The organism is Pseudomonas sp. LBUM1657 (assembly GCF_059716075.1).
This window is the reverse complement of the sequence record NZ_CP166799.1, coordinates 3,104,547-4,027,292: the sequence shown is the minus strand read 5'-3', so window position 1 is coordinate 4,027,292 and position 922,746 is coordinate 3,104,547. Positions and strand designations below refer to the sequence as shown.

Genomic DNA, 922,746 nt, shown 5'->3' with positions numbered 1-922,746 from the left:
AGCTCACCCAAGCCGTGGGAGTCGCGAACCACCCCGTCAACCAGGGCGGTAATCTGCATCAGGAACTGATCGAAACGATCCGCGAGCGACACATGCACCGTGGCCTTATCGCCCTTGCCAGCATCGACGCAGAGCTGGGACGTGGCCGCGAGCATCTTGTCCAGCATGTCCTGGCTCTCCACTGCGTCGGCCTGACTGTGCACGGCCAGATAGAGCAGGGCGACCGTCTCCATGACCACATAAAAGGCATGCACGAACACCATCGTCCAGCCACCGTGATGCGCCATGACATAGACCGGAAAACCTTGATGTTGCAGAACATGGAAGACCACGTGATGCACCGCAATCGTCGCAGCAGCGACCAGAATCGGCAGCCAGTCACGATAAAAAGTCAGCACCGCCAGCAACGCGAAAATGCCGAAGTGCGATTCAATGACCCCCTGTGCCTGATTGATATGCAACGCGGCCATGACCATCAAACCAATGGCAAGGCAACACCGCATCAACCGCGTTCCGCCTATTACGCGATACAGCACCGTCAGCACCAAACTCGTGCCCCCACCCACCAAAAGCGCCTGCATAAAGGTGTCGTACCAGAACGCCAGACCCAACGCGAAGAGGAACATCAGCCAGATCAAACCCAGCATGATTCGGTCGGCTTTGCGGTAGTGGTCGAGGAAACGAGGGGGAAAGGGCATGCACGCTTACTCCATGTAATTGAGCCAGGGTGAAGCAGGTCTAGGGCCAAGGCGTCCTTGAGAAACCGTGAGGAGAGTAGCCGTTTGCCATCACTCTTGGCGCGTTCGATGGGGTACACGCAAAACAATGTCAGAAATAGAGGCAAGTAGTGCTGAAATGACGCGGAGTTCGACAGGCTCCGTTGCAAAGCCTGTCTTACTCCTTAGGTCATCAGGATTTCTTCGGCGGGTAGTTGCCGCGCAAGCCACCGGACTTGTTGCCTGTTTTACTGGGCAGGTTAGGCACGACCGGGCGTGATCTGGGCTGAGGGTTGGAACGGCTGCGGGGTTGAGGTTGTTTGCTCATTGTTCGCCTCCGATAAAAGGGGACCCCCATTGTTGTTATGCAGTCATGCGAAATTCTCAATCAAACTCGTCATTCAAACCAATTAGTGCTGGTAGTAAAGTTGTCGAGCCTCCTCTCTCAGACGCATCGATTTTTCGTAGTTGGTTTCACTACCTTTATTCTTGATGACCGTCACGCCCGGGATTTTCGGTTTCAGGCTGTCGAGGTATTCCTCCTGAGCCCTTAAGCGTCGCTTGATACGACCATCCCTTGTATCTTCATCGGCGGAATCCTGGACTACGGTGGGCGAGTTATGAGATGAATCCGGATCCACGCTTTGGGTTTTCCATTGCCTAAGTGATGATGGTTTTATGGGCTCTCCCATGTTGTTGATTTTCAGCTCTTGTAGTTCTGCGCTCCCGCTTGCGGTTCCACACCCGGTGTTCGAGAAAACCACACGACCATCAGCGGTGGTGCATTTGTACACATCCGCAGCTTGGACGATGGTGGTACAAAGGGCCGCGAGTGCCAGGTGCGAAGTCCATTTCATGATGCAACCCTCAAGAAGGCTGACAACACCGCAAAACTGCTGCGACGCTCCGATTTCAGATCTTAATAGTAAAAAAGTACAGTGGCATTGATGATAGCCGCCGTGGGCAAGAGCTGCCGGGCGCACGCTCTATTATCGGACAACAGGTTTCGAAGACTGACCGCCCGTTCGCTTACCAAAACAAGACAAATAATCAGGAGTCATTGATGCAACCGATCCGTCTCGGCTTGGTGGGTTACGGCAAGATTGCCCAGGATCAACACGTTCCAGCTATCAACGCCAACCCTGCGTTTCAGTTAGTGTCTGTCGCAACGCAAGGGCAGCCCTGCGCGGGCGTAGAGAACTTTCAGTCCCTGAGCGAGTTGCTCGAAAACGGTCCGCACGTCGATGCGATTGCGTTTTGCACACCGCCGCAAGGACGGTTCGTTCTGGTGCAACAAGCGCTGGCTGCTGGCAAACACGTGCTGGTAGAAAAGCCGCCGTGTGCCACGTTAGGTGAAGCGATGGCGGTGGTAAATCAAGTAGCGGAGCAAGGCGTCAGTGGTTTGTTCGCTTGGCATTCACGCTACGCGCCCGGCATCGAAGCCGCGCGTGACTGGCTGGCCACTCGCACCCTGCGAAGCGTACAGATCGACTGGAAGGAAGACGTGCGCAAGTGGCACCCTGGCCAGGCATGGATCTGGCAACCCGGCGGCCTGGGCGTCTTCGATCCCGGCATCAATGCCTTGTCCATTGCAACTCATCTGCTGGCGCTGCCGCTGTTTGTTGAGTCCGCCGAACTGCGAGTTCCCAGCAACTGCCAGTCGCCTATTGCCGCGTCCATTAAAATGTCTGACGCGCGCCACCTCGATGTCCGCGCGGAGTTCGATTTCGACCACGGTCATGAGGAACTCTGGAGCATCGAGATTCGCTGTGCCGAAGGCATTCTGCGACTGGACAACGGAGGCGCACTGTTGAGTATTGACGGCGTGCGCCAAGCTGTATCGGAGGAGGGCGAGTACGCGGCGGTGTATCGACATTTTCAACAGCTGATTGGCGACAAAGCCAGTGACCTGGATCTCCAGCCGTTGCGACTGGTTGCCGACAGCTTTTTTGTAGGCAGTCGGGCGTCGGTTGAGCCGTTCTACGATTAGTCGAGACTGGGTTCAGCAGCCAGTTTCAATCGGTCAGCTTTACTAATGTATTTAGCCTTGCTTGGCGGTGCCAATTTGGCACTGGCCTTTTTTGCGTGGGCCTTTAATAACTGCTTTATTTTTTTACGACGATTCATATTTTCTACTCGGCTTGTATGTTCTTGAATGATGGGCGAGGTTTTGCGCACGAAGCTTAGGTAGTGAGGTAGGGCTTCACTGCCTCTTCAAGCATGTCCACCGGCTCAGGATCCATGTAGCGAAAGTCGTCGGGAACATCCCGAGAGTGAATCAGCTTGTGTTCAAGCAGACGGGCGTACTCGGCCTGCAGGCGATTCAGGTGTTCGCGCTCCATGAAATGCCGCGTTTACGGGCCTGTGTGCGTCTACAGGCGCGGGCTGTTTCCATGGTCATTTCCTCGTGAGTACCGGTTCAGCAGCCGCGGTAATACGAGTTGGGAGTATGGTAAGCGTGAATCGGGGCAGTGGCTAGGTTGTTGAGTTCCCGATACCAGCAGCGTCCGCTTTTGAGTCGGGCTGACTCTAAACAACGGCGGATGATTCTCGTATTGACATATCGATAAATCTCGATATGATCAGGTTATGGAATTGATCGAAATATTCAAAGCCCTCTCAAACCCTACACGCCTTGAAATCTTGAAAGGTTTGAAGGATCCCGCAAAGAACTTCCCTCCGCAGGATGAAGGTGACGTTCTCACGGTAGGAGTCTGCGTCAGTAGTATCCAAGAAGGTATCGGACTGTCGCAGTCAACGGTGTCTGGTTATCTTGCAACGCTGCAACGAGTGGGCTTGGTCGAAGTCAGGCGCATCGGTCAGTGGACCTACTACAAGCGGAATGAAGCAACCATCAGTGCTCTTGCCAAGATCATAGGGAAAGAGCTGTAATTTTTTTACCGCATGATATCGAGATATCTCGATATCCCTTTTTATCGATACGAGGATTCATAATGAAAGCGATGATACTTAAATCATTTGGCGGCCCGGAATCGTTCGAACTCTGCGACGTGCCCAAGCCAGTGCCGCGTGCGGGACAAGTCCTGGTGCGGGTACACGCAACCTCCATCAACCCCTTGGATTATCAGGTTCGACGTGGCGATTATCCCGACCTGGTGCAACTGCCGGCCATTACCGGACACGACGTATCAGGCGTTGTCGAAGAAGTTGGGCCGGGTGTGACGACCTTCGCTCCAGGAGATGAAGTCTGGTACACCCCGCAAATATTTGACGGGCCAGGAAGTTATGCCGAGTACCACGTTGCGGCCGAAAGCATTATTGGGAAGAAACCGCCATCACTGAGCCATCTTGAGGCGGCAAGCCTGACCTTGGTTGGCGGGACGGCGTGGGAAGCACTGGTCGTGCGTGCGGCGCTCAGGGTCGGGGAAAGCATTCTTGTACACGGCGGCGCGGGAGGCGTCGGACATGTGGCAATCCAGCTGGCAAAAGCCATGGGCGCAAGAGTGTTCACGACCGTGCGCGAAGCAAACGTTGAGTTCGCACGAAGTTTGGGTGCCGATGTGGTCATCGACTACGAAAAGGAGGATTACGTCGACGCCATCATCCGGGAAACGGGTGGCCGCGGAGTCGATGTCGTGTTCGACACCATCGGCGGCAACACACTGTCGCGTAGCCCTGACGTGCTCGCACAACTTGGCCGCGTGGTCACGATTGTGGACATTGCACAGCCACAAAACGTCGTTCAGGCCTGGGGCAAGAACGCGAGTTATCACTTCGTTTTCACAAGACAGAACCGCGGCAAGCTTGATGAACTGAGCGCATTGGTAGCGCGCGGTCAGCTGCGGCCACACGTTGGCGCCGTCTATTCGCTTGCCGACATTGCACTCGCCCATGCCCGGTTGGAGAGTCCCAACAACGGCATTCGAGGAAAAATCGCGATTGCAGTCGAGCCATCGCTCATCTCGTAAGTGCGTACTTTTAACCGTTTAAGTTATATCAGAGGAACGCCATGATTTATGAAATCGCTCTGCTCCCCGTTCACAAAGAACACATTGAAAAGTTCAGACGTGCATTTGCCGAGGTCGCTCCTTTGCTCACCCGCGCAAAGGGTTACGGCGGCCACTTGCTAGCGCAAGGGATTGAAACCCCCCAGCTATTCAACCTGATCGTGCGATGGCAATCACTCGAAGATCACACGCCGGGCTTCGAAGCGAGTGAAGACCATCGGGTGTTCATGATGGGCTTACAGGAATATTTTTCGGAAGAACCGAGGGTCTATCATATTGAGGGGGCAGCTTTTGCTACAGGCGAACATGATGAACCGAACAGCGCCGTTGGCATGGGCAATGCTAGTACCTTAAAAAGTGTGTGGCTTTAAAGCAATTGGGCCGTTGTCGGAAATTTGCAATCTTGTTGTCGCCTAATGTGATCGAGATTTGATCTGAAAATTAGTCCAACAAGCTCACAGGTTTCTCGTCCTGCATTGCTTCGACATGTCCACTGTATCGTCCTATGGATCCTTTCGGCGCAGCCGGTCGGGTATTTCAGTGACCGGCTGCGCCGAAGGGATTCAGCGGAAAATCATTGGTCAGAAGTTTTATCTTTTAAACAAATTAGGACCTGGACAGCAGTCCGTCCTGGCGTCCGCTTACCTGGAGTAGCGAACTCCTGTCGCAACCGGAGCACTTACCGAGGCCAGCATGCCCTTAACCACTCTTCTGCGTTGTAACGATCTGGTCAGCACCGCAAACTTCTATCGCGATATTCTAGGTATCACCGTCGCTGATTCTCTCGAGTCGACAATCACTGTCCAGCTACAGGATTGCAGCCTCACCTTTACCCAAGCCGATATTTGGGGCAGTCCTGTAGCCTTTTCGGGCACGTTGTACTTTGCGATTTCGCATGTAGATCAATATTACGAATCAGTGAAAGACAAGGTCGCCATCGCTTGGCCGCTTCAAGATATGCCTTATGGATCTAGGGAGTTTGGGCTCCGCGATTGCAATGGCTACTACCTTGCGTTCACGCAAATTTCGGAAGGTAGCAAAAACGTTGGCTAAGTATTCTGCTACTTCGCCATTGACCTGCCACGATCTGAGTTTCTGCCGCATACCAGCAATGTGAGTGGTTGCTTCTGGCCGACTCCTGCCTGTCGATTGATCTGCATACCTCCCAGTACTAAAGGAGGTGCCAATGAACGCTAAAGGACCATTCCAGTCTGGCGCCATAGGTTTAGGGTCAATCACATGATCAAAAGATACCGGCTGCGATGGCCCATCCACCTCTGCATCTTAAAACACGGTTCGCCTGAACACTTGATGCAGCCCCGTCTCCCGCTGAACTTCGTCAATGATGACAATCAGACGAGCCTCACAGCCTGCGATATGAATAGAAGACCTCACCTGATTTCCGGGCTTCCAGAATAAAAGAGGATTTGTCATGAGCAGCACCTTCTTCATTCCATCCGTGAACATGATGGGCATTGGCAGTCTCGACGAAGCAATGCTCGCCATCCGCAAATATGGTTTCCGTAAAGCCTTGATCGTCACTGATGCAGGCCTGGCCAAAGCCGGCGTGGCCGCCAAGGTAGCAAGCCTCCTGGCCCAGCAGGACATCAACTCCACCCTGTTTGATGGCGCCAAACCGAATCCGACGGTCAGCAATGTCGAGAAAGGCCTCGAGCTGCTTGGCCGTAGCGATTGTGATTTCATTATTTCCCTGGGCGGCGGTTCACCCCATGACTGCGCCAAGGGCATTGCCCTGTGCGCCGCCAACGGCGGGCATATCAGTGATTACGAAGGCGTGGATCAATCCGCCAAGCCACAGATGCCGTTGATCGCGATCAATACCACCGCTGGCACGGCGAGTGAAATGACCCGTTTCTGCATCATTACCGACGAAGTCCGGCACGTGAAAATGGCCATCGTCGACCGTAACGTCACCCCACTGTTGTCGGTCAACGATCCTTCGCTGATGGCAGGCATGCCCAAAGGCCTGACGGCCGCCACCGGCATGGACGCGCTGACCCACGCTATCGAAGCCTACGTGTCGACTGCGGCAACGCCGATCACCGATGCCTGTGCACTCAAGGCCGTGGAATTGATCTCGGCTAACCTGCGCACTGCGGTTGCCCAGGGTGACGACATGACCGCCCGGGAAAATATGGCCTACGCGCAATTTCTTGCCGGCATGGCCTTCAACAATGCTTCGCTGGGTTATGTCCACGCCATGGCGCACCAACTGGGTGGGTTCTACGACCTTCCTCACGGCGTCTGTAATGCGATCCTGCTGCCCCATGTCGCCAGCTTCAACGCCAGCGTATGCCCGGCCCGGTTTAAAGACATCGCCAACGCGATGGGTGTCGATACCCAGCATCTGGATGCGGAAAAAGGCGCCGCCGCGGCCATCACCGCCATCCGTAAACTGTCTTCGGATGTCGGTATTCCGAGCGGCCTCGCCGAACTGGGCGCCAAGGCTGACGATATCCCGATCCTGGCAACCAATGCCATGAAGGATGCCTGCGGCTTTACCAATCCGCGTCCTGCCAATCAGGACGAGATCGAGCAGATTTTCCATACCGCGATGTAACCGATGTAGTGACGCCAGCCAGATCAAAAGCCCCGCCTTCGGTTGAAGTGCGGGGCTTTTTTTGGGTTCTTCACGGGTACTCGACTTTGAACCCCGGCAAGTCCTGAGAAACTCGCCATTCCTTGAGTGTGCGGGTGATGCCTTCGGATGAATTGCGCGCGCGAGCGAGTTGCCTGGGCTTAGCCGAGTTGCTCGCGGTTGGAGCGATGTTGAACGTACTTCGTACGTGTACGCCCGTTCCGCTATGGGTCACTGTTCTTTCCAATACCCAACTAAAGCGTTATGAGCTAATAACCAAGAGCTTATAGCTGATCGTGAAGTTTTATAGTGGCTTAGTTATATGGTCAACCTTCTATCTTTAGAATAAATGGTGATTAGTCACAGATGCTTTTATGTCTTTATGATTGGTCCTACAACAACTCGTGAGACAGGAGGTAGCTCGATGACAATTCAAATCAAACCCGTAGCTGGCCGAATTGGTGCGCAACTGGAGGGTGTGAAACTTGGAGGGAATATTAGTGCCGAGCATTTCGAAGTTATTAATCAAGCGCTGCTGAAATATAAAGTTCTGTTCTTTCGCAACCAACATCTGGATGACGCACAGCACGAAGCTTTTTCCCGGCGCTTCGGTGATCAGGTACCGCATCCGACCGTACGTTCCGCCGAGCAAAGTGCCGCCATCCTGCACCTGGACGCCAAGGAAACCCGAGCCAATTCCTGGCACACCGATGTGACCTTTGTCGCTAATTATCCGAAGATATCCATCTTGCGCGGTGTGGTTATTCCACCTTATGGCGGTGACACGGTGTGGGCCAATACAGCGGCGGCTTACACCGACTTGCCCGAGCCATTAAAACAACTGGCAGACAGTCTGCGCGCGCTGCACACCAACTTATATGACTATGCGGCGCCACGAAATACTGACGAGTCGGGTATCAAGCGTTATCGCGAACAGTTTACCGCCGAAGTCTATGAGACCGAACACCCTTTGGTGCGGGTGCATCCTGAGTCGGGCGAAAGAAGTTTGTTGTTGGGGCACTTTGTTAAACAGATTCAGGGCGTCAGCAATAGCGATTCAAAACAACTTATTCGTCTGTTCCACGATCGTATTACCCATGTCGACAACACCGTGCGCTGGCGCTGGCAGGAGGGCGACGTGGTGATCTGGGACAACCGCGCCACGCAGCACATCGCGATTAACGACTATGGCGATGCCCAGCGAATCGTGCGCCGAACCACCATCGACGGTGATGTGCCGGTTGGCGTTGACGGTCGTTTGAGCCAAGCGCTCAAGCCAAGCCCGGATACCCGCTCGCCGAAAACCGAAGCCGATAAAAAACACCTCGCTGCGTAACAAACGAGTCTCATCGACACAAGGAAGGTTTCTACATGGAACTCAAAGGTATTCCCCTGTTTCACAAAGGCCGCATCGCTGCAGTACTGGCTGCGCTTCTTGCAATACCCTTGGCGCAGGCCGATGTATTGCGCATCGGTGTAGCGACGGCCGGCGGCGGTGACCCGGTAACATTCAGTGGCTCGACCTTGGGCATTGTGCGCAATCAGCAACTGCTGGAAAAGGCCTTCGCTGGAACCGGTACAGAGGTGCAATGGTTCTTTTTCAAGGGGGCTGGCCCCGCGGTAAACGAAGCCTTGTCGAACCAGCAGCTTGATTTCGCCTACCAGGGCGATCTGCCCGCAGTAGTCGGGCGTTCCAATGGACTGGACACCAAACTGCTGGCCGCACTGGGTGTACGTGCCAACCTTTACCTGGCAGTTCCCAAGGGATCTCAGCTCAGAAGCATCGGAGATCTGAAAGGTAAAAAGGTGGCGGTCTTTCGTGGAACCAACGGCCATCTGGTGACGATCAATCTTTTGGCGGAGCATGGCCTGACCGAGCGCGATATCAAGGTAATCAACCTCGATACCGGAAGCACTCAGGCAGCATTGGTATCCAATGGAGTAGATGCCGCATTCGGCGGCCGCGAATTGTTCAAGCTTCGCGATCAAGGCCTGATCGACATCGTTTATGACAATCCCACTCAGGATGTGCGCTACACCCGGCAGACTGCACTGGTGGTTCGGGGCCGCTATGAGAAAGCACATCCGGACAATGTGCAAAAGGTTGTCGATACGCTGGTGGACGCGGCGAAATGGACATCGGATGACAGCCATCGTGAGGCTGTCTTCACTGAATGGGCCAAGAGTAATGAACCCGCAGAATCACTACGCGCCGACTTTACCGGCGTAAGCCTCAGGGACAGAGCCTCGCCTCTGGTCGACAACTTTCTGCTTGGCCGCTATCAGGCCGTGGCGGACCAGGCCAAGGAAGAAAAACTCATCCGTCGCCCCGTCAGCATCGACGGCTGGTTCGAGACCAGTTACTTGCAAAAATCCCTGAAAACCAAGGGGCTTGAAAACTACTGGACGCCCTACGGCCCGGATGGCAAACAGCCGGCTGGCAATGCAGTAGCGACCGCGACCAGCAAGCAAGGGAGCTAGGCAAATGGCCAGGGCGCAGACCGTCAGATTAGAGCAGTACGCGACGCCGGCATTGCCGACCGACAACGTCAAACGCTTGCCACCGTCACCGGCCCGTTCAGTACGCAAGGTAGAGGTGCTGCGCACGTCAGCCTGGTCCTTCAATCTGGGTGATAAAGCCATGCCCTGGCTGTTGCCGCTGGTGTTGCTCGGCTTATGGTACTTGGGGGTGGAACGCGGTTGGCTTTCAGAGCAGGTGCTACCACCGCCAGGCTACGTTTATCAAACTTTGTCGGACCTGGTCACCTCCGGTGACCTGTGGCTGAACGCGTTCGCCAGCTTGCAACGGGTGGTCGTCGGATTTGCGTTGGGCGCATTCGTCGGTATAGCTCTGGGCTTGGCCATGGGACTTTCCAAAACTGTAGAGGATTATCTTTTACCCACCTTCAACGCGCTGGTGCAAATACCGGTACTGGGCTGGTTGCCGTTTGCCTTGCTGCTGTTCGGCATCGGCGAGACGCTCAAGTATGTGCTGATTGCCAAGGCGGCCATGGTGCCGATCACTCTGTGTACTTTGCAGGCTTTCCATCAGGCACCCAAAGGGCTGTTGGAAGTCGGCCGGGCCTACGGCTTCAGCCGTCGGCAAAGCGTCACTTCCATCGTCTTGCCGGCGGCCATCCCGACGCTGTTCACTGGTTTGCGTCTGGGCTTCACCAAAGCCTGGTTATCGCTAGTAGTGGTCGAGTTGGTGGCATCGAGTGAGGGGCTGGGTTACCTGATTGTCTATGGGCGCCAGCTGTTTCAACTGGACTTGGTCATGGCGGCCGTTGTGGTGGTCGGTGCTCTCGGCCTGTTGATAGACCGCGGTTTCGATTACCTGGAACAACACTTGAATCGTGGTCGGCCAACTGCCGGAGGGCGACTGTCATGAGTGCGATCATGTCAGTAGGTAGTCGTAACCGCCGATATCGCGGATGGGTCTTGCCAATTGCCGCTCTTGTCGTGTGGTGGCTGGCTTCGAGCCAGGGCTGGAGCCAATCGGGCTTGCTCGTTTCACCGGAAAAAGTCGCCACCACGGCCTGGGATCAAATTGCCTCGGGCAAATTCTGGCGGGCAATTTCTGCCAGCCTGGCGCGTAACCTCAGTGGCTTTTTTATCGGTACCACGCTCGGCCTGATACTGGGTTGCCTGCTGGGCCTGTCACGGTATTTCCAACGTCTTGTAGGTCCGAGTTTCAATACCTTCAAACAAATTTCTCTGTTCGCCTGGATCCCGTTGATCTCCGTGTGGTTCGGCCTGGGCGATGTGGCCAAGGTAGTGTTCCTGTCACTGGCAGCGCTGGTACCGGTGGTGGTGAATACCTGCGACGGTTTACGCAATGTCCCACCCAACCTGTTGGAAGTGGCGCGGGTGTACGGCTTCACCCGTTGGCAAACCATCATCGGGGTAATGCTTCCCGCCGCCTTGCCGTCGATTTTCACGGGGATTTACCTGGCGCTGGTCTATTCCTGGCTGGCGACCATCGGCGCCGAATATTTGTTGGTATCGGGGGAGGGGATCGGCAACACGCTTATTGATGGCAGCGAACATTTCATGATGGACCTGGTGTTATTTGGAATGGTGGTTATCGGCCTGGTGGGCTGGGGCCTCAACGCATTGGCCCGGACACTTGAGCGGCGCATGCAGCGCCTGTACGGCATCGCCCCTCGTTGATTGGCACTTTCAAAAGGATTGCAACATGCTCAACAACAGCCTGACCCTCGAAAACATCAGCAAGCGTTTCGCTTCCCGACCGGGCAGCTCGACTCAATTGCAAGTACTCGACAACATCCACCTCGACATCGCTCCTGGGGAGTTCATCAGCATCGTCGGCGCCAGCGGCTGCGGAAAATCCACGCTGCTGCGACTGATTCTTGGACTGGACGAAGAATACGACGGGCGCATCCTGCTGGATGGCAAACCCATCGAAGGCACGGGCCTGGACCGTGGCATCGTATTTCAGGACCACCGCTTGTTCCCCTGGCTCAATGTGGAGCAGAACGTCGCTGTTGGCCTCAAGAATTCACCCCTGAGCGCTGGGCAGAAACGCGACACCGTGCGCGAGCACATTGAACTGGTCGGCCTGCAAGACTTTATCGATGCCTATCCTCATCAGATATCCGGCGGCATGGCGCAACGCGTGGCCATTGCCCGCGGCTTGGTCAATCGCCCGAGCGTGCTGCTACTGGATGAACCGCTGGGTGCCCTCGATGCCTTGACCCGTGCGCGCCTGCAGGGCGAGCTGCAAAACATCTGGGTCAAGGAAAAGATCACCATGATCCTGGTCACGCACGATGTTGATGAGGCGGTATTCCTGGGTGATCGCGTGGTGGTGATGCAGCCCAACCCCGGCCGAATCCGGCGCATCCTCGATATCGATCTGCCGCGTTCACGCAACCGCAGTGACAGCCGCTTCATTGCCCTGCGCGACGATGTGCTGAGCGATTTTGCCGAGCTGCACTGAGTCTCTGCGCCTGACGACGTGCGCAGGCTTGTTTTTCAAACTCACTTTTTTCAGGGAACGGGAAATGTCCGAACGCCAGCTCAGCCTCAACCTATTTATCTATCCCAACGGCCATCACGAAGCTGCCTGGCGTCACCCGCAGTCGGTGCCGGAATTTTCCATGGATATCGGCTATTACCAGCAACTGGCACTGCGCGCTGAACGCGAGAAACTTGATGCGATTTTCTTTGCGGATTCGCCGTCACTCGCTGAAAGCGGGCATGAGGGTTTGCGCATTCGTTTCGAACCCATCACCTGGCTGGCAGCGATTGCCGCAGTGACCCAACGCATAGGTCTAATCGCCACGGCCAGCACGACCTACAGCGAGCCCTACAATCTGGCCCGCTCGTTCAGTGCGCTGGACCACCTCAGCAAGGGCCGCGCCGGCTGGAACATCGTTACCACTTCCATGGCCGCTGCAGCCGCCAATTTTGGCCTGGATAAACATCCCTCGGCGTTTGACCGCTATGCCCAAGCCGAAGAATTCGTGCAGGTGGTCGGTGACCTGTGGGACAGCTGGGAGGACGATGCGCTGGTGCTGGACAAGACTTCCGGGGTGTTTGCCGACGGTGACAAGGTGCATGCGATCAACCACGTGGGAACCCACTACAAAGTAAAGGGCCCATTCAACTCTCCGCGCTCGCCACAGGGGCGGCCGGTGCAGGTGCAGGCTGGGTCTTCTGAAGATGGCCGTGATTTCGCCTCCAGGCATGCCGAAGCGATTTTCACCGCGCACCAGACCCTGCAAAGCGCGACCGAATTTGCCAACGATATCCGTGCTCGGGCGAAGGCGGCGGGGCGCGATCCTCGCCAGCTGAAAATTCTCCCGGGCATCAGCCCCTACATCGGTAGCACCGAAGCCGAAGCCCAGCGCAAGTTCGACGAGCTCAACGAACTGGTGTTGCCGCACATCTCGTTAGGTCAGCTACGCCGCATGTTGGGGGTCGACCTGACCGGGCACGATCTGGATGCGCCGTTCCCGCGCCACCTGATCAACTTCGACAGCAGCGAAAGCCAGTCAAGCCGTTTCAAATTGATCATCGACATTGTCGACCGCGAGAAACCGACGCTGCGCCAACTGATCAATCGCCTGGCTGGTGCTCGTGGGCATTGGGTGCCGGTAGGTACGCCGGTGCAGATTGCAGACTTGATCGAGCAGTGGTTCCGCAGTGGTGCCGCCGATGGTTTCAACGTGATGCCGCCAGCGTTCCCCGAAGGCTTTGAAGTGTTCCTCGATGAAGTGCTGCCAATACTGCGCAAGCGTGGCCTGTTCCGCAGTGAATATGCGGGTAGTACGCTGCGCGAGCATTACGGCTTGAATCGCCCGGATTCACGTTTTTCCTTGAAGTCCGCCTGAGCGATCTTACAAGACGCCCGAGGCTGCTCGTGGGGCGTTTAGTTCCTGCAGGTGTGCGCCTTTGGTCAGCTAATGACGAAGCCAGTCCCGACCTGAAACCTTCAGGCTTGAATGCTTGCAGGTTTTAGTGTGATGCTTTTTGTGGCGACCTTAACAGTCGAAGGGATGTAGATTTATCTGCAAAAAGCACAACACCGGCGCTAGGCCGGTGTTGTGCTTTTTGCAACGTTTTGACTGGGGTGGCAGCGCGCAGCGCCATCCAGCCTCGTGCCTTAGAAGCGGTACTTCGCCGAAGCAGTAATGCTACGTGGTGCGCCGTACGTCAGGGCACCATAGGCGTCGAAGATGTCGAAGTACTTCTCGTCGGTGATGTTGTCAGCATTCACCTGAGCCGATAGGTTTTCGGTGATCTCATAGCGCGCCATCAGGTTGACCAGAGCATAGGCATCCTGCTGGATCTTCTCGGAATTGCCTGCCGGGTTGGTGGCATAGGTGTAGATCGAGTCCTGCCAGTTAACCCCGCCGCCAATGGTCAGCTTTTTGAAAGCACCTGGCAGACGGTAGGTGGTAAAGGTCCGCAGCAACTTGGTCGGGTAGAGTGTGTTGACGTCGTCGCCGTGGGCGTCTTCAGCCTTGAACTGGGTGTAACCCACCGATGCATTCCAGTCGGTCGCCAGCTCGCCGGAAACTTCCAGCTCGAAACCTTTGCTGGTTGCGCCTTCACTTGCCTCGTAGGCGAAGCCGCCGACGGGGTTCGAAGGATCGATCAGCTCGCCGGTGTTCTGGCCCAGATTATCCTGTTTGATCTGGAAGATTGCAGCGGAGGCGTTCAAGCGGCCACCGAAGTATTCACCCTTCAGACCCAATTCAGTGCTCTCGCCAACGATCGGTTCCAATTCCTGGCCATTGCGGTCGCGTACCGATTGCGGCAGGAAAATTTCCGTGTAGCTGGCATAGGCCGAGAGGTTGTCGGTGAGGTCGTAGACGACGCCTGCATAGGGAGTCAACTCATGATCGACATCGGTCTTGCTCACTTCCGAGAAGATGTCATCACTGGTCTTCTCGTACCAGCTCTCACGCGCGCCAAGAATCACTTTCAAATCGTCAGTCACGTTCAGGCGGGTTGCTGCGTACAGCCCTTTTTGGCGGGTCTCGCTGTAACCGTAGTCGGTCCGCGGGCCCCATACCGGCTCTGCGAAATTGCCGTTGTAGGTATCGAAATCGGCGATACCGTCAAAGCCTGTTTGCGCGTCGAGTGAATCGGCGTCGAACTTCTGCTTGCTGTCCACGTAACCAAAGGCCAGTTCGTGCTGACGGCCCAGGAACGAGAACGGGCCATTGAAGCGGATGCCATAGTCATCCTGGGTGGTCTCGGTCTTGTAGGTCGCCGGGAACGAGAACATGCCAGAGCTACCGTTCCTGCCTGGGTTGCCGGAGAGGTAGAGCAGGGAGGAGTCGCCGGTGCGCTCGCCACGGTTGTAGCTGAGGTTAACTTGCCAGTCGTTGGCAAAGGTGTGATCGAGATTGACGAAGTAGGTCTCGTAGGTGGTGTCCCACTTGCTCCATTTGGCGGAGGTCGACTTCGAGCGGCTCCAGTTGGTGCGGCCGCCGTCTGCGTACCAGACTGGCAGGCCACCCCACATTGGAGAGTCGGCGTTGCTTTCTTGTCGGCTCAAACCGAACCAGAGCGTGGTGTCGGGCGTCAGGTCGATATCCATTGTGCCGTACAGGGTCTGGCGCTTGTTCGAGTTCATGTCGATCCAGGTGTCGCCTTCGTTAGTCTCCCCGACCAGCCGCGCTCGAATAGTGCCTTCCTCGTTCAGCGCCGTGGATACATCGGCCTCGACGCCATAGGTATCCCAAGTGCCGGCGCTCAGTTCTACTGAACCTTTCAGATCCGTACTGTTGGCGCGCTTGCGCACCATATTGATGGACGCGGAAGGATCTCCCGCACCGGTCATCAGACCGTTGGCACCGCGCACTACTTCAACGCGGTCATACATGGCCAGGCTGCTGAAAATTTCCCCCGAACTCCATGGCTGCTCGTAGATGGTGGGCACGCCATCGATCATCAGCGAGTTGAGTTCAAAACCACGGGCGTTGAACTGCGCCCGGCTTGTCTCGTAGCGGTTGACGGAAACACCGGTGGCATTGTTGACCACGTCGAGGATCGTATGCAGATCCTGGTCCTGGATGCGCTGCTGGGTGATGACGCTGACCGACTGCGGTGTCTCCCGCAGCGACATGCTGAGCGGCGTGGCCGTGCGTGCGGCCTCGGTGGTGTATGAGTGAGTGTCTTCGGTGACCGCACTGCGTTCGCGATTGGCCTCCTCCGTGACAGAGATCGGTGTCAAGGTCAGAGAACTCCCTGTCTCCGTTTGCTCAGTCTGTTCCGCCGCCTGCACGGAAGGCGCAGCGAAGGCGAGACCGGCTGCAAGCATGTGCACTGCGAGAGCCAAGGGGCGCAGCGCCAAAGGCGCGCGCGGCATCATAACGGCGTTTTGTGAACACAGGGAGATTGGGGAGGACATGCGAACTCACATTTGGCGTTGGTATTATTTGAGAATCGATATCATACGCAAATGACATTGGAAGAGGAATAAGGTTAATACGCATTTGAGAATATTTATCATGTGTGGTAGCGTCCAGTGCATCCCCTGACCTGACTGTTTCTCGCTAATGGCCTCCTGTGAACCCCATTCTCTGACCCAACTGGTTGAGATCCATTACGAGGAACTCAAGGGCTATATTCAGCGCAGAGCCGGCTCATCGGTCACTGCGTCGGACATTGTTCAGGAAACGTGGCTGCGCGCGGCCAGGCATTCGAACAAGCAACCTGACAAGCCACTGGCCTATCTCTATCGCACGGCCACTAATCTGTTGCTGGACAAACAGCGCCAGGATACGACCCATGGCCGTTTCCTTGGCGAAATCGAGTTGGCGGAGGAGATCGAATGTCCGTTGTCGCCACCGGACAGGGCTGCCGGTATCCGTCAGGAGTTGGAAATACTGTCCGATGCGCTGGACGATCTGCCGGAGAAGTACCGCGCAGTGTTTCTGCTATCCCGGTGCGAAGGATTCACCATGCGGGAGATCGCCGCGCAACTGAATATCAACGAAAGCACCGTCGAAAAGCAGATCGCCAAAGGTATGCAGCACTGCCGTGCACGCTTGGAACGGGCTACAGCAAGACCCCGTACAGGCCTCTTCTGACCGCAGATGGATATTGCCGGATGGTAGGTTCACCGTTCCAAAGCACGGGGCATTTAGGCGTCAGGTGCAGCAAACGCTCAACTGGAGATAGAAATAGAATTGCCGTCAGGGTCTTTAGCATTGGCAAAGGAATAGCCGTCCTCCCTGTGCGTAGCTCCTAATTTCAGGCCTTGTGTCATGCACTGTTCTTTGAAACTCTCAACGTCCTTGATATCAAAGACAAACTTGACTGAATGAGCTGCGTAACTCCTCGATGACCTGATTGATCGTAGGTCCTTGGGTTGCCGGTGGCTCCGGGTTTTCGCCAAATTCACGCCAGATGAACAGCGTCAATTCCGCTCCATCAGTCAGCGACTGCGCGTTCTCGTTTGTTGCGAAGGTTTCCAGAATTCTGTACTTCCCATTCTTCCAGAACAGATCTTCGACCCAGTGGTACACCGGAATGAAGTGAAAATGGATAGGGAAGCCAGGGGCATGGCCGAATCGACTGATGTAGAGCCACTTAGGCTTTAAGTGCGACTCAATGGTCTTTTGAATGGTGGCGAGCAGGCCACCCAGTTCTGCCAGTGCACCGTCGGATAGCTCAGCCAGCGAGTTGACGTGAATCCTCGACCCCAGCATCAGGTAGCCGGGGAGGGCTGACGACAGGTGATGATTGAGTATCCAATGATCGGTTTCATGAATGATGAATCGTGGTGCAATTTCCATGTGCGTTGGTGTCCTTCGTCGATCGGTCATACAGACTATCAAGGCATCACAATGTCGTCTTTTTTTGGCCGATTCCTGCCTGTCACGACCGACCGAAATCGACCCGGATCGAACGTTTTCGCGCAATGACAGACCGCAACATCCGGGGACGTGAATTGTTCTCCACCGCACCGCCGTATAGCACTTGATCAGGACGCAATTCGCGAACTCACCCCCACCTCTATAATTTCACCACACCCAATAGCGCAACTCGTGAAAATCCATTTCCTTGCGCTCGGGTGTGGCTGCTGCGGCTCGCATTGTTCATCACGTCGTAGAGGCGCAGGCCGATCTGTCTAGTCCTGAACTAGGTTTACACCTTCTGATCTTTTTCAGGAGGGCGCTATAGGCTGCATCGTTCGGCACTTGGGGAATGTGCTGCATCCCCAAAACTGTTGGCCGGTGTTGGCGCCGCTTTTGAAAGTACGCACCACCAGCGCATTGCCACAGCGCGGGCATAGGCGTGAAGCTGATGGATCGTTGCGCTGCTTCAGATGTTGCACATGCTCACGCCGGGTAGCGAGCGTCGGCGCCAGACGACCTGCTTGCAAGGTATCCAGCATGACCGTCACCTGTGCCTCGCTGAACACCGGTTGCCGGAAGGACTTGATGTAGCGGATCGAGCCCATGCTTTGGGTGACATTGGCCGGCATATGGGTCTTGAAGGTGCTCCCGCCGACAAAGGCGATGACCGAGTGCACAGACTCTGGGTCGATCCCCAGCACGGCTTGCAGTGCTTTCACGTGCTTGTAGTTCTGGTGAATCGGGTTCTGGAATTTGAAACGCTTTCTGTAAATCTGTTGCGTCCACTGAGCCTGTCTTTCACTGCCGAAGATCCCCCCCCTTCATGTTCTTCGTCTCCAGCACGAAAATGCCGAAGGGCGAAACAAACACATGGTCGATCTGCGTGGTGCCATCCGGTGTGGTCAGCGTTACGTCATGCAGACGGCGGTAGATCTGACGATCCAATAGAAAGTGTGCAAAGCCCCGTACGAGCTGTTCACCGAACCAGCCTTTGAAAATGCGCGTTTTCAGCAGCCAAAACACCAGCATCAGCGGGAGTAGCCAATTCAGGGTGTCGAATAAGGGTTGCAGGATAACGGAGATGTTCACATGGCAATCCTTTGCAGTGAGAGGGACGTCTCGTTGTGCTACCTGATACTAGCTGCCAGTTAAGTTTTGGGGGCAGACTGTCTTGCTTGGGTACGCGGTCAAGCTACCCCGCAGCACGCAAAACAAAACGGGCGCCTCGTAAGGCGCCCGCCCAACAGTAATTACCCTGCATAAGCACGGAGTTGACACGCTACCGGGACGGTCGGCTTTAGCGTTTGATCAGGGAAATCTTCGTTCCTTCGATGCTGACCCCGGCCATTAATCCTTGCTGGTCGAAAATGAACGCGTAGGCATCGTCCTTCAGCGTTGAGCTGGACAGATTCTTCGAGATCCCTTCATCCACCACCACAACAGTGGGGCCTACGCCGATTTCCCAGCCCTTGGTTTCGCGGATGTAGTTCACGGCTTTATCGGTCATCAGGAACACCACATAGCCATACGACTGAGCGCCTGCCTGCAGCCCCCATGACCCGGTGACGGAGTTGTAATAACCCTCCACTTTCTTGCCTTTCAACAATTCGCCTTCGCCATAGCTGCCACCAAACACAAGGCCCGCCTTGATGATTTTCGGGAAGACAAGAATCGCTTTGGCGTTCTGCGAAATGGTTTGGGCAAAGGGCGTGGCCTTGTAGAGCGTTTGCAACGCTTGCTGAGAGTCGGTATCCAGATCCTCGGCGGTTGCCGCACCTGCGTTGTTCAAGAAACTCGCCGATGCCAGGGAGGCTGTCGCGAGGACGATCGATAGGAAGAACCGCAATGGCTGAGTCATTTTCGTACTCCGATACGGGAGCATTGGATGTGAGCAGCAGTCAGCGCCTGCACACGGCAGAATCCGAGCCTGCTGAAAATTATCCGGCGCACCCTAAAGTGTTTGAACACTACTGGCTTTGCCGTTGAATGAAGCAGGCCAGGGGCCTTTGATCATTGGCGATGCCATCACTTGCTTTGACCTCTGGGTGTGAGCCGGGTTCGTCGTCAGAGAGTGCCATTGGCCGATAGATGTTAGTTGCGAAGGGCTGCAACCAACCCAAAGCAGCCGCTTGCAGATCATCCCCGGGCCGTTCACGCTCATACCTGATCCATAACCTCGGTCACCCCCCGATCCTCACCCAGGAACCCGCCACTCTGATGGTGCCACAGCCGCGCATAGAGGCCGTTCTTAGCGAGCAATTCGGTGTGGGTGCCCTGTTCGATGATGCGTCCATCATCCATGACAATAAGTCGATCCATCGCCGCAATCGTGGACAGCCGATGGGCGATGGCGATTACGGTTTTGCCCTTCATCATTTCATCGAGGCTTTCTTGAATGGCCACTTCGACTTCCGAGTCCAGCGCGCTGGTAGCCTCGTCAAGTAGCAGGATCGGGGCGTTCTTGAGCATCACTCGGGCAATCGCGACGCGCTGGCGCTGGCCGCCCGACAGCTTGATACCGCGCTCGCCCACCAAGGTGTCGTAGCCGGTGTGACCTTGCCGGTCGCTCAGTTGGCTGATGAACTCATCGGCCTGGGCATTGGCCGCGGCACTGCGGATTTGTGCGTCGCTTGCATCGGGTCGGCCGTAGGCGATGTTGTCGCGAATGGAACGGTGCAGCAGGGAAGTATCCTGGGTGACCATGCCGATGGCGCTGCGCAGACTGTCTTGTGTCACGTGCGCAATGTCTTGCCCGTCAATGCGAATCTGCCCGCTGTCGACATCATAGAAGCGCAGCAGCAAGTTGATGAGCGTGGATTTGCCCGCGCCGGAGCGGCCTACCAGGCCGATTTTTTCGCCCGGGCGAATGTTCAGGCTCAGGCCATCGAGCACTTGGCGTTCGCCATTGTAGTTGAAGCTCACATTGTCGAAGGTTACCGCCCCGCCGGAGGTCACCAGCACGCCCGCGTTCGGCGCATCCTGCACCTTGGGGCCGCGGGTAAGGGTTGCCATGCCATCTTGCACGGTGCCGATGCTCTCGAACAGCGAGGTCATTTGCCACATGATCCAGTGCGACATGCCGTTGATACGCAACGCCATGGCAGTAATCGCCGCCACGGCACCGGTGCCGACTTCGCCCAGGTGCCACAGCCAAAGTGCATAACCGCCTGCTGCCATGATCAACGCCACCACCAACGCTTGGTTGACGATCTCGAATTGGCTGACCAGGCGCATCTGGCGAAAGCCGGTCTGCTTGAAATCCTCCATGGCCGCGCGCGCGAAGTGCGCTTCACGATTGGAATGGGAGAACAGTTTCACTGTCGTGATGTTGGTGTAGGCGTCTGAGATACGTCCGGTCATCGAGGAGCGCGCATGGGCTTGTTCCTGTCCGACTTTCCCCAAGCGGGGCACGAAGTAAAGCATGGCCAGCCCGAACAACACGATCCAGGCAAGGAAAGGCAGCATCAGTTTCAGTGCGAAGCCGCCGGCCAGTGCGATGATCGCGATGAAATACACCCCGATTCCGGGTGCGATCTCGATAAGGGTGAACAGCACGTCGCGCACGGCCAGCGCAGTCTGCATCACCTTGGTGGTGACCCGGCCGGAGAACTCATCGGAAAAGAACGAAAGGCTTTGCCGCAGCATCAGGCGGTGGAAGTCCCAACGCAGCCGCAACGGCAGATTGATCGCCAATATCTGGTGCTGCACCATGGTACGCAACGCCACCAGCCCGATGCTGGTCAGCATTACGATGCCCATCCCCCACAACACGCGACTTTCCTGCGCCGCCGCATCACCACCGGCTTGCCAGGTCGAGAGCAGATCCACGACCTGGCCGAGGAAAGAAAACAGCCAGGCTTCGTAGATCGACACACCGGCACTGAGCAGCGCAAATACGAGAATATAGCCGCGTGCGCCCCGTGTGCACGCCCAAAGGAACCGAGCCAGGCCTTCGGGTGGCGGTGGTACCTCGTCGGGTGGGAAGGGGTCGAGTCTTTGTTCAAATGCGCGAAGCATGGTGGTCTCCGAAACGATCAAGTTAAGGAGATTCTGCCATTTAAAGGTTGCTTTGAGGGTTATGTGGAGTGGCGGGTATGGCGCTATTGGCAGGTTGCCCTGGAAGTTGGGTTGCCGAGTGGGGGGAACTCAGACATTGTTTAAGTCCAGGTCGGCGGAGCCAAGGCGGGCTGTCTAGGAGCACCGCTCTCGACCCCTGGCGGCCAGTCGCATCGCGAGAGTGGCTCGGACGCCTCCAAGCCCTATAAGGCTCCCGACGGAAGGCCCTTCAACCGTAGTTTGGCCCTCAAGCTCGAGGCCCAACTCGATAAAGAACGCCTTCACCGCTTCGAGATCGTCGACAACTATCAGGACGTTGTCCATTCGCTTGGCTGTCATGTCCTTCGGTCCCTCTTACAACGATGTCGCGTATTTGGGGGAATTGGTGTCTGGATCGAGCCGGACGGATGAGTGTTCCGTGGCTTTGCACTAGCGACGATAGTAACGGTGATCGTTTTCGTAACGGTGCCGCATGGCTCGATCCTGGTGGCGCTCCCAATAACGATGGCGTTCGGCTTCTCGGCGGGCTTGCTCTCTACGCCACTTATCTCTACGCCTGTCGTCTCGGCGCCAATCGTCTCTACGATCATGCCAACGGCCGTCATGCCAGTATCGGTCGTCATGGGCAAGCAACGGCCCTGGCTGCTTGCCGGCCATACTGGCCAAGGTCGGCCAAGGGTTGCCGGCAGCCTGGACCGGAGCCTGAACGGCTGCGACTTCAGTTGCGAAAGCAGGGGTGGAGGTTTTCATCTGTGTTGCTGACGCCGAGCCCACTGCCGCGAACGCGAACAGGCCGAAGAGCACCATCCGTTGGACATGGAATTTCATGAGCGAAGACAACCTCGGATTGAAAATTGGGGGTGTGGCCATCTGGCTGTGGTAAGCCTGCGGGGGGGCGTGTTTACCGAGCGGATGAGCCTATCCACATAGACCGATAAACAAGGAAAAGTTCTAGGGAACCGTTGCTTAAATAACCACGGTCTCAATGTTCGACACATTTTGACGTTTGCTTTCTCGATGCCCGCTTCTGGTCGATTGTTACCAGTCACGAGGGGCCGCTATCGCCGAGGTTGTGTGAAAACGCACTGAATACGTCGAAAGCTGAGTCCGTTAGACCACAACGCTTACTTATTTCAGTTCCGTTCTTATGTCGGTTCCGGGCACGAAATATTTACCGGGATCATCGGCCTTCTTCAGGTCAATCAAGGCTCGGCAAATGCAATGTGAGAATTGCTTCTGCAACGTTTCGGGGTCTTTCCATGCCATTTGCGATGATTGCAATTGTTGTCCTTCGGACGATTTATAGCAGACACAATTGTCAAGTCGGGTGATGCCGTCATCATTTGTGCTCTGACAAGCAGTGGTCAGCAAAGAGATCGTGATGAGCATTACTACATGTTTCATTGGCTCCCCTCCGAGGCTAAAGCCCGACATTAGAAGGAGCTTAGCTCTCATTTTCCATAGCTCCATCCACGGGCTGTTTTTGGCCGACTTGTGAACGTCACGAAGGGTCGCAACCGACCGATTCTGTTGAAAAATGTAGATTCAGTTCCCTGATAGCGAATAGAACCCTGATTTGCGAATGCATTCATCCAGAGCTTGATCTGGGGATTCTCCTTGGTAGGAAGCCACCAGAAACTCCAAAGACTTGGCAACCACGTCCAGGCTTACATCTTTGAAAGTTACAACCCAAAGAATGGCGAGCCTTCAAGAACGAGTGTTCGCACGTCACCAAAGTCAACACCATCATCTTCCGATCCAGACAGACCGACTGCGCGACGTGTCCGATGAAAGCCAAGTGCTGCCCGAACACGGAGTTTCGAAAAATTGCCCGCAGCGTCCATGAAGCCGCTCGGGATGTGGCTCGACGCATCGCAGCGACACCTGCATACGTGCGCTCTCGCCACGAACGTAAAAAGGTCGAAATGTTGTTTGCCCACCTCAAGCGCATCCTGAAATTGGATCGCTTGCGACTACGTGGTCTGAGTGGCGCGACCGATGAATTCACACTGGCCGCTGCGGTGCAGAACCTGCGACGGCTGGTTAAATTTTCATCTCAAGGGCCACCAGTCACGGGATAGGTGCGCCTGCACCAAGCAAAAACCTCAAACTAACCCACTACCAGAGCAGCAAAGGTCAACGAAGGGCCGAGAAACCACTCAATGTGGTGAGTAGGTTCTCCGATGGTGGTCTTGCCTGAGTTCTGGCCAGCTGAAATTCCGACTTTTTCAACAGAATCGGACGATTACAGCCCGTCAACATCGGCTGTAATCGACTGTGGATTCAACCGGTCGATGCAACACAACTAAATTCTGTGTATGCAGAAGGAGTGTTGCAGATGAAGCAGAGACCGCGGATCTATTACACCGAAAGCCAGAAAAAACTGATGTGGGATCACTGGCAGAAAGGCGACTCTCTCCAGCACATAGCCCAACTATTTGATCGAAACCATTCATCGATACAGCGCATCTTGGCGGAAACAGGCGGTATCAGACCCGCTGTACGCCGCAGGTCCAGATTGGCGCTGACGTTGGCTGAGCGCGAAGAGATTTCGCGTGCAGTGGTGGCAGGTAACTCGATCCGTTCCATGGCTGCGTTGCTAGGGCGAGCTTGCTGACGGATGTTTACCAAAGAGGTAGTGAATAGCTCACCGTCATCCGGTTTTGATCGACGTCGCCTCCTACGTCGCTGCGTAACATGGAGTTGCGCCAGGCTACACCAACGCCTTTGAACCCCCCACTTTGCACGACATAACCGACAACAAAGTCTCGCTCCCATTCTTCAGCGCCGCGTATTTGTTTGATTTGACCACCCTTGAGATACGCGAGGTTGGCGGTCAGGCCTGGCATGCCGAGTGGCGCGAAGTCATAGCCGTACTGGCCAAGGATCGTGCGTTCACCAGCATAATTGAAGCTTGCCGTCATACGGTCGGTAATCAAGTACAGCGAAGTGCCCCCCGCGTCCTTATCAACCAGACTGCCTTGGTTGAGTTGGACAAAGTTGCTGTTGTCCGACACTTCCTGATAGCCGAGGCTAAAAGCATGGCCGCCCACGCCATAGGTAAACATCGAACTCCAGGTATTGTTATCAATCTTCCCGTCGCCGTTCTTTGTGTAGCCCGAAGTTCCGTAGCCGGGAGTACCCCTGGCGTTTGCCCCATCACCTCGCGTTCTGAACCAGCGCAAATCGGTTTTCAGCGATTGCCCACTGTCAAACTTCAGGGTATGCACGGCGCCAAGGAAGTTCTGGTTGTAATAGTCTTCCAGATTGGCGAAGTAGTACTGCAACAACAGGTTCTCAAAGGGGCTGTAGTTTCCCCCGGCAAAGCGGAATTGATTGCTCTGGCGTGTGCCTCCCGCGACGGCGAGTCCGGTGCTGTCACTGGACATTCGGCCAGTGGCATGTTCGATTTGTCCCGCGGTGAACGTAAGGTTGGCGATATCTTTCGAAGTGATCATGGCGCCTTCATAGAGCTGCGGCATAAGCCGTCCGTCGTTGGCGGTGATCACAGGCAAAGACGGCAGCAACGTCCCGACTAGAGCTTCGGATTTGGCAAATCGCAGTTTGCCGGTTAACCCGCCACGGCTGAAATCGTCGACGGCTTCGCCATCTTTTTCTCGGGGAAAAAGAACACCAGGACCGGAAGCGTCAAGCTTGACTGCATAAGTGCCAATGGCGTCTACCCCCAGGCCAAGGTTGCCTTCGGTGAAGCCAGACTTTACGTTGAGTACGAACGCCTGCCCCCATTCATCTACGGTAGGCTTATGCGTATCACGGGTGTCGCTGTTGTAATAAAGGTTTCTCAGGTCGAGAGTTGCCTTGCTGTCCTCGACGAAACCGGCTCCATTTGCAGTGCTCCACAAAGAACCGAGCACAGCCGTACCCGAAGCAAAAAACCGTAGTTGCTTTTGCATTAACTTATTTCCTGAATGCGCTGAGTTCTGTAGCAGCTGACAATGTCTGCGTTATTGTTGGCATTCGCTGCATGGGGGAGACCCCGGGGTCTGCAGCTATTATGTAAGTGTGTTTTTCTTGATACTGCCGCCCTGGATAATCATCACCAGATTTTCGCCCTGGCCGATTAGGCAATCGATATCCGTAAGCGGATTACCGTTGACTACCAGCAAGTCGGCCAGTGCTCCTGGGGCGATACAGCCCAGTTCCCCTTCGCGTTGTAATATCTGTGCCGCCACGGTGGTGGCGCTTCGCAAGGCGGCAAGGTTGCCCAGGATTTCAGCGCGAATTTTCAGTTCATACGTTTGGTGTTCATGCATCTCACCCAGTAAGTCAGAGCCAAAACCCATCGGAACATTCGCTTCGGCGAAAAGCCGCAAAGCATTGCGTCCGGCCAGGCGCACTTCTTCGATCTTGGCTACAGACTCTTGCGCCAATCCGAAGCGTGCACCGTGCTCCGCCAGCATTTCGTAAGTGACTTGAGTAGGCACTGCGAAGGCGTTTCGCTCTGCCATCAGGCGGGCGGTATCATCGTCGATCAGATTGCCGTGTTCGATGGTCCGTACGCCGCATTCAATGGCGCGTCGAATTGCACGGGGAGTGTAGGCATGAGCCATTACGTAAGTGTTGGCGGCTTGCGCTTCATCGACGATAGCGCGAATTTCTGCTTCGCTGTATTGAGTATTGGCGATAGGGTCTGTGGGAGAAGCGACGCCGCCAGAAGCCATGATTTTGATCTGGCTGGCACCTTGTTGAAGCTCTTCGCGAACAGCCAGGCGGACGTTGTCGACACCGTCCACTACCCGTGCGATGGCTCCGGCCCGGAAGCAACACGAGCAAGGTTCGTTAAGCAGCAACGAGCCGCGAGCACGCATGTCGCCGTGACCACCGGTCTGCGATAGCGCCTTGCCCGAAGCGAAGATCCGCGGCCCGGGAATCAGTCCAAGCTCAATTGAACGGGCAAGTGCCCAATCGGCGCCTCCGGCATCACGCACGGTAGTGAAACCTCGACCAAGCATCGCCTCAAGAATCGGCAGCGCACGGTACATGATGATGGCATTAGGTTGCAGTGCATTCAGGCCCAGATTTGCTTTGGACGCCAGCACATGTACGTGGCAATCGATCATGCCAGGCATGATGGTTTTGCCGTTCAGGTCATAGGTTTGCACGCCGACTTCGGGCACGATGCTTTGAGGGCGTACAGCGATAATCCGCTCGCCCTCGATCAGCACTTCCTGTTCGGCAATCAATCGGCCTTGCTGCAAGTCGAGTACTTGACCGTTGCGCAGAATCAAGCGGTTAGGGGTATGAGTGTTCATTGATAAGCTCCCGTCAGGGTAGAGCGCAATTCAGGCTCACGGTCGCGGTACAACATGGCGCCGATACTGCTGATGAACGCAGCAAACATGATGTAGAAGGCCGGAGCCACATTTGAGCCTGTCTGGGCGATCAGCCAGGTAATGGTGAAGGTCGCAAAGCCGCCAAAGATCGTCACTGCGACGTTGTAGGCCACCGAAAGTCCGGTTGAAAGTACGTGGGTCGGAAGCAATTCGCCGAAGGCTGCGAGTATCGAGCCGATGTAACCGGCAATTAACACGCCGAGCACTAACTCGAACACCAGTAGCGAAATCAACCCAGGCACTTGGTTGATGTAAATGAACATCGGATACACCGTGACGAAGATGGCCAAAGCCGACCACAGCAGCCACGGACGACGGCCATATCGGTCTGCCAACGCGCCAACTATCGGCGTGACGATAATCAATACTGCACCGCCCATCATCCCGGCACAAAACCCCATCCAGGAAGGCAGGTGCAGTACTCGTGTGGAGTACGACGGGATATAAAACAAAATGGCGTAGGTGCAGACAGTCCAAAGCACCACGAGCGAAAAGCTGATCATGGTCTGCCGCGGGTACGTGCGGATTACTTCACGCAGAGGAGACTCGACAGGCTTGGATTCGCTGTAGGCGGGAGTTTCGTCAATCCGACTGCGGATGTAGAACCCGATTGGACCGATCAAGGTGCCAATGATAAACGGTACGCGCCAGCCCCAACTTTCCAGTTGTGCCTGCGTCAGATAGCTCGACAGCGTTGCGCCCAGCGCAGATCCGAGCAGCACGGCGACCCCGATGCTCGCCTGAATCCAGCTGGAGTAGTATGCCTTGCGGCCGGCGGGTGCATGCTCAATCAAGAAGGCTGTGGCACTCCCCATCTCGCCACCGGCGGAAAAGCCCTGTAATAGTCGCGCGAAGACGATAAGGATGGGGGCCATAAGGCCAATCTGCGCATAGCTGGGGGTTATCGCGATGATCAGCGTACCGAGAGCCATAAGTAGGATCGTCAGAGACAAGGCGGCTTTGCGGCCGTGTTTGTCGCCATACACGCCGATGACAATGCCGCCAACGGGGCGCATGAAAAAACCGACGCCGAATGTGGCAAGGGCAATCAGGTAAGAGGTGAGTTCGTTGTCGGTGGGGAAGAATACCTTAGCAATAATGACCGAAAAAAAACTGTAGACGGTGAAGTCGAACCATTCCAGGCCATTGCCGATCACGGTGGCAACGATGGCGCGCCGAGCCTGTTTGTTGTGCGTAGTCGATGTGTTTGTTTTTATAGTGTTCACGAATGGCTCCTGCATGCGTCAAGCGCAGGGATTTGACCCTGCGATATTGGAGGGGCGAGTCGATATAGGTGAAGATCATTCGAGTCTCGTGCCCTTTGAATGAGAATAAAGGGAGCTTCGTAAGTCGGAAAACGCTTATTACGCAGATTTGCATGCACTAAACGCATGCAAAATTAACGGCTAAGTTGCAATTGTGCTCATCAACCACTTCTCGAATGCCCGTGCGGCTCGGCTGGGAATCTGTCCCGCCGGATTGAGCAGGTAATAGCCGCCACCGGCCGCGCCCGCATGAGCATTGCATGCAGGAACAAGCGCGCCGGAGCGCAGGTGCCGATCAATCATCGGGCGCCAGCCCAATACGATCCCGTGTCCGGCAATCGCCAAATCCACCAACACTGGATAGTGGTTGACGCTCATGCGCTGGTGGATCAGCGACGCATCAACACCGTAGCGGCTAAACCAGTCGACCCAAGACAGCCATTGGCGTTGGCCGTCTTCCAGCATCAGCAAACGGTACTCAATTAGCTGCTCCGGTTCGAGTACCTTGCCTTTGAGAAAATCCGGTGAGCAATAGGCACCCACGGATTCGACGAACAGTAGCCTGCTGTCGAACCCTGGCGGTGACGGCTTGCGCAGGAAATACAGAGCCAAGTCGAATTCGGCACGTACCAGTGAATCCAGACCATCCACCACACGTAACCGAATCTCCACTGAGGGGAATTCATCGGAGTAACGACCCAGTAAAGGCCCGAGCCACAAAGCCGCCACACCACTTGAGCTGGCCAAGGTCAACTCCTGCTCCCCGGTGTGTGTGATGACTTGTGCTGTTGCTTCTGCGCAATGCGTCAGGACTCGGAGCACCTCCTCAGCATAAATCTGACCTGCCACGGTCAACTGAATACGCTTGTGCTCGCGGCGAAACAGCGCACGACCAAGAAACTCCTCCAGTTGCGCAACTTGCCGACTTATCGCGCTTTGTGTCAGGTGAAGCTCGGCCGCAGCGCGAGTGAAGCTGCCGTGCCGTACGGTAGCTTCGAATGCGATCAGGTTTTGCAGCGGGGGAAGAGGTTCTATGCGCATAGTACGTCCGAGATGTATCGCAGGATGGAGGCTTCGATGGGGCTACAGAGGTCGAAGCGTAAGCCAATGCTACAAGCTTACGGGCGTACTGGCGTACTGGCGCTGTAACCTTTACTAGCTCTAAATCCAATGCATCGATGAATTGAACTACCGCGCGCATATATCTATTAAATCGGGGGGATTCGCGGGAAGGTGGTCTGTCGCTGCCTGCGATATCGTGGTGGCGCTGAGTTCGGGACTACGCTAAAGCTACGCGGGTCATCGATCAATCGTGACCCACTGTTCGCGCTGTATCCGTCCCTGGAGCGCTTGTTCACCCGAGTCTTATGCGAGGTTAGCGGGAGCAACATCCGCTCGCTGACAGGTATAAGGGGCAGCCGGTATTGCCGCCGGCAATCCATTCGAAAGCATCACTCGTCCTGACGACGGGTGTAATGCAACAGCCGATCGGTTTCGGTCTTGACCACCAGGTAGCACTCGCAGCTGAGCCGTTCAAGGCGCGCTCTGTCCAGAACCGTGATTTGGCCCCGGCTGTACTCGATGACGCCTTGACGCTGCAGTTTTCCCGCCGCTTCCGTGACGCCTTCGCGGCGCACGCCCAGCATGTTGGCGATTAGCTCCTGGGTCATGTTTAGGCGATTGCCGTGCAGGCGATCCAGCGACAACAGCAGCCATCGACACAATTGCTGATCGATCGAATGATGGCGATTGCACAGGGCGGTCTGTGACATCTGCGTGATCAGCGCCTGGGTGTAACGCAGCATCAGTAGGAGCAGATCGCCATGACGGTTGAACTCTTTCTTGAGCTTTTGCCCAGGCAGGCGAAATGCACCACCGGCACTTTGCACCACCGCCCGACTGGAGGTGCTTTCGCCGCCCATGAACAGCGCAATGCCGATCAAACCCTCGTTGCCGACCACGGCGATTTCTGCTGACGAGCCGTTTTCCGTGACATGCAGCAGGGAAACGATGGCGTCGGTCGGGAAGTAAACGTGCCGCAGGGTGTCCCCCGGTTCATACAGCACATCGCCCAGCGCCAGACTGACCTGCTCCAGGTGCGGGACAAGGCGCTGGAGGTCGACGGCCGGGAGCGCCGCCAGCAAATGATTGTGGCTTGGCTTGGGGGAGGCATGCATGACAGAGCATCCGTGGCGGAACAGGGGGGGCCCGCTCAGGGTACTCCCATGCACGCCTGGCGGGTGATCAATGTCTATTCATCGGCGACATGCTCGAATTCCAGCGCCTGGGGCCTGGGTGACCGGGCGCGACAATCTACCCGGACCCAATGCTCCAGACCGCCATCATCCAGCGTCAGCGCAGCGTCTTTCAATGGCTGGCCGTCGAGGGTCATCGAGGTCAAGGTCGAACTGCCCTGACGCACATCAAAGTGGTAGAGGGTTTTGCCGAAGCGGTAGTGCAAAAGGAAGCCCGGCCAATCGACGGGTATCAGCGGTTCGATTTTGAGCGTACGGCCGCTGCGTTGTACGCCCAGCAACGACTCGACAATCAGCCGGTACATCCAGCCCGCAGAGCCGGTGTACCAGGTCCAGCCACCGCGACCGGCATGGGGCGCGGTGCCGTAGACATCCGCGGCCATGACATAGGGCTCGACCTTATAGGTCTCGATTTGAGCGTTGTTGGCAGGCGCGGCGGGGTTGATCAGATTCAGCAGTTCCCATGCTTTGCCGGCTTCACCCAACTGCGCAAACGCCATGCCCGCCCAAACGGCAGCATGGGTGTACTGACCTCCGTTCTCGCGCACGCCAGGCACGTAACCCTTGATGTAGCCGGGGTCCAGGGCGCCCTTGTCAAACGGGGGATCGAGCAGCAACACGGCGCGGATGTCGCGTTTGATCAGATGCTCATCCAATGCCTGCATGGCCTTGATCTGGCGGACGGCAGAGCCGGCCCCCGACAGCACTGACCAGCTTTGAGCAATGGAATCGATACGACATTCTTCATTGCTCGCCGAGCCGAGCATTTGTCCGTCGTCAAACCAGGCGCGGCGGTACCAGGCGCCGTCCCAGGCCGTTTTATCGAGGTTGCGTTGCAGTGTCACCGCGCTGTCGCTGCAGCGTTTGGCAAATGCGTGATCACCATGCAGGCGAGCGGTCACCGCAAATTGCTCCAGCACCTGATAGCTGAAGAAACCCAGCCAGACACTTTCACCTGCACCCAGGTGGCCGACGCGATTCATGCCGTCGTTCCAGTCCCCGGAGCCCATCAGCGGCAACCCGTGATGACCGCGGCGCAGGCTGTGTTCAATGGCACGCACGCAGTGTTGATACAGGGACTCTCGCAGGGGCGATACACCGGGGAGGTCATAGTAGGACTCTTCGCCGGCCACCAGTTGGCGTCCTTCCAGGTATCCGGTGACCTCTTCCAGCACACCCACGTCAGCGGTTATTTCGACATAGCGGTTGGTGGCGGCCACCAACCACAAAAAGTCATCGGAGCAGGCGGTGCGAACCCCTCGATTCATCGGCGGGTGCCACCAGTGTTGCACGTCGCCTTCCACATACTGATGGCCGGCGCACAGCATCAGGTGCGCGCGCACGGCTACCGGATCGGCATGGATCATCGCCATGCTGTCCTGCAACTGATCGCGGAACCCGATGGCGCCACCTGACTGGTAGTAGCCGCTTCGGGCCTGGAAACGGCACGCGATGACCTGATACATCAACCAGCCGTTGACCATGACGTCGACCGCAGGGGTGCCCGTTTCAATACGAATCGCCCCGAGCAATGAGCGCCAGTGTTCCCGTACTTTATGCAATTCCTCGGCGGCCACCAGGCTGCCCCGATAACGCTGCACCAGCTGGGTGGCGGCGTTACTGGAAGACGCCGCCCCCAGTCGCAGAATGACTTCCCGGGTATCGCCCTCGCCGAGTTCGATCGACACTTGCAGGGCGGCACAAGGGTCCAGACCGCCGCCCATGCGCCCGGACAGACCGGCGTGCTGCATCGCTGCCGGTGAGGCGAGGGTGCCATTGCGGCCAATGAATTCAGTACGGTCACCGCTGACACCGTGATCGATCGTGTCGGTGTCGAAGAACGCCACCCGCTCGGAAAACTCCACCGAGTAGGCGTTGCGGGCGAAGAAGGCCCCGCTGGCGGGATCCGATTGGGTGACCACATGCATCGCCGATTTGCTGCGCAGATCGCCCAGCACCCATTCCACATACCCTGTGACCGACAATGACCGGCGGCGTCCCGAGCGGTTGCTCAACACTAGCCGCGAGAATTTGATCGGCGCATCCAGCGCCACGTAGATCCATAGCTCGCTGTAAATGCCGTCTTCTTCATGTTCGAACACGCTGTAACCGAAACCGTGACGGGTCTGGTACGGGCCTTGTCCGGGGCAGGGTTGAGGCGCTGCAGACCAGAAGTGTCCGGTCTCTTCATCACGCAGGTAAATGGCTTCGCCGCTGCGATCGGTGACCGGATCGTTGTGCCAGGGCGTCAGGCGAAATTCATGGGCATTTTCCGCCCATGTATAGGCACTGCCGGCTTCCGAGACCACCGTGCCGAGATGTGCATTGGCGATCACGTTGACCCAGGGCGCGGGTGTCGGATCGGGCGCGAGCCCGGTGATGATGTACTCACCGCCATCGGCGCTGAAGCCGCCATATTCGTTGCTCAACAGCAGGAAGGGACGGTTCGGTCGTACCGATGCCGGCCGAGCCTGAAAATGCCGGGTCGCCACAAACGGCGCGTGCACCGGTGATACTTTGCGCCGATGAATCTGTTCGGCCAGGCCGCCCAGATCTTCGTTCAGCACCAGCCTGGCAACCGAGAGGAACAGCACGCGATCCTCATTCGACATCTGCTGCGCGGGGCGCACAAAAATTCCGCCCGGGCGATCCAGCAGAGTGGCTTCACTGCCTGAGGTGATAAGGCCCAGGATTGCGTCCTGCAGTTGCTGGCGATAGCCCGCCTGATCCTCGTTCCAGATCAGCAAATCGACCACCAACCCTTTTTGTCGCCAGTAGGCGTGGGCCTGAATCAATTGCTGCACTAGGGCAATGTTGTCCAGGCTCTGGATTTGCAGCAACACGATGGGCAGGTCGCCGGAGATGGCCTGACCCCAAAGCCCCGGCTGATTGCGGCGATTGGCAATCAGCACCGCATGGTTGGCGCGCATCGAGGCGTTCGCATAAAGCAACGACGAGGCCATCTGCTCGAACAGACGGGCGTCGGACAACGAGGCGTTGAGCTGGCGCAAAAGCACCTGGCTATGGGTCCAGGACAGGTCGAACACGCGGTCGGCGAGGTGGCGGTCGCGGTATTTGTTGATGAGGTAAAGGCAGTCATCACGGCTGTCGGCGACACCGGTGACCAGGTCGATGGTGGCCTGTTGACCGGGTTGCAGGGTAATCCTGCAGCGAATCGCGATCACCGGATCGAGCACCGGGCCTGCACTGCCTGACAAGCGCTGGCAATCGGCATTAAGGGCGGCGGGTGACACGAGGCTGCGTCCTCGGCCGATGAACCGGGCGCGATCGGTTTCGTACGAGATCGCATCGATGTCCACCCCGTGTGCCGCCAGCAAATGGCACATCCACGGCGTCGGTTCATCGCTGGCCCGGGGGCGGCGGCTACAGATAATGGCCTGAAGCGAAGGCAGTAATTCGGTCTGCACGAACAGCTTGCTGAACGCCGGGTGCATCGCGTCGTTGACCGGGGTTGTCAGCACGACTTCGGCGTAGGTGGTGATCTCCAGTGTCTTGGCCGATGACGCTCGGTTGGTGACATGCAGGCGGCGCAGTTCGATGTCGTCTTCAGGCGAGACAACAATCTCCAGGTGCGTGTCGAAATCCAGGTTGCGCGCACGGAACTCTGCACGGGAATCACAGAAGATCGCCTCGTGGCTCTCGGGTTGATGCATCGTCGGTTGATGCGCAGCCGACCAGACCGTGTTGCTCTGGACATCGCGCAGGTAGCAGAACATCCCCCAATTGTCCTGTGAGGTGTCCTCCTGCCAACGGGTGATCGCCATTTCATTACGGCGGCTGTAACCACCGCCGCCGCTGGTCAGCATGACGTGGTAGCGACCGTTGGAGAGCAACTGCACGGCCGGACGCTTGCGTCCTGGATCGGAGAACACCCGAAGCCCCGTATCCTGGCCTTGGCCAACATCGCCGAGTACTGGCGACTGTGCGGTTTGCAGGTACGGCGCGGCGGATTTCGGCACCCGCTCCTGTAGCAGCAGCAGGGCTGATCGCAGCGCCGGGTCGGCCTCGAATCGCTGTTGCATGGGTTGATCGTGCAGTCGGCTGGTCAAGGCGAGCAAGCTCATGCCCTGGTGGTGAGCCATGAACGACCGGACCACGACGAAGTGTTGGCCGCGGGGTAAGCGGGCCTCGGTGTAATCCACGGCTTCATACAGTCCGAAACGTCCAGCGGAGCCTTGCAGGGCGAGGCGTTGCAAGTTCTTGCAGGCCGCATCGGCATCGACCATCAACGCCAGGGCGCTGGCGTAGGGCGCTATCACAATGTCATTGTTCAGCCCGCGTTGGAGCCCCAGAGCCTGAACGCCGAAGGCGCGGTATTGATAATTGAAGTGCGCGTCGACGGTGGAGTAACCCGACTCCGAAACGCCCCACGGAATGCCCAGCCTGTTGCCCTGTTCGATCTGCACCGACACGGCGGCGCGGCAAGTCTGGTCCAGCAGGCTGCCCTCGAAGTTAGGCATCACCAGCATGGGCATCAGGTATTCGAACATCGAGCCCGACCAGGACAGCAACGTCGGTACGCCCGCGTTTTCACTCAGCAGCCTTCCTAGGGTGAACCAGGCGCGTTGGGGGATTTGTCCCTGAGCGATGGCCACGTAATTGGTCAGCCGCACCTCGGACGCCAGCAGGTCGTAGTAACCGGTGTCGAGCCTGCACTCCTCGGCGTTGTAACCGATGACAAACAAGTCACGCTGGTGGTCGTAAAGCAACGAGAAATCCATCTGCGCCAGCGACGTGGCCAATAACGCCAGATGCTTCAGGGTTTCCAGACGCTGCGCGGCGTCACTGCGGACTCGCACGACTTCAGGGTGATGCTCGGGGGCCCAGTCTGCGGGGTTCAGGCTGGCGAGTTGACGCAAAGTACGAGGCGATTCAATCGTGACCGAGGGGGCAGGGAGGCGATAACGCTGCAGTTCTTCTGTCCAGTCGATGCATTGACGGGTAAACGCTTCTCGCCAGTAGAGGCTTTCCTCGTCGGTGTCCGCTGGCTGGCTGGTGACCATGATGCGAGCCGTGTGCAGCAGGTCTGCCAGCGCCTCAGGGGGCGCAATTTGCGAGATCGGTTCAAGGCCTTTTCTCAGTGGCAAGGCGTATTCATCCGCCCCCGAGGCGCGTTGGGAATCTGCAAGGATATCGAGGGTATCGCGCAGGCCCTTGATCACGGCAGGGCCGAACATCGGGGCGTCTGCCAGCTGCGCAATGCCGGTGCTCAAGGTCAACAGCAGGCCCGCCAGGTTGCCGCTGTCGACGGTGGATACGTAATGCGGACGCAGCGGCTCGAGGGTCTGCGTGTCGTACCAGTTATAGAAATGTTGCCGATAACGCTCCAGACCGCCCATGCTGTCCAGCGACGCCGCAAGCCGGGACAGCAGCCGTTCAGTACTCAAGTAAGCGAAATCGTGAGCGGCCAGGTGGGCGAGCAGCGACATGCCCATATTGGTCGGCGAGGTGCGATGGGCAATGGCAGGCCTGGGGTCTTCCTGCACGTTGTCCGGTGGTAGCCAGTGATCCTCGGGCCCGACGTATTGATCGAAGAACGCCCAGGTCTTGCGCGCCAGCAACCGCAGGAAGCGCAAATCATCCGTCGTCGGTGCGAACACCGACTGCTTGGGTGCCGAACTGAGCCACCAAGCGAGCCAGGGGCCGACTAACCATGACAAAAGCAGCGGACTGGCGATTGCCAGCGTCTGCGGATCCTTCACCAACAGGGCTAGTGAAATCAGGGCCGATACGGGCTCGATCCACATTTGGCGATAGAGGCCGGACAGCCGATTTTCGGTGGTGCGCTCCACCTCTCGCGAGGGCTGCCATTGCAACAGTCGGCGTCTGCTGAAGCCGATTCGCCAGAGCGAGCGCAGGATGGCGTCAGCGCTGTAGAACATCTCGAAGGGCAGCCAGGCGAGCGTCAGACCAACGCGGGCGAGGTCTTGTGCCAGATCACCCAGCAGCGCCCGGAGGTATTGCCCATAGGGCACATTAGCGGGGGGCTGCATCAGATCGGTCACCGCTCGCAGCAACGGTTGAATCACCATCAATCCGATGACTGTCAGCGTCCAGTTCATTGGCTGACTGCTGGCAAACCAGCCCCATGCGAACATCAGCAACAGCGCCAGCGGTTCCAGGCTGCGTCGCAGATTGTCCAGAATCTTCCAGCGTGCCATGACGCTCAGCCTGTTGCGCACCCACTTGCCGTCGGCGTTGCGCGCCCAGCGCAATGTCCACGGCAGCAGTTGCCAGTCGCCGCGAACCCAGCGATGCCGTCGTTTGACATCGGCACCGAAGCGCGAGGGGTATTGCTCGTAGACTTGCACGTCGCTGAGCAGGCCGGATCGTGCATAACACCCTTCGATCAGGTCGTGGCTGAGAATCTGGTTATCCGGCAAGCAACCGTCCAGGGCGCAGGTGAACGCGTCTACGTCGTAGATGCCCTTGCCGATGAAGGATCCTTGCTGGAACAGGTCCTGGTAAACGTCCGATACCGTCCGGGTGTACGGATCGACGCCGGCATCACTGCCAAACAGCCGGGCATAGATCGAGCGCGTGGCGCTGGTCAGGCTGATGCCCACTCGCGGTTGCAGTACCGCGTAGCCGGAAATGATCTGCTCGCCGTCACTGTCGAACAACGGACGGTTCAGCGGGTGCATCATGGCCGCCACGCATTGGCGAGCGACATCGCGCGGCAGCAGGGTGTCGGTGTCCAGCGTGATCACGTAACGCACCCCGCGCAATGGCGTGATGTCGCCGACGATGGCGTTGAAGCGCTCCTCTCCATGGCCACGCAACAGGGCATTGAGTTCAATCAGCTTGCCGCGTTTGCGCTCGTGGCCCATCCACACGCGTTCGCTCGCGTTCCAGCGACGCGGCCGATGCAGCAGAAAGAACCGGTCGCTGAGCCCGTCCGCGTATTTTCGGTTGAGCAGGGTGATTGCATGGGAGGCCTGTGTGAGCAGCTCGGCGTCTTGCGGCTGAGCCTCTTCAGGCGCATCCAGAAAATCGCTGAGCAACGCGAAATACAGATTGCTGTCGCGGTTGGCGAGAAACCGTACTTCAAGACCTTCCACCAGTTCGTCCACATCGGCCAGGCTGGCGATCAGCGTCGGGATCACCACCAGGCTTCGCGCGCCATCGGGAATACCGTTGGAAAAATCCATTTTCGGCAACGTCGTCGGCAACAGACTGAACGTCACCAACCAATTTATAAGGCTGATCGCCAGTCGGCTGGTCATGATCAGGCAGGGAATCGCCATCATCAGAAGCGCTGCATCGGGCATGCCGTCGCGCTGCGCAGAGGCCAGCAAAGGCCAGGCGAAGATGAGCGTCAGAACAGCCACCGGCACCAGATAAAACATCAGCGGCGACTGCTGCAACAATCGTTTCCAGCGCTCATGAAGCGGCACCTTGGCATCGAGTCGTCGCTCCAGCGTCGGCAGCCCTGCGCTGATCAGGTAATACCCGACATGGCGCGCCAGCAGTTCGCACGGGACTGAGGCAGTTCCGGCTGCGGCGAGATTGATCGCGGCGCGGGCGACCTGGATTTCCGAGTGCTGGGGGCTTCTGCGGGCAAGGCGTTCTATGACATGTCGGTAGCTGTCGCGAGTGCTGAAATCCATCGCCCGGTAAACCTGCGCCGGGTCTTCGTGGAGAATCTGCTCGACATGACTCATCGACTCGACGAACTCGCGCCAGTCCGTGGCAGACAGAAGGCGCAAGCTGCCGATGCTGTTGCCAATCGACACCTGATCTGCTGCCTGTTGTTGCGCATCGAGCTGCACCTGGCGTTCGATGCTGGAGCCTGTCTCACTCAGCGTCTGCTCCATCCAGTTAAGCGCCAAGGCCAGCGCTGCACTCTGGCCCTGCAGGCGGCGGGTGAATTCGGCGACAAAGGCGGCGGTCATCGGCGGTGCGGAGCGGGCCATGTCGGCTACGGTCAGCACCACGCTTTTGATGTCTCGTTCTGAGGTTTCGATCAGGTGTTCGGCCCAGTCATCGGCCAGATTGCGCTCGTCGGCGTTGGCCATGACCCTGGAGGCCACTCGCCGCAGGTTTTCGATCAGCGCCAGACGCAGCATGATCGGTATCGCCCACAGTTCGCCCAGCGCAAGCGGCATCACGGTCTGATAGGAAAAAATGAAGCGGCTCAGGCTTTCCTCATCGACTCGACCGTCGCCATGGGAGATGGTCTCCAGCGCGATGTCATAGACGCGAGGCAGCCCCGCCGACGGGCCGTTGATCAGGCGTGGCAACTCACGGCTATAGCCTTTGGGCAGGTGCGTTCTGGCGGTGCGAATGTTTTCTTCGATCAGATAGTAATTGTCCAGCAGCCATTCCGCTGCCGGCGTCACTCGCCGGCTGAAAACTTGCGCGTTGGCCAGCGCTGTGCTGCTGCGTTTGAGCAACTCCTCGTTGTCATCGAGCCTGTGCAGCATCGAGTCTCGTGCGGACAGCGTGGTCAGGCGATGCTGCCCGGCCAGGGCGATGCCGTGACTGGCCATCTGGTCGGCGCTGAAAAGCTCCGAGCGCAATATGGGCTCGTATTTGAATCGAGGTGGAGGAAACAGACGGGTTCGCCAAAAACCGGACGAGCGAGAAAATACCTTCTGTAGGCGTGTCCATATGCTGTTCATAAGGTCCTGAGCCTGAAACGCATCATACAATTGCGTGCATTTTTACAGGTGCGCCAACGCATTGCGCCAGCACCGAGCAGCGCTTGGTGGACGTAGCTTTTCAACCTGAGTGTGGAGACTTGGAGGACTGTTCGTCTGTTCGCTGGCGAACATAGCCCGCGTTCTTCGGATGTTCGTAGCAATGTCAGGAGTGACTGCTTTTGGCCGATTGCTGCCCATGGGGAAGGACAGCAATCGACCTAACGGGGACACTCTGTCTCGTGTGTAATCGCCAGTCGTCCGCCGCTCGTGTTCAGCGAAACATCATCGACTGATGTGCCGCGCAGCCCGTGCGTGCGCCGTCCCCCACGGCGATCGCGACATTGCCTGCGCCTATCGCTGCATCCCCGCAGGCAAACACTCCGGACACGTTGGTTTCGCGCATCGCATCGACCTTGATGAATTCGCCCGTCGGCCCGGCTTCAAACTCACAACCCAGTTGCGCTGCCAATGGGCTGCCCATGCGGGTCCGAGGCTGGGTGAACAATCCGGCAAGTTTGATCACTCGACCGCTGGCGAGGGTCACATCGGCTTGTTCTCCGCCGACCGACAAGACTGGCTCGACCACTACCGTAACCCCGCGCCTGGTCAGATTGGCCAACTGATCGGCATCCGGCTCGAATACCTCGTTGAGGAACAATGTGGTTGGCCCCCAGTCCGGTAGCATCAGCGCATGGTGGATGGCCAGTGGTGATGCCGCCAATACACCAATCTGTCCGCCGTGCAGTTCATATCCATGGCAATACGGACAATGAAACACTCGCTGCCCCCATCGTTCTGACAGCCCGGTAACCCCGGGCAGCTCATCCACCACCCCTGTGGCAAGGATCAAACGTCGCGTCGCGAATTGTTCCCCGTTCTCGACGGTTACCACAAAGCCACCGTCGCCCGTTTTCGCCTGGACGGCGGGTTGAGAAAGCCACTCCACCGTTGGGTAGGCCAGCAACTGGGCTCGTGCCTCGCTGGCTATCGTGCCGGGATCGCGGCCGTCCTGACCAAGAAATCCATGTGAGTGGTTAGCAAACCGATTGCGGCGCTGACCTGCGTCGATCACCAGTAATTTTCGGCGCGCCCGTGCCAGTTGCAAGCCTGCGGAAATTCCGGAATAGCTACCGCCGACGATGATCACGTCATAAACCATGGATCAGTCCCTCTGGATGTTTGACCGGTCGAATAAACTCTAGATACAACGTAAGTTACATGATGTTGGGGTGTCAACAGTCTCGTAACTTTTGCTGTATCGAGCGATACTCGCCGACAGTAATTCAGGAAACCGTCCTACATGAGAAATGACACGCGCCTGTCCCGCATGCTGCACGTATTGATCCACATAGCTCGCCATGACCAGCCCGCCACGTCCGATACCATCGCGCAGATGCTTGGTACCAACCCGGTGGTGGTCCGGCGGACCATGGCGCTACTCAAGGACAAGGGTTATGTGCGCTCAGAAAAGGGTCACCGGGGAGGGTGGACGCTGGCGAAACCGCTGGCGGATATGACCCTGTTGGACATCCATCAGGCCTTGGGCTCGTCTTCGCTCTTCGCCATCGGTTTGTCGACCGACCATCCACAATGCCTGGTCGAACAAGCGGTGAACGCAGCGCTGACAGACGCGTTTGACGCGGCACAGGCGTTGCTTATAAACCGCTTGGGAAGCGTCACGCTTGAACAGTTGGCCAGTGATTTCGAGCGGCGCTATCAGGGTCTTTGAACCTGTGTGATCTGCAACCCGGCGTTTCGATGTGACTGGCCGAAAGGCATGCGAATGTCTGCTTTTGGCCCAGGCTGTGTGAAAACACACTGCACACATCGAAAACTGATAGCTACGGGCGTTGCCTGCGAAACCAGCAGACGGAAGCGCGAATTGCTCTAGTCAGCTACATAGGCGTTCGTAAATGCTGTTTGGGCCGCGTCAGCGGCCCAAACAGCCACTCACGGACGATCAAGCAGCTTGGATTCACGCCCTGATCGCTTCAAGCAATCCCGAGATACCGAAGATGCTCATCATTCGTTTGAGGTTGTAGGCGCGAACTGATAGCGAAGCTTTGCATGATCTCAGGATAGCCGTGAGGCGTATTAGGAGCTTACTCCGACCGATGCGCTCTATGAACGAGGTGGTAGCTCTGAGTAATGCTGCGGCTGAAGTGGGAAGGCTAACTACACCTGCACGCGATCTAGAGGTGATGATTCAGGAGTTGGAGGACAAAGGCTTTCCTGTCCAAGCGCAGCTCAGGAAAACTCGGCTAGCGTCAAACTACTCCAAGATTCTAAAAAGTCCGGCGATCAACAACCTATTGGTGCAGTTGGATGAGTGGCCTTCTGCGTTTCGCACAGTTGAAGTCAACGGTGGTTTAAAGCACGTCCTGCCTCAAATTGAAAAAGCGCTGAAAAAGCAGATCGACCGGTTACATGCTGCCGTGGATGACGCTGAATTTGATCGGCACGAATTGAGAATTTTGGTCAAGCGGACGCGCTACCTCACTGAAGCCTTTCCCATACTTTCACCTCTCTCGCGTAAAGCTGCGAGTTCTCTCAAGGCACTGCAATCGGCATTAGGTTCTTGGCACGACCATTATCAATGGTGCCAAAAGGCCCTGGTCGAAGCCGACCTGCGTCCGCTGGAGAAGGCTTGGTTGAGTTCCGCAGCAAGCGCTCTCGAAATAGCTGAGGCTCAATTGGTCGCCTTGGCAAAACTGTTGCCAAAATCGTCAGGCAAAAAACCGCCTGATATGGCCGCGAAAGAACGAGCACGTGTTGAATAGCCTGAGTACTGCTGTCAGGTGGCTAAAAAACGATGACTGTAGTGCTCAGCGCCATAGAAGCAACGTGATAACGGCCCTGCTCAAGTCCAATGCCACCGGTCGCTTGGACGAACCCCGAGCGGTTTGTCATTCCTGCTCGGAATGCAATGTATAAAATTAATGAATTTTTATTATCGCTGTTTATGACCTAAGTTGATTCAAGGACATGGAGAACCGCCTTGAAATCATTGCCACTCAACTTAGCGGAAAAGTTTGATAACGCACGGGCCAATGAGTACGGGCGACAGAGCCGTATCGCACTGGCAGGTTATGACGCCTGTCAGGACTTGGCGGCGTGCATGCTCGCGGCAAGCCTTGGCAATACGGGCTCGGCAAAAATATTGGTAGTCGGCGCTGGCGGTACGGCGCAGGAGATCATCGCGATGGCCATGCTTGAGCCGGGCTGGCGCTTCACCGCCGTTGATCCATCTGAGCCGATGCTTGAAACCGCGAAACAGCAGTTAGCCGTAAACAACCTGCTTGAAAGGACGGACCTGCATCTTGGGCACGTTGAAGACCTGGCGGCAGGTAAGTCCTACGACGCAGCCACTTTGATCGGTGTACTCCATCATCTCGCTGGGGATGATGCCAAAGGACAAATTTTACGATCCATTCGGACTCGTCTGAAACCGGGGGCTCCGCTGATTGTCGCCGGCAATCAGTATGCCTATGCCAGCCAGCCGTTACTCCTCGCTGCCTGGGGGCAACGTTGGCGGCAGCACGGAGCCAGCCCGGATGAAGTGAAAGTCAAGCTTGGGAAAATTCTTCAAGGCGCTGACCCTCCACATTCTGAGGCGGCGCTTCAGAAGCTTTTGCATGACGCGGGTTTCGGGGATGCTACACGTTTTTTCAGCAGCCTGTTCTGGGGGGCTTGGTTGACGTGTAAAGCAGTCTGAGCAGCGATGTGAGAGGCAGTTTCTGACCGATTTCTGCCTCTTGCCAGGGGCAGCAGTCGACCCAGAGCGACCGGGTCTTCGAGATAAGTGCCCGCCGTTCAGTTACGGTCGATCTGCTGCATGTGCATCTCAGACATGCGCTCGCCATGCACCGTCAATTTTGAGAACTGCTGCTCCATGGCCAACAGGTCGTCGCCTGTCAGTTGAATATTCAGTGCTCCAAGGTTTTCGGTGAGGTGTTCGACTCTGCGAGTGCCGGGGATTGGCACGATCCAAGATTTCTGTGCGAGTAACCAGGCAATCGCGACTTGTGCAGGTGTCCCGCCTTTTGCCGTGGCCACATTTCTCAGGATCTCCACGACCGGCATGTTCGCTGTCATGTTTTCAGGGAACATGCGTGGGAAGGTTCCTCGGAAATCAGTCTCAGGATCGAACCTGGTGTTCGCGTCCATTTTTCCGGTCAGATAGCCTTCACCCAGCGGCGCCCATGGGACGAAACCGATCCCCAACTCTTCACATGCCGCGAGTACCCCGTTGTGCTCCGGGTCCCGATGGAAGAATGAGTATTCCGTCTGGATTGCAGACACAGGCTGCACCGCATGAGCGCGACGAATGGTTCTGGCGCTGGCTTCAGACAAACCAAAGTGCAGGATCTTGCCTTCTGCGATCAGTTCCTTGATAGCGCCGGCTACATCTTCAATAGGCACGTTGGGATCGACACGATGTTGGTAATAGAGATCGATACGATCCGTCTGCAATCGCTTGAGCGATTCCTCGACCACCTTTTTGATGTGCTCCGGGCGGCTGTTCAGGCCGATGGTGCCGTCGATGGCGAAACCGAACTTGCTGGCGATCTTCACTTGGTCACGAAAGGGCTTGAGGGCCTTGCCCACCAACTCTTCGTTGGTATAGGGGCCGTACACTTCCGCGGTGTCGAAGAAGGTGACACCTTTGTCGAATGCCGTTCGAAGCGTGCGGATGCCTTGATCAATATCAGCCGGTGGGCCGTAGTTGGCGCTGATGCTCATACAACCTGCGCCGATGGCTGAAACCTCTAAATTACCCAGATGACGTTTACTCATTTTGCCAGTCCCTCCAGAAGGGTTTTGCGAGTTCTGAACAGCGGTGGGCGCGGCCGATGACCCTGCCCATACCGAAGCCCCGAATACCAGGGCAGCTCCTGTCAGCGCGGCTTTGGTCACGAACTCGCGACGGCCAAGAGAGGTGAAGAAATCAGAACCTGTTACCGGCTTGTCGCTGTCCATAAAAACTCCCGAATGAGCATGCACTTCTGGTCAGTCCGATCATGCCTTACCAGGGCAACTAGTCCATTGAAGTCATGAATGGGTTCATGAGGTGGAGCCGCACTGAATGAGGAACCAATCTAGCAGCGCACCCTACAAATGATTAGATGGTATGGTAGGAATGGACCTATATCAGTTGGATATCAATCATGCGAGACAGCGTTAATGATCTGGTTGCTTTCCTGACGGTGGCTCGTGAGCGGAGCTTTACCAAGGCAGCGGCTCAATTGGGGACGTCACAACCAGCACTGAGCCGAACGCTCAGGCGTCTTGAAGAACAATTGGGTGTGCAGTTGCTGACTCGCAGTACCCGGAGCGTTTCACCGACAGAAGCTGGAGAACGCTTGATTGGTTCCATCGGTCCACATTTTGAAGGCATCGAAGCGGGGCTGGCGGACCTGTCCGAGCTAAGCGGAAAACCAGCAGGTACCCTAAGGATCACCTCGGTAGAACACGCATCTGCAACGATCCTGACGCCAGCGGTCAGTAGGCTCATGCTGGATTACCCGGAGGTCCGGGTCGAAATCACCAATGACTATGCGTTGGTCGATATCGTCGAGCAGCGGTACGACGCCGGGATTCGTCTAGGCGAGCAGGTGGCCAAGGACATGATCGGGGTTCGTATAGGTCCTGACTTTCGGCAGGCTGTGGTGGGATCGCCCTCATACTTCGAACGCAGGACCAAACCCGTTACGCCCCATGATCTGACAGCCCATGTCGGAATCAACTTGCGTCTGCCCACATCAGGTGGGCTCTGGTCCTGGCCGTTTGCAAAGAAGGGGCGGGAGATAAGGGTTCGAGCGGAGGGTCACATGGTTTGCAACACGGTCCCACTGATGCTGGACTTTGCGGTTGCTGGCGTCGGACTTGCTCATCTCCCCGAAGACATCGTTGAACAGCACATCCTGGAAGGCCGTCTGGTACGTGTATTAGACGATTGGTGTCCTGCGGTGACCGGCTATCACCTCTACTATCCAAGCCGCAGGCAGCCAAAGCCTGCGTTCAGACTTTTGCTGGACTTGCTGCGTTTAGGTGCCTAGTGCCGTCAACGCCACTACAGATCCCGAGCCCAGGTCTGGCTGACGAGGTCTTTTCCGAAACTGTGTACCTGTTCCTCGTCAACCAATTGAAAACCCGCCTTTTGATAGAGCTTTCGGGCATCGGAAAGCACGCTGGTTGTCCAGAGCATCATGCTCCTGTAACCAGCGCCCCGTGCAAATCGCAGACTTTCTTCAAGCAACCGATTGCCGATTCCCATGCCTCTGGCACTCGCATCCACGTAGAGCATTCGCAGTTTTGCGGTCGTCTCGTCATGTCTGACGACAAAGAGCGTGACCGGCTGAAAACGACCCCATAAAGACGATCATCAAAGAAGCCTCTAGCGCATAAAGTTGGAGACCTCCAGTGGGTTGCCGACGGAACCTATGTTCTCAACGCTTCCCTTGGGGGTAAAAAATTGTACACGTTCTGTACTGATGGCATAAAAACTATACATTGAGCTAGTCTTGTATAGAATTTTATAAAAAAGGCCGAGACGTTGATGAACGTGGCTAACTCCAGACGCTTTCTCGAACATCGTCTGTCGATATGCTGGCTGTTCGCGATGTTACTCGCCGTACCTGCCTGGGCGGACTGGCATCCCGCGCTGCCCGATAGGCGTCTGGTGGGCAGCGGCGACTTTACGTGGTTCGGCGTGAGTCTATACACCGCGCGGTTGTGGAGCTCTGGGTTGCCGCTGACCTGGGATCAGCCCTTTGCACTCGAACTGACTTATCACCGTGTCTTTTCCCGGGACACGCTGGTGGAGGTCAGCCTCAATGAAATGGAGCGCATGGCAGAGGCTCGTCTAGAGGAGTCCACCCTCCAACGCTGGTCCAATGAAATGCGTGAAGCCTTCGTCGATGTTCGGCCCGGAATGCGCATCACCGGGGTCTACCATCCCGGCAAAGGCTGCACGTTCTTCGTCGACGGCCAGTTGCGCCGGCGGGTCGACGACCCTGCATTCGCCCGCGCTTTCTTCGATATCTGGCTTGATCCGCGCACTCGGGACAAGCAACTGCGTCAACGACTGCTGGGGATGGCCGGGCCGGCGGAGTGAGGAGGTTGAGATGCGTCAGATACTGGTACTGCTCGTTAGCCTGTTGCTGGTCAGCTGTAACAACGTTGGCGTGGAGCACTACGCAAAGGAGCGACCGACGCTGGATCTCGTGGCGTTCTTCTCTCGGCCGGTACAGGCTTGGGGCCTGTTCCAGAATCGCTCGGGCGAGGTGGTCAAGCGCTTCCATGTCCAGATCGAAAGCCGCGTCGAGGGCCAGCAGTTGATCCTCGACGAGCGATTTCTCTACAGCGATGGCACGCGTCAACGGCGCGTCTGGACGCTGGAACCGGCCGGCGCCGGGCGTTGGCGTGGTCGTGCGGACGACGTAGTCGGAGAGGCTAGCGGCGAGGTCGCTGGCAACGCGCTGCGCTGGCGCTATCGCCTTGACCTGCCGGTTGACGGCAGGCATTGGGAAGTGGATCTGGACGACTGGATGTACCTTATGGACGAAGACACGATGATCAATCGCTCGACTATGAGCAAGCTTGGAGTCGAGTTGGGACAAGTGATCCTGTTCTTCCGCCGTCAGCCGGAGTCGCTGCCGTAAACCCACAATAACCGGCAAAGCAGGCGATATTCACGCATTCAAAAGGCTGTTGTTTATCAGCGGGACGCAGCCAGTCGCAGGATGATTGGCATCCATACAGCCCACAGCATCGCAAGCAGCAGGGCCGTGCCAAGGGTGCCCCAAGGCAAACCTACACCGGCCAGCGGTGCGCCGGCGATGTAAGCCAGAGGTCCACCGCACAGACCCAGTAGCGCCCCGTACCAGATGGGACGTCGGGCCCACGCCAGGCTGTGGCGAAGCCCACTGGCCAGTACCAGCCACAGCAAGGCAAGCCACAGGGGAAGGGGTTGCTGGGCAAAATCGAAGACTCCCAGCGCACCCAGGCTGGCATCCAGTAAACAGCCTGCCATCCCCACACAGGCCAGAGCGGTTGCTTCGTCGCCTGGTCGTGGGCAAGCAGCCACATGCACCAACAGGCCTGCCACCACGGGGAGTAGCAGCCAAGGATGCCGCTCGCTCAGTACGCAAGCCCACCAGGCGGCCTGCATCCATAGCGCGTTGCCGATCAACCAGGCCCGGCTCAAATCAGGCGCCCGGCAGCGCTGCGCGGCGTGCAGCCGGAGCTGCCCAGAGCAGTTGCGCGACGCCGATAGTACGCTCCTCGAAACCACCCTGGCAGTAACACAGGTAGAACTCCCAGAGGCGCTGAAAGGTGTCGTCATAGCCCAGCTCGGTCAAGGCGGTGCGCGACTGACGCAAGTTGTCGCGCCAGTGCTGAAGAGTCCGCGCATAGTCCAGGCCGAAGTCCTCCATGTGCACCAGGTTCAACGCGGTATGGCAACTGGCGGTCTGCAGCATGACGCTCAGGGAGGGCAGGGCACCACCGGGAAAAATATAGCGCTGAATGAAATCTACCGACCGCCGCGCCTGTTCATAACGCTGGTCACGGATGGTGATGGCCTGCAGCAGCATTAAGCCGTCATCCTTGAGCAGCGACGCGCAGCGCTGAAAGTAAACAGGCAGATAGCGGTGCCCGACCGCCTCGATCATCTCGATAGAGACCAGCTTGTCGAAGCGTCCGCCAAGGTCGCGGTAGTCCTCGCGCAGGACGGTAATGCGGTGTTGCAGACCAAGATCCTGGACGCGCTGCAGGGTATGGGCGTACTGCGCCTCGGACAACGTGGTGGTGGTCACCCGGCACCCGTGGCGGGTAGCGGCGTGGATCGCCAGGCTGCCCCATCCGCTACCGATCTCGAGCAGATGGTCATCGGGGCGCAGCGCAAGTTTGGCGCAGATACGCTCGAGCTTGTTCAGTTGGGCCTGCTCCAGGCTCTGCTCCAGACTGTCGAACATGGCTGCCGAGTACATCATGGTCGGGTCCAGCAGCCGCTCAAACAAGGCATTGCCCAGATCGTAATGGGCGAGAATGTTGCGTCGCGCGCCGCGCCGGCTGTTGCGGTTTAGCCAGTGCAGCAGGCGTAGGATCGGACGGCCCAGGCGTGCCAACCCGCCTTCAAGGGCGTCGAGCACCTCCAGGTTGGCGACGAAGAGGCGAGTGACCGCGGCCAGGTCCGGACTGCGCCAGTAGCCATGGATGTAAGCTTCGCCGGCACCGATAGAGCCGTTGGCAGCCACCATACCCCAAGCTGCCTCGTCGAAGATCTCGACCTCAGCGTGCAGCGCGCTGCCGACGTCGCCGAACAGCCACTGCCGGTCTTGGTAGACCAGGCGCAGCCGGCCTTGGCGCAAGTTGCGAAGCTGAGTGAGCACGGCGCTCCTGGCCAGGCCGCCGAATAATGGCGCCAGGCCCAAGGATTTGCTAACGCTCAGAGTTGGATCGGACATGCTTGGGCTCCTCGTGGACGTGATGGCCAAGGTTTTGGCTGCTCTGACTGGTCTTGTGGGCATAGAGCGGGGTGCGTTTGAGTAACAGGCGCATGGCTTGCCAATAAATCGCACCGAGGGTGCGCAGGCTCATCCAGGGGAAGGCCAGTACGTGCCGTTGTAGTGCGGCGGCATCCAGCGGCTGTCGGCGCAGGGACAGGCCAGCCTCGAATACTTTTTGTCCTTCGCGGCGGTTTTCCATGTGGATGCGCATGTGCGCGTCATCAATGTAAAAACGCATGTGGTACTGCATATCCATTGGCAGGAATGGCGAGACATGGAATGCCTTCGTGACCGAGAACTGCCGGGGCTGACCGGGCAGCACCGGCAACACGTAGTGAAAACGTTCACGCCAAGGGGTGTTACGTACCTCCAGCACAATCGCCGCCAGGAGACCGTCACTGTCATGGCAAAAGTAGAAACTGACCGGATTGAATGAAATCCCCCAACTGCGCGGCTGGGTCAGCAAATGAATGGTGCCGCAGGGCGCCTGGCCCAAGGCCTTGGCCACCACTTCGCGCACCGCTTCCTTCAAGGGGATACCGCGACGAGTCCAGGCTGGCAGGTAATCGGTTTCTCGCCAGCACAACGGCGCCAGGCGAGAAGCACCGAGTAACGGGGACAGGCCCAGCAGCAGATCCTGCTCGTCCAGATCCAGATAAAGCATGCCAATGCGATAACGGAATCCATGGAACCGTGGCACCAGACGCCGGTGGCTGACCCAACCGTAGCAAAGGCTGCTATTCACAGGCGCTCCCCGAATCTTTGGGCGACGTCCAGTGCGCTGACCACGCCATCCTCATGGAAGCCGTTTGCCCAATAAGCGCCGCAGAAGTAGCTGTGCTGGTTTCCCTGTAGCTCACCCTGGCGCGCCTGGGCCGCCATGGCGGCAAGGCTGTATTGAGGATGTGCATATTTGAAGCGAGCGAGCACCTGCGACGGGTCCACGTAATCGCCCTGATTGAGGCTTATGCAGAAGGTTACCGGGGCATCGAGGCCTTGCAGAATGTTCATGTTATAGGTCACGGCCGCCGGGGCGTGCGCGGGTCCACCGAGGCGATAGTTCCAGCTGGCCCAAGCCTTGCGCCGGCTGGGCAGCATGCGGGTGTCGGTGTGAAGCAATACTTCGTTGGCGGCATAGTCGAGGGCTCCTAGCACCTCGTGCTCGGTGGCCGTCGGTTTCTCTAGCAGCGCCAAAGCCTGGTCGCTATGGCAGGCGAACACGACCTTGTCGAAAGTCTCATGGCCTGCCGCACTAGTGATCACCACGCCGTTGTCGTCCCGGCGGACGCTCATCACCGGGCAGTTGAGCCGAATGCGTTCGCTGAAGGTCTTGCACAACGGCTCCACATAGCTGCGCGAGCCACCCTCGATCACTCGCCATTGTGGCCGCTGGCTGATCGAGAGCAGACCATGGTTACGAAAAAAACGGACGAAGAAGTGCAACGGGAAGCGCAGCATATCGGCCCGTGATACCGACCAGATGGCCGAGCCCATGGGTACGATGTAGTGATGGATGAAACGCTGCCCGTAGCCTCGCGTGTGCAGGTAATCGCCAAGACTCATGCCCGGCTCAATGCGGTGGCCGTAAAGGTCGGCCACCGCCTGGCGGTTGAAGCGCACGATATCGCGCAACATACCCCAGAAGCCCGGCGACAGCAGATTGCCGCGCTGGGCGAAGAGGGTGTCCAGGTTATTGCCGTTGTATTCCAGGCCGCTCTGCGGATCGTTCACGGAAAAGCTCATCTCGGTGGGGCGCGAGACGACTCCAAGGCGATCCATCAAGCGGATGAAGTTGGGATATGTCCAGTCGTTGAATACGATGAAACCGGTGTCTACTGCATAACGCTGGCCCTGCCATTCTATGTCGACAGTATGGGTATGACCGCCGATCCAGTCCGCCGCTTCGAACACGGTCACCTCACTGCGACGTGACAGCAGATAGGCACAGGTCAGCCCAGAGATCCCGCTACCGATAATGGCGATACGCATATGACGCTATTCCTGTTCGGTTCGCGCCATCCGAACGCCCAGGGCCAGGCGCCAACGCGCTGGCAGGGCGCCAAGCAGGCGCAGGACGAGAATGAAGAGGCGTGGAAAGTTGATCTCCAACGGTCGTCGCGTCAGGCGCGCGAGGACATGCCGCGCGGCGCGGTCGGCCGTCCAGAGTTGTGGCATGGCAAAGGTGTTGCGCTGAGTCAGGGGGGTGTCGATGAAGCCTGGGCTGACCAGCGTTACATCGATGCCTTCGGCATGTAGATCCAGGCGCAGGGACTCGACCAGATAACGCAGGGCCGCCTTGGACGCGCCATAGGCTCCAGCCCGGGGCAGCGCCAGCCAGGTCACCGAGCTGCCGATCACTACCAGGTGTGGTCTCTGCCCGCGGCGCAGCAGTGGAAGGGCCGCCTGTAGGCAGTAACTGACTGCCAACAGATTGGTGCGCATCACGCGCTCGACTGTCTCGGCCTCGAACCTGCCCGGCACAAGGTATTCGCAGGTGCCGGCGTTCAGGATCACCAGGTCCAGTGCGCCCCAGGCATGCTCGATGTTCTCGCAGATAGCCGAGACCTGGCATGGGTCAGTCACGTCGCCGGTAGCGAGCAGGGCCCCAGGGTAGCGCAGCACTAGCGGCATCAGAGCCTCCGCCCGGCGGCCACCCAAGGCCACCTCATGGCCTTGCTCCAGCAGCCGTTTAGCCAGGGCAGCACCGAGGCCGCTGCTGGCGCCTGTCAGCCAGCAGCGGCTCATGCGAGCCTGCCCTTGATCCAGCCGATCACCCCGCCAAGAACCGGGACGTGCTCGTAGAGCAGGGCGCCGGCATCAAAGTAGTCGTGGTGCAGGTAGACCTGTTGCGCCCAGCGCAGGTGGCTGCAGCCTTGCAGACTGATCGGCTGGCCGTGGGACAGGCGTGGATGACGAAAATGCAGGTTCCAGCGCAGATAACCGTGGCCGGGGGTGGTTTCATCCACGTCAAGGAGGTCGTAGCGGATATCCTCGACGTTGGTGTACAGCTTTTCAAAGTAACTGCGCAGTGCCGGCAGGCCATCCAGCTGATGCAAGGGATCACGAAACTGAACATCGTTGCTGTATAGCTCGCCCAGTCGGTCCAGACAATCAGCGTTCAGCGTTGCGAACGTATCAGCGAAATGGTGGAGATATGCAGACATGGCAGGCTCCAGGCAAAGTTGTACAATTCGAAAAAACTGTACAGATTTACTTGAAGCCTACGGGGAAAATTGTACAAGTCAATATTCTTGTACACTTTTTGTGTCGGTCGTAGCGCTACTCGTCGTTAGCCACCGAGCTTTGCCAATTTTTTGCGAAGCTCGGCCACTTCGGTCTCAAGTGACTGAATCCTTTCCAGAGCGGCAATCTTGTCGCTGACGTCGTGCTGTATGCCAATGTAGTAGGTCAACTGGTCGGCATCATTGTGCACGGGAGTGATAGACAGCTCGTTCCAGAACGGGCTGCCATCCTTGCGATAGTTGCGCAGCACCTGACGGCAGGGCTGACCGAGGCGGATGGCGTCGCGGATTGCCTCCCGGGCGGCCTGGGCATGATCGTCTGCCTGCAGGAACCGGCAATCCTGGTAGAGAATTTCGTCGGCACTGTAGCCGGTCAGGCGTTCGAAGGCAGGGTTGGCATAGATGAGGATGCTGTCATTGCCTTCCTGCTCGGCCACGACGATGCCATCATTTGAGGCTTCGACCATAAGTTGCAGGAGTTTGGCGTCAATCATGGTCTGGGCTCATTGTGATTCGTGGGATTGCCCATAGCGTAGTCGTCAGCGACTGCCATGCCTAGATGGCAGGGCGCAGGGCCGTCGGACATCGATTGGTGCTGGTTAAAAAGTGTCATGCCTGGTTTAGAATGCCGACACACTCAGGATGCAACGACTTTCAATGACCGAGCCCATCGAATCCACCTCCGACGACGCCTTGCTCCCCATGCGGGAAGTCGCCAGCCTGACTGGCGTCAACCCGATCACCTTGCGGGCATGGGAGCGCCGCCACGGGCTGATCCGACCAGTACGCACTGTGGGAGGGCATCGCCTGTATTCGCAACAGGACATCGAACATATTCGTAACATCATGCTCTGGACCAGCCGGGGCCTGCCCATCAGCAAGATAGGCGCTTTGCTCGTCCGGCAGCAGGACACGCCCGGTATCACTGCATCTGGCTCGGCCGAAGCCCCCCTGGTCCAGTGGCAAGAGGCAGTTCATCGTGCCACGCAGGCTTTTGATGGCGCTGAGCTAGAGCGCCTGCACGGGCAACTATTTACGATCTATCCGAAAGCTACTGCACTGGAGGCTATTCTGCTGCCGGTCTGGCGCAGCCTGGCATCCGGTAATAATTTCGGTCGACGCAGTCAGTGGTTGTTCCTTGACGCCTTCTTGCGAGCGCGGATGTTATTGCGACTGCAGATGAACCAGAGCAACGGTGCTTGTGTGCTGCTAGCAGACGGCTCGGGCCATGCGCGCGAATTGGAGCTGTTGTGTGCTGGTTTGTTGATGAGTAGTGACCAGCTGCGCATCGAGGTGTTGGGCACGGGCCAGCCTCTGGAAGAACTGCCGTTGCTGTGTGAAGCAATTCAGCCCGCCGCACTGGTGCTATTGGTTCAGGCGCCACTGCAGGCAGATGCACACAAGCGACTGCGTGCGCTTCAAATGGGCGTTACGTGCCCAGTGGCCTTGGCCGGCGACGCAGCTGCCGCTTCGTCGGTAGAGTTGCGTGGTTCTTCGATTGCCATTTTGGGCAATGACGAAGCGAGTATTTTGCCCAGACTGGAAGCCTTGGTAAGGGGAACACTGCAAATTTGAATCCAGTCGCTCCAGTTAAGGAGGGTTATCTCAAACTTCATCCAGCTCCTGCCAAGGGTTGGATACAGAGCCTGATCTGGAACACTGGGAGATGTGAGGGAATTTGAGTTCTTTATCTGACTCGGACTGCGCTGCCCTGCAGTTTCTGTAGATGATCTTTGTTTGCGAAAGGAACCAGTTTCCGTGCCATGCAACGAGTTTCTCGGAAGGTGTCATGGCCCATCAAAGCCTCTGCAAACTCTGTACAGGGCTTACTTTATTGTAGAGATTTTATTTATTTTCAATCGACTTTGTCCGCTGTTCGACGGGCCAGCCTTGAGACCCATGGATTGGCACTCAAGCCAAGTACCAGCACGCTGAGTAAAACGGTACAGACCGCGGCAGCTGCCTGGATGCGTTCACTTGGAGTAACGGCGAATGGCTTCAAGAAGCTCTTCGACCCCCTTGTCACGCTCTTCTTCACTGAGCGCAGGGTTCGCGACATGCTCCCGCGCGTGGTCCTCGATGATTTTCTCCATCAAGCCGTTGATGGCTCCGCGAGTGGCAGCAACAACGTGCAGTGTTTTGGCGCAATCGAGATCCGATTCCAATGCCCGATCAACGGCTTGAATTTGTCCAGCGATGCGTTTTACGCGCTTGAGAAGATCGTCTTTATTTGCTGCGATATGACCCATGAGATACCCCCCTATACCTATGCAAAGGGGCGGCGGGCGAAGGGATTATCTACGGGCCCTTGCGGGAAAGAGAGACTTCAATTTTCGAAGGGAGAGCGAGAGGATTTGGAGGACCGCTTTTGGGCCGAAAGCTGACATCGTCCATACTCTCTAAATCTTCGAAATGGGAGCGCGTGAGCGTCGGCCCCCTAGCGTAGAATTTGCAAACCGCGAGCCTTCGACCCGAGACGGACCCTCAATGCAAACCCCCGCCACCCAACACCCCCTCTGGAAAACCTACCTCCTTTTCCTGGCCCCCATGGTCCTCTCCAATTTCCTCCAATCCATGTCGGGCACCATCAACAGCATCTACATCGGCCAAATGCTCGGCACCCAAGCCCTGGCTGCCGTGTCCGGCATGTTCCCCATCGTCTTCTTCTTCATCGCCCTGGTCATCGGCCTCGGCGCGGGTGCGGGCGTGCTCATCGGCCAAGCCTGGGGCGCGCGTGAGCCGCATCTGGTGAAAACCATCGCCGGCACAACCTTGCTGTTAGGCGCAATGATCGGCCTGACAGCAGCGGTACTCGGCAGCGTATTCGCAAGGCCAGCCCTGGAAGGATTGGGCACGCCGGCCGACGTTATCGACGACGCCGTGTCTTACGCCCACGTCATGATGTGGATCATGCCGTCGCTCCTGGTCTACGTACTCTTCACTCAACTGCTGCGCGGGGTGAGCGATACGGTGTCGCCGTTGATTGCGTTGGTGGTGTCGACGTGTATCGGGTTGGCGCTGACGCCGGCGTTGATTCGGGGTTGGTTCGGGTTGCCGATGATGGGAATTCAGAGTGCGGCGTATGCGGGGTTGGCGGGTAATTTGTCGGCGATGGGGTGGCTGGCGTGGCGGTTGATTCGCAAGGGGCATCCGTTGGCTCCGGATCGGGAGATGTTTGCGGCGATGCGGCTGGATCTGGTGATTCTCGGCAAGGTGTTGCGCATCGGGTTGCCGACTGGGTTGCAGATGGTGGTGTTGTCGGTGTCGGAGTTGGTGATTCTGGCGCTGGTGAATCAGCACGGTTCGCAGGCGACGGCGGCATATGGCGCGGTGACGCAGATCGTCAATTACGTGCAGTTTCCGGCGCTGTCGATTGCGATCACGGCGTCGATTCTTGGCGCTCAGGCGATTGGGGCAGGGCGGTTGGAGCGGATCACGCCGATTCTGCGCACAGGGCTGTTGATCAATGTGTGCCTGACCGGTGGCTTGGTGGTGCTGGGTTATCTGTTGTCGCACTGGTTGCTGGGGTTGTTTCTCACGGATGATTCCACCCGGGCGATGGCGGAGCATCTGTTGCACATCATGCTCTGGAGCCTGTTGGTGTTCGGCTTCCAGGCAATCATTGGCGGCATCATGCGCGCCAGCGGTTCGGTGTTGGTGCCGATGGCGATTTCGATTATTTGCGTGGTCGGGGTGCAGTTGCCGGTAGCGTATGTGCTGGATGCGCGGTTCGGGTTGCAGGGTGTGTGGATGGCGTTTCCGGTGGCGTATCTGGGGATGCTGGTGTTGCAGACGGCGTATTACAAGATGGTCTGGCAGCATCAGAAGATTGAGCGGTTGGTGTAGATGAAACGGGGCAATGCGCAGGCGCTGCCCCGGTTTTCATTACGGATGCTTCGAAACGTCTACTGCAGCAGAGTCGGTTAAGGCCTGCTCACGATTGCCTTCCTGCAACGCTCGTCGTAGATAAACTTCGAACTTGATGCTTCATTGCCTTGCGCCTTGAAGGATCCCCAATCTTCAAACGGTGGGTGAAGCACCGTTCGTAGTTGCGCAATCACTTTGTCAGGATCAGCGCCTTGTTTCACATCACCCCTGCATTTGCTAAGAAACTCGCGCATCACCTCGGGATTGTCCAGATCGAGCGGCACATGCCAAGGTAAACAACTGGTCGTGCCATCAAACATGCAGAACAACGTCGGACTGTTTTTTAGATGTCTTGTAAATCCTTCTCGGATGCGCATTGCGAAAAACTCAAAATAGATTTCGAGTATTGCGGTCAACGTTGTATCTGCGCCCCAAGCGAAATTACTGACGCTGGCCTCAAGCGTAAAGGTGAAGAATCGAGCCTGACCGTCCAATCCAACAACACCGATTCCGTACTGCCCCGTTTTGTGAACTTCAGTAGGGCGAGTTTCATGGGGGCTGTAGTTGCTTGTTGTCGGGGCAATGTACGAATCGGCGTCGTCGTCGCCACCACCACCGGGGGTGTTACCACTCCTGGAACTTTCATAGGCGGCATTATTTGGGTTTAACTGATTGGATCGGTTGTCATTGTCGCTTTTGCTAGACATGTCCTTTATTCCCTTTCCATGATATCGGCCGATGTCACCGATTTGGTTGAAACGAGTCCTACCCTTGGTAATACCTCTTGAGGCAGTGGATTGCACCTTCTTTCCAGTGAACCGCGGGTCATCCGTTCGTACTCGGGGGGCGATGCGGTTGGCGTGCACAGGACGAGGCAGGTGGCGCACATTTGCGCATGGCGTCAGGGTTGCCCGACGTGCTTCACTCAAGATTACCGATTCAAGGATTTTTCCATTGCGATACGACCTCACGAGCCTGGACCTATTCATCACCGTGGCGCAGGAGCGCAACCTGACCCGCGCGGCCCGGATCAAGCACCTGGCGGTGTCGGCGATCAGCAAGCGGATCTCCGAGCTGGAAGCCCAGGTTGGCGCACCGCTGTTGATTCGTAATGCCCGGGGCGTGGAGCTGACGCCGGCGGGGCAGTCGATGCTGTTTTATGCGCGGCAGTTGAAACAGACGCTGGAGCAGCTCGACAACGAGTTGGGGGACTACGCCACCGGGGTGAAGGGGCATGTGCGGATTCATGCGATTACCTCGGCGCTGTCGCAGTTTTTGCCGGATGACGTGGCGAGTTTTGTCGCGCTGTATCCGCAAATCAAATTCGACATTGAAGAGCGGGTCGGTTCAGGGGTGATACGTGCGGTGGCGGATGGGCGTGCTGATCTGGGCATTATTGCCGAGCAGACGGCGGCGCAAGGGTTGGAAACGGTGCCCTATCGGAATGACGAATTGACGCTGGTGGTGCCTGCCAGTCATGAGTTAGCGTCGCGGAAATCGATCCGGTTCGAGGAAGTGCTGGAGCATGAGTTTGTCGGGCCGCATTTGGAAAGTTCGATGCACACGTTGCTGACCAGTGAAGCGGAAAAACTGGGCATGGCGCTCAAACTCAGGATTCGCATCAGCAGTTTCGATTGCATGTGCCGGATGGTGTCGTCCGGGTTGGGTGTGGCGGTGCTGCCGCGCAGTGTGATCAATCAGTACCTGCGCAGCCATAAGTTGAAAGCGGTGACCCTTGATGAACCTTGGGCGCAGCGGTCGTTGTTGCTGACGTTCAAGAAGTACGAGGCGGCGTCGCCTACTCTCAAGACACTGATTGATCACCTGAGATTGCCTTCGACGTAAAACACATCTCCTGTGGGAGCGGGCTTGCTCGCGAAAGCGGTGGTTCAGTTGGCGTTGATGTTGGCTGTGCTGGCGTCTTCGCGGGCAAGCCAGCTCCCACAGGGATTTGTGGTGGGCGCAGTTCTTGTGAGCACCCAGAGTAAAAATGTGGGAGCGAGCCTGCTCGCGAAGGCGATTTACTGGTTGCCAGCCCAGATCGGCGGTTTGCGCTGATGCCACGGCAACGCCTGTTCCAACTGCCCCGCCAATCGCAACAACACATCCTCTGCGCCAAACCGCGCGGCGAATTGCAATCCGATTGGCAAACCCCGTGTGCGCGACATGCCTAACGGTAGCGAGATCGCCGGCGTCCCCGCCACGTTGAACACTGGCGTGAACGGCGAGTGCTCGAACACTCGCGCTGTCCATTGCAAACCGTCCATGCTCTCGGCGCCGAGGCTGTAGGTGCCGAGGGCTTGGGGCAGGTGCGGCAGCGTTGGGGTCAGCAGTACGTCGAAGTCGTCGAACCAACTGGCCACGCTGCGGGCGATGAGGTTGCGCACTTCCAGCGCTGCCGCGAAATCTACCGCGCGGGACTGTTGGCCATAGGCGTAGCAGGCGAGGGTGGCGGGTTCCAGGGTGCTCAGGTCGATGGGCTTTGAAGTGGCCGCCGCGAGTCCGTCGATCCAGCGCACGAGGGTGGCACACCAGATGCGGGCGTTGGCTTCGACGAACGATTCCCACGATATGCCGAGCGGAGCAGTGACTCGTTCGACGCGATGCCCGAGGGTTTCCAGCTCCCGAGCCACTGCGTGTGTGGCGTCGGCAATCTCGGAGTCGAGCGCGGCGCCATTCCACGGGGTGTCGAGCAACCCGATACGCAACCGCCCCGGATCACGTCCCACCTGTGCCAGAAAACCCTCGGCCGGCGCGGCAGTGTAGTAGGGATCGCCAGGCGTATGGCTCTGCACGATGTCCATCAACGCCGCGCTGTCACGCACGGTTCTCGACAACCCGAGTTGCACGCCAAACCCGGCAAACACTTCGTCGAGCGCCGGGCCGTTCGAGGTACGGCCACGGGTCGGCTTGAGTCCGACCAGACCGTTGAAGGCCGCCGGCACACGGATCGAACCCGCCGCGTCGGTGGCATGGGCAATCGGCACAATGCCGGCCGCGACCGCTGCGCCGGACCCACCGCTCGACCCGCCCGCAGACAGTTGCGTGTCCCACGGATTGCGGGTCGGGCCTTGCAGAGTGGATTCGGTCTCGGTGCTGAACGCCATTTCCGGCGTGGTGGTGCGTCCGAGGGTGGCGAGGCCGGCCGCATTGATGCGCTGCATGAGGTACGAGTCCGACTCCGCCACCAGACCTTGAGCCAATCGACTGCCCAACTCAACGCGTCGGCCAGCGGAGGTGATCGCCAGGTCCTTGATCAGGAATGGCACCCCGGCCAGCGGCCCCGTGCCCTCGGTCACCGTGGGCGACCAATGCTCGATGACGGCGTTGATCTGCGGGTTGAGCCGTTGCACGGCATCGATGGCCAGTTCGGCCAATTCCGTGGAAGTGACTTCGCCCGTCGTCACCAGACGGGCCAGGCCGATGCCATCGTGAGCTGCATATTCGTTGAGGTTCATCGGAAAACTCCAGTTGGGAGAGCCGATGATAGGTTGCACACGCACGGCCGATTAGCCCATAAAAGCGGTATGAAATGTGCCACGCGTGGCACAATTGACCCATCACAAGCACGTCACAGGCTGCTCGATGATCAGGGACTTGAATGACACGCTGGTGTTTGTGCACGTGGTGCGCCTGGGCAGTTTCACCGCTGCCGCCCATGCCTTGCAGATACCAAAGACCACCGTCAGCCGCCGGGTGCGCGAGTTGGAGCAGGCCATCGGTGTCCAGTTGCTGCGCCGCACCACTCGCCAGTTGAGCCTCACCGAGGCCGGGGCGGTTTACTTTGAGCAATGCAAGGACATCGCCACCACACTTGAGCACGCCGAATTGGCGGTGCATCAACTGCGCGATCAACCGCGAGGCTGGTTGCGAGTTACGGTGCCATATTCCTTCGGGGTCAGTTGGTTTTCACCGTTGGTGGCCGGGTTTCGTCAGGCGTATCCGGACATCAGGCTGGAGATCCTCGCGTCCCATGTGCCGCTGGATCTGGTGGGGGAGGAGATCGACGTGGCCCTGCGCCTGGGGGCATTGCCGGATTCGAGTCTGGTGGCGCGACGCCTGGCCAGCTACGCCACGGGCATCTACGCGGCGCCGAATTACCTCGAACACCATGGTCATCCCGCCACACTTGACGAACTGATCCAGCACCGTGCCTTGGTGCTGCACCAGGCCCGGCGCGATGTGGGTTACGTCTGGCCGTTGCGCAAGGCTGGCAGCAAGCTGCGCAATTACCTGGTGGAGCCGACGATCATCGCCAATGATCCGGCGTTGATAAAAGAAGCGCTGTGCGCGGGTGAAGGGCTGAGTCTGGGTATGGATCACAGCCTGCGGGCGGACGTCGAGGCGGGGCGGTTGCGCAGGGTTTTGCCGGAGTGGATCGGCCCGCCGCAGGACCTCAACGCGGTCACGGCGCGCGAGCATTTACCATCGCCCAAGGTCACGGCATTTATCGGCTATTTGAAGGCGCGGATACCGGCGTTGGGGGCGTGAGCTAAGCTTTCTGGCAGCTTGGTCCGCAGGTGTCCAGCCCACACTGCCCCAAGGTGATGTTCTGGTCGGGCAAGCCATGGGCCCGGACAAGCATGGCGTCCCTCGAACTTCGGACTGGATCCTCGCCAGGCAGGTAGAGGATATCGAGATCGGCAAGCAGTGGTTGGCCACGCATGCGACGTATTACCGTGGTAACGCTTGATGGCCAAGACACCGATTCAGACAGTGCCTGCGATTCAAGATCCGTACTGGCGCATTTTCTACTTAAGCCCAAACCTGTTTTGACGCGAACGCTGCTTGCCTGTCCCTTAGATATCAGTGAAGCTCCCCGGAGCCCTATTCCGGGCGAGTTGGCTGCATGATCGAATGATTCAGGGAAGCGTTGAATGGCACTCAGGGTGATGGTGGTCGGTGGCTACGGAAACTTCGGCAGTATTGTTTGCAGACATTTAGTCGAGATGCCGGGCACAGAACTGGTGATCACAGGTCGCGACTCACACAAGTTGTCACGCAAAGTCGATGAGTTGCACGCCCAGTCAGGTCGGCTCTGTGAAAGCTGGTGCGGTGATGCCATGGGCTCGGCGTTCAAGTCCACCCTGAGTTCGATGGGCATTCAGTGGGTGGTTCATACCGGCGGCCCCTTTCAAGGGCAATCCTATGCCGTTGCTGAAAGTTGCATCGACGCCGGCGTGAACTATTGCGACCTGTCTGACTGCCGCACTTTCGTCAACGGTATTGGCGCACTTGACGCACGGGCAAAGCAGTCAGGCGTCGCGATTCTCAGTGGATGCAGTTCGGTGCCGACGCTGTCATCGGCGATCATCGATCAGTACCGGTATCGCTTTGAACGGATCGACTCGATTGAGCATGGCATTTCTTCGTCGGCCAAGATGCCAGGCCTCTCGACCGTCGAAGGCGTGCTCGCCTACGCGGGCAAACCCATCAAGCAACTCAAGGATGGCCGGGTGCACGAAGTGCTGGGTTGGCAGGACCTCACCCTGCGCAAAATGCCCTTGCTGGGGCGGCGCGTCCTTGCCAATGTCGACGTGCCGGACATGGACATCTTCGCGGGACGCTATGGCGCCACGACCTTGAGTTTCAAGGCTGGCGCGGGCCTCAAGCTGGGTGGCGTGGCCAACTTCGTGCTCGCCGAGGCGCTGAGAATGGGGCTGGTTCGTGACCATAAGGCCTGGGCGGCAAGATTGCATCGCTGGGGGACCTGGTTCGAACGATTCGGCGATGGCAACAGTGCGATGTTCATCGACGTCAAAGGGCAGGGCGCTGATGGAAAACCGCTGTCCATGACGGCGCAACTGACGGCAAAAAATGACAAAGGCCCGGAGATTCCGAGCTGCGCGGCTGTCGCCCTGGTGGCAAAGCTTGTTGAAGGCTATGTACCCGAACCTGGCGCCCGACCCTGCGTGGGGGAAATCAGCGTTGAGGAGTACTTGGCCGCCATCAACGATCCGGAAAACCTGCACCTGGCCGTGCACTTCTCTGACGATCGAAGCTGACCATGCTCTATCTATCCGTTAAGTACATCCATGTCATTGCCGCGATCTTCCTGTTCGGGTTCGGCATGGGGTCTTACCTTTATTTGATCGCTGCCAGCCGCACGGCCAACCCTCAAGTGATCGCGCACGTGGCCAGGATGGTCGTGCGGTTCGACACTTGGATTACCACACCGGCAGGTTTCATTCAGATCGCGACGGGCTACCTGCTGATGAAGCTTTCCGGACTGCCACTGACCACAGAATGGATTCTGACCTCGTTGATCATCTTCCTTTGCGTGGGCTCGCTTTGGCTTCCGGTCCTGGTGCTTCAGAAACGGCTGCAGGTGATGGCGCTGAGCGCAGTTGAAACGGGGACGGGGCTCGATGAGGCGTATCGGTCGGTTTACCGAAAATGGTTCTGGATGGGGGTGGTTGGTTTTTCGGGGATGTTTGTGATCGTGATGATGATGGTGACGAAGATGACGCCCGCGCAATGGGTTGAGGTGGTGGGCGCCCCTCCGGTCCACGCAGTCATCGCGATAGCGTGAACACCGGAAGGTCGCGAGCGATTACCGAGGCGACTCAGGTAGGAGCCTGGGCACTTTTGAGCCAGTCTTCAAACCGTGTCCATCCAACAATCGGGTTGTCGCCCGGCGTGAGCGATTGGTCGTTGATCGGCGCGCCGAAGTACGGAACCTTATTGTCCGAGACAGCCTGGCGCGGGTCCTTTTCGTGTTGCAGGTACTGGGCGACAAACTCGACGAGAGGCTTGCGTTCCGGCCCCGCCACTTCCACGGTCTGATTGTCCGGCGTTTTCAAGGCAATGTCGGCCAGGGCAGCCGCCACATCGGTCGAGGCAATCGGTTGCAGGGCGGCGGGGGTCAGGTGGATGGTGTCGCCTTCTTCGCGACCCGAGAACGCAATGGCACTGATGAATTCGAAGAACTGCGTGGCTCGCAGGATGGTGTAGGGAACGCCCGACTTCTTGATGAGTTCTTCCTGTGCCATTTTGGCCCGGAAGTAACCGCTTTCGAGCATCCGCTCGGTGCCAACGACGGACAGTGCGACATGGTGTTTGACGCCGGCAACTTTCTCCGCCGCGAACAGGTTTTTCCCGGCCGTTTCGAAAAAGTGCAATGCCGCGGCGTCTTCGAATGAAGGGGAGTTCGCCACGTCGACCACGACGTCCGTATCTTTCAATGCGTCCGCCAGTCCTTCGCCCGTGATGACGTTGATGCCGACACTCGGTGCCGCCGCTAGTGTCTCATGCCCCTTTTCTTGCAGGTTTTTGCAGACTTGGCTGCCGATGAGCCCCGTTCCTCCTATAACGACGATTTTCATGACCAGTCTCCTGATGCTTTGCATGGAGCACCCATTAAACACCCGCATGGCGGGACGCATCAGGCGCGCCATTGTGCGGACCGACAGGTGGTCGGAAGTCCGCGAGCCCAGTGGAATAAACGGTGGTTCTTTGCTTTAGTCCACCTGTGGCTGGCCTCTGTGCGCGGCACCGAAATTCACCAGGGGAGGCCTGACATGAACCCTCGATTCCCGCGTTCCGCCGCATTGGCTGTGGTGCTCGCATTCGGCGTCTTGCCGCATGTCTTCGCTGTCGAATACACCCAGGTGAATACCACTGCCAGCACGATCAGCTTCACGTTTAACCAGATGGGATCGCGCACGTACGGCACGTTTGGCAAGTTTGAGGCGAGCCTGGATTTCGACACTCAAAACCCGACCGCCGCCCATGCGGCGCTGACCATCGACCTGGACAGCATCGATGCTGGCAGCAGCGATGCCAACGAAGAGCTGCAAAAAACCGCCTGGTTCGACACGGCAACGTATCCGGTGGCGACCTTTGAATCGACCGGCGTAAAAACCCTCGGCAACAACCGTTACCGGATCACCGGCAATCTCACCCTCAAGGGGCTCACACGCGAGGTGCAGGTTCCTGTCTTGCTGAAGGCGGAGAACGCCGTCGGAATATTCGACGGCGAGTTAACGGTCAAACGTGGTGACTTTAAAATCGGCGAGGGCGAATGGGCCAGCAGCATGGTGTCTGACGACATCAACATCCGTTTTCGCATGGTCGCGCCGCAACGGTAGCGATCATCGGGGATCTGCACACGTTGGACAGATCAAACGTGGGGCCATGCCAATGGCGGCATAACAGCTCCCTGGGCATTCACACGAATGAATCGGCGCATGGGCGGACAACTTTAGACCCGCCGGAGTGTTTGTCGGCGGATCGGAAAGCGAAAATGTTGTTCCACGCTATGCTGAGCGAAGGAGAATAATCGGTCGTTTATAAAGGAGATATTCAGGTTGAGAGGCCGCACGACCTGCAGCCGCTGCCGCCCGGCGATCATAGACATTCAGCCTGATACCACAGCCAGGGGTTCTCACTATCCAGGAGAGCTAACCATGTCAGTGATTATTAATGGCGAAACGAAACACATCGGTCTGGCCATGTCGGGTGGCGGCTTCCGGGCCGCCGCGTTTCATCTGGGTGTCATGCGCGAACTGGAAACCAACGGACTTCTCGACAAGATCGATTTGTTGACTTGCGTCAGCGGCGGCAGCATCGCGGGGGCCGCCGTGGCGTTGAACTGGGGTTCTGCAAACAAGCTCGATCTGCTCGACACCTACCTGCGTACTCGCTCGATTGCGGTGTCATCGTTTATCGCGGGTTCTATCGATCCATTTGAGTCCCGGCTTGAGAAACTGGCCGGCTCGTACGACAAGGATCTATTCCTGAAGAAGAAGCTGGCAGCGCTTGGCAATGGGCCGCGCATTTATCTGAACGCCACCAATCTCTCGACCGGAAATCTGTTCTTTTTCGTGGCCGGGGGCGGTAAGGCCTGCGAAATGGGAGAGCATGAACTCGGGGTTATCTCGGCGGTTGATTTCCCTATCTGCCAGGCCGTCGCAGCTTCATCGGCATTTCCACCGGTGTTCCCCCCTTTAAGACTCGATTCCAGTACCTACGGTCCCGCCGCTGACGTTGAATACGTCACGCTGACGGATGGTGGCGTGTACGACAACATGGCCGTCAACCCATTGCTTCGCGACAGGAATGAACTCGACTACGTCATTGTCAGTGACGGTGGGAAACCTTTTGCGAACAACAGTCGACCGACCGAATCCGGCGCCATCGTGCTCAAGGCCGGGCTCGACATCATGATGGAGCAAATCCGTGGCCTGGAATTTGACCGTCTGCAGTACCGGTTTCTGTCAGGGAAGGGGCCCAAGCCCATGTGGTTCTCGATCGACAGTCGCACGGGTGAAGCGCGCACGGGTGACGCGGCGTTTGCCTCATCCATCGATACGAACCTGAGCCGACTGTCTTCGGAAGAAATGGAGGTGCTGACCCGCCACGGTGCTTCACTGGTCAAGGCCCGGCTATCAGCCTATGCCCCGGAACTTCTGACATAACGTGTGCTGAGCCCTGGCGCCAGGAAGGACATCACCGATGACCGCCAACCCGTCGATGCAAAAGGAATGCAGATGAGCAACTACCCACCGCCCCCCATGCGCAAGCTGCGGGTTTATGCCTTTGACCCGCAAGCCTCCACGCAACTGGACACGGCCCGCATCAGCCACGCGACCCTGCAGATTCCCTGGGAGGAGCGATGGGAAGCAGAGATGCAGCCCGGCCCCGTCAACGAGTACTTTGAAGTCATCGATATCGATCCGAGCAGCGGCCAGTTTTACGAGCCGGTGGATCTGAACGACCCTCATTTGTTGGCGCAAGACGGGCTGACGCCGTCCGAAGGTGATCCGCGCTTCCATCAGCAGATGGTGTTTGCCGTGGCGATGAAAACCGTGAAACTGTTCGAGCGGGCACTGGGGCGCAAAGTGTATTGGTGCCCGCAATGGGATGAGCAGTCTTCCTCGTATAAGGAGGTGCGCAAACTGCGGATTTATCCGCATGCGCTACGCGAGGCGAATGCCTACTACAGCAAAGAAAAGAAGGCCTTGCTGTTCGGTTACTTCAAGGCCTCCATGACCGATCCCGGCGCCAATCTTCCGGGCAGTTGGGTGTTCACGGCGCTGTCCCACGACATCATCGCCCATGAAACCACCCACGCCATTCTTGATGGGCTGCACCGTCGCTACAGTGAAGCGACCAGTGCGGACAGCCTGGCGTTTCATGAGGCATTTGCCGACATCGTTGCGTTGATGATGCATTTCACGTTGCCGGAGGCGGTGTCCAAGTATGTGGCTGCCAATGGCGGCAACCTCAACCAGCGTTCCTGGCTGAGTGGCCTGGCCCGGCAGTTCGGGGAAACGACCGGGCGTTACGCCGCGTTACGCGAGGCCATCGACGACAAGGACAGCCAACAGTTGCCCGACCCCACCTTGCTGTCGAAGGTGCGCGAGCCACATCAGCGAGGTGCGATCCTCGTCGCCGCTGTGTTCGATGCGTTCATCAGTATCTACGAGCAACGCTCGGCGGATCTCTTGCGCCTGGCTGATGGAGTCGGCCGCACGGCCAATCGACTGCCACCGGAACTGGTTCAGCGCCTGACCCGTGAAGCGATCAAGTCGGCGGACCATGTCTTGCGCATGTGTATCCGTGCGCTGGATTACTTGCCGCCGGTGGATGTGCGCTTCGGTGAGTTCTTGCGTGGCATCATCACCGCCGACACCGATTTGATCCCGGACGACCCGATGCAGTATCGCCTGGCGATGATTCAGGCGTTTCGTCGTCGCGGCATATTGCCCGACAACTGCCTGTCATTGGCGCCGGACAGCCTGCTGTGGGAGACGGCGAATGTTGGCCCGGAGGCCAGCTATCTATTGAACGGGCCGGATGGGACCCACGTGCTCGATATCACACCGCAATATCAGCGCAGCAAGGGCTTTATTCAGGCCGAGGGCAATCGCAAGATTGTCTGGGACTGGATGATGAAGGTCTGCGAATCGAATCCCAAATGGGCTGAGGCACTGGGCGTCGTTTTCGACACCGCCCGTACCCGTGATTACATCGCCGGCAGCCTGTTCCCCCGATACAACGGCATCCAGCCTGCGGTTGAGGTGCACTCGGTGCGAACCTGCCGCCGCGCAGGCCCCGATGGTCAGGATCTGCGCCAATTGGTGATCGAAGTGACGCAAAAGCGCCAGGGCTTTTTGGATAAAGAAAGACAGACCGCCCAGGATCAACAGGATCTGGCGAGCAACACGCAACCTCTGACCAGTGATTTTCTGTTTCGAGGCGGTGCGACGCTGATCATCGATCTGCGCGATGGAAAGGTGCGCTATGTCATTCGCAAACGCATCGATGACGCGCTCCGGCTTGAGGGCCAGCGACAATTTTTCGAGATGGGCACAGACAGTCTCGCGCTGACCTACCGAGGCGCAGACGCCAAGGATAATCCGTTCGCCATGTCGCATCGGGGAGTCTGACACCATGACGACTACTGAATCACCAGGCACGGTATCGGTGCGCATGTACCGCGGCATCCTTGGCGACTGTTTTCTTCTGCGCCATCAGTTGGAGAACGCCGAGGTCAAACACATCCTGATCGACTGCGGTGTGCTGCAGGGGGTCAAGGGTGCCAGGGACCGGATGAAGGGCATTGTCAGCGACCTCCTTGAAACCACCGGTGGCAAGCTTGACCTGCTGGTGGTGACGCATGAGCATCACGATCACCTGTCAGGGTTTCTCTATGAGCAGGAGTTGTTCAAGAATCAATTCGAGATCCGTGAGTTCTGGCTCGCCTGGACAGAGAGCCCCACCGATCCCCAGGCCATTGCCCTGCACCAGCATTTTGACAAGGCCAAGAAGGCACTGTCGGCAATGGCCGCTCAACCGAAAATGATAGCGCTGAAGGCAACGGACAGACACGTCAATACCGTGTTAAGCCTCAGCGCATTTATGGGCGTCGCCGGCGGCAGTCGCCCGACCGGTGCCAGCACCATGCTGATGCTCAAGGAAAAGGCCACGCCAGCGCGAACCCGTTATCTGGAACCGGGCGATGTGGTCAGGCCGGCAGAGATTGCCGGTCTCAAGGCCTACGTGATGGGGCCACCCAGAGATGAAAAACAATTGCGCAAGGATCTTCCCTCCAAGGGCCCCGCCAAGGAGGTGTACCTGACCGATCAGGAGGACGCCCACGCCATCGAACTTCAAATCGATCAACTCAACGGCAAGGCCGTTCTACCGGTGGATGTGCCCTTTGCGCAGCCCCATCAACGGCTGTTGGCCGAGGTGAAGCAGAAACAATCGAACGTCACCGAAAAGCTGTACTTCGACCCCGCGCAGGAGCAGCGGCAAATCGATGAGGAGTGGTACTCATCGGCCGAGACGCTGGCACTGAAGATGGACTCCGACACCAACAACACCAGCCTGGTCCTGGCGTTCGAACTTCCGGACGAGCAGGTGCTGTTGTTTCCGGGTGACGCACAGGTGGGCAACTGGCTGTCGTGGGCTAACCAGACTTACCCGCGTTCACCTGATCCGGCTGACGGTCATGCTCTCTCCGTCGATGACATTCTGGCGCGCGTCACGCTGTACAAGGTCGGCCATCATTGCAGCCACAACGCGACACTGCGGCAGTTGGGGCTGGAAAAAATGACCGACAAGCGCTTGGTGGCGATGATCCCCGTTGTCGCCGAGGTGGCTGCAGGTAACGACTGGAACATGCCTTATCCGGAGCTTTACAACGCCCTGAAGGAAAAAACCAGGGACCGTGTGTTGGTCGGCGACAGCGAGGTCGGCGAAGAAACCGCAACGTTTATGAAAACGCCAACCGCGGCGCAAAACCGGGCTGTTCTGGACTATCACCCGGACGGCTTATGGGTGGAGCTAAAAATCTCCTTTTGGTCCTGACATCACGCCAGGATCGATCGTTCCCACGGAGTGGGAACGATCACTATGCAGCGCACAACTTTCCAAGACGTTTCCTACGACGTACCCTGTTGCCGCGTTTCAGCATCAACCCCTATAGTTCGGGCTCGCGGAAAACACCGCGAACGACCTTGGCCGGTCGGTCATCTGGAATGCAACAGTGTCATTGTTCAGACCTTTCCATGGCTGGACATTGTGTTATGGCAGCTGTGCGCGGGACACTTTCGAGTGTGCCGGATTCCTAGGTGCCGGTCGGCCAACCCGCACACGGCTGCCACCTTATTTTCGCTTGGCCGCGAATGATGGTAGCTCAACCTAGGAGTTACATCATGTTCGACCAAGTAATGCCCCGTTACCTCCCCATTGACACCTACGACGCCGTCACCCCGGTGCTCTTCATCAATACCCACAAAGAACTCAGTGACCTTGCTGCCTGTGCCATGCATCGATTCACGGTGGTTCGCGACCTGACGGACACCTTGTCCAGCCTTAACCTGAAAGACATTTCCGACTGCGACCTGACCCGCATCACCCGCGCGGTGCACCTGCTCACCCGTGAAGGCTGTGCGGTGCTGGATGTGATTCAGGCGCGGGCGGTGCAGCGGGAGGAGGGGTTCAAGACTGCTGTTTAGTGGCGTCGCCTCTGACACCATCGCGGGCAAGCCCGCTCCCACAGGGTTTTGTGCTGTTCACTCTATTTGTGCGACAGCCTGGATCACTGTGGGAGCGAGCTTGCTCGCGATGAGGCCATGAAAACCAGCACAGCTATCGGGTGACACCCCTCATGCTTCAGCCCCGATACCGCAACGCATCCAGCAATAAAGCAAAGGCCGGCGACGCCTGACGGCGGCTCGGGTAATAAAGATGGAAACCGGCAAACGGCGCGCACCAATCCTCAAGCACCTGCACCAACCGTCCGGCCGCAAGGTGTGGTGCAACCAGGTCTTCGGGGATGTAACTCAAACCGAAGCCATCCAGCGCGGCATTGAGCAACTGATACACACCATTGAACGTCACCTGCCCGGACACCCGGGCCTTCAGGCTTTCTTCTCCCTTTTTGAATTCCCAGGCATACAAGCCGCCGTTGGTGGGCAGGCGCAGGTTGTTGCATTGGTGATCGGTCAGGTCTCGCGGCGTTTTTGGCAATGTACGGTCGCTGAAGTAGGCCGGCGAACCCACCACCAGCATGCGCATGTCCGGCCCGATACGCGTGGCGATCATGCCTTGGGCCACGTCCCCGCCAAGGCGCACACCCGCATCAAAACCCTGGGCGGCGATGTCGACGAAGCTGTAGTCGCAACAGACCTCGACCGAGATATCCGGGTACTTCGCCAGGAACGGTTTCAACGCCGGCCACAGAATGTATTCCAGTGCGTGATCCATCGCGTTGATGCGGATGTTGCCGGCGGGCGTGTCGCGCAGGTTGCTCAGCGCCGCCAGTTCGATCTCGATTTCTTCGAAGTGCGGGCCAACGGTTTCAATCAGGTGTTGCCCGGCTTCCGTCGGCGACACACTGCGGGTCGTACGCGTCAGCAGGCGTAACCCCAAACGCGCTTCCAGCGCCCGGATCGTATGGCTCAGGGCCGACTGGGAAACGCCCAGTTTGGCAGCCGCCTTGGTGAAACTTCTTGCCCGCGCCACCGCCAGGAAGGCGAGCAAATCATTGGCGTTTTCCCGAAGCATTAATGAGCCCCTCTCATAGGTCTTATCCGATTCTAGCGGCTTATTTTAGTAATGCGTAAAGGGTAGATTGAATGGGGAATTGCTTGTCGAAAATACTGGGATGAGTACAGCCATGAAGATAACAACCTGTGGGAGCGCGGCTTGCCCGCGCTCCCACAGGATCGTGGGTCGATCAGATCATTGGCGGCAGCTTGTCCAGCATCTTGTCCAGGGTGATCGGGTACTCACGAACGCGCACGCCGGTGGCGTTGTAGACCGCATTTGCAATCGCCGCACTGACCCCGCACAACCCCAGTTCGCCTACGCCTTTGGCTTTCATCGGCGATGACACCGCGTCGGTTTCATCGAGGAAAATCACTTCCTGATGCGGGATGTCCGCGTGCACCGGCACCTCGTAACCGGCCAGGTCGTGATTGACGAAAAAGCCCCGGCGCTTGTCCACCGCCAGTTCTTCCATCAACGCCGCACCGACGCCCATGGTCATCGCGCCGATCACCTGACTGCGCGCCGAGGTCGGGTTGAGGATTCGCCCGGCCGCGCAGACGGCAAGCATCCGTCGAACGCGGGTTTCGCCTGTGGCGCTGTCGACCGCGACTTCGACAAAGTGCGCACCGAACGTCGACTGCTGAAACTGCTTGCTCAGCTCGGCGAACTCGATCGAATCCTCGGCGACGATTTCGCCGGCCTGCGCCGCGTTGCGCAATGGGATGCTCTTGTCACCGGAGCGCACTTCACCGTCGGCGAACACCGCATCCTGCGCGCTCACGCCGAGGCGTTGCGCGACCGCCTCACGAAGTTTGACGCACGCCGCATACACGCCCGCCGTCGAACAGTTGGCGCCGAATTGTCCGCCAGAGCCTGCGGATACCGGGAAACTCGAATCTCCCAGGCGCACGACCACCTTATCGAGCGAGACGCCCATCATTTCCGCCGCTGTCTGGGCGATGATCGTGTAGCTCCCGGTGCCGATATCGGTCATGTCGGTTTCCACGGTCACGATGCCCTGATCATTGAGCCGCACCCGTGCGCCCGACTTCACCAAGGCGTTGTTGCGAAAGGCGACCCCCACGCCCATGCCGATCAGCCAGCGGCCATCCCGTTGCGTGCCGGGTTGGGCATGACGCTGACTCCAGCCGAAACGCTCCGCACCGGTGCGCAGGCATTCAACCAACTGCCGCTTGGAAAAAGGCCTTTTCGGATTGGTCGGATCGACCTGGGTGTCATTGAGAATTCGGAACTCGATCGGGTCGAGTTTCAATTTCTCCGCCATCTCGTCCATGGCAATTTCCAAGGCCATCAAGCCGGGCGTTTCGCCGGGTGCGCGCATGGCGTTGCCTTCCGGCAGATCGAGTGTCGTCAGCCGCATCGTCACCAATCGATTTTCACCGGCATACAGCAGTTTGCTGGGTTGCGCGGCGCGTTCGACTTTGCCGCCGGGCAAGTCGCCTGACCAGCCTTCGTGGGCCATGGCGGTGATCTTGCCATCGCTCGTGGCGCCGATACGGATGCGTTGAATAGTTGCCGGGCGGTGGGTGGAATTGTTGATCATCAACGGCCGGGCGAGGGCGACTTTCACCGGTCTGCCGGCCAGGCGTGCGCCGAGGGCAGCGAGCACCGCGTCCGAGCGAATGAACAGCTTGCCGCCGAATCCGCCGCCGATGTAGGGAGAGATCAGCCGCACGTTCTGCTTCGGTATCCCGAGGGTGGTTGCCAGGTCAGTGACGGACCAGTCGATCATTTGATTCGACGTCCATAGCGTCAGCTGGTCGCCTTGCCAGCAGGCCATCGACGCGAAAGGCTCCATCATCACGTGGGCCTGATCGGGAGTGGTGTAGGTCGCATCCAGTTGCACCGGCGCAGACGCGAACGCACCTGCAAAATCGCCATGCACGGTGTCCGCCATCTGATCCTTGGCTTCCACGCCCGAGCCGCGCGAACTGGCGAGATCGAACGCACCTTCCGTGCTGACATAGGACACGTTCACCAATTCTGCTGCGGCCCGTGCCTGCTCGAAGGTTTCCGCTACCACCAACGCGACGGCCTGGTGATAGTGCTGAATGTCGGGCCCGGCGAGTAAGGTCGCGGTGTTGTATTTGCCTTTGCCGAGCTTGCCGGCATTCGCGGCGGTGACGATGGCGATGACACCGGGTGCAGACTCGGCCACCTCCAGATCCATCGACGCGATGCGGCCCTTGGCGATGGCTGAGCCGACCACCACGCCATAGGCCTGGTTGGGCACGGCGTCATGATGTTCGTAGGCATAAGGTGCAAGCCCGGTGGTTTTCAACGGCCCTTCGATACGGGTCGTGGCCTTGCCGACGACCTTCATCTGGTCGATCGGGTTGGTGGTGGCGGGCGTATCGAATTTCATGCTTGAGCCCTCGCTTGTGCCATCACCGAAGCGAGCGTGCGCTCGACCAGGGTCAGCTTGAATGCGTTTTCATCGGTGGGTGTGGCGCCGGCGAGCAGTTGTTCGGTCACCGCTTTGGCGCCTTGGGACATTGCCGATTCGGCTGCCTCCACGCGCCAGGGTTTGTGCGCGACACCGCCCAGCGCGACACGGCCGGAGCCGTCCTTCTGAATTACCGCAGCGACAGAAATGAGGGCGAATGCATAAGAGGCGCGGTCACGGACTTTTTGATAAATGTGCAGGCCACCGAGCGGTGTCGGCAGCGTGACGGCGGTGATCAGCTCATGGGCGGCCAGGGTGGTTTCAATGTTGGGCGTGTTGCCGGGCAGTCGGTGCAAATCGGCGAGCGGAATACTGCGAGTCGTGCCGTCGGGGCGCACGGTTTCGACCTGAGCGTCGAGGGCACGCATCGCCACGGCCATGTCGCTGGGATGGGTGGCAATGCAGGCGTCACTGACACCGATGATGCCCAGGGGCCGACTGAAGCCCTCGATGGCCGCGCAGCCGCTACCGGGCTGGCGTTTGTTGCACGGCTGATGGGTGTCATAGAAGTAAGGGCAGCGGGTGCGTTGCAGCAAATTTCCCGCCGTGGTCGCCCGGTTGCGCAACTGGCCGGAAGCACCGGCGAGCAGGGCGCGGGAGAGCAGGCCGTAGTCCTTGCGAATGCGTGCGTCGGCGGCCAGGTCGGTGTTTCTGACCAGCGCACCGATTCTCACACCGCCTTCCGGCGTGGCTTCGATCCGGTCCAGGGCGAGGTCGTTGACGTCGATCAGGTGCGTCGGCGTCTCGATGTCCAGCTTCATCAGGTCCAGCAAGTTGGTGCCGCCGGCGATGAACCGCGAACCATCGACCTGTGCTGCCAGGGCTGCGGCTTCGGCCGGCGACTTGGCGCGTAAATACGTAAAGGGCCTCATGCGCTGGCCTCCGCGACTTCGGTGATCGCTTCGATGATGTTGGAGTACGCACCGCACCGGCAGATGTTGCCGCTCATGCGCTCCTGGATTTCACTGGCGATCAGTTGTGGCTGATCGGTGAGATTGGGACTGGCATGGCTGGGAATACCGTCACGAATCTCACCCAGCACCGCGACCGCGGAACAGATCTGTCCTGGCGTGCAATAGCCGCACTGATAACCATCGTGCTTGATGAACGCAGCCTGCATCGGGTGCAGTTTTTCCGGTGTGCCGAGTCCCTCGATGGTGATGACTTTCGAGCCTTCGTGCATCACCGCCAATGTCAGGCAGGAATTGAGGCGACGGCCGTCGACAATCACCGTGCACGCGCCGCACTGGCCATGATCGCAACCCTTTTTGGTGCCGGTGAGCTGCAGGTTTTCCCGCAGTGCATCGAGCAGCGTAGTGCGGGTGTCGAGGTCCAGCGCTCGCGGTTGACCATTCACCTGGAAGGACACCTTGGCCTTGATCGGACGTGCCGCGTTGGCAGCGCTGGCTCGCGCGGAAATGAACGGTGGCAGCGCCACGGCCGCCGCCGTCACCGCACCTACAATCAGAAATTTGCGTCGGGAAATCGACATCAGGTCACGGTCGTCCATTTGGTTCGATTCCTATAGGTGGTTGGCGTTGCCAGTCCTCATCAAATGAGTGACCCGCGCGCGGGCGGAATGTTTTTGCGTTTTTCAGCTATAGAGTTATGCGTGCAGTTCATGAATCGGTAGTCGATCGTTTTTCAATCCTTCACATACTAGAAAGGTTCGATAAATCGATTAAGACCAATAAGCCGCATGAAGTCATGAGTCGGGCTCATCAATGAGGGGCGTGCATTTGCGGGTAAAGCGTCGGTAGCGCGTTATGATAGGCAGGCCCGCGATTAGCCCTTACACCGCGCGGGCAACTCTTAGAACCCGGAGTCAGCCACTGCAATGCCCCAGATCACCCATTTCCAGACCCCGTGCCCCGAGCACATCAACAGCCAGATCCTGCAGATGGTGGTCGATTACCTGACCGACATCAGCATGGTCGCCATCGCGCCGAGCAACCTGTTGTACAACGTGTACCAGTACGCGATCGGCTATGAGGTTCACCTCTATCTGGAGGCGTTGAACGGGGCGAAAGGGATTGCCGTGGAGTTGCTCGTCGCGACCGACGATGACGACCCGGAGCAGGTCATCGGTTTTTTGTTGTACCAGCCGGTCAAGGGCGATCCCGAGGCGTGCGGCGTGGCGTATATGGCGGTGCATGCCAACCATCGACGCCAGGGTATTGCGCGAAGGATGGTGCGGGAGATGGTCGGCCGTTATCCCCATGCCGAACTGACGTGTGCCGTGGCCAAGGTGCCGTATTTTGAGTCGATGGGCTTTCAGGTGGTGGGCGCGCGCAGTACCCAGGTGCTGATGAACACCCGCGATCACGGCAGTGATGGCTTGATGGGGCTGTTGGATGTGGCACCGATCTACAGCTCGCTGGAAGTGCGGCAGATTCATACGTACCTGCTGCAAAAACACGGCAAACGGGCGATGCTCGATGCAGAAAAACAGCGTGACCGGCATCTGGACCAGATGACGCGCAAGGTGAATGAATTTGTGCGCGAGCGTTTGGGATAACTCGATCAACGGTGGGGGGGGCTTGCTCGCGAAGGCGGCGTGTCAGCCAACATCAATGTTGAATGTCACCCCGCTTTCGCGAGCAAGCCCGCTCCCACAGGGGATTTCAATGGTGTTGAGAAAGCACAAAGCCCGGTCAATGCCGGGCTTTTTATTGTCTGGAAATCGCGCAGTTAAAAAAGAGCCTCAACGCTCTTTGATGGGGAGGAAGTAGAGCCCTTGAGGCTCAAGATGCGCGTGAAACAAGTGGCGAGCTTGATTAGGGGTTCAGTTCACTCACCACTTACGCAACGGCTTGAACAAACAAGCGGCTGCGTAGAAATATCGTAGAAAGATGGGGTTTTGCACTCAAGTACCGCTAGTCGAATGCTGAGTCACGCATCGCCCCCAGCGACCTTTCCGGCACTTCTTGCAACCATCCCGACGATCGTTTCAAACAGTTCGTCCTGTGCCTGCGCGGCAGTGATTTCTCCATTCGCCGCCGCGTTGGACAAGGCTTCCGCCGCACCGAGCATCGCCCGCAGTCCTGCAGCCCGGATTTCACCCGTGCCCACGAAGGGGGAGAGCGCGGTTCGGCACTTATTCAAGAAAATCGCTTCGTATTCGCGCTTGATCTTCTCCAGTTCCGGCGAACTGGCCAGTGCCGCGATGACGCCGGAAATTTCGCTGCCCTGAAGCAGCACGCAGTCGACGTAGGACGAAGCGATCACCTTGGCGGTGCCGGGTAACGTCGCTTCGCTGCTCTGAAGCGCTGCATCCATCAGCGCTGTCTGGCGGGCGTCGAAGTCTTGATAGAGCGCCGCCAGCAACCCGGGTCGCGTGCTGAAGTGATCGTAAACCACCGGTTTGGTGATCCCGGCCTGTTCGGCGAGACGGCCCAAGGTCAAGGCGTCCGTCCCTTCCTCCCGGACGAGTTGCCAGGCGACATCCAGCAACTGGCGTTGACGATCCTCCCGCGACATCCGTCGGCGCGGCTGAGGGCTGGAATCTGGTTCGGTTATTTCTGTGGTTGACATGGCTATGTACCAAAAGTAACTTACTGTTCGTAACTTACCAAGAGTATATAAGGTCCGTCCTGTGCTCTCAATCAGGAGTTTCAAGCATGCACGCGCTTATCGTTGTGGCTCATCACGATCCCCGTTCGCTCACCCATAGCCTCGCTGCACAGATTGCTGCAGGCCTGTCGCTGGGGGATTCCGACAACACGTTTGAAATCGCCGATCTGTGGGCCGAAGGATTCGAGCCGAGATTCGGTCCCGCTGATCTGGCGGTCCATCACCGGGAGGCGCAGCCCCCGGCGGATGTGCTGGCCGAGCAGGCGCGGATCGAGCGCGCCGATGCCATTGTGCTGGTCTATCCGGTCTACTGGTGGTCGATGCCGGCGTTGCTCAAGGGCTGGATCGATCGGGTGTTCTCCAACGGCTGGGCGTTCGATTTCACTGCCGACACGCTGGAGAAGAAGCTTGGCCATCTGCGGGTTCACCTGGTCGGAGTAGGTGGTGCGGACGCGGGAACCTTTGCCCGCCACGGTTATGCCGAGGCCATGAAGACGCAGATTGATCATGGGATTTTTGAGTATTGCGGCGCACGTGTGATCACGTCCCAACTGCTGCTCGAATCGGAAACCCAGGATCCAGCGATTCATCTGGATACCGCGCGAGCCTTGGGTCGTGCGCTCTTTGCGGCATCCAGTCACCTTGATTCGGCTATACCTGTTCGCCCGGCCAGCCAGCCTGACGCAATGCGTTGAGCAGCGTCCCGGCATCCAGCCCCGGCACTGCATGGCCATTGCCTTCAGCCGTATCGGAGGCCAGCAAGGCGTTGATGATCGCTTCTTCCACGGCTTCGGTGGCGGCGAGGAACAACTCGCTGATGTGGTCGTTGTTGACCATGCTCAGGTTGTCGCACGTCGGCGCGCGCTTGGCTTCATAAGCGGCTGGCGGCACGTGGTTGCCGGTGGCGAAAGCGATGAAGATGTCGCCGCTGTGGTCTTCGTTACCGCCGCCGGTGCGGGCGAGGCCGAGGCTGGCACGTTGCGCGAGGCGAGTGCACTGGTGCGGCAACAGCGGTGCATCGGTGGCCAGGCAGACGACGATCGAACCCATCCCCGGATGGGGCAGGGACGCTTTGAGGAACGGCGAGTCAGCCTTTTCCATGTAGCGTCCGACCGGGTAACCATCGACGCGCAATTCGTTACGAATGCCGTGGTTGGCCTGAACGATGGCGCCGACCGTCCAGCCGCCCTGAGCCGGGTCCAGACGTCGCGAAGCGGTGCCAATGCCGCCCTTGAATTCGTGGCAGATCATGCCACTGCCGCCACCTACCGACCCTTCGGTGACCGGGCCGCTCACCGCCGAGCGCAAGGCTTCGGTCACGTGTTCGGGCTTCACGTGAAAGCCGTTGATGTCGTTGAGCAGGCCGTCGAAGGTTTCCAGCACCACCGGCATGTTCCAATACAGTCGTCCGTCATCGGGTTGCTGCTCGCGGTCCAGCACCACCAGCGCATCGCGCACCACGCCCAGGCTGTGGGTGTTGGTGAAGGCGATCGGACTGGTCAGCAGACCGGCCTCGCGAATCCACTCAAGACCCGTGGCGTCACCATTGCCGTTGAGCACATGAACGCCCGCGAAGCACGGTTGCAGGCTGGTAGAACCGGCGCGCGGCTCGATCAGGGTGACGCCGGTCAGGATGTCGCGGCCGTTGGCGGTGCGTCCTCGCACATTGCTGTGGCCGACCCGGACGCCGGGTACGTCGGTGATGGCGTTGAGCGGGCCGGGTTGCAGTTGGCCGAACTGGATGTTCAGGTCGCGGGCACGTGGTTTCATGTGTTTTCTCATCGTTGATTTGTGGCAGAAAAATGCGGGGCTCAGGCCAAGATGCGCAACCTGTGGGAGCGGGCTTGCTCGCGACGAGGGAGTGTCAGTCGACATTAATGTTGTCGGGTGCACCGCTTTCGCGAGCAAGCTCGCTCCCACAGGGATTGCGTTTAACTCACTGGCCGTTTTTCACTTTGCTCCAGACCCGCGTGCGCACACGCTCGGTCGCCTTCGGCAGCGGTTCGAGGGTGAACAGCTTGGCCATGGCCTCGGCCGGCGGGTAAACGGCAGGGTTGGAGCGGGTCGCCTCGGCCACCAGCGACGTCGCGTTGCGGTTGCCATTGGGGTAGGACAAGTGATCGGTCACCGGGGCGATGACGTCGGGGCGCATCAGGTAGTCGATGAAGGCCAGGCCCTGTTCCGGATGTGGCGCGTCCTTGAGCAGCACCAACGTGTCGAACCACACCGGCGCGCCTTCCTTCGGCAAGCTGTAGGCGATCTTCACGCCATTGCCCGCCTGCTCGGCGGTGGTCTTGGCTTCCAGCATCGCGCCGGACCAACCCACCGCAACGCAGATGTTGCCGTTGGCCAGATCGCTGATGAACTTCGACGAGTTGAAGTAGGCGATGTGCGGGCGCAGTTTGAGCAACAGCGCTTCGACTTTTTTGTAGTCCTCGGGATTGGTGCTGTTGGGCGGCAGGCCCAGGTAGTGCAGGGCGACGGGTAGCATCTCGGCGGGCGAGTCGAGCATGGCCACGCCGCACTCGCCGAGCTTGGCCAGGTTGTCTTCGTTGAACACCAGGTCCCAGGAATCCACCGGCGCCTTGTCGCCCAGCACGGCGCGTACCTTGTCGATGTTGTAGCCGATGCCGTTGGTGCCCCACAGGTAGGGCACGGCGTACTGATTGCCCGGATCGTTGTTGGCCAGTTTCGCCAACAGGTCGGCGTCCATGTTTTTGAAGTCCGGCAACCGATCACGGGGCAGTGGCGCAATTGCACCGGCCTTGATCAGGGTCGGCAGGCTGAAGTTACTGGCCACCACCACGTCATATCCGCTGCGGCTGGTGAGCAATTTTCCTTCCAGCACTTCAGCGCTGTCGAAGGTGTCGTAGACCGGCTGAATACCGGTGTCACGCTTGAAGTCCTGCAGGGTCGTCGGGCCGATGTAGTCGTACCAGTTGTAGACGTGAACCGTGGGGCCGTCGGCGGCAACGGCCGACAGCGAGGCGCACAAACAGGCGCTCAGTCCAAGATTGATCTGTTGACGGGGACGACTCATGATGCGGCACTCCTGGCCTGCTGCAGGCCGGTGATGAACAGGTGCTTGCAGCGTATCGGCAGGCAGGTTGCTCACCCATTCCCATCATGGGTTACTCGAAAGGGGTAGTGCGTGGACGCGTTGTTGAAAGAGTTACCGGTGCACCAGGGACTGGCGCGGGTCTTTGCTGCGTTGGGTCAGGACGGCTTCTGGCGCGCGCTGGTGGATACCCTGCGTTTGCTGGTGCCGCTGGACAACGCGCTGGTCGCGGTGATGCGGGCGGGGCGAGTGCCACGCCTGCTGATCGATTTCGATTCCAAGGGTAGCGGCGACGAGCATGAGGAACTGGCGGACTACCGCGCCGGCATGTACCTGCTCGATCCGTTTTATCACGCCGTTTGCGCCGGCATTGCCGACGGTTTGCACAGCCTGGAATCGGTGGCTCCCGACCAGTTCCAACAGAGCGAGTACTACCTGAGTTATTTCCGCAGCGTGGTGGGCGCGGACGAGTTGCAGTTTATGGTCAACGTCGACGGCGCGGTGCTTGGTTTGTCCCTGGGTCGCTCGACGCGCTTCAGCCTTGAAGAGCAGGGCCGTCTGATTTGCGTGCGTGACTGGGTGCTGGCGGCGATGCGCCGTCACCTGCAATTCATGCCTCCGGAAGGTCCGGCCGCCGAAGCACTGGCCGGTGACCTGGCGAGCCTGCTCGATCGCTTCGACGCACGTTTGACGGTGCGCGAAGTCGAGACCGCTCGCCTGATTCTTCAGGGGTTCTCAAGCAAAGCCATTGCCCAGCAACTGAGCATCTCCCCGGAAACGGTGAAAGTGCACCGGCGCAATCTCTACCACAAGCTCAATGTGAACGGGCATGGCGAGCTGTTTGCCTTGGTGTTGCAGCCGCGTTGATGGAGTTGGCGCACAGCAAATCCCTTGTGGGGGCGGGCTTGCTCGCGAAGGTAACGACTCGGTCTTACTGCCGGAACACCAGCGCCTTCAACCCGCACTCCACATCGGCATCCGGAAACTCCGGCGGGTTTTGCAGGCGCTGTTCAAAGTGCAGGCTCGGTGCTTCGCGGGTAACGCCGTCGATGAGGAAATCCGCACCGAAGGCCGGGTCGTTCATGCAGGCCAGCACGGTGCCCTGAGGGCTGAGCAGTTCCGGCAGACGGCGCAACACGCGCTGGTAGTCTTTGGTCAGCAAAAAGCTGCCTTTCTGAAACGACGGCGGGTCGATGATCACCAGGTCATAAGGCCCCTTGCCAATCACCTTGCCCCAGGACTTGAACAGGTCGTGGCCGAGAAAACTGACCTTGCCCAGGTCGTGCCCGTTGAGTCGGTGATTCTCGCGGCCACGGCTCAGGGCCGGGCTGGACATGTCCAAGTTGACCACGTGCGTTGCACCGCCCTCGATGGCCGCCACCGAGAAGCCGCAGGTGTAGGCGAACAGGTTCAACACTCGCTTTCCTTCAGCGTTGGCCCGCACCCAATCGCGGCCGTAGCGCATGTCGAGGAACAGGCCGGTGTTCTGTTTGCGGCCCAGGTCCACCCGATAGTTCAGGCCGCCTTCAGTGATGGTCATTTCCTCGATGACGTCCCCGAGCAGCCATTCGGTGGTGCTCTGCAGCAGGTAGCGATGTTGCAACGCCAAGGTGTGCGCGCCGGATGTCACCCACTCGGATGACTGAGTGACTTCCATCAACCGCTGTTTCAACGCGTCCAGTTGCGAGGCTTCAGGCTCCTTGAACAGCGAGGCCAGCACCACACCCTGCAACCAATCGACGGTCAATTGCTCCAGCCCCGGCCAGCAGCGACCGCGCCCGTGGAACAGCCGGCGGGTTTCTTCCGGGGCTGTTGCCAGGGCCTTCAGCAAATGGTCGTGGAGGACGGAGAGGGCGTCTGAGTTCATCGGGCAGAGTCGGCAATTTGAAGGGGGCGGCATTGTATCCCACAGCGTGCAATTCGGCTGATTCGTGTTCTCCCCGCATCAAAAATGAATTTCCACGAAGTCCGCTGCTCATACCTGTAAGCAGCGGATTTGAGCCCGCGAAATCATTTACGCAGATCAGGGAGTGGCACAGTCATGAGTCCAGTAACGACGACAGGCGAGTCGCTTCCTGGCGGGTTGATTCTTGTGGTGGAAGACGATCCGCTGATCCTGGAGTTTCTCTGCGAAATTCTTCAGGATGAAGGCTTTGTGGTTCAGCCGCAAACCAGTGCAGACGCCGCATCTGAGTACCTGGAGCAACACTCCGACAGCGTCCGTCTCTTACTCACGGATATCACCATGCCCGGCAAACTCAATGGCGCGGATCTGGCCAACCTGTTCGGTGATCGCTGGCCGGACAAACCGATCATGATCATGTCCGGCTTCGAAACCCCCGAGACTTCCGGTGTCAGGCACCCGGTATCGTTCATCAAGAAACCCTGGGCGCTTGGGCAACTGCTGGATTGTGTGGAAGGCGCCTTGAAGTCGAAGACGGTCGGCTGAACACGTCGCGTGCAGGTTTGAACTCAGTCACCTCGCAAATGCTACATTGCTCGAAAACCCGACTGGCCCTTGCGAGAAGGATGCTCACCTTTGTCTGCCCACAAATCCGTCTTCAACACCTCATACCGCGCCTTTCTGTTCGACATGGATGGCACCGTCCTCAATTCCATCGCCGCCGCCGAGCGGATCTGGGCTGCCTGGGCCGAGCGCCACGGCGTGGATGTCGAGTCGTTCCTGCCGACCATCCATGGTGTGCGGGCCATCGACACCATCAATCGTCTGGCATTGCCCGGAGTGGATGCCGAAGCTGAAGCGGCGTTTATCACCGAGGCGGAAATTGAAGATGTCGAGGGGATTATCGAGGTGATCGGCGCGGCGAACTTCCTGAAGTCGCTACCCGCCAACCAATGGGCCATCGTGACCTCTGCGCCCAAGGCGTTGGCGTTGCGGCGGATGGCGGCGGCGGGGATTCCAGAGCCTGAGGTGATGGTCACGGCTGAAGATGTCAGCGCTGGCAAACCCGACCCTGCAGGTTATCGACTGGCGGCCAAGCGGCTGGGTGTCGAGCCTGGCGACTGCCTGATCTTCGAAGACGCCCCGGTGGGCATTCTCGCGGCCGAAGCGGCGGGCGCCGATTTGATTGTGATGACGTCGACTCACGTTCATCCGATCGAGACGCGGCATGCAACACTCGCCAGCTATGACTCGGTAATCATCCGCGTAGACACCGATGGGCTGATGACCCTACACAAAATCTAAAGGTGGGAGCGGGCTTGCTCGCGAAAGCGGCGGATCAGTCAACATCAATGTTGGATGTGATGGCCCCTTCGCGAGCAAGCCCGCTCCCACATTTAAAGGGGCAGTTCTACGCTGACCGCGCATTACGCCGAATCACCTGCGGCGGCTGACCGAATGCTCTAAGGAAGGCTTCGCGCATGCGCCGGCAGTCGCTGAAACCGGACTCTTCGGCAATTTGATCGAGGGTCAGGCGCCCGCGTTCCAGCATCTGCCGCGCGGCTTCCAGCCGCAGGTTCTCGATAGCCTTGGCCGGCGATTGGCCGGTTTCCGCACGAAAGGCCCGGCTGAATTGCCGAGGACTGAGGCGTGCAACTTCCGCCAGTTTGTCCACCGACAACGTCTCGGTCAGGTGTTCCCGTGCATAGCCAAGGACGGTTTGAATGCGGTCGGATTTCGGTTCCAGCTCCAGCAGCGCCGAGTGTTGCGACTGGCCGCCCGCGCGACGTTGGTACATCACCAGTTTCTGCGCCACGGAGCGGGCCAGTTGGGCGCCGTGATCCTTTTCGACCATGGCCAGTGCCAGGTCGATTCCAGCAGTCATCCCGGCGGAGGTCCAAATCGAACCGTCGATGACGTAGATGCGATCTTCTTCGACCTTGATCGACGGAAACCGCGCCTGCAGTTCCCGCGCGTAAGCCCAATGCGTGGTCGCCCGGCGTCCGTCGAGCAAACCGGCCTGAGCCAGCACAAAGGCCCCGGAGCAAATCGATGCGGTGCGCCGCGCGGTTTTAACGCTGTTGCGCAGGTAGCTCAGCACGCCGGCCGGTGCCTGTTCGAGGATGGCATCGCCGCCGACCACGATCACCGTGTCGAACACCCGCTCGTCGAACGCTTCGGTTCCCACGCTCAGGCCACCGGAAGCGCGCAAAGTGCGGCCGTCCTCGGACAGCACACAGACCTCATAAAGTGCTTCGCCGGCGCTGAAGTTGGCGTACTCGAACACCGGCATGGCCGCCAGCGCCATGGACTGGAAACCTTCAAAAACCACAAACGCTACGGAAGTCATCGATAGGTCCTCGAAAGGTTGTGTCCGAAAAACGTACTTTAAACGTCATTTGAGACAAGCGTGAGTCCATTTATAACGGTTCACACCCGGCGAGCGTATCGCCTCACTGTGAAGGAAACTGAACATGGCTCTCTCATCCAAAGGTACCGCACTGATCACTGGCGCTTCTTCCGGCATTGGCGCGGTGTATGCCGACCGTCTCGCCCGACAGGGTTACGACCTGATTCTGGTAGCCCGCAGTCGCTCTAAACTGGAGTCCTTGGCCAATCACCTGAGCAACGAAACCGGCCGCGCCGTGGAAGTGGTCGCCGCCGATCTGAAAGACAAGGCCGACTTGCGGCGGGTCGAAGACATTCTGCGCCGCGACGCGAGCATCACCTTGCTGGTCAACAACGCCGGGGTCGGCGCCGTGATGCCTTTGCTCGGCAGCCCCGTGGATGACATGGAAGACATGATCACCCTAAACGTGACGGCTTTGATGCGGTTGGCTTACGCGGTGGTGCCAGGCTTCGTCGCGCGTGGGACCGGGACCGTGATCAACATCTCCTCGATCGTCGCCATCGCGCCGGAAATCCTCAACGGCGTCTACGGCGGGACCAAGGCGTTCGTCCTCGGCCTGAGCCAATCGATGCACCATGAATTGGCCGACAAGGGCATCCGCGTCCAGGCCGTATTGCCCGGCGCCACGGCCACTGACTTCTGGAGCGAGGCCGGCAACCCGGTGGAAAACCTGCCGCAAGACATCGTGATGTCCGCCCAGGATATGGTCGATGCCGCGCTGGCAGGGTTGGCGCAAGGCGAAGTGGTGACCATTCCCGGCCTGCACGACGGCGAGCAGTGGGATCGTTATGAAAGCCAGCGCAAGACGCTCTCCGGGTTGTTCGGCAACTCCACGGCGGCACCGCGTTATCGCTGAGACGACAGGCCAGGGGGCAGGGTGAACTAAGCTTGAAGAAGGACCGCTCGGCATTGGTTGGTTGAAACCTCGACCAACCGGTGCTGCCAAAGGGAGCCCAGCATGCTGCACATCAGAACACCCCTGATTCTGCATCCAGGTTTATCGACCCCGACCCGACGCATCTGGCTCAAACTGGAAAACCTCCAGCCCAGCGGTTCGTTCAAACTGCGCGGCATGGGCCTGTTGTGCAGTCAGGCCGCGGCGCAGGGCAAACGCAAGGTGGTCTGTCCTTCCGGCGGCAATGCCGGGTTCGCCACTGCCGTGGCCGCCGCCAGTCTTGGCCTCAAAGCCTGCATCGTAGTGCCCAGCACCACCCCTGAAACCACCCGCGCCAGGATCAGCAAAACCGGTGCTCAGGTGATCGTCCATGGCAAGGTCTGGGACGACGCGAATCAACGGGCGAAAGAACTGGCACAGGGCGCGGACACCGAATACATACCCGCTTTCGATCACCCGGTGTTGTGGGAAGGGCACAGCACGATGATCGATGAAATTCTCGAGGATTGTCCTCAGGTCGATGCGCTCGTGACGTCGGTGGGCGGCGGGGGCTTGTTGGCGGGCATCCTCACGGGATTGATCCGGCACGACCGCATGGAATGCCGGATCATTACGTGCGAAACCCAAGGCGCGGCGTCCTTCGCCGCCGCTGTCGCTGCCGGACATCCCGTCAGACTGCCCCGGATCGACACCGTCGCCACGTCGCTCGGCGCCGCTCAAGTGGCCGCATGGCCGGTGCAGCATATCCTCGACTTTACCCACGAGTGCGTGGTGCTCAGTGATGAGGAGGCAATCATGGGCGTGGTTCGCTATGCCAGCGACCTGCGTCAATTGGTCGAGCCGGCTTGCGGCGTTTCGTTGGCGGTGGCCTACCTGGACCACCCGGCGATTGCCGAGGCCCATGACGTGGTGATTGTGGTGTGCGGCGGGGTCAGCATCAGTGCGCAGCTGGTGGCCGGGTGGGCGCGCTTGTCCCCTACCATTGAGCGGTAGTGCGCAAGCAAGGCAGGGCTGGAAACGCTATCTCGGTTTCACGAGCCCCACCGCCTCTCTTCAGCGCTTATTGACCCGCAGCAACGCCTTCCTGGACGAGGATGGCTCTGGCCAGCTCTTCGTCACTGGCCTGGAGGCCGGGGTGATCTTGTCGAACCTGATTTAAAAACGATTCCAGGTAAACGCCGCGAATCGTACCGCCACTGGCGACGAAGGTGGTGGCGTCATCCCGGGCGGGAATCACCATTTTGTCATCCTTGAAGGTCGAATACAGGGACGCGGAAAGCCCCGCCGAGGTGGCGACATCGCCTGCATCCACATCGGCCATGGCCGAACCAAAGGGCAAGCAAAGCACTAGCGAAGAGATGAGAAACAGACGGCGCATGACGGTGTCCTCCGAAAGCGTGAAGCGTAAAGGAAGTACCACATTATTTAGGATGCGCTGTGGTGGTCAGGAGTTCCCTGTCGATGCGTCATCAGTCCTGGGCACGGTGTTCAGCCCTTCGCGGCGCACGTCGCCATTCCGGGGATGGCCAACTTCGCGATCGGCTTGCTCAAGGACACCTCCCTGGCCTCGGCAGCGGCAGTCCCGGAGTTGACCTTCAAGGCGCGGATGCTGATCAGCGAGACCTACCAGACCAACCTGATCTACTTCCTGCTGGCGATTATTTACCTGGCGTTGAGCCTGGTGCTTTCCCACTGGGCGGCGCGGATCAATGTTGATAGAGGCGCCGATGGAGGTAGGCACAGGTTGACGGAGAGGCTCAGGGCGTGAGGGGGCGGGTACCGCACAAGCAAAAGCGAGGCGGCCTACCGGCCGGCCTGGTTGAAAACTGTGTGCGTTTGCCAAGGAGTCATCGCAGTCAATCCAGCTCCCACCGTTGATCTGGGTACATCCGGGAGAAATTGGTCGGCTGTCGGGCCGTCTTCGCGAGCAAGCCCGCTCCCACAGTGGATCGGGGGGCATCCTGTCGGGCCGCCTTCGAGCGGCCCATTCACCGCGAAAAGCGGTTGCGATAGTCCCTCGGCGAGACACCGAGGTTGCGCTGAAAAGTCAGGCGCATCCGTTCTTCATCTCCAAACCCGCACAGCCGGGAGATTTGATCGATGTTGCGCCCGGAGTCTTCCAACAGCCGCCGGGCGGCCTCAACGCGCAGTACTTCCACGGCTTTGGCCGGGGTGCGGCCGGTCTTGAGTTTGTAGACCCGGGCAAAGTTTCGCGGGCTCATTTGCACCTGTTGCGCGAGTGTCTCGACCGTGAGGTTTTCGCCCGCCAGGTTCTGCGAGATCCACAAGTGCAAGTCGTCGAAAGCGGCGCCTTCGCTGGTTTGCGCTTGCAGCAATTGACTGTACTGGGCCTGGCCACCGGGCCGCTTGAGAAACACCACCATTTCCCGCGCCACCAGCAACGCCACTTCCCGTCCGCCATCTTCTTCGACCAACGCCAGTGCCAGGTCGATACCGGCGCTGACGCCCGCCGAAGTCCAGACCGAACCTTGCTGAACGAAGATCGCATCGTTGTCGACTTCGATCGACGGGAAGCGCTCCTTGAGCAGGTCGCACATCGCCCAGTGGGTGGCGGCACGTCGGCTATCGAGCAAGCCAGCCTGGGCCAGCAGGAACGTGCCGCTGCACACCGAGGCGGTACGCCTGGCCTTGGTCGACGCCTCTTTGAGCCAGTCGACCAGGTTCAGGGAGTTGTTCATCGCCAGAACGATGGCTGGCGCACCGGGGACGATTAGCGTGTCGATCGATTGGTCGGCGAAATCGCTCACCGGTACGGTATCGACGGCCAGGCCCTCGGCGGTGTAAATCAGGCCGCCGGTCAGGCTGGCGGTTTGCAACCGGTAGCCGGGCAGATTGCTGCTGTTCAAATAGCGGGAGGCGGCCCAGAACACGGTTTGTGCGCCGGTCAAGTCCAGCAGGCCCATTTCGGGGTAGGCGAGGAACACGATCAAACGCGGTTGGTCGGGCGCAGGTGCGGGGCAATCGGAAATGCTGGCGATATCGTTCATAGGCTTCTGAATCAGCGAGTTGGAATAATCATAATTCGCAAACGGTATAAGCGTTATCGCAATTGGTCGGCTGTCAGGATTTCAGGGTTTTATGTCATTTGGCCCGGCAAAGTTCAACCCTACCATCGGCAGTTGGTTGTACCCCAGACAGTCGCTCTCTGTCTGCCTCCATAACTAGAATCGAAGGTAGCAATCATGTCCCGGAAAATATTGATCGTCGGCGCCGGTTTCGCCGGTGTCTGGAGCGCCTTGGGCGCGGCTCGTGTGCTGGATATCAACGGCAAATCCGAAGACGTCGAAATCACCCTGATTTCCCCGAAACCGGAAATCGTCATTCGCCCGCGCCTGCATGAACACGCCCCACACGAAATGAGCGCGCCGTTGCTGCCATTGCTGGAAGCGGCGGGGGTCAACTTCATCGAGGCCGAAGTCGAGCGCATCGACACCTCCAGCGCGCGTTTCGTGCATGCACGCACCGCCGATGGTCGTCACATCGCCGTGCCCTATGATCGCCTGGTGCTGACCAGCGGCAGCAAGCTCAATCGGCCTCCGGTGCCGGGCCTGCTGGAAAATGCCTTCGCCGTGGATCAGTTGTCCGACGCGGTCAAACTCGACCGGCACCTGGCGGAACTGGCCGATCTGCCCGCGTCGCCTGCGCGCGATACGATCGTGGTGGTCGGGGGTGGTTTCACCGGGCTGGAAGTGGCCACCGAATTGCCGGAACGCCTGCGCACCCTCCATGGTCCGGATGCCCAATTCAAGATCATCGTGGTCGAGCGAGCCGACGAGATCGGTCCGGATCTGGGCCCGAGCCCGCGGCCGATTATCATCGAAGCGCTGGCGTCGATGGGCATCGAGTTTCAGGTCGGTTCCGGGGTGGTCGCCATTGACGAAAGTGGTGTGTTGACCGCTGCCGGCAAGCGAATCAACGCCAAAACCGTGATCTGGACCGGCGGCATGCTCGCCAGTGGCCTGACGTCGCAGGTATCGTCCCGACTGGACCGCCAGGGGCGTGTCGAAGTCACCGGCGACCTGCGTGTGGTCGGCACCGAGCACGTCTTCGCGGCTGGCGATGTGGCCATGGCGCTGACCGACGATGAAGGTCATTACGCGCTGATGTCCTGCCAACACGCGATTTTCATGGGTCGCTATGCCGGGCATAACGTGGCCGCCGATCTGGTGGGCGCGCCGACCCTCGAATACCGTCAGCCGTTCTATGCCACCTGCCTGGACCTGGGCGAATGGGGCGCCGTGTACACCGAAGGCTGGGACCGCCAGGTGCTGCTGACCCACGACGAAGGCAAGGCCCGCAAGCGCATGATCAACACCCAATGGATCTATCCACCGGCAGCCAACCGCGCCGATGCACTGGCAGCCGGTAACCCTGAACAGTCCTACGGCTGACAGCGATCAAGCCAAGTTCCCGGCGAGATATGCGCGACTGACCTCAGGGGCTGCGGTAGTCATTTGACTACTGCCTGAAAACAGAGCGGCTGGGTGACTCAGCTAATTGGGCAGAAACGGGCGCTCGTCATGAGCGCCCTTTTTTTGTCCATGCCCTGGCGCGAACCACACTCGTGAATATCCAGAACAATTGTATTGCCCGTACCTGTCTGTTTCCCCACAGACGGGCTGCGTACCTTGGGTCCACTGCAATCAGACAAGGACCCCCTCATGCTGAATCGATTGATACTGCCGTTTGCCCTGTTGTTTTCCTTCAATGCTGCACACGCAGCAGAAGCCGAAAAATGGTACCCGTCCAAGTACGGCGCCAACGATGAAATCGGTGCGCTGAACCTGCTCAATGCCGAGTCGGTGATCAACGCCGCGAAGCTGATCAAAACCGGTAAAACCTACCCCTTGGCCGTGCCCATCGACAAGACCCTGCCGGCCTTTCGTCATCGCAGTTTTCATCTGACCAACATCCAGCCGGGCGAAGCGGGCGGCACCACCATGGGGCCGAACAAATTCACCTTCAACGATGAACTGGTGGTGGGCTGGACCGGCGTCGGCACCCAGCTCAACGGCATCGGCCACATCGGCATCGATAACGTCTATTACAACGGCAACCGCGCGGCGGACTTTGTGACCGTGGAAGGGGTGAAAAAACTCGGCATCGAAAAAGTGCCGCCGATCGTCACCCGTGGCGTGGTGCTGGACATGACGGCGGTGTACGGCAGCGCGATCGTGCCGGAGAAAACCGAGTTCAGCGTCGCCGACATTCAGAAGGCGCTGGACCTGCAAGGCATCACCATTCAGAAGGGTGACGTGGTGTTGTTCAATACCGGCTGGCTGGAACTGCTGGGCAAGGACAACGAAAAATTCCTCGCCGTGGAACCGGGCATCGGCATGGCTGCGGCCAAGTGGCTGGCGGATAAACAGATCGTCGCGTTCGGCGGCGATACCTGGGCGTCTGAAATCTACCCGGCCAAAGACGGCCAGGAATTCCCGGTCAACCAGTTCATGCTGGCCAAGAACGGCATCTACAACCTGGAGCTGATCGACAGCCGCGCGCTGGTGCGGGACAAGGCGTGGGAGTTCATGTTTGTCCTCGGACAGCCGCTGTACAAGGGCTCGACCCAGGTCAACATCAACCCGGTCGCTATTCACTGACAGCGACTGTTCGCCCACAACGGGCCCGGTGATGACGAACACTCATCGCCTGGCCCGTTGTTGTCATTTGTATGTCCCTTGAATCGAGTACACCACACATGGATAGGGTTCCGTCACTTGCCAGCATTGCTTCGCGCCTGCGCCTCAAACAACTGCGGTTGCTGATCGCCCTGGAAGATCGCGGCTCGCTGCACAAGGCTGCCGAGCACATTTCGATTTCACAATCCGGCGCCACCAAGGCGCTGCATGAGGTCGAGTCGTTGCTCGGCATGCCGCTGTTCGAGCGTCTGCCCACCGGCCTGGTGGCCAACGAAATGGGCCGTTGCATGATTCGATACGCCCGGCTGATCTACAGCGACGTGGAACACCTGCGCGAGGAAATGCTCAGCATCCTGCAAGGTCAAGGCGGGCGATTGTCGGTGGGGGTGATCATGGGCGCCGTGCCGCTGCTGACCCGGGCCCTGACTGAGTTGCGCCTCAAGCAACCGGAGCTGTCCATCGAACTGGTGGAGAACACCAGCGCCACCTTGCTCGGATTACTGGATCAGGGGCGGCTGGATTTGGCGATTTGTCGCACCAGCGTTGGCTTGCGCTCGGACGCCTACGACTGCATCGAGCTGAGCGATGAGCCTTTGGCGGTGGTCGCCAGCAAGGACCATCCGCTGGCCGGCGCGCATGATTTGCAGCTGTCGCAGTTGAGCGATTATCGCTGGGTGGTCTATCCCAAGGACATGCCGATGCGCCAGGCCCTGGAGCGGGAACTGCATGAAGCGGGGCTGGAGATTCCGCGTTATCCGCTGGAAACCTCGTCGACCTTCGCCACCATTCTGTTGGTGCAACAGGACCCGACCTTGTTGGCGGTGATTCCGGTGGAAGTCGCAACGTTCTGCGAACAGTTCGACTTGCTGGTGAAGCTGCCCGTGTCGATGCGTGCCTTGATCGAGCCCTATGGCGTGATCAGCCGGGCCGGCGCCGACTTGCCGCCGGCGGCGACCCTGCTGATCAACGAACTGCAGCAGACGCCGGTTACTTGATCACAATGGGATTTACCGGTGCGCCCGTACCGCCGACGATCTTCAGCGGCGCGGCGGTGTAGAGGAACTGCCACTGGCCGTCCGCGGCGCAATCGCTGGCCAGCTCGTCGAGCAATGCCACCTCGGTGAATGTCACGCCGAGGTTGCGCATCAAGGCATTGTGCAGCGGGATCAGCACGCCGGAACTCGGGTCGACCGCCACTTCGTTGGCCATGGTGTCAGTCACCAGATTGGGGATTTCCATCTGGTGAAACCATTCCACCAGCTCGCGGCTGAAGGTCAGTCCCGGCTCGGCAAAGTCCTTGTAGAATTCTTCCGGCTCGCGCTCATAGAACGAGCCGATCCAGCCGGTGCGGATGATCAGGATGTCGCGTTTCTGGATCTCGATGCCCTGGGCTTTCGCTGCTGCCAGCAAGTCCAGGTGATTGAACGTCTCGCCCTTGTCCAGCACTGACTTGCCGCGATGGCGGGCCATGTCGATCAGCACCGCGCGCCCGACAATCCCGCGCTCGGCAATCGGCAGGATGCTGGCCTTGTCCATGCTGCCAATGGTGCTCATGGCGTCGTAGCCGTTCCACAGTTTGTTGTCGTGCCAGACGTGGCCCAATGCGTCGTATTGGGTCGAGCCTTGCAGGTGCATGAAGATCACATCGTCGGCGTATTCCACGTGGCCGTCGAAGTGGGTTTTTCCGGCCAGGAAGTGCCCCTTGTCCAGCACATTGACGCGCATCGACGGACGTCGGCCGGGCCACAAAGGTTCGCCCTTGGGATGGCCGATCTGCACTTGCAGGGTGAAAGTCTTGCCTTGGCGCACGGCGGCGATACCCCGCAGGATTTCCGCGCTCTGCAGGTAATTCAGGGCGCCGACTTCATCGTCCGGCCCCCATTTTCCCCAGTTGGTGGGCAGGCCTTCGAGCAAGGCCTTGATATCAGGAGAACGGTCGGTGGCGGTGTTATTGGGATTGTGGTCGCACATGAGGGTTGTCCTTGGAATTGGCAGACCTGCACAGTTCCCCTGTGGGAGCGAGCCTGCTCGCGAAAGCGGTGTGTCAGACACATAAATGTTGACTGACAGTCCCTATTCGCGAGCAGGCTCGCTCCCACAGGTTCTGTGCATGGCTTCAGGTCAGGGGTTACTTGATCGGTGAGAAATCCGCCGCGATCAGCAGTTTCGATTCCATTTTTTCCAGCATCGGGAAAGCGATCGGCACGAAGCCTTCGAGCCAGTCCGGGTCTTGATACAACGCGGCGCGTTTTTTGATTCGGTCATCCAGGCTCTCGTAGGCCCAGATATGGATCACCTGATTCAGCTCGCCGATTTCGGTGTACCACCAGCCCACCAGCGTGGCGTAGCGGGAGATCACCGGCAGGCCGTTTTCCTCGAAGTGCTTAAGGTAGGTTTGCATCTTGCCGATCTGCAGGGTGTAGGTGCGCATTTCATAAAACATGGGGGACGTCTCTTAAGAATGAATGCCGTGGAAGGCGTGGCTGATGATCCGTTCGATATCGGCGGCCGTGGTCAGGCGCGGGTTGACCAGGACGTTGCCGCTGCGCATGGAATCGCTGACCATTTGCGGCATGTAGTCCAGGTCCACGCCCAGGTCCTTGATGTTGTCGGGAATGCCGATGGCCTTGTTCAGCGCCACCACGTGTTCCACCACTTTGTGGCCGGCGCGGGCAGGGCTCAGGCCGTCGACGTTCTCGCCCATGGCGATGGCGATCTCGCGGAACAGCTCCGGGCAGGCCGGCAGGTTGTATTCAATGACGTAGGGCAGCAGCGTGGCGTTGGCGATGCCATGGGGAATGTTGAACACGCCGCCGAACGTGTGGGAGATCGCATGCACGTTGCCCAGTTTCGATTGGGCGAAGGCGACGCCCGCGAGGAACGAGCCGAGCAGCAGTTGTTCCCGGGCATGCAGGTCGGAACCGGCGAAAAACGCCTTGGGCAAGTACGTGCAGATCATCTTGATCGCTTGCAGCGCCAGGGCCTGGCTGACCGGGTTGGCCTGCTTCGACACATAGGATTCGATGGCGTGGGTCAAGGCATCCATGCCGGTGGCGGCGGTGATCGACGGCGGTAATTTCAGCGTCAGTTCGGCGTCGAGAATCGCCAGTTTGGGAAACAGCGCCGGGCTGATGATCACGGTCTTGAACAGGGTCTTGGTGTTGGTGAATACCGTGGACGCGGTGCATTCGCTGCCGGTGCCCGAGGTGGTCGGAATGGCAAAGACCGGCAGCGGCGGGTGCAGCAGTTTGTCGTACCCTTCGTAGTCGAGAATGTTGCCGGGGTTGGTGGCCATCGCCGCCACACCCTTGGCGGTGTCGATACTGCTGCCACCACCGACGCCGATCACTGAATCGCAATCGTGGCTTTTCAGAAACGCCACGGCGCGCTCCAGCACATCGGTGGTGGGGTTGGGCTCGACGCCGGAAAACACTTCATAACCGATGTCACTTTCGGCCAGCGAGGCAAAAAAACCTTCCATCACGCCTGATGCCATCAGCCCTTCATCAGTGACCACCAGCAGTTTTTTTCGAACATGGGGCTTGAGCAATGCACCGGCCTGGCGCACCAGGCCGTTACCGCTCTTCAAGGTCGTGGGGAAATAAAACTGAAACGGGTTCATGTGCTACTCCGGTTCTTATTGGTCTGGAAACCGAGCCTTGGCGGTCCGCGTCGGGACCTGATCGCAGGCGGGTTTGGGCAACAGTAATAAGCGCCGCAGGCGGCCGGTAATGAAAAGGTCTGATACAGCGATCACCCTTTGTCATCCCCCGGCGAACCGGTGTGCAGTGGTAACGTAAGGCTTTCGAACTGTCGGGAGCATCGTCATGGAATTGGGTATATCGGGGCGCTGGGCGATTGTCTGCGCCGCCAGCAAGGGCCTGGGTCTGGCCTGTGCGCGGGCCTTGGCGAAGGAGGGCGTCAACCTGGTGATCAACGCCCGTGGCAATGAAACGTTGCAGGCTGCCGCCGACGAATTGCGCAAACTGGCACCCACTATTGAAGTGCGCACGGTGGCCGGGGACATCAGCGAGTCGGTGGTGCGCGAGCAGGTTTTGGCGGCCTGCGCGCAGGTGGACATCCTGATCAACAACGCGGGCGGGCCGCCGCCGGGGGACTTTCGCGACTGGGAACGTGAAGACTGGTTGAAGGCGCTGGACGCCAACATGCTCACGCCCATCGAGCTGATCAAGGCCTGCGTCGACGGCATGGCCGAGCGTGGGTTCGGGCGCATCGTCAACATCACCTCCGGTGCGGTTAAAGCGCCGATTGATGTGCTGGGGCTGTCCAACGGTGCCCGCAGCGGGCTGACCGGTTTCATCGCCGGGCTCGCGCGCCAGTCGCGGCTGGCCGGGCACAACGTGACCATCAACAATTTGCTGCCCGGCCCGTTCGAGACCGAGCGCCTGCACAAAACCCTGAATGCCGCCGCCGAAGCCAATGGTGCGACGCTGGAAAGCATCAGCGAACAGCGGCGCAAGCACGTTCCGGCCCAGCGTTTCGGCCAGCCCGACGAGTTTGGCGCCTATTGCGCGTTCATTTGCAGCGCCCACGCCGGTTTCCTCACTGGGCAAAACCTGCTGCTGGACGGCGGCAGCTACCCCGGTACGTTCTAATCCGGCGGGGGATGACGAGTGGCGATCCCCCAATCAGATCCCCTCATTATTCAGCTGTCGGGCGCGTGATTAGAGTGGAGCCCGCTTGCCCAGTGCCAGTCAGTCAAGACGCTCCCACAGGGAATGCGGTGTTTGACCGACAGGCATTGGGCCGCTTGTATCCACAACAATAAGAGCGCCCCTCATGAACAACCCGAGTGCCGAAACACTGCGGCTGGCAGCCGTGTCCGCCACCGAGCGTCCCACCACCGTGCGCTGGCGGATCTTCCTCATCATGTTGTTGCTGACCGCCATCAACTACATCGACCGCGCCTCGCTGTCGGTGGCCTTGCCGCTGATATCCGCCGAGTTCCAGATTCCGCCGGCGCTGGAAGGCTTGATGCTCAGCGCGTTTTTCTGGTCCTACGCCTTGATGCAGATTCCCGGCGGCATGCTGCTCGATCGCTACCAGACCCGCCGGGTCATCGTCATCGCGACCGTTGCCTGGGGCGCCTTCCAGGCCCTGGCAGCCGGTGCGCACAACTGGATCACATTGCTGATCACCCGCATGGGCCTGGGCATCGCCGAATCCCCGATCATGCCCGCCGGCGCCAAACTCAACGGCGCCTGGCTGACGCCCAATGAACGCGGACGCGGCGCGGTGCTGGTGGACGGCGGCGCCCCCTTGGGCAGCGCGTTTGGCGCGATCATTATTGCCGGGCTGATCGGCTGGTTCGATTCCTGGCGCATCGCGTTCGTGATTGCCGGTGTCGGCACCATGCTCGCGGGTGTGCTGGCCTGGAAATACATTCGCAACCACCCCAGCGAACACCCCGGCGTCAACGCTGCGGAACTGGCCCACATCACAGAAGGCAACACCAAAGTCAGCCAACCCGGTGCGGTGACCAGCATTCCCCTCAAAGAACTGCTCAAGGACCGCTCGGTACTGGCGATGTTCGCCGGTTACTGCTGCATCCTCAGCGTGTTCTATGGCTTGCTGACCTGGATGCCAAGCTACCTGCATCAGACCCACGGCCTGAACATTTCGAGCATGGGCGGCGCGACGTTCCTGATCTTCATGTGCGGGTTCGTCGGTGAACTGGTCGGTGGTTATCTGGGGGATAAATGGAAATCCAGCGGCGCCTCGCCCAACCTGGTCATGCGCAGCATGTTCAGCGGCTCGGCGTTGATTGCGGCCGTGTGCATGCTGGCGGTGGCGTATGCGACTGAGGCCAGCAAAGCGATCGGCCTGCTCTGCGTGGCGATGTTCTTTATTCGCTGGTGCGGCATGTACTGGTGCATTCCCTCGATCCTCGGTGGCACCTCGAAAACCGGCGTACTGGCCGGCACCATGAACTTCTGCGGGAACATGGCCGGGGTGATCGTGCCGATCCTGATCGGGCTGATCGTGCAGTTCACCGGCTCGTACTTCCTGGTGCTGATCTTCTTCGTGGTCATGGCCGGGCTGCTGGCGATATTCTCCAGCCTGATCGATTATCGGGAACGAGGGCTGGCGTGACAGAAAGCGGAGGGCAGGTGAGCGTCGATATCGAATGCGTGGTGGTCGGGGCCGGCGTGGTCGGGCTGGCAGTCGCCAGGGCCCTGGCGATGAGCGGGCGCGAAGTGATCCTGGTCGAGGCGGGCGAGGGCAGTGGTGTGGGCGTCAGTTCGCGCAATTCCGAAGTGATCCACGCCGGTATCTATTACCCGAATGGCAGCCTCAAGGCGCAATTGTGCGTGGAGGGCAAGCAACGCCTGTACGCCTTCTGCGAGGAGCGCGGCGTCGGTTATCAACGGCTGGGCAAGCTGATCGTCGCCACCGATGACCACCAGCGCACGGCTTTGCAGACCTTGCTTGAGGCCGGTCGGCGCAACGGTGTCGATGACCTGCAATGGCTGGACGCCGATCAGGCGCGGGAGCTTGAGCCGGCGTTGTCCTGCGTTGCCGCGCTCTGGTCGCCGTCCACCGGCATTGTCGATTCCCATGCATTGATGTTGGCGCTCCAGGCCGATGCCGAAGCTTGTGGCGCGTCGTTGGCGTTTCACACGCCGCTGGTGTCGGCTCGATGCATTGAACAAGGGTTCGCGCTGCAAATGGGCGGCGCCGAGCCCATGACCTTGAGCTGTCGCGAGTTGATCAATTGCGCTGGATTGTCCGCGCCGCAGGTGGCGAGCCGGATTGAAGGCTTGCCGGCGCAGCATGTGCCAACGGCCCGATTGTGCAAGGGCAGCTATTTCAGTTACAGCGGCCGGGCGCCGTTCCGGCATCTGGTCTATCCCGCCCCGGAAAGCGCCGGGCTGGGCGTGCACATGACCCTCGATCTGGGCGGCCAGGCGCGCTTCGGGCCGGATGTCGAATGGGTCGACCATATCGACTATCGCGTCGATCCACGCCGCGCCGACGGTTTTTATCAAGCGATCCGCCGCTACTGGCCGGCACTGCCCGATGACAGCCTGCAACCGGCCTACAGCGGCATCCGGCCGAAAATCACCGGCCCGACAGAACCGGCCGCCGACTTCGTCATCAGCGGCCCGGCCGAGCATGGCGTGCCGGGGTTGGTGAATTTGTTCGGTATCGAATCACCGGGGCTGACCAGTTGTCTGGCGTTGGCCGATCGGGTCGTGGCAACGCTGACCGGATAACCTGTGTACCGATGATCAGCGGCTGCGCTGCCGCTTGTCCATGCGGGTTATGCTTGGAATTACGCCCATTAATGGGAGAACTCTGATGATCAACGTACGCACTGCCCGCATGCTTGCCGATTACAAACGCTGGGCCAATCAGCGCCTCTTTGACAGCCTGGCCGCGCTGCCGCCGGGTGAGGTCAGCAAAGAGCGGGTCTCGGTGTTCAAAAACATGATCGGCACCTTGAACCACATCTACGTGGTGGACTGCATCTGGCAGGCCCACCTCGAAGGCCGAGGGCACGGCTTCAAGACGTCACACGATCTGTTGCATGCCGAACTGCCTGATTTGCGCATGGCACAAAAGGACATCGATCACTGGTACTGCGACTGGAGCGCCCGGCAGACCGAGGCCTCGCTGGATAAACCGGTCGAGTTCACCTTTGTCTCGGGCGAAAGCGGCACCATGAGTGCCGGCGCGATGTTGCTGCACGTGGTCAATCACGCCAGCTACCACCGCGGCTGGGTGATCCAGATGTACTTCGACATTCCGGCCATGCCGCCGATGACGGACATGCCGATCTACCTGCGCGAGACCGATCCGAATTTCAACTCGCTCAGTGCCCCGGCAGTCGCGCCGACATGTGGTGTGCAATTTTCGAGCGCAACCAGCGTTCTGCCGGATCGTTATCGTTGACCCCGTTCCAGACCATGGACAGTTCGGACAGGTTGATATCAAACGGCGCGTCGTCGGCACGCAGCTGGCTGCTGCCTTCGATCAGCGCGCACGCCGCGTAATCCGGCACCGTGGCGAGCATCTCGGTGCCCGCCAGCAGGGCCCGCAGCCCTGAGAACTGAGGCACCGCCAGCACCACTCGCCGCGAGCGACCGATGCTCGCGAGGTCGTTGTCGATGGCTCCGGTCAAATCCCCGGAAAACGACACCAGCGCGTGCGGCCGTTCGCAGTATTCATCCAGGGTCAGGGTGCCGGGCCGATCATCCCCGCGCAGAATCTTGACGCTCAAGTCCCGCAGCTTCTTGCGCTTGGCGTTGGCCGGCAACTCGGTGGTGAAACTGACCCCGACGGAAATCTCCCCGGTGGCGAGCATCGACGACATCAGGAGGAAATTCACCCGCCGCACCACCACAACCACGTTCTGCGCCTCTTCGCGGATTTGCTTGAGCAGCGGCGGAAACAGCCCGAACTCGGCATCGTCGGACAGGCCGATGCGAAACACGTCGCGACTGGTGGACGGGTCGAAATCCTTGGCCCGGCTCACCGCACCGGAAATGGTGTCCATCGCCGGTTGCAACTCCTTGAGAATCGCCAGGGCCCGCTGGGTCGGCTCCAGCACCCGGCCGTTACGCACCAGCAACGGGTCGTCGAACAGATCGCGCAATTTGGCCAGTGAGGCACTGACGGCGGGCTGGCCGAGGAACAGCTTCTCCCCGGCCCGGGTCAGGTTCTTTTCGAACATCAGGGTTTCGAAAATCACCAGCAGGTTCATGTCCACGCGGCGCAGGTCATTGCGGTTCATGGCGGGATGCTCGGAGGTTTCGGAATCTCTTCAGTAAAGCACCAAACCCCGAGTGTGCGATGTGCACGGGTGTTCGCCCCTGACCACGCTCCCTCATTGGATCTTCAGCGAGCACAAATGCTGTGTACGACATCAATCAACTGTGGGAGCGGGCTTGCTCGCGAAGAGGGAGTGTCAGTAGACATAGAGGCTGCCTGACACACTGCTTTCGCGAGCAAGCCCGCTCCCACAGGGATAATTGTCAGCTCACCGCCACCTCCGGGCAACGCACGGCATCGGACGCCAGCAACGCCTCGATCTCTTCCTCGGAAAAAGCAAACTCCCGCAACACCGACCGCGAGTGCTCACCATTCGTCGGCGCCGGCGCATACGGCGTTTGCGCCGCCTCCAGGCTGTTGATCGGAAACCCCGGGACTCGCACCACGCCGTGTTGTGGGTGGTGCAGATCCACCAGCATGCCGTTGCTGGCGATCTGCGGATGGGCTAGCACATCGTTGTAATCGCTGACCTTGGAACAGAGGATGTCGGCTTCGCGCAGCACCTGCAGCCAATGCGCCGTGGGCCGGGTGCGGAACACGTCGGTCAGCGCCGCGCACATGGCTTGGCGATGCACGACCCGCTGCGCCGAGCTGGCGAAATGCGGGTCGTCGATCCACTCCGGATGCCCGAGCACTCCACACAAGGCTGGCCAGCGATTGCCGTTATAGGCGGCGACCATCAGCCAGCCATCCGCCGCCTCAAAGGCTTCGTTGGGCGCGGAGTAGGGCGCGGCGCTGCCGATCCGGGTCGGCAACTTGCCGTCGCACAGGAAGCTCGCCAACGACGCCTGTTGCAGCGCCAGTGCCGAGTTCATCAGGCTGACGTCGAGGTGGCCGCCCAAACCGTCCTTTTCCCTCGCGTGCAACTTGGCCAAAACGGCCATGCAGGCCATGTAGCCCGTCACCACATCGACCACCGGCGCCTGCACCTTGGACGGTGCGGAACCCGGTGTGCCGATCAGGCTCATCAGCCCGGAATCGGCTTGCAGAATACCGTCGACCCCGGCTCGATCCGCGTAGGGACCTTGTTGGCCGTAGGCGGAAGTCGAGCAGTAAATCAGGTCCGGTTTCAGTGCCGCCATGGCCTCGTAACCCAGCCCGAGCCGGGCCATGACGCCGGGACGCATGCTCTCGATCAGTACATCGGCTTGCAACACCAGGCGTTTGATCACCGCCGCGCTGTCCGGGTGTTTCAGGTCCAGGCTCAAGCCCAGTTTGCCGCGGTTGAAACCGTGAAAGAGCGCGCTGTCGTCGCCGACCCACGCCGGGCCGAGGGTGCGGCCGAGCTCGCCTTCATGGGGTTCGACCTTGATCACCCGCGCGCCCATGTCGGCCATCAGCATCGTGGCCGTCGGGCCAGCGGCGATCTGGGTGAAATCGAGGACGGTCAGGCCGTCCAATGCTTTGCGTAACATGTTCGCCTCCTCGGGCCGTTAACGGCCCGTGTAGTGCGGCGTGCGTTTCTCGGCAAATGCCTGGCGGCCTTCGATGCGGTCTTCGGTGTCGCGCAGCACGCCCCAGTACAGTTCAGTCAGGCGCTGGGCATCGCGGTCGCTCAGGTGCGCGGTGCTGCGGGCCAGGGTTTGCAGGGCCTGGATCGCCAGTGGCGCTTGCCGGGCAATCTGCTCGGCCAGGGCCAGTGCCCGTTGCAGCAGGGCATCGCGAGTGTCCAGGCGTTCCGAAATCAGGCCGATGGCCTGGGCCTGCGCGGCGTCGATGCGCGCTCCGGTCAGCGCCATTTGCATCGCGTGCGCCGGGGGCACGGCGCGCATCAGCCGATGCAGGCCGCTGACCGCCGGAATCGAGCCGACCACGGCTTCCGGCAGACCGAAAGTCGCACTGTCACTGGCGATGCGCAGATCACATTGCAACGCCAGTTCCAGCCCACCGCCCAGGCAATGGCCATTGATGGCAGCGATCAACGGCTTGTGCAGGTCCAGGTCGGTGAGGTCCATCTGGCGGATGTAGAGGCCGGCGTCTGCCGCAGCTTCATTGGCGAGAAACAGCGCCTCGGCGTAGGAGGCCGATGAATCCCGCGTACTTTTCAGATCGGCACCGACGCAGAACGCCCGTTCGCCGCTGCCGGTGATCACCGCCGCGCGCAAGTCGCGACGGTCGCGCACTTCCAGCAGATGGCCACGCAAGGCCTGCAGCGAGTCCAGGTCCAGGGCGTTGAGCGCTGGCGGCCGATCAAGCGTGATCAGCGCCACGGCGCCGTGTGTTTCGAAGGTGACTGACATGGCGTTCACCTCACACACTGGCCGAGGACAGACTGCGTCCGCCACACACATACAAGGTTTGCCCGGTGACGTAGCTGCTGGCCGGGGCGAGAAAAAACTCCACGGCGTTGGCGATGTCGTCCGGGGTGCCGATGCGTTTCACCGGTACGGTGTCCTTGAGTTTGGCCTGTACTTCGGGCGCGAAACTCTGGAACAGCGGCGTGTCGACGATGCCCGGCGCAATGGCGTTGACGGTGATGCCCTTGGCGGCGAATTCGATGGCCAGGCTGCGGGTCAGGCTGACTACGCCACCCTTGGCCGCTGAATAATTGGCTTGACCAAAACCGCCGAGCCACGCCCGGGACGACATGTTGACAATCCGCCCGAAGCCTCTCTCCAGCATCAACGGCAGCGCAGCTTTGCAGCAGAGAAATTGCGCCCGCAGATTAGTGTCCACCACCAGGTCCCAGTCCTGCTCGGTCATGTTGAGGAAGCGTTTGTCGCGCACGACGCCGGCATTGTTCACCAGATAATCCAGTCGACTGTGCGTCTCGCGTATCTGTGCGAACGCGGCGTTGACGGACTCGCCTTCGGTCAGGTCCAGGGCAATACCGGCGACTTGCACGTCTTCCGATTGCAGAGCGCTGACGCTGCTGTTCAGCGCCTGTTCGTCGCGGTCCAGCAGGTAAACGAAAACGCCTTGCTGCGCCAGACGTTCGGCGATAGCGAGACCGATGCCACGGGCGGCGCCGGTGACGACGGCGACCTGGCCGGCTGAGAAGTTCTTATTGTTCATGGCTTCAGACTCCGAGAATGTGCACGGCGGACGCCGCGTGGTCGACCCCGGCGATACCGCCGCCGGTGCATTGCGCCAGGCCCAGGCGCGGTGTGCCGGCCTGTCGGTCGCCCGCGCGGCCTTGCAACTGCCAGAACAACTCGACCATTTGCGCGACGCCCGTTGCGCCCAATGGATGCCCTTTGGCGAGCAGGCCGCCACTCGGATTGACCGGCACGCGACCCCCGAGGGAGGTGGCGCCCGAATGCAACAGCGACACGGCTTCACCCGGCGCGGCCAGACCCAAGGCTTCGTAATACAACAGCTCGGCGATGGTGAAAGCGTCGTGCAGCTCGACCACGCCGATATCGGCGGGTGCGACACCGGCCTGTTCATAAGCCAGGCGCGCGGCGCGGGCGGTGATCTCGGCGTCGAGAATGTCCTCGTCACCGCTTTCACGCAGGCCCGAAACGATGATCGAACCCAGCACTTTCACGTCTTTGGCGTGAGGGCCGGGTTTGTTGCCCAACACCAGCGCGGCGGCGCCGTCCACTTGCGACGGGCAGCACTGCAACAGGGTCAGCGGGTCGGCAATCATCCGCGAGGCGAGCACCTCTTCGAGGCTGACTTCCGTGCGTTGCTGGGCGTATGGGTTGAGCGAACCGTTGTGGCGATTCTTCACCGCCACCGCTGCCAGGTCGGCAGGCTTGGCGTCACGCTCGTGGAGGAAACGAGTGGCACGCATGGCGTAGACCGCTGGCAATACCATGCCGGCCGTGGCGTACAGATCGGTCATGCGGTCGTTGCGCTGCATCGGAATCGTGCCGCCGCCCAACGCAGTCAGCTGCTCGATGCCGAACACCAGCACGCGTTCGTACTGACCGGCCAGCAAGGCGTGGCGCGCCAGATGCACAGCGGTGGCGCCGCTGGCGCAGGCGTTTTCGATGTTGTAGACCGGAATACCTTTGAGGCCCAGATCCCGCAGAATCACCTGGCCAAGAATCATGCCGCCCAGCACGTTGGCGCAGTACACGGCCTGAATGTCGGCCAGTTGCAGACCGGCATCGGCCACCGCATCGAGAATCGCCCGTTGCGCCAACTCGGGCGCCATGACGCCGGGGTGACGGCCGAAAACGGTCATTGCGCCGCCCATTACATGCATCTGGCTCATGGACGTGCCTCCAGGGATTGGAAAACGTAGCCGAAAGTGTCGTCGGCGATCACTCGGCATTTTTCGCCGATGTCGGGGCGGGCGGGGCTGTCGATCAGACGCCCGAACAAACGCACCGGACCTGGCAGGTCGACGTAGGCGAGGACGAAGGGTGGAAGTCCGCTTTTCGGGCTCGGGTGCATGATGGTGAAGCTGTAGACCTGGCCCTCGGTGTCGAGAACGGCATCGTCGAATTGGCTGCTGAGCGGGGACTCGGCAGGCACGGCCGGGAAAAACATTTCACCGCTGCGACGATGGCGCGAGGCGCGCAGGCTCGGCGGCGTGGTGGCGGCCCAGACGGGCGAGGAAAAACTCATGATGACCTCCTGTTGTTATGGGCTCGCAGGCGAGCGCTGGAGGTCATGGTCGGATAGGGCAGAAGGTGCGACAAACGATATAAAAACCGGGGTTGATTGAGAAAAAATCAAACCATGATGGGGAGGATGAGGTGCCGATGTCCTTCAATTACACGCAGGACCTGTGGGAGCGGGTTTGCCCGCGAAAGCGGTGTGTCAGCCGATGTAGATGTTAGATGTACCGGCCTCTTCGCGGGCAAGCCCGCTCCCACAGGTTTTGGCTCTACTCAGGCGGGTCGAGTTGATCCAATGCCCGGTTCACCGCCAACTCACCCAACATGATGACTTGGGCAATGCCCAGCAGGGAGTTGCGACTCGGTCCCTCCATATGGTCCGCCAGATCCATGGTCATGACATTGGCCGAGGCCAGCGACTCGCACGCATGGGCCAGCAGGGTTTCGGTGTCGAGCTCCGGATTGACGATGAACATGGTGCCGGGTTTGCGCGGGGTGGCTTGGATGTCGGCGGGCGACTTTAGGTGAAAGTCGAGAGCGCGCTCGGCGGCTTCGTGGAGTTTTTTTGAATCGAGGCTTTCGTAGGGGGATGCTGGATCGGTGTCCGGCGGGTTGGGTGTCGGTTTGAACATGATTTCTTTTCCTGTGGTGATGCAGCCACTCCATCGCTACTAAACGAGGGGTGGCGGCTGTACGCAGGTTAGTAGACCGGGGAAAAGAAGAAAGCCGGCGCGCCCGAGGGCGCCCTACGCACAGCCACCATCAAATGCAGGCATGGACATACCTGTCTGACGGACACTCGTGCAGACTTCTAATACCACGGGCTACTAAACCCGATCACTGATGGGCAGTGACGGGGTTCAAGTTACCGAGCAGCCCCAAGGCGCACAAGCCGGCGGATTCTGGCGTAACCGTAGGCAATGACGCAAGGCGCTGTAGCTTTCGTGAAGTAACCTACAGAGCTTTTAAACAAGCGTTACAGGCGATGTTGAATGTGTGGATGACGCGACAACACATATCTGTAGGACCACCACGGACCTGTGGGAGCGGGCTTGCTCGCGAAAGCGATGTTTCTGAGTATAAAGAGGCCCGGTTTATTCAAACAATCGAATCAATATCGAGGGTATGCGGCGCCCCAATGGTGTGCCCGTAGATCGAGGACAATAGCGCGTCACTATTCGCGCTCTCCGGTGCCATGGCCAACTGTTCGGCGGCTTGGTTTTCCGGATGTGCCTGCCAGCGCGGCAGGTTGTCTGCCAGTTGTTCCGGTTGCGCTGAAAGCGTTCCGTAAACATCTTTTTCGCTGACCTTCAGGTACCGAAGCGTCGCCAGCCGAGCCCGTGTTGTTTGTACGTTGTCGATCTCATGATTGAGGGCATCGACAACCTTTTCATGGGCGCGTCTATAGGCATCAGGCCTGGCCAGCAAATCACGCCGTTTATTACGCAACTGCTGAGTGACGCTTGCCAGTGCAGCTTCTACCCGTTCGAATTCCCGCTCGGTGACCAGTGAGCGTTTCGACGCATGCGCTTCTTGCCAACGTCTCAGCGCTGCCCAGCACGCTGGAATGTACCCGCCCACCATCGAGTGGTTGCCGGCGTTGAAAATCTGAGACAGCAGCGACGGCCGATCCGGTAGTCCGTTTTTTTGCTGGATTGCCACGGTACAAGCGGCATGTTGGGTAATGGTGTCGCAACCCGGCTCCCACAGGATCGAGGACTTTTCCTTGCGACCAAACTCCACCGGCATGGCATGCCGCAAAGTGCCGTGGTGTTCGTAGGGCTCGCCCGTCCAGTTGGTGATGCCCGCGACAAACACAGACAATCCGGCAGGTACGTTGACGAAAATCAGCGCCGCTCCAGCGCTATACACTTCGGCCTTGGTGTTCATCCAGCTGCCGGGCACGCTCGGCACCGGGTCGTTGTGGTTGACCATGCGGTAATGCACCAGCGGCGCTGCGCCTTTGGCGAAGTTGGCGTCACCGGCGCGGGGGGCGCCGTAGGTGTAGAGCTGAATGTCGTAGCTTTCCGTTCGGCGACGCAGCATTTCCGAGAGCAACAACGCCACTGCGCCACCGAGGCTGTGGCCGCAGATCAGAAGTTTCTGTCCGGCATAAAATCTATCCAGATAATCCGCCGCGAAGACTGCAGCTTTCTTGGCTGCCTCATAAAACCCTCGGTGTACCTGACCAACCGCTTCCTTGAAGGGCACTTGAAGTGCATCCGCATCACGCAAGCCATCCGCAACGAGTTCATAAGTGCCACGCACAGCAATCAGGATCAGTTCGTCGTTGTGGGTGATGAAGGCTTGGGTATCGGTAGTTTTTTTCTGATCGGTATCGTCGAGAAAGTGAATTTTGGCGGGGTGTTCCTGATCGTCTTTTAGCTCAGGGTCGTTTACTTCATAAAGGCTCGGATCAAACGGCACGATTTCCAGACGTTTGGAGTACGGCACATCCTCATACAGCGGGTAGAAAGCTTTTGGTTGTTCCGCATCGACACGCCACAGCTCATCAAACTTGGCCAACGCATCGCCGAACCAGTTTCCAACGCTGGGTTGTATCGGGAAGGTCACGGTCGGCGTTTCGACAGGGTGACCGTCTGGCTGCTGCCCGAACGGGCAATAACTAAGGGTAGCCATCAGCGCGAGCTGGTAGAGATTCAGCGCACAAAACTCCGGGGCAGTCGATAGCATTGGTCGCAACGCTCGCAGAGGGCGCACTTCCAGAACCGTGTGTTTAAGCGGCATCAGTGCAACACCCTGCTTGCCATGTTCACCCATGATTTTCGCTCTGCCCTGCCTATGCGGGTAATGTCGATAGACCTCAGGCGGCAGGTGAGAAGTATGTTTAACCAAATGGTGCACTTCTACCTGAAAGAATTCGTCGGCGCAGGCTCTTGCGGGATTTTCTCTGGTGCGGGTTGAATTTTTGTTCAGGTAGCGGGTTTGTTCTGCGCGTACTTGTAATTCCGTAATTTCGAGCGGGTAGTGCGGCCTTGTTATTAGATCTTTGTAAGGAGGATCAGCTCCTTGGTATTTCTGGTCAACGATTAGGGCAATGGGTCCAGCAAAGTGGTTACTTACCTTACCTGTTCCCATGAGATCCAAGTACCCATTATATTTCTGGCCTTCCGAGTCAATCGCTGTATAGGCCAGTCCCGCGTAAGGTTCGCCAGAACCTAGTTCGTCGACCAGTTGGAAGCTGGTCCATTTGCCTTGTATGGGGCACGTCAGCACGGTGCTGCTCAACGGTGATGCCAATTCTTGTTCCAATGACGTCATGTCCAAATCTCCTTATTCAGTGCATCCGGGGTAAATGGTGCAGATGCGCCCATCCACCATTTGGAAGGTGCTGAAATCTGTGTAATTGCCGTTGCAATAAGCGCGTTGATCATCAAAGCCTTTGCCCATACACCGCTTCCAGCCACCGGGCACCTTGACCCATGTGTCTCCCCAACCGGGCTTTTCCTCCGCCGCCAATTTGATCTTCATCTTCACGGTTTTACCCGGCAGTTGGTCGAGGGTGTACGCCGAAAACGGACGGCCTCGTTTAGGCTCACCCTGTTCATCAGTTGCTTTGCAGTCGAGGATTTTTCTGAGGATGCGTGGCTTGCCTGCAGTACGAAACAGCCACTGGCACTGACCGTAAAAGATGCTTTCACCTGTTTCACTGAAAGTGCCTTTGTTCTGCTCCTTCAGTTCATTGCGAATGACAACCAGGGCGCTGTCCCGACTGATGTCCCCCCAGTCCTTGCCATACGCGGACTTGATTTCCAGCTCGATGCGCCTGACCACCAATGGGCAGCCTTTACGCGTTCTGCGAATGGTGATTTCAGAATCAGGCTTGTATTCTTTTCGCCATTCGTAATTGAAAACAGGCGCCAAGTTGTCCTTTGTTTTAACGGTGCAGGTTTCACCTTCGGCGGGGACGTAGTAAACCGCTGCGACGTATGCAAAATCGGGCGGCAAATCAGCGGTGAAGGTGAATGTGTTTGGCTGGTTCTCAGCACATCCTGTGATTAATGCGATGCAGCAACTCAAGGCTGAAAATTTCAGTAGTAACTTCTGGTGCGAAGAAAAAATTGGCATTGATTAATGTCCTTATTCCGTACAGCCGGGGTAAACAGTGCAGACGCGTCCATCCACCATTTTGAAAGTGCTGAAATCTGTGTAATTGCCGTTGCAATAAGCACGTTGATCATCAAAGCCTTTCCCCATACAACGCTTCCAACCACCGGGTACCTTGACCCATGTGTCTCCCCAACCGGGCTTTTCCTCCGCCGCCAATTTGATCTTCATCTTCACGGTTTTACCCGGCAGTTGGTCGAGGGTGTACGCCGAAAATGGACGGCCGCGTTTAGGCTCACCCTGTTCATCAGTTGCTTTGCAGTCGAGGATTTTTCTGAGGATGCGTGGCTTGCCTGCAGTGCGAAACAGCCACTGGCACTGACCGTAAAAGATGCTTTCACCTGTTTCACTGAAAGTGCCTTTGTTTTGCTCCTTCAATTCATTGCGAATGACGACCATCGCGCTATCCCTACTAAAATCTCTTCGGGTTTTGCCATATGACGAGTTAATTTCCAGCTCGATGCGCCTGACCACCAATGGGCAGCCTTTACGCGTTCTGCGAATAGTGATTTCAGAATCCGGTTTGTATTCTTTTCGCCATTCGTAATTGAAAACGGGTGCCAAGTTGTCCTTTGTTTTAACGGTGCAGGTTTCACCTTCGGCGGGGACGTAGTAAACCGCTGCGACGTATGCAAAATCGGGCGGTAAATCAGCGGTGAAGGTGAACGTATTCGGCTGGCCGTTAGAGCAGCCTGCGGCAAACACCAGGCAACATCCCAAACTTGCAGTGCGTAATCCCTGTTTCATAACGGCTCATCCCCCTGCCCAAAATCCACCAACTGCCGCACCCGCTCAAAGTGCTCCATCGGGCTCTCATCAGCCCGCACCTTCCAATGCGGCGACAACGTATAAGCAGGCGCCCGCAAACTCTGAATCAACAGAAACTCCAATTGCTCCGGCTCCAACCAGCCCCACGCATCCGCCAGGGCCAACCGGTCACGCAACCACGCGTCAGGGTCTTGCAGTTCGGCGAGGTTGGCGTAGGCCTCCACGTGCTCGGCCATCAAGTAACGATGGGCGTTTAGCCGGCGAATTTCCGATGCCTGCGGATGAGGAAAGGGAGTGCGCAACCAGAGGGGTTTGTCCGGCACGGGATACGTGCCGGGGGCAGGGTTATGAGCCGTTTTCCAGGCTGTACCGTTCCAGTAGCACACGCTGATCGCCGGCCCGAGGCAGGCCGGATACTCTTCGACCGGCAAATTTTCCAGCGCGCGACTCAACACTCGATTGTCGTGAAATCGATACAGCGCCTGATAGGGACGCGTCCCGACAATCAACCGGTCTTGCCAGTGATAGACCAGTTGGCGCAAGGCGCCTTTTTCCACGCTCGCGAGCCACCCCCAGTTGCGTTCGGGATGATCCAACAGGTCGTCGAGACGCCTGTCGCCGGCCTGATCCAGCGTGAAGATGAACGGACCGGCATCGGCCATATTCGCGAGGGTGGTGCCGTTGTAGACGCCGAGGTACTGGTCATATCCGCAGGACTTCATCAACAGCTGACGGGTTTCTCGCTCGTTCTGCGAGTCCAGTACCAGGCACAGTTCATGGCCTAAGTGTCGTTGTTCGGTCATCCATTGGCGGGGGAGTGCATTGATCATGCGGCAGCTCCTTGCGTCAGACAGACGCCATCACGGCAGGCTTCGCAGATCGGGCAAAAATCCGCCCCCAACGCGTTGCTCGACGCCATCAATACGCTCTGGGAGGGCGCGATTATTGGGGGCAGTTCCGGTTGCGCAGATAAGGGGTCAATCGATCCAGGCATCCATCGCGATGCGGCTAAGCCCGGCACGGGAGTGCCGTCAATCCGGATGTCTCTACTGCTGAAAGGTCCGCCGTGGCTAATGGCGATGTGTTCGCCGTCGACGTTCAAAAAAATGTTCCGCCCTGCATTCAGAAACAGATCACAAATTGCGTTGATGTGAATGTTCTGAGCTTCGAACGTCAGCGTTTGATCGATTTGGGTCTGGCTGTTGCCGGCGACATGCAAATAGTCACTGGCTTTGAGCTGTGTGTGCCTGTCTCCAATTGTGGTTCGATGTTCATTGGCTTCCAGCACGCTAAAGCTGTCGCCCTTGACCGTTGTGCGCTGCTCGTTGCCAATCTCCAGACGGCTGTCGTTTTCGATCCTCTGTTCCATATCCCGCTGGGCGCGCAGGTAAATCAGCTCTTGGCCGGTACGGTCTTCCAAATGCAGTTCGTTGAACCCCGTGCTGTCCGGCGAACTGCGGGAGCGGAATACGCTGCGGGTTTTATGGGCGGGTAATTCGTAGGGCACCGGGTTGGCGCTGTTGGGAAAACATCCGATGATCTCGGGTTGATCCGGGTCGCCTTCCTGAAAACTGACTTGTACCTCCATGCCGACCCTCGGCAGGGCGAAACCGCCAAAAGCATTGCCGGCCAACGTGGAAGATACCCGCAGCCAACAGCTGCTTTTATCGTCGTGGCGGCCTTCGCGATCCCAGAAAAACTGCACCTTGACCCGACCGTACTGGTCACAGTGGATCTCTTCACCCTTGGGGCCGGTGACCACGGCAGACTGACTGCCGAAAATTCGCGGTTTTTTGTGGGTCAGTGGCGATCGGTAGATCACCTCCCAGGGCGTGGCGATGAACTCGTTGCGATAGCCTTGCCACAAGTCTTCTTTAGGGCTGGCGGCAGTGTCGACCAAGGCCTCTTCCAGGACTTGCGGCTGCGCGCCTGTGTGACCAACCTCGGTCAGCAACCAGAGATCATTGCATTCATCCTCCGGGTGTTCGGACACTTGCAGAAAGTGCCCTGAGACCAGCGCCGGCTGATCGCTTTTACCGATAGCCAGTTGGCAATTCGCGCGATGACGTTCCAGAGCATGTCGACTCAGGAGCTTGCCGCGGTCACGATGGGTAAAGCGCCCCGGGTAGGTGTAATCCTCCAGGTCCGGCTGAGTCGGATGGGTAGCAGGGCGATAGTCAGACTCCAGCAGCATGCGTGCCTTTTTAAAGTCGTAATCGCGGCGTGTGGTGCGGCTGGGGCCTGCTTTAACTTCCAGGTCAAACCGGTTGATCACCGGCTCTTCGGCAACCATGCCACTGTCTGTTTTATAGGGTGTGGAGTCGTCGAGCCTGGGAAACACGGTCTGGTCATCGCCAAACACCAGCACATGTTTTTCGCGACTGTGCCGGAAGTGGTAATGCAGGCCTTCCTCTTCGCACAGGCGTTGAATGAAGAACAAATCAGATTCGTCGTACTGCACGCAGTACTCGCGATTCGGATAAGTGCAGCCCAACTGAAACAGATAAAGATCACGATGGATGCCGTGTTCTTCCAGGATCTGCGCGATGATCTGCGGCACGCTCAAATGCTGAAAAATACGGTGGTTGGTGCGGTGGCCCAGATAAAACAACTGAGGAACCAGCGTCAGGCTGTAGCGGATGAGGCGATTACCGATACTGCCTCTGTTCATGCGATGTATTTGCCCGTGAATGCCTTTGCCATCGTCGTTAAACGCGAGGAAGGCTTGTCTGGACAGTAGGTTGTTCAGGTCTAGCGCCGGTCGTTCGCCGACCAGTTCGACATCGAAGGTGAAAGGCTGGCTGATGAAATCCTTGCCGGTAAACGAGAGCACCTGAAGCTCGTGTTTAAAATCGGCGATCGTGAAGCTGAAACGGGTTTGCGGGTTCGTGGTGAACATCCCTGGTTCCTTGTCCGGTGACGTGGCACAGGCTTCGGGACGTTGAGGCAATGTGTGTGAAAGACCTTCCATGGCCAGGTCACAACTAAACGTCCAGAAGCCGGGTTCTGTGCAACGCTAACAAGGGAAAAAAGGAATTGATGTCAGACGCTTCCTAAAATGCAGTTACAAATCACAGAAGTTAAGTCGTCTGTCACGCCGTCATCGCGGGCAAGCCCGCTCCCACAGGGGATTTTCTGTGGCCATAGAACGTGTGTACGGCCGGGACCAAATGTGGGATTGGGCTTGCTCGCGAAGGCGGTGTGTCAGCCAATTGAGATGCTGAATGTACCGGCCTCTTCGTGAGCAAGCCCGCTCCCACAGGAACAGAGTTCGAACTCAGCCTTCCAGCGTCACACCCGCCAACCGCTCCAGCACCTGCACCACATGCGTCATGTCCCGCGTTGGGTCGCCCTCGCTCAACGCCTGATCAAAAAACTGCTTCACCACCGAACTGGTGAACACCGGCGCGCCGGCGTTTTCCGCTTCGGCGAGGAACAGGCGCACGTCCTTGCGCATCAGGTCCAGGCGAAAACCGAAATCGAACTCACGACGCATCACGGTCCCGGCGAGGATCTGTTCGCTGGTGAAACTGCGCGCGGTGCTGGCGTTGAGCATCTCGACCATCTGCCGTGGTTCGAGCCCGGCCTTGACGCCGAACAACATGGCTTCGCTGGTGGCGACCAGGGTGGCGGCGACGATCATGTTGTTGACCAGCTTCAGGGTCTGGCCCAACCCCGGCTCGGTGCCGATGTGTTCGACCTTCTTGCCGAACGCCGCGAACACCGGCACGCAGCGCTCATAAGCAGCTCGATTCCCACCGACCATCACCGACAACGTGCCGTTCTGCGCGCCGACGACACCCCCGGCCAGCGGCGCGTCCAAGGCTTCGATACCTCGTTGGGCCAACGCCGCTTGCAGACGCCGGGCCAGGCTTGGCCCGGTGGTGGAGTGGTCGACCAGAATGTTCACCTGTTGCCCGTGAATCACGCCATCTGGACCCAGCACCACGGCTTCCACGATGTCGGGCGTGGGCACGCAAACCAGCACGATCTGCGCATGGTCAGCCACTTCCCGTGGCGTGGCATGGCTGCGCGCACCGCGTTCCAGTAGCGGCGCAATCGCCTGTGGATTGGGGTCGAACATGCTCAGGGCAAAGCCCTTGTCGAGCAGATGACGGGCCATTTTCTGGCCCATGGCGCCGAGGCCGATAAAGCCGATGGAAGGGGTATCGAGCGGGGTCATGGCAGGTCTCTTTCTTGTGGTTAGAGACCCCATGCTAGACACGACGACAATTGACCGACAAAGCAGTTTTACGCCGCGCTGCCTTGAATAAATCTCAAGCAATGTCCCGCGTGATGCGCGCCTGTTCGAGCAGCCATTCTCGGAAAATCCGCAGGTCTTCGCTTTCTTCGCGATGCTTGGCGATCAGCAGGTAATAGGTGTACACGCCCATGTCCACCACCTGCTCGAACGGCCGGATCAGGCTGCCGTCCTGCAACTCCTTGCTGACCAGAAACAGTTGCGCCATGGCGATGCCCTGGCCGCCAACGGCAGCGGCGTAGACCATCGACGAACTCTGATAGGACATGCCGGCCTGAGCATCGACCTCACGACTGACACCCGCGGCTTCCAGCCAATAGCGCCAGTCTTCCGGGCGGGCGATCGAATGCAACATCGTGTAGTTGGCGATGTCGGCCGGGTTCTGCAACCCCGGACCGTGTTGCAGCAGCGACGGGCTGCACACCGGTGCCAATTGGTTGTCGCTGAGCACGTAGCAATTGCAGTTCGGCCACTCGCCGGAGCCAAGACGGATGGCGGCGTCGATGTCTTCCTTGTAGAAATCCACCGGGTCGAGGGAGGCGGTCAACAGCACTTCGATTTTCGGGTTTTGCGCGTGGAAACTCGCCAGTCGCGGGATCAGCCACTGCATGGCAAACGTGGTGTAGGCGCGGACCTTCAGTTGGCGACGCAGGGGCGGGGACATGAGTTTCTTCGTTGCCCCGCGCAGGTCTTCGACCACCCGGGCCACGGCGCGAAAGTATTGCTCGCCAGCGGCAATCAGGATGATCTGCCGATGCCCGCGCACGAACAGATCGAGTTTGAGGAATTCTTCCAGGGTACGGATCTGCCGACTGACCGCACCGGGAGTGACGTTCAGTTCATCGGCCGCATGGGTGATGCTCAAATGCCGGGCGACGGATTCGAATGCGCGGATGGCATTGAGGGGAGGCAGGCGATCCATAGTGGGCAAACTCTTGTTCTTATGGGAGGAGCGGCGCGCAGTGTACGTAATGCAGAGCCTAAACCCACTTGATTAAAACTCAAGGAAACGGGGTGTTTTTCTCGATTGTCGGCCCATGGCGGGGCTTTCAGGATCGACCTTCGCACGTCTGTCTTGGGCGTGTTCGAACCTGACAACAATAAGAGAAACACGTCCATGAAGAACCACTCGTTCAAAGCCCGAAAGGCTTTCCCAGCGGTATCGTGCCTGGCCATCTGCGTTGCGCCGAGCGCCGTATTCAACCCGGCATGCGCCGATGTTTTTCAGGACAGCAAAGCCAACCTGGAGCTGCGCAACTACTACTTCAATCGTGATTTCCGCCAATCCGGTGTGGCCCAGAGCAAGGCTGAGGAATGGGCGCAGGGCTTCATTCTGCGCGTTGAATCGGGTTACACCGAAGGGCTGATCGGCGCCGGTTTCGACGCCATCGGGTTGGTTGGGATCAAGCTTGATTCGTCGCCGGACCGAACCGGCAGCGGCCTGCTCAACACCGCGCGCGGGGCGGGTGGTCGAGCCGAGGACAACTATGGCGAACTCGGCGTGACCGGCAAACTGCGCCTGGCGCGCAGCACCCTGAAGGTCGGAACCTTGCTGCCGAAAATCCCGGTGGTCATGTACAACGATTCGCGCCTGCTGCCGCAAACCTTTCGCGGCGCGTGGCTCAACAGTGCCGATATCGACAACCTGTCCCTGGACCTCGGCCGACTCGACCAGACCAACCTGCGCAACTCCTCCGACAACGAGGACATGAGCGTCTACAACGGCGTGTCGCGCAACATCCGCCTCGGCCGCCACGCCGCCAGCGACCGTTTCGACTTTGCCGGGGCGACGTATCGCTGGGCACCGTCGCTGAGCACGGCCTATCACTACGGTGAACTGGAGGGTGTCTACCGCCAGCACTACCTGACCCTCAATCACAAATGGACCCTCAGTGAAGGGCAGACTGTCAGCTCCGACCTGCGTTGGGCCCGCAGCCTCGACGACGGCGGCAGCAACGTCGACAACTCGGCCATCGGCGCGATGTTCACCTACAGCGTCAGTGGCCATTCATTGGGCTTGGGCTATCAGCGTATGAGCGGCGATACCGGTTTTGCCAATATCAATGGCACTGACGGTTATCTGGTGAATCTGGTGCAGATCAATGATTTTGGTAATCAGGATGAGCGTTCGTGGCAGGCTCGGTATGACTATAACTTCGCTGCGTTGGGCATTCCCGGTTTGACCTTCATGACTCGTTACCTGTCGGGCGACGACGTCACCGTGCGCAATCGCGCTGATGCAGGCAAGGAGTGGGAGCGTGATTCAGAGTTGGGCTACGTGATCCAGAGCGGGCCATTGAAGAATCTCGGTTTGAAGTGGAAAAACGCCAGTGCACGGAGCAATTTTTCCAGTGATATTGATGAGAATCGGTTGATTGTCACGTATGCGTTGGCACTGTGGTAATTCCCAAATTCGAGCCCTGATGCCCGTTAATCAAGCGCCAAAACCTGTGGGAGCGGGCTTGCTCGCGAAGGCTGTGTGTCAGTCGACGATGATGTCGACTGACACGCCCACTTCGCGAGCAAGCCCGCTCCCACATGGACTGCAGATGACTGGCTGGCATTGAGGAGAGTCTTTTCCCGCGAATAAAAAAGGCGCAGCAATCGCTGCGCCCTCGGGTGATCGGCGAATCACTTCAAAGCCGAATAATCACCGACTTCAGTTGCGTGTAATGCGACAACGCATCCACCCCTTGCTCCCGCCCATAACCACTCTGCTTGAACCCGCCACACGGCGTCTGCACGAAGCCGCCGCTGTATTCGTTGACCACGATGCGCCCGGCTTCCAATTGCGCGGCAACGCGGTGCACACGTCCAATGTCGCGACTCCAGATCCCGGCGCCGAGGCCAAACTCGCTGTCATTGGCGATGCGCAATGCATCGGCCTCATCCTTGAACGGAATCACGCAAACAATCGGCCCGAAGATTTCTTCCCGGGCCAGCGTCATGTCGTTGGTCACGCCGGTGTAAACCGTCGGCTCGATGTACCAGCCGTTTTCGAATCCGGTATGGCTGGCGACTTTGCCGCCGATGGCCGGGGTCAGGCCTTCGCGTTCGGCGATGGCGAAGTAGCTCTGGATTTTCTCGAACTGCGCGTGGGTGGTGATGGGGCCTGAAGTGGAATCGTCCTGAGGACCGACCCGCAACTTGCCGACTTCGGCGACCAATTTGTCGACGAAGCGATCGTGAATCGATTCCTGCACCAGCAACCGCGTACCCGCCGCGCACCATTGGCCGCTGTTCCAGGTGAAGGCGGTGGTCGAGCCTTTGGCGGCGGCATCCAGGTCGGCGTCGTCGAACACGATGTTGGCCGACTTGCCGCCCAGTTCCAAGGTCAGCGGCAGAATCCGGTCCGCCGCGATATGCCCCAGTTCCTGGCCGGCACGAATGCCGCCGGTGAAAGAGATTTTGCGGATATGCGGGTTATGCGCCATGGCCGGGCCGATGATGCTGCCCTTGCCGACGATCACGTTGAACACGCCGGGTGGAACGCCGGCCTCGACCGCCATGCGTGCCAGTTCCACCAGTGATGCCGAAGTGTGCTCGGACGGTTTCGCCACCACGGTGTTGCCGGTGGCCAGCGCCGGGGCGATGGCGCGGGCGGCCTGATGCAACGGAGCGTTCCACGGCAAGATCACACCGATCACGCCGAACGGATCGCGGCGGGTGTAGACGTGGTAGTTCGGGCCCTGGTTGATGACTTCGCCATCCATGACATTGACGATGCCGCCGTAGAATTCGAAGTACTGCGCGGTCAGGTCCATCAGTGCTGCCATCTCGCGACCGGGCTTGCCGGTCTCGGCCCGTTCCAGCGCACCGAGGGTGCTTTCACTGGCGCGAATCAAACGGCCGAAATCGTTGAGGATGCGCCCGCGCTCGGCGGGGCGCATGTCGCGCCAGGCGGGTAGCGCCGCCGCTGCGCTATCGATGGCGATGGCCACGTCGGCCGGGCCGCTGTTGGCCACTTCGTTGAGTTTTTCGCCGGTGCGCGGGTCGATCTTGTCTTCGTATTGGCCATCCTGCGGCGGCACGGAGCGCCCATCGATGAAGCTGTTGGTCTTGTCGAACATTGCCGGTTCTCCTCGTGAAGCTCTTCTTGTTGATGCATTGCATGGGGAGGGCAGTGGGCAGCCCCATGATTGCCTGCCATTACGGCTGCTCGCCGATAACGCTTCAACCGAGTTTTAAAGGGGCGTGCGTTGAGAAAATCTCAACGCAATGGGTTGATATTTAGTCAACCGAACCGTCCTGAAAACTCGCTTCACGAGAAGCAGGCAACGCCGGATATTTCTCCCGTAGCAACGCTGAGGCCGCGTCCAAAGGTCAACAATAATAGCGCCCACGGGAGCCAACAATATGAGCAACTACAACACGGTCGAGGGCGAACTGCCGTCCTCATCCACTGCCACTTCGACCCCGCAAACCCAGGGTCGACAACTGAACAGTGCCGAGAAAAAAGCAATTGTCGCCGCGACCCTGGGCACCATTGTCGAGTACACCGACTGGGTGATCTACGCGACATTTTCGTCCATTCTCGCCAAGCAGTTTTTCCCCGCCGGAGACGGCGTAACGGCATTACTGTCGGTGCTGGCGGTGTTCGCCGTCGGCTTTATCATGCGCCCCATTGGCGGCGCTGTGCTGGGCCAACTGGCCGACCGCTACGGCCGCAAAAAAGGCCTGACGTTGTCGATTCTGCTGATGTCCGTCGCCTCGCTGGTGATCGGCATCTGTCCCAACTATGAAAGCATCGGCATCGCGGCGCCGATCATTCTGGTGCTTGCCCGTCTGGTTCAGGGTTTCTCTGCGGGCGGCGAGTTTGGCTCGGCGTCGGCCTTCCTGATCGAGTCGGCACCGCCGCATCGCCGGGCGTTCGCCGGGTCGTGGCAATGGTTCGCCATTAACGCAGGCACGTTGGTGTCATTCCTGCTTGGTTTCGCGCTCGCTTCGATGGGCAGCGACACCGCGCTCTATGACTGGGGCTGGCGCGTGGCGTTCGTGATTGCCGCGCTGATGGGTCTGATTACGCTGTGGATTCGCCTGTCGGTGCGCGAGACTGAGATCTTCAAGTCGAAGATCGCCAGCCACGCCAAAAAACGCCCGATTCGTGAACTGCTGTTCAGCCATCGTCGTGATGCGATGCGGGTGATCGGCATCGCCATGGCTGGCAATCTGCTCAACTACGTGTGGATGGTCAGCTATCCCAATCAGGTGCATCTGATCACGGGCATGTCGATCCGCGACACCTTGCTGGCCGGGGTGATTTCCGTCGGCGTATCGCTGGTGCTGATGCCGTTCGCTGGCAAGCTGGCGGATCGGGTCGGGCGGCGTCCGGTATTGATCGCCTTTGCCATCGCCTCGATCCTTTGGGCCTGGCCGAGCTTCGGGCTGCTGTACGTCGGGATCAGCCTGATGGAAGTGACGCTGATTCAGACCGTGTCGATGGTGATCATGACCGGCTTCGGCGCGGCGTCGGCGGTGACCATGGCCGAACAGTTCCCGGCTGAGGTTCGCGTTACCGGTATCGCCTTGCCGTATGCCTTGTCGGTGACCCTGTTCGGCGGCACCGCACCGTACCTGATGGCCGCAATGGCGGGCTGGGGTTTTGGCGGGCTGTTCTGGATCTACCTGGTGGTGATCAGCGCGATCAGCGCCGTGGTGTATTTCCGGATGCCGGAGACGCGGGGACAGCCGTTGCGTTGATCGGCTGTCAATGAAAAGCAAAAGATAACTGCAGAACCTGTGGGAGCGGGCTTGCTCGCGAAGAGGGCGTTTTAGTCGATATCGATGTGTCTGACACTCCGCTTTCGCGAGCAAGCCCGCTCCTACAGGGGTTGCGTTTAGCTGACGACTTTCACTCAGCCGAACCCGGCTCTGTCAGCACTTTCCTGAACGTTTCCACCAACGGTCGCAGATTGATCCGGTGCCACGCCGCCCACAGCGGCGTGGTGAAGGAAATCCACGGCACTTCCCGCAGCACCACGCCCGGTGGTGCATTGCGGCTCAGTCCCTTCTGAATCATCGCGATGCCCAACCCCGAGGCCACTAGCCCTAGCGCGGTAAAGGGTTCGGTGGCTTCCATGCGGATGTCCGGGGTGAAACCGGCGCGGATGCAGGCGCTGACGAAGTCTTCGCGGCTGGCGCAATTCTGGCGGTGTTGCACGCCGATCCATTCCTGATCGGCTAGGTCTGCCGGGGTCAGTGTCGACTGTTGCGCCAGTGGATGGTGCTCGGGCAGGGCCAACAACATCGGGTCGTCCAGCACCTGAAAACCCAGCAAGTCCGGATCGTCGGCGACGGGTGGTTCACTGACCAAGGCGATATCCAGACTACGCTGACGCAGGCCTTCAAGTTGTTCGGTGGAGCTCAGGTTATACAGCGCGACATGCACGTTCGGCCGATCACCACGCAGCACCCGCAAGGCATTCGGCAAGACGCCGGCGTGCATGGCGTTTTCGATGTAGCCGATGCACAAACCGCCTTCCTCACCGCGGCCCAGGCGCTTGCCGAGGGATTCCAGACGATTGGCGTGGGTCAGCAAAGCACGGGTTTCGGCCAGGAACGTCTGGCCGTCGCGAGTCAGGCGAATGCGCTGCTGGCTGCGTTCGAACAGGGTCAGGCCCAGGCGTTCTTCGAGCTGGGCGATCTGCCGGCTCAGGGGCGACTGGGAAATGTGCAGGCGTTCGGCGGCGCGACCGACGTGTTCTTCTTCGGCGACGGCGACGAAGTAGCGCAATTGGCGGATGTCGATCATGTCAGACCTCTAGGGACTCAAGTGCTGCGCATTATGTCTTGGACGGTCCGATCATCGCAATCTAGGATCTGCTCAACGGTCACCCGCACTGCTCAAAACGCACTGCTCAAAAAGGGCGACCTCTGAAACTGACGAGGATTGAATCATGAGCTTGAAAGACAAACTGCCCGGCGCGCTGGGCTTCGGTACTGCACCACTCGGCAACATGTTCCGCGCCATTCCGGAAGAAGAGGCGATGGCCACCGTGCATGCAGCCTGGGATGCCGGCGTACGCTATTTCGATACTGCGCCGTTTTACGGTTCGGGCCTTTCGGAAATTCGCCTCGGCGCCGCGCTGGCCAAGTACAACCGCGACGACTACGTGCTCAGCAGCAAAGTCGGCCGGGTGATTCTCGACGAAGTCGAAGACACTGCGGCCCGCGACCTCGGTGAGAAAAGCGGCGTGTTCGAACACGGCCGCCCGAACAAGATCATCAACGATTACAGCGCCGATGCGACCATGCGTTCCATCGAAGACAGCCTCAAGCGCCTGCAAACCGATCGTCTGGACATTGTTTGGGTGCATGACATCGCCCAGGACTTCTACGGCGATCAATGGCTGGAATACTTCAACCAGGCCCGCACCGGCGCCTTCAAAGTACTGACTCGCCTGCGTGAAGAAGGCGTAATCAAGGGCTGGGGCCTGGGCGTGAACAAGGTCGAGCCTTGTGAGCTGACCCTGGATCTGACCGAAGCGCAGCCCGACGGTTTTCTGTTGGCCGGTCGCTACACGCTCCTCGATCATGACCGTGCCTTGCAGCGTTTGATGGATTCGGCCCTGGCGCAGAACGTCGAGATCGTGGTCGGCGGTCCTTACAGCTCGGGCATTCTGGCCGGGGGTACGCACTTCGAATACCAGAAGGCCAGCCCGGCAATCGTCAACAAAGTCGAGCAAATCAAGCGCATTGCGGCTGCCCATGGTGTCGACATCAAGGCGGCGGCGCTACAGTTCTCCCTGGCAAACCCGGCCGTGGCGGCGGTGATTCCAGGTTCCAGCCGTCCGGACCGCATTGCTGAAGATGTCGCTGCATTGTCGGCAGTGATTCCCGCGGCTTTCTGGCAGGCGATGCGCGACGCGAAACTGGTGTCCGAGCGCGCACCGTTGCCAATCACAGGAGCTTGAGCATGAAGATCGATCTGACTGGAAAACTCGCCATTGTCAGCGGCAGCACCGCCGGCATTGGCCTGGGCATCAGCAAGGCACTGGCGGAGTCCGGCGCCACGGTGGTGGTGATCGGCCGCGACACGGCCAAGGTCGAGCAGGCACTGGCGAGCATTCGCCAGAGCGTGCCAGGCGCGCAACTGCGTGGCCTGACCGCGGACCTGGGTACCGCCGAAGGCGCCGAGCAGTTGTTCGCCGCCGAGCCGCGAGCGGACATCCTGGTGAACAACCTCGGCATCTTCAACGAAGTGGATTTCTTCGACACACCGGACAGCGAGTGGACGCGGTTCTATGAGGTCAACGTGATCTCGGGTGTGCGCCTGTCACGGCATTACGTACCGGACATGGTCAAGCAGGGTTGGGGGCGGGTGATCTTCCTGTCCTCGGAATCCGGGATCGCAATCCCGGCCGACATGCTCAACTATGGCGTCACCAAAAGCGCCAACCTCGCGGTGTCCCATGGTCTGGCCAAGCGCCTGGCGGGCACTGGCGTGACGGTCAATGCAATCCTGCCCGGCCCGACGTTGACCGACGGCCTGGAGCAGATGCTCAAGGACGCCACGGCCGAATCGGGGCGCAGTGTTCGCGAAGAAGCCGATGCATTCGTGCGCAAGGCTCGGCCGAGTTCGATCATCCAGCGTGTGGCGGATGTCGAAGAGGTCGCGAATCTGGTGGCTTACATTGCCTCGCCGTTGTCCTCGGCCACCACTGGCGCGGCCCTGCGGGTCGACGGCGGTGTCGTCGACAGCATGGCGATCTGAACTTTATTGCTTAAGAGAGAACTTCACATGGCAAGTGCATCAGCGTTTATCGATATTCCGGCTTCGGCCGATCAGGTCTGGCAATTGATCGGCGGCTTCAACTCGCTGCCGGACTGGCTGCCGTTTATCCCGAAAAGCGAACTCAGCGAAGGCGGGCGGGTGCGCAGCCTGCAAACGGCGGACGGCGCGGTGGTGATCGAGCGTCTGGAAGCGTTCGACAATATCGGCAAGACCTACAGCTACTCGATCCTGCAGGCGCCGTTCCCGGCCACTGATTACCTGGCGAAAATCAGTGTTGAAGCGCAAGGGCAGGGGGCGCGGGTGACCTGGTCCGGGCAGTTCGCGCCGGTCGGTGTGAGTGACGAGGAAGTGGTGAAGTTGTTTACCGGGATCTATCAGGGTGGTCTTGAGGCCCTGCGGGCCAACTACCCGGCCTGAATACACCACAAATCCCCTGTGGGAGCGGGCTTGCTCGCGAAAGCGGAGTGTCAGGCGACATCAACGTTGACTGATAGACCGCCTTCGCGAGCAAGCCCGCTCCCACATTGGATCTTCTTTGTTTTGAAGTTTGGGTCACGTCTGCGGAATCTGGCTCTGCCGACAATCGAGCACCAACCGCGCTCCGCCGCTTTCGCTACTGCCCACCTCAAGCGCAAAACCATGCAAGCTGACAATCGCCGCGACAATCGACAGCCCCAATCCGAACCCGCTTTTCTGGTTACCACCCTCGGCCCGATAGAACCGCTGGAACACCGCCTCGCGTTCGGCCAGGGGAATCCCGGGCCCAGAATCGAGCACTTCGATTCGTGTATGCCCATCCTCATTGACCCCGCGCAAAATCACCTCGCCACCGGGCGGTGTGAATTTGATCGAGTTGCTCAACAGGTTCGCCACCGCTTCGAACAACAGCGCGCGATCACCATTGAGTGGCGGCAAGGATTTCGGCATTTGCAGCTGGAAAACCAGCTCGCCTTCTTCCGCCAAGGGCAGGTAGAAGTCGTGCAGTTCCTGCAACAGCGGCACCGGATCGAGCAGCACAAAACCTGAACGCCGCTGGCGATCCTCCAGCTCGGAAATCCGCAGCAATCCGCGAAAACGCGCCATCAGGGTGTCCGCTTCACCGAGCACGGAATCCAGTTGCACAGCCAGCGTCGAACCGTCTTCGGCCTGCTGCTGAATCCGGTACAACTGCGCCCGCAAGCGCGTCAGCGGGGTGCGCAGGTCATGGGCGATGTTGTCGCACACGCCCTTGACCTCGTTCATCAAGCGCTCGATGCGTTCGAGCATGGCGTTGACGATGGCGGCGAGCATGTCCAGTTCGTCGCGGCGATTGGACAGTGGCAGGCGCCGGGTCAGGTCGCCGGCGACGATGGCTTCGGCGCTGGCCTGAATCGCACGAATTCGCCGCAATGGCCGTCGCCGCAACAGATGCCACCCGGCGATGCCCGGCACAATGGTCAGGGTCACGCCCCACAGCAGCGCGCGAAGAATGATCCGGGTCACGGCAAACAACGAACCGTTGTCCCGCACCAGAATCAGCCAGCGGCCATCCGGGGTCTGGGTTGCCACTGCATCGCAGCTGTCGGTGGGCAGGGTCGGGTCATCGGAGTCGGCGCAGTCGCTGAGCATGTGAATCTTGCCGTCCAGCGGGAGGCCTTCGGGAATGTGACGCAGCGCGCCGCTGAGGTAGCGATGCTGCTGATCGAACAGGCCATAGGCGTCGATGCCGCGAATGTCGAAGGTCATGCTGACGGCGAGGGCGTCTACCAGTTGTTCGCCGGAAAAACGCGAAAACAGATGCTGACGTTGCATCAGCGAGTGTTTGGCCAGGTTGTCCAGGTAGGAGGAAACCTCGTAGTACATGACCCCCATGAGAATCGCGCTCCAGGCCACGAACAGCGAGCTGTAGAGCGCCAGCAAACGGCTGCTGGAAGAGCGCCAGCCTTTAGACGGGTTCAGCAATGACATAACCCGAGCCTCGCACAGTCCGAATCAGTGGGACATTGCCGGGCGGGTCAATCTTCTTACGCAGACGGCCGATGTGCACGTCGATCAAATTGGTGCCGGGGTCGAAGTGGTAACCCCAGACCTCTTCGAAAATCATCATCCGCGACAGAATCTGCCCGGTGTTGCGCATCAAGAATTCCAGCAACTTGTACTCGGTGGGCAGCAGCGTCAGCAACTGGCCGTCGCGGCTGGCTTCGTGACTGATCAGGTTCAGTTCCAGATCGGCCACCCGCAATGTAGTGGCTTGCGCGGTCACGGTGTTTTGCCGGCGCAACAGAACTTCGACCCGTGCGGCCATTTCATCGGTGGCGAACGGTTTGGTCAGGTAATCGTCGCCGCCGGCGCGCAAGCCACGCACGCGCTCATCGACGTCCGACAGGGCGCTGATCATCAGGATCGGCGTGGCCACGCCCATGGTCCGCAACGTCGTGACAATCGCCAGGCCATCGAGCTCGGGCAACATGCGGTCGAGAGTGATCAAGTCATAGTCGCCGCTGACCGCACGCTCCAAACCTTCGCGGCCGTTGTCGACCCAATCCACGTCCAGGCCATGGCTACTCAATTCGGCCACGATTTCCCGGGCGGTCACGGCGTCGTCTTCGATGGTCAAGATGCGGGTCATAGGCTTGCCTGATTAAGTGTTCACAACGTTGAGCGGCATTTTGCCAAGAAATGATCGCTGGCTTTCTAAATAAAACTTCATGAAGGGAGCGGTTCTGATTAATGCATAAAACCCGCTGATATTGCCTGTTCCTTGCAAAATGCATGGCGTGGCGAAGTTCATTATTTGTAACGCTTTGAAATTTATTGGTTTATTCAAACTTGGCGACTGGCACGGTGACTGCAATTCCTCATTCGAAGAGTTGTAACACCATCTTTCCTGCCTGGAGCGATACAACAATGAATAGATCCTCTGATGGTTTCTATCCTGCGGAAGAATCAAGCACGCTCTCTGGCGTGTCCTGGGGCGCGATTTTCGCCGGGGCCGCTGCGGCCGCCGCGTTGTCGCTGATCCTGGTGCTGCTCGGTTTTGGCCTGGGGTTTTCGGCGGTATCGCCGTGGGCCCATGAAGGTGTGAGCGCCAAGGGCTTGGGCATTTCCACGATCGTCTGGTTGGCTTTCACCCAAATTGTCGCGTCCGGGCTCGGTGGCTACATTGCCGGGCGCCTGCGGGTGAAGTGGGCGAACATGCACGGCGATGAGGTCTACTTCCGTGACACGGCCCATGGCTTTCTGGCCTGGTGCGTAGCAACGCTGGTCACCGCGACCCTGGTGGTCGGTTCGGTCAGCAGCATTGTCAGCGGTGGTGTGCAGGCCGGGGCGAATGTGGTCGGTGGCGCCGCGAGTGCGGCAACCCAGGCCGCTGGCACTGCCGCCGGTAATACCGATAGCGATCAATACGGTTACTTCGTCGACAGCTTGTTTCGCGATGATCGTCCGGCCGCCATCAGTGATGACGCCGCTCGCGGCACGGTGACCCGCATCTTCGTGCGCAGCCTTGCCAACGACGGTCAACTGGCCGCCGAGGACCGCACCTACCTGGCGCAACTGGTCGCCCAACGGACCAACCTCACTCAAGCGGACGCGGAACGTCGTGTCGATGAAGTCTATGCCCGCACCCAGAAAGCCGTGGCCGACGCCAAACTGGCCGCTCAACAAGCTGCTGACACCGCTGCCAAAGTCGCTGCCGCGACCTCGTTGTGGATGTTCGTTGCATTGCTGATCGGCGCGTTCTTCGCCAGCCTCGCCGCGACCTTCGGTGGTCGTCGTCGGGATGCGGTGGTGTATCTGGAATCCGACGCTTACGTGACCACGACTTCCATACCTGTTCGCTAACCCAGGAGAACTTCCATGCGCTCATTACTGCTGTTCTTTCTCGGCGTACCCATCCCGATCATCATCCTGATCGCCCTGTTCACGTAACACCTTGGGGCACATGCCTCTGCCGCTTCTGCCTTTGGTGGAAGCGGCGTTTTTGTGTGGGTGGACTGGCAGACACGTTGATGTTGAATGTTATGGCCCTTTCGCGAGCAAGCCCGCTCCCACATTAGAGCTGCTGTGAACACGCACTGTGTGCACGCCGCAGATCAACTGTGGGAGCGGGCTTGCTCGCGAAGGGGCCAGATCAGGCGCAGCAAATCGTCTACTCGATCGGCGTACTCACAAACACCTCAAGCCCCTCGGCATACTCGGTAAACGCACTGATCAGCGGAAACCGCGCAGCCTCCACCTGATCCGGCACTACCAAATTGGTAAAACTCCAGGCCACCGCCAACGTAATCCCGTCCTGAGCAATCGAGCCGTCAGTCTTCAGCGGTTGCTTTTCCAGCTCCCGCTCCAGCGCCGAATAAGCGGCCGCCAGTTGCCCTTCGACTCGTTCCACCCAAGGTGCGTATTGAATGTCTGCAGGACGCAGGTTGCGTTCGTAGTAAAGCTGAACCGACTTCTCACTGGCCGCCAACCCCAGGCCAATCAGGCGCAACGCGCGCAGGCGTTGATCGAGATCGTCAGGCATCAGACTTTTTCCGGGGCCGGCCAAGGCTTCCAGGTAATCGAGGATCAGCGTCGAGTCCATCAACACCTCACCGTCATCCAGCACCAGGCTCGGGGCCTTGACCACCGGGTTGATCTGCTGGAATTGCTCGAAGTGCCGAAACACCGAAACCGACTGGTGCTCCAGCGGGATGCCAAGGCATTTGGCAGAAATGGCGACGCGCCGCACGTAGGGCGAATCCAGCATGCCGATCAGCTTCATTGAACCTCTCCTTTCGCTCGCCATTGGGGATGGACAACCTTAGCTGAGGTTCAGCGCGCTGCAACCGGCGTGGCGCTAATCCTCGAAACCGACCTGCTCGTGAATTTCATCGACCTTCAATTCCAGTCGATAGGCCACGGCAATAAACAGCGCCTGGCACAAACACAGCGTTGCGCTCAGCGAACGGAAGGCAAACGAACTGCCTTCGTTGACCAGCAGCACGGTGTTGGCGCGCTTGGCCAGGGGCGAAAGGTTGCTGTCGGTGATGATCAGGGTTTTCGCCTGATGGTGCTGGGCGATGCGCAGGCAGTGCTGGGTTTCCTTGCCATAGGGCGTGAAGCTGATGGCGATCACCAGGTCGTTGGCCCGCACGCTGCGCATTTGCTCGCGGTAGCTGCCGCCGAGCCCCGAGACCAGGTGAATGCGCTTGTTGGTGTGTTGCAGGTTGTAGACCAGATAGTCCGCCACCGCGAAGGAGCGGCGCACCCCGACCACGTAGATGTTGTCGGCGTTCACCACCAGATCCACGGCCTTGTCGAAGGCCGCGTCGTCGAGTTCCAGCCCCAACCGTTCGATGCCCGACAGGGTCGCGTCGATGCACTCACGCGCCAGGTCGCCGCCGCTGGCCTTCTGCGACTTGTTGGCGATCATGCTGCGAATGCGCTGCTGGTAGTTCTGCACCGGCGTGGTTTTGTGGGTGTACGCCTCGCGGAACAGCGCCTGCATTTCGCTGAAACCGCTGAAGCCGAAGCGCTGGGAGAACCGCACGATGGCCGACGGATGCACTTCGCATTCGCGGGCAATGTCGCTGATGCGGTCGACCATGATCCGGTCGCTCTGCTGGCTCATGTAGCTGGCGATGCGTTTGAGCTGACGCGGCAGGCTCTCGTATTCCTCGGTGATCAGCTGCAGCAGACGCTCGGCATTGATCGGGGGGCTGACAAGAACGCTGTCGGGCGTGCTCTCGGTCGTGGCCGGCTGATCGGTGCGGGACATAGGGAATCCTTCTGGCTTGTTCTTATAGGGCGACGTCTGGCGTCATCCCCTGACAATAGGTTGGCTGTGCGCAGTCTACAGGGTAGGCCCGAATAAAATCTTGAGCTTGCAGCCGGTGTACGCTTTGCTGAATCGATGCACCGTGTCTGGAACGCTCGTAGAAAAGATTATTGGAAAAAATATTCCACGTAAAAAATATTTAGAATAATTATTGATTGTTCGGTCCCGGACGTTTTAGTCTGCATCCACCAAGAGTGTTCGGCGCGGTCATCGCCCCGAACGCAGGCTGATAAAAATAACAGGAGCCAGCGTGGGCCAGACTCGTTTTGCCAGTGGGCGTCAATTGGATCTGATTTGCCTGGGTCGCCTTGGCGTCGACCTCTATGCGCAGCAAGTCGGTGCGCGGTTGGAGGACGTTTCCAGTTTCGCCAAGTACCTGGGCGGTTCTTCCGCCAACATCGCCTTCGGCACCGCCCGGTTGGGGCTGAAGTCGGCGATGCTGAGCCGGGTAGGGGACGACCACATGGGTCGCTTCCTGGTCGAATCCCTGACTCGCGAAGGCTGCGACGTCAGCGGCATCAAGGTCGATCCGGAGCGCCTGACCGCGATGGTCCTGCTGGGCCTCAAGGATCGCGAAACCTTTCCCCTGGTCTTCTACCGCGAAAACTGCGCCGACATGGCGTTGCGGGCCGAAGACATCAGCGAAGCCTTCATCGCTTCCAGTAAAGCCCTGCTGATTACCGGCACCCATTTCTCCACCGAGAGCGTCTACAAGGCGAGCATCCAGGCGCTGGACTACGCCGAGAAGCACCACGTCAAACGGGTGCTGGACATCGATTACCGCCCGGTACTCTGGGGCCTGGCCGGCAAGGCGGACGGTGAAACCCGCTTCGTCGCCGACCAGAACGTCAGCCAGCATGTGCAGAAAATTCTCCCGCGTTTCGACCTGATCGTCGGCACTGAAGAAGAGTTTCTGATCGCCGGCGGCTCCGAGGATCTGCTCACTGCACTGCGCAATGTCCGGCGTCTGAGTGACGCGACGTTGGTGGTCAAGCTCGGTCCGCAAGGTTGCACGGTGATTCACGGCGCGATCCCGGCACGTCTCGAAGACGGCGCCATTTATCCCGGCGTGCGGGTAGAAGTGCTCAACGTGCTGGGCGCTGGCGATGCCTTCATGTCGGGCTTCCTCAGCGGGTGGCTGATCGAGGCCAGCGACGAGCGTTGCTGCCAATTGGCCAATGCTTGCGGCGGTCTGGTGGTGTCTCGCCATGCCTGCGCCCCCGCCATGCCGACCCGCGCTGAACTCGATTACCTGTTCAACAGCCCGGTGCCGATTACCCGGCCGGATCAGGATGCGCAGTTGCAGCGTCTGCATCAGGTCAGCGTGCCGCGCAAACAGTGGAAGCAATTGTTCATCTTCGCGTTCGACCATCGCGGGCAACTGGTGGAACTGGCCCACAAGGGCGGTCGCGACCTGAACGCTATCTGCGAACTCAAACAACTCTTTATCCAGGCCGTGGAACGGGTCGAAGCCGATTTGCGCGAGCAGGGCGTCGACGCCGATGTCGGGCTGCTGGCCGATCAACGCTTCGGCCAGGACTCGCTGAACGCCGCCACCGGTCGTGGCTGGTGGGTGGCGCGGCCCGTGGAAGTGCAGGGTTCACGGCCATTGGCGTTCGAACATGGACGCTCCATCGGCAGCAACCTGATTGCCTGGCCGCAAGAGCAAATCATCAAGTGCCTGGTGCAATTTCACCCCGATGACGAGCCGCTGCTGCGCCTGGAGCAGGAGGCGCAGATCAAGGGTTTGTATCAGGCGTCCCAGGTCAGTGGTCATGAACTGCTGCTGGAGATTATTCCGCCCAAGGATCACCCCTCGACCCATCCGGACGTGCTGTATCGCGCGCTGAAACGCCTCTACAACCTCGGCATCTACCCGGCGTGGTGGAAGATCGAAGCGCAAAGCGCCGAAGAGTGGAAACAGCTCGATGAGCTGATTCAGGAGCGTGATCCGTACTGCCGTGGCGTTGTATTGCTGGGGCTGAATGCGCCGGCGGCGGCGTTAGCCGAAGGGTTTCAGCAAGCCAGTCAGAGCCAGACCTGCCGCGGGTTTGCGGTGGGTCGGACGATTTTCCAGGAACCGAGCCGCGCCTGGCTGGCCGGTGAAATCGACGACGAAGCGCTGATCCGTCAGGTGCAGGACACGTTCGTTGAATTGATCGATGCCTGGCGCAGTGCCCGGGCCTGACGAAACACCGCAAAACCAATGTGGGAGCGGGCTTGCTCGCGAAGACGGCGGCACATTCAACATCAATGTCGCCTGACACACCGCCTTCGCGAGCAAGCCCGCTCCCACAGGGGTTCAGCGTCGGTCTTACAGATATGTAAAAACAATAAAAGGTGCAGCCATGCCCGCTATCCGAATTGGCATCAACCCGATCTCCTGGAGCAACGACGATCTGCCGTCCCTCGGCGGTGAGACGCCGCTGAGCACCGCCTTGAGCGAAGGCAAGGAAATCGGCTATGAAGGTTTTGAACTCAACGGCAAATTCCCCAAGGATGCCAAAGGCGTCGGTGACGTGCTGCGGCCTTACGATCTGGCGTTGGTCTCCGGCTGGTATTCCAGCTGTCTGGCCCGCCGTTCGGTGGCCGAAGAAATCGATGCCATCGGCAGTCACGTCGAGTTGCTCGCGAAGAACGGCGCCAAGGTGCTGGTCTACGGCGAAGTCGCCGACTCCATTCAAGGCCAGCGCATTCCTCTGGTCGAACGCCCGCGTTTCCACACCGAACAGGCCTGGCAGGAATACGCCGACAAGCTCACCGAACTGGCGCATTTCACCTTGTCTCAGGGCGTGCGCCTGGCCTATCACCACCACATGGGCGCCTACGTCGAATCCCCGGCGGACATCGACAAGCTGATGGCGCTGACCGGCAGCGAAGTCGGTCTGCTGTTCGATTCGGGCCATTGCTACATGGGCGGCGGCGAACCGTTGCACGTGCTGCGCAAACACATCGAACGTATCTGTCACGTGCATTTCAAGGACGTGCGCAAACCGGTGGTGCAATTGGCGCGCAACAATCTGTGGAGCTTTCCGGACTGCATCATCAACGGCACCTTCACCGTGCCCGGCGATGGCGACATCGATTTTGCCGCGTTGCTGGACGTGCTGCTGGCTGCCGATTATCACGGCTGGCTGGTGGTGGAAGCCGAACAGGACCCGGCCGTTGCGCCGAGTTATGTCTACGCGAAAAAAGGCTACGACACCTTGCGTGCGCTGCTCGATGAGAGGATTAAGTGATGAGCCTGCTGGTCAAAAGCAACGCCCGTGGCCGGACCATGGTCGAGTTGGGCAAAGGCGAACTGGAATACGTCGGTTTCGCCGCCTACCGCTTGAGCCTTGGCGAAACCTTGCCGGTATCGGCCGGTGATAAAGAACTGTGCCTGGTGCTGCTCAGCGGTCGCGTCAGCATCAGCGGCGAGGCACCGGGGCAGGGCGCATTTGACTGGGAAAACCTCGGTGATCGCCAGTCGGTTTTCGAAGACAAATCTCCGTTCGCCGCTTACTTGCCACCCGGCAGTCAGGCTCAGGTTGTCGCCCTGAGTGATGTGCAAATCGCTGTCTGCGCCGCGCCCGGTTCGACGACTGGCAACCTCGGCCCGCGCCTGATCAAACCCGAGACCATGAAGCGCAGCGTGCGCGGCAAGGGCGCCAACACCCGTTACGTCTGCGACATTCTCCCGGACACCGAGCCCGCCCATTCGCTGCTGGTGGTGGAAGTGCGCACGCCGTCCGGGCACTCGTCGAGCTACCCGCCGCACAAGCACGACACCGACGATTTGCCGCACCAGAGCTTTCTTGAAGAAACCTATTACCACCAGATCAACCCGCCCCAGGGCTTCGTGTTCCAGCGGGTCTACACCGACGATCGCAGCATCGATCAAGCCATGGCCGTGGAAAACAGCGACTTGGTGGTCGTGCCCAAGGGGTATCACCCGGTCAGCGTGCCGTACGGCTACGAGTCGTATTACCTGAACGTGATGGCCGGCCCCAAACGCGTCTGGCAGTTCCATAACGATCCGCAGCACAGCTGGCTACTGGATCTCTGATTTTCAACGTCTGAATTCCACTATCTGAACGGAGACAAGAACAATGAGCGACGCCCCGGTAATCGGCCATTACATCCACGGTCAGGTGCAAGACAGCGGCAGCGAGCGGTTCAGCAATGTCTTCAATCCGGCCACCGGCAGCGTCCAGGCACGTGTCGGGCTGGCCAGCCAGAAGACCGTCGATGAAGCCGTCGCCTCGGCCCTGAAAGCCTTCCCGGCGTGGTCCGAGCAATCGTCCCTGCGTCGCTCGCGGGTGATGTTCAAGTTCAAGGAACTTCTCGACCAGCATCACAACGAGCTGGCAGAAATCATCAGCCGCGAACACGGCAAGGTTTTCTCCGATGCAAAAGGTGAAGTCACCCGCGGCATCGAAATCGTCGAATACGCCTGCGGTGCGCCGAACCTGCTGAAAACCGAGTTCAGCGACAACATCGGTGGTGGCATCGACAACTGGAACCTGCGTCAACCACTGGGCGTTTGTGCCGGGGTTACGCCGTTCAACTTTCCGGTGATGGTGCCGCTGTGGATGATCCCGATTGCGCTGGTCACCGGTAACTGCTTCATCCTCAAGCCGTCCGAGCGTGATCCGTCCGCCAGTTTGCTGATGGCCCGTCTGCTCACCGAAGCCGGTTTGCCGGACGGTGTGTTCAACGTGGTCCAGGGTGACAAGACGGCGGTCGATGCGCTGCTGCAACACCCGGACATCGAGGCGATTTCCTTTGTCGGCTCGACGCCGATTGCCGAGTACATTCATCAGCAAGCCACCTCTCGTGGCAAGCGTGTGCAGGCGCTGGGCGGGGCGAAGAACCACATGATCGTCATGCCCGATGCGGATCTGGATCAAGCGGCGGATGCGTTGATCGGCGCTGCTTATGGTTCGGCCGGCGAGCGTTGCATGGCGATCTCGATTGCTGTCGCGGTCGGCGATGTCGGCGACCAACTGATTGCCAAACTGCTGCCGCGCATCGACCAGCTGAAAGTCGGTAACGGCCTGCAGGGCGATAGCGACATGGGGCCGTTGGTGACTGGCGAACACAAAGCCAAGGTCGAAGGTTTCATCGACCAAGGTGTGGCCCAAGGCGCGCAGCTGATTGTCGATGGCCGTGGGTTCAAGGTGCCGGGCGCAGAGAACGGCTTCTTCGTCGGCGCGACGCTGTTCGATAACGTCACGACTGAGATGAGCATTTACCAGCAGGAAATTTTCGGCCCGGTGCTGGGCATCGTGCGGGTGCCGGATTTTGCCAGCGCCGTGGCCCTGATCAACGCCCATGAATTCGGCAACGGCGTGTCGTGTTTCACCAGCGACGGCGGCATAGCTCGCGCGTTTGCCCGCACCATCAAGGTCGGCATGGTCGGCATCAACGTGCCGATTCCGGTTCCGATGGCCTGGCACTCGTTCGGTGGCTGGAAGCGCTCGCTGTTCGGCGATCACCACGCCTACGGCGAAGAAGGCATCCGCTTCTACAGCCGCTACAAAAGCGTGATGCAGCGCTGGCCCGACAGCATCGCCAAGGGCCCTGAATTCAGCATGCCAACCGCCAAATAATTCACCTCTGCGGAGAACAACAATAATGAGCAAACCCCTGCGTTTCGCCCTGAACCGTATGGTCGCCCCACGTTTGTCCCTGCCCGCGTTCATCGAGTTGGCGGTGACCCTCAAGGCCGACGCCATCGAAATTCGCAATGACCTCAAAGGCGTTGAGATCGAAGACGGCACCGCGCCGGAGCGGGTGCGTGAATTGTGCGCGGCCAAAGGCATCACCGTGCTGTCGATCAACGCGCTGTATCCGTTTGACGTATGGAACGACGAGCGTCGCGCGCACGCCTTGAAGCTCGCCGCTTATGCCCGTGATTGTGGCGCGCAGGGGCTGGTCATGTGTCCGCTGAACGAGCGTGCCGACCCGCGAAATGAAGCCGAACGCGCGTCCGGCCTGCGCACCGCCCTGAGCGAACTGGCGCCGATTCTGCGCGATCACGGCATTCTCGGTTTCATCGAGCCGCTGGGTTTCGAAGAGTGCTCGCTGCGGCACAAACGCACGGCCGTGGAGGCGATCAAGGCCATCGGCGGGCTGGATGTGTTCCGTCTGGTTCACGACACCTTTCACCATCACTTGGCCAGCGAACATGAATTCTTCCCCGAGCTGACCGGGCTGGTGCACATCTCCGGTGTCGAGGATGCCGAAGCGCCGCTGGCGACCATTCGCGACGGCCACCGGGTGTTGGTGGGCGAGGGCGACATCCTTGGCAACGCGGCGCAGATCGAGACCTTGCTGAGCAGCGGCTACAACGGCTACCTGTCGTTCGAACCGTTTGCCGACAGCGTTCATGGCCTGACGGACATTCAACAGGCCATCGGCGAAAGCATGGATCACCTGCAAAGATCCCAAGGTTAATGGAGATCCCCTGTGGGAGCGGGCTTGCTCGCGAAGGCGGCGGCACATTCAAAATCGATGTTGCCTGACACACCGCTTTCGCGAACAAGCCCGCTCCCACAGTGATCGGATATGCATTCACAAAAAGGTGCAAGCATGACCACAACAAGACTGACCATGGCCCAGGCCCTGGTGAAATTCCTCGATAACCAGTACATCGAGGTGGATGGGGTTCAGAGCAAATTCGTCGCCGGGATCTTCACCATTTTCGGCCATGGCAACGTGCTGGGTCTGGGGCAAGCCCTGGAACAGGACAGTGGCGACCTGATCGTTCATCAGGGCCGCAACGAGCAAGGCATGGCCCACGCCGCCATCGGTTTCGCTAAGCAACACCTGCGGCGCAAGATCTACGCCTGCTCCTCATCGGTAGGGCCGGGCGCGGCGAACATGCTGACCGCTGCCGCCACGGCCACCGCCAACCGCATCCCGTTGCTGCTGTTGCCCGGCGATGTCTACGCCTGCCGCCAGCCCGACCCGGTGCTGCAACAGATCGAGCAGTTCCACGACCTGAGCATCAGCACCAACGATGCCTTCAAGGCCGTGAGCAAATACTGGGACCGCATCAACCGTCCCGAGCAGTTGATGACCGCCGCGATCCACGCGATGCGGGTGCTCACCGACCCCGCCGAAACCGGCGCCGTGACCCTGGCCCTGCCGCAAGACGTCCAGGCCGAGGCTTACGATTATCCCGACTACTTCCTGCAAAAACGCGTGCACCGTATCGAGCGCCGCCCGGCCACCGAAGCGATGCTCGGTGATGCGCTGGCGTTGTTCAAAGGCAAGCGCAAACCGCTGATCATTTGCGGGGGCGGGGTCAAATATTCCGGCGCCAATGCCGCATTGCAGGCGTTTGCCGAGCGCTTCGATATTCCCTTCGCCGAAACCCAGGCCGGCAAGAGTGCGGTGGTGTCCAACCATCCGCTGAACGTCGGCGGGATCGGCGAAACCGGTTGTCTGGCGGCGAACCTGCTGGCCAGGGATGCCGATCTGATCATCGGCATCGGCACCCGCTACAGCGATTTCACCACAGCGTCGAAGTCGCTGTTCCAGCACCCCGACGTGCAGTTCCTCAACCTCAATATCAGCCCGTGCGATGCCTTGAAACTCGATGGCGTGCAATTGCTGGCGGACGTCAGAACCGGTTTGCTGGCGCTCGCCGAAGCACTGGGCGACTACCGCTCCGCTTGGGGCGATCAACCGCGTCAGGCCAAGGCGCAACTGGACGAGGAAGTCGACCGCATCTATCAGGTCGAATACCAGACCCAGGACTTCGTCCCGGAAATCAACGATCACCTGGACCCGGCGGTGCTGCGCGAATTCATCGAGCTGACCGGCTCCTGCCTGACCCAGAGCCGCGTGCTCGGCGTGCTCAATGAAACCCTGGCAGATGACGCCGTGATCGTCGCCGCTGCCGGCAGCCTGCCCGGCGACTTGCAGCGCAGCTGGCGCAGCAAGGGCGTAAACACCTACCACGTCGAGTACGGCTATTCCTGCATGGGCTACGAGGTCAATGCCGCATTGGGTGTGAAGCTCGCCGAGCCTGGGCGCGAGGTCTATGCGTTGGTCGGCGATGGCTCCTACATGATGCTGCACTCGGAGCTGGCGACCTCGATCCAGGAGCGCCGCAAGATCAACGTCGTGCTGCTGGACAACATGACCTTCGGCTGCATCAACAACCTGCAAATGGAACACGGCATGGACAGCTTCGGCACCGAGTTCCGCTTTCGCAACCCGGAAACCGGCAAGCTCGACGGCGGTTTCGTACCGGTGGACTTCGCCATGAGCGCGGCGGCCTACGGCTGCAAAACCTACAAAGTGAACACCGTTGAGGAGCTGAAAGCTGCGTTGGCCGATGCTCGATTGCAGACAGTCTCGACGCTTATCGACATCAAGGTCCTGCCCAAGACCATGATTCACAAATACCTGTCGTGGTGGCGGGTCGGCGTGGCGCAAGTCTCTACCAGCGCGCGTACCGATGCGGTGGCCAAGACCCTGAATGAACGACTGGCCAAGGCCCGTCAGTACTGATTGCCCCTGAAACTAACAACACATTTTCACAGGAGAATCTTCATGTCTTTGCTCTCTAATCCACTGCGGCTGGGCGTCATCGGCACCGGGGCCATCGGCCAGGATCACATTCGTCGTTGCAGCCAGACCTTGCTCAATAGCCAGGTGGTTGCAGTCACCGATATTAATTTGCAGCAAGCGGCCAACGTCGTTTCAGATTTGAAACTGACCGCCGAGGTCTATCCCGATGGCCACGCGCTGATCAAGGCACCGGAAGTCGAAGCGATCCTGGTCACCTCCTGGGGCCCGAGCCACGAAGAATTCGTGCTGGCCGCCATCGCCGCCGGCAAACCGGTGTTTTGCGAGAAGCCACTGGCCGTCACCGCTGAAGGCTGTCGCAAGATCGTCGAGGCCGAAGTGGCTCACGGCAAGCGCCTGGTGCAGGTCGGTTTCATGCGCCCGTACGATGAAGGGTATCGGGCACTCAAAGCGGTGATCGACAGCGGTCAGATTGGTGAGCCCTTGATGTTGCACTGCGCGCACCGCAACCCGACCGTGGGTGAGAACTACAAGACCGACATGGCAATCACCGACACGCTGATCCACGAACTGGATGTGTTGCGCTGGTTGCTCGATGACGATTACGTGTCGGTGCAAGTGGTGTTCCCGCGCAAGAGCAGCAAGGCCCTTGCGCATCTGAAAGACCCGCAGATCGTGCTGCTGGAAACCGCCAAAGGCACGCGCATCGACGTGGAGGTTTTCGTTAACTGCCAATACGGCTACGACATCCAGTGCGAAGTGGTGGGGGAGACCGGCATCGCCAAATTGCCGGAGCCTTCGCAGGTGCAATTGCGCAGCGGGGCCAAGCTGTCGAATGCGATTCTGATGGACTGGAAGGATCGGTTCATCGCGGCGTATGACGTCGAGTTGCAGGCGTTCATCGATGGCGTACGCGCCGGACAGGTGGGCGGGCCTTCGGCGTGGGACGGTTTCGCTGCGGCCGTCGCCGCGGATGCCTGCATCGAAGCGCAGAACAGCGGGGCGATCGTCAAAGTCGTCCTGCCCGACCGCCCACACTTCTACGGCTGACGATGATCCCCTGTGGGAGCGAGTTTGCTCGCGATGACGGCAGCACATCCAACATCTATATGGCTGTAAGACCGCTATCGCGAGCAGGCTCGCTCCCACAAGGGGAGTGCCAAGGCTGAGCCTTGCTGAAGGAGAACAACAATATGCGCATCGCATTAGACCCCTACATGTACCGCTCTCTGTCCCTGGGCAAGATGATCGATAAGGTCGCCGAGCTTGGTTATGAGCATATCGAACTGTCGCCCCGGGAAGATTTCCTGCCGTTCTACAAAGCCCCGCGGGTCGACAAGGCGCGGATCAAGGAGTTTCGCAAAGCCTTGAGCGACACTGGCGTCAAACTCTCTTCCCTGTTACCGATGTACCACTGGGCCGCGGCCGACGAAGGTTTGCGCGTGGCGGCCGTGCGCAACTGGAAACGGGCGATCCAGATTGCCGTGGAGATGGATTGCGAACTGGTCAACACCGAATTCACCGGCCAGTCGGACAACCCGCTGGTCTGCGAAAACCAGTTCATGCGCTCCATGGACGAACTGATCCCGGAGTTCGAACGCGAAGGCATCAAGCTCGACATCCAGGCCCACCCTTACGACTTCTGTGAGCGCAACAATGAGTCGGTGGACATCATTCGCGGTCTGGATCGCGACTGGATCAACTACCTCTACGCGGCGCCGCACACCTTCTTCTATGACGATGGCAAAGGCGATATCGCCTCGATGCTCAAGTACGCCGGGTCCAAGCTGAGCCACTTGATCATCGCCGACACCTACAACCACAAGGCTTCTTCGGGGTTGCGCTACATCGTCAACCCGCCGGGTGTGACCGCCACCGTGCACCAGCATCTGGACATCGGTCAGGGCGAAGTCGATTGGGACGCGTTTTTCGGCACCTTGCGCGAAATCAAGTTTGACGGTATCGCCACGGTGTCGGTGTTCGCCTGGGAGGACCGGCCGGACGAGTCCAACCGGATGATGCTTGAGCGAGTGACCCGAGAACTGCGCAGTTGACCGGCCTACACAAAACCTGTGGGAGCGGGCTTGCTCGCGAAGACGGTGGCACAGTCAATATCAATGTCGCCTGACACACCGCTTTCGCGAGCAAGCCCCCTCCCACAAGGTCCGGGTACATCCGGCAACTGTCTATAAGGAGAATGTTTTCATGCGTATCGGACTTGTCGGTTACGGCCATGGCGGCCGGTTTTTCCATGCACCGCTGATCAGCAGTTTGCCGGCGGCGAAGTTCGTTGGCGTGGTCACCCGCTCAACGGAGCGCCGACAGTTGCTGGCAGCAGAACACCCCGGCGTGCCGGCCTTCGACAGCATCGGCCAGTTGGTTGAGGCGGGGATCGATGTGCTGGTGGTGTCGACGCCACTCAAGGGCCGCCCGGCGTTGGTGCTCGATGGCATCGAACACGGTGTCGCAGTGGTCAGCGACAAGCCGTTCGCCGCTGACGCGCAGCAGGCGCAAACCCTGATCACCATGGCCGAGCGCCAGGGTGTGCGGCTCAGCGTCTATCAGAACCGTCGCTGGGACTCGGATTTTCTCACCGTGCGCAAACTCATCGAGTCCGGCGCGCTGGGCGAGATTACCCGGTTCGAATCGCGGATCGAACGTTACTCGCCGCAGTCGGTTAACAACGGCAGTGGCGGCGGTTTTCTTCGCGACCTGGGCAGCCATCTGGTGGACCAGGCGTTGTTGTTATTCGGCCCGGTCACACGGGTCTACGCCGAACTGGATTACCTGGAAAAAGGCCAGGTCTTCGACAACGGCTTCTTTATGTCCCTGACCCACGCCAGTGGCGTGACCTCCCACCTGGGCGGCAGTTGCCTGCAAAACACCCCCGGCCCGCGTTTTCGGGTAACGGGTACCCAAGGCTGCTACACCGTCGATGGTCTGGACGGGCAGGAAGCGTCGACGCTTGCCGGGCTCACGCCCAAATCCGAAGGCGAACGCTGGGGCGTGGAAGAGCATCGTCGCTGGGGCTGGTTCGAACAGGGCGAAGTGCGTGAACGGGTGCCCACCGAGCGCGGTTGTTGGAATCAGTTCTATTTACAGCTGCAAACCGCGTTGCAGAGCGGTGGCCCATTGCCCGTGGACGCCCGTGATGCACTGGCGACCACCCGCGTTCTAGACGCCGCGCGACTCAGTGCAGAGCGCCAGCAAGTGGTGGAATTGAGCCCGTTTGAAAGCCATGGAACAAAATTAGAATAAAATTCTAAAATGAGTTGATATAGAAATTATATTCCAATAGAGTCATTTCCAGCGACCTGCCTCGCGACTCGTTTTCACTCTTTTGCCGCTTACTGAAATCGTCACGCCTCATCCATAAAACCAACAAGAATGTGGAGAAAGACTTTTCATGAAGACCAAGATCCGTTTCGCATCCCTTGCCCTGTCCCTGATGTTCGCCAGCGGTGTTGCGCTCGCCGACATGAAGATCGGCGTCAGCATGTCGCAGTTCGATGACACCTGGCTGACTTACCTGCGCGAATCCATGGACAAGAAAGCCAAGTCCTATCCTGACGGCGTCCAGTTGCAATTCGAAGACGCCCGCAGCGACGTGGTCAAGCAACTGAGCCAGGTGGAAAGCTTCATCAGCCAGAAGGTCGATGCCATCGTGGTCAACCCGGTGGATACCGCCGCCACCCGGAAAATCACCGAAGCCGCGGTCAAGGCCGGCATTCCGCTGGTGTACGTCAACCGTCGTCCCGATGACCTGAAACTGCCTAAAGGCGTAGTCACTGTCGCCTCCAACGATCTGGAGGCCGGTGAAATGCAGATGCAGTACCTGGCCGACAAAATGGGCGGCAAGGGTGACATTGTGATTCTGCTGGGCGACCTGGCCAACAACTCCACCACCAACCGCACCAAGGGCGTCAAAGACGTCCTGGCCAAATACCCGAACATCAAGATCGAGCAAGAACAGACCGGCACCTGGCTGCGGGATAAGGGCATGACCCTGGTCAACGACTGGCTGACCCAAGGCCGCAAGTTTGACGCGGTGGTGGCCAACAACGACGAAATGGCCATTGGTGCCGCGATGGCGCTGCAACAGGCCGGTGTCGACAAGGGCAGTGTGTTGATCGCGGGTGTCGACGGTACGCCGGACGGCTTGAACGCGATCAAGAAAGGCTCCCTGGCCGTCTCGGTGTTCCAGGACGCAAAGGGTCAGGCGGATGGTTCCATCGACACGGCGGTGAAAATGGCCAAAAACGAACCGGTTGAACAAGCCGTGTGGGTGCCATACCGCTTGATCACCCCGCAAAACGTCGACACGTTCAACTAGCCCGTCCGTTCAATAACAACAATAAGCACGCAAGGTTGCGACCGCGACCTTGCTGATGGAGTACCTGATCATGTTCGCTTCAGCGACTGCTTCGAGCACCCCGTTGGTGGGTATCCAGCCAGCTGCAACACCTGTCGATGAGCCGTACCTGCTGGAGATCATCAACGTCAGCAAGGGTTTTCCCGGTGTGGTGGCCCTGTCCGATGTACAGCTTCGGGTGCGCCCCGGTTCCGTGCTGGCCCTGATGGGCGAGAACGGTGCAGGCAAATCCACACTGATGAAAATCATCGCCGGCATCTACCAGCCGGACGCCGGCGAACTGCGCCTACGGGGTAAACCGGTGGTGTTTGAAACGCCACTGGCAGCGTTGCAGGCCGGGATCGCGATGATCCACCAGGAACTCAATCTGATGCCGCACATGAGCATCGCCGAGAACATCTGGATCGGTCGCGAGCAGCTCAATGGCCTGCACATGATCGACCACCGCGAGATGCACCGCTGCACCGCGCAACTGCTGGAACGCCTGCGGATCAACCTCGACCCGGAAGAACAGGTCGGCAACCTGAGCATCGCCGAGCGGCAGATGGTCGAGATCGCCAAGGCGGTGTCTTACGACTCCGACATTCTGATCATGGACGAACCGACCTCGGCCATCACCGACAAAGAAGTCGCCCATCTGTTCTCGATCATTGCCGACCTGAAAAGCCAGGGCAAAGGCATCATCTACATCACCCACAAAATGAACGAAGTGTTCAGCATCGCCGATGAAGTGGCGGTGTTCCGTGACGGCGCCTACATCGGCCTGCAACGGGCCGACAGCATGGACGGCGACAGCCTGATTTCGATGATGGTCGGGCGCGAGCTCAGCCAGTTGTTCCCGGTGCGCGAGACGCCGATTGGCGATCTGCTGCTGTCGGTGCGCGACCTCAAACTGGACGGGATTTTCAAAGGTGTGTCCTTCGACCTGCATGCCGGCGAGATCCTCGGGATCGCCGGATTGATGGGGTCGGGACGGACCAACATCGCCGAAGCGATTTTCGGCATCACCCCGAGCGACGGTGGCGAGATCCAACTCGACGGCGAAGTGGTGCGCATTACCGATCCGCACATGGCCATCGAAAAGGGTTTCGCGTTGCTCACCGAAGATCGCAAGCTCAGCGGCCTGTTCCCGTGCCTGTCGGTGCTGGAAAACATGGAAATGGCGGTGCTGCCGCACTACGCCGGCCACGGTTTCATCCAACAAAAAGCCCTGCGCGCCTTGTGCGAAGACATGTGCAAGAAACTGCGGGTGAAAACGCCGTCGCTGGAGCAATGCATCGACACGCTGTCTGGCGGTAATCAGCAGAAAGCCCTGCTGGCACGCTGGCTGATGACTAACCCACGAATCTTGATTCTCGACGAGCCGACCCGCGGTATCGATGTGGGCGCGAAGGCCGAGATCTACCGGCTCATTTCCTACCTCGCCAGCGAAGGCATGGTGGTGATCATGATTTCCTCGGAACTGCCGGAAGTGCTCGGCATGAGCGACCGGGTGATGGTCATGCACGAGGGCGACCTGATGGGCACCCTTGACCGCAGCGAAGCAACCCAGGAACGAGTGATGCAACTGGCCTCGGGCATGTCCGCGGTTCACTAATGGATGCCGGCGCTGGCTGCGGCCAGCGTCGACGATGCGATAGAAGGGTGAGTGGTTATGAACGCGATACTGGAAAACAAACCAGCAACGGCACCGGTCAAGAGTCGCCGGCGCTTTCCGACTGAACTGAGTATCTTCCTGGTGCTGATTGGCATCGGCCTGGTGTTCGAAGTGTTCGGCTGGATCGTGCGGGACCAGAGCTTCCTGATGAACTCCCAGCGCCTGGTGTTGATGATCCTGCAAGTGTCGATCATCGGCCTGCTGGCGATCGGCGTGACCCAGGTGATCATTACCACCGGGATCGACCTGTCCTCCGGCTCGGTACTGGCGCTGTCGGCGATGATCGCCGCCAGCCTGGCCCAGACCTCGGACTTCACCCGTGCGGTGTTTCCATCGCTGACTGACTTGCCGGTGTGGATTCCGGTGATCGTCGGGCTCGGAGTGGGGCTGCTGGCGGGGGCAATCAACGGCAGCATCATTGCCATCACCGGTATTCCGCCGTTCATTGCCACCCTCGGCATGATGGTCTCGGCCCGCGGCCTGGCGCGTTACTACACCGAAGGCCAGCCGGTGAGCATGCTCTCGGATTCCTACACGGCCATCGGACACGGCGCGATGCCGGTGATCATTTTCCTGGTGGTCGCGGTGATCTTTCACATCGCCCTGCGTTACACCAAGTACGGCAAGTACACCTACGCCATCGGCGGCAATATGCAGGCGGCGCGTACGTCGGGGATCAACGTCAAGCGGCATCTGGTGATCGTCTACAGCATCGCCGGATTGCTGGCGGGGTTGGCCGGCGTGGTGGCTTCGGCCCGCGCGGCGACGGGGCAGGCCGGGATGGGCATGTCGTATGAGCTGGACGCGATTGCCGCGGCAGTGATCGGCGGCACCAGCCTGGCTGGCGGCGTCGGGCGCATCACCGGCACGGTGATCGGCGCGTTGATCCTCGGGGTCATGGCCAGCGGGTTCACCTTCGTCGGGGTCGATGCCTACATTCAGGACATCATCAAAGGCCTGATCATCGTGGTGGCAGTGGTGATCGACCAGTACCGCAACAAGCGTAAACTCAAGCGCTGAGCCGCAGACAACACCGCCAATGCGCCACGCCTGACCCGCGTGGCGCAGCCGTTTGTCTTCTATATACCTCCGCTCGGTTGAATTTCTTGCTATAAACGCACTCCGATAACCACCACAAAGGCTACCGCAGAGTGCTTTCGGGGCTTTGTCGGACAAATTCGTTGTCTTTTCAGTTGCTGAGGCCTCAAGTCGGCCTTAGACTGCCGCCCCTCGTAAATTGAGTGCCGGGTGGCGCTTGGAATACACGGCGCCTTTCCGATGGCCAGACCTGGTCCGCCGGAACGCTCCCTAATTCGCCTTAATGCACGTTTTTTTATAGAGATATCAATGACAAAGGACAAGTTGCTGGCCATGCCGGCGGATGACTACATGAATGCCGAGCAACATGCTTTTTTCTCCGAGCTGTTGCAGAACATGAAAGTCGAAACCCATGAGCGCATCGAACAGAACCGCATCGCCATCGAGAGCCTGGACACCCCGGCCGATCCGGCCGACGCGGCGTCTGTCGAAGAAGAGCGCACCTGGCTGGTGAACGCGATCGATCGCGACCAGCGGATGCTGCCTCAGTTGGAACAAGCCCTGGAACGCATCAAGGAAGACAGCTTCGGCTGGTGCGACGACAGCGGCGAGGCCATTGGCCTCAAGCGTCTGCTGATCAGCCCGACGACCAAGTACTGCATCGAAGCTCAAGAGCGTCACGAGCAGATCGACAAGCACCAGCGTCAGGCCTGATTTCGTAGCGCCCGGCATCGCGGGCAAGCCTCGCTCCTGTAGGAGCAAGGCTTGCCCGCGATGCTTTTTGTCGTCTGGAAAATCTCGCGTACTTCTATTGATCTGCTGCGACACCCACTACTAACGGACCATAGATAATGGCCTTGTAGTGGCGTTTAATGCGAAGACAACAATTAGAAGATACTTGGGGTGACGAAGATGACGAGGGATGGATCTCTGGTTGGGCCAGTGCCTGCTCCAGTGCTTTTGCCGAAAAACCGCTGGCTGACGCCGACATTGCAAAGCATCGCCCTGATGCTCTTGTTGTGTGGCATGACGCTGGGCGGCTGGTCGCTTTACCTTGGCCTGCCATTGGCCGTACTGATTATCTGGCTGCCTCGCCTGCGCTCGCGGACCATTGAGGCAATCCCTGAAAACGGCGCCAGCGCTATCGCCGAGCTGACTCGCGATCTTTCCTATACCACCAGTCATAACGCATTGTCGGCCGCCGGCGTGGCGTTTTCGGTCAAGCAACTGGCCGACAAACTTCAATCGCAGCTCGGTGCCGCGGCGCAGATTGTCAGCAACGCCGAAGTGATGATTGCGACCGAACAAGCCACCTCAAAACTCAGTCGCGAAGCTCTCGGCGCCGCCAGCGAGGCGCATCAAAGCAGCGCGGCAGGGCGCACCGAGTTGATCGAGTCTATCACCCGCATGCATCAACTCAGTCAGCGCGCCAGCAACAGCCGCGAACTGATCGAAGCCCTGAGCCTGCGCAGCGACGATATCCAGCGGGTCACCCTGGTGATCCAGTCCATCGCCAGCCAGACCAACTTGCTGGCGTTGAACGCGGCGATCGAAGCGGCACGCGCCGGGGAACACGGGCGCGGGTTTGCAGTGGTGGCCGATGAGGTTCGCGGTCTGGCCGCGCGGACGGCGACGGCGACCGGCGAAGTCGGGGAAATGGTCGCCGACATCCAGCAACGCACCGCGCAAGTGGTGGAGCAGATCCGCCAACTGTCCAGCGATCTCGACACGGGTGTCGAACAGGTCGAGCACACCGGTCAGCATCTGGAAAACATCGCACGCCTGGCGGCCGGTGTCGAAAACCAGGTCGCGCAAATCGCCCAAGGCGCGGACACCAACCGCGAACAACTCGACAGCCTGTTCCATGCCATCGAACAGATGCGCAGCGATCTGGCGATCAGCGACCAACAGACCCAACGCCTCGCTCAGGCCGCTGTGCAAATGGAAGGTCAGGCCGAAACCATCAGCGAGCGCCTCGCCGAAGTCGGGCTGGATGACTATCACCAGCGGATTTATGACCTGGCCCGTGAAGGTGCGAGTCAGATTTCGGCGCGCTTCGAAGCGGATATCGACGAAGGCCGTGTCAGCCTGGATGACCTGTTCGATCGCAATTACCAGACAATACCCAATACCAGCCCGGCCAAATACCAGACCCGTTTTGATCGCTACACCGATCAGGTCCTGCCGGCGATCCAGGAACCGTTGCTGCCGCGCCATGAAGGCCTGGTGTTTGCCATCGCCTGCACGCAGCAAGGCTATGTGCCGACTCACAACAAGGTGTTCAGTCAGCCACTGACTGGCGATGCGCAGGTCGATACCCTGCAAAACCGGACCAAACGCAAATTTGCCGATCGCACCGGGATTCGCTGTGGTAGCCATCAGCAGGCTGTGTTGCTGCAAACCTACACCCGTGATACTGGTGAGCTGATGCACGATTTATCGGTGCCGATCATGCTCAAGGGGCGGCATTGGGGTGGGTTGCGGTTGGGGTACAAGCCGGAAAAGTCTCGCTGAGCTGTTTTGGCGTTGTTGTTAGTGGCGGTTGGGGTTGGGGTTGGAACTAGGGCTAGGGTTGGGGTTGGGGGCATATCCGTTTCTTCGGTGACGGCGGCTGGCGGTTTCGCTTTTACAGCGAGTCACTTGGAAGAGCCCCAAGTAACCAAGGGCTTTTGCCCCTTTCATTCGGTGCCTCGCTCCGGTCCTGCTCCGTGGGCCCGCCGCGATCGGCCATCCATGGCCGTGCGCGGCTAACCCGGCATCCATGCCGGGTTGCCCACTGCGCAGAACCTCCACTCGGCCTCTCGAGGGGGCATGCACCGCAAAAGCGAGGCGGCCGGCCTGATCTTTCAAGCGCACGCGCTCCCCCCTGTGGGAGCGGGCTTGCTCGCGAAGCTGTTGATCTTGCCGTTGCCGTTGCCGTTGCCGTTGCTTTGCTTTGCTTTGGCTTCAGATCTGCCGCCCCTTTCCCAGAGGCCGAACGCAGGCGTTGCGCAGGGGGCAGCTCGGCATGGATGCCGAGCTAGCCGCGCCCGGCCATGGATGGCCGATCGCGGCGGGCCCCCGGAGCAATGCCGGAGTGAGGGCATGCCGAGCCTAGGCGAGGCACCGAATGGCGGGGCACAAGCGCTTTGGTTACTTTCGCGCTTTTCGAAAGTGACTCGCTGTAAAAGCGAAACCGCCAGCCGCCGCTACCGCAGGAACGGATATGTACCCCAGCGCCAGCCGCCGTTACCGCAGAAACGGATATGCCCCCCAGCCCCAGCCCGCCGCAGCCGCGCATTGTTGCGATTCTGGCAACAAATCTGTGCAGCGCAGTTACTGTTTCCGCGCCAATGAACTCATTACCATGCCGACATAGTTAGGTTGCTAATGAAATTCGAGAGGTCAGCATGCAAAGCAGAGTCGATGTCGCGGTCATGATAGGCAGCGGTGTGCCCGCATGTTTGCGAGCGATGGGGCAAAGTGTCTGTTGGGTGGTGCTGCTCAACGGCGAACGTCGGGGGACGGCATTCGCCAGTCGCGAAGAGGCACAGGAATGCAGGGCTGCCTGGCTGGCGCAACTGAACGCCGAAACACCCGACAGCCTGCATTGAATCAGAGGCTAGTGAATCTGGTGCATGCGCAGGTTCAGGTCATCGACCACCCGAGCCCAATCGGCGTCTTCACGTAACTGTTCTTTCAGGAAGCCTGCTTGTTGCGGTGTCCAGAACTCGGCATCGATGAGTTTCTTGTTATCGGCCAGCGGGGAATGACTGGCGATGAAATCGTCGATGGCTTTCTCGCTGGAGTCCAGGCCGAGCTGGTCGAACAAGCCTTTCAAGTCGTGTGTAGGTGAATCCATCTTCATCTCCTTGCAGGTAATCAGTCGCGTCGAGTGCGAGATCTGAGGTGCGGCTTCATTGCATCTGAGGAGGCCGCGCTTCAGGAGTTCGATAGCGATGTTCAACAGCAGGAGTGAGCATAGACTGCAAACCCGATGATCAGGCTTTCAATGCGCCTTCATCGACGGCAAGCTTCAGCGCCTTGGCGGCTTCCTGGGCGGCGATGGCTGCAACATCGGATGTCTTGAACCAGCGATCCTTCTCGACCTGGTGATAGGTCACGGTGGTCAGAGGTGGTTTGGCACGCATGACAATGACAGCCTGGAATTCGCCTTCGACCTCTCTGGCTTCGCCCCGGATAAAAAATTCGCCGATATCAAATTCCGTCACGTAGCAGCCTTCCCATGGAAATATTTTGTTGTGTAGAACGCTGCCCGCACTTGGGAAGGCGTTTCATGGGGCCCAGTATGGCAGTAGTTGCCTGCCGACGGCTGAGTTAAGTCGTCGGCATGACGAAACGTCTATAAGGATGGACGGGGCGGTCGCATCACAGGCGTGACTCGAGTGAACGGGCGAGGGCGCAGGCTTCGTTATGGTTGCCGCGGAAACCTCTTACGTGGCCCGTCGAAATTTCCTTGATATGGAAGAAGGCATTACCGGCCAAAACCACCTGGAATCGAGGCGGGGCAGGCTCATCCGGGTAAAATTCATGGTGTTGAAACACCACGGGGTGCAAGGTAGGCGAGTGGTTTGCGTAAGGTGCGTCAGGATGAGCGAAGTGTGTCAGGGTGCACATGTGAAGTCCTTTTCGTTGTTTTACCGACGTGTGTACGTTGTTTTGGGTAGTCTCGGTGAGCATCGCTGCTCTAGAATCACCGTCACTGGTTGGCGATTGATGGTTATCTAAAGCAATTTTTTGCTTGCGATATGTCGGAAAAGTGCTTTTTTTAAAGAGTTTTTTCCCTAAGGTTGGTAATCCGGTTTTTCTGGCCGTCAGAAGGGCGTTTTCCTTCAACCTCTGACGAATGCCAGGCAAGACGACGCGAGTGACTTTCCAGTAGTCTTCTCAAACCTCGCGATGGATGAGCGCTCTGCTCGTTTCAGGATCTGCTCGTTTCAGGATTTCAACCCGGGTTGTTTGGCGACACCTTCGGCATTGCCGCTTATTTCTGCCGTGTGCTTTTTTTTTGCGTGCGGCATCATTTTCAGATGTGGGGATGTTTCCTTGGCAGTAAGTAATCTCGATATGCATGCTTTGTTCGTGCTGGGTGATTTGCGCGCAAAGCTGGTTAAACAGTTTCAGTCACGTTTCGTTTACATCACCGAACAGAACGCTGAAGGCATCTACATTGCCGAACTCGACACCGAATCAGCGCTGGTGGTGGACGACAAGCCGGGACTTAAACTCAAGGTCGGCGATCATTTCAGCGCTTCGGTATTGCCCAGTCGCGAAGGCGGCAAACTGGACATCAAGTTCCGCGAAATCAAACTGACGGTCTACGGGCTGGGTGATTACGCGTTTGTGACCACCGCCGATGGTCACGGGATTGTGTTCAAGGAAGGTCACAGCGTGGTGATGGTGTTCGCCGCTCACCAACAGTTGCAGGAAGGCCTGACCAAAACCCTCAAAGCCGTTACCGCCAAGGCTGCCAAGTGGCGCAAGGGCGAGCTGATCAGCTTCAAGGCCAGCGAGTAATGACCCTGACCCGCGCCGATTTCCACGAACAGAATCAGGCCAGCGCTCGCGTCGAGGCCCAGCGGCTGTTCGACCAGAAGGCTGTTCTGCAAGGCGCTTGGCTGGGATGGGTGGCATCGCAGATCTACCTGCTGCAACCGGCGGAATACGCCAGCATGGTAAGAAGAGAGCTGGCGCGCTTGCAGGAACCTTCCGAAAAATAATCGACCTCCCTCGAAAGCAGGAACCTCTACTACAGTCAGTTGACTGAGTATTCAGAGGCTTTGCGGTCTTCTGCCAGGCCATTCTGCTATTGCTGTGAACAGCACGAGGTGCAAAAGCATGAAAGGATTTCGACGGTTGCTGGCCGCTACGCTGGCCACGTTCGGTTTGTTGGCTTCACCCGTTCCAGTATTCGCTGCCCAGACGCCCATCCACTTCGCCGACCTGAACTGGGAAAGCGGCAGTCTGATCACCGATATCCTGCGGATCATTGTCGAGAAGGGTTACGGGCTGCCGACCGATACCCTGCCGGGGACGACCATTACCCTGGAGACCGCACTGGCCAACAATGACATTCAGGTCATTGGCGAAGAATGGGCCGGTCGCAGTCCGGTCTGGGTCAAGGCTGAGGCCGAAGGCAAAGTCGTGAGCCTCGGCGATACGGTCAAGGGCGCCACCGAAGGTTGGTGGGTGCCGGAGTATGTAATCAAGGGCGACCCGGCCAAAGGTATCAAACCGCTGGCGCCGGACCTACGCAGTGTCAGCGATCTGCCGAAATACAAAGGTGTGTTCAGCGATCCGGAAACCCCGGGCAAGGGGCGCTTCCTCAACAGCCCGATCGGCTGGACCTCGGAAGTGGTCAACAAACAGAAACTCAAGGCATATGGGCTGGACGACAGTTATGTGAACTTCCGCAGTGGTTCCGGCGCGGCGCTGGATGCGGAGATCAGTTCATCGATCCGTCGCGGCAAGCCGGTGCTGTTCTATTACTGGTCGCCCACGCCGTTGCTGGGTCGCTTCAAACTGATTCAGCTGGAAGAGCCACCGTTCGACGCCGAAGCCTGGAAAACCCTGACTGACGCTGACAATCCGAATCCGAAACCCACTCGCTCATTGGCCTCGAAGCTGTCCATCGGTGTGTCCACGCCCTTCCAGAAGCAATACCCGCAGATTGCCGAGTTCTTCAGCAAGGTCGATTTTCCCATTGATCCGCTGAACAAGGCGCTGGCTGAAATGAGCGAAAAACACACCCCGCCACGGCAGGCGGCGGAGGCGTTCATGAAGGCGCACCCGGATGTGTGGAAGGCGTGGGTGCCCAAGGATGTGGCGGATAAGGTGTCTGCCGAACTGAAGTGAGCAGATGGCTTGGATACATGTGGTGTGGCTTCTGCCGCATTCGCGAGCAAGCCCGCTCCCACATTAGCTCGCTTGTGTACGCAAATCCTGCGAACGACCGAGATCCAATGTGGGAGCGGGCTTGCTCGCGAAGCTCTTGCTTCTAAAACCGCGTCTGCACCGCCAGCTCAAAGGTACGCGGCGTACCCAGGTAATACGCCGGTGAAACATGCGCAAACTCGGCATACACCTCGTTGGTCAGGTTGCGCACCCGGCCGGTCACGGTGGTGTGCCGGTCGACCTTGTAACTGAGGAACGTACCGTAGAGCGTGTACGACGGCACGGTCATGGTATTGGCGCTGTCGGCAAACACCGAAGCCACATACCGCGCATCGACACCCCCTTGCCATTGCGGCGCAAAGTCATAGGTCAGCCACAGATTGCCGACCCGGTCCGGCACGTTGGTCGGTGTATTGCCTTTGCGTGAAACCACCACGCCTGCGGCATTCTTCTCGGTGAATTCGTCGTATTGGGCATCGACCCAGGCGAAGTTGCCCTCGGCCAACAACTTGTCGGTGATCTTGAAGGAACTGGCCAGTTCGATCCCCTTTGAGGTTTGCTGACCTACCGGAATGCTGACGGTCGGGTCCAGCGGATCGGTTACCGCGAAATCCTTGCGCTCAATCGTGTACGCCGCCACCGTCGCCGAACCGCGCCCGTCCAGATAATCGAACTTGCTGCCAACTTCCCATTGCTTGCCGGTGGAGACATCGAAGTCCTGAGTGCCATTGGGTTGTTCGGCGGCGGTGCTGTATTGCGCGTAAACATTGGCGGAAGGAATGAACTGGTAGGTCAGGCCGACCCGACCGGTGACCGGTTCCCAACTGCGTTTCAGATGCCGGGGATTGCTGGCGGTCACTTCCCGGTGATTGGTCACGTCCAGGTCGATGTCGTCGTAACGCAGACCGGTCAGCAATGCCAGTTTGTCGGTCAGTGCCAGGCGGTTTTCGGCGAACAGCGCTTTAGTCGTGACTTCATTGGTCTTGTCGCTGACAAACCCTCGCCGGGTGCCCGGGATGTCATAGAAGTGCCCCGGTTGGTAATGCTCTGGATCGACCGTGCTGGCGCCGCGCACGTTCAGCGGCGAGTTGGTGGTCTGGTTGACCTTGTACTCGAAACCGCCGGACCAGGTGGTGTCCAGACCGAACAAGGTGTTGTCGTGGCGCAGTTCGAACTGGTTGCCGTTCTGCTCACCCTGATGCCGGACCTGGTACGCCGTGGAGCGGTTTACCACGCTGTTGTCGGCGGAGTACTGGTAGGTTTCCAGGTTGCGGTAATCGCGCTGGCTGTCGAGGTGGTAGAGCGTATTGCGCAGGGTGGTGCTGTCGTTGATCCGGTAGTCGATGATCGAACGCACCCAGATCGTGCGCTGCTCGTAGCGGCCGTCCTCGACGTTGTAGTTGTTGAAGCGGTTGTGCTTGTCGATCTTCAGTTCGCCGGCCTTGGGGTTGAGTACCGGGGTGCCCCAGTAAGGGCTGTCTTCGTGTTCGTCCTGATACTCCACGGCCAGGGTGTGGGACAGGTTCGGCGTCAGGTCACTGAGCAAGGAGAACGCCACGCTCCACGCATCGCGCTCCTGACGGTCGATGTAGCCGTTGCCGGTGTTGTGGCTGACGTCCAGGCGCGCGTAATGCTGCACGTCCGAACTGGCCTCGCTCAGGGCGTGGTTTAAGCCAAACGCGGTCTCGGTGGTGTCGTAAGTGCCATAGCTGACCCGACCTTCGACGGCTTGCTCTTCACGGTTCGCCAGTTTGGTCACGTAATTCAGCGAACCGCCCACGGAGCCGGCGCCATTGATCAGCGACGACGGGCCGCCCACCAGTTCCACCCGATCATAAATCCACGCATCCACAGGCCGGGCGAGGCCGCCGGAAACGTTGATGCCGTTGAACATCTGGGTGATCTGACTGCTGGTGAAACCACGGTAGGAGACAAAGCCGCCAAAGCCCGGCGGTGCGCTGGCATTCACCCCCGGCAGGGTGTTGGCGGCGTCCTGGAAGTTCTGCGCGCCGTGGCGTTCGATGTCGTTGCGATCAGCGATGGCGACGGACGCCGGGGTGTCCCGCACGCTCAGGCCCAGGCGCGAGGCCATGCCGCTGGACTGATCGAGGCTCAGCCCCGGTTCGTCGGTCGCCTCACCGTCGATGGTGATCGGTGCGAGATCAACCGTGGATTGCGCCCAGGCGTTAACGGACAGGCTGCCGAACAGGGTCGCCAGTAAAGGAATGTATTTCATCGATGAATCCTGAATGCTTGGCTAGGAACCAGCACACACGCAAACGCCACGCATTGGCGGGGTGGGCTGATCGGAAATAGCGAAGAAACTCAGGCGAGCGGCGGGGCGCGAGGATTGGCCGAGGGCCAGATGAAGCGAGCGGGGAGGTCAGGGTTGGCGATGACAGCCAGCGGCGGGCTGTGCTGCTCGGGGAGCGTCGCCAGGGTCAGGCTGGAGTTGAACGCCGGCCCCATGCCGCCAGTGGAGCACAATGGGCAACCCAAGGATTTCGACAGGATCGGCAGCTTGTCTTCGGAGCTGTTCGACGAGGCCGGTACCTGGGTAGTCGGGTCCACCGTACAGAACTGGCCGCCGATGCTATTGAGCTGCATCCCGACCATTTGCCCGTGACCGATACTGCTGGCGAACACGTTGAACAGGACGCAGCAGTAAAGCGTCCAGGCCATCAATGTGCGATCAGATCGGGCGATTTTCATGGAGCGGCACTTTACCACCGTCGATCACGATTGCCCTTACAAAAACGTTCAAGGAAGTTCATTCTGCTCCGACATTTCACGCTGGAAGTCTGAACATGAGCCTAATGATCGCGCAATGGATGGCTGCAATCTTCCTGTTGATCAGCCTGTTCCACCTGTACTGGGCGGCGGGTGGCAAGCTCGGTAGCGAGGCGGCGGTGCCGCGAGTGCCCGGGGAGGGCGGTGGGGAATCGAGACCGGCGTTCAAGCCTTCGGGCTTTGCCACGTTGCTGGTGGCGGTCGGTTTGCTGCTGATTGCGATGCTGGTGTGCTTGCGGGTCGGCCTATACCTGCCCACGGTGCATCACTGGTCGCTGCAATGGGTGATCAGCGCCATTGCGATGCTGATGTTCGCCCGGGCGATCGGCGATTCGAACCTGATGGGCTTCTTCAAACAGGTCAAGGATTCGAAGTTTGCCCGACTCGACACCTGGGCCTATTCGCCGTTGTGTGTGGTGTTGGGGGCGGGGTTGTTGGCGGTCGCCTGGATCTGAGGTGACTGGTCTATCGCCTTCACGAGCAAGCCCGCTCCCACATTGGATCTTCAGTGTTCACACTGTCCTTGTGGGAGCGGGCTTGCTCGCGAAGAGGCCCTGTAAATCAACACACATCTCTGGCTTCAACTGCTGCTTTCTGTACGCCGACTACTCACCTCAGCCGGCACATCATCCCCCGCCATGCGCTTGCGGAACAACGCCGCCCGAGCCAGCAGCAAGGTGGTCACCGGCACCGTGATCGCCAACAGAATCGGAATCAGCCAGGCATGCAGCACCGGCCCGGACTTGAGCGCCGAAAAATAAATGATCGAAGCCAGTGCCACGCACCACGCGCCTAATGTAGACGCCAGTGCGGGCGGGTGCATGCGCTGGAAAAAATCCTTCATCCGCACCAGCCCGATCGCGCCGATCAACGCAAACAAACTGCTGAGCAGCAGCAGGATCGCCACCGGAATTTCCACCCACAGAGACAGTTCCGCGTTCATTCGATTACCTCGCCACGCAGCAGGAATTTGGCCAGGGCAAACGAGCCGACGAAACCGAACAGCGCGATCAGTAGCGCCGCTTCGAAGTACGTGTCACTGGCATAGCGAATGCCCAATGTCAGCATCATCAGCATGGCGATGATGTACAGGTAATCCAGGGCCAGTACCCGGTCCTGGGCTGACGGCCCTTTGAACAGGCGGGTCAGGGTCAGGATCATCGCCAGCGAAAAGATGAACAGGCTCAGCAAGATTGCGTTCGACAGCAGCGGGCTCATTCGAAGATCTCCATCAAGGGGCGCTCATAGGTCGCCTTGAAGTGCTGGATGAACAGCGCTTCGTCCTCCAGATCGAAGACGTGCAGCAACAGAATGCTGCGATCCAGCGCCAGTTCCGACCAGACCGTGCCGGGAACCACCGTGCAGATCATCGACAGCGCGGCCAGGCCATTAGCGTCACGCAGGTCCAGCGGCACCTTGACGAAGTGCGGGCGCGGCGGGCGGCGGCCGGCATTGAGCACGCCCCAGGCCACGGCGAGGTTGGACGCCAGCACGTCGCGACCGACGAGGAAGAACAGGCGCAGAATCACCCCCGGTCGTCGAATGCGGATCGGCAACGGCCGCAACTTGCGCATCATCAACGGTGCACAGAAGCCAAGCGCCGCGCCCAACAACAGATTGCCGGGGCTCATCGACAGGTTCAGCACCAACCACAACAACCACAGTGCCAGCGACAACCACGGCGCAGGAAACAGACGCTTCATGGTTGCACCTCCGCTATTGCGGCCTTGGCTTCCGGGCTCGGGATCGCCCGGGTGCCGAGCACCGCCATCACGTATTGCTGCGGGTTGTTCAAGACATCAGCGGTCGCTTGGGTGTAACGCAATAGCGGCTCGGCCTTGAAGGTCAGCGCAATGCTGAGGCCCAGCAGCGCGATGATCGGCACGCATTCGAAACGTCGCAGCAGCGGCGACGGCCGTTCTTCTGGGGTCCAGAAACGCTGGATGCCCAGGCGCGAGAAGGCGATCAACGACGCCAGTCCGGAGATGATCAGCAGCGCCAGCAAACCCCACGCGGCGTTCGACACCGGTTCATCGCTGCCATGGCCCAGGCCCAACGGGTTGAGCAGGGCGCTGAGCAGGCCGACCTTGCCGATAAACCCGGACAGCGGCGGCATGCCGATAATCAGCAGGGAGCAGGCGATGAAGCTCAGACCGAGGAACGCCATGGTCCAGGGGATCACCTGGCCGACCACGGCTTTCTGTTCGTCGTCGAGGTTGATGCCTTTGGGTGGTTGCAAGGATTCCATCGGTCGTGGCAGCAGGTCGCCGTCATCGAACAGCGGCATTTCATTGGCCGAACGCGAACGCTCGATCAACTCGGCCAGCAGGAACAGCGCGCTCAACGCCAGGGTCGAGCTCACCAGATAGAACAGCGCCGCGCCGATCAGGTTCGGCTGGGCGAAACCGATGGCCGACAGCAAAATCCCCGCCGACACCAGAATACTCAGGCTGGCCAGTCGCTCCAGCCGTTGCGCGGCAAGGATTGCCACGGCCGCGCAGGCGATGGTCACCATGCCGCCGTAGATCAGCCAGTCGCCGCCAAAATACGCCGACGCCCCGGCCTGACCGGAGAACAGCAGCGTCCACAGGCGCAGCAAGGTGTAGACGCCGACCTTGGTCATGATCGCGAACATCGCCGCCACCGGCGCACTGGCCGCGGAATAGGCCGGCACCAGCCAGAAGTTCAGCGGCCACATCCCGGCCTTGGCCAGGAACGCCACTGCCAGAATCGCCGCGCCGGCATGCAGCAAGCCGCGATCGGCTTCCGGCACCAGCGGGATTTTCAGCGCCAGGTCGGCCATGTTCAGGGTGCCGGTGACGCCGTAGATCAGCGCCGCGCCAATCAGAAACAGCGACGAGGCCAGCAGGTTGATCGAGATGTAATGCAACCCCGACGACACCCGCGCCCGGCCCGAACCGTGGAGCATCAAGCCATAGGACGCCGCGAGCAGCACTTCGAAAAACACGAACAGGTTGAACAGGTCCGCCGTCAGGAAGGCGCCATACAGCCCCATCATCTGGATCTGGAACAGCGCGTGGAAGCTCGAGCCGGCGCCGTCCCAGCGGGCCATGGCGAACAGCAAGGCGCTGACGCCGATGATCCCGGTCAGTACCAGCATCAGCGCCGACAGACGATCGACCACCAACACGATCCCGAACGGCACCTGCCAGTTGCCGGGCAGGTACACACCGATGGAGCCGGGAACGCCTGTCTCTTGGGTCCATTGCAGCAACAGCAACGCGATGCCCAGCCCGAGCAAACTGGAGAGTAGGTTGATCCGGGCTTTCAGCGGACGGTGTTTCTCGCCCAGCATCATCATCACGGCGGCGGTCAGCAGCGGCAGCAGAATCGGTGCAGCGATCAGGTGCGGCATCAGATTCATTCTTTAGGCTCCCGGCCATCCACATGGTCGGTACCGGTCAGGCCCCGGGATGCCAGCAGCACCACCAGAAACAGCGCGGTCATGGCGAAGCTGATGACGATTGCGGTCAACACCAGGGCTTGTGGCAGCGGGTCAGTGTAGTGCAACAGGTCCTGGGGCACGCCGTCCTTGATGATCGGTTCCTTGCCGATAAACAGGCTGCCCATGCTGAAGATGAACAGGTTGACCCCGTAGGACAGCAGGCACAGGCCCATGACCACCTGGAATGTCCGTGGTCGTAGCACCAGCCAGACGCCGGACGCGGCCAGCACGCCGATGGCGATTGCGATGACTTCTTCCATCAGACGGCTCCTTTCATGGCGACGGATTTAGGCAGGGCGGCGGTCGCGGTTTTGTGGCCCCGTACCGATTGGTGGGCGAGGGCGGTGAGGATCAATAGGGTCGAACCGACCACCACGGCGTACACGCCGACGTCGAAGAACAGCGCACTGGCGATGTGAATATCCCCCAGCACCGGCAGTTCGAAATGCCAGGTGTGGGTGGTCAGGAATGGATACCCGACCGCCATCGCCCCGAGCCCGGTGACCGTGGCGAACAGCAGGCCGGTGCCCATCCAGCGCAGCGGTCGCAGGCTCATTTGCGCTTCCACCCATTGGGTGCCGGCGACCATGTATTGCAGGATGAACGCCACCGACATCACCAGCCCCGCGACGAAGCCGCCGCCCGGCTGATTGTGGCCGCGCATGAACAGGTAGACCGACACCACAAATGCAATCGGCAGCAGCAGGCGCACCAGCACTGCCGGCACCATCATGAAACCCAGCGCGGTGTCGTTGGCGTGACGCGGGTTGACTAGATCGGTGACCACGTCGGGCGCCAGCAGGCGCTGTTGAGCGGGCAATTGCAGGCTTTCTTTCGGCGGGCGGAAGCGTCGCAGCAGGGCGAACACGGTGAGGGCCACCGCTACCAATACGGTGATTTCACCGAGGGTGTCGAAGCCACGGAAGTCCACCAGCATCACGTTGACCACGTTGCTGCCGCCGCCTTCGGGCAGGGCGCGGCTGAGGTAGAACGAAGAAATGTCGTTGGGTGTCTGGCGCGTCAGCATGGCGTAGGACAGCAACGCCATGCCGCCGCCAACCGCGATGGACAGCAGCAAGTCGCGCAGACGACGGATGCGTGCCTTGCGCAGCGTGCTAGGCAGCGGCGAGACCTCTTCGATCCGTCGCGGCAGCCAGCGCAGGCCCAGCAGGATCAATACGGTGGTCACCACTTCGACCGCCAGTTGCGTCAGCGCCAGGTCCGGCGCGGAGAACCAGACGAACGTCACGCAGGTCATCAGGCCGCACACGCTGACCATGGTCAGGGCCGCGAGCCGGTGATACTTGGCTTGCCACGCCGCGCCGAGGGCGCAGGCAATCGCCAGCAACCAGAGGGTCACGAACACGACTGAACCCGGAATCTTCGGCCGGTCACCCCAGCTCAGGCTGCTGTGGAGCATCGGAATCAACCCGGCCAACACTGCGGCAAGTACCACGAGGAACAATTGGGTTTGCAGGCGCTTGGTGCTGATCCGCCGTTCCAGCCGACGGGCCAGGCGCATCATGATCACCAGGCTGCGCTCGAACGAACGCTTGCCGTTGAACCGGCCAATGAGCGGCGGGTACTTGAAGCGTCCGCGCTTGAGCTGATTACGCAGCAGCAGATAGAGCACGATGCCGCCGGACATGGCGACCAGGCTCATGATCATCGGCGCGTTCCACCCGTGCCAGATCGCCAGGCTGTATTCAGGCAGGATGCCGCCAACCACCGGCAGTGCCGCAGCGGCCAGCAACGGGCCGACCACTTGCGCCGGGAAAATCCCCACCACCAGACAGGCGAACACCAGCAACTCTACCGGTGCGCGCATCCAGCGCGGCGGTTCGTGCGGGGTGTGTGGCAGGTCGGTGGCAGTCGGGCCGAAGAACACGTCGACCGTGAAGCGCAGGGAGTAGGCGACGCTGAACATGCCGGCGATGGTCGCGACGATCGGCAGGGTCAGCTCAACCCACGCGGTCGCATTGATGAACACGGTTTCGGCGAAGAACATCTCTTTAGAGAGGAAGCCGTTGAGCAGCGGCACGCCGGCCATGGAGGCACTGGCGACCATGGCCAGGGTGGCGGTAAACGGAATCAGTTTGATCAGGCCGCTGAGCTTGCGAATGTCCCGGGTGCCGCTTTCGTGGTCGATGATCCCGGCGGCCATGAACAGCGAGGCCTTGAACGTGGCGTGATTGAGAATGTGGAACACCGCGGCCACGGCAGCCAGCGGGCTGTTCAGGCCGAGCAGCAGGGTGATCAGGCCGAGGTGGCTGATGGTCGAGTAGGCCAGCAGGCCCTTGAGGTCGTTCTGGAACATCGCGCAATACGCGCCGAGTAACAGGGTGCAGGCCCCGGCGCCGCTGACGATGTAGAACCATTCTTCGCTGCCGGACAGCGACGGCCAAAGCCGCGCGAGGAGGAACACCCCGGCCTTGACCATGGTCGCCGAGTGCAGATAGGCCGAGACCGGTGTCGGCGCCGCCATCGCGTGGGGCAGCCAGAAGTGGAAAGGGAACTGCGCACTTTTGCTCAGAGCACCGATCAGGATCAGGGGCAGCAGAATAGGGTAGAGGGCATGTGCGCGAATCAGATTGCCGGCGGCCAGGACCTTGTCCAGGTCGTAGCTGCCGACCACATGGCCCAGCAGCATGACCCCTGCCAGCAGGCACAAACCGCCTGCGCCGGTGACCATCAATGCCATATAGGCACCGCGTCGCGCATCGGCGCGGTGATGCCAATAGCCGATCAACAGGAACGAGAAGAGGCTGGTGAGCTCCCAGAAAAACACGATCTGGATCAGGTTGCCGGAAATCACCAGCCCGAGCATGGCGCCCATGAACGCCAGGAAAAACGCGAAGAATCGCGGCACCGGATCGTCGGGTGACATGTAATAGCGGGCATACAAGGAAACGAGCGTGCCGATCCCCAGCACCAGCATCGAGAACAGCCAGGCGAACCCGTCCATGCGCAGAACGAAGTTCAGGCCCAGGCTCGGTAGCCAGAAGAACTCTTCGCGAATCACGCCGCCATGGGCGATTTGCGGGTACAGGAGGGCGACCTGGATCGTGCCAATCAAGGCAACCAGGCCAGCCAACAAAGATTCGGTATTACGCGCGTTGTGTGGCAGCAAGGCTGCGACACAGCTGCCGACAAAGGGCAGAAGCAGTAGAACTATCAGGGACATAGGCTTCTAATCTGCGGAAGTTTGTGAAGCATCATACGTGCCAGTCCCCGGATCACCAAACGCCAAGCTGTCGCAGAATCCTACAAGGTAGACGGAATAAACCTGTTTTTCATTGTTTCAGGAAGAGGGATTTCGCCTGTGCCTGCCCCTTCGCGAGCAAGCCCGCTCCCACAGTAAATCTTCAGTGAACACAAAATGTGTGTACGACAAAGATTTACTGTGGGAGCGGGCTTGCTCGCGAAGGCGATCTACCAGTCGTTCCAGATATCGAGGCCTAACCCTGTGTTTCCCGCTCCAGATCCTCTTCAACCTGAGGCACAGCCTTACCCTTGGTCTTCAACTCACTGACAATCACCGCCGCCACAATCAACCCCGCGCCCACCAGCGCAATCGCCGGCAACCGCTCCCCGGCAATCCGCCCGACAATCCCGGCCCACACCGGTTCACCGGCGTAAATCAACGTCGCCCGGGTCGGCGAGACGCTTTTTTGCGCCCAGTTCATTGCCACCTGAATCGCCGCACTCGCCGCGCCGAGGCCCAGCGCACTGCACAGCAGCAACCATGAAAAGTCCGGAATCACTTCCTGGGTCGGCACCACCAACAGGAACGACAGTACGGAAGTCACCGCCAGTTGCACCACCGTCACCCGGCGTACATCGACCTGGCCCGCATAGGTGCTGATCAAAATGATCTCCGCCGCAATCGCCACCGCGCTGATCAACGTGGCGATTTCACCGGGGCTGAAGTTGAAAGACGCGCCGGAAGGCCCCGACAGCAACATCAACCCGGTAAAGGCCAGCATGATCCCGATGCTCGGCATCAACCCCGGACGCCGTCCCAGCACCAGCCATTGCAGCAGCGGTACGAAGGGCACGTACAACGCGGTGATAAAGGCCGACTGACTGCTGGGAATGCTTTGCAAACCTACGGTCTGCAAGCCATAACCGAGCATGATCGCCACGCCGATAAAGGACCCGGCCTTGAGTTCGAACAGCGTCAGATCCCGCAGATGACGCCAGGAGAACAACGCGACAATGATCGCCGCCGCGGCAAAGCGCAGCCCGACGAAGAACATTGGCCCACTGACCGTCATCGCATGCTGGACTAACAGGAAAGTGCCGCCCCAGACCATGGTGATCAGCACCAGCACGCACTCGGCTTTGCTGAACCGCGAGAAACGGGAGGAGGTGGGGGAGGAGTTCACCGACGTCATGACCTTGCGCGCTACCTGAGGGGGACGCACAATGCGCCGAATGTTGCGCAGTATACTGCCCAACCCCACCAAGTGAGCAATATAGTGCACAAAGATTCCACGCAACGGGCTTCGGTCCTCCAGCACGTCAGCCAGAATGTTCGACGTTTGCGCCATGCTGCCGACTTGAGCCAGACCGCGCTGGCCGAAAAGTCCGGGGTCAGCCGGCGGATGCTGGTGGCCATCGAGGCGGGCGAAAAGAATGTCAGCCTGACCACCCTCGACCGCGTGGCTGAAGCACTGGACGTGGCGTTCAGTGACCTGATCCAGGCCCCGGATGCACGCGACCCGAGCCGTATCAACGAACTGGCCTGGGCCGGGACGATTCCCGGCAGCAAGGCCGTGTTGCTGGCCAAGGCCACTGCCACCCGTGAAGTCGAACTGTGGGAATGGCGCCTGGAACCGGGCGAGCATTACCCCTCGGAACCGGATGCCGAAGGCTGGAGCGAACAGCTCTACGTTTTCGAAGGTTGCCTGACGCTGATGCTCGGTGACCAGCCGCAAAAAATCAGCGCCGGTGAGTTCTTCATGTTTGCCAGTAACCAGCCCCATTCCTATCGCAATGATGGGGACGTGGCGGCGCGGTTTGTACGTAATGTGGTGATTTGACGCCACCCCAGACATGTATACCTGTTACTTCTTACAGTAGACGCCTGGCTTCGGATCCAGACAATGATGAGTGCGCCGGCGAATGGCGGCCCACTTATCAACCTCGGATTCAGCTATGTCTACTCATCACAAGAAGCCATCAACGCTTTTACCTGCACCCGTACTGTCGGTGGCTTGCGGTGACATTGTCTTTCTCGAAGATGTCCTTTCCGGCGCCCGGGTGGATATCGTTTTAAATCGGGGCGTCTATCCGGGCATCCAGGTGACCCTCGAATACAACGATGGCAACACCCCCCAGACATTCACGACGCCACTCAAGGGCGGGCTTGCCTCATTCCTGATTCCTGCCGGCGCGTTCATACGCAGTCTGTGGGTGGGGATGCGGATTCGGTACTGGGTCGACGATCCATCCCACAAAAGTGAACTGCTCGATTTGGGCGTGGCGATGCGCTTTTGAGACAGGCTCGGCTGTTGTCAGGGCAACAGCGATTGAACAAATTGCGTTTTTTTAGTTAATGTCAGTTCTTCAAAAAACATTTAACTAGTTGATTAATAACAATATTAATAAGTGGCACGACTTCTGTAACAGGTCATGGGTATTCACCCGGAACCACGGAGTCGGCCCATGACAACCTCACCCATTACCGCCCATATAATCCGCTCGGACGCCGAAGCCATCGCGGTCGCCCACAAGCTCGCCGCACGCTTTGCCGTCGAGGCCAGCGTGCGGGACCGCGAGCGTCGTTTGCCGGTCGCCGAGCTCGACGAGTTCTCCGCCAGCGGCCTGTGGGGCATCACCATTCCCAAGGCCTACGGGGGCGCCGGCGTTTCCTACGTGACCGTGGCCGAAGTGATCAAGATCATTTCCGCCGCCGACTCGTCCCTCGGCCAGATCCCGCAAAACCACCTCGGCGTGCTCGACATCCTGCTGCAAACCGCCACCGAAGAGCAGAAGCGCTATTACTTCGGCAAAGTCCTGCAGGGTTATCGCTTCGGTAACGCGTTCTCCGAAGCCAAAAGCAAAAACGCCGGGGCCTTTGAAACCCGCATCCGTTTCGACAAAGACACCGCGCAAATCGACGGCGAGAAGTTCTACTGCACCGGCGCGTTGTTCGCGCACATCGTGCCGGCGGTGGCGGTCAACGAACAGAACCAGGCCTTCATCGCGTTCATCGAGCGTGGCAATCCGGGTTTGACCGTGATCGACAGCTGGGACGGTTTTGGCCAGCGCACCACGGCCAGCGGCGCAGTGACGCTGAATGCAGTGAAGGTGCCGCTCAGCGCGGTGATCCCGGCGCACAAGGCTTTCGACGAACCCACCGCCGACGGCCCGATCTCGCAAATCATCCAGGCCGCGGTGGACACCGGCATCGCCGTCGGTGCCCTGGAAGAAACCAAACGCTATGCCCGCGAAGCCCGGCCATGGATCGACAGCCAGCAGGATCATGGCTGGCAGGACCCGTTCAGCATCGCCGCCATTGGCGACCTTGAATGGCGAGTCCACGGCACCGAAGCAATCCTCAAGAAAGCCGGCCAGGCCATCGACGCCGCGTTGCTCAACGCCAATGAAGACACCGTCGCCCACGCCTCAGTGGTTGTGGCGCAAGCCAAAGTGCTGTCCGCCGAGATCGCCTTGCTCGCCAGCAGCAAACTCTTCGAACTGGCCGGCACCCGCTCGGTGCTCGGCAAGTACAACCTCGACCGCCACTGGCGCAACGCCCGGACCCACACCCTGCACGACCCGGCGCGTTGGAAATACCACCTGATCGGCAACTACCTGCTCAACGGCATGAAGCCTGCGCGCCACGCCTGGAACTGAGGAGCCCACCATGAACGCCTTGACCCAACCGATTGCCGCCGGGCAGCCCCTGGCCAAAAGTCAGCATGACCTGCACAACGCTCGCAGCCTGCTTGATGCGACCCTTCGTTTCGTCCGCCAGCAGGCCGATGCCACGAATGATCCTTACGTCATCAGCCGTTTCGGCGATTTGCAGATTCGTATCGAAGTCGCTGCCGCGCTGCTCGAACGCGCTGATGACTTTCTGAATGGTGATGAAGACGATACCGAAATCAGCGTCGCCATCGCCGAGTCGCATCTCGCCAGCGCAGACGCGCTCAATGCCGTCAGCAACGCCGAATTTGAACTCACAGGCCAACGCACCGCATTGCGAGGATCACTGGATGATCCGCTGCGCTGGAAGCTGCACCTGATCGGCAACTTTCGCCTCAACGGCATCCATCCCCCAAGCTTCAGGAGTGCTGTTTGATGGCCCGTGAAATTCGTCTCAACGCCTTTGACATGAACTGCGTCGGCCACCAGTCGCCGGGTTTGTGGGCGCATCCACGGGATCGCTCGTGGCAGTACAAGGACCTGGCGTACTGGACCGATCTGGCGAAAATCCTCGAACGCGGCAAGTTCGACGGTTTGTTCATTGCCGACGTGCTGGGCATTTATGACGTCTACAACGGCAACGGTGACGCGGCGATTCGTCAGGCGGCGCAAGTACCGGTCAACGACCCGCTGCAACTGATCCCGCCGATGGCGCTGGTCACCGAACATTTGGGTTTCGGCCTGACCGCGTCATTGTCCTTCGAGCATCCGTATCCGTTCGCCCGACGCCTGTCGACCCTCGATCACCTGACCAAGGGCCGCGCTGGCTGGAACATCGTCACCTCCTATCTGGAGAGCGGCGCGAAGAACCTCGGCCAGAAAGCCCAGACCGAACACGACGCCCGTTATGACTTTGCCGAAGAGTACCTGGAGGTTTGCTACAAGCTGTGGGAGGGCAGTTGGGAAGAGGGCGCCATCCTGCGGGATCGCGAGCGGCGGATATTCAGCGACCCGAGCAAAATCCACGAAATCCGGCACGTCGGTAAACACTTCCAGGTGCCGGGCATTCACCTCTGCGAACCTTCGCCGCAACGCACGCCCGTTCTGTATCAGGCCGGTGCATCGAGTCGCGGCAAGCAGTTCGCTGCCGAACATGCCGAGTGCGTGTTCGTCGCTGCGCCGTCGAAGGTGCTGCTGAAGAAGACCGTCGCCGATATCCGTCGTCGTGCCGCCGAGGCCGGGCGCGATCCGTCGAAGATTCTTATCTTTAATCTGCAAACGGTGATCCTCGGCGAGACCGACGCCAAGGCCAAAGCCAAGTTCGAGGAATACAAAACCTGGGTCAGCTACGAAGGCGCCATGGCGTTGATCTCCGGTTGGACCGGCATCGATTTCAGTCAATTCAAGCCGGATGAACCGCTCAAGCACGTGCACACCAATGCGATTCAGTCGGCGGTGGAAGCGTTCTCCACGGCCGACCCGAACAAGGTCTGGACGCCCAATGAACTGGCCGATTGGGTCGGCATCGGCGGGTTTGGACCGTTGTTTGTCGGCAGCCCCGAGACCGTCGCCGATCTGCTGCAGGAGTGGGTCGAAGAGACCGACGTGGATGGCTTCAACCTGGCTTATGCGCTGACCCACGAAACTTTTATCGATGCAGTGGAACTGCTGGTGCCGGAGCTCCAGAAGCGCGGGGTGTACAAGACCGAATACGCACCGGGAACCTTGCGCGAGAAGTTGTTTGGCGAAGGGGCGCGACTGCCGGATATCCATCCGGGCGCCGGTTATCGTGACCTCGCGGCGTTGCGGCAGCAGGAGAAGAAGGTGGTGTCTGCGTAGACGCCTTCGCGAGCAAGCCCGCTCCCACACTGGTTCGGCGGTGATTTACAGATTTCAGCCCAGCGGACCACCGCACGCTTTTGCCCATGACATAGAGGTCAACCCATGAGCGTGCATGAACTCAAACGTCCGCCAGTCGCGGACACCACGGAGTGGCGGGTCAAGCGGCCCAAGGCCCTGGAGCAATTGCGCCACTGGGCGCAGGTCAGTCCGTTGCAGCCGGCGTTGCGGCACAAGCGTCACGGTCAGTGGTTTGTCTGGCGCTGGATCGATGCCTTGCGCGATGTCGAGCGTTTGGCCGATGGCCTTCGTCAGCAGGGATTTACCGAAGACTCGCGGCTGGCGCTGAGCGGCGGCTTCGAACCGAATCTGTTGCTGCTGGCCCTGGCGGCCGAGCACATCGGCGGTGAAGTGCTGACGATCCCGGACAACCTCGACCCTGAAACGCTGCACAAAACCCTATGGCACAGCCGCCCCACCCACGCCTTCGTCCACGGACGGCAGACGCAACAACGCTGGATCAACCAGGGCCAATCACTGCTCGATTTTGCCGAACTGCTCGGCTCGGCAGAACCCCCGCAGCGCCTGCGTTTGGGCGCATCCGCCGCGCAGTTGTGGAGCGAAGAGGGCACGCAATGGCAGAACGGCCTGGCCGTGTTATTCGAGCTATGGCTCGGCAGCGGCCAATCCCTGGCCTTCCCGGAAAGCCCCGGCAGCGCCAGCCGCGACCGTCGTGAAGTGGCGCCCTCGGGATTGCTGCTGTCGACCGAGCGCCTGCAACTGCTGGCGACTGAAATCGACACCCGCCTCGCGCCGGTCGGAACCTGGCGTCGGCGCCTCTGCGACTGGGCCATCGCCCACCCGCAAAGACCGCTGCAACGCCTGATCAAAAACCGTGTCCGCCGTTTGCTGGGCTTTCACAACCTGCATTTCATCTGGCAAGCCACTCGCACCCCCAACGTTCAATCCGCGCCGACCTGGCTCGCTGAATTCAAACGGGACATCGCATGAGCTCGACCGATTCCATCCTGCAAGTCAGCGGTATTTCCCTGTCCTTTAAAGGCGTGAAGGCGATCAACGAGCTGTCCTTCGACGTACGTCGGGGCGAGATCTGCGCGCTGATCGGCCCCAATGGTGCCGGAAAGAGTTCGCTGCTCAACGTGCTGAACGGCGTGTACCGCTTCGACGCAGGTTCAATCGTGTTCGAACAACAACCGTTCAAACGCATCGATCCGCTCACGGCCGCGCGCCGGGGTATTGGTCGCACGTTCCAGAACAACGCGCTGTTCAAGAAGATGAGCGTGATCGACAACATCCTCACCGGCCTGTCCCGGCATCTGCGCAGCAGCTTCATCGAACAGGCCTTGGGTTTGCCGCGGGCACGGCGCGAAGCCGAAGCCTTTCGTCAGCAGGCCCAGGGCATTCTCGAGTTTCTTGAACTGCAAGCCCACCGCGATGTGCCGGTGGGCACTCTGTCTTACGGCCTGCAAAAGCGAGTGGAACTAGGCCGCGCCTTGATCGCCGGTCCCAGCCTGTTGTTGCTCGACGAACCCATGGCCGGGATGAACGCCGAAGAGAAACAGGAAATGGCCCGGTTCATCGCCGACATCAACCGCGACCTCGGCACCACCGTGGTGTTGATCGAGCACGACATGAGCGTGGTCATGGGCCTGTCCGACCACGTGGTGGTGCTCGATTACGGGCGCAAGGTCGGCGACGGCACGCCCGCCGAAGTCCAGGCCAATCCGCAAGTGATCGCCGCGTATCTGGGAGTGGTGCACTGATGACATTCTTCTTGGAAACCCTGCTCGGCGGCCTGCTCGCCGGGACCATGTATTCCCTGGTCGCCATCGGCTTCGTGCTGATCTACAAGGCCAGCGGCGTGTTCAATTTCGCCCAGGGCGCGATGCTGCTGTTCGCCGCACTGACCTTCGTCAGCCTGCACGACCAAGGCGTGCCGTTTGCCTTGGCTCTGTTGCTGACCGTCGTGGTGATGGTCATCGGCGCGCTGCTGATCGAGCGGCTGGTGCTGCGGCCACTGGTCAATCGTTCGCAGATCACCTTGTTCATGGCCACCCTGGGTCTGTCGTTCATCATCGAAGGCCTGGCGCAAGGCTTGATGGGGTCGCAAGTGCGGGCGCTGGATCTGGGCATCGACGACGTGCCGCTGTTTATCGGCGAGATGATGGTCAGCCAGTTCGACCTGATCGCCGCCGCTGTCGCCATCGTGTTGGTGACGGTGCTGGCGCTGCTGTTCAACAAGACCCGCATCGGCGTGTCTTTGCGCGCAGTGGCGGATGACACCACCGCCGCGCTGTCGATTGGCATCAACCTCAACCGCATCTGGCAGATCGTCTGGGCCGTGGCCGGCATTGTCGGCCTGGTCGCCGGGCTGCTCTGGGGCGCGCGGCAAGGGGTGCAGTTCTCGCTGTCGTTGGTGGTGCTCAAAGCGTTGCCGGTGTTGATCATCGGTGGCTTCACTTCGATTGGCGGCGCGATTGTCGGCGGGTTGATCGTCGGCGCGGCGGAGAACCTCGCCGAGGTCTACATCGGCCCGTTGATCGGCGGCGGCATCACCCCGTGGTTCGCTTACGTCCTGGCCCTGGCCTTCCTCTACATCCGTCCCGCCGGCCTGTTCGGCGAGCGCGCCATCGAGCGAGTCTGAACCCATGTCGATTTCCCTTACCCGCGAAACCGCGCCGGCGGTGTTGGTCCAGCGTCGCATTCCCTTCGGATTGCCGGGCCTGTTGTTGATTGCTTTTGTCGTCGTTCCACTGATCGGCAACGACTATTGGCTGAACGCGATTCTGATTCCGTTTCTGGTGTTGTCCCTGGCCGGTCTTGGCCTAAACCTGCTCACCGGTTACACCGGCCAGACTTCGGTCGGCGCGGCCGGGTTCATGGCGGTCGGCGCCTTCGCCACGTACGGTTTTTTGTTGCGTCTGCCAGACCTGGGCCTGCCGGTGGCACTGCTGGGCGGCGGATTGATCAGCGCCGTGGTGGGTTTCGTGTTCGGCCTGCCGAGTTCGCGGATCAAGGGTTTTTACCTGATGGTGACGACCCTGGCAGCGCAGTTTTTCCTCGAATGGCTGTTCGTCAAACTCCCCTGGTTCTACAACTACGGATCGTCCGGGACCATCTCCGCGCCGAAACTGGCGCTGTTCGGCCATGACCTGAACACGCCGCTGGGTCGTTATCTGCTGACCCTGACCACCGTGCTGCTGTTGACCTGGGTTGCGGTGAACCTGGTGAAAAGCCAGATCGGCCGCAACTGGATGGCGATCCGTGACATGGACACCGCCGCAGCGGTCATCGGCATTCCGGTGGTGCGCTACAAACACCTGGCGTTCGCCGTGAGTTCGTTCTACCTCGGCATCGCCGGGGCGCTATGGGCCTTCGCTTATCTGGGCACCGCCAGCGCCAGCAGCTTCGATATCAATCGTTCGTTCCAGATCCTGTTCATCATCATTATCGGCGGCATGGGCAGCATCGCCGGCAACTTCGTCGGCGCGGCATTTATCAGCCTGTTGCCGATCCTGCTCAGTCACGCCGGGCAAGCCGTGTTCGGCGGTTCAGTGGACGCCGGGCAACTGCAGAACCTGCAAAAAATCATCTTCGGCGTGCTGATCATTGTGTTCCTGATCAAGGAACCGGAAGGCCTGATCCGCCTGCTGAGCAACCTTCGTGAACGGCTGAGTCACTGGCCGTTGCGCTTCTGAATTCCTCCCACTTATTAGAGAGACAACATGCGTGCATCCTTGAAACGTTCCCTGGCCAGCGCCGCGTTGACGCTGGCGGTTTTCGGCAGTGCGGTACCGGTGGTTCAGGCATCGCCGGACCAGCAGTTCTTCCCGTTGGCCACTTACCGGGTCGGTGCCTACGCCTCCAGCGGTGTGCAGGTTTGGGCCGGCATGCTCGATTACCTGAACTACATCAACGATGTGGAAGGCGGGATCAATGGCGTGAAACTGGTCTGGCAGGAATGCGAAACCGAGTGGACGGCGGAGAAGGGCATCGAGTGCTACGAGCGCTTCAAGAAGGGCCTGGATGGCGCCCCGGTGGCGATCTATTCGCCTAACGGCGCACCGGCGGCTTATGCCCTGAGCGAGCGTGCCGAGGTGGACAAGATCCCGCTGATCACCCTCGGTTACGGGCGCACCGAAGCCACCGACGGCACGGTGTTCCCCTACAACTTCCCGGTGATGCTGACCTTCTACAGCGAGGCGTCGAGCCTGATCAATTACATCGCCCAGCGCGAGGGCGGTTTCGACAAACTCAAGGGCAAGAAGATCGCCACGGTGTACCACGACTCGGCGTACGGACGGGAAACCCTTGGCCCGCTGAAACTGCTGGCCGAGAAGTACGGCTTCGAGAACATCCAGATCCCGGTGGCCGATCCGGGCAACGAGCAATCGGCGCAATGGCGACAGATTCGTCAGGTCAACCCGGACTGGGTGTTCCTGCGCACCTGGGGCGTGTCGACACCAGTAGCAGTCAAGACCGCCGCGCGGTTCGGCTTCCCGGTGGACCACATCGTCGGTGACATCTGGGCCAGTTCCAGCGAAGACGTGTTGCCCGCCGGCGCCGCCGCCAAGGGTTATCTGGCGCTGACGCCATACCCGGCCGGCGCTGATTTCGAGATCCACAAACGCCTCAAGCAACACATCCTCGACAAGGGCAAGAGCGACCTCAAGGACCTGAAGAATTTCGGCAGCGTCTACTACAACTCCGGGCTGGTGAACGCCGCCGTGATGGTGGAAGCGATCCGCACCGCCCAGGGCAAATTCGGCAAGCGTCCGCTCAACGGCGAGGAAGGTCGCTGGGGCCTGGAACACTTGAACATCGACGACGCGCGGCTCAAGGACATTGGCTACTTCGGCCTGATGCAGAACCTCAAGCTGTCTTGCAAGGATCATGAGGGCGGCGGTTCGGCGCGGGTGCAGCAGTGGGACGGCGCCAACTGGACGCTGATCAGCGACTGGATTGCCGCCGACCGCGCCTTGCTGCGGCCCCTGATCGATGAAAAATCCGCCGCGTTCGCCAAGGAAAAAGGCCTGACGCCACGCACCTGCAACGGGGATGAATGACCGATGAGCCAAGCCGCCAGCGACATTGCTGTCCATGACCTGCTGCAAGTCAATGACATCGAGGTGATCTATGACGGGGCGATCCTGGCCGTGGCCGGGGTGTCGCTGACGGTGCCCAAGGGCGGCATTGTCGCGTTGCTGGGTGCCAACGGTGCCGGCAAAAGCACCACCCTCAAGGCGATTTCCGGGCTGGTGCGGGCCGAGCGGGCGCAGGTCAGTCGCGGCACGATCGAGTTTCTCGGGCGCGACACGGCAGGCGTCGATCCGAGCCTGCGGGTGCGCCAGGGGATGGTGCATGTGCTGGAGGGGCGACATGTGTTCCCGCAACTGACAGTCGAGGACAACCTGCGCAGCGGCGGCTTCGTGCGACGCTTGAGTCGACAGGACATGGCGCGGGATCTGGAGCGGATCTACGCCTGGTTTCCACGCCTGAAAACCAAGCGCAAGACCCAGGCCGGGCTGACCTCCGGGGGCGAGCAGCAGATGGTTGCCATTGGCCGGGCGTTGATGACGCGTCCTACTTTGGTACTGCTTGATGAACCTTCCATGGGTTTGGCGCCTATTATCGTCCAGGAGATTTTCGAGATCGTTGCCCAGCTCAATCGCGAGGCGCAGGTGAGCTTCCTGATTGCCGAGCAAAACATTAATGTGGCGCTCAAGTACGCATCCAAGGCCTACGTGCTCGACACCGGCCGCGTGGTGCTGTCCGGCAACAGCGAGGACCTGCTGGCCCGGGGCGATCTGCATGACTTTTATTTAGGCAAACACTGATCAGTGAGAACGGCATGACTGAAACCCAAAACGGACAGGCGACCGACGCCATCCGTCACGCGGACATCCTGATCGTTGGCGGCGGCCTCAGCGGCGCGATGCTGGCGGCGCAACTGTTGCGCCTGCCCGGCAAGCGTCAAGTGCTGGTGATCGAGCCCCGCGCCGAACTTGGCCGGGGCGAGGCCTACAGCGCCGTGGAGTTGGGCCATACGCTCAACGGCAATGCGGCGCGCATGAGCGTCGATCCGGACAATGCAGATGATTTGACCCAATGGCTGACCGAATACATCGCGGCCGGCGGCTGGCCGGAGTCGGACCAGCAACATGTGCCGATCAGCGAATTGTTCCCGCCTCGGGGGCTGTTTGGTGTGTACGTGCAGCAGCGCCTGGCCGAAGCACAAGCGGTGGGGGCGTTGAACGGTTCAACGGTTGAGCATGTGCGCGCCGAGGTGGTGGATCTGCAGACTGAAGACGATTCGGTACGATTGACCTTGAGTGACGGCCAGCGCTTGCAGGGCGCTTTTGCGGTGTTGGCGACGGGGATGTTTCCCGCCGCGCGCACACCGCAAACCGAGTCCAGCGGCTTGAATGCTGCGGCGCTCGATCCGTGGGATGTGGCCGCCATGCAGCAGCTCGATCCGCAGTCGACGGTGCTGATCATCGGCTCGGGCCTGACCATGGTCGATGCCGTGGTGTCGCTGGAACAGGCCGGGCATCGCGGGCCGATCGAAGTGTTTTCCCGTCACGGGTTGCTGCCGCATGTGCGGCGACAACCGCCGGCCTGGGCGGATTTTCTCGCCGAGGATCAGAGCATTCGCACGCCGCGTCAGTTGGTGCACGAGCTGCGTCGGCATTGTCGGGACGCCATCGCCCAGGGCATTGACTGGCAGGCGCCGCTCGATACGGTGCGGGCGCATATCGGTCGGTTGTGGAATCAGGCGACGGACGTGCAGCGTCGGCAATTCGTGCGGCATGTGCGGCCGTGGTGGGAGAGTCATCACCATCGCTCGCCACCGCTCAGTGCCGCACTGGTGGAACGGCTGCACAAGGAAGGGCGGTTGCGGATTCAGGCGGCATCGTTCAAAGGGCTGGAGCCCTCAGTGAATGGCGAAGTGAACATCCGTATTCGGCGGCGTGGCGAGGCGCACACCACGGTCGTCAGTGGCGCGGCATTGATCAACTCCAGTGGCATCGAATACGACTGGCGAAGGGTTGCCCGGCCGTTGCCGCAACAACTGCTGGCACGCGGGTTGGTGAGACCGGGGCCTTTGGCGCTGGGCATTGCTGCTGAGGTTGATGGTGCAGTGCTGGGCGCAGGCGGGCAGGTCGCTCATCGTTTGTTCGCCATGGGCCCACCGTTGCGCGGCATGTGGTGGGAAAGCACTGCGGTGACCGATGTGGCGAGCCAGGCCAAGGCATTGGCGGCACGATTGGCAGGCTGAACCTTCAAACACAAGAAACCCCGGGTAGATTGGATCTATCCGGGGTTTCCTGTTTCAGGCGGCGCAAAGCCGTTGATCAATAACGCTGATATTTCGAACCGAACTCGGGACGGTTTTCAGCGACGTACAGTTTGGATTGTTCAGCGTTTTGTTGCAGGTTCACGCTGCCTTTGCGTTCAGTGTCGATACCGACGGTGTTCACATTCAGCGTTGCCGGTTGGCTGACGTCAGCCGCTGCAACGATTTGCGAAGTGGCGTGCGGTGCAGCGATGGCGGATGTAGCGCCAAGAACCGACAGGGCGAAACCAAGACCGATGATGCTTTTCATGATGCAGCTCCAGGAGAGTGGGGAGAAGATGGGTCCACTGTAGGGCTGGAGCGCCGTGATGAGAAAACACCCTTGCGCATAGTTGTTATCGAGAGCGTTGATCCATCATCAGCGCGGTGTGTGGTCGCTTAGCCAACGCTGTTTGAGTTGATCCAGGCGTCCGTCGCGGTTCATCTCGTCCAGTGCCTGCTGCCAGCGCGCCACCCGGCGAGCATCGGTCTGCGGGGAAAACGCAATGTAAGTGCCTTGCTTCATGAGCGGCATTTGATAGTGCAGCTGGCTGGGTGGCAGTCCCTCTTCCCGGGCCATGGCGGCGATGGAAAGGGTGTCGGCCACTACAAATTCGGCGCGGCCCAGGCGCGCCAGCCGCATCATTTGTTCGGGCGTTTCCACGCCGTACAGATTGTTCAGACCCTGCTTCTGCAAGTAGCTGTAGGCCAGCCATTTTCGCGGGACGGCAATCCGGCCCAGGCTGCCGGCTTCCAGCAAACTGTGGACCGGTGGTTGGTTGCTGCCGGTGGAATACAGCGCCGTTTCCACTTCCATCAGCGGACCGACCCACTGGTACTGGCCATCGCGCTCGGCGGTGCGAAACACGGTAAACACCCCGGTGGCAGGCTCGTTCGTGGCGACATGCAAGGCGCGCAGCAAAGGGACTTGTTGAAAGTGCACCTGATCGCCGGCGCGTTCGGCCAGCGCCTGCACCACCTCCACGCCAAACCCCACCAGCTCGCCACCTTGCTGAAAGTGCAGGGGCGGATGGTTGTCGGTGAGCAGGTTCAGATCGGCCGCGGCCGCGGTCAATGTCAGTAAAGACAACAGACAACCGGCAATGCGCTTCATGAATCGTCCTTGATGAAATGAAGCGCAAAGCTTAGTACGAGCGTACGGCAACTGTCCCGAGGAATTGTCGGGGCTTTTGCGTCAGACCTCAGGATTTATGGGCTCGACAATCAACTGTGGGAGCGGGTGCCGTGCTCCAATCCTCAATAACTCAAGGCAGTTTTACCGGCATTGCTCTGGAACGCACCGATAGCCTTGACCACTCCCAGGACAATCAGGGTGATGCCCAACGCTTCTGGAACCGTGGGCCACCGATAGTAGAAAAACAGACCCAGGCACGTCGCGAACACCATCTCCAGTGACAACAACTGGCTGGCCAGTGTCATGGGAAGGCGTTGCGAAGCGATGGTCCAGGCCCACGCACCCCCGATCGACGCCACTGCCGCGAGTACAAACGCGGGAAGGTAAAGGTGGCTGATAGCGGCTTGCCCGAAGCCGAGCGAGGGGGCGTTGAACAACTCCAGGGCAGTACCCACCGGCATGAACATGAGCGTCTGGACGCTACCGCCAATCATCATCATCGCCGTCCAGACCCAGGCATTCGTGCCGGGCCTTTTGGCGAGGGCTTTTTGATTGGCCAGTCCAAACCAGGTCCACAGTGCGACGGCCCCGATGGATGCGCCGATCCCGATGGCCAGCGTGGAGTGTGATTGACCCTCGAACTGGGCGATGTTCTGGCCGTTGACCAGCAACAAGCCGAGCGAAGCCAGCGCAAAGGGCACTTGCAGCACGCGCCAGGAAATCCCGCCGTGCACATTTGCGCCGATGGCCAGCACGATGGGCACGAGCCCTAAAAACGCGGGCGCGACGACGGGACCGGCGTAGGTGGCGGCGATGACGACGGCCACGAAATATCCCACATACCCGATGAATCCCAGGCCGGCAGTGACGAGCCAATCATTGAAGGTCATGCGCCTACAGGCTTCGATATTCATCATCAGGATCACGACGCCGATCAGCCCGGAAATGATGAATCGGCACGCGGCCAGGTCAAATATCGAATACTCACCAATGAGCAACGGGGCGACAAAGTTCATCGACCAGGTCAGCGCCGCCAATACCGCTGCGCTCACACCTGTGATGGATAACTGCTGGATGTGTGAATTGCTCATCGCCGCCCTCTGTCGCCGTATTTAAGTTTGGGAGTGGTATTTCCTTTCCCATTGCGCCGAGCGGATGCGCTTCCCTTTACAAGAATTCTCAAGCATGTCAAAACAAATTGGAATTCATCGTTTTTTACAAAAATCTGTTCCATTTCGGAACATATAGGGGCACGTATGGACCGTTATAGCGACATGGCGATCCTGGTCGCTGTGGTTGATGCGTGCGGCTTTTCGCCCGCTGCGCGCAAGCTCAAGATGACCCACTCGGCAATCAGTAAAAGGGTTCAGCGCCTGGAAGAGCGGCTCGGCACGCAATTGCTATTGCGCACGACCCGAACAATGACGCTGACGCAGGCGGGAGAAAGGTATGTGCAGGCCGCCCGGCCAATCCTGGAGGACATACTGGCTTTGGAAGTGGCCGTTGTGCATGAATCAGATGCGCCGCGAGGGACGATAAAGGTGTCTGCGCCCAATGCGCTCGGTCAGTACCACGTTGTGCCGGCCCTGATTGATTTTATGCGGCTGTATCCTGAGATAAAGATTGATTTGAACCTGACAGACGCCCTTATCGACATCCGGTATGAGCGCATTGACGTGGCGATACGAAGCGGTGAGTTATCCGATCCAAGCCTCGTCGCTCATAAACTGAGTTCAAACCCGCGCATTGTTTGCGCCGCTCCGGCTTATCTCGAAGCCCATGGGGTTCCTGTCGAACCGGGCGAGCTCGCTGAGCATCTCTGCTTGAAACTCAATTTTGAAAGCCGGTTCAACGATTGGGAGTTACGCGCGCCTTCCACCAGGTCGATCCGGATCGAGGGTGGATTTACCTGCAACAGTCTTGAAGCTATTCGCTCGGTTTGCCTGGCGGGTGCGGGCATCGCTCGTCTGCCCGAGTACATGGTGAAGGAGGATGTGAAAGCCGGGCGCCTGATACCGCTGCTGGAGGCGTTTTCACTTCCAACCACCTCCGCCATTTATGCGCTCCGGCCGGCTGGCGATTATGTTCCGGCCAGAACGCGAGTGCTGATCGCATTTCTCGCGGAGCGCCTCACGGCAGCGAGCTTGAGTGAACGCGGACGCTCATAAACGCGAGTGGAGTCCAGTGCGCACACAGCAAAAAGCCCGGGAGATCCGGGCTTTGGGGTGTTACGGAATGCCTGGCAATCAGTAGCGCTGATATTTCGAACCGAATTCGGCACGGTTTTCTGCAACGATCACACCACCGCGCACGGCGTTGCTCGGGCTGATTGCGGCAACACGTTCGCGCAGTTCCTGCAGGCGATCGGCACCGCCCTCGGCTACGCGATTTTCGATCAGGCGGTCGGAACCACCTTCCGCCACACGTTCACGCAGTTCTTGCAGACGATCAGCACCACCCTCGGCAACGCGATTCTCGATCAGACGATCAGAACCCCCTTCCACCAGCAGCGGCTGGCTCTGGCTGTAGGACACAGCACTCGGGGTGTTGGCCGAAGCCAGGTTCGACAGGCCGAGGCCGCCAACCAGTGCCAGACCGAGTGCCAGGGACGAGACTTTCGAGAAATTGAACATGGGTGATTCTCCGTGCGCTTGAGTTTGAGTGGGTCAGTAGCGGCGAGTGGGTTCGTGCTATCTGGTGTTCACAGTTAAACGCTCGGGTGTATCGCGGATGTGTGCTTGAACGCGACGAAATCGGCATCTGCGTATCTGTCGTGGCTTCTTATACAAACGGATACAAAACCCTTTGAAAAATCCGCACTACTATTTCCGGATCGATCCCGGTGTCGCGGAGTTCCCATGGCAGAGCCTATTGATGTGAATCGCAGGATGTTCCTCGGCAGGGCCGCCCTGAGCATCGCCATCGCGGGTGTTGCTGCCGCGCAGTGGAACTCCATGGGCATCGCCCACGCTGCCGACGCCAAAGTCCCGACCCTCGGGCCGATCAAGCAGATCGACGCAGGAGAACTGAATGTCGGTTACTACGAGGCGGGGCCGAAGGACGGCCCGGCGGTGCTGCTTTTGCACGGCTACCCCTATGACATTCACAGCTACATAGACGTGGCACCGCTGCTGGCGGCCAAAGGTTGTCGGGTTATCGTGCCGCACTTGCGCGGGCATGGTTCGACGCGTTTTCTCGAGGCGGCCACACCGCGGTCGGGTCAGCAATCGGCGGTGGCCAGCGACATGCTCGCGCTGTTGGATGCGCTGAAGATCGAGCAAGCGACGGTGGCCGGCTATGACTGGGGCGCCCGCACTGGCTGCATCATGGCGGCGCTTTGGCCGGAACGGTTGACGGGTTTGCTGACGGTCAACGGCTACCTGATCCAGGACCTGGTGCGTAACGCGACAGTGCCGCTGCCGGCCAAGACCGAGCAGAGCTGGTGGTATCAATATTACTTCGCCACCGAACGCGGTCGCGCCGGGCTGACCGCCAACCGCGCGGACATCGCGCGCATTCTCTGGACCACCAATTCACCACGCTGGCCCTACGACGAGGCGACCTTCGCGCGCACGGCGGCGTCGTTCGAGAATCCCGACTACGTCGATATCGTGATCCACAACTACCGCTGGCGCCTGAGCCTGGCGCCGGGTTATCCAAAATTCGAAGCGCTCGAGAAACGCCTCGCACCGCTGCCGATGATTGGCGTGCGGACGTTGAATCTGGAGGGCGGCGCCGACGGTGTCGTACCGGCCACCGATGGCACGATGGCCGCGACCAAGTTCAGCGGCGCGTATTCGCATCGGGTGATCGACGGCGCCGGGCACAACTTGCCTCAGGAAGCACCGCAGGCCTTTGCCGATGCCGTCATGGAGCTGGTGGCCGCCCGTCAGTGATTCACCTTCGGCTGCACGCGCAGGTCATCAAATCATCGCTTACAGCGCAGCCACATCAATCACCGCATCGGCAAACGCCTGCGGTGCTTCCTGGGGCAGGTTGTGCCCGGCGTTCGGCACCTGACGGTGAATCCGCTTGCCGGTGAAACGCTTGGCCGTGGCTGAACCATCGCTCGCCGGGTAGTTGCCATCGGTCACGCCGTCGAGGGTGATCGCCGGCATGGTGATGGGCGGCAGGGCGGCCAGGCGCTTTTCGATGTCGACGTAAGCCGGGTAACCCTCGGCCAGACCGAGGCGATGGCGGTAGGAGTGAATCACCACATCGACATAATCCGGGTTGTCGAAAGCGACTGCGGTGCGCGCCAGGGTCGCGTCGTCGAAATTCCAGCCCGGCGAGTTGCGGGTCCAAATGACTTTGGCGATGCCGGTGCGGTCAGCCGTCAAGCCGAGGCGGCCGCGTTCGGTCTGAAAGTAATACTGATACCACAGGCCCGATTCGAGCTTCGCCGGGATCGGCGCCGTCGCGTGGGCGATGTCCTGCACCAGGTAGCTGTTGACGCTCACCAGCCCGGTGCAGCGTTCCGGCCACAGTGCGGCGGCAACGCAAGCAGCACGTCCGCCCCAGTCGAAACCGGCGAACACGGCGGTCTTGATCTTTAGAGCATCCATCAGCGCGATGACGTCGGCGCCGATCGCCCCTTGTTGCCCGGAGCGCGGGGTTGCCGCGTCGATAAACCGCGTGGTGCCATGACCCCGAAGGTGCGGCACGATCACCCGGAAACCGCGCGCCACCAGAATCGGTGTGACTTCTTCAAAGCTCTGAATGCTGTAGGGATAGCCGTGCAACAACACCACCACCGGAGCGGTTTTCGGACCCGCCTCGTTGTAGCCGATGTCGAGGACGCCGGCGCGAATCTGTTTCATCGGCATCAGCGCGTTAGCAGGTTTGGCCGGTGCTGTTGCCGCCTGGGCCGTACCGACGTTCAGCCATTGGCTCGCGGCAAGGCTCGCCGCGCCGATCCCGGCGATTTGCAGGAAGTGTCGGCGTTTGCTGTTGATGGTGTCTGACATGGGGAACCCTCAATCTGTGGCGATGACGCTGGAGAGACAATCCCTCCAAACCATGCTCCACAGTTGAACCCGGCGACGTATCTGGCCGGTTTCAAAATGGCGGTCGGGTTCAAGCTCATGTATCGCAGGGGCCGGGAGACACACTGCGATACATGGCGATGTAGCAGCTACTACAAGGGGTTCAGGGCCAGTTCGGCACACAAGCCACCGCCATCGCGGTTACTCAGGGCCAGCGAGCCGCCGATGGCCAGCGCCAGTTGCTGGGCGATGGCCAGCCCCAGGCCGGTGCCGCCGGTGTTGCGGTTGCGCGAGTTTTCCACGCGATAGAAGGGCATCAGGACCTGCGCCAGCTCGTCTTCGGCAATCCCAGGTCCGCGATCCAGGACTTTGATCGACTGACTGCCGTCGGCCTTCGATTCCACCCGCAATTCGGCGGCGCCGGCGAACTTCAGCGCGTTGTCCGTCAGGTTCACCAGTACCCGCCGCAGGGCGTGGGGGCGAATGTCGATAACCCCGGCGCTTTTTCCGCTCAGCTCCACGGCCTTGCCCATGTCCTGATAGTCGAACACCAGGCTGTCGAGGAAGGAGTCGAGATCGATCCGGCAACTCGCCTCTGTCGAGCCGTGAACGCTGCGGGCATAAGCCACGCCTTCGCGCACGAGGTGCTCGATCTCGCTGAGGTCGTTGGAGAGTTTGTCTTTCTCGCTGGAATCGTCCATGAACTCGGCGCGCAGTTTCATGCGAGTGATCGGGGTTTGCAGGTCATGGGAAATCGCTGCCAGCAGCTGCATGCGTTCTTTGAGGTACGCGGCGATGCGATCCTGCATGGAGTTAAAGGCCGCAGCAGCGTAAGCGACTTCGGTGGGGCCGCTCTCGTCCAGGTGCACGGTGTGGGCATTCGGGTCGAGGGTATCGACGGCTTTTGCCAGCCGGGTCAACGGGCGAATAGCCACCCTGACCGCCAACCAGGTGCAGATCAACAACAGGGTCAACTGCACCAGCAGCACCATCGGCAGCCACGAGGACAGCGGCATCACCGACGGCCGGACATCGATGGTCAGCGGGCTGCCGTCGGCCAGTTTCAGGTGCGCCTGGAAATGTTGTTGCGCCCCGGCAATGCGCGTGAACGTCAGGGAGTATTGCTGACCGACGGCGTCCTGGATCGACTGCACCGCGTCATGGGCATCTTTAAGGTCAATCGGTGTGCCGGGCAGGCCTTCGCCCAGCGAATAGCGGTAGGTCCGGCGCTCGAAGCGGGGCACCCAGTCGGCGCGCTCGGCGGCCGGCAAGCGGTCGAGGATCGACACTGCGATCGACACATCGTTTTCCAGATTGCCAAGCAACATGGCCTCGGCACTGCGATAACGCTCGTAGAACTGCACGCCGAAGGACAAGCCGTGGGCGACGATCAGGCCTACCAGAAAAATCAGTGACAGCTGTGAAGCCAGGGTCCGCGGCCAGCGCAGGGTAAAACTCATGGCTGCGCACCGAGCAATTCCACAGGGTAAGAGAACACGTAGCCCTCGCTGCGCACGGTCTTGATGTAAGTCGAGTCCCGGGAGTCATCCATCAAGCGTTGGCGCAGTCGGCTCACCAGCAAATCGATGGAGCGGTCGAACAGGTCGGCGTCGCGGCCCTGGGTCAGGTTGAGCAATTGGTCGCGGCTCAGCACCCGCTGCGGATGATCGAGGAAAACCCGCAACAAGCGGTACTCGGCGCCACTGAGGGCCACCAGGGTGTCATCTTCGTCGAGCAAGTGACGGGCGGTGGTGTCCAGGCGCCAGCGCCCGAACTGCAGCAGTCGGCCACTTTCGGTGATCAGCAGGTTGGGCGGCAGCATCCGGGTGCGGCGCAGCACGGCGTTGATCCGCGCCAGCAGTTCGCGGGCGGCGAAGGGTTTGGTCAGGTAATCGTCGGCGCCCATTTCCAGACCGAGGATGCGGTCGGTTTCATCATTGCGCGCGGTGAGCATCAGGATCGGCGTCGCTTTGTGCTTGCCCGAACGCAATTCGCGGCACAGCAGCAGGCCGTCATCGCCGGGCATCATGATGTCCAGCACGATCAGGTCCACCGGCGTGGTTTCCAGAAAGCTGCGCATCTGCCGGCCATCGGCAACCACCGTGGTGCGCAGGCCGTTCTTCTTCAGGTAATTGCCGACCAGTTCGCGGATCTCGCGATCGTCATCGACGATCAGGATGTGGTTCACGTGTTCCATTGCTCAACCCTCTTGTTATTCGCACGTTGCGCATTCTAGGGAGCCGCGCCGCACCTGCCTGCCAGCCTTTGTATCCCACTGTATCTGGCGATGTATTTGATACATGGACATACAAGACGGTTTTTTTCGGGGGCGGATGTATCGAACTGTATCGAGTGCCCTGTGTGACACCTTACGCCTTAATAGCCCCGGTTTTACGACACATGGCGGATACCTGCGGCGGATTAAATGAGTTCCATCGAGACAAGACGACTTGCCTCGCACCACTACTCATTAAAACCGAAGGTAATCGCCATGAACCTGAACAAACTCCTCGCCGCCGGCTTCTTTGCAGTCCTGAACGTTGCAGCCTTCTCAGCCCATGCCGACATCCAGACCAAATCGCAGACGTATACCTACGGCACCCACCTGGATATCAAGAAGGTGATTTCTACTGTAGAAGACGGCGGCGCCAATTGCGGGATTGTGAATGCGCGGATGACTTACCTGGATTCCAGCGGCACGCAGAAAGTGCTGGATTACAGCAAGTTTGCAGAATGTGGCAATCAGGGTGGTTGATTGCCTGAGGATCAAATCGTGTCCAACACGAAACTGGTGTACGACACAGAACTACTGTGGGAGCGGGCTTGCCCGCGAATGCGGAGTGTCAGTCAGCGTTGATGCTGGATCTGATGGCCCCTTCGCGAGCAGGCTCGCTCCCACAGTGATTACTTGAACAAGGTTACGCAACCACCTGATAACACGGCACATAAGCCGCGCCACCCGGCAATTTCATCCGGTGCTGGGCGACGAAGGCCTTGAGCAGTTGATCCAGCGGCTGCATCACTGCGGCATCACCACGGATCTGGTACGGCCCGTGCTCTTCGATCAGGCGGATGCCTTTGTCCTTGACGTTGCCGGCGACGATGCCGGAGAACGCGCGACGCAAGTTGGCCGCCAGTTCGTGGGCCGGCAGGTCGCGGCTCAGTTTCAGGTTGGCCATGTTTTCGTGGGTCGGGTCGAACGGGCGCTGGAAGCCTTCGTCGATCTTCAGCAGCCAGTTGAAATGGAAGGCGTCGTTGCGCTCGCGGCGGAACTGTTTGACCGCTTTCAGACCCTGGGTCATCTGCCGCGCCACTTCCGCCGGATCATCGATGATGATTTCGTAGTGTTGCTTCGCGCTTTCCCCCAACGTGGCGCCGACGAACGCATCCAGTTGTTCCAGATACGGCGCGGCATGTTTCGGCCCGGTGAGGACCACGGGGAAGGGCAGGCCTGCGTTGTCCGGGTGCATCAGGATGCCGAGCAGGTACAGGAACTCTTCGGCCGTGCCGGCACCGCCCGGGAAAATGATGATGCCGTGGCCGACGCGGACGAAGGCTTCCAGGCGTTTCTCGATGTCCGGCAGGATCACCAGCTCGTTGACGATCGGGTTCGGCGCCTCGGCGGCGATGATGCCGGGCTCGGTCAGACCGAGGTAGCGACCGCCGTGGATACGCTGTTTGGCGTGGGCGATGGTCGCGCCTTTCATCGGGCCTTTCATCACGCCGGGGCCGCAACCGGTGCAGATGTCCAGGCTGCGCAGGCCCAGTTCGTGGCCGACTTCCTTGGTGTATTTGTATTCTTCGGTGTTGATCGAATGGCCGCCCCAGCACACCACGATCTTCGGTTCGATGCCGGGGCGCAGGGTGCGGGCGTTGCGCAGCAGGTGGAAGACGTAGTCGCTGATGCCCTGGGAAGTGCTCAGGTCGATGCGCTGGGCGTCGAGTTCGTTTTCGGTGTAGACGATGTCACGCAGGGCGCTGAAGAGCATTTCCCGGGTACTGGCGATCATTTCGCCATCGACGAAGGCGTTTGCGGGGGCGTTCAGCAGTTCCAGGCGTACGCCGCGGTCCTGCTGGTGAATGCGGATTTCGAAGTCTTTGTAGGCTTCGAGAATGGTTTTGGCGTTATCAACATGGGCGCCGGTATTGAGGATGGCCAGGGCGCACTGGCGGAATAAGGTATAGGTGCTGCCGGAACCGGCTTCGCTCAATTGTTGCACTTCACGTTGGGAGAGCGTTTCCAGGCTGCCTTTAGGGCTGACCGAGGCGTTGATTACATGTCGTTGGGTCATTCAATGATCCTTAAAACGATGTCATTCACCCAGGGAGGGCAAGGGCATCCGAATAATATGCATCCATAAGAGAAGATGGCACGAACTGCGCTGGATCGCCATGTTCCCCCGTTTGACGATGAAAAGATGAAAAGGAGCCCCAGCATAGCTAAATCCCCCGCAGAGGCGATAATGGCCCGCACACTTTTTGCCCCTGCCCCAAGGAAAACCGACGCAATGTTCGAAATCCAGCCGAAGAATGCCCAAACCTATCGACAGCAGACGCGACGCAGCACGGTGATCATCGCTCTGATTTTCCTGGCGCTGGCGATGGTGCTGTCCACTGCGGCGGTGGCGTTGTTCGGTGAGCCCGGCGGGGACAATCTGCGTTTCAACGTCGGTGGCGTATTTGTCGCCGTGCTGCTGATGGTGGCACTGATGCGCGGCACGTTCTGGAGCCAGGACTGGATGGCGCCGGCAGTCTACGGCTGGCAGCTCAAGCGCAGCCTGATGAGCATCACCAACGTCATGCATCAGGTCACGGCGGCGGTGGAGGCGGGTGATCCGACCGCCATGAAGCTGCTGCGCTTCTATCATCTGGGCTTGACCCAGATGCATGAGTTGGACGGTAACTCCAGCGACCACGCCCAACTGAGCCGTGAAGTCGAGCAACACAAGGCGAAAATGGAAGCGCTGGGCATCGAGACCGAACAGACGCAACTGAACCCCGCCTGGCTTGAAGCGATGAAGCAGACGCCTCGCTGAAACCCATGGTGTGGGTAGAAACCGCAGCTAGCCATTGGCGCCGCGTTCATCGGCGGCAGCGTGAGCCCGACACACCGGGTGCTACTCTGGGCTTCAGCAGCGACCTGGCTGACGGCCCACGCGCTGTTTCACTTCTGGGAAGTGGCAGCGGGTATCTGTGGGCCGGAGGTGTTGCTGGTGGACTTTCCGGCGGTCACGTTGCCGGCGATTTTCGGGATTGGCCTGACGTTTTGGGCATGGAAAATGCCCATCACCTATCCGGGCGTGGATCAGGCATAGTGAAGTGACTAGCGTTAAGAAATGGCGGCCAGGAAGCATCGCCATGACATAAGAATCAGGGAGCGCCATGGGAAATCCGTCGATTAAAGATCGTATTGAAAAATCCCGATCCGCTGTGCCGTTCCTGATCGAGTCGCCAGGGGCAACGCTCAAGGTTCGCTCAGCGGTGTCTCTGCTGATTGCGGTGTGCCTGTCGATGATGGCTATCGTGGTGTGGGAAGCCTGGAATTCGCGTCAGTACCATTTGCGTGACAAGGAAGTGGCGATGTCCAACCTTGCGCAAACCCTGGCCTGGCAAGCGCAGGCGTCGATCAAGCAAGCCGATACGCTGCTGTTGACCCTGGTGGACCGCCTTGAAAGCGACGGCATCGACCAGTCCCGGTTGCCCCGGCTGGAGCGTTTGCTCAGCGCCCAGCGCAGTGAACTGAGTCAGCTGCATGGCTTGTTCATTTATAACGAACGGGGGGAATGGATCGCCAATTCCAACGGCGTCAGCGTGCCCAATGCCAACAACTCCGACCGTGAATACTTTATCTTTCATCGCGATCATCCCGACCGTGGACCTCACATCGGTCCGACGATAAAAAGTCGTTCGAGCGGTGAATGGATCATGACCGTGTCGCGCCGCGTCAACTATCCGGACGGCCGTTTTGCCGGCGTGGCCCTGGCAACGATCCATATCAGCCACTTCCTTGAGCTTTACGACAGCATCGACATGGGTAGCAACGGTGTGATCAACCTGATCGCCAACGACTCCACCATCGTGGTTCGCCGGCCGTTCAACGAAGCGGACATGGGCACCAGCGTCGGCAAGGGACCGCTGTTCACGCAACTGTTGCCCATGGGTAATTCCGGCACGGCAACGGTGACGTCTTTTGTGGATGGCGTCGAGCGGGTGGTGGGGTTCCGCCGGGTCGACGGCTATCCTCTGATCGTTTTCACCGCACTCAACAAGAAGGAAGTCCTGGCCGGCTGGCGGCAGCAGTCGATGCTGAGCGCGGGCATCGTCGCCTTGCTGCTGGGGTTTCTGGGTGTCCTCGGGTTTCGCCTGATCCGCCTGATGAAGCAGCAGAATGATGTTCAGAGCAAATTGCTGGACGCTCAGGAAAAACTCATCGAGGTCAACCGCAGCCTTGAGTTGCTGGCCCTGGAGGACGCGCTGACCGGGCTGTCCAACCGGCGTCAGTTTGACTTGTTCATTCTCGCGGAAATGGGTCGTGCCCGGCGTACCCAGACCGGCCTCGCGTTGCTGATGATCGATGTCGATCATTTCAAACTGTTCAACGATCAGTACGGTCATGTGGCCGGCGATGACTGTTTGCGCAAGATCAGCGCGATCATCACGGACAACATCAAGCGCCCTGGCGATCTGGCCGCCCGCTATGGTGGCGAAGAATTTGTCGTGGTGCTGCCTGGGACCGACTATGTGGGCGCGTTTCTGGTGGCGGAAAAAATCCGTCGCGCGGTCCAGCAAGCGGGCATCCAGCACAGTGAGTGTCCGGAAGGCATGGTGACGGTCAGCCTGGGCGTCTGTGCGTACGATCCAGCCTCACAGGACCAACCGGACGACTTGATCAGTGCCGCTGACAAGGCGCTGTATGTGGCGAAGGCCAGCGGCCGGAACATGAGCGTCATTGCCAACTGACCGTGGCGATTCATACAAACCCCAAGGTTATCCGGCCCTGCGCAACCTCCACTGCCTGATCACCCGAAGATAGACCAGCACGTTGATCGCCAGCACCACGCCGCCCAACACCAGTTGAATGGCAGGTGTCAGGCCGGCGGGGTAAATGATCGGCCACACATAGTGTTCGATGAAGCTGGTGCCATAGCCAGTTTGCCCGGCAGCGTGGCGCATCAGGTTTTCCCAGTCAGTCAGCGGGCAAAACAGGTGAAAGACTTCCACCGACACGCCCCAGACCGCGGCGGGCAGATGCAACCAGACCAGCGGGCGCCATTTGAGCACCAGCAGCCCGCCGAACAGCACGAACAGAATGAACAGCAGATGAAATAGCACCAGCCCGTCGGCGGCGATTCGGTAAAACATATCGACTCCGGGACGCATCAGGCGAATCGCTTCATGGTACTCGGGCGGGCGGCTCAATCGCGAAAAACAGCGAACTCGGCGCGCATCTGGCCATTGCGCTGGCCTTGTAGAGCAATTTACCGATCTGTTCGATGAACTCCGGCGCCGTGGCGAATCAAGCGTGCAGCCGATGAATGGCAAAGTGCGCAAGATTGTTCAAGCCATCGGTGGCGACTGCTGGCACAGTCTGACGTCTTTCACTGGTTGTAGAGCGTTATGTCCAACTCACTCATGCCGCGCAGTGCGTTTCTTCGCGGCGCCGCAGCGATCATGCCGTTGTCCCTGGCGACCGCGCCCTGGGGGTTGCTGGCCGGTTCCATGGCCATCGAGGCCAATCTCACGCCGCTGCAAGGCCAGGGCTTGTCGAGCATCGTGTTTGCCGGTGCCGCGCAACTGGTGGCGATCGGCATGCTCAAGGGCGGCGCCGGGGTCTTCTCGATTCTGCTGACCACCTTGTTGCTGACCTCCCAGCATTTGCTTTACGGGATGAGCATGCGTTCGGTGATTTCGCCGTTGCCAGGTCGCTGGCGTGTTGGGCTTGGCTTTTTGCTCACCGATGAGTTGTTCGCCCTGACCAGTCAGCATGACAAGCAGCAGTTCAATCGCTGGTACGCCCTGGGTGTGGGCCTGACGTTTTACATCGCCTGGAACCTCTTTACCCTGGCCGGCATCGTGCTGGGCAGCAGCATTCCGGGGCTCGAACATCTGGGGTTGGACTTCTCCATCGCGGCCACCTTTATCGCCCTGATCACACCAGTGGTGCGTAACGTGCCGACCGTGGTCTGCGTGGCGGTTTCGCTGTTCTGTTCGGTGTTGTTCAGTTACTGGCAATGGGGCTCGGCGCTGGTGCTGTCGGGATTGGCGGGCATGACCGCAGGCTTTGTCTGCAACAAATTCTACGGTGGACGCACATGATGGTCTGGGCAGTGATTATCGGGATGGGTGTGCTGGTTTTCCTGAACCGTTACGTGTTTCTGGAGCCTCGGCTACCGCTGCGCCTGAGCAGCAACGCCCGGCAGTTCCTGGGTTTCGCGGTGCCGGGCATGCTCACCGCGATCTGCGGGCCAATCGTGTTCATGCCCGACAAGCAATTGAACCTGCAGTGGGACAACCCGTACCTGATCAGTTCACTGGTGGCGGTGGGGCTGGTGCTGTACACCCGCAACACGTTGCTCAGCATGCTGTTGAGCATGGGGTTTTTCTTTCTGCTGCGCTGGTGGCTCTGAGCCGGGCTGCCGAAATTGTTCTACGCTAAAAGTTGATGACTGATCCCTTAGGAAGAGAGGTGAGCATGGCAAATGAACAAAAGCGTCCGGACCTGGATGAAGACATGGATGAACCCACGGAAGAAGAGCTTGAACAACAGAGGCATGCGGAGCAGACATGGAAACGTGACGACAGCCGAGATCTGGGAGAGCGCGACGAAGAGCGTCCGCTGAAGCCCTGACCGAGCAGCGCATACAACAAAGCCCCGCCATTGAGCGGGGCTTTTTAATGATTTGCTGCCTGAAATGTAATCTCCTGTGGGAGCGGGCAAGCCCGCTCCCACATTTGAGATCAGATCGAAACATTCCAGCGAATCTGCGTAATTCCCAGTTGTTGAGCCTGGACTCGCGCGTTATCAAGGCTGGCATGTGCGGCAATTTTACGGCCGGCCTCAGGGTAAGCATGCGCAGAAGCCGAATGTATTGCCTCGACATCCGAGAATTGCACGGCCAGTTTGAAAAAGTGCTGTCGCACACCGTGGAACAAGTAATGCACGGCATAGGGAACGAGTTCACTCATGTATTCCTCCTGATACCAACGATCGCTTTGGTTCAATAGTCCGATAGGGGAATTCTGAGAGATCTGCAGTACCAACGTTGCGCAGAAATAAGGCGGCAAAAAAATGAGAGACTCAATGAGCCTCTGCTATTGAGATTGTTATAGCTTCAGGTTCGTTCAGTTTTTACTGAACAGATTCCACGTATCGTTTCAAACATCTTCCAGCTGAGCAAAATCCGGGTGCGAGGCCCGAAAACCAAGGGTTTTGTCGATCCAGGCATTCAGTTCGTTGACCATGACCGGAGGTTTGCCCGGATAGTGTTCGAGGGTAGAGCACAGAAGGTCATTGATATCAGGAATTGACCGCAGGTTTCGAGTCGTTATGTATTGCCCGATAAAACAGTCAAGTGGGCAGTGTTCTGTCTTTGAAAGATAAACACACGGCAGGCCACCGACTTGATTAATTGCAAAATCGTCGCGCAATTGGTTTCTCTGCAAGGCTTGATGTTGTAGGGATTTCCTTAGGTGTTGACTCTTTGGTCAAGCGGATGGTGCCGAGGGAAATGCGGCGCGAATGCTAGCGGGAGTTTTTCTAAATGTATGTATGGCGACAGAACTCTCAGACAGGCGGTTGATGGGTAAAACGCCGAGCTTATACAAGTGTTTCTTGAATGAAACACTGTGTGTAACGTTGAAGTGCGAACTGTATTTAAGCTGCTGTTACTGATGTATGCATTGCTGTCGATATTGATAACTTCACGTCAGTAATCAATATGCTGAAAATCAGGGCCATGTCCGGCTGGCGGCTCTGGGGACTTCGTCGGCCCGCGACGTCTATATTTAGAAATCCATCCACTGGAGCATCACTCCCATCAAGCACAAAGGACTGTTCAATCAGGAGATCATCATGACCCAGCTCGAAAAAGTGCTTTATACCGCCAAGGTCCATACCACGGGCGGGCGGGACGGTAAATCAAGCAGCTCTGACGGGCGTCTCGACGTCAAGCTGTCGTCCCCGGGCGGGCCGGGCGACGGCACCAATCCCGAGCAGCTGTTCGCGACAGGTTGGTCCGCCTGCTTCATCGGTGCGATGCAGGTGGCTGCCGGCCAAATGAAGATCAAGCTTCCAGCTGATCTGAGCATTGACGCCGAAGTCGACCTGGGCACCAATGCGGGCGGCTACCTCTTGCAGGCTCGCCTCAACGTCAGCCTGCCGGGGTTGGATCGTGAAACGGCCCGCAAGCTTGTGGATGAAGGGCATAAGCTGTGTCCGTATTCCAAAGCCACACGGGGCAACATCAACGTCGAGATCAATCTGGTCTGAGCGGCTCCACAGTCCTCGCAAGGGGGACGCGCAAATGCGTGCACCCCTTGCTACTCAGCGCAGCGATCGGAACGCCGTGCGAAGTTCTTCGGAGAAGAGTTGCGGCTGTTCCCACGCCGCGAAGTGGCCGCCCTTGTCGGCCTGGCGAAAGTAGATCAGGTTGCGATAAGCGCGCTTGGCCCAGCTCTCGGGGGGAAAGTAGACATCATCCGGAAACACCGTGATCGCCACCGGCAACGTGATTTCGGTGGTCTTTTGTGCGGTGGAAGAAAGCGGGCTGCGTCCCATGTTCTCCCAGTAGAGCCGTCCTGATGAAGCGCCGGTGTTCGTCAGCCAGTACAGCGTGATGTCGTCCAGCACTTGATCCTTCGTCGGCGCCTGTTGCGGGTCGGCGCCGTAGGTCCATTTGGCAAAGCCGGGGTGCACGAGCATCAGCGCTGCGAGGAAGGCCGGTGAATCCGCCACGCCATAGCCCATCATCTGCGGCCGCGCGGCCATCATCGTGCTGTAAGCCAGGTTGCCCTGTTTGACGAGCGTGGAGACGGCGTCGTAGGTCACGCGCTCCTCCGCCGAAAATCCCGCTGGCGCCGGCCCGCCAACCGCGAGTGCGGCACCCGCTTCTGGCGGTATCGTTGCCGGCAGGTTGAGGTGAATGCCGAGCAATCCGGCCGGTGCCTGGCGTGCCATTGCGCTGGTGATGGGTCCGCCCCAGTCGCCACCCTGGGCGATATAACGGGTGTATTCGAGGCGCTGCATCAGCTGCGCCCAGACCCGGGCGATGTGATCCGGGTCCCAGCCGGTGCCACTGGGTTTGCCGGAAAAACCATAGCCAGGGATCGACGGAATCACGAGATCGAATGCATCAGCGGCGCTGCCCCCGTGGGCGGTCGGATCGGTGAGCGGACCGACAACCTTGATGAACTCGAACACCGAGCCCGGCCAACCGTGGGTCATGATCATGGGCAGCGCGTTCGGATGGGGAGAGCGCACCCAGATGAAGTGGATATCGACCCCATCGAGGGTGGTCATGTATTGCGGCAATGCGTTGAGCTGCGCCTCGGCCTTGCGCCAGTCGTAGTCCGTGCCCCAGTAGCGAACCAGCGCCTGCAACTTCGCCAGCTGCGCGCCTTGGGACTGATCGGCAACCGTTTCCTTGTCCGGCCAACGGGTCGCGGCGATGCGGTTGCGCAGATCAGTCAGATCCTTGTCCGGAACTTGAACGTGGAAGGGTTGAATGGCCTTGGGGTCGTCAGCCGTCGCTGGATTGGCGAGGGCCGAGACGCAAAGCGCGAAGGCAACCATAACGACCGCGAATAGGTGCTTCATCTTCATTGTCTCGGTTGAGGACGTTCACCTGAAGGATAGATCCGGGAATCATCGGGCTGTTCTTGTGGTTCGTTTTTCTTGCTTCTTTTTCGACGGGCGTTTGTCCTTGGTCAAGAACAGGCTCAGCAGCACCGAGGTCAGGATGATGCCGCCGACGAGGGCCAGCGACCATTGGATCGGCACGTGAAACCACGGCATGAGCAACATCTTGCTGCCAATGAACACCAGCACGATGGCCAGACCGTACTTGAGCAGATGGAAACGCTCGGCCATATCAGCGAGCAGGAAGTACAGGGCACGCAGGCCCATGATCGCGAAGATGTTGGAGGTGAACACGATGAAGGGATCGGTGGTGACGGCGAAGATAGCGGGGATGCTGTCGACGGCGAATATCAGGTCGCTGACCTCGATCAGTACCATCACCAGGAACATCGGCGTCGCCCACAGCAGGCCGTTCTGGAACACGAAGAACCGCTCGCCGTGAAACGTGTCGGTGATGCGCAGATGCCCTCGCGCCCAGCGCAACACCGGGTTCTTTTCGAGATCAGGCTGATGTTCAGCGAAGATCAACATCTTGATGCCGGTGATCAAGAGAAAGGCGCCGAAGACGTAGAGCACCCAGGCAAACTGCGACACCAGCCAGACGCCAGCGAAAATCATCACGGTGCGCATCACGATGGCCCCGAGCACGCCATACAGGAGGACGCGGCGCTGCAGTTGTGGGGGCACGGCGAAGTAGCCGAAGATCATGACGAAGACGAACATGTTGTCGATCGACAGTGACTGCTCGATCAGGTAACCCGTGAGGAATTCAAGGGTTTTACGCTGGGCGATCTCCGGGCCGAACGTGCCGTTCAGATACCACCAGAGCAGTGCGGCGAAGGCCATTGCCAGACAGCTCCAGGTGATGACCCAGGACAGCGCCTCCCGGGCTGACACGCGATGCGCCTTGCGCCCGCCAAAGACAAAAAGATCCAGCGCCAGCATGGTAATGACGAAGGCGATGAAAGCGGTCCACATCCAGGGTTCGCCGATATTCATGGGGTATGCCATTTTTCGGGACTGACAGGCGGGTTTTTTTACCGATGGGCGTCATGCTATCGGCCAGATTGGATCAAGAAAAATCGTTTATTTTTGGCGAATGGTTCGTTTTTTACGAAGTGTTGGCATGCAGGCCTGCCGGAAGAACACGTGTGGGAGCGGGCTTGCTCGCAAAGGCAGAGTGTCAGTCGAAATCAATGCAACTGACACTCCGCCTTCGCGAGCAAGCCCGCTCCCACATTGATTGAGTTAAGCCTGAACCCAGCGCTGGCGGCTCCAACTGCTTAGCGCATCGACGGCCAATACCAGCAACAACATTGCCAGCATAACCGTGCTGGCTTGCGCTTCCTGGAACAGGCTGAGGCTGACATAGAGCATCTGCCCCAGACCACCGGCGCCGACGAAACCGAGCACGCTGGCCATGCGGATGTTGTTTTCCCAGCGGTACAGGATGTAGGCCAATAGCTGTGGAAACAGGTTGGGCAGTGTGCCGTAGCAGAAGGCCCACACGGCATTGCCCCCTTGCAGGCGGATGGCCTCGGCCGGTTCTGGCGGGGTGTTTTCCAGCGCTTCGGCAAACAGTCGGCCGAGCACCCCGGTGGTGTGCAGGGCCAGTGCCAGGGTGCCGGCATTCGGCCCGAGGCCGGCGGCCAGGACCATCAGCACGGCCCACACCAGTTCCGGAATCGCGCGCAGGGCGTTGAGCACAAGACGCGACGCGCTCCGCAGCGGCCAGCCAAAGCGCCCGGCCGCGGGCAGTGCCAACAGCAAGCCGAGCACGGCCGCGAGCAGCGTGCCCAAGGCAGACATGGCCATGGTTTCCACGGCGCCACGGCCGATGGCCTGCAAATGGCCGATGCTCAGGTCCGGGCTGAGAAAACGCTGCACGTAGGCACCCATCTGGTGCAGGTTGCGGCTGCCGGCCAGCTCGCCGAGGTCGATGCCCAGATAGCTGAAAGAGGCGACCACCGCTGCGCCGATGCAGAAGATCAGTACCAGATTGACCAGGCGATTCATGCCAGCCTCCAGCGCAGCAGGCGGCTGAGTTGATCGGCGAGCAGCACCAGCACGAGGAAGGTCAGCAACATGCTGGCCACTTCACCGCCGGCGAACATGCGCATCGACAGATCAATTTGCTGGCCCAGGCCGCCGGCGCCGACGAACCCCATGACCACCGAGGCGCGGATCGCGCATTCCCAGCGGTACACCGTGTACGACAGCAACTCCGCCGCGACATTGGGCAGGATGCCGTAGCAGAAGGCTGCCAGCCGACCACTGCCGGCCTGCAACAGCGCGTGGGCCGGGCGTTGGTCGACCGACTCGAAGATTTCCGCGTAGACCTTGCCCAGCATGCCGCTGTAAGTGATGGCAATGGCCAGGACCCCGGCCGTCGGACCGAGGCCGACGGCGCGCACGAACAGCAGGGCCCAGACAATTTCCGGCACGCTACGCAGAAAGATCAGCAGGCCGCGAACCGGCCAGCGCAGCAGTTGGGCCCAGAAACTCGGGTGCCCACCACGGGAGGCAGCGGACAGCGACAGCGCACGACTGGCCAGCAGGCTGGCGGGTATCGCCAGTAGCAACGCCAGGGCCATGCCGGCCGTGGCGATGGCCAGTGTCTGCAGGGTGGCTTGCCACAGCAGCTCGATGAATTCCTCGCCATGGGCGGGTGGCCAGAACGCCGAGACAAAACGGCCCATCTCGCTCTGGCTATCGGTCTGTAGCAGAACGCCCAGGTCCAACTCGCTGAATCGGATACCCGGCCACAGCAGGGCAATGGCCAGCAGGCTGAGCAGCAGGCGCGGCCGAGTGGCCGGATCGCGGGTATCGCGCGTCAGCATCGGGGAATCTGCACGCTCAAGGGCGCCACGGGAATCGGCGGGGACTCCAGTTGCTCATTGGCGTAGAGCGTATCGAGCAGCTCGCGGTCGACTTCGCTGGCGGGACGGTCGAACAGGATCTGTCCATCGCGCAAGCCGATGATGCGAGAGAAGTGCGCCAAGGCCAGCTCCACCGCATGCAGGCTGGCGACCAGAGTGACGTTGTGCTCCCGCGCATGGCGGCAGAGGACCGCCAGGGTGTGCTCGGCCAACACCGGGTCCATCGCCGACACCGGCTCATCGGCCAATAGCACCTCGGGCGCCTGGTACAACACCCGGGCAATGCCTACGCGCTGAAGTTGGCCGCCGGACAGTTGCTGGCACAGGGCGAACAACTTGTCGCCAAGATCGAGCCTGGCCAATGCCGCACGTGCCCCCGGAATATCCACCGGATGCAGCAGATTCAACAGACTCTTGCCCAAGCCCCACTGGCCAAGCTTCCCGGCCAGCACCGCCGTCACCACGCGCTGGCGGGGCGGCAGGGGTGGCGCCTGATGCACCAGGCCAATGCGAGCTCGCAGTCGCTGACGCTGACGGGCAGACAGATGCCAGGGCCGCTCGTCGAGCACTCGCAACTCGCCACTGCTGGGCCGCAGGGCGGTGGCCAACAGGTTAAGCAGGCTCGACTTACCCGCGCCGGACGGGCCGATGATAGCGACCTGTTCACTGGCACCGATGTGCAGGTCCACGTCATGCAGCGCACGGACGCCATTGGCGTGGGTGAGGCTGACCCGGTCCAGATGCAACGTCATTTGAGCAGGTCGGCAGCGCGGGCGGCGTCCTCGATGCCCTTGTAGTTCTCAGGCTTGGTTTCGATGAAGCGGCTGGCGGCCTGCAGATCCAGAATCGCCTTGTGCTCAGGATTCGCCGGATCGAGGGCGAGGAAAGCGGCTTTGAGCTTGGCAGTGAGTGCCGGGTCGAGGGTGCCGCGTACGGTCCAGTTGTAGTCGTAGTAGGCCGGGGTGGTGGCAAACACTTTGACCTTGTTGGTATCGACCTTGCCGGCAGCCACCAGTTTTTCCCACACGCTGGCATTGAGAACACCGGCATCGACTTTGCCGGCCTGAACCCAGGCAACGGTGGCGTCATGGGCGCCTGAGTAGCCGACGCGGCTGAAGTAGGTTTCCGGCTTGATTCCGTCCTGGAGCATGAAATAGCGCGGCATCAAGCTGCCCGAAGTCGAGGACACCGAACCGAAGGCGAAGGTCTTGCCCTTGAGATCGGCAAGGGACTTCACCGCAGGGTCCGCAGTGATGAACTTGCTGGTGAACTGCGCATCCTGTTCGCGCTGCACCAGCGGAATCGCGTTACCGGTTTTCAGGCGTGCCTGAACGAAGGTGAAGCCGCCCAGCCACGCCAGGTCGATCCGGTCGGTGGCCAGTGCTTCGACCACGGCCGGGTAATCGGAAACCGGCACGAACTCGACTTTCATGCCCAACTGCTGTTCCAGATAGGTCCCCAACGGCTTGAACTTGCGCAGCAGTTCGGTGGGGGCTTCGTCCGGAATGGCGCTGACTTTCAAGGTGTCGGCGGCCTGCGCCACCAGGGTGGAAAAGGACAGGGCCAGGCCTGCGGCCAGTGCCAGGGTACGTTTGAGCATGGAAGTTCTCCGGTTCAATAGCGGAAAAATATCGATGCGCCTGGCACAAGCTGTTTGCTGCACGACGCTTCGTGAGGGTAGACGAAACGGCGCGATTATATGGGCTCCTGCGTGATTGGCCAGCGTTGTCCGAATCTGCCGCGTTTGAAAAGCCGCGCTTGCTCAGAAAACCAGGCAAGCATGCGTTCCGTTGTCGGCAGGTATGGGGCAATCAGTGGGCCGATTCGCCTTCACGAACGATCAGTTCCTTTCCGTGCGCCATATTGACCCACCACCCGAATCCCGCAGCGGTGAAGAACATGATGAAACTGTAAATGGCGGCCGGAATGGCCATGGTCGAGTTGTTCAACAAACTCGGGCTGAGCGCCAGAGCGATGGCCAGGGTGCCGTTGTGAATGCCGATTTCCATGCCGATGGCCACGGCTTGGCGCTGAGGTAACCGGAGCAGGCGCGGGACCCAGTAGCCAATCCCGAGGCTGAGCAGGTTGAACAGCAGTGCCGCCAGCCCGACCACCGGCGCATAGTCCAGCACGGTCTGCCAATCCTTTGCGAAGGCCAGTACCACAGTGCCGACCAGAAACAGTGCCGAGACGATCTTCATCGGACGCTCCATGCGCGCGGCAAAGCGCGGTGCGAGCTTGCGCACGAACATGCCGAGGATCACCGGCACCAGGACAATCGCAAACACCTGCAATACCTTGGCAAATTGCAGCGGGATGGCCTGATCGGCCTCCATGAAATAGAGAAGCGACAGATTGACCAGCAACGGCATGGTGAGAATGGCGATCACCGAGTTGACCGCGGTCAGGGTGACGTTCAAGGCCACGTCGCCGTGTGCAAGGTGGCTGTAGAGGTTGGACGTGGTTCCGCCGGGCGAAGCCGCCAGCAGCATCAAGCCTACGGCAAGAGCTGGCGCCAGGTTGAAGCCCTTGGCGATGAGGAAGCAGAAAAACGGCAGCACCAGTAGCTGACAGATCAGGCCGATCAGTACCGGCTTGGGGTACTTCACGACCCGAGCGAAATCCGCCGGGGTCAGCGACAGGCCCAGGCCCAGCATGATGATGCCCAGGGCCATGGGAAGAAACGCAGTCAGCAGGGGAGTGGCGGACATAAGTGATACTCGCAGGAAGGACGCTCACAAAGTTGTAGCACACAGGGCAAGCGCCCGCGGTTACACCCCCCGCTCTCAGACCACATTATGTGAACCCCCACCCCACGTTTTGCACCTTGAAGGCCCGGCCCGTCGGCCTAGGATGGTCACCAGCGGTTGCACCGGACTGTCGGCCAGCGCACTTCAGGCTACCTCCATCGGCGCTCCCCATAACAATAAAAGACACGCCTTGATTGGACAGGAGAAAAACTGATGAAACCCCTGATTGGACTTATGCTGGGCGATGTGACCGGCATTGGCCCTGAGTTGGTCGTCAAGCTGTTGTCGACGCCTGCGGCACGTGAGCGGGCGGATGTGGTGATCATTGGTGACGAGCGTGTGCTCGAACTGGGCATGCGCGACGCTGATCTGCGCATTCCAAGGTCGCCTCGAACGAGAAACGCTGCCTATCCTTACTGGCTACCTGGCCAAACAGCAAGGAGCCTACGTTCATGATTCAGTGCAAAGGTGCCTCTACTCCGGCTACCCCCGAAGATGGGCGCCGCATCCTGGTTGACCGCCTGTGGCCGCGAAACTGTCCCAAGGACCAGCTGCCGTTGGATGCGTGGCTACCCGACGTCGCACCTTCTGCTGATTTAAGTAAGGCTTTCAAAACCGGGCAGCTGGATTTTGCCCAGTTCACAACGGCGTATCGCCACGAGCTGGCCGCCCGTCCACAGCATTGGTGGGCGCTGTTGCAGTTGGCTGAAACGGGAACGCTGACCCTTGTCTTCGCAGCCAAGGCTCCGCAGCAAAACCATGCCGTCGTGCTGGCCCACTGGCTGGAAGAGGAGCTGGATCGTCGCGGTGACTCCAGTTCGCCAGTGTGTTACCTGGACGATTTTCCGGATTATTGAAGGGGTGTTTCGCTGTGCGGGACCGGGGCTTGCAATGCCCCGATCCCGCCCGGACTATTTTTTGCCAACCGACAACGGTGGGGTGCGAGGAGGGATCAATCGCTTTGTCCCGGTCGACTCAAACGCCGACGCCAGGCGAAGCAGCGTGGAATCGTCATAGGCGCGCCCGGCAAACGTCAGCCCGACGGGCATGCCGATGTCCGGCATGACGCCCATCGGCACAGTGACCGTGGGCACGCCCAGGTGGCGGATGGCGAGATTGCCGTTGGCGACCCAAACGCCATTGCTCCACGCAATATCCGCGGACTGCGGATCGACATCGGCATTCGCCGGCCCGACGTCGGCCACCGTCGGGAAGATCACCGCATCGAGCGCCAGCCGATCCATCCAGTCCTCAAGATCGATTCGACGCGTCTGTTCCAGTCCCCGCAGTCCGTCAGGCACCGTGGTGATCTCGTCCCACGCTGTAATGCCGCGCTCGGCCATCCTCACATACTCGTCCATGCCGGCGACAAGGTCGCCCTCACGGTTGGGCAGCGTCCCTGGGTCATGCGGGAAAATCAGCGGTCCGTCCACATCGACCAGACGGTTCAATTTCGGATCGCCGTTGGCCTGGAGAAAATCATCGAACGCCCAGGCCGTCAGATCCCACAACTCATGATGAAGGAACTCTTTAGACACCAGGCCTCGAGTGAACACCGTCGGCGCACCAGGCCGATCACCCTCGCAATTGGACACCAGCGGGAAATCGACCTCGACCACTTCGGCTCCCGCCGCTTCGAGTGCCTTGCGAGCCGCTTTCCAGAGCCCGATCACGGAGGGGCGGGTGTTGATTCGCTGCCCCGTCGGCCCGCCGATGCCAGGCGCATCGCTGGTGCCCGCCTCGGGGTCCGCGTTGATGTACATGCGTGGTACGCCAAGGCGCTTGCCGGCGAGGGCATCGGACTTCGCGGCAAGCGACCCATAGGAGGCGGGACGAACCGAAGCGACACTCGGAATGGGCACCCAGGGTTGCATGCGCCACAGATCGCCGCGTGTGTCGGGATCATCCGCCACCACCACATCGAGTACTTCGAGCAGGTCCGCCATGGTTCTGGCAAACGGCACCACAACGTCCATCGTCGGCGTCAACGGCCAGTTACCGCGCACCGAGATCACCCCGCGCGAAGGGGTGTAGGCACACAAACCATTGTTCGAAGCAGGGCCCCGGCCGCTCGACCAGGTTTCTTCCGCCAGGCCGAATGCCGCGAAACTGGCGGCGGTGGCCGTGCCTGCACCGTTCGATGAGCCCGATGCGAAGGGCGCGGTGAGATAGTCAGCGTTGTAGGGGCTCTCCGCGCGGCCGTAGACCCCGCGCTGCATGCCGCCGTTCGCCATGGGCGGCATGTTGGTCTTGCCCAGGCAGATCGCTCCGGCGCCGCGAAGTCGTTCGATGGTGAACGCATCGCGATAAGCAATCAGGTTCGCGAAGGCCGGGCTTCCAGACGCTGCGGTGAGCCCCTTCACCAAGTAACTGTCCTTGGCCGTGTAGGGAATGCCGTCGAGCGGACCCAACGTCTCGCCCTTGGCCCGACGGGCATCGGACGCCTGCGCCTCTTTGAGCGCATCGGGGTTGCGAACCACCACCGCATTGAGCGCGGTGGACGTGTCGAGTCCGTCGTAGGCATCGATCCTGGCGAGATAGGCCTGGACAAGCTCAACCGCCGTGGTCTGGCCAGATTCAAGCGCAGCCCGCAGTTCGGCAATGGAAACTTCGGTGACCTCGATCATGCTGTTACCGCCGACGGCTGATGGATGACGCAGTGAATGTTTCCATCACGCTGGAGCGGGAGCTCAGGGACATCATGTCTCTCAAAATGGTTTTTCATATCGGTTCTCATTGCACGGCGCTACTCGACAGGGGCTGGGCTTACAACCTGAGCGTTGTATTTTGGCATCAACCCGGGAGCAGAGGAAACGGTGTAGCGGTTTGAGCGCCGTGGTCGGGAATCGGAATGTCATGCATCAATCTGTAATTCCAGATCACCGTTGTCCAGTTTGCGGGAGTGAGCCACCGTACCGGTCAAGCGTTTTTCCGAAGAAAAGGTAATGGTTACGGTATGGGCCTTGTGCAGGTCATCGGGCACCGGAGCCAGCACCTGCACTTGAAATGCGCCTGGCGTGATTGGCGTGAAAATGATGTCGCACACAACGCTTTTTGCGATAGGACCGAGCAAGGTGTCATGCATGTAATTCAAACGTACCGGGGAAACAGTCATGGCGATGTCCTCCAACCGGGCAGAGGCGTGAGGGCTTTCGCCTGGGCCCTGCCTATGGGATTGACGACTGGATCAAACTTGAGTTCAACGCCCGGGACCACCGGGCAATACGAGACAGGAGCAAGGCTTGCGTCGGCTACCTTTGGGCAGAATGACTCGCCGAGTAACGAGGAATAACACTGACGCGTTCGAGATCGTTTCGCAGGTCCGCGATCAGCGTCGCGATGGCATGACTGGTGTTCAGCTGGGCAATGGAGATACCGGTGACAGTGAGAATCTCTTGATTCGAGGCGTCTTGATAAAAACGAACGGTCAGTGCTGCCGGTGAGTCGACAGTACATTCGCAGCGGGTGGGGAGGAAGCTTTGCTCTACAAGGTGACGTAGTTCCAGATTCGATAGCATGGAGACTTACCTTGACGGGAGCCTGCCAAATGACTTCTGTCAGAACGTGATGCGAAAACCTCTAAAAGATAGACGCTGAACAGGCTCCCTACACTTGATTGGCCAGGAGCCCCGTATTTCAGTGTACGCCTGTGACCCCGGACGGATTAGACCGTTTTCTCTCAGGCCGCTTTGAAAGGCAATGCATTCGTCGCGGTCCATCGCGTTCGGACCAGGCGTTGGAAATCTGATGAAGGGCGCATGACACGCTGAGCGGGTGAGCTAAGGTTTCCATGTTCACCCCGCCAGTTGCAGTCCAATCAGCTCGTCCCTGTAGCGGCTGGCGGGGTGAACTCTTTCGAGGAGGTCACTCGGGCAACCCGGCCAGCCGCAGTCCATCGGCGAAACGCGCGAAATCCTCGGGCCGTTGGATGGGCAGCCAGTCCTTCAGGTTGGAGATGCGCAAAGATGGGTCCAGTTCGTGCAGGCGCTGCATCGCTTGCTGCGCCTTGTCCATTCGTCCGGTGAACGCATGACTGGCGGCCACCAGGGCCGCCGGGACCAGAAGGCTCGAGCCTTCTGAGCCGGGTCGGGACAAACCAGTCCACGGTGATTGCCTTCGACACAGCGTTCATCGCCGTGGCCCTGCTGTTTGTCATCGCGGCCCCCATGCTGGTCGGCATCAAGATCGGACTCTCGCGATACGCGAAAGTACGCGCTGCGCGAGCCGTAGCGTAAGCCCTCGACACCCTGTGATTCGGGGGGTTGACCGGCTAAGGCACCATTCGTCCATTGCGCCGCACTCCGACGCGTCTGGCCGCTCCAAAGTAGTTCATCACTGCATTGGAGGCCGCCATGAAAACCCATCCATCCAGCACCAAAGAAGGGCCGGCCGAGGATTTGAGCCATCCCAATGACGACGGTTGTGTATTGGGCACCGCTGGCCGTGACGAAGACCCCAATTCCACCACCGACTGGGACAGGAAGAGCGACTCTGCAGGCGATCGTCAAACACCCGACGATGCCCACGGGATGCCGGGTTACCCGCGCGACCCCGCCGATGATCAATCGCGCCCGGCCACCAAGCCTCGGCCTGACAGCAGTGAATCAGAACCGGGCATTGAAACGCCGGAGCAAGGCAACGACAAAGCCGGTTGATCGGTGGTTGTGCGGGCAGGCTCGATACGGGCAGGTCACCTGTCCGCGCTTTGTGCGACGTAATGGATTTTTCGCGCCGAGAGGCTCTTGATCATGAGTTCCGCACCCCGGTTCGGTATTGAAGAAGAGTATTTCCTGACCCGCCTCGACACGCGACAGATGGTGGCCGAGCCGGCTAGCGAACTGTTGCGCGAGTGCCAGGTGTCCGCAGGTGCAGGGTTTGCCTTCGAGATGTTCCAGGGACAGATCGAGGTGGCGTCTCCGGTATTTTCGACGCAGCAGGAGGCGGCTGACTTTTTCTTCGATGTGCGTTCGCGATTGACCCGAACCCTGGCCGGACACGGGATGGGACTGCTCTGTGCCGGCAGCCATCCCCTGGCGCGCTGGCGTGATCAGCGAGCGACACCTCAGCCACATTTCCAACAGTTGTTTCGAGAATTCCAATCGGTAGCACAACGCAGCGTGCTCTGCGGACTGCATGTGCATGTCGAGATTCCAGCGCGCATCGATCGGATTGCCGTGATGAATGAGGTGTCGCCATGGCTGCCATTGTTGCTGGCGCTCAGCTGCTCGTCGCCGTTCTGGGAAGGCGAGGACAGCGGTTTCATGAGCTACCGCCAGGTTGTCTGCGACGGCTGGCCACGGATGGGCGTGCCTGAATATTTTGTGGATGAGGAGGACTACCAGCGTTATCTATCGCTGCTTCGACATATCGGCGTGCTTGAAGAAGGCGGCAATGGTTGGTGGGGCATTCGCCCCGCGTCGCGCTACCCGACCCTGGAACTGCGGATGACCGATGCCTGCCCTCGCTTGAGCGATACGCTGCTGCTGGCCGCCTTGTTCCGGGTCATGGTGGCGTTTGCCATTGCCTGTCCACGCCCTGGCGCGGGATACGGTGCTATTGCACGCCGGCTGCTGGAAGAAAACCGCTGGCAGGCTAAACGGTATGGCGCGCAGGGCCGTTTTGTCATCGATTCCGGGGAGTCAGTGGTCAGCGCCGGGCAGTGGCTGGCACAGGCGCGGTCAGTCCTTCAGCCAACGGCGGATCGGATTGGCGAGTCGTCGGTCTTCGATCGGGCCGAGGCGGTGTTGCTCACCGGCAACAGCGCGTCCCGGCAGTTGGCCTGTCATGCGCAGGCCGTTGCTGAGGGCGATGATCGGCAACATTGTCTGTGGCGGGTGGTTGATCAACTGCTGGATGAAAGCCGCGTTGCTGGCAACCATTGATCGGTTGTCCGCATTGAAAAAAGGAACCGCTGTGATCTTGCGTGTCACGGCCACTGCCATCTGCGGTTCGGATCTGTACCTGTATCGCGGCAAAATCCCGACGGTGGAACACGGTGATATCTTCGGCCATGAATTCATGGGGATTGTCGAGGAAACCGGGCGGGCAGTGACCAAGGTGCAGCGCGGTGATCGGGTGGTCATTCCTTTCGTGATCGCCTGTGGTGAGTGTTTCTTCTGCCAGCAGCAGCTTTATGCGGCCTGCGAAACCACCAATGATGGACGCGGTGCTTTCGCCGATCGCGGAGTCACCACTTTATAGCGGCGAGCGGCACTGAACGTCCTGGCGAAGCGGCTGACTTTACATGTTCGGTTGACGATGGATTCGCCGCCAGTCCGCACGCGCTTCGGACCGCGTGGCTGCGCGCGAAGACACGGCGTTAAGCAACTTTTGGCCACCTCCCGGGTGGCCTCAAGTTTTGCCTAGTTACCATCCGCTACTTTGCGTTCTATCTCGGCTATTTTTCGGCTGAGTTCCTCCGCGTCCTCCTCCTCGGTGCGGGTGGAAGAGGGCGTGATGGTTTGATCGACGCCTTCGGCATCACTGTCCCTGTCCCTTAGGTCTTCTTCGACCACATTGACCGGTTTGCCGGACGTATCGGTGGGCGGGGCGTTTGATGCGCCTTCGGGTTTGACGTCATTGACGCTGTCATCGCTGTTCATTTCGCTTACCTCCAGTGACCTACACATTCGATCTCGCGGTATCGCACGAGTTCGAGAATTGTTGCCGGCGAATCGGTTCTTGCGTCGGAACCGTATCACTCATCATTCCATTGGAACTCCCGATCACGCTGCTCCGTCATTTCGAATGAGGGGGGCTGCGATTAGCTCGTGGCGAACCCTGAAACGCTTTTTCATCCAGAAGGCGAGGGACGTCATGAATACTTCAGACACCAGGGCTGGCAATCAGACAGGAAGTCAGGACAGCGCACGACCAGAACAGGATTTTCAACATTTAAAGGAGGACGTATCAGAGGCACTCGGCGGCGCCAGGCAGCAGGCGGATGCGCAGTTCGGGCAATATCGAGACACCGCCGCCGACCAGATCGAGGCATTGGCCAAGGGGGCGAAATCCTTCGTTTCCGAACTGGAAAGCAAGGATACGCTCGGCATGTCCGACTACCTGGCTGACATGGCCGAGTCCATGAGCAGCCTGGCCGGGAATCTACGCGGGAAGAGTGCCGAACAGCTCCTGCATGACGGGGCCGACCTGGCCCGTAGCAATCCGACACTCTTCATTGCCGGGAGCATCGCGCTGGGCTTTGGCTTGTCGCGCTTCTTGAAAGCCGGCAGCGCCCCTGCGGCGACATTCACCGATACCGGAGATCCGGCCGCTGGCCACTCGGTGCCTCCATCGGGCGGTTTTGGTGCTCAGCGACCTTATGAAACCTCCGTACCGCCACGCACCGATCCAGGCCCCGGCCTGGCCACCGGCATCACGCCGGCCTCGCCGAATGAACAAGACCACCCTTCGGACTTTGCGACGACGTCGACACCGGGTTCAACCCCCTTCAAAGGAGAACTGTGATGAACAGAAATGATGCGGATTTGCCGGGCTCAAGACCGCTGGCCACGCCTGATCAGGACGCTTCGGTTGTCGGGCTGTTGCGGCAGTTGTCCCACGAAGTACCAGCACTTTTTACCAAGGAACTGGCGTTGGCCAAGGCTGAACTTCAGGCCAGCCTCACGACACTCAAGGCAGGCATTGCCGGTGTGGCGGGTGGTGCGATTGTGCTGCTGGCGGGGTTCATCATCTTGCTGATGTCCGCCGTCTACGGCCTGAGCATCGTCATGGCTCCGTGGCTGGCCGCCCTGATTGTGGGGGTGGTGGTGATGATCGTAGGGTTCGCCATGTTGCAGTCAGGGAAAAAACAATTCGAGCCGTCGCACTTCAGGCCTGATCGCACGATGGACGCTTTGAATAAAGACCAGGAAGCGCTGCGGAGGAAAGTGTCATGAACCGTGAATTCGAAGTGGAGTCGCAGAAAAGTCCTGAAGCCATCGAGCGTGAAATCGATGCGCAGCGGCAAACCATCGGCAACCTCGTTGACGCTTTGGAAAGTAAGTTTACGCCGGGACAAATGTTCGACCAGGCGTTGGGCATGATGCAGAGCAACGGCACGACGTTCCTGACCAACCTGGGCACCAGCGTGCGCAACAATCCCGTTCCTGCTGTACTGACGTCGGTGGGATTGTTGTGGTTGATGATGAGCCAGAATCGTCCGCCGACGCCACGCCCAGGCTATCGGGTTGGCCCCGATCAGGACACGGTCGGGGAGTGGGCCGATGGTTTGGCAGACGGGATTGACAGTGCGCGTGACCATTTGCACCACACCTCCGACACCTTGAAGGAGGGTTACCAGACCGTCAAAGGCAAGGCCGCGCACCTGGGGGGCAATCTGAGTGCGGCCACCGAAAACATCAGCCACGCCGCTCACGACGTCAGCGACCGTTTAGTGCGCAGCACACAAGTGATGAGCAATCAGTTCAGTCAGTTATTGAAGGAACAACCCTTGGTAGTCGCTGCTGCAGGAATCGCATTAGGCGCCTTGTTGGGGGCGGCAATACCTTCGACAGCGACTGAGCAACGCTACATGGGCAAGACCAGCGCAAGGCTGACCGAAAAGGTCAAACAACAGGCACGGGAGGGCTTTGAGGCCGTGCGCGACACCGTGACGAAAACGACGGATCACTCGGATGTGAACGAGAGATCGGATGGAGAGCTGCGTACAACACCCGATACGCCAGCCGACCTGTCCCGGGGATTGGGCACCTCATAAAGAGTTGTGTGTGACGGGAGGCCGGCAACTGGCCTCCCGTTTACACCGCGTGTAGTGTGTGTTCGAACGGAATGCGCAATGCATTTCAAGGCAGTTGCTACGGGGTCGTCCACGGGCAACCAACAATCGGGTGAATCGGTAGGAGGTGACATGTCCGATCCAGCGTCCTCGGGTGCAAGTCCTTCGCGTTCTTGGTTTGCACTGGCTCGCACTAGCCGCTGGCCGAGCATCTGTTTCTGGTTGACCCTGGCCGTCGTGACGGTGTTGTTGCTGTTCAGCGGATATACCGGGCTGACAAGCGCCAATCCGGACGTTCTGCGTTATGCGATATTGGGCGGCATTGCCGGTTTCGCGGCCACGGCGCTGGGCGCTTCGCTCGCCTTGGTTTTGCGTGAGGTGGCGGTCCGCACCCAGGACATGATGCTCGGCTTTGCTGCCGGGATGATGCTGGCGGCCAGTTCCTTTTCGCTGATTCTCCCGGGCATTGAGGCGGCACAGGTTATCAGTGGCAATCAAATGCTGGCGGCGAGTATCGTCGTGTTCGGGATGGGGTTGGGCGTGGCGTTGATGGTTGGGTTGGATCGCTTTGTGCCCCATGAACATAAAGAGATTGGCAGGAGAGGGCCCGAAGTTCAGCGTCTCAACCGAGTCTGGTTATTTGTCCTGGCCATCACGCTTCACAACCTGCCCGAGGGCATGGCCATCGGCGTCAGCTTCGCGGACGGCGACATGACGGTAGGGCTGCCATTGACGACGGCCATCGCCCTGCAGGACATACCGGAAGGCCTTGCCATCGCACTGGCGCTGCGGGTGACCGGCATATCGGCGTTGCGGGCTGCGCTGGTGGCTATCGGTTCCGGACTGATGGAACCATTGGGCGCCGTGATTGGCCTTGGCATTTCCTCTGGATTTGCGCTGGGCTATCCCATTGCCCTGGGGCTGGCGGCCGGTGCGATGATCTTTGTCGTCTCCCATGAAGTGATTCCCGAAACGCACCGCAACGGTCATGAAACACCCGCCACCCTGGGATTAATGCTGGGTTTCGGGGTCATGATGTTTCTGGATACGGCGTTGGGATAGCCGTTCTTCACCGCTCAGTTTTTTAGCCCGACTATCAAACGGAATGAACCCCTGGCAGACCTCCACGCCTAAGCCTGAATGAATCAGGAGGAACCATCTTGCCGAGAATTTTGACATCTCATACAGGCGATACCGAACTCAGCGAGCACAACGCGAAGATGTTCGGGTCGCCCAAGGAGCGACTGGATTTTTACCGAAGGGAGATTCAGTACGAGACCAGCATTCTGGCCAATCGGACTGACGCCTATCTGGCGGCACAATCTTTTCTGGTCATCGCTTTTGCTTCCTGCATGGCCAATCTCAACCCCGAATGGGGCAAGCTTTTCACCCTTGTGGTACCACCGTTTCTGGCGCTGCTTGGCGTGCTCAGTTCCTTGAATGCCTGGCCGGGTATTCGTGCGGCATACGACATCATCGACCACTGGCATTTCAAGCAAAGCGAGCTATTGCGCAGCGAGCCGCTGATGGGCTTGGCGTATGACGAATCGCCCTTGTTTTGTGAGCGCGAGTCTACTCATAAGGGATACCGCAAAGCGTTGCTGTTTTCGGTTCGTACCCCTTGGATCTTTGCGATGTTCTGGATATTGCTTGGCATCTGGGCAGTCTTCATCCAGGTCACCAATCCAAGTGCCTGACTAGGTGGAAACCTCTGTCCAATCCAGCGTCGCGGATTCGCGCCATCTGACGTCAGTGACCCCGTACTTTTCGGCTTGAGGTCTGGAGATGACTTTAAGCGGCGGTTTGCCCGGTTTCGGTATGGGAGCGATTCCGGCATCACAGCTTGCCCAATGCCATGCATCGGCATTGCGCATCATTTTTGCGCGGATGATGAATGACTTCGGCTCGCCATGGAGCTTGTACTCAATGATGTAAAAACAGGTATTCATGAGGCCCCCTCCCTATGCTCATAGACAAAGGAGTGGCCGCGTCAAAAAAAATTCAAAACAATTCCAGTGCGGTTATTAATCGTTGATTCAAATAAAAATATGCTTGGGTTTCGGCTATTTCTTTATTTGTTGTTTGATTCGCATCCAGTCCTGATAAGCCTCGTTTCGCTTGGCATCTGCGCGCGCCTTGGCCTCGGAGAACTTCGCCAAGGCCAAGGACCTATCGGAAATATCATCAAGTATTTTGTAGGCGATGGCATCGAGTCGATCTGCCTCGAAAAAAAGCTCGGTGTTGCGCGCTATCTCTTCATTCCAGTCCAGATCCATGGCATCGGTCAGGATTTCTGTAGTCATGTCCGCAAACCCCCGTCAATCCAGGGATGCCGACCCTCGGCATCTGATGTCCGTCATTTCCATATATGCGATTTCCTGGTCTGCATGGCAACGTCGCTCACAACGCGCTCTTCATGCTTCATAAAAAAAGAGTTAGCGCACTTGGGAAAATTCAAAGATTTTTGTCGCTGGTTATAAGTCTTTGATAAATATCATTTATTTTTCTGTTTCTTCTACGGAAGATAAGTTTTTGTATAACCAGGAAAGCAGCGCTAACTGCAAGTAAGGCGGACCGCTTTGGCGGCGCGTTGGAGTTCCTGTTTAACATCCACAGGTATCCGCTGTTCCATACGGCGCTGTTCGAGGAATATCTGATCGCCTTGAGTTTCTACCTCGGCGTCTATGGCGGCAGCCTGTGTCTCTATGGCGGCAGCGTGAGCGTCTATTACCGCCTGCACCTCGGCTTCATCCGTTGCCGCATTGAGCGCAGTGATCAGAGCAGCCACTTTGGCTTCTTCATCCTTGGCGTACGCATCGACAGACAAGCCGGCAGCCAAGGCCCGCGCCCGGATTTCCACACCTTTAAGCGACTCCTTGGCTTCTGCACACCCAGCGTCGCGGTTCTGATTGTCGACGGCTTCCCACTGCATTAATGCATACGTCATCGCGCCCACGATCGCCACGATGACGCCGCCACCCATCAGGACTCGCTTCATGGCAGCACCCTGCAACATCCGGGGAGTGTGCTTTCGGTCTGCATCGGTTCAACTCTGGTTGGGGATATGAAAGCGTAGCAAAGGAATCGGTTGCCCCATTTTAATGTCGTTACAAGGTATTGGCGAAGACCCGCGAGGTGTCTGTGTGTTTACAACCTCAGAGGCTTCTAGTGCTCCTCCTGTCGGCCTCCATGAACCAGCATCGAATCCTTCTGATCCATTCAAAAACGGACTCGGAACTGCACAGCGATGAACTCCTTTAAAAACCTGCTGACACCGGTTCAAGAACGCAGACTTCTTGCATTGGATTGTTGGCACAGGGCACTCGAAAACATCGCGCTGCGCATGGAGTGTCCTGATGCCTATCACGAGGAGCTGATACGACAATCCGATGAGATGGATCGCCGGGGGCTTGTCAGCTGGGAAGAGTGGCGAGACCTGCGAATCGAGGCGGATCAGGCGTATCTGCGCGCGGTCGCGGGAGGGGACTATCACTGAGCATCAGTGCACATTCGTGACCTTGCGGTCGCCCTGGCGAAGTGAGGAGGTGATCGGGCATTGCTGATCGAGACTTCATGCAGGTTGGCGAAGTTGGGCGGGCCATGGCCTCTATCGAGCGGGCGGGGATTACCAAGTTGTCGGTGATGACGGCGAAGTGAGGTGTGAACGTACTTGTTTAAGCGGTCTCGAGTTTACTTCCCGAAAGCTACAAGATCTTGCGTCGTTGCCTACGGCTACGCCAGAATCCGCCGGCTTGTGCGCCTTGGGGTCGCTCGGTAACTTAAATCCTGGCACTGCCCATCAGTGATCGGGTTTAGCAGCCCGTGTATAACCTAAGTCGTACGACGCTTCTATCAGTCAGGTTTGCGCCTGCATTTTGATGGTGGCTGTACGCAGGGCGCCCTTGGGCGCGCCGGCTTCTTAGGTTTCCCGGTCTGCTAACCTGCGTGCAGCTGCCACCCTCTTCGTTTAGCAGCAGGAGGGTTGGCACACCATTAGGAACCTGAGATATGTTCAAAGTCACACCCAACCCGCCAGACACCGATCCGGCATCCCCGTACGAAAGCCCCGATTCAAAAAAACTCAACGAAGCCGCCGAACGCGCCCTCGACTTTCATTTTCCCTCCGTTGCCTACATCAAAGCCACCCCACGCACCCCCAGCACCCTGTTTACCGTCGACCCGGAAGCCACGACCGAAACCCTGGTGGTTTATCTGGTCGAAACACTGGCCTCGGTCGACGTGATGGTCCATCAGTTGGTGGATCACCTAGAAGGGGGGACGCGCAATGCCCTGCTGGGCATTTCCAACAGTGTGATGCTGGCGGAGATCACCGCGAACCGGGTGCTGGATCAGATTGATCCGCCTGAGTAGGCGCTGTCCTGTGGCGAGGGAGCAAACTCCCTCGCCACGGTTTACTCAACGTTTGCTGACCACCGCTGTGCTGTCGCGCACCGTCAACTCAAACGGCAAGACCACATGACGCTGTTCAATCGGTTTCTTCTCAATCAGCGCAATCACCATCTCGACGGCTTTCTGGCCGAAGACTTCGGCGGGTTGCGTGATGGTCGTCAGGGGAGGGTCGCAGTACGCCGCGAAAGGGATGTCGTCGAACCCCACCAAGGAAATATCCTCGGGCACCCGCAAGCCCTGTTGCTTGATGCGTTTCAACGCGCCGATGGCCATTTCATCGTTTTCGCAGAACAGCGCGGTGGGGCGCTCGGGCAGCGAAAGCATCGCTGCCGCGCCGTCATCCCCGGCCTGCAAACTGAAATCACCGTGGCAGATCAACGCGGGGTCGGAGGCGATTCCGGCGTGGTGCAATGCATCCTGATAACCGGCCACGCGGTCGCGGGTCAGCGGGCTGCTTTTCGGGCCTTTGATCAGGCCGATCCGGCGGTGGCCCAGTCCGATCAGATGCTCGGTCATGGCCCTGGCTGCGGCGCGATTGTCGAGGCTGATCGTGGGATGACGCCCGCCTTGAATCACCTCACAGGCGTTGACGATGGGCGGTAACTCGGCGTTGGGGAAGGGCGCTTCAAAAGGGTCGTAGGCGCGCAATTGGATCACGCCGTCGGCCTGATGCGCGTACACCAGCGCGGCGAATTCCCGTTCGATTTCCTCGCGGCCCTGGGTGTCGCACAGCAGCAGCCGATACCCGGCAGCCTGCGCCGCCTGTTGCGCGCCGCTGATCACTCGGGCGAAAAACACGTTGGCGATGGCCGGCACCAGAATCACCAGGTTGCCGGTTCTGCGCGAGCGAAACTGCACCGCCATCAGGTTCGGCCGATAACCGGCCTGTTCCACGGCAGCGTTGACCTTGTCCCGGGTGTCGGGGAGCACGCGCTCAGGCGACTTCAGTGTTCTGGACACTGTGGCCACCGAGACGCCGGCAAGCCGGGCTACTTCACGGATATTGGACAAGACCACCTCGTTATCGAACAGCGTGGCCGGCGAGCTTACCGCAGGTCGGCCGTGCCCTGAAATGCTTGTGGATTTTAATCCGGGGTTTGACACCACCTCGAACTGGGCCTAAATTTCCGCCACGATGTAACCGGTTACATCATAGCCGGATTTCAGCCTCACAACGCCTCAAAACAGAGAAGAGTCGCGATGAACGTTCCAGTGGCAAAAATAAGAATGGGGTTTGTCGGCGGCGGCGAGGGCGCCTTCATCGCCAAGGCCCACCGCCAGGCCGCCGGGCTCGACGGCCGTTTTGAGCTGGTGTGCGGCGCCTTCAGCCGCGACCCACAAAACAATCAGAACACCGGTTCGGTGCTGGGCTTGCCTGCTTCGCGCTGCTACAGCGATTGGCAGCAGATGATCGAGGCCGAACGCGCGCTACCCGCCGAGCAGCGCATGGAGTTGGTGGTGATCGTCACTCCCAATCACTTGCATGCCCCGGTGGCCAGCCAGGCACTGGACGCGGGGTTTCATGTGTTCAGCGAAAAGCCTGCGGCGCTGAATCTGGCCGAGTTGCTGGCACTGAAAGAAGTGGTCAGTCGCAGCAATCGCCTTTATGGCCTGGCCCACACGTACTTGGGTTACCCAATGGTCTGGCAGGCGCGCGAGATGGTGCGCAATGGCGTGATCGGCGCGGTGCGCAAGGTGATTGTCGAGTATCCCCAAGGCTGGCTCAGCCAGGATGTGGCCGGGCAGGGCAACAAGCAGGCCGAATGGCGCGACCGGCCCGAGCAGTCAGGGTTGGGCGGCTGCATTGGTGATATCGGCACCCATGCCTTTTCCCTGGCGGAGTTCGTGGCGGATCAACCCATCCAGCACCTGTGCGCGATGTTGGGCGTGCACATCGCTGGCCGGCAACTGGACGATGACGCCTCGATGCTGTTCAAGATGGCCGACGGCGCGAGCGGTGTGCTGATCGCCAGTCAGGTCTGCGCGGGTGAAGAGAACCCGCTGAAGATCCGCGTCTACGGCGACAAGGGTGGGCTGGAGTGGCGTCAGGAAGAGCCCGCCAGCCTGATCCATCGCGCCCTCGATCAACCCTTGCGCGTCTTGCGTTCCGGTGTCGGCCAGCCGTGGTTGTGCGAGGCCGCCAGCCAGCGCATGCGTTTGCCCGCCGGCCACCCTGAAGGCTATCTCGAAGCAATGGCCAACCTCTACGGCGATTTTGCCCGCGCCATCCGTGGCGAGGCCGTCGGCCACGATGCCCCCGGCGTGCCGGGGATCGACGTCGGACTGCGCGGCATGGCCTTCATCGAGACCGTGATCGCCAACCATCGCGGTGACACCAAATGGACCGAACTGGTCTGCACCCCATGACGCTGGAGAGCCCTGCCGTGAACGACCCGAAAACCTCAACCGGCCTGCGTGGTCCGGGGATTTTCCTTGCGCAATTCATGTCCGCCAAAGCACCTTTCGATACCCTGGCCAACATTGCCCATTGGGCGGCGTCGCAAGGCTACAAAGCCATTCAATTGCCGACCCTTGGCACTCAGTTCATCGACCTGGCGCGCGCCGCCGACAGTCAGGAGTACTGCGACGAATTGAACGCCGTCTGCGCGCAAGCAGGCGTCGAGATCAGTGAGCTGTCGACGCATCTGCAAGGCCAACTGGTGGCAGTGCACCCGGCGTTCGACACGCTGTTCGATGACTTCGCACCGGCCCATCTGCGCGGCCAGCCCCAGGCGCGCACCGAGTGGGCGATCGATCAGTTGAAGCTGGCCGCTCGCGCCAGTCAGCGCTTGGGATTGAAAGCGCACGCGACCTTTTCCGGCGCACTGCTCTGGCCGTACATCTACCCTTGGCCGCAGCGGCCGAGCGGTTTGGTCGAGCAAGGCTTTGCCGAACTGGCGAAACGCTGGTTGCCGATCCTCGATTGTTTTGAAGAGGCCGGCGTCGACCTGTGCTACGAAATCCACCCCGGCGAAGACCTGCACGACGGCGCCTCGTTCGAGCGTTTTCTCGAGGCTGTCGATCATCACCCACGCGCGGCCATCCTGTACGACCCGAGTCATCTGCTGCTCCAGCAAATGGACTACTTGGGCTTCATCGATCGCTATCACGAGCGCATCCGCATGTTCCACGTCAAGGACGCTGAGTTTCGGCCCGACGCCCGTTCGGGTGTCTACGGCGGTTATCAGGGATGGGTCGAACGGCCGGGCCGCTTCCGCTCTCTGGGCGATGGCCAGATCGATTTCAAATCGATTTTCAGCAAACTGACCCAATACGACTTCACCGGTTGGGCCGTGCTGGAATGGGAGTGTTGCCTGAAGGATTCCGCGCAGGGCGCAGCAGAGGGGGCGGCGTTCATTGAGCAGCACATGATCACCAAGACCCAAAAGGCCTTCGACGATTTCGCCAGCGTGTCGTCCGACGAAGGTTTCAATCGTCGACTGCTGGGGTTGCCCGACGCCTGAATAAAACGTTGTTCGCTCCTTTCTCCAACAAAAAAAACAATAAGACGGTGACTGTTATGACCACGATGACCGCGCGATTAAGCGCAATGATGTTCCTGCAGTTTTTTATCTGGGGTGGATGGTTTGTCACCCTCGGCACCTTCCTCGCCAGTAACCTGGGCGCCAGCGGCGGGCAGATCGGCATGGCGTTCTCGACCCAATCCTGGGGCGCGATCATCGCGCCTTTTGTGATCGGTTTGATCGCCGACCGTTTCTTCAACGCCGAGCGCATCCTCGCGGTGTTGCACCTGGTCGGCGCGGTGTTGCTGTACCAGCTGTATCGAGCGCCGGACTTCAGCACGTTTTATCCGTTTGTGCTGGCCTACATGATGATCTACATGCCGACCCTGGCCCTGGTCAATTCAGTCGCGTTCCGGCAAATGACTGACCCGGCCCTGGAGTTTTCCCGCATCCGCGTGTGGGGCACCATCGGCTGGATTGTGGCCGGCGTGGTGATCAGCTTTGTGTTTGCCTGGGACTCCCAAACCGCGATTTCATCAGGCGGGTTGCGCAATACCTTTTTGATGTCGGCGATTGCGTCTCTGGTTCTGGGGCTCTACAGCTTCACCTTGCCGCGCACCGCGCCATTGAAGCCTGAGTCGGGCAGCGGCGGCCTCAAGCAAATGCTCGGGCTGGATGCCTTGGGTTTGCTGAAGGATCGCAGCTATCTGGTGTTCTTCATCGCCTCCATTCTGATCTGCATTCCGTTGGCGTTTTATTACCAGAATGCCAACCCGTTCCTGGCGGAAATCGGCGTAACCAACCCCACGGCGAAAATGGCCATCGGGCAGGTTTCCGAAGTGCTGTTCATGCTGCTCCTGCCGCTGTTCATCCATCGCTTCGGGATCAAAATCGCGCTGCTGGTGGGAATGCTGGCGTGGGCCTTGCGCTACTTGTTGTTCGCTTACGGTAACAATGGCGACCTGGCGTTCATGCTGTTCACCGGCATCGCCTTGCACGGCATCTGCTACGACTTCTTCTTCGTCTCCGGCCAGATCTACACCGACGCCAAAGCCTCGGAGCGCTTCAGAAGCTCGGCCCAGGGCCTGATTACGTTGGCGACCTACGGCCTGGGCATGTTGATTGGTTTCTGGGTGGCAGGGCAGGTGACCGACCACTACGCCTCGGTGGACAGCCATGACTGGAAAAGCATCTGGTTGTTCCCGGCAGGGTTTGCGCTGGCGATTTTCTTCTGTTTTGCGCTGGCGTTCAAAGGCCGGCAAACGGCGGTTGTGCAAACGACTGTCTGATGACTTGGCGCTGTCGGAGGTGAGCAATTGCCTCCGACTGATTGAGTCCAGCAAAATCAGCGGGGTTCATCATTTCATCTGCTGGGACGACCCTCTACGTCACGGCTTTCAGCTCGCCTGATCGCGCCGCAGAGAAGGCTGGTTTTACTTGCGGCGTTTTGCGTTACGCTTACTCAACAATGACAGTTGGTTAACGTGACAGAGTAGGTTGAACATTGATCGAACGACGCCAATTCAGCGGAGGCATGAAGGGGAAAAACCTCCGCTATCTGAACGAGCACCCTGACCAGCCTGCCCAAATGGCACGGGCGGGCTTTTTACTGCTCGAACATTTCTCGTTGCCTGCATTCACGCAAGCATTGGATACGATTGTCACCGCGAATCTACTACGTCCAAAGTTGTTCGCTTCCCGAACGTTCGGCTTGAACGACGGGGAGGTCATCAGCGACCTGGGCCTGGTCATTCGCCCGGACGCACGGATCGATGCTTCAGCCATTCATAACCTGGATCTGCTGGTCATTTGCGGCGGCTACAGGACTGAACTGAAAGCGACGGATGAGCTCATCAGTTTGCTGAGAATGGCGTCAGACCTTGGCGTCAGCCTGGCCGGTTTGTGGAATGGCGCATGGTTCCTGGGACGCGCCGGTTTGCTCGATGGCTATCGTTGCGCGATTCACCCCGAACACCGTCCCGCACTCACTGAAATCGCCAAGGCGACCCATGTCAGCAGCGAGCCCTATGTCATTGATCGCGACCGGCTCACAGCGTCCAGTCCGTCCGGGGCATTCCATATGGCGCTGGACTGGATCAAAGGACTGCACGACAAAGCTCTCGTCGAGGGGATCGAAGACATCCTGGCGTTCGAGGAGTCTCGCTACCGGCGCATCAAGCCGACTGAAAATATCTGTGTGAGCGCGCCGTTACGCGAGGTGGTCAAGCTGATGGATGCCAACCTCGAAGAGCCGCTTGAACTGGAGCAGCTCGCCGTTTATGCCGGTCGTTCTCGTCGCCAACTTGAGCGCTTGTTCAAGGAGCAACTGGGCACCACGCCGCAACGCTATTACATGGAATTGCGCATCACTGAGGCGCGACGACTGCTGCAGCACACCGAACTCTCCCAGGTGGACGTGTTGGTGGCGTGTGGCTTTGTGTCGCCGAGCCATTTCAGCAAGTGCTACAGCTCGTATTTCGGCTACCGGCCGTCTAAGGAAACGCGACTCGTCAAGTAAGCGTGCTCATCGAGTGGCCTTGCTGGTAACCATGCCCTGAACCGCGGGTTGATGGATTGATCAGTAGCCCGTGCTGCGCTCGATGCTGCCAATCATCGCTTCGCCCTGCTGATGGCGCCGGATGTTGGCCAGCAAGACTTCGAAGGCGGTTTCCGGCTGGGTCATGGCGCCGATGTGGGGCGTCAGCCAAATATTCGGGTGTAGCCAGAAGGGGTGGTCGGCGGCGGGCGGTTCGTCATTCAGTACGTCGAGCACGGCATGCTCCAGGTGGCCGCTGTCCAGCGCCTGGAGCAGGTCGGCTTCGACCAGATGAGCCCCTCGGCCAAGATTGATCAGCTTCGCGCCACGGGGCAGGGCGGCGAAGGTCGAGGCGTCGAGAATGCCTCGGGTGTCCTGGGTCAGCGGCAACAGGCAAATCAGGATGTCGCATTGACTGAGGAACTGCGGCAACTGTTCAGTCCCGGCGAAACACTCGACCGTATCGATCTGCTTTGCCGAGCGGGCCCAGCCCTTGAGGCTGAAACCGAAGGTGCGCAAACGATCCAGGACCGCCATCCCCAGATTGCCCAGGCCCATGACGCCAAGCGATGTCGGGCGCCGAACCGCGAACCGGCTCGAACAGACTCGGGAAGTCGCGCTCCGGGTTGATGTTGGCCGAGGGTGCGATCCCGATGGTGCCGGTGCAGGCGGGGCCGAGGTCGGAAAGAATGTCACCGAACAGGTTGCTCGCCACCACCACATCGAACCAGTCCGGGTGCAGGACGAAGTTGGCGGTGAGGATGTCGATGTGGAACTTGTCGACCTTGACGTCAGGGTAACGCTTGCCCATTTCGACGACGCGTTCGTCCCGCGCCTGAGCCTGGAGCTGGGCGGCAACGCACCTTTCATTGAGGGAAAAGTGAATAATTTCGTATTAGAGAGGTGGGGCGGCATGTCCTGCTATGTTTGAACGGGCAGCTTTTTGAGGGGGGGCCAGGAGAAGACATCAGGGATTTATGGGGGCTGCGTCTTGTGCGACTCGTTCGCCAAATCAAGCCCGCTGCCTGCGCTGCTAGAATGCACGTGTCATTCCCGATTCTGGAGATCCAAGATGGTCAGCAAGAATACGATTTGTCTCTGGTATGAAGGCGCCGCGCTGGAGGCTGCGACGTTCTACGCGCAGACGTTCCCGGACAGCACGGTGGGCGCTGTCAATCGCGCGCCGGGTGACTATCCGGCGGGGAAGCAGGGCGATGTCTTGACGGTTGAGTTCACGGTGATGGGCATCCCGTGTCTCGGGCTGAACGGGGGGCCGGTGTTCAAGCACAACGAGGCTTTTTCGTTCCAAGTCGCCACTGACGACCAAGCCGAAACGGATCGTTTGTGGAACGCGATTGTCGGAAACGGCGGCCAGGAAAGTGCATGCGGCTGGTGCAAGGACAAGTGGGGACTGTCGTGGCAGATCACCCCACGCATCCTGACGGCCGCAATAGCCGATCCCGATCGAGCTGCGGCCAAGCGCGCGTTCGAAGCGATGATGACGATGGGAAAGATCGACATCGCTGGGATCGAAGCGGCGCTTGGGCGTTAACCAGCAAACATTCCGACCGCTTGATGTTAGAGGGGACTCAGCATGGACCGATTCACCGGCGGTTGCCTGTGCGGTAACGTCCGAATTGAGGCGTCGGGTCTTCCATACCGGGTCGGCGTTTGTCACTGTCTCGACTGCCGCAAGCATCATGGGGCGCTCTTTCACGCTTCTGCGATATTCCCTCAGGATGCGGTGACGATCGAAGGCGAAACACGCGACTACGCCGGGCGGTTTTTCTGTCCCCGCTGCGGTTCGTCCGTTTTCGCCCGCACCGCCGACGAAATCGAAGTGAACCTGGGCTCCCTGGATGCCCCTGACCAACTGATGCCAACCTACGAAAGCTGGATCGTCCGTCGCGAGTCCTGGTTGCCGCCGTTTCCGCTCGCGAGACGCTACGAGCGCGATCGTGACGCCACCGGTCGCTTCGAGGAGTAGGTCGCACACTTTCGGAATCATTGCCACTGAGCAGAGTCAACCGACAACTATTGCATCGGACCGATGTCATGCCTATTCCCGCCCACACCTTTGGCGATCTGCGTCACCATCGCTGGCTGCTGCCAACAGCTGATCCCTGCTTGCGTTGGCTAATAGCGGCAAGTGGACGGCATGGACGCGGTTGATTCGGCGCTGATGGCGGCGCGTGTCCAGTTTGCGATCACCATCAGCTTTCATATCGTGCTGGCGGCACTCACCATTGGTCTGGCGAACTTTTTGATGGTGCTCGAAGCGCTTTGGTTGTGGCGTGGGCGAAAGATCTACCTGGACGTCTACCGTTACTGGCTAAAAGTGTTTGCCCTCAACGTGGCGGTGGGCACTGCCTCGGGCCTGATCCTGGAGTACCAGTTCGGGCTCAATTGGTCGCGGCTTTCGACTCAGGCGGGAGATATCCTCGGCCCATTGATGTTCTACGAAGTGCTTGCCGCCTTTTTTCTGGAGGCTGGCTTTCTTGGCATCATGTTATTCGGATTAAAGAAGGTAGGCCCGCGCCTGCATTTCTTCGCCACCTGCGCGGTAGCCGCTGGATCGCTGATCAGCGCTTTCTGGATCCTGTCGGCCAATTCCTGGATGCATACGCCCGCCGGTTACGCCATTGGCACGGATGGCCGCTTCATCGCCGAGGATTGGTGGGCGATCATCTTCAATCCATCGTTCCCGTATCGTTTTGTGCATATGACATTGGCGGTGTTGCTCGGCACCGCCACACTGGTGGCCGGTGCCAGTGCATGGCAACTGTTAAAGGCGCCTGAGAACCCGCGAGCTCGCCTTCAATACTCGATGGCGCTGTGGACGATTGTCGTGCTCGCGCCCCTGCAAATTGTGGCTGGAGAGCTTCATGGTCAGCACAGCCTCAAGGTTCAGCCGCAAAAGGTTGCTGCCATCGAAGGCTCCTGGACGCGCCCGCCTGAAGGTGCAGGCGAGCCATTACGCTTGTTCGCACTGCCAGACATGGTCGAGCGACGCAACCATTGGGAAGTGGCGATTCCGCGCATAGGTTCGCTGTACCTGCGGCATGACCTGAGCGGCACCATCGCCGCGCTGGATGAATTCCCGCCTCAGGACATCCCGCCGGTGCCCGTGGTGTTCTTCGCTTTTCGCTTCATGGTTGGCCTGGGCCTGTTGATGCTGGGGCAGGGCCTGACCAGTTTGGTATTGCGATGGCGAAAACGGTTGTACGCAGCGCGTTGGATGCTCCGAGGGTGTGTGCTGATGGCCCCGGCTGGATTACTGGCGATGCTCAGTGGCTGGGTCGTGACCGAGGTTGGCCGTCAACCCTTCACGGTCTATGGCTTGCTGCGCACGGCTGACAGTCTGTCATCGGTTTCCCGGCAGCAGGTGATCGGGTCAACCTGGGTCATCCTGTCGTTTTACCTGCTGATATTCGGGGTGGGCCTCTGGGTCCTGCTGCGACTTCTACGTGAACCACCGCACAAGGACGAGCCCGGGCCGCAGCCAACCCTGGCTGACGAGACAGGTGAGTCCTGAGGGCATGAATCCATGTTGGACAATGACTGGATAACACTACTTTCCGCTGCGGCCCTGGCGTTCTCGGTACTGAACTATGTGCTGTTGGACGGCACTGATCTTGGCGTTGGCGTGCTGATGGGCTTCACCCGTAGCAGACGGCAGCGTCGTACCATGGCAGTGACCATCCTGCCGATCTGGGATGCCAATGAAACCTGGCTCGTGCTTGGGGGTGGCGGGCTGCTGGCGTTGTTTCCACTGGCCTACGCCATCCTGCTGCCGGCGCTTTATCTGCCGTTTATCCTGATGTTTTTGGCGTTGATTCTTCGAGTGGTAGCGTTGGAGTTTCGTGACTATTCGCCCAGCGACGGAATCAAGCGCGCCGTCGACGGTTTGCTGTCGGGTGGTTCACTGCTCGCCGGCGCCTCTCAAGGGGTGGTGTTGGGTACGCTGGTTCAAGGCATACCCAATCAGGGCGGGCAGTACAGTGGTAACAGTCTGGAGTGGCTGGGCCTGTTTCCGCTGTATTGTGGTGCAGTGCTTGTGGTCGGCTACACGTGGCTGGGCGCCTGCTGGTTGTATTGGCGAACGGACGACGAACTCCAGCAGCGATCAGGTCGTCAGGCGAGGGTGCTGGCCCTCGTAACCTTGGCGCTATTGACCGTGTTGGTTGCCTGGACAGCGACACTGGACACCCGATATGCGCAGCGGCTTTCGGATCACCTTGTCTGGATGCCGGCCGCAACCCTGGTCTTTTCACTGCTGATCGGCTTCATCCTGGGCTTTCGAAGTCGCCGGGAGTACCTGCCGCTGTTCGCGGCATTGGGCATCTTTGTGTTGGCTTTCGCATTGATGCTCGTGGCGCTCTATCCGCTGATTGTCCCGCCTCATCTGACCTTGCAAGCCGCCGCGTCCAGTCCGACCAGCCAGAGGTTCATGTTGGTCGGTTTCGCCGTGCTGATACCGGTGACGCTGATTTACAACACCTACGGCTTTAAGGTCTTTAGCGGGAAGGTGCGTGCCGTTCGTGATTGATTGAAACCTTGGGTTTATCGTTGGCGCTGGCGCGCCCCCTGGTCTGGAGCTTTGCATGAAAGTTGGTGTGATTTCCGATACCCATGGCTTGCTCCGCGCCGAAGCCATTGTTGCCCTGAAGGGTTGTGAACAGATCATTCACGCGGGTGACATCGGCAACCCCGACATTCTCGCTCAACTGGCGTCTATCGCCCCACTGTATGTAGTCCGCGGGAACAACGACCTGGACGCCCCTTGGGCAGAAAATCTCCCCGACGTTCTCCGTTTCGACCTCAACGGATGGCCGACGCTGCTCGTGCATGACATCGCCGACGTTCCAGCTGAACTCGATGGCGATATAAAACTGGTGATCACCGGCCATTCGCACAAGCCGCGCATCGAATGGCATGGCGAAAAACTCTATCTCAACCCCGGGAGCGCCGGCCGGCGACGCTTCAAACTGCCGGTGACGCTGGCGCTGCTTGAAGTGCTTTCGACCTCGATTGAGCCTCGTCTGGTCTCGCTACTGGAATGACCATTCACTTACATCAAACGCCCACCCCTGTGGTTAGCGTCTACTGTAAGAGGATGGTCGATGGGTGGGTTGGAGGCGTCCCGTGACGAATGAACTTGATGCAAACGTGCGAAACATCGTCGTCATTGGCACCTCCGCGGGTGGCGTTCAGGCGCTGATCGCCTTGTTTGAAAATCTACCCGCCGACTTGCCCGCTGCGTTTCTGGTGGTGCTGCATATTCCCGCCCATCAACCGAGCGTCCTTCATCGTGTGCTCTCAAATGTGACGAGCATGCGGGTCGTAGCGGCTCAGGACGGTCAGCGTATCGAAGCTCGTACGGTCTATGTCGCCATCGCGGATCGGCACCTGATGCTGACGGAGGACGGGATACGACTGACGCGTGGACCCAAGGAGTGCCGCGTACGTCCTGCGGTGGACGTGCTGTTCCGTTCGGCGGCGGTCAACTACGGCGCTCGTGTGATTGGCGTCATTCTGTCGGGCGCATTGGACGACGGGACCGCCGGATTATGGGCGGTAAAAGACCGGGGTGGTTTGACTTACGTCCAGGAACCTTCCGAAGCCCTGCTGAGTTCGATGCCCGACAGTGCAATCGAGCATGTGAAGATCGATCTTGTCGGCACCGCGGCAGTGCTCGCCAGTGAACTCTCCAAGAGGGTCGGCAGCCGGATTGATGGCCCACCTGAACAGGATGTAAGGCCCCGCCATGTCATCGAGAACATCATCTCCTTGAAAGGCAACGGTCTCGAGGCTGGTGTCATGGGGTTAGGCAAGGTTTCCCAGTTCACCTGCCCGGATTGTCATGGCGTGCTCGTGCAGATTGAGGAAGGCTCAATCGTCAGATTTCGTTGCCATACAGGCCATGCCTTTTCGATCAAGTCACTCATTTGTGAAGTCAATGCTGCCATCGACTCGGGGCTTTGGGACACCTTGAGGGCGGTGGAGGAAAGGATCCTGCTGCTGCGCCAAATGGCTGGACAGGCGGCGGCGGTGGGCGCCACCGAGGACGCCACCGAATGCGCCCGGCAAGCCGACTTGGCCGAAAAGCGCTTGAAGCCACTGCGCGCGTTGGTGCTCGATCCCAAATTCTTCGGTCACGATGACGATAAATAGCGGGTCCCCCCCGCACCGATACGCTGCCCTGTCATCCACGTCATGTCATGGGCGATTCGCGTGTTGCGCTGCTCAAGCCCTTGGCCGTTACACCGATGCGCGAGAACACCTGCCACACAAAAAGCAGCACGCTGCAGCCAATGAGGATAGATGCGGCGCCAATCAATGGTTCGACTGACGGGAAGCCCTTGAGGCGCAGCGTCAGTGCGCCGAGCATCACCGGGACGCCAACGTTGTACGTCCAGAACTGTGCTGCCGCAGCGCGCCCTTCGGTGATTGAAGGGTGCGCTGTGCCGATGAGTCCGAACAGTGCCATCGACACCCATCCCAACAGATTGACGTGAGCATGTACCGCGAAGAGCGAGTGGTCGCCGGAAGCGCCCATCGCCACACCCAGCAGCACGCCAATGACAAAGTAGAGGGCAGCGAGCCGAAACCAGGTCCGCGAACGGGAATTGTGATTCATGGCATTCACCTCATGCGCCCTTGGGCGCGCTCAGTTGCTGATAACACTATGTGAAGTTGTTTTGCCCGGCGCGGCGGTTGTGCCCACTCATAATGAGCGACCTCTTGTTGGTTGGTTGCCAGGCGTCTATTATGAGACTCAAGTCTCATGATAAGACGGAGTATCATTTATTCCATGTCGATTCCGAAGTCAAGCCCGTCGGTCCGTGACGGCGATCCGCAAGGCCGCGCCAACCAGAAGTTGCGAACACGCCAGGCGCTTATCGATGCCGCCGTCGCATTGCGCGACGAGGGCCATAACCCGACGGTTGCGCAAGTGGCCGAGCGCGCGATGGTGTCGCGCGCCACGGCATATCGCTACTTTCCCTCGACCGAGGCATTGATAAGCGAGACGGCAGCCGATCGTGACATGACGCCGCTGGAGCACATCTGGCGACCGGGCGACGATCCGGTAAAGGGCATTGGCCTGGCGGCGAACGCGTTGAACAAACTCTTGATCGATGACGAGATCGGCCTGCACGTGATGGAACGTTCGTTCATGACGGTGTGGCTCGAAAGCGAGTCCCACGAGCCGCTGCGACCTGGCCGACGCATGAGCTACATCGAACCGATTGTCGACTCGTTGAAGGACGTGCTCACACCCCGGGCGCGCAAACGACTGAAGCAGGCGCTGTCGATTGTCATGGGCACCGAAGCGTTGATCGCCGTGCGCGATATCAGTGGCGCGACCATCGACGAATCACTCGACACCGCCGCCTGGGCGGCTCGGGCGCTCGTTCGCCAGGCACTGGCGGAGGATGAACAGTCGCGACAAAAGCGAAGCGCCAGGCCTGCGAAATCGCGGTCTTCTGCTCCACCAGACTGAATCGCCAGAGACTGCTCGCTACGGGCCCATCTTTTGCTTGAGTTCGGCTTCGCTCCAAACGCCACTGAGCGGTCCACCCGGCAAACCTTCATTAGCTCGCGCCAGCGGTAGAAGTACCGGTACAAACCCGGCGTCGCGCACCAACCGGGCACCCAGGTCCCGGGCCTGGGCATCATCGGCGAAGGTGGGAATCGCCTTGTTTTTGCCGGCCTCGCTTTTCATTGATGCGTAGCCTATGGCGTTGAACGCGCGCACCAGGTGAACGCCGGGCAGATAGTGCTGGTCCGCTAAGGCGACTCCCTGATCCAGCGCCTTGCGCCCAACGTCTCCGTCACGGCCGCTGAATGGGTTGCTGGTACTGAACACCACTTTGCCGCCCAGCTTGCCCTTCAGCTGTTCGGACAGCACCGGCATTGCCCCGTAGGGAACACTCAGCACGATCACATCGCCCCATGCGGCTGCATCGCTGACCGAGCCCGCCCGAGCATTGGGGCCGGCGGTCTTGACCAGGTCCGTCAGCTCCTCGGGGTGGCGTGACGAAAACATCACCGAGTGGCCAGCCTTTACCCATAGCGTGCCAAGTGTACCGCCGACTTTACCGGCGCCGATCACGCTGATTTTCAGGGTGTCCGCCATAGCCTGGCTGGTGAACAGGACCAGACCGGCGAACGTAAGAAAGAGGGTTCTGGACATGCGCTGCGCTCCGGGTTGGAAAACGGTCATGTAACCACCGTAGTAGAGCTTGCGCATAAACGAAAGGCGCGTACGGGTGCAGCGGACCTCGGCTGACCCCCTTCAGCGTTTCTTGTGTCCTCGCCTATGTTTAAGATTGGACGACCACACGGAGGGAGGTAGTGAAGATGGATTGTCAGGTTCGCCTCGCAACGAGCGAGGATGCACGAGCGATAAGCCACGTTGTGATCAGCGCCCTGCGTGAGTCCAATGCGCAGGATTATCCGCCCGATGTGATTGCTCAGGTGGAGCAGAGCTTTTCCCCGCAGGCGATCCATCAGTTGATGACGCAGCGCCGGGTTTATGTGGCCTCTGTCGATCATCGTGTCGTCGCAACCGCCAGCCTGGACGGGGACGTTGTAAGAAGCGTATTTGTCGAACCGCAGCATCAAGGGCGCGGAATCGGCAGGCAGCTCATGGCTGTGATTCATACCGCCGCCCTCAGCGCAGGCCTTGATGTATTGCGCGTGCCATCCTCCATCACCGCAGAAGGCTTTTACGCCTCACTGGGTTTTCGAAAGGTACGGGATGAGTTCCACGGTGCCGAGCGCACAATCATCATGCGGAGACCGTTAACGCAGTAGTGCACCTCTGTGACCCGGCTGGCGGTCAGGGCAGACATCGAACAAAGGCGTTGCAATCGTCCGTCAGCGTGATGCTCTTGAGGCTTGATCGCCTCTATAGATGAACGGCGGCATCAAACTTCGTCTCGACTGCACGTGGGGTAGCCACCGGGTCGTGCAGCAACGAGTAGCCTCGGTCCAGTAACGTACGGCCGATAAAACGCGAACCCACTTCATTCAAGTGAGAATCATCCAGGTACAGCAGTTGGCCCTTGATAATCGGGCTGCACACGCCTGCCGGGCATATCACTTGATTGGGATCGATAAAGTGCACCTGCGGGAACTTCGCGCGTACGTCAGCCCAATAGGGCGCCACGGCACTTTGGGTGACCGAGCAATTGTGGTCGGTACCGAACATCAATTGGCGAATCGGGCAGCTTGCGGCCTTTGCGATGCTCTGATTCCTCAAGATGACGATGACCTCGTCGCTGTGCTCCACCACCCGCTTGATACTCGCTTCGACGATGTCTTTGGCAATCGCGTCCCTGGGCCAAATCGCCGCCAGTACCACGTAGTGGAATTTGTTCTGTTCGATCAGGTTGAACGCTCGTTCGTTACGTTTTGCACAATGCTCGGCATAGACCGCGGACATGTCGACCGTGTAGCCGATGATCGGCGGGCACGAGTCCATGGTGTAGTCCATGATCGAGAGGTTGTCTGGTTTGGCCAGAAGATCGACCATGCCGGTGAAGTGATTGGCAAACGAATCACCGATCATGATGCCGTCCAGCTGTTCTTTTTTGACCCCCAGACGACACGCGTCATTAGGTCCGGTGCCGTACAGCGCGTTGGTGACGTGGCATCCGCTACGAATCTCGCTCGGCTTCTGCTGGGTCATCGCTTCAAGTAGCAAAACATCAGGGCTGAAACGTTGCGGAAAGCCGTTGAATTGCAGGCTCAGTGCCGCCAACGTGGCCAGGCCCAGTGCCGGAAAGGCGAATCGGCGGGCGAAGACCCGGGAAAAGTGCCACGTTGCCCCATTACGCCGAAAGGGCACCTCGACATAACGCCAGGTTAGCCACGCGAGGATGATGGATACCGCGATCAGCATCGCCCCGACAGGCAAATCGATGGGGATCTCCAGGTAACTCAGGTAGGCAATCAACGGCCAGTGCCACAAATACAACGAATAGGAAATCAGGCCGATAAACACCATGGGACGGTTGGTGAGCAAGCGCGAGCGCGTGTCGCCGTTGCCGGCCAGGATCAACAACGCGGCCCCCAGGCACGGGATCAGGGCGTTGATCCCGGGGAAGGTCGAGTTGGCGTTCAAGGCAACCAGCGAAAAACCGATCAACAGGTAGCCTGCCAGCGCAAAACCATGGGCTGTCAGCTTTCCGATGATGCGCGGTTGATGAAGGTAGATCCCCAGCAGCCCACCCAGCATCAATTCGAAAAAGCGCGTAGGCAGCAGATAGTAGGCGGCGGTCGCAAAGACGCCTGTCGCGTATTCTGAAACGCCAACCGCGACTAGCACGCCAATGGCCAAGACCGGCAGCACGTAACGCGGCGCCAAGCGATAGAGCAACACGATGAACAGTGGCCAGAGCAGGTAGAACTGCTCTTCAATACCCAGTGACCAAGTGTGCAGCAGGGGGGCTTCACTGGCGTCGGCGGCGAAATAGTTGCCGTACTTGACCCAGATATAGATGTTCGAGACGCCCAGCAAAGAGAGGAGTGTGCTGACGTTGAGCCGGATCAGGTCGATCGGAGAAAGGATAAAAGCCCCGACGATCGCGGTCGCCAGCAGTACCGTTACCAATGCAGGAACAATGCGATTGATGCGTCGCTGATAAAAAACCTTCAGCGAGAAAGCGTTGCGCTTGACCTCGGAAAACACCTGGGAGGTGATCAAAAAGCCGGAGATGACAAAGAAGATGTCAACGCCCACGAACCCCCCTGGCAGCAGGCTGGTGTTGAGGTGATGCAGGACTACCGCAATCACCGCCACAGCCCGCAGCCCATCTATGTCGGAGCGGTACTTGCCCTGAGCCATGTGCCTGACCATCCCTAACGCTGTTGCCATCAGTCGGACGTCCGACCATGACAGCCACTGTCAAGATTTGGACGCACTCCACCCCAGATATCAGTTGTAGTTGGAAAATTGACGGTAAGCAAAATTGAATGCGAAATAACGGCCTGATGCCTGCTCGCTTCGAACGTGATATGACGCAAAGATGAGCTGCTTTCGACCCAATATTTAGCTAAACGGCGTCCAGCGAATCCCGGTAATACGCCTTCAATGTATCGACGAATTCCTCCGCCAATCGCGTCCTCGCCTGGGCGGTCGGCCAGATCACATAGGTTGGAAACAGGATGTCCGGCCTGAACGGTCTGACCACGATGTCGCGGTGAAGATAATCCTTGGCCACCAGCGGGTGGGCGAGGGTGATGCCCATGCCGAGGGCCACCATTTCGCAGTTGATCGCGCTGTACTGCGCTTCGACAGCCATCACGCGTTCCACGCCCGCCTGCTCGAACAAGCCATCCACCATTGAGCGTGTGCCATCTCCGTGACAGAGCGACACGAACGCTTGCCCTTCGAGGTCTTCGAAAGTGATCTGTGAGCGTTCCGAGAGTGGATGTGCACGTGGCAACACGCACACGGCCGCTACCTCGGCGAGCAGCTCGACCTGTTGGCTTTGGACATCGCCGGGGTGAACCACGATGCCGATGTCGCAGAACTGCGATTTTACCCATTGCTCCACCGTCGGCGAGGAGTTCACGTGTAACGACACCGTGAGCTCCGGGCGCGAATCGGTGAAGGTCTTGAGCACCCTGGGCAGCACGCTCATACCGGTCGATGGCACGGCCGCCACCCGCAGACGACCAGTGCCCAGATTGCGAATGTTCTTCGCCGAATGCTTGAGGCTGTCGAGGCCGACATAAGCACGCTCGACCTCATGAAAGAACGCCTGACCTTCCTGAGTCGGGATCAATCGCACACCCGCACGCTTGAACAAGGTCAAGCCGGTGCTCAGTTCCAGCTGCGCAATCAGCCGGCTGACGTTGGGCTGCGAGGTGTACAGCACTTCTGCCGCCGCCGTCATCGAGCCCAATCGCATCACGCTACGGAATGCTTCTATTTGCCTGAGGTTCATGCCCGACCTTCCATATCAAATATGAATAGCTAACCCGGATATTGTGATTTGACCACATGGATAGTGCATCGCAATACTCCAGACCAGCAACCCATAGCGCACATGAAGATGCGCCATCCCGTGAGGTATTCGCCGGGAACATGCACCGCGCTGCATGGCTTCGATTGACGCCGAAGCAACTGACGCATTGTTCGATCTGCCCCACGCACTTCGGAGATAGTCTGTGAATAGCCATAACTCGACCTCAGCAACACCGTCGTTTCGTCCTCTGACCCGCATTGTCACTGCTGTCGCTGTCGCCCTTGTCGGGTTAGGCAGTGGCTCCGCATTCGCCGAACCCACGCTCTATGTGGCCGGTGTCGGAGGGTCCACCGAGCAGATGTACAAGACCAAAGTCATCCCCGCGTTCGAGAAACAACACAACGTCAAAGTGGTGTACGTCGCCGGCAATTCCACCGAAACCCTGGCCAAATTGCAGGCGCAGAAAGGGCGTCAGCAGATCAACGTGGCGATGATGGACGACGGGCCGATGTATCAGGCGCTGCAAATGGGCCTGTGCGAAAAACTCACCGATGCACCGGTCTACAAAGACCTCTATCCGCTGGCGCGAATCAGCCCCGAAGCGACGGGCGTCGGAGTGGTCGCCACGGGTATCGGCTACAACGAAGAGGCCTTCAAGAAACGTGGTTGGGCAGCGCCGGATTCCTGGGAAGACCTCACCGATCCACGCTATAAGCAACTGCTGGGCATGCCGCCCGTGACCAACACCTACGGCTTGCACACCCTGGTCGAAATGGCCCGTTTGCGCGGCGGTGGCGAAAAGAATATCGACCCTGGCTTCAAGGCGCTGAAAGACGAAATCGGCCCGAACGTATTGGCCTGGGTGTCAGCCCCGGGTGAGATGGACGGCATGATGCAGAACGGCGACGTGGTGATGGCGGTATACGGCAGCGGTCGTGCGGTGGCGTTGCAGGGCACCGGTTTTCCACTCAAGTTCATCTACCCGAAAGAAGGCGGCATCGCCTTGCAGATCGCGGCCTGTGGCGTCACGCCCAATGCGCAGCCCGAGTTGTCGCAGCAGTTCATCCAGTACGTGCTGTCACCCGAAGTGCAGACCATCCAGGCCCGGGAAAACGGCTTTGCGCCGGTTAACCAGACCGTCACCCTTGAACCGGACATCGCCGCACGCATGCCGTATGGCCCGGAGAAGGTGAACGCGTTGATCAAAGTCGATTGGGACACGATCAACCAGAAGCGCAGTGAGTGGACAACGCGCTGGAATCGCACGGTCGAGCGCTAGCCGCTCGACGACTCCGATCCTTCCCGAAACCCTCCTGGAGACGCAGGCCTGTGCCTGCGTGGCAAGCCAATGGCATTTCTCACACTCGAAGGCATCGTCAAGACCTATGGCAGTTTCAGGGCCATCGACGGTTTGAACCTGGAAGTCCGGCACGGCGAATTCATTGCTTTACTCGGCCCCTCCGGATGCGGCAAGACCACCACCCTGCAATCCATTGCCGGCTTCGTGCAGCCCACGGAAGGGCGCATTGTCCTTGATGGCCGTGACATCACCCATGTACGCCCCGAGCAACGGGGCCTGGGCATTGTCTTTCAAAGCTACGCGCTGTTCCCGCACATGACCGTGGCACAGAACATCAGTTTCGGTCTGGAAATGCGCGGCGTGCCCAAGGCTGAACGGAGCAAGCGCGTTGACGAGGCGCTGGACCTGGTGCGCCTCGGCGGCCTGGGCGAGCGTTATCCCAAAGCGCTGTCCGGTGGCCAGCGTCAACGAGTCGCGATTGCCCGGGCTTTGGCGATCCGGCCCAACCTGTTGCTGCTCGACGAGCCCATGTCCAACCTCGACGCCAAGCTGCGCGAAGAGATGCACATCGAGTTGCGGGCCATTCAGCGCAACCTGGGCATCACCACGATTCTGGTGACTCACGACCAGGTCGAGGCGATGACCATGAGCGACCGCATCGCCGTCATGCACAAAGGCCGCATCGTGCAGATCGATACGCCGTTCGAAGCCTATGAACGCCCGCATTCACCCTTCGCTTCGGCGTTCCTGGGCAAGACCAACGCCTTCGCCGGCGCCGTGCAAACCCGCAATGATCGTTGCTGCAATGTTCAGGTCCGGGACACGCTCCTGCACGTGCCCCACGAAGATCGCTCGCTGGGTAATGACGTCAACGTCTACATCCGCCCGGAAAAAATCCGTCTGACGGAGGCGGGCAGGGGGCGTTTGAACGGGCGCATCCGCTTGCGGGTGTTTCTCGGCAATCTGTGGTTGATCGCGGTGGAAAGTCACCTCGGGCTGGTGCATATGACCCAGCCCAACCTCGGCACGCCACCGCCCAATGAAGGCAGCGAAATCGGCCTGGACTGGTCCGACGATGACCTGCGTCTGCTGGATCGAGAGGTCGCCCATGGCCAGGTATGACGCAGAACACGTCGGCGTTGCGCCGTGGTTGCTCAGTGGGCCGGCGCTGCTGGTCTTCATTGCGCTGTTGTTGGCGCCGTTGCTGTTGACCGCGGTGTTGTCGCTCAACCTGTACAGCGACACCGACGGCGTGTTGCCGGTGTACAGCCTCGGCAATTATGTGGAAGTGTTCAAGGACGGTTACTTCCATGAAATCTTTCTGCGCACCGGCGCCATGGCGTTGGCGGTCACGGTCCTTTGCGTCCTGCTCGGTGTTCCGGAAACCATCATCATTGCGCGCATGGCGCCGCGCTGGCGTTCGCTGTTCCTGCTGGTGGTACTCGGACCGCTGCTGATTTCGGTGGTGGTGCGCACCCTCGGCTGGGCGATCCTGCTGGGCAACAACGGGCTGATAAACGATGCGTTGCAAGCGCTGGGCATCACAGATCAGCCGGTGAAAATGTTGTTCACCCAGCTCGGGGTGATCATCGCCCTGACCCACGTGCTGGTGCCGTTCATGGTGATTGCGGTATGGGCGACGTTGCAGCGGCTGGACCTGCAGGTGGAATGGGCCGGCCTGTCCCTGGGCGCTTCGCGCCTCACCGTGTTCCGCCGAATCATCCTGCCGCAGATCATGCCCGGCATTCTCTCCGGCTCGATCATCGTCTTCGCCCTGGCGGCATCCGCCTTCGCCACCCCGGCGATCATTGGTGGGCGTCGTCTGAAAGTTGTGGCGACGGCGGCCTACGACGAGTTCCTCGGCACCCTCAACTGGCCCCTCGGCGCCGCCATCGCGATGCTCCTGCTTGTCGCCAACCTGATCATCATTTTGGGTTGCAGCAAGCTGGCCGAGCGTCGCTTCAAGCAAGTCTTCGAGTAACCGGCCATGCACAAGAACGGATTTTTCTCGCTGCTGTTTCACCTGTCATTCGTCACTTTCATTGTCGCGCCGTTGGTGGTGGTGATGGTGATGTCATTCACCGACAAGGGTTATCTGTCGCTGCCCACTGACGGCCTGTCGTTACGCTGGTTCCGGGCGCTGCTGGACAATCAGGAAATGCTCGACGCGTTTTACCTGTCGCTCAAGCTGGGGCTGGTCTCGGCCACCCTCGCGACGCTGCTGGCGATTCCGGCGGCGCTGGCGATCAGTCGCTACGAGTTTCCGGGACGCAGCGCGCTCACCGGCTTTCTGTTGTCGCCGCTGATGATTCCGTCCGTGGTGCTGGGGATCGCGTTTCTGCGGTTTTTCTCCGTGGCGCAGATCGGCGGATCGTTCTGGGCGCTGAGCATTACTCACGTGATCGTGGTGTTGCCTTATGCGTTGCGACTGACGCTGGCCTCGACCATTGGCCTGGAGCGCGACATCGAACAGGCAGCCTTGTCGCTCGGTGCGCGGCGCTGGACCGCTTTTTATCGGGTGGTGCTGCCGCGTATCCGCACGGGTGTGATTGGCGGCTGGATGCTGGCGTTCATCCAGAGCTTCGACGAACTGACCATGACCGTGTTCGTCGCGACCCCAGGCACCACCACCTTGCCGGTGGCCATGTACAACCAGATTTCCCAGACCATCGATCCGTTGATCACGGCCGTCTCGACGGTGCTGATCGTCGGCACCGTGCTGTTGATGCTGGTGCTGGATCGGTTGGTCGGGCTTGACCGGGTACTGATCGGAGAAGGCAAATGAGCCAGGACATCGCGCAATCGGATGTGATCGTGATCGGCGGCGGGTTGGTGGGCATGGCGGTGGCCTATGGGCTGGCGCGTAACGGCGTCGACACCCGGGTCCTCGATCAGGGCGACGATGCGTTTCGTGCTTCGCGGGGCAATTTCGGTCTGGTCTGGGTCCAGGGCAAGGGCCATGACCTGCCGGATTATTCGCGCTGGACCCGTTCCTCCGCCACGCGTTGGCCGGCGTTGGCGCAAGCCCTTATGGCCGACAGCGGAGTCGACGTGCAGCTCAGGCAACCGGGTGGTTTTCATATGTGCTTCAGCGACGAAGAGCTGCTGGAGCGCCAGTCGCGATTGCAGACCTTGCAGGATGCGCTGGGCAACTACCCGTTCCAGATGCTCGACGCCGCCGATCTGAAAGCGCGACTGCCGTTGATCGGACCTGCCGTGGTCGGTGCCAGCTACACGCCACAGGACGGCCACGTCAATCCACTGAAACTGCTCCGGGCGCTGCATGCCGCGGCGCAGACCAAGGGCGTGCGATTGCACAGTGGCTCGCAAGTCGATCGTATTGATTGCGCGCCCGGTGAGTTTCGCGTCACCACCCGGCAGGGTTGCTTTGTTGCACCACGGATCGTGCTGGCCGCCGGGTTGGGTAATCCGGCGCTGGCGCGGCAGGTGGGTCTGTATGCACCGGTGGCGCCCAATCGCGGACAGGTGTTGATCAGCGAGCGGCTGCGGCCCTTTCTGGATTACCCGACCCTCAACGTCCGACAGACCGATGAAGGCACGGTGCAGCTCGGCGATTCCATGGAGGAGGTGGGCTTTGACGACGGTACGTCCACCGAGGTCTTGGCCGCGATCGCCAAACGCGGTGTTTCGACCTTTCCGTTGCTGCGCGACGTGCGACTGGTCAGGGCCTGGGGCGCGTTGCGGGTGATGAGCCCGGACGGATTGCCCATCTACCAACAATCCAGCGCCCACCCCGGTGCATTCGTGATCACCTGCCACAGCGGCGTGACCCTGGCTGCCGCCCACGCACTGCGCATCGCGCCGTGGATCATAGGCGGCGCGAAGCCTGAGGAAGTGCAGGTGTTCAGTGGTGAGCGTTTTCTAACTGACACGGTGTTTTCACATGCGCACTGATCCGCTGTTTCAACCGGTCATGAGTGAAGTCAGGGCGACGCGGACCGTGAGCCTGAGCTTCAACGACCAACCCCTGATCGTGCCGGCGGGCATGAGCGTCGCCGCCGCGTTGCTGATGTCGGGCATCACCCGGTTTCGCGCTACGCCCGTCAGCGAATCGCCACGGGCGCCGTACTGCATGATGGGCGTGTGCTTCGAGTGCCTCGTGGACATCGATGGCGTGCCTAATCGCCAGAGCTGTCTGATCGAAGTGGCTGACGGCATGCGCATTCGTTCGCAAGAGGGGGCCCGTGATCTGATCTATCAACCGATGAATGTCCAGGCCGTGGAGGTGCAGTCATGAACCATGAAACCGTCGATGTGGTGGTGATTGGTGCGGGCGCGGCGGGCATGTCTGCGGCGATCGAGATGGCCGGGCTTGGCTTGCAGGTGGTGTTGCTGGACGAGCAGGGCAGTCCGGGTGGACAGATTTACCGTGGCATCACCCTGGCACCGCTGTCCCGCCGGGATCTGCTGGGACCGGATTATGCCCACGGTAATCAACTGGCTCAGGCCCTGGCATCATCGAGCGTGCGCTATGAGAAAGGTGCATCGGTGTGGCAGGTGACCCGGGATCACCAGGTCAGCTACTTGCGCGATGGTCGTCTGCAGACGCTGGACGCCAAGGCCGTGTTGCTGGCGACCGGCGCCATGGAGAGACCGTTTCCGATTGCCGGTTGGACCTTGCCCGGCGTGATGAGCGCAGGTGCCGCGCAGATTCTGCTGAAAAGCTCAGGCCTGGCGCCAAGTGAACCGGTGGTCCTGGCCGGCTGCGGACCGCTGTTGTATTTGCTGGGCTGGCAGTATCTGCGGGCGGGTGTCGAGATCAAGGCTTTGGTCGACACCACGCGACCCGAGGACTACTGGCGTGCCCGTCGTCACCTGTTTGCCGCACTGCGTGCCTGGCCGTACCTGCGCAAGGGGCTTGAGCTGATGCGCAGTCTGCGCAGTGCCGGGATCGCCCATTACAGCGGTGCCGAGCAACTGGTGGTTGAAGGCCAGGAGGCGGCGCAGGCATTGTCCTTTACCGCGTCCGGCAAAGCCCAGCGCATCGCCACCCGCTGCGTCCTGCTGCATCAAGGTGTGGTGCCGAATATCCAGTTCAGTCAGTCGTTGCGGGCCCGCCATGAATGGGACCTCGATCAGCTGTGTTTCCGTCCAGTCACCGATCCGTGGGGCGAGCTCGATGTGCCGGGCGTCTACGTTGCCGGCGATGGCGCCGGTATCGGTGGTGCGCAGGCCGCGGCAGTGCAGGGGCAACTGGCGGCACTGGGGATCGCCACGCAGCTGAAGAAGATCAACGCGGCTGCCCGTGATCAAAAGGCTGAACCGTTGCGCTCGCTACTTGAAGCCAACCTGCGAATCCGGCCGTTTCTTGACGCGCTTTATCAGCCAAAAGAAGCCAACCGTATTCCCGCCGATGAGGTGATGGTCTGCCGCTGCGAAGAAGTGACGGCGGGCGAGTTGCGAGGCTTCGTCGCCCTGGGCTGTGCGGGCCCGAATCAGGCCAAATCATTCGGTCGTTGTGGCATGGGGCCGTGTCAGGGGCGTATGTGCGGTCTGACCGTGACCGAAGTTATTGCCAAGGCCCGGGGCGTTTCGCCGGCCGAGGTGGGTTATTACCGCATCCGGCCACCCATCAAGCCGATCACGTTGGGAGAGCTGGCCGGTGATTGAGTCGAACGCGCGCCAGGTTGACGTGCTGGTGATCGGTGGTGGTATCCATGGCTTGAGCACTGCGCTGCATCTCGCGCAAGCGGGCGTGAAGGTGACGCTGCTGGAAGCGGATTACTGCGGCCGTCATGCCTCCGGGGTCAATGCCGGTGGTGTGCGCACCCTGGGCCGTCATACGGCGGAAATTCCGTTGGCGCTGTCATCGAGTAATCTATGGCATGAGCTCAAAAACACCTTGGGCGACGATGGCGGTTTTGTACCCAGCGGCCAGCTCAAACTCGCCGAGAACATGGCCGAACTGGAGGAATGCCGACAACGGGTCCGGCAGCTTCAGGCCATGGGTTTCACCCATGAAGAGTTGATCGATCAGCAACAGGTCTTCGAACGTGTGCCAGCCCTGGCACGGCATGTGGTGGGCGGCATCTGGGTCAAGAATGACGGCTATACGCAGCCGTTCAAGACGGTTACCGCGTTTCGCCTGGCCGCTGAAAAGCTCGGGGTTCGCATTCACGAAAACACACCTGCGCAGCGTATCGAGCAGACAGGTAGCCTGTGGCGTGTGACGACCCCGGCAGGCAGCTTCAGTGCCGAACATCTGGTCGTGACCGCGGGTGCCTGGGCCGCAGAACTGGCAGCGCAGATTGGCGAGCCAGTACCAGTGCATCCGGAAGGCCTGATGCTGATGGTCACCCATCGAGTGGCGCCGTTCTGTACTCCGGTGTTGGGCGCTACGGGCAGGGCACTGTCGTTCAAACAATTTGCCAATGGAACGCTCGTGATCGGTGGCAAGCTGATAGGGTCGCTGGATTTTCAATCACGCCACGGCGAGGTGGAAATGGAGCGACTGGCCGCCAGTGCGCGCACGGTCACGGACCTGTTCCCACACTTGAAACACTTGGCCGTGAACCGCGTCTGGGCCGGCGTTGAAGCCTTCACTGCCGATGATCTGCCGGTGATCGGTGCCAGTCGCAAAGCCAGTAACCTGAGCTATTCATTCGGCTTCTGCGGCAGCGGATTTCAGATGGGCCCCGGCACCGGCAAGCGTCTGGCCCAACTCATACTGGGCGAACACTCCGACATTTGCCTGGAGGCGTTCGCCATCGATCGATTCCAGGTGGCGGCCGTTTTGCCGCCTTCATCCCTTCAACCCGCTACATCTACCCCGCAACATTGAGGAGTTCACATGCTGGAAATCAAGCGTTTCGAAACCAATCAACGCATGAGCCGCGTCGTTCAATGCAATGGTTTTACCTTTCTCGGCGGCCAGACCGCTACAGACCGGACGTTGGACATCAAGGGCCAAACCGCTCAAGTGCTGGAGAAGATCGATAACTTCCTGGCCCAAGCCGGTCTGGACAAGACCCGTATCCTCACCGCGCAGGTTTGGCTGTCGGACATCCAGGCCAATTTTGCGGGCATGAACGAAGTTTGGGACGCCTGGGCGCCAGAAGGTCATGCGCCTGCGCGGGCGACCGTTGAATCGCGTCTGGCCGCGCCGGACCTGCTGGTGGAAATCACCGTCGTCGCAGCGGGCTGATAGCGAGCCGTTTATGGAGTAGACCGGGAGCACCGGTCGACTCCCTGTTTGAAAGTGGCGACATTTGCGCAGCGTTCAGCATCAAAAGTGCTACCAGCATTCCGTTCGATCAAACCCTGGTATTCCAGGCCACCGCACACAGGGCGAGTCCGGCCATATTGAGTGAGACCGGATTGAAGGCATCCCTGAGCATTGCTGGATTGACAATCGCGACATCCAGCAGCAGGCCGACCAGCGCCGTCGAAGCGACGATCAGCGGCCAGGAACTGCGCGGCGCGAGCAACAACCATAAGGCCAGGACAATCTCCGCGGCGCCGGCCATATAGGCAAACAACTCCACCTGATGGATACCATGCGCCTGGATCATTGTCCGCTCGCCTGGACTCAGCCATAGCAGCTTGGGGACCAGGCCATGATAGCCAAACATGAACGCCAGGCCGCCTCGGGCGATCCAGTTGATGCGTACCAAGGTACTCACTTTGGCGCTTTCAAAAATCGGCGTTCATGATCGGGATGGGGCAGCAGGCACGTGTCGTATTTTCCGAAGAGCCGATATCGATTGAGCGCAATGCGGTCATATGCCCAATCGCGCAGCCTGCGTGGGAAGGCGCGCAAAAGGTTCAATGGACGCCAAGCACCGGGCAACTGGGCGATGACTTCAAAGAGTGCATCCGAACGCACCCAGTAGTGCTGGTCGCGGATCACGGCCATGGTATCGAATTGATGCAAGGGCAGATTTGCCCACGCCAGCAGTGCCTGCCCCTCGGGCGATTGAACTGTCGCCAGCCGCACGCGCTGGTGGCGGTCGTGGCGGATCAGAAACCGTGCCCAGCCATTGCACAGCTTGCACACGCCGTCGAACAAGACCACGGTCTCGCCTTGCTTGAGTAATGGCGCTGGTGAAGGCCGGATTTGCGACGCTGGCATAGACGTGGGTCCACGGGGGCTTGGTAAGCCCGGATCATACCCGCCTTTGTAAGGCGGGCACTACCGATCACGACGCCTGCTCAACGCCGGGTATAGATCACCATCAGGATCGCCCCTTGCACCGAGCCCGCGCTGTGCGCGGCATCCGGGGCACGGCAACAGTAGTCGCCGACGTTCAGTGTTCGATCCTGATCGAAGAACGAGCCTTGCAGGACAAACAGCTGCTCAAGCTCTCCTGCATGGGTATGGCTGGCGACATGGGCGCCAGGGTCGACTTTCATCAATAGCGTCTTTTCACCGCGCTCGGCGTCCTCGAACAGCGGTTTGATCCAGAAGCCCTCGGCCTTCGTCGGCAGCCAGTCATCAGCCGACGACGAGTGATAGAGAGAGCCTTCGACCGGTCCCTGAATGCCGTTTTTCCCAGCAATTCTCCAGGACGGCGTTTCGTTGTTTGGCATGTGTTCTTCCCTTGGATAACGGGTTCGTTTACAAGTCCTTGACCAGTCTCAAGGCATCGTAGATCGCGGCGTGGGTGTTACGCGCTGCCACTGCATCACCGATGCGAAATAACTGGAACCTGCCGTCAGGGTTGGTCACCACGTGTTGCGGATGACCGACGATCAAGTCCTGGTGCTCGACCACGCCGCCATTGCTGGAGGCGGGTTTCAACTCGAAATACAGTTCGTCCAGCGGACGGGTGCCGTGGTTGACCACCACTTGATCGACCCGTCGAACCTTGCGCGCACTGCCGTAGTCACTGTCGATGGTCGCCAGCAGGTCCTGACCCTCGCGCTCGACGGCAAGCAGCCGGAAGGTCACGGTGAAGGTGGTATCCAGCGCTTGCAGCGAGCGCATGTAAGGCACCAGGTTCATCGCCATGACTTCCGGTGCGAAGGTCCTGTCCGGCGTCATGATTTCGATTTTTGCGCCACTCTTGGCGATGAACTCGGCAGCTTGCAGGCCTGCGTGATCACCCGCGTCGTCGAACAGCAAAACATTGCGCCCGGGTTTCACATCCCCGGAAATAATGTCCCAGGCCGAGACCACCCACTCGTTCCCTGTCGAGAGAATCTCGGTGTGGGGCAGGCCGCCGGTGGCGATGATCACCACGTCGGGGTTTTCGTCGTGGACGGTGCTGGACTCGGCCCAGGTATTGAACCGAAAGGTCACGCCCCGAGCCAGGCACTGGGCCATGCGCCACTCGACGATGCTGATCATTTCCCGTCGACGCTCCGATTGCGCGGTGAGCCGAACCTGACCGCCGGCCTGGTTGGCGGCTTCGAACACCACCACCTCATGGCCGCGCTCGGCAGCCACTCGCGCCGCTTCCAGCCCGGCGACACCGGCACCGACAATCACGATCTTGCGCTTGCTCGCAGCCTTGGGAATGTCATGGGGCATGCTGGTTTCACGCCCGGTGGCCGGGTTGTGAATGCAATAGGCCGCGCCGCCCTGATAGATCCGGTCCAGGCAATAGTTGGCACCGACGCAGGGACGAATATCTTCTTCACGCCCTTCGATGATCTTGCGCACGATATGCGGATCGGTCATGTGCGCACGAGTCATGCCGACCATGTCGATCTTGCCCGAGGCAATGGCATAACGGGCGGTGGCCACATCCGGGATCTTTGCCGCATGAAAGGTGGGGAAGTCGGTGGCGGCGCGAATCTCGCCGGCGAAATCCAGGTGCGGTGAGTTGCGCATGCCCTGGATCGGAATCAGGTCGGTCAGGCCGGCGTCGGTGTCGATATGGCCGCGCACTACGTTGAGGAAGTCCACCATGCCGCTGTCTTTCAAGCGCCTGGAGATGTCCAGGCCATCGGCCGGGGTCAGCCCACCAGGCAGTTGCTCGTCGCCGGTATAGCGCACGCCGACGATGAACTCATGGCCGACGCGCTGGCGAATGGCGCTGAGGATGTCGAAGGTAAAGCGCAGCCGGTTGTCGATGGAGCCGCCATAGGGGGCGTCGAGGTCGTTGGTCAGCGGCGACCAGAACTGATCCATCAGATGCCCGTAAGCTTGCAGTTCGATGCCGTCCAGGCCCGCCGCCTTCATTCGCTCGGCAGCGTCGGCGTAGTCCTTGATGATGCGTTCCACATCCCAGTCTTCCATCTTCTTCGGGAAGGAACGATGGGACGCCTCGCGCTCGAATGACGGTGATACCACGGGCAACCAGTCGCCCTTGTCCCAGCGCGTGCGCCGGCCCAGGTGGGTCAACTGGATCATGACCGCAGCACCGTGTTCGTGGCAGGCGTCGGTCAGGTCTCGCATCCAGCCGACCACCTCATCCTTGTAGGCGAGGATGTTGTTGAACACCGGCGGGCTGTCCCGGGAAACCGCAGCGGACCCTGCAGTCATGGTCAACGCCACGCCGGCCTTCGCCCGTTCCACGTGGTAGGCGCGATAGAGGTCCTTGGGCATGCCGTCTACCGGATAGGCCGGTTCATGCGCGGTGGTCATGATGCGGTTTCGAAGAGTCAAGTGCTTCAACTGATAGGGCTGGAGGAGCGGATCATTCAGCATCGTCAAGACTCTCCGGAAGAGGGCGAGGACCTAAGTTGAAATTACGTTAGGGTGAAATGTACACCTGTGTCAACAAGCTGGACACAGGTGTACATTTTGCTTGCGCGGCATCGGGTGAGCGACTAGGATCGAGCCATGAACGAACAAACCAAAGCAGTAGAAACCGGCTGGAGAGGGTCCCTGGAAGGGTGGCTCGACGCAGCGTATGAAAGCCTGACCGAGTGCGGTGTCGACACGGTGCGGGTGATGCCGCTGGCCAAGAAACTGGGGCTGTCGCGAACCAGTTTCTACTGGTTTTTCAAGGATCGCGAAGAGCTGCTCGCCGCCTTGATCGAGCGTTGGCGGGTGAAGAACACTGGCAATCTGATCGCCCAGACCGAGTGCTATGCCGAGAGCATTGCCGAGGCGATGCTCAACGTTTTCGACTGTTGGCTGAACCCGGATCTGTTCGACTCACAGTTCGAATTTGCCATGCGCAGCTGGGCCTTGCAGTCCGCCGAAGTGGCCGAACATATCCGGGTGGCCGACATTGCCAGGCGCGAAGCCCTTATCCGGATGTTCGTGCGCTTCGACTATGCATTCGACGCCGCCGATGTGCGTGCTCGCACGATTTACCTGACGCAGATCGGCTACATCAGCACCAACACCCGTGAGGACGTCGGGGAGCGGATGCGGCGAATTCCCGAGTACGTGAAGATTTTCACCGGTGAGGAACCTCTGGAGCGCGAATTGAAACGCTTCTACTCCCGCCATGGGTATGTGATGGATGAGGTTTCCTCGTCTACCCCTGACTGACGAAGGCAGGTTCAAATGTTCGAAGCACCCACGATAGGCATTATCGGTGGATCGGGATGGCTTGGCCGCTCGATAGCCCAGGCAATGCTCGAAAAGGCGTTTATCCAGCCCCGCGCGTTGGTGCTTTCGAACCGTAGCGCGAGCAACCCGCTACCCAGTGAAAAGTGGTCGCAGGTGACGGTGACGCGCGACAACCAGGCACTGGTCGAGCGTTGTGAAGTGGTCATCGTGTCAGTGCGCCCCGAGCAGTTTGCCGACGTGGAGATCGTCGCTGAAAACCGGCTGGTGATTTCGTTGATGGCCGGCGTGCCGCTAGAAGAGGTGGCGCGGCGAACCGGCAGTCGGCAGGTCATTCGCGCGATGGCCAATGCCGCCGCAGAAATCGGCAAGTCCTATACACCCTGGTTGGCTTCGCAGCAGGTCACCGACCAGCAGAAAGCCTTCGCTCAGCGGCTGTTCGAAACGTTCGGCAGCGCCGATGAAGTCTTCAGCGAAAGCCAGTTGAATTACCTCACGGCACTGGTGGGAACCGGACCTGCGTACCCAGCGTTACTGGCTCGCAGCATGCTTGAACATGCCTTGAACAATGGCTTGCCTCCCGCCATTGCTCTGCGCGCTGTCAACGCCGTGGTGGTGGAGGCCAGCCAACTGATCGGCAATGGCCACTCCGTCGACGAACTCTTGCAGGCACTCATCAGTTACCGCGGCGTTACGGCTGCGGGCCTCGAAGCGATGATCGCCAGTGGCTTCGATAAAACAATAAAAGCAGGTCTGGATGCAGCGACTTCAGTCGCCTGTTCCGCGAGTCTATTTGCCCATTCTGCTGACACGAAAGAAGGTCCAATGACGCGGTAGTTGACCCTTCTTAACTCTGGCCGCAATCGAGGGTAGCGTTTATGAATGTAAAGTCGTTCTCGAAGACGGGACTTGCACTGGGCATCGTCGCCTTCAGCGGTTGGGCAGCAGCGGCTGAGTGTGGTGATGTGACGATCGCCAACATGAATTGGCAATCGGCTGAAGTGATGGCCAACGTCGACAAGCTGATCCTCAATGCGGGCTACGGTTGCAACGCCGATCTGGTCACCGGGGATACCGTTCCGACCATCACCTCCATGGTCGAAAAGGGCCGTCCCGATATCGCCCCGGAAGGCTGGATCGACCTGGTTCCGGAGGTCGCCAGGACGGGCATTCAAAGCGGCAATCTGATTCAGGCGGCGAGCTCGTTAACCGACGGTGGTTCGCAAGGCTGGTGGATTCCGAAATACATTGCCGACGCCCATCCGGACATCAAGAGTTTCGATGATGTGAAGAAGCACCCTGAACTGTTCCCGGCCCCTGACGATCGGAAAAAAGGCGCGATCTACAACGGTCCGCAAGGGTGGGGCGGCACCGTGGTCACCGCCCAGTTTTACAAGGCCTACGGCTTCGAGAAGGCCGGTTTCGTGCTGGTGGACACCGGTTCGGCGGCTGCGCTGGATGGCTCCATTGCCAAAGCCTACGAGCGCAAGGCTCCGTGGCTGGGGTTTTATTGGGCACCCACTGCCTTGCTGGGCAAGTACCCGATGGTGAAGCTGGACAATGGCCATGCGGTCGATCCGGTGGAGTGGAAGCGTTGCAATACCGTCGCCGACTGTCCTGATCCAAAACCCAATGGCTGGCCGATCGATCGCGTCTTTACGCTGACTACCAAGTCCTTCGCCGCTCGTTCGCCGAACGTCATGGCGTACCTGAACAAGCGCGCCTGGTCCAACGAAACGGTAAACAAATTGATCGCCTGGATGACCGATAACCAGGCCACCGGTGAGGAAGGCGCCAAGTACTTCCTGAAAAACAACGAAGCGCTCTGGAGTCAGTGGGTCACGCCTGAAGCAAGCGGCAAGATCAAGGCAGCGCTGTAATCCCGAGGGTCAATGCAGTTTGTTGCGACAGGCTGCATTGACCCTCGCGCAGACAACAATAAAAACACCCATGTATTGAAATGACCTGCCAGTGTTCTTACGGTCTTCTACGAAAGGGGAATGTCATGGAGTGGTTACTCAGCTTTCCACATATGGAGGACGAAAGACTCCGGGCTTTGAAAAAGGCCATCGACGGCGCCTTTCGCAACTTCACCAGCACCTACGGCGATAGCTTCGAAGCTTTTTTCCAGCCGTTGCAAGTGTTCCTCAACCAGTCCGAAAGGTTCATGACCACGACGCCGTGGCCGATCATCATTGTGCTGGTCGCCTTGATTGCCTGGTTCGCCAGTCGCAGCTGGAAAATCGTCCTGGGTTGCGTGTTCACGCTAATGTCGATCGGCTATCTGGACATGTGGTCCGACACGATGAAAACCCTGTCGATGATCTTCGTCTGCACAGTGATTTCCATCGTCATCGGCTTGCCGACCGGCATTGCCATGGCCCGCTCCAATCGGCTGCAGAACCTGGTCAGCCCGGTACTGGACGTGATGCAGACGCTGCCGAGTTTTGTCTATTTGATCCCGGTGGTGATGTTGCTCGGGATCGGCAAGGTCGCGGGGCTGATTGCGGTCGTTGTGTACGCCTTGCCGCCGATGATCCGCCTGACCAATCTCGGCATCCGCCACGTCGACGCCGAGATGCTCGAGTGCGCCGACGCCTTTGGCTCGTCCAGTTGGCAGAAACTGAAAAATGTCCAGTTGCCCCTGGCGTTGCCCTCGATCATGGCCGGCATCAACCAGACCATCATGATGGCCCTGGCCATGGTGGTGATTGCCTCGATGATCGGGGTTCAAGGGTTGGGGCAACCGGTACTCAAAGCCATCTCCAACCAATACTTCACCTTGGGCATGTTCAACGGCCTGGCCATTGTCGGTATTGCGGTGATCTTCGACCGGGTCAGCCAGGCCTATGGCAGAAGACTGCAAAAGCATTTGGAGAGGGTTCATGGCCACTAATCTGACCAACGATTTCGGCATCGAAATCAAACATCTCTACAAGATCTTCGGTTACAAGGCGCAGGCCAGTATCGAACGGGTCAAACAGGGCATGAGCAAGTCCGAACTGCTGCGAAACCACAGCCATGTACTGGGTTTGAAAGACATCAACATCAGCATGCCGTCCGGGGGCATTCAGGTGATCATGGGGCTTTCCGGTTCGGGAAAATCGACGTTGATTCGCCATATCAACCGCTTGATCGACCCCACGGCTGGCGAAGTCATCGTCGGTGGCGTGGATGTGCTCAAGATGAGCCAGAACGATTTGCGGGAATTCCGCCGGCATAGAATTTCCATGGTGTTTCAGAAGTTCGCGCTGCTGCCGAACCGCACGGTGCTCGACAATGCGGTCTATGGGCTGGAGATCCAGGGCTTGCCCCGTGGCAGGCAAGTAGAAATCGCCGTGGGCTGGCTGGATCGGGTCGGGCTCAAAGGTTACGAAAATCACTATCCCAATCAGCTTTCCGGGGGTATGCAGCAGCGCGTCGGCCTGGCCCGGGCACTGGCCAGCGATGCGCCGATCCTGTTGATGGACGAAGCGTTCTCGGCTCTGGATCCGCTGATCCGCATGGACATGCAATCAGTGCTCCTGGACCTGCAAAAAGAGATCAAGAAGACCATCGTGTTCATTACCCATGATCTGGATGAGGCGCTGCGCATTGGTGATCGCATCGCGATCCTGCGTGACGGTGAGGTGGTGCAACAGGGCACACGGCAGGAGATCGTCATGAGTCCTGCCGACGATTACATTGCCAACTTCGTCAAGGAAGTGAACCGGGGCCGAGTGATCAACGTCGAGGCCATCATGCGGCCGTTCGTTCGGGTGAAGCCTGGCGCAACGCTGGCACTGCCCACGGGGACGTCACTGGAGTCGGCGGTCAAACGACTGGTGGAAGCGGGGCTCGATGAATTGGTGGTCACTGACAGTCACGGTCAGCCTGTGGGGCAGTTGGCGCTCAAATCGATTATTGCCACGATGGTCACCTCGACCGTGAGCGAGGACTCGAATGTGGTTCAGCTGAGAGCCGCGCCGATAGCGACACGGCTCACTGAAGAGTGACTACTCAGATGGATCGATTTGATCCAATGCCCGGTTCACCGCCAGCTCACCCAACATGATGACTTGCGCAATTCCCAGCAGGGAATTGCGACTCGGCCCTTCCATAGGGTCCGCCAGATCCATGGTCATGACATTCGCCGAGGCCAGCGACTCGCATGCATGAGCCAACAGGGTTTCGGTATCGAGCTCTGGATTGACGATGAACATGGTGCCGGGTTTGCGTGGGGTGGCTTGGATGTCGGCGGGTGACTTTAAGTGGAAGTCGAGGGCATGCTCGGCGGCTTCGTGGAGTTTTTTCATTCCGCCAATCTGGCGTTGACCCTGGTGATGATTTCGAATTCGTGTTCCAGATCTCATCCGACCCCAAAATAAACTTGAATGTAGTGGATAGTGGAAGCCTGATGTTCTGGAAGAACAACACTACTGGCACCTGGGCTATTTACTATGACTTTTACTAAATACTCTGGTAACGCGGCCCAGGCTTATAGCGGACCTGGAAGGCTTTGAGCCCGGTGCGGCGACCGGTGATGGTGACGCCGCGGTGACGTCGGCCGGAGTGACTTTGCTGAGGGCTGTATGGGTGTAATCCGTCTTGATTTGGGTTTAAGCGGGAATGTTTGGCCTAAGTGGCAGCCGTCTGAAAGGCGGCTCTGCTGGGCAATACAGGAATCAAAAACAGCTTATCCGCGATAAAAACTATCCACAAAAAGGGTGGGTATATCTGTGGATAATGCCCCAGGAAGCGCGGAACACCGGGCTTGTCATGTGCTGGTCATTAATTGAGCATTTTTTTCAAAGGGTGAGGAAGGCGCAAGTTCAAGGCAGTGGCTACACTCACAAGCCTGCTCCCAGTAGCTTCAGATACTCGGGGTTCCCGGATATCGAGTTGTGCCCCACACCCGGTATGACCTTCAGCGATGCCACCCCGCGGGCGAAATGCGTGTAGAGCCGCTCAGTGCTTGAACGCGGTATCACCTCGTCGTGTTCAGCGGCGATCAACAGCGTCGGCACGGTGATGTGCGCGGCGTATTTCCAGGATTCAAACTTGTCCTTCAGCAGCCACTTCACCGGGAAAACGGGGTACTGCCGTGCGCCGAGTTCTTCGAGGCTGTTGTAAGGGGTGATCAGGATCAGGCGCGCGGCCGGGCGCAGACTCGCGAGACGGACGGCGACGCCCGACCCCAGGCTGCGACCGACCACGGCGATGTGCGGGTGTTTGGCGTAGACCAGGTCAAACAAGGTCATGGCATCCCGGGCAATCGCTTCCTCGGAGGGCGACCCGGAGCTGCCACCGAAGCCTCTGTAGTGAAGCAGGTAGAGGGCGTGATCCGGGAATGCCTGCGAGAACTCGGGCAGGCTTCGGGAAACATCCTCGGCATTGCCGCCAAAATAAATCAACGCATTGGGCCCTTCGCGTGGTCTGACGGACACCAGCACCTGCGCGTCGTCGACTGACAGCGTGAGTAGCGATTCGGATGCGCCGATGGCCCGTGGTTGCGGGAAATAGATGAGCGAGCGTTGAAACACGAACAGCGCAGCACAGAGCGCCAGGTACACGACGACTACGATGACGATGAGTGACATCAGGGTTCGTGACATTCGACTAACTTTAGTGGGCGGCATGGACTGCTCTGGCCTCAAGGCGGCTATCGCTTGATAGCGATCAGAGTGTAGTAGAGCGCAGCGGGACGCACCGGGAGGGCACCCATGACCATCGGTCTGAAGTGGCTCAACGTTCGGCCATCGGAAAGATCGGCCCTGGTGCTGGGTTTCGCCTTCCATTTCTGCGTGCTCGCCAGCTACTACCTGGTACGACCTTTACGCGATGCGTTGGGCCTGGAGGGTGGCGCCGATAAACTCCAGTGGCTGTTCACCGCCACCTTCGTGGTGATGCTGCTGATGGTGCCGTTGTTCGGCGGGCTGGTTTCGCGCCTGCCGGCCACGCGTTTCGTGCCGTTGATCTACCGCGTGATTGCCCTGTCTATGCTGGTGTTTGGCGGGCTGATCGCCAATCACGTTGCGCCGGTGGCGGTGGGGCGGGTGTTTTTCGTCTGGATCAGCATCTACAACCTGTTCATCGTTTCGATTTTCTGGAGCGTGCTGGTGGACCGGTTTTCCAGCGAGCAAGGGCGACGGCTGTTCGGTTTCGTCGCGGCGGGTGGCACGCTGGGGACGTTCATCGGGCCGTTGCTGGCAGCGACCATGGCCACGCGTCTTGGCCCGGTGGCGTTGACCCTCGCGGCCGCGGTGTTGCTGGAACTCGCGGTGCGCTGCTATCGGGGGCTGCTTGCTCGTACGCAGTCGCAGTCCGGCAGCCAGTTGCTGGATGATCGGCGCATGGGCGGCAGCATGCTGGCGGGCATCACCCTGATTCTGCGTTCGCGTTATTTGCTGGGGTTGGTGTTGTTCATGCTGCTGCACACCAGCGCCGCGACCTTGTTGTATTTTGAACAGGGACGGATTGTCGCTGGTAGCTATGCTGATGTTGCCAGCCGGACGCAGTTTTTTGCCGTCGTCGATCTGATCGTGTCGGCACTGACGTTGATTTTTCAACTGTTGCTGACGGCGCCGTTGATCCGCCTGATTGGTGTCGGCGGGGCGCTTGCAGCATTGCCGGTGGCGACGATCGTGGCGTTCACCGCCATGGCTCTGGCGCCCGTGCCTGCAACCGTCGCGCTGGCACAGGGGCTGCGCCGCGCGGTCGAGTTCGCCATCGTGCGTCCGGCGCGGGAAGTGTTGTGGACCGTGGTAAGCCGCGAGGAAAAGTACAAGGCCAAGAATGTGATCGAAACCTTGGTGTATCGCGGCGGAGATGCCGCCAGTGGCTGGCTGTCCGCTGGTCTGACGGCGCTGGGCGCGGGGTTTGGTCTGGTGGCGATGTTGATTGTGCCGTTCGCCGGGCTGTGGGGCTGGTTATCGCTATGGCTGGCCAGGCAGCAGGAACAAAAGGCTGACAGCAAGAATGTGGAAGGGCGAGATCATGAGCCACACTGATGGATACACACGTCGGAAAATACTCACGCTGGCCGCCGGTGTTTCGGCGGTCTTCACCCTCGAACCGGTTTTGGGAGAATCCTCGCCGTCGATGGGAACAGGAGGCAAGAACATGCTGACCCGAGCCATTCCTTCCAGCAACGAGCCGCTGCCCGTCGTCGGGCTGGGCACCTATCGCGGCTTTGATGTGCGGCCCTCCGATCCCGCCTACAAACTGCTGCCGGATGTGCTCAGTGCATTGTTTGCCAAGGGCGGGAAGTTGATCGACAGCTCGCCCATGTACGGTCGCGCGGAACAGACCACCGGCGAATTGTTGTCGATTCACGAGCCGCGCTCACCAGCATTTCTGGCGACCAAGGTGTGGACCAGCGGTCGCGAAGAAGGCATCGCGCAGATGGAGCAGTCCTTCAAGTTATTGCAGACCGACCGTATCGACCTGATGCAGATCCACAACCTGCTGGACTGGAAAACCCATTTGCCCACCCTGCGCAAATGGAAGGAAGAAGGGCGCATTCGCTACATCGGCATCACCCACTACACCTCATCGGCTTACGACGACGTGGAGGCCGTGCTGAAAGCCGAAAAGCTGGATTTTTTGCAGATCAACTACGCCCTGGACGACCGCGCTGTCGAGAAACGAATCCTGCCGCTGTGTCGCGAGCGAGGCGTGGCGGTGATTTGTAATCGACCGTTCGGTGGTGGTGGCTTGATCGGCCGATTGAAAGGCAAACCACTGCCTGGATGGGCCGCGCAAGTGGGGGTCAATAGTTGGCCGCAACTGGCGCTCAAGTTCCTGTTGGCACATCCGGCAGTGACCTGCGTCATCCCCGGCACCGGCAACCCGCGCTACATGACGGACAATGCGGGTGCCGGTTTCGGCCCGATGCTGACGGGTGCGCAGCGCGAGCAGTTGATTGATTTGGTGGGCTAGCGTTGCCTTGTCAGGCCCAGTTAGCCCTGTGCGCAGGGGCGCCCAAGGGTGAACTCGTTGCACCGCCATCGACGACAATTTCTGCACCGACGACGTTGCTGGAGTCGCTGGAGGCGAGAAACAGCGCAACGGTGGCCACTTCTTCGGCGTCGCCAATCCGGCCGAGGGGGATAGTGGTCTTCAGCTTTTGCTCAAGGGCATTCATTTCAGTGGCGTTGGAGACGTATGGGCTCCATACCGGCGTGCGTGCCGCCCCGGGGGTGATCTGATTGACCCGAATGCCACGTGGCGCAAACTCTGCGGCCATCACCCGTGTCATCGAGCGCACAGCCCCTTTGGTTGCAGCATAGGCGCTGTAGCCGGGCCAGCCCATCGTGGCGTGCACCGACCCGTTCAAAATAATCGATGCGCCTGGGTTGAGGTGCGGCTCAGCCGCCTGCACGGTAAAAAACGTGCCGGTGAGGTTGGTCTGAATGATGTTCTGGAAAGTCTCCAGGGTGGTGCCGCCAACTGGCGTCTGCCCGGCGATGCCCGCATTTGCGAACACGATGTCCAGTTTGCCAAACGCCGTAACGGCCTCTGCCACGGCACGTTCGATCTGTTTAACGTCGGTAATGTCTGCCTTGATCGCCAGCAGGTTGGGACCCAGCGCCTCTCTGGCTTCATCCAGCGATTGTTGATTGCGTCCGGTGATGGCGACCTTCGCGCCTTCAGCGATGAACAGTTTCGCGGTGGCCAGGCCCAAGCCGCTGTTGCCGCCGGTGATGAATGCAGTTTTTCCAGCCAGTTTCATTGGGAAACTCCTTTGGTTTTATCATGCAACCAATGAAGCCGTGGCAAAGGTGCGCAGGGCATAAGGTTCAATCGCATGAAGTCGGGTTTGTGGTTCTATTATAAAACCACTGGCTGCGATTTTTACCAGCAAAGGTTGTATCATGCAACCACTTGGTCAATGACGTGTCAGCGTCGATGCCGCAAATCTTTAGACAGAGGTACGTTTCGTGAAGCGCAAAAGCTTGCAGGGCAATCCCTGTCCAGTCGCTCGATCCCTTGATCTCATCGGCGATTGGTGGTCGTTGCTGATCATTCGTGATGCGCTTTCCGGCACCCGGCGCTTCGGTGATTTTCAGAAGAGCCTGGATGTCGCGAAAAACATTCTCAGCACACGGCTTAAACACATGGTCGAGGAGGGCGTCATGCGCATGGAGCCAGCGGCGGATGGGAGCATTTACAAGGAATATGCGTTGACCGAAAAGGGCCGGGCCTTGCAGCCAGTGCTCATTGCGCTCTCGCAGTGGGGCAACGAGTTTATGTACGAGCCCGGCGAACCCGGATCAGTGATGGTCGACGCGAAGGATCGAAAGCCCATCAGAAAACTGGAGTTGGTGTCAGCCGATGGACGGCATCTCAAGCCCGAAGATATCGTTACCAAGTTAGGTGTCCCACATTGAGGTTCTGAGGGACAAGCCAGGTCCGGATCACTGTAAAGGGTGTGCCGAATTCGTCATCGACCCAGCCTAAAGCGATCAAGCCACGGACCTTGGAATGGGCCAGTCTGGACGGTCTGTTCAAGGAGTTGATTATGATCCGACTGTCCCTGGCCGAAGCTCGCGAGCTGGCCGAATCGATCCTGCTGCACAACGGTTTCAACGTTGCCCATGCTCAAGCGGTAACCGCCACGGTGATTGCCGGTGAGCGCGATGGCTGCGCCTCCCATGGGTTGTACCGGATTCTGGGCTGTGTGAATTCGCTCCGGGCCGGCAAGGTAGCCGCCGATGCCGAGCCGCGAGTGATCGACCAGGCGCCTTCGATTGTGCGGGTCGATGCGGCGGGTGGTTTCTCCCAACTGGCTTTTCAGGCGGGGCTACCGCTGCTGGAGGCGAAAACCCGGGCAAACGGCATTGCGGCCCTGGCGATCAATCGCTGCGTGCATTTTTCCGCCTTGTGGGTGGAGATCGAGCAGCTCACCGCTGCCGGCCTCGTGGCCCTGGCCTGTAATCCCAGCCATGCCTGGGTCGCGCCTGCGGGCGGCAGCCAACCGGTGTTCGGGACCAATCCCATCGCGTTCGGCTGGCCGCGTTCGGGCAAGGACCCGTTTGTGTTCGACTTTGCCACCAGCGCGATTGCCCGCGGTGATATCGAGTTGCATCGACGTGCCGGCAAAGCGATTCCCGAAGGCTGGGGTGTCGACGCCGAAGGGCAGCCGAGTACCGACCCGAACGTGGTGCTCGATGCCGGCGCGATGCTGACCTTTGGCGGGCACAAAGGCTCAGCGCTGGCGGCGATGGTGGAATTGATCGCCGGGCCGTTGATCGGTGATTTGACCAGTGCCGAATCCATGGCCTATGACGCTGGCAGCAAATCGTCCCCGTACCATGGCGAGTTGATCATCGCGCTGGATCCGCGGCGCTTCCTCGGCGAGGCCACGGAGCAACACCTGGCACGCGCCGAAGTCCTGTTCGAGAGCATTGAAGGGCAGGGCGCACGCTTGCCGTCGCAACGACGTTATGAGGCGCGAGCGCGCAGCCGGGTGGAAGGGGTACAGATTCCCGAGGCTTTGTACAACGACCTCAAGGCACTGCTGGGCTGATCGTATGCCCCGCGAAGAGATCATCACATCCAACATCAACACTGACTGACCCACCGCCTTCGCGGGCAAGCCCGCTCCCACATTGGTCCGTGGTGGAATACAGATTTGTCAGCGATGCAAATCCCCTGTGGGAGCGGGCTTGCTCGCGAAGAGGCCATCACATCCAACATCAACGCTGACTGACACACCGCATTCGCGAGCAGGCTCGCTCCCACATTGGTCCGTGGTGGAATACAGATTTGTCAGCGATGCAAATCCCCTGTGGGAGCGGGCTTGCCCGCGAAGAGGCCATCACATCCAACATCAACACTGACTGACCCACCGCCTTCGCGGGCAAGCCCGCTCCCACAGGATTCCGCCGTTTTCTAAACCGATTCGCGGTGGCTCTTGCCATCAACCAACCGGGCGATGCCCAGTGGATTGGCGTTTTTCAACGCGTCGGGCAAGAGAGCATCGGGGCAATTCTGGTAGCACACCGGGCGCAGGAAGCGGTCGATGGCCAGGCTGCCAACCGACGTGCCACGGGCATCGGAGGTGGCCGGATACGGCCCGCCATGCACCATCGCATCGCACACTTCCACTCCGGTCGGGTAGCCATTGAACAGCACTCGGCCGACCTTCTGTTCAAGCAGCGCAAGCAAGTCGCCATGGGTTTGCAGGTCACCAGCTTCGGCAATCAGCGTGGCCGTGAGTTGCCCGTGCAAACTCTGCAAGGCCCGATGCAGTTCGGCCTTGTCAGCCACTTCCACCAGCACCGTGGTCGGGCCGAAAACCTCTTCCTGCAGCAGTGGGTCGCCGTCGATCAACAGGCTGACGTCGGCCTTGAACAGTTGCGGCTCGGCCTGCTTGCCCTGTTGCTCGCGGCCGGCCAGATGGGTGATTCGCGGATGTGCGTGTAACGTCTGCACGCCCTTGCCGTAGCTGGCTAACGTGCCGCTATTGAGCATGGTTTGCCCCGGTTGTTCGGCCATCACTGCGCTGAGTTGTTCGATGAATGCACTGAGCTCAGGGGAGCGAATACCGATCACCAGTCCAGGATTCGTGCAGAACTGGCCACAGCCGAGCACCACAGAGGCGGCGAGCTCGGTGGCGATTTTCTCGCCACGTACCTTCAGAGCTTCGGGCAATACCAGCACCGGATTGATGCTGCTCATTTCCGCGAACACCGGTATCGGCTGTGGTCGTGCGGCAGCCATGTCGCAGAGAGCGCGGCCGCCCTTCAGTGAACCGGTGAAGCCAACCGCCTGAATCGCCGGATGCTTGACCAGCGCCTCGCCGACCCCCGCGCCGTAGATCATGTTGAACACACCCTTGGGCATGTCGGTTTGTTCGGCGGCGCGAATGATCGCGTCGGCCATCCATTCGGCGGTCGCCATATGCCCGCTGTGGGCCTTGAACACCACTGGGCAACCGGCGGCCAGTGCCGCAGCGGTATCGCCACCGGCAGTGGAAAACGCCAGAGGGAAATTGCTCGCACCGAACACCGCGACCGGGCCGACGCCGATCCGGTACTGGCGCAGATCGGCCCGTGGCAGCGGCTGACGATCGGGTAATGCCCGGTCAATACGCGCGCCATAAAAATCACCGCGACGCAGGACCTGGGCGAACAAACGCATCTGCCCGCTGGTGCGGCCGCGCTCACCCTGAATGCGTCCGGTCGGCAGCGCCGTCTCACGGGTTACCAGGGCCACGAAGTTGTCGTCGAGGGCATCCAGTTGTGCGGCAATGGCATCGAGAAAATCCGCACGACGGCTCGCCGGCAGGGTGCGAAACAGTGGGTAGGCCGCTGCGGCGGCCTGGGCGGCGGCATTTACTTCTTCTTCAGTGGCTTGCATGAACGAGTAGGGCAGCGCGTCACCGGTGCTGGCGTCATGGCTTTGCACGGTGATGTGGCCGGCGGCGCTGCGCGCACCGCCGATGTAGTTGTGGCCGATGATCTGGGGCATGGAAAACTCCTTTCAAAAGGGGGGGCAAGACCTGATGCCAGTCAGTTGGCGAGCGATTAATTGCCTGTGGGAGCGGGCTTGCTCGCGAATAGGCCATCACATCCAACATCAACGCTGGCTGACCCACCGCTTTCGCGAGCAAGCCCGCTCCCACAGGTCCTGCACTCTGACCGGTATTGCGGCTCAAGCCATCGAATCACCCCGGCGTGCAGTCGCCGGCGCCGTGTTGTCCAGGGCAGCAATACGCGCGGCGGATTCGGCATCCACCAGGTGCAGCGACTTGCCGCGGGTTTCTCGCGTGAGGCCGACGGCGGCGATGGAGATCAGCGAGGCACCGACCAAGTACCAGGCGATTGGTGTCGAGCTGTGGTACTTGTTGAGCAAGGTGATCGCAATCAACGGCGCGAGGGAACCGGCGAAGATCGGTGCCACCTGGTAACACAGGGACAGCGCGGTGTAGCGCACGTGGGTCGGGAACATTTCGGCCATCAGCGCCGAATAGGGCGCGTAGGTCATCGACTCGATGGCCAGGCCCAGGGTGATTGCCCCGATGATCAGCCAGTTGTTGCCGGTGTCCATCATCGGGAAGCCGATGAAACCCCAGAATGCGGTAAGTACCGCCCCGATCAGGTACACCGGTTTGCGTCCAACCAGATCGGACAGATAGCCCATCAGCGGGATCATGAAGAAATGCAGCAGGTGTGCGCCGAACATCAGAAACAGAATCTCTGAAGTGTCCTTGTGCACCACCAGTTTCAGGTAGGTAATCGAGAACGTCACGACGGTGTAATAGAGGATGTTCTCGGCAAACCGCGCGCCGATCCCGACCAGCACGGCGCGCCAGTGGTGACGCAGCACTTCGACCACACCCAACTGCTGTTGCTTGTTCTGCGCCTGACGGGCCTGGGTTTCCTTGAAGATCGGCGCGTCATCGACGCTGGTGCGAATCCAGTAGCCAATCAGCACCACCACCGCCGAGAACCAGAACGCCACGCGCCAGCCCCAGGCGAGGAATTGCTCCTCCGACAGGTTCGACGACAACAGCAGCAGGGCGACGGTGGCCACCAGGTTGCCGGCCGGCACACCGGCTTGCGGCCAACTGGCCCAGAAGCCCCGGCGATTGTCCGGGCAGTGTTCGGAGACCAGCAGAATCGCACCGCCCCATTCACCGCCAAAGGCGAATCCCTGGATCAGCCGCAGCAGCACCAACAACACTGGCGCCGCGTAGCCGATTTGGTCGAAGCCTGGCAGGCAGCCCATCAGGAACGTGGTGATGCCGACCACCACCAGGCTCAGTTGCAGCAGGCGCTTGCGGCCGAATTTGTCGCCGTAATGGCCGAACACCAAACCACCCAGCGGGCGGGCAAGAAAGCCCACGGCATACAGGGCGAAAGCGGCGATGATGCCGTCGATGGGGCTGTCGGTCTGGCGAAAGAACAGTTGGCCGAAAACCAGGGCCGAGGCCGTGCCGTAGAGGAAGAATTCATACCATTCGGCGACGGTGCCGGCCATGGCTGCGGCCACGACACGCTTGAGTCCCGAGGGTGTGGTTGCGCGGGCGGTGCTTTGAGGATTGGACATGCTGGCATTTCCTGTAGAGGCGCAAAGACAGGCAGCCGGGCCGGGGCCGCAAGGGCCGGCCCGGCAATCACTCAGAGACCGACGTCCGGCAATTCAGGACGGTTGGCCAGGGCCTTGGCCATGATCTGCTCGACGAAAACCCGATCGGCTTCCGGCAGGGCCAGGCGCGGTGGACGGGTCAACGCGCTGCCGCGACCGGCGATGGCTTCGCACAGCTTGATGCACTGCACCAGGTCGGCACGGGCATCGAGGTGCAGGATCGGCATCAGCCATTCGTAGATCGGCATGGCTTCGGCGAAGCGTCCGGCCTTGGCCAGGCGGAAGATGGTTTCGCCTTCTTTCGGGAACACGTTGGACATGCCCGAGACCCAGCCTTCGGCACCCACCGCGATGCTTTCCAGCACCACGTCATCGAGGCCGGCGAACAGCACGAAACGATCACCGACTTCATTGCGTACGTCGATGAAGCGGCGGGTGTCACCGGAGGAGTCCTTGAAGCACACCACGTTGTCGCAGTCGGCCAGGGAAATCAGGATGTCGGGGGTGACATCGTTTTTGTAGATCGGCGGGTTGTTGTAGACCATCAGCGGTACGTCGGCGTTCTTGGCCACGTAGCGGTAATGCTCGGCGGTCTCGAACGGCTTGGAGCCGTAGACCAGCGCCGGCATCAGCATGACGCCGTCGACACCGACCCGGCGCACGGCGTTGGCCACTTTGGCCGCTTGCACGCTGGTGAATTCGGCCACGCCGCAGATCACCGGCACGCGGCCACGGGAGGCATCGACTGCGACTTCGGTCACGGCGATTTTTTCTTCGGCGGTCAGCGAGGTGTTTTCCCCCACCGAACCGCACACCACCAGTCCCGAGACGCCGTCACGAATAACGTTGGAAATCACCTGGTGGGTTTTTTCCAGGTTGATGGAGAAGTCATCGTTGAATTGAGTGGTCACCGCGGGGAAGACGCCACTCCAGTTAATACGCTTGCTCATTGTTACCTCCGGTTCGTTAATTGTATTTCGTATACGATATTGCATGTGTCAAAGATCGGCCAGTGCTTTTTCAGGTTTAGAAAGGGTTTTTTTGGCCGTTTGTCAGTGCGAGAAGTGCTTCAGGTTTCAGGCGCCAGGCCAGGTGTCTGACAAGCGATAGCCTTGTGGCCAGGGATCGCTCGGATCGAGCAGCAATTGATGCGTGCCGGTAATCCAGGCCCGGCCGGAAATGCAGGGGTAAATAGCGGGCCGACCAGCCACTTCGGCCAATGAATCAATGCGGCAGTGGAACTCGGAACCGATGATCGAACGGCCGATAAAACGCTCGCCCACTTGCATCAATCCTTTGGCGTGCAACACCGCCATGCGCGCCGAGCAACCAGTGCCGGTGGGCGAACGGTCGATCTTGCCGGGCTGAATTACCACCGCGTTGGCGCCGGTAGCGATGCCATTCTCAACAACGATCGGCGCAGCGATCTGGCAGAAGGAAATATGCGACCACTCTGGGTTCAGCGGATGGACGAAGCCCAGTTGTTCATTGTCTGCACGGGTGATTTTCAGTCCGACTTCTACCAGTTCTGCCGCCTCATCGGGACGGATGGAGAAGCCCAGGCGTTGGGCATCGGCGATCACAAAACTGTCGCCGCCGTAAGCGGTGTCGACCTGCAACGAGCCGACACCTTCGACTTCAATCCAGGCGTCGAGGCGGTCAGCAAAGGAGGGCACGTTCTTGATTTCCACCCGTTCGACCTTGCCGTCACGGCAATCGGCCACGGCCTCGATCAACCCACCGGGCGCTTCGAGCACCAACCGGGTTTGCGGTTCGGTCATCGGCAAGATGCCGCTGTCGAGCAGCACCGTCGCCACGCACAGCGAGTTGGAGCCGGACATTGGCGGTGTGTCGGCCGGCTCCATGATGATCCAGGCCATTTGCGCCCGAGGGTCCTTGGCAGGCACCAGCAGGTTGACGTGACGAAACACCCCGCCGCGCGGCTCGTTGAGGACGAAGTTGCGCAGGGTTTCATCCCTGGCAATCCAGCGTGACTGTTCCCACACGGTGGCCCCGGGCGGTGGTGCGACGCCGCCGACGATCACATCGCCGACTTCGCCTTCGGCGTGGCAGCTGACTACATGAATGACTTTCGATGAGCGCATGACTTAATCCTTCTATTGCCTGTGTGGGACTCTTCGCGAGCAAGCCCGCTCCCACAGTGACCTGTGTCGGCCACCGATTTTGGGTACAGCATAAATCCCTGTGGGAGCGGGCTTGCTCGCGAAGGGGCCGGTCGTTATTTCACCGACTTGAGAAACGCCGCAGTCTCCGCATGCACCGGATTGCCAATCACCTGATCAGGCGAGCCAATCTCATGCACCAGACCATTGCGAAAGAACGCCACGCGGTCCGACACGTCCCGGGCGAAGCGGATTTCGTGGGTCACCAACACCATGGTCATGCCGTCTTCGGCGAGCATGCGCATGGTGTCCAGCACCTCGCCCACCAGTTGCGGGTCGAGGGCCGAGGTGGCTTCGTCGAACAGCATGTAGTCCGGTGACATGGCCAGGGCGCGGGCGATGGCCATGCGCTGTTGCTGACCGCCGGATAACTTGCCGGGAAAGGCCTTGAGCTTGTCACCCAGGCCGACGTGGGTCAGTTGCCGGACCGCCAGTTCTTCAGCTTCTGCCTTGCTCTTGCCCAGTACTTTGCGCGGCGCGAGCATCACGTTTTCCAGCACAGTCAGGTGCGGAAAGGCGTTCCATTGCTGGAACACGATGCCGATCTTCTGCCGTAGGCGATTGAGGTCGGTGGCGCTGTGGTGGACCTCGACGCCGTCGACGCGGATGTTGCCTTTCTGGATCGGTTCCAGGCCGTTGATGCACATCAGCAGGGTCGATTTGCCCGAGCCGGAACCGCCGATGATCGACACGACCTCGCCCTTGTTCACCGTCAGGTTGACGCCCTTGACCACTTCGAGGTTGCCGAAGGATTTGTGTACGTTGTCGATCTCAATCATTTTCTTGCCACCTTCTTTCCAGACGAGCGCCGAGGCGAGCGACCACCAGGCTCATGACGTAGTAAATGAGGCCCGCGATGCACAACACCAGCAGCGGCTCCTGGATGCGGGTCACGATGGTTTGCGAGGCGCGCAGCAGTTCGACGATGCCGATCCACATCACCAGCGCGGTGTCTTTCATCACACTGAGCACCAGGTTCAACCAGCCGGGGAACGCCACTCGCGTGGCCATCGGCAGGACGATCCAGCGCAGGTCTTGCAGGAAGCTCAGGCCCAGCGAACGGCTGGCGCGGCGCACGGTGAACGGCACCGACAGCACGCCGCTGCGCACGATTTCGGTGAAGTACGCGGCGGCGTAAACCCCGAGCACAATGCAACCGACACTGAAGGCACTGATGTTCAGGCCGACGATGCTCTTGAGTGAGTTGAACAGCACGAACTGGATCAGCAGCGGCACGCTGCGGAACACATCCAGCACCCAGGCCAGTGGCAGGCTGGCCCGCGGCAACAGGGCGCGCAGCAGTCCAAACAGCAGCCCGGCGACGGAGCCGAGGATGATCGACCAGAACGTCAGTTGCAGAGTGACCCAGGCACCATCGAGCAGGAACAGCAGGTCATTCCAGGAAAAACCGGTGGAAAACATGGTCACGTCCTCAGTAACGGAACAGCCGCCAGGCCATCAGCCGGGCTGCCGCGACGATCGCCTTGGCAATCAGGTAATACAGCACCGCTGCGATGGCGAAGTACTCGAAGGTGCGGAACGTCTTGACGTTGTAGTCCTGGGTCACGCCGGTCAGGTCATTGTTCAACCCGACGATCACCCCCAGCGACGTCATCAACACCGCCCAGACCATCTGGTTGCTCAACGGGTAAAACACGATCCGCAGCAGTTGCGGGACGATGATCATCCGGTAGGCCTGGAAGGCACTCATGCCCAACGAACGCGCGGCGCGCACCTGCGTGCCGGGCACGGCCTTGAGACCGCCGCGAAAGTTTTCCGCGAGATAACCCGCGTTGTTGAAGGTGATCCCGGCCAGCAGCGCGAACCATGAACTGACATGCAGCCCGAGCGAGCCAAGGCCGAAGTACAGGACGTAGATCTGGAACAGCGACGGGGTGTTGCGGGCAATCGACACCCAGCCGTTGCCGATGCCGCGCAACAACGGATGCTTGGTTTCGCGCATCACCGTCAGGGCCAGGGCGATCAGCACGCCGAAGATCATCGACAGCGCGGCGGTCTCGAAGGTGACCCAGGCGCCTGAGAGCATGTCCGGCAGGGCGCGTAGCGTCGCCCGCCATTGGAAGGTGTAATCAAACATACGCGTGGCTCTCCAGTGAGGCGGCAGATTGCAGCCAGGCCGGCAGACGACCGCTGGCCGTGGCGCTGCAAGCGGCGTCGACGCATTCGGCGAGGCTGGCGAAGTGCACCTTGCGGCCGACCAGCCCCGGTGCGTAATGGGCGTACTTGCCTGAGTTGGTCATCAGGGTTTTGGCGGCCAACGGAATCACCGGCTCACCGAGCATGCACCAGCAGGTATCGGTGACCAGGGTCGCGCCGAAGGCTTCGATTACGGCGATATGCCCGGCCTCGCGAGCCAGCTCCAGCACCGCACGACCGCAGGTGATGGCGAGGACCACCTCAGGGTGTTTGTGCCGACCGCGACACAGCCGCGCCAGGTGAGCGAACTCGCTGAGGGAAAAATGCGGGTTGCCCAGCGAAACGACGTCCACCCGGTTGTCACGAGCACTGTTGAGTTCACGCCAACTGAGCAGCAAGTCCTGCAGACGGATTCGTTCAACCGGCAACGGTTCATCCGCCTCCAGCACGTGAGCCGGATCGAGTGCTTCCGGTGTCACCCCGGCGATATGAAACAACGGCGCGGCAGAGGTGGTGGCGAAAGCCGCGCCAAAGGCTTTCAGGTCGTCCAGGCTCGGCTTGCGCTGTTCCAGTCCCAGTACCAGCGGAATCCGGCTGCCAGCCAGGGCGCCGATGTGGTAGCCGAGCAACGGGTAGAAGGCATCGTCCAGCTCGCCCAGTGCCGGTAACTCGATCTGCAGGCGGGCCTTGCGTTGGGCGTCCAGGTGACAGCCGATCAGGGGCGCGCGGCCCGTCAGTGCGATGCAGATATCCAGGTAGTCCGGGTATTTCAGGGTACGTGCGCCGAGCACGCTGTTGGCGTAGACCACGGCGTTGGATTCCGCCCAGACGATCTGCTCGCCAGCCTTCGGAGCGCTGTCGAGCAGGTAGGGCGCGCAGGTGAAACTGAGCTGCGCGCCCATTGCCATATACGCGTCGCCCAAGGCACTGGCCGGTACGCCGAGCGCCGGGTCGATGCCCAGCTCCCGCCAACGGCGCTGGTCGACGGAAATCGAATTGAGGGTGGTGGGCACCCGTACTTTGGCTCCCCACTGCACCAGTTGCTCGGCAAAGCGCAGGCTCGCCGGTCCCGTATAAATGCAGCCATCGATGTGCGCCTGGGTGACATCCACCAACTGGCGAGCGCCTTGCAATTCAGCCATGCGCAGAACGATCTGCATGGCCACCTGGGCGGCCTTGCCATACTGGCCGTCGAGCAGCGCCTGGTCGTGTTTGGTGAGTTTGATCGCCGCGTTCGTGTCGATTGTTTGCGATGGGCTGTCGAGTGCCTGCCAGGCATCGCCGGGCAGGTCTTGGTACAGCGTCATCGAGGTGTCTTCGATCCGGGCGAAAGCCTTGCCGCGCAACGCGGCGAAGGCCTCCCGGCCGATGCACAGCACCGGCAGGGAACGCTCGAAAATGGTCTGTGCGACCAGCACGCCCAGGGTCAGGATCTCATCGGGTTCAGCCAGCACCAGTGCGGCCGGCGCGTGACCGTTGCTGATCAGTTCCATCAACACGCTACTGCCGGTGCACGAGCCGCGACCACTGGGAATGGCCAGCACACGACCGGCCAGGATCTCGCCGCTGAGCGGGTGATGACGGTCGATGACCTCGCCGCTGGACGGATCGACCCCGCCCCAGAAACTCAGCCCGACATCGGCAAACAGCAAGGCGCCCTGGGCGGCGCCCGCGACCAGGCTGCGACCGGTCAGAGAAGTGGGCCTAGGCATGCCGGACATCTCAGTAATAGACCTTGGGCACAGTCAGGTCGGTGGGTGAAATCTCGGTGCCGACCCATTTGGTGAACAGCTCGTTGTAACGGCCGCTGCGTACCTGCTGGTTGACGAACAGGTTGAGGTAATTGAGCAGGCCATACTCGTTACGCTTGGCGCCCAGGGAAACGTAGTCGATTGTGTATGGGGCGTTACCGGCGACTTTCAGGTTCTTGTATTTCCCTGACTTGATGGTGGCAGCGGCCACGGTGTTGGTGACTACCGTCGCGTCAATGTGGCCTTGGGCGACCGCCAGCAGGGTGTCGTTCTGCGATTGATAAGCGCGGAAGGTGCCGGTGCCCCAGCTCTTCACGTCCTTTTCCAGGGCGATGGCTTCATAGGTGCCGCTGGTATTGCCCAGGGCTTTGCCTTTGATGTCGGCGAAGCTGTTGATGCCGGTGTTGTCGCGGGTCAGCACGACCATCTGGAAGGCGAAGTACGGCACGGTCAGGCCGACGGTCTTGGCCCGTTCAAGGGTGTCGGAAGTGGACGCCACGATCACGTCGGCACGCCCGGAGACCAACGCCGGAATACGGTCGGGGAAGGGTGTTTCCACCACTTCGGCATCGACCCCGAGGATTTTCGCCAGGTCGCGGCAGTAGTCCACGTCGAAACCGGCCGGGTTGTTGCCTTCATCGCGAAACCCCATGGGCGGGAAATCCAGGGTCACGGCGCAGCGCAGCTTGCCCGAACCAATAATGTCGTCGAGCTTGTCGGCCTGGGCGGTGGCGATGAAGGAAGTACTGAGAACAGCGCTGAGGGCTACGGCAAGTGCAGGGTTTTTCATAGAGGCCTCGTGGTCGGAATGTGCTGTTAGATATCGTATTGTGAATTTCGTATACGATATTAGATTAGCAATGAGCGTGCCTGTTTTCCAACCGGGACAGGAATTATTTGCCAACCCTTGAGTTAGGGGTCTTGCAGGGTCAAGGGAGCAGCGGGGGCGAGCGGGGCCTGTTTCGGGCCGGTGTTACAGAAGGGAGCAACGGTGCGCGTGACGCCCCTTAAAGGAACACTCGACCGGTGTCAGCGACGGCTGTCGCGATACTGACTGGGCGCCAGGCTGGTCAAGGCGCGAAACTGCCGGCTGAAGGCGCTGTGGTCGGTGTAACCGCAGCGCAGGGCGATCTCGGTGATGGGCAGGTCAGTGTGCAGCAACAGTCGCGAAGACTCTTCCAAACGTGCCTTGTGAATCATTTGCCGTGGGGTGAGTTGGAACACTCGCTTGCAGTGACGCTCCAGTTGCGCCACGGAAAACCCGGCGATCGCTGTCAATTCGGCGAGGCTGATGGGGCGGGCGAAGTGGCTGCGGATATGCGCATCCACGGCGGCGAGTTTCTGGAACGCGGGATGGTTGGACTGCGGCAATTGGAGGTCGCGGGAAATGCCAGCCAGTCCGACAATGCGACCCTGCAGGTCGCGCAAAGCGAGTTTGTGGGTCAGACACCAGATCGGCTGATTACCGTAATAGAGGTGCAGTTCGAGTTGGTCAGCCAGTTCGCGCCCGCTGGACAGCACCCGTCGATCCTGCTCGGTGTAGAGCGGGCCGAAGCGCTCGGGGAAGACCATGTCGGCGGTGCGCCCAAGCAGCTCGTCACTGTGTTTGAAGCCACAGCGCCGGGCCAGGGTCTGGTTGACGAAGGCGTAGCGGGCCTCGCTGTCCTTGATGAAAAACACCACGTCCGACAGGGTATCGAGCAGCGGCGCGATCGGTTGCAGACTGCTCAGCAGGGCCGGCAGGTCGCAGGGTTTGAAGGTGGTGAGCGAGGCATACATGGCGCTGGGCGTCTGGTGGCAATCCTCGGGATCATAGAGACTCGACGGCGGTCCCGAAAGCCCCAGGCCGGCATTCAGGCCGGCGGGGTGTCGTCCAGGCACAACAAGGTCTCGATCCGCGCCGGGCTGAACGGAGGCCTCGGCGTTGAAGGTTGCCAGCCGAACAAGTGCTGCACTGCGCCGCCGCACACTCGGCCCTGGCAGGCGCCCATGCCGCAGCGGCTGGCCAGCTTGGCCTCGCGCCAGTCAGCGTGCCCGATCAGCGCCGCATAGGGTACGTCTTCGCAGCGGCACACCAGGGTGTCGGCCTGCGCCAGCGACTTGAGTTGCGGGTTGAGGGCGAAGGCTTTATTCAGGGCGTTGGCGAAACCCTGCCAGCGCGCTCGGCGTGTCCACAATCGTCGAGCCGCTTCATTGTCACCGACTGCTGCGTGGCCAGCGATGGCGCCTTCGACCAATGCCAGTTCACTGCCACCAAAACCGGTGCATTCACCCGCCGCATAGTGGTCGACTCGGGTGGTGGCCTGCCAGGCATCGACCGCCAGTGCAGTGCCATCGACGGCACAGTCCAGGGCCTGGCCGAGCTGGGTGTTGGGAATCAGACCGAAGCCACAGGCCAGGCGATCACATTCCAGTTCGACGATTTTGCCCTGTTGTTGCAGGCGCACACCTTGCAGCCGCTCATTGCCCAACGCGGCCAGAACGTAAGTCCCGCTGCGGTAATGACGGTCGAATAACGTGAACGACTGCATCAGTTTGTTCGGCCAGCGGGGCAGTTGCGCGGCGAACCCGGCGATGGCGGCGGTGGAGGCCTGTTCGGCGATGCGCAGCACCCGGGCGCCGTTGTGTTTCGCGGTGGCGGCGCTGGCCAACAATAACGGTCCGCTGCCGGCGACCACAACACGCTCGCCCTGCACCGGCAAGCCGCCCTTGATCAATGCCTGAAGGCCGCCCGCGCCGGTCACGCCGGGTAGCGTCCAGCCGGGGAAGGGCAGCAGCAATTCGCGGGCGCCGGTGCACAGAATCAGTTTGTCGTAGGCGATCAACCAGCCGTGATCGGCGTCTTCCACCAGCAGTTGTTTCGGGCCGGCGCAGGCGATCACCCGGGTGCCGGAGTGGCAGTGGATGTTTCTGCAAGCCTCCAGTCGCTCGCGCATCTGACGCGCCTGATCAGGCAGGCTGGCCTGGGGCCCGTCACGCCAGATTTGCCCACCGGGCAACGGGTTGTCGTCGAGCATCACGATGCGGGCATCGCTGGGTGCTGCGGCGAGTGCGGCGGCCATGCCGGCGGGACCGGCACCGATGATCAATAGATCGGCGTATTCGCTCATGCTTGAGTCTCCACCTTCATGCCGTCACGGCACAGTGTCTGGCAAGCGAGGCGCCGCCGACCGTCGATGGTCACTCGGCACTCCTGACAAATGCCCATGCCGCACAGCGGTGCGCGACGCTGGCCACTGACCGATGTGCGACTGCAACCGTCCCCGCCCAGCGCCAATGCGGCAGCGACGCTGGTGCCTTCGACAACCTTCAGGGCTTGGCCGTCCAGCAGCAATTCAGGCATACACAGGCTCCTTGAGAAATCGTTGCGGCAGATACGGTTGCGCAGTCAGTGGCGGCGTTTCGTCGAACATCTGCGCAACCAGCAAGTCGGCCGTGCCGGGGGCGGTCGTCACGCCCAGCCCCTCATGACCCACCGCCAGCCATAAGCCTTTGCGGTGTGGATGCTGGCCCACCAGCGGCAGGCCGTCGGGGCTCGCTGCGCGAAAACCGGTCCAGGCGCGGATGCCGTTGAGCTGCGCCAGCCCCGGCATGTAGTCGGTCGCGCGCCTGAGCATTTTCGCCAGCATCCAGCCCTCAACTTGCGGGTCGGTGGTGCCAAATTGTCGCGAGGCGCCGATGAACATTTGCCCGGTCGTCCGGGGCTGGATATTGCACGCCGTCGAAGGGCCACTGGCGTTGTGAGCACTGGTGACGTAGCCGAGTTCTACCAGGGTGTGGGTGACTTTTCCGGGGTAACGGTCGGTGATCAGCAAGTGCCCTTTCTTCGGCTCGATCGGCAACTCGGGGCACAGTTCGTTAGCCTGGATGCCGTTGGCCAGGATCACCGCATCGGCGCTCAGCCAGTGGCCGTCGTCGAGGCGCACGCGGTTGCCATCGACTTCGCTGACCCGCGCCTGGCGTTGGCTGATGTTGGGTGCGTCGAGCATCCAGCGTGCGGTCGCCGGGGCGTAGAGAATGCCGTCGCCCTTGATCAGCAGGCCGCCTTCCAGGTCCTGGCGCAATTCCGGTTCGCGCTGGCGTAAGCCTTGTCCGGTGATCAGCTCGCAGGCCACGCCGTGTTCCTGCAGGTTGTGGTATTTGCTTTGGGCGACCGCCATTTCTTCAGTGTTGGCCGCCAGCCAGAGCGTGCCGTTGCTGCGGTAGGCGCAGGCGTCGGGCAGGGACGGCGCCAGTTCGCGCCAGCGTTGCAGGGAGTGTTGACTGAGCGCCAGCTCTGCCGGGTTGTCGTCGAGAACCAACAAGTGGCCCATGCCCGCCGCCGTCGCCCCGGGCAGGCCGGCGTCGAGCACCAGCACGCGCAAGCCACGGCGAGCCAGCGCCTGGGCACACGCGGCGCCAATGATGCCGGCGCCTATCACGATGATATCGGCCACCCGGCCCTCGCTCATGGGCGGATGCCCCAGGCGAACGGATCGTCCTGTTCGATGATCAGGCTGGCTTCGGCGCTGATATAAGCACGACCGCGAATAGTCGGCACGATGCGCTCGCCATGGATTTCGTAGGAGCCCTCGAACTCGCTGCCGATGACACTGGCCTGACGCCAAATCTGTCCCGGTTGCAACTTGTCGTCGGCTGCCAGGCACGCCAGTTTGGCGCTGGTGCCGGTGCCGCAGGGTGAGCGGTCGTAGGCTTTGCCGGGGCAGAGCACAAAGTTACGGCTGTCGGCGTGATTGTCATCGGCGAACAACTCGACGTGGTCGATCAGCCCGCCGTCTTCGCCGCGGATGCCCTGAAGCTCCAGTGCTTGCTGCACGGCGTAGGTGTAGACGGTTAGCGCATCGAGGTTGTCGCCGGCAATCTGCAAGCCGTGCTCGGCGATCAAAAAGAACCAGTTACCACCCCAGGCAATATCACCGACCACCTCGCCGACACCTGGCACCTGCAACGTCAGCGCCTTGCGGTAACGGTAGGCGGGCACGTTGCGCACGCTGACCGAACCGTCGTCGTGCAAGGTCGCCTGCACCGTGCCCACCGGTGTTTCGATGCTGTGCACGCCCGCGCCGATCTTGCCCAAATGCGCCAGCGATGCCACCAGGCCGATGGTGCCGTGACCACACATGCCGAGGTAGCCGCTGTTGTTGAAAAAAATCACCCCGGCACAGGCGCTCGGGTCGACCGGCTCACAGAGCAGCGCGCCAACCAGCACGTCGCTACCCCGTGGTTCCAGCACGCAGGCGGCGCGCCATTGATCATGATGCTCGGCCAGCCGCTGTCGACGTTCGGCCATGCTGCCGGTGCCCAGGTCAGGAAAGCCGGCAGTCACCAGGCGGGTAGGTTCGCCGCCGGTGTGGGAGTCGATCACTGTGATGCGTTTCATGGGAGGGCCACGTCCGTTCAGATGAGTGAACGAAAGAGTGGCCTGTGCGAGGGCTTGCCGGCTTGAGGGTTTTAACCAGTGCCGATGACGAAATCGGCACAGTGCGGCGAACGGTCAGTGGCTGTGGGGCAGGTGCTCGAACAAGGTCTTGCAGACGCCGGCAATGTGCTCGTCGAGCAGCTTAACCGCGAGGTCCACGTCGCCGGCGCGACAGGCTGCAAGGATTTCCCGGTGTTCGTGATCGGCGCGATCCTTGCCAGCCGAGAGGCTCATCTGCATGCGCAAGTAGCGCTCCAGCTTATCGTTGACCGAGCGGATCAGGCTGACCAGAAACGGTCGTTGCGCCGGTTCGTAGAGGCAGGCGTGGAGTTCCCAGTTGAGCTCGGCCCAGCGCCCTACATCATCTTCGCCAATGAACTCCTGGCAGATGCGTTCGGCGCGCGCGAAGGTTTCTTCGGTCATGTTGGGAATGGCCAGGCGCAGCACCTTGTCTTCGAGCAACATGCGCACTTCGAACATTTGCGCCAGTTCCGCATCGGACACCCGCGTGACCATCGCCCCGCGATTACGCTGAAACATCACCAGGCCTTCGGCCTCCAGGCGCTTGAGGGCTTCGCGCACGGGAATCTTGCTGACGTTGAACTGGCGGGCGATGTCGTCCTGGCGAATCGGCTCGTCCTCGGCGAAATGCCCGGCGACGATGGCGTCACGCAGGTGACGGGTAATGATTTCCGAAGTCGAAGGCGCATTGCCAAGGTCTGGAGCATTGAATTTGGGTAGGGTCACGGCGGCGATCGTTCGGATTGAGTTGTAGATATGGTATACGAATTTGCTTCGACCATGGCTACGCAGGCAGGTGAGCGGCAACTACCATGAAGTGGCTGACCGCTATCACGAAGGAGGCGAGAACCAACATGAAGAAGGAAACGACCGGCTCAACGGAAGAAACGGCGCAAGGCTCTGCCTCTGAACTGATCGATGCAAAGATCAAGGCGTTGAGTGATTGGCGTGGCGAGAGGCTTGCCCGTCTGCGAACGCTGATCAAGCAGGCCGACCCCGACGTGGTCGAGGAATTGAAGTGGAGAGGGGTTCCGGTGTGGTCCCACGGCGGCATCATCTGCACCGGCGAGACGTACAAACAGGCGGTGAAGATGACCTTCGCCAAGGGCGCGTCGCTGGAGGACCCTTCAGGTTTGTTCAACGCCAGCCTCGAAGGCAACACCCGACGAGCCATCGATTGGCACGAGGGCGACACGATTGATGAAGACGCGTTGAAGGCGCTCATTCGTGCCGCCGTGGCGCTCAATGTTCGACGTTAAACAAGATAGCGTTTAAACCACTCCAAGGTCCGGTCCCAGGCAAGCCTGGCCGCCGCATCATCGTATCGAGGGGTGGAGTCGTTATGGAAGCCATGGTTCGCGCCGGGGTAGATGTAGGCCTCGTACGTGGTACCTGCCGCCTTCAACGCTTTCTCATAGGCCGGCCATCCCTCGTTGATGCGCGTATCCAGTTCGCCGTAATGAATCATGACCGGCGCCTTGATGCGGGCAACATCTTTTGCCTCGGGTTGGCGTCCGTAAAAGGACACGGCCGCCGCCAATTCCGGATAAGCCACCGCCGCGGCATTGGCGACGCCACCGCCGTAGCAGAACCCGGTGATGCCGACTTTTCCGGTGGTCGCGTCATGTTTCATCAGCCACTCGATGGCGGCGAAAAAGTCATTCATGAGCTTTTCCGGATCGACCTTCGCTTGCAGCTCTCGACCTTTGTCATCGTTGCCGGGATAACCACCTACCGAGGTCAGGCCATCGGGGGCGAGGGCAATAAAGCCCGCTTTGGCCACCCGCCGGGCCACATCCTCGATGTAAGGATTGAGCCCGCGGTTTTCATGCACCACCACCACGGCCGGCACCTTGCCGGTGGCTTTCGCCGGGCGCACTAGATAACCACGCACCTGCCCGTTGCCTTTGGGTGAGGGGTAGGTGATGTATTCGGGAATGATGTCCGGGTCAGTAAACTCAATTTGCTCGGCCAGCGCATAGTTCGGACTCAGGGCGGCGAGCAGGGCACCGGCGGTCAAACCACCCAGCGTGAACAACGCCGCACGGTCGAGAAACTCCCGCCGGTTGATCTTGCCGTGGGCGTAGTAGTCGTACAGTTCGAGCAGTTCCGGGGCAAAGTCTTTCGCAGTGAGGCGGGTCATCGGTGCGCTTCCTCTTGGGCGGGTCGAGTGCTCTGCCGGTGCGATGGCGGGAGCGATACCTAACGAGAGTAGCTGCTTACAAAAAAAAGAGGCTTGAGGCTGCCACTATCATCACCCAATGAAACGCGTTCCCTGTGGGAGCGGGCTTGCTCGCGAAAGCGGTGTAAGCGGTGTAAGCGGTGTATCAGTCGCATCAATAAAAGATGTACCACCGTCTTCGCGAGCAAGCCCGCTCCCACATTGGATCTGCGTCCTTGCGGGCAAGCTTCTATTTACGTCTTATGTCCTCGACTGCTTATACGCCCGCCGAAATTTATGCAGCAACGGCTCGGTATAGCCATTGGGTTGTGCGCAACCCTCGAACACCAGCGCACACGCCGCTTGAAAGGCCACCGACTGCTCAAAGTCAGCGGCCATTGGCGTGTACCCCGGATCGCCAGCGTTTTGCTCATCGACCACCCGCGCCATGCGCTGCAACATTTCGATTGTCTGGTCCTTGGTGATCACCCCGTGCTGCAGCCAGTTAGCCATGTGTTGGCTGGAGATGCGCAAGGTCGCACGATCTTCCATCAGGCCCACGTTATGGATGTCCGGCACTTTCGAGCAGCCGATGCCTTGTTCGACCCAGCGCACCACGTAGCCGAGCAAACCCTGGGCATTGTTTTCGACTTCCTGACGAATTTCTTCCGCCGACCATGGCTTGTCGCTCACGACGGGTACGCGGAGCAAGCCATCCAGTAGCGTCTGGCTGACGTCATTGAAATTGGTGCGCTCAAGGGACTCTTGCACCGAGCGCACGTTGACCTGGTGGTAATGCAGCGCGTGCAGGGTAGCGGCGGTCGGCGAGGGGACCCACGCGGTGTTCGCGCCTGCTTTCGGGTGGGCGATTTTCTGTTGCAGCATATCGGCCATGCGGTCCGGCATGGCCCACATGCCTTTGCCGATCTGCGCCCGTCCGCGCAGGTTGCAGTCCAGGCCGACCAGCACGTTATTGAGTTCATAGGCTTCGATCCAAGGCGTGCCTTTCATGTCGCCCTTGCGCAGCATCGCGCCCGCTGCCATGGCGGTGTGCATCTCGTCGCCGGTGCGATCCAGGAAGCCGGTGTTGATGAACGCAACCCGCGAAGACGCCGCCGCGATGCAGGCCTTGAGGTTGACGCTGGTGCGCCGTTCCTCGTCCATGATGCCCATTTTCAGGGTATGACGTTCGAGCTTGAGCAGGTCTTCAATGCGGCTGAACAGCTGCTCGGCAAACGCCACTTCGGCAGGGCCGTGCATTTTCGGTTTGACGATGTAGACGCTGCCGGTTCGCGAGTTGCCGCGGCGTTGCAGGTCATGCAGGGCAATCAGACTGGTGATCACACCATCAAGAATACCTTCCGGAATTTCCAGTCCGCTGTTGTCGAGAATGGCCGGGCAGGTCATCAGATGGCCGACGTTGCGGATGAACAGCAACGAACGCCCGTGCAGCGTCAGTGACGTGCCATCGGCGGCGGTGTACTCGCGGTCCGGGTTGAGGCGTCGGGTGAGGGTCTTGCCGTTTTTCTCCAGGTCTTCTTTCAGGTCGCCCTTCATCAAACCCAGCCAGTTGCGGTACACCTGCACCTTGTCATCGGCATCCACCGCCGCCACCGAGTCTTCGCAGTCGATGATGGTGGAGAGGGCTGCTTCAATCAGCAGGTCCTTGACGCCGGCGTCGTCGGATTGGCCGATTACGCTTTGGCGGTCAATCTGGATCTCCACGTGCAGATCGTTGTTCTTCAGCAGGATCGCTTTGGGATCTGTGACCGAGCCTTGATAGCCAATGAACTGAGCGGCGTTCGACAAGCCGGTCTGGCTGCCGTCTTTCAAGGTGACTTGCAGGGCTCCGTTTTCAATCTGGTAACGGGACGCTGTCGAGTGTGAACCGCCGCTCAAGGGAAACGCCTGATCCAGAAACGCTCGCGCAAACGCGATGACTTTTGCGCCGCGCAGCGGATTGTAAGCGCGGCCCGGTTCGGCGCCATCGTCATGGGGGATCACGTCGGTGCCGTAGAGCGCGTCGTACAGCGAGCCCCAACGCGCATTGGCAGCGTTGAGCGCGTAACGGGCGTTGACTGCCGGGACGACCAATTGCGGTCCGGCCTGCACACTGATTTCCGAATCGACATTGCCGGTGCTGACCTTGACGTCGGCCGGTTGTGGTTGCAGGTAAGCGATCCCGCTCAGGAACTCGCGATACGCCGGCATGTCGGTCACCGGCCCCGGGTGGGCGCGGTGCCAGGTGTCCAGTTCGGTTTGCAGGCGATCGCGCTCAGCCAGCAGGGCGCGGTTTATCGGCGCCAGTTCATGCACCAGGGCAGCGAAACCACCCCAGAAGGTTTGCGGGTCCAGTCCGGTGCCCGGCAACACGTCCACGTCAACGAAATGTTGCAGGACAGGCGCGACCTGGAGGCCATGGCAGTTAACGAAATCGGTCACTTTGTATCTCCATCACACGGTGTTTATCGAGCGCTGACAGCGTTACGTTCAGTTCATTTCAGGCATTGCGCGCCGGCCTTGGCCACTTGTGCATCCTGCTCGGCTTTGACCCCGGACACGCCGACTGCGCCGATCACCTGGCCATCGACGACGATCGGCACGCCACCTTCAAGGGAGGTCAGCAATGGCGCCGAAAGAAACGCGTGGCGTCCACCGTTGACCATCTCTTCATAGCCCTTGGACTCACGTCGACCTAAGGCCGACGTGCGTGCCTTTTCAGTGGCGATGTAGGCGCCAATCGGGGCGCAACCGTCGAGGCGTTCAAGGGCCAGGGGATGGCCGCCGTCGTCGACAACCACGATGGTCACGGCCCACTGGTTGTTCTGCGCTTCGGTGCGCGCGGCGGCGAGGATCTGGCTGACTTCGGTCTGGCTCAGTACGGCTTTGGTTTTCATGGGGATTCTCCAGGGTTCGATTAAGGCAAGGCGGCTTCGACCAGTTCGATCCAGTGCCTGACAGGGGTTCGGCCCGCACCGTCGAGGTGGGACTGACAGCCGATATTGGCCGTGGCAATGACTTCGGGATGCCCGCTTTCCAGCGCGTTCAACTTGTTGTCGCGCAGTTGCCGGGACAGTTCGGGTTGGGTCAGCGAATAGGTGCCCGCCGAGCCGCAGCACAGGTGGCTGTCGGGAACGGACGTGAGGTTGAAGCCCAGGCTGGTCAACACCGCTTCAACCGCGCCGCCGAGTTTTTGCGCGTGTTGCAAGGTGCAGGGGCAGTGAAACGCCAGACGCTGGCAGCTCTGTACGCCGAGTTTGTCCAGCGGCTCGTCGCGCAGCACTTCAACCAGATCCCGGGCCAGCGCGCTGACCTTTTTCGCCTTGTCGGCATAGGCCGGATCGGTGCTGAGCAAGTGCCCATAGTCTTTGATGAAAGCCCCGCAACCGCTGGCGGTTTGCACGATGGCTTCGGCTCCGTTTTCAATGCTTGGCCACCACGCATCGATGTTGCGGCGGGCGCGATCGAGGCCGGCCGCCTGAGCATCCAGGTGATAATCCACAGCACCGCAGCAACCGGCCTCGCGAGTCGGGGTGACGCTGATCCCCAGTCGATCCAGAACGCGCGCGGCGGCCGCGTTGGTATTGGGCGACAGGCTCGGTTGCACACAGCCTTCGAGCATCAGCACTTGCCGGGTATGGCGGGTGGTCGGTCGTGGCTTCGCCGGATAAACGTTGCGCGGCAATTTGACTTGCAGCGTGTTAGGCAGCAAGGCGCGGAACACTTGACCGCTGCTGACCAGCCCTTTGAACAGCCCGGGATTGGGCACGACCGAGCGCAGCCCTTCACGCAGCATCCGCTGGCCGAGTGGGCGCGGCACCGCGGCATCAACCACCGCTCGGCCGATGTCCAGCAAGTTGTGATAGTCGACGCCGGACGGGCAAGTGGTTTCGCAATTGCGGCAAGACAGGCAGCGATCCAGGTGTTGCTGGGTTTTCTGGGTGACTTCGTTGCCTTCCAGCACTTGCTTGATCAGGTAGATGCGCCCCCTCGGGCCATCCAGTTCATCGCCGAGCAATTGATAGGTCGGGCAGGTGGCATTGCAGAATCCGCAGTGCACGCAAGTGCGCAGAATGCTTTCGGCTTCTTCGGCGCGGGGCAGTTGACGGGCTTGTTCACTCAAGGTGGTCTGCATGGGTCAAAGCTCCGCGTACAGGCGACCGGGGTTGAAGATGCCCCGTGGATCGAGTTGTTGCTTCAGGTTCCGGTGGTAGTGCATCAGAGCAGCGGGCAGCGGTTGGAAGGGGTTGTTGATCAGGCCGTGGCTGTAACAGGTCACATGCCCGCCGACCTCTTCGACGACCTTACGAATGAACGCCGCTTCCGCGTTGGATTTGAGCCAGCGCTGGGCACCGCCCCAGTCGATCAGTTGCCGACCGGGCAAGGACAATCGCGGCGTGTGATTCGGCAAAGACAGGCGCCAAAGCGGTTGATCCTCATCGAAGAAACTCAAGCGGTGTTCGTTCAGGTCTTGCCAGTACGAAGCCTCCAGCAGCTCGCCGCCCAGCCGCTCATGGGCCGCCGCCACCGAACCTTCGCCACCCTCAAGCCGCAGGTGCAGGCGCTCGCCATCGTGGCACGCGGCGCTGATCGGCAGCGGTTGCTGCCCCCATTCCGCCAGGCGCAGCAACGCGCGATCGCTGTCCATCTCCAGGCTGATGCTTAAGGCTTGACGCGGTTTGGGCAGGACTTTGAGCGACACCTCGGTCACCACGCCCAGCGAGCCATAACTGCCCACCATCAAGCGCGACAGATCGTAGCCGGCGACGTTCTTCATCACCTCGCCGCCGAAGCGCAGATGCTTGCCCTGTCCGGTGATGACTCGCGTCCCGAGAACGAAATCGCGCACCGACCCTGACCACGGGCGCCGCGGCCCGGACAATCCGCAAGCAATCATGCCGCCTACCGTGGCGCCGTCACCGAATGAGGGCGGTTCGCAGGGCAGCATCTGCTGCGATGCGTCCAGCACTTCAGCCAATTGCGCCAACGGCGTGCCACAACGGACGGTGATCACCAGTTCGGTCGGGTCATAGCTGACGATGCCCCGGTGCGAGCGCGTGTCGAGTACTTCACCCGCCACGATGCGTCCCAGAAACGACTTGCTGTTGGAGCCCTGGATGCGCAGCGGCGTGGCGTTTTGCAGCGCCTGGTTGACCTGCTCCAGCAGCGTGCCGCTGTCGTCGATATCGTGTTCACTGCGCATCAAAAACGCTCCAGTTCAGGGAAGGGCATCTGACCCATGTGAACGTGCATGGCGCCAAACTCGGCGCAGCGGTGCAGCGTCGGAATGTTCTTGCCGGGGTTGAGCAGACCGCTCGGATCGAACGCGGCTTTGACGGCATGGAACACGGTCAGCTCATCGCTGTTGAACTGCGCGCACATCTGATTGATCTTCTCGCGACCCACGCCGTGTTCACCGGTGATGCTGCCGCCGACTTTTACGCACAATTCGAGAATCTTGCCGCCCAGGGCTTCGGCGCGATCGAGCTCACCGGGTTGATTGGCATCGAACAGAATCAGCGGATGCATGTTGCCGTCCCCAGCGTGGAAAACGTTGGCCACCCGCAGGTCGTATTCGGTCGATAACGCCGCGATCGCCTGCAACACACCGGGCAGTTCCCGGCGCGGGATCGTCCCGTCCATGCAGTAATAGTCCGGCGAGAGGCGGCCCACTGCGGGAAAGGCGTTTTTGCGTCCAGCCCAGAAGCGCACGCGTTCGGCTTCATCCTTGGCCAGGCGCACTTCGGTGGCGCCGGCCTGTTCCAGCACCTGGCGCACGCGGTCGCAATCATCGTGGACGTCGGCTTCAACGCCATCGAGTTCGCACAGCAAAATGGCTTCGGCATCGACCGGATAGCCTGCGTGGATAAAATCTTCGGCGGCACGGATTGCCAGGTTGTCCATCATCTCCAGGCCGCCTGGGATGATGCCGGCGGCAATAATGTCACCAACCGCGCGACCCGCTTTTTCGACGGAATCGAACGCTGCCAGCAGCACTTTGGCGGTTTGCGGTTTGGGCAGCAGTTTGACCGTGACCTCGGTGATCACCCCGAGCATGCCTTCGGACCCGGTGAACAACGCCAGCAGGTCGAAGCCGGGGGAATCGAGTGCCTGGGAACCCAGCGCCAGGTGCTCGCCGTCGACGGTCAGGATGTCGACCTTGAGCAAGTTGTGCACGGTCAGACCGTATTTGAGGCAGTGCACGCCACCGGCGTTTTCAGCGACGTTGCCACCGATCGAGCAGGCAATTTGGGAAGAAGGGTCCGGCGCGTAATACAAGCCAAACGGCGCGGCAGCCTGGGAAATCGCCAGGTTGCGCACCCCCGGCTGAACCCGCGCGGTGCGGGCGGCGGGGTCGATGTGCAGAATGTTGTTGAAGCGCGCCATCACCAGCAGCACGCCTTTCTCCAGCGGCAAGGCGCCGCCGGACAAACCAGTGCCGGCACCACGAGCGACCACCGGCACATGCCGCTCATGGCAGACCCGCAGCACGCCCTGGACCTGCTCGATGTGACGCGGCAGCACCACCAGCATGGGCGTGGTGCGATACGCCGACAGGCCGTCGCATTCGTACGGTCTGAGCTCTTCCGGCTGATACAGGATTTCCAGCTCAGGCATCTGCGTTTGCAGGGCCTGCAACAGGGCGCTTTTGTCGACGTCGGGCAGAACGCCATCGACGCGTTCATCGTAGAGAATGTTCATCGGTGCACGACACTCCGGGTGTTTTTATTAGAGGTGTGTAATCCGGATATTGCTCACTTGCATGATTGGCCCGAGGCGATCTACTGTCTATGCGTTGTTTGACTGGTCGAACCAGTTTTTTAATCGTTTTATTTTTTATAGGTTTAAAAAGATTAGTTAAAACAAATAGTTAAGTTATTAATTGGGCGTGCTTGATTCTGGTGTTGAAACTGGTCGTACCAGTTGGAGGTTCGAATGGACAACGTAGAAACGGGCCGTAATCCGCAAGTTGCCGACGTGGTCTGCGAGCGCATTGAGCGGCTGATCGTGGATGGGGTGCTCAAGACCGGGCAACTGCTGCCATCGGAGCGCCGCCTGACTGAAAAACTCGGTGTATCCCGCACCGCCCTGCGCGAGGGGCTGAAGCTGTTGCGTGCGCGGGGGATTATCAAGACGGAGCAAGGCAAAGGGTCATTCGTTGCCGACCTGTCGGGCCACGGTGCCGCGTCACCGCTGATGCATTTGTTCAGCTCGCAGCCACGCACGCTCTACGATTTGTTCGAAGTCCGCAGCCTGCTCGAAGGCGAGTCCGCGCGCCTGGCAGCCCTGCGTGGCACGGACGCCGATTTTGTCCTGATCACCCGCGCCTATGAGGCGTTGCTCGACGCCCACAGCCGTTCGCTGGACGCGTCCGCCCATGCCCGGCTCGATCATGCGTTTCACTTGGCAATCTGCGAGGCCTCGCATAACCCGGTGCTGGTGCAGACCTTGCGCTCGCTGACGGATTTGCTGTTGAGCACGGTGTTCGCCTCGGTCAACAATCTCTACCACCGCGAAACGCAAAAACGCCAGATCGACCGCCACCACGCACGGCTCTACAACGCCGTGACCGGTCGCATGCCGGAGCAGGCGCGCAAGGCGGCCATCGCGCATATCCAGAGCATTTGCGAAAACCTCAAGGAAATCGAAGGCGAAGAACAGCGATTGGTGCGAGCCACGTTGCGGCTTGAGGGGTGGGCGTAAAGCCTGGCCATGCCCGGGCATTGAACCCGGACATGGCGCACAGCTTTGCCCCGATTATTTCCCGCCCACAACCATCAGGCTGAACGGCGACACATACGCCTGCAACGTCACCAGGCCACCGACCAGAATCGCCAGGATGATGGAGTGGAAGAACACGTAACGCAGGATTTCCCCTTCATGGCCGTACCAGCGCGTGGCGGTGGAGGCCACCACGATGGACTGGGCGTCGACCATCTTGCCCATGACCCCGCCGGAGCTGTTGGCGGCGGCCATCAATACCGGGCTGAGCCCCAGTTGTTCGGCGGTGACCCGTTGCAAGCCGCCGAACAGCACGTTAGACGCCGTGTCCGAGCCGGTCAACGCGACGCCGAGCCAGCCGAGCAGGGTGCCGAACATGGGGTAGAAGATGCCCGTCGCGGCGAAGGCCAGGCCCATGGTGGCGTCCAGTCCTGAATAGCGTGTGAGGAAACCGAGGGCGAGCATGGCCACGATCGTGATCAGCGAGTAGCGCACGACCCAGATCGTTCGCAGGTACTGGTGGATCAGTTGCGGAATCGAATAGCCCATCAGCAAGCCGCCGAGGATTGCCGACAGCAGGATGCCGCTACCGGTGCTGGTGAACCAGTTGAACTTGTAGATCGCTTCCTCGGTTTTAGCGGTAGGCACCACCGGTGGGACTTTCTCGATCTGTTGGTGAATGGTGGTGAAGGTCAGGGTCGGGGCAAAGATCGGGTTCGCTTCGCGCATCGGCTTGCCCGTAGGGTCGAGTTTGGCCGAGTTGGTGACCGGATCCATCGCCGGGCGGGTATCGAACAGGTTTTTGAAGCTCTGGGTGCCCCAGGCGAAGACGAAGACCGTGAGGATGATCCACGGCATCCAGGCGCGCATCACCGCAGGTTTGGCATCGCTGGCAAACGCCGCGCTGGCCACGGGTTTCTCGTCATGCTCTTCGGCGATTTTGGAGTTGTCGACGCGCCCGGACAGGGCCGCGGAGGTATGGATGGTGGCCGGTTTCCAGACCTTGATGAAGCCGGTCAGGCAGGCCATGGAAATCAGTGCAGCGATCACGTCCACCAACATCGGCCCGTGATAGTTGGACACGATGAATTGCGGGATGGCGAAACTGACCCCGGCGACCAGGATGGCTGGCCAGATTTCCAGCATCTTGCGCCAACCGGCAAAGGCCCAGATCAACCAGAACGGCACGATCACCGAGAAAAACGGCAATTGCCGGCCGACCATCATCGACAGCTCCATTTCATCCAGCCCGGTGACTTTGGCCAGGGTAATGATGGGCGTGCCCAGGGCACCGAATGCCACGGGTGCGGTGTTGGCGATCAACGCCAGGCCGGACGCGGCCAGCGGCGAGAAGCCCAGCCCGATCAGAATCGCCCCGGTCACCGCCACCGGCGTACCAAAACCGGCGGCGCCTTCGAAGAAAGCCCCGAAGCAGAAGGCAATCAGCAGCAATTGCAGGCGTCGGTCGTCGGTCACCCGCGCCAGCGAATCCTGCAGAACCTTGAACGAGCCGTTCTCGGTGGTCAGTCGGTGGAGGAAAATGATGTTGAGTACAATCCAGCCAATCGGCAGCAAACCATTGGCGGCGCCGTAGAGCGCGGCGGAGCCGGCCATGTCGGCAGGCATGTCGAAGGCGAAGATCGCAATCACTAGCGCCGAGGCCAGGGCAAGCAGTGCCGCCAGATGCGCCTTGATATGGAAAAACGCCAGGGCCGCCAGCATCACCACGACCGGCACCGCCGCCATGAGGGTTGAAAGCACCGCGTTATTGAACGGATCGTAGATTTGCTGCCAGATCATGTTCCACCTCTGCTTTTTATTGTTGGGAATGCAGACCCCGGGGGAAAGGTGGCTTGTAGTATAGGTGGCATTACGCCGCTGTCTCGGCAGATTCATTTGCAGTGAAATGGGCCCTCGCAGGCCCCCCGGCTCAGCTTTGCTCGACGAATTGCGCGATGACCCGGTTGACCTGCTCCGGATGCGTGACCGGCCCCATATGGCCGAGTTCTTCGAACGTAACAACTTCGACGTTCGGCAGCGTACGGGTCAGCAGCCGCGCCACGCCGAGGGAAGACACTGGTGACTTTGCGCCCACCATGTAGAGCACCGGGACCTCAAGTGAGCGAAACGCATGCAGGGGCGTCGGCTCGGTGAACAATGCGTGGCCCCAGCCCTGAACGTTGACTATGGCGGCACGGATGGAGGGTTTGCGTTGTTCCGGTGTCTGCTCCCAGGCGCCGGCACCCATCCAATAGTCAATGAAGCGTTCGGCCGCGGTGTCCGGGTCGTTGGCATCTAGGGCGAGCCCGGCCTGGGCCACGGCCTGGCGAATACCGTCCGCCTCATTGGGGGGCGGCGTTTCGGCGTCCAGCAGCGCAAACAAGGTCGGTTCATACAGGGCGAGGGCGCGCACTCGCTTGGGGTTCAGGAGCGCAGCCATCAATGCCACCGCGGCGCCATAAGAATGGCCGACCAGCACCAACGATTGGTCCGCCCTGGCGAGAACGGGCTCTGCGAAGGCTGCTTCGTCGCTGAGCGTGATAACCCGATTGGCGGGCCATGCCGAGCTCTTGCCGGCGCCAAAGGAATCGAGCGCCAGCACTCGAAATCTGGCGGCCAGCAGTTCCTGCAAGCCCCTCCACTGTGCCGAGTTACTCGCGTTGGCGTGAAAACAGACGACCCCCGGACCCGCGCCGGCGTCGCGGAAAAAGGGTTCGACAGACTCCATGTTCGCCTCCTGGGATGCGTAACGGGTGACGATGGGCATTTTGCAACACAGGCATCGCCGACACTTACCAGATTCGGACGACCGGATTTTCTGTGGGGATGGGGAATTCTCCGCTGAGCTAGCATGACAATAGATGCAGACACGACTCGGGTATCAACGACGAGAGGAGTACGGCAATGACTGAACGCCATATGGTCCACACGGAAACGCTGTCGAATGGATGCAAGATCGAGGTAAAAGCCGAGATATTGAGGGATGGTTCGCTGGGGATGTTCATCGGTGTTTACCGGCCGGACGGCTCGGTCATCGATGAGGACCACAATCCAAGACCGCATATGCTGGACATGGAAGCTGCGCTGGATTGGGGGATTGATATCGCCAAAGGCATTGGTAACAGCCAGAGAACATTGTAAAGACTTTAGAGTTGGCGGCGCGGCCATTCGCGAGCAAGCCCGCTCCCACAGAGGAATGCGGTCACCTGTGGGAGCGGGCTTGCTCGCGAAGCTTTTAATGCTTGAACATCACATGCCGCACCACGGTGTAGTCCTCCAGCCCGTACATCGACATGTCTTTCCCGTACCCGGACAGTTTCTGACCGCCATGGGGCATTTCGCTGACCAGCATGAAGTGCGTGTTCACCCAGGTGCAGCCGTACTGCAACCGCGCCGACAGGCGATGGGCGCGGCCGACATCCGAGGTCCAAACCGACGACGCCAGGCCATAGTTTGAATCGTTGGCCCAACCCAGCACTTGCGCTTCGTCGGTGAACTTGGTCACTGACACCACCGGCCCGAACACTTCGCGACGGACGATCTCGTCATCCTGTTGCGCGTCCGCCAGCACCGTCGGTTCGAAGAAGAAACCATTGCCGTCCACCGCCTTGCCGCCAGTGATCAAGCGAATGTGCGGCTGTGCCACGGCGCGTTCGACAAACCCGGCCACGCGGTCGCGGTGTTGCGCGGTGATCAGCGGCCCGAGTTCGGTCGCTGGATCATCCTGCAACCCGTACTTGATGCTGCTGACCGCTGCGCCGAGCTTCTCGACAAATTTCTCGTAGATGCCTTCCTGGGCATAGATGCGGCAGGCGGCGGTGCAGTCCTGGCCGGCGTTGTAGAAACCGAAGGTGCGGATGCCTTCCACCGCGGCGTCGATATCCGCGTCGTCGAAGATGATCACCGGCGCCTTGCCGCCCAACTCCATGTGCATGCGTTTGACGCTGTCGGCGGTGCTGGAAATGATGTTTGCGCCAGTGGCGATCGAACCGGTCAACGACACCATGCGCACTTTCGGGTGGGTGACCAGCGGGCTGCCCACGGTAGGACCCCGACCGAACACCAGGTTGAGTACGCCGGCCGGGAAGATTTCCGACGCCAGTTCGGCCAGGCGCAGCGCGGTCAGCGGGGTTTGTTCCGACGGCTTGAGCACCACGGTATTACCCGCGGCCAGGGCCGGGGCGATTTTCCAGGCGACCATCATCAGCGGGTAGTTCCACGGCGCGATGGAGGCGATCACGCCCACCGGGTCGCGGCGGATCATCGAGGTATGGCCGGGCAGGTATTCACCGCCCGCCGAACCGCTCATGCAACGGCTGGCGCCGGCGAAGAAGCGGAACACGTCGGCAATCGCCGGAATCTCGTCGTTCAGCGCGGCGCTGTAGGGTTTGCCGCAGTTGTCCGATTCCAGTTTGGCCAGCTCTTCGCCATGGGCTTCGATGGCGTCGGCGAGTTTGAGCAGCAGCAGCGAGCGTTCTTTCGGCGGGGTTTGCGACCAGCTATCGAACGCGGCATCGGCGGCGCGCACGGCGGCGTCGACCTGGGCTTCACTGGCTTCGTTGATTTCTATCAGCACCCGGCCCAGTGAAGGATTGAATACAGGTTGGCTCAGACCTTCACCGTCCACGAGTTGGCCGTTGATCAAGAGTTTGGTTTGCATGGCATTGTCCTCTTCGAAGCTATTGTTCTTCTATGGAAACCGCTCCCACATTGACTCGGTTTCCACAGTGAAAATGAGTTGTCAGATTGTCGATCTGTTTACCGACGCACCGGCCAGATCAGCAGGCGTGGCAACCGGTTTGGAAAACTTCCACGCATCGCCCGAAGGAGCCGTGCCTTTGTCGTAGGGTTTGCCCAGCAGCATGTAAACAACGCCGGCGCCCATCACCACCAGGGTGGTCAGGATCATCGAATAGTTGATGTACCACGGCGCATCCGGAGAACGCGGCCAGACCATGTTGACGATGGCGCACAGGCCGTAGACCAGCGCGGCCAGGTTCACCCACAGGCCCCAGGCACCGAGGGTGAATTGCCCGTTCGGGCGCCAGCCCTTGGCGCGGGCGATCAATGCCGCGATGACAATCAACTGGAACGCAACGTAGATGCCAATCGCCGCGAAGCCGACGATGGTCGCCACGGCATCGGCCATGAACATCCCGAGGCAGACAATCGCTCCCGGTACCAGCCCGCTGATCAGCAGCGCGAACGACGGCACATGGTTGGCCGACAGGCGCTTGAGCAACGAGCTGCCGACGATCATTTCGTCCCGGGCATAGGCGAACAACAGACGGCTGGCTGCGGCCTGCAGACTCAATACGCAAGAGATGAAGGACACCATCACCACCGCCATCACCAGCCGCGAACCGACCGGGCCGAACGCGTTGGCCAGGATGGTAGCCACCGGGTCAGTGTCTTCACCGGCCAGGACCTTGGCCATGTCCGGCACCGAGAGGATCAGCGCCAGGCAGGCGAACATCGCCGCCGCACCACCAATGTAAATGGTCATGCGCATGGCTTTGGGAATGCGCTTGCCCGGGTTCGGGGTTTCTTCGGCGACATCGCCGCAGGCCTCGAAACCGTAGTACTGGAACAGACCGGCCAGGGACGCGGCGAGGAACGCCGGCAAATACGAGCCGTTGACTTCAAGGTTAAAGGTATCGAACAGCACGCTGAACGGCTGATGACGCTCGAAGATCAGCAGGTAGCCGCCGACGAGAATCGCCCCGACCAGCTCGCAGAGAAAGCCGAACATCGCCACCCGCGCCAGCAGTTTGGTGCCCACCAGATTGAGGCAGGTCGAGAGCAGGATGATCGTCAGGGCGATATAGATATTGGCTTCGGGACCGGGATTGAAGCCCAGCATGATCGCCAGATACGGCCCCGCACCTACTGCAACACCGGCAATGGTGGCGCACAAGGCCCACGCATACACCCAGCCGACCATCCACGCCCAGCGCTTGCCCACCAGACGACGCGCCCACGGATAGACACCACCGGAAATCGGGAACTGCGAAACGATTTCACCGAAGATCAGGCACACCAACAGTTGCCCGGCGCCGATCAGCAAATAGGACCAGAACATCGGCGGGCCGCCAGCGGCCAGGCACAAACCGAACAAGGTGTAGACGCCGACCACCGGCGACAGGTAGGTAAAGCCCAGGGAGAAGTTCTCCCACAGGCTCATGCTTCGATTGAAATCCGAGCTGTAACCGAGGGCGCGGAGTTGTTCCGCGTCCTGATCGGCGCTGGCGCTTGCACGCGTATTGGATGAGCCACTCATTTTATTTCCTCATTATCAATGGCAGTTGGATTGCAGTGCTGGCGGGTTGGCCCGCCGATGCTCGTGTCGAGCTTATTGTTAGTACGTTCACCGCCAACCCTATGTGGGAGTGGGCTTGTTCGCGAAAGCGGTGTGTCAGCCAACACAAATGTTGAATGTGATGGCTTCTTCGCGAGCAAGCCCGCTCCCACAGGGGCGCAGTGCTCACATTTTCTATGCCTGTTTCTTGGTCTCGGCATCACGCCCATCGTCGTACTGCGAAAGCCATTCCACCGCAGCATCGCGATAACGACTGAAGCCTTTGTAGTCGACCAGTTGCTGGTTCAAATCGCGCAATACCCGATGCATGCGTCGCGCCCAGGCCGGGTTGGTGGCGATGTCTTCGAGGCTGAGCAGGTAGGTGCGAATCGGGAAGACAATGGCGTTGCTGCGCGGCAGGCGATGCAGCGGTTGCAACTCGATGCGCAGGTAAATCAGCTTGCCGGCGTTTTGCGCGGTCACGATGGTGCGATCCGGTGCCCATTCCGGCAGGCTTTCGGCCGAGACTTCGAGGCGCGGGTTGACGGTCAGCGACCAGTTCAGGCGCCGCACCGGATGGCCGGTGCGCAAGCGCAACAGGAACTTCAGCGCACGGTCGAGCATGCCGATTTCTTTCACCAGCGGCACCGGGCCGTGGAATTCTTCCCAGCTCATGCCGAGGTTGAAACGCAGCGAGTAATCGGCGCGCTGGGTGGCAATCCCGGCGCCCCAGTACAGCGTGCCGTCGCGCTCTTCCTGCAATACCCAGTCACCCTGGGCCTGACGGGTCACGTACTCCATCGGCTCGTAGGGCAGGGTGGTAGGGTCACCGAAAGTGAAGTGGTCGTCGATGTCCAGCAGACGATTGGTCCAGTGCCATTGCCGACCTTCACGCGCCAGGCTGAAGTACTGCGGATAGTCCCGGGCGTAGGACTCCATGATCAATTCCAGCAAATCCCATTGCGCCTCCATCATGTGCGGCGCCGAGACGTAGTGCATGCCCGGATCTTTCTCCAGGGTGATGGCGCGGTCCCGGCACTCGCTGATGTAGTGCTCGTCGATATCGAACGCGGCGCGAAACGCACCATCGCCCACTGACACATGGGGCTCGAGGTTCATCGAGTACATGTAGTCGTCATCGGGGAACGGGAAGGGCGCGCGGGCGATGGTTTCCGGGCTGTTGGCGAAGGTGTAGTCGTCGCGATAGGTTTCGTCGGGATTGAATTTGATATTCATTGTTATTTTTCTCCGTCGATCAGAGGTCAATGACCAGGCGATTGCACTTGGCGCGGGATACGCAGGGCATGATTTTCTTGCGGCTGGTTTTGTCTTCGTCGGACAGCCAGTCATCGCTGTGCAGCAGTTCGCCGTCGAGTTCCAGTACTTCGGTTTCGCAATGGCCACAGGCGCCGCCGCGACACAGGTAGGGCATGGTGTAGCCGGCGGCTTCCACCGCTTCGAGCATGGTCTGGTCGGGCGAAACCTCGATGGTTGCGCCGCTGCGACCGAGGGTGAAACTGAAGGCTTCGCCGCCGCTGCTTTGCTCAAGGAACCGTTCGAAATGCACATGGCTATCGGTCCAGCCGAGGTCTCGGGCGCAGGCCAGCGTGGCGTCGATCATGCTGTCCGGGCCGCACACATACACGTGGCTGCCGAGCGGGCGGTCGGCGAGGATTTGGCCGATGTCCATGCGCGATTCGACGCCCTTGCGATACACATGGACCTGCTCGCCGTAGGTGGCCTGCAGTTCCTTGCCGAGTCGCGCATGGTCCTCGCCGCGCACCGCGTAATGCAGTTCGAAGGGCACCTTGCTCAGGCGCAACTCTTCCAGCTGGGAAATCACCGGCGTGATCCCGACACCGCCGGCGATGAACAGGTGCAAGCGCGCCTGCTTGATCAGCGGAAACAGGTTGACCGGCGGCGTGACCTCGATCAGATCGCCTTCACCGACGTTGTCGTGCAGCGCTATCGAGCCGCCACGACCGCTGTCCACCCGGCGCACGGCAATCTGATAACTGCTGGTGTCGTAGGGCGAACTCAGCAGCGAGTAAGGGTTGCGCAAGGTGTTGTGTTCGTTGGCGATCAGCACCACGACATGACTTCCGCCGGAGAACGCCGGCAGGTGCGCACCGGTCGGTGACACCAGGGTGAAGCGCTTGATTTCCGGGGTCACCGATTCGATTCGGGCCACTCGCAGATTCAAAGTCCCGTTGTTCTGGCTCATGTGTCGAGCTCCTCGGCTTGCGGTAATTCACCCGGCACTTCGGCATCGGCCTTGACCGCCTGAAAGGCCGCCAGTCGCCGGGAATAGTGATCGCGCACCACCAGCGTCACGCCGCAACCGGGGCAGTCATAAACACGTTGGGTGACGTTTTCGGTGTAGGTGTCGCAGTGCACGCACCAGACGCGGCGCACCAGCGTGCCGGAATGCTCGCGCAGCACTTCGTCGCGGTTGAGGTCGTAATGCGTGGCCACTTGCATGGCGCTGCCCAGGAAACTCTCCGAACCGGCGAGGTACAGCCGGGTGCCCATGCGCGCCTCGCCGAGCAGTTTTTTCAGCTCGTCGATCAATGCCTGGTTGGTCGCATGTACGTGCAGTGGATGCTCAGGGTGCTGCTGTAATTCGGCGAGGAAATCCTGGCCGGAAAAAGACTCCTGGGAGTACAGCAGGGTGATTGGTCGATCCAGCCCGGCCATCTCGCCCAACAAGCGCAACATGGCGCGACCGCCGCTGCCTTGACCGGCAATGATGTGCCGGATACCTCCCGGCAGCGGTTGCAACCGGTCATAGACCGGTCGGCTTTTGATCCCGGTAATCAACATTCTTATTATTCCTCCTGGCTACCGGCTCAGCTGATGAAAGCCGGCCTAGATGCGAAGACCCACGATGAGGGTTGCAAGTAGCAGGAGCACAGGTCGTGCCAGAAACATAACTGCATGAAACTAAAGGGTTTTGTTTGAGTGTGGGCGTGGTGAACAGGCAAAAATAACCAGGGCTGTAGGCATTTTTGCAGCGCTTCTTGCAAATCGAGGGGGCGGGCACAATCCCTGTGGGAGCGGGCTTGCTCGCGAAGGCGGTGTGTCAGTCGACATCAATGTTGAATGAAAAATTGTATTCGCGAGCAAGCCCGCTCCCACAGAGACTGCACTTTGGCTGACCCGGCAGCGTAGGGGATTCAGTCCCGCTGAAGCTTGCGAATCAGCGTCCCAATGTCGATGCCCAGATGCTGGGCAGCCTTGCGTTTGCTGCCACACAGGTGCACGGCGCGGAGGATGACCTGGCGTTCGAAATGCTGGACCTGAAGCTTGAGGTTCTGCTCCGAATCTTGCTGTTCATCATCCGCGATGGAGGAGGGCAGATGCTCCTGAGGGCGCGTCGGCTCAAGCAGTTCGGCCGGCAGATGATGCTCCTGCGCTTCATCGTCGGCGAGGACCGCCAGCCGTTCGAAGATATTCACCAGCTCGCGGATATTGCCCGGGAAGTCATAGCTCATCAGCCGCTTACGGCAACCGGCGGACAGGCTCAGCGACGGTTCGCGATCACCGTTGATGCGGCTCAGCAGGATGTCGATGAGAAACGGCAAGTCGCCCCGGTGCTGGCGCAGCGGCGGAATTTCCACCGGCAGGACCGCCAGGCGATAGTAGAGATCGGCGCGAAACTCCCCGGTGCTCACCAGATGCCGCAGGTCCTTGTTGGTGGCCGCAATGACCTGCACCTGGACCGTCTTGCTCAGCGGCGAGCCCACCGACTGGATGGTGCTGTCCTCAAGGAACTTCAACAGCTTGGCCTGCACATGCAGGGGGATTTCGCCGATCTCGTCGAGGAACAACGTCCCGCCCGAAGCCGCCTCGATATAGCCTTGCTTGCCACCCTGCAACGCGCCGGTAAAAGCCCCGCGCTCGTAGCCGAACATCTCCGACTCGAACAGACTCTCCGGAATGCTCCCGCAGTTGACGTGAATAAACGGGCGATCGCCCCAACCGGCGGCACGGTGAATGTGACGTGCAATGGCGGTCTTGCCCACGCCGGGTTCACCCAGCAGCAACAACCGCGCACGGCGGCGGAACGCGCGCACGCCGGTGTCGGCGATGCTCGACAGTTGCGGTGACAAGTGCAGGGCGTTGTCTTGGGGATCGCGCAGGCCTTGCGGTTCGACCGGCCGGCTGCTCAGCGAAGCCCGACGCTGCGGGGTGCTGGCGTCGAAGTCTTTCTGGGTCAGCATCATGAACGGTTTTTCGTAAGCACCGGTGGGGATGGCGTGGGTGCTGCTGAGCAGAACCCGACCTTCCCGCGAGCGCGTCAAGGCGCTGTTGCCGCCGCGATTCAGCGCGGCCTGCAAGTCGTCGTAATTCAGCGCCGAGCGTTGGAAAAACTCACTGTTCGACAGCCCGATGGCTTGCTGTTTGGACAATCGGTTGACGCGCTCGGCGGCCAGGTTGAGAAATCGCACCCGGCCTTCACCGTCCGTCACGATCAGCGCTTCGCTGAAGCTGTCGAGCAAGGCGTGCAGCGCCGGTGTTTCCAGCAACCCACCGAGCACCTCGCTGCTGACATTGACTGAAGAGCGCATACCCATCTGCAAGGTAGGCGGCAGGTTCTTGTCTTTCATGGGTGCAACTCTTCGGCGCGGCGCACGCCCTGACGGCTTTCACGAAACACCGCGACCCGCCAGGCCACGCCTTCGCGAATCAGGATGCGCGAGCAGTGCACATTGAAATTCAGGTCGCGTCCGCTCAGATCGGGCAGGGGCAGGCTATGCCAGGTGCGTTCGGGCATCGCGTTATCGATCAATAGACGGGCAATCCCGGCGCCATTGGTGATGCCGAAGGTCTCTTCAAACGCTGCGTTGCGCCATTGCGGTTGCAGGTGTTCATCGATCACCAGCACCGCATCCGGCACCGCGTCGAAGACCCGGCGCAAGGCATCGATGCGCTGCTCCGCGTCGTGCTGCATGCGCAGCTCCTGACTGACGTCGCGAATGCTGCCCCACATCCGCAACAAGTGCCCATTGACGATGGTCGCGCGCACATCATTTTCCACATAGGCCGGCGAGCCATCGTGACGACGGTCCACCGAGAGCGCGCAATCGACGTGGAACCCGGCTTCGATCAGGCGTCGCACGAACTCTTCGTTGGCAGGGCTGCGCGGCCAGTAAAGGCGTACCGGCTGCTGGTTGAAATCCACGTCCGAAGGCATCTCATAGACGTCGGCCATGGCACGGTTGCACAGACGCCAGTGGGAGTCGTTTTCGAACACCTGGCGGACGATTTCGTCCGGGGAATTGTTGATGTCCACCGCCTCGGCAAACTCGATGCACCAGTACGCGACCTTGGCGCTCTGCAGCATCTGGCTCATCACCTCATTGGCGTTGTGCATCTCCCGCAGTCGATGTCCCAACGCGCCGAGCGGAATTTTCAGCAGATGCAGACGCGCCGGTTGCACCGAACGCCACTCCAGCACGCCACAGGCGACCACCTGCAAAAGGCCGCCGTTGTGGCGAATCAGGTTCAGCTCCAGGCTGTGGATTTGCTCGTCGGCGGGCGGGTTGGCAAACAACGATTGCAACACCCGCACCGACTCGACGCTGTAGATGCGTTCGATCGGCTGATGCAGCAGCTCTTCAGGCGCATAACCCAATTGATCACTGAGGCTGGCGGACAGGCTGACGAGTTGCCCGTCGGCACTCGCGGTGCTGGAAAGGGGCTGGGCTTTGGTGGCCAGCAAATTCAGGATATCCATCGGTCGATCGGCTCGATTTTGGCTTAGGGGGACCTGGCTCAAACCCAGGCTCTAAGTAAAGGGGCATATCGCATGCCAACTCACACGCCGGAGAACATGGGGGTTCAAGGCGTGCTGAATGTTCGAGTGCTGCGATATTGCAGCGAACTGTGCATTTATGCAGCGCATGAGGGGAGGGTAACGCTATCCCGGGAAGAGGCTGATTTTATCCGATCAGTGACCCGATGAAAGGGCGGAGCTAGACGCTCCTTTCTCGTTTGCAGGCTTGCAGACCGGCAAATCCCTGCTTAACTCTGAACCGCTGGTCAGTCAGTGACTCACTGGTCAGGGGAACCATCCGGACGTCCCTCTTGCTGTGCGATTAAGTCCAATTGGTTCAAGGAAGAAGATGACATGATGCCGAAAGCTGCCATCGTCGAGATTTGCAACACCTACAAAGTTTATACCGAGCACTACCTCAACCCCACGGCTGACAAAACCATCATTCTGGTCAACGGTTCGCTGGCGACCACCGCCTCATTTGCCCAAACGGTGCGTTACCTGCAACCGCAATTCAACGTGGTGCTCTACGACCAGCCCTACGCCGGGCAATCGAAACAACACAACCTCCACGGCCAACCGATCCGAAAGGAAGACGAGGCGCAGATCCTGCTGGAGTTGATCGAGCACTTTTGCGTGCACCATGTGCTGTCCTTTTCCTGGGGAGGAGCGGCGGCCTTGGTGGCTCTGGCTCAGCGGCCGCGACGAATCGAGAAGGCGGTGATTTATTCGTTCGCAGCGCGGATCAGTACGCCGATGCGCGAGTATCTGGAAAGCGGCCTGAACGTCCTCGACGCCTGCGATCGCCTCAAAGTCGGGCGCTTGATCAACAGCACGATCGGCAAGCACCTGCCATCGCTGTTCAAACGCTTTAACGATCGCCATATCAGAAGCCTGGCCGAGCACGAATACCGGCAGATGCATTTTCACGTCAACGAGGTGCTGACTGAGGACACCCATTGCTACGTCACATGTGCCGAAGCCATCGACATTCCGTTGCTGTTCGTCAACGGCGAATGGGACGAGTACACCTCGGTGGAAGACGCCCGGCTGTTTGCCAACCATGCCCCTCAGGCCCGGTTTCAGACCATCAATAACGCGGGGCACTTCCTCGATATGGAAACTCCGGCGGCCTGGCACGACACCCAGCAGGCTTTGCTTGGCTTTCTGCAGGCGGACAGCCGGCAATCCGATCGGCCTATGCAAGGGACTAGCGCCTTCAGGTTTGGCGAAAGCGCTCAGGGATAGCCTCTACGAACGGATAAAGAGAAAAGTAGGGTCTGGCTTCGTCGATGACCCGACGAAATGACGGTCGTTGCGTCAACCTGTCGAACCAGGCGCTCAAGTGGCGGTGGTCGTCGGGAAACGGTTGCAGTGTGCTGGCATAGAACAGTGCCGGCGCGGCGGCGCAATCGGCCATGCTGAAATCCGGACCGGCGACCCAGATGCGGGAGGCCATCCGGTGTTCGAGCATGCCGTACGCCGTCAGCAACGTGGAGCGTTCTCGGGTCAAATCGCCGTTCGCCCCGCGCAGGCGATCACTGACAATCTGTTGTAGCGGCCCCTGGACGTAGTGGTCGAAAAAACGGTCCCACAGACGCACCTCCAGCGCGCTATCCCAATCCTCTGGAATCAGGTGGTTCGGACCTGCGTACAACCGGTCCAGATACTCGATGATGACAGTGGACTCCGGCAAGGTGCGCTGGCGTGCCTGATCGTGGAGGACCGGGAATTTGCACATTGGCCATAGCGCTTGCAGCTCTGCTCGGTCGGCCTCGCTCCCGAGGTCGATGATCCTCCTTTCAAATTCGATTCCGTGTTCGTAAAGCGCGATCAGCACTTTGTGACAGAACGACGCCAGCGGATGGTAGTAAAGCGTCAGCGACATGGTTCAGCTCCTTGGCGCAGGTGTGCAGCGCCGCTTACCCCGATGTTTATCAAGAATAGCGAAGGCTGAGAGATCCCTTTCTGCAGGGTTACGGGCGGTCCACACCACCCAGAATTGAAGCGATGGCGAAAGGTTTTCCAGTTCATGCTGCGTCTTCAGAAACCAAACGGCGCATCGCCATAACCCGACTCCCCAACGCAATGGCCAGCCCTACGACAATCAGCACCAGCGCCACGGCGAAGGTCGTCCGCATGCCGAAGGCCACGGCGGCGGGGTGCGCTGTATTGATGTCCGTCGCCGAGGCGAGGGCGAACACGGCGCCCAATGCGGATGCACCGGTGATGAGCCCCAGGTTGCGCGACAAATTGAGCATGCCGGAGATCACGCCGCGCTGGTCTGGCGCAATGTCGCTCATGACGGCCGTGTTGTTGGCGGTCTGGAAGAGGGCATAGCCGAGGGTGATGACGACCATGGGCGCGATGTAGCCACCGATGCCAAATGTCTGCGGCAACATCGAAAGTGTGAGGCAGCCGCTCGCCATGGCGATGAGGCCCGCAAGGGTCATGCGCCGGGCGCCGAAGCGGTCGGCGATGCGGCCTGCCGGCACACCCGTCAGCGCCGCGACCAGCGGCCCGACCGACAGGACCAGTCCCACGCTGACGGCATCCAGCCCAAGTGCTTGCGAGAGATAGAAGGGGCCGACCACAAGCGTCGCCATCATCACCGTCGCGACGAGCGTGCTCATGGCGAGGCTGCCGCTTAGCACCGGATCGCGGTACATCGCCAGGCGGATCAACGGTGAGGCGACTCTCGCCTCAGCCATCAGGAAAAGACCCAGGCCCAGGAAAGCCGCCATCAGCAGGGCGATATTGAGCGCCCCGAAACTGCCTCGCCCAAGGGTCATGGCGAGGGCATACGCGGCAAGTGTCAGTGCCAGCAGTAACGTACCCAGCGAATCGAACCCGGCGCGATCCGCCTTGGGTTTCTGGCGATCAGCGGGCAAGTAGCGATGCGCGAGCAACAACGTCACAAGGCCCAGTGGCACGGTGATCAGGAAGATCGCCTGCCAGCCGAACCCGGCGATCAGCAGGCCGCCGAGGGACGGTCCCATCGCAGTGCCAATCGCCGACATCGTCCCCAGCAAACCCATGGCACTGCCGGTTTTTGCTTTTGCAACGGTCTCGCCGACAAACGCCATGGTCAGCGCCATCATGATCGCCGCACCGAGCCCTTGCAGCGCCCGGGCGGCTATCAGCCATGAGAGCGAAGGCGAGAAACCGCACAGGGCCGAGGCGGCGGTGAACAGGCCGATACCGATCAGCAGCAACCGTCGACGACCCGTGATGTCGCCGAGTCTGCCGACACTGACGATCAGCGTGGTGATGGCGAGAAGGTAAGCGAGGACGATCCACTGCACCTCCTGAAAGGAGGCGTTGAACACTTCCGCCAGCGTCGGCAAACCCACATTGGCAATGCTGGTGCCCAGCGACGACAGCAGCATCGAAAGCGAAAGACTGGCCAACGCCCACCGGACCGAAGAGTTCGGTTGCGCGCGGGTTGCTGCTGCAATGGTCGGTTTCATCCTGTTCCTCTTTTCTGGCAACTCTCGAAGTGGAGCTGTCAGAAATCTACGCTCACGCCTAACATGGCGGAAGACGCACCAGTTGCACTTTATTCGTGTGTTTAACGCCCTATCCCAATTGCGCGGAGCGCAGCATGTCCACTCCCGATCTGAACCTGCTGATCACCCTTGATGTGCTGCTCGCCGAAGGCAGCGTGGCGCGTGCCGCCAAACGCTTGCGGCTGAGCCCGTCGGCGATGAGCCGGGCGTTGGCGCGATTGCGGGAAACCACGGGCGATCCGCTGCTGGTCCGGGCCGGTCGAGGCCTGGTGCCCACCCCCAGGGCGCTTGAATTGCGCGAGCGGGTCAGTCAATTGGTGCAGGATGCAGAAGCGGTTCTACGTCCTGCCGAGCAACCCGATCTCAGCCAACTGGTGCGAACCTTTACCCTGCGCACCAGTGAAGGCTTTGTGGAGAATTTCGCCGCGGCGCTGATTGCCCGCATCGCCGAGCAAGCCCCCGGGGTGCGGCTGCGCTTCGTGCACAAACCTGACAAGGACAGCACTTCACTGCGTGACGGGGCTGTCGATCTGGAAACCGGCGTAGTGGGAAAGAGTGCCGGCCCGGAAGTTCGTACTCAGGCTTTGTTCCGCGACCGCTTCATTGGCGTCGTGCGGGCGGGCCATCCCCTGAGCCAGGGCGAGATCACGCCTGCCCGTTATGCGGCGGGCGGTCATATCAGCGTCTCGCGGCGCGGACTCGACAAGGGGCCTATCGATGAAGCCCTTGAAGCGCTTGAACTGGAGCGACAGATCGTGACCATCGTCGCCGGCTTCTCGACCGCGCTGTCACTCGCCCGGGCCACCGACCTGATCGCCAGCGTTCCGGAACGGCACACCGCAAGCCTGCGAGAGGGCATGCACAGCTTTGCGCTGCCGTTAGTCTTGCCAGTGTTCACGGTAGCGATGTTGTGGCATCCGCGGCTGAATGCCGATCCTGCTCATACTTGGTTACGTGGTTGTGTTCGTGAGATATGTTCGCAATCGATAACAGTGGACTAGCAAGTTGATATCAATCGTAAGTGTTAAATCATGACGCAAGTCTTAAGTTGGTGTAACGATTAAGTCTGGTTTTGGCATGACACGTAATAAGAATACAAATTTTTGATATAAAGACATTTTGAACTTGTTTGGTTACTTGAAGTATTGCCTCTATTGCTGCGACTGTGAAACTTTCTCTTTTGCAGTCGAGATTTGTTTTGTATGGCGTAAGGCTATGATAGTGGCAATTAACAATTAGGCAATGTGGTTGTTGTTAATCGCGACGTGGTCAGATAACTGATTGAAAAATAAAATAATAATTAGTTGCGAAAGTTTCATCGGCAGAAGTTTTGGATTTGCGTAGTTGTAATTGAATTTCGCGTTCGTCGTATAAACAAAGTAAGCGCCCAATAACGGATGCAATTTTTCGTCGCGATGCTAGTGTTTGACGTCTCCAGTTAACCAAGCGTTATCTATCTGCAGGGCGAGCCGTCATGCCGACTCCAAATCCTCGGATTGCAATACTCGGTAATAGAGTCCCAAGCTTGAACCTTCCGGAGCTTGAACGCTTTACTGATCTGGGCAGCCTGCTCGCTGCACCTGCCTTTGATGTCCTGCTGCTTGACATGCCAGCCGCTTACGCAGGGCGAGTGCTTCGAAAGTTGCGCTCGATTCCCCCTTATCGTTACACCCTCATTTACTGCTGCCGGGATCAGAATGGCTGGTGTGAAGCCTTGGGTGATGGCGCGTGCCCCGTCGACTCCAGTGAAATATTCAGCCTCTGGGGGGTGTGGCAAGAACGTTTCCGGCAGTTCACACAGGGATCCGCACCCGAGCGTTTCGAAACTCGGGTGCTTTCCTGGTTGTGGCTACGCGGCAGTGCTCACGTGTACGCCCTGCGAGATCCGGAGGTGCCTCAGCATTATCGCTATCCATTGCTGGATGTCTTGGCTGATAACGAACAGATCAATCCTTTTGTCTGGCTCAGCTTGATGGTGCAACAGGGCTGGCTGGAAGAGGGGGTTCTGATCGATCGCGTGCGCCTGTGTTCGGACTGTGGTTCGGGCCGGCTCAATTACATTGACGTGTGCGCCGAATGCCAATCCCTGGACATTTCACGGCAACCTTCCTTGCACTGCTTTACGTGTGGACATGTGGGGCCACAGGAATCCTTTCTCAAAGACGGGGTGTTGCTGTGCCCCAACTGCCTGAACCGTTTGCGCCATATCGGCAGTGATTACGACCGCCCCATGGAGAACTATCGCTGCCGCTCTTGCCAGGCGTTTTTTGTCGATGCCGATGTGCAAGCGCGTTGCCTGGACTGCGGCCTGTCACACACGCCCGACAAGTTGCGAGTCCGCGAGATCAGGGATTTTCGCCTGGCTGAGGCTGGGCGTTTCCGCTGCCGCCAGGAGTTCAGTGATCGATCGGCGCAACACTTCGGTCGACTCAATCTGTTGGGCGGCAAGGATTTCTACGACCTGCTGAGCTGGCAAATCCAGATCGTGCGCCGCTACCCGGAGCCTGCCTTCTCGCTGATCGGTCTGCGCTTCGTCAACCTTGCCGATACCTTGTCGCGCCTGGGTGAGCACCGAGGCCATGCCTTCATTGATAGCCTGACCGACCGTTTGAAGGAAACCGTCAGGGATACGGACCGTTGTTCGCGAAGTACCGAAGAGTTCTTCTGGATCATGCTTCCGCATACCGAAGGCAAGGGACTGGAAACCGTAAAGCAACGCCTTGGCCGGGTTGCCGAATTGTTTTCAGCACCGGAGGTCAGTGACATCTCCCTGCGGGTCATCAGCATCACGGCGCCCCACGATCTTCTTGAGCAGGAAGATGGCGAACTCCTGCTGGCCCGTCTGGCCAGTGAACTGGTGTGATGCCATGAGCCCATTAATGGAGCAACTCTACATCGCATTCACTGCGCTCTTGGGGCCCGATGGTTTGAGCCGCTTGTTCTTCATGCTTTTTCCGCTGTTTCTGATCTTTGAATTGCCCCTGATGATCATGGTGTTGCTGGGGGTGTTGCGCTGGTTTACCCGTCGGCGCACCCGTATACCGAAGATCAGCGTCTATCGGCCCAGGGTCTCTTGCATCATTACCTGCTACAGCGAGGGGATGGACGTTCAGACCACGCTGCTCAGCCTGTGCGAGCAGACGTACGCCGGCCACATTGAGATGATACCGGTGGTGGACGGGGCCACGATCAACCAGCCGACGCTCAGCGCCGTTCGCAGTTTCAATGTGGATCCGCAGTTGTACCCCAGGCGTCATTTACGCCCGATCGCCAAATGGCAGCGGGGCGGGCGGGTGTCGTCGTTGAACGCCGGACTGTCGCTTGCCAGCGGTGAAATCGTAATGGCGCTTGATGGCGATACGTCCTTCGACAACAACATGGTCAGCGCCATCGTGCGCAATTTCGAGGACCCCTCGGTGCCTGCGGTCGCCGGCAGCCTGCGGGTGCGCAACGTCTGGGGCTCTTGGGTCACGGCGATGCAAGCGCTGGAATATCTGTTATCGATCCATATGTCGAAAATCGGCTTGGCCGAATGGAACCTGGTCAACAACGTGTCGGGCGCTTTCGGGGCTTTTCGACGCAGTTTCCTGGTGAAAATCGGTGGCTGGAACACTCACACAGCGGAAGATCTGGACCTGACGTTACGGATCAAAAGCTACTTCAAGCGACACAACCTGCGGATTCCTTTTGAACCGGAAGCGATTGGGCATACCGATGCACCGGCAACGCTCAGTCAGTTTCTGATGCAGCGCTTGCGCTGGGATGGCGACCTGTTTTTTCTCTATGTCAGAAAGCACAACCACAACATCAACCCGGGCCTGTTAGGTTGGCCGACCTTCCTGATGATCCTGGTCAGTGGCTTCTTTTTTCAGCTGGTGCTGCCCTTCATCATCTTCAGCTACACCTTGTTGGCGCTGTTTATTCTGCCGGGCAAGACGCTGTTGTTTCTGTTTGTCCTGATCTATCTGCTGTACCTGATGATCACTGCGCTGATGTTCGGCGCCATGTTGTTGATGGTGTCCGACCGCCCTCGACAGGACATGACCCTGGGGTTGCTGGTACCTGTCTTCCCTTTGTTCATGCTGCTCATGCGGTGCTGGAGCGCAGTGGCCATGCTCAACGAAATCTTTCGTCGTGGCCATGAAGAAAGCTCGATGGCGCCGTGGTGGGTGCTTAAACGAGCCACGAGATTCTGATATGCGATCGATACTGCTGCTTCTGGCGCTGGTGTTGCCCTCGACGACGCTGGTCGCACAGTCCCAGCCGCTTCAGGCGGTGGGGGGGCAGTCGGGCAAATGGACCCAGGCCAGTTATGTCTGGGACAGCGAAGCGTTGCTCGATCCCGATCATCGGGAGACCGAGATTGATGCACTGGGTAAGGCCGGGATGGACAAGATCTACCTGGGCCTCAAGGCCGCACAGATCAATGATCTGGATACGACGCGCCGACAATTGGGACAACTGCTGCAGGAGGCGGCGAGCAAGGGATTGCAAGTGAGTCTGCTGCTCGGTGATCCGGCCTGGATCGAGCCGCAGGAACGCCAGCAGCTCACCGACTTGTTGGAGAAACTCAAAGGGCTTTCCTTCACCAGCCTGCACTTGGACCTGGAGGTCGAACAGCTGGGCGTGCCAGTGCCTGATCAGCGCTTGAAGAACTGGCTCGACACCTTGCGCGCGGCCTCCCGGGAGAGCCCATGGCCGGTAGAGATTTCCAGCCATCACCGCTGGTTCACTGAGGCAAAACCCGGACAAACCTGTGTGCCGTGCGCGCTTCCCGACGCAGGCGTGCGCCAAGTCAGCCTGATGATCTACACCCGCAACCCGAAAAACAGTGCACGGATGGCAGAGCAGATCGCCAAACGCTGGCCCGATCTGCAGTTTCGCCTGGCGCAAAGCACGGAGCCGCAACTGGATGCCACTGAGTCCTGGGCCGGCGCATCAACCGAACAGTTGCAACGCCAGACCACTGCCTGGCGCGAACAACTGCAACCACGAGGGATTGCCGGCATCGACTGGCAAGCCTGGCGAGACTTTCCAAAACGGTGAGCCGTCATGAAGATTCGTTTCGACAGTCGCAAAGAACTGAGCCCTACCCAGGAACAAGGTTTGACGGTGCTCTACGCACCGGGCAAGCGCATGGCGTTTCGTGTGCGCTGGTATTTGATCCTGCTGCTGGTCGCGAGCCCGTTGATATGGCTGGGTGGCAAGCTGGTCTACGGCATGCTGATGATCGACGCCCCGGCGCAATTGCGCCTGCCGATTCTCGAGGTGCGCGCGCGGGATGCCGGTCGGGTCGAGCAGCTGTTTGTCATCGCCGGAGAACAGGTCCGGGCCGATCAGCCGTTGGTCAATCTCGACAATCCGGAATGGCGAGCCCGACTGGCGCAATTGGCCGCCATGCCGACGGACACGACACGCATTACCAGCACCAAACTGGACGGCCGGGAGCGGCAGTTGCTCAGGACCCGAATAAGCAGGGCGCAGCAACGGGTGCAGACGCTTGAAGACCTGGTTATACGCGGCGCCGTCTCCCGTGGTGAAGTGCTGGCGGCCGAATCCGAACTCGATGCTTTTCGAGCGGACTTGCTGGCGTACGAGCGCCGCGAGCAACAGGCGCGTCAGTCGCCGTTGAGCGTTGAACGCGAGATTGTTCAACAGAACGCCGAGCGGCAGTGGCTGAAAACCCGCCTCTCAGCGTTGTCGGTGAATGCCGCGCAAAGCGGCCGGGTGGCCGAGGTATTGGTTAATCCTGGGGAAAACGTCGGTGCCGGTACCTTGCTGATGCGCATCGAGCGACTGGAGGACCCGCTGCTGTGGATTTATCTGGAACCGCTGAACATCAGCTACGCCGCGATTGGCCAGCCGCTACGCGTGCGCATGCCCGATGGCGAGTGGCTAACGGCCCATGTGGTCCAGGCCGTCGACAGCGCCGGTCGCACGCCGACGGTACTGCGTGGACCGTTTGCGGCCAGCGAGATGGGTTTGCAGGTCGCCGCCCGGTTTGATCAGCCGCTGTCCCCGCGCTGGAGAATCGATCAATTGCCGTTGAATGTGCGCTTCCCGACCGATTGGCAAGAGATGTTCAGCAACAGTCGTGAACTCATCAAGGGAATAGCCGACTTCATTGCCATGGATCGAACCCCCACTACCGCACCGGGGAATAAATGAATCCTGGCGGTGACCGAACACCCTGTCTTTTCAGAACGTGAACTGACGTGCGGAGTGTGATGGAGACTGGGCCATTTCGATCTCCAGCAGATGCTCGACCAGCACATCGTTCAAAAAGCGGAACTGGTCATTGAGCCCGATCACTTCATTGTTGAAGTGATTGGCGGCGGCCGGTATCAGCAGCGCCTCGAAGTCTTTGTCGAACACCAGCGAGAGCTCTTTGCGCGAGACGACTTGCTGGGAATAGTAGTTGTTGCCGAAGACCGGAAAGCTCACGGCCAGGGTGACGGAGACAATCATGACGTGCGCTCCTCGGACAGCAGGTACCAGGAAAAAATGCTCAGGGTCACGCCCGTCAGGGCCAGGCAGGTCAAGAGATGGATAATCATGATTCGCCCCTCCGATACGGGGTTTTGTGTTGGGTTGAGATTGATCCTACGCTGACGGTTTTTGAGCGGAAGGCATTCGCGGCGATGGTGAATATCGATGCCAGTGATGGTCGGTTTTTCGGGGTGACTTGAGGGCCTCTTCGCGAGCAAGCCCGCTCCCACAGTGGATCAGCGTCGGTCACAAATTTGTGTTCCACCACCGACTACTGTGGGAGCGGGCTTGCCCGCGATGAGGCCCTGAGCCACGCAATCAATATCCAGACGAACGGGTAATTGCCGAGGCCTATACTCAAATCAGAAGGCCTTTAACCACCGAATATCCTGTTCGGCGGAAAACTGTAGGACACCGCGATCTTGAACCTGCGTTCGCTGGTCGTCGCCGCGTTGGTGGTGTTGGCGGGATGCGCCACGCCTGTGCGTGCCCCGGTGGAACCGCCGGTCGTGGTTTCCCAGAGCACCTGGCAGCAGGTGGATCGGGAAATTGTCGCGGCGTCGCAATCGGCCACCGAGCAGACCAAAATCTACGCGCGCGGCGCCATGGATTATTGGCGGACGCGGGTCTATCAACTGACCGAAGAGAACTTCATTCCATGGTTCAGCAGTTACTGGACCCAGGAATGGCTGTCGGTGAAAGTCAGTTGGTACACCCTCAGCGCCAAGGGTGAGCAGGACGCCTCGGCCAAGCGCTTGGCGGCCTATCTGCTGGAGCAATACCAGAAGCGCGTGCTGGCGCCCGTCGCGGTGGAAATCGATCCCGACGCGATTCTCGGCCTGGCAACGGCGTTCTACGTGGACATTCTTCAGGAAGAATTGCAACGAACCTCCCAGCGCCACGGCGTGCCGATGGCTCAGCTCAACGGTCGTATCCAGAAAATCCCCGCGATCGCACTGGGGCCGCCGTCCGCCCGGGACGCTTCGCTGTATCAGGTCATGCACACCCAGCCGCTGAACACGCTGCCGGCTTACGCGGCGCTGATCGACAAGATCCACAAGGCCGGCGGCGACAAGGGGGTGGATTCGACAGACACCGCCATGGCGCCGGTGGCCAAGCGCGCCAGCAAACGGATGGAGGCCGAAATGGCCCCGCGCGGGGCGGCCAGTGCGGTGGCTGCCGCGGCGGGCAGATTGGCGGGAGGGCTGATTACCGTGGGGGTGGCGGGAATTCGCGCCATGATACAGGCCAACGATCGGCCGGACAGCGAGGCGCTGATTCGCAGTAGCCTGGGTAATACGTTCGACAAAGCGTGGACGAAGCTGGTGCAAAATCCGACGACCGGCGTGATGGCCGGCACGCTGTACATGGCGGCGCAAATCGAAGGCAATCTGGCGGGGAGCGCTGAAATACCGTCGGTCAGTTCGAGCAGCGGATCGGTCGATTGGAGCCCGACCGAATCGACTAACCAGCAGATGCCCATAACCCAAGGAGAATGACCATGTCTTACGTAGATGGCTTTGTTATTGCCGTACCCACCGCCAACCGCGAAACATTCAGGAAACACGCCGAGTCCGCCGCCGCCGTGTTCATGGAGTACGGCGCGCTCAGCCTTGCCGAATGCTGGGGTGACGACGTGCCTGAGGGCAAGGTGACGTCCTTTCCCATGGCCGTGAAACTCAAGGACGACGAAACCGTGGTGTTTTCCTGGATCATCTGGCCCGATAAGGCCACCCGTGACACAGGGATGGAAAAGGTCATGTCCGATCCGCGGATACAGCCCGACGTCAATTCGATGCCGTTCGATGGCCAGAGAATGATCTTTGGTGGTTTCGACATGATCGTGAAGGCCTGAGACCAACGGCAGGATCACTCCGGCGACGGGGTGGTCCTGCAACTCTTGCGATTGCGAATCTCGCTGTCCGTCGGCCGTTCCTTGACGAACTCGAAGCGCGGTTCACCTTCGTTGTAATGAACCAGCCAACCCCATTCCAGCTCGGACTCATCTTGACCGGGTTTCGGTGGCACGGCCCACCATGGCTCTTTGCTGATGATCTCTCGCATGGCCCCCTCCAGTTGAATCGTTTGCATGAACTATAACTTGGATGTCAGGAGGTGCCACGTATGAGCGACGAATCCCATGAACCGTTAAAACGCCTGTTTTTTGCCTTGGACTGCGCACCCGCACAGCGCCGGGCGATTGCCCAATGGCGCAGCGCGCTTCAACTCAGGAGCGGACGCCCGGTGCCGGCGGAAAACTTTCATTTGACGCTGAAGTTTTTGGGCGCTGTCGAGGTCAGGCAGATTGCGGACATCTGCGCGGCTGCCGCGAGTGTTCGAACGCCAGGTGAGGCCCTGACGGTTGCGCTTGATCGCCTGGAAGTGTGGCGCAAGTCAGGGGTTTTGTTGCTGGTGCCAGAGCAGGCACCACCGCAGTTGCTGCGTCTGGTTTACGACCTGGAGCAGGCGTTGCTGCCGTTCGGATTGGTGGATGCGCCCAAGGAGTTCCGCCCGCACCTGACCTTGATGCGCGACTATCGAGCGCCGGTCCCGGAGTCCGCGACGCCCCCCGAGTTTTTCCTGCGCGCGGATCGTTTCACCCTGTTCGAATCCACCAAGGGCCGCTATCGAGCGCTGGCCGAATGGCCGCTGGCTACGTCATAAGCCAAAACAAAAAAGGCGCCCGAGGGCGCCAAACTTCACCTTAACCGAGGAAGCCAGGTGAAACCGTTCTTCTGAGAGGAGTGCAGCGGTGGTAAGGCGCTGCGTGAACGGAAAACGGGAGAGCACCACTGTCCAAATGTGGGAGCGGGCTTGCTCGCGAAAGCGGTGGGTCAGCCACCATCGATGTTGAATGTGGTGGCCCCTTCGCAGGCAAGCCCACTCCCACAGGGATCAGCGTCGTCCACAAATCTGAGTTCCACCCCGGACCACTGTGGGAGCGGGCTTGCCCGCGATGGCGGCTTCAAGTGCAGCACAGGCTTCGAGTGAATTACTTGCCCAACTTCACCCGCGTCCACCCCCGGGTCATCACCCGCTGGATACCAATCGGCATATCCGGAATGGCATACAACGTCGCCATCACCTGTTGCGACGGGTAGGAACCCGGGTCGTCACGAATCGCCTCATCCACCAACGGCGTAGCCGCTGCGTTGGCGTTGCTGTAGCCGATGTTGTTGGTGATCTCGGCAATGATGTCCGGGCGCATCAGGAAGTTCATGAACAGGTAGGCGTTCTCCACGTTGGCGGCGTCCCGTGGGATGGCGACCATGTCGTAGAAACTGCCAGCACCTTCTTTCGGGATGCTGTAGTCGATCTTCACCGTGTCGCCGGCTTCCTTGGCGCGGGCCTTGGCCTGCAGCACGTCGCCGGAGTAACCGACGGCCACGCAGATATTGCCGTTGGCCAGATCGGAGATGTACTTCGATGAATGGAAGTAAGCCACCGAAGGCCGAATCTTCATGAACAGCGCTTCAGCTTCAGCGATCTGGTCTTTGTCCTGGGTATTCACCGGATAGCCCAGATAGTGCAGGGCGGCCGGGAGCATTTCCGTGGGCGAATCAAGGAAACTGATGCCGCAGGCTTTCAGCTTGGCGGCGTTTTCCGGTTTGAACAGCAAGTCCCAGGAGTTCGTCGGCGCGTGAGTGCCGAGCACTTCCTTGACCTTCTCGGGGTTAAAACCGATACCGATCGAGCCCCACATGTACGGGAACGCATGACCGTTGTCCGGGTCGCTGGTGGAAGCGTTTTTCAGCAGCACCGGGTTGAGGTTTTTCCAGTTCGGCAGCTTTGACTTGTCCAGCTCCTGATAGACGCCAGCCTTGATTTGCTTGGCCAGGAAACTGTTGGACGGCACGACAATGTCGTAGCCGGATTTGCCGGCCAGTAGCCGTGCCTCAAGGGTTTCATTACTGTCGAACACATCGTAGGTCACGCGGATGCCGGTCTCGTCTTCGAACTTCTTGACGGTGTCCGGCGCGATGTAATCCGACCAGTTGTAGACGCGCAGTACCTTGTCATTGGCGTGGGCGCCGGTAGCCATTGCGCCCAATAAGGACAGTGTCAGCAGAGTCCTGCCAAACATTTTCATCGGTACAACTCCATTCTTTTTTCATCGACACAAAACTGTGAAACGCGACGGCACTAGGCCGTCGCTTCTACCATTTGCTTTTTAGGTTGCTGCCAGGATTCGCTGGCGGTCTGGTCCATGGCTTCCTGGATCGCCCGTTTGCGGGTGGCTTCGGCGCGGCGGCTGAAGTACCAGACCATGAAGGTCACGATCGAGACGGCAAGCAGAATCAGGCTGGCCACGGCGTTGATCTCCGGTTTCACCCCCAGGCGCACCGCCGAGAACACTTCCATCGGCAAGGTCGTGGAGCCCGGGCCAGACACGAAGCTCGCCAACACCAGATCATCCAGCGACAGGGCAAACGACATCATGCCGCCGGCCGCCAGTGACGGTGCGATCATCGGAATGGTGATCAGGAAAAACACCTTGAACGGCTTGGCGCCCAAGTCCATGGCCGCTTCTTCGATGGACAGGTCCAGCTCACGCAAGCGGGCGGAAACCACCACCGCCACATAGGCTGCACAGAACGTTGTGTGCGCGATCCAGATGGTGACGATGCCACGCTCCATCGGCCAACCGATCAACTGTGCCATCGCCACAAACAACAGCAACAGCGACAGACCGGTGATCACTTCCGGCATCACCAGCGGCGCCGTCACCAGGCCGCCGAACAAGGTGCGACCCTTGAAGCGCGTCACGCGGGTCAGCACGAATGCTGCCAACGTGCCGAGCGCTACCGCGGCAATCGCGGTGTAGCAGGCGATTTCCAGCGAGCGCCCCACCGAGCCCATCAGTTGCGTGTTGTCGAGCAAGCCGACGTACCACTTCACCGACCAGCCGCCCCACACCGTCACCAGTTTGGAGGCGTTGAACGAGTAGATCACCAGAATCAGCATCGGCAGGTAGATAAACGACAGGCCGAAAATCAGCATGAACTTTGAAAATCCGAAGCGTTTCATCCCCGTGCCTCCATCTCTTTGGCCTGGCTGCGGTTAAACAGCAGAATCGGAACAATCAGGATCAACAGCATCACCACTGCAAGGGCGGATGCCACCGGCCAGTCGCGGTTGTTGAAGAACTCTTGCCACAGCACGCGGCCGATCATCAGGGTCTCCGGGCCACCGAGCAGTTCCGGAATCACGAACTCACCGACCACCGGAATGAACACCAGCATGCAACCGGCGATGATCCCGTTCTTGGCCAGCGGCACGGTGATTTTCCAGAAGTTGTTAAAGTTGCTCGAACCCAGGTCGGAGGCGGCTTCCAGCAGGCTGCCGTCGTGCTTGACCAGGTTGGCGTACAGCGGCAGCACCATGAACGGCAGGTAGGCGTAAACCACCCCGATGTAGACCGCCGTGTTGGTGTTGAGGATCTCGATCGGGTGCGACGTCAGCCCAGTCCACATCAGGAAGCCGTTGAGCAAACCGTTGTTGCTGAGGATGCCCATCCACGCATAGACGCGGATCAGGATCGCGGTCCAGGTCGGCATCATGATCAGCAACAGCAGAACGTTTTGCGTTTCCTTGTTTGCCTTGGTGATCGCGTAGGCCATCGGGAAGCCGATCACCAGGCACATCAGCGTGCTTAAAAACGCGACCTTCAACGAGCCGAAGTAAGCCGAGATGTACAACTCATCTTCGGTCAGCAACGAGTAGTTGCCGATGTTCAGCAGCAGCTGGAATTTCTGCTCGGCGAAGGTGTAGATCTCTGAGTAAGGAGGAATGGCCAGGGCCGCTTCCGAGAAGCTGATCTTCATCACCAGGAAGAACGGCAACAGGAAAAACAGGCACAGCCACAGGAAAGGAATCCCGATGACGAGCTTTCGACCACTCGGCATCAGCCGCATGAACTGCTGATTGAGTGTTTTCATGAGCGCAGTACCACGCCGCTGTCGTCTTCCCACCACACGTAGACCTTGTCGTCCCAGGTCGGCCGCGCGCCACGGCGTTCGGCGTTGGCCATGAACGACTGCACGATTTTGCCGCCAGGCAGCTCGACGTAAAACACCGAGTGGCCGCCTAGGTAAGCGATGTCATGCACCTTGCCTTGGGACCAGTTGTAGCGGGTCTCGGGTTGGGTCGTGCTGACCAGCAGTTTTTCCGGGCGGATGGCGTAGGTGATCGACTTGTCCTGCACCGAGGTGCTGACGCCGTGACCGACGTAAATCTTCTGCTCCAGGTCCGGGCTGTGAATGATCGCATGACCTTCCAGGTCTTCCACAACGGTGCCGTCGAAGGCATTCACGTTGCCGATAAACTCACACACCATGCGGCTGACCGGTGCTTCATAGATGTCGACCGGGCTGCCGATCTGGGCGATCCAGCCCAGGTGCATGATCGCGATGCGTTGGGCCATGGTCATGGCCTCTTCCTGATCGTGGGTCACCATCACGCAGGTCACGCCGACCCGCTCGATGATTTCCACCAGCTCCAGTTGCATCTGCGAGCGCAGCTTTTTATCCAGCGCGCCCATCGGTTCATCGAGCAGCAACAGCTTCGGACGCTTGGCCAGGGAGCGGGCCAGTGCCACACGCTGACGCTGACCGCCGGACAGTTGATGCGGCTTGCGCTTGGCGTATTGGGTCATGTGTACCAGTCGCAGCATCTCTTCAACGCGGGCGTCGATTTCGCTGGCGGACAGACGATCCTGTTTCAGGCCGAAGGCAATGTTCTGCGCCACGGTCATGTGCGGGAACAGCGCGTACGACTGGAACATCATGTTGATCGGCCGTTCGTACGGCGGCATGTCGGTGATGTCCACGCCGTCGAGGAAAATCCGCCCCTCGGTCGGACGCTCGAAGCCGGCCAGCATGCGCAGCAGCGTCGATTTGCCGGAACCGGAGCCGCCGAGCAGGGCGAAGATTTCCCCTTGATGGATCTCAAGCGAAACATCGTCCACAGCGGTGGTTTCGTCGAATTTCTTGGTAACGCGGTCGACTTTTACCAGCACCTTTTTCGGTGCCTGGTGACCTTCAAGAGCCTTCCTGTAGATGCTGGAGGCGTTTGCCATGTGAAACTCCCAACAGGTTTCAGTCGTCGGGCCAACGCGGCCTGACTTAAGAGTGGATTGCAAGCCCGAGCCGTACGGTGCCAGTCAATTCAACCGCGGACCCTGTGGGAGCCGGGCTTGCCCGCGATGGCGGTGTGTCAGTCGACATCATCGTTACCTGACACACCGCTTTCGCGGGCAAGCCCGCTCCCACAGGAATTTGCGCTTACTTCGCTGGCATCGCCCAGCTCGGGCTTATTCGGCACCGCCATCCTGGCTGCCTGTTCGTACTTGTTGTTATTGCGGTTTATCTATTACGTGAGCGACGGCGCGCAAAGGCGCACCCGACTGACTCACGGGGGGCAGTAAATTGATTAGTCGAGGGTGACGTTAGCGCGAACTACGCAACGCCGCCCGTTGCCGGCACGCGTCGCCAAACGCCTGGAAAATACTCAAGTAGGGAGGATTCGAAAGCACCTGCCATTCCGGGTGCCATTGCACACCGACGGCGAAGGCCTTGCTGTGCTCGACCGAGATCGCCTCGATCAAACCGTCCGGCGCAAGCGCTTCAGCTCGCAGGCCGGGCGCCAGTCGGTCGATGCCTTGGCTGTGAATCGAGTTCACCTGAAATTCCGGTGGCAGCTCCAGCGCTTCAAACACGCCGCCCGGTTGCACAGTCACCGCATGCGCCGGTGCGTACTGCACCGCCAGCTCCGGACTGTCCGCTTCCCGGTGATCGAGCATGCCGGGCAGTTCGTGGACCCGCTGATGCAGGCTGCCGCCGAACGCCACGTTCATTTCCTGAAAACCACGGCAGATGCCCAGCACCGGAACACCAGCGGCAATGGCTGCACGTAATAAGGGAAGGGTGGTGCTGTCCCGCGCCGGATCGTGATCCGTGCCGGGGGCGCTGGCCGGGCCTTGATAGTGGAAGGGTTCCACATTCGACGGCGAGCCGGTCAGCAACAGACCGTCGAGCTGCGCGAGCAGGTCATCGATTTCGGTCAGGTCACCTAGGGAAGGAATGACTACGGGCAACCCCAGCGCCGCGACGCTGACAGCACGCAAGTACTTGTCGCCGCTGATGTGGTAGGGGTGCAGGCCAATCTGTTTGACGCACGCTGTAACGCCGATCAATGGCTTGAATGCCATTTTTATCACCTCGAAGTTTCACACTTGAACGAGCTTTTCCGGAGCTTAGCCTTGTTGATTTTAATTAACAACTCTCATGTAAAAAATTCTAAACGCCGATCGTCCGATCTCCAGGGTTTACGCGCGGCTCGCGGCTTAATTGGCACTCTCGTGCCCATAAAAGGCCCGAAAATAAAGGTTGAAAGGCCAAGTGTTCGCTATTGACTTCACTTTGCCTTTCGGATTGACTGGGCTCGTGAAAGGGTAGTGAACATAATAATTAACAGTTAATAGGTGCATCATGTCGGTCCCTCTGCGTGCCGTTCAACTCAACGAAGCAAACGCATTCCTTAAGAAATATCCTGAGGTTTTGTACGTCGACCTTCTGATTGCGGATATGAACGGTGTGGTGCGCGGCAAGCGCATCGAGCGCACCAGTCTTCATAAGGTTTACGAAAAAGGCATCAATCTCCCGGCGTCACTGTTTGCTCTGGACATCAACGGTTCTACGGTGGAAAGCACCGGCCTGGGTCTGGACATCGGCGACTCAGACCGAATCTGCTTCCCCATCCCTAATACGCTCAGCATCGAGCCATGGCAGAAGCGCCCGACCGCGCAACTGTTAATGACCATGCACGAGCTCGAAGGCCAGCCGTTCTTCGCTGACCCTCGCGAAGTGTTGCGTCAGGTCGTGAGCAAGTTCGATGACATGGGCCTGACCATCTGCGCCGCGTTCGAACTGGAGTTCTACCTGATCGACCAGGACAACGTGAACGGTCGTCCGCAATCGCCACGCTCACCGGTGTCCGGCAAGCGTCCGATGTCGACTCAGGTGTATTTGATCGATGACCTCGACGAATACGTCGATTGCCTGCAAGACATCCTCGAAGGCGCGAAAGAGCAGGGCATTCCTGCGGACGCCATCGTCAAGGAAAGCGCCCCGGCGCAGTTCGAAGTGAACCTGCATCACGTCAATGACCCGATCAAGGCCTGCGACTACGCGGTGTTGCTCAAGCGTCTGGTGAAGAACATCGCCTACGACCACGAGATGGACACCACCTTCATGGCCAAGCCGTATCCGGGCCAGGCGGGCAATGGTTTGCACGTACACATTTCGATTCTCGACAAAGAAGGCAACAACATCTTTGCCAGCGAGGATCCCGAGCAGAACGCCGCACTGCGTCACGCGATCGGCGGTGTGCTCGAGACCCTGCCGGCGCAAATGGCGTTCCTGTGCCCGAACGTCAACTCGTACCGCCGTTTCGGCGCGCAGTTCTATGTGCCGAACTCGCCGAGCTGGGGCATCGACAACCGTACCGTGGCGGTACGTGTGCCAACCGGTTCGGCGGACGCCGTGCGCATCGAACACCGCGTTGCCGGCGCCGATGCCAACCCGTACCTGCTGATGGCGTCGGTGCTGGCCGGTATTCACCACGGCCTGACCAACGAAATCGAACCGGGCGCACCGGTGGAAGGCAACAGCTACGAGCAGAACGAGCAAAGCCTGCCGAACAACCTGCGCGATGCACTGCGCGAGCTGGACGACAGCGAAGTCATGGCCCGCTACATCGACCCGATGTACATCGACGTGTTCGTGGCGTGCAAGGAAAGCGAGCTGGCCGAGTTCGAGAACTCCATCTCCGACCTTGAGTACAACTGGTACTTGCACACCGTTTGATGGCCAACACTCGGCAGTTATGGGTAATGGGGTGCACACAAAACAAGTGTGCACCACCAATCCCTGTGGGAGCGGGCTTGCCCGCGATGACGGCAGCACATTCAACATTGATGTCGCCTGACATACCGCCATCGCGGGCAAGCCCGCTCCCACAGGGAATTGCGGTGTTCTGATCCTTTGCTGGTTGGCTTCAATCCAGCAACTACAAATTCCTCTGCGTCGAGTCACAACCATGACAAACACTCGCAGCGACTGGGAACAACGCTTCCAGTCCCTAACACTCGAAGGCCGCGCATTCATCGACGGCCAATACTGCCCGGCACTCAGCGGCGACACCTTTGAATGCATGAGCCCGGTCGACGGTCGCTTCCTGGCCAACGTCGCCAGCACCGACGAAGCCGACGCCAATGCGGCGGTCGCCGTCGCACGCCGCACCTTCGAGTCCGGCATCTGGGCCAAACAGGCACCCGCAGAACGCAAGCGCATCCTGATCCGCTTCGCCGACTTGATCCTGGCCAACCAGGACGAACTCGCCCTGCTCGAAACTCTCGACATGGGCAAGCCAATCAGCGATTCGATGAACATCGACATTCCAGCAACCGCCAACGCGATCCGCTGGAGCGCCGAAGCCATCGATAAGATCTACGACGAAGTCGCCGCCACGCCGCACGACCAACTGGGCCTTATCACCCGCGAACCCGCAGGCGTCGTAGCCGCCATCGTGCCGTGGAATTTTCCGCTGATCATGGCTAGCTGGAAGTTCGCCCCGGCCCTCGCCGCAGGCAACTCGTTCATCCTCAAGCCTTCGGAAAAGTCGCCACTGACCGCCATCCGCATCGCGCAATTGGCGCTGGATGCCGGTATCCCGAAAGGCGTGTTCAACGTCCTGCCGGGCTTTGGTCACACCGTCGGCAAGGCATTGGCGTTGCACATGGACGTCGACGTGCTGGCCTTCACCGGCTCGACCGCGATTGCCAAGCAACTGCTGATTTACGCCGGGCAAAGCAACATGAAACGCGTCTGGCTCGAAGCAGGGGGGAAGAGCCCAAACGTGGTGTTCGCCGACGCGCCGGATTTGCGCGCGGCAGCACAAGCGGCGGCCAGTGCGATCGCCTTCAACCAGGGCGAAGTCTGCACGGCTGGCTCGCGGTTGCTGGTGGAGCGTTCTATCCGCGAGCAGTTCATTCCGCTGCTGGTGGAAGCGCTGCAAGCCTGGAAACCGGGGCACGCTTTGGACCCGGAAACCACCGTCGGCGCGGTCGTCGATCAGCGTCAACTGGACAACGTGCTGCGCTACATCCAGGTCGGCAAAGACCAGGGCGCGCAACTGATCGCGGGCGGCAGCCGCACCCTCGAAGGCACCGGTGGCCTGTACGTGGAACCGGCGATTTTCGACGGTGTGACCAACGCCATGACCATCGCCCGTGAAGAAATCTTCGGCCCGGTGCTGTCGCTGATCACCTTCGACACCGCTGAAGAAGCGCTGGCCATCGCCAACGACAGCATCTTCGGCCTCGCCGCAGGCGTGTGGACCAGCAACCTGAGCAAGGCCCACACCTTCGCGCGCGGTTTGCGCGCCGGCAGCGTCTGGGTCAACCAGTACGACGGCGGCGACATGACCGCGCCGTTCGGCGGGTTCAAGCAGTCGGGTAACGGTCGAGACAAATCGCTGCACGCGTTCGACAAATACACCGAACTCAAAGCGACCTGGATCAAGCTCTAACACCTCTACAACGGCGGTCGCCGGCACATGCCAGCGGCCATCGGAGAAACGTATGAAACCAACAACACATGTAAACAGCTACTACGCCGCCACCCGCAACTTCACCGGCGACTTCCCGATCCTCGAACAAGCGGTGGACTGCGACGTCTGCGTGATCGGCGCCGGCTACACCGGTTTGTCCTCGGCCCTGTTCCTCGCCGAAGCCGGCTACAGCGTGACCGTGCTCGAAGCCGCCAAAGTCGGTTTCGGCGCCAGCGGTCGCAACGGCGGCCAACTGGTCAACTCCTACAGCCGCGACGTCGACGTCATCGAAGAACGCTACGGCGACAAGACTGCCGAAGTCCTCGGCAGCATGATCTTCGAAGGCGCCGACATCATCCGTCAGCGCATCCAGCACTACGACATTCAGTGCGACTACCGGCCGGGCGGCATCTTCGCCGCGCTGAACAAAAAGCAGCTCAAAGGCCTGGCCGAGCAAAAGAGCAACTGGGAACGCTACGGCAACAAAAATTTGAAAATGCTCGACGCGGCGGACATCAAGCGCGAAGTCGGTTGCGACAACTACGTCGGCGGCCTGCTCGACATGCAGGGCGGCCACATCCACCCGCTGAACCTGGCCCTCGGCGAAGCCTCGGCCATCATCGGCCTGGGCGGCAAAATCTACGAGCAATCGGCGGCAGTGGAAATCACCTACGGCGAACCGATCACCGTGCGCACCGCCAAAGGCGTGGTCCGCGCCAAGTACCTGCTGATCGCCGGCAACGCCTACCTGCCGCAAGACCTCGACAACCGCGTCACACGCAAAAGCATGCCCTGCGGTTCGCAAATCGTCGTCACCGAGCCGCTGTCCGAGAAGGTTGCGCGCAGCCTGATCAAAAACAACTACTGCGTCGAAGACTGCAACTACCTGCTCGACTACTACCGCCTCACCGCCGACAACCGCCTGCTGTACGGCGGCGGCGTGGTCTACGGCGCCCGCGAACCGGACGACATCGAGCAACTGATCAAACCGAAAATCCTCAAGACCTTCCCGCAACTGAAGGACGTGAAAATCGACTACCGCTGGACCGGCAACTTCCTGCTGACCATGTCCCGCATGCCGCAATTCGGCCGCATCGAGAAAAACGCCTACTACATGCAAGGCTACAGCGGCCACGGCGTCACCTGCTCGCACCTGGCCGGCAAACTCATCTCGGAAATGATCCGCGGCGACGCCGAACGCTTCGATGCCTTCGCATCCTTGCCGCACATGCCCATGCTCGGCGGCCGAACCTTCCAGGCCCCGCTCACCGCCATGGGCGCCGCGTACTACGCGCTGCGTGACCGTTTCGGCATCTAGCAGTCAACACAATCCCTGTGGGAGCGGGCTTGCCCGCGAAGGGGCCATATCAACCACCATCGATATCGCCTGACACACCACCTTCGCGAGCAAGCCCGCTCCCACAGGAGATCTACGACGAACACAAAATCTGTGCACGACCACGACCAAACTGTGGGAGCGAGCCTGCTCGCGAAGACGGCAGCCCAGCCCCCATCAACATCACATGACCAACCGCCAAAAGTCCTTTTCACCCACCCATTCATCGAACCTGCTGAGCATCACCACCAAACGTGATTTAATACCCGCCTTTCACATTTCCGGGACAGGGAAGCGGTACTTTCGCGGCCAAAAGTCGCCCGCCATCCACCCCCATAACCCTTAAGTATTCTTCGCATAAGGCTGTCATGGACACGGGCTCACGACTCAAATTAGTACGCGAAAGCTACAAACTGTCCCAGCGCGAGCTGGCCCGGCGTAGCGGCGTCACCAATGCCACCATCTCCCTGATCGAACAAAATCGCGTCAGTCCCTCCGTCAGCTCCCTCAAAAAACTGCTCGAAGGCATCCCCATGTCCCTGGCGGACTTCTTCACCTTCGACCAACCACCCCGCGAGCATCAATACGTCTTCCGCGCCAACGAACAGCCGGACCTCGGCCGTCACGGGCTGCGGCTGCTGCTGATCGGCGCTTCGGTGCCTAGCCGGCAAATGCGCCTGCTGCGCGAGCAATACGCGCCTGGCGCGAGTTCGGGAGAAGAGCCGATTGTGCACTCGGAAGGGGAGGAGTGTGGGCTTGTCACTCGCGGCACCGTTGAGCTGACGGTTGATGGGCAGATTAGTGTGTTGAATGCCGGGGATGGGTATTACTTTCCGACGACGCTGCCGCATCGGTTTCGGAATATTGGCCAGAACGAAGCCGAAATCATTAGCGCCAACACCCCGGCTAACTTCTGATTAGTTAACTTTTTCAGTGCTTCCCTGTATTGGATGCAGGGCTCTAGAGGTTTTGAACGTTGTACTCATGATGGATTATGTGTTTATGGATATTCGAACAATTTGCTATTACCTCTGGGCGTGGATCATGGTCTTCGCCTGTGCAGGTTTTTACTCCGTGATACTTATGTTGGGGTTGTTGCAGGTAATAACCCTGGAAGACACGCACTTCTATGCTATAGGGCTTGCCATTTATATGGTTCTTTGCTTTCTCGGCTTGCGCTACTACGTTCCAAGATTGCGGAAAATGGACCTCGATGAGACGTTGAATGGCAGATACACCAGTGTGCGAGCATCCAGGGTCGGAATCTTCATTGGCGCTTCAATTGGGACCATAATTTTTATCCCCCAGATAGATAAGATCAAGTTCTTGAGTGACTTGCCTCATTGGGGTGCCATTGGAGTTTTATTTTTTGCTTTTGCATGTGCCGTGTTTGTTTTTGCTCACTATGTCTGGAAACCGGGTCGCAGGCGCTAATTAATTACATGATCTGCACAAGCCGCATCAAAAGAAGGTGACAGGTCCATTTAGATAAATAGATCTGTCACCTTTTTAGTTTTGGAAGGCCTCTATTTGGATAGTTTGATGAATCGTTTCTGGGTTTGTGGGGATTATATGTAGGATAAAAAGAAATGGTGTGTAGGGCTTTTCGGATCGTCGCTCGTTTATGTCGTTTGTTAGAGTGAGCAATAGTAATGATATGGTTATAATTTTTGATGTATGCACTGATTGTAGCGAAGCTCAAAAACTATAAAACTTTCTGAGGGGGGGTGTTAATGCGGTTGCGGGTTTTCTTTACCGTTTTAATTTCGGATTTACTAACTGTTATGCTTTCCATACTTTATGCGGCATTACTTGCGTGGTTGATAGAAAGAGTGGTCCCTTTAAGTGGGGGTTATTATTGGTTGGTGCTAGGTGCTTTTTTTGTTTTTTGTTGTTTGTTAACTTTTATTATTGTTCTCCCAGTTATATTGATGTTTCACTTGGGCGCGATTTTAATCCCGAAAGAGATTCTGCTTGGGTTGCGTATTTTGGCGCTTTTATCGGTTCTTTGTTTTGGGCTGTTGTTATCGTTCTACAAATTGATCTAGCATTTTCGCTGCGAGGCAAGCTTTCTTTTGTCGTTAGTGTGGCCGTTTTTATATTGGTTTTTACCTGTCTATACGTTTATATAATGAGGCTGCGCCGAAGAAAGTGATGTGCTTGATGACGTGGTTCATTCTAAAGTTGTTTCTTTTGCAATGTTTTTTATTGTGATTGTATCGACCAAGGCTTCAAAGGTCAGTGCCAGTTTTCCCATTTGTCTGTATGCTCGTTCATAGTTGATGGGGTCTTTCCTGAAAAGCTCAAGCATAAAAAAGGGGGCGGATCTATTTCAATAAATAGATCTGTCCCCTTTATTGTCCTTTATTGGTCCTTTATTGCAGGTTACGCGTGGCAATGTTGAGATGACGGTTGATGGGCAGATCAGTGTGCTGAACGCTGGGGATGGGTATTACTTTCCGACGACGCTGCCGCATCGGTTTCGGAATATTGGGGCGGATGAGGCGGAAATCATTAGTGCTAACACACCGGCTAACTTTTGATTGAGTAGATGTTTCAGTGTTTCCATCGATGCTGATGCATGGCTATAATATATTTCAAATATTGTAGCCATGATGGATCATATTTTTATGAATTTAAGCAGTGCTCGCTATTATATTTGGGTAGGCTCTCTTGTTCTCGGCTCGGCGGGGCTTTATACACTAATAGTTGTCGAAGGGATTAAGCAGATAATGCCCTTGGAGGGCAGCGCTCTGCGAGCGACCTATATTGTGATCTATATAGCTATCAGCTTTTTTTGCTTGCGTTTTTATATTTCCAGACTAAGGAGTGTTTGGCTTGGCGGGATGATGGATGAAAAGTATATGAGTTCGCGTGGCTCTTGGATTGGAATTATCATTGGAGCTGCAACTGGGACCATAATTTTTATTCCCCAAGTGAAAAAAATTGAGTTTTTAGACAATGTGCCTTATTTTTTTGTTTTAGCAGTTATGTTTCTTGTTTTTGCGTTGATCTTGTTTTTCTTGAGCTTTTATACAGGCCAATCACGGCGTAGGTAATGATTGGCTTGTACTCGATCATAGTTACTTTTCTTTTATCGTTTCGTTGCTCTCGTTTATCATTGTTTTGATTGTGATGGCGTCAACTAACGCTTCGAAAGCTAAAGCAAGTCTCCCCATTTGTTTGTAGGCCATTTCATAGTTGATAGGGTCGTGGTTAAACAACTGCATTGAGTCTGGCTTTCGAACAAGGGTCGATAAGCCGTTTATAGATAAGTACAAGTCCATGGAATAGTAGGCCATGTTACCCTCGTAAGTGCTTCCTAGACGCTCTTGATAAAACTCTCTCACAGGTCCAACTATACCTGGCGCATCGGGGCCATTGTAGATGTTCCCCAAGCCTTCATAGATGTTGTTGAAACCATGTGCGATTAATGGTATGCCAGCTACTATACCGGCCCCTCTTGTTTTTCCTATCGTGGAAGCACCTGCCTCAAACTGCATGGCGCCTGCCATCGCCCCAGCACCGTTTTGAGCATAAAAAAGCGCCTTGGACGATAACTCGGCATATCCCTCTCTAATCTTTTGTATCCCTTGCCACGCACTGATGACTCTTTCATCAACGGCCCGGATAATTTCGTTCGCATAGGAGGAAACAATCGAACTAAATTGAAGCTGCATAAAGCTATCATAGAGGTGTGTGGCACCGAGAGTGCATCCGAATGCAACAAGGTCGGACGCGGTTTTAGTTACATCGTGAATGTCACAAGATTCGTCACTCATTCTCGTTCCCCCAAGTGCTATAAGCACACGTACCTGCCTGAATATGTGTCCAACTAATATCTCGATAACGAATGGATACCAGTTCTTGGGGTTGTGCATCATTCATATGAATGGCATGCGGAACTTGAAGGTTGATATGCGCGATCTTCGCCCCGGTGAGTCGGATTGAGTAATATTTATCCTGTCCGCCCGCTGAAGATGTTCGATAAAAGTGGATAGTACATTCCACCTCTTCGCGCTCATGAAGTGCGCTGGCCAGCAGCGGTGAAGATTTATCGATGTGTTTAGTGATCATGATCGGCAGATGCTTACCGCGCCCGGCTGAAACTCCACCGTCGTTACCTGTAATCATGTTGTGTGAATACGCCAGAATCATGATTTCGTCTTCATGATCAATCTTACATTTGTTGCCGATAGAATTCAGGCCTGAGCAACCGGCAGAAATCAAACCTTGTCGTTTGCCGGTGATGCTCATGTAACCGTGATTAGCCATACGTGCCACTCCCTATAGTTAGCTGCTCACTTTATTTCGAGCGTAACATTTGCACTGCGGGGAGGGTGCTGGTGTGGCTATGCACCTGAATAAGTTCAGATTCGTCTTACAGCGGGTAAAGAAACTAGAGGTGGAAGAATCCTACAGACAGGCTCTTCATCTATGTGGCTCACGGCTTACTTAGAAAAGGTAGAGGAACGGTGACTAAGAGAAAAGGTGACAGGTTCATTTGAGAGTAGGTGTGCTCAAGAAATAGATCTGTCACCTTTTTCTTCCTCTATTCTCTTAAGTTCGGTATGTGCGCTTATTGATGCAATCAGCGTAGTGAGCTAGGCCCGAGGAAGTGCTTATCGGATGCGGTGATCTCCATAATGAAGATGCCAAATGCGTAAACTCCTACCCAAAAGCCTGCAAAGAGGTTTAGCCACCAATAGCTAAATATCGGCTGAAAAAATAAAGAGCCCATGTACAGAGCAACAGCAGGCACTACGAATATTGAAAGCAATGAGCCACGAATAAAAAAGAACAGCGTTCCCCAAAATATGGGGGCGTGGCGTTTCAAAAAACTTATTTTCCTTAGGTCGGGATAATGTCCAATAGGGAAAACGTTTATAACGTGAGGGTGAACGTTTGTTATGTAATCACTATCCTTGTGGCTTAGTATTTCTCTAAGCCTAGTATGATACAGGCTTCCCAGCCATAACAATAATATTGGTGCTAGTGCAATCTGTAATGCTTGAATAAACGTTGACATGGCGATTTGTATTTTTGTGCCGGCAATTCCAATGATAGCGACTTCGACAAAAAAGGTGACAGATCTATTTAAATAGATCTGTCACCTTTTTATCGTCACCTTTTTATCCGTCAGTCCAAGTCGACGGCCTCAAAAATTTCCCGTTGCTCTATTATTATGTCAAGTGAGCGGTGAAGCATTTTATGGATTTTCATATGGTCAACGCGCTTTATCTCTCCGCGCGTTACAGAGGCTTGATCAACGTACGACCAAATATATGTGTCCATTGCGCCGGTTTTTACTCCAATCGCACCAATTCTATATAAGCAAGAAAGCATGCTGGACAAAACGTCCGCTTCTTTAACACCTTGCGTGTCGTAATATTTTTTAACAGCAGTGACGCAAGGGTCACTATTTTTCTGCTCGTAAAGCGCTAACATTACCTCTTCTAGGCGAGAGTCTTTAATCAATGAGCGTGTGAATGTTGCTTTGAGCCCGCGAAGAATTTCAATGGTGTCGTCGAATGACGGATAAACCTCTCCCCATTCTTCTTTGAGTGATTTTAATCTTTTTTCAGAGTATTGGGCTTCAGCTGCGAACAATGAGCGCCATGAAACTCGTTCTCTATCTGAAGCAATCACAAAACATTCATTTACAAACTGCAAAATGTCCCTAGGGCGACGAAGAGTTCGTTCGATGATGAATTCGATTGATGTTTGCCCGCCTCCTTTACGCGCTTTAGGAAAAATATCATCAAGTATGATTTTTTGTTTTGTATATTGGCTTTTGAATACTTCATTTATACGAAGCTCTATAAGACGCTCGAGCTCTTCAGGTGACCATCTTAACTCGAGGATATATGACTCATATTTTTCTTCTTGGAATCCAGAGTCTCTAGTCATATCAAAAACCAATACTAATAGGTCTTTTCGAAGGGCGGCTATGATCTTGGTTTGCTTTATCCTTCTAAATGTTTTTATTTCTTCGATTAGTGCTCTGATGAATCTAACTCTAGTTTCTGTACCTGCCCATTCTTCATCCAGTTGATCGATTAGAATGTAGAATTTTTTCTGCGGGTCATCAAAAGAATGCTCTGCAAGCAGGTCCAGCACTTCATTGAGTTTTCTAATTTGAAGGCCGTTTACGACTAAGCTAGCGCGTTGCTTTATCTCGCAGCGTTCCTCATCCGAAAGCTTTTTTGCTCCATCCAAAGATAACGATACTTCGGAATATTTTGCGCCAATACTGCTCTTCGTGTCTGTCTCAAGCTTTTTGGTTATTATTTTAAGCTGCTCGTCTGTATCTAGCCAAAATCTATCGCCCCATTCGTTGAAGTACTCTAGTGCTTTTCGTTTCGTCACATCTCTACTAAATTTGCTGAATATTCCATCTAAAAAACTCTTGCTTTCGTACTCGCTTTTTATGTCATATCTTAGCTTCAGAAACTCAACTGTCAGTACGTGTCGCCATAAAAGTTTATAGAATAGATCTAAGTTTATATTTAGGGCGTCAAAAAATTGAATGATGTCGGAGTATTCTAGGAATCTAACCGAAATGTCGTTGGGATCAAGCTTGACAACTTTCTGTGCACTAGATTTTATTTTATACAGTAGCGCGCTTTTTCCTGAGCCTGTTCTGCCAAGTATAATAGATGCCGGGGATTCAACATCCATGAGGCGCTCTAGGTAGCCATTGTCCACAAAGCAACGATTTAATAGTTCGGAGTCTCCTTCTGCATCTAATGCTCCAATTTTTAAGTTCCTGGTGATTTTTAATTGCTTTTCTTCCATGGCACCCTCGTCAGTATCTGGATTACATGCGATTTTTATTGTTGTGTTGGATGACGATATGTAGTTTTTTAACAAGCGATGACGAATGATACCGCCGTTTTATACCGAGCCATGTTTGGCTGGATATGCTTTCTGTCAATGACAAGGAAGCATAGCTAATATGCGCATATTTTCCATCAAAGCTAAAAATTTTTCTATTTTATGAATCTGCGCACGAACCGTGCCCGTCGCGGAATCATGGACACCGTTGTTGGGGATAATAAAAAGTCTGTATTAGTGCAAAGGATGGAAATAACGCAAGCAACGGGGAAATTATTTATTCAATATATTTCGGAGGCTAACGTGAAAGTCAGCTTCAGATCAGGTAATAGAAAACCCGCAGAGCGCGGGTTTCTTGTACTCGATGACCTGTTACTACTTTTTAGGTGTATCAAACCCACGCTGCTCAATCACCCGAAACACATCACTCACATCCTGGACCATGATCCGGGCGATGTTGGTGACGGTGTTGATGTCGTGTTCGGCGTAGTCGGGGAGGCTGGTGCAGGCCATGAGGTGGAGGTATTTGAGGACGGCGTTGAGGCGTTCGCTGACGCAGTTGTGCAGTTCGCGGAGTGGGACGTCGTTGTCGATGAGCAGGACGGGGTAGCTGGTGGCGAATTGGGACATGGGGGTGAAGCGGCGGGGCGGGTGTTGAGTTGACATGGTGTAAATCCTCACAAGAGAAGAATTGCCACCTTTTCTGCTGCGAAACAAATTGGGTGGCAGCTGTGTGCGGGTTCGCAGACCGGGGGATTTACACCAGTTCCGGCAGACCCGTAAGTCTCCCGCACACAACCGCCATAAAACATGATGCAGTCGAAGTCGGCTGCATCATGCCTGACAGTACTTTGGTGTCAATCTCGAGGGCTGCGAAACCCAATCGCTAACTGCGGTCAGCGACGGGTCGAATATAGGTGGCTATTTTGGTGCTCACAACCGGGCTGTAGGACGCTTTTTCGGCTGTTGTGGCAAGGCGGATTGCCACTGTTTGCGGGCGTTTCGCGGCATTCCGGGTGGTGCGGAGCGTCTTAGGAAAACGGTTGCGGGTTTTGGGGCCGCTTCGCTGCCCAACGGGGGCAGCCCCCCTCGCCACAAAAGGTAAATTCCTACACGATTTTCGGAAGTCCAAATCAAAAGATCGCAGCCTTCGGCAGCTCTTACAGGGATCCGGCGACGGCTTCCCAGTTCGGTGTGTCAGTCAGAAACAACAAAGCCCCAAATCACAGGGGCTTTGTCGTTTCAAATTGTGCAGTTCTCGCAATCGTTATCGCCAATCATCCAACGTCACTGCCTGGCCTGCGGTGAATGAGGGTTGTGATCGGTGTGCTTCGGCCCCGCCAATGCCCACGCGATCAGCCCGAACAGCGGCACAAACACGATCATCACTATCCACAAGAGTTTGTTGCTCGATTTGCCTTCGGCTTTGCGCACTCTGTTGATTGCCCATAACTCGACGAGCAAAAGAATTGCTGTGAGTACGATCCAGATTGTTTCGATTTGCATAAGTCACCCTCCAGATAGTCTTTTCGTTAGGTGGGCGGGTGTGGGCAGGGTTCATTAAATTTCGAGGTGTTGTGGGTGAAAGGCGTAGTGCGTTTGCTCGCGGAGGGGGTGACAGTCGACATGGATGTTGAATGTCATGGCCTCTTCGCGAGCAAGCCCGCTCCCACAGGGAATTGCGTTCCAATTACAGGTTGTTGGCGAGTTTTCCGGTCGTCAGTCGGCGTTTGTAAGCGGTGTCGCGGTTGGCCAGCCAGTAGTAGAGCGGCGAGGTAATCAGCAACCCCACCACCCAGGACAAGTCAGCGCCGTTGATGTGTTGCGAGATTGGCCCGACGTACAGCGGTGTGTTCATGAACGGTATCTGCACGGCGATGCCGATCGCATAGGCCAACAGCGCTTGCGGGTTGTAGCGTCCGTAGATGCCGCCATCGACCTTGAAGATCGAGTTGATGTCGTACTGACCTTTGTGAATCGCATAGAAGTCGATCAGGTTGATCGCGGTCCATGGCACGAGGACGACGAGCAGCACCAGCACCATGTCGACGAAGTGGCCGATGAAGTCGGCGGAGGCGCCGACGGCGGCGAAGCAGCAGGCGGCGAGGACGATGATCGAGAGGATCGCGCGGCTTTTGGCGGTGGGGATCCAGCGGTAGGCGAAGGTTTGTACCAGCGTGATCAGCGACAGCACGGCGCCGTAGAGGTTGAGGGCGTTGTGGCTGATGACGCTGAGCAGGAACAGCACGAGCATCAACGGACCGATGGAGCCGGTGGCGAGTTTGACGGCGTCCATGGTGTCCATGCCGACGGGCGTGGCGAGGACGGCGACGGCGCCGAAGATGAACGAGAGGCTGGAGCCCAGCGCCGAGCCGAGGTAGGTGGTCCAGAACGTGGCGGCGACGGGCACGTCTTCCGGCAGGTAGCGCGAGTAGTCGGAGACGTAGGGGGCAAACGCAATCTGCCACAGCGCGGCGAGCGATACGGTGGCCAACCAGCCGGAGATGTTGAAGCTGCCGCGGGTGAGGAAGTCGTCGGTCTGGATGTGGGTCAGGATGTAGGCGAAGCCCAGCACGATGCCGATGCCCAGCACCCAGGTGCCGATGCGGTTGAGCACGTCGATGAAGCGGTAGCCAATGATGCCGATGATGCCCGAACCGAGGGCGCCGATGACGATGCCCACCGGCACCGGCACGCTGTCGACCACGCCGTGCAGGGACTTGCCGGCGAGGACGATGTTGGAGGCGAAGAAGCCGATGTACATGACGCCGGCGATCAGCACCACCAACAGTGCGCCGAGCGAGCCGAACTGCGCCCGGCTCTGGATCATTTGCGGGATGCCCATCTGCGGGCCTTGCGCCGAGTGCAACGCCATCAGCACGCCGCCGACCAGATGCCCAACGAGGATGGCGACGATGCCCCAGACCAAGTTCAACTGGAACAGTTGCACGCCGAGGGCGCCGGTGACGATGGGCAACGGCGCGATGTTGCCGCCGAACCAGAGGGTGAACAAGTCTCTGACCTTTCCATGGCGATCTTCGGGGGGCACGTATCCAATCGTGTGTTTTTCGATGAGCGGGGCGGAGGTTGTTGCAGAGGTGACCATGACGAACTCCAAGGCAATTTGAGTACGTGGACGTACTTCGGTGAGCGCCGCGCGAACGACGCTTTTCTTGTTGGAGTTGATGATGGGCGGTGGGCGGGGAGAGATAAATTAGTAAGTTTGTTGGTATAGACGTTAAAAAATGTATGTCTGCGGGTAGCCGAAAAACCTGTGGGAGCGGGCTTGCTCGCGAAGGCGGAGTGTCAGGCAACATCATTGTCGACTGACACTCCGCCTTCGCGAGCAAGCCCACTCCCACAGGGATTTTGGGTGTTCAGATTCTTTGTGATTCAGCTGATCGATAGCAGCATCCGTTGCAGCATTTCATCGCAGCCGTTCAATTGATCGAGGCTGACAAACTCATCCGGTTTGTGGCCCTGATCCATGCTGCCGGGGCCGCAGACCACCGTAGGGATACCTGCCGCGTCGAACAGGCCGCCCTCGGTGCCGAACGCTACCGTGCCAAATTCCCGCGAACCAGAAAACGCCGCGATCAACTCAGCGGCTTCGCTGTGCGTATCGGTCGCCAAACCGGGGTATGCGGACAACTCACTGAAGCGGATGTCGCTGTGCTCACTCACGGCCCGCATGCGCGGCAAAACCTGCTGCTCGGCATAGGTCTTCAGTTCTTGCGCAACAAGGCTTGGGTCGTGTGAGGGCAGGGCGCGGATTTCGAAGTCGAAGCGGCAATCGGCGGGGACGATGTTCAAGGCTTTGCCGCCGGAAATCACACCGGTTTGCACCGTGCTGAAGGGCGGATCGAAACGGGCGTCGTGAAGTTCTGGCGCTTTGAGCTTGTTGCCAATTCGCCCCAGTTCACCGATCAGTTCGGCGGCGTATTCAATGGCGTTGACCCCGAGCGGCGCGTACGCGGAATGGCACGCTTCACCGTGAATGTCGCAGCGCATCGCCAGTTTGCCTTTGTGGCCCAGCACCGGTTTGAGTTCGGTCGGTTCGCCAATGATGCAGAGCATCGGTTTGACCGGGCGTTGCTCCAGCGCTTTCAAAAGAGAACGAACACCCAGGCAACCGACTTCCTCATCGTACGAAAGCGCGATGTGCACCGGCAGCCGCAGCGTGGCTTTCACCAGCGACGGGACCAGGGCGAGTACGCAGGCGATGTAGCCTTTCATGTCCGCCGTGCCGCGACCGTACAGCTTGCCGTCGCGCTCGGTGAGTTCGAACGGTGGAACGGTCCATGGCTGGCCGTCGACGGGCACCACGTCGGTGTGCCCCGACAGCACGATGCCCGGTCGATCCGCCGGGCCAATGGTGGCGAACAGATTGGCCTTGCTCCGTGCCTCGTTGTAGATCAGTTCGCACGGCACGTCGAAGCGTTCGAGGTAGTCGCGGACAAACTCGATGAGGTGCAGGTTTGATTCGCGGCTCGTGGTGTCGAACGCCACCAACGTTTTCAGCAAATCGAGACGGGTGTTCATCGGTCGTCTCCGGCGACGCCGTAGCCTGGGGATTTGTCCGGGGCGAGGGCGCGGTCGATGTAGTCCTGAACTTGTGGGCGATAGGCGTCCCACAATTTTTCCAACTCACTGATCGGATCGTGATCCGCCCAATCCACTCGTAAATTGATGATTGGCCAGGTCAGCTCGCCGACCACTACCACCGCCGCCGAATGCACCGGCCCGGCTTCACCGCCCTGTGTCATCGCCGCTTTTAGCGCTGCCAGCAAACGGTCGGCCAGTTGACCTTCGCCATGCTCGAACGCTTCGACCATGGCCTCGATCACTGCACGGTCCGCCAGCATGTTGCCGGCGGCCACGCACTGTTCGCCCGACACGGCGTTGTGGTTGCCCAGGGTTTGCGAACCGCTGAAGTGCGCGGAGCGGCCTAGGTGGTCGATTGCCGTGATCTGTCTGTATTGGCTGTAGCCGTTGCGGGTCAGGACTTTGTCCAGGGCCTCGGCGGGTGCAAGGCCTTGCTCCATGAGGGCGAGGGTTTCCGGGCCGAGGGACGGCAGGGTGATGTTTTGCGTAGAGACGGCGCCGACGCCGGGCAGCAGCCACGGGCAGCGGGCACCGACAGCGATGCTGGAGGAACTGATCGCAATGCCGAACTGACCGGTGTCGGGGCAACGTGCTGCTATGGAGAAGGTCATGGGTTTGCTCCTTGTATTGCCTTGGCTGAGGTGGTGTCTGGGCTGGCCTCATCGCGAGCAGGCTCGCTCCCACATTTGATCGAAGTCGCTCACAGATTTTGTGTTCGCTGAAGATCCCCTGTGGGAGTGAGCCTGCTCGCGATGGCCGCGACTCGGTAAACCTGCTTACTCAGGAATCACCGCAATCACATCAATCTCCATCAACCACTGCGGCTGCCCCAACGCCGAGACCACCAACCCGGTCGAGATCGGAAACACACCTTTAAGCCACTTGCCGACTTCTTGATACACCGGCTCGCGATAACGCGGATCGATCAGGTAGGTGGTGGTTTTCACGATGTGGCTAAGGTCGCTACCAGCCTCTTCCAGCAACTGTTTGACGTTGCGCATGGCTTGCTCGGTTTGCGCCCGCGGGTCGCCGAGGCCTACCAGCTTGCCTTCGAAATCAGTGCCGACCTGGCCACGAACATACACGGTGTTGCCGGCGCGGACGGCCTGGCACAGGTCGTTGTCCAGGCTCTGGTTCGGGTAGGTTTCCTTGGTGTTGAACATGCGAATACGGGTGTGGGTGGGCGTGGACATATGAAGCTCCTGAAAATTCTTAAGCGCTGACGGTGGTTTTATGGGCGACCGGAACGGTCTCAGCCTCGCGTTGCATGGCATCGCGATAGTCGAGGTAAGAACGCTGGATGGCGATGTGATCAGCCACGTACTTGGCGTCGTGCCAAACGCCCCAGATGAACGAGGAACCACGGCGCGACTGCCACGGCAGGCCGAGGAAATACACGCCGGGCTCGCTCGACACACCGCGCTGATGCTGCGGCTTGCCGTTGTCGTCGAAGGCGTTGACCTTCAGCCAGCTGTAATCCGTGGCAAAACCGGTGGCCCAGATGATCGAGGTCACGCCGGCCTTGGCCAGGTCGAGCTCAAGAATCGGGTTGGTCACACACTCCGGGTCGGGGAAGGTATGGCGGGCTTCAGGCTCTTCCGGCAGGTCCAGGCCGTTGCGCTCGATGTAGGCGTCCGCCGCATTGAGCAGCGCCAGATAGTTCTCATCGCCGCGCGCCAGGTTGTCAGCCAGGTTCGGCTGGAAAGTCGCCACGGCGCCGTTGAACGATTGGGTCAGACCGACGAGCGTCATACCGCGATGGGCCAGCCCGCGGAAGTCCACGGTGCGGCCGCCATGGGCGCCGCTCACAGCAATGGTCACGTGCTCCCGGCCGGGTTTCATGGCGGCCTGATCCCATTCGCCGAGCACACCCAACCACCAGCAGAAATCACGGTTGCGATAGGCGCGAGGAGGGCGGTCGTGTGCGCCGACCGAGAGGTAAACCTTCTTGCCCGCACGCTGCAATTCGTCGGCAATCTGCACCCCCGACGACCCGGCGCCAACGACCAGTACCGCGCCTTCTGGTAGTTGTGCGGGGTTGCGGTAGTCGGCGGAGTGGATCTGCAGGAACTGTTGGTCTTTCGGTGCAATCGGCGGAATCACCGGGGTTTGGAACGGCCCGGTCGCGGCCACCACACGGTTGGCCTCGATCACGCCTTCGGAGGTTTCAATGGTGAAGCCCGGACGACCGACATTGCGCTCGACCTTTTTCACGTCTACGCCGGTGCGAACCGGGGCGTTGAATTTCTTGGCGTAGGCTTCGAAGTAATCGGCGACCCGCTCTTTCGGGGCAAAGCCGTCGGGGCTCAGATCGTCGAACTCAAGACCGGGAAAGCGATCGTGCCAGGCCGGACCATTGGCCACCAGCGAATCCCAGCGACCGGTGCGCCAGCGTTCGGCGATACGGTTGCGCTCCAGGACGAGGTGAGGCACACCGAGTTTGCTCAGGTGTTCACTCATGGCCACGCCTGCCTGACCGGCGCCGACAATCAGCGTATCTATTTTTATTGTTTCAGTGGTCATCTCTCTACCCTTCGAAGTTGGATTTAGGTCGGTAACGGCCTGCCATTTCTTGGGGTCAAGACTAGGGATCACCCTGGTGTCGGTAAAATATTATTAAGCTGGCATTTGAGTATAAATAACTGAGGCAGCGCCTTTGGTCCCGCACCGTCACTGGAAAACAACGCGAAACCCGGCGCTCTCGGATACACTCCGGTGATGCCAAATAAACATCATCCGCCCCTGAGCCTCGCCCGAATCGGCAACAGCGTCGTCACTCGATTGCTGCTACTGGCGTTGTGCATTGTCATTTTTGGTGCGGTGCTGCGTTATTACGTCTTGACCAACTTCCTGCGCGAAGACTTGAGCGCCGTCGTGGAAGGCCAGCAATTGGCGTTGGCGACGTATGTCGCACACGATATCGATAACAAAATTGTTCAGCGTCAGCGTTTGCTGGAGCACCTGGCAGCCGCCATTCCTAAGGATGTCCTGACCCAGCCTGAGCGCCTGCAGGCGTGGCTCAAAGAGCATTACGAGTACCAGTCGTTGTTTTCGGCTGACTTATTCATCGTCAACACTCATGGGCGTTTACTGGCGAACTATCCCGATCCGACGACGGCGCTGACGACCGATTACGCGGGGCTTGATTACGTTCAAGCGGGATTGGCCGGTCGGGCATTTATCGGTCAGCCCACGGTGGGCAGCGCCAAGAACACGCCGATCCTTTCAATGTCTGTTCCCGTAAAGAATGCCGTCGGTGAAGTCCAGGCGGTTCTCGTGGGCGTCACTGCGCTCGGTCCTTCCGGGGTGCTTTATTCGTTACTGCAAAGTCGCGGCGGGGATGCCGCGGGTGGGTTCTTGCTGGTTTTCCCGGACAGCAAATTGATGGTCGAATCCTCGACGCAAGATCTGCAACTCAAGCCAACGCCGCCGCCCGGTGCCAACATGTTGCATGACCGGGCCATGGCGGGGTTTCGCGGGGCGGGTTTGACACTGAACTCAAAGGGTATCGAGGAGGTTGCGGCGATGGCCTCGGTGCCCAGCACCGGTTGGTTCATCGTGGCCCGCCTGCCGACCCGCGAGGCGTTTGCAACCGTGGATCGAACTCAGCGTCTGTTGATCAAGGGAGCGTTTTTATCGATTCTGTTTTTCGCCACGTTCGCCTCCATCGGGTTGTACTTTGTCTTTCGTCATCTGTTCCGAGCCGCCGAGCAGGCCGACCGCATGACCCTGGACGAAATGCCCCTCGCGCCTTTGCCGGTTGTTCGTGACGATGAAGTCGGGCATCTGATTTCGGCGTTCAATCGATTGTTGGTCAAGCTGAATGACAAACAGGATGAACTGAAGAAAATCGCTCATCACGATACGCTGACCGGTTTAAGCAACAGGCATCATCTCTCTGGCCAGCTCCGTCAAGTGTTGGCCCTGGCACAACGCAGAGCGTCTCAAGTGGGCTTGTTGTTTATGGACCTTGATGGTTTCAAGCACATCAATGACTCCCTTGGGCACGAGGCCGGTGATGAAGTGTTGCGCCAGGTTGCGCGACGTTTTGCCAAGGTCGTGCGTGAGAGCGATACCCTGGCGCGCATCGGTGGCGATGAGTTTGTCGTGCTGCTGAGTGATCTTGGGGACAATGCCGAAGAGACCTTGAGCGCCGTGGCGACTCAATGCATCGATGCACTGCGGGCGCCGTTCTTTATTTCCGGCACGGTGTGCATGGTGGGCGTTTCGATTGGTATTGCGCTGGGTGACGGGCAGAGTTCTGCCGATACGCTCCTGTTGGCCGCCGATCGCGTCATGTACCAGGCCAAGAAAACCGGGCGTGGGCGGTTTGTGACGTACAAACTTTAGAAAGACCGCACAATCCATGTGGGAGCGGGCTTGCTCGCGGAAGCGGTTTACCGGTCAGCATTTATGTCGACTGACACACCGCCTTCGCGAGCAAGCCCGCTCCCACAGGTCAGCAACCGCGCCAGCCCCTAAAATTCTTCCCCACTCTGTGGCAACTGCTACGCTTGTCGCTGATGGCCTCGAGCCAGTCCATGGTTGGCTGTCGAGTGCGGCCACCGAGTACGACTTCAGTTTCAGCCTGCGCCTCTTTTGAGGGGGTGGGCGGCTGTCGGCAACCTGCACGGAGGCAGGCGATAGTGATCAAGGGCATTGGCAATGCGAGTGCGGACAGTGTTCCTGAACCACTCGATCGGCAAGAAGTGGAGCGGGTGCTGGCGCAACTGCTGGGCAGTCCGTTGTTCGCCAAATCCAGGCGGATGGGCAGCCTGTTGCGCTTCCTGGTCGAGCATGATCTTCAATTTTCCAACATTCCCCTCACTGAGCACGCCATTGGCATCGCGGTGTTTCGCCGTGACCCGGCGGTGTACTGCACGGGCGATGATCCCGTGGTGCGCGTGCAGGTCGGCCGGTTGCGGCGCAAGCTCGCCAGTCATTACGCCACCATTGGCCAGAAAGACCCGGTGCGTCTGAGCGTGCCGCCCGGTTGTTATCGGCTGACGTACGAGCGGCTCAGGCCCAGGTCGACCGGCATACGTCATCCGGTGTTGCAGCTCCAGCCGTTTACTTGCATCACCCGCGATGGCGACGACTTTACCCGGGGCTTGTGCGAAGAGTTGAGCTGCAGGCTGTTCGAGTCGTTCGAGCAGACCCAGACCCATGCCAATCATGTGTTGATGAAGGTGCCACGAAACAGCGTAAAAATGCCGGAACCCGTGCGGGCCGGGCGCGGCAGTTATTCCCTGGAAGGCAGCGTGCGGGTGGAGCCGACCCGTGTCCGGGCTTCGGTGCGCCTGATTGATGTCGCTCAGGGGCGGATTCGCTGGTCCGAACAGTTCGATCGCAATCGACCCGATGGCATCGCCACCCAGGAAGATCTGGCGGAGTCCATTTGTCGGTCGTTGACGGGCTATTTCGCCCGGGGAGGCGGTGACATTTCTTGAGAAGAAGGGGCAACCGCAAGGTTGCCCCGGGTGTGACGGTTATACCGTTTTCCATTTACCGTCTTCGTAGAGACGGGTTGCATCGTTAACGACGGTCAGGTCGATTTCGATGGCCTTGGACCGCGATGTGCTGAACATGGTGCTGGTCTTCACGTTCTGTTCGAACCACACGAGAATGGTCTCGACGGGGGTCAAAACGGTTTCGCCGGTGACCACCTGGTTGATGGCAACGTAGATGGGGGTGCTGACCTGCTTGCCGTCGACGCCGGTGGACAACTGGTTAATACCAGGGTGGATCGGGCCGTATTCGTTATCCAGGGTGATGGAATTGTCAGGGCCACCAGTGACCGCCGGGCCCAGCAGGCCTTCCGGGCTGAGTTCCGATTGTTGCCCCAGACCGATCGTGACGATGTTGGTCGAAACCTTCACCGTCACGTCAGCCTGAAAAGTATTGGACCCGAACAGCTGATACTGCGGCGTCCAGCTGAAGCCGTTGTTGCTCAGGTACTTGTCATAGGACTGCCAGACCACGTTGTAGGCTTCGTTACCGACCTTCTTGGCAAAGCACAGCTTGTAGCCTGACTGCTTGAGCAGGGTCAGATCATCGGGGGCGATTTCGATCGTGACCGACTTTTGAGTGGCCGCCAGGGTCGACGTCAGCACCTTGCTGTAGTCCGACGTTTTCAGGGCCGTGGGGGCGAGGCTCTGGAACGACTTGAAGGCCTCTTGCACCCTGGTGTGAAGTTCCAGGCTTTGATTGCTGACAGCGTTTGATTTGCTCATGGTTTCCCTATTCCTTGGTGGTGTGTTGGGCAATCAATGGGCTGCGGGCAGCGAATTCGACAAGCGATCAGGCAGCACCCGTAAAGAGCTTCCTTGCCTCCGGTGGAGGCGGGCGGCGCCGGTGATGTGTCACGACCCTGTAAGCACATTGACGGCTTCACTCTAGGCGGCGGGTGCGGGGCGGCGAAGTGTCTTGGCGTTACAACTGAGAGGGGCGTGGACTCGGTACGAATCGGGAAGGTAACAGCCGGCGTAACGGGGTTGTATCAAGGGGAATAGCGGGGCGACCGTTCGATCGCCCCGCTGTGGCTTTAGTGAGTCGGACTACTGACTTTCGCGTCGGCCCAGACAAAGCTCCAGCTGGTTCGTTTGCCTTTGGCAATCTCGATCAGCTTGTTCTCATACACGGTTTGATTGACCGTGCCGGAAAAGGTCAGTTTCCGGGCTGCGTTGTTCCCGGTGACCTCACCCGGTGTGCCGCCAGACTCGACCATGGCTTTTTTCAGATCGGCTTCGGACGGCACACTGCTCTGGTTTTTTTCAACGATTACGAAACTCATGATGTCACCTCTTCCGTGATGGGGGATCGGTGGACAACAGAGAGCGACAAGCCCCTGCCACACACCGAAGGCCATACTCTATTGGCCCGCCGGGCGGCGCAGAAGTGACAACACGGCCGGTGAGGTAACAGCCGGGATACGCCTGGAGCGGGCAACGTAACCGAGACGTATCAACCGCACTCATTTGCTCCACTTGTAAGTTTCTCTTCAAGGCTCTTGCAGCAAATGGCGGTAATGCCACACGGCAGACTCATTAATCTAGTGGTTGGACATTCAAGCGCAACTCAAACGATAAAAACGGATTCATCACTGGATGGGTGGGGAGGCTTCATGGCTCTTAGTCTCAAGATAAATGGCGTCGTCCATGACGTTGATGTGGACGACGACACGCCCCTGTTGTGGGTGCTGCGCGATGTCCTTGGCATGACCGGTACCAAGTTCGGTTGTGGGATGGCGCTATGCGGCGCGTGCACGGTGCACATGAACGGCACGCCGATTCGGTCTTGCATGATGCCGGTCAGCGCACTGACCACGGCGGATATCACCACGATCGAGGCGATCGGGGAAACGGCTGTCGGCAAGCGCGTGCAGCAAGCCTGGCTCGCCCACGAAGTGGTGCAGTGCGGCTATTGCCAGTCGGGCCAGATCATGTCCGCCGTCGCGCTGATCACGAGCAACCCGAACCCGGACGATCAAGCCATCGACAGTGTGATGTCGGGCAACATCTGCCGCTGCGGCACCTATGTGCGGATACGCGAGGCGATCAAGACCGCCGCTGGCCAGACCGTCATCGCCGCTGTGGAGTCAGGATCATGAAGACGATCGAACCCGCATCATTACCCGACCCGACAGCGGACGCACTGGGTATCACCCGCCGAGGTTTCATCAAGGCCGGTGCCGCTATTGGCGGTGGGCTGTTGATCAGTTTTTCGTTACCGGCATTGATGCGCGGCGCACAGGCGCAGGAAGGGGCGTTCGCGCCCAACGCCTATATACGCATCGACCGCGAGGGGCGCATTTTTCTGACGATCCAGCCCGTGGAGATGGGGCAGGGCACTTACACGTCGATGCCGGCGCTGATTGCCGAGGAGCTTGAAGTCGGCCTCGATCAGGTCGTCATTCAACACGCTCCCGCCGACGACAAGCGCTACGCCAACCCCATGCTGGGTTTCCAGGTCACGGGCGGATCGACCTCGGTGCCTGGCAACTGGAAACCATTGCGCGAAGCCGGGGCTACCGCGCGAATCCTGTTGGTCACCGCCGCGGCCAATCAATGGGGCGTCCCGGTCGACAGCTGCAAGGCCGAGAAAGGTGTGGTCCTGCACCCGGCCAGCGGTCGACGACTGGGCTATGGCGAACTGGTGGACGCCGCGTCGAAGTTGCCGCCTCCCGCTAACGTGCCACTCAAGGACCCCAGCGAATTCAAACTGATCGGTACAGCGGCCAAACGCACCGACACCCCCGACAAAGTCAACGGCAAGGCGGTGTTCGGCATCGACGTCCACCCGGACGGCATGAAAGTGGCGGCAGTGATGTTATGCCCGGTGGTCGGCGGAACACTTGAGTCCGTAGACCCGGCACCGGCGTTGGCGGTCAAGGGCGTTCGGGAGGTGTTGCGCACTGACAATTCCGTCGCTGTCGTTGCCGATCATATGGGCGCCGCGCGCAAGGGGCTGGCGGCATTACAGATCAAGTGGAATGGTGGGGCGAATGCCAAGGTGTCCAGCGCATCGATGCTGGAGGACATGAAGACCGCTTCGCTTCAGCCGGGTGTCGAGGTGCGCAACGAGGGCGATGTGCAGGCGGCATTGGCAAAGGCTGCGCAAAAAGTCGAAGTGATTTACCAGGTGCCCTTTTTGGCCCATGCCTGCCTGGAACCGGTGAACTGCACGGTGCACGTGCGCAAGGACGCTTGCGACGTGTGGGTGGGTATTCAGGTGCCGGCACGCGCCAAAGCGGTGGCCGCGCAACTCACGGGGCTGCCGGAAGAGTCGGTCACGGTTCACAACCATCTGATCGGTGGCGGTTTCGGCCGCCGTCTTGAAGTCGACTTCGTGTCCGATGCCGTGAAACTCGCCAAGCAAGTCGACTATCCGTTGAAAGTCATCTGGTCGCGGGAAGAGGACACCCGCCACAGCACGCTGCGGCCATTCCACTACAACCACCTCAGCGCCGGGCTGGATGACAAGGGCCGGCCGATCGCCTGGACGCACAAGGTCACGGGTGGATCGATCCTGGCCCGCTGGGCGCCGGCGGCGTTCACCAATGGCGTTGATCGCGATGCGATTCGTGATGCCGCAGGACCCTATGCATTTCCGACGTTGAGTGTGCATTACGTGCGCCACGATCCGCCGTCCGGCATCTTGCCCGCGTTCTGGCGCGGGGTGGGGCATACCCAAAACGCTTTCATGGTCGAAGGCTTGATCGACGAGCTGGTTGTCCTCACTAAATCCGACCCGTTCGAATACCGTTACCCGCTTCTGGAGAAGCACCCGCGGGCGAAAAAAGTACTGGAGACGCTTCGAGAAAAGTCGGGGTGGGACAAGCCGCTCGAACCGGGACGCGGTCGTGGTCTGGCGTTGACGTCGTGCTTCAGCACGTACGCGGCCCAAGTGGCGGAGGTGAGTGTCAGCCCCAGTGGCGAGGTGCGGGTTCACAAGGTCACAACGGTGGTCGACTGTGGGATCGCCATCAACCCGGACAGCGTGGTTGCGCAGGTTCAGGGTGGCATTGTTTTCGGCTTGAGCGCGGTGCTGTTCGGCAACATTACGTTCAAGGATGGCCAGGTCGAACAGGGCAACTTTGATACCTATCGGGTCTTGCGGATTAACGAGACACCGCAGATCGAGACCTACAGGGTCGAGAGCGTCGAGTCACCGGGTGGGCTGGGGGAAGTGTCCACGGTCACCATCGCGCCGGCCGTGGTCAATGCGATCTTCGCGGCTACTGGCAAGCGATTACGCAGTTTGCCGGTCGATCCTCAAGTGCTGCGGCAAGCCTGATCGAGTCACGCACAAGGACCGTCAGAAAATCAGCGCTTCGGTTTGCGGCGCGCAGTAGTGTTCGTTGCGCAGGAAGTCGATCAGCGCGCGCAGCTTGGCCGGTACCCGGCGTCTGTCCGGGTAATACAAATGCAGGGACGGGAACACCGGGCTCCACTCCGGCAGTAGCCGCACCAGCCGGCCTTGCTGAATGAAAGGCTCGATATAGCCGTTGATCATGTAGGCGATGCCGAGGGCATCCAGCGCCGAGCGCACCAGGATCTCCGAGTCGTTGACGATGAGGCGTCCCTTGATTTGCAGATCGATCTTTTCATCGCCATTGTCGAACGCCCAGCGCTCGATTTGTCCGCTGGTGGTGTGGCGAAAGCCGATGCAGTCGTGCCGCAACAGGTCGCGCGGGTGTTCGGGCATGCCGTGTTGGTTCAGATAATCGGGGGCCGCGATGACCTGGATTTGCAGTTCAGGGCCGATCGGCAGTGCGACCATGTCTTTCTCGACCGAGTCCCCAAAGCGGATGCCGGCGTCGAAGCCCTGGCTGACGATGTCCACCAGCAGGTTCTCGACGCGGATCTCCAGATTGATTTCGGGGTAGGTGGCCATGAAACGGCGCAGTGCCGGTTGCAACACCATCAGGTAGGCGGCGCGCGGCACATTGATGCGCAGCAGGCCGGCGGGCCGGTTGGCCTCGCGCCCGAGCTCCCGGGAGGCGGTGGTCAGCTGCTCCAGCGCCGGTTGCACGCGCTCAAGGTAGCGTTCGCCAATCTCGGTCAGGCTGACGCTGCGGGTGGTCCGGTTGAACAGCACCAGCCCCAGACGCTCTTCGAGACCCCGGATGCTTTGGCTGACCGCCGAAGGTGAAATACCGAGCCTCACCGCGGCGTTCGAAAAGCCCTTTTCCTCCGCGACAGCGATGAAGGTAACCAACCCATCCAGGTGATCCTGACGCATGGTTTTCTCCGACATCTGTGGCGTGGAAATCATCTGTAACATCGCCGCTGAGCAGTTGTACAGGGCGCCACCAGCGACATGTTTACTGAATGTTGCTTTGCTCTCGGGCGGCGCGGACAAACTCGATGAGCGCTTTGAGCGCCGCTGGCACATGTCGACGACTGGGGTAATAAAGGTGCAGGCCCGGGTAGAAGGGACACCAGTCGTCCAGCACCTGGATCAGACGCCCATCGGCAAGCGGCGCCTGGACCATGTCTTCGAACACGTAAGCCAGGCCAGTACCGCGCAGCGCCGGGCCGAGCATCAAGTTCACGTCGCCGAGGGTCAGCGGGCCGTCAACTTCGATCTCCTGGCTGATGCCGCCCCGCTCGAACTCCCAACGGTACACCGAGCCACTGGGGAAACGATGGCGGATGCACGGCAAGCCTTGCAGGTCCTGGGGTTTTTGCGGGACGGGATGACGCTCGAAAAACGCCGGTGATCCCACGACCACCGAGCGCATGTAGGAGCCAATGGGCAGCGAGACCATGTCCGCTTCCAGGCGATCACCGAAGCGTACGCCTGCGTGAAATCCGCCGGACACCACATCGACCAGCGCGTCGTCCGTCACGATCTCCAGTTTCACGTCCGGATAAGCCTCCAGAAACTTGCTGGCAATGGGCAGCAGCACCAGTTCGGCGGCCGTGCGCCCGGCGGTGATGCGCAAGTTACCCGAGGGTTTGTCGCGAAAACTGTTCAGGTCTTCCAGCGCGTCGTCGATGTCACGAAACACGGGTTTCAAGCGTGCATAGAAGCGCTCTCCCGCCTCGGTCAGGGCGACGCTGCGCGTGGTGCGATTGAACAGCCTGACGCCGAGCCGATTCTCAAGCGCCCTGACTGAATGACTGAGGGCCGAGGGCGTCACACCAAGTTCGATTGCGGCCCGACTGAAATTGAGGTGGGCGGCGACGCTCAGGAATATCGAAAGGTCAGCGGCGGAAGGGGATTTCATTTGTGAATACCTTTCACAAGCTCATGCAAAATTAGTGGGATTATCACATCAGTAATCGAGTTTTAAAGTAGCGTCAACTCATCAAGAAGGCCCGGCACATTGCAGGGGTCGATGACTGGAGAAGCTGCTATGCGTACTTGGTTCATTACTGGTGCATCCCGTGGTTTTGGCACTCTCATTGCTGAACACGCCCTGCGTGCCGGCGACGCCGTCATCGCCACTGCCCGCAAGCCCGAAGAAATCCTGGCCCGTCTGGGTCACTACCCGAACCTGTTGGCGGTAAAACTGGATGTCACCCGCGAAGAAGAGGCTCACCAAGCCGTCGCTGAAGGCATCAAGCGCTTTGGAAGAATCGACGTGCTGATCAACAATGCCGGATTTGGCGTGTTGGGCGCGGTGGAGGAAACCAGTGCCAGCGAGACGGAGCGCCTGTTCGCCACCAACGTCTTCGGCCTGCTCAACGTGACCCGTGCGGTGCTGCCACACATGCGCCGCCAGCGTTCCGGTCGCGTCATCAACATCTCGTCGATCGGCGGCTACCAGGCCTACATGGGCTGGGGTGTTTATGGTTCCACCAAATTTGCGGTGGAAGGTATTTCCGAAGCGCTGCACCAAGAGCTGGCGCCTCTGGGTATCCACGCCACGGTGGTCGAGCCGGGCTTTTTCCGCACTGACTTCCTCGACGAGCAGTCGCTGGTGAAAACCGCGCTGGAGTTGCCGGACTACGACGAAACCGTTGGCGTGATGCGTCACCATGCCGCGGCTGCCAACCACGCCCAGCCGGGTGATCCGGTGAAGTTCGCCGAGGCCATGCTCGCTCTGGTCAACGCCCCGAACCCGCCACAGCGTCTGGCACTGGGCAGCGATACCGTGGCGCGCATCGAAGCGAAGAACCAGCTGGTGGCGAAGGAACTGGCTGAGTGGCGGGAGCTGGCGTTCTCTACCGATATCGAAGCCTGACAGAAACCGGGCTAGCCCGAAGGTGCATAACCTGTGGGAGCGGGCTTGCTCGCGAAAGCGGAGTATCAGTCGACATCATCGTTGCCTGACACACCGCCTTCGCGAGCAAGCCCGCTCCCACAGGTTTATTGCAATGCCTTGCTAAGCGGCAATCGCGCCATGTGCTGGGCCTTCAGCGAACCGAGGTACAACCACTCCCCATACTCGCGCACGGTCGTGATTGGCGAGTAATTGCCGCTGCTCCCATCTTGCAGATTGGCAATCACCTTTCCCTCTACATCCAGGCCCAGCGCAAACCCGCGTTTCTCCACCGGTTTGGGTAGCACCGTCATAGCCCGCACAATCATCTTGCGTACGAATGGATGAGGCGCCGTCGCATCCAGCAGTGCGTTGCGCGGCGCATAAAGCGCTACCCAGAAACGATCACGGCCATTGAAGGCCAGGTTGTCCGGCAACCCCGGCAGGTTGTCGATGAACAGATCGTGGGTGCCGGCCTTCGGACCGCTGAGCCAGTAACGAGAAATGCGATACGCGCCGGTTTCGTTGACCAGCACGAAGGCATCGTCCGGTCCCAGGGTCACCCCGTTGGCAAACTCCAGCTTATCCAACAGGACAATCGTTTTGCCGGTCTGAAAGTCATAACGCAGCAACCGGCCGTCGCCCCCGTGCTCGATGATCGCCTCACCGTCATTGCCGTAGCCAAAACGGCTGGAGGCATCACTGAAATAGGCGTAGTGCCCGGACTTGTCGATGGCCACGTCATCAGTGAATCCGAAGGGCACGCCATTGGCGGCGGTGGTCAATGGAATCAGCCGACCCTGGGCGTCTAGCGACAGCAAACCCTTGACCCCGTCGGCAATCACCAGCAAACCATTGGGATGCCGGGCCAGGCCCAACGGTCTGCCGCCGGTATCCGCCAAAACCTTGGTGACCTTGCCGTCGAGGCTGGTGCGAATCACCCGACCGTCATGCAGGCCGGTGATGAGGACATTGTCCTCCAGCAACAATGCTTCCGGCCCGTCGATGTCCGCGGCGCCAACACGTTCCACACCTTTGAGGCGCTGATTGTCGGCGTAGATTCCACTGGTGAGCGAGGGCGCCGGCGGTGGTGTCCAGGCCACCGGTTGCACCTTGGTCGGCATCAGCAGCAGGAAGGCGGCGATGACCACGATTGCCAGCAACACCCAATGGCGAAACTTGACGGCTCGACTCACGCGGTGACTCCTGTTGTGGCCAGGTGTTTTTGCGCCATCTCGCGCAAGGCCAGCATCGACGCTGCCGACTCATGATCGATGCGCCGCTTGAGCAGCAGTCGATTGGCAATGCGCATCCCCAGGCCGCTGAACTGATACTCCAGGGTGCGGACAAACCGGGTGTTTTCACCCTCGGCCGCGCACTCATAGGTCACCACCAGCGACAGGCCATGATCGCCCCGGGCTCGAGCGCACCAGCGGCGTCCAGGCAGGTACTCGTCGACCACCCAACTCAAATGTCCGTCACGCCCCCCGGCGCGAATGTCTTCCTCGAATCGCGCCCCGGCATGCAGCGGGCCGTTCTGGCCATCGATCTTGAGCGACGACGGATGCCACTCCGGCCAGCGGGTCACGGTGCTGGCGTAGGCGAGCACGGCAATCGGGTTTCCAGCGATGTCGATGCGGTGCTGCATGCGGGTCATGGGCGTTCTCTTCGGGTGTGGGGAGAGCTGCTCCGGCTCCCAGTAAAGGGTGCCGAACAGGTAGTCCATCAGCGGAAAAACGATGTTGAAATTGCGCTCCTGCATCAGTTCACGGCGGTGATGCAGTTCATGCAGGCGCCGCATCTGGCGAATCCACGGCAGCCGCGTGACCGGGTTTTCGGGGGGCAGGTGCTCGCAGGCATGAAACACTTCATAGGCCAGGTAACCGAGGACCAGGCAGCCGCCAGCCAAACCGGCGACATTGGCGTCCCATTGCGCCAGAAGCCACCAGAGGGGCAGGGTGATGACGACCGTGTGCACCACGATCAGCCAGGCTGGAAACAGAATCACCCGCCAGTCGCGAGCACTGTCGTAGGTCATGTGGCCAGGGGCGAAAAAACTGTGATGGTCACCGGCATGGCGGGCGTAGAACATCCGGGCGAAGCTTTTTTTGTGATGCCCCAGGTGCCGATGGACCATGTACACGCCAAAGTTGAAGAACAGCAGCGTCACTGGCACCGCCAACCACTCCAACGGCTGTACCTGTTGCACGGTGCTCCAGAAGCCGGCGATGGCGAACAACCCGAACAGCAGCACAAAAATGCCATGCAGCCATGGGTTGTAGAGCGGATGAATGTCGGCGCGATAGCGGGTACGGAATGATTCGGTGGTCTGCCTCACTGCAATCACCTGTCGTTATTGTTATCTCCAGCAGATTAGCCGATTCCCACGTTTCGGCTGATCAAACCTTGAGGACACAAACGCCATGATCCGGTCCAAACCGGACTCAGGTCAGGGGGTTCCAGCGTTGCGACCAGTCATCGTCGGACTTGATGACTTCGCGCAGCAGGTCAAAGGCTCGCTGCAGGGTCGCCGAGTCGCGATCACGGGAGTAAACCAGATAGGTCGGGTAGCTGAATTCCGGGGCTTTGGGGACTTGCTCCAGCACGCCGCTTTCCAGATAGCTCTGGACCACCCGGGTGCGGAAGTAGCCGCTGCCGCCGTTTTCCAAGATGTATTGCAACGCCAACGGTCCGAGGTTGAAGCTCAACGCGGCCTTGGCTTTTTCCGGAAGTGCGGCGTCGTGCTGGCGGCGGAAATCCGGGCCCCAGTCAATGTACACGTACGGATCAGGTCGTCCGGCGAGACGCACGAGGATGAGTTTCTCTTCCAGGACTTGCTCTACTTGCAGGCGCGGCCAGTACTCGGGCTGATAGACCAGTGCTGCATCCAACACCCCCAGTTCCAGTTGGCGCAGCAGGTTCTCGCCGTCGCGGATTTCCATGCGCAGGGCATGGCTGGGAATCTTCTCCCGCAGCTCGCCCGCCCAACTGAGCATCAGCGGGTTGCACAGGCTGACCTCTCCACCGATGTGCAGCACGTCGTGGTAACCCTCGGGCAACGGCAAGTCCCGGCGCGCGGCTTCCCAGGTTTCGACCAGTTGATTGGCGTAGACCACAAAGGCCTCGCCGTTCGGCGTCAGTCGGGCACCGGCGCGGTTGCGCACAAACAGCGTGCTGCCCAGTTGACTCTCGAGTTTCTGCACCCGCGCGGTGATTGCGGTCTGGGTGACATGGAGTTTTTCCGCGGCAGCGGCGAGGCTGCCGTGGCGAACGATTTCCAGAAAGGTGCGGGCGAGGTCGATGTCCATGGGGCGGCCGGTGCGGGAAGTGCAGGCATTGTAAGAGCAGGCGTTACCTGGCGGATACGGGTTACGGTGTGGGCGATGAAAGCCGCGAATCGCCTGATCGACGATCGCCGCGTTGTTTGCCGGCAGCCCCCGCGATTTCGAATGACCTTTCAAGGCCACTGCGGATCGGTTAAATTCCCCGCCCTGGCTCATACAAGGATGTAGACGATGGCAAAACCAGCCGCTCGACTCAGTGATCTCAATGCCTGCCCGGTAACCGGACACGGCACCAACCCCAGCAACAGCGCTTCGCCAAACGTGAACATCAACGGCCTGCCGGTGTTGCGCGTCGGCGACTCCACTGCCTGCGGCGATTCAGTGACCGAAGGGATCGGCAATATTCTCGTCAATGGCAAGCCCATTGCGTTCCTGGGTAGCGCTACTGCCCATGGCGGCGTCATCATCACCGGTTCCGGCGACGTTTTCGTCGGCACCGAAACCAGCGCCGCACCTTTCACCCCGGTCATCACCGTCCCCAAACACAGCGAACGCTTCCAACTGGTCGACGAAACCAGCGGCGAAGCCATTCCCGACATGCTCTATTGCATCGAAACCGGCGATGGTCAGCGCCTGGTCGGCCACACCGACAGCCATGGCAACGCGGCGCGGGTGTTCACCAACGAGTCGACCTCGATCGTCGTGCAATGGGGCAAAGACGCCGCCGCTCACTTGGATGCGCTGGGCATCGACTACTAAGGAAGGTGAAGCATGGCAGCCCCGGAAAAGAAGCAGGCCAATACGACCGACCAGCATGGAACGACGCAGGTCAAGGGCACGTTGGCGCAGGATTATGTGACGGTGGTGGGGGCGTCCTACATCAGCTGGACGGCGAACATTCGCGGCCAGCGGGGAAACATGATGAGCTTCATCAATCAGGGTATTCGTCAGCTCAAGAGTTACCCGGCTGGTACTTCGAATTATTCGATTCAACGTGCCTTTCTGATCTTCAAGGATGAGTACGATCCGAACTTGTTGGCTGAAGTAAAAAAAATAGTGACTGGAAAATATGGGGCCGAGTACCGGGAATTCGACTCCATTTCACAATTGGTTGACTTTGTCGCCACCCGACAACGGCGTGGACGAGAGATCAAGCAAATGGATTTTTTCTCCCACGGCGTGGTGGGCAGTATTGAACTGGGATACGAACTTGATAAACGTGACAGTTACAGGCTGCGCGATGCTCAGGTTTGTATGTTCAAGCCAGAGGCGTTCGCCTATGGCGGAAAAATTTATTCCTACGCCTGCCGAACTGGATTGGGTATCAATGCCGACCTGAAGGTAGGAGAGAAGGAAGACCCTCATTACGAGTTGAGTTTGGCGCAAGTGATGGCGGACGCGACAGGTGCCACGGTTTGGGCATTTCCCCGTCGCAGTTTGTATGACCAGACATACGGAACCGATGAAGAGCGCGATGCGGTCAAGGAAGCGCCGGATAAGCTGGAGACCGATAAGGCTGCAGAGTATGCCTACCTTAAAAAACTGGGTAATTATCAGCGGCGCCTTTCCGCCCATCGACTTGCTAAAAAAGATCCATCCGCAAAGCTACCCAATGAAAGTGCACCGTCTGAACCGGTTAAAACCTTGAGTGAGCGTGATAAACACTTGCTTGAGCGATCCGATGTGCGGGCTGGATATTCAAAGACGCTGGGTTATCCGCTGGATCCCGAGGGCGCTGTACACGGTGTGAGGTCGGGTAACACACCGGACGGTGTGCCGAAAAAATTATGTGAATACAAGCCGTCCAAAAAATGAAATTGCCTGATAAACGTTTGTTAATGATTACGCTGGTGGGGTTGTTGATCACTGCGGGCTTGATCGGTCTGTGGTTTGTTGGAAAGGAAGACAAGATGTCAACAAAAGTGATGATGTACTACGGGCCTTGGAGCCTCGAGGACAATCGTTTTGATGCTACTCGCTGGTTTAGCAATGGAATGTATCGTCTTCGAATCATGGGCGCGCCGCCGGAACCCAGCGTAGAGACGATGCTGCGTAACAAGCCGCTGCCGATCCCGGCGCAGATGAACGAAGATCTAGTGGCCATTGCCGGAGTCGCACTTCGTTACCAATACCCTGACGTCAATACAGAATCCTTGATCTTTAATCCGCCTGCCTTGAGTCATCGAGTGCGCTACTGCTTCAGCAGTTTCAAGAAGCCCGACATGCCGGTAGATGAGTACAACATCTTTCTGAATCTGGGAGCTCAACGTTTTGTTATCCGCTTCAGTCGGGACGCCCAAACCGGTGAGTTAATTCACGAAAATAGCGCAAAACTGGTTGATGAGAGTCAGGAGTCTGACGCCGCTGATGTTCAAATGTTCAAGGAGCTGGACGAAGCCGAACAGCGGCAGAGTTGAGTGGTGCTGATCAAGGGAAGCTCCAGAAATTTGTGCTTTTTTCTCATCGATACATTGCTGTTGGGGTCGGATCGCTGGCGCTGATTGCGGGTGGTTATTTCTTACATTCGTCCGCAGTGTTGATGTATTACGGTCCCTGGAGTCCGGAGGAAAACCGCTTTGATGCGACGCAATGGTTCCGTTCAGGTATGTATCGACCACGCTTGATGGGAAATCCCCCTCAAGCAAGTCCCGATAGCATGTTGCGCAGCGAGCCGGAACATTTCAAACCGATACAGAACGATGACATTCTCGCGCGAACGTTGCTGGCAATGGAACAACGCTTTCCGGGTGTGGATACCGAGGATTTGGTGTTGAACACACCAGACCTGAGCCGTCGAATTCGTTATGCCTTCAGCACCTTTGCGGAGCCAGACAGGCCGCAAGATGCCTACTGGTTATTTTTGAGCATTGAAGGCCGGGATTATGTAATTACTATGGAATGGGATGTTAAGGATAAAGTATTGGTCTCGGGGGCTACTGCGGAACTGTTGGGAGAGGGGAGTGATGCAGAGATTGAGTACCGACGACTCGTCAAGGAACTGGGCGATGCTTCCGTCAGCAAGCGTTGAACGCGTCGTTGTCCGGATCACGTAGATTCAGAGTTTATGCACTCGTCATTGTGTTTTGCGGTCTTGGTTCGTATCTCTGTTCCACTACGTTTCTCATGTATTACGGCACGTAGAGTTCTGGGCAAGGCTGGTTTGACGCCGGTCGCTGGTTAAGCAATGGGATGTACGGCCAGCGGCTGATGGGTGAGGACATGCAAGCCAGCCGGCAGACGATGCTGCGAAACAAACCGCTGCCGATCACTCTGCAGATGAACGAAGATCTAGTGGCTATTGCTGGAGTAGCACTAACACTGATTCGCTGATTAGCAATCCACCGGCACTCAGCCAACGAGTGCGTTACCTCTATAGTTCCTTTGCAGAACCTGATGTGCCGGTGGATTATTACGAGCTGTTCTTGACGTTGGGTCATGAACAATTTGTCGTTCAGTTTGCTCGTGATGGGCAGACAGAAATGCTCCCGAAACTGAGCGCGGAGAAAATCGAAGACAAGCGCACGACCCAGGCTGAATATCGAAAAATATTCAGTGAGCTCGACGCTGCCGAAAAGAATCGGCGCTGAATGACGGCCCCGTGGGGCGCCCGTTTTGGCGCCCCGAGCGCTTCATTTCAAAACGCAAAACACGAACAGCCAAACGCCCCCCAGAACCCTTGAAAGTCACTGACAGGCGCGGAAGACAACCGCGCCCGCTCATGACTGTGGGCATGCACCGCGCAAGCGCCCACGCATTGATGAACCTGCGCCGTCAGTTGCGCCAACGGTTTCCAGTGGCCCGGTACCTTGGCCACCGGTGACCACTCAGGCACTACAGGCACTGGAGGCGGCCCGAGTTTTTCGAATTCGACGGCGCCGTAGACGATCTTGCCGTCGACAATGGTCAGGACCGATTCGATCCATTTGACCGCTTCGTCTTCGATGTGGAAATAGTCCGCTGACAGCGCAATCAGATCCGCCAGTTGCCCGACTTTGATCTGTCCTTTCTTGCCTTGCTCCGAGGAGAACCAGGCGCTGCCATGGGTGAAGAGTTCCAGCGCGGTGTCGCGGCTCAAGCCTTGTGGGTACAGCTCCAGACCGCCGACGGTACGACCGCTGACAAGCCAATACATCGACGTCCAGGGGTTGTAGCTGGACACGCGTGTGGCGTCGGTGCCAGCGCCGACCGGAATGCCTTCGGCCAGCATGCGCGCAATGGGTGGGGTGTGTTCGGCGGCTTTGGCGCCGTATCGGTCGACGAAGTACTCGCCCTGGAACGCCATGCGATCCTGAATTGCAATGCCGCCGCCCAGGGCTTTGACCCGTTCAATATTCTGCGGGGTGATGGTTTCAGCGTGATCGAAGAACCACGGCAAACCATCGAAAGGAATGTCGCGGTTGACCTTCTCGAACACGTCGAGCATGCGGCTGATCGATTCGTTGTACGTCGCATGCAGGCGAAATGGCCAGCGTTGTTCCACCAGATGCCGCACCACTGGCTCCAGTTCCTGCTCCATGGTTTGCGGCAGGTCGGGGCGTGGTTCAAGGAAATCTTCGAAGTCTGCTGCCGAGAACACCAGCATTTCCCCGGCGCCATTGTGTCGCAGGAAGTCGTCGCCCTGGCCGTAGTGGGAGGTGCTGGTCCAGTTCTTGAAGTCGGTCAGTTCTTCCTTGGGTTTCTGGGTGAACAGGTTGTAGGCAATGCGTACCGTGAGCTGTTGATCTTTGGCCAGTTGCTGGATGACCTGGTAGTCGTCCGGATAATTCTGATAACCGCCGCCGGCGTCGATGGCGCTGGTGACACCCAGGCGATTGAGTTCACGCATGAATTGGCGGGTCGAGTTGACCTGGTATTCCAGTGGCAGCTTCGGCCCTTTGGCCAAAGTCGAATAGAGAATCATCGCGTTTGGCCGTGCGATCAGCATGCCGGTGGGGTCGCCATTGGCGTCGCGCTGGATCTCGCCGCCCGGCGGGTTCGGCGTATCGCGGGTATAACCCACCACTTTCAACGCAGCGCGGTTGAGCAGGGCGCGGTCGTAGAGATGCAGGACGAACACTGGGGTGTCCGGGGCGGCCTTGTTCAGTTCATCAAGGGTTGGCAGGCGCTTCTCGGCGAACTGGAACTCGTTCCAGCCACCCACCACGCGCACCCATTGCGGCGTGGGCGTGCGGTCCGCCTGATCCTTGAGCATGCGCAAGGCATCGACCAGTGACGGTACGCCTTCCCAGCGCAGCTCGAGGTTGTAGTTGAGGCCACCGCGAATCAGGTGCAAGTGCGAGTCGTTGAGACCGGGGATCACCGTGCGACCGTGCAGGTCGATAATTTGTGTGCCGGGGCCTTGAAGCGCCATGGCCTGGGCATCGCTGCCGACCACCACGAAGCGTCCGTCCTTGATCGCGACGGCGCTGGCCTGGGGTTTCTTGCGATCGACGGTGTGCAGGCGTCCGTTGTACAGAATGAGGTCGGCCGGGGCATCGGGCATGGTTTTACTCCCTGCGAGTAGCGGGCTGATCCAGGCACCGACGGCACCTGCCGAAAGGCCTTGCAATACACGTCGGCGGTTGAAGCCGGCGTGGTCGTCAGGTGGGCTCATGGCAGTGCTCCGCGCAAAAATGATCGGGGGCAAACGGCCGATGTCTGACGCATGCGGCCAGAAGGAATATAGACGGCAAATCCACAGGTGGCTGTTTTACGAGGGCGGAAAACGACGAATCCCGCCTCGAGGGGCGGGATTCGTTTGCAGCCAGGCGTGCTCCCGAAGACCGGGAGCGGCGCGTTTAGGCCGGGAACAGCTCGGACAGTTTCATCGCCAGCATCATGTCGCCTTCAGCGCGCAGTTTGCCGCCCATGAACGCTTGCATGCCGTCGGTCGAACCGTCAACGATGCCTTCCAGGGTTTCGCCGTCCATCACCAGAGTCACTTGGGCGTCCGGGTTTTCGCCTTCTTTGAGTTCGCAGGCGCCGTCTTTGACGACCAGCGAGAAGTTCTTGGTGTCGTCGATGCGGAAACCGAATACCAGGTCCAGACCGGCAGCAGCGGCTGGGTTGAACTTGGCTTTCATTGCTTGTACGGCATCAGCTACGGAGGTCATGGTTCGATCCTTTCTTGGGTAAATAGAGCTGGGTGATTACAGCCAGGGTCACAATAGTCCGGACTCAGCGAAACGTGATGAGTTCCGGGGCCTTCAGCAGTTGCAGGTGCACATGACTGTTGAAGGAAGCCAGAGCCACCTCGCGACCACGAAACTTCAGTTGGTTGAGCGAGGTGTTGACGATTTGCCAGTTCAGTTCAAACGCCTGCTTGGCCGGCATTTGCGTAAGGAGGTGGAGCAGGGCAGTGATGGTGCCGCCGGAAGTAAACACGGCAATTTTCTGGGTGTTGTCGGCTTGTTCCAGGATACGGTGCAGACCGGCCTGCACTCGTTCGACAAACCCCAGCCAGCTTTCCAGGCCCGGTGTGTCGTACGTGCCGGCGAGCCAGCGTTCGATGATCAGGGCGAAGATGCGCTGGAATTCACTTCGATTCTGTGCGGCATTGCGCAGGATGTGCAGCGCTTCAGGTTCGTCGGGCAACATCTCTGGCAGCAGCGCGCGGATCACCGCGTCGGCGTCGAATTCGTTGAAAGCGGAATCGGTTTCCAGGATCGGCACCGGCAGGCCCACGGCGGCGAACTGTTCCAGCGCGCTGTTGGCCGTGTGTTGCTGGCGGCGCAGGTCGCCCGAGAGGCAGCGATCGAAGCTGATACCCAGTCCGGCCAGGTGCTGGCCGAGGACTTCTGCCTGGCGAACACCGGTCGGCGACAGGACGTCATAGTCGTCTGCACCAAAGGAGGCCTGGCCATGTCGAATCAAATAGATGCTGCCCACGTCCGCGTCATCCCGGTACGTTGAAGGTTTGGCGAGGTTATGAGGATGACGGTGAGCTGTCAATGAAAAAACATACGCTTGTTTGAAATGCCCGTTACAGGCTTGTTGCCAGAGGTTTCCCGGCTGGCCGGCGGGCCGGCTCATGGGTATGCTGGAGGTATCCCGCGCGCGTTTTTGCAGCGCATCGTAATAAAGGAGTCCCTGTGGAGTTTTTTGCCGAGTACGCAGTTTTTCTGGCTAAAACCGTGACACTGGTGATCGCCATTCTGGTGGTCCTGGCCAGTTTTGCGGCGTTGCGCAGCAAAGGTCGGCGCAAGTCGACCGGCCAGTTGCAGGTCAGCAAACTCAATGATTTCTACAAAGGGCTGCGCGAACGCCTGGAGCAAACCTTGCTCGACAAGGACCAGCTCAAGGCCCTGCGCAAGGTCGAGGCTAAATCCGAGAAAAAACAGAAGAAAAAACCCGAGGCCAAACCACGGGTGTTCGTGCTGGATTTCGATGGCGACATCCGCGCTTCGGCCACTGAAAGCCTGCGCCACGAAATCACCGCGCTGTTGACCCTCGCCACCCCCAAGGATGAAGTGGTGCTGCGTCTGGAAAGCGGTGGCGGCATGGTGCACAGCTACGGGCTTGCGTCTTCCCAACTGGCGCGCATCCGTGATGCGGGTGTGCCCTTGACCGTGTGCATCGACAAGGTGGCTGCCAGCGGCGGCTACATGATGGCGTGCATCGGCGAGAAGATCATCAGCGCGCCGTTCGCGATTCTCGGCTCGATTGGCGTGGTGGCTCAGTTGCCCAACGTCAATCGCCTGCTGAAAAAGCACGACATCGACTTCGAAGTACTGACGGCCGGCGAATACAAACGCACGCTGACTGTGTTTGGCGAAAACACCGAGAAGGGCCGGGAGAAATTCCAGGAGGACCTGGACATCACTCATCAGCTATTCAAGAACTTTGTGTCTCGCTATCGCCCGCAACTGGCCATCGATGAAGTGGCCACCGGTGAAATCTGGCTCGGGGTTGCCGCGCTCGACAAGCAACTGGTGGACGAACTCAAGACCAGCGACGAGTACCTCGCCGATCGCGCCAGAAAGTCCGAGGTCTATCACTTGCATTATGCCGAACGCAAAAGCCTGCAAGAGCGCATCGGCATGGCGGCCAGCGGTTCGGTAGACCGTGTGCTGCTGAGCTGGTGGAGCCGATTGACCCAGCAACGGTTCTGGTAAGACCTGGAATAACTGGCCCTTCATTGCTCTGCAGTGAAGGGCCATTTTTTATGGCGGTATATATATAGTTTTTACGTTCGGATTGTTGATTCGAATTCACGTGTTTTTATCCGATATTTGCGCTTTTCTTAAAAAACATGCTCGGTAAGCTGATGGCTCTTCGTTAGTTTTCGAGATGTTTAATATGTATTATTTAACCTCCAGTAACGTCATTCCTGTATTAACACCAGAGCAGCAAGGCGTCTTTTTTGAACTTGTTAAAAATAATGTTCCTTCCTGGTTATTGGCTGCGTCGGATGAATTGCGAAACGAACTGTATCAAAGTCTAATCGCCAGTCATCGCTCAAGAAGTGAAGCGGATAATCTCCTGAACCGTCTTCAATCCCCGGAAGGTTTCTGCGCTCCGCTGTTGGCCAGGGCCATGTCCGACAAGCTGGGCACGCCGCTTGACGTGGCGGGCGTGGTGTTCCAGCACGTAAGGTCAACGTCGAGCCTGTTGGGGCTTCGCAAGAAACTGGTGCTGCCGATTGACCGGGATCTTTTGACCGCGGCCTGCGAAAATTTTGAACTCAGCGAAACACTCCCGGAAAACTATAACGATACTTCATTGATTTATATCCCGGAAAAAATTGCCGGACGATCAGCAAACATACTGTCGATAAAACCCGATGAATTTGCTGCCTTGTGCCGGACACTGGATCTGGGCAAGCAATATCAAGCTCATCTCAAGTCTGTGTTTGAACCTGATGCTCCAGTGAGCGAGCTGCGTAACAAATGTATTGCCCACTCGCAGAATAGCTTCGAAGTGGACAGGCATATTGCACTGATGAAAAAACAAATCAGCCCCGAAGTTCACCGGATGTTGAAGTCGGTGAAAAACAATGAAAAACCCCTCACGCTCGGCAATAACACGTTGGGATACCAAGCGTTGAAACTGCTCGGCGTGACGATCAATGGTGCGATGTTCATCGGCCCTGTCAGTGAGCATGACGATGATGACTACCGCTGCGTGGTCTATCTGCCGGGCGATCCGCTGCACCCACTGAAGGAGTATGCGTCGTTCACAAACTTTGAAGTGGAACTGAGTGGCAGATTGAAAGGTGCCGGGTTCTACGAATTTTTCATGCGCCACCTCGCGCTGGGCGATCGCGCAAACTTTCTGACGGCGCTTGACCAGCGTTTGTATCCACGCAGCAGCTCACCGCTCCCGCAACTAGCTGCCTACGTGTCATTGACCGGTGTCGATTTCGATGGCGATCCGTTCACGCAGATGTTTCGCCAGCGCACGGCGCAAACCATGGCGGATGCACGGCTCATGGTTGTTCCCACGGACGATGAAGACGAGAAAACCCGACTCTCCAGGCTGGAAACCTACAAGGCAATCGGTCTCGATCTGGCGGTGGTCGCCGCATCGTTTCTTCCCGTCGTAGGTCAGGTGTTGTTGGCGGTGACCGCTGCGCAACTACTGTCCCAGGTTTATGAAGGCGTCGCGAGCTGGTCCAAAGGCGAGCAAGAGCAGGCCACGGATTATCTGTTTGATGTGATCGAGAATCTGATTCTGATGGCGGCTTTTACGGCGGGTACGGTAGCTGTCGGCCGAACATTTAAAGTCGTCAGGACATCCAGTTTCATCGAACGGCTGAGAACGATCAGCCTGACGGACGCCCGGACCCGCTTGTGGAAACCTGATCTGACGGCGTATCGCCAGAGTCGGCGGGTCCCTCGGGGGATCGCCCCTGATGAACAGGGCCTGCGCTGGGTCGACGGCCAGGCTTATCTTTCCATCGATACAAACCTTTATGCAGTACGCCCCAAACCTGGAACGGACCTTTGGGAAGTGCACGAGCCGGGCGGTGCCAGAGATGCGTATTCACCGTTGCTCGAAACGAACAATCAAGGGGCCTGGCACCATGACTCGGAGCTGGTGCAGGAATGGGATCGATTGACGTTGTTTCGCCGTTTCGGTTATGCCCGTGATGACCTGTCGGACATCACCGCCACAAAGATCATCGCCGTCAGCGGGATCGAAGACAGCGCTCTGCGCCAGGCTCACATTGACCGAAGCAGCCCACCTGCATTGTTGATCGATACGGTCCGACGGTTTCGTGCGGACGCGGCGGTCACTGACTTTATCGAACAGATGCAGGCACCGTCGTCGGCCACCCTGGCGGACGCCGACCTGCAACTGCATCTGCTGACGTCCTTCAGTCACTGGCCGAGCGACACTGCTATCAGTACCCTCAACGCAGTAGGTATGCACGAGAGCGCTTACGGTTCGTCCACGGCTACGAAGACCATTCGGCTCAATCATGACGTGCTTCGCAAAGGCCAACTCCACACTTCGCTGCTGACGGCGCTTGATAACAGTCAACGTGAAAGTCTTTTAAAAGTGGCGACCACCGACTCGGTTGCCCAAGCGAAGCAATTGTCGCAAATCATTGCCGAGCAAGCTGAAAGCAAAAGAGTCGAAATGTTCAGGCGGGTCTATCAACGCACCGAAGTACCGAGCAATGCCCGGGTTGCTGTCTTGCTCGACAATTTCGCCGATTTGCCCGTCAGTGTCGCCGAAGAGCTGGTGCAAAACGCCGTGGCTGGCGAGCGGGACGAACTGGATGCGGCAAAGGTGCCTTTGCGGCTGGCGGAAGAAGCTCGTCGTTATCAGCAGTTGGTGCGTGTCAGCCGGGCTTACGAAGGCTTGTATCTCACCACTGGGGGTGGTTACGACACGAACCGTCTGGTGCTCGATGCCCTTGAGCATCTGCCGGGCTGGTCCGATAACCTGCTGGTTCAGATCCTGGAATGGACAGGCAGTCATGGGACAGTGGCGACTCTCGGATCAGCGCGAGCGCCGGAGCAGTTGCTGATCAACGTGCTGGCTGATGGATACAGCGTCTCTGCCGGGAATGACGGGACCTTGACCACGGTCGCGAAACGTACTCGTGAGCATTACTTCCAGGCGCTCTGGCAGGGATTGTCAGTGCAACGTAAAGCAGCATTGGGCGTGCAGCCCGATGATGCCGGGGCTCTGTTGCGCGAAAAAGTCACGCAGCTGGCCTTGCAGCGGCGTGCGGCTGTTGCACAGGTCATTGGCGCCCAACCCAATCGCCCTGGCTACACCTCACCAATGGGATTGGCCGACAGGTCGATGGCCGCGTTTCACACCATCACCGGAGGCAGCACAGACGTTCTGGTGCGCCGGGCACAGGAGCTCTATCCAATGCATTCTCCGGAACAAATCCAGAGGTTGCTGACTGCCCTCGGTACGGATGAGATTCTGGTTCTGCAGAAGCTAGAAACGCTGAGACTGGAGTATCTTGAGATCAGGGAGGTATTGAGCCGCTGGGTCAGCCGGCAAACCTGGCATCAGGCGCCCGATGGCCGGCGGCTGAAGGTCACCAAGGGCAGCAAGCTGCGTGCTATGCGGGCAATCATTCGCAGTTGGCGCAAGGCGCCCGACATTGTTCAGCCGGGCGAAGGGCTATCAAGGACGTTGAGGTTTGCAACAGAACCATTGGGTGAGTTACCGGTGATCGTCGGTCAGTTCAGCGATGTTGATCGCCTGGTCATGGAAGGCGCAGGGCCCGGCTCCGGTTTGAATACTTTTCTGCATAACTTCAGCAATCTGCGCAGCCTGTCCCTGAGCGGCAATCATCTGACCCGGTTGCCCCAGGCAGTTGGGCGCATGACCAGGCTGGTTCATCTGGATCTGAGCGACAACCGGATTCAACTGACGGCAGAGTCGGTCACTCAACTGGAAGGCATGGCCGGTCTACAGACGCTGATCCTCGATTTCAACCCGGGCCTTTTACGCGTGCCGGACTTCAGCAAACTGCAAAGCCTGGAACAGCTGACGCTGCGCGGTACCGGGATTGATCAGTGGCCCCGGGGCGTCTTGGATTTACCCAGCCTGCGTCTGCTCGATCTGCGTGACAACCGGATAAAACGGCTTCCGGAGGAAGTTTTCAAGGGCTCTGTGACGCTGAACCGGGGCGTCAACCTTCATGGCAACCCGTTTTCATCCGAAACTCTGGAACAGATTGGCTCATATCAGCAAACGAACAGTGTCAGCCTTGGGGTGATTGCCTCGGATTATCGTCAACAAATCGCCCCAGTGGTGACCGATGAAGGTCAACTCGCTCCTTGGCTGACAGGCAAAACCACGACCGAATCGTTGCCCCAGCGGGCTTTGTGGAACTCGTTGCACGCCTCTGCGGGCTCTCGTGATTTTTTCAAAGTGCTCTCGCACCTGCGTGATTCGGCCGATTTCAAACATCTTTACATGCACTTCAGCGAGCGGGTCTGGAACGTTCTGGAGGCGGCCGCCGAAGATGAGCACTTGCGACGTTCCTTGTTTCGTACGGCCCGCGGCGGGCGGGTCAGTGTTGATGGGTATTCAGCACTGTTCAGTGAGATGGAAGTGCAGGTGTTGTGTTTCCGGGCCATGGCGGCGGCCTCTACCGGTGTGGCGCCTCTGGAGCAGCAACTCATGACTCTGTTGAGGGGGCTGTTCCGTTTGCACAGAGTCGAAGTATTGGCATTGGTTGATATCAACACACGCGCCGGCGCACAGTGGAAAATCTACGAGCATGCCCTCGAGATCAGTCTGGTCTATCGCGTAGGCTTGGCCGAACGCTTGAACTTGCCGGCGCAGCCGAGGGAGGTGAGCACCCGATGGAGTGTGGAGGTTTCCCCGGCGAACCTGGATCTGGCGTATCAGGACGTTCTGAAAACGGAGCGTACCAGCGCGTTGCTTGAGTGGATCACCACTCAGGAGTTTTGGGTCGAGTATCTGGAGGCGTCCCACCGTGATCAATTCGCTGCTGTCTCTGATCGGGGTGCACGGGCCTTCGCACAACTGGAGGGGCAAGTCGAACTCTCACGGGAGGTCGCCGCTGAGCGCATGAATGCCGTCGTCCAGAATTTCAAGAACGAACGTCGGGAGTTGCTCAAGCAGCTCACGTCCCAGGCATTAGTGCGCAATCCTGCCCCTGAGCTGACTGGTGCTAACGATGGCGCGGTGATTGCCTCCTGATTACGTTACGACGACGTTAAAAAACCGGGTTCTTCCCGGTTTTTTTTATTTATCGCCGATGCCTTCTCGGCTTTACGAATTCTCCCCGATCATTTGGCGATATTTCCCGCTTACGATTGAACCGAGACTGGTTATGTTGGTGTTCCTCACTGCTTGCAATGGAATGCATCATGATCGACCTCTCCCACAAGGACGCCGCTGTTTCGGGTTCAACACCAGTCTTGCTCGGGCATGACGAACTCAGGCATGTCGTGGAAACCGCGTTGCCCCAAACCCCTGAGCAGTTTGGTGAACGCTTGATCAAGGAAAAATGGGGCACCGATATCGAGCCGCGGACCGACCATCTGGTCACGCTGCACTACAACTACCATGGACACCCCGCACAGAACGGCATCCATCAGGGACAAGTGGCAAGCTCCCAATCCCTTTTGCAAGCGCTGCTGGCCAATTATCAGACCGTGGGTGATGGGCGCTTCGGTGAGAACCTGTTTGGTTTATATACGCCACCTGACATCGGTCCGACCGTGCGCATCGTGGAAAAGGTTGAGGAATTTGCCTACCAAGGCAGCGGCAATCACGACACGTATGAAGGCATCTATCGTCAGGCGGCCCCGCCATCCTATGCACCGTCCACTCAACGCCATCTAAGGCCATCCGACTTCAAGCGATGGGTCTGGGAGCTGGACCTTCAGAGCCTGTACCAGGCTTATCTGGATCGAACCTGGCCGTCGGATGCCGAACTGCTCGTGCGCAAGCCTTACGCATTGAGGACGTCGACCAAGGCCGCTTTTGTCATGGCCGCCATGCTGCAGCACCAGGAAAACTGTCTGTCTCAAAAAGGCCTGGAGCTGGCGATGTTGGCGGCGGGGCTGCCTGCCGATCAGGTTTGGGAAACGTTGACGGGCGAGCAGTTGCAAGCGGCGATACTGATTCCGCCTTCGGTCGAGGCTGGTCGCCTGAAGCTATATCGTTACACAGCGCAGGAGGTCTGGGGCTTTCGTGACCGGCAAAGCGCCCGAGTGCTTCTGTATATCCCTGGCAATTCTTCGCCACTGCATGAATTCACCGATAGTCGCCAGTTGCAGCAATGGATTGTGGGACAGGCGCGGGTTGCCGATACCAAGCAGTCGCTGGCTGCTCATTTTGCGGACGAAGATCGTGAGGACGGAACCTTTCATGCCGGTGTGCTGACGGCACTGGACGGCATGGCGATTTATCCGATGGAACACCGGCTGACCAAAGAGGCCGGGTTTTTCAACAATGACGGCTATTGGGAGCCTGCCGACTACATTGGCTTTGAATACCCGCCATCGAAAACCGACCCCTTCGCACAACTGGTTCTGACCATGAAGCAGGCTGCCTGGGCCAGCGTGAAAACCATCCGCGATGACGCCCAGGTCAATCGTGACAATTTGAGTGCTGTGATAGAGCCGATCGTGCAGTGGGTCAACCGGTTCGGGCCGTTGGCGTTGTTTGTACCCGGAGGGGAGGGGGTTCTGGCTCTCGCCGGTCTCATTGACGCAGGTTACGGGCTGGATCAGGCGGTAAACGGCGAAACCGCGAGTAACCGCTCAGAAGGGGTCACACGCACGGTGTTTGGCTTGCTCAATGCACTGCCGCTGATCGGGGCTGCCGCTACGCTGGAAAGCGAAGGCGCCGATGCGGCTGTACTGACGAAGTCGGAGCCCGGTCCTGACGAATCTAGGATCCTTCTTCCTGTCGACCCGATCACCGCGCCCGTGCAATCGATCCCGGTTGTGCAGACTCGCGTGAGCCTTCTGCGCGGATTAGGAACGCCGGTTGCCTCCTTCAGTGATGAGGTGCTCGCACAGATCGGCAAGGTCTGCGTGGTCGATGACGACACGCTGCGCTTGATGCAGGTCGGGCGCCCGCCGACGCCGCTGCTGGCCGATACCATCAGCCGCTTCAGGATCGATCAAGAGGTGGGTGATGTCATCGACCGGCTGCAAACGGAGCGAGTCCATTTATTCAACAGCCGCTACGAGGCACTTCAGCAATCGGAAAATGAATGGGTCCGGTTGTTTCAACGGCAATACCCTGGCCTGCCTAAAAGCGCAGTGGAGCAAATGCTCGACCGATATGGCGTGGACTTCACAGTGCAGCCGGACGTCGCCGAAGCGCGGCAACTGTTCAAGCAACTGGACAGCAAAGCCCGCCAGTACCAGCAGCATGTGCGACTCAATCGGGCCTATGAGGGCCTTTATCTGCGGTCGATGGTCAATCCCGAGTCGGACACGCTGATCTTGCATTCGCTCAACAATCTTCCGGGGTGGCCCAGAGGCCTGCGAATCGAAGTGCTCGACGGTCCGCATTATGGTCGGGTGCTGGACCGGTGTGGGCCGCTTGACGTGGCGGATTGTCGACGTCTGTTCAAGGTCGGCGACTTTTACCAGCACTTTGATGCGTCAACCCAGGCCATTAAGCGAACAGACTTCTGCGATGCCATTGTCGGCGTCCTGTCCGAGGATGAACGTTCGACATTGCAGTTGCAGTCCATGGATCAGGCCGGCGACTTGAAGTTGAAAGTCGGCAATCACGCATTGCCCCGCGCCGAACTCGTCCTGGGACTCGGCCGAATGGATTCAGGGTTGCCCTTCGAAGCGCAGGGGCTCCGGGGTGGTGGTTTTCCGGGGACATTTCAAGCGGAGGCGTTGACGCAGCAGATGATGAGGCTGCAGCTCAAGGACGTTTACCCGGATTTTTCCAACGTCGAGGCCGATGAGATGCTCCAGCGTTTCGGTGCCGAGGCGCAGGCGCACATCGACAGGTTGAAGCAGCAACTGCTGCAACTTAATGCTGACTTGACCGGCTGGATCGATCTGGTGGCGCTGGACATCGATGAGATGGATGTTCCCTTTCTCGCGCTCGGTGATGTCGAGGCAGCGGGTATGACTCCCGCACAAATTGCGGCGCATAACGTCGACCTGCTGCGCGACACCATGGAGTACGAGCGCACGACCAGAACCGAGCTGGCTGACGAACTGACATCCATCTGGCAGAAGTGGGCTCCGCAAGAAAACCGCGTCTATACAGACGGGCAGTTTTCCGGTTTCAAACTGGATATGGCGTTTGAGGATTACCACCGATTACCTGTGCTCAACATTCGGTTTGACGAGGTTGTCGAACTGTCCATGCGCGGCTTATCCGTCATTGAACGTGAAGGCCTTAATGGATTCCTTGAGGCTTTCCCGAACCTGCGCACTTTGAACCTGGAGCTTGTCGATCTTCGCCTGCCCACGATCAACGATGAACTGGAAAGCGCCTTGCCGTTGGCCATACCGCGAATGCGTCATCTCACCTCCCTGAACCTCAAATCGACTGAGCTCACGTTGCGGGAAGACACCGCGGGGCGACTATGCGATTTAGTCGATCTGGAGGCACTCGACCTGAGCGAAAACCCCTTGGAGACTGCTCCGGTAGTGTTGGGGATGAACAAGTTGCGGACACTGAACCTGAGAAATACCCGAATCACCCGATGCCCGGTCGGGATCATGGATCAGCCTTACCTGACCCTGCTGGATTTGCGCGATAACGGGATTGCCCGGATCCCCCAGCCGGTCCTGAACCAGGCCATTGCCAGGAATCGGGTTCTGCTCTGGGGCAACGAGATTACGGACGAGGATAGCTTGTTGCGTCTTGTGAGCCACCGGCAGAAAACCGGCATCAATCTGTGGTTGAGCGAGCCCGGCCCCGGATATGGCGATGCCGAAATATGGTTGCGCGAGAGCGAGGCGGCGCAGCAAGCGGCAAGGCGTCTGATTTGGCAGAGGTTGGCCGCCAGGCCGCATGCCAGTCGGTTTTTGAGAACCATCGACGGCATGACCTTGACTGCGGATTTTCGGGTCGACTACCTGGCGTTACAGGCAAGGGTGTGGCGACTTCTGGAAGACGCGGATGCGTTCCCGGAGTTGGTGGGGCGTTTGCTGCAAGATGTTGAAATGACAGAAGCTGACGCGCAAAACCCTTTCGCGGTCTTTTCGACGCTGGAAGATCGTGCTCGTCTCTACAGGGACTGGGTAGCCATGGGGCGCCCGTTTCCTGTCGACATCATTTTAACGGTAGGAGGGAGGTGAGCCTTGAACCCCCGCAGGGGTTCAGGCATCACGATCAGCGGCGACGGAACAGCGGCAGCGGTTCGTCAGTGGCGGCCTGATAGGTCACCGAGAAGTCCTTGAGGCCTTCGAGGGCTTCGTACGGGTCTTTATCGGGGCGTATCGCAAAAGCATCGAAACCGCAGCGATGCAGGTAGAACAGCTGGTCGCGCAGCACATCGCCGATCGCCCGCAGTTCGCCTTTGAAACCATAACGGTCACGCAGGAGGCGGGCGTTGGAGTAGTTGCGACCGTCGGTGAAAGCCGGGAAGTTCAAGGCAATCACCTTGAATTCATCCACGTCGTCACCGATTTCTTCGGCTTCTTCATCGGCGTCCAGCCACACGCCCAGACCGCCGTCGCGAGCCTTGAGCATACGGCTGTGTTCGCGCCATAGCTGCAACGGGACGATGTAATCGTCGCAGTTGCTGATCTCGTCGATGTTGAAGTCCTTGGGCAACAGGTGCCAGGTTTCGTCGACGACCTCGTTGTTCTTAATTATTCGCTGCATAGACGCGCTCCTTGAAGAGGTCGATGCCAATACGCTGATAGGTGTCGATGAAACGCTCGTCTTCGGTACGTTGCTCGATGTACACGTCGATCAGCTTTTCGATCACGTCAGGCATGGCGTCCTGGGCAAAGGACGGGCCGAGGATCTTGCCCAGGCTGGCGTCGCGACTGGCGCTACCGCCGAGGGAAACCTGGTAGAACTCTTCGCCTTTCTTGTCCACCCCGAGGATGCCGATATGGCCGACGTGGTGGTGACCACAGGCGTTCATGCAACCGGAGATGTTCAGGTCGAGTTCACCGATGTCGAACAGGTAGTCCAGGTCTTCGAAGCGACGCTGGATCGATTCGGCAATCGGGATCGACTTGGCGTTGGCCAGGGAGCAGAAATCGCCACCCGGGCAGCAGATGATGTCGGTCAGTAAACCGATGTTCGGCGTGGCGAAGCCTTGCTCACGCAATTCGCCCCACATCGCGAACAACTGGCTCTGTTCGACGTCGGCCAGAATGATGTTCTGCTCGTGAGAGGTGCGCAGCTGACCGAAGCTGTAACGATCGGCCAGGTCGGCCACGGCATCGAGTTGCTTGTCGGTGATGTCGCCCGGTGCAACGCCGGTCGGCTTCAGGGACAGGGTCACGGCCACGTAACCCGGCTTCTTGTGGGCCAGGGTATTGCGGGTGCGCCAGCGGGCGAAGCCCGGGTGCTCCTTGTCGAGATCGGCCAGTTCGGCGGACTGGTTATCCAGAACCTTGTAGTCCGGGTCGACGAAGTGTTTGGCGACGCGATGCACTTCTGCTTCGGTCAGCGTGGTCTGGCCACCGCGAAGGTGTTCCATTTCCGCGTCGACTTTCTGCGCGAAGACTTCAGGCGTCAGGGCCTTGACCAGAATCTTGATCCGCGCCTTGTACTTGTTGTCACGACGGCCGTAGCGGTTGTAGACCCGCAGGATGGCGTCGAGGTAGCTCAACAGGTCTTGCCATGGCAGGAACTGATTGATGAATGCGCCTACCACTGGCGTACGGCCGAGGCCGCCACCGACCAGCACCCGGAAACCCAGTTCGCCAGCGGCGTTGTGCACCGGCTCGAGGCCAATGTCATGGACTTCGATGGCGGCACGGTCAGATGTCGAACCGTTGATCGCAATCTTGAATTTACGCGGCAGGTAGGCGAATTCCGGGTGGAACGTCGTCCACTGGCGGACGATCTCGCACCATGGGCGCGGATCGATCAGCTCGTCTGCGGCGACACCGGCGAACTGGTCGGTGGTGACGTTGCGCAGGCAGTTGCCACTGGTCTGGATCGCGTGCATCTGCACGGTGGCCAGCTCAGCCAGGATGTCCGGGATGTCTTCCAGCGCCGGCCAGTTGAACTGCACGTTCTGCCGGGTACTGATGTGGGCATAGCCCTTGTCGTAGTCACGGGCAATCTTGGCCATCATTCGCGTCTGGCGCGAAGTCAGTTGGCCGTAAGGCACCGCCACCCGCAACATCGGCGCGAAGCGCTGGATGTAAAGGCCATTTTGCAGGCGCAGAGGGCGGAATTCTTCTTCGCTCAGCTCGCCTGCCAGATAGCGTCGGGTCTGATCACGGAACTGCTTGACGCGGTCCTCGATGATCCGCTGATCGTACTCGTCGTATACGTACATATAAGTCCTGTTCTCAGGCTTGGGCCGGTCGGATCCAGTTGCGTTTTTCGCTTGCTGAAGTCTCCGATACTGCCTCGGCAATTCTGCGCGCACGGCCGCGCACTCCCTACGGAGCCGGGGCAAGATACCAGTTTGTGGATATGCGCAAAAGTGATGTTTGAGTATATGTAAAGAACCAAAACGACTAACGAGAACCGTTATTACTAAACCCGTATTTGTAGTGCGGGCAATCGTCGTCTTTACTGTGGTCGAGTCTTTATGCAATCACCGATAAAACCGACAAGAGGCGATGCAATGAGCAACCCTACCAAAGCTACAAAGCCTGACAGTACGGTCGATGCGTGGGCCATTCTGTTTCTGATCATTCTGGTCGTAGGCACAGCAGTATTCTGGGTCAGCCATCAGTAACCGACCCCGTCCGGGCCCTGTTCCGACGATTGTCGGACAAAAACCGGAATAAACGCCGTTTTACGGGAGTTCGCTGGCTATAATGCGCGGCGAATTTCCGGGGGCTCGGACGATCAATGTTGAAGTTTTTCTGTGGTGTCTTGCTGACGCTGGGCTCGGTCATGACACCTTGTGCCCAAGCGGCGTCGGTGTTGTTCCTGAATCCGGGCACCACCAGGGAAGCTTTTTGGGTCAGCTACTCGCAATTCATGCAGGCCGCGGCCAACGACCTGGGCATGGATCTGCGCATTCAGTATGCCGACCGAGTGACTGAAACCACCGTCAAGCACGCTCGCGAAGCTTTGCAAGGGCCAGACCGGCCCGACTATCTGGTGTTCGTCAACGAACAGTCCGTCGCGCCGGAAATCCTGCGCCTGGCTCACGGCAGTGGCGTAAAGCTGTTCATGGTCAACAACGCCCTGACCGCGGATCAGATCAGGCTACTCGGCTCGCGCCCCGATAAATACCCCGACTGGCTGGGCAGCCTGGTGCCCAACGATGAGGAGGGCGGCTACTTGATGCTCAAGGAGCTGATCCGTCTGCATCGTCCGGTCGCTGCCGGTCAGGTGATTGAGTTGCTGGCTTTTTCCGGTTTGAAGATCACCCCGGCCGCGCAGTTGCGTGAGAAGGGCATGATGCGGGCATTGGCCGAGCATCCTGAAGTGCGTTTGCGGCAGTTGGTGTATGGCGGCTGGACACGTGAGCGAGCCTACGAACAGGCCAAACTGTTGTTCAAGCGCTACCCCCAGGCCTCGTTGGTCTGGTCGGCCAATGATGAAATGGCGTTCGGCGCCATGCAGGCGTATGACGAGACCGGCGGCAAGTCTGGCAAGGACGCGCTGTTTGGCGCCATCAACACTTCACCTGCTGCGTTACAGGCGTTGCTGGATAAACGCTTGAGCGTGCTGTTGGGCGGGCATTTCAGCCTGGGTGGCTGGGCGGTGGTGCAGTTGCATGACTACGACCAGGGCGTGGACATCAGCCAGTACGGCGGTCGAGACCGGCAGATCCCGTTGTTGCAACTGATTAATCACGCACAGGCCAGGCGCCTGTTGACGATGGGCGTCACGCAGAATTACGGCGTGGATTTTCACAAGCTCTCGGCCAAGGGGCGACCGACGTCGTATCGCTACCCGTTCAGCCTGCAAACCCTGATGCACTGATCCGATTCAGATTCCGGCCAGAAGCAGCACCAGTTTGACGATGCCGAACAGCGTCAGGGCAAACACCGCCGTGAACAGAATCCCCAGAATCACGAAATGACTGGGCTTGCCGTGAGTGAAATCCCGGGCCCGGTTCTTCCCGCTTTGCACCCCGAACGCCGCCGCCATCACGCTGTGCAGCATCTGCCAGAACGTCGGCGGCTTGTTATCGACTGGATCGTCCATACACCCCTCGTCACGCATGTGTGAGTCGTAAGCATAGACAATCCACGGCATGCACAAATCAAATGTGGGAGCGGGCTTGCTCGCGAAAGCGGACTGTCAGTTGACGATGATGGCGACTGATAGGACCCCTTCGCGGCAAGCCCGCTCCCACACTTGTCCGAGTGTCGCCTGGGATTAGTTGTCGTAACCCAGGTTCGGCGCCAGCCAGCGCTCGGTCACGCTCAGTTCCTGACCTTTGCGCGAGGTATAGCTCTGCACTTGGTCCTTGTCGATCTTGCCCACGGCGAAGTACTGCGCCTGCGGGTGAGCGAAGTACCAGCCGCTGACCGCCGCTGCCGGGAACATCGCGTAATGCTCGGTGAGGAACACGCCGCTGCGCCCGGCCTTCATTTCGCTGGCTTCAGGGTCGAGAAGGGCAAACAGCGTGCTTTTCTCGGTGTGATCCGGGCACGCGGGGTAGCCCGGGGCAGGGCGGATGCCGGTGTATTGCTCTTTGATCAGCGCCTCGTTGTCGAGGGTCTCGTCCTTGGCATAGCCCCAGTATTCTTTACGCACCTGCTGGTGCAGCCACTCGGCGCACGCTTCGGCCAGGCGGTCGGCCAGGGCTTTGACCATGATCGAGTTGTAATCGTCGCCAGCATCCTGATACGCCTTGGCCACTTCTTCGGCACCGATCCCGGCGGTGGTGATGAAGCCACCCACGTAGTCGGTGATTTCGCTGTCCTTGGGTGCCACGAAGTCGGCTAGGGAGAAGTTCGGCTTGCCATCGGTCTTGATGATCTGCTGGCGCAGGTGATGCAGCTTGGCCAATGGCTTGCCGTCATCGCCGTAGACCTCGATGTCATCGTCGCGCACCTGATTGGCCGGCCAGAAGCCGAACACGGCACGGGCGCTGATCAGCTTCTCGTCAATCAGTTTGGCGAGCATTTCCCGGGCATCGGCGTACAGCGCGGTGGCGGCTTCACCGACCACTTCGTCCTGGAGGATGCGCGGGAATTTGCCGGCCAGGTCCCAGGAAATAAAGAACGGCGTCCAGTCGATGTACTCGGCCAAAACCTTCAGGTCAATATTGTCCAGCACTCTGGAGCCGGTGAAAGTCGGTTTGACCGGCTCGTAGGCGCTCCAGTCAAACTGTGGCTTCTTGGCGATCGCGACCGGATAGCTCAGGCGCTCGGTGCGGGCGCTGCGGTTGGCAGTCCGTTCGCGCACGTCGATGTATTCCAGGCGGGTCTTCTCGACGAACGCCGGCTTCAATTCCTTGGACAGCAACTGGGTCGCCACGCCGACCGCGCGGGAGGCGTCGGTCACGTAGATCACCGCGTCGTTGCTGTACTTGGGTTCGATCTTCACCGCCGTGTGCGCCTTGGACGTGGTCGCGCCACCGATCATCAGCGGCAGATGGAAATCCTGACGCTGCATTTCGCGAGCGACGTGAACCATTTCATCCAGCGACGGGGTGATCAAACCTGACAAACCGATGATGTCGCACTTCTGCTCCTTGGCCACTTGCAGGATTTTCTCCGCCGGCACCATCACGCCGAGGTCGACGATGTCATAGCCGTTACAGCCCAGCACCACGCCGACGATATTCTTGCCGATGTCGTGTACGTCGCCTTTGACCGTCGCCATCAGGATCTTGCCCTTGGCTTCCGGTTTGTCGCCCTTTTCCAGTTCGATGAACGGGATCAAGTGGGCCACGGCCTGCTTCATCACGCGGGCGGATTTCACCACTTGCGGCAGGAACATTTTGCCGGCGCCGAACAGGTCGCCGACGATGTTCATGCCGGACATCAGTGGGCCTTCGATGACCTCGATCGGGCGGGCGAAGGACTGACGCGACTCTTCGGTGTCTTCAACGATGTGGGTGGTGATGCCCTTGACCAGCGCGTGCTCCAGACGCTTGTTGACGTCCCAGTTGCGCCACTCTTCGGTCTCGGCTTCCTTGACGCTGCCATCGCCCTTGTACTTGTCGGCAATGGCGAGGAGGGCGTCAGTGCCTTCCGGGGTGCGGTTGAGGATCACGTCTTCCACGGCGTCGCGCAGTTCGGCCGGGATCTGGTCGTAGATCTCCAGCTGACCGGCGTTGACGATACCCATCGTCAGGCCGTTGCGGATCGCGTACAGCAGGAACACCGAGTGGATCGCTTCACGCACCGGGTTGTTGCCACGGAACGAGAACGACACGTTCGACACACCGCCGGAGGTCAGGGCATACGGCAGTTCGTCGCGGATGTAGGCACAGGCGTTGATGAAGTCCACGGCGTAGTTGTTGTGTTCTTCGATACCGGTGGCCACGGCGAAAATGTTCGGGTCGAAGATGATGTCTTCCGGCGGGAAGCCGACTTCGTTGACCAGAATGTCGTAGGAGCGTTTGCAGATTTCTTTCTTGCGCGCCTCGGTGTCGGCCTGGCCGGCTTCGTCGAAGGCCATCACGACAACGGCGGCACCGTAGCGCTTGCACAATTTGGCGTGGTGAATGAACTGCTCGACGCCTTCCTTCATGCTGATGGAGTTGACGATGCCCTTGCCCTGGATGCACTTGAGGCCGGCTTCGATCACTTCCCACTTGGAGGAGTCGATCATGATCGGGACGCGGGAGATGTCCGGTTCACCGGCAATCAGATTGAGGAAGGTCACCATGGCCTTCTTCGAATCGAGCATCCCTTCGTCCATGTTGATGTCGATCACCTGGGCGCCGGCTTCGACTTGCTGCAGGGCGACTTCCAGGGCTTCGGTGTAGTTGTCGTCGCGGATCAGGCGGGCGAACTTGGCGGAACCGGTGATGTTGGTGCGCTCACCGACGTTGACGAACAACGAGCTGCGATCGATGGTGAACGGTTCCAGACCGGAGAGGCGGCAAGCCTTGGGAATGTCCGGAATCTCTCGCGGTGCGTAGCCGGCCACGGCCTTGGCGATGGCTTCGATGTGGCCCGGCGTGGTGCCGCAGCAACCGCCGACGATGTTCAGGAAGCCGCTTTGGGCGAACTCTTCGATGACCTTGGCGGTTTCCGACGGCAATTCGTCGTACTCACCGAATTCGTTCGGCAGGCCGGCGTTCGGGTGCGCGGACACATAGGTGCTGGCCTTGTTCGACAGCTCTTCCAGGTAGGGGCGCAATTCGCTGGCGCCGAGGGCGCAGTTCAGGCCGACCGAAATCGGCTTGGCGTGGGCCACGGAGTTCCAGAACGCTTCGGTGGTCTGGCCGGACAGGGTACGGCCGGAGGCGTCGGTGATGGTGCCGGAAATCATGATCGGCAACTCGACGCCCAGTTCTTCGTAAACCCCTTGCACGGCGAAGATCGCGGCTTTGGCGTTCAGGGTGTCGAAGATGGTTTCGATCAGGATCAGGTCGGCGCCGCCTTCGATCAGGCCTTTGGTGGCCTCGGTGTAGTTTTCCACCAGTTCGTCAAAGGTCACGTTGCGGTAGCCGGGGTTGTTCACGTCTGGCGACAGCGAGCAGGTGCGGCTGGTCGGGCCGAGCACGCCAGCGACGAAGCGCGGCTTGTCCGGGGTTTCCAGGGTCTTGGCGTCGGCCACCTTGCGTGCCAGGCGTGCGCCTTCTACGTTGAGTTCATACGCCAGGCCCTGCATGCCGTAGTCGGCCTGGGAGACCTGGGTGGCGTTGAAGGTATTGGTTTCCAGAATGTCGGCGCCGGCATCCAGATAAGCCTTTTCAATTGAGCCAATCACATCCGGGCGCGTCAGCACCAACAGGTCGTTGTTGCCTTTGACATCGCTCGGCCAGTCGGCGAAGCGTTTGCCACGGTAATCCTGCTCCTCGAGCTTGTAGCTCTGGATCATCGTGCCCATGCCGCCATCGAGAATCAGGATGCGCTCTTTGAGGGCGTGCTTGAGAGCTTGAAGGCGAACGCTGCGATCGGACATTTGGACTACTCGGTAAGGCCATGACGAAGGGGCGGGATAATAGCAAACCTGTGCGCTTTTAGAGCATGTCACGGTTTTGCATGAATATCGCTCATGTTGGCGGAAGTGCCGGACCGGTAGAATCGCGGCGTTTTTTCATGATCGGGACCAGGGATATGTCTTATCGCGTCATCAGCATGGTGCTGCTGTTTTTAAGCTGGGGCGCCGCCGCGCAGGATCCGGCTATCTCTGCTGCCATTTCCTACAGTCGCGACATACAGCCGATCTTCACTGAAAAGTGCGTGGCCTGCCATGCCTGCTACGACGCCGCCTGTCAGCTCAATCTGGGCAGTGGCGAAGGCGCGGCGCGGGGGGCGACCAAGGTGCCGGTCTACGACGGCGAACGCGGCCAGGCCACGGCGCCGACCCGATTGTTTTACGACGCCTTCGGCAAACGCGCCTGGCAGCAGAAGAGTTTCTATTCGGTGCTCGACGCCCAAGGCAGTCAGGCCGCACTGATGGCGCGAATGCTGGAGCTGGGCCACAAAACCCCGTTGCAACCCAATGCCAAGCTGTCTGAAGACATCGTGTTGGGCCTGAACCGGGACAATGTGTGCGCGATGCCAGCGGAGTTCGACGGTTACGCCAGTTCCCATCCGAAAGAGGGCATGCCGCTGGCGGTCACCGGCCTGACCGATCAGCAATACCAGACGCTGCAACGCTGGCTGGCGTCAGGAGCGCCGATTGATGAGCAGGGGCTGGTGCCCAGCGCGAAGGAAGCCTTGCAGGTGGTGCAGTGGGAAAACCTGCTCAACGCACCGGGCGCCCGGGAAAGCCTGGTGGGGCGCTGGTTGTTCGAGCACTGGTTTCTTGCGCACCTCTACTTCAAGGACGGCGAGCCGGGGCATTTCTTCCAGTGGGTGCGTTCGCGCACACCGACCGGCCAGCCTATTGACCTGATCAACACCCGTCGCCCGGATGACGATCCAGGCACCCGGATTTATTACCGTTTGTGGCCGGTGCAAGGCGTGATCGTGCACAAAACCCACATCACCTATCCTCTGAGTGCGCCGAAGATGGCGCGAATCAAAAGCCTGTTCTACAACGGCAATTGGCAGGTCACTGCGTTACCGGGTTACGGACCGGACCACCGGGCCAATCCGTTCATCACATTCGAGGCGATCCCGGCCCAAGCGCGTTACCAGTTCATGCTCGATAACGCCGAATACTTCGTGCGCACCTTCATTCGCGGCCCGGTGTGCCGTGGCCAGATCGCCACCGATGTGATCCGCGACAACTTCTGGGCGCTGTTCCAGGCGCCGGAACACGACCTCTATATTACCGACCCGAACTACCGTGGCCAGGCCACGCCGTTGCTGGCGATGCCGGGGCAGAACGACGACGTCGGCAGCGTCCTGAGCCTGTGGCACAACTACCGTGACAAGCGAAACGAGTACGAGGCGCTGCGCCGTGACAGTTACGCCGATGCGCCCGCGCCGAGCTGGTCGACGTTGTGGGCCGGTAACGACAACGCTTTGCTGAGTATTTTCCGGCACTTCGACAGTGCCTCGGTGAACAAGGGCCTGATCGGCGAGGTGCCGCAGACCATGTGGCTGTTCGACTTCCCGCTGCTGGAGCGCACCTACTATCAATTGGCGGTCAACTTCGACGTGTTCGGTAATGTCTCCCATCAGGCGCAGACACGCCTGTACTTCGACCTGATCCGCAACGGTGCCGAGCAGAACTTCCTGCGCCTGATGCCCGCCGACTCCAGGGATAACTACCTCGACGATTGGTACCAGAGTGGCGGCAAATTCAAGATGTGGCTGGATTACGAGTCCATCGACAATGACAAACCGACGGCGCTGAAACTCGACGAAAAGGACCCAAAACACGACTTCGCCCAGCAGTTGCTGGCCCGTTACGGCGACCTCAATGCGAAGCCTGATCCGATCAATCGCTGCGACGGCGCTTACTGCTCGCGGCCGAACATCGATCCGGCGTGGCAGCGTGCCGAACAGGCCCTGAGTCGCCTGACGTCACGCCCGGCCGCCGGGTTGAAGGTCATCGAGCAGTTGCCGGAAGCGACGATGTTGCGCATCGAAACCACGAGCGGCAAACGCGAGGTCTACAGCCTGCTGCGCAACCGCGCCCACAGCAACGTCGCGTTCCTGCTCGGTGAGTCGCTGCGTTTTCAGCCGGGGCTCGACACCCTCACCCTTTTTCCGGGCGTACTCAGCAGCTATCCGAACTTCATGTTCAACATTCCCGCCGAACAAGTGCCGGCGTTCGTGGACGCCATGGAAAACGCCAAGGACGCCCACCGCTTCGAGAAAATCGTCGAGCGCTGGGGCATACGCCGCAGCCATCCGCAGTTCTGGTTTTACTTCCATGACCTGAGCCGGTACATCCACGAGACTGATCCGGTGGAAGAGGGCGTGCTGGACATGAACCGCTACGAGAATCTTTGATGGCGGCGGCTGCCCCAGTCTTGGTAGCGCCGCCAATCCACTGTGGGGGCGGGCTTGCTCGCGAAGGCGATCGATCAGCCAACATCTGTGCTGAATGTAATGGCCTCTTCGCGAGCAAGCCCGCTCCCACAGGGATCTGCGGTGATCGGTAGCTATTGTTGGCTTTATAAGACGGTCGACAAAAGTCTGGATTGGCGGGGAATCGTCCTATCGTGGCAAGCCGGCTCTAACCCGACAAAAATACTAGGACTTTGTGCCGCGCGATGATTGGCGTAAACTGCGCCCAAGCCTGCGAGGAGTTTCCATGACCGCTATTACCATTACCGACGCCGCCCACGATTATCTGGCTGATCTGCTCTCCAAGCAGAACACCCCAGGCATCGGCATCCGCGTCTTTATCACCCAGCCTGGCACCCAGTACGCCGAAACCTGCATTGCCTATTGCAAGCCGGGCGAAGAAAAACCGGAAGACACGGCGCTGGGGCTCAAAAGCTTCACTGCTTATATCGATTCGTTCAGCGAAGCCTTCCTGGACGACGCGGTAGTCGACTATGCCACCGACCGCATGGGCGGCCAGCTGACCATCAAGGCGCCAAACGCCAAAGTACCGATGGTCAATGCCGACAGCCCGATCAACGAGCGCATCAACTACTACCTGCAGACCGAGATCAACCCGGGGCTCGCGAGCCACGGCGGTCAGGTCAGCCTGATCGATGTGGTCGAAGACGGCATTGCCGTTCTGAAGTTCGGCGGCGGTTGCCAGGGCTGCGGCCAGGCAGACGTCACTTTGCGCGAAGGCATCGAACGCACCTTGCTTGAGCGTATTCCCGAGCTCAAGGGTGTTCGCGACGTCACCGACCACACGCAGAAAGAAAACGCCTACTACTAAGTAAGGTGTTCGCTGCAACCATAAAAAAACGGCGCCCCGTGAGCGCCGTTTTTTTATGGGTGAAATTCACTGACGCCTTCGCGAGCAAGCCCGCTCCCACAGTTAATCGCATTCCAATGTGAGAGCGGGCTTGCTCGCGAAGAGGCCCTATGGGCGATACAAATGCGCATGCCCAGCGCGATACAGCGACGACTCGCTGAAATGATCACTGCCCAGCACCCGACCCACCAGAATCAATGCCGTGCGCCGAAATCCCTTGGCCTCAACCTTCTCGGCAATATCCGCCAATGTCCCCACCACCCAATCCTGATCTGGCCAGGTTGCTCGGTGAATCACGGCGATCGGGCAGTCGGCGCCGTAATGCGGCAGCAATTCAACCAGGATCTTCTCCAGGTGATTGACCCCCAAATGAATCGCCATGGTCGCCCCATGCTGCGCCAGACTACCCAGTTCCTCACCGGCCGGCATGGCGGTCTTGTCGGCGTAGCGGGTCAGAATCACGCTCTGTGATATGTCTGGCAAGGTCAGTTCCGCACCCAGAAGCGCCGCGCAGGCCGCCGTCGCCGTGACGCCAGGGATGATCTCAAAGGGAATGTCGAACTCGCGAAGGTAGCGAATCTGCTCGCCAATTGCCCCATACAAACCCGGATCGCCGGAATGCACCCGGGCCACATCCTGGCCGTTGGCATGGGCGGTCTTGATCAGTTCGATGATCTGTTCCAAGTGCAGTTCGGCGCTGTTGACCACTTGTTCGGCTCGATGGCCTTCCAGCACGGCGGCGGGCACCAGGGAGCCGGCATAGATGATCACCGGGCAGCTGCGAATCAGCCGCTGGCCTTTGACGGTGATCAGTTCCGGGTCGCCGGGACCTGCGCCAATGAAGTAGACGGTCATCGTCGGTTCCTGTGAAAAAAGGGGCTGGGCAAGGCTTCAGATGAAGATTGCTCATGATCGAAGACGGGGATTATCGGGGATTTCAGGCGGCGCCGGCCAATGCCAGGGTTGCCTGGGCATATTTTTGTCGCAAAATCAGCAGTTTCGCCGGGGCCTTGGCCAGGTGTTCGGCCATGGCGAGGGCGGCACTTTCCGCTACGCCGTAGCAACCGGTGCGTTCGAACGCGATGTCCGAATGGTGGCTGAGTTGCGGTTTGTAACCTTTCAATTGCTCACTGCTGAAGTACATCATCTCTAGCCCAAGCTGCTCGGCCAGTGCGATCAGGCCGGGTTCATCGCGCTTCAGGTCGATGCTGGCCAGGGCCTTGACCTGATGAAGCTGGATTTGGTGCGCCTGTAACGCCTGATCGAGCAGCGCCCGCAACGTGCTGACGGGGCAGCCGCGCTGGCAGCCCAGACCGACCACCAGGGTCGGCGCTGTGCTGGTGTTAGTCATGCGTGGTACTGGCCATCGCTTTTGCGGCGGAACAACCAGGCGCTGATCAGGCCCAGGGCCAGCCAGAACGCCATGTTGGTCAGCTGCGAAGCGATTTTGAACTCGGACTCCAGTGCTTCCGGGGCGAGCATCGAGTGCACTTCCGGTTGCGGTGCGCCGATCAGATGAGGAACGGCCAGGATCGCTACGCCAAGGATCTTCATCAGCCAATGGCGGCTGAACGCGATCAGCGCGATGCCGACAGCGGTGGAGGCGGCCGCGCCGATCCACCAGAACTGCCGTTGCGCCAGATCGGCGGCGGCAGTGCCCGGCAGCTCAGGCGGCAGGCCGAGGGTCGGTGCGAGGACGAACGTCGCGTAACCGGCCAGGCCCCAGAGCAGACCCTGAGACGTTTTGGTCGGGGCGCGCAAGGTGTAGAGACCGGCGAGCATCAGGGCAAAACCAACGGCGACCACCAGGTTGCCACCCGTGGTCGACAGCACGCGCTGCCAGCCGTCTTCCGGCTCCCAGGCTTCGGCATCGTGGGTGTGAGCGGTGACAGCGCCGGCGGCGTGTTCGTGAATTTCAACAGCAGCGGGTTCGGACTTTTCGTAAGTCTCGGCCTGCAAAATCAATGGGGAGACCCAGAAGCTTTGCAGCAGGGTCAGCAGCAGGGCGGCCAGCAACCCGGTGAACCCGGCGGTTTGCGCAATACGCTTGATCATGTCGGCAGGTCTCAATGGCACGGGAAAGCGGAGCTGTGACGGGTATCGTGCGCAGCGTTGTGCACCGCTTCGATGTGCGAGAAACCGGCGAAATAGACCAGGCACGCGCCAAGGATCGACGCACACACGGCGGTGGTCAGGCGTTGGGTCAGTGTCGCGGTGGTGCTGGCGGTGCTCTTATCGCTGTTGCTGCCGGTGCTGCTGATGATCGACATGGCGCTTCCCTCTGGTCTGTCAGTGGGTGAATAGAGCGCATGGAAGACCCCTGCGAGACGGGCACGCAGAGTTTCAAACAGCGCCCGCCCACCGCGGGTTTGTTATTCAGTGATCGTATCGGTCACTGTGTGTTGCGGGCCGGTCTCCGGGCTCACGAGGGGCGCTGGCTTTCGCCTGAGCCTGCAAGAGTCACCTTCCCATGCCGAACTGCTGGCACAGTGGATTTGACGCTTCGCTCGCTTACCGTTGCGGGGGCAGCACCGGACTGACATGGCTTTGAGTAAAGCACATGATTCACCGGTTTCCCGTTTCACCCTGTGAAGGGCACCCGTAACAAGGCGTGTAGGAGAGCATGGCCGGGGGTTGGGCGTCAATTGGCATGGGTTCTCACTTGGCTACCGAGTCGCTCCCTTCGCGAGCGAGCCCGCCCCACAGGGGAACGCATTTCAAAATGTGGGAGCGGGCTTGCTCGCGAAGGCGTCATCCCAGCCACCACCGAACGCAGCGTGAACATTGACCCGCCCCCACGCGATGCGTAGCCTTGCGCTTTCGAGGTTCTTCGGCATTAGCCGAAGCTAAGAAGGGAACGCGGTCGATGCCGCGGCTGCCCCCGCAACTGTGAACGGTGATGTTCGCTGCCACGCCACTGCAGGCTCTCTCCATGAGGTCGGCGGGAAGGCGCAGCGAATGCCGGTCGAAAGACTGGCGCACCGTCAGCCAGGAGACCTGCCTCGACACAGATTCTCACTTTCAACCGGGCGGGGTGATCCGGTGGCGAAATCTTCCGCGCGCCCATGCAGCCGCGGTCGTCGTCCCGTATGCCCGCCACCTTGCCAAAGGGCATCCGATGAAAACACTGGCCAAACTCCCCGTCACCATCGTTACCGGCTTCCTCGGCTCGGGCAAAACCACCTTGTTGCGGCACATGCTCGACAACGCTCAAGGCCGCCGCATCGCGGTGATCGTCAATGAGTTTGGCGAGCTGGGCATCGACGGCGAAATCCTCAAGCAGTGCTCCATCGGGTGCACCGAGGAAGAAGCCAACGGCCGGGTCTACGAACTGGCCAACGGCTGCCTGTGCTGCACCGTCCAGGAAGAATTCTTTCCGGTAATGCGTGAACTGGTGGCCCGTCGCGGTGACCTCGACCACATCCTCATCGAAACCTCCGGTCTGGCCCTGCCAAAGCCTTTGGTTCAGGCCTTCCAGTGGCCGGAAATCCGCAGCGCCTGCACCGTTGACGCGGTGATCACCGTGGTCGACAGCCCGGCCGTTGCTGCTGGCACTTTCGCCGCATTCCCGGACCAGGTCGACGCCCAGCGCAAACTTGACCCGAACCTGGACCACGAATCGCCACTGCACGAACTGTTCGCCGACCAACTGGCCAGCGCCGACCTGGTGATCCTCAACAAGGCTGACCTGATCAGCCCTGAAGACCTGGCCCGCGTGCGCCTGGAAGTCGCCGAAGAACTGCCGCCGGCAGTGAAAGTCATCGAAGCCAGCAGCGGACGTCTGCCGCTGGACGTGCTGATCGGCCTCGGTGCCGGTTCCGAAGAACACATCGACAGCCGTCACAGCCATCACGATCACCATCATGAAGGCGAGGACGATCATGACCATGATGCGTTCGACTCGATTTCCATCGAACTGCCGCAGGCCGACGAAAGTTTGCTGATGGACGCTCTGACGCAACTGGTGGTCCAGCACGGCATCCTGCGCGTCAAAGGTTTCGCCGCGATCCCGAACAAACCAATGCGCCTGCTGATCCAGGGCGTGGGCACGCGTTTCGACAAGCACTTCGACCGTCAGTGGGGCACCGATGAAGCGCGTACCACGCGTCTGGTGCTGATCGGCCAGGAACTGGACGCCGCTCTGCTCGAAGCGCAATTGCGCGCCGCGCTCAGCGTTTAAGCCATGCACCTGCTCAGGACTCAGCCCGGCGGTTTCGTCTCGGATGACAACATTGCCGACCTTGGACAAACCCCCGCCGAGCTGGTGATCCTGTGCAGCGGCGACTCAAGCCTCGCGCTGCTCGCCGAAGCGGCGCAGCAATTGCCCGACGATTATCCGAGCGTGCGCCTGGCTAACCCGATGCAGGTGCAGAACCACGCCTCGGTCGATCTCTATGTCGACGAAGTGCTGCAGCACGCGAAAGTCATTCTGATCTCGCTGCACGGCGGCATCGGCTATTGGCGTTACGGCGTCGAGCGGCTGGTGCAGCTGTCGGAGCGCGGTGTGCAGTTGATTCTGGTGCCGGGGGATGATCGCCCGGACCCGGAGCTCAGCGACTTGAGCACCGTGGTCGCCGAAGACCGCGACCGCCTCTGGCAATTCCTGCGGCAAGGCGGCATGAGCAATGCCCTGGACTTTTTCCGTTGCCTGGCCAATCGTTGGCTGGACCGCGACTATGCGTGGGCCGAGCCGCAAACCCTGCCACGCACGGCGATTTACCATCCGCACAAAAGCCCCGCTGAACTGAAGGATTGGCAAGCCGACTGGCAGGCCGATCAGCCGGTAGCGGCCGTGCTGTTTTACCGCTCGCACTTGCAGGCGGCGAACACCGGTTTCATCGATATTTTCTGCCAGCGTTTGCAGGCGGCGGGGTTGAATCCTATGCCGATTGCGTTGGCCAGTTTGAAAGAGCCCGGCTGCCTGACGGTGGTCGAGGATCTGTTGGACGACGTCAACGCCTCGGTGATTCTCAATACCACCGGCTTCGCCCAATCCAGCCCCGAAGCGCCGCACTTGAGGCCGTTTCGCCGCAACATCCCGGTGATCCAGGCGATCTGCGCCCAGGACAACGAACCGGGTTGGCGGGCCAGCGAGCAGGGCCTTGGTCCCCGTGATCTGGCGATGCACATTGCGCTGCCGGAACTGGATGGGCGGATCATCAGCCGGCCGATCAGCTTCAAGGACCTGGCCTGGCGAAGCGAGCGCAGCCAGTCGGACGTGGTTTGTTATCGGCCGCAACCTGAGCGCATGGATTTCGTCGCCGAACTGGCGCGGCGCTGGATCGATCTGGCGCGGGTGCCCAACGCTGAAAAACGTATCGCGTTGATCCTCGCCAATTACCCGACGCGCGACGGTCGCATCGGCAACGGCGTGGGGCTCGACACGCCAGCCACCGCGCTGAATATCTTGCGTGCGCTGCATCAAGAAGGTTATCCGCTACCGGCTGAGTTGCCGGGCAGCGGCACCGCGTTGATCCAGCAGTTGCTCGGCGGCGTCAGCAACGACCTCGACACCCTTGATCAACGTCCGTGTCAGCAAAGCCTGGCAATGAACGACTATCTGCTGATGTTCAACGCGCTACCCGAAACCAATCGCCAGGCTGTACTTGAACGCTGGGGCGCCCCTGAAAGTGATCCAATGTTCCGTGGCGGGCGGATGATGATTGCCGGCCTGCGTTTCGGCCTGACCTTCGTCGGCATTCAACCGGCACGGGGTTATCAGGTTGACCCGAGTGCGGTGTATCACGACCCGGATCTGGTACCGCCTCACGGCTATCTGGCTTTCTATTTCTGGTTGCGCAACACCTACGGCGCCCACGGCGTGATTCACGTCGGCAAGCATGGCAACCTCGAATGGCTGCCGGGCAAAGGTGTCGGGCTGTCAGAGAATTGCTGGCCGGACGCGCTGCTCGGGCCGTTGCCGAACATCTATCCGTTTATCGTCAACGATCCGGGCGAGGGCGCCCAGGCCAAGCGCCGCACGCAAGCAGTGATCATCGATCACCTGATGCCGCCGCTGACCCGTGCAGAAACCTACGGTCCGCTGCGCAACCTTGAGTTGCTCGCCGACGAGTATTACGAAGCGCAACTGCTCGATCCGCGCCGCGCCCGGGAGTTGCAGCGCGACATTCTGCAACTGGTACGTGAAACCCACATCGACCGTGAACTGCAGCTGGACGAGAAGCTCGACAGCGATGCCGATGCGGCGATCTGGCTGCCGCGCCTGGACACTTATTTGTGCGACTTGAAAGAGTCGCAGATCCGCGATGGTCTGCATGTGTTTGGTGAGTCGCCGACGGGGCGTTTGCGCATCGACACCTTGCTCGCGCTACTGCGGATTCCCCGTGGTGACGGGCGTGGCGCGCAATCGAGTTTGCTGCGGGCCGTGGCCAAGGCGTTCTCGTTGGGCTTCGATCCATTGGATTGCGTGCTGGCCGAGCCGTGGACCGGACCGCGTCCGATCGAACTGCTGACCGTTACTGATGAAGTCTGGCGCACGGCCGGCGATACCCGCGAACGTCTGGAGTTGTTCGCGGCCCAGCTGATCTCGCAGAGCCTGAACCAGCCTTCAGCCATGCCCGGCCCCTGTGGGAGCGGGCTTGCTCGCGAAAGCGGTGTATCAGGCAAATCAATGTCGACTGACCCTCCGCTTTCGCGAGCAAGCCCGCTCCCACAGGAAGCTAGTTGGTCTGAGGTGAGCGCCATCATCGACAGTCTGCGTGAAGTCGTCGCTCCAAGGCTGGACGCCTGCGGCCCGGCAGAAATGCGCGGCCTGCTCGACGCCCTCAGTGGCCGTTTTGTCCCGGCCGGCCCCAGCGGTGCACCGAGTCGCGGCCGTCTGGACGTGCTGCCCACCGGGCGCAATTTCTATTCGGTGGATGTGCGCAACCTGCCGACCACCACGGCGTGGCGCATCGGCTTCCAGTCGGCCAGCCTGATTCTCGAACGACACCTGCAAGACCACGGCGATCACTTGCGCCAGCTCGGTCTGTCGGTCTGGGGCACCGCGACCATGCGCACCGGCGGCGATGACATCGCCCAGGCCATGGCCCTGATGGGCGTGCGCCCGGTGTGGGCGACGGGCAGTCAACGGGTCGACGATTTCGAAATTCTGCCGCTGAGCTTGCTGGACCGTCCGCGGGTGGACGTGACCTTGCGCGTGTCCGGATTTTTTCGCGATGCCTTCGCCAACCTGATCCGCCTGTTCGACGCCGCCGTGCAAGCGGTCGCCGACCTCGACGAGCCGGACGACCTCAACCCGTTGGCCGCCAAGGTGCGCGCCGAGCGTGAAGCGCTGCGGCAATCGGGCCTCGATGAAGACGCGGCGCGTCGTCAGGCCGGTTGGCGAATCTTCGGTGCCAAACCCGGTGCTTACGGCGCGGGTGTGCAGGGCGCCATCGACGGTCGTCTATGGCAAAGCCGCGAGGATCTGGCCGAGGTTTACCTGAACTGGGGCGGCTACGCTTACGGCGGCTCCGACGAGGGCACGGCCGCCCGCGATCAGTTCGCCCAGCGTCTGAGCCAGGTGCAAGCGGTGCTGCAAAACCAGGACAACCGCGAGCATGACCTGCTCGATTCCAACGACTATTACCAGTTCCAGGGTGGCATGCTGGCCGCCGTGGAAAGCCTCAGTGGCGAAGCGGCGGCCAGTTACCATGGCGATCACAGCCAGCCGGACTTGCCGAAGATCCGCACGCTGAAGGAAGAACTGAACCGGGTGATCCGTTCCCGGGCGGCCAATCCGAAGTGGATCGACGGGGTCAAGCGTCATGGCTACAAAGGTGCGTTCGAGATGGCGGCCACGGTCGATAATCTGTTTGCTTTCGACGCCACCACGCAGTTGATCGACGATCATCAGTATGCGTTGCTGGCCGACGCGTATCTGCTGGACCCGGCGACCCGGGATTTTGTGCGTGAGCACAATCCCCATGCCTTGCGTGACATGACCGAACGGATGCTGGAAGCGCAGCAGCGGGGGATGTGGAAAGAGCCTGGCGAGTACCGCGAGGCACTGGAAAATCTGTTGCTCGATATAGAAGAAGACAGCTAGTGCGCAAAAACCTGTGGGAGCGGGCTTGTTCGCGAATGTGATCTGTCAGTCGACGATGATGTTGAATGTGACGGCCTCTTCGCGAGCAAGCCCGCTCCCACAGAGATGAAGGTGCCTGTGAGATTTGTTGATGCACCACCGACCATGATGAGAAAACCGACATGACCGACACCCCACATTTCCCGCTCTCCGCCGTGGTCGGCGCCGACGACTTGAAACTCGCCCTGTACCTGACCGCCATCGACCCGAAAATCGGTGGAGTGCTGATCGAAGGACCGCGCGGCATGGCCAAGTCGACCCTGGCCCGAGGCCTTGCGGATCTGTTGGCCAGCGGTCAATTCGTCACGTTGCCCCTGGGCGCTACCGAAGAGCGTCTGGTCGGCACCCTCGACCTCGACGCGGCCCTGAGCGAAGGGCGCGCACAGTTTTCTCCCGGTGTACTGGCCAAGGCTGACGGCGGCGTGCTCTACGTTGATGAAGTCAATTTGCTGCCCGATCACCTCGTGGACCTGTTGCTCGACGTCGCCGCCAGCGGCACCAACCTGGTCGAGCGCGACGGCATTTCCCATCGGCATTCGGCGAAGTTCGTGCTGATCGGCACCATGAACCCGGAAGAGGGCGAGTTACGCCCGCAACTGCTTGATCGTTTCGGCCTGAACGTCGCCCTCAGTGGCCACACCGTGCCGACCGAGCGCGGGCAGATCATTCGTCGTCGACTGGATTTCGACAGCAACCCGCAACGCTTTTGCGCTGAATGGGAAAGTCAGCAGCAGTCGCTGCGCGAACGTTGCCAGAAAGCGCGCAGCCTGCTGGCGAGTATTCCTCTGGACGATGAAGCATTGGCGCAGATAACCGAGCGTTGTTTTGCCGCTGGCGTCGATGGTTTGCGGGCGGACTTGGTCTGGTTGCGTGCCGCTCGTGCCCATGCGGCGTGGCGCGGGGCGAGCGCCATCGCCGAGGAAGATATCGACGCGGTGGCCGAGTTTGCCTTGCGTCATCGTCGTCGCGAGCATTCACCCCCGGCTCCGCAACACAGTCAGCCGCCATCCACCCAGAACTCCAACCCGAGCGAAGGCCAGGGCCAATGGGGTGACATGCCCGCTCAACCATTACCGGTCGGCGCACGCCGTGAAGTGCCGAGCTGGCCAAAAAAGCCCTAGGCATTCGCCCTCGAACTGACGCGGGGGCGAATGCCAGACCCCGCGCCGGACGGCTGGATAACGGCAAACAGGGCAAGCGTCATGTCGCGCGCAGCGGCTCGATCAATTGGCCTGGCACCTTGCTTAACGGCCGTCCGCGTCAACGCGATGATGTGCTGTTTCACCTGCGCACCCGTTCGCCCCATGAATTGTGGCTGGTAATCGTCGACGCCTCGGCCTCGACGCGTCGCCATCAGGCGTTGAGCGATGCCAAGGGCTTGCTCGCGCAATTGTTCGACGACGCCTATCGCCAACGCGCACGCCTGGCCTTGCTGACCGCCAGCGGACATCTGCCCAAATGGCAGGTGCAAGGATTGAAAGCTTCAGCGGGCTTGCGCACCTGGCTCGATGGGCTTGGTGCGGGCGGCGGCACGCCGTTGCTGGCGGCGCTGGGTGAGGCGGGGCGTTGGCTGGCGACACGACAGACGCGTTTTCCGGCGGAACAGCAAAGGTTGTTGTTGGTGACGGATGGGCGGTTGAAGGAGTGGTCGATGTTGCCGGCGCTGGAGTGTCCGGGGCTGCTGATCGACATCGAGCGCGGGCCGATTCGCCTTGGGCGGGCGCAGGTTTTGGCTGCGCAGTTGCAGGTCGAATATCGACATATCGATGTGCTGCTTCCGGGCTGAGATGTGTGTTGTCTGAAAGGGCCTCTTGTGGAGCAAAACACAGACCTCATAAACACCGAAGAACCCTGTGGGAGCGGGCTTGCTCACGAAGAGGGAGTGTCAGTCGCCATCGATGTCGCCTGATACACCGCATTCGCGAGCAAGCCCGCTCCCGCAGGGTTAATCCTGGATTACTTGCCCATCGCCTGCCGGTATTGACGAGTACGCTTGGCGATGTTCAACCGGTCGAGAATCAACGCCCATATCGCCGAGACTTCAGGCTGGGTCTTGCGCCCACGACTCAGGCGATTGAGCTGGAACTTGACCACAGCCATGCTCGCCAAAGCAGCCAGGGGTTTGCGTTTCCAGCGGATCGGCGGCAATTGCGGATGGCTGTTTTCGCCCTCGCGCCAGCGTTTGACCAGATGCGGTTCAAGGGCCAGCGCCGTGCCGATACCTGCCATGGCGATGCCACTGTCGAGCACCTGTTCGACGATCGCCAGGCGCCGAATTCCGCCCGTCACCATCACCGGCATGTTTGCCACACCGGCCAGCTCCCCGGCCATCTCCAGAAAATACGCCTCCCGCGCCAGGGTCCGACCATCACGGGCCTCGCCTTGCATGGCGGGTGCTTCGTAGCTGCCACCGGACAGCTCCAGCAGGTCGAGCTGTTGATCGTTGAGCCACTGGATCACTTGCCGGGCATCGTCGGCGTCGAAACCGCCACGCTGGAAGTCCGCGGAGTTGAGCTTCACCGCAACACAAAACTGCGGCGACACGGATTGGCGCACTGCACTGACCACGGCCATCAGCAAGCGCGCACGATTTTCCAGTGTGCCACCCCAGCGGTCGGTGCGGCGATTGGTCAGCGGCGAGAGGAACTGGCTGATCAAGTAACCGTGCGCGGCATGGACCTGCACGCCAGTGAACCCGACCTTCTCTGCCAGGGCCGCGCTGGTGGCGAAGCGTTGAATAACATCTGCGATGTCGTCTTCGCTCATGGGTTTGGGCTCGGCGAACATCTTCGAGAATGAACCCAGATCCAGTGCCACCGCCGAAGGCGCCAAGGCTTGCTGGCCGAGGTTGGCCATGGTCTGACGCCCGGGATGATTGAGTTGCATCCAGAACTGCGCGCCACCGGAGCGGCCGATTCGCGCCCATCGACGGAAGCGTTCGAGGTGGCGCTCATCTTCCAGCACCACGCCACCAGGGCCGGTCATGGCGCGGCGATCGATCATCACATTACCGGTCAGCAACAGTCCGGTTTCGCCCTCGGCCCAGGCTTGGTACAACCGAAACAGCGCGTCGGAAGGTGCCTGCCCGGTATCGGCAAGGTTTTCCTCCATAGCGGCTTTGGCAATGCGATTGCCGAGGGTCTGGCCGTTGGGCAGATTCAACGCTTGGAAGGGCGACATGCTTGACTCCTCATCAGTAATGAGACGAGGCTAAGCTTAAAGTTAACTTTAATGTCAAGCAGGCAAACGAGGCCGTGATGAAGATTGGTGAATTGGCGCAGGTGAGTGGGTTGAGCGCGTCGCGTATTCGTTTTTACGAGGCTCAGGGCCTGATCCGTCAGGTAGCGCGCCAGGCCAACGGTTATCGGCGTTACCCGCCGCAAGTGTTGCAGACCTTGCAGATCATCCAGTGCGCCCAGCAGGCCGGCTTCAGCCTCGAAGAGCTCAAGCAGCTGTTGCCGGACACGCTGACGGGCGCATTCAAACACGACGAATTGCTGGCGAGCCTTAAGCGCAAGATTGAGCAGATCGAAGCGATGCAACTGCACCTGGCTCAGAGCAAGGCGCAGTTACTGGGGTTGATCGAAAACATCCAGGCACGACCCGAGGGCATGGCTTGCGATGCGAATGCCGAGCGGGTGCTAGCGTCGTTCAAGCATGAGTTCTGATGGCAGCCGCCGTCACACTCATCGCGGAGGGAATCGGATTACGCATCAATGTGCCTACCACCAACGCCCCCAACAATGCCAGCAAACCCGCGACCCACAGCAGCAGACTGAAACCGCCGATGAAGGCCTGACGTGCCAGCGGTTCGATCAGTGGGCGGGCGGCTTCCGGCAGCAGGCTCATCGCCGCCGTCATGTCACCGGCTACCACCCGCGAGGCGATGCCTTGGGTCTGATCGAGCCATTGCGCACCTTGCGTCGACAGGCTGGTGCGCAACAACTGTTCGGTATGGCTCGATAGCAAGGCACCGAACACGCCGATGGCCAGCACGATCGCGCTGAAGCGCATGGTGGTGCTCATGCCGGACGCCATGCCGGTGCGCTCCCGTGGTACGCAAGCCATGATGTTCTTCTGTGTGTCGCCATTGAGCAGCCCGGCACCGGCGCCAGTCACGGCAATCGCCAGGGCGAAGGACAGGTACCCGCCACTGCTGACCGCCCAGGCACTGAGCAAATTGCCGCTGCCGACCAGGGTCAGTCCGGCGGCCATTATCGTGGCTGGCGCAAATCGGCTCGCCAGACGCACGCCGATGCGCGGGCAAATCAACATGGTCAGGGCAAACGGCAACATCCCCAGGCCCGAGGCGATGGCCGAGAAACCCAGGCCGTTTTGCAGGTAGAACGGCAACAGGGTCATCATTACCTGGGCGCAACCGGCGTAGGCAAACATCCCCAGCAGCGCGCCGATGAAACGCGGGTGTTTGAACAACTGCAGGTCGACCATTGGCCGTTTTTGCATCCGCTCGATCACCACGAACAGCCCGAGCAACAGCGCGCCACCGATGAGTCGGGCGTAGGTCTGCGGGTTGCTCCAACCGATCCGGTTAGCCTCGATCAGCCCCCAAATCAGGCACAGCAAACTCGCACTGAAGGCCAGGCTGCCCCAAGGGTCTAGCCGTGCGGATTGGGTATCGCGCGACTCCGGCACGGCGCGCCAGACCATCGCCATCAGGAACAATCCCACCGGCAAATTGAGGTAGAAAATCCAGCGCCAGCCAATGTACTCGGTGATCACACCGCCCACCGTCGGCGCGGCCGTCATCGCCACCCCCATGCACGCGCCCCAGAACGCCCAAGCCTTGGCCCGTTCCACTTCGTCGTGAAAGGTATGGCCGATGGAAGCCAGAGCGGAGGTCAGCAGCAGTGCGGCACCGACACCCTTGATCGCCCGGGCGATGTCGAGGAATAACGCCGTGGGCGCCGCACCGCAACCGATGGACGCGAGAATGAAAATACCCAGGCCCCAGAGCAAGGTTTTCTGCCGGCCAAAGCGGTCGGCGATGCTTCCCGCCGGCAACAGCAGCGCGGCGAAGGCCAGCATGTAAGCACTGACCACCCACTCGATGTCGGCAAAGTTGGCTCCCAGATCCCGGGCAATGGTGGGCAGGGTGACCGCGACGATGTTGGTGTCGAGGACGATCAGCGAACAGACGCCGGAGGCCGTCAGCAGTGTCAGGCGCGGGCTGACCCGGCTCATGGTCTGATTGCCTTTTGGGCAAGGTCGTTGGTCGCGGCGTCGATCAGGGGTTTGACGTTCATGGTCTGGGCTCTCTACTGTGAGTGCTAGTGAGCTTATCGCGACCGGTTACGGCCTTCGTTAGCCAGGCAACAGGATTTCATTACCTTTGAGCTAATACACCCATGGACATACGGCATTTCCGCTACTTTCTGGCCGTTGCCCGGCAAGGCAACTTCACCCGCGCCGCCGAACAACTCGGTATCGCACCGCCGACCTTGACTCGACAAATCCAGGACATGGAGAACGAACTCGGCACACGATTGTTCGTGCGCCAGACACGTGAAGTCAGCCTGACAGAGGCCGGCGCCGCGTTGGTGATCGAAGCCGAAGCGACAGTGCGGCAATTCGAATACGCCCAGCACAATGCCCAGCGGGCCGGGCGCGGGGATATTGGTCATATCGAACTGGGTTACGTGGCTTCAGCGGTGTACTCGGGCTTGCTGCAAAAACAGGTGCAGGCCTTCAGTCGCGAGTGTCCGGACGTCAGCCTGAATGTTCGGGAAAGCCCCATGGCATCGCTGCCGGCGATGGTGGACGAAGGTCGATTCGACATTGGATATGTCCGTTCACCCATGACCTTGCCGGAAGGTCTGGAAGCCATTCGCCTGGACGCGGAAGGCTTTGTGCTGGCGGTGCCGACCGAGTCTTGGTTGTGTCGCTTGTCGGAGATCAGCCCGGAGCACCTGCAAAACGAGACGTTCATCCTTCCGGAGCAAATCAGCGGCACTTTGCAAGTCGCTGCCGAGGGTGGTTTCGCGCCGAAGCTTGGCGCACAGCCGGGCGGCCTGGTGGCGGTGATCGCGCTGGTGTCGTTGGGGCAGGGCGTAGCCGTGGTGCCTGAGTCGGTGGTTGGGCATGTCGGTTTGCCGGGTGTGCTGTATCGGGCAATCAAGGGCTGCGAAGCGAGTTCGTGGTTGTCGTTGATTTATCGGCGGTTCGAGAAATCAGCGGCGGTTGTCAGGTACATCGAGCAGATAAAGCATGCTTAAGAGCAGAAGCTTCGCGAGCAAGCCCGCTCCCACACTTGATCTCTGTCGTGCACAAAATCTGTGTCCACTGAAGACCCAATGTGTGCGGGCTTGCTCGCGAAGACTGCCGTAAGAACAACGAGTATCCAAAGCTTCTACAGATTTTGTAATGATTTCCGGCTGTAGGAATTATCGCTACCACCTGTACGATCTAAGGCCTTTTTCCTTTCAGGATCTGCATGAACACCCTTTCGGAGCCTCCCAGTTATCCTTTCTCCTCGCGCCACCGCGCGGTCTTGATGCACGCGAAACACCCGGTCTTTCGCCTTCTGAATACCTTTGACATTGCAGCTCCACGGCCTTTGCGCCGCGCCTTGCCGTGCCCGGCATTCTGAATTCGCTGAAGAGATCGAGACATTTTTATGGAATGGATAGCTGACCCCACCGCGTGGCTGGGTTTGTTGACACTGATTGTGCTGGAGCTGGTGCTAGGCATCGATAACTTGGTGTTCATCGCGATCCTCGCGGACAAGTTGCCGCCCGAGCAGCGCGACCGTGCGCGAATCATCGGTTTGTCCTTGGCGTTGTTGATGCGCCTGGGTCTGCTGGCGAGTATTTCCTGGTTGGTGACCCTGACCCAGCCATTGTTCGAGGTGTTCGACAAGAGCTTCTCCGGTCGTGACCTGATCATGTTGTTCGGTGGTGTGTTCCTGTTGTTCAAGGCCACCATGGAGTTGCATGAGCGACTCGAAGGCCACATCGGCCAGCGCTCGACCAACGCGGCTTACGCAATGTTCTGGCCGATCGTGGCGCAGATTGTGGTGCTCGACGCGGTGTTCTCGCTCGATGCGGTGATTACTGCAGTAGGCATGGTCGATGAACTGGCGGTGATGATGATCGCGGTGATCATTTCCATTGGCCTGATGATCGTCGCCAGTAAGCCGCTGACCCGTTTCGTCAACGCACACCCGACGGTGATCATGTTGTGTCTGGGCTTCCTGATGATGATCGGCTTTGCGCTGACCGCCGAAGGCCTGGGTTTCCACATTCCCAAGGGCTATTTGTATGCGGCCATCGGCTTCTCGATCCTGATCGAGGTCTTCAACCAGATCGCCCGGGCGCGTCGCAAGAGATCCGTGCAAGGGCTGCGGCCAATGCGTGAGCGCACGGCGCACGCGGTCATGCGTTTACTCGGCGGTCGCAAACTGGCGGTGGAAGAGGTCGGCGAGGAGATTGCCGACATGCTGGACAACGGTGAGATGCCGAGCGGCGAACTGTTCGACCGTCGTGAGCGAGTGATGATCAGCGGTGTGTTGCAACTGGCCGAGCGACCGATCCGCAGCTTGATGACCGTGCGCGCGGATGTCGATCACATCGACCTGTCCGACGATGCCGAAGCCATTCGTACGCGGTTGATGCATTCCTCCTATTCGCGTCTGCCGCTGATTCGTGACGGCGCCGTGGATGAGCCGCTGGGCTTTGTGCACAAGAAGGAACTGTTGAAGGAGTACCTGGCCGGCAACGAACCGGGTCTCGAACAACTGGCGCGCAAGACCATCAACTTGCTGGACAGTTACACGATCCTCAATGCCCTGGAACAGATGCGCAAGGCCTCGACCCACATTGCGTTCGTGGTCAATGAGTTCGGCGACTTCGTCGGTGTCTTGACCATGACCGACATTCTTGAGTCGATTGCCGGTGAGTTACCCGATGCCAGCGAAATCGAAGGCCCGGATGTGGTCGAGGAAAAGGGCGGGTTTATGGTCAGCGGCGCGTTGAACCTGGCGCGGGTGCGTCAGCGGACCGGGTTTGCCGCGGAACCGACCGATGACTATCAGACCCTGGCCGGGTTGGTGGTGAGCTTGTTGGATCGTCTGCCGATGATCGGTGACAGCCATGAGTGGGAAGGCTGGCGGATGACGGTGGCGGCGGTTGCAGAGCGGCGGGTGACGCGGGTTTTGCTGGTGCGGATCGACGGGTAAATCTGCGCCGGTTTTCAGGGCCTCTTCGCCAGCAAGCCCGCTCCCACATTTGATCTCCATTGTTTGAGAGAACGCGGACTCATGTGGGAGCGGGCTTGCTCGCGAAAGCGATCTGACAGACAACGCAGACCTTACCGATGGAGGGCTTTGAGTTGGTTGTCGAGAATCACCTTGCCCCATGGCCGATAACGCAGGGAAAACACCGCGGTGGGATGGCAACCGGCTGGCGAAGGTTGCGCGATCGCCGGCTCGGCGCGAAACGGTTGGCCTTCGGCACTGACCTGGCGGAACGCTTCGCGAACGATGCCGACGGAGCAGGGCAGTGCGCTGGCGTAGCTGTCGCGGACGAACGGCGACAAACGCCCGGTGCCGGCACCGTCCTGCCACCATACGTGAACACCCTGACTCGCCAACCCACTCAACCACTGTCCATTCACCTGAGGCGCGAGCTTGCCGGTGCTGAATGCACTGACATGCAGCGGCGCATCCAGTTTGCTGGCGAAGTCCTTGAGCTGACGTTGCAGGGTGTGCCGTCGATCGACCGCCAGGAAGTGCGCATCGTCCAGCTCCAGGGGCAGATACCAGCCGCTGACCGACAGGTTCCAGTCCTGGCGCAGCATCTGCTGCTGGGCCAGCGACCGGCCCAGCTGCGCCTGCCAATAAGTCGCGAGCCCGGCGCTGTCCAGTTCATCGATACGCTGGTAATAGGCCGGGTCCATGCTCAGGCCCAAGACCAGATTCAGACCTTGCTCATGGGCCAGCTTCAGACTGTTGGCGAGCCAGCCATTGGCGCCACCGAAGTTCGAATCACCGTAAGCGGTCCACTGCACGATCAGCGTGTGGGCACCTTGTCTGGCGGTGGCTTGCCAGATCTCGCGCCATTGCGTCTGGCTGAGGCTGGCATCGACGTTGAGCGGTTGATAGAAAATGCGTTCATCAGCGCGGGCGGCAGCGCTGCTCAATAACAGGCAAAACACCAACAGAAGTCGTGTCATCAGAAATTCCACTCCACGCCGAGCAGCACGCCGTTGCCGCCTTCATACAAATTGCCGCCAAGGGATTGCTGATACTCAGTGCGTACCGTCAGGTGCGCGCGGTAGGCGTTGTAAATGTCGTCGTCGAACCACCATTGCCAACGCAGGCCGAGACCGGCGCGCAGGTCCTGGCGCCAGTCGTTGCTCGGGTCCTGGGTGGAGAACTCGACAAAGCCGTAAGGCATGAGGGTTTGCGCGCCGTTGAACGGCAATTTCCAGGTATGACCTTGCTGAAAACGCGACAGCCATTGGTGATCACCGGCCTTGGTCCACCAGGCTGCATCGAGATAGAGAAAGCGTTCTTCCCAGTCGCTTTCATCCACGCGCCAGTCGTTGCGGAACCGACCCTGATCAAGGAACGAAGCGGTCGTACGCAGCAGGTAGTCGGTCGTGACATTCCCGTCCTGGCGATGATCGTCGACCTGATCCGACAGCTTGTCGGGGTTGAGCATCCGGCCCAGGCTCAGACCGTGATTGTCCTCATCATTGAACTGGCTCTGCTTATAAATCTCGCTGTAGAAATTGATGTTCGCCGTGCCCCAAGGTTTGTAGCGCAGACCGACACCGGTGGCGATGGATTCGGCGTAGCTCGATCGCCCCTGGCCGCCGAGCAACACCCGGCCATACACCGACAGCGTGCTGCCGGCGCGACTCGGCTCTTGCCCCAGCGCGTGGTCCCACATGGCGAGTTGCACGTTCTGCGACGTCGAGCGGCGTTGCGACCCCGTGCTCTCGTCGGGTCGCAGAAAATCATTGGTCGAAACCCCGGCCGGTGACCAGGTGCTGGCCAGGGTGCGGGAATCGCGACGGGACAGGGTTTCATGGGCGCGACGCTGGCGATAGCGGCGCGCTTCCATGCTGCCGTTTTCATCGTCGGCAGCCACCGGGTGCTGTTCCAGATCGATGACCCGGCGCAGTTCCTTGCGTGCTGAGGCGCTGTCTTCGGCTTCGTCATAACGCAAGGCCAGGGTTTCGCCGAGGCGATAATCTTCCGGAAAATTGCGGGTGGCGCTCTGCAGGTAGGGGATGGCGCGAGCGCGTTCCTCCCTTGTTTCGGCACCGGCCAGACGCATGCCGTAGTCAGCGCGATAACGCGGATTGTCCGGCTCGCGGCGCACGGCTTCGGCCAGCCACGCCGTGCTTTGTTCCGGTTTGCCAGCCTTTTGCGCAGTGACCGACGCCCCATAGAAATGCCCGGCATCCGGCGACTGCTGCAGGGCTGAACGTTGACGTTGCAGGGCCAGCGCGTGATCGCCTTGCGCGTCGGCAATCGCGGCACCGAGGGCCCATTCATTGGCGCCACGGCTGCGACTTTGCTGCCAGTAACGTTCGGCGGCCTGGTGATCGCCAGCGGTCAGGGCGCTGCGACTGGCGGTGAGTCGGGCGTTATCGCTCAGTTCGGCCTCGGGGATGCTGCGCCAGATGGCCAGGGCGGCGGGCGAATCACCGGCCGCTTCCAGCGCATATGCCAGCGGCAGGCGACTGCCTCGGTCACCGGTTTTTTCTGCGGCCTGGTAATACACGACCGCTTCACCTGGCCTGTCGGGCATCGCGCAACGACCGAGGGCGCGGTACTCGCCAGCGGTTCGCGGTTGAGCGCCGATGGCTTGCCGAACCGCATCGCACCGGCCACTTTCGGCCAGTTGCGCCAGTAGCTGACCGCGAGTGGCGGGATCGACTCGATTGAGCAACGACACCCTCCGTTGTTGCTGCGCCGGGGTCGGCGTCGACGAGGCATAGAGCCCCGCGAGCCGTTGCAGCAGGGCGGGGGGAAGCTTGCCGCCGTGGCGGTCGTAAGCGTTTTCCAGCAGTTGCTGTGTGTGTTCACGCTGGCCGGCATTCAGCGCCAGATAAGTGGCCTGATTGAGTGAACCGAGGTTGCCGGTCTGCTGATAGTGCCGTTCCCACAGCGTCGCCGCTTCGGCAGTGCGCCCCAACGCCTGGAGCAGTTCGGCCCGACGCTTGAGCACGTCGGCGGTCTGCGGCTGGCTGGCGAGCCAGGCCATGACTTTGTCGCTCTGACCCTCTTGCTGCCAGACGTCCAGCAGACGTTGCTGGCGACGGGTATCCCAAGGCTCTGGCAGGCGCGTGCTTTGCAGCAGTTCGGTGGCGTGCAGGCGTTGGGCGAGGATCAGCCAGGTTTGCGGGTCGTCCTCGGGCCGACAATGACGAAGCTGCGAGAGCGCCACATCCGGATCGCGTCGAGACAGCCATTCGACGGTCTCCAGGCACGGCCGCTGCAACTCGCCACTCAAGCGTTGCACCGTGGCGGTGTCGCCGGTTTGCCGCGCCAGCTCCCACAGCCGTTGGCGTTGGACGGGATCGGCGAGGTCGCTGGCCGGCAGCGATTGCATCCAGCGTTGGGCCTGCTCGGTGCGGCCCATGGCAATCGCTCGATCAACCATCGCCAGGCGAATCTTGCGCGCAGCCTCCGAACTTGGCGCCTGTTGCAGCAACTGTTCCAATGGTTGTTCGTCGAGGCGTTGCACGTAAGCATTGGCCAGTCGCTGCCAGCCTTCGGCGTCCAATTGTTGGCTGGCTGCCAGGGGTGCCAGTTGCTCGATGGTGCCGTTCCAGTCGCGCAATTGCTCGGACCAATTGGAAAGGGCCAGGTGCAGAATCTTGTCGTCACCTTTGGGCTCCAATTGCGCCAGCCAGTTGTGCGCTCTGGCCGCTCCGCCGAACTTGGCCAGGCTCAGGCTGTAGGCCTGCCACAGTCGCACACGCTGAGTGAGGTTGCTGGTGGCCATCCACTGTTCCACCTGCCCGCTGCCCGGAGGATCCTGTTCGATCCAGGTCAGACGCAGGATAAGCAGGGCGTCGCTGTTGGCCGGGTTGTCCGGCAATGCTTGCACGGCATCCTTGTATCGTCGCTGCTTGGCCAGCGCTTCCACCAGCAACGCACGGGCTTCATCGTTTTTTGGCACATTGGTCAGCAGGTGGCGCATCAGTCGTTCGACTTCGGCCCAGTTGCCTTTTTTTGCCTCGCGGTAGCTGCGGTCCATGTAGGGGAAACTGCGAAATTGTTCGAACTCGGTCAGCGGTTCAGCCTGTACCCACGCGGCGCCATTCAGGCTCAGCAACAGGCTGCCGACGAGCAGGGCGTGACGATGGCCGGGCTTCATTCGACCTCCCGGGCAATGCGGTAGGCGGCTTGCTGTTCGCTGGCCTGTTCGACCAGGGCCTGTTCGAGTACTTCCTGGGTGATCATGCCGCGGGAAATCAAATGTTGGCCCAGCGACATGTGCTCGGCATCAAAGTCGATCAACGCCTGATTGAACAGGCTCGGCGGAACCATGCCGCGTACTTGCAGCAAATTGCCCAACAGCACCTGGTGATGGCCGACGCGTTCGAGCAAGGCTTCATCGTCCTGATGACGCTCAAGCACCTCAAGCATGTGATGCACGTCTTCATTTTGCCGGCGGCTGGCGTACCAGTAACGAATACCCAGTGTGACCCGACCCTGAGGTGCCAGACGGCAGCGCACCGGGCGCTTCAACTGACGGCTGATGGCGCCCAGTGAAACCTGGCTGACCGGCCCTTCTGAGGCCAGCACCAGCGTGTCGCCTTCTTCGGCCACCGGCAGCACGCCGTAGTGAGAAGCGACCTTGCGCGGCACGAGGTCGATCAGGTGCCTGTCGAGCTTGAACGGGTTGAGCGGCGCCCATTCCATGTCCAGCTGTTCGGCCAGGGTTTCCACCAGTTGCGTGCTGTTGATGTGTTCGCGCAATAGCAGTTCGTGGCCCAGTCGGCGCCGTACCGGGCTGGTGATTGCCGCTTCCAGTTGTTCCTCGGTGAGCAGGCCTTTTTCCACCAGGCGATGACCCAGCGGTGTGCGATGGGCTTTGGTCAGGGCCGGGAATTCATGGGTGGTTTTGTCCCAGGCCACGCGACGCGAATCGCCCATTTCCATGACTTGGCGTAGCGCCCGTACGTTGGCGAAGAAGTTGACGAAATTGCTCCACATCATCCGCGGTGCCGACAACAGGCCTTCGCCCAGCCCGTAATAGCGAGTGACGAACCAGCCGCGCTGGAACAGCCGATTGATCAGCATCAAGCCATTGAGCCACAGCAGGGTTATGAGCAGCGGGCTGTCGGCGAGGATCGATGGATAACGCCAGGCCTGCGGCGCAATCACCGTCATCAGCCACATCGCCAGCAGCACCAGAAACAACAGGTTGACCAGAAAACTCAGCAGGTAAGCGATCAGGCCGCGACGGTCACGCCACAGGAAATAGTTGAGCCGCGCATGGGGGCTCCAGCCGAGGTTTTTGGTGCCCTGAAAGACGATGCCGACGATCCAGCGGGATTTTTGCCGGATGGCGTGCTTCAAGTCCCGGGGGAAATGCTCGCGAACGCAGATCACCTGGGAAAACGCGCGGTCCATGCCGAACACCCAGGGTTGATCCAGGGCCAGTTTCGGGTCGGTCACCGAATAGCGGGCGAAGATGCACTTCATACCTTTTTGCTTGAGGCGAAAACCGATGTCGTAGTCTTCGGTCAGGCTCTGTACGTCGAAGGCAATGCCGTCGCCGTCTTCGAGCAGGGCGCTGATGGCTTTACGGCTGAAGCACGTGCCGACGCCAGCGCTGGGCACCTGGCCGGTCATGGCTTCGCGGACGATCACGTCCTTGCCGTGGTTCTCGGCGAATTCGTCGACGTAGTGCCCGGCGGTGAAACCTCTCCATTCCGGTGCGTAGGGATAAACCGGAATCTGGATCAGGTCTTTGCTCGGCAGCAGGTAATTGAAGAGGCGCAATTCCATGGGCGAAATCACGTCTTCGGCATCGTGCAGGATGAACCCGGCAAAGTAGATTTTCGCTTCGCTTTCAAAACGCAGGATCGCGTCGATGATGTTGTTCAGACAGTCGGCCTTGCTGGTAGGGCCGGGGCGGGCGCAGACCACTTTGTGCACGTTGGGGTAATGCCGGCAGACCGCATCGACGTCAGCCTGGGTCTCGGCATCATTGGGGTAGGTGCCGACGAAAATCTGATAGTTCTCGTAATCGAGGGTCGAGGCGGCCAGGCGCGCCATTTCACCGACCACGCCGACTTCGTTCCAGGCCGGCACCATGATCGCCAGGGGTTTTTCGGCAATGGCGTAGAGCCGTTCTTCATCGGCGCGTTTGAATTTTTCGTAGTAGCGCCAGCGCCGGATCAGCTTGCGGCTCCAGTACACGAGGTCGATGAACAGGTCATCGAGCCCGAGCACGAACATCAACAAGGCCAGGATGATCGCGAGGTATTTGAGACCGAACAGCACATAGGCAAAAAAGTCGACAAGACCCAGGCTCATACGGCTCTGCCCGCCGCCGAGCGCTCACTCAGCCAGGCGCAGAGGCGGGTGGCGATGCGTTCGCTGGCGTGGCCGTCGCCGTAGGGGCTGTGGACCCGGCTCATGTGTTTGAAGTGTGCTTCGTCGTCGAGCAGTTGGCTGGCTTCTTTGACGATGCGATGAGTGTTGGTGCCCACCAGCAACACGGTGCCACCTTCAAGCACGGACGGCCGCTCGGTGACTTCCCGCAGCACCAACAAGGGTTTGCCGAGGGCGGGCGCTTCCTCCTGGACGCCCCCGGAATCGGTGAGGATGAAATGCGCGCGGCCCATCAGCCAGACGAAATGCTGATAGTCCTGCGGCGCCACCAGGTAAATGTTCGGCTTGTCCGACAGCACGCCATACACCGCGTTCTGCACCTGCGGATTGAGGTGCACCGGGTAGACGAATTGCACATCGGGGTAGTGCAGGGCGAGGTCGGCGAGGGCCAGGCAGATATTGCGGAAACCGCCGCCGAAATTCTCCCGACGATGGCCGGTGATCAGCACCATCCGTCGATTGTCGTCGAGCACGGCCAGCGGCGAGTCGGCGGCGGGGTGCCAGTGAATGTGCTCTTGATGCGTGCGCATCCACAGCAGCGCATCGATCACGGTGTTGCCGGTCACTTCAATACTGGCTTTGGGCACGCCTTCGCGCAGCAGGTTGGCTTCGCCCTTGGTGGTTGGCGTGAAATGCAGGTCGGCGAGCACGCAGGTCAGGCGCCGGTTGGCTTCTTCCGGCCAGGGCGCACGCAGGTTACCCGTACGCAAACCGGCCTCGATGTGGCCGATGGGCAACTGGCGATTGAAGGCGGCAAGGGCTGCGATGAAGCTGGTGGTGGTATCGCCGTGGACCAGCACGATGTCCGGCTCTTCGCGCTCGTAGGTCTGGTCGAGGTGCATCAGCAGTTGTTGTGAAAGGCCGTTGAGGGTCTGGCCCCGGGTCATCACTTGCAGGTTCTGGTCGACCGTCAACTCAAAGGAATCCAACACCTGATCGAGCATCTCCCGGTGTTGGCCGGTGGAGCAGATGTTCAATTCGACGTCGGGCCAGTGACGCAGTACCCGAGCCAGTGGCGCCATCTTGATGGCCTCCGGGCGAGTACCGAAAACCATCATGACTTTGAAAGGCATTGGCTCTCCTGTTACAACTCGAGCCTGCTACTCCCTGGCTATTGAGACTGTTTATCACCATCTTTTAATAAAGCAGCCGGATACAGGGTTGTCCAATGCCCTATCGCGCTTTTTGACGTCAATTCAATAGGCAGACGCTTCCTACAGCCCCTCGGACATGCCTCACCAGTTTGCAGGACCTGCCCGACAGGAAACACGGAGTTACGTGGCTACATGCCTGTTTCGTTCCAAGGCATGGCTGCACCAATTGTGAACCTGATACTCGCGCTCCGTAGCCAACGGTAGCGTTTCTTCACCAGTACGTTTCGTAACACCTTCTGCGCAGTACTGCGCATCCCTCTGATTAAAAACACTTTTCAATCTCCCCCACATTCCTCCCACAACCTGTGGCACACTTTCTGCTGTCTATTCCGTTGTTACATACCATGTTCCGGTATAGCGGAATACACATCATCTTGGAGTGCTTGCCATGCATCGCCGACTTTCCTTGTTCAAAGCGTGTGTTTTTCTTTTCGCGGCTTCCGCCGCTGCCGTGGGTGTGGCCCAGGCGGCGGACAGTAAGCTCGATAGCGTGCTGGCCCGCGGGAAATTGATTGTGGGCACCGGCAGCACCAATGCGCCGTGGCACTTCCAGGGCGCGGACGGCAAGTTGCAGGGTTTCGATATCGATATCGCGCGCATGGTGGCCAAGGGGTTATTCAATGATCCGAGCAAGGTCGAGTTCGTGGTGCAGTCGTCCGATGCGCGGATTCCCAACCTGTTGACCGACAAGGTCGACATGAGCTGCCAGTTCATCACCGTGACCGCCAGCCGTGCCCAACAGGTGGCGTTCACCCTGCCGTATTACCGCGAAGGCGTCGGCCTGTTGTTGCCGGCCAACAGCAAGTACAAGGAAATCGAAGACCTCAAGGCCGCTGGCGACGACGTGACCGTGGCGGTGCTGCAGAACGTGTACGCCGAAGAACTGGTGCATCAGGCGCTGCCCCAAGCCAAGGTCGATCAGTACGACAGCGTGGACCTGATGTACCAGGCGGTGAACTCCGGCCGTGCCGACGCTGCCGCCACCGATCAGTCGTCGGTCAAATACCTGATGGTGCAGAACGCCGGTCGCTATCGCAGCCCGGCCTACGCCTGGAGTCCGCAGACCTACGCGTGTGCGGTCAAGCGCGGCGATCAGGACTGGCTGAACTTCGTCAACACCACCCTGCATGAAGCCATGACCGGCGTTGAATTCCCGACGTATGCGGCATCGTTCAAGCAGTGGTTCGGCGTCGATCTGCCGACCCCAGCCATCGGTTTCCCTGTCGAATTCAAATGATCCCGTGAGAGCGGGGCGCCCGTAACGCGCCCCGTTCAAGGTACTGCTGACCATGAACTATCAGTTGAATTTTGCCGCCGTGTGGCGCGATTTCGACACCTTGCTGGCGGGGCTCGGTCTGGGCTTGCAGTTGGCGCTGGTGTCGATCGCCATTGGCTGCGTGATCGGCCTGCTGATGGCGTTTGCTTTGCTCTCAAAGCACCGTGCGTTGCGGGTGTTGGCATCGGTGTATGTGACGGTGATCCGTAATACGCCGATTCTGGTGTTGATTCTGTTGATCTACTTCGCCTTGCCGAGTCTGGGGATTCGTCTGGACAAGATCCCGTCGTTCATCATCACCCTGTCGCTGTATGCCGGGGCGTACTTGACCGAAGTGTTCCGCGGCGGGTTGTTGAGCATTCCCAAGGGGCAGCGCGAAGCCGGGTTGGCAATCGGGCTCGGTGAGTGGCAGGTCAAGGCCTACGTCACTGTGCCGGTGATGCTGCGCAATGTGCTGCCGGCGTTGTCGAACAACTTCATTTCGCTGTTCAAGGACACCTCGCTGGCGGCTGCGATTGCCGTGCCGGAGCTGACCTATTACGCGCGCAAGATCAATGTCGAGAGCTACCGGGTGATTGAAACCTGGCTGGTGACCACAGCGCTCTATGTTGCGGCCTGTTACCTCATTGCCATGATGCTGCGTTACCTCGAGCAGCGTCTGGCGATTCGCCGATAGGAGGCCCCCATGTACGAATCCCCCAGTTGGTTGCATGAGTTATGGGTGGCCCGGGAAGTCCTGTGGCAAGGCTTTCTGACCAGTGTGCAGGTCTCGGCCCTCGCCATTTTGTTGGGCACGATGGTCGGCATCGTCGCGGGTCTGGTACTGACCTACGGCAAGTTCTGGATGCGTGCGCCGTTCCGTTTTTACGTCGACCTGATTCGCGGCACGCCGGTGTTTGTATTGGTGCTGGCTTGCTTCTACATGGCGCCGGCGCTGGGTTGGCAGATCGGCGCGTTCGAGGCCGGCGCGTTGGGACTGACGCTGTTCTGCGGCTCCCACGTCGCCGAGATCGTGCGCGGTGCGTTGCAAGCGCTGCCGAGCGGCCAGATGGAAGCGAGCAAGGCCATCGGCCTGACGTTTTATCAATCCCTCGGTTACGTGCTGTTGCCCCAGGCGCTGCGGCAGATTTTGCCGACCTGGGTCAATTCGTCCACCGAGATCGTCAAGGCCTCGACCCTGTTGTCGGTGATCGGTGTCGCCGAGTTGCTGCTCAGCACCCAGCAGATCATCGCCCGGACCTTCATGACCCTGGAGTTTTACCTGTTCGCCGGTTTTCTCTTTTTTATCATCAATTACGCCATCGAATTGTTCGGCCGGCACATTGAAAAGCGGGTGGCCCTGCCATGACTCAAACTGAAATGACCCACGCGCAGCCCCTGCTGGATATTCGCGGGCTGCACAAACGTTACGGCGAACTCGAAGTGCTCAAGGGCGTCGACCTGACTATGCAGCGCGGCAACGTGGTCACGCTGATCGGCTCCAGCGGCTCAGGCAAGACCACGCTGCTGCGTTGCGTGAACATGCTCGAAGAATTTCAGGGCGGGCAGATCATGCTCGATGGCGAGTCCATCGGTTATGACGAGATCAACGGCAAGCGTGTAAGGCACCCGGAAAAAGTCATCGCCCGGCATCGGGCCATGACCGGCATGGCGTTCCAGCAGTTCAACCTGTTTCCGCACCTCACCGCTTTGCAGAACGTCACCCTGGGTTTGCTCAAGGTAAAAAAGCTGCACAAGGACGAAGCGGTCGCACTGGCGGAAAAATGGCTGGAGCGGGTCGGTTTGCTGGAGCGTCGCGATCATTTCCCCGGTCAGTTGTCCGGTGGTCAGCAGCAGCGCGTGGCGATTGCCCGGGCGATTGCGATGAACCCCAGCCTGATGCTGTTCGATGAAGTCACCTCGGCCCTCGACCCGGAACTGGTGGGCGAAGTGTTGAACGTGATCAAGGGCCTGGCCGATGAAGGCATGACGATGCTGCTGGTGACCCACGAAATGCGTTTCGCTTTCGAGGTTTCGGACAAGATCGTTTTCATGAATCAGGGGCGGATCGAAGAACAGGGGCCACCCAAGGAACTGTTCGAGCGCCCGCAATCGCCGCGTCTGGCGGAATTTCTCAAGAACACGCGTTTTTGACTTTTTACTTTTCAATCAGGAGAAACACTCATGAGCATTACCCGTTACGGCACCGGCAGCACTGCCGGTGGCGGCCAGCCCCGTCCTTTCGCCCGTGCCGTTGAAGCCGATGGCTGGCTGCACGTGTCCGGCCAGGTGCCGGCGCTGGAAGGCGAGATCATTGCGGGCGGCATCGTCGAGCAGACGCACCAGACCATGAAGAACCTGATCGCCATTCTCGAAGAGGCCGGTTATGGCCTGGAAGACGTGGTGCGCACGGGCGTGTGGCTGGATGACCCACGGGATTTCTGGAGTTTCAACAAGGTGTTTTCCGAGTACTTCAAAAGCGAACACGCTCCGGCCAGGGCCTGTGTGCAGGCGAGCATGATGGTCGATTGCAAGGTCGAGATCGACTGCATCGCGTACAAGAAAAAGGCCTGAACCGAGTCGCGCCCTTCGCGAGCAAGCCTCGCTCCCACAAGGAAACGCGATCTATTGTGGGAGCGGGCTTGCTCGCGAAGGCGGCCTAACAGTCGCCACCGCACTCTGGTTAAACTCCCTGCACTTTAATGGGAACCTGATGACATGACCGAAGACACCATCAAACGCCGGGCTCGCGGTCTGGACCGGGCGTTCGATATCCTCGATTTCCTCAAGGAAATCGGCCAGCCCCTGCGTCCGAACGAAATCGCCAGTGGCATCGGCAGCCCGAAATCCACGGTCTATGAACTGGTGGCGTCGCTGCTGGAACGGCGGATTCTGGAACCCGTGGGCAAGGACGGTCACGTCTACCTCGGCCGTCAGCTGTACTTCCTCGGGCAGGCGCACTTGCGTCACTTCGACCTGACCCGCGAGGCCGATCATGCCTTGCAGGAGATCGTCAGCCAGACCCGCGAAACCGCGCAGATGTGCCTGCTTAACGGGCGTAAATACACCGTCGCGTTGATGAAAGAGGGCGAGCGGCATTTCCGCATTTCCTCGGACATCGGCGAGAACGCGCCGATACCCTGGACCGCTTCCGGGCGCCTGCTGCTGGCGCACCTGAGTGACCAGGCAATCGTCGACCTGATCGACCATGACGACTTCATTCTGCCCAACGGCGAGCGTCTGCCCCTGGAACAGTTTCTCCAGGAAATCCGTCAGGCCGGTATCGATGGGTTCTTCTCCTTCGATAGCGTCGCCGACACCTTTACCCATTGCTTCGCCGCGCCGGTCAAAGACCCCAACGGCGTGGCCATTGCGACCCTGTGCATCGTCGCCCCACGGGCTGATGCCAAGAACAATTACAACGACTATCGCCGGGTGCTGATCGACAGCGCCAACAGCCTGGCCCGTCGCATCAACGAATAACAGCGGCTGCCTGCAGCCGCGAATGTGAGGAGTTCGACCATGTCTTCTGCCAAAAATACTGCCGCCGTGGAAAAGGGCTTTGCACACACGGGCGCCAACCTGGTGCGCGACGTCAGCCTGCCCGCGCTGGTGCTGCATCGCGAAGCGCTGGAACACAATATTCGCTGGATGCAGGATTTCGTCAGCAACAGCGGCGCGGAACTGGCGCCCCACGGCAAAACCAGCATGACCCCGGCGCTGTTTCACCGCCAACTCGAAGCCGGTGCCTGGGGCATTACCCTGGCCAGCGCCACCCAGACCCGCGCGGCTTACGCCCATGGCGTGCGTCGGGTGCTGATGGCCAACCAGTTGGTCGGCACGCCGAATATGGCGCTCATCGCCGATCTGCTGGCAGACCCGACGTTCGATTTCCATTGCATGGTCGATCACCCGGACAACGTCGCGGACCTGGGCGCGTATTTCGCCTCTCGCGGCGTGCGGCTGAACGTGATGATCGAGTATGGCGTGGTCGGCGGTCGTTGCGGTTGCCGCACTGAAGAGGAAGTGCTGGCGCTGGCAAAAGCCATCGCCATGCAACCGGCCCTGGCCCTGACCGGCATCGAAGGGTACGAAGGGGTGATTCACGGCGATCACGCGGTGAGCGGCATCCGCGCCTTTGCCGCGTCCCTGGTGCGTCTGGCCGTGCAATTGCAGGACAACGGCGCGTTCGCCATCCCCAAGCCGATCATCACCGCCTCGGGTTCGGCCTGGTACGACCTGATCGCCGAATCCTTCGAAGCGCAGAACGCTGGCGGGCGCTTCCTCAGCGTGTTGCGTCCCGGCAGTTACGTTGCGCACGACCATGGCATCTATAAAGAAGCGCAATGCTGCGTGCTGGACCGGCGCAGCGACTTGGACGAAGGCCTGCGTCCGGCGCTGGAAGTCTGGGCGCATGTGCAATCGTTGCCGGAGCCCGGGTTTGCGGTGATCGCCCTGGGTAAACGCGACGTGGCCTACGACGCCGGCTTGCCGGTGCCGTTGCTGCGTTACAAGGCCGGCGTGGTGCCGGCGACTGGCGACGACGTGAGTGCCTGCAAGGTGACGGCGGTGATGGACCAACATGCGTTCATGACCGTGGCGCCGGGGGTTGAACTGCGCGTGGGGGACATCATTTCGTTCGGTACTTCGCACCCGTGCCTGACGTTCGACAAGTGGCGCACCGGGTGTCTGGTGGATGAGCATCTGAATGTTATCGAAACCATGGAAACCTGTTTCTAAGGGTTGAGACCGCGGCGCGCCTTCGCGAGCAAGCCCGCTCCCACAGCGGAATGCGTTCCCCTGTGGGAGCGGACTTGCTCGCGAAGTCGGCCGATCAGACAACACCGAAACACCAGAGACCCCACGACAATGAACACCATCAACACCCTCGGCCCCAACCCCCCGCGCATCGCCCTGATCGGCGAGTGCATGATTGAGTTGCAACAGCGCGCCGACGGCACTCTGCAACAAAGCTTCGGCGGCGATACCTTGAACACGGCGGTCTACCTGTCCCGGGAATTGGGCGAGGGCGGCACGGTGGATTACGTCACGGCCCTGGGCGACGACAGTTTCAGCGATGCCATGTGCCAGAGCTGGGCCGAGGAAAATATCGGCCTGGGCATGGTTCAGCGTTTGCCCGGACGCTTGCCCGGTTTGTATTGCATCCAGACCGACGCCGCCGGTGAGCGGCGCTTTCTTTACTGGCGCAACGAGGCGGCTGTCCGCGATTGCTTCACCACGCCCGCCGCCGCACCGATCCTGGCAGCGCTACCGGATTACGACGTGCTGTATTTCAGCGGCATCACCCTGGCGGTGCTCGGTGTGCAAGGTCGGGAGAAGTTGCTGGAAACCTTGATCGAGGCCCGGCAGCGGGATGCGCGGATCGTCTTCGACAACAACTATCGACCGCGTTTGTGGGGTTCGATCGAGGACGCGCGGACGGCCTATCGCAGCGTGCTGCCCTACGTCGACCTGGCGTTGCTGACCGTCGATGACGAGCAGGCGCTGTTCCATTTTTCCGATTGCGAGGCGGTGTTTGCCGCTTACGAGCAGATCGGCACGCCCGAGGTGGTGCTCAAGCGCGGCGCCGAGGCGTGTCTGATTCGCTGTGATGGAGAGTCTTTCGAAGTGCCGGCGCAGAAGGTCGAGCGGGTGGTGGATACCACGGCGGCGGGGGATTCGTTCAGTGCGGCGTATTTGGCCAACCGGCTCAAGGGGGGGAGCCCGGTCGAGGCTGCCGAGGCCGGGCATCGGTTGGCGGGTCGGGTGATTCAGGTGCCGGGGGCGTTGATTCCGAGATAAGCAGTGGATGGCCGCCTGCTGCGCAGCCGGTTCGCGAGCAAGCCCGCTCCCACAGGGATTGGGTGAACACTGAAGATCCAATGTGGGAGCGGGCTTGCTCGCGAAGAGGGCCCTCAAGCCAACCGCTCAATCCCTATAAAACACCTGCACAAGGTGATAACCAAATTTGCTCTTGATCGGCCCATGCACCACCCGCAGCGGTTTTTTGAAGATCACCGCATCGATGACCCCGACCATTTGCCCGGGCCGCACTTCACCCAGATCACCACCACGCTTGCCGGACGGGCAGGTGGAATATTTCTTGGCCAGCACATCGAAGGCTTCGCCCTTGGCGATGCGTTGTTTGAGCTGCTCGGCTTCTTCCGAGGTTTTCACCAGAATATGGCGGGCTTGAGCTTTCATTGGGGCAGGTACCTTGCAACAGTGGTGACAGCGGGGCGCGCGATTATGCCTCAACTCACTCGGATCGGCCGATCATCGTACGAATCTTGTTGGCCAACAGATCGATGGAAAAGGGTTTGGCCACCATGTCCATGCCTTCCTCCAGAAAGCCCTGGCGCTCGGCGGCTTTCTGCGCATAACCGGTCATGAACAGCACTTTGAGGTCCGGTCGATGCTGGCGAGCGATTTCCGCCAGTTGTCGCCCGTTCATGCCCGGCAGCCCGACGTCGGTCACCAGCAGATCGACGCGCAAATCCGATTCAAGCAAGGGCAGGGCGGCCTTCGCATCTTCGGCTTCATGGGCGTGATAGCCCAGCTCGTTGAGCAGGTCGAGCACCAGCATGCGCACCGCCGGATCGTCTTCCACCAAAACTACGGTTTCACCGGCAATTGCCGCCGGCGCTGCGCTGGTGACCGGCGTTAACGTATCTATCGGCTCCGAAAGGTACAGGCGCGGCAAGTACAAACGCACGCTGGTGCCCTGGCCCGGCAAACTATGAAGGCTGACGTGGCCGCCGGACTGCTGGGCGAAACCGTAGATCATCGACAACCCCAACCCGGTACCCTGACCGATGGGTTTGGTGGTGAAGAACGGATCGAACGCCTTGGCCAGCACCGACGGCGTCATGCCGGTGCCGTTGTCGCTGACGGCAATCATCAGATAGTCCCCGGCCTTGACCGATTCCAGGGTGGAAATGTCACTGCCGTCGAGGTAAACGTTGGCGGTTTCGATCAGCAGTTCGCCGCCATCAGGCATCGCGTCCCGGGCGTTGATCACCAGGTTGAGCAGGGCGTTTTCCAGTTGACTGACGTCGGTACTGACCGGCCAGACTTCATCGGCCAGTTGCAGTTTGAGCTCGATGTGATCGCCCTTGGTCCGGTGGAGCAGATCTTCCAGGGAATGGATCAGCTCGTTGGCGTTGAGCGGCTTGCGATCCAGTGACTGACGCCTTGAAAACGCCAGCAGACGATGGGTCAGGGCGGCGGCGCGGTTGGCCGAGGACACCGCCGCTTCGGTAAAGCGACCGATCTCGGCAGCGCGACCATCGGCAATGTAGCGTTGCATGAGGTCGAGGCTGCCGATGATCCCGGTGAGCATGTTGTTGAAGTCATGGGCGATGCCGCCGGTGAGCTGCCCGACCGCTTCCATCTTCTGCGCATGCCGCAATGCCTCTTCAGCGCGCTCGCGCTCGAACATCTCGCTCTGCAACTTTTCGTTGGCTTCGGCCAACTGCCGGGTGCGGGCGGCGACCCTTTCCTCCAGGGTTTCGTTGAGATTGCGCAAGGCTTCTTCGGTCTGTTTACGCTCGGTTTCGTCGATCACGAAAATGTAGAAACCGTTCACGGCGCCGTCCGCACCGTGGCGCGGCAGGTAGTTCATCAGTGCCTGGCGGATGCTGCCATCCCGGTGGGGGGTGCTGATACTGAAACAGCAGGGTTTGCCAGACAGCGCATCGGCGATGTATTCGGCGCGTAGCGCGTAGGCTTCTTCGCCGAGGACTTCACGAATGGTCCGGCCGAAGAGCTCCTGGGGTGTCAGGCCATACCAGTCGAGGTACGCGGCGTTGTTCAGGCGAAAGCGTTCCTCGCTGTCCACGTAGCTGATCAGGATCGGCATGGCGTTGATGATCAGTTGCAGTTCGGTCTGGCTCTGGCGCAGGGCCTGCTCGGTGAGTTTGCGTTCGGTCAGGTCCAGGGCAGCACCGAGAAACCGGATCGGCCGTCCATGGTGGTCCTTGTAGCAACGACCGCGGGCAAACACCCAGCGCAGTTGGCCATCAGGTTGCTGCAGGCGATACTCCTCGGCGTATTCGGTGCCATGGGTGATGGCGTATTTGATACTGCGGGCGACCATGGCGCGGTCTTCCGGGTGCACCCCGTGGAGGTAGGCGCTGATGGGCAACTGGCCGGCGAGCAGCGGGTCGACGCCGTGCAGTTGGGCGAAGTGGGTATCGGCGATGAAGCGGTCTTCGCCAATGTCCCAGTCCCAGGTGCCGACCGCGTCCGTCGCGGCGAGGGCCAGTTGCAGGCGCTCCTCGGTTTCGTGCTGGGCCTTGAGGCTGGCTTCCGAACGCTGCTCCAGTTCGAGGGCGATGCGCCGACGCTCGTTGGTTTCGATGGCGGTGACCAGAATCCCGGCGACCTGCGCACTTTCATCGCGGATGGGGCTGTAGGTCAGATCCAGCCAGAAGTCGGAATCTTTGTCGTCACGCTGTAAGGTAAAGCGCTGCTCGCTGTAAGTCCGCACTTGTCCTTGTAGGACAGCGCTGTAAATCGGGTCGGTAAAGTCTTTGAGTTCTGGCCAGATTTGGTGCGTTGGTTGTCCGAATGCATGTGGATGCTTGGTGCCGGCGAGGAAGGCGAAGCCGTCGTTGTAGATCTGCGTGAGCTCTGGCCCCCACAGCAATAGCATCGGCATCGGCGAATGAATCACGATGTCCACGGCGGTTCGCAGGCTCTGCGGCCAGGTACTGGCAGCGCCTAGCGGGCTGCGTGTCCAGTCGAGTCTGGCAATCAAGGCCTGGGCATCGCTGCCGGTCGGTGATGCGTTCATCAAAATGTCCTGCACTAAAGTCGGTGTGGCGACGTCTACTATCCTTGCAGGGCGGTAGACGCTGGATGACCCATTTTGGGTCATGTTTTTTCATTGAATGCTTCGCGGGTGATTTTTGCCATGGAAATCGATGCGCTGTTAAGGCTTTTGGCCAGTCGGGAAGGCTCCGATCTTTATCTTTCAACCGGCGCGCCACCCAACGCGCGGTTCGACGGTGTGCTCAAACCCCTGGCCGATGAGCCGTTCAAACCGGGGGAAATCGCGGCCATTGCCGGGTCCATCATGGATGCCGAACAGCGTCTGGAGTTCGAGCGGGAACTGGAGATGAACCTGGCGATCTCTTTGGCCGGGGTCGGGCGCTTTCGGGTCAATATTTTCAAGCAGCGCAATGATGTGTCGATCGTGGTGCGTAACATCAAACTCGACATTCCCCGTTTCGAAGACCTCAAGTTACCGTCGGTGTTGCTCGAAACGGTGATGCTCAAACAAGGCCTGATGCTGTTCGTCGGCGCCACCGACTCGGGCAAGTCTACCTCGCTGGCGGCCTTGATCGATTACCGCAACCGTCATAGTTGCGGGCACATCATCACCATCGAAGACCCGGTCGAGTACATTCATCGGCACAAGAAGTCGATCATCAACCAGCGCGAGGTCGGCGTCGATACCCGCAGTTTTCACGCTGCCTTGAAAAATACCCTGCGCCAGGCGCCGGATGTTGTGCTGATCGGCGAAATTCGCGACCGCGAGACCATGGAACACGCGCTGGCATTTGCCGATACCGGTCATCTGGTGATTTCTACCTTGCACGCGCACAACGCCAATCAGGCGCTGGACCGGATCATCAACTTCTTCCCCGAAGAGCGCCACACGCAACTGCTCCATGACCTGGGCAACAACCTCAAGGCCTTCGTGTCCCAACGCTTGGTGCGGACCCGAGACGGCCAGCGACGGGCGGCAGTGGAAGTGATGCTGGGAACGCCGACCATTGGCGATCTGATTCGGCGTAATGAGTTTTCCGAACTCAAGGGGATCATGGAAAAGTCGCTGGAACTGGGGATGCAGACGTTCGACTGCGCGCTTTTCGCACTGGTCGTCGAGGGTGCGATTGATGAGGACGAGGCGCTGAAACATGCGGATTCGGTCAATAATTTGCGCTTGCGGCTCAAGCTACATGCCGAAGCGTCGCCCGGTCCCCATGCGCCGCCGGGTGATTGGGGCCTAATGGACTGATGCATACCCATTGTGGGAGCGAGCAAGCCCGCTCCCACATTTGATCTGCGTCAATCACGGAGTTCAGGACGGTCGCGAAACTGCTCCAGCGCCTCGGGATTGGCCAAGGCATCGGTGTTTTTCACTTTCTGCCCATGCACCACATTCCTCACCGCCAGCTCAACCACCTTGCCACTGATCGTCCGCGGAATATCGGTCACCAGGACAATCTTCGCCGGCACATGACGAGGCGTGGTATTGGCACGAATGACCTGGCGAATCTGCTGTTCAAGTCCCGCGTCCAGTTCGACCCCGTCACGCAAACGGACGAACAGCACCACCCGGACATCGTCCTGCCATTGCTGACCGATGGCCACGCTGTCTAACACTTGCGGGACTTTTTCCACCTGACGGTAGATTTCCGCCGTACCGATGCGCACGCCGCCGGGATTGAGTACCGCGTCCGAGCGCCCGTGGATCATCATCGCGCCATGGGGCAGTTGTTCGGCGTAATCGCCCTGGGCCCAGACGCCGGGGAACTGGCTGAAGTAGGACGCTCGCAGTTTTTCTCCGCTGGGGTCGTTCCACAGGCCAATGGGCATCGCCGGGAAGTGCCGGGTGCAGACCAGTTCGCCTTTTTCGCCGATGACCGGCTTACCTTCGTCGTTCCACACTTCGACCGCCATGCCCAGGCTCTTGCCCTGCATTTCGCCGCGACGCACCGGCGAAAACGGATTGCCGTTGACGAAGCAGGAAACGATGTCGGTGCCACCGGACATCGAGGCCAGGCACAGGTCGGTCTTGAAGTCGCGGTAGACGAAATCATAGCTTTGGGGCGACAGCGCAGAACCGGTGCACAGCAGGGTTTTCAGACTGCTCAGGTCGTGGCTTTGCCGTGGCTTGACGCCCTGGCTTTCCAGGGTCGCGAGAAATTTTGGGCTGGTGCCGAACACACTGATGCGTTCGTCATCGATCAGGTCGATCAGGCGCGCCGGGTCAGGATGAAACGGCGAGCCGTCGTACAGCACCACGGCACTGTCCACGGCCAGGGCCGAGACCAGCCAGTTCCACATCATCCAGCCGCAAGTGGTGTAGTAGAACAGACGATCGCCGGGGCCAAGATCGACGTGCAGGCCGTGTTCCTTGACGTGTTGCAAGAGCACGCCGCCGGTGCTGTGGATGATGCATTTGGGCACGCCGGTGGTGCCGCTGGAATAGAGAACGTACAGCGGATGCGCGAAAGGTACGGGGGTGAAATCCGGCTCGCCGCCAGGGCTGTAAAAGTCGTCCCACAGCGCCACGTCGGCCTGGGTGCTGAAGTCTTCGATGCGTGCATCCGGTCGCGCGTAGGGCACGATGATCAACTGCTGCAGCGACGGCAGCTGTTGGAGAATTTCGTTGACCTTGGCGCTCTGGTCGATATCTTTGCCGGCGTAGCGGTAACCGGCGCAGGTCACCAGCACCTTCGGTTCAATCTGACCGAAGCGGTCGACCACGCCATGGGTGCCGAAGTCCGGCGAAGAACAAGACCAGATGGCGCCCAGGCTGGTGGTGCCGAGCATGGCCACCAGGGTTTGCCAGGTGTTCGGCATGCACGCGGCCACCCGGTCGCCAATGCCGACACCGGCGGCTTTCAAACTGTTCTGGAAACCGGCGACGTGTTCCGCCAGTTGCGCCCAGGTCAGTTGTTCGCGCTGACCGTTTTCTCCGACGGCCACTACCGCTACGGCATCGTCGCGCCGGCGCAACAAGTGTTCGGCGAAGTTCAGGGTGGCGCCGGGAAACCACTGGGCGCTGGGCATTTGCGGGCCCTCCACCAGCACCGCATCGGGCTGCTGATGGAAACGAATGTCGAAGAAATCAACGATGGCCTGCCAGAAGGCGACCCGCTGGTCGATGGACCATTGATGCAGGGCGGGGTAGTCGGCGACGTCAAGGTTGTGTCGCTGATTGATGAAGCGCCGGAAGGCCTCCATACGAGTCTTGCCGATGCGCTCGGCGCTGGGTTGCCACAAGATGTCGGACATGGTTTGCCTCTTCTTCTATCTTCAGATCCATTCGCAAGCAAGCCGCGCTCCCCCAGGGTTTTGTGGTTGGCGCCAGATTTTGGATCGACACCAACCCTGTGGGAGCGGGCTTGCTCGCGAAGAACGATAACGCGGTCTAGCCAGCCAGTTACTGCGCCAACCACCCCCCATCTATATTCCACGCCGCGCCCCGCACCTGGCTACCGGCTTCGCTGCACAAAAACAGCACCAGTTCGCCCAATTGTGGTGGCGTCACGAATTCCAGGGACGGCTGCTTCTCCGCCAGCAGATCATGCTGCGCCTGCTGCGGCTCGGTCCCCTTGGCGATGCGATCGTCAATCTGCTTCTGCACGAGCGGCGTCAGCACCCAGCCCGGGCAAATGGCATTGCAGGTAACATTCGTCGTGGCGGTTTCCAGGCCGACCACCTTGGTCAAACCGATCACCCCATGCTTGGCCGCCACGTAAGCCGCCTTGCCCACCGAACCGACCTGACCATGCACCGAGGCAATGTTGATGATCCGCCCCCAACCCTTGGCGCGCATGCCCGGCAGGCTCAAACGGGTGCTGTGGAACACCGATGACAGGTTGATCGCGATGATCGAGTCCCAGCGTTCCACCGGGAAATCTTCCACCGATGCAACATGCTGGATGCCAGCGTTGTTGACGAGGATGTCCACGCCGCCGAACTCACGCTCGGCGTAGGCGATCATCTCGGCGATCTGTTCAGGGTTGCTGACGTCGGCCGGATGATGGCCAACCTTGCCACCGAACTGCTCGACTTCGGCAATCACTTTGGAAGCGTCGCCAAAACCGTTGAGGATCAAATTGGCCCCGGCCTTGGCCAGGCTGAGGGCAATCCCCAGACCGATGCCGCTGGTGGAACCGGTGACCAGTGCGGTCTTGCCCGAAAGAGTCGTCATGAAAACCTCACACAATGCCAGTGGCGTAGAAAATACCGATCACCACAAAGACCGCCAGGGTCTTGATCAGCGTAATACAGAAAATGTCTTTGTAGGCCTCGCGGTGAGTCAGCCCGGTGACCGCCAGCAAGGTAATCACCGCGCCGTTGTGCGGCAGGGTGTCCATGCCACCACTGGCCATCGATGCGACTCGGTGCAAGACCTCCAGCGGAATGTTCGCGGCGTTGGCGGCACTGATGAACTGCTCGGACATCGCCGCCAGGGCGATGCTCATACCTCCCGAGGCGGAACCGGTGATGCCGGCCAGCAGAGTCACGGTGATCGCTTCGTTGACCAGCGGATTAGGAATGTTCTTGAGCCAGTCGGCCAGCACCAGAAAGCCCGGCAAGGAAGCGATCACCGCACCAAAGCCGTATTCCGATGCGGTGTTCATCGCCGCCAGCAATGCACCGCTGACCGCGCTTCTGCTGCCTTCGGCGAGTCTGCCGCGAATCGCCTTGAAGCCTAACGCCAGCACCATGATGATGCCAACCAGCAAGGCGGCCTGAACCGCCCAGATGGCCGTGAGTTTGGCGATTTCGGTGGTCACTGGCGCGGCCATGCCCGGCAGCGCGAGGCTGTGGGTCTTGCCATACCACTGTGGAATCCACTGGGTGAACAGCAAGTTCATGATGCCTACGGCCAGCAACGGCGACAGCGCGATCCATGGATTTGGCAGTTTGATGTCAGCAGCGGTTTCCGGCTCGTTGCGCAGTTCGGTGCCATAGCCTTCACCGGCGCGCTGCGCCTTGTTGCGCTGGCTCTGGAGAAACAGCATGCCGGCGCAGAACACGAAGATCGCACCGATCAAACCCAACCACGGCGCCGCCCAGGCGGTGGTGTTGAAGAACGTGCTGGGGATGATGTTCTGGATCTGCGGGGTGCCCGGCAGGGCGTCCATGGTGAACGAGAACGCGCCGAGGGCGATGGTCGCCGGGATCAGGCGCTTGGGGATGTTGCTCTGGCGGAACATTTCCGCGGCAAACGGATAGACCGCGAACACCACCACAAACAGCGATACGCCGCCGTAAGTGAGCAGGGCGCAGACCAGCACAATCACCAGCATCGCCTGACGGGTGCCAAGCAGACGAATCGCTGCCGCGACAATGGAGCGCGAGAAGCCGGACAACTCGATCAGCTTGCCGAACACCGCACCGAGCAGGAACACCGGGAAATACAGTTTGATGAAGCCGACCATTTTCTCCATGAACACCCCGGTGAAGGCTGGGGCAACGGCGGAAGGGTCGGTAAGCAGAACAGCGCCGAGGGCGGCAATCGGGGCAAAGAGGATAACGCTGTAGCCACGGTAGGCCGCGAGCATCAGCAGCGTGAGGGCTGCCAAGGCAATGATCACACTCATGGTGTGTCTCCTGGATTGTTATTTTTGTAGGGGTGGATCTTTGGTGGGAGAGGGCTATAGCGGGTTTCGTGCCAGATGATTAAGTTGTTGAAATATAAGGATATATTTTGATTCTTTGAGCTGGGTCGGAGCTTGTTGTCTCTATATGGAGACATTTATTGGCTGGAATGGCCTCTTCGCGAGCAAGCCCGCTCCCACAGTTGACCGCGGTCGAATGTGGGAGCGGGCTTGCTCGCGAAGCTTTTAAAGGCTGTCTATTGATGGAGACATGTATCTCTTTACTGAGACTCGACAATCCCCAATGCCACCATCTTCTTGTACAACGTCGACCGCCCCAGCCCTAACCGCGCCGCCGCTTCAATCACCTTCCCCCCGCATTGCGCAAGGGTGGCTTCAATCAACTGCCGATCAAACCGCTCCCGAGCCTCGCTGAACGTCTCATGGCCAACTCGTTCCATGGCCAGCGGAGCCGCACGCTCTACCGGCGTGAACGTGCCAATCGCCGCACGAATGTCTGCGGCATTCAGCATCAGGTCATCACTGAGCAATGCCGCCCGTTCCAGCACGTTACGCAGTTCGCGAATGTTCCCCGGCCAGGCATGTTGGCCCAGCAGGTCCAGTGCCTCGCGGTTCAGCTCATGCTGACTGCGCAGTTCCTCAAGGATCGCTTCGCTGAGGGCTGGCAGATCGTCGAGGCGATCACGCAGCGGCGGCACCTGGATCGGCAGCACGTTGAGGCGGTAATACAAGTCGGCGCGAAACTCGCCGCGTTTGATCGCCGCTTCCAGGTCGGTCGAAGTCGCGGCGATCACTCGCACATCGCTTTGAATTACTTCGTTGGAGCCCACCGGCTCGAATTCTTTTTCCTGCAGCACGCGGAGTAATTTGCTTTGCAAGGGCATTGGCATGTCGCCGATTTCATCAAGGAACAGCGTACCACCTTGCGCGATCTGCAACTTGCCGGCGCGCCCCTTGCGGTCGGCGCCGGTAAACGCGCCGGGGACCGTGCCGAAGAATTCGGCTTCCAGCAGCGACTCGGGAATCGCCGCGCTGTTGATGCTGACAAACGCTTTGTGGGCGCGCGGCGAAGCACCGTGGATCGCCTGGGCCAGCAATTCCTTGCCGGTGCCGGTTTCACCGAGCAGCAACACCGGTGACTCGGCGCTGGCACTGCGCCGCGCCCGGCGTTTGACTTCCAGGCTGGCCGCGCTGGTGCCGATAAAGTGGGCGAAGTTGTACTTGGTCTGCCGCGCTCGCAGCAGGGAGCGGGTAGACGCCAGTTCTTCCTGCATGCTCATGTAGCGCTTGAGCATCGGCGACAGGCTGCGCAATTCGTCGAACAGCGCAAAACCGATGGCACCGATCACCACGCCGGCATCGTCGTGAATCGGCAAACGCATGACCACCAGCGGTTCTTTGGGTGTGTCTTGCATGTCGAGCAAAATCGGCCGACCGGTACGCACCACCTCACGCAACAGACTACCGGGGATCACGCTTTCGCAGGCCTTGCCGATTGCCACTTCGGCCGACTCCAGGCCAAAGCGCCGGGCATACCGCTCGTTCATCCAGACGATATTCGCGTCACGATCGACAATCACCGTGCCTTCACTCGACTGCTCAATGATCTCGAACAACGAACGGATCGCCAGCAAGCGAACGCGCTGGTAGTCCTTGAGGCTTTCGGTGGTGTTCATGGGCTTCATGTCCGGAAAGTGAGGTGTCTGTGCGGGCCTCTTCGCGAGCAAGCCCGCTCCCACACTTGATCTGTGTCGTTCACAAACCCACTGTGGGAGCGGGCATGCTCGCGAAGGCCGCGACGCGGTCTAACTTCGTGACGCGGATTATGCCTACCCCGGATGCGCCGCCGCCAACAGCTCTTTGGTATACGGATGCTGGGGCGAATCGAACACGTCGTGGCTGGCACCGCTTTCCACCACTTTGCCGTCCTTGATCACGATCATGTCGTGGGCCAGGGCACGGACCACCGCCAGGTCGTGACTGATAAACAGATACGTCAGGCCGTGTTTTTCCTGAAGCTGACGGAGCAGGGCGACCACTTGTTTTTGCACCGTGCGATCCAGCGCCGAAGTGGGTTCGTCCAGCAGAATCAGCGCCGGTTTCAGCACCAGCGCCCGGGCGATGGCGATGCGTTGCCGCTGGCCGCCGGAGAATTCATGGGGATAGCGATGGCGGCTTTGCGGGTCGAGGCCGACCTCTTCCAGTGCCCGAATCACTTCGGCCTTGCATTCTTCAGCAGTTAACTGGCTATGCACTTCAAGGCCTTCACTGATGATCTGCGCCACGGACATCCGTGGGCTGAGGCTGCCGTAAGGGTCCTGGAACACCACCTGCATTTTCTTGCGCCATGGCCGCAACTGTTTTTGCGTCAGTCCGTCCAGCGCTTCACCCTGAAAGCGAATACTGCCTTCGGAGTCGAGCAGGCGCAGGATCGCCTGGCCGAGCGTGGATTTGCCGGAACCGGATTCGCCCACGATACCCAGCGTCTTGCCGCGCTGAATGTTCAAGCTGATGCCGTCCACCGCGCGCAGGTAAGTCTTGCGCTGAAACAGCCCGCCACCGAGGGCGAACTGCACCGACAAGTTGTCCACCTCCAGCACATTTTCCCGTTCGTCCCGGGGTAGCGCTTCACCTTCGGGCTCAGCGTTCAGCAGGACACAGCTATAAGGATGCTTCGGTTCGGTAAACAGCGTCTCGCAGGGCGCCTGTTCGACGATTTCCCCGGCCTTCATCACACACACTCGCTGGGCGATGCTGCGCACCAGATTGAGGTCGTGGCTGATCAGCAACAACGACATGCCAAGCCGCTTTTGCAGGGATTTGAGCAGCAACAGGATCTTGCGTTGCACCGTCACGTCCAGCGCGGTGGTGGGCTCGTCGGCGATCAGCAACTCCGGCTCGCAAGCCAGGGCCATGGCGATCATCACCCGTTGTCGCTGGCCACCGGATAGCTGATGGGGATAGGCCTTGAGGCGTTCCTTGGGTTTCTGAATGCCCACCAGGTGCAGCAATTCGAGAATCCGCGCCTGTGCCGCTTTGCCGGCCAGCCCCTTGTGCAGCAGCAGGGTTTCGCCAATCTGCTTTTCAATGCTGTGCAGCGGGTTGAGGGAGGTCATCGGCTCCTGGAAAATCATCGCGATGCGGTTGCCGCGCAACTCTCGCAACACCTTGGAAGAAGCGCCGAGCAGTTCGTTGCCGCGATAGCGAATGCTGCCTGTGGTTTCGGTACCGGTCTCGGGCAGCAGTTGCAGGATCGAATGCGCCGTCACCGATTTTCCGGAACCCGACTCGCCCACCAACGCCAGGCATTCGCCAGGGCGGATATCCAGGCACAGTTTGCGCACCACCGTCTGGCCGCTGAAGGCCACGCTGAGGTCACGGATTTCGATCAGGTTGCTACTCATATCAACGGTCCGCTTCATAATCGTGGATCAAGATCGTGGATCGAAGGCGTCACGCAACGCCTCGCCGATGAACACCAGTAAAGACAGAATCAATGCCAGAGTGAAAAACGCCGTCAGCCCCAGCCACGGCGCTTGCAGGTTCTGCTTGCCCTGGCCGATCAGCTCGCCCAAAGAGGCACTGCCGGCGGGCATGCCGAAACCCAGGAAGTCCAGCGCGGTGAGGGTCGAGATCGCCCCGGTCAGAATGAACGGCAGATAGCTCAGGGTCGCGTTCATGGCGTTGGGCAGGATGTGGCGCACGATGACTTTGCTATCGGTCAGGCCCAGCGCACGGGCGGCTTTGACGTATTCCAGATTGCGCCCGCGCAGGAACTCGGCACGCACCACGTCCACCAGGGCCAGCCACGAAAACAGCGCCATGATCCCCAACAGCCACCAGAAATTCGGTTCGACGAAACCCGACAGGATGATCAGCAGGTACAACACCGGCAACCCGGACCAGACTTCAAGCAGACGTTGACCAATCAGGTCGACCCAGCCGCCGTAATAGCCTTGCAGGGCACCGGCCGCAATCCCGATCAGGGCGCTGACAAGGGTCAGCATCAAGGCAAACAGAATCGACACCCTCGCGCCGAATATCACTCGGGCGAGTACATCCCGGGCCTGATCGTCGGTGCCCAGCCAGTTAACATTCGAGGGTGGGCTTGGCGCCGGTTTATTCAGGTCATAGTTGGGCGTGTCATCACTGAACGGGATCGGCGGGAACAGCATCCAGCCACCGTCCTTGAGGATCAGGTTCTGTACATAATCGCTGCGGTAGTCGGCCTGGAACGGCAGTTGCCCACCGAACTCCTGCTCGGTATGGCGCTTCAATGCCGGGAAGTACAACGAGCCCTGATAACTGACGATCAGCGGTTTGTCGTTGGCGATCAGTTCGCCACCCAGGGTCAGCAGGAACAGGCCGACAAACAACCACAGCGACCACCAGCCGCGACGGTTTTTCTTGAACCGTTCGAAGCGGCGGCGGCCCAACGGCGAGAGTTTGAACATCAGGCGTTCCTCGCGGCAAAGTCGATGCGCGGGTCGACCAGGGTGTAGCAGAGGTCACCGACAAGTTTTATCAGAAGCCCGAACAGTGTGAAGATGAACAGTGAACCGAACACCACCGGATAGTCCCGTGAAACCGCGGCTTCGTAACTCATGCGACCCAGGCCATCGAGGGAGAAAATCACTTCGATCAGCAGCGAACCGGCGAAGAATACGCTGATGAATGCCTGGGGAATCCCCGACACCACCAGCAACATTGCATTGCGGAACACATGGCCGTACAGCACCCGGCGTTCGCTCAAACCCTTGGCCCGGGCGGTGACTACGTATTGGCGGGTGATTTCATTGAGGAAAGAGTTCTTGGTCAGGATGGTCAGCGTGGCGAACCCGCCGATCACCAGCGCAGTGACTGGCAACACCAGGTGCCAGAAGTAATCGGCGATTTTGCCCACCGTCGACAGCGATTCGAAGTTGTCCGAGACCAGCCCGCGAACCGGGAACCAGTTCAAGGAAGTACCGCCGGCGAACACTACGATCAAGAACATCGCAAACAGGAACGCCGGCATGGCATAGCCGATGATGATCGCGGTGCTGCTCCAGATATCGAAATGGCTGCCGTGATGCACGGCCTTGCGGATGCCCAGCGGAATCGAAACCAGGTAGGTAATCAGCGTCGCCCAGAGTCCGAGGGAAATGGTCACCGGCATCTTTTCCAGGATCAGGTCGGTGACGCTGGCGCCGCGGAAGAAACTCTTGCCGAAGTCCAGGCGCGCGTAGCTGGTGAGCATCAGCCACAGGCGTTCCGGTGCCGGTTTGTCAAAGCCGTACTGTTTTTCGATGTCCTTGATCAGCTGCGGATCGAGGCCGCGACTGGCTCGGGATGTGCTGGACATGGTATCGCCCGAACCGCCGCCGACACTGGCCCCGCCAATGCCTTGCAAGTGCGCGATGGCCTGTTCCACCGGCCCGCCAGGCGCGGCCTGGACGATGATGAAGTTGACAAGAAGAATGATCACCAATGTCGGAATGATCAGCAGCAGGCGCCGCGCTATGTAAGCCCACATCAGTGCGGTCCTCCGGGTTTGCCACGGCGTATTCGCTCGGCGGTCATCTGTTGGTTGGTCAGCGGCGTGGTGCTCGTTTCCCACCAGCTCTCGATGGCTTCATCATTGCTCGCCTGCTCGTTGGGCATGCCGAAGCGATTCCACCACACGGTGGAGGTGCCCGGCGGGTAATAGTTGGGAATCCAGTAGTAGTTCCATTGCAGCACCCGGTCCAGTGCGTGGGCATAGCGCAGCATGTCGGCCTGGGTGGTCGCGCGGATCAGCCCGGTGATCAAAGTGTCCACTGCCGGGTTCTTCAGCACCATGTAGTTATTGGCACCGGGATCGTTGGCCGAGACCGAAGCGAAGTAATTGAGCAGTTCGCCCCCGGGCGAGGTCGTGACCGGGTAGCCGGTCACGATCATGTCGTAGTCGCGGCTCATCAGGCGATTGACGTACTGGGACGAATCGATGCGGCGGATGTTCAGGTCGATGCCAATTTGCTTGAGGGTGCGCTTGTACGGCAACAGCAATCGGTCCATGCCGTTCTGGCTGACCAGGAAGGTGAAACTCAGCGACTCGCCTTCGGCGTTGACCAGTTGATCGCCTTTGGGTTTCCACCCGGCCTGCTCGAGCAGGTCAAGGGCTTGCAACTGTTTGTCGCGAATCAAGCCGCTGCCATCGGTTTTTGGCGCTTCGAAGACCTGGGTGAAGACTTCGTCGGGGATCTGCCCACGCAGGGGCTCTAGAATCGCCAGTTCGCCGGCATCCGGCAAATGTCGGGCGGCGAGGTCAGTGTTGGAAAAGAAGCTCTGCTGGCGGATATACATATTGCGCATCATCTGCCGGTTGCTCCATTCGAAATCCCAGAGCATGGCCAGGGCCTGGCGCACCCGGCGGTCCTGGAACATCGGTTTTTGCAGGTTGAACACAAAGCCCTGGGCCGATTGCGGCGCTTGTGTTGCCAGATGAGCCTTCTGCAGACGACCGTCACTTAATGCCGGGCTGTCATAGCCGATGGAATAACCAGTGGCGGAAAACTCGCGGTTGTAGTCATAGGCCCCGCCGCGCAGGACCTGGCGCGCCACGTCGGTATCGCCGAAGTACTCAATGCTGAAGTGATCGAAATTGTAGAGGCCGCGACTGACCGGCAGATCCTTGCCCCACCAGTCGGGGTTGCGTTCGAAGGTAATGCTGCGCCCGGAATCTACCTTGCCCACTCTATAAGGGCCGCTGCCCAGCGGCGGCTCGTAACCGCCGCCACCGGCGAAGTCGCGCGTCTTCCACCAGTGCTCGGGAAATACTGGCAAGGTCGCGATGTCCAGGGGCAGGGTGCGGTTTTCGTTGTTCTTGAAGTCGAACCGAATGGTCCGCGGCGACTCCACTTCGACGCCTTTGACGTCGGCGAACTGGGTGCGATAACGCAGGCTGCCCTGGGTCATCAGCAAGTCGAAGGTGTAGCGCACGTCTTCGGCCATGATCGGCTTGCCATCGGCGAAACGGGCCTTGGGGTTCAGGTAGAACCGCAATGACAATCCGTCATCGGCGCGCTCCATTTTCTGCGCCACCAGGCCATACACGGTGTAAGGCTCGTCCAGCGAGCGCTGGGCCAGGGGCGAGTAGAGCAGGCCGTCGATCTGTGTGACGCCAATGCCCTTGTCGATGTACGGCAGGATATGGTCAAAGTGTCCGATTTCGATCGCCGAGCGACGCATCGTCCCACCCTTGGGCGCCTGTGGGTTGGTGTAGGCGAAATGACTGAAACCCGCTGGGTATTTGGCGGGTTCGCCGTACACGGTCAATGCATGTTGCGGTGCAGCATTCACACCGGCGGCGCCCAACAACAGGGCCACGGCAGTGAACAACAAAGTAGGGAAAGCGAGTCGCATTGTCAGCCTTAGAGCCGGGTGGTCGTTAACGACAATTTGTACGCTAGCGGCGCGTCCCTCGCCAGCCGAATCACGTAACAGAAATACAACGGCCCACCAAAAGGCGGGCCGTTGTGAAGAAACTATCGCGGATCGATCAATCCTGACGGCTGGTCACTTCCAGCAGGTGGTAGCCGAACTGGGTCTTGACCGGACCTTGCACCACGTTGATCGGTGCGCTGAAGACCACGGTGTCGAATTCCTTGACCATCTGGCCCGGACCGAACGAACCCAGATCACCGCCCTGGCGGCTGGAAGGGCACGTGGAATTGGCTTTGGCGACTTCAGCGAAGTCGGCGCCGGCCTCGATTTGGGCCTTCAGTTCGTTGCACTTGTCTTCGCTGGCAACCAGGATGTGACGGGCAGTGGCTTTAGCCATGGAAAATACTCCTTTTCAATGTTCAATAAAGTGCTGAGCCTACCGGATTCAGTGGGCTATTTCTCCTCAAAGTTCCGTCCATGTGGCGCAGCCCACTATGGTATTCCTCACAGGCCGGCCTTTTTCAGGCGTTCGGCGTGCTGCACATAGAGGTCAACCGGGTCGACACCCTTTCGGACCTGACCGGCTGTCTGGCTGATGCTGTCCAGATGATCCAGCGGATAGTCGGAACGGATCACTTTGCCCAGATGAGAGCTGAACCGGCCGACCATGCCGTCGTTTTGTTCGGCCTCGGTGATGAAGTATCGGGAAAAGGCCCGGCAGAAACCGTGCAGTGGATCGAGTGCGTTGAGCCCTTCACCGAGGATGCTGCCCTGCAAGGTGCCGCTCCAGGAATAGTAGCGAACGCCGTTGACCTGTTCGCGGCCCATGCCACCCCATGTGTTCGGTAGCCCTTGGGGATACTTGTCATTGAAGGCCCCAACACCTTCCGTGGTCAGTGCATTCAGCGCAGCAATGGCGTTTTGCGGCAGATGGCGGTTGCCACTGAGCAGCGACAGAAAGTCTGCGAACAACGTGGCGACCGTCTCGGCAACATGTTCCGGCAGGCGTCCGGGCGTCAGTGCCTTGCGTAGAAAGTCGGCCAGTTCCGAGCCGTGGTTCGGTCCGCTCACGGACGTCACCGAAGCGACGACGTCTGGCGCTACCGCCGCCGCATAACGAGCGGCGAGTGCGCCTTGACTGTGACCGATAAGGTTGACTTTTTTCGCATCGGTCCCTTCCAGCACCCGTTCGATCTGCGCCAGCAGTTGGTCACCGCGCGCCTCATTGCTATGGGTCGCCGACAGGTGCGGGACGAATACCCTGGCACCGGCACATCTGAGGGCTTGTTTGATCTCATGGAAGAGCTCGATTTTGCCAATGCGATCGAAGCCGAACAGCCCATGGACCAGCAGGATTGGAGAGTGAGTGCTTGCATTCCGTTGCATGTTTTTACCTTCTTCGCAGGAGTTCGTGGGTGTGGCTTGGGCCTCACTCTAAAACACTCCAACCTGCGCAAGATGTATGAAGAGTCCGCGGTAACCTGATGAAAACGGAATAGAAAAAGTACGAAAGTTCGGATGTGGACGAGGCCTTGGTCGGAATATTCGGACATCTTTTCATCGAGTCCTGCGTGCTATGGCTTGGTGACTTACCTCACGAATGGCATTTGTCCGTGCAACCCGAAGCAATCTCCCGACATCGCGGATCATCCGCATGGGGTTCAATAGGCTTCGTTCGATGCCGAACTTCGAAGCGGCGTTTATTCCAAGGACTGGAGCGTATGAATGACCACCCATGAAGCAGATACCCAAACCGCTGTAGCGCAATCAATACCGGTGCTGGAACAGGCGGAGAACGCCGTACTGGATCCTGCAGCAAGAAAAGCCATCATCAAAGTCGCGCCTTATCCATGCATGACCTGTGGAGACAAACTGCTTTTGTCCTGGGCGGGACTGGACGCCGAAGGCGTTGCTTACAAGCATGAAATACCGCGTTTTGTCAGCGAGGGACAGGTGGACAAGGACATTGTGTTCACTGTGCCTGGCACGCATATCGAGACACTCGACGGTGGCTCGCTGGAGGTTTATTACACGCTCCATAGTGCGCAATTGCCTCACCCCGCGCAGTCCCGACGTTTACAACTTGACGTTGGTGATGTCAGTCCCGACTTGCTGCCTGCGATTGTGAACGACGCGGTGGGCAGTACGCTCGACCCCGCCAGAGCATTGGAAGGTGTACTTGTAACCATCAGGCCTTACGCCCGGATGGCAATTGGAGACAGGGTGTTACTGTCTTGGGCGGGTATTACGCCCGAGGCGAGTTTCAATGACGCGTTAAAGGTCGAGTCCTTTGCGGTGGGCGGCGAACTGTCGCTTTGGGTAAGCCCCGACTGCATTGCCCCTAATCTCGGGTCCACTGTGACCATCAGTTATTGCGTCGAACAGGACGGCCGAACACCCCGTTACTCGGAGCCTGCGCGGCTGTTGATCGGTCCACTGACACGAGGACCGCTTCTGCCTCCCACCGTACTGGAGGTCGATGAGGGCTGGTTGGATCTGCAAGACGCCATTGATGGCGTGACCATCGTGATCGATGACGCCCAGGCTGAGGAGGGCGAGTTGGTTTACCTGAAATGTGACGGGGCCAATTTCAATCACCGCGATGAGCGCGAGATATCGAGAGAAACGGCTGGCGAACCCTTGGTATTTATCGTCCCCTACAGGTTTTGGAGGGAACATCGGGATTTGAAGGTTCGGGTGGCCTATTCGGTGGAGCGTCTTGACGATGTCAGTCAGCAGTCCGAAGTGACGCTGGTGCAAATCCAATCATAGAGGAGGTAGCCACCAACCAGTCCTCGGTTCAGGACTGGTTGGCGGGTGATGGTCATGCCGGCTGTTGAAGGTTGTTCTGCGCTCGCAGGCGGTCTGCCGCCTGGCGCAACAGCTGCTCCGTTCCGGTCCAGCCCAGGCACCCGTCGGTGACCGACACGCCATAACGCAACGACGCGCTCAATGGTTGGCAGCCTTCGAAGAGGTGACTCTCGATCATCATGCCGATCAGCGATCGGTCGCCTTGAAGGCGTTGTTCAAGCACGTCATTGAATACCGCCGGCTGGCGCAGCGGGTCTTTGCCGCTGTTGGCGTGACTGCAATCGACCATGATTCGGGCCGGAATCTTCAGTTTGGTCAAATCGCTGTGCACCCGCGCGACGCTGTCGCGGTCGAAGTTCGGTCCGCTATGACCACCACGCAATACCAGGTGAGTGTCCGCATTGCCCGGGGTTTGAATGATTGCGGGGTGACCTTGGCTATCGACACCGAAATGACGATGGGGATGGGCGGCCGAGCGCATGGCGTCGCAAGCAACGCCGACGCCGCCATCGGTGCCGTTCTTGAAGCCAACGGGCATGCCCAGACCGCTGGCCATTTCCCGGTGGATCTGCGATTCGGTGGTGCGGGCGCCAATGGCCACCCAACTGAGCAGGTCGTCGAAGTAGCCGGCGGCCATCGGTTGCAGCAGTTCGGTCGCAATCGGCAATCCGAGGCGGAGCATTTCGCGCATCAGATCACGGGATAAGGTCAGGCCACCGGCCATGTCATCGCTGCCATCCAGGTGCGGATCGTAGGCCAGGCCTTTCCAGCCGACAGTGGTGCGAGGTTTTTCGACATAGGCACGCATCACCAACAGCATTTCGTCGCTGACATCAGCGGCCAGACGGGCCAGGTTGTCGGCGTATTCGAGGGCAGATTGTGGATCGTGAATCGAACAAGGGCCGACGATGATCAACAGACGGGAGTCTTCACCGTCGAGAATCGCGCGAACCGCCTGGCGGTGGGCAGCGACTTGCTGGCTCAATGCGTTGGTGAGTGGAAGTTGCTGTTTGAGTTGCAATGAGCTGGGCAGACGCAAGGTCAGCGCTTCATTGGCAGGACTCAGGGTGGACAGCGGCAAAGCAGAGACGGACGAGTTCATATTCAGGCTTCCTGGGCTGGCGGCGGGTTCGTTCCCGCGCGCTCGGCCCTACTGGGGTGTTCGACAATTGGCCGGATTGGCTGCGTGTGTGTGCTTGCCACCTGTGGGTGACCGATCGGAGGCGGCAGGCTGTCCCGAGCGGAGGCTGGTAAATCGCCAGGCGGTAAAACTGTCGTAACGGTAGTAAGTGGCGTAGTTCATGTTCGTGAATCCTCGAGTTGTCTGGTGTGTCGCTAAAAATTGATGGGGCTGAAAAACAAAACCCCCGGTCGGGAGGCCGACCGGGGGTTGAGAATTCTCTGGCGGCGACCCGTTTTAAAGTGGGCGCCGTGTGGGTATCAGGCGCGCCAGTGGCTAAACCAATACCCAAAATAAAAGCTGACCGGAGTACAAGCGTCGCTCACCCGTGCAGCCGCAACCGAGCGCAGGGCGCTGGCGGTATGAAGCTGTGAGAGGGCGTTCAACATGGTCTGTCTCCGATAAGTGAGCCGAGCTTACTAGAGGCCGGTAGCCGTATTCAATCAGAAATTGCTATCGATTACCGAGGGTGTTTTCTATTGCTTGAGTGCGTCGAAGGTTGTGACACACTCGGTGTTCCGACAAAAACAACCGTACAAGGACGACACATGACGCCACTGACCATCGCGGCCGCTCAATCAATCTCCATTGCAGGTGACCTTGCCGGCAACATTGCCTGGCATCAACGCTTCATGCAGGTGGCTGCGGAGCAGGGCGTGCAATTGTTGGTGTTTCCGGAGCTATCGCTGACGGGATACGAGCGTGGGTTGGCGGCTGAGCTGGCCATCGCGCCGGATGCCGTGGTTTTGCAGCCGCTGCGGGAGTTCGCGCGGGAGCTTGGCGTGACCACCGTCGTTGGTATGCCGATTCGTCTGTCAGACGATTCGCCAGTATTGATCGGGGCGCTGGTGTTGGGCGCCGACGGTTCACTCGGGGTCTACAGCAAGCAGCATCTGCATCCAGGCGAGGAGGTGGCGTTTGCGCCGGGAACAGGCGGTTCGACCCTGACGATAGGCGTCGACACCGTCGCGCTGGCGGTGTGTGCCGATTTCTGCCACGCCAGTCACGCGTCTGCGGCGGCGCAGCAGGGTGCTGGTCTTTATGCCGCGGGCGTACTGATCACGGAAGCCGGCTACGCTTCGGATACCGCGTTGTTGCAAGGCTACGCCAGCGCTCATTCGATGGTGGTGCTGATGGCCAACCACGGCGGTGCGACGGGTGGCTGGAATTCCGCAGGACGCAGCGCAATCTGGGCGTCGGACGGTTCGCTGATTGCAGCCGCGCCGGGTACTGGCAGCCTGATGGTCGTTGCGCGCCGTAATGCTGGCGGTTGGAAAGGGCAAATAGTAGCTGTCGAGGAGGCTTGATGGCGTTTGAATTGCGTGCGGCGACGTCTCTGGATCTGAAATTCGCTCGCGACCTGACCTGCCGCAATATGTTGCGCTACTACATTCAGTACGATCTGTTGTGGCAGGACGAAGCGTTCGATGTCGCTTGGGCGGGGCGGGAAAACCGGTTGATTGTGCGTGACGATGTGCTGCTGGGTTATTTGAGCGTAAGTCGAGACGCAAGGGCTTTGTACATCCGCGAATTACACATTCTCGAAACGTTCCAGGGACAGGGAGGCGGATCCTGGGCGATCGATCAGGTATTTGCCATGGCGTGCAAGGAACGACGCCCGGCATTGCGATTAACGGTTTTTAAAAACAACCCGGCACAAGCGTTATATAAGAGAAAGGGCCTGGTGGTGGTCGGCGAGGATGAGTGTTTCCTGAAAATGCAGCGGGATGTCGATCGGTCGTATCGCTGAAACACGCATACGGCAAGCCTTTCCAGATGAATTGAAACTTTTTATATAGCGGTTTCCGCTAGGTCTGCCAGATGCTTTTTGCTAAGGTGTCCGCAACCCAATAAGACCATATCGCGAGGTGTCTGCTTGATTAGGGTGCTAGTAGTCGATGACCATGATCTCGTTCGTACAGGCATTACACGAATGCTGGCTGACATCGATGGCCTGCAAGTAGTCGGCCAGGCTGAGTCGGGTGAAGAATCCCTGCTCAAGGCGCGTGAGTTGAAACCTGATGTGGTACTGATGGACGTCAAGATGCCCGGTATCGGCGGTCTTGAAGCCACGCGCAAACTGTTGCGCAGTCATCCGGACATCAAAGTCGTCGCGGTCACCGTGTGCGAGGAAGATCCGTTTCCGACAAGGTTGTTGCAGGCGGGTGCCGCAGGTTATCTGACCAAGGGCGCCGGACTTCCGGAAATGGTCCAGGCCATCCGCCTGGTGTTTGCCGGGCAACGTTACATCAGCCCGCAGATTGCCCAGCAACTGGCGATCAAGTCTTTCCAGCCGACCAACGATTCGCCGTTCGACGCCTTGTCCGAGCGGGAAATCCAGATCGCGCTGATGATTGTCGGCTGTCAGAAGGTCCAGATCATTTCCGACAAGTTGTGCCTGTCGCCAAAAACCGTAAACACCTACCGTTACCGTATTTTCGAGAAGCTTTCGATCAGTAGCGATGTTGAGTTGACACTGCTGGCGGTTCGTCACGGCATGGTCGATGCCAGCCTCTGAAAATGACTGACATTTTTGATCCAAGCGCCTTTCTGTCGACGGTCAGTGGGCGGCCCGGTGTGTATCGCATGTTCGACAGCGAGGCACGTCTGCTTTACGTCGGCAAGGCCAAGAACCTCAAGAGTCGCTTGTCGAGCTATTTCCGAAAGTCCGGTCTTGCGCCCAAGACAGCTGCGCTGGTGGCTCGCATCGCTCAGGTCGAAACGACGATAACGGCCAATGAAACCGAAGCGTTGCTGCTTGAGCAGACGCTGATCAAGGAATGGCGTCCGCCCTACAATATCCTGCTGCGCGACGACAAATCCTACCCCTATGTCTTTCTCTCGGATGGCCAGTTTCCACGCTTGAGCATCCATCGCGGCGCAAAGAAGGCCAAGGGCAAATATTTCGGGCCTTATCCCAGCGCCGGCGCGATTCGCGAAAGCCTGAGCCTGCTGCAAAAGACCTTTTTCGTTCGCCAGTGCGAAGACAGCTATTACAAGAACCGCACACGTCCTTGCCTGCAATACCAGATCAAACGCTGCAAGGCGCCCTGTGTCGGCCTGGTGGAGCCCGAGGTGTATGCCGAAGACGTTCGGCACTCGGTGATGTTCCTTGAAGGCCGCAGCAATGCGTTGACGGACGAGTTGTCCGCCGCAATGGAAGAGGCGGCGATCAACCTCGAGTTCGAACGTGCGGCCGAGTTGCGGGATCAGATCTCGTTGCTGCGCCGGGTCCAGGATCAGCAGAGCATGGAAGGCGGGACGGGCGATGTCGACGTGATCGCGGCTTTCGTCAATCCGGGCGGTGCCTGCGTTCACTTGATCAGCGTGCGCGGCGGACGGGTGCTAGGGAGCAAGAACTTCTTCCCGCAAGTGGGTATCGAGGAAGACGTTTCCGAAGTCATGGCTGCGTTTCTCGGCCAATACTTCATTAGCAGTCCTGAGCGCGACTTGCCGAGCGAATTGATTGTCAACGTGGTTCACGAAGACTTCCCGACCCTGATCGCGGCCATCGAAGAGCTGCGTGGTCGCGAACTGACCATCAGTCACCGGGTTCGCGGTACGCGGGCACGCTGGCAGCAACTGGCAGTTACAAATGCGGAGCAGGCGCTAGGTGCGCGACTGGCCAACCGTCAACATGTTGCGGCACGTTTCGAAGCTCTGGCAGAAGTACTCAAGCTGGACGAGCCGCCGCAACGTCTGGAGTGCTACGACATCAGTCATTCCAGTGGCGAAGCGACCGTCGCCTCCTGCGTAGTGTTTGGGCCTGAAGGCCCGATCAAGTCGGACTACCGTCGCTACAACATCGAAGGTGTTACGGCGGGTGATGACTACGCGGCGATGCACCAGGCCCTGACCCGACGCTTCAGTAAACTGAAGGACGGGGAGGGCAAGCTGCCGGACATTCTGCTGGTGGATGGCGGCAAGGGGCAGCTATCCATGGCCCGCGACGTGCTCAATGAGCTGGCCGTGCCTGACCTGATTCTGCTGGGTGTGGCCAAGGGTGCGACGCGCAAGGCCGGCTTTGAAACTTTGTATCTCAATGATGCCGCTCACGAATTCACCTTGCGTGGTGATTCCCCCGCGCTGCATTTGATCCAGCAGATACGCGACGAAGCCCACCGTTTCGCGATAACCGGACACCGCGCACGTCGTGGCAAAACGCGCCGTACGTCTACGCTTGAGGGCGTGGCTGGGGTCGGACCGACACGTCGACGCGATTTGTTGAAACATTTTGGTGGATTGCAGGAGCTATCTCGTGCCAGCATCGAAGAGATCGCCAAAGCACCCGGGATCAGTAAAAAGCTCGCAGAGTTGATTTATGCAAATCTGCACAGCGAGTAGAATGCCACCTCACCTCGTAGCCAGTTGTGCCGATGAATATCCCTAATCTGATTACCGTTCTACGCGTCCTGCTCATTCCGATCTTCATTTTACTGTTCTACCTGCCTTACCAATGGAGCTACCTGGCGTCCGCCTCGGTCTTCGCATTCGCCGCCGCCACAGACTGGTTGGATGGGTACTTGGCCCGCCGCCTGGAACAAAGCACTCCGTTCGGGGCTTTTCTCGATCCTGTTGCTGACAAGCTGATGGTCGCCGTGGCGCTGGTATTGCTGGTGCAAGAACACGGCAACCTGTGGCTCACGCTGCCAGCCGCTGTCATCATCGGTCGCGAAATTGTCGTCTCGGCGTTGCGCGAGTGGATGGCCGAACTCGGCGCCCGTGCTCACGTCGCCGTGTCGAACCTGGGTAAATGGAAAACCGCCGCGCAAATGCTGGCGCTGGTGATCTTGCTGGCCAATCCGTCGGACTTCACGTTCTGGGTGCTGGTGGGTTACGCCTTGTTGCTGGTGTCCGCCGGCCTGACATTGTGGTCAATGGTCCAGTATCTGCGGGCTGCCTGGCCGCATCTGAAGACGGATACCGAAAAGAAATAAAACTTTTTTGAATCAAAGGGTTGACGGGGCATCTGGATTCGATAGAATGCGCCACACCAAGACGCGGGAATAGCTCAGTTGGTAGAGCACGACCTTGCCAAGGTCGGGGTCGCGAGTTCGAGTCTCGTTTCCCGCTCCAAGATTCACAAAAACGCCACTCTATTTAGAGTGGCGTTTTTGTTTGCGCGTTATTTGGGTTCGGCAATGTCACAATAGTTGTTACCACGCAGGGAGAGGGACCTCGCGGCTGAGGCCGTACAAACAACATGTTCGACGTCCCATTGTGCTACATGCTCCTCGGTTCACTTCAGGATGACTCAGCGAACTGGGCTTTTGCTCTTTCGATATGTAGTCAGTGAAGGCACAATGCGCATCCTTTTTTTGGCTGGCCTTGCCGGAGGCCTCGAAATGATCAAAACGCCGTACTACCTCATCGACAAGCAAAAACTGCTGGCGAACATGCAGAAGATCGCTTATGTGCGTGAACAGTCCGGGGCCAAGGCCCTGCTGGCACTCAAGTGCTTCGCCACCTGGTCGGTGTTCGACCTGATGCAGCAATACATGGACGGCACCACGTCGTCGTCGCTCTACGAGCTCAAGCTCGGTCGACAGAAGTTCGCTGGCGAGACTCATGCCTACAGCGTGGCGTGGGCCGACGACGAAATCGAGGAGATGCTCGAGAACTGCGACAAGATCATCTTCAACTCCATCGGTCAGTTGCAGCGCTACACCGAGGCTTCAGCAGGCAAGGTGCGCGGTCTGCGGGTCAATCCGCAGGTGAGCAGCTCGGATTATCTGCTGGCTGACCCCGCGCGGCCATTCAGCCGTCTGGGCGAATGGGATCCGGTGAAGATCGAGCAGGTCATCGAGCAGGTCTCTGGCTTCATGTTCCACAACAATTGCGAGAACGGCGACTTCGACCTGTTCGACCAGATGCTGTGCACCATCGAGGAGCGATTTGGTCATCTGCTGCACAAGGTCGAGTGGGTCAGCCTCGGCGGCGGCATCCACTTCACCGGTGAAGACTACGCGCTGGACGCATTCTGCGCGCGTCTCAAGTCGTTCTCGCAAAAATACGGCGTGCAGGTCTATCTGGAGCCGGGCGAAGCCGCCATCACACAGAGCGCCTCGCTGGAAGTCACCGTGCTCGACACCCTCTACAACGGCAAGCACCTGGCGGTCGTGGACAGCTCCATCGAAGCACACATGCTTGATCTGCTGATCTATCGCCTGAATGCCAAGCTGGCGCCCAGCGAGGGCGAGCACACTTACATGGTGTGCGGCAAATCCTGCCTGGCCGGAGACATTTTCGGTGAGTATCAATTTGATCGCCCGCTGGCCATCGGGGATCGGCTGTCGTTCATCGACGCCGCGGGTTACACCATGGTCAAGAAGAACTGGTTCAACGGCCTGAAAATGCCGTCCATCGTAGTGAAACAACTCGACGGTAGTGTCGAGGTGGTTCGCGAGTTTGGTTACAACGACTACATGTCCAGCCTTTCGTAAGCTGGCAGAGAAGGAGAGTGAGATAAATTGAAGAAGAATGTACTTATCATTGGTGCAGGAGGTGTCGCCAAGGTGGTGGCCCACAAGTGCGCGCAGCACAACGATGAACTCGGTCGTATTGCTATCGCGTCGCGCAACATCTCCAAATGCCAGGCCATCATCGACAGCGTCAAGGCCAAGGGTAGCCTCAAAGTACCCGCCGACATCAAGGCCTTCTCGCTGAACGCCCTGGATGTCGAGGCGACCAAGGCGCTGATCCGCGAAACCGAATCGCAGATCGTCATCAACGTCGGTTCCGCTTTCCTCAATATGTCGGTGCTGCGTGCCTGCATCGATACCGGCGTGGCCTACCTGGACACCGCCATTCACGAAGAACCGGGCAAAATCTGCGAGACGCCGCCGTGGTATGGCAACTACGAGTGGAACCACCTCGAAGAGTGCAAAGAGAAGAACATCACCGCCATTCTCGGTGTGGGTTTCGACCCTGGTGTGGTCAACGCCTATGCGGCGCTGGCGCAGCAACAGTATTTCGACCGCATTGATTCGATCGATATTCTCGACGTCAATGCCGGCTCCCATGGCAAGTATTTCGCCACCAATTTCGACCCGGAGATCAATTTCCGCGAGTTCACCGGACAAGTGTGGAGCTGGCAGAACAGTCAGTGGACCAGCAACACGATGTTCGAAGTCAAACGCACCGACGACCTGCCGGTTGTAGGGGCGCAGAACCTTTACCTGACCGGTCACGATGAAGTGCACTCGCTGTCGAAGAACCTCGGCGTGCCCAATGTGCGTTTCTGGATGAGCTTCGGCGAGCACTACATCAATGTGTTCACCGTACTCAGGAACCTCGGCTTGCTCTCCGAGCAACCGGTCAAGACCGCCGAAGGCCTGGAAGTCGTGCCGCTGAAGGTGGTCAAGGCCGTGCTGCCTGATCCAAGCTCGCTGGCGCCCGGCTACACCGGCAAGACCTGCATTGGCGACCTGGTAAAGGGCACCAAGGATGGCCAGCCGCGCGAGGTGTTCATCTACAACGTGGCCGATCATGAGGACGCCTACGCTGAAACCGACAGCCAGGGCATTTCCTATACCGCTGGCGTGCCGCCCGTGGCCGCAGCCTTGCTGGTCGCCCGTGGCGAATGGGACGTGCAGCGTATGGTCAATGTCGAGGAGCTGCCGGCTGAGCCGTTCCTCAAGGCGCTGGATGTGATGGGCCTGCCGACCCGCATCAAGGACGAGAATGGAGACCGTCCCTGGAGTTGAGGCGCCCGGGATTCCCTAAATACAGGTGAATCTCGTTTTCCGCTCTAGATGCAAAAACGCCGCTCGTTGAGCGGCGTTTTGGTTTGTGCATCATTTGTGAGTTGGGCGAGTCGACATCGCGCGTGGATCATTAAGGATGATTACGGCGGCGAGTTTCGTTATGACGAGCGTCCCATCGACGCTCCGCGCGAGTTGGTTCATGTTTTCCGGAAAGCCATACGGATCACGGATCGTCACTGAGCGCGCCGTGAGCAAACGTGCTCGTCTCTTGTAGGTGCGTCTGAATGACTGCTTCTGGCCGATGCTTGCCCATCACGACTGGCAAGTAACATCAAGACAGTCTTCTAATCTATGCAAACCCGAGGAACGACAGGATAACCACGACAATTACAACTAGCCCGACGATGTAGATGATGTTGTTCATGAATACCACCTCTCAACCTGAATAGGATTGCGACACGAGGAAGTTACAAATACAAGGTACTGCACCTTCGTTCACAATTCCATTCGGCAGCTCCCTCCGTTCCTCATCCGGTATTTACCCTGCCAACGACATACCTGGCGCCACAGAGATGGGTTGCATGGCCCACGCTTGCCGTAAGTTTTCGACCTTTATGTGTATCAGGTTTCACGATGGCAGCCGCCAAGGCTAGCGTGCAGCGCTGCGGGTACCGGCGAATGCACTGGTGCCAAGCCAGCGCCACAGGTTTTCTGCATCCTGCACTGCGCCGTCTACACGCAGCTCTCGCGACTTAAGAACCTCCTTCGGTGTACGGTCGCCAGCCCACACCTCGGTCAATGCGCGCACGCTGGAGTCCACGACGAGCGTCAGTTCGCGTCCGGGGTCGTCGCGGCACAGGTCTGCCACGCCATGTTCGACCACGAGCCACCACGCTTGCTCGCCGGGCCGCGCGTCGCGGAAGCTGAAGTGGATGACCACCGGTCGGGACGGGAACTCCTCGATGCGCGCGAACCGGCGCACGTCCCACATGAGCAGGCCCGCATCGAGTTCGTCATCGCGAAGGCGACTGCCGATCCAGCGCGCACCCCAATGGCCGAGCGCCATGATGATGGGGCGCAATTCCTCTCCCGCTTCGGTCAGGCTGTACTCCCAGACTTTGCCGACGGCCGTGCGATGCACGACACCGATCTCTTCCAAATGGCGCAGCCGCTGGGCCAACAGTCCGGTGGACATCCGTGGTACGCCGCGGTGCAGTTCATTGAAGCGCTTACTGCCGCACAGCAGCTCGCGCACGACCAAAGGCGTCCAGCGCTCGCACAGCGCTTCGGCACCGCGCGCGACCGTGCAGAACTGACCGTAGCTATCTTCCATCGCCTGTACTCCGCAACTACAACACTTCAGATTCTGAACTAGCCCCGCGACTTCGCCACGCGCAGGCTGAAGCCTTCGAAAGCCAACTGCCAAAGGAGAACGCCATGACCAAGGTAGCCATCATTCAGCGTCCGCCCGTGCTGCTGGATCGCAGCGCGACCATCGCCCGGGCCGTGCAATCGGTCGCTGAGGCAGCGACGGCGGGCGCCTCGCTGATTGTTTTGCCCGAATCGTTCATTCCAGGTTATCCGTCGTGGATCTGGCGACTGGCGGCGGGAAGGGACGGGGCCGTGATGGGCCAGTTACACACGCGGCTGCTGGCCAACGCCGTCGATATCACCAACGGTGACATGAGCCAATTGTGCGAGGCCGCCAGGGTTCACGCCGTGACGATTGTGTGCGGCATCAATGAATGCGACCGGCGCAATGGAGGCGGCACGCTCTATAACAGCGTAGTCGTTATCGGCGCCAACGGCGCAGTGCTCAACCGACACCGCAAGCTGATGCCCACCAATCCCGAGCGAATGGTGCATGGTTTCGGTGATGCAAGCGGGCTGCGTCCGGTCGATACACCGGTCGGCCGCGTGGGCGCGCTGATCTGCTGGGAAAACTACATGCCGCTGGCGCGCTATTCTCTGTATGCCCAAGGAGTGGAAATCTACGTCGCCCCCACGTATGACACTGGCGAGGGCTGGATCAGCACGATGCGTCACATTGCACTCGAAGGCCGCTGTTGGGTTATCGGCAGTGGCACCGCGCTGCGCGGCAGCGACATTCCCGACGACTTCCCGGCTCGTATGCAACTGTTTCCCGATCCGGACGAATGGATCAACGACGGCGACTCGGTGGTGGTCAATCCTCAGGGCCGGCTCGTGGCCGGTCCATTACACCGAGAGGCAGGCATCCTGTATGCAGACATCGACGTCTCACTCGTGGCGCCAGCGCGGCGAGCGCTCGACGTCACCGGGCACTATGCGCGCCCTGACATCTTCGAATTGCAGGTACGGCGCACATCGGCGACCGCGGTGCGCTACATCGATGAGTGAAGGCAGGTAACGTTCAGGCGATCCACGCCATGTCCGGTGGCATCGCGATAATTGATCAAGGAGTCATGCCATGAGCAGTGAACGGTCTTACAAGGGCAGCTGTTTTTGCGGTGCAGTCGAGTTCACAGTCAGCGGCGAACCGGCCGCGATGGGCTATTGCCATTGCGAATCGTGTCGGCATTGGTCAGCAGGTCCGGTCAATGCCTTCACGCTGTGGAAACCCGAGGCGGTGCAAGTGACTCGGGGTGCCGACAACATCGGCACCTACAACAAGACACCGCAGAGTTCCCGTAAGTGGTGCAAGACTTGCGGCGGGCACATCTTCGCCGAACACCCGGGGATGGGGCTCATCGACGTGTATGCCGCGGTCATCCCCGATCTCGCGTATTCGCCAGACGTTCACGTCCACTATCAGGAGAGCGTGCTGCGCATCAAAGATGGATTGCCCAAGCTGAAGGATGTCCCCAAGGAGTTAGGGGGATCGGGCATCAGCGTGGACGAATAGCGCTAGCAAGGTAAGCGTCTGGCGATCCCGCATTGCTTGATTGCACCGATTGCCAGTTATGCGGAACTGCTGCCGCATGACTGGCAACTGGTTTGATTATGTAAGGTTTGTACGGGACACGGTATGGCAGCTACGAAGCTTGAAATAAGTTATCCGTGATTGTCCCCGAAAAAAGCGTCTCTACCGGTCCGATGAGAATGACAGGTCCCACGCCATCCCATTGAACCGTTACGGTTCCGCCATCACATTCCACCTCAACGCGATTGTCTAACAAGCCACGACGAATGCCATTAACAACGGCGCCGCAAGAGCAGGAACCTGAACCGAGGGGAACACCACCCCAGCGCTCCCAGATGCGCAACCGAATGTGCTTTCGGTCAATGACCTGGACGAAATGCACATTCGTCCTGAGGGGGAATAGGGGGTTGGTTTCAATTGTCGGTCCGATTGTCGCTATATCAACGGCTGTCAGATCATCCACAAAATAGGTGCAGTGCGGGTTTCCCATGCTGCAAGCTGTCGGGCTGCCAGCAAGGGGCAAAACAGCAGTATCCAGTTCCAGAGCCAGGGGAATATCCGACCAGCCGAAAAGCGGCTCCCCCATGTTGACGGAAATTGCGCCGCTTGAGGTTCGTTCACAAGTCAGAAGACCACGGTTGGTTCGGAGCGCTATCGACGTACTATTTGATTCGCGCATCAGCCTATCCGCGGCACCTCGCGTTGCGCTGCCACACACATCCAGCGTGGAGCCATCGGCATTCCAGAACATCAAGCGCGCATCAGCGTCATCGCAGTCAAGCACCACCGCGAGTTGATTGAATCCGACTCCTCGGTTCCGATCACCCAGGCGCCGAGCCAGGGTACTTGTCATTGGATTGGCCGAGTTTCGCGAGTCCACAATAACGAAGTCATCGCCATTGGCGTGCATTTTATGAAACTTCAGTGGCATGGATAGATTCCGACGACGAGACAGGTGGTGAATTGACGTTTAAAGGCGATGGAGCCGCATTCGCATAACTTTTGCAAGCGGTATGAGCGCTCAGCCGTGCGTTTGAAAATCGACCAAGGCAGTGCCATGTATCCCTGACAATCTAGAAAAACAAGTACATCTCCCGTCCTGCCATGGTGTTTGTAGTTCAACTCGTTTAACTCAATGATTGACAGTTTTTTGCTGTATGGTGAAGTCGAGAATACTTCCATGATTGGAGTTTGACGTGATTGATTTAACAACATGGAACTTGACCATTCCTGTAGGAACACCTTCCAGAGTCATTGACACCCCTCGATTGACCAGTGGTTATTCCGACCATTATTTTCGATCTGGCAGCACGCTGTTTTTCTGGTCGCCGGTATCTGGCTCTACCACCGCCAAATCAAAGTTTCCGCGCACCGAGTTACGTGAGACGTTCAAGGATGGAGAGTTACGCAACTGGACCTATCCGCAGGGCGACAGCGCACTGAAAGCCACTCTGGCTATCAATCAGATGCCTTCTTCCGGCAGGGTAGTTATCGGCCAGATCCATATTTACCAGGGAGAAGATCCGCTGCTAAAAGTTGAATACCTGTACGACACGGGTAAGAAACGTGGCGATGTCGTCGCTAAATATCGGCAAAAGCCTGGTAGCGACGACACTGCCATCATCATTGCCAGGGATATCCCTCTCAACAAGAAGTTCTCTTATGCGGTTCATTTGAGTTCCGCAGGTTACTTGCAGGTCAGTGCTGAAAACTATACTTGGGGTAATCAGTTGAGTTCGAGCTGGAAGAACAAACGGTTGTACTTCAAGGCGGGCGTCTATACCCAAGATAATATCGGTTATAACAGTGAGGGCGCCCGGGCTACGTTTTACAAGCTGGACGCCGGTCACAAAAAAAGTTAAGCCAGGATTGAACTACTACGCCCTCAGGCGCGCTCGCGCAGGTCCCGACGTAATATCTTTCCGATAGATGACTTCGGTAAATTGTCCAGCCAACGGCACGCGGATGGTCATGCGCGTGCACCGTGCGGGTTACCACAGCGACGAGGCACTGCTGGCCGAACTGCAATGGGTCGAGGCGCTCGCCGACTATGGGGTGGACACAGCGCGAGTCATAGCCGCCACAGACGGCGCCTGGTTCAACAACGTGCAGGTGCCGCAGGTGCCTGAGGCGCGCCAGATCGATGTGATGGCCTGGCTGGAAGGCAAGCAGATCGGCAGTGTCGAACAGACCATTGATGATGTACCGGCAGCACGCCGTAACTATCGGATCATCGGAAAGCTGATGGCCCAGATGCACAACTTCGCCGTGCAATGGCAGGCGCCCGCCAGCTTCACCCGCCACGCCTGGGACGAACAAGGTCTGCTGGGTGAACAACCCTGGTGGGGACGCTTCTTGCCACCACACTGTTCCCCGTTCTGGGGGATGACTGTTTCGACGACCTGCTCGCGGCCCTGGTCGACGGCTATCAGGAGGTCCGTCCTCTGCCACCGGAGTTTGAGGAAATGCTGCCCGTGTTCTTCCTGTTGCGCGGCTTCACCTACCTGGGTTGGGTGCATGCGCGCAGCGAAACGGCTTCGGCCAAGTCACTCGCACCGCTGGTAGGAAGCGAACGGCCGGGGCTTGAGCAAAGAGCGCTGACTTGAACCCTTGACTGCAGTGTTACTTGTCCCTGCGATTCGCGATTTCAGTGCTCTTTGACTTTCTTGATACGCAGCACAATGAGCGAAAGGATAGCGATCGCGAGGGGCGTCATGATCAGCATGGCTTCCCGCGGGGCCAACTCGGCGCCGAGCAGGTTCAACCCCGAGTAACCAAGCTTGAGCAGGCTCAGCAGGTAGTAGGTGATGGCGATGATCGACAGGCCTTCCACGGCTCGCTGGATCTTGATCTGGGCATCGGCTCGGCTGTTCAGGCTTTTGAGGATCTCCGAGTTCTGTTCTTCCATTTCCACCTGAACCCGGGCTTGCAACAGGTCGCCCAGGTTGGCCACGCTTTTGGCCAGGTGTTCCAGGCGCTGTTCGGTGGCGGTGCAGTACCGGACGGTGGGCTTGAAGCGGCGCTCGATGAACACCCCGAGGCGTTGGCAATCACCTACGTGACTTTCGCGCAATTCGCCCAAGCGCTCGTACACCAGTTGGGCGTAGGCCTGGGTGCCACTGAATCGGTGGCGGGTTTTCGCGGTACTGCTGACCACTTGGGCTGAAAGGTTGGAGATGTCCGCCAGCAGGGCTTTTGCGTTGCCGCTGTCAGCGTCGGCGTTACGCTCGGAGAGGGTGACCAACGTCTTGTCAAAGACATCGAGTTGCGCGCTCAAGGTCTTCGCCGTGGTCAAGGACAGTGAGGCCATCATGCGGTAGGTCTCGATTTCCAGCAGGCGGCGGATCATCCGTCCTTGGCGGTAGGCGTTCAGGCGTCGGTTGACGAACAGCAAGTGGTTACTGCCGTCCTCGCAGAGACGAAAATCGCTCCAGACCACCGCATCGCCACCGCCCACGCAAGAACCGCACGGATCCTTGAAACCATAGCGGGCGAGGTCCAGGCCGGTTTCGCCACGCACGACGATCTGCACCGAGTTGATCAACTGCGGCAAATGCACTTCGACCTTTTGCGCCAGCACCTCTGGCAGCGATGTCCAGGACAGGTCATCGCTGGAAGAAGTGACCACCAGGGTCAGGGTGAAGAACTCGGCGTGGCGTTCCCATTTCAGGGCGTGGCCATCGAGCTGGGAAATGCCTTGGGCGGCATGCAGGTCGAAGGGGGCAGGACAGCAATTCTCAAGGAGCGCATTGCACTCCAATTCCCCGCCGAGGAAGGCCAGATGAAACACATGGGCCGGTTCGTCGAAATACAGTGACGGGCGCGCGTGCAGTTCGTTGTGCAGGGTTTGTCTTTGCGGATGCATGCTGTTCAGGCCATGTTGGTATTGTTATTGGCGCTTTCGATCAGGCTCCCCGGAAAAACTCAAAGTCGCTTCAGGGATTGATCGGCTGCTGATGTGGATGGGACACGTTGACGAACCCACGAGTCACTCGATACATCCGCATTACGCCGCACCCTGTCACCCTTGCTGAGGGGTCGGACGTTGTCGGTGCCGCTTTACCTGCGTCCGGTCGAAATGCTGGCAGGCAAGATCCTGCAAGCGAATGTTCGAACGAGGGGCAAATAGAAGGAGATGAGCAGCGGCCAGTACTGCGTCATCAACTGAAAAGCCTTCAGGGGGTGACTCAATGCCTGGCGAACTTGCTGACTTTCACTCTTCCCGAAAAGACACCAATGGCAGAAATGTTCGCAGTTGTTTGTAAGTAGACGATAACGGTTTTCTCCCAACCGGGAGAGCGCACGCCTCAGGATCTGTTCCGGCTTGAAACCGGGTTGCATATGCCTCCTGACACGGACCTGCCGCCCGTTGGCGAAACGGCTCAAACTTGGCCAACAGCGCATCCCAATGGCGCCCCCAAACCACTTTGTTCACGTTCCAACGCGCACCGCGGAACACGCCTTCGAGTTCCTGGATGATCTTGCTGTTGCCGCGAACCGGGCCGTCGAGGCGCTGCAGGTTGCAGTTTCAAGTCGCCGCCGTGTTCGTCGGTCGGAGCCTGGAAAAAATGGTTGAAGCCGACGTCGTAGAGCGTGGCGCTTGAGGCGAAGCTGGAAATATGACCGCCGAGATCCGGGTCTTTTTTGTTGGCGCGAACGACCATGGCCAGCGCGTTCCAGCGAACCATCGAGCGAATGCGTCGCTCGATAAACGGGTCTCCCGGCAGGCGTGCTTCGTGGCCGACCGGAATGGTGTTGCGGTAAGGCGTGGTAACGGCGTAGGGCAGTTGATAGCCGCCACGAGTGGCGAGTTCACCCATGCGGGTCATCAGGTATTGGGCGCGGTCTTCGCCTTCGTGATCAAGCACGGATTCCAGGGCGTCGAGCCATTCTTGTGTTTCAACCGGATCAAGGTCTTTCATTTCAATCACCGCTTGTGAGGACTTGCCGTCACACTAAGCGGGCAATTGAGCCAATCAAATAGCCAATTCCGGACAAGGTCAGGAGACCACTCGCCACTTGAGAAGCCGTCGAAGGGCAGTTTTTCAGCACGCTCTCTGCCCTTCATTTCATGGCCAGTCGTCAGCGTGACCCTGGGTCATCCGGCAACTTTTTCAACCGGTAGGCCAGCGCTGGTCGGGTCATTCCCAGCAGGCGCGCAGCTTCGGAGACATTCTGGTGAGCGCGCTCCATGGCGCCTTGCAAGAGCTGTTCTTCCATCGTTTCCAGGCTTACCCCCAGGTCGAGCAACCGATCCACCCACTCATCCGCTGGCTCCAGCTTCTGACTGATCAAATTGCCCTCGCTCGACAGGCCAATGCTATGGGCCTCGGCGGACTGGTGCGGGAACAGTGCCTCTACGGAAATGCTCTGATTGCTGTCAGTAATGATCACGCCGCGCTCGATCAGGTTTTCCAGCTCGCGAATATTGCCGGGCCAGTCGTAGCGCAGGCAGGCCTCGCTGGCACGATCCGACAACCCGAGGGTTTTTTTCTGGTAGCTCAAATGCAGCTTTTCCAGGAAATGTTCGATCAAGAGCGGGATGTCTTCGCGACGATCACGCAGGGCGGGAATTCGAACGGGATAGACGTTCAGTCGGTAGTAAAGGTCGGCGCGAAAACGTCCTTCCTTCACCGCCTGGCCGAGGTCTTCGTGAGTCGCGCCAATGACCCGGACATCGACATGGCGGGTCTGGCTATCGCCCACTCGCTCAAGTTCGCCTTCTTGCAAAACCCGTAGCAAGCTGGCTTGAGCCCGTGGTGTCAGCTCAATGATTTCATCGAGAAACAACGTGCCGCCATGCGCCCGCTCGAAGCGTCCCATGCGTGATTGTTGAGCCCCTGTGTAGGCGCCTTTTTCAACGCCAAACAGCTCGGCCTCGATCAGGTCTGGCGTGATGGCTGCGCAGTTCAGGGCAATGAAAGGGCCTCCAGCCCGCTCGCTTCGCAAGTGCAAACTGCGAGCAATGACCTCCTTGCCAACGCCGGTTTCACCCAGCAGCAAAACCGATGCTTTGCCCGGCGCAACCTTGTCAATCAGATCGCAGGTCTTGCGGTATATCGCCGAACGACCGATGCCGTAAAACTGACCTGCACGCAGTTGGAGACGTTGATTCATGTTCTCGACTTGCAGCTGCAGGGTGTGCAATTCGTCGATGATCGAATCACTTTGGAAATAGCGCATGAAGGTCTCGGCATCTTCCCATTCCTCCGCGGGCTTACCGATGATCCGGCACAATGCGTCGCCGCATCCACGGCAACTGACTTCCTTGTAAATGATCTGCCGGCCAATGAAGAACGACGAATAACTGATCGCGTATCCGAGCAGCATCCAGCAAATCGGCTGATCGGAATGCAGTTGTTCACTCTGGTGGTTTTCAACTTCAAAAGAGTCAATCCATTCGATGTCGGCATAGAAGGTTCCAGCCTCGATATCGATGTCCATCTTCACTGGACGGACGTTGACCATGCCCTTGAGCGAGTGCAACTGAGGGCCTGTCAGGAACATATCGATGTCACTGCCGTTGGGCCGTAGCTTTCGTGCCAGCTCCGCATCTTTGAGCCCGGACTGGTAGCCCAGGCGCAGGAAAAATCCCTTTGCGCGTTCTTCGCCGATCATCTCGATCAGCTCCCGACGAAACGATGCCATCGCCGACACCTGCATCAGCAGCATGCGTTGCTCATCAAGCCAGATCTTTCCTTCGCTGCCGAGAAAATGAATTCGATCAGTCAGATCCTTGAGCAGTGCTGAATGCTCAGAGGCTCGGTATTTCGTGGTCATGCAAACGCACCCCTGTGTTTTTTTGTTTGTGGGGATGACCCGGTTCCTACGCCTAGGCTGGGGCGTTACTGCGGCACCGTGTCGGGACTTTCGCGACGGTTTGGCTGCGCTGAAAATCCCTATATAGAACGTCCTGAAATCCACTTGAAAGTCAAATTTCTCAGCGCTTTCACCATTTGATAAAGAATAGTCAAATCCCTTACCAAATGATCAATTCCTCGAAGCCGACGCCGTGCTGAAACCCCCGCATCACGCGCGCAGATACTTTTTGTTGTTCATCCTAACTAGCTGTTTTTAAAGGCTTAATACTTTTATTTTTTCCAGTTTCAAGGCGCTGGCACCGTTGTTGCTCCGTACCCCTGCATAACTACAAGGGAGTACCCGAGCATGAGCCCATCTGGCAGCACCTTCGATCAAATGCCGCGCTACGTCCGTGTACGCAGCGAACCAGAAGATGCCTTCGTCGAATTCGATTTTGCCATCGGTTATCCCGAGCTGTTTGTCGAGCTGGTGCTGCCGCATCAGGCGTTCAAGCAGTTCTGCGAAAACAACCATGTGCAGCACATGGACACGCAAATGTCCGACGCCCTCGATGCCGATGCGCAGAAGTGGCGCTACGGCGAACCCCGCGACGCTGAATAAGCTGCCCCCCAGAAAACAACAACTACAGGAGTCCACTCCATGAGTGTCGAGATCAAGACGACAACCGTCGAGACGATCCGCAACACCTTTAGCCACACGCGTCGCCGGTTTGGCGACAAGGTCGCCAGCCGCTACCAGGAAGCCAGTTTCGACATCGAGTCTGCGACCAACTTCCATTATCGGCCGCTGTGGCAACCGGACAAATTGCTCAATGATGCCACCCGTACCGCCGTGGTCATGGCCGACTGGTACGCGGTCACCGACCCGCGCCAGTACTACTACGGCGCGTATGTTCAGGCTCGGGCCAAGATGCAGGAAAATGCCGAGCACGATTACGCGTTCTGTGAGAAACGCGACATGCCCGCCAGCCTCTCGCCGCACAATGTCCAGCTGATCAGCTCGCTGCTGTTGCCTCTGCGGCACGCCGAGCTGGGCGCGAACATGAACAACAGCAACATTGCCGCCGACGGCTTTGGCACCAGCGTCACCCAGATGCATATGTTCCAGGCCATGGATCGACTGGGTATCGCTCAGTACCTCTCGCGTATCGGCCTGATGCTCGATGACGGCGATGTCCTGCTCCTCGCCCAGGCCAAACAGCAGTGGCTGAACGCCCCTGCGTGGCAGGGGATGCGCCGCTACGTTGAAGACACATTGGTGGTGCGCGACTGGTTCGAATTGACCGTGGCGCAAAACGTGGTCAGCGATGGCCTGGTGTATCCGCTGCTGTTCCACAAACTCGACGAACAACTCTCGGCCAACGGCGCCGGTCAGGTCGGCATGCTGACCGAGTTCATGCGCCTGTGGTTCGCCGAAAGCCAACGCTGGGTCGATGCACTGCTCAAGACGGTGATCAACCAAAGCGCCGAGAACAAGGCGCTGGTGGAGGGCTGGGTCGATCACTGGAGCCAGCGTTCCGTCGAAGCCTTACGACCACTGGCTGGCCTGGGCCTGGATGAGTCCGCGCTGGATGCAGTCTGCAGCGAGTTCGCCACCCGCCTGAAGAAAGTCGGCCTGACCGGAGTGAAGCCATGACGTCCCTTGTTTACATCAACCTGCAAGACACCGATTACGCACGCTCGATCGTCGAAGCCATCCAGCAGGACAACCCCCACGCCGAGATCCAGCATCAGCCTTCGATGATTCGCATCGAGGCCCCGGGTCGTCTGGATATTCGCCGCGAAACCGTGGAGCAGATCACCGGCAGCCCGTGGGATATCCAGGAAATGCTGATGTACGTGATCACCCTGGGCGGCAACGTCGAGGAAGAAGACGACAGCTTTTCCCTGCACTGGAACAGCTGAACGACATCAGCTTGCAGTCAGCGTTTGATCGATAACAAGAATTCCGGAGAATCATCATGGCCGTGAAAAAACGCCTCAATGCCAAAGAAAAATACCGCTGCATGACCCGTGACCTGGATTGGGAGCCGAGCTACCAGACCCACGAGGATATCTATCCGCACGAACGTTTCGAAGGGATCAAGATCACCGACTGGGACAAGTGGGAAGACCCGTTCCGCTTGACCATGGACACCTACTGGAAATACCAGGCCGAGAAAGAGAAAAAGCTCTACGCGATCTTCGATGCGTTCTCGCAAAATAATGGCCATACCACGTTGTCGGACGCCCGTTACGTCAACGCGCTGAAGCTGTTCCTGTCGGGGGTCACACCACTGGAGTATCAGGCGTATCAAGGCTTCGCCCGGGTGGGCCGGCAATTCAGCGGCGCCGGTGCGCGGATTGCCTGCCAGATGCAGGCCATCGACGAACTGCGCCACGTGCAGACCCAGATTCACGCCATGAGTCACTACAACAAGCACTTCAACGGCTTGCATGATTTTGCCCATATGCACGACCGGGTGTGGTTCCTCTCGGTGCCCAAATCGTTCTTCGAGGACGCACGCACCGCAGGGCCGTTCGAGTTCCTCACGGCGATTTCGTTTTCGTTCGAGTACGTGCTGACCAACCTGCTGTTCGTGCCGTTCATGTCCGGCGCAGCGTTCAACGGCGACATGGCCACGGTCACCTTCGGCTTCTCCGCACAATCCGACGAAGCCCGGCACATGACCCTGGGCCTTGAGGTGATCAAGTTCTTGCTTGAGCAGCACGAAGACAACGTGCCGATCATCCAGCGCTGGATCGACAAGTGGTTCTGGCGTGGCTACCGCCTGCTGACGCTGGTGGGAATGATGATGGACTACATGCTGCCGAACAAAGTCATGTCCTGGTCTGAGGCCTGGGGTGTGTACTTCGAAGAGGCCGGTGGCGCGCTGTTCAAGGACCTGGAGCGTTACGGCATCCGTCCGCCCAAGCATGTCGAAGAGGCCAACATCGGCAAGGATCACATCAGCCACCAGGCCTGGGCGATCTTCTACCAGTACAGCCAGGCGACCAACTTCCACACCTGGATGCCCACTGACGAAGAGCTGGACTGGCTCTCGGAAAAGTACCCGGACACCTTCGACAAAATCTACCGCCCGCGCTTCGAACACTGGCGTGCGCTGCAAGAGAAGGGCGAGCGGTTCTACAACCCGACCCTGCCGATGCTCTGCCAGATCTGCCAGATCCCGCTGGGGTTCAGCGAGCCGGATGATCCGACGACGCTGAGCCATCGCAGTGCCGAGCACGAGGGTGAGCGTTATCACTTCTGCTCCCAGGGTTGCTGCGACATCTTTGAATACGAGCCGACCAAATACATCCAGGCCTGGTTGCCGGTGCACCAGATCCTGCAGGGCAATTGCGGTGGCGGGGATGTCGAGTCGGTTGTACGCGACTACTACAACATCAATCCCGGCCAGGACAACTTCGAGTACCTGGGCTCCTCCGAGCATCGGCGCTGGCAGGACTGGCACCCGAACGATCGCAACAGCGCGCCGGCCACCCCCGTAGACCCAGATCTGCTCAAGACCGGTTGAAGCCTGACGCTGGACCGAAGCGGACCTGCGTGTTCGCTTCCATTTCTACCTGACAAGAATAAGGACAAGATCATGCCCGTGACCGCTATTGGCGCCTATGAGGCCCAACCCCTGGATAGCCAGGACAAGTTCCATGGCTTGCAACTGGTGTACCTGTGCTGGGAAAGACACCTGATGTTTTGCGCCCCGTTTACCTTGCCGCTGCCACCGGCGATGCCATTCGGTGAGTTTATCGAGCAGGTGGTCAAGCCTTCGATCTCGCAACACCCGGATGCGCCACACGTCGATTTCAGCCAGGCAGTGTGGCGTCTCAACGATCAGCCGTTCACCCCGGACTACGCGGCGAGTCTGATCGACAATGGCATCGACCACAAAAGCCTGCTGCACCTCAATACGCCAGGCTTGAACGGCATTGCCGGCACTTTCAACTGAGGAACCGGTGATGAGCTACCAAGTAACCATCGAACCCACGGGTGAACAGATCGAGGTGGAGGAGGGCCAGACCATCCTTCAGGCGGCATTGCGCCAAGGGGTTTGGCTGCCGTTCGCCTGTGGCCACGGAACCTGCGCCACCTGCAAGGTTCAGGTGCTCGAAGGCGAGGCGGATGTGGGCGCGGCGTCGTCTTTCGCCCTGATGGATATGGAGCGGGATGAAGGCAAGGTCCTGGCCTGCTGTGCGATTCCGCAGAGCGACATGGTGATCGAGGCGGATATCGACGCGGACCCGGACTTCCTCGGCCATCCCGTGGAGGACTATCGGGCCGTTGTCACGGCACTGGTCGATCTGTCGCCCACGATCAAAGGTGTGCACCTCAAGCTTGATCGGCCGATGGCCTTCCAGGCCGGTCAGTACATCAACCTGCAATTGCCGGGGATTGAAGGCACGCGGGCGTTTTCACTGGCCAACCCGCCGAGCCGTGCAGACGAAGTCGAACTGCATGTGCGCCGCGTCGAGGGTGGGGTGGCCACTGCCAGGATTCATGACGAATTGAAGGTCGGCGATGGGGTGGAAATGTCCGGTCCCTATGGGCAGTTCTTCGTGCGGACATCCCAAGACGGTGATTTGATTTTCATCGCCGGCGGCTCGGGCTTGTCGAGTCCTCAGTCGATGATTCTCGACTTGTTGGAAGCCGGTGATGCGCGCCAGATCGTGCTGTTCCAAGGCGCTCGCAATCGCGCCGAATTGTACAACCGCGAATTGTTCGAGGCCCTGGCGCGGGATCACGCCAATTTCACCTACGTGCCGGCGCTCAGCCAAGCGGCGGACGACGCCGAGTGGACAGGCTTCAAGGGCTATGTGCACGACGCGGTGAAACACCATTTCGACGGTCGCTTCAGCAGTCGCAAGGCTTACCTGTGCGGGCCGCCGGTGATGATCGATTCGGCGATTACCTGCCTGATGCAAGGGCGCTTGTTTGAACGCGACATCTTCATGGAGCGTTTCTACAGCGCCGCCGACGGGGCCACGCAGAACACGCGGTCAGCGCTGTTCAAACGGATCTGAGTCTCAGTAGATCCAAGTTCACCGTAGATAAATGCCGGGCTCTGCTGACCTCCCGACGGTCAGCAGGGCTCCGGCTGACTATAAAAACAACAAAAGGTCATCGACTATGAAAGCTGTATCGAGAGCGAAGTGTTCCCGTCATCTGTGCCATGCCGGCTTGAGCGTGCTGGCGGCCACCAGCGCCATTGTCCACGCAGCTGAAAACGGCGGGTCTTCCTACCCGATGGGCTCAGAGAACTACATGTCCGGGGCGATGCCTCCGCCGGGGCTATATTCGCAGTTTTTTATCAATCACTACGAGGCCGATTCCCTGCGCGACAATCGCGGCGATAAAGTGCCCGTGGACTTCCGGGTACGGGCTAATGCCATTGCGCCGAGGCTGATCTGGGTTACCGAGCAGCAGGTGTTCGGCGGGAGCCTGGCGTTCCATGTCATCGCGCCTTTGGTAGACCTCAAGGTTGAAGTCAATGGCCAGTCGCAGAGCAAACAGGGCCTGGGTGACATGATCTTCGGGCCGGCACTGGGTTTTCATCACAGCGAAAAACTGCACAGCATCCTCGCCCTTGATTTCATCGCCCCCACCGGCGAATACGATCGCGGCGACCTGGCAAATATCGGGCGCAACTACTGGGTGGTTGAACCTGTACTGGCGGTGTCTTACATCGACCCGAACGGGCTCAACATCGACGCCAAGACCATGTATGACTTCAACCTGCGCAACAGCGCCACCGACTACCGTTCCGGCCAGGAACTGCACGTGGATTACGCCGTAGGTTGGGGCTTGGGCAATTGCTGGGTGCTGGGTGTGGGCGGGTACGTGCTCTACCAGACCACGGACGACCGCAAGGACGGCGAACGTGTCAAAGACAATAAGGGGCGGGCGATGGCGATCGGCCCTTCGGTGAAATACACGAGCGACAAGGGCTGGTTTTTAACCGCCAAATGGGAACAGGAAACCCAGGTTCGTAACCGCGCAGAAGGTAATGCCTATTGGGTGAAGTTGACGGTGCCTTTTTGATGGGTTCCTTAGGTTGACAGGGACGCTCGACGGCGCGGTATCCCCTGTGTGACCCGCCACCTGCCGTACGCTTGGCCTGAATCAGCGTTTCTCTTGCTCAGGCAGTGGTAGGTGGCTGTTTTAAAACAATTATTTTGGGCTTCCAAGGTGATGAAAAAGTTGATAGATTGCGCGCGTTCTTGCACAGGCCCTTACAGGGCTTGTACTCGTAGCAGCAGATACAGGGGCGTCGCCAAGCGGTAAGGCAGCAGGTTTTGATCCTGCCATGCGTTGGTTCGAATCCAGCCGCCCCTGCCATTTTCCTTCGTCATCCCAGGCAGGACTCAGCCGGCAGGCATTGCGCGAGTCCGGGATGAAGAAATCGGATGCAGCTTTTCGTCGAATTGATCCAGCGAGACGAACGCAAGCGTTTGCAGTGTGTCGAGCGAACGCAAGTGCTGGCGGTACTGCTCTAACAGATCGGCGCGTGCCTCTCGGGAGATGTACGGCACATGATGCGCAACAAAGGTTGGCAGCACCGCCATCCCGGTATAGGCCAGCGTGCCGCGCAGGATGGGACGAAGCATATCGTTGAGCTCACCGTGCACGCCGTCCCGGACCAGCATGTGTGGCAGACCGCCAATGGTGATGGCGAGCATGGCCTTCTTGCCCACCAGACCGCCCTGGTCGTAAAAGCGCTTGCCGCCGTAGCAAACCCCTGAAATCAGTACGCGGTCAATCCAGCCTTTCATGATCGCCGGCATCGAGAACCAATAGATCGGGAAGTTGAAGATCACAAGATCCGCTCTTAGCAACTTGTCCAATTCCCGCTGGATATCAGGTGCCAGCGTGCGTTGCGAATAGTTGTGACGCTGCTCCAGCGCATAGGTCAGGTACTCTGGATTGGCACGGCTGCCAAAATCCGCTGCATCGGCAACCGGATTCCAGCGCATGGCATACAGGTCAGACACGTCGACGGTATGGCCTTGCTCCTGCAGTTCTTCGACCGCCAGATTTTTCATGGCTGTATTGAATGACTGCGACTCGTTGTGCGCCTGAACAATAAGAATGTGCATTGGATCTATCTCCCGTGAGCCAGGGTTGTGGACCCATCAGCCCGTGATCTCTTTACCAAAGATGCCGCGTGCGATGACCAGTTTCTGAATTTCATTGGTGCCCTCATAGATCTCGGCGATCTTGCAGTCGCGGTAGATTTCTTCGACCCGGTAGTGCGAACCGTCTGCCGCCAGTTCGCGCATAAATCCATAACCACCAAAGATCTGTACGGCATCACGGGCGAATTCACCGGCGAGGTTAGTGCCGTACCATTTGGCCATCGCGGCCTCGGGTTCCGGGAAAGCATGACCCTCGTCCATGCGTAACGCCGCCTTGAGATACAGATTGCGGGCGTTTTCGATTTCAGTGGAGCGCTCAGCCATCTTGAATTGCCAGTGCTGGAACTGCGCGATGGCTTTGCCGAAAGCCCGGCGGGTCTTGAGGCGCTCGACACTGTGATCAAACAATGCCTGGGCCATGCCTGTCCCACTCGCGGCAATCCCTACTCGTCCGTATGTCAGCGTTTGCAGCGCTATCTTGAGGCCTTGACCCGGCTGGCCAACAACGTTGGCCATTGGCACCCTGACGTTGTCGAAGTGGATGTCCGCCGTCAGCTGGCCATGGTTGCCCATTTTCTTGTCGGGTTCGCCAACCTGGACACCCGGCCAATTCAATTCGACCACGAGCTCGGTCATGCGCGCGCCATCGACGCAGAGCAATACAACAAAGTCGGCGACGGGGGCGTTGGAAATGAAGCGTTTGTGGCCGTTGACGATGTAGCCATCCTCGGTACGCGTGGCGTGGGTGCGCATGGCCTCGATGCTCAGATCGGTACTGGCGTCCGGCTCGGTAGTGGCGAAGCTCCCGATCTTGTCGCCGTTGAGCAAGGGCGTGAGGTAGCGTTGCTTGATCGAGTCTGACCCGTGTTTCAGCGCATTGCCCGCGAGAATGCAATGCACGTCGACGATGGCGGCCACCGAATTGGAATGGTAAGCCAGCTCTTCAATCATCACGGCAGTGGCTGCGGCCGGGAACTTGAGTCCCCGTCCGCCAACGTCGGCAGCAAAGGGGATGCCGAACAAACCTGCCTTGGCCATTTTGGCGAACAAGTCACGCGGGAAGGCGGCGACGGACTCCTCGGTGTGGCCGATGGCATAAGCCACCGGTGCGACATGTTCATCAGCGAAGCGACGAACCTCCTGGCGAATGGCCAGGATTTCTTGCGGGGTATTCAGGTCGTGGTACAGGCTGTCCTGGTAGCGGGGAATCGTATTGGCGCAAGCATCGGCAACAGGGAACATGCGTTTTCTCGTCTGAAGTTGAGGGAAGCAACATGGCAAGAACTGTAAAGAGCGCCATGGGATGACGTAATAGGCAAAAACGACTGTAAATATGCGAGTATCGCCATGTCCACTTAAAAAGGTGCTGCCATGCCTACCGTTGCGATTCTGGGTTTTGACGATTCCTATGCCTCCGTTATTGGAGGATTTGCCGACATGCTTCAGGTCGCCAACGCGCATATGTCCAAGCAGGGGATGCCGTCAGCCGGGCTGTTTGAATGGCATTTCATCTCGCAGAACGGGCTGCCTGTGCGCACGAGCAACGGGCTTGAGCTTGCCATGCGGCCCCTGCCGAAAAACCAGGATTACGACCTGGTCTTCATCCCCAGCCTGCATTACCGGGGCTGGCAATCGTTTCAGCAGTTCCTGGAGAATCAGGCCGCTGTGCGCGACTGGCTGGTCAAGCAATGGCGACAGGGTGCTTGGCTCTGTGCGAATTGCACGGGCACCTTTTTGCTCGCCGATACGGGCTTGCTCAATGACAAAGTCGCAACGACCACATGGTGGCTGGAGAGGCATTTTCGCGAGCGATTCCCGCAGGTCGATTTGCAAATGCGTCCATTGGTGACCGAGTCCGAGCGTCTGGTGTGTGGCGGCGCACATGCCACCTTTTTGTTGCAAGCCATTCACGTGCTCAACCAATTTGCGGGGAAGGCAATAGCCATGCAGTGCGCTCGTAGCATGCTGATCGATTTGACCCAGACGACACAGACGCCTCTGCAGCCGCTGATTGCCGACAAGACACACAACGATCCCTTGATTCAACGCGCACAGAAGTGGCTTCAGGATCACATGGCCGAACCGGTACGCATGACAGACCTGGCACAGAGGCTGGCAGTCAGCGAACGCACCTTGATACGCCGCTTCAACGCAGTGCTTGAGCAGTCACCGTTGACCTATTTACAGAACTTGCGCATCGACACCGCCCGGGCATTACTGGAGGCCGGCGACCTGAGCACCGAGCGAATCGCTCAATATGTCGGGTATAGCGATATCAGCTCGTTTACTCGCCTGTTTCGTGAGCGCGTTGGATTCACGCCGGGGGCTTATCGAGCGAGGTTTCAGTTGCCAGCGGCGGATTGAAAGCAGGGTTGGTAGAGGACGCCGCCATGAGCTTTACAGACAGGGTTGATTGCGAGGAGTTGGGAGTCTGTCCCACGCTTGCTTTGGGTCGGCATCCTTCCTCCTCGCAACACATCCTCTTTCGTCCAAATGCATGGTTTGCCGCTTTAGCTTTGAGCCTGCGCGGCGTTTGCGCTCGATCACTTCATGAGCGGATGCTCAAGACTCGCGTACCGGATCGATGACCCGCAGGATGGGATGCTCATGGCCCTCCACGTGCCATTTCACCCAGAGCCGACGACGTGTGTCCTCCTTTTTGTCGGGCTCGATAGACAGCCAGTTGCGGCTGGCAATCAGGCATTTACCGTCGTAACCGATGGGTTGCATATCGGCCGTCAGGTCGGTGTCAATCTGTTCGCGGTTGCTGGTGATGGCTTCCAGGCTGCTGATTGCGAGCGGATGCATGGGGGGATGGATGATGCCCGTCGAAATCAGCTGGTGGATGACCTCGGCCCCGTGGTTGCCATGCTTCGGGCTCGCAGACCGGATGACGCTGGCTGCGGCGACGTGCACATCGCCGGACACGATGGTGACCTTGCAGGTCTTGTCCTTGGCGAAGTCCAGCAGGCCGTTGATCAGTTGCTTGCGTTCGTTCTTGTGCGGCTGGTGCCGCCAATGGTCGCGGAAGTCGTCCTCAGGACCGATCTCACCTGGAATCCAGCCCACTAGCGCCTCGAGTAACGCCAGACTGACGAAGGACACCGGTATGCTGGACACGAACAGCAGGTGCGAATGGCCGCTGTCTGGCAAGTTTTTGATCCAACCGAACATCTCGTCGATGCTCTGCTGCGACATGATTTGCGTGGGCTGCTTGAGTTTGTGGTGCTTGGTTTTGATGTCCGGGGAACGCTCATACCTGAGATCAGGTACCACGATGGCCATGTTGCCGAGACCGCCGAAAGCGAACGAGTGGCCTTGACGGGTGATCGCCCCGGGGCGCGTTTCATCTTCGCGGATTTGCTGTTGGAAAATGCGGAAGTAGCTCGTCGCGATCCGGAACAACCCCTGGTGCACCGGGCTTTCGTGCAGGGCTTGGGGATAGGAGCCCCAGCCATCGATGATGTCGTGATCGTCCCACATCATCAGCGTAGGTACTGACTTGAGCATCTCGAGCAGTTCCGGCCTGGACCAGTAGCGCGGGTAGACGTTTGCGAAGAACTCGTCTGCCTGAACCTCCATTTCCTCGGTCCACTCTTCGTCATCCCGGTTCCAGGAAAACATCTTGTACCAGTCGTTGAGGGGACCGCGGCTCTGCAGCAGCTCGTCGCTGTAGATCTGATCTCCTCCCATGATCAGCAGATTGTACCTGGCCTTCTTGTGGGCCTCGGCGAGGTTGACCCAACGCTCCCCGTAGCGCGTACCCAGTGCGCGCAGGTATTTCACGTCGGAGACGCCATTGCACGAAGCATAGGCGATGCTCGGTGCCTGACCCTGGCAGGGTACGTGGAACATGCTGGACTCGCCGCCGAGGGAATAGTTGACCTTTAGCTCCGCAGCTCCCTGCTGGATCTTCATGTCCAGCCGCCACACAGCCATGCTGGGACTCTTGAAGGGGATTTGCGCGATCAACAACAGCGAGGCGTCATGCTCCGGCAGCACCTGGTAGGCCGGTGGTGGCTTGTCCAACCCCTGAACCAGGAGCGCCGATACGCAGTATTTCTGATTGTCGATACCTCGAAAGCTAAGAAACGGACCGAACGAATCCATATGCAGTCCTCATTGACAGAGAAGAAGAGCTCCAGCGCCGTTAGGCGGAGGGGTTGCGGCAAGGATAGCCAGCTTTTCTGAATCGGACAGGCCGTTTGCTAGTACCTATTGGTTTTCTGATCTCATGCCTTTTGCCACCTCCAGTACTGTTCTTCTGATTGCCGGAAAGTGCGGGCAACCCGCAGCTCAAAAGTACGTCGGCCATGTACTCATTTCATGCCGCCCGACCCCGTTATTGATCCCGCGTCGCTGAGCCGCCAGTGCCTCGACGAGAAAGCGACGGGTTTCTCCCGGTGCAATCACCTCATGCGTGCCCATCGCACCGGCCAGGGCAAAGGCCGAGGTGTCTTTTGAGAATTCAGCGTGCAGCCGGTCGTAGCGCTCGGGATCGGCTTCGCGCGTCACGTCATGCACGACGCTGACCGCAACGCCGGGGTCGACGAAACTGACGTCGGCCATGCACCAGGCCGCCGACTGGTCGCTGTTGCGGCCGCCGCCGAAATTCAAGTAGGCCTGGCCGAAACTTTTGCGCACGATCACCGAGAGCTTCGGTACCGAGCACAGTTGCACGGCGTGAATCATGTTCATGATGTGTGCGGGCGCGCTGCGTTTCTCGCCTTCGATGCCGACAAGGAAACCGGGCGTATCGACGAGGAATACCAGCGGGATGTTGAACGAGTCGCACATGGCGATAAACCCGGTGGCCTTACGACAGGCGTCGGCGTCCAGCGCACCGCCTTTGAACTGCGGATTGGAAGCGACGATACCGATGCTGGCACCCTCAAGACGGGCGAGGGCGGTGACGACCGAACGGCCGAAGCGGTCCTTGAGGGGAAACAGGCTGTCGCGATCGACCAGTGTGGCGAGTAGCTTGCGCATGTCGTAGGTCTTGGCGCGCTCGATGGGGACGATGGTTTCAGGTCCTGACGAATCCGGGCGGTCCTCGGGCTCGCAGGGCAGCACGGCGGGCGTCTCTTTCGAGTGGGAGGGCAGATAGCTGAGAAACCTTCGGATGGCGATTAACGCTTCCTGGTCATTGTTGACGACCATGTCGGCCAGCCCGGTGATTTCAGCGTGCATGCGCCAGCCACCAAGCTCTTCGGTATCCGATGATTCACCGATCGCCACGGCGGTGACCTTGGGGCTGGAGACGGCGAGCAGTGCGCCCTTGCGCATCACCGTGAAGTCGGACAGGCACGAATACCAGCTCGCCGAGCCAAAGCAAGGGCCGAGCACCGCGCTGACCCAGGGAATCTCGCGGCGCCGGCAGTATTGCTGGGCATCCTGACCGCCACTGGCCATGCTCGCTGCGCCCATCGCGTCCTGCATCCGCTGGCCGGACGATTCGCCGAGAAAGATCAACGGCATGCCGTTGCGCGTGGCGCATTCCTTCATGTACGCGATCTTGCGCGCATTGATCCACGAGGACGACGCGCCTTTCACCGTCATGTCGTTGGACACGACCGCTACTCGACGCGAGTCGATGCGACCGAAGCCGGTGATCTTGCCGTCGGCGGGTGTGCTGTCGCGATCCTCGGGGCGGGAAGAATGGGCGAGCATGCCGATCTCGCTGAAGGACTGCGGGTCCAGCAGACCTTCCAGGCGTTCACGTGCGTTAAGCACGCCGGCGTCGCGGCGCGCCTGAAGCTTGGCTTCGCCGCCCATTTGCAGGGTGCTCGTGCGGCGGGCCTGTAGTTCCTGTTCTGGTGATAGGTGTTCGCAGGTCATCGGTAAGTCTCATTGGGAATTATGACGGCACGTCCGACGATTTCGCCGCGACGCAGTTTGCTCAAAACGTGCGGGACTTCATCCAGCCGATGGCGGTTCAGGTGGATCGGCAGGCGTCCGGCGGAGGCCAGCGCGATGAGTTCGATCAGCTCGGACTTGCTGCCACCGAAGGTGGTGCTGATCATCGCGCCGTAGGGCAGCGCGCCATCGCGTAGCTCGAATGCGCCGCGTCCCCGACCGACGATCACGATGTGCCCGAGTGGGCGAATCACACCGGCAGCAAGACGTATCGTGTCGCCGCTGCCGACAAAATCCAGCACCGCATCGACCCGGCCAATACGCTTTAAAAACAATTCAGGTGTTAAATCGGTGGCATCCAAAACCCGATCCACCCCTTGACTGACGGCCAGCCCCAACGCCTCGACTCGGGTATCGATCGCAATGACCTGGGCCGCGGTGATCGCGCCAAGCGCGGCGATTGCGATATGCCCCAGCCCACCGACACCAATGACCAGCACGCTACTGCCGGGTTGCAGCAGGGGGGCGACGCGCTTGACCGCGTGGTAGGAGCTGAGTCCGGCATCGGTCAGCGGCGCGACTTTCCAGGGTTCCAGATTACCGATATCGACCAGACAGTCTTCGTTCACCACCACGTATTCGGCGAGTCCGCCGTCGTACCCGCCGCCGTAGATGCGCCGCGACGTGGAGCAATAGTTATTCCAGCCGTCGATGCAGGCTCGGCAGTGACCACAGCCGGGAATGCTCACGGCACACCCCTGACCGACTGTCCAGCAGTTGACGCCCGGTCCGAGCGCGTCGATCCAGCCGGCGATCTCATGACCGAGGGTCATCGGCAGTTGCACATCCAGGTGCGGTGGCGAGCAGCACAGATCGTCCAGTGCATGCAGATCGGACTGACAGAGGCCATTGCCGCCGACCCGCAGGCGCACTTCACCGGGACCGGGAACCGGCACAGGCACTTCGCACAGGCGACCGCCGTCATGCCAATCGAACATGCGAAAGGCTTGCATGGTGCGTATGGGCGTTGGCGCACTCATGGTCAGTCACCCGATCCGTTCGCCAGCACCATGGACATGAAGGCCGACATGAGCAGCCCACTGGCCTGGACCAGACAGCTGCTGGCGTTGGCAACCTGACGCTCACCGCATTCGCCACGAAGCTGACGCACGGATTCGATCATCAATTGCATGCCGAACTGACCGGAGTGGTTGAAGGCCAGCCCACCGCCCGAGGTATTCACCGGTAATGCGCCACCGGGTGCGGCGATGCCGCTGCGCAGGAACACGCCCGCCTGGCCTGGCGCGCAGAAACCCATGGCTTCGAGCGCGACCAGCACGTTGATGGTGAAGGCGTCATAGATCTGCACCATGCTTAATTCGCTGCGCGCGATGCCTGACATGCGCAGGGCACGATTGGCACAGCCGGCAATCACGCCGGGGTCGAGCCAGTCGGTGGAACTGAGCGGGGTCACGTGGTGCAAATAGGTATCGGCGAAGCCGCGGATGAAGACGGGTGACTTGGCCAGCGTGCGGGCGTGTTCGGCTTTGGTGAGGATCAACGCACCGGCACCATCGCTGACCAGGCAGATATCGGCCTTGCGCAAGGGGTCCGAGATCAGCGGCGAAGCCAGGTATTCGTCCATCGTCAGTGGCTTGCGCAGCGTGGCCTGTGGATTCAATTGCGCCCAGCGCCGCGCATTGATCGCCACTTCGCCGAGGTCCTCTGCGCTGGCCTGATAGCGATGCAAATACTGCTGCGCGAGCATCGCGTACCAACTGATCGGGCTGAGCACGCCGTAGGGCGACACGAACTGGCCCGACGGCGAGCGCGGGTCAGTGATCGCACCGCCACGGTTGCGGCTGTGATCCAGGCGCTGGGTGCTGCCATAAGTGACCAGGGCCACCGAGCATAAGCCGGCCTCAATCGCCGCCATGGCGTGGATCAAATGGGTGAGCGGTGAACCGCCGCCCACCACCGTGTTGTCGACAAAGCGCGGCGTGATCCCCAGGTATTCGCTCACCAGCAGCGCGTTGGCGCGGTCGTCCCAGTGCGCAAATACCCCATCGACATCGGCCAGCGTCAGCCCTGCGTCGAGCAAGGCTGCGCGGGCCGACCGGCATTGCAGCGACAGCGCGGTGTCACCCGGCTGCGCCTTACCAAGACCGGCCTCGCCGACGCCGACGATGGCGTAGCGGCCAGCCAGACGGGAAGCATCAGTCGTCATGGCTGAGGCTCCTGCGCGATGAGTTGCGCACGCACGTCTTTCTTCAACACCTTGCCGACCGGGCTGCGTGGCAGGCTCTCCCAGAACAGCACGTGCTTGGGCGTCTTCAGGCTGCCGAGTTTTTCGCGGCAGACGTTTATGAATTCCTCGGCAGTGGCGCTGGCGCCAGCCTTGAGTTCGATGACGGCGATGACCTTCTCGCCCCAATCCGCATCGGGTATGCCGACCACGGCGCAATCCATGACCGCCGGATGTGCCCAGATCACCTGTTCGATCTCGCTCGGGTAGATGTTGAAACCACCGGAGATGATCATGTCTTTGGTGCGGTCGACGATGTACAGGTAACCACCTTCGTCGAATACGCCGATGTCACCGGTGTGGTGCCAGCCAAACCGTCGGGCTTCGGCATTGGCTTGCGGGTTGTCGTAGTAACCCGGGGCAACCAACTCGCCACGGGCGACGATCTCGCCGCGTTCGCCGGGCTCTACGAATCGTCCTTCTTCATCCATCAGCGCCACTTCGCAGGCGCCGGTAGGGCGGCCGGCCGAACCCAGGTGCTTGCCGTCACGCATGTGATCTTCGCGGGTCAGCACCGTGATGACTCCCGGCACTTCGGACTGGCCGTAAGCCTGAACGAACACCGGTCCCCACAACGCGATGCCTTCGCGCAGTTTGTCCACGGACATCGGGGCGGCACCGTAGATCACGTATTCCAGTGACGAGCAATCGCGTGTCTTGGCATCCGGGTGCGACAGCAATCGGTAGATCAGGGTTGGCGGCAAGAACAGGTGGGTGATGCGTTCGCGTTCGATGGTTTCGAGGACGGCGCCCGCATCGGCAGAGGGCGCGATCACGTTGCGCGTACCGAAACTCGACAGCGCCATGGCGGTAGCACCGGCGGCATGGGTCAACGGCGCCACGACCAAGTGCGCCGGACTTTTTGCCGGTGGCATGAACTGGTTGCTGATGCGGTAGCAGGCCAGCAGCGCACGATGGCTTTGCATGATCGCCTTCGGCCGTCCTGTCGTGCCACCCGAGGATTTGATCAGGGCCGTGTCGTCGAGCGATTTGCGTACCGTGCAGTGCTGGCCGGCGTGCTCGTTGCACCAGGCGGCGATGCTCAACTCGGCAATGGGCTCGTCCAGCCCGATCAGGGTTTTCAGTGTGGGTACGCCAGCGCGGATGCGTTCGGCATGCTCGGCGTACTGTGAGTGCAGCACCAGCACGGACAGCTGGGTGAAACTCATGAACCAGATCAGGCTGTCGATCGAATCACGCGCATTCAGCGGAATGAACGTAGCCCCGGCACGCAAGGCGCCCAGCATGGCGACGAAGCTTAGTGGGTGATTAGGCGCCAGTACGCCGACATGGGCCGAGCTCAGATTCAGCAGCGACAAGGCATGGCCGATAGCATGGGAATCGGCTTGGACCTCTGCGTAGGTGAGGCTGAAACCTGCGCCCTGCAGGCAGACGTTATCCGGGTGGCGATCTGCGCCGGCATCGAAGTGGTCGGTAATCATTTCCATGGTGACGGCTAATCCAAAAGAGTGAACTGGGGCAGCGTGCAAGATTCGCTGACGGACTCGAAACAGACGCTGACGCGGGTGCCGATGGCGACGCGCTCAAGGTCGGCATCCAGGATGTTGGCGACCAGGCGAACGCCTTCGTCGAGGTCGATCAACGCAACAACATAGGGCAGCCGCGACTCGAAGGCCGGCGAGGGCGCGATCCGGCAGATGGTGTAGCTGTAAATGCGCCCATGACCGCTGGCGTTGATCCATTCGATGCTGTCGGACAAGCAGCTGATACAGAACGCCCGCGGGTAAAACTGGCATTGGCCGCAGCTGCCGCAACGCTGGATCACCAGTCGCTGTTCCTGCGCGGCCGCCCAATAGGCGGCCGTTTCGCTGGTGGGTTGCGGCAGTGGCCGTGCAGAGAGAGGAGTCGACATGGCAGCCTCAGCGGGTACGCAATTCGAAACCGGCCATGGCGATATGCACATGACGTTGTTCCGGGAGCTTGGCCAGACCGGCGATCAGTTCGTGCAGCGGACGGCGCACACTGAAAGTGTCGTCGACCACGGTCGGTACCAGCCCGGTGATCTTTTCGTCGCCATACATGGCGCGCAGCAACAACTCATCATCCGACAGGCCAGGGTAGCGGCGACGCAGTTCAGGAACTCTTGGCGCCAGCACCGGCGGTGTGATGGCAATCTCACGGGAGCCGTTGGCGAGCACGCGATCTTTTACATCGGGGTCCACCGGCAGTGGCAGGGCGCCGAAATAGCCGCACACGTACTTTTTCACCTCATCCGGCACCACCTTGTAACGCTCGCCGCTCAATACATTCATCACCGCCTGTGCGGCGATCATGGCGGGGAAGGGCGTAGCCATCACCGGTGAACCCAGTTCCACGCGGATGCGGCCGATCTCCTCGAGCACGACCGGCAGCTTGTCGGCGATTCCCGCCAGCTGAAGCTGCGATTGCAGGTTAGACATGGCGCCGCCAGCGTACTGGGTGACGAAGTGAGCCGGGTCGTACTCCGCCGGGACTCCCACGGGGAAGCCGTTCTCTTCGACAATTCCGGTAAGGTACTCACCGATTTCGTCTGCTGCGCGGTCATCGAAACTGACCTCGAAGCCGATCTCACGCAGGTTGCGAGCCAGCATCTGCGCCGACGGTCCGGCATTGCCGTTGGCCAGTGGATCGATCGAACACAGCAAACGGTCGGCGCCGTGCACTGCGGCTTCGATGGCCACCAGCGAACCGGTTGCGTTCAGGCAGTGAGTGATGATTTCCAGCGGTCGATCACCAATCACGGCTTTGATCGCCGACACAATGCTGCGCACCTGCTCCACGGTCAGGCTGCCGCCGGCGTCGCCGAAGGTAAAGGCGTCGATATCGAAGCGCTCGATGGCCTCGCGCGCCTTGGCGGCATAGAACGACGCGTCGTAGCCCGGCGCCAGGTTGTAAATCATGGCGAGGGTCGTTGTCGCGCCGAGTCGCTTGGCGGTGGAGATCGCAGGCACCAGGTTATCCCAGCAGTGCAGGGAGTCGAGAAAACCGATATCGCGCGCACCGTTGGCGACCAGACGTTCGACGTACAGCTCACTCAAATCGTCCGGCTCGGGGTAGAAGCTACGCAACATGTTGCTGCGCACGATACCTCGCAGCGGCGTGTGGCGGATGCGTTCGGACAACAGGCGTAGCCGTTCCAGTGGACTCTGGTTGAGGAACAGCACGCTGGCGTCGAACTGCACCAACGCAATGCCTTCAATCACATCAAAACCCAGGGCATCCAGGCGCTCGGCCATCGGCAGCATGTGCTCGGTGCGCATGCGAGTGGCCCACAAACACTGGTGGGCGTCACGCAGGGTCGCATCGACCAGCTGGATACGCCGACGTTTGCCGGTGCGGGCGAATTCTGCGTTCACTTTTTCGCGTAGTTGATTCAGCACATGTCACCCCTTGCTGTGTTCGAGATGGATGGACAGGCCGGGGCCTGTGACACTCAATACGGTGTAGTCGGGCCAGCGTTGCAGTAGCCCGTGTGTGAGGGCTTGTTCGGGTGTGCGAACTTCATAGTGAAGTTTTTGCTGAGGTGGTAGCGCAGGGCAGCCGCAGATCAGTGCCGCCAATGCTTCTTCATCGGCGGGCACGTCGATCGGGCGGCAAGGGTTCGCAACGGCACCGATGCGTTGTTGCACGCTGACCAGAGTCGTGTTGATCGGGCCATAGCAGCCTTGCAACCAGCGGCGCAGTGCGGGCTGCAACGTCGCAAAGCGTGGGCCGGCATCGAGGTGCTCAAGTGCCTGTCGTGCAATCGCTTGTGCGAAAGGTTGCAACATCGGCGGATTGCCGAGCTCCTGGCGAATGCGCGTGCATTCGCGGGAAAACTCGAACAGATCGGCCAGGCGTCCGCGTAAACGCAACGCTTGCAGGGTTTGGGCGGCGATTTCCCCTGGTAATTGGTGTTCGTAAGGAGCCAGGTCGAAAGCCCAGGGCACGCTCTCGGCGAAACCTTCCTGATCTGCCACGGCAGTGAGCTGGGCCTGCGCTTCTTTTATACGATCCTGATCCGGTACTTGCAGAGGCAGTTCGAGCAGAGCCGCAGAGCGGATCAGCAGCGGCAGCGAAGGTGTCGAGGCACCGTTGGCGACACCGGGCAGTGCGGCATCGAGGCGGTCGATGCCGAGTCGAATCGCCTCCAGCGCAACTTGCGGGCCGAGGCCCGTGTGGCAGCGGGTGTGCAGATCCAGAGGTTTGCCATCAACGCCGCTGCGCAGGGCCGAGAGCAAGCCGGGCAGGCGGTCGACATGCAGCAGGCCGGCTTCGTCGCGCAACATGATGCGCTGTGCACCTGTCTGGACCAATCGTGCAGCACGGGTCGCATAACAGGCGTTGTCATGTTGATCATCGTCGCTATAGGGCAGTGCGACGGTTGCTGTCAGGCCATTCGCCAATGCCATTTGCACGGCACTGTCCAAACGCTGGAAATCCAGTTGCGGGTCGATCAATACGACCTCGCTGATGCCATGACCCGCGAGCAGGCGCAACCAACCGTCCAGCGCTTCGCCTGCAAGCACATCGATGTGGCCATGGGCGGGCAGCAGGTTCACGGTTGCGCGCAGGGGCGTGCCATTGGCGCGCTCGCGCAGCGCAGCGACGCGTTGCAGCGGATTTTCATCGCGACTGATGCATTGCGCGATCACGGCCGGACTCAACACCTCGATCGCCGCAAGCCGGGCGTTTCCCAGCGAATTCATCGTTCCCAGCAGCATCGCGGTGCTGGCAGCACCGCTCCAGACGGCGGTCTGACCGTCGCTCAGGCTGACATCGACCAATGTTGTCATGCTCATGCGCGCTCCTTGGCTTGTTTCAAAGCCTGTTTGCGGGCGGGTACGAACACATCTTCAACCCAGCGTGTGGTGACGAGGCCGGTGATGAAGTCCGGATGGTCGAGCACGGCATGATGGAAGCTGGCGGTGGTCGACAATCCAACGACTTTCATGTCCTCCAGCGCCTTGCGCATGAGCACGATCGCCTCGTTGCGCGTCGGCGCATGCACGATCAATTTCGCCAACAGCGAGTCATAAAACGGCGGCACGGTGGCGCCGCTGTAGCAGTGGGTGTCAACCCGTACGCCTTTGCCTTTGGGTGGCAGCCACTCGCTCACCAGACCTGGGCTGGGCAGGAAATTGCGATCCGGGTCTTCAGCGTTGATCCGGCATTCGATCGCATGACCGGTCAGTTTGACGTCCGCCTGGCTGAAGGACAGCGGCAGGCCGGCGGCGATGCGAATCTGCTCGGCGACCAGATCGTATCCGGTGATCATCTCCGTCACTGGGTGCTCGACCTGGATGCGGGTATTCATTTCCAGAAAATAGAATTTGCCGTCGCGGTCATCGACCACGAATTCGATCGTACCCGCGCCGAAGTAGCCGACATTTTTCGCCAGACGTACGGCGCATTTGCCCATTTGTTCGCGGGTCTGCGGGGCGAGGCTGGGAGAAGGCGCTTCCTCGATCAACTTCTGGTGACGGCGCTGAGTCGAACACTCCCGCTCGCCCAGATGCACCACGTTGCCATGGCGGTCGCCCATGATCTGGATTTCGATATGGCGAGCCAGCTCGATGAACTTCTCGACATACAGGGTCGGATCGCCAAAGGCTGCTTGCGCTTCCGACGACGCCGAGCGGAAAGCCGCCTCGGCCTCTTCATCGCTGCGCACAATCCGCATGCCACGTCCACCACCCCCGGCTGTTGCCTTGAAGAGCACGGGATAGCCGATCTCGCTGGCGATGGTGCGTGCGGTGTCCGCATCGGCGACAGCATCCGAACCCGGTACACGCGGTACTTCAGCCTTTTCTGCCAGACCGACGGCGGTGATTTTGTCGCCCATCGAATCGATGATCTCGGCCGAAGGACCGATGAACACCACGCCGGCGTCTTCACAGGCCTGGGCGAAATGCGAGCGTTCGGAAAGGAAGCCATAACCCGGGTGGATGGCGTCACAGCGGTGTTCCAGTGCGGTGCGTACCAGCAGCTCGGCGCACAGATAACTTTGCGCAGCCGGCGGTGGACCGATGATGACGTACTGGTCGGCCAGGCGGGCAGCCAGGCTGTCTCGGTCGGCTTCGGAGACGGCCGCGACCGATTCGATACCCAGGGTTTTGCAGGCCCGCACAATGCGTACCGCGATTTCGCCACGGTTGGCGATCAATACCCGGCGAATGTCACGGGTTGCCACAGGAATGCTGCTCATCAGCGAGTCTCCGGTTCAATAATCATCAATAGCTGGTCGCGCTGAACCATCTGCAGGTCTTGGGCGACGATGCGCACCACACGGCCTTTCACCGGGGAGGCGAGGGTGTTGAAGAGTTTCATGGCTTCCACCAGGCACAGGGGCGCGCCGGTCTCCACCATGGCGTTCTCTTCAACGAAAGACGGTTGGTCGGGACTGGGCTTGCGATAGAAGGTGCCCATCATGGTGGCTCGCACGGCCACCTGGCCCTCGGCGACTTCGGGTTCGCTCGCAACCGTCACAGGGGGAGTGACCTGTGCGGATTTTGCGGACGCGGCGCCTTGGGCCGGTGCCAGCGAACGCTGAATCGTGCCCGACTTGCTGGCAGTCAACGTAGTGTCACCGACGCGGACTTCCAGGAAGTCCAGATGCGTCGTGTGATCCAGTATCTCCAGGATCCTTCGTACTTCTTTATGTGTGAGCGACATGCCTCGGCCTCTTGTTGTTCGAATTGCCTTGACGGATAAAAACATCCAAACGTAGGATTGTCAACAATCAGACAATCATGTAATTTGCTGATCATCACCCAGGGCGTTTGCGCAGCACTTGATAGAAAAAGCGTAGCGTGCGGCGGCCCAGGGCCCAGCGATTTCGGAAAACAGTTGTGTTTTGGAGGGGGCGAGAATGAGTACAATCGCGGTTAAATCGGATGTCGCTGGCACGGTATGGCAGATCCATGTCCGCGAAGGCGACGTCGTTGAAGAAGATCAGACGCTGATCATCATGGAGTCCATGAAGATGGAGATTCCCTTGATGGCCGCGGAATCGGGCCGAGTAGTGAGCGTTCTCGTTGCCGAGGGCGAGGTGCTCAAAGATGGCCAGGATGTTTTGCTTATGGAGTGCGATTGAAGTCTATGTCAATGAATGCAGGTTCGGCGTCGGCCGCCAAGAGCGGTAGTGCAATAGGTGTCATGCGGGCTGGTCGCCAGCGCGTATTGACGATGCCTGAGCAGATTGCCGAAAGCATTACGCTTGCGATTCTGCGAGGCGAATACGGGCCGGGAGATTCGGTGCGTGAGCAGGAGCTGGCCGACCACTTTCAGGTCAGTCGTGGTCCGATCCGCGAAGCCCTGCGCATCCTCGAGAAAGTGGGCGTCGTGACCATCGTGCCGCAGCGTGGCGCGCACGTAACGTCATTGAGCAAGCAGGAGATCGACAACCTGTTTGAGATCCGCGCTGTGCTGGCCGGGTTGTTGGCCAAGTACCTGGCTGATCTTGATGCGTCTGTTGTGAATCAAATGGACGCCATCGTTACCCGGCTTGAGCTGATCGCGGGGCAATCGGATGCACTGGACGAATATGCGCAGGGCAGTTATCGCCTGAGCACGTTGTTGTTCCAGTCTTGCGGTAACAAGCAGCTGGCCGAACTCATGGGCGCGCTGGGTATCCAGACCGCACGTTACACCCGGTTGGGGTTGCGTTCGACAGAGCGTCGGCAGGCTTCCGCCGTCTATTGGCGCGAACTGGTCGAAGCACTTAGACAAAACAGCAGTACGGTCGCCGGGAAATTGATGGTTGAGCTGATCAACGCTTCCCATCAGGCCGCATTGAATCACTTGGAATAATACACACGGGGGCACAACACTCCCGAGTGCTGTGTCAAATTGTCGACAATAAGACAAAATATCATGACAAAAAAACGTACCGCAGGACTCATGCTCAGTTGGGCCGCCCGGCAACACCGTGGCCGCACCGCCCTGATTTTCGGGGATGACTGCCTGACTTATGACGACGTGGAGACAGGCAGCAACCGTCTTGCCCATGCCTTGATTTCGCTCGGGTTGCAGGTCGGGGAACGAGTGGCTGTTCTACTCAACAACTCGCCCGAGGCCATCGAGAGCGTTTTCGCTGTCGAGAAGGCAGGGTTGGTCTACGTTGCGCTGAATGCCCGGCATACATTGGCCGAACAGATCGCGATCCTGGACGATGCCGGCGCAAGCTTGCTGGTGGCAGGACCGGAATTCAGTGAAATCGGCAAGGGTGTTCGCGATCGCGTCGCCAGTTTGCGCCATGTGATAGGGCTTGATTGGCAGGCGCCGCAGGTTCTGGATTACCGGCAAGTGCTCGCGTCAATGCCGGCCAATGCCCCCAGTATTCAGGTCTCTGCGGATACGCAGCTGCGTATCGCCTATACCTCGGGCACGACAGGCAAGCCCAAGGGCGTGACCTATACCGTCAAGCGCTGGTACGAACGCCTGACTAATCACTTCTACGCCATGGAATACCGCCTCGGTGTGGAGGATGCAATGTTGCACGTTGGCCCCTTGACCCATGCCGCTGGCGTTCACTTGTTGCCCTGCTACTTGCGAGGCGCGCGCAACGTGATTCTGGAGAAGTTCGAGCCGGTGGAGACGCTGCGGCAAATCGAGCGCCATCGCATCACGCAAATGATGTGCGTGCCGACCATGCTCACGCGCTTGATCGACACACTCGACAGTGGCGTCGAAGCCGATTTGTCATCGCTCAAGTGCATTCACTACGGAACGGCTCCGACCTCCGTGGACCTGATCCGCCGAGCCATTGCGCGGTTCGGTCCGGTGATGCGCCAGCAGTATGGAATGACCGAGGCGGTACAGCCGCTGGCCGTGCTGTATCCGCACGAACACGCTGAGGATGGGGTGCTGCGCTCTTGCGGCAAACCGACCGCGAATGTGCAGATCACCGTGCGCGATGTTCACGGCCAGGAGATGGCGGCGGGTGAAATCGGCGAGATCGCCATCGCCACCGACGGTATCGGTGAAGTGGCGTTTTGGCGTCGTCCCGATCTGGAAGCCGAAGCCATTCGCGATGGCTGGTACTACTCGGGCGATCTCGGTTACCTCGACGCGCAGGGCTTTCTTTATATCGTCGGGCGCAACAAGGACATGATCATTTCCGGTGGCTTCAATGTCTACGCGCGGGAAGTCGAGGATGCATTGGAAAGCCATTCGCAGGTCGTCGAAGTGGCGGTGCTGGGTTTGCCCGATCCGGAGTGGGGTGAGCGGATCGCCGCGTTTGTCGTGCGACGCGAAGGCGCCACGGTCGACAGCGAAGCGCTCGGCACGCATTGCGCGACACTGATCGCCGGTTACAAGAAGCCGCGCCTGATTGAATTCGTTGACGCTCTGCCACGCAACAACGCCGGCAAGGTCGTGAAAAATATTCTGCGCGATGACTATCTCGCGCGCCTGGAGAGGACATCAACATGAGCACGCCTGTTGCCCCTGAATGGTCGCTGGAACTCGCCGACATTCGCGCGCGTCGAGAAGTCGCCTATGCATTGGGTGGCCCGGAAGCGGTGGAAAAGCATCATGCCCAAGGCAAACTCACGGCGCGTGAGCGAATCGGTCATTTACTTGATGGCGAAAGCTTCGAGGAATTCGGCGTGTTGGCCGGCGCCGTGAAGTACACGCAGGAAGGCAAGATTGCCTCCGCCACGCCGAGCACGGCAGTGGTCGGCGTGGGCACGATCGAACAGCGGCGTACCGTGGTGGCGGCGGATGATTTCACCATTCGCGGAGGTTCGTCTGAGGCGGCGGTCGCTGAGAAGTGGATCTACGCCGATCGCTATGCCTGGGAATACAAGCTGCCGATCATTCGCATGATCGACAGTGCCGGCGGCAGTGTGAAGCTGCTGGACAAGCTCGGTCATACCAAGATTCCGGGTTATGCGCTGTTACCGATTACCAATCTGTTGGGGGCCGTGCCGGTCGTCGGCATTGCTCACGGTGCCTGTGCGGGACTGGGTGCGCTGCGGGTTGCCGCTTCACACCTGTCGATCATGGTCCGTGGCCAGAGCCAGGTGTTTGCGGCTGGCCCGCCAGTGGTCAAGCAGGCGTTCGGTATCGATATCGACAAGAATGACCTGGGTGGTTATGACCAGGTGCACCGTCACAGCGGCATGATCAATCTCGCCGCCAATACCGACGCCGAGGCACTGGAACTGGCCAAGCGTTTCTTGTCTTATCTGCCGGGCAATGTCTGGGAACAGCCGCCACGAGCGACTTCGACAGACGCTCCCGGTCGCCGCGACGCCTGGCTCAACGATGCCATTCCCCATGACCGGCGCAAGATTTTCAACCCGCACAAGATCCTCAAGTCGCTGGTCGACAACGACAGTCTGTTCGAGATGTCCCCGGATTTCGGTGCGTCGACCATCACCGCGTTCGCCCGACTCAACGGCTACTCGGTCGGGATCATTTGCAACAACCCGCGCGTCGGCGGCGGTGCGCTGACCCGTGCGGCGGCGCTCAAGCAGACCCGTTTCATCGACCTGTGCGACACCTTTCATCTGCCGCTCATTTACCTCGTGGACCAGCCTGGCGTGATGACCGGGCAGGAAGCAGAGATGCAAGGCACGTTGATTGCTGCCATGCAGGCGGTGCATGCGATCGAACAAGCGAGCGTGCCCGTCATCACGATCGTGCTGCGCCGCTGTGTCGGTCTTGCCGGGGCCATGGTCAGCCCCTGGCATGGCCCGACGGGCACGGCATTGCCGCACCGGTTTGCCTGGCCTTCGGCGCAGTGGGGTTCGATCCCGATCGAGGGTGGGGTTGCGGCCGCCTACAAGCAGGAAATCGCCGCCGCCGATGATCCGCTGGCGCGTCGAAAAGAGCTGGAGGCCCATTACCAGGCTCTCGCTTCACCGCTGCGTACCGCCGAGCGCTTTGGCGTGATCGACGTGATTGAGCCGGACAGTACGCGTCCGCTGCTGTGCAACTGGGTGGGTGACGCGTATCGCATCACTGCACTTTCCCTTGGGCCGAAGCGGCGGACCATGCGCTAGTCCGGAAGGACGAGCGGCATCCGGCCTTACCTTCATAAAAACAACTCAAAGGTACAGACGATGTTCTGGAAAAAGAGTCCCTGCGCAGTGCTCGCAACGCTGATGGTGATTCACCTGTTGGCTCAGGTGGACCGAAATATTCTGCTGGGCTTCGCACCGCAAATCACGGGCGAGCTGGCGATCAATAACGCGCAGTACGGCTTTCTCGTCGGCGCGGTCTGGGTGCTGAGCTATGGCGTGATGGCGGTGTTTCTCGGTGCGCTGGCCGATCGTCACAGTCGGCCGCGGGTGATCGGTGCCGGCATGCTCATCTGGAGCGCCTGCACGATTGCCTCCGGCTATGTCCAGAGCTTCGAACAAATGGTGGCGGCGCGTTTTCTGGTGGCCACCGGTGAAGCGGCGTTAGTGCCTGCCGCCACGGCACTGTTGATGGAGCTGTTCTCGGAGAAGCGCCGGGGCACGGCGATGGGGCTGTTTTATCTCGGCATTCCGCTGGGTATTGGTTGCAGCTTTTTGTTGGCGGGCACGCTCGGCGCCACCCATGGCTGGCGCACCACGTTCCATGTCCTGGGGATTGCCGGGGTGGTCATCGGCCTGCCTTTGATGCTGATGAGCGACAAGCGCAGCAACAACACCGTGCAAGAGCGCGGCGCGCCGCTCAAGACTCAAATGGCCGCAGTGTTCGCTGAGCTGCGCAGCAACCGTGTCGTGCGCTACACCGTCACCGGTTTTGTGCTGGCGCATCTGGTCTATCCGGGTATCTCGTTCGCGCAACTGTGGATCGCTCGCGAGCGAGGAATGGACCCGGCCTCGATCGCCACGACCATGGGCGTCATGCAGATCGTGTTCGGCTCGTTGGGCGCGTTGGCCGGCGGCATTTTGAGCGACCGCCTGGCCCCTCGTTTCAAAGGCGGCCACGCCAGTGTTCTGGTGTTGCTCATGCTGGTGTGTGCGCCATTCATGATTGCCTATCGCCTGGTACCGACTGACTCGTCGCTGTTCTACGTGGGGATGGCGGTCGGTATTTTCATGTTGATGTCGCTTTACGGTTCCGCGACCACCGCGATTCAAGGCGCCGTTCCCGTGCGCATGCGTTCGACGGTCATGGGTTGCTCGATGCTGCTGCTGAACCTCTTTTCGGTGGCACTCGGCACATTCGTTGTGGGCTGGATCAGCGACACGCTGACGACTGCCGGAGTGGCCTCGCCGCTGACCCATGTGCTGCTGGTCAGCGACATTCTGGCGCTGGTGCTGGGTGGGTTCTTCTTCTATGTGGCGGCGCGTATCAAGCGTGAAAGCACGCGTGCGATGCCGGTCATGGGGATCAAGGTTTAGCTTATGTCCAGGTCCGCCGTCATCCAGTTTCAGTCGGTTATCAGCCAGCATTTGCCGGGTGTACTAGCCAGTATCGTCGTCGCCATTGCGGCGCGGTTTCTGGCTGATCAGTACCAGGCGCCAGTGATGTTGTTGGCACTCCTGCTCGGCATGGCCATGAATTTTCTGGCGGCGGGGCCGAGCAAAGCGGGCATTGATTTCAGCGCTCGTGAAGTGCTGCGTGTCGGGGTTGCCTTGCTGGGGATGCGCATCTCTTTGGAGCAAATTGCGGCGCTCGGTTGGCATCCTGTGCTGATCGTTGTGGTGTCGGTGGTGGTCACCATTGTGGTGTCCATGCTGGCGGCGCGCGCGCTGGGCTTCAACGTGCTGTTTGGTTTGTTGTCCGGTGGCGCGACCGCGATCTGCGGGGCATCCGCAGCCCTGGCTTTAGCGGCGGCGCTGCCTGCTCATCAGGCCAAGGAGCGCGCGACGCTGTTCACGGTGATCGGCGTGTCCGCCCTGTCGACTCTGGCGATGATCCTTTATCCCGTGATCGCCCGGACGCTCGGACTGGACCCGCTGCAAGCCGGGGTGTTTCTCGGCGCCACCATCCATGACGTCGCGCAGGTGGTGGGTGCCGGGTACAGCATGTCGCATGACATCGGCGATACCGCCACGGTGGTGAAACTGATGCGGATTGCCATGCTGCTGCCGGTCATCGTCTGCGCGGTGTTGATCACCCGATCTCAAGGCGGGCAGGGCACGGGTGAGAGGCCGCCGTTGTTGCCCTGGTTTGCCGTGGCTTTTGTTGCCTTGGCGGCAGTGACCAGTTTCGGTTGGCTCCCTTGCGCGGTGCAGAGCCTGGGTAATCAATTGTCGAGTTGGTGCCTGGTCGTCGCCATCAGTGCGCTGGGCATGAAAATCCAGTTGAAGGAACTGGCCACGGTGGGGCTAAAACCCATTCTGTTGATGGTCGGTGAAACAGTGTTCTTGCTGGGACTGGTGTTGCTGTTGATACGACTCGGTAGTTGAGTCTGGTCGTTCAATACCGAGGGGTGTGCTGACTCCGGCGGTTTTGATTGGGTCACTTTGAATGAATCGAACACTTCCCTGATGGGGATAAGAGTGGTGAGCACTGTCGCGCCCGAATTGGGTGGCCAGATGTCTTTTTTATAAACACAAAAACAACAACAAAAAAAACCGGAGCCAACGTATGCGTATAAACAAAAAATCGGGTGTGAGTGTGTGGGAGCCAACGCTGCTGGCCTCGGCGTTGTTCGTCGCTGCGTTGCCGGCGGCTCATGCCTTTGAACTGAATACCGGAAATGAAGACTGGGCCGTGCGTTTCGACAACACGTTCAAGTTCAACTATGCCCAGCGGGTCGAAAGTCCTAACAGCAAGTTGGCCAACGCCTGGAACAACAACGACGGTAACCGCAACTTCTCTTCGGGCAGTGCGGTATCCCAGCGTCTGGATGTGCTCTCTGAACTGGATGTGACCTACAAGCAGAAGGCCGGTTTTCGGGTCAGCGCCAACAGCTGGTACGACCATGCCTACGACGATGTCGGCAGTGATAACGCGGCGACGAATCAGCTCAACCACGGGGTGCCGGACTCACGCCATATCAGCGGTTACGCCGATCGTTATTACAACGGTCCTTCGGCCGAAATTCTCGATGCCTTTGTCTTCGGCAGTGCGGAAGTCGGTGAAGAGTCGATCCTCAGCGCCAAGCTCGGCAAGCACACCCAGTACTGGGGTGAAAGCATCCTCGCCTTTGCCCACGGCAACAGCTATGGCCAGTCCGGCCTGGACATTTCCAAGGCGCTGGCCGTGCCTGGCACCGAAGCGAAGGAGTTGTTCATCCCGCGTAACCAGTTGTCCGTCAGTTTCACGGTCAACCCGGAACTGACCCTTGGTGCGCAGTACTTCCTCGACTGGGATGCTTCGCGCCTGCCGGAATCCGGTACGTATCTAGGCTTCAACGACGGTATCCAGAATGGCGGGCACAACCTGTCGCTGATCGGTGGTCTCAACCCGTTCTTCGGTGCCCCTGGCCCGATCGGTGCCAATCAATTCTTGCGCCTGAGCAATGGCCACACCTTCACCCCGGACAAGCGTGGCGACTTCGGCCTGATGGCTAAGTGGAGCCCGGAATGGCTGGACGGCACCCTCGGCGTTTATTACCGCAACACCTCCGACATTCTGCCCAACCTGGTGCTGCAGCCGACCGCTGTCGGTCCGGCGCAGCTGATCTCCGGCAACATCGGCAGCTACAACCAGTTCTATGTCGATGACATCGATATCTACGGCATCAGCCTGTCGAAAAACCTCGGCGACGTCAGCGTCGGTTTCGACCTGAACTACCGCGAAAACATGCCCCTCGCCAGCGTGGCGGGCACCGTCAGCCCGGCTGCGGCGGCCGCCGGTTTGCCAGGTTTTATCGGCAGCTTCAATGGCGAAGACGGCGTGGCTCGCGGCAATACCGTGCACGCAGTGCTCAACGGCCTGACTACTTTTGGCGACACGCCGCTGTGGGACGGTTCCTCGTTGCTGGTCGAGCTGGGCTATAGCCGCTGGCTGAAGGTGACCGACAACAAGCAGCTGTTCAAGGGCGAGGACTGGTACCACGGCACCGACAAGGTCACCAAGGACAACTACATCATTGGCGTCAACTTCAACCCGACCTGGTACCAGGTGTTCCCCGGCGTCGATATGTACCTGCCGATGACCTACAACGTCGGCCTCAATGGCAACTCCGCCGTCCAGTTGGGCGGTAACGAAGACTCCGGCAGCTACTCGGTCGGCGTCGGCTTCGATGTGCGCAACCAATACCGCTTCGACCTGAAATACGTGGACAACTTCGGTCCATTCGATACCTGCAGTTCGCCAGGCAGTGCTGGCAACCCAGGAGACGGCGCTGCACCAGGCGCCAACGGGCAGTACAACTGCGTGCCCGGTCAAACCACCGCCTTCGGCGGCACTCCGGCCCAGCTCAAGGATCGCGGCATGGTGACGGCCACCTTCAAGACAACTTTCTGATTCGCGATTGCTTAAAAACAATCAGGAGAACGACACAATGAAATGCATGCACAATCTGTTGACCGCATCTGTTGCGCTGGCCTTCGCCGGTCTCGTCCAGGCCGCCGTACCTTCCGCGGACGCCGCTAAACTGGGCAGCAACCTGACCGCTGTCGGCGCCGAGAAAGCCGGGAACGCCGATGGCTCCATTCCGGCCTACACCGGCGGGCTGACCAGTCTGCCGGCAGGCTTCAAGGCCGGTGACACCTTTCGCCCGGACCCATACGCCAACGAGAAACCGCTGCTGGTGATCGATGGCAAGAACGTCGCTCAGTATAAAAATCAGCTGACCGCCGTCACCGTCGAATTGGCCACGCGTTTTCCAAGCTTTCGCGTTGAGGTCTACCCGACCCACCGCAGCGTGGCGCTGCCTCAAAGTGTGTTGGATAACACATTGAAAAACGCGACCGGCGCCAAGTCGCTGGAAGGTGGCAACGCGATCGAGAACGTGCTGCCTGGCGTGCCTTTCCCGATCCCGCAGTCAGGTGCCGAGGCCATGTGGAACCACCTGCTGCGCTATCAGGGCGTCGCCTATTCAACCAAGTACGATTCCTGGAACGTGGACTCCGCAGGTTCGCAGAACCTGGCCACCAGCGGCGAGATCGTCAACTCGTTTCCGATCTTCGAAGACCCGACCAAGGTCATCGATGGCAAAGACACCTACTTCCAGACCCGTCTGTTCTACACCGGCCCGGCGCGCCGTGCGGGCGAGGCGATCATGCTCAAGGACGCGGCCAACCCGCTGGTGCAGGCGCGTCGTGCCTGGCAATACTTGCCCGGCCAGCGCCGCGTGAAACTGGCACCGACCCTGGCCTACGACACACCAAACCCAGGCACCGCAGGTTCCGGCACCTATGACGACGTGTATGTCTTCAACGGTGCGCTGGATCGCTATGACTGGAAGCTGGTCGGCAAGCAGGAAATGATCGTGCCGTACAACACCTACGCGCTGAGCTACATCAAGGAACCGAAATCCTTGACCACACCGAATCACCTGGCGCCGCAATTCGTGCGTTGGGAGAAGCACCGTGTGTGGGTCGTGGAAGGCACGCTCAAGGCGGGTGCCCGTCACGTCTACGCCAAGCGTCGTTTCTATCTGGACGAGGACAGCTGGGTCGCTCTGGCATCGGACCAGTACGATGCCCGCGGCCAACTGTATCGCGGCTCTTTCAGCTTCCTTTCGCAAAGCTACGACGTGACGACGCCTAACACCACGCCGCATGTGATCTATGACCTGGTGGGCGGGACTTACAACATCAATGGTTTGTCCGGTGCTTACGGGGGCATCAAATACATCGCGCCGCTCTCCAAGGCGCAGTGGTCGCCGGACGCCCTGGCCGGTAATGGTGTTCGCTAAGCGCTCCATCCAAAGCCCGGTTGCATGCTGAGTGCAGCCGGGCCCGGTTTTGCCAAGAGGACGCACTATGTGTTCATTCAAAAAGCCTGTGTTGGTGCTGCTGATAGCGTTGTGGCAGACCGTTGCGCAGGCGTCCGGCTACGTGGATGTGCTGGATCTGCCCGCCAAGCCCAGTGCGTTGGCCGTGCGCAGTCCTTTGCTTGACGTCGCGAATGCCGGGCAGCGCCTGGTTGCCGTCGGGCAGCGTGGCCACATTCTTTATTCTGATGACTTCGGCAAGCAATGGCTGCAGGCGAACGTACCGGTCAGCAGCGACCTGAGCGCCGTGTATTTTCCTTCCCGTGAGCAAGGCTGGGCGGTCGGAAACGACGGCGTGGTTCTGCATAGCAGCGACGCCGGCCTGACCTGGAAAAAGCAACTGGACGGTCGCGAGATCGGTGCGTTGCTGATCAAGCATTACGCGGCGCTGGCGAATGCGGAGCCTGCCAACGAGCAATGGCCGCTGCTCGTTGCTGATGGTCAGAGGTTGGTCGAGGAGGGCGCCGACAAGCCATTGCTCGACGTCTGGTTCGCCAACGACAAGGTCGGCTACGTGGTCGGTGTGTTCAACCTGATCCTGCGCACCGACGACGGCGGCCAGAGCTGGACACCTTTTCAGGACCGTACCGACAACCCACAGAATTTTCACTTGAACGCCATCACGTCCACCGGCGATGCGCTGTACATCGTCGGCGAGCAGGGGTTGTTGCTGAGATGGGATACCTCGCAGCAGCGTTTCGCCGCCCTCAACACGCCGTATCAGGGCAGCTATTTCGGTGTTGTCGGCAAGCCTGGCGAAGTCGTTGTCTACGGCCTGCGCGGCAATGTGTTGCGTAGCACCGATGGCGGTTTGAGCTGGACCCCGTTCGATACCGGCCTGCAGGTCAGCGTCACTGCCGCCGCCGTAGACGCTCAGGGTCACTATCGGTTGTTCACCCAGGCGGGGCACATGCTGGTTGCTCAGGACGGCAGCGCCCGATTGCAACTTGTGCCGCAGCAGACACCGTCACCCGTCGCGGGCGTAACGTTGGCGGCCGATGGTTCGCTGGTTGTCGTGGGCGCGCGCGGCGCACGTGCGCTCCTCAAAGAATAAGAGCCAGAACCCAAGAGCGAGTACTCAGACATGGCCAATACCAAACAAGACAACATGCCGGTGATCCGCGATCTGCACGACTTTGATCGGCGCTCCGGCAACCTGCTGGAGCGGCTGGTGTTCAACTACCGCCCGCTGTTCATCGTGCTCATGACCCTGACCACCCTGGTGCTGGGCTACATGGCGACGACTCGCCTGGAGTTGCGCCCCAGCTTCGAAAAAATGATCCCGCAGAGCCAGCCGTACATTCAGAATTTCCTGGAGAACCGCCAGTCGCTGCGCGGCCTGGGCAACTCGGTTCGGGTGGTGGTGGAAAACACCCAGGGTGACATTTTCGACCCCGAATACCTGAATGTGCTCAAGCAGGTCAACGACGAACTGTTCCTCGCCGAAGGAGTCGATCGTGCCTGGATGAAGTCGCTGTGGACACCCGCCGTGCGCTGGACCGAAGTCACCGAAGAAGGCTTTCAGGGCGGTCCGGTGATGCCCGACAGTTACCAGGGCTCGCCGTCGGACATCGAACAGCTACGGCAGAACATCACCCGCGCCGGCATCGTTGGCAGCCTCGTCGCCAGCGATTTCAAATCGAGCATGCTGATCGTGCCGTTGCTGGATAAAGCCTCTTCCACTGGCCAGAGCATCAACTACCACCAGTTTTCGCGGATGCTCGAAGAGCAGTTGCGTGACAAGATCGAGTTCGCCGGTGACAGCGCGGCGCGCAAGAACGGGGAAGAGGGCAAGGGGCACTACAAGGTCCGGGTGATCGGTTTTGCCAAGCTGATGGGCGACCTGATCGATGGTCTGATTCAGGTGATGATGTTCTTCGGCCTGGCCGTGGTCACCTCGCTGGTCATCATCTACCTCTACACCCGATGTGTGCGGAGCACGCTGCTGGTGGTCGGCTGTTCGCTGATCGCGGTCGTCTGGCAACTGGGTATCGTCGCCTGGCTGGGTTATGCCATCGATCCGTACTCGGTCCTAGTGCCGTTCCTGATCTTTGCCATCGGTGTGTCCCACGCCGCGCAGAAGATGAACGGCATCATGCAGGACATCGCCCGTGGCACCCACAAACAGGTGGCCGCGCGCTACACCTTCCGTCGCCTGTTCATCGCCGGCGTCACCGCGCTGCTGGCCGATGCGGTGGGCTTTGCGGTGTTGATGCTGATCGACATTCCGGTGATCCAGGACCTTGCCATCACCGCCAGTATCGGTGTGGCGGTGCTGATCTTCACCTCCTTGCTGCTCATGCCGGTGGCGCTTTCCTTTGTCGGCGTCGGGGCAAAAGCCGCCGAGCGCGCACTGAAGATCGACACTCGGGCGGCGACGCATAACGGCTTCGGCAAACTGTGGGACAGGCTGGATCGCTTCACGACACCCAAGTGGGCAACCGGGACCGTACTGGTGGCTGCCTTGCTGGGGATCGCTGGTTTTGTGGTGAGCCTGCAACTGAAAATCGGCGACCTCGACAGTGGCGCGCCGGAGTTGCGTGCGGACTCGCGCTACAACCGCGACAACGCCTACATCACCCAGCATTACGCGCTGTCCAGCGATCTGTTCGCGGTGATGATCAAGACGCCAGCGGAAGGCTGTCTGAATTACCAGACGTTGATCCTCGCCGACCGGTTGGCCTGGGAGCTCCAGCAGTATCCCGGGGTGCAAGCCACGGCATCGCTGGTCAATGCAGTACGCCAGATCACCGCGGGAACCTACGAGGGCAATCCCAAGCTCAACAGCATCCAGCGCAACCAGAACGTGCTGAACTATGCCGCGCAACAAGCCTCGGTCAATTCCCCGGAGTTGTTCAACACGGATTGTTCGCTGATGCCTGTAATCGCCTTCCTCAAGGATCACAAGGCCGAGACCCTGGATGCCGTGGTAGCCATAGCGGACAAGTTTGCCCGGGAGAACAGCACCGAGGATCGCCAGTTTCTGTTGGCTGCCGGCACCGCCGGTATCGAGGCGGCGACCAACATCGTGGTGCGCGAGGCCAATCGCACCATGCTGCTTTACGTCTACGCGGCGGTGACGCTGTTTTGCCTGATTACCTTTCGCAGCTGGCGCGCAACGTTGGTGGCCTTGCTGCCGCTGGTGCTGACGTCAATCCTCTGCGAGGCCTTGATGGTGGTCATGGGCATCGGCGTGAAAGTGGCGACCCTGCCAGTCATTGCACTCGGTGTCGGTATCGGTGTGGACTACGCGTTGTATTTGCTCAGCGTCCAACTGCATTACCAGCGTCAGGGCCTGTCGTTGAAGCAAGCCTACCGAAACGCCGTGTCGTTTACCGGTCGGGTGGTGGGGTTGGTGGGCATTACCCTGGCGGCCGGCGTTGTGTGCTGGGTCTGGTCGCCGATCAAGTTCCAGGCAGACATGGGCATTCTCCTGACCTTCATGTTTCTGTGGAACATGTTGGGCGCCTTGATACTGATCCCGGCGTTATCGCATTTTCTTTTGCGTACTCATCACGTCCTGGGCAAGACCATCGAGGAGATGACCCTTGAGCGTTCAGACGCTGAGGGAGCGCAAGGTATTGAACAGTGCGTTTCTGAACGGCGTGGCACGGGGAGGGTGCCGGTTTAGTGATGTAGGAGCGGGGGAAGACGGCAAGGAGGGGACGTGTCGGAAAGGTTCGCGATTCTGCCTATTGATGTTATAGGGTAACAATAGATAATCCTCACAGTCTGTTCTGCGGGACTCATTTATTTACCCCTTGTTGCGAATCGCTCATGACAATTGCACCTCCTCGCTCCACCATCACGGCGGTTGGCCGTCTTCTTTCCATCGATGCATTGAGAGGCATGGTGATTCTGTTCATGCTGCTCGACCATGTCCGTGAAACCTTCTTTCTGCATCGACAGGTGTCCGATCCCATGGACATCGCCACGACCGAGCCGGCGTTATTTTTCAGTCGGACCCTGGCTCATTTGTGCGCGCCGATCTTCGTCCTGCTCACCGGCCTGTCGGCCTGGTTGTATGGTGAGAAATACGCGGGACAAGCGGACGTTTGCAGCTTTCTGTTCAAGCGAGGTCTGTTTCTGGTAGTGCTTGAGTTCACCTTGGTGAACTTCGCGTGGACGTTCCAGTTTCCACCGACGGTCATTTACTTGCAGGTGATATGGGCCATCGGTTTGAGCATGATTGCTCTGTCGGCGATGGTCTGGCTGCCGCGCCCGGTGCTGTTGTTATTGAGCCTGACGATTATCGCCGGCCACAATCTGCTGGATGCTCTGCACTTTCCGATTGATTCGGCGATGCACGTGCCATGGGCCATTCTCCATGACCGTGGCTGGATCGAATTGTCCGAAGGGCTACGATTGCGCACCTCCTATCCCGTGTTGCCCTGGATAGGTGTTATAGGCTTGGGTTATGCCCTCGGGCCGTGGTTCGGGCGGATGACGGATGCCCGGACACGCCAGCGCAAGCTATTGCTGTGTGGTGTCGCGGGCCTGACGGGGTTCATTGCACTGCGACTGGTCAATGGATATGGCGAGAAGCCTTGGAGTGTCGGCGACACGGCCCTGCAGACGCTGATGAGTTTCTTCAATATCACCAAATATCCGCCGTCATTGCTGTTTATCGCGCTAACCCTGAGCGTTGGATGCTTGCTGCTGTTGGCGTTTGAACAGCTGCAAAAAAGTACGTGGCTGCGTCCCTTGACGGTGTTCGGATCGGCACCGATGTTCTTCTATCTGCTGCACCTTTACGCGTTGAAGGTTTTGTACGTCATCGCGGTAGCCCTGTTCGGCTTGAACCAGGGGGTCTGGTTCGGTTTCTCCTCGGTAGGCGCTGTCTGGCTGGCGGCCGTGTTGCTGATCATCGCGATTTACTGGCCGGTGAGCGGGTTCTCCAGCCTCAAGGCGCGGCGTCGGGATATCGCCTGGCTCAAGTATCTGTAACACCGTTTTCTGTGCACTTTTATAAAGCCCCGGGGCAACTCTCTGCACTATGGGAAGGCAAACGCCCCGTTTTCAACGAGGTGGGTTTCATGGTTGTGCAACCGATAACCAGGTCGGGAAAGCGACCGTGAAACCCCACTCCAGCGCCTTAAAACCGCGTTCCTGTCGTGTTCAGAAGCATCACCATCGCCGTCTGGCACAAAATCTGCAAGACACTGATCAGGCCCACCGCGAACGCAATCGAGTGGGCAGCCCCCTCGGTCAACGACGATCGATTGGCCGAACAGGTCGTGGGCAACATCGGTGGATCAGGCAGAGACGTCTGGTTTCAACACCGCAAAAGAACAGGCAAAGACGCCTGGAACCGAAAGGTTTCAGGCGTTTTTTTTTGCTTTTTGAACCGTGATGGGCTTTAGCCGGGTGCTTCTTATGAATTCCAATGTTGCCACGTTGAACAAGCTGCAAACGCTGATCGTGATCGGCAATGGCATGGTCGGACATCATTGTGTCGAACAGCTGATCGAGCGGGGCGCACTTGACCATTATCGGTTGCACGTCTTCAGCGAGGAGCCGATGCGTGCCTACGACCGCGTGCATCTTTCGGAGTATTTCTCAGGTCGCGATGCCGAGTCGCTGGCGCTCGGTGACGCATCTCTTTACCAGACGCCAGGGGTGACGTTGCACTTAGGTGTGCCGGTGCTTGAAATCGACCGTGTGCGTCGTCAGGTGATTACCTCGCAAGGCAGTGTCACCTACGACAAACTGGTCCTGGCCACCGGCTCCTACCCGTTTGTGCCACCGATTGAAGGCGCCGAGGGCGACTCACGCCTGGTGTATCGCACCCTGGAAGACCTCGACGCCATTCGCGCCGCGGCTGCCAACGCCCGGCGCGGCGTGGTGGTGGGCGGTGGCTTGCTGGGCCTGGAAGCCGCCAACGCGCTGAAAAGCCTGGGCCTGGAAGCCCATGTGGTGGAATTCGCCCCGCGCCTGATGCCGGTGCAGTTGGACGATCTGGGCGGCCGTGCACTGAAGGCGCAAATCGAGCGGTTGGGCGTCAGCGTGCATTTGTCGCGTGGGACTCAATCGATCAGCGCGGGCGAGGATTACCGTTACCGGATGAATTTCGGCAATGACGAATTCCTTGAAACCGACCTGATCGTGTTCTCCGCCGGTATCCGCGCGCAAGATGCGCTGGCCCGTCAATGTTCGCTGGAAGTCGGCCCGCGCGGCGGCGTGGTGATCGACAACCAATGCCTGAGCAGCGACCCGAACATCTACGCCATCGGCGAATGTGCTGCATGGAATGGCAGCATTTTTGGTCTGGTCGCGCCGGGTTACCAAATGGCCCGTGGCGTTGCCGCATTGCTGTGCAATGAGACCGCCGAGCCGTTCATGGGCGCGGACATGTCGACCAAGCTCAAGCTTCTGGGCGTCGATGTCGGTTCCATCGGCGACGCTCACGGCAACACCCCTGGCGCGCGCAGCTATCAGTTCATCGACGAAACCACGGCCAGCTATCGGCGATTGGTGGTGGATGTCACGGGCAAGCATGTGCTCGGTGCGGTGCTGATCGGTGACAACAGCTATTACGACACGCTGCTGCAATACATGCAGAACGCGATTGCTTTGCCGTCCGAACCCGCCAGCCTGATTTTGCCGTCGTCCGAAGGTGCTCCGACCCTGGGCCCGGGCGCGCTGCCCGAGTCGGCCACGGTGTGCTCGTGCCATAACGTCACCAAGGGTTCGATCTGCTCGGCCATCGACGGCGGGTGCACCGATCTGGGCCAGCTCAAGTCGCAGACCAAGGCTTGTACCGGGTGCGGTGGCTGCGCCGGTCTGCTCAAGCAAGTCTTCGAGCATGAGTTGATTGCCCGTGGCGTCAGTGTCGACAAAAGCCTGTGCGAACACTTCGCCTATACCCGTCAGGAACTCTACGCGCTGGTGCGGGTAGAAGGGGTGATCACCTTCGAAGAACTGCTGGCCAAGCATGGCCGTGGTCACACCGGGTGCGACGTCTGCAAACCGGCGGTGGGCTCGATTCTCGCGTCGTGCTGGAACCAGCCGATCATGGACGCTTCGCTGGTGCCGCTGCAGGACACCAACGACACCTTCATGGCCAACATGCAGAAAAACGGCACCTATTCGGTGGTGCCGCGCATTCCCGGCGGCGAGATCACCGCCGACAAATTGATCGCGATTGGCGTGGTGGCGAAGAAATACGACCTCTACACCAAAATCACCGGCGGCCAGCGTATCGACTTGTTCGGCGCTCAATTGCACCAGTTGCCGGAGATTTGGGCCGAGCTGATCGAAGCGGGTTTCGAAACCGGGCATGCCTACGGCAAATCGACCCGCACGGTGAAGTCTTGCGTCGGCAGCACCTGGTGCCGTTACGGCGTACAGGACAGCGTCCAGATGGCCTTGACCATCGAGGATCGCTACAAGGGTTTGCGCTCGCCGCACAAGCTCAAGTTCGCCGTCTCCGGGTGCACCCGTGAATGCGCCGAGGCCCAGAGCAAAGACGTTGGCGTGATCGCCACCGAGAAAGGCTGGAACCTCTACGTGGCCGGAAACGGCGGCATGCGTCCGCGTCACGCCGAGCTGTTCGCGACCGACCTCGATGATGAAACCCTGATCCGCTACATCGACCGTTTCCTGATGTTCTACATCCGCACCGCCGACAAATTGCAGCGTACATCGGTGTGGCGCGAAAGCCTGGAAGGCGGTCTGGATTACCTCAAGGAGGTGATCATCCACGACAGCCTCGGGCTGGGCGCGGAGCTTGAATCGCAGATGCAGTTGGTAGTCGACCGCTATGAATGCGAATGGGCCAATGCGCTCAAAGACCCGGAAAAACTCAAGCGCTTCCGTACCTTCGTCAACGATAAACGCCCGGACCCGGACATCCATTTTGTCCAGGAACGCGGTCAGCGTCGTCCGATCATGGCGGCCGAACTCAACCTTATCCCTGTTACCGAGGAGATTGCCTGATGAGCCAGTCCAATACCCAACGCGCCGATTCCCAGGACAACACCGATGCCTGGCAAAAGGTGTGCGAGCAACAGGATCTGGTCAGCAACTCCGGCGTCGTCGTCTGGCTAGACGGCGCACAAGTGGCGCTGTTCTACCTGCCGAGTGCCCAAGGCAAGACCCTCTACGCCATTGATAACTATGACCCGCAATCGGGTGCGAATGTCATCGGCCGTGGATTGGTAGGCAGCATCAAGGGCGATCTGGTCGTTGCATCACCGATCTACAAGCAGCATTTCCGCCTTGAGGACGGCAGTTGCCTCGAGTATCCGCAACAGCAACTGCGTGTCTGGCCCGTGCGGTTGAACGGCGGCATGGTGGAAGTCGGGATGGCCTGATGGCGTTCAACAACGTCGCGCAACAGGATCGGAGGCATATATGAAAACAGCCGCACAGTTGCTGAAACTGAAAGTCGTGCAAAACCAGCAAGTGCACAGCATCGCGCCGGACCAAATGGTCCTTGAAGCGCTGAAGATGATGGCCGAGAAAAATGTTGGCGCGCTGCCCGTCATTGAAGCGGGGCAGGTGGTGGGCGTCATCAGTGAGCGCGACTATGCGCGCAAGGTCGTGCTACAGGGACGCTCTTCGGTCGGTACGCCGGTGCGCGACATCATGAGCGCGCCCGTTGTGACTGCCAGCAGCCAACAGAGCATCGAGCGCTGCATGGCGGTCATGACCGACAGCCATCTGCGCCACCTGCCAGTGCTGGAGGGTGGTGAGCTGATCGGTCTGTTATCGATTGGCGACCTGGTCAAAGAGGCCATCGTCGAGCAGGCCGATTTGATTCGGCAGCTGGAGCACTACATACGCGGGCATTGATTCGATACGGGGCACCGGGGGCGTTCAAGCGCGGAAACAGGCAAACCGCCTTGCAGAATTTTTTTTGAAATCAAGGGGTTGTCAGCCTCGGGAAATCAGTACATAATTCACGCCATCGAAAGCACTGACCGCTGAAAAAGCTCAATGTTTTCAAGGAGTTAGATCATGAATCTAATTCCAAGTTTGTACGCGTTTGGTGTTGTGCTACATGACATCAGATGTTTGAGGCCGAGTAGCAAAATGGTTATGCAGTGGATTGCAAATCCACCTACGCCGGTTCGATTCCGACCTCGGCCTCCACTTTAAACAAGCTCCGTAGATCTATGATTTACGGAGCTTTTTTATTTGCGCTGTGCTGCAAGATTTAGTCTTGAAAAGGGCATTTGCGAACTTGCTTCACCGGGGCGGGATGTATATATTTCCTCCTCTGCTGCAAAAGCGTCAGAACTGCCAATTCGTTATTTGACAGTCTCGGACCGCTTCACCGCGCTACCGCCCGAATGGCGAAACTGGTAGACGCATGGGACTTAAAATCCCCCGCTCGTAAGGGCGTGCCGGTTCGATTCCGGCTTCGGGCACCATCTAAAATCAAGGGTTTGCGGGCGAAAGCTGATGCAAGCCCTTGTTTGTTTCTGCTTCGCTACTTTCTATTTGCTCCGCATCTTCGGTGGTTGAAAGCTCCCACTATTTGGGTCGTATTGCTGGCATTGCTTCGAGCGTTTCGAGATTCAACAGGGTGAAATAACCACAATCTGGCTTCCAGCCCGCCGTGTCGATGTGAATGACATTGCCAAGGCTGACAGGTTTACGGAGCGGTGTATGACCTACAACCAATGCCCGTATGCCGTCCACGCCTTGCATCTCAAGCTGATCGATCCGCCTTCGTGACCACATGCAGCGGTTCTGCACTTGCGTCAGACGCTGATTGTTTTCTGGCGTTACCAGTTCCTTTTGCAGCTCCTCCCATGACGGAAACGGGCAATCAGCGTGCACGATGCCGATCAGGCCTTGAGCTGTTTCGACTTCGATCGCGATAGGGAGCTCGGCGAACCGCGCTGCCATTTCTTGCTGCTCGAGCAGCGATAGGCTCGTGAACCATGAGCCGCCGTTGCAGATCCAGCTGTCGACGTCGCAGGTATCGAAGCAAACTACGTAATCATCATGGTTGCCGCGCACCGGGTGGAACCATGGCTTGTCCAGCCATGTGAGCACGTCCAGGCACTCCGGCCCGCGATCAATCAGATCGCCAACACTGAACAGGCGATCTATCGAGGGGTTGAACCCGGCCGCATCCAGAGCGGCCTGCAACCGAGAGAAATGGCCATGAATATCGCCGACCGCAACATCTCGACCAGCAGCGTTTGCGGTAAAGCGTTTTACGCGCGACAGCTCTTTAGTTTCGAGCATGGGAAGGCCTCATCCGCCGCTACCCGATCGTTTTGGTACTCGGTTGAGTTTAGGTCAGGACGTGATGGGGGGCGGTCACGTGGCGGCACCAGGTTCGGTGGCGAGCAAAGTGATGGTTTTTCGCTGCTGCGGACTTAGTTGGCGTTTCGGTTCAATTGCCGCGTCGGGCATCATCTAGAATCAAGGGTTTGCGGTCGAAAGCTGATGCAAACCCTTGCTTGTTTCTGTTCGGCTATTTTGAGTGGGCGGCGCTTTCAATTTTTATCGTCAGTAGCCGAATCTGCCTGCCGTCGATCCGCGCCAGAAGGGTTTCCCGTGTCTACAAGCCTCCTCTCTACCAAGACATTGTGAAGTGCTGCCCGATCCGTAGGGTCCAGCTGATGCTCTCTCTCCTTGAGTTCAAGCAAGATTGGGCTGGACCAGGCGCGATAGGTTTTCTCGGCGATACGAATGGGTGTCATCTGTCTCCTCCTTGATCAGTACCCGTTAACGATGATGCGATAGAACCCTAGCCGAGGAACCTGTTTGTCGCCAACAAATGGTGGGGGCAATTGTGCCCGGGCACGCTGGCGGCGCTATTGATTGTATAGTCAAACAGTATATTGACCGGCGCAGGTTTATCTAATCTAAGGAGTTGTGTTGTCTGAATAAAAAAAATAAAAGAGGTGGAAGTTATGCCTAAGTTATTCGCCGCCATGACCGTAGCACTATTTCTGGCCGGGTGCTCTTCCGGGCACCAAGCCCCCAATGACGCCCACACTCCTGCACCTCCGGGTGCGAAGCAATTAAGTGGCGCCGAGATACAGCAGACGTTGATTGGTCGTAAGCTCACCAGCGTAACGGCGACGGGACACGATTTTTGGGAAACCCTGAGTCCAGACGGGGCCGCGAAAATCCAGATCAAGGGAGATAATGTGGAAAAGGGCAGTTGGACTGTCTCCGGCGACGTCATCTGTATCAACTATAAAAAGTACGGTGAGGAATGCAACACAGCGCACAGCGATGGTGTTTCGGTTTGGCTTGTAGATCAAAAGAAAAAGGTAACTAACAATAAGTTCAGTGTGCACTAGTTTGGGATTACTAACTAACGCACACCCGTGATCTTATGTGTTCCGATTTCAACCTTCGTTCGCCCAGACACCAGTAGCGGCTGTGCGCCGAACATAGTCGGTGAAGTCTCGCGCCGGCCGACCCAGCGCTTGCTGCACGCCATTGGCAATCGGTATGTTGCGGCCATCGAGCACGGTGGTGAAGAGATACAGCACCAAATCGATCAGTTGAGTTGGAAGCTGCGCCTGTTCCAACGCCTGGCGATAGTCGTCCCCCGGCACTTCGGCGAAGCGGATATCGCGTTTTGTCTCACGGGCAATTTCAGCGACGGCCACGGCAAGGGGCGGTTTACTGGCCCTGCGGGTATTTCCAGAGAGCGATGCGCAGCAAGTTCAGGACTCCGCGTTTTTGATCTGGCACCTGGGAGAGGCGACGATGCGACTGGCCATTTCCTGCGCACCCGAAGAGGGGCGTCGTTTGGTAGAGGCCTTCAAACGCATGCCACTGCGCGAAATAGTGGAGCCAAGGACCATGAACACAGCCGGTTCGTAGCTATTTCTGTTTCCAGTGCCCACCGCCGGTTTCGCAATCGACCTTGGCTTGCGCCAGGTTTTCAGCGCCGTAGTAATAAGTGGTGATCTGGGCATTGTCAGGGATGTTGAACGCGTCGCTGTTCTTGTCCTTACTCATCGACTGAGGGTTCGCCAGGGACTCTGGAGTCAATGTGCCCAGGCAGGTCGCCTGATAATGATCGCCGCATTGCTCGACTTTTTTCTTGGTGCTGGTCAGCATTTCCTTACTTTCGTTGCTGCAAGACCAATCGATGGCGTCGACCGGCATGCCTTCGTATTCATAGCAGGTATGGGATTCGACCACTGGGACGGAAGGGCTCTGGGACCGGGTCAAGACGTCACATCCTTGAGCCATCACCCATGCCGGGCTCAGGCTGGCGATCAGAAGCAGAAGTCTACTGTTCATCAGGATTTCCTCTCCAATAGCGCCCTGCGTGCTTACCCAGGGTCTATAAGTTTCGAAAGGTGATGAGTCGCCTCGTTCAATCCGATTGTCTGTGGGTAGGTGTTGGGCGGCCGGGCCGGGTTGATTCGGCTCAGCCGCTGAAGCTGACAACTAAACGAATGGTTGACCGGTAAAGCCCCGAGGCAATCTTTGCAGGCCGGCCATGTCGGTCAGTCGCTGGGTCCAGGTTGCGCGCCAGTCATTGCCGGTGTGGATGACTTTGGCTTTGCGTGCGGCGCGGCGCGCAGCGTTGCGTTGGTCCTTGCGTGCGTCTTTAAACGCATCGGTGTTTCGGCAGCTTCTGCATTTCACGCGATTAAGTTCGCGGGTTGAAGTGAGGTTGCTGCCCTTGTGACCGCAGGCCAGGTGCCCGCCGACTTTGAAGTGAGTGATCATCAAAACGTCTCCTTTGTGACGTGTGATCGTTTGACCTCCCGCGGGCATCGACGTTCGTCGACCGTACGAGAGACAAAAAAATGGCCCGCATGCGGGCGGGCCAAGGGGTTCATCAGAAGGAGTGGTTGCACTGTAGGACGTCAGTTGTGAAAGCTGTGTGAAAGGGAGAACCCACAACGAAAAATCCCGACGCAAGGCCGGGTTGGGGATATCAGGGGGAGCCGATCAGGCAAGGACGCACTCGGTGACGATAACGTCGCCGTTCATGCGTCCTGAATCAGGACATGACCTCGAATCGAGTGTCCCGGTCGAATCATCTGAACCGCGGTAGAGGCGGGTCGACAGGTTTGAGCGAAGACAGCGTATTGCGGATCAGCGGCGCGTCTTTCTCGATGTCGTTCAGGCGATCACGAATTCTGAGGGCCGTTGGGTGCCCGCCTTGATGATCGACCCAGTCGGCGATTTCCTTGCACGCCGCTGCCAGGCGAGCCTGGCGGGAGTCAAGCAGGGTGAGCAGGGTGGTGATGGACTCTTTTTCGGACATGGCAAACACCTCCGTTCAAGAAACCTGTAAAGGGCAGCAAAAAGCCCGCTGGGAGCGAGCTTTCTGCCGATGGGTGTTACTGAATCCTTAAGCTCAATTCATTATAGACCCGGAAATGGCAGGCGAATTGTCAGCTTTGCTGGGCGGTCATTTGCGACCTGGCATTCAGCTGCAGGCAGACTCGCTGGGCATCTTCTTCAATATCGAAGCCGTCACCGAGAAAACCGTGAGTCCGAGTATCGAAGACGCGGTACCAGACAGCGGCGTCAGGTGGCAGGTGACTGACCTCTCCGGCTCGGCGGCCATGAATGATGATCTTGTTGCAACGCTTCACAACGAATATGTCTTCCATGGCTTCACCGCAGTTGCTTCGTGTCACAACAAGGATAGAAGCCATTTGCAATCATGCAAAAAATAGACAGGTCAGTTCGTCGGGTGATCAACTCGCACTGGCCGTTTCAGACAGCTGTTCGAGAAACATCGCCAGCGCAACTTCTTCGGCCTTGAGCCCCTTGCGTATCCGCGCTTTCGGCAGGTCGGCGAGGGCACCCAGCATGAAGCCTTCGACCACCGCAGGGTGGATGTAGCACTTGCGGCACACCGCAGGCGTGTTGCCTAACTGGCGAGCCACATTTTTCACGGTCTCCACCACATGCCGCTTGGCGTCCGATTCGGGCTCCCATTGCAACTCCCGCAGCACCGCCAACGCCAAGGCGCTTCCCGCCCAGGTGCGATAATCCTTGGCGGTGAAGTCGGCACCGGTCAGCGTTTGCAGGTAGCTGTTCACATCGGAGGAACTGACCGTGTGGCGTTCGCCGTTTTCATCCAGATACTGAAACAGGTTTTGTCCCGGGATATCCAGGCAGCGTTTGACCACCCGTGCCAGGCGCCTGTCCTTGACGGTGATCTGGTGCTCGATCCCGCTTTTGCCACGGAACTGGAACTGGATGGCCGAGCCGTTGACCTCGACATGACGGTTGCGCAGCGTAGTCAGTCCGTAGGAATGGTTATCTCGGGCGTACTGGGTGTTACCCACGCGGATCAGCGTCGCATCGAGCAAGGTAATCACCGTGGCCATGACCTTGTCGCGACTGAAGCCGGGGGCGGCCAACAGGGCTTCCAGTTGTTTGCGCAGTTTTGGCAGGGCCAGGCCGAAGTCCCGCAGGCGCGAGTATTTGTCAGCATCGCGCACTTCCCGCCAGCGCGGGTGATAACGGTATTGCTTGCGGCCCCGGGCATCGCGCCCGGTGGCTTGAAGGTGCCCGCGCGGGTCGGCGCAGATCCACACATCGGTGTAGGCCGGCGGCACGGCGAGGGCGTTGATGCGTTTGATCTCGTCCGGATCGGTGATGCGTTGCCCTGCCGGATCGAAGTAGCAGAACTTGCCGCGCAGTTTTTTGCGGGCGATTCCGGGAAGGGTGTCATCGACGTAATGCAGGTCGGATGGCAGCACATCGGTCAGCGCGGTATCGGGCATGGTGAACATCCTGGACAACGAATCGAGGGCCGTACAGCCATTGACCGCAGCCCCACGCAGTCGTGCCAGCGGATTTACGCCAGCACCGCCACCGCTTTGATCTGTGCCCAAAGTTGCTGGCCGGGATGCACGCCCAATTGGTCGCGGGAATAGCGGGTGATCCGCGCCAGCAGCGGTGTGCCCGCAGCGTCCAGTCGAATCAGTACGTGTGCCGCGTTGTCGGCACCCATTTCACTGATCACGGTGACCGGCAGGCGATTGAGGATGCTGCTTTGCTCGACGCTGTGCAGGCTCAGGCTGACATCCCGCGCCTGAACTTTGCAGCGAAGGGCCTGGCCGGGATTCATCGGCGTGTGAGCCACGCGAATGTTCAGGGCCGTACTGGGTAGCTGCAGCGTCAGCAACTGATAATCGGCGTCATAAGCACTGACGTGCCCCTCGATGACCACGCCAGCGTCATCCCCAAGCGCCAGGGGCAAGTCGAGCCGCGCCAGGGTTTCGCCGATGGGGCCGCTGGCCAGGGCCTTGCCGTTGCTGAGCAGGACGAGGTGGTCGGCCAGCCGCGCCACTTCATCCTGGGAATGACTGACGTACAGCACCGGGATGTCCAGTTCGTCGTGCAGTCGTTGCAGGTAGGGCAGGATTTCGCCTTTGCGCTGGGCGTCGAGTGCCGCCAGCGGTTCGTCCATCAATAACAACTGCGGGCTGGTGAGCAGGGCGCGGGCGATGCCGATCCGCTGCCGCTCACCGCCCGAAAGGTTGTGTGGATGACGGTCCAGCAGATGGCCGATCCCGAGCAGTTCGGTGGCGTGCGCCATATCGACCCGACGCTGTTGTTTCGGGATTCGCTTGAGACCGAATTGCAGATTCGCCAGCACCGAAAGGTGAGGGAACAGGCTCGCTTCTTGAAACACGTAACCCAGCGCGCGCTTGTGTGGTGGTACGAAAATTTTCTTGGCGCTGTCTTGCCAGACTTCGTCGTTGACCTGGATGAATCCCTGTTCGGCCCGTTCCAGACCCGCGATGCAACGCAGGCAAGTGGTCTTGCCCGAACCGGAGTGACCGTAAAGTGCGGTCACCCCACGACCGGGCAATTGCAGATCCACGTCCAGGACGAACCCCGAATACTTCAGTTTCAGACGCGTATGAATCATCGATCAGCTCCAGCCTGCTTTGGTTTTACGGCTGGAGTAGAGTGCCAGCAATACGACAAAGGAAAAAACCAGCATCGCCCCGGCCAGCCAATGGGCCTGAGCGTATTCCATGGCCTCGACGTGATCGTAGATCTGCACCGAAACCACGCGGGTCTTGTCGGGAATGTTGCCGCCGATCATCAGCACCACGCCGAACTCACCAACGGTGTGGGCAAAACCGAGAATGGCCGCGGTGATGAAGCCCGGTCGGGCGAGTGGCAGGATCACGCTGAAAAAGGTGTCCCAGGGATTGGCGCGCAACGTGGCGGCCACTTCCAGCGGGCGTGTGCCGATGGCGGAAAAAGCGTTTTGCAGCGGCTGGACCACGAATGGCATCGAGTAGATCACCGAGCCGATTACCAGGCCCGCAAAACTGAATGTGAGGGTGCCGAGCCCCAGTGATTGGGTGAAGTGGCCGACAAACCCGTTAGGACCGAGCGCCAGCAACAAATAAAAGCCAATCACCGTGGGTGGCAACACCAGGGGCAGGGCGACGATCGCCCCGACCGGCCCGCGCAGCCAGGAGCTCGTGCGCGACAGCCATAACGCAATCGGAGTGCCGATGATCAGCAGGATGACCGTCGTCAGCGACGCCAGTTTCAGGGTCAGCCAGATGGCGGAAAAGTCGGCACTCGATAGCGTCATTTAGAGTTGGTAACCGTAGGATTTGATGACAGCGGCGGCTTTCGGACCTTTGAGGTAGTCAACCAGCGCTTTGGCGGCCGGGTTGTCCTTACCCTTGTTGAGGATCACCGCGTCTTGTTTGATCGGGTCGTGCATGTCGGCTGGAACGATCCAGGCCGAACCGCCGGTGACTTTGCCGTCTTTGTAGATCTGCGACAAGGCCACAAAGCCGAGTTCGGCGTTGCCGGTGGACACGAACTGGTAAGCCTGGGTGATGTTCTGGCCTTCGACGATCTTGGCTTTGACCTTGTCGGTCAGCCCCAGCTTGGCCAGGACCTGAGTGGCGGCCAGGCCATAAGGCGCGGTTTTCGGGTTGGCGATGGACAGGTGCTGATACTGGTTGTCGCTCAGCACTTTGCCCTTGGCATCGACATAACCGTCCTTGGCCGACCACAGGGCCAGGGTGCCGGTGGCGTAAGTGAAGCGCGAACCCTTGACCGTCTCGCCTTCGGTTTCGAGTTTCTGCGGGGTGGTGTCGTCCGCCGAGAGGAACACTTCGAACGGTGCGCCATTTTTGATCTGGGTGTAGAACTGGCCGGTTGCACCAAAGGAGGTGACCAGTTTGTGCCCGGTGCCCTTTTCGAACTCGGCAGCGATGGCTTGAATCGGTGCGGTGAAGTTGGCGGCTACAGCGACTTGGACTTCATCCGCTTGGGCGGACCCGATGGCGAACACCGCGAGCAGGCTCGCCAGGCAGGTTGGTACAAAACGTGAGGCACGAATGGTCATGAAACGGCTCCGTGGTAGGCAGGTGCAACGAGGGGGTAAACGCTATATAAATAAATATATAGCGAATTGCCTGTAAACGGAACGTATTGGATGCGCTCGTTGAATTCATGCGTGAACCTGTAGCAGCTGCCACAGGCTGCTACAGAGGTTGGCTCAGGAGCGGGTCAACTTCGCCAACCCTTCCTCAGCCAGACGCCGGGTCAATTCCGCCGTCGTCATTTCAACCCCCAACGTAAACGCCTGCCCGGCCCAGAGGTTGCTGAAATCCGCTTCCCCCTTGGCCCGCAACGGCATCAACGCACCACCCGCCAACGGGAAGGCCGGTGCTTTATCGCTCATCGGTCCGAGTTCGCGCATCACTCGATTGAGAATCCCGCGTGCCGGGCGGCCGGTGAAAATGTTGGTGATGGCGGTCTCACTCTCCTTGGCGGTTCGCAAGGCCTTGTGATGTGACGCGCTGACCTTGGCTTCCGGCGTGAATAAATACGCCGTACCCACTTGCACCGCCGAAGCACCCAGCAGGAACGCCGCCGCGACACCTCGTGCATCGGCAATACCACCGGCAGCAATTACCGGCACTTTCACGGCATCGACGATCTGTGGAATCAGCGCAAAGATACCCACCTGGCTGCTCAGGTCATCGCTGAGAAACATCCCGCGATGCCCGCCGGCCTCGTAACCCATGGCGATGATCGCGTCGCAGCCATGCTGCTCCAGCCAGACGGCTTCCGCGACGGTGGTTGCCGAAGACAGCACCTTTGCCCCGGTCGCTTTCACACGATCCAGCAGGGACTTTTCTGGCAGGCCGAAGTGAAAACTCACGACTTCGGGGCGAAACTCTTCGATCACTTCGCAGGTTGCGTTATCGAAGGGCGCGCGATTGGACACCGGCGTCGGCGCGTCGAAATCGACGCCCAGTTCCCGATAATAAGGTTCCAACAGATTTTTCCAGTCTTGAGCGCGTTGCTCATCGGCAGCCGGAGGTTGATGGCAGAAGAAGTTGACGTTGAACGGGCGCTGGCTGTGCTGGCGAATCGTCTTCAGCTCTTCGCGTAACTGCTCGGTGCTCAGCATGGCGGCGGGCATCGAGCCCAGGCCGCCAGCGTTGCTCGCCGCAATCACCATGGCCGATCCGGTGGGGCCGGCCATGGGGGCCTGGATGATCGGCAGTTCGATCCCGAGCAGGTCAAGAATACGTGTATCTGGCCATTGGCTCATTTGAAGGGTTCTCCGACGTAAAAGCAGGGCAGGGACGGTAGAACGGGATTTGTACCAGCAATGACCGGCGCAAGACCAGTCGAGTTTAGTCGCAGGCGAGAGAACCGCCTGTGTTGGCTTAAAGTCGAGTACGGCAAAATGTTGCGTTGTGCTATTCAAATTGCACCACCACTGAGTGAACCCAATAGGAGGCAGCAAATGTTCAAAGGCATTTTGATCGACAAAGACGACAGCGGGTACCGCGCCACACTGCAAGAGATCAATGACGATCAACTGCCCGAGGGCGATGTGACCGTGCGGGTGGCGTACAGCACACTGAATTTCAAGGACGGTCTGGCGATCACCGGCAACAGCCCGGTGGTGCGAAAATTCCCGATGGTGCCGGGGATCGATCTGGCAGGCACTGTCGAAGTCAGTGGGCATCCGGACTACAAGGTGGGTGACCAGGTCCTGCTCAATGGCTGGGGTGTGGGTGAAGGACACTGGGGTGGATTGGCGCAGAAGGCTCGTCTGAAGGGCGATTGGCTGATACCGCTGCCCAAGCAGTCCGCCCAGGCCATGGCCGTCGGCACTGCCGGCTACACGGCGATGCTGAGCATCCTGGCGCTGGAACATAACGGCGTGACGCCGGAACAGGGTGAAGTCCTGGTAACCGGCGCTAACGGAGGTGTAGGCAGTTTCGCCATCGCGCTGCTGAGCAAGCTTGGTTACCGGGTGGTAGCGTCCACTGGCCGCACTTCTGAACATGACTATCTGAAGCAGTTGGGGGCCAGCGAAATCATCGACCGCGCCACGCTGTCCGAGCCGGGTAAACCTTTGGCCAAGGAGCGTTGGGCGGCAGTGATCGACTCGGTCGGCAGTCACACCCTTGCCAACGCCTGTGCCAGCACGAAAGCCAACGGTACGGTGGCGGCGTGCGGTCTGGCACAAGGCATGGACTTCCCGGCTTCAGTCGCGCCGTTCATTTTGCGCGGTGTGACCCTCGCCGGGATCAACAGCGTGACCCAGCCGAAAGCCAAACGAATACTGGCCTGGAATCGTCTGGCCAAGGATCTGGACTTCGCCTTGCTGCCGCTGATCAGTCACGAAATTGGTTTGAGCGAAGCCATCGACGCCGCGCCGCGGTTGCTCGCCGGCCAGTTGCGCGGGCGGGTAGTGGTGGACGTGAACCGCTGATTATTGCGTCTCACGTTCCAGCAACTGTCGCTTGCGTTCCACGCCCCAGCGATACCCCGACAGGTTGCCATCGCTGCGCACTACGCGATGGCACGGAATCGCCACCGCCAGGCTGTTCGCGCCGCAGGCTTGAGCCACGGCGCGCACCGCTTTTGGCGCGCCGATGCGCTGGGCGATATCAGCGTAACTCGCGGTGCTGCCGGCAGGAATCTCCCGCAGCGCTTGCCAGACCCGCTCCTGAAACACCGTGCCGCGTACATCCAGAGGCAAGTCCAGGCCAATGGCCGGGGCTTCGATAAAGCCTACAACCTTGGCGATCAATTGCTCGAATTCGTGATCGGCGCCAATCAGGTTGGCCCGCCGAAACTTGTCCTGCAGATCGCAGACCAGTTGGTGCGGATCATCCCCCAAAAGGATCGCGCAAACCCCGCGTTCACTTTGCGCCACCAGAATCGCTCCGAGGGAGCACTGGCCGACAGCAAAGCGAATGTCGTTGTTCTGGCCGGCCGCGCGGTAATCACCGGGTTTCATGCCCAGTAGCTGATCCGCTGCTTCATAGAAACGGCTGTTGGAATTGAAGCCGGCGTCGTACAGGGCGTCGGTTACAGTGCCTCCGTTTGTCAGACCCTCACGCACCCGGCGTGACCGATGGGCCGCGGCGTAACCCTTGGGCGTCAGGCCGGTGACAGACTTGAATACTCGATGGAAGTGAAAACTGCTGAGACCGGCCGCAGTGGCCAGTTCGCTCAGCGCAGGCAGATTCTCGGCGGTTTCGATCTGGCGGCAAGCCGCAGCGACAGTGGCGGCATGTTGCGCGGCGACGTCGCTTTGATCCTTCGCCGCTCGTTTGCTCGGGCGATAACCCGCTGCCTGGGCCTGTTCAGCGGTGTCGAAAAACTCGACGTTTTGTGGTTTCGGCAAACGCGCCAGGCTGCTGGGGCGGCAATAGATGCCGGTGGTTTTTACCGCATAGACAAACTGCCCGTCTGCCCGAGGGTCGCGAGCGACGACGGCGGCCCAGCGAGGATCGTTCTCGGTGGCGATCGTTGTCGAAGAAGTTGTCATGGCTTCATGTCCGTTGATCCGTTTGATTCAGATTAACCAGCCGACAGGCTCGCTGCACCCCGAGTCTTGCGATCGAATTCGAGGGCGTCATCCGGCAGTGCGGAAGGTGAAGTTGATCCGTTGTTCGCCCAGTCGCGGGTGCTGGCCGTCCTTGATCGGCAGCACACCGTGATAGCGCAAGCGATCCACACCACCCCAGACCACGATGTCGCCATGCAATAGCGGCACCCGTTGGCTTTTATCGCTGCGCTCAAAGCCACCAAACAGGAACATTGCCGGCAGCCCCAGGGACACCGAAACAATGGGCGCAGCGTAGGAACCTTCGTCCTTGTCCTGATGCAATGACATCTTGGCTCCGGGGACATAGCGGTTGATCAGGCAGGAATCCGGCACGAAATCCACAAACCCCGCTTCCCGGGCCGCCGCTTGTGCCAGTTGGAAAAACACCTCGGGCATCTTCGGCCAGGGTTGGCCGGTCTGCGGATCATTGCGGGTGTAGCGATAACCGCTGCGGTCGGTGGTCCAGCCCAGCGTGCCGCAACTGCTCAAGGCCACCGACATGGTGAAGCCGCCGGGCGTGACCATCTGCCGAAACGGCGCCGCCGCCAGGACCGCTTCTAGTGCGGGCAGTAACTGGTCGAGCCACGGTAGGGCGAAGCCTCTCAGTACGTAGGACTGTTCGCCGATTTGCTCGCGCCGAGGTTGTTGTTCGGGTTCCGCGTCGGCAAACAGATCAAAAGTGCTCGGGTTCATGGGGTCATGACGCATCGTGAAAGATGATTCCAAGGGTATGCCGTTTTCCGCTGTGCAGGCGACTCACGCCGTGGCGCAGGGTCACTCGGTAATAGCCACGAATGCCTTTGACCGGTCGCTGATTGACAGCAAAGATCAGTCCGTCGCCTTTCTTCAGACTGATGACTTGTGGGCGCGACTGCATCCGTGGGCGCTGTTCGGTCAGGACGAACTCGCCGCCGGTGAACTCTTCGTCCGGCTCTGACAGAAGAATCGCCACTTGTAGCGGGAAGACATGTTCACCATACAAGTCCTGATGCAGGCAGTTGTAGTCCTGCGGTCCATATTGCAGCAACAGTGGCGTCGGGCGTTCCTGACCGGCGACGTGGCAACGTTCGAGAAAGGCTTTATGCGATTCGGGGAAGCGGGTGGGCAGGCCCATTTGCTCGTACCAGCGATTGGCAATCGGCACCAATCGTGGATAGAGCGCGCTGCGCAACCGGGCCACCAGATCCGGTAGCGGATAGCTGAAGTATTTGTACTCGCCACGACCAAAACCGTGACGCGCCATGATCACCTGGGAGCGAAAGGCTTCGGGCCGTGCGTACAGGGCGCTCACTTCGTCACAGGCCTTGCGACTCAACAGAGATTTGATGATCGCGCAGCCGTCCTGATCGAGTTGCTGTTCGAGCAGGGGCCAATCCAGCGTGTCCAGGGAGTGCTCGCTCATCGCCGGGCCTCACGATCCAGCAGTTGCCGTTTGCGCTCCAGTCTCCAGCGATAGCCGCCGAGGCTGCCATCCTGACGCAGCACTCGATGACAAGGCACGATCACCGCCAGCGGGTTTGCGCCGCAGGCATTGGCCACCGCACGAAAGGCTTTTGGTTGACCCAGTTGTCGCGCGATGTCCTGGTAGCTGGCGGTTTCACCGAGCGGTATTTGTCGCAGGGCTTCCCAGACCCGCCGTTGAAATACGCTGCCCGCCAGGTCCAGCGGCAAATCGAGGGCGGTGCGCGGGTCTTCAAGATGACTCAGGATTTGTTCCAGCGCCGGCATCAAATCCTCGTCGCGCTGAGGCGTGTGTTGGCCGGGGAAGCGCCGGGCTAGATCGCGTTCCAGTGCAGCCAGGTCATCGCCCAGTAACAACGCGCACAGGCCCTCGGTGCTGAATGCCAGCAGCAGGACACCCAGGCTGCAAGTGCCGCTGATGTAGCAAATCGAGGAAGTGGACATGTTCTGACTCCTTAACCCAGGGTTGAGGTGGCCAGTCTATGAAGCAGTGCCTGCGCGAACACTCCGGCGCTTGCGGTCGAATTTGGACGGTGGAGCAGACGTCCCTGTTGTCGCTCCGGATCGCGTTACAACGCTTTGCTGACGCTGATCTCGCTGATGATGTCCTCACCTTGGCCGTGAATGACGTCCAGCGCGGCTTTGGCTTCTTCTACGGTGCCATTTTCAAGCTGGGCAAATTCGAAGCGGCGCTCGCCATTGAGTTTGTACTTGATGACGTACTTGGTCGTTTGGGCCACGGTCATACCTGTTTGTCTTGGTGTGGGAGCGGCACTCAGCTCAGTTTCGAGCTGGAGCGACGAATGATCTTGATCGTGTGAGTCAGGGTCGGTTTGCGGGTCACGCTGATCGGCCGGCGGTTCACGGTGTCGATGGTGATGTTCCAGAAACCGGTGCTCGGTGCAGTAATCCGGGCCGGGAAGGTGTCGAACGCACCGCCGTGGTAAGTGTGGCGGCCGCCATTCTTGAAGCTGCGGAAATTGGCGTCGTTCATCAAGCGGATGTTGCAGGTTTGGGAGCACTGGATGACGACGATGTCGTCTTCGTTGAGGTGCTCGCGCTGGTGGATAAATTTCATGAGGCGCCTCCAGAAGGGCTTTTTCTACAAAATCAAAACGATAGCTTGGGCGATTGGCGCAGTTTATCAGCCCGAACGGGTTATTATCCGGTCGTCGAGGTGCGCTTTGACAATTAAAAACGGTTATTCGGAATTCTATGAACGATAAAAGCAATAACACTCGGAGAAAAACGGCATTTGTGCTGTCGGAGGGTCTTTATCGGAGGTTTCGTATGAAGTGGGGTGCGTGGTTCCTGCCTATGGCGTTGGCGATGAGTGGCTGTGCGAGTGTCTCCGAAATAAATGAAACACTGCCCACCATGAGCGTGATTTCAGGCAAGAAACCCCATGAGTACGCGCAGTGCCTGACCGAGAAACTCGCCAGCAGCCGTGGCGCCCTGCAAATCGAGCCACAGAAGGACGGCGTGCGGGTTATCGTGCCGCAGAAGTTTTCCTCCGGCCCGGCCGCCGTCTTCGACATTGAAGACCGCTCAACCGGCAGCAGCATCAAGCTGCATGAGCGCATCTCCAACGTGCCGCTGCGCCCACACGACGTGCGCAATGCCGCGACCGCGTGCATTTCCGGCTGATAGACTGTCGACCGTCAGCACCGATGCCGTCAAAGCAAACGCTTTGGCGGCATTGTCATTTCTGGAGTCGAGCATGAAGCGAGAGCAGGTACGGGAGCGCCATGCAGAGGGTCACATCTCTGCCACCCACGTCATTCAGAATCCGGCGAACCCGGGGGAATGGATCGTGTTTTTCAAGAAGAGCGCCGGGCGCAGTTATTTTCTGGTGGATGAGAACGATGAGGTTGAGTCTTTCGGTCGCCTTGACGATTTGATCGAGACCGTGCGCGGCCTCGGGATCAAATTCGCCGAAATTCACATGTAGGGCAGGGCGCCTTACTTGCAGACCACCACGACGCTGCGGTTCTTGTAGTTGCCGACGTCGACACCCAGGGTCTTGTCGCTTTCCTTGCTCGAGGGTGTCCCGTCGGTACCGACGATGCGGTAGCCGGTGCCGGCGCAAGAAGCATCGGCCTTTTCATAGCAGGTGGCCCAGGAATTGGCTTCCCCGGAGCAGTCGATGGCCAGGCCTTGCTCGCCGTTGTTCAGGTAAGTCGTTTCCGAAGTGGCACAGCCGCTCAGGGCCAGTACCGCAATCAGTGGCAAAAATTTATTCATGTCGTGGTCGTCGTCAGGATGATGGGGCTAAGCCTGTGACAGCGCCGGCATCAAAAGGTTATAGCGAAAGGCCATGTTTGGGCAGGTAATCATAAAAAAGCCCTGCGCAGAGGCAGGGCTGGATCGCGTCACGTGCCGATCAGCTCTTGTCCTTGCCGCGCCGCTTAGGGGCTGCGGGTTGGTCTTGCAACACCGATGCCACTTCAATTGCCAACGCTTCGGTAGGGAAAGGCCCGGCGATATTCTCACCACCGACGCTATCTACCCACCATTGGCCGTCTTTCGCCTGGTTGATCAGGTACCCGTTGACGCTTTTTGCTACCGACATCTAACTGCCTCGTTGACTGGTTCAATCGCGCAATGATAGCGCCAAATGCCCTCAACGGGTGCCGATGGGCGTATGGTGGTGCGATTGTCAGCTGATCGGACGGTGCAGATTTGCCGGTCTCTGCTATCTATAAGAGGCAGCAGAACTATCTGCGGAACTATCCGTGAGAATATTTCTCTATGATGGCATCGGTTAGCCAGTGCGGGGCATTGTAAGGTGCACGCCGCCTGATTAGACTGCGCCGAAACTCGTACACACAGCCCTTTCAAGGACTTATATGATCAAGAAATGCTTGTTCCCTGCAGCCGGTTACGGTACTCGCTTCCTGCCAGCGACTAAAGCCATGCCCAAAGAAATGCTGCCGGTGGTAAACAAGCCACTGATCCAGTACGGCGTCGAAGAAGCACTGGACGCTGGTTTGACTGAAATCTCCATCGTCACTGGTCGCGGCAAACGCGCCCTGGAAGACCACTTCGACATCAGCTACGAGCTGGAAAACCAGATCAAGGGCACCGACAAGGAAAAATACCTGGTCGGCATCCGCAAGCTGCTCGACAACTGCTCGTTCTCCTACACTCGCCAGACCGAAATGAAGGGCCTGGGCCACGCCATCCTGACCGGCCGTCCGCTGATCGGCGACGAACCGTTCGCCGTGGTGCTGGCGGATGACTTGTGCGTCAACCTCGAAGGTGACGGCGTACTGACCCAGATGGTCAAGCTGTACAAGCAGTTCCGCTGCTCGATCGTTGCCATCCAGGAAGTCGACCCGCAAGAAACTCACAAGTACGGTGTGATTGCCGGTGAGATGATCCGCGACGACATCTACCGCGTTCACAGCATGGTCGAGAAGCCGAAACCAGAAGACGCACCGTCGAACCTGGCGATCATCGGTCGCTACATCCTGACTCCGGACATCTTCGACCTGATCGAACAGACCGAGCCAGGCAAGGGCGGCGAAATCCAGATCACCGACGCCTTGATGAAGCAGGCGCAAAACGGCTGCGTAATGGCCTACAAGTTCAAGGGCAAGCGTTTCGACTGCGGTGGCGCGGAAGGCTACATCGACGCGACCAACTTCTGCTTCGAGAACTTCTACAAGACTGGCAAGGCTTACTGATAGCCTGCCCCGCTTGTACTGAAAAGCCACCTCCGGGTGGCTTTTTCATTTTCTGGCCTCATATCGTGTGCAGCGCTTGCCCAACGGGCGTCTGCGGGTATGCTGGTGGCCTGCCGAGGAGATAGAAAATGGCCTACGATTTTGACCTTTATGTGATTGGCGCCGGTTCCGGCGGTGTGCGGGCTGCGCGTTTTGCTGCCGGTTTCGGTGCGAAAGTGGCCGTGGCCGAGAGCCGCTACCTGGGCGGTACCTGTGTGAACGTCGGCTGCGTGCCGAAGAAATTGCTGGTCTACGGCGCACACTTCGCCGAAGACTTCGAGCAGTCTTCAGGGTTTGGCTGGACGCTGGGCGAGGCGAAATTCGATTGGCCGACGCTGATCGCCAACAAGGATCGCGAGATCAATCGCCTGAATGGCATTTATCGCAATCTGCTGGTCAACAGTGGCGTGACCTTGCATGAAGGTCACGCCAAAATCGTCGATCCACACCAGGTCGAGATCAATGGCGAGCGTTTCACCGCCAAGAACATTCTGATTGCGACCGGCGGCTGGCCGCAGATTCCGGAGATTCCGGGACACGAGCACGCGATCAGTTCCAATCAGGCGTTCTTCCTCAAAGAGCTGCCCAAGCGCGTTCTGGTGGTGGGCGGTGGTTACATTGCCGTCGAATTCGCCGGGATCTTCCACGGTCTGGGTGCCGAAACCACGCTGCTGTATCGCGGTGAGTTGTTCCTGCGCGGCTTCGACGGTGCAGTGCGCAAGCACTTGCAGGAAGAGCTGACCAAGCGCGGCATGGACCTGCAATTCAATGCCGACATCGAACGCATCGACAAGCAAACCGACGGCAGCCTCAAAGTCACCCTCAAGGATGGTCGCGAGCTGGAAGCGGATTGCGTGTTCTATGCCACCGGCCGGCGTCCGATGCTGGACAACCTCGGGCTGGAAAACACCGGCGTCAAACTCGACAAGAAAGGATTCGTCGAGGTTGACGAGCAGTATCAAACCGCCGAGCCGTCGATCCTCGCCCTTGGCGATGTCATCGGTCGGGTTCAACTGACGCCGGTGGCGCTGGCTGAAGGCATGGCGGTTGCGCGTCGTTTGTTCAAGCCTGAGCAATACCGTCCGGTGGACTACAAGATGATCCCGACGGCGGTGTTCAGCTTGCCGAGCATTGGCACTGTCGGACTGACCGAGGAAGAGGCCCGGGAAGCCGGGCACGATGTGGTGATTTTCGAAAGCCGTTTCCGGCCAATGAAGCTGACCCTGACTGAGTGTCAGGAGCGCACGCTGATGAAGCTGGTGGTGGACGCCAAGACCGACAAAGTGCTGGGTTGCCACATGGTCGGCCCGGATGCCGGCGAAATTGTGCAAGGCCTGGCGATTGCCTTGAAGGCCGGGGCTACCAAGCGCGACTTCGACGAAACCATCGGCGTGCATCCAACCGCCGCCGAAGAGTTCGTCACCATGCGTACGCCAGTCGCGGGTTAATCGTCCTTCTTGTGTTCTGATGCGCCTGGCGCTGTCGCAACGACAGCGCTCAGGCGCAGCTGCTCCAGATTCGTCCGGGTCTGTGTCAATTCAATTTCCAGCGATTTGTTTGTCTGCGAATGCTCTTCGACGCTCTGTTTAAGTGACTGACTTTCCAGCAGGGCTGCGCGCAAGCGTTCCTGGAGGAGGGTACGTTCGCTGTCGATGCGATTGACCTGTTCCAGCAGTTGATCCTGCCGATTGTTGGTTTGCTTGAGCTGTTCCTGCAACAGACTCAATTCCCGCAGCGTCCCACGGTTCTCCGTCAGCAAGCGCTCATTGTCGCGGTGCAGTTGGGTGATTTCATCCTGACGCACCAGTGCACTTTGCTGGGCCTGGCGCAACTCCATTTGAATCTGCTGCACCTGGCCTTCGTGGCGGCTTTGCTCCTGCTCGCGTTGCTCTTTGACGGCGTTGCGGTAGTGCTCCAGGGCGTCGCGGGTGTGCAGGTGTTTCTCTTCGAGGGAGCGGATCTGCTCGTCCTTGTCTTGCAAGCGTAATTCGAAATCCGCCAGCGCCTGGTTCAGTCCGGCATTGCGGGTTTGCTCGGTCTGCAGCATGGAGCGGGTGTTTTCCAGCGCTTCGGATTCCTGGGTGAGTGCCAAGCTTTGAATTTCGTATTGCTGCTGCAGTTGGGTATTGGCCTGCCGGGCTTCGGTCAGTTGTACCTCAAGCTCTTTTCGTTGTTGCTCGAAATGCGCGCGTGCCTGATCGATGGGTTCCTGCGCCTGCTCTTTGAGGCGTTGCGCCAGGCGTGAGACGAGGCCTGCCAGCTCGTCATCGATGGGCTCGGAAGACGCTTCCGCCGGCTCAACACCGTCATCCAGCTCCTTCAAATAGCGGTGAATGGTGGTTTTCGAGCCGGTATTGCCCATTTCGATCCGTACGGCGTCGATGCTGGGGTGTTCGCCGCGGGCGAGGATTGCCAACCGTGCTGTTTGGACCACTGCTTTGTTGATGCCGCCACGAGCCATGTGTTCTCCTACGATTTCGTACTGTGGTACATGCCACTAAAGTACACAGTGTAGCACGCCAAGCATGAAGTTAAATTCGCTTACAAATTGAGGCGGGATATACTGGTATTACCACGTGTGATCGCCCACGCATTGGGTCTTCACCCATCAAAGCGTTACGTTTTCCGAGAGTTGAGCCCATGACCGATCTGGATCGCTACCTGCAAGCCGCTACCCGCGACAACACCCGTCGCAGCTACCGCGCGGCGATCGAGCACTTTGAAGTCAGTTGGGGCGGGTTCCTGCCGGCCACCGCCGACAGCGTCGCGCGCTATCTGGTGGCCCATGCGGGTGTGTTGTCGATCAACACGTTGAAGTTGCGCTTGTCGGCGCTGGCGCAATGGCACAACAGCCAGGGTTTTGCCGATCCCACCAAGGCGCCGGTCGTGCGCAAGGTGTTCAAGGGCATTCGTGCGCTGCATCCGGCACAGGAGAAACAGGCCGAGCCGTTGCAGCTTCAGCATCTCGAGCAAGTGGTTGCCTGGCTGGACCAGGAAGCGCAAATCGCCAAATCTGCAAACGATCAACCGGCTCTTCTGCGGGCAAGGCGCGACACGGCGCTGATCCTGCTGGGTTTCTGGCGTGGCTTTCGTAGCGATGAGTTGTGCCGTGTGCAGGTCGAGCATGTGCAAGCCATCGCCGGCTCTGGCATCACCTTGTACTTGCCCCGCAGCAAGAGCGATCGCGAAAACCTCGGCAAAACTTTCCAGACGCCGGCCTTGCAGCGTTTGTGTCCAGTGCAGGCGTATATCGCCTGGATCACTGAGGCAGCATTGGTCCGCGGTCCGGTGTTCCGCGGCATCGACCGTTGGGGCCACTTGAGCGAGGAGGGGTTGCACGCCAACAGTGTGATTCCGTTATTGCGTCAGGCGCTGGAGCGCGCCGGCATTGCCGCCGAGCATTACACCAGCCACTCCCTGCGGCGCGGCTTCGCCACTTGGGCCCATCAGAGCGGTTGGGACTTGAAGTCGTTGATGAGTTACGTGGGCTGGAAGGATATGAAGTCGGCCATGCGCTATGTCGAAGCCAGTCCGTTCCTCGGGATGGCCCGGCTCGCTGAAAAGCCGCTCACGCCCTAGATACCGTTTTCTTCTATTAATACTGTGCGCTAATAGCGAAAACCAATCAGCAGCATGAGGTTTGCCAATGAGCCATCCGTCCGTCGAGTGGGTAGAGTTCACTCCATCAACTTCTTAACCCCTGACGGAGAGTCAACGATGCCTATCATCAACAGCCAAGTTAAACCGTTCAAAGCTGACGCATTCAAAAATGGCGATTTCGTAAAAGTCTCGGACGCTGACCTGAAAGGCAAATGGTCCGTCGTGTTCTTCTACCCAGCCGACTTCACCTTCGTTTGCCCAACCGAGCTGGAAGACCTGGCCGACAACTACGACGCATTCCAGAAGCTGGGCGTCGAGATCTACAGCGTTTCCACCGATACCCACTTTGCCCACGCTGCCTGGCACAACACTTCGCCAGCCATTGGCAAGATCCAGTACACCATGATCGGCGACCCAACCCACGCCATCTCCCGCAACTTCGACGTGCTGATCGAAGAAGCTGGTCTGGCTGACCGCGGCACTTTCGTGATCAACCCTGAAGGCCAGATCAAAATCGTCGAATTGAACGACGGCGGTGTGGGTCGTGACGCTTCCGAACTGCTGCGCAAAATCAAGGCTGCCCAGTACGTCGCTGCTCACCCAGGCCAGGTTTGCCCAGCCAAGTGGAAAGAAGGCGAGGCCACTCTGGCTCCGTCCCTGGACCTGGTCGGCAAGATCTAAGTCTGTGACACGCTTCATCAGGGCGGTACTCCGCACCTACTAAGTAAGCTGCACCGCCCAATAAAAACGCCCGGGCGAGATTCGCTCGGGCGTTTTTTTATGTCTTCGCAAAAGCAAAAAGGAAATCGCCCGTATGTTGGACGCCAATCTTAAAGCCCAGTTGAAATCGTACCTGGAACGGGTCACCCAGCCGATCGAGATCGTTGCATCCCTCGACGACGGTGCGAAATCCCAGGAAATGCTCGCACTCCTGAAAGACGTTGCCAGTCTTTCCACCCAAATTACCTTGCTCGACAACGGTGACGATGCGCGTAAACCATCGTTCTCGATCAACCGCCCGGGAGCCGATATCAGCCTGCGTTTCGCCGGCATCCCGATGGGCCATGAATTCACATCCTTGGTGCTGGCCTTGCTGCAAGTCGGCGGTCACCCATCGAAAGCCAGTGCTGAAGTGATCGAACAGATCCGCTCGCTCAAAGGCGAGTTCAGCTTCGAGACGTACTTCTCGCTGTCCTGCCAGAACTGCCCGGACGTGGTCCAGGCGCTGAACCTGATGGCCGTACTGAACCCGAACATCCGTCATGTCGCCATCGACGGCGCGCTGTTCCAGGCTGAAGTCGATGATCGTCAGATCATGGCTGTGCCAAGCGTTTACCTGAACGGCGTTAATTTCGGTCAGGGCCGCATGGGCCTGGAAGAAATCCTCGCCAAGATCGACACCCGCGGCATTGAGCGTCAGGCCGAGAAGATCAGCGCCAAAGAAGCTTTTGATGTGCTGGTTGTCGGTGGTGGCCCGGCCGGCGCTTCGGCGGCGATTTACGCCGCCCGTAAAGGCATTCGCACCGGTGTCGCGGCCGAGCGTTTTGGTGGGCAGGTGCTGGACACCATGGCCATCGAAAACTTCATCTCCGTGCAGGAAACCGAAGGGCCGAAACTGGCTGTCGCACTGGAAGAACACGTCAAGCAGTACGACGTCGACATCATGAACCTGCAACGCGCCGATAAACTGGTGCCGGGCAAGAACGGCGAGCTGCACGAAGTCCACTTCGCCAGCGGCGCGACGCTGAAAGCCAAGACCGTGATCCTGGCGACCGGGGCGCGGTGGCGTGAAATGAACGTCCCAGGCGAGCAGCAATACCGCAACAAAGGCGTGGCGTACTGCCCGCACTGCGACGGTCCGCTGTTCAAAGGTAAGCGTGTGGCGGTGATTGGCGGCGGTAACTCCGGCGTCGAAGCGGCCATCGACCTGGCGGGTATCGTGTCTCACGTAACGCTGCTGGAGTTCGACGTGCAACTGCGTGCCGACGCGGTGTTGCAACGCAAGTTGCACAGCCTGCCGAACGTTACCGTGATCACCAGTGCGCAAACCACTGAAGTGACCGGCGACGGTCAGAAGGTCAACGGCCTGCGTTACAAGGATCGCCAGTCGGATGAACTGCGCACTGTCGAGCTGGAAGGGATCTTCGTGCAGATCGGTCTGCTGCCGAACACCGATTGGCTCAAAGGCACCATCGAGTTGTCACCGCGCGGCGAGATCATCGTCGATGCCCGTGGCGAGACGTCGATGCCCGGCGTGTTCGCTGCCGGTGACGTAACCACCGTGCCGTACAAGCAAATCGTGATTGCGGTAGGCGAGGGCGCCAAGGCTTCTCTGAGTGCATTCGATCACCTGATCCGGACCTCGGCCCCGGCATAAACGCCAGCGCTGAAAACACAAAACCCCATGAGTGATCATGGGGTTTTTTTTATGCCTCACACCTTCCAAATGGGGGAGTGAGCTTGCTCGCGAAGGCGGTTTATCGTTCAACATTTCTGTTGGCGGACACTCCGCTTTCGCGAGCAAGCCCGCTCCCACAGGGGATCTGTGGTGGGGCTTATAGCGGAGCTGGCTGGATGATCTCGACCCAGTAAGCGTCCGGGTCCTTGATGAACGCCAGGCTCTTCATGCGACCGTCGTTCAGGCGTTTCTGGAAATCGCAACCCAGTGCTTCAAAGCGCTCGCAGGCAGCGCGGATGTCCAGCACGGAGATGCAGATGTGACCGAAGCCGCGTGGATCGGTGTTGCCGTTGTGGTAGGCGAAATCCGCGTCGTTTTCGGTGCCGTGGTTATGGGTCAGTTCGAGAATGCCCGGGATCGATTTCATCCATTCGGTGCGCGCTGCGACATCGGCCGGGATCTGGTTTTTATCGACCAGCGCCAGGAAGTACAGGCTGAATTCGGCTTCCGGGAAATCGCGTTTTTCCACCAGCGAGAAACCCAGGATGCGCGTGTAGAAATCCAGGGACTTGGTGATGTCCTTGACCCGCAGCATGGTGTGGTTGAAGACGAATTTCTGGGTGGCGGTGTCAGGTTGGGCGGTGACGCCCGGGAAGGTGTTCAATTCGTGCAGGCTCATGGGCCCTCCGTAAATATGTGGGCTAACGAATGGCGACAATGATACGCAAGGGCTCTGACATCACCAAACCAAAACCTTCGGCTATTGCCTGACGACCGGTCGAGGCTCAGACTTTACGGCTCAATCCATGAGTGTTCATTGCAATGATTCGATTCTGTAAGTCGACGTTTGTCCTGATTGGCCTGCTTTCAGGTAGCGCCAGCGTTCATGCGCAAGCGCCGACAGTGACGTGGCCAAGCGGTTGGGTGGTCGAAGCCATTGCGCAAGATGACACCAAGCCAGAAGTCTCCCGTCAGCGCGCGGTAAAAAATGACCCGGACGGCACGCCAGTGATGGTGATGGAACTGACCATGACCCCGGTTGAAAGCGGTCATCAAGTGAACCTGCAAGGCGTGTTGCTGGAGATGCGCAAATCGGTGCAGAAGGACTTCTTTAGTGGCGGTTATCAAAGTGTCTGCAACCCGATTCACCCGACTACCTTGAGTCGATTATCGGCACTGGAAACTACCTGCACGATCACGCAGAACGGACGGCATGTGCTCTCTCAAACATTGGTTGCTGCGGTAGACGCCGATAAGGCCTACGTTCTTTCCTACGCAGGGCAGGCCGAGGCTTATAAGGCAAGTCAGGAGGAAATAGACGCAGCTCGTAACAGCTTGAAACTTTAGTTAAAGACTTCAATGACTGCGCGTTTCAGTGCTTTTTGACATTTTTAGATACCCAAAGGGATTAAGCACAAAGTTAGCCAGAAGGCGACGAGTTGATCGACTCCAATCGTTGCATTTAGATGGTATTCATGAAAAAGCCCTGCATAGGCAGGGCTTTTTTTTACCGCGATGACGTTAGCCACGCAGCCAGGAATCAACGGTGGCGGCACCGTACTGTTCCTTCCAGGCTTTCAGTCCGCGGTGGTTGCCACCCTTGGTTTCAATCAGTTCGCCGGTGTGCGGGTTCTGATAAACCTTGACCACGCGGGCGCGGCGGGTTTTAGGCGCGCTCGCCTGTTGCAGGCCGGATTTTGACGGGTTCGGATCGAGAATGGCGATGATGTCACGCAGGCTCTTGCCATAGGTTTTCATCAGCCCCTGGAGCTTTTCTTCGAATTCGATTTCTTTCTTGAGCCCGGCATCGTTCTTCAAGGATTCCAGCTGCTTGAGCTGTTCTTGAAGGGCCTTTTCAGCTGCACGAAATTCAGCGAGTCTGGACAATATCTTTACTCCAATAGTGTATTTGGCTGATACCAACCGCAAACAAAGCTATAAGCCAAAAGCCTTGTAGCGACTCGGTGATAATGGCTCACCTGCCAATCTTGCGCAGGCAAGAAAAATTGTAGTAGTTAATGGGCCAAGAGTAAATCCTGACTTTTTCTTCATGTAACAAGAGTAGTCTTTTGATTAAATTTGGTGCGCCACCTCGTTGTCTCGTCGCATAACGCGCCTAGTTAATGGTGACTTAATGCGTTAATGAAGTCCGGGCCGGGCATCGGTCGGCCGAATAGATAACCTTGCAAGAAGTTCACGCCGTGGGCGGTCAGATAATCACTTTGCTCCTCGGTTTCCACGCCTTCGGCGACGATTCCCAGATCGAGTTTGGCCGAGAGTTCGATGATGCTGTCCAGAATGTGCCGCGAGAGGGCGTCCACACCGATCATGGCTACAAAGCTCTGGTCGATTTTCAGGAAGTCCACATTGAATTGCCGCAGATACACCAGACTTGAGTGGCCGGTGCCGAAGTCGTCGATCGCGATCATCACGCCGAGTTCATGCAACTGCTCGAACAGTTGGTGAGTGATGGGCGTGGGTTCGATGAGTTGGCGCTCGGTCAACTCCAACACCAGGCTGATGGCGCCGGGGGCGAAGGCACTGAGGAACTCACGGCAATCGGCGACCAGTTCCAGGTCTTGGCAGTGACTGGCGGTGATGTTAATGCCGACGTGAAACGGCTCATCGAACAATGCCTGCTGGGGCGCCAGCAAAGCTGCGGTTTGGCGCATCAATGAGCGGGTCATCGGCACGATCAATCCGGAATGTTCGGCAAATGGAATAAACAGATCCGGGCGCACCAGGCCTTCCTTGGGATGATTCCAGCGCATCAGTACCTCGGCGCCTGACCACTTTTTGGTGTCGCCGTGGACCACCGGCTGGAAATACGGGACAAACTCCTCTGCTTCCAGCGCGCGCTGCATCTCATGACTTGGCGACGACGAGCGCTTCTGCAAGACATGCCCGATGAAGCCGGATACCACGCCGAAAAAAATCAACAGACTGAACAACGGCGGATATTCACTGCGCATGTATCGCCACACTTCGCCCTCAGGGAAACCGGCAGCCACCCCAAAAGCGTAACGCGAGGACGCCAGTTTGCTTTGCGCCACGGGCAAGTCGGGCAGGGGGCCTTGGTGGAACGCGCCATCGGCGGACAACCAATTGGGGCCGACTTGCAGTCGCAGCACTGTCTGGCCGCCGATCATCCGCAACACGTTACCCAAGTGATAGCTGTCCAGGGTGCTCATTGCGCCCCGTTTTCCTTCGCCAAGTCGATACACCAGCACGGCGGTGTCGGGGGTGACCAGGTTGCCTTTCATTAGCAGCAACACACCTTGGCTGTAGTCCCCGGCGGCGGTTGTTTCGTGATAGTCACCAAATAACGAACTGCAGTAAATGGTGTTGTTCCACACCAGATTGGTCGAGCGAACGAAGGGGCGGCGAGTGACTTGTTCGCGCAAGGCCAGATTAACGTCGATGCAACTTTGCCCGGCCAGCGGCAGTAGTTCGCGGGCGGCCTGGGCGGTGTTATCGAGCATCAGTTCGAACTGGCGAATGGCTTCTTCGGCGGTCTGCTCGGTGCTGTGCTTGAGTGCGCGTTCGGCCTGCATATAAAGAATGGCGAGCCCCAGCAACACCGGGAGTAATCCGCTCAGTACGGTGGCGATAATCCTGATGCTGCGTTTGCGGCGGGTTTTGGTGTTCAGTGGCATTCGCGAAACCTGTCACGATGAAATAGGGCTCTCAAATGCTGGCAAGACGAAACGCCTCCCCAAAAGAGTTCAATGTGTGGCCATGATAGTTCGGCATCGGCACTTATGCTGCTCAACGGTAGTTGAGGCGTTGGGCCAGTTTGATAAAGGCCAGTGTCGCGGGTGATGACTGACGCTGGTCGAGCACTGCCAGACCGACCTGGCGTGCGACCGGTGGCGCCAATGGTTTTTTCACGTAGCGGCGGTCGCTCTGGTCAGGCAACGAGCCTTCGGCGACGACGGTCACTCCATTGCCTCGGCCAACGGTGTCCAGCGTGCTCAGTAGCTGCGAGCAGCGATAGCGGATGTTCGGCTTTAACCTGGCAGCACTGAACAGCCGTGAAACCAGCTCCGAAGAACCTGCCTCCGTCAGCACGAACGGGTCGCGGCACAAATCACTCAAGCTCAGGCTGTCGCGGCTGGCCAGCGGATGATCGACGGGCAGTAGCGCGACCATCTGGTCCTCGATCAGCGCAAAGGTGTCGAAGCGTTCTTCGGGCAACACCACGAAGCCGATATCGATACGCCGCTCTTCCAGCCACTGGATGATTTGCCGGTCCGGACCTTCATCAATGTGGACCTCGATGCCCGGGTGCTCGGCGCGGTAGTGCTGGAGGATCAGTGGCAACAGTTTGATCGACGAAGTCGGGCCGAATGAGCCAATGCGCAACGTGCCGCGTTTCATTCCACGGGCATCGGCGGCTTCCTGGCGCAAGGTGTTGGCCAGGCCCAGCATCGCTCGGGCGCGCAGCAACAGTTGTTGGCCGATGTCGCTCAATTCGACCCGGGACTGATGCCGACGCAGCAGCTCGACACCCAATTCCTGTTCCAGCGACTTGAGGGCATGAGACACCGCGGATTGGGAAATTCCCAGGCGATTGGCCGCCGCCGTGAAACCGTGAAGCTCGGCCACGAGGGAGAAAATCTCCAGTTGGGTGAGGGTCATGAGTGATTACTCATTTTACGATGATCTGGCATTAGCCGAATGATACGTCATCTGCCTGATTCCGGTTCTCGAAATCCATGAACACGTGTGTGCGAACAACTTCCTCGGACGTGCCGGTTTATCTGAAACTTGCGGCGATCACCATGATCTGGGGCGGCACTTTCGTTGCGGGTCGGTTTCTCGCTGATAGCCTCAGTCCTTTATTCGCCGCCAGCCTGCGATTCTTGCTGGCCAGCGCGGCATTGCTGCTGTTTTTGTTGCTGGCCCGTGTGCCGCTGGCCCGACCCAGCCCCAGGCAATGGCTGCAATTGGCGCTGCTAGGGTTTTTTCGGGATCTTCTTCTACAACCTGTGCTTCTTTTATGGCCTGCATTACATCAATGCCTCACGGGCGTCATTGATTGTGGCGCTGAACCCGGCGGTGATCGGGCTGGCGTCATGGCTGTTGTTCAAGGAGCGCTTGAGTCGGGTGAAAGTCATCGGTATCGCCATCTGCATTGCCGGGGCGAGCCTGGTGATCGTCAGTCGTAACCCGCAGTTGTTGGCGGGTAACGCCGATGCCTGGATTGGCGATCTGTTGATTTTCGGCTGCGTACTCGGCTGGGGCATCTATTCGCTGTTCTCCAAGGATTTGAATCAAACCCTGGGGCCGGTGCAAACCGTGACCTACTCGATTCTGCTAGGCACGCTAATGCTCTGGGTGGCCAGCGCCATTCGCGGTGAGTTGAGTGTGGCGGTGCTTACCAGCCTCGGCCCGCAACAATGGTTGAGCCTGATGTACCTCGGCGTATTGGGCTCGGCACTGGCCTATATCGGTTATTACGACGGCATCCGCAAAATCGGCGCGACACGCTCGGGCGTGTTTATCGCCTTGAATCCGCTGACGGCGGTCATCCTTGGCGCGCTGCTGCTGGGGGAGCAATTGACGCTGGCCATGTGCCTGGGTGGTGGCTTGATTCTTGTGGGGATTTTCCTGTGCAACAAACCCCTTGCGCGAGCAGGGAAAAAGGGGATTTGATACAGAAGGCGGACAAACCGTTTTACGCTGTGTAGAATCGGGTTACGCATACAATAATAAATGTCTTCTGGCAGCAGAAGCCTCGCCCGCAAGAGCCTTGGGTCGACAATGAAGAGTTTTGGGTTTCAACTGATCTACGGTGACTTCCTCGCCCGCAGCGTGCGGGGCATCTCCTGTGCGCCACCCGCCGGTCTCAGCATTGCTAGTAACTAACGATCCGTTAATTCTAAAAATGATGATGAGGCGCCAACCATGGCAGATTTATACGAAAACCCAATGGGCCTGATGGGCTTTGAATTCATCGAGTTCGCATCGCCGACCCCCAATACCCTGGAGCCGATCTTCGAGATCATGGGCTTCACCAAGGTCGCGACCCATCGCTCCAAAGACGTGCACCTGTATCGCCAGGGCCAGATCAACCTGATCCTCAACAACGAACCTCACAGCGTGGCGTCGTACTTCGCGGCCGAACACGGCCCGTCGGTGTGCGGCATGGCGTTCCGCGTCAAGAATGCCCAGCAGGCATTTGCCCGCGCACTGGAACTCGGCGCCCAGCCGATTCACATCGAAACCGGCCCGATGGAACTGAACCTGCCAGCGATCAAAGGCATTGGCGGCGCGCCGCTGTACCTGATCGACCGTTTCGGCGAAGGCAGCTCGATCTACGACATCGACTTCGTGTTCATCGAAGGCGTAGACCGCAATCCTGAAGGCGCAGGCCTGAAAATCATCGACCACCTGACCCACAACGTGTATCGCGGTCGCATGGCTTACTGGGCCAACTTCTACGAGAAGCTGTTCAACTTCCGCGAGATTCGTTACTTCGACATCAAGGGCGAATACACCGGCTTGACCTCCAAGGCCATGACCGCCCCGGACGGCATGATCCGCATCCCGTTGAACGAAGAATCGTCCAAGGGCGCCGGGCAGATCGAAGAGTTCCTGATGCAGTTCAACGGCGAGGGCATCCAGCACGTTGCCTTCCTCAGCGACAACCTGCTGGATACTTGGGATCGCCTGAAAAAAATCGGCATGCGCTTCATGACTGCACCGCCAGAGACCTACTACGAAATGCTTGAAGGCCGTCTGCCAAACCACGGTGAGCCGACCGATCAACTGCAATCGCGGGGCATTTTGCTGGACGGTTCGTCCGACTCGGGCGACAAGCGCCTGCTGCTGCAGATCTTCTCGGAAACCCTGATGGGCCCGGTATTCTTCGAATTCATCCAGCGTAAAGGCGATGATGGTTTCGGTGAAGGCAACTTTAAGGCGCTGTTCGAATCGATCGAGCGTGATCAGGTTCGTCGTGGTGTGTTGTCCACGGACTAAACCGTTTCGGATGTAAAAAAAGCCCGGTCAGCAATCATGCTGGCCGGGCTTTTTGTTTGGCTGGCGCAAAGCGAATGTGGGAGCGGGCTTGCTCGCGAAAGCGGAGAGTCAGGCAACATCATTGTTGACTGGAAGTCAGTCTTCGCGAGCAAGCCCGCTCCCACAATTTTTGGTGGGTAGCCTTAAGGTCTGCGCTGACGCATCAAATGTTTGAACCCTTCAAACACTAACACCACCACCGCCAGCCAGATCGGAATGTAGGTCAGCCATTCACCGGGTTTGATGCTTTCCCCCAGCAGCAATGCGACGCCGAGCAACAGCACTGGCTCGACGTAGCTCAATAGTCCGAACAGGCTGAATGGCAACAATCGGCTGGCGATGATGTAGACCACCAACGCCGACGCGCTGATCACCCCAAGCATCGGGATCAGCAGCGACAGCCACGGATGTTGATCGAACACACCAAAGCCTTGCTCACCCCCCTGAACGAACCAGAACGCCACCGGCAGCATCAACGCCATGTCCATCCACAAGCCGCCGAGGTTGTCGGTCGCCAGTCGTTTGCGCAGGATGAAGTAGAGCGGATAACCGACGACGACCAGCAAGGTCGCCCAGGAAAAACCGCCGACCTGATACAGCTCGTTGAGCACGCCGAGAGAGGCGAAAAACACGGCGACCTTTTGCAGGTAGGACAGATTCTCGCCATAGGCAAACCGCCCGGTCAGGACCATCGACAGCGGCAACAGAAAGTAACCCAGCGACACGTCGAGGCTATAGCCGTTGAGCGGAGCCCACATGAACAGCCAGAGTTGCAGGCCAAGCAGCGTCGCAGAAAGGATCAGTCCGGCGAGCAATTTGGGTTGCCCGACCAGCCGCCGGAAGAGCGGGGGCACGCGTTTCCACTCGCTGGAGACCACCATGAACACGGTCATGCAGGGCAGGGTCAGCAGCATCCGCCAGCCGAAAATTTCCACGCCGCTCAACGGGGTGAGCAGCGAAGTGAAGTAATACATGACGGCAAACAGCACCGAGGCCGAAACCGATAAAGCGATACCTTTAGACAAACTGCCCTCGCGAGGTTGGACGTGAAACGGGCGCAGAGGATACGTGGTTTTAGAGCCGAATATTGTCCGATCGATCAACACTGCCCAACGGTGGGAGTGGGCTTGCTCGCGAAGAGGCCATCACATCCAACATCAATGCAGACTGACCCACCGCCTTCGCGAGCAAGCCCGCTCCCACATTGGAGGGTGTTTCTTCAGTTGCTGCGTGGTTTACGCCCCGACACAAAGTGGCTCACGTCATTGAACCCCGGAGTCGATGAGTGCCCTGGTGTTACCAGCGAATCGATAAACGCTTCATCTTCCGCCGTGATCTTCACCGACTGCGCCTTGGTGTACGCATCCCATTGTTCTTCGGTGCGTGGGCCGACGATGGCAGAGGTGACGGCGCTGTTGTTCAGCACCCAGGCAATCGCGAATTCAACGATGCCCACGCCGCGCTCCTGGGAGTACTGCAGGATCTGCTGGGCGATGCGCAGGGATTCGACGCGCCATTCGGTTTCCAGAATGCGCTTGTCGGCGCGGCCAGCGCGGCTGTTGGCGTCCGGCTTCACGTCTGGCGCGTATTTGCCGCTGAGCACACCGCGCGCCAGCGGGCTGTAAGGCACCACGCCCAGGCCATAGTTTTGCGCGGCCGTGATCTGCTCGGTTTCTGCCTGGCGATTGACGATGTTGTACAACGGTTGGCTGATCACCGGCCGGTCGACACCCAGTTTATCGGCCACGCGAATCACTTCGGCGATGCGCCAGCCACGGTAGTTCGACAAGCCCCAATAACGGATCTTGCCCTGGCGAATCAAATCGCCGATGGCCGATACCGTGACCTCCAGCGGCGTGTTGTGGTCTTCGCGGTGCAGGTAGTAGATGTCGAGGTAGTCAGTGCCCAGGCGCGTCAGGCTGGCCTCGATACCGTTGAAGAGGTGCTTGCGGCTCAGGCCGCTGCGGTTCGGCACGCCGTCCACCGGGCCGAAACCGACCTTGGTGGCGAGCACCCATTCCTGACGGCGACTGGCGATCGCTTCGCCGACGATTTCTTCGGCGCGGCCGTTCGTGTAAACGTCTGCGGTGTCGATGGAATTGATGCCCTGGTCCCAGGCCTTGTCGATGATCCGCAGGGAATCTTCGGTGCTGGTCTGTTCGCCAAACATCATGGTGCCCAGGGTCAGGGTGGAAACCTGCAGACCCGAATGACCCAGCGTGCGATAGCTCATGACGAAATCCTTTTACCGGTGGGAAAGGCTCAATCAAATACCAGAACGAGCGCGCGGATCAAACCGATTTATCGAACACCCCGAAACAAACTGTGGGAGCGAGCCTGCTCGCGAAGACGGTGTGTCAGCGACATCAATGCTGACTGAGCCGCTTCGCGAGCAGGCTCGCTCCCACAAGGAATTGGCGGTGGGTCAGACGCGCAAGGTGCGAGTCATACGCAACGCCAGCAAGCTCCCGCAGACAATCACACCCGCCAACAGATACAACGCCGCATCGGTCGACCCGGTGCTGTCCTTGACCCAACCCACCAGATACGGGCTCAGGAACCCAGCCATCTGCCCCATGGAGTTGATCAACGCCAAACCACCCGCCGCCGCGCCAGCGCTGAGCAGGGCGGTCGGCACCGGCCAGAACATCGGCAGGCCGGTGAGGGCGCCCATGGTGGCGATGGTCAGGCCGAGGATCGCGATGGCCGGGTTAGCAGCGAAGTTCACGGCGATCAGCAGGCCCACCGCGCCCATCAACATTGGCACCACCAAATGCCAGCGGCGTTCTTTGTGCAGGTCCGCCGAGCGACCGACCATCAACATGAACACCGCTGCCAACAGGTATGGAATCGCACTCAACCAGCCGATCACCAGGTTATCGCTGAAGCCCAGGTTCTTGATGATCGATGGCAGCCAGAAGTTGATCGCATACACGCCGCTCTGAATGCAGAAGTAGATCAAACCGAACGCCCAGATCGCCGGGTTCTTGAACACCGCCAGCAACGAATCGGTGGTGGTTTTCGGTTTGTTGGCCAGGTCTTCGGCGTGGTCCGCTTCCAGCACCGAACGCTCGAAAGGCGTGAGCCATTTGGCGTTGGCGTAACTGTCGCTGAGCAGGAAATACGCCAGCGCGCCGAGGATCACCGTCGGAATGCCTTGCAGTAAAAACATCCACTGCCAGCCCGCCAAACCGCCTTGCCCGGCAGCGAAATGGTTGAGAATCCAACCGGAAAACGGACTGCCCAACAGGCCGGACACCGGAATCGCCGACATGAACAGCGCCATGATGCGGCCACGGCGGAAGGTCGGGAACCACTGCGAGAGATAGAGCACCACGCCCGGGAAGAACCCGGCTTCGGCCGCACCGGTGAACAGGCGCAAGGTGTAGAACTCAGTCGGTGTGGTGACGAACAGCAGGCAGGTCGAGAGCGAACACCACACGATCATCATCAGCGCGATCCAGCGGCGCGGGCCGAATCTGGTCAGGGCCAGGTTGCTCGGCACGCCGCACAGCACGTAGCCGATAAAGAAGATCCCGGCGCCGAGGCCGTACACGGTTTCGCTGAACTTGAGTGCATCGAGCATCTGCAATTTGGCGAATCCAACGTTCACCCGGTCGAGGTAGTTGAACAAGTAGCAGATGAAAATGAAGGGAATCAAACGCAGGGTAATGCGCTTGTAGACGGCGTTTTTATCGTCAACGATGGCCTGGGTAGCGGCGGCGCTCTGTGACATGGCGGGCTCTCTCTTTATTATGATTTTTTGCGATGCAAAGGGTAACGTTGATCGCCCAGAGAGTCTCGGCCACCCTCGGGGCCGCTGTCTTTGTGCCTGAGCACAGGGTTTGCCGCCAAGGCCTGTGCGGGTGAACAACCCGTCCCATCACGCTTTTCAGGATCACCGCTATGTTCGAACTCGATCACGATCTGGCCCAGGACATCGTCGACCGGGCGATGGCCATCCTGCCGTACAACGTCAACGTCATGGACAGCCAGGGGTTGATCCTCGGCAGTGGCGAACCCGAGCGCGTCAACACTCGTCATGAAGGCGCGCAACTGGTGTTGGCCAACGGGCGCGTGGTGGAGATTGACGCGCAAACCGCTATTCATTTGAAAGGCGTGCAGCCGGGGATCAACCTGCCGTTGATGCTCGATCAACGTTTGATTGGCGTGCTGGGCATCACTGGCGAGCCCGAGCAATTGCGCACCTATGCCGAACTGGTGCGCATGACCGCCGAGATGCTGGTGGGCCAGCGCAATCAGCAGGCCGAGCAGCAATGGCGGCGCCAGCGTTGCGATGATCTGCTGGCGTTGCTGCTCAGCGAGGGTGGCGATTCGCCGCGACTGCTCGACGAAGCGCAACAACTAGGGCTCAAGCCGCAGATGACGCGGGTGCCGTATCTGTTCGAATTAGGGGTGGAACACGGGCCGGGACAAACCGTCGAGGCGCTCAGTGCCTGGCTGACCTCGCGCTACCCGGACAGTTGGTGCGTGAGTTCGGCCAAGTCTTCGTTGCTCTGGTGTCGACCGGCCAACCAGGCGATCGAGCATGATCGGCTGCTGGAAAAACTTGACGGCCTGGGCTGGAACATCCTGCGCATCGCCGTGGGCGGGCAGGCTGATGGACTGTCGGGTTTGCGCCGTTGCTATCGGCGGGTCGGAGATTTACTGGCTTACGGACGTGATGTGTTGCCCGGTTCCCGATTGCTCACGCTCAACCGTTATCGACTGCCGGTGATGCTCTGGCGGCACCGCAATGATGATGCGCTGGACGAGTTGCTCAACCCGCTGCGCAAAGTCATCGCCAAGGACAACAACGGCCAACTGCTGGCGACCCTTCGTAGTTGGTGCGATCACGACGGCCAGAGCCAGGCCTGTGCCGATGCCTTGGGTATCCACCGCAACAGCCTGCGTTACCGCATGGAGCGGATTGCCGAACTCAGCGGTGTCGATCCGCTGAAGCTTGATGGGATGCTGGCGCTCTACCTCGGCGTGCAACTCCTGCCCGAGACAGACGCAAAGTCGTAATCCACACACCATTCCCTGTGGGAGCGGGCTTGCCCGCGAAGGCGTCGTGTCAGTCAGTGTTTATGTTGCTGATACACCGCCTTCGCGGGCAAGCCCGCTCCCACAATTGATGGATGTTGTTCGCAATATTTGTGTCCACCGCAGAACCTGTGGGAGCGGGCTTGCCCGCGAAGGCGTCGTGTCAGCCAGTATTTATGTTGCTGATACACCGCCTTCGCGAGCAAGCCCGCTCCCACAAAAAGCACTGGTTTTGTGGCAATGAACAATAATCCTCCATGCCACTTGTGCAGCGGACCGGCGTTATTGTTTCGGCCTGCTGGCAGCATGAGGGCATTGGAACTGGAGAATTCGCATGAAAATCGTCATCGCCCCCGATTCGTTCAAGGACAGCCTCAGTGCACAAGGTGTGGCGGATGCCATTGCTCTCGGCTTGGCAGAAGTCTGGCCCGAGGCGCAGTTGATCAAATGCCCGATGGCCGACGGCGGGGAAGGGACGGTCGAGTCGATTCTGGCGGCGTGCGAAGGCGAATTGCGCCGCACCGACGTGCGCGGACCGCTGGGCGCCACGGTGAATGCCGCGTGGGGCTGGTTGCCGCACAACCACACCGCGATCATCGAAATGGCTGAAGCCAGTGGTTTGCAGTTGGTCCCGGTGGGGCAGCGCGATGCCTGTGTCAGTAGCACTTATGGCACTGGCGAGCTGATCCGCGCGGCACTGGATGCCGGCGCGCAACGGGTGATTCTGGCGATTGGCGGCAGCGCGACCAATGACGGCGGCGCAGGCGCGATGCAAGCCCTGGGCGTGAAACTGCTGGACGCGCAAGGCCAGACCCTGGCACCGGGCGGTCTGGCGCTTGGGCAGTTGGCGCGCATCGAACTGAGCGACATCGACCCGCGTTTGACCGGCGTGCGCTTCGACATCGCCGCCGATGTGAACAATCCACTGTGCGGCCCCCACGGAGCCTCGGCGATTTTCGGTCCGCAAAAAGGCGCGTCGCCGGAGCAGGTTGAACAACTGGATCGCGCCCTCGGGCACTTTGCCGATCACTGCGCAACAGCCTTGAACAAAGACGTGCGCGAAGAGCCAGGCAGTGGTGCGGCGGGCGGCCTCGGGTTTGCCGCCAAGGCGTTTCTCGGGGCGCAATTCAAGGCGGGGGTTGAGGTGGTTGCCGAACTGGTGGGCCTGGCGCAAGCGGTGGCCGGCGCCGATCTGGTGATCACTGGCGAAGGCCGTTTCGATGCACAAACCCTGCGCGGCAAAACGCCGTTTGGCGTGGCGCGTATCGCCGGGAAGCACGGTGTTCCGGTGATCGTGATTGCCGGCACGTTGGGGGAGGGGTATCAGCAACTGTATGCCCATGGCATCGATGCCGCGTTTGCCCTGGCGAGCGGGCCGATGACGCTGGAACAGGCGTGCGCCGAAGCACCGCGCTTGTTGCGTGAGCGGGCAACGGACATCGCTCGGGTCTGGCGGATGGCCCGACAGTAAACATCTGAACGCCAAAATCCACTGTGGGAGCGAGCCTGCTCGCGAAGGCGGTCGTACATTCAACAGTCATGTTGGCTGATACACCGCCATCGCGATCAGGCTCGCTCCCACAGGTTTGGGTCTTGACGGCTACTGCGGTGGATCGATTTGATCCAGCACCCGGTTCGCGGTGATCTCCGCCAGCATCACGCTGTTTGAAATGCCCAGCAGAACATTGCGCGAGCCACCGTCCAGAAGGTCCACCAAGTGATGGACCATCACATCGACCGAGGCCAACGTCTCGCACAAGTAAACCACCAGGGTTTCGGTCGTGGCTTCTGGGTCGACGGTAAACAGGGTGCTGGGCGTTCGCGGCGTGGCTTTGATATCGGCCGTCGACGGGAAGTGGAAGTCGAGGGCGCGCTCGGCGGCTTCGTTGAGTTTTTTTGAATCGGGTTCGTACGGGGAGGCCGGATCAGTGTCCGGCGGGTTTGGCGTAACTTTGAACATAGATGCATCCCTTCTGTAGTAGGGCCGCAACCATTTCGCTACTAAACGAAGTGGTGGCAGCGGTGCGCAAGTTAGTAGACCGGCAAGGGAAAGCAAAAACCGGCGCGTCCGAGGACGCCATGCGCACAGCTGCCATAAAGTGCAGGCGATTACCTGACTGATGATGCTCGTGCGACCGCTTAACCTTAGCCGGGCTACTAAACCCGATCACTGACAATCAGTGACACGAATTAAGTTACCGAGCAGCCCCAAGACGCACAAGCCGGCGGATTCTGGCGTACCCGTAGGCAACGGCGCAAGGTCTTGTAGCTTTCAGGAAGTGACTTACAAGCCGCTTAAACAAGCACTCGACGGCGATGTTTAACGAGCGGTCGTGCATTGCTTCTACGTGAAAAATCTCAGCGTTGTGTTTCACCGTTGAAACACACCTGGCCCTCTGAAAAATATTTCATCCTTCCCCTGAAACAAACCTCAACCCTGGCCGATACAACGAATAGGCGCACACACCTATTACAACAATGGCGCCCGGTTGAAAGGCTGCGCCCGCGCCCGCCCGACAGCGCTCACTGCAAGGATGCTCGCCGCCTCAATCACCGAGAGCCATCCTATGTCCCTGCGCAATCTGAACATCGCCCCTCGAGCCTTCCTCGGTTTTGCCTTCATCGCCTTGCTGGTCATTGTGCTGGGCGTGTTTGCCGTGAACCGCATGACCCTCATTCGCCAGGCCTCCCTGGACATGGAAAGCACGCAACTGCCCAGCGTCGGGTTCCTGGGCAACATGACGGAAAATGTCCTGCGCATGCGCATCCTCTCGTTCCGGGTGCTGGTCAACCGCGAGCCGACGGCACTGCAGGAAGCTCAAACGCGCATCGGGGTGCTCGTCGATAAACTTCGCAGCGCCCAAGCCAGTTACGCCGCGTTGCCCGCCCAGCCGGAAGAGACCGCGCTGTACAAAACGTTCACCGCAACCCTCGACAACTACATGCAAGCGCAGACCCAGATGCTGGAGCTGTCGCGGCAAAACAAAGTCGATGAGATGCGCACGCTGATCAACACGCGAATCAAGGACGGCACCGATCAGATGGGCGAGCAGCTCAACAAACTGGTGGCGCTCAATACCGGTTATGCCAAGACCGCCTCGGCCGAAGCGGGCGAGCAATTCAGCAACGCCATCACCGGCATCGTCGCGGTGGCGGTGTTTGCTGCGCTGCTGACCGTGCTGCTGGCGTGGCTGCTGACCCGCAGCATCGTCACGCCGCTGAACCGAGCGGTGCAGGCGGCGCAAACCATCGCTGACGGCAACCTGACCAAGACCATTGAAGTCGACGGCAAGGATGAGCCGGCGCGCCTGCTCGAAGCCTTGTCGGCGATGCAAACCAGCCTACGCAAAACCATCGAACAGATTGCCGGTTCCGCCACGCAGTTGGGCGCTGCTGCCGAAGAACTCAGCACCGTGACCCAAGATGCATCTCGGGGGCTGCAACAGCAGAACAACGAAATCGAACAGGCCGCCACCGCCGTCAACGAGATGACCGCCGCCGTGGAGGAAGTCGCGCGCAACGCGGTGTCCACGTCCGAGGCTTCGAACCAGTCGACCCAGGCTGCCCGCGAAGGCCGCGACCGCGTGGTGGAAACCGTCGATGCGATCCAGACCATGACCCACGACGTGCAAAACACCTCGCTGATGATCGAAGGCCTGGCGGCGCAGGGACGTGATATCGGCAAGGTACTCGACGTGATCCGCGCCATCGCCGAACAAACTAACTTGCTTGCACTCAACGCCGCCATCGAAGCCGCTCGTGCCGGTGAAGCGGGGCGCGGTTTTGCCGTGGTGGCGGACGAGGTTCGCGCCTTAGCCCATCGCACCGCGCAGTCGACCCAGGAAATCGAAAAAATGGTGGCGGGCATTCAGAACGGTACCGGTGAAGCGGTTTCGTCGATGCAGCAAAGCAACCAACGCACGCAAAACACCCTGGAATTGGCCCGCGCTGCCGGTGTCGCTTTGGAGCAGATCACCCAGTCGATCCACTTGATCAACGAACGCAACCTGGTAATCGCCAGCGCTTCCGAAGAACAGGCGCAGGTGTCACGCGAGGTGGATCGCAATCTGGTGAACATCCGTGACCTGGCCACCCAGTCCGCCGCCGGTGCGAACCAGACCAGCGCCGCCACCCACGAGCTGTCGCGATTGGCGGTGGACTTGAATGCGATGGTGGCGCGGTTCGTGATTTGAGATAGGGTTGAGGCTAGGAACCCGCGCGGCAGGAGAACGACATGCGCTATTCAGCCTTGACCCAACGAATCGCCGGTGACGGAGCGGCGGCCTGGAAGATTCACGATCGAGCGCTGGAGTTGCGTGAGCAGGGCGTCGATGTGTTGCTGCTGTCGATCGGCGACCCGGACTTCGACACCCCGCAGCCCATCGTTTGGGCCGCCATCGAAAGTTTGCTGGCCGGCGATACGCACTACCCGGCGGTGCGCGGCAGTCAGGGGCTGCGCAACAGCATTGCAAGGCGTCATCGCCAGCGCAGTGGCCAAGCGGTGGATGCCGAGAACGTGATTGTGTTTCCGGGCGCGCAGTGCGCGGTGTATTCGGTGGTGCAATGCCTGCTCGACCCCGGCGACGAAGTGATCGTGGCCGAACCGATGTACGTCACCTATGAAGGCGTGTTCGGCGCCTGCGGGGCCAAAGTCGTACCGGTGCCGGTGCGGCCACAGAACGGCTTTCGGGTCGATCCAGCAGACGTGGCGGCACTCATCACGCCCAAGACCCGCGCCATTTTACTGAACAGCCCGAACAACCCCTCTGGCGCCAGCCTGTCATTGACGATCTGGAAAGAGCTGGCCGCGCTGTGCATTCGTCATGACCTGTGGTTGATCAGCGACGAGGTCTACAGCGACTTGCTGTACGAGGGCGAACACATCAGCCCGGCGAGCCTGCCGGGCATGGCCGAGCGCACCGCGACCATCAACAGCCTGTCCAAATCCCACGCCATGAGCGGCTGGCGGGTGGGCTGGGTGATCGGGCCGAAAGCCTTGTGTGAACACCTGGTGAATTTGTCGTTGTGCATGCTGTTCGGCATTCCGGACTTCATTCAGAACGCCGCGCAATTGGCCCTCGATGCAAACCTGCCGGAAGTGGCGCTGATGCGTGACGAATATCGCCAGCGTCGTGACCTGGTGTGCGACAGCCTCAATCTGTGCTCCGGCTTGCGAGCGATTCGCCCCGATGGCGGGATGTTCGTGATGGTCGATGTGCGCCCCACGGGGTTGTCGGCCCAGCACTTCGCCGAGCGGCTGTTGGAAGGCTACGGCGTGTCGGTGCTAGCCGGTGAAGCGTTCGGGCCCAGTGCGGCGGGGCATATTCGCATTGGTTTGGTGGTGGATCGGCTGAAACTGGCGGATGCCTGCCGGCGTATTGCGCTGTGCGCGACGGAGCTGCTGGAGGCGCGGCGGGCCTGAGGTTTTTCGCTTGTTTTTGAGGCCGTTATCGTCCTGTTTATCCCTGCGTAAAAACGCTCCCCCAGTGCAAAAAAAACTGGGGGTACCTGTCAACTTTGACAGTTACGCACCTCAAAAAAAAACTGTTTACTTCTCCCACGCGCAGAACGACGGGATGGCGTTTGGGTAGTGCCCGGGAGACTCGGTCTGCTTTTCGAACTGAAGCGTCATGGAGGGTCCATGACGCCAGGTTGTGTATACGGAGAGCGACAACATGGCAGGTTCAGATAAAAAAGAACAAAGGCTTATGGCAGGTGAATCTACCTCCGGCGGGGCTGAACTACTGATAGTCCAGGACCCGGACGTCAATCATATAGTGATAGCTGGGGATGCACAGGGGTTGATTCACCGCTCAACGCTCAACACAGATCAAAAAACAACGATCACCTCATGGGCTGGCACACTTCCGGACGATCCCCTGGATATTGATTATTTCAGGCTCGAGTATGCGCGCGGGGGCAGTGACGAATGGTCAACATTTCAAGAGCGTTCCTATGTCGGTGGTGATGCCTGGGTGCCTTTGGAATTCACGATCCCCAGTACATTCTTTCTGAATCAAGAAAATGAAGGTCCCTTTGACCTCAGATATCGACACGTCAGCCATCAAGGGCCTACGGACTACTCCAACCGCGTTCGCATCTATATCGACAAGGTCCCTCCGAATGGCGCGACACCTCCGAGCAAAATGGTGTTCACCGTCACGCAACCCATCACCGATGCATCGTTTGGTACGAATGACTACCTGGAAGCGACGATTCCCAATTGGACCGGCGATGCAGTCGGCTCCCAAATCGCCTTCGGTTGGTTGAAAGGTGAGCTGCCCCAGGATCCCGACGATATCGATCTGATCGGTCCACAAGCAATTCTTGGTGGCGGCACGGTGAGAATTCCCAAAGACAAGTTCCTCGCGGCGGGGGACGGCATGTGTTGCGGAGGCTACGTCCTCATCGACAAGGCCGGCAACATCAGCGCGCTGTCTCAATATGAGCTCATGTCCGTGGCACTCGGGCCGTTGCCGCCCGTACCGTTGCCCAAGCCCACAGTGGCGGACGCTACTGGTGGTGACCTGCTTCGTGAGGACATTATCAATGGCGGAGTGATGGTTCATGTTGATCCAGTAACCAATGGTAAATCCACCGACACCATTGTCGTCAGATGGAAAGACCTGGAGCTTACACCCGGTACACCTGTGGGCCCGAATCCATCCACCGGGTTCGATATTTTTGTGCCGTGGGCGATGATTCTGGAGGCGTACGGCAGCACCACGACAGGCGTTGTAGATAAGGCTTGAGGCGTCTGTTCCAGATACATGAAAGGTCTCAACAGGGGTCAATGCCACGCTGACCACTGAGGAGGGGCTGGCTCAAGGCATCTTGATCAGCCCTTGTTCCAGCGCCATCGCCATGGCGATCCAGCGTGACCTCACGCCGAATTTTCGGCGGATGTTGCAAAAGTGATAATTCACACCGGCCTCGGTGCAGCGCACGATCTGGCCGATCTCCCATGAAGACTTGCCAGCGGCGCTCCACTGCAAGACTTCTCTTTCTCGGTTGGTGAGTTTTATTGCAGGGGGTTGCTTGCACTCCTGAGGCTGGAAATTGACCGGGGTTTTTGATGATCGAACTGATGCGGTAGTGGAGCTGTACATAATGAATCTCCCATTCATCATCATTGACGGCGTGGGCGCGGCGGAATCGTCCTACTACAAAATGGCGTGGTTCGCGCGGCCGTCCTTCAGGCACCTGTGTAGGGGCTGTAGGCACGGTTTCCTTATATCGCGATTAAATCGTCTTGGAACCTGTCAGAAATTACAGGTCGGGGACTTTAATAGGACCTTATCAAAAGAGCTGTCAGCCAAAGCTCCCCAGTGAGTAGGAGTTTTCTCTACATTTTTCCGTCCAGCATCCTGGATATTAAACGCTTGATTCGAGGCGCCTTTTGCAGATGCGGAACCAGCAAGTGCGGGGATACAAAATGACATCCCGAAAGCCGCCTTGCTGTGAAGGGCATCCACAAAAAACTTCGCCGCAACCGATGAACGGGGATCCTGTCGGACCGAGTCCTCTTTGATCCCATCTTTTCACGGCCGAGCGTGGTTATCTGACTGGTGTCTTCAGTTCTTACTGTTTTTCCAGAAAACAACTATCAGTTCTGATAGGTACTAACTGAGTCAGCTTTCTGATAAAGAATCCAGTTTAGGCAGGAGGCTGAAACATGAGCGGCACTTTCGAAAACAATCGAAAGCCGGTTTCTTCACGGATATGCAGTCCTGGAAACGTGCGGGTAACGCGTTTGAAACCTGATACGTCATACCCCGTGAAAGTCCGCGCCTACGATTATTCCGGGAACTACTCCGAACCGGCATTACTGACCTTTCGCACGCTGGCGGATATCCGGGCGCTTTTCGGAGTCGGTGACCATGGAACTAACAACGCAATGACCGACCTGTGGAGCTGCCGAACGCTGCGTTCTTTTGATTTCAAGAGCAAGATCAAAGGATCGCAGCCTGCAGCAACTCCACAAGGGTATTGTCGTTCATAAAACTCAGGGACGACGCTGATCCAATTTGGGAGCGAGCCTACTCGCGAAGAGGCCAGCCCAGGCAACCCAAATCCTCAGGCTTTCCAGGCCCCCACATTCACCAAATTAACCGGCCGCTCACCCGCCAGCGCCGCCAACAGATTGTCCACCGCACACGTGGCCATCGCCTCCCGCGTCTCATGGGTCGCCGAGCCAATGTGCGGCGTGGCCACCACGTTGTTCAACTGCAACAACGGCGAATCAGGGTTCAGCGGTTCGCGCTCGAACACATCCAGTCCCGCCGCGCGAATCTGGCCTTCACGCAAGGCCTGGATGAGCGCTGCTTCGTCCACAACTTTGCCCCGTGAAATGTTGATGAAGATGGTCTCTGGACGCATCAGGGCGAACTGCTCCGCGCCGATCAACCCTTCGGTTTCCGCTGTCAACGGCAGCGTCAGGCAAACGAAATCAGCCTGTTGCAACAACTCCGGCAGGCTGCGGTATTGCGCGTTGAATCGCTGCTCCACCGCCGGTTTTGGCGAGTGGGTGTGGTAGATCACCGGCATGCCAAAACCAAAGTGCCCGCGCTGGGCCAGCGCCTCGCCGATGCGCCCCATGCCGATGATACCCAGGGTTTTGCCATGCACATCGCTGCCGAACTGCGCGGGGCCGATGTTGCGCTTCCATTGGCCGGTGCGAACCATGTTCGCCAGTTCCACCACACGCCGGGCGGTGGCCAGGATCAGCGCAAAACCGGTGTCGGCGGTGGTTTCGGTGAGCACATCAGGCGTGTTGCTCAGCAGGATGCGCCGTTCGGTCAGGTAGTCGATGTCGTAGTTGTCGACGCCCACCGAAACACTGGCGATCGCTTGCAGATCGGGCGCCAGGTCGAGCAGTTCGGCGTCCAGTTTCAGGCTGGCACCGAGCAAGCCGTGGGCGTGGGGCAGGGCGTCACGCAGTTGCGCCAGACCGTCCGCGTTGAGGTTGTCGATCAGCGTCACTGCAGTCTGCTCATGCAGACGAGCCATCAGCAGCGGCGAGAGTTTCTTGTACAGCACAACCTGCTTTTTCATCGTAGTCATCTCAACATCAATTCAGGAATGAGCAGCCATCGGCGGCTTCGCAACCGACTTGGCCACGACCCGGTCACTGGCACCGGGCTTGAGGAAAATCGTCAGCACCACCGAGAGCATCAACGCACCGCTCATCAACAGGTACGACGCGCCGGGCGAACCGGTGGAGCTGTTCAGGTAACCGACCAGATAGGAACCGCCGAACGAACCGAGCGCGCCCATGCTGTTGATCAACGCCATGGCGCCACCCGCGACGTTGGCCGGGAGGATTTCCGGGATGATCGCGAAGAACGGCCCGTAAGGCGCGTACATGCAGGCCCCGGCGATCACCAGCAGGGTGTAGGACCACCAAAAATGTTCGGCGCCCAGGGCGTAGGAACCGTAGAACGCAATCGAGGCGATCAACAGCGGTGGCCAGACGAAGCGTTTGCGCTTCTGCATTTTGTCCGAGCCCCAGGACACCAGCAGCATGCCAATCACCGCGGCCAGGTACGGCAGCGCCGAGAGCCAGCCGGCTTCGACCATGTCCATTTGCGCGCCGGCCTTGAGGATCGACGGCAGCCACAACACAAAGCCGTAGACGCCAATGCTCCAGCAGAAAAACTGCAACGCGAGGATGATCACTTTCGGCGAACGGAAGGCTTCGGCGTAGTTTTTTACTGCTTTGATACCAACCTGTTCGGCGGCCAGGGCGCTTTCGAGATCGAGCTTTTCCTGGTCGGTGAGCCACTTGGCCTGGGCCGGACGGTCATCGGCCAGACGCCACCAGATAAACGCCCAGAGCACCGCCGGCAAGCCTTCGATGATGAACATCCAGCGCCAGCTGTAATGCTGCACCAGATACCCCGACACCACCGACATCCAGAGCATGGTCACCGGGTTGCCGAGGATCAGAAAGGTGTTGGCCCGTGAGCGTTCGGCACGGGTGAACCAGTGGCACAGGTAGATCAGCATCGCCGGCATCACCGCGGCTTCGACCACGCCGAGCATGAAGCGGATGACGATCAGCCAGTAGGCGTTGGAGACGATCCCGGTCAAGGTCGCGAGGCTGCCCCAGAGGATCAGGCTGACGAAAATCAGCTTCTTCACGCTGTGCTTCTGGGCGTAGATCGCACCTGGTACCTGGAAGAAAAAGTAGCCGAGGAAGAACAGTGCGCCGAGCATCGACGACAGGCCTGGTGTGATCATCAGGTCCGCTGCCATACCGGACGCGGCAGCGAAGCCATAGTTGGCGCGATCGAGATACGCCAGGCTGTAGGTGATGAACACGATGGGCATGATGTACCACCAGCGGCGGGTGGCGAGCGTTGCGGTTTTCATGGTGGTGCTCCTGAGCTTGTTGTTTTTGTCGCAGCAGGTAACGGTTTGAAACTTTGGTGACTGAGCTGGCCTCTTCGCGAGCAGGCTCGCTCCCACATTAAATTTGTGAACACAGGCCCATTGTGGGAGCGAGCCTGCTCGCGAAGGCGGCCTCAAATTCGCTATCCATTTCGGAGCGGGTCGGGAGCCCCTCCATATCCCCCCGACTCTGCACCGCACGGCTGCCAATCCAGTTGGCCCGCTTCACGGCGTCGGCAAAGCTGTGGTTTTCCAGGAGGGCGCTGATCATGCCGACGGCAAAGCCATCGCCGGCGCCGACCGTGTCGACCACCGTTTCCACCGGCACGCCCGCCACGAAACCCTGATCCAGATGCGTACGGTAATAAGCGCCGTGCGGGCCCAGTTTGATCGCCACGGCTTCGGCGCCCTGGTCGAGGTAAAACGCTGCGATGTCGGCCGGGTCTTCGAAACCGGTCAGCAAGCGGCCTTCGCTCAAGCCCGGCAGCACCCAATGGGCGAGGGCGGCGAGTCGGTTGATCTCGGTGATCATCTGTTGCTCGCTGGCCCACAGGCTCGGGCGCAGGTTCGGGTCGAAGGACACGCTGCGCCCGGCATCGCGCATGCGGGTCATCAATTCGACCGACATTTTCCGGGCCGATGCGGACAGCGCCGGAGGAATACCGGTGGCGTGCAAGTGCCGCGCCTTCAGCAATTCAGGAACGATCGACTGTGGCGACAGATGACTGGCTGCCGAACCGCGACGGAAATACTCGACCACCGGATCGCTGCCATCGTCGGTGCGCGACTTGAGCTGAAAGCCGGTGGGGTGCACGGAATCGGTGGCGACGTGGCTGCAATCCAGGCCTTCTTTAGCCAGGGTGTCGATCACGAAACGGCCCAACGAATCGGCGCCGACCCGGCTCAGCCACGCCACGTTAAACCCCAGTCGCGACAGGCCGATGGCGACATTGGAGTCGGCCCCGGCAATGCGTTTGTGGAAATGGCCGATGCTCGCCAGATCACCATTTTGCTCGGCGACGAACATCGCCATGGTTTCGCCGAACGACAGAATATCGATCTCAGACATGAGCGCTCTCCAAGCGGGTTTGACCGAGGCGGGCGAGGGTAGCGACATGCTCGGTGGTCAACTGCACCAGGTCGTCAGCTTGCAGCGGATATTCCGCCGCGCGCATGACGCCGTGGGCCATATGCCGCAGCAGTTGTTCCCACAAATGCAGGTCACTGACGGCGGGCGGTATGGCGACCAGTTTGCCGCCGTCGCGGCGTGTTACTGCTTTGCAATGCACATAGCCGACGTGGCGTCCGAGCAATCGCGCGGCGCTGTTGGCCGACTGGTCTTGCCAGTGCCAGTTGCCGATATCGAACGTCATTTTGATCGGCAGGTTGTGTTGCTCGACCTGGGCGAAAAACCGTTGGAAGGGTTCGATGCGACCGCCGTGCAAGGTCTGATCGTTTTCCACCAACAGTTGCACCGGGCTCTGCGCGAGGGTGCGAGCCAGGGTTTGCAGGTCATTGTTGTCGGTGAAATAGCCCAGCGACACTTTCAGCCATTGGGCGCCGAAAGCCTCGGCGCGCTGTAATGCGATGATCAGTTGTGGATTGGGTTTGGACTGGCCGGCCAGCCACAATTCCATCGGCGAGGAATACACGCTGTCGAGGCCATTGGCCTGGGTAGCGGCGGCCAGTTGTGCAGGGTCTTCGACGGTCAGCAGTTCTTCGCGCCATTCGATGTGGGTGGCGCCTGCAGCGGCCAGTACCTCGATGAAACTGCCCTGGCCGCGCTGGCGCACAAGGTCGGCGCCGTAGCTCGACAGGCTGATGGAAACGGGTGGTTTGTTCATTGTTTTTCTACCTCTGAAACCGGTTTCATTTTTGTTCAAAAAAAAAGGATGAGATTTTGTGTTGATCTTTCGGGCCTCTTCGCGGGCAAGGCCCGCTCCCACAGGTTTCTGAGTTGTATGAATATTGTGTGTACACCTGCAATCCCTGTGGGAGCGGGCTTGCCCGCGAAGAGGCCGGTACATTCACCGAGCATTCCCAAAGGTCGACCCCCTTACAATCAACCTCGCCGAAAAATCCAGGGTCCGCACCGGACCGTCATCCCCGCGCAAGCGCTTGAGCAAACACTCAAACGCACTGGCGCCAATCTCGGCTGTGGGCTGGGCGAGGGCGGTGATGCCGCTGCCCACCAACGGATACCAATCCAGATCATCCAGGGCGATCAGGCCGACGTCCTCGAACAGGTTGCACTTGAGTTCACGCAGCGAATGAGTACTGGCCAGCGCCGCAATCCCGTTCGCGCAAAACAGCGCCTTCGGGCCGGACCCTGGTGAATCGAGAAAGGTTTTCAACTGTGCAGTCAATTCGCTGCCGGTTTCGATCAGCGTGCCGCGCAGCGCCGGGCGCTGGGCGATCTGCGCCTTGAAACTGCTGACCCGCTCGATCCGCGAACTGGTGCCGTCAAACGGTTCAGTCACCAGCAGCACGTCGCGATAGCCGCGCTGTTCAAGATGCGCGAGGGCCATCTCGACCGCCGCCGGGTTGTCGAGCCCGACCAGATCGCTTTCGAGTTGCTCGACCTTGCGATCCACCAGCACCAGCGGCATTTCCCGATGCAGTTCGCGCAATTCATCGCGGTGGTGGCCAAGGGTGTTCACGATCAGGCCTTCGATGTTGTACGAGCGCAGCAGGGCCAGGTGCTGGCGTTCCTGCTCGTCATCGCGGTCGGTGTTGCACACCACCAGGCTGTAGCCGTGTTGACGGCAGGCGGTTTCCACCCCGTGCATCACGGCAATCGAATAAGGGTTACGGATATCGGCGACAAGCATGCCGATCAGGCGGGTGCGGCCGCGTTTCAGACCACGGGCCATCTGGTTCGGGCGATAGCCCAATTCGGCAATCGACTGCTCGATGCGCAGGGCAATCGCGTCGGAGAGCAGGGCGCGGTCGTCGCCGATGAACCGCGAGACGCTGGCCTTGGAGACCTTGGCGTGTTCGGCCACGTCGAGCATGGTCACGCGGCTGCGCTGGGCGGCGGAAAAATCGTTCACGGTCTGAAACCTTTTTATTGGATTTATAAGGTTTGGCGCCTAGCGCTGAAACCGGTTTCAGAAGACACCAAAAGCAAATGCGCCGTCAAGTGCTCGATTCACCATGACGCGATAAATGCCGACGGGTGGTGATCAAGCCAGCACACTCAGCCACGCCGATCCCAGCAACAACAACGCCATGCAGCGATTGAATCGCTGCATCGCCCGGGGCGAGCGCAACCACCGCGCGGACCCTGCACCCAGCAGCGCCCAGGCACCCAGGCACGGCAGGGAAATCAGGAAAAACGCCAGTGACAGGTACGCCACGTGACCCACGCGATGTTCGCCGTTCCCCGCGAACACACTGACGACCGCCAGCGCCATCATCCAGGTTTTCGGGTTGATCAATTGCAGGCTGGCGGCGCCCACCAAGCCGAGTCGGGCTGCGGTGTCCTGAGCTGTGACGGCAGCGGCCGGCGCGCTGAAAATCTGCCAGGCCAGGTAAGTCAGCCAGGCCACGCCGACCCACTGCATTGCGCTTTGCAGAGCGGGCAACGCGGTCAGCGACGAACCGGCTCCGGTGCCGACCAACAGCACAATGGTTGCGGCGCTGGCACAGGCGCCGAAGATGATTGGCACGGCAGCCGCCAAGCCGAATCGGGCACTGTTGCTCAACACCAGAATATTGGTCGGGCCGGGAGTGATCGAGGCGACAAAGGCAAACAGCAAGAAGGGCAACAACGTCGGGAAAGAAGACAGCATCGCAGGCAAACTCCGGTGAAGATCAGGTCGATCGATCTTCACAACCTGCGGGGTTACCTGTCTGGAAGATTTGAGCAGCGCTTGCGATACAGCGCCGGGGTCAGGCCGTAGGCGCGCACGAACCAGCGCCCCAGATGGCTCTGGTCGGCGAATCCCAACTCCATGGCCACCGCTGCCGGTTGTTCGCCACGGGCCAGCATGCGTCGGGCCGTGGCCAAGCGCAATTGCACCAGGTACGCGTGGGGCGCCATGCCATAGGCAGCCTTGAAGGCGCGAGTCAGGCGGAAGCGGTCGACACCCGTGGCGGCGGCCAGTTGGTCGAGGCCAATATCGAATTGCGCATTGGCGTGCAAATATTCCCGGGCCTTTTGCGCCACCAACGGCAGGCGCGGGTCTTCGCCATATCGAGCGCGCCAATGCAGATGACTGGTCAGGCGTTCGAGCAAGTTGTCGAGGGCGGTCTGGCGGACGATCTTCAATTCACCATGATGCAGGGTCTGAAACGCCAGGCTGGTGGCGTGGGCCAGTTGCACGTCGGTCGTCAGGGTTTTGGCAAAGCTCAACTGACTGTTGTCGGGGGCATTCTCGAACACGGCACTGAGTTCGCGCGTCAGCCACTGCGGATCGAGGTACAGCATGCGGTAAGTGAAACCGTCTTCGGTCGGGGCGTCGCCGTCGTGGATGTCGCCCGGCTCCAGCAAAAACACTTTGCCCGGCGTGCTTTGGTGCTTCGCCCGCCGACAGTGGAATTGCTGGACGCCTTGCTCGGTGACGCCCACCAGATAACTGTCATGCCAGTGCGGATCGTAGGCGTGACCTTCGAAATGCGCGCGCAGGGTCTCGATGCCGGTGTCGGCGTCCTGGGCCAGATCGATCCAGTTGTGAGAAGTCATGCTGCACCTGTGAGGCGGATTGCCGATCTATTTAACGCCTGCGTCGAGGGCGATGACTAGAACGTTTGTGCAGGGGCTCAGTTGAAAAGACCCGCCGCGATGTTGATCGAGAACCCGAGAATCGCCGTGTTGAACAGAAAACCGATCAGCGACTGCGCCAGCACAATCTTGCGCAGATCACGGGTCGCGACGCCGACATCGGACGTCTGCACCGCCGCGCTGATGGTGAACGAGAAATACAGGAAGTCCCAGTAATTGGGCGTTTCCAGACCTTCAGCGAAACGCAGCGCCGGGTCCTTGCCGTCCCAGGTGTAGAACAGGCGGGCGTAATGCACGCTGAAAATCACCCCGATCAGTAGCCATGAACCGATCACTGTTAGCGCCGTGAAACCGTAATGCAGCAACTTGCGGGTGGTTTCCAGGTCCCTGCTGCCGGCCAGTTCGAAGGCGATGGTCGCCAGGCTGGCAATGGCGGCGATGCACACCACCAACAATACCAGCCCGGCGTTTTCGTCTTCGACCTCGGCAATGCGCTTCACGTCCGGCGCTTTGGCGCGCGCGGTGAGCCAGAACATCAGGATCAGGTAAGTCCAGACCCCGGCATTCCAGCCGAAGAGGATTTTGCTGATGATCGAATCGGCCGGCGCCAGAATGCCCACCGCGATGCCGAGCGTGGCAGCGGCGGACAGGCGAGGGTGGGTGCGGGCGAGGAAGGGCATGGAGACTCGATGGTCGGGGCTGTGCAAACACCTTAGCCCAGGTGCTACAACCTTGAAACCGGTGAAACACCCTGTGGGAGCGAGCCTGCTCGCGAAGAGGCCATCACATTCAACATCAATGTTGACTGACTGTCCGTCTTCGCGAGCAGGTTCGCTCCCACATTGGGTCGGTGGTGTTGGTTAGGTATGTTCATGCCGCTTGCGCACCAACTTCATCACCACCACAAAAAACACCGGCACGAACACAACCGCCAATGTCGCGGTGATCATCCCGCCAATCACCCCGGTGCCGATGGCTTGCTGGCTCGCCGAGCTGGCACCGGTGGCAATCGCCAGCGGCACCACGCCGAGGATAAACGCCAGGGAGGTCATGACAATCGGCCGCAGTCGCAGGCGCGCGGCTTGCAGGGTGGCGTCGATCAGGTCGTGGCCTTCGTCGTACAGGCTCTTGGCGAACTCGATGATCAGGATCGCGTTTTTCGCCGACAGCCCGATGATGGTGATCAGCCCGACCTTGAAGAACACATCGTTGGGCATCCCGCGCAACGTCACGGCCAATACCGCGCCGAGCACACCGAGGGGCACCACCAGCAGCACCGAGGTCGGAATCGACCAACTCTCATACAACGCCGCCAGGCACAGGAACACGATCAACAGCGACAAACCGAGCAGGATCGGCGCCTGACTGCCGGACAAGCGTTCCTGCAACGACAACCCGGTCCACTCCTGACCCAACCCTGCCGGCCCTTGCGCCACCAGCCGTTCGATTTCGGCCATGGCTTCGCCGGTGCTGTAGCCGGGCTTCGGTTCACCGGAAATGCTGATCGCCGGGTAGCCGTTGTAACGGGTCAACTGTGCCGGGCCCTGGGTCCATGTGGCCTGGACGAAGGCCGACAACGGCACCATTTTCCCGTTGCTGTTGCGCACGTTGATCTTCAGCAGATCGGCCACCTGGCTGCGCTGATCGCCTTCAGCCTGAACGACCACCCGCTGCATCCGCCCCTGATTGGGGAAGTCGTTGATGTAGGCCGAACCGACGGCGGTGGACAACACGTTGCCAATGTCGGCAAAGGACACGCCCAACGCGTTGGCCTGTTTGCGGTCCACCATCAGTTGCACCTGCGGCGCTTCAGCCAGGGCGCTTTCGCGCACGTTCATCAGGATCGGGCTTTTCTCGGCGGCCGCCAGCAACTCGCTGCGCGCCTGCATCAACGTGGCATGGCCGAGGCCGCCGCGATCCTGCAAGCGGAACTCGAAACCGCTGGACGTGCCGAGGCCGTCAACCGGTGGCGGCAATACGGCGAAGGCCACGGCGTCCTTGATCTGGCTCAGCGCGATGTTGGCCCGGTCGGCAATTGAACTTGCCGAATCGTCGCTGCCGCGATCAGACCAGTCCTTCAACGTGGTAAACGCCAGTGCCGCGTTCTGGCCGCTGCCGGAGAAGCTGAAACCGAGAATCACCGTGCTGTCACCGACGCCCGGTTCCGTGGCGTTATGCGCTTCGATCTGCTCGACCACCTGCACCGTGCGGTTCTTGCTCGCGCCCGGTGGCAGTTGAATGTCGGTGATGGTGTAACCCTGATCCTCCACCGGCAGGAACGACGACGGCAGACGACTGAAGCACAACCCCAGACCGATCAGCAGCACGCCGTAGATCAACAGGTAGCGACCGCTGCGTTTCAACGCGTAGGCGACCCAGCCCTGATAGCGCGCGGTCAGTTGCTCGAAGCGGTGGTTGAACCAGCCGAAGAAACCTCGTTTCTCATGATGCTCGCCTTTGGCAATCGGCTTGAGCAACGTTGCGCACAGCGCCGGGGTCAAGGTCAGGGCGAGGAACGCCGAGAACAGGATCGAGGTGGCCATGGACAACGAGAATTGCCGGTAAATCACCCCGACCGAACCCTGCATGAACGCCATCGGAATGAACACCGCCACCAGGACAAGCGTGATGCCGATGATCGCCCCGGTGATCTGCTTCATGGCTTTGCGCGTCGCTTCCTTGGGCGACAGGCCTTCGCTGGCCATGATTCGCTCGACGTTCTCCACCACCACAATCGCGTCGTCCACCAGAATGCCGATGGCCAGCACCATGCCGAACATGGTCAGCACATTGATCGAGAACCCCAACGCCAACATGGTCGCAAAGGTGCCCATCAATGCCACCGGCACCACCAGGGTCGGAATCAGCGTGTAGCGGATGTTTTGCAGGAACAGGTACATCACCGCAAACACCAGCAACATCGCCTCGCCGAGGGTGTAAACCACTTTGGTGATCGAGACTTTGACGAAGGGCGAAGTGTCGTACGGGATCTTGTATTCGACGCCCTGCGGGAAGTAGCGCGCCAGTTCATCCATCTTCGCCCGCACCAGCGTCGCGGTGCTCAGGGCATTGGCGCCCGGCGCCAGTTGCACGCTGACGGCGGTCGAGGGCTTGCCGTTCAAACGGGTGGAGAACTGATATTCCTGACTGCCGATCTCGACCCGCGCCACGTCTCCAACGCGCACTGTGGAGCCGTCTGGATTGGCCTTGAGCACAATGTCGGCGAACTCTTCCGGGGTCGATAATTGACCTTTGACCAGAATGGTCGCGGTGATTTCCTGGGTGGTGCGGGTCGGCAAATCGCCGATGCTGCCAGCCGAGACCTGGGCGTTCTGCGCGACGATGGCGGCGTTGACGTCGGCCGGTGTCAGGTTGAAACCGATCAGCTTCTGCGGGTCGATCCAGATCCGCATCGCCCGTTCAGCACCGTACAACTGCGCCTTGCCGACACCGTCCAGACGCTTGATCTCGTTCATCACGTTGCGCGCCAGGTAATCGCTGAGCGCTACGTCGTCGAGCTTGCCGTCGCTGGAAGTGAGGGTGATCAACAGCAGGAAACCGGCCGAGACTTTCTCCACCTGCAAGCCTTGTTGCGTCACGGCCTGAGGCAAACGCGACTCGACAACCTTGAGACGGTTTTGCACATCGACCTGGGCCATTTCCGGGTCGGTGCCGGGCTGGAACGTCGCGGTGATGGTGGCGCTGCCAAGGCTGCTTTGGGATTCGAAATACAGCAGGTGGTCAGCGCCGTTGAGTTCTTCTTCGATCAGGCTGACCACGCTTTCGTCCACGGTCTGCGCCGAAGCACCCGGGTACACGGCGTAGATTTCGACTTTCGGCGGCGCGACGTTGGGGTATTGCGCCACCGGCAACTGCGGAATGGCCAAGGCGCCGGCCAGCAGGATGAACAGGGCAACCACCCAGGCGAACACCGGGCGGTCGATAAAAAACTGCGGCATAAAAAAGCGTCCTGCTTACTGACCAGAAACCTGGGCGAGTGGAAGAGGGGAATTGTCGATCTGCACTTTCTCGCCGGGACGGGCGTGCTGCAGGCCTTCGGTGACGATGCGGTCGCCGGGTTTGAGGCCGGCGGTGACGATCCAGCGATCGTTCTGCACCGCCCCCAGTTCGACCGGTTGCTGGCCGACCCGCTGCTCGGTGTCGAGCACCAGCACCTGGGCGATACCGGCACTGTCACGCTGAATGGCCCGTTGCGGCACGCTGATGCCGTGCTGGATGACGGCTTGTTCCAGGCGCACGCGTACGAAGCTGCCTGGTAGCAAGTCGAGGTCCGGGTTGGGGAATTCGCTGCGCAGGATGATCTGGCCGGTGCCGGGGTCTACGGTGATGTCGGTGAACAGCAGCTTGCCCGGCAACGGGTATAGGCTGCCGTCGTCCAGGATCAACGTGGCTTTGACTTGACCCTGACCCACTTCCTGCAACTGACCGGAGCGGAAAGCCCGGCGCAGGTCATTGAGTTCGCGGGTCGATTGGGTGAGGTCGGCGTGGATCGGGTTCAGTTGCTGGATCAAGGCCAGCGGCGTGGTTTCGTTCTGCCCGACCAAGGCGCCTTCGGTGACCAGCGCGCGGCCGATGCGGCCGGAAATCGGCGCCGTGACGGTGGCGTAACCCAGATTCAGTTTCGCCCGCTCCACGGCGGCTTTGTTGGCGGCGACGTCGGCCGCGGTTTGCCGGACGCTGGCTCGGGCGTTGTCGTAATCCTGGCCGCTGATGGCGTTGCCTTCGATCAACTGGGCGTAACGCTGCTCTTGCAGTTTTGCCTGAAACGCGTTGGCTTCGGCCTTGCGTAGCGAGGCTTCGGCACTGTCCAGGTCGGACTTGAACGGCGCCGGGTCGATGCGGAACAGCACATCGCCTTTTTTCACGTCGCTGCCTTCGCGGAACGCCCGTTGCAACACCACACCGGCGACCCGGGCGCGGACTTCGGCGATGCGCGGTGCCGCAATCCGCCCACTCAGTTCGCTGCTGATGGACAACGGCCGGGCTTCGACGGTCTCGATGCGAACCGTGGCCAGTGGCGCCTGTTCTTCGGCGGTCGAGGCCTTGTCACAAGCGCTCAGCGTCAATGCCAGTGCAATCAGGCTGAGCCTGGCAAGCAGTTTCTTCGACATGTAAATACCCCAATAATGACCCCCAGCATCCTACGGGGAGGGGGCGAGGGTAGCGGTGAAGCTTTGTAGGGGCTGTGTGAAATTGTGTAAGGGTTTTACTCAGGGGTGGGCGAGGGCGTATATCCTGCAGGCCTTGAATTTTATTGCGCCTGTCAGGCCGCCTTCGCGAGCAAGCCCGCTCCCACAGTTGAAATGCGGTCCCCTGTGGGAGCGGGCTTGCTCGCGAAGAGGCCGGAACAGACGCCACAGCACTTTCTGGAAACACCCATGCCCAACATCCTCCTGGTCGAAGACGACACCGCGCTCGCCGAACTGATTGCCAGCTACCTGGAACGCAACGGCTATTCCGTCAGCGTGATCGGCCGCGGTGACCATGTGCGCGAGCGTGCGCGGGTCAATCCGCCGGACCTGGTGATCCTCGACCTGATGCTGCCCGGTCTCGACGGCCTGCAAGTCTGCCGCTTGCTGCGCGCCGATTCGGCGACGTTACCAATCCTCATGCTCACCGCCCGCGACGACAGCCACGATCAGGTGCTGGGCCTGGAAATGGGCGCTGACGACTACGTCACCAAGCCCTGCGAGCCGCGAGTATTGCTGGCCCGGGTGCGGACCTTGCTGCGGCGCAGCAGCCTCAGCGAACCGCAGACGGCCAACGACCGCATTCTGATGGGCAACCTGTGCATTGACCTGTCCGAGCGCACCGTGACCTGGCGCGACCAATTGGTGGAGCTGTCCAGCGGCGAATACAACCTGCTGGTGGTGCTGGCCCGGCATGCCGGTGAAGTGCTGAGCCGCGACCAGATTCTGCAACGCCTGCGCGGCATCGAGTTCAACGGCACCGACCGCTCGGTGGACGTGGCGATTTCCAAGTTGCGGCGCAAATTCGACGACCACGCCGGCGAGGCGCGCAAGATCAAGACGGTGTGGGGCAAGGGTTACCTGTTCAGCCGTTCCGAGTGGGAATGCTGAAGTCATGTTCAGAATCCTCTTTCGCCTGTACCTGGTGACGATTGTCTCGTTCAGCGCGGCGATCTACCTGGTACCAGACCTGGTGATCAAGGTCTTCCACGAACGTTTTGTCAGCTACAACCTCGACTATTCCCGAGGGCTGCAAACGCTGATCGTCAAGCAGTTTCACGCCGTGCCCCAGGCACAATGGCCGGCCTTGGCGGCCGAGATGGACAAGGAGTTCCAGCCGCTGCACATCGTGCTGAGCGGCAAGGACGATGCCGATTTTTCCCTCGATGAGCGGGAACGTTTGCAGCGTGGCGAGAACGTCGTGCGCATTGGCGACTGGGGTTGGCGGACGCTCGCGGTGTCGCCGCTGAACGAACAGACGGTGGTGCAAATGGTCGTGCCGCCGGACCCGATGGACGTCAGTCTGTTGTACTGGAGCATCAACGTCCTGATCGGCGCGACCATGCTTGCCTGCCTGTTGCTGTGGCTGCGCCCGCACTGGCGCGATCTGGAACGCCTCAAGGGCACCGCGGAGCGCTTCGGCAAAGGCCACTTGAGTGAGCGCACGCAGATCTCCGGCCACTCCAACATTGGTAGCCTGGCCACTGTTTTCGACACCATGGCCGGCGATATCGAGAACCTGCTGAACCAGCAGCGGGACTTGCTCAACGCGGTGTCCCACGAACTGCGCACGCCCCTGACGCGGCTGGATTTCGGCTTGGCGCTGGCGCTCTCCGACGACTTGCCGGTCGCCAGTCGCGAACGCCTGCAAGGCCTGGTCGCGCACATTCGCGAACTGGACGAACTGGTGCTGGAACTGCTGTCCTACAGCCGCCTGCAAAACCCGGCGCGGTTGTTGGAGCAGGTTGAAGTGTCGCTGGATGAATTCATCGACAGCATCCTCGGCAGCGTCGACGAAGAACTGGAATCCCCGGAGATCGTCATCGACGTGCTGCTTCACGGCCAACTCGAACGCTTCAGCCTCGACCCGCGCCTGACCGCCCGCGCGCTGCAGAACCTGCTGCGCAACGCCATGCGTTACTGCGAAAAACGCATTCAGATTGGCGTGCGGGTGTGTGCCAAGGGCTGCGAGATTTGGGTGGACGACGACGGGATCGGTATTCCGGATGACGAGCGTGAGCGGATTTTCGAACCGTTTTATCGACTGGACCGAAGTCGCGACCGGGCGACCGGCGGGTTCGGGTTGGGACTGGCAATCAGTCGCCGGGCACTGGAAGCCCAGGGCGGTACGCTTACCGTTGAAGCATCGCCATTGGGCGGGGCGCGGTTCCGGTTGTGGTTGCCGACGCCGGTTTGAATTTGCGCAGTAGTCACTTATCCGACAGCGTGGAGTGTCAGGCGCTGATCCGGCTTCGCAACACCTTGGCCATGTCTTCCAGTGCCGCCGCCGGGTTACGCCCGATCAGCATCCAGGCGTGCTCCATGCCGGCCCAATAGACAACATTCATCCCGTGCCGGCGTTCATGGGCAAAATGCTGACTGCCGCTGTTGGAGCGGGTGATGCACAGCGCCATCGGGCCGTGCGCCGGGTCCAGATAGGTAATCTGGGCAATGGCCGCGCCATCATATTCGAGGATCTGCGCGCGCTTGAGCTCAAGGCGCGGCAAGGCCAGTTGGCCGGGCAACAGATTCAGCCCCAGGCGTGCATCGATGGTTCGCAGTTGCGCACGTTGGGCGGCTTCGTCGTTGGGCAGGTGTTCCAGGGTTTGCGGCACGTAGAGCGACATGTAGTCGGCCACCAACCCGCGCCAGTTGTTCTTTTCCTGGCTCAACTGCCAGCCGAGGAACAGCCGATCCGCCACCACGCCGCTCATCACAAGCCCGGCGGCCGCCGCGAGGAACCAGCGGCGACTGAGTGGTGCTGGCGCGGGTGCAGGCAAGGTGTCGAGCATGGCTTGCAGTCGATCCACGGGCGCCTGTCGACCCAACTCATCGTAGGCGTCCTTGAACGGCAGGCTGCTGCGGGCCAGCCATTGCAGGCGCAGGTTGAGCGTCGGGTCATCAAGGATGGCGGTGTCGATGTGTGATCGTTGCTCGCTGTCGAGCTGGTCGTCGAGGTAAGCCACCAGTTGCTCATCCGAGGGTATCGCTTTCATGGACGTTCTCCGGTGGAAGGGTTCGGCACGGCGTGCAATGGCGGATACTCGGCCAGTTTCCCGCGCGCGGCGGCCAGGCGGCTCATGACGGTGCCAATGGGTACTTGCAGCACCTCGGCGACTTCGCGATAGGACAAACCCTCGACATAGGCCAGATACACCGTTTCCCGCTGGGCTTCGGGCAGCGCATCGACGCGCCGGATGATCTGCGCCGCGAACACATGGGTCTGCGCCGCGTATTCACCGTCGAACGACAAGGTGTTGTCGGCATCCATCAGCCCCTGACCGTGGCGTACCCGTCGAGCACGGACTTCGTTGAGCCAGATCGAATGCAGAATGCTCAGCAGCCAGCGATCCATGCGGGTGCCCGGTTCGAACTGGCCGGCACGTTCCAGCGCCCGCACGCAGGTTGCCTGCACCAGGTCTTCGGCGACATGCCGTTGCCGGGACAACAGCAGACCGTAGCGCCATAAACGCGCCAGGTGCTGGCCCAATTCTGCCCGTATTGCCTGATCGCTGGCGATGGCGACCTCCGTGCGCGTTGGTAGGTGTCAGGTTTTCGAAGAATCGTTGATGGCTTCAGCCAGGTCCTGATATTCCTCGCAGGTAGTGCTGCCGCAGATGGATTTGATCTGCTGCAACTGCTCCTGAGCCAGGTCCAGTCGGCCTTTGATCACGTAGGCTTCGCCGAGGTATTCGCGCACTTGCGCATACTGCGGATCGAGCTTCACCGATTGCAGGTAGTAATCGATGCCTTCATCGGTGCGCCCCAGTTTACGCGTGGCATAACCGCGATAGTTCAAGGCCTTGGCGGTGTTTGGCTGTTTCAAGGTGTCGAGCAGGGCCAGGGCTTCTTCGTAGCGACCGTCTTTGGCCAAGCGATAGGCGTAGTTGGTGCGGTCGGCGTCCGGGACCAGGCTGCTGTTTTTCATGAGGCATTTCTGCTGCTTGCTGTCCCAGACCTGGCCTTTGGGGCAGTTGGGTTTGGCCGGCTCTTCTTCGTCACCTTCGGCGAAGGCAAGTGAGCCGGACAGCGCGACCGCAAGCAACAGCGGGGCCGTAAAAGCTGCGACACGGATGTTCATGGGCAATGCTCCACAGATTGATGCGTTTCAGTTCGAATCACGCCCCGGCAGCATCCGGCGCAACGTGTTGTCCCGCAGGCCGTAGTGGTGAACCAGCGCCATGATCGCGTGCAATCCAGCGAGTATCACGATGGCCCAGGCCACTTGTTCATGCAGGCCGCCAAAGACTGACTTCATGCTTTTATCGAAGGTGATCAATGTTGGGACATCGAACAGGCCGAAAAAGTTGAATGGCTCTGCCTGCGCCCAGCGCAACATAAAACCCAACACAATCTGGCTCAGCAACAAGGCATAGAGCGCCAGGTGCGCGGTGTTCGCCAGAATGTTCATGACACCTGATTCGCTGGCGGCAAACGCCGGCCACGGGACAGGCGCCACAGCAGTCGGCCGATAACGATTACCGCCAGCAGAATGCCGCAGGAAATGTGCAGCGACTGCAACTCTTTGCGCAGCGGCGTGCCCTTGGCCAGTTGCTCCCAGATCTGCGCGCTGGCGAACATACCGATCACCAGCAACGCGGTCAGCCAGTGCAGGGTCATGGTCAGGCGATCGTAACGTATCGGCGAGTTCAGGTTCGGGCTGTTCATGGGCGGTTCTCATGGGCGATAAGAAGTGAACACCGCTGGGTGAACAATTATTCATTTCTTTTTGACGGTCTTTGCAATGACAGCTCAAATCGAGGCGCTATGCTCGACAGCATTCGTTGTCGATCTGGAGCGCTGCCATGAAAGATCAGGTCCATCACGCCGCCGCCGCGGGCTATAAGACCGGTGCCGACACCTACGTGCGCGGTCGTCCGGATTACCCGCCGCAAGTGGCCGACTGGCTGACGGATACATTGGGTTTGAACGCGGATAAAACCGTGATCGACCTGGGCGCCGGCACCGGCAAATTCACCGCTCGATTGGTGGTGACCGGCGCCCAGGTGATCGCCGTGGAACCGGTGCCACAGATGCTCGACAAATTGTCTGAAGCGCTTCCCGAAGTGCTGGCCGTCAACGGCACCGCCATGGATTTGCCGCTGCCAGATGCTTCGGTGGACGTGGTGATCTGCGCGCAAGCCTTTCACTGGTTTGCCAGCCGCGAAGCGCTGACCGAGATCGCGCGAGTGCTAAAACCTGGCGGCAAGCTGGGGTTGGTGTGGAACTCGCGCGATACCAAAGTCAGCTGGGTGCCGAAACTGGACGCGATCGTCAATGCGCTGGAGGGTGATACCCCGCGCTATTACACCGGGGCCTGGCGTCGTGCGTTTCCCCATTCGGCGTTCGGGTCGCTGCAAGAGCAGCATTTCACCCATAACCACACGGGCTCGCCAGAGGATGTGATATTCAACCGCGTGCGCTCCACCAGTTTTGTCGCGGCATTACCGGCGGTGGAGCGGGCGAAGGTGGACGAGCAAATCCGCGCAATGATTGCCAGAGAGCCGGAGTTACGCGGCAAGGACCTGGTGACCGTGCCCTATGTCACGGCGGCATTCGTGGCAATAAAGGGGAGTTAGCCCCGACCACAAACTCTGTGGGAGCGGGCTTGCTCGCGATAAACGATGATTCGGCATCAGCTCAGCAGGCGAATCGGTTCTCCCGCAGACCAGGCTTGAATGTCCTCGATCATCTGCGAGAAAAATTGGCGATAGTTCTGTTGGCTGACATACCCGACGTGGGGCGTTGCCAGCACATTGTCCAGCGTCCTGAACGGATGATGCGCGGGCAAGGGTTCCTGCTCGAACACGTCCAGCGCCGCGCCTGCCAGCCGCTTTTTTTGCAGCGCCTTGATCAGTGCCGCCTCATCGACAATCGGCCCGCGGGCGGTATTGACCAGCAGCGCCGTGGGCTTCATCCAGTCCAGCGCCTGGGCGTCCACTAACCCGCGGCTGCGATCGCTGAGCACTAGGTGAACCGACAACACATCGGCCTGTTCGAACAGTTCCTGTTTGCTGACAAAGGTCACGCCGACTTCGGCCGCGCGCTCTGCGGTCAGGTTTTCGCTCCAGGCGATCACCCGCATGCCGAACACCTGACCGAATTGGGCGACACGTTGGCCGATGCTGCCCAGACCGAGGATTGCCAGGGTCTTGCCATGCAGGTCGCCACCCAGGCCTTGTTGCCATTGGCCTGCGCGCAGGGCGTTGGCTTCGACCACCAGGTTGCGGGTCGCGGCCATGATCAGTGCCCAGGTCAGTTCCGGAGCGGCATGTTTGTAACTGTCCGTGCCGCTGACCTGGATGCCCAGTGCGGCAGCGGCTTTCAGATCGAGTGCAGCGTTGCGCATGCCGCCGGTGACCAGCAGTTTGAGTTTCGGCAGGCGCCGCAGCAGGTCCTCATCGAACCGGGTGCGCTCGCGCATCACGCAAATCACCTCAAACTCGCCCAAGCGTGCCGCCAGGGTTTCATTGTCGGCGGGGTAGTCATGGATAAAATTCACCTGGCCGATGCCGTCCAGCGCCGACCAGTCCACCACGTCACGGGCCACATCCTGCCAATCATCAATCACCGCAATCTGCACAGCCATCCGCCTTACCTCATCATTGAACGGGGTTGGTTTTGCTCAGCCAGGCGAGCAGGGCCTGGTGGAATTTCGCCGGTTCTTCCATTTGCGGCGCGTGGCCCAGGCCGGGGAATTCAACCAGCGTCGACTGAGGGATCAATTTCGCCACTTGCTTGCCGAGTACGTCGTAGTGACCGATTTTCGCCTTGACCTCGGGTGAGGCAAGGCCTTTGTTGATGGCCGTGGTATCGGCGGTGCCGATCAGCAACAGCGTCGGGACTTTCAAGTCCTTGAACTCGTAGTACACCGGCTGGGTGAAGATCATGTCGTAGATCAGCGCCGAATTCCACGCCACCTGGGTTTTGCCCGGGCCTTTGGCCAGGCCTGCGTACATGTCCACCCAACGGTCATATTCGGGTTTCCAGCGGCCATCGTAATAGGTGCTGAGTTGGTAGTCGCGGATGCCTTCGGCGTTGACCTTCAGCTCGCGTTCATACCATTGATCAACGGTCAGATAGGGCACGCCGACGGCTTTCCAGTCTTCCAGGCCGATGGGATTGACCATCGCCAGTTGCTCGACTTGATCGGGGTATTGCAGCGCATAGCGCGTGGCGAGCATGCCGCCGGTGGAATGCCCGAGCAGACTGGCCTTCTGGATGCCGAGGGCCTTGAGCAGTTGCTGGGTGTTGGCCGCCAGTTGCTGGAAGGTGTACTGGTAATGGTCCGGTTTGCTGGAGGTACAGAAACCGATCTGGTCCGGGGCGATGACCCGGTAACCGGCGTCGCTCAGGGCCTTGATCGAGGTTTCCCAGGTCGCGCCGCAGAAATTCTTGCCGTGCATCAACACCACGCTGCGCCCGTTGGCCTTGCCGTGGGCGGCGACGTCCATGTAACCCATTTGCAGGGATTTGCCCTGGGACTCGAAGGCAAAATGCTTGACCGTGTAGGGATACTCAAAGCCTTGCAGCTCGGGGCCATATTCCGGGCCTTCGGCATGAGCGAGAAGGGGCAGTGCCGCGGTCAGCAACACGCCGGATAGCCTGCGGGTGAGGGTGGCGGACATAGTTGAAGCTCCATAGGAAAGCCGCCGATGCTGGATCGGCATGATTAGGGCGACATTAAACACAGGCAATCGCGATGAAGGATCGTTCAACCCATCCAGCCTAAAGTCGCCAGGGCCAGCACGCCATAACGGGCGCCTTTGGCGAGGGTCACGATCAGCAGGAATCGCCCCAGCGGCTCGCGCATCACACCGGCCACCAGCGTCAGCGGATCACCGATAACGGGCACCCAACTCAGCAGCAGCGACCAATGACCATAGCGCTGATAATGATGTCGCGCTTTTTCCAGATGAGGTGGGCTGACCGGAAACCAGCGCCGGTCGCGGAACCGTTCGATGCCGCGTCCCAGCCACCAGTTCAGCAGCGAGCCCAGGACATTGCCCAGGGTCGCGACCGCCAATAGCGACCAGAGCCAGTAACGATCGCTGAGCAACAACCCCACCAGCACTGCCTCGGATTGCATGGGCAGCAGGCTTGCCGCCCCGAATGCCGCGAAGAACAGCCCGATGTACGCACCGAACATCAATGGGCGGGGTAATCCGCCACGACCATCTCAGTGCCGTCCCTTTTCAGGCCGATCACCTGATAGGCATCGCTCATGCCGTCCATTTCCATCCCGGGCGAACCCATTGGCATGCCCGGCGCCGCAACGCCCGCCAGATCGTTGCGCTTGCTCAAGGCCAGCACCTGATCGGCAGGCACATGCCCTTCAACAAATTTGCCGTTGATCAAGCCAGTGTGGCACGACGCCAGACGCGGAGGCACGCCGTGCTTCTGCTTGAACTCACTCATGTTGGCTTCGACGTGATCCTCGACCTTGAAGCCGTTGGCTTCCAGATGGCTGATCCATTTTTTGCAGCAACCGCAGTTGGCGTCGCGGTGAACTTCGATCGGGATCAGGTCGGCGGCCTGGGTCAGGGAGGAAAGAAACAGGGCGCTCAGGGCGACCAGTCGCAGGTGGGTTCGCATAAGTATCTCGTCTCGAGTTGCGGCCAAAAAAACGCATTCTGACCATTTTCAGAGGCCAGGCATTCAAGGAGTGTTTCGAAGTAATACAAAAATGGGCAGCTTGATCATCCTAGATCAAAGCTGTCAGTCAGATGAGGTGCACATTACAAGATTGTCAGCTTGGCCGCTGAGTGCCGGGGCCAGCACTCAGGGTAGGGAGGGGTTAGCGAACCTTGAACCGCCCCATAATCGAGCTCACGCGACTGTTGGCTTCCAACAGTTGTTGCGTATTGAGCTCGCTGGCCTGACCGCTTTTTACCAGTTCGTCGACCATGTGGCGAATCTGCACCATGCTGCGGTTGATCTCTTCGGTCACTGCGCTTTGTTGTTCGGCGGCGGTGGCGATTTGGGTGCTGAGGCTGTTGATGTGGCTGACCGAGCCGGCCATTTCATCCAGACCGGTGTTGACCCGTGCCGTGGCATCGGCGGCGGACTGGCAGCTGGCCTGGGTGTTCTCCATGGCGCTCACCGACGAACTTACGCCTTGGGTCAGGCGGAGCAGCATTTCGTTGATTTCCGAGGTGCTGGCCTGGGTGCGAGCGGCGAGGGCGCGGACTTCATCGGCCACTACCGCAAAACCGCGACCTTGTTCACCCGCGCGAGCTGCTTCGATGGCGGCATTGAGCGCCAGCAGGTTGGTTTGCCCGGCAATGGCGCCGATTACCCCAAGGATCTCGGCGATGCGCTGGGCGTCTTGCTGCATGCTTTCGACCTTGTGAGTGGCGCTGGCCACTTCGCTAATCAGCGCGGTCACGCTGCTGGAGGCTAACCCCACCACGACCCGGGAACGGTCGGCGTTTTCATTGGCGCGTTGGGTGAAAGCGGCGGTTTCGGCGGCGTTTTGCGCGACGCTTTCGGCGGTGGAACTCATCTCGGTGATGGCGGTGACGGTCTGGTCGGTTTCCGAAGCGTGGCGCACCAGAATCTGGCTGGTGTGGGCCGAGGTGCGCTGCAGGTTGTCCAGGCTTGAGGCCATGGCGCCGGTGGCCTGGGTGACTTCGCCGATCATGTTCTGCAAGTAGGCGATGAAGCCGTTGACCGAGTGGCCGATGGCGCCCAGTTCGTCTTCGGCGCGAATGGTAATGCGTTTGGTCAGGTCGGCGTCACCGGTCGACAACGCATCGATGTTGGCCTTCAGGGCTTTCATGCGCTGGATCAGTTGGCGGATGGCGTAGATCTGCAGCAACACCAGCAGGATCACCATCGGGATTTGCAGCAGGCTCAGTGTGCTGAGCACATCGTCGCGCTGGGCGGTGATCATCTTGGTGGGCAGGGCGGTGGCGAGGAACCACGGCGTGCCTTCGATCGGACGCATGAAGAAGGTGCTGGCTTCGCCGTTGTTGTCGAATTCGATCCGTTGGGACTGGTCACGGTTTTGCAGACTGGCTTTCACCTGACTGGCGAACGCTGAGTTGCCGGCCAGTTCACTGATGTTCTTCAGCACGATCGGCCCGCTTATACGCGAGCTGTTGCTGATGATCTTGCCATCGGCTTCGACGATCAGCATTTCGGCGCCGAGGTCTTTTTCCTTGCGTGCCACCAAGTCATTGAAGAAGCCGAGGGTCACGTCGATGGTCGACACACCGTACGCTGCGCCATTTTTCTGGATAGCCATGGCGCAGTTGGTGCGTGGCTCGGCGCTGGCGTCATCTTTATAGGCTGCCGCCCAGGCACATTGGCCGCGCGGGGTCTGCATGCCGCCCTTGTACCAGGTCTGGTCGTAATAGTTGGGCGCGGCGTCGCTGTTCCAGAACGTGTTGACCGCCAGTTTGCCCGAGGTATCGCGGTGCCAGAACGTGCTGAACTTGTTGCGCCCGGCTTCACGCTGACCGGGCAGTGGCCAGATCCCGCCGCCGAATACCTTCAGTTCACCGTACTGATCGACTAGCCCCGGCAGCACTACGTCGATGGCGGCGCTGTCCAGCAGAGGAATGGTTTGGGTGATGCTGCGCTGTTGCGACTGAACTTTATTCAATTCGCCCTGGATTTGCTCGGCAACTTCGGCGATCCGGTTGAGTGCCACTTGTTCTTCGGTGTGACGCAGTTTCGGCGCCACCAACTGGCTGATGCCGACCACTGTCAGAATGAACAACAGCAGGATGAACAGGACCAGAAACAGCGTGTAGCGAGCCTGAATGGTACGAAATGCGGGCATGGAGCCGGTCCTTTTAGCAGCGACTTAGGTGGGTATCGGTATGAAATTTGGCGCTTCGAAGGAGCTATCGGCCCGCAAAAGCCGAGCTTTAGGTACGATCGTGCTAAAACCGGGTCGGGTGACGGACGGCGGGTGTTGGCAGTGGGGATACACATAAAAAGGCCCGCTCGAACCATCGAGCGGGCCTTTTTCAGAAACGTTCAGACCGCTGAACAAGGGCTACCGATGCTGGTAGTAACGCGGCCCGCCATCGTCGTAATGGTGGCCGCCGTGCCAGCCGCCGTGGGGAAAAATGATGCAGCCGCTCAGGGAAAGAATGGCCAGCAGGGGAATCAGCAGTGTGATTCGACGCAACATTGGAAAATCCTCATGGTTATCGCCGCTATGAAGCCAAAACTCTTCATCGGCTGTAACATGAGACCCCGCTTGCAGCGCTCCATCTCCAGAAAACGGTAGGGGCTTGGCATGCAACCGGATACAAAGCGGATACATTTTTCAGGTTCAGGAATTCGTAATGACCCAGTCGCAACGTTTGAAATACTCGATTCTGATCGCACTGGTGGTGCTGGGGATCATGTTTGGCCTTACTTATCTGCAGAACGCCGGCGTCATCAGCGAAAAACAGTTCCAGTACATCGCCATTGGCGTGGCGGTGATCGTGGTGGTGATCAATGGCGTGATGCGTCGCAAGGTCAAGCCCTGAGCGACGCTACCAGGCGTGATTATTCGTGGTGAAGCACGGCGGCAGCCTGTGGATGCAGGCTGTAGCTCTTGTCCGGGTTCAGAGTAATAACGCCTTCGACGCACAAGCGTTTCAACACTTCGCGCACACTGAGAAAGGACAGGGGAATATCCAGGTCCAGCAAGTAGCTGTGCACGCCGCGCACACCCAGGCTGCGGTCGCTATTGGCGGCGGACAGCAAGGCGTCGATGACTTTCAGGCGAATCAGACTGGTGCGCAGGCCGAAGCTCTTGAGCAGCAATCTGATCCGCTCGTTGCCGTGGCGCTCGGTCCGTTGATCGAAAACGCCGGAGCCCATGGAAGAGCTCTTTGGCGCAGTGCTACCGTCCGTTGGCAGTTGCGAGTTGTACATGCAAAAACTCCTTTTCCGAGCCTGATCAGGAAAAAATGGGTGCTCTCATTCAATAAGACGGATGAGCTCGGCAAATCATGAAGACTCAAATGTAGAAATTTTGTCGCCATCGCGTGAGCAACCCGTGAGACACCGCAAAAGCGCGCCTCAACCCTGATGCCAGTCAGTCAAGTTTTTGAACATCGCCATCCTTGTGGGAGCGGGCTTGCTCGCGAAGGCGGTGTGGCAGTCAATATTGATGCTGAATGTAATGCCCTTTTCGCGAGCAAGCCCGCTCCCACAGGTTCGTCGCCTTAACGGACTGGCATTACCCTCCAACCCCCTAAATTTTTGTTGTTTGCTTCGTTCTTATGGGGAGGCACATTGCGTGTATACGCAGGGTGTGACCTTCGTTTTTTCGATCAGGAGCGAGCGTGATTATTTCCAGGCAGTTAACCCGGTTGAGCCTTGCAGGCGTGTTGATGGGCTTGAGTCTTGCGGCAAACGCGCGCAGCCAGCCAGAGCAGGCGACTGCCGATATCCGCCGGACCAGCTTCGGCGTGCCGCATATTCGTGCCGAAAACGAACGCGGGCTCGGCTACGGAATCGGCTATGCCTACGCTCAGGACAACCTGTGCCTGCTGGCCAATGAAATCACCACGGTGAACGGCGAACGTTCACGGTACTTCGGCCCGGATCAATTCACCGTCGAAGAGCGTGAAAACCTGGTCAGCGACCTGTTCTTCAACTGGCTAAACACGCCGCAGGCGGTTTCCGCATTCTGGCAGGCGCAAACTCCGCAAGTACGCGATTTGGTTGAAGGTTATGTGGCGGGCTATAACCGTTCGCTGACCGAGCAGCGCACCCAGGGTTTGCCGCAACAATGCCAGGGCGAATGGGTGCGCGAAATTACCGCGTTGGATCTGGTCAAGTTGACCCGTCGATTGCTGGTCGAAGGCGGCGTCGGTCAGTTTGCCGAAGCGTTGGCCGGCGCCACGCCGCCCCAAGCCGTCGCACAGTTGGCCAGCGATCAGTCATCATTCCTGGGCGCCGCTTCGCGCATGCAGCGTTTTGCCCTGGATCGCGGCAGCAATGCGGTGGCGGTCGGCAGTGAGCGCTCCTTCAATGGCCGCGGCATGTTGCTGGCCAACCCGCATTTCCCATGGGTAGGCGGGATGCGTTTCTACCAGATGCACCTGACCATTCCCGGCAAGCTGGACGTGATGGGCGCTGCATTACCGGGCCTGCCGATGATCAATATCGGTTTCAACCAGCACCTGGCCTGGACCCACACCGTGGACTCGTCCAAGCATTTCACCTTGTATCGCCTGCAACTCGATCCCAAGGATGCGACCCGTTACCTGCTCGACGGCAAATCCTTGCCGATGAAAAAGCAGACTGTGACGGTGAATGTGAAACAGGCGGATGGGCAGAGCAAAGCGGTTTCCCATGTGGTCTATAGCTCGCAATTCGGCCCGATCGTGCAGTGGCCCGGTAAACTCGACTGGGACAACCAGTTCGCCTACAGCCTGCGCGATGCCAATCTGGATAACGACCGGGTGCTGCAGCAGTGGTACGCCATGAACCAGGCCACCAGCCTCAAGGATTTTCAGGCATCGGTGCACAAGATCCAGGGGATTCCGTGGGTCAACACCCTGGCGGCAGACGATCAGGGGCAGACGCTCTACATGAACCTCTCGGTGGTGCCGAACGTCAATGCTGACAAACTGGCCAAGTGCAGCGACCCGCGGGCCGGTTTGCAGATGATCGTGCTTGACGGCTCCAACAGCGCGTGCGCGTGGGACATCGACCCGAAGGCCGCGCAAAAAGGTATTTACGCGGCCGATAAACTGCCGCAACTGTTGCGCAAAGACTTCGTGCAGCACTCCAACGATTCAGCGTGGATGGCCAACCCGGCGCAACCGCTGACTGGTTTCTCGCCGTTGATCAGCCAGGACAGCCAGCCATTGGGGCTGCGCTCGCGTTTTGCACTGGATCGTCTGAATACGCTGAACAAAGCCGGCCCGATTGCGGCGGCGGATCTGCAACACATGGTGATGGACGACCAGGTCTATCAGGCGGCTCAAGTCATGCCGGACCTGCTGCAATTCTGCGAGGCGGGCCTTGGTTCAGATGCGCCAGCGCTCACGCCGTTGTGTGCCAGCCTCAAGGCCTGGGACCGCAGTGCAAATCTGGACAGTGGCCTCGGGTTTGTGCATTTCCAGACGGTCATGGAGTTGTTGCAGGAAACCCCGGACATCTGGCGCGTGGCGTTCGATCCGAAAGATCCGCAACACACCCCGCGTGGTCTGGCGGTTGAGCGTGCGCAAGTCGCCAAAGCCGTGCGTGAGGCGATGCTGGCTTCGGCAGAGCAGGTCGATAAGGCCGGGCTCAAGGCTGACAGTCGCTGGGGCGATATTCAGGTGGTCAGCAGCGGCGGTCAGCAGACGCCGATTCACGGCGGGCCGGGCACTTTGGGGGTTTATAACGCCATTCAAAGTGTGCCGAGAACCGACGGCAAGCGCGAAGTGGTCAGTGGCACCAGCTATTTGCAAGTGGTGACTTTCGATGACAAGGGTCCACAAGCCCAAGGCTTGCTGGCGTTTTCACTGTCCAGTGACCCCACCTCGAAATACTCCCGGGACCAGACACTGGCATTTTCGAAGAAGCAGTTGAGTGTGTTGCCGTTTACCGAGCAGCAAATCACCGCCGATCCGCAGTACCAGGTTCAGACGATCCGCGAGCAGGATGAAAAAGCGGGGAAAGTGGCCGCACAGTAACGCGACTGACACTTGAATGAAAAATGAAGGCCGCACCCCGAAAGGGTCGCGGCCTTCAGCTTTTTGGCGGTTGTTGCGGAATGGAATTGAGGACCGGATTGCCGTGCTTGTTGCGGGTCAGGTAGATCGGCAGCACTTTGGGCAGGGACGACACCAGGCTGTTGAGTTCCTTGATGTTGTAGATGCCACCGATGCGGATCGAGCCAGTGCTGTTGTCGGCGACCATCAGCGGTTTGTTCAAGTAACGATTGATCAATGGCAGGGCTTCGGATAGCGCCAGATCATCCAGCACCAGTTTGCCGCTGCGCCACGCCAATGAGTTGTCATTGTCGTAGGTCTGACTGATCCGGGGAATGAAGTCGCCGCGACCATAGCTCGCCTGCATCGAAGGCCCGAGACGTAAACCATCACCCGAAAGGTCATCGTTGCTGCTCACTAGCACCGAACCTTCAATCAGGTTCACTCGCACCTGATCTTCATACATCCATACGTTGAATTTGGTGCCGGTCACCCGAATGCTGCCGTCTGCCGCTTTGACGATGAACGGGTGGCGCGTGTCGTGGCTGACGCTGAAGAAGGCTTCGCCTTTTTTCAGTGTGATCCGACGCTGATCCTTGTAGTTGCTGTACGTCAGCTCACTGCCCAGGTTCAGTTCCACCTGACTGCCATCGCTCAGGGTGACGTGACGGACATTGTCGGTCGCTTCAATGTGTTGATAGGAATTGGGCAGCCAACCGAGGTTCCAGCCGCCGTAGGCCGCCAGTGGCAAGGCCAGGGCGCACACGGCGGCGGCGATGCCGAAGGTGCGCCACGGCGTGGTCGGTTTGGCGCGAACCATCGGCACCACGGTGTCGGGACGTGGCAGGTCACCCGCGACTTCCCAGATCTCCAGCATCGCCTCGTACTCGAATGCGTGAAGTGGATGGGCGTTAAACCATTGCTCGAACGCCAGCCGCTCCTCTACGGTGCAATCGTTGGCGTGCAGTCGCATGCACCAGTGCGCAGCCGCATCGGTAATGGCATCGTATTGGGCTTGCGAGAGAGATTGGTCTGTCATTGACTCATCCTGATTTCCTACATTCTAAACCTTGGGGCCAGTCCGCGAGAACAACCGTCATGGCAATTACCCATCAAAGTCGAACTTTTTTCACTACAAGACCTTAAATAACAGGTGGCGGGTCCAGTTGTCGGCCCATTTCACAAATCAGAAACGCGATCGAATCGGCATTGCACAAAATGATGTCGATTCTCGTCTCCGGGCTATGAGGGCTCAAAAAGGCATCCCGTGCTTCATCAATTGTCGGGCTGCCCGTTATCTTCAGGATGGTTTCACCCACATGAAGCACGCCTGGAATCGAGTCCAGACTGATCCAGGACTGTAATGCGTTGTTCCAGCGGGCGAACAGCTCCTCCCTCGGGGTCGCCAGGGACAAGGCCTCTCGTTGGAAATCGATCTGGGTGCGCTTCATGGCTCGACCATAACCGGTTATTGGCGTGATCAGGTCGCTGAAGGGGCGCCTCGCCTCAAGGGGCGCAATATCCACTGCTTTTGTATAAATGTGAGCGAACTCGTGAATCAGGGTGGCAGCCTGGCTGTGGCCGTCGACATTGAAGGGTTCAGTCAGACAGGACTTGTACCAATCGAGATGCTGGTCGAAAAACTTCTCCGTGAAATGCACATTTTTCTGTAGATCATCTTCCACCACAAAAGCGATCAAGTCGGCTTGCGGGTATTTGTTCGAACCGACGACGAAGTGGTCGGTGTTCATCAAATCTTCGTCGGGATCCACCAGCGCGGTGCAAATGGGGACGATGGCCTGTTTGATTTTGTCGAGCAGGCCGGTGTCGACGCTGCTGACATCAAAAAAAAACTTGAGGAAGGTATCCAGTCGCGTACCGGGGACGAGGCGCCTGAGCTGCGCCAGATTATGCAAACTGTTGAAGGCGTAATAGCGCGCCATGTCGATGGCTTGCACGATCTTGCGTGCTTTTTCCGGATGGAGGATGCGGATGTCTGTCATGCCTCGCGCTTCGATGTTCAGTACGTGGCCAACCTCGCGGTCGGTCACATATTGATTGTGCATTTTCGACAGGGCTTTGCCGTAGTGCACGGTGTGCGCGTCCGGGTCGATCGCCATTTGCTTGCCCGGCGTTTGCAGTAGAGAGGGGCCACTCTGTCGGGCATTGAGGATTTGCCAGACGACACCGGGTTTGACGACTCGGTAGACCTTCCCGGCAATGGGGGCGTAACGATGCCTGCTGACTGAGTCGAAGTAGGTGCCATTGACCCGATCCTTGATCAGATCTTTCAATGCCACGGTCGACACTTCGAAGGGCTGCAACGATGTGCGTGCGGGCGCCGTCGGTTGCACTTGCGACCACTGCGGGTCTGCCACGGGGCTTGCAACAGGCAGCGTATCGTCATCCACCTGCACCGTGCCCGCCGAGGTCTGCACCGAAAACCGGCCCATCGTCACCATTTGCGCAGCACCGGCAATGAAATCCTGTAATGCCTGTTTCCAGTGGTGATCCTGCAGCGCTTCAGCGGAGTCCTTGAAGTCCTCGTAGCTTTGCCACAAAAACTGCATATAGGCGAGTTTGCCCGGCAACAGTCCCGAGATCGGTTTGATGCCAGAGCTGAACAGATGTTTGACGGCTTCCCAGTCCGACTGGCGGGTGCTGTCGGACTGACTTCCGAGCAGCCAACCTATCAGGTTGATGTTGTCGCTGAACCACCTGGCAAGCAGGTTGCCATCGATGGATGCGGACGCGAAGGTGATCTCGCTCTGATGCCCGACGGTGCTCTTGAACAGGTTGAGGAACACTGGCTGCTGATCCTCGGGCACGCGTCGAAGAATCAGCTCCTGGAGGGGCCCCGGCACGTTGATCGCTGCGGCGACGCTTGCCTCGTTCTCGAATTCCGTGAATACGGAACCAGCGTGGTAAGGCGCATACAGGATGTGCGGCCCGTCCTGCCCGACACCCGGGCCGATCAGGTACAGGCCCAGGGTTTTAACGGCTGCGGCACCGGCCGTCTTGATCAGCTCAAGCGGCCGGACGAGGGCGTTAGCGCCTTTCATAGCACCCCGGGCGATGGCATCTGGCATGTCCAGAACCTGCCAGATCAAATCGAATGCAGCGGGGGAAAGACGCTGCTGCAGTTTCAGCGCGTGGGCATGTTGCAACAACTGCCAGGGGAGTTGCTGAACAAAACGCAGCTTGCGTATGGCGGCATCGGCACGGGTGCTCGATAGGGTGTCAGTCATCTGTTTTCCAAAGCCCTGCTGGATATTCAGTGACAGTAGAAGCTGGCGGACTGCGTCCTGATTCAGACCGTCCGGAAGGGCGTGCGTGGTGGTCGAGGCGACTTGAAATCCCGTGCCTTGGGCAATGTTGATGTGGTTCAAGGCAAAATCGGTGAGGGTTCGGGAGGGGCCGGCCAATGCCAGGTTGGGCGTGATTTCGATCTGGTCGGGATCTATACGTGTTCCAGGGAATCGAGCCTTCAACAAGGCTTCCAGGGTTTGGCGAACATAACTGACCAGCGTTTGCATTCCGTGCAGGTAGTCTTTGTCGTCGCTGGCGCTGTGGCGGTATTGCTCCAGCAACTCGATGTGCAACTGCTGTTCCGCAACCGGGGCCATACCCAGCCAGGCCGGTAAGGATTGCTGTCGGGAGATTGCCTGCGCAATCAGCGTGGCTTTTCGCAAATGGGTGTCGATAACGGTCTTTGTCAGTTTTTTTAGTGCTTTGTCTTTTTTCATGGCGCTCAGCGCCTGCGAGCGCACGTGTTCGCACACGGCCAGAAAGCGGTCGACGGATGTTTGCGTAAGGTGCAAAAGGACGTTGCCTTCAATCAATCGCAACGACCTGAGCGAGTAGCGCTGATGGACTTTGTGCTGGGCAGGGGTGAGGTTCTCCAACAGCCGCAGTCGTTTGTGAGGATCAAGCAGGCGCCGATTCAGTTCCTGCCTTGCGCTGCTGACCGAATCAAAGACTTCCAGCCCCGCTGCGGGTGTACACAAAATCGCGCGCCCGGAATGCTGAATATCGAGCCCGCCACGCTCGGTCAGCAGGACGCAACTGGCCAACGACAGCCCTTCATTTTGACCGGAACACTCAAGGATCAGCGAGTAAGCGTCGGGCCGGAAACCATTGAGACTGAGGCGGCTTTTGCGATCCGGCTGGTCCGGATTGAACACCGTATCAACGATGGCTCGATCGGTATCTCGTAGCGTTGTGTCGAGCACCCGCAGGCTGGCTTCCCCGCGTACACCGACGGAAAGGGCATGGGCCAGTTGGGGCTCCATTTTCGCCAGATAGATCTGTTGCTTTGCCAGTGCGTCGACAGGTTGGGCGGCGAAGTCCGCGCTGATCAGCGTCTCGATTTCGCTGAAGGTCTTTACATAGTTAGCGGCAGTGTCAGCCCGGACCATGGAAGGTTGCTGGATACCTGACAATACCGGGCGGGTACTCCAGCGCCCATGGGCATCCAGCGTCAGCATTCGCTCGCTGATCATCGAGCGAATATCCAGCGCTTTGTCGAACAAGGCATGGATGTTCACGGTACCGTCGCTGAGGCGGAAAACCTGCAGGGCATATTCCATGTTTTGCAGTTGTTTGGTGATGATTGCCTCGAACAGCGTTTTGAATATCGAGCCGGAAATCATTTCCCCGGAGACATGCGGCTGATCGAACCCGATGAAGCGGTTACGTTCGTCCAGACTCAGAAGGCCGTAGAGTTCGTCCTCGTGGCCAGCCGCGCTGAATTTGCTCAGCAGGGTGGCTTTCAGGTCTTGATAATCCTTCAAAACCTGAAGACCTTGAGTGGGAGTGTAGAGATAGGCGTTGGCGTGGCTGATCATCAGTGAACCGGCCAGTTCCACGTCGTTGGCCTGGTATTCCCAAAGACGCACGGTCTCCAGCGTAGGGCTGCGTGTAGTGCCTGGCGTGGGTTGAATCATTTGCTGCAAGGTTTGGCTTTGTTCTGGGCTGATGATCTTCGCTTCGCGCTTGATGAGGACATCGGCTCGCGCCTGTTCACGGATGGCCCGGCGGAAAAACTCGCGACGCGATGCACCGTCTGCCGTCGCCGTGTCCCAGTAGTGCTCCAGTTTTGCGCAAAGCAGGGTGATCAGTTTGCTGGACGCAGTCTTGACTGCGGCGTCCCAGTGTTGCTGATCGGTGCTGGCCGGCGTTCTTTTCGGATGGGTGAATTCATGGAACTGCCCGGCGGGCCATCGTTGATGGCGGTAGTACGAGAGCACGGCGTCCTTCAATGACATCGAACTGATCAAGCGCCGTATCGACCCATTTTCCTGGTCGTCGTTATCGGCCGCAGTCGCGGAGTAGAAATTGACATGGGTCTTGCTTTGATCCAGGCCTGGAAACGGCGATTGCAGTAGTTCATCGAGCACGGTATCGAGCAGCGAGGCGAGGGTCGGCAGCGCTGTTAATTCGTCGAGCATGGCCTGATGGTTCATGCGCTGATTGTTGGTGATTGCGGTGCTTTGGTCCTCGAACACGTCACCCTCGATGACCTCGAAGGTCACTCGAAGGTTGCCACTGGCTGCCACCGTTTTGCGTTGAGACAGCGACATGAACGCCAGCAAGTCATCATCCTCGGTGGCGCTGTTCAGCGTGCTTTCGAGTTGCCTGCTCAAGGCTGAGCGGCTGTCGAACTTCTTTATGCCGCCATAGGGCGTGTAGAGAATCACACCGTTGTCATCCGGCGTAACGCCCAGCACGAAGCTGCCGGCCAAGGGGATGGACTCCAGCCCTTGGGCTGTGAGCAGGATTTTTTCGGCGAGCATCGGCGGGGTTTGTTGACCGCGTAATGTCTGGGTGGCCAGCTCAATGTGACTGAACCATTCGAAATCCTTGCGCGTCAGCCCATGGGTTTTGCCGAGCTCATTCCAGTGGCCGCGAGACTGCAGGGCCTGGGGGAAAAGCAGTGGAGCGGGAGGTGTAGGCATCGTCGAGTCTCTTTCGAGGCGCAGGTGGATGCGCGCCTGTGGATTGAGTCTCAAGGTTAAAAAATGCCGGACGGTCGAAGGTGGTAGATAGTTATTGCACGGCTGATGAAAGATTGTGCAAATCTGCAAGGCGTTGATTCTTGATGCGAGGCGCTCTGGCCACATCAAAAAGTTGACAGGGGACTCGCCTCCCGTTGTTAATCGGCTGGTCTTCGTACGCTGTTGCCCCCTCCAATAATTAGTCTGGAGCTTCAGATGTCTGCGCCACACGATCATGTGTCTACTGCTGTCTCGCAAAACCTGTCTTTCGATGCACTGACAGCCTTGCTTGAGAAGATATTCCTGCGTCACGGCACCTCGGCCGACGTCGCCCGGGTCCTGGCTGAAAACTGCGCCGGCGCAGAGCGCGATGGCGCCCACAGCCATGGCGTGTTCCGCATTCCCGGCTACGTGTCGACGCTCAAGAGTGGCTGGGTCAATGGCCAGGCCGTGCCGGTGGTCGAGGATGTGGCCTCGGGTTTTGTCCGGGTCGATGCCGGCAATGGTTTCGCCCAACCGGCCCTCGCGGCTGCACGTGCATTGCTGGTGGAAAAGGCCCGCAGTGCCGGCATTGCCGTGTTGGCAATCCGTAATTCCCACCATTTCGCTGCCTTGTGGCCGGATGTCGAGCCATTTGCCTATGAAGGTCTGGTGGCGCTGAGTGTGGTCAACAGCATGACCTGCGTGGTGCCGCACGGTGCCGATCGTCCGTTGTTCGGGACCAACCCCATCGCTTTCGCCGCTCCCCGGGCCGATGGCGAGCCGATTGTCTTCGATCTGGCGACCAGCGCCATCGCCCATGGTGATGTGCAGATCGCCGCACGCAAGGGCGAGCGCTTGCCGGCGGGCATGGGCGTGGACAGCCTCGGCCAGCCGACCCAGGACCCGAAAGCGATTCTCGAGGGTGGTGCGTTGTTGCCGTTCGGCGGGCACAAGGGTTCGGCGCTGTCGATGATGGTGGAGTTGTTGGCGGCGGCATTGACCGGCGGGAATTTCTCGTTTGAGTTCGACTGGTCGAATCATCCAGGGGCGAAAACGCCGTGGACCGGTCAACTGTTGATCGTGATCGACCCGAGCAAGGCGGCCGGGCAGAGCTTTGCCGAGCGTAGCCAGGAACTGGTGCGGCAGATGCATGGCGTGGGGTTGAAGCGCTTGCCGGGTGATCGGCGTCATCATCAGCGAGCCAGAACTACCGCTGACGGCATCTACCTCGACCCACAGACGATGGCGGATCTGCTAGAACTGGCAGGGCGCTGAAGCGCTGCTCATGTGGGAGCGGGCTTGTTCGCGAAAGCGGTGCGTCAGTCTCTAACAATGTTGACTGAAAGGACGCCTTCGCGAGCAAGCCCGCTCCCACAGGTTTCGCGCCTGACTGGAATTAAGCCTTGAGCTCGCTTCTTATCGAAGCAGCTTAACGCCGGCCCAGCAACAACCCGACCACCAAACCGAAACCGGCGGAGATGGCGACGGTTTGCCACGGGTGACCACCGATGTAGGTTTCAGTGGCTTCGACCGCGGGCTTGGTCCGGTCACGAACACTGGTTACCGAATCCCGGGCCTGCTGGAGTTTCTGGGCGATTTGCCCCCGCAGTGTCTCGGCTTCCTCTCCGACCAGTGATGCACTGCTTTTGAGCAATTTTTCCGACTCTTCGATCAGCGCCTGAAGTTCGCTGAAGGCTTGATCCTTGATTTGATCTTCGGCGGTTTGCGCGGCGGTTTTCCGGGCCATTGAAGTACTCCTTGCAGGTGAATGGACAATGAACAATGGAGTCCGTGGCCATTGAAAAAGTTGCAGCGAATTTAGGCGCAGACTCCATCCTGGCGAAAAATCCAGGGTCGGACATTTCGTCCTACAGTGTAAGATGTCGCCTATTTTACGCAGCAGGTAATTTCCATGAGTTTCAATCTGGCCGACAAACCCCTCGCCGAGCGCGCTGCGCTGGAAGATGAGAAATCCCGTCTGTTCGATTTATGGCAAAACAACCTGGGCAAAGCCAAGGGTGAGGCCGCACGGTTGTTCGGTGAACGCGCCAAGCGCAAAGGCAAATGGTCCGAGTGGGTCCGCTCCGAACTTGACGGCATGTCGCCCCCGGAATTTGCCAACATGGTGCGCAGCGAAGTCAATCGGCTGATGGCGGCCAAATAAGGTCGGCCTTCACGCAAAACTCGCGACAATCGCCTCGCGTACTTTCAACACCACCGGATCGAGCTGCGTGCTGGTGCGCCAGCCCAGTTCGATCGGGTAACGCGGCAACGCCAAAGGGCAGGGCAGCAGCGCCAGACCGCTGAGCGCCGCGATGCTTTGGGCCGCATGGGCGGGAATGGTCGCCACGGCCCGACTGCCCTTGAGCAAATGCGGCAACGCCGCAAAGTGAGTGGTCGAGGCGCACACCCGCCGACTCAATCCCAGTGCCGCCAACCCCTCATCGGTGATCCCGATAAAACCGCCCGATGACACCAGAATGTGCTCACGGGCGACGAACTCCTCAAGACTGATGGTCTGTTGTCCCTCGGTCAGGCTGAGTGGATCGACCAGACACAGATAACTGCCTTCACCCAACACTTCACGACTGAGCAATCGTTCGGCGAACCCGCCGGCGGTTATTGCCAGGTCGATACTGCGTTCCATCAATGCCTGGGCGACGATCTGGCTGTGGGTCTGACGAAAGATCAGCCGCAGCTTCGGCGCGCAACGAGCGATTTCCTCGATCAGTCGCCGCCCATAGGCGATTTCGAAGTCATCTGACATACCCACGGTCACCGAGCGCCCCTCGTAATGATGGGCGGTCGGGTCGACCATCGCCAGGCTCTGCCGGCATTTGTTCAGGGCATCGCTGACCACCGGTTTCAACTGATTGGCCTTGAGTGTGGGGGCAAGTCCGCGACCGGTGCGCACGAACAACTGATCGCCATACACCTCCCGCAACCGGCGTAACGCGGCGCTGACCGCCGATTGCGTCACGCCCAGACGCAACGCGGCGCGGCTGGCGCTGGACTCCTCATGCAAGGCTTCGAAGACTTTGAGCAGGTTGAGGTCGACGTCGGCGATATTCATTTGATTCATATCATTCAGCAGTGAACGGGGCTTTATTGATGATCCCGTGACGCCTGAGAATGAGCAACACCTCATTGCTTTCCGGAGTTACTGTCATGCCCAAGTCAATCGTTGCTGCGTTGCAAATCGGCGCCTTGCCCGGTGGCAAGGCTGAAACCCTGGAACAGATCCTGTCGTATGAAAGCGCAATCATCGAATCCGGCGCCGCCCTGGTGGTCATGCCCGAAGCGTTGCTTGGCGGTTATCCGAAAGGTGAAAGTTTTGGCACTCAACTGGGTTATCGACTGCCGGAAGGGCGCGAAGCCTTTGCCCGGTATTTCGCCAATGCCATTGACGTGCCCGGCATAGAAACCGAAGCATTGGCCGGGTTGTCGGCGCGCACCGGGGCCAATCTGGTGATCGGCGTGATCGAGCGTGCGGGCAGCACTTTGTTCTGTACGGCGCTGTATTTCGACCCGCAGGCGGGGTTGGTGGCGAAACATCGCAAGCTGATGCCCACCGGTACTGAACGGCTGATCTGGGGCAAGGGCGACGGCTCGACATTGCCGGTGATCGACAGTCAGGTCGGGCGGATCGGCGCGGTGGTGTGCTGGGAAAACATGATGCCTTTGCTGCGCACCGCGATGTACGCCAAAGGCGTGGAAGTCTGGTGCGCCCCGACGGTGGATGAGCGGGAAATGTGGCAGGTCAGCATGCGCCACATCGCTCATGAAGGGCGTTGCTTTGTGGTCAGCGCGTGTCAGGTTCAGGATTCACCACAAGCCTTGGGCATGGAGATCGCCAACTGGCCGGCCGACCGACCGTTGATTGCCGGCGGTAGCGTGATCGTCGGTCCAATGGGCGACATTCTGGCAGGGCCGCTGCGTGACCGCGCCGGTTTGCTCACCGCTGAAATCGACACCGACGACCTGGTCCGCGCCCGTTACGATTACGACGTGGTCGGTCACTACGCGCGTCCCGATGTGTTCGAGTTGACGGTGGATGAGCGAGCCAAACCTGGTGTCCGCTTCAACACATAAGCCCTTTGTGGGAGTGGGTATGTCAGTTGCCATCAATGTTGACTGAAAGGACGCCTTCGCGGGCAAGCCCGCTCCCACATTGGATTGATGTCATGTTCGGTTTTCGTGACCGACACGACCTCCTTGTGGGAGCAGGCTGCTCCCACATTGGATCTTCAGCGCTGCTGTAACCACTCTTCACGGGTGATTTCCCAGATTTCTCTCGGCAGCCGCCCACTGACGAAGTTGCCCTCGTCGGTGCGGATCAAACGCATGCCCGTGCGTTCCGAGAGCTTGCGCGAGCCGATGTTGGGCGCCGCTTTCGGTGCGCGCAGCACTGACCGGCCAAGGGTGTCGAACCAGTATTCGGTCACGGCGGCACTGGCTTCGGTCATCAAGCCCTGGCCTTGCCATTGCAGACCGAGCCAGAAGCCGCGGTTGTTGTCCTGCTGGTCCATCAGGCTGACATTGCCAATCAGTTGCTCAGGCGCCGACTTCAACCGGACCGACCAGTGCCATTCCTCGCCACGGGCCATCGCCGGCAGGGACACATCACTCAGGTAGGACAACGCACCGTCGGCAGGATAGGGCCAAGGCACCAAAGCGTTCAGATAGCGCACCACTTCCCAGTGCGGGAACTGCTGCTGGATCGCCTCGGCATCGGCCAGTTCCAGTGGGCGCAGGATCAGGCGTTCGGTGTAGAGCGTGGGTAAGTCCATGAGTGTTGCCTCCTTGTCTGTCCGTATTGAACGTTATCGACTACGACGAATTTACCGGGTCGTGGCGTTCGCGCCCGGCAGGCTGAGTTGGCCACTGTCGACAAAACGCATCGTCCCGAACAAGCCGCCGGCCAGTTTGCCGCGAAGAATATAGGGTAGGTTGTCGAGGCTTTGCGTCTGGCTCAAACCCAATGTCTGGCGCAGCACCGAGAACGTCGAAACGCTCACCGGAACAGTCAGCACGGTTTCGGAAAAGCGCGCAATCGAGCCTGATTGATCACTGACACCGGAGGCGAGTGGCTGACCGTTGACTTCCAGATCCAGCGCCACGCCGTTGTAGTTGATGGTGGTTTCATTGGGATTCTGCACGCGAATTTTCACGGCAAAACGCACTTCCATGTCCTGGCTTTGCAGCGGTTCGATGCCGACCACGTTGATGTTCAGTGGGTCGCGGTTGGGGAACAGGGCGCAGGCGCTCAGGGAGAGCAACAGCAACGAGAGGGATACAGCGATGAGTCTGCGCATGACGGGGCTCTCGACAGAAAAGTGAACTGAACCGCTGACGGCTCGACCCTTGAGCGACGTACAGCGGTTCACCTGTGCGACCCCATTCACTGTGAGGGGTTCGCCGCAGGCTGTCACTTGTTCATGACCGACACCTGATCATTCGAATGTTCGACTGCCGAAGGATTGGCACCCATCCACTGTGGGAGCAGTGATGTATCAGCGATTGACCAGTTTTGCCGGCAAGGCGATCACCAGGAAGCTGCTGAGAATCAGGCAGCCGGCGAAGAACCATAGCGCGCCGGCACTGCTGCCGGTGACGTCGATGGCCACCCCCATCAGCGAGTTGCTCACCAGACCGGCAATGTTCGCCAAAGAGCAGGCGAGGGCGAAGCCGGTGGCCGCTGCGGTGCCTTTGAGAAAGGTCGCCGGCAAGCTGAAGAACACCGGCACCGCACCGATGATCGCCGCCGAGGCGATGGCGAACAGTGCCACGGTCGCCACCACGTTGTGGACGAAGAATGGCGCGCTGGCCATGGCTGCTGCGCCTACCAGAAACGGCACGATGATGTGCCAGCGGCGCTCGCGGTGTTTGTCGGAGCTGGCGCCAATCAACAGCATGCCCAGCAACGCGGCGACGCTCGGCAGCGCAGTGAGGACGCCGATGTGGAACGTGTCGACGACGCCTGCGTTGCGAATGAAGGTCGGCATCCAGAACCCCATGGCATAGGCGCTGAGCAGGATCGAGAAGTCGATCCCGCCGAGCATCCACACCTTCAGGTTGAAAAACCCGTCGCGGAAGCTGTGCTTGCTGCCGGCGGAGTCGGCGTCGTCGGCGCGCAGTTCCTGTTCAAGGAGGTTTTTCTCGTCGTCGTTGAGCCATTTGGCCTGGCGGTAATTGTTCGGCAACGCCCAGAAGGTCAGCACGCCGAGCAACACGCTCGGTATCGCTTCGAGGAGGAACAGCCATTGCCAGCCGCGCAGGCCGCCAGCGTTATCGAAATGGCCCATGATCCAGCCGGACAGCGGGCCGCCGATCACGCTGGACAACGGCAAGCCGATCATGAACAAGGCGATGATGCGGCCGCGTCGATAGGTCGGGAACCAGGTCGTCAGGTAATACAGCACCCCCGGCAGAAAACCCGCTTCGGCGGCGCCGAGCAGGAAGCGCAGGACGTAGAACTGCGTGGTGGAGGTCACGAGCATGGTGCAGGCCGAGAGCAGTCCCCAGGTGATCATGATGCGGGCGATCCAGATCTTCGCGCCGACTTTTTCCAGCACCAGGTTACTGGGCACCTCGAACAGGATGTAGCCGACAAAGAACAGGCCAGCTCCCAGGCCGAAGGCGGTTTCGCTGAACTGCAGTTGATCGAGCATCTGCAGTTTGGCGAAGCCGATATTGATCCGGTCGAGGTACGCAGCCAGGTAGCAGAAGCACAGGAAAGGGATCAGCTTCCAGGTGATCTTGCGGTAAAGCGCTTGAATCGGTTCTGCGACCGCGGTCGCAGGTGCTGCATTCGCAATGGGCATCGGGTGTCTCCTGGCGGTGACTTATGGTTTTTATACAGCCGCTTTGTTCCAGCGCTCTGGCGCGCTGTTGCAAGCGACGTCCAAAGGCAGTGTCAGAAGACTGAGGGCGAACCCTCAGTTTTTGTCCAAGACCTGCGCTCTATGGCGCGGTTCTCGTGGCACGCATTACCTGTTTTCGAAGTGGTCGATGGCCTCCTGCTTGCTGACGACATCGCCGTACTTGCTGTCAATGTCGAACAGGTTGGCTTCATGGGGCGCCGGATGCCGGTCGCCGACGCACTCGCGCACGACGATGGTGCGGAATCCGTGCTGCACCGCGTCCACCGCCGTGGCACGAATGCAGCCGCTGGTGGAACAACCGGCCAGCACCACGGTGTCGATGCCTTGGGCGTGCAGCATCGAGGCCAGGCTGCTGCCAAAAAAGGCACTGGCATACTGTTTGCTGATCACCACTTCATTCTCTTGAGGATGCACCTCTTCGCAAAATGCCGCCAAAGGGTTGCCCTCGACCATGTCTTTCATCACCGGGGCCTTTTTAACCCAGATACCACCGTCGGCGAAATGGCCGGGATGGTAGCGGATATTGGTGTGCACCACCGGGATGCCCTGACGACGGGCGCAGGCCAGCAGCTCGACGCTTTCGGCCACGGCACTGACCACGCCGGGCGCGAACAGCGGCGCCCCTTCGGTGGTGTAGCCGCGCATGAAGTCGATCATCAGCAACGCGGCTTTCTGGCCGAAACCAATGCGCTGGCCCCACACGCCCTGATAGTTGTCGTTGGCGGTTTGTTCGCTCATGTCGCTCACCTCTTAATAGGCGCCGGAGAGCAGGGCGCCAGCACCGGGAACGATGGGTTCCAGGTCCAGGGCCTTGAGCATGGCGTAGGTGGTGGCAATGGCGGCGGTGAGTACCGGTTTGCCCGTTTGCGCTTCGACTTGCGCCACCACCGGCAGCGACTGCATCTGCACGCAGGCCGAAAGCACGATCACATCAACCCCTTCCAGATTCATGCCAGCAACGACGCCGGGCAGGTTGGCCGGGTCGTGACGGGCGACCGCGAGGTTGTCGGGAATTTCCAGCGCGCGCCAGTCCACGACTTCGAAGCCTTCTTCGCGAATGTAATCCACCACCAGCTCGGTCAACGGCTTCATATACGGTGCGACGATGGCGATGCGTTTGGCGCCCAGCACTTTCAAGCCCTCGATCAAGGCGCCGGCGCTGGTGATGACCGGCGCGTTACCGTCGTTATCGGCAGTGGCCTTGCGCAGCCGTTGTTCGGACTGGCGGTGATAGCCCAGCCCCATGGCCATGATCGCCACCAGGCACGCATAACCAAGCACGTCGACCTTGGCGTCAGACAGCTCCACGGCGCAGCGGTCGGATTCGCCGTCCATGGCTGCCAGTTCTTCCTTGCGCACTTGCTTCATGCGCATGCGGCTGGAGTGAAAGGTGAAGCGTTCCGGGCGAATCAACTGACGCGCGGTGAGCATCGCCGGGATCTCGGTTTCCATGGTGGTGTTGGAGCTCGGCACGATCTGGCCGATGCGGTAAGGCTTGAGCATAAAAGTCTCCCAGATACGTTTAATTCAGGCGTGGGCCGAGGAAGTCACTGAAGGCCGAAAAAAAGCCTTCCAGGTCATCCCAGGGAATCATGTGCCCGGCGTTGTCGACGTGGACCGTGCGAATGTTCGGTTGCAGCGCGAGGATTTCTGCTTCGTCCTCGGGCTGAATCACGCCGCCACGGCCGGCGATCATCAGCAGCGTGGGCGCTTCGAGTCTCGGCAGGTCCTGATGGAAGTCCACTTCATGGAAATCGTTGAAAGCCCTGACGATCGCCGGCTCGTAGCAGGTGTGCAGCCACTCGGCGCGCAATTGCAGTTGTTCATCGGTCCAGGTCGCGCAGTAGGCGCGCATCGCCTCGGCATCCATCCCGATCAACGACTGGCGGATCGAGTCGACATACCACGGCAGTTTGCTCGGATACTCGCGTCGGCCAGGACCGGACACCGGAGGATCGATCAACACCACGCGGTTCACGCCCACCGGATGACGTACCGCGCTGCGCACGGCAAACCGCGCGCCCATCGAATGGCCAACCAAGTGGTAGTGGTCCAGTTTCATGGCGCTGGCAAAAGCGCCGATGTCGTCGGCACAGGCGTCAGCGCTGTAGTCCAGCTCCGGCCCAGTGGAGGAGAGGCCGCGACCGCGAACGTCGAGCACATAGGTATCGAAATGCTCGCCCAGGCGTTCCGCGACAAACCCCCAGGTGATCGCCGGGCTGGTGATGCCGGGAATCAGAATCAGCGCCGGGCCTTTGCCGCCATAGCGCAGATAATGCTGGCGAATGCCGTTGGCCTGGACGTTGCCGCCATGGATGAACGTACTCACGCGGCCACCCCCGACTTCAGCGGTTGGGCGTACAGGTCATAACCGTAGACCCAGGCCGGATCTTCTTGGGTCCGCAGCCAGGTGTTGGCGTTGGAAACGGACTGCACGCGGGATGCACGTTCCTTGCGGTTGGCTTCGTAGAGCTGGAACGCGGTGCGGTAGTCGCCGAGCCCGGTTTCTTGCAGGCAGCGAGTGAGCATTGCCGCGTCTTCAATGGCCATGCCGGCGCCCTGGGCCATGTGCGGTTTCATTGGGTGGCAGGCGTCGCCCAGCAGCACCAGTCGACCTCGGCTCCACAGCGGTAAAGGATTGCGGTTGCGCAGCGGCCATTTGGTCACGCTATCGGTGGATTCGATCAGCGCTTGAACGGTGGGGTGATAACCCTGGAAGGCCTCGAACATCTCTTCGCGGCTGCTGTCGACGAACGCGCCCTGGAAATCCCATTCCGGGTGCGGCACGCCGGTCACGTAGTAGTACTCGTCGCGCTTGCCGGTGGTGTAGTAGACCATCATGTGCCGGTCCTCGGTCCACCACTTGATGCAGTCCTCGAACTTCAAATCGTACTTGGCCAGTTGCTCGCCGCGAATCAATGCGCGGTGCGCGACCCAGCCGCTGTACAGCGGTTTTTCCGCGCCGAGCAGTTCTTCGCGAATCTTCGAATTGATGCCGTCGGCGCCGATCACGATGTCGGCGTAGGTGACTTCGCCGTCACTGAAGGTGAGCCGCACCTGGCTGTCGGTTTCTTCGAGGGTTTCCAGGCGTTTGTTGAAGTGCACCGTGCCGGGTTTGATCGTCGACATTTGCAAGGCGTGCAGGTCGCCGCGATGCACGGTGATGTAGGACGCGCCGTATTCCTTGCGAGCGAAATCCCCCAGCGGGATGCGTGACAGGTAATCGCCACTCAAACCGTCGCGACTGAACCAGTGATCCGGGTGTGAGCCCATCAGGTCGAGCTGCTGCTCGATGCCCATGCGCCGGAAGATTTTCATGATGTTGGGACCCATGTGAATCCCGGCGCCAAGGCGGGAGAACTCGGGCGCCTGTTCGTAGATATCCACCTCGAATCCGGCTTGTTGCAGCAGCGTCGCAGCGGCTGCACCGCCCAGACCCGCACCGACGATGGCGATTTTTTGTGTACTTGCCATGGGGGTTGTTCCTCTTTTTCGAATGGTCACTGGCGATGTCGTCGCAAGGTTTTTAAAGTGTATACGCTCTTTTTTTGAAATGAAAAGAGATGGCTTGAAAAAATAATATTCAGCGGAAATTGTCTATGGTCACCAAACGTAACCAGTAATTATTGGTTATGTGTGGGTTAGTAACGTTATGGACTGGCTCTTGCAGTCCACTCGTATTTGAGGTCTTATCGTTAACAAATGGCGTATACACTATAAAAATGCACTGGAGTGAGGCGGGGCGCCTCGACTTGGTGCGCAGCAGACGATTGAGGAGAGAGGAAAATGCCGGTAAGCGATTGCGAATTGACCCAGATGTTCGAGCACGTGTTGAAGCTGTCGAAGGTCGACCCGACCCAGAGCGTCGCCGTGCTCAAGAGCCACTATTCGGACCCGCGCACCGTCCGTGCCGCGATGGAGGCGGCGCAGCGGTTGGGGGCCAAGGTCTACGCGGTGGAATTGCCTTCGTTCAACCACCCGACGGCCATGGGCAATGACATGACGGCCTACTGCGGCGACACCGCGTTGACCGGCAATATCGCGGCCCAGCGAGCGCTGGAAGCGGCGGACCTGATCGTCGACACGATGATGCTGCTGCACTCGCCGGAACAGGAGCAGATCCTCAAGACCGGCACGCGGATTCTGTTGGCCGTCGAGCCCCCGGAAGTGCTGGCGCGGATGCTGCCGACCGAGGCCGATAAGGTGCGGGTGATGGCGGCGGAAACGCTGCTTAAACAGGCCCGGTCAATCCACGTCACATCCCGCGCCGGTAGCGATTTTCGCGCCGCACTGGGGCAATATCCTTCCGTCACTGAGTATGGTTTCGCCGATGAACCGGGTCGCTGGGACCACTGGCCCAGCGGTTTTCTGTTCTCCTGGCCCAACGAAGAAACCGCCGAAGGCGTGCTGGTGCTGGATGTCGGCGATATCCTGTTGCCGTTCAAGACCTACACCCGGGAGAAAATCACCCTCGAAATCGAGCAAGGCTTTATCACCTCGATCCATGGTGGTTTCGAGGCCGAGTACCTGCGCGACTACATGAAGTACTTCAACGATCCCGAGGTTTACGGCATCTCTCATATTGGCTGGGGATTGCAGCCGCGGGCGCAGTGGACCGCCATGGGGCTGCACGACAAGAACGACGGCATGTGCATGGACGCCCGGGCGTTCTACGGCAATTTCCTGTTCTCCACCGGGCCGAATACCGAAGTCGGCGGCACTCGCAAAACTCCATGCCACTTGGACATTCCACTGCGCAATTGCGATGTGTACCTGGATGACCTGGCGGTGGTGATTGGTGGAGATGTGGTGGCGCCTGAAGCCTCCCGAGTTCGCTGAAATCCAGTGTGGGGGCGGGCTTGCTCGCGAAAGCGGTTTCACATTCAACAGAGATGTTGACTGACCCACCGCATTCGCGAGCAAGCCCGCTCCCACAGGGGATGTGCGATCCCCTGAGGCCTACTTCACTCTTGAGTCCAACCACCAACCTGTCCATCATGCCTCCCCACCACTCATAGTCTTTCGAGTCTGCCGTGCCTGAAACTCCTGATTCTTCCTACGTTTTCTCCGAACAAGTCGGGCATTTGCTGCGCAAGGCCTATCAGCGGCACATGGCGATTTTTCAGCAGAACGTCGGTGACTCCCAGCTCACCGCGGTGCAGTTCGTCACCCTGTGCGCCGTGCGTGATCACGGTCCCAGCTCCCTGACCGAACTGGTCAAGGCCACGGCCGTGGACCAGGCGACCATTCGTGGCATCGTCGAACGGCTCAAGGCCCGGGAGCTGATTACCTTGGAACCCGATCCGCAGGACCGGCGCAAAGTCATTGTCGGCCTGTCCGAAGCCGGCGACCGGCTGGTGCAGCAAACCGTGCCCTGCGCGGGGAAAATCACCGAGCTGACCATGAGCAATCTCAACCCGGCAGAACGGGTGGCTGTGCTGTTTTTACTGCGAAAAATGATCGACGACCCGCAGGACTGATCCACACATCCAGCCTCTGGCACTGTTTTTGCTCTCTTTTCATGTAGTAACCACTTCACCATTCGAGTGTGTCGCGACGCCACAAACCTGGTTTGGGCCGCGACCTTTTCTTTGATCTTTTGGTGTAGTGGGTACTTCATCAACTGAAGCGGGCGAAGCGAATGACAAGCCAGGAAATCACGGTTGCGCTTGAGGTCAACGGCCATACCACCAACGTCAGCGCCATGGCGGATACGCCGTTATTGCTGATCCTGCGCAATGACCTGCAACTCAACGGCCCCAAGTACGGCTGCGGCCTGGGCGAGTGCGGCGCATGCACGGTGATCATCGACGGCGTGGCGGCACGCTCCTGCGTCTTCCCGCTGGCCGGCGCGATCAATCGGAAAATTGTCACCCTCGAAGGGCTCGGCACTCGCGCCAATCCGCACCCGGTGCAGCAAGCCTTTATCGACGAGCAGGCGGCGCAATGTGGCTATTGCCTCAACGGCATGATCATGACCGCCAAGGCCTTGCTCGACCGCATCCCGCACCCCAGTGAAGCCCAGATCCGCAACGAACTCTCGGCCAACCTCTGCCGTTGCGGAACCCATATCGAAATCCTCCGCGCGGTGCTGCGAGCCGCCCGTCAAACGCCTTGAACGTGGATCGATGACCATGACTGACGCAATCCCTACCCGCGACCAATTGCTGGTCAAGACCGGCGTTCTGCTGATCGTCGACGATATCCTGCCGCCTTCAGGGCCGGTGGCCAAAGGTGGCAAGCCGGTGATCAAACCCAAGGAATTGGGACTGTTCATTGCCATCAGCGATGACGGGCGCGTGTATGCCTTCAATGGCCACGTCGACCTCGGCACCGGCATCCGCACCTCGCTGGCGCAGATCGTCGCCGAAGAACTGGACCTGCAACTGGAGCAGGTGTGCATGGTGCTGGGCGACACCGAGCGCGTCCCGAATCAAGGCGCGACTATCGCCAGTGCAACCCTGCAGATTTCGGCGATTCCGTTGCGCAACGCCGCCGCCGAGGCACGGCGTTTTCTGCTGCAACGCGCGGCAGAGCTTTGGGGCGTGGAAGTACAAAGCCTGAAGGTCGAGGCCGGGGTCATTGGCGCAACGGACGGACGCACCACGTCCTACACCGATCTGGTGCGCGGTGAGCACGTTGAGCTGCGCATCTCCGGCACCGCGCCACTCAAACCCGCCGCGGACTATCGCTTGGTGGGCAAAGGGGCCGCGCGGGTCGATATTCCGGCCAAGGCCACTGGCGAATTGACCTACGTCCACGACATGCGCGTACCGGACATGCTTCACGGCCGGGTGATTCGCCCGCCCTATACGGGGCTCGATTGCGGTGACTTTGTCGGCAACAGTCTGCTGGAAGTCGATGAGTCCTCCATCGCGCACATACCGGGCGTTGTGGCGGTGGTGGTGATTCGTGATTTCGTCGGGGTGGTGGCGCTGCGCGAAGAGCAGGCGATCAAGGCCGCCCAGGCGTTGAAAATCACCTGGAAAGCCTGGAAACATAAACTGCCGGACATGAGCGATGTCGAGCAGGCGATCCGCGATAATCCACGCGTGCAGCGCGTGGTGCTCGATCAGGGCAATGTTGACGAAGCCCTTGCCGACGCCAGTCAACGCATGCCGCGCACTTACTTGTGGCCGTATCAGATGCACGGCTCCATCGGCCCGTCCTGTGGGCTGGCGGACTATCAGCCAACGGGCACTCGCGTTTGGTCCGGCAGCCAGAATCCACATTTGCTGCGGGCCGACCTGGCCTGGTTGCTGGAGTGTGAGGAAGAGTCGATCGAGATCATTCGCATGGAAGCGTCCGGCTGTTACGGACGCAATTGTGCCGACGACGTCTGCGCCGATGCCTTGCTGTTGTCCCGCGCAGTGGGCAAGCCGGTACGGGTGCAATTGACCCGTGAGCAGGAGCATCTGTGGGAACCCAAGGGTACTGCACAACTGATGGACGTCGATGGCGGATTGAACGCCGATGGCAGCGTCGCCGCCTATGATTTTCAGACCAGCTATCCGTCCAACGGTGCGCCGACGCTGGCGTTGTTGCTGACCGGCCGGGTCGAGCCGGTGGCGGCGATGTTCGAGATGGGTGATCGCACGTCGATCCCGCCTTATGACTTCGAACATATGCGCGTGACCATCAATGACATGGCGCCGATTGTCCGTGCGTCGTGGATGCGCGGGGTGTCGGCGTTGCCCAACACCTTCGCCCACGAATCGTACATCGATGAACTGGCCTTCGCCGCGGGCGTTGATCCGGTGGAATACCGCTTGCGTTATCTGCGCGACGAACGCGCCATTGACCTGGTGAAATCCACCGCCGAACGCGCCGCCTGGACCCCGCGCACCGCGCCGATGCAGACACCGAACGAGGATCAGTTTTTGCGCGGTCGTGGCTTTGCCTATGCGCGCTACATCCACAGCAAATTCCCTGGTTTTGGCGCGGCGTGGGCCGCATGGGTAGCGGATGTCGCCGTGAATCGCCAGACCGGCGATGTGTCGGTCACGCGGGTGGTGATCGGGCATGACTCGGGGATGATGATCAACCCGGCGGGCGTGCAGCATCAGATCCACGGCAACGTCATTCAGTCCACCAGTCGAGTACTCAAGGAGCGGGTGACGTTCGAGGAGTCGACGGTGGCCAGCAAGGAGTGGGGCGGCTATCCGATCCTGACGTTCCCCGAGGTGCCGCAGATCGACGTCATGATGATGCCGCGCCAGGACCAGCCGCCGATGGGCGCCGGTGAGTCCGCCTCGGTGCCGAGCGCGGCGGCGATTGCCAACGCGATTTATGATGCTACCGGAATACGTTTTCGCGAACTGCCGATTACCCCGGAGCGGGTGCTGGCGGCGCTGAATGCCGGCACCTGTGACGAGCCGCCGAAGTCGCCAGCCAAACGCTCGAAATGGTTGTTCGGTTCACTGTTTGCCGCGTTCGGTGCAGTGCTGGGCATGGCGGCCACCGCGTGGCCGTTTCACGGTGAAATCGCACCGATCGCGCCGCCAAGCGCCGGCACCTGGTCGGCGGCGACCCTTGAGCGCGGGCGATTGCTGGCGGCCGTCGGCGATTGCGCGGTGTGCCATACCGCACCTGGCGGCGCGACCAATGCCGGAGGCCTGGCGATGCAAACGCCGTTCGGCACGCTGTACAGCAGCAACATCACGCCTGACGTGAAGACCGGCATCGGCAACTGGTCGTACCCGGCATTCGAGCGGGCGATGCGCGACGGCATCGGTCGCGACGGGCGCAATCTGTATCCGGCATTTCCCTATACAGCGTTTCGCAATATCAACGATGCCGACATGCAGGCGCTGTATGCGTACCTGATGTCGCAAGCACCGGTCAGTCAACCGGCGAAAGCCAATGACATGCGCTTTCCGTTTAACCTGCGGCCGTTGATGGCCGGCTGGAATGCGTTGTTTCTGCGCCGTGGCGAGATCAGTGTGCAACCGCAGCGCAGCGAGCAATGGAATCGCGGCGCCTATCTGGTCAACGGTTTAGGCCACTGCGCCGCCTGTCATTCACCGCGCAACCTGATGGGCGCGGAGAAGGGCGGTGCGTCGTTCCTGGCCGGCGGCATGGTCGATGGCTGGGAAGCGCCGGCGCTGAACGGCTTGTCGAAAGCGCCAACGCCGTGGACGGAGAATCAACTGTTCGATTACCTCAGCACGGGTTATTCCGATGCCCACGGCGTGGCGGCCGGGCCTATGGGGCCGGTGGTCAGCGAGTTGGCGAAATTGCCCAAGGCGGATGTCCGGGCGATGGCGGTGTACCTGGCGTCACTCAACGACGCGCAAGCCGAGGCTGAAAGGGTGGAGAAAGTTACCCGGCCAACGCCGGTCGCGAGCCTGTCGTTGAGCAACGGTCAGCGGGTGTTCGAAGGCTCATGCAAGGCCTGTCATGCCGATGGTCTGGGGCCGAAACTGTTTGGCGTGAGTCCGTCGTTGGCGAGCAATACCAATGTGCACAGCGATCAGCCGGACAACCTGATCAAAGTCATCCTGCAAGGCATCGCTGCCCCGGCCACCAAGGATCTGGGCTACATGCCCGGTTTCAAGGACAGTTTGTCCAATACACAGGTGGCGGAACTGGCGGCGTATTTGCGTAGTCGGTTTGCTTCGGCGGCGCCGCAGTGGCAAGGGTTGGAGCAGAAGGTTGCGCACCTCAGGGCCAATCCCGGCAGCCATTAAAAGCTTCGCGAGCAAGCCCGTTCCCACAGGTACAGCGCAATCCTTGCGGGAGCGGGCTTGCTCGCGAAGGCGCCGGCCGAATCACTCCTGAATCTGGTCGGGCAACCGCATCACCCCTCGCACCACCAGATCCTTGATAAACCCCAGCCAGTCCTGCTGCTGACCCTTGTCCGCCAAGTCTTCGCCTAGGAAGGAACTGAGGGTATGCCGGTTGGAGTTATAGAAGTAGCAAAGCGAGGCGATCATCAAATACACATGCTTGATGTCCAGATCCTCACGAAACAGCCCCTGAACCTGACCGGCCTCGATGATCGGCCGCAACACTCCGACGGCTTCCCCCGACAATCTGCGCAGCTCGCTGGACTGCTGCGCATGTTTGCCGTTGTGCAGGTTTTCGTTACTGAGGATGGCGACAAACTCGGGGTGTTCGACGTAGTAGTTCCAGACGAATGCCACCAGATCTTGCAGCGCCAGCAGCGGTGTGCTCAGGTCCAGCTTGAGCTGGCTTTCGGCTTTGTTGAACTGCTCGTAGGTGTGTTCCAGCACGCAAATGAACAGCTGCTCTTTGCTACCGAAGTAGTAATAGAGCATGCGGTCGTTGGAGTCGGCCTCCCGGGAAATGCTTTCCACCCGCCCGCCGGAGTAGCCGTCGCGGGTGAATACCTTCACGGCCGCTTCGAGAATCCGTGTGCGGGTTTGCTGGGCCTGGGCGGCCCGGATGCCGGTTTTTTTATTCAACGTGCGGTCAACCTTCTACCAGGCGCGGGCGCAGCGAATGTAGCACGCTCCCTTCAGCGGTTCAGGCTGGCGGTTGCTTGCGTGGCCGGCGGATTTTCCATGACCTGCAGGATCGAGGCTTCCGGATCGAAATCATCCTCTTCAAGCTCGATGAATTCTTCGGGCAGGAAGATGTTCAGCACGATAGCGCACAACGCGCCGACGGTAATGGGTGATTCGAAAATGTTATGCAGGGTTTTCGGCAGCTCGCGCAGTACTTCCGGAACGGCCGCGACACCCAGGCCCATGCCGAGGGAAATCGCCACGATCAGCATGTTGCGCCGATGCAGGCCGGCTTCGGCGAGGATCTTGATCCCGGCCACGGCGACGGTGCCGAACATCACCAGTTCGGCGCCGCCGAGCACCGGTTTGGGCATCAATTGCAGCACCGCGCCGATCATCGGGAACAGCCCCAGCACCACTAACAAACCGGCAATGAAAAACGCCACGTAGCGGCTGGCCACGCCAGTGAGCTGAATCACCCCGTTGTTCTGGGCGAAGGTCACCATCGGCATGCTGTTGAACACCGCGGCCATGGCCGAGTTGAGACCGTCGGCCAGCAGACCGGACTTGATCCGGCGGATGTAGATCGGACCTTTGACCGGCTGCCGGGAAATCATCGAGTTGGCGGTCAGGTCACCCGCGGCTTCCAGCGGCGACACCAGGAAAATCACCGCCACCGGCACGAACGCCACCCAATCGAAGGAGAAACCATACTTGAACGGCACCGGCACGCTCATCAGCGGCACGTCGGGCAGGCCGGCGAAATTGACGTCCCCCATCAGCCACGCCACGACATAGCCGAGGGTCAGGCCGATGACGATCGCACCGAGGCGCAGGAAGGGCACGTCCACGCGGTTCAACACCACAATGGTCCCCAGCACCAGTGCCGCCAGGGCCAGGTGGCTGGCCGCGCCGAGGTCCGTCGCGCCAAAGCCGCCGGCGATGTCGGTCATGGCGACCTTGATCAGCGACAGGCCCATCAGCGTGATAATCGTCCCGGTCACCACCGGGGTGATCAGCATGCGCAGTTTGCCGATGAACTGGCTCAACACGACTTCGATGAAGGCCGCGAAAAAGCACACGCCGAAGATCGTCGAGAGGATTTCATCGGTACCGCCACCTCGGGCCTTGACCATGAACCCGGCACTGAGAATCACGCTGATAAACGAGAAACTGGTGCCTTGCAGACACAGCAGGCCGGAACCGATCGGGCCGAACCGCCGGGCCTGGACGAACGTGCCGAGGCCCGACACGAACAACGCCATGCTGATCAGGTAAGGCACTTCGCTTTGCAGGCCGAGGGCGCTGCCCATGATCAAGGTCGGGGTGATGATGCCGACGAAACTGGCGAGCACATGTTGCAGGGCAGCGAAGACCGTAGCAGTCAGATGCGGGCGGTCGTCGAGGCCGTAAATCAGGTCGTTGTGGCGCGGGGCAGGGGCTTTTTCGGAGGCGGTCATGGTTTGAGTGCGGGCCAGAAAACCGGCCGGGTCAGAAAATGGAGGCGCAGGATGCCAGAAAGACTAATTTGTGGCGAGTGACCAACCCCGATACCCAGCACAACCCCTGTGGGAGCGGGCTTGCTCGCGAATACGGTGTGTCAGTCGACATTAGTATTGGCTGACACACCGCGTTCGCGAGCAAGCCCGCTCCCACAATTCAGGTAAACGCCGTGAGCAAATCCTCTTCAAACGCCTTCTGCGCATCGCCCGGCACTTGAGCGCGATGACGGGCCAGATGAAACGCCACGTCGAAACTCATGTCGTCACGGCGCACGGCCCTGAGCAGTCCTTTGTCCTCCCAGCTCCGGGCAAAGTGGCTGGGTAAATAGCCGACGTGCTTGCCGGAAAGAATGAAGGCGAGGGTGCCTTCGACTTGCTCCGAGCGAGCCGAACACTGCTTGCCCTGAAACGGTTCGTCGCTGCGCAGGAAGCGGTAGGGGTGATCGACCCGGTCGCAGGCCTGCAATGCTTGATCATCCGGCGCCTCATCCGTGAACAACGCATGACCGGGTGCGCAATACAGGTGCTGGGTTTCGGTGAACAATTCTTGGTAGTCAAAAGCGCTTTGTACCTGTGAGAAATAGCCGATCGCCAGGTCCAGCCGTTGTTGCAGCAGCAAGCGCTCCATCTCGCCGGGCATGGCACTGATCAACTCGATGCGCACCGACTCATCCCGCTCGCGAAAGCGCCGGATCGCATCGGCCACCCGTTGCAGCACCGATTGATCGAGCGCCTCGGACAGCCCCAGGCGCACCTCGCCGATCAAGCGCCCGGCCACGCCGTTGGATTGATGGCGGAACGCTTCAATGGACTCGAACAGGCCGCGCGTCGCCGTGAGCAATTGTTCGCCCTTGGGGGTGATCTTGAATCCGCCCTTGCCGCGACTGCACAGGCGATAACCGAGGCGGGTTTCCAGTTTGGCCATTTGCTGGCTGATGCTCGACTGACTCAGGCCCAGTTCACCCTGGGCCGCGCTGAAGCCGCCGCATTCCACCACATTGACGAACAGGCGCAGCAGTTGCAGATCCACATCATGGAGTTGACCGAGCATCAAACATTACTCATGGATAAAGTCAGGATAACTGACTTGATATTTTTCCAATGTAACCGACGACGCATGCTGCAACCACTTCCTCTGGTCAGGTGTTCGTCATGGCTCCCATGTTCAAGTTGTGTTTACCCGCACTGTTCCTCGCCATGGCCGTATCGGTCCAGGCCGAGGAAAAAATCGTCAATCTCTACAGTTGGTCCGACTATGTGGCGCCGGAAACCTTGCAGCGTTTTGAGCAGGAGACCGGTATCCACGTACGCTACGACACGTTCGATTCTCCCGAGGTGCTGGAAACCAAATTGCTCACCGGGGGCAGCGGCTATGACGTGGTGGTGCCGTCCTCCAGCGTGCTGGCCCGTGGGTTGGCGGCGGGTGCGCTCAAGGAAATCCCCCACGAGGGCCTCAAGGGTTACGCCAACCTCGACCCCGACCTGCTGGAAAAACTCGCCGCGGTCGATCCCGGCAACCGTTACGGCGTGCCTTACACCTGGGGCACGCTGGGCCTGGGAATGAACGTCGAGGCCGTGCAGAAGCGTTTGCCGAATGTGCCGCTCAACAGCCTGGACCTGCTGTTCAAACCGGAATACGCCAGCAAACTGAAAGACTGCGGCATTGCGATTCTCGACTCGCCTCAAGAGGTGATCGGCGTGGCGCTGCATTATTTGGGTAAAGATCCCTACAGCACCGACAAGGCCGATCTGTCAGCCGCCCAGGCGTTGTTGCATCAGCTTCAGCCGTCGGTGCTGTACGTCGCCACCGGCCGGCAGATCAGCGATTTGGCCAATGGCAGCGTTTGCCTGGCGTTGACCTACAACGGTGACGCCAGCATGGCCGCTGATCAGGCGCGCAAGGCCAACAAACCGTTCGAGGTGGCCTACCGGATTCCGAAGGAGGGCACGCTGGTCTGGCAGGACAACTTGGCGATCCCCAAGGACGCGCCGCACCCCGAAGCCGCGCGCCAGTTCATCGAGTTCATGCTGCGCCCGGAATCCGTTGCAGCACTGACCAACACGCTGTTCTTTGCCACTGCCAACCAGGCCGCGACGCCGCTGGTGGATGAGGCGGTGCGCAACGATCCGGACATTTACCCCCTCGCCGACGTGCGTGAGCGGCTGTACGCCGATCGCAGCATGAGCCTCAAGGACATGCGCCAGCGCACTCGCCTCTGGACCACTTTCCGTAGCCGCCACTAATAAGGAACTCACCATGGACGTCCCTGTGCAAAACGATCAGGCCATGACCCGCGACAGTCTCTATGGCACTGCCGCAGAAAGTACCTACGCCGGTATCACCAGTTTCATGCGTCGTCGGTACAGCCGCGACTTGCGCGGTGTCGACGTGGCCGTCAGCGGTGTGCCGTTCGACACTGCCACCAGCAACCGTCCTGGCGCCCGTTTCGGGCCGCGTGGCATCCGGGCTGCGTCTGCGGGGATTGCCTGGGAGCGTCACTGGCCGTGGACCTTCGACCCGTTCGATCATCTGGCGGTGATCGACTACGGCGATTGCGACTTCGATTACGGCTCTCCGCATTCGGTGCCGGAAAGTATCGAAGCCCACTCCGAGCACATCCTCAACGCTGGCACCGCGATGCTGACGTTCGGTGGCGATCATTTTGTCACCTATCCGTTGCTCAAGGCCCATGCCCGCAAGCATGGCGCGCTGTCGCTGATCCACTTCGACGCCCACAGCGACACCTGGCCGGACGAAGAGGGCAAGCGGGTCGATCACGGCACCATGTTCTGGCACGCAGCCAGGGAAGGGTTGGTGGACCCGTCGCGTTCAGTGCAGATCGGCTTGCGCACCACCAATGATGATCACCAGGGTTTTCAGGTGCTGGACGCGCGACAAGTGCATCGACGCGGGGTTGATGCCATTGTCGAAGCGATCCGGGCGCGGGTTGGTGATCATCCGGTGTACCTGACGTTCGATATCGATTGCCTCGACCCGGCCTTCGCTCCGGGCACTGGCACGCCGGTGTGTGGTGGCTTGAGCACGGTGCAGGCGCTGGAAATCCTCGGCGGGTTGCGCGGGATTAATCTGGTGGGAATGGACGTGGTGGAAGTGGCGCCGGCCTATGACAGTGCGGAGATTACTTCACTGGCAGCGGCGACGTTGGCGATGGAGATGCTGTGCCTGTATGCGGCAAAACATAAGGTTGATCGGTAACACACAAAGCAAAATCTGGGAGCGGGCTTGCTCGTGAAAGCGGTTTGTCAGTCGACATTTCTATCGACTGATACGACCTCTTCGCGAGCAAGCCCGCTCCCACATTGTATCGGTGTCAGGCCACTGGAATGATTGGCAAGTCCAGCGTCTCGGCCCCGGTGAACCGCGTCATCGATCCGGCAATCGATTCATGGGGTACACCCATTGCGACCCCACTGACACCATCGAGTCGCGACAGTTGGTCCGTACTCAATTGCACGTTCAACGCACCCAAGGTCGCATCCAGTTGTTCACGGGTGCGCGAGCCGAGAATTGGAATCAGCGCCGTGGTCGAGCGCTTGGCTTTTTCCCGCAGCCAGGCAATGGCTACGTGAGTCGGGCTGGCGCCCAGTTCTGCCGCGACGGCCAGCAAGGTGTCGAGCACGGCGGTTTCACGTTCGCTTTTCTCGGCGTGAATCAGCATGCCGAGTTTGGCGGCGCGGTTTTCCCCATCGTTGTTGCGGTACTTGCCGGTGAGGAAACCGCCACCCAACGGCGACCATAACGTCGCGGCCAACCCCAACGCTTCGGCCATGGGCAGTTGTTCACGTTCGGCCGTGCGTTCGGCGAGGCTGTATTCCACCTGGATGGCGGCGATCGGCGCAAAACCGCGAACTTCGGCCAGCAGGTCGGCCCGGGCGATGCGCCACGCAGGGAAGTTCGACAGCCCGGCGTAATGAATCTTGCCGGCGCGTACCAGATCGTCGAAACCTCGCAGGATCTCTTCCATGGGCGTCACGCCGTCGCTCATGTGAGCCCAGAACAGGTCGAGGTGATCGGTCTTGAGCCGTGTCAGGCTTTCTTCCACGGCGCGAATCATGTTCTTGCGGTTGTTGCCGGTGTGGGAAATGCCCGCAGCCGGTGTGGTCCCCAAGGTGTATTTGGTGGCGATGACCAGGCGATCCCGTTCCGCGGCGATGAACTCGCTGAGCATGGCTTCCGACTGGCCGCCCTGATAGCCGTTGGCGGTGTCGATGAAGTTGCCGCCCGCTTCCAGGTAGCCATCAAAAATGCGCTTGGCTTCATCACGTTCGGCGCCGTGACCCCAACCGGTGCCAAAGTTACCGGCGCCCAGCGCCAGTTCAGAAACCCGCAAACCGGTTTTACGGCCAAAGACTTTGTAATGCATGGGGACGACTCCTGAAGGAAAAAGGCGTTGGGACTGAATATAAATGTCTAGCGACATGTATTTAATATGATGCGAGTAATATTCAGCGTCAAGGCACTTTTTCCTTAGCGGCGAAAGGGGCGACCACCGGTCCCGTCACTGCTGCCACTTTCTGACAGGGGGCTCTGCTAAGCTCCGACGACTTTTCCGGACAGAGCCTGCCCATCGTGTCGCGTACCAGCCGTTTACTGACGTTGTTACAAGTGCTGCGTGGCAAAAATCGCCCTGTGACCGCGGCGACGCTTGCCAGCGAATTGGAGATTTCCGAGCGCACGCTGTACCGCGACATCGCCGAACTCACCGCTCTTGGCGCACCGATCTACGGCGAGGCAGGGATCGGCTACGTGTTGCGCAGCGGGTTATTCCTGCCGCCCTTGATGCTCAATGCCGACGAAACCGAAGCCATCGTGCTGGGCCTGCGCTATGTGGATCAGCGTGGCGATGAGGTCTTGAGCAAAGCCGCGGCCGATGCGCTGGCCAAGATTGCCGCGGTGTTGGCGCCGGAAGCGCTGGATGCGTTGCGCAACCCGACGGTCCTGCCGGGGCCGTCCGGTTATGGCTTCGCGCCCAACGCAGTGCCGTTGAATGTGTTTCGCCAGGCGATCCGCGATCAGGCCAAGTTGCACATCGACTACGCGGATGCCAACCAGGTGCCCAGTCAGCGGCTGATCTGGCCGCTGGCCCTGGGGTTTCTCAACGAGGTGCGAATCATCGTGGCCTGGTGTGAATTGCGCAGTGCTTATCGCACGTTTCGCACCGACCGGATCTCGGCCGCCAGCGAGCAGGGCGAGCATTATCCGGGGCGGCGTGGCGACCTGTTGCGCACCTGGCGCAAGCAGATGCAACTGGATGAAGCCGGGCGATTCACTCCTGACAAGAACTGACACACGCCTGTTTTAGCATGGCTCCAGAATCAACAAACAAGGAGCCGTAACCATGTCCAATCCCGCCTCTTCACTGGCCCCCGCGATCGCTGCCTACATAGCCGCCGCCAATGCTCGAGACACGTCGAGGGTCGCCAGTTTTTTCGCTGAGGATGCCAATGTGTTCGATGAAGGCCAGCACCAGGTCGGCACGCACGCCATCGCCCAATGGATGGAAGACACCGCCCAGCGCTACCAGCCACGGGTCGAAGTCCTCGACGTTCAACAGCGCACCGGCAAGGTGCTGGTCCATAACCTGATCTCCGGAACTTTTCCGGGCAGCCCCCTGGAATTGCGCTACATGTTCCGCCTGAATGAACAGGGCAAGATCGCCCGCCTGGACATTTCACTGTAGCCGCCGTTGCGCAATGGCATACTGCCGCGCATGAATGTCGACTCCCCCCTCAGCGCCTGGCAGCACGCCATCGAACAGAAGGGCTTCGTCCAGGACGAAGCCCAGGAACATGCCGTCTGGGCGCTGCAAAAATGCTACGAAGCGCTGCATGAAGGTCGCACGCCGATCACCGGCGTGTACCTCTGGGGCCCGGTCGGGCGCGGCAAGACCTGGTTGATGGACCAGTTTTACCAGAGCCTGCGGGTCCCGGCCCGGCGTCAGCACTTTCACCACTTCATGGGCTGGGTGCATCAGCGTTCGTTCCAGCTGACCGGCACCGCCGACCCGTTGAAAGCCCTGGCTCGTGAGTTGAGCGAAGAGGTGCGGGTCCTGTGCTTCGATGAATTGTTCGTCAACGACATCGGCGACGCGATCATTCTCGGGCGCCTGTTTCAGGTGATGTTCGAGCAGGGCGTGGTGGTGGTCTGCACCTCCAATCAGCCACCGGATCAGCTGTACGCCGATGGTTTCAACCGCGACCGCTTCGTGCCCGCCATTGCGGCGATCAAAAAACACATGCAGGTGATTGCGGTGGATGGCGGTGAAGATCATCGCCTGCACCCGGGCGCCGGTTTGCAACGTTATTGGGTGGCCGAGCCCGACCAGCCTGGCGCGTTGGGCGAAGTGTTCAAGATGTTGACCATCGGCCAGTCAGTGTCCAGTGACCCGATCAACGTCGGCTATCGTTCGCTCAACGTCGTGCAGGCCAGTGAAACCGTGCTCTGGAGTCGTTATGCCGATCTCTGCGAACAGCCCTTTGCCGCCATGGATTTCATGACACTGTGCGACACCTTCAAGGCTATTCTTTTGAGTGACGTGCCCAATCTGAGCGCGCAAAAACGCGAGGGGCGCATTGCTCGCGGCACTGAAGACGGGGTCGAGCGGGTAGTGGCCGGCGATCGCGAGTTGCCGCAATTGTCGGTGCATGACGACGGTGTGCGGCGTTTCATTGCCCTGGTCGACGAGTGCTACGACCGCAAAGTGCCGCTGTACCTCGAAGCGCAGGTGCCCATGGCGTCGCTCTACACCGAGGGCTATCTGGAATTCCCGTTCCGCCGCACCCTCAGCCGCCTACAGGAAATGCAGCTGCAACGTTTCGCCGACGCTTGATATCCGGGAGGAGCGAAGATGAATCAGCCTCTGTCTCACCATTTGCTGACCATGGCCTATCAAAATGCCTGGGCCAATCATCGACTTGCCAAGGCCTGGCACCAATTGAGTCCGGCCGAGTTGGCGGCACCTCGGGTCAGCTTTTTCCCCAGTATCAGCGCGACCCTCAACCACATCCTGACCTGCGACTGGTTTTACGTGGATGCGCTGGAGCGGGAGTTGCGCGGGGATGACCCGCACCCCGAATGCTACGTATTTTTCAACGAAGACGAGCCGTTCACCCAAGGGGCAGACCTCAAGCGTGAGCAAGCCCACGTGGACCGGCGACTGATCGCCTACTGCGAGCAAATGCGCGACGCAGACCTGGGGAAGATCGTGACCATCGCCCGGGACACCCCGCAACACGACAACCGTTTGCGCCTGCTGTCCCATCTGTTCGAACACCAGATCCACCATCGCGGTCAGGTTCACGCCATGCTCAGCGGCACGTCGGTCAAACCGCCGCAACTGGACGAGTTTTTCTGCGCCGGTGAGTCGCCGTTGCGAGCCGAGGATTTTGTCGAGTTGGGATGGACCGAAACCCTGATTTGGGGCGTTTGAGCGTAAAAATTCCTACAAGATCCGGTTGTCATCAGCGCGCCGCTCGCGATAGGGTCGGTGCGCCTTCCGGTGCGAGATGCGCGCCGGGGCAACTTTATGTGTGATCGAGGTGGAAATGGAATCCGCGGAAATTCTTGTGCTTCAGGCCAGCTACACCAATCCGGTGCATGCCGAGGCTCTACGTCTGGTGCTGAACCATTACGCCGAAGACCCGATGGGCGGCGGACACGCCTTGCCCGCCGACGTCCTGGAGCAACTGCCGGGAGAACTCGCCAAACGTCCCCATGCCTTCAGCGTATTGGCGTTTGTCGGAGGCGAGCCGGCGGGGCTGGTCAATTGTTTTGAAGGGTTCTCGACCTTCGCCTGCCGGCCGCTGGTCAACGTGCACGATGTGGTCGTGGTGGCGAAGTTTCGCGGGTTGGGGTTGAGCCAGAAAATGCTGCAAAAGGTTGAGGACATCGCCCGCCAGCGCGGCTGCTGCAAAATCACCCTGGAAGTGCTGGAAGGCAACGCGGTGGCCCAGGCGTCCTACGGCAAGTTCGGTTTTGCCCCGGGCATGTTCGACCCGGACCATGGTCGGATGCTGTTCTGGACCAAGGCGCTTTAAATTCGGGACGAAAAAAAGGGCGTCCATCAGGACGCCCAACTGTCATCTTTGACTGCCGAGCAAGCAGTCAAAGGTCCATCGGTCATTTCGGTCTGTACGACTCGGTCACTTGCGCGGTCTGATCGTCCGGAACCCGCAGCTCAGCACTTTTGCTTTCACTGGTATTGCCCAGCGCCTGCTGTTGGTTGTACCGCAAGCTCTCGTAGTAATACCGCATGCGTTCGGCGCCACCTTCGGCAAAGGCGCTGGCCGAGACGAATGTCATCAGGCCAGCAATGATCAGGGGTGTACGTTTCATGGTTTGCCTCCCACTACAGATGTCGGATGCCTTTCGTCCATGAATCAATGAATCAATGTCGAAGGTCCATTATCCGCCGATTTCGTTAAATGGGAATTAACAGCACCTAGAGCTTCCAGTCCAGGCTCAGGGTCACCGTGCGCGGGTCGCCCCAATAGACGCCGTTGTAGAACCCGACGTTGTCGTAATACTTTTTGTCGAACAGGTTGTCGACGTTCAACGAGGCCGACAGGTGCCTGTCGAAGTCGTAGCGCGACATCAGGTTGACCACGGTGTAAGCCTCCTGACGAATCTTCGCGCTTTCGGTGATCACCACGCCATCGGCGTCGCGTCCGACCGGGCGGCTGGCGCTGCGGAACACATCGCTCTGCCAGTTCACAGCGCTACCCACGGTCAGGCCCTGCCATTCACCGGGCAGGCGATAGGCCGTGGAGAACCGGAACATGTTCAGCGGCTGGTTGGTATTGTTGCGCTGCTTTTCGCCATTGGCCGAGTGGGTGTACGTGTAACCGGCCGTCATGTTCCAGCCTGCCGAAACCTCGCCCGACACCTCGGCTTCGAAGCCCTGAACCTTGTTGCCTTTACCGCCGGACTTGAAGAACTCCTCGCCAGTCACCGGGTCCGGTGGCACCGAATCGTCGAGTTCGGCGACGTTGTCCTGCTTGCTCCAGAACACTGTGGTGGCGACGTTTAGGCGTTCTTCCAGCAGGCTGCCCTTGAGCCCCAGTTCATAGTTACTACCGACTACCGGTTCGAGGTATTTGCGGCTGCTGTCGCGATTGGTCTGCGGCTTGAAAATGTCGGTGTAGCTGACGTAGACGGTGTATTCCGGGGTGAGGTCGTAGAGCAGGCCAGCGTAAGGCGTCCATATGTCGTTGTGTTGCTGGCTGGTGCGATCGACCGCGCTCAATTGCAGGTTGTTGTCGTAGCTGTTGGTGGTGCTCGACGCTTTCCAGCTGCCATAACGGCTGCCGAGCACGGCGTGCAGGTCGTCGGCCAGTGTCAGGCGAGTGGCCAGGTAACCGGCTTTCTGGCGGGTGCTGTCTTTTGAACCGGTCAGATCGGTGACGGTGTCGGGAAACTTGGCGATATCGCCCATGTACTTCCAGTCAGGGACATTTTCGTAGTCCGCCGCCCTCGGGCCATCGACCATGTAGGGCGAATCCTGGCTACGCTCGGCCTCGCCGTAGCCCACCATCAATTCGTGTTCCCGTCCGAACAGCGAATAAGGACCGGCGATGTTGAAATCGTAGGCCTTCATTTTCTGTGTGCCGCGCATGTGGCTGACGTTGGCGATCATGCCGCTGCGATCGTCGTTCGGGAAACCTCCGCCGGCGTAGTAGATCTTGCCGTCGGTATCACTTTCGCGGTGGGTGTAGGCGGCCTTGAGGTGCCAGCCGCCGCCCAGTTGATGATCGAGGTTGGCGAACGCCGTCTGGTCCTTGAGCGGCCAGGAGCTCCAGGACGTGGCCATGTTGGTGGAGCGTCCCAGGTTGGCCTTGCCGCCATCGGAGTTCCAGTAAGGCACGGTGCCCCAGGACGTGCCTTGCACGTGTTTGTTCTGATAGTCGTAACCCACCGCCAGCACGGTATCGTCTGTCAGGTCGGCTTCGAGAACGCCGTAACCGACTTCCCGTTGCAGCTGATATTTATCCCGGTACGAATGACTGTCGCGATACGCAAGCACGCTACGCCCGCGCAGGCGACCGTCGAAGGCCAACGGGCCACCCACGTCCAGATAGCTGTAGTAGTCGTCATAGCTGCCGCCGCTGACACCGGTCTTGGCTTCCCACTGCGCCGTCGGGCGTTTGCGCACCATGTTGATGGTGGCCGAAGGGTCGCCCGCGCCGGTTGTGAGGCCGGTCGCACCGCGAACCACTTCGATGCGGTCGTAGATGATGGTGTCCGAATCGGACTTCATGTAACTGAAGGTGTTGAGCATGCCATCGATCTGGAAATTGTTGATCGAGTAGCCGCGGGAGTAATAACCGACCCGGTCGGAGTCGTTGTTCTGAACCACAATGCCGGTGGTCTGGCGCATGGCTTCGGAGAGGGTGCCGAGCTTGAAGTCATCCATTTGTTGGCGGGTGACTACCGACACCGACTGCGGCGTGTCCTTGATCGACAGGTTCAAGCGGGTGGCCGTGCTCATGGCGCCCGTGGTGTAGGACTCGGTGTTTTCGGTGGTGTTGCCCAGGCCTTGGGCGGTCACGTTGGTGGCGCCCAGTTCGAGGGTGTGGCCAGGCTCTGTCTCCGGCTCGGTTTCCGCCAGCAAATCCGGGCTCAATACGGCACTGCACAGCCCAAGGGTGAACGTCATGGAACGGGTGATAGGCGCGAACATCGCTGCCGACTCCTTGTCTTCGAGGGAAAAATTCCGTTTGCTCAAAGACGAAGGGGAGTGCAGAGATTTAGCTTTAAACGAGAATAATTATTATCTCGCGATGTTTCCGACAGCACATCCCCTGTGGGAGCGGGCTTGCTCGCGAACGCGGAGTGTCAGGCAACATTAAGTCGACTGATACTCCGCGTTCGCGAGCAAGCCCGCTCCCACAGGTATTTTTGATTACTGCTGAACGACTTCCGGCGCGACTGGCAGCGGCTTGGGTTTTATCAGGCTGAAATCAATCAGCGGCCGCTGCTGACGCTCATAAGGATTGCCAATCATCAATGGCCGGGCCTTGAAGCTGTCGCTGACCAGGCTCTTGCTGTGATCGAGTTCATCGAAGCTCAAGCCCGCCAGATCAGCCCAGGTATGGATCAGGTGCGAACTGCTGTAGGGCCGCCCCAGATCGCCGGCGAAGTTCCAGTCATGGGATTCACGCCATTTCGGCGAAGCCCAGGCCATGAACGGAATGGTGTACATCGGCGCCGTCGGCTTGCTTTCGTTACGCCCCAGAGTGCTGTGGCCAGGGGAATCGAAAACGTCTTCACCATGGTCGGAAAGGTACATCAGGAACCCGTTCGGATCGGTCTTGGCGTAGTCCTTGATCAGGCTCGAGACCACGAAGTCGTTGTACAGCACTGCGTTGTCATAGCTGTTGTACGTCGCCAGCTGATTGTCGCGCACGCCGGCGGGAACGCCTGTGCGGTCCTTGAACTTGTCGAAGGACGATGGATAGCGGTACTGATAGCTCATGTGCGTGCCGAGCAAATGCACGACGATCAGCTTGCGTGGTGCCGTGTCGGCCAGTGCCTTGTTGAACGGTGCGATCACATCGCCGTCGTACTGGGCAGCGTTCTGGTTGCGGTTGTTGTTCAGGTACACCTGCTCATCGGCCTGCTCGGAGAAAGTCGTGAGCATGGTGTTGCGCTTGGTCATGGTTTGCTGGTTGGTGATCCAGAAGGTCTTGTAACCGGCTTGTTTCATCATGCTGACCAGCGACGGGGTCGACAGGTACAGGTCCGGGTTGTCTTCGTCGGCGAAGGTCAGCACTTGCTGCAACGCCTCGATGGTGTAGGGGCGCGGGGTAATGACGTTATCGAAAACCGTCAGTTGATCCTTGAGTTTGTCGAGCTCCGGGGTGGTTTCCCGAGGGTAGCCGTACAGGCTCATGCGCTGACGGTTGGTGGACTCGCCGATTACCAGCACCAGGGTCGCCGGTTGATCGGCCGTCGCGTCTTTCAGGTTTTTCAGCGGTGCAATCTTGCTGGCGCTGTGCAGCATGTCCTGCATACCGGCCAAGGTATCGAGGTAGCGGTGATAAGCCACGGCCATCTGCCAAGGCACGGCGGGCTCGATGCGGGTTTCGAATTTCTCGAAACCGCCGGCGAGGCTGCCGGTGCGCAAGGTTTGCTTGACCATTGGATAACCGATTATGGCCACCAGAATCGCCGTCGCGGCGACCAGTGCCTGCCCGCGGGGCAAGTAGACCGGGCGCAAGCGTGTCCAGAGGAAATAGCCGAAAGCGGTGTGGGCGAGGAACGCCGGCACCATCCACCAGGCAAAGTATTGAGTCATGTACTCGCCGGCTTCGGACACGTTTGATTCGAACATGATGAAGATGACGCTTTGGGAAAATTCCTGCTGATAGATGAAGAAATAACCCAGGCTCGCCATCGAGCAAGCCCACAGCACCACGCCGATCAGCGCGGCCAATACACGGGTTTGCTTTGGGAACAGCAGCATCGGCGCCAGCCAGATGGCGCTCATCAAAAAGGCCTGGCGGAATCCGGTAAACCCGGAGGTGCCCGTCAGTTGAATCAGCAGTTGGGTAATACCGGAAAAATACCAGAAGAACAGGAACAACCAGAGAAACCCTGTCCAATCGAAACCTTTCGCAGACGTACTGCTGCGTTTAAGCAAAGCCATTCAGCACTCCAGCCAAAAATCACTTCCACCGTCGGGACGTAAATGTCGCCGACGAACGGGCGCCGTGCGGATACCGAACGGCCATAAAGGGCCGGAGTATCAACAAGCGGGTGTGAAAACTTTGTGAGTTATCAGGACTGGCAGAGGGTGTACGGGTCGGAAACAGCAGGGGGCTGCTTCCGAGTCAAGCGAGGGGGTCAGGCGTGTGGAGCGCGCTGTGTGACAGGCATGGACTGAGCCTGGCTACTTTGTGTGAGCAAGCGCAATTGCGCGACTTCCTGTTTCAACTGGTCGCGCTCGTCTTTCAACTGGCGCAATTCATCGCGACGGATCGTGACGTAAAGGGTTTGTGCTGGCCGTGCTGCTAATACTGTGCCCATTGCTCACCTCGCATGGCTGTCTCAACTGTAAATCCGCTCCGACGTCGGATGCTGATCTACTATCGGCGCCAATTCTGATTTCTTTTGCCCCCGAAGGGAACTTTTTTATTTTTCATGGTCGCTGTGTCTTCGGTGCGATTGCTGACGTTATCAATCAGGATCGGGCACAATGCCCGGAAACTTCATGCCAACGCTCTGGACTAAACCTCACTAGTCGCGTTGGGCTATAACCTTTGACACACATTATTTGTAGTAGGGAGCATCAGCACATGCAACTCGGGATTATTGGACTGGGCCGCATGGGCGGCAATATTGCGCGGCGCCTGATGCTCAACGGGCACACCACCGTTGTTTACGACCGCAATACCGCCTTCGTCGAAAACTTGAACGAAGAGGGCGCCACCGGCGTCGCCGACCTGCCAGCGCTGGTCGCGGGCCTGGCCAAGCCGCGAGCAGTGTGGGTCATGTTGCCGGCCGGCGCGCCGACCGAAGACACCATCGACACCCTGAGCACTTTGCTCGAAGCCGGCGACACCATCATCGACGGCGGCAACACGTTTTATAAGGACGACATTCGCCGGGCGAAAACCTTGTCGGAAAAAGGCCTGCACTACATCGACGTCGGCACCTCGGGCGGCGTCTGGGGCCTGGAACGTGGTTACTGCATGATGATCGGCGGCGAAGCCGATGTGGTGAAGCGCCTCGACCCATTGTTCGAAAGCCTAGCCCCCGGCCTGGGCGACATCCCGCGCACCAAGGATCGCAAGTCGGACGACGATCGCGCCGAACGTGGTTACATCCACGCAGGCCCCGCAGGCTCTGGCCATTTCGTGAAGATGATCCACAACGGCATCGAATACGGAATGATGCAGGCCTTCGCCGAAGGCTTCGACATCCTCAAGACCAAGGCCAGCACCAACCTGCCGGAAGACCAGCGTTTCGACCTGAACGTAGGCGACATCGCCGAAGTCTGGCGTCGTGGCAGCGTCGTTTCTTCGTGGCTGCTCGACCTGACGGCCGATGCACTGGCCAGCGATCCGAAGCTCGACGGTTACTCGGGCTCGGTGGCTGACAGCGGTGAAGGTCGCTGGACCATCGAAGCCGCCATGGAGCAATCGGTGCCCGTACCGGTGCTGTCGAATTCGCTGTTCTCGCGCTACCGTTCGCGCGGGCAAGGCACCTTTGGCGACAAGATTCTCTCGGCCCAGCGCTTCGGCTTCGGCGGCCACGTGGAGACTTCGAAAAAATGACCCGTCTGATCCGCAATAAATCCAAGGCCGAACCCGCACCACCGACCACGCTTTTTCTGTTCGGTGCCCATGGTGATCTGGTCAAGCGTCTGCTGATGCCGGCGCTGTACAACCTGAGCCGCGACGGTTTGCTCGGGGATGGACTGCGGATCATCGGTGTTGATCACAACGCCATCAGCGATGAAGCCTTTGCGAAAAAACTCGAAGACTTTATCCGCACCGAAGTGGCCGCCAAGGTCGGCAAGAGCGATCAAGCCCTTGACCCGGACTTGTGGGCCAAGTTGGCCAAAGGCATCAGCTACGTCCAGGGCGACTTCCTGGACGAGAGCACCTATCAAGCCCTGGCGGCAAAAATCGCCGCCAGCGGCACCGGCAACGCGGTCTTCTACCTGGCCACCGCGCCACGTTTTTTCAGCGAAGTGGTGCGCCGTCTCGGTGCTGCGGGGTTGCTGCAGGAAACACCCGAAGCGTTCAGAAGGGTGGTGATCGAAAAGCCCTTCGGTTCCGATCTGCACACCGCCGAAGCCTTGAACGCTTGCTTGCTCAAGGTAATGACTGAAAACCAGATCTACCGGATCGACCACTATCTGGGCAAGGAGACCGTGCAGAACATTCTGATCAGCCGGTTCTCCAACAGCCTGTTCGAAGCGTTCTGGAACAATCACTACATCGACCACGTACAGATCACCGCCGCCGAAACCGTCGGCGTGGAAACCCGTGGCAGTTTTTATGAACACACCGGCGCCCTGCGGGACATGGTGCCCAATCACCTGTTCCAATTATTGGCGATGGTGGCAATGGAACCGCCGGCGGCCTTTGGCGCCGATGCGGTTCGCGGTGAAAAAGCCAAGGTGGTCGGCGCGATTCGCCCCTGGTCGGTCGAGGAAGCAAGGGCCAACTCGGTGCGCGGGCAATACGCGACTGGCGAAGTCGACGGCAAGTTGTTACCGGGCTATCGCCAGGAAAACAACGTGGCGCCCGACAGCAATACCGAAACCTACGTTGCGCTCAAAGTGATGATCGACAACTGGCGCTGGGTCGGCGTGCCGTTCTATCTGCGTACCGGCAAGCGCATGAGCGTGCGCGACACTGAGATTGTTATCTGCTTCAAACCGGCGCCGTACGCGCAGTTCCGCGATACCGAGGTCGATGAGTTGCAGCCGACTTATCTGCGGATCCAGATTCAACCCAACGAAGGCATGTGGTTCGATCTGCTGGCCAAGCGTCCCGGCCCGGCCTTGAAAATGGCCAATATCGAACTGGGTTTTGCCTACAAGGATTTCTTTGAAATGCAGCCGTCCACCGGCTACGAAACCCTGATCTACGATTGCCTGACCGGCGATCAGACGCTGTTCCAGCGTGCCGACAACATCGAGAATGGCTGGCGCGCCGTGCAGCCTTTCCTCGATGCCTGGCAGCAGGACGCGAGCGTGCAGAGCTACGCGGCAGGCGAAGACGGGCCGCAGGCGGCAGAAGATCTGCTGACTCGCGACGGTCGCGTCTGGCACGGCCTCGGATGAGTGAGCCAACGCAACAACCCATCCGGTTTTTACTGAGTGACATGGACGGCACCTTACTGCTACCCGATCACAGCCTCAGCCAGCGCACCATCGACGCGGTCCGATCCTTGCGCGAGGCGGGCGTACTGTTCAGCCTGGCCACCGGCCGTCCGCCCAAAGCCATGTTGCAGCAGATCGAAGCGTTGGGTGTCGATCTACCGACGGCAGCCTTCAACGGCGGCACCATTGTCAATCCGGACGGCAGTCTGCTGGTTGCGCATTACTTGCCGGCAACGGCGGCGCTGACCACCCTGACATTGTTTGCCGATCTGCTGGACATCGAGGTCTGGGTGTTCAGCGGCGGTGACTGGCTGGTGAAAGACCCGACCGGCCCCATGGTGCCGCGAGAGCAGCATGGCCTGGGGTATCCGCCGGTGGTGGTCGATAGTTTCGAGCCGTATTTGGAGCGCATCGACAAGATCGTCGCGGCCAGCAACAACACTGAGCTGTTGATCGAACTGGAAGCGCTATTGCTGCCCAAGGTCGAGGGCCAGGCCCAGGTCTCGCGTTCGCAGCCGGTGTACCTGGACGTGACGGCGATGCAAGCGAACAAGGGCGCGGCGCTGGCGACACTGGCCGAGTTTCTCGGCGTGCCGCTGGAGCAGACGGCGGCCCTGGGCGATGGCGGCAATGACCCGGCGATGTTTCATCGCGCCGGGTTGTCGATAGCCATGGGGCAGGCGGAAGAGGCGGTAAAGCGCCAGGCCCACCGGGTGACTGGCACCAATACCGAAGACGGTGCGGCCCAGGCGATCGAGCGGTACATCCTCCCTCGCTAGCTCGCCAAAAAACCTGTGGGAGCGGGCTTGCTCGCGAAAGCGGTCTTACATTCAACATCCATGTTGACTGACGCGACCTCTTCGCGAGCAAGCGCGCTCCCACATTTGGTCCGGTTACAGCCAGAAACTCACGGCATACCAGCCTGGAACACCCATCACCACCGTGTACGGCAACGCCATCCACACCATCCGCCCGTACGACAGGCCAATCAGCGGTGCAATCGCCGAGGTCAGCAGAAACAGAAACGCAGCCTGGCAGGTCACCAGGCCCGCCACCAGCAACGGCAACGAAACCGGCGCGACTTTCAGAAAGAACTCAGAAAAATGCCAACCCATTTCGAGAATCAGGAAGCCGACGATACTCGCCTTGTACCAGCGAGGTGAGTGCCCGAGAAAGTTGTGCGCGAACGCCTGAGCCATAGAACCGGACATCGGTGACTCCTTGTATTAAGAAGCGCGCAACTTGCCGTAAGGAGAAGGGGAAGGGGAGATCAAGTGTAGGAATAAACCTTTGGTTTACCCAACGTAGCGTGCGACGACCGCCCGATAATTGCCAGCCAGTGAGTAGCCTCCTACGACGATGTTTCCGTCGGTCTGCACGACCAAAGACGTCGCGGTATCCAGGCTGCGACCTACGCGGGTACGAACCCAGCCGATGCCATCGCCGAAGCTGCGATCGAGTTGTCCATCGGGCAGGTGCCGGGCCAGGATAAAGTCGGCCTCGACGCCTCCGGTCGTTGCCCCGACCGTCAACACGCAGCCGTTCGGCAAGGCCTGGGCGGCAGTCCACTGGCAGGCACCCTGGCCAATTTCCAGTAAATGCGGCTGGCCGCCGTTGCAGTGAATATCCGGTCGGCCGTTGCTGTGGACTTTCAGTGCCAGGCAGTGCATCGGATCGCGGCTGCTGCCAAAGCAATGCAAATCGCCATTGTGCTGCTGGACGATCTGGTTGACTTGAGCGCTATGCTCCAGCGCCTTGAAACTCATGAAGCCATCGACGGCGAAGCTCTCGTCGAGCCTGCCATCGGTGTGATAACGCGCCAGAAGGCCTTCTTCAGGGAAGTTGATCGACCCGCCTACCAGGATCCGACCGTCTTGTTGCACCGTCAGGCTGCTGAGCCAGGTGTTCATCAGCAAGTGCCTGACCACCACGAAGCCGCGGCCATTGAAGTCGTCATCCAGCGAGCCGTCGGTGTTGAGTCGTATCAGCATGCCGGCATGATCGGCCAGTTCGAAATGATGATTGGCCAGCAGTAGAATACGGCCATCCTCCTGCACGCAGACATCACAAGCTTCGGTGCCCGGTACACCGGGTGGAAGCCAGGCATCACGCACGCCTTGAGAAAGATTGCCCGGCAGGCGCACGACGCGGCGTCCATTGTCGCCGAAACCTTGAACCGGGTTGCCGCGCGGGTCGAACAATGCGAGGGCAGGTAGTGTCCGGTGTGCATTTTCGTAGTGCAGGCCAGCCACCAGAATATGCCCGTCGGGCAGTACGTGGACTTTGCCCGCCATGGCTTCGAAGCCATGTTCAAACTGACCGGTAACGCTGCCGTGATTACCGAATGCCAGGTCGGCCGACCCATCCTCAAGCAGGCGAGCCAGACCGAAACGGGCACCGCCCGGCGTTCCGACTTTCGCCACCACCAGCAACCCGCCGCGCGCGTCAATCGCGACGCCGTTGGCCATGCTTGAAGTGCTACCGGCGAAATACACCTGGGTTCTGCCTTTGGCGGCAAAGGTTGTATCGAGGTTTCCAGCGTTGAGGAGTGTTTGGGGGACTGCGAAAGCGGTCTGGATTGACATTCACGCATCTCCTTGCGAGTCGTCCTGATCCAGGAGTGGGGAGGCGACTATGTTAATCACAGCATTCAACCCCTGAATGATTAGATGCACAACTGTCGAAACTAACAGGCGGAGGGTCGTTTTGTGCCAGAACAGTGTCTTTTCGAACCAATGGCAAGCCTGCCAAGTAATCGGCCGTGTGAAAGTTCGAATAAACAAGCGCCCTAAGTGCAGCCGGCGATAGAAAGCCGGCTAACTAACGAGCGAGGGGAGGGTGCGGATTACCGCGAAGTAATCCGCAAAACGCTAAATGTTTAGTGTGGCATCGACCAGGATTGGAGTTCGTAACCTTCATGGCTCAACTCGGCACGGGCTTGTTCCAGCAGGTGTTCGAGTTGTGCGGGATCGGAATACGCACTGCTTGGGATCTGTGTGTGGCTGATGCGGGTGTTGGTGCGATCGATAACGGTCAGGCTGAGTTCGCCATTACCGTCTTGTGGAGCCCAGGCCACGCATTGGAACGGCCGGAATGCGCGGTCGGCAATCAAAAGAGCTTCGTTGATACGGAGCGGGGCGTTCATGGGGTCTTCTCTCTGTATGCCCAATCAAGTGATGTGCCGTCGGTTGGGCTTACCGTTCGGCTGGTTACTTGTACTGATGCCCTCAACCCCGGGGCGGGTCACATACAATTAAAAGAAATTTCAACTTTCTTTCCTCGGCTAAAGGTTTTAACGGGTTTTGAAAGCTGAATGAAAGGTTTGAGTCGTTAGGTAACTAACAAAGCCTGTTCTTATAACTACTTACGCAACGTTCCTATAGTCAAACGGTACAAGGTCACGTCAAATTCTTGCTAATGTTACAGCCAGGTCCGCCAAATGATTGTTTTTAATAATATTTCCTATAATTTGGCGCCAAGGAACAGTCATGAGCGAAGCGCCTGCGTTACGACGTCTGTTAGTAGTGGATCCTTGCGACGACTGCCATCGTCTGTTGCCGGGTTTGCGCGCTGTGGGCTGGGACGTTGACAGCTGTAGCCTGGAAAACGCCGCCGACCGAACCTGTGACGTGGGCCTGTTGCGTCTGCAGCCCTTTCATCTGGAACGCCCGGAGGCCGTCAAAGAACTGATCAGCCGTAGCGGCACCGAGTGGATTGCCGTACTCAACCAGGAAGTCTTGCGATTGCAGAATGTCGGGGACTTTGTCTGCGAATGGTTTTTCGATTTCCATACCTTGCCGTTCGATGTGTCCCGGGTCCAGGTGACGCTGGGCCGAGCGTTCGGCATGGCCCGTCTGCGCGGGCAGGGCACGGTTCATATTGATCAACCGGAGCATGAGCTGCTCGGCGACAGCAAGCCGATTCGCGAGCTGCGCAAGTTACTGAGCAAGTTGGCGCCTACTGAGTCTCCAGTTTTGATACGCGGTGAAAGCGGGACCGGTAAAGAACTGGTCGCCCGCACGCTGCACCGACAATCCCAGCGTCACAGCAAACCCTTTGTCGCGATCAATTGCGGCGCGATTCCCGAGCATTTGATCCAGTCCGAACTGTTTGGCCACGAGAAGGGAGCCTTTACCGGCGCCCATCAGCGCAAGGTCGGACGGATCGAGGCGGCCAACGGCGGCACGTTGTTTCTCGATGAAATCGGTGATCTGCCCCTGGAGCTGCAAGCCAATCTGTTGCGCTTCCTGCAGGAAAAAGCCATCGAACGTGTGGGCGGCAGTCAGCCGATTCCGGTGGATGTGCGGGTTTTGGCAGCGACTCACGTCGACCTTGAGGAGGCGATCGAGAAGAAACGCTTTCGTGAGGATTTGTATTACCGCCTGAACGTACTGCAAGTCGTCACCGCGTCACTGCGTGAGCGCCACGGTGACTTATCGATGTTGGCCAACCACTTTTCCCACTTCTACAGCCATGAAACCGGCCGCCGTCCCCGCAGCTTCAGTGAAGACGCCTTGATTGCCATGGGCAAGCATGACTGGCCGGGCAATGTTCGCGAGCTGGCCAACCGGGTACGTCGCGGGTTGGTACTGGCCGAAGGCCGGCAAATTGAAGCGCGAGACCTGGGGCTGATCAGCCAGCAGGCCATTGCCGCGCCGATGGGCACGCTGGAAGACTACAAGCACCGGGCAGAGCGACAGGCCTTGAGCGATGTACTTAACCGCCATAGCGATAATTTGAGCATCGCCGCCAAAGTGCTGGGGATATCCAGGCCTACCTTCTACCGTTTGTTGCACAAACATCAGATACGTTGAGCGATTGCAGACCTACAGGATCAACAAAAAACCCGCTAAATAAGCGGGTTTTTTGTGGGTGCCGGTTTAGAAGTAGTACGGGAATTTCAGGCTGAAGGAAAAGTCTGGCGAGTCTTCGGTCAGGCCGATGGCCAGGTTGGGAACGATCGTCAGGTTATCGGTTGCTGCCAGGGTCATGCCGATGTTGAAGTTGGCCGAGTTGTAATCGCTGTTGGAAATCGATTGCCAATCGCCACCGTCCGGCTTGATCTTGCTCTTGCCGGCGAACTGATCGGTGAACGAGAACGACATACTCATCTTCTCGTTCAAGGCGAATGCAATGCCCGCGCCGACCTGCCAGGAATTGCCCAGTTTCACATCCCCTTTGACCTTTGACCCAACCTGAGGGCTGATGTCGCTGAAAGAGTCTTCCACGTTGTAGGTGTAGGACAGGCTGCCGAACAGCACGGCCGGGTCGAAGCTCTTGACCAGCGAGATACCCGGGGTGATCGACCAGACACCATTGCCGGTAGGCAAGTCCTCGGGTACGGAGAGGTTATCGTTGGTCGGGTCATTGACCAGCTTGATGCCGTAAGGGTCTTTACCGGTTGGCGCCTTGACGCGCAGTGTAACGACCGCGTCGGGCAGGTTGGCCGACTCATCCAGAAACTTGTAGGCAACGCCAAAGTTCACATCGCCGATGGTCGGGTCGCGGGTAACGGTTGCGTCCGACGTCACCGGGCCTGCGCCACCGGCGCCACCGGAGGAATACGTTGATTCGCGATAAACCACGGGGACGTTAATGTCGAACTGCCAACGTTGTGCCACGTTGTAGCGGGCGGTCAGGTCCAGGGTCCAGTTATCCGCCTTGATACGGTCGAGGTTGATGTTGCCGAGGAAAATCGAGTCCAGTGCCAGGAAGCCATTGAGCGTCAGCGCACGGGTATCGTAGTGCGTGTAGGTCAGGCCGGTTTCGACGCTGAACTTGCCGCCACCGAAGAAGCCGCTGGCTTCGTCATACAGGTTGGAAACACTTTGCGCAGGTTCCGAATCCTCCTTGAGTGATTGGCCGTATGAACTGCCTGTGGTTCCCGGCGCACCGGCGGCCACTGCCTGGCCACCTTTGGGCGTTTCGGCGGGGGATTTGGTCAGGCGTTTGGGAGCAGGTGCCGCAGGTGATTCTTCGACTTGGCGAACGCGTTGCTCAAGTACCATCAGCGCGTTCTGTTGTGCTTCGTATCGCTGTTTCAACTCCATGAGTTCTTGTTTTAATGCCTCGACCTGGGGGTCCGATGCTGCGTATAGCAGTGAGGTCGGGGCCAGGCTACTCAAACAAACTATAGCTCTGAGCGTTAGCGATCGGTGCATGGGTTAGCCGTCCCTTCTGACTACATCTGATGAGACTGAGCGTAGATCAGAATCCGAGAGTGCGAAGACCTTTGAGCTGGTCCAGGTTGCCGTTCAGCGACCCGCCTGTCGTCGCGTTGTCACGCAGCACGACATTGAAGGACGTGAGGTTCCTGACCTGGTTGCTACCGCCGAGCAAAGTCGTGTTCTGCATCAGCCCACCCTGGGCCAGGCGTTGTACGGTACTGCCCTGGTTGTTGTTGGCCACGATGTTGAGTTGCACACCCGTACCGGTTGAGGAAACGCTGAGCGAGCCCGCGCCATTGGCGCCAACCAGCGTCGAGCCTGCGGCCAGTGCCTGGCCCTGCTGTTGCGTTGCTGGCGCTTGGCTACCCTTTGTGACGTTGATATCAACGTTGTTGTAGGCAGTGTTATTGTCGCCGGCAGCCCGCACGACTTGAGTAACGCCTTCGGTGTTGTTGAGGCCGCCGCCGCCAGTGACGGTACCGGTGCCTTGCGAACTCTCTGAGCTATAACCTTTTTCGTCGATCATCGACACATAGAACTGTGGCTTGATGGTCGATTGTTGAATTTGCATCGAGGAAGTTGCCCCGATCATTTCACCGTTGGCATTTTGCCAGGTGCTGGTCATGACAACGCCGAAACTGATGATCCGTCCTGGCATGACATAGCGGCCTCGCAGGCTCGCCAATTCCTGATCCTTCAGTTCAATGGGTTTAAACGTCTGTGCCTGGGTCGGCAGGCTGGCGGCCAGGCAAACCAAGGTCAGCCAGATTGGAGTCTTCATTGGATACTCCCGGAGCGTCATGCTCCTTGTTATTAGAAGAAGTCGCTTCGGATGAATCCGAAATCCATCAACTCTGTGTCTCGCACCGGGGTGAAGGTGTTGATGCGGTTCTTGGCGGTCAGAGGCATGGGTGGGTCGAGCAGCGCATTGGCTTTGTCGTAGCCCTGGCCGATGACGGCAAAAATGATGCCGTTCCAGCCTTTGATAAAGTCGTCGACTTTGTAACGCTTATGACCGAGTACCGGATCTCCGATGTAGACCCAGCCCTTATGGACTCTTTGCATGACCACAAAATGTTTGTAGCCACGGATATCCAGGAGTACCACCACCGGAATTTTGATGTCGTTCAACGATTCCGGCGATACCCGGTAGCCACGGGCCCGCATGCCGATACTTTCCACATAACGCTTCATGTCGAGCATGGAGAAGCCCTGGACACGGACTAGATCTTGATCAGAGTGTGCCAGCATGCCTTCGATGATCAGTTCTTCATCCACGTCCAGCCAATAGGCCTGGCGCAAGATGGTAGCCAGCGCAGCTGCGCCGCAACTGAAGTCGGTTTTCTGTTGCACCAGGTCGGCAAATTTACGCTCGCGTACGCTCTGGATCGGCTTGAACACCACCGCACCGCCCGGCAGGACGGAAAGCGGCAATTGTGCAGCCTCGATCACAGTGGCCACGCAAAGCAAAACTGCCAAGGCGATAATGCGCATGGTGGGACGCCTTCTGGTTGGGTTGAAAAAGGCCCCCGTAAGGGGGCCTCCAGAGACAGCAATTAGAACGACTGGTTGGAGATGGCCAGCGAGTTGCTTTGCTGGTTGCCCACACCGGCAGCTACGTTGACGCCCAGGTTGCCACTGCCACCATTCACCGAACCACTCAGGGTTGCAGTGTTGGTCACAGGGTTGGCCCAGCCAGTTGGAGTCAGCACTTGATAAGAGTAGGTGTTGCTCAAATCATATGAGCTGCTTTCACTCCAGCTTTTCGCTTTGTCGTAAGCAGATTCGGACGACTTGCTGCCCGATTTATCGTACGAGGACGCGGTCGATTTCTCGAACGAAGCATCGAACGCTTTCTCGAACGACGAGTCGCGCGATTTGTCGTACGAGGATTCATGCGATTTGTCGTACGAGGAGTCACGCGTACGGTCGTACGAGGAATCGCGTGTACGGTCGAACGAGGAATCGCGCGAACGGTCGTACGATCTGTCTACCGCTACGTCAAGCGTTGCGTCAAGCGATGCGCTAAGCGATGCGTCGGAACTGCTGCTGCGGGTGCGATCGCCAAAGCCATTATTGAAGGTAGTGGAGTTGGAAGCCGCCGCTTCAGCGTCCAAAGTAGCGCCCAAGGAAGCAGTCAGAGAAGCACTCGAAGAACCGCTTGCATTGCTGCTGTTGGAACCGCTTGCACTGCTGCTGTTGGATCCGCTCGCAGAACTGCTATTGGAACCGCTTGCAGCGCTGCTGTTGGAACCACTTGCATTGCTGGCCGAAGAACCGCTTACATCAATGCTAAGGGAACCGCTGGCATCAGAGCTCTTGGAACCAGCCGCAGCCCAGGACGAAGAAGCGCTTTGACTGCCGCTAGCCTCGAAGGACTTCTCGCGAGAGGCACTACCGCTAGCGGTTTTGGTAACCGTAATGGTATCCACGCGATAGGTCCGATCGGCGGTGTTGTTCACGATCAGGCCAGGACCGTCTTGATTGGCGGACGCGGTGGCTCTTGCACTACCGAGTGGAGCATTGGTGTTGGCAATTGCCATGGTGTTTTTCTGCTGGTTCAGGTCGCCGCCAGCAATGTTGACACCCACATTACCGCTGCTGCCATCGGCGGATCCACTCATCACGGCAGAGTTGGTTACGCCGAAGTTGTTGACGACGTTACGGTTGCTGGTTTGCCTGACGTCAGCGGTGGCAGTGGCAGTGCCGAACACGAAGCTGTTATCGATCGCGGCGTTGTCGGAGGCTGCGTTGGCGATGGCGGCGGCGTTGTCTTGCTGGTTGCCGTTACCTGCCGCCACGTTGACGCCGACGTTGCCGCTCGCGCCTGCAGCCGAACTACTCATCTCGGCTGAGTTTTCTACCCCTTCATTCCAGATGCGGTTGCCGGTACTGTTCTGTCTGTCGTTAGCATTGGCAGTCGCGCTGATAGGGACCATTTTTGCAGGAGGGGTGTTGTTGCCACCGTTGTGATGGTTGCCACGCCGATCGTTTTGCCCAGCTTGTACAGCAACAGCCATGACCGCAGCAATTGCGAAAACCAGAGGCTTTAGTGCCATCGAAGGTTTCATGGTGATTCTCCGTACTTATTTTAGGTTAAGTGTTGTTTTTACCTGTTTGGTCAATCCGTGACCCTTACGCTCAGGGTGTTGGCCGTTCGGTTTCCCACCCCGGCGCTCTGATTCAACTGGATCACCCCACGGCTACCGGTGAAGGCCTGATCGCTTGTAGCGACCTGGCGATAGCCTGGTGCAGAGTCAGTTGGATCGGAGTTGTTGAGCAGCGTCACGTTCTGTTGCATGAGGACGCTGTCGTCGATACTTTGCGGCTGTGAACTGATGCTTATCCGCAAGGCATTGGCTTGCTGGTTGCTGGCGCCCGCGCTCTGGTTGACGCCCAGTGCGCCATTGCCGTGGCTGAAGGAGTCACCTTGAATGCTGGAGTGCGCATCGATTTTGGGGTCGACAATGGTGCGCAGCCGTTGGCGAATCTGGGTGGTCGCGCTGGCTGAATAGCCAACGGCGATGGCCCGGGCGTTGGCCTGTTGCTGCAGATCGCCCGCCGCTTGGTTGACCGTGAGGTTGCCTTGGTACTGCATGCCCGAGGCGTCGATTTCGGCGTTATTGATGACGGGAGATTGGGCAAAGGTCGATGCACTGCAAAACATGGCGACAATCAGCAGCGTACGATTCATCTCAACGGTCTCCCGTTACGATTTTCAGAGCACCCATGCCTCGCTGGATGTTTGAATTGACCATGTTGGCAATGCCACTACCCGAGTTTCCCGAACGTCCGGCGGGGAGGTTGGAAAGCTGGGTCTGGTTGCTGATATTGCCACCCAGGTTGTTGGAGTTTTGAGTGACCAAGCGGGAAATGCCTGCACCACTGGCGACGTTGGCGAAATCGCCGTCGCTCAACTCGTTCGTTTGTTTGAGGATATTTTGGGACGGGTTGGCATTGACGGTCGTGGGGTTGGGATCGGGAATCACCGGCGACCGCGTTGCCATGCGCGGCTGGACATCACGTTTGATAATAATGATGCCGTTGTCAGCCTGAACAGGCAGGGAGACAGTTGAGCCCAGTGCACATCCGATCAGCAGAAGGCCATAGATTTTTTTAGTGAATTTCCCCACAGCGGCAATTCCTTCTGTAAGTGGAACGCTGGCCCTTATCAGCGTTGCAACGAAGAGAGCAGAAGGTGTGCCGGTTTTTGTTTTTCTATTAAAAACAGTTGGTTGACTTTAATTGTCGAGGGCGTCAAAAAAATTATGTAACGCCACTGAGACAGAGCCACGCAAAAGCACCGTCCATGCTGGCGTCATTGCTCGCTAGGGGAGGCTGAAGGCAGGTTGTATCAGTGGCTTAACATTTTCTTGCTGGGAGACTCGCGCCGCTTTAGTTCGCGGGTTTGCGCAGAGGTGGGTGTTTCAGGAATGGACACTTTCAACAGGGCGGAGTGCGCCTGTCAGGCCTTGAGCAAGCGAGTCACAGCCTCGAATGCCGCGTCCTTGCGCTGTTTCCAATCACCTTGCAATACCTGGCAAGGCTGGCGGTGCAGGTCAAGCCATTCGCGGCTGGCCTGGAAATACGCCTGGCGTTCTGCCAGTTGCGGTTGGCAACGCTGCCCGTCGTCATGCCAGGCCACGGTGTCAGGGCTCAGCAGCAAATGGAGGTCGTAGTGCCGTGCCAGCAATGCTTGCTCGATCCATGTCGGGCAAGGGCCAAACAACGTTTGACTCCAAAGGATATTGCTCAAGAGGTGCGTATCGAGAATCAGCAGTGACGGTTGTTTGGCGCGTGCCTCATCTTCCCAAGCCAGCTGGCCAAGTGCTATGGATGTAATGTCATCGTAGCGGGTTTCACGGGCTTCGCTGTCGATAAAGTGCCGAACGTACTCACTGACCAATATGCCGCCAAAGTTGGCGTGAATCTCGCTCGAAAGCCAACTTTTGCCGCTGGATTCGGGACCTGTAAGCACCAGTACTTTCATGTGCGCAATACCGGATCGGCACGCCATTCCCGCCAGCCGTGCATGGCAATCACGGCGAACATCGCGTAGAGCCCCGCGGTCAGGTACATGCCTTTGTAGATAAACAACCCGACGAAAATCACATCGAGTGTGATCCACAGCGGCCAGCATTGAACGCGCTTTTGCGCCATCCAGACCTGCGCCACCAAGCTGAAGCCTGTGAGCGCCGCATCCAGCCAGGGTTGGGCGGCATCGGTCCAGTGCGCCATGGCGGCGCCCAGCAACAGACTGCCGATTGCGCCGATGGCCAGGCTAAACGCCACAGATTTTCCAGCGAGCTGGCTGACCTGCCGGCCATGATGCGCATCGCCGCCACGTGTCCACTGCCACCAGCCATAGACCTGCAACGCGGCGTAGATCACCTGCAGTAGCGTGTCCGAGTACAACTTCACCTCAAAAAAGATCCAGCTATAAAGCAGCACCATGACCAGGCCGATCGGCCAGCACCAGGGGTTCTGTTTGACCGTCAACCAGACGGCAGTGACACCGAGGGCGGCGGCAAACAGTTCAAGCCCGGACATGGAGGTTCCTTGGGGGAAGTCGAAGAGGGGGGCGATTGTACCCAGATTGTCATGAGCGGGCTTGCCCGACTCCTTCAGTAAAAGCACAAAACCTGTGGGAGCGAGCTTGCTCGCGATGGCGGTAGATCAGTCACATTAATGGTAACTGACAGTCCGCTATCGCGAGCAAGTTCGCTCCCAAAGGTGGCGTTATACCCGGAACTGCTTGAGCAGCCCGTTCAACTGCTCACTCAAATCCTTGAGACGAACACTGGCCAGACTCGACTGTTCCGCCGCCAATGCCGTGCTGTGGGACAAACCGGCCGCCTGGGTGACGTTCTGGTTGATGTCCTCGACCACGTGCGCCTGCTGCAAGGTCGCGCTGGCAATCGAAGCGTTCAGCCCGTTGAGGTTGCGCAGCGCCTGGCCAATGGCATTCAGGCTTGCACCGGCGAGGCCGGCTTGCTCGATGGTCAGTTGCGAGGCGCGGCTGCTGTCGCCGATCACCTTGACCGCCGCTTCTGAATGGCTTTGCAGCCGTTCGATCATCGACTGGATTTCCGCCGTGGATTTCTGGGTACGCTGGGCCAGCAGCCGCACTTCATCGGCCACCACCGCAAAACCACGGCCTTGCTCGCCAGCACGGGCGGCTTCGATGGCCGCGTTGAGGGCCAGCAGGTTGGTTTGTTCGGCGATGGAGCGGATGACTTCCAGGACGCTGCCGATCTGCGTACTTTCGGCGGCCAGGGTACGAATCACTTCCACCGCCTGATCGATGGTGGAAGACAGCTTGTCGATCTGTTGCAGGCTGCCATCGATGTTGACCTGGCCTTGCTGTGCCTGAGACTCGGCATCGCGCATTTCGCTGGCGGCGTGCTCGGCGTTCTTGGCGACATCCTGCACGCCATACGTCACTTCATTGATGGCCGTGGCCACCAGTTCCATCTGCTGGGACTGCTGCTGGCTGCGTTGTTGGGCCTGGGCGGCGTCGTTGCCCAAGTCGCTGGAAGACTGGCTTAAGGCGCTGGCAGACGCCTGCAACTCACTGATCACCTGCCGCAGCTTGGCGGTAAAGGCGTTGAAGTGTCGGGCCAGTTGCGTGACTTCATCCTGGCCATGGGTATCGAGGGTGCGGGTCAGGTCGCTTTCACCGCTGGCGATGTTGGCCATGGCGTTCACGGTTTCCTGGAGCGGACGCACGATGCTGCGGGCAATCAGGATCACCAGCAACGCCATGATCAGGGCAATCACCAGCCCCACGAAAGAAGCCTTCCACACCTGGCCATAAAACTCGGCCTGCATGTCATCGATGTACACGCCCGAGCCGATGACCCAGCCCCAAGGCTCGAACAGTTTGACGTAGGAGGTTTTTTCTACCGGGGCGCTGGCACCCGGTTTTGGCCAGCGGTAGTCGACCATGCCGGCACCTTTGGCCTTGGCGATGGCAACCATTTCATTGAACAGCGCAAACCCGTCCGGATCGCGGATCGTCGACAGGTTCTGGCCTTCGAGTTTCGGGTTGGCCGGGTGCATGACCATCACCGGCGTCAGATCGTTGATCCAGAAGTAGTCGTTCTGGTCATAGCGCAAGCCGCGAACCACCGTCAGCGCCTGTTTTTGCGCGGCGTCGCGGGTCAGCGTGCCGGCGGTTTCCAGGGCGTGGTAATAATTGAGAATGCCACTGGCGGTCTGCACCACGTGCTGGGTTTTCTCAACCTTGGCGTGGTACAGGTCTTCGTGAATCTGCTTGAGCATCAATACGCCCAACGTCATCAGCATCAGGACGGCCACGATCAAGATGAGCCACAAACGTCGGCTGATCGACATACTGCGCAAGCTGTTCATAACGCTGTCACTCCGGTTTCTTGTTCTTGTAATAAATGATCGCCAGCATCCAACCACACTTTGCGGGCCGGGCCTATGCGACCCAAGTCCTATAAGGCGGCAGCGTTAATCGGACTTGTCTGATAGGATTTCGGCCCCGTATGGGAAAACCTGAATCCGAGTTGACTTTTCAGCGGACTTTTACAGTTGTGCGTGGATCGAATGCGCGTGGATTTCATCTGCGCCGATCGCAGTAAAACGCTCTAAACAAATATTAACGGGGCATGCCGTGGCGCATCGCTTCTTGGGGGATAGATGGATCTTTGGACCGCCTTTCAGGCATTGATTCTTGGGGTTGTAGAAGGGCTGACGGAGTTTTTGCCGATTTCCAGTACCGGTCACCAAATCATCGTGGCCGACTTGCTCGACTTCGGTGGTGAAAGGGCCATGGCCTTTAACATCATTATTCAGCTCGGGGCGATCCTGGCGGTGGTGTGGGAGTTTCGCCGCAAGATTTTCGATGTGGTCGTCGGTTTGCCGACCCAGCCGAGCGCTCGACGCTTTACCGCGAACCTGCTGATTGCCTTCCTGCCGGCCGTGGTGTTGGGGGTGATATTCGCCGATCTGATTCACGAGTACCTGTTCAACCCGATCACCGTGGCCGCGGCATTGGTCGTGGGCGGTATCGTCATGTTGTGGGCGGAAAAGCGTCAGCATGAAGTGCATGCCCACACGGTCGATGAAATCACCTGGAAAGACGCCTTGAAAGTCGGCTTCGCCCAGTGCCTGGCAATGATTCCGGGAACCTCGCGTTCCGGCTCCACCATCATTGGTGGCTTGCTGTTCGGGTTGTCGCGCAAGACCGCCACCGAGTTTTCGTTCTTCCTGGCGATGCCAACCATGGTCGGCGCGGCGGTGTACTCGGGCTACAAGTACCGCGATCTGTTCGTGCCGTCTGATTTCCCGGTGTTCGCGATCGGCTTCGTCACGGCATTCATCTTCGCGATGATTGCTGTCAGAGCCTTGCTCGTGTTCATCGGCAGCCACAGCTACGCGGCGTTCGCCTGGTATCGCATCGTGTTCGGCCTGGTGATCCTCGCCACCTGGCAGTTTGGCTGGGTCGACTGGACCGCGGTCAAGCCATGAATGACGCCAGCGCGCGCAACAACCCCGGACGCAAATCCGGGGGTGGGATCCAGCGTCCACGGCTCAAGTTGCTGATGTTCGCGATCCTGTGCGCGCTGCCGCTGTCTGGCTCGCTGTCGATGTGGCTGACCGGGATTTCGCTGGTTCCCCTGGCGGCCTACGGCATCGTCAGCGTGCTGGCGTTTTTCCTGTACTGGAGCGACAAGCGCAAGGCTCGCGCCGATAGCTGGCGCACACCGGAGAACGTGTTACACGCGGTGGAACTCGCCGGTGGCTGGCCGGGCGCATTGCTGGCCCAGCAGGTGTTTCGGCACAAGACGCGCAAAATCTCGTTTCAGCTGTTGTTCTGGGTCATCGTGCTCATGCATCAAGTGTTCTGGATCGACCAGATGTTCCTTGGCGCGCACGTGTTCGCCCTGTTTTAGAAAAGACGCTAAAGCAGCAAACCGACCTGAGTGCGCTTGGGCAATTTGCTCACCACCAATTGGTGGGACCGTTGCAACAAGCCTTGCAGCTCTTCGGCACCGAGCGGGTAGGGCGTTTCCATGATGATCCATTGCGCCCGCGCCAGATAAGGCGCCGGATGAATCCCCGGACGGTCGCAATGACCGAGAAACAAATCCTTGTCGACCTTGAACGCCAAGGACTCGCCCCGCAGGTTCTGCAAGGCGAACATCTTGTTCCCGGCAATCGAAAACACCCGTACGCCACCCCACTTGTAGTCTTCCCGCGCGCCGGGCAGCGCAAGACAGAATGTTGCGACATCCTCTTCGCTCATGCGTCCAGCCTTCATAGCAATCGTTCCCCACAGGCATTGAATGATTCGATCAAATGGTCGATCCAGGCGCGCACCGCCGGCATCACCCCGCGTCGATGAGGGTAGACCGCTTGCAGCCAGCCGCCAGGCAACGACCAGTAGGGCAGTAACTGCACCAGCGAGCCATTTTCCAGCTCCGGCTCGCAATACATCATCGGCAGCATGGTAAAGCCCTGGCCGGCGAGGGTGCAGGCTTTGCGCACGATGAAGTCGTCGATGCCCAATCGCGCCTCAAGGGATAGCTCAACGCTTTTGCCTTGCTGATCGAGCATGCGGATGTGAACCATGCGATCGGCTTCCAGGGCGCCAAGCACCGGCAGGTTTTTCAGGTCTTCAGGGTGGTTGATCGTCAGTCCGAGCAGGAACGCCGGGCTGGCGACCATCGCCATTTGCGCCTGACGCAGACGCCGGGTGACCAACAGCGGGTCTTCATCTCCCAGCTCACGTACCCGCAAGGCGACATCGACGCCCTCGGTCACCAGATCGACCCGACGATTGAGCAGCATGACTTCCAGTTGCACCTGCGGAAATTTCTCGAGGAACTCGCTGATCACCGTCGGCAGAATTTCGTGGGCCAGTCCCACCGGGCAGGACACCCGCAACCGCCCGCGAGGCTCGCTGGACATGCTGGCGACGGCTTCATCGGCCATTTCGGCTTCCAGCAGCATCGCCTGGCAGTGCCGCAGGTAACGCTCGCCTACGGCGGTCAGTTTGAGTTGCCGCGTGGTGCGTTGCAGCAGGCGTGCGTTGAGGCGCTCTTCCAGTTCGGCGATGCGCCGTGACAGTCGCGACTTGGGAATGCCCAACAAACGCCCGGCTGCGGCAAAGCCACCGGCTTCGACCACCTTGGCAAAGTAGTAGAGATCATTGAGGTCTTGCATGGTATGAGCTCGATTGTTCTATCAGTGGGACGAACTATCGCATTGTTGCCGACTAATCAGCTATTGGTTTCGCCTGTAGGATTGTCCCATCAGATCGCCTCGTTGCGATCCTCACTTGGAGATCCCATATGAAACTGCTGCATATCGATTCGAGCATTCTTGGTGACAACTCGGCTTCCCGTCAGCTGAGCAGCGAAGTCGTCAAAGCCTGGCAAGCCGCCGAGCCTGCTGCCGTGGTGACCTACCGTGACCTGGCCGCCGATGCCATCAGCCATTTCTCCGCCACGACCCTGGTCGCTGCCGGCACCACCGCTGAACTGCGCAACGCCGCGCAACAGCACGAAGCTGAACTGAGCGCGTCAACCCTGGCCGAGTTCCTTGCCGCCGATGCCGTGGTGATTGCAGCGCCGATGTACAACTTCACCATCCCGACTCAACTGAAGGCCTGGATCGACCGCATTGCCGTTGCCGGTCAGACCTTTCGCTACACCGAAGCCGGCCCGGAAGGTCTGTGCGGCGGCAAGAAAGTCGTGATCGTTTCGACTGCCGGCGGTCTGCATGTCGGTCAAGCCACCGGCGTGGCACATGAAGAGTACTTGAAGGTAATGTTCGGTTTCCTCGGTATCACGGACATCGAATTCGTCCGCGCCCACGGCCTGGCTTACGGTGATGAAGTGCGTACCAAAGCCATGAGCGACGCTCAGACGCAAATCAGCGAGCAGTTGTTCGCCGCCGCGTAAGGCCTGCGCAAAGACGTCAAACAGCTCGGGCAATACCTGAAAAACTCTGTATTCTGATCACGCAAGTGCCAGATGCGGAGTTTTTTGTTTCTGGAGGTTACGAAGTTTTCAAGGTTATGGCCCAGGTTATGCAGTCGCGGGTTAACGTCCCCGGTCAGCCATCAGGTGGAACCTCCCATGGCGCGTCTTTGTGCAGCGTTTCTCATTTGCCTGCTCAGCAGCCTGAATTCAGTGCACGCCGCGCCTGCGCCCCATCCTCACTGGAGTGTTGGTTTCCATGAGATGAGTGTTCTCGATCCGCTGGACCTGCAACCGATGCGCGCCATCGCGTTTTATCCGTCCAGCGCCACGGAACACACCAGCACACTTGAGGGCTACACGGTGGAGGCGGGTGAAGACACCCCGGTTGCCATCGGCCGCTTCCCGATGCTGATGCTGTCCCACGGCAACACCGGCACGCCGCTCGCCCTGCATGACCTCATGACGTCGCTGGCGCGCAAAGGGTTTGTGGTGGTGGCGGTGACCCATCCCGGCGACAACTCCAAAGACCACAGCCGCCTCGGCACCTTGAGCAATCTTTACGGCCGGCCGATCCAGATTTCCGAAGCCATTACCGCGACCCTGGGCGACCGCCTGCTCGCGCCCTTCGTCAATGCCAATCAGGTCGGAGTGATCGGTTATTCGGCAGGTGGGGAAACCGCGTTGATTCTGTCCGGCGCGACGCCTGATCTGAACCGTCTGCGCCGCTATTGCCAGGAGCGCCCGGACGACCGCGATGCCTGCAACACTCAGGGCGAGCTGATCGTTGATCGTGATGATTTGCAGCCGGTGGCCGATCCACGTGTGCGCGCGTTGCTGTTGATGGCGCCGTTGAGCCTGAAATTCGGCCGTCATACCCTGGCCGACGTGCATGTGCCGGTGCTGCTTTACAGCGGCGACGGCGACAAACTGGTGGCGTTCGACAAAAACGCCGCCGCACTGGCGCGCAAGCTGCCGATCGCGCCGGATTTCAAGTTACTGGCCGGGGCAGGGCACTTCGTGTTCATGGCGCCTTGCAACGATGAACAGATTCTCGCCATGCCGGCGCTGTGCACCGATGCCGATGGCGTCGACCGCAAAGATATTCACCGCAACATGATTTCCGAGGCCGGGCGCTTCTTTTCCCATGCGCTGGGCAAACCGACCCGCGCGGGCATGCAAACCGTGGTTCATTAATTCCGCCGAAAACCCTGTGGAATGCTGGTGTCAGGTCATTGCGCGGCGTTTCAATAACAAGGTCAATCCCAGTCCGGTCACTGACAACAACGCCGCGCTGAAGAAAATCCACGAGTACCCCAAGTTCAACGCCACCGCGCCCATCAGCGGTCCTGCAATCGCCAGCGCCAGATCGAAAAACACCGCGTAAGCACTCAATCCCGCACCGCGACTGGAGTTGGGCACTTGCTTGATCGCTTCGACCCCCAGCGCCGGATACACCAGCGATAGACCGAACCCGGTCAGACCCGCGCCGATCAGCGCGTATCCGGTCGAAGGCGCCAGCCACAGCAACACCAGGCCCACGGTTTCAATGCTCATGCAGGCAATGGCCGAGGTGAAACCGCCGAAACGGCTGATGCTTGAGATGAACAGTATCCGCGCGAGAATGAAGCAGACCCCGAATACCGTCAGGCAGTAGGCCGCGCCGGTCCAGCCGAGGCTGACGTAATACAGCGTGATAAAAGTTGTCAGGGTGCCGTAACCGATGGAGGCCAGGCTCAGGCTCGCACCAAACGGCGCAATGCGCCCGAACACCGCCCAGAATGGCAGACGCTCGCCGCGAATCACTGGCACCGAGGGTTTATTGCGGATCAGCAGTAACGCCACCAGGGCCAGCAGCGACAGGGCGATGCCAAGACTGGCGAATCCCAGTTCGCCGACCATGACGACCCCCAAGGGTGCACCGATAGCAATGGCGCCGTATGAGGCGATGCCGTTCCAGGAGATGGACCGCGCGGTATGTTCCGCACCCACCTGGCCCATGCACCAACTGATGGTGCCGACCCCGATCAGGCCCTGGGCAATCCCCAGCAACAAGCGGCCGGCGATCAGGATCAACAAACTCAGCAACGGCAAGCTTTGCACCAGGACCGACAGCAGCGTCAGCGCGCCACTCAACACGATCCCCGCCAACCCGTAAACAATCGCCCGTTTGGTGCCGATGCTGTCCGACATGCGCCCGGCCATAGGTCGGCTGAGCAGGGTGGCCAGGTATTGGGAGCCGATGGTCAGCCCGGCCACGATAGCGCTGAACCCGAGTTGTTCGTGGACATACCCCGGCAACACCGCGATCGGCAGGCCGATGCAAAGGAAGGCAATAAAGGTATAGAAAACGATGGAGACGATCTGCAGAGTGATCGCCATGGAGCTTTGCGGTGGCAGCTGCTGCACAGACATGAGGGCTCGTTCGCGGGCGGCGGTGGGAGAGCTGCATCATGGCTTGCGTGGGAAATAAAAGGAAGCAGGCTAACTATATGCGTTGAGTCTGAGGGCCTCTTCGCGAGCAAGCCCGCACACACATTGGCTGGCGGTGTACACAAAAATATGTCCACTGGAGATCAACTGTGGGAGCGGGCTTGCTCGCGAAGGTCTCACCACCAAAGAAAACTTTGGCCATGAAATGCAAAAAGCCCCGTCACAAGGACAGGGCTTTTACTTGAAGCAGCTTCTATTTAGAACACAACGCCCTGGCTACGCAGGTAGTCATCATAGGTGCCGCTGAAGTCGATCACGCCGCTGGCGCTCAACTCGATGATGCGGGTGGCCAGGGACGATACGAACTCACGGTCGTGGCTGACGAAGATCAGCGTGCCCGGGTAGTTCTCCAGCGCCAGGTTCAGCGCCTCGATGGATTCCATGTCCAAGTGGTTGGTCGGTTCGTCCATGATCAGCACGTTCGGCTTTTGCAGGATCAGCTTGCCGAACAGCATGCGACCTTGCTCACCACCGGAGATGACCTTGACCGACTTGAGGATCTCGTCGTTGGAGAACAGCATCCGGCCGAGGGTGCCGCGAACCAGTTGCTCGCCGCCCTGGGTCCACTGACCCATCCAGTCGAACAGGTTGCAGTCGTCTTCGAAATCGTGCGCGTGGTCCTGGGCGTAGTAGCCCAGTTCCGCGGCGTCGGTCCACTTCACGGTGCCCGCGTCCGGGGTCAGTTCGTTGACCAGGGTGCGCAGCAGGGTGGTTTTACCGATACCGTTCGGGCCGATGATCGCCACGCGCTCCCCAGCTTCAACCTGGAAGCTGAAGTCCTTGAACAGTGTCTTGCCGTCGAAGCCTTTGGCCATGCGCTCGACGATGACCGCTTGACGGTGCAGCTTCTTGGTTTGTTCGAAACGGATGAACGGGCTCACGCGGCTCGAAGGCTTGACCTCGGCCAGCTGGATCTTGTCGATCGCCTTGGCACGGGAAGTGGCCTGCTTGGCTTTCGAGGCGTTGGCCGAGAAGCGGCTGACGAACGATTGCAGTTCCGAAATCTGTGCCTTCTTCTTGGCGTTGTCCGACAGCAGCTGCTCGCGGGACTGGGTCGCCACGGTCATGTACTCGTCATAGTTGCCCGGGAACAGACGCAGTTCGCCGTAATCCAGGTCAGCCATGTGGGTGCACACGCTGTTCAGGAAGTGACGGTCGTGGGAGATGATGATCATCAGGCTGGAGCGCTGGGTCAGAATGTTTTCCAGCCAGCGGATGGTGTTGATGTCCAGGTGGTTGGTCGGTTCGTCGAGCAACAGCACTTCAGGATCGGAGAACAGCGCCTGAGCCAGCAATACGCGCAGTTTCCAGCCTGGGGAAACCTCGCTCATCGGGCCAAAATGCTGCTCGATTCCGATACCCAGGCCCAGCAACAGTTCGCCGGCACGGGATTCGGCGGTGTAGCCGTCCATTTCGGCGAACTCGGTTTCCAGCTCGGCCACTGCCATGCCGTCTTCTTCGGTCATTTCCGGCAGCGAGTAGATACGGTCGCGCTCGGCCTTGACCTTCCACAGCTCTTCGTGACCCATGATCACAGTATCGATCACGGTGAATTCTTCGTAGGCGAACTGGTCCTGGCGCAACTTACCCAGACGCACGTTCGGCTCGAGCATGACCTGGCCACCGGACGGCTCGAGGTCGCCACCGAGGATTTTCATGAAGGTCGACTTGCCGCAACCGTTGGCGCCGATCAGGCCGTAGCGGTTGCCCGCGCCGAATTTGACCGAAACGTTTTCGAATAGCGGCTTGGCGCCGAACTGCATCGTGATGTTAGCTGTAGAGATCAAAGGTTTTTCCTGCGAAGCATTCAGAGTAGCTAGGGTTGCGGCAGTACCGATTCAGTACCCGTTTCCGGTTTTCAAACCACGGGAAATTCATCCCGGTCAGAAGCGGAAGGTCCATCTGGCAATAAGTGGACAGCAGCATGTGGAGCGCTTGGCCCGAGTCGAAGTGCGCTGAGACGGGGTTCATTCCCGTCATCAACCAAGGGGGGCGCGTAATGTTTGGCGGCGATTGTACTGGTCTGGCTCTTTAAACGATAGGGCGTTGAGGCCGCGCGGGCGTTTTGGCGGCACCGGTGGACAGATTTTCACATCTGAATGCTAACCATTTGTTACAAATGATGGCTAAAATGCCATCTTTCACGCTGATGCCGACTGTCGGCACTGGCTCACGGACGCGCCGCCGGACGCTGTTTCGTATTCAGACGCTGCACAAGACCCTTGGGCTGCAGGCAAGGGGACGCAGTTTGTTCACTTCTGACGTGTGACGATTTCTGTGAAACTCATCATTGCCGCTATTTATGTTGTGTCCATTGCGTACGTCCACTTGCGCGGTCGAGTGCGCCATAAAATCGGCCGCCAGTTGAGCGATCACTCGTCGTTTCTGGCGCCGATCAATTGCTTCCTTTATCTGTTCTCGAAAATCCCCAACAAGCCGTACCTCAATCCGGCCGATTTTCCCGACCTGAGCCCATTGCAGGCCCATTGGGAAGAGATTCGCGCCGAGGGCCAAAGCCTGCTCCAGGCAGGGGAGATCAAGCGTTCGAACCAATACGACGACGTCGGCTTCAATTCGTTTTTCAAGACCGGCTGGAAGCGTTTCTATCTCAAGTGGTACGGCGACAGCCACCCATCGGCCATGAAACTCTGCCCGCGCACCACCGAACTGGTACAGAGCATCGGCTCGATCAAGGCGGCCATGTTCGCCGAGCTGCCACCGGGTTCCAAACTGGTGCGTCACCGCGATCCGTATGCCGGCTCCTACCGTTATCACCTGGGCCTGGACACGCCGAACAATGCCGGTTGCTACATCAATGTCGATGGCGAGAACTACCACTGGCGCGACGGTGAAGCGGTGATGTTCGACGAGACCTTCATTCATTACGCCGAAAACACCACCCAGCAGAACCGCATCATTCTGTTCTGCGACGTTGAGCGGCCAATGAAATACCGCTGGGCGGCGGCGTTCAATGGCTGGTTCAGCCGTAACGTAATGTCGGCGGCAGGCGCACCGAACGATGCGGGCGACAAGACCGGAGGTATCAACCGCCTCTTCGCCAAAATCTACACGATTCGCCTGCGGGGCAAGGCGCTCAAGAAGCGTAATCGCAAGCTCTACTACATGCAGAAATGGGCGATTTTTGGTGGGTTGCTGGCGGTTTTTGTACTTATCTGAATGATGCGTTGCGGCTTGTGACGCCTTCGCGAGCAAGCCCGCTCCCACAGAGGAATGCATTTCAAACTGTGGGAGCGGGCTTGCTCGCGAAGAGGCCGGCACTTCACCGAAAATTTGATGGATGCCCCAGTAATCGATCAGCCACTGGAACGCTTTGTTGTCTTCTTGGCCGGCGGCGATTTGTCAGCCGATTTGGCTTTGGCCGCCGGTTTACTCGCAGCCTTACCACCCAGGCTACGCTTGAGCAGTTCGGTCAAATCAATTACATCCGCCGTTTTACGCTCTTCCTCGCCCGTTGCCGTTTCAACATCCTCGATCTTGCCTTCATTGGCCTTCTTCTCGACCAACGCCATGATCTTGTCTTCAAAACTGTCGCGATAGTCGTCAGGGCTCCAGTCGGCGCTCATGTCCTGCACCAGACGCTTGGCCATGTCCAACTCACCCTTGACCAGCTGCGGCTTGGTAACCTCACTGCCCAACTCCAGCGTGTCGAGGCTGCGCACTTCCGCCGGCCAGCGCAGCATCACCAGCACCATCGCCGATTCCAGCGGCATCAGGGCCGCCAGATGCTGGCGGGTATGCAAGACGACGTGGGCGAGGGCAACCTTGTTGGTTTTACTGAGGGTCTCACGCAACAGCGCATACACCTTGCCACCGCGCTTGTCCGGCGCCAGGTAGTAGGGCGTGTCGATGTTCTGTAGCGGGATCTGCTCACTGTCGACAAAGGAAAAGATGTCGATGGTTTGGGTGGATAACGGGTGCGCCGACTTGATCTCCTCTTCACTGAGCACCACGTAACGACCCTTTTCGTACTGGACACCTTTGACGATGTGCTCCTTGGTGACTTCCTTGCCGGTGACCTTGTTGACGCGCTTGTAGCCCACCGGCTCCATGCTGCGACTATCGAGCCAGTCGAAATCCACCCCTTGGGAAGACGTCGCCGAGACCAGCGCCACAGGGATATGCACCAGCCCGAAACTGATTGCGCCTTTCCAGATTGCACGTGCCATCGTCGTCTACTCGCAGGTGATGATCAGGTGACCTGTGGCCGCGCGCAAAAGTTTCAGCGGCTTGTGGCCCGGCGCTACGGGTGGTTCAACTTCGTGTTACATCTTGCCGGGGAGGTTTTGGTTAACAAATCCGAACCCCGAGCGTAGCGTGCTATCGAAGACTCTAATTCACGCTGAAAGCGAGAGGCCCACCATGAACAGATTTGTGCTTGGCGTCACCGCGCTGGCATTGAGTGGCGCGCTGAGCAATCTGGCCCAGGCCGACGCTCCATCGTCATCGCTGCTGCTGGCGCAAAGCGCGACGGGCAACTCCAGCAATCCTTACAACAGCCCAATTCGCCGGGCCAATCCCAACAGCATGCAGGGCACGCAGCCCAGCGCCCCGATCATCCGTGGGCCGAACACCGTGCCTGTGCCGCGACCGCCGACCTTGGACAACGGTGGCATCGGCAATCGCGTTCCGCAGGATCGATCGGCTCCGGCCAGCCCACCCAAATTCATCCCCAATCCGCCCCCTCGAGACGCCGACCCCCGTAACCGTTGAACGGCAATACGGACGTCCTGCCAGCCATCCCGACGACAAAAGGAATCGTACATGTTGCGTAAAACCCTTCTCGCCACCCTGTGTGCCAGCGCACTGATCGGCGCCGCCGCGCCTGTTTTTGCAGCGACCAGCCAAGACTTGAAAAGCGAACAAGGCACCCTGGAGGTGACCCCGATCGTCGAGGGGCTAGAGCACCCCTGGGCCCTGGCGTTTTTGCCGGATCGCCAAGGCATGCTGGTGACCGAACGAGCCGGCAACCTGAGGGTGATCAGCGCTGACGGAAAACTCTCGGCGCCGCTCGATGGCGTGCCGAAGGTCTGGGCCAAGGGGCAGGGTGGTTTGCTCGATGTGGTGCTGTCGCCGGACTTCAAGCAAGACCGCACGGTGTATTTGTCTTACGCAGAAGGAGGCGGCAAGGGCGACAAGGCCGGGACGGCGGTGGGTCGCGGGCGTTTGTCCGACGACCTGAAGGCCCTCAAGGATTTCAAAGTGATCTTCCGTCAGGAGCCCAAGCTCTCGGTCGGCAACCATTTTGGTTCGCGCCTGGTGTTCGACCGCGACGGCTATCTGTTCATCACCCTCGGCGAGAACAATGACCGGCCAACGGCGCAGGACCTCGACAAGCTGCAGGGCAAGGTCGTGCGGATCTATCCGGACGGCAAGGTGCCGGACGACAACCCCTTTGTCGGTCAGAACGGCGTGCGGCCGGAAATCTGGTCCTACGGCCAGCGCAACCCACAAGGCGCGGCGCTCAATCCCTGGACCGGCGTCCTCTGGGAAAACGAGCACGGTCCCCGGGGTGGCGACGAAATCAACATCATCGAGCGTGGCAAGAATTACGGCTGGCCGTCGGCAACCCACGGTATCAATTATTCCGGCCTGCCTATTCCGGAAGCCAAGGGCAAGACCGCCGAGGGCACCGTCGCACCGCACCATGTGTGGGAAAAATCCCCCGGCTTGAGCGGCATGGCGTTCTACGACGCTGACCGCTTCAAGGCCTGGCAGCACAACGTGTTTATAGGCGCGTTGGTTACACAGGAGTTAATTCGCCTGCAATTCGATGGCGACAAAGTGGTTCACGAAGAACGGTTGATGGGCGAGCTGAACAAGCGCATTCGCGATGTGCGACAGGGGCCGGACGGGTATTTGTATGTGTTGACCGATGAGGAGGATGGGGTGCTGTACAAAGTTGGATTGAAGTAAAAGTCACACGCCGCCTTCGCGAGCAAGCCCGCTCCCACATTAGATTGCGGTCAGATGTGGGAGCGGGCTTGCTCGCGAAGGCGGCGCCAGATTCGTCACCAAAAGCGGTGATTACTTGCGAGCATAAAGAATCACCGCCGCCCTCAATTTGCCCCGCCCAAAGCTGCTCATCTTCTCAAACTCCCCATGACTGACCGGCAAATGCTGGCAGTCCATGGGCTGGCGATGCTGGCTGTGGTCGACATCCGGGTCGTGCAGGTAAACGAACTCTTCATCGCAATCGGTAACGATCACCCAGTGCGGCGATTTGGAGCGGGTCAGCCGATAGCTGCTGATCAGCACCAGCGGCTGTCCGCCATCGCGCAGCAACCGTGAAAGGTCCAGCGGCCCGCCGATCACTTGCTCGACGTCAGTGGCTTGCAACTGTGCGGTGAATTCATCGTGGACCAGGCGCATGACATCTTTTTTATGGTCATCGCGCACGCCATCAAGAAACAACGGCCCTGCCATGCTCAGTTGTAAACCCACACGAAACCCTCGGCGCGATGCCGCCAGCGCCAGGCCTTGAGGGCTGCAGCCACCATGGCCCGACGTCATGAACACGGTGGTCGCCTCACGCCAGATTTGCAGCTCTTCGCGGCGCTCCAGCACTCGATCTTCTTGCAGCGCGCCCATGGCCATCAACAGACAGGCCGGGCCGCAGGTGAAATCGGTGGTCTGTGGGTAATAAGGGACCTTGATATTGCGTGAGTCGCGGTGCTGGAGGATGCGCTTCTCCAGTCGCAGCGCGTCGGCGTGGTCCTGGTAATAGTCGTGGATCAGCGCAAAACGCCGGTAACCATTGCGCTCATACAGGGCAATCGCCGCCGGGTTGTCGATGCGCACTTCCAGCCGCAGGTAGGCACAGTCGTGCTCAAGCGCGCAGGCTTCGATGCGTTCGAGCAATTGTTTGCCCAATCCGCTGCCGCGTACCTGTTCGGCGATCGCAATCGAGTAAAGGCGCGCCAGCGAAGTGCCCCGGTGAAACAGCACCACGGCGTAACCCACCAGGTGCTCGCCGCACTGGGCCACCAGCAATTGCCCATGGGCCCGGGTGATCATCCATTGAAAGTTGCGACTGTTAAGCCTGTCCGTGGTGAAACATTGTTGTTCGAGTTCCAGCAGTGCCGGCAAGTCATCAACGACCGCCAAGCGAAATACCAGATTCATATGACCACCGTAAAAGTTGCGTAACGAAACGGGACTTTCGAAAAAGTTCGTGCTTAATAGGAAAGGTCTTGTTCTCCAACGGATCAATCACTATGTCAGCGGTACAAGGTCATTGGCGCGAAGTATCCGAGCAAACTTTGCCGGCAGCAACGTTTTTAAATGATGCGGTTAGAACTTCTAGTCAGTTGATTATCATCGTCGAACGCAAGGAAGACTGGGCTTCCTACTTTCCCAGCGAAGACATCGTCACGGCTCAGGAATACCTGGAACAAACCCGCGACAACGAGCAGAGCAAGCGGGTCCAGGTGATCAACCTGTGCCGCAGCTACAAGTACCTGGGGCACGGGTATTACTGCTCGCTGCTTGCTGAAGCCCGTGGGCACAAGGTGATTCCGTCGGTGCGGACCATCAGCGAACTGACGCGTAAATCGCTTTACGGCCTGGCCCTGGATGATCTGGATAAACCCCTGGAAAAGGCCCTCAGTAATCATCTGTACAGCGATACCGAGGGCTTTACGCTAACCCTGTATTTCGGCAAGACCAATATCGAGCCCTTGCAGGATCTGGCGCGACAGTTGTTTGAAGTATTCCCGTGTCCGATATTACTAGTTGAATTTCGACGAACTAACGGCTGGCACATCGAAGGCATAAAGTTCGGGGCCTTGCACAAGTTGCGCGAAGATCAGGAAGATCAGTTCGCCAACTCCCTGGACAATTTCAGCCGCAAGATCTGGCGCGTACCGCGCTCCCGACGCTTGGCCCGTTATGACCTGGCCATCCTGCATGACCCGCAGGAAGCGTTGCCGCCGTCCAACGCCAAGGCCCTGGACAACTTTGTCCGGGTCGGTAAGACCCTCGGCATCGATGTCGAGCTGATCGAGCGCAAGGACTACGCCCGCATCGCCGAATACGACGGGCTGCTGATCCGCGAGACCACAAGCGTCGACAACCATACCTACCGCTTCGCCAAGAAAGCCGAGAGTGAAGGGTTGGTGGTGATGGACGACCCGACGTCGATCCTGCGCTGCACCAACAAGGTCTACCTGACCGACCTGCTGAAAAGCCATCAACTCGGCATGCCTGCCACCGAAATTCTCTACAAGGAGCGACCGGAAGACTTCGAACGGGTCGGCGAACGGTTGGGCTTTCCGCTGGTGTTGAAGATCCCCGACGGTTGTTTCTCCCGAGGGGTGATCAAGGTCGAAAGCCAGCAAGCCTTGCTCGAAGCCACCGCCGAACTGTTCGAGCATTCGGTGCTGTTGCTGGCCCAGGAATTCTTCTACACCGAATACGACTGGCGCATCGGCGTGCTCAACCGCAAACCCATCTTTGCCTGCCAGTACTTCATGTCCAAGGGCCATTGGCAAATCTACAACCACAAGGCAAAGGGCCAGGACATCAACGGCGAATGTCGCACCCTGGCGGTTCACGAAGCACCGCGGGCGGTGGTGGAGCTGGCGGTGAAGACCGCTAACCTGATCGGCGATGGCCTCTACGGTGTCGACCTCAAGCAGTCCGGCGACAAAGTGGTGGTGATCGAGGTCAACGACAACCCGAACATGGACGCCGGCATCGAAGACGCTTACTTGCAGGACGATCTGTATTCACTGGTGCTGGAAGAGTTCGTCCGTCGGCTGGAACTCAAGCGCCGCGGTCAGGCCTGGTGAACGGCCGATGATCAAGAGCTTTCAACTGATCCACGGCGCCCTGCACAAAGTCGAACGGCTGGACGCCGAAGTGATGTTGTTCAGTAATCCCGATGCGGCCGAACGGGACCTGCTGCACAGCCATTTCAAAGTTGATGAACACGCGCTGGCCTCGGCCCTGGACCCCGATGAGGTGTCACGCATCGAGTTTCACCCTGATAACCTGTTCCTGATCTGGAAACGCCCGGAAAACTATTCCGGCGCGGGCAGCCTGGCCTTCGAAGTGTCGTCCTGCGGTTTGCTGTTTTCCGAGCATCGTTTGCTGGTGATCGCCACCGACGACTCGCCGCTGCACGGGCTCGGCACCCGGCAGCGGCTGAACACGCCGCTGGATGTGTTGCTCGACCTGCTGTTCAACAACATCCATCACTACTTGGGCCACCTGAAGGTGATCAAGCTGGTTGCCCGGGAGTTGCAGCAGAAATTCAACGCGTCGATGCAGAACCAGCACCTGATCCAGATGTTCAACCTCAGCGAAAGCCTGATCTATTACATCAATGCGATTCACAGCAACGGCGCAGTCCTGACCCGGTTGCGCAATCACGCCGCAAAGGAACATTTCAGCGCCGAAGCCATCGGCTTGATCGACGACCTGATCATCGAAAACAACCAGTGCTACAAACAGGCGGAAATCTACTCCACGGTGTTCTCCGGGCTGATCGACGCCCGGGGCAACCTGATGAACAACAGCATGAACAACCTGCTGCGCAAGCTGACGTTGATCAATGTGGTGTTTCTGCCGCTGAACCTGATTGCAAGTATCGGCGGCATGTCCGAGTTCAGCATGATGACGGCGGGCGTGCCGTGGTGGGTTTCGTATCCGCTGTTTCTGACTACGATGATAATGGGGGCAGGGGTTATGGTGCTCGGGCTCAGGCGGTTGGCGAAGTAACGGCAGTTCTCCGATCCCGCAGGCCACGGACCACGAGGTACACCAGCGGCCCGATGGAGACGAAAACAGCGGTGATCAAAAGGTAGGGAACCACCGACCATCCCGACTGCCCGCGCTTGCGCGCATCCGTGTACATCCAGATGCCCGCGAGCGTCGCCAGCAGGTACAAATCAATGACCACCTGCGCCGTGTCGGGGCGCGACATCAGGCTGATGCCGAAGTCGATCAATGACTGTTCCGCCTGAAGCATCACCGAAATGGTGTAGCCGGCGAACGCGATCAGGGCAATGAGGGGCAGGGCGACAGACTTCATGGTTTCCTTCCTTGGGACAATGAGCAGAGTCGTCAGCCTACAGAGGCCAAGTAAAATTGGCCATTGACTTGCCATCTGCGCCCGGCTAATTTCCGGGCATGACTTCCACTGTATTGCGCTGCCAGCCAAGCATTATTACCGCCATTCCTTATTTGGCGGGCTAGCTCACGACTGCAGCACCCAACCCGCCCTAGAGGCGGGTTTTTACTTTCTGTCTCTTGGGCTCCGATCAACGTCAGGAGACGACCATGAGCAGCACCACCGCCCAGCAGACCTTGCTTGAGCACTACGTCAAAAAGATCCTTGCCGCGCCGGTTTACGAACTCGCCGTGCGCACGCCGTTGCAGGCGGCACCGGCATTGTCCGAAGCTCTGGGCAACCGAATCCTGCTCAAGCGCGAAGACTTGCAACCAACCTTTTCCTTCAAGATCCGCGGCGCCTACAACAAATTGGTGCAACTGAGCGATGAGCAAAAGGCGCGCGGCGTGATCACCGCTTCCGCTGGCAACCATGCCCAAGGCGTGGCATTGGCGGCTCGCGAACTGGGCATTGCCGCCACCATCGTCATGCCGTGCACGACGCCGGAATTGAAGGTGCTCGGTGTGCGCAGTCGAGGGGCTGATGCTTTGCTGCATGGGGACAGTTTTCCGTTTGCGCTGGGCTATGCGCTGAACCTGGCGCAAGAAACCGGGCGTACCTTTGTCTCGCCTTTCGACGACCCGGACGTCATCGCGGGGCAGGGCACGGTGGCCATGGAAATCCTTCGTCAGCACCAGGGGCAGTTGGACGCGATCTTTGTCCCGGTGGGCGGCGGTGGCTTGATCGCCGGAATCGCCGCGTACGTTAAATATCTGCGGCCTGAAATCCGTATTATCGGTGTCGAGTCAGAACATTCCGCCTGTTTGTCCGCGGCATTACAGGCGGGCGAGCGAGTTGTCCTGCCAGACGTTGGAACCTTCGCCGATGGCGTGGCCGTCGCCCAGATCGGCGCTTATGGTTTTGAGGTCTGCCGGTTCTGCGTGGATGAGGTGCTAACGGCGAGCAATGACGAACTTTGCGCCGCGATCAAGAATATCTACGACGATACCCGCTCGATCACCGAACCTTCCGGCGCCCTTGCCGTGGCCGGAATCAAGCAGTACGTGGCGAAAACCGGTGCCCGTGGCCAGACTTTGGTGGCCATCGATTCGGGGGCCAATATCAATTTCGACAGCTTGCGCCATGTTGCCGAACGCGCGGCAATGTGCGGCTGACGCCTTCGCGAGCAAGCCCGCTCCCACATTTGCCCTGAGTCGTTCACACGACCAATGTGGGAGCGGGCTTGCTCGCGAAGAGGCCAGAACATTCAACCCAACATCCGGATTTTTGCCGCGGCAGCATGCAAATTGCAGCCCCGGTACAAGCCATTCTTGCAGATTGCATGAGGCCGGTTACTTGCGGTTACGCTAAGCCGTTGATTTGCCGATGAGCTGCACGGCGAAATTCCGGGCATGTTTTATGCTGAACCTGAACTAAGCTGACCGGGGGATTTCATTGAGTCAGCATTGATGGTTGATGAGTGGTCTCACAATAAGGAGAGGGTTGACATGTTTCTTTCTGCCTTGGAACTTCGCAACATCATTGAAAGCAGTTTTCTGCCGAAACGCTGTCAATGCACGCTGTCGCCGGACCTGTCGATGACCGTAAAAGTGTACTCCGATCGCCAAACCGATCACCTCGATCTCATGGTGACGGGCATCAATGCCAAACACCTGAATGGCAGTCGGGAAATCAATGACCTGATTGCTGGACTGCGCACTGATATGCAGCTGCGGGCAAGTGCTCACACGTTGCATCCAGACCGGAAAGCGCTTTAACCCACGGTTTCGACCTCCACCGACACGCGCTAGGTCTGGAGAAATACCAGACCTAGCGCCAATTCAACCCCCCGCCAATTCAACCACCACTGGCCAGGTCGACAGCAACCAATCAGGCATCATCCCCCAGATCAGGGCCAACAGAAAACACAACGCGGCGGTAAACGTCGACAACGTGCGAAACGAGAACTGCATGGCGAATCCTTGCGGCAGTCAGGGAAGGCGCTAGAGCATAGCGCCAGATCCCTCGAGGGAAAGCCGCATCGTTTCTTTTCAGACTTTTCGGTCAGTTCTGAAGACTGCAGGCGTCGGATAATTTCCTGTAGGTGATATCGGAGGGTTTGCCGGTGGTGTCGACGTACTTCATTTCAGCCGTCACTACTTCGCAATACGGGGTCGACGGCTCGGTCAGCGAAACGACCTTGGCCACGTGCAGCGGCATGCCGTAGTGATACGACGGTACAGCTTGAGACGACGTGGTGTCGTTGGCTTGGGCAAGGCCGGCAACAGCGGTGCAGGCGAGGGCGGCGGTAACCAGCAAAGTGCGGATGTTCATGAGCGATCTCCGGTGCGGACGGAAAGTGAGCTCGACGTCGCGGACGTCGAACCTGCCGCACTGGGCGTCAGAAGTGTCTGAGGGCGTGCGGTCCAGTAAAGTTTTGGACCGCGGGGTTAAGCGATGGTTAACCCGGCTGAATACCGCCTGTCGTGAAGGGCGATTCTGTCAGGCGTTTTCGTTTGGGAAAGAATCCTGGATAGCTTCGGCTTGGTCCTACAAGGTTGGATGCTTTGTCGACTTTCGCCGGCAGAGTCTCAGTGATTACTGTTCGAACTCGCTGCAAAATCAGCGAACAGGTTTGGTTACCTGATGCCACCACATACATGTGCGCCATTATTCGCTAGGTTATTGTTGAAAGAAGGACATGGACCGTAAATCTGGGAGGTCCCGATATGGGGCTCTGCTTTACATACGTTTATTCATTTCAAAAGGAATTTGAAGCATGACCGTAGAACTCGGAACAACAGATATAGTAGGAAGGCGAGATGACTTCTCTCTGCTAACGACCCGCAACAAGGCAGTACGCGGTGGCCCTCTAATGCATGAAGACATACTTAGTCGTCTTATCGTCGCTCGAGACAATGTAGGGTAATGGATTTTGGATAATAAGGCCAGGCTAGATCAACAGCACGAAAAGAATATTGCCGCGATTGATTCGGAAATAGATTTAGAAATCAAGGCGGAAGGCGGATTGAATACGCCAATGGATTCTTCCACTCCAAATCAAACGATAACTAAAGAAAAAAATATTATTGTAAAACTTTATCTTGCGAAACAATCAAAAATCGATGATAAATCAAAGCGCTCGAAATCCTTGTTTAGAGGTTATGATGTGCTTGCTTCCGACAGAACAATTGCTGGGAGTTTTATACAAAGCAGCTTGGCGGGAATATATGTCAAAAAAAACCGACTCGTTGACTGGGCCAACAGCTATGAAGCCGCGAGGCTGGCTCAGGTGTACTCGGAAATAGCTCGTCGATTGAAAATAAAAGAACAGTTTTTGGCGCGCGTTGAAGAAGCTCAAGCCGCGCAAATAGCTCAGGCGGAACATCAGCTAATGACTGCGAAAGAGCTGGTTAACCTCAAACAGTATCCTGTTGCTCCGCCGGAAGTTTCTATAGACCAAAACCTGCAAGAATCCAAGGAACAGAACGAATATTTTAGCACCGGCGGTTCTGCTTTTCTGTTTAGCTGGTTTTATAAAAAAGTCCGAAATGGGGGTGATTGGGATTACAAACAACGTGGTCGCCAATATGAGAATTTTGGAAATTTTAACTATGGTGCTGTTGGTACAGCGGCAGGGATTTCAGAGGGGATGCTTTTGAGGGCTGCTGGAGCCGCACAGTCCGTAGCAGGAACCTCGGAGGCAGCATTTGATAAATGGTGGTCGGAATCGCCTTATGGCGATGATCCTGTTGATCAGGTATGGATTAAGGCAGGCATAGAGTATGCAAAGTCGAAAGGGTACTAAATGGCGTGTTTGGGGGCTTTTGGTTATATGTCTTGGTCAGGCGCTATATATATACATGTCTGCTCCAAACAGGCCAGAACCTGCCAATGTTGTCTCAATCACGAAAGTTGGTGAAGGTGGGGCTATATATGAAATCCTTTATGATTCAGGGGGCGCTACTGTGCCGTACATTTATCGGTACTTCCTCATGGATCTTCAGCGCACTGACGAGGACGCTCTTGAAAAGTCCAAGAAGACAGCACCATTCCTTGTCACAAAAGGTACTGAGGCTGTTCGTGGGGTTTCAGGCGATAGGGTTAAACTAAAGTCCGAAGAAACCATATACGATTTCCACAACACTGCGTATTTTAAGGTCGATGGCGAATTCAATGTCGTCAAATTTGATCTGGAGTCTACCGCTCCATAGATGTATAGGCGCAAATACACCGGCCTAGGTCGGTGTTTTTTTGCTCCATAAAACCTGCCCAATCTTCTACTTTCAGAACGCTGATCTCTTGCCCGCCATCGTTCTGTCGGGTATCGATCCCCCGGTTGAACGCCGCCTGTCGTGAGGGGCGATTCTGTCAGGCGTTTCATAGGGGAAAGAATCCGAGAATGCTTCGGCTTCGTCCTACAAGGATGGATGCTTTGTCGACTTTCGGCTGATGGGGCGTTGCGATTACTGTTTGGGCTCGCTGCAAAATCAGCGAACAGGTTTGGTCACCTGAAAATACTGTGCATATTTGTGCGATCATTCGCGCCGCGGACTTTTACGTCTTGTAGTGCGTGCAATGGTGGCTGTGTGCAGGACGCCTTCGGGCGAGCCGTTTGGGTGTTATCGGTTGACCAAGCCTGTACATAGCCGCCTCCATCGTTTGGTCACGGTGCTGGCGATTACTAATTAATACTCGAGTAATTACTATGCATGCGTTAAATCCTTTCCCCGATCGCTACCGTTCAATCAAAAGCAGCGTTACCGACTCAACGCCTTTGGTCATCGACACAGAAGCCAACCCCCAAGACATCCTCGAAGCCGCCCTCCAACGCATCCGCGCCTCCAGCGAGTTACTTGAAACGCTCCACTGCCAATGTTTCAAGAACGGTGACGTGCAGGACATTCCGTACATTACTCACGCCCTTTACCTGCTGACGCAGGACGGTTGCGATCTGCTGAAGGTTGCTCAGCAACGGATGCTTGGCTGGCAGGCACCGGCCTGAGGTTTGAAATTTACCGACAAATCCAGCGCCTTTTGGCGCTGGATTTTTTATGGACGGTGTTTTGATCTATTGGTAACGCAACTTGAGAGGCGTCGCGTCGTTTGTATCGGCGGTTGAGCCGCCAATACCTGAACGCAAAAAATAACAAGCCCAGTGCCAGGGCACGAGGACTTTGGGTTTCGGGTGTTCGAGGGCAGGGCGGTAGTGCGCGTCCCACGGCGTGGCGAGGAAGCGGTTGCGGTAGCCCTGGTGGAAATCATCTTTGTTCTGCGTGACGTCGCTGGTGACGTTTTCGCCGAGCACTTGCGGTTGCTTACCTTCGTGGATCACTTCCAGCAGCAGCCAGAGGTCGTTCCACTCGGCGCGCGGGTGTTCGGCCAGGGTCATGAAGTGGCCTCTGACCGGCAGCTCTTACTTTTCACCCGACCAATACCAAAGCGTATCTCCCCAGTTTGATCCGCTGAAACTCGGCAGAATTTCGCCCTGATTGAAGTAACGGCGGGATTCGGATTGAGCTGGACTAAACCAGTAACCCGCCACGCTGCATGGCTGACCGGCCTCAAGGCGTGCGGGGGTTTTTGATTGACTATCTTCTTGGTCGAAGCGTGCGTACCAGCGAGCGGTACTATCTTCTTCGAAGCAATCTCCATAAGGAGAATAAGTGTGCAGTTGATCCGGATTAGGGATACGCAGCGGCTTTACGACTCGATTGACTGCCACGTAGGCAGGAGGAAGTTGTTCGTCGGCACCCAAGTGAGGGAAGCCCCCCGCACGAATGATCAGCCCGTTGTCGTAACTCAATATCTCTACATCACCACGTCCACAAAAAGCATGACGTAGCAGGTCTTCGCCCCCCAGTCGCTCTACAAACTGCTTCCCAAGGACGGTGTACCAGTTCACGCCCTTAATGTGATCCAGCAGTTCTCGCTTGAAGTTGTGCACCATGGAGTCCACTTCAAGTCCGGAGAACTGTTGAGCCAGCTGAAATTCCATTGGCATGTAGCTATCGAAGTCATAAGGTAGAACACTGGAAAGGCCGCCATAACCATGTTCAGCTTTGACCTGGTTACAGAGGTAAACCAGCCAGTTCTGGTATCGAGCGACCCCGTCAGTTTCTTGCAACAAAGCCCAAGGCAAAGTGATCTTCAGATACGAGCGTTTCTGGTCGCCATGGACTTCAAAAGAGTTCAATGCCGAAAGGCTGTATTCAGCGGCCTCACTTGCAGTTGGAGCGCTGCTGATGTGCCACTCATATTGTTCGTTCGAATCAGTTCCAAGAATCTTGAGCATCGTTTTTTTGAAACTGTCGTCTGTCAGCTTCTTATAGCGACCATCGAATTGCCCTTTCAGATGTTGGCCAAACTCTTCCTTAAAACGGTCGAAGCACTCCATGACTTTTTTCTTGCTTTCAAGTAAGTAGCCTTCTTTAAAATACATCGTAGCAATCAGTCCTAGCCTGACGACTGGTGTGTTGTTCGGCAATTCAAAGGCCAAGTTTGGAGCTTGGTCAGTCAGTTTTTCCAATGCATTCATAGTCGTCTCTTCTATCCGGCAGTAGCTGTTGCAGTAACGACTGCACCACCCAAAATGCTGGCTAATAAGGCCCACGAAAACTGAGCCAGGCGCACAATAACCAGTAGGCCGGCAACAATGGTTGCTGGAATACCCGCTGCTACAAAGGCTGCACCGATGGCAAACGCGATTACTACTGTGGCTGCAGCGATTCCCAAATCGATCAAAATCTGTACCCAATCGATCTGACGGAGCATTTCCAGGGTTATGTCGGTGTAGCGTTGAACTTCTTTCCACATGGCTCTCAATTGCTCATCTGTCCAGCGAATGACCTGAGCCCCCGTTTCACTGACCCATTCCCAAGCTTTTTGCGATTCTCGTCGAACCCATTCACCTTTGACTCCGAGCCATGTTGCGGCTTCCTCGAGATGCTGTTGTACTTCCTGAGAAAGTTTCCGAATACCTTGAGCTCCTTGTTCTAAAAGGCCATCGACGGCCTCTTGGACCTGTTGTGTCCAGCTTTCAACATGGGCAGGCCTAGACGTCGGTGCTGGGCCATACGTGGGTACTGGAACAGGCGCGGGTCTTGGGGGCCCATCAGGATTTCTAGGAGGTAATAACACCGGCCATTGAAGAGGATTGAATTCTCCGGTTGGCTTGTGCTCTCTGTTGTACTGGCGATCACGTTCGCGATCGCCATCATCGCGGCAGTCGCTGATTTCCAAAACGGAGAACCGATTCGGCCCCCCCGCTATATCCAAGTAGGCCTCTCTCTGAGCCATTCCAAGCACGTCCCCAGGAAATTTCACTTCCACTAGACGTTCTAGGTTGTTCGGGTGAGCCATCCCCTGATGATCGGGGCCTGCCTGTCCTGGCCAGCGAATACTCCTATTTTTTACGATGATGACATCCGGACGCCGCAGCAACCCCTTGATTGAACCTTTAGGAAACGGAAACAAGGTATGGCGGCGTCCCGGATCGGGTTTCTCATCGTCGCCAAACCATGACGAACTTAGAAATGGCTTGGGCGGAAGAATGGCCATGTCAAAACAGACCTCAGCTTTGTAGTCCCAGCGAAAATCCCAGCGGTACTCGTCCGCTCGGATCAATCCACTCATAACCAGTTGCTTGAGTTCCAGGCCGGTGACACCACCGTCCTTTGCCTTTTTGATAGATAGCTTGGGAAACCGTGCTGCGTAATTGGCTTTCTCCATCAAATAAGGCTTGTTATCCGAATTTGGTAGCGGCGCGTCTTTGACCGTGCCCTCAATGCTGGTGTTGGTACAGCCTTGTGGTGTTTGAGGTGTTTGCATGACTGCCATGTATCAGCCCTCCGAGTTGGCGTCTTTGAAGTCCAGGGTCATTTCCTTCGGTGCACTTTCACCCGCTCTGATCAATGGCTCTTCAGGCTCTGGTTTGCGCACTGGCGTCAACAACTCCACTTCGGCCGGGTTGGTGCTATGTGCCTGAAAGGTTTTTCCTTCTTCGTTGGTGTAACCAGCAATACGTGCACCGTCAGGCAGTTTCAAAGTGTAAGGGCTCCCTACTAGCGGCTCACCCGTTTTTTCATCCTGGAGCACATAGCGTGCCTTATGACTGCGAGGGGAGCTTTCCAGTAATTTGCCTGATTGGTCTTTGTCAGCTGCTCCTGGTAGAACCGGCCCCAGAATTCGAATCCCGGTACCCGCACCAGGCGCGCCACCTGAATTCATCTTCACGTCAGCGCCGCTGATCGTCACACCCCCAGCATCCACCTTGACGAAACTCCCGCCAGCCTTGGCCGTCAGTTCCATCCCGCCTTCGATGACCACCTTGTTGCCGGCGTGGTAGTGAATCTCCTGACCGGCTTCAACGAACTGCGCCGTTCCGATTTTGATGTGTTGGGTGACGCCGACCGTGAGGTGATCATCAGCCCGCGCTTCGGTCTTGCGATCCAGATGCGTGAGGCGATGTTCTTCAACCTTGAACTCGCTGAACACCTTGGCCTCGACCGTGTCATGCCGTTCGTTGCCGATGCGGATTTTCTGGTCGTGCTCGATGTTTTCATCCCAGTCGCGCTGGGCATGCAGATAGATCTGTTCCGCGCCTTTCTTGTCTTCGATGCGAAATTCGTTATAGCCCTTGCCGCCCGGTGAACTCAGGGTTTTGAAGGTGCTGCGGGTTTTGTTCGCCGGCAGGTCGTAGGGGACGACGTTTTCCTTGTGGTACAGGCAGCCGGTGATCAGCGGTTGGTCGGGGTCGCCTTCGAGGAAGGTGACGAGCACTTCCATGCCGACGCGCGGGATGGCGATGCCGCCGTAGGCACTGCCGGCCCAACCGGTGGCGACGCGCAGCCAGCAGCTGGTGTTGTCGTCGGCCTGGCCGTCGCGGTCCCAGTGGAATTGCACTTTGACGCGACCGTATTCGTCGCAGTGGATTTCTTCACCCGGCGGGCCGGTGACGATGGCGGTCTGGCTGCCGAGGACTTTGGGTTTCGGGTGTTCGAGGGCAGGGCGGTAGTGCGCGTCCCACGGCGTGGCGAGGAAGCGGTTGCGGTAGCCCTGGTGGAAATCATCTTTGTTCTGCGTGACGTCGCTGGTGACATTTTCGCCGAGCACTTGCGGCTGCTTGCCTTCGTGGACCACTTCCAGCAGCAGCCAGAGGTCGTTCCACTCGGCGCGCGGGTGTTCGCTCAGGGCCATGAAGTGGCCGCTGACCAGCGTCGGCTCGTCGCCCTTGCCTTCGGCGAGTCTGTAGTCGCTGCGGTGGCGTTCCAGGGCGCGGGTTGCCAATTGTTTGCCACGGGCTCGGTCGGTGAATCGGCCGGGGTAGTCGTAGTCTTCGAGGTCCGGAGCGAAGAGGCTGGTGGCGGCGCCTTCAGGGAGGATGCGTGGTTTTTCGAAGTCATAGTCCCGGCGGCTGACGCGGGTAGTGCGGGTTTCCAGGCGCAGGTTGAAACGCTTGATCACCGGTTTCTCGGCGGCCATGCCGGAGTCTTGCTGGTAGGCCACGGGCGCGAGTTTGCGGAACCCGGTCTGGTCATCGCCGAACACCAGTTTGTGGCCGCTGGCCGAGTGCTAGAAATGGAAGTGAATGCCTTCTTCTTCGCACAGGCGTTGAATGAAATGCAGGTCGGATTCGTCGTATTGCACGCAGTAGACGCGCTCGGGATAGACCGCGCCGAGCTGGAATTTGTAAGCGTCGGCCAGAATGCCCCGAGCTTCGAGTACCTGGGCGATGATCTTTGGTACGGTCAGGTTCTGAAAAATCTGCTGGTCATGGTTGTGCCGCAGATAAGCCAGTTGCGGCACCAGGCTGATGCTGTAGCGGGTCAGGCTTTTGCCGGAGTCGCCTTGCTCGATGCGGTAGACCAAGCCGTGGATGATGCCTTTGCCCGTGGCGCCGAAGGTCAGGCAGGCGGACTTGTGCAGCAGCTCTTCGAGTTTCAGGTCGGGGCGGGCGCTGACGAGCTCGATGTCGAAACAGAACGGCTGATTGAGGGCTTCGCGACCGACGAAGCTGAGCACCTGAAGGTCAACGGAAACGCCTTCAAGCGTGAGAGAAATATGGGTAGCGTTCGCGTCCAGCATGCTTTTGTTTCCGTCCTTTGGATAAGCCGGGACGGATGGTGCAGGATTAAACTGCCTCGTTCAAGGCAGCAAGTTGGCATTTTCAAGCTAAAAGTCGTCTGTGGACTGATTTGCCCGGGAAGTGGGTGAGACCTGCTGGAATAGTTGGGTGAGGTAGACCGCTTTCGCGAGCATGCCCGCTCCCACATTGGATCGTTGTCGAACGCAAGGTCTGTGTTCGCAGGAGATCTACTGTGGGAGCGGGCTTGCTCGCGAAGGGGTCATCACATTCAGCGAGTTTCCAGCTGCTGCCGATACGGCAAATCCGGCCCGGTCTTGCTGCAGGTCAGTGCAGCGGCCTGCACCGCAAACCTGAGCATCCCGTCGATCTGCTCGTGATTGAGCTGCTGCAAACCTTCAACCGAATCCAGTCCCTGCTCGGTCAACCAGGTAATCAACGCAGCCTGGAACGTATCGCCAGCCCCCACCGTATCGGCAATCTTCACCGAGCAGGCTGGCACCGACCACGAACCATGAGCACGGCTGAACACCGTCGCACCTTCACCACCACGAGTCAGGAACACCAACTGGCAGCGATGCTGCAACCAGCCTTCGATGACCCGCGCCGGATCTTGTTCGGGATACAGCAGGCTCAAGTCCTCGTCGCTGACTTTGATCAAATCCGCCAGCTCGACCAACGTGGCCATTCGCGAGCGCCACAGGTCAATATTCGGCTCAGGGTTAAGCCGCACATTCGGATCTAGGCTGATCAAACGCTTGCCACTTTCCCGACGCACCAGCGCCAGCAACGTGTCGGCAATCGGTTGCACCACCAGCGAAAACGAGCCGATGTGCAAGCCGCGCACTTGCGGCCCGAGTTCCGGCAGATGCTCCAGTTTCAACTGCCGATCAGCGCAGCCTTCACCGCGAAAGCTGTAGTGCGGCGAGCCGTTGGCACCGACCGCTACCATCGCCAACGTGGTCGGTGCGGCGAAGTCCACGAGATAGTCCGGCCGCACGCCTTCGTCCTGCAACACCTGCTGCAAGCGCCGGCCCAGGTAGTCGGTAGACAACCCGGCAAACAGCGCCGCCTCCACGCCCAACCGGCGCAGACCCACCGCCACGTTGAACGGCGAGCCGCCGGCAATCGCCTTGAAATTCACTTTTGAAGCCAGGCCGCTGGCGTCGTCTTCACTGAAGAAATCGAACAGCGCTTCGCCACACACCAGATACATAATTGTTCACTCTTTAAAGGGTTGCGACATGCTGTTGATAGCGTTCATAGGCCTGCTGACAGGCCACTACGTTTTCGGCAATCGGCAAGGTTTCACTGGCCGGATCGAGCTTCACACAACGCTCGCACAACTGCGCCAGGCTGTCCTCGTGCCCGTTTGCCCAGGACTTGCACCATGCCGCCTGAATCGCCGCGCCCAGGGCGGCGGCTTCGCTTTGTTCGGTGCAGATCACGGGCGTGTTCATGATGTCGGCGACAATCTGCCGCCACACCGCACTTTTCGAGCCGCCGCCGATCAGGCAGATGCTGCGGCTTTGTAAGCCATTGTGGCGCAACAGGTCCAGTCCATAACGCAAACCGAAGGTCGTGCCTTCCACTACGGCGCGGCACAGGTTGGCCTGGGTCAGATTGGTCATGGTCAACCCCAGCAGGCTGCCGGTGGCATGGGGCAGGGCGGGCACGCGTTCACCGTTGAGAAACGGCAGCATGCACACGCCTTCGGCACCGATCGGTGCTTGTTCGACCAGTTCGTTGAATCGCTCGATATCCAACTCGAACAGCTCGCGAATCACACCGGTGACATTGGTCAGGTTCATGGTGCAGATCAGCGGCAGCCAGCCACCACTGGAAGAGCAGAACGTCGCTACCGATGCGTCCGCACTGACTTTCGGTTGATCGGCATAGGCGTACACCGTTCCCGAGGAACCGAGGCTCATGGTGATCGCGCCGGGCTTTATATTGCCGGTGCCAATGGCGCCCATCATGTTGTCGCCACCGCCGCTGGACACCAGCGCCCGGGGGTTGATGCCCAAGTGTTCGGCGATGCTCGGCAGGATCGTGCCGACGGCTTGATGCGCATCGATCAGCTCCGGCAGCGCGGCTTGCAGGCGACCGGTGGGATCGATGTCGCGCAGTAGCTGCAAGTCCCACTGACGGGTGCGCACATTGAAATAGCCGGTGCCCGACGCATCGCCGTACTCGCTGCAACTGCGGCCGGTGAGCCAATGGTTGAGGTAGTCGTGGGGCAGCAGAATGCGGGCGATCCGGGCAAACACCTGCGGGTGCTGCTCTTTGGTCCAGAGCAGTTTTGAAACGGTGTAGCCCGGCGCAATGACCACGCCCAGGCGTTCAAGCGAGCCTTTTTCGCCGCCCAGATGTTCCAGCAGTCGATCGTTCTCCGGGGTGGATTCGGTGTCGCACCAGAGTTTGGCCGGGCGCAGGACCTGGCCTTGGTCGTCGAGCAGCACCAGGCCATGTTGCTGACCGGAAACGCCGATGCCGAGGATGTCCTGACCGTCGACCTTCGCCGCGAGCAATGCGCGCTGGGTGGCAAGTGCGAACGCCTCCAGCCATTGAGAGGTGTCTTGCTCGCGGCGGCCATTGGCACCGCTGATCAAGGTGTGCGCGGCGGCACCCTGGCCGAGCACCTCGCCGCTGACGGCATCGAGAATAATGGCTTTGGTGCCTTGGGTGCCGCAGTCGATGCCGAGGAATAGTTGTTGGTTTGCCATGGAAGATCCTTGGATCGTCGGGTCGATTTCAGTGCACATTCAACATCCATGTTGCTTGTCAGTCCGCCATCGCGGGCAAGCCCGCTCCCACAGGGTTCTTCTGCGAACACAAATTATGTGAACAACATTGATTACTGTGGGAGCGGGCTTGCCCGCGATGACGGCAGATGTTTCACCGCAGGGCTCAGGCCAGAATTCTCTCCAGCGTCCGCGTCACCCCCACATCCCGCAAGCTGTTACAGCACCACTCAAACGCCGCGACAAATTCCGGCGAGTGAGGAATGGCCGTACCAAAGATCTCCTCAACCTCCAGCAAGCGCTGGGTGATCAACGCATCATCGGCCACCAGTGCCTGGCAGAACGTCGCCCGTGGATCAGGAATCGAGTACGTATCGCCATTCTCATCCACACCCTTCAAGTACAGCGCCCACGCAGCCACCACCAGCGCTGCACGCTTGGTCTCGCGGCCATCGGCAATCAGACGGTTGATGGTCGGCACTGTGAACTTGGGAAACTTCGATGAGCCGTCCGAACACACGCGCTCCAGCTGATCGGCAATCGCCTGATTGGAGAAGCGCGCGACCAATGTGTTCTTGTACTCGGTCAGATCAATTCCCGGCACCGGCGACAGTTGCGGCGTCACGTCCAGGTCCATGTAGGCGCGCATGTAACGCACGAACAGCGGGTCGTTCATGGTTTCGTGAACGAAGCGGTAACCCTTCAAAAACCCCAGATACGTCAGGGCCAGGTGGCTGCCGTTGAGCAGTTTGATCTTCATTTCTTCATAAGGCGTGACGTCGTTGGTGAACTGCACGCCCACCTTTTCCCAGGCCGGGCGACCATTGACGAACTTGTCTTCCAGCACCCATTGCACAAACGGTTCGCAGACCACCGGCCAAGCGTCGTCGACCCCATGCTGGTCGGCCAGTTGCAGGCGATGCTCGGTGCTGGTCATCGGCGTGATGCGGTCGACCATGGCGTTGGGGAAGCTCACGTTGCTGTCGATCCAGTCCCGCAGATCGGCGTCGTGCAGGGCGGCGAAGGCGAGCAAGGCTTTGCGGGTGACCGCGCCGTTGTGCGGCAGGTTATCGCAGGACATCAAGGTGAACGCGGGTGTGCCGGCGGCGCGACGTTTGGCCAGTGCAGCGCAGAGAAAACCGAACACGGTTTTCGGTGCGCTCGGGTTCGCCAGGTCGTGCTGGATTTGCGGCAGGTGCGCCATGAACTCGCCGTTGCTGTCATCGATGCAGTAGCCACCCTCGGTGATGGTCAGCGAGACGATGCGGATTTCGGGGCTGGCGAGTTTATCGATCAGCGCCAGGGCACTGTCTTCGGCCAGCAGCATGTCGCGGATGGCGCCGATGACTCGCACTTCGGTGTCGTCGGTATCGCCCAATTCGAACAGGGTAAACAGGTAATCCTGTTCTTGCAGATCGTCATGGGCGCGACGGTCTTCGGCGCGCAGGCCGACCCCGCAAATCGCCCAATCCAGACCTTCGCCCAAGTTCATCAGTGCATCGGTGTAATACGCCTGATGGGCGCGGTGGAAACCGCCGACGCCAATGTGCGCGATGCCGTGGCAGGTGTCGCTCAGGGCGTAGGCGGGCAGGACCACCTCAGGGGCGAGGCGATTGAGGTTCTGTTTATTCAGTTTCATCACATGCTCTCTAAAATCAGGCCGCGACGATCAGGCGGCAACGCGCAACGGGCGGGTCAGCGCCACGCCGTCGGCATCGAATAAATGGCAGTGCTCGGCGTCCAGGTGCAGGCTCAATGTCTCGCCGTAACGACTCGCCAGATCGCCGCGAACACGCATGGTCAGGGCTTCGCCGGACGAAGTCAGGACGTGGCAGAAGGTGTCGCTGCCCAGGCGCTCGCTGACATCGGCGGTGACCTGCAAGGTGCAGTCGCCGGTTTGTGCGAGGTTGAGGTGTTCCGGGCGAATGCCCAAGGTCACCGCGCCACCGACGCTCAGGTTGGCGCTGCTCAACGGCAGGCTGATGCGGGTGCCGGCATCCAGCAGCACTTCACAGCTCTGGCTTTCGACGCGGGTGACTTTGCCCTTGAGGAAGCCCATTTTTGGCGTGCCCAGGAAGCCGGCGACAAACAGGTTGGCTGGTTGGTGATACAGGTCCAGTGGCGAGCCGACTTGTTCAACCTTGCCGCCATTGAGTACGACGACTTTATCGGCCATGGTCATGGCTTCGACCTGGTCGTGAGTCACGTAGATCATGGTGGCTTGCAGGTCTTTGTGCAGTCGCAACAGTTCGAGGCGCATCTGCACCCGCAGGGCGGCGTCGAGGTTGGACAGCGGTTCATCGAACAAGAAGATTTTCGGATTACGCACGATGGCCCGGCCGATGGCCACGCGCTGACGCTGACCGCCCGAAAGCTGTTTCGGCTTGCGTTCGAGCATCGGCCCGAGCTCAAGGATGCGCGCCGCTTCGCCGACTTTCTTCTCGACTTCAGCTTTCGATACGCCGGCCAGGTCGAGGGCAAACGACATGTTTTTACGCACACTCATGTGCGGGTACAAGGCATAGGTCTGGAACACCATCGCCAGGTCGCGCTTGGCCGGGCTGACTTCGGTGATGTCGCGGCCATCGAGTTCGATGGTGCCGCCGCTGACTTCTTCAAGGCCGGCGATCAACCGCAGCAAGGTGGATTTGCCGCAGCCCGATGGGCCGACGAACACCACGAACTCCTTGTCGTTCACTTCCAGGTCGATGCCTTTGATGATGGAAAAACCTTCGAAGCCTTTTTGCAGATTCTTGATTTTCAGGTTGGCCATGGTGGCGCTCCTTTTGTGCTAATTCTTTGAGGGCTATTTCACGGCGCCAAACGAAAGGCCGCGGACCAGTTGTTTTTGGCTGATCCAGCCGAAGATCAGGATTGGCGCGCAGGCCAGGGTCGACACCGCCGACAACTTGGCCCAGAACAACCCTTCGGGACTCGAGTACGAGGCGATCAACGCGGTCAGCGGCGCGGCTTTGGACGAGGTCAGGTTCAGCGACCAGAACGCTTCGTTCCAGCACAGGATCAGCGACAGCAACACCGTGGAGGCCAGGCCGCCCTTGGCGATCGGCAGCAGCACCCGGACCATTTCCTGCCACAGCGTGGCGCCATCGAGGCGCGCGGCTTCGAGGATGTCCTTGGGAATGTCTTTGAAGTAGGTGTAAATCATCCAGACCACGATCGGCAGGTTGATCAGCGTGTAGATGATGATCAGGGCGATGCGCGTATCGAGCAGGCCAAAGCTCTTGGCCAGCAGGTAGATCGGCATCAGCACGCCCACTGGCGGCAGCATCTTGGTGGAGAGCATCCACAGCAGCGTGCCCTTGGTGCGCTGGGTTTCGTAGAACGCCATGGAGTACGCCGCCGGCACCGCGATCAGCAGGCTCAGGGCCGTGGCGCTGAACGAAATCACCACCGAGTTCCAGGCGAAGCTGAAGTAGTCGCTGCGCTCGTTGATGTGCAGGTAGTTCTCCAGCGTCGGCGTGAAGAGGAACTGCGGTGGCGTGGCGAAGGCGTCGATTTCGGTCTTGAAACTGGTCAGCACCATCCAGAAGATCGGGAAGAAGATCAGGATCGCGATGGCCCAGGCCAGGGTGCCGAGCAGCAGGCTTTGCAGACGACGGGATTGTTGAAGAGTCATGGCGCAGGCCTCAGGCTTTGTCTGTCAGGTTTTTGCCGATCATTCGCACCAGCACGATGGCCGCGATGTTGGCGATCACCACAGCGATCAACCCACCGGCGGACGCCATGCCGACGTCGAACTGCACCAGCGCCTGGTTGTAGATCAGGTACGCAAGGTTGGTCGAGGCGTAGCCAGGGCCGCCGTTGGTGGTGGTGAAGATTTCGGCGAACACAGAGAGCAGGAAGATGGTTTCGATCATCACCACCACCGCAATCGGCCGCGCCAGGTGCGGCAGGGTCAGGTGCCAGAAGATCGCCACCGGCCCGGCCCCGTCGAGGCGCGCGGCTTCTTTTTGTTCCTGGTCGAGGGACTGCATGGCGGTCATCAGGATCAGGATCGCGAACGGCAGCCATTGCCAGGAAACAATGATGATGATCGATAGCAACGGGTAGTGCGCCAGCCAGTCCACCGGCTGCGCGCCGAACAGCTTCCAGACGTAGGCGAGAATCCCCGAGACCGGATGGAAAATCAGGTTCTTCCAGATCAGCGCACCGACCGTGGGCATGATGAAGAACGGCGAGATCAACATCACCCGCACGATGCCGCGACCGAGAAACTCGCTGGCCTCCAGCAAGGCACTGATCAACACACCAAGCACCACGCTGATCAGCAACACGCTGCCCACCAGCAACAGGGTGTTGGTGGCGCCGGGCATGAACCCGGAATCGCTGAGGAAGTAGGCGAAGTTTTCCAGCCCGACGAACTCGTTTTCACCGGGGTACAGCAGGTTGTAGCGGATCAGCGAAAAGTAGATGGTCATGCCCAGCGGCACGATCATCCACAGCAGCAACAACGCCACCGAGGGGCTGACCAGAAACCAGCCGGGGTTGGTCAACCGGCTTTTACGCACCGGTTGCGGAATGTCCATGTGAGCTTTGGCAGTTGAAATATTCATGGCGTTAAAACCGTTTGGCTACAGGCAGGTGAAGATCAAAATGTGGGAGCAGGCTTGCTCGCGAAGAGGCCGGTAGATCCGATGCATCTTCAGCGAGTGGAACACCGCTTTCGCGAGCAAACCCGCTCCCACATTAGTGGCGTTGAACCTGTGGGAGCGTGGCTTGCCCGCGATGGGGGCAACTCGGTGTCCAGACAAACCAGGACAGCTGCTCCCACCGCACCGTTACTATTTGGGATAACCGGCGCGCTTCATTTCGCGTTCGGTGGTTGACTGGGCGGCTGTCAGCGCCTGGTCGACCGTGGTCTGGCCGATCAGCGCCGCCGAGAACAGCTTGCCGACCTGGGTGCCCACGGCCTGGAATTCAGGAATGGTCACCAACTGGATGCCGATGTACGGCACCGGCTTGGCGCTCGGCTTGCTCGGATCGGCGGCCTTGAGCGATTCCAGCGTTACCTTGGCAAACGGCGCCGCGCTCATGTACGCCTCGCTGTAGGTCGAGGCCCGGGTGCCGGGCGGCACATTGGCGATGCCGTCTTTTTCGGCGACCAGCGCACCGTATTCCTTGGAAGTGGCCCAGGTGCTGAAGGTTTTCGCGGCGTCCTTGGCCTTGGAACTGGTCGGAATCGCCAGCGCCCAGGAATACAACCAGGCCGAGCCTTTGTCGGTGGTCTCATGCGGCGCGAAGGTGAAACCGACGTGCTCGCTGACCTTGCTTTGGGTCTTGTCGGTGACGAAAGACCCCGCGACGCTGGCATCGACCCAGATCGCGCACTTGCCGCTGTTGAACAGCGCCAGGTTCTCGTTGAAACCGTTGCTCGATGCGCCCGGCGGGCCGGATTTCTTCATGGTGTCGACGTAGAAATTCAGCGCGTTTTTCCATTCCGGTCCGGTGAATTCCGGCTTCCACTGCTCATCGAACCAACGGGCGCCATAGGCGTTGGCAACGGTGGTGACCAGGGCAATGTTCTCGCCCCAACCGGCCTTGCCGCGCAGGCAAATGCCGTACTGTTCTTTGTCTTTATTAGTGAGTTTGCTGGCGAATTCGGCGATCTGAGTCCAGGTCGGGCGCTCGGGCATGGTCAACCCCGCATCCTTGAACAAATCGGTGCGGTAATAGGTGATCGAGCTTTCAGCGTAGAACGGCAGGGCGTACAGCGAACCCTTGACCGACAGGCCTTCACGCACCGACGGGAACACATCGTCGAGGGCGTAGCTGGCAGGCAAGTCCTTCATCGGCTCCAACCAGCCTTTTGCGCCCCAGAGTGCGGCTTCGTACATGCCAATGGTCAGCACATCGAACTGTCCGCCCTGAGTGGCAATGTCGGTGGTCAGGCGTTGGCGCAGGACGTTTTCTTCCAGCACCACCCAATTGAGCTTGATGTCCGGGTGCTCGGCCTCGAAAGTTTTCGAGAGCTTTTGCATGCGGATCATGTCGCTGTTGTTGACGGTGGCGATGGTCAGGGTCTGGGCGCCGAGGCTGACGCTGCTGAGGGTCATGCAGGTGAGGGCAAGCAGAGCTTTTACAGAAGGTTGCATCGTGCACTCCTTTTCTGCACCCGGCGGGTTACAGAAGGACAGTTATTGTTTTTGTGTCTTCCGATGACAGGAAGAATGTGCACTGATTACAGCCTTCAATTGATGGCGTGACAAATCATCCGTCGCACTTGAATCGATACTATTTTGCACTGGAGTTGAGGGCGAGAGGTGCATGGCACGGCTTTTTGGCCGTCTGCATCGATTGATTCCGTACAGGTTTTCGGGTGTAAAACCGAATATATACGCCATCCACGTGGGAGCGGGCTTGCTCGCGAAGGCGGCTTATCATTCAACATCCCTGTTGTCTGACACACCGCTTTCGCGAGCAAGCCCGCTCCCACATTTGATTGTGTTTTAACCTAGATTTTGTTCGGTCAACCGCTGCACCGCCAACCGCCGGTAGTGCGACGGCGTCATGCCCTTAAGCTGCTGAAATCTTCGATTGAAGTTGGAAATATTGTTGAAGCCCGACTCGAAACACACATCGGTCACCGGTTTGTCGCCATCAGCCAGCAACTCGCAGGATTTGCTGATGCGCAGGCGATTGACGAACTCGATGAAGCAGCGCCCGGTGGCCTGTTTGAACACGCGGCTGAAGTAAGTCGGCTTCATGCCCAGGTGCTCGGCGACTTCCTCCAGCGGCAGATCCCGCGCGTAGTGGGCAAAGATGTAATCCACCGCCCGGTTGGTCCGGTCGATGTTGTGCTCGTCGGCCAATTGCGGCGTCGTTGCGCCGGAGAGCAACTGATAATCGTCAGAAGCCGCCAGCAACTCCAGCAAGATGAAAAAGTGCCCGAGCCGGGTCACGCCTTTGGTATCGGCAATGCGCTGCATGAGGCTCATTGCCTGGCGGATGGTGCGCTTGCAGCGAAACTCGATGCCGTACTGCGCACGCTCCAGCAGCGGTGCCAGGGTTTTTAGTTCGGCGAACACCAGATGGCCGCTGTCGAACAATTCGTCCGTGAAGTTGACCAGCATGTCGCGCTTGGGCACCACTTCGTCTTCGGCCACCTGGCTGATCCAGTTGTGGGGCAGGTTGGGGCCGGTGAGGAACAGGGTTTCCGGGTAGAAGTTGCCGATGTAGTCGCCAATGAACACCTTGCCGGAGCTGGCGACGATCAGGTGCAGTTCGTATTCCTTGTGGAAATGCCACCGCACCAACGGGCAGGGGAAACCGTGCTGGCGATAGATGATGGACAACCCGTTGTGGTCGTCCATCAGTTCGTAGGAGGGGTCGGTAACTCTGGCGGTTCGGGTCATGTCAGGGCGCTTTTTTTGTTATCGCACCCTGATCATGCCCCTTTCGAGGCCGCAATTGCCAGTTTGCAACGACTGACGCCTAGCGCATGCGCCGCGGCTCATGCAAGGCACCGCCGTAAACGGCTTTCATGCTCGTGGCGCTCCAGCAGTATCGGACGATTTCAGATTCGTCGAAAAAGTCGGTACTGATGATGCAGCAGCGCGTCACCCAGTCTGCTGTCGTGTTGAACCAGGCATTGATGTGGTTATTTATACGTCCAGGCCCACCCAGTATCGAATAGGTGGTCGCTGACAACGACCATAAAAACGTTTCGTAGGGCGCATCCTCCAGGTTTTTTTCAATGTGGCGGCGCAGCTCGGCGGTATCGGTGAACGTCCTGTCGTGCCATTTGTGCACGACCTTTGACCAGAAGTATTCACCATCAAGCCCCGTGGCATAACGTGCAGCCATCAAGATCCTGCGACGTGAACTGGATCGCTTGAGTTCTCCCACTGTTTCATAGGCGTAGGAGGGTGGAATGACTCTCGGCCCGAGCCGCCGCACGAGCTGATCATTGAGTTTTTTATAGTCGAAGGGCTTGTCGCCATCGCCCAATTGATGGAAGTCCAGGACGATGAATTCGTCCGGGTTTTGATCAAGGAACGTCAACACGGCTTCGATCAATTCGTCCAGGACGCGATGTGACTGAAAGCCATTGTGATGAAAGTAAAACACCGAAGTATCCAGGCCAGCTGTATACCCGAGACGAATATCGAAAGCTCGTGCCCCATTGGCAAGTTGCCAGGCAAATGAATCATTTTGACAAGTCACCCAGTTGCCAACAATCACCTCATGGTTGGGGGCTTTTTTATCCATGCCGGCGTTATGAACGCCGGGCCAGACAATATCAGTCAACTTCAATTGATCGATATCGATGGCAATGCTCATCCAGTTTTGTTTGTTAAGCATTTCTGTTGCGCTGTGAGTCATGGCTTTTCCTTGCTCTGATTTTTCACTCCGTCCGTGGGATGAAGGGGGCAGATGTGTAATGCGAAGTTATCCAGTTTGATATAGCAAGGGTGTTATTTATTTACTGCGTGCAGTTGCTTTGATTGTGTTAGCAAACCAGCAGTTGGCCACGAGATCCGACTCTTCGAAAAAATCCGCATTGATAATGCTGCAGTCGGAGATCCAGCGGCCGTCGACGGGATCAAACCACCGATTGAGGTGTTCCTTGATGTCCACCGGACCTCCGGCGAGGTGATAGCTGGTCGCGGAGAGGGACCACGGCGCCAGATAGTAGGGCGGGTATTGCATCACTCGAGTGATGTGAGCCTCAAGTTCACTGACGCTGGTGTCCCGAATTCCGCTCCATTGGTGCTCGATTTTCGGAAGAAACCAGACCGGATCCAGATGCCAGTGCCGCTCCGCAGCCACCCAAACTCGCTGGAAGCGGCTGATCCGCTTCAGTTGTCCGAGACTCAGGGGCCTGTTGCGCGAAGGAATGATTCTCGGACCCAGGTGTGCCCATAAAAATCGACTGAATTCCTTGTGGTCAAATAATATTGTGTCGGATTTCAACTCATGGAAATCCAGAAGTACAAATTCATCAGGGTTTTCCTCCAGAAACCGGATCAGGTGCATGACCAGGTTTTCCAGGGATCGGGAAGAGCGAACGCCGTTGTGCTGAAACCAGAACATACTCATTCCTCTGGAGTCGACGGCATATTCGAGCCTTACATCGAGCGCGCGAGCGCCGTTTCGCAATTGGTTGTAAAAGGAGTTGTTCTGGCAAGCAGCCCAGTGAGCGATGCCCGGTGCTGCGTAAGTGGCTTTTTTGTCGACGCCGGCATTATGGGCGCCTGGCAGAATCAAGTCGCCGAGGGACAAAGAGTCAATGCTCGGAGTTGCGCCCATCCAGTTATTGAGTGCGTTAGTCATCGATGCATCCTTGCATGTGTCAAAAAAAGTTAATAAGTAAGTTGCCGGGCTCGAATAGTTTGTTCGAGTGGCAAGTTGCAGAGCTTATATCGATATCAAGATAAGCCAAGTGGACGCTTGATGCAGGAAGTGTCTTGCTGGCTTTAGGGTGGCCGCCAATTAAGTTGGCGGCCCGTACACATAATAAGATTTTTAATTAAGTTGGTTCTTTGCCTCAATCCATTGCGCCATGTATTGAGTGCTTTTGTGTTGATGATGGCGCAACATACTGCCGGTAAAGTTATCCCGCCTAAGTTGAGCCAAATGCTGTTGGCAGTGGATCAGTTTCTCCATCAGCGTCGCCCCGTGCATTGATTGCTGGTAACGCTTGGCCAGGAGTTCCTGCCCGTTGGCCTGGGCGGTCAACCATTGAGCCTTGTCGTTATAGAGTCCCACGGCGCAATTGGCGAACTCGCGGGCGGTGCGGGTCACGGCGCCGGGCCATGGTTCCTCGCCATGCATGCCTTCAGCACCCATCGGCGTGGTGACGTTCGGCGTGCCGCAGAGCATGGCGTCGAGGATTTTGCCTTTGATGCCAGCACCGAAACGCAACGGCGCCAGACACACCCGTGCCGCGGACATCACTTGCAATGCGTCTTCTGCCCAGTTCATCACATGAAAACCCTGGGCCGGATTGTGCAGCGCGGTGGCCTTGGGCGGGGTGTAAGCGCCGTAAATGTGTAATTGGGCGCCGGGCAGTTGCTGACGGATCAGTGGCCAGATCGTGGTTTTCAACCAGAGCACTGCGTCCCAGTTCGGCGCATGGCGGAAGTTGCCAATATGCAGAAAGTGCGCCCGCTCTTCGAACGGCGCGGGCGAGCTGGTTGGCAGATCGACCATCAGCGGGCACCAGTGCAGCAGGCTGCGTGGCAAATTGAACTGCTCAACCAGCAATTCGATTTCCACCTCCGAGATCATCAGGTTCAGGTCACAACGATAAATCGCCGCGATCTCGCGTTTGGCCAGATCGGTGTCGGCCATGAACTCAAACTCTTCACGCAATGCCGGAGCGAACAGTTCGTTGAAGTCATTGGCGTCGTCACTGGCCTTCAAGCGCGCCTTGAGCCGCTGATGCCGGGCATCGCGCAGACTTTGCAGGTCAACGGTCTCAAGCACACGCAAGGCATCGGGGCAGTGCTTTTCAACGCGCCAGCCGAATTGCTCTTCCATCATGAAGCGGTCGAACAGCACGATATCCGGAGCCAGTTCGCTGATAAAGGTATCGAAACTGCTGTTGTTCAACTCGATCGGTACTTCTCGGATACCCAGCGCTGTCAGATCCGCCCGGTGTTCACCGGTGCCGGCCGGGCTACTGAAAGTGATGTTCCAGCCTTGCTGCAAAAACGTCTCGAGGATTTGCATCATATGCCCGCCCGCCGCAGAAGAGCGGGGTTCGGGCCAGACGTAACCAATGACCAGGACGTTGGTTGCGCGGGGCTGACTCATGAACGGGATTTCCTTGAAGCAGGCAGGGGAGGGGATAAGAGCGGGGCGCCATTAAACCACAGGCAATGGCAATCCCTGAGCCCGCGCCAGCAGAGACTAGGTTTTCGGAAGCATCCCCTTGACCTTGTCCCGCAGCTGATCGATGGAAAACGGTTTGCCAATCACCTGCATGCCTTCCGGCACATCAATACTTTCGGCATAGCCACTGGCGAACAGGATGGGCAACTCGGGGCGCAGCATTCGTGCCTGTGTGGCCAGTTCACGGCCGTCCATTACCGGCAGGCCGACGTCGGTCATCATCAGGTCAATGTACTGATCTTCATCGTTGAGAAACTCCAATGCCTGTTCGCTGCCATCGGCCTCAAGCACTTTGAACTCCAGTTCCTCCAGCACATCAACGATCAGCATGCGCACGATGGCATCGTCTTCAACTACAAGGATGATGGACGCGTCGGAGGACATAGTAGGGGTTCCCAAAGATTGAATTTCGCGGTTGCCGGTCGACTGAAATCGCCGGTCTCTTGCATGAGTAAGTAGCGGAACCTGACAAGTTCCCGACCCGGCAGAAAAAAGAATAGCTGCACAAGCGCCGGCAGGATAACCGCTCCTTGGCGCAGGCGTTGCTGAATGTAGGATTTTGCGCGAAAAGGTGTCAGATAATTGGATCAATGCGCCACTTTTGGGGCAAACTCCCTGGTTTTCAACAGTTCGACAAGGCTTCCCCATGACCTCTGCGTCTTCGGTTGATGAGCAACGATTCCGTAAACTCCTGAGCCGCAACGTCAGCCTGCCGTTGGGTGTGGGCGTCATCAGCGCTGTGTTCTTTGTTTCCCTGATCACGTATCTGTTGTCGGTGATCCAGTGGGTCGAGCACACCGACCGGGTGATCAATAACGCCAATGAATCCATAAAACTCACCGTCGATCTGGAAACCGGGATGCGCGGCTTCCTGCTCACTGGCGATGAACAGTTTCTCGAACCCTACGAAACCGCAAAGCCGAGAATCTCGGTCGCCCTCAATACGCTGCTCGAACTGACCGCCGACAACCCGGTGCAGACCGACCGTCTACACCGACTGCAGGCCTTGCAGGATGAATGGGCCACCTACGCACAAACGATGATCGATTTGCAGCGCAGCAGCGGCGACTATCAAAGTGCCGTCAAGGCCGGGCGTGGCAAGCGGCTGACCGATGAGATCCGCAAGCAATTCGAAGACGTGATCGACATGGAGCAGCAGTTGCGCACCACGCGCAACGAGGAAGTGCGCCGCACCACGATCTGGAGCGTCACCCTTTACCTGTTGTTCATCGTGGGTATCAGCGGGTTGCTGGCCTATATCGGGCGTCGCGATTTGCTCACGCTTTCGCAAAGCTACAGCGCCAATCTCGCCGCGCAACAAGCCAGTGCCCATCGCCTGGAGCAACAAGCCTGGCTGCGCAATGGCCAGACTGAGCTGGCCGAACAGGTGCTGGGGCAACTGAGCCTGAATGTGCTGGGTCGCAACATTCTGCAGTTTTGCGCGCAGTACCTCGGCACGGCCGTGGCGGCTATTTATGTCCGCGAAGAACACGGTGGCCTCAAGCGCATCGCGTCCTACGGTTTCTCCCGTGAACAGGAAGCGCTTGAACAGGACATCTACAGCGGCGAAGGCATCATCGGCCAAGTGGTGCAACAGGGTCGCTTGATCCGCCTCGACGATGTACCGAGCACTTACTTCAAGGTCAGCTCAGGCCTTGGCGAAGGACTGCCGCACAGTGTGCTGGTGGTGCCGACCAGCGACGACGATCGGGTCAACGGTGTGATCGAGCTTGGCTTTCTGCGCCCGCTGAGTGATCGCGACCTTGAATTGCTTGAATTGATTGCCGGCAACATTGGCACGTCGATCGAGGCCGCGCGTTATCGTCAGCGCTTGCAGGAAGTGCTGGCCGAAACCCAACAGCTCAACGAAGAGCTGCAAGTGCAGCAAGAAGAACTGAAGACCGCCAACGAAGAGCTGGAAGAACAGTCGCGGATTCTCAAGGAGTCCCAGGCGCACCTGGAAACCCAGCAGGTCGAGTTGGAGCAGACCAACGAGCAGCTCGCCGAGCAGGCGCAGATTCTGGCTGACCAGCGCGACGCCATGGACCTCAAGAACACCGAGCTCAATCAGGCTCAGTCTCAACTCGAAGAGCGCGCCGAAGAGTTGCAGCGTTCCAGCAAGTACAAGTCCGAATTCCTCGCCAACATGTCCCACGAACTGCGCACGCCGCTGAACAGCTCGTTGATCCTGGCCAAGCTGCTGGCGGAAAACCCTCAGGAAAACCTCAGCGCCGAACAGGTCAAGTTTGCCGAGTCAATCTACTCCGCCGGTAACGACTTGCTGAATTTGATCAATGACATTCTCGACATTTCCAAGGTCGAGGCCGGCAAGCTGGAGATGCGGCCGGAGAACACCAGTGTCGCCCGTCTGGTGGACGGCTTGCGCGGGATGTTCCAGCCAATGGCCACCGACAAGAAGCTGGACTTCCAGGTCGAACTACAGGCCAGTGCGCCGTTGATGATCTATACCGACCGCCAGCGCCTGGAACAAGTGATCAAGAACCTGCTGTCCAACGCGGTGAAGTTCACCGAAAAGGGCACCGTCAGCCTGACCGTTGCCAGTCAGCCGGGCGAGGGCATTGCCTTTGTCGTTCGCGATTCCGGCATCGGTATCGCAGCGGAGCAACAGGAAAGCATTTTCGAAGCGTTCCGACAGGCCGACGGCACCACCAATCGCCGCTACGGCGGCACAGGCCTGGGCTTGTCGATTTCCCGTGACCTGGCCGCGCTGCTGGGCGGTTCCATCAGTGTCACCAGCACGCCGGGGCAGGGCAGTGTGTTCACCTTGGTCTTGCCGCAGCAATACGTTGAACCGGGCGATACCCCTATAGCGCCGATGAGAGCCGCGCCGGTTGCCGCTACACCGACGGTGACGCCGCCGGCACTGGTGCCGTTGATTGCCGAAGTCGACATTCCGCGTTTCGACGATGACCGCACCAGGGCCCCGTTTGCCACGCGCTGCATCCTGGTGGTGGAAGATGAGCCGAATTTCGCCAACATCCTCTACGACCTGGCGCACGAACTGGGTTATCAGTGCCTGGTGGCCCATGGCGCCGATGAGGGCTATGACCTGGCCAGGGAGTTCATCCCAGATGCCATTCTGCTGGACATGCGTCTGCCGGATCACTCCGGTCTGACTGTGTTGCAACGCCTGAAGGAACACGCGCAAACCCGGCACATTCCGGTGCACGTAATCTCGGTCGAAGACCGGGTTGAAGCGGCCATGCACATGGGCGCCATCGGCTACGCGGTCAAACCGACCACCCGCGAAGAGCTCAAGGATGTGTTTGCCCGCCTCGAAGCCAAGCTGACCCAGAAGGTCAAGCGCGTCCTGCTGGTCGAAGACGATGACTTGCAGCGCGACAGCATTGCCCGGTTGATCGGTGACGACGACATCGAGATCACTGCGGTCGGTTTCGCTCAGGAGGCTCTGGACCTGCTGCGCACGACGATTTTCGATTGCATGATCATCGACCTGAAACTGCCGGACATGCTCGGCAACGACCTGCTCAAGCGCATGTCCACCGAGGATATTTGCTCGTTCCCGCCGGTGATTGTCTACACCGGGCGCAACCTGACCCGGGACGAAGAAGCCGAACTGCGCAAGTATTCGCGCTCGATCATCATCAAGGGCGCACGTTCGCCCGAGCGCTTGCTGGACGAGGTCACACTCTTTCTGCACAAAGTCGAATCCAAGCTGTCCCATGAACGGCAGAAGATGCTCAAGACCGCCCGCAGCCGCGACAAGGTCTTCGAGGGTCGCAAGGTGCTGCTGGTGGACGACGATGTGCGCAACATCTTCGCCCTGACCAGTGCACTGGAGCAAAAGGGGGCAGTCGTGGTCATTGGCCGTAACGGTCGTGAAGCGATTGAAAAGTTGAATGAAGTCGAGGACATCGATCTGGTGTTGATGGACGTGATGATGCCGGAGATGGATGGCTACGAAGCCACCATCGAGATCCGCAAGGACCCGCGCTGGCGCAAGCTGCCGATCATTGCGGTGACGGCCAAGGCCATGAAGGACGATCAGGAGCGCTGCCTGCAGGCGGGCTCCAATGATTACCTGGCCAAACCCATCGACCTGGATCGCCTGTTCTCGCTGATTCGCGTATGGCTACCGAAGATGGAACGCATTTAGTGGAACGCATTTATTCAGAGGCGCGAAATAGCGAAATCGAATTGCGGTTGTTGATCGAGGCGATCTACCTCAAGTACAGCTACGACTTTCGCGACTACTCCGGTGCTTCGATCAAGCGCCGGGTCAATCACGCCTTGAGCCAGTTCGAGTGCGCCACCATTTCGGCGCTGCAAGAGAAGGTCCTGCACGACCCGACGGCGTTCATGCAGTTGCTGCAATTGCTGACGATTCCGGTCAGCGAAATGTTTCGTGACCCTTCGCACTTCCTGGCGATCCGGCAGGAAGTGGTGCCGCTGCTCAAGACCTATCCGTCGATCAAGATCTGGATCGCCGGTTGCAGTACCGGAGAAGAAGTCTATTCGATGGCGATTCTGCTGCGCGAAGAAGGCTTGCTTGATCGCACCATCATTTACGCCACCGACATCAATCCGCACTCGCTGGAAAAAGCCAAGCAAGGGATTTTCTCGATGGAGAACGTCCGTGCCTACACTCATAACTACCAGCAGGCAGGTGGCCAGCGTTCGTTCGCCGACTACTATACAGCGGCTTACGGGTACGCCATTTTCGACAAGACGCTGTGTGAGAACGTGACCTTCGCCGATCACAGCCTGGCGACCGACAGTGTCTTTTCAGAAACTCAGTTAATTTCGTGTCGTAATGTTTTGATTTATTTCAATAAAAAGCTTCAGGATCGTGCGTTTGGCTTGTTCCACGAGTCCCTTTGCCACCGTGGATTCCTGGTGCTGGGCAGCAAGGAAACCCTGGATTTTTCGGCCTACGGCAAGCAGTTCGAGCCGTTGGTCAAACAAGAGCGGATCTACCGTAAAACATGAATAGCACAACGGGTTTGCCTTCCATCGAGGCTATCGTGATCGGCGCCTCGGCCGGTGGAGTGGAGGCGTTGCTGAATATCCTCGGCCCGCTGCGCGAAGGTTTCGTCCTGCCAATCATCGTGGTGCTGCACCTGCCTGACGCGCACCGCAGCCATCTGGCGGAAGTGTTTTCACGGCGAGTTTCCCTGCCTGTGCTGGAAGCCCGTGACAAGACCCGGGTCGAAGCTGGAACACTGTATTTCGCCGGGCCCGGTTATCACTTGTCAGTGGAGCACGACCGCACCTTTTCCTTGAGCCTGGAAGACCGCGTGCATTATTCGCGACCTGCCATCGATTACCTGTTCGAATCCGCCGCCGATGCCTATGGTCCGACCCTGGCCGCCGTGTTGTTGACCGGTGCCAACCGCGATGGCGCCCGCGGTCTGGCCCAGGTCAAGCGTCATGGCGGCATGACCATCGTGCAGGACCCGGACGAAGCCCAGGTCGCAACCATGCCGCGGGCGGCACTGGATGAACACGAACCAGACCGCATCCTCCCTATACGCGGCATCGGCCGTCTGCTTGTCGAGCTGGAACAAATAGCATGCTAAGTAACATCCAAGCCAAACTGCTGATAGTCGACGACCTGCCGGAGAACCTGTTGGCGCTCGAAGCGCTGATCAAGCGCGAAGACCGTGCGGTCTACAAGGCGCTTTCGGCTGACGAGGCTTTGTCTCTGTTGTTGCAACACGAATTCGCCATGGCCATTCTCGACGTGCAGATGCCCGGGATGAACGGCTTCGAACTGGCCGAGTTGATGCGTGGCACGGAGAAGACCAAGAACATTCCGATCGTGTTCGTCAGCGCGGCCGGCCGTGAACTGAACTACGCGTTCAAGGGCTACGAAAGCGGGGCGGTGGACTTCCTGCACAAGCCGCTGGATATCCATGCAGTCAAGAGCAAGGTCAATGTGTTCGTCGACCTGTATCGCCAGAGCAAGGCGATGAAACAGCAGGTCGAAGCGTTGGAGCAGAGTCGCCGCGAACAGGAGGCGCTGCTCCGGCAATTGCAGAGTACTCAGCTGGAGCTGGAGCAGGCGGTACGCATGCGCGATGACTTCATGTCCATCGTCGCCCATGAGGTGCGCACGCCGCTCAATGGCCTGATCCTCGAAACCCAGCTACGCAAGATGCACCTGGCGCGGGACAACGCCGCGGCGTTCACACTGGACAAGATGCACGCCATGGTCGACCGCGACGAGCGGCAGATCAAAAGCCTGATCCGCTTGATCGAAGACATGCTGGATGTGTCGCGCATTCGTACCGGCAAGTTGTCGATTCGCCCGAAGCGCTTTGATCTTTCTGCGCTGGTTCGCGGTTTATTGCAGAACTTCGCCCCGCAAATCGATGCCGCCGAGGCGTCGGTCACGCTGGACGCCGAGCAACCGGTGATCGGTAACTGGGACGAGTTTCGCATTGAACAGGTGATCTCCAACCTGTTGACCAACGCTTTGCGTTACGGTGCCAAGAGCCCGATCACCGTGAAGGTGTACAGTGAGAGCAACCAGGCCGTGGTGGAAGTACGCGATCTCGGGATCGGTATCAGTGAAGAAAACCAGAAGCGTATTTTCCAGCAATTCGAGCGCGTCACGGCCAAACACGCCGTCGCGGGGCTGGGCCTGGGATTATTTATTTCCGAACAAATTGTGGCCGCTCATGGCGGCTGCATCACCGTCGACAGCCGGATTGGCGAAGGCGCCTTGTTTCGCGTTTGTCTGCCGCTGTAGGAAAACAGCCAGATAAACGCAACCTCTGATCGACCTCACGGTCGTATCAGCAGCTATTGACCGAACAAAGGCTTCCCATGAGTGAAGATGCACAAGACGTCGTATTGATCGTCGAAGATGACCCCTCGATTTTGATGGTGCTGTCGGCCTATCTGTCGGGTGAGGGCTACCGGGTGCTGCAGGCTGAAAACGGCGAGCAGGCCTTTGAAATCCTCGCGAGCAAACCGCACCTGGACATGATGATCACCGATTTTCGCCTGCCGGGCGGAATCTCTGGCGTCCAGATCGCCGAACCCGCCGTGAAACTGCGACCGGAGCTCAAGGTGATTTTCATCAGCGGTTACCCGCAGGAGATCCGTGAGACCGACAGCCCGATCACGCGCAAGGCGCCGATCCTGGGCAAGCCGTTCGATCTGGATGTGTTGCAGGAATTGATGCAGGACATGCTTTCGTAAGGTCTCATGTCGGAGCGGAGCTTGCTCGCGAAGGCGTAAGTTCTGACTCACCGCGTTTTCGTTCTTCGCGAGCAAGCTTCGCTCCTACGGGCGTGTTCAGACTCTGATCATCTCCCGCACCTTCGCCGTCAGCAGGTCGAAGGTGAACGGCTTGGTGATCATCTGCATGCCCGGGTCGAGGAATCCACCGCGCACGGCCGCATGTTCCGCGTAGCCGGTGATGAACAGTACCTTGAGGTCAGGTCGATATTGCCGACCGATTTCCGCCAGTTGCCGGCCATTCATCCCGGGTAGTCCTACATCACTGATCAACAGATCGATACGCTGCCCGGAATCGAGAATCGGCATCGCGCTGTCGGCATCACCGGCCTCGACAAAGGCATACCCCAGCTCGCTCAGTACCGTACTGACCAAGACCCGCACGGCGGGATCATCCTCGACGATCAATACCGTTTCGCCGTTCTGCGCAAAAGGTTCGTGCGGGACGTCTATCGGACTGTCCTGCGGTAGATCCCCGCCGAAACGTGGCAGAAACAGGTTCACGGTGGTGCCTTCGCCGACCTCACTATGAATGGCGACATGACCGCGCGATTGTTTGCTGAAGCCATAGATCATCGACAGCCCGAGGCCAGTGCCCTGGCCAATCGGCTTGGTGGTAAAGAAGGGGTCGAAGGCTCGGTTGACCACACTTTCCGGCATGCCGCACCCGGTGTCGGTCACGCTCAGTACCACATAATCGCCCGGTTCGAGGTTGTTGTGGGCCCCGGTGAAGCCAGTGTCCAGGTGTTGATTCCAGGTTTTGACCGCCATTCTGCCGCCATCGGGCATGGCGTCCCGCGCATTGATCACCAGATTGAGCAGGGCGCTTTCCAGTTGGTTCGGGTCGGCCTCGGCCACCCACAATTGCTCGCTGAGCTGCATGTCCAACTGAATGCTTTCGTTGATGCTGCGCTGCAACAGTTCGCCCATGGAGACCACCAAAGTGTTCATCTCCACGGGTTTGGAGTCCAGCGACTGGCGTCGGGAAAACGCCAGCAAACGATGGGTGAGACCCGCCGCGCGATTCGCCGAGGTCACGCCCAGGTCGATCAGGCTGTCCAGATCTTCGATGCGCCCGCGGGCCAAGCGTCGGCGCAGCAACTCCAGGCTGCCGATGATGCCGGTCAGCATATTGTTGAAGTCATGGGCAATACCGCCGGTGAGTTGGCCGACGGCTTCCATTTTCTGGGACTGACGCAGGGCTTCTTCGTTGTGGCGCAACTGGGCGGTGCGCTCCTCGACCTGTTGTTCGAGGGTTTCGAGGGTGTTTTGCAGGCGCAGCTCACTTTGGCTCAGGTCGATCAACCGGTCCCTGGCTTCGTACTGTCGTCGACGGCCGCGCAAGGCGGTGGTCACCAGGCTGATCAACGTCACCGGATGAAAAGGGCGCTCAAGAAAGGTCACGTTCCCCAATTGTGGGCCGAAGCGCGACGCCGGGTTTTGTTCCGGCCCGCCGTGGTACGTCATCAATACGATCGGCAGGTCCGACCAGGCGGGCTGTTGCTCGATCAGACCGAGCAACGGCTCGATATCCCCGCCCAACAAGGCTTCGGAGGAGATCAGCAACAACCCGGCGCCTTGCTCCAACTCGGCGCAAAGACCAATCAGGTCCCGGGTGATCACCCCGTCGTAACCCGCTTCGTTGAGCATCATCAGTGCAATATGGCTGTCGCGACCCAGCGGCGCGAGAATGATCGCGCGCTCGGACATCGCTTCCTGAACCATCACGGGGCTTCATCCCTGAGCAATGGATTGCTCGCGCCCAGATAAGTCGGAACGCCGCGCAATACGCCCTGAAAGGCGTCCAGCGGTTCACCGATGGTCATGCCTTGCGAGCTGATGCGGTATTCACGAATGGTCGACTCGTGGCTGCCGGTACGTTTCTTGATGATCGAGATCGCCCGACGAACCTTGCCCAGCGCTTCGAAGTAACGCAGCAGGATAACCGTGTCGGCCAGATACGTGATGTCCACGGGGGCCTGCATGTCGCCGACCAGTCCATGCTGGGCGACGGTCATGAACGTCGCCGCGCCCTGGCGATTGAGGTACAGCAGCAATTCGTGCATGTGCAGCACCAGCGCATTCTCTTCGGGCATCGCTGCCTGATAGCCGTTGATACTGTCGATCACCACAGTCTTGATGTTGCGCTGATCGACACAGCGACGAACCCGGTGGGAAAACTCGCCGGGGGACAGTTCGGCCGCGTCCACTTGCTCGATCAGCAGATTGCCGGTGTCTTGCAGGGCCTTCAAGTCGATGCCCATGTTCTTCATGCGCTCGAACAGCAGTCCCAGTTCTTCATCGAAAATGAACAACGCGGCTTTTTCGCCTCGGGCCACGGCGGCTGCCGCGAAGATCATCGAGATCAGCGATTTGCCGGTACCGGCCGGCCCAAGAATCAAGGTGCTGGAACCGGTCTCGATGCCGCCGCCGAGCAGGGCGTCCATTTCCTTGATGCTGCTGGTCAACTGCTGACGGACATAGCGGCCACGATGTTCGGCTGCCACCAGGCGCGGAAACACATGCACGCCATCGCCCATGATGGTGAAGTCGTGAAAACCGCCGCGGTACTTCTGACCGCGATACTTCACCACGCGGATCCGCCGCCGCTCGGCGCCATAGTTGGGCGTCAGTTCCTCCAAGCGAATCACCCCGTGGGCCACACTGTGTACGGTTTTATCGAGGGATTCGGTCGTCAGGTCATCGAGCAGCACCACGGTGGCGTCGTAGCGCACGAAGTAATGTTTGATCGCGAGGATCTGGCGCCGGTAGCGCAGGGAGCTTTGGGCCAGCAGGCGGATCTCCGACAGGCTGTCGAGGACTACGCGGGTGGGTTTGACCCGTTCGACCACTTCGAAAATCTGTCGGGTCGCTTCACCCAATTCCAGGTCCGAGGAATACAGCAGGCTTTGCTGATGGTCGGCATTGAGCAGACTTTCCGGGGGCGTCAGTTCGAAAATATGGATGTTTTCATCCAGCTCCCAACCGTGGGACAACGCGCCTTGGCGCAGCTCACGTTCGGTTTCCGACAGAGTGATGTACAACGAGCGTTCGCCGGCTCGGGCGCCGGCCAATAGAAAATGCAATGCGACGGTGGTTTTGCCGGTTCCGGGTTCACCCTCCAGCAAAAACACATGTCCGCGGGACAATCCACCGGCCAGGATGTCATCCAGACCTTCAATGCCGGTGGCGGCTTTTGCACTGATCAACTCGTTAGACGTAGACAAAAAATGCCCTCTCATGACTAGGGGAAGCGAGGCAGCAGGCCGTAAGTGCCTGAATGGACTGCCTGTTCACTTGACCTTTGGCCGAGATGACGGTTCAAACTTTTGTATCAAGAGATTTTTAGCCTTCGGCAGTTGCTGCCGGGGCAGTCTGTCAGAGACCTTGCTGCAACGCCGGATCGTCGGGATTGAGCTGTTCCAGTTGCGCCAACAGAATCTGCACGTTCTGCAGCTGACCGCTTTCCTTCCAGTAATTGATCAGCAATACCCGCGCCTTGCGATCGGCCGGGTGGCGCTGGACGATTTCCTGTAACTGCTTCTGCGCGGCTTCCAGCTCATCTTCACCATGCAGCGTGGTGGCCAGGTCGTAGCGGTAATCCTTGTTGTCCGGCTCGAGCTCCACGGCTTTGGACAGGCCCAGCAGGGCGAACTCACTTTGGCCGTGTTGCAACAACCAAAGCCCAAGGGCGTGTTGCAGGTAGGCGGAATCCGGCTGTGCCTTCAGTTGCTTGGCCAACAGTTGCCGGGCTGCATCGCTTTGGCCCTGTTTATCCAGTACTTCAATCTGCATCACCAGCGCCGGAAGGTTGCCGGGATCAAGGCGCAAGGTCTGTTCAAGGGCTTCTTGTGCTTCTTTCAACTCGGCGTTGTGCAGGTGCAGCCGAGCGCGCTGATAGTAGTTGTCGGCACTTTCGGGGGCGCTCTTGAGCACTTTCTCCCAGGCGTCGATCGCCTGCTGCAACGGTCCGAAGTACAGACCCAGATCGTCCGGCGAAAGCCCGAGCAGTGCGTTGACCGCAGCAAATCGGACGCGCTGTTCACTGTCGTCGAGCAATGGCCCGAGCAACAGGCTGCGTTGGCCTTTGGGCACCAGCCCGCTGATGCTTTTGATGGCTGCGATGCGCACGTCTGGCGACTCATGCTGCAAGTCTGCATCCGCCAGTTTCAGGGCCACGGAGCTGGGGTAGTTGGGCAGTTCGGCGTGCAGCCAGACACGGCGCTTGGGCGAGATGTCCGGACGGCCCAGTTGCTGATAGAGGACCCGCGCCGCGCCCGGCTGACCTGCACGAGCCTGGGCCAGCGCTTCGCTGTAACCGCGCTTGATGGCCGGCGGCACCTCGGGTGTTGTGCTGCGCAGGAACAACCAGGCAAGGCCGATGGCGAACAGGACACAGAGGCTGATGAGCAGGTAGCGGCGGGACTGGGGCATGCAGGAATCCGGGAGCTGGCAAGCTTTTGCAAGGCCGTAAGCTTCGGTCAGGCAGGGCTGTGAGTCAAACCCTGGCTAGCGAATGTGCCTACAAGTCGCGTCGACACCGAAACCTCCCATGGCCTTGAAGCAGTGACTACGCTTGCTGGAGATGACTCCAAGAGTGTTCCCATGCAACCGCTGCTTCAGTACTTCAAGGCCATACTCAACCCCGGGCGAGGGGTATTGCTGTTTGCCTTGAGAACCATCGCGGCCGGGCTGCTGACGCTGTACCTGGCCTTCCTGTTCGACCTGGACCAGCCCAAGTGGTCGATCATGGCGGTGATCATTGTCAGCCAGCCGCTGGCCGGAATGGCCCTGGCCCGGAGTTTCGGCCAGATCATCGGCACCACCCTGGGCGCGGTGGTGGCGGTGTTGATCATGGCGATCTTTCCCCAGGCGCCGCTGCCTTTCATCACTACCCTGGCCCTGTGGCTGGCGTTGTGTACCGCTGGCGGTACGTTGCTGCGTTACACCAGTTCCCAGGCGTTTGTATTGAGTGGATACACCGCGGTCGTCGTGGCGCTGCTGGCGGTGCCTGATCAGGAAGGTACGTTTTTGCTGGCCGTCACCCGCTTGACCGAGACACTTCTGGCCGTTGCCTGCGTGTGCGTTGTCAGCCTTCTCACGGCGCGACCGGAAACCGTGGCCCGGGATTACTTCGCCAGGATCGACCAAGTGATCAAGTTGCTCGCGACCCACGCCGCTGCGGTCATTCGAACCGAGGAGAGCGAGGCTGACTTCCACCAGCGGCAGATGCAGCTGCTCGGCGCGATCAGTGCCCTGGAGGGCGTACGTCGGCATTTGTATTTCGATGTACCACGCTTGCGCAGCGCCAATGGGCTGGTGCAGTTGTTGGGTAATCAGCTGGTGCTGTTGACCTCACGGTTGACGGCTCTGCGCCACCAGCGGGAGCTGCTGACCGAGCGTTGGGAAGGCGATCTACCGGAAGAGATACAGCGTCTGCGCGCTGAAGAACTGACGTTTCTCGATGAGTTGGCGCGGCAAGGGCGTTCATTGTCGCCCGAGGCCCGGAAGCACTTCGTAGCGCTGCAACAGCGTTTCGACGAGCAAGCCTACAAGGCAGAGCAGTTGACCGAGACGATGCCTGCCATGCTGCGTTCGCTGGCCTGGGCGCTGCGCTGGGAGCAAGCGCGGATGTTGGAGCAACTGGCGCAGATTCTGGAGCTCAGTGACGCGATCCAGGAGGAGCGTCAAGCCAGTAGCGTGTTTCGCGGCCTGGACAACCCTTTGCATCTGGACTTCACCCTGGCGGCGATGAACGCCATCCGGGCGTTTATTGCATTGCTGGTGGCGGGTCTGATCTGGATCGAGACCGGTTGGGACGGTGCGCGCGGCGGGATGGTTCTGGTGGGGGTTCTCTGCTCGCTGATGGCGACATTCCCTCGGCCGCTACTGGCCGCGCAAAGTTATGCAAGGGGCCTGGGACTGGCCTTAATAGTGTCGGCGCTCTACCAGTTTATGTTCGTACCCATGATCAGCGACTTCGAGCTACTGGCCTTGCTATTGGTGCCGCTGCTGTATGCGGCCGCGGTCGGGCTGGCCACGCCGGCCACCACCGGGACTGGCATTGGTCTTGGACTGTCGACTTTTCTGTTATTGGGTCCGCAGAACGTAGGTATCGGCCAGAACAGTGCGATTCAGTGGTTCGAGTTTGCCGGTGCGTATATCAGTGCAACCGTGCTGGCGTTAAGTGTCTACGCCTTGATCTTCCCGTTCAGACCCGTTCTGCGGATGCGCCGGCTATTCAATGAGAACTGCGAGCAGGTCTACGCGTTGCTGAAGACGCCGGCCACCGATGAGCAGCAGTTTGCTTTTGAAAGCCGCATGGTCGACCGCTTGACCATGATGTTAGGACTGCTGCCGGCCATCCAGGACAAGCCATCCCGCGAGTTGTTCGAAGTCAGCCTGGGGTGCATGGCGCTGGGTGTCGCGCTGAATCAGCTCAGACAACAAGGGCAGAGCAACACCTTGCTGAGCACGGAGCAACAAAGCCGTTTGTTAGTGGCGGTGCGAGAGACGGGAAAGTGGGTCGCCGGGCGGTCTGGCATTAACCTCGATCGGCTGCTCGCCAACTTGCATGCCTTGGGCGATGAAATGGATGACCTGCATCTGGATGTTCATGAGCACTTGTGGTCGGTATTCCGCATGCGCGTGGCGCTGCTGATCGTGGTGTCGTTTCTGGAACGCTATCGTGAACACTTTCAACCTTCAGACATGGAAGGAGTACCGGCCCTTGCCCATTGACTTGGAAATAGGTGGCGTCTACTTGCCACCGATCGCCCAGGCGCTGCTGCTGGCCTTGCCGGTTTTCCTGCTGTTGGACTGGATCTTGCGCCGCCTCGGCGTGCTGCGGTTCGTCTGGCACGAAGCGCTGTTTGAAGGCGCGCTGTATGCCTGCGTTTGCGCGACGCTGATTCTGGTGATGGGAGCTTGATGCTTTGAAGAAGATCCTTTCCCGACTCGCTACGGTCGCGGTGGTGGTGCTGGCCTTTGTTCTCGGCTGGTTTGCCTGGGAACATTACACTCGCGCTCCCTGGACCCGGGATGCCCGAGTGCGGGCCGATGTGGTGACGTTGTCCGCCGATGTCTCGGGGCGCATCGTTGGATTGAGCGTCGAGGATAACCAGCACGTCGAAAAAGGCCAGTTGCTACTGGAGATCGACCCGGCGCGCTATGTCCTGGCGGTGGAGCATGCCAAGCGCTCGGTGGAGGTGGCGAAAGCCTCCTTGGGTCAATCCGAGGCAACGATAGTCGCCAGTGATGCGCTGCTGCGCCAGCGTCAGAGTGAAGAACGCCGACGGCGTACGCTCAAGCAACGGTTCGCGATTTCTGGCGAAGAGTGGGAAAAATCCAGTACGGAAGTGGCGGTTGCGCAGGCCGAGTTGCTGCGCAATCAAGCGAACCTGGGGCTTGCCCAGGCCAACGTGCAATTGGCTATCGCGGCACTGACCCAGGCCGAACTGGACTTGCAACGCACTCGGGTCGAAGCGCCCGTCAGTGGTTACGTGACCAATCTGCTGACTCGTCAGGGTGACTATGCCGCCGCCGGTGGTGCGCTGTTGGCACTGGTGGACAGCGACTCGTTTTATGTCAGCGGTTACTTTGAAGAAACCAAGCTGCCGCGAATAGAGAAGGGTGACCGCGTGAGGATCGAGTTGATGAGCGGCGAAACCTTCGACGGCACGGTGCAAAGCATCGCCTTCGCCATTGCCGACCGGGAAAACCTGCCCGGTGGTCGAATGCTGGCCAACATCAACCCCAGTTACACCTGGGTCAAACTTGCGCAAAGGGTGCCGGTGCGGATACAGATCGATGCCGATTACGCCGCCAGAAACCGCCTCCGTGCAGGGACTACGGCTACCGTGACGGTCATGGAAAATCGCAAGACACAAGAACACCGCTAACCCCCTGTGGGAGCGGGCTTGCTCGCGAAGAGGCCATCACATTCAACTTTGATGGTGACTGAACCACCGCATTCGCGAGCAAGCTCGCTGCCACAGGATTCACACTGCTTGCTGACCAGGCAAAAAAAAGCCCCGCGACCGAATGAGGCGCGGGGCAAAGGAATTGGTTGGTTGCGGCCAACCAAAGGAGCTCGTTTAAACGTTACTTGCTGGCGACGGTTTCTGGTTGCCAGCCACCGCCAAGGGCTTTGTAAATCGCGACAATGCCGCGGTACAGATCGACCTCCGCCTGGGCCTGGGTGTCTTCAGCCGCCAGGCGCTCGCGTTGCGCATCGAGCAACACCAGGAAGTCAGCAGTGCCTTCGCGGTAGCGAATTTCCGCCAGGTTGGCAGCGGAGCGGCTTGATTCGCTCTGACGAATCAGCGAAATCAGGCGTTGCTGACGTTTACCGTAATCACTGAAAGCGTTTTCCGATTCTTCCAGGGCCAGCAGCACTTGCTGTTCATAGGTCGCCAGGGCGCCTTCGGCCTCTGCATCGGCGCCCCGCAAACGCGCGCGCACGCTGCCAAGGTCAAACGCTGCCCAGGTGATGCTTGGGCCCAGCGCCCAGGCATTGGCCGCCGAAGAACCGATCTGCGAACCGCGCCCGGCGGTGAAACCAAGGAAGCCGCTGAGGCTGACCCGCGGGAACAGATCGGCCTTGGCCACACCGATACGCGCCGTGGCGGAAGCCAGTTTGCGTTCGGCGCTGAGAATGTCCGGCCGACGTTGCAGCAGCTCGCCCGGATCACCGATTGGCAGCGCCTTGGCGATGGCCGGCAAGTCCTTGGGATTGAGGTCGACGGTCAGCTTGTCCGGACGCTCACCCAACAGGGTAGCGATACGGTTTTTCTGACGAACCTGTTCGGCCTGCAATTGCGGCACGCTGGCTTCAACGGACGCCAGTCGCGCATCGGCGCGTTCCACATCGAGCTGATCGCCGACGCCGGCATCACGCAGGCTTTCGGTGATTTTGCGCGATTCCTGTTGGTTGTTCAGGTTGGCCAGCGCGATCTTTTCCCGCAGTTGCGCACCGCGCAGTTGACCGTAGGCATCCACCAGTTCGGCAATCATGGTGACTTGCAGTTGATACAGATCGGCCTCGGCAGCCTGTTGTTCCGCGTCGCTGGATTCCAGGTTGCGCTGGATGCGACCGAACAGGTCCAGTTCCCAGGCCATGTCCAGCCCCAGGTCATAGCGCTCGCTATTGACCCGTTGGGTGGTCTGGCCAGGAATCTGGCCCTTGCCCAGATTACTGCTGGCGCGGCTGGTGATGGTCGGCATGGCGTCATTGCTGGCGTCGTCGCGGATCGCCCGGGCCGCTTTCCAGCGGGCAAACGCCACGCGCAGATCACGGTTGCCTTGCAGCGATTGAGTCACCAACTTGTTGAGGGTCGGGTCTTCGAACTGCTGCCACCAGATGCCTTCGAACCGTGCACGGTCGAAGTTTTTCTGGCCGGCGGCGCCATCGGTGGCGGCCGTGATATTGGCCGGTTCCGTGGCGGGGGTCTTATAGTCCGGGCCGACGGCACAGGCACTCAGGGCCAGTACCAGCAGGCTCGGGAGGAAGGCTTTCGGGCTCATTGTTGCGCCTCCAGTTTCAGGGCTTTGGCTGCTTTTCGCGCTTCACCGCGCTCCACAAAGTTACGAATCAACACGTAGAACACAGGTGTCAGCAACAGACCGAAGAAGGTCACCCCGAGCATCCCGGAGAACACCGCCACACCCATTGCGTGACGCATTTCGGCACCAGCACCGCTGGAGAACACCAGTGGCACAACACCCATGATGAACGCGAAGGAGGTCATCAGGATCGGCCGCAGACGCAGACGGCAAGCTTCCAGCACCGCAGCCAGCGGGCCCATGCCTTCTTCCTGTTTATCCTTGGCAAACTCGACGATCAGAATCGCGTTCTTACAGGCCAGTCCCACCAGTACGATCAAGCCGATCTGGGTGAAGATGTTGTTGTCGCCACCGGAAGCAATCACCCCGGTAATGGCCGACAGCAAGGTCATCGGTACGATCAGGATCACCGCCAATGGCAGGCTCCAGCTTTCGTACTGTGCCGCGAGTACCAGGAACGCCAGCAATACGCAGAGCGGGAACACGAACAGTGCAGTGTTGCCGGACAAAATCTGCTGGTAGGTCAGGTCGGTCCATTCGTAGGTCATGCCGTTCGGAAGTTCTTCCTTGAGCAGTTTCTCGATGGCCTTTTCGGCCTGGCCAGAGCTGTAGCCTGGGGCTGCCGCACCGTTGATTTCAGCGGTGATGAAACCGTTGTAGTGCATCACGCGGTCCGGACCCGAGGTGTCGCTGACCTTGATAAAGGTCGCCAGCGGGATCATCTCGCCTTTGTTGTTACGCACTTTCAGCTGGCCGATCTGGTCCGGTTCGAGACGGAACTGCTGCTCAGCCTGAACGTTGACCTGATAAGTCCGACCGAAGCGGTTGAAGTCGTTGGCATACAACGAACCCAGGTAGATCTGCAGGGTGTCGAAGATGTCGCTGACGGCCACGCCGTGGGTCTTGGCTTTTTCCCGGTCGATGGCGGCATCGACCTGCGGCACGTTCACGGTGTAGCTGGTGAACAGCGCGGCCAGTTCCGGCACGCTGTGGCTTTTGTTGATGATGTTCATGGTTTCTTTGTACAGCTCGTCATACCCCAGGTTGCCCCGGTCTTCGATCTGCAGGCGGAAACCACCGATGGTGCCCAGGCCTTGTACTGGCGGCGGCGGGAAGATCGCCATGTAGGCTTCCTGAATCCCGGCGAACTGGCCGTTCAACGCACCGGCAATGGCACCGGCAGACATGCTCGGGTCTTTGCGCTCGTCGAAAGGTTTCAGCGTCACGAACACAATGCCGGCGTTAGGGCTGTTGGTGAAACCGTTGATCGACAGGCCAGGGAAGGCCACCGCACTTTCCACGCCCGGCTGTTTCAGCGCCAGGTCGGACATGCGTTTGATCACGTCTTCGGTACGGTCCAGGCTCGCGGCATCCGGCAGTTGTGCGAAGGCCACCAGGTATTGCTTGTCCTGGCCGGGTACGAAACCGGTCGGGGTGTTGGAGAAACCGAAGAAGGTCAGCACCATCAAGCCGGCGTACACCAGCAGGGCGATACCGCTGCTGCGGATAACCCGGCCCACGGTGCCGACATAGCCATGGCTGGCCTTGTCAAAGAAGCGGTTGAACGGACGGAACAACCAGCCACCGAAGATCTTGTCGAGCACTCTGGAGAAGCGGTCTTTCGGCGCGTCGTGGCTCTTGAGCAGTACGGCGGCCAGCGCTGGCGACAGGGTCAGCGAGTTGAAGGCCGAGATCACCGTCGAAATCGCAATGGTCAGGGCGAACTGTTTGTAGAACTGCCCGGTCAACCCGGAGATGAATGCCGCCGGAATAAACACCGCACACAACACCAGCGCCGTGGCGATAATCGGACCGGTCACTTCACGCATGGCCCGTTTGGTCGCCTCGACCGGCGTCAATCCCAGTCCAATGTTTCGCTCGACGTTCTCCACCACCACGATGGCGTCGTCCACCACGATACCGATGGCCAATACCAGTCCGAATAGAGACAGCGCGTTCAGCGAGAAGCCGAACAAATGCATCACCGCGAACGTACCGATCAGCGACACCGGCACTGCCACCAACGGAATGATCGAGGCACGCCAGGTCTGCAGGAACAGGATCACCACCAATACCACGAGGATCAGTGCTTCGAAGAGGGTGTGAACCACCGCCTCGATGGAACCGCGCACGAAGATCGTCGGGTCATAGACGATGCTGAAGTCCATGCCTTCCGGGAAGTTCTTCTTCAGTTCGGCCATTTTCGCCCGAACTTCGTTGGAGATCTCGATGGCGTTGGAACCCGGACGCTGGAAGATCGGGATCGCTACCGCCGGCTGGTTGTTCAGCAAGGATCGCAGGGCGTATTGGCTGGAACCCAGTTCAATGCGAGCGATGTCTTTCAGACGGGTGATTTCACCGTTGTCGCCGGAGCGAATGATGATGTTCTCGAACTCTTCTTCAGAAACCAGACGTCCCTGAGTGTTGACCGACAACTGGAACGCAGTGGCATTCGGCGCAGGCGGCGCACCCAATGCACCGGCCGCTACTTGACGGTTCTGTTCGCGAATCGCCGTGACGACATCGGTTGCGGTCAGGTTGCGCGAAGCGGTCTTGTTTGGATCGAGCCAGACGCGAAGCGAGTAATCGCCCATACCGAACAGCTGCACATCACCGACACCACCCAGACGCGCCAGCTCATCCTTGATGTTGAGCAGGGCGTAGTTGGACAGGTAGAGCATGTCGTAGCGTTTGTCCGGCGAGGTCAAGTGCACAACCATGGTCAAGTCGGGCGAAGCCTTATCCACGGTGATACCGATGCGCGTCACTTCTTCTGGAAGTTTCGGCTCGGTCCGGGTCACACGGTTCTGCACTTGCACCTGTGCGTTGTCCAGGTCGGTGCCCAGCGCAAAGGTGATGGTCAGGGTGATCTTGCCGTCAGCGGTGGACTGCGAGGACATGTACAGCATGTTCTCGACGCCGGTGATGGCTTGCTCCAAAGGAGCCGCCACGGTTTCACCGATGACTTTCGGGTTGGCACCCGGGAAGTTGGCGCGGACCACAACGGTCGGCGGCACCACTTCCGGGTATTCGCTGATCGGCAACTGGAACAGCGAGATGGCACCGGCGATCAGGATCAGCAGCGAAAGTACCGCTGCAAAGATCGGCCGTGAAATGAAGAATTGGGAAAAATTCATCGTAGAGATCCCTTAACCGCGTGGAGTCGCGGCAGCCACTTTCACAACCGAACCCGGCGCGACCTTGGCAGGTGCGACTTGGGGCAGGTTGCTGGCTTCCAGCGCTTGTCGTTGTTGAGCCAGAGCGGCGAGGGTTTGCTCGCTGGCCATCGGGATCACTTCAGGGGTGACCGGCGAGCCAGGGCGAACCCGTTGCAGACCCTTGACGATGACGGTGTCATCCTTGTTCAGGCCGCTGCGCACGATGCGCAAGCCTTCGATCTTCGGCCCCAGCTCGACCGCGCGGTACGCCGTTTTGTTTTCGGCATCCATCACCAGCACGAACTTCTTGCCCAGATCGGTACCGACGGCTTCGTCGTTGATCAGCACGGCGGAATAGGTACCGCTGCCGACCAGCTTCAGACGGGCATAGAGGCCTGGGGTGTAGTTACCGTCAGAGTTGTCGAACACCGCACGACCACGGATGGTGCCGGTTTTCGGGTTGACCTGGTTGTCGACGAAGTTCATCACGCCCTGGTGCGGGTTGCCGTCTTCATTAGACAGGCCGAGGTAAACCGGGGTGGTCGCGCCGCGTTTGCCCTGGCGGGCGAGTTGCGTGTACTTGAGGAACACACGCTCGTCTGCGTCGAAGTAGGCGTAAACCTTGTCGGTGGAAACTACGCTGGTCAGCGCGGTGGTATCGGCGGTCACCAGGTTGCCGGCGGTGATTTCCGCGCGGCTGACGCGACCACTGATTGGCGCGGTGACACGGGTGAAACTCAGGTTCAGTTTGGCCAAGTCCAGTTGCGCCTGGAGGGCGCCGACGGCAGCGCGGGCTTCTTGTGAAGCGCTGGTGCGCGAATCGGCCAGTTCCGCGGAGATCGCGTTGCTGGTGCGCAGACGCTCACCGCGCTGGGCTTCGTTTTCGCTGCGGGTGGCGTTGGCGCGGGATTGGGCAACCAGCGCTTCGAGGCGGCGGACTTCAGCCTGGAACGGGCGAGGGTCGATCTGGAACAGCAGGTCGCCTTTCTTGACCAATGCGCCTTCAGTGAAAGCGACTTCATCGATCTGGCCGGAGACCCGTGGGCGAATTTCCACGGTTTCAGGTGCTTCAAGGCGCCCGGTGAATTCGTCCCACTCATTGACCGGTTGTTCCAGCACCTTGGCCACGCTGACCTTGGCTGCGGGCATAGTGGCGGCCGTGTCCGGAGTCTTGCCGCAGGCGCTCATCACCAGTACGGCCAACATGGCCAACGGGAAGCGCAAATGTTTGAGTGATTGTTCCATGGATGCATCCGCCAATGTATTGAGAATGGACGGATGATGCTTCGGCTAGGTTGTATGGCACGAATCGAATGAAGCAAAGGTAACTATCATTCGGAATGATATAAGACCCGAATCAGCCCTCTAGCATGCACCTTTCGTTAGGCGGCTATCAATTCGCTTGATGACAATTCAGTGTTGCGGGGAATGCAAAAGACACGGCTTGAGACCGCGTCGCTTCCTTCGCGAGCAAGCCCGCTCCCACAGGTGATTTGTGAACGCCACAGATCAAATGTGGGAGCGGACTTGCCCGCGAAGAGGCCATCAGCCTCACTACAAAAAACCGATGATCAAGCCAGGCTGTCAGGGTCGCCAAAGAACATCTGAATCCTCGACCTTAACCAACGCTCGCCCGGGTCGTTATCCTGCGACCCACGCCAGGCCATGTGCAGTTCAAAGCTGCGCACCGGCAACGGCGGATCTTCAGCCCTGACACCGCCAGCCGCCGTCAGCGCCTCAGCCGTGTAATCCGGCACCGTGGCCACAATATCGGTGCCGCTGATAAGCGTGCTCAGCCCGTTGAACTGTGGCACCGCGAGCACGACATGACGTTTGCGCCCGAGCTTTTCCAGCTCTTCATCTATAAAGCCGCTCAGGTCGCCGGCGAACGACACCAATGCATGAGGCCGCGCGCAGAAATCATCCAGGCTTAATGGGCCCGGCACCGTGTCGGCGCGCAACAACTTTGGCATGCTGCGGCGCAGTACTTTGCGCTTGGCGTTGGCCGGCAGATCGGTGGTGTAGCTGACGCCGATGGAAATCTCGCCGGACGCCAACAAACTCGGCATCAGGATGTAGTTGACCCGACGCACCACCAGCACAATCCCCGGTGATTCGGCGCGCAGGCGCTTGAGCAGCATCGGCAGCAGGGCGAACTCGACATCGTCCGACAGACCGATGCGGAACACCGCGGTGCTGGTGGCCGGATCGAATTCAGCCGCACGGCTGACGGCGGTGGAAATCGAATCCAGCGCCGGAGAAAGCAGGGCAAAGATTTCCACCGCCCGGGCGGACGGCTCCATGCTGCGACCAGTACGCACGAACAACGGATCATCGAACAACCCGCGCAGACGCGAGAGCGCCGCGCTGATGGCCGGCTGTCCAAGGAACAGTTTTTCCGCCGCGCGGGTCACGCTGCGTTCGTGCATCAATGTTTCGAATACGATCAACAGGTTCAGGTCGACACGACGCAGGTCATTACGATTCATCTGGAGTCCTGGCAGAGTCAGCAAACTTGACGTGAGCGGCCATATAAGAACAATGGCCGGCATGAATCTTACGGGGAAAGACTGGTACTCTGCACCGAGTAATTCAGATTTCCTACAAAGGTAGCTACGGTTTCTTACGACATTGGGTGATGTCGCCGGCGCTGCGGAATCAATGACAGGCATGTCGACTATTAATAGTCACTGATAGTCTTGGGTAGAAAGCCCAGATAGAGTTCAGGGCATTAGAGGTTTCTTTGACGAGGTATGCGATGTCCCGCACGATTCGTTTTCACAAGTTTGGTCCAGCCGAGGTGCTCAAATGCGAAGAGCATGCGGCAGCTTTGCCTGCACCGGGCGAAGTGCAGGTGCGCGTCGAGGCGATTGGCATCAGCTGGTACGACATTCTCTGGCGCCAGAATCTGGCGTCATCCCAGGCGCGTTTGCCTTCAGGCCTTGGCCATGAAATGGCCGGTATCGTCACCGCGGTCGGTGAGGGTGTCGATGACCTGGAAGTCGGTGACAAGGTCGCCAGCTTCCCGGCCGAAAGCCCGAACGACTACCCGGTCTACGGTGAGCAGATCGTTCTGCCGCGCTCGGCACTGACCCGTTACCCGGATGTGCTCAGCCCGATTGAAGCCAGCGTGCATTACACGCCGCTGTTGATCGCCTATTTCGCCTACGTCGATCTGGCACGGGTCAAGCCCGGGCAATTTGCCCTGGTTACCGACGCCAGTCACTGCGCCGGACCGTCCTTCGTACAACTGGGCAAAGCGCTCGGTGTGCGAGTGATTGCCGCGACCAAGACGGCGGAAGAACGTGAGAACTTGCTGTCTCTGGGTGCCGAGAAAGTCATCGTCACCGAAGAACAGGACCTGCTGATGCAGATCAACAAGATCACCGACAACCGCGGCGTCGATGTGGTGTTCGATGGTCTTGGCGGCCCACAGATGTCGCTGCTCGGCGATGTGCTCGCACCGCGTGGCAGCCTGGTGCTGTACGGTCTGCAAGGTGGCAACCAGACACCATTCCCGGCCTGCGCAGCGTTCCAGAAGAACATTCAGTTCTTTGTACATTGCATCGGTAACTTCACCGGCAAACCGGAACTGGGCATTATCCAGGACCAGGTTGCCCTGCAACGTGCCTTGCGCGACATCAACCAGATGACCGCCGACCGCGTGCTGCTGCCGCTCAAGACTCGGGTGTTCCCGTTTGCCGAGTTTGTCGAGGCGCACCGCTACATGGACGAATGCCCATGCCGCGAACGGGTCGCTCTCCAGATCGAATCAGTCTAACCCCCCCTCAAAGAGTCCGTGCCCCCACGGACTCTTTTGCGTGTTGCATCTCCCTGAAATGAGACGTTCCATTGACCTGTCAATGGAGCCGTTCAGCAACTGAACTGGTTTTTGCTCTCAATCTGTATCTTCTAATCAATCTATAAGCCCTGATAATTGGATGATTACTTTCATCTCAAGGAATGAGCCATGGCTGGGTATCAGGCTGATACTTTTCAATGCGCCCCGTTGATCCTTATTAAACAAATAGCTTGTCGTTGCGAAGTTACCAAAAAGCTTGGCGCGACTTCTTTCTGTATTTCTTGTGCTAAATGTCTGTGGGACGCTGTCGGACATTTCCTAGGAAGCCTCGAATTTCTGCAGGAAGCCCGGCCTGAAAGGCTTTGCTGGCTGCCTGGTGGTGACTAGGTTGCAGGCGGCTTTCAAACATTTCAAATAATTACCGCAAACTTCAGTGCTAGCATTTGGCAATAGAACCCAGTAGTTCAATCGTGCCAAACAACCATCAGCGCCGGGGATTGCGTTGTTTGCGCGATATCGAACTTACGAGCATCAGGTAAATAAAGATGACCCATATCCATGACCAAGCGATGAACTATGTCTATCAGCAAGTGCTGCAACGGTTGCTGAGTTTCTTCTCGCGAGCCGAACGCACGGCATTGCAGTTGATGATTCAGCGCCTGGCGGTCGCCGCAGGGGGTATGGAGCGCATCGGCGACTACAAGGTGCTGGCGATCCAGTCCGGGTCCCGTGACAGTTGCTACACCCTCGCGCTGCTGCGCGCCGCACAGCTGAGTATCGCCGGTCGGGCCCCGGCGACGTTCCAGTTGCGAGTGGCGTCCCTGCGCTTGAATGGCGCAAGCGCGACCGCCCTGGAAAACATCCATCGCAGCTACAGCGCATTGTTCCTCTACGACGACCCCCGGGTGGAAGTACTGATGGTTGATAACCGCGAAGTCCTGCCGTTCAGCCACCTGACACCGATCTCCGAAGCTGGTCGCGAGTCGAACCGCCTCAACCTGTTGATGGTCGGCCATCGCCGCGCCTGGAACGAGCCCCTTGATCTGTGGGACGACGGGTATCTGGCCACCGGTGAGTTCTACGGACAGATCGCCCGTTGGGATCACGGCGTGGACGCCTTGATCAGTGGTGACAGTCCTCGACAGCAGAAGCGGTTTCTCGACGGATTGAAGCGTGCTGCCAGCAAGGCTGGGCTCAACCTTTCGAATCCCGATGAAACGGGCTATGAGCAGTTGTTCGCGCGGCTCGATGAACTGGGCAGCGACTGCTATCGCGGGTTTTATTCCGGACATGACCATGCGCAATGGCGCCCGGCCGAGCAATTTGAAGCCTGTCGCCGCACCACGTTCATCGATATTCACGACATGCTGGTCAGCAATCTGGAAGAGCGTTGGCCGCTGCTCACCGAGTTTCTCGGTTTTCAACCGGACGAACTGGCGGCTCAACTCAGCGACAACGAATACGTCAGCCTGTCTGTCTCCGCACACCTTCGGGGTCTGCAAACGTGCTTCGTGCATGGCCGCAGCTACGAGGCCGGCGTTGCCGAATACCTGCAACGGGCAATGGTGATGATGCGCCGTCAACGACTTCCGGAGCGGTTGTGCGAGCAAGCGGTGGAGGCGTTTGGCAACCCGGCGGCATTGGCCGACCAGCGCGTACTGGCCGCAACAGAAGCACAAAAAAACCTTGGCTTGAGCGAGGCGCAGCTGGTTTGCCTGCTCTTTTCGCCTTTTGTCGAGAAGGGCGCGGGGCTTGAGCGCTTTCTGCGTCAGTGCCATCCCGGCATGCTCGTGGCGATGCCTGATTTGCACCGGGCCATGCAAGGCAACCCGGTGCCGGAGCAGGTTCTGCAATGGATGATCGACGTCAGCGGGTTGCCTGTCAGCCTGATCAGCACGCTGTATCGCATGGCACCGGTGTCGGCGGACGGGGGCAGGGTGCCTGACCCGGAAATCGGCGGCACGGGTTTGTTGCCAGCCCAAGCAGACGTCCTTGACGATGACACGACGGTGGCGGGTGAATGGTCAGCAGGGCATTGAACGTGCCTGATATGAACGACTTCGCTTTCGGCACTTTCCCGTGAAAGGGGCGCGAGTAACCGACTTCGCGTATCAGGCGGTCTATCGGTATCTGACGAACCTGATCAACGAACCGACCAATGACACGCGCGTCCGTCTGCCTTCGCTGCGACAGTTGGCGGAACGTTTGAACGTGTCGATCTCAACCATTCAGTACGCTTATTCGCTGCTGGAGAAGGAAGGGCGCGTCTATTCGGTGGCCAAGTCCGGCTATTTCGCGTTACCGGTGTCCTCCATCAATACGCTAGGCAGCGGCAATGACCTGCTCGAAGCGGTGTATTTCAATGCAAGACGCCCCGGAATGTTGGTCTTGAGCGCCGATGAGCCGGCGCTGCTGCAGCCTCTGGACAGTCCGTTGTTACTGCTCGAAAGAGAGCTGCTGCGCCAGTACCCGCGTCAGCCACATTCGTCTTTACAGCCTTGTGGCGAACTGGAGCTGCGTACTGCCCTGGCGGCCCGTTACACCACTTCGCCGGTGCGCTGCTGGCATGCTGACGATGTGTATATCGGCGCGGACCTACGCGGCGTGCTGGAAATACTGATCGCCGTGTTGTCTCTCAAAGGCGCCACCGTGGTGGTGGAGTCGCCGTGCGACTGGGCAATTCTGCGTTTGCTCCAGGCCGCCGATGTGCAGGTCATTGAATTCGTGGTGCAAGCGAGCGGAGGCCTGGACATCGAACGACTGAAAGCGCTGCTGGAAACCGAGCCGGTGCGACTGGTGATGGTTTCATCCGGGCTCAACATGCCGCGTGGCAGTCTGGCGCCCGACGACAACAGGCGATCCATCGCGCAGCTGCTGACGCGGCAGGGCTGCTGGGTGTTGGAAAACGACTGTCACGGAGAACTCGGGTTCGAAGCGGACAGCCTGCGGTTTCGCGATCTGCTGGACCCCGACAGGCTGGTTGTGTTTTCCACGTTCGAGAAGGTCATCGGGCCGGAAGCGCCTTACGGCTATCTACTCTCGCGACACCTGCGTGCCGAGCTGCAGCGGCACTTTCTGCTGCGCTCGTTCCGACTGTCGCCGATTCGCCAGAAAGCCATCGCTCGCCTGTACAGCAATGGACGTATCGATCAGCACCTTCTGGTGCTGCGGCGGTTACTCAAGGACCGCAAGGTGCAGATGATCCAGCTGTTGCAGGAACGTCTGGGCGATGCCTTGCACTTCGTCGAGCCTCAGGGTGGTGCGACGATCTGGGTGCGGTCGCTGCGCCAGGTCGATGTGCGTCGGGTGTTTCAGCGCCTGCTCAAGCACCAGGTCGTGATCGCTCCCGGCGAACTGTTCAGTCTTCAGGGCCTGCATACGCAATACTTGCGCCTGAGCCATACCTTCGCTGGCGATCACGACCTCGCTGCCGTCCTGGGCGTGTTGGGAAATGCCTTGCGCCTGGAATCGATCGACTGAGCATCGCGCCATACGTCCCTGACCACTTGGGATTTATAACATTTACGCTATGGTTCGCCGGGATCGATAACGTCGCGCTGCGGTCAAACTGCCAGTAAACTGCTTCCCCATTCCTGAACCATTCTATTTCAGAGGTTTTGCATGACACTCAGTCCTTTTGCGGGCAAACCGGCACCGGCAGAACTGTTGGTCGATATCCCGCGACTGGTAACGGCCTATTACACCGGCCAGCCCGATGCCGCCGTCTCCACCCAGCGCGTCGCCTTCGGCACGTCCGGGCACCGAGGCAGCTCGTTTGACTTGAGTTTCAACGAATGGCACGTGCTGGCGATCAGTCAGGCGATCTGCCTGTACCGCGAAGCCCAAGGCATCGACGGTCCGCTGTTCGTGGGTATCGACACCCATGCGCTGTCTACTCCGGCTGGCGCCAGCGCCCTGGAAGTGCTGGCTGCCAACGGCGTGACGGTAATGATCGCCGCAGGTGACGAATACACCCCGACACCGGCCATTTCCCATGCGATTCTCTGCTACAACCGCGGGCGTACGTCGGGCCTGGCGGATGGCATCGTCATCACGCCGTCACACAATCCGCCGCAAAGCGGTGGCTACAAATACAACCCTACCAACGGTGGCCCGGCCGATACCCACATCACCAAGTGGATCGAAGCCAAGGCCAACGAACTGCTGAGCAACAAGCTCGCCGGCGTCAAGCGCATCAGCTACGAGCAGGCCTTGAAGGCCAGCACCACGCACCGTCACGATTACCTCAACACCTATGTCGCCGATCTGATCAACGTGATCGACTTCGATGCCATTCGCGATGCCAAGCTGCGCCTGGGCGTCGATCCGCTGGGCGGAGCAGGGGTGCGCTACTGGTCGGCGATTGCCGAGCATTACCGTCTGGACCTGGAAGTGGTGAACACACAGGTTGATCCAACCTTCCGCTTCATGACGGTCGACTGGGATGGCCAGATCCGCATGGACCCGTCGTCCACTCACGCCATGCAAGGCTTGATTGGTCTGAAAGATCGTTTTGACGTGGCATTCGGTTGCGACCCGGACCACGACCGCCATGGCATCGTGACGCCGTCGGGTGGCTTGCTGGCGCCGAACAACTACCTCGCGGTTTCTATCGACTATCTGTTCCAGAACCGTCCGCAATGGCGCGCCGATGCGGCCGTGGGCAAAACCGTGGTCAGCAGCGGCTTGATCGATCGCGTCGCCAAGCGTCTGGGTCGTCGCCTGTACGAAGTGCCGGTAGGATTCAAATGGTTTGCCGACGGTCTGTTCGATGGCTCCTTGGGCTTCGGCGGTGAAGAAAGCGCTGGCGCGTCGTTCCTGCGCAAGGACGGCAGCGTCTGGTGCACCGACAAGGACGGTTTGATCCCGGCACTGCTGGCAGCAGAAATGACCGCCCGCACCGATCGCGACCCAAGCCAGGCTTATCGCGCCCTCACCGATGAGCTGGGTGAACCGTTCTCGGTACGGGTCGATGCCAAGGCCAATCCGGAACAGAAAGCCCTGTTGAGCAAATTGTCGCCGGACCAGGTCACTTCGACCCAGCTGGCTGGCGAGGCGATCCAAAGCATTCTCAGTCATGCGCCGGGCAACGACCAGGCGATTGGTGGCCTGAAAGTCATGACCGAAAACGGCTGGTTCGCAGCGCGTCCATCGGGCACGGAAGACATCTACAAGATCTACGCCGAAAGCTTTGTGAGTGACGACCACCTCAAACAGCTGGTTGCAGAGGCTCAAACCCTCGTGGATAGCGCTATTTCTGCGAAGTAATCGAGGGGCTCGCTCCCGCAACTTGCGTAAAACTCTGTGGGAGCGGGCTTGCCCGCGAAGACGTCCACGCAGTCAACACCATTAAAGAAAAAGGGGCGACCATTTACGGTCTCCCCTTTTTTTGCCCAGCATTTACACCTTCAAGCCAAATCCACCAAAACGATTTCACTGTCCTCAATGGCCGTTACCCGCAACACCTGCTCCTCGGCAACCGCAACACCATCTCGAGCTTGTGCACGCAAGCCATTGACTTCAATGACACCGGTGGCCGGCACCAGATAGGCGCGACGGCCGTTGTCCAGGCGGTACACAGCGGTCTCGCCAGCCTTCAGATTTGCCGCCACCAACCGCGCATCAGCTCGAATCCGCAGGCTTTGATCGTCGCCGGCCTTGCCGCTGGCCAGGGTCACGAAACCTTCGCGCTGACCTTTAGGGAAAGGCTTGGCGCCCCAGGACGGTGCCAGACCGGATTCGTTCGGGATGATCCAGATCTGGAAAATTTTGGTTTCAGTCGCCTCCAGGTTGTATTCGCTGTGGGCGATCCCGGTGCCGGCACTCATGACCTGAACATCGCCCGCTTCGGTGCGACCCTTGTTGCCAAGGTTGTCTTCGTGGCTAATGGCTCCTTCACGAACGTATGTGATGATCTCCATGTCCCGGTGCGGGTGTTTCGGGAAGCCGGTGCCCGATGCAATCACATCGTCGTTCCATACCCGCAGATTGCCCCAGTTCATGCGTTTGGGGTCATGGTACTCGGCGAACGAAAAGTGGTGATGCGCATCCAACCAGCCATGGTGGGCGCCGCCCAAGGAGTTGAAAGGTCTGAGTTCAAGCATGATCGTCTCCGGAAAAGGGTGGTTAATGGCGAGCATCATCTATCAGGCATCAATCGATAAAAAGCGTAAAAAATGCCTCAATACAATCGAATTGGCTGATGTTAAATAACCTCGAAAAATTCTCACCCAACCTTCACTTCATCGCATAAGCCAATGACCTGTAAGCATTTCACTAGAACTCAAGAGCAAATGCAGACACCATAGCCCTCAACAGCCTCACACCCTGGAGTCAGTCCGCGTGCCGCAACACACCCCCGATCTTCCTCCTGAACTTCGTCCCCTGGCCGAGATGCCATTGCTCAAACGCCTGGCCGCCCGATTCTTTGGCCACGGCCTGACCCGACTGCGCGCGCAACACCGCGCATCCTGGTTGCACGGCCAAGCGGACGGCTTCCGCAGCGGGCACAGCGCCGGGGTGGATTACGGCTATAAGGAAGGCAAGCTCGAAGGGCTGGAAGAAGGCCGACAGGTTTTGCTGATTCGCGACTCGCGCTCAACTGAGCACCGACCGCCCCATGTCGACGACAACCTGTTCGATGACTGGCGGCTGCCATTGAGCGCCGAGCTGAAGAAGCGCATGAAGGCCGATGTCGCCCGACTGCTGCCGCCGCACGCCCAGCCCAGTGCCGCTCAGTGGAAGATGATCTTCAGCGACACACCCTCGACCTCGGTGATTGCCGGGGCGGGTGCTGGCAAGTCCACAACGTTGGCGCTGCGCATTGTGCTGCTGAGCCACTACTTGGGATTCGAGCTGAGCTCGATGACCGTGGTGACCTTTACCCGAGAGTCGCGTAAAGATTTCATCAATAAGCTGATCGAATTGTTTGCGCTCTGGGGGCGGTCGCTCGGTCTCAAAGAGGCGCGGGATCTGGTGCGCACTTTCCACTCGCGCATACTGCCGATGGTTCGTAGCTTGCCGGGCTTTGAGCGGCTGCAAGCGTTCGAAAACCTCAGTCACCGGGTACAAGGCGGTGATGAAGAGGTCGACAGCAATCCTTTTGACCTGCGTATCAACGATGCCCAGCGTCAGCAACTCAACGCCTGCTATCACAACCTGCACACCCGCGATGAGCGTTTCCGCGATTTGATCAAGCCATTGTCCCGCCATGCCCTGCAACTCAAGGAGCTGGAACGCGATCACCCGGACGTGCAGAAGCGCATGGCTGTGACCGAACTGGCGGCGAAGCGTGATGAAGAGCTTTGCGACACCCTTGAAGACTTGTGGTTTCGCGCCGGCGCTTGGCCGATCAAGGGCATCGAGCCGAATCGTCAGTCGTTCGATATCAACGGTTCAACGTTCCATTGTCATGGCTATATTCCAACGCTGGATGCCTGGGTGGTATTAGGTTTTGATCCCCGGGAAAACCCGCAGCTCAGCCGCCCCAACGCCAAATTGAGCGTGCGTGCCGAGTGGGCAGTAAAGCGCACCTTGTTTCAAGCATTCTGTCGTAAGCCTTTGATATGGCTAGATAGTTATGAATCTTCAAAACGGGTTTTGGCGTCGCTGGCTGGCGATGCCAGTGCCGGGCCTGGCTTCGATTACAAGGTCAAGGGTGAGCTCGGCTCTGCGCCATTGCTGGACTGTTTTGTCGCGGCGGCCGGGTTTATCGAGAACCTCGGCCTGGATGTCCCGAATGCCGTAGGCCAGATGAGTTTTGCCAAGGACGACCCGGACCGGTTTTTCTTCGAAGCCTTGAGCCTGTTCTGGCGTGCGTTGGAAGATCATCTGCTCGATCAGAAACCACCCGTCATGACCTACAACCGGATGTTCGCCTTGTTCAGCGAGCATTCCCCGGAAAACCTGAAGTTGCTGAGTGACGATCTGCTGCGGCCCATGTCGCACTTGATGATCGATGAATTTCAGGACGTATCGCCGCAGATCGTTTCCTGGGTCCGCGCCAGTCTCGCGGAAATTCGCAGTCGCGGACCGGCCATGCACGTAGGGCGTGGCGCTCAACGGTCATCATTGCTTTGTGTGGGCGATGACTGGCAATCGATCTATGGCTGGCGTGGAAGTTCGCCGACGTATTTCATGGAGTTCAACAAGGAATTCCCTTCGCCGAGCACTACAAAAGTGATGCTCAGCGATAACTACCGCAGCCATCAGCACATCATCGATGCCGCCGAACATATCGTGCGAGCCGCGCCGGCGATTGCCGGCAAGAAGGCAAAGGCGAGTGGGGAGCCGAAAGCGTTGCTGCCGGTGAATGTTCTAGATCGTGATGATCAAGGCATGGCCAAGCGCCTGATCGAGCACTATAGAAAGGGCGACTCGATCTTGATGCTTTATCGAAAAAGCAGCGATAAGCTATTGATAGAAGAACATATTCAGTCTGTAGTTAATGTGGATTCTAGCTTGCCCTATGACGCTCGACGACTGAAACAACTGACTTATCACAGCGCCAAGGGTCTTCAGGCTGATGCGGTATTTCTGCTCGGAGATTGCCAGCACCTGACCAGTTCCCCCTACAAAAACCAGGTCTATCGCATGGCGGGTCTGGGCAAGGCTGGCGACAACGAGGCCTACGACAACGCCCAGAAAGACGAGATCCTGCGACTGGCCTACGTGGGCATCACTCGGGCGGTGAGTCATTGCTACTGGTACGTCGATACTCAGGACACCCAGGCGGCGAACATGCCCAAGGCCTCCGACCGGATTGGCAAGGGCAAGCCGTTCTTTGTCGATCATCGCGAGAGCAAGGCGTTGGCCTGATCTTGAATCCGACCCAATAAAAAGCCCACATAATGTGGGCTTTTTATTGATTGCTTAGCCTTCAGGCGTAACTCCTGAACGCTGCCGGCGGAATGAAAGCTTCAAGCTCATCCTCCACCGCTTCAATTATCCGTTCTACATCCGCGGCATTCATGACTGTCGCACAGGGAATGCCGGCAATGGCGATCATGGTCTCGCCACTGGCACGATCAAACAAACGGGCAATCATGCTGCCCGGGGCGTCCATGCTCGCCTCAAAACCCATGGGATGAAAATGCCAGCGCATCAACTGGCAGGCGTTTGGAAAAGTGACCTTGCTGAACCCTTTATTCATGTGTTGCCCGCCTTCTTCATCGAGCGCTTCCGTTAGCTCATGTTAGGAGGGAAGAGCCTTCATTGGCTCAACCGTTGACTGACCTTAAAAGTAGCATCTGGATGTGAAAATAATGTGGATTTTTCAGGCCGTTTAGCGATTGGTTCAGTTTTTTTTGACTCAGGTCACGTTGAGGTGGTTTTTCGGCAAAAGGTCAGCACTCATTGGCCATTGAAGCCGGGGCAGAACTTGGGCAAGCTCGGCGTTTTCTCGTCGAGTCTTTTATGCACGCCGATGATGATGGTCCGCAGTACACCCAGGCCACGGGCGAGACGGTCATGCGTTACCACCTGCGCTGGAAGCACCGGGATCTGGACGGCGTCATGGCGCTCTATCATCCGGACGTTCAGTACAGCGATTTTTTCCAGAACCGTGTGATGGGGCTGGGCGAATTGCGTGAGTACGTGCGCAGCAGCATGCCCCGTGATCCTGATGAAGCCCTGGAGCATTCGGACCGTATTCGCCTGGATGGCAACACTGCATTTATTCAATACCGCATCACGCTTCGCGGCGGCGAGGGACTGGTGTCGTTCCGGGCCAGCGAGGCGATTACCGTACGTGACGGGCTGATCTGGCGGGTCAACGAGTACGCCTCCCTTGTCCATGAGCAGCCCACCCACAAAGCCGCCAGCATCCAGCGCCCGGCAGTCAGCCGGCTCGGATTGTCGCCGCGCCAGCTGAGCTTTATGGCCGATGACCTGCAACAGTATTTCCAGCGCCAGCAACCTTATCTCGATCCCGAACTCGACCTGCAGCGGGTCGCGAAGGAGTGCGGGTACAGCCGTAATCAGATTTCCTATCTGCTCAATCAAGTGTTGGGCCAGAGCTTTTACCGCTACGTCAATCAGGCGCGGTTGCGGCATCTGCTCGCGGCGCTGGATACCGCCACGCCGCCGCTGCGCATAGACGAACTGGCCTTTGCCGCCGGCTTCAACTCGTTATCGGCGTTCTACAGCTGTTTTCGCCAGCACACCGGCCTCTCGCCCAAGGCCTACGTCAAACAAATTTCTTTGCGTGCACGCGCGCAAGACAGCCTCTAACCCCACGCACTAGGATCGACGCCATCGAAGTTTTGATTGGCGGAGTCTTGCATGCCGGCGTGGCGCACTATCAGTTTGTGGATGGATCAACTCGACGAGCCTTTATTGGCGCGTCCGACGCTGGACCAGGATCTGGACGTCGACGTCGCCATCATTGGCGCCGGGTACACCGGCCTGTGGACTGCGTATTACCTCAAGCGCCTGGCGCCCGACCTGAACATCGCCATCGTCGAAGCGCAAACCGCCGGTTTTGGCGCCTCCGGGCGAAATGGCGGCTGGCTGATGGGCAACTTGTTGGGCGAGGACCGCTTGCTCGCCGGGTTGCCCGCCGACCAGCGCCGGGCGTCCTTCGATCTGCTGCACGGCATTCCCGATGAAGTGCGGATTGTCCTTGAACGTGAAGGCATCGACTGCGATTACCGTAAAGGTGGGGTGTTGTATTGCGCGGCACGTTATCCCGAGCAGGAAACCAGCCTGCGGCACTATCTGGACACGCTCTACAGCCAGGGCCTGACCGAAAACGATTACTGCTGGCTCAGCCCCGAGCAGTTAGCGCAACAGATCAGAGTCGCCAAACCCTATGGCGGTGTCTATGCACCACACGTTGCGACCCTTCACCCGGCAAAGTTGGTACGAGGACTGGCCCGGGCGGTAGAGCGCATGGGCGTCAAAATCTATGAAAACAGCCCTGTCACCCATTGGCAGTCGGGCAGCCTGCGCACGGCGAAAGCTCAGGTTCGCAGCCGCTGGATCGTGCCGGCGGTAGAAGGTTACGCGGTCACCTTGCCACCGTTGGGGCGTTATCAGTTGCCGGTGCAAAGCCTGATTGTGGCCACCGAACCGCTATCCGCCGCCACTTGGGACGAGATCGGTCTGAGTCGCGGCCAGGCGTTCAGCGAAAGCAGCCGCCAGGTCACTTACGGCCAGCGCACCGCGGACAACCGCTTGGTGTTCGGCGCCCGGGGTGGTTATCAGTTCGCCGGCAAGCTGCGCCATGACTTTGACCTGACCACCAGCGAAGTGGAATTGCGGCGTTATCTGTTCGGCGAGTTGTTCCCGCACATCAAGCATGTACGGATCACCCATGCCTGGGGCGGCAATCTGGGCATGTCCCGGCGCTTCAAGCCGCACATGCTCTGCGATCAGGCCAGTGGCATCGCCTTGTCCGGCGGTTATGGCGGGGAGGGCGTGGGTGCCAGCAACCTGGGTGGGCGGACCTTGGCCGATTTGATCCTGGGGCGCGACACCGAGCTGGTGCGCCAGCCGTGGGTCATTCCTCAGGGCGGGCTAGACGCACTCAAAACCTGGGAGCCGGAACCCTGCCGCTGGCTTGGCTACAACGCGATCATCCGCAGCTTCGTCCACGAAGACCAGACCCTGGCCAACCCGGCCACCGCGCCATGGCGTCGCAAATTGGCCGGCGGAGTCGCGGGGTTCATGGAAGGTTTCATGCAGTAAACGGCGCGCTCTTCATCTACAGGTTCCAATCGACAGGTACTCCCATGAGCATCACGCAATTCAAGAACACCGCAACGCTGACGCTGGACGAGTCAAACCCGGTCGCCGTGCCGTTGGGCACACCGGTGGCGGTGGCCTCGACCACCAGTGTCGAACGCGACGATGGCGTCGAAACCGGCGTCTGGGAATGCACCCCCGGCCGCTGGCGCCGGCAAATCGTTGCCCAGGAGTTCTGCCACTTCATCCAGGGTCGCTGCACCTTCACCCCGGATGACGGGGAAACCCTGCACATAGAAGCCGGCGATGCACTGATGTTGCCGGCCAACAGCCTCGGCATCTGGGACATCCAGGAAACCGTGCGCAAGACCTACGTTTTGATTTTTTGATCCTCTGATTGCCTGCCAAAAACAATAGCCCATACAGGAATCGACTCATGATCCGAAAGACACTGACCCTGGCGCCACTTGCGCTTGTCGCGACCCTCAGTCAAGCGGCCGATACCGTCAAAATTTACAACTGGTCGAGCTACATCGCGCCAGACACCACGAAAAACTTCCAGAAGGAAACCGGCATCGGTTTCAGCTATGACGTCTATGACAGCAACGAAACCCTCGATGGCAAGTTGATGACCGGCAACTCCGGCTACGACGTGGTGTTTCCGTCGAACCACTTCATGGCCCGGCAGATTCAGGGCAAGGCGCTGAAGAAACTGGACAAGGATCAACTGCCGAACTGGAAGAATCTCAACCCGGTGTTGCTCAAGGCCCTGCAAACCAACGATCCGGGCAATGAACATGGCTTTCCATACCTGTGGGGCAGCACTGGCATCGGCTACAACATTGCCAAGGTCAAAGCCGTGCTGGGTGACAGCGCGCCGGTGGACTCCTGGGACCTGATCTTCAAGCCCGAGTACATGGAAAAGCTGCAAAAATGCGGCGTGGCGATCCTCGACAACGGCCCGGAACTGCTGCCGGCCGCGCTGAACTACCTGGGCTTGCCGCATCACAGTAAAAACCCGGAAGACTACAAAAAGGCTGAAGCGCTGCTGTTGAAGGTGCGGCCATATATCAGCTACTTCCACTCATCCAAGTACACCGGCGATCTGGCCAACGGCGATATCTGCGTGGCAGTAGGTTTTTCCGGTGACGTCCTGCAGGCGGAAAGCCGCGCCAGGGAAGCCAACAACGGTATAGAAATCGGTTACGAGATTCCCAAGGAAGGCGCCGCCATCTGGTTCGACATGGTCGCCATGCCCGCTGACGCCCCGGACGAAAAGGCCGGTTATGCCTTCATGAACTACCTGCTGCGCCCGGACGTCATGGCCAGCATCAGCAACTACGTGCACTACGCCAACGGCAACGAACAGGCCGACAGCCTGATCGACCCAGCGATCAAGAACGACACCAAGGTCTACCCGAGCCCGGAAATGATGGGCAAGTTGTTTGCCCTGGAGGCGATGCCCCTGAACATCGACCGGATTCGCACGCGAGTGTGGAACAAGATTCGGACCGGGAGTTGAGGCAATCGTCTATCTGTGCGAGGGAGCAAGCTCCCTCGCCACAACAATGACAACTCACCAAGTGTTTAATTAAATTGATGGCATAACACTGGCGCTCAATACTAACGTGCCAAGGAAAGTGAGACGCCTTCAACAAAAAACAACTTACTCATATTTAATATTTAAATAGCAATTGTCAGACAATTAGTCCGCACCCATCGAACTAAAAATTATATTTCGGCACCGCATCCCTTGTTTCCGGGTACTTGCAGGAACAACTCAATTTGACGTCAAAAAAACAGTGGACGTTAGATTTCAAATTGTGTCAGTTTTCTTTCGCCTTCATTGGGCGAGTGATAGGACGATCTCGCCAGAGATTGTCGCTGTCAGACAAAAAACTGTTCCATAGCTAAACAAGGAAGTGTGTTTATGTCGAAAGTAAAAGGTAACGCTATTGATGCCGCCGAACAGGCGTTCCAGCCATTGCAAGCATTGGCTGCGACCAGTTCGGCGTTTAACCAGATCAATAGCTTCAGCCACCAATATGATCGGGGTGGCAACCTCACGGTCAATGGCAAACCCTCCTTCTCCGTCGACGAGGCAGCGGACCAACTGCTGCGCGACGGCGCTGCCTACCAGGACAAGGACGGCAGTGGCAAGATCGAACTCACCTACACGTTCCTGACCTCGGCGTCGTCGAGCACGATGAACAAGCACGGGATCACCGGGTTCAGCCAGTTCAGCGCGCAACAAAAAGCCCAAGCCGTGCTCGCCATGCAATCCTGGGCCGATGTGGCTAAAGTCACCTTCACCGACAAGGCCACGGGCGGTGACGCTCACATGACCTTCGGCAACTACAGCGGCGGCCAGGACGGCGCGGCGGCGTTTGCCTACCTGCCTGGGTCCGGCGCGGGTTATGACGGGACTTCCTGGTACCTGACCAACAGCAGCTACACGCCCAACAAGACGCCGGAGCTGAACAACTACGGCCGTCAAACCCTGACCCACGAAATCGGTCACTCCCTGGGCCTTGCCCACCCTGGCGACTACAACGCGGGCGAGGGCGCTCCGACTTACAACGACGCGTCCTACGGGCAAGACACCCGCGGCTACAGCGTCATGAGCTACTGGAGTGAAAGCAATACCAATCAGAACTTCAGCAAGGGCGGCGTCGAAGCGTATGCGTCCGGCCCGCTGATGGACGATATCGCGGCCATCCAGCAGCTCTACGGCGCCAACACCACCACGCGTACCGGTGACAGCACTTACGGCTTCAACTCCAACGCCGGTCGCGACTTCCTGAGCGCATCTTCGTCGTCGGACAAAGTCGTGTTTTCGGTGTGGGATGCGGGCGGCAAAGACACCCTGGATTTTTCCGGTTTTACCCAAAACCAGAAGATCAATCTCAATGAGGCCTCGTTCTCCGACGTTGGCGGCATGGTAGGTAACGTGTCCATCGCCAAGGGTGTGACCGTGGAGAACGCCATCGGCGGTTCGGGCAATGATTTGCTGATTGGTAACAGTGTGTCCAACGAGCTCAAAGGTGGTGCCGGCAACGACATCCTCTACGGCGCGGGCGGTGCGGACAAACTGTGGGGCGGTGCGGGTTCGGACACTTTCGTGTTCGCCGCCAGTAGCGACTCCAAGCCAGGTGTTGTCGACCAGATCCTCGATTTTGTCAGCGGCCTGGACAAGATCGACCTGACCGGCATTACCAACGGGGCAGGCTTGCATTTCGTGAGTTCGTTCACGGGTGCGGCAGGCGATGCGGTGTTGACCAGTTCAGGCGGCAACAGCCTGTTGTCGGTGGACTTCTCCGGTCACGGGGTGGCTGATTTCCTGGTCAGCACCGTAGGCCAGGCGGCGTACTCGGACATCCTGGCGTAATGTGATGTAAAAAAGGAGGGCGGCGTATCTGGCGTCGCTCTCTGTCCTTGCATCGACGTGCACAGTGAGTAAGGCTACAACCCGGAGTAAATCGCCCTATGACGCCTGGCGTCTTTACCTACAAAGCAATCGCGTGGCTATTGGCGACGCCGATGATGTTTCTTGGAGATGTAACCATGGCAGGCAGCCTGAAATTAGCGGACCCCTCGGAGTTAGCGGGTAAGTGGGAGGCAACCTTGAATACTCCACGTCACTCCGGGAGGTCGCAGGAAATCCCTCTGAATATTTGCATGATCGACCTCCAGCCGAACCAAACCCTGGGTGGTGGTACTGATTGCCTGGCCGCCTGGCTTGGCGAGCAAGCTATCGGCTGGTTTCCCGAGCCGGACGGCATCGCAATTACCGGTAAAGAAGGCTCAAGAATTCTGTTTTTCAGCCGACAGCATGAAGCGCTTTATCGAAGCACTTTGAAGTCGGGGGCTGACATTACGCTCAAGCGTGCAACGGACTAAACGTGAAAGACCTACCGGCGCAGCGGGCGATGTAAAGTTCGTTATTACAATTTTTAATGGTTGGTCAATAAAGCCAAAGCTCTTTCGCGGTCAAAAAAGTTGTTGTTGATTTGTAAGCTATAAACGGCACAGAGACGCTCGATCCGTGTACGCGTAGTTAAATGGAAACTCGCCAAAGTGTGGTGAGGAATATCAGTTCAGGAAAAACCAATGAATATGGCGAAGGCCCCAGTCACCGCGCCGTTAATCAAGGCACTGGGCGACTATAAAAGCATCCTGATAAGCGTCGGTTGTTTCACCGCACTTATCAATATTCTGATGTTAGTGCCCTCTATTTACATGCTCCAGGTCTATGATCGGGTATTGTCTTCACAAAACGAAACCACGTTGGCCATGCTGTCTTTGATGGTCGTCGGGTTCTTTGCCTTTATCGGTTTGCTGGAGATCGTTCGCAGCTTCATCGTCATCCGTATCGGCAGCCAACTGGAGCGGCGTTTCAACCTGCGGGTCTATCAGGCAGCGTTCGAGCGCAATCTGTTCAAGGGCGAGGGTAACGCCGGGCAGGCACTGGGAGACTTGACCCACATCCGCCAATTCGTCACGGGCCCGGCGCTGTTTGCCTTCTTTGATGCGCCGTGGTTTCCGGTGTACCTGTTCGTGATCTATCTGTTCAACGTCTGGCTCGGGGTTTTTGCCACGGCGGGCGCGCTGCTGTTGATTGCGCTGGCATGCCTCAATGAAGCCATGACCAAAAAACCTCTGGGCGAGGCCGCAGTTTTCTCCCAGAAGTCCAGTCTGCTGGCCACCAGTCACCTGCAAAATGCCGAAACCATTCAAGCCATGGGCATGCTCGGTGCCTTGCGCAATCGCTGGTTCCAGGTGCATTCACGCTTTCTCGGTTTGCAGAATCAGGCCAGTGACACTGGGGCGGTCATCAGTTCCCTGAGTAAAACCCTGCGCTTGTGTTTGCAATCGCTGGTGCTGGGCTTGGGCGCATTGTTGGTGATCAAGGGTGATATGACCGCCGGGATGATGATCGCGGGTTCCATCCTCATGGGTCGGGTGCTGAGCCCTATTGATCAGCTAATCGCCGTGTGGAAACAGTGGAGCGGCGCCAAACTCGCTTACCGCCGTCTCGACGCGTTGCTGCAAGCCTTTCCACCGAGTGACGAGGCCATGGCACTGCCGGCGCCGAAAGGGCAGATCACGTTCGAACAAGTCAGCGCGGGTCCGCCGGGGCAACGTGGGGCGACCCTGCATATGGTCAACTTTCAGCTCGGCGCCGGGGAAGTGCTCGGTGTACTGGGCGCTTCCGGGTCCGGCAAATCGACCCTGGCCCGTGTGCTGGTCGGCGTGTGGCCGACCCTCGGCGGCACGGTGCGGCTCGACGGCGCAGACATCCATCGCTGGAACCGCGACGATCTCGGCCCCTACATCGGTTATCTGCCGCAGGACATCGAGCTGTTCAGCGGCAGCATCGCGCAAAACATCGCCCGATTCCGTGAGGCGGATGCACAAAAAGTGGTGGAGGCCGCGCAACAGGCCGGCGTCCATGAACTGATCCTGCGCATGCCGCAAGGTTACGACACCGTGCTCGGCGAAGACGGCAGCGGCTTGTCCGGCGGCCAGAAGCAACGTGTGGCGTTGGCCCGAGCGTTGTATGGCAACCCGAGCCTGGTGGTGCTGGATGAACCGAACTCCAACCTCGACACCGTGGGCGAAGCCGCACTGGCCAGCGCCATCGCGCAAATGAAGGCCCAGGGCACCAGTGTGATTCTGGTCACCCACCGGTCCTCGGCATTGGCCCAGGCCGACAAGTTGCTGGTGCTCAATGACGGACGCTTGCAGGCCTTCGGCCCGAGCCAGGAAGTCCTCAAAGCGCTTTCCGGTGCACAGGAACAGCAGCGGGAGAAAACCGCGCAAGCGCCGGGTGGACTCAGCATGAGCCGGCAGTACCAGCCCTCGACAAGGAATTCGGGTGTATGAGTGACAACATCGAAGCCACCATGGAACACGACTACATTGCCGAACGCCCTGAACGCGATGCGCGTTTCTTCGCCCGCATGGGCTGGATTCTAGCGATCGTCGGTGCGGGCAGTTTCTTCACGTGGGCCAGTCTGGCACCGCTCGATCAAGGCATTGCGGTACAAGGGACCGTGGTGGTGTCGGGCAAGCGCAAAGCCGTGCAATCGATGAGCAGCGGCGTGGTCAGCCGGATTCTGGTGCGCGAAGGTCAGGTGGTGAAGCAGGGCCAGCCGTTGTTTCAGCTCGACCAGACGCAAGTGGCCGCTGACGTGCAATCCCTGCAAGCGCAATACCGCATGGCCTGGGCCAGCCTGGCGCGGTGGCAGAGCGAGCGGGACAATCTCAATCACGTTAACTTTCCCGCCGAACTGAGCAACGATCCCGACCCGCGCCTGGCGTTGGTGCTGGAAGGCCAGCGGCAGTTGTTCAGCAGTCGCCGCGAAGCGTTTTCCCGGGAACAGGCCGCGTTGCGTGCCAGTATCGAAGGTGCTGGTGCGCAACTGGCCGGCATGCGCCGCGCCCGCACCGACCTGACCGCCCAGGCCAGCTCGCTGCAGCAGCAACTGAGCAATCTTCAGCCTCTGGCGGACAACGGCTACATCCCCCGCAACCGGCTCATGGAGTACCAGCGTCAGCTGTCGCAAATGCAGCAGCAATTGGCAGAAAACACCGGCGAAAGCGGTCGGGTGGAGCAGGGCATCCTCGAATCGCGTCTGAAGCTGCAACAACACATCGAGGAGTACCAGAAAGAAGTCCGCACCCAACTGGCCGATGCGCAGCTCAAAAGCGTGACCCTGGAGGAGCAACTGACCTCAGCCGGGTTCGATCTGCAACACAGCGAGATCATCGCCACCGCCGATGGCATTGCGGTCAACCTCGGGGTTCACACCGAAGGCGCGGTGGTGCGTCAGGGCGACACCCTGCTGGAGATCGTGCCTCAAGGCACCCGTCTTGAAGTGGAAGGGCATCTGCCGATCAATCTGGTCGACAAGGTCGGCACGCATTTGCCAGTGGATATTCTGTTTACCGCGTTCAACCAAAGCCGCACCCCGCGGGTGCCGGGCGAAGTCAGCCTGATCTCCGCCGACCAGATGCTCGATGAGAAAACCGGTGCGCCGTATTACGTGCTGCGCAGCAGCGTCAGCGAGCAGGCCATGGAAAAACTCAACGGGCTGGTGATCAAGCCCGGCATGCCGGCGGAAATGTTCGTGCGCACCGGTGAACGTTCACTCCTCAACTATCTGTTCAAACCGCTGCTCGACCGGGCAGGCTCCGCGTTGACCGAGGAATAAGGATGTTCCGCTGTATGAATAAGCTTTCCATGCTCGCCGCGACCCTGGCGCTGCTGACCTGCAACAGTTCGATGGCCATGGGGCCGTTCGACGTCTACGAAAAAGCGTTGCGCAATGATCCGGTGTTCCTCGGCGCCATCAAGGAACGTGACGCCGGCCTTGAAAACCGCGCCATCGGCCGCGCCGGGCTGTTGCCGAGACTGGGTTACAACTACAACAAGGGCCGTAATACCTCCAAGGTCACCTACCTGAACGAGCGCGGGCAAAACCAGACCGATGACCGCAACTACAGCAGCTACGGCTCGACGCTGACCCTGCAACAACCTTTGCTCGACTACGAGGCGTATGCGGCGTATCGCAAAGGCGTCGCGCAGTCGCTGTTCGCCGACGAGAACTTCCGTGGCAAGAGCCAGGAGTTGCTGGTGCGGGTGCTGGAGAACTACACCAAGGCGCTGTTCGCACAGGATCAGATCGACATTGCCCTGGCCAAGAAAAAAGCCTTCGAGCAACAGTTCCAGCAGAACGAGCAGATGTTCCGTCAGGGCGAGGGCACGCGTACCGACATTCTGGAAGCCGAGTCGCGCTACGAACTGGCGACCGCCGAGGAAATCGAGGCGCGTAACGAACAGGATGCCTCCCTGCGGGAATTGGGCGCGTTGATCGGCGTGCCGGCCATTGACATCGCCGACCTGACGCCCCTGGATCAAAACTTCCAGACCTTCACCTTGCATCCGGCCAGTTACGACACCTGGCATGAGATCGCCGTGGCCAACAACCCGAACCTGGCCTCCCAGCGTCAGGCGCTGGAAGTGGCGCGCTACGAGGTTGAACGCAATCGCGCCGGGCACCTGCCCAAAGTCAGCGCCTACGCCTCGGTGCGGCAGAACGAGTCGGAAAGCGGCAACACCTACAACCAGCGCTACGACACCAACACGATCGGCATTGAAATCAACGTGCCGCTGTATGCCGGCGGCGGGGTTTCGGCTTCGACCCGTCAGGCCAGTCGTGCCATGGAACAGGCTGAATACGAACTGGACGGCAAGACTCGGGAGACGCTGATCGAACTGCGTCGGCAGTTCAGCGCCTGCCTGTCGGGCGTCAGCAAGCTGCGGGCTTATCAGAAAGCCCTGGCCTCTGCCGAAGCGCTGGTGGTGTCGACCCGGCAAAGCATCCTTGGCGGTGAACGGGTCAACCTCGATGCGCTGAACGCCGAACAACAGCTGTTCACCACCCGCCGGGATCTGGCCCAGACCCGCTACGACTATTTGATGGCCTGGACCAAGTTGCATTACTACGCCGGGACCTTGAGCGAGCAGGACCTGGCCAGGGTTGACGAGGCGTTTGGTCAAGGCCCGAGGCGTCAGTAACGGTCTCTGATCTTCGACAGCTTTTACAAAAACGCCAAAAAAGCGAGAAGTCATGAACATGGACGTACAGATCAAGCCGATTTCGGTCGGCATGCTATTGCTTTGGGTTTCATTTGTGCCAAGCGTCGCCCAAGCGCTTTATCAGGAAACCGGCACCCTCGGCGATGCCGCCAGTTGGCGCTCGGCGGAGTTTCAGCGCGATTGGGGGCTCGGTCGCATGCAGGCCGATCAAGCCTATGCCGCCGGCATCACTGGCAAAGGCGTGAAAATCGGCGAGCTCGATTCAGGCTTCGATGCGTCCCATCCCGAATTCGCGACCGACCGTTACCACGCGGTGGTGGCCAGCGGCAGTTACGTCGATGGTTCGCCGTTCAATGTCGACGGCACGCTCAATCTCAACAACGATTCCCACGGCACGCACGTCGCGGGCACTCTCGGTGCCTCGCGCGATGGCACCGGCATGCATGGCGTGGCCTACAACGCGCAGGTTTACGTCGGCAACACCAACAAGAACGACAGCTTCCTGTTCGGCCCCAATCCTGATCCCCGCTACTTCAAAGCGGTCTATGACGCCTTGGCCGATGCCGGTGTGCGGGCGATCAACAACAGTTGGGGCAGCCAGCCGCCCTATGTCAGTTACCGGACGCTCGACGATCTGCATGCCGCCTACGCCCAGCACTGGAACAAAGGCACCTGGCTCGATGAGGCCGCAGACGTTTCCCGACGCGGCGTGATCAACGTATTCAGCGCTGGTAACAGCGGTTACCTCAACGCCAGCGTGCGTTCAGCCTTGCCCTACTTTGAGCCGGACCTGGAAGGCCACTGGCTCGCGGTGTCGGGGCTGGATCAGAGCAACCAGCAGAAATACAACCAGTGCGGGATCGCCAAGTATTGGTGCATCACCACGCCCGGCGCGAAGATCGACAGCACCATTCCCGGCGCAGGCTATGCGATCAAATCCGGCACCTCCATGTCCGCGCCGCATGCCACCGGTGCCTTGGCGCTGGTGATGGAACGCTATCCGTACATGAACAACCAGCAGGCGCTGGAAACCCTGCTGACTACCGCCACTCAACTTGACGGTTCGATCACCGAGGCACCGAATACCCGCGTCGGTTGGGGTGTGGCCAACCTTGATCGGGCGATGCGCGGGCCGGGGCAATTACTCGGCAGTTTCGACGCCAATCTGGGGGCAGGGCAGCGCGATGTCTGGAGCAACAACATCACCGACACGGCGCTGATTCAGCGTCAGAGCGAAGACGCGGCGGAACACAGTGCCTGGCAACAGACGTTGAAGACCAAAGGCTGGGAGAACGGTGTCCCCACGGGCGCCAGTCAACAGGATCAAACTGATTACGCGGTGGGCATGGCTCGGGACGGTGCGGCCGCCAGCCGAATCTACGCAGGCAGCTTGATCAAGTCCGGTGCCGGACAGCTGATGCTGACCGGCGACAACACGTATCGCGGGCCGACCACGGTGAATGGCGGTCTGCTTTCGGTGAACGGTTCGCTGACCTCGGCTGTGACAGTCAATGACAGCGGCACTTTATCGGGGAGCGGAAGAATCGGCGCGCTGACGGCCAATCGTGGCGCGACCGTTGCGCCCGGCAATTCCATTGGCACCTTGCAGGTCAGCGGCGATGTCACCTTTGCGCCGGGTTCGACCTACGCGGTGGAACTCTCGCCGACCGATAGCGACCGGATCATCGCGGGCGGCACGGCCACGGTCAGCGGCGCAACGGTCAGCCTGTCCCTGGAAAACAGCCCAACGTTGCTCAGCGCAACCGAGGTGCAAAGCCTGCTCGGTCATCAGTACAACATCCTGCAAGCGGCCGGCGGCATTCAAGGTCAGTTCGGCGCCGTGCTGCCTAATTATCTGTTCATCGGTGGCAGCCTTGATTACGCCGCCACCGGTATTCAACTGAGTGTCGAGCGCAACGCCACGACCTTCGCCAGCGTCGGCCAAACGCCGAACCAGCGCTCCGTCGCCTCCGCCGTTGAAGGCCTTGGGGCGGGCAATCCGGTTTACGAAAGCCTGCTGCTGTCAGCCACCGCGACGTCCGCCCAACAGGCGTTTCAGCAGTTGTCGGGAGAAATCTATCCGGCGCTGGGCTCGGTACTGATCAACGACAGCCGCCACCTGCGTGATGCGGTCGGTGAGCGACTGGTCGACGCCCAAGGCGCTCAAAGCAACGGCTGGATCAAGGCGCTGGGCGCGTGGGGCAAGACCGATGACAGCCATGACACCGCCGGCTACACCATGTCGATCGGCGGCTTGCTCGCCGGTGTCGACGGAGCGCTCGATGAGCAAACGCGGATCGGTCTGGTCACCGGCTATAGCGACAGCTCGGTGAGCATGGGCGCCGGCACTCATTCATCGGCCAAGGTCGACAGCTATCACCTGGGTGCTTATGCCGGCCGCGAGTCAGGCGCCTGGCACCTGAGCGCCGGCGGTGCCTACAGCTGGCATCGGGCCGACGTCAAACGCGACCTGCAATACGGCGACGTCAGCGCCAAACAGAAAGCCAAGGTCGATGCCGCGACCACCCAAGTGTTCGGTGAAGCGGCGTATCGCCTGAACCTGCAACCCCTGGCGCTCGAACCCTTCGCGAACCTGGCTTACGTGCACCTCGACACCGAAGGTTTCACCGAGAAAGGTGACGCCGCCGCACTGAAAAGCGGTGGCGACCAGCGTGATGCGGTGCTCAGCACGTTGGGCGTGCGCGCGTTGAAAACCGTGGACTTGTCCGGCCAGCAGCAGCTTGAGCTGGGAGCGAACCTCGGCTGGCAGCACAACCTGAGCAACACCGACTCCGAGGAGCATCTGGCGTTTGCCAGCGGCAGCACGCCATTCACGGTGGAAAGTTCACCCATGGTTCGCGATGCGGCGCTGGTGGGCGCCCATGCCAGCCTGGCCCTGAGCCGGGACCTTCGCTTGAACCTCGATTACACCGGCCAACTGGCCAGCCGCGAGAAAAGCCATGGCGTAGGGCTGAGCCTCAATTGGCAGTTTTAACGCTGTGAACACTGATCGTGACGAGAAGATTTGTCAGTGAAACGCAATCCCCCTGTGGGAGCGGGCTTGCTCGCGAAGACGGCGGCACAGTCAACATTGAAGTCGCCTGACACGCCGCATTCGCGAGCAAGCCCGCTCCCACAGGTTGCGCACCTCAACTGACAGGAATTGGGGCAAGCCCCCTAGCCACAAGGATTTTGGCAACATAACTAAGGACGGTAGCTGGATGAACAACAAGTACAACAACCTTGCCTTGCTCTGCGCATTGGCCACCCTGGGCACCGCGCAAGCGGCGCCGTACGTGGAAACCGGTCGAACGGGCGATCCCGACAGTTGGCGCAGCGCTGAATTCAATGCCGATTGGGGGCTGGGGGCGATCAACGCTCAGGACGCCTATGCCGCAGGTTACAGCGGCAAAGGCGTGAAGCTGGGGATCTTCGACCAACCGGTGTACGCCTTGCACCCGGAGTTCTCCGGCACCAACAAGGTGGTTACCCTGGTCACCAGCGGCATCCGCGAATACACCGACCCCTACATTCCGGTCAAAGTCGGCGATGCGTTTCGTTATGACGGTTCGCCCTCAGTCGGCTCCGACGGCAAACTCGGCTCCCACGGCACCCACGTCGGCGGAATTGCTGCGGGTAGCCGCGATGGCAACCCGATGCACGGCGTGGCGTACAACGCGCAAATCATCAGCGCCGACAATGGCGACCCCGGCCCTGAAGACGGCATCATCCTCGGCAACGACGGTGCGGTGTACAAGGCCGGTTGGGACGCCTTGATCGCCAGCGGTGCACGGATCATCAATAACAGTTGGGGCATCGGCATCACGGATCGCTTCGACCTGGGTGGCCGCGACCCGGCGTATCCGCATTTCACCGTGCAGGACGCGCAATTGCAGTTCGATCAGATCCGTCCGATCCTCGGCACTCGCCAGGGCGGTGCCTATGACGGTGCGATCGCGGCAGCTCGCAGCGGTATCGTGACGATCTTCGCGGCAGGCAACGACTACAACCTCAACAACCCGGACGCCATTGCAGGCCTGGGCTATTTCGTCCCGGACATTGCGCCGAACTGGGTGACCGTGGCGGCGCTGCAGAAAAACCCGGACCTCAACAGCCCGGACCTCTACACCATCAGCACCTTCTCGTCGCGCTGCGGCTACACCGCGAGTTTCTGCGTGTCCGCACCGGGCAGCCGGATCTTCAGCGCAGTGATCGGTGGCACCCATGCCGATAACCTGACGGTCGACTACGCCAACAAAAACGGCACCTCCATGGCGGCGCCGCACGTGGCGGGCGCGGTGGCCGTGCTGATGGAGCGCTTCCCCTACATGACCGGCGACCAGGTCGCCAGCGTGTTGCGCACCACGGCCACCGACATGGGGGCGCCGGGTGTCGACGCGTTGTACGGCTGGGGCCTGATCAACCTGCGCAAAGGCATCGATGGCCCGGCGACGTTTGTCACCGAGCAAGACATTCCCGAGGAGTTCCGCATCCAGGGTGCCTATGGTTCCGGCCAATTTGTGGCGGACTTGCCGGGGATCGGCGCGACGATCGACGCGGGCAAACCGACCGAACGCGTCTGCAATGATGTGCATTGCGGACTGGACGTCTGGCGCAACGACATTTCCGGCCATGGTGGCCTGACCAAGCAGGGCATCGGCACGCTGGTGCTGACTGGCGCCAACACCTATGCCGGCCCGACGCTGGTCAATCAGGGCCGACTGGCCATCAACGGCTCGCTGCTCTCGGCGGTGACCGTCAATGCCAGCGGCATCCTCGGCGGTAACGGTCGTATCAGCGCGTTGACCGCGAAAAGCGGCGGCACCGTGGCGCCCGGCAATTCCATCGGCATCTTGCAGGTGGCGGGCGACGTAACCTTCGAGCCTGGCTCGACCTACGCCGTGGAGTTGTCGCCGACCAGCAGCGACCAGATCATCGCCGGCGGTAAAGCCGTGATCGACGGCGCGACCGTCAGCCTGTCCCTTGAGAACAGCCCGACCTTGCTGACCACCAGCGAGGCGAAATCCCTGCTGGGCAATCAGTACAACATCCTGCAAGCGGCCGGCGGCATCGAAGGGCGTTTCGGTGCAGTGGTGCCGAACTACCTGTTCCTCGGCGGCACCCTCGACTACTCGGCCACTGGCATCCAACTGGCGGTGGAGCGCACCGCAGCTTCTTTCGCCAGCGTCGGCCAAACCCCGAACCAACGCGCCGTCGCCGCTGCCGCCGAGCAATTGGGCGCCGGCAATCCACTCTATGAAACCTTGCTGTTGTCGCCGACCGCAGAGGTTGCTCAGCAAGCCTTCCAGCAACTGTCCGGTGAGATTCACCCGGCAATCGGCACGTTGCTGATCAACGACAGCCGTTACCTGCGCGATGCCGTCGGCGAGCGCCTGCGTGAACGTGATCTGTTCGACGCCGCCGCACCGACCGATGACCGTAGCAACGCCTGGGTCAAAGTCCTCGGCGCCTGGGGCAAGAGCGATGGCGGGCATGACAACGCCAGTTCCAACAGCTCCATCGGCGGCTTGCTGGCGGGTGCCGATGGTTTGATCACTGAACATACGCGGCTGGGTTTCGTCACCGGTTACAGCGACAGTTCGTTGAGCATGGGCGATGGCACGCATTCGTCAGCCTCCGTCGACAGCTACCACTTGGGCGCCTATCTGGGCCATGAAATCGATGCGCTTCGCTTGAGCGTCGGTGGCGCCTACAGCTGGCATCGCATCGACGTCAAACGTGATCTGCAATTTGGCGATGTCAGCGGCAAACAGAAATCCAAACGCGATGCGACCACCGCACAACTGTTTACCGAAGCGGCGTATCGCCTGGACCTGCAACCGCTGGCGCTGGAACCGTTCGCCAACCTGGCATATGTGCACCTCAACAGCGACAGCTTCACCGAGAAAGGTGATGCAGCGGCGCTCAAGGGCGGCGAAAACAATCGCGACTCCGTGCTCTCGACCCTCGGCCTGCGGGCGAGCAAAGCCATTGTGCTGTCCGACAAGCAACAGCTGGAACTGTCCGGCAGCCTCGGCTGGCAGCACAACCTGAGCAACACCCGTTCCGAAGATCACCTGGCCTTCGCCAACGGCAACACCGCATTCAGCGTGCAGAGCGTTTCCCTGGATCGTAACGCCGCCGTCATTGGCGCGCGGGCCGGTTTGGCAGTGGCGCAGGATGTTCGTTTGAGCCTGGATTACAACGGACTGCTCGGCTCCAACGAGAAAGACCACGGCGTGGGTCTGACCCTGGATTGGCAGTTCTGATTCAACGCAAAGGAAGCAAGCACATGGGACTTTTTGACTATAAAAATGCCGACGGCAAAGCGGCGTACTCCGATGCCATCGCACTGACGCTGTATGCGTACACGCCAACGGGTCAGCCGCTTCCGGCGACCGCTTGGGCGCCAATTCAAGCGGCTGCCTTGGGTTACCAGGGCAAGGTTGGCGATCACGGCACCTTCTATGGCGAGAAAGACGGCTTCACCAGCGCCGAAGCCGAAGTGCTCGGTAAGTACGACGCGGCAGGCAAGCTGATTGGTATCGGCATTGCCTTTCGTGGCACCGGTGGCCTGGGTTACAGCGACACCTTCGGCGACATGAAAAACAATCTGCTGGCGGCTGTCGGCCCAGTGGATTACGCGACGAACTATGCGAAAAACGCTTTCGACACCTTACTCAAGGACGTCGCCGCGTTTGCCATCGCCCAAGGCCTGAGCGGCAGGGACGTGCTGGTCAGCGGTCACAGCCTTGGCGGATTGGGGGTCAATAGCCTCGCTGAACTGAGCAGCGACAATTGGGGCGGTTTCTTCAAGGAGGCCAACTATGTGGCCTTCGCCTCGCCGACCCAGAGCGCCACCGGCAACAACGTGCTGAACATCGGCTACGAGAACGATCCGGTGTTTCGCGTGCTGGACGGCACAACCTTCAGCAGCGGTTCCCTGGGCAAACACGACGGTCATCAGGATTCGGCGACCAACAACATCGTCAACTTCAATGACCAGTACGCGTCCACCGCGCAGAACCTGGTGCCGTTCAGCATCCTCAATCCGCTGAACTGGTCTGCCCACGGCTCGCTGGGCTATGCCGATGGCTTAAATCGGGTGATCGACTCGCAGTTCTACGATCTGACCGAGAAGGACTCGACGCTGATCGTTTCCAACCTGGCGCAATCGTCCCGGGGCACAACCTGGGTCGAGGACCTCGGCCGCAGCGGCGAACCGCACACCGGCAGCACGTTCATCATCGGCACCGACAGCAACGACCTGCTCAAGGGCGGTGTGGGCAATGACTTTATCGAGGGCCGCGACGGCAACGACCGGTTCCGCGACGACGGCGGCTACAACATCCTGTTGGGTGGCAAGGGCAGCAATACCTTCGAGCTACAGAAGCCGTTGCAGAACTTCAGCTTTGCCAACGATGGCGACGGCACGCTGTATGTGCGCGACGCCTACGGTGGCATCAGCATGACCCGGGACATCGGCGCGCTGGTCAGCAAGGAGTCGGGATCGTGGTGGGGCAGCAGCGACGTCACCTATAACGTCACCGCCAACGGTTTGCTCAACGGCACGGAGCTGACCCACTACAACCATTCGCTCAATGGCGACGCTTATGGCAACACGCTGGCGGCGACGCTTGATGGCGACTGGTTGTTCGGCAACGCCGGCGACGACTTGCTGCGCAGCGACAAAAGCCACGTGACCTTCGTCGGTGGCGCGGGCAATGACGTCATGCATACCTCGGGTGGCAACAACACGTTCCTGTTCAGCGGCGCCTTCGGTTTCGACGCGATCAATGGCTATCAGAGCAACGACAAGCTGGTATTCATGGGCGTTCAGGGCGCGGGGCAGGGTTATGACTACACGCAGCATGCGTCACAGGCAGGCCAGGATACCGTGCTCAAGATCGGTGATTTCGCCGTGACGCTGGTGGGTGTCGGGCTGGATAGCCTGTCGGCTTCCGGCATTACCTTTGCGTAACGGCTGCATGCACTAGAAGCTCCGGGGCGCCTCGTGATTGAGGCGTCCTGGTTGTGAGCTATCTCTGACAATTCCAACAAAGAGAGAGGCAATACCAATGGGTGTGTACGACTACAAAAACTTCGGCACGGCAGACTCCAAAGCGTTGTGTACCGACGCGATGGCGATCACGCTGTACTCCTATCACAACCTCGATAACGGCTTTGCCACCGGTTATCAGCACAACGGTTTCGGCCTCGGCTTGCCGGCGACGCTGGTGACCGCGCTGATTGGTGGCACCGATTCTCAGGGTGTCATCCCCGGCATTCCCTGGAACCCGGATTCGGAAAAAGCCGCGCTGGAGGCGGTGCAGAAAGCTGGCTGGACACCCATCACCGCCACGCAGTTGGGCTATGACGGCAAGGTCGATGCGCGTGGAACGTTCTTTGGGGAGAAGGCCGGTTACACCAGCGCTCAAGTGGAAATTCTCGGCAAGTACGACGCCCAAGGTCATCTCACTGAAATCGGCATCGCCTTTCGCGGCACCAGCGGCCCGCGAGAAAGCCAGATCAGCGACTCCATCGGCGACGTGATCAACGATCTGCTGGCGGCGTTGGGGCCCAAGGATTACGCCAAAAACTATGCGGGCGAGGCCTTCGGCAACTTGCTCGACGACGTCGCGGCATTTGCCCGGGCCAATGGCCTGTCAGGCAAGGATGTGCTGGTCAGCGGCCACAGCCTCGGCGGATTGGCGGTCAACAGCCTGGCGGACTTGAGCGATGGCAAGTGGTCGGGGTTCTATAAAGATTCCAACTACGTTGCCTACGCTTCACCGACGCAGAGCAACACCGACAAAGTGCTGAACGTCGGTTATGAAAACGATCCGGTGTTCCGAGCGCTCGACGGTTCCTCGTTCAACCTGGCGTCGGTGGGCGTGCACGATGCGCCCAAGGACTCGGCAACCGATAACATCGTCAGCTTCAACGATCACTACGCTTCTACGGCGTGGAATGTGCTGCCGTTTTCCATCATCAACATCCCGACCTGGATCTCGCACTTGCCCACCGCTTATGGCGAAGGCATGAATCGGGTGATCGAATCGAAGTTCTACGACCTGACGAGCAAAGACTCGACCATCATCGTCGCCAACCTGTCGGACCCGGCGCGGGCCAACACCTGGGTCCAGGATCTGAATCGCAACGCCGAAACCCACAAGGGCAGCACCTTCATCATCGGCAGCGACGGCAACGACCTGATCCAGGGTGGCAGGGGCAACGATTACCTGGAAGGTGGCGACGGCAACGATACCTTCCGCGATGGCGGCGGCTACAACATCCTGCTGGGCGGCAAGGGCAATAATTCGCTCGACTTGCAGCAGTCGGTGAAGAACTTTGATTTCGCCAATGACGGCACCGGTACCCTGTACATCCGCGACGCCAATGGCGGCATCAGCATGACCCGCGATATCGGCAGCATTGTGACCAAGGAACCGGGGTTTCTGTGGGGAGTGTTCAAGGATGACGTCACCCACAGCGTCACGGCCAACGGGCTGGCGGTCGGCAGCAACCTGACCCAGTACGCGTCAACGGTGAAGGGCGGCGCCGATGCCGATACGCTCAAGGCTCATGCGGGTGGCGACTGGTTGTTCGGCCTGGACGGCAACGACCATTTGATCGGCGCAAAGGGCAACGACGTGTTTGTTGGCGGGGCGGGGAATGACCTGATGGAGTCGGGGGGCGGGATCGATACATTCCTGTTCAGCGGCGCGTTTGGCCAGGACCGGGTGGTTGGCTATCAAGCGAACGACAAACTGGTGTTTCTCGGGGTTCAGAGGGTGACGGCGAACGACGACTATCGGGCGCATGCCACGGCGGTGGGGCAGGACACAGTACTGACGTTTGGCAGCGATTCGGTGACGTTGGTCGGGGTTGGATTAGACAGCTTGTCCAGCTCAGGAATTGTTATCGCCTGAGGGTGATTCGGCGCCGGTAGGGGCCTCTTCGCGAGCAAGCCCGCTCCCACATTGGAACTGTGGTGTACACAAATCCCATGTGGGAGCGGGCTTGCTCGCGAAGAACGATAACGCGGTCTAAATCAGTCTTCCTGACGAATCGTGGTGACTTCTTCAGCCTTGACCTTCACTTTCGCCCCGGAGATATCTTCGAATTCATAGAAGCCGTCCTTGGTCTTGGTGTTCGGCATGTCCTTGGTCAAATACTGGGTGCCGTTCTGCAGCGTCACGACCGTTGGCGTCGAGCAACCAGCCAGGGCCAGAAAGGCTGCTACTGCCAGGGGCAAACCCAGAGTCTTGATATTCATACTCACCTCTCAAACTTCAAAAAAAACAGCGCGGCTGCCTCGGGTGAGATCAAGCCTCACTGAACCTCTATCGCGGTTGGTGCGATGGATCGGCGGAAAGTTCGATCGGCACCTGAAAAATAACCAATAGCGCCGCCGCTTATCCTTTTCCGTTTGCAACGTACAGGGCGTAGCTGGTATCTGTACGCATAACCAGTACTCGCTCGCCATGGCCCTTTTTTCCTGTGACTGCAAACCCGCTCGACGATCCGTTCTATTACTTGAACAACTTCATGCAAGTGCTTGATTGGCTTGAGCATCGCTATGCCGATGTGTTGAGTGTCGAGGAGCAACACTTCATCCGCGACTTCAATCGGTTGCCCCGAGAGTCGCGGGCATTGCTGGTCAGAATGGTAATGCGCAAGGGGATTCACTTCAGGGCGAGCAAGCTGCATTACGTGGAGATCGGGGACATCGCCCTGGCCGCCGGCCCGTTGCTGGAACTGGGCTGGATCGATGAGCAATCACCGCTGTCGATCGAGACGCTGTTTGACGTGCTGCTAAAGGCCGAAATTCTCCAGTGCTTCGGCGCGGCCATCGATCAGCCCAAGGGAAAAAAGAATGATTGGCTGCCAACGCTTAGCGAGCAGTTTCCCCAAGTGCAGGGCTTCAACCAGTGGTGCCCGACGCTGGATGAGCGATTGTTCAGCCTGACCATCATGGGCCTGTGCGACCGCTTGCGCTTGATGTTTTTCGGCAATCTTTACCAGGACTGGTCCGAGTTTGTACTGGCTGATCTTGGCATCTTCACCTACGAGAAAGTCGAGTTCTGCGCCGAATCCCGGGGCTTGCGCAGTCGCAATGATGTGGATGCCTGTTTCTTCCTTCACGAATGTCAGCTGCGTTTCGAGGCCGGTGAAGCGGTGACCGGTATTGTCGAGCAGATCAATGGGCTGGCGCTGGACAACCCCTGGCTGCAAAGACGTCGCGGCAAACTGCTGTTCCAGATCGGTCAGCATTGCGAGCGCATGGCGGATTTCGCCTCGGCACTGACCCTCTACCGCGAGTGTGCCTGGCCTGGCGCACGCCTACGTCTGATTCGCGTGCTGGAACGCTGTGGTGAATATCAGCTGGCCATGGACCTGGCGACCCATGCCGAGCAATCGCCGGAAAGCGCCTCCGAACGGCAGCAATTGCTGCGGATATTGCCCAGGTTGCGGCGCAAGCTTGGCGGCCCGGTGATCAAGCGCGTATCACCCAGGGAAATGCTGCGCCTGGACTTGCAACTGCCCAGAACCGACCCGGCACTGTCCGTGGAGTATTACGTTCAGGCCCACCTGGCGCAGGATTCGGCGCCGGTGCATTACGTCGAAAACAGCCTGATCAACTCGCTGTTCGGGCTGCTGTGCTGGCCGGCGATCTTTGCACCCTTGCCGGGAGCTTTTTTTCACCCGTTCCAGCGCGGGCCGGTGGATCTGCTCAATGAAGACTTTCATGCTCGCCGGTCGGAGCTGTTTCAGGGCTGCCTCGCCGAGCTCGAAGACGGGCGCTACATCCAGACGATTCGTGAGCGTTATGTCGCCAAGTGGGGCGTGCAGTCGCCGTTCGTATTCTGGGGTGCGCTGAGCGAGGCGTTGCTCGATCAGGCACTCGATTGCCTGCCGGCCGAACACCTCAAGCACTGGTTCAATCGTTTGCTGCTGGACATCAAGGCCAACCGCGCCGGCATGCCGGACCTGATCCAGTTCTGGCCGCAGGACAAGACCTACCGGATGATTGAAGTCAAAGGCCCCGGCGACCGTTTGCAAGACAACCAGTTGCGCTGGCTGGAGTTCTGTCATGAACACCAGATGCCGATTGCCGTTTGCTACGTGCAGTGGTCGGAGCAGAGCGCTTGAGCTACAGCATCGCGGTGCGGGCGTTGTGTGAGTTTACCGCCAAGGTCGGGGACCTCGACCTGCGTTTTACCCCGTCGCCCACCGCACTGGAAGGTATTGTCGGGCACCGCACGGTGGCGTCCCGACGCAGTGACGGATATCTGAGCGAAGTCGCGCTTGAAGGCCTGTATCAAACGTTGAGGGTCAAGGGCAGGGCGGACGGCTACGACCCCGCGCAAAACTGCCTCGAAGAAGTCAAAACCTATCGCGGCGACTTGAGCAAGCAACCGGCCAATCACCGTCAGCTGCACTGGGCCCAGGCGAAGGTCTACGGTTGGTTGATGTGCCAGAAACTCGATCTGACGCACATCAATCTGGCCCTGGTGTACTTCGACATTGTCAGCGAAAAGGAAACCTGTCTGGTCGAGGCGTTCAGCGCCGATGAACTGAAGCAGTTCTTCGAACTTCATTGCGCACGGTTCCTGCATTGGGCCGAGCAGGAAATGGCCCATCGAGAAGGGCGCAATCGGGCGGCGCAACAGTTGGCGTTTCCCCATGCCGACTTTCGACCGGGGCAGCGTCACCTGGCTGAATCGGTGTTCAAGGCGGTCAGTACCGGCCGCTGCCTGATGGCCCAGGCGCCCACGGGTATCGGCAAAACGGTCGGCACACTGTTTCCGATGCTCAAGGCCCTGGCACCGCAGCAACTGGACAAGGTGTTCTTCCTCACCGCGAAAACCCCGGGACGCAAACTGGCGCTGGACGCCGCGCAGGTCATCCTCGACAGCGCCGATGCGCCGCCACTGCGGGTTCTCGAAATGATTGCCCGGGACAAGGCTTGCGAACATCCGGACAAGGCCTGCCACGGCGAATCCTGCCCGTTGGCTCAAGGGTTTTATGATCGCTTGCCGGCCGCTCGCCAGGCCGCCAGTGAACTGAGCCTGTTGAACCAGGGCGCGTTGCGCGAGGTTGCCCTGGCACACGACGTCTGCCCTTATTACCTGAGCCAGGAAATGGCCCGCTGGGCCGACGTGGTGGTTGCCGATTACAACTACTACTTCGATTTCAGCGCGCTGTTGTTCGGGCTGGCCCAGGCCAACAACTGGAAGGTCGCGGTGCTGGTGGACGAGGCGCATAACCTGGTGGAGCGTGGCCGCCAGATGTACAGCGCCAGCCTCGATCAATCGACACTCAATGGCGTGCGTAAAACCGCCCCTGAAGCGTTGAAGAACGCCCTGCAGCGGGTCAATCGCGAGTGGAATGCCCTGCATAACCTGCAACTTGGCGCCTATCAGGCGTATGACAAAGCCCCGGAAAAACTGCTCCAGGCGTTGTTCTCGTGCAGCGCGAGCATCGGCGATTACCTGAACGATCACCCTCAAGGGCTGGACAGCGCCTTACAGAACTTCTACTTCGACATGCTGCAATTCTGTCGGGTGGCCGAACTCTTCGATGAACAGTTCCTGTTCGACATCAGCAAGCGCGACCTCGATCGCAAGCGCAACCTGTCACAGCTGTGCCTGCGCAACGTGGTTCCCGCCGGCTTCATTCGCCCGCGCCTGACGGCGGCGCGCAGCACCGTACTGTTTTCCGCGACCCTGAGCCCACGTCACTATTACGCCGATTTGCTGGGTACACCGACGAACACGGTATGGATAGACGTCGAATCGCCGTTTCACGCCGACCAGCTGAAAGTGCACATCGTCAGCCAGATTTCCACGCGGTTCGTCCATCGTCAGTCATCCCTGGCGCCCATCGTCGAACTGATTGCCAGGCAGTTCACTGAGCGTCCCGGCAATTACCTGGCGTTTTTCAGCAGCTTCGATTATTTGCAGCAGGTGGCGCAGTTGCTGGCCGAGCGTCATCCACACATCAATCTGTGGGCGCAATCCCGAGGCATGGGGGAAGGGCAGCGGCAGGACTTTCTCGACCAGTTCACCGCGGACAGTCAGGGTGTGGGTTTTGCGGTACTGGGTGGCGCGTTTGGCGAAGGCATCGACTTGCCCGGAGCACGACTGATCGGTGCGTTCATCGCGACCCTGGGCCTGGCGCAACTCAACCCGGTCAACGAGCAGCTCAAACACCGGATGGCGGCGATCTTCGGTGCCGGTTACGACTACACGTACCTGTTTCCCGGTGTGCAGAAGGTGGTTCAGGCGGCGGGACGGGTGATTCGCACCCAGCAGGACCAAGGGGTAGTGATGTTGATCGATGACCGGTTTGGCGAGAGCAAGGTCAAGCAATTACTGCCGCGCTGGTGGTCGGTTGCTCCGGCGATTTTTAGTCCTGCTGAGTAGGATTTTTTACTTTAAAAACATCGACATATCTTGAAAGACACGGCCATTTGAACAAGCCGCGAAAGCAGGCTTTATTCAAAGGGCAGGCAATCATTTCAATGGATCTTTGATAAGGAAATCAAGGTATGTCGCAAACCCCGAATTACGCTTACACACCGGAACACGTCACCACTGCATTCAATGACATCACCGCCGTGCTGTTCAGCGGCAAGACCGCCGAGCCAATCCCCAAAATGCTGGTCACCGCCGGATTGCAGGGCTCAGGTAAAACCTACTTGTTGGAAAAGAACCTCCTGCCTTCGGGGCGCTATAGCAATTACGTGCGTCTGTACCTGCCCGAGTATCGAGAAAAACACCCTCAGTATGCCGAGATGATCAAACTAGGCGTTCTGCACGCTTATGAGCATACGGAGGCCTTTGTCCGGGAGATCGGCACCAAAATCTTCACGGAGGCGTTTACGCGCCAATACAACATCATCATGGAGTGTGCGTTCGACGATATTGCCTTTGCGGGAATTGCGTCGCCCGCCATATCCGCGGGCTATCAACTTGAAGCCCACATCGTGGGCTGCAACCAGGCGTTCGCGCACCTGTCTAGCATCAAAAGGGCGATGAGAAGCCTGGAAAAACAGGAGCTGGAACGGTTTGTCAGTTATTCGGCACTGGAGTCGAGCATGAATAACGCTCAGGCGATCATCCTGGCTTTCGAGACGATCGCAAAAGCAGTGAGCGGCTCGCGGATCTCGCTGTATGAGCGTGGCCTGGGGGCGTTGAATGAACGGGTTTTACGGGCACACAGCACGTACACCAAAGAGGCCGGCGGCCAACTCAGCATTAGCTCAACCACTGCGCCCTATAGTGATAGCGCCTACACCGCCATCATTAACAATCACGTCTACGCCATGAAGGAGCGTGATGAAATGGTCAAGGAATGCCACCTGGCGTTGCACAAGGCCGGGTCATTGGCCGAACAGGTACCTGACTTTGTCTACAACGACCTGCACGCCTATATCGTCAAATACGTGTACAGATAACATGTGCAACCAGGAATAAGGGGGATGCGAGGCCAGGCATTGCTTTTGCGGCTTTCCAAATTGGCGGTTTGTCGCATACTCCACAAAAAACAATGATGACGTGAGGAATCAATGATCGAGGATCGGACCAAAACCACAGCCATCGAGGACAGTCGTTTGCGCCTGTTGATCGATGCTGTGATTGACTATGCGATCTACATGATTGATCCCGATGGAATCATTACCAGCTGGAACGCGGGCGCCAGGCGTTTCAAAGGGTATGAGGAAGCAGAAATACTCGGCCAGCACTTCTCGCGGTTCTACACCGAAGAGGACCGCCTGGCCGGGAAACCCCAACGGGCGCTGGATACGGCGATTCGGGAGGGGCGTTTCGAAGGTGAAGGCTGGCGGGTTCGCAAGGACGGTACGCATTTCTGGTGCCACGTGGTGATTGATCCCATTATCGATCCGTCAGGAAAGTTGCTCGGGTTCGCCAAGATCACCCGGGACCTGACCGACCGCAAAATGGCCGAAGAAATCCTCAAGCAAAGCGAGCAGCAGTTCCGCTTGCTGGTTCAAAGCGTCACTGACTACGCCATCTACATGCTTGCACCGGACGGTCGGTTGACCAACTGGAATGTGGGAGCCCAGCGCATCAAGGGCTACTTGCCCGAAGAAGTCATCGGCCAACACTTTTCGATGTTTTATACCCCGGAAGATCGTGAGGCTGGCGAGCCGCAACGGACGTTGGACATTGCTGTGCGCGAGGGACGTTTCGAAAACAAAGGCTGGCGGCTGCGCAAGGACGGTACCCGGTTCCTGGCGCATGTCGTGGTCGACCCGATTTGGGGAGATACCGGCACGTTGCTCGGTTTCGCCAAGATTACCCGTGACATCACCGAAGCGACGCAAGCACAGCAGGCGCTTGAACAAACCCGCGAAGCGCTGTTCCAGGCGCAGAAGATGCAGGCCGTCGGCCAGCTCAGCGGGGGGATTGCCCACGACTTCAACAATTTGCTGACGGTCATCCTCGGCAATCTGGAAATCGTTCGCAAAAGGGTGGGGGACGATTCGAAGATTACCCGTTTGGTAGACAACGCCACTCAGGGGGCTTTGCGCGGTGTGTCCTTGACCCAGCGCATGCTCGCGTTTGCCCGGCGTCAGGAACTCAAAACCGAAGCCGTCGAGATACCCGCGCTAGTGCAAGGTATCACCGGTCTGTTGCGTAGCTCCCTCGGGCCTTCGGTGAACCTCGATACCCGCTTTTCCCCAGAACTTGAACCCGTGCTGGCCGACGCCAACCAACTCGAACTGGCGGTGCTGAACCTGGCGACAAACGCCCGTGATGCCATGCCTCATGGGGGAAAGATCACCATCAGTACCCGATCAGAAGACGTTCACGATCAGGCCAGGTTATCGCTGGTGCCGGGTCGTTATGTCTGCCTGAGCGTCACTGATACCGGTGAAGGCATGGATGAGGCCACGCTGGCTTCAGCGAAGGACCCGTTTTTCACCACTAAAGGTGTCGGCAAAGGTACGGGCCTGGGGTTGTCGATGGTTCACGGTTTTATCGAGCAACTGGGCGGGCGATTCATTCTCAAGAGTCAGAAGGACAAAGGCACCACCGCCGAACTGTGGTTACCCATAGCCACGGGCGACCCGGTTACCAAACCCGTTGTCGAGGAAGAGCCCGCAGTGACGGTGCCCCGTCTGTGCGTCATGGTTGTGGACGACGATAGTCTGGTGTTGACCAGTACCAGCCTGTTACTTGAGGACCTCGGGCACCGGGTGATCAGTGCGGTATCCGGTGCACAGGCGCTGGAACTGTTCGATAGTGAGCAGAACATTGACCTGGTCATCACGGACATGGCCATGCCGCAGATGAGTGGCGCGCAACTGGCACAGGCTATCCGGATGATAAAACCGAACGTGCCGATCATTCTCGCCACTGGTTACGCTGAGCGGCTGGAAGGGTTTGCGACCCGGCTCCCGCGCTTATCCAAACCCTTCACCCAACTCAATCTGGTGGAGATCATTGCTTCGGCCATGAAGTGACTGCGCGCTCAATGTTCAGTACCGGCGTCCGCGTTTTTCTTGAATCCGCGCAAGTTCATGGCACACAGGCAAAACTGCAACACGATCAGCGCGTAGGCATGGGTGTGGTAACCCCATATCACCCATAAAACATTGCTGACAATAAAGCAGATGAAACCTGAAACCCTGCGCGAAGGGGTTTGTGAACCAATCAACCACGCTGCCAAAACCGTGACCAGCATCGCTGGCCATTGCACCCAATCGAGATAATCCATTTCACCCCCTGATGAGCAGCTAGAGGTGTAAAGCGTATACGACCTGTGGGAGCGGGCTTGCTCGCGAAAGTGGCGTGTCAGTCGACATTGATATTGGCTGATTCTCCATTTTCGCGAGCAAGCCCGCTCCCACAAGGATTTTGCACCGGGATCAAGCCGCCAGATTGGCCGCGCTCATTTCTTTTTTGTACTGGGCTTTCAAGCTTTCCATTTGCGCCCCCAATTCTTCCAGGGTTGCTTTGCCCAGAAGCTTTTTGGCCTGGGGAAACATTTCCGTTTCTTCCTCTTCGATGTGGTGCTCCAGCAGTTCCTTGACCACTTTCACCCGACCGGCGAATTCAGGGGTGGACGGGTCGGTGACTTTCAGGTCGGGTAACACCAGTGAATCAACGGTGCGGTGTTCTTCCTTGGCTTCGTAATACATCACATCTTGCTCCTTGCCCCCGGCCTTCTTGTACGCCGGGTACAGGACTTCTTCTTCCAGGCGGGTGTGGATGCTGATTTCCATTTCCAGCTTGGCCAGCAACTCTGTGCGCTTTTTAATCCCGCGCTCAGTGGATTCACTCAACTGGGTCAGGATGCCTTTTACGCGTTCATGGTCGGCTTTCAACAGGTCTATGGCGTTCATGGTCGAGTCTCTCGAATAGTCACGGGGGTGAGCGCGAACGGTCTCATGGCCGAAGGTCGCTCATAGTCCTTGAGCATTTGTCGTGCCGCTTTTGTCGAGCGATATTTTTTATGAAAAACAACGGGTTGGAATCGCTGATGGCGAACTGAAGTCGTGCAGGCTGCATGAGTCCGGAAATTGACTCATGCAGTTCGCAGTGGAGGTTTGATACCCCGGGCAAAAAGAAGCCCGGCGAATGGGCCGGGCTCTTGATTTCATGCTCTGGATTCGAGCGGCGGGTGCAATCGATGAGCGTTGTTCGTGGATATCGAGATCGGTGGAAAGTCCTCGTTGAGCACGCGTAAGTGCCCGATTGCTTCCTCGAACTTCAAGTCGGCTTTCCTGCGCATGGCTTGGTAACGATCAAACAATTCCCCGTCCAGTTCACTGCCCTCCAGCAACTCATAGGCGCTGCGGCTCAACGCCTGTGCTTCTTCGAACATTTGACGATTGCGTTCCAGGGCGAACGCTCGGCAGGCTTTGATTTCTTCGCAGGTGGAATAGTGGATCATGACCAGCACCTTATTTTCGAGGTCCCTTTTAATAGGCATCGACGCCGCAGGGGAACCGAACCTGGCGAGTCCCGCCGTATAAAAGCCGGGCAGGATTAAGGTTGTGACCTGCCGGATTGCCAAAGGATTTCAAATTTATCAGCGTGAAAATTCGATATTTCTGTCGTGAAAACACAGATAAAAAATCAAATTACCTGTTTCTTGCGCCGTTCATACCGGGCAAGGATCGGTTGAGTACTGAGCCCATGGACAAGGATGCTCAGCGCGATCACAGACAATGTCAGGTCGGTACACAGCGTTGCGACCGACGGCCCCAATCCGTGATTCAAGGCATAGAACAAGTAAAAAAGGCTGCCGATGCCGCGTATGCCGAACCAGCCGATCACCATGCGCTGGTGACGGTCCAGCAAATTGCCCCAGGGCATGACGAAAACGCTCAGCGGTCGAATCAGGCCAAACAATACGCCACCGATCAGCAGCGCTCGCCAGTCCCAGTGTGCAATCAGCACAACGCCGAGCAGCGTGACCAGAAACACTTCCATGGCCCGCTCCACAAGACTGCCGAACGCGAGCATATCGCCCATCATGATGCCCGCCGCGACCTGCGAGTCTTCGAGCTGGTCGGTATCGCCATGGACGGCGTGCTGCGGCTCGACGTTCTGATGACCGACCACGGGCTGTACCAAATGCTCGGCGGGCAGCGCGGCATCGCCGGTGGACTTGACCTCCGCCCGGCGCAGGCCCAGGCCCGCGGCGAACACCGACAGAAACCCGTAACCGTGGATTGACTCGGCCACGACATACGCCAGGGCGATCAGCGCCAGGGCCAGGTAATCGTTGGGAGACAGGGTGCTGTCGTCATTTTTGATCCGCAGTGACAGGGTCACCAGGCCAATGCCACGGCCCATCCAGTAGCCGGTTAGTAACCCGGCGGGGACCGCCCACAGCACGCTGCGCAATGCCCAATCGCCCAACCAGCCAGGGTTGCCCTCGTGTTGCAACAGGAGCAGCCCAAGGATCACGAACGGAAACGCGATCCCGTCATTGAGCCCGGCCTCACCGGAAAGGCCGAACCGCACGCTGTCATCGTCCCGGGCGTCGTTGACTTGCACCAGGGCGGCGAGCACGGGGTCGGTCGGCGCCAGAATCGAGGCGATCAGCACGGACGCGCCCCACGTCACCTGGAAACCGTAATGCAGCAGCAATGAGACGCCGGCAATGGTCAACACCATGACCGGAACCGCCAGGCCGATTGCTATCCGCCAGTTCTTCTCCCGGAGCGGCAAGCGTAACTTCAAGCCACAGACGAACAGGGAGAACACCACCGCGACTTCCGTCAGGTGCTCCATCCAGATCGATGCGTCTTCCGTGTCCAGTTTCAACAAGCCGAGCCCCGCCGGCCCGATGGCGACGCCCAGCACCAGGCACACCGCCGACGTGGTCACCGGCATCCAGCGCAGGTACGACGACGTCAGCGCCAGTGTCAGCAACACGGCCCCCAGCACCGCTACCCACACAATGAAGCTCATGCGCGATACTCAACAGGTGCGGGCCGGGATGCAGGGGGGCGGGTCATCAACCGACGGTCGCGCGAATATATTCAGGCGTCAGCACGTTGAACCAGATCAGGATCATTTCCACCAGAATGGTGACCAGCACCAACAATCCAACCCCCCAGACGCACGCGGCATTGAGCAGGCCTTGTTCCTTGCGTTCGTGCATGAACGTCGGCAGACCGACAAACAGCAGGAAGGTCGAATAGAGGGAGGCCGCGCCCAGCACCGTGATCGCCAGCCAGCGGCTCGGGTACAGACCGGCAATGCCGGCGAGGAAAAACGGCGTCACGGTGTAGGCCGCAAACCCGATGCATTGATTGACGGTCGGTCGTGCGTCGAAGGTGCGCGACATCCAGCGGATGAACAACCCCATCAGCGCCACTCCGGCGACGATGGTCACGTAGAGCATTACACACAGTTGCATTGCGCTGCTGGCGCTGAGTTTCACCGTTTCGTTCTCGGCCAGGCTCCAGCCCACATACGTGGTCCCGATAAACAGGCACACGGCGGGGATCAAGGCGAGCAGCAGCAAGTGAGCGAGATAGTGGCGCGGATGCGCTTCCTCTTCCTTGCGGATATCCGTCCACGCGAAGTTCGGTTGGGTAAACAGCTTGACGACGATAGGTGCGGACATGACGACCTCCTGATCGGGGAGCGGCCCGTGACAGGGTCCCTAAACGTATTGAGGGGCGAGTTTTGCCAGGGGTTCATTTTTTATCTCCTGACCCGAGCGTGCGCCGATAGAGGGAATGTTTAGACGCGGTGAAGGTCAACCGATCAGCTTTCTGTCTGGATGATTTGCCATGAGCGTCAGCCAATCCGTGGTCGAGTATTTGCGTGAAAACGACTTGCTGCTGACCACCGCAGAATCGTGTACGGCTGGAAAAATCGTCACGCTGCTGGCGGAGATTCCCCACAGTGGCGACCTGATCGAAAGTGGATATGTGGTCTATTCCCCAGAGGCGAAGCAACGATTGCTCCACGTCAGCCCCTATACGATCGAGACCTTCAACCTGACCAGTTGTGAAGTCGCTCGGGAAATGGCGTTGGGTGCGCTGCGCGACAGCACGGCCAATGTTGCGGTGGCGACCACCGGCATCCTCGGGCCGGAAGATATCGATGGCATTCCCGCCGGCACCATTTGTTTCGCCTGGGCCTACCAGACCGAGCAGGGGCGCAGTGTATTCAGTCGACAACAGCGATTTTTCGGCACGCGTTGCCAGGTCCAGTTATGGGCCGCGGAGCACGCGTTGAAGTTGCTGCCGCATTTCCATCAACGGGCGTTGGCCGGTGAGCAAGGATAGGGACGCACGCCATGAACGATGATTCAGGCCATACCGATTACCACAGCCGCGACTATCCCGTTCGTGAAGACATGGCGCATCAGGTCAAGGTCTGGCGGTTCGAACGTTGGGGCTGGTATGTCTTGGTGTTGTTGGTGTAGCTGGCACTGCTCGAGTTGTTTTCACGGGGGCCGTTGAGCAGCCGGGACGTTCACGGCTCTGATGGCAAAGTCAGGGTGCAATACGAAATGTTCCACCGCAACGGATCGTCCCACCCGATGCAGATCAGCGTGATCGGTGTGCCCGATTGCCGATCGAGGCCGATATTATGGAAGCCGCACGCTCGAGTCAGGGCATCGAGACCCTTGAGCAAATCAAGTTCGCGATCCTTGAACGCAACGGCAAGATTTCGGTGATCGCTTAAGAGCAATCCTGATTGTGGCGAGCGAGCGTGCTCGCCACAGGTTTGTCACTGACTCAAATACTGCGCTCAAAGCATCGGTTTGCCACCCGTGACCCCGTAACGTTGGCCGGTAATGTAACTGCCCTCATCCGAGGCCAGCAGCACATAGATCGGCGCGCACTCGACAGGTTGGCCGGGGCGGCCGAGCGGTGTTTGTCCGCCGAAATTCTGAACCTCTTCGTCTGGCATGGTCGAGACGATCAGCGGCGTCCAGATCGGCCCCGGTGCCACGCAGTTCACCCGGATGTTTTTCGGCCCGAGCATTTGCGCCAGGCCGGCGGTGAAGTTGGCAATCGCGCCTTTGGTCGTGGCGTAAGCGAGGAGGGTGGGTTTGGGCATGTCGGAGTTGACCGAGCTGGTGTTGATGATCGAACTGCCAGGTTTCATGTGCTTCAGCGCGGCCTGACAAATCCTGAAAATGGCTGTGATGTTGACGTCGAAGGTCATCACCCATTCTTCGTCCGGGATATCTTCGAGGTTTTCATGGGTCATCTGGAACGCGGCGTTGTTGACCAGAATATCGATCCGGCCGAAGCGTTCGACCGTCTTGTCCACCAGGGCTTGGCACTGCGCTTTCTGCGCCAGATCACCGGGCAGTAACAGACATTGACGACCGGCCTGCTCGACCCAACGTGCGGTTTCCTGCGCGTCTTCATGTTCATTGAGGTAGGCCACGACGACATCCGCGCCTTCGCGGGCAAAGGCAATCGCCACCGCGCGACCGATACCGCTGTCGGCGCCGGTGATCAGGGCGATCTTGCCGTCCAGCCGGCCCGAGCCTTTGTAACTCTGCTCGCCGCAATCCGGGTACGGTTCCATTTTTTTCTGGGAACCGGGGACAGCCTGGGGCTGTTTGGGGAAGGGAGGTTTTGGATAGTCAGTCATCGGGAAATCTCCGGTCTCAATGTAAAAGGATCGAGCGAAGAGGTTGCTCGTTGAGGGTTGACCCCGGTCTTTTGGCTTGAGTTCGGTTGGATTTCAGAGGGCTGCTCAAACTTTCAAATCACCCCAACCCCCTGTGGGAGCGGGCTTGCTCGCGCAGTCAGTGTGTCAGTCAACCTCTCAGTCGCCTGACACTCCGCCTTCGCGAGCAAGCCCGCTCCCACAAGGGGATCTTTGTTGTGTTTGAGCTCGGATCAGGCCTTGCGATTGAGCAAACTACGCTCCATCCGCGCAATGCCTTCTTCCAGCAAGGCCCGTGGGCAGCCGAAGTTCAGGCGTACGAACTGTTGGTTCTGATCGCCGAAATCCAGCCCCGGACTCAGCCCGACTTTGGCCTGCTCCAGGAAAAACTGCTGCGGGTTGTCCAGCCCCAGTGCCGAACAATCGAGCCACGCCAGGTAAGTGCTTTGGGGCACGTTCATGGTGACTCCCGGCAACCGGGTGCGAACGGCGTCGACCAGGTAATCGCGGTTGGCCTGCAGATAACTCATGAGTTCGGCCAGCCACGGTGCGGCTTCGCTGTAGGCAATGCGGGTGGCTTCCATCCCCAGTGGATTGACGCTGTCGACCATGCCGCAACGGGCGTGGTTGACGCGCTCGCGCACGGCGCGGTCCTGAATGATCATGAACGAGGTTTTCAGCCCGGCGATGTTGTAGGCCTTGCTCGCCGACATCAGCGTGATGGTGCGTCGGGCAATCTCAGGGCTCAGCGATGCCATGGGAACGTGTTTGCGACCGTCGAAGCACAGCTCGGCGTGGATTTCGTCGGAGATGATCCAGGCGTCTTGTTCCAGGCAGACAGCGGCGAGGGCTTGCAGCTCTTCCCGTGGGAACACCTTGCCCAGCGGGTTATGCGGATTGCTCAGCAGCAGCGCACCGCCACCTTCCAGGGACTGACGCAAGGTATCGAGCGGCGTGGCGTAGGTGCCGTCAGCCAGTGGATCGAATTCGAGCTCGACTTTATTCAGTCCCCAATGCCCTGGCGCATGGCGCAGCGGCGGATAGTTGGGAACCTGCACCACCACGTTCTGTTGCGGCTGGACCAACGCCTTCAGGGCCATGTTGAAACCCGATTCCACACCCGGCAGGAAAATCAGTTCTCGCGGCTCTACACGCCAGGCGTATTTGTGCCAAAGGTCTGCAACGATGGCATTGCGCAGGTCATCCTGGGCCACGCTGTAGCCGAGCAACGGGTGTTCCAGACGTTTTTGCAGGGCCTGGATGATCACCGGCGGCGCGGCGAAGTCCATGTCGGCGACCCACATCGGCAACACGTCGGCCGGGTAACGGCTCCATTTGGTACTGCCGGTGCTGTGGCGGTCGAACACCTGATCAAATTCGAAAGTCATGCTCATCTCATAAAGGCCGGGATTAATTCGGCAGTCATGATAATCGCCAAGACCTGTGGGAGCGAGCCTGCTCGCGATGGCGGGATTGTTCCAAACAACACAAAGCTTGTGGGAGCGGGCTTGCCCGAGATAGCGGTGGGTCAGTCGCCGTCCATATTGAATGTGCGGCCGTCATCGCGGACAAGCCCGCTCTCACACGTTTCGAGCCTACCGATTCATGACCGACAAACGGCCGGCGGTCGGTTTTCACACAGCGGGCCAACACTTTGTCTAAAGTTTGAAGTGTCGGCAGCCAGTCTGTCGCAACCGTGATTGTCCAGAAAAACCCGGCATAAGTACCGGGTCTCCACCTGATCAGGAGTGCACGATGGACCTCAACCGTCGTCAGTTCTTCAAGGTCGCTGGTATCGGCCTTGCGGGCTCGAGCCTGGGCGCGCTGGGCATGGCCCCGGCGCCGGCCTTCGCCGAGCAGGTGCGCCACTTCAAGCTCGCCCACACCCATGAAACCCGCAACACCTGCCCGTATTGCTCGGTCGGCTGTGGGTTGATCATGTACAGCCAGGGTGATACCGCCAAGAATGTCGCGCAAAACATCATCCATATCGAGGGCGACGCCGATCACCCGGTCAACCGCGGCACCCTTTGCCCCAAAGGCGCGGGCCTGCTGGACTTCATTCACAGCCCCGGTCGCCTGCAATACCCGCAAGTACGCAAACCCGGCAGCACCGAGTGGACGCGGATCTCCTGGGATGAAGCACTGGATCGCGTCGCCGACCTGATGAAGGCCGACCGCGACGCCAACTTCATCGAGAAGAACGATGAGGGCGAAACGGTAAACCGCTGGCTGACCACCGGTTTCCTCGCAGCGTCAGCAGCGTCCAACGAAGCGGGCTACATCACCCACAAGGTTGTTCGCAGCCTCGGCATGCTGTCATTTGATAACCAGGCGCGCGTCTGACACGGCCCGACGGTGGCAAGTCTTGCCCCGACGTATGGCCGTGGAGCCATGACCAATACCTGGACCGATATCGCCAACGCGAATCTGATCCTGGTGATGGGCGGCAACGCAGCAGAAGCGCACCCGTGCGGTTTCAAATGGGTGACCGAAGCCAAGGCGCACAACGCGGCGCGGCTGATCGTGATCGACCCGCGATTCACCCGGACCGCTTCGGTGGCCGACTATTACGCACCGATTCGCACCGGCACCGACATCGCCTTCATGGGCGGGCTGATCAACTACCTGCTGACTGAGGACAAGATTCAGCACGAATACGTGCGCAACTACACCGACGTGTCGTTCATCGTCAAAGCGGGCTATGGCTTCGAGGATGGCATCTTCAGCGGTTACGACGTCGCCAAGCGCAGCTACACCGACAAGTCCGGCTGGGGCTATGAACTCGGTGAGGACGGCTTCGTCAAGGTCGACCCGACGCTGCAAGACCCGCACTGCGTTTACCAATTGATGAAGCAGCATTACAGCCGCTACAACATCGAACTGGCGAGCCAGATTTGCGGGATGCCGGTCGATGCCATGCAAAAAATCTGGGAAGAAATCGCCACTTGCTCGCAACCGGGCAAGACCATGACGATTCTCTATGCCCTGGGCTGGACGCAGCACTCGATCGGCTCGCAAATCATCCGCAGCGCGGCAATGGTGCAATTGCTGCTGGGCAACGTCGGCATGCCGGGCGGGGGCGTCAACGCCTTGCGCGGGCACTCCAATATCCAGGGACTGACGGACCTGGGCCTGTTGTCCAACGCACTGCCGGGATATCTGACCTTGCCCGGCGATGCCGAGCAGGATTACACCGCCTACATCACCAAGCGCACGCAAACACCTTTGCGTCCGGGGCAACTGTCCTACTGGCAGAACTACAGCAAATTCCACGTCAGCCTGATGAAAGCCTGGTACGGCGCCAATGCCACAGTTGAAAACAATTGGGCTTTCGAGTACCTGCCGAAACTCGACATCCCCAACTACGACATCCTGAAAGTGTTCGACCTGATGGGCCAGGGCAAGGTCAACGGCTATATGTGCCAGGGCTTCAACCCCATCGCCGCGTTGCCCGACAAGAACCGTGTGATGGCGGCACTGGCCAAATTGAAATGGCTGGTGGTAATGGACCCGCTGTCCACCGAAACCTCGGAATTCTGGCGCAACGTCGGGCCGTACAACGATGTGGAAACAGCGGGCATCCAGACGGAGGTGATTCGCCTGCCCACCACCTGTTTCGCCGAAGAAGACGGCTCGCTGGTCAACAGCAGCCGCTGGCTGCAATGGCACTGGAAAGGTGCCGACGGCCCGGGTGAAAGCCGCACCGACGTGCGCATCATGAGCGAGCTGTTCATACGCCTGCGCCAGCGTTACCAGGCCAACGGCGGCGCTTATGCCGAGCCGATCCTCAAACTGTCCTGGCCATACAAGATTGCCGAGGAACCTTCGCCGGAAGAACTGGCCAAGGAAATCAACGGCTACGCCACGACGGACTTTACCGACGCTACCGGTGTGGCGATCAAGGGCAATTCGCAACTGCCCGGTTTCGGCTTGCTCAAGGACGATGGCAGCACCGCTTCCGGTTGCTGGATTTTCTGCGGCAGTTGGACCGAGACGGGCAACCAGATGGCCCGGCGCGACAACAGCGACCCGTACGGCATGCACCAACACCAAGGCTGGGCCTGGGCGTGGCCGGCGAACCGACGGATTCTCTACAACCGTGCCTCGTGCGACCCGCAAGGCAAGCCGTGGGCGGAGAACAAGCGACTGGTGTGGTGGAACGGCAAAGTCTGGGCCGGTACCGACGTGCCGGACTTCAAGGCCGACTCGGCACCGGAAGCCGGGATGAATCCGTTCATCATGAACCCCGAAGGCGTGGCGCGATTCTTCGCTGTCGACAAGATGAACGAAGGGCCATTCCCCGAGCACTACGAGCCGTTCGAAACTCCTATCGGCATCAACCCGCTGCACCCGGAAAACAAGAAGGCCACCAGTAATCCGGCGGCGCGGATCTTCGATTCGGTGTGGGACTCCCTCGGCGTGGCCAAGGATTATCCATATGCCGCCACCAGCTATCGGCTGACCGAGCATTTCCACTTCTGGAGCAAGCACTGCAAGCTCAACGCGATCTCCCAGCCCGAGCAATTCGTCGAGATCGGCGAGGTGCTGGCCAAGGAAAAAGGCATCGTGGCCGGCGACCGGGTGCGGGTCAGCTGCAAGCGCGGGCACATAGAAGCGGTGGCGGTGGTGACCAAGCGGATCCGTCCGTTGCAAGTCAACAATCAGGTGGTGCACCAGATCGGTATCCCGTTGCACTGGGGCTTTACCGGGCTGACGCGCCACGGGTATTTGACCAACACCCTGGTGCCGTTCCTCGGCGATGGCAACACTCAGACCCCGGAATCCAAGTCATTCCTGGTCAACGTGGAGAAAGTCTAAATGGCCAGCCAAGACATCATCGCCCGTTCGGCCACCACCACCGTCCCGTCTTCGGTCCGCAATCAGGAGGAAGTGGCCAAGCTGATCGACACCACCAAGTGCATCGGCTGCAAGGCCTGCCAGGTCGCCTGTTCGGAATGGAACGAACTGCGCGACGATGTCGGCCACACCCTTGGCACCTACGACAATCCCCAGGACCTCACGGCAGAAACCTGGACCTTGATGCGCTTCACCGAGCATGAAACCGACGCCGGCAATCTGGAGTGGCTGATTCGCAAAGACGGCTGCATGCATTGCGCCGAACCCGGTTGCCTGGCGGCGTGCCCGAGTCCGGGGGCGATCATCAAGCACGCCAACGGCATCGTCGACTTCGACCAGGATCATTGCATCGGCTGCGGCTATTGCATCACCGGTTGCCCGTTCAACATTCCGCGCATCTCACAAAAAGATCACAAGGCCTACAAGTGCACGCTGTGTTCTGACCGGGTGGCGGTGGGGCTGGAACCGGCCTGCGTGAAGACCTGTCCGACCGGCGCCATCGTGTTCGGCACCAAGCAGGACATGAAGGAACACGCCGCGGAACGCATCGTCGATCTCAAGAGCCGCGGCTTCGACAACGCCGGTCTGTACGACCCTGAAGGGGTTGGTGGCACCCACGTCATGTACGTGTTGCACCATGCAGACACGCCGACGTTGTATGCCGGCCTGCCGAGCGCCCCGACCATCAGCCCGCTGGTGGAGTTGTGGAAAGGCGTGAGTAAGCCCTTGGGGTTACTGGCCATGGGGCTGGCGGTGCTGGCCGGGTTCTTCCATTACGTGCGCGTCGGGCCACAACTGGTCGAGGAGGATGAACATCCGACCAGCGTCGATCCAGCGGTGCATGAAGTCGATCCGTCGGTGCACATCTACGATCCGAAGGGGGAGGACAGGCCATGAACGACAAACCGATCCTGCGCTACACCTCTGGGCAGCGCACCAATCACTGGCTGGTGGCGATTCTGTTTTTGATGGCCGCGTTGTCAGGCCTGGCGTTGTTTCATCCGGCGTTGTTCTGGCTGAGTCATTTGTTCGGTGGCGGCCCGTGGACACGCATCCTGCACCCGTTCATGGGCGTGCTGATGTTCGTGCTGTTCCTCGGCCTGGTGATTCAGTTCTGGCGGGCGAATTACTTCATCAGCAACGACCGACTGTGGCTGCGGCGCGTGGGGCGGGTGGTGCGAAACGAGGAGGAAGGCGTGCCGGCGATCGGCAAATACAACCCGGGGCAGAAGTTGCTGTTCTGGGTGTTGCTGATCTGCATGTTGGTGCTGTTGTTCAGTGGGCTGGTGATCTGGCGCGCTTATTTCAGCGAGTACTTCGGCATCACCAGTATTCGCTGGGCCATGCTGCTGCATGCGTTGGCGGGTTTCATTCTGGTGCTGAGCATCATCGTCCACATCTATGCCGGGATCTGGATCAAGGGTTCGGTCAGCGCCATGCTACATGGCGGGGTCAGTCGCGCCTGGGCAAGGAAACACCATGAACTCTGGTACCGGGAAGTGACCCGAGACGAGCACCCCGACCGACCGGTCAACAAAAAAGGATAACCCCTTGGCAACGATCCTCGAGCCTGGGCAGATCGAAGCGGCGGCGAGCTCACCGCCGTTTCTGTATCTGCCGCCGAAAAACCTCTTCACCTTGCGCGCATCGCGACTGGAGCGTCTGGCCGAGGGTCATCCGCTGGCGGATTACCTGCGGCTGGTGGCGAGCTTGTGTCACGCGCAGCAGCGTTTGCTCGATGATCCGCCTGTGACGTCCCTGCCAGATCCTGAACGCCTCAAGGTGTGCCAGCAACATGGCTTGCCACCGTTCGCTGCCGACAGCCTGGTGCGCGAAGACAATTGGTTGCCGTATCTGCAAGCGTTGTTGCAGCGTTACTCGCCACCGGTGCAACCAGCAGTAGAGAAAGCGCTGGCGACGTTGCGCAGTGCCAATGCCGGGCAACTCAAGGCCTGGGCGATTGCCTTGGTCAGCGGCCAATTCGCGCTGCTGCCGACGGCGTTGGTGCCGTTTCTCGGCGCCGCATTGCAGGCAGCCTGGAGCCATTGGCTGCTAAGCACGCCCCACTTGGAACTCAAACCCGGTGACAGCCTCAGTCAATGCCCGGCCTGTGGTTCGCCGGCCATGGCTGGTGTGATTCGTCACCGCGGCAAATACAACGGATTGCGCTATCTGGTGTGCTCGCTGTGCGCCTGCGAATGGCATGTGGTGCGGGTCAAATGCGTGTATTGCGAACAGAGCAAAGGGCTGGAATACGTCAGCCTCGATGACGACCGTCACGCTGCCAATCAGGCACCGTTGCGCGCGGAAGTCTGCCCCGGCTGTCGCAGCTATTTGAAACTGCTTTACCTGGAAAACGACGCCGACGCCGAAGCGCTCTCGGCGGACCTGACCAGCCTGCTGCTGGACATGCGCCTGGAACAGGAAAACTACCAGCGTCCGGCACCGAATCTGTTGCTGGCACCCGGAGGCGATTAAGCATAACGGCTACACTCAGGCGCGACGGTCAACGTTTGCGGGAGCGCCTGATGTCCTCCAGATCAACCCTTCAAGCCGTGCGGCTGCCTTCCATCGACAGCCTGTTGCGTCATCCTGCATGCCAGCCGCTGGCCGAGCGCTACGGGCGTGACGCGCTGCTGGCCAGCCTGCGGCAATTGCTCGACGACCTGCGGGAACCGGTGCTGTCAGGGCAACTCGACGCGGTTGAAGTCGCCCCCGATGTATTGGCGGGCAGGGCGGGTGAACGCCTGTCCATGCAGCATCGCAGCCAGGTCCGGCGAGTGTTCAACCTCACCGGCACGGTGCTGCACACCAATCTGGGGCGAGCGTTGTTGCCGGAGGAAGCCATCGAAGCCGTGCAAATGGCCGCCCGCTATCCGCTCAATCTGGAATTCGATCTGCACAGCGGCAAACGCGGCGATCGAGACGACCTGATCGAAGGCCTGATTCGTGAACTGACCGGCGCCGAGGCGGTGACCGTGGTCAACAACAACGCGGCCGCCGTGTTGCTGACACTCAACAGCCTGGGCGCGCGCAAGGAAGGCATTATTTCCCGGGGCGAACTGATTGAAATCGGCGGAGCCTTTCGTATACCGGACATCATGGCGCGGGCCGGGGTTAAGCTTCACGAAGTCGGCACCACCAACCGCACGCACGCTCGCGATTACGAAGCGGCCATTGGCCCACGCAGCGGCCTGGTCATGCGGGTACACGCGAGCAACTACAACATCCAGGGTTTCACCACGAGCGTGCCGACGGCGGAACTGGCACAACTGGCCCACCAGCACGGGCTGCCGTTGCTCGAAGATTTGGGCAGTGGCAGCCTGCTGGACCTGACCCGCTGGGGCTTGCCCGCCGAACCAACGGTGCGCCAGGCCCTGCTCGACGGCGCGGACATCGTTACCTTCAGCGGCGACAAGCTGCTCGGTGGTCCGCAGGCCGGGCTGATTGTCGGGCGCAAGGGCCTGATCGCGAAGATCAAGAAGAACCCGCTCAAACGCGCGCTTCGAGTCGACAAACTGACCTTGGCCGCCCTTGAAGCCGTACTGGGTTTGTACCGCGATCCTGATCGACTCGCCGAACGCCTGCCGAGTCTGCGCCTGCTCACTCGGTCGCAGGCCGACATCCTCGCTCAAGCCGAATGCCTGCAACCTTCGCTGGCACAGGTGTTGGGTGATGGCTGGAGCGTCAGCGCCTTGCCGGCGCTGGGCATGATCGGCAGCGGCAGTCAGCCGGTGGCGCGCTTGCCGAGTGCCGCTTTATGCGTTCGACCGAACACCAGCAAGCGCCTGCGCGGACGGCGATTGCTTGACCTGGAAGCGGCGTTTCGACAATTGACAATTCCAGTGCTCGGGCGCATCGACGACGACGCGTTGTGGCTGGACCTGCGGCAACTGGACGACGAGCCGGCGTGGCTGGCTCAACTCGATCAACTGAAGCAGGAGGAACGGGAAGGGTGATTGTCGGCACGGCTGGGCACATCGACCATGGCAAGACGGCCTTGCTCCAGGCATTGACCGGCCAGGCTGGCGACCGACGCCGGGAAGAACGCGAACGCGGCATGACCATCGACTTGGGCTATCTCTACGCCGCGCTCGAACCCGGGTCGGCGCTGACCGGTTTTATCGACGTGCCCGGCCATGAACGTTTCACCCACAACATGCTCGCCGGGGCGCAGGGCATTGATCTGGTGTTGTTGGTGGTGGCGGCTGACGACGGGGTCATGCCCCAGACTCGTGAACACTTGGCCATCGTCGAATTGCTGGGCATCCCTCGGGCGCTGATCGCCATCACCAAATGCGATCGTGTGGAGGCGACCCAAGTGCAGGCCGTCCGCGAACAAATCGAAACGTTATTGGCACCCGGGCCATATGCCGGCGCGTCGCAGCTTGCGTTGTCGAGTGTCACCGGCGAGGGGGTCGAAGCGTTGCGCCGGGCTTTGCTCGATGCTCAAAAAGAAGTGCTTCAACGCAGAACCAACGGCGGTTTTCGCCTGGCGATTGATCGTGCGTTCAGCGTGGCCGGGGCGGGTATTGTGGTGACCGGCACGGCGTTGTCCGGGCAGGTCGCAGTGGGTGATTCGCTGGTGCTCGGCCCACATGGCAAACCTGTTCGGGTGCGTGGCCTGCATGCACAGAACCAGGCAGCGGACACGGCGATGGCGGGCCAGCGGGTGGCACTGAACCTGAGTGCCGAGCGCCTGGCGCTGGAGCAGATTCACCGTGGCCATTGGTTGCTCAGCGACTGGCTGTATGCACCGACCCAGCGTCTGGATATCGCCATGCAGTTACTGCCCGGGGAGCCTCGGGCTTTCGAGCACTTTCAACCGGTGCATGTTCACCTGGGCACGCAGGATGTGACGGGTAGGGTGGCTTTGCTGGAGGGGTCCAGCCTGGCACCGGGTGGGCGGATGTTTGCGCAGATTCTGCTGAATACACCGGTGCATGCGGTGAAGGGCGATCCCTTGATCCTGCGTGACCAGAGTGCCCAACGCACCCACGGCGGCGGTCGGGTTCTCGACCCGTTCCCACCGACCCGACAACGCCGCAGTCCCGAACGCCTGGCGCAACTGCAGGCGCTGGCCACCACCGACAGCATGGAAGAGGTGCTGCCTGCACTATTGGCCTACAGCGACAGCGGGCTCGATCCGCATCGACTGGAGCGCCAGTTCAACCGACCGCGCAGCACCTGGGTGTTACCCGACGACGTGCGCATGATCGACACGCGCCAGGGGCCATTGCTGTTCGACGCCGCCCGTTGGGAAGCCCATAAAGCCGCCTTGCTGGAACATCTGGCGCGCTTTCATCAACTGGAACCGGATCAAATGGGCCCGGACCGGGATCGCCTGCGGCGATTCTCCGGTACTGCGTTGGAACGTGCGACGTTCATCAGCCTGATCGACGAGTCAGTGGCCAGCGGCGCTGTAAAAACCAGCGGGCCATGGCTGCATTTGCCTGATCATCAAGTGCGTTTGAGCGAAGACGACGAAGTCCTGTGGCAGCAATTGCAACCTCTGTTCGAACACGCCGGTTTCGACCCACCATGGGTGCGCGATCTGGGGCATGATGAGGTGACGGTGCGCCTGCTGCTGCGCAAGATGGCTCGGCTGGGGCTGGTGCATCAGGTCGTGCGTGACCTGTTTTACACCGATACGATGCTGCGCAGATTGGCGGCTATGCTGTTGCAACTGGCTGACGAGAACCCGGTGATTCAGGTCTCGGCGTTTCGCGATGCGGTGGGCCTCGGTCGCAAGCGCAGTATCCAGATTCTCGAATACTTCGACCGGATCGGCTTGACCCGACGTTTTGGCGACAAGCGCCATATCCGCCTCGACAATGCCCTGGCCCGGCCAGCCGAACACTGATTTCAAGGAAGGCAATCGCGCCCGGTGGCGCGGCCGGGCTTCAAACCCGGTTGGGGACGGCATCCGTTCCCGGGCAGGTTCGACTCCGGCTGCCTTCCGCCAGTTATGGCAGCGACTGCCAAACCGCTTTCGCGAGCAAGCCCGCTCCCACAGGGTTTGATGGGTGTACGCAAAATCTGTGATCCACCGAAATCACTGTAGGAGCGGGCTTGCTCGCGAAGACGGCGGCACATTCACCATTGCAGTGACTGAAAGTTCGCTCCCACATTGGGACGGTGTTATTGCATCACATAACGCCCGGGTGCCGACTCAATCGCCGGGTATTCGGTGTTGCCGGTGTGCAGCACCGAAGGCTGGCGTTCACCGGCATGTTCAGCCAGCCAGACGAACCAGTCATTCCACCAGCTGCCCGGATGTTGCTGGGCATTCTTGAACCAGGTTTCCGGGTCCTTGGTGACCCGATTGTTGGTCCAGTAGTGGCGCTTTTCCTTGGCGGGTGGGTTGATTACACCCGCGATATGCCCCGAGGCGCCCAGCACAAAACGCTTGGTTCCGGACAGCAGCTCGGTGCTGGCGTAAGCACTTCTCCACGGCACAATGTGATCATCATGGGTGGCGAGAATGTACGCCGGAGCATCGATGGCGCGCAGGTCCAGCTTGACCCCGCAGCAATCCAGCTCGCCGGATTTCAGGTCGTTCTGCAAATAGGTGTGGCGCAGATACCAGCAGTACATCGGTCCCGGCAAGTTGGTGCTGTCGTTGTTCCAGAACAACAGGTCGAGGGCGCTCGGCTTCTGCCCCTTGAGGTACTTGTCGACGTTGTAGTTCCACCACAAATCGTTCGGGCGCAGCAGTGAGAAGGTGTTGCCCATGTCCTCGCCCTTGAACAGGCCGATAGGGCCATTCAGGCCGCCGATGGTGCGCTCGCGATAAGCCACCAGTTGCTCGTCGACGAAGATGTCGATGGGGCCGGTATCGAGGTAATCGAGGAAGGTCGTCAGCAAGCTCACGCTGGAGATGTCCTTGTCACCGCGTGCTGCCAGTACCGCCAGCGCCGAGCTCAACAGCGTGCCGCCGATGCAGAAACCCACGCAATTGGGCCGTTGTTCGCCGCTGATCTCGCGGGTCACTTGCAGGCCTTTGATGATGCCGGTTTCGATCAGGTCATCCCAGGTGGTGCCGGCGTGTTCCGGGTCGAAGTTGCGCCACGACATCAGAAACACCGGATGGCCTTGTTGCAACAGATGGCGAACCATCGAGTTGTCCGGGCGCAGGTCGAGGATGTAGTACTTGTTGATGGACGGCGGTACGACGAATACCGGGCGCTTATATTGGGTTTCGCTTTGCGGGTAGTACTGAATCAGCTGGAACAGTTCGTTCTCGAACACCACTTCGCCAGGGGTGTTGGCCAGATCGACGCCGACCTTGAAGGCACCGCTGTCGCACTGACGCATCTTGCCTTCTTGCAGGTCGCTGGCCAGGTGCAACAGGCCGGAGAGCAGGCTGACACCCTGGGTATCCGCCGCTCGCTGCAAGGCATCGGGGTTACTGGCCAGGAAGTTGCTCGGTGCACCGGCGGCAATGGCTTGCTCCACCAGATAGAGCAGACGCTGGCGCGGTTTTTTGTCCTTGATCGGCAGCTGATCCAGCAGCTTCAGGAGAAACCCGGCGTTGAGCAGGTAAAACGCCGCGAGGGAGCCGAACAGCGGCTGGCTCCAGTTCCCGCTGGCGAAACGTCGATCTTCGAAGCTGAAGGGCTGACCGGTCAGCAAGCGCTGGCCGAGTTCACCCCATTGCTGCTGATAGTCCGATTGCAGGCTGTCCAGCGTACCGCGCGGCAGGTCGAACCACTCGTTGTATTCTTGCCCGGTAAACCAGGGATTGGTACTGACCCAGAGCCGTAATTGTTGCACTGCAAAGGAGGCAATGAACGGTACCTGGCCTGACCAGAAGGTGTTGAAAGTATGCGCGTTGTTGTCCATGGAACTCCTTGCCCACATGAATAAACCGGGCAGAAAAAAACTGCGGCGCCGGTATCGGCGCCGCGTTAACAGTCAAGCAAGCAGTCCGGTGTTTCTTTTATCGCTCGATGACCAGGCTCACGCCCTGGCCGCCACCGATGCACAACGTCGCCAGGCCTTTTTTGCCATCGCGACGAATCAGCTCATGCACCAGCGACACCAGAATCCGCGCACCCGATGCACCGATCGGATGACCCAGGGCAATCGCGCCGCCGTTGACGTTGACCTTGCTGGTGTCCCAGCCCAGTTCTTTGCCGACCGCTAATGATTGGGCGGCAAACGCTTCATTGGCTTCGATCAGGTCCAGGTCGTCCAGGCTCCAGCCGGCTTTCGTCAATGCCAGACGGGTCGCCGGCACTGGGCCGATACCCATGATCGACGGGTCCACGCCAGCACTGGCATACGCCTTGATGCGCGCCAGGACGGGCAAACCGAGCGCCAGGGCCTTGGCGGCGCTGGCCAGAATCAGCACGGCGGCACCATCGTTGAGGGTCGACGAGTTGCCGGCGGTGACGCTGCCGGTTTTCTGGAACGCGGGTTTGAGGTTGCCCAAAGCCTGGAGCGTGCTGTCCGGGCGCGGTTGTTCATCCGTGTCGAAGACCAGCGGATCGCCCTTGCGTTGAGGAATCAGGATCGGGGTGATTTCACGCTTGAAGTAACCGGCCTCGATGGCGGCGGCAGCTTTCTGTTGCGAGGCCGCGGCGAAGACGTCCTGATCTTCGCGACTGAGGCTGTACTGTTGCGCCAGATTCTCCGCGGTGATGCCCATGTGGTAGTCGTTGAACGCGTCCCACAAACCATCCTGGATCACGCTGTCTTGCAGTTGCGCATGGCCCAGTCGCAAGCCGGTGCGTGCCTTTGGTAGAACGTAAGGCGCCAGGCTCATGTTTTCCTGACCGCCGGCAATCACCAGTTCGGCGTCGCCGCAACGGATCGCCTGGACCGCGAGCTGGACCGCCTTGAGGCCTGAACCGCAAACCTTGTTCAGGGTCAGGGCAGGGGTGGTATGGGGCAGGCCAGCCTTGAGGGCGGACTGGCGTGCCGGGTTTTGCCCGGAACCTGCGGTCAGCACCTGGCCGAGGATCACTTCGTCGATCTGTGCAGCGTCGATACCGGTTTGTTCGAGCAGGCTACGAATCAGGGTCGCCCCCAGTTCGGTGGCGGGAATCGCGGACAGTGAACCTTGAAAACTGCCAATGGCGGTACGAGTTGCGGCAACGATTACGACTTCGTTCATGCGTGACCTCATTAAAATTGTGTCGAGCGGAAGCAGGGCGTCCATGCCCTGACAGGCCTATTGCATGTTCATGCCGCCGTTGACCGAGAAGTCGGCGCCGGTGCTGTAGCCCGATTCATCGGAAGCCAGCCAGGCCACGATGGAGGCGATTTCTTCAGGTTGGCCAAGGCGCCCGACCGGAGTGGCCGCAATCATGGTGTCGAGAATGTCCTGGCGAATGGCCGCGGTCATGCTGGTCTGGATATAGCCTGGGGAGACGGTGTTGACGGTCACGCCCTTGCCGGACACTTCCCGCGCCAGGGCCATGGTGAAGCCATGGATACCGGCTTTGGCCGCGCTGTAGTTGGTCTGGCCGAACTGGCCGCGTTGGCCGTTGATCGAGGAGATGTTGATGACCCGGCCCCAACCCTTGGCCAACATGCCTTCAATCACCTGTTTGGTGGTGTTGAACAGGCCGGTCAGGTTGGTGCCGATCACCGCGTTCCAGTCTTCAGGCTGGAGCTTGCGAAAGGAAGCGTCACGGGTGATGCCGGCATTGTTGACCAGCACGTCCACCGGTCCGAATTGTTCGCGGGCCATCTCGAACGCCTTGCGGGTCGATTCCCAATCGGTGATGTCGCCGTAGATGCATTCGAACTGGTAACCCGCCGCCAATTGAGCGGCAATCCACTCGTTCTTGCGGGCCGAATCAGAGCTGCAACCGACGATGACCTTGAATCCTTCCTTGTGCAGCCGTTGGCTTATCGCGGTACCAATCCCACCCATACCACCCGTGACCAACGCAATACGACCAAGCGACTTCATACACTCTCTTCCTTTTTGTATTTTGCGCTGCAAGATGGGGGAGGATTGTTCGGTATTGGCGGGGCGTGCGGAAGTGTTGGGAGGTGACTGTCTGGTGTCCAACGGTGCCATGCGGTTTTTTTCGATCCACTGGCAAAAAATGACCAGTACCTATACTGAGATCAATTCTTCAGATTGAACCGCCGTTTATTATTCGATTCACGCAGATCCGTTATGGCTCCGGACAGGACGTTCGGTTCCACAGGTCATTGAGGACGCCATGTACAGAATGAGCTCAGGCTATGCCAACGTGCTGGTCAATACGCTGTCGGCTGAGGGACTGGATGTCGTCAGTCTCTGCCGGGAAGCTGGACTGGACATGCAGCTCGCGGACACACCAGGGGCGCTCTGTGAGCGAAGGGTGATCTATCGGTTGTGGCAACTGGCCGCGCAAGCCAGTGGCGATCCGGACATTGGTTTGAAAGCCTACGGGCATTTTCACCCCGGCAGTTTTCAGATCGTCGGTTACACCATGATGTCGAGTCTTAACCTTAAGCGGGCGCTTGAACGACTGGTGCGATTCAGCCCGTTGATCGGTACCGGGTTCAGCCTGTTTTTTGTCCCGGAGCAAGGGCATTACCGAATGGCCTCGCTCGATCATCAACAGTCCGGCTCGATCAAACCCCGGCAATACGCCGATGCAGGGTTGGCTTCTTTGCTCGGCTTCTGCCGTTGGCTGGGCGACGGCAAGTTGCCGCAACCCCTTAGCGTGGAATTCAGCTATCCCGAACCGGCGGACACGTCCGAACATCAACGACTGTTTGGCTGCGACCTGCATTTCGGTTCGGCCTACGACAGCATTCTGTTTGACGGGCAGGAGCTGCTGCGACCCTTGAGCATGGCCAATGAAGCGTTGGCAGTGCTGCATGACAGCTTTGCCGAGGCACAACTGGACCTGATGTTTGGTTTTTCCATTGTCGGCAAGATTCGCGCGCTGATTACCGAGCGCTTGAGCCATGGTCAGGGACAGTGCGATATGGAGTCGATCGCCGCGGCGCTGAGCATCAGCAAGCGAACGCTGCAACGCGCCCTGGAAAAGGACGGGACCCAATTCAAGGACGTGCAGAACGCTGTGCGCCGGCAATTGGCCGATTTCTACCTGCGCCATTCTCACTTCAACATGAAGCATGTGGCGTATCTCCTTGGTTTTCATGACCACAGCAGCTTCAACAAAGCGTGCAGCCGCTGGTTTGGCATGACACCCGGTCAATATCGGGCCGATGAATCGTTTGAGATCGAGGAAGCCGCGCCGGTCTGACGCGGTTCTCGTTAGCGGTCCAGCGTTATTTCGCTGTAGGTTTTTTTGCAGCTTTTTTGCCCTTGGCGGGTTTGCTTACCGGACTCGCAACGTGTGCGATGGGTTTAGGAGGCGCTGCCTGAACTTCCTGCTTGATGGGCGCAGGTGCTACCACCGGTGCTTTTTGCTCAGTCGGCTTAGGGGGCGTTGGTTTCGCAACTTCCGGTTTGATGGACGCAGGCGCTACCACCGGTGCTTTTTGCTCGGTCAGCTTAGGGACTATCGGCTTAGCCACTTCCTGTTTGACGGGCTTGGGCGTCATGACCGGGGCTTTTTGCTTGATCGGCTCAGGTGTAATCACCGGGATTGGCTCCTTGATGGCATTGGCTTCACCGGGTGGTTGCGTCAGGCTGAAACCTGGCAGAGAAACGTCTAGCAGCGTATGCAGCTCACACCAGAACGGAGTTTGCGCACCGCTGGGGGTCAGCAGTTCCGGCAGCAGATTGGCCACGGCCGCCAGCACTTGTTGGCGTTCTTCGGCCTCGGGAAGCATCAAGGGCAGGCTTTGCAGGGCTTCTTGCGGGTAGGTGGCGACGAGCAATTTTTGCAGGCTCACGGTTTCGCGAAGATCCAGCGGCTGGGCGCTGTAGTCCTGAAGCAGCACCTGCATTTGCTGGATCAGTTTCTCGACAATGTCCTTGCCCGGTTCGTTGCTGTCGCGGCCCAGCAGAAACAGTATCCGTATCAGGGCTTCCATCAGGCCGCCCAGAGGCAGGGCATCCTGCAGACGCTCGATCAGGACCTTGTCGTGCTGTTCGGCATGTGCCTGCAGATTTCGCCCGGGTGCATTACCGGTGAAGCTATTGAGTACCCCATACACGCCGTAAAAACACATTTCCTGAGCGGCATCACGCAGATCGCGGTAGCCGTTCAAGGCATCCTGCACCTGGTTGGAAAACAGTTCCTGCCAAGCCAGCAACGGGTTGTCCAGGTTTGCGACGTGACGATCAGTGCGCACTTGAGCGGCGCTGCCTGCCAGCCACCAGAGCGCCGGGTTCATGCTGCTCCACATCACTTGTTGCTGATGGAAAGGGTGCGCCTTGCGCAGCAGTTCGGCGCTCGGTTCGTTGATCAACTGGCGCAACCACGGACGGACGAATCCATCGTAAAGACCGTTGTTGATGACAGACGCGCGCTCGACCAGGGCGAATTCGCGATCGTCATCACGGGGCGGCTTGGCATCGCCATGGATGTCAGCGATACGCCGCGGTTCGAAACGCACGGCGTACGGCGTTTTCGAGTTTTCTGGCAGGTCTTCAATCAGCATTTCATACAGCCCGGCTGGCAATGCATTGACCTCATCGACCGCCCCGAGTAATTGACGGTGTTCACGCCGGGCCACTTCACCGGAAACAAAGATCCCCAGATGACCAATACTGGCGTGGCGCAGGTAGACGATGGTGCGCCCGGCACTTTTCAGGGCGAGATCGCTGGGATAGACGTCGGTGATCCAGTCCAGCGCCTGTTGCGGCGAGGTGATGTTGTCGCCATAGGAGCAAAACACCACCACCGGCACTTCGATCAGCTTGAGGTCAAGCCCGCTGCTCTTGCGTCCGAGGCCGCCCGACAGCTGATTGCCGATGAACAGGTCGTCGACGATCATCTCGATCTCTTCACCATTGAGCAGGGTCGGACTGCCCCACCAGCGCTCGAAATCCAGAAAGCGCGCAGCCTCACTGTCGACTTCACTGAACAGGTGGTAGTACTTGCCCCAATAGGTGTTGGCCGGGTCCAGGCTCTCGAAATTGCTCACCAGCCAAGTGCCGTCGAAACGGCTATTGCCAAGGTCGCTACCGAGACGCGCCATCCAGCCGCCCCCCAGCAAACCACCGGTATAGCGCATCGGATTGCGCCCATTGACGCCCGCCCAGTACGACAGCGGAGCGCCATTGACGATGATCAGGCCCGGCAATTCCGGCCGGGTTGCTGCCAGCCCCATCAACGCCCAGCCCGCCTGGCAGTTGCCGATCACCACGGGTTTGGCACTGTCGGGATGTCGCTCGCTGACGACTTCAAGGAAGCGCGCCTGGGCTTCAACGATGTCCGCGAGGGTTTGCCCGGGCGCTGGCGAGTGACTGAAGGAAATAAAGTAAGTGGGATGGCCGGCACGCAGGCTTTCACCAATGACCGAATCCTGTTTGAAACCGCCGATCCCCGAACCGTGACCGCCGCGCGGGTCAATGATGATCACCGGCTGTTTTTTGCGGTCGATCGTTTGCCCGGTGCTCCCGAGGACCTGCAACAGCGAGTAATTGACCGGGCGGGGCAGGTCTGCACCGGCGACCAGGGTTTCATGCTCGAACTTCAGCAGCAGCGGATACCCGGCCCGTTCGTGCGCCAGGGTGTTGTCGCCGCGCTGACGCAAGGTGTCCCAGAACAGCACGCTGCGCTGGCCGAGGTCGGTGAAGTAGTCCTGCCAGTCAGTAGCGGTGGGTTGTCTGAGCTGCCCGAGGCTTAAAGGCGCGAAAGTCTTTTCCTGTCGCTTCTGCACGGCGTCGAGGACATTGCGGGTATTAAGGCGTTGCAGATGATTGAGGTGGTCGAACAATCCGGCGGGTGCGGACAGCCATTCATCTTGCAGCGCAATATTTTCTTCCTGGCCCATCGTGTTCTCCTGGTCCCGTGCATGGGAAGTCGCCCACGCTCGATTGTCAGGAGTTTATAGGGATTAATGGGGGAGAAGGGCAGTTTTATTTTGCAGCGCACAAAAAATCCATTGCCAAACAGATTTGTGCACTGCAATATCAAGGCTAACGCGATGACTGGCCGGATCGCTATCGCGTCCTCAGGCCCATCAGGGCCTTCCAGTACCAGGAGATTCAAGCATGTCTTTTTTCAATTCGGAAAAACTGCAAACCGCTCAGAAAGCCAACCTCGACCTGTTGCAGCAAATCAGCGGCAAAGTCTTCGCCAGCGTTGAACAGCTGAGCCAGTTGCAGTTCAAGGCATTGCGCGACTCCACCGAAGAGCATTTCGAAGGCGTTCGCAAGCTGCTGGCCGTGCGTGATCCACAAGGCTTCGCTGAGCTGCAAGCGTCTTTCACCCAACCGAACGCGCAGACCGAACGCTTGAGCGAGTTCAATCGTCAGGTACAAGCGTTGATCGTGGGTACTCAGTCGGACATCGCCAAACTGACCTCAACTCAGGTTGAAGCGGGCACCCAGCAGGTGCAGGCGTTTGTAGAAGAGATCAGCAAGAATGCACCGGCCGGTTCCGAGCCTGTTGTGGCCGCGTTCAAGTCGGGCCTGGCGAACGCCGGTACCGCGTTTGAGAGCGCACAGAAAGCCGTGAAACAGGCTTCCGAAGCCGCTCAGAGCAATTTCGAAGCAGCCACTGCCGCCGCCGCGAAAGCTGCCCCGGAAGCAAGCGCCAAGGCTACCAGCGGCAACAAGTAAGTCACACCGGTAACGCAACACCGATGGCGATGGGTTTATTCCCCATCGCCATTTTTTTTCGTTCCGCCGTCGGCATCCGGCTTGCCGCCAAACATGCCAAACAGGTTCTGGGTATTGAGATACAGCGCCTTGGACTGGTCGACATACTGGCGCATCAGATCCTGCATCACCGGCGCCTGCTGGTGCATGAACGTGCTCCAGGCTTCGGACGACTGCGCGCCCGTCTGGGACTGGACGTCGATCACGGTCTGAATGCTTTTGTCCAGGTAACTGCCGAGTACGCCCTGATAAGGGCCGTAGAACTGGATGATCCCCATCAGCATCTCGCTGGTGAAGATCGGCTCACCGCCGCTTTCAGCTTCCAGAATCACCTGCAGCAAGATGCTGCGCGTCAGGTCCTCGCCACTTTTGGCATCCACCACCTGAAACGGGATCTTATCGACGACCAACTGGCGTATGTCCGCCAGGGTCAGATGACTGCTGGTGTGGGTGTCATACAGCCGGCGATTGGGGTACTTCTTGATCAGGCGGGTCGTGTTCCGACTGTTGTCTGTCATGCGGGGCGTCTCGTGGCGAGCCTGGTTTGCAGGCATCTTAACCTACTATGGCCACTGCCGCGGGTTGGTGTCGGAAGAGGGTGGTAAGGTCCAGCCTCTTTGGTGCCTTTGGGGCCGTCTTCGCGAGCAAGCCCGCTCCCACAATGGATCTTCAGTGTTCGCAAGATCCCTGTGGGAGCGGGCTTGCTCGCGAAGACGGCCGCTTTCACACCGCAAATCCAACAGCAAAAAAAAGGGAACCGGCCGTTAAGCGAGTCCCCCCTTGTAACACTGGATCTACTTACCAGATCGGCAAGGTATAACTGACGATCAAGCGGTTTTCATCCATATCGCTGCCGAAGTTGGTCGAACGCACCGTCGCATTACGCCATTTCACCGCAACGTTTTTCAATGGGCCGCTCTGCACGACATAGCCGATGTCGGTATCGCGCTCCCATTCCTTGCCTTCGGGGCGGTTGGTGCCCAGATCGATATCGGAACCTTTGATGTAGCGGGTCATGAAGGTCAGGCCGGGTATGCCGAAAGCCGCGAAGTTATAGTCGTAGCGGGCCTGCCAGGACTGTTCGTCCTTACTGGCGAAGTCACCAATCTGCACGAAGTTCACCAGGAACGCGTCGGCACCGTTGATGTAAGCGAAACCGGTGTCGCCGCTCATGCCTTGATAACCCAGGCCGAAAGCGTGCCCGCCGAGGTTGTAGGTGAACATCGCGCCCACGGCATTGTTGTCGACATTACTGCCGCCATCATCGGTGGAACGGGCGTAGCGCAGATCGGTCTTCAACGACTGGCCGGTGGTCACCGGCAGCAGGTAGGTCAGGTTGACCATGTGCTGGTCATAGAAATTGTCGAGATGACCGTAGGCATAACCGGTGGAGAGGTTGCCGGTCCATTTGTAGTTCAGGCTGGCGAAGTCGAAGCTGTCGCTGTCCACATGGCGGCTGGTGATGTTTTTGGCACCGGTCCGTGTGATGCCCATGTCTTCATTGTCCGAGGAATCGCGCTGGTTGACTTGCGTCAGCCGCCCGGCATCCACGGTCAGGCCTTCGATTTCCAGCGAGGTCAACTGGCCGCCCTTGAAGGTCTGCGGCAACAGCCGGGAGTCGTTGGCCAATACCGTCGGCACTTTCGGCATCAGGGTGCCGAGCTTCAGCACACTCTTGGAGGCGCGCAATTTGGCGGTCACGCCCATTTCGCCGTACTCGTCCTGAGCACCTTTGCTGGTGTCGCGATGGCGTTTGAGCAGGCCGGACCCCGCGCGATCAGGGCTGGAGTCGAGTTTGACACCGACCAGGCCGATGGCATCGAAACCGACCCCGATCAACCCTTCGGTGTAGCCCGATTCATAGCGCAACAGGAAACCCTGCGCCCATTCCTCTTGCTTGGATTGCGCGGCGTTGTCCTGGCGATAGTCACGGTTGAAGTAGAAGTTGCGCAGCTCGAGGCTCGCCTTGCTGTCCTTGATAAAGTCAGCAGCGGCGGGGGCCGAGAGGCTGATGACGCCGCCGGCCAACAGCAGTCGGGTAGCGAGAGAGCGGGTGTGACGGTCCATGGTGAAGCCCCTTTGTTTTTATTATGGAAAGACAGGTCCCGCGGCCCTCGCCGAACGGGCGAGGGCTGATCAATAAAAAACGCGAACGCCGAAAAGAGAGGAGCGTGGCGCCGCGTGCGGTTCAATCGTTAGAACTGTTCGGCGCTCAGGCCATACAACGAGGCACTGCCCGCGCGAATGGATTGTTCAAGACCCAAAATGCGCGGCAGCATGCGGTGGATATAGAAGTCGGCGGTGGCGATTTTCGCGCCGTAGAAACCTTCGTCGTCGCTGAGCTTTTGCTTGGCCACTTGAGCCATGCGCGCCCAGAGCCAGGCGTAGGCGACGTAACCGAACAGGTGCAAATACTCCACTGAAGCGGCGCCGACTTCGTTGCGGTTGGTCGCCGCCCGATCCTGCAGCCAGTCGCTCAGCTCTTCCAGACGCTGCACGGCATCGAACAGTTGCGCGGCATAGGGCGCGTCAGGCTGATGGGCGAAATGACGGATCTCGCCGGTGAACTGGCGCAGCGCGAAGCCCTTATCGGCGAGCACCTTGCGACCGAGCAAGTCCAGCGCCTGAATGCCGTTGGTGCCTTCGTAGATTTGCGCGATACGCACGTCACGGACCAATTGTTCCTGGCCCCATTCGCGGATATAGCCGTGGCCGCCGAACACTTGCTGACCGTTGATGCAGCTTTCCAGGCCGGTGTCGGTGAAAAACGCCTTGGCTACAGGGGTGAGCAGGGCGACCAGGGTTTGGGCGTTGTCGCGTTCCTTGGCGTCATCGGAAAACTTAGACAGATCGAGTTGTTGCCCGACATAACTGGCGAACGCGCGGCCACCTTCGGTCATGGCTTTCATGCTCAGCAGCATGCGGCGCACATCCGGGTGGACGATGATCGGGTCGGCCAGTTTGTCCGGGGCAATGGCACCGGTCGGCGCACGGCTCTGAATGCGCTCGCGTGCATAGGTGACGGCGCTCTGATAGGACGCCTCGGCGCAGCCGATCCCCTGAATGCCGATGGACAGGCGTTCGTAATTCATCATGGTGAACATTGCCGCCAGGCCTTTATTCTCTTCGCCGACCAGCCAACCGCTGGCACCGTCGAAGTTCATCACGCAGGTGGCCGAGGCCTTGATGCCCATCTTGTGTTCGATCGAACCGCAACTCACGGCATTGGCCGCGCCAAGGGAACCGTCGGCATTGACCAGCACTTTCGGCACGACGAACAGCGAGATGCCTTTGGGGCCGGCCGGCGCATCCGGCAGTTTCGCCAGCACCAGGTGCACGATGTTTTCGGTCAGGTCCTGATCGCCGCCGGTGATGAAGATCTTGCTGCCGGTGATGCTGTAGCTGCCATCGGCCTGAGGTTCGGCGCGGGTGCGGATGATCCCCAGGTCGGTGCCGGCGTGGGCTTCGGTGAGGCACATGGAGCCGGCCCAACGGCCTTCGTACATCGGTGGCAGGTAGAGTTTTTTCAGGGTGTCGCTGGCGTGGGCATCCAGCGCCAGGCAAGCACCGGAGCTCAACGCCGAATACAGCGCAAAGCTTGAATTGGCGCCGTAGAGCATTTCTTCGAATTGCACGGCGAGCATCTTCGGCATGCCCATGCCGCCGAAATCGGCGTTACCGGACAAGCCCACCCAGCCGCCTTCGATGTAGGTGGCATAAGCCTGTTTGAAGCCGATCGGGGTCGTGACTTGACCCTCAAGCCACTGGGCGCCTTCTTCGTCGCCGCTGCGATTCAAGGGCGCAATCAGGTGCGAGGTGACTTTGGCGGCTTCCTCAAGAATGGCGTCCGCCGTCTCGGCATCGACGCTGTCGGCCAGTGCCGGCAGCCGCGCCCACAGGGCCGGGGCGTCGAACACTTCATGCAGCACAAAGCGCATGTCGCGCAGCGGGGCGTTGAATTCGGGCATAACGTGAACCTCAAAAGGACGGTTGTGCGATGGGCACGGCGCCGCAACAGCGGGCCGTGCCTTTCAATCAATGGCTGGAAGCGCTGGCGGCACCGAGGCCGGTCTGGGCGCGAACGAACTGGTCGGCGTAAGCATCACGCTCCTTGTCGGCGCGCACGCTGCGGTCGAGTCGGGACACCAACACGATGACGAAGAACGCCAGTGGCATGGAGAACAGGGCAGGGTGGTCGTACGGGAAGATTGCGTGAGCATTACCGAGCACGGTCACCCAGACGGCAGGCGAGAGGATCACCAGTACCAGCGCGCAGATCAGGCCGGCAAACCCGCCGATGATCGCGCCTTTGGTGGTCAGGCCTTTCCAGTACATGGCCATGATCAGCACCGGGAAGTTGGTCGACGCGGCGATGCCGAAAGTCAGGCCCACCAGGAACGCGACGTTCATCTTCTCGAACAGAATGCCCAGCAGGATGGCGATGATGCCCAGGCCCACGGTGGCCATGCGGGTGACGCGCATTTCCTGTTTCTCGGTGGCTTTGCCTTTCTTGAACACGGTCGCGTAGAGGTCGTGGGAAATCGCCGAGGCACCGGCCAACGCCAGCCCGGACACTACGGCAAGGATGGTGGCGAACGCGACAGCAGCGAGGAAACCGAAGAACAGGTTGCCGCCGACTGCTTTAGCCAGGTGCATCGCGACCATGTTGCCACCGCCGATCAACGCACCGCCGACTTCACCGTTGACGTAGTACTGCGGATCGGTGCCGATGATCACCATCGCGGCAAAACCGAGGGTGCAAACCACCAGGAAGAAGAAGCCGATGAAGCCGGTGGCGTAGAACACCGACTTGCGGGCTTCCTTGGCGTTCGGCACGGTGAAGAAACGCATCAGGATGTGCGGCAGACCGGCAATCCCGAACACCAGGCCCAGGGACATTGACGCGGTGTTGATCGGGTCGGCGAGCATTGAGCCCGGGCCCATGATGTTCCAGCCACTGGCATGAGCCTCGACAGCTTTGGTGGCCAGGGTTTCGTAACTGAAACCGAACTGCGACATGGCCATGAGTGCCAGGGTCGTACCACCGGCCAACAGCAACACAGCTTTGATGATCTGCACCCACGTGGTGGCGATCATGCCGCCGAAGATCACGTAAACCAGCATCAACGCGCCGACGATCACCACCGCAACCGGGTAGTCGAGACCGAACAGCAATTTGATCAACTGGCCGGCACCGACCATCTGCACGATCAGGTAGCAGCACACCACCGTCAGCGAACCGAAGGCGGCGAAGATCCGCACTTTGTTCTGGTCCAGTCGATACGACACGATGTCGGCGAAGGTGTAGCGCCCCAGGTTGCGCAGACGCTCGGCCATCAGGAAGGTGATGATCGGCCAGCCGACGAAGAAGCCGATGGTGTAAATGAAGCCATCGTAGCCCTTGGCGAATACCAGGCTGGAAAGCCCCAGCAAGGTGGCGGCGGACATGTAGTCACCGGCAATCGCCAGACCGTTCTGGAACCCGGTGATGCCACCGCCAGCGGTGTAGAAGTCCGAAGTGGATTTGGTCTGACGGGCAGCCCACCAGGTAATCGCCAGGGTGCCGAGGACGAACAGGAAGAACATGCCGATCGCATGCAGATTGAGCGGTTGTTTTTCCACCGCGCCTAGCGCTGGCGCGGCGAGTACCACGGAGGCCGGCAACAAGCCTGCGCCAGCGAGGATGAGTTTACGGAGCATGGTCATTACTTGCTCTCCTCGAGAATGGCGGCGCCCAGTGCGTCGAAACGGGTGTTGGCGCTGTAGACATACCAACCGGTGAGTAGCCAGGAAAAAATGATGATCGCCGCGCCAATCGGCATGCCCAGGGTCAACATCCGATTCTCGCCAAGCGGTGCGTGCAGCCACTGCGGGGCAAACGCCACCACCACCATGAACAGGTAATAAGTGCCCAGCACGGTGGCACTCAACGTCCAGGCCAGGCGCGAACGCGTGCTCACCAATTGAAGGAATTTCGGGTTGGCCCGAATACGTTCACAGCGTTGGGTATCGGTTGAATGGATGTCGATCATGGGTGGCTCCACCTGTTTTTGTTATGTGCTTGAGGGCAGGGCAGGGCCGAAATCCGGCCTGCACGAGCCCGAAGCGGCAGGTAAAAACACCTGCCGCTTGACGGGTACAACGTCGGTTCGGGTTAGAGGGCCTTGGCCCTGTCGCGCAACACGTACTTCTGGACCTTGCCGGTGGACGTCTTCGGCAACAGAGTGAAAATCACGGTGCGTGGGACTTTGAATCCGGCCAGGTGCTCACGGCAGAAGCTGATGATGTCGGCTTCGCGAACGTCCTGGTGATCGGCCTTCAAGGTCACAAAGGCGCAGGGCGTTTCGCCCCATTTCTCATCGGGACGGGCAACCACGGCCGCCTCCATCACACCCGGGTGGCGATAGAGCACGCCTTCGAGTTCGATGGTGGAAATGTTTTCGCCGCCGGAAATGATGATGTCTTTAAGACGATCCTTGATCTCGACATAACCGTCGGGATGACACACCGCCAGGTCGCCGGTGTGGAACCAGCCGCCTTCGAACGCTTCGGCGGTGGCGGTCGGATTTTTCAGGTAGCCCTTCATCACGGTGTTGCCGCGCATGAAGATTTCGCCGATGGTCTGGCCGTCACGAGGGGTTGGCTCCAACGTCGTGGAGTCGCCGACCATCACACCTTCGAGCGTCGGGTAGCGCACGCCCTGACGGGATTTGATTTGCGCCCGTTCATCCAGCGAAAGCTCATCCCACTCGGCATGCCAGGCACAAAGCGTTACCGGGCCGTAGGTTTCAGTCAGGCCATAGACGTGAGTGACCTTGATGCCCATCGCTTCAACAGCGCCGATCACCTTGGCCGGCGGCGCAGCGCCTGCAACCATGGCGTTGACCGGGTGATCGATGGCCGCTTTTGCCGATTCCGGCATGTTGACCAGCGCGTTGAGCACGATTGGCGCAGCGCACAGGTGAGTGATCTGGTGCTCGCGGATCAGCGTGAGGATTTTCTGCGGGTCGACCCGGCGCAGAAATACGTGCACACCGGCCATGGCAGTGATGATCCACGGGTAACACCAACCGTTGCAGTGGAACATCGGCAGCGTCCAGAGATAGACCGGATGGTTGCCCATGGCCCAGGTCATCTGGTTGCCTAACGAATTCAGGTAGGCCCCGCGATGGTGATAAACCACACCTTTTGGGTTACCGGTGGTGCCCGAGGTGTAATTCAACGAAATGGCTTGCCACTCGTTGACCGGCCATTGCCAGGCGAAGTCCGGGTCGCCTTCGGCCAGCAGCGCTTCATAGTCCAGTTCGCTGACGGCCTCCCCTTCGCCGTACTCCGGATCATTGACGTCGATGACCAGCGGCGGGTGATCGAGCATGCCGATCGCCGCGTGAATCACGCTATGAAACTCGCGGTCGGTAATCAGCACCTTGGCTTCGCCGTGCTGGAGCATGAAGGCAATGGCTTCGGCATCCAGGCGCACGTTGAGCGGGTTGAGCACCGCGCCGATCATCGGCACGCCGAAATGCACTTCAAGCATCTCGGGGATGTTGGGCAGCATCACCGCCACTGTGTCGTTCTTGCCGATGCCGCGACCGGCCAACGCCGAGGCCAGGCGCCGGCAGCGGGTGTAGGTCTGCGCCCACGTGCGGCGAATCGAACCGTGGATGACGGCGGGGTAGTGAGGGTAAACGTTGGCGGTGCGCTCGATGAAGCTGAGCGGAGACAAGGCAATATGATTGACAGCCGTAGGGCCTAGCCCTTGTTCATAGATCGACATGTACGGGTACTCGGTGGCTGATTGTTAGCTCTATGGGTGACCTTGCAGCCGGGTCGCTGAGGTCACCCTTTATGTCAGGTTTGCTTTATATAACATTCAGCTACTGATATGGAAGTACAACCTACGCAGTATAGTAGATGTACTATATTTGATTCTTCTGGCCCTAAATGAATGCCGCCAGACCTCCAGCGCCGGTATATGCTTGGTTTCCCTGACGAAGTGGACCCGTAATGACCCTGACTCCCGTTCGATTGCACAGCTGGTTGCGCCTGCAGCGCGAGGGTGTGTCCCTGGCCGCCCGGGCCGATGCCTTGTGCCGTGCGTTGCAGGATTGCCCCGAAGTGCGTCGGGCGGTGTATCTGAGCTGGCAGCCTAATGCGCGGATTTACAGCCACGAAGGCGCCGCCCAGCACTTTCCGCCGGGCCTGGGCGACCCGTCGCTGGCCAGCGATCAATTGCTGTTCGAACGATTGGTAGAGGAAGGGCGCCTGGACCTGGCTCAAGTGCGTCAACTCGATTGCTGGTTGTCCGGCCGATTGCGCCGGGCCGCGATCAGCCATGGCCAGGTGTTTGATCTGGCCTTGACGCCTGGGCAGGCGGGGTTGCTGCTGGTGGAAGTGTGCGAGGGCGTGAGCCTCGATTGGCTGGGCTGGGTCCAGGACTTGCTGACAACCCTGCTCAGCAGCGTCAATGGCATGTTGCGGGGTTCGCCGCTGCTGGGCCACGATCCACAACCGAGCCTGTTGCTCGATGCGCAGGGCCGACCGCTGGAGTTCAACGCGGCACTGCTGGCGCTGCTCGCCGAGAAGCCGCTGACCGAAGTGTTGGGTTTTCTACCGGTGAATCATCGGGTGTTGGTTCGCGCCTGCCTGGATCAGCAACGGGCCATTGAAGGCGTCGAGGCCCAGTTTGAAGCACAGATACTGATCTGGACGTTTATCCCCGATCCCCAGGACAACCGCGTACTCGCCCGTTGCCGCGACGCCACCACGCAAGTGCTGGCAGAGCGTGAAGCGAGCACCGCACGGCGGCTGTACCGGTTGATCATCGAAAACACCACCGACCTGATTTCCCGACACACCCCGGACGGGCGCTTTCTCGATGCGTCACCGGCCTCCTGGACCTTGCTCGGTTACTGGCCGGAAGAGTTGCGCGGGAAAATGGCCCAGGGTCTGTTCCATGGTCAGGACCTGGCCAGCCTGATGCAGCGCGCGCGGGATGCGCTGGAGCAGGACGGCTATCACACCATGACGTATCGCATCCGCCATCGTGCCGGGCATTACCTGTGGTTCGAAACCGCCAGCCGGGCGATCCGCGAGACTTACACCGGCACCGTGGTTGAAGTGGTCAGCGTCTCCCGGGACATCACCGCCCGGGTGCAAGCCGAAGAGAACAAGCGACGCCTGGCCGAAGTGGTCGAGGCCAACACTGATCCGGTGTTGTTCATCGACCCCGAGGGACAAGTCACGTACCTCAATCCGGCAGCGCGGCGCATCCTCGGGATTGATGAGCAACAACCGATGCCGGCCCTGGCCGAGCTGTTCGCCACTGCCGACTTGGTGCGGCTGCAACGCGATGGCTGGAGCAGCGCCGAACGCGACGGCGTCTGGAGTACCGATGCACGGTTGCAACCACCGGGTGGCGGCACTTCGGTGCCGGTCTCGCTGGTGCTGCTGGCACATCGTTCTGCCGGCGGCGAGCGCTACTACTCCCTGGTCGCGCGGGACATGACCGAACGGGAACTGCGCGAAGTGCAACAGCGCCGGCATCAGGACGAACTGGCGCACACCGCGCGGTTGGTGACCCTCGGTGAATTGGCCTCGGGTATCGCCCACGAAATCAACCAGCCGCTCGCCGCGGTGGTCAATTATGCCAACGCGAGCCAGCGCTATTTACAGACGCTGGATTCCAATCCCCAGGCCGCCGAAAGAGTGGCGCAAGGCCTGCAACGCATCACCCATCACGCCACCCATGCCTCGGAAGTCATCCGCCGTTTACGGGCGTTTCTGCGCAAGGGGCAACGGCGCATGCAGGCCCTGAATTTTACTGACGTCGCCCGCGAGGCCGTGCGTTTATGCGCCTGGGAAGCGAGTAATTGCCAAGTGACAATCGAGGATCGCCTGCCGGATAATCTGCCGCCCGTTTATGCCGACCGGGTGTTGCTGGAGCAGGTGTTGCTCAATCTGTTGCGCAACGCCATCGATGCCAACCGCGAACAACATCCCGGCCAGCCTTCGTTGATCGTGATGACGGCGCAATTGGACAGTGGTGCAACCGTGGAAATCAGTGTGCAAGACCAGGGACCGGGTGTCAGCGAACCCGAACTGGAGCAGATCTTTACCCCGTTCTATACCAGCAAGGCCGATGGCCTGGGCCTTGGGCTGTCCATGAGCCGCAGCATCATCGAAGGTTTCGGCGGCGAATTGCAGGCCCGGCGCCAGCCTGTCGGACTGCTGATGTGTTGCCGTTTGCCGGTTGCCGGCCCAACAAAACAACAACAGGAATAACGTAATGGCAGGTGCGACGGAGCACGTGGTGTATGTGGTCGACGACGATCAGGGCATGCTCGATTCAACGGTCTGGTTATTGGAATCGGTAGGGCTCAAGGCGTTGCCGTTTACCAGTGGCGTCGAGTTTCTCAGTGCCTGTGACGCCGGCCTTGATGCGTGCGTGCTGCTGGATGTGCGCATGCCCGGCATGGGCGGGTTGAACGTGCAGGAAGAAATGCGCGCGCGTGAGCTGAACCTGCCAATCATTTTCGTCAGCGGCCATGCCGATGTGCCGATCGTGGTTCGCGCCTTCAAGGCCGGCGCCCATGATTTCATCGAGAAACCCTATAACGAGCAATTGCTGCTCGACAGCGTGCAGCAGGCACTGAGCAACTGCGCGGCCAACCGCTCGGGCAATCAGGGGCACGAAGAATTGCAGGCCCGATTGCTCACACTGACCCCGCGGGAGCGCGATGTGTTGTTGCCGCTGGTGCAGGGTTACACCACCCGTGAAATCGCCGAGCAACTGGGCGTCAGTGCAAAAACCGTCGATCTGTACCGCTCGCGCGTGATGAAGCGCATGCAGGCCAACACCTTGCCGGATCTGGTGGGCATGGCCATCGCGGCACAATTGGTTGATCCACTGAAACTACGCTGATTCTCGCGTATTCCATTGAGCGACTATGCTGGGCTAACCGACCTCATCCCTCTGCAGCGATCTGCAAGGAGCAGCCATGGTGCCCACACCCGTCTTAGAGAAAGCATTCACCCGCAGTCTGCTCGATGTTCTGATTCGTGCCGGGCTGATCGCCATTCTGGTGCTGTTCTGCTTTGAGATATTCAGCCCGTTCCGCGACCTGATGTTGTGGTCAGTGATCCTGGCGATCACCCTCTATCCGCTGCAAAAGCGGCTCATGGGTCCGCTAGGTCAGAAGGAGGGGCGGATTGCGACGCTGATTGTGCTGATCGCCATCGTCATCCTCATGGTGCCGATCTACCTGCTGGGCACCTCGATTGCCGACTCGGTCGAGCACGCCATGAGCGTGGTCAGGGAGGGCGGGGTGCAAATTCCTCCACCGGGGGAAGCGGTCGCCGGTTGGCCCTTGGTGGGCAAACCGCTGTCGGCCCTGTGGTTGCAGGCTTCAACCGATCTTCCGGGGTTGACCGAAAAGTACATACCGCAGATCAAAGGGGTCAGTTTGACCCTGTTGGGCAAACTGGCCGGCGTCGGCATGGGTTTTCTCACTTTTATTGTCGCGCTGATCATCGCCGGCATTTTCATGGCCCATGGCGAGAGTGGAAGCCGCAGCGCGGTAGAGATCGCCTCGCGCGTCAGCGGTCCGGTCAAGGGACCGAAAATCGCCGGCCTGTGCACCGCAACCATCCGTGCGGTGGCGCTGGGGGTGGTGGGCATCGCCTTCATTCAGATGCTGCTGGTGGGCCTCGGTTTCGTCTTCAAGGGCATTCCGGGCGCCGGCCTGCTGGCGCTCGCGGTGCTGCTGCTCGGCATCATGCAGTTGCCAGCGACCCTGATTACGCTGCCCGTGATCGCTTTTGTGTTCGCCACCGAAGGTGCCTCCACCGCAACCATCGTTTTCGCCATCTACGTCTTCGTTGCCGGCCTGGTGGACAACGTCCTAAAACCGCTGCTGCTGGGGCGCGGTGTCGATGTGCCAATGCCGGTGGTGTTAATCGGAGCCCTGGGCGGCATGGTCACCAGCGGCATTATCGGACTGTTCATCGGCCCGGTGGTGCTGGCCGTCGGGTATCAATTATTCTGGCAGTGGGTACAGGATCGGCCGCAGGACGTAGGAGGGCCGCAACCATGAAACCAGAGCTGCTCGACCAGGTACTGATCGCCCATGGCGGTCTCGAACGCTGGAACAGTTTCAGCAAAGTCCAGGCCACAATCGTGACCGGCGGCTCGCTATGGGCCATGAAAGGGCTGACGCAGGACAGCGCGCCACGCCGGATGACCGTTTGGTTGCATGAGCAGAGAGCGTCGGTGACACCCTTCGGCGGGCTTGATCAATTGACCGACTTCACACCTGACCGTATCGCTATCGAAAAAACTGACGGGAAGGTCATTGCCGAGCGATCAGCGCCCCGGGAATCCTTCCGCGACCACGGCGAAAATTCCCCCTGGGACCCACTGCACCGCGCGTACTTCAACGGTTATGCAATGTGGTCCTACCTGACCATGCCTTTCCAGTTCACTTTTCCGGGTGTCGTGACCGAGGAAGTCGAGCCCTGGCAAGAAGGGACGCAGTTCTGGCGCTGCCTGCGGGTGACGTTTCCCGCCAACATCGCGACGCACTGCGCGGTCCAGGAATTCTACTTTGGCGAAGACTTTCTGCTTCGCCGACACGACTACAACGTTGACGTGAGTGGCGGCCTGCCTGCCGTCCAGTACGTTCATGACTACGTTGAAGCCGACGGGCTGCGCATGCCCGGCAAGCGGCGCGCCTATCGACGCGGGGCTGACGGCCAGGCCGACAAGGCTGCCTTGCTGGTGGCGATCGACCTCAGCGAACTCGGTTACTCCTGACGTAGTGCCCCATAGAGGGTTGAACCATGACCATCCATTCCTGGGAAAAACTCTACCTCGATGACCTGAGCCTGGGTCAGGTGTTCGAAAGCGACCCCATTCGCGTCGAGCGAGAGGCGATGCTGGCGTTTGCTCAAGCGTTCGATCCGCAACCTTTCCATCTTGATCCTGAAGCGGCCAGCTTGAGCCTGTTTCGCGGTCTGGCGGCCAGTGGCTGGAACACGGCGGCCCTGACCATGAAACTGCTGGTGGCGAGTGTGCCGCTGGCTGACGGGATCATTGGCCTGAGCATTGAATTGAGCTGGCCGACGCCGACTTATCCCGATGACGTATTGCGTCTCGAGACCACCGTACAAGCCATCGAACCGTCCGCCACCAAGTCCGACCGAGGCGTGGTGACAATGTTCATGGAAACGCTCAATCAGAACGACAAGGTCGTGCAGCGCGCCACCGGAAGGCTGCTGGTGTTCCGAGCCCCGGCGCCTGATTGAGAGGATAGTCATGGGGGTGTAGCGCGCGCATGATGGGTGAGGCCATCTCACCGAATGGTTGAGCGCGTTCTCTGTCGATTGCAGGGACCGGAGGAGGGCGTTTTGAAACCATTTCTGCCCAGGCCCAGTGCCTCAACGTTGAACATGTTGCGCCAAGGGTGCCTGCAACGCCGTGATGCCGTGCCACAAACGTTAACCGAAAAAGCGGTGATCCCTGGCATCCCGGATGCGCGCTACTGGCTGGACCAGGACCTGACTCCGTTCATCCGGGATGCAAGTCAGGCCAACCATCGAGAGGCCGAGGTGCTCGCCCGTGCCGGGCAGCCCAATGACATGCTGCCACTGGCCAGCATGCTGGCCGTGTCGGGAGGAGGCGACGCGGGCACATTCGCGGGAGGAATCATTGCGGGATGGACTCAGCATGGGTCCCGACCTGTGTTCAAGGTCGTCACCGGGATCAGCGCGGGCGCCTTGGTCGCCCCGTTCGCTTACCTGGGGCCTGAGTATGACGATGTCATTCTGGGGATCTCCAACGCCGTCGGTCCAAAAGACATTTTCCATTCGCGAAGTGTGCTGACCCGCCTGGCAAGCGACGGTATGGCGGACAGCAAGCCACTGGCGCGACTGATTGCCAAGTACGTCACAGCCGAGGTGCTGAGAGCCGTCGCCGCGCAATACGCAAACGGACGACTCCTGATGATCGGTACCACTGACCTTGATTCAGGGCGGCCCGTCACCTGGAACATGGGCGCTATTGCCGCCAGCGAAGCACCGGGAGCGCTCGAGCTCTTTCGCAACATCATGGTCGCGTCGATGAGTATTCCCGGCGCCGTCTCACCCGTCATGATCGACGTGGACGTTGACGGCAAACAGTTTCAGGAAATGCACGTGGACGGAGGCGTCCTCACTCAGGTGTTCCTTTACCCACCGGGCACCGTGATGGCGCTGAACAAAATGACCGGCGCACGTTTGCGACAGGATCGGCACTTCTATGTCATTCGCAACGGGAGACTGGTGCCGCAGTGGTCCGGAACCAAACGCCGTACCTTGAGCATCGGCGGTCGAGCCATCAGCACCTTGATCCAGACTCAGGGAATCAGCGACCTGGATCGAATTTATCGCATTGCGCAGCAGGACGGGGCGGACTTCAATCTGGCCTACATCGGCTCCGATTTTCACTTTCCTCGCAATCAGAAATTCGATGGCGAGTACATGAAGCGGTTATTCGATTACGCCTTTCAACTCAGCGCAAAAGGCTATCCGTGGCATAAATCACCGAATACTTGAGAGAGGCACAGACCTTCAAAGGTTTTGCCTGAGGTACCGGGCGAATTCTCGCGCCAGTTGTGACGGTTCTTCCTGTGTGGGAAGCAGCAGCGCTATTTCGTATTTGATCGCCGGTGAGAAGGGCTTGAGCACCAGGTTTTTGGTGAAGGGCAGGCTGACCACCGGGTCGACGACCCCGACGCCCATGCCGGCGCACACCAATTCGCAGGCCGTCGAGAAGAACTCGGTCTCGGCCACCACGTTCCAGGATGACCCGTACGCCGAAAACGCCATGGCCAGTTGCTGGTAGATCGGGTCGCCCTTGAACAGCGATACGAACGGCACGCCATCCAGATCCGCGGGTGTGATGACGTCCAGCTCTGCGAGGGGATGACCGATCGGCACCATGCACTGGCATTCGTAGGAAATCACCTCCATGTTCGACGTCGGGTAGTCGAGGGGCAGCTCCGCGATGGCCAGGTCGAATTGCTGCGTCGACATCAGTTCACGCACAGACTGGGAGTTTCGGGTGATGATCTTGAGCTCAAGCCCCGGACGTTCTTTCGCGAACTCGGCCATCAAGCGAGGCAACAGGTTGATCGAGATGCTGGCATAGGCGGCAATGGCCAGGTGGCCGCGTTTCCCGGTGCGAATCTCCTTGGCGATTCGACTGGTTTTCTCCACCGCCTCCAGCGCTCGTTCAGCTTCGACAAAAAATAACCGCGCCTCGGGAGTCGGCTGCAGACGTCCACCTTTACGGACGAACAGCTTCAGGCCGGTCTCATGCTCCAGATTGGCGATGGTGGTGCTGATGGCGGGCTGAGAAATCCCCAGAAGCTCAGCAGCGCGGGTCATCGTGCCGTGGATCATCAGGGTTCTGAAGCACTCAAGCTGGCGGATTCGCATCGGGAGCCTATAGATTTCACTTATACCGAAGCGACTTTATAGTATTGGTTTGCGGTTTTCCTCTGTGTTTTCCTTGATGGCAGGTAACCGGCCGCCAGCCCTCAGACTTGCACAGAGAGAACAACCACATGAATGCAATGCCTTCGATCCAACCCGGTGAACTGCTCCGCCTGCCTGCCCGACGGGGCATAGCGATCCCGTTGAAGCAGGGGCAAACCATCAAGCTCATCAACACCCATGGCAAACAGGTGGTAGACACTTGGGCATTCAACCCGGCCGATCTCTGCGAGGCGATGTCGATGGAGCACAGTCGCCCGTTTTGGTTGAAGCTCAACCCAGGCAAGGGTGACAGTCTCGTCACCAACAAACGCCGGAAAATCCTGACGCTCATCGAGGACACCTCACCGGGTATCCACGACACACTGGTCGCCGCATGTGATCCGACTCGCTACGAGCAACTGGGAGTTATCGGCCATCATGACAGCTGCAACGAAAACCTCTTTCTGGCCCTGGATGCCATGGGACTGATTGCGCCGGAAACACCGAGCCCGTTGAATCTCTTTATGAATGTGCCGGTTTATCAGGACGGGCGCATCGAGTTCGCCGAACCGCTCAGTGAGCCTGGGGAGTACGTCATCCTCAGGGCGGAAATGGACGCGATTGTGGTGTTATCTGCCTGCCCCCAAGACATCACGGCCGTCAATGGAATGCTGCCCCAGGATGTTCATTACAGCGTCATCTGACCCTGGAGTAAGCCATGCGCAAAACACCACCACTCAATTCCGTACGAGCGTTCGAGGCGGTCGCCCGTCACCAGAGTTTTTCCGCGGCGGCGAACGAACTCTCGGTGACGGTCGCGGCGGTCAGCCATCAGGTCCGGCAGCTTGAAGAGGGCCTGGGGCAAAAACTCCTGGAACGGGGCCGGACAGTGACGCTCACCCCGGTGGGCAAAACCATCTATCCACTACTGCGCGACGGCTTTGACCAGATTGCCCAGGCGTTTGCCCTGATCGGTGCGCCAAAGGAAGGGGACGCCATTCAGGTCTCCACCACACGCGCGTTTGCCGAGCGCTGGCTCATGCCTCGCCTGGCCACATTCAACGCGATCTATCCAAACATCATGGTGCACATTCATGCCTCGGAGAAGGTCGTGGATCTGCGTTCCGAAACGGTCGACCTGGCGATCCGGTACGGCCCGACCGATGCCGAGGCGCGGGGCCCGGTGTTGTTCGATGATGAGTACATCGCAGTAGCGGACAAAAGCATTTGCCCTGTCGACCGCCAGCCGACGATCACCGATTTTCACAACCGCTCCTTGCTGGCGTTCAAATGGAAGAATCAGGCGCTCGAAGCCCCATCCTGGTCAACCTGGCTGGCCCGGGTCGAACACGACACCCGGGATTTCCGCATTTCCTGGTACAGCGAGGAAACACTGGCGCTGCATGCGGTAGAACGGGGACTAGGGCCGCTGCTGTGCAGCAATGTGTTGATTGACGATGAGCTTCGTTCGGGTCGGATGCGTCGGGTGGCAGGCCCGACGTTGCCGGGTTTCACCTACCACCTGATAGAGGAGACGCGATCCGATCCACGCCGAAGCCTTTCGTTGTTTCGAGACTGGTTGCTGAGCGAAGCAAAGGCGTTTAGGGAAAACGCCCTCAATGACCGATCAGGCCATCGGCTCGCGCTTACTTCCTGACAAAAGTGTCGCCTCGATCGCCAGACAAGCGCTGAGTAACGGGTCGTCTTGACCCCGCGTGGTGGAAAACAAGGTTGAGGTGGCCAGGCCGGCGCTGTCGCTCCCGGACGGGATGGCCACCCCTGGCATGTCCAGCAGGCTGCCCACCATCGTGAGCGACAAGGTGTCGAGGTTGACCGCCGCAAACAGCTCGTCATCGTTCTCCAGCGGCGCCATCGGCGGGGCGACATGTTTAACCGTTGGCATCACCAGAATCGCGCCCTCAAGCTCACGTTCCATGGCCGACATCAGCTCGCCGCGCAGGCTTCGAATCCTTGCCTCGATAGCAGGATCGATGCCCTTGGCTGACAGAAGACGAGCACGCACCCGTCTGTCCATCCGAATACCTTCCGGGCCTTCAACCACCGCGCCCAGCAGTCGCCAGGCTTCTATCGCCCCCAACCACCCCATGCTGGCAATCAGCTCGCGGGTGCGGGACACCGCCACGACTTCACGCCGCTCCACATGCGCTCCCGCCGCACGAAGCAGCGTCATCATCGAGAGCAGGTTTTCTCGCACCGCTGGCTGAAGCGTTGGGTCGGACATCACACCGTCCTCGACGACAAAACGCAGGTCGGAAAGGCTGGCGCAGCGGATTGTCGCGGCTTTGAAACCGCGCATCGCCGCGTCGAGCGCGACGCAATCGGCGACGGTACGGGCAAAAGGCCCCAGGCTATCGACCGTAACGGCGAGCGGGTGGACGCCCTCCATGCTGTAACGCGCCGTGGAGGCCTTGTAGCCAACCAGTCCGTTGAAAGCCGCTGGCACGCGAATCGAACCCGCGGTGTCAGTGCCAATGGCGCTGCTGACGATGCCCCTTTGAACCGCGATGGCCGAACCCGAAGACGAACCACCGGGAACGCGGGCTTCGCCAACCGTGATATCAGAAGTCGGTGTACCGAAATGCGGGTTCAGGCCCAGGCCGGAGTAAGCGAATTCCGCGAGGTTGGTTTTACCCAGCGGGATCATCCCCAGCGCCGCAAGTGTGCCGACAACTGCTGCATCCTTGAGCGCAATCGGAGCGTCGATCCGCGTCATGGAACCTGCGGTTGTGCGGCTGCCGGCAACGTCCAGCAGGTCTTTGACGGCGTAGGGGATGCCATCGAAAGGGCTCAATTGAGCCCCTCGACACCAACGTTCGGTCGAGGCTTTTGCTTCATCGATTGCCCGTTCTTCCAGTACGGCAATGAACACATGTTCCGAGCCCCTGGCCGCCGCCAACGCGGACGCGATCAACTCATCAGGTGTCGTAAGGCCTTGCTTCAATCGCTCGGCGGTTTCCAGCATCGTGGTCATGGTTTCTCCGATCGGGTGGGCGGCAGAGCCGGGTAGTCAGGCGGGTGACAGCTCGTTTTGTCGCGCTTCAATCATCTGCTTGACCAGCACCGGAACGGCATCGAATGCATCCGCAATCGAGGCCTCGTGGCGAGCGTCGCCGAATTCCTGGTAGTCGATGGCGATGACGTGGGTTTCATTCACACCAAGATAATGGGCGCAGGTCTGGATGTGAGTCTCCAGATGGTTCATCTGTTCCCGAACGCCACCCGGGCCGAATCCAAACTCGCCCCTGGATGACAGGATCACCAGTTTCTTGCCACTCATGATGGGCTCCAAAGGGTAGTCGCCCCGGGACAGATCGAAGGTAAAGGTCTTGCCGATGCGTATCACTTTATCGAACCAGGACTTGAGGGCGGCGGGCATCCCGTAGTTGTACATGGGGGCCCCGATAACGATCACGTCCGCCCGGTCGAGCTCATCGATCAGCTCGTCCGAGAGCCGGATTTCCTCGCGGTTTTCCGGCGTCATGTGCGCCTCGGGGGTAAACACCGCGGCAATCCATTCTTCCGTCACGAACGGAGGAGGGTTGTGGCCGACGTCACGGGTAATGACCTGCATCCTGGCATCTTGCCCGGCCCAGGCCTCGACAAATGCTTTCGACAGTTTCCGGCTCAGGGAACGGTCGTTTCGGGCGCTGGCATCGATATGAAGAAGGGTAGTCATGTGGCACTTCCTGTTAAGCCCGAGGCGGAATTGCCCCGGCAACTGAAACAAGTGGGCCACGAGAAACCAGGGGCCAGCTATTGATATTTATTTGAGGCGTGTTTAATAAAACTCAACAAGAGAGTTTTATTTGTTGGTCAGTGTTGGAAGTTATCTTTTTGTAAGCTGAGGGTGGATATCACATGCTCCGGCAGCCTGCACAATTGATGTTTTCTCAACGGCGCAATATTTCTAAAGGGCCCTTTAGTTATTATCAATTACGTAAACGTGTGTACCTCGCTTTAATGGCTCGGGGCGATTCAAGTGGTCGCCGGACAGCGAGGAAAACAATAATGTCAACGCGTCGTGAATCTGAAAAAAGCTTAATTAACGAGGCCAATTATGATGCGCTGGGCATCGAGCCCGTGCCCGATCGCCATCGCACTTCAAGTCCATTGGATCAGTTCTGGATATGGGCTGGGGCGAATGTGGCGCCCATCAATTGGGTATTGGGTGCCATCGGTATCCAGCTGGGTTTGAGCTTGATAGAAACCCTGCTGGTTATTGTGGTCGGCAATCTGTTGGGCGCCGCATTGTTTGGCGGCATTTGCATCATGGGCCACCGCACGGGAGTGCCGCAGATGGTGCTATCCCGGTTGGCGTTCGGGCGCCGCGGCGCTTACTTGCCCACCATCATGCAAGTCTTGATGCCCATGGGTTGGGTGGCCACAAACACCTGGATAGTCCTTGATCTTGCCGTTGCCGCCCTGGACAAAATGGGGATTAGCGGAGGCATGGAACTCAAATACGGCATCGCCTTGGCCGTGATGGTTATCCAGGTCGGCATCGCCGCCTGGGGCTTCCATGCCATCAAGTGTTTCGAGCGCTACACCATGCCGGTGATTCTGCTGATCATGGTGGTGATGACCGTTCTGGCCTTCACTCACGTGGACATCCAATGGCACGCCTCGACCACCGAAGGCATCAGCAAACTGTCGGCCATGAGCAGCCTGATGACCGCGATAGGCATTGGCTGGGGCATTTCGTGGCTGGTCTACGCCTCGGACTACACCCGGTTTACCCAGAGCAAACTGTCTGACGGGCAAGTGTTCCGCGCCACTTTTCTTGGCATGTTCCTGCCCACGGTATGGCTGGCCTTTCTGGGGGCTGCCATCGCTTCGGCAGGCGCGGGCTCGGACCCCGCGCAACTGATCATTGCGGTCTTTGGCACGATGGCACTGCCGGTACTGCTGGTGCTGTTACATGGGCCGGTCGCCACCAATATCGTGGTCATTTATTCCGCCGCACTGGCAACGCTGTCTCTGGACATGCGTGTGCCGCGCTGGGTTGTTTCGATGGTCTCCGGGGTCGTGGCGCTGTTCATCCTCTATCTGTTCCTGCAATCCGGCGAGTTTGTGCACGCCTTTGAAAACCTGATGGTCTTTTTCGTGGTGTGGATCAGTCCGTGGGCCGGCATCACGCTGGTGGATTTTTTCCTGATTCGTCGCGGTCAGGTCGATCTGCAATCGCTTTATTGCCATCACTCGGAAAGTTCATGCACCGATGTGAACTGGCGAGGCGTCTTTGCACTTGCAACTGGCGTACTGGCGGCCTGGTTGTTTCAGGTAGGCACCATTAAATCGCTGCAAGGCCCACTTGCAATGGCACTTGGCGGAATTGATTTGTCCTGGCTGGCAGGGTTTGGCGTGGGCGGCGGAATTTATTATCTGTTGCACCGCTCACGGCAGACAAAAGTTGCCCAGTCATCGGTCATGGCGGAATAAACATTATTCAAATGTCGTGTGACTTCTTAATTGATTAAAGAGGTAAATGTAAATGTCTCATCTTGAACAAATGAATGTCCTGACGGCGTTGAACGCTGGAGCCGAAGTCGATGGGTTCCTGGGTAACGTCGTGGAGATTGCGATCGTGACGCGGGACCACAAACGGACCATGGATGGCTTGCTCAAGCTCGGCATCGGTCCGTGGCGCGTGTACACCTTCAGCCCGGAAAACACGCAAAACCAGACGTACCATGGCGAGCCTGCGGAGTTTGTTCTGAAAGTCTGCTTCGCCCAGTCAGGCAACATGGTCTGGGAGTTGATGGAACCCGTTTCCGGGCCGACGATTTTCGCGGATTTCCTCGACAAACATGGCGAAGGCATCCAGCACGTCGCTTATGACTGCAACAACATCCCCTTCGAAGAACGTATCACCGAGCTGGAGCGACGCGGCTACCAGTGCGTGCAATCAGGCTCGTGGATGGGCGTGAATCATTTCGCGTTCTTCGGCACCGAGGCGGACACCACCACGGTGTTTGAAACCTATGCATTCCCTTCGGACTGGGATTACCCGGAGCCGGAAGCGTGGTACCCGTCGCGATCCTGAAACCACGGCGCCCATGCCTCAGCGCGCAAGCACAGCGCTGAGGTCTTCAACCGGAGTACCTGCATCATGAACAACGTTCGCATGGACAACATCAGTTGGGTCGACTACGAGCGCCGAGTGCAATCAGGCGCGGTGGTTTTTCTGCCGATCGGTGCAACCGAACAACACGGCCCGCACTTGCCCCTTGGCACCGACGCGTTGCTGGCCAGTGCCATCAGCGAAGACGTGGCCAGGGCCATCGACGGGATCGTCGCGCCAGCCCTGTCCTATGGGTATAAATCCCAGCCCAAATGCGGAGGAGGGCAGCACTTTTGCGGAACCACCAGCGTTGATGGTGCGACCCTGATCGCCATGGTCCGGGACGCCGTACGCGAGTTTCATCGCCACGGTGTGAAGCGCTTGGTGCTGGTCATCGGTCACTACGAAAACCAGTGGTTTGTGACCGAAGGCATTGAACTGGCCCTGCGTGATATCGGCCCAAATGCCGGTCTGGAGGTCATGCGTCTGGAGCACTGGGAGTTCGTGACCGCGCAGACAATCGAGAGGATTTTCCCCGACGGTTTTCCGGGCATTGCGCTGGAACATGCCGCCGTCATCGAGACCTCGATGATGCTGCACTACCACCCGCAGATGGTGGCGCTGGACAAGATTCCGGATCACGGGCCAGCCGAATTTCCGGTGTACGACATGTACCCGACGCGGACCGAATGGGTGCCGGCGAGTGGCGTGCTGTCATCGGCGCGAGGCTCCAGTGCCGACAAGGGAGAATGGCTGGTGAATGATGTCATCCACGGGATCGTACGGGCGGTGACGTACGAGTTCAGGCTCGATCACACCGCTCTGTAATTCACGGTTGATTCAGTTTTCGAAGCAAGACACCAGAAAACTCATCACCGCCTGGACCGAGGGGGTGTGCCGGATGTCGTTGTGGACCACCAGCCACACCTCACGCGTAAGCTCCGCGCCAACGGCAGGCATTCTTTGCAAGCCGTAATGGTCGCCGAGGAAAGAGGGCAGTGCAGCGATACCGGCACCTGCCTGGACAAAGTTGGCCTGGATATTCAAATCATTGCTGCGCAACAGGACAGGTCGATCCCCCGCTTGTTTCTTCAGCCAGGCCTGTTGTGGTGATTGCTCCATGGTTTCGTCGTAAGCGATGAAGGCCAGGTCCTGCGGGGCGGTGCTGGATAAATAGGCCGCCGAGCCATACAGGTGGAACGGCACGGTCGCGACCTTGCGTGCCACCAGGTCCGGTTCTGTGGGGCGGCTCAGGCGCACGGCAATATCGGCTTCGCGCCGCGACAACGAAGCGCTGCCCAGACTACCAATCAACTGCAAGGACAACTGCGGATAGGTCGCCCGCAACGCATTGATGCGCGGCGCAATCAACGCGCAGGCCAGCGCGGGCGGGGCACTGACGGTGACTTCCCCTGCGTAGCTTTCCTGCCCGGCCAGCGCCGTACGCTGCACCGCGAAGGACTCACTTTCCATACGTCGCCCTAACTGGGCGATCCGTTCCCCGTCCTCGGTGATGACATACGCCCGAGGGCGCCGGTCAACCAACTTGAGGTTCAGCGAGCTTTCCAGGGCGCTGATGCGCCGCGCCACGGTGGCATGGTCGACCTTGAGCTTGCGTGCCGCCCCTGACAACGACTGCTCGTGGGCGAAGACGATGAAGTAGCGCAGATCCTCCCAATCAAACATGGGCGTTTTCTCACATGAAGGGTGAATAAATGGGGAATTTTACCCCGTCAGCAAGCCTGCAAGACTCCTTCAACACCTGACCAACAGGTCTGAAGCATTCAGCGCACGTCTTGACGAGGAAAAAGCCATGTCTAAATCCACGCCGCTCGCGTATGCCGGCATCATCGGTGCCACATTCTTCTGGGGCACCAACTTCAATGCTGGCGCCTACATCATCAAGAGCATGGCACCCATCAGCGCTTCCATGGAACGCTTTGCCATTTCGACGCTGTTGCTCGTCGTTATTTTCAGTCTGGCGGGCAAGCTGCGTCTCGCAACGTTGAAGCACAATCTGCTGGCCTTTATCGGTCTGGGCTTGCTCGGATTTACCGCGTTCGCCCTGGCGACATTCTTTGGTCTGCAAACCACCACGCCCATCAACGGCGCGCTGATCCTGGCGACCACGCCGCTGTGGACCATGATTTTCGCCGTGCTGCTTGAAGGCGAACGCATTGACCGCGGCCGTGCCATCGGCCTGGTGCTGGGGTTGCTGGGCGTTGGCCTGGTGATCACTCGTGGAGATATCCAGGTGCTGCTCGGGCTGAAAGTGGCCACTGGCGACGCGCTCATTCTGGCTGGCAGCATGGCGTGGGCGGCGAACATGGTCGGCACCCGGCGCTTCGTCAAAGACTCAACGCCACTGGAAACCACCACGTTTTCCATGTTGTTCGGTGTCATTGGCCTGATCGTGCTGGGCTTCATCTATGAAGATCCGATCGCCGATATCCGTAGCGCTTCACTGGCTGTTCATGGCGTGGTCATCTACCTGGCGGTCTTTGGATCATTGATTGCCTACTTGCTGTGGTTCAAAGGTATCCATGCCATTGGCGCTGCACGGACATCGATCTTCTTCAATCTCGCACCTGTGTTCACCATGCTGGTTTCTTCGGTGCTGGGTGTGTTGCCCAATGTCTGGCAACTGCTCGGCGCCGGTGGCGTGATACTCGGGGTGCTGTTCGCATCAGGGCTGGCCTTGCGGCCGGTTGAACAACCTGATGCCGAATCACGCCTCGGAGCGGGCAGGGTATGAAGGGATCGGGCCCAGAATCATTACAGTGTCGCGCTGGCTGACTCAAGATGGCTGAGCAACCACTCGCTGAAGCTTCGCGCATTGTTCTCACTGTCACGATGGGTCAGCAAGGCCCAGTTCGGGCCGCGAATGGTTTGCTCCACCAAGGGTTGTAACAATCCGTTCGCCCGCGCTTGCTGGCTCAGCAACTGGCTGACCAGGGCGACCCCGAGCCCCGCGCACGCGGCGTCCAGCAGCAGGCCGGGGTCGGAAAAGTTCAGCCCCTGATCTTGCTGGCCTACATCGATGCCTGACTCCACCGCCCAATGACTCCAGTCCATTTCCCGCTCGCCGTGAAGGGTGGTGCGCTGTTCGCGTGGCAGCGCCAGCAGGTTGGGGTGACACGCCGGGTAGAGGCGGTCGGCATGTAGAACCTTGAAGCTGCACTCGGCCTGGGAGCTGATGTCATCACGCACCGCGAGGTCGATGGTCTGGCTGGCCATGTCCGGAATTTCATCGGTGCTGTAAATCCACAGATCGACGTCCGGATGCAGACGGCGAAAGTCCCCCAGGCGCGGTAACAGCCAGTGACGGGCGAACGCGGGCGTCGTGTTGAGCACCAGTTGATTAGGTTTCTGGTACTGCCCGAGACGGCGTATGCCGACGGCCAACTGTTGCAGCAGCGCCTGGGTGGTGCTCAGCAGATCGTGGCCCGCATCGGTCAGGCTGACACTGCGCCCACTGCGAAAGAACAAGGGTTGTTCAAGGTACGCCTCAAGGCTGCGAATCTGCTGACTGATGGCCGACTGAGTGAGGTGCAACTCGGCGGCAGCCTTGTGGAAACTGCCTAGCCGGGCAGCGGCTTCAAAGCCGCGAAGGGTGCTGAGCGGGGGCCAGTGCTTGAGCATATTGATAAGTTCCTCTAATCACTTTTCTGCAAAATCCATCGTTTGTTCGCCTGTTTTTACAGCCGTAGCATGCATGCCAAGACCGCCAATGCAGTTTTCATTGAACACAATGACTTAACTTAAAGGTACTTGTCATGCAGCAAAACGATATGCAAAACACCGGTTGGATGATGCCGGCAGAGTGGGTCAGGCACGCCGCGACCTGGATGGTTTGGCCACACAACAAAGCGCTCTGGGAGTCGGGTTGGGGCGTCACCTTGCCGCTGGTGCAAGAGGATTTCGCTCGTGTCGCCAACGCCATTGCCCGTTTCGAACCGGTAAAAATGGTCGTCGATCCCTCCGCTGTCGCCAGTGCTAAAGCGTTATGTGGACCCAACATCGAACTGATCGCGCTGGCAGTGAACGACAGTTGGTGTCGCGACTCTGGCCCGAGCTTCATCTGCCACCCGCAACACGGCCTGGCCGGGGTGAGCTGGCGCTTCAACGCGTGGGGCGGCAAGTCGGCGCACGACCTGGACGAAAGCCTGGCGCGTCGCGCACTCAATCACCTCGGCGTGCAGTGTTTTGGTACACCCCTGAGTAACGAAGGCGGTGCGATTCATGTCGACGGCGAGGGCACGCTGATCACCACCGAATCGGTACTGCTCAACCCCAATCGCAACCCGGGCATGAACAAGGCTGAGATGGAGGAGATCTTCACGCGTCTGCTGGGCGTGAAAAAAACCATCTGGCTACCGGGCGATCCGGACTATGTGACCGGCGACATGACTGACGGCCATGTCGATGGTGTGTGCGCATTCGCACGCCCCGGTGTGCTGCTGGTGGACGCGACCCACGACAAGCAATCGGTGTATGCCGAGGTGGTACGAGAAAACCGTCGCGCACTGGAACTGGCCACTGATGCCCACGGGCGAAAGTTCGAGCTGATCGAGTTGTACGAAGCCACTGATGCCGTGGACACCGACGCTGAAGTGTTCTGTGCCTCCTACACCAACTTCTACATCGCCAACAACGCGATCATCATGCCGGCCTATGGCATTGATGCCGACCATGTGGCTGCGAAAGTTTTGGCTCAAGCCTTCCCCGACCACGAAGTGGTACCGGTGCGAATCAATTATCTGGCCCATGGCGGCGGTGGAGTGCACTGCATCACCCAGCAACAGCCCGCCTGGCCAGTGGAGGGTTGATGCCATGACGCTGCTGACGATTGCCACCACCCAAATGCCTTGCACTTGGGACTTGCCGAACAACCTCGATCAGGCTGAGCACCTGGTGCGTGAGGCGGCGGCGAAGGGCGCCCAGATCATCCTGTTGCAGGAGCTGTTTGCCACGCCGTATTTCTGCATCGAGCAAAGCCATAAACACTTGGCGCTGGCCGAAGAATATCGAGACAGCCATGTACTCAAGCGCTTTGCCGCATTGGCCAAGGAGTTGGGGGTGGTGCTGCCGCTGAGCTGGTTCGAAAAGGCCGGCAATGCCTACTTCAATTCGTTGAGCGTGGCCGATGCCGATGGGCGCTTGCTGGGGGTGTATCGCAAGACCCACATCCCCAATGCCATCGGTTATCAGGAGAAGGAATATTTCAGCCCCGGCGATACCGGCTTTCGTGTCTGGGACACGGCTTTCGGGCGTATCGGCGTGGGGATCTGCTGGGACCAGTGGTTCCCCGAGACCGCGCGCTGCCTGGCGTTGATGGGTGCCGAAGTCTTGCTGTTTCCTACCACCATCGGCTCTGAACCTGGCTGCGCACGCTGGATTCACGTGACCACTGGCAAATGACCATGCGCGCCATGCCGCCGCGAACATCCTGCCGGTGGTGGCCGCCAATCGCGTCGGCCGAGAAGCGGCGACCACCGACCCGACTTTGCAGATGAGCTTCTACGGCTCGTCCTTTATCTGTAACCACAAAGGCAAATTGCTCGCCGAGGCGGATCGTGACAGCCCCGGCGTGCTGGTGCACAGCCTGGACTTGACCGCCATGCGCGAAGAACGCTTGAGCTGGGGCATCTACCGCGACCGTCGCCCGGACATGTATGGAGCGTTGTTAAGTCAGGACGGTCGCCACATCAACGCACGCTGGAACACTCAAGGAGCTTGATATGCGCATCTCAAACAAGCTGTTGCTCGGCGCCTTGGGACTGGCACTTGGAGGTGCCTTGCCGTCGCTGCACGCCGAAGAGAAAACCCTGCGGCTGTACAACTGGGCCGACTATTTTGCCGAGGACACCCTGAGCCGATTCACCGCCGAAACCGGGATCAACGTCATCTACGACGTCATGGATGGCAGCGAAACGCTGGAAGCCAAGATGCTCGCCGGCGGCAGTGGCTATGACCTGATTTTCCCCGGCGACACCGTTGCCGAGCGCTTGATGCGCGCCGGCAGTCTGCAGCCGCTGGACCGCTCAAAACTCACGGCCCTGGATGACATCGAACCCGGTTTGCAGAAATTGCGCACCCATTATGGGCAGTCGAGCCAAGCCACCGTCCCGTACACCTGGGGCACCATCGGCCTGACTTACAACGCAGGGCAGATCCAGCAGCGCATGCCGGATGCTCCGGTCAATAGCCTGGACATGTTGTTCAAAACGGAGCTGGCCGCCAAATTTGCCGATTGCGGCATCTCGATGATCGACTCGCCCGACGAAGTGCTGGCAGTGGTGCTCAACTACCTCGGCCGTGAACCCCGCAGCGCAAAGCCCGAAGACCTGACCGCGGCGAGTGACCTGCTGCTCAAGTTACGGCCATACATTCGCAAGTTCCAGTCGCAGCCGGTGACCGACCTGGTGAACGGCAACCTGTGCCTGTCACTTGGCTACAGCGGCGATATGACTCAAGCGCAACGGACGTCGGATTCCGCCGGCAAGCACACCACGTTCCAGTACCGCATTCCCCGTGAAGGCACCACGGTGTGGATGGACACCATGGCGATTCCCGTCGACGCGAAACATCCGGAATACGCCTACGCGTTCATCAACTTCGTCATGCGCCCGCAGAACATGGCCGCCATCAGTAACTTCACCGGCTATCCCACCTCCAATGCCAAGGCGTGTCCGAGCGTCGACACGACGATGCGCAACAACCCGGATATTTACCTCGACGATGCCACTTACGAACGGCTGATTCCCGGTAAGGACATTGCCCAGTCGGATATGCGGGCACGGATGCGAACCTGGACCAAATTCAAGACGGCCACCGCCAAATGAGTTCGGGCAGTCCTGAACTGCTAATCCGGTAACGACAAATCGTTCAAGGCCCAGATCGAGCGTTCTCCGATGGAGAACGCTCTCTTGTTGAACCATCAATTTTCATCGGCTTCGTCCACTTCTAGAATGGGTTCAGAACTAAAAAACGAGCGATAAAGCATGACCGAGATTGCCTGCGACTTACTCAATCACCTGATCATCGATGGCAGATCGATCGCCTACGTCGACTTGCGCAAGATGCTTTCACCTGAGCAGGTAGCGAAGCTTCCCTATTCGATCCGCATCCTTCTGGAAAATGTCGCTCGCTGCTCACCGCAGGCGCTGCCCTCGGTACTCGCCCGGGCCATCGGCCAAGGGCCTGACTGCGAAGTGCCGTTCCAGCCCAATCGCCTGATGTTCCACGACACCACCTGCCTGCCGGCGCTGGCGGATTTCGCCGGCATGCGCGATGTGGTGGCGGAGTTGGGTGGCGATCCGAGCGCGATGAATCCTTTGATTCCCGCGGTACTGACGATCGACCACTCGGTGATTGTCGAGCGCTTTGCCGAAGCCGATGCCGTGGAAAAGAACCTCGACATCGATTTTCGCCGCAACAGCGAGCGCTACCGGTTTATCAAGTGGGCGCAGAAGAGCCTGGATAACTTCGGCGTCATTCCACCGGGCACCGGCATCATCCACCAGATGAACATGGAAGCGTTGGCGCAAGTGGTCTGGGAGAGTGAGACCGAAGACGGCCAACGACTGATCCATCCGGATGACATGGTCGCCACGGACAGTCACACCCCGATGATCAATGCCATCGGGGTGCTGGGTTGGGGTGTCGGCGGGTTGGAAGGGCAGGCGGCAATGTTGGGTGAGCCGGTGCCAATCAGTTTTCCGAAAGTCATCGGCATCCGCGTGACCAACGTCATGCGCCCCGGTGTCACGGCCACGGACTTGTCTTTGCACGTTGCCGAAATCCTGCGCAAGCGCTCGGTGGTCGGCAAGTTCGTCGAGTTCACCGGTCCCGGGTTTTCCTCCCTAAGTTGGGCGGCGCGCGGAACGGTATCGAACATGGCACCCGAGTACGGCGCCACGGTGGTGTTCTTCCCGTTCGACACTGAAACCCTGACCTATCTGGCGTTGACTGGCCGTTCTGCTGAACTGCGCGAGAAAGTCGTCAGTTACATGAATGCCCAACCGCTGTGGCGCCGTGATGACCTGGCCGAACCGCAATTCGATGAACTGATTGAACTGGATCTGGCGAGCATCGAACCGAGCGTCGCCGGCCCACATCAGCCGCACCAGCGGCAGAAGTTGTCCAATGCGGCCGCGTCGTTTCGCAATGAAGTGATGGGCGGTGCGAGCCTAATCGCCGGGCCGGCCGAACAGTCGTTTTTCGAGCCTTCGTTCAACGAACCGATCACCCATGGTGCGGTGGTCATGGCCGCCATCACCAGTTGCACCAACACGGCCAACCCTTCGCAGATGATCCAGGCCGGTTTGTTGGCCCGTAAAGCCCGAGCGTTGGGCCTCAAGCGCAAACCGTGGGTCAAGACCTCGCTGTCGCCAGGTTCCCAGGTGGTCGCGGACTATCTCAAAGAAGCGAATTTGCTTGAGGATTTCTCGGCGCTGGGCTTTGACCTCGCGGGGTTTGGCTGCATGACCTGCATCGGTAACTCGGGAACGCTCGAAGAACACGTCGAAGCGTTTGCCGATCAAGGGCTCAAGGGCGTCGTCGTGTTGTCCGGCAACCGTAACTTTGAAGGTCGAGTAAACCCCAAAGTCCCGGCGGGCTACCTAGCGTCGCCAGCACTGTGTGTGGCGTATGCGATTGCCGGCACCATCGATATCGATCTGGATTCGCAACCGTTGGGCCTGGATACCCACGGTAAATCGGTTTATCTGCGCGACCTGATGCCGACCGATGCCGACATCGCCGCGCAGGTGTTCAACGTGGTCAACCCCGAGTTCTTTCAGCAGAGGCTGGCCACGATCTGGGACGGCACTCATCACTGGCAGGCGCTGTCCGCCGAAGGCAGCGTGCAGTTCCCGTGGAGTCCGCAGTCGACTTACCTGCGTCGTCCTCAGTACCTGGCGGATATCCAGGCCGAGCCGAAAACCTGTCTGGCCATCAGCGGCGCCCGGGTATTGATGGTGTTGGGTGACAACGTCACCACCGACCACATTTCCCCGGCCGGAGCGATTCCGGTCAACAGCCTGGCGGGCCAATGGTTGCTGGCGCGGGGCGAAGACCCTCAGGACCTTAATCAATATTCCACGCGACGCAGTAATCATGAAGTCATGGTGCGCGGTGCGTTCACCAACCGTTCGGTAAAAAACCTGTTGCTGGGCGAAAACCAGCCGGGGCTTGGCGTGTGGGCCTGGAATGCCGATCACAGCGAATGCTTGCCGCTGTACATGGCCGCCAAGAGCTACGCCGAACAGCAGACACCGATGGTGGTGTTCGCCGGCATCAATTATGGCGCCGGCTCCAGTCGTGACTGGGCCGCCAAAGCGCAGCTGCTGTTAGGCGTGAAAGCGGTCGTGGCCCGCAGCATCGAGCGGATCCACCGCAGCAACCTGATTGGCATGGGCGTGATCCCGCTGGTGTTCAAAGCAGGGCAGAGCGTCGATGACCTGAAGTTGCAAGGCGACGAACAGTTTGATTTCATCGGGCTTGACGACCTGAACGTAGGCGACAACCCGGTGATCCTGGTTGTACGCCGCGATGGGGCCGAACAGCAACGTGTCGAGTTGGCCGTGCGTATCGACTCGCTGCAGGAAATTCGCTACCTCACCAACGGCGGTGTTCTACCCTACGTGATTCGTAAAGTGGTGAAACGCACGCGTCACTGACATCGATGCACGTCAGGTTTTGCGATCAAGAATCAGGTTATTTGTTACCCGGAGAACAACGCTTATGTACGCCTATGTCGGGTCAAGGACTACCCGAGAACGAAATGCCCGCGGTGACGGCATCACTGTCTACGAAGTGGATCAGGAGCAAGGGACGCTGACCCTCGTTCAAGTGGTCGGCGACCTGGTCAACCCGTCTTTCCTGACGCTGAACACAACCTGCGATCGGCTGTACACCGTGCACGGTGACGAGAGCGACGTCAGCGCCTTCAGCATCGACAAGGCCACCGGCAAGCTGACTTTCATCAATCGGCAAAGTTGTGAAGGCAAGAACCCGGTGCATTTGGCGCTGGACCCGACTGAACGCTTCCTCGTGGTCTCGAACCACATCACCGGTTCCCTGGCGGTGATGAATGTGGCCGAAGACGGGTCGCTGGGTACGCTCAACCAACTGCTGAAACTGCAAGGCCCGACCGGCCCGCACCGTGTCGAGCAGCCGTTTTCCAAGCCGCATTTCAACCCGTTCGATCACACCGGCAAGTGTGTACTGGTGCCCGACAAAGGCCTGGACCGGATCTTCAGTTTCCGTTTCGACAACGGCCAACTCGTCCCCGCCGACCAGCCGTTCGTGACCACGCGTGAAGGGGCGGGGCCACGGCACTTGGCGTTGCACCCGACTGCGCCGTTCGCCTATGTGGTCAACGAGCTGGATTCAACGGTGACGACCTATCGCTTCAATGCGCAGGACGGCTCGTTGAAACCGTTGCAAGTGGTGACTTCGCTGCCATCGACTTTCACCGGCAACAGTCGCGCCTCGGAGATCGAGGTCGATCGCAGTGGGCGTTTTGTCTACGCTTCCAACCGGGGTTACGACAGCGTGGCCGTGTTTGCCATCGATCAGGAAACCGGGTTGTTAAGCCCGGTCGAGTTCATGCCCACCGATGGCAAGACCCCGCGCTTCTTCACGTTGACCCCCAATGGGCGTTTCCTCTTCGCACTTAACGAAGACAGCGACATCATCCTCTCGATGGCGGTAGATCCGAAAAGCGGAGGGCTGAGCAAGACCGGTTTTTCGATCTCGACGGGAAGCCCGGTGTGCATGGTTTTTTCTAACTGAACACTGGATTTATTGAAACGACACATGCAAGTACAAACCTGGATTCGGAGCAAATGATGACTGATATCACACCGGCAGTTCTTGAAGATCTGGCCCCTCAAGGCGTTCTGCGGGCCGCCATCAATTTTGGTAACCCGGTATTGGCGCAGCAGGGCCAGGATGGGGCGCCGCAAGGCGTGTCGGTTGCCCTGGCCAAGGCGTTGGCCGAAGAACTGGGCGTGCGTCTGGACATGCTCACCTTCGATGCCGCAGGCAAGGTATTTGCCGCGCTGGAGGAGGGGGCCTGGAACATTGCGTTCCTGGCCATCGAGCCGGTGCGGGAGCAACAGATCGCTTTCAGTGAACCTTACGTGATCATCGAGGGTACTTACCTGGTCGCGACCGAGTCGCCATACATGGCCGTCGAAGACCTCGATCAACCGGGGTTGCGGTTGGCGGTGGGCAAGGGCGCTGCTTATGACCTGTTCCTGACGCGCACCTTGAAACATGCGCAGTTGGAACGGGCAGAAACCTCCGCCGCCGCTGTCAATCTGTTCTTCGACAAAGGTCTGGATGCCGCCGCTGGCGTCCGCCAACCATTGCAGAAAGTAGCCGATGCCGACCGGCGTTATCGGGTGCTTGAAGGGGCTTTCACGGCCATTCGCCAAGCAATGGCTGTTCCGCGAGATAGAACGGCGGGTGCAGCTTATGTGAGGGCATTCGTGGAGCGCAAAAAGTCCGAAGGCTTCATCCACGCAGCCCTGACGGCCAGCGGTCAGGCGGATGTGACGGTTGCAGCCTGCGCCAAAAACGTCAGCCGATAGGCTCAGCCGTACAACTCATTTCCCCTGAGCCTGGCCTCTGGAAAAGGACCACGTTGCCGTTTTGCCAGAAGCTGTAGCTCCCCTGGTTATCCTTGCCACTGTAATGAGCTCCCGAATCACTCGACACTTGGCTCAGGGTGATCGAGCTATTCGCCCATTTCAGGTAAACGACACCAGGTTGCGTGGTGAAGAAAGTAGCGGCAATCAGCGCGTTCAACCCAGTACAACGAAAAGCCAAGGGGCCTTCGGTGAGTCTGTCTGGATCCTTGGTTCTCACAATTGCCGAGCCTTGGCGTAGCTGGTACGCGCGCTCGGCATAACGTCGGATCGTGCACGTCTTGGGTTCCGGCTCGGAAGCACACTGATTGCGGTCTTCCATCCAGAACTGCTGGTCGATGATGACCTTGTCTGGTGGCGGCACTGAATGTTCATCCGTGAGCGCCAGGCGATAAAGACGCATCAGTTCGACATCCATCTGCGCCAGCTGCGGATCACGACAGATAAGCTTTTCGACGGATGCTCTTGTCGTGGCGCAGTCGAAGCTGGTCTGGAAGGACGCAGCATTTGCGCAGGTGCTCGTCGCTGCGCACAGGCTGGCAGTGAGCAGACAGCTGAAAAGGGCTGTGACCGTTTTCATTTTGGTTTTACCCAGATTATTACGTGATGAAAGTTCCACTCTGACACATCATTCAACTTATGGGCGATGACCGATGTTCATAAGCGGCTGTCACCCTGGATTTTGAGACCCGTTAGCCAGAAATAAGGTTAGAGTGTTGATCTGTTCATAAGGGCCCTCCAATCGATTCGCGTAGTCGCGCCAAGCGGTTCCAGCGAGCGAGCCGGGCAAAAAAAACCGTATATCAATCGTTATGTGAAGAATGAATCGTCCGTTGTTTGTTTCTCTAGATGGGCCCAAGGGAACCGGCAAAACCACACTGTTGGAGGCCGTTACGAAAGTACTGAGGGCAGACAACAAAAAGGTTATCCGACTTTGCGAGAAAAAAAGCGATCCCTATAGGGGGGAAACAATGGCCCTCGTTAACAAGTTCGTCAGAAATCCCACCCGGGATTTGGAGTTGGGGGTTTGTGAGCGCTTTGCTGATAGCCGTAGCTGGATTTCCCAGCACGTGCTGGCTAAACAGCTACCAGGCAGCATCATCTTGATCGATCGCTGGTACCCGTCTGATGCCGCGTTTCGCCGAATAGTCCCGTTTGCAGAGATTCTACAGCTGAACATTGATCGAAACGTGCGAGTGCCAGACCTGCATGTCGGGGTGGTCACCGCCCCTGATATTTCATGGGCGAGGGCAGCGGCACGACGGCGTGGGCTGAGCAGTACTGTGATCCATAAGCTGGAAGAACATGTCGCTTGTACCAAGGCGTTCGAGCGAGCAATTGCAGATCACGGCTGGGTTTTATGCCGTAATGAAGGAACGATCGAAGACGCAACGATGCAGGTAATTTCTGAGATCTATAGAGTCCTTCGATGCCCCGTAGGCGAAGTTCGCTGCGCCGGTCTTGATGCGGTGAGATAGCCGTAGATATAGATCGTTAGCCGTTTTGCGTAGAAACGGCGTCCGCCGAATTGCCTGATTGATTCTGATCCGCCGTTTTATTCTCCACCAGCAATCCGGAAGCCAATGCAAGGAAGCTTTCGGCTACATGCTCGGAAGCCGTTTGCGGATCCTCGGCATTGGCAATCCACAAGGAAGCGCCGAGCAGGGCGCCCATGATCAGGCGTGCCGTCGCTTCGGTGTTGACCGCACGGATCGTGCCTTCATCGATCAGTTTCTCGATGCTGCGCTGAGTGCTGCGGATACAGGCATTCTGGCTTGGCCATTGCGAGGGATCACCCAGCACCGACGGGCCGTCAAGAAACACAATGCGCTGGATTTCAGGTTCCAGGGACATCTTGATGTAAGCGATGGATTCATCGATAAAACCGTCCCAGGTGGTGCTCGCCTCCGCGATGATGTCCGACAGCCGCGCCATCATCTCTTCATCAATCTGGGCGATTACGGCCTGTAGCAAACCTTTCTTGTCACCAAAGTGATGGTAAAGCGCACCACGGGTTAGCCCGGCTTTAGCGGTCAGATCATCCATCGAACTGTCCGCATAGCCCTTCGCAGCGAATGCGTCACGCGCCGCCTTGATCAGCTTGCCGCGGGTCTCGGTAATCATGTCTGCACGCTTCTGGGCCATAGGTACAGCCGCCTGTTTGGTGAGCCGCCTCAAAGGGATATAAGGCGCATGCGAGTGCCATAGCCGTATGGCTTCGACATCGTAGAATCTTGGCTGACCAGGTAATTTGTTTGAGTACAAAAGGGCCCTTCAAGGGCCCTTTTTTTGACCGTTTGGAGAGCAAAGAGAGAGTGCGCCTAGAAGCCAATGCCCACTGGCCGGTGGCGATTGAGATTCGCGAGATCAGTTAGTGGCATTTGCTAAGCGCTTGTCGCTGAGCACCAATCCAATTCCTCCTAACACTGCTAGCGATGTCAGTGCTAAACGAACGGTGAGGTGCTCACCCAGGATGAGTACCCCAGCGAGAGACGCTAAGACAGGAACACTCAACTGGATGGTTGCTGCTCGAAAAGATGAAAGCGAGCGTATCACCGCGTACCAGATTGCATAACCAACACCTGAGGCAATCGTACCTGACGCAATGGCGCAAAGGGCCCGAGCAGTGGATCTTTGGAGAGTTGCATGGCGCGCTGCCAAAGCCTTCTCACTTGCACGAGTTGAAGCTGCCGCGTAGGCGCCACGTCCTCCAGGTGTTGAGCCCAGGGGGCTCCAAAAAGGGAAGGCTCGATACCTTGCCGAGCAAGCTCCTCGATGACGCCTACAAGCCAAGTGGCACTGACGGTGAGAGGTCGGGTCATTTTATATCCGTTAGCCGTAGTGCAATGCTTGGTTAGAAAGAGGCGAGATTCTTACATTACCGAATTAACTAATTCTTATAGTGATGCCCTGACCACCAATGGACAATCAACTGGCTGAGCTCCCGATACCTCAAGGGTCTCGATCAGGTGCCGGGCAGCCTTACGACCGATCTCGTAGTATGGCAGTTGCACCGTGGTCAGCGGCGGGATGAACAACTCAGCGATACCGATCATGTTGTCGTAGCCGAGCACAGCGACATCGTCGGGAATCTTCAGGCCACGGCCCAATAACAGCTGATAGGCACAAAAGGCAATGCGGTCGTTGCCACAGATCAGAATGTCGAATTGGGGACGACCATCAATGATGTGCCGGTCTAGGATGGCTGCGGTTTCACCATAGGCGTCATGATCGGAAAGGTCGTATTGCAGGAGTGCGTCAGGAGCCAGTCCGAATGCCTGACAGGCGCGCTGCATGCCATTTTGTCGCAGGCCCCAGGCCAGACTCTGTTTTGGCAGATTGATACACAGGGGGCGCTTATAGCCGTGGGTCAACGCGTGGTGTACGGCCCGATACTGCCCCATTTCGTCGTCTGGTACATAACTGACAAGCCGACTGTCATCAGCCAGGCAATTGGCGAGTACCAAGGGTTTGCTCTTCAATCGCTCGGGAATGCACACCTGGCGCAACCCCATGGCGCTGAAGATCAGCCCGTCGGGACGGTGCGATAGCATCAGGTCGATATTCTGGTCGGTGGGCGGGTTGCTTAACAGATTGAGGATAAATACATTCCAGCCGGCTTGCTGCGCGGTTTGTTCGATGGACAGCAGCAGCTCAACGGCGAACGGTGTGGTCGCGGTGTCCAGAGCGAACACGCCGATGGTTCGCGTCTGGAGGTTGTCACCGCGCATCCTGCGCGCCGACAGGCTCGGCACAAATTGCAATTCGTCAATGGCGCGACGCACCCGCTGATAGGTTTCGGGGCTCAATTTTTCCGGATTGTTGAGCGCTCGAGAAACTGTCATCAGGGACACGCCGGCCAGCAGTGCAACGTCTTTCACTGAAGTCATGCGAGGCGAAACCGGTCAGGTTGACGCTGAATCATGACACATGACCCGCGCTTCTCGCGACTCGAATGACGCTGGTCATAGCCATCCCGAGGCGAGAGGCCATGCCCTGGGAATCGAGACACGCCCGCCACTCCCGCTCGCAATGAGCTTCACACCCAGACTACCGGGCTGTGGGTAGAGGCGACTGCTGAGGCTGAAGCGCCCGTTTTCGTCGAACACCTCAATAGACGAGCGATCGAGGAACACACGCAGTGCCAGTAACTCTTGTGTCGGGTCTATCGACACGCTGCGCTGACCGGTGACTTGCGCACCCGAGCGGCTGCGGTCAAGTACCAGGCGCTGCAGTGACGCATCGTAGTAGAGCAGCGTTTCTTCCTGGCCATCGACGCTGCAGCGCAAGGCGATTCCCAAGTGGCCGTCGGTACAGCCGAGCAAATCCAGGTGCACATGGATTTCGAGCATATCGCCATTCACCTCTGGCACCCCCCGGGCTCCCGACTCACCCCACCAGATCGTGCCCGGCAATGGCGCTTTGCGCAGAGCGGTGAGCTCCCGTGCCGGAAACACGCAAAGGCGATCGGCGCACAGTTCAAGTTCGCGTGGCAATCCGAGCATGCCGCACCAGTGATGGGCCTGGCTCGGCATCGGGCTTTCCCACATGTCGAGCCACGCCCACACAAGGCGCCGACCATCGGCGGCCAATAGCGTTTGCGCTGCATAGAAATCGTGGCCGTTATCCAGCTCGATAAAAGGCCCGCCGGTGAAGTGCCAGTCGCTGTCGAGTCGGCCCACTCGATAACCAGTCTGGTACTTGTTGAGCCGTTCGTAACCTTGGGGTGACATGCCTTGGGGGGAGTACAGCAGCAGATCGCGTCCGTTCAATCGAAACAGATCCGGGCACTCCCACATATAGCCATCGCCCTCGCTGCCGCTGGACACATAGTCAAGGAACTCCCAGACGTGCAGATCCGTGGAACGGTACAGCGGGAGCAGCGGCCTATCGCCCAGACGTGCGCCGGCAATCAGGTACCAATAGTCATCCTCCTTCCATACCTTGGGGTCACGAAAGTGCATGATGGTGTCTTGCGGCGCGGTCTCGATGACTGCGCCATGCTTGACGAACCGGATGCCGTCGATACTGGTGGCCAGGCACTGGACTTGACGTATCAAGCGTTCATCACCCACTTCCCCCAGCCAGGTGTGTCCGGTGTAGATCAGTGCCAAGGTATCTCCGCACACCACAGCGCTACCGGAAAAACATCCGTCACGGTCGAAATCATCGCCGGGTGCCAGCGCAATGGGTAGGTGCTGCCAATGAACCAGATCGGCACTCTTGGCGTGCCCCCAATACATCGGGCCCCATTTCGCTTCGAAGGGGTAATGTTGATAGAACACGTGATATTCGCCGCGAAAGTACACTACCCCGTTAGGGTCGTTCATCCAGCCTGCCGGGGGGGCAATATGATAACCGGGTCGATAATCGTGGATGACGCGAGTCAGGCCGTCATTCAGCGCACGCTGCGCAAGGTCAAGGGCGGAAGACATTGGGTTGTTCATAGGATTCAAATACACAGTCATAGGGCGTTTGCTCGTGCCGAACGCAGAGAGACGCCATCCGGAAGGGTTTCAATGGCCTTTGGGTGGCGCCTCAAGGCCGTGCCGTCGGCGTCGAACAGGTGGAGGTTGTCAATGTCCAGCTGCAGTTCGACCCGATCGCCCACCCGCCATCCGGCGTTGACCTCACAGCGACAGATCAGTGGCTCGTCCTGACCTGTATCGAGGTGCACATACGTTTCGCTGCCCAGGTATTCGACCCCGGTCACGATGATACCGACGGCTCCCTCCACCGCCTTGAGCGACACGTGCTCCGGGCGAATACCCAGGCTCAGCAGGGCGCCCGCCGCGAGACTCGAACTGTCGAATGGCAGAGACGTCATACCCAATACGGGGGTATTGACCAGGCTGGTTTCGCCTTGAACCTGCAGGCGCGCCGCCAAAAAGTTCATTCTGGGAGAGCCCAGAAAACCGGCGACAAACTGGCTGGCTGGGTGTTCATAGAGCTCGCGCGGTGAACCGACTTGCTCCACGCGACCGGCATTAAGCACGACAATTTTGTCGGCCAGGGTCATCGCTTCCACTTGATCGTGGGTGACGTAGATCATGGTCGAGCCCAGTCGATCATGCAGCCGGGCGATTTCGTTACGCATCTGCACCCGCAAGGATGCATCCAGATTGGAGAGCGGCTCATCGAACAACAAAATGTCCGGCTCCCGTGCCATGGCTCTGCCCATTGCCACACGCTGACGTTGCCCACCGGACAGTTCCTTTGGCTTGCGTTGCAGCAGTTTGTCCAATTGCAGGATCTGCGCAGTTTTCAGCACCCGCTCGCGCAGGCTGGTCTTTTCAGTCTTGGCCAGTTTGAGACCAAAGCTGATGTTGTCGTAGACGCTCATGTGCGGGTACAGCGCATAAGACTGAAACACCATGCCGACGCCACGCTCGCGCGGCTCCAGGTCGTTGACCCGACGCCCGTCGATCAGCAGGTCGCCGCCGCAGATCGAATCCAGTCCGGCGATCAGTCGCAGCAGGGTCGACTTTCCGCAGCCCGAAGGGCCAACGAACACCACGAATTCACCCGCCGCGATCTCCAGGCTGACGTCGCGAAGAATCCGCACGCCGCCCAATTGTTTGTTCACGTTGTCCAGTTTCAATTTGATCATGATGCTGTTCCTTGTACTTGTTGGGCATCAACCCTTTAACGCGCCGGCAGTGAGACCGGAAACGATTCGGCGCTGAAAGATCAGCACCAGAATCACCAGTGGGACGGTGACCACCACCGAGGCGGCCATCAACAGCCCCCAAGGCAGCTCATGGGGGCTCCCGCCGGAAATCAAGGCGATGGCGACCGGCACCGTGCGTTGCGTGTCTGTGAGGGTGAAGGTCAGGGCAAACAGGAACTCGTTCCACGCTGCGATAAAGGCCAATAAGCCAGTGGTGACCAGTGCGGGCCAGAGCAGCGGCAACAACACGCGGGTCAGCGTGACCCAGGGCGAAGCGCCATCCATGATTGCCGCTTCTTCCAGTTCATGGGGCAGTTGCCCCATGAACGTGGTCAGCACCCAGACGGTGAAGGGCAGGGTGAAAATCGTGTAGCTCAGGATCAACGCCCAGGACGTGTTGTACAGACCCAGGGCGCGGATCACTTCGAACAGCCCCGACAGTACAGCGACTTGGGGAAACATCGACACGCCGAGAACCATCATCAATACCGTTCCACGCCCACGAAATTTCACCCTTCCCAAGGCATAGGCGGCGGTCACACTGAGGAACAGCGCCAGCGTCACCACGCAAAGTGCAACCACCAGCGAGTTACCGATAGCCCTCAGGAATAAGGCTTGGTGGAGTACCGCCGCGTAATTGGAGAAGTCGGGTTTTTCGATCCAGTAGCTCACCTCGAACAAGGCACTGGACGGCTTTAGCGAAGTCACGATGGCGTAGTAGAAAGGGAAGACCGCATACAGCAGCAAAACCCCGATCAGACACCAGAACCCGAGGCGCAACAGCGCTTTTTTGAGTAGGTGCTGGCTCATGACCGAACCTCCATTTGACGGCGTCCGAGGTAGAGATAAAGCATGGCGATTACCGCAACGACCAGAAACAGAAGAGTCGAGGCCGCGCTGCCATAGCCAACATCCTGGAACTCCACCAGGTGCTGGCGGGCATAGACCGACATGCTCATGGTGCTCGAAGAATTCGAGGTCAACACATAGATGACGTCGAAAACCCGCAGGGAATCAAGGATGCGGAAGATCGCCGCCACCAACAATGCAGGCATCAACAGTGGAAGCGTGACACGCCAGAAAACTCTCAGCGGATGAATGCCATCGACCTTGGCGGCTTCGTAACAATCGCTCGGCAACATCTGCAAGGCAGCCAGCATCAGTAGCGTGAAAAAAGGTACGGTCTTCCAGACGTCGACGATGATGACCGCCCACATCGACAGATCCGCATCTGCCGTCCAGGCCAGAGGGGCATCAATCAGGCCGACGCTCAGCATCAGGTGATTAATGATGCCGAACTGGTCGTTGAGCATCCATGACCAGATCTTCGCCGAGACAATGGTAGGAATCGCCCAAGGAATCAGAATAAGCGCACGCACCAAGGAACGACCGGTGAACTTGATGTTTAGCAGCAACGCCACCAGTAGCCCCAGGACGACTTCCAGTCCCACCGACACCAAGGTGAAATGCAACGTATTGCGCACAGCGTTCCACCATTGTGGATCGACCAGAATGCCCGACCAGTTGGAACCGTCGTGGAACAGATAATTGCTCAAGCCAATGAAGGTTCCGCCACCGGTGTCCGCCAGATTGGCGTCGGTCAGGCTGAACCAGAATGTGCGCAGTAGCGGCCAGGCCGCCACCAGGGCCAGACACAGCAACATCGGCGTCAGAAACAGCCAGGCAGCGCGTACTCGGCGATGTTGTACAGGCGTTTCCCTGGTGAGCAGAAGCTCGTCACAGGGGGCATGGGTAGAAGAGACAGACATGGTGATTTCCTTCCTTGTGGCTTACCAGTTCCGGCGTTTGATGCGCGTGAGTTCGCTTTCCAGTTCGGCCAGCGCCTGATCGACAGGCAACTCGCCCGCCAGCACGCCATGCACTCGATCGAAGAACGCATTGGAGACCCGTGGATAGCGATCTGCTGTTATTGAGGCGGGGCGCATGACCCCTTCGTTGAGAATGCTGTGCAGCTGGCTGTAGTAAGGCATGGCCGCGAGCAGTTCGGGATCTTGATAGAGCGACTCGATAACCGGGTTATAGCCGCCGACCAGTGCTCGATGTTTTTGCTGCTGGGCACTGGTCAGGTAGGTCACCAGTTCTGCGGCAAGTTTTGGATGGGCGCTGTAACGCGATACCGCCAGACCCCAGCCACCGAGGGTGGATGCATGGGTGCCGGTCATGCCGCCACGGGGCAGGGGAGCGACCCCGACCTTGTCTTTTACGGCACTGTCCTGGCTTTGTACCAGGGCCCAGACATAAGGCCAGTTACGCATGAACAACGCATTTCCCGATTGGAATACGCCACGTCCTTCTTCCTCGGTGTAGTTGAGTACGCCACGCGGGGAGATGTCTCCTACCCAGCTTTTCGCCAGGGTCAAAGCCGTTCTTGAGGCCTGATTGTTGACCACGATGTCGCCTCGTGGATTGACCAGTCCGCCTTCCGGTTGGCTGCTGATCCACTCCAGCGCATTACACGTCAGACCCTCGTAAGCGCGTCCCTGAAAGATGTAACCCCACACATTGGCGTTCCCGGCGTTGCGCTCAGCCTGTTGAACATCCCTGGCGGTAGTGGTCATTTCCTCCCAGGTTTGGGGAACCTGCTTGTCGTACTTCTCGAGCAAGTCCTTGCGGTAATACAGCAGGCCTGAATCGGTGAACCACGGCATCGTCACCAGCCGCCCGTTCACCGTGGCGTTATCCACCTGTGCCTGGAAGTAGCCTTGGGTCGGGTTGGCGGGAAGCACCTCACGCAGATCCATCAAATGTTTGGCCAGCATCCCTGGCCACACCATATCGATTTGAATGATGTCGATGTCGGCGGACTGCGCACTGAGGATCTGTTGGTAGAACGACAACCGCTCGGTCGCCGAGTTAGGCGTGGAAACCACCTCGACGTTGTTGCCAGTCTGTTTCGACCACGCCTCGACAGCCTCCTTGCAGAGTTGTAACTCCGCACCCACCGCACCGCACGAGATCGTCAAATCTGCTGCGCTGGAGACGGATGGTAGTCCGGCACAGAGGGTGATTAGTGCTGCTGGAAGGAGAGATTTCAGCTGTTTCATTGAGCACCCTTTATTTTTGTTTTTAGAAAAGTTAACGTTAACATCGCCAAATGTAGCAGCGTATTTGCGATGAGGCATCCTTTTTTTCGTCGATTGCGACAATTCGCAACTCACGAAAAATGGCCGGTCGCGGGAACAAAACAATAAAAACAAAACAGGGAAATCCACATGCAGAAAGCACCAGGCTGGCTACTCGCAGGCGTGCTCGGCACATCGGCGGCAACCTCTCAGGCCGCGACTCTGGAAGAACGCATGGCCGCGTTTGAAGCCCGTGCCAGCGCAGCGGAAAAGCGTGCAGCCGCAGCCGAACAGCAAACCCAGGCACTCGCCAGGGAATTGCAGCAGATCAAACTTGCAACTCCCACCTTGCAGCCTGCTGCGTCTACTGCCGCAGCCATTTCGGTGCCTGCTTTGGACACCCGATTGGCAAAACTCGAAGCTCGTCAGCAAAGCATGGAAAAGCAGCGCAGCAGCGGCCACCTCACGGACGGCTTCAGCTTCAAGGGTTATGCCCGTTCCGGATTGCTGATCAACGATGGGCTAGGTGGTGGTCGTGGCGGCCCTTATGCAACCCCAGCCGGTTCAGTCGGTGGTGCAGTCGGGCGACTCGGCAACGAAGACGACACCTACATGCGCATAGACCTCTCGAAAGAAACCTATGCGCAGAATGGCACCCGTTCCAAATTCACGGTGTCCATCGCCGATGGTGTGGAAAGCTCCAATGACTGGACGGCCGACGAGAGCAACCTGAACGTGCGTCAGGTCTTTACCGAACTCGATCATCTCGCCGCCTTCAAGGGCAACTCAGTGTTCGAGAACTCCACCTTGTGGGCAGGCAAACGATTCGATAGAGATAACTTCGATATCCATTGGCTCGACTCCGACGTGGTCTATCTGGCTGGCACCGGAGGTGGTATCTACGATGTGCAGATGAACAAGAACTGGCGCTCGAATTACTCTTTGATCGGGCGTAACTACGGGGATTTCAGTGAGGGCGGTATCAACGCCGATGTGGAAAGCTACATCCTGACCTCTAACCAGTTCTTCGATAATGATCAGTGGCAGTGGATGTTCAATGCCATTGGCTCAAAGAAAAACGACATTAACACCCGCAGCAATGAAGCAGGTCTGACGCCTGCGGATTCCGGCTTGCACAGCATGTTGGCCAATCACCAGAAAAACTTTTTCGGCAGGGAAGGCTTCTTCAAAACAGCGCTGCTCTATGGGCAAGGTCTGGGGGCAGAGGTCAAGAACGTCGGCTCGGATGGTGAACTGATTGACGATGCCCGCTCTCTGCGTCTGGCACTTTACGGCGAGACGCCCATTGCACCTGGTTGGCGCATCGGCCCCAGCTTGCTGGCCGAACAAAGCAACGATAGATACGTCAAGGGTGACAACTACCGCTGGATGACCCTGAACATGCGTTTGGCCAATGAAATCACCAGCAATTTCGAGATGGCTTACGAAATGAGCTGGCAAACCATGAACCTCGACCCGAAGGGCTATCTACAACGTAATGCGGTCGACGGTAACTTCTGGAAATTCACGATCGCCCCGACATTCAAACCTGACGTTGGAGACCTGCTCACTCGTCCCGAACTGCGTGTGTTCGCAAGCTTCATGAATTGGTCTTCGGATCTGGACAGATACAGTACCTCAGACTCCTTCGGCAAGACGGACTTCAACGCCGGAGGTGTATGGCAATACGGTATACAAATGGAAACCTGGTTTTAATAACCAGACTTCGCCTGCCATCATTTGGAAAACGCCACGCTTGTCAGAGTGGAAGGCTTCGTCGTTACTCTCAAGGGCTACGAAAACCCGGAAGTAGGTTGTCGCTTTATCAAGCTCAACAAAGTCGCGGTGCGGTATAACCAAACCGTCGACGAGGCTTCTAGCGCGGATCATTTTGAGGTTGCCGCTTCATGGGCGATCCCTGCGATGAAATCCTCAGAAATCATAGCAAGGGTTCGCCAAGGCGTTTTTACACACTCTGGGCCGAAAGCCGCCAGTATTGAAGGGCGGCCATCTCATAATTTCTAGTTACAGCTCGACGTTTGAAGGTCTTTAATGCTTTTGTAAATTGATGATGAATTAGCTCCGCCCACCATTGGAGAGGGGGGAGCAGCAGGGGGGGCGTGGGGTTGACCTACACTCTCGTCCTGCAAGAAAGCTCCGTTTTTGGCCGTTGACTGTCTGTTCCACGACTCACCTGCTGTGTGGGCCAGGTTGACGTTGCTATTCGCCTGGCGCCCTGGTCGGCAATGGCGCGGATTGACACTATTCTTTCGAGCTGAGGCTAATCCTGATTGCCGGATTCGGCGCGCTCGACGTTGACGACCACGCGCCGTGGAATACACCCGGTCTGTTTCTCTAATGAGCAATGGAACGGGCCTGAACCCGTTTCCGAACTGAGGGTTTACCCAGCCGTATCTGTGACCGCATCAAGACCCGCCGCAGGCGCCAAAGCTTGCGCACCATCCACCGCCCTGGAGGGCAGAGCTCGGACCTGCCTGGTCTTGGCTGCCTTCCGTGTCCGCACCTTATTCACCCCTTTGGTCACCTGGATCGACGCTGTCATCTGGTTGGCCATCGCGCTCATTTCTTCATAGGCGTCCAACAGGCAGCCCGCGAGAAAATCCGGATCGGGAACGATGTTCGGCGAGCTGGTCAGTGAGATGAACATCTTTCCGCAGTAGCTGGTCGGGTTCCAGATCGGTGACATGCCATCGGCCAGCGGGCCCATGCCGCCCCAGTGCACAAGCTTCGCCCCGAGCAGGTAGAGCGGCTGATTAGGGCCGGGGACGTTGGTCACCATGCAGTTGTGCAGCAAGACAGGCCCCTTGCCGCCCCTCCGGTTAGCGTCGCAGGCGGGGTGAACTTCTGCAGATTCGTCAGTTCATGAGCGCCAATTACATTTGTATTGCCTTCGATAACGCCGTTGCGCTGACGCTGCGCACCATGGTCAGTCGCGATCCGCAGTCACTTCAGCAGAACTATGCCAAGCTCGACGCACTCAAGAGCGAAACTCGCAAAGAGTTATCGGCCTACGAAAAAACCATTCGTGTGCCCGAGGATCGGACGATATTCGAGCGTTTCAAGATCGCCGAATCGAGCTACATGTTGCTACAAGGAAAGGTCGTCGAACTGTCACAGCAAGATCGTCTCGAAGAGGCCCGCACGCTTATCAATGGTGAGATGAACCAACATGCCGACGTGCTGAGCAAGGCCCTCAACGATCTGATCGAATTCAATGACCGCGGTGCCAATGACGCGGCATCAAGAAGTGTCGAAGTGTTCAACAATGCGCGCAGGGGCGTGATAGTGGCATTGCTGATTGTGGCGCTTGCATCCCTTGCAGTGGCCCTCGGATTGATCCGCAGCATTGTCTTGCCGTTGCGGCAGTCGGTCATCCTGGCCGAGACCGTGGCCACGGGTAATCTCACCAGCCAAATCGACGTAACTGCGAGATTGAGCAGGCTGCAACGGCGATCAATGAAATGACCGGTGCCGCAGAGGATGTTGCACGCAATGCCGCTTCTACCTCCGATGCCACGCGCGAATCAGATCAGACAGCACAGCTTGGCCGACAGCAGGTCCTGCGCACAGTCGATGCCATCGGCGAACTGGTCACTGGCGTAACGACCACCGCCGGCGAGGTAGAGGATTTGGCAGGACGCGTTCGTGACATCAGCCAGGTACTCGACGTTATTCGTTCTGTTGCCGAGCAAACCAACCTCTTGGCACTCAACGCGGCAATCGAGGCGGCCAGGGCAGGGGAAGCAGGGCTCGCCCACCGTACACAGGGTTCAACCCAAGAGATCGAACAACTCGTCAGTGCCATCGAGCTAGACACCCAACAGGCCGTGAACGCAATGCAGCGCAGTAATACCAAGGCGCGAGATACGCTGGAAATGGCCCAGGCAGCGGGGAATGCCCTCGATCGTATGGCTTGTTCCTTCACTCACATCAATGAACGCAACCTTGTGATTGCCAGTGCTGCCGAACAGCAGGCACAAGTCGCTGGGGAGGTGGATCGTAACCTCACCAACATCCGCGACCTGGCCTCTCAAACATCCGCCGGCGCGATCCAGACCAGTGCTGCCACTCAGGACCTGTCTCGATTGGCAGTGTCACTCAACGGTCTTGTGTCGCGTTTCTCGGTATGACGCGTGGGTGACACCAGCGATGAGTCCAATCAACCCGTAAGGTGAAGTCGACACATGTAAAAAAGCCGCCGATCTCACGATGGGCGGCATATAAAAAGTAGGGGCAGCCTTTTTTAGCCGAGGAGGGTGACCGCCCACACCGCCAAAAAAACCTGCCCCTACGAAAACTGTAAGTCGCTGACAATCGGTCGGCTGGTACCGAACTTGATACATCTACGCTTTCGTTTTGGCTTGATAGAAGAACCAATCCGGACAGTGCCCAATTGTTGGCCATGCCAGTGATGGATACACCACCTTTTACGGGGGGCATCTGGTGGGTGTTGTCGGAAAAGTCGGACGCGCTAGAAATGGCTTACGAGCAACGAGGAAGGCCTCAGGGCCTGATGTTTCACTCGGATCAAGGGTCGCAGTATGCGAGTCGTTTATACAGTCAGCGGTATTAGGCTCTGATGATGCTTATCAAGCGATTGCATTAGGGTCTATCTAAAGAATCAGTTCGACTAGTGTGCCGAATAGTTTCACTTTTACAGAATGCCATCCGCTTGAATTTCAAATTTGCATTACAAAGGGTTGGACGGAGGTCGAACTCAGCACGAAAAGTTTCAAATTGGCAGAGTCGCAAGAAAGAACCTTTGGTAGAAGTTCCTTCCTGACACATCATTTAACATAATATACATTATGCGTACCATCCTATACAGGACTGGGGGGCTCTGGTGGTCAGATTGAAGCCAGGCCCAGGCCTCGATTCACTCTGCCGCAGCTCGTGCCTGCACCTCAGCGATGTAATCCAGGACGAACGGTGTGGCCCCCCCTTAAAGATGGCGCCTTAAGTGGCGCCACCCATTTTTGTTCCGAAAGCCTTGTAGGCCGTGCCTCTGCGAACATTCCTCACTCTCGGTGAACGCCATTTCAGAGCTTTTTAATCTGGCGGAATAGGCCCTAGCACATGGTATGACTATTTTTTATTAGTTCGGTACGCCGTATGCCGCGTAGAAATGCTTCCACGCGTCCTGGTAAGCGCCCATTTCGAGCAGGTTGCCCCAGTGCAATAAAGAGCCCGAATGCACGACCTCTTTTAAAACTGGATGAAACCTTTAAATATGACCCCGTCTTAAGCCCAATGAAAACGATGGTTTGCGATTTTCTGAAACCTAAAAAGCGCTCGCAATATGTGCTTGGCCGCGTAGGTTCGATCGTTCGCATCAGAACGTTCCAGTCTCATCGACCGGTACGCGAAGATCCAGAAAGATCGAAAATCAGGGCAGCAACCCGGAAGCGACGCCTAGGTAGTCGAAACCTCGCCTGTGTCATGAAGGCTAAGCTTGATTGAGGGCGTGCAACACCGGCGTGCGTTGTGTAGATAAACATTGGAGCGAGCGACCGATATGTCAACTCAGAGAGATTCAAGCGCGGAGAATAGCGCTATAAAGGCGAAAGGAGAGTATCTAAAGGTGTATTCCAGACTGAAGCTTCGAAGAAGCTTCATTATAAAATCACTAATAGCTCTGGATTTCAAGAGTATTTCTTATGGGCTGACAATTGGTTGTTCTCGATGCCCCCTCTTTCAATAGAAAGCTTTTAAAAACGATCGAAACCTTTAAAACTGGTCAGACCCACTAATTATGGCGGTTGCTGCCGTGCAGCCCGTATTATTGTTGCAGCTATAACACTTTTAAAAATGGCTGAATCTTTTAGAAGTGGCCCCTTAGGTTATGGTTATAGTGAAGACCAACCCCCTATTTAAAGCGCTATTGGCGCCTCTCAATAGCTGGGTAGTTTGAGCACGGAACCCGCACAGTTTGGGGCTTGTGGACGTGCAATCGGCGTTTCTCAGCCAGGGCTCGGTCAAAAACTGTCAATATATAACTAATTAGTCTCTAGTTGTCTGGTCATCAGTCAAGCCTTGAAAGAGAAAACTTGCAAAGACATGTTTGCCATGTATAACCTACATGCCATCGATCAAATGGTTAGGGGTATGCGATGAGCGATTCATCCAGGCAGACGGACATGCTCGTCTCGAACAAACGGAAGGATACGCCTCCTACTTCCGATAACTCCCAGAATCGGAAATCTGCAATGCAGTATTCCATGAAGAATAAAAAGATGCCGACCCCGTATCCGCTGTTCAACACCTATAAAGAATTCGTCAATCACACTAGCGATGAACCCGACCCGAGCCTGCCGCTGGTGATGAACTATCTTGCGAACTTTGATGCGCATCTGAAACCCGTGGACGGTTTCGAAGCTGTCCGTGGGTTTCTGCGTTCATACTCCAACGTCGAGGCGACATTCGTTTCATATCGCACCCATGCCGAGCGCCTGCTGCTTTGGACATTGTTGATCAGAAAGAAGCCCCTGATGGAGTTGCGTCGCGCTGACGCCGAAGCCTTCTTGGAATTCTGCATGGTTCCACCCATAGGTTGGCTTGGCCCCGTGACGCGCAGCAGGTTTCTGATCGTGGCATCCGATAAAGATTCAGAGCTGTGCCCAAATCCACGCTGGCACCCATTCTCGCTGAAGACAGCAAATCGTATAAGCAATGCAGAAGATCTTGACGGCCCAGTTGCTGGCGTTCCGTACCAGCCATCGCGAGGGAGCATTTCCCAAGTTTTCTCGGTTTGCAGCAGCTTATACGAACACGCCCTTGATGAGGGCCTGACGTCGACGAATCCCTTCAGGGCGATCAAACAGAAATCGCGCTTCAAAGCTTCGCGCTCAATGGAGCAAACCGGACGTGCCCTCACACCTCTTCAATGGGACTTCGTACTGAGCACCGCTGAAAAAATGGCAGCAATGGCTCCTGAACAACATGAACGCACTTTGTTCATAGCCGCAACGTTGTTTTCGATGTACCTTCGCGTTTCAGATGTCTGTGGTCGGGTGAATTGGAAGCCCACAATGGGATCCTTTAAGACAGATCATGAAGGCAACTGGTGGTTCCACCTCATTGGTAAGGGTGACAAAGCCGCAAAGGTAGCTGTAAGGCCGCAATACATTGATCGTTACCTAAAGCGCTACCGACGCTTCATTGGGCTGTCTGAACTGCCATTACCTAATGAACAGACCCCACTGATTGCGACCTTGAATGGTCGTCCAGGCTTATCCACTCGAATGGTTCATTCGATCATCCAGAAGCTATTTGACCACGCTGTTGATGAAATGGTGAACGAAGATCGCCAACCTGGCGAGATCGAGGCTCTGCGGGTGGCCTCCACACACTGGCTAAGGCATACGGCCGCGACACTCGATGCTCCTTGGCGAGACCCCAAGGACTTGCAGATGGATCTACGTCACAACAATTTGTCCACAACTCAGGACATCTACTACAGCAGTTATGAAGATAAACGCTCGTACTCGCTTAAAAAACTGGGCTTGAAAAATCGCGACTGATTTTCAGAGACTCGATGGCGAGCACTCTGCATCGAACAACTCTTGCTCTGGAGTATTTTGGAGGCAAAAACCTATGAGTGCCTACCAAAGTTTCTTTGCGTGGCGTTGTTAGGAAATGACAAGCCTGCCCTACTCTTTACGGCGTTATTTCTAGTGAGCCTTTTTAGCTCAACTAAATGACTATTTAGTTGAGCTAGCTATACTATTTTGCCCGTGGGCTGAATCTCTGCATCAGCCACATGATTTCATTTTGACTGCTATCTCGCATTGGCATTGCTGCTCCTCAGCGACAGCTGGATACGTGGTTTAGGCAACACTCCGCTTATTAAGCTTACGTGCAGTAAATCGTCAGATGAATTGTTGTGCAATATTGCAAGCTTCCAGAAGTTTCTGACCCCCTCATACAAAAATTCTGAAAGCTCATCCTGTGGCCCTGGGTCTCCGAGCCCGGCTGTCGTGAATCATGCCGCCCGCAAGGCGTCCGTCTCGACGCTGCGGATTTCCATCCTAACGCCTGGGCGGTTCCTGCGTGGTGGTCATAGCTTGGGGCTCTCAATGAAATCGGTGCTAGATACGAGCCCCCTGCTCGAGACTTCAGGCTCTGAAATTTCTTGCGAAATTAACGCTACGCACAGCGTTGAATCCGCTTAGCAGTAGCCTTTGCGAATTCATCGATACCCATGGGGTCACTGGAAAATGACCTTTCGCTCTGCCATGAGATCATTACCCTCTTGAGCGCCCTGCTCCTTTCAATTACGGCACCCACACCGGCAGTTTCGAGTTGCCAGGCTTATCGATGATAATGGCCAGGCTTTGCTTGGCGCGCGTAGCTGCAACATAAAAGGCGGCCGCTGGCGTGGACTCGAGATACGTCTGCTTCTGAATGAACGCTTTGATCGGCGCGGTTGGCATGATCAGCACACGTTCGAACGTGGCGCCTTTCGATACCTTGAAATTCATGAAGTCCAAAGCGAACTCCTTACCAGAAGCTATGGTGCTGCGAAGGCACTGAGGTCGGTATTGCTCAACGTATTGATGAACATGCTTGGAATGCACTAAGTACACGCCATCATGTTCAGACACCTCGTGGTTCTCTGACGTGGTTCCTGGGAAGCCCCATGATGCATCAAAAATGGTGTCAGAGAACGTCGCGATTTCAGTTCGGCAGCGGTAAGTCGTGGTCGCATAGTCAATGCTAAGCAGCCCTGCCTTTTCGCGCACAAGAAACCACTCAAGCGCACCTGCGTACCCATACTGCTTGTTTTTCTGACCTCGCGGGTTGGTCGAGAGCACCGCCTGGCGCACGTCACCAACCATGCGGACGTCGATCCTCGACTCAAGTAGTTCGTGGACGATTTCCCAATCGTAGCCACTGAGGTCTTGTACCTCGTCGACAAGAATTTCGTCGTAGAGACATTCAAGTCTGCGAATCAACGCTGGGGTGGCCGCCATAAGCTCCCGCGCTAGGCGGCCGAGCTCGCATGCGTAGATCTGGTTGCTACCATCCATAAATCTCTGCTTGCCGTTAGCGTACATGCTTGGGCGACCTTCGAAGTTGAAGCCCCCTACCCGCTCACCCGGGAATTTGAATGGCAGGAACGGCTTCGCAAAGTGTCGAAGCAGGAATGTGTACCAGCCAAGAACTTCGATGTTGTGGCGATCGCCAGCTTGGGAGCCGAGGCGATGGATCAGTTCCTGCTGATTGGTCTGGGTGAACGTGACAACGAGCACGCGCCGTTCGGTAGGTATGGCATTGCAGTGATCGACCAGCCCTTGAGTTTTTCTACCACCAGCGACAGCTAAGGTCAGAAGGTTAGGCATTGTGGATGAACTCCGCCGCGGCCTTCATGTAGGGCGGTGGGCTCAGTACCTCATCCGACTCAGCTAGTCGAATTGCTCCTTCCGTTTTCTCTCGTGCCATCCAGGTCAATAACGTCGCTGCCGCAGTGATGCCAAGCATCGTGCGCAAGTGAGGCTCGCCATTCGCCGTAATGAGTTGTGGTTCGAGCGTGGTGCCATCGGCGACTAAGCCAATAAACAGCTTTCTTCGGTTCGCGTCCAGCCACTTTTCAACCGGTTCACGTAGCTCATCTGGATCAACGCCGTCATTGTCGCGCATCACAGCTACGGGCTTGTTGATCGCTGCGCAAAGCTCCAAACAGCGCGCCAAAGCCAGTCCACGCATGCTTATGACATCTATACCGTGGGCCATCGGGCGTGCGCTGAAGCAATCCTCATAGACGCGTTCAAAGATTATTTCATCAGATGGGCCTTCGACCAAAACGACCTTTTTCGCCAGCACTAGGCGGAGGGTGTCGTAGCCAGGCAGTCTTTGGAAATAGCTCACTGTATCTGGATGAAGTTCTGTAATTTTGGACGCGCTGTTGCGGTGAAGAAGTAACAATGCGTCGAGGCCGAGGCGGTTCAAAACGTATGTGCTATGAGTCGAAATGAATAGCTGCTGCTCTTCCGTGGCCAGATCTTCGATACGATTCAGTAGTGTCGTCAGGCTCGTGTGAGATAGATGGTTTTCGGGCTCCTCGATCATCACGATATTCGCCCGAGAGGAATGACGCTTCATTGCGAGAGAGATCTTGATCGCAGCCTGTTGACCCTGGCCTGCCATCGCGAACGGTAGGCCGTCGACGTGTGGAGTGACCACGCTTTCCCAAGATGTGCGGGATGTCTGATCCATGGCCAACGCCATGGGCTCTTCCTGGAGCGCTGCGCCCAGTCCCGAAAGTCGCTTGTTCACCGGTGCCAGCGCGCCATCTGTCATGGACGCTTTGATATTGCGGTAGTCCAACGAAATCTCTGCTTTCTCGGATGACTCCAAGTGATCGCTTAGGATTTGGCGAAGATGGTAGTCGACGCCGGCGGCGGATTTGACCGTGCGAGAATCGATGGTAGCCACGGAGAGCGCCCGCGGTCGCCGTGTGAGTTCGCTATCGGCGAAGGAGCGCCATTCGTAGGTGTAATACTCGATCGGAAGTAGCGCAGATGGGTCTTTCAGCCATTCATCCAGTTCGTCCTTGTACTCCTCGTTGGGGAATACGGAGAGAAAGACACCAGGACAAGCGTTCGTTGGAACGTCGGCATTTACTGCGCCCAGCAACCCCTGCAGTTCATCTGTGTTTTGCAGATAGAGTTCGATGAGAATTTGCGGGAGTGCAGGCTTCATTCCAGCTCTTCTGAGGGTCAGAAACTCAGTCACCATATCGGTGTTAAACCAATGGGATTCAGCTCCTCCAGGATTCCTCTGCCACCGATCCGCCCGTTGAGCGCCAGCGAGATGGCCTCCATTAAGGTGGATTTCCCGGCGTCATTGTCTCCGATCAAGATGTTCACGCCCGGGTTAGGCTTCAGCAGGAAATCTTTGTAGATGCGGTACCCACGGATGCGGATTTTGGTGATCACGTTCGACGTTCCTTGGCCAGTTGCTACTATATGGCGCTTTAATGGCAGGGTTGCCTGATGCTATAAGCGAAGCGGTACGTTGTCGACTCCGTCATTTTCTGCTGTCCCCCCTTCCTTCGCAGCTCCGCCAGACAACCGAATGCACAGGATTTCGCATGACCATCCCTTACTACCCAAACCGTAAAGCATTTATCGAATCCTTGGGAGCCACGTGTAAAAACTGGACTTGGAGTTGGTCGTTTGTGAATCACCTAGAGCGCAAAGTCATATTCGGTGCTTGGGACATTCATGTGGACGGCGACCGCACACTCATACTTTGCGAGGGGTGGGAGATAAAGAAGGGGCGGCGCAACAATGGCTACGCGCAGAGCGCTGAGCATCTCAGGTTAGTCGCCGAGCAGGGATACGAGCTTTACACATTCAAGATTACGCACTCGGACGAACTCCAGGACGAGGACGGCGTAGGCCCTGCAAAGATCAAAGGTTTTGAACGATTTATCACTCGCAAATGGCTGCTTCAGCAAGAAGGTAGATGGTACGCGTGTGAAGAAGTACCTATCCCAGTAATCCCCGAAGAAGTCAGTCATCCTGAGCTCTACCTAGAGGGGGCACTGCGAGAGGTGAAGGTCAACGCATACGAGCGCAATGCTCAGGCCCGGGAAGCGTGCATTCGGCATCACAACGCCGTGTGTGCAGCTTGTAAATTCGACTTCGGCTCGGTCTACGGCGAGATCGCCAAAGGGCTTATCCATGTTCATCACATCGTACCCCTGAGCACGATCGGCGCGGAATACAAGCTCGATCCAATAACCGATTTGATACCGCTGTGCCCGAACTGCCATGCAGTCGTACATCGTGGCGCCGAAGTCTTGAGTATAGATAAGCTCAAAGAATGCTTAGCGGCGGCAAATGGGGGAATGCCTGAGCTTTTAGCACCCGATGATACGCCGCCTAGCCCTCCCCCCTGCACAGTGATTTTAGGGATGTAACTCCGCCACTGTTTCCGCCCGAGGTAATAATGTCGTTGTCCGTTTTAAGGTTCGCCTGGTCTAAAATTCGCGACCATCAGGTAAGTAAGTACGCCCTACTCCTGATAGCTCCTGTCGTTGTAAAACCGTTGGATCTCACCCCTACCAGAAGGCCGATCCATTTGCGGCTGAAGGGGCTCTGGGGATTGCCATTTGTTGTTGCTGGGGTGTGGGCGGCGATAGCCGGCTTCAGCCTGGAGTGGGCTTATGGAAGTTCTGTGGGGCCTGGAGTGTCGATTGTCGAGGCGTTGAAAATCGTCGGTCGCCTCAAGAATATGGCCTGGGTGTTGGTGACCGCTTCGACTGCAATCCTGCTATATAGCATCAGCGTTCTACGTTGGGGATTCCACTGCGCTGCGATCCAGTTGCTGAGGAGATGGTTTCCCACTATCAGCATGCCGCACTGCCTTTTCTTTGTCGTCAATACATCGGGATGGGGGCTGTGGCTTGCCATATACACATATGGGCTATTTCAAGCGATCAAATGGTGGGTCAGTGCAGGAAAACCTACCTATGCGCCGGACACCAGTAACTTGACCGAACCGTTGTTACACATAGCGATTGTTTGCGCCTTGGGCGGGTTGCTGCACCTCACGACTCGTAACAATACCGAAGGGATGCGAGCGCTTTACGGAGGACATCGAGGACTGAGCTTTTTAGTCGAGCTCATAGGTATCCTCATGATGTTTATCCTCGGCAGTATGTCATTAATGCTCGGCTAATCTCGCAACTGGTAATCACCCACACTCAGTAGAAAAGTAAACAGGGCTCAGCTATGGGCTGAGCCGAGTAGAGTTGCCAGTAACTGGGCACCTCGCTTACAACGGGCTCAGCGGATATTGATCACAGCGGCGACTCGTAATCAGGATCCAGCAGATAACGGATCTCGGGAACGTGCGGCGACAAGATATCGATCAAGTTGCCCCGCAGCCGGTTGTCGACATCCTTATGCAGCCGGATCTTGCCGATAGCCAACGCCATGACGAACTCCATACCGGCCTCACCGCGCTCATGCCCATACCCAGCCGCGATGCGGTGAATAATGTCAGACATCGACAGGCTGTGGGTTTCGTGAGCTCTGTAATCGAGCTCCGCCGGCACTGCTGCGCGCAAGAATGCGGCTTGGATGACGCCATCGTCGAAGCGCGAGAACACGTCCGGCGATAGGAGTACCTGTTGAAGCTCTCCGGACTCAAGCCGTTTGGCGTTCTGTACCTTCCCGCTGTACCGAGCGTTCTGCAGAATCCACAAGATGGTGAGGTAGATGTCCGTCGACGTCGCGCCCCTCACATCCATCGTACCGTCGACGAACGCAAAACCTCGGCTGAGTGTCATCGGCTCTCCGGTATGACTGCTCGGCCAGAACGGGTTAAGGCCAAGTCCCGCAGTGGAGGCGCGGTCGAACACTTCCATGCGCTGCGTGATCACCGGCGAGAAAGTGTCCGCAAATGAATGCAAGGAGATGAGCAGCCGCTGCTCTTCGGCCCAGTGACTCGTGCAGGCGAGCTCCGCTGCTGGGATCTCCATATACGTCTTGAAGACATACCGACTGTGATCCTTGGCCGGTTGCGTCAGGTTGCTCTGTAGATCCTTCATTAGCTGATAGCTGCGCCCGAAGAGTGCCCCTGTGATGTAAAGCCTGGTGCCCGATTGCTGAGCGGTACGCAGGCGGCGGCTTACGCTTTGCAGGCGAGACCCGCGTTCGGCGGCAGCGGCAATGACGATGACAGACCCGTCAAAACTCACGTTGGCATCAAAGTGATCGAAAGACACCTTGTTATCGACCTTGACGCCACAAGACTCCAGGTAAGCGATCGCACGGTCGGCTAGGGCAGCGCTGGCAGCATCGTTATCGTGAATGATCCAGCGGGTCGACGCGACGGCCTCCTCAAGCAGTACCCTGTCGAACCACACACCAAAATCGCGGGCAGCGACCAGGTTGTCTTTATCGACATGTACCGTCCTAGCTCTAAGCCCTGGCCGGTCAAGAGTAAAACAGCTGAACAGGTTGGCCCCCATGAAGGAATAGAATAGAGGTTGTAGCAGAGGCGGCGCATGATCAGTGCCGATGTTCAGCAGCTTGGTTTCGCTGTGTTCAGCAACGAATCGCTCACCATGGATCCGAATCAGACGAATCCCGCCCGCTTCACCCTCACCCAACATTTCGAAATCTTCGGGTTGCTTCAGCGTGTGCAAGACCGAGCACGAGTCCGATGAGCGCTCAAATGAAAGAATGGTGGCCACGCGAGTCGGCAGAGCGCTATTTACCTTCAGCCATTGCTGTGCGAGCCCGCACTGTGTCGACGCAGAGATGAGGCACAGGGCAGAAACAGCCTTGGGCAAAGGCCCGTCCTTGATGAGGCCCTCATGCGAATGGAACGACCGGATGTTCGCAAAGCCCGGTTGCTCAAACCGCATGAGGTACAACTGCATGGAAAGCGCCAAGGGCAACAATGCGATCGTGTCCAAATACAAGGTGTCGGGCGCCCCCATCCCATCTTCCATCGCTGTCTGTATTAGGGGGAGACATGCAAACGCCAGATAATGGGCGTGCAAGGTCTCAGACAGCAGGTCTTCTGCCCGGATGAAGTAGTTTGAAGCCCGAGACGACGGCTTTGAGTAGAAGAAGCCTGCAGGCGCCTTCTTCAGAACGTTGGAACGTTCCACAAGGTGGGTCAGGCCCGTTTTTGCGATCGCCAGCGAGTTGCGCTTGATGAGCTCTTCGAAACCCTCTTCTGGCCCAGAAATGTTGACGTATTCGGTGATGACCCCATTAACGTCATAGAAAACGCAAGCATAGGTGCGGGGCGAGCCGGGGCCTTGCCGGCCGAGCTCCGCCATCAGGGGCGATGTGGGCGTCGCCTGGTGTGCGCGAAATTCATCCAATGCGTAAGCTGGCATCAGAAACATCACAAGGTCGGGCATGATGTAGCCGGACAACTGATGCTGCAGGGCGTGAGCCGCTTGGGTGTCAGTTAGGAGATCGACGCCAGTGAAAAAGACCACCGCATGAACCGGCTTTCCGGCCTGACGCAACTCGACTTCAAAATCCATGAGATCGAACATGTCAGTTCACCGGAATGCAGATGGTAAAGACAGTGCCTTCCACAGCAGCCAGCACCCGGCCACCGTATCGGATCGACGGGTCGAACTCCATAATCTCATCACTTCCATGAAAAGCCTGATGCAGCGAAAGTCGTCCCGTCCGAACACGCACGAAGGCTTTGAGCTTGTTGAGTGCCTGAACAGCGTTATGCAGCCCCATCCCGGAGGTTGGTGATTGCGGTTTGGAGGTAACGTGCTTTCTGAAGCAATCAAGGGTGGCCTCAAGCTCGGCCTCCAGAGTCAGCGCCTCCAGGCTTTCTACTGGCCGCCCCTCTTTAGCAGTCAACCACCGACGTGCCATTCCTGGGCCGCTGTCGATGACCGAGATCTCCAGGAAGTCCAATGTCTGAGCTTGCAGGAAACGCTTCAGGATGAACCGAGCGAGCTCAGGCTCATTGTCTGAGTACTCAAGCGCATCCTTACGGCTCATCCGATTGAGTTTGATGGAGGTGCCGCGCAGCGCTTTCTTGTACTTGTTCCCGTCCACATCCGTGACAGCATGCTGATCGGCGTTGGAGATCAGTTCCCAGAGCACGCTGCCCAGTGCTGGGAGCCCTAACCTGAGTAGTGCCCCCTGGTCACTGCGAGCATTCATTAGCTTCGATGACGTCTCTACGAGCGTCGAGAACCAAGATCTCGGCTGGACTTTCGGCTCGGCGTGATCGAAGTAAAACGGTTTGATGAACTCACGTTTTGCGTTGTTCACGCAGAACAGGTTGATGGCCGTTGGGCGGGCGCCTCGGAGGTTGGAGGTGTTGCGCAGATCTCCCGCAAACATTGCATCGACAAGGGGTCTGATTGCCAGGAGCGCTTCCCGCCGATCGATCAGTTGATGATCCTGGGCGTGGACTTCACTGCACATGATCAACGCGAAGAATCCAGCAGCGTTTTGAGCCAATTGTGTGATTTGGGCGATGGCGTCATCACCGGCAGGTGAGTACAGGTGAAGGACGGTTTTTTCGTAAGCACGTGACCAAGTCACGATGAACTGAGCCAATGCCGCATCCACGCCCAATCCACCGCCGTGGCTCATGCTGATGGGAAGCCGGAGATTGGGATCCGTACCAAGCGACTGGTAGAGATCCTCGATCTCATAAAGGTTGAGCTTTCGGCTGATTTGCATTCACGTCCCCCACGTTCCATCGTTGACCTGGCGATGCCGACATTTCAGAGTCGCCATCGTCGTGACCTACCTAAGGCCCCATCCTCTGTATCAGACCGGTCAGCACAGGCGGAGCACGCGGCAGACTCTACGCGATGCAACAAATTTAGGCGACGTCCTGGATAGGCAAGGCAAAATCCACCCAAAGAATCTAGCGCCAGCGTGTCGTACGCATGATCTCTACTAAGGTGATAACTACTTAAGGAGCTAGCTCCAGCGCTTTAGGTTGTCACGCGCCCAAAACTCCTTTCAAACGGATGGGAGAGTCATGCTCTCTCAGGCTCTTACGGCCTTTCTATCTGACAATGAAACGGACAGCCATGGAGATCCGGTGCCAGGAGCATTCCCCTTCATAATCGGATTCAGGGAGCCAAATGGCTCAACCCTTTCCATGAGCATTTGGGATAGACGCTGATGAGCGAATTTCCAACCTGAGGTGCCTTCATCATGGCTACGTGGATTTCCTGTGATCTGATCCATGCTTCATCTCCTCGGTCGTTTCGAAGGCTTGGCGTGCCCGGCGATTTGCATATCCTCTACTCCTGAGGAGGCATTGCTACCCTCCTCCAGGCCTGGCTCTTCAATCCTAGCCTGCTGCAGTTGCTCATTCTCTTTCTGTGCAGTCGCCAGCAGCACCGCGGTTTCTTGCTCACGCAAATCTGCTACAGCGGCGGACTGGTGGAGTGCCTTGACCTCCTCGCGCAGAGCTGAGATCTGCTCCATAAGGTGCTCAGCCACCCCAGCGGACTTGGCGTCACCGTGGCGTAGTGCCTGAATTTGGGTGTTGAGAGACTGAACCAACGCTTCTTGCGTGTGCAGGGCTTTGGTTTGCTGCCTGGCTTCACCGAGCAGGCGTTCATTGTCGCGATTCAGTCGCGTCAAATCGTCCTGTTTCACCGCGATGGTCTCCCGCAGCTTGCGCTGTTCAACTTGCATCTCATGCAGTTGAGACTCGTGCTTGCGTTGATCCTGATCTCGCTGTTCCTTCGCTGCCTCTCGATAGTGCTCGAGCGCTCCACGGGCCTGGACGTGCTTTTCCTCCAGCGATTGGATGTGCTTGTCCTTTTCAGCAACCAGCGACTCAAGGTCGGTGCAGCGCTGACTGAGGCCCGCGTTACGGGTCAGCTCAGCCTGAAGTGAGGACTGGGTGGTCGCAAGTTCAGCGTTCTGCGTCTCTATCGCGGCCTGTTGGGTGGCCGAATTACGTTGGGCGGTAGCCAACTCCGATCTGAGCTCGATGATCTGGTTTTCGAGCGCGGCCCGCTGCAGGTCAAAAGCTGCGGTCGCCTGGGAGATTACTTCCTGGCCCTCCTCCATAAGCTGATCCAGCAGCGTTTGCACCATACCGTTGAGCGTCTCGCCCATACGTACATGTGCTACTACGGGCTCTCGACTGGAGGGCTCAAGCTCTTTCAGGTACCGAGAAATCGTTGTCTTGGAGCCCGTATTTCCAAGCTCTACGCGCACTGCATCAATGCTGGGGTTGGCTCCCCTGGCCAGCAGTGCCTGACGTGCTTCTTGCACAACAGCTTTATTGATTCCGCCTCGAGCCATGGGGTCTCCTACGATTTCGTACTGTGTTACATGTCATGTATATACATAACATTTTATAGAGATTTTACGCCGTTTGATCTTGATTTACTAGAAGCCCATAATAGTGCTTTATGGCTTCTTGACTCTATGTCGTGCCAGGAAAAGCTCCGAAAGGCGTATGCAGGCGCAAGCGTTCCGTTTTTGAAGGCGAAATACGATGGAAAAGGCAGATCGATATCTCAGCGCCGGCACTCGGGAAAACACCCGTAAAAGCTACCGGGCGGCGATCGAGCACTTCGAGGTGACTTGGGGTGGGTACCTGCCCACGACCGGCGCAGGCGTCGTTCGCTACCTAGCGGAGTACGCCGACAAGCTCTCCATCAATACGCTGAAGCAGCGTCTGGCAGCCCTTGCGCAGTGGCACATTACTCAGGGTTTCCCTGATCCGACCAAGACGCCTGACGTTCGCCAGATGATAAAAGGCATCAGGGTCGTGCATCCTGCAAAGGTTAAGCAGGCCGCCCCATTGCTGCTGAAGCATCTGGAACAATCGGTCACATGGCTTGAAAGGGAAGCTGCAGTCGCCCTTGAGCGCGGAGATTACAAATCGCTGGTGCGTCACCGTCGCTCAGTGGCGATCATCTTGATTGGATTCTGGCGTGGCTTTCGAGGCGACGAGTTGGCCAGGCTTACGGTGGAGGACACCCAAGCCATAAGCGGCGAAGGCATTACCTTTTTCCTGCCCTATACCAAGGGTGACCGCCAGCATGAAGGAACTACGTTCCAGACGCCGGCGCTCGCCATGCTCTGCCCCGTAGAGGCCTACATAAACTGGATAACAGTTGCCGGGATCGCGAAAGGCCCGGTGTTCCAGCGGATTGATCGCTGGGGCAATCTGTCAGGCAACGCCATGCAGCCGCATAGCCTTATCCCCGTGCTGCGCCGCATTTTCAAAGAGGCAGGATTGCCAGCGGAACTGTATAGCAGCCACTCGATGCGGCGAGGCTTTGCGACCTGGGCCTCTGCAAACGGTTGGGACATCAAAGGTTTGATGGGTTATGTGGGCTGGAAGGACATGAAGTCCGCATTGCGCTATGTGGATGCTAGCGTGTCGTTCGGCGGAATTGCTTTGCGCGCGGCCCAGCAAGCGCCCGCCATTGAGAGTAAAAGGATTTCCGGTGATCACCCACGCACTGATTGACTCCTAGGCATGCGAAGCCTACAGGTGTTCTGCTCTGCCCCGGTCGGCGCCGCACGTCACTAGCCGCCAGTGTTACCTTGCGTGCTATGTCGATGCTGGGGGGGGGGCGTTTGCAGGGCTGGCGATTCGAACCCCGACGGCGCAAATCCATGCGCCCTAAGCTACACAACGAGAAGGCAAGTTAGAGAGGAAGGAGTAACGCCATGGCATGGTTTACTGATGATCGTTCGGAGCGGGAGAAAAACAGAGAAAAAGCCTTCATCAAAGCTGTTAACAACCTCAAGACCCTCGTCGTCACCGCGGATGGAGGCATGTCCATTGACCCAATTGAGATCCAGGACAAAGTCATAGCGGCGCGCTTAGGGCTTCGGCACTTCGTCACACTGAAAGGGGACAAATAATTTCTATGCAAGGTGAAGTACGCTGTTGTGTTTGAGATCCGCAGGCCGAGAGTAACGCCATGTCAGATAAAAAAATGCTCACCGCTCGGGAGGTCTACGTAGTGCTTCGCGATGCCCCCACGATTTCACGCTCAATGCGCAGAATTACAAACGCCACTTGGGATGAGATCTATTGCTGGCTGATGACCGTTAACGTCGACGACTGGGTGATAACGCTCTACAACGACTGCGGAGAGTTAGACTACTGTGATAGCTGTTACAGCCCCGAAGGTCGAAGGTACGAGTTCAGCTCAAGAGGTGCATCCGATCCTATCGACCTTCTGACCCCTGCCGAGCATCGCCAGCTCGAGGAACTCCTTCGCCGTATCTGATCCCACCGTAACGTATCACTCGACAGTACACGTGGCGAAAACGCTCTGAGGAAAACAGGGCTCACAAAAAGCCCAGCTGATTGCACAGAATGGTCTACAGCTACACTCGGATCTCAGCTGGATTAATGCCTGCCATTGGCCTGCAACTCATGCTCGTTGTCTCCAGGGTATCCAGTGGTTCACGCCCCATCGCTTCCATTAGTGCATTAGCAAGCCAAACCGCGTCGTGCATGCTGAATGAATAACCAATGAAGTCGAACACAAGCTCTACCCCTCCGCCTTCAATTGTATAGACCCCCACCGTCTCAGTTTTGTCGCTCTCATCCACCGCAAGCTCAACAACATAGACTTGATCTTCTGACTCATGGCCGTCGAATCGGCCATCAGCACTGTAGCTCCATTCGCCCGACACCCTTTTTCGAAATGTCCTCTCAAGCTTGCTGTCGCGTGCGGTAGGCGTTGGTACAAATCCGGCCAAATTCCCAATGGTAACGAGCACCGCATCGTAGAGGCAGCGGGCGATTTCTTGAGCGACGGTGCTAGCAAACCTAAACGGCATGATGTCTAAATTTAGACTGACATAGTGATCCCCCCCTCTGGATACCTTGCACGAATACAGCTCGTCATGTTCCCGCCCACGCCAGCAAATAAATTCGCGCTCCGCAAAAAACGTTGCTGGTTGTACTTCAGTTTTGCTCACAAATTTCACCAATGCGTTGTTCTTAAAAATAACAACGGACGCGGTGCAGGAAAACTTTAGCGACAGGGTGAAATATTTGTGGCCGCTAGAATTTTAGGCCTCTGAACCAGGCGGCGAGAAAGTGGCTTAGGTTCGTGCAGGCTGGTACGGCGTATCGCGAAATCACTTTGATACGCTAGCTGAAAGCGGCAGCCAGTTTTGTCGCTCACTGGCACTGACATTGTTCGTGCAGCCTGCTTCGTTGACGTCACGCACCTACCGCTATTGAAAAAATTTAAGACCGCCCTCAAGTTTTTTTATAACGATCCGTTTTTCATCTGTATGCCCTCAGCGAGAAAGCAATTTTGAACCGATCGACAACTGACTTTGCCAAGTCCCTGAGTTGCGCCATAGCGTTTTCTCAAACGACTCAAGGCAATCGGCAGCGCAGAGCGTGGGAGCGACTCATCAATTACATCGGATCGTCAGAGTCCCTTCCGGAGTTTGACAAAGCTTCGGCCCGGGCGGAGGGATATGCCCAGGCCTTGGTAGACAGCGAACAGATCTACACCAAATCCACTGAGCGCGACCTACTGATAATTGCGACCATTGATGCATGGCGCCGACACCACATTCACACAAATACTCCGATCAGCGTGTAGCACTACCCTCCCCTACTCAACGGTGATGAGCCGGTATCTCATCAGTTTCATGTTGATATACGCCAGTCTTTCACCCCTAAACCAGCAGCACCCACTCAGCTCTTCCCTATGGTGGCGGGTTCGGTATGTGAGGCTGAAGCGGCCATTTTGGTAAGGAGAAAGGGATGTCAATGCAAGATAACGCTGTAGCTTCCATTCGACTTGGGGTGGAGGACTTCAAAGCTGCGGAACACGATGAAGCCCGAGCCCTCTCCTCCATTCGAAATCTGACCTCGGGACTCCTATTGCTCTTCAAGGTCAAGTTGCAGGCCATGAGCGCACCAGGTTCAGATGAGGCACTTCTTAAAGAGAAAGTGACACCGATCTTAGGAACTGACAGCCAGGTGGTTTGGGTCGGCAGCGGTAAAAAAACTGTCGATGTCCACACCATAGTTTTGCGGCTCAAGGGGCTGGGGGTCGACGGAGTAGAGTGGAAGCTGCTCGAAGCACTCACCAGCACGCGAAATGATATAGAACACTATTACAGCACCCGTCCGACATCGGTGCTGCTGGAAACCGTAGCGAACTGCTTTCACCTAATACAGCAGTTCGTTCCCATCCATTTAGGGATCAGTCCAGTGAGCCTGCTTGGCACAGACACCTGGACATTTCTGACTGAGCAGGAAGCTTTTTACGAGCGAGAGCAAAAGGCATGCCTTGAGTCACTCAGCTACGTCTCTTGGCCATCGGACATTCTTGCAAGCGCGACAGAACATCTGAGCTGCCCAGAATGCAGGGCCAAGCTCATGAAAGCCTCAGGTGACGTCGAAACAGTTTCGCTCACTACTTTTCACTGCACTCGATGCGAAGCTACGTCGCAGTTTGATGATGTGGTCGACTCCATGCTGACAGGGAAATACTTCGCAGACCTATTCATTGCAGCCACACAAGGCGGAGAAGGCCCGTTAGATACCTGCGAACAGTGTGACCATGACTCATACGTTATCGAGGAACAGTGCTGCGCCATTTGCGGTGACGGCCCGAAAGCGGCTGAATGTATAGAGTGCGGAGCGACACTTGATGAGGAAGGGTTCGATTCCGATGCGCTGTGCAATCATTGTCGGTACGTGCTCGAAATGGTTTAGAGATATGGTCTGCAAGCAGGCCCAGTCACGAGCCCAAGAGCCCACCTGACTGTTGAGGCAGCGTACCTAATGAACGTTGGAGGACATGATGTCTGAGCAACTGCATTTCACTCGTCAAACTCTATTGGCTGCATCGGATTTGATTGAAAAAGAAGGAACAAACGCAGGCTTTGACCTGATGGTGCAGCGTCTTGAGCTGGATCAGTGGGTACCTTCAGGAAGTGAGCTGTCGGTTCCCAAGAAAAGAGTGGTATTCAACAAGACTCTCCTGGCTAGAGCTGAACTTGTTTTCTGGGCCAGGGAAGGTCAGATGACGCATGGCGAGGCGCTAGTTCGAGAAGCCGTTGGGCTCATGAGTTCACCTCCCAAATATGAGGAGCAAAAGCAACTTGAGCGCTGCTTGGCACGAGATGGGTTTGATGTCTCATGGGATGCCGGTGATTGCGGACAAGGCACTCCACCTTGGCTGAGACGAAGCTTGCCACAAAATGTGGACTTGCCTGCTGGCGATGATGTAGTTCACCAGCACCTGAAGCAACTCGGCTTCGTCAGATCTTGTGGTCATCTTGATCAGGCTATCGACGCACATACAAGGGGGGACTGGGCCGCTGCCAACGCGCAAATCAGGACATTCCTTGAGAGCCTGATTCTGGAAATAGCAACGCAGATTGCGTCCGCTGATCTGCCACCGAACCCCAGCTTGAACAATGGTTTTCAAGCCTTGGCTAAGTGCGGGTTTTTATCCGAGGGTCGTTCCGAATGGAACCAGGATGGGAAAGGTATGCTCAACGGGTTGCTGAAAATGCTGCACTCGGATGGTTCGCATAAAGGCCTCTCGGATGAAGATCATTCCACCTTGCGACTTCATATAGCGCTGGTGACCGCCAAGGCAATATTAAATCGACTGGCCAACGGCAAGTGAGGCGGCCAAGGCCCCACTCTAGCAATTACTCGCTGCACCTTTGCCCTCGCCGGGCGCTCAAAGTGCATGATCGTCCTGCGCATAGTGGACGCCCGTTATGGTATGCATCATCAAGCTACCAGGAACGAAAGTTATCTGAGGGCCCTCTGACTTTTTAGCCCCAAGAATCATGTATCCACCATTGGTAGGTTGAACGACAGAGGTCTCCCGTGAAGCCACATGCGAGAACAGCACGATGTTCTGGCCCCCCGGGTTTTGAACTGACTTGAAAATGACTCCGTCAAAACGAGGATAATGCTGTGTCGCAAGGTATTCAGCGATGACCTGAGTGATCAGATAGCTTTTTCCGGATCCCGGTAGCACTGGAACGGTGATTTGCTCGTGCAGGTCGCGAAGAAAGTCTCGTCGCCCGGCTTTGAGGATGTAATTGGGCTCAAAAAAGCTTGGATGTGCGCCCAGATTGGCCTCAGCAAACCTCCCAAAGTCCAATACCCTAACAGCTCCGCTAAGACGGAACTCCCCGCTTATAACGCGGCTACCAACTGGTGGCCGGATTTCGGCAACACAGGTGTTGCGTTCAAAAGCTCCATAGAATGCAGGCACTCCTGCTGGGTTCATGCGTCCATCTTTAGCTTTTTCTTTCGGAGGAGCTCCAAGATTGCGGTCAGGATTAGCCGTAATGGAGTCAATTTCTTCAGACGAATCACATGGGCGCGCTCGGAAAATTGGTGGTGCCGTATCCGCTGCTAGCAACCTTACGACGGCATTTGCCTGTGATGAATTGGAATAGCTGTCTAGTCCGTCGAACAGCCAACTCAGGAATTCTCGGGCACTGTCGTTAAAGAAGCGATTGCCATGCAGCATGCCTTCCTGAAACTCGACCCACTGCAATCCAATACCATCGGGGAGAAATGGCTTGCGGACATAGTTGGTGTCTCGGCTATAAGAATATCCCTCCAGGTCATCGCAGACCGCTTGAACAATGGGCTCTGCATTGTCGCAATGTAGAACCTCACTTACCCAGTACTCCGGATCATCTCCCTCTTGCGAGTTACCTGGGTTGAAGCGCCGGTAGTATTCGCCCTCGCATATGTAGACGTTCAAGACCGTTTTTACCATGTCGGAGATACTTGAAAGGGGAAAGCATTTTCGCTTCACCCCACACAGAGTGCACAGCATGGACAAACCTTTACGCTTCATCTGGCGCACCAGGTACGACTCTTTGACGCACTTGTAACAGACGACTGTTGCCATAGTGGAGCTATATTCCTCTACCAGTCCCGAAATGATCCAACCTTTGAGCAATCATGTACGAAGGTAACCGTCTCTAGCGCAGATAATCACAGCGCTACTGCGTGCTGGGCTTGTTCATTACTCTTTTGTGCAGTTCTTTTAGTTCTTCGCACTCATTGCGAGTGGATTCATTGAGTAGCTCAAGAAGCTCGTTGCTCCCCATCCAATACCCCGCATGGTCGACCCCCTTCTGGAGCTGAACAAGCTGCTGGTGAGTGAGCTTTGCAGACCAGGCGCGGAAGCTCATCTCGACCTTCTCTCGGGCCTCGTGGCATCCAGGGCACAACGCCCGAAGCGAACTGATTGGGTATTCCCAAGGCCGAAATCCATTGCTTATACGGGCGTAATAGCAATGGTGCGCCTCAAGTCTGCCGGCAGCTCCGCAATCCTGGCATTTGTGCTCAGCCACTTGCTTCACGAGGTCAGCTTTACGCTTCCAACGGGGATCGCGAAGGAGCTGCGAGTAGGTGGATCTTGCCGGGGTCGGAGTGAAGTCGTAATCCTCAATCGGGTAAATGCCCAGATTCCAGCTATGCCCCATTTCGTAGTAGAAGCCAAAGCTTTCGAAGATGTCGTCGAATTCGGTGAGATCGCATCCGTAATTCAGCATGTAATGGATACTGCTGCTGTCGAACACCAAAACGTACACGGCGTCGTTCAGCCAGCTTTCTCCACGCTTCTGCCACTCTGCCGGCGATAGGAAAAACGCATCGCCCAACAGCTCCTCGCGTACCAGCCAATCCTCGAATGCCAACAATAGGCGGCGCAGATTCTCTTCCATGCAGGGCTTCCATATTTTCTTTTAGTCACCTTCCTCTCGCGGGAGAAAAGCTCTGCGCGTCCGAAGGCCAAGGCACAACGCTGTTACCTCATCATGAGAGACCTGACTAATCCGCAGTGGAGTGCGACGTTTCGCCCCTTTTGCGAATAAGCTGGTTAGCGATCAATTAGGGCTTTGATAGCCTGGCGCGAACATGGAACTCTCTACACCATAGAGAGCCAATGGATCTCTTAGCCAGAGACGATAGGCCTTATCCCCAATGCTGTGGTCTGCCGAACAATCCACGTGGTATTGCTGCAAAACGTATCCTGCCATAGCAGCTCGTACACGCAACTTAAGCACCCCATCCTGCATGTCGTAGTCACGCTTCACGATCTCTGTTGAGTCTTTATCGGGGTGCGGGACAAGGGGAAGCTCGAGCATGCGATTCCACTGGTCATCATTCTTAGGCGTTTCTTCGTTCCTGGGTTTATCTCCCATCCGGATCTCGGCCTGCCCAATTCGAGTCAGAACGAAGTCTCCGAATTTCCCACGCTTCCGATCAAAGGCTCTGACGTGCCAACGCAGGCCATCACAACCGATAGCGAATGGTACAATTTCCCTTTCAGACTGACCTGAGCTAGAGGTATAGCTGATCTTAACTACCTGCTTCAGGTGTATCGCCCTAGTGAGTGGCGCTAAAACTTCCACCTTAGGCTTACTAAGAAGAGATACAGACTCGTGCGTGATAAGCGGCTTCTCATCTGAGTCGAGGCCATAGCCGTACCCCTGCGAAAGTGCAGTGAGAACTCTCTCGGGTGGATGGGCTATCAGAGGCGAGAACGTACTTCGAATCACATACAACTTGGTTACCGAATCGAGCTCTGTATTCTCAGACGCAATCTCTCGGTACTGACCGAAATCCCGAGTTGCGGCTGCCCCACCTACCCCAAACCGATCCATGAGATCCATCCGCGAGACGGAGCCTGTGAAATACAGGCGAAAGTCTATGTACACCAGACGTTCCCGTTGCGCCTGGCTGTACTCGCTTAAATCAATCATATGCTCTCCGTCTAACCATCCAAATTCTTGCTGTCTTGCTGTCTTGCTGTCTTGCTGTCTTGCTGTCTTGCTGACCATGCCAGCGCATGGTCGTTCTATTGCCTATCACCCATCATAGCACGTGAAGATTTGACGTAATCAAAATGATGATGATAGGATTCGCATATGGTTGTACCTGATCAGTATTTCTAGCACCTGAAGAGATATCAAGGGTGGTGTGGATGCGATGACGGAACACCAGAAACAGAAAGGCCAGTCAAGGTACGAACTTGACCGGCCTTCGGTAAAAGACGTCTGAACAGGTTCCAGATGTCTCTCGCGCTTTGTTAAGAAGCTTTGCGATGTTAGCCCCTGTGGGCTTCTTTCGCAAGGGAGCGAGTTTTGTGTTCGAGCCACCTCAATAGGAGACATTTTATGTCCCAACTTGAGATGTTCGAAAAACCCGACGAGGAAGGCGAGGTCATCTACCGCATGACCATCACCACCAAATCGGGGAAGGTGATTCGACGTCCGAACGGTCAGCCGTTCCGTATCGTCATTCGCCCCAAAGCGGCCAAATAATTTGACCGCTTAACAGAGTTCAGGGCACACCCGTGCCCTGAACTACCTTGCTCCCAAAAGAAGGATGATGCAGAGATGGCGTTTTCAGGTGAGATCAATTCGTTTATCAAAGAATTTGTTAAAGATCTGAGTGAGGACAACGCGGCAGTATTCGCTGGCGCAGGTATGTCCAAGAGCGCCGGTTTTGTAGACTGGAAAGAGCTACTGCGAGACATCGCCGAAGAGCTTGACCTGAAGATTGAGCAAGAGGACGACCTGATCTCCCTTGCCCAATTTCACGTTAACAAGCTCAAGGGGCCGGCGAAGCTCTCACGAAAAATTCTCGAGGAATTTTCCGAACAGGCTGAGCCATCATTGATCCATGAGATTCTGGCTCGCTTGCCGATTCGTACATACTGGACGACCAACTACGACACCCTCGTCGAGGACGCGCTAAAACGCGCCTACAAGGTTCCCGACGTCAAGCACAGCGTTGCGCAACTCAACACCACCCGCCCCAAGCGTGATGCGGTGGTGTACAAGATGCACGGTGATGCCCATCACCCGAACGACGCCGTTCTCTACAAGGAACAGTATGAGCGTTACTACCGAACGCACGAAGCCTTCGTTACGGCTTTGAGCGGTGATCTTGTCTCCAAGACGTTTCTGTTCATCGGGTTTAGCTTCACCGATCCGAACTTGGACTACGTCCTCAGTCGACTCCACACCACCACCAAACGTAATCACTACTGCTTTGTTCGTCGCGAGCCCATCGATCCCAAGGATGACGACGAGGTAAAAGCCTATAAGCGTCGGAAGCAGGAGCTGCGTATTGACGACCTGAAGCGTTATGGCATCCAGTCGCTGCTCATTGAAAACTATGAGGACGTACCCGCAATCCTGCAGGAAATCGAAAGCCGCTTTCTGAAAAAAACAGTGTTCATCTCTGGCAGCGCCGAAGACTTCGGTGATTGGGGCCAGCAGCAGGCTCAGGAGTTTATACATACCCTCTCTGCCTCCCTGGTCAAAAACAATCTACGTGTTGTGAATGGCTTTGGCTGGGGCGTTGGTAGTGCAGTCATCAATGGAGCGCTGGAAGCGATCTACGCCAATCCTGAAAAATTCTCTGAAGACCAATTGATCATGAGGCCATTTCCGCAGGTAGCCACGAAGACTGCCGACCTGAAACAACTATGGGAGCAGTACCGTCAGCGAATGATCGGTCTTACGGGCATTGCCATCTTTGTGTTTGGCAACAAGCGGGACGCGGAAGGCAAGATCATCGAAGCCGGTGGAGTGATTCGTGAGGCAGAAATCGCGATCGAGCACGGTTGCATTCTCATTCCTGTGGGTGCGACCGGCTTCGCTGCTCAATCGGTCTGGAAAATGATTTCCGAAAGGCCAGGCCATTTCGACGGCATCGAGTGGATTCGGCCTCTGATCGAAGAGATTTGTGATCCGCAGATAAAACATAAAGAGATCGTGGACAAGATCATCGCAATTCTTAACCGCTTAGGGAGATGAGCATGGCTAAACGTAAGGTGTTTTATAGCTTCCACTTTGATAACGACGTCATGCGGGTACAGCAAATCCGCAACATGGGGGTGATCGAAGGCAACGTAGCTGTCACTGCTAACACGTGGGAAGAGGTTAAGAAAAAAGGCGACGGGGCGATCAAGACTTGGATCGAGGACAACATGAGTGGGAAGTCCTGCGTCGTAGTGCTCATAGGTGCCGATACGTCCAAACGCCCTTGGGTTCAGTACGAGATCAAGAAAGCCTGGCAAGACGGAAAGGCTCTGCTTGGTGTCTACATTCATAACCTCTCGTGCCCTAACAAAGGGACGTCTGTCCAAGGTGCCAATCCCTTCGATCTGTACACCTTCAAGACTGGCGAAAAGGTCGTGAAACCTCTGGTTTTCAACCCTAAATCCAATGATGCCTACAACGATATTGATGCAAACCTGGCGGATTGGATTGAATCTGCCATCAAACAGCGGAACGGTTGATGTTTTTGTGGCTTGTAGAGATGGAGCACGTCCCTGCGAGCCACACCTCTTTCAGCTCCTGACTCGGCAGCTCCCCCGCTCCAAGGCAGCGGGATATTTTCTTCACAGACTATGCGACAGCCTATCGGGTGGGCTCTGTCGAAATCGAATCACAAAAGTTGTTGAACACTGAGCACCTGTGCCGGCATCGACGCGTCATGACGCTCACGTAATACGATATTGTCAAGAACAGCTAAGACGTCGAGTGCCGTGGAATCCCCCCTCCTTTAGGCCGTTCGTTCACTTCTGCCAAACAGATGCACGCACCTATGTAGATTCTCGAAAATTCGTGAGAGCATTTAGTCAAAATACGGGATTATGTGTGCCCGAGCATCTCATTAACGTCTTACAAGGCTTGCTGCAGTAAGCGTAAAGGACAGGGCCTATGGTTACTAGCTCTTAATCAAGCGCTTACGAACTTGACAAATAATCGAAAGGGAATTCATGAAAAAAAATAATTCTCAGGTAAAAAGACCAATTATCGTTCGCTTTGCAGTTCACTCATATGAGATTAATCGGCATGAGCGAGCTGATGCCTTTATCTTTCCCGCAAACACCTCCTTCAACGACTTTGGCCATTCCCTTGCTTGTGAAATCGCAATCAAGGTCGGCCCGGAGGATTACGAATATTTCAATGGCAGATGCGCAATTGAAGGAAGCCTAAAGCTCTCCCAAGGTATTTCTGAGAGTTTGATAGACTCTGACTCTGTAGATGCCAGACTGCTCAAGAAACCTTTCCGCACACTTTTGACCGATACTAAGTCATATCACGTGATCTATCGTCATTTTGGTTCAGAACGAGCACGAGAGCTACTTACAGCCCTGCAAGACGTTGCAGTGACACCTGAGTCAAGCTTTTTACAGCGCTGGGAAAATTTTTTAACCTCTAAGATATTCACCTTGGCGTTCGTTCGATCCAGCGAGGCATATTTTGCATACAGAAAGGCAAATAGGATCATCGAAGGGTTGGGATTCGAAACCGCAGATGCCCGGCAGAGCTTCAGCGCACAACTGATTGGACAGGGGCCAAAATTAAGATTTGACTTTCTGTTTGATAGTAATAATTTCTTCAGAGGTCGTATAGCTGTCATTATTGGACAAAACGGCTCTGGCAAAACCGCCTCTCTTTCCAAGCTTGCTAGGGCGCTCGCTGATCAAAAATCCTCGGTAGCACGAATCGAAAATAGACCAGAACTCAATCAAGTTTTGGCGTTTATACATACTGGTTCCAGACGGCAGTTTACCCCCCATTCAAAATCAGGTTTAGCACGCGCTCGAATCTTCACATTCAACCCTGGCACTCCCAAAAAGACTGATGAAGACCCTATTACTAGACTGTTGGTTGACGTAGCTAGGAGCAGTGGTCTAATGGCCTCATCCCTAGCAAGTCTTCGTGAAATTTTGAATCAGGAGTTTTCACAACTAAAAATGCTCCTACCAATAAAAACCGAAGTATACGGAGCCAGGCACTCTCATATACATAGAGAGTACGTGGCTTTCGAGGAATGGATGAAAGGAGGTGAACTCAAGAAGCTCGAGCACGTCGCGAGAATCGATCATTATCGACCTCTTAAGTTTGTCGATCACACTGGAAGTGCTCGATCATTAAGCTTGGGGCAGTTATCATTTCTAAAATTTATCCTTACCGCACTTGCCAATGCTGGGCCGTCCTCTGCGTTCATAATTGATGAACCTGAAAGTTTCCTTCACCCAAATCTAATTTCAAGATTCATGCGTACATTAAACAGAATCCTAGACTCTACATTTTCTATCGCCATCATTGCCACGCATTCCCCATATGTTGTTCGTGAGGTTCAAAACGCTCAAGTACACGTAATCAGAGAGCAAAATTCTGTAACTACGGTTGACCACCCTCGCCTTCAAACACTAGGAGCAAATGTCGCCTCTATATCAAACGAGGTTTTTGGCGATGATTTGCCACACCACCTTTACGAAGAGCTAATATCGCACGCTAAAGATACTAGCCAGTCCTTTGCCGATGCGCTGGAAAAGTATTCAAACGAATTGAGTACAGAAGCACTTATGAAGTTAAGAATAATGATGGCAGGCAGCGATGAGAAAAATTGAACATCCTTTAGTTGATGACAAGGCAAATCTAGCTGCGCTTTCGAAATCCAGAGCCGCAAGTGCAAAGGCGATCAAGGCCCAATTATCCAATATACAGGCTCGTTACACTGAGTATCATGATGCCAAGGGAGATCCATGGCGGATAGTTTCAGACCCCATCCTCTCCACGTATCGTAACCACCTTGAAAATTTATACAAATCCCCTCCAGTCGCACTTGGTTTTATCGAGCTTTTACGTGACTCAATGGCCGGAGCTTGTCCTGTATGTGGTAGAGATGCTTTAGGGACGCTGGATCACTATTTACCTAAAGCGAATTACTCTGAGTTTTCTTTCTTCTCAAAAAACCTCGTCCCTGCCTGCAATCGGTGCAACAACTCCAGAGGCAATCTGACAAAAGGTGGCGCAGAACCACAAAGACCAGTTCATCCTTACTACGACGACTTTGCGTCTAGACGAATCATGTCAGTTAGTTTCGAGCCTGACTGGCGCGCTCCTAAATTACGACCTGTCCCATTCGATGTAGTTGGAGATGAACTGACTACCGTGCAGTGGCATATCGACAACATCGTTAGACCCTCCGGATTCGATGACTACATGATTAACTTATGGGGAGCGTTGGTCGCTTCCCCTGATACTTACTTCCAAAATCGGAGGGACGTAATGTCGATGGCAACGGAAACGTTAAGACAACAACATATTGAGGAAGCCTCAGGAAACTCAAAAAACGCCTGGCGTTCTTGCTTTTATCATGGCCTTAGCATAAATCAACCCGCATTGGAATATATTGCGAACCTTCCATAGGCAACTACACCTTATATACACCGTCACGCAAAAACGCACCTGGCTTCGCGAAAATCATTTGCTTGAAGCCACCCCACTCAGAGTGCACATGAGGCCAGAATGGAAGCATCCGTTATCGAGGACTTATTGAACGAGTTTCAGATCTGGTACGACCTAGATCTCAAAGCAAAGCAAAAGTACCAAGCACAGCTAGCACCGGACTTTCGACTGATAGATTTTCTACAGCGCGACGAAAATGCGCTTTCAGGGTATCTCGGCCTCCTGCTCGATCCGCATGGCCGACATGGACAAGGCGATGTGTACCTGGCCAAGTTTCTTGCCCTACTTCCCGAATCTAGCTTTCAGCCGGACACGGCGGATCACTTAAGCTGCCACACCGAGTTCAGGCTACCAAGCAATAGACGTTTGGATCTCTACCTACGATTTCGCACAGGCGGCCTAGCCATTGAAAATAAGCCTTGGGCGACTGATCAGAAGAAACAGGTTTATGACTACGCAAACTACCTGGATAGTCAGCATCTAGACGGATGCTGGACGCTGATCTATCTCTCAAACGGAGAAATATCCGAGCATAGCCTGCCCAAGCACGCGCCCGCGCATCTAGCGGATCGAGTTGTTAGCTTGGATTTTTTCAAGCTAGCTGGATGGCTGGACGAATGCGCAGTGCTCACCCGTGGTGCATCCGTGCGCCTGTTTGTTGAGACAGTCGCCCAATTTATTCATGAACAGATCAATGGAGAATTGCGGTTGGACAATGGTCAAGAACTTACCGAGTTGATGCTGCGAAATGAGAAAAATCTGAGGGGAGCTTTTTATATCTCTCAGCACCTGCATGAGGTCAAACGCCAGTTATGGCGGGATTTTGCTGATCACTTGCGTGGCGAACTCAATGCATTGGGCGCCGAATTGGTCTTTGACGAGGAGTTGATTGATGGTGCTCCTCATATGAAGATTGGAGCTCGTTTAAATCCTGCTGACCGATGTGGGCCTAACTGGGCGTTCAATAAACGAAACCATGAAGAGCTTTATTTTGGTATCTGTGCTTTTAGCGAGGCTGACACCAAGAATATTGACTCCGGCAAAATCAAACGAGCGATGGACAAACTCTGCGATATCCCTGGACGCGCTACTGTTTGGTGGCCATGGTGGACATTTGACTCTAGGGCCTTCACTTCACATCCAGTCCCGTCGAACTGGGTCAACAACCCAGACGCTTGGCTGGGTCTGCAAGACAAAAGCCAGGAAGGGTTCGCAGCCATAATCATCGGAACAGTTAAGCGTATGCAGAGCGATTTCGATATTAGCTTACTGCAGGGCCGTTGAAATTCGGTCACCTAACGCCGACTCAGAATCTATGGAGACCACACGTGAGAAAGCCCCCCATGAAAATCATCATCGAAGAGTGGGATGGTGACGGTGCAATCCGGATTCTCGATGAGGCGTTGCAGGAGCTCGGGCTTGATGTTGGCGACACCGTGTATCTGATTGAAGAATTTGTCGGCAACATGCGATGCCTTGTCCTATCAAAAAAAGCCTCAAATCGCGGATCCCATAGACGAGCTCACTGAAGCCTGGGATAGCGGACAACATGGCAACGCCTGGGAGAAATGAGGCCGCCGCGATTCGCTTGCGTGACTCGCCTAGTCGACCTTCTGGTGTGACCTGAAAGCTGCCCACTTTCACGGCCAGCCCGAACGTTTCAAATGCAAACGGGAACATCTCGGTTAGAAAAAAACGAAGCCCCGGAGGTTCGCGGCTCCAGGGCTTCTATTTTCGCCTCCATCCCTTAATGGTTTGACGAACGTGTCCAGGACAGTACCATCGTCGTTTTGATATTTCATTACGACTTTGGATAGGGTCGATGAGAGATTCGGTTTGGTCAATCCGCAATGCAACTGAGGTGCTCCAGCGCCCTAGTTGGATGGCCGCCACCAGTTTTCTCTTGGATCTGAAAACAAAATTTTAGCCGGGCCTCGTTGGCCCGAAGGAGCGAACACCGAACTCCTGCGAGACCGATCACGCGAGCTTAATGGCTCCACCTTGGATTTCGTCACGCGCCATTCGTAAATCATGGGCGTCTTGGTTGAGCCGGTGAATCATGTTGAGCAACCGTTGACGAAGCACCTCATCCTGGAGCTGCTCGGCTGCACGCATCACATCAAGCGCCGCCGCCTCATTGTTGGTGGCGACGGAGTCGAGTAGTTTGCGCATGCTTCTTGATGGCCGATTCATCTCCAACCCTCCTAGATTTCGGTGGGCGAATCATATGGCCGGAATGTTTCGTCAATGTTTCAGTTGTACGAACAGGTTTTAATTACTGGCTTGGGCTGATTTAAGGATAGCTGGAGGGTGATCCGTGAGGCGTCAATTACCCTATACGCTCATCAACACGCTGTACACGTCGTTGAACTGCGACGCAATCGGCCGCGTGGCAACCCTCAGTCTATAGCGGGTCGACTTGGCAAACCGAGACCGGCACCCAACATTAGAATGGGATATGCGTCCTGTTTTTGATTTTTTGAGACTTGATAAAGTGATTCACCGCAGGCGGTTGCGGTTTAGGCTTGGACGTCTCATCTTTCACCGTCCGATGAGCCAATCACTGACTGCCAATTAGGAGTAAAAAAGTTGCTTACCCGTCCTGATAAAGACGCCCTCCGTGCGATGCTGGAATCGCAAGTCCAAGAGAAGCTGCAGCACGACCCAGACGCGTTAACGACTTATGCAGCCAAGCCTGAGCCAGAGCGAAAGCCGTACAGCAGCAAACCAACGGTTCAGGACAAGGCATTTCAGAAGGAGATTGAACAGATGCGTGCAGATGCTGAAGCTGGAGTGATACATACGCCCCAGCGCGAGCCACATGACGCGGGCGCTCCTAGCCTAAGGCTTGACGATTATCCGGATCTTTAAAACTTGCACTGAGAATCTACAGGCAGGAGCGACTTGCTGGTTCAAAGCAACGGAGACTACACGTGAGAAAGCCACCTATAAAAATCATCATCGAAGAATGGGATGGTGACGGTGCGATTCGAATTCCCGATGAGGCGCTGCAGGAGCTCGAGCTGGATGTCGGCGATGCTGTGTACCTAATAGAAGAATTTGTTGGCAACACGCGCTGCCTAGTCCTATCGAAGACTCCTCAAATCGCGGATCGGATAGACGAGCTTACTGAAGCATGGGACAGCGGACAGATTGGTAACGCCGAGGAGAAATGAGGCCGCCGCAATGCGCTTCCTTGACGCACTCACGGGAGGCCGCCTGCAGTCAGTGATGGAGCGAGAACTGCCTCCATCAAGCGTGCGTTAGGCACGGCTCGGCGCACGTCTTCTATGGCGCCCTCAATTGCGTCATGTGCACAACGTGCTCCATGGACAAACTCCAACGCCAGGCGACCTGGCTGTCCGACTCCGACCAACGCATCATCACAGCCTGCTTCCGCCAAGCGTTCCACAAGCGCGTCCATATCGCTCTCGTCAGACGTCAGGTGGTAATTAAGGGTGAAGGTAAACACCATCTCTAACACTCCGCTTCAGCTAGATCCTACGTGTTTTGACTTTCGCACGACGCGACAAACAGTGAAGCCTGGGACTGCGGACACCTTGGCAACGCTGGGGAGAAATGAGGCAACGCAGTCATGACAGGCACAATTGCGAAGTGAGTCGCTTAGGCCACATAAAGTGAAGAAGTGAAGTCGAGCCGGGCTTAAGCCCGAAGGAGCGATAGCCAAAGTAGCTTTAGATCAGCAGCCCAACAATTCGCTATCGAATCTCACACGAGAACTCCCCTTTCTAGTCGGCCGATAAGATCGAAGATGGCCTTCGTTTCCACCCTCGTCCCTATCATATCCAGGACGCTTCGAACCAAGCCCAGGAACCGGCGTGCTCATCCATTGCGCCGCTGCTGCGACATCGCTTTCAAACAAGCAAAGGGTTTGTTCAAAGACAGCTATCAATGCAACCAAACGGTCGCTTTCTACAGTGTAAAACCGCCCTGCTTTCGCTCTCCGCGACAACGTTGTGGGCGACACGCAAATAGCCTTTGAGATAACACCTCGCTGAACCTGCAGAAGGCTCGCTATCCGGTCGAGGAATTCAAAAGGCAGCCCTTCTCGAATTAGGTCATGAAGCGTGGTACCGCGTGACGGCAGGCCGAGGATCATCCAAATGCTCTGTGAGATATGAGGCCCTGGCTGGTATTCCTTGATCGACGACAGCACTTTCATCTCCATCTAAAAACCTATGCCTAATCCGGGCCCGCGCGCCCGAACCAGACTACTCCATTGCCCTCTGCGTAGGTTTATCAGATACAGGACAACGTGATTTCGACGGGTAGCGTTGTCATCCGAGCTCAGTCGTTTTCGTGACTCCCACGAATTGGTAGGCACCGCTATGCTCCTCAGCCTCTCCATCTCGCGAAGCGTTCAGCCGCTGATTTTTTCCAAGGCCACTAAAATACGCTTAGCTCCATCCGGCTCACCGCCTGTCTTCAGTTCGCTAGCCACCTGATGCAGCTGCTGTACTGTCAGGCCAACATTCATGCTGATCTTCAGATGCGACTCCAGCTGCGGCTCTAACCCTGGCATCGCGGCGATGGCCCCGACGGTGGCCAGCTCCCGGTCAGCCCATTCAAGGTTGTCGCGGGCAAAAATGTCGCCAAACAGGTGGCCCTTCAAAAACTGATCAATGGCGGGGGCGAATTTAAACAGCGGGCCTGACACAGGCGAGCCCAACAGCCGGGTTTGATTGTCGGTGCCTAGGTCGAGCAAAGCGCGCCCCGAGGGAACAAGGCCTGGATCGCGTCCCGGCGCATCATGAATACCCCGTGCGGCACGTTCTTGCAGGACTTTCATCAGCAGCGACAGGGCATTGAGGCTGCGCGGGAACCCGGCATAGGCATAGAGTTGCACCAGGATCTCCTTGCTCTCGCTAATCGTCAGCCCGGCATCGAGACCGCGATTGAGCGCGTCCTGCAAACGGGGCATATCGCCGACGGCCATGCTGGCGCCGATCGGGGCAATGGCTTGTTGCCGGGCGGTTAAAGTCTGCTCACTCACTATGTGTGTCTCCGGCTTGGAAGCAGTACTGGCGCTGGAGATCGGGGCCCAGGCGAAAGTGGCCAGAAGTACGAAGCCCAACGTCCCCACCCGGACATGGCAGCGCTTACTTGGCTGGGTACTGTTCATCGCTCACTTTCTCCATCCAATTGACATTGTTGCCGTTTTTCGTGCCGGTGATAGCCATATGCGTCATGGCAGTCGTCGGCGCGGCGCCATGCCAGTGCTTAACCCCCGGCGGGCACCACACCACATCACCGGGACGTAATTCCTGCACGGGCTTGTTCCATTCCTGAGTACGCCCTACCCCCGCTGTCACCACTAGATATTGCCCGGCAGGGTGCGTGTGCCAGGCCGAACGAGAACCAGGCTCAAAGGTGACGTAGAGCGTTGAGGTGTTGAGGTCGGCCGTTGCAGCGGTCAAGGGGTCGACCCTTACGCGGCCAGTGAAATAGTCGGCAGGCCCCGTCATCGAGGCCTGCTCTCCCGCACGAGTGATTTGCTGGCTGGCCGGGTTCTGCTCAGCCGCGACGACTGGCGCGAAGTACGTGGCAGAGAGCAGCGCCAGTGCGGCCAGGGGTAAGGTAGAGCGTGTGGGCGTCATGGAAAACTCCTGTGTCACGTTTTAGTGGGGGCTGACGTGCAACCATGGCAGCCCTAGTCAACGGAAAACGTCACCCGAACATCGTCGCGGCCCAAGGACTCGGCCAGGCCTGCCGGGTTGTCGATGCGGCCGAGACGGGAATAGGAGTAGGACGAGGTAAAGGTTTTATAAAAGACCACCAAGGTGTCTGCACCGTACAAGAGCAAATCGCCGCTGTGGATGGTTCCGGGCCAGTAGGCTTGGGTGGGTAACGGATGCTGCAAGGTGGCGTACTTTTCGTTGTCGTGCAGCTCGGTCATGTCCAGGCTGAGCGGCAATCGGGCGACAAGCTCCCGAGTGGTCGGGTTATCTTCAAGGGATATGCCGAAACGCTGTTGGCCGACGGTCATCCACATCGTGGTGTTCTCCATGCTTGTTGACGGGCCTGCGATAGCCGTCGCAGCCGCGAGGGGTAAAACCGCTAGGCCCAATGGCATCAATGCCGCCAACCAGAAGCCCTTCCAGCCTTGGGAGTAATCGGTGCCGAGACTGCGCGCATGCATGGCCTTGCTCCGTCGAATGGAGGGTCACCGGGTGTGCGACACCGGCGAACGGGAGGTTAGAAACGTCAATAAGGCGGCTAGCATCAGCAGCGCTGCGCTGGCGATGAAAGTGCTCTGGTAGCCGAGAGTGTCAAACAGTACGCCACCCACGGTAGAGCCCAATGCGATGGACAACTGCACGATTGCCACCATCAGTCCACCGCCCGCCTCGGCGTGGCGTGGCAAGGTGTGCGCGATCCAACTCCACCAGCCCACGGGCGCTGCCGTTGCAATAAACCCCCAGAGCCCCAGCAACACCGCCACGGCGATCACCCCCGTGCCAGCAGGAATCAACGTCAAAGCAATCACGGCCATCAGCAGTGAAATCGTACTCAGAGTGCCGTAGAGGCTGCGTCTGAGCACTGCGCCGATCATCGTCGTGCCAAAAAAGCCAGCCACGCCGAGCGCCAATAGCAGCAAGGAAAGCGTCGGCACGTCGACCAGGGTGACTGTTTCCAGAAACGGGCGCAGGTACGTGAACAGCGTGAACTGGCCCATGAAAAACAGGCCGCTGGCGGCCATGCCCAGCGCCACCGTGCGATTCTTCAGCAGTTTGAAAACATTGCCAGCACCCGGCGAGCGCTCCTGCGTTGGCATACTTGGCAGGCTGATCCATTGCCAGACCAGGGCGATCAGCGCCACCGGAACCAGACAGAGAAATGCACCACGCCAACCTACGACCGATCCCAGATAACTGCCCAGCGGCGCCGCCACCACCGTTGCCAGGGCGTTGCCGCCGTTGAAAACCGCCAACGCCCTGGGCACCAGCGGGGCCGCAACCAAGCGCATCGCGGTGGCGGCCGACATCGACCAGAAACCGCCGATCACCATGCCGATCAGGGCACGCCCGACCATGTAGGTCGGGTAGTTCGGGGCAAGTGCCACAACGGCGCCCGACACTGCCATCAAACCGGTCAGCGCCAACAGCAGGGTCTTTCTGTTGACGCTGCCGGCGATCCAACTGATGGACAGGCTGGCCAACACGGCAAACGCGCCGGAGATGGCCAGCCCCTGGCCGGCCAAACCCTGGCTCACCTGCAGGTCGTCTGCCAACGGCGTCAGCAGGCTGACGGGCATGAACTCCGATGCGATCAGCGCGAACACGCACAATGTCATCGCATAAACGCCGCCCCAGCTACTGGCACGCGTGCCTGTTTCACTGGCGGAGGTAGCGCCCAATTGGGTGTCAGTGCAAGTGTTGTTCATCGTAGATCCAATAGCCTCTGTGGTGGTTGCCGGTTACTTCAGGTGGGCCTGGAAGAACTGGGTCAGCTTGGCGAAAGGGATCAGATCTACCCGGTCATACAGATCGACATGGCCGGCGTTGGGCACAATGACCAGCTCTTTAGGTTCACCCGCCAGGCGGAACGCCTCTTCGCTGAACTCGCGGGAGTGGGCGTTTTCACCTGCGACAAACAGCATCGGGCGGGGCGAAATACTCTCGATATCTACGAATGGGTAGAAATTCATGAACTTGGTGTTGCTGCTCAGCGTTGGGCGGGTGGTCTGTTGCGGCGTGGAGCTTGTCGGGGTGAATTCGCCACGCGGGGTGCGGTAGAAGTCAAAGAACTCGCGCTGAATGGGGTGGGTGTCGGTATTGAGCTCCTGCACGGTGCCGCCGGTGTATTCGGTCTTGCCGCCTGTGAATTCCACATAACGCTGCTCGGCCGCAGTTGCGATGACCTGCTTGCGCTGCTCAAGGGTTTGCGAATGCTTGAGACCGTTACGGTTGGCGGCGCCCATGTCGTACATGCTGACAGTGGCGATGGCTTTCATGCGCGGGTCGATCTTGGCCGCGCTGATCACAAAGCTACCGCTGCCACAGATACCCAGTACGCCGATGCGCTGACGGTCGATAAAGGGCCGCGTTCCGAGATAATCCACGGCGGCGCTGAAGTCCTCGGCGTACATGTCCGGCAGCACCGCATTGCGTGGGCTGCCTTCGCTTTCGCCCCAGAACGACAAATCCAGCGCCAAAGTAACGAAGCCCTGTTCCGCGAGTTTTTGCGCATACAGGTTGGAGCCTTGTTCCTTTACCGCACCCATGGGGTGGCCAACGATAATGGCCGGGCTGCGGGCGGTGTTGTCCAGACCTTTAGGGATGAACAGATTGCCCACCACATTCAGCTGGTACTGATTTTTGAAGTTGACCTTCTGCATGGTCACCTTGTCACTTTTGAAGAAATTATCTGCACCGTTGGACATATCGGCTCCTAACGCGGTGAATGAACTGAACAAAAAACCGAGCATTACGAGAAGTTTTTTCATGGGGCGTCCTTATCAGGTGAAAGCTAACGACGACGTTGGCCGTTAGTGCCGAGCTCGCACCCTCGTCACGCAGGGGCTGGGATTGCAGCTATTGTTGCTGACTAACGGGATTTTGATTAGCTAATGAATGCTTAATGCGGATATAAGGATGTCTAATCAATAGACCGAGTGCTATCGCGATGGCTAAACAAAACTTCAACGATCTTCTAGCCTTTGTGACAGTGGCGCGCGTGGGCAGCTTTACTCGCGCGGCGGTGCAACTTGGGGTGACCCAATCGGCAGTGAGTCAGGTGGTTTCGGCCCTGGAGGCACGTCTAAAAATTCGCCTGCTTACCCGCACCACGCGCAGCGTTTCTCTGACCACAGCGGGTGAGCGGCTGCTGGAAGCGGTGGGCCATCGCTTCGATGAAATCGAGGCCGAAGTGGAAGCCTTGACCGAGCTGCGCGACAAGCCGGCCGGCACCGTGCGGATCACCTGCGGTGACAACATCATCAAGACCACGCTGTTACCCAAGCTCACACCACTGCTGCAGATGTACCCGGATATCAAGCTGGAATTTGATATCAACTATGGCTTTCGCGATATCGTCGCCGACCGCTTCGATGCCGGCGTGCGCTTCAGCGACACGGTGGCCCAAGACATGATTGCCGTGCCCATCGGCCCGGCTATACGAATGGCGGTCGTGGCAGCGCCAAGCTATTTCGCCCAAAACCCCGTCCCTGAACACCCTCGCGACCTGGCAGCACATCGCTGCATCGACATACGTTTCCCGACTTATGACGGCATGGACGCGTGGGAATTCGAGCGCCAGGGCAAGAAGCTGAAAGTGCGGGTAGCTGGCCAATTGGTATTCAACTCCACGACCCATATTGCCGATGCAGCGGCCAGCGGGCTGGGCATCGCTTACCTGCCCGAGGACGAGTTTGCCTCACAACTGGCTCAAGGCCGTCTGGTTCGGGTGCTGGAAGACTGGTGTGAGCCTTTCGGCGGATTTCACCTTTACTACCCCAGCCGCCGGCAACCTTCCCAGGCATTTTCGCTGGTCGTTGATGCATTACGGGTGGATCGGTTGCCGCCAGATGACACCGTGACTTCAAGGGATGCGTGACCACGACGACTCGGGCGAGCACGGGAGAAACGCCTCGCGTCAAAACTGAAAGTCGGTTTAATGGCTATGGGATGCTACGAGCAGACGAAGACTGGTGGTCACGCGAGATACAGACTGTTCGAAACCACCACACCAGCAAACTTCATGAGAGCCAGCGATGAATTACATTGACTTGATTCAGCTTCAGGCCAAACAGGTCTTTGGCAACAAAGCGAAAGCGGATACGTGGCTAAATCAACCGAAAACTGCCTTAGGTGGTAGCACACCATTGGAGCTTGCTCACACTGAAGCGGGATACGAACGCGTAAAAGCTGAACTTGAGAGAGTCAGTCACGGGTACGCTTGTTAGCACGAGCCCTTCCTCCAAAAACTGGGCTCACATGATTGAGTAAACCATCACGAGATCTTTCTCCATTCGTAATCGAGCGAGCATTGCGTGGCGCTCCTCCCCTTACGCTTCTAACTCAACGACAAAATCAGGCAAAACGGATTTGAAGGCTGTCATAAATTGTCTCAGCTGAAGCCCGTCCCGTTCTTGAAATCGTCTTGTTTTACCGGTACTTCTAAGTCACCAATTTCATGCACGGAAAGCAACCATGCAAGCAAGATTCAGAGTGATTGAAACCACCACACTGGACGATGGCAGCAAGCCATACAGGGTTGTTGATCTTGTAGACGGAGGCTCAGCCAGCAAGCATGGCGTGTTCAAAGCTAGGGCGGAGGCAAAGGTGGTTTACTCGACATTAAATGATGAGCGTCCGAAGCAGTTAGGAGTTTTTGCTATCGCACCGAGTTGCACTCACTTAGCCAGTGCCGTACGTCACTCGCTTCTATGGGGAGCTGTTGATCGAGCGAGTTTCTATCAGGGAATCGGCAACCGGACGGCGAGCTTGAATCGACATAGCACCCGCCTGCTACGCTGTCCTCTTTCCATGGGGGAACCACAAAGTCGAAAGCAGAACTGCTCCCTTCCCTACTGTTCAAGATCAACGAAAACCAGCTAGCGCTCGAAGCCGCGATCATGGAACTGACACTGTGGGTCAAACAGCGCGGCTCGGGTGAAGTAGGAGGTAATGTGCGCGGCGCTCTGGCAACCCTCAGCAGGAACGAAGATTTCATCAACATGACGCTCGCGGTGCTGATGACGCCGGAATGACTTCTTACTGACAGACAGCAATCGGCCAATAGCGGGCATTCGAGAATCGTGCGCTCGCAGTCATGTTATGGTTAGAAACTGAAAGGTAACGTACGAAAATCAAACATGGATCTGGTTCAGCTCGCGCCTGCGACATATCACACAACGGACGACTACTGGCATCTTCTTCGCGCAGGAGATGGCTCAATCTATGTCCTCGTCAACTGCGAGGCGTCTTTTGTGAGTTACGAATGTCTGATTAAGCTCAACGACGAGGAATTGCGCGACTACCGAGGCTTGGGCTGGCTATCCATTCAGCACCTGGCTAACCGAATCAATTACTATGTCGATGATTACAATGGCCGCAGGATCACGGGCCCTTTGCTCGAAGCAGCCATTCAGGCTTCAAAGCTCTAAACATCCCAAGACATCTGGGTAATGTTCGTCAATCCGCAGCCGAATGACGGCTATGGGTCGGTTGCCGCCCTTCGTGACAGGCAGAAATCGGCCAGAAGCGGCCCCTCAGCAGCGGTTAAATCCATTTTGCGAATGGGAACTCCCCATGCCATTTTTGCCGCTCTACGCCTAAAAAGCGCTTACACTCGACCTACTAGAGTCACCGGCAATCCGCATAAGGAACACCAGCGTGAGCGTAGATTGGAGAGACGGGCAGCCTGTGCCTGGGCTCGTAATCATTATCGAAGACGAACCGGTTACCCGGATGCTCTTGGGGGAATTATTGGCGGAGCTTGGATATTCCTCGGCGGGTTTCGACAACGCCGTTCAGGCACTGAGCTACCTTGTACATATTGAAGGTGATTGCGCTTTCATCATCGCCGATCAAGGTTTGCCTGGAGGTATGCGAGGCACCGAATTTATACGCATGGCGAACGAAAAGTGGCCTTCCATACCTTCGATACTTGTCTCTGGTTACTCTGTGGATGAGCATGCGATCCCGCTATCAGCGACTTTTCTACATAAGCCTTACACGCTGGCTCAATTGGAAAGCACCATCGCGACCGCAACCCGCTATCGATCGAGGCAGTCGTAAGCAGCTGGCCGTCTATAATCAGCATTTGGGGCGGTGTACAACATGATCAAAAAGGTAGTGCTTTTCCTGCTTTTTACAATGAGCGTTTTGTGCCTTCTCATCGCCGCCGTTGGTGTGTCGTTAACATAGACACAGGCCATTCTGGCAGTCCGTCACACTTGGCATTGCTTTGTCAGAAGAGAGTCCCTGCCAAGCCCGTCGCCTTGGCGACGATGCTTTGTAAGGTCAGCTTTGGCTCGTCGCTGGCCTCCGCGACCGGTAGCTATCGGCCAGAAGCCGACATTCCACACTAGCCTCAAGTGTTACCCTTCACCGGACTTCGCTCAAGGCCATCATATGGACATATCGCCTAGCTTCATCATTTATGAATCCCGTTATTGGTTGATCAACCACCGTAGGGACAGTGCGCTGCCCGGCTACCTAATGCTCAGCGCGAAGGAGATGACAAACTCCTTGGCGGCTCTACCGACCGAAGCGCTGGCGGAGTTGGGTGCATTGCAAGCGAGCATCCAGGCATCCATCGAAGCGCACCTGCAACCCAAAAGGCTTTACATTGGCCGTTTCGGTCATGACGCGGGTTACTCCATCCATTTCCATTTCATCCCGATTTACCAATGGGTAGAGGCCATGTTCTGGAGCGACGACAGGTACAGACTGCTACAAACCTTTGGCTCACTCGACAGTATCGTGCCCCAGACCGATGGAGCAGAACTGACGTTCTTTGTCTGGCGAGAGTTCTGTGAGCGCCCTGATCCTCCACCGATACAAGGCCCATCCATTGATCAAGTCATTGCCGTTCTGCGTCGTGAGTTCGATTTTCAGAACGTTGGCTGAGCGGTGAAAATAACGTGTTGTGACAGGCCGCTTTGGGTCGTTCTCTGCCGATCATGAGCACGAAAGGTGCTGGGCAAACCCAATGCAAATGATTGGTCAGGCCGTATGTAAATGGGTGGTCAAATGGGGGCGATTTCGCAGTGTTATCGAACAACCAGATGATCAGAAACATCTCAAGGTTCTGGATATTCAGTGATTGCAACTCCTTTGCGTCCTAGCTGTTTAACTCCATACATAGCTTGATCCGCTGCCTTGAGCAATGCGTCGAGACTCTGTCCATGCAACGGGCAAATTGATACGCCGATACTGCATGAAAGTGAAAGCTCACCTGCGCTTGTCACGACTGTGCCCGCAACGGAGTCGAGTACCCTCGCCGCTCTGGTTTCAACACTTTCTGGGTTGGATAGATCCGTAATCAGAATCACGAACTCATCCCCTCCGTAGCGTGCGACCGTATCAGTCGAGCGAGTGGCCTGAAGCATGCGACTAGCGACCGCTCGGAGAACCTGATCACCGATCTCATGACCGTGCTGATCATTTATTTGTTTGAAATGATCCAGATCGATCAACAGCACCGCAAACGGCTGCGCCCTCTCTTTCCAATCGGAGAAGGCTTGCTGAAACCGATCAGCAAATAGATAGCGGTTTGGCAGCTCGGTGAGTACGTCATGGGTCGCAAGATACGCGGATCTTTTGTACTCAACCTCAGCCCTTTCTATCGCCCTAAAGTGCTGAATCAGTACCCCAGGAATAAGAAAGAGAGCCGCAACGAGAACCGAAAGGATGATCAGTGCTTGCGCAGTCAAAACGTCTGCAAAACGTAACTGACGCTCAAACAGCAGTGTCATCGGTTGCGAGGTACTTCTGATTTCGACTCGATCAGTCAGGCGCGGAAAAAATAGACGATCAAGAAAGCCAGCATTGTTTGCGTTCGTAGAGAACACGTTACTTTCAGATCCTGCCCCGGCTTTCATGACTGCGCTGATATGAACCAAGGGATCTATATTCGCATCATTGACCGCATCCAACAGCGAGCTGGTCTTGATCAAAAGCAAAGACACCATGGTGCTTCCGAAAAAATTGGGCCGATTGCTCTCCCTTAAATTTTCGGGCCGACTCACGGACTGCATGAGAATGTAAGCGTTGCCTCCTTCGTACATAGAGAAGACAGGTGATACAACTGGCTTCGGATTATTGTGAGTGCGGGCCAACGCGTAGGAAAGATGCCCAACGGTTTCCAACCTAACACCATAGATAGAACTGGATTCGGGAAGCGGCGGGTACATAAACAACACAGGCCAGGTCTCACTGAGGTAAGCCTGATGCTGGGCAGGTTGCTGGGTGAGACTCGGGAAGTCTTTGAGCTCAAAGTCCGGACGCCAGGTGCGGCGCATCAGAGTCTCAAATGCAGCCTGCTCCACGATGGGAACCGCCCTCGCCGCCTCAAGCATGTAAATATGAGGGTATGCAGACAAAACGGCTGACGCATAACGAGCTGCGGCTTCCGTGTCGCTCTGATCGACGGCTTGGAGAAACGCAGAGAAGCCCGACAGTACCGCTTCATTGGTATCAAGCTGATTTCGTACGATGCCAAAGATGTTCTGCACGTAATCCGAGAAGCGTGTCTCCCTACGTTGAGTTTCTGACTTAAGCAGTAATAGAGCCGAAAAACCAACCAAGCCGACAGCCAAGACAATGAAACCCAATAAAGACCTGCGCCGTTTAGTCAACATCATCCTGATATCCCTATGCGCAGTGTAATGCGTGGTGCTTCGGCCAACCTCATGGGGCTCAGCTCGCGCGGTTTCTGGGCGTTACCGCTGCTCCAATCTCGTATGAAGTGACCATCGCCCATTCTAGGGCATATCGCCATCATTCAGAAAACTGAATCTCGACTCTGGAACTGCACCCCCTGACAACGCTGGGTAGAAATGAGGCAGAACAGTCATGGCATGCGCTACTGCGGACTGAGTTGCCAGGCCACACTACGTGAAGATGTTAGGTCGAGCCAGGCAGGGCCCGAAGGAGCGATAGTCAATGAACCTGAAGGACTCAAATCCGCCAGACCGTTGGTAAATCGCATACAAGCACTCCCCTCTCCATTCCACCGATAAGATCGAAAATAGCTCTCGCTTCCACTCTCGTCCTCAACATGTCCAGTGGGCGCTTTGAACCGAACCCTCGAGCCGGCGAGTTCATCCATTCCGTTGCAGCGGTGACGTCATTCTCGAACATGGTTAAGGCGTTCTCAAAGACAGCAATCAATGCGATCAAACGGTCGCTGTCAACGGTGCTGAAGCGGCCCGCCTTTGCCCTACGCGCTAGTGATACAGGTGATACGCCAATGGACTGAGAAATGACATTCCGCCCCACCTGCAGGTTGCTCTCTATGTGATTGAGATACTCGTAAGGAAGGCCTCGGTGTATCAGGTCATGAAGGGTTATGCCGCGCGAGGGCAGCCCTAAGGTTGACCAAATGTTTCTAGGAACTGGTGGGCTTGGTAGGTACTCTTTGATCGATGACAGCACCTGTGCCTTCCCCAGAAAACCTAAAGCTTAGCCGGGCCCTGCTGGCCCGACGCATCGACTATAGGAAAAATGGCTGAACACGGTACCTACTGCTAACAGTGCTTCATGCGATGAGAAGCATGGTGCACCGTCATAAATTGTCTCAGCTTAAGCCCGTCCCGTTCTTGATGACGTCTCCTTTTGCCGGTACTTGTAGGGCACCAATCTTCATCAGGGAACGCACCATGCACCCAAGATTCAGAGTCATCGAGACCACCTGCATGGAAGATGGCGCTAAGCGATACAGAGTCGTTGATCTCGTCGAAGGAGGCTCAGCTAGCAAGCACGGGGTCTTCAAAACTAGGACGGATGCAGAGGCTGTTTGTTCGCTCCTGAATGCCGAGCATCCTCATCAGAGTGGTGTAACTCATCAGTCGCTTAGTCTTTGACCCGCTTGTCCATTCAAAACAGCACAAGTCTCATGCAGCAGGGGATTCAGTCACCCCTACGCCCCTCCGCCCAAGTTCCTTGACGCCATACATGGCCTGATCCGCCGCTTTCAGCAATGCGTCGAGACTTTGGCCATGAAGAGGACACAGCGAAACTCCGACACTGCACGAGACCGATAGCTCTCCTGCGCTGGTCACGACTGTCTGCGCGATGGTTTCAAACACCCTCAACGCCTGCGACTCAGCATTCTCAGGGTCAGAAAGATTGGAGATCAGCATCACGAATTCGTCGCCGCCGTACCGGGCAACGGTGTCATATAAGCGGGTGGCTTGAAGCATGCGGTGTGCGACCGCTCGCAGAACCTGGTCGCCTACCTCATGGCCGTACTTGTCGTTGATTTCCTTAAAATGATCCAAGTCGATCAAAAGCACAGCAAAAGGAATCCCTTTCACTTCCCAATCCGAGAAGGCTTGGGCAAAACGCTCGGCGAATAGGTAACGATTAGGCAGCTGCGTGAGCACGTCATGTGTTGCGAGGTAGGCGGAGCGTTCGTGTTCGACTTCTGCCCTTTCTATAGCCTTGAAGTGCCGAATCAATACCATAGGCATCAACACCAGTGCTCCGGCGAGGACTAAAAGAATCATCAACATTTCTTTGGTGAGGACATCCCCGAGACGGAGTTGCCGCTCGAATACCAACGTCATTGGCTGCGATGTACTGCGGATCTCGACTCGGTCAGCCAATTGCGGCAAGAAGAGGCGATCTAGAAAACTTGCTTGTTGAACCTGTGTTGAAAACACACTGCTTTCAGTCCCAGCAGTGGTTTTCAGGACTGCACTGATGTGAACCAGGGGATCCAGGTTTGCATTATTCACTGCATCCAGTAGCGCGCCCGTCTTGATCAATAGCAAAGACACCATCGTGCTGCCAAAAAAATTGGGGCGGGTGTTCTCTCGCGACTGTTCAGGCCGAATGACTGACTGCATCAGAATGTATGCGTTGCCACCCTCATACATTGTAAAAACGGGTGATACAACGGGCTTCTGATTATTGTGGGTTCGAGCCAGCGCATAGGAGAGATAGGCGACGGTTTCCAGCCTGACGCCATAGATCGAGCTGGATTCAGGGAGTAATGGGTACATGAACAATACAGGCCAAGTCTCGTTGAGATAGACCTGATGTTGTGCAGGTTGATAAGTGAGGCTCGGAAAGTCCTTGAGTTCAAAGTCTGGCCGCCAAGTACTACGCAATAGATCTTCGAACGCAGCCTCTTCGCCAATAGGTACCGCCCTCGCCGCCTCGAGCATGTAAATATGAGGGTAAGCGGATAAAACGGCCGCCGCGTAACGGGCCGCCGCATCCGTATCGCTTTGATCGACAGCCTGGAGAAATGCAGAGAAACCGGCCAACACAGCCTCATTAGTATCAAGCTGATTGCGCACGACTCCGGAAATATTTTGCACGTATTCCGAGAAACGCTTTTCTCTGCGCTGAGTTTCGGACTTCAGCAGTAACAGGGCAGAAAAGCCAACCAGGCCGACAGCCAGAATAATGAACCCTACTAGGGAGCTGCGCCGTTTAGTAAACGCCACTTTAATTTTCCAACGCGCAGAACGAGAGCCCTGCCTTGGCAAGCACCGTTGCAGCCAAACGTGATTGGGGGTGAACGACCGATGACATGCAGATTCGAAGGTCGTTTAGTATTGAACACAAATTCCAAGGGATCAGATCTGATGCGCATATTTGCGATTCAAAAATGAAGCTGGGCAAGGTTACCTCCCCAAAAATGACGTAGCAGGCTTTCGGATTCATGCTCATCATTACGTCTCCCCTTTAGCATCTGCCCGAAAGAAAACTTTTCGAGCCCCATTTGCATGCTTCCTACGCGGTCATCTCTGCAAGAAACCTCACTATAGGGCAATTTGCCATCATCCGCTGTGTTGGGTGCAATACCTTCGGTTCGAGCTCAGGATTTTGTAAGGGGAAACTCCAAGTGAAAGCTCGTACCTGCGTCAGTGCTATCAACGGTTATACAACCGCCATGCAGTTGCATAATCGAACGAACGATGGCCAATCCCAGACCACCGGAATCGTCGGGTTGATTGCGTGATGGGTCACACCGGTAAAAGCGCTCAAACAATCGTGGAAGATGTTTTGCTGCAATCGGCTCGCCGTGGTTGTGCACCGTGATGTCGAGCGTGTCCTCCGAAATCTCGCTGCTGATCGTCACTGCAGAGGCGGGAGTTGCGTAGCGCAGCGCATTAGCCAGCAAGTTAGCTAATGCTCGACGGATCAAACCTGGATCCCCCAGCAACTGATGCCGGGTCTGGTTTATCAGTTGCACATCTCGCTCTTGCGCCACGCCTTCGAAATACTCACATAGTTGCTTAATGAGATCGTGCAGGTTGATTTGCTCGAATATCGCGCAGGCGTTTGGCTGCTCGGTGCGAGCGAGAAACAGCATGCTGTCGATCATTCGCGCCAGCCTTTCATACTCCTCCTGATTGGAAACCAGCAAATTCTGATAGTCCTCGATAGAGCGACTGTGCCTCAAAGCTTGCTGGGTATGTCCCATCAGGTTGCCAAGCGGGGTTCGCATCTCATGGGCGAGGTCTTCCGAGAAGCGTGAAAGCTGGGCGAATCCGTCCTCAAGGCGGGCAAGCATCTGGTTGAGGGCACTACAGAGCAGTTTGAGCTCATTCAGATCATTGAACTCGTCCAGCCGCAGATGCAGATGCTGCACATCGATTCCAGCGGCGCGCTTGGCCAGCAATCGCACAGGGTGCAAGCCTCGTTGACTCACCCACCAGCCGAATGCGAAAGCCAACAGCGCGCCGACTGACATGGCCAGCCAGAGCTTGAGTCGGTAGGCCCCCAGCATTTGGTCGCGCTCACTCAACAACTTGCCAGCGATCAGGGTCAAACCGCGATCACCCTGCGTGACATCCTGCCAGGCAAGCCGCACTGGCTCGGAAGAGTGATCGTCAACGAGGCGAGCCTGGGGTGCAGCCGGCAACTTTGGAAAAGTCATACCCACTGGGTTGATTTCGATCAACACCTTGCCGGTGTCATCGACAATCCATAGCAAATTGTCGCGATTGCCCAACATGTTTTCGTAGAGCTTGGGTCGACCTTGCAGTTGCTCGATGCTATCGCTATCGCTGATCAATGCTTGCATTCGCTCCAGGCGCCCCAGCAGGGCCTGATCATCGCGCCAGGCAATCTCTCGCTGTAACGATTGATAAAGATAAAAACCAATGGAGCCCAGTAACAGTGCGCTGACCAACGCGAACATGATCGCCAGGCGCAGACTCAGGGTGCGCGGAAAAAGTTTCAGGATTGCACCTCGAGCATGTAACCGATACCACGCACTGTGTGTATCAACTTAAGTGAGTATGGATCGTCAACCTTGGCCCGCAGGCGACGAATGGCGACATCCACCACATTGGTGTCACTGTCAAAGTTCATTTGCCAGATCTGTGAGGCAATCAGCGAACGCGATAGCACCTCCCCTTCACGACTAAGCAGCAAGTGCAGTAGGGCGAACTCCTTGTTGGTCAGGGTGAGGCGCTCTCCGTTGCGCGTTACCTTGCGTCGCAACAAGTCCAGGCTCAAGTCGCCTGCCACAAAATACTCAACCTCGCGAGGCGGGCCGCGGCGAAGCAAAGTGCGTACCCGTGCCAACAACTCCGCATAGGAAAAGGGTTTCACCAGATAATCGTCGGCCCCCAACTCCAGCCCTTTGACCCGATCATCAACCGAATCACGTGCGGTGAGAAACAATACTGGGGTCTGCCACTTACGCCGGATGATTTGCAGCAATTGCCATCCATCCAGCCCCGGCAGCATGACATCCAGAATGATCAGATCGAACTCAATCTCCTGCGCCAAATGCTGGCCGTCCAGCCCGTCAAGGGCGATCTCAACTGCATAGCCCGATTCAGTCAGGGCTTTGCGCAGGTAATCCGCCATTTTCGTTTCGTCTTCAACCACCAGGATACGCATTTTTTCCTCCAGGACTGGAGCACAGGCTAGCCCGCTTCGGTGTTTTCTCACATTACATATTGGTAATCAGGAGGTAATCATTCTGACGGAGCGGGCTGGTCATGATGTCTGGCAATGACTGAGACAGACTCAACCAACCAAGGAAACAGCATGCGTACAAGCCTATCGACTTCATTGCTGATCACATTCGCAATGAGCTCTGCGTTCGCCGTTGCAGCCCCGGATCAGGTTGCGCAGCGCAAGGACGTGTCACTTGCAATGGCCAACGATTTGCTAACGGCCGCGCTGACGGCCTGTCACGCCGATGGCCGCACAGCCGTTGCCGCAGTTGTTGACCGAGGCGGCAATCTGGTTGCTGTACAACGCGATGACAATGTGGGCCCGCACAACACGTTAGCCGCGCAACGCAAAGCTTATACCGCCCTGTCGACCAAGACTTCGACGCGGGTGTTAGCTGAACGCGCTCGCGCTAATCCAGATGCTGAAAACCTCAACACCCTCGATGAGTTGTTACTTCTCGGTGGAGGCGTGCCATTGAAATTCGATGGTCAGGTCATCGGCGCCATCGGAGTGGCCGGTGCAGGCGGCGCTGCAAACGATGAAGGTTGTGCAGAGGTCGCTATAAACAAAGTTTTACCTGCCGTTAAAATCTAAGGACATCACCATGACTGTATTGAAAAGTTTCTTCGCTGGCGCTGTATTGAGTGCCCTTTCAGCCCTTGCATCAGCGGCAGCAAATCCATTGAGCGTGCATGTACTCAACTTGCAGGACGGCCTACCCTCCCCTGGAGTCAATGTCACGTTGGAAAAACAGGATGGGAAAAACTGGGACATGCTCAACAGCGCGGAAACAAACGAGCAAGGTCGTATCACCGGGCTGTATCCGGAAGGTCGGGGTCTGGAGAAAGGTACCTACCGTGTCACCTTCAAGACTGGTGAGTGGTTCAAGGCGCACAAAACGTCCAGCTTCTTCCCGGAGGTGCCCGTCATTTTTGAAGTGGACGGTACCGTTCCTCACTATCACATCCCGTTGCTTCTCAGCCCTTACGGCTTCTCCACATACCGAGGAAATTGATCGTTAAACGATACCAAATGGATACCGCACGAACGTGAAGACAGCCGCCCTACTCGAAAGGGCGGCACTGTCGCCTGACTTTTCCGCATCAAAATCTTCAGCGATAACCTGGATCACTCCTTAGAGTCAGTTCACGTTTGCGCCAACAGTTATCTGGTAAATCAGTGCATTTCAGCCCACAGCAATTATCGAGAAGACCAGTACGGCGGTTCCATTCACAACCGCCTGCGGTTTCTGCGAGACGTGATTGCTGGGTAGCCGAATGTATTGGCAAAGAGAAGGTTGGCGTCCGTTTCGCACCATTGTTCAGCAGCACCGATGAGGAGCGCACTTACCTAGGGATGGTTGAAGACGATCCTCATACCACCTACATCGAAGCGATCAAAGTACTTGAGGATGTTGGGATTGCTTACCTCTCCATCGCCGAAGCGGACTGGGATAATGCACCACGGATGCCGGAATCGTTCCGTCGCGCAGTCCGTAGTTCTTTCAGCGGGGCGATCATCTACGCCGGTCGTTATACTGCACAAAGCGCTACGCAGTTGCTGGATTCAGGACTGGCCGACCTTGTCGCTTTTGGCCGTACGTTCATGGCCAACCCGGATCTACCAGCCAGAGTCGCGAACGATTGGCCGCTGAACCCTCTGAACTCAGCCATACTGTATGGCGGTATGCCGAGGGTTATACTGATTACTCCGTGTATGGCGGGTAACCGCTAAAAATGAGATGTCACTCACTGGGGCTCTGAAAATGATCGACGCAGAACTGCTGAAACTGGTGGTTGAAGCATCCAACGACGGCATCGTGGTAGCAGAGCAGGAAGGCGACGAAAACATCCTGATCTATGCCAACCCCGCCTTTCAGCGCCTTACGGGGTACAGCGTTGACGACATCCTTTACCAGGACTGCCGCTTCCTGCAGGGTGATGACCGTAACCAAGCTGGTTTGACAGTAATCCGCGAGGCGATAAGGAACCTTCTCCCCTGCCGCCAAGTCATTCGCAACTATCGCAAGGACGGCAGCGCCTTCTGGAACGAACTGTCGATTACCCCAGTGTTCAACGACGCAGATCAACTCACCTACTTCATCGGTATCCAGAAGGACGTCAGCGTCGAGGTTGAGGCTAGCGAGCGAGTGCGCGAACTGGAAGCTGAACTCGCACTGTTGAAGAAGCAACTCGGATAATTGGAGCGCAAAGATCAACTCCGTACGGACTTGATAAGTTAACGCTCCAGCAATGTCCGGTCTAATAAAATCCCCTGTTCAAACACCAAATATTGGTTGTCGTTTAGCACGGTTCTAACTCCGAGTCCAAGTCACCAGCCGCCAGGATTTCTTCTCTGCAAAAATCGCCTAAATTGCTGCAGAGCTTCGATTCGATTGGAGATAAAAGGTGGTCATCCCTACGACCGCGCCGTGTTGAACACTAACATCGGTCTGCTGAGAAATCTCATATGCCGTTTCAGCTACCTTACTGACTTGGAGCTCACACGCAACCTGATCCTTGACTACCGTCGCAAACCTAACCACCTTTCAGAGCGTGCATACGGTGTCCTAAACCGAGTTGTGCGTCGGGTCAATCGTGCCCGCATGCTGCTTGTGTCTTCTTCAGTATCGGGAACAGGTGGCACATCTCCTCAATATCTTCATTAATGTCTTTGCGACATATCTCTTGTTAACCCAGGTGATGCCATAAATTAGCAGTCATCAATATCAACTACACAATTCCTACCCTTGGATTTTGCATGATAGAGAGCACTATCTGCGGAGATTAACAGCTCCTTGAGAGTGGATCGCGAATGACTCATCGAGGCACACCCAATACTGACTGTGATTTTGATTTCCTCACCACCAGCATCGACACTAGATGCTTCAATGCTGCTCCTTAGTCGCTCCGCAATAACTGAAGCCTCGAGACTATTACTCTTAGGCAACATAACGACAAATTCTTCGCCTCCAAACCTAGCTATAGTATCTCCGGGGCGAAGAACCCCCTCGGCAATCTTGGCTATCGACTTAAGAACTTCATCGCCAATGGGATGCCCCCAGCTATCATTAACATGCTTGAAGTGATCGGCGTCTAGCATGATTATAGATATGGAGTGCTCGTATCGACTTGCCCGCGCAAACTCTTTCTCTGCCAAGTTGAAAAAGTGGGCACGATTAACTGCGCCTGTGAGGTGGTCTTTAGTGAGCAAGTTGGCCAGATTATCACTCGACACCTTTCGCTCGGTGATATCTCGAAACACCACAGTATAGCCACAAAACTTGTCATCTTCGTCACGCAGAACGGCGATCATTGTTTGAGCAAAAAAATTGTGTCCTGATTTGTGCTGGCAGCTATAGTCTCGTGAGTGCCAACCTTCTTCACGTGCGAACGTGAGTTGCTCCTTCAAAACATCCACTTCCAAATCGGACAAACTATAGAAGTGGCCCAACGTCTCACCAATAGCCTCGGACTCCGTGTAACCTGTTAAACGCTCTGCCGAAGGGCTCCAGCTATTAATTACTCCCTGTTCAGTCAAGCCGAGGACTGCGAAATCGTTAACAATCGTATAGATGGCATCCAGCCATGAGTCTGTCTGCCTTAGCCTCCTTCAGTTGCAACTTGGCAAGAAATATCAGTTAGAACTGTTATTAGAACCTCGTCATTGACCTTTACAATTGTACATGCGAGAACAATACCTCCGTCAGCTGCGGACGACACGTGGATTCTATGATTTACACATATTGATCCGCATGGCTCTCTAAAACTTGTCACTAAGTTACGTAGCTCAGGCGCAACGGAAGCAAGTGTTTCAAACAGATTTTCAAGGCCAATAGACTTAACCAATGGCATCAACAATTGTGTTGCCATGGGATTAAGCATATCAATTTTTCCGCCGGGGTCGGTTCTTACCAGCCCTACTGGCGATAGATACATGAATGATATTAATGCTTCGTACTCTGACTCGATTGAGTCATTGGTCAGCTCTATGCTACTCATTTTTACGCCCACTCAACCAGTAGGAAGCGGGTGTTATTATCAATCTTTTTAAGCAGTCTTAATCTTACTGGGACGGGCCTCATTCTAAGTGCTAGAACGTAAGAAATAATCACGTCCAACTCAGGTTCATTCTCAAATCTTTGAGCGACCATTGCGTTATTCAAGCAGGGAGCAATCTCCAAAAATAGATTCTTACCTAAAACACGCGCCTGTCGCAAGGCCGCACTTGTAGCTTCAAAAGTATTGTAAACCACCACTTCTGACGCGTCGCTAAAGCCAATTACCCCGAAGTTCAGAGCATCCAGTTGATCGAGTGCGCCCAACAATGCTTGAATCGATGCTTCTTCGAACGTAAGATTCATTTCCCTACTCACTCGCAAAGTACAATATTAATTTTTAAACGCCCCAGTCGGACTGTATTCACCCTGCCATATAGCAATAAACCCCTCTCCCCTTTTAGCATTAAACTATGAAGAACGGATGGCTATCTTCCAATTTAACCTTACCCTCTACTCCAATGTCTCGCATGTCAAACGCTTACCTTCGGAACGTTGCAGAAAGAGCCTAGTATCAAATCAAGCATATCTACTCATTTTTTATTATGCCGTCCACTAATTGTATTTTTAGTATCCCCTTAATCTGTCATCCTGGAAGCTATCGATCCCTTATGGAGTTTTTTGTATTGATACTCAGATACAAAGAGCTTTATTTTTAGCGCCTTGGCCACGGCGCATTTGAGGCAATCTATGCTTTATGCCAAGATTTGGCAGTGACCAGAGCCATTGCTTCAAATGCAGGCTTGGCGAACCAATACCCCTGCATCAGATAAACCCCGCAGTCGGTAAGAAAATCCCGTTCCTCAGCATGTTCGATTCCTTCTGCAATGATTTCAATACCCATTTCCGCACATATTATGACAACACCACGGACGATAGCCTGACGGGAGCGATCACGATGGATATTACGCACTAAAGCTATATCGAGCTTTATAAGATCAGGTTGGAAATCTGCCAACAGGGTCAGTCCCGAATAACCAGATCCAAAGTCATCAATTGCTATTTTCAAACCGAAATCCCGATATACACGTAGAATGTTAGTCAGATGGTGATTATTTTCAATGTATTCGCTTTCGACTGTCTCGAAAATCAGCCGATCGAGCGGGAAGTCGTGATTACGTGCGGCTTCCAACGTGCTTCTAATGCACAATTCTGGACGGTAAACCGCGTTGGGTAGAAAATTAATTGATAGGTGTTGAGTCATTCCAAGTTGCGAAGCAGTGGAAATAGCACGCATGCGGCAAAGCTGATCGAATCGATAACGGTTTGGATCTTTTACTTTTTCCAGCACTGACAACGCCCCCTCTCCATTAATGCCTCTCACCAACGCCTCATGTGCGAAAATTGTTTGATCGCGAACGTTCACGATTGGTTGAAAAGCGAAAGTAAAATCTAAATCCAGTTCAAGAGTGCTTTTGCAACCTTGGCAACCATTGGACGAAGTCAATGAGTTCGGAAAAATTGTCACGTCGCACTCCAAAAAATTAATACTATTTTTATGGTGGCTATTCCAATTAATTCCTGAGCATCGCAATAAACATTAAATAAACTTAGGAAGGACTTATAATGACTCGGCTGGGCCGTTTTGATTGTAGCAGTTTATTCTTGAATTGCTTCTTTCTAGCTGATAAATGCTCCATTTTTAGCCTTCGAAATACCACGACGAGGTCAAAAACGGTTATAGCTTAGACACTTAACCTTATTTCATGCCGCCGGACTTTTTGACACAGGGAACTGTCAGTCGCTGATTGCAAGGCGCTATGCGGCGAAAATAGAGACAAAAATAATCAGAAGGAGAGCGTCAGATAAGGGGGCTTGGGGTAACGTGCTGAGTGAGTCGCTCCCAGCTACTTAGACTCTTCAGCGGATAGCTATGAGGCGGTAGCCACTTGACGCTGAAGTTGGAGTGATTCACAAGCCGAAGCTCGAACCTGAAGATAGAGACGTGCTCAGACTTGCGCTCGATGATTATCCGAATTTACAAAACGCACCTCCGAGGGCGTACAAACTCATGAGGTGAGCACGCACGATTAGGCTAGCAACCTGCTTACTTAACGCATGAAAATTTTAACAGTCTTCAGGCCAATCCCATCGATTTCTTTCAATCGCGCTTCGATCTCAAGGTGATCGCCACTCACCTCAAAGATATTCCCCACCCGCCCCGAATACTCATCGCTGATCTTTCGGGCTAAAGCGTTCAATCGAGTCGCCGTTGACTCATCGTAACGAGGTTCAAGTCTTCGAAAAGAATAATGATTGGGTGCGAATCAGCATCGACGGTCAGCCGGAAAAAAGACTTTCATCCAAAAGCCTTTGCAGCGGATCGAACTGCTACGTCGCCTCTGATCGAAAATCGCCAGTGGAACCAACAGCACAGGCAACTCGCAAGCAAACGCCCGCCTACGGTTCCTCATGCTCCTGCTCTTCAGGCAGTGTCTGCATCGGCCCAAGAGGCGGTCGTTACTGCATCACTTCTGGCGGAAATAAACGCTACGGGGTTTGAGGCTCGTTGGCACGAGACATTACGTTGCATGCATAAATGGAAGTCGAATCAGCTCATCCTTATTGCAGAGAAATTTGCTGAGCGCTCATATCTTCACTGCCTAGTCTTTACCGTGACAAACATCTTAATCCGGTCGTGAATCTCCTGAAGCGCATGGCGAAAAGGTTCATGTCGCTCACTGGTCGTCGGGTCTTCAAAACTCCACACGATGACCTCGCCGGAGGTCGGCATCCGTGCTGCCTCCTCGGAAGACTTGTCACACAGTGTGATCACGTAATGGAACTCCTGCCCCTCAAATTCACCTATTGATTTGCTGCGCAGGTCATTGGTCTCTATGCCTATGTGCTCGAGAGACTCCAAGGTTCTAGGGTCAACTTCACCAGGCTCAAGGCCAGCACTAAAAGCTTCGAAGTTTGAGGAGTCAGTGTGGCGAAGCAGCGCTTCTGCCCACACGGAACGGACATCATTCTTGGCGCAGACAAACAGCACCCGCATTTTGCCAGTCATTCCTTTCTCCTCCGCTCGAATAGTGATCTGAGAAAACGACAATCTGAGTTAAGCAGCGTTTGTGATTACCCGGCTTCAAGTCGATGGAATGTACTATTTCCAAATCTTTCAATGCCCGCGTCATCGGTGGGCATTGCGGTGGTGGTAGACAGGTCAGATTGAGCAGCGCTGATTCAGTTTGCTTCCTCCAACACATTCAAGAGCTCAACGAACTGGCCTGTCAGCTTGTGATGCCTGTCGAGATGAATCAAGGGTAGGCACCGCTCATGGGATTCACACATCTTAACCGAGTTGCCGAGATGCACCGGGGGAATCGGCAACCCTTCCTTAATGAGCTCTTACACCAGATTGCGGTGGAAGCCCATCACTCAAAGCCTATCTCGACGCTTCAAAATAATTTGAACCGCTTTTAGACGCGCTCGCCTAATGATCAGCTTGTGGGTAATCCCACAGGCAATTTGCCAATAGCGGCATACTCCGAGAGGTGGGCAACGTGGCTAAAGACGAGAAGAAAAGCAAAGGTGAAGCTTCCAAAGCCAGCAAGGAATTAAAAGACAAAAAGTCATCACCGGCAAAGAAATCAGCTGCTGCCTCGGCTCTTTCGAAATCTTCCGAAAAGAAAGACAAGAAAAAAGATGCCGAACCGAAGAAATCTGCAAAAAAAGCTGATAGCAAGCTAGAAAAGGCTAAGAAATCAGAGAAGGCAGAAAAGCCGGAGAAAAAGAAAAAGTGACATCTGCTATCCGCTAGGGCTTTACGCCCTAGCTTCCGGTGGGCGTGGCTTGAACATGCCGTTGGCGATCATCGGTGCGGGCCCTATCCCTGTGCTGCTGGCACAGGAATTCGCGTATCGCTTCGGCGGTGCGCCTGGCCCTCGTCAGTGGCACATATCGATGACGTACCGCATGGATGTTCAATTTTGCTAGCGGTGCCCCCTGAGACGCCAGATGCCGCTGCGAATGATCCAAAAAATTCAGACGTATCGACATCAGGAGGAAAAAACTTCTGTGCGTTGTTGCGATGGTTTTTTGTGTCTGAGCGGTTGCTGCCAAGCTAGCTGTGCCTGGACTTCAGCTGCTGCATCCAAGACTCTCTTCGCCCAGTTCTCATCATCCGGACGTACTACAACGACGCGAAAACCGTGATCATAGCCCTCAATTTGCACGCCCTCGGAATCATCGACATGCAAGTCGATATCAAATGCTGGCGGGAATTTCGAGGGGGCGTTCGAAAGCCCATGTACCGTCAGGGCACGGCTATGCAGAACACTGTTGACTACACCGTCAACACGGATACCGTACAGTAATAGCCAGCGCCTGATGTAGGAAGGTGTCCGACCGGACGACGTGTAGACCCAGATGCTGCATCCCTGGCGACGTAACTCTCGGGTCAGGGAGCGTGTTCCAATACGCAATGGCTCGCCCAGCCAACGATGAACAAATGCCGGCAGCCTGCTTTGCTCGACTGCGCAGTGATGGAGTTGACAGGCCAACGTGTCATCTATATCGAACGAAATGCGTAGACGCTGACGCCTGAACAGGTGCATGGGGATTGCACACTGGATTGCCTGCAACACGTGATTGCTGGAAGTTCGGCATTTTTCAAACGTTGAATACCAGCGCATTAATGGCCTCCCTGATAAACGGAAAGCTGTGTGTCACTCAGGAAAAACTCCATCGGATCCGGGGACTGCTCTTCCAGGAAGGCTGCATATTTTTTCTTGATCTTGGGCAATTCGTATAACGCCTTCACCCCATGCTTGGCAGAGTTGCGTATGACCGATGACGGGTTGAAGTAGCCCTCGGCGTTTTCCAGCGACAGCACGAACGGCGGCAAACCTGCGCGCATGAGCAAATAGCTGACAATGAGCGACCCGCTGCGGTTATTACCTTCAATGAACAATTGCGGCTTGCTGAGGATGCGAACATAGACACCGGCGGCACGCTTCCAGACAGATTCGCTGCGATACGCGCAATACCAATTGAACAAGTCCTTGATGCCGCCCTCAACGTTGTTGAAGAAGTGTTCCTCGGTAGCCGCAAGGTGTTGAGCGAATTCCAGTCGGCGCGCCGGATCTCGGCCACAGAGAACCGTGGCATTGATCTCCAGCATCAGGTTCAGGTGCTGAAGATCAAACAGGTCGACGCCACGTGCAACGTAGTCGTCAATCAGTGCATAGCCATCAAGTACATTGCACAGCACTTCGTCAGTCAAGGGATCACGCGGCTCGGTAAAGTGCCTGCTGAGTTCAGCGAAGCGACCCTGCACTTCACGTAGCGCACGCTCAATCGCTGGCAAATCAAGACGACGCTTTACAGGCATGGGCAATCTCGAAGAAATCATGTGTGAGAAAGTAAAACGACCGGATGAACGCCAAGGCGATTTGGCCATTGGCGGCGTGCGGCATTGGTTGAGCGTCGGTTAGCTAAACTTGCCGCTGATGTAATCGCTCGTCAATTGCTCGCGCGGACTGTCGAAAATCTGGGAAGTCGGGCCCATCTCAACCAGATAGCCTGTGCGCGTTCCCTGCGAAATATCAACCGAGAAAAAAGCTGTCGTGTCAGCAACACGGATCGCCTGCTGCATATTGTGAGTTACCAGAGCAATGGTGTAATCCTTCTTCAACTCGACCATCAGTTCTTCGACCCGGCGGGTGGCAATCGGGTCGAGTGCCGAGCAGGGCTCATCCAGCAACAGCACTTCAGGTTCGGTCGCGATAGCGCGGGCGATACAAAGCCGTTGCTGCTGGCCTCCCGAAAGGGACAGACCGCTGACCTTGAGCTTGTCCTTGACCTCATCCCAAAGCGCCGCGCCCTGCAGGGCGTGCTTTACGCGGTCACCCAGATCACCCTGGTAACGATTGAGGCGCAAGCCAAAAGCAACGTTTTCGAAAATGCTCATCGAGAACGGGTTCGGTTGTTGAAATACCATCCCGATGTAGCGGCGCACCACCACTGGATCAACGCCCTTGCCATAGACGTCTTGCCCGAGGAACTGCACATGGCCCTCGAAACGAAAGCCTTTTACCAGATCATTCATCCGATTTAGGCTGCGCAGCACAGTGCTCTTGCCGCAGCCGGAAGGCCCGATGAATCCGGTAATCTTGTTTTTTTCGATCGGTACATGGCTGTCGCGCACGGCCATGAAGTTGCCATAAAAAATCTTGTCCAGCTTGCAGTCCATGACCAATGGTGCCTGGATTTCAAACGGGGCAGCTTTTTGCACGGATAATACATTCACAGTTCAGATGCTCCCATTCTCAAAACTTTGGCTTGCCGAAAATACGGCTGACAACATTCACGACCAGCACGATCATCACCAGCACCAGCGAGGCCGCCCATGCGAGTTCAAGCTGATTGTCGAACGGCATACCAGAGAAGTTGTAAATCAGTACGGCAAGCGATGCGGTCGGATTCATCACCGCCAGACTGCCGTCGTGGTAGATCCAGTAGTTGCTGAACAGCGCAGTAAACAACAACGGCGCCGTCTCGCCCGCTGCGCGAGCCACGGCCAGCATGACGCCGGTTAGGATCGCCGGCAGCCCCGTTGGTAATACGATTTTCCAGATCACCTGTGAGCGGGTGCAGCCCATGCCATAGGCGGCATCCTTCATGATTTTTGGCACCATCCGCATCGACTCTTCAGCGGTCAGCACCACGATGGGTAGCATCAGTACCGCCAGTGCCACGCCACCTGCAGGTGCCGAGTAGGTACCGGTGGTCATCACCACCAGCGCGTAGGCAAAAACCCCGGCCAAAATCGAAGGCAGCCCCGTAAGCATCTTGGCGGCAAAGCGCGCGGCGTTAGCCAGCTTGCTGTCCGGGCCCAGCTCCGCCAGAAATATCGCAGCCATGATGCCAACGGGAACCGCGATGGCGGCTGCGATACCGACCATGACAAAGGTGCCGGCCATTGCGTTGCCGAAGCCGCCGCCCGTCTCGAATCCTGTCGGCGGTAGTTCGGTGAATACCTCCAGGCTGAGGCGAGCACCGCCTCGCGTGATGAGCATGTAGAGCACGGAAATCAGCGGCACACTGGCCAGCAGAGCACCGCCCCAGACCAGCGTGGTCAACACCAGGCTGCGCAAGGCGCGGCCTTCAAACTTGCGCTGCAGACTTGGCAAAGCGGCTGTAGGAGAAGTGAGGTCTCTCATCATTTAGTACCACGCTGGGCATAGACCATTATCATGGATCCGATGACGTTCACTATGAGGGTGATCAACATCAGCACCAGTGCGGCATACATCAAAACCTCGATCTCGGTCGGCCCCGCTTCGGGAAAATTCAACGCCAACAACGCCGCCAGCGTATTGGCTGGTGCAAACAGAGAAAGAGAAATATTGTTCGAGTTGCCTACCAACATAGCCAGGGCCATCGTTTCACCCAGGGCCCGGCCCAGACCCAGCACCAACGAGCCAAAAATGCCGGTCGCAGCGGAGGGCACCATTACTTTGAGAATCGCTTCCCAATGGGTTGTACCCATCCCATAGGCCGCCTGCTTGGTTTTCATCGGAACGCCAGTGAGAGCATCCTGTGAAACGGCAGCAATAGTTGGCAGGATCATGATGGCAAGTACCAATGCGGCAGGTAACAGTCCCGGCCCGCTCAAGGTCGTGCCGAAAAAGGGTATCCAGCCAAGTTCGCTATTTAGCCAATCCGTGAGGGGGCGAATGGCCGGGATCACCACGTAGATTCCCCACAGCCCATAAACGACGCTGGGAATGGCCGCGAGCAATTCGACAATGGTGCGAAAAACGGCTGCAAGTTTCGCGGGCAGGAAATCCTGGGTCAGGAAAATCGCCATGCTGACGCCGAAAAAGCCCGCGATCACCAAGGCGATGAAGGCGCTGTAGAGCGTGCCCCAGATGGCCGGCAGAATGCCGTACTTGCCTTGGTTCACGTCCCACACAGTCCCAAAAAGGACGTCCAGACCGTGTTTCTCCATGCCCGGTAGTGCCTTGCGCCCTACCTCAAATACCAAGGCGAATACCAGCGCCAGAACGAGAACTACACCTATGCGCGCAAGCGCGCGGAAGGTGCGATCCACCAGAAAATCTTTCGCAGATGGGGGGCGGCAGGCAGAATCCGGATTAACCGGTACGACAAATGGCTTGTTCATGGGCTATTCCGGAGCGTAGGGGAAATCTCTTCGGCGAGGCTACAAGCACACGCCGAAAGAGGCCTCGCAAGCGTCACTGAATGTTGGCGGAAGCCTTGCGAACTTGATCGATAACCGATTGCGGCAGGGGAATGTAACCCATCGAATCGGCAATTTTCTGACCCTCTGTCAGACTGTATTCGACCATCTCACGCATGGCTTTGGCCTTGGCCGGGTTCTCGTTTTGCTTGCGGAAGATCATCCAGGTATAGGAAGTGATCGGGTACGACTTGGCACCGTCCGGATCAGGCAGCCAAGCCACCAGGCTCTCTGGCATCTTCACAGCAGCGAGAGCCTCGGCACCGCTCTCCGCGTTTGGCACAACGTACTGACCGGCCTTGTTTTGTAACTGGGCAAAGTCGACCTTGGCCAGTTTGGCGAAGCCGTATTCGATGTACCCAATGGCGCCCGGGGTCTGGCGTACGGTAGCCGTCACACCATCGTTCTTGGGCGATTTGATGAATTTGTCGCTGGCCGGCCAGTTGACGGTGTTGCCTTCACCTAACGCCTTATTGAACTCTGTATTAATCGCTGCCATGTGTTTGGTGAACACTGCGGTAGTACCGCTGGAGTCTGCACGCACGACAACGGTGATTGGCATATCCGGCAGTTTCAGCTCGGGATTGGCCGCGACGAGCTGCGGATCATTCCATCGAGTGATCTTGCCGAGGAAGATGTTGGAATAAACATCGCGTGGCAATTTGAGCCCTTTGGGACTACCCGGCAGGTTATACGCCAGCACGATTTCACCAGCAGTCATCGGCAGCAATTGCGCGCCCTCGGCCACCTTGGCGATGTCCTCGTCTTTCATCGCCGAGTCACTGGCCGCGAAATCAACGGTTTTGTTCAAAAAGTCCTGTACACCCGCACCGCTGCCCTTGGATTGGTAATCCACAGTGACGCCAGCGCTTTTCTTGCTGAAATCCTTGAACCAGGTGAGATAAATCGGAGCCGGAAAACTGGCGCCGGAACCCGTCAGGCGAACGCTTTCCGCAGCAAAGGACACTGAGGTGGCACAAAGAGAAACCGTAATGGCGAGCGCAGCAGACTTCATGAAACTTTTCATCGAAGGAACTCCTTGTGATATCGGGCTCCCAAACTCTGCAACAATTTTGTGACGTTTTTATGAAAATCGAATGGCATAAAAATGTCGCTGACATCACTTGTCTATCTAGGCAGCTATCACATGGCGCTGGTGGCCACACTCCTTATCTGGTTGCCCCAAATCACAAGTTGATGTAATTAATTCGTAACAAGTTACGACTAACACTTTGCCAGGCCCTTCCCGACACGAGTTTGTCCCATGCCCTCAATCGAAGACACCCTGATACAGCGCATCCACCGCGAGCTGCTCGATCACAGTGACGAAGAGCTGGAACTGGAATTATCCGAAGACGGGCATGACCTGAATGCGCTATTCGATGAACACGCCAAGGACGGAAGTGAGAAGGAAGCCCGACGACTCTACTTCAGCGAACTGTTCCGCCTGCAAGGCGAACTGGTGAAGCTGCAAAGCTGGGTGGTCAAGACTGGTCACAAAGTAGTGATTCTGTTCGAAGGACGTGATGCAGCCGGCAAAGGTGGTGTTATCAAGCGCATTACCCAACGACTCAATCCTCGGGTCTGTCGTGTCGCCGCACTGCCTGCACCCAATGACCGCGAACGTACCCAATGGTACTTCCAGCGCTACGTCTCGCACCTGCCGGCAGCTGGTGAAATAGTGCTCTTCGACCGTAGTTGGTACAACCGCGCCGGGGTCGAAAAGGTCATGGGGTTTTGCAATGACGATCAGTACGAAGAGTTTTTCCGCACGGTGCCAGAGTTTGAGCGGATGCTCGCTCGCTCCGGCATTCAGTTGATTAAATACTGGTTTTCCATTTCCGACCAGGAACAGCACCTGCGCTTTCTCAGCCGCATCCATGACCCGCTTAAGCAGTGGAAACTCAGCCCCATGGATCTGGAATCCCGTCGGCGCTGGGAGGCCTACACCAAGGCCAAGGAAATCATGCTCGAACGCACCCACATCGCCGAAGCACCATGGTGGGTGGTGCAAGCCGACGACAAGAAAAAAGCCCGCCTCAACTGCATCCATCATCTGCTCGGGCAGATGCCCTACGAAGAAGTGGAGCTAACCATGATTGAACTGCCTCAGCGCGTGCGGCAGGAGGACTACTCCCGCAACCCGACGCCATCGGAACTCATCGTGCCTCAGGTCTACTAAGTCAGGTCGAACAGGGGTGCCCTACAACGAGCGCCCCGCCTTCGCAAGCCGAGCATGAGTATCCTTGGTGGTATTACAGCGCTGGGCAAGTGGCTGCTGCTCAACGCCTCTACATAGGAGCAGACAATAAACAGCTACACCAGAAAACTCATCGCTTTCGAAGGCCAAAATTCGGGTCGTTGAATCGCGACAGGGAGACTGCTTGCTGACTCCGAAAGAATCCCAGGACGCACGCGCTCGCTTCTTGACCAACAACCCGACCTTCAAGAAACGCATCCGCATGCTGAGTACCAATGAACAGCAGGAGCTGATTGAGCAGGCATACGAGAATGAAGCCGAGAGACTGGGTGTAGGCTCTTGGGAGTTGACACTGCAATTGATTGCGACCTCCGAAGAACAGGCGCACCAACGTATTCTTGCCGCGCACAAGGAGATAGCCGAAATGGTCAATGTGTCATGGGCTGATTACTGTCGGTTGTACAACATAACGGGATAGCTTTGATGATTCTGCACGTCCTCTCTGACGCTGCTAGTCTTTCAGTTCATTCTGAGGAAATGTCGCCATGTCATCCCCTCCCCAACTACCGGACATACTCGAAACCCTCCACGAAAACCAACTCGCGCTGGCCGATGCCATTGAGTCGATAGCAATGTGGATAGATCAAAGGGGATCTACTGGCGTTTCCAGCAACGCCCTTGGCGCTATCGCCACGCTCGACTTGAATGCCGAATCCGTCAGAAAGGGCATTGAGGCACTGAGAAAAGCCATCAGATGAATCCTACCAGCCAATTCTCTGGATCACTTGAGAGTCGAAAATTAGGCGTCGAAAGGGTACGAGCTCTTTTGTTTAGGCTCGTCATTGACCCGAGCTACCTCATGAAAGGATTCTCGTGATGCTGATCAGAATCGAAGAAGCGAACACGCCCGAAGGTTGGCTTGTGTGGATGGATGCATGGTGCGTCAAATTTCGCAGCTATGCCGAAGCTGAAGCTTTCGTAAAAACGCTGGAAGTTCGTGTAAATGCAGCCCACCCTTTGCCTATCAGCATAAACAGACCTGTGGTTGAGCTGTCTTAAGGTGCAGGCATCGATGGACAAAGAACCATCATCGATTTGTAACTTTCGGCCCGCAATACTCAGACCATTCAAAACGCGCTCATTCTTCTGCTGCCACTTTAGGCAGCTTTTTTTTGCCCGAAGATTTTGGCAGCCGTGTTGCCAAGTCTTTCAACTGGATCTCAGCTTTTTCGAGCGCGGTAGCTGCGCAGCTCTGCCAAACCTTTTCCAGCGGGCGCAGGTCTGATTCGATCAGCACCTTTTGACACCATTGATAATGATCATGCCAGGAGCCTAAAGCCGATTGCAGTGCTTTTAGAGAACTCGCAGCTTTACGCGAAAGCGGTGAAAGGCTATGAAACGCTTCCGTGAGGTAGCGCGTGCGCTTGACCAGGATTCTCAACTCGTGTCGATCAAATCCAACGTCATCCACAGCAGCATGCAGCCGGTCGATCTGCTTTTTTAGCGCTTTTTCAATTTGAGGCTGGGCGTGCTTCAAACCGCCGTTGACTTCAACTGAACGAAAAACAGTAGGCCACTCGTCCAATTGAATGAACAAGTTGTTGAGGTGTGGGCTTTTTAGAATCTTGGAGTAGTTAGATGCCAAGCGCGCTTTTCTGAGCTGAACTTGGGCAAGAAAGCCCCTGCTCTCCAGTTCCTGAATCATCACCTCCAGATCGCGAGTTGGTGTGGTTATCCTTCCCACCTCAGCTGCCGCGATGTTCAGCGCCACCACCTCGCTCATGGTGCGCATCGGTCGCAGTAAGCTCCTGATGCGCCTCACAGCTATCCTGAGATCATGCAAAGCCTCGCTATCAGTCCTCGCCTCCAACCGTGCACGGGAGTGATACAGGGCAACCTGAAGAGCCAGTATCTCAGCAACGAACTTGTCTACGAAGGACATGCGGTCATCTCTTTGAAACGCTATGGACACGAGATTAGCAGAAGCGTAGATCGCCAAATATTGATCCAGCTTAAGAACTGCTACGCGCCATCGGCAACCGATTGAAAGAATAAACGCATCAAGAGTGATAACCACGAGCACGCCAAAGGAAAAAGGCCGCAGAGGCGGCCTTGATCTTGTTTACATCTCCACCTGAGTCCCCAGTTCAATCACCCTGTTTAGCGGCAATCTGAAATATTTCAGGTTGCTGTTGGCGTTCTTTAGAAGAAATGCGAACAGGCTCTCTCGCCAGCGTGCCATCCCGATGCGCTTGGTTGGAATCACCGTCTCCCGACTGAGGAAGTACGTCGTGCGCATCGGGCTGAAGTCCAGCTCATTCAAGTGACACAGACTCAACGCTTGGGGCACATCGGGTTCCTCCATAAAACCAAAGTGCAGACTGACCCGGAAGAACCCTTCACCATAGGCTTCAACCTCAAACCGTCGGTTAGCACTCACTCGAGGACTGTCTTCGGACACCACGGTTAGAAGTACCACCTGCTCGTGCAAAACCTGGTTATGTAGCAGATTGTGCAGTAGCGCATGCGGAACAGCATCGGCCCTGGCCGTCAGAAAAACCGCTGTACCTTGGACTCGATGCGGAGGCTGCGAACGAATGCTGCTGATAAACAACGGCAGAGGAAGTGCGGTCTCGTCAAGCCGCTCAACGATGATTTTCCGTCCCCGCTTCCAGGTCGTCATCAAAATGAACAGGCCAATGCCGGCAATCACCGGGAAGGCACCGCCCTGAAAAATCTTCGGCGCGTTGGCCGCAAAATACAGACTATCTACCAACAGAAAGCCGAGCAGCATCGGGATGGCCAGCCAGCGCGGCGTTTTCCAGAGGAGCAGGACGACCGCCGAAGACAGAATGGTGGTGATCAACATGGTGCCCGTCACAGCGACCCCATAGGCAGCGGCCAAGGCACTGGACGACTCGAAACCGATCACCAGCAGCACGACACCGACCATCAACGCCCAGTTGACCGTGCCGATGTAAATCTGCCCCTGCTCCTGACTCGATGTGTGCTGGATAAACATGCGAGGGACGTAACCTAGCTGGATGGCCTGGCGCGTCAGGGAGAAAGCACCAGAGATTACTGCTTGAGAAGCGATGATGGTCGCCAGTGTGGAAAGCGCGACCATCGGCAGCAGGGCCCAGCTCGGCGCGAGCAGATAGAACGGATTGCGCACCGCCTCCGGGCTCTCCAGGATTAGGGCGCCCTGGCCAAAATAATTGAGTACCAGCCCGGGCAACACCAGAATGAACCAGGCACGGGAAATCGGTTTGCGACCAAAGTGGCCCATGTCAGCATACAGCGCTTCAGCACCGGTCAAGGCCAACACGACGGCGCCCAAAATCGCCACACCCATTCCCGGATGAACCACAAAGAATTGCACTGCCCAAGCAGGGTTAAGCGCTTGCAACACTTCGGGCCGCTGCAAAATACCGTAGATCCCGAGCGCACCCAACACCACAAACCACAGCACCATGACCGGGCCAAACAGGATACCGATGCGAGCCGTGCCATGTTTCTGTATCAGGAACAGCGCCACCAGCACTATCACTGCCAAGGGCACCACCCAGCGCTCTATTCCGTCAAACGCCAGCTGTAACCCCTCAACTGCTGATAGCACCGAAATAGCCGGGGTGATCATGCTGTCCCCGTAAAAAAGTGCGGCACCGAACAGGCCGAGCAGCACCAGTACCTTGCTCATGTGCGGATAAGGTGCTGCTGCGCGGCGGGCTAACGCCGTCAATGCCATGATGCCGCCTTCGCCCTGGTTGTTGGCACGCAGGATGAACAGCACGTATTTGATCGAGACTACCCAGATCAGTGACCAAAAGATCAATGACAGAATGCCCAGCACGCCGTCGTGGTTTACCTGAACGCCGTAGTGGCCGGAAAATACTTCTTTTAGCGTGTAGAGCGGGCTGGTGCCGATGTCCCCGTAAACCACACCGACAGCAGCGACGAGCAAGCCCACTCCCGACGTTTTGGATGGGGAGTCTTCATTTGCAACGGTCGCTATCTCACTCAAGGGGCGCTTCTCTCAATTGGCGGGGAGTTACTGCACGCCATCCTTAGGCAATACATTTTTCCAAGGCCATCGGAAAAGCGAGGCGCATGGACAATCTAAAAAATCGCGGCCAGTATCGTTGTGGACAAAAACACCTACCGTAAAGAAAGCGTAAAAAGTTTTACGGCAGATACACCCCTAATCCATTCGAACAGTGAGACGTAAAACAAGGTCTTGCGGGAGAGATTCGCTGCTGAGTTACGAGGAAGATAACCTATCGGATTCCTCCTTTGTGATAGCCATTCGAATCTCCGTCGGCTGATCTGCCAGCAAAAAAAAATGCGAGGAATGCAGCCGACCGGTGTGACCAAAACCTTCGATACCTGTGGAGAGGGTCGCTCCACGCAGGCCCATTTCTTTGGCTAAATCAACGATCCAGTCGCCGAGCATCTTTCCTTGATAGCGACGGTTCTGTTGGGTAAAGAAAATCACCAGAAAACCTTTCATCTTCATGTCCTCAGCGCGTGCCAATCATTTGATAGGACAGAAGCCCGGCAGCCGTCATCGCCAACGAGCCCACAACGTGCAATGAAATCGAGCCGAGTGCCCACAGCAGTCTGCCTTCCTGAATCAGGGCGACTGTTTCGGCTGAAAAAGTGGAAAAGGTGGTAAGTCCCCCACAGAACCCCGTGATGATCAGCAGGCGCCACTCAGGGCTTAGGGACGGGGATGCGGCCAAAAACGCTATGGCGAGGCCAATGATGTAGCCCCCGACCATATTGGCGACCACAGTACCTGGGGGAATCGTAGGGAACAGGGCGTTGAGCTTCATGCCCAAGATCCAGCGCAACCAAGCACCAAGCGATGCGCCGATGGCGATAACTAGAAGTGATTTCAGCATGGATGCAAGTCTCCTCTGGGCCGGTAGAGCCGAGGAGGTGCTGATAACCGCAGATTACGAGAGGGAACTGATATGAGAATAGAGGTCATGATCCTGTCCTAAATTGGAGGACAGGGAGACACACCTACGCACCCTGTCCAGGGTTCACGTAGGCATCATCAGCACAAAGGCGGTTAAAGGAGGAATGCCATCTCCTGATTTCATCCTATAGCAGCGACGGCTGGATATTCAAGATACTAAGAACTCGAATTCCACCGAAGGTAATGCCGTTCAGTTGAACTGACCGGCACTACGTTATTCGGGCCCTTTTGTACCCAAATCAAAATCACTGTCAGACAGGCCTCAAAGGTGGTGGATGGCCAAGCGACTGTTCGATGCGAATCGATCTGCCAGGTACATAGGGGACGCAAATGTGTATCCGCTTTTGGTTGAACCTCTGCTGCTTATGCGGGCTCCCAACTCTACATCCAGGAGAAACGTATGACTCAGACAGCATTGGTCGTGGGCGCCAGCGGCATCGTTGGCAGCGCCATCAGTAAGTTACTGATCGAAAACAAGTGGCAGGTCGCCGCGCTGTCGCGACATCCGTCACAGGCCCCCGGAATGATCCCTGTAGCGGCAGATCTTCAGGATCCGGCGTCGCTGGAACATGCGCTGGCGGATTTGAAGCCCACTCATGTATTCATCACCACATGGTCAAGGCAAGCCACGGAGGCCGAGAATATTCGCGTCAACGCCGCCATGGTACACAACCTACTCGCCGCCATTCGCCCAGCCAAAAGTGTCAAGCACGTAGCACTGGTCACTGGCCTCAAACACTACCTCGGCCCGTTCGAAGCGTATGGTTGAGGTAGCCTTCCTCAAACACCTTTTCGCGAAGAGCAGGGTCGTCTGGACATCGAAAATTTCTACTACGCCCAAGAAGACGAACTCTTCGCCGCCGCAGAAAAGGACGGCTTCACTTGGAGCGTGCATCGCCCGCATACCGTTACCGGGGTTGCCGTAGGAAACGCGATGAACATGGCCACCACCCTCGCCGTCTATGCATCGATTTGCAAACAAACCGGTCGTCCTTTTGTGTTTCCCGGATCAAAGACACAGTGGGACAGCCTCACCGATATGACCGACGCGCGTCAGCTGGCGAAACAACAAATGTGGGCAGCCACCACACCGGCTGCGGCCAATCAGGCATTCAATGTTACCAATGGCGATATATTCCGTTGGAAATGGATGTGGAGCAGAATCGCCGAATACTTCGGTTTGCCTCCGGCCGATTACCCCGCAACCCTCTCGCCGCTTGAAAAGCAAATGGCTGACGATCAAGTTGCCTGGACGCAAATCGTAGCGGAACACGGCTTGAAAGAATCCGATATCGGGCGCTTGGTGTCCCCGTGGCACACCGACGCTGACCTCGGTCGACCAATAGAAGTTGTCACGGATATGTCAAAGAGCCGGGCTATGGGTTTCACCGCCTACCAGGCGAGCGATCAAGCATTTTTCGATGTGTTCGACAAACTGCGCGATATGAACTTGATCCCTTAGGCATTGCCCGTGGAGTCGTGTTTATACATTGCTGCTGGCAGTCAGTGGCTCCACTTATCAAGCCATGGCTCCACCTGGTATGAAGGAAGCGCTAGACGCGCTCCAGAATCTACCAGTTGGATGGCTCATTTTGATGGTGGTGGCCTTGGGGGTGATTGCCTTCTCGGTTTACAGTTTCTCTGAAGCTTTCCGGCGCAAGATCAATATGGATGTACCAAGAGTATCGAGACCCTAGGGTGCAGCAATAAAGGCGAACGACTTCCCGGATTAGAGCAGGCGTGGCCTTAGCCTGCCGCTGGCGATCATGGGCGCCGGCTCTTCATCATCGTGCTGCTGGCTGAGGAATTCGCGTATGAGTTCGGCAGTTCGCTTCGCGCTGGTCACCACGAAAAAATGCCCTTCCCCCGTCAGGACGTGCACTTCGGCACGTCGGATGCTGCAGTGCAGGATATGCGCGTTGTACATCTGTACCAAGGGGTCGCGGTCGCCGGTGAGGATCAGCGTGCGTTGGCGCAGACGGAACAGCCGCAGCACGCTTGTCCAGCCGACCAATGCAGCGAGCTGGTGGTAATAGGTTCGCGGATTACTGGTGAGCATGCCTTTCACCACACCGAAGCGCAGCAGCGCCTGTATCGAATTACGCGAGCCTTCGTTCTTGCGCAGTTTGGCGCCTTTGCTGCTGCCAAAAAAGTCCAAGATGTCGGCGGGCTTCACTAGCATCACCGGGCCGGCAGAGGTCGCCGCCAGGATCAGCCGGCGCACCATGCTCGGGTGACGCAGGGCAAATTCTTGCGCCAATGCACCGCCCCAACTCACGCCAAACACATCGACTTGTTCGACTCCCAACTGCTTCAGCATCTCGGCGATCAAGTCGGCATGGCGCGGCAGACGCATCGGCCAGCGGGGCATTTGCGATTTGCCAACTCCTGGCACGTCCAACGTAATGGTCGTGTAATCCAACAGTTCATCGCGCAGGGGATCGAAGGTACGGATCAAACCACCCAGTCCATTGAGCAAGAGCAGCGGCGAGCCGTAACCGCAGATTGAAACGTTCACCTGTAAGTCTTTAATGGTCAGTTTGTGCGTTGCCATGGTTTCCCCTTGCCGCATGTAGCTGAGATGGCAGTGTTGGATAAGGACGCCGATTCATGTAGGTGAACAGTTTCTGAGTGTTCAGAACAGCACGGCGGCTGCTTCCCGCATAAATATCTCGATGGTCTTCGGCCCGATCCCTTCAAATTCGGACAGGCGGTTTTCGAATGCCTGACGGTCAGGGCTCGCTTCCACGATGTTGCTCACCTCGCCGGCGTATTCACTGTTGAGCTTATTTGCCAATGCGAGCAATCGCGACGCGGTGGTCTCGTCGTAACGCACGTAATGAGCCTGACCAAGCATTACGACCAATTGACGGTGGGTGCAGTGCGCGAGCTTTTGCGGTGTATCTCGCTGATGGTGATCGACGATGACTTGGTAAGCCTTGGCGGCGATTGCTCCCTGAATTCTTTTACCCATCAGAAAACTGGCAACCAGCCATTTGAATAGGGCAGCTTCGTTCGCACCTCGAAGGTCGATCCGTAGATCTTGTGCGCTGATGGTTTTGTTCACCGGTTCATTCCTTCAAGCCATGATCCAATCATGATTTTAGACCCGGCACCACCACGAACGCTCCAGAGTGCCGAGGCATTAATAAAGGAACCCCTATCATTGCTCGGCGCCTAACGATTGCACCCTAAAATTCGAGAGTTACGAAATGCATATGACCGAGGTTACTCAAGTCATGGAAGCGTTGTCGGCCAACGAAGCAAACCTGAAGCTTCATGAGGGCTGGTTATTGATATCCTTGGTTGTCACAACACATCCTAATGGTCAGCTTCATCCCTGCTACATACTGGGAAAATCAGAAGCCGTAACTAACTATCAAAACCCCGATTAAATAACGCGATGCTTAGCAATTCAGCGCATCGAGACGTGTTGGGAGGAGATTTTGGCTTATCTGGATTGGGTTCAATGGCCCGCGATGCTTGTGACGGTGCTCGCCGCATGGCTGATCGGATCGCAGCGGCCAAGACGACGAATGATCGGATTTATATGCTTCAGTTTGAGCAACGTCTTGTGGGTGATATGGGGAGTTTATGCAGGGGCGTATGCATTGATCGTCTTGCAGGTTTGTCTTTTCCTCATGAACCTTCGGGGGTTCAAAAAGAACCTCGACGTACACTAGGTTTATCCGTAAATATCAGGCGCTTTCACGTACGAATCCGTACCTCTGGCGCTAGGCATCAGGAAGCTCGGTAGCCATTGAGATTCTTCTTGAAGCCACGGGCGTTTAAGCCCCGAAGAACGCATTCCAGCAAAATCAATGCATATGCGTTCACATGAAGACCACAGATCACCCACAAAGCATTGCTCGTGCCGAATCTCAGAAAGCGATCATCCGCCGACGTAGCTGTTGAGAACCAACGATTCAGGCTGAAATTACTGTCACAATCATTGCGTGCCATTGCCAAGATCAATGTATTCCAAGCCCACTCGCTCGGCAGTAAAGCGGTTGATCACAATGCCGCATATAGAGACGTCAGATAGCATCCAAGGCTTGGCCCGACTGGTCGCACGACCGCATTCATTTCGTTCAATGGCACAGATGTGAACTCTCCGAATTAAAGGCTATGAGAGTTCGGTAGCGATGACTCATTGATATGTGAACTCCAAGCTGCATACGCGTCCGAATGTCCCGTTACAGCCGCACTCCACCTTTCACCGGAAAGCTCACGAGCAGAGACCAACATCATCATTTTGTTAACAGCTGCATCCAAGTCTAAAAGCAGTTCATGAGATTTAAATCTAAAGTCGTCCGCTGCGTTCATGTCGGATCCTGTACTCAGCGGGTCTGACTCGAAGTTGAGTATCAGTGCCCGCCAAGAATCTTGATTGCGGTTTTCAATGGATCAGCCATAGCGATGGACGGCCGTCGTATTGTCTGGTGGGATCTGGCGCGTGCCCCTGGATTCAGATAAATCAGTGTGCATGCATTTTTCATATGCTTGAATGGATCACCAACGGTAACGTGACCACGAACTCGCTACCCTTGCCATCGCCCTCGCTCATGCCGGCAACCTCGCCGTCGTGCGCCTCAACCAGCTCGCGGACTACCGTCAGGCCGATGCCCAAGCCTGACCCATTGAAGCCGACGGCGTGCACGTCCTGAACATAGGGGTCGAAAATAAACGGGAGTGCTTTAGCGGAAATGCCGATGCCATTGTCAGAAATGGTTATCTTCAAAACGTCGGACACTACCGTTACTGATAGTTCGATTCTACCGTGGGTCGGGGTGTATTTAGCCGCATTTGTCAGAAGGTTGTGGAGAATCTGTGCGAGGCGCCCCGGGTCACCATTTACCATCAAGATGCCATCGGGAAGATGGGCGTCGAATCGCTGCTCTTGTGCGCTCATTAAAGGGCGACACGCATCAATGGCCTCACGTAGAACTTGAATCATGTCGACATCGCGGCGATTGAGTCGCAACTTACCAGTGCTGGCACGGGAGACGTCCAGCAGATCGTCGACCAGCTGTGACATATGTTGCACTTGGCCTTCGATCAACTCCCTCATCCGAGGCAGTTCGCCACTAGGCATCCGCACCATACGCTCTGCAATCATACTGATGGGTGTTAATGGGTTTCGCAGCTCATGGGCCACCGTCGCCAGTATGCTTTTTTGCTGACTCAGTGTGTGCTCGGCTACAGCCTGAAGGTCTTGAGCGCTGAGTGCGGCTATGACCAACTGTGCATTAGCCTCACGCAGTTCCTGGTACAAACGCTGCTCTTCCAAGCGAGGGGGGACTATAGCGTCTGACTGCACCAGGAGTTTCGCCGGTACCAACTGCTGATTGGCCTCAATCATTTGCTCGACCTGCTGACTATCTACTAGCTGGCTGCTGGCGTCGCTCAACTCTTTTTGCAAGGCTGCCAGCACGGCGCGTCCTTCAACGGTTTTCTGGCCAAGCAGAAAGAGTTCGTGAGCGGCATTAGCGATCTCACGCTCTTTGTTGCCATCGACTTTACTCATGATCCTGGCTCAAACATTTTATCTCCTGTGCGTTCCGCACCTGAACTCCGTTTTGTCGGTCGGCCACCGAGCAGGCCTTCTTGGTCATGAAGCATTTCGCCGATCTGCAGGCCGTTTTTGTCGATGCTGTACAGGCGCAGCTCATCGGAGTGGGCGCTGGCCCGCAACTTGACCACGGCCATGATGCGCAGCAATCGGCTCTGAACTTCAATGTAGCGCTGAACGATGATCGCGTCGGTCAGGAACGCCGTGCCGTAAGGGCTGAAACGCAAGTCGGTGTAGCGGTCTTCCAGCTCGGAGGTCATCAGCACACTGACCCCGGCGCTCGTCAAAGCAGTGACCATGCGCGACAGCGATTCACGCAAGTCTTCGCGGAAGGTCGGCGCCAGCGCCAGTTCGAAGCCTGACAACGAGTCGATCACTAAACGAGTGGCTTTCAGGCGAGAGATCTCGGCCAACAGCAACTGGACGACTTCGTCGATGGACAAGTCCGGTGCACGACTGTCCACCAAACCGACCTGACCGTTTTGGATCAACTGAATGAGGGTGGCATTTTGGAAGTGATTGGGCCGTTGTTCGAACACCGCGATCACGCCGGTTTCGCCGTTGCGTGCGCCTTCGGCCAGGAAGGTCGCCGCCAGAATGCTTTTGCCCGACCCTGACGGCCCGGCCACCAGTAAGGAATAACCGCGAGGCAGGCCGCCGCCGAGCATCTCATCGAGTTGCGGCACGCCCATTTTCAGGCGCTTGATGGGGAACTCCAGCGGCGCTTCAACCGGGTTGAGTGGCGCGGGTGCAAACACCTTGATCCCCGACGTCGCAATGCGGAAGGTGTGCAGGCCCGGCAACGTCGGTTGGCCGCGCATCTTCATGATTTCCAGCTTGCGCACCATGGAGTTGCGCTGAACGCTTTGACGCAGCCAGATCAGACCATCGGCCACGGTGAAAATCGGGTTGGTGTCAGTCTCGGTAAAATACTCACCGATGAGGAACGTCGTCGCCTGCCAGGTCGTCATCAACATGCCCAGTTGCTGAACGAACTGCGGCAGGTTGTTGTTGGGGTTGTCCTGAGTCTGGCTGGCCAGCACCACCGAACGGAAAGAGTCGACGAACACCAGCGCCGGGGAGTAAGCCTCCACCTCGCTGACGATGCGCCGCAGCACTTCGTCCAGATTCCCGGCCAGGGTGTCGTCGGTCAGGTTGATATAGCGGATCGACTGGTTGATCGCTTCGCGGTCGAAAAAGTCGAATTGCTGCTGATAACGCAACATCTTCAGCGGCGGCTCGCCCAGTACGGTAAAGAACAACGCCGGGCGCTCGGGCGTGGCCAGAGCAAACATCATCTGGTGCGCCAGGGTAGTTTTGCCGCAACCCGGCGGGCCGGCGATCAGGTTGAACGAAAACTCCGGTAATCCCCCGCCCAGCACCTCGTCCAGTCCCGGCACGCCGGTGGCCAGGCGGTTGATAGTCACTTTGGTGCTCATGGCGAATTTTCCTGCGAAGGGGTGTCGCTCAAAGAAGGTTCCCACATGCCACGAAGCAAGCGTTCGGTGAGCGAGGGCCCGATGAGCGTGGTCAGCAGCTCGTAAAAGGTAGTCAGCAACACTTCGCCGAAAAACAGCGCATCGATGTCGCTTTGCTCAACGATTACGGACTTGAGGGCAATCAGATCCATGCCTGCCTGCACTCTGTCACAGGTGCCGGCCAGTCGCGGATGATTGGAAACGCACAGATTGAGGCTGCGGCGATAAAGCGCGACAACCCCTTGCTGGCCGATGATGGGCCTGAGGGCTGCGTCCATATCCTGCAAGGTTGAAATAATTGCGTGGGCGGTCTTTGCAAGATCAGCAATGTCACCGACCCGGCGCGCCAGAGAAGCTACGATCTGGCGGCCCTCTTCGCTTTCCCTGGACATGGCTCACTAATTTTTGATGGGCACCTATCGATGGTACACCCTATAACCTGTGATCGAGTTTTCATTTGGGCGCAGAGCTGATGATGTTCGGAGCCTGCTAGGTGGCTGAAGAAAAGTAGTCCCAAACAGCAAGGGTTTACCTCTCTGTTTACGTCTCAAGCACCTGGATTTGTGATTTGGATACAAACCGACCAAATGCCAAGCAATATCCAGAATGTCGCAAAGATCCAAGGTGTGCGCACCGAAAACAGCAACGCCTTTCGATACCCCTTTTGCGTGGACTCTCTTTCACAAAATAAAGGCGACTCGTCATAAGCCAATCCCATTACAGGCTCGCTATGCAATAGCTCGCTCTGCTTGAAATGCCAATGGCCGATAATGTCGTATGCCGCACGAATACCGGGCCAAGCATTCAACGAACTTAGCACTCCAAGCGACGTAAGAAACGGTGGTACTACCAGCGTGAACAACTTGCCCCATTCGGGGTTGAGATTGCCCATAGAAGAGGCAAATGCGATGACCAAAAAAGACTGAGATGCCAAAAAGGCGTCAGTTCGATTAGCCAAGATGCTGGTTTCGTACTGAATCTCTCTTCGGTAAAAATCCAAGCGCTCCTTTGGCGACCCGAACATCCTGGCATTGTGCTCGTTTAGTGCGGTGTCACTTATCTGGGAAGTCAAAATTCTCGGCACGGTGGGTTCATCCTCATCAAACATGTGAAGCCGGCTTACCACCCATCCCAATCCGCGAATTGAACTGGATATCTCCCACGTCAGCGTTGGTCATTCACTAACGACTGCCGAAGGGTATTTATTCCTGATTTCATCTTTGCGTTGGGCGCTCCGCCATCATCCGCGCCCCGACCTCGTGCTCAGCAACCTGCACCAGCCCATGGTCAGCCGCTGCAAGCGGAATCACCACGCTTCACCTCGACGTTGATCCGCCAGACTTCCTGGCCTTCAATGTCCTCCCTGCAGGTCACGTAATTCCAAGGCCGAAAGCCTTCGCGCTCGTCATAAGTACCCTGCTTGGTCACTCACTGCAATGATGGCCGTATGCTCTTCACAGAAAAGGAAAAAGGTGTGGTTCATCAGTTGACCGAAGCCCGCAACGATCCTGCCGTGTCGGCAAATTTAAACCAGCCTACGTTCTTAAAGTGCGATGAGCGTGGATTGTGGATTAGGGAGGACGCCACGCACCGTTCCCGGTTGTTGCTGGTTGACTCGCGAGGTCGCCAACAAACAATCCTTTCGTTCTTGAAAGCTCGGCAGTCGATAGTTCTCACAGCCAAGGGCGCATGCTTGTTCGCGGAACGTGGTCACAACCGAGTACTGGAACTGGTGCCATCCTCAGTCCTGGAAGTTCACGAGGAAGAGGATGAATTGCTCGAGCAGCACGACGTGCAGGGTGAGGGTTTAGAGGAAAATTCTGAACGTCGTGAAACCCGAGAAATGATCCTTTTGTATAAAAACTTATACCGGTTGGTGAAGGTAACTTGATTGCAATTCGTATGCCGCCTCCGCCTAGGTTTTCGTGGCGAGCAGTAGCGTCGGGGCATGCGCTAGCATGCTTGATAGGATGGGCCCCAAGGCCTGCGTTTCAGTTTCAGCTTCTGTTCCAGCTTTCAATCCTGTGGGATTAAAAAGCTAAAGAAAACAGAAGAAAAAACCGGCGGCATCCTATCGGATAAAGGTGTGTGGGGGCAGCGCTGCTTTTCTCTTGCCTTCAAATATATAAACCCTGTTCCATCCTTGTATAAAGGCCCACTCTCACTATCAAGAATTTAATTCTGGAACCCGCTCCGGGTTTTATACTGTGGTTCCCAACAGGGTACCGACTCCTGCTGCCACCGCCATCGAAAGCGCACTCCAAAAAGTCACACGTAAAACCCCATTTTTAATATTCGCCCCGCCGACCTTGGCCGCCAAGCCGCCAAGGATAGCAAGGAAGACCAACGACGCGACGACGATGACTGGGATGAGATGTTCTTGTGGAACTACTACGACCACGAGTAATGGTAGTGCCGCACCTACGGCAAAGCTTAGCGCAGATGCAAGAGCAGCCTGTAATGGCTTTGCACTCATCGCATCGGTGATTCCCAACTCATCTCGGGCATGCGCCCCCAAGGCGTCGTGATCCATTAGTTTAGTCGCGACTTCTTTTGCAAGCGGCACCTCAAGTCCTCGCTCAACATAAATTCCTGTCAGTTCACGATTCTCGCCCTTCGGATTTTCCTGAATCTCAATTCGCTCCGCCTCTAGGGCAGCCGCTTCCGTGTCGGCTTGGGACTGCACGGAAACGTACTCTCCGGTAGCCATCGACATAGCACCGGCGACGAGAGCAGAGACACCCGCTATAAGGATGCTGTTGTGAGTTGCGTGAGAGGCGGCTACGCCCAGAATCAGACTTGAAGTTGAAACGATTCCGTCATTGGCCCCCAATACGGCAGCGCGCAGCCAACCAATGTTGTCTATTGGGTGTTTCTCTTTATGATGCGCTGCCATTCTGGAATTCTCCGTGTGAAAAATTGCATTAGGTCAGGTCTCTGGCGTCATGAGCACCGTGAGATTCATGTTGATGTCAGGAAACGCACACAGACCGTTGCGATCATCCAGTGGGTGGTGGCAATGATCGCGCTGCCCGCAGGTCTATCCCTCACCCACCTTACCGGATCGTAAAATCCGTGCCAGCGAAACGACAAGCACCTACAGGGCTGATTCCGCGCCTTCGCTAGCAAGCCTTCCGGTGAGTAAAGGACTGTGCAAATCAGGCTCACCATTCTTTGGTGAATCGAGGCTAAGGTTCATGCAATGGAGATTCAAATTCCACGACTAGACCGTTTTCATCGCCCCCGTGGAGCTACTCAGAGGATGTAACTCTTTAGATGGGCAGGACTCGCACAATTCAATGATTATCTAAAAAACCAAAAAAGAGGTGATGATGTCTCCCTTTGATATTCAACGGATTTTGATAGATGAGTTTCCACTATCATTTTTGCTAGAGGTAGGGTTTCGGGCAACTTTTGCCTTTCTTGCCGTTTTCTTGTTTTTAAAATCAAGTGGCCGGCGCGGGATAAGACAGCTCTCACTTTTTGAGTTGGTCGTGATTTTGACGTTGGGCTCCGCTGCCGGAGACGTGTCCTTCTACCATGATGTACCACTGTTGCCCGTCGCAGTCGTTTTCCTCACGCTGTTGCTGCTCTATCGCATGACCGTTTTGGTCATGACCAAAAGCAAGAAATTTGAAGCATGGATTGATGGTCTACCTGTAACCGTCATTCGCAATGGCTTATATGAACCTAAATCCTTGGAGAAGCTGAATATTTCATCGAGTGAAATATTGATGGAGCTTCGACAACGGGGCGTTGAGCACTTAGGCCAAGTAAGATTGGCGCTTATGGAAACAGATGGCGACATCAGTCTTTATTTTTACGATCAAGAAGACGTTCGCCCTGGTTTGTCAGTCTTACCTTTAGAGCATAGTGCGGAGTTTATAAAAGTGCCCGCCTCGGGACTTTATTGCTGCGTGAGTTGTGGCTTTGCACAATCTATTCATGCAGGGCAACAAGCACGCTGCTCACGGTGCGATCATGATATCTGGTCAACGGCGCTGAGCACTCGACGCTGTAGGTGATGGTTGCTGGAAACAATCCCACTAGGCATCAGTCAAATCGACAGGCGCCAGCATTTTGAGGAGTAACAGATGAAGGTATTCATAAGCTCGGTGGTAAGGGGATTTGAGCAATTCAGAGCGGCTGCCAAGGACGCCGTAGAGGCTCTGGATATGAAGCCGATCATGAGCGAGCACTTTGGAGCCCGCACCTATTCCTCTGAGCATGCCTGCTTGACTGAGGTAGATCAGTGCGACGTCTTTGTCCTCATCTTGGGCGCTAACTACGGCTACGAGCCTGAGCCGGGTATGTCGGTTACCCAGCAGGAGTTTCGCCAAGCAGTCAGAAAGCGAAAACCGATCTTGGTCTTCATTCAGCAGACGGAATTTGATGAAAAGCAGGCCGTGTTCGTCAACGAAGTATCTGACTACAAGCTAGGTTTCTTTCGCGCCTCATTTTCCGGGCCGCAGGAGTTGCTAACGGCGATCATCCAAGGCCTTACCAGGATGGAAAAGTCCAAAAGTTCTGTTCCGGAGAAGGATTTTCTTGAACGCTTAAATGGGGCTTCGAGCTCCCGCGCTTATGGAGGCCATTCATACGCCCCCCGCTTTGAGTTCGCATTTTTACCGCAGCCTACCGAGAATTATGCGGTGCATGAGGCATCTCAGCGCCGTGACGAGACTTTTCAAAGTCTTCACAGCTTGGGCCTCGCAACTCTCAAGCAAGGCTATACAGATTGGGATGACAAATCGTTTACCGGCCTGAAGTCGGGAGATACAACTTGGCGGGTTTTCGACGACGGGCTGCTTCTCATCGAGACAGATGCAAGTGTGCCTGTGCAAGGTCGTTCGGCTGGGCTCTACTTCGTATCCCCCACACATCTCTCAAAACTGCTCCTTTCATGCTTCCAGGTAACGGCATTCGGGAGTGGCTGGTATCGCATCACGCTAAAAAACCTTGAGATGGCGAAGTTAGAGGAAGCACCAGCGACTATGCCCACCAGTTACTCCATGCCAATGCATCGCGAAAAGGCGGTCAGCGAATCGCGCCTATTTATCCCTGCTACACGGCCCATGGCAGAACTGTGGGTGCAGGAAAGCATCACAAGAATGGCAAGGAGTTTGGCTTTTTAAAAACACCATCCCGCCGTTGGAGAAGGCCTGCTCGTTCAATGCCTTCCATGTTGCATAGTGACGGATCGATAAGTGAGAAACCTCTGTTTTCAGCTTGATCCGTGGAGCATTTCCTCCCGCACCCGGCCAGGATCTAGCCCTGTGTCGTCATCACCAAGCGGACGCTCTCCTTCGTTATTAGGCAGCTCGTCAATCCCATCCTTCTTCATTGGGTCAACTTCAGTGCGCCCAGGGCTCAATGGATCAGGTGACGTGGGCATTGGGTCGTCCTCACCCATACCGCCTTGAAGCTTAGGATCGTGATTCATACACACCTCTCAGTTCCCTCAATGGTGAGGTATGTACGTTGGAGAGGGTTTGAATTTCGAGTGTTCGATTTATCGGCTTACCGACCGTCGCCATCATGTCACTCAGCCTTTCAGTCATCTCGATGGAACGTTGCGCCAAGCCCCATCCTCTATCGCAACACCAGCGAATCTGAGGACTTCATCATGATTAATCCAGCAACCGGTATGAAGGCGGGCGAGCGATACATCGTAGAAAGTCTCGAACCCACACGACATTTCCCTGGCTTCTTCCTCGATGGAAAATATTATCTTGGCCCCGAATTGATGACGGCCATAGGTTGGCTGGAAGGACAGCAGTTCTTTTATGATGAGCTTGATCCCACAGGTGAGCCGGTATTTCCAAATCGACTCGCTGGCACTGTTGAAAATCTCACGTTGATCCTCGCAGACGGTGCGCAATTGCCATTGAACGCAATGCCGTACAAAGCAGAGATAGGCCCCACTGACATCTCAATCAGCCTTGATCCATCGTCTTCAGAAAGTCTACCTACTCCGTCAAGCGATCAGCACGGAGTAACTGGCAGCCGGCGATCAGGTAAACATCCATATCCAATACTTTTGGCGGCGGGCGCTGCGCTGATTGTAGGGATATTGCTTGGAGTAAAAGAAAGCAATCGCCGTTTTATCCGAAAATTCCGGTAGTCATCGATCGTGAATCCTTTGAAGGAGAGCCTTAGAAGATCGGAGGTGAGGAATGCACCCAGTGACACCTAACGGTCGTTACTTCGTTATCAGAGGGCAGCTGTGGCGATGCTCCAATCCATCGCTGAAAGAAGAAGTGCGGCAGAGTCTTGTAGACGATCTAATGGCAGCAAGACGAGAAGTGAAGGAAGCTAAGGCTTCGGACGATACGTCACAGATGAAGCTTGCTCGGGAAAACGTACAAAAAGCCAAGGTAGCGCTCGGTGAGCGAGGCCCTGTCTGGTGGGAGGATGGCAGTCCTGACTTCAACATGCACCAGGTCACCAATTCGCCGTACGCTGAGTGGTTCAGTTCGCTTCATGAGCCTGGTTAACTTCCGGCCCAAAGCGGATATCTATCTAGGACTGCTGCCAACAACAAAAGGCCCCCAAGGGGGGCCTTTTGTACTCAAACCAAAATCACTTGGTCAGCCAAGACTCGACTTTGTCCGAGCCATATTTAGCCTTCCACTCTTTCAAAATTTTGTGATTGCCGCCTTTGGTTTCGACGACTTCGCCAGATTCCGGATTTTTGTAAATCTTCACTTGGCGTGGTTTACGAGTGCCGGTCTTGGACTCGGCTGCTGGTGCGCGACGACCAGACTTCGGATCCAGCAGGTTGATCACGTTCTGTAGGCTGTAACCATATTCGGCGAGCAGAGCACGCAGCTTGCTCTCAAATTCCATCTCTTTTTTCAGGCCGGAGTCGCTTTTCATAGACTCAAGCTCCGCAAGCTGGGCGGCCAGTTGTTGTTCGAGCTTTCGGTATTCAGCTAGGCGCGACATTGAATTGTTTCCTGTAAGAGAGTTGAGTTCACCTGCAAAATAGTACACGCGTCTTCGTCAAAAAGTCCCACTACCTCGTGAGTTTCTAGAAGCGAAGGACATTGCCTTCAGGTATGGTGCCGAAGCCTACTCGCGTAAGAGGCGCTATCCTACGACCATGCATAGGCGAGTTAAAAGTACGCTCCCCAAAAAAATGGAGATGCACATGCCACCATCAGAGCCCTATTTAGATTTCGCCGCATTATCCATAGATAGCAATATCCTTCGAGGCCAGCGGTATAATTTCGATGGGGGTATTCTGAAGCAACTTGAGCAATTTCAAGGCAGCCCCGTCCAGATAGTTCAGCCTGATGTCATTCACTCCGAAGGAGTGCAACACCTCTCTTCCGAGATTGCTGAGGCACTTAAAGCAGCAAGAGGCAATCTTAGGACGCTGGCCAAGTATGCTGATAACAGCGAGATATCCAAATTTGGCGCCTCGCATTTGCAAAATATCAATCCGGCACTTATGGCTGAAGAAAAGCTTAAAAACTTCTATCAGCGAATCAATGGAAAAATCATAGCCAGCTCACAAGTAAATATTAGCGACTTAATGCGCATGTACTTCTCCACCGAGGCGCCCTTCGAAACTGCGAACGAAAAAAAGCACGAATTCCCCGATGCTATTGCTCTACTAACACTAGAGTCGTGGGCAGTAGGTAATGACAAAAGGACGGTGCTGGTCAGTAAAGACAAAGGCTGGCACGCGTTTGCAAAAGGTTCGCCATACCTTCACGTTGTCGAAGATCTGCCCGATGCCCTAGCTTTATTCCAACCTCATACAAAGGTCAAAAGTCTCATTGAAATGCTCCAAGCGGACGGACTACTCGACCGAGACGGTACACTGTTCCACAGCATAAAAAATGCAATCTCTGAAAGTGTGAGCGAACAAACACCTGATATCGAAGCGAATTCACTATTTTACTTTGAGAACGATGAAGTTCAAATCGAATATCTTGGGCACAAATTTGCTCAGGGAGAAGATAACAAACCTAAGATCAGAATAGTCCTGATCGAGGATGATCTTGTGGTGCTCAGTCTAACAGCGCTGGTCAATACCAAAGTTATGACTACCTTCTCTTTTTCTCAGTACGACTCAATTGATAAAGATTACGTGTCTTTAGGTGGCTCCGTAGAAGAAAGGAATGAGAGCTACGAAGCAGATGTGCTAATTCATTTCAAGGGCGACTGGAAAGAATTAGGAAACTCTCTTGCCCCAAATGAAATTGAGGTGGAGGGCGAAATGGGTATAGTCAAATTCGGCGACATTGCACCAGACTATTCTAGTGATCGGGATGAGGAGCTCCGCTGGGAATGGGAGTGGGAACAGGAAATTGAAAGAAGGCGTGATGAAGCGATGGACTCCAAACGCTAGCACCTACTGCTAGCATGAGCCACAGCTTCACCTCCATTGTTTGTTTTCTAACAGTTTCGTTCGCACCCTCTGTTCAATGGGTTAACCAATTGATGGAGGGTTACCTCAATTGCAGTAAACCGTCCAAAGCTGATCAACCCTCGTAGTAAAACTCTGACTCATCATCTCCCGCCGCATCCCCCAATTCGGATCAGTCGGCACACTCGCCAGGCGCATCGTCCCCCTGCCCCACCGACCATTGATAGCATCCAGAACGCCCATCACCTTTGCTGTCGATTCTGGTTGAGAGATAGCAAAGAGGTCTTCGGTGTACTCGCCTTTCTGACACAGGTTGACCAGGAGCACCTCGGCTTTGCTGTACTTGAAGCCCGGTCGGAAAACTCGTTCCACCGCTTCCACAGCAGCCTTCGTCATCAATCGGACATCGTCAGTTGGGTACGGCAATTCGACCAATACTCCATTGGCGTATTTCGCTTCCTCCGGATTGAACATGCCGGTGCGGATAGACACGCGTATTTTCTTGCACAGTGACTGCTGGGCTCGGAGCTTTTCAGTCGCACGCTGCATGTAGGTGGCCACAGCTTCTTTGATCGGAGCAATATCGGTGAGACGCTTGCCGAACATGCGGCTGCAACAAATCTCCTGCTTGGGTGGTTCGGGCTCATCGAGCTCCAAGCATGGCGTGCCGACCAGTTCGCGAGCCGTCTTCTCGATCACCACACTGAATTTCTTACGCAACATCCAGGGATTCGTTTTGGAAAGATCCCAAGCAGTCTTGATTCCCATGCCTTCGAGGTGAAGCGTCATCTTGCGTCCGACGCCCCAGACATCCGAGACGGAGCATTTCTTCAGCACCCAATCGCGCTTGATTTGATCGCGAAGATCGACCACTCCGCCACTTTGCGCTTGCCACTTTTTTGCAGCGTGGTTGGCGAGCTTGCTGAGGGTTTTAGTGCCGGCGATTCCGACACCGACTGGTATGCCCGTGCTCTTGTAAACCTGCGCTCGGATCCGTCGTCCAAGCGCTTCCAGATCACCTGGAACACCAGCTAAATCCGCGAAAGCTTCATCGATGCTGTAGACCTCGACTGCAGGCACCAGCGACTCGATCACGCTCATCACGCGTTGGCTCAGATCGCCGTAGAGCGCGTAGTTCGATGAGAACGCGACGATGCCGTGCTGCTTGAGTTTGTGTTTGATCTGGAAGTACGGCTCGCCCATCTTTATGAACGGCTTGCTGTCCGCGCTGCGGGCAATCACGCAGCCGTCATTATTCGACAACACCACAATGGGGGTCTTGGTCAGGTCTGGGCGAAAGACTCGCTCACAGCTCGCATAAAACGAGTTGCAATCGATCAGGGCGAAGACTGGATCAGGCTTTTGGATCATGTGCGCGCACACTGAATGTCACCACCCCCCAGATGATCAGTTCATCACCTTCGAGGATGTATCGCGGCGGGTAACCTGCATTCTCGGACATTAGGATGATGTCGGAGCCTCGCTTGCACAGGCGCTTGCACACCGGCTCGCAGTTCACTGCCGCAATCACTATGTGGCCGTGTTCAGCGGTGATCGAGCGATCAACCACAGCCATGTCGCCATCAAAAATCCCTGCACCCTCCATGCTGTGGCCTTCGATGCGCACCAGGTAGATATGCGGCGCTCGGATCTCCAGCAACTCGTCGATGGAGATGTGCTGCTCGAGGTGATCCGCCGCCGGGGACGGAAAACCCGCAGGGACTTTGAACGAGTAGAAGGGAAGCTGAACTCCCCCTTTTGCTAGGGGGCCGAGAATGGTGACGCTCATGATGCATGCCTTGATCGAAACTGTATATGCATACAGTTAACGTCGAAGCGCGCTTGCGGTCAATCTTGAGTGAGGAAAATTACGACCGATGGATTCACCAGGAGCAATGTCTGCAGGTTGACCAAGAGCTCATGAGGGTTGAACCCTGACCACTTTTCGCTGTGCCGTCGACATTGCTGCGAGTCGCTTGTTCGCGTAAGCGGCTAGGTGTTTTTCAGGATGCCTTTGTCTAAGGTGAAGTCAGCACTGCTGATTGGTTGGATGAGCACACCAGTGCGGGGACTAGGAAAATGTCCAAGGATTACCCGCCCTGAGCAGTGCTTCGCGAATTCTTAAACTGGTGCATTAGCGGTCTGCTGTTTCATCGGGTCGATGGCTTGCATCAGATCACTTCATTTGCTGTCGTCAGAGGGTGACCAATGGATGTGCTCGATGCATCGTACGCGCAGCCAACGCCCTTCTCTTAGAGCCCCGGTCTGCCCACAAACTTCGCAGGTCGAGAGCGAGCGTTCTTCTGCAGTGGCAACCGCTCCACGGCACGCCGAATCACCGCCAGAAAAATAGAAGCGCAACCCACCAAACTTTTCTTTGACTTGGAGCACCTTTACTTGAGGAACATCAGGATGAGAGTCCAGGTGAATTTGCAAAGTGCGGCACAGTTCATCAATCAGATTTAACCATCCAGGCAAGCACGCGATCTCCCGAAGATGGGTACTGGAGAAAAGCTCTGGATAGCGCCCTCGTAAGATAGGCAACAGGTCATCCTTCATATGATTCCAAGGTTCCACTTTCTGTATTTGAGCTCGCCGCTAGTGCCGGGGCAGCAGACAAGCTTGCGCGCCTCGTTGACGCACACTGATCAAGGACGACTTTCGATACCCTGACCTGCAACCTGCAACCTGCAACCTGCAACCTGCAACCTGCAATCGCCTCTTCGCGCTAGCGCCTAGCCTTTTCATATTTCAATGTTTGGAGGTCTGACTGCCCCAAAAGTCGGGGTTTTCAACAGTTTCAATCGCCATTTCCAGCTCAAGCTACATTTGCGCAAAAACTGTATCGAGGTTCGGTTGGCCTCCTGAATCGCGCAAGGCATTCACCAACCGCAGTAGCTCTCGACCCAGCGTGACGGGCATTTGAACATCGCAGTACACCGTGTCGTCATCAAGAGCCATCAAAGATCCTCCGCATATTTTCTGACCTAAGGCGTGGTACGAGCTGACGCCAGGCTGCTGCAAAGCAATGCAAGAATCCGTGCGTCCAATAAGGCGTGATGCGGCAGGTCAGGGAGCTCCACATCTTGCAGAGCGTTGGTGCTCACCTTGCTGAACAGCGTGATGAGGTTGGTCGGCCGGTTCCTGACATTTGCTGGCCAGCGGTTATCCACATATGCCAAGTCGCAGAAAAAATCCCAGTCCCAGTTCGGCGCGTCCGTGCATATCTCGAGCACCTCATCAAAGCGCGCAAGGAAACCGCTTAAAGCTGCTTGAGCTCCCACCAAGGTTTGACCGTAAACCGATGGATTGAGCTGTGGAAGTACGTGCTCGATGACAAAATCACTGCAGTCAGTGACGTCATAGGTATCCAGAAGCTCAACGTAGAACTCTTGACCTGACTCAGCCACCAGCGCCAAAGAGATGAGCCTGGTGTCTTTGTTGAGCCGAGTAAACTCGCAGTCTAGAAAAAGCTTCAACCTTGACATTCATTCATCCGAATCGACTTTAGATCTGACGTCAAACCCATTGAACTCACCAAGGTGGATATTTCGGCACGGCGTTTTCTCTATGTACGCGTGTGCGATTAGGTAATCATGAAAATTCGACAGCAATGAGTATTCATCCTCAGTTTCCGAGATCTGACTTTTGTATACCTCAATCACCTCTAGAAGGTCGAAATCTCGGAGGGCTTTGAGAGGGCCGTCGCGATGGTATGACGCAAAGATGCCGTACGATAAGCTGAGTGGCTCCCCTTTTTGAATGAGCAATTCCATCTCCTACCCCCTCAAATTTCTCGAATCATCCGAAAGACGACCCTAGCAGCCAGCAGCTTTCTTGATCGTCGTTGGTAGTGAGAGCTCGTTTATTGAAAACTATATTCAGCTCGCCGTAGAAAGCTTCTAAAACTAGCCCTGCCGTTTTCTCGCTTGAAAGATGCGACGACATATCGGGAATTCTGAGTAGTTAGCACCCAAAACCGCCCTTCCTTCCGCACTTGACGGATATCGCTGGTGCGCAGAAGTCGTCCGTCTGCGTACCGCCCGTGCGGGCCCTGATTTACGTGGCCATAAACTACACCCACGGCTGATTTTGCATATATGAAAACGTCACTCAAGCATGCAGTAATGGGCGCGTCGTAGACGTATTCACTTGCACCAACGATCCGGCGTAACTGGAAATCCGTGAGACGTTTTGAGTGAAGCTCGACTTCGTGGATGTCGCTCATTAATTTTGTCCGATTCAGTAATCGCCCAGCGATGGAGTAAAAACGTCAGTAAATTTTCCTGACGTTGGTCAACGACTCCGGCTTAAAAGAGCGATCGTGAGTGTCTGTGTAGATCTTGCCGCTCTCAACCTCAAGCACACATATCACGCCGCCATTACGATCATGGCCGATGGAAACCGCCTTGATTATTTCCATTCGCCAGCTTTTACTGCCGTTCATCCAAGAGGGTGTCAACGCTTGGATTTCTGTAATGACAAAGTCTTCGTTCTGCAACTCAAGAGCCTCGAGCAGCCGTGTCTCGTCATTCAACATATCAATCATGTTTATGAAACGACCGTCGAGCCTTTTTTTGACGCATACGTGATACCAGTGGATGTTCAACGCACGCGAAATACCGTGCCAGTGCGCGAGCCCCTCCCCGAACATGCCCGGTTTACCTTCAATGTCTTCGATGTTAGTTCTAAACATTTTGTCTCGATCTGAAATCGTGCCTAGGCAACGCGTCATTTAAAAGAAAGAAAAGATTGTTTCGAGGCTTGCTGATTTTTCGTGACCGGGCCCTACCAGTACATAAACGGTGTTCCAGGTTTCAAAAAGGAAGCCGTCTTGGAATGACACCGCCATTGTGGAGCGTACCCAGTCGCCCACGTCAAAACGCCGCTCGCTGTCAAAGCGGACATTGTGAGCAAACAACACCAACGGTAGCTTTCCCGCTGCGTGGACTTTTTGTAGCTCGCCTTCGGTGACCTCAACTTTGAAGATTGTCCAGTCCTCTACAAGGCAGTAAGGCTTTCGGGGGAAGAGAGCCTTAACCAGTTCTATGAGAATCTCGTCGTCGTCAGTCGATCCTTGGCGGGGATTGCCAGGCCCGCCGAGTAACCCTTCAGCACCTTCGTTTTTATCTGTGCTCAATCACTCAATCTCCGTCAATACAACTGGTGTGTTCATCGAGCGATCACCATCCGGAGGAAGTCTCGAACTGGGCACCCACCGGTTTTAATGCTCCTTGAGGTAGCTTTGGTGGCGTTCTGCTACCTTCGAACCGAGGCATCTTGCCCACAGGAGCACCCGGAAGAACGGATAATACACTATATTGACGTTTATTCGTAAACCTCAGTTATGGCTATATCCTGACTTTTGGGAAAGTCATGGATCTGAGAACCGCATTTGCTGGTGTTCTTCGGGCGCTCCGCCTCGTACGGGGTGCCAGGTACGCTGACGTCTCGGATGCGACGCACCGACGCAAAGTCAGTGCCCTCGAGAACGCGCAGACCAGCATCACTGTCGAGCAATTTGACGAGCTGGCGCAATCTCTTGGTCTCGACCCCATAGCGATGCTTACCCTCTGCATTGCCCTCCGCCAGGGTGAGCAACCACTGACGGTGATTGGTCGTGCATTGACCGACGTGGCGGCCTTCGAAGCTGAAGGTGGTATGAAGGTGCTCGCCGAACAGTTCGATGCCGACGGCAACCTCATAAAGCGCGGACGCGGCAAACCGTTAAACGCAGATAATGAGAGAGCGGTATTGGCACTCAAGGCAGAAGGTGCGACGCAGCAGCAGGCGGCGGCGCAGTTGGGGCTGGCATTGACGTCCGTGAGGGAGTATTGGAGGAAGCGATAGCCGAGGTATCTTCGCTGGCAGGCGAAGTAATTTGTCAAGAGCGGCAAATGAATGAGGACGATGGCTGAAGTCTTCACTCCGGCGCTGCCTGGCTGACTGAGTTTGGCGGCGCTCCAGTACTGGCGGTCTTGAAGACTTCACCGCCTGCGGAATGAGTTGGCCCAGTACCGCGTGGACGATTCAACGCTTTGGCCGGCTTGAACGAAGGGAGCGGGATGTGGCTTCGTCAAAACCTTCCAAAAAACTCGACATCATGGTGGACGATATCTCCCCCAGCTTGACCAGTTTCTCTCGAACGACCATCACCTCCTCTGCACTTAGGTTCAGAGTTACCATGCGCCCCAATTGATGCGGTGAGGGTGGCAGCGTTCTGCTGACGCAATGGTCATGGTGTCTCAAGTAGACGATTTCTGTCGGTGAAACCATACCGCTCAACCATCCGATCAATAGCAAAGCCCCCATCCGTTGGTACGGATCACTGTCATTCAATCCGTACTCGATGCGCTCATGCAGATCCAGATTTAGTCTACACAAAATCTGTTGGGCGCGAGAAAACCCCATTGACGCTATCCCACCAGGTGCCAATGCCGTTCTTTTCGCTAGCAACAGTCCATACAGGGCTTCCACTCCTTCGGTGAGCTCCTGCCCTGGAATCAAAGATTCAATCCAATGCTGCAGGCGTATTGCGATTCCCGCAATTCGCCGGTCAAAGATAGAGCTCTGCCCTGTTCGCTCACCCGCTGAATAGTGGTACGCCTCCCAGATACGTCTTTCAGGTGTAAAAGTATCCCGCGGTCTCATCAATGGGCGTCGGTGTTCAACGCAATATACGCTGGTCGTGTAGCACCAAGATTGACGCCAGATTGGAAATCCAGTCGTCACCATACTTTCGAGAAGACAAGCAGAGCAGTATGTGTGCCGGAAATGGATGTCAAGCAACCCTGACTGGCGCGCAGCAAACTGCTTCCTTAAGACAGTCGCTCCGGTGCCATAAGTGTCATGTAAAATTTTAAATAGCATGGTATCAAGATCAAACTCGATATCCTCGAAGGCTGGAGGTGGCCACGACTCCACGACGCCGGGAACCACTCGTTTGGGGGGTACGAGGCTCTGGTTAATTGCACTCCGAAATAAATGAGGGTTTCGGAGTTTGTTCTGGCCCAGGCCCCGCATCACCCAGGAAAGAATTGTCTCTCCCAGAATGAAACGGGGCGGCTTCCCTGATGATAACTCGTCGAACAATTCAGAATTTCCACATATTACGTAGGCTCTCAACAGGCAACGATGGACAAGCTTTGTAGAAGGGGTTTCGCGCTAGTGTTTGTAGAATTTGTATAAGGGCCCCGCTGGCGCCATGAGATTTCTCCAAAAGAATTTTTGTGAAGTCGTCATTGGCCAATTGCGAGCGCTTGAAGCCACATGCCTCCCCGACTCGGTTAATGAATGCTAGATACTGCTGGTCATACTGCCACACACCGATGTCGACATAGCGCACCTCTTTAGCCATGATCTCTTTCAGAGCGCCGTCTAAAATATTGGGCCCAGAAATTAACAATAATTTTATATTCGGAAAACGTCTCTGGAGGGTCTGCACCAATCCGAGAGAAGCGTTCCGTTGCACCTTACCACCGCCAAAGTGGACGCTAGCATCGTCAAACACTAGACGAAACTCCCGACCACCAATCATGTCTTCAAGTGAGCGTTCGATATTGTGAAATGACATGAACTGGCTAGTCAGAGGTAGTCCTAGCGCTGACGCAAATGCTAATTCCACGTTGCGATATACCTTGGTGAAACTCCCAGGCACGTAAACTGTATAAACGTTTGCCCGATTGGCATTTTTTAGCAAACGCTTGGCAACAGTGGTTTTTCCTGTCCAAGTCTCTCCTCCTAAAATAGTCAGTACGTTAGCGGAAAAACCTGCCAAGACGTTCTGCTCAGCTTGATACTGTTTTGTGCACAATAAATACTTCACTCGACAGTACCCTTTGGTCGTACGCGGGTATTCCACTTCGAACGAGTAGCAGCCTGCAAGCTTTCAAGTGTAATTTTCTCATCGCCCCATATTACTGCCAAGCAAGCGGCCGCTCGGAGCAACGTGCAAATATTTCCTATAATCCCCAAAGTATTAGTATAGATATAGTCAGACATTGCCTTAGAAGAAAGATGTGACCTCTTTGCAAGTGGAACGATCTCCTCCCAAGTATCCAAAAAGTTAAGATACTCTGCATCGCTTTTCGACCAGGGAGTAAGCTCATAGAGCTCAAATCGGCGGACGTACTGGGAGTCAATTGCGAGAGCATTGAGGGCCTCATCGATACCGAATACAAAAAAGCTTAGGTAAGCAGGCGCCCCGCATAAACCCCTCAGCAAGGAGAGAAACGTATCCTGCTCGCCCTTAGAAAGCCCCTTGATAGAGTCGTGAAACTCATCCATAAACACACCGCGAATATCGTTAGCGATACAGTATTCGGCTACCATGCTAATGGGGATCCCAGCCTTCCCAGGTTCCATGCCCAAAGCCGTCAGGAGCTTCACCATAGGCTTTGTCTTCCCAGTATCCTTAACAAAGGTCACATACCTGATTTTATGACGCCATGATTCATCCATCCCCCTGACCGCATTGCAAATTGTAGTCTTCCCATGGTTAGATCCGGCAGATACAACTAGACACGGAGCCTCCATACTGCCGCGTACGATGCTAAGCATGTTGTCGACAATGTTAGACACGGTAAGCAAGTGTTCGGTGTCGACCTTAATGTCCTGCCGAATAATCTTACAGCGTTCCTCATCTGGCAGAATCAAAGCGTAACGCCGGCTCTCATGCAAATGTTCCCCATCCATTCTCAGTCTTCCCACTTAAGTTTTTTTCGAGTTTGATCAGAGCTCGGTTCTTTGGTGTTCACCTGAAGCAAATTCCCTTCCCCGCCGTAGGAAAGGAAAGACATAGTTTCCGCGGCCGTAACTTTCTTGGCTACGTTTTGCCGGAGACGCTTGGTCGTAGCCTTAGAATTTTCCACTAACTCATGATTATCCAAGCGAACTTGGTGCAACTCCTCGTCCACCAGTGTTCCCGGGCGACGGTCGCGAGGTCGCGAAAACGCCCAGTACTCGCTGTACGAGACAGGTGTTTTCGTCAGATCAGAATAAGGAATTTCATGATACCGGCCATCTTGGCGCAACCATATTTTTGAAAGGTTCAACGGATTGTACTTAAACGAAAGTCTTGAACCAACGAACCTACTGAGTATTGCCGAAGAGTAAAATGACCTACTAAACTCGACACCCTTTGGTTGCACGGTTCGCATCACACTTGGAAAGAAGTCAAGAGCAAATGTTTGAAAGTTCCCCGGCATAGGGGGTACATAATCCGGCCCCTTCTTGGCCATCTCTGCATCCCAAACCTCGAACGGCGCAAGTCTGTTCAACCCTTCATGAGCACGCCCATGATAGATCGCCACTTCATTTGCGAACCACTCACAAAATGCTGAAAAGGTCATAGCTGAATGCTTGGCAGAGTCGTAGTCTGCTTTCTTCAGTACATTCGAGTAGGTAGTACCTGGCAGAAGATGCACCTTCCCCATCAGCGTACCGATAATTCGCTCAACGTGCCCTCCGTAATGCTTTTTCCCAAGAGGCCGCAGCATGGGGACGATTTTGTAATATTGCAGGGTGGCTTCAAGTTCTGGGCTAGTAAATTCCGCGGCGTTATCCATACCAATTGCACCAGGCACTCCCCAGTACCTGTGGCGAGTATTTTGACCACCACCGAGAGCGATTGGAAAGGTTTGCTTAGGAAAACAGGCAGAAAGCATCGCCATGGCAACGCTGAGTGAGCTAGGCGGATGGAGTGCAAGATAGTAACCAAGAATAATGCGACTCTTAAGTTCGATAACTACCGTCAGCCAAGGCCGCATGAGTGGTCGACCATGCTCGTCGCAGATAATTACATCCACCCGTGTGTGGTCGATTTGCACCATATTAAGTATGGTGTCTACATGAATCATCCCTGGTTTCAGATCAAACTTTTGAAGCATCGGCTCTCTGCCGTGCATAAGGGAGTAAACGGCTTTCTGCCCGAACGATTCAAGCCTTCGCTTCAGAGCATTAAGACTCGGGGTTTTAATACCCATGGAGTGACATTGAGAGTCGACATATTCCCAAAGAGAAGCAAACGCTTCTAACTTTTTAGTCTTATCATTAAGGCGTTTCGAAATTGCTTTCTCCATGATTCTCTCTTGAATATCAGAAAGCAATCGCGAATTTTTTTTACGCCCTCTGACACTTCTAACAAGAGAAACAGCACCAAGTTCTGGGTCATATCTTTTCAATAGACGTCGAGTCGTTGTTTCTGATGAGCCGAGTTTTTCGGCAAGCTCTGTCCGCGAAACTTTCCCCTGGAAGAAGTCGTTAATGTTTTTTGCTCGATCCGAAGCAATAGCCAACTCTTTGGGATTGACTTCTGTTTGTTCCATCCAAATCAAACGGCGATCATTGTATAGCTCATGTTTTTCTTTATCCACCTCAACCAGATTTACCTGAGTAAAGAGCACATCAAAGGAATGCTCACTTTCCAGGCTTTTTAGGGTAATGGCACCGTCAGCGCCACAAGCTATTACTCGATATACCTTTTCCTCAAAGCTAACAATGTTTCCTTCGACGATGGGTTGCAACATAAGGACTCGGCACCGACTGTTTTAAATTCTAGGTACGCAAGCATAGCTCCATGACTACCGAGCTTGTCAACGGTCATTAAATTGGCGTTACGCATCAACTAATTTTGCTTTAGGCACTGAACTAAATTGCATATATTGACGAAGTACTTGAACTAATATTGTGTTAATTGACGCCAAATTTAAACATATTTAATCAATTGACACGCCCGCACTCAGCAATAACCGAGCCAAGCACCTGTGAACCCCGAATTCACGACTCATGGATTATTATTTTATATAATTTTCCGCTCGCCGCCTGAAGTGTCAATTATTCAATATATACAAATAAAATGAATAAAATTTAAGTCCAAGCTCTTGATGTATGAACCGGATTCACGCTGGAGGGGGTATTTCATGAGCCAACCCCGAGTCCATTAACAGCTTTGAAAGAGCTTCTCGACTTGGAATAACCGCCAAGATAATGACACGACTATGTAAACGGGGGTCTGAGACGCCGCATCCGACGGAAAAAAAGGCTAATTATCGAGTCAAAAAAGCTGTTTTACTCATATTGGCAGCGAGCCAGGTCAGTCTATCGGGGCGACTATATCTTAGCCTGCGAGCCGCACTCCACATTCAATGGCATAGCAAGTGGTTATTTAGCCCCTTCGTAGCCAGCGGAGGTTAAACGTCGACGTAATGTGCTCTCCAACACCCTATGGGGCTTGCAGAAGGCTTTACACCGCTCTGACCATCGTTAGCGTGGCATGTATCCAACTTCGTTTCCGTGCACAAGACTGTAGATGAGAGTATTCACTGCCGATTGGAGTCCTCCCTGATACCCCGTGTTAGTAAACGCTCCTTGAGCAACAGCTTTACAAGGGGAACAGGAAGCGATCTTTCTGGACTTTTAGAACTGGCATATTTCTCAAGGCCTCGCGGGCTCAAACCTTTAAAAAAAGCTGCTATAAATCAACAGGTTGGAGCCCATTACCAAAACCAGGATACAGAGGTTATTTCAGCCTCCCCTGCATTTACGGCCTAAGACTGCACTCCTTTTAAAATGATCAAATCCACTAATGCATCTAAGCTTTCGGCCATTTTTAAAAGTCAGAATCGCTAGAAGCCACGGATCCTAAGGGCTTGAGCGTTTAACCACTTTTAAAGGAGGGCCACAAACGGATCCTGAGAACCTTGCGCCTTGTAACAGCCAACCACGATAGCCAGCGTCCACCGCAGCAACCTCATCAGCACTGGATCGGAACATTTCCAACTGCTCGACTCATAGGGATACCGGCTGTTGGTGAACACGTCGCGGTATCTCTCGAAGGAATCTTCCTGGCTGTCCAGGGCCAAGCTGCTACGAATCGCTTCGGGCATCGCATGGAACAACGTCAACAGATCGTGCTTATCAGGCGTTTTACGGCTGGTTTTGTCGACGCTTTTCAGATGTTGGTGAGCCACGGCCAACGCTACAGAGTCGAGTTTGTAGGTCTCGCCGGATGTACCTTGATGTTGGTCAGGCACGGAAATAAAGCCTTGAGCAGGATTTCCATGCCAATCGCCGCATTGACCTGGGCAACGTGCGGTAGGTTCTGCGCATCCAGAATCTCAGCCGATTTCAGGTAGTTATGAGCGCTTTGAAGCATCCAGCTTGGAAAATGACCCATTGCATACTCCTTTGAATGGCCGCCGCAGATGGCTAGAGCCCTTGATTTACGGGGCTTGTTACCGATTACACGTGTGCTTGAAAGATACCGCACATGTTTGGAAGATAACGAACAAGGATGAGCTACCCCTAGATCATCTAGTGAGCTACTCTGCCCATTGATAACTATCAGTTATAATTAATCTAAATACCTGTTTAGTTTAGTTATAACTGATATGGAGTCGAAGATGCTACTGCAGGAGCGTCGTTGTTCTGTTTTGAACCGAACTCCTGACGTCCAGTCAACCACGGATCAAACGCGCCGGCCTTCACGAACACTTCACACGGGCTGCGAGGAACATCTACTGGTGTTGATTGCATCACTGCCAATGCTCACAAAGCTTGACCAGCTCATCGACCACATACCTGACCTTCGGCCGCAGATGAGACACCTTCGGCCACACGGCATGCACATCGACAGCTTCCGGTTCATAAGCTTGCAGAACCTCCACTAGCCTGCCCGCTTGGATATCGTCTTGGAACAGGCTGCGTGGCATCTGGCACAAACCGGTGCCGGCGACTGCGGCGAGAATCATGGCCTCCCCGTCGCCAATTTGATGAGTCGTGGGTGGCGCGTATCGTACGGTCTGCCCCGCCTGCATGACTCGCCACGACAGCGGCTGGCCGCGTCTATGCCCGACAATGCAACGGTGATGACTCAAGTCTTCCAGGGACTGCGGAACGCCAAAGCGCTTCAGATAGTCGGGGGCGGCACAAATCGCCCAGCGTTGTCGGGTCAGCCGCCGCGCCACCAGACCGCTGGTGTCTTGCAGTTCTCCGAAGCGGACAAGCAAATCGATGCCCTCCTCGAAGGGATCAACCAGGTGGTCAGAAAACGTCAGATTAAGTTGCAGAGCCGGGTATTTGTTGGCGATCTCAAACAGCAACGGGGCTACGACCCGTCGTCCGAATGCCACAGGAATGTCTACTCGCAGGCGTCCGGAGGGCTCACCAGCGCCGGGCCCCAATCCGCTCTCTGCAGCACCAATTTCCTCAAGGGCGGCAGAGCACGCCACGAAATAAGCCTCACCATCCGCGGTCAGGGAAATCCGGCGAGTAGTGCGATGAAAGAGCTGTGTACCCAAGCGCTCTTCCAGACGCGCAATGGCTTTGCCCACGGCGGATTTTGACAGCCCCAGGTGCTCGGCAGCCTGAGTGAAGCTAGTCGAGCGCGCGGCCACGACGAACGTGATGACGCCCTGAAACGAATCGATAGGAACCATGCCTGCTCGCCGATTGTAGAGTTTTAGTCTACCCAGATTATAGCTTGAGGCCGTTTATCGCCAGCACACTCAACAGTAGGATGGGTTCCAGAAAGACAACGGTGCACATCACGCACCTCTCTCCAGGTCAATGCCCCAAAAGGACACCATCATGCCCGTCGTACGTGTGAGCTGGTTCGAAGGTAAAGAACACGCACAAAAAGCCGCTGTGGCCGCAGATATCACTGAAAGCATCGTTAAACATACCGGTACTGATGCCAACTACATCTATGTCATTTTTGAAGACGTAGCGGCTTCGGATTGGGCGGGTGCAGGCAAACTGTTTGGCGACGCGCCCGAGAAACCCTGACCGCCTTCAGCACTGTATGGCATCGGCTTGGCCAGCGATGCATCCTCAACTGGCTTTTGATCAAGCCTCTGACGGAAGAGCTATTCATGCACCCACATATCTCCTGCCTGTTCTCCCTCGCGGTAAAGCCCGAAGAGTTTCCAGAGTTCAAGACACTGATCGCGACCATCGTGACAGCTACCCGCAACGAGCCGGGCACACTGATTTACGAATACAGCGTCAACGACGACAACAGCACCGTTCACATCCTTGAACGCTATAACGCCGATGCCGTAGTCAGTCACGTAGACACCACCTTCGCACCATTCGGCAAGCGTTTCCTCGAGCTGTGCACCGTTACCAGTTTGGTGGTCTACGGCACTCCGGATGCAGAAATCCGCAAACGCCTTGACCCGTTCGGGGCGGTGTACATGACCCCTTTCGACGGTTTCAGCCGCTGAGTTCAACGAGGCGCAGGCTCGACGATAACAACCGAGACTGCGCACATCCCCTTCCCTGCACAGAGATCCCCATGTCCGGTATTGCTGAAGTTATTAAGTCCCGAATTTCTGCCAACAGTTACGACACTGAACGTCAGTTGACGGATTAACAAATTGCCGAGCCCAGTGCTGGATGAGTTTTACCAGATCATTGATCCGTACTCGGCTCGTAATCCCTTTAGAAACAGCATGTTACGCTAGCGTAATTACGTATTGTGCCTACTCATGTTGCATCTTGGCTTACGCCGCGGTGAAACCCTGGTGCTGCCGATGACGGCGGCGGGAGGCAATTCGCAAACTTTCTTGTTGTTGTTCATCTCGGGCCCTTGTTGTGATTGAAGTCGTGAGACGCGAGGTCTCATCGTCAGGCAAGATCAAGGTATTCAATATTGAGCGATATTTCATTATTGATGTTTTTGTCATTAATTTTTTGGGATCATGCTCAACCCGCGATGAGCCAAGGGCCGAGCCGAAGTGCGCGGCGTGAACCGAGTTTGCGCGTGTGCCAGTTTCCGACCGGCGACGCTTGGCTTCAGCGCCGATCAGCGTTGTCATTGGAGCAATGGCTCAAGACTGCCGAGGCTGGAGAGCCGTTGATTCAAATGGCTGGTCGACAGGGAAGTCGGGCACACCGGTTTTCAGCATCGAACCCCCTGTGAAGCTTCGCGGCGCACAACCCTGTTTTAGTCTTTAGGAATCAACCGTGGCACGTCCGCAGCCCCACCCAGATCCAGTCTTGCTCTGCTTCTTCGAATTCGAGCTCGACGAGTCCAACGCCTGCTTGTTGCGTAATGGGGAACCCGTTGCAGTGGCACCAACGCCTTTCACGTTGTTATGCGTGCTGGCACGCCAGCCAGGGTCGCTGGTGACCAAGGATGCCTTGCTTGATGCCGTGTGGGGGCATCGGTTCGTCAGCGATTCAGTACTGAAAACGGCCATCAGCGATCTGCGCAAGGTGCTGGGCGACGACCCCAGGCATCCTCGTTTCATCGAGACGGTGTCGCGGCGCGGCTATCGCTTCATCGCCCCACCCTCCTCCACACTTTCGATGCCGCCTGCATCCGCGACGGTTACAGCGACCGGCACACCTTCGTCACCGTCATTCATCGGTCGCACGGACGAGGTCGCGAGGCTGCAAAGGGCCTGGGAGCGGGCCAATGGCGGCCAGCGCGCCGTGGTCTGGCTCGCCGGCGAGCCGGGAATTGGCAAGACGACGGTGATCGAACATTTCCTCGCAAACCTTGGCGATATCGCCTGCGCACGCGGCCATTGCGTGGAGCACTACGGCGCCGGCGAGCCATATCTGCCGGTGCTGGAGGCGTTAGCCGATCTGTGCCGCACCGACCCCACCCTGCCGGCGCTGATGCGCGCCGTGGCACCGACCTGGCTGCTGCAACTCCCGTGGCTGAGTACCACGCAGGAGAAAGACGCATTGAGGCGCGAGCTTGCCGGTGTCGGCCCGGACCGCATGCTCCGGGAAATGGGCGAATTGCTGGACCGCTACACGGAGCAGCGCCCGCTGATGCTGGTGACCGAAGACCTGCACTGGAGCGATCGGGCGACGGTCCAGCTCATCAACTATGTGGCACGGCGACGTGGCCGTACGCGGCTGATGTGGCTGTCGAGCTTCCGCCTCGCCGAGGTGGTTGCGCTCGATCATCCCCTCAGCTCCTTGCGCCACGAACTGCGCCTGCAACGTCTGTGCGAGGAAGTGGTGCTCGACCCGTTCTCGGAAACCGAGGTCGCTGCCTATATTGCGTTGCGTTCGACCTCGCTGGCACGCGATGAAACCTTCGTGCGCGCCCTGCACGAGCGCACTGACGGTGTGCCGTTGTTCGTGTCGTCAATCACCAGTGAAGTGATGGACCCAAAGGACGACAAAGCCACCATCGAAGCAAGGCTTGCGGATCTGGCGGTTCCCGAAAACCTCGCAGCCATCATTGATCACTACATCGCCAGGCTGGGTCCGGAGCAACGTACCCTCCTCTCGGCCGCAGCGGTATGCGGAGTTGAATTCCGAATCGAGACGGTTTCACTGGCCCTCGAGCGAGACCTCGCTTCGGTGGCCCACGCCTGTGAAGACCTGATACGCGAGCAGGTATGGCTCATACGATCGCGGGCCACAGAAGTTGAGGAGACGCTAGAGCCACCCCACTCCTTCCGACATACTCTCTTCCGCCAAGTGCTGTACGACCGCACGCCGCGCTCATTGCGCACCCAACTCCATCGCCAGGTCGGCGCTGCCCTCGAACGCGAGCGCACGACCGGCGTGCCGGTTGCTGCCTCGGAGCTGGCAATGCACTTCGACCGGGCTCGGCAGCCGATGATTGCGCTGCGTTATTACGCCGAGGCCGCGGAAGCCGCACTACTGCACTTCAGCCCGGACTTGTGCATCGGCCTCACTGAGCGTGCCTTGGTCCTGTTGATGCAGGCTCCCGAAGGGACGGAGCGCAATGCGCTCGAAATCACCCTGGCCACGCTGCAAGGAGTTTCGGCTTTCCACATGTTCGGTGTCGGCAGCGAAGCAAAAAGCGCCTTCGAACGTGCATACAGGCTGTTGGCGGATGTCCCCGAACACCCCATGCGCGGTCGTCTGCTGCACGGGTTCGGCTATCTGCTTGGTCTGCGCGGCGACTATGCGTTGGCGCTCGAAGTGGCTGAGCGTGCCGAAGCCCTCTCCTGCGAGGCAAATGATCAAGAGCTCATGCTGGCGGCGTGCATCGTCCAGGGCGAGGTGCATCACCTCCAGGGACGCACGAAAACGACTCGCCGCTGGCTGGAACGCGCCCTCGCGATCGCCGAACCGCTGGACATCGGGACGAACGAGGTTTTTGCGGCTGATCCTCAGGTCATGCTGCACGGCATGCTGGCTATAGAACTCGTGCGTTCTGGTCTGGTTGAGCAAGCCCGAGTCCACAGGCAGCAGGCGCGGGTACGCGCGCAGGCGTTGCGCCAACCCATGACCTGGCTGGTCGCCGCCTGGCAGGAGGTGTTGATCGAGGTGCGGATGGGAAACCACGTGCGTGTAGCCGCGCTGGCTGACGACATGCAGAAGTTGGTCGATGAGTATTCGCTCGCACTGGGGCGAACGGCTTGTCGCTGGTGGCGTGGCTGGGCCGACGCGCGCAACGGTGCACCGCGCGACGGCTACCGTCGCATCCGCGAGGCCTATGAAGAACACACCGGGCTTGGAATGCGCTCCGGTGCCAGCGAGGTGCTCGGCTACGCCACCGAAGCGCTGCTGCTCGCAGGTGATTGCAACGCAGCGCAAGTCGAGCTGCAGGAAGCATTTCGGGTGGGCGCGGAACTGGGCGAGCGCGTCTACCTGCCGCAGCTATTGCTGCTGGAGGCAGCGATCTCGCGAGCACAGGGTCAGCCCGACGCCGGCATCGCTGCGGTGCGGCGCGCGGTTGAAGAGGCTCGCGCCCAGGAAGCATCGTGGCTGGAGCTGCAAGCGCTGGTCGAACTGTGCGAGCACCCTGACGCTACGGCCGAGGACCAACAGGCATTGGCCACGCTGGTTGACCAGTCGCCGGAAACTGACGGAACCGAGCTGGCGAAACGTGCGCGCTCGCTGATTCACGCTGCCAAGCCGGCGTGAAGCGGCGCGATTTCTCTGCGGTAAGGATTACTGTCCCGACCGAAGTCTGACCTTTCGCTTACGACTCGCCCCAGGGGGACGCTTACGCTGTCGTCGAACTTTCTTGCCCCCTGGTCCGCGATGATCCTGAACCCTGAATCCAAATACCCGAGCCGCCGCTCGTACGTAGTGAAGCTGCGTAGCGACGCCGCGCCGGGGGCCCTGGTGGGCCGCCTCGAAAACCTGGTCACCGGACGACAACGCGAGTTTTCCTCCGCCGAAGAACTGCTGGAGTCGATTGCCTCGGACCTCGCGCTGGCAGCCGGCGAGCACATGGCCGATGCCGGCGACGAGTGACGCCTCCACCACGAACGAGCGCTCGATATGGCGACCGAACGGCGACCCTTCGCTGACGACTTCGCGCACACCGAGCCCTACGCTGATGCCACCTCGAATCTTCACGAGTCCAATCCGATGTCGCGACTTCCAACTTCCCATCTGTTGACCCGCAACGGGCAGACGCCCCTGCAATATGCCGAACGCGTGGTCAGCGTCGTCATGGGGGCAGCGCTCGCCGCGTCTGTTGCCCTGGTCTTGAACGGTTGCTCCACGGAGGTGCTCACGCCGTCGGTAGAACTGCCGAGCAACTTCTCCACGAGCACGGCCTCCGAAATGGAACCCGAGGCGGCATGGTGGGAGGTCTACCACGACCCCGTGCTGACGGATCTGGTGCGCCGGGCAGCGCGCGAGAATCGCGACGTCAAGATTGCCGCCGAGCGCCTGCGCGCCGCGCGTGCCGGCGAAACGGTCAGCCGTTCATGGCTGTTCCCGAGTGTCGGCGCATCCGCCTCCGGCAGTGATCGCAGCAGCGGCTACAGCTCGGCCACGAAACAGGGTTATCCGGATACCAAGACCACCAGTGCGGGCCTGGACGTCTCGTGGGAGCTCGACCTGAGCGGCCGCCTGCGCGCCGGCGCAGCGGCGGCCGACGCCGATGCGCTGGCCGCGGAGCACAGCATGCGCGGCGTACGCCTGCTGGTGATGAGCGACGTCGTCAGCAACTACTTCACACTGGTCGGCGCGCAACGCCAGGTCGCGACGCTGCGCGCCATCTCAGCGATGCAGGACGAGACACTGCGTCTGGTTTCCGCTCGCCAGCAGGTGGGGCTGGCATCCGCCTTCGACGTCGAACGTGCGCAGACCGACGCCTTGTCGGCGCGGGCGCAGATTCCGCCGCTGGAAACGCAGGTGGCTGTGTCGCGCCATCGTATCGCGGTGCTGATTGCCGACCAGTCCTTCAATACCGCGAACATCCAGACTTCGATTAGCGATGTGACAGTGGTGCCCGAGGCCAAGCCGGGCCAGCCCGCCGAGCTGCTGCAACGCCGACCTGACGTGCTGGCGATGATGGCGCAGCTCGATGCAGCCAATGCGCGCCGCAAGCAGGCCGCGGCCGAGTGGTTTCCGCGGCTGTTCCTCGATGCCTCCTTCGGCCGCCAGGGCTTGAGCCTGAACGGCGCCGATCTCGGCGTTGCGCGCTTCACCAACGTGGCGGGCCTGCTGGCGATGCCGCTCTTTAACGCCGGGCGCACGCAAGCAATCAATGATGCTGCCGAAAGCGCTCAACAAGAGGCGCTGCTACGCGCCGAGGACGGCATCGTACGGGCGCTCGAGGATGTGGAAAACGCCCTTGTCACGCTTGCGCAGGAACGCCGCCGCTCCGGGTCGCTTCAATTGGCCGCCGCGTCCGCGGAGGCTGCGCAGAACCGCGCCCAGTCGCTCTATAACCGCGGGCAAATCGACCTGTTGCCACTGCTGGATTCGCAACGGGCGCGCCTGGCGGCACGCCTGAATTCCAACGAAAGCAACACCCGCCTGCTGCTCGACAGCGTGCAGCTCTACAAGGCACTGGGCGGGGGCTGGCAGGTGTTCGAACAACCCGCCAACTCAACCGCATCCGCCAAAGCCGACCGGCCACCACTTTCCTAAGTATCTGTCGTTTTCCAAAGAGGAACCGTCTTGAAGAATTCCCTTACTGCGGCCGGCGCCTTGGCCGTCGCCGTCATGCTGTCCGCGTGTAGCCCCGACCAGCCCACCGTGCAGGCGCCACGACCGGTGCGCACCGCTGCAATCAGCTACGACAATGCCCGCGACATCAGTCGCTATGTGGGCACCGTACAGTCGCGACATGAAGTCGACCAGGCCTTCCGCGTGGGCGGCAAGGTAGCCCAGCGCAAGGTCGATGTAGGCCAGTTTGTGCGTGAAGGCGACATCTTGGCTGTGCTGGATGACAGTGACTACCGCCTCGCTGAGGAAGCATCGCGACAACAGTGGTCGGTTGCCGTCGAGCAGACGCGCCAAGCCGACTCGGACCGCCAGCGCCTGACCGCGCTGAAGGCTGACGGCTCGGTCAGTGCGGCCGACGCCGAGCGCGCGCAGACCAATGCCCAAACCGCGCATGCGACCGCCGAGGCCGAGGCGCGAAAGCTCGAACTCGCGCGCAACCGGCTCAAGTACACCGTGCTGCGCGCCTCGCGCAGCGGCGTCGTCACGGCTGTCCGCTTTGAGGCCGGACAGGTCGTACCGGAAGGGCAACCGGTTGTCTTGATCGCGAATCCGGGCGAATCCGAGATCGTCATCGACGTGCCCGAGGATCAACTGGCCGTCTTCAAGGACGCGCGTTTCAAGGCCTCGCTGGCCAGTGCGCCGAACGAGATCTTCGATGTCACGTTGCGTGAGCTGTCGCCACAGGCTGCAGCACAGACGCGCACCTATCGCGCGCGGCTCAAGCCGTTGCAGGCGCTGCCGCTGGGTGCCACCGCCACCGTGACGGCCGAGCGAGTCATGACAAGTGTCACTGTGGCGGCAGTGCCAGCCACGGCATTGACGCAGAGCGGCGGTCAGCCGGCGCTATGGGTGGTCACGCCCACGGGCAAGGATCCGGCAGGCATCGTCGAACTGGAGCGTGTGGCCGTTTGGGGCTATCGCAACGACGAGGTGCTCGTCTCCGGGCCGCAGGCTGGCGTATTGGTCGTCACCGCCGGCGTCCAGAAGATGACGTCCGGACTGACGGTCGCCCTCCCCGGCACGGCGATCGTTGACGCGAGTACCACGCAGCAGGCCACCCGATGAACAACTTCAACCTCACCGACTGGGCGCTGCGCCATCGCGCCATCGTCCTCTTCATGCTCCTCATTGTCGCAGCAGCCGGCGCCTTCAGCTTCACCAAGCTCGGCCAACTCGAGGATCCGAACTTTTCTGTTCCGTCCATGACCGCCATGGTCATCTGGCCAGGCGCCACTGCCCAGCAGTTGCAGGACCAGGTCCTCAACCGTATGGAGAAGAAATTCGAGCAGATCGACAACTTCGAGAAGGTTGTCACCTACGCGCGCCAAGGCTACGCAGGTATGACGCTCACCGTGCGCGGCGGCACTTCCAAGGCTGACCAGCGAGAAGCCTGGTACCAGGCGCGCAAGAAACTCAACGACCTGAGCCTCGAGATGCCTGACGGCGTGATCGGCCCGATCCTGAACGACGAGTACGGCGACGTGTATGGTCTGATGTACGCAGTCAAGAGCGATGGCGTCGGCCAAGCTGACCTGTCGGACGCGGCCGAGGACATCAAGCGCCAGATGCTGAAGGTGCCGATGGTCAAGAAGATCGATGTCATCGGCAAACAGGCCGAGCGTGTCTACGTCGAGTTCTCGCATGAGCGCCTGGCTGCGCTGGGCATCACACCGCTGGCCATTGCCGAAAGCCTCAAGAGCCAGAACGCCATGGTGCCCGCCGGTCAGATCGATACCCGCGGCGACCGCGTGATGGTGCGCGTGAGCGGCCAGTTCGCCAGCGAAGCGGCGATTCGCAACGTGCCCATCTCTGCGGGCGGGCGGCAGATCAAGCTCGGCGACATTGCGACCGTTACACGTGGCTTCGAAGATCCGCCCACCTACACGGTCCGTCACAACGGCCAGCCCGTGCTGATGCTCGGCATCACGATGACCAGCGACGGCAACATCGTGGACCTTGGCAAGGCGATGGACACAGCCGTCGCCGGGATCCAGTCGGAGCTCCCGCATGGCGTGGAACTGGAACTCGTGGCCGACCAGCCCACCACGGTGAGGGATGCAATCCTGGATTTCGGGCGCGCGCTGGCCGAGGCGCTGATCATCGTGATCGCGGTGAGCCTGGCCAGCCTGGGCTGGCGCGCCGGCCTCGTGGTCGCGGCCACGGTGCCGCTGGTGCTAGGCGGCGTAGCGCTGGTGATGTTGGCGATGGGTTGGAACCTCGAGCGTATTTCGCTCGGCTCGCTGATTATCGCGTTGGGACTTTTGGTGGATGACGCCATCATCGCCATCGAGATGATGGTGGCGAAGATGGAAACCGGCATGGACCGCGTAAAAGCGGCCGCCTTCTCCTATCAGTCCACCGCGATGCCGCGCCTGACCGGCGCACTCATCACGGTCGTGGGCTTCCTGCCGATCGGCCTCTCAAAATCCACCACCGGCGAGTACGCGGGTGGCATTTTCTGGATCGTTGGCGCCGCGGTGCTGTTCTCGTGGATCTGTTCCGGCATCTTCACACCGTACCTGGCGGTCAAGATGCTGCCCAACGACTTGGGCACCCACCAGCACGGTGATCCGCACGACACGAAGTTTTACCGCAGCCTGCGCCGCCTGATCGACACCGCCATCGAGCGTCGCTGGGTGGTCATCGGTGCGACGGTTTCCGCTCTGGTACTTGCTCTGGCCTGTATCAAGCTCGTGCCGCAGCAATTCTTCCCCAACAGTTCGCGCCCTGAACTGGTCATAGACCTGCGCGTCAAGGAAGGCTCCTCGTTCGCCGCGACGACCGAGCAGGTCAAGCACATGGAGGAGATCCTGGCGAAGGACGAAGACGTGCGTTTCTATACCGCCTACACCGGCGCCGGCGCGCCGCGCTTCTATCTCTCGCTCAACCCCGAGCTACCCAATCCTGGATTTGCCCAGTTTGTTGTGATGACTAAGGACCTGGATGCACGCGAGCGGGTACGTGCGCGGCTGGTGGCCTCGGCTGACCAACAATTCCCACAGGCGTGGGTGCGCGTGACCCGGCTCGAGTTGGGACCACCTGTCGGCTACCCGGTGCAGTTCCGCGTCGTAGGCCCCGATACCCAGGTGGTGCGTAAGATCGCCCGCGACGTGGAGAAGGTAGTTGCGTCCAACCCGAAGGTGCGCGACCTCCAGCTCGACTGGAACGACCCTGTGCGTACGCTGAAAGTGGAGCTTGATCAGGACAAGGCGAGCGCGCTTGGCCTCACGCCGGCCGACGTGTCGCTGGCGACCCAGACCGTGATGAACGGCGCAACCCTGTCGCAACTGCGGGAGCGCGAGGACCTGATCGACATCGTGGCCCGTGCCGTGCCAGAGGAACGCTTGAATCTCGACACACTGAAAAACATTAACCTTTACACACGCCAGGGAACTGTGGTGCCGCTGTCGCAGGTCGCACAGGTGCGCTCAGAACTGGAAGAGCCGGTACTGTGGCGCCGCAACCGAGACATGGCGATCACTGTGCGTGCCGACGTGAAGGATGGAGAGCAGGGTGTATCGGTGACGCAGGAAATCCAGCCGTTGCTTAAGGACATCGAAGTCAAGCTGCCGACCGGTTACCGCATCGATGTGGGAGGAGCAGTTGAGGAAAGTGACAAGGCCAACAAGGCGTTACTCGCGGTGGCTCCGTTGATGTTAATCACCATCCTGCTGTTACTCATGCTGCAACTGCAGAACTTCTCCCGCATGTGGATGGTGATGCTGACCGCACCGCTGGGCCTGATCGGCGTGGTGCCGGCGCTGCTGGTGTTCCAGTCGCCGCTGGGCTTCGTTGCGATCCTGGGCATCATCGCACTGGGTGGCATGATCATGCGGAACGCGGTGATCCTGATCGATCAAGTACAAATCGAGATCGCCGAAGGGCGAGACCCGTGGAATGCTGTGCTGGATGCCGCCATTCACCGGGCCCGTCCGGTGATGCTGACGGCGCTGGCCACCGTACTTGCAATGATCCCGCTGACGCGCAGCGTGTTCTGGGGGCCTATGGCAATTGCGATCATGGGCGGCCTTACGGTGGCAACGGTGCTGACGATTTTCTTCGTCCCGGCGTTGTACGCCGCATGGTTCAAGGTGGGTCGCCAGAAGACCGCTGACGCTCATCAGTTACAGGGGGACGCCACGTTCGCTTCTGACTTATAAATGCCGGGGCACTGTGCCCCGATTTCACCGCAATTAGAAGGCTTGCGAGGCGGTCGTTTAGGCTATCCGGCTTCGAATGCTGCTCTCCAATCGAAGGGCGCCCCGCTCCAGCCTCTCTTTAATAGACTTGAGGAACGATGAGTTCCGGTGGCGTCGGACTGCGGGAGTAATCCTCCTGTCTTACGCGTTGCGGTAGTTCGATCACCGGTAACTCTACTTCTTCATAGGGCATCTGCCCGAGCAGGTGGTGGATGCAGTTAAGTCTTGCTTTCTTCTTATCATCGGCTTGCACCACCCACCATGGCGCTTCGGCGATGTGGGTGCGTTCCAGCATCACTTCCTTGGCCTTGGTATAGGCTTCCCAGCGCCGACGGGACTCCAGATCCATGGGGCTGAGTTTCCACTGCTTGAGCGGGTCGTGAATGCGACTGAGAAAGCGCAGGTGCTGTTCCTGGTCGGAAATGGAGAACCAATATTTGATTAGCTGAATGCCGGAGCGTGCAAGCATTCTTTCGAACTCTGGCACGGTGCGGAAGAACTCTTCGTACTGATCGGCGTTGCAAAAACCCATCACCTGTTCGACGCCTGCGCGATTGTACCAACTACGGTCGAAGAGCACGATCTCACCCGCTGCTGGCAGGTGTGAGACGTAGCGCTGGAAATACCACTGAGTACGTTCGCGGTCATTGGGTGCAGGCAAAGCGGCAACCCGACACACGCGAGGATTGAGCCGTTGGGTAATGCGTTTGATGACACCACCTTTGCCCGCAGCATCACGACCTTCGAACAGAATGACTACTTTGTGGCCTGTCTTTACCACCCAGCTTTGCAGCTTCACCAATTCGCCTTGCAGGCGGAATAGCTTGCTGAAATAAACTCTTCGAGCTTCCTTCTCACTTCCTTCCTCTACCTGCTCATCGAACAGAGCATTCAGGTCAGTGCCGTCTTCGGATAATTCCAGTTCCAGCTCTTCGTCACTGTGATCAAGCAGCTCACGGTGGATGCGCTGTATCAGGGTGTCTTCGGTTGATAGCATGGGAGCAACTCGCGTCGGGAAGGGCCTGAGTCAGTGTTAGTCGTACTTTGTTACGAAGTAATTACAAAAACTTTTGCTTCAAAGCAGGCTCGTATCAAGGGCGCTACGGGTGCAAGGCGATATCGAGCTGGCAGACAAGTCAGTCAGCGGGATCTTGTGCCATCCGATTTTCATAAAAGCGTAACAAGATTGTTGCAGAGTTCCGGAGCCCGCTATCACAAGGAGTTCCTTCGATGAAAAATTTGATGAAGTCTGCTGCGCTCGCCATTACGGTTTCTCTTTGTGCAACCTCAGTGTCTTTCGCTGCAGAAAGCGTTCGCCTGACAGGTTCCGGCGCCAGTTTTCCGGCTCCGATTTACCTCACTTGGTTCAAGGATTTCAGCAAGAAAACCGCTGGCGTCACCGTGGATTATCAATCCAAGGGCAGCGGTGCAGGTGTGCAGGACTTTCTGAACAAAACCGTTGATTTCGCCGCCAGCGACTCGGCGATGAAAGACGAGGACATCGCCAAGGTTGCCGAAGGCGCGCAATTGCTGCCGATGACTGCGGGTGAAATCGTCCTGGCCTATAACCTGCCAGGCAGTCCTAAAGGGCTGAAATTGCCGCGCGATGTTTACTCCAACATTTTCCTGGGCAAGATCACCCAATGGAACGACCCGCAGATCGTCGCGGCCAACCCGGAGCTGAAACTGCCTGCTACACCAATCACCGTTGTCGTGCGTGCAGACTCCAGCGGTACCACCGCGGTATTCACCAAGCACTTGGCGGCAATCAACCCGGCGTTCAAGCAGGAGCTGGGTGAAGGCAACACCGTCAACTGGCCAGCCAGTGACAAATTCATCAAATCGCCTAAAAACGATGGCGTGACCGCTACCGTACGCCAGACCCCAGGCGCCATTGGCTACATCGAGTACGGCTTCGCCAAGCTGGCCAAGGTCGACTTTGCCCAATTGCAGAACAAGGCCGGTCACTACGTTGTGCCGAATGCCGAGAGCGGTGCCGAGGCTCTGGCTGCGGTGAAGATGCCTGAAAGCCTGGTAGCCTGGCTGCCTGATCCGGATGGCGCCAAGTCCTACCCGATCACTTCCTACACCTGGATGATCTTCCGCAAGCAGAACGAAAGCCCGGCCAAGGCCAAAGCCATGCGTGAAATGGTCGAGTACAGCCTGACTGAAGGTCAGAAAATCGCCGATTCGTTGGGCTACATCCCCCTGCCGCAATCAGTCGTCGATCAGGTTCGCAAAGCTTCCGCCAACATCCAGTGACGCTCGCGAGACCTCTCGGCGTGTGCTTCCAGCCTCGCCGAGAGCGTTCTCCCCTACGCCGGAACAGCCCATGAACAAGCCATTTGTCGTACCGGTCAATCCGGATTCCGCCTGCCGTCCACCGTCTGCAAAGGATTTTCTGGTTGATCGCACCTTCCGCGCACTGGCGCGCATCGGTGTGGTTCTCGTTCTGGCGCTGGTCTTTGCCTTGGTGTTCGAGGTGGGACGCAAGGCACTTCCGGGCATGGAGAAACACGGTTTTGACGTCCTTTTGGGGACCGTGTGGGACGTGAACCAGGGCAAGTACGGCATTCTGCCGGCCATTTGGGGCACGCTCTACAGCGCCTTCATCGCCTTGATGATCGCAGGCTTTTTCGGCGTCAGCATGGCGATTTTCCTGACCCAGGATTTCCTGCCCGCGAAACTGGCGGCGGTTTTTCGCACCATTGTCGAATTGCTCGCGGCCATTCCCAGCGTCGTTTATGGCCTGTGGGGCATCTACGTGGTGATCCCGGCCATTCGTCCCCTCACGAATTGGCTGAACAGTGAACTTGGCTGGATCCCCTTTTTCGGCACGACCTTGAGCGGACCGGGACTGTTACCTGCCGCGCTGGTACTTGCCATCATGATTCTGCCGACCATTGCCGCCGTTTCGCAGGATGCCCTCACCGGTGTTCCGATGAAAACCAAGCAGGCGGCCTATGGCATGGGCACCACCCACTGGGAAGCGATTCTCAAGGTCATGGTGCCCTCCGCTGCCACCGGCATTTTCGGCTCGCTGGTGCTGGGTCTGGGCCGGGCCTTGGGTGAAACGATGGCCCTGGCCATGTTGGTAGGCAACTCGAACAATATTTCCCTTTCTCTGTTTGCACCCGCCAATACGCTGGCCGCCTTGTTGGCGCTGAATTTCCCCGAGGCGGGACCGACCGAGATTGAGGTTTTGATGTATGCCGCACTGGTCCTGATGATGATCACCCTGATCGTGAACATCATCGGCTCCATGATCATGGTCTATGCCCAGCGTGGTACTAAATGATGACTGACCTCACGTCCACCTCCAACGCGCTGCCAAGCCTGCAGCGCAAATTCGAAGGCCGCGCCCTGCGCAGTCTGGTGCTGACCACGCTGGTCTGGGCTGGCGCCCTGCTGGCCAGCGTGCCCCTGATTTCCGTTCTTTACATGCTGATCACGCGGGGTGGTGCCCGCCTCAGCCTTGAGGTGTTCACCGAACTGCCGCCAACCGGGTTCGAGACGGGCGGCGGATTCGGCAACGCGATGGCGGGCACCTTTGTCATGGTCGGTATCGCGGCTGCAATCGCGGTGCCGGTCGGCATCATGGCGGCCATCTTTCTGGCTGAACTGGGACCGGACAGCAAGCTGGCCAACGCCGCGCGCTTCGCCGCCAAGATGCTCACCGGTCTGCCATCGATTCTGGCCGGGGTTTTCGCCTACGCCCTGGTGGTGATGACCACCGGTACCTACTCGGCACCGGCGGGCGGCGTGGCACTGGCCGTACTGATGCTGCCTATCGTCGTGCTCACCGCTGAAGAGTCGATGCGGATGGTGCCCAAGATCATGAAGGATGCCGCCTACGGCATGGGCTGCACCCGATCGCAGGTGATCTGGAAAATCGTGTTGCCTACCGGCCTGCCGGCGATCCTGACCGGCGTAATGCTGGCGGTGGCCCGCGCCGCTGGCGAAACCGCGCCGTTGCTGTTTACCGCCCTGTTCAGCAACTACTGGATCTACCACGACGGCAACCTGGCGGTGATGAATCCGACCGCGTCTCTGGCCGTACTGATTTACAACTTCTCCGGCATGCCGTTCGACAATCAGCTTGAGCTCGCCTGGGCGGCATCACTGGTGTTGGTGATGATCGTGCTGATCGTGAATATCGTCAGCCGTATTTTCGGCAAGCCAAAGTTTTGAGAAAGGGAGCAAATAGTGTGAATGTATTATCTGCGCAAAAAGTCGCTCCGCTCGAGGCCCAGGTACCTGTGGTCATGGACTGCAAGCTGGACAAGATTTTCTACGGCAACTTCATGGCGGTACGTGACAGCCATGTGCCAATCGAAAAAAACAAGATCACCGGATTCATCGGCCCCTCCGGCTGCGGCAAAAGTACGGTGTTGCGCAGCCTCAATCGAATGAATGATCTGGTGAAAGGCTTTCGTTTCGAAGGCCATGTGCATTTCCTCGGCCAGGACGTCTATGGCAAGGGCGTCGATCCAGTGGTCGTGCGCCGCTATATCGGGATGGTGTTTCAACAGCCGAACCCGTTCTCGATGAGCATTTTCGATAACGTTGCGTTTGGCCTGCGCCTCAATCGCTATCAGGGCGACCTGGGTGACCGCGTCAAGCACGCCTTGCAGGGCGCCGCGCTGTGGGATGAAGTCAAGGACAAACTCAAGGTCAGCGGCCTGTCCCTCTCGGGCGGCCAGCAGCAACGACTGTGTATCGCCCGCGCCATCGCCACCGAACCGGAAGTCCTGTTGCTGGATGAGCCGTGCTCGGCACTCGACCCGATTGCCACCCGCCGTGTCGAAGAGTTGATGGTCGAGCTGAAGAAGGATTACACCATCGCGCTGGTCACCCACAACATGCAGCAGGCCATCCGTGTCGCTGACACTACGGCATTTTTCTCGGTGGATATTTCGCAGGGCACGCGTACCGGCTATCTGGTTGAGATGGGACCGACCGCCCAGATCTTCGACAATCCGCGTGAGCAAATGACGAGCGATTACATCAGCGGAAAATTCAGCTGACCAACAACCGTCCGGTCACGACCGAATGCAGCCAAGGGCCAACGACATTGGCGTGCATTCGGTCGCTTTACCCTCCCCACCTCTTTCATCAGGATTGCCAATGTCTGCGAAGCGTCGTCTTGATTTGCCAGCGATTGAACGTGCACTGCGTGAGGTGCAAAGTCGTTTTGCTGAGCTCAGCAGGCACTTCACCGAACCGCGTGACCCCTTGACGGACGAAGTGCTGCAGAACGTGCTGGATGGCTATGCGCTGATTGACGACTACATCGCACGGGGTGTCGACCTGTTTGATCTTCAACAGTTGAATCTGATGCTGGAAATCAACGCCACGGTGCTCTGCGGCCGAGACCCGGCTCGCCGGCTGGAATACGCTCAACACCTGGCGGCCACCGAGCAACACTTCTTCAACAATGTGGAGGGTGGAATCAAAGACTTGTTCAATTGGTACTGCGCGTATCGCAGTGAATCAGTCTGGAAGCGTGCAGCCGGCGTGTATGTGCGCATCCTCAGCAAGCCGCAATTGTTCATTGAAGGAAACAACCGCAGTGGGTCGCTCATCGTCAGCTATTTGCTTATGCGCGCAGGTTTGCCGCCGTTCGTGCTGACGCTGGAAAACGCCGAGGGCTACTTCAACCCATCCTCGGTCATACGCAACTCCGCCAAGCATGGAGTCAAGGCGTTGTACGAATTGCCCAAGATCAAGAAAAAATATGCTGCCTTCCTGGAAGAACAGGCGCCTGATCCAATGAAGTTTTTTCTCAAAGACAAGCCCTTGCCCGTCCATCAGGGAGGCCGTTGATGAGCTGGTATCCAATGCTCGCTAAATGCCGAACTTCCGGCAGCCGGGTATGGCAAGCCATCCAGTGTACCATCCCGATGCCCGTGTTCAGGCGTCCGCGCATACGGATTTCGTTCGATATCGATGACACGCTGGCCTGCCAACTCCACCACTGCGCAGTCGAGAAAAGCCGGCTGCCGGCCTGTGTCCACCGTTGGCTGGGTGAGCCGTTGCGTATCGGAACACGCTCCCTGACCCGAGAGTTACGTCGCCAGGGCTGCAGTATCTGGGTCTACACGTCGTCGGGTCGCACGCCGTCCTACATCCGGCGTTGGCTATTGCTTTACGGTATCCGCGTCGACGGCGTGGTCAACAGTGTGCGGCATAACCGTGCCCTGACGGTGCATGGGCTGTCGAACGCCCCCTCGAAATTTCCGCCAGCATTCGATATCGACTTGCATGTCGATGATTCCGAAGGCGTGCGGATTGAAGGTGATGACCACGGTTTTCGCGTGGTTGTCGTGCATCCGGAAGATGAGCGCTGGGCGCAGAGAGTCTTGGATGCAGTAGCTGAAGTCCAGGCGCAGCTAGCTTGGCAGCAACCGCTCAGACACAAGGACCCAGCGCAACAACGCTCGGAAGCTTTTTTCTCCTGATTTTTAGTACATCTGAAATATTTAGATCGCTCGCAGCGGTATCCGGCTTCAATGGTTGGACCCGCCAGTTCGCTCGCAGAGGATCACCAATTCACACTGCGCGTAGTTGAACTCAATTGGAATTGATGCAAAAAATAGTCAGTACGAGGTAGTCTTTGGCCCTCTGCCTGCACCTACAGTCCTTAAGAACGGGGTTAGATGCAGCTTCCGCACGAAGCGCCGAAACTGTAGGTTTTGTTAATTAATGCGACTGCAATGCGCTGGAGGCCGAGTTTTCTCGCTTCGAACTGAGGAAATAGTTGCGATTAGTTATGGAAATAGATGCGACCAAGTCCAGAAACGCAGGTAATAAGCGTGACTATCCTAAATGGAGATTTTGAGCCGTTACGGACGCGAGCTGAAAATACACCCTATTCCTCAAAACAGCAGCGTGGCGAACCGACGCCGCATTTCATCCTTAACCTGCCGCGCCTCGGCCAGGGCCCGCATACCCTGCTGGTGCGGGTGCAGAGCGGTTCGGCGATCAGCCTGCCGATGCAGCTGGTGGCGGCCGAACAAAGTCCGCTGCTGCTGGCACACGTCTGGCTGCAGTGCGGCCTGCTACTCGGGGCTTTGCTCGGCTTTAGCAAGCGGCTGAAATGCTGATGGGTAGATTCAAAGAAAAACTCTCAAGCTGAAACCTGTTGCGCAAACCGAAGAAATAGTAGAGGCAAATGCAGGAACAATCCTCTTATGGCATCACCATCTGCAGTGGTTGATGGCTGTTAGTCATCCATACACATGATCTCGGGTGATGCTGCCTATCGCAGCTATTGGATCGCTCCGAGCCCATCGGCGACGCCGCCGGTCAGCGCTGGGCCGCGCCAGTGCTGACCGGTAGAGATTGGCAGTTAGCAGCGCCCGGCGGCCTGCAGCAGGGCATTGCACGTGCCGCCGGAAGTATTGCTGCGCTGCCCGCTAACGGCTGGGGTGCCCGCCATGGTGGTGCAGATGGCGTCCGAATGGGGCGTCTGGCCAAAGCTCATGGCCTTCTGGAAGCCGGTGGCCGAGTACATGTAGCAACGGTAAGTGCCGCCGTCCTTGGTGTTGACGGTGTAGTTGATGCGCCCGCCGGTTTCCTCGCTGCGCTCGGTGATGGTGAACTGCCCAGTGGGTTGGCCGATGGCCTGGGCCGTGCGTTGTTCCAGGCCGCCTTGGTCGATGGTGGCGGCACAGCCGGACAGCAGTAGCACAGCTGTGGTCAGGGCGGTGATAGGGCGAAGGTACATGGCAAGCTCCAATGTTTTCAGTGGGTGCGACATAGGGACGGACCAGCAGGTCCGGGTGGTGAAAATCGTCAATTACAGCGGGCTATTCAGGCGTTGATCACGCGGTCATCGGGCTTGCGCGCCACGATAAACACCCGACAATCTTTGCCTTTACTGCCATGTCGCTCGACGGAAAGGATTTCCAGACCTTGCTGAGTCATGGCAGCCTGCAATTGCTCGGCGCTAAAGCACAGCACATGGGGTGCCTTGCCCAGTGCGCGCATCAGCGGCAGCACCAGTTTGGGTATCAGTGGGTTCATCTCACTCAGGCAGGGCGTCTTCGAGATCAGCAAACTGCCTGGCTTCAGAGCATTCACCGCCAAGCGCAAGGTGTGCGGCAGGTCCGTCAGCAGATGCAGCATGTTGAATGCCAGTACGGCGTCGTAGGCGTGCTGTTCGGTTAGCGCTGCATCGGCGTTGGCTACCTTGAATTGCAGGTGGGGCAGTGGCTGGCTGGCGAGCTTTTCGCCTACAATAGCGATCATCTGCTCAGCCGCATCGGTGGCCACTAGCCGGCGTATTCCAGGGGCCAGGCGCAGGGCGGTGGTGCCCGTACCGCAACCGACTTCTAGCACCTCATGCTCCGCACTCAGCAGCGCTTGCACGCGCTGCAACGTCCGTTCGTAACCGGCCATGTCAGCAATCGGATCGTTCGCGTATTTGCGCGCAATCCTGTTCCAGAAGCCTGCCTTGCTGGCCACGGCAGCAGAGGTTGCGGCTTCGGCGCGGTGGTCGCTGGTGGAGGTGATGGGTGAGTGCATGGGGACGCGTCCTGTGCGTAGATTGCGGGCGAAAGCCAACATCAGTGCGGATGCTATCCTTGCGAATCACTACGGGGTATTGCGATAAATTGCAGACAACATATACATTTACGTATGGATAAGGTCGACTGGAATCAGTTGCGGGCCTTTCTCGAGACGGCGGAAACCGGCTCGCTGTCGGCGGCCGCACGCAAGCTCGGGCAGTCGCAACCGACCCTCAGTCGTCAGGTCGCCGCCTTGGAACTGGCGCTGGGGGTGACGCTGTTCGAGCGGGTCGGCAAAGCCATGGCGCTGACCACCACAGGGCTGGAGCTGCTGGAGCATGCCCGGGTGATGGGCGCGGCGGCGCATGAGCTGGGTTTGGCCGCGACCGGGCGCTCGGAAGATGTCGAGGGGGTGGTGTCGGTGGCCACCAGCGACGCCGTGGCGGCGTACCTGATGCCGAAGATCCTTCTGCATATCCGCCAGGCTGCCCCCGGCATTCTGGTTGAGGTGGTCGCCTCGGACGGCTTCAGCGATCTGCAGCGCCGCGAGGCCGACATCGCCATCCGCCATGTCCGCCCCGAGCAACCGGAACTGATCGGCCGCTTGGTCCGGCAGAGTTCCGCCTGCTTCTATGCGTCCGAGAGCTGGGTGCGTGAGCATGGCTTGCCGCGTACGGCTGAAGAGGCGGTGCAGCACGACTTCATCGGTATGGACCGCGCTGGCCACTACCTGCGCCACTTGCATGCTCACGGCCTGCTGCTGAGCAGCGCGAACTTTCGCAGTTACGCAGACAACTCCGTGACCTACTGGGAAATGGTGCGCCAGGGCCTGGGTATCGGCGCGATGATGGAGGAAATCGCGCGGAAAACCCCGGGCGTGGTTCGCGTGCTGGAGGATTTCGCCCCCGTGCCGCTGCCGATCTGGCTGGTCACCCACCGCGAGTTGCGCACCGCACGGCGTATCCGCATCGTCTTCGATCTACTGGCCGAGGTCCTGGCGTAAGCAGCACTTAGCTAGTGTGCAGTCTCAGAAAAAGCGTTCTCCTTAGACTGTGATGCCATCGCCTTTCGTGCACGCTGGATCTTGCGCAAGATGTCTTCACCTTTTGCATTCCAGACGTATAGGCTTGGCTGAGCATTGTGTAACGCTAGAAACGTGGTACTGGAACTGGCCAATTCGCGTGTCGAACTGAAGCTGCCATCACGTAAGAAAACGGTGATATCTCGGAAGAAGCGTTCAACCATGTTCATCCAGGAGCTGGATGTCGGGGTGAAGTGCGTGTGAAATCGCGGAGGTCGCTTGAGCCATTCCTTGACCACTGGATGTTTGTGCGTGGCGTAATTATCCACGAACAAGTGCAGTCGCAGACCCTTGGGGGTTTCGCGGTTGATCTTTTTCAGGAAGGCCAACCACTCCTGCTGTCGGTGTTGAGTTTCAATGCGGCTGATCAGTCGACCTTGCAGATAATCCATCGCCGCAAACAGCGTGAGCGTGCCGTGACGAACATAGTCATGGGTTTGTGTACGGATATGCCCGATACCCAACGGCAATCCGGGCTGCGTGCGCTGCAATGCTTGAACCTGACAGGAAGGAAAATTTACATGGCCTACCTTCCCAATCGACGTTTTTCGACAAAGGTTCGCGTGTTGCGCGATTTTCTCGAAAGCTACCTGCAAGGTATTGGCGAATTACCTCCTGAATTCCTTCGGCATAAGGTGGAATAGACATTAGGTTTACAGCCTGAATGGAGTTTCCAACTGATCGTTGAAAAAACCAGGGCGAACGCTCGAAGGAGCCGAGCCCCAACGGCAGTTTCCAAGAGATGTACATGTCGATTTATCCTTGTTTTTATGTTTTACGACACAGCGTTATCTGGACCGCAGGGCGATGCCCTTGCGGTCACGAAGAAAGTGGTTGATCGGAAATGGCGGGGTAACTGCCTGTTAGATGCCTGCCAGGCACAGGTACTTGATTTCGAGGTAGTCCTCGATACCGTACTTGGAACCTTCCCGGCCGACACCTGAAGCCTTGATACCGCCGAAGGGCGCGGCTTCAGAGCTGATGATTCCGGTGTTCACACCTACAATGCCGTACTCCAGGGCCTCACCGACGCGGAACACCCTCCCCAAGTTTGCGGTATAGAAATACGCCGCCAAGCCGAACTCGGTGTCGTTGGCTTTGGTGATAACTTCGGCGTCATCGAAGAAACGGAAGACTGGCGCCAGCGGACCGAAGGTTTCTTCCTTGGATACCCGGGCATTGTCGGGCACATCCACGAGGATGGTCGGCTCGAAGAAGTTGCCGCCAAGCGCATGGGCGGCGCCTCCTTTGATGAGCTTGGCACCCTTGGCCAGAGCATCCTCAATATGCTCGCGAACCTTGGAGACAGCCTTGCTATCAATTAACGGGCCGAGGGTGACTCCGTCAGCAAAGCCGTCGCCAATTTTCAGCGCGCCCACCGCTGACGCGAGTTTGTCGACGAAGGCGTCGTATACCTTATCGTGGATATATAAGCGGTTAGCACAGACGCATGTTTGCCCGGCGTTGCGGAATTTGGAGGCCAGCGCGCCATCCACCGCAGCATCGAGATCGGCATCTTCAAAGACAATGAATGGCGCATTACCGCCTAGTTCGAGAGAGACTTTCTTGATGTCGTGAGCGCACTTTTCCATGATCTGTCGGCCGATTTCAGTAGACCCGGTAAAGGAAATCTTGCGCACGGCCGGGTTGCTGGTCAGTTCCTCGGCAATCTCCGACGCAGTGCCTGTCACGACCGACAAGACACCTTTTGGAATGCCCGCCCGCTCGGCCAAATAGACCAGCGCCAACGCCGAAAAAGGTGTCTGGGAAGCAGGTTTGATGACCATGGTGCAACCAGCTGCCAACGCGGGGCCGGCTTTACGAGTGATCATTGCACTGGGGAAATTCCACGGCGTGATCGCTGCGCAAACACCAACGGGTTGTTTGATGACCAACAGGCGCTTGTCCGTGGAACCCGGGATCAGATCCCCGTAAACGCGCTTGGCCTCCTCTGCATACCACTCGATGTAGGAAGCGCCGAAGGTGATTTCTCCCAGTGCTTCGGGCAATGGCTTGCCCTGCTCCAATGTCATGATAGTAGCCAGATCGTGCTGGTTCTCAATGATCAATTCATACCAGCGCCTCAACTTGGTAGCACGTTCCTTCGCCGATAACTCACGCCAGGCTGGCAGCGCGCGTTCGGCCGCTGCGATAGCACGACGGGTCTCGGCCTTACCCATGCGCGGGACCTGACCGATGGAGGCATTGGACGACGGGTTGACGACGGTGATGATGGCTGCACTGTCGCCGGCCGTCCATTCACCGTCGATGTACGCTTGTTGGCGAAAGAGTTGAGGGTTGTTCAGAATCACTGCATGTACTCCAATAGGGGCGCAGCTCCGGCGGAATTGCGCCTGTTCAACATTCGCCTGAGCGCATGCGCAGCAGACGAGTGCAACCGTGTTTTCCCGTCCTGCCCTGCAACCAGAAGGTGGACGTCACCACCGATTTTGGCAGCAGCGGCCACAGTGTTCAGCGTGGCCGGGGCCAGCGCTTTGTTGTCCTAACTAGTCGATGGAGCTGGCGTGCGAGGTGATACATATCAGCGTTCGCCAAGCTGCTCGATGACGCTGCGTGCCTTCAACTCTGCCAGGCGTTCATCGTCCATCCCCAACTGACGCTTGAGGACTTCATCCGTATGTTCACCCAGCATCGGTGCCGGGCGCAGATACTCCACCGGCGTGCCAGACAACTTGATAGGACTACCAACCGTAACGAAGTCCGCCTTCAGCGGATGGGGAATGTTCACCAGCATATTGCGCGCCTTCACTTGCGGCTCATCCAGTGCTTGAGCGATGCTATTTATCGCCCCCACCGGCACGCCCTGCGGGTGAATACGTCGCACCCATTCATCGGCACTAGCGCCGAGGAAATGCCACGACAGAATCTCGATGACCTCTTCCCGATTAGCCACTCTGTCTGCATTTCGCGTGAAGCGCGGATCTGTAGGAAGGTCCGCTAGACCGATAGCCTCGCACAGCGCAACAAACTGGGAATCGTTACCGCAGGCGATAATGAAATCCTTATCACTGGCACTGAATACTTGATACGGCACGATGTTGGCGTGGGCGTTACCGTAGCGTCCCGGGGGTTTACCGGAAGCCAGGTAGTTCTGGCTTTGGTTGCACAGTGTGGCGACCTGCACGTCCAGCAGTGCCATGTCGATGTGCTGACCCACACCACTTTTTTCCCGGCTGAGCAACGCAGCCTGAATAGCGACCGTGGAGTAAAGCCCGGTCATCAGATCGGAAAATGCCACACCAACTTTCTGTGGGCCTCCACCGGCTAGGTCATCACGCTCGCCGGTGATGCTCATCAGCCCGCCGATACCCTGAATAATGAAGTCATAGCCTGGCTCGGCAGCCCGAGGCCCTGTCTGCCCGAAGCCCGTCACCGAGCAATACACCAGTCGTGGGTTTAGCTCGGACAAGGATGCATAATCCAGCCCGTACTTGGCCAACGAGCCGGCCTTGTAGTTTTCGATCAGCACGTCGCAGTGGGTGGCCAGCGCGCGCACTATCTCTTGGCCCTCGGGGCTGCCCAGATTCAACGCCACCGATAACTTTCCGCGGTTGGTCGACTGGTAATAGGAGGCTTCGTGGGTAGCCTCATCGTTCTGGCCCTTCATCCATGGTGGTCCCCAACCACGGGTGTCGTCACCCGTACCTGGTCGTTCAACCTTGATGACTTCGGCTCCCAGGTCGGCCAGGGTCTGGCCACACCAGGGGCCGGCAAGCACACGGCTCAAGTCGAGTACGCGGTATCCAGTCAAAGCACCCATTTCATATCACCTTTGCTTGCGCGCATTTACACACGCTCGATAACCATCGCCAGCCCTTGGCCGACACCGATACACAGACTGACCACCGCGTAGCGTTTGCCGCTCAGTTGCAACGCCCGTGCGGTGCTCAGCGCCAATCGTGCGCCCGAGGCGCCCAGCGGATGCCCGACAGCGATAGCGCCGCCATTGGGGTTCACACGAGGATCGTCGAAAGGAAGGCCGAGCCCCTTGAGGCAGCCCAGTACCTGACTTGCGAACGCCTCGTTAATTTCGATGATGTCCATATCCGCCAGACTCAAGCCGGCGCGCGCCAAGGCCTTATTAATTGCCTCGACCGGGCCGACACCCATGATCCGAGGCGCCACACCACTTGCGGCGGCAGATAGGATCCGCACCATTGGTAACAGCCCATGGCGTTCGCCTGCAGCAGAGGAGCCAATCAGCAGTGCTACGGCACCATCGTTTACACCTGAAGCATTGCCAGCGGTTACCACGCCGCCTTCGAGCAAAGGCTGCAGTCCGCCCAGGGCTGCAAGATCCGATTGCGGGCGCGGGTGTTCGTCCTGTTCGACCACGTTGTGAGGTGTCTTACGGCCGGTGGGCACGCTCACCGCAAGTAGTTCGTCGGCGAAGAAACCGGACTTGCGCGCGGCTTCGTAACGAGCCTGCGAACGTGCGGCAAAAACGTCGGCCTGTGTTCGGTCAATACCGTACTCATGGGCCACGTTGTCTCCGGTCTGAGGCATGCTGTCGTTACCAAACTCGGAAACGATCCTTGGGTTAGGAAAGCGCGCGCCGATGGTGCTATCGAACACCGTTAACTCGCGGCTATAGGCGGCTTCAGCCTTGGCCATGACAAAGGGGGCGCGGGACATGCTTTCCACCCCGCCAGCGATGAACAGTTCGCCTTCCTTGCAGGTCACTGCGCGGGCTGCGTCGATCACGGCGGCCAGACCACTGGCGCACAAGCGATTGACCGTCTGCCCCGGTACCGTCACCGGCAAGCCGGCGAGCAACGCAGCGTGGCGGGCGATATTGCGACTGTCCTCGCCTGCCTGGTTGGTATTGCCGAGGATCACGTCCTCGATGGCGTCACCAGGGATGGCATACCGCGCAAGCAGTTCTCTGATCACATGAGCAGCAAGGTCATCTGGTCGTACGGGGGCAAGTGCACCGCCGTGACGACCGAAGGGAGTACGCAGCCCTGCGAAGATGTAGGCGTCGAGCATGGAAGTATCCTAGGCGTTAAAAGGTCGGGGCAGTGTCGGTTCGGTGTGGCACAGCGATAGGCCGATGGTTGCGCGTCGACGCAGCCAAGGGCCCGGTCGGTAACGCGGATCTCCCGTCACTTCGGTCATGCGCTCCAGGATGGTCAGCAAGCGTTTGGCGCCGACACTGTCGCCCCAGGCCAACGGCCCCTGCGGATAACCCAGCCCACGGCGCACGCCTTCATCCAGGTCTTCGACGCTGGCGATGCGCTGTTGGACGATATCGCCGGCCAGGTTGACGATCATTGCCAGCACGCGTTGGGCAACGAAACCGACACTGTCGTTGATCACGCTGACACCGACGCCGTCGCAAGCCAGCAATGCATGCGCGGCATCGCGTATGTCGACTCGGGTTGCAGGGGTAAGCATCAGCGTGCGGTAGCGAGCGCTGTCGAGCAGTGGGTCGATGCATACCGTGCGCGTAGGGTCGGTGGCAAAACGTTCCGCGGCACTGGTGGCATCCAGGCCATAGGGCGCCAGCAAGCAGAGTGCTTCACTGGACGGTGTGGCACCCTGCTCTATCTGCGCGCCCAGTTGCTCCAGCAAAGCAGTCAGGTTCGCGCGATCGGCCTCGTTCTCAGTACCGAGCCACACCGGCGGCAGCGCCTCCACTACCGGCACTGCCTGCGCCTGGGGTGCATCAACCATCTGGCCGTTGGCATACCGGTAAAAACCACGCCCAACCTTGCGACCGACGTACCCGGCCTCGAGCATCTGCCGAGTCAGCGCTGCCGGGCGATATCGAGGCTCTTGATAAAACTGGTTGTAGATCGACTCGATCACCGGGTGCGAGACATCCAGGGCTGTAAGGTCGAACAGCTCCAGCGGTCCCATGCGAAAACCCAGGCCTTCGCGCAGGATGCGGTCAATTTCGGCGGGTTCAGTCACGCCTTCCTTGAGAATTTGCAAGGCTTCGGTGCTGTAGGCGCGCCCCGCATGGTTGATGATGAAACCTGGCGTGTCCTTCGCTCGAATACCACGATGGCCCATGCGCGCCGCCAACGCCTGCAAGCGATCACCCACCTGCGGATCACTGGCAAGGCCGTCGATGACTTCCACGACTTTCATCAGGGGCACCGGGTTGAAGAAATGGAACCCCGCGACACGTTCAGGACGCCGACATTCCCGGGCGATGCTGGTCACGGACAGCGACGAGGTATTGGTTGCCAAAATGCAATCGTCACCAACGACCGCTTCAAGCTGTGCGAGCAAAGCCTGCTTGGCATCGAGACGCTCAATAATCGCTTCGACGACCAAGTCGACGTCCTTGAGCTCGGTCAGAGCGGTCGCTACCTGCAGGCGATCGAGTGTGGCCTGTGCGTCTGCGCCGCGAACCTTGCCCTTGCTCACCAGCTTGTCCAGCGTCTGTTCAAGGTTATCGCGAGCGGCCTGGGCGGCACCTTCGCGGTTATCAAACAGCAGGACCTGAATACCGGACTGGGCTGCAATCTGGGCAATGCCGGTGCCCATGATGCCAGCCCCCACAACAGCCACATGGTTGATCTCGCGTGTCATGAATCATTCTCCCGAGAAGGTGGCTTTGCGTTTTTCAAGGAAGGCGGTTGCGCCCTCTTTCTGGTCCCTGGAATCAAACAGCAACTGAAACGCCTTGCGCTCCAACGCCAAGGCGCTGTCCAGGGGCAAGTCGGCACCGAGCAGCATTACTTCCTTGATCTGCGCTACCGCCAGCGGCGGCAAGGCGGCTATTTCAGCGGCCAGTTCAAGGGCTCTCGGCACTGTGCGCTGGTCACTCACCACCTCGCTGACCATGCCCATGGCCAGCGCTTCGGGGGCCGCAACCAGACAGCCCGTCAGTGCGATTCGCATCGCCTGGAATTTTCCGACGGCACGAATCAGGCGCTGGGTGCCACCGGCGCCCGGCATCAGGCCAAGCTTGACCTCCGGCTGACCGAAGCGTGCCGATTGCCCTGCAACGATGATGTCGCAATGCATCGCCAATTCGCAGCCGCCCCCCAAAGCAAAACCATTCACCGCGGCGATCACGGGTTTAGGGCAACGAGCGATGGCCTCCCACAAGTACTCCGTGTGGCGGCGATACATCTCGATAGGGCTGGCCTCGGCGAACTCGCGTATGTCGGCACCGGCGACAAAGTACTGTTCGCCACCGGTGAGGACGATCGCCCGTACCTGCTCATTGCCGGCCAGAGAGCGAAAGATTTCTGCCAACTGTTCGCGCACCGCGCTGTTGAGTGCGTTTTTGACCTCGGGCCGCTGGATCCGTACGACAGCGACGGCATCATCGCGGATTTGCAGATCCACTACAGCGTTAAGCTGGGAGTCCATACCTACCTCTTTTGTGTTTCGCTATGCGAAACTGAATACCGTAATTACGACAAATCATAGATACGCTTCTAAATTCCTGTAAACAGGCAAACCAATAAATCTGTTTTACCTCTGTAGTTGCAGTGTTTTACACAAGATCAATAAATAGATTGGTTTTTGTTTAAGCACCAAATACAATTTCGTCAGGCGAAACTGTATTTTATTTTCTTGCATTTCTCGAAAGCGAGGTTCTACCATGGATCGCAACAAGACAGATCAGCAGGCCGTGGACAAGACGAAAGGAGCGGATGAAATCGGCTTACTGAAGATGGGCCTGCTCGATCCCGCCAGCGCGCTGAGCGAAGACGAAAGCAGTGGCCAGTTCGTAACTGCGTTGGCACGCGGACTTGAGCTGATGAGGTGTTTCAGCCCGCGCGACAACGTGCTCGGCAATCAGGACCTGGCGCGAATGACCGGGCTGCCCAAACCGACGGTGACGCGTCTGACCAATACGTTGATGCGGTTGGGCTGCCTCAAACGTGAAGTGCATTCAGGCAAGTATCAGCTGGACGTAGGTGTGTTGGGTTTCGGTTACGCCATGTTGTCAAATCTGGCGATTCGCACGGTGGCTCATCCCTTGATGGAGGAATTGGCTAATCACGCTCAGGCGGCCGTCGCCATGGCCGCCCGCGATCGACTTCAGATGGTGTACCTGGATGTGGTTCAGGGTCAGGGCAACATGACCATGCGCCGGCAAATCGGCAGCTACTTGCCGCTGGCACAGAGTTCGGTAGGTCGGGCGTGCCTTGCTGCGATGCCGGAAACCGAGCGGGAGTTTCTGCTCGATCACATTCGCCAGCGCGAATCGGAGCAATGGCCCGCCATTCGCAAGGGGCTGGACAAAGCGTTCAGGGATTTCGCCGACTACGGCTTCTGCCTGTCGATCGGTGAGTGGCATCGCGACGTCAACTCCGTTGCAGTTCCATTGCTGCACCCGCAGTACGGGTTACTGACCTTCAACTGCGGTGGACCGAGTTTTCAGTTACCCCGTGAACAGCTCGTGGACGATATCGGGCCTCGCCTGATCAACATGGTTAACAACATTGGCGCCGCTGCTCGCTGACGCAACGGAGTAACGGCGCCCTAGAAAACCGGCTCGCTTGCGAGCCTCAGGAGCGCACATGATCCGTGATACCGAAACCCTGCAGATACTGTTGGATTCCCTTCGTCAGTTCGTCAGCGAAGTGCTGATTCCCCGTGAAAACGAAGTGGCCGACACCGACGCGATCCCCCAAGACATCGTCGAACAGATGCGGGAAATGGGCTTGTTTGGCCTGACGCTCCCGGAAGAGTTTGGCGGTTTGGGCGTCACGATGGAGGAAGAGGTGAATATCGCCTTCGAGCTGGGCCGCACTTCACCGGCGTTTCGCTCCTACATCGGGACCAATAACGGGATCGGCTCCATCGGTATCCTCCTGGACGGCACTGAAGAACAGAAGCATCACTACCTGCCCAAACTGGCCAGTGGCGAGTTGCTCAGCTCCTTCTGCCTGACAGAGCCAGATGCGGGCTCAGACGCCGCCTCGCTCAAAACCAACGCCGTGCGCGACGGCGACAGCTACATTCTCAATGGCACCAAGCGCTTCATCACCAATGCCCCGCACGCCGGGATCTATACGGTGATGGCGCGAACCAATCCCGAGATCAAAGGCGCCGCCGGCATCAGCGCGTTTATTGTCGAGCGCGGCACACCCGGTGTTTCGCTGGGCAAACCCGACCACAAAATGGGCCACAAGGGTGCTCACACCTGCGACGTCATATTCGAGAATGCGCGGGTCCCCGCCAGTCAGCTGATCGGCGGTGTCGAAGGCGTAGGCTTCAAGACCGCGATGAAAGTACTCGACAAGGGTCGCTTGCATATTGCGGCTCTGAGTGTCGGCGCCGCTGAGCGGATGCTCGACGATGCCTTGCGCTACGCAATGGAGCGCAAACAATTCGGCAAACCGATCGCCGAGTTTCAACTGATCCAGGCCATGCTCGCCGACAGCAAGGCTGAAATCTATGCGAGTCGCTGCATGGTGCTGGATGCCGCACGCAAGCGTGACGACGGACGCAACGTCAGCACTGAAGCTTCCTGCGCCAAGATGTTCTCCACTGAAATGTGCGGACGGGTCGCCGACCGTTGCGTACAGATTCATGGTGGCGCCGGCTATGTGAGCGAGTACGCCATCGAGCGCTTCTATCGGGATGTTCGCCTGTTCCGCATTTACGAAGGCACTACCCAGATCCAGCAGATAGTCATCGCCCGAAACATGATCCGCGACGCTCAAAGCTGAGGCCACGGGCTTTCAATTTCCGGTTCAAGTGCCCTCCCCCAATAAATACAAAAAAGGTAACACCATGGACGCTGCAGCTCAGGCGAGTGTGACTACGCACGCCAAAACCAGTACCTGGGTGCTGGTCTTCATCTTCTGCTTTCTTGGATTGTTGATCGACGGTGCTGATCTGATGCTGCTTTCCTACAGCCTCAGCAGCCTTAAGGCCGAATTCGGTCTGAGCAACGTAGAAGCCGGCAGCCTGGGTAGCTTTACCCTGGCCGGGATGGCCATCGGTGGCATCTACGGGGGCTGGGCCTGTGATCGTTTCGGTCGGGTGAAAACCGTGGTCTGGAGTATCGCACTGTTTTCTGTCGGCACAGCTGTGCTGGGCCTTACGCATAGCTATTGGCAGTTCGCGATCATCCGATTCGTGGCATCACTCGGGATAGGCGCACTGTACGTGGCTTGCAACACGTTGATGTCCGAATACGTACCCACCCGCTACCGAACTACGGTACTCGGCACACTGCAAGCAGGCTGGTCAGTGGGATACATCGTAGCGACGCTGCTGGCCGGCTGGATATTACCGAGCCATGGCTGGCGTTGGCTTTTCTACATTGCCATCATCCCGGTGATCCTCGCGGTGGTCATGCAACGCTTCGTGCCAGAACCGCAAGCATGGATCAACGCTCAAGCCGAGCGCGCCAGGAAAAAATTCGCGAGCATTCAGAATCCATCCTCTGGAAAGCGCGAGAGCATGTACAAGCTGATCTTCAGTGATCCGCAAGCTAGCCGGATGTTTATCTTCTGGGCTCTGACTGCCGGCTTTCTACAGTTCGGTTACTACGGTGTGAACAACTGGATGCCGACGTACCTGGAAAGCGAACTGGGCATGAATCTCAAATCCATGACCGGCTATATGGTTGGCACCTACACGGCCATGATCCTCGGCAAAATTCTTGCTGGCCTGGCGGCTGATCGTATCGGTCGTCGTACCGTTTTCGTCTTTGGCGCCTTGGGGACTGCGGTATTCCTGCCGGTGATCGTGCTGTTCCAAAGCCAGGAAAACATACTCTGGATGCTGGTGGTGTTCGGCTTTTTGTACGGTATCCCTTACGGTGTGAACGCTACGTACATGACCGAAAGCTTCGAGGCTAAATTTCGCGGATCCGCCGTAGGCGGTGCTTACAATATCGGGCGTCTGGGTGCAGCGGTTGCTCCGGCCGCTATCGGGTTCCTTGCCTCTCATGGCTCGATCGGTGTGGGTTTTCTAGTCATGGGCGCGGCCTACTTCATCTGTGGAGTGATTCCGGCGCTGTTTATCCAGGACAAGCAATTCGATCCGCAAAAGCAATAGACCCGATCACTCAACAATTCATCAGCTGTCTGTCGGCGCCTCCTGGTCCGACTGACCGCTGCTATTGCACATGATCAAGATGCGTCAACTTTTGTTCCAATATGTTTGAACCGCCATATTCCCTGCAACAAACGTCGATCGTTTAGCCGGAATCTTTCTGACATTTTCCATAAAACTTATCTGGCCAGCGCGCTTGCTGGAGCGAGAGAAATCGCCATGAGAAAGCCTGTCGCAAACGACGGCCTGGACCGAGTTGATTCAGGCGTGACCTCTAACCGGTGATTTTTCGCGTCAGCCTGAATGCGGGGATGCTGAGCACCTCGGCTGTGAGAGGCCCCAACACATCGCCATCTTGTTGCACTGTTGCACTTGGCCGAATTTATTCATCAACGTAGTCATTGACGGATGGATCGCTATCTTTGACAGCACCAGTCGAGGTAACTCGAATTTTTAAGGCTACGACACAGCGTAGTGGCACTCCCTAAGTGCGCTCAGCGTCTGGTAGCTCGCACTGTCACAACGCTCTAGCGATGGATGCCTATCGAGCTGGGCCATATGCGCAAGGCGAAACCGCCCTGGCACGCTGGCAAACCAGTACTACATGTACATCGCTACCGTCGCCACTTCCGTGCCTACTGCCATTACAATCGCGACCCAATAGGCATAGCGCACCAGGAACCCGGCCAATGGGCTAATGTAGAACTCGGCGTAGGCACCAAACGAACCAGAGCTCGAATGGGCCACGGTCATTTCCGCCAGGCATCCCATCAACATGACGGGTAAGAATTTGCTCTCACGATAGGGAAAAACAGAAAAGCCTACATCGCTATCACTAACGCACTGGCGGTCCCAGAGCTCCGCGCCCTCACCCTATCCTACCGCCACCCAATGCTCGTCCCCCACGTCCCGAAATTTCTGCGTCGGTGCTTCAAAACCCTTTACCTTGATAGGGCTTGGTTGCTCAAACTCTTGCAGCAGCGCCTTGAAGTCGCGTTTGCGATCGACGTCTGGCATCGGCACCGCGCTTAGAAGCCGTCTGGTGTATGAGTGTTGCGGGTTGTGCAAGACGTGATCGCGACGGCCGATTTCGACAATCTGGCCGCCATACATGACGGCGACGCGATGGCAAATGCGCTCGACCACGGCCATGTCGTGGGAGATAAACAAGTAACTGAGTTGATGCTGTTCGCGCAGGTGTTCCAGCAACTCAAGAACCTGAGCCTGGACCGAAACATCAAGGGCCGACACGGATTCATCGGCGATGATGACTTTCGGGTTGAGCGACAACGCCCGTGCAATGCAGATCCGTTGACGCTGACCTCCAGAGAACTGGTGAGGGTAGCGATACATCGCATCGGCGGGCATATCGACCTGGCGCAACAATTCAACGACACGTTCCTGTCGTTGCACCAGCGGCAGTTGGTCGTGAATCAATAGTGGCTCGCCGACCAACTCCAAAATGTTTTTGCGTGGGTTTAGGGCCGCGTAGGGGTCCTGGAACACCATTTGGATAGCGCGCCGCACGGCATTCAGATCTCCTCCATGCAGACCGTTGAGCTCTTTGCCGAACAATTGCACGCTGCCCTGATAAGCCAGCATGTTCATCAGTGCTTTGCCCGTGGTGGATTTGCCACAACCGCTCTCCCCTACCAATCCCAAGGTCTCGCCTTGGCGCAGTTCAAAGTTGACGCCTTCCACCGCATGCACTTGCCGATCTTCTTCGAACCAGCCCATACGAATCGGAAAACGCACGGACAAATCGCGCACCCGCAAAACCACCGGCTGGTCACTGATGTCATCCGGTTTGCCGGCGGTGCCCAATACCGGCACGGCTGACAATAATTTGCGCGTGTAGTCGGCCTGTGGCTGGGTGAACAATTGCCGCACTGGCGCCTGTTCTTCAGTGCGACCGTGGTTCATGACGACCACTTGATCGGCCATTTCCGCGACCACGCCCATGTCGTGGGTGATCATTAGCAAGCTCGTGCCATACACCTGTTGCAGCTCGCGCATCAGCTCAAGAATTTGCGCCTGAATGGTCACATCCAGTGCAGTGGTCGGCTCGTCGGCGATCAGTACTTTGGGCCGGCAGAGCATGGCCATCGCAATCATCACACGCTGACGCATGCCCCCGGACAGTTCATGCGGGTATTGCTGCAGGCGTTTTTCTACCTGCGGCATGCGTACCGATTCGAGCATTTCTTTGGCCCGCAGGCGCAAGTCCCGACGCCCCAACATTTCGTGGCGGCGCAGGGTTTCCTGCAACTGCTGACCGACAGTCATCAGCGGATTCAATGAGGTCATCGGCTCCTGAAAAATCATGCCAATCTGCTTGCCGCGCAATAGCTGCAATTCGCTCTCGGGCGCGCCGATCAAATCGCGGCCGCCGAATTTGATCGCACCTTGCACCACCTTCACCGGCTTGGGCAGCAGTCCCATGATCGCTAACGATGACAGCGATTTTCCGCTACCGGACTCTCCGGCAATGCAAAGAGTCTGGCCTGGAAACAGCTCGAAATTCAGATCATCGACAACGCGCTTGGGTGTTGCACCCAGACCGACATCGATGGACAAACGCTGCACCGATAGAATCGGCTGGGTGGTTTCGTTACTCATCAAAGCTCCTCATGATTGAAGCGACTTTTATCAAGCAGCTTGCGATGAAACACATCAGCTAAACACGATTTTGGGGAAGTAGAACGACACCACCCAGTTAGGCAAATCGACAATTTCGCTGATGCGCAAATCGCCGCACACCGAGCACAGCATGTAAGCCTGTTCCGCCGGCATACCATGCTCACGGCAGAGCCATTCGATAGTGTTGCTGACGGCTTGACGCGCGGCTTGCATCAGGTCCGGACCAATACCTGTGAAGGCTTCATAGCCTGCACTATCGAGGTGACGGGTGACGGGGCCAGGGGTGCTGAAACGGGGTGTCGCCAGCGGCGTATTTTTGATCAGGTCAAGTTGGACCACGACGTCCATGGCACTTTCGATAGCGGTGCCGCACACCTCTCCGTCGCCTTGCGCCGCGTGGGTATCACCGATCGACAACAAGGCACCGCTGACTTCCACCGGCAAGTACAACGTGGTGCCAGCAGACAAATCACGGATGTCCAGATTGCCACCGACCCGACGCGGTGGAACAACCGAATGCAAACCCGCCTGCGCCGGCGCGAGTCCGATAGTCCCAGCGAAGGGCTTGAGCGGTACTTTGGCGAAATCGCTGAATGCGGCCGGAGTCAGGTCGAGTTTGTCGTAGTGCCACAGCGCCAGGGCCGGATCCTTGAATTGGTCGGCCAGCAATCCAAAACCCGGGATATTGGCAGTCCAGCCAAAGCCGCAGGGCTTGAAGCTGTCGATCGTGATTTTCAGCACATCACCAGGCTCGGCACCCTCGACGAAAATCGGCCCGGTGACCGGGTTTATCTTATCGAACGGAACCTTCGCTACATCGCCCACCACCGAGTTCGGTGTGAAGAAGCCGTTGGACGAATCGAGGCAGCAAAGTTCGAGCATCGAGCCTGGTGTGACCCGGGCAGTCGGTTCGATGCTGTTGTCCCAGCCGAAATGGCTGTTGACGCTATGAATGGTCTTGACCAGGCAGTTCTGGCACACGGGAGAAATCTCCGAGCTGAAGGCCACGCCGCGTGGGCGTGGCAACAGGCTGATCGTCGAACAGGCCGACAGCGCTTTATTTTAGGTAGATGTGGTTGTAGTTAACCGGTACGTGTACCGGATCGACGTACAGCGTGTCGCTGCCGCCCATGCGCGAAGAGCGCACGGTGAAGCGCTGCTCGTTGAAGATCGGCACCCATGGCGCTTCAGCCATCACGTCGATGAAGATCTTCTTCCACAAAGCGATGCGCTCACCCTGTTGTTCCGGTTTGTCCATGCTGTCGGCCTTTGCGGCCTGCGCATCCAGGGACTTGTTGCAAAATAGCGCCCAGTTCCAACCACCGTCTACCGCGCCATCGCAGCCCAGGATCGGCCCGTAGAAATTAGAAGGATCCGGAAAATCGGCAATCCAGGCCATGCCACCGGACCACACCATCGGCGCTTGATCCTTGGAGCTGCCGGCCGCAATCACGTTGGCTTGCGCCAGGGATTTGATCTGCACACGGATGCCTACTTTGGCCAGGTCTTGCTGAATAGCCTGGGCGATACGTGGTTGTGGATCGGTGCTCATGACGTATAGTTCAGTGTCGAACCCCTTGTCGAAACCGGCCTCGGCCAGCAGTTTTTTCGCCGCATCGATGTCGTAGGCATAACCTTTGTAGTCCTTGTCATAACCCGGCATTGCCGGCGGCAACGGCTGATTGGCCGGGACCGCGCGGCCATTGATGATACGTACGATGCGATCCTTGCTGATCGCCATGTTCACGGCCTGACGCACCTTAAGGTTGTCGAATGGCGGCAACGTGGTTTTCAAGGTCACGTAGCCGGTTTGCAGCTGATTGCCGGTCACCACCAGGTTTTTGAATTTCGGGTCGTTCTTGAATTCCAGGAACTTAGCGGGTGGCACTCCGTCGCCCGCAATGTCGACTTCACCTTTTTGTAAACGCAACAGAGCGACCATCGGATCCTGGCCCACTTCAAAGGAGATGGTATCCAGGTGCGGCAGGCCAGCCTTGAAATAGTCCGGATTCTTCTTGAAGAGAATCTGCTGCCCGAGCTTCCACTCCGCCAGGCTGTAGGCTCCGGTGCCAACTGGGTGCTTGCCGAAATCGGCGCCCCACTTCTCGACTTCTTCTTTCGGTACGACAAAGGAGAAGTTGATTGCCATAATCTGCAGGAACGTCGCATTCGCCGACTTGAGGGTGATTTTGACCGTGTAATCGTCGACCACTTGAATGCCTGACAGGTACTCGGCCTTTTTGGTCGTCATGTCTTCATAACCCACGATCGAACTGAAAAACCCCGCTCCGGGGCTCTGGGTTTTCGGGTTGACAGTGCGTTCCAGGGAATACTTGACGTCGCTCGCCTTGAGCTCACGACCGTTCTGGAATTTCACGCCTTTTTTCAAGGTAAAGGTGTAGACGGTGCCATCGTCGGAAATGCTGTAGTCCGACGCCAGGTTTTTAACCAGCTCCGTAGTGCCGGGCTTGTAGTCCATCAGGCCATCGAACAGGCTTTTGATCATCGACCAGTTTTGCCAGTCATAACCAATGGCCGGGTCGAGGGTGGCCACATCGTTTTGATAGGTAATGACTGCTGCGCCTCCGTCTTTCGCGTTTGGATCGAAGTCGTCAGCCAGAAGATACCCGGCGAATAACGTGGCCGCGGTGGCCAAGAATAGTGCTTTGCGATTCATGCTCCAGCCCCTTACCTATGATGAGTTTTTTAGTGTTTTTTTATGTCGATACGCGGATCGATCCAAGGGATCACCAAGTCGGCGACCAAATTGCCCAACACAATTGCCACCGCCGAAACCGTGGTCACTCCGACAATCACCGGGATGTCCACTTGCTGAATAGCCTGCCACGTCAGTTGTCCAATTCCCGGCCAGCCAAAGACTGATTCGACCACCACCAGCCCGCCCATAAAGATGCCGATGTCGATGCCTATCATCGGGATCACCGGCACGATGGCGTTTGGCAGTACATGCCGCAGGACCACATGCATCCGACTCAGCCCTTTGGCGCGGGCGGTGCGGATGAAGTCCTGATGCAACACTTCAATCATCGAAGAACGCACCATGCGTGAGTACCAGCCGCTGCCCAGAATGCCCAATGTCATGGCCGGCAATAACAGATGCTCGAACCCGCCATACCCGCCCAGTGGAAACCAGCCCAACTGCACGGAGAAGAAGTACAGAAACAACATCGCTGCAATGAACTGCGGGGCCGACACGCCAATAAACGAGAGGGCCATAAGCGCCTTGTCGGCCCAACTGTCGCGGCGCAGCGCCGCGATGACTCCAAGGGTGATACCAATCAGCAACTCGAAACCGATGCCAGCGCCCATTAACTCCAGCGATGGACGCAGGCGCGATCCGATCAGTTCGGTCACCGAGCTGCGCTGGACATAAGAGCGCCCCAAATCACCTTGCACCAGGTTTCCCACATAGTTGGCGTACTGCTGATAGAACGGCAAATCCAGCCCCAATTGCGCTCGAATCCCCGCCACCACTTCCGGCGTGGCGCTGCGCCCGGCGATTTGCCGCGCAGGGTCGGAGGGCAGCATGAACAACAGCAAATAGGTGATGAACGTCACCCCGAGCAAAATCAGCAGCGAATAGCCGAGGCGACGACTGATGAAGGCGAACATTCAACTTCTCCCTTGCAAGGTAGGATCGAGTTCATCGCGCAGGGCATCACCGACCAGATTAAAGGCCAGGGACAGCAGCACAATTGCGATACCGGGAAAGAACACCAGCCAAGGTGCGGAGGTGAAATAGGTCTGGCTCTCGAAAATTATGTTCCCCCAACTCGGCGTTGGCGGCTGAACACCGACGCCCAGGTACGACAGGGTCGCTTCGAGTAAAACCGTGGTGGAAATGCCCAGCGTTGCCCAGACGAGAATGGTCGGCAGCAAATGGGGAAGCAGGTGCGAAAACAGAATTCGCAGTGAACTGGCCCCGAGGGTTCGCTCCACCGCCACAAAATCACGAGCACTCAGGGCAATGGTCTCGGAGTAGATCACCCGGGCAATCTGCACCCAGTTGACCATGGCGATCACTAACGCAACGATCCACACGCTGGGCTGGAAAATCGCCGACAGCGCTATCGCCAGCAGCAACGCCGGGAACGCCATCATCAGGTCGGTAAAGCGCATCAATGTGCTGCCGATCCAACCGCGTAGAAAGCCGGCGCTCAAGCCGACCAACGTGCCGATCAGAACAGCCAGACCATTGGCGAGCAGACCAATGAACAGCGAGGTACGCGCCCCATAGATCAGGCGCGACAGCAAATCGCGGCCCAGCAAATCAGTTCCCAACCAGTACGGCATGTCGGGCGGCAGAGGCGCGCCCTCCATCGACAGGCCTTCGACGAACTGCTCGGTCGGATCGTGAGGGCTCATCCACGGAGCAAACAACGCTAAAAGCACAACGATGACGATGTACAACAGAGACAAAGCCACCGCAGGGCGGCAAATCAAGGCGCGGAACAGCTTCATATCTGCCCCCCATTTTGTTGAAGATAATCCGCCGCCATGTCCACACACAGGTCATCATCGACAATGGCGGCAAAGCAATCTTCGAGGGAATCGTCCGCGCCCTCGAAGAGCGCCTGTGGCGCGATGCCCCGGCGTTGCAGGCTTTTGTGCAGGTTGGCCAGGCTCCGCGGTTCGCAGTCGACCAAAAACAAGCGACCCGTTTCGAAGTCCGGACTTTTGAGCAAACTCATTTGACGATCCTCAGGCGGGGCGTTGGCGCAAGCGCCCGCAGGCGATGAGGTTCACTCAGATCGGTGGCGGTCAGGTAACGATCAGCTAGCAGCGATTGCGCTTCGCTGTGCAGAACGACAAAGCGTCCCTCGCGCAGCTCGGCGATAAAGTGCTCGACTCCGCCATCACGCACAAAAGGAACAGCTTGAAAAGGCTTGAGCGTAAAACGGAAAAACGTCATGGATGCCGGGGCGCCTGCATCGGCCAGTAAAGTCCCCTCTCTATCAACCACAGCCAATGACCCCCAATGGATGCGCTCCACATGTTCGTTTCGGGTAGCGATGGCGGTTGGAACATGGGCAGGAAGATTCATGAGGATCTTTAAACTCCAATGAGTAACCCGACGAGGAACTCTCTCTCGGGAAGATTCGTTGACGGGAAACAAGGATGTGCGCACTGCGAGGGAAATGACTTTATATCCCGGTAAAAACTGATGGAACATCGAGCAAAGGAATTCGGTTTTGCGCCCAGCGCAAAGGCAATCAATCTGAAGATGACTTCCGAAATTACGCGTATTGATCATCTGGGGGTGATGAGGTCTTTGGTGAACGTTGTCGAATTGGACAGCTTCTGCGCAGCGGCCCGAGAGATGCACGTCTCGCCCTGAACGTTGAAACGAACTATGTCGGCGCTGGAAAAGTCGCTGAACAACACCCTGCCCCACTACACCACTCATATCGTGGAACTCACCGAGGCGGGGCAGATCTATCACACGCGCGCACTTTCGATGATTGCCAGCCTGGGTGACATCTTGCGTGTGGTTAGCGATTTCGCGCTGCGCTTGTGCGGTTTCTTGTAGGTGCTGCGGCGGGCCGCGGCCTGGATCACCTGACGTCCCATGCTCGGTGCGCTTCTCGACATTGGTATGCCAAGCAAACAGGGTTAATGAACTAACTTGCCATTGTCCACTCTGGGTCGAATAACGCCCATTGTCATAGCTCACTAAACCGACCACCAACACGGGCATGGCTTTTCTCCACAACAAGGGAAAATACAACCGCCCATGAGGCTGAGTAGCCTCAACTCTTGAATTAAGCGATGGGCGGAGTAAGCAGAAACTGTTTGGATAATTAACTTAGGAACGGGTAATCGGTGTAGCCTTGAGCCCCCCCGCCATATAGCGTAGATGTGTCCAGTTCATTCCATTCAGCGCCTTGCGCGATGCGCTCAACTAAGTCTGGATTGGCAATGTAACTACGACCAAATCCAATTAGATCTGCTTCACCCGCCTCAAGCATTTGGATGCCAGATTTTCCTGTATGCCCTCCACAATGTATCACGGTGCCATGGTAGACCCTCCGCAGGGCCAGGAAGAAGTCATCAAAACCGTCATAAGTACCACCTGCCCAATCTGGTTTGTTCACATGGACGTAGGCTAGATGCCTGGTATTTAGCTGCTCTAGCAAATAGGTGAATGTTTGCAACGGGTCTGCATCATTAACATCATTAAATGTGCCCATTGGAGAGATCCGAATACCAACACGTCCAGCATCACCAATCGTTTCAATAATATTATCAACTACCTCTAGAACTAAACGAGCCCGACATTCCACCGAACCGCCATACTCGTCATTCCGTTTGTTGCTATTGGAGCAGAGGAACTGGTCGAGCAGATAACCATTTGCAGCATGCACCTCCACACCGTCGAAACCCGCTCTCATTGCGTTTAATGCACCAACGCAATATGACTTAACGATATCAGCCAACTCAGATGTCTCGAGCGCCCTAGGCATTTCGACTTGAGTTTTGAATGCATCTCCGTCGGCTGTAACCACAAAACAATCTGCATTGGCTCGAATCGCCGAGGGCCCGACAGGAGGAGCGTTGTCAGGCTGCAATAACTGATGAGATATGCGGCCAACATGCCATAGCTGCAGGAACATCAAACCACCTTTTTGATGTACACGATCCGTAACGAGCTTCCAGCCCTCCACCTGCGCATCACTATGTATACCAGGCGTCCAAGCGTAGCCCTGACCTTCGGGACATATCTGGGAGCCTTCGCTAATGATCAAACCAGCCCCTGCGCGCTGCCCATAATATTCAACAGTTAGCGGACCAGGCACGTTTCCCGGTTGCGATGCCCTTTGCCTCGTCAGGGGCGCCATTACCACTCGGTTTGGCAGCTCCAGCCTTCCAAGCTTAATCGGTTTTAGCAATGGATTTCCCAGCATGTGTACCTCCTCAGGCAGATGTGTCTCCACATCATATCAACATTGTTGACCTGAGCAATACCTCCGTGTCACGCTCTGCCTACGGTTCTACCCAAAGCCCCTAAAAACAAAAGGAAAGACCTATGAAAAAACCGCTCAGTGGCGGCTTTGCCCCTTTAGCAATAATGCTGCTAACTCTCTCGCAGCAGACATTCGCACTGGAGGCTCAGTGCGGAACTCCATCTGTGGGCACCGGCAAGGTGATGTCGAGAGAGCTCGCTGGGAAGTTCAGCGGAGACTGGGCAAGACTTTGGAACGCACTTGAAATTGACGCCGTAGTTTCCCACCTTGCGCCAAATGCCACTATGCGGAGCCCAATTGCTCTTCGAATGACGGGCGATGCAACTATTCGAGGAAAAGACGCAATCCGGAAGTATTGGCACGACTCATACGGAAACGCAAAAAACCCACAGCTAACCGTCCACTCATTCAGTTGGGACCCACAAATTTGCCGACTAAATATCTGGTGGTCTGCAAACACCCAGAGTGGCCCCGTGCGTGCCAGTGAGTTCATGGACTTTGGCCCTGACGGAAAAATTACTAATGGTGAAGCTTTCTATGGCAAGTAAGCCTGCGCTTTTCCAGACCTCATAAAACAATAAATTTTGGAGATTTCGAAATGCAAGCACTCATAGTGGATAAAGCAGGATCTCTGCGGTGGGAAGAACATCCTGCACCTCAACTGTCCTCCTCAAATGCAGCACTCGTTCGGCCCATAGCATCTGCTTCTTGCGATTTAGATCGTCGATTAATTGCAGGAACAACACCCTTTAAACCCCCCTTTGCTATCGGACATGAATGCGTCGCAGAAATACTAGAAGTTGGAGAGCATGTTTCAACTCTACGGCGGGGAGACTTAGTATCAGTTCCTTGGAAAATTGCGTGCGGCCATTGTTCCCAATGCATTGTCGGCCGATCAGTCGCATGTACTAGCGTACCGAAATACGCTGCCTATGGGCTACCTGCTGGCGGTCACTGGGGAGGACTGTTTTCGGAAGTAGTCAATGTACCTTACGCTGACGCAATGCTAGTGAAGTTGCCAACAGGTTTAAACCCCGTAGCAGTCGCCAGCGCCAGCGACAACCTCACAGACGCGTGGGTAGCAACTAGCAAACCAATTTCCGCGCGACACGATGCGCGTGTGCTAGTACTTGGAGGTACTGAGAGCATTGGTATTCTGGCAGTCCAAATGGCCATTGCGGCAGGAGCTGCCAGTGTCGACTATCTAGATACTAGTGACTACAGAAAGAACCTGGCAGAACAAAGTGGAGCTAATATTTCTATTGGACCCAGTAGCAAACTAGACGAAAACTACGATGTGGTTGTGTCGGCAACTAGAGATCATGATGTTCTCTACAGGGGCTTGCTTGCTCTGGCGCCTGGAGGCCATTGCTCTTGTATAGGAATAATGTTTGAAGACCCACGCATCCCACTGTTCGGCATGTACATGCGCGATGTTACCTTGTCTGTAGGTCTCTGCAGTGTCAGACCGCATATACCGAAGGTTTTATCCTTGGTACAAAATGGTCATTGCAATCCCTTGTTAGTAAGCACACAAATCGTCAACTGCGACGAAGCACCAGAAGCATTAATCCAACCGTTAACCAAATGCATCATGGTCCGCGAACGTATCACCGCTTCCACCAATTAAAGAGGCATATTTGAATGAAGCTTATCTATGCTCCCGCATCTCCTTTTGCGCGAAAAGTAATAGTATTTGCGACTGAAGCACAATTGATGGACGAAATTGAATTAATTGAAACCATGGTGCTCCCCACTACATGCAACGACATGGTGAACACCAGTAACCCACTTGGCAAAATCCCGATCCTGATTACAAGTAGCAACGGGGCGCTGTACGACAGCAGGGTGATTTGTGCATATCTCGACTCCCTTTCCAAGCAAACTATTCACTGCCCACCTGGGGTGGATAACTGGCGTATTCTCTCAACAGCGGCTCTTGCGGATGGCATTATGGAGGCGGCTTTACTGGTCCGATATGAAAAAGCTATTCGCCCAAACGACATGCAATCCGAACCATGGATTAATGGGCAAATAGAAAAAATACGACGGGCGCTCGATAGTTTCGAGAAGGCTGAGGACATACTTCATGGCCCTATGAACATCGCCCAAATCGGGCTTGCTTGCGCGCTCGCATATCTCGACTTCCGACTCCATCATCTAGACTGGCGTTTTAAGTACCCACGGCTGAATAAATTCTTTACTGAATTTTCAGCTCTCCCTTCAATGCGTAACTCCCAACCAAGATAAATATAGCCGAGACCCCAAATAAATGATTATTAAAAGCCAACAAAAGCAATCAGGCCTGAGTGTTTTGCAAGGTGTTGCGGACAACCACTCCCATGGCTCCTCGATTGCAGAAACCATGGGCATGCATATTGTCAGCGCTCAATCTGGAAGCGTCCTCATATCTGCTAAGCCTGACGCTAGACACCTAAACCCAATGGGAATAGTTCACGGAGGATTTGCAGCTACCTGCTTAGATACTGCTGCTGCATTAGCAGCATTCTCAACGTTAGATGCCGACACTCACTACGCCACCGTGGACCTTGGCATAAAATATTTCAGACCTCTTAAAGAGCACATAACTTACCAAGTTAGCGGCTGGATGATCGAAAGAACCAGGCAGCTTGCAGTGGCTGACGCAGAAATACGAGATGACCAAGGAAAAATTTATGCCAAAGCAACTGCAACCCTGATGATATCTGAAAATAAATAATCAGCCGAGATGATTGGCCAAGGTCTGCATAATATGATACCAGTCATCAATGGAGTTAGAAGGCACCCCTTGAAATGCATTATTAATTGCATCTCTCTCGTATTGAGTCGCTTGCGACTCAATACTCCCTCCAAGCGGAGAAAGCGTCAAATTCTTAATGCGGTGATTACTCGCATCCCGAACGAAAACGATACATTCCTTTTTGGTGAGCAACGTTAGATGTCGATGCAGGGCCTGCTTACTAATGCCAAGTGTAGCGGCTAACTCGCCTACACTAATACCATCTGTACGAGCAACAACATAAAGAATCCGATGGTGAACGCGTGAAAATCCAAAATCTTCTAGATATCGATCGGCCTCAACTGTCAGCCCCCGGAACCCAAAGTGCATAATCTCAAGTGCGGAGTCAAGCTCATGCAGCCGTTTTAGCTCCTTGACTCCGTAACTCACTTTATTATCAATAACCATAACCTACTTACGCACCATTAATATTGCAACGACCCAAAGTTAACAAACCTGCGCAAACATGCGTAATAGCTTGCCGTACACCAACCAATCCCTGAACTGCAACGCACCCGGAGGCCTTCGTGGCCTTAGCTATAAGCTTATCCACATCGGTGAATCATAAACGTAATTTAAAAATTGGGTAGCGCGAGTCTTGAACCGCCACCAGAATTACAGAGGAACCTTTTCCATGCGTGCTATTGATATAGACATTCTTCGTCTGTCACGTCGCCTTTCTACAATAGACAGGGAGGTCATCACCGGTTCGCGCCCAGGCATTCAGCTTCTCGAACTCGACGACTCTTATGTGCGTATTCGCACGGCTGGCACGGGGCAGCACACGATCGTGGTTGCCTGCGATCCGCCCAACGTCGTGGAAAACTATGACGCTTTCATCGGCGCACTGGAAGCCGAGTTCCGCGTTGTCATCTTCGAACAACCCGGATTCGGTTTTTCTTATCCCAAGCTACGGTTCGACTTCACGCGTCGTGGGTACGCGCGCATCTTGACAAAAGTCCTCGACCGGTTGGGGCATGGTCCTTATGTCCTTTCCTTCCGGCAATCTGCCGATTTCTCTCCGTGTAGTCGTCAAGCATCAGGCCCACGCAAACGGTGCGTTGGCAGCGTTCCCATTCGCGACATGACCAAGATCAACCCCGAAAAAAAGGAAAATATAGTGTCTGCTTATGTAATTCTGATTCGAAATAGCATCGTCAACCAAAGTGAGCTCAGCACCTACGCGTCGATGGCTCGCAAGGCTCGCGGCGCGGAGCCGCCTACGCCGCTCGCCTACTACGGTGAAGCCGTAGCATTGGAGGGTCCCGACGTGGACGGCGTCGTCATCCTGGAATTCAAGAACATGGATGCCGCCAAAGCTTGGTACACCAGCCCGGCCTACCAGGCCGCAAAGGCCCATCGACTACAGGGCGCAGACTGCCATGTGATTTTGGCTGACGGCGTTCCAAGTCAGACTGTGTGAAAAAGCGCTGATGCTGGTTCCAGCAAACGCCCCGACTTGTTCGGGGCGTTTGCTTTTGTGCGGATAGCAGAGGAAACAGTGCGTTTCTGCTCATCAATGCCAAAAGCAATGGGATGGACTCCTCCTCACTTCGGCATCTTGAGCAGACTGAAGGTGCGGACCACAGTCAACAGTGAGAAGCAGTCTACACATGAAGCTTATGCGCATGGGGGGGCGACGTGGCCAAGAACGTACTTCAGATCAGTGACATCTCACAATAGATGCAACTAATTGACAATAGATGCAACTGCCAGGCAAGGCGTCTCCACGAGTGATTATTGTAGAAGCCCGATGTTCTGCGGTTTCGCGCTTGGCCTACACTGCTTAGGAAGGCTGACTGACAACTTAGGCATTACACGGCTATCAGTCTCGAATAGCTGACTTAGCTGGACGCTTGTGCACTAATTATAAATCGCTAACTGCTTCATTGCCGTCGCGATTCGGAGTCATCGCGGTGAGTTTGAAGGACCGCTTTTGGCCCAGAGTGTGTAAAAACGTCAGATTGGGTCTCGGGCGACTCCTTGGAAAACCAGCCAGAAGCGATAGCGCTACGAACTCGGGGAGGAAGAAGGGCTTTCTCCCTTCATCATCACCGCAGCAATCACTGAGCGACAACGCGACGGTAGAGGCTTCAAGGACCTCGGTGAGCTTGCACTGCTGGCCGGATTCTTCGCAGTACACTACCTCTTCCACGGCGACCCTCTCACCTTGCGGGTAGACCTGAGCGCAGAGATCAAATCACGCATGCTCTGGCAGGAAGCGCTACGACTGCGGTGCGAACCCCACCTGCTTGGCAGCTCGACCGATAATGGGCTGAGCGAGCTTCTGTATGACGATGAAGCCCGCGCTGTTGCTGCAGACCTGGCGCGAACATGGCTTGAGCAGTTTCACTCGCTCCCCGCCTGTACCGAACGGAACGTTATCAGGATGCTGCTGAACGCTGGCAAGCACGAGGCCCTGCGTTCACTGGGTCGCACCCGCCCCCTCCCCACGAAGGAACACCACCTGATCTGGGACACCGTAGGTTTGGTGGTCAGTTTTGACGACACCAGCAGGCGCCTCGCACAGACGCGACTGAATAGGCACTTACTGGATCTACTACCGCCGAGCAGTGCGCGCCTTCCCGCCAAACTCATCGCTGAACTGCGCAAATGGCGAATGCTGACTGCCCTCCGGGTCGGAGGTCTCGCCGTCGACAACGTTGTTGGAGTCAAGCATCTCGCCATGGAAGAGAGCACGCGTGTCGAATCAGTTCTGGACTGGCTTTATAGTCGGCACAGGGTGTATCTAGCCGCCTCCTCAAGTTCAATGTGAAACAAGTGCCTGAAAGATTTCGGCGGCGCATCAACCGATGAGCCGACGGGATGACAAACAAAGAAAACAACGGCGCCGTGACCATTCCACCGACCATCCGCGCGGCGATGCGGCTCATCACTTCATTTCTCAGGTCGAACGCCGCGGCAAGGTTCAGCCATATCTGACACTCACCAACCCCAACGGTGGTGTGCTGCAGGAGCCGAACGCCTCCGAACGCCTCCGAGCGCGACTTCGAGCAAGACATCCAGCAAGTGACGGACTATCTGGCGGACAACGGAAATCAGCCGGTTCGTGCAATCCCCGAAACCCATGACGTTCCGATATGGCTGCTGGGTTCGAGCCTCAATAGTGCGGATCTCGCAGCAAGAATGGGGCTTCCTTACGCATTCGCTTCACATTTCTCGCCTCGATTCTTGATGCAAGTCATCACGCACTATCGCGCCTCGTTCCGGCCGTCGGCATTGCTGGACCGCCCCTATCTCATCGCTGGCGCAAATGTCTTCGCTGCCCCATCACGCGCCGAAGCCGACTACCTGGCGAGCTCACACCGTCATTGGGTAAGCAATCTGTACGCGGGAAGAGCTGGCGCCCTGCCACGCCCGGAAGAAGTTTTTTGGAAAGACTCGCCGATATGGATCGCCACAATCTGGCTCAAGCCATGTCTTGCACAGCAGTAGGCGACAAGGATGATGTTGGAAGTTGGCTGCGCCAGTTCATCGCGACCACCGAGGCGGACGAGATCATCATCGATGCGAGGATTTATGACCCCGACGCACGCTGCCGCTCCTATCAACTGGCCGCCGAATCCATTGCCGACCTGCTTGACTAAGGCGTCCATGTGCTGAGTTAACGCAAGAAAACGGTACTGGAGAATGTCCTGAAATTTCATAACCAAGACAAGGCGTCGTCAATCAGCTTGAGTGATTGACGATGCTTGTTCGGGCCGACCTTTTTTTCAGCGTCGCATCGCCTGTAACACACTGATGTCCGAATACGTGCCCACTCGTTACCGCACTACGGTGCTCGGCACCCTGCAGGCAGGCTGGTCAGTGGGGTATATCGTTGCGACGCTGTTGGCGGGTTGGATACTGCCGAGTCATGGCTGGCGCTGGCTTTTCTACATCGCGATTATCCCGGTGATCCTGGCCGTGGTAATGCTACGTTTCGTGCCGGAGCCACAAGCCTGGATCAACGCTCAGACCGAGCGAGCCAGGAAGAAAATCACGGGCGCCCAAAATCGACTCCCTGAAAAGCGCGAAAGCATGTACAAGCTGATCTTCAGTGATCCGCAAGCGAGCCGGATGTTTATCTTCTGGGCCATGACTGCAGGTTTTCTGCAATTCGGTTACTACGGCGTGAACAACTGGATGCCGACGTACCTGGAAAGTGAACTGGGCATGAATCTCAAATCCATGACCGGCTACATGGTCGGTACCTACACCACCATGATCCTTGGCAAAGTCCTTGCGGGCCTGGCGGCTGATCGGATCGGACGTCGTACCGTGTTCGCCTTTGGCGCTCTGGGGACCGCGGTGTTCCTGCCGGTTATCGTGCTCTTCCAAAGCCAGGAAAACATACTCTGGATGCTGGTGGTGTTCGGCTTTTTATACGGCATTCCGTACGGCGTGAACGCCACATACATGACCGAAAGCTTCGAGGCTAAATTTCGTGGGTCTGCCGTTGGCGGTGCCTACAATATCGGGCGTCTGGGTGCAGCCATTGCCCCGGCCGCCATAGGGTTCCTCGCCTCTCATGGTTCGATCGGTGTGGGTTTTCTGGTCATGGGCGCGGCCTACTTCATCTGTGGCGTGATTCCGGCGCTGTTTATCAGGGATAAGCAGTTCGACCCGCAAAAGCAGTAGCGCTTTGTTGTCCCTGAAAGCCTGGCGGTGTGCCTAATGGGGTGGTACCCAAGTGGCAAAAAAAACCGGCGCATTACGCGCCGGTTTCAATTTTAGAATGGATACGGCTGGTTGGAGGGTTCAACCGTTACCCACTTGACCTCGGTAAACTCCTCGATGACTGCACTGCCATCGAAGCGGCCGTAACCGCTCTTCTTCATTCCACCGTACGGGGCTTGCGGTTCGTTTTGTACGGTGGCTCCATTGATGTGTACGCAGCCGGCATCCAGTCGGCCAGCCAACTCCAATGCCCGTGTGACATCGCGACTGAATATGGATGACGAAAGGCCGTAGGCAGTGTCATTGGCCACCTCCAGCGCTTGCTCGGCTCCCTTCACCCGGACGATCGTTGTCACCGGACCAAAGGTCTCTTCATCGTAGATCGACATCTCACGGGTAACCCGATCGACTAGTGTCGGGCCCATCAAGGCGTTTTCCGCCAGACCGCCAGCTACTATGTCAGCGCCCTTTCCAATAGCGTCGTCGAGTAAATGATTGATCCGTTGTACGGAGCCTTGGCCGATCATCGGGCCAATCACGCAGCTTGGAGTCGTTGATGGAACGCCCGTTTCCAGCGACCGTACGCGTTCGGCGAAACGGGAGACGAATTGGTCGGCAACCGCTTCATCGACCACGAACCGCTCGGTCGACATGCAGATTTGTCCCTGGTAAAGGAATGCACCGAAAACGGCAGCGTTGACTGCCCCGTCGATATCCGCGTCATCCAAGACGATGAAAGGGGCTTTGCCACCCAGTTCCAACAGGCAGCGTTTGAGATGGCTGGCGCAGGTCTGGGCAATCATGCGGCCGACCTTGGTCGAGCCCGTAAAATTCACTCGACGCACCACGTCATGCGCTACCAACGCCTCAGTCACGGCAGACGCGTCTTCTGGCGCGCTGATCAGAAAATTCAACACTCCCGCCGGCAGACCGGCATCGTAAAACGCTTCGGCCAGCAACGCGTGCGTTCGTGGGCTGCTTTCAGAACCCTTGAAAATCACCGTATTGCCACATGCCAGTGGGTAGGCAATGGCGCGTGCACCAAGAATGACCGGACCGTTCCAGGGCACGATGCTCAGCACTGCACCCACCGGTTGGCGCAACGTCATCGACAGTGCGCCTGCCTTGTCGGTAGGAATGGTTTCGCCTTTGATTTGCGTAGTCAGGGCCGCGGCTTCACGCAGCAGATTGGCCGATGCGCCCACGTTGAATTGTGCCCACAGTTGTGAAGCGCCGATCTCTTCGGCCATGACCGAGCAGAACTGCGCCATCTTCGATTCCAGGGCATCGGCAGCCGCCAGCAGAATGCGCCGACGCTCGGTTGGGCCGGTTTTGGACCACGTCCGAAAAGCGCGCTGGGAAGATTCGGCGGCACGAATGGCATCCTCGACACTGCAGGCAGCACCTACGCTCACGGTCGCGGCACTGAGCGGATCGACACGTTGGAAGGTCTTGCCATTGGAGGCGTCGAGTTTTTGATTGTCTATCACGAGTTGTACGGTCATTGCGGGTTCCTTTGGAAATGGAAAAAGTCAGACCGAAGCAGGAGCTGGCATGCGAAGGATCGGTTTGATGGTGACACCGCGCTCGCTATCGGCCATCGCCTGGTTCACCTCATCGAACTCGTAAAACCTGCATAGCTTGTCGAAGGGGAATCGGCCCTGCAGATAGAGATCAACCAGCTTCGGAATGAATGCATTGGCAACAACATCGCCTTGCACGATGCCCATGATCCGTTTACCGGGAATCATCACGTCGTTGATATTGAAGGCCACCTCGGTGCCCACTTTGGTAGCGCCGACGATGCCGCAGGTGCCAAGCGTGGTGAGTGCGTCGATTGCCTGGCGCAGAACCTCGGAGCGACCGGAGCATTCAAGGCTGTAATTGACACCGCCCTGGGTGATGGCCTGAATACGTTGGACCGGGTCTACTTCACGGCTATTGATGACGTGGGTTGCCCCCAGTTCGCGCGCCAGTTCCAGCCGACTTGGAGTGACGTCCACAGCAATGATGGTCGTAGCGCCGGCGACCTTCGCGGCCATTACCGCAGCAAGGCCAACCGCGCCGGCACCAAAGGCGGCGAAGCTGGATCCGGCCTCGACCCTGAGTGCATTGAGCACCGATCCTGCGCCCGTCTGGATGCCGCAACCCAGCGGCCCTAACAGCTCCAATGGCGCCTGTTTCGCTACTTTGACCACGTTGCGCTCATTGGCGATCGTGTAAGTGGAAAACGAGGATTGGCCAAAAAAATGGTCATGGATGGCGTGGTCGTTGCCACAAGCCCAAGCGGAGGTACTGCCATCGAGTCGACCGCCGCCGAAGTTCAGCGGGTGCATGTGCGTGCAATGTGCCGGGTGGCCCGTTTCGCAAGGCAGGCAAAGGCCGCAGGACATGTAGGTCATGACCACGTGATCGCCCGGTTGTACCGTGGTGACAGCAGAACCGACTGCATCCACGACGCCCGCACCTTCATGACCGAGGATGATGGGTAGTGGTGTAGGAAACAGCTGATCTCGCACCACCATGTCCGTGTGGCAAACGCCTGTGGCGACCACACGGACGCGCACTTCTGTTGGCCGAGGAGCCTCGAGCAAGACATCCTCAATGTGTAATGGCGCTCCCGACGTGCGCAGCACTGCGGCACGGATGTTCATCGATTGTGCATCGGTCCGGGACATCGTTGTCTCCTTGAAGTAGTTCGTCGAAGTCGAGAAAACGTCGGCTTGTCAGGCAGACTGCAACGCTCGCGGGCGTTGGCTGCGGTGGGTCGCAGCTTCGCTGGCGGCCGGACGCAGGCTGAAATTGAACGTCATCTCGGCAAAGCGCCCTGCCACGCCCATGGCAGCAGCCCGTTTCTCGTCATCGACAAAGCGAACTTCACCGATCAGTCCGTCGCGTGTCGCGTAGGCGAAGTCGTCCCACAGGTACTTGTCATTCGACAAGTTGATCTGTGTGGTCAGATGTTCATGCCCTGGGGCAGAAATGAAGAAGTGGATATGCGCGGGGCGCTGCCCGTGACGGCCCAACTGATCGAGGCATTCCTGAGTCGGACCGGAAGGATCGCAACCGTACCCCGAAGGCACGATACTGCGAGCCCGGTAGCAACCATTGGCGTCCGTGAGAATCCGGCGACGCAAGTTGAATTCGGACTGGCTCTTGTCGAAGTATGAGTAGTTGCCTTGTGTATTGGCTTGCCACAAGTCCACGGTGGCTCCGGCGATCGGCTGACCGTTCAAGTCGGTCACGCGCCCCTCCAGAAACATCACCGTCGCTGTTCCATCTTCGCTCCCGTCATCCATGCGAGCCTGATACTCACTCAGTGGAGCCCCTGCTACATACAGCGGGCCTTCAATGGTTCGTGGCGTGCCTGCGGCCCGGCCCGCTTCGGCGTCCTTGGCATCCGCCAGCAGATCAAGGAAATGCTCGATGCCGAGTCCGGCGACCAGCAAACCTGCTTCGTTTTTGGCACCCAGGCGGTTGACGTAGTCCACCGCCCCCCAGAACTCATCGTCGCTGATCTGCAAATCTTCGATCACCCGGGCGACTTCCTGCAGTAAACGCAGAACGATCTGCTTGTGGCGTGGATCGCCTTCGTTGTTGTCCAGTCCCGAGGCTTGTCGGAAGAATTGCTGCAATTGCGGCAGTTGAGAAATTTTTACGGTCATCTCGATTCACCTGATCTTATTGGTATCCACGAAGAGAGCCGCTGGATGCTCCCTCCGTGTATGTCGGTTCAAGCCGTTAGGCAGATGCTCGCCACCCCAACTGGGCACGAGCCTCTTGAAGGTCGGACTGCATGTCGTGATTCCACAGCCAGTCGAAACGCTCGGCGAGGGTTTTGCCCAGCAGTTGTTCGTCATCGGCTACAGCTGGATCACGCAATTCATAAAGCTCCCCGGCTTCCCAGGACGTGCGCTGTACACGGCAGGCACGGGGACGACGGATTGCGTCGTAAGCCGCGAGCACTGCTTGTGGCTGGCTGTCCAGGACCTGCGGATCGGCCAGCAATCGGGCCAGAAGCCAGGCGTCTTCCAACCCCTGACCTGCACCAGCGCCCTGGTGCGGCAACATGGCGTGCGCAGCATCGCCAATCAGCCCCACCCGACCGTGCACGTAGCCCGGTAACTCATCGAGCTCATGCAGCGCCCAAAGGGTGGGTGCCGGAATGCATTCGAGCAGCACCCGTGCCGCGTCTCCCCAATGATTGAAGGCACAGAGCATTTCTTCCTGGCTGGCATTGCGCACCCACGGTGAATCGCTCGGCCAGGTTGGATCAGGGCGACTGCGATCGGAAATGAAGGCCACAACGTTGATCAACCGGCCTTGCTTGACCGGGAATGTGAGGATGTGTGCATCAAGACCCAAGTACATCTGCGGGACATCGACCAAGTGCTCATCGACACCCCGAGCCCGGTAGGCCGCGCGCAGCTGTTGGCTGTCGATCATCCCGCGGTAGGCGCAGGTACCACTGAAGCGCGGTGCCACCAGGGGTTGGCCAAGACCGTTGAGAACATGATCACGAATCGATGACTTGATACCGTCCGCAGCGATCAGCAAATCGCAGCGATGCTCAGTGCCATCGGTGAACAGCACGCGAGCCTGTTCGGCATACTGTTCCACGCTGACGGCGCGCTTACTGAACTGGGCGACTCCTTCGGGCAACTGACTGGCCAGCGCATCGAGGAAGTCAGCACGGTGTACTGAAGACTGCCCTACCCCTTCGGCCAGGCTTGCGCCCAGATAAGCGGCATCTTCACCACGACGCCATTCGAACCAGATGTCCTGCCACGGATCCTGCGTTTGGTCGGCAATCTTGCGGTAGGGTTCGGCAATACCCAGACCCGCGATGGCACGAACGGCATTGGCGCCGAAGGAAACACCTGCTCCGACCTCGCCAAAGGCTGGTGCCGATTCGAACAGCTGCACACTCAGGTGGGAATGACGGCACAGGTCCAGGGCCAGAGCCACGCCGGCAATACCACCGCCAACAATACCGATGTGCAATTTGGATTGAGAAGTACGCATAGCAAGTTACCCATGAGGCTGATTGTTATTGGAGTCACCAAATCATCGCCATCTGAGCGCTATTGATAAATACCGCAACTCCCATACATTCCATCATGGATATGAATATTGCTCTTGCGCACGAACAGTCATTGGTCAGGCGAGCCCTACTTGAACTCGCCTGTTCCGGCCATCGTTACTGCGACACGGTTTGCCTGGATGAAGCGGCCCGAAGATTTGAAGCGTTCTGAATCAGAAACACCAGAATAGCGACGGCCCCTATCAGTCCTGGTACTGCGAAGATTAGAAA

Annotated in this window: 835 protein-coding genes, 5 tRNA genes, 40 pseudogenes and 3 riboswitches (1 of these 883 cut by a window edge); of the genes and pseudogenes, 421 read left to right on the top strand and 459 right to left on the bottom strand. The window is 58.4% G+C overall.

Annotated elements, in window-relative coordinates; genetic code table 11:
• Window positions 1-909: 909 nt before the first annotated feature.
• Both ACA055_RS18640 and ACA055_RS18635 read right to left on the bottom strand, forming a co-directional pair.
• Entirely contained in the window at window positions 910-1,044 is a 135-nt protein-coding gene (locus tag ACA055_RS18640) for a hypothetical protein (RefSeq protein ID WP_497679996.1), read from the bottom strand.
• Window positions 1,045-1,126: 82 nt separating this feature from the next.
• Window positions 1,127-1,573 carry a DUF4124 domain-containing protein gene (locus tag ACA055_RS18635; protein ID WP_497679995.1) on the bottom strand — a complete coding sequence of 149 codons (447 nt, stop codon included), beginning with the start codon at window positions 1,571-1,573 and terminating at the stop codon, window positions 1,127-1,129.
• 206 nt (window positions 1,574-1,779) lie between these two features.
• Here ACA055_RS18635 and ACA055_RS18630 point away from each other — a divergent pair, with 206 nt between their 5' ends.
• Window positions 1,780-2,706 (top strand): Gfo/Idh/MocA family protein, encoded by a 927-nt coding sequence (locus ACA055_RS18630; RefSeq protein ID WP_497679994.1) that lies wholly within the window; start codon window positions 1,780-1,782, stop codon window positions 2,704-2,706.
• Here the strand turns inward: ACA055_RS18630 and ACA055_RS18625 are convergent.
• Window positions 2,703-2,843 (bottom strand): DUF2986 domain-containing protein, encoded by a 141-nt coding sequence (locus ACA055_RS18625; protein WP_497679993.1) that lies wholly within the window; start codon window positions 2,841-2,843, stop codon window positions 2,703-2,705. The genes ACA055_RS18630 and ACA055_RS18625 overlap by 4 nt on opposite strands.
• 56 nt (window positions 2,844-2,899) lie before the next feature.
• Window positions 2,900-3,058 carry a cellular communication/signal transduction gene (locus tag ACA055_RS18620; protein ID WP_497679992.1) on the bottom strand — a complete coding sequence of 53 codons (159 nt, stop codon included), beginning with the start codon at window positions 3,056-3,058 and terminating at the stop codon, window positions 2,900-2,902.
• Between the two features lie 247 nt (window positions 3,059-3,305).
• On the opposite strand from ACA055_RS18620, the gene ACA055_RS18615 reads away from it, so the two are divergent.
• The 11 genes from ACA055_RS18615 to ACA055_RS18565 all read left to right on the top strand — a co-directional run bounded on the left by ACA055_RS18615 (window position 3,306) and on the right by ACA055_RS18565 (window position 13,642).
• Window positions 3,306-3,608, top strand: a complete 303-nt coding sequence (locus ACA055_RS18615) for an ArsR/SmtB family transcription factor (protein ID WP_497679991.1) — start codon at window positions 3,306-3,308, stop codon at window positions 3,606-3,608.
• A gap of 62 nt (window positions 3,609-3,670) precedes the next feature.
• A complete protein-coding gene (locus tag ACA055_RS18610; protein WP_497679990.1) occupies window positions 3,671-4,645 on the top strand; it encodes a zinc-dependent alcohol dehydrogenase family protein in 975 nt (324 codons plus the stop codon).
• Between the two features lie 41 nt (window positions 4,646-4,686).
• The gene (locus tag ACA055_RS18605; protein ID WP_497679989.1) at window positions 4,687-5,055 is read left to right on the top strand and encodes an antibiotic biosynthesis monooxygenase family protein; all 369 of its coding nucleotides are present in this window, start codon (window positions 4,687-4,689) and stop codon (window positions 5,053-5,055) included.
• Between the two features lie 322 nt (window positions 5,056-5,377).
• On the top strand, window positions 5,378-5,737 hold the full coding sequence (locus tag ACA055_RS18600) for a VOC family protein (RefSeq protein ID WP_497679988.1): 360 nt from the start codon (window positions 5,378-5,380) through the stop codon (window positions 5,735-5,737).
• Window positions 5,738-6,116: 379 nt separating this feature from the next.
• Window positions 6,117-7,265, top strand: coding sequence for an L-threonine dehydrogenase (gene yiaY / locus ACA055_RS18595; RefSeq protein WP_140679976.1), 1,149 nt, complete (start codon window positions 6,117-6,119; stop codon window positions 7,263-7,265).
• Between the two features lie 442 nt (window positions 7,266-7,707).
• On the top strand, window positions 7,708-8,619 hold the full coding sequence (locus ACA055_RS18590; protein ID WP_497679987.1) for a TauD/TfdA dioxygenase family protein: 912 nt from the start codon (window positions 7,708-7,710) through the stop codon (window positions 8,617-8,619).
• A 35-nt stretch (window positions 8,620-8,654) separates the two neighbouring features.
• Window positions 8,655-9,764, top strand: coding sequence for an ABC transporter substrate-binding protein (locus ACA055_RS18585; RefSeq protein ID WP_497679986.1), 1,110 nt, complete (start codon window positions 8,655-8,657; stop codon window positions 9,762-9,764).
• 4 nt (window positions 9,765-9,768) lie between these two features.
• The gene (locus tag ACA055_RS18580; RefSeq protein WP_497679985.1) at window positions 9,769-10,674 is read left to right on the top strand and encodes an ABC transporter permease; all 906 of its coding nucleotides are present in this window, start codon (window positions 9,769-9,771) and stop codon (window positions 10,672-10,674) included.
• An 8-nt stretch (window positions 10,675-10,682) separates the two neighbouring features.
• Window positions 10,683-11,456, top strand: a complete 774-nt coding sequence (locus tag ACA055_RS18575) for an ABC transporter permease (RefSeq protein WP_497679984.1) — start codon at window positions 10,683-10,685, stop codon at window positions 11,454-11,456.
• 25 nt (window positions 11,457-11,481) lie between these two features.
• A complete protein-coding gene (locus ACA055_RS18570; protein WP_497679983.1) occupies window positions 11,482-12,246 on the top strand; it encodes an ABC transporter ATP-binding protein in 765 nt (254 codons plus the stop codon).
• A gap of 64 nt (window positions 12,247-12,310) precedes the next feature.
• Window positions 12,311-13,642: an LLM class flavin-dependent oxidoreductase gene (locus tag ACA055_RS18565; RefSeq protein ID WP_497679982.1), complete on the top strand. Its 1,332-nt coding sequence runs from the start codon at window positions 12,311-12,313 to the stop codon at window positions 13,640-13,642.
• 272 nt (window positions 13,643-13,914) lie between these two features.
• Here the strand turns inward: ACA055_RS18565 and ACA055_RS18560 are convergent, their stop codons facing one another.
• Window positions 13,915-15,996: a TonB-dependent siderophore receptor gene (locus ACA055_RS18560; RefSeq protein ID WP_497679981.1), complete on the bottom strand. Its 2,082-nt coding sequence runs from the start codon at window positions 15,994-15,996 to the stop codon at window positions 13,915-13,917.
• Window positions 15,997-16,321: 325 nt separating this feature from the next.
• On the opposite strand from ACA055_RS18560, the gene ACA055_RS18555 reads away from it, so the two are divergent.
• Window positions 16,322-16,855, top strand: coding sequence for an RNA polymerase sigma factor (locus ACA055_RS18555; RefSeq protein WP_497679980.1), 534 nt, complete (start codon window positions 16,322-16,324; stop codon window positions 16,853-16,855).
• 213 nt (window positions 16,856-17,068) lie between these two features.
• On the opposite strand, the gene ACA055_RS18550 is transcribed toward ACA055_RS18555, so the two are convergent.
• From ACA055_RS18550 to ACA055_RS18525, 6 genes and pseudogenes are all read right to left on the bottom strand, one after another.
• Window positions 17,069-17,563 carry an HIT family protein gene (locus tag ACA055_RS18550; protein WP_497679979.1) on the bottom strand — a complete coding sequence of 165 codons (495 nt, stop codon included), beginning with the start codon at window positions 17,561-17,563 and terminating at the stop codon, window positions 17,069-17,071.
• Between the two features lie 371 nt (window positions 17,564-17,934).
• Window positions 17,935-18,655: pseudogene (locus ACA055_RS18545) on the bottom strand (nuclease-related domain-containing protein).
• Window positions 18,656-18,923: 268 nt separating this feature from the next.
• Window positions 18,924-19,484, bottom strand: a complete 561-nt coding sequence (locus ACA055_RS18540; protein WP_497679978.1) for a lipid-binding SYLF domain-containing protein — start codon at window positions 19,482-19,484, stop codon at window positions 18,924-18,926.
• Window positions 19,485-19,783: 299 nt separating this feature from the next.
• Window positions 19,784-21,643, bottom strand: a complete 1,860-nt coding sequence (locus tag ACA055_RS18535; protein WP_497679977.1) for an ABC transporter ATP-binding protein — start codon at window positions 21,641-21,643, stop codon at window positions 19,784-19,786.
• A gap of 468 nt (window positions 21,644-22,111) precedes the next feature.
• Window positions 22,112-22,510 carry a hypothetical protein gene (locus ACA055_RS18530; protein ID WP_497679976.1) on the bottom strand — a complete coding sequence of 133 codons (399 nt, stop codon included), beginning with the start codon at window positions 22,508-22,510 and terminating at the stop codon, window positions 22,112-22,114.
• A 300-nt stretch (window positions 22,511-22,810) separates the two neighbouring features.
• On the bottom strand, window positions 22,811-23,086 hold the full coding sequence (locus ACA055_RS18525) for a hypothetical protein (protein WP_497679975.1): 276 nt from the start codon (window positions 23,084-23,086) through the stop codon (window positions 22,811-22,813).
• A 290-nt stretch (window positions 23,087-23,376) separates the two neighbouring features.
• Between ACA055_RS18525 and ACA055_RS18520 the strand changes: the two are divergent.
• A pseudogene (locus tag ACA055_RS18520) lies at window positions 23,377-23,763 on the top strand (transposase); the annotation flags it as partial.
• 257 nt (window positions 23,764-24,020) lie between these two features.
• Window positions 24,021-24,293: pseudogene (locus ACA055_RS18515) on the top strand (helix-turn-helix domain-containing protein); the annotation flags it as partial.
• A 13-nt stretch (window positions 24,294-24,306) separates the two neighbouring features.
• On the opposite strand, the gene ACA055_RS18510 reads toward ACA055_RS18515, so the two are convergent.
• The 7 genes from ACA055_RS18510 to ACA055_RS18480 form a co-directional block, all read right to left on the bottom strand.
• Window positions 24,307-25,596, bottom strand: coding sequence for an OprD family outer membrane porin (locus tag ACA055_RS18510; protein ID WP_497679974.1), 1,290 nt, complete (start codon window positions 25,594-25,596; stop codon window positions 24,307-24,309).
• A 99-nt stretch (window positions 25,597-25,695) separates the two neighbouring features.
• Window positions 25,696-26,955, bottom strand: a complete 1,260-nt coding sequence (locus ACA055_RS18505) for a metal-dependent hydrolase family protein (protein WP_497679973.1) — start codon at window positions 26,953-26,955, stop codon at window positions 25,696-25,698.
• The gene (locus ACA055_RS18500) at window positions 26,952-28,277 is read right to left on the bottom strand and encodes an MFS transporter (RefSeq protein ID WP_497679972.1); all 1,326 of its coding nucleotides are present in this window, start codon (window positions 28,275-28,277) and stop codon (window positions 26,952-26,954) included. The genes ACA055_RS18505 and ACA055_RS18500 overlap by 4 nt, the downstream gene beginning before the upstream one ends.
• Before the next feature lie 165 nt (window positions 28,278-28,442).
• A complete protein-coding gene (locus ACA055_RS18495) occupies window positions 28,443-29,342 on the bottom strand; it encodes a LysR substrate-binding domain-containing protein (RefSeq protein ID WP_497679971.1) in 900 nt (299 codons plus the stop codon).
• Between the two features lie 410 nt (window positions 29,343-29,752).
• A complete protein-coding gene (locus tag ACA055_RS18490) occupies window positions 29,753-30,478 on the bottom strand; it encodes a Crp/Fnr family transcriptional regulator (protein ID WP_497679970.1) in 726 nt (241 codons plus the stop codon).
• 74 nt (window positions 30,479-30,552) lie between these two features.
• Window positions 30,553-39,201 (bottom strand): GH36-type glycosyl hydrolase domain-containing protein, encoded by an 8,649-nt coding sequence (locus tag ACA055_RS18485; RefSeq protein WP_497679969.1) that lies wholly within the window; start codon window positions 39,199-39,201, stop codon window positions 30,553-30,555.
• A 292-nt stretch (window positions 39,202-39,493) separates the two neighbouring features.
• Window positions 39,494-40,381 (bottom strand): NAD(P)/FAD-dependent oxidoreductase, encoded by an 888-nt coding sequence (locus ACA055_RS18480; protein ID WP_497679968.1) that lies wholly within the window; start codon window positions 40,379-40,381, stop codon window positions 39,494-39,496.
• Window positions 40,382-40,522: 141 nt separating this feature from the next.
• Here ACA055_RS18480 and ACA055_RS18475 point away from each other — a divergent pair, with 141 nt between their 5' ends.
• From ACA055_RS18475 to ACA055_RS18465, 3 genes are all read left to right on the top strand, one after another.
• On the top strand, window positions 40,523-40,951 hold the full coding sequence (locus ACA055_RS18475; RefSeq protein WP_497679967.1) for an Rrf2 family transcriptional regulator: 429 nt from the start codon (window positions 40,523-40,525) through the stop codon (window positions 40,949-40,951).
• A 355-nt stretch (window positions 40,952-41,306) separates the two neighbouring features.
• Window positions 41,307-42,002, top strand: coding sequence for a CHAD domain-containing protein (locus ACA055_RS18470; RefSeq protein WP_497679966.1), 696 nt, complete (start codon window positions 41,307-41,309; stop codon window positions 42,000-42,002).
• 218 nt (window positions 42,003-42,220) lie between these two features.
• Window positions 42,221-42,937, top strand: coding sequence for a class I SAM-dependent methyltransferase (locus ACA055_RS18465; protein ID WP_497679965.1), 717 nt, complete (start codon window positions 42,221-42,223; stop codon window positions 42,935-42,937).
• Between the two features lie 98 nt (window positions 42,938-43,035).
• Here the strand turns inward: ACA055_RS18465 and ACA055_RS18460 are convergent, their stop codons facing one another.
• Window positions 43,036-44,019, bottom strand: a complete 984-nt coding sequence (locus tag ACA055_RS18460; protein ID WP_497684445.1) for an aldo/keto reductase — start codon at window positions 44,017-44,019, stop codon at window positions 43,036-43,038.
• A gap of 371 nt (window positions 44,020-44,390) precedes the next feature.
• Here ACA055_RS18460 and ACA055_RS18455 point away from each other — a divergent pair, with 371 nt between their 5' ends.
• A complete protein-coding gene (locus tag ACA055_RS18455; RefSeq protein ID WP_497679964.1) occupies window positions 44,391-45,281 on the top strand; it encodes a LysR family transcriptional regulator in 891 nt (296 codons plus the stop codon).
• Window positions 45,282-45,295: 14 nt separating this feature from the next.
• Here ACA055_RS18455 and ACA055_RS18450 read toward each other — a convergent pair.
• Window positions 45,296-45,574: pseudogene (locus ACA055_RS18450) on the bottom strand (GNAT family N-acetyltransferase); the annotation flags it as partial.
• A gap of 207 nt (window positions 45,575-45,781) precedes the next feature.
• Here ACA055_RS18450 and ACA055_RS18445 point away from each other — a divergent pair.
• Window positions 45,782-46,339: a chalcone isomerase family protein gene (locus ACA055_RS18445; protein WP_497679963.1), complete on the top strand. Its 558-nt coding sequence runs from the start codon at window positions 45,782-45,784 to the stop codon at window positions 46,337-46,339.
• Between the two features lie 10 nt (window positions 46,340-46,349).
• Window positions 46,350-46,886 (top strand): DUF3833 domain-containing protein, encoded by a 537-nt coding sequence (locus tag ACA055_RS18440; RefSeq protein ID WP_497679962.1) that lies wholly within the window; start codon window positions 46,350-46,352, stop codon window positions 46,884-46,886.
• A 56-nt stretch (window positions 46,887-46,942) separates the two neighbouring features.
• Here the strand turns inward: ACA055_RS18440 and ACA055_RS18435 are convergent, their stop codons facing one another.
• From ACA055_RS18435 to ACA055_RS18405, 7 genes are all read right to left on the bottom strand, one after another.
• Window positions 46,943-47,431: a DUF2878 domain-containing protein gene (locus ACA055_RS18435; protein WP_497679961.1), complete on the bottom strand. Its 489-nt coding sequence runs from the start codon at window positions 47,429-47,431 to the stop codon at window positions 46,943-46,945.
• A gap of 1 nt (window position 47,432) precedes the next feature.
• Window positions 47,433-48,692: a class I SAM-dependent methyltransferase gene (locus ACA055_RS18430; protein WP_497459571.1), complete on the bottom strand. Its 1,260-nt coding sequence runs from the start codon at window positions 48,690-48,692 to the stop codon at window positions 47,433-47,435.
• Window positions 48,667-49,479, bottom strand: a complete 813-nt coding sequence (locus ACA055_RS18425) for a DUF1365 domain-containing protein (RefSeq protein ID WP_497459570.1) — start codon at window positions 49,477-49,479, stop codon at window positions 48,667-48,669. The genes ACA055_RS18430 and ACA055_RS18425 overlap by 26 nt, the downstream gene beginning before the upstream one ends.
• Window positions 49,476-50,723 carry an NAD(P)/FAD-dependent oxidoreductase gene (locus ACA055_RS18420; protein WP_497679960.1) on the bottom strand — a complete coding sequence of 416 codons (1,248 nt, stop codon included), beginning with the start codon at window positions 50,721-50,723 and terminating at the stop codon, window positions 49,476-49,478. Before ACA055_RS18420 ends, ACA055_RS18425 begins: the two co-directional genes overlap by 4 nt.
• Before the next feature lie 6 nt (window positions 50,724-50,729).
• Window positions 50,730-51,479: an SDR family NAD(P)-dependent oxidoreductase gene (locus ACA055_RS18415; RefSeq protein ID WP_497459568.1), complete on the bottom strand. Its 750-nt coding sequence runs from the start codon at window positions 51,477-51,479 to the stop codon at window positions 50,730-50,732.
• Complete coding sequence (locus ACA055_RS18410) at window positions 51,476-51,898, bottom strand: nuclear transport factor 2 family protein (RefSeq protein ID WP_282482366.1); 423 nt, start codon at window positions 51,896-51,898, stop codon at window positions 51,476-51,478. Before ACA055_RS18410 ends, ACA055_RS18415 begins: the two co-directional genes overlap by 4 nt.
• Window positions 51,899-52,023: 125 nt before the next feature.
• Window positions 52,024-52,470, bottom strand: a complete 447-nt coding sequence (locus tag ACA055_RS18405; RefSeq protein WP_497679959.1) for a PAS domain-containing protein — start codon at window positions 52,468-52,470, stop codon at window positions 52,024-52,026.
• Window positions 52,471-52,645: 175 nt separating this feature from the next.
• Here ACA055_RS18405 and ACA055_RS18400 point away from each other — a divergent pair, with 175 nt between their 5' ends.
• Window positions 52,646-53,551 carry a MerR family transcriptional regulator gene (locus ACA055_RS18400; RefSeq protein ID WP_497684444.1) on the top strand — a complete coding sequence of 302 codons (906 nt, stop codon included), beginning with the start codon at window positions 52,646-52,648 and terminating at the stop codon, window positions 53,549-53,551.
• A 398-nt stretch (window positions 53,552-53,949) separates the two neighbouring features.
• Here the strand turns inward: ACA055_RS18400 and ACA055_RS18395 are convergent, their stop codons facing one another.
• Window positions 53,950-54,225 (bottom strand): metal/formaldehyde-sensitive transcriptional repressor, encoded by a 276-nt coding sequence (locus ACA055_RS18395; protein WP_497679958.1) that lies wholly within the window; start codon window positions 54,223-54,225, stop codon window positions 53,950-53,952.
• A gap of 238 nt (window positions 54,226-54,463) precedes the next feature.
• On the opposite strand from ACA055_RS18395, the gene ACA055_RS18390 reads away from it, so the two are divergent.
• A complete protein-coding gene (locus ACA055_RS18390; protein WP_497679957.1) occupies window positions 54,464-55,822 on the top strand; it encodes an MATE family efflux transporter in 1,359 nt (452 codons plus the stop codon).
• 77 nt (window positions 55,823-55,899) lie between these two features.
• Here the strand turns inward: ACA055_RS18390 and ACA055_RS18385 are convergent, their stop codons facing one another.
• Window positions 55,900-56,550 carry a hypothetical protein gene (locus ACA055_RS18385; protein WP_497679956.1) on the bottom strand — a complete coding sequence of 217 codons (651 nt, stop codon included), beginning with the start codon at window positions 56,548-56,550 and terminating at the stop codon, window positions 55,900-55,902.
• Between the two features lie 247 nt (window positions 56,551-56,797).
• On the opposite strand from ACA055_RS18385, the gene ACA055_RS18380 reads away from it, so the two are divergent.
• On the top strand, window positions 56,798-57,688 hold the full coding sequence (locus ACA055_RS18380) for a LysR family transcriptional regulator (protein ID WP_497679955.1): 891 nt from the start codon (window positions 56,798-56,800) through the stop codon (window positions 57,686-57,688).
• A 176-nt stretch (window positions 57,689-57,864) separates the two neighbouring features.
• Here ACA055_RS18380 and ACA055_RS18375 read toward each other — a convergent pair whose 3' ends face one another.
• On the bottom strand, window positions 57,865-59,301 hold the full coding sequence (locus ACA055_RS18375) for an amidase (protein ID WP_497679954.1): 1,437 nt from the start codon (window positions 59,299-59,301) through the stop codon (window positions 57,865-57,867).
• 127 nt (window positions 59,302-59,428) lie between these two features.
• Here ACA055_RS18375 and ACA055_RS18370 point away from each other — a divergent pair, with 127 nt between their 5' ends.
• The 3 genes from ACA055_RS18370 (at window position 59,429) to ACA055_RS18360 (ending at window position 62,375) form a co-directional block, all read left to right on the top strand.
• Window positions 59,429-60,334, top strand: coding sequence for a LysR family transcriptional regulator (locus ACA055_RS18370; RefSeq protein WP_497679953.1), 906 nt, complete (start codon window positions 59,429-59,431; stop codon window positions 60,332-60,334).
• A gap of 386 nt (window positions 60,335-60,720) precedes the next feature.
• A complete protein-coding gene (locus tag ACA055_RS18365; RefSeq protein WP_497679952.1) occupies window positions 60,721-61,848 on the top strand; it encodes a saccharopine dehydrogenase family protein in 1,128 nt (375 codons plus the stop codon).
• Window positions 61,849-61,850: 2 nt separating this feature from the next.
• Entirely contained in the window at window positions 61,851-62,375 is a 525-nt protein-coding gene (locus tag ACA055_RS18360; protein ID WP_497679951.1) for a DUF2269 family protein, read from the top strand.
• 34 nt (window positions 62,376-62,409) lie between these two features.
• Here the strand turns inward: ACA055_RS18360 and ACA055_RS18355 are convergent, their stop codons facing one another.
• Window positions 62,410-63,168 carry an SDR family oxidoreductase gene (locus ACA055_RS18355; protein ID WP_497679950.1) on the bottom strand — a complete coding sequence of 253 codons (759 nt, stop codon included), beginning with the start codon at window positions 63,166-63,168 and terminating at the stop codon, window positions 62,410-62,412.
• 195 nt (window positions 63,169-63,363) lie between these two features.
• Between ACA055_RS18355 and ACA055_RS18350 the strand changes: the two genes are divergently transcribed.
• From ACA055_RS18350 to ACA055_RS18330, 5 genes are all read left to right on the top strand, one after another.
• Window positions 63,364-63,933, top strand: coding sequence for a YceI family protein (locus ACA055_RS18350; protein WP_497679949.1), 570 nt, complete (start codon window positions 63,364-63,366; stop codon window positions 63,931-63,933).
• 318 nt (window positions 63,934-64,251) lie between these two features.
• Window positions 64,252-65,262, top strand: coding sequence for a patatin-like phospholipase family protein (locus tag ACA055_RS18345; RefSeq protein ID WP_497679948.1), 1,011 nt, complete (start codon window positions 64,252-64,254; stop codon window positions 65,260-65,262).
• Window positions 65,263-65,334: 72 nt separating this feature from the next.
• On the top strand, window positions 65,335-67,236 hold the full coding sequence (locus ACA055_RS18340) for a hypothetical protein (protein WP_497679947.1): 1,902 nt from the start codon (window positions 65,335-65,337) through the stop codon (window positions 67,234-67,236).
• Window positions 67,237-67,279: 43 nt separating this feature from the next.
• On the top strand, window positions 67,280-68,662 hold the full coding sequence (locus ACA055_RS18335; protein ID WP_497679946.1) for a hypothetical protein: 1,383 nt from the start codon (window positions 67,280-67,282) through the stop codon (window positions 68,660-68,662).
• 347 nt (window positions 68,663-69,009) lie between these two features.
• Window positions 69,010-69,312, top strand: a complete 303-nt coding sequence (locus ACA055_RS18330) for a hypothetical protein (protein ID WP_497679945.1) — start codon at window positions 69,010-69,012, stop codon at window positions 69,310-69,312.
• Window positions 69,313-69,469: 157 nt separating this feature from the next.
• Here the strand turns inward: ACA055_RS18330 and ACA055_RS18325 are convergent, their stop codons facing one another.
• The 4 genes from ACA055_RS18325 to paoA all read right to left on the bottom strand — a co-directional run bounded on the left by ACA055_RS18325 (window position 69,470) and on the right by paoA (window position 74,325).
• Window positions 69,470-70,363 (bottom strand): LysR family transcriptional regulator, encoded by an 894-nt coding sequence (locus ACA055_RS18325; protein ID WP_497679944.1) that lies wholly within the window; start codon window positions 70,361-70,363, stop codon window positions 69,470-69,472.
• Window positions 70,364-70,535: 172 nt separating this feature from the next.
• A complete protein-coding gene (gene paoC, locus ACA055_RS18320; protein WP_497679943.1) occupies window positions 70,536-72,734 on the bottom strand; it encodes an aldehyde oxidoreductase molybdenum-binding subunit PaoC in 2,199 nt (732 codons plus the stop codon).
• Window positions 72,731-73,687, bottom strand: a complete 957-nt coding sequence (locus ACA055_RS18315) for an FAD binding domain-containing protein (protein ID WP_497679942.1) — start codon at window positions 73,685-73,687, stop codon at window positions 72,731-72,733. The genes paoC and ACA055_RS18315 overlap by 4 nt, the downstream gene beginning before the upstream one ends.
• Window positions 73,684-74,325 carry an aldehyde dehydrogenase iron-sulfur subunit PaoA gene (gene paoA, locus ACA055_RS18310; protein ID WP_497679941.1) on the bottom strand — a complete coding sequence of 214 codons (642 nt, stop codon included), beginning with the start codon at window positions 74,323-74,325 and terminating at the stop codon, window positions 73,684-73,686. The genes ACA055_RS18315 and paoA overlap by 4 nt, the downstream gene beginning before the upstream one ends.
• Window positions 74,326-74,652: 327 nt before the next feature.
• Here paoA and ACA055_RS18305 point away from each other — a divergent pair, with 327 nt between their 5' ends.
• Window positions 74,653-75,333 (top strand): GNAT family N-acetyltransferase, encoded by a 681-nt coding sequence (locus ACA055_RS18305; protein WP_497679940.1) that lies wholly within the window; start codon window positions 74,653-74,655, stop codon window positions 75,331-75,333.
• A 374-nt stretch (window positions 75,334-75,707) separates the two neighbouring features.
• Here the strand turns inward: ACA055_RS18305 and ACA055_RS18300 are convergent, their stop codons facing one another.
• Window positions 75,708-76,349, bottom strand: a complete 642-nt coding sequence (locus tag ACA055_RS18300; RefSeq protein WP_497679939.1) for a TetR/AcrR family transcriptional regulator — start codon at window positions 76,347-76,349, stop codon at window positions 75,708-75,710.
• An 86-nt stretch (window positions 76,350-76,435) separates the two neighbouring features.
• On the opposite strand from ACA055_RS18300, the gene ACA055_RS18295 reads away from it, so the two are divergent.
• On the top strand, window positions 76,436-77,083 hold the full coding sequence (locus ACA055_RS18295) for an NAD(P)H-dependent oxidoreductase (RefSeq protein ID WP_497679938.1): 648 nt from the start codon (window positions 76,436-76,438) through the stop codon (window positions 77,081-77,083).
• On the opposite strand, the gene ACA055_RS18290 is transcribed toward ACA055_RS18295, so the two are convergent.
• Both ACA055_RS18290 and ACA055_RS18285 read right to left on the bottom strand, forming a co-directional pair.
• Window positions 77,040-78,158, bottom strand: coding sequence for a DmpA family aminopeptidase (locus tag ACA055_RS18290; RefSeq protein WP_497679937.1), 1,119 nt, complete (start codon window positions 78,156-78,158; stop codon window positions 77,040-77,042). The two genes, ACA055_RS18295 and ACA055_RS18290, sit on opposite strands and share 44 nt — an antisense overlap.
• A gap of 166 nt (window positions 78,159-78,324) precedes the next feature.
• Window positions 78,325-79,428 (bottom strand): extracellular solute-binding protein, encoded by a 1,104-nt coding sequence (locus tag ACA055_RS18285; protein ID WP_497679936.1) that lies wholly within the window; start codon window positions 79,426-79,428, stop codon window positions 78,325-78,327.
• A 111-nt stretch (window positions 79,429-79,539) separates the two neighbouring features.
• Here ACA055_RS18285 and ACA055_RS18280 point away from each other — a divergent pair, with 111 nt between their 5' ends.
• Window positions 79,540-80,313 carry a helix-turn-helix transcriptional regulator gene (locus ACA055_RS18280; RefSeq protein WP_497679935.1) on the top strand — a complete coding sequence of 258 codons (774 nt, stop codon included), beginning with the start codon at window positions 79,540-79,542 and terminating at the stop codon, window positions 80,311-80,313.
• 64 nt (window positions 80,314-80,377) lie between these two features.
• Here the strand turns inward: ACA055_RS18280 and ACA055_RS18275 are convergent, their stop codons facing one another.
• A complete protein-coding gene (locus ACA055_RS18275) occupies window positions 80,378-81,313 on the bottom strand; it encodes a class I SAM-dependent methyltransferase (RefSeq protein ID WP_497679934.1) in 936 nt (311 codons plus the stop codon).
• 174 nt (window positions 81,314-81,487) lie between these two features.
• Here ACA055_RS18275 and ACA055_RS18270 point away from each other — a divergent pair, with 174 nt between their 5' ends.
• Together ACA055_RS18270 and ACA055_RS18265 are read left to right on the top strand one after the other, a co-directional pair.
• Window positions 81,488-81,895, top strand: a complete 408-nt coding sequence (locus ACA055_RS18270; protein ID WP_497679933.1) for a response regulator — start codon at window positions 81,488-81,490, stop codon at window positions 81,893-81,895.
• Window positions 81,896-81,985: 90 nt separating this feature from the next.
• A complete protein-coding gene (locus tag ACA055_RS18265; RefSeq protein ID WP_497679932.1) occupies window positions 81,986-82,654 on the top strand; it encodes an HAD-IA family hydrolase in 669 nt (222 codons plus the stop codon).
• Window positions 82,655-82,760: 106 nt separating this feature from the next.
• Here ACA055_RS18265 and ACA055_RS18260 read toward each other — a convergent pair whose 3' ends face one another.
• Entirely contained in the window at window positions 82,761-83,699 is a 939-nt protein-coding gene (locus ACA055_RS18260; protein ID WP_497679931.1) for a GlxA family transcriptional regulator, read from the bottom strand.
• A gap of 124 nt (window positions 83,700-83,823) precedes the next feature.
• Here ACA055_RS18260 and ACA055_RS18255 point away from each other — a divergent pair, with 124 nt between their 5' ends.
• Both ACA055_RS18255 and ACA055_RS18250 read left to right on the top strand, forming a co-directional pair.
• A complete protein-coding gene (locus tag ACA055_RS18255) occupies window positions 83,824-84,615 on the top strand; it encodes an SDR family NAD(P)-dependent oxidoreductase (protein WP_497679930.1) in 792 nt (263 codons plus the stop codon).
• A 102-nt stretch (window positions 84,616-84,717) separates the two neighbouring features.
• The gene (locus ACA055_RS18250) at window positions 84,718-85,647 is read left to right on the top strand and encodes a pyridoxal-phosphate dependent enzyme (protein ID WP_497679929.1); all 930 of its coding nucleotides are present in this window, start codon (window positions 84,718-84,720) and stop codon (window positions 85,645-85,647) included.
• 67 nt (window positions 85,648-85,714) lie between these two features.
• On the opposite strand, the gene ACA055_RS18245 is transcribed toward ACA055_RS18250, so the two are convergent.
• Window positions 85,715-86,032, bottom strand: a complete 318-nt coding sequence (locus tag ACA055_RS18245; protein WP_497679928.1) for a DUF2388 domain-containing protein — start codon at window positions 86,030-86,032, stop codon at window positions 85,715-85,717.
• 144 nt (window positions 86,033-86,176) lie between these two features.
• Between ACA055_RS18245 and ACA055_RS18240 the strand changes: the two genes are divergently transcribed.
• Window positions 86,177-86,422 (top strand): hypothetical protein, encoded by a 246-nt coding sequence (locus tag ACA055_RS18240; RefSeq protein WP_497679927.1) that lies wholly within the window; start codon window positions 86,177-86,179, stop codon window positions 86,420-86,422.
• Between the two features lie 220 nt (window positions 86,423-86,642).
• On the opposite strand, the gene ACA055_RS18235 is transcribed toward ACA055_RS18240, so the two are convergent.
• Window positions 86,643-87,662 (bottom strand): GlxA family transcriptional regulator, encoded by a 1,020-nt coding sequence (locus ACA055_RS18235; protein ID WP_497679926.1) that lies wholly within the window; start codon window positions 87,660-87,662, stop codon window positions 86,643-86,645.
• A gap of 195 nt (window positions 87,663-87,857) precedes the next feature.
• Between ACA055_RS18235 and ACA055_RS18230 the strand changes: the two genes are divergently transcribed.
• The 3 genes from ACA055_RS18230 to ACA055_RS18220 all read left to right on the top strand — a co-directional run bounded on the left by ACA055_RS18230 (window position 87,858) and on the right by ACA055_RS18220 (window position 91,309).
• On the top strand, window positions 87,858-89,066 hold the full coding sequence (locus tag ACA055_RS18230; protein ID WP_497679925.1) for an NAD(P)/FAD-dependent oxidoreductase: 1,209 nt from the start codon (window positions 87,858-87,860) through the stop codon (window positions 89,064-89,066).
• A gap of 270 nt (window positions 89,067-89,336) precedes the next feature.
• Window positions 89,337-90,275 (top strand): cyclase family protein, encoded by a 939-nt coding sequence (locus ACA055_RS18225; RefSeq protein ID WP_497679924.1) that lies wholly within the window; start codon window positions 89,337-89,339, stop codon window positions 90,273-90,275.
• Window positions 90,276-90,373: 98 nt separating this feature from the next.
• Window positions 90,374-91,309 (top strand): LysR family transcriptional regulator, encoded by a 936-nt coding sequence (locus ACA055_RS18220; RefSeq protein ID WP_497679923.1) that lies wholly within the window; start codon window positions 90,374-90,376, stop codon window positions 91,307-91,309.
• Here the strand turns inward: ACA055_RS18220 and ACA055_RS18215 are convergent.
• From ACA055_RS18215 to ACA055_RS18205, 3 genes are all read right to left on the bottom strand, one after another.
• Entirely contained in the window at window positions 91,302-92,285 is a 984-nt protein-coding gene (locus ACA055_RS18215) for a cyclase family protein (RefSeq protein ID WP_497679922.1), read from the bottom strand. The genes ACA055_RS18220 and ACA055_RS18215 overlap by 8 nt on opposite strands.
• Window positions 92,286-92,442: 157 nt before the next feature.
• Complete coding sequence (locus tag ACA055_RS18210) at window positions 92,443-92,757, bottom strand: NIPSNAP family protein (RefSeq protein WP_497679921.1); 315 nt, start codon at window positions 92,755-92,757, stop codon at window positions 92,443-92,445.
• 12 nt (window positions 92,758-92,769) lie between these two features.
• Window positions 92,770-93,936 (bottom strand): iron-containing alcohol dehydrogenase, encoded by a 1,167-nt coding sequence (locus tag ACA055_RS18205; RefSeq protein ID WP_497679920.1) that lies wholly within the window; start codon window positions 93,934-93,936, stop codon window positions 92,770-92,772.
• Window positions 93,937-94,141: 205 nt separating this feature from the next.
• On the opposite strand from ACA055_RS18205, the gene ACA055_RS18200 reads away from it, so the two are divergent.
• The 4 genes from ACA055_RS18200 to ACA055_RS18185 all read left to right on the top strand — a co-directional run bounded on the left by ACA055_RS18200 (window position 94,142) and on the right by ACA055_RS18185 (window position 98,231).
• Window positions 94,142-94,930 carry an SDR family oxidoreductase gene (locus ACA055_RS18200; protein WP_497679919.1) on the top strand — a complete coding sequence of 263 codons (789 nt, stop codon included), beginning with the start codon at window positions 94,142-94,144 and terminating at the stop codon, window positions 94,928-94,930.
• Between the two features lie 184 nt (window positions 94,931-95,114).
• On the top strand, window positions 95,115-96,428 hold the full coding sequence (locus ACA055_RS18195; protein ID WP_497679918.1) for an MFS transporter: 1,314 nt from the start codon (window positions 95,115-95,117) through the stop codon (window positions 96,426-96,428).
• 17 nt (window positions 96,429-96,445) lie between these two features.
• Complete coding sequence (locus ACA055_RS18190) at window positions 96,446-97,552, top strand: NAD(P)/FAD-dependent oxidoreductase (RefSeq protein WP_497679917.1); 1,107 nt, start codon at window positions 96,446-96,448, stop codon at window positions 97,550-97,552.
• An 85-nt stretch (window positions 97,553-97,637) separates the two neighbouring features.
• Entirely contained in the window at window positions 97,638-98,231 is a 594-nt protein-coding gene (locus ACA055_RS18185; protein WP_497679916.1) for a DinB family protein, read from the top strand.
• On the opposite strand, the gene ACA055_RS18180 is transcribed toward ACA055_RS18185, so the two are convergent.
• The 14 genes from ACA055_RS18180 to gcvA all read right to left on the bottom strand — a co-directional run bounded on the left by ACA055_RS18180 (window position 98,152) and on the right by gcvA (window position 113,703).
• On the bottom strand, window positions 98,152-99,072 hold the full coding sequence (locus ACA055_RS18180) for a LysR substrate-binding domain-containing protein (protein ID WP_497679915.1): 921 nt from the start codon (window positions 99,070-99,072) through the stop codon (window positions 98,152-98,154). The genes ACA055_RS18185 and ACA055_RS18180 overlap by 80 nt on opposite strands.
• Window positions 99,073-99,313: 241 nt before the next feature.
• The gene (locus ACA055_RS18175) at window positions 99,314-100,525 is read right to left on the bottom strand and encodes a CaiB/BaiF CoA transferase family protein (protein ID WP_497679914.1); all 1,212 of its coding nucleotides are present in this window, start codon (window positions 100,523-100,525) and stop codon (window positions 99,314-99,316) included.
• Window positions 100,526-100,543: 18 nt separating this feature from the next.
• Complete coding sequence (locus tag ACA055_RS18170; protein ID WP_497679913.1) at window positions 100,544-101,350, bottom strand: enoyl-CoA hydratase/isomerase family protein; 807 nt, start codon at window positions 101,348-101,350, stop codon at window positions 100,544-100,546.
• 10 nt (window positions 101,351-101,360) lie between these two features.
• Complete coding sequence (locus ACA055_RS18165; protein WP_497679912.1) at window positions 101,361-102,125, bottom strand: SDR family NAD(P)-dependent oxidoreductase; 765 nt, start codon at window positions 102,123-102,125, stop codon at window positions 101,361-101,363.
• 4 nt (window positions 102,126-102,129) lie between these two features.
• A complete protein-coding gene (locus tag ACA055_RS18160) occupies window positions 102,130-103,275 on the bottom strand; it encodes a thiolase family protein (protein ID WP_497679911.1) in 1,146 nt (381 codons plus the stop codon).
• Complete coding sequence (locus tag ACA055_RS18155; protein WP_497679910.1) at window positions 103,272-103,631, bottom strand: Zn-ribbon domain-containing OB-fold protein; 360 nt, start codon at window positions 103,629-103,631, stop codon at window positions 103,272-103,274. Before ACA055_RS18155 ends, ACA055_RS18160 begins: the two co-directional genes overlap by 4 nt.
• 262 nt (window positions 103,632-103,893) lie before the next feature.
• On the bottom strand, window positions 103,894-104,256 hold the full coding sequence (locus tag ACA055_RS18150; RefSeq protein ID WP_497679909.1) for a DUF6124 family protein: 363 nt from the start codon (window positions 104,254-104,256) through the stop codon (window positions 103,894-103,896).
• Window positions 104,257-104,722: 466 nt separating this feature from the next.
• Window positions 104,723-106,906 carry a lipase family protein gene (locus ACA055_RS18145; RefSeq protein WP_497679908.1) on the bottom strand — a complete coding sequence of 728 codons (2,184 nt, stop codon included), beginning with the start codon at window positions 106,904-106,906 and terminating at the stop codon, window positions 104,723-104,725.
• A gap of 12 nt (window positions 106,907-106,918) precedes the next feature.
• Window positions 106,919-107,713: a hypothetical protein gene (locus ACA055_RS18140; protein ID WP_497679907.1), complete on the bottom strand. Its 795-nt coding sequence runs from the start codon at window positions 107,711-107,713 to the stop codon at window positions 106,919-106,921.
• Window positions 107,714-107,725: 12 nt separating this feature from the next.
• On the bottom strand, window positions 107,726-108,499 hold the full coding sequence (locus ACA055_RS18135; protein WP_497679906.1) for a hypothetical protein: 774 nt from the start codon (window positions 108,497-108,499) through the stop codon (window positions 107,726-107,728).
• Entirely contained in the window at window positions 108,496-109,350 is an 855-nt protein-coding gene (locus ACA055_RS18130; protein ID WP_497679905.1) for a DUF4123 domain-containing protein, read from the bottom strand. Before ACA055_RS18130 ends, ACA055_RS18135 begins: the two co-directional genes overlap by 4 nt.
• On the bottom strand, window positions 109,347-111,419 hold the full coding sequence (locus ACA055_RS18125; protein WP_497679904.1) for a type VI secretion system Vgr family protein: 2,073 nt from the start codon (window positions 111,417-111,419) through the stop codon (window positions 109,347-109,349). Before ACA055_RS18125 ends, ACA055_RS18130 begins: the two co-directional genes overlap by 4 nt.
• A 378-nt stretch (window positions 111,420-111,797) precedes the next feature.
• Window positions 111,798-112,703, bottom strand: a complete 906-nt coding sequence (locus ACA055_RS18120; protein WP_497679903.1) for an NAD(P)-dependent oxidoreductase — start codon at window positions 112,701-112,703, stop codon at window positions 111,798-111,800.
• Window positions 112,704-112,797: 94 nt separating this feature from the next.
• Window positions 112,798-113,703, bottom strand: coding sequence for a transcriptional regulator GcvA (gene gcvA / locus ACA055_RS18115; protein WP_497679902.1), 906 nt, complete (start codon window positions 113,701-113,703; stop codon window positions 112,798-112,800).
• 195 nt (window positions 113,704-113,898) lie between these two features.
• Between gcvA and ACA055_RS18110 the strand changes: the two genes are divergently transcribed.
• Window positions 113,899-115,185, top strand: a complete 1,287-nt coding sequence (locus ACA055_RS18110; protein ID WP_497679901.1) for an OprD family porin — start codon at window positions 113,899-113,901, stop codon at window positions 115,183-115,185.
• A gap of 232 nt (window positions 115,186-115,417) precedes the next feature.
• On the opposite strand, the gene ACA055_RS18105 is transcribed toward ACA055_RS18110, so the two are convergent.
• A complete protein-coding gene (locus tag ACA055_RS18105; RefSeq protein ID WP_497679900.1) occupies window positions 115,418-116,851 on the bottom strand; it encodes an aldehyde dehydrogenase family protein in 1,434 nt (477 codons plus the stop codon).
• A gap of 286 nt (window positions 116,852-117,137) precedes the next feature.
• Between ACA055_RS18105 and ACA055_RS18100 the strand changes: the two genes are divergently transcribed.
• Window positions 117,138-118,481 (top strand): MFS transporter, encoded by a 1,344-nt coding sequence (locus ACA055_RS18100; RefSeq protein WP_497679899.1) that lies wholly within the window; start codon window positions 117,138-117,140, stop codon window positions 118,479-118,481.
• 151 nt (window positions 118,482-118,632) lie between these two features.
• Here the strand turns inward: ACA055_RS18100 and ACA055_RS18095 are convergent, their stop codons facing one another.
• Window positions 118,633-119,532, bottom strand: coding sequence for a LysR substrate-binding domain-containing protein (locus ACA055_RS18095; protein WP_497679898.1), 900 nt, complete (start codon window positions 119,530-119,532; stop codon window positions 118,633-118,635).
• Between the two features lie 145 nt (window positions 119,533-119,677).
• On the opposite strand from ACA055_RS18095, the gene ACA055_RS18090 reads away from it, so the two are divergent.
• From ACA055_RS18090 to ACA055_RS18080, 3 genes are read left to right on the top strand one after another with little or no spacing between them, the layout of a single operon-like run.
• Entirely contained in the window at window positions 119,678-120,694 is a 1,017-nt protein-coding gene (locus ACA055_RS18090; RefSeq protein WP_497679897.1) for an aldo/keto reductase, read from the top strand.
• A 2-nt stretch (window positions 120,695-120,696) separates the two neighbouring features.
• On the top strand, window positions 120,697-121,494 hold the full coding sequence (locus tag ACA055_RS18085; protein WP_497679896.1) for an SDR family NAD(P)-dependent oxidoreductase: 798 nt from the start codon (window positions 120,697-120,699) through the stop codon (window positions 121,492-121,494).
• A gap of 27 nt (window positions 121,495-121,521) precedes the next feature.
• On the top strand, window positions 121,522-121,932 hold the full coding sequence (locus ACA055_RS18080) for an SRPBCC family protein (RefSeq protein WP_497679895.1): 411 nt from the start codon (window positions 121,522-121,524) through the stop codon (window positions 121,930-121,932).
• A gap of 135 nt (window positions 121,933-122,067) precedes the next feature.
• On the opposite strand, the gene ACA055_RS18075 is transcribed toward ACA055_RS18080, so the two are convergent.
• Window positions 122,068-123,462, bottom strand: coding sequence for a sensor histidine kinase (locus ACA055_RS18075; RefSeq protein WP_497679894.1), 1,395 nt, complete (start codon window positions 123,460-123,462; stop codon window positions 122,068-122,070).
• On the bottom strand, window positions 123,440-124,123 hold the full coding sequence (locus ACA055_RS18070) for a response regulator transcription factor (protein ID WP_150719041.1): 684 nt from the start codon (window positions 124,121-124,123) through the stop codon (window positions 123,440-123,442). The genes ACA055_RS18075 and ACA055_RS18070 overlap by 23 nt, the downstream gene beginning before the upstream one ends.
• Window positions 124,124-124,401: 278 nt before the next feature.
• On the opposite strand from ACA055_RS18070, the gene ACA055_RS18065 reads away from it, so the two are divergent.
• Window positions 124,402-125,337: a hypothetical protein gene (locus tag ACA055_RS18065; RefSeq protein WP_497679893.1), complete on the top strand. Its 936-nt coding sequence runs from the start codon at window positions 124,402-124,404 to the stop codon at window positions 125,335-125,337.
• A 307-nt stretch (window positions 125,338-125,644) separates the two neighbouring features.
• On the opposite strand, the gene ACA055_RS18060 is transcribed toward ACA055_RS18065, so the two are convergent.
• The gene (locus ACA055_RS18060; RefSeq protein WP_497679892.1) at window positions 125,645-126,256 is read right to left on the bottom strand and encodes a glutathione S-transferase; all 612 of its coding nucleotides are present in this window, start codon (window positions 126,254-126,256) and stop codon (window positions 125,645-125,647) included.
• A 75-nt stretch (window positions 126,257-126,331) separates the two neighbouring features.
• Window positions 126,332-127,252 (bottom strand): MurR/RpiR family transcriptional regulator, encoded by a 921-nt coding sequence (locus tag ACA055_RS18055; protein ID WP_497679891.1) that lies wholly within the window; start codon window positions 127,250-127,252, stop codon window positions 126,332-126,334.
• Between the two features lie 310 nt (window positions 127,253-127,562).
• Here ACA055_RS18055 and ACA055_RS18050 point away from each other — a divergent pair, with 310 nt between their 5' ends.
• From ACA055_RS18050 to ACA055_RS17980, 15 genes are all read left to right on the top strand, one after another.
• Complete coding sequence (locus tag ACA055_RS18050; protein ID WP_497679890.1) at window positions 127,563-129,500, top strand: bifunctional 5-dehydro-2-deoxygluconokinase/5-dehydro-2-deoxyphosphogluconate aldolase; 1,938 nt, start codon at window positions 127,563-127,565, stop codon at window positions 129,498-129,500.
• Window positions 129,501-129,660: 160 nt separating this feature from the next.
• The gene (gene iolE / locus ACA055_RS18045; RefSeq protein WP_497679889.1) at window positions 129,661-130,551 is read left to right on the top strand and encodes a myo-inosose-2 dehydratase; all 891 of its coding nucleotides are present in this window, start codon (window positions 129,661-129,663) and stop codon (window positions 130,549-130,551) included.
• On the top strand, window positions 130,551-131,360 hold the full coding sequence (gene iolB / locus ACA055_RS18040) for a 5-deoxy-glucuronate isomerase (RefSeq protein ID WP_497679888.1): 810 nt from the start codon (window positions 130,551-130,553) through the stop codon (window positions 131,358-131,360). Before iolE ends, iolB begins: the two co-directional genes overlap by 1 nt.
• Window positions 131,361-131,403: 43 nt before the next feature.
• The gene (locus ACA055_RS18035) at window positions 131,404-132,906 is read left to right on the top strand and encodes a CoA-acylating methylmalonate-semialdehyde dehydrogenase (RefSeq protein WP_497679887.1); all 1,503 of its coding nucleotides are present in this window, start codon (window positions 131,404-131,406) and stop codon (window positions 132,904-132,906) included.
• 25 nt (window positions 132,907-132,931) lie between these two features.
• A complete protein-coding gene (locus ACA055_RS18030) occupies window positions 132,932-133,753 on the top strand; it encodes a TIM barrel protein (RefSeq protein ID WP_497679886.1) in 822 nt (273 codons plus the stop codon).
• Between the two features lie 135 nt (window positions 133,754-133,888).
• On the top strand, window positions 133,889-135,820 hold the full coding sequence (gene iolD / locus ACA055_RS18025) for a 3D-(3,5/4)-trihydroxycyclohexane-1,2-dione acylhydrolase (decyclizing) (protein WP_497679885.1): 1,932 nt from the start codon (window positions 133,889-133,891) through the stop codon (window positions 135,818-135,820).
• A 42-nt stretch (window positions 135,821-135,862) separates the two neighbouring features.
• Window positions 135,863-136,888 (top strand): bifunctional inositol 2-dehydrogenase/D-chiro-inositol 1-dehydrogenase, encoded by a 1,026-nt coding sequence (iolG, locus tag ACA055_RS18020; RefSeq protein ID WP_497679884.1) that lies wholly within the window; start codon window positions 135,863-135,865, stop codon window positions 136,886-136,888.
• 143 nt (window positions 136,889-137,031) lie between these two features.
• Window positions 137,032-137,892: a sugar phosphate isomerase/epimerase family protein gene (locus tag ACA055_RS18015; RefSeq protein ID WP_497679883.1), complete on the top strand. Its 861-nt coding sequence runs from the start codon at window positions 137,032-137,034 to the stop codon at window positions 137,890-137,892.
• A 151-nt stretch (window positions 137,893-138,043) separates the two neighbouring features.
• The gene (locus tag ACA055_RS18010; RefSeq protein WP_497679882.1) at window positions 138,044-139,096 is read left to right on the top strand and encodes a Gfo/Idh/MocA family protein; all 1,053 of its coding nucleotides are present in this window, start codon (window positions 138,044-138,046) and stop codon (window positions 139,094-139,096) included.
• 148 nt (window positions 139,097-139,244) lie between these two features.
• Window positions 139,245-140,171, top strand: coding sequence for a sugar ABC transporter substrate-binding protein (locus ACA055_RS18005; protein ID WP_497679881.1), 927 nt, complete (start codon window positions 139,245-139,247; stop codon window positions 140,169-140,171).
• Window positions 140,172-140,241: 70 nt separating this feature from the next.
• A complete protein-coding gene (locus ACA055_RS18000; protein WP_497679880.1) occupies window positions 140,242-141,807 on the top strand; it encodes a sugar ABC transporter ATP-binding protein in 1,566 nt (521 codons plus the stop codon).
• A 57-nt stretch (window positions 141,808-141,864) separates the two neighbouring features.
• The gene (locus tag ACA055_RS17995) at window positions 141,865-142,887 is read left to right on the top strand and encodes an ABC transporter permease (RefSeq protein WP_074875643.1); all 1,023 of its coding nucleotides are present in this window, start codon (window positions 141,865-141,867) and stop codon (window positions 142,885-142,887) included.
• Between the two features lie 327 nt (window positions 142,888-143,214).
• Window positions 143,215-143,619: a TraR/DksA family transcriptional regulator gene (locus tag ACA055_RS17990; RefSeq protein WP_007907888.1), complete on the top strand. Its 405-nt coding sequence runs from the start codon at window positions 143,215-143,217 to the stop codon at window positions 143,617-143,619.
• Window positions 143,620-143,817: 198 nt separating this feature from the next.
• Window positions 143,818-145,419 carry a methyl-accepting chemotaxis protein gene (locus tag ACA055_RS17985; protein ID WP_497679879.1) on the top strand — a complete coding sequence of 534 codons (1,602 nt, stop codon included), beginning with the start codon at window positions 143,818-143,820 and terminating at the stop codon, window positions 145,417-145,419.
• Between the two features lie 875 nt (window positions 145,420-146,294).
• Complete coding sequence (locus ACA055_RS17980; RefSeq protein ID WP_497679878.1) at window positions 146,295-146,498, top strand: hypothetical protein; 204 nt, start codon at window positions 146,295-146,297, stop codon at window positions 146,496-146,498.
• An 8-nt stretch (window positions 146,499-146,506) separates the two neighbouring features.
• On the opposite strand, the gene ACA055_RS17975 is transcribed toward ACA055_RS17980, so the two are convergent.
• The 3 genes from ACA055_RS17975 to ACA055_RS17965 form a co-directional block, all read right to left on the bottom strand.
• Window positions 146,507-146,746 (bottom strand): DUF2789 domain-containing protein, encoded by a 240-nt coding sequence (locus ACA055_RS17975; RefSeq protein WP_008151672.1) that lies wholly within the window; start codon window positions 146,744-146,746, stop codon window positions 146,507-146,509.
• Window positions 146,747-146,885: 139 nt separating this feature from the next.
• Window positions 146,886-147,116: a hypothetical protein gene (locus ACA055_RS17970; protein ID WP_449643923.1), complete on the bottom strand. Its 231-nt coding sequence runs from the start codon at window positions 147,114-147,116 to the stop codon at window positions 146,886-146,888.
• Between the two features lie 157 nt (window positions 147,117-147,273).
• Window positions 147,274-147,522: a hypothetical protein gene (locus ACA055_RS17965; protein ID WP_497684443.1), complete on the bottom strand. Its 249-nt coding sequence runs from the start codon at window positions 147,520-147,522 to the stop codon at window positions 147,274-147,276.
• 429 nt (window positions 147,523-147,951) lie between these two features.
• On the opposite strand from ACA055_RS17965, the gene ACA055_RS17960 reads away from it, so the two are divergent.
• From ACA055_RS17960 to ACA055_RS17950, 3 genes are all read left to right on the top strand, one after another.
• Complete coding sequence (locus ACA055_RS17960; RefSeq protein WP_497679877.1) at window positions 147,952-148,422, top strand: hypothetical protein; 471 nt, start codon at window positions 147,952-147,954, stop codon at window positions 148,420-148,422.
• Entirely contained in the window at window positions 148,422-148,625 is a 204-nt protein-coding gene (locus ACA055_RS17955) for a hypothetical protein (RefSeq protein ID WP_497679876.1), read from the top strand. Before ACA055_RS17960 ends, ACA055_RS17955 begins: the two co-directional genes overlap by 1 nt.
• 118 nt (window positions 148,626-148,743) lie before the next feature.
• A complete protein-coding gene (locus ACA055_RS17950) occupies window positions 148,744-149,760 on the top strand; it encodes an ABC transporter substrate-binding protein (RefSeq protein WP_497679875.1) in 1,017 nt (338 codons plus the stop codon).
• 142 nt (window positions 149,761-149,902) lie between these two features.
• On the opposite strand, the gene ACA055_RS17945 is transcribed toward ACA055_RS17950, so the two are convergent.
• Together ACA055_RS17945 and ACA055_RS17940 are read right to left on the bottom strand one after the other, a co-directional pair.
• Complete coding sequence (locus ACA055_RS17945) at window positions 149,903-152,035, bottom strand: TonB-dependent receptor (protein ID WP_497679874.1); 2,133 nt, start codon at window positions 152,033-152,035, stop codon at window positions 149,903-149,905.
• An 89-nt stretch (window positions 152,036-152,124) separates the two neighbouring features.
• Complete coding sequence (locus ACA055_RS17940; protein WP_497679873.1) at window positions 152,125-152,511, bottom strand: DUF2946 domain-containing protein; 387 nt, start codon at window positions 152,509-152,511, stop codon at window positions 152,125-152,127.
• 95 nt (window positions 152,512-152,606) lie between these two features.
• Here ACA055_RS17940 and ACA055_RS17935 point away from each other — a divergent pair, with 95 nt between their 5' ends.
• Complete coding sequence (locus ACA055_RS17935) at window positions 152,607-153,044, top strand: DUF3995 domain-containing protein (protein ID WP_497679872.1); 438 nt, start codon at window positions 152,607-152,609, stop codon at window positions 153,042-153,044.
• 125 nt (window positions 153,045-153,169) lie between these two features.
• Here the strand turns inward: ACA055_RS17935 and ACA055_RS17930 are convergent, their stop codons facing one another.
• The 7 genes from ACA055_RS17930 to ACA055_RS17900 all read right to left on the bottom strand — a co-directional run bounded on the left by ACA055_RS17930 (window position 153,170) and on the right by ACA055_RS17900 (window position 160,542).
• Entirely contained in the window at window positions 153,170-153,532 is a 363-nt protein-coding gene (locus ACA055_RS17930) for a Na+/H+ antiporter subunit G (protein ID WP_497679871.1), read from the bottom strand.
• The gene (locus ACA055_RS17925) at window positions 153,529-153,807 is read right to left on the bottom strand and encodes a K+/H+ antiporter subunit F (RefSeq protein ID WP_497679870.1); all 279 of its coding nucleotides are present in this window, start codon (window positions 153,805-153,807) and stop codon (window positions 153,529-153,531) included. The genes ACA055_RS17930 and ACA055_RS17925 overlap by 4 nt, the downstream gene beginning before the upstream one ends.
• Window positions 153,804-154,292 (bottom strand): Na+/H+ antiporter subunit E, encoded by a 489-nt coding sequence (locus ACA055_RS17920; RefSeq protein ID WP_497679869.1) that lies wholly within the window; start codon window positions 154,290-154,292, stop codon window positions 153,804-153,806. Before ACA055_RS17920 ends, ACA055_RS17925 begins: the two co-directional genes overlap by 4 nt.
• Window positions 154,289-155,974, bottom strand: coding sequence for a monovalent cation/H+ antiporter subunit D (locus tag ACA055_RS17915; RefSeq protein WP_497679868.1), 1,686 nt, complete (start codon window positions 155,972-155,974; stop codon window positions 154,289-154,291). Before ACA055_RS17915 ends, ACA055_RS17920 begins: the two co-directional genes overlap by 4 nt.
• A complete protein-coding gene (locus ACA055_RS17910) occupies window positions 155,971-156,315 on the bottom strand; it encodes a Na+/H+ antiporter subunit C (RefSeq protein ID WP_003202835.1) in 345 nt (114 codons plus the stop codon). Before ACA055_RS17910 ends, ACA055_RS17915 begins: the two co-directional genes overlap by 4 nt.
• The gene (locus ACA055_RS17905; RefSeq protein ID WP_497679867.1) at window positions 156,315-159,239 is read right to left on the bottom strand and encodes a monovalent cation/H+ antiporter subunit A; all 2,925 of its coding nucleotides are present in this window, start codon (window positions 159,237-159,239) and stop codon (window positions 156,315-156,317) included. The genes ACA055_RS17910 and ACA055_RS17905 overlap by 1 nt, the downstream gene beginning before the upstream one ends.
• Before the next feature lie 274 nt (window positions 159,240-159,513).
• Window positions 159,514-160,542 (bottom strand): DMT family transporter, encoded by a 1,029-nt coding sequence (locus ACA055_RS17900; RefSeq protein ID WP_497679866.1) that lies wholly within the window; start codon window positions 160,540-160,542, stop codon window positions 159,514-159,516.
• On the opposite strand from ACA055_RS17900, the gene ACA055_RS17895 reads away from it, so the two are divergent.
• The 12 genes from ACA055_RS17895 (at window position 160,537) to ACA055_RS17840 (ending at window position 172,070) form a co-directional block, all read left to right on the top strand.
• On the top strand, window positions 160,537-161,100 hold the full coding sequence (locus tag ACA055_RS17895) for a helix-turn-helix domain-containing protein (RefSeq protein ID WP_497679865.1): 564 nt from the start codon (window positions 160,537-160,539) through the stop codon (window positions 161,098-161,100). The two genes, ACA055_RS17900 and ACA055_RS17895, sit on opposite strands and share 6 nt — an antisense overlap.
• Before the next feature lie 115 nt (window positions 161,101-161,215).
• Complete coding sequence (locus ACA055_RS17890; RefSeq protein ID WP_497679864.1) at window positions 161,216-161,557, top strand: hypothetical protein; 342 nt, start codon at window positions 161,216-161,218, stop codon at window positions 161,555-161,557.
• Between the two features lie 168 nt (window positions 161,558-161,725).
• Window positions 161,726-162,919, top strand: a complete 1,194-nt coding sequence (locus ACA055_RS17885; RefSeq protein ID WP_497679863.1) for an SfnB family sulfur acquisition oxidoreductase — start codon at window positions 161,726-161,728, stop codon at window positions 162,917-162,919.
• Between the two features lie 10 nt (window positions 162,920-162,929).
• On the top strand, window positions 162,930-163,367 hold the full coding sequence (locus ACA055_RS17880) for an acyl-CoA dehydrogenase (RefSeq protein ID WP_497679862.1): 438 nt from the start codon (window positions 162,930-162,932) through the stop codon (window positions 163,365-163,367).
• Window positions 163,367-164,770 (top strand): LLM class flavin-dependent oxidoreductase, encoded by a 1,404-nt coding sequence (locus ACA055_RS17875; protein WP_497679861.1) that lies wholly within the window; start codon window positions 163,367-163,369, stop codon window positions 164,768-164,770. The genes ACA055_RS17880 and ACA055_RS17875 overlap by 1 nt, the downstream gene beginning before the upstream one ends.
• 105 nt (window positions 164,771-164,875) lie before the next feature.
• Window positions 164,876-165,781, top strand: a complete 906-nt coding sequence (locus tag ACA055_RS17870; RefSeq protein ID WP_497679860.1) for an AMP-binding protein — start codon at window positions 164,876-164,878, stop codon at window positions 165,779-165,781.
• Window positions 165,778-166,554, top strand: a complete 777-nt coding sequence (locus ACA055_RS17865) for an ABC transporter ATP-binding protein (protein ID WP_497679859.1) — start codon at window positions 165,778-165,780, stop codon at window positions 166,552-166,554. The genes ACA055_RS17870 and ACA055_RS17865 overlap by 4 nt, the downstream gene beginning before the upstream one ends.
• On the top strand, window positions 166,554-167,435 hold the full coding sequence (locus ACA055_RS17860) for a branched-chain amino acid ABC transporter permease (RefSeq protein WP_497679858.1): 882 nt from the start codon (window positions 166,554-166,556) through the stop codon (window positions 167,433-167,435). The genes ACA055_RS17865 and ACA055_RS17860 overlap by 1 nt, the downstream gene beginning before the upstream one ends.
• A 4-nt stretch (window positions 167,436-167,439) precedes the next feature.
• Window positions 167,440-168,489 (top strand): branched-chain amino acid ABC transporter permease, encoded by a 1,050-nt coding sequence (locus tag ACA055_RS17855; protein ID WP_497679857.1) that lies wholly within the window; start codon window positions 167,440-167,442, stop codon window positions 168,487-168,489.
• Window positions 168,490-168,516: 27 nt separating this feature from the next.
• A complete protein-coding gene (locus ACA055_RS17850) occupies window positions 168,517-169,857 on the top strand; it encodes an ABC transporter substrate-binding protein (protein WP_497679856.1) in 1,341 nt (446 codons plus the stop codon).
• Between the two features lie 3 nt (window positions 169,858-169,860).
• Entirely contained in the window at window positions 169,861-170,628 is a 768-nt protein-coding gene (locus tag ACA055_RS17845) for an ABC transporter ATP-binding protein (protein ID WP_497679855.1), read from the top strand.
• A 14-nt stretch (window positions 170,629-170,642) separates the two neighbouring features.
• Entirely contained in the window at window positions 170,643-172,070 is a 1,428-nt protein-coding gene (locus tag ACA055_RS17840) for an FAD/NAD(P)-binding protein (protein ID WP_497679854.1), read from the top strand.
• A 76-nt stretch (window positions 172,071-172,146) separates the two neighbouring features.
• Here ACA055_RS17840 and ACA055_RS17835 read toward each other — a convergent pair whose 3' ends face one another.
• The 3 genes from ACA055_RS17835 to ACA055_RS17825 form a co-directional block, all read right to left on the bottom strand.
• Window positions 172,147-172,398, bottom strand: a complete 252-nt coding sequence (locus ACA055_RS17835) for a hypothetical protein (RefSeq protein WP_497679853.1) — start codon at window positions 172,396-172,398, stop codon at window positions 172,147-172,149.
• 108 nt (window positions 172,399-172,506) lie between these two features.
• Window positions 172,507-173,241: a substrate-binding periplasmic protein gene (locus tag ACA055_RS17830; RefSeq protein WP_497679852.1), complete on the bottom strand. Its 735-nt coding sequence runs from the start codon at window positions 173,239-173,241 to the stop codon at window positions 172,507-172,509.
• A gap of 143 nt (window positions 173,242-173,384) precedes the next feature.
• A complete protein-coding gene (locus ACA055_RS17825) occupies window positions 173,385-174,353 on the bottom strand; it encodes a DMT family transporter (RefSeq protein WP_497679851.1) in 969 nt (322 codons plus the stop codon).
• Between the two features lie 165 nt (window positions 174,354-174,518).
• Here ACA055_RS17825 and ACA055_RS17820 point away from each other — a divergent pair, with 165 nt between their 5' ends.
• On the top strand, window positions 174,519-175,430 hold the full coding sequence (locus ACA055_RS17820) for a LysR family transcriptional regulator (protein WP_497679850.1): 912 nt from the start codon (window positions 174,519-174,521) through the stop codon (window positions 175,428-175,430).
• A gap of 78 nt (window positions 175,431-175,508) precedes the next feature.
• Here ACA055_RS17820 and ACA055_RS17815 read toward each other — a convergent pair whose 3' ends face one another.
• Window positions 175,509-175,895: a hypothetical protein gene (locus tag ACA055_RS17815; RefSeq protein ID WP_497679849.1), complete on the bottom strand. Its 387-nt coding sequence runs from the start codon at window positions 175,893-175,895 to the stop codon at window positions 175,509-175,511.
• Window positions 175,896-176,120: 225 nt separating this feature from the next.
• On the opposite strand from ACA055_RS17815, the gene ACA055_RS17810 reads away from it, so the two are divergent.
• On the top strand, window positions 176,121-177,158 hold the full coding sequence (locus ACA055_RS17810; RefSeq protein WP_497679848.1) for an alpha/beta fold hydrolase: 1,038 nt from the start codon (window positions 176,121-176,123) through the stop codon (window positions 177,156-177,158).
• 39 nt (window positions 177,159-177,197) lie between these two features.
• On the opposite strand, the gene ACA055_RS17805 is transcribed toward ACA055_RS17810, so the two are convergent.
• The 3 genes from ACA055_RS17805 to ACA055_RS17795 form a co-directional block, all read right to left on the bottom strand.
• Entirely contained in the window at window positions 177,198-178,229 is a 1,032-nt protein-coding gene (locus ACA055_RS17805) for an alpha/beta fold hydrolase (RefSeq protein WP_497679847.1), read from the bottom strand.
• Between the two features lie 170 nt (window positions 178,230-178,399).
• On the bottom strand, window positions 178,400-179,707 hold the full coding sequence (locus ACA055_RS17800; RefSeq protein WP_497679846.1) for an ATP-binding protein: 1,308 nt from the start codon (window positions 179,705-179,707) through the stop codon (window positions 178,400-178,402).
• On the bottom strand, window positions 179,704-180,444 hold the full coding sequence (locus ACA055_RS17795) for a response regulator (RefSeq protein ID WP_497679845.1): 741 nt from the start codon (window positions 180,442-180,444) through the stop codon (window positions 179,704-179,706). Before ACA055_RS17795 ends, ACA055_RS17800 begins: the two co-directional genes overlap by 4 nt.
• 294 nt (window positions 180,445-180,738) lie before the next feature.
• Here ACA055_RS17795 and ACA055_RS17790 point away from each other — a divergent pair, with 294 nt between their 5' ends.
• The gene (locus ACA055_RS17790) at window positions 180,739-181,002 is read left to right on the top strand and encodes a DUF2790 domain-containing protein (protein ID WP_497679844.1); all 264 of its coding nucleotides are present in this window, start codon (window positions 180,739-180,741) and stop codon (window positions 181,000-181,002) included.
• A gap of 163 nt (window positions 181,003-181,165) precedes the next feature.
• Here the strand turns inward: ACA055_RS17790 and ppnN are convergent, their stop codons facing one another.
• On the bottom strand, window positions 181,166-182,539 hold the full coding sequence (gene ppnN, locus ACA055_RS17785; RefSeq protein WP_497679843.1) for a nucleotide 5'-monophosphate nucleosidase PpnN: 1,374 nt from the start codon (window positions 182,537-182,539) through the stop codon (window positions 181,166-181,168).
• A 216-nt stretch (window positions 182,540-182,755) separates the two neighbouring features.
• Between ppnN and ACA055_RS17780 the strand changes: the two genes are divergently transcribed.
• The 3 genes from ACA055_RS17780 (at window position 182,756) to ACA055_RS17770 (ending at window position 185,207) form a co-directional block, all read left to right on the top strand.
• Entirely contained in the window at window positions 182,756-183,283 is a 528-nt protein-coding gene (locus ACA055_RS17780) for a DUF3087 domain-containing protein (RefSeq protein WP_497679842.1), read from the top strand.
• Window positions 183,284-183,343: 60 nt separating this feature from the next.
• Entirely contained in the window at window positions 183,344-183,562 is a 219-nt protein-coding gene (locus tag ACA055_RS17775; protein WP_497679841.1) for a hypothetical protein, read from the top strand.
• 67 nt (window positions 183,563-183,629) lie between these two features.
• The gene (locus ACA055_RS17770) at window positions 183,630-185,207 is read left to right on the top strand and encodes a sensor domain-containing diguanylate cyclase (RefSeq protein ID WP_497679840.1); all 1,578 of its coding nucleotides are present in this window, start codon (window positions 183,630-183,632) and stop codon (window positions 185,205-185,207) included.
• 27 nt (window positions 185,208-185,234) lie between these two features.
• Here the strand turns inward: ACA055_RS17770 and ACA055_RS17765 are convergent, their stop codons facing one another.
• The gene (locus tag ACA055_RS17765) at window positions 185,235-185,609 is read right to left on the bottom strand and encodes a DUF2784 domain-containing protein (protein WP_497679839.1); all 375 of its coding nucleotides are present in this window, start codon (window positions 185,607-185,609) and stop codon (window positions 185,235-185,237) included.
• Window positions 185,610-185,864: 255 nt separating this feature from the next.
• Between ACA055_RS17765 and ACA055_RS17760 the strand changes: the two genes are divergently transcribed.
• The 3 genes from ACA055_RS17760 to ACA055_RS17750 all read left to right on the top strand — a co-directional run bounded on the left by ACA055_RS17760 (window position 185,865) and on the right by ACA055_RS17750 (window position 187,095).
• Window positions 185,865-186,563 carry an AzlC family ABC transporter permease gene (locus tag ACA055_RS17760; RefSeq protein WP_497679838.1) on the top strand — a complete coding sequence of 233 codons (699 nt, stop codon included), beginning with the start codon at window positions 185,865-185,867 and terminating at the stop codon, window positions 186,561-186,563.
• Window positions 186,563-186,874: an AzlD domain-containing protein gene (locus ACA055_RS17755; RefSeq protein WP_010455066.1), complete on the top strand. Its 312-nt coding sequence runs from the start codon at window positions 186,563-186,565 to the stop codon at window positions 186,872-186,874. Before ACA055_RS17760 ends, ACA055_RS17755 begins: the two co-directional genes overlap by 1 nt.
• A gap of 65 nt (window positions 186,875-186,939) precedes the next feature.
• Entirely contained in the window at window positions 186,940-187,095 is a 156-nt protein-coding gene (locus tag ACA055_RS17750; RefSeq protein ID WP_497679837.1) for a hypothetical protein, read from the top strand.
• Between the two features lie 110 nt (window positions 187,096-187,205).
• Here ACA055_RS17750 and ACA055_RS17745 read toward each other — a convergent pair whose 3' ends face one another.
• Window positions 187,206-187,433 carry a DUF6555 family protein gene (locus tag ACA055_RS17745; protein ID WP_497679836.1) on the bottom strand — a complete coding sequence of 76 codons (228 nt, stop codon included), beginning with the start codon at window positions 187,431-187,433 and terminating at the stop codon, window positions 187,206-187,208.
• A 189-nt stretch (window positions 187,434-187,622) separates the two neighbouring features.
• On the bottom strand, window positions 187,623-187,895 hold the full coding sequence (locus ACA055_RS17740; RefSeq protein WP_497679835.1) for a hypothetical protein: 273 nt from the start codon (window positions 187,893-187,895) through the stop codon (window positions 187,623-187,625).
• 424 nt (window positions 187,896-188,319) lie between these two features.
• Here ACA055_RS17740 and ACA055_RS17735 point away from each other — a divergent pair, with 424 nt between their 5' ends.
• Window positions 188,320-188,736: an organic hydroperoxide resistance protein gene (locus ACA055_RS17735; protein WP_497679834.1), complete on the top strand. Its 417-nt coding sequence runs from the start codon at window positions 188,320-188,322 to the stop codon at window positions 188,734-188,736.
• Window positions 188,737-188,790: 54 nt separating this feature from the next.
• Here the strand turns inward: ACA055_RS17735 and ACA055_RS17730 are convergent, their stop codons facing one another.
• The 7 genes from ACA055_RS17730 to ACA055_RS17700 form a co-directional block, all read right to left on the bottom strand.
• Entirely contained in the window at window positions 188,791-190,062 is a 1,272-nt protein-coding gene (locus ACA055_RS17730) for an epoxide hydrolase family protein (RefSeq protein WP_497679833.1), read from the bottom strand.
• A gap of 48 nt (window positions 190,063-190,110) precedes the next feature.
• Window positions 190,111-191,103, bottom strand: coding sequence for a TerC family protein (locus ACA055_RS17725; RefSeq protein ID WP_497679832.1), 993 nt, complete (start codon window positions 191,101-191,103; stop codon window positions 190,111-190,113).
• A 249-nt stretch (window positions 191,104-191,352) separates the two neighbouring features.
• Window positions 191,353-192,120 (bottom strand): phosphonate ABC transporter, permease protein PhnE, encoded by a 768-nt coding sequence (phnE, locus tag ACA055_RS17720; protein ID WP_497679831.1) that lies wholly within the window; start codon window positions 192,118-192,120, stop codon window positions 191,353-191,355.
• Window positions 192,117-192,944: a PhnE/PtxC family ABC transporter permease gene (locus ACA055_RS17715; protein WP_497679830.1), complete on the bottom strand. Its 828-nt coding sequence runs from the start codon at window positions 192,942-192,944 to the stop codon at window positions 192,117-192,119. The genes phnE and ACA055_RS17715 overlap by 4 nt, the downstream gene beginning before the upstream one ends.
• On the bottom strand, window positions 192,938-193,735 hold the full coding sequence (locus ACA055_RS17710) for a phosphonate ABC transporter ATP-binding protein (protein ID WP_497679829.1): 798 nt from the start codon (window positions 193,733-193,735) through the stop codon (window positions 192,938-192,940). Before ACA055_RS17710 ends, ACA055_RS17715 begins: the two co-directional genes overlap by 7 nt.
• Window positions 193,732-194,583 (bottom strand): putative selenate ABC transporter substrate-binding protein, encoded by an 852-nt coding sequence (locus tag ACA055_RS17705; RefSeq protein WP_497679828.1) that lies wholly within the window; start codon window positions 194,581-194,583, stop codon window positions 193,732-193,734. Before ACA055_RS17705 ends, ACA055_RS17710 begins: the two co-directional genes overlap by 4 nt.
• 211 nt (window positions 194,584-194,794) lie before the next feature.
• Complete coding sequence (locus ACA055_RS17700) at window positions 194,795-195,694, bottom strand: bile acid:sodium symporter family protein (RefSeq protein ID WP_497679827.1); 900 nt, start codon at window positions 195,692-195,694, stop codon at window positions 194,795-194,797.
• A 252-nt stretch (window positions 195,695-195,946) separates the two neighbouring features.
• Here ACA055_RS17700 and ACA055_RS17695 point away from each other — a divergent pair, with 252 nt between their 5' ends.
• Window positions 195,947-196,189, top strand: a complete 243-nt coding sequence (locus ACA055_RS17695) for a hypothetical protein (protein WP_497679826.1) — start codon at window positions 195,947-195,949, stop codon at window positions 196,187-196,189.
• Window positions 196,186-196,590 carry a DUF488 domain-containing protein gene (locus ACA055_RS17690; protein ID WP_497679825.1) on the top strand — a complete coding sequence of 135 codons (405 nt, stop codon included), beginning with the start codon at window positions 196,186-196,188 and terminating at the stop codon, window positions 196,588-196,590. The genes ACA055_RS17695 and ACA055_RS17690 overlap by 4 nt, the downstream gene beginning before the upstream one ends.
• A 54-nt stretch (window positions 196,591-196,644) precedes the next feature.
• On the opposite strand, the gene ACA055_RS17685 is transcribed toward ACA055_RS17690, so the two are convergent.
• From ACA055_RS17685 to ACA055_RS17670, 4 genes and pseudogenes are all read right to left on the bottom strand, one after another.
• Complete coding sequence (locus ACA055_RS17685) at window positions 196,645-198,360, bottom strand: amidase (RefSeq protein WP_497679824.1); 1,716 nt, start codon at window positions 198,358-198,360, stop codon at window positions 196,645-196,647.
• Between the two features lie 227 nt (window positions 198,361-198,587).
• Window positions 198,588-198,848, bottom strand: coding sequence for a hypothetical protein (locus ACA055_RS17680; protein ID WP_497679823.1), 261 nt, complete (start codon window positions 198,846-198,848; stop codon window positions 198,588-198,590).
• 136 nt (window positions 198,849-198,984) lie between these two features.
• Window positions 198,985-199,251, bottom strand: a complete 267-nt coding sequence (locus ACA055_RS17675; protein WP_497679822.1) for a DUF1652 domain-containing protein — start codon at window positions 199,249-199,251, stop codon at window positions 198,985-198,987.
• Window positions 199,252-199,597: 346 nt separating this feature from the next.
• A pseudogene (locus tag ACA055_RS17670) lies at window positions 199,598-199,801 on the bottom strand (CadC-family transcriptional regulator); the annotation flags it as partial.
• Here ACA055_RS17670 and ACA055_RS17665 point away from each other — a divergent pair.
• The 4 genes and pseudogenes from ACA055_RS17665 to ACA055_RS17650 all read left to right on the top strand — a co-directional run.
• Window positions 199,789-199,968, top strand: a pseudogene (locus ACA055_RS17665) (MFS transporter); the annotation flags it as partial. The pseudogenes ACA055_RS17670 and ACA055_RS17665 overlap by 13 nt on opposite strands.
• 117 nt (window positions 199,969-200,085) lie before the next feature.
• Entirely contained in the window at window positions 200,086-200,388 is a 303-nt protein-coding gene (locus ACA055_RS17660) for a hypothetical protein (protein WP_497679821.1), read from the top strand.
• A gap of 93 nt (window positions 200,389-200,481) precedes the next feature.
• Entirely contained in the window at window positions 200,482-201,615 is a 1,134-nt protein-coding gene (locus ACA055_RS17655; RefSeq protein WP_497679820.1) for a carboxylate-amine ligase, read from the top strand.
• Between the two features lie 34 nt (window positions 201,616-201,649).
• Window positions 201,650-201,916, top strand: a pseudogene (locus tag ACA055_RS17650) (alcohol dehydrogenase catalytic domain-containing protein); the annotation flags it as partial.
• A 179-nt stretch (window positions 201,917-202,095) separates the two neighbouring features.
• Here ACA055_RS17650 and ACA055_RS17645 read toward each other — a convergent pair.
• Complete coding sequence (locus ACA055_RS17645; protein WP_497679819.1) at window positions 202,096-202,335, bottom strand: hypothetical protein; 240 nt, start codon at window positions 202,333-202,335, stop codon at window positions 202,096-202,098.
• Window positions 202,336-202,549: 214 nt separating this feature from the next.
• Here ACA055_RS17645 and ACA055_RS17640 point away from each other — a divergent pair, with 214 nt between their 5' ends.
• The 5 genes from ACA055_RS17640 (at window position 202,550) to ACA055_RS17620 (ending at window position 206,167) form a co-directional block, all read left to right on the top strand.
• On the top strand, window positions 202,550-203,200 hold the full coding sequence (locus ACA055_RS17640; RefSeq protein ID WP_497679818.1) for a hypothetical protein: 651 nt from the start codon (window positions 202,550-202,552) through the stop codon (window positions 203,198-203,200).
• Window positions 203,200-203,631, top strand: a complete 432-nt coding sequence (locus ACA055_RS17635; RefSeq protein WP_497679817.1) for a phage holin family protein — start codon at window positions 203,200-203,202, stop codon at window positions 203,629-203,631. The genes ACA055_RS17640 and ACA055_RS17635 overlap by 1 nt, the downstream gene beginning before the upstream one ends.
• Window positions 203,628-204,452, top strand: coding sequence for a DUF3618 domain-containing protein (locus ACA055_RS17630; protein WP_497679816.1), 825 nt, complete (start codon window positions 203,628-203,630; stop codon window positions 204,450-204,452). The genes ACA055_RS17635 and ACA055_RS17630 overlap by 4 nt, the downstream gene beginning before the upstream one ends.
• 150 nt (window positions 204,453-204,602) lie before the next feature.
• A complete protein-coding gene (locus tag ACA055_RS17625) occupies window positions 204,603-205,532 on the top strand; it encodes a ZIP family metal transporter (RefSeq protein WP_497679815.1) in 930 nt (309 codons plus the stop codon).
• A 98-nt stretch (window positions 205,533-205,630) separates the two neighbouring features.
• Window positions 205,631-206,167: a hypothetical protein gene (locus ACA055_RS17620; RefSeq protein WP_497679814.1), complete on the top strand. Its 537-nt coding sequence runs from the start codon at window positions 205,631-205,633 to the stop codon at window positions 206,165-206,167.
• Here the strand turns inward: ACA055_RS17620 and ACA055_RS17615 are convergent, their stop codons facing one another.
• From ACA055_RS17615 to ACA055_RS17605, 3 genes are all read right to left on the bottom strand, one after another.
• On the bottom strand, window positions 206,168-206,419 hold the full coding sequence (locus ACA055_RS17615) for a DUF6555 family protein (protein ID WP_497679813.1): 252 nt from the start codon (window positions 206,417-206,419) through the stop codon (window positions 206,168-206,170).
• 114 nt (window positions 206,420-206,533) lie between these two features.
• Window positions 206,534-206,773 carry a hypothetical protein gene (locus ACA055_RS17610; protein WP_497679812.1) on the bottom strand — a complete coding sequence of 80 codons (240 nt, stop codon included), beginning with the start codon at window positions 206,771-206,773 and terminating at the stop codon, window positions 206,534-206,536.
• Window positions 206,774-207,024: 251 nt separating this feature from the next.
• A complete protein-coding gene (locus tag ACA055_RS17605) occupies window positions 207,025-207,468 on the bottom strand; it encodes a hypothetical protein (RefSeq protein ID WP_497679811.1) in 444 nt (147 codons plus the stop codon).
• A gap of 249 nt (window positions 207,469-207,717) precedes the next feature.
• On the opposite strand from ACA055_RS17605, the gene ACA055_RS17600 reads away from it, so the two are divergent.
• From ACA055_RS17600 to ACA055_RS17590, 3 genes and pseudogenes are all read left to right on the top strand, one after another.
• Complete coding sequence (locus tag ACA055_RS17600; protein WP_497679810.1) at window positions 207,718-207,966, top strand: hypothetical protein; 249 nt, start codon at window positions 207,718-207,720, stop codon at window positions 207,964-207,966.
• 86 nt (window positions 207,967-208,052) lie between these two features.
• Window positions 208,053-208,127: pseudogene (locus ACA055_RS17595) on the top strand (ExbD/TolR family protein); the annotation flags it as partial.
• A 351-nt stretch (window positions 208,128-208,478) separates the two neighbouring features.
• A complete protein-coding gene (locus ACA055_RS17590) occupies window positions 208,479-208,841 on the top strand; it encodes a DUF6124 family protein (protein ID WP_497679809.1) in 363 nt (120 codons plus the stop codon).
• 45 nt (window positions 208,842-208,886) lie between these two features.
• On the opposite strand, the gene ACA055_RS17585 is transcribed toward ACA055_RS17590, so the two are convergent.
• A complete protein-coding gene (locus ACA055_RS17585; protein ID WP_497679808.1) occupies window positions 208,887-209,891 on the bottom strand; it encodes a LacI family DNA-binding transcriptional regulator in 1,005 nt (334 codons plus the stop codon).
• A 189-nt stretch (window positions 209,892-210,080) separates the two neighbouring features.
• Here ACA055_RS17585 and ACA055_RS17580 point away from each other — a divergent pair, with 189 nt between their 5' ends.
• The 4 genes from ACA055_RS17580 to ACA055_RS17565 all read left to right on the top strand — a co-directional run bounded on the left by ACA055_RS17580 (window position 210,081) and on the right by ACA055_RS17565 (window position 214,862).
• Window positions 210,081-211,247, top strand: coding sequence for a Gfo/Idh/MocA family protein (locus tag ACA055_RS17580; protein ID WP_497679807.1), 1,167 nt, complete (start codon window positions 210,081-210,083; stop codon window positions 211,245-211,247).
• On the top strand, window positions 211,244-212,344 hold the full coding sequence (locus ACA055_RS17575; RefSeq protein ID WP_497684442.1) for a sugar phosphate isomerase/epimerase family protein: 1,101 nt from the start codon (window positions 211,244-211,246) through the stop codon (window positions 212,342-212,344). Before ACA055_RS17580 ends, ACA055_RS17575 begins: the two co-directional genes overlap by 4 nt.
• 56 nt (window positions 212,345-212,400) lie before the next feature.
• Window positions 212,401-213,633, top strand: coding sequence for a nucleoside permease (locus tag ACA055_RS17570; protein ID WP_497679806.1), 1,233 nt, complete (start codon window positions 212,401-212,403; stop codon window positions 213,631-213,633).
• Between the two features lie 215 nt (window positions 213,634-213,848).
• The gene (locus ACA055_RS17565; protein ID WP_497679805.1) at window positions 213,849-214,862 is read left to right on the top strand and encodes a GlxA family transcriptional regulator; all 1,014 of its coding nucleotides are present in this window, start codon (window positions 213,849-213,851) and stop codon (window positions 214,860-214,862) included.
• A 60-nt stretch (window positions 214,863-214,922) separates the two neighbouring features.
• Here ACA055_RS17565 and ACA055_RS17560 read toward each other — a convergent pair.
• Window positions 214,923-215,447, bottom strand: a pseudogene (locus ACA055_RS17560) (NAD(P)-dependent oxidoreductase); the annotation flags it as partial.
• A pseudogene (locus ACA055_RS17555) lies at window positions 215,446-215,709 on the bottom strand (isocitrate/isopropylmalate family dehydrogenase); the annotation flags it as partial. The pseudogenes ACA055_RS17555 and ACA055_RS17560, both read right to left, overlap by 2 nt.
• On the opposite strand from ACA055_RS17555, the gene ACA055_RS17550 reads away from it, so the two are divergent.
• From ACA055_RS17550 to ACA055_RS17520, 7 genes are all read left to right on the top strand, one after another.
• Entirely contained in the window at window positions 215,617-215,811 is a 195-nt protein-coding gene (locus tag ACA055_RS17550; protein WP_497679804.1) for a hypothetical protein, read from the top strand. The pseudogene ACA055_RS17555 and the gene ACA055_RS17550 overlap by 93 nt on opposite strands.
• A gap of 141 nt (window positions 215,812-215,952) precedes the next feature.
• Window positions 215,953-216,432, top strand: coding sequence for a VOC family protein (locus ACA055_RS17545; RefSeq protein WP_497679803.1), 480 nt, complete (start codon window positions 215,953-215,955; stop codon window positions 216,430-216,432).
• Between the two features lie 42 nt (window positions 216,433-216,474).
• On the top strand, window positions 216,475-216,867 hold the full coding sequence (locus tag ACA055_RS17540) for a GFA family protein (protein ID WP_497679802.1): 393 nt from the start codon (window positions 216,475-216,477) through the stop codon (window positions 216,865-216,867).
• A gap of 171 nt (window positions 216,868-217,038) precedes the next feature.
• Window positions 217,039-218,415 (top strand): cytochrome ubiquinol oxidase subunit I, encoded by a 1,377-nt coding sequence (locus ACA055_RS17535; protein WP_497679801.1) that lies wholly within the window; start codon window positions 217,039-217,041, stop codon window positions 218,413-218,415.
• Window positions 218,416-218,427: 12 nt separating this feature from the next.
• Window positions 218,428-219,429, top strand: a complete 1,002-nt coding sequence (gene cydB / locus ACA055_RS17530) for a cytochrome d ubiquinol oxidase subunit II (RefSeq protein WP_497679800.1) — start codon at window positions 218,428-218,430, stop codon at window positions 219,427-219,429.
• Window positions 219,430-219,484: 55 nt separating this feature from the next.
• The gene (locus ACA055_RS17525; protein ID WP_497679799.1) at window positions 219,485-219,943 is read left to right on the top strand and encodes a metallophosphoesterase family protein; all 459 of its coding nucleotides are present in this window, start codon (window positions 219,485-219,487) and stop codon (window positions 219,941-219,943) included.
• Between the two features lie 82 nt (window positions 219,944-220,025).
• Window positions 220,026-221,054 (top strand): chemotaxis protein CheB, encoded by a 1,029-nt coding sequence (locus ACA055_RS17520; RefSeq protein WP_497679798.1) that lies wholly within the window; start codon window positions 220,026-220,028, stop codon window positions 221,052-221,054.
• A 40-nt stretch (window positions 221,055-221,094) separates the two neighbouring features.
• On the opposite strand, the gene ACA055_RS17515 is transcribed toward ACA055_RS17520, so the two are convergent.
• Window positions 221,095-221,520, bottom strand: coding sequence for a DUF2871 family protein (locus tag ACA055_RS17515; protein ID WP_497679797.1), 426 nt, complete (start codon window positions 221,518-221,520; stop codon window positions 221,095-221,097).
• A 174-nt stretch (window positions 221,521-221,694) separates the two neighbouring features.
• Between ACA055_RS17515 and ACA055_RS17510 the strand changes: the two genes are divergently transcribed.
• Complete coding sequence (locus tag ACA055_RS17510) at window positions 221,695-222,384, top strand: TetR/AcrR family transcriptional regulator (protein ID WP_497679796.1); 690 nt, start codon at window positions 221,695-221,697, stop codon at window positions 222,382-222,384.
• An 18-nt stretch (window positions 222,385-222,402) separates the two neighbouring features.
• Here the strand turns inward: ACA055_RS17510 and ACA055_RS17505 are convergent, their stop codons facing one another.
• On the bottom strand, window positions 222,403-223,077 hold the full coding sequence (locus ACA055_RS17505) for an NADPH-dependent F420 reductase (RefSeq protein WP_497679795.1): 675 nt from the start codon (window positions 223,075-223,077) through the stop codon (window positions 222,403-222,405).
• 167 nt (window positions 223,078-223,244) lie between these two features.
• On the opposite strand from ACA055_RS17505, the gene ACA055_RS17500 reads away from it, so the two are divergent.
• On the top strand, window positions 223,245-223,700 hold the full coding sequence (locus ACA055_RS17500) for a GNAT family N-acetyltransferase (RefSeq protein ID WP_497679794.1): 456 nt from the start codon (window positions 223,245-223,247) through the stop codon (window positions 223,698-223,700).
• 94 nt (window positions 223,701-223,794) lie between these two features.
• Here the strand turns inward: ACA055_RS17500 and ACA055_RS17495 are convergent, their stop codons facing one another.
• Window positions 223,795-225,765: an acyltransferase family protein gene (locus tag ACA055_RS17495; protein WP_497679793.1), complete on the bottom strand. Its 1,971-nt coding sequence runs from the start codon at window positions 225,763-225,765 to the stop codon at window positions 223,795-223,797.
• A gap of 178 nt (window positions 225,766-225,943) precedes the next feature.
• Window positions 225,944-226,840, bottom strand: a complete 897-nt coding sequence (locus ACA055_RS17490; RefSeq protein WP_497679792.1) for a LysR substrate-binding domain-containing protein — start codon at window positions 226,838-226,840, stop codon at window positions 225,944-225,946.
• Between the two features lie 223 nt (window positions 226,841-227,063).
• Between ACA055_RS17490 and ACA055_RS17485 the strand changes: the two genes are divergently transcribed.
• The 9 genes from ACA055_RS17485 to ACA055_RS17445 all read left to right on the top strand — a co-directional run bounded on the left by ACA055_RS17485 (window position 227,064) and on the right by ACA055_RS17445 (window position 235,326).
• Window positions 227,064-228,140 (top strand): ABC transporter substrate-binding protein, encoded by a 1,077-nt coding sequence (locus tag ACA055_RS17485; protein WP_497679791.1) that lies wholly within the window; start codon window positions 227,064-227,066, stop codon window positions 228,138-228,140.
• Between the two features lie 69 nt (window positions 228,141-228,209).
• Window positions 228,210-229,283 carry an ABC transporter ATP-binding protein gene (locus ACA055_RS17480; protein ID WP_497679790.1) on the top strand — a complete coding sequence of 358 codons (1,074 nt, stop codon included), beginning with the start codon at window positions 228,210-228,212 and terminating at the stop codon, window positions 229,281-229,283.
• A complete protein-coding gene (locus ACA055_RS17475) occupies window positions 229,270-230,142 on the top strand; it encodes an ABC transporter permease (RefSeq protein WP_497679789.1) in 873 nt (290 codons plus the stop codon). Before ACA055_RS17480 ends, ACA055_RS17475 begins: the two co-directional genes overlap by 14 nt.
• 6 nt (window positions 230,143-230,148) lie before the next feature.
• Window positions 230,149-230,946, top strand: coding sequence for an ABC transporter permease (locus ACA055_RS17470; RefSeq protein ID WP_497679788.1), 798 nt, complete (start codon window positions 230,149-230,151; stop codon window positions 230,944-230,946).
• Complete coding sequence (locus tag ACA055_RS17465; protein ID WP_497679787.1) at window positions 230,943-232,076, top strand: NAD(P)/FAD-dependent oxidoreductase; 1,134 nt, start codon at window positions 230,943-230,945, stop codon at window positions 232,074-232,076. The genes ACA055_RS17470 and ACA055_RS17465 overlap by 4 nt, the downstream gene beginning before the upstream one ends.
• Complete coding sequence (locus ACA055_RS17460) at window positions 232,066-232,419, top strand: (2Fe-2S)-binding protein (protein WP_497679786.1); 354 nt, start codon at window positions 232,066-232,068, stop codon at window positions 232,417-232,419. The genes ACA055_RS17465 and ACA055_RS17460 overlap by 11 nt, the downstream gene beginning before the upstream one ends.
• The gene (locus ACA055_RS17455; protein WP_497679785.1) at window positions 232,416-233,792 is read left to right on the top strand and encodes an FAD/NAD(P)-dependent oxidoreductase; all 1,377 of its coding nucleotides are present in this window, start codon (window positions 232,416-232,418) and stop codon (window positions 233,790-233,792) included. Before ACA055_RS17460 ends, ACA055_RS17455 begins: the two co-directional genes overlap by 4 nt.
• Entirely contained in the window at window positions 233,785-234,963 is a 1,179-nt protein-coding gene (locus ACA055_RS17450) for an NAD(P)/FAD-dependent oxidoreductase (RefSeq protein ID WP_497679784.1), read from the top strand. Before ACA055_RS17455 ends, ACA055_RS17450 begins: the two co-directional genes overlap by 8 nt.
• 12 nt (window positions 234,964-234,975) lie before the next feature.
• Entirely contained in the window at window positions 234,976-235,326 is a 351-nt protein-coding gene (locus tag ACA055_RS17445) for a RidA family protein (RefSeq protein WP_497684441.1), read from the top strand.
• A gap of 109 nt (window positions 235,327-235,435) precedes the next feature.
• Here the strand turns inward: ACA055_RS17445 and ACA055_RS17440 are convergent, their stop codons facing one another.
• From ACA055_RS17440 to ACA055_RS17425, 4 genes are all read right to left on the bottom strand, one after another.
• The gene (locus tag ACA055_RS17440) at window positions 235,436-235,804 is read right to left on the bottom strand and encodes a DoxX-like family protein (RefSeq protein ID WP_497679783.1); all 369 of its coding nucleotides are present in this window, start codon (window positions 235,802-235,804) and stop codon (window positions 235,436-235,438) included.
• Window positions 235,801-236,253 carry a thiol-disulfide oxidoreductase DCC family protein gene (locus ACA055_RS17435; RefSeq protein ID WP_497679782.1) on the bottom strand — a complete coding sequence of 151 codons (453 nt, stop codon included), beginning with the start codon at window positions 236,251-236,253 and terminating at the stop codon, window positions 235,801-235,803. The genes ACA055_RS17440 and ACA055_RS17435 overlap by 4 nt, the downstream gene beginning before the upstream one ends.
• A gap of 80 nt (window positions 236,254-236,333) precedes the next feature.
• Window positions 236,334-236,711 (bottom strand): cupin domain-containing protein, encoded by a 378-nt coding sequence (locus ACA055_RS17430; RefSeq protein ID WP_497679781.1) that lies wholly within the window; start codon window positions 236,709-236,711, stop codon window positions 236,334-236,336.
• Between the two features lie 28 nt (window positions 236,712-236,739).
• Window positions 236,740-238,776 (bottom strand): oxidoreductase, encoded by a 2,037-nt coding sequence (locus tag ACA055_RS17425; RefSeq protein ID WP_497679780.1) that lies wholly within the window; start codon window positions 238,774-238,776, stop codon window positions 236,740-236,742.
• 135 nt (window positions 238,777-238,911) lie between these two features.
• Here ACA055_RS17425 and ACA055_RS17420 point away from each other — a divergent pair, with 135 nt between their 5' ends.
• The 5 genes from ACA055_RS17420 (at window position 238,912) to ACA055_RS17400 (ending at window position 243,584) form a co-directional block, all read left to right on the top strand.
• Window positions 238,912-239,571, top strand: coding sequence for a TetR/AcrR family transcriptional regulator (locus ACA055_RS17420; protein WP_497679779.1), 660 nt, complete (start codon window positions 238,912-238,914; stop codon window positions 239,569-239,571).
• Window positions 239,572-239,586: 15 nt separating this feature from the next.
• Complete coding sequence (locus ACA055_RS17415) at window positions 239,587-240,426, top strand: pyrroline-5-carboxylate reductase family protein (RefSeq protein ID WP_497679778.1); 840 nt, start codon at window positions 239,587-239,589, stop codon at window positions 240,424-240,426.
• Between the two features lie 41 nt (window positions 240,427-240,467).
• Window positions 240,468-241,469 carry an ABC transporter substrate-binding protein gene (locus ACA055_RS17410; RefSeq protein ID WP_497679777.1) on the top strand — a complete coding sequence of 334 codons (1,002 nt, stop codon included), beginning with the start codon at window positions 240,468-240,470 and terminating at the stop codon, window positions 241,467-241,469.
• Window positions 241,470-241,621: 152 nt separating this feature from the next.
• Entirely contained in the window at window positions 241,622-242,485 is an 864-nt protein-coding gene (locus ACA055_RS17405) for an ABC transporter permease (RefSeq protein ID WP_497684440.1), read from the top strand.
• A complete protein-coding gene (locus ACA055_RS17400) occupies window positions 242,475-243,584 on the top strand; it encodes a quaternary amine ABC transporter ATP-binding protein (RefSeq protein ID WP_497679776.1) in 1,110 nt (369 codons plus the stop codon). The genes ACA055_RS17405 and ACA055_RS17400 overlap by 11 nt, the downstream gene beginning before the upstream one ends.
• On the opposite strand, the gene ACA055_RS17395 is transcribed toward ACA055_RS17400, so the two are convergent.
• Together ACA055_RS17395 and ACA055_RS17390 are read right to left on the bottom strand one after the other, a co-directional pair.
• Window positions 243,585-243,884 carry a DUF6124 family protein gene (locus ACA055_RS17395; protein WP_497679775.1) on the bottom strand — a complete coding sequence of 100 codons (300 nt, stop codon included), beginning with the start codon at window positions 243,882-243,884 and terminating at the stop codon, window positions 243,585-243,587.
• A 534-nt stretch (window positions 243,885-244,418) separates the two neighbouring features.
• Window positions 244,419-245,207, bottom strand: a complete 789-nt coding sequence (locus tag ACA055_RS17390; RefSeq protein ID WP_497679774.1) for an alpha/beta hydrolase — start codon at window positions 245,205-245,207, stop codon at window positions 244,419-244,421.
• Window positions 245,208-245,291: 84 nt separating this feature from the next.
• On the opposite strand from ACA055_RS17390, the gene ACA055_RS17385 reads away from it, so the two are divergent.
• On the top strand, window positions 245,292-246,578 hold the full coding sequence (locus ACA055_RS17385; RefSeq protein ID WP_497679773.1) for an NTP/NDP exchange transporter: 1,287 nt from the start codon (window positions 245,292-245,294) through the stop codon (window positions 246,576-246,578).
• On the top strand, window positions 246,565-247,509 hold the full coding sequence (locus tag ACA055_RS17380; protein WP_497679772.1) for an aldo/keto reductase: 945 nt from the start codon (window positions 246,565-246,567) through the stop codon (window positions 247,507-247,509). Before ACA055_RS17385 ends, ACA055_RS17380 begins: the two co-directional genes overlap by 14 nt.
• Window positions 247,510-247,519: 10 nt before the next feature.
• Here the strand turns inward: ACA055_RS17380 and ACA055_RS17375 are convergent, their stop codons facing one another.
• On the bottom strand, window positions 247,520-248,302 hold the full coding sequence (locus ACA055_RS17375) for an SDR family NAD(P)-dependent oxidoreductase (protein WP_497679771.1): 783 nt from the start codon (window positions 248,300-248,302) through the stop codon (window positions 247,520-247,522).
• Between the two features lie 208 nt (window positions 248,303-248,510).
• Here ACA055_RS17375 and ACA055_RS17370 point away from each other — a divergent pair, with 208 nt between their 5' ends.
• Together ACA055_RS17370 and ACA055_RS17365 are read left to right on the top strand one after the other, a co-directional pair.
• Complete coding sequence (locus ACA055_RS17370) at window positions 248,511-248,960, top strand: winged helix-turn-helix transcriptional regulator (protein WP_497679770.1); 450 nt, start codon at window positions 248,511-248,513, stop codon at window positions 248,958-248,960.
• 131 nt (window positions 248,961-249,091) lie between these two features.
• Window positions 249,092-250,099, top strand: a complete 1,008-nt coding sequence (locus ACA055_RS17365; RefSeq protein WP_497679769.1) for an Ldh family oxidoreductase — start codon at window positions 249,092-249,094, stop codon at window positions 250,097-250,099.
• A gap of 365 nt (window positions 250,100-250,464) precedes the next feature.
• Here the strand turns inward: ACA055_RS17365 and ACA055_RS17360 are convergent, their stop codons facing one another.
• The 15 genes from ACA055_RS17360 to ACA055_RS17290 form a co-directional block, all read right to left on the bottom strand.
• Entirely contained in the window at window positions 250,465-252,045 is a 1,581-nt protein-coding gene (locus ACA055_RS17360; protein WP_497679768.1) for an aldehyde dehydrogenase (NADP(+)), read from the bottom strand.
• Between the two features lie 183 nt (window positions 252,046-252,228).
• On the bottom strand, window positions 252,229-253,626 hold the full coding sequence (gene abaF, locus ACA055_RS17355; RefSeq protein WP_497679767.1) for a fosfomycin efflux MFS transporter AbaF: 1,398 nt from the start codon (window positions 253,624-253,626) through the stop codon (window positions 252,229-252,231).
• Between the two features lie 71 nt (window positions 253,627-253,697).
• Window positions 253,698-254,615 carry a dihydrodipicolinate synthase family protein gene (locus tag ACA055_RS17350; RefSeq protein WP_007903713.1) on the bottom strand — a complete coding sequence of 306 codons (918 nt, stop codon included), beginning with the start codon at window positions 254,613-254,615 and terminating at the stop codon, window positions 253,698-253,700.
• A gap of 126 nt (window positions 254,616-254,741) precedes the next feature.
• Window positions 254,742-255,770 (bottom strand): trans-3-hydroxy-L-proline dehydratase, encoded by a 1,029-nt coding sequence (locus tag ACA055_RS17345; protein ID WP_497679766.1) that lies wholly within the window; start codon window positions 255,768-255,770, stop codon window positions 254,742-254,744.
• 134 nt (window positions 255,771-255,904) lie between these two features.
• Entirely contained in the window at window positions 255,905-256,627 is a 723-nt protein-coding gene (locus tag ACA055_RS17340) for an amino acid ABC transporter ATP-binding protein (protein WP_497679765.1), read from the bottom strand.
• On the bottom strand, window positions 256,620-257,270 hold the full coding sequence (locus ACA055_RS17335) for an amino acid ABC transporter permease (protein ID WP_497679764.1): 651 nt from the start codon (window positions 257,268-257,270) through the stop codon (window positions 256,620-256,622). The genes ACA055_RS17340 and ACA055_RS17335 overlap by 8 nt, the downstream gene beginning before the upstream one ends.
• A 10-nt stretch (window positions 257,271-257,280) precedes the next feature.
• Window positions 257,281-257,946: an amino acid ABC transporter permease gene (locus ACA055_RS17330; protein WP_497679763.1), complete on the bottom strand. Its 666-nt coding sequence runs from the start codon at window positions 257,944-257,946 to the stop codon at window positions 257,281-257,283.
• Window positions 257,939-259,717: a cis-3-hydroxy-L-proline dehydratase gene (gene lhpI / locus ACA055_RS17325; protein WP_497679762.1), complete on the bottom strand. Its 1,779-nt coding sequence runs from the start codon at window positions 259,715-259,717 to the stop codon at window positions 257,939-257,941. Before lhpI ends, ACA055_RS17330 begins: the two co-directional genes overlap by 8 nt.
• 10 nt (window positions 259,718-259,727) lie before the next feature.
• Complete coding sequence (locus ACA055_RS17320; protein ID WP_497679761.1) at window positions 259,728-260,546, bottom strand: ABC transporter substrate-binding protein; 819 nt, start codon at window positions 260,544-260,546, stop codon at window positions 259,728-259,730.
• A 239-nt stretch (window positions 260,547-260,785) separates the two neighbouring features.
• Window positions 260,786-261,535, bottom strand: a complete 750-nt coding sequence (locus ACA055_RS17315) for a PAS domain-containing protein (protein WP_497684439.1) — start codon at window positions 261,533-261,535, stop codon at window positions 260,786-260,788.
• 74 nt (window positions 261,536-261,609) lie between these two features.
• Window positions 261,610-262,866 carry an FAD-dependent oxidoreductase gene (locus ACA055_RS17310; protein ID WP_497679760.1) on the bottom strand — a complete coding sequence of 419 codons (1,257 nt, stop codon included), beginning with the start codon at window positions 262,864-262,866 and terminating at the stop codon, window positions 261,610-261,612.
• The gene (locus tag ACA055_RS17305; RefSeq protein WP_497679759.1) at window positions 262,863-263,099 is read right to left on the bottom strand and encodes a (2Fe-2S)-binding protein; all 237 of its coding nucleotides are present in this window, start codon (window positions 263,097-263,099) and stop codon (window positions 262,863-262,865) included. Before ACA055_RS17305 ends, ACA055_RS17310 begins: the two co-directional genes overlap by 4 nt.
• Complete coding sequence (locus ACA055_RS17300; RefSeq protein WP_497679758.1) at window positions 263,092-264,207, bottom strand: NAD(P)/FAD-dependent oxidoreductase; 1,116 nt, start codon at window positions 264,205-264,207, stop codon at window positions 263,092-263,094. The genes ACA055_RS17305 and ACA055_RS17300 overlap by 8 nt, the downstream gene beginning before the upstream one ends.
• Window positions 264,204-265,136, bottom strand: a complete 933-nt coding sequence (locus ACA055_RS17295) for a 4-hydroxyproline epimerase (protein WP_497679757.1) — start codon at window positions 265,134-265,136, stop codon at window positions 264,204-264,206. Before ACA055_RS17295 ends, ACA055_RS17300 begins: the two co-directional genes overlap by 4 nt.
• A gap of 114 nt (window positions 265,137-265,250) precedes the next feature.
• Complete coding sequence (locus ACA055_RS17290) at window positions 265,251-265,922, bottom strand: GntR family transcriptional regulator (RefSeq protein WP_497679756.1); 672 nt, start codon at window positions 265,920-265,922, stop codon at window positions 265,251-265,253.
• A 128-nt stretch (window positions 265,923-266,050) separates the two neighbouring features.
• Between ACA055_RS17290 and ACA055_RS17285 the strand changes: the two genes are divergently transcribed.
• Window positions 266,051-266,455: a DUF1801 domain-containing protein gene (locus ACA055_RS17285; protein WP_497679755.1), complete on the top strand. Its 405-nt coding sequence runs from the start codon at window positions 266,051-266,053 to the stop codon at window positions 266,453-266,455.
• On the opposite strand, the gene yghX is transcribed toward ACA055_RS17285, so the two are convergent.
• The 6 genes from yghX to glcD form a co-directional block, all read right to left on the bottom strand.
• Window positions 266,452-267,339: a YghX family hydrolase gene (gene yghX, locus ACA055_RS17280; protein ID WP_497679754.1), complete on the bottom strand. Its 888-nt coding sequence runs from the start codon at window positions 267,337-267,339 to the stop codon at window positions 266,452-266,454. The genes ACA055_RS17285 and yghX overlap by 4 nt on opposite strands.
• 279 nt (window positions 267,340-267,618) lie before the next feature.
• Window positions 267,619-269,799, bottom strand: a complete 2,181-nt coding sequence (locus tag ACA055_RS17275) for a malate synthase G (protein WP_497679753.1) — start codon at window positions 269,797-269,799, stop codon at window positions 267,619-267,621.
• A 53-nt stretch (window positions 269,800-269,852) separates the two neighbouring features.
• The gene (locus tag ACA055_RS17270; protein WP_497679752.1) at window positions 269,853-270,254 is read right to left on the bottom strand and encodes a heme-binding protein; all 402 of its coding nucleotides are present in this window, start codon (window positions 270,252-270,254) and stop codon (window positions 269,853-269,855) included.
• 20 nt (window positions 270,255-270,274) lie between these two features.
• The gene (gene glcF / locus ACA055_RS17265) at window positions 270,275-271,492 is read right to left on the bottom strand and encodes a glycolate oxidase subunit GlcF (protein ID WP_497679751.1); all 1,218 of its coding nucleotides are present in this window, start codon (window positions 271,490-271,492) and stop codon (window positions 270,275-270,277) included.
• A 3-nt stretch (window positions 271,493-271,495) separates the two neighbouring features.
• Window positions 271,496-272,560, bottom strand: a complete 1,065-nt coding sequence (gene glcE / locus ACA055_RS17260) for a glycolate oxidase subunit GlcE (protein ID WP_497679750.1) — start codon at window positions 272,558-272,560, stop codon at window positions 271,496-271,498.
• Window positions 272,560-274,059, bottom strand: a complete 1,500-nt coding sequence (gene glcD, locus ACA055_RS17255; RefSeq protein ID WP_497679749.1) for a glycolate oxidase subunit GlcD — start codon at window positions 274,057-274,059, stop codon at window positions 272,560-272,562. The genes glcE and glcD overlap by 1 nt, the downstream gene beginning before the upstream one ends.
• A 234-nt stretch (window positions 274,060-274,293) precedes the next feature.
• Here glcD and glcC point away from each other — a divergent pair, with 234 nt between their 5' ends.
• Complete coding sequence (gene glcC / locus ACA055_RS17250; RefSeq protein WP_497679748.1) at window positions 274,294-275,061, top strand: transcriptional regulator GlcC; 768 nt, start codon at window positions 274,294-274,296, stop codon at window positions 275,059-275,061.
• Window positions 275,062-275,115: 54 nt separating this feature from the next.
• Here the strand turns inward: glcC and ACA055_RS17245 are convergent, their stop codons facing one another.
• Together ACA055_RS17245 and ACA055_RS17240 are read right to left on the bottom strand one after the other, a co-directional pair.
• Window positions 275,116-276,879 (bottom strand): L-lactate permease, encoded by a 1,764-nt coding sequence (locus ACA055_RS17245; protein ID WP_497679747.1) that lies wholly within the window; start codon window positions 276,877-276,879, stop codon window positions 275,116-275,118.
• Between the two features lie 130 nt (window positions 276,880-277,009).
• On the bottom strand, window positions 277,010-277,807 hold the full coding sequence (locus ACA055_RS17240) for an alpha/beta fold hydrolase (RefSeq protein WP_497679746.1): 798 nt from the start codon (window positions 277,805-277,807) through the stop codon (window positions 277,010-277,012).
• Window positions 277,808-277,983: 176 nt separating this feature from the next.
• On the opposite strand from ACA055_RS17240, the gene ACA055_RS17235 reads away from it, so the two are divergent.
• On the top strand, window positions 277,984-278,220 hold the full coding sequence (locus ACA055_RS17235; RefSeq protein ID WP_497679745.1) for a hypothetical protein: 237 nt from the start codon (window positions 277,984-277,986) through the stop codon (window positions 278,218-278,220).
• A gap of 94 nt (window positions 278,221-278,314) precedes the next feature.
• Here the strand turns inward: ACA055_RS17235 and ACA055_RS17230 are convergent, their stop codons facing one another.
• From ACA055_RS17230 to ACA055_RS17200, 7 genes are all read right to left on the bottom strand, one after another.
• Window positions 278,315-279,739, bottom strand: a complete 1,425-nt coding sequence (locus ACA055_RS17230) for a gamma-aminobutyraldehyde dehydrogenase (RefSeq protein WP_497679744.1) — start codon at window positions 279,737-279,739, stop codon at window positions 278,315-278,317.
• A gap of 81 nt (window positions 279,740-279,820) precedes the next feature.
• Entirely contained in the window at window positions 279,821-281,359 is a 1,539-nt protein-coding gene (locus tag ACA055_RS17225; RefSeq protein ID WP_497679743.1) for an APC family permease, read from the bottom strand.
• Between the two features lie 213 nt (window positions 281,360-281,572).
• The gene (locus ACA055_RS17220; RefSeq protein WP_497679742.1) at window positions 281,573-282,613 is read right to left on the bottom strand and encodes a heme-dependent oxidative N-demethylase family protein; all 1,041 of its coding nucleotides are present in this window, start codon (window positions 282,611-282,613) and stop codon (window positions 281,573-281,575) included.
• Window positions 282,614-282,632: 19 nt separating this feature from the next.
• Entirely contained in the window at window positions 282,633-283,601 is a 969-nt protein-coding gene (locus ACA055_RS17215; RefSeq protein ID WP_497679741.1) for a PDR/VanB family oxidoreductase, read from the bottom strand.
• Window positions 283,598-284,200, bottom strand: a complete 603-nt coding sequence (locus ACA055_RS17210) for a dimethylamine monooxygenase subunit DmmA family protein (protein WP_497679740.1) — start codon at window positions 284,198-284,200, stop codon at window positions 283,598-283,600. The genes ACA055_RS17215 and ACA055_RS17210 overlap by 4 nt, the downstream gene beginning before the upstream one ends.
• A 353-nt stretch (window positions 284,201-284,553) precedes the next feature.
• Complete coding sequence (locus ACA055_RS17205; RefSeq protein WP_497679739.1) at window positions 284,554-285,987, bottom strand: sigma-54 interaction domain-containing protein; 1,434 nt, start codon at window positions 285,985-285,987, stop codon at window positions 284,554-284,556.
• A complete protein-coding gene (locus ACA055_RS17200) occupies window positions 285,984-287,117 on the bottom strand; it encodes a PAS domain-containing protein (RefSeq protein WP_497679738.1) in 1,134 nt (377 codons plus the stop codon). Before ACA055_RS17200 ends, ACA055_RS17205 begins: the two co-directional genes overlap by 4 nt.
• Window positions 287,118-287,510: 393 nt before the next feature.
• Between ACA055_RS17200 and ACA055_RS17195 the strand changes: the two genes are divergently transcribed.
• On the top strand, window positions 287,511-288,404 hold the full coding sequence (locus ACA055_RS17195) for an alpha/beta fold hydrolase (protein ID WP_497679737.1): 894 nt from the start codon (window positions 287,511-287,513) through the stop codon (window positions 288,402-288,404).
• Here ACA055_RS17195 and ACA055_RS17190 read toward each other — a convergent pair.
• Window positions 288,376-289,044 (bottom strand): glutathione S-transferase family protein, encoded by a 669-nt coding sequence (locus tag ACA055_RS17190; protein WP_497679736.1) that lies wholly within the window; start codon window positions 289,042-289,044, stop codon window positions 288,376-288,378. The two genes, ACA055_RS17195 and ACA055_RS17190, sit on opposite strands and share 29 nt — an antisense overlap.
• A gap of 142 nt (window positions 289,045-289,186) precedes the next feature.
• Window positions 289,187-290,626, bottom strand: coding sequence for an MFS transporter (locus tag ACA055_RS17185; RefSeq protein WP_497679735.1), 1,440 nt, complete (start codon window positions 290,624-290,626; stop codon window positions 289,187-289,189).
• A gap of 134 nt (window positions 290,627-290,760) precedes the next feature.
• Between ACA055_RS17185 and ACA055_RS17180 the strand changes: the two genes are divergently transcribed.
• From ACA055_RS17180 to ACA055_RS17160, 5 genes are all read left to right on the top strand, one after another.
• On the top strand, window positions 290,761-291,666 hold the full coding sequence (locus ACA055_RS17180; RefSeq protein WP_497679734.1) for a LysR family transcriptional regulator: 906 nt from the start codon (window positions 290,761-290,763) through the stop codon (window positions 291,664-291,666).
• A gap of 524 nt (window positions 291,667-292,190) precedes the next feature.
• Window positions 292,191-293,528 (top strand): TackOD1 domain-containing metal-binding protein, encoded by a 1,338-nt coding sequence (locus ACA055_RS17175; protein ID WP_497679733.1) that lies wholly within the window; start codon window positions 292,191-292,193, stop codon window positions 293,526-293,528.
• 16 nt (window positions 293,529-293,544) lie between these two features.
• Window positions 293,545-294,861 carry a glycosyltransferase family 2 protein gene (locus ACA055_RS17170; RefSeq protein WP_497684438.1) on the top strand — a complete coding sequence of 439 codons (1,317 nt, stop codon included), beginning with the start codon at window positions 293,545-293,547 and terminating at the stop codon, window positions 294,859-294,861.
• Window position 294,862: 1 nt separating this feature from the next.
• A complete protein-coding gene (locus ACA055_RS17165; RefSeq protein WP_497679732.1) occupies window positions 294,863-295,711 on the top strand; it encodes a hypothetical protein in 849 nt (282 codons plus the stop codon).
• Window positions 295,712-295,717: 6 nt separating this feature from the next.
• A complete protein-coding gene (locus tag ACA055_RS17160; protein ID WP_497679731.1) occupies window positions 295,718-296,833 on the top strand; it encodes an HlyD family secretion protein in 1,116 nt (371 codons plus the stop codon).
• Window positions 296,834-296,863: 30 nt separating this feature from the next.
• Here ACA055_RS17160 and ACA055_RS17155 read toward each other — a convergent pair whose 3' ends face one another.
• On the bottom strand, window positions 296,864-297,133 hold the full coding sequence (locus ACA055_RS17155) for a hypothetical protein (RefSeq protein ID WP_497679730.1): 270 nt from the start codon (window positions 297,131-297,133) through the stop codon (window positions 296,864-296,866).
• A 443-nt stretch (window positions 297,134-297,576) separates the two neighbouring features.
• Here ACA055_RS17155 and ACA055_RS17150 point away from each other — a divergent pair, with 443 nt between their 5' ends.
• Complete coding sequence (locus tag ACA055_RS17150) at window positions 297,577-298,653, top strand: hypothetical protein (RefSeq protein WP_497679729.1); 1,077 nt, start codon at window positions 297,577-297,579, stop codon at window positions 298,651-298,653.
• A gap of 2 nt (window positions 298,654-298,655) precedes the next feature.
• Window positions 298,656-299,009, top strand: a complete 354-nt coding sequence (locus ACA055_RS17145) for a DUF1428 domain-containing protein (RefSeq protein WP_497679728.1) — start codon at window positions 298,656-298,658, stop codon at window positions 299,007-299,009.
• A 14-nt stretch (window positions 299,010-299,023) separates the two neighbouring features.
• Here the strand turns inward: ACA055_RS17145 and ACA055_RS17140 are convergent, their stop codons facing one another.
• A complete protein-coding gene (locus ACA055_RS17140) occupies window positions 299,024-299,218 on the bottom strand; it encodes a hypothetical protein (RefSeq protein ID WP_497679727.1) in 195 nt (64 codons plus the stop codon).
• A 60-nt stretch (window positions 299,219-299,278) separates the two neighbouring features.
• Here ACA055_RS17140 and thpR point away from each other — a divergent pair, with 60 nt between their 5' ends.
• On the top strand, window positions 299,279-299,818 hold the full coding sequence (thpR, locus tag ACA055_RS17135; RefSeq protein ID WP_497679726.1) for an RNA 2',3'-cyclic phosphodiesterase: 540 nt from the start codon (window positions 299,279-299,281) through the stop codon (window positions 299,816-299,818).
• Window positions 299,819-300,146: 328 nt separating this feature from the next.
• Here thpR and ACA055_RS17130 read toward each other — a convergent pair whose 3' ends face one another.
• From ACA055_RS17130 to ACA055_RS17110, 5 genes are all read right to left on the bottom strand, one after another.
• Entirely contained in the window at window positions 300,147-301,244 is a 1,098-nt protein-coding gene (locus ACA055_RS17130; RefSeq protein WP_497679725.1) for a polyamine ABC transporter substrate-binding protein, read from the bottom strand.
• A 53-nt stretch (window positions 301,245-301,297) separates the two neighbouring features.
• Window positions 301,298-302,182, bottom strand: a complete 885-nt coding sequence (locus ACA055_RS17125) for an ABC transporter permease subunit (protein WP_497679724.1) — start codon at window positions 302,180-302,182, stop codon at window positions 301,298-301,300.
• On the bottom strand, window positions 302,179-303,060 hold the full coding sequence (locus ACA055_RS17120; RefSeq protein WP_497684437.1) for an ABC transporter permease subunit: 882 nt from the start codon (window positions 303,058-303,060) through the stop codon (window positions 302,179-302,181). Before ACA055_RS17120 ends, ACA055_RS17125 begins: the two co-directional genes overlap by 4 nt.
• A 29-nt stretch (window positions 303,061-303,089) precedes the next feature.
• Complete coding sequence (gene potA / locus ACA055_RS17115; RefSeq protein ID WP_497679723.1) at window positions 303,090-304,232, bottom strand: polyamine ABC transporter ATP-binding protein; 1,143 nt, start codon at window positions 304,230-304,232, stop codon at window positions 303,090-303,092.
• A 369-nt stretch (window positions 304,233-304,601) separates the two neighbouring features.
• The gene (locus tag ACA055_RS17110; RefSeq protein WP_497679722.1) at window positions 304,602-305,363 is read right to left on the bottom strand and encodes a gamma-glutamyl-gamma-aminobutyrate hydrolase family protein; all 762 of its coding nucleotides are present in this window, start codon (window positions 305,361-305,363) and stop codon (window positions 304,602-304,604) included.
• A gap of 280 nt (window positions 305,364-305,643) precedes the next feature.
• Between ACA055_RS17110 and ACA055_RS17105 the strand changes: the two genes are divergently transcribed.
• The 7 genes and pseudogenes from ACA055_RS17105 (at window position 305,644) to ACA055_RS17075 (ending at window position 313,159) form a co-directional block, all read left to right on the top strand.
• On the top strand, window positions 305,644-307,020 hold the full coding sequence (locus ACA055_RS17105) for a glutamine synthetase family protein (RefSeq protein ID WP_497679721.1): 1,377 nt from the start codon (window positions 305,644-305,646) through the stop codon (window positions 307,018-307,020).
• 232 nt (window positions 307,021-307,252) lie between these two features.
• Window positions 307,253-308,743, top strand: coding sequence for an aldehyde dehydrogenase (locus tag ACA055_RS17100; RefSeq protein WP_497679720.1), 1,491 nt, complete (start codon window positions 307,253-307,255; stop codon window positions 308,741-308,743).
• Window positions 308,744-308,795: 52 nt separating this feature from the next.
• Window positions 308,796-310,082 (top strand): NAD(P)/FAD-dependent oxidoreductase, encoded by a 1,287-nt coding sequence (locus ACA055_RS17095; protein ID WP_497679719.1) that lies wholly within the window; start codon window positions 308,796-308,798, stop codon window positions 310,080-310,082.
• A gap of 386 nt (window positions 310,083-310,468) precedes the next feature.
• A complete protein-coding gene (locus ACA055_RS17090; protein WP_497679718.1) occupies window positions 310,469-311,017 on the top strand; it encodes a cupin domain-containing protein in 549 nt (182 codons plus the stop codon).
• Between the two features lie 85 nt (window positions 311,018-311,102).
• Window positions 311,103-311,534, top strand: a complete 432-nt coding sequence (locus ACA055_RS17085; RefSeq protein WP_497679717.1) for a hypothetical protein — start codon at window positions 311,103-311,105, stop codon at window positions 311,532-311,534.
• Window positions 311,535-312,484: 950 nt separating this feature from the next.
• Window positions 312,485-312,643: pseudogene (locus ACA055_RS17080) on the top strand (cupin domain-containing protein); the annotation flags it as partial.
• Window positions 312,644-312,730: 87 nt separating this feature from the next.
• The gene (locus ACA055_RS17075; RefSeq protein ID WP_497679716.1) at window positions 312,731-313,159 is read left to right on the top strand and encodes a hypothetical protein; all 429 of its coding nucleotides are present in this window, start codon (window positions 312,731-312,733) and stop codon (window positions 313,157-313,159) included.
• A gap of 24 nt (window positions 313,160-313,183) precedes the next feature.
• Here the strand turns inward: ACA055_RS17075 and ACA055_RS17070 are convergent, their stop codons facing one another.
• The 11 genes from ACA055_RS17070 to ACA055_RS17020 form a co-directional block, all read right to left on the bottom strand.
• A complete protein-coding gene (locus tag ACA055_RS17070; RefSeq protein ID WP_497679715.1) occupies window positions 313,184-313,882 on the bottom strand; it encodes a DUF4225 domain-containing protein in 699 nt (232 codons plus the stop codon).
• Window positions 313,875-314,375 carry an Hcp family type VI secretion system effector gene (locus ACA055_RS17065; protein ID WP_497679714.1) on the bottom strand — a complete coding sequence of 167 codons (501 nt, stop codon included), beginning with the start codon at window positions 314,373-314,375 and terminating at the stop codon, window positions 313,875-313,877. Before ACA055_RS17065 ends, ACA055_RS17070 begins: the two co-directional genes overlap by 8 nt.
• Before the next feature lie 316 nt (window positions 314,376-314,691).
• Window positions 314,692-314,937, bottom strand: coding sequence for a hypothetical protein (locus ACA055_RS17060; RefSeq protein WP_497679713.1), 246 nt, complete (start codon window positions 314,935-314,937; stop codon window positions 314,692-314,694).
• A gap of 302 nt (window positions 314,938-315,239) precedes the next feature.
• Window positions 315,240-316,898, bottom strand: a complete 1,659-nt coding sequence (locus ACA055_RS17055) for a P-loop ATPase, Sll1717 family (protein ID WP_497679712.1) — start codon at window positions 316,896-316,898, stop codon at window positions 315,240-315,242.
• A 414-nt stretch (window positions 316,899-317,312) separates the two neighbouring features.
• On the bottom strand, window positions 317,313-317,603 hold the full coding sequence (locus ACA055_RS17050; RefSeq protein ID WP_497679711.1) for a fructose-bisphosphate aldolase: 291 nt from the start codon (window positions 317,601-317,603) through the stop codon (window positions 317,313-317,315).
• 621 nt (window positions 317,604-318,224) lie between these two features.
• Window positions 318,225-318,443, bottom strand: coding sequence for a PLD nuclease N-terminal domain-containing protein (locus ACA055_RS17045; RefSeq protein ID WP_497679710.1), 219 nt, complete (start codon window positions 318,441-318,443; stop codon window positions 318,225-318,227).
• A 184-nt stretch (window positions 318,444-318,627) separates the two neighbouring features.
• On the bottom strand, window positions 318,628-320,043 hold the full coding sequence (locus ACA055_RS17040) for a purine-cytosine permease family protein (protein ID WP_497679709.1): 1,416 nt from the start codon (window positions 320,041-320,043) through the stop codon (window positions 318,628-318,630).
• Between the two features lie 287 nt (window positions 320,044-320,330).
• Window positions 320,331-321,479 (bottom strand): acetylornithine deacetylase, encoded by a 1,149-nt coding sequence (argE, locus tag ACA055_RS17035; RefSeq protein WP_497679708.1) that lies wholly within the window; start codon window positions 321,477-321,479, stop codon window positions 320,331-320,333.
• Window positions 321,476-322,153, bottom strand: a complete 678-nt coding sequence (locus ACA055_RS17030; protein WP_497679707.1) for a DUF1028 domain-containing protein — start codon at window positions 322,151-322,153, stop codon at window positions 321,476-321,478. Before ACA055_RS17030 ends, argE begins: the two co-directional genes overlap by 4 nt.
• A 165-nt stretch (window positions 322,154-322,318) precedes the next feature.
• Entirely contained in the window at window positions 322,319-322,735 is a 417-nt protein-coding gene (locus ACA055_RS17025) for a RidA family protein (protein WP_201202981.1), read from the bottom strand.
• A gap of 19 nt (window positions 322,736-322,754) precedes the next feature.
• A complete protein-coding gene (locus ACA055_RS17020; RefSeq protein WP_497679706.1) occupies window positions 322,755-324,065 on the bottom strand; it encodes a flavin-containing monooxygenase in 1,311 nt (436 codons plus the stop codon).
• 195 nt (window positions 324,066-324,260) lie between these two features.
• Here ACA055_RS17020 and ACA055_RS17015 point away from each other — a divergent pair, with 195 nt between their 5' ends.
• Both ACA055_RS17015 and ACA055_RS17010 read left to right on the top strand, forming a co-directional pair.
• Window positions 324,261-325,892, top strand: a complete 1,632-nt coding sequence (locus ACA055_RS17015) for a diguanylate cyclase domain-containing protein (protein WP_497679705.1) — start codon at window positions 324,261-324,263, stop codon at window positions 325,890-325,892.
• Between the two features lie 293 nt (window positions 325,893-326,185).
• A complete protein-coding gene (locus ACA055_RS17010; RefSeq protein WP_497684436.1) occupies window positions 326,186-326,992 on the top strand; it encodes a hypothetical protein in 807 nt (268 codons plus the stop codon).
• Between the two features lie 39 nt (window positions 326,993-327,031).
• On the opposite strand, the gene ACA055_RS17005 is transcribed toward ACA055_RS17010, so the two are convergent.
• Both ACA055_RS17005 and ACA055_RS17000 read right to left on the bottom strand, forming a co-directional pair.
• The gene (locus ACA055_RS17005) at window positions 327,032-327,775 is read right to left on the bottom strand and encodes a hypothetical protein (RefSeq protein WP_497679704.1); all 744 of its coding nucleotides are present in this window, start codon (window positions 327,773-327,775) and stop codon (window positions 327,032-327,034) included.
• A 311-nt stretch (window positions 327,776-328,086) separates the two neighbouring features.
• The gene (locus ACA055_RS17000; RefSeq protein ID WP_497679703.1) at window positions 328,087-328,335 is read right to left on the bottom strand and encodes a hypothetical protein; all 249 of its coding nucleotides are present in this window, start codon (window positions 328,333-328,335) and stop codon (window positions 328,087-328,089) included.
• A gap of 330 nt (window positions 328,336-328,665) precedes the next feature.
• Here ACA055_RS17000 and ACA055_RS16995 point away from each other — a divergent pair, with 330 nt between their 5' ends.
• Together ACA055_RS16995 and ACA055_RS16990 are read left to right on the top strand one after the other, a co-directional pair.
• Window positions 328,666-329,151: a (2Fe-2S)-binding protein gene (locus ACA055_RS16995; protein ID WP_497679702.1), complete on the top strand. Its 486-nt coding sequence runs from the start codon at window positions 328,666-328,668 to the stop codon at window positions 329,149-329,151.
• On the top strand, window positions 329,148-331,337 hold the full coding sequence (locus ACA055_RS16990; protein WP_497679701.1) for a xanthine dehydrogenase family protein molybdopterin-binding subunit: 2,190 nt from the start codon (window positions 329,148-329,150) through the stop codon (window positions 331,335-331,337). The genes ACA055_RS16995 and ACA055_RS16990 overlap by 4 nt, the downstream gene beginning before the upstream one ends.
• 21 nt (window positions 331,338-331,358) lie before the next feature.
• On the opposite strand, the gene ACA055_RS16985 is transcribed toward ACA055_RS16990, so the two are convergent.
• A complete protein-coding gene (locus ACA055_RS16985; RefSeq protein ID WP_497679700.1) occupies window positions 331,359-332,285 on the bottom strand; it encodes a LysR family transcriptional regulator in 927 nt (308 codons plus the stop codon).
• A gap of 82 nt (window positions 332,286-332,367) precedes the next feature.
• The gene (locus tag ACA055_RS16980) at window positions 332,368-333,276 is read right to left on the bottom strand and encodes a LysR family transcriptional regulator (protein ID WP_497679699.1); all 909 of its coding nucleotides are present in this window, start codon (window positions 333,274-333,276) and stop codon (window positions 332,368-332,370) included.
• 129 nt (window positions 333,277-333,405) lie between these two features.
• Here ACA055_RS16980 and ACA055_RS16975 point away from each other — a divergent pair, with 129 nt between their 5' ends.
• Both ACA055_RS16975 and ACA055_RS16970 read left to right on the top strand, forming a co-directional pair.
• A complete protein-coding gene (locus tag ACA055_RS16975) occupies window positions 333,406-334,236 on the top strand; it encodes an oxidoreductase (RefSeq protein ID WP_497679698.1) in 831 nt (276 codons plus the stop codon).
• Window positions 334,237-334,269: 33 nt separating this feature from the next.
• Window positions 334,270-334,362, top strand: a pseudogene (locus tag ACA055_RS16970) (metal ABC transporter ATP-binding protein); the annotation flags it as partial.
• Here the strand turns inward: ACA055_RS16970 and ACA055_RS16965 are convergent.
• The 3 genes from ACA055_RS16965 to ACA055_RS16955 form a co-directional block, all read right to left on the bottom strand.
• Window positions 334,362-335,450 (bottom strand): SMP-30/gluconolactonase/LRE family protein, encoded by a 1,089-nt coding sequence (locus ACA055_RS16965; RefSeq protein WP_497679697.1) that lies wholly within the window; start codon window positions 335,448-335,450, stop codon window positions 334,362-334,364. The pseudogene ACA055_RS16970 and the gene ACA055_RS16965 sit on opposite strands and share 1 nt — an antisense overlap.
• Window positions 335,447-336,592: a sterol desaturase/SRPBCC family protein gene (locus ACA055_RS16960; protein WP_497679696.1), complete on the bottom strand. Its 1,146-nt coding sequence runs from the start codon at window positions 336,590-336,592 to the stop codon at window positions 335,447-335,449. Before ACA055_RS16960 ends, ACA055_RS16965 begins: the two co-directional genes overlap by 4 nt.
• Window positions 336,593-336,698: 106 nt before the next feature.
• Complete coding sequence (locus ACA055_RS16955; protein WP_497684435.1) at window positions 336,699-337,562, bottom strand: LysR family transcriptional regulator; 864 nt, start codon at window positions 337,560-337,562, stop codon at window positions 336,699-336,701.
• Between the two features lie 207 nt (window positions 337,563-337,769).
• Between ACA055_RS16955 and ACA055_RS16950 the strand changes: the two genes are divergently transcribed.
• The 5 genes from ACA055_RS16950 to ACA055_RS16930 all read left to right on the top strand — a co-directional run bounded on the left by ACA055_RS16950 (window position 337,770) and on the right by ACA055_RS16930 (window position 341,125).
• Complete coding sequence (locus ACA055_RS16950) at window positions 337,770-338,297, top strand: PAAR domain-containing protein (protein ID WP_497679695.1); 528 nt, start codon at window positions 337,770-337,772, stop codon at window positions 338,295-338,297.
• A 12-nt stretch (window positions 338,298-338,309) separates the two neighbouring features.
• Window positions 338,310-339,353 (top strand): hypothetical protein, encoded by a 1,044-nt coding sequence (locus ACA055_RS16945; RefSeq protein WP_497679694.1) that lies wholly within the window; start codon window positions 338,310-338,312, stop codon window positions 339,351-339,353.
• Window positions 339,350-339,955, top strand: coding sequence for a hypothetical protein (locus ACA055_RS16940; RefSeq protein WP_497679693.1), 606 nt, complete (start codon window positions 339,350-339,352; stop codon window positions 339,953-339,955). The genes ACA055_RS16945 and ACA055_RS16940 overlap by 4 nt, the downstream gene beginning before the upstream one ends.
• Window positions 339,952-340,566 (top strand): hypothetical protein, encoded by a 615-nt coding sequence (locus tag ACA055_RS16935; RefSeq protein WP_497679692.1) that lies wholly within the window; start codon window positions 339,952-339,954, stop codon window positions 340,564-340,566. Before ACA055_RS16940 ends, ACA055_RS16935 begins: the two co-directional genes overlap by 4 nt.
• A 331-nt stretch (window positions 340,567-340,897) precedes the next feature.
• Window positions 340,898-341,125 (top strand): hypothetical protein, encoded by a 228-nt coding sequence (locus ACA055_RS16930; protein WP_497679691.1) that lies wholly within the window; start codon window positions 340,898-340,900, stop codon window positions 341,123-341,125.
• A gap of 47 nt (window positions 341,126-341,172) precedes the next feature.
• On the opposite strand, the gene ACA055_RS16925 is transcribed toward ACA055_RS16930, so the two are convergent.
• The 3 genes from ACA055_RS16925 to ACA055_RS16915 all read right to left on the bottom strand — a co-directional run bounded on the left by ACA055_RS16925 (window position 341,173) and on the right by ACA055_RS16915 (window position 344,405).
• Window positions 341,173-343,020, bottom strand: a complete 1,848-nt coding sequence (locus tag ACA055_RS16925; RefSeq protein WP_497684434.1) for an amidohydrolase — start codon at window positions 343,018-343,020, stop codon at window positions 341,173-341,175.
• Between the two features lie 295 nt (window positions 343,021-343,315).
• Entirely contained in the window at window positions 343,316-343,630 is a 315-nt protein-coding gene (locus ACA055_RS16920; protein ID WP_497679690.1) for an SCP2 sterol-binding domain-containing protein, read from the bottom strand.
• A gap of 64 nt (window positions 343,631-343,694) precedes the next feature.
• The gene (locus tag ACA055_RS16915; protein WP_497679689.1) at window positions 343,695-344,405 is read right to left on the bottom strand and encodes a histidine phosphatase family protein; all 711 of its coding nucleotides are present in this window, start codon (window positions 344,403-344,405) and stop codon (window positions 343,695-343,697) included.
• A 203-nt stretch (window positions 344,406-344,608) separates the two neighbouring features.
• On the opposite strand from ACA055_RS16915, the gene sohB reads away from it, so the two are divergent.
• From sohB to ACA055_RS16900, 3 genes are all read left to right on the top strand, one after another.
• Window positions 344,609-345,631, top strand: a complete 1,023-nt coding sequence (sohB, locus tag ACA055_RS16910) for a protease SohB (RefSeq protein WP_497679688.1) — start codon at window positions 344,609-344,611, stop codon at window positions 345,629-345,631.
• Window positions 345,632-345,815: 184 nt separating this feature from the next.
• On the top strand, window positions 345,816-350,663 hold the full coding sequence (locus ACA055_RS16905) for an NEL-type E3 ubiquitin ligase domain-containing protein (RefSeq protein WP_497679687.1): 4,848 nt from the start codon (window positions 345,816-345,818) through the stop codon (window positions 350,661-350,663).
• 170 nt (window positions 350,664-350,833) lie between these two features.
• Window positions 350,834-354,757 carry a dermonecrotic toxin domain-containing protein gene (locus tag ACA055_RS16900; RefSeq protein ID WP_497679686.1) on the top strand — a complete coding sequence of 1,308 codons (3,924 nt, stop codon included), beginning with the start codon at window positions 350,834-350,836 and terminating at the stop codon, window positions 354,755-354,757.
• Window positions 354,758-354,791: 34 nt separating this feature from the next.
• On the opposite strand, the gene ACA055_RS16895 is transcribed toward ACA055_RS16900, so the two are convergent.
• Window positions 354,792-355,286: a DUF934 domain-containing protein gene (locus ACA055_RS16895; protein WP_497679685.1), complete on the bottom strand. Its 495-nt coding sequence runs from the start codon at window positions 355,284-355,286 to the stop codon at window positions 354,792-354,794.
• Window positions 355,270-356,928 carry a nitrite/sulfite reductase gene (locus ACA055_RS16890; protein WP_497679684.1) on the bottom strand — a complete coding sequence of 553 codons (1,659 nt, stop codon included), beginning with the start codon at window positions 356,926-356,928 and terminating at the stop codon, window positions 355,270-355,272. The genes ACA055_RS16895 and ACA055_RS16890 overlap by 17 nt, the downstream gene beginning before the upstream one ends.
• Before the next feature lie 524 nt (window positions 356,929-357,452).
• Between ACA055_RS16890 and ACA055_RS16885 the strand changes: the two genes are divergently transcribed.
• Window positions 357,453-358,538, top strand: a complete 1,086-nt coding sequence (locus tag ACA055_RS16885; protein ID WP_497679683.1) for an ABC transporter substrate-binding protein — start codon at window positions 357,453-357,455, stop codon at window positions 358,536-358,538.
• Between the two features lie 6 nt (window positions 358,539-358,544).
• On the opposite strand, the gene ACA055_RS16880 is transcribed toward ACA055_RS16885, so the two are convergent.
• Both ACA055_RS16880 and metH read right to left on the bottom strand, forming a co-directional pair.
• A complete protein-coding gene (locus ACA055_RS16880) occupies window positions 358,545-358,763 on the bottom strand; it encodes a DUF2970 domain-containing protein (protein WP_497679682.1) in 219 nt (72 codons plus the stop codon).
• A 174-nt stretch (window positions 358,764-358,937) separates the two neighbouring features.
• Entirely contained in the window at window positions 358,938-362,648 is a 3,711-nt protein-coding gene (metH, locus tag ACA055_RS16875; RefSeq protein ID WP_497679681.1) for a methionine synthase, read from the bottom strand.
• A 155-nt stretch (window positions 362,649-362,803) separates the two neighbouring features.
• Between metH and ACA055_RS16870 the strand changes: the two genes are divergently transcribed.
• Together ACA055_RS16870 and nfuA are read left to right on the top strand one after the other, a co-directional pair.
• Window positions 362,804-365,098 carry a fatty acid cis/trans isomerase gene (locus ACA055_RS16870; RefSeq protein ID WP_497679680.1) on the top strand — a complete coding sequence of 765 codons (2,295 nt, stop codon included), beginning with the start codon at window positions 362,804-362,806 and terminating at the stop codon, window positions 365,096-365,098.
• 304 nt (window positions 365,099-365,402) lie between these two features.
• Complete coding sequence (gene nfuA / locus ACA055_RS16865; protein ID WP_046048486.1) at window positions 365,403-365,987, top strand: Fe-S biogenesis protein NfuA; 585 nt, start codon at window positions 365,403-365,405, stop codon at window positions 365,985-365,987.
• Window positions 365,988-366,134: 147 nt separating this feature from the next.
• On the opposite strand, the gene cobM is transcribed toward nfuA, so the two are convergent.
• From cobM to ACA055_RS16845, 4 genes are all read right to left on the bottom strand, one after another.
• A complete protein-coding gene (gene cobM / locus ACA055_RS16860) occupies window positions 366,135-366,881 on the bottom strand; it encodes a precorrin-4 C(11)-methyltransferase (protein WP_497679679.1) in 747 nt (248 codons plus the stop codon).
• Between the two features lie 82 nt (window positions 366,882-366,963).
• Window positions 366,964-367,377 (bottom strand): cobalamin biosynthesis protein, encoded by a 414-nt coding sequence (locus ACA055_RS16855; protein WP_497679678.1) that lies wholly within the window; start codon window positions 367,375-367,377, stop codon window positions 366,964-366,966.
• The gene (locus ACA055_RS16850; protein ID WP_497679677.1) at window positions 367,374-368,081 is read right to left on the bottom strand and encodes a CbtA family protein; all 708 of its coding nucleotides are present in this window, start codon (window positions 368,079-368,081) and stop codon (window positions 367,374-367,376) included. The genes ACA055_RS16855 and ACA055_RS16850 overlap by 4 nt, the downstream gene beginning before the upstream one ends.
• 11 nt (window positions 368,082-368,092) lie before the next feature.
• Window positions 368,093-368,296 carry a CbtB domain-containing protein gene (locus tag ACA055_RS16845; protein WP_497679676.1) on the bottom strand — a complete coding sequence of 68 codons (204 nt, stop codon included), beginning with the start codon at window positions 368,294-368,296 and terminating at the stop codon, window positions 368,093-368,095.
• 120 nt (window positions 368,297-368,416) lie between these two features.
• Window positions 368,417-368,644: riboswitch (cobalamin riboswitch) on the bottom strand.
• Window positions 368,645-368,832: 188 nt separating this feature from the next.
• A riboswitch (cobalamin riboswitch) is annotated at window positions 368,833-369,045 on the top strand.
• A 99-nt stretch (window positions 369,046-369,144) separates the two neighbouring features.
• On the opposite strand from ACA055_RS16845, the gene cobW reads away from it, so the two are divergent.
• From cobW to ACA055_RS16825, 4 genes are all read left to right on the top strand, one after another.
• Window positions 369,145-370,206, top strand: a complete 1,062-nt coding sequence (gene cobW, locus ACA055_RS16840; RefSeq protein ID WP_497679675.1) for a cobalamin biosynthesis protein CobW — start codon at window positions 369,145-369,147, stop codon at window positions 370,204-370,206.
• A 3-nt stretch (window positions 370,207-370,209) separates the two neighbouring features.
• Complete coding sequence (cobN, locus tag ACA055_RS16835; protein WP_497679674.1) at window positions 370,210-374,076, top strand: cobaltochelatase subunit CobN; 3,867 nt, start codon at window positions 370,210-370,212, stop codon at window positions 374,074-374,076.
• Window positions 374,077-374,237: 161 nt separating this feature from the next.
• On the top strand, window positions 374,238-375,236 hold the full coding sequence (locus ACA055_RS16830; RefSeq protein ID WP_497679673.1) for a magnesium chelatase ATPase subunit I: 999 nt from the start codon (window positions 374,238-374,240) through the stop codon (window positions 375,234-375,236).
• A 119-nt stretch (window positions 375,237-375,355) separates the two neighbouring features.
• A complete protein-coding gene (locus tag ACA055_RS16825; protein WP_497679672.1) occupies window positions 375,356-375,901 on the top strand; it encodes a vWA domain-containing protein in 546 nt (181 codons plus the stop codon).
• Window positions 375,902-376,071: 170 nt separating this feature from the next.
• Here ACA055_RS16825 and ACA055_RS16820 read toward each other — a convergent pair whose 3' ends face one another.
• Window positions 376,072-377,295, bottom strand: a complete 1,224-nt coding sequence (locus ACA055_RS16820) for an NADH:flavin oxidoreductase/NADH oxidase family protein (RefSeq protein ID WP_497679671.1) — start codon at window positions 377,293-377,295, stop codon at window positions 376,072-376,074.
• 77 nt (window positions 377,296-377,372) lie between these two features.
• On the opposite strand from ACA055_RS16820, the gene ACA055_RS16815 reads away from it, so the two are divergent.
• Window positions 377,373-377,783 carry a MerR family transcriptional regulator gene (locus ACA055_RS16815; RefSeq protein WP_497679670.1) on the top strand — a complete coding sequence of 137 codons (411 nt, stop codon included), beginning with the start codon at window positions 377,373-377,375 and terminating at the stop codon, window positions 377,781-377,783.
• Here ACA055_RS16815 and ACA055_RS16810 read toward each other — a convergent pair.
• Window positions 377,767-379,317: an MFS transporter gene (locus tag ACA055_RS16810; RefSeq protein ID WP_497679669.1), complete on the bottom strand. Its 1,551-nt coding sequence runs from the start codon at window positions 379,315-379,317 to the stop codon at window positions 377,767-377,769. The genes ACA055_RS16815 and ACA055_RS16810 overlap by 17 nt on opposite strands.
• 164 nt (window positions 379,318-379,481) lie before the next feature.
• Here ACA055_RS16810 and ACA055_RS16805 point away from each other — a divergent pair, with 164 nt between their 5' ends.
• Together ACA055_RS16805 and ACA055_RS16800 are read left to right on the top strand one after the other, a co-directional pair.
• The gene (locus tag ACA055_RS16805) at window positions 379,482-380,348 is read left to right on the top strand and encodes a LysR family transcriptional regulator (protein WP_497679668.1); all 867 of its coding nucleotides are present in this window, start codon (window positions 379,482-379,484) and stop codon (window positions 380,346-380,348) included.
• A gap of 401 nt (window positions 380,349-380,749) precedes the next feature.
• Window positions 380,750-382,309, top strand: a complete 1,560-nt coding sequence (locus tag ACA055_RS16800) for a TerC family protein (protein WP_497679667.1) — start codon at window positions 380,750-380,752, stop codon at window positions 382,307-382,309.
• A 131-nt stretch (window positions 382,310-382,440) separates the two neighbouring features.
• On the opposite strand, the gene ACA055_RS16795 is transcribed toward ACA055_RS16800, so the two are convergent.
• The 4 genes from ACA055_RS16795 to wecB are packed head-to-tail and all read right to left on the bottom strand — an operon-like array spanning window position 382,441 to window position 389,790.
• The gene (locus ACA055_RS16795) at window positions 382,441-383,304 is read right to left on the bottom strand and encodes a DUF4434 family protein (protein ID WP_497679666.1); all 864 of its coding nucleotides are present in this window, start codon (window positions 383,302-383,304) and stop codon (window positions 382,441-382,443) included.
• The gene (locus tag ACA055_RS16790; RefSeq protein ID WP_497679665.1) at window positions 383,304-386,468 is read right to left on the bottom strand and encodes an NfrA family protein; all 3,165 of its coding nucleotides are present in this window, start codon (window positions 386,466-386,468) and stop codon (window positions 383,304-383,306) included. The genes ACA055_RS16795 and ACA055_RS16790 overlap by 1 nt, the downstream gene beginning before the upstream one ends.
• On the bottom strand, window positions 386,465-388,639 hold the full coding sequence (gene nfrB, locus ACA055_RS16785; protein ID WP_497679664.1) for a cyclic di-3',5'-guanylate-activated glycosyltransferase NfrB: 2,175 nt from the start codon (window positions 388,637-388,639) through the stop codon (window positions 386,465-386,467). The genes ACA055_RS16790 and nfrB overlap by 4 nt, the downstream gene beginning before the upstream one ends.
• Window positions 388,636-389,790: a non-hydrolyzing UDP-N-acetylglucosamine 2-epimerase gene (gene wecB / locus ACA055_RS16780; RefSeq protein WP_497679663.1), complete on the bottom strand. Its 1,155-nt coding sequence runs from the start codon at window positions 389,788-389,790 to the stop codon at window positions 388,636-388,638. The genes nfrB and wecB overlap by 4 nt, the downstream gene beginning before the upstream one ends.
• A gap of 469 nt (window positions 389,791-390,259) precedes the next feature.
• Here wecB and ACA055_RS16775 point away from each other — a divergent pair, with 469 nt between their 5' ends.
• From ACA055_RS16775 to ACA055_RS16740, 8 genes are all read left to right on the top strand, one after another.
• On the top strand, window positions 390,260-391,108 hold the full coding sequence (locus ACA055_RS16775) for a transporter substrate-binding protein (RefSeq protein ID WP_497679662.1): 849 nt from the start codon (window positions 390,260-390,262) through the stop codon (window positions 391,106-391,108).
• Window positions 391,109-391,160: 52 nt separating this feature from the next.
• The gene (locus tag ACA055_RS16770; RefSeq protein WP_497679661.1) at window positions 391,161-391,823 is read left to right on the top strand and encodes an amino acid ABC transporter permease; all 663 of its coding nucleotides are present in this window, start codon (window positions 391,161-391,163) and stop codon (window positions 391,821-391,823) included.
• A gap of 9 nt (window positions 391,824-391,832) precedes the next feature.
• Window positions 391,833-392,495 (top strand): amino acid ABC transporter permease, encoded by a 663-nt coding sequence (locus tag ACA055_RS16765; RefSeq protein WP_497679660.1) that lies wholly within the window; start codon window positions 391,833-391,835, stop codon window positions 392,493-392,495.
• Window positions 392,492-393,280: an amino acid ABC transporter ATP-binding protein gene (locus ACA055_RS16760; protein ID WP_497679659.1), complete on the top strand. Its 789-nt coding sequence runs from the start codon at window positions 392,492-392,494 to the stop codon at window positions 393,278-393,280. The genes ACA055_RS16765 and ACA055_RS16760 overlap by 4 nt, the downstream gene beginning before the upstream one ends.
• Window positions 393,281-393,310: 30 nt before the next feature.
• The gene (locus ACA055_RS16755; protein ID WP_497679658.1) at window positions 393,311-393,700 is read left to right on the top strand and encodes a RidA family protein; all 390 of its coding nucleotides are present in this window, start codon (window positions 393,311-393,313) and stop codon (window positions 393,698-393,700) included.
• 144 nt (window positions 393,701-393,844) lie between these two features.
• A complete protein-coding gene (locus tag ACA055_RS16750) occupies window positions 393,845-394,609 on the top strand; it encodes an IclR family transcriptional regulator (protein ID WP_497679657.1) in 765 nt (254 codons plus the stop codon).
• A gap of 39 nt (window positions 394,610-394,648) precedes the next feature.
• On the top strand, window positions 394,649-395,866 hold the full coding sequence (locus ACA055_RS16745) for an amino acid deaminase (protein WP_497679656.1): 1,218 nt from the start codon (window positions 394,649-394,651) through the stop codon (window positions 395,864-395,866).
• Window positions 395,867-395,995: 129 nt separating this feature from the next.
• Window positions 395,996-396,928: a sugar kinase gene (locus ACA055_RS16740; RefSeq protein ID WP_497679655.1), complete on the top strand. Its 933-nt coding sequence runs from the start codon at window positions 395,996-395,998 to the stop codon at window positions 396,926-396,928.
• Window positions 396,929-397,054: 126 nt separating this feature from the next.
• Here the strand turns inward: ACA055_RS16740 and ACA055_RS16735 are convergent, their stop codons facing one another.
• Window positions 397,055-397,330, bottom strand: a complete 276-nt coding sequence (locus tag ACA055_RS16735) for a peptidylprolyl isomerase (RefSeq protein ID WP_007898282.1) — start codon at window positions 397,328-397,330, stop codon at window positions 397,055-397,057.
• A 55-nt stretch (window positions 397,331-397,385) separates the two neighbouring features.
• Window positions 397,386-399,923, bottom strand: a complete 2,538-nt coding sequence (locus ACA055_RS16730) for a hybrid sensor histidine kinase/response regulator (protein WP_497679654.1) — start codon at window positions 399,921-399,923, stop codon at window positions 397,386-397,388.
• 120 nt (window positions 399,924-400,043) lie between these two features.
• On the opposite strand from ACA055_RS16730, the gene ACA055_RS16725 reads away from it, so the two are divergent.
• A complete protein-coding gene (locus ACA055_RS16725) occupies window positions 400,044-401,153 on the top strand; it encodes a PilT/PilU family type 4a pilus ATPase (RefSeq protein ID WP_497679653.1) in 1,110 nt (369 codons plus the stop codon).
• A 50-nt stretch (window positions 401,154-401,203) separates the two neighbouring features.
• Here ACA055_RS16725 and ACA055_RS16720 read toward each other — a convergent pair whose 3' ends face one another.
• The 10 genes from ACA055_RS16720 to ACA055_RS16675 all read right to left on the bottom strand — a co-directional run bounded on the left by ACA055_RS16720 (window position 401,204) and on the right by ACA055_RS16675 (window position 414,288).
• Window positions 401,204-403,159, bottom strand: coding sequence for an acetoacetate--CoA ligase (locus ACA055_RS16720; protein ID WP_497679652.1), 1,956 nt, complete (start codon window positions 403,157-403,159; stop codon window positions 401,204-401,206).
• Between the two features lie 148 nt (window positions 403,160-403,307).
• On the bottom strand, window positions 403,308-404,081 hold the full coding sequence (locus tag ACA055_RS16715; protein WP_497679651.1) for a 3-hydroxybutyrate dehydrogenase: 774 nt from the start codon (window positions 404,079-404,081) through the stop codon (window positions 403,308-403,310).
• A 7-nt stretch (window positions 404,082-404,088) separates the two neighbouring features.
• Window positions 404,089-405,480, bottom strand: coding sequence for a GntP family permease (locus ACA055_RS16710; protein WP_497679650.1), 1,392 nt, complete (start codon window positions 405,478-405,480; stop codon window positions 404,089-404,091).
• A gap of 278 nt (window positions 405,481-405,758) precedes the next feature.
• On the bottom strand, window positions 405,759-407,174 hold the full coding sequence (locus ACA055_RS16705) for a sigma-54 interaction domain-containing protein (RefSeq protein WP_497679649.1): 1,416 nt from the start codon (window positions 407,172-407,174) through the stop codon (window positions 405,759-405,761).
• 153 nt (window positions 407,175-407,327) lie between these two features.
• Window positions 407,328-408,902, bottom strand: coding sequence for an ABC transporter ATP-binding protein (locus tag ACA055_RS16700; protein ID WP_497679648.1), 1,575 nt, complete (start codon window positions 408,900-408,902; stop codon window positions 407,328-407,330).
• Window positions 408,903-408,929: 27 nt separating this feature from the next.
• A complete protein-coding gene (locus ACA055_RS16695; protein ID WP_497679647.1) occupies window positions 408,930-409,952 on the bottom strand; it encodes an ABC transporter permease in 1,023 nt (340 codons plus the stop codon).
• Complete coding sequence (locus tag ACA055_RS16690) at window positions 409,952-411,013, bottom strand: microcin C ABC transporter permease YejB (protein WP_497679646.1); 1,062 nt, start codon at window positions 411,011-411,013, stop codon at window positions 409,952-409,954. Before ACA055_RS16690 ends, ACA055_RS16695 begins: the two co-directional genes overlap by 1 nt.
• Window positions 411,013-412,881: an extracellular solute-binding protein gene (locus tag ACA055_RS16685; protein ID WP_497679645.1), complete on the bottom strand. Its 1,869-nt coding sequence runs from the start codon at window positions 412,879-412,881 to the stop codon at window positions 411,013-411,015. The genes ACA055_RS16690 and ACA055_RS16685 overlap by 1 nt, the downstream gene beginning before the upstream one ends.
• A gap of 136 nt (window positions 412,882-413,017) precedes the next feature.
• The gene (locus tag ACA055_RS16680) at window positions 413,018-413,299 is read right to left on the bottom strand and encodes a peptidylprolyl isomerase (protein ID WP_008029538.1); all 282 of its coding nucleotides are present in this window, start codon (window positions 413,297-413,299) and stop codon (window positions 413,018-413,020) included.
• 107 nt (window positions 413,300-413,406) lie between these two features.
• Window positions 413,407-414,288, bottom strand: a complete 882-nt coding sequence (locus ACA055_RS16675; RefSeq protein WP_497679644.1) for a lipase family alpha/beta hydrolase — start codon at window positions 414,286-414,288, stop codon at window positions 413,407-413,409.
• A 339-nt stretch (window positions 414,289-414,627) separates the two neighbouring features.
• Here ACA055_RS16675 and ACA055_RS16670 point away from each other — a divergent pair, with 339 nt between their 5' ends.
• Complete coding sequence (locus tag ACA055_RS16670) at window positions 414,628-415,674, top strand: hypothetical protein (RefSeq protein WP_497679643.1); 1,047 nt, start codon at window positions 414,628-414,630, stop codon at window positions 415,672-415,674.
• A gap of 52 nt (window positions 415,675-415,726) precedes the next feature.
• On the opposite strand, the gene ACA055_RS16665 is transcribed toward ACA055_RS16670, so the two are convergent.
• On the bottom strand, window positions 415,727-416,815 hold the full coding sequence (locus tag ACA055_RS16665) for a 3-deoxy-7-phosphoheptulonate synthase (protein ID WP_497679642.1): 1,089 nt from the start codon (window positions 416,813-416,815) through the stop codon (window positions 415,727-415,729).
• 626 nt (window positions 416,816-417,441) lie between these two features.
• On the opposite strand from ACA055_RS16665, the gene ACA055_RS16660 reads away from it, so the two are divergent.
• The 8 genes from ACA055_RS16660 (at window position 417,442) to ACA055_RS16625 (ending at window position 424,599) form a co-directional block, all read left to right on the top strand.
• Window positions 417,442-418,200 (top strand): carbon-nitrogen hydrolase family protein, encoded by a 759-nt coding sequence (locus ACA055_RS16660; protein WP_497679641.1) that lies wholly within the window; start codon window positions 417,442-417,444, stop codon window positions 418,198-418,200.
• The gene (locus ACA055_RS16655; RefSeq protein WP_497679640.1) at window positions 418,200-418,643 is read left to right on the top strand and encodes a GNAT family N-acetyltransferase; all 444 of its coding nucleotides are present in this window, start codon (window positions 418,200-418,202) and stop codon (window positions 418,641-418,643) included. The genes ACA055_RS16660 and ACA055_RS16655 overlap by 1 nt, the downstream gene beginning before the upstream one ends.
• Window positions 418,644-418,769: 126 nt before the next feature.
• The gene (gene gacA / locus ACA055_RS16650) at window positions 418,770-419,411 is read left to right on the top strand and encodes a response regulator transcription factor GacA (protein WP_008015884.1); all 642 of its coding nucleotides are present in this window, start codon (window positions 418,770-418,772) and stop codon (window positions 419,409-419,411) included.
• A 2-nt stretch (window positions 419,412-419,413) separates the two neighbouring features.
• Entirely contained in the window at window positions 419,414-421,237 is a 1,824-nt protein-coding gene (uvrC, locus tag ACA055_RS16645; RefSeq protein ID WP_497679639.1) for an excinuclease ABC subunit UvrC, read from the top strand.
• 32 nt (window positions 421,238-421,269) lie between these two features.
• Window positions 421,270-421,830, top strand: coding sequence for a CDP-diacylglycerol--glycerol-3-phosphate 3-phosphatidyltransferase (gene pgsA / locus ACA055_RS16640; protein WP_497679638.1), 561 nt, complete (start codon window positions 421,270-421,272; stop codon window positions 421,828-421,830).
• Between the two features lie 63 nt (window positions 421,831-421,893).
• Window positions 421,894-421,969 (top strand) — tRNA-Gly (locus tag ACA055_RS16635).
• Between the two features lie 269 nt (window positions 421,970-422,238).
• Entirely contained in the window at window positions 422,239-423,336 is a 1,098-nt protein-coding gene (gene nspC, locus ACA055_RS16630; RefSeq protein WP_497679637.1) for a carboxynorspermidine decarboxylase, read from the top strand.
• A 27-nt stretch (window positions 423,337-423,363) separates the two neighbouring features.
• On the top strand, window positions 423,364-424,599 hold the full coding sequence (locus ACA055_RS16625) for a saccharopine dehydrogenase family protein (protein WP_497679636.1): 1,236 nt from the start codon (window positions 423,364-423,366) through the stop codon (window positions 424,597-424,599).
• 649 nt (window positions 424,600-425,248) lie between these two features.
• On the opposite strand, the gene ACA055_RS16620 is transcribed toward ACA055_RS16625, so the two are convergent.
• Entirely contained in the window at window positions 425,249-425,932 is a 684-nt protein-coding gene (locus ACA055_RS16620; protein WP_497679635.1) for a winged helix-turn-helix transcriptional regulator, read from the bottom strand.
• A 104-nt stretch (window positions 425,933-426,036) separates the two neighbouring features.
• On the opposite strand from ACA055_RS16620, the gene ACA055_RS16615 reads away from it, so the two are divergent.
• Complete coding sequence (locus ACA055_RS16615; RefSeq protein ID WP_497679634.1) at window positions 426,037-426,978, top strand: carbon-nitrogen hydrolase family protein; 942 nt, start codon at window positions 426,037-426,039, stop codon at window positions 426,976-426,978.
• Between the two features lie 70 nt (window positions 426,979-427,048).
• Complete coding sequence (locus tag ACA055_RS16610) at window positions 427,049-427,483, top strand: GFA family protein (protein ID WP_497679633.1); 435 nt, start codon at window positions 427,049-427,051, stop codon at window positions 427,481-427,483.
• Between the two features lie 130 nt (window positions 427,484-427,613).
• On the opposite strand, the gene dapF is transcribed toward ACA055_RS16610, so the two are convergent.
• A complete protein-coding gene (gene dapF / locus ACA055_RS16605; RefSeq protein WP_497679632.1) occupies window positions 427,614-428,432 on the bottom strand; it encodes a diaminopimelate epimerase in 819 nt (272 codons plus the stop codon).
• Window positions 428,433-428,697: 265 nt separating this feature from the next.
• Between dapF and ACA055_RS16600 the strand changes: the two genes are divergently transcribed.
• From ACA055_RS16600 to ACA055_RS16590, 3 genes and pseudogenes are all read left to right on the top strand, one after another.
• Window positions 428,698-429,363 (top strand): polysaccharide lyase family 7 protein, encoded by a 666-nt coding sequence (locus tag ACA055_RS16600; RefSeq protein WP_497679631.1) that lies wholly within the window; start codon window positions 428,698-428,700, stop codon window positions 429,361-429,363.
• 67 nt (window positions 429,364-429,430) lie between these two features.
• Window positions 429,431-429,814, top strand: a pseudogene (locus ACA055_RS16595) (phosphotransferase enzyme family protein); the annotation flags it as partial.
• Between the two features lie 29 nt (window positions 429,815-429,843).
• On the top strand, window positions 429,844-430,107 hold the full coding sequence (locus ACA055_RS16590; RefSeq protein WP_497684519.1) for a hypothetical protein: 264 nt from the start codon (window positions 429,844-429,846) through the stop codon (window positions 430,105-430,107).
• Between the two features lie 41 nt (window positions 430,108-430,148).
• Here ACA055_RS16590 and ACA055_RS16585 read toward each other — a convergent pair whose 3' ends face one another.
• The 4 genes and pseudogenes from ACA055_RS16585 to ACA055_RS16570 form a co-directional block, all read right to left on the bottom strand.
• Window positions 430,149-431,366 carry a DUF3422 domain-containing protein gene (locus ACA055_RS16585; protein ID WP_497679630.1) on the bottom strand — a complete coding sequence of 406 codons (1,218 nt, stop codon included), beginning with the start codon at window positions 431,364-431,366 and terminating at the stop codon, window positions 430,149-430,151.
• Between the two features lie 194 nt (window positions 431,367-431,560).
• On the bottom strand, window positions 431,561-431,842 hold the full coding sequence (locus ACA055_RS16580) for a lecithin retinol acyltransferase family protein (RefSeq protein WP_497679629.1): 282 nt from the start codon (window positions 431,840-431,842) through the stop codon (window positions 431,561-431,563).
• Window positions 431,843-431,888: 46 nt separating this feature from the next.
• Window positions 431,889-432,423: pseudogene (locus ACA055_RS16575) on the bottom strand (pyruvate dehydrogenase E1 component-related protein); the annotation flags it as partial.
• Window positions 432,424-432,583: 160 nt separating this feature from the next.
• Complete coding sequence (locus ACA055_RS16570) at window positions 432,584-434,281, bottom strand: sigma 54-interacting transcriptional regulator (RefSeq protein ID WP_497679628.1); 1,698 nt, start codon at window positions 434,279-434,281, stop codon at window positions 432,584-432,586.
• A 387-nt stretch (window positions 434,282-434,668) separates the two neighbouring features.
• On the opposite strand from ACA055_RS16570, the gene ACA055_RS16565 reads away from it, so the two are divergent.
• The 8 genes from ACA055_RS16565 (at window position 434,669) to ACA055_RS16530 (ending at window position 440,659) form a co-directional block, all read left to right on the top strand.
• Window positions 434,669-434,923 carry a phenol hydroxylase subunit gene (locus ACA055_RS16565; protein WP_497679627.1) on the top strand — a complete coding sequence of 85 codons (255 nt, stop codon included), beginning with the start codon at window positions 434,669-434,671 and terminating at the stop codon, window positions 434,921-434,923.
• 39 nt (window positions 434,924-434,962) lie between these two features.
• The gene (locus ACA055_RS16560; protein WP_497679626.1) at window positions 434,963-435,958 is read left to right on the top strand and encodes an aromatic/alkene monooxygenase hydroxylase subunit beta; all 996 of its coding nucleotides are present in this window, start codon (window positions 434,963-434,965) and stop codon (window positions 435,956-435,958) included.
• Window positions 435,955-436,227: an MmoB/DmpM family protein gene (locus ACA055_RS16555; protein ID WP_497679625.1), complete on the top strand. Its 273-nt coding sequence runs from the start codon at window positions 435,955-435,957 to the stop codon at window positions 436,225-436,227. The genes ACA055_RS16560 and ACA055_RS16555 overlap by 4 nt, the downstream gene beginning before the upstream one ends.
• A gap of 56 nt (window positions 436,228-436,283) precedes the next feature.
• Window positions 436,284-437,840, top strand: a complete 1,557-nt coding sequence (locus tag ACA055_RS16550; protein ID WP_497679624.1) for an aromatic/alkene/methane monooxygenase hydroxylase/oxygenase subunit alpha — start codon at window positions 436,284-436,286, stop codon at window positions 437,838-437,840.
• A 72-nt stretch (window positions 437,841-437,912) separates the two neighbouring features.
• Window positions 437,913-438,272 carry a phenol hydroxylase subunit P4 gene (locus ACA055_RS16545; protein WP_497679623.1) on the top strand — a complete coding sequence of 120 codons (360 nt, stop codon included), beginning with the start codon at window positions 437,913-437,915 and terminating at the stop codon, window positions 438,270-438,272.
• A gap of 10 nt (window positions 438,273-438,282) precedes the next feature.
• Complete coding sequence (locus tag ACA055_RS16540; protein WP_497679622.1) at window positions 438,283-439,344, top strand: NADH:ubiquinone reductase (Na(+)-transporting) subunit F; 1,062 nt, start codon at window positions 438,283-438,285, stop codon at window positions 439,342-439,344.
• A 106-nt stretch (window positions 439,345-439,450) separates the two neighbouring features.
• Window positions 439,451-440,362 carry a SphA family protein gene (locus tag ACA055_RS16535; RefSeq protein WP_497679621.1) on the top strand — a complete coding sequence of 304 codons (912 nt, stop codon included), beginning with the start codon at window positions 439,451-439,453 and terminating at the stop codon, window positions 440,360-440,362.
• A 222-nt stretch (window positions 440,363-440,584) separates the two neighbouring features.
• A tRNA-Gln gene (locus tag ACA055_RS16530) sits at window positions 440,585-440,659 on the top strand.
• Window positions 440,660-440,685: 26 nt separating this feature from the next.
• On the opposite strand, the gene ACA055_RS16525 is transcribed toward ACA055_RS16530, so the two are convergent.
• On the bottom strand, window positions 440,686-441,417 hold the full coding sequence (locus tag ACA055_RS16525; protein ID WP_497679620.1) for an NAD(P)H-dependent oxidoreductase: 732 nt from the start codon (window positions 441,415-441,417) through the stop codon (window positions 440,686-440,688).
• A 36-nt stretch (window positions 441,418-441,453) separates the two neighbouring features.
• Entirely contained in the window at window positions 441,454-442,698 is a 1,245-nt protein-coding gene (locus ACA055_RS16520; protein ID WP_497679619.1) for an acyl-CoA dehydrogenase family protein, read from the bottom strand.
• A 129-nt stretch (window positions 442,699-442,827) separates the two neighbouring features.
• Between ACA055_RS16520 and ACA055_RS16515 the strand changes: the two genes are divergently transcribed.
• Entirely contained in the window at window positions 442,828-443,820 is a 993-nt protein-coding gene (locus ACA055_RS16515) for a GlxA family transcriptional regulator (RefSeq protein ID WP_497679618.1), read from the top strand.
• A 198-nt stretch (window positions 443,821-444,018) separates the two neighbouring features.
• On the opposite strand, the gene ACA055_RS16510 is transcribed toward ACA055_RS16515, so the two are convergent.
• From ACA055_RS16510 to ACA055_RS16465, 10 genes are all read right to left on the bottom strand, one after another.
• Complete coding sequence (locus tag ACA055_RS16510; protein WP_497679617.1) at window positions 444,019-445,566, bottom strand: alkaline phosphatase D family protein; 1,548 nt, start codon at window positions 445,564-445,566, stop codon at window positions 444,019-444,021.
• A gap of 186 nt (window positions 445,567-445,752) precedes the next feature.
• Entirely contained in the window at window positions 445,753-447,294 is a 1,542-nt protein-coding gene (locus ACA055_RS16505; protein WP_497679616.1) for an acyl-CoA carboxylase subunit beta, read from the bottom strand.
• Window positions 447,291-448,352 (bottom strand): alcohol dehydrogenase catalytic domain-containing protein, encoded by a 1,062-nt coding sequence (locus ACA055_RS16500; protein WP_497679615.1) that lies wholly within the window; start codon window positions 448,350-448,352, stop codon window positions 447,291-447,293. The genes ACA055_RS16505 and ACA055_RS16500 overlap by 4 nt, the downstream gene beginning before the upstream one ends.
• Window positions 448,353-448,354: 2 nt before the next feature.
• Entirely contained in the window at window positions 448,355-449,539 is a 1,185-nt protein-coding gene (locus ACA055_RS16495; RefSeq protein ID WP_497679614.1) for a thiolase C-terminal domain-containing protein, read from the bottom strand.
• On the bottom strand, window positions 449,536-451,065 hold the full coding sequence (locus ACA055_RS16490; protein ID WP_497679613.1) for an AMP-binding protein: 1,530 nt from the start codon (window positions 451,063-451,065) through the stop codon (window positions 449,536-449,538). The genes ACA055_RS16495 and ACA055_RS16490 overlap by 4 nt, the downstream gene beginning before the upstream one ends.
• Before the next feature lie 8 nt (window positions 451,066-451,073).
• Complete coding sequence (locus ACA055_RS16485; protein WP_497679612.1) at window positions 451,074-451,490, bottom strand: Zn-ribbon domain-containing OB-fold protein; 417 nt, start codon at window positions 451,488-451,490, stop codon at window positions 451,074-451,076.
• Between the two features lie 7 nt (window positions 451,491-451,497).
• Window positions 451,498-452,997, bottom strand: coding sequence for a hypothetical protein (locus ACA055_RS16480; RefSeq protein ID WP_497679611.1), 1,500 nt, complete (start codon window positions 452,995-452,997; stop codon window positions 451,498-451,500).
• A gap of 3 nt (window positions 452,998-453,000) precedes the next feature.
• Window positions 453,001-454,398 (bottom strand): acetyl-CoA carboxylase biotin carboxylase subunit family protein, encoded by a 1,398-nt coding sequence (locus tag ACA055_RS16475; RefSeq protein ID WP_497679610.1) that lies wholly within the window; start codon window positions 454,396-454,398, stop codon window positions 453,001-453,003.
• Window positions 454,395-455,804: an acetyl-CoA carboxylase biotin carboxylase subunit gene (accC, locus tag ACA055_RS16470; RefSeq protein ID WP_497679609.1), complete on the bottom strand. Its 1,410-nt coding sequence runs from the start codon at window positions 455,802-455,804 to the stop codon at window positions 454,395-454,397. The genes ACA055_RS16475 and accC overlap by 4 nt, the downstream gene beginning before the upstream one ends.
• On the bottom strand, window positions 455,804-456,271 hold the full coding sequence (locus tag ACA055_RS16465) for an acetyl-CoA carboxylase biotin carboxyl carrier protein (protein ID WP_497679608.1): 468 nt from the start codon (window positions 456,269-456,271) through the stop codon (window positions 455,804-455,806). Before ACA055_RS16465 ends, accC begins: the two co-directional genes overlap by 1 nt.
• 196 nt (window positions 456,272-456,467) lie before the next feature.
• Here ACA055_RS16465 and ACA055_RS16460 point away from each other — a divergent pair, with 196 nt between their 5' ends.
• The 16 genes from ACA055_RS16460 to ACA055_RS16385 all read left to right on the top strand — a co-directional run bounded on the left by ACA055_RS16460 (window position 456,468) and on the right by ACA055_RS16385 (window position 475,813).
• Complete coding sequence (locus ACA055_RS16460; RefSeq protein WP_497679607.1) at window positions 456,468-456,692, top strand: acyl-CoA carboxylase biotin carboxyl carrier protein subunit; 225 nt, start codon at window positions 456,468-456,470, stop codon at window positions 456,690-456,692.
• Between the two features lie 5 nt (window positions 456,693-456,697).
• Window positions 456,698-457,408 (top strand): GntR family transcriptional regulator, encoded by a 711-nt coding sequence (locus tag ACA055_RS16455; protein ID WP_497684433.1) that lies wholly within the window; start codon window positions 456,698-456,700, stop codon window positions 457,406-457,408.
• A gap of 63 nt (window positions 457,409-457,471) precedes the next feature.
• The gene (locus ACA055_RS16450) at window positions 457,472-459,031 is read left to right on the top strand and encodes a class I adenylate-forming enzyme family protein (RefSeq protein ID WP_497679606.1); all 1,560 of its coding nucleotides are present in this window, start codon (window positions 457,472-457,474) and stop codon (window positions 459,029-459,031) included.
• Window positions 459,028-460,608, top strand: coding sequence for an acyl-CoA carboxylase subunit beta (locus ACA055_RS16445; protein ID WP_497679605.1), 1,581 nt, complete (start codon window positions 459,028-459,030; stop codon window positions 460,606-460,608). The genes ACA055_RS16450 and ACA055_RS16445 overlap by 4 nt, the downstream gene beginning before the upstream one ends.
• A gap of 60 nt (window positions 460,609-460,668) precedes the next feature.
• Entirely contained in the window at window positions 460,669-461,943 is a 1,275-nt protein-coding gene (locus ACA055_RS16440) for a spinster family MFS transporter (protein WP_497679604.1), read from the top strand.
• 3 nt (window positions 461,944-461,946) lie between these two features.
• Window positions 461,947-462,954: a YeiH family protein gene (locus ACA055_RS16435; protein WP_497679603.1), complete on the top strand. Its 1,008-nt coding sequence runs from the start codon at window positions 461,947-461,949 to the stop codon at window positions 462,952-462,954.
• A 181-nt stretch (window positions 462,955-463,135) separates the two neighbouring features.
• Complete coding sequence (locus ACA055_RS16430) at window positions 463,136-464,962, top strand: DUF1302 domain-containing protein (protein ID WP_497679602.1); 1,827 nt, start codon at window positions 463,136-463,138, stop codon at window positions 464,960-464,962.
• Between the two features lie 37 nt (window positions 464,963-464,999).
• Window positions 465,000-466,358: a DUF1329 domain-containing protein gene (locus tag ACA055_RS16425; protein ID WP_497679601.1), complete on the top strand. Its 1,359-nt coding sequence runs from the start codon at window positions 465,000-465,002 to the stop codon at window positions 466,356-466,358.
• 67 nt (window positions 466,359-466,425) lie between these two features.
• Complete coding sequence (locus ACA055_RS16420; RefSeq protein ID WP_497679600.1) at window positions 466,426-467,490, top strand: WD40/YVTN/BNR-like repeat-containing protein; 1,065 nt, start codon at window positions 466,426-466,428, stop codon at window positions 467,488-467,490.
• A 30-nt stretch (window positions 467,491-467,520) separates the two neighbouring features.
• Window positions 467,521-470,067 (top strand): efflux RND transporter permease subunit, encoded by a 2,547-nt coding sequence (locus ACA055_RS16415; protein WP_497679599.1) that lies wholly within the window; start codon window positions 467,521-467,523, stop codon window positions 470,065-470,067.
• Window positions 470,068-470,213: 146 nt separating this feature from the next.
• On the top strand, window positions 470,214-471,383 hold the full coding sequence (locus ACA055_RS16410) for an acetyltransferase domain-containing protein (RefSeq protein ID WP_497679598.1): 1,170 nt from the start codon (window positions 470,214-470,216) through the stop codon (window positions 471,381-471,383).
• A gap of 429 nt (window positions 471,384-471,812) precedes the next feature.
• Window positions 471,813-474,374 (top strand): nitrite reductase large subunit NirB, encoded by a 2,562-nt coding sequence (gene nirB, locus ACA055_RS16405; protein ID WP_497679597.1) that lies wholly within the window; start codon window positions 471,813-471,815, stop codon window positions 474,372-474,374.
• Window positions 474,374-474,751 carry a nitrite reductase small subunit NirD gene (nirD, locus tag ACA055_RS16400; RefSeq protein ID WP_497679596.1) on the top strand — a complete coding sequence of 126 codons (378 nt, stop codon included), beginning with the start codon at window positions 474,374-474,376 and terminating at the stop codon, window positions 474,749-474,751. The genes nirB and nirD overlap by 1 nt, the downstream gene beginning before the upstream one ends.
• A gap of 40 nt (window positions 474,752-474,791) precedes the next feature.
• On the top strand, window positions 474,792-475,232 hold the full coding sequence (locus ACA055_RS16395) for a CBS domain-containing protein (RefSeq protein ID WP_497679595.1): 441 nt from the start codon (window positions 474,792-474,794) through the stop codon (window positions 475,230-475,232).
• Window positions 475,233-475,458: 226 nt separating this feature from the next.
• A tRNA-Cys gene (locus ACA055_RS16390) sits at window positions 475,459-475,532 on the top strand.
• Window positions 475,533-475,726: 194 nt separating this feature from the next.
• Window positions 475,727-475,813, top strand: a tRNA-Leu gene (locus tag ACA055_RS16385).
• Window positions 475,814-475,916: 103 nt separating this feature from the next.
• On the opposite strand, the gene ACA055_RS16380 is transcribed toward ACA055_RS16385, so the two are convergent.
• Window positions 475,917-476,639 carry a metallophosphoesterase gene (locus ACA055_RS16380; RefSeq protein WP_497679594.1) on the bottom strand — a complete coding sequence of 241 codons (723 nt, stop codon included), beginning with the start codon at window positions 476,637-476,639 and terminating at the stop codon, window positions 475,917-475,919.
• A 254-nt stretch (window positions 476,640-476,893) separates the two neighbouring features.
• Complete coding sequence (locus ACA055_RS16375) at window positions 476,894-477,100, bottom strand: hypothetical protein (protein ID WP_497679593.1); 207 nt, start codon at window positions 477,098-477,100, stop codon at window positions 476,894-476,896.
• 213 nt (window positions 477,101-477,313) lie between these two features.
• Between ACA055_RS16375 and ACA055_RS16370 the strand changes: the two genes are divergently transcribed.
• On the top strand, window positions 477,314-477,709 hold the full coding sequence (locus ACA055_RS16370; RefSeq protein WP_497679592.1) for a hypothetical protein: 396 nt from the start codon (window positions 477,314-477,316) through the stop codon (window positions 477,707-477,709).
• A 48-nt stretch (window positions 477,710-477,757) separates the two neighbouring features.
• On the opposite strand, the pseudogene ACA055_RS16365 reads toward ACA055_RS16370, so the two are convergent.
• Window positions 477,758-478,027, bottom strand: a pseudogene (locus tag ACA055_RS16365) (NmrA family transcriptional regulator); the annotation flags it as partial.
• Window positions 478,028-478,031: 4 nt separating this feature from the next.
• Between ACA055_RS16365 and ACA055_RS16360 the strand changes: the two are divergent.
• Window positions 478,032-478,241: pseudogene (locus ACA055_RS16360) on the top strand (TetR/AcrR family transcriptional regulator); the annotation flags it as partial.
• On the opposite strand, the gene ACA055_RS16355 reads toward ACA055_RS16360, so the two are convergent.
• From ACA055_RS16355 to ACA055_RS16315, 9 genes are all read right to left on the bottom strand, one after another.
• Entirely contained in the window at window positions 478,242-478,667 is a 426-nt protein-coding gene (locus ACA055_RS16355) for a hypothetical protein (protein WP_497679591.1), read from the bottom strand.
• Between the two features lie 150 nt (window positions 478,668-478,817).
• On the bottom strand, window positions 478,818-479,102 hold the full coding sequence (locus tag ACA055_RS16350; protein WP_497679590.1) for a hypothetical protein: 285 nt from the start codon (window positions 479,100-479,102) through the stop codon (window positions 478,818-478,820).
• A gap of 313 nt (window positions 479,103-479,415) precedes the next feature.
• Window positions 479,416-479,646, bottom strand: a complete 231-nt coding sequence (locus ACA055_RS16345) for a hypothetical protein (RefSeq protein WP_010460746.1) — start codon at window positions 479,644-479,646, stop codon at window positions 479,416-479,418.
• Between the two features lie 130 nt (window positions 479,647-479,776).
• Window positions 479,777-479,998, bottom strand: a complete 222-nt coding sequence (locus ACA055_RS16340; protein WP_497679589.1) for a hypothetical protein — start codon at window positions 479,996-479,998, stop codon at window positions 479,777-479,779.
• An 87-nt stretch (window positions 479,999-480,085) separates the two neighbouring features.
• Window positions 480,086-481,123: a DNA topoisomerase IB gene (locus tag ACA055_RS16335; protein ID WP_497679588.1), complete on the bottom strand. Its 1,038-nt coding sequence runs from the start codon at window positions 481,121-481,123 to the stop codon at window positions 480,086-480,088.
• 74 nt (window positions 481,124-481,197) lie between these two features.
• Window positions 481,198-482,277 (bottom strand): molybdenum ABC transporter ATP-binding protein, encoded by a 1,080-nt coding sequence (gene modC, locus ACA055_RS16330; protein ID WP_497679587.1) that lies wholly within the window; start codon window positions 482,275-482,277, stop codon window positions 481,198-481,200.
• Window positions 482,278-482,280: 3 nt separating this feature from the next.
• On the bottom strand, window positions 482,281-482,961 hold the full coding sequence (gene modB, locus ACA055_RS16325; protein WP_497679586.1) for a molybdate ABC transporter permease subunit: 681 nt from the start codon (window positions 482,959-482,961) through the stop codon (window positions 482,281-482,283).
• Window positions 482,962-483,729: a molybdate ABC transporter substrate-binding protein gene (gene modA / locus ACA055_RS16320; protein ID WP_497679585.1), complete on the bottom strand. Its 768-nt coding sequence runs from the start codon at window positions 483,727-483,729 to the stop codon at window positions 482,962-482,964.
• A 153-nt stretch (window positions 483,730-483,882) separates the two neighbouring features.
• Window positions 483,883-484,947 carry an NAD(P)H-dependent flavin oxidoreductase gene (locus tag ACA055_RS16315; RefSeq protein WP_497679584.1) on the bottom strand — a complete coding sequence of 355 codons (1,065 nt, stop codon included), beginning with the start codon at window positions 484,945-484,947 and terminating at the stop codon, window positions 483,883-483,885.
• A gap of 198 nt (window positions 484,948-485,145) precedes the next feature.
• On the opposite strand from ACA055_RS16315, the gene acuI reads away from it, so the two are divergent.
• Entirely contained in the window at window positions 485,146-486,123 is a 978-nt protein-coding gene (gene acuI, locus ACA055_RS16310; RefSeq protein ID WP_497679583.1) for an acrylyl-CoA reductase (NADPH), read from the top strand.
• Here the strand turns inward: acuI and ada are convergent, their stop codons facing one another.
• The 6 genes from ada to ACA055_RS16280 form a co-directional block, all read right to left on the bottom strand.
• Window positions 486,124-487,188 carry a bifunctional DNA-binding transcriptional regulator/O6-methylguanine-DNA methyltransferase Ada gene (gene ada, locus ACA055_RS16305; protein WP_497679582.1) on the bottom strand — a complete coding sequence of 355 codons (1,065 nt, stop codon included), beginning with the start codon at window positions 487,186-487,188 and terminating at the stop codon, window positions 486,124-486,126.
• 87 nt (window positions 487,189-487,275) lie between these two features.
• The gene (gene alkB / locus ACA055_RS16300; protein WP_497679581.1) at window positions 487,276-487,956 is read right to left on the bottom strand and encodes a DNA oxidative demethylase AlkB; all 681 of its coding nucleotides are present in this window, start codon (window positions 487,954-487,956) and stop codon (window positions 487,276-487,278) included.
• Window positions 487,946-488,650, bottom strand: a complete 705-nt coding sequence (locus ACA055_RS16295) for a 2OG-Fe(II) oxygenase (RefSeq protein ID WP_497679580.1) — start codon at window positions 488,648-488,650, stop codon at window positions 487,946-487,948. Before ACA055_RS16295 ends, alkB begins: the two co-directional genes overlap by 11 nt.
• Window positions 488,647-489,153: a methylated-DNA--[protein]-cysteine S-methyltransferase gene (locus ACA055_RS16290; protein WP_497679579.1), complete on the bottom strand. Its 507-nt coding sequence runs from the start codon at window positions 489,151-489,153 to the stop codon at window positions 488,647-488,649. Before ACA055_RS16290 ends, ACA055_RS16295 begins: the two co-directional genes overlap by 4 nt.
• A 125-nt stretch (window positions 489,154-489,278) precedes the next feature.
• Window positions 489,279-489,455: a hypothetical protein gene (locus tag ACA055_RS16285; RefSeq protein WP_497679578.1), complete on the bottom strand. Its 177-nt coding sequence runs from the start codon at window positions 489,453-489,455 to the stop codon at window positions 489,279-489,281.
• A gap of 29 nt (window positions 489,456-489,484) precedes the next feature.
• On the bottom strand, window positions 489,485-489,787 hold the full coding sequence (locus tag ACA055_RS16280; RefSeq protein WP_462001102.1) for a DUF1883 domain-containing protein: 303 nt from the start codon (window positions 489,785-489,787) through the stop codon (window positions 489,485-489,487).
• A gap of 212 nt (window positions 489,788-489,999) precedes the next feature.
• Here ACA055_RS16280 and ACA055_RS16275 point away from each other — a divergent pair, with 212 nt between their 5' ends.
• Both ACA055_RS16275 and ACA055_RS16270 read left to right on the top strand, forming a co-directional pair.
• Entirely contained in the window at window positions 490,000-490,356 is a 357-nt protein-coding gene (locus ACA055_RS16275) for a hypothetical protein (RefSeq protein ID WP_497679577.1), read from the top strand.
• A gap of 73 nt (window positions 490,357-490,429) precedes the next feature.
• On the top strand, window positions 490,430-490,660 hold the full coding sequence (locus ACA055_RS16270; protein WP_497679576.1) for a hypothetical protein: 231 nt from the start codon (window positions 490,430-490,432) through the stop codon (window positions 490,658-490,660).
• An 11-nt stretch (window positions 490,661-490,671) separates the two neighbouring features.
• Here the strand turns inward: ACA055_RS16270 and ACA055_RS16265 are convergent, their stop codons facing one another.
• Both ACA055_RS16265 and ACA055_RS16260 read right to left on the bottom strand, forming a co-directional pair.
• Window positions 490,672-490,953, bottom strand: a complete 282-nt coding sequence (locus ACA055_RS16265) for a hypothetical protein (RefSeq protein ID WP_497679575.1) — start codon at window positions 490,951-490,953, stop codon at window positions 490,672-490,674.
• A gap of 139 nt (window positions 490,954-491,092) precedes the next feature.
• Window positions 491,093-491,281 carry a hypothetical protein gene (locus ACA055_RS16260; RefSeq protein WP_480421099.1) on the bottom strand — a complete coding sequence of 63 codons (189 nt, stop codon included), beginning with the start codon at window positions 491,279-491,281 and terminating at the stop codon, window positions 491,093-491,095.
• Window positions 491,282-491,558: 277 nt separating this feature from the next.
• Here ACA055_RS16260 and galU point away from each other — a divergent pair, with 277 nt between their 5' ends.
• Window positions 491,559-492,398 carry a UTP--glucose-1-phosphate uridylyltransferase GalU gene (gene galU, locus ACA055_RS16255; protein ID WP_010460715.1) on the top strand — a complete coding sequence of 280 codons (840 nt, stop codon included), beginning with the start codon at window positions 491,559-491,561 and terminating at the stop codon, window positions 492,396-492,398.
• Between the two features lie 128 nt (window positions 492,399-492,526).
• Window positions 492,527-493,885: a glutathione-disulfide reductase gene (gene gorA / locus ACA055_RS16250; protein ID WP_497679574.1), complete on the top strand. Its 1,359-nt coding sequence runs from the start codon at window positions 492,527-492,529 to the stop codon at window positions 493,883-493,885.
• Here gorA and ACA055_RS16245 read toward each other — a convergent pair.
• Window positions 493,882-494,898: a DNA-binding protein gene (locus tag ACA055_RS16245; protein ID WP_497679573.1), complete on the bottom strand. Its 1,017-nt coding sequence runs from the start codon at window positions 494,896-494,898 to the stop codon at window positions 493,882-493,884. The genes gorA and ACA055_RS16245 overlap by 4 nt on opposite strands.
• 179 nt (window positions 494,899-495,077) lie before the next feature.
• On the opposite strand from ACA055_RS16245, the gene ACA055_RS16240 reads away from it, so the two are divergent.
• The 3 genes from ACA055_RS16240 to ahpF all read left to right on the top strand — a co-directional run bounded on the left by ACA055_RS16240 (window position 495,078) and on the right by ahpF (window position 498,414).
• Window positions 495,078-496,016 carry a site-specific integrase gene (locus tag ACA055_RS16240; protein WP_497679572.1) on the top strand — a complete coding sequence of 313 codons (939 nt, stop codon included), beginning with the start codon at window positions 495,078-495,080 and terminating at the stop codon, window positions 496,014-496,016.
• Between the two features lie 138 nt (window positions 496,017-496,154).
• On the top strand, window positions 496,155-496,718 hold the full coding sequence (gene ahpC / locus ACA055_RS16235) for an alkyl hydroperoxide reductase subunit C (RefSeq protein ID WP_007975937.1): 564 nt from the start codon (window positions 496,155-496,157) through the stop codon (window positions 496,716-496,718).
• 133 nt (window positions 496,719-496,851) lie between these two features.
• Window positions 496,852-498,414, top strand: coding sequence for an alkyl hydroperoxide reductase subunit F (gene ahpF, locus ACA055_RS16230; protein ID WP_497679571.1), 1,563 nt, complete (start codon window positions 496,852-496,854; stop codon window positions 498,412-498,414).
• A gap of 178 nt (window positions 498,415-498,592) precedes the next feature.
• Here ahpF and gloA read toward each other — a convergent pair whose 3' ends face one another.
• Complete coding sequence (gene gloA, locus ACA055_RS16225) at window positions 498,593-499,114, bottom strand: lactoylglutathione lyase (protein WP_497679570.1); 522 nt, start codon at window positions 499,112-499,114, stop codon at window positions 498,593-498,595.
• Window positions 499,115-499,257: 143 nt separating this feature from the next.
• Here gloA and ACA055_RS16220 point away from each other — a divergent pair, with 143 nt between their 5' ends.
• A complete protein-coding gene (locus ACA055_RS16220) occupies window positions 499,258-499,782 on the top strand; it encodes a DUF4946 domain-containing protein (protein ID WP_497679569.1) in 525 nt (174 codons plus the stop codon).
• A 174-nt stretch (window positions 499,783-499,956) separates the two neighbouring features.
• Here the strand turns inward: ACA055_RS16220 and ACA055_RS16215 are convergent, their stop codons facing one another.
• From ACA055_RS16215 to ACA055_RS16205, 3 genes are all read right to left on the bottom strand, one after another.
• Window positions 499,957-500,322 carry a histone-like nucleoid-structuring protein, MvaT/MvaU family gene (locus tag ACA055_RS16215; RefSeq protein WP_497679568.1) on the bottom strand — a complete coding sequence of 122 codons (366 nt, stop codon included), beginning with the start codon at window positions 500,320-500,322 and terminating at the stop codon, window positions 499,957-499,959.
• Between the two features lie 233 nt (window positions 500,323-500,555).
• Window positions 500,556-502,091: an EAL domain-containing protein gene (locus ACA055_RS16210; RefSeq protein ID WP_497679567.1), complete on the bottom strand. Its 1,536-nt coding sequence runs from the start codon at window positions 502,089-502,091 to the stop codon at window positions 500,556-500,558.
• A gap of 112 nt (window positions 502,092-502,203) precedes the next feature.
• The gene (locus ACA055_RS16205) at window positions 502,204-503,076 is read right to left on the bottom strand and encodes a LysR family transcriptional regulator (protein ID WP_497679566.1); all 873 of its coding nucleotides are present in this window, start codon (window positions 503,074-503,076) and stop codon (window positions 502,204-502,206) included.
• A gap of 77 nt (window positions 503,077-503,153) precedes the next feature.
• Here ACA055_RS16205 and ACA055_RS16200 point away from each other — a divergent pair.
• Window positions 503,154-504,093, top strand: a pseudogene (locus tag ACA055_RS16200) (DMT family transporter).
• A 252-nt stretch (window positions 504,094-504,345) separates the two neighbouring features.
• On the top strand, window positions 504,346-505,422 hold the full coding sequence (gene hppD / locus ACA055_RS16195) for a 4-hydroxyphenylpyruvate dioxygenase (protein ID WP_497679565.1): 1,077 nt from the start codon (window positions 504,346-504,348) through the stop codon (window positions 505,420-505,422).
• A 182-nt stretch (window positions 505,423-505,604) separates the two neighbouring features.
• Here the strand turns inward: hppD and rarD are convergent, their stop codons facing one another.
• The 3 genes from rarD to ACA055_RS16180 all read right to left on the bottom strand — a co-directional run bounded on the left by rarD (window position 505,605) and on the right by ACA055_RS16180 (window position 509,197).
• Window positions 505,605-506,486: an EamA family transporter RarD gene (gene rarD, locus ACA055_RS16190; RefSeq protein WP_497679564.1), complete on the bottom strand. Its 882-nt coding sequence runs from the start codon at window positions 506,484-506,486 to the stop codon at window positions 505,605-505,607.
• A gap of 194 nt (window positions 506,487-506,680) precedes the next feature.
• The gene (locus tag ACA055_RS16185) at window positions 506,681-507,694 is read right to left on the bottom strand and encodes an aldo/keto reductase (protein ID WP_497679563.1); all 1,014 of its coding nucleotides are present in this window, start codon (window positions 507,692-507,694) and stop codon (window positions 506,681-506,683) included.
• Between the two features lie 192 nt (window positions 507,695-507,886).
• Window positions 507,887-509,197, bottom strand: a complete 1,311-nt coding sequence (locus ACA055_RS16180) for an MFS transporter (protein ID WP_497679562.1) — start codon at window positions 509,195-509,197, stop codon at window positions 507,887-507,889.
• A 170-nt stretch (window positions 509,198-509,367) separates the two neighbouring features.
• Here ACA055_RS16180 and ACA055_RS16175 point away from each other — a divergent pair, with 170 nt between their 5' ends.
• Both ACA055_RS16175 and ACA055_RS16170 read left to right on the top strand, forming a co-directional pair.
• Window positions 509,368-510,489 (top strand): sugar diacid recognition domain-containing protein, encoded by a 1,122-nt coding sequence (locus ACA055_RS16175; RefSeq protein WP_497679561.1) that lies wholly within the window; start codon window positions 509,368-509,370, stop codon window positions 510,487-510,489.
• Window positions 510,490-510,841: 352 nt separating this feature from the next.
• Window positions 510,842-511,978: a glycerate kinase gene (locus ACA055_RS16170; RefSeq protein WP_497679560.1), complete on the top strand. Its 1,137-nt coding sequence runs from the start codon at window positions 510,842-510,844 to the stop codon at window positions 511,976-511,978.
• A gap of 129 nt (window positions 511,979-512,107) precedes the next feature.
• On the opposite strand, the gene ACA055_RS16165 is transcribed toward ACA055_RS16170, so the two are convergent.
• Entirely contained in the window at window positions 512,108-512,467 is a 360-nt protein-coding gene (locus tag ACA055_RS16165) for a DUF6124 family protein (RefSeq protein WP_497679559.1), read from the bottom strand.
• A gap of 607 nt (window positions 512,468-513,074) precedes the next feature.
• On the opposite strand from ACA055_RS16165, the gene ACA055_RS16160 reads away from it, so the two are divergent.
• From ACA055_RS16160 to ACA055_RS16150, 3 genes are all read left to right on the top strand, one after another.
• On the top strand, window positions 513,075-514,700 hold the full coding sequence (locus tag ACA055_RS16160; RefSeq protein ID WP_497679558.1) for a methyl-accepting chemotaxis protein: 1,626 nt from the start codon (window positions 513,075-513,077) through the stop codon (window positions 514,698-514,700).
• A 41-nt stretch (window positions 514,701-514,741) separates the two neighbouring features.
• On the top strand, window positions 514,742-515,929 hold the full coding sequence (locus ACA055_RS16155; protein ID WP_497679557.1) for a pyridoxal phosphate-dependent aminotransferase: 1,188 nt from the start codon (window positions 514,742-514,744) through the stop codon (window positions 515,927-515,929).
• Window positions 515,930-516,182: 253 nt separating this feature from the next.
• Complete coding sequence (locus ACA055_RS16150; protein ID WP_497679556.1) at window positions 516,183-517,259, top strand: hypothetical protein; 1,077 nt, start codon at window positions 516,183-516,185, stop codon at window positions 517,257-517,259.
• A gap of 72 nt (window positions 517,260-517,331) precedes the next feature.
• On the opposite strand, the gene ACA055_RS16145 is transcribed toward ACA055_RS16150, so the two are convergent.
• Complete coding sequence (locus ACA055_RS16145; RefSeq protein ID WP_497679555.1) at window positions 517,332-517,616, bottom strand: helix-turn-helix transcriptional regulator; 285 nt, start codon at window positions 517,614-517,616, stop codon at window positions 517,332-517,334.
• Between the two features lie 566 nt (window positions 517,617-518,182).
• Between ACA055_RS16145 and ACA055_RS16140 the strand changes: the two genes are divergently transcribed.
• Complete coding sequence (locus tag ACA055_RS16140; protein ID WP_497679554.1) at window positions 518,183-518,509, top strand: fibronectin type III domain-containing protein; 327 nt, start codon at window positions 518,183-518,185, stop codon at window positions 518,507-518,509.
• Window positions 518,510-518,583: 74 nt separating this feature from the next.
• On the opposite strand, the gene ACA055_RS16135 is transcribed toward ACA055_RS16140, so the two are convergent.
• The 10 genes from ACA055_RS16135 to ACA055_RS16090 form a co-directional block, all read right to left on the bottom strand.
• The gene (locus ACA055_RS16135) at window positions 518,584-519,561 is read right to left on the bottom strand and encodes a 2-hydroxyacid dehydrogenase (protein WP_497679553.1); all 978 of its coding nucleotides are present in this window, start codon (window positions 519,559-519,561) and stop codon (window positions 518,584-518,586) included.
• Window positions 519,562-519,582: 21 nt separating this feature from the next.
• Window positions 519,583-520,881, bottom strand: a complete 1,299-nt coding sequence (locus ACA055_RS16130) for an MFS transporter (RefSeq protein WP_497679552.1) — start codon at window positions 520,879-520,881, stop codon at window positions 519,583-519,585.
• A 97-nt stretch (window positions 520,882-520,978) separates the two neighbouring features.
• The gene (locus ACA055_RS16125; protein ID WP_497679551.1) at window positions 520,979-521,968 is read right to left on the bottom strand and encodes a sugar kinase; all 990 of its coding nucleotides are present in this window, start codon (window positions 521,966-521,968) and stop codon (window positions 520,979-520,981) included.
• Window positions 521,961-522,743, bottom strand: a complete 783-nt coding sequence (locus ACA055_RS16120) for a sugar phosphate isomerase/epimerase family protein (protein WP_497679550.1) — start codon at window positions 522,741-522,743, stop codon at window positions 521,961-521,963. Before ACA055_RS16120 ends, ACA055_RS16125 begins: the two co-directional genes overlap by 8 nt.
• A 183-nt stretch (window positions 522,744-522,926) precedes the next feature.
• Window positions 522,927-523,952 carry a LacI family DNA-binding transcriptional regulator gene (locus ACA055_RS16115; protein WP_497679549.1) on the bottom strand — a complete coding sequence of 342 codons (1,026 nt, stop codon included), beginning with the start codon at window positions 523,950-523,952 and terminating at the stop codon, window positions 522,927-522,929.
• 132 nt (window positions 523,953-524,084) lie between these two features.
• Window positions 524,085-524,693: a LysE family translocator gene (locus ACA055_RS16110; protein ID WP_497679548.1), complete on the bottom strand. Its 609-nt coding sequence runs from the start codon at window positions 524,691-524,693 to the stop codon at window positions 524,085-524,087.
• A gap of 53 nt (window positions 524,694-524,746) precedes the next feature.
• Window positions 524,747-525,586, bottom strand: coding sequence for an AraC family ligand binding domain-containing protein (locus ACA055_RS16105; protein ID WP_497679547.1), 840 nt, complete (start codon window positions 525,584-525,586; stop codon window positions 524,747-524,749).
• Between the two features lie 77 nt (window positions 525,587-525,663).
• Window positions 525,664-526,305 carry a DUF1345 domain-containing protein gene (locus ACA055_RS16100; RefSeq protein WP_497679546.1) on the bottom strand — a complete coding sequence of 214 codons (642 nt, stop codon included), beginning with the start codon at window positions 526,303-526,305 and terminating at the stop codon, window positions 525,664-525,666.
• A 180-nt stretch (window positions 526,306-526,485) separates the two neighbouring features.
• Window positions 526,486-529,584: a multidrug efflux RND transporter permease subunit gene (locus ACA055_RS16095; protein ID WP_497679545.1), complete on the bottom strand. Its 3,099-nt coding sequence runs from the start codon at window positions 529,582-529,584 to the stop codon at window positions 526,486-526,488.
• A gap of 15 nt (window positions 529,585-529,599) precedes the next feature.
• Window positions 529,600-530,757: an efflux RND transporter periplasmic adaptor subunit gene (locus ACA055_RS16090; RefSeq protein WP_497679544.1), complete on the bottom strand. Its 1,158-nt coding sequence runs from the start codon at window positions 530,755-530,757 to the stop codon at window positions 529,600-529,602.
• Window positions 530,758-531,024: 267 nt separating this feature from the next.
• Between ACA055_RS16090 and ACA055_RS16085 the strand changes: the two genes are divergently transcribed.
• A complete protein-coding gene (locus ACA055_RS16085; protein WP_497679543.1) occupies window positions 531,025-531,726 on the top strand; it encodes a response regulator in 702 nt (233 codons plus the stop codon).
• 4 nt (window positions 531,727-531,730) lie between these two features.
• Window positions 531,731-533,032, top strand: a complete 1,302-nt coding sequence (locus ACA055_RS16080) for an ATP-binding protein (RefSeq protein ID WP_497679542.1) — start codon at window positions 531,731-531,733, stop codon at window positions 533,030-533,032.
• Window positions 533,033-533,069: 37 nt separating this feature from the next.
• On the opposite strand, the gene ACA055_RS16075 is transcribed toward ACA055_RS16080, so the two are convergent.
• From ACA055_RS16075 to ACA055_RS16060, 4 genes and pseudogenes are all read right to left on the bottom strand, one after another.
• On the bottom strand, window positions 533,070-533,831 hold the full coding sequence (locus ACA055_RS16075) for an anti-sigma factor family protein (RefSeq protein ID WP_497679541.1): 762 nt from the start codon (window positions 533,829-533,831) through the stop codon (window positions 533,070-533,072).
• Complete coding sequence (locus ACA055_RS16070) at window positions 533,828-534,325, bottom strand: sigma-70 family RNA polymerase sigma factor (RefSeq protein ID WP_497679540.1); 498 nt, start codon at window positions 534,323-534,325, stop codon at window positions 533,828-533,830. The genes ACA055_RS16075 and ACA055_RS16070 overlap by 4 nt, the downstream gene beginning before the upstream one ends.
• Before the next feature lie 57 nt (window positions 534,326-534,382).
• Window positions 534,383-534,916, bottom strand: a complete 534-nt coding sequence (locus ACA055_RS16065; protein ID WP_497679539.1) for a tetratricopeptide repeat protein — start codon at window positions 534,914-534,916, stop codon at window positions 534,383-534,385.
• A 27-nt stretch (window positions 534,917-534,943) separates the two neighbouring features.
• Window positions 534,944-535,503 (bottom strand): annotated as a pseudogene (locus ACA055_RS16060) (cytochrome b).
• 137 nt (window positions 535,504-535,640) lie between these two features.
• On the opposite strand from ACA055_RS16060, the gene ACA055_RS16055 reads away from it, so the two are divergent.
• Window positions 535,641-536,414 (top strand): class I SAM-dependent methyltransferase, encoded by a 774-nt coding sequence (locus tag ACA055_RS16055; RefSeq protein WP_497679538.1) that lies wholly within the window; start codon window positions 535,641-535,643, stop codon window positions 536,412-536,414.
• A gap of 56 nt (window positions 536,415-536,470) precedes the next feature.
• Here ACA055_RS16055 and ACA055_RS16050 read toward each other — a convergent pair whose 3' ends face one another.
• From ACA055_RS16050 to ACA055_RS16020, 7 genes and pseudogenes are all read right to left on the bottom strand, one after another.
• Entirely contained in the window at window positions 536,471-537,424 is a 954-nt protein-coding gene (locus tag ACA055_RS16050; protein WP_497679537.1) for a D-2-hydroxyacid dehydrogenase family protein, read from the bottom strand.
• Window positions 537,425-537,437: 13 nt separating this feature from the next.
• Window positions 537,438-538,463 carry an alpha/beta fold hydrolase gene (locus ACA055_RS16045; RefSeq protein ID WP_497679536.1) on the bottom strand — a complete coding sequence of 342 codons (1,026 nt, stop codon included), beginning with the start codon at window positions 538,461-538,463 and terminating at the stop codon, window positions 537,438-537,440.
• 86 nt (window positions 538,464-538,549) lie between these two features.
• A complete protein-coding gene (locus tag ACA055_RS16040; protein ID WP_497679535.1) occupies window positions 538,550-538,984 on the bottom strand; it encodes a YqaA family protein in 435 nt (144 codons plus the stop codon).
• Window positions 538,984-539,430 carry a DUF411 domain-containing protein gene (locus ACA055_RS16035; protein WP_497679534.1) on the bottom strand — a complete coding sequence of 149 codons (447 nt, stop codon included), beginning with the start codon at window positions 539,428-539,430 and terminating at the stop codon, window positions 538,984-538,986. Before ACA055_RS16035 ends, ACA055_RS16040 begins: the two co-directional genes overlap by 1 nt.
• Window positions 539,431-539,632: 202 nt before the next feature.
• A pseudogene (locus ACA055_RS16030) lies at window positions 539,633-540,151 on the bottom strand (methyl-accepting chemotaxis protein); the annotation flags it as partial.
• Between the two features lie 342 nt (window positions 540,152-540,493).
• A pseudogene (locus ACA055_RS16025) lies at window positions 540,494-541,624 on the bottom strand (HAMP domain-containing protein); the annotation flags it as partial.
• Window positions 541,625-541,843: 219 nt separating this feature from the next.
• The gene (locus tag ACA055_RS16020; RefSeq protein WP_497679533.1) at window positions 541,844-541,981 is read right to left on the bottom strand and encodes a hypothetical protein; all 138 of its coding nucleotides are present in this window, start codon (window positions 541,979-541,981) and stop codon (window positions 541,844-541,846) included.
• A 157-nt stretch (window positions 541,982-542,138) separates the two neighbouring features.
• On the opposite strand from ACA055_RS16020, the gene ACA055_RS16015 reads away from it, so the two are divergent.
• Window positions 542,139-542,327 (top strand): hypothetical protein, encoded by a 189-nt coding sequence (locus ACA055_RS16015; RefSeq protein WP_497679532.1) that lies wholly within the window; start codon window positions 542,139-542,141, stop codon window positions 542,325-542,327.
• Between the two features lie 19 nt (window positions 542,328-542,346).
• On the opposite strand, the gene ACA055_RS16010 is transcribed toward ACA055_RS16015, so the two are convergent.
• Window positions 542,347-542,718, bottom strand: a complete 372-nt coding sequence (locus ACA055_RS16010) for a fe2+ zn2+ uptake regulation protein (RefSeq protein WP_497679531.1) — start codon at window positions 542,716-542,718, stop codon at window positions 542,347-542,349.
• Between the two features lie 413 nt (window positions 542,719-543,131).
• Here ACA055_RS16010 and pvdQ point away from each other — a divergent pair, with 413 nt between their 5' ends.
• Window positions 543,132-545,477, top strand: a complete 2,346-nt coding sequence (pvdQ, locus tag ACA055_RS16005) for a bifunctional acylase PvdQ (RefSeq protein ID WP_497679530.1) — start codon at window positions 543,132-543,134, stop codon at window positions 545,475-545,477.
• Between the two features lie 55 nt (window positions 545,478-545,532).
• Here the strand turns inward: pvdQ and ACA055_RS16000 are convergent, their stop codons facing one another.
• Both ACA055_RS16000 and ACA055_RS15995 read right to left on the bottom strand, forming a co-directional pair.
• Complete coding sequence (locus tag ACA055_RS16000; RefSeq protein ID WP_497679529.1) at window positions 545,533-546,534, bottom strand: FecR family protein; 1,002 nt, start codon at window positions 546,532-546,534, stop codon at window positions 545,533-545,535.
• Window positions 546,535-546,637: 103 nt separating this feature from the next.
• A complete protein-coding gene (locus ACA055_RS15995; RefSeq protein ID WP_497679528.1) occupies window positions 546,638-551,452 on the bottom strand; it encodes a dermonecrotic toxin domain-containing protein in 4,815 nt (1,604 codons plus the stop codon).
• A 255-nt stretch (window positions 551,453-551,707) separates the two neighbouring features.
• On the opposite strand from ACA055_RS15995, the gene ACA055_RS15990 reads away from it, so the two are divergent.
• Window positions 551,708-552,748 carry an Ldh family oxidoreductase gene (locus ACA055_RS15990; protein WP_497679527.1) on the top strand — a complete coding sequence of 347 codons (1,041 nt, stop codon included), beginning with the start codon at window positions 551,708-551,710 and terminating at the stop codon, window positions 552,746-552,748.
• Window positions 552,749-552,902: 154 nt separating this feature from the next.
• On the opposite strand, the gene ACA055_RS15985 is transcribed toward ACA055_RS15990, so the two are convergent.
• Window positions 552,903-553,220: an ElaB/YgaM/YqjD family protein gene (locus ACA055_RS15985; RefSeq protein ID WP_497679526.1), complete on the bottom strand. Its 318-nt coding sequence runs from the start codon at window positions 553,218-553,220 to the stop codon at window positions 552,903-552,905.
• 165 nt (window positions 553,221-553,385) lie between these two features.
• Between ACA055_RS15985 and ACA055_RS15980 the strand changes: the two genes are divergently transcribed.
• Window positions 553,386-553,637 carry a hypothetical protein gene (locus tag ACA055_RS15980; protein ID WP_497679525.1) on the top strand — a complete coding sequence of 84 codons (252 nt, stop codon included), beginning with the start codon at window positions 553,386-553,388 and terminating at the stop codon, window positions 553,635-553,637.
• 9 nt (window positions 553,638-553,646) lie between these two features.
• Here the strand turns inward: ACA055_RS15980 and ACA055_RS15975 are convergent, their stop codons facing one another.
• Window positions 553,647-554,555: a LysR family transcriptional regulator gene (locus ACA055_RS15975; RefSeq protein WP_497679524.1), complete on the bottom strand. Its 909-nt coding sequence runs from the start codon at window positions 554,553-554,555 to the stop codon at window positions 553,647-553,649.
• 86 nt (window positions 554,556-554,641) lie between these two features.
• Between ACA055_RS15975 and ACA055_RS15970 the strand changes: the two genes are divergently transcribed.
• Window positions 554,642-555,565 (top strand): carbon-nitrogen hydrolase family protein, encoded by a 924-nt coding sequence (locus tag ACA055_RS15970; protein ID WP_497679523.1) that lies wholly within the window; start codon window positions 554,642-554,644, stop codon window positions 555,563-555,565.
• A gap of 155 nt (window positions 555,566-555,720) precedes the next feature.
• Here ACA055_RS15970 and ACA055_RS15965 read toward each other — a convergent pair whose 3' ends face one another.
• From ACA055_RS15965 to ACA055_RS15935, 7 genes are all read right to left on the bottom strand, one after another.
• Window positions 555,721-556,263, bottom strand: coding sequence for a GNAT family N-acetyltransferase (locus ACA055_RS15965; RefSeq protein ID WP_497679522.1), 543 nt, complete (start codon window positions 556,261-556,263; stop codon window positions 555,721-555,723).
• Between the two features lie 51 nt (window positions 556,264-556,314).
• Entirely contained in the window at window positions 556,315-556,788 is a 474-nt protein-coding gene (locus tag ACA055_RS15960) for an LEA/WHy family protein (protein ID WP_497679521.1), read from the bottom strand.
• A gap of 198 nt (window positions 556,789-556,986) precedes the next feature.
• Window positions 556,987-558,297, bottom strand: coding sequence for an MFS transporter (locus tag ACA055_RS15955; RefSeq protein ID WP_497679520.1), 1,311 nt, complete (start codon window positions 558,295-558,297; stop codon window positions 556,987-556,989).
• Between the two features lie 165 nt (window positions 558,298-558,462).
• Window positions 558,463-559,095: an N-carbamoylsarcosine amidohydrolase gene (locus ACA055_RS15950; RefSeq protein WP_497679519.1), complete on the bottom strand. Its 633-nt coding sequence runs from the start codon at window positions 559,093-559,095 to the stop codon at window positions 558,463-558,465.
• A gap of 12 nt (window positions 559,096-559,107) precedes the next feature.
• The gene (locus ACA055_RS15945) at window positions 559,108-559,860 is read right to left on the bottom strand and encodes a maleate cis-trans isomerase family protein (RefSeq protein WP_497679518.1); all 753 of its coding nucleotides are present in this window, start codon (window positions 559,858-559,860) and stop codon (window positions 559,108-559,110) included.
• Between the two features lie 19 nt (window positions 559,861-559,879).
• The gene (locus ACA055_RS15940; RefSeq protein WP_497679517.1) at window positions 559,880-560,686 is read right to left on the bottom strand and encodes an alpha/beta fold hydrolase; all 807 of its coding nucleotides are present in this window, start codon (window positions 560,684-560,686) and stop codon (window positions 559,880-559,882) included.
• The gene (locus ACA055_RS15935; protein WP_497679516.1) at window positions 560,683-561,831 is read right to left on the bottom strand and encodes an FAD-dependent monooxygenase; all 1,149 of its coding nucleotides are present in this window, start codon (window positions 561,829-561,831) and stop codon (window positions 560,683-560,685) included. The genes ACA055_RS15940 and ACA055_RS15935 overlap by 4 nt, the downstream gene beginning before the upstream one ends.
• Before the next feature lie 312 nt (window positions 561,832-562,143).
• Here ACA055_RS15935 and ACA055_RS15930 point away from each other — a divergent pair, with 312 nt between their 5' ends.
• The 4 genes from ACA055_RS15930 to ACA055_RS15915 all read left to right on the top strand — a co-directional run bounded on the left by ACA055_RS15930 (window position 562,144) and on the right by ACA055_RS15915 (window position 568,046).
• Window positions 562,144-563,196, top strand: coding sequence for a 2,5-dihydroxypyridine 5,6-dioxygenase (locus ACA055_RS15930; RefSeq protein ID WP_497679515.1), 1,053 nt, complete (start codon window positions 562,144-562,146; stop codon window positions 563,194-563,196).
• 194 nt (window positions 563,197-563,390) lie between these two features.
• Window positions 563,391-563,837, top strand: a complete 447-nt coding sequence (locus ACA055_RS15925; protein ID WP_497679514.1) for a MarR family winged helix-turn-helix transcriptional regulator — start codon at window positions 563,391-563,393, stop codon at window positions 563,835-563,837.
• A 161-nt stretch (window positions 563,838-563,998) separates the two neighbouring features.
• Window positions 563,999-564,475 (top strand): (2Fe-2S)-binding protein, encoded by a 477-nt coding sequence (locus tag ACA055_RS15920; RefSeq protein ID WP_497679513.1) that lies wholly within the window; start codon window positions 563,999-564,001, stop codon window positions 564,473-564,475.
• A 16-nt stretch (window positions 564,476-564,491) separates the two neighbouring features.
• Window positions 564,492-568,046, top strand: coding sequence for a molybdopterin cofactor-binding domain-containing protein (locus ACA055_RS15915; protein ID WP_497679512.1), 3,555 nt, complete (start codon window positions 564,492-564,494; stop codon window positions 568,044-568,046).
• 81 nt (window positions 568,047-568,127) lie between these two features.
• On the opposite strand, the gene ACA055_RS15910 is transcribed toward ACA055_RS15915, so the two are convergent.
• From ACA055_RS15910 to ACA055_RS15900, 3 genes are all read right to left on the bottom strand, one after another.
• Entirely contained in the window at window positions 568,128-568,784 is a 657-nt protein-coding gene (locus tag ACA055_RS15910; RefSeq protein WP_497679511.1) for a TetR family transcriptional regulator, read from the bottom strand.
• 53 nt (window positions 568,785-568,837) lie between these two features.
• Window positions 568,838-570,286: a nucleobase:cation symporter-2 family protein gene (locus ACA055_RS15905; RefSeq protein ID WP_497679510.1), complete on the bottom strand. Its 1,449-nt coding sequence runs from the start codon at window positions 570,284-570,286 to the stop codon at window positions 568,838-568,840.
• Window positions 570,287-570,485: 199 nt separating this feature from the next.
• Window positions 570,486-571,379: a LysR family transcriptional regulator gene (locus ACA055_RS15900; protein WP_497679509.1), complete on the bottom strand. Its 894-nt coding sequence runs from the start codon at window positions 571,377-571,379 to the stop codon at window positions 570,486-570,488.
• A gap of 101 nt (window positions 571,380-571,480) precedes the next feature.
• Between ACA055_RS15900 and ACA055_RS15895 the strand changes: the two genes are divergently transcribed.
• Window positions 571,481-572,572, top strand: coding sequence for a polyamine ABC transporter substrate-binding protein (locus ACA055_RS15895; RefSeq protein WP_497679508.1), 1,092 nt, complete (start codon window positions 571,481-571,483; stop codon window positions 572,570-572,572).
• A 13-nt stretch (window positions 572,573-572,585) separates the two neighbouring features.
• Window positions 572,586-573,545 (top strand): agmatinase, encoded by a 960-nt coding sequence (speB, locus tag ACA055_RS15890; protein WP_497679507.1) that lies wholly within the window; start codon window positions 572,586-572,588, stop codon window positions 573,543-573,545.
• Window positions 573,546-573,660: 115 nt separating this feature from the next.
• Here the strand turns inward: speB and ACA055_RS15885 are convergent, their stop codons facing one another.
• Window positions 573,661-574,713, bottom strand: a complete 1,053-nt coding sequence (locus ACA055_RS15885) for an aldo/keto reductase (protein ID WP_497679506.1) — start codon at window positions 574,711-574,713, stop codon at window positions 573,661-573,663.
• A gap of 206 nt (window positions 574,714-574,919) precedes the next feature.
• On the opposite strand from ACA055_RS15885, the gene ACA055_RS15880 reads away from it, so the two are divergent.
• From ACA055_RS15880 to ACA055_RS15860, 5 genes are all read left to right on the top strand, one after another.
• Window positions 574,920-575,636: a helix-turn-helix transcriptional regulator gene (locus ACA055_RS15880; RefSeq protein ID WP_497679505.1), complete on the top strand. Its 717-nt coding sequence runs from the start codon at window positions 574,920-574,922 to the stop codon at window positions 575,634-575,636.
• Between the two features lie 52 nt (window positions 575,637-575,688).
• A complete protein-coding gene (locus ACA055_RS15875) occupies window positions 575,689-576,030 on the top strand; it encodes a nuclear transport factor 2 family protein (RefSeq protein WP_497679504.1) in 342 nt (113 codons plus the stop codon).
• A 30-nt stretch (window positions 576,031-576,060) separates the two neighbouring features.
• A complete protein-coding gene (gene zapE / locus ACA055_RS15870; protein WP_497679503.1) occupies window positions 576,061-577,179 on the top strand; it encodes a cell division protein ZapE in 1,119 nt (372 codons plus the stop codon).
• Between the two features lie 18 nt (window positions 577,180-577,197).
• The gene (locus ACA055_RS15865; protein WP_497679502.1) at window positions 577,198-577,779 is read left to right on the top strand and encodes a DinB family protein; all 582 of its coding nucleotides are present in this window, start codon (window positions 577,198-577,200) and stop codon (window positions 577,777-577,779) included.
• A gap of 115 nt (window positions 577,780-577,894) precedes the next feature.
• Window positions 577,895-578,386 (top strand): GNAT family N-acetyltransferase, encoded by a 492-nt coding sequence (locus tag ACA055_RS15860; RefSeq protein WP_497679501.1) that lies wholly within the window; start codon window positions 577,895-577,897, stop codon window positions 578,384-578,386.
• An 82-nt stretch (window positions 578,387-578,468) separates the two neighbouring features.
• Here ACA055_RS15860 and ACA055_RS15855 read toward each other — a convergent pair whose 3' ends face one another.
• The 4 genes from ACA055_RS15855 to ACA055_RS15840 all read right to left on the bottom strand — a co-directional run bounded on the left by ACA055_RS15855 (window position 578,469) and on the right by ACA055_RS15840 (window position 583,376).
• Window positions 578,469-578,684: a hypothetical protein gene (locus ACA055_RS15855; RefSeq protein ID WP_497679500.1), complete on the bottom strand. Its 216-nt coding sequence runs from the start codon at window positions 578,682-578,684 to the stop codon at window positions 578,469-578,471.
• A gap of 106 nt (window positions 578,685-578,790) precedes the next feature.
• Complete coding sequence (locus ACA055_RS15850) at window positions 578,791-581,028, bottom strand: TonB-dependent siderophore receptor (RefSeq protein ID WP_497679499.1); 2,238 nt, start codon at window positions 581,026-581,028, stop codon at window positions 578,791-578,793.
• 222 nt (window positions 581,029-581,250) lie between these two features.
• On the bottom strand, window positions 581,251-582,996 hold the full coding sequence (locus ACA055_RS15845; RefSeq protein WP_497679498.1) for a phosphoethanolamine transferase CptA: 1,746 nt from the start codon (window positions 582,994-582,996) through the stop codon (window positions 581,251-581,253).
• A gap of 197 nt (window positions 582,997-583,193) precedes the next feature.
• Window positions 583,194-583,376: a DUF6026 family protein gene (locus ACA055_RS15840; RefSeq protein ID WP_497679497.1), complete on the bottom strand. Its 183-nt coding sequence runs from the start codon at window positions 583,374-583,376 to the stop codon at window positions 583,194-583,196.
• A 245-nt stretch (window positions 583,377-583,621) separates the two neighbouring features.
• On the opposite strand from ACA055_RS15840, the gene gnd reads away from it, so the two are divergent.
• Genes gnd through ACA055_RS15825 form a run of 3 tightly spaced genes read left to right on the top strand, consistent with a single transcriptional unit; the run spans window position 583,622 to window position 586,964 of the window.
• Complete coding sequence (gene gnd, locus ACA055_RS15835; protein WP_497684432.1) at window positions 583,622-584,626, top strand: phosphogluconate dehydrogenase (NAD(+)-dependent, decarboxylating); 1,005 nt, start codon at window positions 583,622-583,624, stop codon at window positions 584,624-584,626.
• Entirely contained in the window at window positions 584,623-586,146 is a 1,524-nt protein-coding gene (gene zwf / locus ACA055_RS15830) for a glucose-6-phosphate dehydrogenase (protein ID WP_497679496.1), read from the top strand. The genes gnd and zwf overlap by 4 nt, the downstream gene beginning before the upstream one ends.
• Complete coding sequence (locus tag ACA055_RS15825) at window positions 586,143-586,964, top strand: HAD family hydrolase (RefSeq protein WP_497679495.1); 822 nt, start codon at window positions 586,143-586,145, stop codon at window positions 586,962-586,964. Before zwf ends, ACA055_RS15825 begins: the two co-directional genes overlap by 4 nt.
• A gap of 114 nt (window positions 586,965-587,078) precedes the next feature.
• Here ACA055_RS15825 and ACA055_RS15820 read toward each other — a convergent pair.
• The 3 genes and pseudogenes from ACA055_RS15820 to ACA055_RS15810 all read right to left on the bottom strand — a co-directional run.
• Window positions 587,079-587,219 (bottom strand): annotated as a pseudogene (locus tag ACA055_RS15820) (hypothetical protein); the annotation flags it as partial.
• Window positions 587,220-587,480: 261 nt separating this feature from the next.
• Window positions 587,481-588,770: an NHL repeat-containing protein gene (locus ACA055_RS15815; protein WP_497679494.1), complete on the bottom strand. Its 1,290-nt coding sequence runs from the start codon at window positions 588,768-588,770 to the stop codon at window positions 587,481-587,483.
• A 293-nt stretch (window positions 588,771-589,063) separates the two neighbouring features.
• Window positions 589,064-589,330, bottom strand: coding sequence for a DUF1652 domain-containing protein (locus ACA055_RS15810; protein WP_497679493.1), 267 nt, complete (start codon window positions 589,328-589,330; stop codon window positions 589,064-589,066).
• A 343-nt stretch (window positions 589,331-589,673) separates the two neighbouring features.
• Between ACA055_RS15810 and ACA055_RS15805 the strand changes: the two genes are divergently transcribed.
• On the top strand, window positions 589,674-590,999 hold the full coding sequence (locus tag ACA055_RS15805) for a sigma-54 dependent transcriptional regulator (protein WP_497679492.1): 1,326 nt from the start codon (window positions 589,674-589,676) through the stop codon (window positions 590,997-590,999).
• Window positions 591,000-591,065: 66 nt separating this feature from the next.
• On the opposite strand, the gene fapF is transcribed toward ACA055_RS15805, so the two are convergent.
• The 9 genes from fapF to ACA055_RS15760 form a co-directional block, all read right to left on the bottom strand.
• The gene (gene fapF / locus ACA055_RS15800) at window positions 591,066-592,346 is read right to left on the bottom strand and encodes a fibril amyloid transporter FapF (RefSeq protein ID WP_497679491.1); all 1,281 of its coding nucleotides are present in this window, start codon (window positions 592,344-592,346) and stop codon (window positions 591,066-591,068) included.
• 46 nt (window positions 592,347-592,392) lie between these two features.
• Window positions 592,393-593,133 (bottom strand): fibril amyloid subunit FapE, encoded by a 741-nt coding sequence (fapE, locus tag ACA055_RS15795; protein ID WP_497679490.1) that lies wholly within the window; start codon window positions 593,131-593,133, stop codon window positions 592,393-592,395.
• Between the two features lie 32 nt (window positions 593,134-593,165).
• Window positions 593,166-593,846, bottom strand: coding sequence for a fibril amyloid maturation endopeptidase FapD (gene fapD, locus ACA055_RS15790; RefSeq protein ID WP_497679489.1), 681 nt, complete (start codon window positions 593,844-593,846; stop codon window positions 593,166-593,168).
• Window positions 593,847-593,908: 62 nt separating this feature from the next.
• Window positions 593,909-595,423 (bottom strand): amyloid-like fimbrin subunit FapC, encoded by a 1,515-nt coding sequence (gene fapC, locus ACA055_RS15785; protein ID WP_497679488.1) that lies wholly within the window; start codon window positions 595,421-595,423, stop codon window positions 593,909-593,911.
• A gap of 50 nt (window positions 595,424-595,473) precedes the next feature.
• Window positions 595,474-596,046, bottom strand: coding sequence for a fibril amyloid subunit FapB (fapB, locus tag ACA055_RS15780; RefSeq protein ID WP_497679487.1), 573 nt, complete (start codon window positions 596,044-596,046; stop codon window positions 595,474-595,476).
• Window position 596,047: 1 nt separating this feature from the next.
• Window positions 596,048-596,485, bottom strand: a complete 438-nt coding sequence (gene fapA, locus ACA055_RS15775) for a functional amyloid chaperone FapA (protein WP_497679486.1) — start codon at window positions 596,483-596,485, stop codon at window positions 596,048-596,050.
• A 332-nt stretch (window positions 596,486-596,817) separates the two neighbouring features.
• On the bottom strand, window positions 596,818-597,342 hold the full coding sequence (locus ACA055_RS15770; RefSeq protein ID WP_497679485.1) for an AAA family ATPase: 525 nt from the start codon (window positions 597,340-597,342) through the stop codon (window positions 596,818-596,820).
• Entirely contained in the window at window positions 597,339-597,902 is a 564-nt protein-coding gene (gene pnuC / locus ACA055_RS15765; protein ID WP_497679484.1) for a nicotinamide riboside transporter PnuC, read from the bottom strand. The genes ACA055_RS15770 and pnuC overlap by 4 nt, the downstream gene beginning before the upstream one ends.
• A gap of 189 nt (window positions 597,903-598,091) precedes the next feature.
• Window positions 598,092-599,726 carry a methyl-accepting chemotaxis protein gene (locus ACA055_RS15760; RefSeq protein WP_497679483.1) on the bottom strand — a complete coding sequence of 545 codons (1,635 nt, stop codon included), beginning with the start codon at window positions 599,724-599,726 and terminating at the stop codon, window positions 598,092-598,094.
• Window positions 599,727-600,020: 294 nt separating this feature from the next.
• On the opposite strand from ACA055_RS15760, the gene ACA055_RS15755 reads away from it, so the two are divergent.
• Together ACA055_RS15755 and ACA055_RS15750 are read left to right on the top strand one after the other, a co-directional pair.
• Window positions 600,021-600,851 (top strand): undecaprenyl-diphosphate phosphatase, encoded by an 831-nt coding sequence (locus ACA055_RS15755; protein WP_497679482.1) that lies wholly within the window; start codon window positions 600,021-600,023, stop codon window positions 600,849-600,851.
• A complete protein-coding gene (locus ACA055_RS15750) occupies window positions 600,848-601,276 on the top strand; it encodes a DUF1294 domain-containing protein (RefSeq protein WP_497679481.1) in 429 nt (142 codons plus the stop codon). Before ACA055_RS15755 ends, ACA055_RS15750 begins: the two co-directional genes overlap by 4 nt.
• 8 nt (window positions 601,277-601,284) lie before the next feature.
• Here the strand turns inward: ACA055_RS15750 and ACA055_RS15745 are convergent, their stop codons facing one another.
• The gene (locus tag ACA055_RS15745) at window positions 601,285-601,644 is read right to left on the bottom strand and encodes an MmcQ/YjbR family DNA-binding protein (RefSeq protein ID WP_462023321.1); all 360 of its coding nucleotides are present in this window, start codon (window positions 601,642-601,644) and stop codon (window positions 601,285-601,287) included.
• Window positions 601,641-602,549, bottom strand: a complete 909-nt coding sequence (locus ACA055_RS15740; RefSeq protein WP_497679480.1) for a LysR substrate-binding domain-containing protein — start codon at window positions 602,547-602,549, stop codon at window positions 601,641-601,643. The genes ACA055_RS15745 and ACA055_RS15740 overlap by 4 nt, the downstream gene beginning before the upstream one ends.
• 128 nt (window positions 602,550-602,677) lie before the next feature.
• Here ACA055_RS15740 and ACA055_RS15735 point away from each other — a divergent pair, with 128 nt between their 5' ends.
• Window positions 602,678-603,289: an FMN-dependent NADH-azoreductase gene (locus tag ACA055_RS15735; RefSeq protein ID WP_497679479.1), complete on the top strand. Its 612-nt coding sequence runs from the start codon at window positions 602,678-602,680 to the stop codon at window positions 603,287-603,289.
• A 177-nt stretch (window positions 603,290-603,466) separates the two neighbouring features.
• The gene (locus ACA055_RS15730) at window positions 603,467-604,504 is read left to right on the top strand and encodes an alpha/beta hydrolase family protein (RefSeq protein WP_497679478.1); all 1,038 of its coding nucleotides are present in this window, start codon (window positions 603,467-603,469) and stop codon (window positions 604,502-604,504) included.
• A gap of 30 nt (window positions 604,505-604,534) precedes the next feature.
• On the opposite strand, the gene ACA055_RS15725 is transcribed toward ACA055_RS15730, so the two are convergent.
• Window positions 604,535-605,722 (bottom strand): MFS transporter, encoded by a 1,188-nt coding sequence (locus tag ACA055_RS15725; RefSeq protein WP_497679477.1) that lies wholly within the window; start codon window positions 605,720-605,722, stop codon window positions 604,535-604,537.
• 275 nt (window positions 605,723-605,997) lie between these two features.
• Window positions 605,998-607,587 carry an ABC-F family ATPase gene (locus tag ACA055_RS15720; RefSeq protein WP_462005636.1) on the bottom strand — a complete coding sequence of 530 codons (1,590 nt, stop codon included), beginning with the start codon at window positions 607,585-607,587 and terminating at the stop codon, window positions 605,998-606,000.
• Window positions 607,588-608,077: 490 nt separating this feature from the next.
• Between ACA055_RS15720 and lpxO the strand changes: the two genes are divergently transcribed.
• Window positions 608,078-608,977 (top strand): lipid A hydroxylase LpxO, encoded by a 900-nt coding sequence (gene lpxO / locus ACA055_RS15715; protein WP_497679476.1) that lies wholly within the window; start codon window positions 608,078-608,080, stop codon window positions 608,975-608,977.
• A gap of 137 nt (window positions 608,978-609,114) precedes the next feature.
• Here lpxO and ku read toward each other — a convergent pair whose 3' ends face one another.
• The gene (ku, locus tag ACA055_RS15710; RefSeq protein ID WP_497679475.1) at window positions 609,115-609,987 is read right to left on the bottom strand and encodes a non-homologous end joining protein Ku; all 873 of its coding nucleotides are present in this window, start codon (window positions 609,985-609,987) and stop codon (window positions 609,115-609,117) included.
• A 193-nt stretch (window positions 609,988-610,180) separates the two neighbouring features.
• On the opposite strand from ku, the gene ACA055_RS15705 reads away from it, so the two are divergent.
• Both ACA055_RS15705 and ACA055_RS15700 read left to right on the top strand, forming a co-directional pair.
• On the top strand, window positions 610,181-610,531 hold the full coding sequence (locus ACA055_RS15705) for a hypothetical protein (protein WP_497679474.1): 351 nt from the start codon (window positions 610,181-610,183) through the stop codon (window positions 610,529-610,531).
• Between the two features lie 51 nt (window positions 610,532-610,582).
• Window positions 610,583-611,734 (top strand): PQQ-dependent sugar dehydrogenase, encoded by a 1,152-nt coding sequence (locus ACA055_RS15700; protein ID WP_497679473.1) that lies wholly within the window; start codon window positions 610,583-610,585, stop codon window positions 611,732-611,734.
• A 111-nt stretch (window positions 611,735-611,845) separates the two neighbouring features.
• On the opposite strand, the gene rimI is transcribed toward ACA055_RS15700, so the two are convergent.
• Window positions 611,846-612,943 carry a ribosomal protein S18-alanine N-acetyltransferase gene (gene rimI / locus ACA055_RS15695; protein WP_497679472.1) on the bottom strand — a complete coding sequence of 366 codons (1,098 nt, stop codon included), beginning with the start codon at window positions 612,941-612,943 and terminating at the stop codon, window positions 611,846-611,848.
• A gap of 92 nt (window positions 612,944-613,035) precedes the next feature.
• Between rimI and ACA055_RS15690 the strand changes: the two genes are divergently transcribed.
• Together ACA055_RS15690 and ACA055_RS15685 are read left to right on the top strand one after the other, a co-directional pair.
• The gene (locus ACA055_RS15690; RefSeq protein ID WP_497679471.1) at window positions 613,036-614,610 is read left to right on the top strand and encodes a RimK family ATP-grasp domain-containing protein; all 1,575 of its coding nucleotides are present in this window, start codon (window positions 613,036-613,038) and stop codon (window positions 614,608-614,610) included.
• 7 nt (window positions 614,611-614,617) lie between these two features.
• Window positions 614,618-615,541, top strand: a complete 924-nt coding sequence (locus tag ACA055_RS15685) for a magnesium transporter CorA family protein (RefSeq protein WP_497679470.1) — start codon at window positions 614,618-614,620, stop codon at window positions 615,539-615,541.
• Here ACA055_RS15685 and ACA055_RS15680 read toward each other — a convergent pair.
• Window positions 615,522-615,854 (bottom strand): DUF2834 domain-containing protein, encoded by a 333-nt coding sequence (locus tag ACA055_RS15680; protein WP_497679469.1) that lies wholly within the window; start codon window positions 615,852-615,854, stop codon window positions 615,522-615,524. The two genes, ACA055_RS15685 and ACA055_RS15680, sit on opposite strands and share 20 nt — an antisense overlap.
• 248 nt (window positions 615,855-616,102) lie before the next feature.
• Between ACA055_RS15680 and ilvA the strand changes: the two are divergent.
• Both ilvA and ACA055_RS15670 read left to right on the top strand, forming a co-directional pair.
• Window positions 616,103-617,098: pseudogene (gene ilvA / locus ACA055_RS15675) on the top strand (threonine ammonia-lyase, biosynthetic); the annotation flags it as partial.
• A gap of 342 nt (window positions 617,099-617,440) precedes the next feature.
• Entirely contained in the window at window positions 617,441-617,710 is a 270-nt protein-coding gene (locus tag ACA055_RS15670) for a DUF1652 domain-containing protein (protein WP_497679468.1), read from the top strand.
• Between the two features lie 63 nt (window positions 617,711-617,773).
• Here the strand turns inward: ACA055_RS15670 and ACA055_RS15665 are convergent, their stop codons facing one another.
• Entirely contained in the window at window positions 617,774-617,905 is a 132-nt protein-coding gene (locus ACA055_RS15665) for a hypothetical protein (RefSeq protein WP_497684518.1), read from the bottom strand.
• A gap of 91 nt (window positions 617,906-617,996) precedes the next feature.
• Window positions 617,997-618,266: a DUF2790 domain-containing protein gene (locus ACA055_RS15660; RefSeq protein WP_497679467.1), complete on the bottom strand. Its 270-nt coding sequence runs from the start codon at window positions 618,264-618,266 to the stop codon at window positions 617,997-617,999.
• Window positions 618,267-618,867: 601 nt separating this feature from the next.
• On the opposite strand from ACA055_RS15660, the gene ACA055_RS15655 reads away from it, so the two are divergent.
• From ACA055_RS15655 to ACA055_RS15645, 3 genes are all read left to right on the top strand, one after another.
• Window positions 618,868-619,740, top strand: coding sequence for a polymorphic toxin type 44 domain-containing protein (locus ACA055_RS15655; RefSeq protein WP_497679466.1), 873 nt, complete (start codon window positions 618,868-618,870; stop codon window positions 619,738-619,740).
• 55 nt (window positions 619,741-619,795) lie between these two features.
• Window positions 619,796-620,146 (top strand): hypothetical protein, encoded by a 351-nt coding sequence (locus tag ACA055_RS15650; RefSeq protein ID WP_497679465.1) that lies wholly within the window; start codon window positions 619,796-619,798, stop codon window positions 620,144-620,146.
• Between the two features lie 494 nt (window positions 620,147-620,640).
• Window positions 620,641-620,937 carry a hypothetical protein gene (locus ACA055_RS15645; protein WP_497679464.1) on the top strand — a complete coding sequence of 99 codons (297 nt, stop codon included), beginning with the start codon at window positions 620,641-620,643 and terminating at the stop codon, window positions 620,935-620,937.
• A 165-nt stretch (window positions 620,938-621,102) separates the two neighbouring features.
• On the opposite strand, the pseudogene ACA055_RS15640 reads toward ACA055_RS15645, so the two are convergent.
• The 16 genes and pseudogenes from ACA055_RS15640 to ACA055_RS15565 form a co-directional block, all read right to left on the bottom strand.
• A pseudogene (locus ACA055_RS15640) lies at window positions 621,103-621,345 on the bottom strand (type VI secretion system tip protein VgrG); the annotation flags it as partial.
• Between the two features lie 3 nt (window positions 621,346-621,348).
• Window positions 621,349-622,470 carry a type VI immunity family protein gene (locus ACA055_RS15635; RefSeq protein WP_497679463.1) on the bottom strand — a complete coding sequence of 374 codons (1,122 nt, stop codon included), beginning with the start codon at window positions 622,468-622,470 and terminating at the stop codon, window positions 621,349-621,351.
• Window positions 622,471-622,481: 11 nt separating this feature from the next.
• Window positions 622,482-623,771 carry a VRR-NUC domain-containing protein gene (locus ACA055_RS15630; RefSeq protein ID WP_497679462.1) on the bottom strand — a complete coding sequence of 430 codons (1,290 nt, stop codon included), beginning with the start codon at window positions 623,769-623,771 and terminating at the stop codon, window positions 622,482-622,484.
• A gap of 3 nt (window positions 623,772-623,774) precedes the next feature.
• Window positions 623,775-626,018, bottom strand: a pseudogene (locus ACA055_RS15625) (type VI secretion system Vgr family protein).
• A gap of 269 nt (window positions 626,019-626,287) precedes the next feature.
• A complete protein-coding gene (locus ACA055_RS15620) occupies window positions 626,288-627,232 on the bottom strand; it encodes a carbohydrate kinase family protein (protein WP_497679461.1) in 945 nt (314 codons plus the stop codon).
• 13 nt (window positions 627,233-627,245) lie between these two features.
• Window positions 627,246-628,742 carry a xylulokinase gene (gene xylB, locus ACA055_RS15615; RefSeq protein WP_497679460.1) on the bottom strand — a complete coding sequence of 499 codons (1,497 nt, stop codon included), beginning with the start codon at window positions 628,740-628,742 and terminating at the stop codon, window positions 627,246-627,248.
• Window positions 628,743-628,926: 184 nt separating this feature from the next.
• Entirely contained in the window at window positions 628,927-630,399 is a 1,473-nt protein-coding gene (locus ACA055_RS15610) for a mannitol dehydrogenase family protein (protein ID WP_497679459.1), read from the bottom strand.
• A gap of 30 nt (window positions 630,400-630,429) precedes the next feature.
• Window positions 630,430-631,533, bottom strand: a complete 1,104-nt coding sequence (locus ACA055_RS15605; protein WP_497679458.1) for an ABC transporter ATP-binding protein — start codon at window positions 631,531-631,533, stop codon at window positions 630,430-630,432.
• Window positions 631,534-631,566: 33 nt separating this feature from the next.
• Window positions 631,567-632,397: a carbohydrate ABC transporter permease gene (locus ACA055_RS15600; RefSeq protein ID WP_497679457.1), complete on the bottom strand. Its 831-nt coding sequence runs from the start codon at window positions 632,395-632,397 to the stop codon at window positions 631,567-631,569.
• 10 nt (window positions 632,398-632,407) lie between these two features.
• Window positions 632,408-633,334, bottom strand: a complete 927-nt coding sequence (locus tag ACA055_RS15595) for a carbohydrate ABC transporter permease (protein ID WP_497679456.1) — start codon at window positions 633,332-633,334, stop codon at window positions 632,408-632,410.
• A gap of 228 nt (window positions 633,335-633,562) precedes the next feature.
• Entirely contained in the window at window positions 633,563-634,873 is a 1,311-nt protein-coding gene (locus ACA055_RS15590; protein WP_497679455.1) for an ABC transporter substrate-binding protein, read from the bottom strand.
• 354 nt (window positions 634,874-635,227) lie between these two features.
• Window positions 635,228-636,133: an AraC family transcriptional regulator gene (locus ACA055_RS15585; RefSeq protein WP_497679454.1), complete on the bottom strand. Its 906-nt coding sequence runs from the start codon at window positions 636,131-636,133 to the stop codon at window positions 635,228-635,230.
• A 79-nt stretch (window positions 636,134-636,212) separates the two neighbouring features.
• Window positions 636,213-637,103, bottom strand: coding sequence for a phosphatidylinositol-specific phospholipase C domain-containing protein (locus tag ACA055_RS15580; protein WP_497679453.1), 891 nt, complete (start codon window positions 637,101-637,103; stop codon window positions 636,213-636,215).
• 96 nt (window positions 637,104-637,199) lie between these two features.
• Window positions 637,200-638,054: a phosphatidylinositol-specific phospholipase C domain-containing protein gene (locus ACA055_RS15575; protein WP_497679452.1), complete on the bottom strand. Its 855-nt coding sequence runs from the start codon at window positions 638,052-638,054 to the stop codon at window positions 637,200-637,202.
• Between the two features lie 192 nt (window positions 638,055-638,246).
• Window positions 638,247-639,539, bottom strand: coding sequence for a glycosyltransferase (locus ACA055_RS15570; RefSeq protein ID WP_497679451.1), 1,293 nt, complete (start codon window positions 639,537-639,539; stop codon window positions 638,247-638,249).
• Between the two features lie 96 nt (window positions 639,540-639,635).
• Window positions 639,636-640,001, bottom strand: a complete 366-nt coding sequence (locus tag ACA055_RS15565; RefSeq protein WP_497679450.1) for a response regulator — start codon at window positions 639,999-640,001, stop codon at window positions 639,636-639,638.
• A 262-nt stretch (window positions 640,002-640,263) separates the two neighbouring features.
• On the opposite strand from ACA055_RS15565, the gene ACA055_RS15560 reads away from it, so the two are divergent.
• From ACA055_RS15560 to ACA055_RS15540, 5 genes are all read left to right on the top strand, one after another.
• The gene (locus ACA055_RS15560; protein WP_497679449.1) at window positions 640,264-643,755 is read left to right on the top strand and encodes a response regulator; all 3,492 of its coding nucleotides are present in this window, start codon (window positions 640,264-640,266) and stop codon (window positions 643,753-643,755) included.
• Window positions 643,728-644,588 carry a CheR family methyltransferase gene (locus ACA055_RS15555; protein ID WP_497679448.1) on the top strand — a complete coding sequence of 287 codons (861 nt, stop codon included), beginning with the start codon at window positions 643,728-643,730 and terminating at the stop codon, window positions 644,586-644,588. Before ACA055_RS15560 ends, ACA055_RS15555 begins: the two co-directional genes overlap by 28 nt.
• Complete coding sequence (locus ACA055_RS15550; protein ID WP_497679447.1) at window positions 644,585-645,178, top strand: chemotaxis protein CheB; 594 nt, start codon at window positions 644,585-644,587, stop codon at window positions 645,176-645,178. The genes ACA055_RS15555 and ACA055_RS15550 overlap by 4 nt, the downstream gene beginning before the upstream one ends.
• Window positions 645,172-646,353 (top strand): hybrid sensor histidine kinase/response regulator, encoded by a 1,182-nt coding sequence (locus tag ACA055_RS15545; protein ID WP_497679446.1) that lies wholly within the window; start codon window positions 645,172-645,174, stop codon window positions 646,351-646,353. The genes ACA055_RS15550 and ACA055_RS15545 overlap by 7 nt, the downstream gene beginning before the upstream one ends.
• Before the next feature lie 77 nt (window positions 646,354-646,430).
• Window positions 646,431-646,808: a response regulator gene (locus ACA055_RS15540; RefSeq protein WP_010460444.1), complete on the top strand. Its 378-nt coding sequence runs from the start codon at window positions 646,431-646,433 to the stop codon at window positions 646,806-646,808.
• Between the two features lie 96 nt (window positions 646,809-646,904).
• Here the strand turns inward: ACA055_RS15540 and ACA055_RS15535 are convergent, their stop codons facing one another.
• The 3 genes from ACA055_RS15535 to ACA055_RS15525 form a co-directional block, all read right to left on the bottom strand.
• A complete protein-coding gene (locus tag ACA055_RS15535) occupies window positions 646,905-648,572 on the bottom strand; it encodes an ATP-binding protein (protein WP_497684431.1) in 1,668 nt (555 codons plus the stop codon).
• A complete protein-coding gene (locus tag ACA055_RS15530) occupies window positions 648,572-650,074 on the bottom strand; it encodes an ATPase domain-containing protein (protein WP_497679445.1) in 1,503 nt (500 codons plus the stop codon). The genes ACA055_RS15535 and ACA055_RS15530 overlap by 1 nt, the downstream gene beginning before the upstream one ends.
• A 151-nt stretch (window positions 650,075-650,225) precedes the next feature.
• Window positions 650,226-651,281: a tetratricopeptide repeat protein gene (locus ACA055_RS15525; protein WP_497679444.1), complete on the bottom strand. Its 1,056-nt coding sequence runs from the start codon at window positions 651,279-651,281 to the stop codon at window positions 650,226-650,228.
• Window positions 651,282-651,452: 171 nt separating this feature from the next.
• Between ACA055_RS15525 and ACA055_RS15520 the strand changes: the two genes are divergently transcribed.
• The 3 genes from ACA055_RS15520 to ACA055_RS15510 are packed head-to-tail and all read left to right on the top strand — an operon-like array spanning window position 651,453 to window position 654,748.
• Window positions 651,453-653,588, top strand: a complete 2,136-nt coding sequence (locus tag ACA055_RS15520; protein WP_497679443.1) for an FUSC family protein — start codon at window positions 651,453-651,455, stop codon at window positions 653,586-653,588.
• Window positions 653,578-653,778: a DUF1656 domain-containing protein gene (locus ACA055_RS15515; protein WP_497679442.1), complete on the top strand. Its 201-nt coding sequence runs from the start codon at window positions 653,578-653,580 to the stop codon at window positions 653,776-653,778. Before ACA055_RS15520 ends, ACA055_RS15515 begins: the two co-directional genes overlap by 11 nt.
• Window positions 653,779-653,782: 4 nt before the next feature.
• A complete protein-coding gene (locus ACA055_RS15510; protein ID WP_497679441.1) occupies window positions 653,783-654,748 on the top strand; it encodes an HlyD family secretion protein in 966 nt (321 codons plus the stop codon).
• 202 nt (window positions 654,749-654,950) lie between these two features.
• On the opposite strand, the gene ACA055_RS15505 is transcribed toward ACA055_RS15510, so the two are convergent.
• From ACA055_RS15505 to ACA055_RS15490, 4 genes are all read right to left on the bottom strand, one after another.
• Window positions 654,951-656,372 (bottom strand): efflux transporter outer membrane subunit, encoded by a 1,422-nt coding sequence (locus tag ACA055_RS15505; protein ID WP_497679440.1) that lies wholly within the window; start codon window positions 656,370-656,372, stop codon window positions 654,951-654,953.
• Complete coding sequence (locus tag ACA055_RS15500) at window positions 656,369-659,548, bottom strand: efflux RND transporter permease subunit (RefSeq protein ID WP_497679439.1); 3,180 nt, start codon at window positions 659,546-659,548, stop codon at window positions 656,369-656,371. The genes ACA055_RS15505 and ACA055_RS15500 overlap by 4 nt, the downstream gene beginning before the upstream one ends.
• Before the next feature lie 12 nt (window positions 659,549-659,560).
• Window positions 659,561-660,814 carry a multidrug efflux RND transporter periplasmic adaptor subunit MexE gene (gene mexE, locus ACA055_RS15495; protein WP_497679438.1) on the bottom strand — a complete coding sequence of 418 codons (1,254 nt, stop codon included), beginning with the start codon at window positions 660,812-660,814 and terminating at the stop codon, window positions 659,561-659,563.
• Window positions 660,815-661,140: 326 nt separating this feature from the next.
• A complete protein-coding gene (locus ACA055_RS15490; protein WP_497679437.1) occupies window positions 661,141-662,058 on the bottom strand; it encodes a LysR family transcriptional regulator in 918 nt (305 codons plus the stop codon).
• A gap of 269 nt (window positions 662,059-662,327) precedes the next feature.
• Here ACA055_RS15490 and ACA055_RS15485 point away from each other — a divergent pair, with 269 nt between their 5' ends.
• The 4 genes from ACA055_RS15485 (at window position 662,328) to pgm (ending at window position 668,639) form a co-directional block, all read left to right on the top strand.
• Entirely contained in the window at window positions 662,328-663,350 is a 1,023-nt protein-coding gene (locus ACA055_RS15485) for a zinc-dependent alcohol dehydrogenase family protein (protein ID WP_497679436.1), read from the top strand.
• 566 nt (window positions 663,351-663,916) lie between these two features.
• Window positions 663,917-665,410: a hypothetical protein gene (locus ACA055_RS15480; protein ID WP_497679435.1), complete on the top strand. Its 1,494-nt coding sequence runs from the start codon at window positions 663,917-663,919 to the stop codon at window positions 665,408-665,410.
• Window positions 665,411-665,450: 40 nt separating this feature from the next.
• The gene (locus ACA055_RS15475; RefSeq protein WP_497679434.1) at window positions 665,451-666,851 is read left to right on the top strand and encodes an aminotransferase-like domain-containing protein; all 1,401 of its coding nucleotides are present in this window, start codon (window positions 665,451-665,453) and stop codon (window positions 666,849-666,851) included.
• Between the two features lie 141 nt (window positions 666,852-666,992).
• Complete coding sequence (gene pgm / locus ACA055_RS15470; protein WP_497679433.1) at window positions 666,993-668,639, top strand: phosphoglucomutase (alpha-D-glucose-1,6-bisphosphate-dependent); 1,647 nt, start codon at window positions 666,993-666,995, stop codon at window positions 668,637-668,639.
• Between the two features lie 140 nt (window positions 668,640-668,779).
• On the opposite strand, the gene ACA055_RS15465 is transcribed toward pgm, so the two are convergent.
• Window positions 668,780-669,475: a pirin family protein gene (locus ACA055_RS15465; RefSeq protein WP_497679432.1), complete on the bottom strand. Its 696-nt coding sequence runs from the start codon at window positions 669,473-669,475 to the stop codon at window positions 668,780-668,782.
• A 238-nt stretch (window positions 669,476-669,713) separates the two neighbouring features.
• Here ACA055_RS15465 and ACA055_RS15460 point away from each other — a divergent pair, with 238 nt between their 5' ends.
• Window positions 669,714-672,188 (top strand): UvrD-helicase domain-containing protein, encoded by a 2,475-nt coding sequence (locus ACA055_RS15460; protein WP_497679431.1) that lies wholly within the window; start codon window positions 669,714-669,716, stop codon window positions 672,186-672,188.
• A gap of 61 nt (window positions 672,189-672,249) precedes the next feature.
• Here ACA055_RS15460 and ACA055_RS15455 read toward each other — a convergent pair whose 3' ends face one another.
• Window positions 672,250-672,522, bottom strand: coding sequence for a DUF1652 domain-containing protein (locus tag ACA055_RS15455; RefSeq protein ID WP_415769132.1), 273 nt, complete (start codon window positions 672,520-672,522; stop codon window positions 672,250-672,252).
• 263 nt (window positions 672,523-672,785) lie between these two features.
• On the opposite strand from ACA055_RS15455, the gene ACA055_RS15450 reads away from it, so the two are divergent.
• From ACA055_RS15450 to ACA055_RS15390, 13 genes are all read left to right on the top strand, one after another.
• On the top strand, window positions 672,786-673,601 hold the full coding sequence (locus tag ACA055_RS15450) for an AraC family transcriptional regulator (RefSeq protein ID WP_497684430.1): 816 nt from the start codon (window positions 672,786-672,788) through the stop codon (window positions 673,599-673,601).
• A gap of 51 nt (window positions 673,602-673,652) precedes the next feature.
• Window positions 673,653-675,059, top strand: coding sequence for an NAD(P)/FAD-dependent oxidoreductase (locus ACA055_RS15445; protein WP_497679430.1), 1,407 nt, complete (start codon window positions 673,653-673,655; stop codon window positions 675,057-675,059).
• Between the two features lie 44 nt (window positions 675,060-675,103).
• On the top strand, window positions 675,104-675,445 hold the full coding sequence (locus ACA055_RS15440; protein WP_497679429.1) for a cupin domain-containing protein: 342 nt from the start codon (window positions 675,104-675,106) through the stop codon (window positions 675,443-675,445).
• A 47-nt stretch (window positions 675,446-675,492) separates the two neighbouring features.
• The gene (locus ACA055_RS15435) at window positions 675,493-676,578 is read left to right on the top strand and encodes a polyamine ABC transporter substrate-binding protein (protein ID WP_497679428.1); all 1,086 of its coding nucleotides are present in this window, start codon (window positions 675,493-675,495) and stop codon (window positions 676,576-676,578) included.
• 408 nt (window positions 676,579-676,986) lie between these two features.
• Complete coding sequence (locus ACA055_RS15430) at window positions 676,987-678,444, top strand: serralysin family metalloprotease (protein ID WP_497679427.1); 1,458 nt, start codon at window positions 676,987-676,989, stop codon at window positions 678,442-678,444.
• Window positions 678,445-678,542: 98 nt separating this feature from the next.
• Window positions 678,543-678,956 (top strand): AprI/Inh family metalloprotease inhibitor, encoded by a 414-nt coding sequence (locus ACA055_RS15425; protein WP_497679426.1) that lies wholly within the window; start codon window positions 678,543-678,545, stop codon window positions 678,954-678,956.
• A gap of 210 nt (window positions 678,957-679,166) precedes the next feature.
• The gene (locus ACA055_RS15420; RefSeq protein ID WP_497679425.1) at window positions 679,167-680,942 is read left to right on the top strand and encodes a type I secretion system permease/ATPase; all 1,776 of its coding nucleotides are present in this window, start codon (window positions 679,167-679,169) and stop codon (window positions 680,940-680,942) included.
• Window positions 680,939-682,273, top strand: a complete 1,335-nt coding sequence (locus tag ACA055_RS15415; RefSeq protein ID WP_497679424.1) for an HlyD family type I secretion periplasmic adaptor subunit — start codon at window positions 680,939-680,941, stop codon at window positions 682,271-682,273. The genes ACA055_RS15420 and ACA055_RS15415 overlap by 4 nt, the downstream gene beginning before the upstream one ends.
• Window positions 682,274-682,275: 2 nt before the next feature.
• Entirely contained in the window at window positions 682,276-683,640 is a 1,365-nt protein-coding gene (locus tag ACA055_RS15410; RefSeq protein ID WP_497679423.1) for a TolC family outer membrane protein, read from the top strand.
• A 58-nt stretch (window positions 683,641-683,698) separates the two neighbouring features.
• Entirely contained in the window at window positions 683,699-686,656 is a 2,958-nt protein-coding gene (eprS, locus tag ACA055_RS15405) for an autotransporter serine peptidase EprS (protein ID WP_497684429.1), read from the top strand.
• A gap of 226 nt (window positions 686,657-686,882) precedes the next feature.
• Complete coding sequence (locus ACA055_RS15400; protein WP_497679422.1) at window positions 686,883-689,930, top strand: autotransporter domain-containing protein; 3,048 nt, start codon at window positions 686,883-686,885, stop codon at window positions 689,928-689,930.
• Window positions 689,931-689,953: 23 nt separating this feature from the next.
• The gene (locus tag ACA055_RS15395) at window positions 689,954-691,642 is read left to right on the top strand and encodes a polyurethane esterase (RefSeq protein ID WP_497679421.1); all 1,689 of its coding nucleotides are present in this window, start codon (window positions 689,954-689,956) and stop codon (window positions 691,640-691,642) included.
• 97 nt (window positions 691,643-691,739) lie between these two features.
• The gene (locus ACA055_RS15390; protein WP_497679420.1) at window positions 691,740-693,593 is read left to right on the top strand and encodes a polyurethane esterase; all 1,854 of its coding nucleotides are present in this window, start codon (window positions 691,740-691,742) and stop codon (window positions 693,591-693,593) included.
• 122 nt (window positions 693,594-693,715) lie between these two features.
• Here the strand turns inward: ACA055_RS15390 and ACA055_RS15385 are convergent, their stop codons facing one another.
• A complete protein-coding gene (locus ACA055_RS15385; RefSeq protein ID WP_497679419.1) occupies window positions 693,716-693,940 on the bottom strand; it encodes a YgdI/YgdR family lipoprotein in 225 nt (74 codons plus the stop codon).
• A gap of 224 nt (window positions 693,941-694,164) precedes the next feature.
• On the opposite strand from ACA055_RS15385, the gene ACA055_RS15380 reads away from it, so the two are divergent.
• From ACA055_RS15380 to ACA055_RS15365, 4 genes are all read left to right on the top strand, one after another.
• A complete protein-coding gene (locus ACA055_RS15380) occupies window positions 694,165-695,817 on the top strand; it encodes a VRR-NUC domain-containing protein (protein WP_497679418.1) in 1,653 nt (550 codons plus the stop codon).
• Window positions 695,814-698,093: an ATP-dependent DNA helicase gene (locus ACA055_RS15375; protein WP_497679417.1), complete on the top strand. Its 2,280-nt coding sequence runs from the start codon at window positions 695,814-695,816 to the stop codon at window positions 698,091-698,093. The genes ACA055_RS15380 and ACA055_RS15375 overlap by 4 nt, the downstream gene beginning before the upstream one ends.
• Before the next feature lie 125 nt (window positions 698,094-698,218).
• Complete coding sequence (locus ACA055_RS15370; protein WP_497679416.1) at window positions 698,219-699,127, top strand: zeta toxin family protein; 909 nt, start codon at window positions 698,219-698,221, stop codon at window positions 699,125-699,127.
• 111 nt (window positions 699,128-699,238) lie between these two features.
• Entirely contained in the window at window positions 699,239-701,161 is a 1,923-nt protein-coding gene (locus ACA055_RS15365; RefSeq protein WP_497679415.1) for a hybrid sensor histidine kinase/response regulator, read from the top strand.
• A gap of 8 nt (window positions 701,162-701,169) precedes the next feature.
• Here the strand turns inward: ACA055_RS15365 and ACA055_RS15360 are convergent, their stop codons facing one another.
• The 5 genes from ACA055_RS15360 to ACA055_RS15340 all read right to left on the bottom strand — a co-directional run bounded on the left by ACA055_RS15360 (window position 701,170) and on the right by ACA055_RS15340 (window position 704,784).
• Complete coding sequence (locus ACA055_RS15360) at window positions 701,170-701,415, bottom strand: hypothetical protein (protein ID WP_497679414.1); 246 nt, start codon at window positions 701,413-701,415, stop codon at window positions 701,170-701,172.
• A gap of 151 nt (window positions 701,416-701,566) precedes the next feature.
• A complete protein-coding gene (locus ACA055_RS15355; RefSeq protein WP_497679413.1) occupies window positions 701,567-702,043 on the bottom strand; it encodes a PA2171 family ribosome-binding persister protein in 477 nt (158 codons plus the stop codon).
• Window positions 702,044-702,297: 254 nt separating this feature from the next.
• A complete protein-coding gene (locus tag ACA055_RS15350; RefSeq protein ID WP_497679412.1) occupies window positions 702,298-702,594 on the bottom strand; it encodes a hypothetical protein in 297 nt (98 codons plus the stop codon).
• Window positions 702,595-702,779: 185 nt separating this feature from the next.
• On the bottom strand, window positions 702,780-704,123 hold the full coding sequence (locus tag ACA055_RS15345; protein ID WP_497679411.1) for a cation:proton antiporter: 1,344 nt from the start codon (window positions 704,121-704,123) through the stop codon (window positions 702,780-702,782).
• A 46-nt stretch (window positions 704,124-704,169) separates the two neighbouring features.
• On the bottom strand, window positions 704,170-704,784 hold the full coding sequence (locus tag ACA055_RS15340) for a Yip1 family protein (RefSeq protein WP_497679410.1): 615 nt from the start codon (window positions 704,782-704,784) through the stop codon (window positions 704,170-704,172).
• A gap of 169 nt (window positions 704,785-704,953) precedes the next feature.
• On the opposite strand from ACA055_RS15340, the gene ACA055_RS15335 reads away from it, so the two are divergent.
• From ACA055_RS15335 to ACA055_RS15325, 3 genes and pseudogenes are all read left to right on the top strand, one after another.
• Window positions 704,954-705,454 (top strand): CinA family protein, encoded by a 501-nt coding sequence (locus ACA055_RS15335; protein WP_497679409.1) that lies wholly within the window; start codon window positions 704,954-704,956, stop codon window positions 705,452-705,454.
• Window positions 705,455-705,465: 11 nt separating this feature from the next.
• Entirely contained in the window at window positions 705,466-705,594 is a 129-nt protein-coding gene (locus ACA055_RS15330; RefSeq protein ID WP_497679408.1) for a hypothetical protein, read from the top strand.
• Window positions 705,595-705,719: 125 nt separating this feature from the next.
• A pseudogene (locus tag ACA055_RS15325) lies at window positions 705,720-705,857 on the top strand (YetF domain-containing protein); the annotation flags it as partial.
• Between the two features lie 66 nt (window positions 705,858-705,923).
• Here the strand turns inward: ACA055_RS15325 and ACA055_RS15320 are convergent.
• Together ACA055_RS15320 and ACA055_RS15315 are read right to left on the bottom strand one after the other, a co-directional pair.
• Window positions 705,924-706,781, bottom strand: coding sequence for an SDR family oxidoreductase (locus tag ACA055_RS15320; protein ID WP_497679407.1), 858 nt, complete (start codon window positions 706,779-706,781; stop codon window positions 705,924-705,926).
• A 251-nt stretch (window positions 706,782-707,032) separates the two neighbouring features.
• Complete coding sequence (locus ACA055_RS15315; protein WP_497679406.1) at window positions 707,033-708,187, bottom strand: MalY/PatB family protein; 1,155 nt, start codon at window positions 708,185-708,187, stop codon at window positions 707,033-707,035.
• A 367-nt stretch (window positions 708,188-708,554) separates the two neighbouring features.
• Here ACA055_RS15315 and fdnG point away from each other — a divergent pair, with 367 nt between their 5' ends.
• From fdnG to ACA055_RS15280, 7 genes are all read left to right on the top strand, one after another.
• Window positions 708,555-711,620: a formate dehydrogenase-N subunit alpha gene (gene fdnG / locus ACA055_RS15310; RefSeq protein WP_497679405.1), complete on the top strand. Its 3,066-nt coding sequence runs from the start codon at window positions 708,555-708,557 to the stop codon at window positions 711,618-711,620.
• Complete coding sequence (gene fdxH / locus ACA055_RS15305; RefSeq protein ID WP_497679404.1) at window positions 711,621-712,556, top strand: formate dehydrogenase subunit beta; 936 nt, start codon at window positions 711,621-711,623, stop codon at window positions 712,554-712,556.
• Window positions 712,553-713,206: a formate dehydrogenase subunit gamma gene (locus ACA055_RS15300; protein ID WP_497679403.1), complete on the top strand. Its 654-nt coding sequence runs from the start codon at window positions 712,553-712,555 to the stop codon at window positions 713,204-713,206. Before fdxH ends, ACA055_RS15300 begins: the two co-directional genes overlap by 4 nt.
• Before the next feature lie 4 nt (window positions 713,207-713,210).
• The gene (gene fdhE / locus ACA055_RS15295; RefSeq protein ID WP_497679402.1) at window positions 713,211-714,137 is read left to right on the top strand and encodes a formate dehydrogenase accessory protein FdhE; all 927 of its coding nucleotides are present in this window, start codon (window positions 713,211-713,213) and stop codon (window positions 714,135-714,137) included.
• A gap of 50 nt (window positions 714,138-714,187) precedes the next feature.
• Window positions 714,188-715,618, top strand: coding sequence for an L-seryl-tRNA(Sec) selenium transferase (selA, locus tag ACA055_RS15290; protein WP_497679401.1), 1,431 nt, complete (start codon window positions 714,188-714,190; stop codon window positions 715,616-715,618).
• Entirely contained in the window at window positions 715,615-717,522 is a 1,908-nt protein-coding gene (gene selB / locus ACA055_RS15285) for a selenocysteine-specific translation elongation factor (protein ID WP_497679400.1), read from the top strand. Before selA ends, selB begins: the two co-directional genes overlap by 4 nt.
• 6 nt (window positions 717,523-717,528) lie before the next feature.
• Window positions 717,529-717,624: transfer RNA gene (locus ACA055_RS15280), tRNA-Sec, on the top strand.
• Between the two features lie 176 nt (window positions 717,625-717,800).
• Here the strand turns inward: ACA055_RS15280 and phaC are convergent.
• The 3 genes from phaC to phbB form a co-directional block, all read right to left on the bottom strand.
• Window positions 717,801-719,504: a class I poly(R)-hydroxyalkanoic acid synthase gene (gene phaC, locus ACA055_RS15275; RefSeq protein WP_497679399.1), complete on the bottom strand. Its 1,704-nt coding sequence runs from the start codon at window positions 719,502-719,504 to the stop codon at window positions 717,801-717,803.
• A gap of 97 nt (window positions 719,505-719,601) precedes the next feature.
• On the bottom strand, window positions 719,602-720,780 hold the full coding sequence (locus ACA055_RS15270) for an acetyl-CoA C-acetyltransferase (protein WP_497679398.1): 1,179 nt from the start codon (window positions 720,778-720,780) through the stop codon (window positions 719,602-719,604).
• 57 nt (window positions 720,781-720,837) lie between these two features.
• Window positions 720,838-721,584, bottom strand: coding sequence for an acetoacetyl-CoA reductase (gene phbB, locus ACA055_RS15265; protein WP_497679397.1), 747 nt, complete (start codon window positions 721,582-721,584; stop codon window positions 720,838-720,840).
• A gap of 259 nt (window positions 721,585-721,843) precedes the next feature.
• Between phbB and ACA055_RS15260 the strand changes: the two genes are divergently transcribed.
• Window positions 721,844-722,881 (top strand): AraC family transcriptional regulator, encoded by a 1,038-nt coding sequence (locus ACA055_RS15260; protein ID WP_497679396.1) that lies wholly within the window; start codon window positions 721,844-721,846, stop codon window positions 722,879-722,881.
• Between the two features lie 25 nt (window positions 722,882-722,906).
• On the opposite strand, the gene ACA055_RS15255 is transcribed toward ACA055_RS15260, so the two are convergent.
• Entirely contained in the window at window positions 722,907-725,525 is a 2,619-nt protein-coding gene (locus tag ACA055_RS15255; RefSeq protein ID WP_497679395.1) for a DUF3141 domain-containing protein, read from the bottom strand.
• Between the two features lie 220 nt (window positions 725,526-725,745).
• Between ACA055_RS15255 and phaP the strand changes: the two genes are divergently transcribed.
• Window positions 725,746-726,315, top strand: a complete 570-nt coding sequence (phaP, locus tag ACA055_RS15250) for a TIGR01841 family phasin (RefSeq protein WP_497679394.1) — start codon at window positions 725,746-725,748, stop codon at window positions 726,313-726,315.
• A gap of 35 nt (window positions 726,316-726,350) precedes the next feature.
• Here phaP and phaR read toward each other — a convergent pair whose 3' ends face one another.
• The 6 genes from phaR to ACA055_RS15220 all read right to left on the bottom strand — a co-directional run bounded on the left by phaR (window position 726,351) and on the right by ACA055_RS15220 (window position 734,131).
• Window positions 726,351-726,872, bottom strand: coding sequence for a polyhydroxyalkanoate synthesis repressor PhaR (gene phaR / locus ACA055_RS15245; protein WP_497679393.1), 522 nt, complete (start codon window positions 726,870-726,872; stop codon window positions 726,351-726,353).
• A 280-nt stretch (window positions 726,873-727,152) separates the two neighbouring features.
• Window positions 727,153-728,421 carry an OprD family porin gene (locus ACA055_RS15240; protein ID WP_497679392.1) on the bottom strand — a complete coding sequence of 423 codons (1,269 nt, stop codon included), beginning with the start codon at window positions 728,419-728,421 and terminating at the stop codon, window positions 727,153-727,155.
• Window positions 728,422-728,549: 128 nt separating this feature from the next.
• Window positions 728,550-730,322 carry an acyl-CoA dehydrogenase C-terminal domain-containing protein gene (locus ACA055_RS15235; protein ID WP_497679391.1) on the bottom strand — a complete coding sequence of 591 codons (1,773 nt, stop codon included), beginning with the start codon at window positions 730,320-730,322 and terminating at the stop codon, window positions 728,550-728,552.
• A 67-nt stretch (window positions 730,323-730,389) separates the two neighbouring features.
• Entirely contained in the window at window positions 730,390-732,060 is a 1,671-nt protein-coding gene (locus ACA055_RS15230) for a cation acetate symporter (protein ID WP_497679390.1), read from the bottom strand.
• Window positions 732,060-732,386 (bottom strand): DUF485 domain-containing protein, encoded by a 327-nt coding sequence (locus ACA055_RS15225; RefSeq protein WP_497679389.1) that lies wholly within the window; start codon window positions 732,384-732,386, stop codon window positions 732,060-732,062. Before ACA055_RS15225 ends, ACA055_RS15230 begins: the two co-directional genes overlap by 1 nt.
• Window positions 732,387-732,508: 122 nt before the next feature.
• Window positions 732,509-734,131, bottom strand: coding sequence for an acyl-CoA synthetase (locus ACA055_RS15220; protein WP_497679388.1), 1,623 nt, complete (start codon window positions 734,129-734,131; stop codon window positions 732,509-732,511).
• A gap of 230 nt (window positions 734,132-734,361) precedes the next feature.
• Between ACA055_RS15220 and ACA055_RS15215 the strand changes: the two genes are divergently transcribed.
• The 6 genes from ACA055_RS15215 to ACA055_RS15190 all read left to right on the top strand — a co-directional run bounded on the left by ACA055_RS15215 (window position 734,362) and on the right by ACA055_RS15190 (window position 740,946).
• Window positions 734,362-736,638, top strand: coding sequence for a PAS domain-containing sensor histidine kinase (locus ACA055_RS15215; RefSeq protein ID WP_497679387.1), 2,277 nt, complete (start codon window positions 734,362-734,364; stop codon window positions 736,636-736,638).
• A gap of 4 nt (window positions 736,639-736,642) precedes the next feature.
• Window positions 736,643-737,278: a response regulator transcription factor gene (locus ACA055_RS15210; RefSeq protein ID WP_497679386.1), complete on the top strand. Its 636-nt coding sequence runs from the start codon at window positions 736,643-736,645 to the stop codon at window positions 737,276-737,278.
• Window positions 737,279-737,354: 76 nt separating this feature from the next.
• Window positions 737,355-738,449 carry an AI-2E family transporter gene (locus ACA055_RS15205; RefSeq protein WP_497679385.1) on the top strand — a complete coding sequence of 365 codons (1,095 nt, stop codon included), beginning with the start codon at window positions 737,355-737,357 and terminating at the stop codon, window positions 738,447-738,449.
• Complete coding sequence (locus tag ACA055_RS15200; protein WP_497679384.1) at window positions 738,446-739,168, top strand: hypothetical protein; 723 nt, start codon at window positions 738,446-738,448, stop codon at window positions 739,166-739,168. The genes ACA055_RS15205 and ACA055_RS15200 overlap by 4 nt, the downstream gene beginning before the upstream one ends.
• A 26-nt stretch (window positions 739,169-739,194) precedes the next feature.
• Window positions 739,195-739,659 carry a MaoC family dehydratase gene (locus ACA055_RS15195; RefSeq protein WP_497679383.1) on the top strand — a complete coding sequence of 155 codons (465 nt, stop codon included), beginning with the start codon at window positions 739,195-739,197 and terminating at the stop codon, window positions 739,657-739,659.
• Window positions 739,660-739,803: 144 nt separating this feature from the next.
• Window positions 739,804-740,946, top strand: a complete 1,143-nt coding sequence (locus ACA055_RS15190; protein WP_497684428.1) for a patatin-like phospholipase family protein — start codon at window positions 739,804-739,806, stop codon at window positions 740,944-740,946.
• A 15-nt stretch (window positions 740,947-740,961) separates the two neighbouring features.
• Here ACA055_RS15190 and ACA055_RS15185 read toward each other — a convergent pair whose 3' ends face one another.
• Window positions 740,962-741,831, bottom strand: coding sequence for a LysR substrate-binding domain-containing protein (locus ACA055_RS15185; RefSeq protein WP_497679382.1), 870 nt, complete (start codon window positions 741,829-741,831; stop codon window positions 740,962-740,964).
• A 128-nt stretch (window positions 741,832-741,959) separates the two neighbouring features.
• Between ACA055_RS15185 and ACA055_RS15180 the strand changes: the two genes are divergently transcribed.
• Window positions 741,960-742,574 carry a DUF1989 domain-containing protein gene (locus tag ACA055_RS15180; protein WP_497679381.1) on the top strand — a complete coding sequence of 205 codons (615 nt, stop codon included), beginning with the start codon at window positions 741,960-741,962 and terminating at the stop codon, window positions 742,572-742,574.
• A 14-nt stretch (window positions 742,575-742,588) separates the two neighbouring features.
• A complete protein-coding gene (locus ACA055_RS15175; RefSeq protein WP_497679380.1) occupies window positions 742,589-743,527 on the top strand; it encodes a LysR substrate-binding domain-containing protein in 939 nt (312 codons plus the stop codon).
• Here ACA055_RS15175 and ACA055_RS15170 read toward each other — a convergent pair.
• Both ACA055_RS15170 and ACA055_RS15165 read right to left on the bottom strand, forming a co-directional pair.
• Window positions 743,498-744,862, bottom strand: a complete 1,365-nt coding sequence (locus ACA055_RS15170) for an amidase family protein (protein WP_497679379.1) — start codon at window positions 744,860-744,862, stop codon at window positions 743,498-743,500. The genes ACA055_RS15175 and ACA055_RS15170 overlap by 30 nt on opposite strands.
• Before the next feature lie 36 nt (window positions 744,863-744,898).
• Window positions 744,899-745,567, bottom strand: coding sequence for an FMN-dependent NADH-azoreductase (locus tag ACA055_RS15165; protein ID WP_497679378.1), 669 nt, complete (start codon window positions 745,565-745,567; stop codon window positions 744,899-744,901).
• Window positions 745,568-745,899: 332 nt separating this feature from the next.
• On the opposite strand from ACA055_RS15165, the gene ACA055_RS15160 reads away from it, so the two are divergent.
• The 3 genes from ACA055_RS15160 (at window position 745,900) to ACA055_RS15150 (ending at window position 748,780) form a co-directional block, all read left to right on the top strand.
• Window positions 745,900-747,330, top strand: a complete 1,431-nt coding sequence (locus ACA055_RS15160; RefSeq protein WP_497679377.1) for a purine-cytosine permease family protein — start codon at window positions 745,900-745,902, stop codon at window positions 747,328-747,330.
• Between the two features lie 52 nt (window positions 747,331-747,382).
• A complete protein-coding gene (locus ACA055_RS15155) occupies window positions 747,383-747,934 on the top strand; it encodes a VOC family protein (RefSeq protein ID WP_497679376.1) in 552 nt (183 codons plus the stop codon).
• Window positions 747,935-748,000: 66 nt separating this feature from the next.
• On the top strand, window positions 748,001-748,780 hold the full coding sequence (locus ACA055_RS15150) for a creatininase (RefSeq protein WP_497679375.1): 780 nt from the start codon (window positions 748,001-748,003) through the stop codon (window positions 748,778-748,780).
• A gap of 12 nt (window positions 748,781-748,792) precedes the next feature.
• On the opposite strand, the gene ACA055_RS15145 is transcribed toward ACA055_RS15150, so the two are convergent.
• The gene (locus ACA055_RS15145; protein WP_497679374.1) at window positions 748,793-749,638 is read right to left on the bottom strand and encodes a LysR family transcriptional regulator; all 846 of its coding nucleotides are present in this window, start codon (window positions 749,636-749,638) and stop codon (window positions 748,793-748,795) included.
• A 127-nt stretch (window positions 749,639-749,765) separates the two neighbouring features.
• Here ACA055_RS15145 and ACA055_RS15140 point away from each other — a divergent pair, with 127 nt between their 5' ends.
• Window positions 749,766-750,707: a DMT family transporter gene (locus ACA055_RS15140; protein ID WP_497679373.1), complete on the top strand. Its 942-nt coding sequence runs from the start codon at window positions 749,766-749,768 to the stop codon at window positions 750,705-750,707.
• A 20-nt stretch (window positions 750,708-750,727) separates the two neighbouring features.
• On the opposite strand, the gene ACA055_RS15135 is transcribed toward ACA055_RS15140, so the two are convergent.
• A complete protein-coding gene (locus tag ACA055_RS15135) occupies window positions 750,728-751,594 on the bottom strand; it encodes a LysR substrate-binding domain-containing protein (protein WP_497679372.1) in 867 nt (288 codons plus the stop codon).
• 134 nt (window positions 751,595-751,728) lie between these two features.
• Here ACA055_RS15135 and ACA055_RS15130 point away from each other — a divergent pair, with 134 nt between their 5' ends.
• The 6 genes and pseudogenes from ACA055_RS15130 (at window position 751,729) to ACA055_RS15105 (ending at window position 759,555) form a co-directional block, all read left to right on the top strand.
• The gene (locus ACA055_RS15130; protein ID WP_497679371.1) at window positions 751,729-752,781 is read left to right on the top strand and encodes an agmatine deiminase family protein; all 1,053 of its coding nucleotides are present in this window, start codon (window positions 751,729-751,731) and stop codon (window positions 752,779-752,781) included.
• A gap of 4 nt (window positions 752,782-752,785) precedes the next feature.
• Window positions 752,786-753,692: pseudogene (aguB, locus tag ACA055_RS15125) on the top strand (N-carbamoylputrescine amidase).
• A 1-nt stretch (window position 753,693) separates the two neighbouring features.
• On the top strand, window positions 753,694-754,797 hold the full coding sequence (locus ACA055_RS15120) for an extracellular solute-binding protein (RefSeq protein WP_497679370.1): 1,104 nt from the start codon (window positions 753,694-753,696) through the stop codon (window positions 754,795-754,797).
• A gap of 159 nt (window positions 754,798-754,956) precedes the next feature.
• The gene (acnA, locus tag ACA055_RS15115; RefSeq protein ID WP_497679369.1) at window positions 754,957-757,635 is read left to right on the top strand and encodes an aconitate hydratase AcnA; all 2,679 of its coding nucleotides are present in this window, start codon (window positions 754,957-754,959) and stop codon (window positions 757,633-757,635) included.
• Window positions 757,636-757,699: 64 nt separating this feature from the next.
• On the top strand, window positions 757,700-758,752 hold the full coding sequence (locus tag ACA055_RS15110) for a lactonase family protein (RefSeq protein WP_497679368.1): 1,053 nt from the start codon (window positions 757,700-757,702) through the stop codon (window positions 758,750-758,752).
• A 56-nt stretch (window positions 758,753-758,808) separates the two neighbouring features.
• Window positions 758,809-759,555: a transporter substrate-binding domain-containing protein gene (locus tag ACA055_RS15105; RefSeq protein ID WP_497679367.1), complete on the top strand. Its 747-nt coding sequence runs from the start codon at window positions 758,809-758,811 to the stop codon at window positions 759,553-759,555.
• On the opposite strand, the gene ACA055_RS15100 is transcribed toward ACA055_RS15105, so the two are convergent.
• Complete coding sequence (locus ACA055_RS15100; RefSeq protein WP_497684427.1) at window positions 759,545-760,192, bottom strand: MliC family protein; 648 nt, start codon at window positions 760,190-760,192, stop codon at window positions 759,545-759,547. The two genes, ACA055_RS15105 and ACA055_RS15100, sit on opposite strands and share 11 nt — an antisense overlap.
• A gap of 241 nt (window positions 760,193-760,433) precedes the next feature.
• On the opposite strand from ACA055_RS15100, the gene ACA055_RS15095 reads away from it, so the two are divergent.
• Complete coding sequence (locus ACA055_RS15095; RefSeq protein WP_497679366.1) at window positions 760,434-761,090, top strand: dTMP kinase; 657 nt, start codon at window positions 760,434-760,436, stop codon at window positions 761,088-761,090.
• Window positions 761,091-761,106: 16 nt separating this feature from the next.
• On the opposite strand, the gene ACA055_RS15090 is transcribed toward ACA055_RS15095, so the two are convergent.
• From ACA055_RS15090 to ACA055_RS15055, 8 genes are all read right to left on the bottom strand, one after another.
• The gene (locus tag ACA055_RS15090) at window positions 761,107-761,757 is read right to left on the bottom strand and encodes a TetR/AcrR family transcriptional regulator (RefSeq protein ID WP_497679365.1); all 651 of its coding nucleotides are present in this window, start codon (window positions 761,755-761,757) and stop codon (window positions 761,107-761,109) included.
• 222 nt (window positions 761,758-761,979) lie between these two features.
• Window positions 761,980-762,273 carry an EamA family transporter gene (locus ACA055_RS15085; protein ID WP_497679364.1) on the bottom strand — a complete coding sequence of 98 codons (294 nt, stop codon included), beginning with the start codon at window positions 762,271-762,273 and terminating at the stop codon, window positions 761,980-761,982.
• A 236-nt stretch (window positions 762,274-762,509) separates the two neighbouring features.
• Entirely contained in the window at window positions 762,510-763,502 is a 993-nt protein-coding gene (locus tag ACA055_RS15080) for a LacI family DNA-binding transcriptional regulator (RefSeq protein ID WP_497679363.1), read from the bottom strand.
• A 75-nt stretch (window positions 763,503-763,577) separates the two neighbouring features.
• Entirely contained in the window at window positions 763,578-765,080 is a 1,503-nt protein-coding gene (locus ACA055_RS15075) for a glycoside hydrolase family 32 protein (RefSeq protein WP_497679362.1), read from the bottom strand.
• Window positions 765,077-766,222: an ABC transporter ATP-binding protein gene (locus tag ACA055_RS15070; RefSeq protein WP_497679361.1), complete on the bottom strand. Its 1,146-nt coding sequence runs from the start codon at window positions 766,220-766,222 to the stop codon at window positions 765,077-765,079. Before ACA055_RS15070 ends, ACA055_RS15075 begins: the two co-directional genes overlap by 4 nt.
• Before the next feature lie 27 nt (window positions 766,223-766,249).
• Complete coding sequence (locus ACA055_RS15065; RefSeq protein WP_497679360.1) at window positions 766,250-767,092, bottom strand: carbohydrate ABC transporter permease; 843 nt, start codon at window positions 767,090-767,092, stop codon at window positions 766,250-766,252.
• Window positions 767,089-768,051 carry a carbohydrate ABC transporter permease gene (locus ACA055_RS15060; protein WP_497679359.1) on the bottom strand — a complete coding sequence of 321 codons (963 nt, stop codon included), beginning with the start codon at window positions 768,049-768,051 and terminating at the stop codon, window positions 767,089-767,091. Before ACA055_RS15060 ends, ACA055_RS15065 begins: the two co-directional genes overlap by 4 nt.
• A gap of 21 nt (window positions 768,052-768,072) precedes the next feature.
• A complete protein-coding gene (locus ACA055_RS15055) occupies window positions 768,073-769,347 on the bottom strand; it encodes an ABC transporter substrate-binding protein (RefSeq protein ID WP_497679358.1) in 1,275 nt (424 codons plus the stop codon).
• Window positions 769,348-769,515: 168 nt separating this feature from the next.
• Between ACA055_RS15055 and ACA055_RS15050 the strand changes: the two genes are divergently transcribed.
• Window positions 769,516-771,081, top strand: a complete 1,566-nt coding sequence (locus ACA055_RS15050) for a carbohydrate porin (RefSeq protein WP_497679357.1) — start codon at window positions 769,516-769,518, stop codon at window positions 771,079-771,081.
• 685 nt (window positions 771,082-771,766) lie between these two features.
• Here the strand turns inward: ACA055_RS15050 and ACA055_RS15045 are convergent.
• Window positions 771,767-772,180: a WS/DGAT domain-containing protein gene (locus ACA055_RS15045; protein WP_497679356.1), complete on the bottom strand. Its 414-nt coding sequence runs from the start codon at window positions 772,178-772,180 to the stop codon at window positions 771,767-771,769.
• A gap of 68 nt (window positions 772,181-772,248) precedes the next feature.
• On the opposite strand from ACA055_RS15045, the pseudogene ACA055_RS15040 reads away from it, so the two are divergent.
• The 3 genes and pseudogenes from ACA055_RS15040 to ACA055_RS15030 all read left to right on the top strand — a co-directional run bounded on the left by ACA055_RS15040 (window position 772,249) and on the right by ACA055_RS15030 (window position 776,906).
• Window positions 772,249-773,516: pseudogene (locus ACA055_RS15040) on the top strand (HAMP domain-containing methyl-accepting chemotaxis protein).
• Between the two features lie 308 nt (window positions 773,517-773,824).
• Window positions 773,825-773,953: pseudogene (locus ACA055_RS15035) on the top strand (IS3 family transposase); the annotation flags it as partial.
• Between the two features lie 1,543 nt (window positions 773,954-775,496).
• Entirely contained in the window at window positions 775,497-776,906 is a 1,410-nt protein-coding gene (locus ACA055_RS15030; RefSeq protein WP_497679355.1) for a tyrosine-type recombinase/integrase, read from the top strand.
• 753 nt (window positions 776,907-777,659) lie between these two features.
• On the opposite strand, the gene ACA055_RS15025 is transcribed toward ACA055_RS15030, so the two are convergent.
• The 3 genes from ACA055_RS15025 to ACA055_RS15015 are packed head-to-tail and all read right to left on the bottom strand — an operon-like array spanning window position 777,660 to window position 780,323.
• The gene (locus ACA055_RS15025; protein ID WP_497684338.1) at window positions 777,660-778,727 is read right to left on the bottom strand and encodes a UvrD-helicase domain-containing protein; all 1,068 of its coding nucleotides are present in this window, start codon (window positions 778,725-778,727) and stop codon (window positions 777,660-777,662) included.
• Complete coding sequence (locus ACA055_RS15020) at window positions 778,720-780,087, bottom strand: ATP-dependent nuclease (protein ID WP_497684337.1); 1,368 nt, start codon at window positions 780,085-780,087, stop codon at window positions 778,720-778,722. Before ACA055_RS15020 ends, ACA055_RS15025 begins: the two co-directional genes overlap by 8 nt.
• A 29-nt stretch (window positions 780,088-780,116) precedes the next feature.
• On the bottom strand, window positions 780,117-780,323 hold the full coding sequence (locus tag ACA055_RS15015) for an AAA family ATPase (RefSeq protein WP_497684336.1): 207 nt from the start codon (window positions 780,321-780,323) through the stop codon (window positions 780,117-780,119).
• 155 nt (window positions 780,324-780,478) lie between these two features.
• Between ACA055_RS15015 and ACA055_RS15010 the strand changes: the two genes are divergently transcribed.
• The gene (locus ACA055_RS15010; protein ID WP_497684335.1) at window positions 780,479-781,312 is read left to right on the top strand and encodes an HNH endonuclease; all 834 of its coding nucleotides are present in this window, start codon (window positions 780,479-780,481) and stop codon (window positions 781,310-781,312) included.
• 29 nt (window positions 781,313-781,341) lie between these two features.
• A complete protein-coding gene (locus ACA055_RS15005) occupies window positions 781,342-782,073 on the top strand; it encodes a hypothetical protein (protein WP_497684334.1) in 732 nt (243 codons plus the stop codon).
• 121 nt (window positions 782,074-782,194) lie between these two features.
• On the opposite strand, the gene ACA055_RS15000 is transcribed toward ACA055_RS15005, so the two are convergent.
• From ACA055_RS15000 to ACA055_RS14985, 4 genes are all read right to left on the bottom strand, one after another.
• Window positions 782,195-784,417, bottom strand: a complete 2,223-nt coding sequence (locus ACA055_RS15000) for a hypothetical protein (RefSeq protein WP_497684333.1) — start codon at window positions 784,415-784,417, stop codon at window positions 782,195-782,197.
• Window position 784,418: 1 nt separating this feature from the next.
• Window positions 784,419-785,579, bottom strand: coding sequence for an ATP-binding protein (locus tag ACA055_RS14995; protein WP_497684332.1), 1,161 nt, complete (start codon window positions 785,577-785,579; stop codon window positions 784,419-784,421).
• Between the two features lie 315 nt (window positions 785,580-785,894).
• Window positions 785,895-786,098, bottom strand: coding sequence for a hypothetical protein (locus ACA055_RS14990; RefSeq protein ID WP_497684331.1), 204 nt, complete (start codon window positions 786,096-786,098; stop codon window positions 785,895-785,897).
• A gap of 3 nt (window positions 786,099-786,101) precedes the next feature.
• Complete coding sequence (locus ACA055_RS14985; RefSeq protein ID WP_497684330.1) at window positions 786,102-787,172, bottom strand: DNA-binding protein; 1,071 nt, start codon at window positions 787,170-787,172, stop codon at window positions 786,102-786,104.
• Window positions 787,173-787,368: 196 nt separating this feature from the next.
• Between ACA055_RS14985 and ACA055_RS14980 the strand changes: the two genes are divergently transcribed.
• The 3 genes from ACA055_RS14980 (at window position 787,369) to ACA055_RS14970 (ending at window position 789,124) form a co-directional block, all read left to right on the top strand.
• Window positions 787,369-788,352 carry a tyrosine-type recombinase/integrase gene (locus tag ACA055_RS14980; RefSeq protein ID WP_497684329.1) on the top strand — a complete coding sequence of 328 codons (984 nt, stop codon included), beginning with the start codon at window positions 787,369-787,371 and terminating at the stop codon, window positions 788,350-788,352.
• A gap of 203 nt (window positions 788,353-788,555) precedes the next feature.
• Window positions 788,556-788,753, top strand: coding sequence for a hypothetical protein (locus ACA055_RS14975; RefSeq protein ID WP_497684328.1), 198 nt, complete (start codon window positions 788,556-788,558; stop codon window positions 788,751-788,753).
• Between the two features lie 59 nt (window positions 788,754-788,812).
• Window positions 788,813-789,124, top strand: a complete 312-nt coding sequence (locus ACA055_RS14970) for a DUF7693 family protein (protein WP_497684327.1) — start codon at window positions 788,813-788,815, stop codon at window positions 789,122-789,124.
• Window positions 789,125-789,224: 100 nt separating this feature from the next.
• On the opposite strand, the gene ACA055_RS14965 is transcribed toward ACA055_RS14970, so the two are convergent.
• Complete coding sequence (locus ACA055_RS14965; protein ID WP_497684326.1) at window positions 789,225-789,824, bottom strand: hypothetical protein; 600 nt, start codon at window positions 789,822-789,824, stop codon at window positions 789,225-789,227.
• 805 nt (window positions 789,825-790,629) lie between these two features.
• On the opposite strand from ACA055_RS14965, the gene ACA055_RS14960 reads away from it, so the two are divergent.
• Both ACA055_RS14960 and ACA055_RS14955 read left to right on the top strand, forming a co-directional pair.
• The gene (locus ACA055_RS14960) at window positions 790,630-791,589 is read left to right on the top strand and encodes a hypothetical protein (protein WP_497684325.1); all 960 of its coding nucleotides are present in this window, start codon (window positions 790,630-790,632) and stop codon (window positions 791,587-791,589) included.
• A gap of 88 nt (window positions 791,590-791,677) precedes the next feature.
• Window positions 791,678-792,511, top strand: a complete 834-nt coding sequence (locus ACA055_RS14955) for a hypothetical protein (RefSeq protein ID WP_497684324.1) — start codon at window positions 791,678-791,680, stop codon at window positions 792,509-792,511.
• A gap of 57 nt (window positions 792,512-792,568) precedes the next feature.
• On the opposite strand, the gene ACA055_RS14950 is transcribed toward ACA055_RS14955, so the two are convergent.
• The 3 genes from ACA055_RS14950 to ACA055_RS14940 all read right to left on the bottom strand — a co-directional run bounded on the left by ACA055_RS14950 (window position 792,569) and on the right by ACA055_RS14940 (window position 795,704).
• Entirely contained in the window at window positions 792,569-793,711 is a 1,143-nt protein-coding gene (locus ACA055_RS14950; RefSeq protein ID WP_497684323.1) for an RES family NAD+ phosphorylase, read from the bottom strand.
• 148 nt (window positions 793,712-793,859) lie between these two features.
• Window positions 793,860-794,585, bottom strand: a complete 726-nt coding sequence (locus ACA055_RS14945; RefSeq protein ID WP_497684322.1) for an HNH endonuclease — start codon at window positions 794,583-794,585, stop codon at window positions 793,860-793,862.
• 162 nt (window positions 794,586-794,747) lie between these two features.
• On the bottom strand, window positions 794,748-795,704 hold the full coding sequence (locus ACA055_RS14940) for a helix-turn-helix transcriptional regulator (RefSeq protein WP_497684321.1): 957 nt from the start codon (window positions 795,702-795,704) through the stop codon (window positions 794,748-794,750).
• A 336-nt stretch (window positions 795,705-796,040) separates the two neighbouring features.
• Here ACA055_RS14940 and ACA055_RS14935 point away from each other — a divergent pair, with 336 nt between their 5' ends.
• From ACA055_RS14935 to ACA055_RS14905, 7 genes and pseudogenes are all read left to right on the top strand, one after another.
• The gene (locus ACA055_RS14935) at window positions 796,041-796,187 is read left to right on the top strand and encodes a hypothetical protein (RefSeq protein ID WP_497684320.1); all 147 of its coding nucleotides are present in this window, start codon (window positions 796,041-796,043) and stop codon (window positions 796,185-796,187) included.
• A gap of 75 nt (window positions 796,188-796,262) precedes the next feature.
• The gene (locus tag ACA055_RS14930; RefSeq protein WP_497684319.1) at window positions 796,263-797,690 is read left to right on the top strand and encodes an SIR2 family protein; all 1,428 of its coding nucleotides are present in this window, start codon (window positions 796,263-796,265) and stop codon (window positions 797,688-797,690) included.
• Window positions 797,691-797,692: 2 nt separating this feature from the next.
• On the top strand, window positions 797,693-798,175 hold the full coding sequence (locus ACA055_RS14925) for a TIR domain-containing protein (RefSeq protein WP_497684318.1): 483 nt from the start codon (window positions 797,693-797,695) through the stop codon (window positions 798,173-798,175).
• Between the two features lie 483 nt (window positions 798,176-798,658).
• Window positions 798,659-800,302, top strand: a complete 1,644-nt coding sequence (locus tag ACA055_RS14920) for an ATP-dependent nuclease (RefSeq protein WP_497684317.1) — start codon at window positions 798,659-798,661, stop codon at window positions 800,300-800,302.
• The gene (locus ACA055_RS14915) at window positions 800,289-801,104 is read left to right on the top strand and encodes an HNH endonuclease (RefSeq protein ID WP_497684316.1); all 816 of its coding nucleotides are present in this window, start codon (window positions 800,289-800,291) and stop codon (window positions 801,102-801,104) included. Before ACA055_RS14920 ends, ACA055_RS14915 begins: the two co-directional genes overlap by 14 nt.
• A 99-nt stretch (window positions 801,105-801,203) precedes the next feature.
• Window positions 801,204-802,427 carry a PDDEXK-like family protein gene (locus ACA055_RS14910; protein ID WP_497684315.1) on the top strand — a complete coding sequence of 408 codons (1,224 nt, stop codon included), beginning with the start codon at window positions 801,204-801,206 and terminating at the stop codon, window positions 802,425-802,427.
• Between the two features lie 44 nt (window positions 802,428-802,471).
• Window positions 802,472-802,715: pseudogene (locus ACA055_RS14905) on the top strand (AbrB/MazE/SpoVT family DNA-binding domain-containing protein).
• 405 nt (window positions 802,716-803,120) lie between these two features.
• Here the strand turns inward: ACA055_RS14905 and ACA055_RS14900 are convergent.
• The gene (locus tag ACA055_RS14900) at window positions 803,121-803,336 is read right to left on the bottom strand and encodes a hypothetical protein (RefSeq protein ID WP_497684314.1); all 216 of its coding nucleotides are present in this window, start codon (window positions 803,334-803,336) and stop codon (window positions 803,121-803,123) included.
• Between the two features lie 396 nt (window positions 803,337-803,732).
• On the opposite strand from ACA055_RS14900, the gene ACA055_RS14895 reads away from it, so the two are divergent.
• Entirely contained in the window at window positions 803,733-804,014 is a 282-nt protein-coding gene (locus tag ACA055_RS14895) for a hypothetical protein (RefSeq protein WP_497684313.1), read from the top strand.
• 62 nt (window positions 804,015-804,076) lie between these two features.
• Entirely contained in the window at window positions 804,077-804,319 is a 243-nt protein-coding gene (locus ACA055_RS14890; RefSeq protein WP_497684312.1) for an AbrB/MazE/SpoVT family DNA-binding domain-containing protein, read from the top strand.
• A gap of 524 nt (window positions 804,320-804,843) precedes the next feature.
• On the opposite strand, the gene ACA055_RS14885 is transcribed toward ACA055_RS14890, so the two are convergent.
• The 6 genes from ACA055_RS14885 to ACA055_RS14860 all read right to left on the bottom strand — a co-directional run bounded on the left by ACA055_RS14885 (window position 804,844) and on the right by ACA055_RS14860 (window position 809,610).
• The gene (locus ACA055_RS14885) at window positions 804,844-805,263 is read right to left on the bottom strand and encodes an antitoxin Xre-like helix-turn-helix domain-containing protein (protein WP_497684426.1); all 420 of its coding nucleotides are present in this window, start codon (window positions 805,261-805,263) and stop codon (window positions 804,844-804,846) included.
• Window positions 805,264-805,524: 261 nt separating this feature from the next.
• Entirely contained in the window at window positions 805,525-806,286 is a 762-nt protein-coding gene (locus ACA055_RS14880; RefSeq protein WP_497684311.1) for a carboxymuconolactone decarboxylase family protein, read from the bottom strand.
• Window positions 806,264-806,761, bottom strand: a complete 498-nt coding sequence (locus tag ACA055_RS14875) for a (R)-mandelonitrile lyase (protein WP_150732998.1) — start codon at window positions 806,759-806,761, stop codon at window positions 806,264-806,266. Before ACA055_RS14875 ends, ACA055_RS14880 begins: the two co-directional genes overlap by 23 nt.
• A gap of 53 nt (window positions 806,762-806,814) precedes the next feature.
• Entirely contained in the window at window positions 806,815-807,303 is a 489-nt protein-coding gene (locus ACA055_RS14870; RefSeq protein WP_497684310.1) for a cyclophilin-like fold protein, read from the bottom strand.
• 24 nt (window positions 807,304-807,327) lie between these two features.
• Window positions 807,328-808,548, bottom strand: coding sequence for an MFS transporter (locus ACA055_RS14865; protein ID WP_497684309.1), 1,221 nt, complete (start codon window positions 808,546-808,548; stop codon window positions 807,328-807,330).
• Window positions 808,549-808,581: 33 nt separating this feature from the next.
• Window positions 808,582-809,610 carry an alpha/beta hydrolase gene (locus ACA055_RS14860; protein WP_497684308.1) on the bottom strand — a complete coding sequence of 343 codons (1,029 nt, stop codon included), beginning with the start codon at window positions 809,608-809,610 and terminating at the stop codon, window positions 808,582-808,584.
• 179 nt (window positions 809,611-809,789) lie between these two features.
• Between ACA055_RS14860 and ACA055_RS14855 the strand changes: the two genes are divergently transcribed.
• From ACA055_RS14855 to ACA055_RS14830, 6 genes are all read left to right on the top strand, one after another.
• Entirely contained in the window at window positions 809,790-810,719 is a 930-nt protein-coding gene (locus ACA055_RS14855) for a LysR family transcriptional regulator (protein ID WP_497684307.1), read from the top strand.
• A gap of 157 nt (window positions 810,720-810,876) precedes the next feature.
• Window positions 810,877-811,068, top strand: coding sequence for an antitoxin Xre/MbcA/ParS toxin-binding domain-containing protein (locus ACA055_RS14850; protein ID WP_497684306.1), 192 nt, complete (start codon window positions 810,877-810,879; stop codon window positions 811,066-811,068).
• A 570-nt stretch (window positions 811,069-811,638) separates the two neighbouring features.
• Window positions 811,639-811,875, top strand: coding sequence for a hypothetical protein (locus tag ACA055_RS14845; protein ID WP_497684425.1), 237 nt, complete (start codon window positions 811,639-811,641; stop codon window positions 811,873-811,875).
• A gap of 105 nt (window positions 811,876-811,980) precedes the next feature.
• Window positions 811,981-812,271, top strand: a complete 291-nt coding sequence (locus ACA055_RS14840) for a hypothetical protein (RefSeq protein ID WP_497684305.1) — start codon at window positions 811,981-811,983, stop codon at window positions 812,269-812,271.
• Between the two features lie 229 nt (window positions 812,272-812,500).
• A complete protein-coding gene (locus ACA055_RS14835; RefSeq protein ID WP_497684304.1) occupies window positions 812,501-812,905 on the top strand; it encodes a response regulator in 405 nt (134 codons plus the stop codon).
• A gap of 336 nt (window positions 812,906-813,241) precedes the next feature.
• Window positions 813,242-813,739 (top strand): HIT family protein, encoded by a 498-nt coding sequence (locus tag ACA055_RS14830; RefSeq protein WP_497684303.1) that lies wholly within the window; start codon window positions 813,242-813,244, stop codon window positions 813,737-813,739.
• Window positions 813,740-813,912: 173 nt separating this feature from the next.
• Here the strand turns inward: ACA055_RS14830 and ACA055_RS14825 are convergent, their stop codons facing one another.
• The 5 genes from ACA055_RS14825 to ACA055_RS14805 all read right to left on the bottom strand — a co-directional run bounded on the left by ACA055_RS14825 (window position 813,913) and on the right by ACA055_RS14805 (window position 820,702).
• Window positions 813,913-815,472, bottom strand: coding sequence for a sensor domain-containing diguanylate cyclase (locus tag ACA055_RS14825; RefSeq protein ID WP_497684424.1), 1,560 nt, complete (start codon window positions 815,470-815,472; stop codon window positions 813,913-813,915).
• A 319-nt stretch (window positions 815,473-815,791) separates the two neighbouring features.
• Window positions 815,792-816,268, bottom strand: coding sequence for an Xre family toxin-antitoxin system antitoxin (locus ACA055_RS14820; RefSeq protein ID WP_497684302.1), 477 nt, complete (start codon window positions 816,266-816,268; stop codon window positions 815,792-815,794).
• 458 nt (window positions 816,269-816,726) lie between these two features.
• Window positions 816,727-818,289: a diguanylate cyclase domain-containing protein gene (locus ACA055_RS14815; protein ID WP_497684301.1), complete on the bottom strand. Its 1,563-nt coding sequence runs from the start codon at window positions 818,287-818,289 to the stop codon at window positions 816,727-816,729.
• A gap of 374 nt (window positions 818,290-818,663) precedes the next feature.
• Complete coding sequence (locus ACA055_RS14810; RefSeq protein ID WP_497684423.1) at window positions 818,664-820,034, bottom strand: heavy metal sensor histidine kinase; 1,371 nt, start codon at window positions 820,032-820,034, stop codon at window positions 818,664-818,666.
• A complete protein-coding gene (locus ACA055_RS14805) occupies window positions 820,031-820,702 on the bottom strand; it encodes a heavy metal response regulator transcription factor (RefSeq protein ID WP_497684300.1) in 672 nt (223 codons plus the stop codon). The genes ACA055_RS14810 and ACA055_RS14805 overlap by 4 nt, the downstream gene beginning before the upstream one ends.
• Window positions 820,703-820,852: 150 nt before the next feature.
• On the opposite strand from ACA055_RS14805, the gene ACA055_RS14800 reads away from it, so the two are divergent.
• The 4 genes and pseudogenes from ACA055_RS14800 (at window position 820,853) to ACA055_RS14785 (ending at window position 822,962) form a co-directional block, all read left to right on the top strand.
• Window positions 820,853-821,356, top strand: a complete 504-nt coding sequence (locus tag ACA055_RS14800) for a GlcG/HbpS family heme-binding protein (protein ID WP_497684299.1) — start codon at window positions 820,853-820,855, stop codon at window positions 821,354-821,356.
• Between the two features lie 10 nt (window positions 821,357-821,366).
• On the top strand, window positions 821,367-821,777 hold the full coding sequence (gene uraH, locus ACA055_RS14795) for a hydroxyisourate hydrolase (RefSeq protein ID WP_221106531.1): 411 nt from the start codon (window positions 821,367-821,369) through the stop codon (window positions 821,775-821,777).
• Between the two features lie 138 nt (window positions 821,778-821,915).
• Window positions 821,916-822,489, top strand: a pseudogene (locus ACA055_RS14790) (oxidoreductase); the annotation flags it as partial.
• 38 nt (window positions 822,490-822,527) lie between these two features.
• The gene (locus tag ACA055_RS14785; RefSeq protein WP_109631416.1) at window positions 822,528-822,962 is read left to right on the top strand and encodes a PAS domain-containing protein; all 435 of its coding nucleotides are present in this window, start codon (window positions 822,528-822,530) and stop codon (window positions 822,960-822,962) included.
• Between the two features lie 207 nt (window positions 822,963-823,169).
• On the opposite strand, the pseudogene ACA055_RS14780 reads toward ACA055_RS14785, so the two are convergent.
• From ACA055_RS14780 to ACA055_RS14755, 6 genes and pseudogenes are all read right to left on the bottom strand, one after another.
• Window positions 823,170-823,310: pseudogene (locus ACA055_RS14780) on the bottom strand (chemotaxis protein); the annotation flags it as partial.
• A gap of 164 nt (window positions 823,311-823,474) precedes the next feature.
• On the bottom strand, window positions 823,475-824,338 hold the full coding sequence (locus ACA055_RS14775; protein ID WP_497684422.1) for a GGDEF domain-containing protein: 864 nt from the start codon (window positions 824,336-824,338) through the stop codon (window positions 823,475-823,477).
• 427 nt (window positions 824,339-824,765) lie between these two features.
• Window positions 824,766-825,125, bottom strand: a complete 360-nt coding sequence (locus ACA055_RS14770) for a hypothetical protein (RefSeq protein WP_497684298.1) — start codon at window positions 825,123-825,125, stop codon at window positions 824,766-824,768.
• 382 nt (window positions 825,126-825,507) lie between these two features.
• Entirely contained in the window at window positions 825,508-826,287 is a 780-nt protein-coding gene (rimA, locus tag ACA055_RS14765; RefSeq protein WP_497684297.1) for a S6 modification regulatory phosphodiesterase RimA, read from the bottom strand.
• Between the two features lie 1,128 nt (window positions 826,288-827,415).
• A complete protein-coding gene (locus tag ACA055_RS14760; RefSeq protein WP_497340277.1) occupies window positions 827,416-827,829 on the bottom strand; it encodes an arsenate reductase ArsC in 414 nt (137 codons plus the stop codon).
• Between the two features lie 173 nt (window positions 827,830-828,002).
• Window positions 828,003-828,167 (bottom strand): annotated as a pseudogene (locus ACA055_RS14755) (ParA family protein); the annotation flags it as partial.
• Window positions 828,168-828,313: 146 nt separating this feature from the next.
• Here ACA055_RS14755 and ACA055_RS14750 point away from each other — a divergent pair.
• Window positions 828,314-828,562: a hypothetical protein gene (locus ACA055_RS14750; RefSeq protein ID WP_497684296.1), complete on the top strand. Its 249-nt coding sequence runs from the start codon at window positions 828,314-828,316 to the stop codon at window positions 828,560-828,562.
• 255 nt (window positions 828,563-828,817) lie between these two features.
• Here ACA055_RS14750 and ACA055_RS14745 read toward each other — a convergent pair whose 3' ends face one another.
• From ACA055_RS14745 to pstS (ACA055_RS14720), 6 genes are all read right to left on the bottom strand, one after another.
• A complete protein-coding gene (locus tag ACA055_RS14745) occupies window positions 828,818-829,453 on the bottom strand; it encodes a hypothetical protein (RefSeq protein ID WP_497684295.1) in 636 nt (211 codons plus the stop codon).
• A complete protein-coding gene (locus ACA055_RS14740; protein ID WP_497684421.1) occupies window positions 829,453-830,151 on the bottom strand; it encodes a hypothetical protein in 699 nt (232 codons plus the stop codon). Before ACA055_RS14740 ends, ACA055_RS14745 begins: the two co-directional genes overlap by 1 nt.
• A 99-nt stretch (window positions 830,152-830,250) precedes the next feature.
• Window positions 830,251-831,012: a phosphate ABC transporter ATP-binding protein PstB gene (gene pstB / locus ACA055_RS14735; protein WP_497684420.1), complete on the bottom strand. Its 762-nt coding sequence runs from the start codon at window positions 831,010-831,012 to the stop codon at window positions 830,251-830,253.
• Between the two features lie 76 nt (window positions 831,013-831,088).
• On the bottom strand, window positions 831,089-831,982 hold the full coding sequence (gene pstA / locus ACA055_RS14730) for a phosphate ABC transporter permease PstA (RefSeq protein WP_497340281.1): 894 nt from the start codon (window positions 831,980-831,982) through the stop codon (window positions 831,089-831,091).
• On the bottom strand, window positions 831,982-832,947 hold the full coding sequence (gene pstC / locus ACA055_RS14725; protein ID WP_497684294.1) for a phosphate ABC transporter permease subunit PstC: 966 nt from the start codon (window positions 832,945-832,947) through the stop codon (window positions 831,982-831,984). Before pstC (ACA055_RS14725) ends, pstA (ACA055_RS14730) begins: the two co-directional genes overlap by 1 nt.
• 73 nt (window positions 832,948-833,020) lie before the next feature.
• Window positions 833,021-834,052: a phosphate ABC transporter substrate-binding protein PstS gene (gene pstS / locus ACA055_RS14720; protein WP_497684293.1), complete on the bottom strand. Its 1,032-nt coding sequence runs from the start codon at window positions 834,050-834,052 to the stop codon at window positions 833,021-833,023.
• A gap of 237 nt (window positions 834,053-834,289) precedes the next feature.
• Here pstS (ACA055_RS14720) and ppk2 (ACA055_RS14715) point away from each other — a divergent pair, with 237 nt between their 5' ends.
• The 4 genes from ppk2 (ACA055_RS14715) to ACA055_RS14700 all read left to right on the top strand — a co-directional run bounded on the left by ppk2 (ACA055_RS14715) (window position 834,290) and on the right by ACA055_RS14700 (window position 836,284).
• Window positions 834,290-835,207 carry a polyphosphate kinase 2 gene (gene ppk2, locus ACA055_RS14715; RefSeq protein ID WP_497684292.1) on the top strand — a complete coding sequence of 306 codons (918 nt, stop codon included), beginning with the start codon at window positions 834,290-834,292 and terminating at the stop codon, window positions 835,205-835,207.
• Between the two features lie 202 nt (window positions 835,208-835,409).
• Window positions 835,410-835,703 carry a DUF6388 family protein gene (locus tag ACA055_RS14710; RefSeq protein WP_497684291.1) on the top strand — a complete coding sequence of 98 codons (294 nt, stop codon included), beginning with the start codon at window positions 835,410-835,412 and terminating at the stop codon, window positions 835,701-835,703.
• A gap of 67 nt (window positions 835,704-835,770) precedes the next feature.
• Window positions 835,771-835,983 (top strand): hypothetical protein, encoded by a 213-nt coding sequence (locus ACA055_RS14705; RefSeq protein WP_497628449.1) that lies wholly within the window; start codon window positions 835,771-835,773, stop codon window positions 835,981-835,983.
• Window positions 835,984-836,101: 118 nt separating this feature from the next.
• Complete coding sequence (locus ACA055_RS14700) at window positions 836,102-836,284, top strand: hypothetical protein (RefSeq protein WP_497628448.1); 183 nt, start codon at window positions 836,102-836,104, stop codon at window positions 836,282-836,284.
• 79 nt (window positions 836,285-836,363) lie between these two features.
• Here ACA055_RS14700 and ACA055_RS14695 read toward each other — a convergent pair whose 3' ends face one another.
• From ACA055_RS14695 to crcB, 4 genes and pseudogenes are all read right to left on the bottom strand, one after another.
• Window positions 836,364-837,167: a CHAD domain-containing protein gene (locus ACA055_RS14695; protein ID WP_497684290.1), complete on the bottom strand. Its 804-nt coding sequence runs from the start codon at window positions 837,165-837,167 to the stop codon at window positions 836,364-836,366.
• Between the two features lie 180 nt (window positions 837,168-837,347).
• On the bottom strand, window positions 837,348-839,249 hold the full coding sequence (locus ACA055_RS14690) for a potassium transporter Kup (protein WP_497684289.1): 1,902 nt from the start codon (window positions 839,247-839,249) through the stop codon (window positions 837,348-837,350).
• 249 nt (window positions 839,250-839,498) lie between these two features.
• Window positions 839,499-839,735 (bottom strand): annotated as a pseudogene (locus tag ACA055_RS14685) (DUF190 domain-containing protein); the annotation flags it as partial.
• A gap of 10 nt (window positions 839,736-839,745) precedes the next feature.
• Window positions 839,746-840,129, bottom strand: coding sequence for a fluoride efflux transporter CrcB (gene crcB / locus ACA055_RS14680; protein ID WP_497684288.1), 384 nt, complete (start codon window positions 840,127-840,129; stop codon window positions 839,746-839,748).
• 142 nt (window positions 840,130-840,271) lie between these two features.
• Window positions 840,272-840,333, bottom strand: a riboswitch (Fluoride riboswitch).
• Between the two features lie 276 nt (window positions 840,334-840,609).
• On the opposite strand from crcB, the pseudogene ACA055_RS14675 reads away from it, so the two are divergent.
• Window positions 840,610-841,671: pseudogene (locus tag ACA055_RS14675) on the top strand (SDR family oxidoreductase).
• A pseudogene (locus ACA055_RS14670) lies at window positions 841,623-841,906 on the top strand (DUF1206 domain-containing protein); the annotation flags it as partial. The pseudogenes ACA055_RS14675 and ACA055_RS14670, both read left to right, overlap by 49 nt.
• Before the next feature lie 32 nt (window positions 841,907-841,938).
• On the opposite strand, the gene ACA055_RS14665 reads toward ACA055_RS14670, so the two are convergent.
• Window positions 841,939-842,763 carry an alpha/beta fold hydrolase gene (locus ACA055_RS14665; RefSeq protein ID WP_497684287.1) on the bottom strand — a complete coding sequence of 275 codons (825 nt, stop codon included), beginning with the start codon at window positions 842,761-842,763 and terminating at the stop codon, window positions 841,939-841,941.
• Between the two features lie 81 nt (window positions 842,764-842,844).
• On the bottom strand, window positions 842,845-843,276 hold the full coding sequence (locus ACA055_RS14660; RefSeq protein WP_497684286.1) for a DNA methylase: 432 nt from the start codon (window positions 843,274-843,276) through the stop codon (window positions 842,845-842,847).
• 145 nt (window positions 843,277-843,421) lie between these two features.
• Between ACA055_RS14660 and ACA055_RS14655 the strand changes: the two genes are divergently transcribed.
• A complete protein-coding gene (locus ACA055_RS14655) occupies window positions 843,422-843,604 on the top strand; it encodes a hypothetical protein (protein WP_497684285.1) in 183 nt (60 codons plus the stop codon).
• An 84-nt stretch (window positions 843,605-843,688) separates the two neighbouring features.
• Entirely contained in the window at window positions 843,689-843,892 is a 204-nt protein-coding gene (locus ACA055_RS14650; protein WP_497684419.1) for a hypothetical protein, read from the top strand.
• Between the two features lie 812 nt (window positions 843,893-844,704).
• Here the strand turns inward: ACA055_RS14650 and ACA055_RS14645 are convergent.
• The 4 genes from ACA055_RS14645 to ACA055_RS14630 all read right to left on the bottom strand — a co-directional run bounded on the left by ACA055_RS14645 (window position 844,705) and on the right by ACA055_RS14630 (window position 848,343).
• A complete protein-coding gene (locus ACA055_RS14645; protein WP_497684284.1) occupies window positions 844,705-845,736 on the bottom strand; it encodes a sensor histidine kinase in 1,032 nt (343 codons plus the stop codon).
• Complete coding sequence (locus ACA055_RS14640) at window positions 845,733-847,220, bottom strand: ATPase domain-containing protein (RefSeq protein WP_497684283.1); 1,488 nt, start codon at window positions 847,218-847,220, stop codon at window positions 845,733-845,735. Before ACA055_RS14640 ends, ACA055_RS14645 begins: the two co-directional genes overlap by 4 nt.
• The gene (locus tag ACA055_RS14635; RefSeq protein ID WP_497684282.1) at window positions 847,217-847,651 is read right to left on the bottom strand and encodes a hypothetical protein; all 435 of its coding nucleotides are present in this window, start codon (window positions 847,649-847,651) and stop codon (window positions 847,217-847,219) included. The genes ACA055_RS14640 and ACA055_RS14635 overlap by 4 nt, the downstream gene beginning before the upstream one ends.
• A gap of 155 nt (window positions 847,652-847,806) precedes the next feature.
• Complete coding sequence (locus ACA055_RS14630; protein ID WP_497684418.1) at window positions 847,807-848,343, bottom strand: hypothetical protein; 537 nt, start codon at window positions 848,341-848,343, stop codon at window positions 847,807-847,809.
• Window positions 848,344-848,682: 339 nt separating this feature from the next.
• Here ACA055_RS14630 and ACA055_RS14625 point away from each other — a divergent pair.
• Window positions 848,683-849,000 (top strand): annotated as a pseudogene (locus ACA055_RS14625) (hypothetical protein); the annotation flags it as partial.
• 459 nt (window positions 849,001-849,459) lie between these two features.
• Here ACA055_RS14625 and ACA055_RS14620 read toward each other — a convergent pair.
• Window positions 849,460-850,155: a VIT1/CCC1 transporter family protein gene (locus ACA055_RS14620; protein WP_109631392.1), complete on the bottom strand. Its 696-nt coding sequence runs from the start codon at window positions 850,153-850,155 to the stop codon at window positions 849,460-849,462.
• A gap of 436 nt (window positions 850,156-850,591) precedes the next feature.
• Between ACA055_RS14620 and ACA055_RS14615 the strand changes: the two genes are divergently transcribed.
• Window positions 850,592-851,284, top strand: a complete 693-nt coding sequence (locus ACA055_RS14615; protein WP_109631389.1) for a DUF421 domain-containing protein — start codon at window positions 850,592-850,594, stop codon at window positions 851,282-851,284.
• A gap of 69 nt (window positions 851,285-851,353) precedes the next feature.
• The gene (locus ACA055_RS14610; protein WP_497684281.1) at window positions 851,354-852,394 is read left to right on the top strand and encodes a DUF4062 domain-containing protein; all 1,041 of its coding nucleotides are present in this window, start codon (window positions 851,354-851,356) and stop codon (window positions 852,392-852,394) included.
• An 89-nt stretch (window positions 852,395-852,483) separates the two neighbouring features.
• Here ACA055_RS14610 and ACA055_RS14605 read toward each other — a convergent pair whose 3' ends face one another.
• Window positions 852,484-852,702: a hypothetical protein gene (locus ACA055_RS14605; protein ID WP_497684280.1), complete on the bottom strand. Its 219-nt coding sequence runs from the start codon at window positions 852,700-852,702 to the stop codon at window positions 852,484-852,486.
• 183 nt (window positions 852,703-852,885) lie between these two features.
• On the opposite strand from ACA055_RS14605, the gene ACA055_RS14600 reads away from it, so the two are divergent.
• Together ACA055_RS14600 and ACA055_RS14595 are read left to right on the top strand one after the other, a co-directional pair.
• On the top strand, window positions 852,886-853,383 hold the full coding sequence (locus tag ACA055_RS14600; protein WP_497684279.1) for a short chain dehydrogenase: 498 nt from the start codon (window positions 852,886-852,888) through the stop codon (window positions 853,381-853,383).
• Window positions 853,384-853,435: 52 nt separating this feature from the next.
• Window positions 853,436-853,756 carry a hypothetical protein gene (locus tag ACA055_RS14595; protein ID WP_497684278.1) on the top strand — a complete coding sequence of 107 codons (321 nt, stop codon included), beginning with the start codon at window positions 853,436-853,438 and terminating at the stop codon, window positions 853,754-853,756.
• Between the two features lie 85 nt (window positions 853,757-853,841).
• Here the strand turns inward: ACA055_RS14595 and ACA055_RS14590 are convergent, their stop codons facing one another.
• Window positions 853,842-854,207: a histone-like nucleoid-structuring protein, MvaT/MvaU family gene (locus ACA055_RS14590; RefSeq protein ID WP_497684277.1), complete on the bottom strand. Its 366-nt coding sequence runs from the start codon at window positions 854,205-854,207 to the stop codon at window positions 853,842-853,844.
• A gap of 205 nt (window positions 854,208-854,412) precedes the next feature.
• Between ACA055_RS14590 and ACA055_RS14585 the strand changes: the two genes are divergently transcribed.
• Window positions 854,413-855,621, top strand: a complete 1,209-nt coding sequence (locus ACA055_RS14585) for a PIN domain-containing protein (RefSeq protein ID WP_497684276.1) — start codon at window positions 854,413-854,415, stop codon at window positions 855,619-855,621.
• Between the two features lie 105 nt (window positions 855,622-855,726).
• On the opposite strand, the gene umuC is transcribed toward ACA055_RS14585, so the two are convergent.
• From umuC to ACA055_RS14555, 6 genes are all read right to left on the bottom strand, one after another.
• Window positions 855,727-857,007 carry a translesion error-prone DNA polymerase V subunit UmuC gene (umuC, locus tag ACA055_RS14580; RefSeq protein ID WP_497684417.1) on the bottom strand — a complete coding sequence of 427 codons (1,281 nt, stop codon included), beginning with the start codon at window positions 857,005-857,007 and terminating at the stop codon, window positions 855,727-855,729.
• Complete coding sequence (locus tag ACA055_RS14575; RefSeq protein WP_497684275.1) at window positions 856,994-857,428, bottom strand: LexA family protein; 435 nt, start codon at window positions 857,426-857,428, stop codon at window positions 856,994-856,996. Before ACA055_RS14575 ends, umuC begins: the two co-directional genes overlap by 14 nt.
• A 392-nt stretch (window positions 857,429-857,820) precedes the next feature.
• Window positions 857,821-858,198: a hypothetical protein gene (locus ACA055_RS14570; protein WP_497684274.1), complete on the bottom strand. Its 378-nt coding sequence runs from the start codon at window positions 858,196-858,198 to the stop codon at window positions 857,821-857,823.
• Between the two features lie 428 nt (window positions 858,199-858,626).
• Window positions 858,627-859,127: a hypothetical protein gene (locus ACA055_RS14565; protein ID WP_497684273.1), complete on the bottom strand. Its 501-nt coding sequence runs from the start codon at window positions 859,125-859,127 to the stop codon at window positions 858,627-858,629.
• Between the two features lie 785 nt (window positions 859,128-859,912).
• Entirely contained in the window at window positions 859,913-860,335 is a 423-nt protein-coding gene (locus ACA055_RS14560; RefSeq protein ID WP_200668581.1) for a hypothetical protein, read from the bottom strand.
• A 39-nt stretch (window positions 860,336-860,374) separates the two neighbouring features.
• Window positions 860,375-860,779, bottom strand: a complete 405-nt coding sequence (locus ACA055_RS14555; protein ID WP_497684272.1) for a DUF6957 family protein — start codon at window positions 860,777-860,779, stop codon at window positions 860,375-860,377.
• Window positions 860,780-861,015: 236 nt separating this feature from the next.
• Between ACA055_RS14555 and ACA055_RS14550 the strand changes: the two genes are divergently transcribed.
• A complete protein-coding gene (locus ACA055_RS14550; protein WP_497684271.1) occupies window positions 861,016-861,489 on the top strand; it encodes an XRE family transcriptional regulator in 474 nt (157 codons plus the stop codon).
• A 180-nt stretch (window positions 861,490-861,669) separates the two neighbouring features.
• On the opposite strand, the gene ACA055_RS14545 is transcribed toward ACA055_RS14550, so the two are convergent.
• From ACA055_RS14545 to ACA055_RS14515, 7 genes are all read right to left on the bottom strand, one after another.
• Window positions 861,670-862,731 carry an MBT domain-containing protein gene (locus ACA055_RS14545; RefSeq protein WP_497684270.1) on the bottom strand — a complete coding sequence of 354 codons (1,062 nt, stop codon included), beginning with the start codon at window positions 862,729-862,731 and terminating at the stop codon, window positions 861,670-861,672.
• 1 nt (window position 862,732) lies between these two features.
• On the bottom strand, window positions 862,733-863,464 hold the full coding sequence (locus tag ACA055_RS14540; RefSeq protein WP_497684269.1) for a P-loop NTPase family protein: 732 nt from the start codon (window positions 863,462-863,464) through the stop codon (window positions 862,733-862,735).
• Window positions 863,461-864,333: a TniB family NTP-binding protein gene (locus tag ACA055_RS14535; RefSeq protein WP_497684268.1), complete on the bottom strand. Its 873-nt coding sequence runs from the start codon at window positions 864,331-864,333 to the stop codon at window positions 863,461-863,463. The genes ACA055_RS14540 and ACA055_RS14535 overlap by 4 nt, the downstream gene beginning before the upstream one ends.
• Window positions 864,334-864,335: 2 nt before the next feature.
• Window positions 864,336-866,165: a transposase gene (locus ACA055_RS14530; protein WP_497684267.1), complete on the bottom strand. Its 1,830-nt coding sequence runs from the start codon at window positions 866,163-866,165 to the stop codon at window positions 864,336-864,338.
• 1,140 nt (window positions 866,166-867,305) lie between these two features.
• Complete coding sequence (locus ACA055_RS14525) at window positions 867,306-867,671, bottom strand: hypothetical protein (RefSeq protein ID WP_497684266.1); 366 nt, start codon at window positions 867,669-867,671, stop codon at window positions 867,306-867,308.
• Entirely contained in the window at window positions 867,617-867,814 is a 198-nt protein-coding gene (locus ACA055_RS14520) for a hypothetical protein (protein WP_497684265.1), read from the bottom strand. The genes ACA055_RS14525 and ACA055_RS14520 overlap by 55 nt, the downstream gene beginning before the upstream one ends.
• 358 nt (window positions 867,815-868,172) lie before the next feature.
• Entirely contained in the window at window positions 868,173-869,075 is a 903-nt protein-coding gene (locus ACA055_RS14515; protein WP_497684264.1) for a LysR family transcriptional regulator, read from the bottom strand.
• 151 nt (window positions 869,076-869,226) lie between these two features.
• Between ACA055_RS14515 and ACA055_RS14510 the strand changes: the two genes are divergently transcribed.
• Window positions 869,227-869,424 carry a tautomerase family protein gene (locus tag ACA055_RS14510; RefSeq protein WP_020723503.1) on the top strand — a complete coding sequence of 66 codons (198 nt, stop codon included), beginning with the start codon at window positions 869,227-869,229 and terminating at the stop codon, window positions 869,422-869,424.
• 86 nt (window positions 869,425-869,510) lie between these two features.
• Entirely contained in the window at window positions 869,511-869,864 is a 354-nt protein-coding gene (locus ACA055_RS14505; protein WP_497684263.1) for a putative quinol monooxygenase, read from the top strand.
• 279 nt (window positions 869,865-870,143) lie between these two features.
• Here the strand turns inward: ACA055_RS14505 and ACA055_RS14500 are convergent, their stop codons facing one another.
• Window positions 870,144-870,458, bottom strand: coding sequence for a hypothetical protein (locus tag ACA055_RS14500; protein WP_497684262.1), 315 nt, complete (start codon window positions 870,456-870,458; stop codon window positions 870,144-870,146).
• Between the two features lie 148 nt (window positions 870,459-870,606).
• On the opposite strand from ACA055_RS14500, the gene ACA055_RS14495 reads away from it, so the two are divergent.
• From ACA055_RS14495 to ACA055_RS14475, 5 genes are all read left to right on the top strand, one after another.
• Entirely contained in the window at window positions 870,607-873,504 is a 2,898-nt protein-coding gene (locus tag ACA055_RS14495) for an AAA family ATPase (RefSeq protein WP_497684261.1), read from the top strand.
• 120 nt (window positions 873,505-873,624) lie between these two features.
• Window positions 873,625-873,840 (top strand): hypothetical protein, encoded by a 216-nt coding sequence (locus tag ACA055_RS14490; protein WP_497655936.1) that lies wholly within the window; start codon window positions 873,625-873,627, stop codon window positions 873,838-873,840.
• Between the two features lie 117 nt (window positions 873,841-873,957).
• Window positions 873,958-875,472, top strand: a complete 1,515-nt coding sequence (locus tag ACA055_RS14485) for a TolC family protein (RefSeq protein WP_497684416.1) — start codon at window positions 873,958-873,960, stop codon at window positions 875,470-875,472.
• 30 nt (window positions 875,473-875,502) lie between these two features.
• Window positions 875,503-876,615, top strand: a complete 1,113-nt coding sequence (locus ACA055_RS14480; protein ID WP_497684260.1) for an efflux RND transporter periplasmic adaptor subunit — start codon at window positions 875,503-875,505, stop codon at window positions 876,613-876,615.
• Window positions 876,612-879,710 (top strand): efflux RND transporter permease subunit, encoded by a 3,099-nt coding sequence (locus tag ACA055_RS14475; protein ID WP_497684259.1) that lies wholly within the window; start codon window positions 876,612-876,614, stop codon window positions 879,708-879,710. Before ACA055_RS14480 ends, ACA055_RS14475 begins: the two co-directional genes overlap by 4 nt.
• Window positions 879,711-879,828: 118 nt before the next feature.
• Here ACA055_RS14475 and ppk2 (ACA055_RS14470) read toward each other — a convergent pair whose 3' ends face one another.
• Complete coding sequence (ppk2, locus tag ACA055_RS14470) at window positions 879,829-880,746, bottom strand: polyphosphate kinase 2 (RefSeq protein WP_497684258.1); 918 nt, start codon at window positions 880,744-880,746, stop codon at window positions 879,829-879,831.
• A gap of 233 nt (window positions 880,747-880,979) precedes the next feature.
• On the opposite strand from ppk2 (ACA055_RS14470), the gene pstS (ACA055_RS14465) reads away from it, so the two are divergent.
• The 7 genes from pstS (ACA055_RS14465) (at window position 880,980) to ACA055_RS14435 (ending at window position 886,855) form a co-directional block, all read left to right on the top strand.
• On the top strand, window positions 880,980-882,011 hold the full coding sequence (gene pstS, locus ACA055_RS14465; RefSeq protein WP_497684257.1) for a phosphate ABC transporter substrate-binding protein PstS: 1,032 nt from the start codon (window positions 880,980-880,982) through the stop codon (window positions 882,009-882,011).
• Window positions 882,012-882,081: 70 nt separating this feature from the next.
• Complete coding sequence (gene pstC, locus ACA055_RS14460; RefSeq protein ID WP_497684256.1) at window positions 882,082-883,047, top strand: phosphate ABC transporter permease subunit PstC; 966 nt, start codon at window positions 882,082-882,084, stop codon at window positions 883,045-883,047.
• Complete coding sequence (gene pstA / locus ACA055_RS14455; protein ID WP_497684415.1) at window positions 883,047-883,940, top strand: phosphate ABC transporter permease PstA; 894 nt, start codon at window positions 883,047-883,049, stop codon at window positions 883,938-883,940. The genes pstC (ACA055_RS14460) and pstA (ACA055_RS14455) overlap by 1 nt, the downstream gene beginning before the upstream one ends.
• 74 nt (window positions 883,941-884,014) lie before the next feature.
• Entirely contained in the window at window positions 884,015-884,776 is a 762-nt protein-coding gene (gene pstB, locus ACA055_RS14450; RefSeq protein ID WP_218232072.1) for a phosphate ABC transporter ATP-binding protein PstB, read from the top strand.
• A gap of 100 nt (window positions 884,777-884,876) precedes the next feature.
• Complete coding sequence (locus ACA055_RS14445) at window positions 884,877-885,575, top strand: hypothetical protein (RefSeq protein ID WP_497684414.1); 699 nt, start codon at window positions 884,877-884,879, stop codon at window positions 885,573-885,575.
• The gene (locus ACA055_RS14440) at window positions 885,575-886,210 is read left to right on the top strand and encodes a hypothetical protein (protein ID WP_497684255.1); all 636 of its coding nucleotides are present in this window, start codon (window positions 885,575-885,577) and stop codon (window positions 886,208-886,210) included. The genes ACA055_RS14445 and ACA055_RS14440 overlap by 1 nt, the downstream gene beginning before the upstream one ends.
• Before the next feature lie 354 nt (window positions 886,211-886,564).
• Window positions 886,565-886,855 carry a hypothetical protein gene (locus ACA055_RS14435; protein ID WP_497684254.1) on the top strand — a complete coding sequence of 97 codons (291 nt, stop codon included), beginning with the start codon at window positions 886,565-886,567 and terminating at the stop codon, window positions 886,853-886,855.
• A gap of 245 nt (window positions 886,856-887,100) precedes the next feature.
• Here the strand turns inward: ACA055_RS14435 and ACA055_RS14430 are convergent, their stop codons facing one another.
• Together ACA055_RS14430 and ACA055_RS14425 are read right to left on the bottom strand one after the other, a co-directional pair.
• A complete protein-coding gene (locus tag ACA055_RS14430) occupies window positions 887,101-887,478 on the bottom strand; it encodes a hypothetical protein (RefSeq protein ID WP_497684253.1) in 378 nt (125 codons plus the stop codon).
• A gap of 86 nt (window positions 887,479-887,564) precedes the next feature.
• A complete protein-coding gene (locus ACA055_RS14425) occupies window positions 887,565-888,278 on the bottom strand; it encodes a class I SAM-dependent methyltransferase (RefSeq protein ID WP_497684252.1) in 714 nt (237 codons plus the stop codon).
• Window positions 888,279-888,392: 114 nt separating this feature from the next.
• On the opposite strand from ACA055_RS14425, the gene ACA055_RS14420 reads away from it, so the two are divergent.
• Window positions 888,393-889,265, top strand: coding sequence for a LysR family transcriptional regulator (locus ACA055_RS14420; RefSeq protein ID WP_497684251.1), 873 nt, complete (start codon window positions 888,393-888,395; stop codon window positions 889,263-889,265).
• Window positions 889,266-889,276: 11 nt separating this feature from the next.
• Here the strand turns inward: ACA055_RS14420 and ACA055_RS14415 are convergent.
• Window positions 889,277-889,846 (bottom strand): annotated as a pseudogene (locus tag ACA055_RS14415) (IS630 family transposase); the annotation flags it as partial.
• 18 nt (window positions 889,847-889,864) lie between these two features.
• Here ACA055_RS14415 and ACA055_RS14410 point away from each other — a divergent pair.
• On the top strand, window positions 889,865-889,987 hold the full coding sequence (locus tag ACA055_RS14410; RefSeq protein WP_497684521.1) for a hypothetical protein: 123 nt from the start codon (window positions 889,865-889,867) through the stop codon (window positions 889,985-889,987).
• A gap of 219 nt (window positions 889,988-890,206) precedes the next feature.
• On the opposite strand, the gene gabD is transcribed toward ACA055_RS14410, so the two are convergent.
• The 6 genes and pseudogenes from gabD to ACA055_RS14380 form a co-directional block, all read right to left on the bottom strand.
• Window positions 890,207-891,655 carry an NADP-dependent succinate-semialdehyde dehydrogenase gene (gabD, locus tag ACA055_RS14405; RefSeq protein WP_497684250.1) on the bottom strand — a complete coding sequence of 483 codons (1,449 nt, stop codon included), beginning with the start codon at window positions 891,653-891,655 and terminating at the stop codon, window positions 890,207-890,209.
• A gap of 97 nt (window positions 891,656-891,752) precedes the next feature.
• A pseudogene (locus ACA055_RS14400) lies at window positions 891,753-891,834 on the bottom strand (hypothetical protein); the annotation flags it as partial.
• Window positions 891,835-891,885: 51 nt separating this feature from the next.
• Complete coding sequence (locus ACA055_RS14395; RefSeq protein ID WP_497684249.1) at window positions 891,886-893,124, bottom strand: CaiB/BaiF CoA transferase family protein; 1,239 nt, start codon at window positions 893,122-893,124, stop codon at window positions 891,886-891,888.
• A 26-nt stretch (window positions 893,125-893,150) separates the two neighbouring features.
• Window positions 893,151-894,353, bottom strand: a complete 1,203-nt coding sequence (locus ACA055_RS14390; protein ID WP_497684248.1) for a 3-oxoadipyl-CoA thiolase — start codon at window positions 894,351-894,353, stop codon at window positions 893,151-893,153.
• A 9-nt stretch (window positions 894,354-894,362) separates the two neighbouring features.
• Window positions 894,363-895,907, bottom strand: a complete 1,545-nt coding sequence (locus ACA055_RS14385; RefSeq protein ID WP_497684247.1) for a 3-hydroxyacyl-CoA dehydrogenase — start codon at window positions 895,905-895,907, stop codon at window positions 894,363-894,365.
• A 3-nt stretch (window positions 895,908-895,910) separates the two neighbouring features.
• Window positions 895,911-896,696 (bottom strand): enoyl-CoA hydratase, encoded by a 786-nt coding sequence (locus ACA055_RS14380; RefSeq protein ID WP_497684246.1) that lies wholly within the window; start codon window positions 896,694-896,696, stop codon window positions 895,911-895,913.
• Between the two features lie 235 nt (window positions 896,697-896,931).
• Here ACA055_RS14380 and ACA055_RS14375 point away from each other — a divergent pair, with 235 nt between their 5' ends.
• From ACA055_RS14375 to ACA055_RS14365, 3 genes are all read left to right on the top strand, one after another.
• Window positions 896,932-897,798 carry an IclR family transcriptional regulator gene (locus tag ACA055_RS14375; RefSeq protein WP_497684245.1) on the top strand — a complete coding sequence of 289 codons (867 nt, stop codon included), beginning with the start codon at window positions 896,932-896,934 and terminating at the stop codon, window positions 897,796-897,798.
• A gap of 58 nt (window positions 897,799-897,856) precedes the next feature.
• Window positions 897,857-899,011, top strand: coding sequence for an acyl-CoA dehydrogenase family protein (locus tag ACA055_RS14370; protein ID WP_497684244.1), 1,155 nt, complete (start codon window positions 897,857-897,859; stop codon window positions 899,009-899,011).
• Between the two features lie 64 nt (window positions 899,012-899,075).
• Window positions 899,076-900,350: an MFS transporter gene (locus ACA055_RS14365; RefSeq protein WP_497684243.1), complete on the top strand. Its 1,275-nt coding sequence runs from the start codon at window positions 899,076-899,078 to the stop codon at window positions 900,348-900,350.
• Between the two features lie 600 nt (window positions 900,351-900,950).
• On the opposite strand, the pseudogene ACA055_RS14360 reads toward ACA055_RS14365, so the two are convergent.
• The 9 genes and pseudogenes from ACA055_RS14360 to ACA055_RS14320 form a co-directional block, all read right to left on the bottom strand.
• Window positions 900,951-901,124: pseudogene (locus ACA055_RS14360) on the bottom strand (amino acid permease); the annotation flags it as partial.
• Window positions 901,125-901,220: 96 nt separating this feature from the next.
• On the bottom strand, window positions 901,221-902,966 hold the full coding sequence (locus ACA055_RS14355; RefSeq protein WP_497684242.1) for an ABC transporter ATP-binding protein: 1,746 nt from the start codon (window positions 902,964-902,966) through the stop codon (window positions 901,221-901,223).
• Between the two features lie 54 nt (window positions 902,967-903,020).
• Window positions 903,021-904,013 (bottom strand): acetamidase/formamidase family protein, encoded by a 993-nt coding sequence (locus ACA055_RS14350; protein ID WP_497684241.1) that lies wholly within the window; start codon window positions 904,011-904,013, stop codon window positions 903,021-903,023.
• 31 nt (window positions 904,014-904,044) lie between these two features.
• Window positions 904,045-905,664, bottom strand: a complete 1,620-nt coding sequence (locus tag ACA055_RS14345) for an ABC transporter substrate-binding protein (protein WP_497684240.1) — start codon at window positions 905,662-905,664, stop codon at window positions 904,045-904,047.
• Between the two features lie 29 nt (window positions 905,665-905,693).
• Window positions 905,694-906,620, bottom strand: coding sequence for an ABC transporter permease (locus tag ACA055_RS14340; RefSeq protein ID WP_497684239.1), 927 nt, complete (start codon window positions 906,618-906,620; stop codon window positions 905,694-905,696).
• Window positions 906,621-907,469 carry an ABC transporter permease gene (locus ACA055_RS14335; RefSeq protein WP_497684238.1) on the bottom strand — a complete coding sequence of 283 codons (849 nt, stop codon included), beginning with the start codon at window positions 907,467-907,469 and terminating at the stop codon, window positions 906,621-906,623. It abuts the gene before it with no gap.
• Entirely contained in the window at window positions 907,466-907,699 is a 234-nt protein-coding gene (locus ACA055_RS14330; protein WP_497684237.1) for a hypothetical protein, read from the bottom strand. Before ACA055_RS14330 ends, ACA055_RS14335 begins: the two co-directional genes overlap by 4 nt.
• The gene (locus ACA055_RS14325) at window positions 907,696-908,706 is read right to left on the bottom strand and encodes an asparaginase (RefSeq protein ID WP_497684236.1); all 1,011 of its coding nucleotides are present in this window, start codon (window positions 908,704-908,706) and stop codon (window positions 907,696-907,698) included. Before ACA055_RS14325 ends, ACA055_RS14330 begins: the two co-directional genes overlap by 4 nt.
• A 103-nt stretch (window positions 908,707-908,809) precedes the next feature.
• Window positions 908,810-909,913: an alkene reductase gene (locus tag ACA055_RS14320; protein WP_497684235.1), complete on the bottom strand. Its 1,104-nt coding sequence runs from the start codon at window positions 909,911-909,913 to the stop codon at window positions 908,810-908,812.
• 122 nt (window positions 909,914-910,035) lie between these two features.
• Between ACA055_RS14320 and ACA055_RS14315 the strand changes: the two genes are divergently transcribed.
• From ACA055_RS14315 to ACA055_RS14300, 4 genes are read left to right on the top strand one after another with little or no spacing between them, the layout of a single operon-like run.
• Window positions 910,036-910,521 carry a nuclear transport factor 2 family protein gene (locus ACA055_RS14315; RefSeq protein WP_497684234.1) on the top strand — a complete coding sequence of 162 codons (486 nt, stop codon included), beginning with the start codon at window positions 910,036-910,038 and terminating at the stop codon, window positions 910,519-910,521.
• Between the two features lie 50 nt (window positions 910,522-910,571).
• Window positions 910,572-911,603 carry a zinc-dependent alcohol dehydrogenase gene (locus tag ACA055_RS14310; protein WP_497684233.1) on the top strand — a complete coding sequence of 344 codons (1,032 nt, stop codon included), beginning with the start codon at window positions 910,572-910,574 and terminating at the stop codon, window positions 911,601-911,603.
• A gap of 14 nt (window positions 911,604-911,617) precedes the next feature.
• The gene (locus ACA055_RS14305) at window positions 911,618-912,223 is read left to right on the top strand and encodes a glutathione S-transferase (RefSeq protein ID WP_497684232.1); all 606 of its coding nucleotides are present in this window, start codon (window positions 911,618-911,620) and stop codon (window positions 912,221-912,223) included.
• A gap of 22 nt (window positions 912,224-912,245) precedes the next feature.
• Complete coding sequence (locus ACA055_RS14300) at window positions 912,246-912,692, top strand: PaaI family thioesterase (protein WP_497684231.1); 447 nt, start codon at window positions 912,246-912,248, stop codon at window positions 912,690-912,692.
• On the opposite strand, the gene ACA055_RS14295 is transcribed toward ACA055_RS14300, so the two are convergent.
• Entirely contained in the window at window positions 912,693-913,160 is a 468-nt protein-coding gene (locus ACA055_RS14295) for a MarR family winged helix-turn-helix transcriptional regulator (RefSeq protein ID WP_497684230.1), read from the bottom strand.
• Between the two features lie 226 nt (window positions 913,161-913,386).
• Between ACA055_RS14295 and ACA055_RS14290 the strand changes: the two genes are divergently transcribed.
• The 5 genes and pseudogenes from ACA055_RS14290 to ACA055_RS14270 form a co-directional block, all read left to right on the top strand.
• Entirely contained in the window at window positions 913,387-914,175 is a 789-nt protein-coding gene (locus tag ACA055_RS14290; RefSeq protein ID WP_497684229.1) for a DUF1330 domain-containing protein, read from the top strand.
• Window positions 914,176-914,958: 783 nt separating this feature from the next.
• Window positions 914,959-915,528, top strand: a complete 570-nt coding sequence (locus ACA055_RS14285) for a hypothetical protein (protein WP_497684228.1) — start codon at window positions 914,959-914,961, stop codon at window positions 915,526-915,528.
• 254 nt (window positions 915,529-915,782) lie between these two features.
• A complete protein-coding gene (locus ACA055_RS14280; protein WP_497684227.1) occupies window positions 915,783-916,208 on the top strand; it encodes an LLM class flavin-dependent oxidoreductase in 426 nt (141 codons plus the stop codon).
• Window positions 916,190-916,360, top strand: coding sequence for a hypothetical protein (locus ACA055_RS14275; protein WP_497684226.1), 171 nt, complete (start codon window positions 916,190-916,192; stop codon window positions 916,358-916,360). Before ACA055_RS14280 ends, ACA055_RS14275 begins: the two co-directional genes overlap by 19 nt.
• 136 nt (window positions 916,361-916,496) lie before the next feature.
• Window positions 916,497-917,393, top strand: a pseudogene (locus ACA055_RS14270) (MFS transporter); the annotation flags it as partial.
• A gap of 92 nt (window positions 917,394-917,485) precedes the next feature.
• Here the strand turns inward: ACA055_RS14270 and ACA055_RS14265 are convergent.
• The 5 genes from ACA055_RS14265 to ACA055_RS14245 all read right to left on the bottom strand — a co-directional run.
• A complete protein-coding gene (locus ACA055_RS14265; RefSeq protein WP_497684225.1) occupies window positions 917,486-918,937 on the bottom strand; it encodes an aldehyde dehydrogenase in 1,452 nt (483 codons plus the stop codon).
• 27 nt (window positions 918,938-918,964) lie between these two features.
• Window positions 918,965-920,110 (bottom strand): NAD(P)-dependent alcohol dehydrogenase, encoded by a 1,146-nt coding sequence (locus tag ACA055_RS14260; RefSeq protein ID WP_497684224.1) that lies wholly within the window; start codon window positions 920,108-920,110, stop codon window positions 918,965-918,967.
• A gap of 48 nt (window positions 920,111-920,158) precedes the next feature.
• A complete protein-coding gene (gene catA / locus ACA055_RS14255; RefSeq protein ID WP_497684223.1) occupies window positions 920,159-921,097 on the bottom strand; it encodes a catechol 1,2-dioxygenase in 939 nt (312 codons plus the stop codon).
• Window positions 921,098-921,173: 76 nt separating this feature from the next.
• Window positions 921,174-922,457, bottom strand: coding sequence for a salicylate 1-monooxygenase (salA, locus tag ACA055_RS14250; RefSeq protein WP_497684222.1), 1,284 nt, complete (start codon window positions 922,455-922,457; stop codon window positions 921,174-921,176).
• Window positions 922,458-922,632: 175 nt separating this feature from the next.
• Window positions 922,633-922,746: the end of an MFS transporter gene (locus tag ACA055_RS14245; protein WP_497684413.1), read on the bottom strand. It continues 1,227 nt past the right edge of the window; 114 of the gene's 1,341 nt are visible here — the last part of the coding sequence; its start codon lies off the right edge, out of view; it ends in the stop codon at window positions 922,633-922,635.

Coding starts and splice junctions, on each gene's coding strand:
- ACA055_RS18640 (WP_497679996.1), bottom strand. CDS start 1,044: ATGAGCAAACAACCTCAACCCCGCAGCCGTTCCAACCCTCAGCCCAGA.
- ACA055_RS18635 (WP_497679995.1), bottom strand. CDS start 1,573: ATGAAATGGACTTCGCACCTGGCACTCGCGGCCCTTTGTACCACCATC.
- ACA055_RS18630 (WP_497679994.1), top strand. CDS start 1,780: ATGCAACCGATCCGTCTCGGCTTGGTGGGTTACGGCAAGATTGCCCAG.
- ACA055_RS18625 (WP_497679993.1), bottom strand. CDS start 2,843: ATGAATCGTCGTAAAAAAATAAAGCAGTTATTAAAGGCCCACGCAAAA.
- ACA055_RS18620 (WP_497679992.1), bottom strand. CDS start 3,058: ATGGAGCGCGAACACCTGAATCGCCTGCAGGCCGAGTACGCCCGTCTG.
- ACA055_RS18615 (WP_497679991.1), top strand. CDS start 3,306: ATGGAATTGATCGAAATATTCAAAGCCCTCTCAAACCCTACACGCCTT.
- ACA055_RS18610 (WP_497679990.1), top strand. CDS start 3,671: ATGAAAGCGATGATACTTAAATCATTTGGCGGCCCGGAATCGTTCGAA.
- ACA055_RS18605 (WP_497679989.1), top strand. CDS start 4,687: ATGATTTATGAAATCGCTCTGCTCCCCGTTCACAAAGAACACATTGAA.
- ACA055_RS18600 (WP_497679988.1), top strand. CDS start 5,378: ATGCCCTTAACCACTCTTCTGCGTTGTAACGATCTGGTCAGCACCGCA.
- yiaY (WP_140679976.1), top strand. CDS start 6,117: ATGAGCAGCACCTTCTTCATTCCATCCGTGAACATGATGGGCATTGGC.
- ACA055_RS18590 (WP_497679987.1), top strand. CDS start 7,708: ATGACAATTCAAATCAAACCCGTAGCTGGCCGAATTGGTGCGCAACTG.
- ACA055_RS18585 (WP_497679986.1), top strand. CDS start 8,655: ATGGAACTCAAAGGTATTCCCCTGTTTCACAAAGGCCGCATCGCTGCA.
- ACA055_RS18580 (WP_497679985.1), top strand. CDS start 9,769: ATGGCCAGGGCGCAGACCGTCAGATTAGAGCAGTACGCGACGCCGGCA.
- ACA055_RS18575 (WP_497679984.1), top strand. CDS start 10,683: ATGTCAGTAGGTAGTCGTAACCGCCGATATCGCGGATGGGTCTTGCCA.
- ACA055_RS18570 (WP_497679983.1), top strand. CDS start 11,482: ATGCTCAACAACAGCCTGACCCTCGAAAACATCAGCAAGCGTTTCGCT.
- ACA055_RS18565 (WP_497679982.1), top strand. CDS start 12,311: ATGTCCGAACGCCAGCTCAGCCTCAACCTATTTATCTATCCCAACGGC.
- ACA055_RS18555 (WP_497679980.1), top strand. CDS start 16,322: ATGGCCTCCTGTGAACCCCATTCTCTGACCCAACTGGTTGAGATCCAT.
- ACA055_RS18550 (WP_497679979.1), bottom strand. CDS start 17,563: ATGGAAATTGCACCACGATTCATCATTCATGAAACCGATCATTGGATA.
- ACA055_RS18540 (WP_497679978.1), bottom strand. CDS start 19,484: ATGACTCAGCCATTGCGGTTCTTCCTATCGATCGTCCTCGCGACAGCC.
- ACA055_RS18535 (WP_497679977.1), bottom strand. CDS start 21,643: ATGCTTCGCGCATTTGAACAAAGACTCGACCCCTTCCCACCCGACGAG.
- ACA055_RS18530 (WP_497679976.1), bottom strand. CDS start 22,510: ATGAAATTCCATGTCCAACGGATGGTGCTCTTCGGCCTGTTCGCGTTC.
- ACA055_RS18525 (WP_497679975.1), bottom strand. CDS start 23,086: ATGAAACATGTAGTAATGCTCATCACGATCTCTTTGCTGACCACTGCT.
- ACA055_RS18510 (WP_497679974.1), bottom strand. CDS start 25,596: ATGCAAAAGCAACTACGGTTTTTTGCTTCGGGTACGGCTGTGCTCGGT.
- ACA055_RS18505 (WP_497679973.1), bottom strand. CDS start 26,955: ATGAACACTCATACCCCTAACCGCTTGATTCTGCGCAACGGTCAAGTA.
- ACA055_RS18500 (WP_497679972.1), bottom strand. CDS start 28,277: ATGCAGGAGCCATTCGTGAACACTATAAAAACAAACACATCGACTACG.
- ACA055_RS18495 (WP_497679971.1), bottom strand. CDS start 29,342: ATGCGCATAGAACCTCTTCCCCCGCTGCAAAACCTGATCGCATTCGAA.
- ACA055_RS18490 (WP_497679970.1), bottom strand. CDS start 30,478: ATGCATGCCTCCCCCAAGCCAAGCCACAATCATTTGCTGGCGGCGCTC.
- ACA055_RS18485 (WP_497679969.1), bottom strand. CDS start 39,201: ATGAACAGCATATGGACACGCCTACAGAAGGTATTTTCTCGCTCGTCC.
- ACA055_RS18480 (WP_497679968.1), bottom strand. CDS start 40,381: ATGGTTTATGACGTGATCATCGTCGGCGGTAGCTATTCCGGAATTTCC.
- ACA055_RS18475 (WP_497679967.1), top strand. CDS start 40,523: ATGAGAAATGACACGCGCCTGTCCCGCATGCTGCACGTATTGATCCAC.
- ACA055_RS18460 (WP_497684445.1), bottom strand. CDS start 44,019: ATGAGTAAACGTCATCTGGGTAATTTAGAGGTTTCAGCCATCGGCGCA.
- ACA055_RS18455 (WP_497679964.1), top strand. CDS start 44,391: ATGCGAGACAGCGTTAATGATCTGGTTGCTTTCCTGACGGTGGCTCGT.
- ACA055_RS18445 (WP_497679963.1), top strand. CDS start 45,782: ATGAACGTGGCTAACTCCAGACGCTTTCTCGAACATCGTCTGTCGATA.
- ACA055_RS18440 (WP_497679962.1), top strand. CDS start 46,350: ATGCGTCAGATACTGGTACTGCTCGTTAGCCTGTTGCTGGTCAGCTGT.
- ACA055_RS18430 (WP_497459571.1), bottom strand. CDS start 48,692: ATGTCCGATCCAACTCTGAGCGTTAGCAAATCCTTGGGCCTGGCGCCA.
- ACA055_RS18420 (WP_497679960.1), bottom strand. CDS start 50,723: ATGCGTATCGCCATTATCGGTAGCGGGATCTCTGGGCTGACCTGTGCC.
- ACA055_RS18415 (WP_497459568.1), bottom strand. CDS start 51,479: ATGAGCCGCTGCTGGCTGACAGGCGCCAGCAGCGGCCTCGGTGCTGCC.
- ACA055_RS18410 (WP_282482366.1), bottom strand. CDS start 51,898: ATGTCTGCATATCTCCACCATTTCGCTGATACGTTCGCAACGCTGAAC.
- ACA055_RS18405 (WP_497679959.1), bottom strand. CDS start 52,470: ATGATTGACGCCAAACTCCTGCAACTTATGGTCGAAGCCTCAAATGAT.
- ACA055_RS18395 (WP_497679958.1), bottom strand. CDS start 54,225: ATGGGTCATATCGCAGCAAATAAAGACGATCTTCTCAAGCGCGTAAAA.
- ACA055_RS18390 (WP_497679957.1), top strand. CDS start 54,464: ATGCAAACCCCCGCCACCCAACACCCCCTCTGGAAAACCTACCTCCTT.
- ACA055_RS18385 (WP_497679956.1), bottom strand. CDS start 56,550: ATGTCTAGCAAAAGCGACAATGACAACCGATCCAATCAGTTAAACCCA.
- ACA055_RS18375 (WP_497679954.1), bottom strand. CDS start 59,301: ATGAACCTCAACGAATATGCAGCTCACGATGGCATCGGCCTGGCCCGT.
- ACA055_RS18370 (WP_497679953.1), top strand. CDS start 59,429: ATGATCAGGGACTTGAATGACACGCTGGTGTTTGTGCACGTGGTGCGC.
- ACA055_RS18365 (WP_497679952.1), top strand. CDS start 60,721: ATGGCACTCAGGGTGATGGTGGTCGGTGGCTACGGAAACTTCGGCAGT.
- ACA055_RS18360 (WP_497679951.1), top strand. CDS start 61,851: ATGCTCTATCTATCCGTTAAGTACATCCATGTCATTGCCGCGATCTTC.
- ACA055_RS18355 (WP_497679950.1), bottom strand. CDS start 63,168: ATGAAAATCGTCGTTATAGGAGGAACGGGGCTCATCGGCAGCCAAGTC.
- ACA055_RS18350 (WP_497679949.1), top strand. CDS start 63,364: ATGAACCCTCGATTCCCGCGTTCCGCCGCATTGGCTGTGGTGCTCGCA.
- ACA055_RS18345 (WP_497679948.1), top strand. CDS start 64,252: ATGTCAGTGATTATTAATGGCGAAACGAAACACATCGGTCTGGCCATG.
- ACA055_RS18340 (WP_497679947.1), top strand. CDS start 65,335: ATGAGCAACTACCCACCGCCCCCCATGCGCAAGCTGCGGGTTTATGCC.
- ACA055_RS18335 (WP_497679946.1), top strand. CDS start 67,280: ATGTACCGCGGCATCCTTGGCGACTGTTTTCTTCTGCGCCATCAGTTG.
- ACA055_RS18330 (WP_497679945.1), top strand. CDS start 69,010: ATGTTCGACCAAGTAATGCCCCGTTACCTCCCCATTGACACCTACGAC.
- ACA055_RS18325 (WP_497679944.1), bottom strand. CDS start 70,363: ATGCTTCGGGAAAACGCCAATGATTTGCTCGCCTTCCTGGCGGTGGCG.
- paoC (WP_497679943.1), bottom strand. CDS start 72,734: ATGAAATTCGATACGCCCGCCACCACCAACCCGATCGACCAGATGAAG.
- ACA055_RS18315 (WP_497679942.1), bottom strand. CDS start 73,687: ATGAGGCCCTTTACGTATTTACGCGCCAAGTCGCCGGCCGAAGCCGCA.
- paoA (WP_497679941.1), bottom strand. CDS start 74,325: ATGGACGACCGTGACCTGATGTCGATTTCCCGACGCAAATTTCTGATT.
- ACA055_RS18305 (WP_497679940.1), top strand. CDS start 74,653: ATGCCCCAGATCACCCATTTCCAGACCCCGTGCCCCGAGCACATCAAC.
- ACA055_RS18300 (WP_497679939.1), bottom strand. CDS start 76,349: ATGTCAACCACAGAAATAACCGAACCAGATTCCAGCCCTCAGCCGCGC.
- ACA055_RS18295 (WP_497679938.1), top strand. CDS start 76,436: ATGCACGCGCTTATCGTTGTGGCTCATCACGATCCCCGTTCGCTCACC.
- ACA055_RS18290 (WP_497679937.1), bottom strand. CDS start 78,158: ATGAAACCACGTGCCCGCGACCTGAACATCCAGTTCGGCCAACTGCAA.
- ACA055_RS18285 (WP_497679936.1), bottom strand. CDS start 79,428: ATGAGTCGTCCCCGTCAACAGATCAATCTTGGACTGAGCGCCTGTTTG.
- ACA055_RS18275 (WP_497679934.1), bottom strand. CDS start 81,313: ATGAACTCAGACGCCCTCTCCGTCCTCCACGACCATTTGCTGAAGGCC.
- ACA055_RS18270 (WP_497679933.1), top strand. CDS start 81,488: ATGAGTCCAGTAACGACGACAGGCGAGTCGCTTCCTGGCGGGTTGATT.
- ACA055_RS18260 (WP_497679931.1), bottom strand. CDS start 83,699: ATGACTTCCGTAGCGTTTGTGGTTTTTGAAGGTTTCCAGTCCATGGCG.
- ACA055_RS18255 (WP_497679930.1), top strand. CDS start 83,824: ATGGCTCTCTCATCCAAAGGTACCGCACTGATCACTGGCGCTTCTTCC.
- ACA055_RS18250 (WP_497679929.1), top strand. CDS start 84,718: ATGCTGCACATCAGAACACCCCTGATTCTGCATCCAGGTTTATCGACC.
- ACA055_RS18245 (WP_497679928.1), bottom strand. CDS start 86,032: ATGCGCCGTCTGTTTCTCATCTCTTCGCTAGTGCTTTGCTTGCCCTTT.
- ACA055_RS18240 (WP_497679927.1), top strand. CDS start 86,177: ATGGCCAACTTCGCGATCGGCTTGCTCAAGGACACCTCCCTGGCCTCG.
- ACA055_RS18235 (WP_497679926.1), bottom strand. CDS start 87,662: ATGAACGATATCGCCAGCATTTCCGATTGCCCCGCACCTGCGCCCGAC.
- ACA055_RS18230 (WP_497679925.1), top strand. CDS start 87,858: ATGTCCCGGAAAATATTGATCGTCGGCGCCGGTTTCGCCGGTGTCTGG.
- ACA055_RS18225 (WP_497679924.1), top strand. CDS start 89,337: ATGCTGAATCGATTGATACTGCCGTTTGCCCTGTTGTTTTCCTTCAAT.
- ACA055_RS18220 (WP_497679923.1), top strand. CDS start 90,374: ATGGATAGGGTTCCGTCACTTGCCAGCATTGCTTCGCGCCTGCGCCTC.
- ACA055_RS18215 (WP_497679922.1), bottom strand. CDS start 92,285: ATGTGCGACCACAATCCCAATAACACCGCCACCGACCGTTCTCCTGAT.
- ACA055_RS18210 (WP_497679921.1), bottom strand. CDS start 92,757: ATGTTTTATGAAATGCGCACCTACACCCTGCAGATCGGCAAGATGCAA.
- ACA055_RS18205 (WP_497679920.1), bottom strand. CDS start 93,936: ATGAACCCGTTTCAGTTTTATTTCCCCACGACCTTGAAGAGCGGTAAC.
- ACA055_RS18200 (WP_497679919.1), top strand. CDS start 94,142: ATGGAATTGGGTATATCGGGGCGCTGGGCGATTGTCTGCGCCGCCAGC.
- ACA055_RS18195 (WP_497679918.1), top strand. CDS start 95,115: ATGAACAACCCGAGTGCCGAAACACTGCGGCTGGCAGCCGTGTCCGCC.
- ACA055_RS18185 (WP_497679916.1), top strand. CDS start 97,638: ATGATCAACGTACGCACTGCCCGCATGCTTGCCGATTACAAACGCTGG.
- ACA055_RS18180 (WP_497679915.1), bottom strand. CDS start 99,072: ATGAACCGCAATGACCTGCGCCGCGTGGACATGAACCTGCTGGTGATT.
- ACA055_RS18175 (WP_497679914.1), bottom strand. CDS start 100,525: ATGTTACGCAAAGCATTGGACGGCCTGACCGTCCTCGATTTCACCCAG.
- ACA055_RS18170 (WP_497679913.1), bottom strand. CDS start 101,350: ATGTCAGTCACCTTCGAAACACACGGCGCCGTGGCGCTGATCACGCTT.
- ACA055_RS18165 (WP_497679912.1), bottom strand. CDS start 102,125: ATGAACAATAAGAACTTCTCAGCCGGCCAGGTCGCCGTCGTCACCGGC.
- ACA055_RS18160 (WP_497679911.1), bottom strand. CDS start 103,275: ATGAGCCAGATGCATGTAATGGGCGGCGCAATGACCGTTTTCGGCCGT.
- ACA055_RS18155 (WP_497679910.1), bottom strand. CDS start 103,631: ATGAGTTTTTCCTCGCCCGTCTGGGCCGCCACCACGCCGCCGAGCCTG.
- ACA055_RS18150 (WP_497679909.1), bottom strand. CDS start 104,256: ATGTTCAAACCGACACCCAACCCGCCGGACACCGATCCAGCATCCCCC.
- ACA055_RS18145 (WP_497679908.1), bottom strand. CDS start 106,906: ATGACGTCATTGGAACAAGAATTGGCATCACCGTTGAGCAGCACCGTG.
- ACA055_RS18140 (WP_497679907.1), bottom strand. CDS start 107,713: ATGCCAATTTTTTCTTCGCACCAGAAGTTACTACTGAAATTTTCAGCC.
- ACA055_RS18135 (WP_497679906.1), bottom strand. CDS start 108,499: ATGAAACAGGGATTACGCACTGCAAGTTTGGGATGTTGCCTGGTGTTT.
- ACA055_RS18130 (WP_497679905.1), bottom strand. CDS start 109,350: ATGATCAATGCACTCCCCCGCCAATGGATGACCGAACAACGACACTTA.
- ACA055_RS18125 (WP_497679904.1), bottom strand. CDS start 111,419: ATGTTCACCACGAACCCGCAAACCCGTTTCAGCTTCACGATCGCCGAT.
- ACA055_RS18120 (WP_497679903.1), bottom strand. CDS start 112,703: ATGACCCCGCTCGATACCCCTTCCATCGGCTTTATCGGCCTCGGCGCC.
- gcvA (WP_497679902.1), bottom strand. CDS start 113,703: ATGGATCGCCTGCCTCCCCTCAATGCCATCCGCGCATTCGAATCCGTC.
- ACA055_RS18110 (WP_497679901.1), top strand. CDS start 113,899: ATGAAGAACCACTCGTTCAAAGCCCGAAAGGCTTTCCCAGCGGTATCG.
- ACA055_RS18105 (WP_497679900.1), bottom strand. CDS start 116,851: ATGTTCGACAAGACCAACAGCTTCATCGATGGGCGCTCCGTGCCGCCG.
- ACA055_RS18100 (WP_497679899.1), top strand. CDS start 117,138: ATGAGCAACTACAACACGGTCGAGGGCGAACTGCCGTCCTCATCCACT.
- ACA055_RS18095 (WP_497679898.1), bottom strand. CDS start 119,532: ATGATCGACATCCGCCAATTGCGCTACTTCGTCGCCGTCGCCGAAGAA.
- ACA055_RS18090 (WP_497679897.1), top strand. CDS start 119,678: ATGAGCTTGAAAGACAAACTGCCCGGCGCGCTGGGCTTCGGTACTGCA.
- ACA055_RS18085 (WP_497679896.1), top strand. CDS start 120,697: ATGAAGATCGATCTGACTGGAAAACTCGCCATTGTCAGCGGCAGCACC.
- ACA055_RS18080 (WP_497679895.1), top strand. CDS start 121,522: ATGGCAAGTGCATCAGCGTTTATCGATATTCCGGCTTCGGCCGATCAG.
- ACA055_RS18075 (WP_497679894.1), bottom strand. CDS start 123,462: ATGTCATTGCTGAACCCGTCTAAAGGCTGGCGCTCTTCCAGCAGCCGT.
- ACA055_RS18070 (WP_150719041.1), bottom strand. CDS start 124,123: ATGACCCGCATCTTGACCATCGAAGACGACGCCGTGACCGCCCGGGAA.
- ACA055_RS18065 (WP_497679893.1), top strand. CDS start 124,402: ATGAATAGATCCTCTGATGGTTTCTATCCTGCGGAAGAATCAAGCACG.
- ACA055_RS18060 (WP_497679892.1), bottom strand. CDS start 126,256: ATGAAGCTGATCGGCATGCTGGATTCGCCCTACGTGCGGCGCGTCGCC.
- ACA055_RS18055 (WP_497679891.1), bottom strand. CDS start 127,252: ATGTCCCGCACCGATCAGCCGGCCACGACCGAGAGCACGCCCGACAGC.
- iolE (WP_497679889.1), top strand. CDS start 129,661: ATGCCCGCTATCCGAATTGGCATCAACCCGATCTCCTGGAGCAACGAC.
- iolB (WP_497679888.1), top strand. CDS start 130,551: ATGAGCCTGCTGGTCAAAAGCAACGCCCGTGGCCGGACCATGGTCGAG.
- ACA055_RS18035 (WP_497679887.1), top strand. CDS start 131,404: ATGAGCGACGCCCCGGTAATCGGCCATTACATCCACGGTCAGGTGCAA.
- ACA055_RS18030 (WP_497679886.1), top strand. CDS start 132,932: ATGAGCAAACCCCTGCGTTTCGCCCTGAACCGTATGGTCGCCCCACGT.
- iolD (WP_497679885.1), top strand. CDS start 133,889: ATGACCACAACAAGACTGACCATGGCCCAGGCCCTGGTGAAATTCCTC.
- iolG (WP_497679884.1), top strand. CDS start 135,863: ATGTCTTTGCTCTCTAATCCACTGCGGCTGGGCGTCATCGGCACCGGG.
- ACA055_RS18015 (WP_497679883.1), top strand. CDS start 137,032: ATGCGCATCGCATTAGACCCCTACATGTACCGCTCTCTGTCCCTGGGC.
- ACA055_RS18010 (WP_497679882.1), top strand. CDS start 138,044: ATGCGTATCGGACTTGTCGGTTACGGCCATGGCGGCCGGTTTTTCCAT.
- ACA055_RS18005 (WP_497679881.1), top strand. CDS start 139,245: ATGAAGACCAAGATCCGTTTCGCATCCCTTGCCCTGTCCCTGATGTTC.
- ACA055_RS18000 (WP_497679880.1), top strand. CDS start 140,242: ATGTTCGCTTCAGCGACTGCTTCGAGCACCCCGTTGGTGGGTATCCAG.
- ACA055_RS17995 (WP_074875643.1), top strand. CDS start 141,865: ATGAACGCGATACTGGAAAACAAACCAGCAACGGCACCGGTCAAGAGT.
- ACA055_RS17990 (WP_007907888.1), top strand. CDS start 143,215: ATGACAAAGGACAAGTTGCTGGCCATGCCGGCGGATGACTACATGAAT.
- ACA055_RS17985 (WP_497679879.1), top strand. CDS start 143,818: ATGACGAGGGATGGATCTCTGGTTGGGCCAGTGCCTGCTCCAGTGCTT.
- ACA055_RS17980 (WP_497679878.1), top strand. CDS start 146,295: ATGCAAAGCAGAGTCGATGTCGCGGTCATGATAGGCAGCGGTGTGCCC.
- ACA055_RS17975 (WP_008151672.1), bottom strand. CDS start 146,746: ATGGATTCACCTACACACGACTTGAAAGGCTTGTTCGACCAGCTCGGC.
- ACA055_RS17965 (WP_497684443.1), bottom strand. CDS start 147,522: ATGTGCACCCTGACACACTTCGCTCATCCTGACGCACCTTACGCAAAC.
- ACA055_RS17955 (WP_497679876.1), top strand. CDS start 148,422: ATGACCCTGACCCGCGCCGATTTCCACGAACAGAATCAGGCCAGCGCT.
- ACA055_RS17950 (WP_497679875.1), top strand. CDS start 148,744: ATGAAAGGATTTCGACGGTTGCTGGCCGCTACGCTGGCCACGTTCGGT.
- ACA055_RS17945 (WP_497679874.1), bottom strand. CDS start 152,035: ATGAAATACATTCCTTTACTGGCGACCCTGTTCGGCAGCCTGTCCGTT.
- ACA055_RS17940 (WP_497679873.1), bottom strand. CDS start 152,511: ATGAAAATCGCCCGATCTGATCGCACATTGATGGCCTGGACGCTTTAC.
- ACA055_RS17935 (WP_497679872.1), top strand. CDS start 152,607: ATGAGCCTAATGATCGCGCAATGGATGGCTGCAATCTTCCTGTTGATC.
- ACA055_RS17930 (WP_497679871.1), bottom strand. CDS start 153,532: ATGAACGCGGAACTGTCTCTGTGGGTGGAAATTCCGGTGGCGATCCTG.
- ACA055_RS17925 (WP_497679870.1), bottom strand. CDS start 153,807: ATGAGCCCGCTGCTGTCGAACGCAATCTTGCTGAGCCTGTTCATCTTT.
- ACA055_RS17920 (WP_497679869.1), bottom strand. CDS start 154,292: ATGAAGCGTCTGTTTCCTGCGCCGTGGTTGTCGCTGGCACTGTGGTTG.
- ACA055_RS17915 (WP_497679868.1), bottom strand. CDS start 155,974: ATGAATCTGATGCCGCACCTGATCGCTGCACCGATTCTGCTGCCGCTG.
- ACA055_RS17910 (WP_003202835.1), bottom strand. CDS start 156,315: ATGGAAGAAGTCATCGCAATCGCCATCGGCGTGCTGGCCGCGTCCGGC.
- ACA055_RS17905 (WP_497679867.1), bottom strand. CDS start 159,239: ATGTCCCTGATAGTTCTACTGCTTCTGCCCTTTGTCGGCAGCTGTGTC.
- ACA055_RS17890 (WP_497679864.1), top strand. CDS start 161,216: ATGTCTACTCATCACAAGAAGCCATCAACGCTTTTACCTGCACCCGTA.
- ACA055_RS17885 (WP_497679863.1), top strand. CDS start 161,726: ATGACAACCTCACCCATTACCGCCCATATAATCCGCTCGGACGCCGAA.
- ACA055_RS17880 (WP_497679862.1), top strand. CDS start 162,930: ATGAACGCCTTGACCCAACCGATTGCCGCCGGGCAGCCCCTGGCCAAA.
- ACA055_RS17875 (WP_497679861.1), top strand. CDS start 163,367: ATGGCCCGTGAAATTCGTCTCAACGCCTTTGACATGAACTGCGTCGGC.
- ACA055_RS17870 (WP_497679860.1), top strand. CDS start 164,876: ATGAGCGTGCATGAACTCAAACGTCCGCCAGTCGCGGACACCACGGAG.
- ACA055_RS17865 (WP_497679859.1), top strand. CDS start 165,778: ATGAGCTCGACCGATTCCATCCTGCAAGTCAGCGGTATTTCCCTGTCC.
- ACA055_RS17860 (WP_497679858.1), top strand. CDS start 166,554: ATGACATTCTTCTTGGAAACCCTGCTCGGCGGCCTGCTCGCCGGGACC.
- ACA055_RS17855 (WP_497679857.1), top strand. CDS start 167,440: ATGTCGATTTCCCTTACCCGCGAAACCGCGCCGGCGGTGTTGGTCCAG.
- ACA055_RS17850 (WP_497679856.1), top strand. CDS start 168,517: ATGCGTGCATCCTTGAAACGTTCCCTGGCCAGCGCCGCGTTGACGCTG.
- ACA055_RS17845 (WP_497679855.1), top strand. CDS start 169,861: ATGAGCCAAGCCGCCAGCGACATTGCTGTCCATGACCTGCTGCAAGTC.
- ACA055_RS17840 (WP_497679854.1), top strand. CDS start 170,643: ATGACTGAAACCCAAAACGGACAGGCGACCGACGCCATCCGTCACGCG.
- ACA055_RS17835 (WP_497679853.1), bottom strand. CDS start 172,398: ATGAAAAGCATCATCGGTCTTGGTTTCGCCCTGTCGGTTCTTGGCGCT.
- ACA055_RS17830 (WP_497679852.1), bottom strand. CDS start 173,241: ATGAAGCGCATTGCCGGTTGTCTGTTGTCTTTACTGACATTGACCGCG.
- ACA055_RS17825 (WP_497679851.1), bottom strand. CDS start 174,353: ATGAGCAATTCACACATCCAGCAGTTATCCATCACAGGTGTGAGCGCA.
- ACA055_RS17820 (WP_497679850.1), top strand. CDS start 174,519: ATGGACCGTTATAGCGACATGGCGATCCTGGTCGCTGTGGTTGATGCG.
- ACA055_RS17815 (WP_497679849.1), bottom strand. CDS start 175,895: ATGTTCAATTTCTCGAAAGTCTCGTCCCTGGCACTCGGTCTGGCACTG.
- ACA055_RS17810 (WP_497679848.1), top strand. CDS start 176,121: ATGGCAGAGCCTATTGATGTGAATCGCAGGATGTTCCTCGGCAGGGCC.
- ACA055_RS17805 (WP_497679847.1), bottom strand. CDS start 178,229: ATGTCAGACACCATCAACAGCAAACGCCGACACTTCCTGCAAATCGCC.
- ACA055_RS17800 (WP_497679846.1), bottom strand. CDS start 179,707: ATGAGTTTTACCCTGCGCTGGCCGCGGACCCTGGCTTCACAGCTGTCA.
- ACA055_RS17795 (WP_497679845.1), bottom strand. CDS start 180,444: ATGGAACACGTGAACCACATCCTGATCGTCGATGACGATCGCGAGATC.
- ACA055_RS17790 (WP_497679844.1), top strand. CDS start 180,739: ATGAACCTGAACAAACTCCTCGCCGCCGGCTTCTTTGCAGTCCTGAAC.
- ppnN (WP_497679843.1), bottom strand. CDS start 182,539: ATGACCCAACGACATGTAATCAACGCCTCGGTCAGCCCTAAAGGCAGC.
- ACA055_RS17780 (WP_497679842.1), top strand. CDS start 182,756: ATGTTCGAAATCCAGCCGAAGAATGCCCAAACCTATCGACAGCAGACG.
- ACA055_RS17770 (WP_497679840.1), top strand. CDS start 183,630: ATGGGAAATCCGTCGATTAAAGATCGTATTGAAAAATCCCGATCCGCT.
- ACA055_RS17765 (WP_497679839.1), bottom strand. CDS start 185,609: ATGTTTTACCGAATCGCCGCCGACGGGCTGGTGCTATTTCATCTGCTG.
- ACA055_RS17760 (WP_497679838.1), top strand. CDS start 185,865: ATGTCCAACTCACTCATGCCGCGCAGTGCGTTTCTTCGCGGCGCCGCA.
- ACA055_RS17755 (WP_010455066.1), top strand. CDS start 186,563: ATGGTCTGGGCAGTGATTATCGGGATGGGTGTGCTGGTTTTCCTGAAC.
- ACA055_RS17750 (WP_497679837.1), top strand. CDS start 186,940: ATGGCAAATGAACAAAAGCGTCCGGACCTGGATGAAGACATGGATGAA.
- ACA055_RS17745 (WP_497679836.1), bottom strand. CDS start 187,433: ATGAGTGAACTCGTTCCCTATGCCGTGCATTACTTGTTCCACGGTGTG.
- ACA055_RS17735 (WP_497679834.1), top strand. CDS start 188,320: ATGACCCAGCTCGAAAAAGTGCTTTATACCGCCAAGGTCCATACCACG.
- ACA055_RS17730 (WP_497679833.1), bottom strand. CDS start 190,062: ATGAAGCACCTATTCGCGGTCGTTATGGTTGCCTTCGCGCTTTGCGTC.
- ACA055_RS17725 (WP_497679832.1), bottom strand. CDS start 191,103: ATGAATATCGGCGAACCCTGGATGTGGACCGCTTTCATCGCCTTCGTC.
- phnE (WP_497679831.1), bottom strand. CDS start 192,120: ATGAATCGCCTGGTCAATCTGGTACTGATCTTCTGCATCGGCGCAGCG.
- ACA055_RS17715 (WP_497679830.1), bottom strand. CDS start 192,944: ATGCTGACGCGCGATACCCGCGATCCGGCCACTCGGCCGCGCCTGCTG.
- ACA055_RS17710 (WP_497679829.1), bottom strand. CDS start 193,735: ATGACGTTGCATCTGGACCGGGTCAGCCTCACCCACGCCAATGGCGTC.
- ACA055_RS17705 (WP_497679828.1), bottom strand. CDS start 194,583: ATGCTCAAACGTACCCTGGCACTGGCCGCAGGCCTGGCCCTGTCCTTT.
- ACA055_RS17700 (WP_497679827.1), bottom strand. CDS start 195,694: ATGTCCGCCACTCCCCTGCTGACTGCGTTTCTTCCCATGGCCCTGGGC.
- ACA055_RS17695 (WP_497679826.1), top strand. CDS start 195,947: ATGAAACCCCTGATTGGACTTATGCTGGGCGATGTGACCGGCATTGGC.
- ACA055_RS17690 (WP_497679825.1), top strand. CDS start 196,186: ATGATTCAGTGCAAAGGTGCCTCTACTCCGGCTACCCCCGAAGATGGG.
- ACA055_RS17685 (WP_497679824.1), bottom strand. CDS start 198,360: ATGATCGAGGTCACCGAAGTTTCCATTGCCGAACTGCGGGCTGCGCTT.
- ACA055_RS17680 (WP_497679823.1), bottom strand. CDS start 198,848: ATGACTGTTTCCCCGGTACGTTTGAATTACATGCATGACACCTTGCTC.
- ACA055_RS17675 (WP_497679822.1), bottom strand. CDS start 199,251: ATGCTATCGAATCTGGAACTACGTCACCTTGTAGAGCAAAGCTTCCTC.
- ACA055_RS17660 (WP_497679821.1), top strand. CDS start 200,086: ATGAAAACCCATCCATCCAGCACCAAAGAAGGGCCGGCCGAGGATTTG.
- ACA055_RS17655 (WP_497679820.1), top strand. CDS start 200,482: ATGAGTTCCGCACCCCGGTTCGGTATTGAAGAAGAGTATTTCCTGACC.
- ACA055_RS17645 (WP_497679819.1), bottom strand. CDS start 202,335: ATGAACAGCGATGACAGCGTCAATGACGTCAAACCCGAAGGCGCATCA.
- ACA055_RS17640 (WP_497679818.1), top strand. CDS start 202,550: ATGAATACTTCAGACACCAGGGCTGGCAATCAGACAGGAAGTCAGGAC.
- ACA055_RS17635 (WP_497679817.1), top strand. CDS start 203,200: ATGAACAGAAATGATGCGGATTTGCCGGGCTCAAGACCGCTGGCCACG.
- ACA055_RS17630 (WP_497679816.1), top strand. CDS start 203,628: ATGAACCGTGAATTCGAAGTGGAGTCGCAGAAAAGTCCTGAAGCCATC.
- ACA055_RS17625 (WP_497679815.1), top strand. CDS start 204,603: ATGTCCGATCCAGCGTCCTCGGGTGCAAGTCCTTCGCGTTCTTGGTTT.
- ACA055_RS17615 (WP_497679813.1), bottom strand. CDS start 206,419: ATGAATACCTGTTTTTACATCATTGAGTACAAGCTCCATGGCGAGCCG.
- ACA055_RS17610 (WP_497679812.1), bottom strand. CDS start 206,773: ATGACTACAGAAATCCTGACCGATGCCATGGATCTGGACTGGAATGAA.
- ACA055_RS17605 (WP_497679811.1), bottom strand. CDS start 207,468: ATGAAGCGAGTCCTGATGGGTGGCGGCGTCATCGTGGCGATCGTGGGC.
- ACA055_RS17600 (WP_497679810.1), top strand. CDS start 207,718: ATGAACTCCTTTAAAAACCTGCTGACACCGGTTCAAGAACGCAGACTT.
- ACA055_RS17590 (WP_497679809.1), top strand. CDS start 208,479: ATGTTCAAAGTCACACCCAACCCGCCAGACACCGATCCGGCATCCCCG.
- ACA055_RS17580 (WP_497679807.1), top strand. CDS start 210,081: ATGAACGTTCCAGTGGCAAAAATAAGAATGGGGTTTGTCGGCGGCGGC.
- ACA055_RS17575 (WP_497684442.1), top strand. CDS start 211,244: ATGACGCTGGAGAGCCCTGCCGTGAACGACCCGAAAACCTCAACCGGC.
- ACA055_RS17570 (WP_497679806.1), top strand. CDS start 212,401: ATGACCACGATGACCGCGCGATTAAGCGCAATGATGTTCCTGCAGTTT.
- ACA055_RS17545 (WP_497679803.1), top strand. CDS start 215,953: ATGGTCAGCAAGAATACGATTTGTCTCTGGTATGAAGGCGCCGCGCTG.
- ACA055_RS17540 (WP_497679802.1), top strand. CDS start 216,475: ATGGACCGATTCACCGGCGGTTGCCTGTGCGGTAACGTCCGAATTGAG.
- ACA055_RS17535 (WP_497679801.1), top strand. CDS start 217,039: ATGGACGCGGTTGATTCGGCGCTGATGGCGGCGCGTGTCCAGTTTGCG.
- cydB (WP_497679800.1), top strand. CDS start 218,428: ATGTTGGACAATGACTGGATAACACTACTTTCCGCTGCGGCCCTGGCG.
- ACA055_RS17525 (WP_497679799.1), top strand. CDS start 219,485: ATGAAAGTTGGTGTGATTTCCGATACCCATGGCTTGCTCCGCGCCGAA.
- ACA055_RS17515 (WP_497679797.1), bottom strand. CDS start 221,520: ATGAATCACAATTCCCGTTCGCGGACCTGGTTTCGGCTCGCTGCCCTC.
- ACA055_RS17510 (WP_497679796.1), top strand. CDS start 221,695: ATGTCGATTCCGAAGTCAAGCCCGTCGGTCCGTGACGGCGATCCGCAA.
- ACA055_RS17505 (WP_497679795.1), bottom strand. CDS start 223,077: ATGTCCAGAACCCTCTTTCTTACGTTCGCCGGTCTGGTCCTGTTCACC.
- ACA055_RS17500 (WP_497679794.1), top strand. CDS start 223,245: ATGGATTGTCAGGTTCGCCTCGCAACGAGCGAGGATGCACGAGCGATA.
- ACA055_RS17495 (WP_497679793.1), bottom strand. CDS start 225,765: ATGGCAACAGCGTTAGGGATGGTCAGGCACATGGCTCAGGGCAAGTAC.
- ACA055_RS17490 (WP_497679792.1), bottom strand. CDS start 226,840: ATGAACCTCAGGCAAATAGAAGCATTCCGTAGCGTGATGCGATTGGGC.
- ACA055_RS17480 (WP_497679790.1), top strand. CDS start 228,210: ATGGCATTTCTCACACTCGAAGGCATCGTCAAGACCTATGGCAGTTTC.
- ACA055_RS17475 (WP_497679789.1), top strand. CDS start 229,270: ATGGCCAGGTATGACGCAGAACACGTCGGCGTTGCGCCGTGGTTGCTC.
- ACA055_RS17470 (WP_497679788.1), top strand. CDS start 230,149: ATGCACAAGAACGGATTTTTCTCGCTGCTGTTTCACCTGTCATTCGTC.
- ACA055_RS17465 (WP_497679787.1), top strand. CDS start 230,943: ATGAGCCAGGACATCGCGCAATCGGATGTGATCGTGATCGGCGGCGGG.
- ACA055_RS17460 (WP_497679786.1), top strand. CDS start 232,066: ATGCGCACTGATCCGCTGTTTCAACCGGTCATGAGTGAAGTCAGGGCG.
- ACA055_RS17455 (WP_497679785.1), top strand. CDS start 232,416: ATGAACCATGAAACCGTCGATGTGGTGGTGATTGGTGCGGGCGCGGCG.
- ACA055_RS17435 (WP_497679782.1), bottom strand. CDS start 236,253: ATGCCAGCGTCGCAAATCCGGCCTTCACCAGCGCCATTACTCAAGCAA.
- ACA055_RS17430 (WP_497679781.1), bottom strand. CDS start 236,711: ATGCCAAACAACGAAACGCCGTCCTGGAGAATTGCTGGGAAAAACGGC.
- ACA055_RS17425 (WP_497679780.1), bottom strand. CDS start 238,776: ATGCTGAATGATCCGCTCCTCCAGCCCTATCAGTTGAAGCACTTGACT.
- ACA055_RS17420 (WP_497679779.1), top strand. CDS start 238,912: ATGAACGAACAAACCAAAGCAGTAGAAACCGGCTGGAGAGGGTCCCTG.
- ACA055_RS17415 (WP_497679778.1), top strand. CDS start 239,587: ATGTTCGAAGCACCCACGATAGGCATTATCGGTGGATCGGGATGGCTT.
- ACA055_RS17410 (WP_497679777.1), top strand. CDS start 240,468: ATGAATGTAAAGTCGTTCTCGAAGACGGGACTTGCACTGGGCATCGTC.
- ACA055_RS17405 (WP_497684440.1), top strand. CDS start 241,622: ATGGAGGACGAAAGACTCCGGGCTTTGAAAAAGGCCATCGACGGCGCC.
- ACA055_RS17400 (WP_497679776.1), top strand. CDS start 242,475: ATGGCCACTAATCTGACCAACGATTTCGGCATCGAAATCAAACATCTC.
- ACA055_RS17395 (WP_497679775.1), bottom strand. CDS start 243,884: ATGAAAAAACTCCACGAAGCCGCCGAGCATGCCCTCGACTTCCACTTA.
- ACA055_RS17390 (WP_497679774.1), bottom strand. CDS start 245,207: ATGCCGCCCACTAAAGTTAGTCGAATGTCACGAACCCTGATGTCACTC.
- ACA055_RS17385 (WP_497679773.1), top strand. CDS start 245,292: ATGACCATCGGTCTGAAGTGGCTCAACGTTCGGCCATCGGAAAGATCG.
- ACA055_RS17380 (WP_497679772.1), top strand. CDS start 246,565: ATGAGCCACACTGATGGATACACACGTCGGAAAATACTCACGCTGGCC.
- ACA055_RS17375 (WP_497679771.1), bottom strand. CDS start 248,302: ATGAAACTGGCTGGAAAAACTGCATTCATCACCGGCGGCAACAGCGGC.
- ACA055_RS17365 (WP_497679769.1), top strand. CDS start 249,092: ATGATCCGACTGTCCCTGGCCGAAGCTCGCGAGCTGGCCGAATCGATC.
- ACA055_RS17360 (WP_497679768.1), bottom strand. CDS start 252,045: ATGCCCCAGATCATCGGCCACAACTACATCGGCGGTGCGCGCAGCGCC.
- abaF (WP_497679767.1), bottom strand. CDS start 253,626: ATGTCCAATCCTCAAAGCACCGCCCGCGCAACCACACCCTCGGGACTC.
- ACA055_RS17350 (WP_007903713.1), bottom strand. CDS start 254,615: ATGAGCAAGCGTATTAACTGGAGTGGCGTCTTCCCCGCGGTGACCACT.
- ACA055_RS17345 (WP_497679766.1), bottom strand. CDS start 255,770: ATGCGCTCATCGAAAGTCATTCATGTAGTCAGCTGCCACGCCGAAGGC.
- ACA055_RS17340 (WP_497679765.1), bottom strand. CDS start 256,627: ATGATTGAGATCGACAACGTACACAAATCCTTCGGCAACCTCGAAGTG.
- ACA055_RS17335 (WP_497679764.1), bottom strand. CDS start 257,270: ATGTTTTCCACCGGTTTTTCCTGGAATGACCTGCTGTTCCTGCTCGAT.
- ACA055_RS17330 (WP_497679763.1), bottom strand. CDS start 257,946: ATGTTTGATTACACCTTCCAATGGCGGGCGACGCTACGCGCCCTGCCG.
- lhpI (WP_497679762.1), bottom strand. CDS start 259,717: ATGCCTAGGCCCACTTCTCTGACCGGTCGCAGCCTGGTCGCGGGCGCC.
- ACA055_RS17320 (WP_497679761.1), bottom strand. CDS start 260,546: ATGAAAAACCCTGCACTTGCCGTAGCCCTCAGCGCTGTTCTCAGTACT.
- ACA055_RS17315 (WP_497684439.1), bottom strand. CDS start 261,535: ATGTATGCCTCGCTCACCACCTTCAAACCCTGCGACCTGCCGGCCCTG.
- ACA055_RS17310 (WP_497679760.1), bottom strand. CDS start 262,866: ATGAGCGAATACGCCGATCTATTGATCATCGGTGCCGGTCCCGCCGGC.
- ACA055_RS17305 (WP_497679759.1), bottom strand. CDS start 263,099: ATGCCTGAATTGCTGCTGGACGGCCAAGCCCTGAAGGTTGTCGAAGGC.
- ACA055_RS17300 (WP_497679758.1), bottom strand. CDS start 264,207: ATGAGCGAGGGCCGGGTGGCCGATATCATCGTGATAGGCGCCGGCATC.
- ACA055_RS17295 (WP_497679757.1), bottom strand. CDS start 265,136: ATGAAACGCATCACAGTGATCGACTCCCACACCGGCGGCGAACCTACC.
- ACA055_RS17285 (WP_497679755.1), top strand. CDS start 266,051: ATGAAGAAGGAAACGACCGGCTCAACGGAAGAAACGGCGCAAGGCTCT.
- yghX (WP_497679754.1), bottom strand. CDS start 267,339: ATGACCCGCCTCACTGCGAAAGACTTTGCCCCGGAACTGCTCGAACTG.
- ACA055_RS17270 (WP_497679752.1), bottom strand. CDS start 270,254: ATGAAAACCAAAGCCGTACTGAGCCAGACCGAAGTCAGCCAGATCCTC.
- glcF (WP_497679751.1), bottom strand. CDS start 271,492: ATGCAGACCACCTTGAGTGAACAAGCCCGTCAACTGCCCCGCGCCGAA.
- glcE (WP_497679750.1), bottom strand. CDS start 272,560: ATGCGCAGTGAACACGATATCGACGACAGCGGCACGCTGCTGGAGCAG.
- glcD (WP_497679749.1), bottom strand. CDS start 274,059: ATGAACATTCTCTACGATGAACGCGTCGATGGCGTTCTGCCCGACGTC.
- glcC (WP_497679748.1), top strand. CDS start 274,294: ATGGACAACGTAGAAACGGGCCGTAATCCGCAAGTTGCCGACGTGGTC.
- ACA055_RS17245 (WP_497679747.1), bottom strand. CDS start 276,879: ATGATCTGGCAGCAAATCTACGATCCGTTCAATAACGCGGTGCTTTCA.
- ACA055_RS17240 (WP_497679746.1), bottom strand. CDS start 277,807: ATGGAGTCTGTCGAACCCTTTTTCCGCGACGCCGGCGCGGGTCCGGGG.
- ACA055_RS17235 (WP_497679745.1), top strand. CDS start 277,984: ATGACTGAACGCCATATGGTCCACACGGAAACGCTGTCGAATGGATGC.
- ACA055_RS17230 (WP_497679744.1), bottom strand. CDS start 279,739: ATGCAAACCAAACTCTTGATCAACGGCCAACTCGTGGACGGTGAAGGT.
- ACA055_RS17225 (WP_497679743.1), bottom strand. CDS start 281,359: ATGAGTGGCTCATCCAATACGCGTGCAAGCGCCAGCGCCGATCAGGAC.
- ACA055_RS17220 (WP_497679742.1), bottom strand. CDS start 282,613: ATGAATATCAAATTCAATCCCGACGAAACCTATCGCGACGACTACACC.
- ACA055_RS17215 (WP_497679741.1), bottom strand. CDS start 283,601: ATGAGCCAGAACAACGGGACTTTGAATCTGCGAGTGGCCCGAATCGAA.
- ACA055_RS17210 (WP_497679740.1), bottom strand. CDS start 284,200: ATGTTGATTACCGGGATCAAAAGCCGACCGGTCTATGACCGGTTGCAA.
- ACA055_RS17205 (WP_497679739.1), bottom strand. CDS start 285,987: ATGAAAGACAAGAACCTGCCGCCTACCTTGCAGATGGGTATGCGCTCT.
- ACA055_RS17200 (WP_497679738.1), bottom strand. CDS start 287,117: ATGGATATCCTGAATTTGCTGGCCACCAAAGCCCAGCCCCTTTCCAGC.
- ACA055_RS17195 (WP_497679737.1), top strand. CDS start 287,511: ATGATGCCGAAAGCTGCCATCGTCGAGATTTGCAACACCTACAAAGTT.
- ACA055_RS17190 (WP_497679736.1), bottom strand. CDS start 289,044: ATGTCGCTGACGCTTTACTACCATCCGCTGGCGTCGTTCTGTCACAAA.
- ACA055_RS17185 (WP_497679735.1), bottom strand. CDS start 290,626: ATGAAACCGACCATTGCAGCAGCAACCCGCGCGCAACCGAACTCTTCG.
- ACA055_RS17180 (WP_497679734.1), top strand. CDS start 290,761: ATGTCCACTCCCGATCTGAACCTGCTGATCACCCTTGATGTGCTGCTC.
- ACA055_RS17170 (WP_497684438.1), top strand. CDS start 293,545: ATGGAGCAACTCTACATCGCATTCACTGCGCTCTTGGGGCCCGATGGT.
- ACA055_RS17165 (WP_497679732.1), top strand. CDS start 294,863: ATGCGATCGATACTGCTGCTTCTGGCGCTGGTGTTGCCCTCGACGACG.
- ACA055_RS17160 (WP_497679731.1), top strand. CDS start 295,718: ATGAAGATTCGTTTCGACAGTCGCAAAGAACTGAGCCCTACCCAGGAA.
- ACA055_RS17155 (WP_497679730.1), bottom strand. CDS start 297,133: ATGATTGTCTCCGTCACCCTGGCCGTGAGCTTTCCGGTCTTCGGCAAC.
- ACA055_RS17145 (WP_497679728.1), top strand. CDS start 298,656: ATGTCTTACGTAGATGGCTTTGTTATTGCCGTACCCACCGCCAACCGC.
- ACA055_RS17140 (WP_497679727.1), bottom strand. CDS start 299,218: ATGCGAGAGATCATCAGCAAAGAGCCATGGTGGGCCGTGCCACCGAAA.
- thpR (WP_497679726.1), top strand. CDS start 299,279: ATGAGCGACGAATCCCATGAACCGTTAAAACGCCTGTTTTTTGCCTTG.
- ACA055_RS17130 (WP_497679725.1), bottom strand. CDS start 301,244: ATGAAAATGTTTGGCAGGACTCTGCTGACACTGTCCTTATTGGGCGCA.
- ACA055_RS17125 (WP_497679724.1), bottom strand. CDS start 302,182: ATGAAACGCTTCGGATTTTCAAAGTTCATGCTGATTTTCGGCCTGTCG.
- ACA055_RS17120 (WP_497684437.1), bottom strand. CDS start 303,060: ATGCCGAGTGGTCGAAAGCTCGTCATCGGGATTCCTTTCCTGTGGCTG.
- potA (WP_497679723.1), bottom strand. CDS start 304,232: ATGGCAAACGCCTCCAGCATCTACAGGAAGGCTCTTGAAGGTCACCAG.
- ACA055_RS17110 (WP_497679722.1), bottom strand. CDS start 305,363: ATGGCATTCAAGCCATTGATCGGCGTTACAGCGTGCGTCAAACAGATT.
- ACA055_RS17105 (WP_497679721.1), top strand. CDS start 305,644: ATGTCGGTCCCTCTGCGTGCCGTTCAACTCAACGAAGCAAACGCATTC.
- ACA055_RS17100 (WP_497679720.1), top strand. CDS start 307,253: ATGACAAACACTCGCAGCGACTGGGAACAACGCTTCCAGTCCCTAACA.
- ACA055_RS17095 (WP_497679719.1), top strand. CDS start 308,796: ATGAAACCAACAACACATGTAAACAGCTACTACGCCGCCACCCGCAAC.
- ACA055_RS17090 (WP_497679718.1), top strand. CDS start 310,469: ATGGACACGGGCTCACGACTCAAATTAGTACGCGAAAGCTACAAACTG.
- ACA055_RS17085 (WP_497679717.1), top strand. CDS start 311,103: ATGGATATTCGAACAATTTGCTATTACCTCTGGGCGTGGATCATGGTC.
- ACA055_RS17075 (WP_497679716.1), top strand. CDS start 312,731: ATGAATTTAAGCAGTGCTCGCTATTATATTTGGGTAGGCTCTCTTGTT.
- ACA055_RS17070 (WP_497679715.1), bottom strand. CDS start 313,882: ATGAGTGACGAATCTTGTGACATTCACGATGTAACTAAAACCGCGTCC.
- ACA055_RS17065 (WP_497679714.1), bottom strand. CDS start 314,375: ATGGCTAATCACGGTTACATGAGCATCACCGGCAAACGACAAGGTTTG.
- ACA055_RS17055 (WP_497679712.1), bottom strand. CDS start 316,898: ATGGAAGAAAAGCAATTAAAAATCACCAGGAACTTAAAAATTGGAGCA.
- ACA055_RS17050 (WP_497679711.1), bottom strand. CDS start 317,603: ATGTCAACTCAACACCCGCCCCGCCGCTTCACCCCCATGTCCCAATTC.
- ACA055_RS17045 (WP_497679710.1), bottom strand. CDS start 318,443: ATGCAAATCGAAACAATCTGGATCGTACTCACAGCAATTCTTTTGCTC.
- ACA055_RS17040 (WP_497679709.1), bottom strand. CDS start 320,043: ATGGTCACCTCTGCAACAACCTCCGCCCCGCTCATCGAAAAACACACG.
- argE (WP_497679708.1), bottom strand. CDS start 321,479: ATGAACACCCGTCTCGATTTGCTGAAAACGTTGGTGGCGTTCGACACC.
- ACA055_RS17030 (WP_497679707.1), bottom strand. CDS start 322,153: ATGACCTTCTCCATAGCAGCACGTTGCCCCGACACCGGTCAGTTCGGC.
- ACA055_RS17025 (WP_201202981.1), bottom strand. CDS start 322,735: ATGTCCACGCCCACCCACACCCGTATTCGCATGTTCAACACCAAGGAA.
- ACA055_RS17020 (WP_497679706.1), bottom strand. CDS start 324,065: ATGACCACTGAAACAATAAAAATAGATACGCTGATTGTCGGCGCCGGT.
- ACA055_RS17015 (WP_497679705.1), top strand. CDS start 324,261: ATGCCAAATAAACATCATCCGCCCCTGAGCCTCGCCCGAATCGGCAAC.
- ACA055_RS17005 (WP_497679704.1), bottom strand. CDS start 327,775: ATGAGCAAATCAAACGCTGTCAGCAATCAAAGCCTGGAACTTCACACC.
- ACA055_RS17000 (WP_497679703.1), bottom strand. CDS start 328,335: ATGAGTTTCGTAATCGTTGAAAAAAACCAGAGCAGTGTGCCGTCCGAA.
- ACA055_RS16995 (WP_497679702.1), top strand. CDS start 328,666: ATGGCTCTTAGTCTCAAGATAAATGGCGTCGTCCATGACGTTGATGTG.
- ACA055_RS16990 (WP_497679701.1), top strand. CDS start 329,148: ATGAAGACGATCGAACCCGCATCATTACCCGACCCGACAGCGGACGCA.
- ACA055_RS16985 (WP_497679700.1), bottom strand. CDS start 332,285: ATGCGTCAGGATCACCTGGATGGGTTGGTTACCTTCATCGCTGTCGCG.
- ACA055_RS16980 (WP_497679699.1), bottom strand. CDS start 333,276: ATGAAATCCCCTTCCGCCGCTGACCTTTCGATATTCCTGAGCGTCGCC.
- ACA055_RS16975 (WP_497679698.1), top strand. CDS start 333,406: ATGCGTACTTGGTTCATTACTGGTGCATCCCGTGGTTTTGGCACTCTC.
- ACA055_RS16955 (WP_497684435.1), bottom strand. CDS start 337,562: ATGGACATCGACCTCGCCCGCACCTTTCTGGAAATCGTTCGCCACGGC.
- ACA055_RS16950 (WP_497679695.1), top strand. CDS start 337,770: ATGGCAAAACCAGCCGCTCGACTCAGTGATCTCAATGCCTGCCCGGTA.
- ACA055_RS16945 (WP_497679694.1), top strand. CDS start 338,310: ATGGCAGCCCCGGAAAAGAAGCAGGCCAATACGACCGACCAGCATGGA.
- ACA055_RS16940 (WP_497679693.1), top strand. CDS start 339,350: ATGAAATTGCCTGATAAACGTTTGTTAATGATTACGCTGGTGGGGTTG.
- ACA055_RS16925 (WP_497684434.1), bottom strand. CDS start 343,020: ATGCCCGATGCCCCGGCCGACCTCATTCTGTACAACGGACGCCTGCAC.
- ACA055_RS16920 (WP_497679690.1), bottom strand. CDS start 343,630: ATGACCTCCGTAGCTGATGCCGTACAAGCAATGAAAGCCAAGTTCAAC.
- ACA055_RS16905 (WP_497679687.1), top strand. CDS start 345,816: ATGTATTATTTAACCTCCAGTAACGTCATTCCTGTATTAACACCAGAG.
- ACA055_RS16900 (WP_497679686.1), top strand. CDS start 350,834: ATGATCGACCTCTCCCACAAGGACGCCGCTGTTTCGGGTTCAACACCA.
- ACA055_RS16895 (WP_497679685.1), bottom strand. CDS start 355,286: ATGCAGCGAATAATTAAGAACAACGAGGTCGTCGACGAAACCTGGCAC.
- ACA055_RS16890 (WP_497679684.1), bottom strand. CDS start 356,928: ATGTACGTATACGACGAGTACGATCAGCGGATCATCGAGGACCGCGTC.
- ACA055_RS16885 (WP_497679683.1), top strand. CDS start 357,453: ATGTTGAAGTTTTTCTGTGGTGTCTTGCTGACGCTGGGCTCGGTCATG.
- ACA055_RS16880 (WP_497679682.1), bottom strand. CDS start 358,763: ATGGACGATCCAGTCGATAACAAGCCGCCGACGTTCTGGCAGATGCTG.
- metH (WP_497679681.1), bottom strand. CDS start 362,648: ATGTCCGATCGCAGCGTTCGCCTTCAAGCTCTCAAGCACGCCCTCAAA.
- ACA055_RS16870 (WP_497679680.1), top strand. CDS start 362,804: ATGTCTTATCGCGTCATCAGCATGGTGCTGCTGTTTTTAAGCTGGGGC.
- nfuA (WP_046048486.1), top strand. CDS start 365,403: ATGACCGCTATTACCATTACCGACGCCGCCCACGATTATCTGGCTGAT.
- cobM (WP_497679679.1), bottom strand. CDS start 366,881: ATGACCGTCTACTTCATTGGCGCAGGTCCCGGCGACCCGGAACTGATC.
- ACA055_RS16855 (WP_497679678.1), bottom strand. CDS start 367,377: ATGACTAACACCAGCACAGCGCCGACCCTGGTGGTCGGTCTGGGCTGC.
- ACA055_RS16850 (WP_497679677.1), bottom strand. CDS start 368,081: ATGATCAAGCGTATTGCGCAAACCGCCGGGTTCACCGGGTTGCTGGCC.
- ACA055_RS16845 (WP_497679676.1), bottom strand. CDS start 368,296: ATGTCGATCATCAGCAGCACCGGCAGCAACAGCGATAAGAGCACCGCC.
- cobW (WP_497679675.1), top strand. CDS start 369,145: ATGAAAACACTGGCCAAACTCCCCGTCACCATCGTTACCGGCTTCCTC.
- cobN (WP_497679674.1), top strand. CDS start 370,210: ATGCACCTGCTCAGGACTCAGCCCGGCGGTTTCGTCTCGGATGACAAC.
- ACA055_RS16830 (WP_497679673.1), top strand. CDS start 374,238: ATGACCGACACCCCACATTTCCCGCTCTCCGCCGTGGTCGGCGCCGAC.
- ACA055_RS16820 (WP_497679671.1), bottom strand. CDS start 377,295: ATGTCGCCCTTCCAAGCGTTGAATCTGCCCAACGGCCAGACCCTCGGC.
- ACA055_RS16815 (WP_497679670.1), top strand. CDS start 377,373: ATGAAGATTGGTGAATTGGCGCAGGTGAGTGGGTTGAGCGCGTCGCGT.
- ACA055_RS16810 (WP_497679669.1), bottom strand. CDS start 379,317: ATGAGCCGGGTCAGCCCGCGCCTGACACTGCTGACGGCCTCCGGCGTC.
- ACA055_RS16805 (WP_497679668.1), top strand. CDS start 379,482: ATGGACATACGGCATTTCCGCTACTTTCTGGCCGTTGCCCGGCAAGGC.
- ACA055_RS16800 (WP_497679667.1), top strand. CDS start 380,750: ATGGAATGGATAGCTGACCCCACCGCGTGGCTGGGTTTGTTGACACTG.
- ACA055_RS16795 (WP_497679666.1), bottom strand. CDS start 383,304: ATGACACGACTTCTGTTGGTGTTTTGCCTGTTATTGAGCAGCGCTGCC.
- ACA055_RS16790 (WP_497679665.1), bottom strand. CDS start 386,468: ATGAAGCCCGGCCATCGTCACGCCCTGCTCGTCGGCAGCCTGTTGCTG.
- nfrB (WP_497679664.1), bottom strand. CDS start 388,639: ATGAGCCTGGGTCTTGTCGACTTTTTTGCCTATGTGCTGTTCGGTCTC.
- wecB (WP_497679663.1), bottom strand. CDS start 389,790: ATGCCTTTCAAAGTCATGATGGTTTTCGGTACTCGCCCGGAGGCCATC.
- ACA055_RS16775 (WP_497679662.1), top strand. CDS start 390,260: ATGCATCGCCGACTTTCCTTGTTCAAAGCGTGTGTTTTTCTTTTCGCG.
- ACA055_RS16770 (WP_497679661.1), top strand. CDS start 391,161: ATGAACTATCAGTTGAATTTTGCCGCCGTGTGGCGCGATTTCGACACC.
- ACA055_RS16765 (WP_497679660.1), top strand. CDS start 391,833: ATGTACGAATCCCCCAGTTGGTTGCATGAGTTATGGGTGGCCCGGGAA.
- ACA055_RS16760 (WP_497679659.1), top strand. CDS start 392,492: ATGACTCAAACTGAAATGACCCACGCGCAGCCCCTGCTGGATATTCGC.
- ACA055_RS16755 (WP_497679658.1), top strand. CDS start 393,311: ATGAGCATTACCCGTTACGGCACCGGCAGCACTGCCGGTGGCGGCCAG.
- ACA055_RS16750 (WP_497679657.1), top strand. CDS start 393,845: ATGACCGAAGACACCATCAAACGCCGGGCTCGCGGTCTGGACCGGGCG.
- ACA055_RS16745 (WP_497679656.1), top strand. CDS start 394,649: ATGTCTTCTGCCAAAAATACTGCCGCCGTGGAAAAGGGCTTTGCACAC.
- ACA055_RS16740 (WP_497679655.1), top strand. CDS start 395,996: ATGAACACCATCAACACCCTCGGCCCCAACCCCCCGCGCATCGCCCTG.
- ACA055_RS16735 (WP_007898282.1), bottom strand. CDS start 397,330: ATGAAAGCTCAAGCCCGCCATATTCTGGTGAAAACCTCGGAAGAAGCC.
- ACA055_RS16730 (WP_497679654.1), bottom strand. CDS start 399,923: ATGAACGCATCACCGACCGGCAGCGATGCCCAGGCCTTGATTGCCAGA.
- ACA055_RS16725 (WP_497679653.1), top strand. CDS start 400,044: ATGGAAATCGATGCGCTGTTAAGGCTTTTGGCCAGTCGGGAAGGCTCC.
- ACA055_RS16720 (WP_497679652.1), bottom strand. CDS start 403,159: ATGTCCGACATCTTGTGGCAACCCAGCGCCGAGCGCATCGGCAAGACT.
- ACA055_RS16715 (WP_497679651.1), bottom strand. CDS start 404,081: ATGACGACTCTTTCGGGCAAGACCGCACTGGTCACCGGTTCCACCAGC.
- ACA055_RS16710 (WP_497679650.1), bottom strand. CDS start 405,480: ATGAGTGTGATCATTGCCTTGGCAGCCCTCACGCTGCTGATGCTCGCG.
- ACA055_RS16705 (WP_497679649.1), bottom strand. CDS start 407,174: ATGAACACCACCGAAAGCCTCAAGGACTACCAGCGCGTTCGCTTGCTG.
- ACA055_RS16700 (WP_497679648.1), bottom strand. CDS start 408,902: ATGAGTAGCAACCTGATCGAAATCCGTGACCTCAGCGTGGCCTTCAGC.
- ACA055_RS16695 (WP_497679647.1), bottom strand. CDS start 409,952: ATGTTCAAACTCTCGCCGTTGGGCCGCCGCCGCTTCGAACGGTTCAAG.
- ACA055_RS16690 (WP_497679646.1), bottom strand. CDS start 411,013: ATGTGGGCTTACATAGCGCGGCGCCTGCTGCTGATCATTCCGACATTG.
- ACA055_RS16685 (WP_497679645.1), bottom strand. CDS start 412,881: ATGCGACTCGCTTTCCCTACTTTGTTGTTCACTGCCGTGGCCCTGTTG.
- ACA055_RS16680 (WP_008029538.1), bottom strand. CDS start 413,299: ATGGCTAAAGCCACTGCCCGTCACATCCTGGTTGCCAGCGAAGACAAG.
- ACA055_RS16675 (WP_497679644.1), bottom strand. CDS start 414,288: ATGCAACGGAATGCAAGCACTCACTCTCCAATCCTGCTGGTCCATGGG.
- ACA055_RS16670 (WP_497679643.1), top strand. CDS start 414,628: ATGACCACCCATGAAGCAGATACCCAAACCGCTGTAGCGCAATCAATA.
- ACA055_RS16665 (WP_497679642.1), bottom strand. CDS start 416,815: ATGAACTCGTCCGTCTCTGCTTTGCCGCTGTCCACCCTGAGTCCTGCC.
- ACA055_RS16660 (WP_497679641.1), top strand. CDS start 417,442: ATGACGCCACTGACCATCGCGGCCGCTCAATCAATCTCCATTGCAGGT.
- ACA055_RS16655 (WP_497679640.1), top strand. CDS start 418,200: ATGGCGTTTGAATTGCGTGCGGCGACGTCTCTGGATCTGAAATTCGCT.
- uvrC (WP_497679639.1), top strand. CDS start 419,414: ATGACTGACATTTTTGATCCAAGCGCCTTTCTGTCGACGGTCAGTGGG.
- pgsA (WP_497679638.1), top strand. CDS start 421,270: ATGAATATCCCTAATCTGATTACCGTTCTACGCGTCCTGCTCATTCCG.
- nspC (WP_497679637.1), top strand. CDS start 422,239: ATGATCAAAACGCCGTACTACCTCATCGACAAGCAAAAACTGCTGGCG.
- ACA055_RS16620 (WP_497679635.1), bottom strand. CDS start 425,932: ATGGAAGATAGCTACGGTCAGTTCTGCACGGTCGCGCGCGGTGCCGAA.
- ACA055_RS16615 (WP_497679634.1), top strand. CDS start 426,037: ATGACCAAGGTAGCCATCATTCAGCGTCCGCCCGTGCTGCTGGATCGC.
- ACA055_RS16610 (WP_497679633.1), top strand. CDS start 427,049: ATGAGCAGTGAACGGTCTTACAAGGGCAGCTGTTTTTGCGGTGCAGTC.
- dapF (WP_497679632.1), bottom strand. CDS start 428,432: ATGCCACTGAAGTTTCATAAAATGCACGCCAATGGCGATGACTTCGTT.
- ACA055_RS16585 (WP_497679630.1), bottom strand. CDS start 431,366: ATGCATCCGCAAAGACAAACCCTGCACAACGAACTGCACGCGCGCCCG.
- ACA055_RS16580 (WP_497679629.1), bottom strand. CDS start 431,842: ATGCAACCCGGTTTCAAGCCGGAACAGATCCTGAGGCGTGCGCTCTCC.
- ACA055_RS16570 (WP_497679628.1), bottom strand. CDS start 434,281: ATGACCACGAAATACCGAGCCTCTGAGCATTCAGCACTGCTCAAGGAT.
- ACA055_RS16565 (WP_497679627.1), top strand. CDS start 434,669: ATGAGCCCATCTGGCAGCACCTTCGATCAAATGCCGCGCTACGTCCGT.
- ACA055_RS16560 (WP_497679626.1), top strand. CDS start 434,963: ATGAGTGTCGAGATCAAGACGACAACCGTCGAGACGATCCGCAACACC.
- ACA055_RS16555 (WP_497679625.1), top strand. CDS start 435,955: ATGACGTCCCTTGTTTACATCAACCTGCAAGACACCGATTACGCACGC.
- ACA055_RS16550 (WP_497679624.1), top strand. CDS start 436,284: ATGGCCGTGAAAAAACGCCTCAATGCCAAAGAAAAATACCGCTGCATG.
- ACA055_RS16545 (WP_497679623.1), top strand. CDS start 437,913: ATGCCCGTGACCGCTATTGGCGCCTATGAGGCCCAACCCCTGGATAGC.
- ACA055_RS16540 (WP_497679622.1), top strand. CDS start 438,283: ATGAGCTACCAAGTAACCATCGAACCCACGGGTGAACAGATCGAGGTG.
- ACA055_RS16535 (WP_497679621.1), top strand. CDS start 439,451: ATGAAAGCTGTATCGAGAGCGAAGTGTTCCCGTCATCTGTGCCATGCC.
- ACA055_RS16525 (WP_497679620.1), bottom strand. CDS start 441,417: ATGCACATTCTTATTGTTCAGGCGCACAACGAGTCGCAGTCATTCAAT.
- ACA055_RS16520 (WP_497679619.1), bottom strand. CDS start 442,698: ATGTTCCCTGTTGCCGATGCTTGCGCCAATACGATTCCCCGCTACCAG.
- ACA055_RS16515 (WP_497679618.1), top strand. CDS start 442,828: ATGCCTACCGTTGCGATTCTGGGTTTTGACGATTCCTATGCCTCCGTT.
- ACA055_RS16510 (WP_497679617.1), bottom strand. CDS start 445,566: ATGGATTCGTTCGGTCCGTTTCTTAGCTTTCGAGGTATCGACAATCAG.
- ACA055_RS16505 (WP_497679616.1), bottom strand. CDS start 447,294: ATGACCTGCGAACACCTATCACCAGAACAGGAACTACAGGCCCGCCGC.
- ACA055_RS16500 (WP_497679615.1), bottom strand. CDS start 448,352: ATGAGTGCGCCAACGCCCATACGCACCATGCAAGCCTTTCGCATGTTC.
- ACA055_RS16495 (WP_497679614.1), bottom strand. CDS start 449,539: ATGACGACTGATGCTTCCCGTCTGGCTGGCCGCTACGCCATCGTCGGC.
- ACA055_RS16490 (WP_497679613.1), bottom strand. CDS start 451,065: ATGGAAATGATTACCGACCACTTCGATGCCGGCGCAGATCGCCACCCG.
- ACA055_RS16485 (WP_497679612.1), bottom strand. CDS start 451,490: ATGTCGACTCCTCTCTCTGCACGGCCACTGCCGCAACCCACCAGCGAA.
- ACA055_RS16475 (WP_497679610.1), bottom strand. CDS start 454,398: ATGAGCATGACAACATTGGTCGATGTCAGCCTGAGCGACGGTCAGACC.
- accC (WP_497679609.1), bottom strand. CDS start 455,804: ATGAGCAGCATTCCTGTGGCAACCCGTGACATTCGCCGGGTATTGATC.
- ACA055_RS16465 (WP_497679608.1), bottom strand. CDS start 456,271: ATGTCGCTCACACATAAAGAAGTACGAAGGATCCTGGAGATACTGGAT.
- ACA055_RS16460 (WP_497679607.1), top strand. CDS start 456,468: ATGAGTACAATCGCGGTTAAATCGGATGTCGCTGGCACGGTATGGCAG.
- ACA055_RS16455 (WP_497684433.1), top strand. CDS start 456,698: ATGTCAATGAATGCAGGTTCGGCGTCGGCCGCCAAGAGCGGTAGTGCA.
- ACA055_RS16450 (WP_497679606.1), top strand. CDS start 457,472: ATGACAAAAAAACGTACCGCAGGACTCATGCTCAGTTGGGCCGCCCGG.
- ACA055_RS16445 (WP_497679605.1), top strand. CDS start 459,028: ATGAGCACGCCTGTTGCCCCTGAATGGTCGCTGGAACTCGCCGACATT.
- ACA055_RS16440 (WP_497679604.1), top strand. CDS start 460,669: ATGTTCTGGAAAAAGAGTCCCTGCGCAGTGCTCGCAACGCTGATGGTG.
- ACA055_RS16435 (WP_497679603.1), top strand. CDS start 461,947: ATGTCCAGGTCCGCCGTCATCCAGTTTCAGTCGGTTATCAGCCAGCAT.
- ACA055_RS16430 (WP_497679602.1), top strand. CDS start 463,136: ATGCGTATAAACAAAAAATCGGGTGTGAGTGTGTGGGAGCCAACGCTG.
- ACA055_RS16425 (WP_497679601.1), top strand. CDS start 465,000: ATGAAATGCATGCACAATCTGTTGACCGCATCTGTTGCGCTGGCCTTC.
- ACA055_RS16420 (WP_497679600.1), top strand. CDS start 466,426: ATGTGTTCATTCAAAAAGCCTGTGTTGGTGCTGCTGATAGCGTTGTGG.
- ACA055_RS16415 (WP_497679599.1), top strand. CDS start 467,521: ATGGCCAATACCAAACAAGACAACATGCCGGTGATCCGCGATCTGCAC.
- ACA055_RS16410 (WP_497679598.1), top strand. CDS start 470,214: ATGACAATTGCACCTCCTCGCTCCACCATCACGGCGGTTGGCCGTCTT.
- nirB (WP_497679597.1), top strand. CDS start 471,813: ATGAATTCCAATGTTGCCACGTTGAACAAGCTGCAAACGCTGATCGTG.
- nirD (WP_497679596.1), top strand. CDS start 474,374: ATGAGCCAGTCCAATACCCAACGCGCCGATTCCCAGGACAACACCGAT.
- ACA055_RS16395 (WP_497679595.1), top strand. CDS start 474,792: ATGAAAACAGCCGCACAGTTGCTGAAACTGAAAGTCGTGCAAAACCAG.
- ACA055_RS16380 (WP_497679594.1), bottom strand. CDS start 476,639: ATGCTCGAAACTAAAGAGCTGTCGCGCGTAAAACGCTTTACCGCAAAC.
- ACA055_RS16375 (WP_497679593.1), bottom strand. CDS start 477,100: ATGACACCCATTCGTATCGCCGAGAAAACCTATCGCGCCTGGTCCAGC.
- ACA055_RS16370 (WP_497679592.1), top strand. CDS start 477,314: ATGCCTAAGTTATTCGCCGCCATGACCGTAGCACTATTTCTGGCCGGG.
- ACA055_RS16355 (WP_497679591.1), bottom strand. CDS start 478,667: ATGAACAGTAGACTTCTGCTTCTGATCGCCAGCCTGAGCCCGGCATGG.
- ACA055_RS16350 (WP_497679590.1), bottom strand. CDS start 479,102: ATGATCACTCACTTCAAAGTCGGCGGGCACCTGGCCTGCGGTCACAAG.
- ACA055_RS16345 (WP_010460746.1), bottom strand. CDS start 479,646: ATGTCCGAAAAAGAGTCCATCACCACCCTGCTCACCCTGCTTGACTCC.
- ACA055_RS16340 (WP_497679589.1), bottom strand. CDS start 479,998: ATGGAAGACATATTCGTTGTGAAGCGTTGCAACAAGATCATCATTCAT.
- ACA055_RS16335 (WP_497679588.1), bottom strand. CDS start 481,123: ATGCCCGATACCGCGCTGACCGATGTGCTGCCATCCGACCTGCATTAC.
- modC (WP_497679587.1), bottom strand. CDS start 482,277: ATGATTCATACGCGTCTGAAACTGAAGTATTCGGGGTTCGTCCTGGAC.
- modB (WP_497679586.1), bottom strand. CDS start 482,961: ATGACGCTATCGAGTGCCGACTTTTCCGCCATCTGGCTGACCCTGAAA.
- modA (WP_497679585.1), bottom strand. CDS start 483,729: ATGACCATTCGTGCCTCACGTTTTGTACCAACCTGCCTGGCGAGCCTG.
- ACA055_RS16315 (WP_497679584.1), bottom strand. CDS start 484,947: ATGAGCCAATGGCCAGATACACGTATTCTTGACCTGCTCGGGATCGAA.
- acuI (WP_497679583.1), top strand. CDS start 485,146: ATGTTCAAAGGCATTTTGATCGACAAAGACGACAGCGGGTACCGCGCC.
- ada (WP_497679582.1), bottom strand. CDS start 487,188: ATGACAACTTCTTCGACAACGATCGCCACCGAGAACGATCCTCGCTGG.
- alkB (WP_497679581.1), bottom strand. CDS start 487,956: ATGCGTCATGACCCCATGAACCCGAGCACTTTTGATCTGTTTGCCGAC.
- ACA055_RS16295 (WP_497679580.1), bottom strand. CDS start 488,650: ATGAGCGAGCACTCCCTGGACACGCTGGATTGGCCCCTGCTCGAACAG.
- ACA055_RS16290 (WP_497679579.1), bottom strand. CDS start 489,153: ATGTCCACTTCCTCGATTTGCTACATCAGCGGCACTTGCAGCCTGGGT.
- ACA055_RS16285 (WP_497679578.1), bottom strand. CDS start 489,455: ATGACCGTGGCCCAAACGACCAAGTACGTCATCAAGTACAAACTCAAT.
- ACA055_RS16280 (WP_462001102.1), bottom strand. CDS start 489,787: ATGAAATTTATCCACCAGCGCGAGCACCTCAACGAAGACGACATCGTC.
- ACA055_RS16275 (WP_497679577.1), top strand. CDS start 490,000: ATGAAGTGGGGTGCGTGGTTCCTGCCTATGGCGTTGGCGATGAGTGGC.
- ACA055_RS16270 (WP_497679576.1), top strand. CDS start 490,430: ATGAAGCGAGAGCAGGTACGGGAGCGCCATGCAGAGGGTCACATCTCT.
- ACA055_RS16265 (WP_497679575.1), bottom strand. CDS start 490,953: ATGAATAAATTTTTGCCACTGATTGCGGTACTGGCCCTGAGCGGCTGT.
- ACA055_RS16260 (WP_480421099.1), bottom strand. CDS start 491,281: ATGTCGGTAGCAAAAAGCGTCAACGGGTACCTGATCAACCAGGCGAAA.
- galU (WP_010460715.1), top strand. CDS start 491,559: ATGATCAAGAAATGCTTGTTCCCTGCAGCCGGTTACGGTACTCGCTTC.
- gorA (WP_497679574.1), top strand. CDS start 492,527: ATGGCCTACGATTTTGACCTTTATGTGATTGGCGCCGGTTCCGGCGGT.
- ACA055_RS16245 (WP_497679573.1), bottom strand. CDS start 494,898: ATGGCTCGTGGCGGCATCAACAAAGCAGTGGTCCAAACAGCACGGTTG.
- ACA055_RS16240 (WP_497679572.1), top strand. CDS start 495,078: ATGACCGATCTGGATCGCTACCTGCAAGCCGCTACCCGCGACAACACC.
- ahpC (WP_007975937.1), top strand. CDS start 496,155: ATGCCTATCATCAACAGCCAAGTTAAACCGTTCAAAGCTGACGCATTC.
- ahpF (WP_497679571.1), top strand. CDS start 496,852: ATGTTGGACGCCAATCTTAAAGCCCAGTTGAAATCGTACCTGGAACGG.
- gloA (WP_497679570.1), bottom strand. CDS start 499,114: ATGAGCCTGCACGAATTGAACACCTTCCCGGGCGTCACCGCCCAACCT.
- ACA055_RS16220 (WP_497679569.1), top strand. CDS start 499,258: ATGATTCGATTCTGTAAGTCGACGTTTGTCCTGATTGGCCTGCTTTCA.
- ACA055_RS16210 (WP_497679567.1), bottom strand. CDS start 502,091: ATGCCACTGAACACCAAAACCCGCCGCAAACGCAGCATCAGGATTATC.
- ACA055_RS16205 (WP_497679566.1), bottom strand. CDS start 503,076: ATGACCCTCACCCAACTGGAGATTTTCTCCCTCGTGGCCGAGCTTCAC.
- hppD (WP_497679565.1), top strand. CDS start 504,346: ATGGCAGATTTATACGAAAACCCAATGGGCCTGATGGGCTTTGAATTC.
- ACA055_RS16185 (WP_497679563.1), bottom strand. CDS start 507,694: ATGAGCTATCGCACGCTGGGTCATTCGGGTCTGCAGGTTTCCACCCTG.
- ACA055_RS16180 (WP_497679562.1), bottom strand. CDS start 509,197: ATGTCACAGAGCGCCGCCGCTACCCAGGCCATCGTTGACGATAAAAAC.
- ACA055_RS16175 (WP_497679561.1), top strand. CDS start 509,368: ATGTTCGAACTCGATCACGATCTGGCCCAGGACATCGTCGACCGGGCG.
- ACA055_RS16170 (WP_497679560.1), top strand. CDS start 510,842: ATGAAAATCGTCATCGCCCCCGATTCGTTCAAGGACAGCCTCAGTGCA.
- ACA055_RS16165 (WP_497679559.1), bottom strand. CDS start 512,467: ATGTTCAAAGTTACGCCAAACCCGCCGGACACTGATCCGGCCTCCCCG.
- ACA055_RS16160 (WP_497679558.1), top strand. CDS start 513,075: ATGTCCCTGCGCAATCTGAACATCGCCCCTCGAGCCTTCCTCGGTTTT.
- ACA055_RS16155 (WP_497679557.1), top strand. CDS start 514,742: ATGCGCTATTCAGCCTTGACCCAACGAATCGCCGGTGACGGAGCGGCG.
- ACA055_RS16150 (WP_497679556.1), top strand. CDS start 516,183: ATGGCAGGTTCAGATAAAAAAGAACAAAGGCTTATGGCAGGTGAATCT.
- ACA055_RS16145 (WP_497679555.1), bottom strand. CDS start 517,616: ATGTACAGCTCCACTACCGCATCAGTTCGATCATCAAAAACCCCGGTC.
- ACA055_RS16140 (WP_497679554.1), top strand. CDS start 518,183: ATGAGCGGCACTTTCGAAAACAATCGAAAGCCGGTTTCTTCACGGATA.
- ACA055_RS16135 (WP_497679553.1), bottom strand. CDS start 519,561: ATGAAAAAGCAGGTTGTGCTGTACAAGAAACTCTCGCCGCTGCTGATG.
- ACA055_RS16130 (WP_497679552.1), bottom strand. CDS start 520,881: ATGAAAACCGCAACGCTCGCCACCCGCCGCTGGTGGTACATCATGCCC.
- ACA055_RS16125 (WP_497679551.1), bottom strand. CDS start 521,968: ATGTCTGAGATCGATATTCTGTCGTTCGGCGAAACCATGGCGATGTTC.
- ACA055_RS16120 (WP_497679550.1), bottom strand. CDS start 522,743: ATGAACAAACCACCCGTTTCCATCAGCCTGTCGAGCTACGGCGCCGAC.
- ACA055_RS16110 (WP_497679548.1), bottom strand. CDS start 524,693: ATGCTGTCTTCTTTCCCGACGTTGTTGCCCTTCTTGCTGTTTGCCTTT.
- ACA055_RS16105 (WP_497679547.1), bottom strand. CDS start 525,586: ATGACTTCTCACAACTGGATCGATCTGGCCCAGGACGCCGACACCGGC.
- ACA055_RS16100 (WP_497679546.1), bottom strand. CDS start 526,305: ATGCCCTTCCTCGCCCGCACCCACCCTCGCCTGTCCGCCGCTGCCACG.
- ACA055_RS16095 (WP_497679545.1), bottom strand. CDS start 529,584: ATGCCGCAGTTTTTTATCGACCGCCCGGTGTTCGCCTGGGTGGTTGCC.
- ACA055_RS16090 (WP_497679544.1), bottom strand. CDS start 530,757: ATGTCGAAGAAACTGCTTGCCAGGCTCAGCCTGATTGCACTGGCATTG.
- ACA055_RS16085 (WP_497679543.1), top strand. CDS start 531,025: ATGCCCAACATCCTCCTGGTCGAAGACGACACCGCGCTCGCCGAACTG.
- ACA055_RS16080 (WP_497679542.1), top strand. CDS start 531,731: ATGTTCAGAATCCTCTTTCGCCTGTACCTGGTGACGATTGTCTCGTTC.
- ACA055_RS16075 (WP_497679541.1), bottom strand. CDS start 533,831: ATGAAAGCGATACCCTCGGATGAGCAACTGGTGGCTTACCTCGACGAC.
- ACA055_RS16065 (WP_497679539.1), bottom strand. CDS start 534,916: ATGAACATCCGTGTCGCAGCTTTTACGGCCCCGCTGTTGCTTGCGGTC.
- ACA055_RS16055 (WP_497679538.1), top strand. CDS start 535,641: ATGAAAGATCAGGTCCATCACGCCGCCGCCGCGGGCTATAAGACCGGT.
- ACA055_RS16050 (WP_497679537.1), bottom strand. CDS start 537,424: ATGGCTGTGCAGATTGCGGTGATTGATGATTGGCAGGATGTGGCCCGT.
- ACA055_RS16045 (WP_497679536.1), bottom strand. CDS start 538,463: ATGTCCGCCACCCTCACCCGCAGGCTATCCGGCGTGTTGCTGACCGCG.
- ACA055_RS16040 (WP_497679535.1), bottom strand. CDS start 538,984: ATGTTCGGTGCGTACATCGGGCTGTTCTTCGCGGCATTCGGGGCGGCA.
- ACA055_RS16035 (WP_497679534.1), bottom strand. CDS start 539,430: ATGCGAACCCACCTGCGACTGGTCGCCCTGAGCGCCCTGTTTCTTTCC.
- ACA055_RS16020 (WP_497679533.1), bottom strand. CDS start 541,981: ATGTTGCGTCGAATCACACTGCTGATTCCCCTGCTGGCCATTCTTTCC.
- ACA055_RS16015 (WP_497679532.1), top strand. CDS start 542,139: ATGACCCAGTCGCAACGTTTGAAATACTCGATTCTGATCGCACTGGTG.
- ACA055_RS16010 (WP_497679531.1), bottom strand. CDS start 542,718: ATGTACAACTCGCAACTGCCAACGGACGGTAGCACTGCGCCAAAGAGC.
- ACA055_RS16000 (WP_497679529.1), bottom strand. CDS start 546,534: ATGACAGACCAATCTCTCTCGCAAGCCCAATACGATGCCATTACCGAT.
- ACA055_RS15995 (WP_497679528.1), bottom strand. CDS start 551,452: ATGCCTACACCTCCCGCTCCACTGCTTTTCCCCCAGGCCCTGCAGTCT.
- ACA055_RS15990 (WP_497679527.1), top strand. CDS start 551,708: ATGTCTGCGCCACACGATCATGTGTCTACTGCTGTCTCGCAAAACCTG.
- ACA055_RS15985 (WP_497679526.1), bottom strand. CDS start 553,220: ATGGCCCGGAAAACCGCCGCGCAAACCGCCGAAGATCAAATCAAGGAT.
- ACA055_RS15980 (WP_497679525.1), top strand. CDS start 553,386: ATGAGTTTCAATCTGGCCGACAAACCCCTCGCCGAGCGCGCTGCGCTG.
- ACA055_RS15975 (WP_497679524.1), bottom strand. CDS start 554,555: ATGAATCAAATGAATATCGCCGACGTCGACCTCAACCTGCTCAAAGTC.
- ACA055_RS15970 (WP_497679523.1), top strand. CDS start 554,642: ATGCCCAAGTCAATCGTTGCTGCGTTGCAAATCGGCGCCTTGCCCGGT.
- ACA055_RS15965 (WP_497679522.1), bottom strand. CDS start 556,263: ATGGACTTACCCACGCTCTACACCGAACGCCTGATCCTGCGCCCACTG.
- ACA055_RS15960 (WP_497679521.1), bottom strand. CDS start 556,788: ATGCGCAGACTCATCGCTGTATCCCTCTCGTTGCTGTTGCTCTCCCTG.
- ACA055_RS15955 (WP_497679520.1), bottom strand. CDS start 558,297: ATGCCCATTGCGAATGCAGCACCTGCGACCGCGGTCGCAGAACCGATT.
- ACA055_RS15950 (WP_497679519.1), bottom strand. CDS start 559,095: ATGAGCGAACAAACCGCCAACGACAACTATCAGGGCGTGTGGGGCCAG.
- ACA055_RS15945 (WP_497679518.1), bottom strand. CDS start 559,860: ATGCTCAAGCCTTACCGCATCGGCCAGATCGTGCCGAGCTCCAACACC.
- ACA055_RS15935 (WP_497679516.1), bottom strand. CDS start 561,831: ATGGCAAGTACACAAAAAATCGCCATCGTCGGTGCGGGTCTGGGCGGT.
- ACA055_RS15930 (WP_497679515.1), top strand. CDS start 562,144: ATGCCGGTAAGCGATTGCGAATTGACCCAGATGTTCGAGCACGTGTTG.
- ACA055_RS15920 (WP_497679513.1), top strand. CDS start 563,999: ATGACAAGCCAGGAAATCACGGTTGCGCTTGAGGTCAACGGCCATACC.
- ACA055_RS15915 (WP_497679512.1), top strand. CDS start 564,492: ATGACTGACGCAATCCCTACCCGCGACCAATTGCTGGTCAAGACCGGC.
- ACA055_RS15905 (WP_497679510.1), bottom strand. CDS start 570,286: ATGACCGCCTCCGAAAAAGCCCCTGCCCCGCGCCACAACGACCTGATT.
- ACA055_RS15900 (WP_497679509.1), bottom strand. CDS start 571,379: ATGCTCGGTCAACTCCATGATGTGGATCTGCAACTGCTGCGCCTGTTC.
- ACA055_RS15895 (WP_497679508.1), top strand. CDS start 571,481: ATGGCTCCCATGTTCAAGTTGTGTTTACCCGCACTGTTCCTCGCCATG.
- speB (WP_497679507.1), top strand. CDS start 572,586: ATGGACGTCCCTGTGCAAAACGATCAGGCCATGACCCGCGACAGTCTC.
- ACA055_RS15885 (WP_497679506.1), bottom strand. CDS start 574,713: ATGCATTACAAAGTCTTTGGCCGTAAAACCGGTTTGCGGGTTTCTGAA.
- ACA055_RS15875 (WP_497679504.1), top strand. CDS start 575,689: ATGTCCAATCCCGCCTCTTCACTGGCCCCCGCGATCGCTGCCTACATA.
- zapE (WP_497679503.1), top strand. CDS start 576,061: ATGAATGTCGACTCCCCCCTCAGCGCCTGGCAGCACGCCATCGAACAG.
- ACA055_RS15865 (WP_497679502.1), top strand. CDS start 577,198: ATGAATCAGCCTCTGTCTCACCATTTGCTGACCATGGCCTATCAAAAT.
- ACA055_RS15860 (WP_497679501.1), top strand. CDS start 577,895: ATGGAATCCGCGGAAATTCTTGTGCTTCAGGCCAGCTACACCAATCCG.
- ACA055_RS15855 (WP_497679500.1), bottom strand. CDS start 578,684: ATGAAACGTACACCCCTGATCATTGCTGGCCTGATGACATTCGTCTCG.
- ACA055_RS15850 (WP_497679499.1), bottom strand. CDS start 581,028: ATGTTCGCGCCTATCACCCGTTCCATGACGTTCACCCTTGGGCTGTGC.
- ACA055_RS15845 (WP_497679498.1), bottom strand. CDS start 582,996: ATGGCTTTGCTTAAACGCAGCAGTACGTCTGCGAAAGGTTTCGATTGG.
- ACA055_RS15840 (WP_497679497.1), bottom strand. CDS start 583,376: ATGGGCACAGTATTAGCAGCACGGCCAGCACAAACCCTTTACGTCACG.
- zwf (WP_497679496.1), top strand. CDS start 584,623: ATGACCCGTCTGATCCGCAATAAATCCAAGGCCGAACCCGCACCACCG.
- ACA055_RS15825 (WP_497679495.1), top strand. CDS start 586,143: ATGAGTGAGCCAACGCAACAACCCATCCGGTTTTTACTGAGTGACATG.
- ACA055_RS15815 (WP_497679494.1), bottom strand. CDS start 588,770: ATGTCAATCCAGACCGCTTTCGCAGTCCCCCAAACACTCCTCAACGCT.
- ACA055_RS15810 (WP_497679493.1), bottom strand. CDS start 589,330: ATGAACGCCCCGCTCCGTATCAACGAAGCTCTTTTGATTGCCGACCGC.
- ACA055_RS15805 (WP_497679492.1), top strand. CDS start 589,674: ATGAGCGAAGCGCCTGCGTTACGACGTCTGTTAGTAGTGGATCCTTGC.
- fapF (WP_497679491.1), bottom strand. CDS start 592,346: ATGCACCGATCGCTAACGCTCAGAGCTATAGTTTGTTTGAGTAGCCTG.
- fapE (WP_497679490.1), bottom strand. CDS start 593,133: ATGAAGACTCCAATCTGGCTGACCTTGGTTTGCCTGGCCGCCAGCCTG.
- fapD (WP_497679489.1), bottom strand. CDS start 593,846: ATGCGCATTATCGCCTTGGCAGTTTTGCTTTGCGTGGCCACTGTGATC.
- fapC (WP_497679488.1), bottom strand. CDS start 595,423: ATGAAACCTTCGATGGCACTAAAGCCTCTGGTTTTCGCAATTGCTGCG.
- fapB (WP_497679487.1), bottom strand. CDS start 596,046: ATGAATCGTACGCTGCTGATTGTCGCCATGTTTTGCAGTGCATCGACC.
- ACA055_RS15770 (WP_497679485.1), bottom strand. CDS start 597,342: ATGAAAGTACTGGTGCTTACAGGTCCCGAATCCAGCGGCAAAAGTTGG.
- pnuC (WP_497679484.1), bottom strand. CDS start 597,902: ATGTCCGGGCTTGAACTGTTTGCCGCCGCCCTCGGTGTCACTGCCGTC.
- ACA055_RS15760 (WP_497679483.1), bottom strand. CDS start 599,726: ATGAACAGCTTGCGCAGTATGTCGATCAGCCGACGTTTGTGGCTCATC.
- ACA055_RS15755 (WP_497679482.1), top strand. CDS start 600,021: ATGGATCTTTGGACCGCCTTTCAGGCATTGATTCTTGGGGTTGTAGAA.
- ACA055_RS15750 (WP_497679481.1), top strand. CDS start 600,848: ATGAATGACGCCAGCGCGCGCAACAACCCCGGACGCAAATCCGGGGGT.
- ACA055_RS15745 (WP_462023321.1), bottom strand. CDS start 601,644: ATGAAGGCTGGACGCATGAGCGAAGAGGATGTCGCAACATTCTGTCTT.
- ACA055_RS15740 (WP_497679480.1), bottom strand. CDS start 602,549: ATGCAAGACCTCAATGATCTCTACTACTTTGCCAAGGTGGTCGAAGCC.
- ACA055_RS15735 (WP_497679479.1), top strand. CDS start 602,678: ATGAAACTGCTGCATATCGATTCGAGCATTCTTGGTGACAACTCGGCT.
- ACA055_RS15730 (WP_497679478.1), top strand. CDS start 603,467: ATGGCGCGTCTTTGTGCAGCGTTTCTCATTTGCCTGCTCAGCAGCCTG.
- ACA055_RS15725 (WP_497679477.1), bottom strand. CDS start 605,722: ATGTCTGTGCAGCAGCTGCCACCGCAAAGCTCCATGGCGATCACTCTG.
- ku (WP_497679475.1), bottom strand. CDS start 609,987: ATGGCACGTGCAATCTGGAAAGGCGCAATCAGTTTCGGGCTGGTGCAT.
- ACA055_RS15705 (WP_497679474.1), top strand. CDS start 610,181: ATGAACAGATTTGTGCTTGGCGTCACCGCGCTGGCATTGAGTGGCGCG.
- ACA055_RS15700 (WP_497679473.1), top strand. CDS start 610,583: ATGTTGCGTAAAACCCTTCTCGCCACCCTGTGTGCCAGCGCACTGATC.
- rimI (WP_497679472.1), bottom strand. CDS start 612,943: ATGAATCTGGTATTTCGCTTGGCGGTCGTTGATGACTTGCCGGCACTG.
- ACA055_RS15690 (WP_497679471.1), top strand. CDS start 613,036: ATGTCAGCGGTACAAGGTCATTGGCGCGAAGTATCCGAGCAAACTTTG.
- ACA055_RS15685 (WP_497679470.1), top strand. CDS start 614,618: ATGATCAAGAGCTTTCAACTGATCCACGGCGCCCTGCACAAAGTCGAA.
- ACA055_RS15680 (WP_497679469.1), bottom strand. CDS start 615,854: ATGAAGTCTGTCGCCCTGCCCCTCATTGCCCTGATCGCGTTCGCCGGC.
- ACA055_RS15670 (WP_497679468.1), top strand. CDS start 617,441: ATGTTTCTTTCTGCCTTGGAACTTCGCAACATCATTGAAAGCAGTTTT.
- ACA055_RS15665 (WP_497684518.1), bottom strand. CDS start 617,905: ATGCAGTTCTCGTTTCGCACGTTGTCGACGTTTACCGCCGCGTTGTGT.
- ACA055_RS15660 (WP_497679467.1), bottom strand. CDS start 618,266: ATGAACATCCGCACTTTGCTGGTTACCGCCGCCCTCGCCTGCACCGCT.
- ACA055_RS15650 (WP_497679465.1), top strand. CDS start 619,796: ATGTCTGCTCCAAACAGGCCAGAACCTGCCAATGTTGTCTCAATCACG.
- ACA055_RS15645 (WP_497679464.1), top strand. CDS start 620,641: ATGCATGCGTTAAATCCTTTCCCCGATCGCTACCGTTCAATCAAAAGC.
- ACA055_RS15635 (WP_497679463.1), bottom strand. CDS start 622,470: ATGAATGCATTGGAAAAACTGACTGACCAAGCTCCAAACTTGGCCTTT.
- ACA055_RS15630 (WP_497679462.1), bottom strand. CDS start 623,771: ATGGCAGTCATGCAAACACCTCAAACACCACAAGGCTGTACCAACACC.
- ACA055_RS15620 (WP_497679461.1), bottom strand. CDS start 627,232: ATGTATCTGGTGTGTGGCGAAGCGCTGTTCGATTTCTTCAGTGAAGAC.
- xylB (WP_497679460.1), bottom strand. CDS start 628,742: ATGGCAAACCAACAACTATTCCTCGGCATCGACTGCGGCACCCAAGGC.
- ACA055_RS15610 (WP_497679459.1), bottom strand. CDS start 630,399: ATGAAACTGAATAAACAGAACCTCAATCGCCTCGCCCCTGAGGTGGTC.
- ACA055_RS15605 (WP_497679458.1), bottom strand. CDS start 631,533: ATGGCCAACCTGAAAATCAAGAATCTGCAAAAAGGCTTCGAAGGTTTT.
- ACA055_RS15600 (WP_497679457.1), bottom strand. CDS start 632,397: ATGACTCTTCAACAATCCCGTCGTCTGCAAAGCCTGCTGCTCGGCACC.
- ACA055_RS15595 (WP_497679456.1), bottom strand. CDS start 633,334: ATGAATATTTCAACTGCCAAAGCTCACATGGACATTCCGCAACCGGTG.
- ACA055_RS15590 (WP_497679455.1), bottom strand. CDS start 634,873: ATGCAACCTTCTGTAAAAGCTCTGCTTGCCCTCACCTGCATGACCCTC.
- ACA055_RS15585 (WP_497679454.1), bottom strand. CDS start 636,133: ATGACCCGAACCGCCAGAGTTACCGACCCCTCCTACGAACTGATGGAC.
- ACA055_RS15580 (WP_497679453.1), bottom strand. CDS start 637,103: ATGACTCACAGCGCAACAGAAATGCTTAACAAACAAAACTGGATGAGC.
- ACA055_RS15575 (WP_497679452.1), bottom strand. CDS start 638,054: ATGACTAACGCACTCAATAACTGGATGGGCGCAACTCCGAGCATTGAC.
- ACA055_RS15570 (WP_497679451.1), bottom strand. CDS start 639,539: ATGAGTCAGCCCCGCGCAACCAACGTCCTGGTCATTGGTTACGTCTGG.
- ACA055_RS15565 (WP_497679450.1), bottom strand. CDS start 640,001: ATGTCCTCCGACGCGTCCATCATCCTTGTAGTTGAAGACGATGCCATC.
- ACA055_RS15560 (WP_497679449.1), top strand. CDS start 640,264: ATGACCTCTGCGTCTTCGGTTGATGAGCAACGATTCCGTAAACTCCTG.
- ACA055_RS15555 (WP_497679448.1), top strand. CDS start 643,728: ATGGCTACCGAAGATGGAACGCATTTAGTGGAACGCATTTATTCAGAG.
- ACA055_RS15550 (WP_497679447.1), top strand. CDS start 644,585: ATGAATAGCACAACGGGTTTGCCTTCCATCGAGGCTATCGTGATCGGC.
- ACA055_RS15545 (WP_497679446.1), top strand. CDS start 645,172: ATGCTAAGTAACATCCAAGCCAAACTGCTGATAGTCGACGACCTGCCG.
- ACA055_RS15540 (WP_010460444.1), top strand. CDS start 646,431: ATGAGTGAAGATGCACAAGACGTCGTATTGATCGTCGAAGATGACCCC.
- ACA055_RS15535 (WP_497684431.1), bottom strand. CDS start 648,572: ATGGTTCAGGAAGCGATGTCCGAGCGCGCGATCATTCTCGCGCCGCTG.
- ACA055_RS15525 (WP_497679444.1), bottom strand. CDS start 651,281: ATGCCCCAGTCCCGCCGCTACCTGCTCATCAGCCTCTGTGTCCTGTTC.
- ACA055_RS15520 (WP_497679443.1), top strand. CDS start 651,453: ATGCAACCGCTGCTTCAGTACTTCAAGGCCATACTCAACCCCGGGCGA.
- ACA055_RS15505 (WP_497679440.1), bottom strand. CDS start 656,372: ATGAGCCCGAAAGCCTTCCTCCCGAGCCTGCTGGTACTGGCCCTGAGT.
- ACA055_RS15500 (WP_497679439.1), bottom strand. CDS start 659,548: ATGAATTTTTCCCAATTCTTCATTTCACGGCCGATCTTTGCAGCGGTA.
- mexE (WP_497679438.1), bottom strand. CDS start 660,814: ATGGAACAATCACTCAAACATTTGCGCTTCCCGTTGGCCATGTTGGCC.
- ACA055_RS15490 (WP_497679437.1), bottom strand. CDS start 662,058: ATGAATCGTAATGACCTGCGTCGTGTCGACCTGAACCTGTTGATCGTA.
- ACA055_RS15485 (WP_497679436.1), top strand. CDS start 662,328: ATGTCCCGCACGATTCGTTTTCACAAGTTTGGTCCAGCCGAGGTGCTC.
- ACA055_RS15480 (WP_497679435.1), top strand. CDS start 663,917: ATGACCCATATCCATGACCAAGCGATGAACTATGTCTATCAGCAAGTG.
- pgm (WP_497679433.1), top strand. CDS start 666,993: ATGACACTCAGTCCTTTTGCGGGCAAACCGGCACCGGCAGAACTGTTG.
- ACA055_RS15465 (WP_497679432.1), bottom strand. CDS start 669,475: ATGCTTGAACTCAGACCTTTCAACTCCTTGGGCGGCGCCCACCATGGC.
- ACA055_RS15455 (WP_415769132.1), bottom strand. CDS start 672,522: ATGAATAAAGGGTTCAGCAAGGTCACTTTTCCAAACGCCTGCCAGTTG.
- ACA055_RS15450 (WP_497684430.1), top strand. CDS start 672,786: ATGCACGCCGATGATGATGGTCCGCAGTACACCCAGGCCACGGGCGAG.
- ACA055_RS15445 (WP_497679430.1), top strand. CDS start 673,653: ATGCCGGCGTGGCGCACTATCAGTTTGTGGATGGATCAACTCGACGAG.
- ACA055_RS15440 (WP_497679429.1), top strand. CDS start 675,104: ATGAGCATCACGCAATTCAAGAACACCGCAACGCTGACGCTGGACGAG.
- ACA055_RS15435 (WP_497679428.1), top strand. CDS start 675,493: ATGATCCGAAAGACACTGACCCTGGCGCCACTTGCGCTTGTCGCGACC.
- ACA055_RS15430 (WP_497679427.1), top strand. CDS start 676,987: ATGTCGAAAGTAAAAGGTAACGCTATTGATGCCGCCGAACAGGCGTTC.
- ACA055_RS15425 (WP_497679426.1), top strand. CDS start 678,543: ATGACGCCTGGCGTCTTTACCTACAAAGCAATCGCGTGGCTATTGGCG.
- ACA055_RS15420 (WP_497679425.1), top strand. CDS start 679,167: ATGAATATGGCGAAGGCCCCAGTCACCGCGCCGTTAATCAAGGCACTG.
- ACA055_RS15415 (WP_497679424.1), top strand. CDS start 680,939: ATGAGTGACAACATCGAAGCCACCATGGAACACGACTACATTGCCGAA.
- ACA055_RS15410 (WP_497679423.1), top strand. CDS start 682,276: ATGTTCCGCTGTATGAATAAGCTTTCCATGCTCGCCGCGACCCTGGCG.
- eprS (WP_497684429.1), top strand. CDS start 683,699: ATGGACGTACAGATCAAGCCGATTTCGGTCGGCATGCTATTGCTTTGG.
- ACA055_RS15400 (WP_497679422.1), top strand. CDS start 686,883: ATGAACAACAAGTACAACAACCTTGCCTTGCTCTGCGCATTGGCCACC.
- ACA055_RS15395 (WP_497679421.1), top strand. CDS start 689,954: ATGGGACTTTTTGACTATAAAAATGCCGACGGCAAAGCGGCGTACTCC.
- ACA055_RS15390 (WP_497679420.1), top strand. CDS start 691,740: ATGGGTGTGTACGACTACAAAAACTTCGGCACGGCAGACTCCAAAGCG.
- ACA055_RS15385 (WP_497679419.1), bottom strand. CDS start 693,940: ATGAATATCAAGACTCTGGGTTTGCCCCTGGCAGTAGCAGCCTTTCTG.
- ACA055_RS15370 (WP_497679416.1), top strand. CDS start 698,219: ATGTCGCAAACCCCGAATTACGCTTACACACCGGAACACGTCACCACT.
- ACA055_RS15365 (WP_497679415.1), top strand. CDS start 699,239: ATGATCGAGGATCGGACCAAAACCACAGCCATCGAGGACAGTCGTTTG.
- ACA055_RS15360 (WP_497679414.1), bottom strand. CDS start 701,415: ATGGATTATCTCGATTGGGTGCAATGGCCAGCGATGCTGGTCACGGTT.
- ACA055_RS15355 (WP_497679413.1), bottom strand. CDS start 702,043: ATGAACGCCATAGACCTGTTGAAAGCCGACCATGAACGCGTAAAAGGC.
- ACA055_RS15350 (WP_497679412.1), bottom strand. CDS start 702,594: ATGATCCACTATTCCACCTGCGAAGAAATCAAAGCCTGCCGAGCGTTC.
- ACA055_RS15345 (WP_497679411.1), bottom strand. CDS start 704,123: ATGAGCTTCATTGTGTGGGTAGCGGTGCTGGGGGCCGTGTTGCTGACA.
- ACA055_RS15340 (WP_497679410.1), bottom strand. CDS start 704,784: ATGTCCGCACCTATCGTCGTCAAGCTGTTTACCCAACCGAACTTCGCG.
- ACA055_RS15335 (WP_497679409.1), top strand. CDS start 704,954: ATGAGCGTCAGCCAATCCGTGGTCGAGTATTTGCGTGAAAACGACTTG.
- ACA055_RS15330 (WP_497679408.1), top strand. CDS start 705,466: ATGAACGATGATTCAGGCCATACCGATTACCACAGCCGCGACTATCCC.
- ACA055_RS15320 (WP_497679407.1), bottom strand. CDS start 706,781: ATGACTGACTATCCAAAACCTCCCTTCCCCAAACAGCCCCAGGCTGTC.
- ACA055_RS15315 (WP_497679406.1), bottom strand. CDS start 708,187: ATGACTTTCGAATTTGATCAGGTGTTCGACCGCCACAGCACCGGCAGT.
- fdxH (WP_497679404.1), top strand. CDS start 711,621: ATGGCCAGCCAAGACATCATCGCCCGTTCGGCCACCACCACCGTCCCG.
- ACA055_RS15300 (WP_497679403.1), top strand. CDS start 712,553: ATGAACGACAAACCGATCCTGCGCTACACCTCTGGGCAGCGCACCAAT.
- selA (WP_497679401.1), top strand. CDS start 714,188: ATGTCCTCCAGATCAACCCTTCAAGCCGTGCGGCTGCCTTCCATCGAC.
- phaC (WP_497679399.1), bottom strand. CDS start 719,504: ATGGACAACAACGCGCATACTTTCAACACCTTCTGGTCAGGCCAGGTA.
- ACA055_RS15270 (WP_497679398.1), bottom strand. CDS start 720,780: ATGAACGAAGTCGTAATCGTTGCCGCAACTCGTACCGCCATTGGCAGT.
- phbB (WP_497679397.1), bottom strand. CDS start 721,584: ATGAAGTCGCTTGGTCGTATTGCGTTGGTCACGGGTGGTATGGGTGGG.
- ACA055_RS15260 (WP_497679396.1), top strand. CDS start 721,844: ATGTACAGAATGAGCTCAGGCTATGCCAACGTGCTGGTCAATACGCTG.
- ACA055_RS15255 (WP_497679395.1), bottom strand. CDS start 725,525: ATGGGCCAGGAAGAAAATATTGCGCTGCAAGATGAATGGCTGTCCGCA.
- phaP (WP_497679394.1), top strand. CDS start 725,746: ATGTCTTTTTTCAATTCGGAAAAACTGCAAACCGCTCAGAAAGCCAAC.
- phaR (WP_497679393.1), bottom strand. CDS start 726,872: ATGACAGACAACAGTCGGAACACGACCCGCCTGATCAAGAAGTACCCC.
- ACA055_RS15240 (WP_497679392.1), bottom strand. CDS start 728,421: ATGGACCGTCACACCCGCTCTCTCGCTACCCGACTGCTGTTGGCCGGC.
- ACA055_RS15235 (WP_497679391.1), bottom strand. CDS start 730,322: ATGCCCGAATTCAACGCCCCGCTGCGCGACATGCGCTTTGTGCTGCAT.
- ACA055_RS15230 (WP_497679390.1), bottom strand. CDS start 732,060: ATGACCATGCTCCGTAAACTCATCCTCGCTGGCGCAGGCTTGTTGCCG.
- ACA055_RS15225 (WP_497679389.1), bottom strand. CDS start 732,386: ATGATCGACATCCATTCAACCGATACCCAACGCTGTGAACGTATTCGG.
- ACA055_RS15220 (WP_497679388.1), bottom strand. CDS start 734,131: ATGTCGATCTATGAACAAGGGCTAGGCCCTACGGCTGTCAATCATATT.
- ACA055_RS15215 (WP_497679387.1), top strand. CDS start 734,362: ATGACCCTGACTCCCGTTCGATTGCACAGCTGGTTGCGCCTGCAGCGC.
- ACA055_RS15210 (WP_497679386.1), top strand. CDS start 736,643: ATGGCAGGTGCGACGGAGCACGTGGTGTATGTGGTCGACGACGATCAG.
- ACA055_RS15205 (WP_497679385.1), top strand. CDS start 737,355: ATGGTGCCCACACCCGTCTTAGAGAAAGCATTCACCCGCAGTCTGCTC.
- ACA055_RS15200 (WP_497679384.1), top strand. CDS start 738,446: ATGAAACCAGAGCTGCTCGACCAGGTACTGATCGCCCATGGCGGTCTC.
- ACA055_RS15195 (WP_497679383.1), top strand. CDS start 739,195: ATGACCATCCATTCCTGGGAAAAACTCTACCTCGATGACCTGAGCCTG.
- ACA055_RS15190 (WP_497684428.1), top strand. CDS start 739,804: ATGTTGCGCCAAGGGTGCCTGCAACGCCGTGATGCCGTGCCACAAACG.
- ACA055_RS15185 (WP_497679382.1), bottom strand. CDS start 741,831: ATGCGAATCCGCCAGCTTGAGTGCTTCAGAACCCTGATGATCCACGGC.
- ACA055_RS15180 (WP_497679381.1), top strand. CDS start 741,960: ATGAATGCAATGCCTTCGATCCAACCCGGTGAACTGCTCCGCCTGCCT.
- ACA055_RS15175 (WP_497679380.1), top strand. CDS start 742,589: ATGCGCAAAACACCACCACTCAATTCCGTACGAGCGTTCGAGGCGGTC.
- ACA055_RS15170 (WP_497679379.1), bottom strand. CDS start 744,862: ATGACCACGATGCTGGAAACCGCCGAGCGATTGAAGCAAGGCCTTACG.
- ACA055_RS15165 (WP_497679378.1), bottom strand. CDS start 745,567: ATGACTACCCTTCTTCATATCGATGCCAGCGCCCGAAACGACCGTTCC.
- ACA055_RS15160 (WP_497679377.1), top strand. CDS start 745,900: ATGTCAACGCGTCGTGAATCTGAAAAAAGCTTAATTAACGAGGCCAAT.
- ACA055_RS15155 (WP_497679376.1), top strand. CDS start 747,383: ATGTCTCATCTTGAACAAATGAATGTCCTGACGGCGTTGAACGCTGGA.
- ACA055_RS15150 (WP_497679375.1), top strand. CDS start 748,001: ATGAACAACGTTCGCATGGACAACATCAGTTGGGTCGACTACGAGCGC.
- ACA055_RS15145 (WP_497679374.1), bottom strand. CDS start 749,638: ATGTTTGATTGGGAGGATCTGCGCTACTTCATCGTCTTCGCCCACGAG.
- ACA055_RS15140 (WP_497679373.1), top strand. CDS start 749,766: ATGTCTAAATCCACGCCGCTCGCGTATGCCGGCATCATCGGTGCCACA.
- ACA055_RS15135 (WP_497679372.1), bottom strand. CDS start 751,594: ATGCTCAAGCACTGGCCCCCGCTCAGCACCCTTCGCGGCTTTGAAGCC.
- ACA055_RS15130 (WP_497679371.1), top strand. CDS start 751,729: ATGCAGCAAAACGATATGCAAAACACCGGTTGGATGATGCCGGCAGAG.
- ACA055_RS15120 (WP_497679370.1), top strand. CDS start 753,694: ATGCGCATCTCAAACAAGCTGTTGCTCGGCGCCTTGGGACTGGCACTT.
- acnA (WP_497679369.1), top strand. CDS start 754,957: ATGACCGAGATTGCCTGCGACTTACTCAATCACCTGATCATCGATGGC.
- ACA055_RS15110 (WP_497679368.1), top strand. CDS start 757,700: ATGTACGCCTATGTCGGGTCAAGGACTACCCGAGAACGAAATGCCCGC.
- ACA055_RS15105 (WP_497679367.1), top strand. CDS start 758,809: ATGACTGATATCACACCGGCAGTTCTTGAAGATCTGGCCCCTCAAGGC.
- ACA055_RS15100 (WP_497684427.1), bottom strand. CDS start 760,192: ATGAAAACGGTCACAGCCCTTTTCAGCTGTCTGCTCACTGCCAGCCTG.
- ACA055_RS15095 (WP_497679366.1), top strand. CDS start 760,434: ATGAATCGTCCGTTGTTTGTTTCTCTAGATGGGCCCAAGGGAACCGGC.
- ACA055_RS15090 (WP_497679365.1), bottom strand. CDS start 761,757: ATGGCCCAGAAGCGTGCAGACATGATTACCGAGACCCGCGGCAAGCTG.
- ACA055_RS15080 (WP_497679363.1), bottom strand. CDS start 763,502: ATGACTTCAGTGAAAGACGTTGCACTGCTGGCCGGCGTGTCCCTGATG.
- ACA055_RS15075 (WP_497679362.1), bottom strand. CDS start 765,080: ATGACTGTGTATTTGAATCCTATGAACAACCCAATGTCTTCCGCCCTT.
- ACA055_RS15070 (WP_497679361.1), bottom strand. CDS start 766,222: ATGATCAAATTGAAACTGGACAACGTGAACAAACAATTGGGCGGCGTG.
- ACA055_RS15065 (WP_497679360.1), bottom strand. CDS start 767,092: ATGAGCCAGCACCTACTCAAAAAAGCGCTGTTGCGCCTCGGGTTCTGG.
- ACA055_RS15060 (WP_497679359.1), bottom strand. CDS start 768,051: ATGTCTGTCTCTTCTACCCATGCCCCCTGTGACGAGCTTCTGCTCACC.
- ACA055_RS15055 (WP_497679358.1), bottom strand. CDS start 769,347: ATGAAACAGCTGAAATCTCTCCTTCCAGCAGCACTAATCACCCTCTGT.
- ACA055_RS15050 (WP_497679357.1), top strand. CDS start 769,516: ATGCAGAAAGCACCAGGCTGGCTACTCGCAGGCGTGCTCGGCACATCG.
- ACA055_RS15030 (WP_497679355.1), top strand. CDS start 775,497: ATGAGCGATTCATCCAGGCAGACGGACATGCTCGTCTCGAACAAACGG.
- ACA055_RS15025 (WP_497684338.1), bottom strand. CDS start 778,727: ATGCCTAACCTTCTGACCTTAGCTGTCGCTGGTGGTAGAAAAACTCAA.
- ACA055_RS15020 (WP_497684337.1), bottom strand. CDS start 780,087: ATGAAGCCTGCACTCCCGCAAATTCTCATCGAACTCTATCTGCAAAAC.
- ACA055_RS15010 (WP_497684335.1), top strand. CDS start 780,479: ATGACCATCCCTTACTACCCAAACCGTAAAGCATTTATCGAATCCTTG.
- ACA055_RS15005 (WP_497684334.1), top strand. CDS start 781,342: ATGTCGTTGTCCGTTTTAAGGTTCGCCTGGTCTAAAATTCGCGACCAT.
- ACA055_RS15000 (WP_497684333.1), bottom strand. CDS start 784,417: ATGTTCGATCTCATGGATTTTGAAGTCGAGTTGCGTCAGGCCGGAAAG.
- ACA055_RS14995 (WP_497684332.1), bottom strand. CDS start 785,579: ATGCAAATCAGCCGAAAGCTCAACCTTTATGAGATCGAGGATCTCTAC.
- ACA055_RS14990 (WP_497684331.1), bottom strand. CDS start 786,098: ATGGATCAGATCACAGGAAATCCACGTAGCCATGATGAAGGCACCTCA.
- ACA055_RS14985 (WP_497684330.1), bottom strand. CDS start 787,172: ATGGCTCGAGGCGGAATCAATAAAGCTGTTGTGCAAGAAGCACGTCAG.
- ACA055_RS14980 (WP_497684329.1), top strand. CDS start 787,369: ATGGAAAAGGCAGATCGATATCTCAGCGCCGGCACTCGGGAAAACACC.
- ACA055_RS14975 (WP_497684328.1), top strand. CDS start 788,556: ATGGCATGGTTTACTGATGATCGTTCGGAGCGGGAGAAAAACAGAGAA.
- ACA055_RS14970 (WP_497684327.1), top strand. CDS start 788,813: ATGTCAGATAAAAAAATGCTCACCGCTCGGGAGGTCTACGTAGTGCTT.
- ACA055_RS14960 (WP_497684325.1), top strand. CDS start 790,630: ATGTCAATGCAAGATAACGCTGTAGCTTCCATTCGACTTGGGGTGGAG.
- ACA055_RS14955 (WP_497684324.1), top strand. CDS start 791,678: ATGTCTGAGCAACTGCATTTCACTCGTCAAACTCTATTGGCTGCATCG.
- ACA055_RS14950 (WP_497684323.1), bottom strand. CDS start 793,711: ATGAAGCGTAAAGGTTTGTCCATGCTGTGCACTCTGTGTGGGGTGAAG.
- ACA055_RS14945 (WP_497684322.1), bottom strand. CDS start 794,585: ATGGAAGAGAATCTGCGCCGCCTATTGTTGGCATTCGAGGATTGGCTG.
- ACA055_RS14940 (WP_497684321.1), bottom strand. CDS start 795,704: ATGGTCAGCAAGACAGCAAGACAGCAAGACAGCAAGACAGCAAGACAG.
- ACA055_RS14935 (WP_497684320.1), top strand. CDS start 796,041: ATGTCCCAACTTGAGATGTTCGAAAAACCCGACGAGGAAGGCGAGGTC.
- ACA055_RS14930 (WP_497684319.1), top strand. CDS start 796,263: ATGGCGTTTTCAGGTGAGATCAATTCGTTTATCAAAGAATTTGTTAAA.
- ACA055_RS14925 (WP_497684318.1), top strand. CDS start 797,693: ATGGCTAAACGTAAGGTGTTTTATAGCTTCCACTTTGATAACGACGTC.
- ACA055_RS14920 (WP_497684317.1), top strand. CDS start 798,659: ATGAAAAAAAATAATTCTCAGGTAAAAAGACCAATTATCGTTCGCTTT.
- ACA055_RS14915 (WP_497684316.1), top strand. CDS start 800,289: ATGAGAAAAATTGAACATCCTTTAGTTGATGACAAGGCAAATCTAGCT.
- ACA055_RS14910 (WP_497684315.1), top strand. CDS start 801,204: ATGGAAGCATCCGTTATCGAGGACTTATTGAACGAGTTTCAGATCTGG.
- ACA055_RS14900 (WP_497684314.1), bottom strand. CDS start 803,336: ATGAATCGGCCATCAAGAAGCATGCGCAAACTACTCGACTCCGTCGCC.
- ACA055_RS14885 (WP_497684426.1), bottom strand. CDS start 805,263: ATGATCCTCGGCCTGCCGTCACGCGGTACCACGCTTCATGACCTAATT.
- ACA055_RS14880 (WP_497684311.1), bottom strand. CDS start 806,286: ATGAACAGTACCCAGCCAAGTAAGCGCTGCCATGTCCGGGTGGGGACG.
- ACA055_RS14875 (WP_150732998.1), bottom strand. CDS start 806,761: ATGACGCCCACACGCTCTACCTTACCCCTGGCCGCACTGGCGCTGCTC.
- ACA055_RS14870 (WP_497684310.1), bottom strand. CDS start 807,303: ATGCATGCGCGCAGTCTCGGCACCGATTACTCCCAAGGCTGGAAGGGC.
- ACA055_RS14865 (WP_497684309.1), bottom strand. CDS start 808,548: ATGAACAACACTTGCACTGACACCCAATTGGGCGCTACCTCCGCCAGT.
- ACA055_RS14860 (WP_497684308.1), bottom strand. CDS start 809,610: ATGAAAAAACTTCTCGTAATGCTCGGTTTTTTGTTCAGTTCATTCACC.
- ACA055_RS14855 (WP_497684307.1), top strand. CDS start 809,790: ATGGCTAAACAAAACTTCAACGATCTTCTAGCCTTTGTGACAGTGGCG.
- ACA055_RS14850 (WP_497684306.1), top strand. CDS start 810,877: ATGAATTACATTGACTTGATTCAGCTTCAGGCCAAACAGGTCTTTGGC.
- ACA055_RS14840 (WP_497684305.1), top strand. CDS start 811,981: ATGGATCTGGTTCAGCTCGCGCCTGCGACATATCACACAACGGACGAC.
- ACA055_RS14830 (WP_497684303.1), top strand. CDS start 813,242: ATGGACATATCGCCTAGCTTCATCATTTATGAATCCCGTTATTGGTTG.
- ACA055_RS14825 (WP_497684424.1), bottom strand. CDS start 815,472: ATGTTGACTAAACGGCGCAGGTCTTTATTGGGTTTCATTGTCTTGGCT.
- ACA055_RS14805 (WP_497684300.1), bottom strand. CDS start 820,702: ATGCGTATCCTGGTGGTTGAAGACGAAACGAAAATGGCGGATTACCTG.
- ACA055_RS14800 (WP_497684299.1), top strand. CDS start 820,853: ATGCGTACAAGCCTATCGACTTCATTGCTGATCACATTCGCAATGAGC.
- uraH (WP_221106531.1), top strand. CDS start 821,367: ATGACTGTATTGAAAAGTTTCTTCGCTGGCGCTGTATTGAGTGCCCTT.
- ACA055_RS14785 (WP_109631416.1), top strand. CDS start 822,528: ATGATCGACGCAGAACTGCTGAAACTGGTGGTTGAAGCATCCAACGAC.
- ACA055_RS14770 (WP_497684298.1), bottom strand. CDS start 825,125: ATGAATCTTACGTTCGAAGAAGCATCGATTCAAGCATTGTTGGGCGCA.
- ACA055_RS14760 (WP_497340277.1), bottom strand. CDS start 827,829: ATGACTGGCAAAATGCGGGTGCTGTTTGTCTGCGCCAAGAATGATGTC.
- ACA055_RS14745 (WP_497684295.1), bottom strand. CDS start 829,453: ATGCGCTGGTATTCAACGTTTGAAAAATGCCGAACTTCCAGCAATCAC.
- ACA055_RS14740 (WP_497684421.1), bottom strand. CDS start 830,151: ATGCCTGTAAAGCGTCGTCTTGATTTGCCAGCGATTGAGCGTGCGCTA.
- pstB (WP_497684420.1), bottom strand. CDS start 831,012: ATGGACTGCAAGCTGGACAAGATTTTTTATGGCAACTTCATGGCCGTG.
- pstA (WP_497340281.1), bottom strand. CDS start 831,982: ATGAGAGACCTCACTTCTCCTACAGCCGCTTTGCCAAGTCTGCAGCGC.
- pstC (WP_497684294.1), bottom strand. CDS start 832,947: ATGAACAAGCCATTTGTCGTACCGGTTAATCCGGATTCTGCCTGCCGC.
- pstS (WP_497684293.1), bottom strand. CDS start 834,052: ATGAAAAGTTTCATGAAGTCTGCTGCGCTCGCCATTACGGTTTCTCTT.
- ppk2 (WP_497684292.1), top strand. CDS start 834,290: ATGCCCTCAATCGAAGACACCCTGATACAGCGCATCCACCGCGAGCTG.
- ACA055_RS14705 (WP_497628449.1), top strand. CDS start 835,771: ATGTCATCCCCTCCCCAACTACCGGACATACTCGAAACCCTCCACGAA.
- ACA055_RS14700 (WP_497628448.1), top strand. CDS start 836,102: ATGCTGATCAGAATCGAAGAAGCGAACACGCCCGAAGGTTGGCTTGTG.
- ACA055_RS14695 (WP_497684290.1), bottom strand. CDS start 837,167: ATGTCCTTCGTAGACAAGTTCGTTGCTGAGATACTGGCTCTTCAGGTT.
- crcB (WP_497684288.1), bottom strand. CDS start 840,129: ATGCTGAAATCACTTCTAGTTATCGCCATCGGCGCATCGCTTGGTGCT.
- ACA055_RS14665 (WP_497684287.1), bottom strand. CDS start 842,763: ATGGCAACGCACAAACTGACCATTAAAGACTTACAGGTGAACGTTTCA.
- ACA055_RS14655 (WP_497684285.1), top strand. CDS start 843,422: ATGCATATGACCGAGGTTACTCAAGTCATGGAAGCGTTGTCGGCCAAC.
- ACA055_RS14650 (WP_497684419.1), top strand. CDS start 843,689: ATGCTTGTGACGGTGCTCGCCGCATGGCTGATCGGATCGCAGCGGCCA.
- ACA055_RS14645 (WP_497684284.1), bottom strand. CDS start 845,736: ATGAGTAAAGTCGATGGCAACAAAGAGCGTGAGATCGCTAATGCCGCT.
- ACA055_RS14640 (WP_497684283.1), bottom strand. CDS start 847,220: ATGAGCACCAAAGTGACTATCAACCGCCTGGCCACCGGCGTGCCGGGA.
- ACA055_RS14635 (WP_497684282.1), bottom strand. CDS start 847,651: ATGTCCAGGGAAAGCGAAGAGGGCCGCCAGATCGTAGCTTCTCTGGCG.
- ACA055_RS14620 (WP_109631392.1), bottom strand. CDS start 850,155: ATGGCAGCGCATCATAAAGAGAAACACCCAATAGACAACATTGGTTGG.
- ACA055_RS14615 (WP_109631389.1), top strand. CDS start 850,592: ATGTCTCCCTTTGATATTCAACGGATTTTGATAGATGAGTTTCCACTA.
- ACA055_RS14610 (WP_497684281.1), top strand. CDS start 851,354: ATGAAGGTATTCATAAGCTCGGTGGTAAGGGGATTTGAGCAATTCAGA.
- ACA055_RS14605 (WP_497684280.1), bottom strand. CDS start 852,702: ATGAATCACGATCCTAAGCTTCAAGGCGGTATGGGTGAGGACGACCCA.
- ACA055_RS14600 (WP_497684279.1), top strand. CDS start 852,886: ATGATTAATCCAGCAACCGGTATGAAGGCGGGCGAGCGATACATCGTA.
- ACA055_RS14595 (WP_497684278.1), top strand. CDS start 853,436: ATGCACCCAGTGACACCTAACGGTCGTTACTTCGTTATCAGAGGGCAG.
- ACA055_RS14590 (WP_497684277.1), bottom strand. CDS start 854,207: ATGTCGCGCCTAGCTGAATACCGAAAGCTCGAACAACAACTGGCCGCC.
- ACA055_RS14585 (WP_497684276.1), top strand. CDS start 854,413: ATGCCACCATCAGAGCCCTATTTAGATTTCGCCGCATTATCCATAGAT.
- ACA055_RS14575 (WP_497684275.1), bottom strand. CDS start 857,428: ATGAGCGTCACCATTCTCGGCCCCCTAGCAAAAGGGGGAGTTCAGCTT.
- ACA055_RS14570 (WP_497684274.1), bottom strand. CDS start 858,198: ATGAAGGATGACCTGTTGCCTATCTTACGAGGGCGCTATCCAGAGCTT.
- ACA055_RS14565 (WP_497684273.1), bottom strand. CDS start 859,127: ATGTCAAGGTTGAAGCTTTTTCTAGACTGCGAGTTTACTCGGCTCAAC.
- ACA055_RS14560 (WP_200668581.1), bottom strand. CDS start 860,335: ATGTTTAGAACTAACATCGAAGACATTGAAGGTAAACCGGGCATGTTC.
- ACA055_RS14550 (WP_497684271.1), top strand. CDS start 861,016: ATGGATCTGAGAACCGCATTTGCTGGTGTTCTTCGGGCGCTCCGCCTC.
- ACA055_RS14535 (WP_497684268.1), bottom strand. CDS start 864,333: ATGGATGGGGAACATTTGCATGAGAGCCGGCGTTACGCTTTGATTCTG.
- ACA055_RS14530 (WP_497684267.1), bottom strand. CDS start 866,165: ATGTTGCAACCCATCGTCGAAGGAAACATTGTTAGCTTTGAGGAAAAG.
- ACA055_RS14520 (WP_497684265.1), bottom strand. CDS start 867,814: ATGGGTCATTTTCCAAGCTGGATGCTTCAAAGCGCTCATAACTACCTG.
- ACA055_RS14515 (WP_497684264.1), bottom strand. CDS start 869,075: ATGGTTCCTATCGATTCGTTTCAGGGCGTCATCACGTTCGTCGTGGCC.
- ACA055_RS14510 (WP_020723503.1), top strand. CDS start 869,227: ATGCCCGTCGTACGTGTGAGCTGGTTCGAAGGTAAAGAACACGCACAA.
- ACA055_RS14505 (WP_497684263.1), top strand. CDS start 869,511: ATGCACCCACATATCTCCTGCCTGTTCTCCCTCGCGGTAAAGCCCGAA.
- ACA055_RS14500 (WP_497684262.1), bottom strand. CDS start 870,458: ATGACAACGCTGATCGGCGCTGAAGCCAAGCGTCGCCGGTCGGAAACT.
- ACA055_RS14490 (WP_497655936.1), top strand. CDS start 873,625: ATGATCCTGAACCCTGAATCCAAATACCCGAGCCGCCGCTCGTACGTA.
- ACA055_RS14485 (WP_497684416.1), top strand. CDS start 873,958: ATGTCGCGACTTCCAACTTCCCATCTGTTGACCCGCAACGGGCAGACG.
- ACA055_RS14475 (WP_497684259.1), top strand. CDS start 876,612: ATGAACAACTTCAACCTCACCGACTGGGCGCTGCGCCATCGCGCCATC.
- ppk2 (WP_497684258.1), bottom strand. CDS start 880,746: ATGCTATCAACCGAAGACACCCTGATACAGCGCATCCACCGTGAGCTG.
- pstS (WP_497684257.1), top strand. CDS start 880,980: ATGAAAAATTTGATGAAGTCTGCTGCGCTCGCCATTACGGTTTCTCTT.
- pstC (WP_497684256.1), top strand. CDS start 882,082: ATGAACAAGCCATTTGTCGTACCGGTCAATCCGGATTCCGCCTGCCGT.
- pstA (WP_497684415.1), top strand. CDS start 883,047: ATGACTGACCTCACGTCCACCTCCAACGCGCTGCCAAGCCTGCAGCGC.
- pstB (WP_218232072.1), top strand. CDS start 884,015: ATGGACTGCAAGCTGGACAAGATTTTCTACGGCAACTTCATGGCGGTA.
- ACA055_RS14445 (WP_497684414.1), top strand. CDS start 884,877: ATGTCTGCGAAGCGTCGTCTTGATTTGCCAGCGATTGAACGTGCACTG.
- ACA055_RS14440 (WP_497684255.1), top strand. CDS start 885,575: ATGAGCTGGTATCCAATGCTCGCTAAATGCCGAACTTCCGGCAGCCGG.
- ACA055_RS14430 (WP_497684253.1), bottom strand. CDS start 887,478: ATGTACCTTCGCCCTATCACCGCCCTGACCACAGCTGTGCTACTGCTG.
- ACA055_RS14425 (WP_497684252.1), bottom strand. CDS start 888,278: ATGCACTCACCCATCACCTCCACCAGCGACCACCGCGCCGAAGCCGCA.
- ACA055_RS14420 (WP_497684251.1), top strand. CDS start 888,393: ATGGATAAGGTCGACTGGAATCAGTTGCGGGCCTTTCTCGAGACGGCG.
- ACA055_RS14410 (WP_497684521.1), top strand. CDS start 889,865: ATGGCCTACCTTCCCAATCGACGTTTTTCGACAAAGGTTCGCGTGTTG.
- ACA055_RS14395 (WP_497684249.1), bottom strand. CDS start 893,124: ATGGGTGCTTTGACTGGATACCGCGTACTCGACTTGAGCCGTGTGCTT.
- ACA055_RS14390 (WP_497684248.1), bottom strand. CDS start 894,353: ATGCTCGACGCCTACATCTTCGCAGGGCTGCGTACTCCCTTCGGTCGT.
- ACA055_RS14385 (WP_497684247.1), bottom strand. CDS start 895,907: ATGACACGCGAGATCAACCATGTGGCTGTTGTGGGGGCTGGCATCATG.
- ACA055_RS14380 (WP_497684246.1), bottom strand. CDS start 896,696: ATGGACTCCCAGCTTAACGCTGTAGTGGATCTGCAAATCCGCGATGAT.
- ACA055_RS14375 (WP_497684245.1), top strand. CDS start 896,932: ATGGATCGCAACAAGACAGATCAGCAGGCCGTGGACAAGACGAAAGGA.
- ACA055_RS14370 (WP_497684244.1), top strand. CDS start 897,857: ATGATCCGTGATACCGAAACCCTGCAGATACTGTTGGATTCCCTTCGT.
- ACA055_RS14365 (WP_497684243.1), top strand. CDS start 899,076: ATGGACGCTGCAGCTCAGGCGAGTGTGACTACGCACGCCAAAACCAGT.
- ACA055_RS14355 (WP_497684242.1), bottom strand. CDS start 902,966: ATGAGTAACGAAACCACCCAGCCGATTCTATCGGTGCAGCGTTTGTCC.
- ACA055_RS14345 (WP_497684240.1), bottom strand. CDS start 905,664: ATGAATCGCAAAGCACTATTCTTGGCCACCGCGGCCACGTTATTCGCC.
- ACA055_RS14340 (WP_497684239.1), bottom strand. CDS start 906,620: ATGTTCGCCTTCATCAGTCGTCGCCTCGGCTATTCGCTGCTGATTTTG.
- ACA055_RS14335 (WP_497684238.1), bottom strand. CDS start 907,469: ATGAAGCTGTTCCGCGCCTTGATTTGCCGCCCTGCGGTGGCTTTGTCT.
- ACA055_RS14330 (WP_497684237.1), bottom strand. CDS start 907,699: ATGAGTTTGCTCAAAAGTCCGGACTTCGAAACGGGTCGCTTGTTTTTG.
- ACA055_RS14325 (WP_497684236.1), bottom strand. CDS start 908,706: ATGCCCGTGTTGGTGGTCGGTTTAGTGAGCTATGACAATGGGCGTTAT.
- ACA055_RS14320 (WP_497684235.1), bottom strand. CDS start 909,913: ATGCTGGGAAATCCATTGCTAAAACCGATTAAGCTTGGAAGGCTGGAG.
- ACA055_RS14315 (WP_497684234.1), top strand. CDS start 910,036: ATGAAAAAACCGCTCAGTGGCGGCTTTGCCCCTTTAGCAATAATGCTG.
- ACA055_RS14310 (WP_497684233.1), top strand. CDS start 910,572: ATGCAAGCACTCATAGTGGATAAAGCAGGATCTCTGCGGTGGGAAGAA.
- ACA055_RS14305 (WP_497684232.1), top strand. CDS start 911,618: ATGAAGCTTATCTATGCTCCCGCATCTCCTTTTGCGCGAAAAGTAATA.
- ACA055_RS14300 (WP_497684231.1), top strand. CDS start 912,246: ATGATTATTAAAAGCCAACAAAAGCAATCAGGCCTGAGTGTTTTGCAA.
- ACA055_RS14295 (WP_497684230.1), bottom strand. CDS start 913,160: ATGGTTATTGATAATAAAGTGAGTTACGGAGTCAAGGAGCTAAAACGG.
- ACA055_RS14290 (WP_497684229.1), top strand. CDS start 913,387: ATGCGTGCTATTGATATAGACATTCTTCGTCTGTCACGTCGCCTTTCT.
- ACA055_RS14285 (WP_497684228.1), top strand. CDS start 914,959: ATGCTCTGGCAGGAAGCGCTACGACTGCGGTGCGAACCCCACCTGCTT.
- ACA055_RS14275 (WP_497684226.1), top strand. CDS start 916,190: ATGTCTTGCACAGCAGTAGGCGACAAGGATGATGTTGGAAGTTGGCTG.
- ACA055_RS14265 (WP_497684225.1), bottom strand. CDS start 918,937: ATGACCGTACAACTCGTGATAGACAATCAAAAACTCGACGCCTCCAAT.
- ACA055_RS14260 (WP_497684224.1), bottom strand. CDS start 920,110: ATGTCCCGGACCGATGCACAATCGATGAACATCCGTGCCGCAGTGCTG.
- catA (WP_497684223.1), bottom strand. CDS start 921,097: ATGACCGTAAAAATTTCTCAACTGCCGCAATTGCAGCAATTCTTCCGA.
- salA (WP_497684222.1), bottom strand. CDS start 922,457: ATGCGTACTTCTCAATCCAAATTGCACATCGGTATTGTTGGCGGTGGT.